The organism is Tessaracoccus zhenghani (genome assembly GCF_054552775.1).
Genome location: NZ_CM137275.1, coordinates 395,177 through 1,303,067 on the forward strand (window position 1 = coordinate 395,177; position 907,891 = coordinate 1,303,067).

The 907,891-nt window shown below is 67.7% G+C and carries 831 protein-coding genes, 15 tRNA genes, 2 other RNA genes, 17 pseudogenes and 1 riboswitch (2 of these 866 cut by a window edge); of the genes and pseudogenes, 421 read left to right on the top strand and 444 right to left on the bottom strand.

Annotated features, from left to right (window positions below):
* Together ACX1DX_RS01940 and ACX1DX_RS01945 are read right to left on the bottom strand one after the other, a co-directional pair.
* A protein-coding gene (locus ACX1DX_RS01940) for a glutamine amidotransferase (RefSeq protein ID WP_076063261.1) crosses the window boundary here: on the bottom strand, positions 1-72 show its start. Its footprint begins 672 nt before the window's first position; 72 of the gene's 744 nt are visible here — the first part of the coding sequence; the start codon lies at positions 70-72; its stop codon lies off the left edge, out of view.
* Entirely contained in the window at positions 69-1,211 is a 1,143-nt protein-coding gene (locus ACX1DX_RS01945; RefSeq protein WP_076063259.1) for a carboxylate-amine ligase, read from the bottom strand. The genes ACX1DX_RS01940 and ACX1DX_RS01945 overlap by 4 nt, the downstream gene beginning before the upstream one ends.
* A gap of 112 nt (positions 1,212-1,323) precedes the next feature.
* On the opposite strand from ACX1DX_RS01945, the gene ACX1DX_RS01950 reads away from it, so the two are divergent.
* Positions 1,324-2,517, top strand: coding sequence for an amino acid aminotransferase (locus ACX1DX_RS01950; RefSeq protein WP_076063257.1), 1,194 nt, complete (start codon positions 1,324-1,326; stop codon positions 2,515-2,517).
* 6 nt (positions 2,518-2,523) lie between these two features.
* On the opposite strand, the gene recD is transcribed toward ACX1DX_RS01950, so the two are convergent.
* From recD to ACX1DX_RS01965, 3 genes are read right to left on the bottom strand one after another with little or no spacing between them, the layout of a single operon-like run.
* On the bottom strand, positions 2,524-4,269 hold the full coding sequence (recD, locus tag ACX1DX_RS01955; protein WP_076063255.1) for an exodeoxyribonuclease V subunit alpha: 1,746 nt from the start codon (positions 4,267-4,269) through the stop codon (positions 2,524-2,526).
* Positions 4,262-7,372: a UvrD-helicase domain-containing protein gene (locus ACX1DX_RS01960; RefSeq protein ID WP_459397483.1), complete on the bottom strand. Its 3,111-nt coding sequence runs from the start codon at positions 7,370-7,372 to the stop codon at positions 4,262-4,264. The genes recD and ACX1DX_RS01960 overlap by 8 nt, the downstream gene beginning before the upstream one ends.
* A complete protein-coding gene (locus ACX1DX_RS01965) occupies positions 7,369-10,374 on the bottom strand; it encodes an exodeoxyribonuclease V subunit gamma (RefSeq protein WP_459397484.1) in 3,006 nt (1,001 codons plus the stop codon). The genes ACX1DX_RS01960 and ACX1DX_RS01965 overlap by 4 nt, the downstream gene beginning before the upstream one ends.
* Here ACX1DX_RS01965 and ACX1DX_RS01970 point away from each other — a divergent pair.
* Entirely contained in the window at positions 10,373-12,463 is a 2,091-nt protein-coding gene (locus ACX1DX_RS01970) for an ATP-dependent DNA helicase UvrD2 (RefSeq protein WP_459397485.1), read from the top strand. The genes ACX1DX_RS01965 and ACX1DX_RS01970 overlap by 2 nt on opposite strands.
* Here the strand turns inward: ACX1DX_RS01970 and ACX1DX_RS01975 are convergent.
* From ACX1DX_RS01975 to ACX1DX_RS01985, 3 genes are all read right to left on the bottom strand, one after another.
* Positions 12,451-12,975 (bottom strand): hypothetical protein, encoded by a 525-nt coding sequence (locus ACX1DX_RS01975; protein WP_182764893.1) that lies wholly within the window; start codon positions 12,973-12,975, stop codon positions 12,451-12,453. The genes ACX1DX_RS01970 and ACX1DX_RS01975 overlap by 13 nt on opposite strands.
* A 185-nt stretch (positions 12,976-13,160) precedes the next feature.
* Entirely contained in the window at positions 13,161-13,322 is a 162-nt protein-coding gene (locus ACX1DX_RS01980; RefSeq protein WP_182764892.1) for a DUF5679 domain-containing protein, read from the bottom strand.
* A 200-nt stretch (positions 13,323-13,522) separates the two neighbouring features.
* Positions 13,523-14,860: a zinc-dependent metalloprotease gene (locus tag ACX1DX_RS01985; RefSeq protein ID WP_459397486.1), complete on the bottom strand. Its 1,338-nt coding sequence runs from the start codon at positions 14,858-14,860 to the stop codon at positions 13,523-13,525.
* 111 nt (positions 14,861-14,971) lie between these two features.
* On the opposite strand from ACX1DX_RS01985, the gene ACX1DX_RS01990 reads away from it, so the two are divergent.
* From ACX1DX_RS01990 to ACX1DX_RS02000, 3 genes are read left to right on the top strand one after another with little or no spacing between them, the layout of a single operon-like run.
* Positions 14,972-16,018, top strand: coding sequence for a YlbL family protein (locus ACX1DX_RS01990; RefSeq protein ID WP_459397487.1), 1,047 nt, complete (start codon positions 14,972-14,974; stop codon positions 16,016-16,018).
* Entirely contained in the window at positions 16,011-16,523 is a 513-nt protein-coding gene (locus tag ACX1DX_RS01995) for a PPA1309 family protein (RefSeq protein ID WP_233120798.1), read from the top strand. Before ACX1DX_RS01990 ends, ACX1DX_RS01995 begins: the two co-directional genes overlap by 8 nt.
* Positions 16,520-19,438 carry a UPF0182 family membrane protein gene (locus ACX1DX_RS02000; protein WP_459397488.1) on the top strand — a complete coding sequence of 973 codons (2,919 nt, stop codon included), beginning with the start codon at positions 16,520-16,522 and terminating at the stop codon, positions 19,436-19,438. The genes ACX1DX_RS01995 and ACX1DX_RS02000 overlap by 4 nt, the downstream gene beginning before the upstream one ends.
* Here the strand turns inward: ACX1DX_RS02000 and ACX1DX_RS02005 are convergent.
* Both ACX1DX_RS02005 and ACX1DX_RS02010 read right to left on the bottom strand, forming a co-directional pair.
* On the bottom strand, positions 19,435-20,748 hold the full coding sequence (locus ACX1DX_RS02005) for a M16 family metallopeptidase (protein WP_076063240.1): 1,314 nt from the start codon (positions 20,746-20,748) through the stop codon (positions 19,435-19,437). The genes ACX1DX_RS02000 and ACX1DX_RS02005 overlap by 4 nt on opposite strands.
* A complete protein-coding gene (locus ACX1DX_RS02010) occupies positions 20,745-22,019 on the bottom strand; it encodes a M16 family metallopeptidase (RefSeq protein ID WP_076063237.1) in 1,275 nt (424 codons plus the stop codon). Before ACX1DX_RS02010 ends, ACX1DX_RS02005 begins: the two co-directional genes overlap by 4 nt.
* Positions 22,020-22,072: 53 nt before the next feature.
* On the opposite strand from ACX1DX_RS02010, the gene ACX1DX_RS02015 reads away from it, so the two are divergent.
* Positions 22,073-23,074 (top strand): aldo/keto reductase family protein, encoded by a 1,002-nt coding sequence (locus ACX1DX_RS02015; RefSeq protein ID WP_076063234.1) that lies wholly within the window; start codon positions 22,073-22,075, stop codon positions 23,072-23,074.
* An 89-nt stretch (positions 23,075-23,163) separates the two neighbouring features.
* Here ACX1DX_RS02015 and ACX1DX_RS02020 read toward each other — a convergent pair whose 3' ends face one another.
* Entirely contained in the window at positions 23,164-24,048 is an 885-nt protein-coding gene (locus ACX1DX_RS02020) for an alpha/beta hydrolase (RefSeq protein WP_076063232.1), read from the bottom strand.
* Positions 24,049-24,208: 160 nt separating this feature from the next.
* On the opposite strand from ACX1DX_RS02020, the gene ACX1DX_RS02025 reads away from it, so the two are divergent.
* The 8 genes from ACX1DX_RS02025 to serA all read left to right on the top strand — a co-directional run bounded on the left by ACX1DX_RS02025 (position 24,209) and on the right by serA (position 31,676).
* Positions 24,209-24,282, top strand: a tRNA-Met gene (locus ACX1DX_RS02025).
* Between the two features lie 177 nt (positions 24,283-24,459).
* Entirely contained in the window at positions 24,460-25,458 is a 999-nt protein-coding gene (locus tag ACX1DX_RS02030; RefSeq protein WP_076063230.1) for a LacI family DNA-binding transcriptional regulator, read from the top strand.
* A 66-nt stretch (positions 25,459-25,524) separates the two neighbouring features.
* Positions 25,525-27,030 (top strand): ABC transporter substrate-binding protein, encoded by a 1,506-nt coding sequence (locus ACX1DX_RS02035; protein ID WP_459397489.1) that lies wholly within the window; start codon positions 25,525-25,527, stop codon positions 27,028-27,030.
* 6 nt (positions 27,031-27,036) lie between these two features.
* A complete protein-coding gene (locus tag ACX1DX_RS02040) occupies positions 27,037-27,996 on the top strand; it encodes an ABC transporter permease (RefSeq protein WP_370585969.1) in 960 nt (319 codons plus the stop codon).
* Positions 27,993-28,802: an ABC transporter permease gene (locus tag ACX1DX_RS02045; RefSeq protein ID WP_459397490.1), complete on the top strand. Its 810-nt coding sequence runs from the start codon at positions 27,993-27,995 to the stop codon at positions 28,800-28,802. Before ACX1DX_RS02040 ends, ACX1DX_RS02045 begins: the two co-directional genes overlap by 4 nt.
* A complete protein-coding gene (locus tag ACX1DX_RS02050; protein WP_459397491.1) occupies positions 28,799-29,626 on the top strand; it encodes an ABC transporter ATP-binding protein in 828 nt (275 codons plus the stop codon). The genes ACX1DX_RS02045 and ACX1DX_RS02050 overlap by 4 nt, the downstream gene beginning before the upstream one ends.
* Positions 29,623-30,396: an ABC transporter ATP-binding protein gene (locus ACX1DX_RS02055; RefSeq protein WP_459397492.1), complete on the top strand. Its 774-nt coding sequence runs from the start codon at positions 29,623-29,625 to the stop codon at positions 30,394-30,396. The genes ACX1DX_RS02050 and ACX1DX_RS02055 overlap by 4 nt, the downstream gene beginning before the upstream one ends.
* Positions 30,397-30,485: 89 nt before the next feature.
* Complete coding sequence (serA, locus tag ACX1DX_RS02060) at positions 30,486-31,676, top strand: phosphoglycerate dehydrogenase (protein WP_459397493.1); 1,191 nt, start codon at positions 30,486-30,488, stop codon at positions 31,674-31,676.
* Here serA and ACX1DX_RS02065 read toward each other — a convergent pair whose 3' ends face one another.
* From ACX1DX_RS02065 to ACX1DX_RS02080, 4 genes are read right to left on the bottom strand one after another with little or no spacing between them, the layout of a single operon-like run.
* Complete coding sequence (locus ACX1DX_RS02065; RefSeq protein ID WP_182764851.1) at positions 31,677-32,465, bottom strand: inositol monophosphatase family protein; 789 nt, start codon at positions 32,463-32,465, stop codon at positions 31,677-31,679.
* Positions 32,466-32,487: 22 nt separating this feature from the next.
* The gene (gene rsgA / locus ACX1DX_RS02070; protein ID WP_182764850.1) at positions 32,488-33,471 is read right to left on the bottom strand and encodes a ribosome small subunit-dependent GTPase A; all 984 of its coding nucleotides are present in this window, start codon (positions 33,469-33,471) and stop codon (positions 32,488-32,490) included.
* Positions 33,468-34,724, bottom strand: coding sequence for a 3-phosphoshikimate 1-carboxyvinyltransferase (gene aroA, locus ACX1DX_RS02075; protein ID WP_459397494.1), 1,257 nt, complete (start codon positions 34,722-34,724; stop codon positions 33,468-33,470). Before aroA ends, rsgA begins: the two co-directional genes overlap by 4 nt.
* The gene (locus tag ACX1DX_RS02080) at positions 34,721-35,281 is read right to left on the bottom strand and encodes a DoxX family protein (protein WP_182764848.1); all 561 of its coding nucleotides are present in this window, start codon (positions 35,279-35,281) and stop codon (positions 34,721-34,723) included. The genes aroA and ACX1DX_RS02080 overlap by 4 nt, the downstream gene beginning before the upstream one ends.
* A 26-nt stretch (positions 35,282-35,307) precedes the next feature.
* Between ACX1DX_RS02080 and ACX1DX_RS02085 the strand changes: the two genes are divergently transcribed.
* On the top strand, positions 35,308-36,006 hold the full coding sequence (locus tag ACX1DX_RS02085) for an SOS response-associated peptidase (RefSeq protein WP_459397495.1): 699 nt from the start codon (positions 35,308-35,310) through the stop codon (positions 36,004-36,006).
* On the opposite strand, the gene ACX1DX_RS02090 is transcribed toward ACX1DX_RS02085, so the two are convergent.
* Positions 35,999-36,157 carry a hypothetical protein gene (locus ACX1DX_RS02090; protein WP_459397496.1) on the bottom strand — a complete coding sequence of 53 codons (159 nt, stop codon included), beginning with the start codon at positions 36,155-36,157 and terminating at the stop codon, positions 35,999-36,001. The two genes, ACX1DX_RS02085 and ACX1DX_RS02090, sit on opposite strands and share 8 nt — an antisense overlap.
* Positions 36,158-36,284: 127 nt before the next feature.
* Between ACX1DX_RS02090 and abc-f the strand changes: the two genes are divergently transcribed.
* On the top strand, positions 36,285-37,883 hold the full coding sequence (abc-f, locus tag ACX1DX_RS02095) for a ribosomal protection-like ABC-F family protein (RefSeq protein WP_182764845.1): 1,599 nt from the start codon (positions 36,285-36,287) through the stop codon (positions 37,881-37,883).
* An 81-nt stretch (positions 37,884-37,964) separates the two neighbouring features.
* Entirely contained in the window at positions 37,965-39,392 is a 1,428-nt protein-coding gene (locus ACX1DX_RS02100) for a phosphoglucomutase/phosphomannomutase family protein (RefSeq protein WP_459397497.1), read from the top strand.
* Positions 39,393-39,394: 2 nt separating this feature from the next.
* Here ACX1DX_RS02100 and ACX1DX_RS02105 read toward each other — a convergent pair whose 3' ends face one another.
* From ACX1DX_RS02105 to ACX1DX_RS02125, 5 genes are all read right to left on the bottom strand, one after another.
* Positions 39,395-41,362 carry an alpha-glucosidase gene (locus ACX1DX_RS02105; protein ID WP_459397498.1) on the bottom strand — a complete coding sequence of 656 codons (1,968 nt, stop codon included), beginning with the start codon at positions 41,360-41,362 and terminating at the stop codon, positions 39,395-39,397.
* On the bottom strand, positions 41,340-42,698 hold the full coding sequence (locus ACX1DX_RS02110; protein ID WP_459397499.1) for a glycoside-pentoside-hexuronide (GPH):cation symporter: 1,359 nt from the start codon (positions 42,696-42,698) through the stop codon (positions 41,340-41,342). The genes ACX1DX_RS02105 and ACX1DX_RS02110 overlap by 23 nt, the downstream gene beginning before the upstream one ends.
* A gap of 203 nt (positions 42,699-42,901) precedes the next feature.
* A complete protein-coding gene (locus ACX1DX_RS02115; protein WP_459397500.1) occupies positions 42,902-43,690 on the bottom strand; it encodes a putative RNA methyltransferase in 789 nt (262 codons plus the stop codon).
* The gene (locus ACX1DX_RS02120; protein WP_459397501.1) at positions 43,687-44,481 is read right to left on the bottom strand and encodes an SURF1 family protein; all 795 of its coding nucleotides are present in this window, start codon (positions 44,479-44,481) and stop codon (positions 43,687-43,689) included. The genes ACX1DX_RS02115 and ACX1DX_RS02120 overlap by 4 nt, the downstream gene beginning before the upstream one ends.
* On the bottom strand, positions 44,478-44,795 hold the full coding sequence (locus ACX1DX_RS02125; RefSeq protein ID WP_076059333.1) for a DUF3099 domain-containing protein: 318 nt from the start codon (positions 44,793-44,795) through the stop codon (positions 44,478-44,480). Before ACX1DX_RS02125 ends, ACX1DX_RS02120 begins: the two co-directional genes overlap by 4 nt.
* Positions 44,796-44,895: 100 nt before the next feature.
* Here ACX1DX_RS02125 and fabG point away from each other — a divergent pair, with 100 nt between their 5' ends.
* Genes fabG through ACX1DX_RS02150 form a run of 5 tightly spaced genes read left to right on the top strand, consistent with a single transcriptional unit; the run spans position 44,896 to position 48,924 of the window.
* On the top strand, positions 44,896-45,612 hold the full coding sequence (gene fabG / locus ACX1DX_RS02130) for a 3-oxoacyl-ACP reductase FabG (protein ID WP_459397502.1): 717 nt from the start codon (positions 44,896-44,898) through the stop codon (positions 45,610-45,612).
* Positions 45,613-45,626: 14 nt separating this feature from the next.
* On the top strand, positions 45,627-46,400 hold the full coding sequence (gene fabI / locus ACX1DX_RS02135; RefSeq protein ID WP_459397503.1) for an enoyl-ACP reductase FabI: 774 nt from the start codon (positions 45,627-45,629) through the stop codon (positions 46,398-46,400).
* 51 nt (positions 46,401-46,451) lie between these two features.
* Entirely contained in the window at positions 46,452-47,237 is a 786-nt protein-coding gene (locus ACX1DX_RS02140; protein ID WP_182764837.1) for an ABC transporter ATP-binding protein, read from the top strand.
* Complete coding sequence (locus ACX1DX_RS02145) at positions 47,234-47,710, top strand: NfeD family protein (protein ID WP_459397504.1); 477 nt, start codon at positions 47,234-47,236, stop codon at positions 47,708-47,710. The genes ACX1DX_RS02140 and ACX1DX_RS02145 overlap by 4 nt, the downstream gene beginning before the upstream one ends.
* Before the next feature lie 26 nt (positions 47,711-47,736).
* Positions 47,737-48,924 (top strand): SPFH domain-containing protein, encoded by a 1,188-nt coding sequence (locus ACX1DX_RS02150; RefSeq protein WP_182764836.1) that lies wholly within the window; start codon positions 47,737-47,739, stop codon positions 48,922-48,924.
* A gap of 16 nt (positions 48,925-48,940) precedes the next feature.
* Here the strand turns inward: ACX1DX_RS02150 and ACX1DX_RS02155 are convergent, their stop codons facing one another.
* The 3 genes from ACX1DX_RS02155 to ACX1DX_RS02165 are packed head-to-tail and all read right to left on the bottom strand — an operon-like array spanning position 48,941 to position 52,216.
* Positions 48,941-49,537 (bottom strand): pentapeptide repeat-containing protein, encoded by a 597-nt coding sequence (locus ACX1DX_RS02155; protein ID WP_182764835.1) that lies wholly within the window; start codon positions 49,535-49,537, stop codon positions 48,941-48,943.
* A complete protein-coding gene (locus ACX1DX_RS02160) occupies positions 49,530-50,501 on the bottom strand; it encodes a bile acid:sodium symporter family protein (protein WP_459397505.1) in 972 nt (323 codons plus the stop codon). The genes ACX1DX_RS02155 and ACX1DX_RS02160 overlap by 8 nt, the downstream gene beginning before the upstream one ends.
* Entirely contained in the window at positions 50,498-52,216 is a 1,719-nt protein-coding gene (locus ACX1DX_RS02165; protein ID WP_459397506.1) for a bifunctional chorismate-binding protein/class IV aminotransferase, read from the bottom strand. Before ACX1DX_RS02165 ends, ACX1DX_RS02160 begins: the two co-directional genes overlap by 4 nt.
* A gap of 26 nt (positions 52,217-52,242) precedes the next feature.
* On the opposite strand from ACX1DX_RS02165, the gene ACX1DX_RS02170 reads away from it, so the two are divergent.
* Genes ACX1DX_RS02170 through ACX1DX_RS02180 form a run of 3 tightly spaced genes read left to right on the top strand, consistent with a single transcriptional unit; the run spans position 52,243 to position 54,552 of the window.
* The gene (locus tag ACX1DX_RS02170) at positions 52,243-53,016 is read left to right on the top strand and encodes a TrmH family RNA methyltransferase (protein WP_182764832.1); all 774 of its coding nucleotides are present in this window, start codon (positions 52,243-52,245) and stop codon (positions 53,014-53,016) included.
* Between the two features lie 58 nt (positions 53,017-53,074).
* A complete protein-coding gene (locus ACX1DX_RS02175) occupies positions 53,075-53,557 on the top strand; it encodes a transporter substrate-binding domain-containing protein (protein ID WP_459397507.1) in 483 nt (160 codons plus the stop codon).
* The gene (locus ACX1DX_RS02180) at positions 53,554-54,552 is read left to right on the top strand and encodes a cation diffusion facilitator family transporter (RefSeq protein ID WP_459397508.1); all 999 of its coding nucleotides are present in this window, start codon (positions 53,554-53,556) and stop codon (positions 54,550-54,552) included. The genes ACX1DX_RS02175 and ACX1DX_RS02180 overlap by 4 nt, the downstream gene beginning before the upstream one ends.
* Here ACX1DX_RS02180 and def read toward each other — a convergent pair.
* A complete protein-coding gene (def, locus tag ACX1DX_RS02185) occupies positions 54,530-55,135 on the bottom strand; it encodes a peptide deformylase (protein WP_459397509.1) in 606 nt (201 codons plus the stop codon). The genes ACX1DX_RS02180 and def overlap by 23 nt on opposite strands.
* A 92-nt stretch (positions 55,136-55,227) precedes the next feature.
* On the opposite strand from def, the gene ACX1DX_RS02190 reads away from it, so the two are divergent.
* On the top strand, positions 55,228-56,133 hold the full coding sequence (locus ACX1DX_RS02190) for a tyrosine recombinase XerC (RefSeq protein WP_459397510.1): 906 nt from the start codon (positions 55,228-55,230) through the stop codon (positions 56,131-56,133).
* Between the two features lies 1 nt (position 56,134).
* Here ACX1DX_RS02190 and ACX1DX_RS02195 read toward each other — a convergent pair whose 3' ends face one another.
* Complete coding sequence (locus ACX1DX_RS02195) at positions 56,135-57,808, bottom strand: AMP-binding protein (protein WP_459397511.1); 1,674 nt, start codon at positions 57,806-57,808, stop codon at positions 56,135-56,137.
* 20 nt (positions 57,809-57,828) lie between these two features.
* Positions 57,829-58,713 carry a M23 family metallopeptidase gene (locus tag ACX1DX_RS02200; protein ID WP_459397512.1) on the bottom strand — a complete coding sequence of 295 codons (885 nt, stop codon included), beginning with the start codon at positions 58,711-58,713 and terminating at the stop codon, positions 57,829-57,831.
* Between the two features lie 344 nt (positions 58,714-59,057).
* Between ACX1DX_RS02200 and rpsB the strand changes: the two genes are divergently transcribed.
* The 7 genes from rpsB to gdhA all read left to right on the top strand — a co-directional run bounded on the left by rpsB (position 59,058) and on the right by gdhA (position 65,721).
* Positions 59,058-60,023, top strand: a complete 966-nt coding sequence (rpsB, locus tag ACX1DX_RS02205) for a 30S ribosomal protein S2 (RefSeq protein ID WP_459397513.1) — start codon at positions 59,058-59,060, stop codon at positions 60,021-60,023.
* 33 nt (positions 60,024-60,056) lie between these two features.
* On the top strand, positions 60,057-60,866 hold the full coding sequence (gene tsf / locus ACX1DX_RS02210) for a translation elongation factor Ts (RefSeq protein ID WP_459397514.1): 810 nt from the start codon (positions 60,057-60,059) through the stop codon (positions 60,864-60,866).
* A gap of 102 nt (positions 60,867-60,968) precedes the next feature.
* Positions 60,969-61,676, top strand: coding sequence for a UMP kinase (pyrH, locus tag ACX1DX_RS02215; RefSeq protein WP_370585968.1), 708 nt, complete (start codon positions 60,969-60,971; stop codon positions 61,674-61,676).
* A 28-nt stretch (positions 61,677-61,704) separates the two neighbouring features.
* Positions 61,705-62,262 (top strand): ribosome recycling factor, encoded by a 558-nt coding sequence (gene frr, locus ACX1DX_RS02220; RefSeq protein ID WP_220486417.1) that lies wholly within the window; start codon positions 61,705-61,707, stop codon positions 62,260-62,262.
* A complete protein-coding gene (locus ACX1DX_RS02225; RefSeq protein WP_459397515.1) occupies positions 62,262-63,122 on the top strand; it encodes a phosphatidate cytidylyltransferase in 861 nt (286 codons plus the stop codon). The genes frr and ACX1DX_RS02225 overlap by 1 nt, the downstream gene beginning before the upstream one ends.
* 29 nt (positions 63,123-63,151) lie before the next feature.
* On the top strand, positions 63,152-64,276 hold the full coding sequence (gene rlmN / locus ACX1DX_RS02230) for a dual-specificity RNA methyltransferase RlmN (protein WP_459397516.1): 1,125 nt from the start codon (positions 63,152-63,154) through the stop codon (positions 64,274-64,276).
* A 104-nt stretch (positions 64,277-64,380) separates the two neighbouring features.
* On the top strand, positions 64,381-65,721 hold the full coding sequence (gene gdhA / locus ACX1DX_RS02235) for an NADP-specific glutamate dehydrogenase (protein ID WP_459397517.1): 1,341 nt from the start codon (positions 64,381-64,383) through the stop codon (positions 65,719-65,721).
* Between the two features lie 36 nt (positions 65,722-65,757).
* Here gdhA and ACX1DX_RS02240 read toward each other — a convergent pair whose 3' ends face one another.
* Positions 65,758-66,450, bottom strand: a complete 693-nt coding sequence (locus ACX1DX_RS02240) for a phosphotransferase (protein WP_459397518.1) — start codon at positions 66,448-66,450, stop codon at positions 65,758-65,760.
* Positions 66,451-66,502: 52 nt separating this feature from the next.
* On the opposite strand from ACX1DX_RS02240, the gene dxr reads away from it, so the two are divergent.
* From dxr to ACX1DX_RS02260, 4 genes are read left to right on the top strand one after another with little or no spacing between them, the layout of a single operon-like run.
* Positions 66,503-67,705, top strand: a complete 1,203-nt coding sequence (dxr, locus tag ACX1DX_RS02245; RefSeq protein WP_459397519.1) for a 1-deoxy-D-xylulose-5-phosphate reductoisomerase — start codon at positions 66,503-66,505, stop codon at positions 67,703-67,705.
* A complete protein-coding gene (locus ACX1DX_RS02250; protein WP_182764817.1) occupies positions 67,702-68,985 on the top strand; it encodes a M50 family metallopeptidase in 1,284 nt (427 codons plus the stop codon). Before dxr ends, ACX1DX_RS02250 begins: the two co-directional genes overlap by 4 nt.
* 22 nt (positions 68,986-69,007) lie before the next feature.
* Positions 69,008-70,150 (top strand): flavodoxin-dependent (E)-4-hydroxy-3-methylbut-2-enyl-diphosphate synthase, encoded by a 1,143-nt coding sequence (ispG, locus tag ACX1DX_RS02255; protein ID WP_076059284.1) that lies wholly within the window; start codon positions 69,008-69,010, stop codon positions 70,148-70,150.
* A 42-nt stretch (positions 70,151-70,192) separates the two neighbouring features.
* On the top strand, positions 70,193-71,029 hold the full coding sequence (locus tag ACX1DX_RS02260) for a GNAT family N-acetyltransferase (protein ID WP_459397520.1): 837 nt from the start codon (positions 70,193-70,195) through the stop codon (positions 71,027-71,029).
* On the opposite strand, the gene ACX1DX_RS02265 is transcribed toward ACX1DX_RS02260, so the two are convergent.
* The 3 genes from ACX1DX_RS02265 to ACX1DX_RS02275 are packed head-to-tail and all read right to left on the bottom strand — an operon-like array spanning position 71,023 to position 72,922.
* Positions 71,023-71,247, bottom strand: coding sequence for a hypothetical protein (locus tag ACX1DX_RS02265; RefSeq protein WP_459397521.1), 225 nt, complete (start codon positions 71,245-71,247; stop codon positions 71,023-71,025). The genes ACX1DX_RS02260 and ACX1DX_RS02265 overlap by 7 nt on opposite strands.
* On the bottom strand, positions 71,169-72,506 hold the full coding sequence (locus ACX1DX_RS02270; protein ID WP_459397522.1) for a spermidine synthase: 1,338 nt from the start codon (positions 72,504-72,506) through the stop codon (positions 71,169-71,171). The genes ACX1DX_RS02265 and ACX1DX_RS02270 overlap by 79 nt, the downstream gene beginning before the upstream one ends.
* Positions 72,464-72,922 (bottom strand): hypothetical protein, encoded by a 459-nt coding sequence (locus tag ACX1DX_RS02275; protein ID WP_459397523.1) that lies wholly within the window; start codon positions 72,920-72,922, stop codon positions 72,464-72,466. The genes ACX1DX_RS02270 and ACX1DX_RS02275 overlap by 43 nt, the downstream gene beginning before the upstream one ends.
* A 187-nt stretch (positions 72,923-73,109) precedes the next feature.
* On the opposite strand from ACX1DX_RS02275, the gene ACX1DX_RS02280 reads away from it, so the two are divergent.
* Positions 73,110-74,873: a proline--tRNA ligase gene (locus ACX1DX_RS02280; RefSeq protein WP_459397524.1), complete on the top strand. Its 1,764-nt coding sequence runs from the start codon at positions 73,110-73,112 to the stop codon at positions 74,871-74,873.
* On the opposite strand, the gene ACX1DX_RS02285 is transcribed toward ACX1DX_RS02280, so the two are convergent.
* Positions 74,870-75,814, bottom strand: coding sequence for a hypothetical protein (locus tag ACX1DX_RS02285; RefSeq protein WP_459397525.1), 945 nt, complete (start codon positions 75,812-75,814; stop codon positions 74,870-74,872). The two genes, ACX1DX_RS02280 and ACX1DX_RS02285, sit on opposite strands and share 4 nt — an antisense overlap.
* Positions 75,815-75,884: 70 nt before the next feature.
* Between ACX1DX_RS02285 and rimP the strand changes: the two genes are divergently transcribed.
* From rimP to ACX1DX_RS02310, 5 genes are all read left to right on the top strand, one after another.
* Entirely contained in the window at positions 75,885-76,370 is a 486-nt protein-coding gene (rimP, locus tag ACX1DX_RS02290; protein ID WP_459397526.1) for a ribosome maturation factor RimP, read from the top strand.
* A gap of 1 nt (position 76,371) precedes the next feature.
* Positions 76,372-77,355, top strand: a complete 984-nt coding sequence (nusA, locus tag ACX1DX_RS02295) for a transcription termination factor NusA (RefSeq protein WP_459397527.1) — start codon at positions 76,372-76,374, stop codon at positions 77,353-77,355.
* Between the two features lie 143 nt (positions 77,356-77,498).
* Complete coding sequence (locus tag ACX1DX_RS02300; RefSeq protein WP_076059269.1) at positions 77,499-78,647, top strand: resuscitation-promoting factor; 1,149 nt, start codon at positions 77,499-77,501, stop codon at positions 78,645-78,647.
* 91 nt (positions 78,648-78,738) lie between these two features.
* Positions 78,739-79,851 (top strand): baeRF3 domain-containing protein, encoded by a 1,113-nt coding sequence (locus ACX1DX_RS02305; protein WP_459397528.1) that lies wholly within the window; start codon positions 78,739-78,741, stop codon positions 79,849-79,851.
* A 61-nt stretch (positions 79,852-79,912) separates the two neighbouring features.
* A complete protein-coding gene (locus tag ACX1DX_RS02310) occupies positions 79,913-81,778 on the top strand; it encodes an LTA synthase family protein (protein ID WP_459397529.1) in 1,866 nt (621 codons plus the stop codon).
* Between the two features lie 24 nt (positions 81,779-81,802).
* Here the strand turns inward: ACX1DX_RS02310 and ACX1DX_RS02315 are convergent, their stop codons facing one another.
* On the bottom strand, positions 81,803-82,402 hold the full coding sequence (locus ACX1DX_RS02315) for a hypothetical protein (RefSeq protein ID WP_459397530.1): 600 nt from the start codon (positions 82,400-82,402) through the stop codon (positions 81,803-81,805).
* 120 nt (positions 82,403-82,522) lie between these two features.
* Here ACX1DX_RS02315 and ACX1DX_RS02320 point away from each other — a divergent pair, with 120 nt between their 5' ends.
* From ACX1DX_RS02320 to ACX1DX_RS02340, 5 genes are all read left to right on the top strand, one after another.
* Complete coding sequence (locus tag ACX1DX_RS02320) at positions 82,523-82,768, top strand: YlxR family protein (protein WP_459397531.1); 246 nt, start codon at positions 82,523-82,525, stop codon at positions 82,766-82,768.
* Positions 82,769-82,947: 179 nt separating this feature from the next.
* Positions 82,948-85,878 carry a translation initiation factor IF-2 gene (infB, locus tag ACX1DX_RS02325; protein WP_459397532.1) on the top strand — a complete coding sequence of 977 codons (2,931 nt, stop codon included), beginning with the start codon at positions 82,948-82,950 and terminating at the stop codon, positions 85,876-85,878.
* Positions 85,878-86,318, top strand: coding sequence for a 30S ribosome-binding factor RbfA (gene rbfA / locus ACX1DX_RS02330; RefSeq protein WP_459397533.1), 441 nt, complete (start codon positions 85,878-85,880; stop codon positions 86,316-86,318). The genes infB and rbfA overlap by 1 nt, the downstream gene beginning before the upstream one ends.
* The gene (gene truB / locus ACX1DX_RS02335; RefSeq protein WP_459397534.1) at positions 86,315-87,193 is read left to right on the top strand and encodes a tRNA pseudouridine(55) synthase TruB; all 879 of its coding nucleotides are present in this window, start codon (positions 86,315-86,317) and stop codon (positions 87,191-87,193) included. Before rbfA ends, truB begins: the two co-directional genes overlap by 4 nt.
* A gap of 32 nt (positions 87,194-87,225) precedes the next feature.
* Complete coding sequence (locus ACX1DX_RS02340; RefSeq protein ID WP_143570868.1) at positions 87,226-88,122, top strand: bifunctional riboflavin kinase/FAD synthetase; 897 nt, start codon at positions 87,226-87,228, stop codon at positions 88,120-88,122.
* On the opposite strand, the gene ACX1DX_RS02345 is transcribed toward ACX1DX_RS02340, so the two are convergent.
* A complete protein-coding gene (locus ACX1DX_RS02345) occupies positions 88,107-88,700 on the bottom strand; it encodes a TetR/AcrR family transcriptional regulator (RefSeq protein ID WP_076059250.1) in 594 nt (197 codons plus the stop codon). The two genes, ACX1DX_RS02340 and ACX1DX_RS02345, sit on opposite strands and share 16 nt — an antisense overlap.
* A 115-nt stretch (positions 88,701-88,815) precedes the next feature.
* Complete coding sequence (locus tag ACX1DX_RS02350) at positions 88,816-89,295, bottom strand: GNAT family N-acetyltransferase (RefSeq protein ID WP_076059247.1); 480 nt, start codon at positions 89,293-89,295, stop codon at positions 88,816-88,818.
* Between the two features lie 217 nt (positions 89,296-89,512).
* Between ACX1DX_RS02350 and rpsO the strand changes: the two genes are divergently transcribed.
* Positions 89,513-89,776, top strand: coding sequence for a 30S ribosomal protein S15 (rpsO, locus tag ACX1DX_RS02355; RefSeq protein ID WP_182764801.1), 264 nt, complete (start codon positions 89,513-89,515; stop codon positions 89,774-89,776).
* Positions 89,777-89,832: 56 nt separating this feature from the next.
* Here the strand turns inward: rpsO and ACX1DX_RS02360 are convergent, their stop codons facing one another.
* Entirely contained in the window at positions 89,833-93,189 is a 3,357-nt protein-coding gene (locus tag ACX1DX_RS02360) for a bifunctional proline dehydrogenase/L-glutamate gamma-semialdehyde dehydrogenase (protein WP_459397535.1), read from the bottom strand.
* Positions 93,190-93,437: 248 nt separating this feature from the next.
* Here ACX1DX_RS02360 and ACX1DX_RS02365 point away from each other — a divergent pair, with 248 nt between their 5' ends.
* Both ACX1DX_RS02365 and dapB read left to right on the top strand, forming a co-directional pair.
* Positions 93,438-95,654 (top strand): polyribonucleotide nucleotidyltransferase, encoded by a 2,217-nt coding sequence (locus ACX1DX_RS02365; protein ID WP_182764799.1) that lies wholly within the window; start codon positions 93,438-93,440, stop codon positions 95,652-95,654.
* 133 nt (positions 95,655-95,787) lie between these two features.
* Positions 95,788-96,528, top strand: a complete 741-nt coding sequence (gene dapB, locus ACX1DX_RS02370; protein WP_182764798.1) for a 4-hydroxy-tetrahydrodipicolinate reductase — start codon at positions 95,788-95,790, stop codon at positions 96,526-96,528.
* On the opposite strand, the gene ACX1DX_RS02375 is transcribed toward dapB, so the two are convergent.
* Complete coding sequence (locus ACX1DX_RS02375) at positions 96,529-97,065, bottom strand: GNAT family N-acetyltransferase (RefSeq protein WP_182764797.1); 537 nt, start codon at positions 97,063-97,065, stop codon at positions 96,529-96,531.
* Between the two features lie 82 nt (positions 97,066-97,147).
* Between ACX1DX_RS02375 and ACX1DX_RS02380 the strand changes: the two genes are divergently transcribed.
* The 11 genes from ACX1DX_RS02380 to ACX1DX_RS02430 all read left to right on the top strand — a co-directional run bounded on the left by ACX1DX_RS02380 (position 97,148) and on the right by ACX1DX_RS02430 (position 105,960).
* A complete protein-coding gene (locus ACX1DX_RS02380) occupies positions 97,148-98,824 on the top strand; it encodes a ribonuclease J (RefSeq protein ID WP_459397536.1) in 1,677 nt (558 codons plus the stop codon).
* A 130-nt stretch (positions 98,825-98,954) separates the two neighbouring features.
* Entirely contained in the window at positions 98,955-99,263 is a 309-nt protein-coding gene (gene rplU, locus ACX1DX_RS02385; RefSeq protein WP_076059234.1) for a 50S ribosomal protein L21, read from the top strand.
* An 11-nt stretch (positions 99,264-99,274) separates the two neighbouring features.
* Entirely contained in the window at positions 99,275-99,526 is a 252-nt protein-coding gene (gene rpmA, locus ACX1DX_RS02390; RefSeq protein ID WP_076059232.1) for a 50S ribosomal protein L27, read from the top strand.
* A 91-nt stretch (positions 99,527-99,617) separates the two neighbouring features.
* Positions 99,618-101,117: a GTPase ObgE gene (gene obgE, locus ACX1DX_RS02395; protein ID WP_459397537.1), complete on the top strand. Its 1,500-nt coding sequence runs from the start codon at positions 99,618-99,620 to the stop codon at positions 101,115-101,117.
* The gene (gene proB / locus ACX1DX_RS02400) at positions 101,107-102,207 is read left to right on the top strand and encodes a glutamate 5-kinase (RefSeq protein ID WP_076059227.1); all 1,101 of its coding nucleotides are present in this window, start codon (positions 101,107-101,109) and stop codon (positions 102,205-102,207) included. The genes obgE and proB overlap by 11 nt, the downstream gene beginning before the upstream one ends.
* A gap of 59 nt (positions 102,208-102,266) precedes the next feature.
* Positions 102,267-102,875 carry an SWEET family sugar transporter gene (locus tag ACX1DX_RS02405; RefSeq protein WP_459397538.1) on the top strand — a complete coding sequence of 203 codons (609 nt, stop codon included), beginning with the start codon at positions 102,267-102,269 and terminating at the stop codon, positions 102,873-102,875.
* A 29-nt stretch (positions 102,876-102,904) separates the two neighbouring features.
* Complete coding sequence (locus tag ACX1DX_RS02410) at positions 102,905-104,146, top strand: glutamate-5-semialdehyde dehydrogenase (protein WP_459397539.1); 1,242 nt, start codon at positions 102,905-102,907, stop codon at positions 104,144-104,146.
* 45 nt (positions 104,147-104,191) lie between these two features.
* Positions 104,192-104,329 (top strand): hypothetical protein, encoded by a 138-nt coding sequence (locus ACX1DX_RS02415; protein ID WP_158069036.1) that lies wholly within the window; start codon positions 104,192-104,194, stop codon positions 104,327-104,329.
* A complete protein-coding gene (gene nadD, locus ACX1DX_RS02420; RefSeq protein WP_459397540.1) occupies positions 104,326-104,994 on the top strand; it encodes a nicotinate-nucleotide adenylyltransferase in 669 nt (222 codons plus the stop codon). Before ACX1DX_RS02415 ends, nadD begins: the two co-directional genes overlap by 4 nt.
* Positions 104,981-105,367, top strand: coding sequence for a ribosome silencing factor (gene rsfS / locus ACX1DX_RS02425; protein WP_459397541.1), 387 nt, complete (start codon positions 104,981-104,983; stop codon positions 105,365-105,367). The genes nadD and rsfS overlap by 14 nt, the downstream gene beginning before the upstream one ends.
* Positions 105,364-105,960 carry a histidine phosphatase family protein gene (locus tag ACX1DX_RS02430; protein WP_459397542.1) on the top strand — a complete coding sequence of 199 codons (597 nt, stop codon included), beginning with the start codon at positions 105,364-105,366 and terminating at the stop codon, positions 105,958-105,960. The genes rsfS and ACX1DX_RS02430 overlap by 4 nt, the downstream gene beginning before the upstream one ends.
* Positions 105,961-106,015: 55 nt before the next feature.
* Here ACX1DX_RS02430 and hemQ read toward each other — a convergent pair whose 3' ends face one another.
* Genes hemQ through ACX1DX_RS02445 form a run of 3 tightly spaced genes read right to left on the bottom strand, consistent with a single transcriptional unit; the run spans position 106,016 to position 109,049 of the window.
* Positions 106,016-106,729 (bottom strand): hydrogen peroxide-dependent heme synthase, encoded by a 714-nt coding sequence (hemQ, locus tag ACX1DX_RS02435; RefSeq protein WP_459397543.1) that lies wholly within the window; start codon positions 106,727-106,729, stop codon positions 106,016-106,018.
* A gap of 14 nt (positions 106,730-106,743) precedes the next feature.
* Entirely contained in the window at positions 106,744-107,784 is a 1,041-nt protein-coding gene (locus ACX1DX_RS02440; protein ID WP_459397544.1) for a ferrochelatase, read from the bottom strand.
* A complete protein-coding gene (locus tag ACX1DX_RS02445; RefSeq protein ID WP_459397545.1) occupies positions 107,781-109,049 on the bottom strand; it encodes a glutamyl-tRNA reductase in 1,269 nt (422 codons plus the stop codon). Before ACX1DX_RS02445 ends, ACX1DX_RS02440 begins: the two co-directional genes overlap by 4 nt.
* A gap of 57 nt (positions 109,050-109,106) precedes the next feature.
* On the opposite strand from ACX1DX_RS02445, the gene hemE reads away from it, so the two are divergent.
* The 11 genes and pseudogenes from hemE to ACX1DX_RS02500 all read left to right on the top strand — a co-directional run bounded on the left by hemE (position 109,107) and on the right by ACX1DX_RS02500 (position 118,466).
* Entirely contained in the window at positions 109,107-110,114 is a 1,008-nt protein-coding gene (hemE, locus tag ACX1DX_RS02450) for a uroporphyrinogen decarboxylase (RefSeq protein ID WP_459397546.1), read from the top strand.
* Positions 110,111-111,400 (top strand): protoporphyrinogen/coproporphyrinogen oxidase, encoded by a 1,290-nt coding sequence (locus tag ACX1DX_RS02455; RefSeq protein ID WP_459397547.1) that lies wholly within the window; start codon positions 110,111-110,113, stop codon positions 111,398-111,400. Before hemE ends, ACX1DX_RS02455 begins: the two co-directional genes overlap by 4 nt.
* A pseudogene (hemC, locus tag ACX1DX_RS02460) lies at positions 111,397-112,281 on the top strand (hydroxymethylbilane synthase); the annotation flags it as partial. The gene ACX1DX_RS02455 and the pseudogene hemC (ACX1DX_RS02460), both read left to right, overlap by 4 nt.
* A gap of 153 nt (positions 112,282-112,434) precedes the next feature.
* Positions 112,435-113,034 carry a uroporphyrinogen-III synthase gene (locus tag ACX1DX_RS02465; RefSeq protein ID WP_459398162.1) on the top strand — a complete coding sequence of 200 codons (600 nt, stop codon included), beginning with the start codon at positions 112,435-112,437 and terminating at the stop codon, positions 113,032-113,034.
* The gene (gene hemB, locus ACX1DX_RS02470) at positions 113,031-113,996 is read left to right on the top strand and encodes a porphobilinogen synthase (protein ID WP_527252161.1); all 966 of its coding nucleotides are present in this window, start codon (positions 113,031-113,033) and stop codon (positions 113,994-113,996) included. Before ACX1DX_RS02465 ends, hemB begins: the two co-directional genes overlap by 4 nt.
* Positions 113,984-115,267 (top strand): glutamate-1-semialdehyde 2,1-aminomutase, encoded by a 1,284-nt coding sequence (gene hemL, locus ACX1DX_RS02475; RefSeq protein WP_459397548.1) that lies wholly within the window; start codon positions 113,984-113,986, stop codon positions 115,265-115,267. The genes hemB and hemL overlap by 13 nt, the downstream gene beginning before the upstream one ends.
* A gap of 35 nt (positions 115,268-115,302) precedes the next feature.
* Positions 115,303-116,973, top strand: a complete 1,671-nt coding sequence (hemC, locus tag ACX1DX_RS02480) for a hydroxymethylbilane synthase (protein ID WP_459397549.1) — start codon at positions 115,303-115,305, stop codon at positions 116,971-116,973.
* Between the two features lie 172 nt (positions 116,974-117,145).
* Positions 117,146-117,218: transfer RNA gene (locus ACX1DX_RS02485), tRNA-Ala, on the top strand.
* Between the two features lie 104 nt (positions 117,219-117,322).
* Positions 117,323-117,520, top strand: a complete 198-nt coding sequence (locus tag ACX1DX_RS02490; protein ID WP_459397550.1) for a PEP-utilizing enzyme — start codon at positions 117,323-117,325, stop codon at positions 117,518-117,520.
* A gap of 83 nt (positions 117,521-117,603) precedes the next feature.
* A complete protein-coding gene (gene trxA / locus ACX1DX_RS02495) occupies positions 117,604-117,981 on the top strand; it encodes a thioredoxin (RefSeq protein ID WP_182766509.1) in 378 nt (125 codons plus the stop codon).
* Positions 117,978-118,466, top strand: a complete 489-nt coding sequence (locus ACX1DX_RS02500) for a hypothetical protein (RefSeq protein ID WP_459397551.1) — start codon at positions 117,978-117,980, stop codon at positions 118,464-118,466. Before trxA ends, ACX1DX_RS02500 begins: the two co-directional genes overlap by 4 nt.
* Here the strand turns inward: ACX1DX_RS02500 and ACX1DX_RS02505 are convergent.
* From ACX1DX_RS02505 to ACX1DX_RS02515, 3 genes are read right to left on the bottom strand one after another with little or no spacing between them, the layout of a single operon-like run.
* Positions 118,463-119,368 (bottom strand): SDR family oxidoreductase, encoded by a 906-nt coding sequence (locus ACX1DX_RS02505; RefSeq protein WP_459397552.1) that lies wholly within the window; start codon positions 119,366-119,368, stop codon positions 118,463-118,465. The two genes, ACX1DX_RS02500 and ACX1DX_RS02505, sit on opposite strands and share 4 nt — an antisense overlap.
* Before the next feature lie 53 nt (positions 119,369-119,421).
* Positions 119,422-119,712 (bottom strand): hypothetical protein, encoded by a 291-nt coding sequence (locus ACX1DX_RS02510; protein ID WP_076059170.1) that lies wholly within the window; start codon positions 119,710-119,712, stop codon positions 119,422-119,424.
* Entirely contained in the window at positions 119,709-120,953 is a 1,245-nt protein-coding gene (locus ACX1DX_RS02515; RefSeq protein ID WP_076059167.1) for an inorganic phosphate transporter, read from the bottom strand. The genes ACX1DX_RS02510 and ACX1DX_RS02515 overlap by 4 nt, the downstream gene beginning before the upstream one ends.
* Before the next feature lie 157 nt (positions 120,954-121,110).
* Between ACX1DX_RS02515 and ACX1DX_RS02520 the strand changes: the two genes are divergently transcribed.
* The 4 genes from ACX1DX_RS02520 to ACX1DX_RS02535 all read left to right on the top strand — a co-directional run bounded on the left by ACX1DX_RS02520 (position 121,111) and on the right by ACX1DX_RS02535 (position 125,022).
* Positions 121,111-121,806, top strand: a complete 696-nt coding sequence (locus ACX1DX_RS02520; RefSeq protein ID WP_459397553.1) for a M48 family metallopeptidase — start codon at positions 121,111-121,113, stop codon at positions 121,804-121,806.
* On the top strand, positions 121,803-122,660 hold the full coding sequence (locus ACX1DX_RS02525) for a 3-methyladenine DNA glycosylase (RefSeq protein ID WP_459397554.1): 858 nt from the start codon (positions 121,803-121,805) through the stop codon (positions 122,658-122,660). The genes ACX1DX_RS02520 and ACX1DX_RS02525 overlap by 4 nt, the downstream gene beginning before the upstream one ends.
* A gap of 170 nt (positions 122,661-122,830) precedes the next feature.
* Positions 122,831-124,060, top strand: a complete 1,230-nt coding sequence (locus ACX1DX_RS02530) for a L,D-transpeptidase family protein (protein WP_459397555.1) — start codon at positions 122,831-122,833, stop codon at positions 124,058-124,060.
* A gap of 32 nt (positions 124,061-124,092) precedes the next feature.
* Positions 124,093-125,022, top strand: a complete 930-nt coding sequence (locus tag ACX1DX_RS02535) for a DMT family protein (protein WP_459397556.1) — start codon at positions 124,093-124,095, stop codon at positions 125,020-125,022.
* On the opposite strand, the gene ACX1DX_RS02540 is transcribed toward ACX1DX_RS02535, so the two are convergent.
* Both ACX1DX_RS02540 and ACX1DX_RS02545 read right to left on the bottom strand, forming a co-directional pair.
* Positions 124,997-125,635 (bottom strand): hypothetical protein, encoded by a 639-nt coding sequence (locus ACX1DX_RS02540; protein WP_076059157.1) that lies wholly within the window; start codon positions 125,633-125,635, stop codon positions 124,997-124,999. The two genes, ACX1DX_RS02535 and ACX1DX_RS02540, sit on opposite strands and share 26 nt — an antisense overlap.
* 28 nt (positions 125,636-125,663) lie before the next feature.
* Positions 125,664-126,563 carry a DUF4192 domain-containing protein gene (locus ACX1DX_RS02545; RefSeq protein ID WP_459397557.1) on the bottom strand — a complete coding sequence of 300 codons (900 nt, stop codon included), beginning with the start codon at positions 126,561-126,563 and terminating at the stop codon, positions 125,664-125,666.
* A gap of 113 nt (positions 126,564-126,676) precedes the next feature.
* On the opposite strand from ACX1DX_RS02545, the gene ACX1DX_RS02550 reads away from it, so the two are divergent.
* The 4 genes from ACX1DX_RS02550 to ACX1DX_RS02565 all read left to right on the top strand — a co-directional run bounded on the left by ACX1DX_RS02550 (position 126,677) and on the right by ACX1DX_RS02565 (position 133,386).
* Positions 126,677-127,600, top strand: a complete 924-nt coding sequence (locus ACX1DX_RS02550; protein ID WP_459397558.1) for a carbohydrate kinase family protein — start codon at positions 126,677-126,679, stop codon at positions 127,598-127,600.
* Positions 127,601-127,654: 54 nt separating this feature from the next.
* Positions 127,655-130,123, top strand: coding sequence for a leucine--tRNA ligase (gene leuS / locus ACX1DX_RS02555; protein WP_459397559.1), 2,469 nt, complete (start codon positions 127,655-127,657; stop codon positions 130,121-130,123).
* Between the two features lie 121 nt (positions 130,124-130,244).
* On the top strand, positions 130,245-131,060 hold the full coding sequence (locus tag ACX1DX_RS02560; protein WP_143570866.1) for a helix-hairpin-helix domain-containing protein: 816 nt from the start codon (positions 130,245-130,247) through the stop codon (positions 131,058-131,060).
* Between the two features lie 22 nt (positions 131,061-131,082).
* The gene (locus tag ACX1DX_RS02565) at positions 131,083-133,386 is read left to right on the top strand and encodes a ComEC/Rec2 family competence protein (RefSeq protein WP_459397560.1); all 2,304 of its coding nucleotides are present in this window, start codon (positions 131,083-131,085) and stop codon (positions 133,384-133,386) included.
* Between the two features lie 10 nt (positions 133,387-133,396).
* On the opposite strand, the gene ACX1DX_RS02570 is transcribed toward ACX1DX_RS02565, so the two are convergent.
* Positions 133,397-134,392: a Gfo/Idh/MocA family protein gene (locus ACX1DX_RS02570; RefSeq protein ID WP_459397561.1), complete on the bottom strand. Its 996-nt coding sequence runs from the start codon at positions 134,390-134,392 to the stop codon at positions 133,397-133,399.
* 97 nt (positions 134,393-134,489) lie between these two features.
* On the opposite strand from ACX1DX_RS02570, the gene holA reads away from it, so the two are divergent.
* Positions 134,490-135,458, top strand: coding sequence for a DNA polymerase III subunit delta (gene holA, locus ACX1DX_RS02575; RefSeq protein ID WP_076059146.1), 969 nt, complete (start codon positions 134,490-134,492; stop codon positions 135,456-135,458).
* A gap of 92 nt (positions 135,459-135,550) precedes the next feature.
* On the opposite strand, the gene rpsT is transcribed toward holA, so the two are convergent.
* Positions 135,551-135,811, bottom strand: coding sequence for a 30S ribosomal protein S20 (gene rpsT, locus ACX1DX_RS02580; RefSeq protein WP_076059144.1), 261 nt, complete (start codon positions 135,809-135,811; stop codon positions 135,551-135,553).
* Between the two features lie 167 nt (positions 135,812-135,978).
* On the opposite strand from rpsT, the gene lepA reads away from it, so the two are divergent.
* Positions 135,979-137,808, top strand: a complete 1,830-nt coding sequence (lepA, locus tag ACX1DX_RS02585; RefSeq protein ID WP_076059142.1) for a translation elongation factor 4 — start codon at positions 135,979-135,981, stop codon at positions 137,806-137,808.
* A 48-nt stretch (positions 137,809-137,856) separates the two neighbouring features.
* Here lepA and hrpB read toward each other — a convergent pair whose 3' ends face one another.
* Positions 137,857-140,343, bottom strand: a complete 2,487-nt coding sequence (hrpB, locus tag ACX1DX_RS02590) for an ATP-dependent helicase HrpB (RefSeq protein WP_459397562.1) — start codon at positions 140,341-140,343, stop codon at positions 137,857-137,859.
* A gap of 35 nt (positions 140,344-140,378) precedes the next feature.
* Here hrpB and hemW point away from each other — a divergent pair, with 35 nt between their 5' ends.
* The 4 genes from hemW to ACX1DX_RS02610 are packed head-to-tail and all read left to right on the top strand — an operon-like array spanning position 140,379 to position 144,991.
* Entirely contained in the window at positions 140,379-141,572 is a 1,194-nt protein-coding gene (gene hemW / locus ACX1DX_RS02595; RefSeq protein ID WP_459397563.1) for a radical SAM family heme chaperone HemW, read from the top strand.
* 20 nt (positions 141,573-141,592) lie between these two features.
* Positions 141,593-142,618, top strand: a complete 1,026-nt coding sequence (locus ACX1DX_RS02600; RefSeq protein WP_459397564.1) for an ABC transporter substrate-binding protein — start codon at positions 141,593-141,595, stop codon at positions 142,616-142,618.
* Entirely contained in the window at positions 142,615-143,406 is a 792-nt protein-coding gene (locus ACX1DX_RS02605; RefSeq protein WP_459397565.1) for an ABC transporter ATP-binding protein, read from the top strand. The genes ACX1DX_RS02600 and ACX1DX_RS02605 overlap by 4 nt, the downstream gene beginning before the upstream one ends.
* A gap of 4 nt (positions 143,407-143,410) precedes the next feature.
* Complete coding sequence (locus ACX1DX_RS02610; RefSeq protein WP_459397566.1) at positions 143,411-144,991, top strand: ABC transporter permease; 1,581 nt, start codon at positions 143,411-143,413, stop codon at positions 144,989-144,991.
* A 1-nt stretch (position 144,992) separates the two neighbouring features.
* Here the strand turns inward: ACX1DX_RS02610 and ACX1DX_RS02615 are convergent, their stop codons facing one another.
* Positions 144,993-146,012, bottom strand: a complete 1,020-nt coding sequence (locus ACX1DX_RS02615) for a glycosyltransferase family 4 protein (RefSeq protein ID WP_459397567.1) — start codon at positions 146,010-146,012, stop codon at positions 144,993-144,995.
* Positions 146,013-146,084: 72 nt separating this feature from the next.
* Between ACX1DX_RS02615 and ACX1DX_RS02620 the strand changes: the two genes are divergently transcribed.
* From ACX1DX_RS02620 to ACX1DX_RS02645, 6 genes are all read left to right on the top strand, one after another.
* A complete protein-coding gene (locus ACX1DX_RS02620) occupies positions 146,085-146,657 on the top strand; it encodes a CDP-alcohol phosphatidyltransferase family protein (protein WP_459397568.1) in 573 nt (190 codons plus the stop codon).
* 105 nt (positions 146,658-146,762) lie between these two features.
* Complete coding sequence (locus tag ACX1DX_RS02625; protein WP_182764756.1) at positions 146,763-147,140, top strand: GntR family transcriptional regulator; 378 nt, start codon at positions 146,763-146,765, stop codon at positions 147,138-147,140.
* Entirely contained in the window at positions 147,137-147,847 is a 711-nt protein-coding gene (locus ACX1DX_RS02630) for an ABC transporter ATP-binding protein (RefSeq protein ID WP_459397569.1), read from the top strand. Before ACX1DX_RS02625 ends, ACX1DX_RS02630 begins: the two co-directional genes overlap by 4 nt.
* The gene (locus tag ACX1DX_RS02635) at positions 147,832-148,647 is read left to right on the top strand and encodes a hypothetical protein (protein WP_459397570.1); all 816 of its coding nucleotides are present in this window, start codon (positions 147,832-147,834) and stop codon (positions 148,645-148,647) included. The genes ACX1DX_RS02630 and ACX1DX_RS02635 overlap by 16 nt, the downstream gene beginning before the upstream one ends.
* A 14-nt stretch (positions 148,648-148,661) precedes the next feature.
* The gene (locus tag ACX1DX_RS02640; protein WP_182764753.1) at positions 148,662-149,504 is read left to right on the top strand and encodes a DUF3097 family protein; all 843 of its coding nucleotides are present in this window, start codon (positions 148,662-148,664) and stop codon (positions 149,502-149,504) included.
* Between the two features lie 28 nt (positions 149,505-149,532).
* The gene (locus ACX1DX_RS02645) at positions 149,533-150,309 is read left to right on the top strand and encodes an inositol monophosphatase family protein (protein WP_182764752.1); all 777 of its coding nucleotides are present in this window, start codon (positions 149,533-149,535) and stop codon (positions 150,307-150,309) included.
* Positions 150,310-150,316: 7 nt separating this feature from the next.
* On the opposite strand, the gene ACX1DX_RS02650 is transcribed toward ACX1DX_RS02645, so the two are convergent.
* Positions 150,317-151,084 carry an MBL fold metallo-hydrolase gene (locus ACX1DX_RS02650; RefSeq protein WP_459397571.1) on the bottom strand — a complete coding sequence of 256 codons (768 nt, stop codon included), beginning with the start codon at positions 151,082-151,084 and terminating at the stop codon, positions 150,317-150,319.
* Between the two features lie 87 nt (positions 151,085-151,171).
* On the opposite strand from ACX1DX_RS02650, the gene hrcA reads away from it, so the two are divergent.
* Genes hrcA through tgt form a run of 4 tightly spaced genes read left to right on the top strand, consistent with a single transcriptional unit; the run spans position 151,172 to position 155,314 of the window.
* On the top strand, positions 151,172-152,185 hold the full coding sequence (hrcA, locus tag ACX1DX_RS02655; RefSeq protein WP_459398164.1) for a heat-inducible transcriptional repressor HrcA: 1,014 nt from the start codon (positions 151,172-151,174) through the stop codon (positions 152,183-152,185).
* An 11-nt stretch (positions 152,186-152,196) separates the two neighbouring features.
* The gene (gene dnaJ, locus ACX1DX_RS02660) at positions 152,197-153,369 is read left to right on the top strand and encodes a molecular chaperone DnaJ (RefSeq protein WP_459397572.1); all 1,173 of its coding nucleotides are present in this window, start codon (positions 152,197-152,199) and stop codon (positions 153,367-153,369) included.
* On the top strand, positions 153,366-154,097 hold the full coding sequence (locus tag ACX1DX_RS02665) for a 16S rRNA (uracil(1498)-N(3))-methyltransferase (RefSeq protein ID WP_459397573.1): 732 nt from the start codon (positions 153,366-153,368) through the stop codon (positions 154,095-154,097). Before dnaJ ends, ACX1DX_RS02665 begins: the two co-directional genes overlap by 4 nt.
* A complete protein-coding gene (gene tgt / locus ACX1DX_RS02670) occupies positions 154,094-155,314 on the top strand; it encodes a tRNA guanosine(34) transglycosylase Tgt (RefSeq protein WP_459397574.1) in 1,221 nt (406 codons plus the stop codon). The genes ACX1DX_RS02665 and tgt overlap by 4 nt, the downstream gene beginning before the upstream one ends.
* 15 nt (positions 155,315-155,329) lie before the next feature.
* Here tgt and ACX1DX_RS02675 read toward each other — a convergent pair whose 3' ends face one another.
* Entirely contained in the window at positions 155,330-156,019 is a 690-nt protein-coding gene (locus ACX1DX_RS02675; RefSeq protein ID WP_459397575.1) for a queuosine precursor transporter, read from the bottom strand.
* Between the two features lie 92 nt (positions 156,020-156,111).
* Between ACX1DX_RS02675 and ACX1DX_RS02680 the strand changes: the two genes are divergently transcribed.
* The 14 genes from ACX1DX_RS02680 (at position 156,112) to ACX1DX_RS02745 (ending at position 173,214) form a co-directional block, all read left to right on the top strand.
* Entirely contained in the window at positions 156,112-156,546 is a 435-nt protein-coding gene (locus ACX1DX_RS02680) for a DUF5709 domain-containing protein (RefSeq protein ID WP_182764746.1), read from the top strand.
* Between the two features lie 113 nt (positions 156,547-156,659).
* On the top strand, positions 156,660-157,592 hold the full coding sequence (locus ACX1DX_RS02685) for a PhoH family protein (RefSeq protein ID WP_182766618.1): 933 nt from the start codon (positions 156,660-156,662) through the stop codon (positions 157,590-157,592).
* Positions 157,589-158,050: an rRNA maturation RNase YbeY gene (ybeY, locus tag ACX1DX_RS02690; RefSeq protein ID WP_459397576.1), complete on the top strand. Its 462-nt coding sequence runs from the start codon at positions 157,589-157,591 to the stop codon at positions 158,048-158,050. The genes ACX1DX_RS02685 and ybeY overlap by 4 nt, the downstream gene beginning before the upstream one ends.
* 43 nt (positions 158,051-158,093) lie before the next feature.
* A complete protein-coding gene (locus ACX1DX_RS02695) occupies positions 158,094-159,347 on the top strand; it encodes an APC family permease (RefSeq protein ID WP_459397577.1) in 1,254 nt (417 codons plus the stop codon).
* A 51-nt stretch (positions 159,348-159,398) separates the two neighbouring features.
* Positions 159,399-160,709, top strand: a complete 1,311-nt coding sequence (locus ACX1DX_RS02700) for a hemolysin family protein (protein WP_182764743.1) — start codon at positions 159,399-159,401, stop codon at positions 160,707-160,709.
* Positions 160,702-161,628: a GTPase Era gene (gene era / locus ACX1DX_RS02705; RefSeq protein WP_182764742.1), complete on the top strand. Its 927-nt coding sequence runs from the start codon at positions 160,702-160,704 to the stop codon at positions 161,626-161,628. The genes ACX1DX_RS02700 and era overlap by 8 nt, the downstream gene beginning before the upstream one ends.
* Positions 161,629-161,845: 217 nt before the next feature.
* Positions 161,846-163,123, top strand: coding sequence for an extracellular solute-binding protein (locus tag ACX1DX_RS02710; RefSeq protein WP_459397578.1), 1,278 nt, complete (start codon positions 161,846-161,848; stop codon positions 163,121-163,123).
* Positions 163,124-163,215: 92 nt separating this feature from the next.
* A complete protein-coding gene (locus ACX1DX_RS02715) occupies positions 163,216-164,166 on the top strand; it encodes a carbohydrate ABC transporter permease (protein WP_459397579.1) in 951 nt (316 codons plus the stop codon).
* 3 nt (positions 164,167-164,169) lie between these two features.
* Positions 164,170-165,033, top strand: coding sequence for a carbohydrate ABC transporter permease (locus ACX1DX_RS02720; protein WP_083665350.1), 864 nt, complete (start codon positions 164,170-164,172; stop codon positions 165,031-165,033).
* Between the two features lie 133 nt (positions 165,034-165,166).
* A complete protein-coding gene (locus ACX1DX_RS02725) occupies positions 165,167-166,069 on the top strand; it encodes an ABC transporter ATP-binding protein (protein WP_182764740.1) in 903 nt (300 codons plus the stop codon).
* Positions 166,066-167,655, top strand: a complete 1,590-nt coding sequence (locus ACX1DX_RS02730; protein ID WP_459397580.1) for an ABC transporter permease — start codon at positions 166,066-166,068, stop codon at positions 167,653-167,655. The genes ACX1DX_RS02725 and ACX1DX_RS02730 overlap by 4 nt, the downstream gene beginning before the upstream one ends.
* Positions 167,656-167,841: 186 nt before the next feature.
* Entirely contained in the window at positions 167,842-169,581 is a 1,740-nt protein-coding gene (gene leuA / locus ACX1DX_RS02735; RefSeq protein WP_459397581.1) for a 2-isopropylmalate synthase, read from the top strand.
* Positions 169,582-169,661: 80 nt separating this feature from the next.
* The gene (locus ACX1DX_RS02740) at positions 169,662-172,211 is read left to right on the top strand and encodes a DEAD/DEAH box helicase (RefSeq protein ID WP_459397582.1); all 2,550 of its coding nucleotides are present in this window, start codon (positions 169,662-169,664) and stop codon (positions 172,209-172,211) included.
* A gap of 40 nt (positions 172,212-172,251) precedes the next feature.
* Positions 172,252-173,214, top strand: a complete 963-nt coding sequence (locus ACX1DX_RS02745) for an acyl-CoA thioesterase (RefSeq protein ID WP_459397583.1) — start codon at positions 172,252-172,254, stop codon at positions 173,212-173,214.
* Between the two features lie 3 nt (positions 173,215-173,217).
* Here the strand turns inward: ACX1DX_RS02745 and ACX1DX_RS02750 are convergent, their stop codons facing one another.
* Positions 173,218-173,982 (bottom strand): isoprenyl transferase, encoded by a 765-nt coding sequence (locus ACX1DX_RS02750; protein WP_459397584.1) that lies wholly within the window; start codon positions 173,980-173,982, stop codon positions 173,218-173,220.
* 30 nt (positions 173,983-174,012) lie between these two features.
* Here ACX1DX_RS02750 and recO point away from each other — a divergent pair, with 30 nt between their 5' ends.
* Positions 174,013-174,735, top strand: coding sequence for a DNA repair protein RecO (gene recO / locus ACX1DX_RS02755; RefSeq protein WP_076059069.1), 723 nt, complete (start codon positions 174,013-174,015; stop codon positions 174,733-174,735).
* 10 nt (positions 174,736-174,745) lie between these two features.
* Positions 174,746-175,567, top strand: a complete 822-nt coding sequence (locus ACX1DX_RS02760) for a Cof-type HAD-IIB family hydrolase (RefSeq protein ID WP_459397585.1) — start codon at positions 174,746-174,748, stop codon at positions 175,565-175,567.
* Here the strand turns inward: ACX1DX_RS02760 and ACX1DX_RS02765 are convergent.
* Genes ACX1DX_RS02765 through ACX1DX_RS02780 form a run of 4 tightly spaced genes read right to left on the bottom strand, consistent with a single transcriptional unit; the run spans position 175,564 to position 178,606 of the window.
* Positions 175,564-175,968, bottom strand: a complete 405-nt coding sequence (locus ACX1DX_RS02765; protein WP_076059064.1) for a Fur family transcriptional regulator — start codon at positions 175,966-175,968, stop codon at positions 175,564-175,566. The genes ACX1DX_RS02760 and ACX1DX_RS02765 overlap by 4 nt on opposite strands.
* Positions 175,955-176,941: a metal ABC transporter permease gene (locus ACX1DX_RS02770; protein WP_459397586.1), complete on the bottom strand. Its 987-nt coding sequence runs from the start codon at positions 176,939-176,941 to the stop codon at positions 175,955-175,957. Before ACX1DX_RS02770 ends, ACX1DX_RS02765 begins: the two co-directional genes overlap by 14 nt.
* The gene (locus tag ACX1DX_RS02775; protein WP_459397587.1) at positions 176,938-177,690 is read right to left on the bottom strand and encodes a metal ABC transporter ATP-binding protein; all 753 of its coding nucleotides are present in this window, start codon (positions 177,688-177,690) and stop codon (positions 176,938-176,940) included. The genes ACX1DX_RS02770 and ACX1DX_RS02775 overlap by 4 nt, the downstream gene beginning before the upstream one ends.
* Positions 177,677-178,606, bottom strand: a complete 930-nt coding sequence (locus ACX1DX_RS02780) for a metal ABC transporter substrate-binding protein (protein ID WP_459397588.1) — start codon at positions 178,604-178,606, stop codon at positions 177,677-177,679. Before ACX1DX_RS02780 ends, ACX1DX_RS02775 begins: the two co-directional genes overlap by 14 nt.
* A 52-nt stretch (positions 178,607-178,658) precedes the next feature.
* On the opposite strand from ACX1DX_RS02780, the gene ACX1DX_RS02785 reads away from it, so the two are divergent.
* The 4 genes from ACX1DX_RS02785 to ACX1DX_RS02800 all read left to right on the top strand — a co-directional run bounded on the left by ACX1DX_RS02785 (position 178,659) and on the right by ACX1DX_RS02800 (position 182,696).
* Positions 178,659-178,958 (top strand): antibiotic biosynthesis monooxygenase family protein, encoded by a 300-nt coding sequence (locus ACX1DX_RS02785; protein WP_182764729.1) that lies wholly within the window; start codon positions 178,659-178,661, stop codon positions 178,956-178,958.
* 65 nt (positions 178,959-179,023) lie between these two features.
* Positions 179,024-180,175 carry a tRNA dihydrouridine synthase DusB gene (gene dusB / locus ACX1DX_RS02790; RefSeq protein WP_459397589.1) on the top strand — a complete coding sequence of 384 codons (1,152 nt, stop codon included), beginning with the start codon at positions 179,024-179,026 and terminating at the stop codon, positions 180,173-180,175.
* A 76-nt stretch (positions 180,176-180,251) separates the two neighbouring features.
* Entirely contained in the window at positions 180,252-181,550 is a 1,299-nt protein-coding gene (locus tag ACX1DX_RS02795) for a citrate synthase (protein ID WP_459397590.1), read from the top strand.
* Between the two features lie 39 nt (positions 181,551-181,589).
* A complete protein-coding gene (locus tag ACX1DX_RS02800) occupies positions 181,590-182,696 on the top strand; it encodes an HD domain-containing protein (RefSeq protein WP_459397591.1) in 1,107 nt (368 codons plus the stop codon).
* A 16-nt stretch (positions 182,697-182,712) separates the two neighbouring features.
* Here ACX1DX_RS02800 and ACX1DX_RS02805 read toward each other — a convergent pair whose 3' ends face one another.
* Positions 182,713-183,477 (bottom strand): ABC transporter permease, encoded by a 765-nt coding sequence (locus ACX1DX_RS02805; RefSeq protein ID WP_459397592.1) that lies wholly within the window; start codon positions 183,475-183,477, stop codon positions 182,713-182,715.
* Positions 183,478-183,533: 56 nt separating this feature from the next.
* Here ACX1DX_RS02805 and dnaG point away from each other — a divergent pair, with 56 nt between their 5' ends.
* The 3 genes from dnaG to ACX1DX_RS02820 all read left to right on the top strand — a co-directional run bounded on the left by dnaG (position 183,534) and on the right by ACX1DX_RS02820 (position 187,431).
* Positions 183,534-185,372: a DNA primase gene (gene dnaG, locus ACX1DX_RS02810; RefSeq protein ID WP_076059047.1), complete on the top strand. Its 1,839-nt coding sequence runs from the start codon at positions 183,534-183,536 to the stop codon at positions 185,370-185,372.
* A 98-nt stretch (positions 185,373-185,470) separates the two neighbouring features.
* A complete protein-coding gene (locus tag ACX1DX_RS02815; protein ID WP_076059045.1) occupies positions 185,471-185,836 on the top strand; it encodes a DUF485 domain-containing protein in 366 nt (121 codons plus the stop codon).
* Positions 185,836-187,431, top strand: a complete 1,596-nt coding sequence (locus tag ACX1DX_RS02820; protein ID WP_459397593.1) for a monocarboxylic acid transporter — start codon at positions 185,836-185,838, stop codon at positions 187,429-187,431. Before ACX1DX_RS02815 ends, ACX1DX_RS02820 begins: the two co-directional genes overlap by 1 nt.
* A gap of 10 nt (positions 187,432-187,441) precedes the next feature.
* Here ACX1DX_RS02820 and ACX1DX_RS02825 read toward each other — a convergent pair whose 3' ends face one another.
* On the bottom strand, positions 187,442-188,284 hold the full coding sequence (locus tag ACX1DX_RS02825) for a sigma-70 family RNA polymerase sigma factor (protein WP_182764721.1): 843 nt from the start codon (positions 188,282-188,284) through the stop codon (positions 187,442-187,444).
* 104 nt (positions 188,285-188,388) lie between these two features.
* On the opposite strand from ACX1DX_RS02825, the gene ACX1DX_RS02830 reads away from it, so the two are divergent.
* The 25 genes from ACX1DX_RS02830 (at position 188,389) to ACX1DX_RS02950 (ending at position 221,154) form a co-directional block, all read left to right on the top strand.
* A complete protein-coding gene (locus ACX1DX_RS02830; protein WP_459397594.1) occupies positions 188,389-188,886 on the top strand; it encodes a hypothetical protein in 498 nt (165 codons plus the stop codon).
* A 168-nt stretch (positions 188,887-189,054) separates the two neighbouring features.
* Positions 189,055-193,584, top strand: coding sequence for a glutamate synthase large subunit (gene gltB, locus ACX1DX_RS02835; protein WP_459397595.1), 4,530 nt, complete (start codon positions 189,055-189,057; stop codon positions 193,582-193,584).
* Positions 193,577-195,043: a glutamate synthase subunit beta gene (gltD, locus tag ACX1DX_RS02840; protein ID WP_182764718.1), complete on the top strand. Its 1,467-nt coding sequence runs from the start codon at positions 193,577-193,579 to the stop codon at positions 195,041-195,043. The genes gltB and gltD overlap by 8 nt, the downstream gene beginning before the upstream one ends.
* 12 nt (positions 195,044-195,055) lie before the next feature.
* Positions 195,056-196,639, top strand: coding sequence for an aspartate:alanine exchanger family transporter (locus ACX1DX_RS02845; protein ID WP_209455263.1), 1,584 nt, complete (start codon positions 195,056-195,058; stop codon positions 196,637-196,639).
* 129 nt (positions 196,640-196,768) lie between these two features.
* Positions 196,769-200,269 (top strand): DNA polymerase III subunit alpha, encoded by a 3,501-nt coding sequence (gene dnaE, locus ACX1DX_RS02850; protein WP_459398165.1) that lies wholly within the window; start codon positions 196,769-196,771, stop codon positions 200,267-200,269.
* A complete protein-coding gene (locus tag ACX1DX_RS02855) occupies positions 200,262-200,831 on the top strand; it encodes a hypothetical protein (RefSeq protein WP_076059027.1) in 570 nt (189 codons plus the stop codon). The genes dnaE and ACX1DX_RS02855 overlap by 8 nt, the downstream gene beginning before the upstream one ends.
* Before the next feature lie 11 nt (positions 200,832-200,842).
* Positions 200,843-202,144 (top strand): histidinol dehydrogenase, encoded by a 1,302-nt coding sequence (gene hisD, locus ACX1DX_RS02860; RefSeq protein ID WP_459397596.1) that lies wholly within the window; start codon positions 200,843-200,845, stop codon positions 202,142-202,144.
* A complete protein-coding gene (locus tag ACX1DX_RS02865) occupies positions 202,141-203,223 on the top strand; it encodes a histidinol-phosphate transaminase (RefSeq protein ID WP_076059023.1) in 1,083 nt (360 codons plus the stop codon). Before hisD ends, ACX1DX_RS02865 begins: the two co-directional genes overlap by 4 nt.
* Positions 203,220-203,828, top strand: coding sequence for an imidazoleglycerol-phosphate dehydratase HisB (gene hisB, locus ACX1DX_RS02870; RefSeq protein WP_459397597.1), 609 nt, complete (start codon positions 203,220-203,222; stop codon positions 203,826-203,828). The genes ACX1DX_RS02865 and hisB overlap by 4 nt, the downstream gene beginning before the upstream one ends.
* Positions 203,825-204,442, top strand: a complete 618-nt coding sequence (gene hisH / locus ACX1DX_RS02875) for an imidazole glycerol phosphate synthase subunit HisH (protein WP_459398166.1) — start codon at positions 203,825-203,827, stop codon at positions 204,440-204,442. The genes hisB and hisH overlap by 4 nt, the downstream gene beginning before the upstream one ends.
* Before the next feature lie 127 nt (positions 204,443-204,569).
* Positions 204,570-205,307, top strand: coding sequence for a bifunctional 1-(5-phosphoribosyl)-5-((5-phosphoribosylamino)methylideneamino)imidazole-4-carboxamide isomerase/phosphoribosylanthranilate isomerase PriA (priA, locus tag ACX1DX_RS02880; protein WP_459397598.1), 738 nt, complete (start codon positions 204,570-204,572; stop codon positions 205,305-205,307).
* Complete coding sequence (locus tag ACX1DX_RS02885) at positions 205,300-207,648, top strand: HAD-IB family hydrolase (protein WP_459397599.1); 2,349 nt, start codon at positions 205,300-205,302, stop codon at positions 207,646-207,648. The genes priA and ACX1DX_RS02885 overlap by 8 nt, the downstream gene beginning before the upstream one ends.
* A 13-nt stretch (positions 207,649-207,661) precedes the next feature.
* The gene (locus tag ACX1DX_RS02890) at positions 207,662-209,182 is read left to right on the top strand and encodes a lactate racemase domain-containing protein (protein WP_459397600.1); all 1,521 of its coding nucleotides are present in this window, start codon (positions 207,662-207,664) and stop codon (positions 209,180-209,182) included.
* Positions 209,179-209,967 (top strand): hypothetical protein, encoded by a 789-nt coding sequence (locus ACX1DX_RS02895; RefSeq protein WP_459397601.1) that lies wholly within the window; start codon positions 209,179-209,181, stop codon positions 209,965-209,967. The genes ACX1DX_RS02890 and ACX1DX_RS02895 overlap by 4 nt, the downstream gene beginning before the upstream one ends.
* A 1-nt stretch (position 209,968) precedes the next feature.
* Entirely contained in the window at positions 209,969-210,931 is a 963-nt protein-coding gene (locus ACX1DX_RS02900; RefSeq protein WP_459397602.1) for a GNAT family N-acetyltransferase, read from the top strand.
* A 61-nt stretch (positions 210,932-210,992) separates the two neighbouring features.
* Positions 210,993-211,766 carry a YebC/PmpR family DNA-binding transcriptional regulator gene (locus ACX1DX_RS02905; RefSeq protein WP_076059005.1) on the top strand — a complete coding sequence of 258 codons (774 nt, stop codon included), beginning with the start codon at positions 210,993-210,995 and terminating at the stop codon, positions 211,764-211,766.
* A gap of 19 nt (positions 211,767-211,785) precedes the next feature.
* Complete coding sequence (gene ruvC, locus ACX1DX_RS02910) at positions 211,786-212,298, top strand: crossover junction endodeoxyribonuclease RuvC (RefSeq protein ID WP_198928193.1); 513 nt, start codon at positions 211,786-211,788, stop codon at positions 212,296-212,298.
* Complete coding sequence (gene ruvA, locus ACX1DX_RS02915) at positions 212,295-212,915, top strand: Holliday junction branch migration protein RuvA (protein WP_459397603.1); 621 nt, start codon at positions 212,295-212,297, stop codon at positions 212,913-212,915. The genes ruvC and ruvA overlap by 4 nt, the downstream gene beginning before the upstream one ends.
* Complete coding sequence (ruvB, locus tag ACX1DX_RS02920; RefSeq protein ID WP_459397604.1) at positions 212,915-213,934, top strand: Holliday junction branch migration DNA helicase RuvB; 1,020 nt, start codon at positions 212,915-212,917, stop codon at positions 213,932-213,934. The genes ruvA and ruvB overlap by 1 nt, the downstream gene beginning before the upstream one ends.
* An 88-nt stretch (positions 213,935-214,022) precedes the next feature.
* Positions 214,023-214,448, top strand: a complete 426-nt coding sequence (yajC, locus tag ACX1DX_RS02925) for a preprotein translocase subunit YajC (RefSeq protein WP_459397605.1) — start codon at positions 214,023-214,025, stop codon at positions 214,446-214,448.
* 2 nt (positions 214,449-214,450) lie between these two features.
* Positions 214,451-216,049, top strand: a complete 1,599-nt coding sequence (gene secD, locus ACX1DX_RS02930; RefSeq protein WP_459397606.1) for a protein translocase subunit SecD — start codon at positions 214,451-214,453, stop codon at positions 216,047-216,049.
* Positions 216,049-217,197, top strand: coding sequence for a protein translocase subunit SecF (gene secF, locus ACX1DX_RS02935; protein ID WP_076058994.1), 1,149 nt, complete (start codon positions 216,049-216,051; stop codon positions 217,195-217,197). Before secD ends, secF begins: the two co-directional genes overlap by 1 nt.
* Positions 217,194-217,742: an adenine phosphoribosyltransferase gene (locus ACX1DX_RS02940; protein WP_076058991.1), complete on the top strand. Its 549-nt coding sequence runs from the start codon at positions 217,194-217,196 to the stop codon at positions 217,740-217,742. Before secF ends, ACX1DX_RS02940 begins: the two co-directional genes overlap by 4 nt.
* Before the next feature lie 4 nt (positions 217,743-217,746).
* Complete coding sequence (locus tag ACX1DX_RS02945) at positions 217,747-218,832, top strand: potassium channel family protein (protein ID WP_076058989.1); 1,086 nt, start codon at positions 217,747-217,749, stop codon at positions 218,830-218,832.
* Positions 218,833-218,880: 48 nt separating this feature from the next.
* Positions 218,881-221,154, top strand: coding sequence for a RelA/SpoT family protein (locus ACX1DX_RS02950; protein WP_459397607.1), 2,274 nt, complete (start codon positions 218,881-218,883; stop codon positions 221,152-221,154).
* A 93-nt stretch (positions 221,155-221,247) separates the two neighbouring features.
* Here the strand turns inward: ACX1DX_RS02950 and ACX1DX_RS02955 are convergent, their stop codons facing one another.
* The gene (locus tag ACX1DX_RS02955; RefSeq protein ID WP_459397608.1) at positions 221,248-222,492 is read right to left on the bottom strand and encodes a DUF349 domain-containing protein; all 1,245 of its coding nucleotides are present in this window, start codon (positions 222,490-222,492) and stop codon (positions 221,248-221,250) included.
* A gap of 30 nt (positions 222,493-222,522) precedes the next feature.
* Here ACX1DX_RS02955 and ACX1DX_RS02960 point away from each other — a divergent pair, with 30 nt between their 5' ends.
* From ACX1DX_RS02960 to aroB, 14 genes are all read left to right on the top strand, one after another.
* Positions 222,523-223,194, top strand: coding sequence for an MBL fold metallo-hydrolase (locus ACX1DX_RS02960; protein WP_459397609.1), 672 nt, complete (start codon positions 222,523-222,525; stop codon positions 223,192-223,194).
* Between the two features lie 13 nt (positions 223,195-223,207).
* The gene (gene hisS, locus ACX1DX_RS02965) at positions 223,208-224,542 is read left to right on the top strand and encodes a histidine--tRNA ligase (protein ID WP_076058978.1); all 1,335 of its coding nucleotides are present in this window, start codon (positions 223,208-223,210) and stop codon (positions 224,540-224,542) included.
* An 8-nt stretch (positions 224,543-224,550) separates the two neighbouring features.
* Positions 224,551-225,174, top strand: coding sequence for an NADPH-dependent F420 reductase (locus tag ACX1DX_RS02970; protein WP_459397610.1), 624 nt, complete (start codon positions 224,551-224,553; stop codon positions 225,172-225,174).
* A 79-nt stretch (positions 225,175-225,253) separates the two neighbouring features.
* Positions 225,254-227,065 (top strand): aspartate--tRNA ligase, encoded by a 1,812-nt coding sequence (gene aspS, locus ACX1DX_RS02975; RefSeq protein ID WP_459397611.1) that lies wholly within the window; start codon positions 225,254-225,256, stop codon positions 227,063-227,065.
* Positions 227,066-227,074: 9 nt separating this feature from the next.
* The gene (locus ACX1DX_RS02980) at positions 227,075-228,436 is read left to right on the top strand and encodes a replication-associated recombination protein A (protein WP_076058970.1); all 1,362 of its coding nucleotides are present in this window, start codon (positions 227,075-227,077) and stop codon (positions 228,434-228,436) included.
* A gap of 21 nt (positions 228,437-228,457) precedes the next feature.
* A complete protein-coding gene (locus ACX1DX_RS02985) occupies positions 228,458-228,838 on the top strand; it encodes a DUF948 domain-containing protein (protein ID WP_233120669.1) in 381 nt (126 codons plus the stop codon).
* The gene (locus ACX1DX_RS02990; RefSeq protein ID WP_459397612.1) at positions 228,835-229,071 is read left to right on the top strand and encodes a hypothetical protein; all 237 of its coding nucleotides are present in this window, start codon (positions 228,835-228,837) and stop codon (positions 229,069-229,071) included. The genes ACX1DX_RS02985 and ACX1DX_RS02990 overlap by 4 nt, the downstream gene beginning before the upstream one ends.
* Before the next feature lie 25 nt (positions 229,072-229,096).
* The gene (gene alaS / locus ACX1DX_RS02995) at positions 229,097-231,748 is read left to right on the top strand and encodes an alanine--tRNA ligase (RefSeq protein WP_459397613.1); all 2,652 of its coding nucleotides are present in this window, start codon (positions 229,097-229,099) and stop codon (positions 231,746-231,748) included.
* On the top strand, positions 231,741-232,202 hold the full coding sequence (gene ruvX, locus ACX1DX_RS03000) for a Holliday junction resolvase RuvX (RefSeq protein ID WP_459397614.1): 462 nt from the start codon (positions 231,741-231,743) through the stop codon (positions 232,200-232,202). Before alaS ends, ruvX begins: the two co-directional genes overlap by 8 nt.
* Positions 232,199-233,332: an endolytic transglycosylase MltG gene (mltG, locus tag ACX1DX_RS03005; RefSeq protein ID WP_083665345.1), complete on the top strand. Its 1,134-nt coding sequence runs from the start codon at positions 232,199-232,201 to the stop codon at positions 233,330-233,332. The genes ruvX and mltG overlap by 4 nt, the downstream gene beginning before the upstream one ends.
* Positions 233,329-234,156 carry a shikimate dehydrogenase family protein gene (locus ACX1DX_RS03010; protein WP_076059525.1) on the top strand — a complete coding sequence of 276 codons (828 nt, stop codon included), beginning with the start codon at positions 233,329-233,331 and terminating at the stop codon, positions 234,154-234,156. The genes mltG and ACX1DX_RS03010 overlap by 4 nt, the downstream gene beginning before the upstream one ends.
* Positions 234,157-234,169: 13 nt before the next feature.
* Positions 234,170-235,366 carry a chorismate synthase gene (gene aroC / locus ACX1DX_RS03015; RefSeq protein WP_459397615.1) on the top strand — a complete coding sequence of 399 codons (1,197 nt, stop codon included), beginning with the start codon at positions 234,170-234,172 and terminating at the stop codon, positions 235,364-235,366.
* Positions 235,363-235,881, top strand: a complete 519-nt coding sequence (locus tag ACX1DX_RS03020) for a shikimate kinase (protein WP_076058960.1) — start codon at positions 235,363-235,365, stop codon at positions 235,879-235,881. Before aroC ends, ACX1DX_RS03020 begins: the two co-directional genes overlap by 4 nt.
* Positions 235,878-236,951 (top strand): 3-dehydroquinate synthase, encoded by a 1,074-nt coding sequence (gene aroB, locus ACX1DX_RS03025; protein ID WP_459397616.1) that lies wholly within the window; start codon positions 235,878-235,880, stop codon positions 236,949-236,951. The genes ACX1DX_RS03020 and aroB overlap by 4 nt, the downstream gene beginning before the upstream one ends.
* Positions 236,952-237,017: 66 nt before the next feature.
* On the opposite strand, the gene ACX1DX_RS03030 is transcribed toward aroB, so the two are convergent.
* Positions 237,018-239,726 (bottom strand): ExeM/NucH family extracellular endonuclease, encoded by a 2,709-nt coding sequence (locus ACX1DX_RS03030; RefSeq protein ID WP_459397617.1) that lies wholly within the window; start codon positions 239,724-239,726, stop codon positions 237,018-237,020.
* A gap of 200 nt (positions 239,727-239,926) precedes the next feature.
* On the opposite strand from ACX1DX_RS03030, the gene ACX1DX_RS03035 reads away from it, so the two are divergent.
* The 16 genes from ACX1DX_RS03035 to rpe all read left to right on the top strand — a co-directional run bounded on the left by ACX1DX_RS03035 (position 239,927) and on the right by rpe (position 256,426).
* Complete coding sequence (locus ACX1DX_RS03035) at positions 239,927-240,565, top strand: hypothetical protein (protein ID WP_076058954.1); 639 nt, start codon at positions 239,927-239,929, stop codon at positions 240,563-240,565.
* The gene (locus ACX1DX_RS03040) at positions 240,562-241,539 is read left to right on the top strand and encodes a hypothetical protein (RefSeq protein WP_459397618.1); all 978 of its coding nucleotides are present in this window, start codon (positions 240,562-240,564) and stop codon (positions 241,537-241,539) included. The genes ACX1DX_RS03035 and ACX1DX_RS03040 overlap by 4 nt, the downstream gene beginning before the upstream one ends.
* Before the next feature lie 65 nt (positions 241,540-241,604).
* Positions 241,605-242,168, top strand: a complete 564-nt coding sequence (gene efp, locus ACX1DX_RS03045) for an elongation factor P (RefSeq protein WP_076058949.1) — start codon at positions 241,605-241,607, stop codon at positions 242,166-242,168.
* Positions 242,169-242,597: a transcription antitermination factor NusB gene (gene nusB / locus ACX1DX_RS03050; protein ID WP_076058947.1), complete on the top strand. Its 429-nt coding sequence runs from the start codon at positions 242,169-242,171 to the stop codon at positions 242,595-242,597.
* A gap of 19 nt (positions 242,598-242,616) precedes the next feature.
* On the top strand, positions 242,617-243,744 hold the full coding sequence (gene carA, locus ACX1DX_RS03055) for a glutamine-hydrolyzing carbamoyl-phosphate synthase small subunit (RefSeq protein ID WP_076058944.1): 1,128 nt from the start codon (positions 242,617-242,619) through the stop codon (positions 243,742-243,744).
* Positions 243,744-247,046: a carbamoyl-phosphate synthase large subunit gene (gene carB / locus ACX1DX_RS03060; RefSeq protein WP_459397619.1), complete on the top strand. Its 3,303-nt coding sequence runs from the start codon at positions 243,744-243,746 to the stop codon at positions 247,044-247,046. The genes carA and carB overlap by 1 nt, the downstream gene beginning before the upstream one ends.
* Positions 247,046-248,101, top strand: a complete 1,056-nt coding sequence (locus ACX1DX_RS03065) for a quinone-dependent dihydroorotate dehydrogenase (protein WP_459397620.1) — start codon at positions 247,046-247,048, stop codon at positions 248,099-248,101. Before carB ends, ACX1DX_RS03065 begins: the two co-directional genes overlap by 1 nt.
* On the top strand, positions 248,098-248,910 hold the full coding sequence (gene pyrF / locus ACX1DX_RS03070) for an orotidine-5'-phosphate decarboxylase (protein WP_459397621.1): 813 nt from the start codon (positions 248,098-248,100) through the stop codon (positions 248,908-248,910). Before ACX1DX_RS03065 ends, pyrF begins: the two co-directional genes overlap by 4 nt.
* Positions 248,911-249,023: 113 nt before the next feature.
* Positions 249,024-249,335 carry an integration host factor, actinobacterial type gene (mihF, locus tag ACX1DX_RS03075; protein WP_076058934.1) on the top strand — a complete coding sequence of 104 codons (312 nt, stop codon included), beginning with the start codon at positions 249,024-249,026 and terminating at the stop codon, positions 249,333-249,335.
* A gap of 42 nt (positions 249,336-249,377) precedes the next feature.
* Complete coding sequence (gene gmk / locus ACX1DX_RS03080; RefSeq protein ID WP_459398167.1) at positions 249,378-249,908, top strand: guanylate kinase; 531 nt, start codon at positions 249,378-249,380, stop codon at positions 249,906-249,908.
* Positions 249,909-249,942: 34 nt separating this feature from the next.
* Positions 249,943-250,290, top strand: coding sequence for a DNA-directed RNA polymerase subunit omega (rpoZ, locus tag ACX1DX_RS03085; protein WP_459397622.1), 348 nt, complete (start codon positions 249,943-249,945; stop codon positions 250,288-250,290).
* A gap of 84 nt (positions 250,291-250,374) precedes the next feature.
* Positions 250,375-251,562 carry a methionine adenosyltransferase gene (metK, locus tag ACX1DX_RS03090; protein WP_459397623.1) on the top strand — a complete coding sequence of 396 codons (1,188 nt, stop codon included), beginning with the start codon at positions 250,375-250,377 and terminating at the stop codon, positions 251,560-251,562.
* 1 nt (position 251,563) lies between these two features.
* Positions 251,564-253,498 (top strand): primosomal protein N' family DNA-binding protein, encoded by a 1,935-nt coding sequence (locus tag ACX1DX_RS03095; protein WP_459397624.1) that lies wholly within the window; start codon positions 251,564-251,566, stop codon positions 253,496-253,498.
* Entirely contained in the window at positions 253,495-254,406 is a 912-nt protein-coding gene (gene fmt, locus ACX1DX_RS03100; protein ID WP_459397625.1) for a methionyl-tRNA formyltransferase, read from the top strand. Before ACX1DX_RS03095 ends, fmt begins: the two co-directional genes overlap by 4 nt.
* Entirely contained in the window at positions 254,403-255,713 is a 1,311-nt protein-coding gene (locus tag ACX1DX_RS03105; protein WP_459397626.1) for an RsmB/NOP family class I SAM-dependent RNA methyltransferase, read from the top strand. The genes fmt and ACX1DX_RS03105 overlap by 4 nt, the downstream gene beginning before the upstream one ends.
* Before the next feature lie 59 nt (positions 255,714-255,772).
* Positions 255,773-256,426, top strand: a complete 654-nt coding sequence (gene rpe, locus ACX1DX_RS03110; protein ID WP_076058922.1) for a ribulose-phosphate 3-epimerase — start codon at positions 255,773-255,775, stop codon at positions 256,424-256,426.
* 34 nt (positions 256,427-256,460) lie between these two features.
* Here rpe and ACX1DX_RS03115 read toward each other — a convergent pair whose 3' ends face one another.
* On the bottom strand, positions 256,461-257,312 hold the full coding sequence (locus ACX1DX_RS03115) for a proteasome assembly chaperone family protein (RefSeq protein ID WP_459397627.1): 852 nt from the start codon (positions 257,310-257,312) through the stop codon (positions 256,461-256,463).
* Positions 257,313-257,353: 41 nt separating this feature from the next.
* Here ACX1DX_RS03115 and metH point away from each other — a divergent pair, with 41 nt between their 5' ends.
* Both metH and ACX1DX_RS03125 read left to right on the top strand, forming a co-directional pair.
* Positions 257,354-260,818: a methionine synthase gene (gene metH / locus ACX1DX_RS03120; protein WP_459398168.1), complete on the top strand. Its 3,465-nt coding sequence runs from the start codon at positions 257,354-257,356 to the stop codon at positions 260,816-260,818.
* A pseudogene (locus ACX1DX_RS03125) lies at positions 260,808-262,438 on the top strand (HAD-IA family hydrolase). The gene metH and the pseudogene ACX1DX_RS03125 overlap by 11 nt, the downstream one beginning before the upstream one ends.
* Here ACX1DX_RS03125 and ACX1DX_RS03130 read toward each other — a convergent pair.
* Entirely contained in the window at positions 262,361-262,720 is a 360-nt protein-coding gene (locus ACX1DX_RS03130; RefSeq protein ID WP_459397628.1) for a DUF3054 domain-containing protein, read from the bottom strand. The pseudogene ACX1DX_RS03125 and the gene ACX1DX_RS03130 overlap by 78 nt on opposite strands.
* 21 nt (positions 262,721-262,741) lie before the next feature.
* Here ACX1DX_RS03130 and prcB point away from each other — a divergent pair, with 21 nt between their 5' ends.
* From prcB to ACX1DX_RS03160, 6 genes are all read left to right on the top strand, one after another.
* Entirely contained in the window at positions 262,742-263,524 is a 783-nt protein-coding gene (prcB, locus tag ACX1DX_RS03135) for a proteasome subunit beta (protein WP_459397629.1), read from the top strand.
* A complete protein-coding gene (prcA, locus tag ACX1DX_RS03140; RefSeq protein WP_459397630.1) occupies positions 263,521-264,177 on the top strand; it encodes a proteasome subunit alpha in 657 nt (218 codons plus the stop codon). Before prcB ends, prcA begins: the two co-directional genes overlap by 4 nt.
* On the top strand, positions 264,170-265,243 hold the full coding sequence (locus tag ACX1DX_RS03145; RefSeq protein WP_459397631.1) for a prephenate dehydrogenase: 1,074 nt from the start codon (positions 264,170-264,172) through the stop codon (positions 265,241-265,243). The genes prcA and ACX1DX_RS03145 overlap by 8 nt, the downstream gene beginning before the upstream one ends.
* Entirely contained in the window at positions 265,243-265,899 is a 657-nt protein-coding gene (gene cmk, locus ACX1DX_RS03150; RefSeq protein ID WP_459397632.1) for a (d)CMP kinase, read from the top strand. The genes ACX1DX_RS03145 and cmk overlap by 1 nt, the downstream gene beginning before the upstream one ends.
* A 44-nt stretch (positions 265,900-265,943) precedes the next feature.
* Positions 265,944-267,275 carry a ribosome biogenesis GTPase Der gene (gene der / locus ACX1DX_RS03155; RefSeq protein ID WP_245243904.1) on the top strand — a complete coding sequence of 444 codons (1,332 nt, stop codon included), beginning with the start codon at positions 265,944-265,946 and terminating at the stop codon, positions 267,273-267,275.
* Positions 267,276-267,479: 204 nt separating this feature from the next.
* Positions 267,480-269,099 (top strand): SulP family inorganic anion transporter, encoded by a 1,620-nt coding sequence (locus ACX1DX_RS03160; protein WP_459397633.1) that lies wholly within the window; start codon positions 267,480-267,482, stop codon positions 269,097-269,099.
* Here ACX1DX_RS03160 and ACX1DX_RS03165 read toward each other — a convergent pair.
* The 3 genes from ACX1DX_RS03165 to sqr are packed head-to-tail and all read right to left on the bottom strand — an operon-like array spanning position 269,081 to position 271,341.
* On the bottom strand, positions 269,081-269,710 hold the full coding sequence (locus tag ACX1DX_RS03165; RefSeq protein WP_182764665.1) for a DsrE/DsrF/DrsH-like family protein: 630 nt from the start codon (positions 269,708-269,710) through the stop codon (positions 269,081-269,083). The two genes, ACX1DX_RS03160 and ACX1DX_RS03165, sit on opposite strands and share 19 nt — an antisense overlap.
* A gap of 12 nt (positions 269,711-269,722) precedes the next feature.
* Positions 269,723-270,043 carry a TusE/DsrC/DsvC family sulfur relay protein gene (locus ACX1DX_RS03170; RefSeq protein ID WP_459397634.1) on the bottom strand — a complete coding sequence of 107 codons (321 nt, stop codon included), beginning with the start codon at positions 270,041-270,043 and terminating at the stop codon, positions 269,723-269,725.
* Positions 270,044-270,054: 11 nt separating this feature from the next.
* Complete coding sequence (gene sqr / locus ACX1DX_RS03175) at positions 270,055-271,341, bottom strand: type III sulfide quinone reductase, selenoprotein subtype (RefSeq protein WP_459397635.1); 1,287 nt, start codon at positions 271,339-271,341, stop codon at positions 270,055-270,057.
* 160 nt (positions 271,342-271,501) lie between these two features.
* Between sqr and ACX1DX_RS03180 the strand changes: the two genes are divergently transcribed.
* Together ACX1DX_RS03180 and ACX1DX_RS03185 are read left to right on the top strand one after the other, a co-directional pair.
* Positions 271,502-271,573: transfer RNA gene (locus ACX1DX_RS03180), tRNA-Pro, on the top strand.
* Between the two features lie 20 nt (positions 271,574-271,593).
* Positions 271,594-271,667, top strand: a tRNA-Pro gene (locus ACX1DX_RS03185).
* Positions 271,668-271,863: 196 nt separating this feature from the next.
* On the opposite strand, the gene ACX1DX_RS03190 is transcribed toward ACX1DX_RS03185, so the two are convergent.
* The 8 genes from ACX1DX_RS03190 to ACX1DX_RS03225 all read right to left on the bottom strand — a co-directional run bounded on the left by ACX1DX_RS03190 (position 271,864) and on the right by ACX1DX_RS03225 (position 279,034).
* Complete coding sequence (locus ACX1DX_RS03190; protein ID WP_459397636.1) at positions 271,864-273,018, bottom strand: tyrosine-type recombinase/integrase; 1,155 nt, start codon at positions 273,016-273,018, stop codon at positions 271,864-271,866.
* 61 nt (positions 273,019-273,079) lie between these two features.
* A complete protein-coding gene (locus ACX1DX_RS03195; RefSeq protein ID WP_459397637.1) occupies positions 273,080-273,298 on the bottom strand; it encodes a helix-turn-helix transcriptional regulator in 219 nt (72 codons plus the stop codon).
* Complete coding sequence (locus ACX1DX_RS03200) at positions 273,295-273,858, bottom strand: hypothetical protein (protein WP_459397638.1); 564 nt, start codon at positions 273,856-273,858, stop codon at positions 273,295-273,297. Before ACX1DX_RS03200 ends, ACX1DX_RS03195 begins: the two co-directional genes overlap by 4 nt.
* 15 nt (positions 273,859-273,873) lie before the next feature.
* Positions 273,874-274,338: a single-stranded DNA-binding protein gene (locus ACX1DX_RS03205; RefSeq protein ID WP_459397639.1), complete on the bottom strand. Its 465-nt coding sequence runs from the start codon at positions 274,336-274,338 to the stop codon at positions 273,874-273,876.
* Between the two features lie 82 nt (positions 274,339-274,420).
* Entirely contained in the window at positions 274,421-276,202 is a 1,782-nt protein-coding gene (locus ACX1DX_RS03210) for a type IV secretory system conjugative DNA transfer family protein (protein ID WP_459397640.1), read from the bottom strand.
* Positions 276,199-276,735, bottom strand: a complete 537-nt coding sequence (locus ACX1DX_RS03215; RefSeq protein WP_459397641.1) for a hypothetical protein — start codon at positions 276,733-276,735, stop codon at positions 276,199-276,201. Before ACX1DX_RS03215 ends, ACX1DX_RS03210 begins: the two co-directional genes overlap by 4 nt.
* Positions 276,736-276,770: 35 nt before the next feature.
* Positions 276,771-277,958 (bottom strand): putative type IV secretion/conjugal transfer ATPase, encoded by a 1,188-nt coding sequence (locus tag ACX1DX_RS03220; RefSeq protein ID WP_459397642.1) that lies wholly within the window; start codon positions 277,956-277,958, stop codon positions 276,771-276,773.
* A gap of 293 nt (positions 277,959-278,251) precedes the next feature.
* Positions 278,252-279,034: a hypothetical protein gene (locus ACX1DX_RS03225; protein ID WP_459397643.1), complete on the bottom strand. Its 783-nt coding sequence runs from the start codon at positions 279,032-279,034 to the stop codon at positions 278,252-278,254.
* Between the two features lie 77 nt (positions 279,035-279,111).
* Between ACX1DX_RS03225 and ACX1DX_RS03230 the strand changes: the two genes are divergently transcribed.
* Complete coding sequence (locus tag ACX1DX_RS03230; protein ID WP_459397644.1) at positions 279,112-279,255, top strand: hypothetical protein; 144 nt, start codon at positions 279,112-279,114, stop codon at positions 279,253-279,255.
* A 226-nt stretch (positions 279,256-279,481) separates the two neighbouring features.
* Positions 279,482-282,553, top strand: a complete 3,072-nt coding sequence (locus ACX1DX_RS03235) for a hypothetical protein (RefSeq protein WP_459397645.1) — start codon at positions 279,482-279,484, stop codon at positions 282,551-282,553.
* A gap of 121 nt (positions 282,554-282,674) precedes the next feature.
* Here ACX1DX_RS03235 and ACX1DX_RS03240 read toward each other — a convergent pair whose 3' ends face one another.
* Genes ACX1DX_RS03240 through ACX1DX_RS03250 form a run of 3 tightly spaced genes read right to left on the bottom strand, consistent with a single transcriptional unit; the run spans position 282,675 to position 285,837 of the window.
* Positions 282,675-284,141 carry an SCO6880 family protein gene (locus ACX1DX_RS03240; protein WP_459397646.1) on the bottom strand — a complete coding sequence of 489 codons (1,467 nt, stop codon included), beginning with the start codon at positions 284,139-284,141 and terminating at the stop codon, positions 282,675-282,677.
* 6 nt (positions 284,142-284,147) lie between these two features.
* The gene (locus tag ACX1DX_RS03245; RefSeq protein ID WP_459397647.1) at positions 284,148-285,491 is read right to left on the bottom strand and encodes a conjugal transfer protein TrbL; all 1,344 of its coding nucleotides are present in this window, start codon (positions 285,489-285,491) and stop codon (positions 284,148-284,150) included.
* A gap of 34 nt (positions 285,492-285,525) precedes the next feature.
* Positions 285,526-285,837, bottom strand: coding sequence for a DUF6112 family protein (locus tag ACX1DX_RS03250; RefSeq protein ID WP_191719927.1), 312 nt, complete (start codon positions 285,835-285,837; stop codon positions 285,526-285,528).
* Positions 285,838-286,074: 237 nt separating this feature from the next.
* On the opposite strand from ACX1DX_RS03250, the gene ACX1DX_RS03255 reads away from it, so the two are divergent.
* Positions 286,075-286,470 (top strand): transposase, encoded by a 396-nt coding sequence (locus ACX1DX_RS03255; RefSeq protein WP_042540863.1) that lies wholly within the window; start codon positions 286,075-286,077, stop codon positions 286,468-286,470.
* Between the two features lie 7 nt (positions 286,471-286,477).
* Positions 286,478-286,969 (top strand): IS5 family transposase, encoded by a 492-nt coding sequence (locus ACX1DX_RS03260; RefSeq protein WP_459398169.1) that lies wholly within the window; start codon positions 286,478-286,480, stop codon positions 286,967-286,969.
* A 213-nt stretch (positions 286,970-287,182) separates the two neighbouring features.
* Here ACX1DX_RS03260 and ACX1DX_RS03265 read toward each other — a convergent pair whose 3' ends face one another.
* The 6 genes from ACX1DX_RS03265 to ACX1DX_RS03290 all read right to left on the bottom strand — a co-directional run bounded on the left by ACX1DX_RS03265 (position 287,183) and on the right by ACX1DX_RS03290 (position 292,001).
* Positions 287,183-287,602 (bottom strand): GlcG/HbpS family heme-binding protein, encoded by a 420-nt coding sequence (locus ACX1DX_RS03265; protein WP_042540859.1) that lies wholly within the window; start codon positions 287,600-287,602, stop codon positions 287,183-287,185.
* Between the two features lie 133 nt (positions 287,603-287,735).
* Positions 287,736-288,455 carry an MIP/aquaporin family protein gene (locus ACX1DX_RS03270; protein ID WP_345045600.1) on the bottom strand — a complete coding sequence of 240 codons (720 nt, stop codon included), beginning with the start codon at positions 288,453-288,455 and terminating at the stop codon, positions 287,736-287,738.
* Between the two features lie 191 nt (positions 288,456-288,646).
* A complete protein-coding gene (dhaK, locus tag ACX1DX_RS03275) occupies positions 288,647-289,642 on the bottom strand; it encodes a dihydroxyacetone kinase subunit DhaK (RefSeq protein WP_068751136.1) in 996 nt (331 codons plus the stop codon).
* Positions 289,643-289,692: 50 nt separating this feature from the next.
* A complete protein-coding gene (gene dhaL / locus ACX1DX_RS03280; RefSeq protein ID WP_042540853.1) occupies positions 289,693-290,334 on the bottom strand; it encodes a dihydroxyacetone kinase subunit DhaL in 642 nt (213 codons plus the stop codon).
* 18 nt (positions 290,335-290,352) lie between these two features.
* Entirely contained in the window at positions 290,353-291,174 is an 822-nt protein-coding gene (locus ACX1DX_RS03285; protein WP_042540851.1) for an HAD-IA family hydrolase, read from the bottom strand.
* On the bottom strand, positions 291,123-292,001 hold the full coding sequence (locus tag ACX1DX_RS03290) for a class II fructose-bisphosphate aldolase (RefSeq protein WP_042540849.1): 879 nt from the start codon (positions 291,999-292,001) through the stop codon (positions 291,123-291,125). Before ACX1DX_RS03290 ends, ACX1DX_RS03285 begins: the two co-directional genes overlap by 52 nt.
* Before the next feature lie 163 nt (positions 292,002-292,164).
* On the opposite strand from ACX1DX_RS03290, the gene ACX1DX_RS03295 reads away from it, so the two are divergent.
* Together ACX1DX_RS03295 and ACX1DX_RS03300 are read left to right on the top strand one after the other, a co-directional pair.
* The gene (locus ACX1DX_RS03295; protein ID WP_292679905.1) at positions 292,165-292,893 is read left to right on the top strand and encodes a GntR family transcriptional regulator; all 729 of its coding nucleotides are present in this window, start codon (positions 292,165-292,167) and stop codon (positions 292,891-292,893) included.
* Between the two features lie 152 nt (positions 292,894-293,045).
* Entirely contained in the window at positions 293,046-294,047 is a 1,002-nt protein-coding gene (locus ACX1DX_RS03300) for an IS481 family transposase (RefSeq protein ID WP_292679906.1), read from the top strand.
* On the opposite strand, the gene ACX1DX_RS03305 is transcribed toward ACX1DX_RS03300, so the two are convergent.
* The 3 genes from ACX1DX_RS03305 to ACX1DX_RS03315 are packed head-to-tail and all read right to left on the bottom strand — an operon-like array spanning position 294,044 to position 296,266.
* Positions 294,044-294,982, bottom strand: coding sequence for a transketolase family protein (locus ACX1DX_RS03305; protein WP_042540843.1), 939 nt, complete (start codon positions 294,980-294,982; stop codon positions 294,044-294,046). The genes ACX1DX_RS03300 and ACX1DX_RS03305 overlap by 4 nt on opposite strands.
* Positions 294,972-295,823 (bottom strand): transketolase, encoded by an 852-nt coding sequence (locus ACX1DX_RS03310; protein ID WP_042540841.1) that lies wholly within the window; start codon positions 295,821-295,823, stop codon positions 294,972-294,974. The genes ACX1DX_RS03305 and ACX1DX_RS03310 overlap by 11 nt, the downstream gene beginning before the upstream one ends.
* Entirely contained in the window at positions 295,820-296,266 is a 447-nt protein-coding gene (locus tag ACX1DX_RS03315; RefSeq protein ID WP_042540839.1) for an RpiB/LacA/LacB family sugar-phosphate isomerase, read from the bottom strand. Before ACX1DX_RS03315 ends, ACX1DX_RS03310 begins: the two co-directional genes overlap by 4 nt.
* Here ACX1DX_RS03315 and ACX1DX_RS03320 point away from each other — a divergent pair.
* Complete coding sequence (locus tag ACX1DX_RS03320; protein ID WP_231567546.1) at positions 296,265-297,401, top strand: HAD-IIA family hydrolase; 1,137 nt, start codon at positions 296,265-296,267, stop codon at positions 297,399-297,401. The two genes, ACX1DX_RS03315 and ACX1DX_RS03320, sit on opposite strands and share 2 nt — an antisense overlap.
* A 339-nt stretch (positions 297,402-297,740) precedes the next feature.
* Here ACX1DX_RS03320 and ACX1DX_RS03325 read toward each other — a convergent pair whose 3' ends face one another.
* Together ACX1DX_RS03325 and ACX1DX_RS03330 are read right to left on the bottom strand one after the other, a co-directional pair.
* Complete coding sequence (locus ACX1DX_RS03325) at positions 297,741-298,322, bottom strand: IS5 family transposase (protein ID WP_459397648.1); 582 nt, start codon at positions 298,320-298,322, stop codon at positions 297,741-297,743.
* Entirely contained in the window at positions 298,240-298,635 is a 396-nt protein-coding gene (locus ACX1DX_RS03330) for a transposase (RefSeq protein WP_042540833.1), read from the bottom strand. Before ACX1DX_RS03330 ends, ACX1DX_RS03325 begins: the two co-directional genes overlap by 83 nt.
* Before the next feature lie 127 nt (positions 298,636-298,762).
* On the opposite strand from ACX1DX_RS03330, the gene ACX1DX_RS03335 reads away from it, so the two are divergent.
* Genes ACX1DX_RS03335 through ACX1DX_RS03345 form a run of 3 tightly spaced genes read left to right on the top strand, consistent with a single transcriptional unit; the run spans position 298,763 to position 300,695 of the window.
* On the top strand, positions 298,763-299,431 hold the full coding sequence (locus ACX1DX_RS03335; protein ID WP_191719926.1) for a GTPase domain-containing protein: 669 nt from the start codon (positions 298,763-298,765) through the stop codon (positions 299,429-299,431).
* Positions 299,428-299,907 carry a hypothetical protein gene (locus ACX1DX_RS03340; RefSeq protein WP_459397649.1) on the top strand — a complete coding sequence of 160 codons (480 nt, stop codon included), beginning with the start codon at positions 299,428-299,430 and terminating at the stop codon, positions 299,905-299,907. The genes ACX1DX_RS03335 and ACX1DX_RS03340 overlap by 4 nt, the downstream gene beginning before the upstream one ends.
* A 5-nt stretch (positions 299,908-299,912) precedes the next feature.
* Complete coding sequence (locus ACX1DX_RS03345) at positions 299,913-300,695, top strand: hypothetical protein (RefSeq protein ID WP_459397650.1); 783 nt, start codon at positions 299,913-299,915, stop codon at positions 300,693-300,695.
* 146 nt (positions 300,696-300,841) lie between these two features.
* Here ACX1DX_RS03345 and ACX1DX_RS03350 read toward each other — a convergent pair whose 3' ends face one another.
* From ACX1DX_RS03350 to ACX1DX_RS03385, 8 genes are all read right to left on the bottom strand, one after another.
* Complete coding sequence (locus ACX1DX_RS03350) at positions 300,842-301,135, bottom strand: DUF6112 family protein (protein WP_459397651.1); 294 nt, start codon at positions 301,133-301,135, stop codon at positions 300,842-300,844.
* Positions 301,105-302,289: a M23 family metallopeptidase gene (locus ACX1DX_RS03355; RefSeq protein ID WP_459397652.1), complete on the bottom strand. Its 1,185-nt coding sequence runs from the start codon at positions 302,287-302,289 to the stop codon at positions 301,105-301,107. The genes ACX1DX_RS03350 and ACX1DX_RS03355 overlap by 31 nt, the downstream gene beginning before the upstream one ends.
* Before the next feature lie 12 nt (positions 302,290-302,301).
* The gene (locus ACX1DX_RS03360) at positions 302,302-302,985 is read right to left on the bottom strand and encodes a hypothetical protein (RefSeq protein ID WP_459397653.1); all 684 of its coding nucleotides are present in this window, start codon (positions 302,983-302,985) and stop codon (positions 302,302-302,304) included.
* A 30-nt stretch (positions 302,986-303,015) separates the two neighbouring features.
* Positions 303,016-304,032 carry a ParB N-terminal domain-containing protein gene (locus ACX1DX_RS03365; protein WP_459397654.1) on the bottom strand — a complete coding sequence of 339 codons (1,017 nt, stop codon included), beginning with the start codon at positions 304,030-304,032 and terminating at the stop codon, positions 303,016-303,018.
* The gene (locus tag ACX1DX_RS03370; RefSeq protein WP_459397655.1) at positions 304,029-304,886 is read right to left on the bottom strand and encodes a hypothetical protein; all 858 of its coding nucleotides are present in this window, start codon (positions 304,884-304,886) and stop codon (positions 304,029-304,031) included. Before ACX1DX_RS03370 ends, ACX1DX_RS03365 begins: the two co-directional genes overlap by 4 nt.
* A gap of 461 nt (positions 304,887-305,347) precedes the next feature.
* A complete protein-coding gene (locus ACX1DX_RS03375) occupies positions 305,348-305,962 on the bottom strand; it encodes a DUF2637 domain-containing protein (protein WP_459397656.1) in 615 nt (204 codons plus the stop codon).
* On the bottom strand, positions 305,959-306,861 hold the full coding sequence (locus ACX1DX_RS03380) for a bifunctional DNA primase/polymerase (RefSeq protein WP_459397657.1): 903 nt from the start codon (positions 306,859-306,861) through the stop codon (positions 305,959-305,961). Before ACX1DX_RS03380 ends, ACX1DX_RS03375 begins: the two co-directional genes overlap by 4 nt.
* Before the next feature lie 17 nt (positions 306,862-306,878).
* Complete coding sequence (locus ACX1DX_RS03385) at positions 306,879-307,970, bottom strand: ArdC-like ssDNA-binding domain-containing protein (RefSeq protein ID WP_459397658.1); 1,092 nt, start codon at positions 307,968-307,970, stop codon at positions 306,879-306,881.
* Between the two features lie 389 nt (positions 307,971-308,359).
* Here ACX1DX_RS03385 and ACX1DX_RS03390 point away from each other — a divergent pair, with 389 nt between their 5' ends.
* The 14 genes from ACX1DX_RS03390 to mobF (ACX1DX_RS03455) all read left to right on the top strand — a co-directional run bounded on the left by ACX1DX_RS03390 (position 308,360) and on the right by mobF (ACX1DX_RS03455) (position 331,804).
* Positions 308,360-308,791 carry a hypothetical protein gene (locus ACX1DX_RS03390; protein WP_459397659.1) on the top strand — a complete coding sequence of 144 codons (432 nt, stop codon included), beginning with the start codon at positions 308,360-308,362 and terminating at the stop codon, positions 308,789-308,791.
* Positions 308,792-308,849: 58 nt separating this feature from the next.
* Positions 308,850-309,314: a hypothetical protein gene (locus ACX1DX_RS03395; protein WP_459397660.1), complete on the top strand. Its 465-nt coding sequence runs from the start codon at positions 308,850-308,852 to the stop codon at positions 309,312-309,314.
* Positions 309,311-310,327, top strand: a complete 1,017-nt coding sequence (locus tag ACX1DX_RS03400; RefSeq protein WP_459397661.1) for a DUF6545 domain-containing protein — start codon at positions 309,311-309,313, stop codon at positions 310,325-310,327. The genes ACX1DX_RS03395 and ACX1DX_RS03400 overlap by 4 nt, the downstream gene beginning before the upstream one ends.
* Positions 310,324-311,466, top strand: coding sequence for an alpha/beta hydrolase (locus ACX1DX_RS03405; RefSeq protein ID WP_459397662.1), 1,143 nt, complete (start codon positions 310,324-310,326; stop codon positions 311,464-311,466). Before ACX1DX_RS03400 ends, ACX1DX_RS03405 begins: the two co-directional genes overlap by 4 nt.
* Positions 311,467-311,591: 125 nt before the next feature.
* The gene (locus ACX1DX_RS03410; protein WP_459397663.1) at positions 311,592-311,789 is read left to right on the top strand and encodes a helix-turn-helix domain-containing protein; all 198 of its coding nucleotides are present in this window, start codon (positions 311,592-311,594) and stop codon (positions 311,787-311,789) included.
* Positions 311,790-311,882: 93 nt separating this feature from the next.
* Positions 311,883-312,506, top strand: a complete 624-nt coding sequence (locus ACX1DX_RS03415) for a DUF1819 family protein (protein WP_459397664.1) — start codon at positions 311,883-311,885, stop codon at positions 312,504-312,506.
* Positions 312,503-313,111, top strand: a complete 609-nt coding sequence (locus ACX1DX_RS03420; RefSeq protein ID WP_459397665.1) for a DUF1788 domain-containing protein — start codon at positions 312,503-312,505, stop codon at positions 313,109-313,111. Before ACX1DX_RS03415 ends, ACX1DX_RS03420 begins: the two co-directional genes overlap by 4 nt.
* A 2-nt stretch (positions 313,112-313,113) precedes the next feature.
* Entirely contained in the window at positions 313,114-316,629 is a 3,516-nt protein-coding gene (gene brxC, locus ACX1DX_RS03425) for a BREX system P-loop protein BrxC (RefSeq protein ID WP_459397666.1), read from the top strand.
* 12 nt (positions 316,630-316,641) lie between these two features.
* Positions 316,642-320,004 carry a BREX-1 system adenine-specific DNA-methyltransferase PglX gene (gene pglX / locus ACX1DX_RS03430; RefSeq protein ID WP_459397667.1) on the top strand — a complete coding sequence of 1,121 codons (3,363 nt, stop codon included), beginning with the start codon at positions 316,642-316,644 and terminating at the stop codon, positions 320,002-320,004.
* A complete protein-coding gene (gene pglZ, locus ACX1DX_RS03435) occupies positions 320,001-322,499 on the top strand; it encodes a BREX-1 system phosphatase PglZ type A (protein WP_459397668.1) in 2,499 nt (832 codons plus the stop codon). The genes pglX and pglZ overlap by 4 nt, the downstream gene beginning before the upstream one ends.
* A 9-nt stretch (positions 322,500-322,508) precedes the next feature.
* Positions 322,509-324,671, top strand: a complete 2,163-nt coding sequence (gene brxL / locus ACX1DX_RS03440) for a BREX system Lon protease-like protein BrxL (protein ID WP_459397669.1) — start codon at positions 322,509-322,511, stop codon at positions 324,669-324,671.
* A complete protein-coding gene (locus ACX1DX_RS03445; RefSeq protein WP_459397670.1) occupies positions 324,664-326,058 on the top strand; it encodes an SIR2 family protein in 1,395 nt (464 codons plus the stop codon). The genes brxL and ACX1DX_RS03445 overlap by 8 nt, the downstream gene beginning before the upstream one ends.
* Positions 326,058-328,121: an ATP-binding protein gene (locus ACX1DX_RS03450; RefSeq protein ID WP_459398170.1), complete on the top strand. Its 2,064-nt coding sequence runs from the start codon at positions 326,058-326,060 to the stop codon at positions 328,119-328,121. Before ACX1DX_RS03445 ends, ACX1DX_RS03450 begins: the two co-directional genes overlap by 1 nt.
* A gap of 125 nt (positions 328,122-328,246) precedes the next feature.
* The gene (gene mobF / locus ACX1DX_RS03455; RefSeq protein ID WP_459397671.1) at positions 328,247-331,804 is read left to right on the top strand and encodes a MobF family relaxase; all 3,558 of its coding nucleotides are present in this window, start codon (positions 328,247-328,249) and stop codon (positions 331,802-331,804) included.
* Positions 331,805-331,869: 65 nt separating this feature from the next.
* On the opposite strand, the gene ACX1DX_RS03460 is transcribed toward mobF (ACX1DX_RS03455), so the two are convergent.
* The gene (locus tag ACX1DX_RS03460; RefSeq protein WP_459397672.1) at positions 331,870-332,877 is read right to left on the bottom strand and encodes a DNA-processing protein DprA; all 1,008 of its coding nucleotides are present in this window, start codon (positions 332,875-332,877) and stop codon (positions 331,870-331,872) included.
* A 187-nt stretch (positions 332,878-333,064) separates the two neighbouring features.
* Here ACX1DX_RS03460 and ACX1DX_RS03465 point away from each other — a divergent pair, with 187 nt between their 5' ends.
* Positions 333,065-333,394: a sulfate permease gene (locus tag ACX1DX_RS03465; RefSeq protein ID WP_459397673.1), complete on the top strand. Its 330-nt coding sequence runs from the start codon at positions 333,065-333,067 to the stop codon at positions 333,392-333,394.
* Between the two features lie 361 nt (positions 333,395-333,755).
* Positions 333,756-335,648, top strand: a complete 1,893-nt coding sequence (locus tag ACX1DX_RS03470) for a KAP family P-loop NTPase fold protein (protein ID WP_459397674.1) — start codon at positions 333,756-333,758, stop codon at positions 335,646-335,648.
* Here ACX1DX_RS03470 and ACX1DX_RS03475 read toward each other — a convergent pair.
* Positions 335,623-336,954 (bottom strand): ISL3 family transposase, encoded by a 1,332-nt coding sequence (locus ACX1DX_RS03475; RefSeq protein WP_459396964.1) that lies wholly within the window; start codon positions 336,952-336,954, stop codon positions 335,623-335,625. The genes ACX1DX_RS03470 and ACX1DX_RS03475 overlap by 26 nt on opposite strands.
* Before the next feature lie 300 nt (positions 336,955-337,254).
* Between ACX1DX_RS03475 and ACX1DX_RS15095 the strand changes: the two genes are divergently transcribed.
* The 3 genes from ACX1DX_RS15095 to ACX1DX_RS03490 are packed head-to-tail and all read left to right on the top strand — an operon-like array spanning position 337,255 to position 340,069.
* Complete coding sequence (locus tag ACX1DX_RS15095; RefSeq protein WP_527252162.1) at positions 337,255-337,986, top strand: Qat anti-phage system associated protein QatB; 732 nt, start codon at positions 337,255-337,257, stop codon at positions 337,984-337,986.
* Entirely contained in the window at positions 337,983-339,317 is a 1,335-nt protein-coding gene (gene qatC, locus ACX1DX_RS03485) for a Qat anti-phage system QueC-like protein QatC (RefSeq protein ID WP_459397676.1), read from the top strand. The genes ACX1DX_RS15095 and qatC overlap by 4 nt, the downstream gene beginning before the upstream one ends.
* The gene (locus tag ACX1DX_RS03490) at positions 339,314-340,069 is read left to right on the top strand and encodes a TatD family hydrolase (RefSeq protein ID WP_459397677.1); all 756 of its coding nucleotides are present in this window, start codon (positions 339,314-339,316) and stop codon (positions 340,067-340,069) included. The genes qatC and ACX1DX_RS03490 overlap by 4 nt, the downstream gene beginning before the upstream one ends.
* A 489-nt stretch (positions 340,070-340,558) precedes the next feature.
* Here ACX1DX_RS03490 and ACX1DX_RS03495 read toward each other — a convergent pair whose 3' ends face one another.
* The 6 genes from ACX1DX_RS03495 to ACX1DX_RS03520 all read right to left on the bottom strand — a co-directional run bounded on the left by ACX1DX_RS03495 (position 340,559) and on the right by ACX1DX_RS03520 (position 345,428).
* Positions 340,559-341,749 carry a tyrosine-type recombinase/integrase gene (locus ACX1DX_RS03495; protein ID WP_045247670.1) on the bottom strand — a complete coding sequence of 397 codons (1,191 nt, stop codon included), beginning with the start codon at positions 341,747-341,749 and terminating at the stop codon, positions 340,559-340,561.
* Entirely contained in the window at positions 341,742-341,960 is a 219-nt protein-coding gene (locus tag ACX1DX_RS03500; protein WP_045247671.1) for a helix-turn-helix domain-containing protein, read from the bottom strand. The genes ACX1DX_RS03495 and ACX1DX_RS03500 overlap by 8 nt, the downstream gene beginning before the upstream one ends.
* On the bottom strand, positions 341,938-342,546 hold the full coding sequence (locus ACX1DX_RS03505; RefSeq protein WP_045247672.1) for a hypothetical protein: 609 nt from the start codon (positions 342,544-342,546) through the stop codon (positions 341,938-341,940). Before ACX1DX_RS03505 ends, ACX1DX_RS03500 begins: the two co-directional genes overlap by 23 nt.
* Positions 342,547-342,558: 12 nt before the next feature.
* Positions 342,559-343,035 (bottom strand): single-stranded DNA-binding protein, encoded by a 477-nt coding sequence (locus tag ACX1DX_RS03510; protein WP_045247673.1) that lies wholly within the window; start codon positions 343,033-343,035, stop codon positions 342,559-342,561.
* 81 nt (positions 343,036-343,116) lie between these two features.
* Entirely contained in the window at positions 343,117-344,895 is a 1,779-nt protein-coding gene (locus ACX1DX_RS03515) for a type IV secretory system conjugative DNA transfer family protein (RefSeq protein WP_045247674.1), read from the bottom strand.
* A complete protein-coding gene (locus ACX1DX_RS03520) occupies positions 344,892-345,428 on the bottom strand; it encodes a hypothetical protein (RefSeq protein WP_045247675.1) in 537 nt (178 codons plus the stop codon). The genes ACX1DX_RS03515 and ACX1DX_RS03520 overlap by 4 nt, the downstream gene beginning before the upstream one ends.
* Before the next feature lie 41 nt (positions 345,429-345,469).
* Between ACX1DX_RS03520 and ACX1DX_RS03525 the strand changes: the two genes are divergently transcribed.
* On the top strand, positions 345,470-346,051 hold the full coding sequence (locus ACX1DX_RS03525; protein ID WP_045247676.1) for a hypothetical protein: 582 nt from the start codon (positions 345,470-345,472) through the stop codon (positions 346,049-346,051).
* 52 nt (positions 346,052-346,103) lie between these two features.
* Here the strand turns inward: ACX1DX_RS03525 and ACX1DX_RS03530 are convergent, their stop codons facing one another.
* On the bottom strand, positions 346,104-347,585 hold the full coding sequence (locus tag ACX1DX_RS03530; RefSeq protein WP_045247677.1) for a putative type IV secretion/conjugal transfer ATPase: 1,482 nt from the start codon (positions 347,583-347,585) through the stop codon (positions 346,104-346,106).
* The gene (locus ACX1DX_RS03535; protein ID WP_045247678.1) at positions 347,582-348,412 is read right to left on the bottom strand and encodes a hypothetical protein; all 831 of its coding nucleotides are present in this window, start codon (positions 348,410-348,412) and stop codon (positions 347,582-347,584) included. Before ACX1DX_RS03535 ends, ACX1DX_RS03530 begins: the two co-directional genes overlap by 4 nt.
* Before the next feature lie 84 nt (positions 348,413-348,496).
* Between ACX1DX_RS03535 and ACX1DX_RS03540 the strand changes: the two genes are divergently transcribed.
* A complete protein-coding gene (locus ACX1DX_RS03540) occupies positions 348,497-349,354 on the top strand; it encodes a DUF4062 domain-containing protein (protein ID WP_045247679.1) in 858 nt (285 codons plus the stop codon).
* A gap of 3 nt (positions 349,355-349,357) precedes the next feature.
* Here the strand turns inward: ACX1DX_RS03540 and ACX1DX_RS03545 are convergent, their stop codons facing one another.
* Genes ACX1DX_RS03545 through ACX1DX_RS03555 form a run of 3 tightly spaced genes read right to left on the bottom strand, consistent with a single transcriptional unit; the run spans position 349,358 to position 352,555 of the window.
* Positions 349,358-350,821: an SCO6880 family protein gene (locus ACX1DX_RS03545; protein WP_045247680.1), complete on the bottom strand. Its 1,464-nt coding sequence runs from the start codon at positions 350,819-350,821 to the stop codon at positions 349,358-349,360.
* 3 nt (positions 350,822-350,824) lie between these two features.
* The gene (locus ACX1DX_RS03550; protein ID WP_045247681.1) at positions 350,825-352,198 is read right to left on the bottom strand and encodes a hypothetical protein; all 1,374 of its coding nucleotides are present in this window, start codon (positions 352,196-352,198) and stop codon (positions 350,825-350,827) included.
* A 33-nt stretch (positions 352,199-352,231) separates the two neighbouring features.
* Positions 352,232-352,555: a DUF6112 family protein gene (locus ACX1DX_RS03555; RefSeq protein ID WP_045247682.1), complete on the bottom strand. Its 324-nt coding sequence runs from the start codon at positions 352,553-352,555 to the stop codon at positions 352,232-352,234.
* A gap of 109 nt (positions 352,556-352,664) precedes the next feature.
* On the opposite strand from ACX1DX_RS03555, the gene ACX1DX_RS03560 reads away from it, so the two are divergent.
* Positions 352,665-353,066 carry an NUDIX hydrolase gene (locus tag ACX1DX_RS03560; protein ID WP_045247683.1) on the top strand — a complete coding sequence of 134 codons (402 nt, stop codon included), beginning with the start codon at positions 352,665-352,667 and terminating at the stop codon, positions 353,064-353,066.
* A 34-nt stretch (positions 353,067-353,100) separates the two neighbouring features.
* Here ACX1DX_RS03560 and ACX1DX_RS03565 read toward each other — a convergent pair whose 3' ends face one another.
* The 11 genes from ACX1DX_RS03565 to ACX1DX_RS03615 form a co-directional block, all read right to left on the bottom strand.
* Positions 353,101-353,367 carry a DUF6112 family protein gene (locus ACX1DX_RS03565; RefSeq protein WP_045247684.1) on the bottom strand — a complete coding sequence of 89 codons (267 nt, stop codon included), beginning with the start codon at positions 353,365-353,367 and terminating at the stop codon, positions 353,101-353,103.
* Positions 353,364-354,560: a M23 family metallopeptidase gene (locus tag ACX1DX_RS03570; RefSeq protein ID WP_048809051.1), complete on the bottom strand. Its 1,197-nt coding sequence runs from the start codon at positions 354,558-354,560 to the stop codon at positions 353,364-353,366. The genes ACX1DX_RS03565 and ACX1DX_RS03570 overlap by 4 nt, the downstream gene beginning before the upstream one ends.
* Before the next feature lie 13 nt (positions 354,561-354,573).
* Complete coding sequence (locus ACX1DX_RS03575) at positions 354,574-355,248, bottom strand: hypothetical protein (protein ID WP_434540235.1); 675 nt, start codon at positions 355,246-355,248, stop codon at positions 354,574-354,576.
* Between the two features lie 56 nt (positions 355,249-355,304).
* The gene (locus ACX1DX_RS03580) at positions 355,305-356,333 is read right to left on the bottom strand and encodes a ParB N-terminal domain-containing protein (protein ID WP_045247686.1); all 1,029 of its coding nucleotides are present in this window, start codon (positions 356,331-356,333) and stop codon (positions 355,305-355,307) included.
* A 6-nt stretch (positions 356,334-356,339) separates the two neighbouring features.
* Positions 356,340-357,203: a hypothetical protein gene (locus ACX1DX_RS03585; RefSeq protein ID WP_045247687.1), complete on the bottom strand. Its 864-nt coding sequence runs from the start codon at positions 357,201-357,203 to the stop codon at positions 356,340-356,342.
* Positions 357,204-357,294: 91 nt separating this feature from the next.
* Entirely contained in the window at positions 357,295-357,699 is a 405-nt protein-coding gene (locus ACX1DX_RS03590; protein ID WP_048809052.1) for a hypothetical protein, read from the bottom strand.
* Positions 357,696-358,370, bottom strand: coding sequence for a DUF2637 domain-containing protein (locus tag ACX1DX_RS03595; protein WP_045247688.1), 675 nt, complete (start codon positions 358,368-358,370; stop codon positions 357,696-357,698). The genes ACX1DX_RS03590 and ACX1DX_RS03595 overlap by 4 nt, the downstream gene beginning before the upstream one ends.
* Before the next feature lie 17 nt (positions 358,371-358,387).
* Positions 358,388-359,323, bottom strand: a complete 936-nt coding sequence (locus ACX1DX_RS03600) for a bifunctional DNA primase/polymerase (protein WP_048809054.1) — start codon at positions 359,321-359,323, stop codon at positions 358,388-358,390.
* The gene (locus ACX1DX_RS03605; protein WP_045247690.1) at positions 359,323-360,414 is read right to left on the bottom strand and encodes an ArdC-like ssDNA-binding domain-containing protein; all 1,092 of its coding nucleotides are present in this window, start codon (positions 360,412-360,414) and stop codon (positions 359,323-359,325) included. The genes ACX1DX_RS03600 and ACX1DX_RS03605 overlap by 1 nt, the downstream gene beginning before the upstream one ends.
* Positions 360,415-360,685: 271 nt before the next feature.
* Positions 360,686-361,567 carry a helix-turn-helix domain-containing protein gene (locus ACX1DX_RS03610; protein WP_048809055.1) on the bottom strand — a complete coding sequence of 294 codons (882 nt, stop codon included), beginning with the start codon at positions 361,565-361,567 and terminating at the stop codon, positions 360,686-360,688.
* A gap of 274 nt (positions 361,568-361,841) precedes the next feature.
* Positions 361,842-363,047: an MFS transporter gene (locus ACX1DX_RS03615; RefSeq protein WP_045247691.1), complete on the bottom strand. Its 1,206-nt coding sequence runs from the start codon at positions 363,045-363,047 to the stop codon at positions 361,842-361,844.
* Positions 363,048-363,088: 41 nt separating this feature from the next.
* Between ACX1DX_RS03615 and ACX1DX_RS03620 the strand changes: the two genes are divergently transcribed.
* Both ACX1DX_RS03620 and ACX1DX_RS03625 read left to right on the top strand, forming a co-directional pair.
* Positions 363,089-363,748 carry a CGNR zinc finger domain-containing protein gene (locus ACX1DX_RS03620; protein ID WP_084603852.1) on the top strand — a complete coding sequence of 220 codons (660 nt, stop codon included), beginning with the start codon at positions 363,089-363,091 and terminating at the stop codon, positions 363,746-363,748.
* The gene (locus ACX1DX_RS03625) at positions 363,745-364,284 is read left to right on the top strand and encodes a MaoC/PaaZ C-terminal domain-containing protein (RefSeq protein WP_048809056.1); all 540 of its coding nucleotides are present in this window, start codon (positions 363,745-363,747) and stop codon (positions 364,282-364,284) included. The genes ACX1DX_RS03620 and ACX1DX_RS03625 overlap by 4 nt, the downstream gene beginning before the upstream one ends.
* Before the next feature lie 24 nt (positions 364,285-364,308).
* Here ACX1DX_RS03625 and ACX1DX_RS03630 read toward each other — a convergent pair whose 3' ends face one another.
* Together ACX1DX_RS03630 and ACX1DX_RS03635 are read right to left on the bottom strand one after the other, a co-directional pair.
* Complete coding sequence (locus tag ACX1DX_RS03630) at positions 364,309-365,169, bottom strand: EamA family transporter (RefSeq protein WP_045247693.1); 861 nt, start codon at positions 365,167-365,169, stop codon at positions 364,309-364,311.
* A complete protein-coding gene (locus ACX1DX_RS03635) occupies positions 365,169-366,053 on the bottom strand; it encodes a MurR/RpiR family transcriptional regulator (RefSeq protein WP_045247694.1) in 885 nt (294 codons plus the stop codon). The genes ACX1DX_RS03630 and ACX1DX_RS03635 overlap by 1 nt, the downstream gene beginning before the upstream one ends.
* A gap of 23 nt (positions 366,054-366,076) precedes the next feature.
* Between ACX1DX_RS03635 and ACX1DX_RS03640 the strand changes: the two genes are divergently transcribed.
* Complete coding sequence (locus ACX1DX_RS03640; RefSeq protein ID WP_045247695.1) at positions 366,077-366,997, top strand: oxidoreductase; 921 nt, start codon at positions 366,077-366,079, stop codon at positions 366,995-366,997.
* A 22-nt stretch (positions 366,998-367,019) separates the two neighbouring features.
* On the opposite strand, the gene ACX1DX_RS03645 is transcribed toward ACX1DX_RS03640, so the two are convergent.
* Positions 367,020-367,760, bottom strand: coding sequence for an SDR family oxidoreductase (locus ACX1DX_RS03645; protein WP_045247696.1), 741 nt, complete (start codon positions 367,758-367,760; stop codon positions 367,020-367,022).
* 167 nt (positions 367,761-367,927) lie between these two features.
* Here ACX1DX_RS03645 and ACX1DX_RS03650 point away from each other — a divergent pair, with 167 nt between their 5' ends.
* Positions 367,928-368,749, top strand: coding sequence for a helix-turn-helix transcriptional regulator (locus tag ACX1DX_RS03650; RefSeq protein WP_045247697.1), 822 nt, complete (start codon positions 367,928-367,930; stop codon positions 368,747-368,749).
* 117 nt (positions 368,750-368,866) lie between these two features.
* Here the strand turns inward: ACX1DX_RS03650 and dcm are convergent, their stop codons facing one another.
* Positions 368,867-370,042 carry a DNA cytosine methyltransferase gene (gene dcm, locus ACX1DX_RS03655; RefSeq protein ID WP_245610973.1) on the bottom strand — a complete coding sequence of 392 codons (1,176 nt, stop codon included), beginning with the start codon at positions 370,040-370,042 and terminating at the stop codon, positions 368,867-368,869.
* A 227-nt stretch (positions 370,043-370,269) separates the two neighbouring features.
* Between dcm and mobF (ACX1DX_RS03660) the strand changes: the two genes are divergently transcribed.
* On the top strand, positions 370,270-373,836 hold the full coding sequence (mobF, locus tag ACX1DX_RS03660) for a MobF family relaxase (RefSeq protein WP_459397678.1): 3,567 nt from the start codon (positions 370,270-370,272) through the stop codon (positions 373,834-373,836).
* A 22-nt stretch (positions 373,837-373,858) separates the two neighbouring features.
* On the opposite strand, the gene dprA is transcribed toward mobF (ACX1DX_RS03660), so the two are convergent.
* Positions 373,859-374,863 (bottom strand): DNA-processing protein DprA, encoded by a 1,005-nt coding sequence (gene dprA / locus ACX1DX_RS03665; RefSeq protein WP_036542732.1) that lies wholly within the window; start codon positions 374,861-374,863, stop codon positions 373,859-373,861.
* A 210-nt stretch (positions 374,864-375,073) separates the two neighbouring features.
* Between dprA and ACX1DX_RS03670 the strand changes: the two genes are divergently transcribed.
* On the top strand, positions 375,074-375,403 hold the full coding sequence (locus tag ACX1DX_RS03670) for a hypothetical protein (protein ID WP_026529636.1): 330 nt from the start codon (positions 375,074-375,076) through the stop codon (positions 375,401-375,403).
* 331 nt (positions 375,404-375,734) lie between these two features.
* Complete coding sequence (locus tag ACX1DX_RS03675) at positions 375,735-376,643, top strand: DNA adenine methylase (RefSeq protein ID WP_026529635.1); 909 nt, start codon at positions 375,735-375,737, stop codon at positions 376,641-376,643.
* Here ACX1DX_RS03675 and ACX1DX_RS03680 read toward each other — a convergent pair.
* Complete coding sequence (locus ACX1DX_RS03680; protein ID WP_026529634.1) at positions 376,594-378,111, bottom strand: hypothetical protein; 1,518 nt, start codon at positions 378,109-378,111, stop codon at positions 376,594-376,596. The genes ACX1DX_RS03675 and ACX1DX_RS03680 overlap by 50 nt on opposite strands.
* A 520-nt stretch (positions 378,112-378,631) precedes the next feature.
* On the opposite strand from ACX1DX_RS03680, the gene ACX1DX_RS03685 reads away from it, so the two are divergent.
* On the top strand, positions 378,632-380,353 hold the full coding sequence (locus tag ACX1DX_RS03685; protein WP_459397679.1) for an OLD family protein: 1,722 nt from the start codon (positions 378,632-378,634) through the stop codon (positions 380,351-380,353).
* On the top strand, positions 380,350-381,972 hold the full coding sequence (locus tag ACX1DX_RS03690) for a UvrD-helicase domain-containing protein (protein WP_459397680.1): 1,623 nt from the start codon (positions 380,350-380,352) through the stop codon (positions 381,970-381,972). Before ACX1DX_RS03685 ends, ACX1DX_RS03690 begins: the two co-directional genes overlap by 4 nt.
* Positions 381,973-382,218: 246 nt before the next feature.
* On the opposite strand, the pseudogene ACX1DX_RS03695 reads toward ACX1DX_RS03690, so the two are convergent.
* Positions 382,219-383,574: pseudogene (locus ACX1DX_RS03695) on the bottom strand (IS256 family transposase).
* Positions 383,575-383,744: 170 nt separating this feature from the next.
* On the opposite strand from ACX1DX_RS03695, the gene ACX1DX_RS03700 reads away from it, so the two are divergent.
* The 4 genes and pseudogenes from ACX1DX_RS03700 to ACX1DX_RS03715 all read left to right on the top strand — a co-directional run bounded on the left by ACX1DX_RS03700 (position 383,745) and on the right by ACX1DX_RS03715 (position 387,677).
* Positions 383,745-384,836, top strand: a complete 1,092-nt coding sequence (locus ACX1DX_RS03700; protein WP_459396807.1) for a tyrosine-type recombinase/integrase — start codon at positions 383,745-383,747, stop codon at positions 384,834-384,836.
* Positions 384,799-386,727, top strand: coding sequence for a tyrosine-type recombinase/integrase (locus ACX1DX_RS03705; protein ID WP_459396806.1), 1,929 nt, complete (start codon positions 384,799-384,801; stop codon positions 386,725-386,727). The genes ACX1DX_RS03700 and ACX1DX_RS03705 overlap by 38 nt, the downstream gene beginning before the upstream one ends.
* A gap of 48 nt (positions 386,728-386,775) precedes the next feature.
* A pseudogene (locus ACX1DX_RS03710) lies at positions 386,776-386,988 on the top strand (integrase core domain-containing protein); the annotation flags it as partial.
* 341 nt (positions 386,989-387,329) lie between these two features.
* Positions 387,330-387,677, top strand: coding sequence for a sodium-independent anion transporter (locus tag ACX1DX_RS03715; protein WP_459397681.1), 348 nt, complete (start codon positions 387,330-387,332; stop codon positions 387,675-387,677).
* 181 nt (positions 387,678-387,858) lie between these two features.
* On the opposite strand, the gene ACX1DX_RS03720 is transcribed toward ACX1DX_RS03715, so the two are convergent.
* The 5 genes from ACX1DX_RS03720 to ACX1DX_RS03740 all read right to left on the bottom strand — a co-directional run bounded on the left by ACX1DX_RS03720 (position 387,859) and on the right by ACX1DX_RS03740 (position 395,182).
* Entirely contained in the window at positions 387,859-388,203 is a 345-nt protein-coding gene (locus ACX1DX_RS03720; RefSeq protein ID WP_459397682.1) for a MarR family transcriptional regulator, read from the bottom strand.
* Positions 388,204-388,420: 217 nt separating this feature from the next.
* A complete protein-coding gene (locus ACX1DX_RS03725; protein WP_459397683.1) occupies positions 388,421-389,242 on the bottom strand; it encodes a hypothetical protein in 822 nt (273 codons plus the stop codon).
* A 213-nt stretch (positions 389,243-389,455) separates the two neighbouring features.
* Positions 389,456-390,502 (bottom strand): TerC family protein, encoded by a 1,047-nt coding sequence (locus ACX1DX_RS03730; protein WP_459397684.1) that lies wholly within the window; start codon positions 390,500-390,502, stop codon positions 389,456-389,458.
* A 254-nt stretch (positions 390,503-390,756) separates the two neighbouring features.
* Positions 390,757-393,468 (bottom strand): phosphoenolpyruvate carboxylase, encoded by a 2,712-nt coding sequence (locus ACX1DX_RS03735; protein WP_459397685.1) that lies wholly within the window; start codon positions 393,466-393,468, stop codon positions 390,757-390,759.
* Positions 393,469-393,772: 304 nt separating this feature from the next.
* The gene (locus ACX1DX_RS03740; protein ID WP_459397686.1) at positions 393,773-395,182 is read right to left on the bottom strand and encodes a UDP-N-acetylmuramoyl-tripeptide--D-alanyl-D-alanine ligase; all 1,410 of its coding nucleotides are present in this window, start codon (positions 395,180-395,182) and stop codon (positions 393,773-393,775) included.
* A 55-nt stretch (positions 395,183-395,237) separates the two neighbouring features.
* On the opposite strand from ACX1DX_RS03740, the gene ACX1DX_RS03745 reads away from it, so the two are divergent.
* Entirely contained in the window at positions 395,238-395,735 is a 498-nt protein-coding gene (locus ACX1DX_RS03745) for a beta-class carbonic anhydrase (RefSeq protein WP_459397687.1), read from the top strand.
* A gap of 91 nt (positions 395,736-395,826) precedes the next feature.
* Positions 395,827-396,186 (top strand): annotated as a pseudogene (locus ACX1DX_RS03750) (carbamoyl-phosphate synthase domain-containing protein); the annotation flags it as partial.
* Between the two features lie 209 nt (positions 396,187-396,395).
* On the opposite strand, the gene ACX1DX_RS03755 reads toward ACX1DX_RS03750, so the two are convergent.
* From ACX1DX_RS03755 to ACX1DX_RS03785, 7 genes and pseudogenes are all read right to left on the bottom strand, one after another.
* Entirely contained in the window at positions 396,396-396,719 is a 324-nt protein-coding gene (locus ACX1DX_RS03755; protein WP_459397688.1) for an ATP-binding protein, read from the bottom strand.
* Positions 396,716-398,290 (bottom strand): annotated as a pseudogene (gene istA / locus ACX1DX_RS03760) (IS21 family transposase). The gene ACX1DX_RS03755 and the pseudogene istA overlap by 4 nt, the downstream one beginning before the upstream one ends.
* Before the next feature lie 204 nt (positions 398,291-398,494).
* Positions 398,495-398,626: pseudogene (locus ACX1DX_RS03765) on the bottom strand (IS3 family transposase); the annotation flags it as partial.
* Between the two features lie 24 nt (positions 398,627-398,650).
* On the bottom strand, positions 398,651-400,501 hold the full coding sequence (locus tag ACX1DX_RS03770; RefSeq protein ID WP_386086400.1) for a tyrosine-type recombinase/integrase: 1,851 nt from the start codon (positions 400,499-400,501) through the stop codon (positions 398,651-398,653).
* Positions 400,498-401,601 carry a tyrosine-type recombinase/integrase gene (locus ACX1DX_RS03775; protein WP_459018380.1) on the bottom strand — a complete coding sequence of 368 codons (1,104 nt, stop codon included), beginning with the start codon at positions 401,599-401,601 and terminating at the stop codon, positions 400,498-400,500. Before ACX1DX_RS03775 ends, ACX1DX_RS03770 begins: the two co-directional genes overlap by 4 nt.
* A gap of 10 nt (positions 401,602-401,611) precedes the next feature.
* Positions 401,612-401,914, bottom strand: a pseudogene (locus tag ACX1DX_RS03780) (transposase); the annotation flags it as partial.
* Positions 401,915-401,936: 22 nt separating this feature from the next.
* Positions 401,937-402,305 (bottom strand): HNH endonuclease, encoded by a 369-nt coding sequence (locus ACX1DX_RS03785; protein ID WP_459397689.1) that lies wholly within the window; start codon positions 402,303-402,305, stop codon positions 401,937-401,939.
* A gap of 205 nt (positions 402,306-402,510) precedes the next feature.
* On the opposite strand from ACX1DX_RS03785, the gene ACX1DX_RS03790 reads away from it, so the two are divergent.
* Complete coding sequence (locus tag ACX1DX_RS03790) at positions 402,511-402,894, top strand: nuclear transport factor 2 family protein (protein WP_459397690.1); 384 nt, start codon at positions 402,511-402,513, stop codon at positions 402,892-402,894.
* Between the two features lie 31 nt (positions 402,895-402,925).
* Here the strand turns inward: ACX1DX_RS03790 and ACX1DX_RS03795 are convergent, their stop codons facing one another.
* Entirely contained in the window at positions 402,926-404,239 is a 1,314-nt protein-coding gene (locus tag ACX1DX_RS03795; protein ID WP_459397691.1) for an APC family permease, read from the bottom strand.
* Between the two features lie 140 nt (positions 404,240-404,379).
* On the opposite strand from ACX1DX_RS03795, the gene ACX1DX_RS03800 reads away from it, so the two are divergent.
* Positions 404,380-405,180 carry a hypothetical protein gene (locus tag ACX1DX_RS03800; RefSeq protein ID WP_459397692.1) on the top strand — a complete coding sequence of 267 codons (801 nt, stop codon included), beginning with the start codon at positions 404,380-404,382 and terminating at the stop codon, positions 405,178-405,180.
* A 68-nt stretch (positions 405,181-405,248) separates the two neighbouring features.
* Here ACX1DX_RS03800 and ACX1DX_RS03805 read toward each other — a convergent pair whose 3' ends face one another.
* The 3 genes from ACX1DX_RS03805 to ACX1DX_RS03815 all read right to left on the bottom strand — a co-directional run bounded on the left by ACX1DX_RS03805 (position 405,249) and on the right by ACX1DX_RS03815 (position 406,994).
* Positions 405,249-405,653: a four-helix bundle copper-binding protein gene (locus ACX1DX_RS03805; RefSeq protein ID WP_459397693.1), complete on the bottom strand. Its 405-nt coding sequence runs from the start codon at positions 405,651-405,653 to the stop codon at positions 405,249-405,251.
* Between the two features lie 110 nt (positions 405,654-405,763).
* The gene (locus ACX1DX_RS03810; RefSeq protein ID WP_459397694.1) at positions 405,764-406,381 is read right to left on the bottom strand and encodes a hypothetical protein; all 618 of its coding nucleotides are present in this window, start codon (positions 406,379-406,381) and stop codon (positions 405,764-405,766) included.
* A gap of 112 nt (positions 406,382-406,493) precedes the next feature.
* The gene (locus tag ACX1DX_RS03815) at positions 406,494-406,994 is read right to left on the bottom strand and encodes a YciE/YciF ferroxidase family protein (protein ID WP_076059502.1); all 501 of its coding nucleotides are present in this window, start codon (positions 406,992-406,994) and stop codon (positions 406,494-406,496) included.
* Between the two features lie 423 nt (positions 406,995-407,417).
* Between ACX1DX_RS03815 and ACX1DX_RS03820 the strand changes: the two genes are divergently transcribed.
* Positions 407,418-407,984: an HNH endonuclease gene (locus ACX1DX_RS03820; protein WP_076058886.1), complete on the top strand. Its 567-nt coding sequence runs from the start codon at positions 407,418-407,420 to the stop codon at positions 407,982-407,984.
* Here ACX1DX_RS03820 and ACX1DX_RS03825 read toward each other — a convergent pair.
* Complete coding sequence (locus tag ACX1DX_RS03825; RefSeq protein WP_076059500.1) at positions 407,978-408,484, bottom strand: O-acetyl-ADP-ribose deacetylase; 507 nt, start codon at positions 408,482-408,484, stop codon at positions 407,978-407,980. The two genes, ACX1DX_RS03820 and ACX1DX_RS03825, sit on opposite strands and share 7 nt — an antisense overlap.
* 64 nt (positions 408,485-408,548) lie before the next feature.
* Here ACX1DX_RS03825 and ACX1DX_RS03830 point away from each other — a divergent pair, with 64 nt between their 5' ends.
* Positions 408,549-409,250 (top strand): alpha/beta fold hydrolase, encoded by a 702-nt coding sequence (locus tag ACX1DX_RS03830; RefSeq protein WP_459397695.1) that lies wholly within the window; start codon positions 408,549-408,551, stop codon positions 409,248-409,250.
* A gap of 60 nt (positions 409,251-409,310) precedes the next feature.
* Here the strand turns inward: ACX1DX_RS03830 and ACX1DX_RS03835 are convergent, their stop codons facing one another.
* A complete protein-coding gene (locus ACX1DX_RS03835; RefSeq protein ID WP_182764654.1) occupies positions 409,311-409,478 on the bottom strand; it encodes a hypothetical protein in 168 nt (55 codons plus the stop codon).
* Positions 409,479-409,839: 361 nt separating this feature from the next.
* Between ACX1DX_RS03835 and ACX1DX_RS03840 the strand changes: the two genes are divergently transcribed.
* Complete coding sequence (locus ACX1DX_RS03840; protein WP_182764653.1) at positions 409,840-411,120, top strand: O-acetylhomoserine aminocarboxypropyltransferase/cysteine synthase family protein; 1,281 nt, start codon at positions 409,840-409,842, stop codon at positions 411,118-411,120.
* Here the strand turns inward: ACX1DX_RS03840 and ACX1DX_RS03845 are convergent.
* Positions 411,117-411,311, bottom strand: a complete 195-nt coding sequence (locus ACX1DX_RS03845; RefSeq protein WP_182764652.1) for a hypothetical protein — start codon at positions 411,309-411,311, stop codon at positions 411,117-411,119. The two genes, ACX1DX_RS03840 and ACX1DX_RS03845, sit on opposite strands and share 4 nt — an antisense overlap.
* A gap of 127 nt (positions 411,312-411,438) precedes the next feature.
* Between ACX1DX_RS03845 and metX the strand changes: the two genes are divergently transcribed.
* Complete coding sequence (gene metX / locus ACX1DX_RS03850; RefSeq protein ID WP_459397696.1) at positions 411,439-412,569, top strand: homoserine O-acetyltransferase MetX; 1,131 nt, start codon at positions 411,439-411,441, stop codon at positions 412,567-412,569.
* On the top strand, positions 412,566-413,171 hold the full coding sequence (metW, locus tag ACX1DX_RS03855; protein ID WP_459397697.1) for a methionine biosynthesis protein MetW: 606 nt from the start codon (positions 412,566-412,568) through the stop codon (positions 413,169-413,171). The genes metX and metW overlap by 4 nt, the downstream gene beginning before the upstream one ends.
* Here metW and ACX1DX_RS03860 read toward each other — a convergent pair.
* Positions 413,168-414,067 (bottom strand): 5'-3' exonuclease, encoded by a 900-nt coding sequence (locus ACX1DX_RS03860; RefSeq protein ID WP_459397698.1) that lies wholly within the window; start codon positions 414,065-414,067, stop codon positions 413,168-413,170. The genes metW and ACX1DX_RS03860 overlap by 4 nt on opposite strands.
* Before the next feature lie 52 nt (positions 414,068-414,119).
* On the opposite strand from ACX1DX_RS03860, the gene lnt (ACX1DX_RS03865) reads away from it, so the two are divergent.
* From lnt (ACX1DX_RS03865) to ACX1DX_RS03875, 3 genes are read left to right on the top strand one after another with little or no spacing between them, the layout of a single operon-like run.
* The gene (lnt, locus tag ACX1DX_RS03865; protein WP_459397699.1) at positions 414,120-415,685 is read left to right on the top strand and encodes an apolipoprotein N-acyltransferase; all 1,566 of its coding nucleotides are present in this window, start codon (positions 414,120-414,122) and stop codon (positions 415,683-415,685) included.
* Complete coding sequence (locus tag ACX1DX_RS03870; RefSeq protein ID WP_076058864.1) at positions 415,672-416,457, top strand: polyprenol monophosphomannose synthase; 786 nt, start codon at positions 415,672-415,674, stop codon at positions 416,455-416,457. Before lnt (ACX1DX_RS03865) ends, ACX1DX_RS03870 begins: the two co-directional genes overlap by 14 nt.
* Positions 416,458-416,997, top strand: a complete 540-nt coding sequence (locus ACX1DX_RS03875) for an FxsA family protein (protein WP_459397700.1) — start codon at positions 416,458-416,460, stop codon at positions 416,995-416,997.
* Between the two features lie 2 nt (positions 416,998-416,999).
* Here the strand turns inward: ACX1DX_RS03875 and ACX1DX_RS03880 are convergent, their stop codons facing one another.
* Both ACX1DX_RS03880 and ACX1DX_RS03885 read right to left on the bottom strand, forming a co-directional pair.
* The gene (locus ACX1DX_RS03880) at positions 417,000-417,341 is read right to left on the bottom strand and encodes an RNA polymerase-binding protein RbpA (protein ID WP_076058860.1); all 342 of its coding nucleotides are present in this window, start codon (positions 417,339-417,341) and stop codon (positions 417,000-417,002) included.
* Between the two features lie 54 nt (positions 417,342-417,395).
* Positions 417,396-418,166 carry a glycerophosphodiester phosphodiesterase family protein gene (locus ACX1DX_RS03885; RefSeq protein ID WP_459397701.1) on the bottom strand — a complete coding sequence of 257 codons (771 nt, stop codon included), beginning with the start codon at positions 418,164-418,166 and terminating at the stop codon, positions 417,396-417,398.
* A gap of 108 nt (positions 418,167-418,274) precedes the next feature.
* Here ACX1DX_RS03885 and pdxY point away from each other — a divergent pair, with 108 nt between their 5' ends.
* Positions 418,275-419,126: a pyridoxal kinase PdxY gene (gene pdxY / locus ACX1DX_RS03890; protein WP_459397702.1), complete on the top strand. Its 852-nt coding sequence runs from the start codon at positions 418,275-418,277 to the stop codon at positions 419,124-419,126.
* A gap of 6 nt (positions 419,127-419,132) precedes the next feature.
* On the opposite strand, the gene relB is transcribed toward pdxY, so the two are convergent.
* Complete coding sequence (gene relB, locus ACX1DX_RS03895; protein WP_459397703.1) at positions 419,133-420,671, bottom strand: type II toxin-antitoxin system RelB family anti-toxin; 1,539 nt, start codon at positions 420,669-420,671, stop codon at positions 419,133-419,135.
* A gap of 91 nt (positions 420,672-420,762) precedes the next feature.
* Between relB and lpdA the strand changes: the two genes are divergently transcribed.
* Both lpdA and ACX1DX_RS03905 read left to right on the top strand, forming a co-directional pair.
* Positions 420,763-422,163, top strand: a complete 1,401-nt coding sequence (lpdA, locus tag ACX1DX_RS03900) for a dihydrolipoyl dehydrogenase (RefSeq protein ID WP_459397704.1) — start codon at positions 420,763-420,765, stop codon at positions 422,161-422,163.
* A 108-nt stretch (positions 422,164-422,271) separates the two neighbouring features.
* Positions 422,272-422,805 (top strand): annotated as a pseudogene (locus ACX1DX_RS03905) (SDR family NAD(P)-dependent oxidoreductase); the annotation flags it as partial.
* Between the two features lie 36 nt (positions 422,806-422,841).
* Here the strand turns inward: ACX1DX_RS03905 and ACX1DX_RS03910 are convergent.
* Positions 422,842-423,285: a PTS sugar transporter subunit IIA gene (locus tag ACX1DX_RS03910; RefSeq protein ID WP_076058848.1), complete on the bottom strand. Its 444-nt coding sequence runs from the start codon at positions 423,283-423,285 to the stop codon at positions 422,842-422,844.
* Between the two features lie 92 nt (positions 423,286-423,377).
* Here ACX1DX_RS03910 and ACX1DX_RS03915 point away from each other — a divergent pair, with 92 nt between their 5' ends.
* Both ACX1DX_RS03915 and ACX1DX_RS03920 read left to right on the top strand, forming a co-directional pair.
* Positions 423,378-423,800, top strand: coding sequence for an HIT family protein (locus ACX1DX_RS03915; RefSeq protein WP_459397705.1), 423 nt, complete (start codon positions 423,378-423,380; stop codon positions 423,798-423,800).
* Positions 423,801-423,999: 199 nt separating this feature from the next.
* Positions 424,000-424,749, top strand: coding sequence for a helix-turn-helix transcriptional regulator (locus ACX1DX_RS03920; RefSeq protein ID WP_459397706.1), 750 nt, complete (start codon positions 424,000-424,002; stop codon positions 424,747-424,749).
* Here ACX1DX_RS03920 and ACX1DX_RS03925 read toward each other — a convergent pair.
* On the bottom strand, positions 424,746-425,195 hold the full coding sequence (locus ACX1DX_RS03925) for a hypothetical protein (protein WP_459397707.1): 450 nt from the start codon (positions 425,193-425,195) through the stop codon (positions 424,746-424,748). The two genes, ACX1DX_RS03920 and ACX1DX_RS03925, sit on opposite strands and share 4 nt — an antisense overlap.
* Positions 425,196-425,551: 356 nt before the next feature.
* Between ACX1DX_RS03925 and ACX1DX_RS03930 the strand changes: the two are divergent.
* Positions 425,552-425,881 (top strand): annotated as a pseudogene (locus ACX1DX_RS03930) (DUF937 domain-containing protein); the annotation flags it as partial.
* A gap of 450 nt (positions 425,882-426,331) precedes the next feature.
* Here ACX1DX_RS03930 and ACX1DX_RS03935 read toward each other — a convergent pair.
* Genes ACX1DX_RS03935 through ACX1DX_RS03950 form a run of 4 tightly spaced genes read right to left on the bottom strand, consistent with a single transcriptional unit; the run spans position 426,332 to position 428,650 of the window.
* Positions 426,332-426,955 (bottom strand): L-threonylcarbamoyladenylate synthase, encoded by a 624-nt coding sequence (locus tag ACX1DX_RS03935; RefSeq protein ID WP_182764636.1) that lies wholly within the window; start codon positions 426,953-426,955, stop codon positions 426,332-426,334.
* A gap of 9 nt (positions 426,956-426,964) precedes the next feature.
* Positions 426,965-427,852 carry an aldo/keto reductase gene (locus ACX1DX_RS03940; RefSeq protein WP_459397708.1) on the bottom strand — a complete coding sequence of 296 codons (888 nt, stop codon included), beginning with the start codon at positions 427,850-427,852 and terminating at the stop codon, positions 426,965-426,967.
* Between the two features lie 10 nt (positions 427,853-427,862).
* Complete coding sequence (locus tag ACX1DX_RS03945; RefSeq protein ID WP_459397709.1) at positions 427,863-428,285, bottom strand: TadE/TadG family type IV pilus assembly protein; 423 nt, start codon at positions 428,283-428,285, stop codon at positions 427,863-427,865.
* Positions 428,282-428,650, bottom strand: coding sequence for a TadE/TadG family type IV pilus assembly protein (locus ACX1DX_RS03950; RefSeq protein WP_459397710.1), 369 nt, complete (start codon positions 428,648-428,650; stop codon positions 428,282-428,284). The genes ACX1DX_RS03945 and ACX1DX_RS03950 overlap by 4 nt, the downstream gene beginning before the upstream one ends.
* Positions 428,651-428,793: 143 nt before the next feature.
* Between ACX1DX_RS03950 and ACX1DX_RS03955 the strand changes: the two genes are divergently transcribed.
* On the top strand, positions 428,794-430,014 hold the full coding sequence (locus ACX1DX_RS03955) for a pyrophosphate--fructose-6-phosphate 1-phosphotransferase (protein ID WP_459397711.1): 1,221 nt from the start codon (positions 428,794-428,796) through the stop codon (positions 430,012-430,014).
* A gap of 83 nt (positions 430,015-430,097) precedes the next feature.
* Here the strand turns inward: ACX1DX_RS03955 and ACX1DX_RS03960 are convergent, their stop codons facing one another.
* From ACX1DX_RS03960 to ACX1DX_RS04030, 15 genes are all read right to left on the bottom strand, one after another.
* Positions 430,098-431,279, bottom strand: coding sequence for a YihY/virulence factor BrkB family protein (locus ACX1DX_RS03960; protein ID WP_459397712.1), 1,182 nt, complete (start codon positions 431,277-431,279; stop codon positions 430,098-430,100).
* A gap of 59 nt (positions 431,280-431,338) precedes the next feature.
* Positions 431,339-431,887: a MerR family transcriptional regulator gene (locus tag ACX1DX_RS03965; RefSeq protein WP_459397713.1), complete on the bottom strand. Its 549-nt coding sequence runs from the start codon at positions 431,885-431,887 to the stop codon at positions 431,339-431,341.
* A 154-nt stretch (positions 431,888-432,041) separates the two neighbouring features.
* A complete protein-coding gene (locus ACX1DX_RS03970) occupies positions 432,042-432,521 on the bottom strand; it encodes a bifunctional nuclease family protein (protein WP_459397714.1) in 480 nt (159 codons plus the stop codon).
* 14 nt (positions 432,522-432,535) lie between these two features.
* Positions 432,536-433,210, bottom strand: a complete 675-nt coding sequence (gene ftsR, locus ACX1DX_RS03975) for a transcriptional regulator FtsR (protein ID WP_459397715.1) — start codon at positions 433,208-433,210, stop codon at positions 432,536-432,538.
* A complete protein-coding gene (locus ACX1DX_RS03980) occupies positions 433,210-433,701 on the bottom strand; it encodes an FHA domain-containing protein (protein ID WP_459397716.1) in 492 nt (163 codons plus the stop codon). The genes ftsR and ACX1DX_RS03980 overlap by 1 nt, the downstream gene beginning before the upstream one ends.
* A 97-nt stretch (positions 433,702-433,798) precedes the next feature.
* Positions 433,799-434,578, bottom strand: coding sequence for a DUF881 domain-containing protein (locus ACX1DX_RS03985; protein ID WP_459397717.1), 780 nt, complete (start codon positions 434,576-434,578; stop codon positions 433,799-433,801).
* On the bottom strand, positions 434,571-434,903 hold the full coding sequence (locus tag ACX1DX_RS03990) for a small basic family protein (RefSeq protein ID WP_459397718.1): 333 nt from the start codon (positions 434,901-434,903) through the stop codon (positions 434,571-434,573). The genes ACX1DX_RS03985 and ACX1DX_RS03990 overlap by 8 nt, the downstream gene beginning before the upstream one ends.
* Before the next feature lie 10 nt (positions 434,904-434,913).
* Positions 434,914-435,660 (bottom strand): DUF881 domain-containing protein, encoded by a 747-nt coding sequence (locus tag ACX1DX_RS03995; RefSeq protein WP_182764626.1) that lies wholly within the window; start codon positions 435,658-435,660, stop codon positions 434,914-434,916.
* A gap of 20 nt (positions 435,661-435,680) precedes the next feature.
* Positions 435,681-436,271, bottom strand: coding sequence for a CDP-alcohol phosphatidyltransferase family protein (locus tag ACX1DX_RS04000; RefSeq protein ID WP_182764625.1), 591 nt, complete (start codon positions 436,269-436,271; stop codon positions 435,681-435,683).
* A gap of 52 nt (positions 436,272-436,323) precedes the next feature.
* Complete coding sequence (locus ACX1DX_RS04005) at positions 436,324-437,346, bottom strand: glycosyltransferase family 4 protein (protein WP_459397719.1); 1,023 nt, start codon at positions 437,344-437,346, stop codon at positions 436,324-436,326.
* Entirely contained in the window at positions 437,343-438,167 is an 825-nt protein-coding gene (locus ACX1DX_RS04010) for an LpxL/LpxP family acyltransferase (RefSeq protein ID WP_459397720.1), read from the bottom strand. The genes ACX1DX_RS04005 and ACX1DX_RS04010 overlap by 4 nt, the downstream gene beginning before the upstream one ends.
* A gap of 1 nt (position 438,168) precedes the next feature.
* Positions 438,169-438,711: an HIT family protein gene (locus ACX1DX_RS04015; RefSeq protein WP_459397721.1), complete on the bottom strand. Its 543-nt coding sequence runs from the start codon at positions 438,709-438,711 to the stop codon at positions 438,169-438,171.
* A complete protein-coding gene (gene thrS, locus ACX1DX_RS04020) occupies positions 438,708-440,744 on the bottom strand; it encodes a threonine--tRNA ligase (RefSeq protein WP_459397722.1) in 2,037 nt (678 codons plus the stop codon). Before thrS ends, ACX1DX_RS04015 begins: the two co-directional genes overlap by 4 nt.
* Positions 440,745-440,825: 81 nt before the next feature.
* Positions 440,826-441,650, bottom strand: coding sequence for an EamA family transporter (locus ACX1DX_RS04025; RefSeq protein WP_459397723.1), 825 nt, complete (start codon positions 441,648-441,650; stop codon positions 440,826-440,828).
* A gap of 44 nt (positions 441,651-441,694) precedes the next feature.
* A complete protein-coding gene (locus ACX1DX_RS04030; protein WP_459397724.1) occupies positions 441,695-442,354 on the bottom strand; it encodes an FMN-binding negative transcriptional regulator in 660 nt (219 codons plus the stop codon).
* A gap of 105 nt (positions 442,355-442,459) precedes the next feature.
* Here ACX1DX_RS04030 and ACX1DX_RS04035 point away from each other — a divergent pair, with 105 nt between their 5' ends.
* From ACX1DX_RS04035 to ACX1DX_RS04045, 3 genes are all read left to right on the top strand, one after another.
* Complete coding sequence (locus ACX1DX_RS04035) at positions 442,460-443,164, top strand: trimeric intracellular cation channel family protein (protein WP_245243909.1); 705 nt, start codon at positions 442,460-442,462, stop codon at positions 443,162-443,164.
* 683 nt (positions 443,165-443,847) lie between these two features.
* Complete coding sequence (locus tag ACX1DX_RS04040; protein WP_182763402.1) at positions 443,848-444,051, top strand: CopG family transcriptional regulator; 204 nt, start codon at positions 443,848-443,850, stop codon at positions 444,049-444,051.
* On the top strand, positions 444,048-444,410 hold the full coding sequence (locus ACX1DX_RS04045) for a type II toxin-antitoxin system death-on-curing family toxin (RefSeq protein ID WP_182763403.1): 363 nt from the start codon (positions 444,048-444,050) through the stop codon (positions 444,408-444,410). The genes ACX1DX_RS04040 and ACX1DX_RS04045 overlap by 4 nt, the downstream gene beginning before the upstream one ends.
* 59 nt (positions 444,411-444,469) lie before the next feature.
* Here ACX1DX_RS04045 and ACX1DX_RS04050 read toward each other — a convergent pair.
* The 5 genes and pseudogenes from ACX1DX_RS04050 to ACX1DX_RS04070 all read right to left on the bottom strand — a co-directional run.
* Positions 444,470-445,042 (bottom strand): annotated as a pseudogene (locus ACX1DX_RS04050) (transposase); the annotation flags it as partial.
* Between the two features lie 198 nt (positions 445,043-445,240).
* A tRNA-Val gene (locus ACX1DX_RS04055) sits at positions 445,241-445,315 on the bottom strand.
* Between the two features lies 1 nt (position 445,316).
* A tRNA-Cys gene (locus ACX1DX_RS04060) sits at positions 445,317-445,387 on the bottom strand.
* A gap of 51 nt (positions 445,388-445,438) precedes the next feature.
* A tRNA-Gly gene (locus ACX1DX_RS04065) sits at positions 445,439-445,511 on the bottom strand.
* A 102-nt stretch (positions 445,512-445,613) separates the two neighbouring features.
* Positions 445,614-446,162, bottom strand: coding sequence for an alpha/beta hydrolase family protein (locus ACX1DX_RS04070; RefSeq protein ID WP_459397725.1), 549 nt, complete (start codon positions 446,160-446,162; stop codon positions 445,614-445,616).
* Positions 446,163-446,251: 89 nt separating this feature from the next.
* Between ACX1DX_RS04070 and ACX1DX_RS04075 the strand changes: the two genes are divergently transcribed.
* The 5 genes from ACX1DX_RS04075 (at position 446,252) to ACX1DX_RS04095 (ending at position 449,454) form a co-directional block, all read left to right on the top strand.
* Positions 446,252-446,323 (top strand) — tRNA-Val (locus tag ACX1DX_RS04075).
* 58 nt (positions 446,324-446,381) lie between these two features.
* Positions 446,382-447,155, top strand: coding sequence for a sirohydrochlorin chelatase (locus ACX1DX_RS04080; RefSeq protein ID WP_459397726.1), 774 nt, complete (start codon positions 446,382-446,384; stop codon positions 447,153-447,155).
* A 31-nt stretch (positions 447,156-447,186) separates the two neighbouring features.
* A complete protein-coding gene (msrB, locus tag ACX1DX_RS04085) occupies positions 447,187-447,603 on the top strand; it encodes a peptide-methionine (R)-S-oxide reductase MsrB (protein WP_182763407.1) in 417 nt (138 codons plus the stop codon).
* A gap of 58 nt (positions 447,604-447,661) precedes the next feature.
* Positions 447,662-448,246 carry a DUF3000 domain-containing protein gene (locus ACX1DX_RS04090; RefSeq protein ID WP_459397727.1) on the top strand — a complete coding sequence of 195 codons (585 nt, stop codon included), beginning with the start codon at positions 447,662-447,664 and terminating at the stop codon, positions 448,244-448,246.
* Entirely contained in the window at positions 448,243-449,454 is a 1,212-nt protein-coding gene (locus ACX1DX_RS04095) for an HRDC domain-containing protein (RefSeq protein ID WP_459397728.1), read from the top strand. The genes ACX1DX_RS04090 and ACX1DX_RS04095 overlap by 4 nt, the downstream gene beginning before the upstream one ends.
* Here the strand turns inward: ACX1DX_RS04095 and dxs are convergent.
* The 5 genes from dxs to ACX1DX_RS04120 all read right to left on the bottom strand — a co-directional run bounded on the left by dxs (position 449,445) and on the right by ACX1DX_RS04120 (position 458,393).
* Positions 449,445-451,364, bottom strand: coding sequence for a 1-deoxy-D-xylulose-5-phosphate synthase (gene dxs / locus ACX1DX_RS04100; protein WP_459397729.1), 1,920 nt, complete (start codon positions 451,362-451,364; stop codon positions 449,445-449,447). The two genes, ACX1DX_RS04095 and dxs, sit on opposite strands and share 10 nt — an antisense overlap.
* Before the next feature lie 55 nt (positions 451,365-451,419).
* A complete protein-coding gene (locus tag ACX1DX_RS04105; RefSeq protein WP_076058785.1) occupies positions 451,420-451,809 on the bottom strand; it encodes a hypothetical protein in 390 nt (129 codons plus the stop codon).
* A gap of 535 nt (positions 451,810-452,344) precedes the next feature.
* The gene (locus ACX1DX_RS04110) at positions 452,345-455,158 is read right to left on the bottom strand and encodes an aconitate hydratase (RefSeq protein ID WP_459397730.1); all 2,814 of its coding nucleotides are present in this window, start codon (positions 455,156-455,158) and stop codon (positions 452,345-452,347) included.
* Between the two features lie 113 nt (positions 455,159-455,271).
* Positions 455,272-456,402, bottom strand: coding sequence for a class I SAM-dependent RNA methyltransferase (locus ACX1DX_RS04115; protein ID WP_459397731.1), 1,131 nt, complete (start codon positions 456,400-456,402; stop codon positions 455,272-455,274).
* Positions 456,399-458,393, bottom strand: coding sequence for an APC family permease (locus tag ACX1DX_RS04120; protein ID WP_459397732.1), 1,995 nt, complete (start codon positions 458,391-458,393; stop codon positions 456,399-456,401). The genes ACX1DX_RS04115 and ACX1DX_RS04120 overlap by 4 nt, the downstream gene beginning before the upstream one ends.
* Before the next feature lie 116 nt (positions 458,394-458,509).
* Here ACX1DX_RS04120 and ACX1DX_RS04125 point away from each other — a divergent pair, with 116 nt between their 5' ends.
* Positions 458,510-459,157, top strand: coding sequence for a potassium channel family protein (locus tag ACX1DX_RS04125; RefSeq protein WP_459398171.1), 648 nt, complete (start codon positions 458,510-458,512; stop codon positions 459,155-459,157).
* 9 nt (positions 459,158-459,166) lie between these two features.
* Entirely contained in the window at positions 459,167-459,844 is a 678-nt protein-coding gene (locus ACX1DX_RS04130; protein WP_076058776.1) for a potassium channel family protein, read from the top strand.
* On the opposite strand, the gene ACX1DX_RS04135 is transcribed toward ACX1DX_RS04130, so the two are convergent.
* Genes ACX1DX_RS04135 through ACX1DX_RS04150 form a run of 4 tightly spaced genes read right to left on the bottom strand, consistent with a single transcriptional unit; the run spans position 459,841 to position 461,854 of the window.
* The gene (locus ACX1DX_RS04135) at positions 459,841-460,197 is read right to left on the bottom strand and encodes a single stranded DNA-binding domain-containing protein (protein WP_182765678.1); all 357 of its coding nucleotides are present in this window, start codon (positions 460,195-460,197) and stop codon (positions 459,841-459,843) included. The genes ACX1DX_RS04130 and ACX1DX_RS04135 overlap by 4 nt on opposite strands.
* A 3-nt stretch (positions 460,198-460,200) precedes the next feature.
* Positions 460,201-460,959, bottom strand: coding sequence for a DUF3710 domain-containing protein (locus ACX1DX_RS04140; protein WP_182763415.1), 759 nt, complete (start codon positions 460,957-460,959; stop codon positions 460,201-460,203).
* Between the two features lie 17 nt (positions 460,960-460,976).
* Entirely contained in the window at positions 460,977-461,414 is a 438-nt protein-coding gene (dut, locus tag ACX1DX_RS04145) for a dUTP diphosphatase (protein WP_459397733.1), read from the bottom strand.
* On the bottom strand, positions 461,411-461,854 hold the full coding sequence (locus ACX1DX_RS04150; RefSeq protein ID WP_182765675.1) for a DUF3093 domain-containing protein: 444 nt from the start codon (positions 461,852-461,854) through the stop codon (positions 461,411-461,413). The genes dut and ACX1DX_RS04150 overlap by 4 nt, the downstream gene beginning before the upstream one ends.
* A 62-nt stretch (positions 461,855-461,916) precedes the next feature.
* Here ACX1DX_RS04150 and ACX1DX_RS04155 point away from each other — a divergent pair, with 62 nt between their 5' ends.
* A complete protein-coding gene (locus tag ACX1DX_RS04155) occupies positions 461,917-462,207 on the top strand; it encodes a DUF4235 domain-containing protein (protein WP_083665330.1) in 291 nt (96 codons plus the stop codon).
* 8 nt (positions 462,208-462,215) lie between these two features.
* Here the strand turns inward: ACX1DX_RS04155 and ACX1DX_RS04160 are convergent, their stop codons facing one another.
* Positions 462,216-462,512, bottom strand: a complete 297-nt coding sequence (locus tag ACX1DX_RS04160) for a DUF4193 domain-containing protein (RefSeq protein WP_076058767.1) — start codon at positions 462,510-462,512, stop codon at positions 462,216-462,218.
* A 55-nt stretch (positions 462,513-462,567) separates the two neighbouring features.
* Between ACX1DX_RS04160 and sepH the strand changes: the two genes are divergently transcribed.
* Complete coding sequence (gene sepH, locus ACX1DX_RS04165) at positions 462,568-463,626, top strand: septation protein SepH (RefSeq protein ID WP_459397734.1); 1,059 nt, start codon at positions 462,568-462,570, stop codon at positions 463,624-463,626.
* A gap of 297 nt (positions 463,627-463,923) precedes the next feature.
* Here the strand turns inward: sepH and ACX1DX_RS04170 are convergent, their stop codons facing one another.
* From ACX1DX_RS04170 to ACX1DX_RS04190, 5 genes are all read right to left on the bottom strand, one after another.
* Positions 463,924-464,526, bottom strand: a complete 603-nt coding sequence (locus tag ACX1DX_RS04170) for a hypothetical protein (protein WP_459397735.1) — start codon at positions 464,524-464,526, stop codon at positions 463,924-463,926.
* A gap of 295 nt (positions 464,527-464,821) precedes the next feature.
* The gene (locus tag ACX1DX_RS04175) at positions 464,822-465,472 is read right to left on the bottom strand and encodes a thymidine kinase (RefSeq protein ID WP_459397736.1); all 651 of its coding nucleotides are present in this window, start codon (positions 465,470-465,472) and stop codon (positions 464,822-464,824) included.
* Positions 465,465-466,706 carry a glycosyltransferase gene (locus tag ACX1DX_RS04180; protein ID WP_459397737.1) on the bottom strand — a complete coding sequence of 414 codons (1,242 nt, stop codon included), beginning with the start codon at positions 466,704-466,706 and terminating at the stop codon, positions 465,465-465,467. The genes ACX1DX_RS04175 and ACX1DX_RS04180 overlap by 8 nt, the downstream gene beginning before the upstream one ends.
* Complete coding sequence (locus ACX1DX_RS04185) at positions 466,703-467,821, bottom strand: alkaline phosphatase family protein (RefSeq protein WP_182763422.1); 1,119 nt, start codon at positions 467,819-467,821, stop codon at positions 466,703-466,705. Before ACX1DX_RS04185 ends, ACX1DX_RS04180 begins: the two co-directional genes overlap by 4 nt.
* Positions 467,821-468,375, bottom strand: a complete 555-nt coding sequence (locus ACX1DX_RS04190; RefSeq protein ID WP_076058754.1) for a DUF5998 family protein — start codon at positions 468,373-468,375, stop codon at positions 467,821-467,823. Before ACX1DX_RS04190 ends, ACX1DX_RS04185 begins: the two co-directional genes overlap by 1 nt.
* 37 nt (positions 468,376-468,412) lie before the next feature.
* Here ACX1DX_RS04190 and ACX1DX_RS04195 point away from each other — a divergent pair, with 37 nt between their 5' ends.
* From ACX1DX_RS04195 to ACX1DX_RS04205, 3 genes are read left to right on the top strand one after another with little or no spacing between them, the layout of a single operon-like run.
* Positions 468,413-469,441 carry an App1 family protein phosphatidate phosphatase gene (locus ACX1DX_RS04195; protein WP_182763423.1) on the top strand — a complete coding sequence of 343 codons (1,029 nt, stop codon included), beginning with the start codon at positions 468,413-468,415 and terminating at the stop codon, positions 469,439-469,441.
* A 25-nt stretch (positions 469,442-469,466) separates the two neighbouring features.
* On the top strand, positions 469,467-471,947 hold the full coding sequence (locus ACX1DX_RS04200; protein ID WP_459397738.1) for a DNA gyrase/topoisomerase IV subunit A: 2,481 nt from the start codon (positions 469,467-469,469) through the stop codon (positions 471,945-471,947).
* A 29-nt stretch (positions 471,948-471,976) separates the two neighbouring features.
* Positions 471,977-472,471: a beta-class carbonic anhydrase gene (locus ACX1DX_RS04205; RefSeq protein WP_076058748.1), complete on the top strand. Its 495-nt coding sequence runs from the start codon at positions 471,977-471,979 to the stop codon at positions 472,469-472,471.
* Between the two features lie 30 nt (positions 472,472-472,501).
* Here ACX1DX_RS04205 and ACX1DX_RS04210 read toward each other — a convergent pair whose 3' ends face one another.
* Positions 472,502-473,170 (bottom strand): FadR/GntR family transcriptional regulator, encoded by a 669-nt coding sequence (locus tag ACX1DX_RS04210; protein ID WP_459397739.1) that lies wholly within the window; start codon positions 473,168-473,170, stop codon positions 472,502-472,504.
* Between the two features lie 97 nt (positions 473,171-473,267).
* Between ACX1DX_RS04210 and ACX1DX_RS04215 the strand changes: the two genes are divergently transcribed.
* Genes ACX1DX_RS04215 through ACX1DX_RS04230 form a run of 4 tightly spaced genes read left to right on the top strand, consistent with a single transcriptional unit; the run spans position 473,268 to position 477,850 of the window.
* Positions 473,268-474,962, top strand: coding sequence for an L-lactate permease (locus ACX1DX_RS04215; protein ID WP_459398172.1), 1,695 nt, complete (start codon positions 473,268-473,270; stop codon positions 474,960-474,962).
* A 19-nt stretch (positions 474,963-474,981) separates the two neighbouring features.
* Positions 474,982-475,734 carry a (Fe-S)-binding protein gene (locus tag ACX1DX_RS04220; protein WP_076058741.1) on the top strand — a complete coding sequence of 251 codons (753 nt, stop codon included), beginning with the start codon at positions 474,982-474,984 and terminating at the stop codon, positions 475,732-475,734.
* Positions 475,731-477,200 (top strand): LutB/LldF family L-lactate oxidation iron-sulfur protein, encoded by a 1,470-nt coding sequence (locus ACX1DX_RS04225; protein ID WP_076058739.1) that lies wholly within the window; start codon positions 475,731-475,733, stop codon positions 477,198-477,200. The genes ACX1DX_RS04220 and ACX1DX_RS04225 overlap by 4 nt, the downstream gene beginning before the upstream one ends.
* Entirely contained in the window at positions 477,197-477,850 is a 654-nt protein-coding gene (locus tag ACX1DX_RS04230; protein ID WP_459397740.1) for a LutC/YkgG family protein, read from the top strand. Before ACX1DX_RS04225 ends, ACX1DX_RS04230 begins: the two co-directional genes overlap by 4 nt.
* A 27-nt stretch (positions 477,851-477,877) precedes the next feature.
* Here the strand turns inward: ACX1DX_RS04230 and ACX1DX_RS04235 are convergent, their stop codons facing one another.
* On the bottom strand, positions 477,878-480,019 hold the full coding sequence (locus ACX1DX_RS04235) for a DNA gyrase/topoisomerase IV subunit B (protein WP_083665327.1): 2,142 nt from the start codon (positions 480,017-480,019) through the stop codon (positions 477,878-477,880).
* A 59-nt stretch (positions 480,020-480,078) separates the two neighbouring features.
* Here ACX1DX_RS04235 and ACX1DX_RS04240 point away from each other — a divergent pair, with 59 nt between their 5' ends.
* Entirely contained in the window at positions 480,079-480,279 is a 201-nt protein-coding gene (locus ACX1DX_RS04240; RefSeq protein ID WP_143570855.1) for a DUF7455 domain-containing protein, read from the top strand.
* On the opposite strand, the gene nudC is transcribed toward ACX1DX_RS04240, so the two are convergent.
* The 3 genes from nudC to ACX1DX_RS04255 are packed head-to-tail and all read right to left on the bottom strand — an operon-like array spanning position 480,266 to position 487,361.
* Positions 480,266-481,096 carry an NAD(+) diphosphatase gene (nudC, locus tag ACX1DX_RS04245; RefSeq protein WP_459397741.1) on the bottom strand — a complete coding sequence of 277 codons (831 nt, stop codon included), beginning with the start codon at positions 481,094-481,096 and terminating at the stop codon, positions 480,266-480,268. The two genes, ACX1DX_RS04240 and nudC, sit on opposite strands and share 14 nt — an antisense overlap.
* On the bottom strand, positions 481,093-484,266 hold the full coding sequence (locus tag ACX1DX_RS04250) for an ATP-dependent helicase (protein WP_459397742.1): 3,174 nt from the start codon (positions 484,264-484,266) through the stop codon (positions 481,093-481,095). Before ACX1DX_RS04250 ends, nudC begins: the two co-directional genes overlap by 4 nt.
* A complete protein-coding gene (locus tag ACX1DX_RS04255) occupies positions 484,263-487,361 on the bottom strand; it encodes an ATP-dependent helicase (protein ID WP_459397743.1) in 3,099 nt (1,032 codons plus the stop codon). Before ACX1DX_RS04255 ends, ACX1DX_RS04250 begins: the two co-directional genes overlap by 4 nt.
* Positions 487,362-487,434: 73 nt before the next feature.
* Here ACX1DX_RS04255 and ligD point away from each other — a divergent pair, with 73 nt between their 5' ends.
* The 4 genes from ligD (at position 487,435) to ACX1DX_RS04275 (ending at position 490,999) form a co-directional block, all read left to right on the top strand.
* A complete protein-coding gene (gene ligD / locus ACX1DX_RS04260) occupies positions 487,435-488,376 on the top strand; it encodes a non-homologous end-joining DNA ligase (RefSeq protein ID WP_459397744.1) in 942 nt (313 codons plus the stop codon).
* A gap of 13 nt (positions 488,377-488,389) precedes the next feature.
* On the top strand, positions 488,390-489,190 hold the full coding sequence (locus ACX1DX_RS04265) for a PP2C family protein-serine/threonine phosphatase (RefSeq protein ID WP_459397745.1): 801 nt from the start codon (positions 488,390-488,392) through the stop codon (positions 489,188-489,190).
* Between the two features lie 36 nt (positions 489,191-489,226).
* Entirely contained in the window at positions 489,227-489,451 is a 225-nt protein-coding gene (locus tag ACX1DX_RS04270; protein ID WP_076058722.1) for a DUF3107 domain-containing protein, read from the top strand.
* Positions 489,452-489,520: 69 nt separating this feature from the next.
* Positions 489,521-490,999 (top strand): DEAD/DEAH box helicase, encoded by a 1,479-nt coding sequence (locus tag ACX1DX_RS04275; RefSeq protein ID WP_459397746.1) that lies wholly within the window; start codon positions 489,521-489,523, stop codon positions 490,997-490,999.
* An 8-nt stretch (positions 491,000-491,007) separates the two neighbouring features.
* On the opposite strand, the gene trpS is transcribed toward ACX1DX_RS04275, so the two are convergent.
* Positions 491,008-492,099, bottom strand: coding sequence for a tryptophan--tRNA ligase (gene trpS, locus ACX1DX_RS04280; protein WP_459397747.1), 1,092 nt, complete (start codon positions 492,097-492,099; stop codon positions 491,008-491,010).
* Between the two features lie 57 nt (positions 492,100-492,156).
* Positions 492,157-493,011 (bottom strand): PHP domain-containing protein, encoded by an 855-nt coding sequence (locus tag ACX1DX_RS04285; RefSeq protein ID WP_076058717.1) that lies wholly within the window; start codon positions 493,009-493,011, stop codon positions 492,157-492,159.
* 76 nt (positions 493,012-493,087) lie between these two features.
* Here ACX1DX_RS04285 and ACX1DX_RS04290 point away from each other — a divergent pair, with 76 nt between their 5' ends.
* The gene (locus ACX1DX_RS04290; RefSeq protein WP_076058715.1) at positions 493,088-493,561 is read left to right on the top strand and encodes a DUF2505 domain-containing protein; all 474 of its coding nucleotides are present in this window, start codon (positions 493,088-493,090) and stop codon (positions 493,559-493,561) included.
* Positions 493,562-493,576: 15 nt separating this feature from the next.
* Here ACX1DX_RS04290 and ku read toward each other — a convergent pair whose 3' ends face one another.
* Together ku and ACX1DX_RS04300 are read right to left on the bottom strand one after the other, a co-directional pair.
* Entirely contained in the window at positions 493,577-494,386 is an 810-nt protein-coding gene (gene ku / locus ACX1DX_RS04295) for a non-homologous end joining protein Ku (RefSeq protein WP_182763442.1), read from the bottom strand.
* A 1-nt stretch (position 494,387) separates the two neighbouring features.
* The gene (locus ACX1DX_RS04300) at positions 494,388-494,858 is read right to left on the bottom strand and encodes a DUF6912 family protein (protein ID WP_459397748.1); all 471 of its coding nucleotides are present in this window, start codon (positions 494,856-494,858) and stop codon (positions 494,388-494,390) included.
* A gap of 83 nt (positions 494,859-494,941) precedes the next feature.
* Here ACX1DX_RS04300 and ACX1DX_RS04305 point away from each other — a divergent pair, with 83 nt between their 5' ends.
* From ACX1DX_RS04305 to ACX1DX_RS04315, 3 genes are all read left to right on the top strand, one after another.
* Positions 494,942-495,277, top strand: coding sequence for a cupredoxin domain-containing protein (locus tag ACX1DX_RS04305; RefSeq protein WP_459397749.1), 336 nt, complete (start codon positions 494,942-494,944; stop codon positions 495,275-495,277).
* Positions 495,274-496,536, top strand: a complete 1,263-nt coding sequence (locus tag ACX1DX_RS04310; protein ID WP_459397750.1) for a hypothetical protein — start codon at positions 495,274-495,276, stop codon at positions 496,534-496,536. Before ACX1DX_RS04305 ends, ACX1DX_RS04310 begins: the two co-directional genes overlap by 4 nt.
* 134 nt (positions 496,537-496,670) lie before the next feature.
* Positions 496,671-497,042 (top strand): Rv3235 family protein, encoded by a 372-nt coding sequence (locus ACX1DX_RS04315; RefSeq protein ID WP_459397751.1) that lies wholly within the window; start codon positions 496,671-496,673, stop codon positions 497,040-497,042.
* Positions 497,043-497,049: 7 nt separating this feature from the next.
* Here ACX1DX_RS04315 and secA read toward each other — a convergent pair whose 3' ends face one another.
* The 17 genes from secA to prfB form a co-directional block, all read right to left on the bottom strand.
* Entirely contained in the window at positions 497,050-499,881 is a 2,832-nt protein-coding gene (gene secA / locus ACX1DX_RS04320) for a preprotein translocase subunit SecA (protein WP_459397752.1), read from the bottom strand.
* Between the two features lie 137 nt (positions 499,882-500,018).
* On the bottom strand, positions 500,019-500,621 hold the full coding sequence (gene hpf / locus ACX1DX_RS04325) for a ribosome hibernation-promoting factor, HPF/YfiA family (protein WP_182763447.1): 603 nt from the start codon (positions 500,619-500,621) through the stop codon (positions 500,019-500,021).
* A gap of 142 nt (positions 500,622-500,763) precedes the next feature.
* A complete protein-coding gene (locus ACX1DX_RS04330; protein WP_459397753.1) occupies positions 500,764-501,423 on the bottom strand; it encodes a ComF family protein in 660 nt (219 codons plus the stop codon).
* Positions 501,424-501,470: 47 nt separating this feature from the next.
* Positions 501,471-503,165 (bottom strand): LpqB family beta-propeller domain-containing protein, encoded by a 1,695-nt coding sequence (locus ACX1DX_RS04335; RefSeq protein WP_182763449.1) that lies wholly within the window; start codon positions 503,163-503,165, stop codon positions 501,471-501,473.
* Positions 503,162-504,622 carry an MtrAB system histidine kinase MtrB gene (mtrB, locus tag ACX1DX_RS04340; protein WP_459398173.1) on the bottom strand — a complete coding sequence of 487 codons (1,461 nt, stop codon included), beginning with the start codon at positions 504,620-504,622 and terminating at the stop codon, positions 503,162-503,164. Before mtrB ends, ACX1DX_RS04335 begins: the two co-directional genes overlap by 4 nt.
* Positions 504,623-504,713: 91 nt before the next feature.
* Entirely contained in the window at positions 504,714-505,415 is a 702-nt protein-coding gene (mtrA, locus tag ACX1DX_RS04345; RefSeq protein ID WP_459397754.1) for an MtrAB system response regulator MtrA, read from the bottom strand.
* Between the two features lie 47 nt (positions 505,416-505,462).
* Positions 505,463-506,221, bottom strand: coding sequence for a hypothetical protein (locus ACX1DX_RS04350; RefSeq protein ID WP_459397755.1), 759 nt, complete (start codon positions 506,219-506,221; stop codon positions 505,463-505,465).
* On the bottom strand, positions 506,218-507,666 hold the full coding sequence (locus ACX1DX_RS04355) for a hypothetical protein (RefSeq protein WP_459397756.1): 1,449 nt from the start codon (positions 507,664-507,666) through the stop codon (positions 506,218-506,220). Before ACX1DX_RS04355 ends, ACX1DX_RS04350 begins: the two co-directional genes overlap by 4 nt.
* Positions 507,663-508,370 (bottom strand): hypothetical protein, encoded by a 708-nt coding sequence (locus tag ACX1DX_RS04360; RefSeq protein ID WP_459397757.1) that lies wholly within the window; start codon positions 508,368-508,370, stop codon positions 507,663-507,665. Before ACX1DX_RS04360 ends, ACX1DX_RS04355 begins: the two co-directional genes overlap by 4 nt.
* A gap of 74 nt (positions 508,371-508,444) precedes the next feature.
* Complete coding sequence (locus ACX1DX_RS04365) at positions 508,445-509,005, bottom strand: YqgE/AlgH family protein (RefSeq protein ID WP_459397758.1); 561 nt, start codon at positions 509,003-509,005, stop codon at positions 508,445-508,447.
* A gap of 86 nt (positions 509,006-509,091) precedes the next feature.
* Positions 509,092-509,460: a transfer-messenger RNA gene (gene ssrA, locus ACX1DX_RS04370) on the bottom strand.
* Positions 509,461-509,491: 31 nt separating this feature from the next.
* Complete coding sequence (locus ACX1DX_RS04375) at positions 509,492-510,061, bottom strand: DUF1707 domain-containing protein (protein ID WP_459397759.1); 570 nt, start codon at positions 510,059-510,061, stop codon at positions 509,492-509,494.
* Between the two features lie 82 nt (positions 510,062-510,143).
* Positions 510,144-510,626 carry an SsrA-binding protein SmpB gene (gene smpB, locus ACX1DX_RS04380; RefSeq protein ID WP_182763455.1) on the bottom strand — a complete coding sequence of 161 codons (483 nt, stop codon included), beginning with the start codon at positions 510,624-510,626 and terminating at the stop codon, positions 510,144-510,146.
* A 19-nt stretch (positions 510,627-510,645) separates the two neighbouring features.
* Positions 510,646-512,085 carry a M23 family metallopeptidase gene (locus tag ACX1DX_RS04385; protein WP_459397760.1) on the bottom strand — a complete coding sequence of 480 codons (1,440 nt, stop codon included), beginning with the start codon at positions 512,083-512,085 and terminating at the stop codon, positions 510,646-510,648.
* Positions 512,086-512,173: 88 nt separating this feature from the next.
* Entirely contained in the window at positions 512,174-513,076 is a 903-nt protein-coding gene (ftsX, locus tag ACX1DX_RS04390) for a permease-like cell division protein FtsX (RefSeq protein ID WP_209455094.1), read from the bottom strand.
* Between the two features lie 17 nt (positions 513,077-513,093).
* A complete protein-coding gene (gene ftsE / locus ACX1DX_RS04395) occupies positions 513,094-513,780 on the bottom strand; it encodes a cell division ATP-binding protein FtsE (protein ID WP_076058684.1) in 687 nt (228 codons plus the stop codon).
* Positions 513,781-513,877: 97 nt separating this feature from the next.
* Positions 513,878-514,990, bottom strand: a complete 1,113-nt coding sequence (gene prfB, locus ACX1DX_RS04400) for a peptide chain release factor 2 (RefSeq protein ID WP_459397761.1) — start codon at positions 514,988-514,990, stop codon at positions 513,878-513,880.
* A 169-nt stretch (positions 514,991-515,159) separates the two neighbouring features.
* On the opposite strand from prfB, the gene ACX1DX_RS04405 reads away from it, so the two are divergent.
* The 5 genes and pseudogenes from ACX1DX_RS04405 to lnt (ACX1DX_RS04425) form a co-directional block, all read left to right on the top strand.
* On the top strand, positions 515,160-517,514 hold the full coding sequence (locus ACX1DX_RS04405; RefSeq protein WP_459397762.1) for a D-glucuronyl C5-epimerase family protein: 2,355 nt from the start codon (positions 515,160-515,162) through the stop codon (positions 517,512-517,514).
* Positions 517,511-518,287: a hypothetical protein gene (locus tag ACX1DX_RS04410; RefSeq protein WP_459397763.1), complete on the top strand. Its 777-nt coding sequence runs from the start codon at positions 517,511-517,513 to the stop codon at positions 518,285-518,287. Before ACX1DX_RS04405 ends, ACX1DX_RS04410 begins: the two co-directional genes overlap by 4 nt.
* Before the next feature lie 58 nt (positions 518,288-518,345).
* Positions 518,346-518,422: transfer RNA gene (locus ACX1DX_RS04415), tRNA-Val, on the top strand.
* Between the two features lie 211 nt (positions 518,423-518,633).
* A complete protein-coding gene (gene nhaA, locus ACX1DX_RS04420; protein ID WP_459397764.1) occupies positions 518,634-519,971 on the top strand; it encodes a Na+/H+ antiporter NhaA in 1,338 nt (445 codons plus the stop codon).
* Positions 519,971-521,314: pseudogene (gene lnt, locus ACX1DX_RS04425) on the top strand (apolipoprotein N-acyltransferase); the annotation flags it as partial. The gene nhaA and the pseudogene lnt (ACX1DX_RS04425), both read left to right, overlap by 1 nt.
* A 35-nt stretch (positions 521,315-521,349) precedes the next feature.
* On the opposite strand, the gene pdxT reads toward lnt (ACX1DX_RS04425), so the two are convergent.
* Complete coding sequence (gene pdxT / locus ACX1DX_RS04430; protein ID WP_459397765.1) at positions 521,350-522,030, bottom strand: pyridoxal 5'-phosphate synthase glutaminase subunit PdxT; 681 nt, start codon at positions 522,028-522,030, stop codon at positions 521,350-521,352.
* Entirely contained in the window at positions 522,027-522,923 is an 897-nt protein-coding gene (pdxS, locus tag ACX1DX_RS04435; protein ID WP_076058670.1) for a pyridoxal 5'-phosphate synthase lyase subunit PdxS, read from the bottom strand. The genes pdxT and pdxS overlap by 4 nt, the downstream gene beginning before the upstream one ends.
* Positions 522,924-523,052: 129 nt before the next feature.
* On the opposite strand from pdxS, the gene ACX1DX_RS04440 reads away from it, so the two are divergent.
* Entirely contained in the window at positions 523,053-524,039 is a 987-nt protein-coding gene (locus ACX1DX_RS04440) for a hypothetical protein (protein WP_459397766.1), read from the top strand.
* On the opposite strand, the pseudogene ACX1DX_RS04445 reads toward ACX1DX_RS04440, so the two are convergent.
* The 7 genes and pseudogenes from ACX1DX_RS04445 to cobF all read right to left on the bottom strand — a co-directional run bounded on the left by ACX1DX_RS04445 (position 524,014) and on the right by cobF (position 533,391).
* A pseudogene (locus tag ACX1DX_RS04445) lies at positions 524,014-526,223 on the bottom strand (6-phosphofructokinase). The gene ACX1DX_RS04440 and the pseudogene ACX1DX_RS04445 overlap by 26 nt on opposite strands.
* Complete coding sequence (locus tag ACX1DX_RS04450; protein ID WP_076058662.1) at positions 526,220-526,615, bottom strand: DUF3052 domain-containing protein; 396 nt, start codon at positions 526,613-526,615, stop codon at positions 526,220-526,222. Before ACX1DX_RS04450 ends, ACX1DX_RS04445 begins: the two are co-directional and overlap by 4 nt.
* Before the next feature lie 152 nt (positions 526,616-526,767).
* Entirely contained in the window at positions 526,768-529,527 is a 2,760-nt protein-coding gene (gene aceE / locus ACX1DX_RS04455) for a pyruvate dehydrogenase (acetyl-transferring), homodimeric type (RefSeq protein ID WP_459397767.1), read from the bottom strand.
* 122 nt (positions 529,528-529,649) lie between these two features.
* Positions 529,650-530,378: a PHP domain-containing protein gene (locus ACX1DX_RS04460; RefSeq protein WP_459398174.1), complete on the bottom strand. Its 729-nt coding sequence runs from the start codon at positions 530,376-530,378 to the stop codon at positions 529,650-529,652.
* A gap of 5 nt (positions 530,379-530,383) precedes the next feature.
* Positions 530,384-531,127 carry a uroporphyrinogen-III C-methyltransferase gene (cobA, locus tag ACX1DX_RS04465; RefSeq protein WP_459397768.1) on the bottom strand — a complete coding sequence of 248 codons (744 nt, stop codon included), beginning with the start codon at positions 531,125-531,127 and terminating at the stop codon, positions 530,384-530,386.
* Between the two features lie 27 nt (positions 531,128-531,154).
* Positions 531,155-532,564 carry an alanine/glycine:cation symporter family protein gene (locus tag ACX1DX_RS04470; protein WP_459397769.1) on the bottom strand — a complete coding sequence of 470 codons (1,410 nt, stop codon included), beginning with the start codon at positions 532,562-532,564 and terminating at the stop codon, positions 531,155-531,157.
* Positions 532,565-532,662: 98 nt separating this feature from the next.
* Positions 532,663-533,391: a precorrin-6A synthase (deacetylating) gene (cobF, locus tag ACX1DX_RS04475; protein ID WP_076058650.1), complete on the bottom strand. Its 729-nt coding sequence runs from the start codon at positions 533,389-533,391 to the stop codon at positions 532,663-532,665.
* Positions 533,392-533,519: 128 nt separating this feature from the next.
* Between cobF and ACX1DX_RS04480 the strand changes: the two genes are divergently transcribed.
* From ACX1DX_RS04480 to ACX1DX_RS04500, 5 genes are all read left to right on the top strand, one after another.
* Positions 533,520-534,608, top strand: coding sequence for a PucR family transcriptional regulator (locus ACX1DX_RS04480; RefSeq protein WP_233120681.1), 1,089 nt, complete (start codon positions 533,520-533,522; stop codon positions 534,606-534,608).
* 155 nt (positions 534,609-534,763) lie between these two features.
* On the top strand, positions 534,764-535,690 hold the full coding sequence (locus ACX1DX_RS04485; protein ID WP_182765629.1) for an ACP S-malonyltransferase: 927 nt from the start codon (positions 534,764-534,766) through the stop codon (positions 535,688-535,690).
* Between the two features lie 4 nt (positions 535,691-535,694).
* Complete coding sequence (locus ACX1DX_RS04490; RefSeq protein ID WP_459397770.1) at positions 535,695-536,681, top strand: beta-ketoacyl-ACP synthase III; 987 nt, start codon at positions 535,695-535,697, stop codon at positions 536,679-536,681.
* A gap of 46 nt (positions 536,682-536,727) precedes the next feature.
* Positions 536,728-536,973 (top strand): acyl carrier protein, encoded by a 246-nt coding sequence (locus ACX1DX_RS04495; protein WP_143570849.1) that lies wholly within the window; start codon positions 536,728-536,730, stop codon positions 536,971-536,973.
* 137 nt (positions 536,974-537,110) lie between these two features.
* Positions 537,111-538,367, top strand: coding sequence for a beta-ketoacyl-[acyl-carrier-protein] synthase family protein (locus ACX1DX_RS04500; RefSeq protein ID WP_182763472.1), 1,257 nt, complete (start codon positions 537,111-537,113; stop codon positions 538,365-538,367).
* A gap of 69 nt (positions 538,368-538,436) precedes the next feature.
* Here ACX1DX_RS04500 and ACX1DX_RS04505 read toward each other — a convergent pair whose 3' ends face one another.
* A complete protein-coding gene (locus ACX1DX_RS04505; RefSeq protein ID WP_459397771.1) occupies positions 538,437-538,952 on the bottom strand; it encodes a DUF3145 domain-containing protein in 516 nt (171 codons plus the stop codon).
* 118 nt (positions 538,953-539,070) lie between these two features.
* Between ACX1DX_RS04505 and ACX1DX_RS04510 the strand changes: the two genes are divergently transcribed.
* Positions 539,071-540,909 (top strand): alpha/beta hydrolase family protein, encoded by a 1,839-nt coding sequence (locus ACX1DX_RS04510; RefSeq protein WP_459397772.1) that lies wholly within the window; start codon positions 539,071-539,073, stop codon positions 540,907-540,909.
* A 21-nt stretch (positions 540,910-540,930) separates the two neighbouring features.
* On the opposite strand, the gene ACX1DX_RS04515 is transcribed toward ACX1DX_RS04510, so the two are convergent.
* The 5 genes from ACX1DX_RS04515 to ACX1DX_RS04535 form a co-directional block, all read right to left on the bottom strand.
* Complete coding sequence (locus ACX1DX_RS04515) at positions 540,931-541,620, bottom strand: YggS family pyridoxal phosphate-dependent enzyme (RefSeq protein WP_459397773.1); 690 nt, start codon at positions 541,618-541,620, stop codon at positions 540,931-540,933.
* On the bottom strand, positions 541,617-542,573 hold the full coding sequence (locus tag ACX1DX_RS04520; RefSeq protein WP_459398175.1) for a VWA domain-containing protein: 957 nt from the start codon (positions 542,571-542,573) through the stop codon (positions 541,617-541,619). Before ACX1DX_RS04520 ends, ACX1DX_RS04515 begins: the two co-directional genes overlap by 4 nt.
* Complete coding sequence (locus ACX1DX_RS04525) at positions 542,573-543,550, bottom strand: VWA domain-containing protein (RefSeq protein WP_459397774.1); 978 nt, start codon at positions 543,548-543,550, stop codon at positions 542,573-542,575. Before ACX1DX_RS04525 ends, ACX1DX_RS04520 begins: the two co-directional genes overlap by 1 nt.
* Complete coding sequence (locus ACX1DX_RS04530) at positions 543,547-544,536, bottom strand: DUF58 domain-containing protein (protein WP_255436327.1); 990 nt, start codon at positions 544,534-544,536, stop codon at positions 543,547-543,549. The genes ACX1DX_RS04525 and ACX1DX_RS04530 overlap by 4 nt, the downstream gene beginning before the upstream one ends.
* A 90-nt stretch (positions 544,537-544,626) precedes the next feature.
* Entirely contained in the window at positions 544,627-545,688 is a 1,062-nt protein-coding gene (locus ACX1DX_RS04535; RefSeq protein ID WP_182763478.1) for an AAA family ATPase, read from the bottom strand.
* 124 nt (positions 545,689-545,812) lie between these two features.
* Here ACX1DX_RS04535 and ACX1DX_RS04540 point away from each other — a divergent pair, with 124 nt between their 5' ends.
* From ACX1DX_RS04540 to ACX1DX_RS04550, 3 genes are all read left to right on the top strand, one after another.
* Positions 545,813-546,739 carry a hypothetical protein gene (locus tag ACX1DX_RS04540; protein WP_459397775.1) on the top strand — a complete coding sequence of 309 codons (927 nt, stop codon included), beginning with the start codon at positions 545,813-545,815 and terminating at the stop codon, positions 546,737-546,739.
* 10 nt (positions 546,740-546,749) lie between these two features.
* Complete coding sequence (locus tag ACX1DX_RS04545) at positions 546,750-547,823, top strand: tellurite resistance/C4-dicarboxylate transporter family protein (protein WP_459397776.1); 1,074 nt, start codon at positions 546,750-546,752, stop codon at positions 547,821-547,823.
* 21 nt (positions 547,824-547,844) lie between these two features.
* Positions 547,845-547,918, top strand: a tRNA-Ile gene (locus tag ACX1DX_RS04550).
* 3 nt (positions 547,919-547,921) lie between these two features.
* Here ACX1DX_RS04550 and otsB read toward each other — a convergent pair.
* Positions 547,922-548,746, bottom strand: coding sequence for a trehalose-phosphatase (otsB, locus tag ACX1DX_RS04555; protein ID WP_459397777.1), 825 nt, complete (start codon positions 548,744-548,746; stop codon positions 547,922-547,924).
* 90 nt (positions 548,747-548,836) lie between these two features.
* On the opposite strand from otsB, the gene ACX1DX_RS04560 reads away from it, so the two are divergent.
* The gene (locus ACX1DX_RS04560) at positions 548,837-550,234 is read left to right on the top strand and encodes an alpha,alpha-trehalose-phosphate synthase (UDP-forming) (protein ID WP_182763482.1); all 1,398 of its coding nucleotides are present in this window, start codon (positions 548,837-548,839) and stop codon (positions 550,232-550,234) included.
* A 6-nt stretch (positions 550,235-550,240) separates the two neighbouring features.
* Here the strand turns inward: ACX1DX_RS04560 and pbuX are convergent, their stop codons facing one another.
* The gene (gene pbuX, locus ACX1DX_RS04565) at positions 550,241-552,178 is read right to left on the bottom strand and encodes a PbuX/PucJ/PucK family nucleobase permease (protein ID WP_459397778.1); all 1,938 of its coding nucleotides are present in this window, start codon (positions 552,176-552,178) and stop codon (positions 550,241-550,243) included.
* Between the two features lie 118 nt (positions 552,179-552,296).
* On the opposite strand from pbuX, the gene ACX1DX_RS04570 reads away from it, so the two are divergent.
* A tRNA-Asn gene (locus ACX1DX_RS04570) sits at positions 552,297-552,369 on the top strand.
* Between the two features lie 86 nt (positions 552,370-552,455).
* On the opposite strand, the gene ACX1DX_RS04575 is transcribed toward ACX1DX_RS04570, so the two are convergent.
* Positions 552,456-553,136: a DUF6766 family protein gene (locus tag ACX1DX_RS04575; protein WP_182765617.1), complete on the bottom strand. Its 681-nt coding sequence runs from the start codon at positions 553,134-553,136 to the stop codon at positions 552,456-552,458.
* A gap of 85 nt (positions 553,137-553,221) precedes the next feature.
* Positions 553,222-553,614, bottom strand: coding sequence for a hypothetical protein (locus ACX1DX_RS04580; RefSeq protein WP_182765616.1), 393 nt, complete (start codon positions 553,612-553,614; stop codon positions 553,222-553,224).
* Between the two features lie 123 nt (positions 553,615-553,737).
* Between ACX1DX_RS04580 and ybaK the strand changes: the two genes are divergently transcribed.
* Both ybaK and ACX1DX_RS04590 read left to right on the top strand, forming a co-directional pair.
* Positions 553,738-554,229: a Cys-tRNA(Pro) deacylase gene (ybaK, locus tag ACX1DX_RS04585; RefSeq protein WP_182763486.1), complete on the top strand. Its 492-nt coding sequence runs from the start codon at positions 553,738-553,740 to the stop codon at positions 554,227-554,229.
* Between the two features lie 31 nt (positions 554,230-554,260).
* The gene (locus ACX1DX_RS04590; RefSeq protein ID WP_459397779.1) at positions 554,261-554,923 is read left to right on the top strand and encodes a GNAT family N-acetyltransferase; all 663 of its coding nucleotides are present in this window, start codon (positions 554,261-554,263) and stop codon (positions 554,921-554,923) included.
* Here ACX1DX_RS04590 and ACX1DX_RS04595 read toward each other — a convergent pair.
* From ACX1DX_RS04595 to hisI, 8 genes are read right to left on the bottom strand one after another with little or no spacing between them, the layout of a single operon-like run.
* Entirely contained in the window at positions 554,910-555,530 is a 621-nt protein-coding gene (locus tag ACX1DX_RS04595; RefSeq protein WP_459397780.1) for an SCO family protein, read from the bottom strand. The genes ACX1DX_RS04590 and ACX1DX_RS04595 overlap by 14 nt on opposite strands.
* Positions 555,527-556,375, bottom strand: a complete 849-nt coding sequence (gene trpA, locus ACX1DX_RS04600; RefSeq protein WP_076058603.1) for a tryptophan synthase subunit alpha — start codon at positions 556,373-556,375, stop codon at positions 555,527-555,529. Before trpA ends, ACX1DX_RS04595 begins: the two co-directional genes overlap by 4 nt.
* Positions 556,372-557,607 (bottom strand): tryptophan synthase subunit beta, encoded by a 1,236-nt coding sequence (gene trpB, locus ACX1DX_RS04605; protein ID WP_459397781.1) that lies wholly within the window; start codon positions 557,605-557,607, stop codon positions 556,372-556,374. The genes trpA and trpB overlap by 4 nt, the downstream gene beginning before the upstream one ends.
* Positions 557,607-558,401 (bottom strand): indole-3-glycerol phosphate synthase TrpC, encoded by a 795-nt coding sequence (gene trpC, locus ACX1DX_RS04610; protein WP_459397782.1) that lies wholly within the window; start codon positions 558,399-558,401, stop codon positions 557,607-557,609. Before trpC ends, trpB begins: the two co-directional genes overlap by 1 nt.
* Positions 558,398-558,604, bottom strand: a complete 207-nt coding sequence (locus ACX1DX_RS04615) for an HGxxPAAW family protein (RefSeq protein ID WP_076058596.1) — start codon at positions 558,602-558,604, stop codon at positions 558,398-558,400. The genes trpC and ACX1DX_RS04615 overlap by 4 nt, the downstream gene beginning before the upstream one ends.
* A gap of 43 nt (positions 558,605-558,647) precedes the next feature.
* Complete coding sequence (locus tag ACX1DX_RS04620; RefSeq protein ID WP_158069024.1) at positions 558,648-558,809, bottom strand: Trp biosynthesis-associated membrane protein; 162 nt, start codon at positions 558,807-558,809, stop codon at positions 558,648-558,650.
* On the bottom strand, positions 558,806-560,296 hold the full coding sequence (locus ACX1DX_RS04625) for an anthranilate synthase component I (protein WP_245243920.1): 1,491 nt from the start codon (positions 560,294-560,296) through the stop codon (positions 558,806-558,808). Before ACX1DX_RS04625 ends, ACX1DX_RS04620 begins: the two co-directional genes overlap by 4 nt.
* Complete coding sequence (gene hisI, locus ACX1DX_RS04630; protein WP_370585844.1) at positions 560,293-560,622, bottom strand: phosphoribosyl-AMP cyclohydrolase; 330 nt, start codon at positions 560,620-560,622, stop codon at positions 560,293-560,295. Before hisI ends, ACX1DX_RS04625 begins: the two co-directional genes overlap by 4 nt.
* A gap of 48 nt (positions 560,623-560,670) precedes the next feature.
* On the opposite strand from hisI, the gene ACX1DX_RS04635 reads away from it, so the two are divergent.
* Complete coding sequence (locus ACX1DX_RS04635) at positions 560,671-561,279, top strand: maleylpyruvate isomerase family mycothiol-dependent enzyme (protein ID WP_459397783.1); 609 nt, start codon at positions 560,671-560,673, stop codon at positions 561,277-561,279.
* On the opposite strand, the gene gatB is transcribed toward ACX1DX_RS04635, so the two are convergent.
* From gatB to ACX1DX_RS04670, 7 genes are all read right to left on the bottom strand, one after another.
* Positions 561,266-562,762 carry an Asp-tRNA(Asn)/Glu-tRNA(Gln) amidotransferase subunit GatB gene (gene gatB / locus ACX1DX_RS04640; protein ID WP_459398176.1) on the bottom strand — a complete coding sequence of 499 codons (1,497 nt, stop codon included), beginning with the start codon at positions 562,760-562,762 and terminating at the stop codon, positions 561,266-561,268. The genes ACX1DX_RS04635 and gatB overlap by 14 nt on opposite strands.
* On the bottom strand, positions 562,759-564,267 hold the full coding sequence (gene gatA, locus ACX1DX_RS04645) for an Asp-tRNA(Asn)/Glu-tRNA(Gln) amidotransferase subunit GatA (protein WP_459398177.1): 1,509 nt from the start codon (positions 564,265-564,267) through the stop codon (positions 562,759-562,761). Before gatA ends, gatB begins: the two co-directional genes overlap by 4 nt.
* Positions 564,264-564,557, bottom strand: a complete 294-nt coding sequence (gene gatC / locus ACX1DX_RS04650) for an Asp-tRNA(Asn)/Glu-tRNA(Gln) amidotransferase subunit GatC (RefSeq protein ID WP_076058586.1) — start codon at positions 564,555-564,557, stop codon at positions 564,264-564,266. The genes gatA and gatC overlap by 4 nt, the downstream gene beginning before the upstream one ends.
* Before the next feature lie 71 nt (positions 564,558-564,628).
* The gene (locus tag ACX1DX_RS04655; protein ID WP_245244228.1) at positions 564,629-564,826 is read right to left on the bottom strand and encodes a hypothetical protein; all 198 of its coding nucleotides are present in this window, start codon (positions 564,824-564,826) and stop codon (positions 564,629-564,631) included.
* Between the two features lie 45 nt (positions 564,827-564,871).
* A complete protein-coding gene (locus ACX1DX_RS04660) occupies positions 564,872-565,825 on the bottom strand; it encodes a uroporphyrinogen decarboxylase family protein (RefSeq protein ID WP_459397784.1) in 954 nt (317 codons plus the stop codon).
* Positions 565,825-566,898, bottom strand: coding sequence for a tRNA 2-thiouridine(34) synthase MnmA (gene mnmA, locus ACX1DX_RS04665; RefSeq protein ID WP_459397785.1), 1,074 nt, complete (start codon positions 566,896-566,898; stop codon positions 565,825-565,827). Before mnmA ends, ACX1DX_RS04660 begins: the two co-directional genes overlap by 1 nt.
* A gap of 29 nt (positions 566,899-566,927) precedes the next feature.
* Complete coding sequence (locus ACX1DX_RS04670; protein ID WP_459397786.1) at positions 566,928-567,818, bottom strand: LysR family transcriptional regulator; 891 nt, start codon at positions 567,816-567,818, stop codon at positions 566,928-566,930.
* A gap of 70 nt (positions 567,819-567,888) precedes the next feature.
* On the opposite strand from ACX1DX_RS04670, the gene ACX1DX_RS04675 reads away from it, so the two are divergent.
* Positions 567,889-568,887, top strand: a complete 999-nt coding sequence (locus ACX1DX_RS04675) for a YeiH family protein (RefSeq protein WP_459397787.1) — start codon at positions 567,889-567,891, stop codon at positions 568,885-568,887.
* Here ACX1DX_RS04675 and ACX1DX_RS04680 read toward each other — a convergent pair.
* A complete protein-coding gene (locus tag ACX1DX_RS04680; RefSeq protein ID WP_459397788.1) occupies positions 568,884-569,999 on the bottom strand; it encodes a cysteine desulfurase family protein in 1,116 nt (371 codons plus the stop codon). The two genes, ACX1DX_RS04675 and ACX1DX_RS04680, sit on opposite strands and share 4 nt — an antisense overlap.
* A 97-nt stretch (positions 570,000-570,096) precedes the next feature.
* Here ACX1DX_RS04680 and glgX point away from each other — a divergent pair, with 97 nt between their 5' ends.
* The 3 genes from glgX to ACX1DX_RS04695 are packed head-to-tail and all read left to right on the top strand — an operon-like array spanning position 570,097 to position 575,429.
* Complete coding sequence (glgX, locus tag ACX1DX_RS04685) at positions 570,097-572,265, top strand: glycogen debranching protein GlgX (RefSeq protein WP_459397789.1); 2,169 nt, start codon at positions 570,097-570,099, stop codon at positions 572,263-572,265.
* A 9-nt stretch (positions 572,266-572,274) separates the two neighbouring features.
* Positions 572,275-574,281, top strand: coding sequence for a maltotransferase domain-containing protein (locus ACX1DX_RS04690; protein ID WP_459397790.1), 2,007 nt, complete (start codon positions 572,275-572,277; stop codon positions 574,279-574,281).
* Entirely contained in the window at positions 574,278-575,429 is a 1,152-nt protein-coding gene (locus ACX1DX_RS04695) for a phosphotransferase (RefSeq protein WP_459397791.1), read from the top strand. Before ACX1DX_RS04690 ends, ACX1DX_RS04695 begins: the two co-directional genes overlap by 4 nt.
* On the opposite strand, the gene ACX1DX_RS04700 is transcribed toward ACX1DX_RS04695, so the two are convergent.
* Positions 575,408-576,034, bottom strand: a complete 627-nt coding sequence (locus ACX1DX_RS04700) for an RNA polymerase sigma factor (RefSeq protein WP_459397792.1) — start codon at positions 576,032-576,034, stop codon at positions 575,408-575,410. The two genes, ACX1DX_RS04695 and ACX1DX_RS04700, sit on opposite strands and share 22 nt — an antisense overlap.
* Positions 576,035-576,155: 121 nt before the next feature.
* On the opposite strand from ACX1DX_RS04700, the gene ACX1DX_RS04705 reads away from it, so the two are divergent.
* The 3 genes from ACX1DX_RS04705 to ACX1DX_RS04715 all read left to right on the top strand — a co-directional run bounded on the left by ACX1DX_RS04705 (position 576,156) and on the right by ACX1DX_RS04715 (position 581,737).
* Complete coding sequence (locus tag ACX1DX_RS04705; RefSeq protein ID WP_459397793.1) at positions 576,156-578,975, top strand: AfsR/SARP family transcriptional regulator; 2,820 nt, start codon at positions 576,156-576,158, stop codon at positions 578,973-578,975.
* An 84-nt stretch (positions 578,976-579,059) separates the two neighbouring features.
* A complete protein-coding gene (glgB, locus tag ACX1DX_RS04710) occupies positions 579,060-580,955 on the top strand; it encodes a 1,4-alpha-glucan branching protein GlgB (RefSeq protein WP_459397794.1) in 1,896 nt (631 codons plus the stop codon).
* Positions 580,952-581,737 (top strand): NUDIX hydrolase, encoded by a 786-nt coding sequence (locus ACX1DX_RS04715; RefSeq protein ID WP_459397795.1) that lies wholly within the window; start codon positions 580,952-580,954, stop codon positions 581,735-581,737. Before glgB ends, ACX1DX_RS04715 begins: the two co-directional genes overlap by 4 nt.
* Before the next feature lie 21 nt (positions 581,738-581,758).
* Here ACX1DX_RS04715 and ACX1DX_RS04720 read toward each other — a convergent pair whose 3' ends face one another.
* A complete protein-coding gene (locus ACX1DX_RS04720) occupies positions 581,759-582,130 on the bottom strand; it encodes an ankyrin repeat domain-containing protein (protein ID WP_459397796.1) in 372 nt (123 codons plus the stop codon).
* A 33-nt stretch (positions 582,131-582,163) separates the two neighbouring features.
* Between ACX1DX_RS04720 and treY the strand changes: the two genes are divergently transcribed.
* From treY to ACX1DX_RS04770, 10 genes are all read left to right on the top strand, one after another.
* On the top strand, positions 582,164-584,692 hold the full coding sequence (treY, locus tag ACX1DX_RS04725) for a malto-oligosyltrehalose synthase (RefSeq protein WP_459397797.1): 2,529 nt from the start codon (positions 582,164-582,166) through the stop codon (positions 584,690-584,692).
* Complete coding sequence (gene treZ, locus ACX1DX_RS04730; protein WP_459397798.1) at positions 584,692-586,371, top strand: malto-oligosyltrehalose trehalohydrolase; 1,680 nt, start codon at positions 584,692-584,694, stop codon at positions 586,369-586,371. Before treY ends, treZ begins: the two co-directional genes overlap by 1 nt.
* A gap of 19 nt (positions 586,372-586,390) precedes the next feature.
* Positions 586,391-587,290 (top strand): tetratricopeptide repeat protein, encoded by a 900-nt coding sequence (locus ACX1DX_RS04735; protein ID WP_459397799.1) that lies wholly within the window; start codon positions 586,391-586,393, stop codon positions 587,288-587,290.
* 14 nt (positions 587,291-587,304) lie between these two features.
* Entirely contained in the window at positions 587,305-588,933 is a 1,629-nt protein-coding gene (pgm, locus tag ACX1DX_RS04740; RefSeq protein WP_459397800.1) for a phosphoglucomutase (alpha-D-glucose-1,6-bisphosphate-dependent), read from the top strand.
* 55 nt (positions 588,934-588,988) lie between these two features.
* Entirely contained in the window at positions 588,989-589,438 is a 450-nt protein-coding gene (gene mce, locus ACX1DX_RS04745; protein ID WP_076058548.1) for a methylmalonyl-CoA epimerase, read from the top strand.
* Positions 589,439-589,563: 125 nt separating this feature from the next.
* Complete coding sequence (locus tag ACX1DX_RS04750; RefSeq protein ID WP_459397801.1) at positions 589,564-590,670, top strand: DivIVA domain-containing protein; 1,107 nt, start codon at positions 589,564-589,566, stop codon at positions 590,668-590,670.
* Positions 590,667-591,935, top strand: coding sequence for an AI-2E family transporter (locus ACX1DX_RS04755; protein WP_459397802.1), 1,269 nt, complete (start codon positions 590,667-590,669; stop codon positions 591,933-591,935). Before ACX1DX_RS04750 ends, ACX1DX_RS04755 begins: the two co-directional genes overlap by 4 nt.
* 30 nt (positions 591,936-591,965) lie before the next feature.
* Complete coding sequence (gene nucS, locus ACX1DX_RS04760; protein WP_459397803.1) at positions 591,966-592,658, top strand: endonuclease NucS; 693 nt, start codon at positions 591,966-591,968, stop codon at positions 592,656-592,658.
* Positions 592,658-592,930, top strand: coding sequence for an Rv1322 family protein (locus ACX1DX_RS04765; RefSeq protein ID WP_459397804.1), 273 nt, complete (start codon positions 592,658-592,660; stop codon positions 592,928-592,930). Before nucS ends, ACX1DX_RS04765 begins: the two co-directional genes overlap by 1 nt.
* Positions 592,927-593,706 (top strand): alpha/beta fold hydrolase, encoded by a 780-nt coding sequence (locus tag ACX1DX_RS04770; RefSeq protein ID WP_459397805.1) that lies wholly within the window; start codon positions 592,927-592,929, stop codon positions 593,704-593,706. Before ACX1DX_RS04765 ends, ACX1DX_RS04770 begins: the two co-directional genes overlap by 4 nt.
* On the opposite strand, the gene ACX1DX_RS04775 is transcribed toward ACX1DX_RS04770, so the two are convergent.
* The 3 genes from ACX1DX_RS04775 to ACX1DX_RS04785 all read right to left on the bottom strand — a co-directional run bounded on the left by ACX1DX_RS04775 (position 593,678) and on the right by ACX1DX_RS04785 (position 596,634).
* Positions 593,678-594,460, bottom strand: coding sequence for a sulfite exporter TauE/SafE family protein (locus ACX1DX_RS04775; protein ID WP_459397806.1), 783 nt, complete (start codon positions 594,458-594,460; stop codon positions 593,678-593,680). The two genes, ACX1DX_RS04770 and ACX1DX_RS04775, sit on opposite strands and share 29 nt — an antisense overlap.
* A complete protein-coding gene (locus ACX1DX_RS04780) occupies positions 594,461-595,891 on the bottom strand; it encodes an MBL fold metallo-hydrolase (RefSeq protein WP_459397807.1) in 1,431 nt (476 codons plus the stop codon).
* Between the two features lie 71 nt (positions 595,892-595,962).
* Positions 595,963-596,634 (bottom strand): peptidylprolyl isomerase, encoded by a 672-nt coding sequence (locus ACX1DX_RS04785; protein ID WP_233120662.1) that lies wholly within the window; start codon positions 596,632-596,634, stop codon positions 595,963-595,965.
* A gap of 27 nt (positions 596,635-596,661) precedes the next feature.
* Between ACX1DX_RS04785 and ACX1DX_RS04790 the strand changes: the two genes are divergently transcribed.
* Positions 596,662-597,264: a cob(I)yrinic acid a,c-diamide adenosyltransferase gene (locus ACX1DX_RS04790; RefSeq protein ID WP_182763516.1), complete on the top strand. Its 603-nt coding sequence runs from the start codon at positions 596,662-596,664 to the stop codon at positions 597,262-597,264.
* Between the two features lie 28 nt (positions 597,265-597,292).
* Here the strand turns inward: ACX1DX_RS04790 and ACX1DX_RS04795 are convergent, their stop codons facing one another.
* The 20 genes from ACX1DX_RS04795 to ACX1DX_RS04890 form a co-directional block, all read right to left on the bottom strand.
* Positions 597,293-597,751: a DUF2550 domain-containing protein gene (locus ACX1DX_RS04795; RefSeq protein ID WP_459397808.1), complete on the bottom strand. Its 459-nt coding sequence runs from the start codon at positions 597,749-597,751 to the stop codon at positions 597,293-597,295.
* A gap of 88 nt (positions 597,752-597,839) precedes the next feature.
* Entirely contained in the window at positions 597,840-598,250 is a 411-nt protein-coding gene (locus ACX1DX_RS04800) for a F0F1 ATP synthase subunit epsilon (RefSeq protein WP_459397809.1), read from the bottom strand.
* A 4-nt stretch (positions 598,251-598,254) separates the two neighbouring features.
* Positions 598,255-599,706, bottom strand: a complete 1,452-nt coding sequence (gene atpD / locus ACX1DX_RS04805; protein ID WP_076058525.1) for a F0F1 ATP synthase subunit beta — start codon at positions 599,704-599,706, stop codon at positions 598,255-598,257.
* Positions 599,707-599,714: 8 nt separating this feature from the next.
* On the bottom strand, positions 599,715-600,629 hold the full coding sequence (locus ACX1DX_RS04810) for a F0F1 ATP synthase subunit gamma (protein WP_459397810.1): 915 nt from the start codon (positions 600,627-600,629) through the stop codon (positions 599,715-599,717).
* 6 nt (positions 600,630-600,635) lie between these two features.
* On the bottom strand, positions 600,636-602,273 hold the full coding sequence (gene atpA, locus ACX1DX_RS04815; RefSeq protein ID WP_459397811.1) for a F0F1 ATP synthase subunit alpha: 1,638 nt from the start codon (positions 602,271-602,273) through the stop codon (positions 600,636-600,638).
* 23 nt (positions 602,274-602,296) lie between these two features.
* Positions 602,297-603,094 carry a F0F1 ATP synthase subunit delta gene (locus ACX1DX_RS04820; protein ID WP_459397812.1) on the bottom strand — a complete coding sequence of 266 codons (798 nt, stop codon included), beginning with the start codon at positions 603,092-603,094 and terminating at the stop codon, positions 602,297-602,299.
* On the bottom strand, positions 603,091-603,621 hold the full coding sequence (locus ACX1DX_RS04825; RefSeq protein WP_076059433.1) for a F0F1 ATP synthase subunit B: 531 nt from the start codon (positions 603,619-603,621) through the stop codon (positions 603,091-603,093). Before ACX1DX_RS04825 ends, ACX1DX_RS04820 begins: the two co-directional genes overlap by 4 nt.
* Before the next feature lie 17 nt (positions 603,622-603,638).
* The gene (atpE, locus tag ACX1DX_RS04830) at positions 603,639-603,857 is read right to left on the bottom strand and encodes an ATP synthase F0 subunit C (protein WP_076058514.1); all 219 of its coding nucleotides are present in this window, start codon (positions 603,855-603,857) and stop codon (positions 603,639-603,641) included.
* A 56-nt stretch (positions 603,858-603,913) separates the two neighbouring features.
* Positions 603,914-604,714, bottom strand: a complete 801-nt coding sequence (atpB, locus tag ACX1DX_RS04835; RefSeq protein ID WP_233120660.1) for a F0F1 ATP synthase subunit A — start codon at positions 604,712-604,714, stop codon at positions 603,914-603,916.
* Positions 604,715-605,013: 299 nt separating this feature from the next.
* Complete coding sequence (locus ACX1DX_RS04840; protein WP_459397813.1) at positions 605,014-605,472, bottom strand: hypothetical protein; 459 nt, start codon at positions 605,470-605,472, stop codon at positions 605,014-605,016.
* Positions 605,465-606,610: an MraY family glycosyltransferase gene (locus ACX1DX_RS04845; RefSeq protein WP_459397814.1), complete on the bottom strand. Its 1,146-nt coding sequence runs from the start codon at positions 606,608-606,610 to the stop codon at positions 605,465-605,467. The genes ACX1DX_RS04840 and ACX1DX_RS04845 overlap by 8 nt, the downstream gene beginning before the upstream one ends.
* Positions 606,610-607,383 (bottom strand): L-threonylcarbamoyladenylate synthase, encoded by a 774-nt coding sequence (locus tag ACX1DX_RS04850; protein WP_459397815.1) that lies wholly within the window; start codon positions 607,381-607,383, stop codon positions 606,610-606,612. The genes ACX1DX_RS04845 and ACX1DX_RS04850 overlap by 1 nt, the downstream gene beginning before the upstream one ends.
* Positions 607,380-608,237, bottom strand: a complete 858-nt coding sequence (gene prmC, locus ACX1DX_RS04855) for a peptide chain release factor N(5)-glutamine methyltransferase (RefSeq protein ID WP_459397816.1) — start codon at positions 608,235-608,237, stop codon at positions 607,380-607,382. The genes ACX1DX_RS04850 and prmC overlap by 4 nt, the downstream gene beginning before the upstream one ends.
* Complete coding sequence (gene prfA, locus ACX1DX_RS04860) at positions 608,234-609,301, bottom strand: peptide chain release factor 1 (RefSeq protein ID WP_459397817.1); 1,068 nt, start codon at positions 609,299-609,301, stop codon at positions 608,234-608,236. Before prfA ends, prmC begins: the two co-directional genes overlap by 4 nt.
* Before the next feature lie 88 nt (positions 609,302-609,389).
* Positions 609,390-609,590, bottom strand: coding sequence for a 50S ribosomal protein L31 (gene rpmE / locus ACX1DX_RS04865; protein WP_076058500.1), 201 nt, complete (start codon positions 609,588-609,590; stop codon positions 609,390-609,392).
* Between the two features lie 94 nt (positions 609,591-609,684).
* On the bottom strand, positions 609,685-611,511 hold the full coding sequence (gene rho / locus ACX1DX_RS04870; protein WP_459397818.1) for a transcription termination factor Rho: 1,827 nt from the start codon (positions 611,509-611,511) through the stop codon (positions 609,685-609,687).
* A gap of 180 nt (positions 611,512-611,691) precedes the next feature.
* Positions 611,692-612,576 (bottom strand): homoserine kinase, encoded by an 885-nt coding sequence (thrB, locus tag ACX1DX_RS04875; RefSeq protein WP_459397819.1) that lies wholly within the window; start codon positions 612,574-612,576, stop codon positions 611,692-611,694.
* A gap of 1 nt (position 612,577) precedes the next feature.
* On the bottom strand, positions 612,578-613,882 hold the full coding sequence (locus ACX1DX_RS04880; protein WP_459397820.1) for a homoserine dehydrogenase: 1,305 nt from the start codon (positions 613,880-613,882) through the stop codon (positions 612,578-612,580).
* Positions 613,879-615,282: a diaminopimelate decarboxylase gene (lysA, locus tag ACX1DX_RS04885; protein WP_459397821.1), complete on the bottom strand. Its 1,404-nt coding sequence runs from the start codon at positions 615,280-615,282 to the stop codon at positions 613,879-613,881. The genes ACX1DX_RS04880 and lysA overlap by 4 nt, the downstream gene beginning before the upstream one ends.
* A 43-nt stretch (positions 615,283-615,325) precedes the next feature.
* Complete coding sequence (locus tag ACX1DX_RS04890; protein ID WP_459397822.1) at positions 615,326-615,829, bottom strand: hypothetical protein; 504 nt, start codon at positions 615,827-615,829, stop codon at positions 615,326-615,328.
* A gap of 83 nt (positions 615,830-615,912) precedes the next feature.
* Between ACX1DX_RS04890 and ACX1DX_RS04895 the strand changes: the two genes are divergently transcribed.
* From ACX1DX_RS04895 to galK, 5 genes are all read left to right on the top strand, one after another.
* Positions 615,913-615,984: transfer RNA gene (locus ACX1DX_RS04895), tRNA-Arg, on the top strand.
* Between the two features lie 27 nt (positions 615,985-616,011).
* Positions 616,012-617,280: a glycosyltransferase 87 family protein gene (locus ACX1DX_RS04900; protein ID WP_459397823.1), complete on the top strand. Its 1,269-nt coding sequence runs from the start codon at positions 616,012-616,014 to the stop codon at positions 617,278-617,280.
* Between the two features lie 105 nt (positions 617,281-617,385).
* On the top strand, positions 617,386-621,207 hold the full coding sequence (locus ACX1DX_RS04905; RefSeq protein ID WP_459397824.1) for a multifunctional oxoglutarate decarboxylase/oxoglutarate dehydrogenase thiamine pyrophosphate-binding subunit/dihydrolipoyllysine-residue succinyltransferase subunit: 3,822 nt from the start codon (positions 617,386-617,388) through the stop codon (positions 621,205-621,207).
* Between the two features lie 18 nt (positions 621,208-621,225).
* Positions 621,226-621,405 carry a DUF6104 family protein gene (locus tag ACX1DX_RS04910; RefSeq protein ID WP_459397825.1) on the top strand — a complete coding sequence of 60 codons (180 nt, stop codon included), beginning with the start codon at positions 621,226-621,228 and terminating at the stop codon, positions 621,403-621,405.
* Complete coding sequence (gene galK, locus ACX1DX_RS04915) at positions 621,405-622,547, top strand: galactokinase (RefSeq protein ID WP_459397826.1); 1,143 nt, start codon at positions 621,405-621,407, stop codon at positions 622,545-622,547. Before ACX1DX_RS04910 ends, galK begins: the two co-directional genes overlap by 1 nt.
* On the opposite strand, the gene ACX1DX_RS04920 is transcribed toward galK, so the two are convergent.
* Positions 622,544-622,918 carry a hypothetical protein gene (locus tag ACX1DX_RS04920; RefSeq protein ID WP_459397827.1) on the bottom strand — a complete coding sequence of 125 codons (375 nt, stop codon included), beginning with the start codon at positions 622,916-622,918 and terminating at the stop codon, positions 622,544-622,546. The two genes, galK and ACX1DX_RS04920, sit on opposite strands and share 4 nt — an antisense overlap.
* A gap of 167 nt (positions 622,919-623,085) precedes the next feature.
* Between ACX1DX_RS04920 and ACX1DX_RS04925 the strand changes: the two genes are divergently transcribed.
* Positions 623,086-623,337 carry a WhiB family transcriptional regulator gene (locus ACX1DX_RS04925; protein ID WP_076058478.1) on the top strand — a complete coding sequence of 84 codons (252 nt, stop codon included), beginning with the start codon at positions 623,086-623,088 and terminating at the stop codon, positions 623,335-623,337.
* 77 nt (positions 623,338-623,414) lie between these two features.
* On the opposite strand, the gene ACX1DX_RS04930 is transcribed toward ACX1DX_RS04925, so the two are convergent.
* Positions 623,415-624,827: a sensor histidine kinase gene (locus tag ACX1DX_RS04930; RefSeq protein WP_459398178.1), complete on the bottom strand. Its 1,413-nt coding sequence runs from the start codon at positions 624,825-624,827 to the stop codon at positions 623,415-623,417.
* A gap of 123 nt (positions 624,828-624,950) precedes the next feature.
* Here ACX1DX_RS04930 and ACX1DX_RS04935 point away from each other — a divergent pair, with 123 nt between their 5' ends.
* The gene (locus ACX1DX_RS04935) at positions 624,951-625,025 is read left to right on the top strand and encodes a 50S ribosomal protein bL37 (protein ID WP_369819251.1); all 75 of its coding nucleotides are present in this window, start codon (positions 624,951-624,953) and stop codon (positions 625,023-625,025) included.
* Between the two features lie 67 nt (positions 625,026-625,092).
* Here ACX1DX_RS04935 and ACX1DX_RS04940 read toward each other — a convergent pair whose 3' ends face one another.
* The 4 genes from ACX1DX_RS04940 to leuC form a co-directional block, all read right to left on the bottom strand.
* The gene (locus ACX1DX_RS04940) at positions 625,093-625,365 is read right to left on the bottom strand and encodes a zf-HC2 domain-containing protein (RefSeq protein WP_459397828.1); all 273 of its coding nucleotides are present in this window, start codon (positions 625,363-625,365) and stop codon (positions 625,093-625,095) included.
* On the bottom strand, positions 625,365-625,979 hold the full coding sequence (locus ACX1DX_RS04945; RefSeq protein ID WP_182763686.1) for a sigma-70 family RNA polymerase sigma factor: 615 nt from the start codon (positions 625,977-625,979) through the stop codon (positions 625,365-625,367). The genes ACX1DX_RS04940 and ACX1DX_RS04945 overlap by 1 nt, the downstream gene beginning before the upstream one ends.
* 255 nt (positions 625,980-626,234) lie before the next feature.
* Complete coding sequence (gene leuD, locus ACX1DX_RS04950; RefSeq protein WP_459397829.1) at positions 626,235-626,840, bottom strand: 3-isopropylmalate dehydratase small subunit; 606 nt, start codon at positions 626,838-626,840, stop codon at positions 626,235-626,237.
* Positions 626,841-626,843: 3 nt separating this feature from the next.
* Positions 626,844-628,250: a 3-isopropylmalate dehydratase large subunit gene (gene leuC, locus ACX1DX_RS04955; RefSeq protein WP_076058468.1), complete on the bottom strand. Its 1,407-nt coding sequence runs from the start codon at positions 628,248-628,250 to the stop codon at positions 626,844-626,846.
* 115 nt (positions 628,251-628,365) lie between these two features.
* On the opposite strand from leuC, the gene ACX1DX_RS04960 reads away from it, so the two are divergent.
* Positions 628,366-629,091 (top strand): IclR family transcriptional regulator, encoded by a 726-nt coding sequence (locus tag ACX1DX_RS04960; RefSeq protein WP_459397830.1) that lies wholly within the window; start codon positions 628,366-628,368, stop codon positions 629,089-629,091.
* A 51-nt stretch (positions 629,092-629,142) separates the two neighbouring features.
* Here ACX1DX_RS04960 and ACX1DX_RS04965 read toward each other — a convergent pair whose 3' ends face one another.
* Positions 629,143-629,436, bottom strand: coding sequence for an antibiotic biosynthesis monooxygenase (locus ACX1DX_RS04965; RefSeq protein WP_076058464.1), 294 nt, complete (start codon positions 629,434-629,436; stop codon positions 629,143-629,145).
* 116 nt (positions 629,437-629,552) lie between these two features.
* Between ACX1DX_RS04965 and ACX1DX_RS04970 the strand changes: the two genes are divergently transcribed.
* Complete coding sequence (locus tag ACX1DX_RS04970) at positions 629,553-629,939, top strand: DUF4870 domain-containing protein (RefSeq protein ID WP_182763541.1); 387 nt, start codon at positions 629,553-629,555, stop codon at positions 629,937-629,939.
* A 70-nt stretch (positions 629,940-630,009) separates the two neighbouring features.
* Here ACX1DX_RS04970 and ACX1DX_RS04975 read toward each other — a convergent pair.
* The 5 genes from ACX1DX_RS04975 to cimA form a co-directional block, all read right to left on the bottom strand.
* Positions 630,010-630,085 (bottom strand) — tRNA-Glu (locus ACX1DX_RS04975).
* A 56-nt stretch (positions 630,086-630,141) separates the two neighbouring features.
* Positions 630,142-630,213 (bottom strand) — tRNA-Gln (locus tag ACX1DX_RS04980).
* Positions 630,214-630,292: 79 nt separating this feature from the next.
* Positions 630,293-631,228 carry a CPBP family intramembrane glutamic endopeptidase gene (locus ACX1DX_RS04985; protein WP_143570838.1) on the bottom strand — a complete coding sequence of 312 codons (936 nt, stop codon included), beginning with the start codon at positions 631,226-631,228 and terminating at the stop codon, positions 630,293-630,295.
* A complete protein-coding gene (locus tag ACX1DX_RS04990; RefSeq protein WP_076058458.1) occupies positions 631,225-632,028 on the bottom strand; it encodes a fumarylacetoacetate hydrolase family protein in 804 nt (267 codons plus the stop codon). Before ACX1DX_RS04990 ends, ACX1DX_RS04985 begins: the two co-directional genes overlap by 4 nt.
* Before the next feature lie 31 nt (positions 632,029-632,059).
* The gene (gene cimA, locus ACX1DX_RS04995) at positions 632,060-633,640 is read right to left on the bottom strand and encodes a citramalate synthase (protein WP_459397831.1); all 1,581 of its coding nucleotides are present in this window, start codon (positions 633,638-633,640) and stop codon (positions 632,060-632,062) included.
* Between the two features lie 130 nt (positions 633,641-633,770).
* Between cimA and ACX1DX_RS05000 the strand changes: the two genes are divergently transcribed.
* Positions 633,771-634,823 carry a 3-isopropylmalate dehydrogenase gene (locus ACX1DX_RS05000; RefSeq protein ID WP_076058454.1) on the top strand — a complete coding sequence of 351 codons (1,053 nt, stop codon included), beginning with the start codon at positions 633,771-633,773 and terminating at the stop codon, positions 634,821-634,823.
* A gap of 61 nt (positions 634,824-634,884) precedes the next feature.
* Here the strand turns inward: ACX1DX_RS05000 and mgtE are convergent, their stop codons facing one another.
* Entirely contained in the window at positions 634,885-636,246 is a 1,362-nt protein-coding gene (gene mgtE, locus ACX1DX_RS05005; RefSeq protein ID WP_459397832.1) for a magnesium transporter, read from the bottom strand.
* A 109-nt stretch (positions 636,247-636,355) separates the two neighbouring features.
* Here mgtE and ACX1DX_RS05010 point away from each other — a divergent pair, with 109 nt between their 5' ends.
* Positions 636,356-636,841, top strand: a complete 486-nt coding sequence (locus ACX1DX_RS05010; protein WP_198928172.1) for a hypothetical protein — start codon at positions 636,356-636,358, stop codon at positions 636,839-636,841.
* Between the two features lie 58 nt (positions 636,842-636,899).
* Here the strand turns inward: ACX1DX_RS05010 and ilvC are convergent, their stop codons facing one another.
* The 13 genes from ilvC to ACX1DX_RS05075 all read right to left on the bottom strand — a co-directional run bounded on the left by ilvC (position 636,900) and on the right by ACX1DX_RS05075 (position 649,166).
* Positions 636,900-637,928, bottom strand: a complete 1,029-nt coding sequence (gene ilvC / locus ACX1DX_RS05015; protein ID WP_459397833.1) for a ketol-acid reductoisomerase — start codon at positions 637,926-637,928, stop codon at positions 636,900-636,902.
* A gap of 23 nt (positions 637,929-637,951) precedes the next feature.
* Positions 637,952-638,458: an acetolactate synthase small subunit gene (gene ilvN, locus ACX1DX_RS05020; protein ID WP_459019432.1), complete on the bottom strand. Its 507-nt coding sequence runs from the start codon at positions 638,456-638,458 to the stop codon at positions 637,952-637,954.
* Entirely contained in the window at positions 638,455-640,197 is a 1,743-nt protein-coding gene (locus ACX1DX_RS05025) for an acetolactate synthase large subunit (protein ID WP_459397834.1), read from the bottom strand. Before ACX1DX_RS05025 ends, ilvN begins: the two co-directional genes overlap by 4 nt.
* 255 nt (positions 640,198-640,452) lie before the next feature.
* A complete protein-coding gene (locus tag ACX1DX_RS05030; RefSeq protein ID WP_458993661.1) occupies positions 640,453-640,938 on the bottom strand; it encodes an aromatic ring-opening dioxygenase LigA in 486 nt (161 codons plus the stop codon).
* 117 nt (positions 640,939-641,055) lie between these two features.
* Complete coding sequence (locus tag ACX1DX_RS05035) at positions 641,056-641,469, bottom strand: HIT family protein (RefSeq protein ID WP_459019430.1); 414 nt, start codon at positions 641,467-641,469, stop codon at positions 641,056-641,058.
* A complete protein-coding gene (hisF, locus tag ACX1DX_RS05040; RefSeq protein WP_459397835.1) occupies positions 641,466-642,227 on the bottom strand; it encodes an imidazole glycerol phosphate synthase subunit HisF in 762 nt (253 codons plus the stop codon). Before hisF ends, ACX1DX_RS05035 begins: the two co-directional genes overlap by 4 nt.
* Positions 642,228-642,236: 9 nt before the next feature.
* Positions 642,237-644,984: a DEAD/DEAH box helicase gene (locus ACX1DX_RS05045; protein WP_459398179.1), complete on the bottom strand. Its 2,748-nt coding sequence runs from the start codon at positions 644,982-644,984 to the stop codon at positions 642,237-642,239.
* 48 nt (positions 644,985-645,032) lie between these two features.
* Positions 645,033-645,947, bottom strand: coding sequence for a diacylglycerol/lipid kinase family protein (locus tag ACX1DX_RS05050; protein WP_459397836.1), 915 nt, complete (start codon positions 645,945-645,947; stop codon positions 645,033-645,035).
* Positions 645,944-646,813, bottom strand: coding sequence for a twin-arginine translocase subunit TatC (gene tatC, locus ACX1DX_RS05055; RefSeq protein ID WP_459397837.1), 870 nt, complete (start codon positions 646,811-646,813; stop codon positions 645,944-645,946). Before tatC ends, ACX1DX_RS05050 begins: the two co-directional genes overlap by 4 nt.
* A gap of 2 nt (positions 646,814-646,815) precedes the next feature.
* On the bottom strand, positions 646,816-647,040 hold the full coding sequence (locus ACX1DX_RS05060; RefSeq protein WP_255362881.1) for a twin-arginine translocase TatA/TatE family subunit: 225 nt from the start codon (positions 647,038-647,040) through the stop codon (positions 646,816-646,818).
* Between the two features lie 68 nt (positions 647,041-647,108).
* Positions 647,109-647,294, bottom strand: a complete 186-nt coding sequence (locus ACX1DX_RS05065) for a hypothetical protein (protein WP_076058440.1) — start codon at positions 647,292-647,294, stop codon at positions 647,109-647,111.
* Between the two features lie 10 nt (positions 647,295-647,304).
* On the bottom strand, positions 647,305-648,237 hold the full coding sequence (locus ACX1DX_RS05070) for a helix-turn-helix transcriptional regulator (RefSeq protein ID WP_459397838.1): 933 nt from the start codon (positions 648,235-648,237) through the stop codon (positions 647,305-647,307).
* Positions 648,234-649,166: a helix-turn-helix transcriptional regulator gene (locus ACX1DX_RS05075; RefSeq protein ID WP_459397839.1), complete on the bottom strand. Its 933-nt coding sequence runs from the start codon at positions 649,164-649,166 to the stop codon at positions 648,234-648,236. Before ACX1DX_RS05075 ends, ACX1DX_RS05070 begins: the two co-directional genes overlap by 4 nt.
* 42 nt (positions 649,167-649,208) lie before the next feature.
* Between ACX1DX_RS05075 and gluQRS the strand changes: the two genes are divergently transcribed.
* Entirely contained in the window at positions 649,209-650,123 is a 915-nt protein-coding gene (gene gluQRS, locus ACX1DX_RS05080; protein ID WP_459397840.1) for a tRNA glutamyl-Q(34) synthetase GluQRS, read from the top strand.
* Here gluQRS and ACX1DX_RS05085 read toward each other — a convergent pair.
* Positions 650,120-651,157, bottom strand: coding sequence for an FKBP-type peptidyl-prolyl cis-trans isomerase (locus ACX1DX_RS05085; RefSeq protein ID WP_459397841.1), 1,038 nt, complete (start codon positions 651,155-651,157; stop codon positions 650,120-650,122). The genes gluQRS and ACX1DX_RS05085 overlap by 4 nt on opposite strands.
* Positions 651,158-651,226: 69 nt before the next feature.
* Between ACX1DX_RS05085 and ACX1DX_RS05090 the strand changes: the two genes are divergently transcribed.
* The 3 genes from ACX1DX_RS05090 to ACX1DX_RS05100 are packed head-to-tail and all read left to right on the top strand — an operon-like array spanning position 651,227 to position 653,712.
* Positions 651,227-652,138, top strand: a complete 912-nt coding sequence (locus tag ACX1DX_RS05090) for an AEC family transporter (protein WP_459397842.1) — start codon at positions 651,227-651,229, stop codon at positions 652,136-652,138.
* A gap of 48 nt (positions 652,139-652,186) precedes the next feature.
* On the top strand, positions 652,187-652,669 hold the full coding sequence (locus ACX1DX_RS05095; RefSeq protein WP_459397843.1) for a DedA family protein: 483 nt from the start codon (positions 652,187-652,189) through the stop codon (positions 652,667-652,669).
* Between the two features lie 5 nt (positions 652,670-652,674).
* The gene (locus tag ACX1DX_RS05100) at positions 652,675-653,712 is read left to right on the top strand and encodes a magnesium and cobalt transport protein CorA (protein ID WP_076058434.1); all 1,038 of its coding nucleotides are present in this window, start codon (positions 652,675-652,677) and stop codon (positions 653,710-653,712) included.
* Here ACX1DX_RS05100 and ilvD (ACX1DX_RS05105) read toward each other — a convergent pair.
* On the bottom strand, positions 653,707-655,560 hold the full coding sequence (gene ilvD / locus ACX1DX_RS05105) for a dihydroxy-acid dehydratase (protein WP_459397844.1): 1,854 nt from the start codon (positions 655,558-655,560) through the stop codon (positions 653,707-653,709). The genes ACX1DX_RS05100 and ilvD (ACX1DX_RS05105) overlap by 6 nt on opposite strands.
* A 411-nt stretch (positions 655,561-655,971) precedes the next feature.
* Between ilvD (ACX1DX_RS05105) and ACX1DX_RS05110 the strand changes: the two genes are divergently transcribed.
* The 3 genes and pseudogenes from ACX1DX_RS05110 to ACX1DX_RS05120 form a co-directional block, all read left to right on the top strand.
* Positions 655,972-656,583 carry an IS30 family transposase gene (locus ACX1DX_RS05110; RefSeq protein WP_459397845.1) on the top strand — a complete coding sequence of 204 codons (612 nt, stop codon included), beginning with the start codon at positions 655,972-655,974 and terminating at the stop codon, positions 656,581-656,583.
* A 25-nt stretch (positions 656,584-656,608) separates the two neighbouring features.
* On the top strand, positions 656,609-657,961 hold the full coding sequence (locus ACX1DX_RS05115) for an IS256 family transposase (RefSeq protein ID WP_459396963.1): 1,353 nt from the start codon (positions 656,609-656,611) through the stop codon (positions 657,959-657,961).
* A gap of 41 nt (positions 657,962-658,002) precedes the next feature.
* Positions 658,003-658,410, top strand: a pseudogene (locus ACX1DX_RS05120) (IS30 family transposase); the annotation flags it as partial.
* A gap of 61 nt (positions 658,411-658,471) precedes the next feature.
* Here the strand turns inward: ACX1DX_RS05120 and gnpA are convergent.
* The 6 genes from gnpA to ACX1DX_RS05150 all read right to left on the bottom strand — a co-directional run bounded on the left by gnpA (position 658,472) and on the right by ACX1DX_RS05150 (position 666,411).
* Complete coding sequence (gnpA, locus tag ACX1DX_RS05125) at positions 658,472-660,637, bottom strand: 1,3-beta-galactosyl-N-acetylhexosamine phosphorylase (RefSeq protein WP_459397846.1); 2,166 nt, start codon at positions 660,635-660,637, stop codon at positions 658,472-658,474.
* A gap of 156 nt (positions 660,638-660,793) precedes the next feature.
* Positions 660,794-661,591 (bottom strand): sulfurtransferase, encoded by a 798-nt coding sequence (locus ACX1DX_RS05130; RefSeq protein WP_459397847.1) that lies wholly within the window; start codon positions 661,589-661,591, stop codon positions 660,794-660,796.
* Entirely contained in the window at positions 661,588-662,253 is a 666-nt protein-coding gene (locus tag ACX1DX_RS05135; RefSeq protein WP_459397848.1) for a response regulator transcription factor, read from the bottom strand. The genes ACX1DX_RS05130 and ACX1DX_RS05135 overlap by 4 nt, the downstream gene beginning before the upstream one ends.
* A gap of 200 nt (positions 662,254-662,453) precedes the next feature.
* Positions 662,454-665,288: a vitamin B12-dependent ribonucleotide reductase gene (locus ACX1DX_RS05140; RefSeq protein ID WP_459397849.1), complete on the bottom strand. Its 2,835-nt coding sequence runs from the start codon at positions 665,286-665,288 to the stop codon at positions 662,454-662,456.
* A gap of 59 nt (positions 665,289-665,347) precedes the next feature.
* Positions 665,348-665,866 carry a transcriptional regulator NrdR gene (gene nrdR, locus ACX1DX_RS05145; protein ID WP_076058428.1) on the bottom strand — a complete coding sequence of 173 codons (519 nt, stop codon included), beginning with the start codon at positions 665,864-665,866 and terminating at the stop codon, positions 665,348-665,350.
* A gap of 206 nt (positions 665,867-666,072) precedes the next feature.
* The gene (locus tag ACX1DX_RS05150) at positions 666,073-666,411 is read right to left on the bottom strand and encodes a hypothetical protein (protein ID WP_459397850.1); all 339 of its coding nucleotides are present in this window, start codon (positions 666,409-666,411) and stop codon (positions 666,073-666,075) included.
* Between the two features lie 210 nt (positions 666,412-666,621).
* On the opposite strand from ACX1DX_RS05150, the gene lexA reads away from it, so the two are divergent.
* Positions 666,622-667,359: a transcriptional repressor LexA gene (gene lexA, locus ACX1DX_RS05155; protein ID WP_459397851.1), complete on the top strand. Its 738-nt coding sequence runs from the start codon at positions 666,622-666,624 to the stop codon at positions 667,357-667,359.
* 11 nt (positions 667,360-667,370) lie between these two features.
* Here lexA and ACX1DX_RS05160 read toward each other — a convergent pair whose 3' ends face one another.
* The 4 genes from ACX1DX_RS05160 to miaA form a co-directional block, all read right to left on the bottom strand.
* A complete protein-coding gene (locus ACX1DX_RS05160; protein ID WP_459398180.1) occupies positions 667,371-669,290 on the bottom strand; it encodes an ATP-dependent DNA helicase in 1,920 nt (639 codons plus the stop codon).
* Between the two features lie 67 nt (positions 669,291-669,357).
* On the bottom strand, positions 669,358-670,782 hold the full coding sequence (gene hflX / locus ACX1DX_RS05165) for a GTPase HflX (protein ID WP_459397852.1): 1,425 nt from the start codon (positions 670,780-670,782) through the stop codon (positions 669,358-669,360).
* Positions 670,783-670,845: 63 nt separating this feature from the next.
* Positions 670,846-671,661 (bottom strand): diaminopimelate epimerase, encoded by an 816-nt coding sequence (dapF, locus tag ACX1DX_RS05170; protein WP_459397853.1) that lies wholly within the window; start codon positions 671,659-671,661, stop codon positions 670,846-670,848.
* 16 nt (positions 671,662-671,677) lie between these two features.
* Positions 671,678-672,595, bottom strand: coding sequence for a tRNA (adenosine(37)-N6)-dimethylallyltransferase MiaA (gene miaA, locus ACX1DX_RS05175; RefSeq protein ID WP_459397854.1), 918 nt, complete (start codon positions 672,593-672,595; stop codon positions 671,678-671,680).
* Positions 672,596-672,679: 84 nt separating this feature from the next.
* Between miaA and ACX1DX_RS05180 the strand changes: the two genes are divergently transcribed.
* Complete coding sequence (locus ACX1DX_RS05180; RefSeq protein ID WP_076058423.1) at positions 672,680-672,904, top strand: antitoxin; 225 nt, start codon at positions 672,680-672,682, stop codon at positions 672,902-672,904.
* On the opposite strand, the gene miaB is transcribed toward ACX1DX_RS05180, so the two are convergent.
* Positions 672,905-674,398, bottom strand: coding sequence for a tRNA (N6-isopentenyl adenosine(37)-C2)-methylthiotransferase MiaB (gene miaB, locus ACX1DX_RS05185; protein ID WP_459397855.1), 1,494 nt, complete (start codon positions 674,396-674,398; stop codon positions 672,905-672,907). It lies immediately after the preceding gene.
* A 33-nt stretch (positions 674,399-674,431) separates the two neighbouring features.
* Here miaB and ACX1DX_RS05190 point away from each other — a divergent pair, with 33 nt between their 5' ends.
* The gene (locus ACX1DX_RS05190) at positions 674,432-675,316 is read left to right on the top strand and encodes an aldose 1-epimerase family protein (protein ID WP_459397856.1); all 885 of its coding nucleotides are present in this window, start codon (positions 674,432-674,434) and stop codon (positions 675,314-675,316) included.
* Here ACX1DX_RS05190 and rny read toward each other — a convergent pair whose 3' ends face one another.
* The 4 genes from rny to ACX1DX_RS05210 form a co-directional block, all read right to left on the bottom strand.
* A complete protein-coding gene (rny, locus tag ACX1DX_RS05195) occupies positions 675,317-676,891 on the bottom strand; it encodes a ribonuclease Y (protein WP_459397857.1) in 1,575 nt (524 codons plus the stop codon).
* Positions 676,892-677,103: 212 nt separating this feature from the next.
* Entirely contained in the window at positions 677,104-677,637 is a 534-nt protein-coding gene (locus ACX1DX_RS05200) for a regulatory protein RecX (protein ID WP_459397858.1), read from the bottom strand.
* The gene (recA, locus tag ACX1DX_RS05205) at positions 677,627-678,673 is read right to left on the bottom strand and encodes a recombinase RecA (RefSeq protein ID WP_076059417.1); all 1,047 of its coding nucleotides are present in this window, start codon (positions 678,671-678,673) and stop codon (positions 677,627-677,629) included. The genes ACX1DX_RS05200 and recA overlap by 11 nt, the downstream gene beginning before the upstream one ends.
* A gap of 159 nt (positions 678,674-678,832) precedes the next feature.
* Entirely contained in the window at positions 678,833-679,042 is a 210-nt protein-coding gene (locus ACX1DX_RS05210; RefSeq protein WP_459397859.1) for a DUF3046 domain-containing protein, read from the bottom strand.
* Between the two features lie 187 nt (positions 679,043-679,229).
* Between ACX1DX_RS05210 and ACX1DX_RS05215 the strand changes: the two genes are divergently transcribed.
* Positions 679,230-679,991 carry a DeoR/GlpR family DNA-binding transcription regulator gene (locus ACX1DX_RS05215; RefSeq protein WP_459397860.1) on the top strand — a complete coding sequence of 254 codons (762 nt, stop codon included), beginning with the start codon at positions 679,230-679,232 and terminating at the stop codon, positions 679,989-679,991.
* Positions 679,992-679,995: 4 nt separating this feature from the next.
* Here the strand turns inward: ACX1DX_RS05215 and ACX1DX_RS05220 are convergent, their stop codons facing one another.
* The 20 genes from ACX1DX_RS05220 to ACX1DX_RS05315 all read right to left on the bottom strand — a co-directional run bounded on the left by ACX1DX_RS05220 (position 679,996) and on the right by ACX1DX_RS05315 (position 697,709).
* Entirely contained in the window at positions 679,996-680,271 is a 276-nt protein-coding gene (locus ACX1DX_RS05220; protein ID WP_459397861.1) for a helix-turn-helix domain-containing protein, read from the bottom strand.
* 104 nt (positions 680,272-680,375) lie between these two features.
* On the bottom strand, positions 680,376-680,855 hold the full coding sequence (locus tag ACX1DX_RS05225; protein WP_182763579.1) for a CinA family protein: 480 nt from the start codon (positions 680,853-680,855) through the stop codon (positions 680,376-680,378).
* Between the two features lie 18 nt (positions 680,856-680,873).
* Positions 680,874-681,479, bottom strand: a complete 606-nt coding sequence (pgsA, locus tag ACX1DX_RS05230) for a CDP-diacylglycerol--glycerol-3-phosphate 3-phosphatidyltransferase (RefSeq protein WP_182763691.1) — start codon at positions 681,477-681,479, stop codon at positions 680,874-680,876.
* 8 nt (positions 681,480-681,487) lie between these two features.
* Positions 681,488-682,873: a 30S ribosomal protein S12 methylthiotransferase RimO gene (gene rimO, locus ACX1DX_RS05235; protein ID WP_459397862.1), complete on the bottom strand. Its 1,386-nt coding sequence runs from the start codon at positions 682,871-682,873 to the stop codon at positions 681,488-681,490.
* Positions 682,874-682,894: 21 nt separating this feature from the next.
* The gene (locus tag ACX1DX_RS05240) at positions 682,895-685,186 is read right to left on the bottom strand and encodes an FtsK/SpoIIIE family DNA translocase (RefSeq protein ID WP_459398181.1); all 2,292 of its coding nucleotides are present in this window, start codon (positions 685,184-685,186) and stop codon (positions 682,895-682,897) included.
* Positions 685,187-685,526: 340 nt separating this feature from the next.
* Complete coding sequence (locus tag ACX1DX_RS05245; protein WP_459397863.1) at positions 685,527-686,450, bottom strand: thiamine-phosphate kinase; 924 nt, start codon at positions 686,448-686,450, stop codon at positions 685,527-685,529.
* Positions 686,447-687,559, bottom strand: coding sequence for a D-alanine--D-alanine ligase family protein (locus ACX1DX_RS05250; protein WP_459397864.1), 1,113 nt, complete (start codon positions 687,557-687,559; stop codon positions 686,447-686,449). The genes ACX1DX_RS05245 and ACX1DX_RS05250 overlap by 4 nt, the downstream gene beginning before the upstream one ends.
* 8 nt (positions 687,560-687,567) lie before the next feature.
* Positions 687,568-688,371, bottom strand: coding sequence for a lysophospholipid acyltransferase family protein (locus tag ACX1DX_RS05255; RefSeq protein WP_158069020.1), 804 nt, complete (start codon positions 688,369-688,371; stop codon positions 687,568-687,570).
* The gene (locus tag ACX1DX_RS05260) at positions 688,368-688,679 is read right to left on the bottom strand and encodes a hypothetical protein (protein WP_158069019.1); all 312 of its coding nucleotides are present in this window, start codon (positions 688,677-688,679) and stop codon (positions 688,368-688,370) included. The genes ACX1DX_RS05255 and ACX1DX_RS05260 overlap by 4 nt, the downstream gene beginning before the upstream one ends.
* Before the next feature lie 28 nt (positions 688,680-688,707).
* On the bottom strand, positions 688,708-689,595 hold the full coding sequence (gene rarD / locus ACX1DX_RS05265) for an EamA family transporter RarD (RefSeq protein WP_459397865.1): 888 nt from the start codon (positions 689,593-689,595) through the stop codon (positions 688,708-688,710).
* A gap of 64 nt (positions 689,596-689,659) precedes the next feature.
* Positions 689,660-690,490 (bottom strand): alpha/beta fold hydrolase, encoded by an 831-nt coding sequence (locus ACX1DX_RS05270; RefSeq protein WP_459397866.1) that lies wholly within the window; start codon positions 690,488-690,490, stop codon positions 689,660-689,662.
* Positions 690,491-690,557: 67 nt separating this feature from the next.
* Positions 690,558-691,052, bottom strand: a complete 495-nt coding sequence (locus ACX1DX_RS05275; RefSeq protein ID WP_076058409.1) for a bifunctional nuclease family protein — start codon at positions 691,050-691,052, stop codon at positions 690,558-690,560.
* 58 nt (positions 691,053-691,110) lie between these two features.
* Positions 691,111-691,500 (bottom strand): metal-sulfur cluster assembly factor, encoded by a 390-nt coding sequence (locus ACX1DX_RS05280; protein ID WP_459397867.1) that lies wholly within the window; start codon positions 691,498-691,500, stop codon positions 691,111-691,113.
* 26 nt (positions 691,501-691,526) lie between these two features.
* Positions 691,527-691,961, bottom strand: a complete 435-nt coding sequence (gene sufU / locus ACX1DX_RS05285) for a Fe-S cluster assembly sulfur transfer protein SufU (RefSeq protein ID WP_459397868.1) — start codon at positions 691,959-691,961, stop codon at positions 691,527-691,529.
* Between the two features lie 3 nt (positions 691,962-691,964).
* Complete coding sequence (locus ACX1DX_RS05290) at positions 691,965-693,209, bottom strand: cysteine desulfurase (RefSeq protein WP_459398182.1); 1,245 nt, start codon at positions 693,207-693,209, stop codon at positions 691,965-691,967.
* On the bottom strand, positions 693,206-693,970 hold the full coding sequence (gene sufC / locus ACX1DX_RS05295; RefSeq protein WP_182763589.1) for a Fe-S cluster assembly ATPase SufC: 765 nt from the start codon (positions 693,968-693,970) through the stop codon (positions 693,206-693,208). The genes ACX1DX_RS05290 and sufC overlap by 4 nt, the downstream gene beginning before the upstream one ends.
* Positions 693,971-694,028: 58 nt before the next feature.
* Complete coding sequence (locus ACX1DX_RS05300; protein ID WP_182763590.1) at positions 694,029-694,358, bottom strand: non-heme iron oxygenase ferredoxin subunit; 330 nt, start codon at positions 694,356-694,358, stop codon at positions 694,029-694,031.
* On the bottom strand, positions 694,355-695,536 hold the full coding sequence (gene sufD / locus ACX1DX_RS05305) for a Fe-S cluster assembly protein SufD (protein ID WP_459397869.1): 1,182 nt from the start codon (positions 695,534-695,536) through the stop codon (positions 694,355-694,357). Before sufD ends, ACX1DX_RS05300 begins: the two co-directional genes overlap by 4 nt.
* Positions 695,537-695,580: 44 nt before the next feature.
* The gene (sufB, locus tag ACX1DX_RS05310) at positions 695,581-697,023 is read right to left on the bottom strand and encodes a Fe-S cluster assembly protein SufB (RefSeq protein ID WP_182763592.1); all 1,443 of its coding nucleotides are present in this window, start codon (positions 697,021-697,023) and stop codon (positions 695,581-695,583) included.
* A 14-nt stretch (positions 697,024-697,037) separates the two neighbouring features.
* Positions 697,038-697,709 (bottom strand): helix-turn-helix transcriptional regulator, encoded by a 672-nt coding sequence (locus ACX1DX_RS05315; RefSeq protein WP_182763694.1) that lies wholly within the window; start codon positions 697,707-697,709, stop codon positions 697,038-697,040.
* A 164-nt stretch (positions 697,710-697,873) separates the two neighbouring features.
* Here ACX1DX_RS05315 and ACX1DX_RS05320 point away from each other — a divergent pair, with 164 nt between their 5' ends.
* From ACX1DX_RS05320 to ACX1DX_RS05340, 5 genes are read left to right on the top strand one after another with little or no spacing between them, the layout of a single operon-like run.
* Positions 697,874-698,584 (top strand): ABC transporter ATP-binding protein, encoded by a 711-nt coding sequence (locus ACX1DX_RS05320; protein WP_459398183.1) that lies wholly within the window; start codon positions 697,874-697,876, stop codon positions 698,582-698,584.
* The gene (locus tag ACX1DX_RS05325) at positions 698,581-699,342 is read left to right on the top strand and encodes an ABC transporter permease (protein ID WP_459397870.1); all 762 of its coding nucleotides are present in this window, start codon (positions 698,581-698,583) and stop codon (positions 699,340-699,342) included. The genes ACX1DX_RS05320 and ACX1DX_RS05325 overlap by 4 nt, the downstream gene beginning before the upstream one ends.
* A complete protein-coding gene (locus tag ACX1DX_RS05330) occupies positions 699,330-700,217 on the top strand; it encodes a COX15/CtaA family protein (RefSeq protein WP_459397871.1) in 888 nt (295 codons plus the stop codon). The genes ACX1DX_RS05325 and ACX1DX_RS05330 overlap by 13 nt, the downstream gene beginning before the upstream one ends.
* Before the next feature lie 29 nt (positions 700,218-700,246).
* Positions 700,247-702,238, top strand: a complete 1,992-nt coding sequence (locus ACX1DX_RS05335) for a M3 family metallopeptidase (RefSeq protein WP_459397872.1) — start codon at positions 700,247-700,249, stop codon at positions 702,236-702,238.
* A gap of 11 nt (positions 702,239-702,249) precedes the next feature.
* Positions 702,250-702,825 (top strand): DinB family protein, encoded by a 576-nt coding sequence (locus tag ACX1DX_RS05340; RefSeq protein ID WP_459397873.1) that lies wholly within the window; start codon positions 702,250-702,252, stop codon positions 702,823-702,825.
* A 147-nt stretch (positions 702,826-702,972) separates the two neighbouring features.
* On the opposite strand, the gene ACX1DX_RS05345 is transcribed toward ACX1DX_RS05340, so the two are convergent.
* Positions 702,973-704,301, bottom strand: coding sequence for a DUF4921 family protein (locus ACX1DX_RS05345; protein WP_459397874.1), 1,329 nt, complete (start codon positions 704,299-704,301; stop codon positions 702,973-702,975).
* A 41-nt stretch (positions 704,302-704,342) separates the two neighbouring features.
* On the opposite strand from ACX1DX_RS05345, the gene ACX1DX_RS05350 reads away from it, so the two are divergent.
* Positions 704,343-706,391 (top strand): S9 family peptidase, encoded by a 2,049-nt coding sequence (locus ACX1DX_RS05350; protein ID WP_459397875.1) that lies wholly within the window; start codon positions 704,343-704,345, stop codon positions 706,389-706,391.
* 18 nt (positions 706,392-706,409) lie between these two features.
* On the opposite strand, the gene ACX1DX_RS05355 is transcribed toward ACX1DX_RS05350, so the two are convergent.
* On the bottom strand, positions 706,410-707,336 hold the full coding sequence (locus tag ACX1DX_RS05355) for a heme o synthase (RefSeq protein ID WP_459397876.1): 927 nt from the start codon (positions 707,334-707,336) through the stop codon (positions 706,410-706,412).
* Between the two features lie 137 nt (positions 707,337-707,473).
* On the opposite strand from ACX1DX_RS05355, the gene zwf reads away from it, so the two are divergent.
* The 3 genes from zwf to pgl are packed head-to-tail and all read left to right on the top strand — an operon-like array spanning position 707,474 to position 710,663.
* Positions 707,474-709,006: a glucose-6-phosphate dehydrogenase gene (zwf, locus tag ACX1DX_RS05360; protein ID WP_182763598.1), complete on the top strand. Its 1,533-nt coding sequence runs from the start codon at positions 707,474-707,476 to the stop codon at positions 709,004-709,006.
* A gap of 16 nt (positions 709,007-709,022) precedes the next feature.
* On the top strand, positions 709,023-709,928 hold the full coding sequence (locus ACX1DX_RS05365; RefSeq protein ID WP_182763599.1) for a glucose-6-phosphate dehydrogenase assembly protein OpcA: 906 nt from the start codon (positions 709,023-709,025) through the stop codon (positions 709,926-709,928).
* Positions 709,929-710,663 (top strand): 6-phosphogluconolactonase, encoded by a 735-nt coding sequence (gene pgl / locus ACX1DX_RS05370; protein ID WP_459397877.1) that lies wholly within the window; start codon positions 709,929-709,931, stop codon positions 710,661-710,663.
* A 24-nt stretch (positions 710,664-710,687) separates the two neighbouring features.
* Here pgl and ACX1DX_RS05375 read toward each other — a convergent pair whose 3' ends face one another.
* The 12 genes from ACX1DX_RS05375 to uvrC all read right to left on the bottom strand — a co-directional run bounded on the left by ACX1DX_RS05375 (position 710,688) and on the right by uvrC (position 721,514).
* Positions 710,688-711,044 (bottom strand): RNA polymerase-binding protein RbpA, encoded by a 357-nt coding sequence (locus ACX1DX_RS05375; protein ID WP_076058374.1) that lies wholly within the window; start codon positions 711,042-711,044, stop codon positions 710,688-710,690.
* Between the two features lie 57 nt (positions 711,045-711,101).
* The gene (gene secG, locus ACX1DX_RS05380; protein WP_245243940.1) at positions 711,102-711,362 is read right to left on the bottom strand and encodes a preprotein translocase subunit SecG; all 261 of its coding nucleotides are present in this window, start codon (positions 711,360-711,362) and stop codon (positions 711,102-711,104) included.
* Between the two features lie 184 nt (positions 711,363-711,546).
* On the bottom strand, positions 711,547-712,326 hold the full coding sequence (gene tpiA / locus ACX1DX_RS05385) for a triose-phosphate isomerase (RefSeq protein ID WP_182763601.1): 780 nt from the start codon (positions 712,324-712,326) through the stop codon (positions 711,547-711,549).
* A complete protein-coding gene (locus ACX1DX_RS05390) occupies positions 712,326-713,540 on the bottom strand; it encodes a phosphoglycerate kinase (protein WP_459397878.1) in 1,215 nt (404 codons plus the stop codon). The genes tpiA and ACX1DX_RS05390 overlap by 1 nt, the downstream gene beginning before the upstream one ends.
* A gap of 103 nt (positions 713,541-713,643) precedes the next feature.
* Complete coding sequence (gene gap / locus ACX1DX_RS05395) at positions 713,644-714,639, bottom strand: type I glyceraldehyde-3-phosphate dehydrogenase (protein WP_182763603.1); 996 nt, start codon at positions 714,637-714,639, stop codon at positions 713,644-713,646.
* A gap of 113 nt (positions 714,640-714,752) precedes the next feature.
* Positions 714,753-715,733, bottom strand: coding sequence for a DNA-binding protein WhiA (whiA, locus tag ACX1DX_RS05400; RefSeq protein WP_459397879.1), 981 nt, complete (start codon positions 715,731-715,733; stop codon positions 714,753-714,755).
* A gap of 49 nt (positions 715,734-715,782) precedes the next feature.
* Positions 715,783-716,730: a gluconeogenesis factor YvcK family protein gene (locus ACX1DX_RS05405; protein WP_459397880.1), complete on the bottom strand. Its 948-nt coding sequence runs from the start codon at positions 716,728-716,730 to the stop codon at positions 715,783-715,785.
* Positions 716,727-717,593: an RNase adapter RapZ gene (rapZ, locus tag ACX1DX_RS05410; protein ID WP_459397881.1), complete on the bottom strand. Its 867-nt coding sequence runs from the start codon at positions 717,591-717,593 to the stop codon at positions 716,727-716,729. Before rapZ ends, ACX1DX_RS05405 begins: the two co-directional genes overlap by 4 nt.
* 10 nt (positions 717,594-717,603) lie before the next feature.
* Positions 717,604-718,224, bottom strand: a complete 621-nt coding sequence (locus ACX1DX_RS05415; protein WP_182763606.1) for an energy-coupling factor transporter transmembrane component T family protein — start codon at positions 718,222-718,224, stop codon at positions 717,604-717,606.
* A complete protein-coding gene (locus ACX1DX_RS05420) occupies positions 718,221-718,931 on the bottom strand; it encodes an energy-coupling factor ABC transporter ATP-binding protein (protein ID WP_459397882.1) in 711 nt (236 codons plus the stop codon). The genes ACX1DX_RS05415 and ACX1DX_RS05420 overlap by 4 nt, the downstream gene beginning before the upstream one ends.
* Positions 718,928-719,521, bottom strand: a complete 594-nt coding sequence (locus ACX1DX_RS05425) for a biotin transporter BioY (RefSeq protein ID WP_459397883.1) — start codon at positions 719,519-719,521, stop codon at positions 718,928-718,930. The genes ACX1DX_RS05420 and ACX1DX_RS05425 overlap by 4 nt, the downstream gene beginning before the upstream one ends.
* Before the next feature lie 73 nt (positions 719,522-719,594).
* On the bottom strand, positions 719,595-721,514 hold the full coding sequence (gene uvrC / locus ACX1DX_RS05430) for an excinuclease ABC subunit UvrC (RefSeq protein ID WP_459397884.1): 1,920 nt from the start codon (positions 721,512-721,514) through the stop codon (positions 719,595-719,597).
* A 45-nt stretch (positions 721,515-721,559) separates the two neighbouring features.
* Between uvrC and ACX1DX_RS05435 the strand changes: the two genes are divergently transcribed.
* Positions 721,560-722,150 (top strand): hypothetical protein, encoded by a 591-nt coding sequence (locus tag ACX1DX_RS05435; protein ID WP_182763610.1) that lies wholly within the window; start codon positions 721,560-721,562, stop codon positions 722,148-722,150.
* Positions 722,151-722,187: 37 nt separating this feature from the next.
* Here ACX1DX_RS05435 and uvrA read toward each other — a convergent pair whose 3' ends face one another.
* Positions 722,188-725,031 carry an excinuclease ABC subunit UvrA gene (gene uvrA / locus ACX1DX_RS05440; RefSeq protein ID WP_459398184.1) on the bottom strand — a complete coding sequence of 948 codons (2,844 nt, stop codon included), beginning with the start codon at positions 725,029-725,031 and terminating at the stop codon, positions 722,188-722,190.
* 26 nt (positions 725,032-725,057) lie between these two features.
* On the opposite strand from uvrA, the gene ACX1DX_RS05445 reads away from it, so the two are divergent.
* The 5 genes from ACX1DX_RS05445 to gcvP all read left to right on the top strand — a co-directional run bounded on the left by ACX1DX_RS05445 (position 725,058) and on the right by gcvP (position 732,339).
* A complete protein-coding gene (locus ACX1DX_RS05445) occupies positions 725,058-725,747 on the top strand; it encodes a maleylpyruvate isomerase family mycothiol-dependent enzyme (RefSeq protein WP_459397885.1) in 690 nt (229 codons plus the stop codon).
* An 89-nt stretch (positions 725,748-725,836) separates the two neighbouring features.
* Entirely contained in the window at positions 725,837-727,900 is a 2,064-nt protein-coding gene (gene uvrB, locus ACX1DX_RS05450; protein WP_459397886.1) for an excinuclease ABC subunit UvrB, read from the top strand.
* Positions 727,901-728,005: 105 nt separating this feature from the next.
* Entirely contained in the window at positions 728,006-729,142 is a 1,137-nt protein-coding gene (gene gcvT / locus ACX1DX_RS05455) for a glycine cleavage system aminomethyltransferase GcvT (protein ID WP_459397887.1), read from the top strand.
* A 9-nt stretch (positions 729,143-729,151) separates the two neighbouring features.
* Positions 729,152-729,508 carry a glycine cleavage system protein GcvH gene (gcvH, locus tag ACX1DX_RS05460; RefSeq protein ID WP_198928171.1) on the top strand — a complete coding sequence of 119 codons (357 nt, stop codon included), beginning with the start codon at positions 729,152-729,154 and terminating at the stop codon, positions 729,506-729,508.
* 8 nt (positions 729,509-729,516) lie between these two features.
* A complete protein-coding gene (gcvP, locus tag ACX1DX_RS05465) occupies positions 729,517-732,339 on the top strand; it encodes an aminomethyl-transferring glycine dehydrogenase (protein WP_459397888.1) in 2,823 nt (940 codons plus the stop codon).
* A 9-nt stretch (positions 732,340-732,348) separates the two neighbouring features.
* Here the strand turns inward: gcvP and coaE are convergent, their stop codons facing one another.
* On the bottom strand, positions 732,349-732,945 hold the full coding sequence (gene coaE / locus ACX1DX_RS05470; protein WP_182763615.1) for a dephospho-CoA kinase: 597 nt from the start codon (positions 732,943-732,945) through the stop codon (positions 732,349-732,351).
* Positions 732,946-733,008: 63 nt separating this feature from the next.
* Here coaE and ACX1DX_RS05475 point away from each other — a divergent pair, with 63 nt between their 5' ends.
* On the top strand, positions 733,009-733,164 hold the full coding sequence (locus tag ACX1DX_RS05475; RefSeq protein WP_143570834.1) for a lmo0937 family membrane protein: 156 nt from the start codon (positions 733,009-733,011) through the stop codon (positions 733,162-733,164).
* Positions 733,165-733,231: 67 nt separating this feature from the next.
* Here the strand turns inward: ACX1DX_RS05475 and rpsA are convergent, their stop codons facing one another.
* Entirely contained in the window at positions 733,232-734,677 is a 1,446-nt protein-coding gene (gene rpsA, locus ACX1DX_RS05480) for a 30S ribosomal protein S1 (RefSeq protein ID WP_076058328.1), read from the bottom strand.
* Between the two features lie 210 nt (positions 734,678-734,887).
* Here rpsA and ACX1DX_RS05485 point away from each other — a divergent pair, with 210 nt between their 5' ends.
* Positions 734,888-735,649 carry a class F sortase gene (locus tag ACX1DX_RS05485; protein ID WP_459397889.1) on the top strand — a complete coding sequence of 254 codons (762 nt, stop codon included), beginning with the start codon at positions 734,888-734,890 and terminating at the stop codon, positions 735,647-735,649.
* A gap of 3 nt (positions 735,650-735,652) precedes the next feature.
* On the opposite strand, the gene polA is transcribed toward ACX1DX_RS05485, so the two are convergent.
* Positions 735,653-738,322, bottom strand: coding sequence for a DNA polymerase I (gene polA / locus ACX1DX_RS05490; RefSeq protein WP_459398185.1), 2,670 nt, complete (start codon positions 738,320-738,322; stop codon positions 735,653-735,655).
* A 43-nt stretch (positions 738,323-738,365) separates the two neighbouring features.
* On the opposite strand from polA, the gene ACX1DX_RS05495 reads away from it, so the two are divergent.
* A complete protein-coding gene (locus tag ACX1DX_RS05495) occupies positions 738,366-738,767 on the top strand; it encodes a PaaI family thioesterase (RefSeq protein ID WP_083665299.1) in 402 nt (133 codons plus the stop codon).
* A 40-nt stretch (positions 738,768-738,807) separates the two neighbouring features.
* Here ACX1DX_RS05495 and ACX1DX_RS05500 read toward each other — a convergent pair whose 3' ends face one another.
* Positions 738,808-739,389 carry an ANTAR domain-containing response regulator gene (locus ACX1DX_RS05500; protein ID WP_076058321.1) on the bottom strand — a complete coding sequence of 194 codons (582 nt, stop codon included), beginning with the start codon at positions 739,387-739,389 and terminating at the stop codon, positions 738,808-738,810.
* Between the two features lie 141 nt (positions 739,390-739,530).
* On the opposite strand from ACX1DX_RS05500, the gene ACX1DX_RS05505 reads away from it, so the two are divergent.
* Positions 739,531-739,613 (top strand) — tRNA-Leu (locus ACX1DX_RS05505).
* Positions 739,614-739,683: 70 nt separating this feature from the next.
* Here the strand turns inward: ACX1DX_RS05505 and pyk are convergent.
* From pyk to mraZ, 20 genes are all read right to left on the bottom strand, one after another.
* The gene (gene pyk, locus ACX1DX_RS05510) at positions 739,684-741,111 is read right to left on the bottom strand and encodes a pyruvate kinase (RefSeq protein ID WP_459397890.1); all 1,428 of its coding nucleotides are present in this window, start codon (positions 741,109-741,111) and stop codon (positions 739,684-739,686) included.
* Positions 741,112-741,165: 54 nt separating this feature from the next.
* A complete protein-coding gene (locus tag ACX1DX_RS05515) occupies positions 741,166-742,098 on the bottom strand; it encodes an RluA family pseudouridine synthase (protein WP_459397891.1) in 933 nt (310 codons plus the stop codon).
* Positions 742,095-742,577, bottom strand: coding sequence for a signal peptidase II (gene lspA, locus ACX1DX_RS05520; protein ID WP_459397892.1), 483 nt, complete (start codon positions 742,575-742,577; stop codon positions 742,095-742,097). Before lspA ends, ACX1DX_RS05515 begins: the two co-directional genes overlap by 4 nt.
* A 17-nt stretch (positions 742,578-742,594) precedes the next feature.
* Positions 742,595-743,020, bottom strand: coding sequence for a TraR/DksA family transcriptional regulator (locus ACX1DX_RS05525; protein ID WP_182763621.1), 426 nt, complete (start codon positions 743,018-743,020; stop codon positions 742,595-742,597).
* A gap of 111 nt (positions 743,021-743,131) precedes the next feature.
* Complete coding sequence (locus tag ACX1DX_RS05530) at positions 743,132-744,085, bottom strand: DivIVA domain-containing protein (protein WP_459397893.1); 954 nt, start codon at positions 744,083-744,085, stop codon at positions 743,132-743,134.
* 107 nt (positions 744,086-744,192) lie between these two features.
* On the bottom strand, positions 744,193-744,480 hold the full coding sequence (locus ACX1DX_RS05535) for a YggT family protein (RefSeq protein ID WP_209455103.1): 288 nt from the start codon (positions 744,478-744,480) through the stop codon (positions 744,193-744,195).
* Positions 744,481-744,485: 5 nt separating this feature from the next.
* A complete protein-coding gene (locus ACX1DX_RS05540) occupies positions 744,486-744,947 on the bottom strand; it encodes a cell division protein SepF (protein ID WP_076058311.1) in 462 nt (153 codons plus the stop codon).
* A 107-nt stretch (positions 744,948-745,054) separates the two neighbouring features.
* Complete coding sequence (gene ftsZ / locus ACX1DX_RS05545; protein ID WP_182765491.1) at positions 745,055-746,236, bottom strand: cell division protein FtsZ; 1,182 nt, start codon at positions 746,234-746,236, stop codon at positions 745,055-745,057.
* Positions 746,237-746,345: 109 nt separating this feature from the next.
* On the bottom strand, positions 746,346-747,077 hold the full coding sequence (locus ACX1DX_RS05550) for a cell division protein FtsQ/DivIB (RefSeq protein WP_459397894.1): 732 nt from the start codon (positions 747,075-747,077) through the stop codon (positions 746,346-746,348).
* Complete coding sequence (gene murC / locus ACX1DX_RS05555) at positions 747,074-748,516, bottom strand: UDP-N-acetylmuramate--L-alanine ligase (protein ID WP_459397895.1); 1,443 nt, start codon at positions 748,514-748,516, stop codon at positions 747,074-747,076. The genes ACX1DX_RS05550 and murC overlap by 4 nt, the downstream gene beginning before the upstream one ends.
* Before the next feature lie 19 nt (positions 748,517-748,535).
* Positions 748,536-749,618, bottom strand: a complete 1,083-nt coding sequence (gene murG, locus ACX1DX_RS05560) for an undecaprenyldiphospho-muramoylpentapeptide beta-N-acetylglucosaminyltransferase (protein ID WP_459397896.1) — start codon at positions 749,616-749,618, stop codon at positions 748,536-748,538.
* Entirely contained in the window at positions 749,615-750,859 is a 1,245-nt protein-coding gene (gene ftsW / locus ACX1DX_RS05565; protein ID WP_459397897.1) for a putative lipid II flippase FtsW, read from the bottom strand. Before ftsW ends, murG begins: the two co-directional genes overlap by 4 nt.
* 25 nt (positions 750,860-750,884) lie before the next feature.
* The gene (gene murD / locus ACX1DX_RS05570) at positions 750,885-752,351 is read right to left on the bottom strand and encodes a UDP-N-acetylmuramoyl-L-alanine--D-glutamate ligase (RefSeq protein ID WP_076058301.1); all 1,467 of its coding nucleotides are present in this window, start codon (positions 752,349-752,351) and stop codon (positions 750,885-750,887) included.
* Positions 752,333-753,412: a phospho-N-acetylmuramoyl-pentapeptide-transferase gene (mraY, locus tag ACX1DX_RS05575; RefSeq protein ID WP_459397898.1), complete on the bottom strand. Its 1,080-nt coding sequence runs from the start codon at positions 753,410-753,412 to the stop codon at positions 752,333-752,335. Before mraY ends, murD begins: the two co-directional genes overlap by 19 nt.
* On the bottom strand, positions 753,409-754,848 hold the full coding sequence (locus ACX1DX_RS05580) for a UDP-N-acetylmuramoyl-tripeptide--D-alanyl-D-alanine ligase (protein ID WP_459397899.1): 1,440 nt from the start codon (positions 754,846-754,848) through the stop codon (positions 753,409-753,411). Before ACX1DX_RS05580 ends, mraY begins: the two co-directional genes overlap by 4 nt.
* A complete protein-coding gene (locus ACX1DX_RS05585; protein ID WP_459397900.1) occupies positions 754,826-756,382 on the bottom strand; it encodes a UDP-N-acetylmuramoyl-L-alanyl-D-glutamate--2,6-diaminopimelate ligase in 1,557 nt (518 codons plus the stop codon). The genes ACX1DX_RS05580 and ACX1DX_RS05585 overlap by 23 nt, the downstream gene beginning before the upstream one ends.
* A 1-nt stretch (position 756,383) precedes the next feature.
* Positions 756,384-758,141, bottom strand: coding sequence for a peptidoglycan D,D-transpeptidase FtsI family protein (locus ACX1DX_RS05590; RefSeq protein WP_076059386.1), 1,758 nt, complete (start codon positions 758,139-758,141; stop codon positions 756,384-756,386).
* A gap of 272 nt (positions 758,142-758,413) precedes the next feature.
* Positions 758,414-758,947, bottom strand: a complete 534-nt coding sequence (gene ftsL, locus ACX1DX_RS05595; RefSeq protein ID WP_076058293.1) for a cell division protein FtsL — start codon at positions 758,945-758,947, stop codon at positions 758,414-758,416.
* The gene (gene rsmH, locus ACX1DX_RS05600) at positions 758,944-759,894 is read right to left on the bottom strand and encodes a 16S rRNA (cytosine(1402)-N(4))-methyltransferase RsmH (RefSeq protein WP_459397901.1); all 951 of its coding nucleotides are present in this window, start codon (positions 759,892-759,894) and stop codon (positions 758,944-758,946) included. The genes ftsL and rsmH overlap by 4 nt, the downstream gene beginning before the upstream one ends.
* 131 nt (positions 759,895-760,025) lie before the next feature.
* Positions 760,026-760,463, bottom strand: a complete 438-nt coding sequence (gene mraZ / locus ACX1DX_RS05605; RefSeq protein WP_076058288.1) for a division/cell wall cluster transcriptional repressor MraZ — start codon at positions 760,461-760,463, stop codon at positions 760,026-760,028.
* Between the two features lie 259 nt (positions 760,464-760,722).
* Here mraZ and ACX1DX_RS05610 point away from each other — a divergent pair, with 259 nt between their 5' ends.
* The 4 genes from ACX1DX_RS05610 to ACX1DX_RS05625 all read left to right on the top strand — a co-directional run bounded on the left by ACX1DX_RS05610 (position 760,723) and on the right by ACX1DX_RS05625 (position 765,527).
* Positions 760,723-761,688 (top strand): AAA family ATPase, encoded by a 966-nt coding sequence (locus tag ACX1DX_RS05610; protein WP_076058286.1) that lies wholly within the window; start codon positions 760,723-760,725, stop codon positions 761,686-761,688.
* Positions 761,689-761,691: 3 nt separating this feature from the next.
* The gene (locus ACX1DX_RS05615; RefSeq protein ID WP_459397902.1) at positions 761,692-762,915 is read left to right on the top strand and encodes a DUF58 domain-containing protein; all 1,224 of its coding nucleotides are present in this window, start codon (positions 761,692-761,694) and stop codon (positions 762,913-762,915) included.
* Positions 762,912-765,065 (top strand): transglutaminase-like domain-containing protein, encoded by a 2,154-nt coding sequence (locus ACX1DX_RS05620; protein WP_459397903.1) that lies wholly within the window; start codon positions 762,912-762,914, stop codon positions 765,063-765,065. Before ACX1DX_RS05615 ends, ACX1DX_RS05620 begins: the two co-directional genes overlap by 4 nt.
* A gap of 69 nt (positions 765,066-765,134) precedes the next feature.
* Complete coding sequence (locus ACX1DX_RS05625) at positions 765,135-765,527, top strand: SCO2097 family morphological protein (protein WP_459397904.1); 393 nt, start codon at positions 765,135-765,137, stop codon at positions 765,525-765,527.
* A gap of 3 nt (positions 765,528-765,530) precedes the next feature.
* Here the strand turns inward: ACX1DX_RS05625 and ACX1DX_RS05630 are convergent, their stop codons facing one another.
* From ACX1DX_RS05630 to ACX1DX_RS05645, 4 genes are all read right to left on the bottom strand, one after another.
* Complete coding sequence (locus ACX1DX_RS05630) at positions 765,531-766,112, bottom strand: CueP family metal-binding protein (RefSeq protein WP_459397905.1); 582 nt, start codon at positions 766,110-766,112, stop codon at positions 765,531-765,533.
* Between the two features lie 94 nt (positions 766,113-766,206).
* A complete protein-coding gene (gene dinB, locus ACX1DX_RS05635; RefSeq protein WP_459397906.1) occupies positions 766,207-767,427 on the bottom strand; it encodes a DNA polymerase IV in 1,221 nt (406 codons plus the stop codon).
* A 5-nt stretch (positions 767,428-767,432) separates the two neighbouring features.
* Entirely contained in the window at positions 767,433-771,173 is a 3,741-nt protein-coding gene (locus tag ACX1DX_RS05640) for a DNA polymerase III subunit alpha (protein ID WP_459397907.1), read from the bottom strand.
* Positions 771,173-771,478, bottom strand: coding sequence for a DUF6504 family protein (locus ACX1DX_RS05645; protein WP_076058270.1), 306 nt, complete (start codon positions 771,476-771,478; stop codon positions 771,173-771,175). The genes ACX1DX_RS05640 and ACX1DX_RS05645 overlap by 1 nt, the downstream gene beginning before the upstream one ends.
* Before the next feature lie 288 nt (positions 771,479-771,766).
* Between ACX1DX_RS05645 and ACX1DX_RS05650 the strand changes: the two genes are divergently transcribed.
* Positions 771,767-772,693 carry a phytoene desaturase family protein gene (locus ACX1DX_RS05650; RefSeq protein WP_459397908.1) on the top strand — a complete coding sequence of 309 codons (927 nt, stop codon included), beginning with the start codon at positions 771,767-771,769 and terminating at the stop codon, positions 772,691-772,693.
* Here ACX1DX_RS05650 and ACX1DX_RS05655 read toward each other — a convergent pair.
* Together ACX1DX_RS05655 and ACX1DX_RS05660 are read right to left on the bottom strand one after the other, a co-directional pair.
* Positions 772,690-773,496 (bottom strand): cytochrome c biogenesis CcdA family protein, encoded by an 807-nt coding sequence (locus ACX1DX_RS05655; protein WP_459397909.1) that lies wholly within the window; start codon positions 773,494-773,496, stop codon positions 772,690-772,692. The two genes, ACX1DX_RS05650 and ACX1DX_RS05655, sit on opposite strands and share 4 nt — an antisense overlap.
* The gene (locus ACX1DX_RS05660; RefSeq protein ID WP_459397910.1) at positions 773,493-774,314 is read right to left on the bottom strand and encodes a DsbA family protein; all 822 of its coding nucleotides are present in this window, start codon (positions 774,312-774,314) and stop codon (positions 773,493-773,495) included. Before ACX1DX_RS05660 ends, ACX1DX_RS05655 begins: the two co-directional genes overlap by 4 nt.
* Positions 774,315-774,518: 204 nt before the next feature.
* On the opposite strand from ACX1DX_RS05660, the gene ACX1DX_RS05665 reads away from it, so the two are divergent.
* A complete protein-coding gene (locus ACX1DX_RS05665; protein WP_459397911.1) occupies positions 774,519-776,720 on the top strand; it encodes a HelD family protein in 2,202 nt (733 codons plus the stop codon).
* A 9-nt stretch (positions 776,721-776,729) separates the two neighbouring features.
* On the opposite strand, the gene ACX1DX_RS05670 is transcribed toward ACX1DX_RS05665, so the two are convergent.
* On the bottom strand, positions 776,730-777,620 hold the full coding sequence (locus tag ACX1DX_RS05670) for a methylenetetrahydrofolate reductase (protein WP_459397912.1): 891 nt from the start codon (positions 777,618-777,620) through the stop codon (positions 776,730-776,732).
* A 46-nt stretch (positions 777,621-777,666) separates the two neighbouring features.
* Between ACX1DX_RS05670 and ACX1DX_RS05675 the strand changes: the two genes are divergently transcribed.
* A complete protein-coding gene (locus ACX1DX_RS05675) occupies positions 777,667-778,758 on the top strand; it encodes a polyprenyl synthetase family protein (RefSeq protein WP_459397913.1) in 1,092 nt (363 codons plus the stop codon).
* On the top strand, positions 778,748-781,123 hold the full coding sequence (locus ACX1DX_RS05680; RefSeq protein ID WP_459397914.1) for an HAD-IC family P-type ATPase: 2,376 nt from the start codon (positions 778,748-778,750) through the stop codon (positions 781,121-781,123). Before ACX1DX_RS05675 ends, ACX1DX_RS05680 begins: the two co-directional genes overlap by 11 nt.
* Here ACX1DX_RS05680 and ACX1DX_RS05685 read toward each other — a convergent pair.
* A complete protein-coding gene (locus tag ACX1DX_RS05685) occupies positions 781,099-781,776 on the bottom strand; it encodes a thiamine phosphate synthase (RefSeq protein ID WP_459397915.1) in 678 nt (225 codons plus the stop codon). The two genes, ACX1DX_RS05680 and ACX1DX_RS05685, sit on opposite strands and share 25 nt — an antisense overlap.
* A 146-nt stretch (positions 781,777-781,922) precedes the next feature.
* Here ACX1DX_RS05685 and pknB point away from each other — a divergent pair, with 146 nt between their 5' ends.
* Positions 781,923-783,980 (top strand): Stk1 family PASTA domain-containing Ser/Thr kinase, encoded by a 2,058-nt coding sequence (pknB, locus tag ACX1DX_RS05690; RefSeq protein ID WP_459397916.1) that lies wholly within the window; start codon positions 781,923-781,925, stop codon positions 783,978-783,980.
* Positions 783,981-784,020: 40 nt separating this feature from the next.
* Positions 784,021-785,226 carry a hypothetical protein gene (locus ACX1DX_RS05695; protein ID WP_459397917.1) on the top strand — a complete coding sequence of 402 codons (1,206 nt, stop codon included), beginning with the start codon at positions 784,021-784,023 and terminating at the stop codon, positions 785,224-785,226.
* On the opposite strand, the gene ACX1DX_RS05700 is transcribed toward ACX1DX_RS05695, so the two are convergent.
* The 5 genes from ACX1DX_RS05700 to ACX1DX_RS05720 form a co-directional block, all read right to left on the bottom strand.
* Positions 785,223-786,239, bottom strand: a complete 1,017-nt coding sequence (locus ACX1DX_RS05700) for a threonine aldolase family protein (protein WP_459397918.1) — start codon at positions 786,237-786,239, stop codon at positions 785,223-785,225. The two genes, ACX1DX_RS05695 and ACX1DX_RS05700, sit on opposite strands and share 4 nt — an antisense overlap.
* Positions 786,236-787,621, bottom strand: a complete 1,386-nt coding sequence (locus ACX1DX_RS05705; protein WP_459397919.1) for a class II 3-deoxy-7-phosphoheptulonate synthase — start codon at positions 787,619-787,621, stop codon at positions 786,236-786,238. Before ACX1DX_RS05705 ends, ACX1DX_RS05700 begins: the two co-directional genes overlap by 4 nt.
* A 61-nt stretch (positions 787,622-787,682) precedes the next feature.
* Entirely contained in the window at positions 787,683-788,324 is a 642-nt protein-coding gene (locus ACX1DX_RS05710; protein ID WP_076059384.1) for a response regulator, read from the bottom strand.
* Between the two features lie 30 nt (positions 788,325-788,354).
* A complete protein-coding gene (locus ACX1DX_RS05715; RefSeq protein WP_459397920.1) occupies positions 788,355-789,563 on the bottom strand; it encodes a sensor histidine kinase in 1,209 nt (402 codons plus the stop codon).
* Positions 789,556-790,317: a lysophospholipid acyltransferase family protein gene (locus ACX1DX_RS05720; protein WP_459397921.1), complete on the bottom strand. Its 762-nt coding sequence runs from the start codon at positions 790,315-790,317 to the stop codon at positions 789,556-789,558. Before ACX1DX_RS05720 ends, ACX1DX_RS05715 begins: the two co-directional genes overlap by 8 nt.
* Positions 790,318-790,350: 33 nt before the next feature.
* Between ACX1DX_RS05720 and ACX1DX_RS05725 the strand changes: the two genes are divergently transcribed.
* Complete coding sequence (locus tag ACX1DX_RS05725) at positions 790,351-791,115, top strand: alpha/beta hydrolase (protein ID WP_459397922.1); 765 nt, start codon at positions 790,351-790,353, stop codon at positions 791,113-791,115.
* Here the strand turns inward: ACX1DX_RS05725 and ACX1DX_RS05730 are convergent.
* The 15 genes and pseudogenes from ACX1DX_RS05730 to ACX1DX_RS05800 all read right to left on the bottom strand — a co-directional run bounded on the left by ACX1DX_RS05730 (position 791,112) and on the right by ACX1DX_RS05800 (position 806,020).
* On the bottom strand, positions 791,112-792,134 hold the full coding sequence (locus ACX1DX_RS05730; RefSeq protein ID WP_459397923.1) for a zinc-dependent alcohol dehydrogenase: 1,023 nt from the start codon (positions 792,132-792,134) through the stop codon (positions 791,112-791,114). The genes ACX1DX_RS05725 and ACX1DX_RS05730 overlap by 4 nt on opposite strands.
* A complete protein-coding gene (gene pta / locus ACX1DX_RS05735) occupies positions 792,131-794,200 on the bottom strand; it encodes a phosphate acetyltransferase (protein ID WP_459397924.1) in 2,070 nt (689 codons plus the stop codon). The genes ACX1DX_RS05730 and pta overlap by 4 nt, the downstream gene beginning before the upstream one ends.
* Before the next feature lie 4 nt (positions 794,201-794,204).
* Positions 794,205-794,513, bottom strand: coding sequence for a hypothetical protein (locus ACX1DX_RS05740; RefSeq protein WP_076058234.1), 309 nt, complete (start codon positions 794,511-794,513; stop codon positions 794,205-794,207).
* A gap of 10 nt (positions 794,514-794,523) precedes the next feature.
* A complete protein-coding gene (locus ACX1DX_RS05745) occupies positions 794,524-795,150 on the bottom strand; it encodes a hypothetical protein (protein WP_182765462.1) in 627 nt (208 codons plus the stop codon).
* A 1-nt stretch (position 795,151) separates the two neighbouring features.
* Positions 795,152-796,030: an ethanolamine utilization protein EutJ gene (eutJ, locus tag ACX1DX_RS05750; RefSeq protein WP_459397925.1), complete on the bottom strand. Its 879-nt coding sequence runs from the start codon at positions 796,028-796,030 to the stop codon at positions 795,152-795,154.
* 2 nt (positions 796,031-796,032) lie between these two features.
* Positions 796,033-796,638, bottom strand: coding sequence for a cupin domain-containing protein (locus tag ACX1DX_RS05755; protein WP_459397926.1), 606 nt, complete (start codon positions 796,636-796,638; stop codon positions 796,033-796,035).
* 39 nt (positions 796,639-796,677) lie between these two features.
* The gene (eutM, locus tag ACX1DX_RS05760; RefSeq protein WP_076058227.1) at positions 796,678-796,965 is read right to left on the bottom strand and encodes an ethanolamine utilization microcompartment protein EutM; all 288 of its coding nucleotides are present in this window, start codon (positions 796,963-796,965) and stop codon (positions 796,678-796,680) included.
* A 212-nt stretch (positions 796,966-797,177) separates the two neighbouring features.
* Positions 797,178-798,701 carry an aldehyde dehydrogenase family protein gene (locus ACX1DX_RS05765; RefSeq protein ID WP_459397927.1) on the bottom strand — a complete coding sequence of 508 codons (1,524 nt, stop codon included), beginning with the start codon at positions 798,699-798,701 and terminating at the stop codon, positions 797,178-797,180.
* Positions 798,702-798,713: 12 nt separating this feature from the next.
* Entirely contained in the window at positions 798,714-799,370 is a 657-nt protein-coding gene (gene eutL, locus ACX1DX_RS05770; RefSeq protein WP_182765460.1) for an ethanolamine utilization microcompartment protein EutL, read from the bottom strand.
* Positions 799,371-799,385: 15 nt separating this feature from the next.
* The gene (gene eutC / locus ACX1DX_RS05775) at positions 799,386-800,291 is read right to left on the bottom strand and encodes an ethanolamine ammonia-lyase subunit EutC (protein WP_459397928.1); all 906 of its coding nucleotides are present in this window, start codon (positions 800,289-800,291) and stop codon (positions 799,386-799,388) included.
* Positions 800,292-800,295: 4 nt separating this feature from the next.
* Entirely contained in the window at positions 800,296-801,663 is a 1,368-nt protein-coding gene (locus ACX1DX_RS05780; protein ID WP_459397929.1) for an ethanolamine ammonia-lyase subunit EutB, read from the bottom strand.
* A gap of 31 nt (positions 801,664-801,694) precedes the next feature.
* A pseudogene (locus tag ACX1DX_RS05785) lies at positions 801,695-803,202 on the bottom strand (ethanolamine ammonia-lyase reactivating factor EutA).
* Positions 803,203-803,237: 35 nt separating this feature from the next.
* On the bottom strand, positions 803,238-803,531 hold the full coding sequence (locus tag ACX1DX_RS05790; protein ID WP_459397930.1) for a EutN/CcmL family microcompartment protein: 294 nt from the start codon (positions 803,529-803,531) through the stop codon (positions 803,238-803,240).
* 1 nt (position 803,532) lies between these two features.
* Positions 803,533-804,744: an ethanolamine utilization protein EutH gene (locus ACX1DX_RS05795; protein ID WP_459397931.1), complete on the bottom strand. Its 1,212-nt coding sequence runs from the start codon at positions 804,742-804,744 to the stop codon at positions 803,533-803,535.
* A gap of 166 nt (positions 804,745-804,910) precedes the next feature.
* Entirely contained in the window at positions 804,911-806,020 is a 1,110-nt protein-coding gene (locus ACX1DX_RS05800; protein WP_459397932.1) for a C40 family peptidase, read from the bottom strand.
* Between the two features lie 132 nt (positions 806,021-806,152).
* Here ACX1DX_RS05800 and ACX1DX_RS05805 point away from each other — a divergent pair, with 132 nt between their 5' ends.
* Positions 806,153-807,886, top strand: coding sequence for a DEDD exonuclease domain-containing protein (locus ACX1DX_RS05805; protein WP_459397933.1), 1,734 nt, complete (start codon positions 806,153-806,155; stop codon positions 807,884-807,886).
* A gap of 23 nt (positions 807,887-807,909) precedes the next feature.
* Here the strand turns inward: ACX1DX_RS05805 and ACX1DX_RS05810 are convergent, their stop codons facing one another.
* Entirely contained in the window at positions 807,910-808,419 is a 510-nt protein-coding gene (locus tag ACX1DX_RS05810; RefSeq protein WP_143570829.1) for a peptidylprolyl isomerase, read from the bottom strand.
* A gap of 160 nt (positions 808,420-808,579) precedes the next feature.
* On the opposite strand from ACX1DX_RS05810, the gene ACX1DX_RS05815 reads away from it, so the two are divergent.
* The 3 genes from ACX1DX_RS05815 (at position 808,580) to ACX1DX_RS05825 (ending at position 811,434) form a co-directional block, all read left to right on the top strand.
* Positions 808,580-809,467, top strand: a complete 888-nt coding sequence (locus ACX1DX_RS05815; RefSeq protein ID WP_459397934.1) for a sunset domain-containing protein — start codon at positions 808,580-808,582, stop codon at positions 809,465-809,467.
* A 64-nt stretch (positions 809,468-809,531) separates the two neighbouring features.
* Complete coding sequence (locus ACX1DX_RS05820; protein ID WP_459397935.1) at positions 809,532-810,734, top strand: winged helix-turn-helix domain-containing protein; 1,203 nt, start codon at positions 809,532-809,534, stop codon at positions 810,732-810,734.
* A gap of 52 nt (positions 810,735-810,786) precedes the next feature.
* Positions 810,787-811,434, top strand: a complete 648-nt coding sequence (locus ACX1DX_RS05825) for an A24 family peptidase (RefSeq protein WP_459397936.1) — start codon at positions 810,787-810,789, stop codon at positions 811,432-811,434.
* Here the strand turns inward: ACX1DX_RS05825 and trpD are convergent.
* Genes trpD through ACX1DX_RS05840 form a run of 3 tightly spaced genes read right to left on the bottom strand, consistent with a single transcriptional unit; the run spans position 811,421 to position 813,866 of the window.
* Complete coding sequence (trpD, locus tag ACX1DX_RS05830; protein WP_459397937.1) at positions 811,421-812,461, bottom strand: anthranilate phosphoribosyltransferase; 1,041 nt, start codon at positions 812,459-812,461, stop codon at positions 811,421-811,423. The genes ACX1DX_RS05825 and trpD overlap by 14 nt on opposite strands.
* On the bottom strand, positions 812,461-812,868 hold the full coding sequence (locus ACX1DX_RS05835; protein WP_182763663.1) for a response regulator: 408 nt from the start codon (positions 812,866-812,868) through the stop codon (positions 812,461-812,463). Before ACX1DX_RS05835 ends, trpD begins: the two co-directional genes overlap by 1 nt.
* Entirely contained in the window at positions 812,868-813,866 is a 999-nt protein-coding gene (locus ACX1DX_RS05840; RefSeq protein WP_083665366.1) for a cytochrome c oxidase assembly protein, read from the bottom strand. Before ACX1DX_RS05840 ends, ACX1DX_RS05835 begins: the two co-directional genes overlap by 1 nt.
* Positions 813,867-813,967: 101 nt before the next feature.
* Here ACX1DX_RS05840 and ctaE point away from each other — a divergent pair, with 101 nt between their 5' ends.
* From ctaE to ACX1DX_RS05865, 5 genes are all read left to right on the top strand, one after another.
* Positions 813,968-814,672 (top strand): aa3-type cytochrome oxidase subunit III, encoded by a 705-nt coding sequence (gene ctaE, locus ACX1DX_RS05845; protein ID WP_459397938.1) that lies wholly within the window; start codon positions 813,968-813,970, stop codon positions 814,670-814,672.
* 25 nt (positions 814,673-814,697) lie between these two features.
* Positions 814,698-815,516 carry a cytochrome bc1 complex diheme cytochrome c subunit gene (gene qcrC, locus ACX1DX_RS05850; protein WP_459397939.1) on the top strand — a complete coding sequence of 273 codons (819 nt, stop codon included), beginning with the start codon at positions 814,698-814,700 and terminating at the stop codon, positions 815,514-815,516.
* Positions 815,513-816,577: a cytochrome bc1 complex Rieske iron-sulfur subunit gene (gene qcrA, locus ACX1DX_RS05855; protein WP_459397940.1), complete on the top strand. Its 1,065-nt coding sequence runs from the start codon at positions 815,513-815,515 to the stop codon at positions 816,575-816,577. The genes qcrC and qcrA overlap by 4 nt, the downstream gene beginning before the upstream one ends.
* Positions 816,577-818,316 (top strand): cytochrome bc1 complex cytochrome b subunit, encoded by a 1,740-nt coding sequence (gene qcrB / locus ACX1DX_RS05860; RefSeq protein ID WP_459397941.1) that lies wholly within the window; start codon positions 816,577-816,579, stop codon positions 818,314-818,316. Before qcrA ends, qcrB begins: the two co-directional genes overlap by 1 nt.
* An 81-nt stretch (positions 818,317-818,397) precedes the next feature.
* Positions 818,398-819,858 (top strand): GuaB1 family IMP dehydrogenase-related protein, encoded by a 1,461-nt coding sequence (locus ACX1DX_RS05865; protein WP_459397942.1) that lies wholly within the window; start codon positions 818,398-818,400, stop codon positions 819,856-819,858.
* Positions 819,859-819,871: 13 nt separating this feature from the next.
* On the opposite strand, the gene ACX1DX_RS05870 is transcribed toward ACX1DX_RS05865, so the two are convergent.
* Positions 819,872-820,855: a pirin family protein gene (locus tag ACX1DX_RS05870; protein WP_459397943.1), complete on the bottom strand. Its 984-nt coding sequence runs from the start codon at positions 820,853-820,855 to the stop codon at positions 819,872-819,874.
* 49 nt (positions 820,856-820,904) lie between these two features.
* On the opposite strand from ACX1DX_RS05870, the gene ACX1DX_RS05875 reads away from it, so the two are divergent.
* The 4 genes from ACX1DX_RS05875 to ACX1DX_RS05890 all read left to right on the top strand — a co-directional run bounded on the left by ACX1DX_RS05875 (position 820,905) and on the right by ACX1DX_RS05890 (position 824,936).
* Entirely contained in the window at positions 820,905-822,155 is a 1,251-nt protein-coding gene (locus ACX1DX_RS05875) for a sensor histidine kinase (protein WP_459397944.1), read from the top strand.
* An 11-nt stretch (positions 822,156-822,166) separates the two neighbouring features.
* Positions 822,167-822,823 carry a response regulator gene (locus ACX1DX_RS05880; RefSeq protein WP_459398186.1) on the top strand — a complete coding sequence of 219 codons (657 nt, stop codon included), beginning with the start codon at positions 822,167-822,169 and terminating at the stop codon, positions 822,821-822,823.
* 68 nt (positions 822,824-822,891) lie between these two features.
* Entirely contained in the window at positions 822,892-823,773 is an 882-nt protein-coding gene (locus ACX1DX_RS05885; RefSeq protein ID WP_459397945.1) for an ABC transporter ATP-binding protein, read from the top strand.
* Positions 823,770-824,936, top strand: a complete 1,167-nt coding sequence (locus tag ACX1DX_RS05890; protein ID WP_459397946.1) for an ABC transporter permease — start codon at positions 823,770-823,772, stop codon at positions 824,934-824,936. The genes ACX1DX_RS05885 and ACX1DX_RS05890 overlap by 4 nt, the downstream gene beginning before the upstream one ends.
* A gap of 153 nt (positions 824,937-825,089) precedes the next feature.
* Here the strand turns inward: ACX1DX_RS05890 and ACX1DX_RS05895 are convergent, their stop codons facing one another.
* Positions 825,090-829,313, bottom strand: coding sequence for an Ig-like domain-containing protein (locus tag ACX1DX_RS05895; protein WP_459397947.1), 4,224 nt, complete (start codon positions 829,311-829,313; stop codon positions 825,090-825,092).
* Between the two features lie 276 nt (positions 829,314-829,589).
* Between ACX1DX_RS05895 and ACX1DX_RS05900 the strand changes: the two genes are divergently transcribed.
* Positions 829,590-830,768 (top strand): integrase catalytic domain-containing protein, encoded by a 1,179-nt coding sequence (locus ACX1DX_RS05900; protein ID WP_459397948.1) that lies wholly within the window; start codon positions 829,590-829,592, stop codon positions 830,766-830,768.
* A gap of 131 nt (positions 830,769-830,899) precedes the next feature.
* On the top strand, positions 830,900-831,934 hold the full coding sequence (locus ACX1DX_RS05905) for a LacI family DNA-binding transcriptional regulator (RefSeq protein ID WP_459397949.1): 1,035 nt from the start codon (positions 830,900-830,902) through the stop codon (positions 831,932-831,934).
* A gap of 24 nt (positions 831,935-831,958) precedes the next feature.
* Here the strand turns inward: ACX1DX_RS05905 and ACX1DX_RS05910 are convergent, their stop codons facing one another.
* The 10 genes and pseudogenes from ACX1DX_RS05910 to ACX1DX_RS05955 form a co-directional block, all read right to left on the bottom strand.
* Entirely contained in the window at positions 831,959-832,096 is a 138-nt protein-coding gene (locus tag ACX1DX_RS05910) for a DUF3224 domain-containing protein (RefSeq protein WP_459397950.1), read from the bottom strand.
* Positions 832,060-832,305: an aa3-type cytochrome oxidase subunit IV gene (gene ctaF, locus ACX1DX_RS05915; protein ID WP_459397951.1), complete on the bottom strand. Its 246-nt coding sequence runs from the start codon at positions 832,303-832,305 to the stop codon at positions 832,060-832,062. Before ctaF (ACX1DX_RS05915) ends, ACX1DX_RS05910 begins: the two co-directional genes overlap by 37 nt.
* Positions 832,302-833,531: pseudogene (locus ACX1DX_RS05920) on the bottom strand (cbb3-type cytochrome c oxidase subunit I); the annotation flags it as partial. The gene ctaF (ACX1DX_RS05915) and the pseudogene ACX1DX_RS05920, both read right to left, overlap by 4 nt.
* Before the next feature lie 82 nt (positions 833,532-833,613).
* On the bottom strand, positions 833,614-834,012 hold the full coding sequence (gene ctaF / locus ACX1DX_RS05925) for an aa3-type cytochrome oxidase subunit IV (RefSeq protein WP_459397952.1): 399 nt from the start codon (positions 834,010-834,012) through the stop codon (positions 833,614-833,616).
* On the bottom strand, positions 834,009-835,652 hold the full coding sequence (gene ctaD, locus ACX1DX_RS05930; RefSeq protein WP_459398187.1) for an aa3-type cytochrome oxidase subunit I: 1,644 nt from the start codon (positions 835,650-835,652) through the stop codon (positions 834,009-834,011). Before ctaD ends, ctaF (ACX1DX_RS05925) begins: the two co-directional genes overlap by 4 nt.
* Before the next feature lie 89 nt (positions 835,653-835,741).
* A complete protein-coding gene (gene ctaC, locus ACX1DX_RS05935; protein WP_459397953.1) occupies positions 835,742-836,593 on the bottom strand; it encodes an aa3-type cytochrome oxidase subunit II in 852 nt (283 codons plus the stop codon).
* 165 nt (positions 836,594-836,758) lie between these two features.
* Entirely contained in the window at positions 836,759-837,103 is a 345-nt protein-coding gene (locus ACX1DX_RS05940) for a HesB/IscA family protein (protein ID WP_076058174.1), read from the bottom strand.
* A gap of 105 nt (positions 837,104-837,208) precedes the next feature.
* Complete coding sequence (locus ACX1DX_RS05945) at positions 837,209-838,108, bottom strand: glycerate kinase (protein WP_459397954.1); 900 nt, start codon at positions 838,106-838,108, stop codon at positions 837,209-837,211.
* On the bottom strand, positions 838,105-838,440 hold the full coding sequence (pspAA, locus tag ACX1DX_RS05950; protein ID WP_182763716.1) for a PspA-associated protein PspAA: 336 nt from the start codon (positions 838,438-838,440) through the stop codon (positions 838,105-838,107). Before pspAA ends, ACX1DX_RS05945 begins: the two co-directional genes overlap by 4 nt.
* The gene (locus tag ACX1DX_RS05955) at positions 838,437-839,240 is read right to left on the bottom strand and encodes a PspA/IM30 family protein (RefSeq protein WP_182763717.1); all 804 of its coding nucleotides are present in this window, start codon (positions 839,238-839,240) and stop codon (positions 838,437-838,439) included. Before ACX1DX_RS05955 ends, pspAA begins: the two co-directional genes overlap by 4 nt.
* Positions 839,241-839,393: 153 nt before the next feature.
* On the opposite strand from ACX1DX_RS05955, the gene ACX1DX_RS05960 reads away from it, so the two are divergent.
* Positions 839,394-840,053 carry a DUF3043 domain-containing protein gene (locus tag ACX1DX_RS05960; RefSeq protein WP_459397955.1) on the top strand — a complete coding sequence of 220 codons (660 nt, stop codon included), beginning with the start codon at positions 839,394-839,396 and terminating at the stop codon, positions 840,051-840,053.
* A gap of 12 nt (positions 840,054-840,065) precedes the next feature.
* Positions 840,066-840,272 (top strand): hypothetical protein, encoded by a 207-nt coding sequence (locus tag ACX1DX_RS05965; RefSeq protein ID WP_182765449.1) that lies wholly within the window; start codon positions 840,066-840,068, stop codon positions 840,270-840,272.
* Here the strand turns inward: ACX1DX_RS05965 and ACX1DX_RS05970 are convergent.
* On the bottom strand, positions 840,262-840,570 hold the full coding sequence (locus ACX1DX_RS05970; RefSeq protein WP_459397956.1) for a hypothetical protein: 309 nt from the start codon (positions 840,568-840,570) through the stop codon (positions 840,262-840,264). The two genes, ACX1DX_RS05965 and ACX1DX_RS05970, sit on opposite strands and share 11 nt — an antisense overlap.
* A 56-nt stretch (positions 840,571-840,626) precedes the next feature.
* On the opposite strand from ACX1DX_RS05970, the gene ACX1DX_RS05975 reads away from it, so the two are divergent.
* The gene (locus ACX1DX_RS05975; protein WP_459397957.1) at positions 840,627-842,132 is read left to right on the top strand and encodes a leucyl aminopeptidase; all 1,506 of its coding nucleotides are present in this window, start codon (positions 840,627-840,629) and stop codon (positions 842,130-842,132) included.
* A gap of 33 nt (positions 842,133-842,165) precedes the next feature.
* On the opposite strand, the gene ACX1DX_RS05980 is transcribed toward ACX1DX_RS05975, so the two are convergent.
* On the bottom strand, positions 842,166-842,510 hold the full coding sequence (locus ACX1DX_RS05980) for a hypothetical protein (protein ID WP_076058160.1): 345 nt from the start codon (positions 842,508-842,510) through the stop codon (positions 842,166-842,168).
* Between the two features lie 70 nt (positions 842,511-842,580).
* Between ACX1DX_RS05980 and ACX1DX_RS05985 the strand changes: the two genes are divergently transcribed.
* From ACX1DX_RS05985 to ACX1DX_RS06005, 5 genes and pseudogenes are all read left to right on the top strand, one after another.
* Positions 842,581-843,978 (top strand): dihydrolipoyl dehydrogenase, encoded by a 1,398-nt coding sequence (locus tag ACX1DX_RS05985; RefSeq protein ID WP_459397958.1) that lies wholly within the window; start codon positions 842,581-842,583, stop codon positions 843,976-843,978.
* A 51-nt stretch (positions 843,979-844,029) separates the two neighbouring features.
* Positions 844,030-845,844: a 2-oxoglutarate dehydrogenase, E2 component, dihydrolipoamide succinyltransferase gene (gene sucB, locus ACX1DX_RS05990; protein WP_459397959.1), complete on the top strand. Its 1,815-nt coding sequence runs from the start codon at positions 844,030-844,032 to the stop codon at positions 845,842-845,844.
* A gap of 57 nt (positions 845,845-845,901) precedes the next feature.
* Positions 845,902-846,642 (top strand): DUF554 domain-containing protein, encoded by a 741-nt coding sequence (locus ACX1DX_RS05995; protein ID WP_182763723.1) that lies wholly within the window; start codon positions 845,902-845,904, stop codon positions 846,640-846,642.
* Between the two features lie 16 nt (positions 846,643-846,658).
* On the top strand, positions 846,659-847,303 hold the full coding sequence (gene lipB, locus ACX1DX_RS06000; RefSeq protein ID WP_459397960.1) for a lipoyl(octanoyl) transferase LipB: 645 nt from the start codon (positions 846,659-846,661) through the stop codon (positions 847,301-847,303).
* Positions 847,304-847,550: 247 nt separating this feature from the next.
* A pseudogene (locus tag ACX1DX_RS06005) lies at positions 847,551-848,444 on the top strand (glycosyltransferase family 2 protein); the annotation flags it as partial.
* 238 nt (positions 848,445-848,682) lie between these two features.
* On the opposite strand, the gene ACX1DX_RS06010 reads toward ACX1DX_RS06005, so the two are convergent.
* Positions 848,683-849,606, bottom strand: a complete 924-nt coding sequence (locus ACX1DX_RS06010; protein ID WP_076058149.1) for a DMT family transporter — start codon at positions 849,604-849,606, stop codon at positions 848,683-848,685.
* 46 nt (positions 849,607-849,652) lie between these two features.
* Here ACX1DX_RS06010 and lipA point away from each other — a divergent pair, with 46 nt between their 5' ends.
* The 3 genes from lipA to ACX1DX_RS06025 are packed head-to-tail and all read left to right on the top strand — an operon-like array spanning position 849,653 to position 853,125.
* Positions 849,653-850,585: a lipoyl synthase gene (gene lipA, locus ACX1DX_RS06015; protein ID WP_076058146.1), complete on the top strand. Its 933-nt coding sequence runs from the start codon at positions 849,653-849,655 to the stop codon at positions 850,583-850,585.
* Between the two features lie 14 nt (positions 850,586-850,599).
* A complete protein-coding gene (locus ACX1DX_RS06020) occupies positions 850,600-851,358 on the top strand; it encodes a DUF4191 domain-containing protein (RefSeq protein WP_182763727.1) in 759 nt (252 codons plus the stop codon).
* A 3-nt stretch (positions 851,359-851,361) separates the two neighbouring features.
* Positions 851,362-853,125 carry an ABC-F family ATP-binding cassette domain-containing protein gene (locus tag ACX1DX_RS06025; RefSeq protein WP_459397961.1) on the top strand — a complete coding sequence of 588 codons (1,764 nt, stop codon included), beginning with the start codon at positions 851,362-851,364 and terminating at the stop codon, positions 853,123-853,125.
* Positions 853,126-853,191: 66 nt separating this feature from the next.
* On the opposite strand, the gene ilvD (ACX1DX_RS06030) is transcribed toward ACX1DX_RS06025, so the two are convergent.
* Both ilvD (ACX1DX_RS06030) and ACX1DX_RS06035 read right to left on the bottom strand, forming a co-directional pair.
* Entirely contained in the window at positions 853,192-854,889 is a 1,698-nt protein-coding gene (gene ilvD, locus ACX1DX_RS06030; RefSeq protein ID WP_459397962.1) for a dihydroxy-acid dehydratase, read from the bottom strand.
* Positions 854,890-854,915: 26 nt separating this feature from the next.
* A complete protein-coding gene (locus ACX1DX_RS06035) occupies positions 854,916-855,734 on the bottom strand; it encodes an aldo/keto reductase (RefSeq protein WP_459397963.1) in 819 nt (272 codons plus the stop codon).
* Between the two features lie 48 nt (positions 855,735-855,782).
* Here ACX1DX_RS06035 and ACX1DX_RS06040 point away from each other — a divergent pair, with 48 nt between their 5' ends.
* The 3 genes from ACX1DX_RS06040 to ACX1DX_RS06050 all read left to right on the top strand — a co-directional run bounded on the left by ACX1DX_RS06040 (position 855,783) and on the right by ACX1DX_RS06050 (position 859,634).
* A complete protein-coding gene (locus tag ACX1DX_RS06040; RefSeq protein ID WP_182763731.1) occupies positions 855,783-856,256 on the top strand; it encodes a heme-binding beta-barrel domain-containing protein in 474 nt (157 codons plus the stop codon).
* 66 nt (positions 856,257-856,322) lie between these two features.
* Complete coding sequence (locus tag ACX1DX_RS06045; RefSeq protein WP_459397964.1) at positions 856,323-857,465, top strand: AAA family ATPase; 1,143 nt, start codon at positions 856,323-856,325, stop codon at positions 857,463-857,465.
* A gap of 54 nt (positions 857,466-857,519) precedes the next feature.
* Complete coding sequence (locus ACX1DX_RS06050) at positions 857,520-859,634, top strand: heavy metal translocating P-type ATPase (protein ID WP_459397965.1); 2,115 nt, start codon at positions 857,520-857,522, stop codon at positions 859,632-859,634.
* On the opposite strand, the gene ACX1DX_RS06055 is transcribed toward ACX1DX_RS06050, so the two are convergent.
* Positions 859,612-860,052, bottom strand: coding sequence for an iron chaperone (locus ACX1DX_RS06055; RefSeq protein WP_182763734.1), 441 nt, complete (start codon positions 860,050-860,052; stop codon positions 859,612-859,614). The genes ACX1DX_RS06050 and ACX1DX_RS06055 overlap by 23 nt on opposite strands.
* A 26-nt stretch (positions 860,053-860,078) precedes the next feature.
* Positions 860,079-860,498, bottom strand: a complete 420-nt coding sequence (locus ACX1DX_RS06060) for an RDD family protein (protein ID WP_245243947.1) — start codon at positions 860,496-860,498, stop codon at positions 860,079-860,081.
* 202 nt (positions 860,499-860,700) lie between these two features.
* Between ACX1DX_RS06060 and ACX1DX_RS06065 the strand changes: the two genes are divergently transcribed.
* The 3 genes from ACX1DX_RS06065 to ACX1DX_RS06075 all read left to right on the top strand — a co-directional run bounded on the left by ACX1DX_RS06065 (position 860,701) and on the right by ACX1DX_RS06075 (position 865,917).
* Complete coding sequence (locus ACX1DX_RS06065) at positions 860,701-862,053, top strand: dicarboxylate/amino acid:cation symporter (protein WP_459397966.1); 1,353 nt, start codon at positions 860,701-860,703, stop codon at positions 862,051-862,053.
* A gap of 170 nt (positions 862,054-862,223) precedes the next feature.
* Entirely contained in the window at positions 862,224-863,645 is a 1,422-nt protein-coding gene (gene glnA / locus ACX1DX_RS06070; RefSeq protein ID WP_182763737.1) for a type I glutamate--ammonia ligase, read from the top strand.
* A 148-nt stretch (positions 863,646-863,793) separates the two neighbouring features.
* On the top strand, positions 863,794-865,917 hold the full coding sequence (locus tag ACX1DX_RS06075) for an MMPL family transporter (protein WP_459397967.1): 2,124 nt from the start codon (positions 863,794-863,796) through the stop codon (positions 865,915-865,917).
* A 1-nt stretch (position 865,918) separates the two neighbouring features.
* On the opposite strand, the gene ACX1DX_RS06080 is transcribed toward ACX1DX_RS06075, so the two are convergent.
* Positions 865,919-867,322 (bottom strand): MATE family efflux transporter, encoded by a 1,404-nt coding sequence (locus ACX1DX_RS06080; protein ID WP_076058119.1) that lies wholly within the window; start codon positions 867,320-867,322, stop codon positions 865,919-865,921.
* A gap of 210 nt (positions 867,323-867,532) precedes the next feature.
* Here ACX1DX_RS06080 and ACX1DX_RS06085 point away from each other — a divergent pair, with 210 nt between their 5' ends.
* The 3 genes from ACX1DX_RS06085 (at position 867,533) to ACX1DX_RS06095 (ending at position 870,483) form a co-directional block, all read left to right on the top strand.
* Positions 867,533-868,504 carry an MDR family oxidoreductase gene (locus tag ACX1DX_RS06085; protein ID WP_459397968.1) on the top strand — a complete coding sequence of 324 codons (972 nt, stop codon included), beginning with the start codon at positions 867,533-867,535 and terminating at the stop codon, positions 868,502-868,504.
* Positions 868,505-868,570: 66 nt separating this feature from the next.
* Entirely contained in the window at positions 868,571-868,984 is a 414-nt protein-coding gene (locus tag ACX1DX_RS06090) for a Fur family transcriptional regulator (RefSeq protein ID WP_459397969.1), read from the top strand.
* A 2-nt stretch (positions 868,985-868,986) separates the two neighbouring features.
* Positions 868,987-870,483 carry a catalase gene (locus tag ACX1DX_RS06095; RefSeq protein WP_459397970.1) on the top strand — a complete coding sequence of 499 codons (1,497 nt, stop codon included), beginning with the start codon at positions 868,987-868,989 and terminating at the stop codon, positions 870,481-870,483.
* Between the two features lie 95 nt (positions 870,484-870,578).
* Here ACX1DX_RS06095 and ACX1DX_RS06100 read toward each other — a convergent pair whose 3' ends face one another.
* The 4 genes from ACX1DX_RS06100 to ACX1DX_RS06115 all read right to left on the bottom strand — a co-directional run bounded on the left by ACX1DX_RS06100 (position 870,579) and on the right by ACX1DX_RS06115 (position 876,346).
* Positions 870,579-871,574, bottom strand: coding sequence for an ABC transporter substrate-binding protein (locus ACX1DX_RS06100; RefSeq protein ID WP_459397971.1), 996 nt, complete (start codon positions 871,572-871,574; stop codon positions 870,579-870,581).
* Positions 871,571-872,410, bottom strand: a complete 840-nt coding sequence (locus ACX1DX_RS06105; protein WP_459397972.1) for an ABC transporter permease — start codon at positions 872,408-872,410, stop codon at positions 871,571-871,573. The genes ACX1DX_RS06100 and ACX1DX_RS06105 overlap by 4 nt, the downstream gene beginning before the upstream one ends.
* A gap of 115 nt (positions 872,411-872,525) precedes the next feature.
* A riboswitch (FMN riboswitch) is annotated at positions 872,526-872,654 on the bottom strand.
* Positions 872,655-872,702: 48 nt separating this feature from the next.
* Positions 872,703-873,347, bottom strand: coding sequence for an NAD(P)-dependent oxidoreductase (locus ACX1DX_RS06110; RefSeq protein ID WP_459397973.1), 645 nt, complete (start codon positions 873,345-873,347; stop codon positions 872,703-872,705).
* Between the two features lie 80 nt (positions 873,348-873,427).
* Positions 873,428-876,346, bottom strand: a complete 2,919-nt coding sequence (locus ACX1DX_RS06115) for a bifunctional [glutamine synthetase] adenylyltransferase/[glutamine synthetase]-adenylyl-L-tyrosine phosphorylase (protein WP_459397974.1) — start codon at positions 876,344-876,346, stop codon at positions 873,428-873,430.
* Between the two features lie 91 nt (positions 876,347-876,437).
* Between ACX1DX_RS06115 and ACX1DX_RS06120 the strand changes: the two genes are divergently transcribed.
* The gene (locus ACX1DX_RS06120) at positions 876,438-876,866 is read left to right on the top strand and encodes a sterol carrier family protein (protein ID WP_459397975.1); all 429 of its coding nucleotides are present in this window, start codon (positions 876,438-876,440) and stop codon (positions 876,864-876,866) included.
* Positions 876,867-876,951: 85 nt separating this feature from the next.
* A complete protein-coding gene (locus tag ACX1DX_RS06125; protein ID WP_459397976.1) occupies positions 876,952-877,857 on the top strand; it encodes an aldo/keto reductase in 906 nt (301 codons plus the stop codon).
* 4 nt (positions 877,858-877,861) lie between these two features.
* On the opposite strand, the gene ACX1DX_RS06130 is transcribed toward ACX1DX_RS06125, so the two are convergent.
* Positions 877,862-879,154 (bottom strand): glutamine synthetase family protein, encoded by a 1,293-nt coding sequence (locus ACX1DX_RS06130; protein ID WP_076058101.1) that lies wholly within the window; start codon positions 879,152-879,154, stop codon positions 877,862-877,864.
* Positions 879,155-879,272: 118 nt separating this feature from the next.
* Between ACX1DX_RS06130 and ACX1DX_RS06135 the strand changes: the two genes are divergently transcribed.
* From ACX1DX_RS06135 to ACX1DX_RS06160, 6 genes are all read left to right on the top strand, one after another.
* Complete coding sequence (locus ACX1DX_RS06135; RefSeq protein WP_459397977.1) at positions 879,273-880,118, top strand: DUF2510 domain-containing protein; 846 nt, start codon at positions 879,273-879,275, stop codon at positions 880,116-880,118.
* 46 nt (positions 880,119-880,164) lie between these two features.
* Positions 880,165-881,013, top strand: a complete 849-nt coding sequence (map, locus tag ACX1DX_RS06140) for a type I methionyl aminopeptidase (RefSeq protein WP_083665281.1) — start codon at positions 880,165-880,167, stop codon at positions 881,011-881,013.
* A gap of 77 nt (positions 881,014-881,090) precedes the next feature.
* An RNA gene (gene rnpB, locus ACX1DX_RS06145) (RNase P RNA component class A) lies at positions 881,091-881,455 on the top strand.
* An 89-nt stretch (positions 881,456-881,544) separates the two neighbouring features.
* Positions 881,545-882,204, top strand: a complete 660-nt coding sequence (locus tag ACX1DX_RS06150) for a TRM11 family SAM-dependent methyltransferase (protein WP_459397978.1) — start codon at positions 881,545-881,547, stop codon at positions 882,202-882,204.
* 90 nt (positions 882,205-882,294) lie between these two features.
* Positions 882,295-883,713, top strand: a complete 1,419-nt coding sequence (locus ACX1DX_RS06155; RefSeq protein WP_459397979.1) for an HNH endonuclease signature motif containing protein — start codon at positions 882,295-882,297, stop codon at positions 883,711-883,713.
* Between the two features lie 456 nt (positions 883,714-884,169).
* Positions 884,170-884,358, top strand: a complete 189-nt coding sequence (locus ACX1DX_RS06160; protein WP_076058089.1) for a DUF5302 domain-containing protein — start codon at positions 884,170-884,172, stop codon at positions 884,356-884,358.
* A gap of 7 nt (positions 884,359-884,365) precedes the next feature.
* On the opposite strand, the gene ACX1DX_RS06165 is transcribed toward ACX1DX_RS06160, so the two are convergent.
* The 4 genes from ACX1DX_RS06165 to ACX1DX_RS06180 all read right to left on the bottom strand — a co-directional run bounded on the left by ACX1DX_RS06165 (position 884,366) and on the right by ACX1DX_RS06180 (position 889,097).
* Complete coding sequence (locus ACX1DX_RS06165) at positions 884,366-885,799, bottom strand: RNB domain-containing ribonuclease (RefSeq protein WP_459397980.1); 1,434 nt, start codon at positions 885,797-885,799, stop codon at positions 884,366-884,368.
* On the bottom strand, positions 885,799-886,539 hold the full coding sequence (locus ACX1DX_RS06170) for a zinc ribbon domain-containing protein (RefSeq protein ID WP_182763751.1): 741 nt from the start codon (positions 886,537-886,539) through the stop codon (positions 885,799-885,801). The genes ACX1DX_RS06165 and ACX1DX_RS06170 overlap by 1 nt, the downstream gene beginning before the upstream one ends.
* A gap of 711 nt (positions 886,540-887,250) precedes the next feature.
* Positions 887,251-887,676 carry a GNAT family N-acetyltransferase gene (locus ACX1DX_RS06175; RefSeq protein ID WP_459397981.1) on the bottom strand — a complete coding sequence of 142 codons (426 nt, stop codon included), beginning with the start codon at positions 887,674-887,676 and terminating at the stop codon, positions 887,251-887,253.
* Positions 887,677-888,026: 350 nt separating this feature from the next.
* The gene (locus ACX1DX_RS06180) at positions 888,027-889,097 is read right to left on the bottom strand and encodes a LacI family DNA-binding transcriptional regulator (RefSeq protein WP_459397982.1); all 1,071 of its coding nucleotides are present in this window, start codon (positions 889,095-889,097) and stop codon (positions 888,027-888,029) included.
* A gap of 292 nt (positions 889,098-889,389) precedes the next feature.
* Between ACX1DX_RS06180 and ACX1DX_RS06185 the strand changes: the two genes are divergently transcribed.
* From ACX1DX_RS06185 to ACX1DX_RS06205, 5 genes are all read left to right on the top strand, one after another.
* Positions 889,390-890,694: a sugar ABC transporter substrate-binding protein gene (locus ACX1DX_RS06185; RefSeq protein ID WP_459397983.1), complete on the top strand. Its 1,305-nt coding sequence runs from the start codon at positions 889,390-889,392 to the stop codon at positions 890,692-890,694.
* Between the two features lie 74 nt (positions 890,695-890,768).
* Entirely contained in the window at positions 890,769-892,376 is a 1,608-nt protein-coding gene (locus tag ACX1DX_RS06190; RefSeq protein WP_459397984.1) for an ABC transporter permease subunit, read from the top strand.
* Positions 892,377-892,492: 116 nt separating this feature from the next.
* On the top strand, positions 892,493-893,308 hold the full coding sequence (locus ACX1DX_RS06195; RefSeq protein ID WP_459397985.1) for a sugar ABC transporter permease: 816 nt from the start codon (positions 892,493-892,495) through the stop codon (positions 893,306-893,308).
* Between the two features lies 1 nt (position 893,309).
* A complete protein-coding gene (locus tag ACX1DX_RS06200; protein ID WP_459397986.1) occupies positions 893,310-895,127 on the top strand; it encodes a glycoside hydrolase family 13 protein in 1,818 nt (605 codons plus the stop codon).
* Positions 895,128-895,156: 29 nt separating this feature from the next.
* Positions 895,157-897,337: an alpha-amylase family glycosyl hydrolase gene (locus tag ACX1DX_RS06205; RefSeq protein WP_459397987.1), complete on the top strand. Its 2,181-nt coding sequence runs from the start codon at positions 895,157-895,159 to the stop codon at positions 897,335-897,337.
* Between the two features lie 1,527 nt (positions 897,338-898,864).
* On the opposite strand, the gene glmM is transcribed toward ACX1DX_RS06205, so the two are convergent.
* From glmM to rplM, 3 genes are all read right to left on the bottom strand, one after another.
* The gene (glmM, locus tag ACX1DX_RS06210) at positions 898,865-900,214 is read right to left on the bottom strand and encodes a phosphoglucosamine mutase (protein ID WP_459397988.1); all 1,350 of its coding nucleotides are present in this window, start codon (positions 900,212-900,214) and stop codon (positions 898,865-898,867) included.
* Positions 900,215-900,331: 117 nt separating this feature from the next.
* The gene (gene rpsI, locus ACX1DX_RS06215; RefSeq protein WP_182763753.1) at positions 900,332-900,859 is read right to left on the bottom strand and encodes a 30S ribosomal protein S9; all 528 of its coding nucleotides are present in this window, start codon (positions 900,857-900,859) and stop codon (positions 900,332-900,334) included.
* Between the two features lie 17 nt (positions 900,860-900,876).
* Positions 900,877-901,320 carry a 50S ribosomal protein L13 gene (rplM, locus tag ACX1DX_RS06220; protein ID WP_076058081.1) on the bottom strand — a complete coding sequence of 148 codons (444 nt, stop codon included), beginning with the start codon at positions 901,318-901,320 and terminating at the stop codon, positions 900,877-900,879.
* Positions 901,321-901,608: 288 nt separating this feature from the next.
* On the opposite strand from rplM, the gene ACX1DX_RS06225 reads away from it, so the two are divergent.
* The 3 genes from ACX1DX_RS06225 to ACX1DX_RS06235 all read left to right on the top strand — a co-directional run bounded on the left by ACX1DX_RS06225 (position 901,609) and on the right by ACX1DX_RS06235 (position 904,517).
* Complete coding sequence (locus ACX1DX_RS06225; protein WP_459397989.1) at positions 901,609-902,100, top strand: DUF2975 domain-containing protein; 492 nt, start codon at positions 901,609-901,611, stop codon at positions 902,098-902,100.
* Positions 902,101-902,373 (top strand): helix-turn-helix domain-containing protein, encoded by a 273-nt coding sequence (locus ACX1DX_RS06230; RefSeq protein WP_182763755.1) that lies wholly within the window; start codon positions 902,101-902,103, stop codon positions 902,371-902,373. It abuts the gene before it with no gap.
* A gap of 65 nt (positions 902,374-902,438) precedes the next feature.
* Positions 902,439-904,517, top strand: coding sequence for an elongation factor G-like protein EF-G2 (locus ACX1DX_RS06235; protein WP_459397990.1), 2,079 nt, complete (start codon positions 902,439-902,441; stop codon positions 904,515-904,517).
* Here ACX1DX_RS06235 and coaBC read toward each other — a convergent pair.
* The gene (coaBC, locus tag ACX1DX_RS06240; RefSeq protein ID WP_182765420.1) at positions 904,493-905,701 is read right to left on the bottom strand and encodes a bifunctional phosphopantothenoylcysteine decarboxylase/phosphopantothenate--cysteine ligase CoaBC; all 1,209 of its coding nucleotides are present in this window, start codon (positions 905,699-905,701) and stop codon (positions 904,493-904,495) included. The genes ACX1DX_RS06235 and coaBC overlap by 25 nt on opposite strands.
* 45 nt (positions 905,702-905,746) lie before the next feature.
* Here coaBC and ACX1DX_RS06245 point away from each other — a divergent pair, with 45 nt between their 5' ends.
* Entirely contained in the window at positions 905,747-906,454 is a 708-nt protein-coding gene (locus ACX1DX_RS06245; RefSeq protein ID WP_459397991.1) for an NRDE family protein, read from the top strand.
* Positions 906,455-906,466: 12 nt separating this feature from the next.
* On the opposite strand, the gene ACX1DX_RS06250 is transcribed toward ACX1DX_RS06245, so the two are convergent.
* Positions 906,467-906,850, bottom strand: a complete 384-nt coding sequence (locus ACX1DX_RS06250; protein ID WP_182765418.1) for a YccF domain-containing protein — start codon at positions 906,848-906,850, stop codon at positions 906,467-906,469.
* A gap of 70 nt (positions 906,851-906,920) precedes the next feature.
* Here ACX1DX_RS06250 and trmB point away from each other — a divergent pair, with 70 nt between their 5' ends.
* Positions 906,921-907,652 carry a tRNA (guanosine(46)-N7)-methyltransferase TrmB gene (trmB, locus tag ACX1DX_RS06255; protein WP_459397992.1) on the top strand — a complete coding sequence of 244 codons (732 nt, stop codon included), beginning with the start codon at positions 906,921-906,923 and terminating at the stop codon, positions 907,650-907,652.
* Positions 907,636-907,891 carry the beginning of a tRNA pseudouridine(38-40) synthase TruA gene (gene truA, locus ACX1DX_RS06260; RefSeq protein WP_459397993.1) on the top strand. The gene runs 548 nt beyond the window's last position, so 256 of the gene's 804 nt are visible here — the first part of the coding sequence; the start codon lies at positions 907,636-907,638; the stop codon falls past the right edge of the window. Before trmB ends, truA begins: the two co-directional genes overlap by 17 nt.

A 907,891-nucleotide genomic window follows, 5' to 3' on the forward strand; every position in this document is an offset into this window, starting at 1 on the left:
CACCACCGCCTCGCGTTCGCCCTCCGCCGCGTCGTCCTCCGGCCGGGTGCTGAGCAGCAGGAACGGTTTCACGTGGCCTCCTTGAAATGCGGCTTACCCGCGCGCAGTTCGTCGACGATGGATCTGGTGACGGCACGCATGTCGCCATCGGTGGCCGCGGCCACCCGGCGCTGCCGCAGGTAGCCGGGGCCCTTCTCGACCAGTTCGCGGACGTGCTCGAACTGGGCGTGACAGCCCAGATCCTCCGCGACCGGCCCCAACTTGTCGAGCCAGTAGAGGATCCCGTCGGTGGCATGGATGATGTGCTCGTCCTTGCGGACGCTGATGATGTCTGCCGAGAGCCCGTAGCGGGCAGCCCGCCATTTGTTCTCCCGCATGAACCAGTGGGGGAGCCTGTCGAGGACCTCGCCGCTGGCCAGGATCCGCGACATCCGCTCGACGAGCGTCTGGCTGAGGGCCGCCAACGCCCCGATCTCCATCAGGGTGGGCACCGAATCCATGATGCGGTTCTCGACCGTGCCCCACTGCGAGGGACGCACGTCCCATCGGATCTCGGAGGGGTTCTGGATCATGCCCGCGCCTTCGAGTTGGGAGGCGAAGGTTTCGAGTTCCTTCCAGTCGGCCATGTGGTACGGCAGACCGTTGGTGGGCAACTGCTGGAAGACCATGGTGCGCTGCGAGGCGAACTTCGTGTCCTCGCCCTGCCAGAACGGCGACGAAGCAGACAGCGCGATGAAGTAGGGAGTGAAACGCGACAGGCCGTAGACGATGGGGAGCGCCTTGTCCCTCTTGTCGATGCCGACGTGGATGTGGAGCCCGTTGATGGCCATCTGCTGGCCCCACCAGCCGTTGCGGTCCGTCACGCGGCGGTACTGCGGCTTCTCGTAGGGACGCTGGTGGGCAGGGTTGCCGAACGGGTGGGCACCCGCCCCCAGCAGGGTCATGCCGCGGGGTTCGAGGACGGAGAGTGCCCAGTCGCGCAGGCGCTCCATCTCCGCCACGGCAGAGGCCACCGTCGGGTGGACGCCGGTGACGAACTCCACCATGGACTGCAGATACTCACCCCGGATGGGGCCGTCGACGGGGTCTTCGACCTTCTCCAGCAGTAGCGGCGCGCCCGGCACCTGCTCAAAGGTGGTGGTGTCGACGATGGCGAGTTCCCACTCGATGCCGATGGTGGACTGCTTCGACTGGCCGAACTTGATCTTCATCGGGCCTCCCCGGACGGTTAGTGCGCAGATTAGTCTACGGCGGTGGATTGCCCCCGGTCGTTTCGCGCATCGGCGTTAGGCTTGGGGACGCGCCAAGAAAGAGAGGTCTCCCATGTCGTTGTTCGATGCCGTTGAACTCGCCCCCGCAGATCCCATCCTCGGACTGACCGAGGCCTACAACGCCGATACCAAGCCGGACAAGGTGAACCTGGGCGTGGGCGTCTACCTCAACGAGCACGGCAAGCTGCCGCTCCTGGAGTGTGTGCGCATCGCCGAGCAGCGTCTCGCGGAGGAGGGCAAGCCCAAGGCCTACCTCCCCATCGACGGCATGCCCGCCTACCGCGACGCTGTGCGGGAACTCGTCTTCGGTACCGAATCCACCGCGCTGGCTGAGAACCGCGTCGTGACGGTGGAGTCGCTGGGCGGCACGGGAGCGCTCAAGGTGGGCGCGGACCTGCTGAAGCAGATGAACCCGTCGGCCACCGTGCTGCTGTCAGACCCCAGCTGGGAGAACCATCGCGCGCTGTTCAGCCGCGCCGGGTTCCGCGTCGACACTTACCGGTACTACGACGCCGAGGCCAAGGGCCTCAACTTCGAGGGGATGCTCGCAGACCTCCGACGTGCCGATGCCGGCACCATCGTGGTGCTGCACGCCTGCTGCCACAACCCGACGGGCTACGACCTCGTCGAGGAACAGTGGGACCAGGTCATCGAGGTGCTACGTGAGCGCAACCTTGTGCCGTTCCTCGACATGGCCTACCAGGGCTTCGGGTTCGGTCTGGAGCGCGACGGCGCGGTCGTCGGCCGTTTCGTCGACGCGGGTCTGGAGTTCTTCCTGTCGACCTCGTTCTCGAAGTCGCTCAGCCTGTACGGCGAGCGCGTCGGCTCACTGTCGATCGTGACCGTTGACGCAGACGCGGCCAAGCGGACGCTGTCGCAGGTCAAGATCTGCATCCGCACCAACTACTCGAACCCCGCCACCCACGGCGCCGCCATCGTCGCGGCGGTGTTGTCGGATCCAGCGCTCCGCGCCAAGTGGGGCGAGGAACTCGGCGAGATGCGCGAGCGGATCAAGCGCCTGCGTCAGGACCTGGTGCAGCAACTCGAGGCACGCGGCATCACGGACATGGGGTTCATCGCCGAGCAGATCGGCATGTTCAGCTACTCCGGGCTGACCAAGCAGCAGATGGTCGCGATGCGCGAAGATCACGGCGTCTACGGCACCGACTCGGGCCGGATGTGCGTGGCGGCGTTGAACGAGGGCAACCTCGGCAAGGTTGCCGACGCGATCGCCGCGGTGCGCTGAGCGCCGTCACCCCGCAGTGCGGGCGAGGCCGCTGGCCCGGCGAGCGGGCGTTTCCACCGCCGTGGCCAGTGCCTCCCACGAGCCATACAGCGTGACACGTTCCTGCGCCCTGGTGACAGCGGTGTAGAGCAACTCCCTCGTCAGCAGGGGAGAGCCCGGCGGGGGCAGCACCACCGACACCTCCGCGAACTGGCTGCCCTGCGACTTGTGGATGGTCATCGCGTGCAGATCCGCCGCGTCGTCGAGGAGCGACGGCGCCACCCTCAGCGCCGCCTCCGGCAGGTCCACCACCGCCATGAGGCCGCCGTCGTCCTGCACGACCACAGCGGTGTCGCCGTTGCTGAACAGGTCTGTGTTGCGCTGGATGAGGAGCGGCTGCCCCACGTAGGGACGCGTGTCGAAGCCGTACTCCTCCAATTGGGTGGCCAGCCAGGTGCGCACGGAACGCGCCCAGTGGGACACCCCGAACGGGCCCTCGCGGTGGCCGCAGAGGATCCGGTGGCGCTCCAGCGCACGGTTCGCGACGGTGCCCTCGCCCTTCCTGGCTGCCGCCTGGACGAGCGTCGCAGTGGCGAGCGCGTCGTGCCGGACCTCCGTCAGCGTCGCCGGGTCTGCCGAACCGCTGAACTCGACGAAACGCAGGGACTCAGACTCTTCCACGAGGTGGCGCGCCCGGGCAGAGTCGCCGGTGAGGATGGCATCTGCAAGCTCGTTGATGTCCGCCCTCGAGCGGTAGTTGTGCACCAGCCGGACGATGGCGCCGCCAGGTGCGGTCACCAGATCATGGGCACGCTCGATGTCTGCCAGCACGGCGCCGGCCTCTACGGAGCGCAACTGGTGCGGGTCTCCCAGCATCACCAGCCGGGTGGTGGGCGCCACTGCCTCCAGGAGCGACGTCATGAGCTCGAGGGACACCATGGAGGTCTCGTCGACGACCACCAGATCATAGGGAACCGGATTGTGCGCGTTGAACTCCATCTGGGTGGTGCGGGGGCGGGCGCCGAGCAACTTGTGGATGGTGCCACCCCACAGCCTGCCGTGCTCCTGCCCCTGCTCGCGGACCGCCTGCTGGAGCCTTGCTGCGGCCTTCCCCGTGGGCGCCACGAGCGCGATCCGGGGGGATTGCGGCGCCAAGGCGTGCAGGATGCGCGAAACGATGGTGGTCTTGCCCGTGCCGGGGCCGCCGGTGATCACCGTGGTGCCGTGGTTGAGGGCCGCGAGCACCGCCGCGTTCTGGTGCGCGTCGGCCTCCTGCTCCGTGCCGTCCGGGCGGGGCAACGGGGCGGGGGGCTCCGAGTGCGAGGCGAGCGCAGGCAGGGAGCTGCGGCGTCGCAGGATCTGGGCCAGCCTGCGTTCCTGCCGCCAGTACCGGTCCAGGTAGAGCAACGTGCCATCCAACCGGAAGGGCCGGTTCTCGTCACCCTCGGCGTCAGCAACCGCTGCGGAGCCGGCCACCGCCTCGATCCAGTGCTCGCGCTCGGGCCAGGGGAGGGCGACCGCCTCCCCGGCTTCGGCGTTTGAGTCGTCGTCCGACTCGGGACGCAGATCAGAGGCGGCCGTCGCCAGATCGAGGCACACCGAACCGAGCCGCAACTCGCGGGCGGCCAGCGCGAACGCCAGGAGGACCTGCGGTTCGGCTTCGCCGCTGAGAGCGCCCAGCCGCTTGGCCAGGTGGAAATCGATCAACCCCAGCCAACCAGCCTCGCAGAAGGTGCGCAGCAGGCCGGTGGCGGCCACGGGGACTTCACGCATGGGCACCTCCGAGCAGATCAGAAACCGCGATGACCAGTTCTGCCGGAGGGAACCAGCCGAAGACCCCGCAGGAGGCGCCGTCGACCACCGGCGTGTCCTGCCCTGCCATGCCACGGACGAACAGGTAGCCCACGCCGCCCAGATGGGTGTGGGGGGAATAGCCGGGGAGGCGTTGACCGAGGTAGCGGTGGAGGGCGGCGCAGTACAGGATGGCCTGGAGCGGGTAGTGGGCCTGCATCATGGCCTCCGCCATGGCGGGCCCTGTGTAGTGGCCCAGGGTCAACTCGTCGCCGGCCGTGGGTGCGAGCCGGTTGGTCTTGTAGTCCACGACGACGAACCTGTCGCCGAGTTGGAGGACACCGTCGATGGATCCGGTGAGGAACCCGTTGAGCACGGCGCCCGCGGCTTCCGAAGTGGCCAGCCTCTCCGGGTAGGCCGCCAGTGGGTCTTCAGGAGCCAGGTGCTCAGCCATCAACGCGGCCAGTTCACGCAGCGTGGCGGGGGTGCCCCCATCTGCCAGAGGCAGGTCGAAGTCGAGCTCTGGGAGCCGCTTGGCCAGCGGAACGTCCGTCAGTGCGGCTGGCGACAGGGGCAGCAGCGGGGTGCGGCACAACTGCACGAGCGACGCCGCCAGTTGCGCGGACTGCTGCTCATCGAGGTTGTGCGCAGGGCCCATGACGCGGAGGAGTTCCGCAGCGTGGGGCTCCAGCCGACCGGGGGTCCAGTCCAGGAGTTCGAGCACTTCATGCACCAACGTGCCGAAGGCTGCACCCGCGGGAAGGCCGGACATGGGCGACGGCGCGCTGAGCGCCGGGTCTGACGCCGCTGGCGGGGCCACGTCGAACTCAACGGCTTCATCCGTGATGACGCGCACCGCCGTCTCGTGCAGACCCTGGGTGAGACCCGAGTACGACGTACGGCGCCACGTCTGGTCGATGCTGCGGCGCAATCTGGCTGCCGCCAGCGTGGCGTTCGACGGGGCCGGGGCCGCCACGCGACCGGGATGCGCCGGATCCAGCGGGGTGGTCAGGATGCGTCCGGTGCCGATGGCGGGCAGCCGGGTGAGGAGCACGTCCAACGGGCTGTCGGAACGGGCGCCCTTAGGCTTGGCGATGTGCCACGCGATGGCGAGATGCTCTGCGCGCGTGAACCCGACGTACAGGAGACGCAACTCTTCGTCGCGGTGCTGCGCCTGGAGATCCCTGGTGATCTCGTCGTTCCACTGCGGCTTGGGGCCGATGTACAGGTGGCGACGACCCTGTTCGACGATGCTGAAGGGCCGGTGCCGCTGGGCCTGGGCGCCTCCGGTCTCCGGCAGCAGCACGATGGGGAACTCGAGACCCTTCGCGGCATGCATCGTCATCACCCGGATGGCCGGCTCGTCGGTGGCCACCCTCAACGAATCCGACTCGTCGTCCGGGATGCCGCGCGCCTCGCCGAGGGCGATCAACGCACTCAACGTGGTTTCTCCGGCCGCGTCGAACAGTTCGGCCAGATGGGCCACGTCTGCCAACAGCCTGTCGCCGTCCGGTTCTGCCAGCAGCCGGCTGTCGAGGGCGGTGTGCGTGCGCAGGTGGGTGCGGACGGCGGCCACCCCACCGTCGCGCCAGCGCTGCGCGAGTTCCCGCACCAGGGTGCTCACACGGGCTGCCTCCTCCGGACGGTCCGAGAGGAGGTCCGTCAGCGGCGAGCCGATCAGGGGCGTCATGGCGGCGAGCCTGATGTGGGCCTGGGTGGGGTCGTCCATCGCCCGGAGGAGGGTCATCCAGTGCCGGTTGGCGGGCTGGGACCACACCGACTGGGTGCCGGTGAGCACCGCGGGGTGGCCCGCGTCCCCGAGCGCGGTGCGGATGGCCCTGCCGCGGGCGGTGGTGCGCACCAGGATGGCGATGTCCGCCGGGTCGAAACCCCGGGCCAGGATCTGGCGCACCTGCCGGATGACGTCGTGCTCGATGGCGCTGTCTGCCGCGATGTCGCCGAGCTGGTCCGAGACGGCGGTTCGGAGCCAGAGGCGGGCGTGCGCGGGCAGTTCATCATGCCGGGGGCCGTGGTGGGCGCCCACAGGGGTCACCGTCACGGTCTCCTCGCCGAGCGTGGTGGTGCCGAACAACTCGACCACCCCCTCCACCAGCGGCCGGTCCGTGCGGTAGTTGGTGCCGAGACTGGCCAACTCAGCGTGCCCGCGGGCGGCGAGGTAACTGCCCAGGTCTGCTCCCCGGAACCCGTAGATGGACTGCTTGGGGTCACCGATGAGGATGGTGGGCCGGTCCGGGCCCACGAAAGCGGCCTTGAGGATGGCCCACTGGTCCGGGTCTGTGTCCTGGAACTCGTCCACCAGGACCACCCGGAAACGGCGCCGCAACTCCGAGGCGACGGCCGCCCCGGTCACGGCATCCGAGAGGAGGCAGCGCAACCGGGTGGTGACGTCGTCGAAGGAGCAGAGGCCCAGGACGGCCTTGCGGCGGGCATACAGCTCGCGCACCGCCTCCGCATAGTCGAAGTACGGCCCGGAGGTGGGCAGCAGCGGCAGGCTCTTGGTGCAGACGGCCTCCCCGATGAGGAGCGCCTGCTGCGCTGTGATGGGCGGCGTCTCCTCGTCGCGGTAGAGCTTCAGGTAGATGTCCGTGGCGCATTCCCGGGCGAGGTCCACCGGGTCTGCGCCCACCGTCTCAGCCGGGTCCCAGTCTCCGAGGATGCCGAGCTCGAGGAGCATGGCCTGACAGAAGGAGTGGGTGGTCAGGATGGTGGCTTCGTTGAAGCGGGCGACGGCGGCCACCAGTCGTGCGCGGTGGAGCGCCGCGTCGGCCGTGCCCAGGAGGCGGGCGACCGGATCTTCGGCGGCCTCTCCGGAGAGCGGCAGCCCGGCCTCGATGCGGTCCATGTCGGCGATGACCTGCTGCAGGCGGGCGAACACCCTGGTACGCATCTCCCCGGCGGCGTGGTTGCCGAAGGTGATCAGGAGCAGATCAGCGACGTCAAGCCCCTCCTCGGCCAGGTAGCGGGCCGTGAGCGCGGCGATGGTGTACGTCTTGCCGGTGCCCGCGCTGGCCTCCAGCAGCACGGTGCCGGTGGGCAGGGGTGCGGTGATGTCGAAGGTGGTCACGACCAGCCTTTCGCGAGCGGGGCATACAGTTCCCAGGCCCAGGCCTGGAACGGGCTGACCTGCCCGTTGACCGGGTCTCCCGGGAGCAACTCGTCTGTGAGGAGTTCGCGCACGTCGTCCGCGTAGAACAGCGGCCAGGCCTCGCCGGGCTTCGCCCACTTGGACTTCCAGTGGCCGACGGGACCACCCCAGTCTGCGGCCCGGAACTTGCCGGCGATGAACTCGCGTGCGTAGGTGAGGGCCGGCCCGCAGGGCACGGTGACGAGCCGGTGCTGGCCCTGCGCATAGGCACCGGCCAGGGTGGTGAGGTGGGTGAGCGCATCCTGTGCCGTGGGCGGATCAACCTGGGTGGCTTCTGCAGCAATGGCGTACCGGGTGGCCTGCGTCTTGACGAACCGGTGGAATCTGGCGGGGGCGGCGATCCCCTGGGCGGCCAGGGCCAGGCTGTCCAGCCATGGCCGCAGGATGTTCTGGTCGCCCCTGCTGGGCGTGGCGACGAGAGCGAAGCCGCTGCGGGTGCACACCTCGTCCACCACCCTGACCGTGCCGGCGCCACCGAGATCCAGCTCGAGGTCCACCGCGTGCCGGGCGACGGGACCGGACCATTCGCCCCACGCGCTCTTCCACAGGAGGACCGCATCCGCCTTTGCGGCCTGGAACAGCGCGTCGCCGATGCGCTGGGGCGGAAGGTCTTCGCGTTGGCGGAAGTAGCTCTCGACCGATTCGAGCGTCGTGCCGCTCTTCCAGGAATCCACCAGCGCGTTGACGACCTGCCACTTCTCGAGACCCCCGGACTCCAGCGGCATCTCGTCCGTCACCTGTGGCTCCGCGTAGAGAGCGATGCCACCGGCGGAGCGAAGGAAGCTCTTCGCCGGGTCCAGAAGGAACCGCTCCAGCTGCGAGAGGGTGAGCTGGGCCGGGGCAGGGCCCATCTGCCGGGAGCGGGCCTCTGTTCGGCGGCGGGCGGTGATGGTGAGCGCCACAGAGCCACTGGCACGCCGGGACTCGGCCCCTCCGAGGGCCGGCAGGTCGAAGCTGGGCCGGCTGAGGAAGTTGGCCTCCGACGTGGCCGTGGGTGGATGCGTGAACGCCGCGGCGGACCCGCCGAGCTGTTCGAGCAGCCAGCTGACCGCCACCGGCTTGGCCGTGCTGCGGTTGGTGCGCTGCGAGGAGGCCTGCCTGACGATCAGGAGTTTCTCCGTGGACCGGGCATGGGTGAGGAGTTGGCGCAGCCGCCTGGCGCGCACGTCCGGCGCGTGATCACCGAGGTCCACGGAATCAGGCAGGACGCCGCCGCGCCCGGGCACCACGTCGTCTGTGACGCCCAGCATGGCGAGCACCCGGAATTCGACGTGCTGCAGTTCACCCAGGGGGATCACCTGCAGGGTGCCGTTGCCCGCCGCGACACGGGCGCGCGGCGGGCGGGCGGCGTCTTCAAGGAGGTGGGCGAACTCGTGGGGCGTGAGCACGGTGGCGTTGCCCTGGTGGTCCGACTCGAAACGGGCGAGCACCGCCAGCGCGTGGAGCAGTTGCCATTGCTCCGTGCGGGGAAGCCCGACCAGCGAGCCGAGGGCGTCCCTGGACCGCGTCACCCACTCCGGCACCGTGGCCGGCGACGCAGTGGCTGCGACGATGCGCCGGAGGCGCGCCAACACCTCCACGAGCGCGCCCACGACAGACAGATCCGACGCGGTGACCGCTTCGGACCCGGACAGGCCGAGCCCCACGTCGGTCCCGGGCGCGACGGCGAGACCGATGAGGAGCCTGTCGATGCCGCGCACCCACGTGTTCTGTTCGACGCCGGACAGGTCGAATAGGGCACGGTGTTCGGTGTCCAGACCCCAGCGGATGCCCGCACCGGCGATCAGTTCGACCACGGCGCGGCGCTCCGTCAGATGCCAGCGGTGCGCGATGGGAGGGCTGAGGAGCAGCCCCACGATCTGTCTGGCGGTGGCCCGGGACCTGCCCAGGCGCAGCAACGCGACGAGGAGGGTGAGGACGGGGTTGGCGTCCAGCGAGCCGATGGGCTGTACCCGCAGAGTGCGGCCGGGATGGGCCTTGTCGTCGACGGCGGCGAAGGCGGAATCCAGCAGCGCGGAGTAGCGCTCCGGCTGTGGGCAGAGGATGGCCACCTCCCTGGGTTCGAGAGAGGGGTCTTCGGCGAAGGCGCGCGTGAGCTCGTCGCGCAGCACCTCTACCTGCCTGGCCTCACCGTGGGAATCATGGACCGAGACGATGGGCGGGGGAGCGGCTCCGTCCGGGAGGGATTCCACGGCGTCGGCGAGCTCGGTTGCCCAGCCGTCGCCCGCGGAGCCCGCCGGTTGCAGGACGGTGAGCCCGGGGCCGTCCCCCAGTGCGCGGAGGGCCTGCAGCTGCGGCCTGGTCAGGTCGTCCACCGCGATCACGAAGGTGGGCACCGTGTCGGCCCGGGCCGCCTCGTAGGTCTTCTCGAGCGTGACGAGCGGGTCCAGTTCCAGCGCGTCGGTCACGGCGCGGAACAGTGCGGGCTGCCAGGACAACGCGTCCGGGATGGTGACCCCTCCGAGGCCCGTGTCCTCCCCGGCTGTCCAGCTGGCAAGGAGCTGGGGCGTGTGGTCCAGATAGCCGCGCAGCAGGCGCGCGATGCGGATGGCGGTGGCCCGACGCCGCCCGGGGCGCGTGTCATCTGGGGCGAGGGCACGTGCCACCAGCGGGTGCTGCACCTGGGCGAGGGCGTCTGCCACCGCCAGATCCAGCGGGGTGCCCAGCCAGCGGGAACGGTTGCGTTCTTCGCCGGCCTGCTGGGCCAGTTTCCGCATGAGGTCTGCGGGGGAGAGGTAGCTGATGCCTGCCGAGATGCCCAGGCGGGCCGCCACCTCCTGGCCGAGGACGCGACCCGTGGCCCGGGTGGAAACCACGACGCGCAGGGTGAGGAAAGGATCTGTTGCCGCCGCCGAGATTTCCCGTGCGAGATGGTCCACCAGGGTTGCCCACCGGGCTCCTCTCAGCAGTCTCACCGTCATGGCGTTCACCCTACTGGTGGCTCCCGACAATTCCGTTTTGTCCGCCCGGGACGGTATGAATGACGCCGTGAGCAACCACATCCTCGACGCCCTTGATCCCGAGCAGCGCACCGTCGCGACCCTGCTGGATTCACCGGTGGTGGTGCTCGCCGGCGCTGGCACCGGCAAGACCCGCGCCATCACGCATCGCATCGCGCACGCGGTGAGCGAGGGCCGCTATTCGCCCACGGCCACGCTCGCAGTCACGTTCACCACCCGGGCTGCCGGCGAGATGCGCTCCCGTCTGGCGGGGCTGGGGGTCAGGGGTGCGCAGGCGCGCACCATCCACTCGGCCGCGCTGCGGCAGTGCCAGTTCTTCTGGCCGCAGGCCTACGGTGTCGCCTTCCCCTCCGTCGCACAGAACACGTTCGGTCTGGTGGCGCGCGCCGCCCACCAGGTGCTGGGCAGTTCCGACACGGCGCTGGTGCGAGACCTCGACGCGGAGATCAGCTGGGCCAAGACCAGCAACGTCGCCCCGGCGCAGTACGTGGACATGGCAGAGGGACGTTCCGTCAACGGCGCCGCCCCGTCCCAGGTGGCCAACGTGATGACGCTGTACGAGAAGGCCAAGCTCACCGAGGGCACCGTCGATTTCAACGACATCCTGCTGTGCAACGCGGTGCTCCTCAGCGAGCATGCGGAGATCGCAGAGACCATCCGCGCCACCTACCGCCACTTCGTCGTGGACGAGTACCAGGACGTCTCCGCGCTGCAGCACCGCCTCATCCAGTTGTGGGTGGACGGCAGGCCGGACGTGTGTGTGGTGGGCGACGCGAACCAGGCCATCCACTCCTTCGCGGGTGCCGATGCCGGCTACCTGCTCCGGTTCGCCGATGAGGACCCCTCCGCCCGGACGGTGCGGCTCGTGCGCAACTACCGGTCCAGCCCGCAGGTGGTGGCGTCGGCCAACAAGATCCTCCGGGTGAGCGGCGGCGCGCCCGGGGCGCTCAAGGCCACCAGGGACACCGGGCCGGCGCCGTCGTTCCAGGCGGCACCGGATGAGGCGACTGAGGCGGCCGATGTCGCCGATTGGCTGAAGGTCCGCCATGGCGCCGGCACGAGGTGGTCCGAGATGGCGGTGCTGTACCGCATCAACGCCCAGTCGCCCTCACTGGAAGCGGCGCTCACCGAACGTGGCATCCCCTACACGGTGCGCGGCACCGAGCGGTTCTACGACCGCGCGGAGGTTCGCCAGGCCATCGTGGAGTTCGGTCGCTCCTCCCAGCGCGACGAGGAAGCCCAGCCCGGCGTGATCATTGACGCCGTTCTGCGCGGGCTGGGATGGAAGCCCGAGGCCCCGTCCGGCCAGGGCAAGCAGCGCGAGCGGTGGGAGTCGTTGACGGCGCTGCGCGCGATGGTGGCGGAGGAGACGGGCAAGCGGGAGGACTGGTCCGGGGTGGATGCCGCCACCTGGTTGCAGGAAAGGGCCAGTTGGCAGGCCGCACCGGTGGCGGATGCCGTCACGCTCTCCACACTGCACGCAGCGAAGGGGCTCGAGTGGGACGCCGTGGCCATCGTCGGAGTCCGCGAGGGGATGATCCCGTTCGTGTTGGCCCAGGAGGAACCTGCGCTGTCAGAGGAATGTCGCCTGCTCTACGTGGGGTTCACCCGCGCGCGGCGCGACCTGCGCATCAGTTGGGCGGCGTCGAGGGGCAAGGCCACCCGCTCCCGTTTCATCGCAGACCAGGTGAGCGGCCCGGTGGAAACGACCCCCGCGCGCAAGACCACCTCCGCGCGCTCCCGCACCTGCCGGGTGTGCGGCAACCCGCTCCACACGGCGGCGGAGCGGAAACTGAACCGTCACACCGACTGCGAGGTGTCCTACGACGAGGGCCTGTTCGAGGCGTTGCGCACCTGGCGCAAGCAGGTGGCGGAGGAGACGCGGATGCCGGCATTCGTGATCTTCACCGACGCGACGCTGCAGGCCATCGCCGAAGCGGCACCCACCAGCCCTGCCCAATTGTTGAAGCTGCCGGGAATCGGCCAGTCCAAGCTCAGCAAGTACGGCGAGGGTGCCCTGACCATCGTGCGCCAGCATCAGGAGTCGTGACAGCCCCGGGTGCGGCAGTCGGCGCGCCAGGGCCAGGTGAAGAGGCTGAGACCCGGCTCGTCGATGTTCCACATCCACGTGGAGCCCATCAGGTCTGTCGTGCCGTGCCGCAGCAGTGCCAGAGCCTGCAGGGCGGTCCATGCCGAAGCCCAGGCTGTCAATTCCGTCAGCGCTCCCCGTTCGGATGGTGTGCGCTCCGCAGAGGACAGGCAGGCGGGGCAGGGGCCGAAGCCAGGTGCGACGTATGGCCCCACGGCGGCGCCCCTCGCGTGCCACCACACATGCAGGGCCCCTGTCTCGGCGCCGTAGATCTCTGACTCGAGAACCGGATGGCGGCCCGGCGGCCAGGTGAGGATCGCCAGCGCGGACGCGGACGTGGTACCGGGCGACCGGTGGGCCGCCTTAGGGGTGACGGTCCTGGTGAACAGGCCCGCGCGCTGGAGCCCGGCGGCGATCGGAGCTGTACGGGTGGGCGACCCGAGGACGGTGAGGACGGGGGTGCTGAAGGTCATGGGGGACACTCTGGTGGCCGGCAGCGGCCATCACCCTGGCGTCGGTGCCAACGGACAACACCGGGGAGGCAACGGACAACACCTGGACCCCGTCGGACAACACCTGGACGCCGGCGGACAACACCCGGGGGCAAAGCTACGGGGCGGCAGCGTCACGCTGCCGCCCCGTCAAGCTGTGTTCGGGCTCAGGCCTTGCCGAGGATGCGGTTCAGGTTGGTGCCACACACCGGGCACTTGCCCTTGGCCATCTTGGTGCCCTTGGCGTTGACGACGACCTCGCCCTTCGCGTCGCGCTTGTCCTTGCACTTGACGCAGTAGAAAGAACCTTCCCAGGTCTCTGCAGCCATGAATTTCCTCCTTGTTTGGGGCGCTGATGGGTTCAGCAACCCTGATCACTGTAGCGGGGCGACAAGCTCTGTTGGTATGACACACCGCGCCTGTAGAAGCGGAATCCCGGGTTCGTGATCCGCCTTCCCCTGCGAATTCGACCCCGGGACTCCTGTGCTGAGTTAACCGTGCGACGGTGAGCCGCGTCAAGGAGCAAGTGTCAGCGCGGGGAGTCCCCGCCCAGCAACTTGCGCAATTCCGCGTCCATCTCGTCCTCTTCCGGCTCTGCGTGAGCGGTGCCGGCCGTGAAGGAGAGCGGGTCCTCCAGATGCGCCCGCGTGGGCAGCAGATCGGGATGGCCCCAGACCGCGTCGCGCCCGTCCATGCCCCGTGCATGTTCGACGGCGGCCCACAGGTTCTTCGCGTCCCGGACGAGCCGGGGGCGGAGATCCAGGCCCAACAGCTCGGTGAAGACACCGGTGACGGGTGTGGCGGAACCGCGACGGCGGTGCAGCACCTCTTCCAGTTGCGGCGCGTTCGGCATCCAGGGCGCGGCGGCGCGTCCGGCCACGTGGTCCACCCATCCCTCGACCAGTGCGAGCAGGACCTCGAGCCGCTCGAGGATCTCCACCTGGATGGCCGTGCTGGCCGGCTGGAAGAAGGAACCGCGGACCTGTTCGCCCACTGCCACCATGTCCTCCATGGTCAGTTGCTCCAGGCTCTCCGGCCGCAGGGATTCCGCGATCGCGTCGAAGTCGATGGTGATCTCGCGCGCGTAGTGGGCGAGCAGCGCGCTGAGCTGGGGTGACAACCAGCCGACGGCGTGGAAGAGCCGCTGCCTGGCTGCCTCACGGAGCAGCAGGTACAGCGTCACGTCGGTGTCGCTGGCGTCGAGGTCCTGGGTGAACTGGGCGACGTTGACCGGCACCATCACCACGTCGTTGGAGCCCAGAAGGTTGAAGCCGATCTCCGTGCCGGTGAGGATGTCGCCGGCCACTCGGGCCAGTTCCCGCTTCAGGCGGTCGCGGTAGATCAGGGAGGCCGACTGCTTCATCATGGGGCCCATCATCTGGGCGAGCGGCTGGAGGTCTTCGTCCTGCTCGGCCCCGCTACCGCGGCGCAGGGCATCCGCCAGGCCGTCGATGATGGGATCTATCACCGCACGCCAGCCGTCACCGGTCTCGTCGAGCCACGCGCCCTTGGTCAGCGCCCGGGCAGGGCGGCCCGTCTCGGAGAAGGTGGTGATGGGCGAGAGCCAGTTCTGGGCGAGCCGCTCAGCGTCGACGATGGCGGAGCGCTCCTCCGGCCGCAGCTCCGGGTCCCCGCCCGCCTCCGCAGCCAGATGCTTGGCGGCGGTGAGCGTGGTGCGCCAGGCGGCGTCCGGATCGCGGTCCGCGGCGGTCATGCCGAACATGAAGCCACCGCCGGAAGCCTGCATCTTCTGAACGTGCGCCACCAGGTCTTCAAGATTCAGGTTGTCGGCATCACCCAGCCCGAGTTGCTCCAGCATCTTGCGCAGCTGCTCGAAGTCGAAAGGACCGAACGAGGGGTTGGACATCAGTTTCCTCCTGTGCACCGATACAGGCCATTGTTCCGCATGGGGCAAGCGCCGCGCGACCGCTTGCCGACGGTTGGTAGTGTGACGGCAGTCGCGCAGAAGGGAGCCGCCATGTCACGCAATGCCGTCGCCATTGTCAGTTCCCTGCTCTTCGCCGCGCTGGCAGCCCTGTTGGTGCTCACTCCGGTGCCCTACGTGGCCTGGCGGCCAGGCCAGACCGTGGACGTGCTGGGCAGCACGGATTCCGGGCCGGTCATCGAAATCTCCGGGGGTCTTCCCACCTACCCGTCAGAAGGTCGCCTCCTGATGACGACGGTGTCGGCGACGAGGGTGGAGTCAACGATCAGTCTCCCCGAAGCCCTGTATGTGCACATGGCCACCGGCTCCGACGCGATTCCGCGCGAGATCTACTACCCCCCGGGCAAGACCATCGAGCAGGTGCGCGCAGAGGCCACCCTCCAGATGGACAACTCCCGCACCCTCGCCATCGTCGCTGCGCTCCGCGCTGAGGGGGTACCCGTCTCAGAGGTGCCCAGCGTCGGTGCCGTGTCGCTCACCGGCCCTGCCGCAGAGAAGCTGTTGCCTGGCGACATCATCCGCCAGGTGGACAACCAACCGGTCGAGAACATCGACGAGTTGGCGAACCTGATCGCGGGGCGCTCAGTGGGGGACACCCTCACCTTCGCCATCCTGCGCGACGGGCAGCAGCGCAATGAGACCGTCACCACCAAGCCGAACACCACCAACCCGCGCCTGCCGGATCTCGGCGTGCGCTGGGCCATCGGCTATCAGTACTCACCGACGATCACGTTCGGGATCGATGCGGCCGTGACCGGCCCCAGTGCCGGCCTCGTCTTCGCGCTGGGCATCTACGACCGCATCACCGAAGGCGACCTGCTCGGCGGCCGTGTGGTCGCCGCCACAGGATCCATCGACGCGGACGGCCGGGTGGGGCCCATCGGCGGCATCCGCGAGAAGATCACCGGCGCCGAGCGCGGTGGTGCCGAGATCTTCCTGGTCCCGGAGCGCAACTGTCAGGACATCGGGGACCTCAGGACTGAACTGACCCTGATCAAGGTGGCCACGTTCAAGGACGCGGTGGCCGCCCTGCAACTCATCAATGAAGGAAACACTGCGGAGGTGCCTACCTGTGGCTGACCGACTTATCGCCTGCCTCATGGACGTCGAAAGACACGTCTCGGGCGCCGGATGGGACCAGCCGGCGCGGCTGTTCGCGCTGGTGACCACCGGCACGCTGCTGGATGTGGAACCACATCTCCGGGGAAGGGTGCCGGACACGGCACCGGACGCGCTCACCGCCATCGAGCAGGACGAGTTCCATGCCACCGACGACCTGTTCACCAGGCTGGCGGGCATCTACTGGCCCGATACCGTCGAGGGCTGCGCCCTGGCACTCGAGCGGGCCTTCCTGCCGCCGGAGTATGAGAAGGACATCCCTGACGATCCGGATGAGGCGGCCATGTTCGTGATGAAGCACCCCGCCAAGACCGACGTGCGCGTCGTGGTGGGCGTGCTCCGCGACGGAGCCCGGCATGGGCTCGCCCGGCTCCAGGACAACCCGGAGGATCTGCTGGGCGCCGAAGACCTGGTGCCCGGACTCGCCGACGCACTGCTCGATACCTTCAGGAGTGAGGACTCGTGAGCACCGAGACACGGACCGATACCCACGCCGAGCCCCGACGAGGACCCCTCCTGTGGACGGTCCTCATCGTCGGCGGCCTGATCTTCCTCACGGTCATCGCTGCCCGCGTGGGCACCGACTACCTGTGGTTCCGAAGCATCGACTTCCAGACGGTGTTCACCACGCAGCTCGCGGCCCGCATCGGCCTGCTGCTGGTCTTCGGGCTGTTCCTGTTCGCCGTGGTGTTCTTCAGCCAGCTGATCGCCTACAAGCTGCGGCCCAAGGTCCGTCGGGCCAACCTCGATTCCGAGTTCCTGGTGCAGCTGCGCGACGCGCTGGACCGGCGTTCCAAGGCGCTGATGGCCGTCCCGGCCGGCGTCCTCGGCATCCTGGGCGGGCTCACCGCCGCGGGCGTCACGCCAACCTTCCTCGCCTGGTGGCACCGCACGCCGTTCGGCAAGGCCGACCCGTACTTCGGCATGGACGCCAGCTTCTTCGTGTTCACGCTGCCGTGGCTGCAGTTCGTCACCGGTTTTGTGCTGTTCTCCCTCATCGTGGGCGGCATCGCCGCAGCGTCCGTGCACTTCATGACGGGAGCGCTGAACACAGCGGCGTTCCGCGGGCGTGGCAACAGCCCCGCCATGGTGGGTGCCCAGCGGCACCTGTCGATCATGCTCGGCCTCGTACTGCTCGTCATCGCGGTGAACACGCTTTTGGAGCGGTACTCGCTGAGCGTGACACCGTCAACGCTCTTCACCGGTATCGGTTACACCGACGCCAACACCCGCATGCCCGTCGCCATCATCATGGCGGCGATCGCGGTCATCACGGCGCTGGCCAGCTTCTTCAACGCGTGGCGGGTGCGTTGGAGCGTGCCCGGCGCCTCGATCGCCCTGCTGATCGTCTCGGGACTCCTGCTGTCCATGGCCTACCCGTGGATGATCCAGACCTTCGAGGTGGATCCCAGCCCGCAGGACAAGGAACGTCCCTACATCGCCAACAACATCGAGGCGACGCGCTACGCCTTCGGCATCGAGAAAGTCGAGATCGAGGACTACGAGGCGACCACCAGCGCCAGCGCCGGCCAGTTGCGCCAGGATGCCGCGGCGCTGCCGGCCATCCGCCTGATCGACCCCACGGTGGTGCCGCCCACCTTCGAGCAGTTGCAGCAGGTGCGTGGCTACTACGCCTTCCCGCGCACGCTCGACGTCGACCGCTATGTGATCGATGGCAAGCCCACGGATTCCGTCGTGGCGGTGCGGGAACTCAACCTCGAATCCATCGAGGGCGGCGACACGTGGAACAACCGTCGCACTGTCTACACCCACGGCTACGGCATGGTGGCCGCCTACGGCAACCAGCGCGAAGCCAACGGCGAGCCGGTGTTCTTCTCCGGCGGCATTCCCACGATGGGCAAGCTCGAGGAGCACGAACCGCGCATCTACTTCGGTGAGCGCACGGACTACTACGTCGTCGTGGGAGCCCCTGAGGGCAGCGACCCGGTGGAGCTGGACACCCCGTCCGGTGGTGAGGGCCGCTCGGAGTCCCTGTACACCTACACCGGCTCCGGTGGTGTCCCCATCGGCAACTGGTTCACCAAGGCAGCGTTCGCGATCCGCTTCGGCGACATCAACCTGATGCTGTCGGACCGGGTCAACGAGCAGTCCCGGGTACTCCACGACCGCATCCCGGTGCAGCGCGTGCACGAGGCGGCACCCTGGTTGACCATCGACTCGGATCCGTTCCCCAGCATGGTCGACGGCCGCATGGTGTGGATCATCGACGGCTACACCACCACGGATTCGTACCCCAACGCCACCCGGCTGGACTGGACCCAGGCCATCTCGGATTCGCACACGTCGGCGGACCGCCTGCTGCTGGGGCAGCAGGTCAACTACGCCCGCAACTCCGTGAAGGCAATCGTGGATGCCTACGACGGCTCCGTGACGCTCTACGAGTGGGACGAAGAGGACCCGCTGTTGCAGACCTGGTCGAAGGCCTTCCCAGGCGCCATCACGCCGAAAGACGAGATCTCGCCGGAACTGTTGGCCCATCTGCGTTACCCGCAGGACCTGTTCAAGGCGCAGCGGGAAATCCTGGGGCGCTACCACACCACCAACCCCGGTACCTGGTACCAGCAGTCAGACGTGTGGCAGGTTCCCAACGACCCCATCCGCGGCTCGGAGTCCCGGCAGAAGCAGCCGCCGTACTTCCTCACGATCCGCTGGCCCGGCGACGATGAGCCGGTCTACTCGAACACCACGGTGTTCGTGCCCAAGGACCGGGAGAACCTGTCGGTCTACCTGGCGGTCAACTCGGATGCCGACTCTGACGACTACGGCCGCATGCGGGTGCTGAAACTCTCTGATGCGGAGCAGATCGCCGGCCCCGGCCAGACGTTCAACTTCATCTCGACCAACCCGGTGGTGGCAGAACGTCTCCTGCCGTTCAACCGCCAGGGCGCCTCGGCCACCGCCATTCACGGAAACCTGCTGACGCTGCCCTTGGGCGGCGGACTCCTCTACGTCCAGCCCATCTACACCCAGGCCGTCACGTCAGGTTCCTACCCGGCGCTGCGCTTCATCGTGGTGCGCTTCGGCGAACACATCGGCATCGGCGACACCCTGCAGGCCGCGCTGGACCAGGTGTTCCAGGGCGACGCCGGCGCTGAAACGGGAGAGGGTGGCGCGGAGGGCGTGCCGCCCGTCGTCGAACCCGGAGGCGAGGTCGAGGGAGAAGAGCCGACGCCGGCGCCGAGCGTCACGCCCGCCACGGGTGCCGAGGCGCGGGCCAGGCAGTTGCTGACTGAGGCGCAGGCGCTCTACGAGGGCGCCGACGTCGCACTGAAGGAAGGCAACCTGGGCGAATTCCAGGCCAAGACCAAGAGCGCCGAGGAGAAGGTCGACGAGGCGATCAAGGCGCTCGACGGGGGCTAAACCACCTGCGGCCGCAGGCCGAGTAGCTCCAGAGCGGGGACCAACTCGGCCGCGGCCCCGGTGACGGCGATCGTCAGGTGTGTGGGGTCAACGACCTCGCGGAACGCGGCCGTCGCGCCCTCGGCCGTCACGAGCTTGAGCGCCGCGAAGTGCTCATTGAGGTAGTCCGGGCCGATGCCTGAGCCTGCCAACGCGGAGCCTTGGGCGACGATGTCCGCAGAGGTTTCGTTGGCCAGCGGCGCGATCCCGACCAGGAAGTCCCGGGCATCGTCCGTCTCCGCGGCCGACAGGGGCTCACCCAGCGCCAGACCGTCGAGCATCCTTGCGACCGCGTCGCCGGCGACCTCTGTGCGCACGCTCCCGCCGACGCTGAACTGGCCCTCGTCGACGCCGGGGGAGAAGCCTCCGCGGATGCCGTAGGTGTAGCCGAGCCGCTCGCGCAGTTCGAGGTTGAGGCGGCTCGCGAAGGCTCCTGCCACGGCATGACCGGCGACGCGCAGGGACGGCCACCTGGGGTCGTTGCGCGTCACGGTGCGGCTGGCCAGCGTGACGGTGGCCTGCACGGAGTCCGGGTGGTCGACGACGACCACGGTGGGCTCCTGCAGCGGCGACGCGGGCCGGAGCCCCTGCGCCGCGGGCTGTCCCGACTGCCAGCTTCCGATGCCCTCCAGCACTTCGGCAAGGGTGACGGCACCGGCGATGACGAGGGTGGCGCCGACCTGGGAGAAGTGGCTCCGGTGCCACTGCGCCGCATCGGCGGCCGTGATGCGCTGAAGTGTCTCCGGGAGGCCGCTCGTGGGCCGGGAATCGCGGTGGGTCGGGTCGTACAGCGCTGCGCGCAGTGCGAGCCGGTTCGCGGCACCGGGCGAGGCGAGCCGCGACTCGTGGGAGGCGATCTGGGCCTCCACATGGTGGGCGACGTCGCGTTCGCTGTAGGCGGGCTGCGTCAGTACCTCGGAGAACAGTGGCAGCACGGCAGTCAGCCGCCGCGAGGGGGCCTGCCCACCGAAGGTGGTGTAGCGGTGATGCGTGCCGCCGTGGAGGGTCGCCCCCTGCGCCTCCAGCAGTTCGCCGATCCCGCCGTCGGGGTGCAGGTGGGTGCCCTCGTCAATGGCGTGCAGCGCGACGTTGGCCACGCCCTCCTTGTCGCGGGGCTCATAGGTGAGCTGGGTGGGCAGGACCACTTCGAACGTGGCCACGTGCTGGCCCGGCAGGTGGAAATGCCACACGCTGAGGCCCGAGTCCAGGCGCACGACGGTGGGGGTGGGGAAGTGCCAGGGCGTGGCGAGTTGGACGGCTGGTCTTTTCATCGGGCGTTCTCCGCACGGTAGAGGAGTGTGTGGCACGCGTCGGGCTGGAGCCATCTTGCGGCGGCGGCACGGACGTCGTCAGGTGTGAGGGCGAGGACCTCGCCGAGATACTTGTTCACGTACTTCGGGGAGCCGTGCAGGAGCCAGGCCTCATTGATGGCGTCGGCCCGGCCGCTCGTGGTGGCCAGATCCCACAGCCAGTCGCGCTCGAACTGCGCCACGGCGCGGGCCAGTTCCGCCTCCGTCGGTCCCTCCACCAGGAACGTGGCGAGTTCCCCGGTGACCGCGTCGGAGAGCTGCTCCAGCGACACGTCGTCTGCAGGGCGTCCCACCAACGTCGTCAGCGACGCTGCGGAGCGGTTGGTGAACATGCCGCTGTGCACCTCATAGGCGACATCGGAGCGCTTGACCAGGGCCCGGTGCAGGCGGCTGGTGTTCCCGTCGGCGAGCACCGCCAGCGCCATGTCGAGGGCGGGTACGTCGGGGTGCGCCGCGTCCGGGGTGGCCCAGGAAAGGTAGCTGAGCGAGTGGGGGACCTGACGGGTCACGACGTCGGTCTGCGGCGCAACGAGACCGCCGACAGGCATCGCCCCACGGGCAGGCTTCGGCAGCGCAGGGAGGTGACCGAAGTGGCGCTCCACGAGGCTCAGCCCTTCGTCGACGCCGACGGGGCCGCACAACACCAGGCGGAGGTTGCTCGCCGGGTACCAGGCGCTGAAGAACGCGGCCACGTCGCTGAGCGAGGCGGCGTCGAGATCTTCCATGGACCCGATGGTGAGGTGCCCGTACGGGTGCTCGGCCTCGAAGTGCTGAGCGGTGAGGAGTTCGAGGAGGTCGCCGTAGGGCTGGTTGTCGTAGCGCTGGCGCTTCTCCTCCTTGACCACCTGGCGCTGGGCCTCGAAGTTCTCCGGCGTGATGGCGAGCGACGCGAACCGGTCCGCCTCCAGCCAGAGGGCCAGGTCCAGGGCGCCGCGAGGGACGGTCTCGAAGTAGTTGGTGCGGTCCGACGACGTGGTGGCGTTGACGGTGCCGCCGAGGGCCTCGACGGTGGCCATGTGCTCACCGCTGGCGACGTTGGCGGAACCCTGGAACATGAGGTGCTCGAAGAGGTGGGCGAAACCGGTGCGGCCGGCGACCTCGTCGGCGGAGCCCACTTCCACCCAGATGTTGACCGCGACGCCGGGTGCCGCATCGTCGGGCGCCACGACGACCCGGAATCCGTTGTCGAGTTCGTGTTGGCTCAGTTCGTAGTGGAGGTCCGCCTGGGTCATACCGGCGAGCCTAGCGTGCCCGCCGCGGTGCTCCGGAGAGTAGGTTGTGGGCCATGAAATACCGCTATCTCGGCAATTCGGGTCTCAAGGTCACGGAGATCATCTACGGCAACTGGCTCACCCACGGCTCGCAGGTGGAGAACGACGCGGCGAGCGCGTGCGTGCGCGCCGCCCTGGACAACGGCATCACCACGTTCGACACCGCGGACACCTACGCGAACACCGTCGCGGAGCAGGTGCTGGGCGAGGCGTTGAAGGGTGAGCGCCGCGAGTCTCTGGAGATCCTGACGAAGGTCTACTGGCCGATCGGGCCCAAGGGCGCCAACGACGCAGGCCTCTCCCGCAAGCACATCATGGAAGGCATCGACGGCTCGTTGAAGCGGCTCCAGATGGACTACGTGGACGTCTACCAGGCGCACCGCTTCGATGTGGAGACACCGCTCGAGGAGACGATGGTTGCTTTCGGCGACATCGTGCGCCAGGGCAAAGCGCTCTACATCGGCGTGTCCGAATGGCGCGGTGAGCAGATACTGGAGGCTGCCAGGTACGCCAGGGAGTTGCGCATTCCGCTCGTGTCGAACCAGCCGCAGTACAGCATGCTGTGGCGGGTCATCGAAGACGAGGTGATCCCGGCCTCGCAGGAGGCGGGTCTGTCACAGATCGTGTGGTCCCCGGTCGCCCAGGGCGTCCTGACCGGCAAGTACCTGCCCGGCCAGGGTGCGCCGGAGGGTTCGCGTGCCACCGACGCCAAGGGCGGCCAACAGATGATCAGCCGGTGGATGCAGGACGACCTGCTCGCCGCGGTCCAGGACCTCCGCCCCATCGCCGAAGAGGTGGACCTGACCATGGCCCAGCTCGCCGTGGCATGGGTGCTGCAGAACGAGAACGTGGCGGCGGCGATCATCGGTGCCTCGCGCCCGGAGCAGGTGGCCGAGAACGTCAAGGCCAGCGGCGTCGAACTACCCGCTGACGTCATGTCCCGGATCGACGCAGTCCTCGGTGGCTTCGTCCAGCGGGATCCGGCGAAGACCCAGCCGCTTCCGCAGCGCCCCTGACCCCGGGGGCCGGTGCCCCTGCAGTTCCTGGAGCCGTCCCGCCGAATTCCTTCGGCGGGATGGCTTCACGGCGTGGTGTGATCAGCGGCTCAGCTGTTGAGCCAACGCTGCAAGAAGTCGTCGACCAGCGCGATGTAGCCGGGCCTGTCGGAGAAGTAGCCGCCGCAGTGGTACGCACCTTCAAAGGTCACCAGTTCGACGGCGTCGCGCCCTGCCGCGTCCCTCAGGTCCAGCGCGTGTCGGTACGGGATGACCTCGTCCCGGGTGCCGTGCAGCAGCAGGATCGGCCGGGGCGGAAGCTCGGCGATGGCGTCGATGGGGCGCACGTCGTGCAACCTGTAGCCGTGCAGCACCCGGTTGGCGAGAGCCACCAGCGGCACGAACGGCGCGGCAGGGAGCCTGTGGCCCCGGAAGGCCTGGGCCACCACGTCCGTCAGCGTGGCGAAGGGGGAGTCCAGCACCAGAGCCCCGACGCGGGAATCCTTGGCGGCCGCGAGGATGGCGGTGGCTGCACCCCCGGAGAAGCCCACGACGGCCAGCCGGGCGTCCGGACGGCGTGCCGCTGCATGGTCCAGGGCCGCGAGCAGGTCGCGTTGCTCGTGGAACGCCAGCGAAAGAGCGCCGTCGCCGGAGTCGCTGGAGCCCCGGAAATCGAAGAGCAGCACGCTGTGGCCCCGGCGCACCAGGCCCGGCCCGATGCCGAGCAGGTCTGACTTGTTGCCCCGGTGCCCGTGGGCGATGACGACGACGCTGCGCGACCCCGGCACGTCGAACCACCAGCCGGCGATCCGCACCCCGTCGTCGGCGGTGAAGGTGACGTTGTCGGCTTGCAGCCCCACCTCGAACGGTGTGAAGCCGTAGGGCGGCCACTCGCGCCTCGGCCCGTTCAGGGACCGTGCACCGAAAACTCCGAGAGCGGTCCCAGCCAGGCCGATGCCCGCTGCCACCCAGCCCGCGTTCCGCAACCATTTCATGAGTCCATTCATACCCGCACAGCGCCCGCCCAGCACATCTCGCCCAGGCGGCGTTGCCGGTGTCAGGGGTGACACGAACCACCCCAGAACCCATGCCCCAACTCGAACACCGACCTCGATTTGTGTTCTGGGAAGGGCTTCCGTATAGTTATCGAAGCGACGCGGGGTGGAGCAGCTCGGTAGCTCGCTGGGCTCATAACCCAGAGGTCACAGGTTCAAATCCTGTCCCCGCTACTACCGGAAGACTCCCGGCCAGGTATCTGGCCGGGAGTCTTTTCATGTCCGAACCGCACCGCCGACGATGTGGGATCCCTACTCAACCAGTCGGACGCTGTAGCCTTGGCCGCGTCGCTTGACCCGCGCGTCTTTGCAGAGCACGATTGCTGCAACTTGAACGATCCAGGGGGTTAGATGAACAAGCCGACGCTTGCGAGCCTGGCCGCCGAGCTGAACCTGTCACGGCAGACGGTTTCCAACGTTCTCAACTTCCCAGACAGGGTGCGCCCGGAGACGCGGGCAAGGGTCCAGGAGGCGATCGAACGCTCCGGGTACCGTCCGTCGGCCGCGGCCCGCGCGCTGCGCAACCAGCGGGCCATGTCGCTGGGCCTCAGGTTGAGCAACCCGCGCAACGGCATCAGCGGATCCATCATGGACGCCTTCACCCACTCACTCGTCGAACGGGCCGATCAGAGCGGCTACCGGGTCGTGCTGTTCCCGGCCCGCACCAACGACGAGGAGGTGGACAAGCTCGTCGAGCTGCGCCGCACGCTGGCCATCGACGCCTGCATCCTCACCGACACCTGGCTCGACGACCGTCGTCCGGAACAACTGATGGAGGCCGGCGTGCCTTTCGCGGCCTTCGGCAGGCCCTGGGGCGCGCCCGATCACGGCCGTTGGGCAGATGTCGACGGCCGCGCCGGCGCAGCCGAGGCGGCCGCCCACCTGCGCAGCCAGGGGCACGAGCGCATCGGTTACCTGGGCTGGTCCGACGGCTCCCCGGTGGGCAAGGACCGGCGTGCCGGCTGGGCTGAGGCCCTTGGGCTCACGCCCGAAGCGGAGCACGAACTGGCCGTCGAGGTGGAGGACACCGTCGACGACGGTGCAGCCGGCATGAAGGAACTGCTGGCCAGGGGGGCGACCGCGGTGGTCTGTGCCTCGGACACCCTCTCGCTGGGCGCGTTCACCGTGCTGCGCCGACGCGGGGAATCCGGCCGGTGGATCATCGGTTTCGACAACACCCCGGTGGCGCGTGAACTCGGCATCTCCAGCATGGTGCAACCCGTGGAAGAGGTGGCGGCGACGGTGCTGGACATGGTGCTGGCGCAGATCGCAGACCCCGGGGTGGACCTCACGGGCGTCACCATCCCACCGGTCCTGATCGCCCGCGACGGCTCCGGAGCGATCGGGTGAGCACGCACCGAAAACCTACTGGTTACACTGATGACGCTTTAGACAGACCCTCGAAGGGAACCCCTCATGCGCCGTAGCAGCCTGTCGGTCGCCGTCATCCTGGCCCTCGTGGCATCGGTGGTGCTGAGCGCCTGCGCCCGCCCAGACCCTGCCCCCGAGACAGCCGAGTCGACGCTCAACATTGGCGTCACCACCCGGCCGGACGGCCTCGACCCGATCACCGTGGCCGGTGCCGGCACGCCGTTCGTGCTGCTGTACAACGTCTACGAGACGCTGGTGAAGGTGGACTCGGACGGCAACATCAAGCCCCTGCTGGCCAACGAGTGGCGGATCTCCGAAGACTCGCTCGTGTACACGTTCACGCTGGAGTCCGGGGCCCAGTTCGCCTCCGGTGCTCCGCTGGAAGCTGAGGCGGTAGTTGCCAACTTCGAGCGCAACCGCGGCGACACCGCCACGGCGCAGATCCGGGACAAGTGGGGACCTGTCGACACCATCGAGGCCATCGACGAGTCCACCGTCGAGATCACGCTGAAGCAGCCGTCGCATGCCTGGCTGTACGACCTGAGCGGCCCGATGGGGATCGTGGCCGATCCCGCAGGCTTCGGCACCATCAACACCGTGCCCGTGGGCTCCGGTCCCTATGTCTTCGACGCGTGGGAAGAGGGCTCCTACATCCAGCTCAAGCCCAACACGAACTACTGGGGCACCCCGGGCCGCTTCTCCGACGTGTACTTCCGCTACTACTCGGACCCCAACGCCATGAACGCGGCGATGCTCTCGGGACAGCTCGACATCATCTCGAACCTGACCGTGCCCCAGTCGATCGAGCAGTTCCGCGACGAGTCGCGCTACACCATCCATGAGGGCACCACCACGGGCGAAGTGGTGCTCGGCTTCAACCACGGATCAGAGCCCCTCAAGGACCTCAAGGTCCGTCAGGCCATCAACCACGCCATCGACCGCGAGGCTCTCGTCGACGCGGTCTGGGCGGGCATGGGGCCGCTGATCGGCTCGCACGTGCCGCCGACAGACCCCTGGTACGAGGATCTCTCGCGGGCCTACCCGTTCGACCCGGCCAAGGCGCGCGAACTGCTCAAGGAAGCGGGCCACGAGTCCGGCCTCACGCTGCGCCTGCGCGTTCCGGTGCTGCCCTACGCGCCGCCGTCGGCCCGTTTCATTGCCGAACAACTCAAGGCCGTGGGCATCGATGTCGTGGTGGAGGAACTCGAATGGGGCCGCTGGCTCGAGCAGGTCTACGGCAACCACGACTATGACATGACGATCGTGGCCCACGTGGAACCGCGCGACATGACGGCGTTCTCGTTCGAGGGCAACTACTGGGCCTACAACAACCCCGAGTACAACGAGCTGTTGAAGGAGGCCGACGCCTCACTCACCCCGGAGGAGCAGACCGAGAAGCTGAAGGAAGCCGCCCGTCTCCTGTCCGACGACGCGGCCGCCGACTGGCTGTTCCTGCTGCCCAGCATCATCATCACCACCCCCGACATCTCGGGCGTCCAGGTCAACCAGATCTCTCTGTCGTTCGACCTGACGATGCTCGCCAGGGGCTGATCGCGCGTGGCCCTGCGACGGGTGCTGGTGCGGGCGGCGTGGCTGTTCGCCAGCCTGCTGCTGGCCTCGTTCCTGATCTTCGTGGTGGCCAACGCCCTCCCAGGCGACATGGCCCAGATCATCCTCGGCTCCAACGCGGCGCCGGGTGAGGCGGAGGCGCTGCGGGAGCGGCTCGGCCTCAACCGCCCGTTCGGGCTGCGGTACCTCGAGTGGCTCTGGGGCGTGCTCCGGTTCGACTTCGGCGCCTCATACATCAGTGGCCGCGCCGTCGCGCCCCTGATCGCCGCGCGCCTCGAGGTGACGCTTTCGCTGGCCATCCTGGGCATGCTCGTCGCGGTGCTGGTGGCGGTTCCGGTGGGGGCGTACGCGGCGGTCCGACGGCGCCACGCCGACGGAGCGGCCGTTTCCGCCCTGTCGCAGGTGGGGCTGGCCGTGCCCGCCTTCTGGGCCGGCATCTGGCTGGTGATCATTTTCGCGATCCAGCTGCGCTGGCTACCCGCCGGCGGTTACGTGTCGTACTGGGACTCCGTCGGCGAGTGGCTCACGCGGCTCGTCCTGCCTGTCGTCTCGCTTGCGCTGGTGCAGGGCAGCGTCATCTCGCGCTACGTGCGCTCGTCGGTGATCGAGGTCATGCAGGAGGACTACTTCCGCACAGCCCGCGCCGTCGGCTGGTCCAGGGCCGGGGCCCTGTTCCGGCACGGGCTGCGTAACATCGCCATCTCGCTGCTGACCGTCATCGGCCTCCAGTTGGCGACCTTGCTGGTGGGCGCCATCATCATCGAGCAGGTCTTTGCGCTGCCGGGCCTGGGTTCCGCGCTGCTGCTGGCTGTGTCACAGCGTGACCTCGCCGTCGTGCAGGCCATCGTGTTGCTGTTGGTGTGGAGCGTGCTGGTGATCAACTTCTTGGTGGACGTCGCCTATCAACTCATCGATCCCCGGCTCCGACGTGCAGCGGACGCGGCATGAAGCGCGCGACGCTCTACACAGGTCTCGTCCTCATCGGCGCGGTGGTGATGTTCGCCGTGGTCGGCGTCTTCTGGACCCCGTACAACCCCACAGCGATGGTGGGCGAGCGGCTGGCTGAGCCCGGCTGGCCCCACCTGCTGGGCACGGACGGATTCGGCGCCGACATCTTCTCCCGCATCATCAACGGCGCGAAGATCGTGCTGCTCGTGGGCATCGTGTCGGTGGCCGGGGCCGCCGTCGTCGGCGTGCCGGCCGGGATCTTCGCCGGTATGAAGCGCGGGTGGATGGGGGAGATCCCCGCCCGCCTGGCCGACATCCTCTACGGCTTCCCGGCGCTGCTGCTGGCCATCCTGTTCGCCGCCGCCCTGGGCGGGTCGACCTGGACGGCGATGCTCGCGATCTCCATCGCCACCGTCCCCGCCTTCCTGCGCATCGCACGGGCCGCGACGTTACAGGTGATGTCGCAGGGCTACGTCGAGGCGGCCCGCCTCAGCGGCACCCCCGGCACGGCCGTGGCCGTGCGCCACGTGCTGCCGAACATCGCACCGGTGCTCGGGGTGCAGGCGTCAGTGAGCTTCGGCGTGGCGATCCTCGCGGAGGCCGGCCTCTCCTACCTGGGGCTCGGTTCACGGGCCTCCGAGCCCACGTGGGGCCGCATGCTGCGGGAGGCCCAGGACTACATCTTCAGCGAGCCCATCCAGGCGCTGTGGCCCGGCCTGGCGATCGCGGTCGCAACGCTGGGCTTCAACCTGCTGGGAGACGGTCTCCGCGACCTCCTCGACCCGCGGCTGACGGAGATCCGGTGAGTTACCTCGAGGTCACGGACCTGACAGTCACGTTCGGGCGACACCAGCGGAAGGCGGTCGACGGTGTGTCGTTCACCGTCGACGCCGCCGAGAGCCTCGGCATCATCGGCCAGTCCGGGTCCGGCAAGTCCGTCACCGCGCTCGCCATCATGGGCCTGCTGCCGGACCATGCCCAGGTCACAGGTTCCATCCGCCTGGACGGCCGTGAGCTGGTGGGCCTGCCCGAACGCGAATACCGGGCGTTGCGCGGCGACGACATCGCGATGATCTTCCAGGAACCCATGACCGCGCTGGACCCGACGATGCGGGTGGGCCGCCAGATCGGTGAGGTCGTGGCACTGCACCACGGCGACCGCCGTGGTCGGATCCGCCCCGAAGTCCTCGCCTGGCTCGGTCGGGTGGGCATCACGGAACCCGAACGCATCGCCGACTCGTTCCCGCACGAGCTCAGCGGCGGCCAGCGCCAGAGGGCCCTGATCGCCATGGCACTGGCCAACCGGCCCGGGCTGGTGCTCTGCGACGAGCCCACCACCGCCCTCGACGTGCTCGTCCAGCGCCAGATCCTCGCCCTGCTCGCCGAGCAACTCGAGGGACGCTCCGCGATCTTCGTCTCCCATGACCTCGCCGTCGTGCGGCAGATCGCCGCCCGCGTGATCGTGATGCTGGACGGACGCATCGTCGAGGAGGGGCCCATCAGCTCTGTGATCGCCGAGCCACAGCACCCCTACACCAAGGGCCTCATCGCCTCTGCGCGCATCGACGCGGTGCCCCCCGGCGAGCGGCTGCCCTCCGTGGCCGATTTCTACCGGGCGGAGGAGGCATGAGCATCGTCGAACTCCGTGGCGCGGCCGTGACCTACCGACGGGCCGGCCGGCCGTTCGTCGCCCTGCACCCGTCGGACGTCGTCGTCGCGCCGGGGGAGCGCGTCGGGATCGTGGGCGGGTCCGGCTCCGGAAAGACGACCATGGCCAGGCTGATGCTCGGCCTCGTGCCGCCGTCGGAGGGGGACGTGCTGTTCGACGGCCGCTCCATCGTCGGCCTCCCGGAACGGAAACGCGGCTGGCTGCGGGCCTCCGCCTCCATGGTGTTCCAGGACCCGAACTCCTCGCTCAACCCACGGATGAAGCTGCGCGACATCGTTGCTGAGCCCCTGAGGTCGCCGGTGCTGCGGGGGAGGGGCGATGTGCCTGAACCCGCCGTCGAGGTGGTGGCCCGGGCCCTGGAAGGCGTCGGGTTGAGCGCCGAGACGTTGGACCGGTTCCCGCACCAGCTCTCGGGCGGTCAGCGCCAGCGGGTGGCGATCGCCCGCGCGCTGATCTCTGATCCCGCCTTCCTCGTGGCGGATGAGCCGGTGTCGGCGCTGGATGTCTCCGTGCGGGCCCAGGTGCTCAATCTGCTCACCGACGAAGTCCGGGAACGCTCGCTGGCGTTGGTGCTGGTCTCGCACGACCTGGCGATCGTACGCCACATGTGCGACAGGGTCCTGGTGGTGGAGCGCGGCCACATCGTCGAGGAGGGCGCTGTCGCCGATGTGCTGGGCAACCCGCAGCAGCCGTACACCCGGGCCCTGGTCGACGCCACCCTGACGTTGTAGGGGCCCCGCCGCTCAGGACGGGGCGATTCGCTCATGGCTGATTGGACGGGCGCGACCTCCACGGGTGCGGGCGCGTAAAGTGTCCCATCGTGAAGGCACTCCTCCTTGAGAACATCCATGAAGACGCCGTGAAGTCCCTCGAAGCCAAAGGCTTTGAGGTGGAGCTTCGCCCCAGCGCCCTCGCAGAGCGCGACCTTGTCGCGGCGCTCGACGGCGTCGACTACCTCGGCATCCGGTCTCGCACCCACGTCACCCGGAAGGTGCTCGAAGCGGCGCCCCAGCTGAAGTCGATCGGCGCCTTCTGCATCGGCACCAACCAGATCGACCTCGAGGCAGCCACAGAGCTCGGTGTCGCCGTGTTCAACGCGCCTTACTCCAACACCCGCTCGGTCGTCGAACTCGCCATCAGCGAGATCATCGCGATGGCGCGGAGGCTGACGGACCGCAACCGCGACATGCACAACGGTGTCTGGGACAAGTCCGCCGTCGGTTCGCACGAGGTGCGTGGCCGCACCCTGGGCATCGTGGGCTACGGCAACATCGGCTCGCAGTTGTCGATCGTCGCCGAGGCGCTGGGCATGCGGGTCCTGTTCTACGACGTCGCCGACAGGCTCGCGCTGGGTAACGCCCGTCGCGTCGAGAGCCTCGACGCCCTGCTGGCCCAGGCCGAGACGATCTCGGTGCACGTGGACGGCCGTTCGGAGAACAAGGACCTGTTCGGCGCGCAGGAGTTCGCCAAGATGCGCCCCCGCTCGCTGTTCCTGAACCTGTGCCGCGGCCACGTCGTCGACCTCGACGCGCTCCACGACTCGCTGGTCTCCGGGCACCTGGCGGGCGCTGCGGTCGACGTCTACCCGACGGAGCCCAAGAGCAAGGACGAGCCCTTCGTGTCGAAGCTGCAGGGCCTCAGCAACGTGATCCTGACCCCGCACGTCGGTGGTTCCACGCAGGAGGCGCAGGAGGACATCGGGCGTTACGTGGCCGGCAAGATCAACGACTACCAGAACGCCGGCTCCACGTCGATGAGCGTCAACCTGCCGGAGGTCGCGGCCGGTCCGGTGCGCGAGCGTCGCATCGTGCACCTGCACCACAACGTGCCCGGCGTGATGGCCCGCCTGAACTCCCTGCTGGCCAAGCACGACATCAACATCCTGTCGCAGACGTTGTCGACGAAGGGTGCGCTGGGCTACGCCATCACCGACATCGCCGCGGCGGATGTCAACGGGCTGCTCACCGAGCTCGAGGCGCTCGACGAGACGCTGCGCGTCCGAGTGCTCTGATCAGCTGAGGTAGCCGAGGACGGCGTCGTGGAGGAGCCCGTTGGTGGCGAGTGCACCAGGGCCCTTCACGCCGTCCTCGCCGCTCAGGTTCGTGAAGCGGCCGCCGGCCTCGCGCACGATGATGTCGAGGGCCGCCATGTCGTACAGCTCCAGATCCGGCTCCGCCGCCACGTCGACGCACCCCTCGGCCACCAGCATGTAGCTCCAGAAGTCGCCGTAGGCGCGGGTGCGCCACGACTCGCGCATGAGGTCGATGAATCCCTGGCCCTTGCCTGAATCGACCCACTCCGCGATGTCCGAGTAGGACAACGACGAGTCCGCGATGTTCTCCACCTTGCTCACCCGCAGTTCGGTGGCGTTGAGGATGGAGCGGCCGGTGTAGGCGCCGCCACCGGACGTCGCCCACCAGCGCCTCCCCAGGGCGGGCGCCGACACGACGGATGCGACGATGTGACCCTCGACCTCGAGCGCGATGAGCGTGGCCCAGACCGGGACGCCGCGCAGGTAGTTCTTGGTGCCGTCGATGGGGTCGATGATCCAGCGCCGTGGGGAGTCGCCGCTGTCGGCGAACTCTTCGCCGTGCACCGCGTCGCGGGGGCGGGTGCGTGCCAGGGTGCGGCGGATGGACTCCTCGACGGCGGTGTCGGCTTCGGTGACCGGGGTCGCGTCCGGCTTTGACCGGACCTGGAGGTCCAGCGCCTTGAACCTGCTCATAGAGAGCGAATCGGCGTCGTCGGCCATGAGATGTGCGAGGCGCACGTCGTCGGTGAGGTCCTTTGTCTGTGCCATGGCACCACCGTAGCGGCAACCGCTAGATGAACGCCGCTTCCATCCGGCGGAAGGACGCGAGCCGCTCCTGAGAGAGCCGCCCGTCGGCCACGGCATCGTCGAATGCGCAGTCCACAGCCCCAGTCTCGTGCTTGCAGCCCCTCGCGCAGTCCTCGGCGAACTCCCTGAGATCCGGGAAGGCGCCCACCAGCGACTCCGGGGAGACGTGCATGATGCCGAACGAGCGCACCCCGGGGGTGTCGATGATCCACCCGCCGCCGGGGACCTCCATCGCCACCGCGGAGGTTGACGTGTGGCGACCCTTGCCCGTGAGTTCGCTCACCTCTGCCGTGGCGCGGTTCGCATCAGGAATGAGGCGGTTCACCAGTGTCGACTTTCCCACGCCCGAGTGACCCACGAACACCGTCACCCTGTCCTGGATGGCTTCCCGGATCTGCGTCAGGTCCGCGTCCGGCTCCGTGACGACGATGGGCACGCCGAGCGGTTCGTAGGCGCGCTTCAGTTCGTCCGGCGAGGCGAGGTCTGACTTCGTCAGGCAGAGGACCGGCCTGATCTTGGCGTCGAAGGCCGCCACCAGGATGCGGTCGATCATGCCCGTCCGCGGAGGCGGATCAGCCAACGCGGTCACGATGAACAGTTGATCGGCGTTGGCGACGATGGGGCGCTCGAAGGAATCCACGTCGTCCGCGCTGCGGCGCAACACCGTGGAGCGCTCGATCACCTCGACGATGCGGCTGAGGCTGCCCTCGTCGCCGGTGACATCGCCGTCGAGGCGGACGTCGTCGCCGACGATGATGCCGCCCTTGCGGTTGATGAGGCGGCCACGCACCGCGGTGACCGGACGGCCCTCCAGCAGGCAGCGGTAGCGCCCGCGGTCCACGGAGATCACCCGCGCGACGGGGAGCGCCGAGTAGTCCGGGTGTTCCTTGGTGCGGGGACGGGTGCGGCGACGAGGCCTGTCGAAGTCCTCGACGTCGCGGTCGTGTTTGTCCCAGCGGCTGCTCAACCGACCAGCCTCGCCCAGTCCTGCGGGAAAGCCGGCATCGTCTTGGAGACGCACTGCAGGTCCGTCACGGTGATGCCCGGCTGCTTCAGTGCGACCAGGGCGGCGAAGTGGACCATCCGGTGGTCGGCGTAGGTCTCGATCTCGGCCCGGTTGAGCCCGGTGCCGCCCTCGATGGTGAGGCCGTCGTCGGTCTCCTCGGCCCGGATGCCGAGCTTGCGGAGTTCCGAAACCAGCGCAGCGAGGCGGTCCGTCTCGTGGCCCCGGATGTGCGCCACGCCGCGTACGCGGGTGGTGCCCTCTGCCAGGGCCCCCAGCGCGGCGATGGACGGTGTCAGCTCCGACGCGGTGGTGAGGTCAACGTCGATCCCCTGCAGCTGCGAGGGGCCGGTCACGGTGACCTTGTCCCCGCGATGCTCGACGGTGGCGCCCATGCGTTCGGCGACCTCCAGGAACAGGGCACCCGGTTGCAGCGACTGCTGCGGCCAGCCGGGCACGGTCACCTGCCCGCCGGTGGCCGCGGCCGCCGCGAGGAACACCGAGGCGTTGGTGAGATCCGGCTCGATGGTGGTGTCGCGGGCCTGGATGCTGCCCGGTGCCACCACCCAGGTGCGCTCGTCAGGCTCGCTGACGGCGACACCCCGGTCGCGCAGCATCTGCGCGGTCATGGCGATGTGCGGACGTGACGGCAGCGTGCTCCCGGTGTGGCGGATGGTCAGCCCCTGCGGCAGCAGCGCGCCGATCAACATCAGGCCGGAGACGAACTGGCTGGACCCGGAGGAGTCGATCACCGCCTCTGACCCCAGCGACGCGGGCGGCACCATCCGGAACGGGATGGCGTCCGCCGAGATGATGGCGCCGAGCTGGCGCAGGCCGTCCAGCAGGGGCCCCATGGGGCGCTCCGAGGCGTGCGGGTCTCCCACGAAGGAGCTGGGTCCGTCCGCCAACAACGCGATGGGTGGCACGAAGCGCATCACGGTGCCTGCCAGGCCGCAGTCGATGTTGGCTGCACCGCGGAAACGGACCGGCGGGGTGACGCGCAACGCGTCGCCCCGGGCCTCGAGGGAGACGCCCAGCGCGCGCAGCGCGTCGATCATCAGCTGCGAGTCACGCGAGTCGAGCACGCCGCGAAGCGTGCTGGGCCCGTCTGCGAGGGCAGCAAGAACCAGGGCGCGGTTGGTTTCCGACTTGGAACCGGGAACGATCAGTTCCCCGATGACGGGGGTGGAGGCGGAGGGAAGCGAATGGCTGGTCAAGGAGTGACAGCCTCGAGCTTCTTACCGATCCTCTTCGCCTGCTTCCGGGCCTTCCGGCTCACGTCGTTGCTCAGGGCGGAGACCTTCTTCTCCGTGACCTTGGCGGCGTGCGCGGAACGCCAGCCGAGGCTGGGCCTGCCCTGCAGGTCCTGCGTGGCGAGCACCGCGGCTCCGAGGAGGGCCGCATTGCGCAGCATCTCCGGACGCGCATGCTCCTTGGCCTCCTTGGTGGCCTGCTTGGCGGGCATGGAGATGGCGAGGTTCAGGACGCTGGCCTTGGCGAGCATGGCCGCGCCGAGGCGACGGCCGATGCCGGTGGCGAACATGGCGCCGCCCACGATCTGGGCCACCCCGGAGATGCGCACCCACGTCTCGGCCTTCTCGGGCACGTAGGACGCAAGGTCGGCCGGCACGATGCGCTGCACGAGCGGCGTGAAGGTGTGGGTGAACGCTTCGGCATCTGGCGCGGTGTCGGCAGGCTTGGTGACCGCCTTGACACCTTCTGAGATGAAGTAGCTGGCGAACAGGCTTCGGGCTACGAATCGCAAGAGACTCATGGAGCAACCCTACTAGCCTTGCTGTCATGTGTGGACGGTATGCGGCGACGGCTCATCCCAGTGAACTGGTGGAAGAGTTCGAGATCTCCTTCATCGACGAGGAGATGGCCGAGGTGGCCACCCCGCGTTTCAACATCGCGCCCACCGACGTGGTGCCCGCCGTCGTCGACAGGGCGGAGGATGGCGGGGTCACCCGGAAGCTGGTGCCGCTGAAGTGGGGGCTGGTGCCGAGTTGGTCGAAGTCGCCCGACGGTGGCGCGAGGCTGATCAACGCCAGGGTGGAGACGGTCGCCGAGAAGCCGTCGTTCCGGAAGGCCGCCGCCGCTCGCCGCTGCCTCCTCCCGGCCCTGGGGTACTACGAATGGCGCTCCGAGGACGTGGCGGGGGAGAAGAAGCCAGTCAAGCAGCCGTACTTCCTCAGCCCCCCGTCGGGGCTCATGGTGATGGCCGGGCTCTACGAGTTCTGGAAGGGACCGGACGGCTGGCTGTCCACAACGACCATCATCACCACCGAGGCGACGGATGAGCTGGGCTGGGTGCACGACCGGATGCCCATGGTGGTGCCGCGCGACAGCTGGGACGACTGGCTGGACCCCGCATTCACGGATGCCCAGGCCGCCGTGGCGATGTTGACCGCACCGCTGGACCTGGGGCACCGGAAGGTGTCGCGGACGGTGAACAAGGTGGGGACCGAGGGACCCGAACTGATCGAGCCGGTCAGCTGAACGTGAGGATGTTGTCGAACACCCACGTGTCGCTCTGCGTGAACGCGTAACCGCCGGTTGCTCCGGGCGTGGCCGCGTACACCGTCGTCAGCGTGGAGGAACGGCGGGCGCCGCGGCCTGTGCGGGCGGTGCGCACGAACGGCTGCTTCACCGGCGGGGTCGTCGCGGCGGGCTTCGGGGCGGTCGATGGGGGCTCTGCACCGACGCAGGGCACTGGGCTCGGCTCTGCCGGGGAGGTCGGTTTGGCTGATCCGGGTCCGGCGGGGAACACTGGGCGGGTGCTGCAGGTAAAGGACGTCGAAGTGCGCGCGGGAGCGCGTTTATTACTGTCCCCGGTGAGTTTCCAGGTGATCAACGGTGACCGGATCGGCCTCGTCGGCCGCAACGGTGCCGGGAAGACCACCCTCACCAGGATCCTGGCCGGAGAGGGCCAGCCGGCCGGCGGCGCCGTCACCCGCGCCGGGCAACTCGGCTACCTGCCGCAGGACCCGCGCTCAGGCGACCCCGAGCAGCTGGCCCGCGACCGGGTGCTGGGCGCCCGCGGTCTAGACGTGGTGGTGCGCCGGATGCGCAAGGCTGAGGAGAGCATGGCCACCGCCGAGGGTCGGGTGCGCGACGACGCCATGGAGGCCTACAGCCGCGCCGAGGCCGCGTTCGTCGCCGCCGGCGGCTACGCCGCTGAATCCGAGGCGGCCCGCATCGCGGCCAACCTCGGGTTGCCCGATCGAATCCTGGCGCAGCCCCTCAAGACCCTGTCCGGCGGGCAGCGTCGCCGCATCGAGCTGGCTCGCATCCTCTTCTCAGACGCCGACACCCTGCTGCTCGACGAGCCCACGAACCACCTGGACGCGGATTCCGTCGTCTGGCTGCGCAGCTACCTCCAGGGTTTCCCCGGCGGCCTCATCGTCATCTCCCACGACACCGAACTGCTCGACGCGGTGGTCAACAAGGTCTTCCACCTCGACGCCAACCGGGCAGAACTCGACATCTACTCGATGAACTGGAAGCGCTACCTCATGCAGCGCGAGACCGACGAGCGTCGCCGCAAGCGCGAACTCGCCAACGCCGAACGCAAAGCCGGCCAGCTGATGATGCAGGCCGACAAGATGCGGGCCAAGGCCACCAAGGCGGTCGCCGCGCAGAACATGGCGAAGCGCGCGGAGAAGCTCCTGGCCTCCGTCGAGGGGGAGCGGCAGGTGGACGCGGTGGCCAAGATCCGGTTCCCGGAGCCCGCCCCGTGTGGCAAGACGCCGCTGCGCGGCTTCAACCTCAGCAAGTCCTACGGATCGCTCGAGGTGTTCACCGCCGTCGATCTTGCCATCGACAAGGGCTCGAAGGTGGTCATCCTCGGCCTCAACGGCGCAGGCAAGACCACCATGCTGCGGCTGCTCAGCGGCATGGAGGAGCCGACGGCGGGCCGCGTCGAACTGGGCCACGGCGCCAGGGTGGGCTACTACGCGCAGGAGCACGAGACGCTCGACGTCAACCGCAGCGTGCTGGACAACATGGTCTCGGCCTCGCCCAACCTCGGCGACACCGAGGTGCGCAAGGTGTTGGGCTCCTTCCTCTTCACCGGCGACGACGTGGCCAAGCCCGCCAAGGTGCTCTCCGGCGGCGAGAAGACCCGTCTGGCGCTGGCCATGCTGGTGGTCTCCGCGGCCAACGTGCTGCTGCTCGACGAGCCGACCAACAACCTCGACCCCGCGTCGAGGGCCGAGGTGCTCAACGCGATCAGGACCTATGCCGGGGCGGTCGTCCTGGTCACGCACGACCCGGGGGCGGTGCATGCGCTGGAACCGGACCGGGTGCTGATCATGCCCGACGGCGTGGAGGACCTGTGGACCGATGACTATGCCGAATTGATCGATCTGGCCTAGAACGTTCACACTTTCTGTTCATTCGCTCGCAATCCGGGCACTGTGCCTGGCTCATCTGATGCGCGGGTCTAGGGTGAAGTCGTGGCGAGAATCAAGTTTGGTACCGGCGGATGGCGTGCGATCATCGGCGACGAATTCATCCGTAGCAACGTTCGACTGCTGTGTGGGGCACTCGCGCAGCGCATCAGGGAAGAAGGGGCGGCGGACACCGGCATCGTGATCGGTTATGACCGCCGTTTCCTCTCGGATGTCGCCGCCCACTGGGCCGCGGAGGTGTTCGCGGGCGAGGGCATCCGCACGCAGGTGATCAAGGTGGCGCAGGCGCCCACCCCGATGATCATGTGGACCGTCAAGGACCAGGGCCTGCCCTACGGGATGGCCATCACCGCCTCCCACAACCCCGCGCTCTACAACGGCATCAAGGTGTTCACCGCCGGCGGCAAGGACGCCGACGAGGAGATCACCCAGGACGTCGAACGCCGGATGGGGCTGCTCGAGGGCGAAGGCGAGGACGCCATCGGCCACATCGCCTATGAGAAGGCACTCGACGCCGGGAAGATCACCGAGATCAACCCCTTCAACGGCTACATCGACTCCATCGTCGAGCAGGTCGACATGCTGGCGATCAAGAGGGCGAACCTGAAGATCGCCCTGGACCCCATGTTCGGTGTGTCCAAGACGTCGCTGCAGACCATCCTGATGACGGCCCGCGCCGACGTCGAGATCATCCACGACAGGCACGACACCCTCTTCGGTGGCCGCATGCCGTCGCCCACCAGCGCGACGCTGGAGTCCCTCAAGCGCTACGTCCTCGACAACAAGTGCGACCTGGGCATCGCGACGGACGGTGACGCCGACCGCATCGGCGTGATCGACGACAAGGGCAACTTCCTCCACCCCAACCAGTTGCTCGTGATCCTCTACTACTACCTGCTCAAGTACAAGGGCTGGAAGGGCGCCGTCGTGCGCAACGTGGCCACCACGTCGCTGCTCGACGATGTGGCCGAGCAGTTCGGTGAGCAGTCCTACGAGGTGCCCGTCGGCTTCAAGTGGATCTCCGGCAAGATGCTCGAGACCGACGCCATCATCGGCGGCGAATCCTCCGGCGGCCTGACCGTGCGCGGCCACATCTCCGGCAAGGACGGCATCTACGCCGCAGCGCTGCTCGTCGAGATGATCGCCGTGGTGGGCAAGCCCATGAGCCAGATCTACGAAGAGATCACCGGCCAGTTCGACCCGCACTACATGGCGGAGACGGACTTCAAGTTCCCGCAGGAGCGCAAGCCCGAGATCCTCAACACCCTCATCGTGGAGAAGAAGCTCCCTGAATTCACCGAGAAGGTCGTCGACGTGTCCTACCGCGACGGCGCGAAGGTGTACTTCGAGGACGGGTGGATCATCGCTCGCTTCTCCGGCACCGAGCCGCTGCTGCGCATCTTCTGCGAGCTCCCCTCGCAGGAGCGTGCCGAAGCCGCCTGCGAAGAGATGCGTGCCTTCCTGGGCCTCTGAGGTCAGTAGATCCGGCTGACGGTCGCCTCCCACGGCTCCATCACGGGGCCGCGGGGGCCGCCCAGCACCGGCACGATCGTGCCCCGCACGTGCGGCCGCTTGATCTTGCGCCCCGTGGTGTTGCACTCGATCAGGAACCGCTGAGCGCCCAGCGTGCGCTGGTAGGCGAAGTAGTACTTCTTCTGCCGGTGGACCCACCGCAGGTCGCCCAGCGTGAGCGCGCGGAACTTCCGTCGCAGCGCGATCAGCGCGCGGTGCCACGCGAACACCGAATCCGGGTCCTCCATCTGCTCCTTCGCGGAGAATCCCGGTGTGGTGTCCGTGCCTGCCAACCACGCGGGGGCCTCGCTGAACCCGCCGTCGGGATCCCAGCGCATGGGAACCCTGGCGTGGTCGCGCGTGCCCGCGAGGATCTGCTTCCACGCCTCGACCTTGCTCATGCCCGCGGTCAGCAGATCCGCGTGCCGGTTGATCGACTCGACGTCGCGGAGTTGCTCGACGTCCTCGAAAGCGTGGTTGGTGGCACCCAGTTCCTGCCCCTGGAAGAGGAACGGCGTGCCGCGCATCGTGAGCTGGATGGTGGCCAGCATCTTGCCGATCGCCGTGCGCACGGCCGGGTCTGCCTCGCGGCCACCCCCGAACTTGGACAGCATCCGCGGGTTGTCGTGGTTGTCGAGGAAGACTGCGATCCAGTCGTTGGGGGCCAGATGCCGGTCGTAGGCGCGGTAGAAGCGCTTGAGGTACCAGAGCTTGTAGTCGTAGGTGTGCCACCTGGTCCGGCCGGGGTTGTCGAGCACGTCGAAGTTGAAGATGAGGTCAAGTTCGCCGCGCCCGTAACCGCTCAGCAGCCGCCCGAGTTCCATGCCGATGCCGGGGGTCTCGCCCACCATGATGCCGATCATGTCCGGGGGCAGTGGGTCGCCGAGCTCGCCGTCGGGCAGTTTCCGACGGGGGGTTGAGACCGGCGCCTCGCGGCGCGTGAACCCCTCCCGGCGCAGCCCCCGCAGGAACTCGTGGAGCCGCGGGCCGTAGAAGTAGTGCTCCACGCCGATGAACTCGAGCAGCTCGCCGATGAACGGATGCCCGTCCGGCAGCCCTGGCTTCTTGGAGATGTAGTTGATGACGTCCAGCCGGAAGCCGTCGATGCCGCGCTTCATCCACCACGTCACGATGTCAGCGACCTCGGCGCGCACCTCGTCGTTGTCCCAGTTGAGGTCCACCTGCCCCTCGGCGAAGAGCCGCAACGCCCAGCGTTCGGCCTCGGGGAACCAACGCCAGGCGGGGCCGGAGAAGAAGGAGCGCCAGTTGTTCGGCGGTTGGTCCGGGGAGCCCTTCTCGAGGAAGTAGTAGCCGCCGTACTTGCCGTCGGGGTCCTTCAGCGCCTTCTGGAACCACTCATGATGCGCCGAGGTGTGGTTGACCACGAGGTCGAGGATGATGCGCAGCCCGCGGTCGTGGCACTCGGCGATCAGCTCGTCGAGGTCCTCAAGGGTGCCCATCTCCTCCATGACGGCCCGGTAGTCCCGCACGTCGTAGCCCATGTCCTCGTTCGGGGAGTCGAACACGGGGGACAGCCACAGGCAGTCCACTCCCAGCTGCTGGAGGTAGTCGAGTTTGCCGATGATGCCGCGGATGTCGCCGACCCCGTCGCCGTTGGAGTCGGCGAAGGAGCGCGGGTAGACCTGGTAGAAGACCGCTTCGCGCCACCACGGCGTCGGGTCCGGGGCGCGGCCCCTGCGGGGGCGCTCCGTCTCGCTGTTGACCAGGCCGAGGATCATGTCCACCATGCCCGGACCGCTGATGCGCTCCGTCAGTTTCTCCACGACGCCGATGGGCAGGCCCGCGAAGAGGTAGATGAGGCGTCTGGGGAGGCCGGTCTGGAGGAAGAGCTTGTCCACGATGTCGCGCCCCATGGGGTGGCGGTAGAGGTCGTGGATGGTGCTGCGCTTAGTCAGCAGCCTGTACGACATGGCGCTCCTTCACTTCTCGCACCACGCGGGCGTAGAACTCTTCGTCCAGTGTGTACCTGGCCCGGAGGATGAGGTAGCTGACGGCCATCAGGATCATGGGGAGCACGAGCATCGACACCCGGATAGTGGTGGCGCCGCTGACGGTCACGTCTGCGGCGCTGGTGGCCTCGTCGATGCCGGAGATGATCACGGTCGCCCCCACCACGCCGCTGGCGATGGCGTTGCTGAGCTTGTAGATGAACGGCTGCAGCGAGAACGTGATGGATTCGTTGCGGCGGCCGAGCTTCCACTCGCCGTACTCAACGGAATCAGCGATGAACATCACCATGAGCAGCTGGATCGCGCCCTGACCGCTGAACAGCAGCACGCCGGCCGCCGCCACCAGCGGCAGCGAGGTGCCGGAGAAGAGGAACACGACGTAGCCGGCGAGGCACAGCACGGTGGCGAGCAGGTGGATCTGGCGGCGCTTCAGCACCCTGGAGACCAGTGGGAAGAGGGCGAGGGCGGCGATCTGCGTGACGCCGAGCACAGCCGCGAAAATGGGGTACGCGCCCTCGTCGTCGAAGATGTACTTGAAGTAGTAGAGGCCGAACGACGTGGTGGTGATGTAGCCGGCCATGTAGGCCACCATCGCCAACGTGACCCACATCAGCTGGTCGTTGCGGAAGATGACGGTGAAGAGCTCGCGCAGGGGGGTGGCTTCAGGCCTGGTGGTGACCCTCTCGCGCGTGAGGAGGAGGTTGAGCGACTGGAACGCCAACATGATCACGACCAGTGCCACGGCCAGTACGAACCAGGCGGTGCGCTCCGAGCCGAACACGTCGGTCAACCAGCGCGTGAGCGGTACCAGGCCGACGGCGATGGAGAACAGGCCGACGTTGGCGCAGATCCTGGCCACCACCCCGATGCGTTCGCGCTCCTTCTGATCACGCGTCAGCGAGGGCAGCATGGACCAGTAGGCGATGTCATTGATGGTGAACGCGATCTCCCACACCAGGTACAGGACGGTGAACAGGATCACGTAGTTCCAGCCGTCGACGCCGGTGTCGAAGAAGATCATCAGAGTGGCGATGCCCCAGAGCAGCCCGCCCCAGAAGATCCACGGCTTGAACTTGCCCCATCTGGTGTGGGTGTTGTCCACGATCACGCCCATGAAGGGGTCGTTGACGGCGTCGAAGATGCGCATCACCACGAGGATGACCGTCACGACGGCGAGCTGCGCGCCGCTGACGTCGAGCACGTCGGTGAGGTAGAACAGGAGGTACATCGACACCAGAGCTGCGACCATGTCCCGCCCCAGAGTGCCCAGGCCGAAGCCCCAACGGTTACGCGTCATTGTGGTCAACCCGGAAGCTGCCCTGGTCGGGGTCCAACGTCATGCTGCACACCCTAGTGACGCAGATGGGCCATAGACCCCGGAAAAGGGCCATGCTGCAACCCATTGGAACCCCCAAGTACCTCGTACGTAGTAGATCGAGAGCCTACTCCCACCGTTGAAGGGGCCAGCAGGGTCCGCCCACGGCCTCTGGCCGGTGTGTCTCAGGGCCGGGTCAGGCAGAGGACCGTCACGGCGATACTGCACGTGCCCGGGGCGACCTCCGCCGGGGAACCGTGAAAGGCGTTGGGGCCCATGGCGATGAGGTCGTGCGTCTGCTCGGCGGTGAGGTCTGCGGTGCGCTCGACCGTCGCAGTGCCGGCGTCCCAGCCAGGGAAGGCGGCGGTGACGGCTTCGGCCTTGTCCTCCGGCACGTCCAGTAGCCCGTGGCGTGCCCTGATCTCGCGGAGGTGGGTGGGGAGGGGCACCACCACGACCAGCCGGCCCCCGGGCTCGAGGACCCGCCCGAACTCCGCGGGGTTGCGGGGGGCGAAAACGCACAGCAGGGCATCGACGGCGCCGTCGGCCACCGGTAGCCCCACCCAGGTGTCCGCAACGACGGCCCCGGCGCGGGGATGGACGCGCGCGGCCCGCTTCGCGGCCGCGACGGAGACGTCGGTGGCGAGGCCCTGCGCGTCGGGTAGCGCGTCGAGGGTGTGGGCCAGGTAGTACCCGGTTCCCGCGCCCACCTCCAGGACCCGGGTGGCGCCCGCTGCCGCGTCGGCCACGGCGTCGGCGATGGGGCTGAAGAGGCCGCTGCCCAGGAAGCGGGCCCGGGCATCGAGCATGGCGGGCGTATCGGCGTTCTTCGGCGCGGCGTGGCCCAAGAGGTTGACGTAGCCCTGACGGGCGATGTCGTAGGTGTGGTTGCCCGGGCAGCGCAGGGCGCCGTCGTGCCGGTGGAGTGGCTGGTCGCAATGGGGGCAACTCAGCCAGTCGAGCGGGTGCGTCATCTGTGCTGCTCGTCGGCGCGTGGCAGGTCGACAGGGCTGACGACGCTGGCGGGTGCAGCCTGGGCCTTCTTCCGAGCCTTGCGACGATCGCGGATGTCGCCCCGGATGAGCACGACCAGGCCGATGACGCCGATCACCGTGAACGCGAACCACTGCAGCGCATAGGAGAAGTGGCTGCCCTCGTCCAGCGGCGGGGGGCCGAGGGGGGTGAGGCCGGACGAGTCCGCGGGGCTCGACTCGATCACGGACACGAAGCCGTTGACCAGCTCAAGACCCATGACGTCGCCGAGGACGTCGGAGTTGATCAGGCGGAGTTGGCCGTCGTGCGGGGTCATGGCGCCCACGTCGCCGCGCTGGTTGCGTTGCACGAAGCCCGTGATCGTGACGGTCCCGGTGGGCAGCGTGGGTTTCTCGGCCTCGGGTGCGGCGCCCTGGCGGGGCAGGAAGCCGCGGTTGACCAGCAGGTGGTCACCCTGGTCCGTCTCCAGCACGGCCAGGAACTCGGAACCGTAGACGCCGTCGAGCGAACGGTAACGGACCTGGAACTGCTGGGGCACGTACTCGCCCGTGGCCGTGACGCGGTACCACTGGTCGTCGTCGCCGATCTCGCCGGTCATCACGTCCGGGTAGGGCCGCACCTCCAGCGACTCATGGGCCACGACCGTCGCGTTGCGCTCGCGCCGTTGGTCGAGGCGGTCGAGCTGCCAACGGCCGAGCTGGACGAAGGTGAAGGCCAGCAGCACTCCGATCAATGTGATCGCGACGTAGCGGATGACCTGTGTGCGGGTCACGAATCGTCCTCCTCGAGGGTGCCCTTGACCACGTCACCTGTGGTGAGGGACTTGGCGTCGGCCGACGGTTCTGCGGGGGCAGGCGGGGGCGGCCGGTGGTCCACCTGGTTGGCCAGCAGCACCGCAGCGAGCGCGAGCACGGCCGCCAGCACCAGAGTGACGACCTTCCACCACCCCGGCACGATCAGGAAGGCCACGAACAGCGCCGTGCGCACGCCCATGGTGATCAGGTAGCGTTTCTGCCGCTCCGCCAGATCGAGGCTGCGACTTCGCCCGGCGCTGGTGATCAGCGCTGCGTCGTCCGTCTTGGCCATGCTTCGAGCATAGTCTCCGCCTCGCTTCGAACTCGAGTGGCTGCACGCGCGACCCGGGACACGGCGACAAGCCAGACTGCCGTCGGGTAAGTTGCTCTCCGTGGCTGAAGAACAAGGACGCGTAGTACTCATCACCGGCGGCTCCAAGGGAATCGGCCGGGCGATGGCCGAGGCATTCCGCGACGCCGGGTACCGCGTCGCAGCGACGTACCGCTCGGGCGGCGTGCCCGATGGCGTCCTCGGCGTCACCTGCGACATCACGGACCAGGGCCAGGTGGATCAGGCCTTCGACCACATCGAGGCTGAACTCGGCCCGGTCGAGATCGTCGTCGCCAACGCCGGCGTCACGAAGGACACCCTGCTGATGCGGATGTCGGACGACGACTGGAACGCCGTCATCGACACCAACCTCACCGGCACCTTCCGCGTCGTGCGGCGCGCCACGAAGAAGATGACGCGGGCCCGCTTCGGCCGGGTCATCCTCGTCTCCTCCGTGGTGGCCCTCCTGGGCTCGCCGGGACAGATCAACTACTCCTCGTCGAAGGCCGCGCTCGTCGGCATGGCGCGCAGCCTCACCCGCGAACTGGGCACCCGCAACATCACCTCGAACGTGATCGCGCCCGGCTTCATCGAGACCGAGATGACCGCCGTGCTCGGCGACGATCACATCGCCGACTACAACAAGCGGATCCCCGCGGGCCGGCTCGGCAGCGTCGACGACGTGGCCAGGGCCGCGCTCTTCCTCGCGTCCGACGGCGCGGGCTACATCTCCGGTGCCGTGCTGCCCGTTGACGGCGGCCTCGGCATGGGTCACTGAGGAAGGAACGGACAATGGGTCTGCTCGAAGGAAAGAACATCCTGGTCACCGGTGTGACCATGCGCACCTCGATCGCCTACGCGGTGGTCGACATCGCCCAGCGGGAAGGCGCCAACGTCGTGGTGTCCGCGGCCGGTCGCGCGGTCGGCCCCGCGCAGCGCGCCGTCGGCAAGCTCGATCCCGTGCCGCCGCTGATCGAACTCGACATCACGGACCCGGAGCACCTGGCGGCGCTGCCGTCCATGCTGGGCGAGCATTTCGAGGGCGGGCTGGACGGCATCGTGCACTCCATCGCCTACGCGGACCCGGAGAAGGCGCTCGGTGGCGCGTTCCTCAGCACCGACTGGGAGACGGTCGGCAACGCGATGCACATCTCGGCCTACTCCCTGCAGTCGCTGACCATGGCGGCCAAGCCCATGCTCAACCGCGGGGCAGGCGTCGTCGGGCTCACCTTCGACGCGCGTTACTCGTGGCCCTCGTACGACTGGATGGGCGTGGCGAAGGCCGCCCTGGAATCCACCTCGCGGTACCTCGCCCGCTACCTGGGCCCGGACGGCATCCGCGTCAACCTCGTGGCCGCCGGCCCCGTGGACACGGTGGCGAAGAAGGCCATCCCCGGTGCGTCGTCGTTCAACGACATCTGGGCCGAGCGGGCCCCGCTGTCGTGGGACGCCTCCGACGCGGTGCCCTCGGCGAAGGCCGTCGTGGCGCTGCTGAGCGACTGGTTCCCCGCCACCACCGGCGAGATGGTGCACGTCGACGGCGGGCTCCACTCAACCGGCGCCTGACACCGCGCGTCCCGCATCCCTGGGGATTCGTCGGCCGGTAGGGTTGGTGCCATGGCAACGGTGGCAGAACTGGCAGGCGTGACGATCAAGCGCGGCAACAATGTGCTCCTTGACCGCATCTCGCTGATCATCCACGAGGATGAGCGCTGGGTGGTCGTCGGGCCCAACGGCGCGGGGAAGACAACCCTGCTGCAGGTGCTCTCCGCACAGATGTACCCCAGCGACGGTGTCGTGGGGCTGCTCGGCGAAGTGGTCGGGGCGGTCGACGTGTTCGAACTGCGTCCCCGCATCGGGTTCACCTCGCTCGCGCTGGCGGAGCGGATCCCGGCGCGTGAAAAGGTGCGCGACGTGGTCCTGTCGGCCGCGTATGGCGTCCTCGGCCGCTGGCGCGAGGAGTACGACGTCTACGACGAGGCCCGGGCAGACGACCTGCTCGCCTCCCTGCGCGTCGACCAGCTCACCGGGCGCACCTTCGGCACCCTGAGCGAGGGCGAGCGCAAGCGCGTCCAGATCGCCCGGGCCCTGATGACGGATCCCGAGATGCTGCTCCTGGACGAACCGGCCAGCGGCCTCGACATCGCCGGGCGGGAAGCCCTCGTCGACACCCTCTCCGAGATCTGCCTCGACGAGGACTCGCCCGCCACCGTGCTGGTGACGCACCACCTGGAGGAGATCCCTGAGGGGATCACCCACGCCCTGCTGCTGCGCGACGGCCTCGTCGTGGCCTCCGGGCCGGTCGAAGCAACGCTGACCGACGAGCACCTGAGCGCCACCTTCGACATGCCGCTGACCGTCACGCAGCACGACGGACGCTGGGCCGCCCGGAGCCGGCGATGAACGAGTTCATGGACTGGTTCCGCGACAACCTCTGGGCCGGGTGGGGGCTGCTGGCCATGGGGCTGGCCGCCGCCGAACTCCTCACGCTCGACCTGACGTTGCTGATGCTCGCCGCCGGTGCGCTCACCGGCGGCATCGTGGCACTGGTGTTCCCGGGGCTCGTGTGGCTCCAGATCGCCGTTGCCCTGATCACCGCCGTCGCCACCCTCTTCCTGCTCCGGCCCACGCTGTTGGCCAAGGTGCGCGCATCCAAGGGCTACCGCTCCAGCCTCGACACCCTCGTCGGCTCCAAGGGCCGCGCCACCGCCATGGTTTCCGGGATCGCCGGCGAGGTGAAGGTGGACGGCCAGGTCTGGGAGGCCCGCTCCTTCGACCCGTCGATCACCATCGAGGCCGGTGAGGAGATCGAGATCTTCTCCATCGACGGCGTCACCCTCAGCGTCTATCCCAGTAACCGCCCGCTCACGCAGTAGCCACAGACACCATCTAAGGAAAAGCGATGCCTGACCCGTCACTGTTCATTCTCATCGGCGCGGCGGTGGTCGTCGTGCTGATCCTGGCCGCCACGCTGAAGATCATCCGCCAACAACAGGTGGCGCTCGTGGAGCGGCTGGGCAAATTCCGCAAGGCCCTCGAACCTGGGCCGCACCTCGTCGTGCCGTTCTTCGACCAGATCCGCTACACCCTCGACATGCGCGAGGAGGTCGTCCCGTTCCCGCCGCAGGGCGTGATCACCGAGGACAACCTGATGGTGTCGATCGACTCGGTCATCTACTTCCAGATCGTCGACCCGGTGCGCGCCGCCTATGAGGCACAGAACTACCGTGCCGCCATCGAACAGCTCACCATGACCACGCTGCGCAACATCATCGGCGGCATGGACCTCGAGGCGGCTCTGACCTCGCGCGAGGAGATCAACCAGCGGCTGCGCGCCGTGCTGGACGAGGCCACCGGCAAGTGGGGCATCAAGGTCAACCGCGTCGAGCTCCGCGCCATCGAGCCGCCGCCCACCATCCGTGACGCGATGGAGAAGGGCGCCCGCGCCGAGCGCGACAAGCGGGCCCAGATCCTGCTGGCGGAGGGCCAGCGGCAGTCGCAGATCCTGTCGGCAGGCGGTGACCGCGAGGCCGCGATCCTCCGGGCCCAGGGCGACCGCGAGGCTCAGGTGCTGCGCGCCCAGGCCGAGCGGCAGGCGGCCATGCTCCGCGCCGAGGGCGAGGCGCAGGCCATCACCAACGTGTTCGAGGCCATCCACGCCGGCCAGCCGGACCAGGCGCTGCTGGCGTACCAGTACATGCAGATGCTGCCGAAGCTCGCCAACGGTGACGCGAACAAGATGTGGATCGTGCCCAGCGAACTCAACGACGCGCTGAAGGGCCTCGGGCAGATCGCCGGCGGGGAGGCGCAGGACGTCCGCGACTACGTCTCGCAGGCCAGCACCCGGTTCCATGCGCCGAAGAAGGTCGACGTGCACGCGGAGATCGAGGAGCAGGCCGAGAAGGACAAGCAGCGCTCGGACGAGACGGTGCAGAAGGCCATCGCCGATGCGAGGGCCCTCGAACAGAACAAGCTTGCCAAGCTGCAGACCGCGGGCCGTCCCGCGCTGTCCCAGGCCGCCGACAGCCTCCCGCTGGGAGACCCTCAGCACATGGAGCAGCAGGCCGAGCAGGCCGACGAGCAGCTCTGAGGCGTTCCCCGCAGAGTTAGTCGAACTGGATGCCGAACTGCCGCAGGAGGGCGAGCGCGTCGTCGTCCGGGGTCAGGCGCACGCCCTTCGTGCGGCACGACGCCAGGTCGATGCCGTAGCCGTAGCTGCCTTTGAGGTTGACGTCACGCAGATCCGCGTCGGCGAAGCGGGCCCCGGTGAGGTCGCAGTCGGTGAAGCGGGTGCGCATCATTTTGGTCTGGGAGAAATCCACATCGGTCAGCGAGCATCGCTCGAACACCCACCGCTCCGCGGTTGCCCGCTGGAAGCTGCTGAGGTCGAGCTTGCACTCGGTGAAGTACGGCTGGCCGAGGCCCGAGGCCCCGAGTTTGCCCCAGGCGACGCCCACGAACTTGCTGCGCTCGAAGGTGCACGAGACGAACGACGTGTTCGTCAGGTCTGCCAGCGAGAGGTCGCAGTCGACGAACCGGCACTCCGTGAACATGGCCCCGAAGAGCCGGCCCTCGAGCATGGAGGCGCCCGTGAACGTGCAGGCGTCGAATTCCATGGCCTTCAGGGCCTTGTTCCCCAGTGCGCCGGAGAAGGTCTCCTCGACGAAGACCTCGTCGTCGCCGAGATCGCCCAGGTCACGCATGGCCGTCCTCCTGTCGGTGTCGTCCGAGCCGGTTGGCCAGGACGGAACTCACCAGCAGTTGCACCTGGTGGTAGAGCATCAGTGGGATGACGACCACGCCGACGCTCGCTGTGGGGAACAGCACCATCGCCATCGGCACCCCGGTGGCGAGTGACTTCTTCGTGCCACAGAACATGATCGCGATGCTGTCCGGCCGGTTGAAGCCCAGCTTGCCCGCCAGGTGCCAGGTGAACCAGAACGTGAAGGCCAGCAGCCCCATGGTCACCGGCAGCACCCAGGCCACATCCACCCAGCCGAGGGTGCGCCACGCGCCGGAGGCCCGTAGGTCGGAGAACGCGCCGTAGACGATCAGGACGATCACCCCCTGGTCAACGTACTTGAGCCCCTTGCGGTGCCGGGCCATGAAGCCGGCCGTGACGAACCGTGAGAGTTGTCCCAGGATGAAGGGCAGCAGCAGTTGCACCATGACGTTGTAGATCTGCTGCATGCCGATGGAGCCTCCGCTGGACGACTGGATGAACAGCACCGTCAGCAGCGGGGTGATCACCACGCCCAACACGTTGGAGGCGGTGGCCGACACCATCGCGGCCGGGATGTTGCCCCCGGCCAGCGACGTGAACGTGATCGACGACTGCACAGTCGAGGGCACCAGGCACAGGAAGATCAGGCCGATCTTGATCGGCTCCGACAGCCACCCCTCGGGAACGGACACCAGGGGCACGGCCAGTAGTGGGTACATCACGAAGGTGATGGCCAGGATGGTGAGGTGGAGCTTCCAATGCCTGATCCCGGCCACCGTCTCCTCCGTCGACAACCGGGCCCCGTAGCCGAAGAACAGCAGGAAGATCGCGACCTTCGTGACGATGTCGAGGACCTCGGCCGCTCCACCCTCCAGCGGCAGGAGGAGCCCCAGGGCGAGGCTGGCGAGGATGGCGACCATGGTCAGGTCGAGCTTCAGTTTCATTCCGTGGTCTCCAGGGTCGCTTCGAGGCAGCCGCGCAGGGCGTTGGTCACGATCAGCCGCTCCGCGCCGAGAAGTCGGTCGACGGTGAACTCAGCCTCGTCGATCTCGTCGGCGCCGATGAGGGCGGGGTCTGCGAGGACGGCGGCCCGTTGCACGCCGTCGAGGATGCCCAGGGTGAGCGGAGGTGTCACCCAGCGGCCGTCCAGGAGGGCGAAGACGCTGGTCCGGGCACCCTCGAGCACCCTGCCGCCGCTGTCGAAGCCGATGGCGTCGAAGGCCCCGCGCTCGGCTGCCGCGGCCAAGGCGCGGTCGTAGTGCGAGCGGTCAGTGGTCTTGAAGCCCGCGAGCGGGGTCGGCTCCCACGGCTCACCGCACAGGATGAGCCGGACCGGGGTGGCGACGGCTTCGAGCGGGCTGACTCCCACGGTCACCACGCCGTCGGGCGCGAGGTCGACGCTCAACCGCCACCTGCCCCGACTGGGAGCGTCGCGCACAGCGTCGTGGACGACGCGGGTGGCGGGAGGGAGGCCGAGGGCTGCGGCGGAGCGCGAAAGTCGTTCCTGATGCCGGTCTGCGAGCGGCGCGACCCCGTCGACGACGCGGATGGCCTCCCGGAGGTGGACGGTGGGCAGCAGCGAGCCGGCGAACGCGGCCTTGGCCCGGCATTCGGCCCATTCGGCGTCAGCGGTGCTGTCGGCCACGACGCCGGAGCCGATGCCCAGCCTGGCGGTGTCGCCGTCGATCTCCACGGTGCGGATCGCGATGCTCAGCGTCATGTGCCAGCCGAGCGGGCCGTCGTGGGGGGCGATGACGCCCAGGCTCCCGGTGTAGAGCCCGCGGCGGTCGCGCTCCAGCGCACGGATGAGGTGCATGGACGCGATCTTGGGCGCCCCGGTGATGGAACCGCAGGGGAAGGTGGCGGCGAGGAGGTGGCCCGGGGTGGTGCCGGGGACGAGTTCCGCGCGGACGGTGCTGGTCATCTGCCACAGCCTCCCCACCCTCTCCACCTCGAAGAGCATGGGCACGTCGACGCTGCCCGGCACCGCCACCCTGCTCAGGTCGTTGCGGAGGAGGTCGACGATCATGAGGTTCTCGGCGCGGTTCTTCGGGTCACGGCTGAGCGTGCTCGGGCGTTCCGTCACCGGCGCGGTGCCCTTCATAGGTTTGCTCACGGCGTGGGAACCCTCGACGTTGATGAACAGTTCGGGCGACAGGCTCAGCGTCCACGGGGCCGCCGGTTCGGGGAGGCGCGCGAGGACGCCGAACGAGACGGGCTGGCGCGAGCGCAGCCGGCGGTACAGCGCCCGCGGATCTCCCACCGCTCTGGAGAGGATGCGGTGCGTGTAGTTGACCTGGTAGGTCTCGCCTGAGGCGATGGCCTCCTTGACCGCCTCGATGCCGGCGCTGAACTGGGCCCGGTCCACGTCATGGGCGGTGCCGGTCAGCCAGGCGGGGGAATGGGGCAGGAACTCCTCGGCGTCGACCTCGGAGCGGTCGGCGAACCAGAAGAGGGCGCCGCGGGCGTCCCCGCCGATGCCGAGGGCCGCCTCGCCCATGTCGTACGGCAACCACGCGAAGGCGTGCAACCCCTCGCGCCAGCCGGCGTCCAAGGAGGCGTCGATGGTGCCCAGAGTGACACTGTCGACCCGGGCGAGATCCGTCATGAGCGTGGCCCGCCCGGCGAGGGCGTCGTCGAGCAGCACGAACGGGTCCATGAGCAGCAAGGCTATAGCCTGACACCGTGATCATCGAGGTGAGTGACCCCGCAGACGGGCGCCTGACGGACTTCGTGGCCCTGCGCGATGCCCAGCTGCGACGATCCGAGGACCGGTTCATCGCGGAGGGGCTGAAGATCATCGAGCGGGCCTTCACCTCTGGCGCGCGGCCGCGCGCCCTGTTGCTGCAACCGCGGTGGCTCGAGCAGCTGGCCCCCCTCCTGGCCGCCCATCCCGACGTGCCTGTCTACCTGGGCACGGAGAAGATGATCGAGGAGGTCAGCGGTTTCCATGTGCACCGCGGTGCACTGGGCTCGTTCGACCGGCTGCCTGAGGCGCCCTGGGACGCGCTGCTCGCGGGGCGGCGGCTGATCCTGTGCGAGGAGATCGTCGACCACGCCAACCTCGGCGTGATCATGCGGCTGGCCGCCGGGCTGGGCTGGGACGGCGTCGTCGTGTCGGAGCGTAGTGCCGACCCGCTCTACCGCCGCGCCATCAAGGGCTCGATGGGCGCCTCGCTGGTGGTGCCCTGGCGACGGATGGGCGGCGACGCGGACCTCGAGCGGATCCGCGCGGCCGGGTTCACCGTCGTGGCCTCGAGCATCGCCCCGGGGGCCGTCGAGCTCGATGCCTTCGAGGCTCCAGACAAGGTGGCCCTGATGCTCGGCACCGAGGGCCAAGGCCTGAGCCGAGGCTGGCTCGCCGCCGCTGAGCACCACGTCCGGATCCCCATGACGGACCGCGTCGACTCGCTGAACGTGGCCACAGCCGCAGCCATCCTCGCCTACCAGCTGCGCTGAGCAGCGCGGCGGGCCCCATCGGCCGCCGAATGGCCCCCGGTGCTGGCAGACTGCGGGCATGAAGGCGCTGCTGCGACTGCTGACGTTGGTGACGGCGCTGCTGCTGCTGGCCGGCTGCAGTGAACCGGAGTACCCGCGTGACCCCGACGACACCCTGCTGCGGGCGATGGACGGTGGGCTCACCGTCGGTGTCTCGGCACACCCGCCCCACATCGACATCTCGGACGAGGGTGAGGTCACCGGCCCCGAGGCCGAGATCCTCACCGGGTACGCCGAGTCGATCGGTGCGGAGATCGAGTGGGTCGAGGGCGCCGAAAGCGAACTCATGGAGAAGATCAAGCTCGGCGAACTCGACGTGGTGGCTGGGGGCCTGACCGCGAAGTCGCCGTGGACGACGCACGCGGCCTTGACGCGGCCCTACGGGAAGGCTGCCGGCCCGGACGGCAAGGAACAGAAGCTCGTCTTCGCTACGCGCCTGGGGGAGAACGCACTGTTGTCCAGCCTGGAGCGTCACCTGATCGAGGAAGGGCTGAAGCCATGAAGGGCCGGGGATACTCCGCGCTGCCGCCGGACAAATCGGAGGCGCTGCACAAGGCGATCCGGCTGCAGTGGATCTCGCTCGTCGTGCTGGTCATCATCATCGTCGCCGTGGGCCTGGTGGCGGGCCAGTCGCAGGCCATGCGCACGGCCTTCGTCGAGGACATGTTGGCGCTGCTGCCGCCCATCGCGTTCCTGCTCGGAGTGTGGCGGGCGAGTAAGAACAGGTCCCCGAAGCATCCCTATGGCCATCACCGGGCGATGTCGGCCGGCCATGTGGTGGCCGCCGTCGCGCTGCTGGTGTTCGGCCTGTCGCTGCTGTACAACGGCGCCAGCGCACTGGTCATGGGGGAGAGGCCCCCGGTGGGTGTCATGTCGCTGTTCGGCCAGACGTTCTGGGCCGGCTGGCCCATGATGATCGTGATGTCGATGACTGTGGTGCCTGCCGTCATCCTCGGCCGCCTGAAGATGAAGCTGGCGGAGGAACTGCACGACCAGTTGCTCTCCGCGGACGCGGACATGCTGAAGGCCGACTGGTCCACCGCGCTGGCCACCGTCGCCGGCGTCGCGGGCATCGGCTTCGGGCTCTGGTGGGCGGATTCAGCCGCCGCCATCCTGGTGTCGGCCAGCATCGTCAAGGACGGCGTGACCAACCTCCGGATCGCCGTCGCCACGCTCCTCGACGAGAGGGCCACGCCCATCGCCTCCCGGGACCCGCACCCGGTGATCGGCAAGCTGCGTCAGAAGGCGCTGAGCCAGGCGTGGGTGGGGGAGGCGGCGGTGCGGGTGCGCGACATGGGACACGTCTTCCACTCCGAGGTCTTCGTCGTGCCCGCCGAGGGCCACCACCCGGGCATCACCGAGCTCGACGCGCTGCGCCATCAACTGTGCGACACGGACTGGAAGGCGCTGGACACCGTCGTCGTGCCCGTGAAGCAGCTTCCCTCCGACATCGACGAGCCGTCCACCTCCGAGGTCAGTCCTCGCTCTGGGGCATAGGGACCGCTGCGCGCTTGGGGGAGACCGGCCAGTCGTCGGGATAGCGCCACGCCAGCTCGTCGACCTTCTTGTCCAGTTGGCGACGGGCGCGAGCGGAGAGGCGGTCGCCGAAGACCGTGCCGCCCAGGTGATCCGTCTCGTGCTGCAGGCAGCGGGCGAGCAGGCCGGTGCCCTTCACCGTGATCTCGTTGCCGTAGGCGTCCTGGCCCGTGCAGGTGGCCAGATCCGGGCGGGCCACGCTCTGGTAGCCGCCCGGGTAGGACAGGCAGCCCTCTTCAGCGGCGTCCAGGTTGCGGTCCTTGCCCTCTGGCAGCGATACGACGGGGTTGCACACCACGCCGCGGTGGATCCTGTCGTCCGCATCCGGGCATTCGTAGACGAACACGGCGGTTCCGACGCCCACCTGCGTGGCGGCCAGCCCAACTCCCTCAGCCGCCCTCATGGTGGCCCACATATCGCGGATCAACTGGTGGAGTTCCTCGCCGAACTCAGTGACAGGTTCCGTCTGCTTGTGCATCACCGGGGTGCCCCAACGGGTGATAGGCAGAACCATGCCGCCCTGGGTGAGATCGGCCTCAGCCATTGTGCTCCTTCAAGGTTCGGGTACGACGGTCAAGTATGCCGCACCGGGTGTCGCTGGCGCGCGGCTGCCACTGCCGGGGGAGGATGGCAGGTATGGAACTCGCCCACGGTTGGTCGGCGCTGCTCGACGACTACGCCGCGCACCTCGGCGCGGAGCGCGGCCTCAGCCCGCACACCGTGCGGGCCTACGCCACGGACCTCCGCGACCTGGCCACCTTCGCCGACGTCGCGCCCGGCGAAGTGACGCTCTCGACGCTGCGGGCCTGGTTGGGCGCCATGCGCGACGACGGCGCGGCCGCGTCCACCCTGCAGCGCCGCGTCGCGTGCGTCAGGGGGTTCTTCGCCTGGGCGGTGCGGGAGGGTGTCGTGGGGGCTGATCCGGCCGTCCGGCTGAAGGCGCCGAAGCGGCAGCGGCGGCTGCCAAGGGTCTTGGCCCGCGGTGCCGTGTCCGAGACGCTGGCCGCGGCCGAGAACCGCGCGGCCGAGGACGGCGACCCCATCGCGGTGCGCGACCTCGCCTTGGTCGAGGTGTTGTACTCGAGCGGGTTGCGGGTCTCCGAGGTGTGCACGCTCACCCTTCGCGACGTGGACCGCGAGCGTCGCTCCGTCAGCGTGCTGGGCAAGGGCGGGAAGCAACGCACGGTGCCGCTGGGGCTCCCTGCCCTCCGCGCGGTCGAGGCCTGGCTGCGGGTGCGCTCAGCGGTCAGCACGCCGTCGAGCCCCGACACCGTCTTCCTGGGCGCCAGAGGCGGCGCGCTCGACCCGCGGGTGGCGAGGCGGGTGGTCCATGAGGCGACGGCAGCCGCCGGGCCGGGGGCCGAGATCGGCCCCCACGGGCTGCGCCACGCGATGGCCACCCACCTCATCGAGGGCGGCGCGGACCTGCGCAGCGTGCAGGAGATGCTGGGCCATGCGTCCGTGGCCACCACCCAGATTTACACCCACGTCACCTCGGAGCGCCTGCGCGAGGCCTTCCGGCAGGCGCACCCGAGGGCGTGAATCAGAGCAGGGGCCCGATCTGGTCGCGGACCTGGCCCCGCAGCACCTTCCCGATCATGGAGGTGGGCAGTTCCTCCACCGTCACCACGCGGCGGGGCACCTTGTAGGCGGACAACCGCTCTTTGGCCCACGATCGGATCTCCGCCTCATCGATGGGGGCTTTCGCCACGACGGCGGCCGTGACCTGCTCGTCGCCGCGCTCCTGTTTGATGCCCACGACGGCGACATCCTCGATCGAGGGGTGCTGGCGCAGCACGCGCTCCACCTCACTGGGCGACACGTTGAAGCCGCCGGTGATGATGATCTCCTTCAGCCGGTCGACGATGGTGGCGAAACCCTCCTCGTCGAGCGTCACGACGTCGCCGGTGCGCAGCCATCCGTCGGGCGTCTTCGTCTCGGCGGTGGCCTCCGGCCGGTTCCAGTAGCCCTGGAACACCTGCGGTCCCTTGACCCACAGTTCGCCGGCCTCGCCGGGGCCGACGTCGCGGCCGTCCTCGTCCACCACGCGGCGCAGCGTCGAGGGGAACGGGATGCCGATCGTGCCGGTCTTGCGCGTCTCGTTGAACGGGTTGCCCATGGCGATGGGGGCGCACTCGGTGAGGCCGTAGCCCTCCACCAGGAGACCGCCCGAGACGGACTCCCACAACGCCACCGTCTCGTCCGGCAACGTCATGGCACCGGAAATGCACCACTTCACACCGGAGAGGTCGATGCCCTTCGCCTTGGCGCCGTTGGCCGTCTTCTCGTAGATGGGCGGCACCGCGCAGTAGATCGACGGTGGGTTCTTCTTCATCTCCGCCAGCGCCATGTCCACATCCGGGCGGGGGAACAGGACCTGGTGGGCCTGCTTGTAGACGCCGAACGTCACGTAGAGCACCATGCCGAAGGCGTGGAACATCGGAAGCATCGCGTAGCTGACCTCGCGCCCGGTCTGGGCGCCGTGCATCCAGGCCGCTCCCATGAGGGCATTGGCGTACATGTTGAGGTGCGTCAGCATCACGCCCTTCGGCACGCCGGTGGTACCGGAGGTGTACTGGATGGCGCCGAGGTCGTCGATGGTGGGGCGGGGGTGGGCGGGGTCCAGGGAGGGACCTGCCAGCAGTTGCTTCCACGTGAGGTCGCCGGTGCTGCCGTCAGTGAGCTGCGCCCGCTTCTGGCGGAGCGAGGGAATGGGGAGCCCCAGCAGGAGGCGCTTGACGCTGGGGAACTCGTCCAGCATGTTCACGCTGACCACGAGCGGCTTGGTGGAGAGGGTGCGCAGCTTCGGCAGCACCCGATCCAGGGCGATGGCGACCTTCGCCCCGTGGTCGACGAAGACCTCCTCGAGCTCCCGCTCGGTGGACAGCGGATTGTGCTCGCACACGACGGCTCCCAGCCGCAGGACGGCGTAGAACGCGACGAGGTGCTGCGGGCAGTTCGGCAGCAGGATCGCCACCCGGTCGCCGGCCACCACCCCCAGACGCCGGAGGCCCTCCGCCGCGCGGTTGATCCGCTCGCCCAGTTGCGTGTAGGTCATGGTGCCGCCGAAGAACTCGGTGGCCACCTTGGAGGCCCCCTCTCGGCAGGACCGCTCGCACATGTCGGTGAGGGATTCGGTGGGCAGCTCGATCTGGGCGGGTACTCCCGGCTGGTAGAAGCGGGTCCAGTCAGGGGCGGTTAACGGCGTCGTGGTCATGGTGCAACGGTAGTGCTCAATCACCCGAGGAGGGTGAGGGGATCGATGAGGCCCCCGTCCTGCCAGGCCATCCAGTGGAGATGGCACCCGGTGGACAGGCCCGTGTTGCCCACGACGCCCACCGTCTGCCCGGCGCTGAGCCGCTGCCCGGCTGTCACCGTTACGCGGGGGAGGTGCGCATAGGCGGTGCTCAGGCCGCCTCCGTGGTTGACGATGACCCGGTAGCCGTAGCCACCGTGGTAACCGGCCGACCGCACCGTGCCTGCCAGGGGCAGGCTGATGGTGGTGCCGCACGGAGCGCCGAAGTCTGTCCCGTCGTGCAGTTTGGTGACACCGGTCACCGGGTGGCGGCGCATACCGTACCTGGAGGTGACCGGCCCGTCGACGGGGGCTCCACCCACGGCCGCGGTGCGGGCCGAACTGATCGACGGAGGGCGGACGGGCACCGATCCACTGGGAAGCAGCCGCACCACCGGCGTCACCCGATAGGCGCCAGGGTCCGCATACCGCTCCCCGTCGGTCAGTCCCCAGTGGAGACAGGCCGCTTCGTCGCAGTGACCGGCCAGCAGGGTGCCGATCCGCTGCCCGGCTGCCACGGTGTCGCCCTTGTGGACGGTGGCTAGGACCGGTTGGTAGGTGGTGCGCCAACCGTCGCCATGGTCGATCGAGAGGGTGCCGGTGCCTGCGACCGACCCGGCGAAGTGCACGGTGCCGGCCGCCGCCGCGACGACTTCGTCGCCCGGGTACCCGGCGAGATCCACGCCGCGGTGACCGGCCGCGAACCGGCCGACGTCGTCGAAGGCGCGTACCACCCGGCCCGGTAGCGGGGCAGTGAGTGAGAGGTCCGCCCAGGAAGGGACCGAGGCGCCGGCGATGATGATGACGGAGAGAATGAGGGCAGACACGGTTCGCACGTCAACACTGTGGTCAACGCCACTGCGGAATCACCACTGCGCCGGTGGGCTGTGGACAAGTTCGCGACCCGGTCTTCTCCGCGCCGGTTGACGGCGTCACCAGATTTGAGCCCGTGCCCTCCGTCCAGATAGCATGGACCCTGCAACCCGTCTGGGTTGACATCGCATGCGCTGCGCGGGGAACCGCCGGTGGCCGCGTGGTCCTTCAACCAACTGGATGAAGGTGCGGCACCGGGCGCATCAGGAGAAGGCCCCTCCGGGGCCCCATCAACCACCCGTGGACCCAGTCCACCAGATTCAGGTGCGGCAGAGCCGCACCACAGGAAGGCACGACCATGGCAGTCGTCACCACCCGCCAGTTGCTCGAGTCCGGCGTTCACTTCGGTCACCAGACCCGTCGTTGGAACCCCAAGATGAAGCGCTTCATCTTCACCGAGCGCAACGGCATCTACATCATCGACCTGCAGCTCTCGCTGAGCTACATCGACAAGGCATACGCCTTCATCAAGTCCACCGTCGCGCGCGGCGGCCAGGTGCTCTTCGTCGGCACCAAGAAGCAGGCCCAGGAGGCCATCGCGGACCAGGCCACCCGCGTCGGGATGCCCTTCGTGAACCAGCGCTGGCTCGGTGGCATGCTCACCAACTTCGGCACCGTCTCGAAGCGCATCCAGCGCCTCAAGGAGCTCGAGGGCATGGACCTGACCGACACGGTCGGCTCGGGCCTCACCAAGAAGGAACTGCTGCAGCTGGACCGCGAGCGCACCAAGCTCGACAAGACCCTCGGCGGCATCCGTGACATGGTGCGCACCCCGCAGGCCGTCTGGATCGTCGACACCAACAAGGAGCACCTCGCTGTCGACGAGGCCCGCAAGCTGAACATCCCGATCGTCGGCATCCTGGACACCAACTGCGATCCCGACATGGTCGACTTCGCGGTGCCGGGCAACGACGACGCCATCCGTTCCGTCGCCCTCCTGACCCGCATCATCGCCGACGCCGTCGCCGACGGCCTCATCGAGCGCTCCTCCAGCCGCTCCGGGGAGGAGACCCCCGCCGAGCCCATGCCCGACTGGGAGCGCGAACTCCTGGGCGCCGAGAAGGCTGAGGCCCCCGCTGCTGAAGAGGCCACCGAGGCTCCTGCCGCTGAGGCTGCCGTCGAGGCTCCTGCCGCTGAAGAGGCCGCCGTCGAGGCTCCTGCCGCTGAAGAGGCTGCCGTCGAGGCTCCTGCCGCTGAAGAGGCCGCCGTCGAGGCTCCCGCCGCTGAAGAGGCCGCTGAGGCCGACACCACCGACGCCAACTGACCCAATCGATCAAGTAGACGGGATACCCCACACATGGCAATCACTGCCGCTGATGTGAAGAAGCTCCGCGACGCCACCGGCGCGGGCATGATGGACGCGAAGAGGGCCCTCACCGAAGCTGAAGGCGACTTCGACAAGGCCATTGAGGGCCTGCGCATCCACGGCCTGGCCAAGCAGGCCAAGCGCGCGGACCGCGAAGCCACCAACGGTATCGTCGCCGGCCGCGACGGCGCCCTGATCCAGTTCGCCGCCGAGACCGACTTCGTCGCCAAGAACGCCGAATTCGTCGAACTGGCAGACCAGATCCTCGACGCCGTCATCAAGTCGGGTGCCACGGACGTGGAGACCGCCAACGCGGCTGAACTCGCTTCCGGGGCCAAGGTCGCGGACGCGGTCCAGGAACTCGGCGCCAAGATCGGAGAGAACATCTCCGTGGCCGACGTTGCGCAGTTCTCCGGCGACAGCCACGTGTACCTGCACCGTCGCGCTGCTGACCTGCCGCCGCAGGTCGGTGTCCTCGTCGAGTACACCGGTGACAAGACGCTGGCCCACCAGGCTGCGCTGCAGATCGCCGCGATGTCGCCCCGTTGGGCCAACCGCGACGAGGTCCCGACGGACCTGGTCGAGAACGAGCGTCGCATCGCCGAGGCCACCGCCCGCGAAGAGGGCAAGCCCGAAGGCGCCATGACCAAGATCGTCGAAGGCCGCGTCACCGGCTTCTTCAAGGACGTCGTGCTCGTGGACCAGGCTGCGGTCTGGGAGGACAAGAAGTCTGTGGGCGCCGCCCTGCAGGAGGGCAACACCGAGGTCGTGCGCTTCGCGCGCTTCGCTGTGGGTGCCTGATCACGCGAGCCTCAGCTCAGTGAAGTAGAGTTACGTGCGCCGCGACCCCAGTGGTCGCGGCGCACGTCGCATGTGCACGCCCCAACACACCAGGAGAAACAAGTGGGATATTCGCGAGTATTGCTGAAGCTGTCCGGTGAGGTTTTCGGCGGAGGCAAACTCGGCGTCGACGTGACTGTGGTGGCGGACATCGCCCGCGAGATCGCCGACGTGGTCCGCTCAGGCACGCAGGTGGCTGTGGTCGTCGGGGGCGGCAACTACTTCCGCGGTGCCGAATTGTCGCAACACGGTATGGCGCGCGACCGGGCGGATTACATGGGCATGCTCGGCACGGTGATGAACTCGATCGCCCTGCAGGACTTCTGCGAAAAGGCCGGTATCGAGACCCGCGTCCAGTCCGCCATCAGCATGGCCCAGGTGGCGGAGCCCTACATCCCCCGTCGCGCGGAGCGTCACCTCGAGAAGGGCAGGCTGGTCATTTTTGGTGCCGGCTCCGGCATGCCGTACTTCTCCACCGACACGGTCGCTGCCCAGCGGGCCCTGGAGATCGGCGCCGAGGTGCTGCTCATGGGCAAGCAGGGCGTCGACGGCGTCTACGACTCCGACCCCAAGACGAACCCGGACGCGACGAAGTTCGAAAGCCTCAGCTACAACGACTTCCTGACCAAGAACCTCAAGGTGGCGGACGCCACCGCCATCTCGCTGGCCCGCGACAACGGGCTCGACATGGTGTTCTTCAACCTGTCCACCAAGGGCAACATCGCCCGCGCCGTTGCCGGTGAGCACATCGGCACCCTGGTTTCGCGCTAACCACCACCCCCAGCAAAGGAGCAAGACCATGATCGCCGAGATTCAGCAAGAGGCCTCAACCAAGATGCAGCAGGCGGTGGACTTCGCACGCGAAGACCTCTCGACCATCCGCACCGGTCGCGCGCACCCCGCCATGTTCAACAAGCTCCTGGCCGATTACTACGGCGCCCCCACGCCGCTCCAGCAGCTTGCCACCTTCACCTCGCCTGATCCCCGCTCGATGCTGATCGCGCCGTTCGACCGCAGCGCCCTCGGCGCCATCGAGAAGGCAATCCGCGACGCAGACCTGGGCGTCAACCCGAGCAACGACGGGAATGCCGTCCGCGTGGTCATGCCGCACCTCACCGAGGAGCGCCGCAAGGAGTACATCAAGATGGCCAAGCACAAGGCGGAGGAGGCCCGCGTCGCGGTGCGCAACCTCCGTCGTCACGCCATCGACTCCCTGAAGAAGCTGGAGAAGGACGGCGAGATCGGCGAGGACGACCTGTCGCGCGCAGAGAAGGCCCTCGACAACACCACGAAGAAGTTCGTGGAGAGCATCGACGAAATCCTCAAGAACAAGGAAGCCGAGCTTCTCGAGGTCTGATGGCAACCGAGGCCCAGCCGAAGAAACAGTCGAGGGCGGGCCGGGATCTCCCGGCCGCCATCGCCGTTGGCGTGGCCCTGTTTGCAGGCGTCGCGGTCGGGCTCATCTGGGTTCCCTGGCTCTTCATCGCCATCGCCACTGCGGCGCTGGGGTTGGGGGTCGTGGAGGTGCACCGGGCTCTGCTGCGCAAGGGGATGAGGGCCGTCTGGCTCCCCGTGGCCATCGGCACCGTGCTGAGCGTCGCGGGCGGCTACCTCGTCTCCGTCGAGGACCTGAACATCGAGCCCACCACCTTCGTGGTGATCTGTCTGGGCGCCATGATGATCGCCTCCCTGGTCGGGCGGATGGTGCGCGGTCCCGAAGGCTTCATCCGCGACATCGCGGCCAGCGCCCTGTTGATCGCCTACATCCCGCTGCTGGGCGTGTTCGTCCCGCTGGTGATGGGGGCTTCCAGCGGCCACCTGCGCATGTTGAGCGTGATCGCCGCGGTGGTCGCCTCCGACACCGGGGCCTACGCCACCGGGGTCCTGTTCGGCAGGCACAAGATGGCTCCGTCGATCAGCCCGAGCAAGACCTGGGAGGGCACCGGCGGGGGAGTCCTCGTCGCCGCGGGGATCGGCGCCGTCTGCAGCGTGTTCCTGCTGGGTTCCCCGTGGTGGGTCGGCGTGATCCTCGGGGCCCTCATCAGCATGGCGGGCACCGTCGGTGACCTCGTCGAGTCGCTGGTCAAGCGCGACGCCGGCATCAAGGACATGTCCAACTTCCTCCCCGGCCACGGTGGCATCATGGATCGTCTCGATTCCATGCTCGTTGCCGTGCCCGTCGGCTGGCTCGTGCTGCACCTCGCCCTGGGCGCCTGAACGCCCTCCCACCTACCCCTGAAGGCGTCATGACTGTCAAGACCCTGCCGCTCGTGTTCGAAGCCCCACGGCGGGGCAAGCCGCCCACACACTGGTTCGACCTCTCCATCGAGGAGCGCGTCGAGGCCACCAGGAAGCTCGGCCTACCCAAGTTCCGCGCGGACCAGATCTCCCGGCACGTGTTCGACCGCCTCGAGGACGACGTCAACCAGTTCTCCGACATCCCGGCGGACATCCGCCAGGAACTGGGGGAGCAGTTGTTCCCGAAGCTCCTGACGGAGATGACGCGGCGCAGCACCGACGACGGCACCACGGTCAAGACGCTCTGGCGGCTTCACGACGGCTCCCTGCTGGAATCCGTACTCATGCGCTATCCCCACCGCACGACGCTCTGCATCTCGTCGCAGGCGGGCTGCGGCATGGCCTGCCCGTTCTGCGCGACGGGGCAGGGCGGCCTCAAGCGCAACTTGTCGCAGGCCGAGATCACCGCACAGGTGATGGCCGCGGATCAGCAGTTGGCCGCCGGTCTGGTGCCCGGTGCCACCGGCCGCCTCAATAACATCGTGTTCATGGGGATGGGCGAGCCCATGGCCAACTACAAGGCGGTGATGGGCTCCATCCGCACGTTCCTCGAGCCCGGGCCCAACGGGTTCGGCATGAGCGCGCGTGGCATCACCGTGTCCACCGTCGGGTTAGTGCCGGCCATCCAGAAGCTCACCGCGGAGGGGCTGCCGCTCACCCTGGCCGTCTCCCTCCACGCCCCGGACGACGAACTGCGCGACGAGATCGTCCCGATCAACACGCGGTGGAAGGTGGACGAGGTCGTCGACGCGGCATGGGAGTACGCCCACGCCACGAAGCGCCGCGTCTCCATCGAGTACGCCATGATGCGCGACATCAACGACCAGGTGGCACGGGCCGAACTGCTCGCCAAGGTGCTCAAGAAGCGCGGCGACTGGGGCTGGGTGCATGTCAACCTCATCCCGTTGAACCCCACCCCGGGCTCGAAGTGGACAGCGTCGCGCAAGGCCGACGAGAAGGCGTTCATCGAGACCCTGGAACGCCGTGGTGTGCCGGTGACGCTGCGCGACACCCGCGGCCAGGAGATCGACGGCGCCTGCGGCCAACTCGCCGCGAGCGTCGACCAGACGTAGTTGCGTGCGCCCCTCGTGATCGTCAGGTGACCCGATGAAAAATCCGGCGCCGCTTGGTCGTATGATCGACGCGCCAGTGTCCCAACAGGCAAAAAGGAGAACCGATGGAACCCAAGCTGGAGGCTGTCTTCCAGAGCGTCGTAGCACGCAACCCTGGTGAGGCCGAGTTCCACCAGGCTGTGCGTGAGGTCTTCGAGTCCTTGGAGCCCGTGATCAAGCGGCACCCTGAGTACCTCGAGTCCAAGATGCTCGAGCGCATCTGTGAGCCTGAACGCCAGATCATCTTCCGCGTGCCGTGGCAGGACGACAAGGGCGACGTGCAGGTCAACCGCGGCTTCCGCGTCGAGTTCAATTCCGCGCTCGGCCCGTACAAGGGCGGCCTGCGGTTCCACCCCAGCGTCTACCTCGGCGTCATCAAGTTCCTGGGCTTCGAGCAGATCTTCAAGAACTCCCTGACCGGCCTGCCCATCGGCGGCGGCAAGGGCGGTTCCGACTTCGACCCCCGCAACAAGTCCGAGGGCGAGGTCATGCGCTTCTGCCAGTCCTTCATGACCGAGCTCTACCGCCACCTCGGTGAATACACCGACGTCCCCGCGGGCGATATCGGCGTGGGCGGCCGCGAGATCGGTTTCATGTTCGGCCAGTACAAGCGCATCACCAACCGCTACGAGTCCGGCGTGCTCACCGGCAAGGGCATCGGATGGGGCGGCTCCCTCGTCCGCACCGAGGCCACCGGCTACGGCACCGTCGTGTTCGCAGATGAGATGCTCAAGACCAGGGGCGAGAGCTTCGACGGCAAGCGCGTCGTCGTCTCCGGCTCCGGCAACGTGGCCATTTACGCCGCGGAGAAGGCCGCCCAGCTGGGTGCCACCGTCATCGGCTTCTCTGATTCCACCGGCTTCGTCGTCGACGAGGCGGGCGTGGATCTCGATCTGCTCAAGCAGATCAAGGAGATCGAACGCGGCCGCGTCAGCGACTATGTCGACCGTCGTCCCTCCGCGAAGCTCGGCAACGCCGGCGGCTGCATCTGGGACGTCCCGGTGGACGTCGCGCTGCCCTGCGCCACGCAGAACGAGCTCAACCTCGAGCAGGCCGCCACCCTGATCAAGAACGGTGTCAAGGTCGTGGCTGAGGGCGCCAACATGCCCACCACCCCTGACGCCATCCATGCTCTGCAGGGAGCCGGCGTGCTCTACGCCCCAGGCAAGGCGGCCAACGCCGGCGGTGTGGCCACCTCCGCGCTGGAGATGCAGCAGAACGCGTCGCGTGACTCGTGGACCTTCGAGTACACCGAGGAGCGCCTCACCAACATCATGCGCCAGATCCACGAGATCTGCGCTGAGACGGCAGACTCCTACGACGCCCCGGGCGACTACGTGGTCGGCGCCAACATCGCCGGCTTCGAGAAGGTCGCCTCGGCGATGCAGGCCTTCGGCCTCGTCTGATCAGCCGCCACGCGGCGTGGCCGGCCTGCGGGCGGGTTACGACGAGGGGGCGAAATACAGGTCGCGGTAGCGCCGGATCCGGTCAGGGTCCGGCGCTTCGCCGTACGCAGCCCAGAATTCCTGGTCGGCACCGGGGCCGAAGTTGTGTTCGAGCGACCAGGAGGCGACGGCGAGGTCCGCCCAGCGGTCGGCGACCCCGAGGTGGCCAACGTCGACCATCCCGACGAGGCCACCGTCGTCCCCGAGCAGGAGGTTGGGCACGCAGGCGTCGCCGTGCACGATCGACAGGTCGCGGACGTCGTGTTGGTCACCCACCCACTCCGGCGCGTCGAAGAGCGTGTCCGTCGCGTCGAGCGAATGCAGTTGAGCCAGCGCCAGGGCCAGACCCCGGGCCGCGACATCCGGCTGGTCCTGCCACTCCATGGCTGGGCGACCAGGGAGCCCGACGGTGACGATCAGCCAGCCGTCGTCGAGCTCCTCGTAGTCGGCCATGCGTGGGCTGGGGAAGCGGCTCGACAGCCAACTGAGGCGCTCCGCCTCGGGCTCGAGGTCGTGTGGGCTCCACTTGGCGTACAACGGCTTGACGTCGTCGGCGACGAGGCGGGCCGTGATGCCGCCCACCTCGTTGCGCCACACCAGTTCTTCGACGCGGCGCTTGTTCACGGCGGCCCACTTCGTGATGGCGAACGGGACCGGGGTGCCGGGCGGGGGAACAGAGGCCTGAGACATGGTGCCGATCCTATGTGGCTGCCCCAGTTGTGGACAGTGGGATACTCAGGGGGTGCGCAGCATCGTTCTCCTCGGCAGCACCGGCTCGATCGGTACCCAGACCCTTGACGTGATCGCCTCCAGGCGGGAGCAGTTCAGGGTGGTGGGCCTGTCGGCCTCCGGTGGCAACATCGAACTGCTGGCCCGCCAGATCATCGAGTTCGAGCCGGAAACCGTCGCCCTCGCGAAGGCGAGCGCCGGGCGGGACCTCCAGCGGGCGTTGTACGACGCCGCCAATGAGCGCGGTTGGGCCCAGGGTGAGTACCGGCTCCCTACACTTCTCCTGGGCCCCAAGGCTTCCGCCCAACTCGCCGCGGTAGGCGCGGACGTGGTGCTCAACGCCATCACCGGTGCTGCGGGGCTCGAGCCCACCCTCGCGGCCCTGGCCGCGGGCAGCACCCTGGCGCTCGCCAACAAGGAGTCGCTGGTCATCGGCGGCCGGTTGGTCACCGAGGCCGCGCAGCCCGGCCAGATCGTCCCCGTCGACTCTGAGCATTCCGCCTTCGCGCAAGCCCTGCGTTCGGGCCGCGCCGACGAGGTGCGCAGGCTCATCCTCACCGCTTCGGGCGGCCCGTTCCGCGGCCGTTCACGCGACGAACTCGCCGCGGTCACTCCGCAGGAGGCCATGGCGCACCCCACCTGGGACATGGGCCGTGTCATCACCATCAACTCGGCCACCCTGGTCAACAAGGGGCTGGAACTCATCGAGGCCGCCCTGCTCTACGGCGTCGACTACGACGACATCACCGTGACCGTGCACCCCCAGTCCATCGTGCATTCGATGGTGGAGTTCCACGACGGGTCCACCATCGCCCAGGCCTCACCGCCGGACATGCGGCTGCCCATCGGCATCGCCCTGACCTGGCCACAGCGCCTCGAAGGCGCGGCCCCCTCCTGTGACTGGACCACGGCGGCAACCTGGACGTTCGAGCCCCTCGACGACGACACCTTCCCTGCGGTGCAACTCGCCCGCCGTGCGGGCCGGGCGGCCGGCACGGCGCCCGCCGTCTACAACGCCGCCAACGAGGCCTGCGTCGAAGCGTTCTGGGACGGACGGATCGGCTTCCTGGACATCACCCGGATCGTGGGGGAGTGCCTGGACGAACACCTGGCGGACGGTCACGTCGCCGACGGCGACCTCACCCTGGACGGCGTCATCGCCGCAGACCAGTGGGGCAGGACGCGCGCCTCGGTCCTCGCAGGGCCGGCAGCATGACGGTGCTGCTCACCGTGCTGTTCGCGGTGCTGTTCTTCGTGTTGATCATGGTGTCGATCGCGCTGCACGAGGTGGGCCACCTGGTACCCGCCAAGCTGTTCGGCGTCAAGGTCACGCAGTACTTCGTCGGTTTCGGCAAGACGCTCTGGTCGGTGCGCCGGGGCGAAACGGAGTACGGCGTCAAGGCCTTCCCGCTGGGCGGCTACGTACGGCTCGTCGGCATGTACCCGCCGAAGAGGCCGGGCGCGAAACAGACGTGGCTGACGCGGGTCGCGGACCAGGCGCGGTCCTTCGAATGGGACTCGATCCGGCCTGAGGACGACGGCTCGTTGTTCTACCAGAAGAAGACCTGGCAGAAGGTCATCGTGATGCTGAGCGGGCCCGCGATGAACGTGCTGCTGGCGTTCCTCATCTTCCTCGGCATCAACGTGTTCCACGGCACCTACCAGCCCACGCTGACCGTCGGTCAGATGTGGCAGTGCGTGGTGTCCGCGGAGCGCGAGGATCGCACCTGCACGGCCGACGACCCGCCCACGCCGGCGGTCGAAGCGGGCGTGCAGGTGGGCGACACCCTTGTCTCCTTCAACGGCGTCGCCCTCACCGGCTGGGATCAGATGGGCGACCTGGTGCGCACCAACCGTGACGGGCCGGCCACGGTCGTCGTCGAGCGCGACGGCGCCGAGGTGACCCTGCCCACGGTGAACACCGTGCTCAATCATGTGCCGGACCGGCTGGACCCGACCAAGTTCGTGGAGGCAGGGTTCTTCGGGGTGTCGCCCACCCAGGAGCTCACCAAAGCCGGGCCCCTGACCACGGCCGCCCAGATGTGGGACATGACGAAGCAGTCCACCGTCGCCCTGATGAGTTTCCCGGCCCGGATCTGGAACGTCGCGGCGGACCTGGTGACCGGCCAACCGCGCGACGTCAACTCCCCGATCTCCATCCTGGGGGCTTCCAGGGTGGCGGGGGAGATCACCACCACAGACCAGCTCGGCACCGCTGACAAGGTGGCGTCGTATCTCTCGTTGCTGGGCGCGGTGAACCTGTTCGTGGCACTCCTCAACCTGGTGCCGCTGCTGCCGCTCGACGGCGGGCACGTCGCCGGCGCCCTCTGGGAGTGGCTACGTCGCCAGTTCGCACGGCTCGGCGGACGGCCAGACCCGGGGCCAGTCGACACCGCCAAGGGGCTGCCCGTCACCTACGCTGTGGGAGCATTTCTCCTGCTCGGGGGCCTCGTGCTGATCGCCGCCGACCTCATTTCCCCGATCCGACTTTTCTGACCAGCAGAGTAGGCTGTCGCACATGTCCGTGAACCTTGGTATGCCCCCAGCGCCTGCGCCGGTGCTCGCCCCCCGCCGCCCCACCCGGAAGATCCGGGTCGGGAAGGTTGAGGTCGGCGGCGACGCGCCGATCAGCGTCCAGTCGATGACCACCACCAAGACCACGGACATCAACGCCACCCTGCAGCAGATCGCGGAATTGACTGCCACCGGGTGCGACATCGTGCGCGTCGCCGTCCCCAGCCAGGACGACGCCGAGGCGCTGCCGATCATCGCCATGAAGTCGCAGATCCCCGTGATCGCCGACATCCACTTCCAGCCGCGCTACGTGTTCGCCGCGATCGACGCCGGCTGTGCGGCCGTGCGCGTGAACCCCGGAAACATCAAGCAGTTCGACGACAAGGTCGCCGAAATCGCCAAAGCGGCCGCCGACGCGGGTGTGAGCCTGCGCATCGGCGTCAACGCCGGCTCGCTCGACAAGCGCCTGCTGCAGAAGTACGGCGCCCCCACCGCTGAGGCCCTCGTGGAATCCGCCTTGTGGGAGGCTTCGCTGTTCGAGGAGGTGGGGTTCTACGACTTCAAGATCTCCGTCAAGCACAACGACCCCGTCGTGATGGTGCGCGCCTACGAGATGCTCTCCGAGAAGTGCCAGTACCCGCTGCACCTGGGCGTCACCGAAGCCGGTCCCGCGTTCCAGGGCACGATCAAGAGTTCCGTTGCCTTCGGCGCGCTGCTGAGCCAGGGCATCGGCGACACCATCCGGGTGTCCCTCTCCGCCCCGCCGGCAGAAGAGGTCAAGGTGGGCCTCAAGATCCTGGAGTCGCTGAACCTCCGCCCCCGCAAGCTGGACATCGTCTCGTGCCCGTCCTGTGGGCGCGCGCAGGTCGACGTCTACACGTTGGCCGAGCAGGTGACCAAGGGTCTCGAGGGCATGCAGGCACCGCTGCGCGTGGCCGTCATGGGCTGCATCGTCAACGGCCCGGGCGAGGCGCGCGAAGCGGACCTCGGCGTCGCCTCCGGTAACGGCAAGGGTCAGATCTTCGTCAAGGGCGAGATCATCAAGACCGTGCCCGAGGATGAGATCGTGGAGACCCTCCTGTTCGAAGCCCGCCGCCTCGCCGCAGAGATGGGTGAAGTCGGTTCCCCCGAAATCTCTGTTTCCTGACCGGGCGTCCTTTCTGGCCATGTTGGCCCTAGAGTTTCGCCCATGACTTCAGGGCTGACGACGATGGGGGCGGGCGACCGCGAACGGGTCGCCCGATTCCTGGCCGAGAGCCCGGTGGAGAACCTCTTCCTGAGTTCCCGGGTGGCCACCTACGGCCTGGACCGGCGCCGGCTCGGCGCCGTCTACGGCTACGAACGCGAGGGCGTTCTCACCTCCGTCCTCCTCGACGGCGGCACTCTCTTCATCGCGGGCTTCGACCCGGAGGCGTTGCCCGTCTACGTCGAGAAGTTGGGGCCCATGCGCCGCTGCACGTCGATCCTCGGCCCGGCCATTTCGGTGCTCGGCCTGTTCGTGGGCCTGGCCGAGCGGTATCGCGGTGCGTGGGGCGGCGTCTCCAACGTACGGAAGCGGCAGCCCCTGATGGTGCTGGATCACCTGCCCGAGGTCCCGCCGGACAGGCGGGTGCGCAAACTGACCCTCGACGACTACCCAAGCTATCTTGAGGCCTCGGTGCACATGTACACCGACGAGATCGGCAGCTCGCCGTTCAAGTACGGCGGCGGCTACGAGGGCTTCGTGCGCGACCGCCTCAGGCAGGGCGACGCCTACGGCATCGTCGACGACAAGGGCACGGTGATCTTCAAGGCCGATCTCGGCCCGAAGCTCGCCGGGCAGGCGCAGCTCCAGGGGGTGTGGGTGGCTCCGCACCTGCGCGGCCGGGGGATCAGCGTGCCGGCGTTGGCCGGGATGTGCCACCTGATCATGGACCAGTACCCGCTGATCAGCCTGTACGTCAACGACTTCAACACCGCAGCCATCCGCAGCTACGAGCACCTCGGCTTCGTCGAGGTGGGGGCGCTGGCGACGGTGCACTACTGAGCCACGATCCGCCCGTCCTGTCTCGGGGCCAGCGCGAACGCCACCAGGTAGACGACGAGGACCAGGATCAGCAGGTTGCTGTACCCGGTCAGCAGCGCGGCGTATTCCAGGCAGCCACCCACGAGGGCCCCCAGCAGGTTCAGCCCGAACGCCGCACGGCCGTTGTCGGCGGCCGCGAAGCGTTTGGCGAAGGCGACGTTGGCCAGGAAGATCGGCACGAAGCCAGCGCGACGGCCACGATCAACCGCGGCACGTAGGGCAGGCCCAGCAACCATTCCGGCTTGACCACGTAGGCGAGCGCGATGGCGACCCCGATCCCCGCGAAGAGCCAGGTGAGGGGAGGGGTGCGCCACCGTCGGGTGGTCTCGACGGCCAGCAGCACGACGAGCAGCACACCGCCGAACACCAGCGCGTTGACCAGCCAGGTGGTGCCGAACAACAGCGCGAACGAGGCGATGTACTTGGTCTCGAGCAGCATGAACGCCACGCCCATGAAGAAGAGGTCCGCATAGGGACGCATGTGCCGCAACGGCCCACCCAGGGCGCGGACGGTGACCGCGGAGGCCAGCAGAATGCCGGCCAGCACCCACAGGTACGTCGCAGGGATGCCGTCGCCCCGGTAATAGAGGAACGGTGCGTTGTCCGTGGGCGGCGCGATGCGGTCTGCGGGCAGCACGTGGTTGTCGGTGCCGCAGACCTGCGCATCGGGGTTCTTCGCGACGGTCACCACGGCCTGCCCGCCACCCAGGAGGTCGACGCACGGGGCATGCCCGAACGACTCCTGGGCGATGCCGCCGAGGCGGTCGATCAGCCAGTCCTCGCGGTAGTAGTTGTACATCGAGAAGACCCCGTCGTCGGTGAGCCGCTCCCTGGCTGAGGAGAGCGCCTCCTCGGTGAAGAGGAAGGATTCCAGGCGGATCTGTGAGGCGCCGCTGACGAGCGCGAGGCTGTCCGGCAGGGCGAAGAGGATCAGGTCGTACTTCTCGGAGGTGGTCTCCAGGAAGGCCCGGCCGTCGTTGACGATGCGGCGGACCCGTTCGTCGGAGTACGGGCGGTCCGGGTTGAGCTCGGCCCCGATCTCCATGATCCGCGGGTCGATGTCGACGGCGTCCACGTGCTCCGCCCCCTGCTTGAGCGCGATCGCCACGTCGGAGCCGGAGCCGGCGCCCACGATCAGGACCCGGCCGGGCTTCTCCGCCGCCATCCGCTCGTACGGGGTGCGGTACAACCGCTCGGCCTCGTTGAGCTTGTACTCGGCCGAACCCATGACCTGGTGGGGGATGCCGTTGACCGTGATGAGGTGGAGTGCGTTGCCGTCGGAGGAACGACCGATGTCGCGCTGGGTCACCTTGTAGTAGGGGGACCAGGTCACCCCGGGCGTGACGGTCTCGGCGAGCAGGGAACCGACGATGGCCACACCCGCCACGATCGCCGCTAGGCGGTGGCGTCCCCAGGCCAGCCAGACCAGGGCCGCCACGACCAGCACCCCCCCACCACCGACGGCCCCCTCAGGAACGACAGGAGGGTGAACAGCGAGATGCCGATGATGGAACCGATGAGGTCCCACCGGTAGGCGTTGAGGTTCTCCAACTCGGCGAAACACCGGCCCACCACCTCGCCCGGTCCGGCGAGGATGGCGGCGACGAAGAGGAAGAGCACCGGGAGCGCCAGCCATGCCGGAGGACCCTGGGCAGACAGGGAGGTGAAGTAGATGATGGCGTCGCCGGTGCGGTCGATGGTCACCGGGAAGGCCCACACGAAGAACACGAGCAGCGCCAGCAACACCGGCGTCCACGGCACGATGGACCAGCGCTTGCGGGCGATCAGGAAACCGGCGCCGATGCCCAGGAAGGAGCCCAGCAGCACGAAGTTGGAGAAGTACGAGAGGTGCACGACGTTGGAGCCGAGCCAGCGGATCCGCCAGTTCCATGAAGAGCATCAGGGCGCTGCCCACGACGAGGCGGGTGACGGTGCTCGGGGGCTGCCCGGCCGAGAGGGTGCTCACGCGCCCATCGTGCCCGTTCCGGGAGCCATTGTGGGGCTGGATTTCGATGTCTGTCCTGATGGGTAGACTCAGCCCGTGATTTCAAAGCTCTCCTCCCTGTTCGTTCGCACCCTCCGTGAGGACCCGGCTGACGCGGAGGTGCCCAGCCACCGGTGGCTGGTCCGCGCCGGGTACATCCGTCGAGCGGCACCCGGCATCTACTCCTGGCTGCCGCTGGGCTTGAAGGTGTTGGGCAAGGTGGAGGCCATCATCCGCGAGGAGATGAACGCCATCGGCGCGCAGGAGGTGCACTTCCCGGCGCTGCTGCCGCGTGAACCCTACGAGTCGACGGGCCGCTGGACGGACTACGGCGACAACCTGTTCCGCCTCCAGGACCGCAAGGGCACCGACATGCTGCTCGGGCCCACGCACGAGGAGATGTTCACGCTGCTGGTCAAGGACCTGTACAGCTCGTACAAGGACCTGCCGCTCTCGCTCTACCAGATCCAGACCAAGTACCGCGACGAGGCACGGCCCCGCGCCGGCCTGCTGCGCGGTCGCGAGTTCATCATGAAGGACTCCTACTCCTTCGACGTGGACGACGAGGGGCTGGAGGCCAGCTACCAACTGCACCGCCAGGCGTACCAGCGCATCTTCGAGCGGCTCGGCCTCGAGTTCGTGATCGTGTCGGCCATGGCCGGCGCCATGGGCGGCTCGCGCTCGGAGGAGTTCCTGGCCGTGGCCGCCAACGGTGAGGACACCTTCGTGCGCTCGCCCGGGGGTTACGCGGCGAACGTCGAGGCCGTGCGCGTCGCGCCCCCCGCGGAGCTGCCCGTCTCCGACGCGCCCGCCATGGCCGTCTTCGATACGCCTGGCGCCGGCAGCATCAACGCTGTCGTCGAGCTGCTCAACCGTGACCTTCCGGAGCGCACCTGGACGGGCGCCGACACGCTGAAGAACGTGCTGTTCATGGTCACGGACCCCGACGGTAAGAAGCGGCCCCTGGCCGTGGGTCTCCCTGGCGACCGCGAGGTCGACGCCAAGCGTCTCGAGGCTGCGCTGGAGCCCGCCGCTGCGGAACCCTTCACCGAGGACGACTTCAAGAACTACCCGGAGCTCGTCGTCGGGTTCATGTCGCCGGTGTCCATCGACGGGGGGCGGGTCCTGGGCAAGGAGTCCTCCACCAAGATCGAGTACCTCGTGGACCCGCGGGTCGTCACCGGCACGCACTGGGTCACGGGCGCCAACGTCAAGGACCAGCACCTCACCGGTGTCACGGCCGGGCGTGACTTCACCGCGGACGGCATCCTCGACGTCGGTGACGTCCGCGAGGGTGACCCGGCGCCTGACGGCTCCGGCCCGCTGACGCTGGCCCGTGGCATCGAGATGGGCCACATCTTCCAGCTCGGCCGCAAGTACGCGGAGGCCCTCGGCCTCAAGGTGCTGGACCAGAACGGCAAGCTCGTCACCGTCACCATGGGCTCCTACGGCGTGGGCGTGTCCCGCGCGGTGGCCGCCGTCGCGGAAGCCACCAGCGACGACAAGGGCCTCAGCTGGCCGTTGAGCCTGGCGCCGTTCCAGGTGCACGTGATCGCCACAGGCAAGGACGCGGAGGTCTTCGCGGAGGCTGAGCGCATCGCAGAGGTGCTCGACGGCAAGCGGGTCGAGGTGCTCTTCGACGACCGCAAGGCCAGCCCCGGCGTGAAGTTCGCAGATGCGGAGATCCTGGGCATGCCCATCATCGTGGTCGTCGGCCGCGGCCTGGCCAACGGGGTCGTCGAGCTGCGCATCCGCGCCACCGGCGACAAGCGCGAGATTCCCGTCGCTGACATCGTCGACGAGGTGGTGGCCCTCCTCTAGGCCAACCATCCCGGCCACCAGGTGAGCGCCGTGCCGGTTTCCTGCACCGGCGCCACCTGACCGCGCATGCCGTCGCGCCACTGCGGATCGGGATCCGCCGCGACCAGGCGCGCGAATCCGTTCAGGACCTGCGTCTCCAGCAACCCCCAGCCGGCGCGGATGGTCTCGAGGCTGTCCATCGTCGTGGGCAGGTCGAACGCCGCCGGTTGTTCCGGGGCTTCGGTGCCGAGCCTGTCGCGCAGGGTGTTGCGCAGTTCGCGTGCCCGGTTGAGGCGGACGAGCCCCGTGGCGTGGAGGGCATTGTCCTGGCTGATCCTGCCCAGGCCCACACCCAGCCCGTAGATCAGCGCCCACACATGGCCCAACAGGATGGGCAGTGACGCCTCGACGGTGGTCGTCTGCAGACGCCGCACGGCGGCCTCGCCCTCCACCGGCGCGACCTCCTGGTTGCGCAGGCCGAGCACCGCGGTGGCCATCGAGGCGTAACACAACCTGAGGTCCCCGTCCCCGGCCCGGGTCGCCATCTCCTCGAGCGCATCCCCGGCACGGGAGACGGCGGCCTCGAGCCGGTTGGTCGCGACCCCGGGAGCGCTCGGGGCAGTGACGGGCGCAGCAGCCACCTCGAAGGGCTCCTGGTCGATGTCCGACAGCGGGTCCGGCACAGCGAGGCGGGCCACGTGGGCGTCGCACTGCGCGAGCGCAGCGACGGCCCAGGGCTGGGCCTCCCAGTGCGGGGAGTCGACCCGTGCCGCGACGAGTGCGCGCAGATCCGCCACCGACTGGTGCGCCAGGGTGGCCTCCGGGGAGCGCGCCGGCTCAGGCGACGGCTCGGGCAGCGCAGCGGTGCGGGTGTCCGGCCCACCGAGAATCAGCGGACTCGTGGTGCATCCCGTGATTCCGAGGGTGAGCAGCGCAAGCGCGGAGCGACGGGAGACGGACATGCGGCCAGCGTAGTGCGTGGGTATGCTGGGGCCTCACAATCAGGCGTACAACCGGATACGGAGCACCCACATGCAAGAAGCCAAGTTGGTGGCTGTCATCGAGCCAATCCTCGTGCAGCACGGGTTGGAGCTCGACAGCCTCGATGTCACCCGTATGGGCAAGCGCTCCGTGCTCCGGCTCACGGTGGATGGCGAAGGCCCCCAGGGTCGCGGCCCGCTCCTCGACGACATCGCCTCCGCGTCGCGCGCCATCTCGGACGCGCTGGACGAGAGCCCGGTGGTGGGGGATCACCCGTTCACCCTCGAGGTGTCTTCGCGTGGCGTGAGCAAGCCGCTGACCGAGGCCAAGCACTTCCGCCGCAACACCGGCCGCCTGGTGCAGCTCTGGCTGGCGGACGGCGAGATCGTCGGCCGTATCGTCGGCGCCGATGAGCAGGGCGTCACGCTCGACGTGGACGGCTCCGAGCGCACGGTGGCTCTCACTGACATCAACAAGGCAGTCGTCCAGGTGGAAATGAACCGCCCGGTGGACGGCGACGAGGACGAGGAGAACTGACATGGATGTCGATCTGGCTTCACTGACACTCATTGAGCGCGAGCGCGGGATCGATCGCGAGTATCTGCTCAAGACGCTCGAGGACGCGCTCCTCAACGCGTACAGCAAGACCCCCAACGCACTGCGCGGCGTGAAGGTCGAGATCAACCGGAAGACGGGCAAGGCCGCCGTGCTGGCCCCCGAATTCAACGACGACGACGAGATCATCGGCTACTTCGACGACACCCCGGAGGACTTCGGCCGGATCGCCGCCGCCACTGCGCGGCAGGTGATCTTCCAGCGGATCCGCGAGGCGGAGGACGAGCAGAAGTTCGGCCACTTCTCCGCCACCGAGGGCGATGTCATCGTCGGCATCGTGCAGCAGGACCGCGACTCCAAGGCCGTCCGCGTGCTGATCAGCAAGGGCGACCAGGACAAGTTCGAGGCACTCATGCCGCTGGCCGAGCAGGTTCCCGGTGAGGACTACAGCCACGGCCGCAGGTTGCGCGTCTATGTGGTGAGCGTCCGACGCGAACTCCGCGGCCCGCAGGTGATCGTCTCGCGCACCCACCCGCACCTGGTCCGCAAGTTGTTCGCGCTCGAGGTCCCGGAACTGGGGCAGGGCGTCGTCGAGATCTGCGAGGTCGCCCGCGAAGCCGGTCACCGCACCAAGATCGCCGTGCGGTCGCTGGACCCCAACGTGTCTGCCAAGGGCGCGTTCATCGGCCCCATGGGCCAGCGGGTCCGTGCAGTGACGAACGAGCTGGGGGAGGAGAAGATCGACATCGTCGACTACTCCGAGGACCCCACGGAGTTCGTGGCCGCCGCTCTCTCGCCCGCCAAGGTGCTGTCGGTGACGGTGGTCGACGAGCAGGCCAGGGCCTGCCGGGCGATCGTGCCGGATTACCAGTTGTCGCTGGCCATCGGCCGCGAGGGCCAGAACGCACGCCTCGCGGCCCGCCTCACCGGCTGGCGCATCGACATCCAGCCGGACGTCACAGCCTGACACCTTCACCCCTCCCCATTGAGGGGACAGACCCGGCCCCTGGCTGAGAGATTCTCAGAGTTCTTTTGGAATCCTCTCAGGCAGGGGTTAATCTGTTCTCGCTGGGAATCCAGCGATCCCCGATCAGAGGACTGTTCGAACAGATGGCGAAGAAGATCTGGACCCCGGTCATCGCAGGCGTCAGCGCCTTGGCACTCGTCGGCGGCGTGGGCGTTGCCAGCGCGCTGGACAAGGACGACGTCACCATGGTGGTCGACGGCGTGGCCAAGACCATCGCGGTCCGCGAGAACACCGTCGCGCAGGTCCTCGAACTCGAGGGCATCGAGCCCGGGCCCCACGACGTCGTCCTGCCGGCGCTGGAGACCACCGTCGTCGACGGCCTCGAGATCAGCATCGCCTACGCGCGCCCGCTCGACGTCACCATCGACGGCGAACAGCGCGAGGTCTGGACCACCGCGAAGAACGTCGGAGATGCGCTGAAGATGCTGCGCCTCGACGCCGCCGATTCCAAGCTCTCCGCCTCCCGTTCCGCGGCCATCGGCCGCGAGGGCCTCTCCGTCGACATCCTCACCGCCCGCGACCTGACGGTCACCGTCGCCGGGGCTGCCAAGCCCGTGCGCCTCGCCGGCACCGTCGCCGACGCGTTGGCCGAGGTGGGCGTCACCCCGGACGCCGACGACAAGGTGACCCCCAGCCCGGAAACCGCCCTCGAAGACGGCATGGGCGTCGTATTCGTCAGGGTCGACGTCAAGCCGTCCACCAAGAAGGTCGCGGTGGCGTTCGAGAAGACCACCAGCGAATCCAGCAAGATGCTCAAGGGCGAGAAGGAAGTCACCACCAAGGGTGTGGTCGGTGAAAACCTCGAGACCTACACCAACGTCTACGAGGACGGCGTGCTTAAGTCGTCCGCGCTCGTCTCCACCGAGGTGCTCAAGAAGCCGGTGAACCAGGTGACCACCGTCGGCACCAAGGTGCCGCCCCCTCCGGCACCGGAACCCGACGCTGCCCCCGCTGACAGCTCCGAGCCGGCCTCCTCGGGAGGCTCCGGCCTCGACCTGCGCCGCTCCTCCATGTGGGACACCATCGCGCGCTGCGAGTCGACCAACCGCTGGAACATCAACACCGGCAACGGTTACTACGGCGGCCTGCAGTTCAACCTGCAGACCTGGCGCAGCGTCGGCGGCACGGACTTCGCGGCCTACCCGCACCAGGCCACCCGCGAGGAGCAGATCACCGTGGCCAACCGTCTGTACGACCAGCGCGGCCTCCAGCCCTGGGGCTGCAAGCCCTGATCGTGATTCATCCACGATCTGTTCACAGCGTCGTGCCTGCTGGGTAGGGTTGATCGTCTACGGAACCGGACCCCAACGAAAGGTAAGGCCCATGACCGAACGGACACTACCCAACCTCGACATCGTCGACGAGGAGTTCCTCGCCCAGGCGACCATCACCGAAGGGCCGTGGGTCAGCATCCTGCTTCCCACGCAGCGCACCGGCCGCGAGACACTCGCCGCCAGATCCCAGTACGAGAACATGCTGAAGCTGGCTGAGGGCGAGCTCGCTGCCAGAGACGGGCTGGCCGAGGTGCTGCCCGCCCTGCGCGAGCTCGTCGCAGACCGTGAATTCTGGCTCCACCAGTCGGACGGTCTGGCCGTGTACGCCGCACCGGGGGCGCTGCGCACCTTCCGGTTGCCGCTGGCGTTGCGCGAGGAGGTCTGTGTGGGCGACCACCCCAGGCTCGCACCCCTCGTGGGTGTGCTGTCAGCGGTGGGCGGTTCGTTCGACGTGCTGGCACTGTCCGCCAACCGTGTGCGACTGTTCGAGGGAACGCGCAACGCGATCGGGGAACTGTCCCTCGGTGAGGACACGCCGACGGCGGTGGAGGAGGTCTTCATCGGCCGCGATCACCAGGTCCAGCTCCAGAGCTCGGCTCAGAGCCGCGGCGGCGACATGGCCAACTTCCACGGGCACGGCGGGGACAGGGACGTGGCCGCTGTGGACCTTGAGCGGCTCTTCCGCGACATCGCCACCGCCGTGGACGAGGTGCTGGGCCGGGGTGCCACCCGTCCGCTGGTCCTGGCCGGCGTCGCGGAACACGGCGCCACCTTCCGCTCCATCAGCGGGCGCAGGAACATCGTCGACGAGATGGTGACCGGCAACCCGGACAGGTTGAGCGCCCAGGAACTGCACGCACGGGCCTGGCCCATCGCGGAGCGCGCGTTGCGCGAGGACGACGCCCAGTTGGCTGACCGCTACAACGAGCTGGTGGGCACGGGCAGGGCCTCGGAGGATCTGGCCGGCATCGCCACCGCGGCGGAGGAGGGCAGGGTCGACACTCTGCTGCTCCGCCGGCCGAGCGCGGCGCCGGACGGACAGCCCCACCTGGTCGTCGACGAAGTGGATGCCGTGATCGCGCACACGCTGCGCAATTCCGGTTCCCTGGCAGTGAGCGAGGACTCGGCGGCACCCCCGGTGCGGGCCATCTTCCGGTACTGAGAATGGCGCCGTGAACGGCGCTTTGGAGTGACACCTGCAGGCAAGTAGCATTGCTGCCTCCATGACTGTTAACTCTGAGTTCATCACTCGTTCACCTGCTGAACGCCGGCTATGGGGACGGTTGGCCGTCCTCATGGCTCCGTTCGCGGTGCTCGGGGTCTGGCTGAAGGTGGTCCGGATCGACCGGTTCTACCCCAGCGCGGGGTTCGCGGAGAGGGCCACGAAACTGTCCTCCGACGTCGCCTTCGGCCTCTTCTGGTGTGTGCTGTGGGCCGTCGCCCTCCTGTACCTCCGCCGGCCCAGGCTGCGCTCCGCCGCGGTTGTGTTGGCCCAGGTGCTCACCGCAGCCATCGGCGTCTTCATGGTCGTGAACCATTCCTATGCGCTGCGCACCGGCAATCCGTTGACCCCGGCCCAGATCGCGCTGGCGATCCGCGAGGCCGAAGCGCTCTCCGGGCTCCTCGGTTCGCAGGTCGACACCACGTTCATCGGCCTCCTGGTCGGCGTCGTCCTGTGGTCCCTGGTCGCCCCGCTCCTCCTGGGGAAGGTGTTCGCGCGCCTGTTCACGGGCGAGGCCGGCCCCGTCACCCGGCGCGTGGGCCTGGCTGGCGCGGTGCTGCTGCTCATCGCCGCCACGTGGACGGCGCCCACCGCGTCCGCCTCGTTCGCGCTGTCCCCGGCTGTGCAGTTGGCCGTCTCTCCCATCAAGGAGGCGGCCGCCTATCCGGAGGCCTTCGCCTCAGGGGCGCCGCTGGCTGATCCTGAGAGCACGCGGTTGGTGCCGCGGCCGGGGGAGCGGCACCGCAACGTGGTGGTCATCACCCTCGAGTCCCAGCGGGCCACCTCCGCCCTGCCGGAGACGCGCCAGCCGGTGACCCCGGTGCTCGACGCCCTCGCTGAGCAGAGTGTGCGTCCGGAGCGGGGCTACACCGTGCTGCCCCACACCTCGAAGTCGCTGGTCTCCATCCACTGCGGGATGGCGCCGCCGCCGGACAATCGCAACACCGAGGCCGACGAGAACGGGCTGCCGCAGCGCTGCCTGCCTGAACTCCTGGCAGATGAGGGCTACAGCACCGCCTTCTTCCAATCGGCCACGGAACACTTCGAGCGGCGCCGCGGCACCGCTGCGAACCTGGGCTTCCAGAAGTTCACCCCGGTGGACGGCATGGACAAGACCGGCTTCAGCAAGGCCAACTACTTCGGCTACGAGGACGACATCATGCTGGAGCCGGTGCGCCGCTGGCTCACGAGGCAGGACGGGCCGTTCATGCTGGGCATGCTGACGGTGACCGCGCACCACGACTACAACGTGCCGGGCTACGAGCTGATCGACTTCGTGGACCGCCCGCTGATGAACAAGTACCTCAACGCCGTGCACCTGCAGGACCGCTTCGTCGGCCACGTGATCGACCTTTTCAAGGAACTGGGCCTCTACGAGGACACGGTGTTCGTGATCTCCGGTGACCACGGCGAAGGCTTCGGCGAGCACCAGCTCTACCAGCACGACAACACCATCTACGAAGAGGGCATCCGGGTGCCCATGCTGGTGCACGACCCCCGTCGGGCGCCGGAACTGATCGAAGGGCCGGCCAACCAGCTCGCCCTGATGCCCACCGCCGTCGACGCGCTCGGCTTCGACCTGGTCAGTGACGTCGAGTACCGGCCCTCGTTGTACAGCGGGGAGCCGCAGGGGCCGGTCATCGTGAGTTGCTGGGTCCGGGGGCGCTGCACTGCGGTCCTCGACGGCGACCGCAAGCTGATCCACCACTTCGGGGATCGCCGCGACGAGGTGTTCAACGTCGCCGAGGACCCGGGGGAGCTCACCGATCTGGTGACCGGGACCGATGCCGACTGGATGGAGCGCGGCCGTGAGTTGGCCGTGGGCTGGTACCTCGACGTCGAACGCTGGTACGCGCCGGAGGAGTGACCTCCGGCGCACCCGGGCAGCGGGTCAGCGACGGGGGCCGCCGTGACCATGGACCCCGACGATCCCGGCGTCGATGGCTTTCTGGACGGCGTCGGCCTCGGACTGCGTCAGCTCGCCGTCGGTGACGGCCTTGTCCAACACCTCCTTGTCCTCGGCGGCCTGCACGGCCTGGCGTTCCTCGCGCAACTCGGTGAGGGCTTCGGTGACGCTCGCCTCCTCCAAGCCCAGTTCTTCGGCCAGCGCCTTCGCGAACGCGGCCTGGTGTTCGGCGCGCAGCGCATCGCGCTCTTCCTGCGTGTCCGGCATGGTGGCGGGTTCGGCCGGCCGGGCTGCGTCCCTGGCTGTGGCCATCGCTTCCGTGAGATCGGACTCGTCAACCCCGAGCTTCTCTGCGAGCGCCGACACATCCATGCCCGGCATGCCGCTGCGGTGCTCTCCGCCGAGCCTGCCGCGCCCCTCCATGCCCCACCCCTGCGCCTGCCGCGATGGTTGGGTGCTCTCGGTGGCAGAGGTGCTGGGAGAGGGGCTGGGCGCAGTCGTCTCAGCGTTGGCCAGCGTGGCTGCGCCGAGGCCGAGTCCCGCAGCCATCGCTGCTGCGGACACTCCGGCGATGATCTTGTTCATGGGAGGCTTCCTTCCGGTGGGTCGGGCGGTGCTGCCCGATGCCCCCAGCTTCGTGAGCGCTCCTGTGGGGTGCCTGTGCCGCGGCTGGGTGGCCGCTGCGAACTTGGCTAGTCTGGCGGGGTGAATCCTCAACGCACCTGCATCGGGTGCCGCGCCGTCGACGATCAGACGACGTTGGTCCGGCTCGTCAGGCAGGGCGTCACCGTCGTCGACGGCACCTCGCCCCGCCTTCCCGGTCGGGGGGCCTACGTCCATTCCCACTGTCTGGAGCTCGCCGAGCGGCGCCACGCCATCCGTCGCGCGTTCGGGCCGGGGGCCGAACTTGACCCTGCCGCGCGCTCCGTAATCCGCCGGAGTGGAAGCTGACGGTCAGGCAGGTTATGATGGTGGGCGGCCTGCGCTGTGCGCGGCCACATCGTTCAAACGCCCGGAAGGGCTACAACCAGAAGGTGGGCTGGAAGCTCATGACCACTCGATGAGAACCCAACGATGACCAAACACAACTAGGTCCGCGCCTTGGAGGTCGGGCCGCTTGAAGGAGAGTAGTGGCAAAGCCTCGCGTCCACGAGATCGCCAAGGAAATAGGTAAGACCAGTAAGGAACTGTTGTCCTGGCTGGGTGAAAACGGAGAATACGTCCGTGGCCCGTCCTCGACGTTGGAAGCACCAGTCGTGCGCCGCGTCCGGGAAGCATTCACCGCCAAGAGCGATGCGCCTGCGCAACCCAAGCAGTCCCGTCCCGCACCGAAGGCAGCGGCTCCGGCCCCTGTCGTCGAGACACACCTTGACACCCCGGTGGCCACCCCTGGCGCACCTGACACGTCGGCCCCCGCCGTCGACGAGGCGCCCCAGGCGTCCGCACGGCCCCAGGCCGGCCCGCGCCCGGGCCCCAAGCCGCCCGCGGCTGCCCCCAAGCCGCCCGCAGCGGCCCCCCGGCCTGCTGCACCCGCAGCGCCTTCCGCTCCGGCAGCACCTGCAGCACCTTCAGCACCGGCCGCACCCGCGGCTTCCGCTGCTCCCGCTCCCGCTGCTCCCAAGCGCCCGGCCGCTCCGGCTGCGCCGTCCGCCCGTCCTTCGGGCCCGGCTCCCAAGCCCGGCGCTCCCGGCCCGCGTCCCCAGGCGCCTTCGCCCGGCCCGCGCAAGCCCGGCGCACCCCGTCCGGGGAACAATCCCTTCGCCCCGTCCCAGGGCATGGGCACCCAGCAGCGTCGCGGCCCCCGTCCTGACGGCGCTCCGCGTCGTGAGGGTGGCGCGCCCCGTCCGGGCGGCACCGGCGGTCTCCCGTCGGGTGTCCCACGTCCCGGTGGCACGGGCGGTCTGCCCGGCGTACCGCGGCCGAATCCCGCGATGATGCCCAAGCAGGCCAACCCGGCGCTCGGCCGCACAGGCGGCCGCGGTCGCCCGGCCGGTGGCCCCGGCGGTGGTCGTGGGCGTCCCGGCGCTGGTGCACCGGGTCGTCCCGGTGGCGCCGGCGGTGCGCCCGCCTTCGGTTCGGGCCCCATGGGCGGTGGCCCCGGTGGTGGCCGTGGCGGCGGCGCAGGCCGTGGCCGTGGCGGCACTCAGGGTGCCTTCGGTCGTGGCGGCGGTGGCGCAGGTCGCCGTCGCAAGTCCAGGAAGCAGCGTAGGCAAGAGTTCGATCAGATGGAGGCGCCGGCAATTGGCGGCGTGCGCGTCCGGAAGGGCGACGGCCAGACCGTTCGCCTGCGCCGTGGCGCGTCCCTGACGGACCTCGCCGAGAAGATTGGCGTGGACGCGGCGTCGCTCGTACAGGTGCTGTTCCACCTGGGCGAGATGGTCACCGCAACGCAGTCGGTCTCAGATGACACCCTCGAGGTGTTGGGCGCTGAGCTCGATTACAACATCGAGGTCGTCTCGCCCGAGGACGAGGACCGCGAACTGCTCGAGAGCTTCGATCTCGAGTTCGGTGAGGATCTCGGCGACGAGGACGATCTGGCGGCCCGCCCGCCGGTCGTGACCGTCATGGGCCACGTGGACCACGGTAAGACGCGCCTGCTGGACGCGCTGCGGCACTCCAATGTCGTCGCCGGCGAAGCGGGTGGCATCACCCAGGCCATCGGCGCCTACCAGGTCGAGACCGGTGTCGACGGCGCTGATCGCAAGATCACGTTCATCGACACCCCGGGCCACGAGGCGTTCACCGCCATGCGTGCCCGCGGCGCGAAGTCCACGGACATCGCGGTGCTCGTCGTGGCAGCTGACGACGGCGTGATGCCGCAGACCATCGAGGCGTTGAACCACGCCCAGGCTGCGGACGTCCCGATCGTGGTCGCGGTCAACAAGATCGACAAGGAGTCGGCGGACCCCGTACGTGTGCGTGGCCAGCTCTCCGAGTTCGGCCTGGTGCCTGAGGAGTACGGCGGCGACACCCAGTTCGTCGACGTGTCCGCGGCCACCATGCAGGGCCTGCCGGAACTGCTGGAGGCCATCGTGCTGACGGCAGACGCCGCGCTGGACCTCCGGGCCAACCCGGACATGCCCGCACAGGGTGTGGCCATCGAAGCGCACCTCGACAAGGGTCGCGGTCCCGTGGCCACCGTCCTGGTGCACCGCGGCACGCTCCGCATCGGCGACTCGATCGTGGCCGGCTCGGCCCACGGCCGCGTCCGCGCCCTGATCAACGACCAGGGCGAGACGATGACCGAAGCCCCGCCGTCGATGCCCGTCCAGGTGCTCGGCCTGACGTCGGTGCCCGGCGCCGGCGACAACTTCCTGGTTGTCGACGACGACCGCATGGCCCGCCAGATCGCTGACAAGCGTGAGGCCCGCATGCGCGCCGCCCAGCAGGCCAAGTCCGGCCGTCGCAAGACACTGGACCAGCTGTTCGAGCAGCTCGAGAGGGGCGAGACGCAGGAACTGCTGCTCATCCTCAAGGGCGACGGCGCAGGTTCCGTCGAAGCGCTGGAAGATGCGCTCAGCGGGATCGAGGTCGGCGAGGAGGTGTCGCTGCGCGTCATCGACCGCGGTGTCGGTGCCATCACCGAGACCAACGTGTCGCTGGCCGCCGCGTCCAAGGCCGTCATCATCGGCTTCAACGTGCGGCCCACGCCGCACGCGGCCCAGATGGCGGATCGCGAGAACGTCGACATCCGCTTCTACTCGGTGATCTACTCGGCCATCGACGAGATCGAAGCAGCGCTCAAGGGCATGCTCAAGCCGATCTACAAGGAGGAAGTGCGTGGCCAGGCGGAGATCCGCGAGGTCTTCCGTTCTTCCAAGTTCGGCAACATCGCTGGCTGCATGGTCCTCGACGGCACCATCAAGCGCAACGCCAAGGCGCGCCTGTTGCGTGACGGCGTGGTCGTCTCCGAGACGACCGTGGCCTCGCTGCGGCGTGAGAAGGACGATGCCACCGAGGTCCGCGAAGGCTTCGAGTGCGGTATCACGTTGACGTACAGCGACATCAAGATCGGTGACGTCATCGAGACCTTCGAAATGGTCGAAGTGGAGCGTGACTGATGGTCGGACCCCGTAACGCGAAGCTCGCGGATCAGATCAAGGTCATCCTGGCCTCGACCATCGACCGCCGCGTCAAGGACCCCCGTCTGGGGTTCGTGACGATCACGGAGGTGCGGCTGACCGGCGACAACCGGGAGGCCACCGCCTTCTACACCGTCCTCGGCGACGAGGCGGACCGTGCGGGGAGCGCCGCGGCGCTGGAGTCTGCCAAGGGCATGCTCCGCTCCACGATGGGTCAGCAGCTGGGCATGAAGTTCACGCCCACGCTGGACTTCGTCCTCGACGCCACGCCGGAAACGGCGCGGCACATCGAGGACCTGCTCGCCCAGGTCCAGGCCCACGACGCCGCAGCAGCTGCTGCGGCGGCCGGGAAGGAGTTCGCCGGTGAGGCGGACCCCTACCGGAAGCCGCGGGACGACGAAGACAACGAAGAAGAGTGAGTAGCGCGCAACCGGCCGTCCCCTCGGGCCTGGTGATCATCGACAAAGAGTCGGGGCTCACCTCGCACCAGGTGGTCGGCCGGTTGCGCCGTCTTCTGGGTACCCGCAAGATCGGCCATGCCGGCACCCTGGACCCCATGGCCACCGGCGTGCTCATCCTCGGGGTCAACCGCGCCACCCGCCTGCTGGGCCATCTGGCCCTGCACGACAAGCGCTACCTGGCCACAGTGAGGCTGGGGCAGTCGTCGCACACCGATGACGCCGACGGCGACCTCACTGAGGTCGCGGACGCGTCCGCCGTCACCATCGCGCAACTCCAGGAGGCCCTGGCCCCGCTCCGTGGTGCCATCCTCCAGCGCCCCAGCGCCGTCTCCGCCATCAAGGTGGACGGCAAACGTTCCTATGCCCGCGTCCGTGCAGGAGAGGCCGTGGACCTGCCCGCCAGGCCGGTCACCGTCTCCCGCCTCGACCTGTTGGCGGTGCGGCCGGTGGGCGCCCTCCTCGACGTCGACATCGACGTGGAGTGCTCATCGGGCACCTACATCCGCGCCATCGCCCGGGACTTGGGGGAGGCGCTGGGGGTGGGCGGCCACCTCACGGCGCTGCGCCGCACCCGCATCGGCGGCTACTCGCTCGACGACGCGGTGACGCTCGGTGACGAGCCTCCCGCCCTGATGAGCATGGCGGACGCCGCCCGGCTCAGCTTCCCCGTCATCGACCTGACGGAGGAGGAGGCCACCGACGTGGGTTACGGGCGCCCCCTGCGGCGTCCCGTGCCTGCCAGCCCCACCGGCGTCATCTCCCCGTCCGGGGAACTCCTGGCGCTGTACCAGCCCGACGATGATGGCTCCAGGCCTGTTGCGGTGTTGGTCTGAGCGTGCCAGATTTACCCAGTGTGGAGACTTCCGTGACTGAATCCGTGGTGGTGATCGGCAACTTCGACGGCGTGCACACGGGGCACCAACAGGTGCTCGCCGAAGCCGTCCGCGACGCCGACCACCCGCTCATCGTCGTGACGTTCTGGCCCCACCCCGTCACGGTGCTGCGGCCCGACAAGGCCCCCAAACTGTTGAGCGACCTGCGCTCCCGCATCGAACTGCTGAAGCACGCCGGGGCCCACGAGGTGCGGGTCATCCAGTTCAACGATGAGGTTGCCAACCTGTCGCCCTCGGAGTTCGTCGAACGCTTCCTCGCACCGCTCCACCCGGTACGGATCGTCGTCGGCGCCAATTTCCGCTTCGGGCACAGGGCCGCGGGCAATGTGGAGACGCTGGCCAAGCTGGGGGAGGGCCGCTTCGAGGTTCGTCCGCTGCCGCTGTCCTCCATCGACGACGAGGTGTCGTGTTCCACCAGCATCCGCTCGCATCTTGCGGAGGGCGACGTCGCCGCCGCGGCGCAGCACCTGGGCCGGCCGTTCCGGTTCCGCGGCGTGGTGGTCGTCGGCGACCAACGGGGGCGCGAACTGGGGTTCCCCACCGCGAACCTGACCGTCCCGCACGACATGGCAGTGCCTGCCGACGGTGTGTACGCGGGCTGGGTCACCGTCCTGGACGAACCGGGGGCGGAGCCCATGCCGGCGGCCATCTCGGTGGGCACGAATCCCACCTTCGACGGGTCAGACCACCGGGTGGAGAGCTATGTGCTGGACCGCACGGACCTCGAGCTGTACGGCTCTGAGATCGCCGTCGATTTCGTGGCACGGCTGCGGGGGCAGGTGCGTTTCGAGGGCATCGACGCGCTCGTCAAGCAGATGGGCGCCGACGTGGAGGCCACCCGTCGAGCGCTGGCTCAACCGCCCCAGTAACAGATCGAGGCGCGCATCAGCGTCTCGTACGCCGCATCCAGATCCACGTCGTCCCCCATCAGGGAGTGGGCCAGGAGCCCGTCGAGTTCCAGCGTGACGAACCCGTGCACGGAGGACCACAGCTGGACGATGATCTCCTCGCCGCCACCGGTGAACAGATCCGCCTCGAGGCACCGCTGCACGCAGTCACGCAGGGGCTCGACCGCGTGGCGGGTACGCTCCCGGATACCGTCCGGGGAATCACCGTGTCGTCGGCCGAACATCACCGGGTACATCTGGGGGTTGGCGAGCGCCCATTCCCGGTAGGCGCATCCCATGCTCAGCAGGTCTGCCAGTGGGTCGTCGGTGGCCCGGACGACGGTGGAGGCGACGAAGCTCTCGATCGCGCGCTCATACACGGCGTCCAGCAGCGCGTCACGGGAGCCGTAGAGCGAGTAGATGGCTGACGTCGAGGTGCCGGCCGACTGGGTGATGCGACGCAGGCTCAGTGCGGCTGGGCCCTCAAGCCCGACGATCCGGGTCGCCTTCTCCAGAAGGACCTCAGCGAGTGCCTCGTCGTGCACCTTCGGGCGAGCCATATCCCCTGCCAACCAATCCGTTGTCGTCAACCTGGCACCGGACGCCCTCCGTCGGAGTGCGCTGATGGCTGCCACACTAGTTGAGGGGAGAAGTGGCCCCACAGGGGGGTCGGCCTCAGCGCATCGTCAACGACTTCTTGTAGACGGCGTAGTGCGTGCTGGCCTCGGTGCCTTCCTCCACCTGCTGCTCGGTGTGTTCCTCCACGAACAGGTGTTCCCCCGTGGGGTGGTACTCGAGCGACACATAGAGGGGCACGGCCTTCTCGTTGTTGGGGTCCACCGCGAGATACACCGCGTCGTGGCCGGCTTTCCGGGCCTGGTCCTCGAGCCACTCGCTCAGCGCCCGTCCGGCGCCGCGCCTGCGGGCATGCGGGTAGACCCACATGTTGCGCAGTTCAGGGGCGATCTCCTCGGACGTGAGATCCAGGACGGCGGTACCGAGCAGCCTGTCCTCCTCCACGGCGACGGCGAAGAGCAGGTTGCCGGCCTCCTGCGCCTCGAAGAGTTCATCCACGAGACCGAGGTCAGGCCGGGCCTGATGCTCACGCAGGTACTCCAGGTCAGCGGCTTCAACGCGGCGTACGGTGATGGCCATGAGGGCTCCTTTGCGAACGTGGTCTGGTGCCCCCACCCTAGCGCGACAACGGGCGGCGCACCGGGCCTGACTGCGTTAGCGGGGGGACGCACAATTAGTGTCCCACGGTGGAGCGGTGCTAAGGTAGCTCGGTTGCCGTAGATCGGCCACGGCCTAGTAAGAGCCCCGAACGCACCCGCAGCTGGGGCGCCGTGCAGCGAACCGGAAGGAGTCCCACATGGACGCCGAAACGAAGAAGAACATCATCGAAGAGTACGCGACCACGCCTGGCGACACCGGTTCGCCCGACGTGCAGATCGCCCTGCTGACGAAGCGGATCGCTCACCTCACCGAGCACCTCAAGCTCCACAAGGGTGACCACCACAGCCGTCGTGGCCTGTTGCTGATGGTTGGCCAGCGCCGCCGTCTGCTGAACTACGTGGCCAAGCAGGACGTCGAGCACTACCGTGCGCTGATCGCACGCCTCGGCCTGCGTCGCTGATTTCACCAGAAGGGCCGCCAAGCTATCCGCTTGGCGGCCCTTCTGCTTTTTCCGGGTCAGAGGCGCACCTGGTCGACGACGTGGGTGGGGTGCCCGAACCGGTGGTGGGTGATGGACACCGCCTGCTCCCGCACGTAGGGGAGGAGGGCGAGCCGTCCGGGGAGCATCGGGTCGCCGTCGAAGACGCTGACGTCGATGGATCCACGCACCGCCGTGAGCAGGTCGCGGTCACCGAGGAAGCGGGCCCGCCCGCGCACCGCCCGGTCGAAGTCGTCCGGAGCCTGGGTTTCGAACTCGAGGCCGGCCTCTGAGAGCACCCTCGCCAGGGTCTCCTCAGGCGCCGCGGCGAAGGAGAAGCGGGCCGGTGCCCCGGCGGCCAGGGCGGCTGAGGCCTCCCGGAGCACCGCCGTCGCATCGGCGGTCTCCACGCGCACCGTGACAGGCGTGGGGAGGTAGCGCAGCACGTTGATCTCGACGGCGAGCGCCGACGGGTCGTGCGGCACCCCGAAGACCGTGCGGGCCGCCTCCTCGTCGGAGGCGACAGCCGCTGTCAGCCGGGCTATGTCGACCCCGTGGACAGTCTCCGCCCCGCGGAGCAGCCGTGCCAGGGGAGGGGTGGACACCGTGGTGTCGGTGGGGCGGTGGTCGACGGCGACCGCCCGGTGGGTGCCGAAGCCCGTGAGGTAGTTAGGGCCACCCGCCTTGCCGCCCGCACCCACGGCCGAGCGCTTCCAGCCGCCGAACGGCTGGCGGCGGACGACCGCGCCGGTGATCGAGCGGTTCACGTAGGCGTTGCCGGCCTGCACCCGCTCCACCCACCGCGCGACCTCATCCGGGTCCAGGCTGTGCAGGCCGGCCGTCAGGCCGAAATCGGTGCCGTTCTGCCACGCGATGGCCTCGTCGAGGTCCTGGGCGGCCATCAGCCCCAGGATGGGGCCGAAGTACTCCACCTGGTGGTACTCGCTGCCGGGCAGCACGCCGGCGCGGATGCCCGGGCGCCACAGGCGGGTGTCCAGCCGCTTGGGTTCGAGCAGCCACCGCTGGCCGGGCTCCAGGCGCGTCAGGCCCCTCAGGAGTTTCTCGCCAGGGGGTTCGGTGAGCGGCCCCATCTGCGCTGGGGGGGCGGTCGGCCAGGCCACCTTCAGGGACCGCACCGCGTCGAGCAACTGGCTCCGGAAACGCCTCGAGCGCGCCACGGAGCCCACGAGGATGCCCAGGGACGCCGCTGAGCACTTCTGCCCCGCATGTCCGAAGGCGGAGTTCGCGAGGTCTGCCACGGCCAGATCCAGGTCCGCCGACGGCGTGACGATGATGGCGTTCTTGCCGGACGTCTCGGCCAGCAGGGGGAGGGCGGGGCGCCAGGAACGGAACAACTCTGCCGTCTCGGCGGCGCCGGTGAGCACCACGAGGTCGACCCGGGGATCCGTGATGAGGAGCTTGCTGACCAGCCCGTCGCCGACGATGGCCAGCTGCACCAGGTCCTCCGGGAGGCCGGCGCGCCAGCAGGCCTCGGCGAGCAGCGCTGCGGTGCGCCGCGCCGGGGGAGCGGGCTTGAGGACGACGGCCGAGCCGACGGCCAGCGCGGCCGCGACACCACCCAGCGGGATCGCGATGGGGAAGTTCCAGGGCGGGGCGACCGTCGTGAGCCGGGGTGGGACGTGCTCGGTGCCCGGGACGGATTCCTGGGCCAGCGACGCGTAGTAGTTGGCGAAGTCCACCGCCTCGGAGACCTCCACGTCGGCCTGGTCGATGAGCTTGCCCACCTCGTCGCCGGCCACGGTGATGAGGTCGCCGCGCAGGGATTCCAGTTCGACGGCCAGTCGGTGGAGTGCGGCCACCCGGTCGGACGGCGGCGTCCGGAACCAGGCCATCCCGGCCTTCCTGCCACGTTCCAACAGCGCGTCGACCTCGGCGACCTCGGTGATCGTGTGGTGCTGGAGGGTGCTGAGACCCAGCGAAGGGGCGGGTAGCCGGTCGTGGAGCTCGGCGGCCCAGCGCTGATTCTCCAGCAGCGCGGGGTTGGTGTCCTGCGCGTTGGTGAAGCCGCGACCCGGAGCGTGGCGGTCCTGGCCCGCCCAGCGCTGCGGAACGGGGTCGTCGAGGTGACCGAGGGCGGTGCGGAACCGCCGTTCCTCCAGGTCGAGGAAGGCCGCGTCGTGGCCGAGGCCGACGGCGGCCGACATGAAGTTCTCAGGCGCCGCGTTCTCTTCGAGCCTGCGCACCAGATAGGCGATGGCGGAGTCGTACTCGGCGCGAGGTACCACAGGGACGTAGAGCCGCAGCCTGCCGACGTCGCTCAACAGCACCCGCTGGAGTGGGGTGGCCATGCCGGAGAGCATCTCGATGTCCAGCGCGTCTGTGACGCGGCGTGCCTTGGCGATCTCCCAGGCCGCGGCGAGGGTGTAGACGTTGTGGCTGGCCGCCCCGGTGTGGAGGTGCGTGGCGCGCTCCGGCGTCAGGCAGAAGTCCAGCGCGCGCAGATAGCTCGCGTCGGTCTCCTCCTTCGAACCCCAGATGGGGTTGTCCCAGCCCCGCACCTCGGCGTTGACCCGCTCCATGGCGAGGTTGGCGCCCTTCACGAGGCGGACCTTCACCGGATGACCGCCCGCCGCGACGTGTCCGCGGGCGAACTGGTCGAGCTCGCCGAGCAGCAGCAGCGACTCCCTGAGGTAGGTCTGCACCGCGACACCCGCTCGGACACCCCGCAGCCCGGGTTCGGACAGGAGGGCGCGGAACACGTCGAGCGTCAGATGGAGGTCCCGGTACTCCTCCATGTCGAGGTTCACGAACGTGTCGTGCTCCTTCGCCAGGGAGAAGAGCGGCCGCAGCCGGTGGACGGCCTCGTCGACGGTGGCGCGGTGGGCGAAGGGCGCGTGCGGGCCGAGCACGGAAGACACTTTGATGGAGACGTAGTCGACGTCGTCGCGCTCGACCAGTTCCATCGTGCGGCCGAGCCTGCTGGCCGCGTGGCGCTCACCCAGCACCGCCTCGCCCAGCAGGTTGACGTTGAGATCCGCGCCGCCTCTGCGGAGGCGCGCCAGTGCCGGCCCGAGGGATCTGCCGAAGTCCACGACGAGGTCGCCCACCACGGCGGTGAACGCGCGTCGCACCACTCCCAGCGCCGGGCGGGCCACGGGGGCCACCGACCGCAGGCCCAGCCGCAGCGGCGGGGGGAGGAAACGGGCGGGACGGCGGGCCAGTGCCGCCAGATTGCCGGCAGCGACGGCGGTGTCCTCCGGCCGCAGCACGCCGTCGACGAAGTCCAGGGTGAAACGCAGACCGCCCGGATCCTTCAGCGCGTCCCCCAGCAGGGTGGCGGCTCGTGGTTCGGGGTGGTGGCGGGCCTCATCCGCCCACCGGCGCGCGGTGGAAACGGCCGCCTCGACAACGGTGGCCGGCAACTCAGGTGACATGCCTCATTGTTTCAAGGGCCCGTCGCAGCCGCGCCGAATCCGCCTATCTCGTGCCTGACGGCTAAGCTGTGCGGTGACAACTTCATAACAATGAAAAACAAGTTGCCGCCCAGCCAGGTGTCCGTCTGGTCCTCGGTAGTGGCTCTCGGGTGTTCTACCCCCGCGGGCCTCGATCGAAGACCGGCAGGCGCGGTGGGCAGATCCCGCCACGAGGGCGGGGCGGCAGCTCACATGAAAGGAGCCTGTCCGTGGAAGGACCAGGCATTGAATTTGCTGAGGCCGTGATTGACAACGGTTCTTTCGGCAAGCACACAGTTCGTTTCGAGGCCGGTTATCTGGCCCAGCAGGCCGATGGCTCGGCCGCCGTCTACCTCGACGGCGACACCATGTTGCTGTCGGCGACCACCGCACAGAAGACCCCCCGCGACGCCATCGACTTCTTCCCCCTCACGGTGGACGTCGAGGAGCGCATGTACGCAGCCGGCCGCATCCCCGGTTCGTTCTTCCGCCGCGAAGGACGCCCCGGTGAGGGCGCCATCCTGGCCTGTCGCCTGATCGACCGGCCGCTGCGCCCCGCCTTCGTCAAGGGTCTGCGCAACGAGGTCCAGGTCGTCGTGACCGTGCTGTCCCTCAACCCCGACGTCATGTACGACGTCGTGGCCATCAACGCCGCGTCGATGTCCACCCAGATCGCGGGCCTGCCGTTCTCCGGCCCCATCGGTGGCGTCCGCGTCGCACTCATCGACGACCAGTGGGTGGCATTCCCCACCGTCGAGCAGGTCAACAAGTCCGCCTTCCAGATGGTCGTGGCCGGCCGCGTGCTGGCCGACGGCGACGTGGCCATCATGATGGTCGAGGCCGGCGGCACCGAGGCGACCTGGGAGCTCGTGCGTGCGGGCAAGACCGCCCCGAACGAGGAGATCGTCGGGCAGGGCCTCGAAGCGGCCAAGCCGTTCATCAAGGCACTGTGCGACGCCCAGTCGGAGCTCGCCGCGAAGATGCCCAAGGAAACCTACGACTTCCCGGTCTTCCGTGACCACGAGGAAGACGTGTACGCCGCCGTCGAGGAGCTCGCCAAGGACCGCGTGGCCGAGGCCATGCAGATCGCCGGCAAGCAGGAGCGCGACGACGCCACCCACGCCATCCGTCAGGATGTGCAGGAGCAGCTCGCCGAGCGCTTCGCCGACCGTATGAACGAGGTCTCCGCGGCCCTCAAGGCGCTCACCAAGAGCGTCGTGCGCCACCGCACTCTCACGGAGCACGTCCGCATCGACGGCCGTGGCCCCAGCGACATCCGTACGCTGTCGGCCGAGGTCGAGGTCATCCCGCGCGTGCACGGCTCGGCGCTGTTCCAGCGCGGCGAGACCCAGATCCTGGGTGTCTCCACGCTGAACATGCTGGACATGGTGCAGAAGATCGACACGCTCTCGCCGGAGTCGACCAAGCGCTACATGCACAACTACAACTTCCCGCCGTACTCCACCGGTGAGACCGGCCGCGTGGGTTCGCCCAAGCGTCGCGAGATCGGCCACGGCGCCCTGGCTGAGCGTGCGCTCATCCCGGTGCTGCCCACCCGCTCCGAGTTCCCCTACGCCATCCGTCAGGTGTCGGAAGCCCTCGGCTCCAACGGCTCCACGTCGATGGGTTCCGTCTGCGCCTCCACCCTGTCGCTGCTGAACGCCGGCGTGCCCCTCAAGGCCCCCGTCGCCGGTATCGCGATGGGCCTGATGAGCGAAGAGGTCGACGGCGAGACCAAGTACGTCGCGCTGACCGACATCCTGGGTGCGGAGGACGCACTCGGCGACATGGACTTCAAGGTGGCCGGCACGCGTGACTTCGTCACCGCGCTCCAGCTCGACACCAAGCTCAACGGCATCCCCGCCATCGAGCTGCAGAAGGCCCTCCTGCAGGCCCGCGACGCCCGCCACACGCTCCTCGACGTCATGAGCGAGGCCATCGACGTGCCGGACGAGATGAGCCCCTACGCACCGCGGATCATCTCGCTGCGGATCCCCGTGGACAAGATCGGTGAGGTCATCGGCCCCAAGGGCAAGATCATCAACCAGATCCAGGAGGAGACCGGCGCCAACATCGCAATCGAAGATGACGGCACCGTGTACGTGGGCGCGACCACGGGCGAAGCAGCTGAGGCCGCTGTTGCCCACATCAACCAGATCGCCAACCCACACCTGCCGGAGAAGGGTGAGCGCTACCTCGGCACCGTCGTGAAGCTCACCTCGTTCGGCGCGTTCGTGTCCCTGATGCCGGGCAAGGACGGCCTGCTGCACATCTCGAAGCTGCGCGCCCTTGCCGGTGGCAAGCGCGTCGAGGACGTCGAAGACGTGCTGTCGGTCGGCCAGAAGCTGCAGGTCGAGATCTCCGAGATCGACGACCGCGGCAAGCTGTCCCTGGTTCCCGTTGTCGAAGACAACGAGGCCGAGGAAGCAGCCGGCGAAGAGAACTGATCAGTAACCACCCTGATTGACGGGGGCGGGTCCGGTAACGGGCCCGCCCCTTCGTCGTCCATCGGTCGGCCGGTTGGTGGCGCGGACAAATCCTCTGCTTGGATGGTCCTGACACCCTGAGTGAGAGGTCATCATGCGAGAGATCCGAGTCGGAATCTTCGGCGTCAGCGGAAAAATGGGTAGTGAGGTCGTGCGTGCGGTCAACCGGGCGGACGACATGGCGACGTCCGGCGGCGTCGACATCAATGAGGACCGCAGCCAGGTCGGACGGGCGGAGGTCGTCGTCGACTTCACCCACCCGGACGCGGTCATGGACAACATCCGTTGGTGTCTGGAGCGCGACATCAACATGGTCATCGGCACCACCGGGTTCACGGAGGAGCGGGTGGCCGAGGTGCGGGCACTGGCCGAGGCGCACCCCGGCGTGGGCGTCCTCATCGCCTCCAACTTCTCCATCGGCGCCGTGTTGATGATGAAGTTCGCCGCGATCGCCGCGCCGTTCTACCCCTCGGTGGAGATCGTCGAGCTGCACCATCCGAACAAGGCCGACGCCCCGTCGGGCACCGCCACCACGACGGCGCACCGCATCGCCCGCGCCCGCGCGGAGGCGGGCCTCGGGCCGGTTCCAGACGCCACCGTGCACGACTCCGGGGCACGGGGCGCCGTGGTCGACGGCATCCACATCCACGGCGTGCGCCTGCAGGGCCTGGTGGCCCACCAGGAGGTGTTGCTGGGTGAGACAGGAGAGACGCTCACGATCCGTCACGACTCGTTCGAGCGGGTCTCGTTCATGCCGGGCGTGCTCGAGGGCATCCGCTACGTGATGGACAACCCGGGCCTCACCCTGGAGATGGACACGGTCCTCGGCCTCTGATCAGCCGGCGTCGGAGATGTCGGTGTGGAACCGCAGCAGCTTGATCGCCGTTGCCTCGTCCTCACCGACACCGACGCGCTGGTGCGCCCCATCGGGGGCCCAGCCGCAGCTGTTCAGGAATTGGCGCAGGGAGTCGTCGGCCGACGGCACCCACATGGTGGCCACCTGGTAGCCGTCCTTGCGCAGCGTGTCGACGGCGGCGTTGATCAGCCGCGACCCGTGGCCCTGGCCACGGTGCTTCGGGTCCACCACGAACTCAGCGATGTAGCCGTCCGACACGTCGCGGTCCGGATCACCCGAGGGGCCCGTGACGGCGAATCCGACGACCCCTGCCTCCGCGATGGCCACCAGCACCCGCAGGTGTGCCAGCGGCGGCTTGACGATCGCCTCGTGCCAGGCCCGGGTGGCTTCATCCGCGCTCACCTCGCCCGCCGCGGCCGACAGGACCCCGCCGTCGGTCCAGGCGCGCCGCTGGATGCGGGCGATGTCGACGGCTTCCTGGGGGAGCGCGAGGCGCACGGTGTCGATGGCAGACATGCGTGCCATCTTATGGGCTGCCGGCGTCGGCGCATCCACAGGTGTGGTCGGGCCCACGGTGGGTGAAGTAGTGTTGGGGACCATGACTGAAGTGAAGACGCCACCGAAACTTGCCCCTGGCACCTTGCGGGTGATCCCTCTCGGCGGGTTGGGTGACGTCGGCCGCAACATGACGGCCTTCGAAATCGATGGCCAGATCGCGATCGTCGACTGCGGGGTGCTGTTCCCCGAGGACGACCACCCGGGCGTCGACCTGATCCTCCCGGGCCTCGACTACCTCACCGACAGGCTCGACGACATCGTGGCGCTCGTGCTGACGCACGGACACGAGGACCACATCGGCGCCGTGCCGTACCTCCTCAAGCGCCGCAACAACATCCCCGTGTACGGCTCCAAGCTGACGCTGGCCTTCCTGGCCGCGAAGCTCCGCGAGCACCGCATCCGCGAGTTCGAACTCGACGCCGTGGAGGAGGGGGAGATCATCGAGATCGGCAACTACGAATTCGAGTTCCTCGCCGTCAACCACTCCATCCCCGACGCCCTCGCCGTGGCCATCCGCACCAAGGGCGGCACCGTCCTGCACACGGGCGACTTCAAGATGGACCAGCTGCCGCTCGACGGGCGGATCACGGATCTGCGCGGCTTCGCGCGTCTGGGAGAGGAGGGCGTGGACCTCTTCCTGGTGGACTCCACCAACGCCGAGACCCCCGGTTTCACCACCCACGAGAAGGACATCGAGCCCGCCATGCAGCGCGTGTTCGAGGGTGCGAAGGGCAAGCTGATCGTGGCGAGCTTCGCCTCGCACGTCCACCGCATCCAGCAGGTGATGAACATGGCCGTCAAGCACGGCCGCAAGGTCGTCTACGTCGGACGCTCGATGGTGCGTAACATGTCGACGGCGCGGGACCTTGGCTACCTCACGGTCCCGGCCGGCACGCTGATCGAGATGAAGGACATCGACAAGTACCCCGCAGACAAGGTCGTCATCGTCTCCACCGGCTCACAGGGCGAACCGCTCGCGGCGCTCAGCCGGATCGCCAACCGCGACCACCCCGTCGTCGAGGTGGGCCCCGGAGACACGGTGCTGTTGGCCAGCTCCCTGATCCCGGGCAACGAGAACTCCGTCTACCGCGTGATCAACGGCTTGGCCAAGCTCGGCGCCAACGTGGTGCACAAGGGCAACGCGATGGTGCACGTCTCCGGCCATGCGTCGGCCGGTGAATTGCTCTACTGCTACAACATCATCCGCCCGCGCAACGTGATGCCCGTCCACGGCGAGGTGCGCCACCTCATCGCCAACGGCAAGTTGGCCGAATCCACGGGCGTGCCGAGCAGCAACGTGCTCGTCATCGGCGACGGCGACGTCGTCGACCTGAAGAACGGCGTGGCGAAGAAGGTCGGCTCGGTCGACGCCAGCTACATCTTCGTCGACGGAGCCACCGTGGGCGACATCTCGGAATCGATCATGGACCGTCGCATCCTCGGCGAGGAGGGCTTCGTGTCCGTCATCGCCGTGGTGGACCTGCACAACGGCACCGTCGTCTCCGGCCCTGAGATCCAGTTCCGGGGCCTCGCTGAGGACGCCAGCGCGTTCGACGAGGCCAGGACGCGGGTCGAGGAGGCACTTCGGGACGCGATGCGCGACGGAGTCAACGACACGCAGCGCCTCCAGCAGGTGACGCGTCGGGCGCTGGGCCAGTGGGTCTCGCGACGCCTGCGTCGCCGCCCCATGATCGTGCCCGTGGTCGTCACCACGTAGCAGCACACGAACCCGGTTTGACCCGGATCGGATGGACCGCGTAGAGTGGTCCATCGGTGCTTTGCCCCCTGGGTCATTCCGGGTTGGGCACCCGAGAAACTCATTTGAAATCCAAGAAGGTAGGTCAGTCGTGTACGCGATCGTGCGCAACGGTGGACGTCAGCACAAGGTTGCTGTTGGCGACGTCCTGGACATCGACCTGGTGTCCGAAGAGGTCGGCGGTACCGTCACCCTGCAGCCGCTGCTGCTGGTTGACGGCGACAAGATCACCTCTGACGCCAAGAAGCTCGGCAAGGTGTCCGTCACCGCCGAGGTTCTCGGTATGACCAAGGGTCCGAAGATCCGGATCATGAAGTACAAGAACAAGACCGGTTACAAGAAGCGCCAGGGTCACCGTCAGCGGTACACCCAGGTCAAAGTCACCGACATCAAGGCCTGAGGAGACTAGAGATGGCACATAAGAAAGGCGCGTCCTCGACGCACAACGGCCGCGACTCGAACGCTCAGCGTCTCGGCGTGAAGCGCTACGGCGGCCAGCTCGTCGGAGCCGGCGAGATCATCGTCCGCCAGCGCGGCACCCACTTCCACCCGGGCGACGGCGTCGGCCGCGGTGGCGACGACACCCTGTTCGCCCTTGTCGAGGGCCAGGTGGAGTTCGGTGTGAAGCGCGGTCGCCGCGTCGTCAACATCGTCACCGTCTGATCAGGTAAAACACTTCGAGAACGGCCCTCCGGGGCCGTTCTTGCTATTTTCGGAAGAACCGGTATTCAGTTCCGGCAGATTGGAGCCCATCGTGGCTATTCCCTCATTCGTCGACCGCGTCAAGTTCACCGTGCAGGCCGGCAACGGCGGGCACGGTTGCGCCTCTGTGCACCGTGAGAAGTTCAAGCCCCTCGGTGGCCCGGACGGCGGCAACGGTGGCGACGGCGGCTCTGTCATCTTCCGAGTGGACGACTCCATGTCGACGCTGGTGGACTACCACCGGCAGTCCCTGCGCAAGGCGAACAACGGTGAGCCGGGCAGGGGAGACAACCAGCACGGCGCGAAGGCCGGCGACATCATCCTCGACGTGCCCAGCGGGACCATCGTCACCGACGCGGACACCGGCGAGGTGCTGGCAGACCTGACGGAGCCCGGCGCCGAGTTCGTCGTGGCCCAAGGCGGCCGGGGTGGCCTCGGCAATGCTGCGCTGGCCACCGCTACGCGCAAGGCCCCCGGCTTCGCGCTGCTCGGTGAGGAGGGCGAGGGCCGCCAGGTCCAGCTCGAGCTCAAGGTGGTGGCCGACGTCGGCCTGGTCGGGTTCCCCTCGGCCGGCAAGTCGTCGCTGATCGCCGCCATTTCGCGGGCGCGGCCCAAGATCGCCGACTACCCGTTCACGACGCTGGTGCCCAACCTCGGCGTGGTCGTGGCCGGCGACGTGACCTACACCGTCGCGGACGTGCCCGGCCTCATCGAAGGCGCCTCTGAGGGCCGGGGCCTCGGCTTCGACTTCCTGCGCCACATCGAGCGGTGCCAGGCCATCGTCCACGTCATCGACCTGGGCACCTATGAACCGGGCCGCGACCCGATCTCCGACCTTGAGGTCATCGAGGGCGAGCTCGCCGCCCACGGCGGGCTCGAGGACCGCGTGCGGCTCATCGCGCTGAACAAGATGGACCTCCCGGACGCCCCGGATCTGGCGGAGATCTCCCGCCCGGAGCTCGAGAAGCTCGGCATGCCCATCTTCGAGATCTCCACCAAGACGGGCGAGGGCCTCAACGAACTGAAGTACCGCATGGCGGAGATCGTCGCGGCACGCCGGGCCTCGCTGCCGGAGGCCGCCGCGCCGAAGACGGTTCTGCGTCCCGAGCCGGTGGCGCGCAAGCGTGGCTCCATCGAGGAGTTCACCATCGCCAAGAAGGGCGACGGCGAGGGCGGCTTCGTCTGGCGCGTGCGCGGCGAGAAGCCCGAGCGCTGGATCCGACAGACGGACTTCAACAATGCGGAGGCGGTGGGCTACCTCGCAGACAGGCTCAACCGCATCGGCGTGGAGAACAAGCTGCTGGAGATGGGCGCCGAGGCCGGCGACGCCGTGGCGATCGGCAGCGGCGACAACCCCGTCGTGTTCGACTTCGCGCCGCAGATCGACATCGGCGCGGAGAACCTCGGCCGTCGTGGCGAGGACATCCGCCTGGATTCGGAACGGCCCTCGGTCATGAAGCGTCGGCGTCTCGATGCGGAGTACCATGCCGCGAAGGCGAGCGTGGATTACGCCGTCACCGGCATGGACCCCGAGGGCGAGGATGACGAGTAGGACAGCGGTCTCCCAGGCGAAACGTGTTGTCGTCAAGGTCGGGTCGTCATCACTGACCCTGCCTGACGGCCATCTCGACCACCGCCGCATCGCGCGGCTCGCGGACTCGCTCTCCGCACTGCACCACCGGGGCGTCCGGGTGGTTCTGGTCACCTCCGGGGCCATCGCGGCCGCCCTCGCGCCCCTGGGGCTGCGCCGCCGGCCGCGGGATCTCGAAACCCAGCAGGCTGCCGCCGCCGTCGGGATGGGGCTGCTCATCCGGCACTATTCCGATGCGTTCGCGGAGCACGGCGTCAACGTGGCGCAGCTGCTGCTGACGGTCGAGGACGTGCTGCGCCCCAAGACCTACCGCAACGCTCTCAACACCATCTCGCGGCTCTTCCGCCTCGACGTGGTGCCGATCATCAACGAAAACGACACCGTCGCCACCCACGAGATCCGCTTCGGCGACAACGACAGGCTCGCCGCCCTCGTCGCCCACCTCGTGCGGGCCGATGCGTTGGTCCTGTTGAGTGACGTCGACGGCCTGTACACCGCGCACCCGGACACTCCCGGGGCGGAGAAGATCACGGTGGTCGAGGACATCGCGGAGTTGAAGGTGGACACCTCCCGGCTCGGCTCGCGGGTGGGCACCGGCGGCATGCAGACGAAGCTCCAAGCGGCGGACATCGCGACGCAGGCCGGGGTCAGCGTCGTGCTGGGCCACGCCGACGACCTGGAGGAGGCGCTCGCCGGCGCCGAGGTGGGCACCTACTTCCCGGCCCGCAGGAAGCGCCGTCCGCGCCGACTGCTGTGGCTGGCGTTCGCCGCGGAGCCCAGGGGCTGGCTGCACATCGACGCCGGGGCCAGGCGGGCACTGCTCGCCTCGAAGGCGTCGCTCCTGCCCGCGGGCATCCGTGAGGTGAAGGGCACGTTCGCAGAAGGTGAGCCGGTGGAGATCATCGGCCCGGACAACGAGCCGCTCGGCAGAGGTTTTGCCGGCTATTCGAGCGCGCAGTTGCAGGCCGAGGCCGGGCACTCCAGCACCGAGGCCGGGCACACCCGGCAGCGCCCCGCGGTCCACCGCGACGTGATGATTCTGAACGACTGAACCCCTGGGCCCGTCAGGCCGATTGGTCTAGTCCGGCGGCGCGACTTAAGCTGGCAGACGTGATTGAGGTCTTCGGCTGGTTCGCAGCTGCACTGGGCGTGTCGTCCAGCATCCCGCAACTGGTCCGCATCCTCAGGTCGGGCACCAGCGCCGGCGTCTCGTTGACGCTGTGGCAGCTGGTCACCGGTAGCACCGCCGCCTGGGCCGTCCACGGCTTCCTCTCACAGTCGCCGCAGATGCAGGTGCCGAACGTGCTCCTCACCGTGGCTTCGCTGGCCATCGTGGTCTTCGTGCTGCGCGACCGCGGCGAGCCCGTCGCCCGCCACCTCGTGCTCCCCGTCGTCGCAGCGCTGGCACTCTCCGGCCTGAACCTGTGGCTGGGGCCTGTCTTCTTCGGCTTCGCCGTCCTGGTGCCGCAACTGGTGGGTCAGTTCGCGCAGTTGCGCGAACTGCTCACCGCACCCCATGTCGAGGGCGTCTCCGGCAGCTACCTCGCCCTGATGCTGCTCGTGCAGGCCATGTGGTTCGGCTTCGGGATGTTCAAGCCGGACTGGGCGCTGATCATCTGCGCCGGGGCCATGACGCTTTCCTGCGTCGCGAACCTCGCCGTCTACCTGGTGCGGCGGGCGCGCGCAGGCCGCACCGCGGACGTGGTCGCCGCCTCCTGACCCCGGAGGGCTGGCCTAGACTCTCGGGCATGGACTTTCGTGATCAGGCCATCGCTGCCCGCCAGGCGTCCGTCGAGCTCGCCACGCTGAACCGCGCACAGAAGGACAAGGCCCTCCAGGCCATGGCTGACGCGCTGGCGGCCGCTGAGCAGGACCTGCTCGAGGCCAACGAGGTCGACGTCGCCAACGCCCGCAGCACCGGCACCGAGGAGTCCATCGTCGACCGGCTGAAGCTGACCCCCGCGCGCATCGACGGCATGGTGCAGGGCCTCCGAGACCTCGCGGCACTGCCGGACCCCGTCGGCGACGTGGTCCGCGGTTGGAAGCTCCCCAACGGCGTCTCCGTCCGCCAGGTGCGGGTCCCCTTCGGGGTGGTGGGCATCATCTACGAGGCGCGGCCCAACGTCACGGCAGACGCTGCGGGCATCTGCCTGAAGTCCGGCAACGCCGCCCTGCTGCGCGGCTCGTCGTCGGCCCTCAACACCAACCGCGTCACCATCGCCGCGCTGCGCAAGGGCCTCACCGACGCCGGGGTCACTGCGGATGCGGTGCACCTGATCGAGGGGGGCCGCGAGGTCACCGGTGAGCTGATGCGGGCCCGCGGCCTGGTGGACGTGCTCATCCCGCGCGGCGGCGCCGGCCTGATTCAGGCCGTGGTGGACGGCTCCACGGTGCCCGTGATCGAGACCGGCACCGGCAACTGCCACATCTTCGTCGACGCTGACGCCGATATCGACCAGGCGATCAGCATCCTCTTGAACGCCAAGACCCAACGGCCCAGTGTGTGCAACGCCGCCGAGACGCTGCTCGTGCACCGCGACATCGCGGACGCGTTCCTGCCCCGCGCGCTGGAGGCCCTCTCCGGCGCCAGCGTCACCGTGCACGGAGATGACGCCACCCGCGCCTACTCCGACGCCGTGGTGCCTGCCGTCGCTGACGAGTACGACGCCGAGTACCTCACGCTGGACCTGGCGACGAAGGTGGTGGACTCCCTCGACGAGGCCCTGGCCCACATCCGGGCCCACACCACCGGCCACTCCGAGACCATCGTGACCCGTTCCCGCACCTCCGCGGACCGCTTCGCCGCAGAGGTCGACGCGGCCGCCGTCCTGGTCAACGCGTCCAGCCGGTTCGTCGACGGTGGCGAGTTCGGCTTCGGCGCCGAGATCGGCATCTCCACCCAGAAACTGCACGCCCGCGGCCCCATGGGCCTGCCCGAGATGACCAGCTCCAAGTACGTCATCGAAGGCGCCGGCCAGGTCCGCGGCTGAGCAAACGACCCTGACCACCACCACTGATTGCTAGGATCCCCTGCCATGAACCTTCTTCTGGAGACTGCCACCGAAGCCCCACTCGTGCCGAGTTGGGTCATGGGCGCAATTGTGCTCGTGATCCTCCTGGGCGTGGTCGTCTGGCTCATCGGCTTCGGATCCGGTCGGCCCAACAGCCGGTGACGTCGACGGAACTGGGGGAGGCGCGGCTGCAGCGCCCGGGCCGCTGGCGCCTGGGCGTCATGGGTGGCACCTTCGACCCCATCCACCACGGCCACCTCGTGGCCGCCTCGGAAGTGGCTGCCCAGTTCGGCCTCGACGAGGTCGTCTTCGTGCCGACGGGCGTGCCCTGGCAGAAACGGCACCGTAGGGTCTCGTTGGCCGAGGACCGCTACCTGATGACCGTCATCGCGACGGCCTCGAACCCCCGCTTCTCCGTCTCGCGCGTCGACATCGACCGCGAAGGCGACACCTACACCGTCGACACGCTCCGCGACCTTCGGGCTGAGCGTGGCGACAACACGGACCTGTTCTTCATCACCGGTGCAGACGCGTTGCGCCAGATCCTGACGTGGCGCGGCGCCGAGCAACTCTTCGACCTGGCCCACTTCGTCGGGGTGACCCGGCCCGGCGTCCCCATGACGAAGGACGACCTGCGCCACCTCCCGGAGAGTGCGGTCACGCTCCTCGAGGTCCCCGCGCTGGCCATCTCATCCACAGACTGCCGCGACCGCGTCCGGGGCCACCAGCCCATCTGGTACCTCGTCCCGGACGGTATCGTGCAGTACATCGCCAAGCGGGGGCTGTACCCGGCCCCCATGACAGGAGTTCCTGATGACCATTGCTGACGACGTGCTCGAGCCCGTCCGGATCGCCGCCCAGGCCGCGGCCGACAAGAAGGGCCACAGCATCGTCGCCTTCGACGTGTCGGAGCAGCTGTCCATCACGGACGTGTTCCTCATCGCCTCGGCAGGCAACGAGCGCCAGGTGGGCGCCATCGTCGACGGCGTGGAGGAGGCCCTGCTCAAGGTGGGCCGCAAGCCTGTGCGCCGCGAGGGTGACCGCGAGAACCGCTGGGTGCTGCTCGACTACATCGACTTCGTCGTGCACGCCCAGCACACTGAGGAGCGGCTGCTGTACAACCTGGAGCGGCTCTGGAAGGACTGCCCCCAGATCCCGCTCGACATCCACCTGCCTGAGGAGGCAGACGAGGAACTGTGAGGATCGCTCACGCCACCCGTCTGGTGCTGCTCCGGCACGGTGAGACGGACCACAACGCCCAGGGCCGGTTCCAGGGCCATGCGGACATCCCCGTCAACGACATGGGTCGACGGCAGGCCGAGGCCGCCCGGGACCGTCTGGCGCCTTTCCACTTCGACGCTGTGTACACCTCGCCGCTCGTGCGTGCGGCGGAGACGGCCCGCATCGTGCGGCCCGAGGCTGAGCTCGTCGTCGACCCACGGTTGATGGAGATCAACGTGGGCTCGTGGGCAGGCCTCACCTGGGCCGAGGTGCACGCGCTGATGCCGGATTATGAGGCCAAGTACGCCGACGGCGTCGACTTCCGGCGCTCGCCCGAGGGTGAGACGCTCGCAGAGGTGGTGGAGCGCGGCAGGCCGGCGCTGCTGGAGATCGCGGGGCGACACGACGGCGGCACCGTGCTGATCGTCTCCCACGGGCTGTTCCTCAACCGTGTGCTGCACTCGCTGCTGGGCCTCGAGGGACGGGTGCTCGGCAGCCTCACCAACGCGCACCACTCCGAAGTGGGCCACGCGCACGGCGCCTGGCGCCTGCTGGCCCACAACGTCGGCTGACCGAACAGCAGAGCACCCACGCCCGGGGCGGGCGTGGGTGCTCTGCAGTTGCGGGTCAGACGCGCGGTTGGCGCTCGATCCACTGGGCCAAGTCGACGCGCGGCCCGGTGAAGAACGGGGTCTCCTCCCGCACGTGGAGGCGGGCCTCAACGCCGCGCTGGTGGCGCATCGCGTCGGTGAGCCGGTGCAGTTCGTCCGCCTCGAAGGCGAGGATCCACTCGTAGTCGCCCAGCGCGAAGGCCGACAACGTCGAGGCGACGACGTCGGGGTATTCACGGCCGGCGATGCCGTGCTCCATGAGCATCTTGGAGCGGTGCTCTTCGTCGAGGTAGTACCAGTCGAAGCTGCGTACGAAGGGGTAGACGGTCAGCCAGGGGCGCGGGGCGAAGCCGGCGAAGCAGCTGGGCACGTGGGCGCGGTTGAACTCGGACGGGCGGTGCACCGCCACCACGGACCACACGGGGGAGAGGTAGTCGCCCAGCGCGCTGCGGCGCAGCGCGTGGTAGGCGGCCTGCAGCTTCTGGGGGTCCTCGGAGAGGGTCCAGACCATCAGGTCGGCGTCGGCGCGGAAGCCGGCGACGTCGTAGAACCCGCGCACGGTGACGCCCAGGTCTGCCATCTTCTGCTCGACCGACGTGAGGTCCACATCGAGGGGCAGGGGAGCGGCCAGCTCGAACACCGAATACATGGCGTAGAGCGACTGCTGGTTGATGGCCTCGAGGTCGACATCGGTCTGGTCGCGTTCGTCGCGACCGGGGTGCTTGCTCATCTCAGGTGCCTTCCTCAGGTGGTTGCTGGACGGGGCAGGCAGCACCGTGCCGTCGAGAACTGACAGATGGTGGTGTCTTCCGCTTCGCCCCTGGCCACAGCCGCGCGGAGCAGCAACTTGTCCACGAGCATCGCGACGAAACCCTCATCGGTGCCGACGGTGGCGGCCCTCTCGTAGGGGAGGCCGAGGCGCTCAGCGGTCTGCTTGCCCTCGGTGTCGAGGTCGTAGGCCACCTCCATGTGGTCCTTGATGAAGCCGAACGGCACCGCGACGACGCCGGCCACGCCCTCTTCCGCGACCTCTTCGAGCCGGTCGTTGATGTCGGGCTCCAGCCACGGGATGTGCGGGGCGCCGGAGCGCGAGCAGTAGGTGAGCTCCCAGGTGAGGGTCTCGCCGAGCGTCTCGGACGCCTCGCGGGCCACCGCCTCGGCGACCCTCAGGTGCTGGGCGCCATAGCGGCTCTCGGGCTCGCCGGTGGCGGAGGCCTGGTTCATCGTGAGCGGGATGGAGTGGGTCACGAACAGCACCCGCAACTCGCCGTCGCCGATGCGGGCCCGCATGGTGCGCACCCCGTCGACGACCGCGCGGGCGTTGGCGGAGACGAACTCGGGGGTCTCAGCGAACGGGTCGATCTTGTCGATCTGGATGTCCTTGCCGTCGCGGGCGCCCAGGAGGTCCTCGCAGTACTGGCGGCAGCTGGAGTAGGAGCGGTACGCGGAGGTGGCCAGCGCGAGAACGCGGGTGTGGCCGTCGCCGATCAGCTCGTCGACGGTGTCGCCCATGTAGGGCGTCCAGTTACGGTTGCCGATGACGACGGGCACCTCGACGCCACGGCGGGCCAGTTCGGCGCGCACCGCCTCCATGAGGGAAGCGTTGAGCTCGTTGATCGGGGACTTCCCACCGAACAGCATGTAGTGCTCGGAGACCTCCAGGAGGCGTTCATCCGGGATGTTCTTGCCGGCGGTGGCGTTGCGCATGAACGGCAGCACGTCGTCAGGTTTGTTCGGTCCTCCGTAGGAAGCGAACAGCACTGCGCTGTAGGGCTCGAGGGTCACATGGCCTCCCTGTCGAGGGTTGAATCCAGATCAGTCACGCTCAGGCTGGTTGCCGGGCAGGAATCTGTCTCCAGGGCGTCGGCGTCGATGCCGGGGGTTTCCCCGATGCCGTAGAGCTCCGCCATGGCGTTGAGGTATTCATCCGTGCGGCCGCGTTGGGCGGCCAGCTTGGCACGGGTGGAGGGGATGTGGAGCAGGCGGGTGGCCAGCCGGCGCAGCGCCAGCGCCGCGTCGTCGTGCGACAACGGGCGGTTGGGCAGGCGGGTGACCTCGTCGTCCACGAGGCCCATGACGGCCTCGCGCAGGCCCACCACGGCGGGGTCGACGACGCGGGCGCGGAGCTTGGTGCGCGCCTCGGCGAGGCCTTCGTTGACGATCGACTGGGCGCGGCGGGTGTCCTCCGCGATGCCGGAGCCGACGGACTGCTGGATGGTGGCCAGGTCCACGACGTGCACGCCGGGCAGCGTGGCGACGGCGGGATGGACGTCGCGGTTGAGTGACAGGTCCAGGAACCGTGCGGGGCCGGTGACGTCCGCGGGGGTGACGACGTGACCGCCGCGGCCCCGGCACGTCACCACGACGTCTGCGGAGGGCAGCGCGTCGGGCAGTGATTCGATGTGGCCGATGCCGTGGCTCTCGGCGAAGTGGGCCCCGCGGCCGCTGGCGGAGTGGACCATCAGGTTGGTGACGCCGCGGGTTCGTGCAGCAGCGACCACGGCGCCCGCGTAGGAACCGGTGCCCACCACCAGCACCCGGGCTGAGGGCCAGTCCGCGACATCGATGAGGTCCAGGCCGGCGCTCACGACGGAGCGCCCGGCGCCCTCGAGGCTGGTTTCGCGAGCGACGCGGCGGGAGGTCTTCAGCGCCTCCTCGACGGCGATGTTGAGCGGCAGCGACGTGTGGCCGAGGTCCTGGGCATCCATGAGGGCGCGGCGCAGCTGGCCTGCGATCTCGCGCTCGCCCACCACCATGGAGTCGAGCCCCGCGGCGACGCGGAAGACGTGCCCGAGGGCCGCCTCACCCAGGTACAGGTCCCAGGCCGGCGGGGTGGCGAAGTGGTCGTTCAGGGCGGCTCGCAGCTGACCCGGCGTGGCCTCGCCGTTGGTGTCGAGGATGATCTCGACGCGGTTGCAGGTGCTGAGCACCACGGCGCCGGTCACTTCCGGCACGTCGCGGAGCCGGTCGACCATCCCCTCGATGTCGGCGGCAATCCGCTCGACCTCGGACAGGCCCTGCCGGTTGTGCTGAATGGAGAAGACACGCATTGTCACAGTGAGCCCCATTCAACCACCTTTGCCCGATAGGGCAGAATCGAACTCACCATGAGTTCACTGCTTTCAGCCCTCATCGGGCAGCGTCCCGAGAAGCTCCCCGTCTGGTTCATGCGCCAGGCCGGCCGCTCCCTCCCCGAATACAAGGCCGCCCGCGTGGGCACCACCATCCTCGAGGCCTGCCTGAAACCCGAGTTGGCGGCGGAGATCACGCTGCAGCCGGTGCGCCGCCACAAGGTGGACGCAGCCATCTTCTTCTCCGACATCATGACGCCCCTGGTGCTAGCAGGCGTCGATGTGGACATCGAGCCGGGCATCGGGCCCGTGATCGAGAACCCCATCCGCACCGCCGCCGACGTCGACAGGGTCGTCGGCCACCGGATCGAGGACCCCTCGGCGATCTCGGAGGCCGTGCGGCTGGTCGTCGCAGAGCTGGGAGAGAGCACTCCGCTCATCGGCTTCGCCGGCGCCCCGTTCACGCTGGCGGCGTATCTGGTGGAGGGCCGCGGTTCGCGTGACCACCTGCAGGCCCGCGCCATGATGCATGCGGATCCGGCGGCGTGGCACAGGCTGCTCGACTGGGCCGCGGAGCTCTCGGGCGAGTTCCTGAACGTGCAGATCGACGCCGGCGCCCGCGCCGTGCAGCTGTTCGACTCCTGGGCCGGCTCCCTCAGCCGCGCGGATTACACCGGGAAGGTGCAGCAGCACTCGGCCCAGGTGATGGCCGCGGTCGAGGGCCGCGTGCCCCGCATCCACTTCGGCGTCGGCACCCGCCACCTGCTCACCGACATGGCCGAGATCGGCGTCGAGACCCTGGGTGTCGACTACCGAACGCCCCTCGACGAGGCCGCCTGGCTCGTGCCGGGGGTTCCGCTGCAGGGCAACATCGATCCCGCGATGCTCGCCGCCGGCTGGGACGCCCTGGAGGCCCACACCCGCGATGTCGTCGAGCGCGGTCGCCAGGCACCCGCGCACGTCGTGAACCTGGGCCACGGGGTCCCGCCCACCACTGATCCCGAGGTGCTCACCGACCTGGTGGCCCTCATCCACGAGCTGTGAGCGGCTCGCGCGTCGCCGTCATCGGTGGCGGCCTCGCCGGAGTGCTGTCCGCCCTGCGGCTGCAGGAGGCGGGTCACACCGTCGAACTGCGGGAGGCGGCGCCTCGGCTGGGCGGCATGATTGCGCCCCTGCGGCTCGGCTCCGTCGAGGTCGACTCGGGCGCGGAGGCCTACGCCACGCGTGGCGGGGTCGTGCGGGCCCTCTGCGAGGACCTCGGACTCGAGGTGGCGGCGCCCCAGGGCACGCCCCACATCTGGTGGCGGCATGGCACCTTCCCCATGGCTGAGGGCGTGCTGGGCATCCCCAGTTCGCTCGACGACCCCGCTCTGGCTGTCCTCGAGCCGGATGAATTCGCCGCCGTCGCGTCCGAAGCGCAACTCGGGCGCCACGTCGGGGCCACGGCCACGACGGTGGGCGACCTGGTGCGGGCCCGCCTGGGCGAGGCGGCCCTCGCCAAGCTGGTGGCCCCCGTCGCCCAGGGCGTGTACTCCCTGTCGCCGGACAAGATGCCGCTCTCGGCATTCGCGCCGACGCTGCTGGAGGCGCTGGCCACCGAGGGTTCGCTGCTCGCGGCGGTCGCGCTGGTGCGCGGCCCGGGCAGCGCCGCCGTCGAACAACCGATCGGCGGGATGTTCCGCCTCATCACCGCCATCGCGGAGCGTTTCGTCACGGCCGGCGGCAGCGTGCGCACCTCGGCGTCGGTGTCGTCGCTGCGCCGCGGGGGATCGGGCTTCCTGCTGACGCTGCATGACGGTGAGGTGCTGGACGTCGAGCGTGTCGTCATCGCTACCCCGGCCGCACCCGCCGGAGTACTGCTGGGCAATCTCGGGGTCGAGATCCAGGTGCCTCCCGTCCGGACCGCCCGCTCGGCGTTACTCGCCGTGACCACACCTGCGCTCGATGCCCATCCCGTCGGTTCGGGCGTCCTGTTGGCGGAGCGCGACGACACGCTCCACGCCCGCGCGCTGACCCACTACTCGGCCAAATGGCCGTGGGCTGAGACCGGGCAGCACGTGCTGCGCCTCAGCTACCCCGAACACATCCTGGCCACACGTGCGGACGCCCTCCGGGACGCCTCTCGGTTCGTGGGCGTGGAGATCCAGGAGCACGAAGTGCTCGGCTTCGCGTCGGTAGGCTGGGATTCAATGCCCACCCGCATCGACGCCTCGAACCGCGACTTCATCGTGGAGACGGCGCTCGAGGCCGGCGTCGATCTGGTCGGCGCCTGGCTGGACGGCAATGGGATCGCCGCAGTGGTGGCGGGAACGACAAGAGTGGTGAGATGAAGCTGAAGCTGGGCACCAGGGGATCAGCCCTCGCCGTGGCGCAGTCGGAATTGATCGCCGATGCGCTGCGCGACCGGGGGCACGAGGTTGAACTGGTGCGGATCCGCACCGGCGGCGACGTGGAACGCGGCTCCCTCACCCAACTCGGTGGGCTGGGGGTCTTCGCGGCGGAATTGCGCACCGCCCTGCTCGACGGGGTCTGCGACTTCGCCGTTCACTCACTGAAGGACCTGCCCACCGCTCCGGTGCCGGGCCTGAGGATCGCCGCCATCCCGCTGCGCGCCGACGCCCGCGACGCGCTCTGCGCCAGGGACGGGCTCACGTTCGACCGGTTGCCCACCGGGGCCACCGTGGGAACCGGGTCGCCCCGCCGCGTCGCCCAGCTGCGCGCCCAGCGGCCAGACCTGCTCTACGTCGACATCCGCGGGAACGTGGGTACGCGGTTGGCTCGCGTCAACACAGACGACCTCGACGCCGTGGTGCTCGCCGCCGCGGGCCTCCAGCGGCTGGGCATGACGCAGCACATCACTGACTACCTGACCATCCTTCCCGCCCCTGGCCAGGGCGCGTTGGCCCTGGAATGCCGCACCGACGACGAGGTGCTGGCCGCAGAGCTCGCCGCGCTCGAAGATCCCGAGACGAGGCTCGCAGTCGAGGCCGAACGTGTGGTGCTGGAGAATCTCGGTGGCGGCTGCGCCGCGCCCATCGCGGCCCACGGTCACGACGGCGAACTCGAGGCCGCCGTCTTCGCGCTCGACGGTCGCAGGTCGGTGACCGCCAGGGTCACCCTGAGCGACCACGCCGGGGCCATCGCCGCCGAGGAACTGATGCAGCTCGGCGCTGAGACGGTGGCGGAGCTGACCGCCTCGCGTCCGTCGCGGCTGGCTGAACTCCATGACGACTCGTCGCTCTGGGGCGGCGAGGACGTGCTGGCAGGCCTGCGCATCTTCGTGCCGCGCGCGGACACCGGAGACCTGGTGGGCGCCCTCCGCGCCGCGGGCGCCGAAGTGGTGGCCGAGCCCGTCCAACGCCGCGTGACACTGCGCCCAGAGGGCAGCTTCACTGACGCCGACTGGGTGGCGCTGACGTCGCCCGCCACGCTGGAGGTGCTCGACGAGTTGGGGATGACCATCCCCGAGCAGGCCCGCGTGGCAGCCGTCGGTGCGGCGACGGCGCGGGCGGCGCGCGAACGCGGCATCGACGTGGACCTGGTGCCGCAGGGTGCTTCCAGCGCCGCGGCCCTCGGTGAGGCCTGGCCCGCGGGCAGCGGACGGGTCGTCATCCCCGGGTCCGCGCTGTCGTCGACGGTGCTGGCAGAGGAAGTGAGACGCAAGGGCTACGCGGTGGACCAGTTCGCGGTCTACACCATGGAGCCCCTGGACGACGTGCCCGGCAAGCTGCGGGGCGAGTATGAACGGTGCCTGTTCGACGTCGTGGTGATCCTCGCGGGCTCGATGGGGCGCGCCGTGGACCAGCTGCTGGGGTGGCCGCAGGGTCTGCAGGTGGTGGCCTTCGGCCCGCCGTCGGCCGCCGCGCTGCGCCAGCTGGGCGTCGAAGTGGCCGCTGAAGCCCGCACCCAGGACGCCGAAGGGCTCATCCACGCCATAGCCAACCTCCCGAAGGGACATCGATGATCCAGTTCCGACCACGCCGCCTCCGCACCACGGCGGCCATGCGCCGGCTCGTGCGCGAGATCGAGGTGCGTCCCTCGCAGCTCGTGCTGCCCATGTTCGTCTCGGACGTGCCCGGGCAGATCTCCTCCATGCCCGGCGTGCATCGCCACGGCATCGACCAGATTGCGCGCGCCGCCGAGGGTGCAGTAGCCGCCGGAGTGGGCGGGCTGATGCTGTTCGGCGTGCCGGAGGACGCGGCCAAGGATGAGCAGGGCTCGCAGGGCTGGGCCGAGGACGGCATCCTGCAGCGGGGCCTGCGGGCCGTACGCGACGCCGTCGGGTCTGACACGGTCATCATGGCCGACACCTGCCTCGACGAGTTCACCACCCACGGGCACTGCGGTTTCCTGACCGCGGACGGCGCCGTCGACAACGACGCGACGCTCGCGGCCTACGTCTCGATGGCCATCGCCCAGGCCGAGGCAGGGGCCCACGTGGTGTCGCCGTCGGGGATGATGGACGCCCAGGTGGAACACATCCGGGCCGGCCTCGACGGGCAGGGGTTCCAGGACACCGCCATCCTCGCGTACGCCGCGAAGTACTCCTCGGCGTTCTACGGACCCTTCCGCGAGGCGGTCGGCTCGTCCCTGCAGGGGGACCGGCGCACCTACCAGCAGGACCCGGCCAACAGGCGCGAGGGGCTGCGTGAGGCCGAGCTGGACCTGGCCGAGGGCGCCGACATCGTGATGGTGAAGCCCGCCGGCTACTACCTCGACGTGCTCAGCGACGTGGCCGCCGCGTCGGACGTTCCCGTGGCCGCCTACCAGGTGTCCGGCGAGTACGCCATGATCGAGGCGGCCGCGGCGCAGGGCTGGATCGACCGCCGCGCCGCAGTGACGGAATCGGTGACCGCGATCGCGCGGGCCGGTGCAGATATCGTGCTCACCTACTGGGCGGAGGAGTTGGCGACGTGGCTGAAGTGAACCTGTTTGCGCGGGCGAAGGAGATCATCCCGGGCGGCGTGTCGTCGCCCGTGCGGGCGTTCGGCTCAGTCGGCGGTGACCCGGTCTTCATCCGCGAGGCCCGCGGCCCGCATGTCGTCGATGTCGCCGGGCGTGAATACGTGGACCTCGTCTGCTCCTGGGGGCCTGCGCTGCTCGGCCATGCCCACCCGCAGGTGATCGAGGCCGTCAGGGAAGCGGCCGGCCGTGGCCTGTCCTTCGGCGCGCCCACACTGGCGGAGGTGGAACTGGCTGAGGCCATCCACGCGCGCGTCCCGGTGGCGGAACAGGTGCGCTTCGTCTCCACCGGCACCGAGGCCACCATGACCGCCATCAGGCTGGCGCGCGGCGCCACCGGCCGCGACGTCATCGTCAAGTTCGCCGGCTGCTACCACGGGCACTCCGACGCGCTCCTCGCCGCTGCCGGTTCCGGCGTCGCCACCCAGGGCCTGCCTGGTTCCGCCGGCGTGACGGCTGCGGCGGCAGGCGACACCCTCGTGGTCGAGTACAACGACCTCGAGGCGCTCGCCAGGGTGTTCGACGAGGCGGGGGAGCGCATCGCGGCCGTCATCACGGAGGCCGCGCCCGCCAACATGGGCGTGGTTCCGCCCGCTCCGGGCTTCAACGCGGCTCTCCGCGAGCTCACCGCCCGCCACGGTGCGCTGCTGATCGTCGACGAGGTGCTGACCGGTTTCCGGGTGGGGCCGGGCGGCTGGCTCGGTCTCGAGGGCGGCTACGCCCCGGACATCGTGACGTTCGGCAAGGTCGTTGGTGGCGGCATGCCGCTGGCCGCGCTCGCCGGTCGCTCTGAGGTCATGCAGTTCCTGGCCCCCGTCGGGCCGGTCTACCAGGCGGGCACCCTGTCCGGGAACCCGCTGGCCACCGCGGCGGGCCTCGCCACGCTGCGCCTGGCCGACGACGCCGTCTACGCCCACGTCGACCGCCGCTCCCTGGAGCTGCAGGCGGCCGTGACGGAAGCGCTCACCGCAGCCTCGGTGCCGCACACCATCCAGGCGGCCGGCAGCCTGTTCTCCGTCTTCTTCCGAGACGGTGCCGTTGCCAACTACGAGGACGCCAAGGACCAGGACACCCAGGCCTTCGCCCGCTTCTTCCACGCCATGTTGGACGCCGGGGTGGCGCTCCCGCCGTCGGCTTTCGAGGCCTGGTTCCTCTCGGCGGCCCACGACGACGCGGCCATGGCCCGCATCACGGACGCCTTGCCGCTGGCGGCGCGGGCTGCCGCTGATTCATGAGAGGCTAAGCAGCAATCACATCGGAAGGATCTGTCGTGAAGCTTCGGTTGGGTACGCGTGGTTCAGCATTGGCGCTGGCACGCTCCGCGATGGTTGCTGAGCTCCTCAGGGCGCAGGGCCATGAAGTCGACATCGTACGGGTGGCCACGGAACACGTGGACACCATCCACATGGCCGAGGGCTACTCCCTCGGCGTGTTCGCCCAGGAACTGCGCACGTCGCTGCGCAGCGGCGCGGTCGACGTCGTCGTGCATTCCGTCAAGGACGTCCCACTGTCCGACCGCCCTGAGGACCTCACGTTCGCCGCAGTGCTGAAGCGTGGCGACCATCGCGATGCGCTGTGTTCGCTCAGGGGCATGCCGCTGGCTGCGTTGCCGCGCCGCTCCCGCATCGGCATCACGTCGCTGCGGCGCCTCGCCCAGTTGCGCGCCCTCCGCCCGGACCTGACGTTCGTCGACGTCGGCGGCACCCTCCAGGACCGCCTGCGCCGGCTCGAGCCCGGCGACCTCGACGCCGTGGTCGTGTCGGCCGCCGGGGTTCATGCCCTCAAGGTGGAGGACCGGGTGGCCGAATACCTGCCCATCCTCACCGCACCCGGTCAGGGCGCACTGGCGCTCGAGTGTCGCCGGAGTGACCAGGAGACGCTGGAGGCGGTACGCGAACTCGACGACCTCGAGACCCGCATCTGCATCGAGGCCGAGCGCGCAGTGCTGACGGGTCTCAACACCACCTACCTGGCCCCTGTGGGAGCCCTGGCCACCCGCCGCGGCATCCTCGGCCTGAAGGCGGGCATCTTCTCGATCGACGGCACCAAGCGCACCGTCCTGGAAATCGGGTTGCCCACCTCCGAGTACCACGCGCAGCGCACCGGTCACAACGTGGCCGAGGCCTTGAAGGCGCGCCGGGCAGACCGGTTCATCACCGCGGAGGCGCTGGAGACCGTCAAGATGACGGCTGACCACGCCGACGACTCCACCTTCATCGAGAGCTCGGAGGACGACGACCGCGTCAGGGTGCTGTTGCCCCGCCAAGAGGGGCGGATCAGCCAGGCCATGCGCGAGAACGAGTTGCGCGTGGACTGCGTGCAGCTCCAGGAGGCACGCCTGCTCTCGGCAGACAACATCATCGGCGACGCCGACTGGGTCGTCATCCCGTCAGGGCAGACGGTGTGGGCGTTGCGCGAACGAGGCTGGGACATCCCGGCGCACACGAAGGTCGCGACGATGGGCTCCACCACCCAGCGCACCGTCGAGGATTCGGGCCGCCAGGTTGATCTGAGCCCCGAAGGCACCGCCAGCTCCCAGAAGCTCGTCGAGCTGTTCCCGCCGGCCGACGGTGAGCAGCGCGTCGTCATCCTGTGCGCGGACCAGCTCTCCACCAAGCTGGAGACCGGGCTCCGCGCGAAGGGCTACACCGTCGATCGCAGCGAGATCTACACCATGGCGGACGTCGCGGAGATCGACCCGGCCCTGCGCACCCGCTGGGACGACGGGGCGTGGGACGCGGTCTTCCTCAGCCAGCCGTCGCTGGCCCATGTGTACGCCAAGACGCTCGGTCACCGCGATGACGTCCGGGTGCTCGCCTGGGACGAGGCCACTGCGGCTGCTGTCCGTGAGGAGGGCGTCGACGTCTTCGCCGTCGCCAAGTCGAAGGACACCTTCGGTATCGCTGATCTCGCCCGTCAGCTCCACAAGGCGCGCCGCTAGTCCTGCGTGCCGACGGGGGAGGCTCGGAGTGCGCGAGATGGTTCCGCACACCGGGCCTCCCCGTCGATTATTCCGGGGCATCCGAGCAACGAACTCCCGATTTGTAGTTCTCTCGGAGCATGCGCTAAAGTTTTTCGAGTCGCCGCAGGGCGGCAGTCGCGAAAGTGACACTGGGGCTATGGCGCAGTTGGTAGCGCGCTTCCATGGCATGGAAGAGGTCAGGAGTTCGAATCTCCTTAGCTCCACAAACGAACGGGCGTCTGGCTAGGCCAGACGCCCGTTTTCCGTTTCGCGTGATACGTAGGGGTACGTCTGGGTGCTTGAGCGAAACTGACGGTCTTCCCAGTAGGTGGGCCGACAAGGTCAGCAACGTGGGCAGACTTCGCGTCACGACTCGACAACAGGCAGGCTAAGAGCCTGTGGGCCTGACATCCCCGCCGTCATGGGGACCGGCACCGGCACGTCCGCCATCAGCGACGGCGACGCCATCACGGTCGACGGGACACGGGGCCGGGTGACGCGGGGAGCGCGGGGAGCGCGGGGATGACGGCCCGGTCCTGTTCTCCGGTAGGTTTTCGTCGTCAGCGGACAGATTGGCTCCACATACCGGTGGGGGTATACGATCAGGGCATGGCAACCGTTGAAATCACCAAGGAAAACCTCGAGCAGACCATTGCCGGCAACGGCATCGTCCTCCTCGACTTCTGGGCGGCCTGGTGCGGCCCCTGCCGTCAGTTCGGCCCCATCTTCGAAGAGGCTTCGGAGAAGCACCCCGACATCGTCTTCGGCAAGGTGGACACCGAGGCGCAGCGCGAGCTCGCCGCGGGCTTCGAGATCATGTCGATCCCCACGCTCATGGCCTTCCGCGACAACGTCATCGTGTTCTCCCAGGCCGGTGCGCTGCCCGGTGCGGCGCTCGAGGAACTGATCGAGGCCGTCGAGGCGCTCGACATGGACGAGGTCCAGGCTGAGATCGCCAAGCAGAAGGCCGGCGCGGAGGTCCAGTGACCCTCCCGGTCCAGCTCCAGAGCGAGCCGCGAACCTTCACCGCCGAGTTGGCCACGTGGCCAGCTCGGCGGTGGTTCTTCGCAGTGGGCACCGCCGTGGCCACCGTGCTGGTCGTGGCAATCCCCACCGCTCTCATCCCGAACCCGGTCTTCGGACGCGAGATCCCGCCGACGGCGTGGGCCTGGCCCGTGCTCATCGTGACCTCGGTCCTCGCGGGCCTCGTCGCTGCCACCTACGTGGCGCGCAAGGACGCGGCCGACGCGGAGCGGGGCGGGAAGCTGGGTGCCGCCGGGGCGTTCGTCAGCTTCTTCGCCGTCGGCTGTCCGGTCTGCAACAAGCTGGTGCTTATCGCACTGGGCTACACCGGGGCCCTGCAGTACTTCGCCCCGGTGCAGCCCTTCCTGGCGGGGGCCTCGGTGCTGTTGCTCGCCGTCGCACTGGTGCTCCGGGTGCGCCGGGAGCGGACCTGCCCGCTGCGGGCCTAGAAGACGGGGCGGCCGCCCGTGACCCCCAGCACGGTCCCGGACACGTAGGACGCCTCGAGCGGGCTGGCCAGGAAGACGAAGGCGCCGGCCATCTCGGAGGGCTGACCAGGACGCCCCAGGGGAGTGTTGAGCCCGAACTTCGGCATCTCCTCGGCCTTCTTGGTGGCCGGCTGCAGCGGCGTCCAGATCGGGCCCGGGGCCACGGAGTTCACGCGGATCCCCTTGGGCCCGAGTTCGGCCGCCAGGTTGACCGTGTAGTTGTTGATGGCGGCCTTGGTGGCCGCGTAGTCGATGAGATCCACTGACGGGTCGTAGGCCTGGATGGAGCTCACGTTGATGATGCAGTCGCCCTTGTCGAGGTAGCCCAGCGCCTGCTGGGACAGCCAGAACAGGGCGTAGAGGTTGGTCTTGAAGGTCCGGTCCATCTCCTCCGTCTTGAGATCTGCCAGACCGCCGTCGCGCCGGGCCCACTGGAATCCTGCGTTGTTGACCAGGATGTTGAGCCCTCCCAGCTGGCGGGCGGCGTCGTCGACCACCTTGCGGGCGATGGCCTCCTCGGTGATGTCTCCCGGGAGCAGGACGCACGTGCGGCCCGCCTCTTCGACCAGCTGCTTCACGTCCTCGGCGTCGGACTGTTCCTCCGGGAGGTAGCTCAACGCCACGTCGGCGCCTTCGCGGGCGTATGCGATGGCCACGGCCCGCCCGATGCCCGAATCGCCGCCGGTGATGAGGGCCTTCAGGCCATGCAAGCGGTCACGGCCGATCCAGCCCTCCTCGCCGTGGTCCGGGAGGGGCGTCATCTCGGTCGTGAGCCCGGGGGGTGTCTGGCTCTGGGCGGGGAATGCACCCTCGTCCATCGTCTTTGCCTCAGCTGCCTTGGTGATTGCGTGCAGATCAGTCATGCGTTCCAGTCTTGTTCGCACGGCCGCCGGGCCAAACCCCCTCAGGGGTGGAACTACTTGGGCACGAACATCGGGTAGATGTTGTCGAAGCTCAGCCGGTAGCCCATGCCGTGCGACACGATCACGCTGATCCCCAAGACGATGGCGACGATGACGACGCCGAACGCGAATCCCGCCACCACTTTGGCGAGGGGGTGGGGTGTGTGGTCGTCCACGTTCTGGTGGGCGCCGTAGGACAGGGCCCTGATGCCGAGCGAGAAGACGGCCGGGAGACCGGCGCCGAGCAGGAGACCTGCGAGCAGGACCTGCGATGCGCCCTCAAGGGCCAGCCAGAGGTTGTTCATGCCTTGCTCCTGACCCGGCGGTGGGGCCCGGCGGGCTGCTCAGGCAGCTGCCGCTGGGTGACGTCCTCGACCCATTCGTCGTTGACGTTCTTGTGGTCGACCCTCGACTTCTGGGAATGGAGGTACATCCACCCGGAGGCGATCGCCAGGATGAGGAAGATCACGATGGAGCCGAACAGGCCGCCCAGACTGTGACCGACGAACCACATGGCGGCGCCGACGATGCCCGCGGCGGGCAGCGTGATGGCCCAGGCCATCAGCATGCGACCGGCCACCGACCAGTTGACCTTCGCGCGCTTGCCGAGGCCGGAGCCGAGGATGGAGCCGGTGGCGACGTGGGTGGTGGACAGGGCGAAGCCCAGGTGGCTGGAGGCCAGGATGACCGCCGCGGAGGACGATTCCGCGGCCATGCCCTGAGGTGCGCTGATCTCGACCAGGCCCTTGCCGAGCGTCCGGATGATGCGCCATCCGCCGATGTAGGTGCCCAGCGCGATGGCCAGCGCGCACGCCACCTTGACCCACAGCGGCACCGCTGTGAGGTCCGTCCAGGTGCCGGTGGCGATCAGTGCCAGCGTGATGACGCCCATGGTCTTCTGCGCGTCATTGGTGCCGTGCGCCAGGGAGACGAGCGACGCGGAACCGATCTGTCCCCAGCGGAACCCGCTCTCGCGGTACTTCTCCGCAACCCCCTGGGTGATGCGGTACACGAGCCAGGTGCCCACGGAGGCGACGGCGATGGCGATGGCCGGCGACAACAGGGCGGGCAACACGACCTTGCCGATCACCCCGTCGAGCTTCGTGCCGTCGCCGGCCCACTTGACGCCGCTCACGCCGAGCCCGGCCATGGTGGCGCCGATCAGCCCGCCGAACAGCGCGTGTGATGAGCTCGACGGCAGGCCCAACAGCCAGGTGAGCAGGTTCCAGACGATGGCACCCACCAGGCCGGCCAGGATGATCAGCAGCAGCGACATGCCGCCGTCGCCGATCAGCTCCGGGCGCGGCGCGCCGCTGGAGTCCTGGATGTTGACCACGGCGTTGGTGACGGTCAGGGCGACCTCCACGGACAGGAAGGCTCCCACCAGGTTCAGGACGGCCGACAATGCAACCGCAACCTTGGGGGAGAGGGCCTTGGTGGCGATCGACGTAGCCATCGCGTTGCCCGTGTCGTGGAAGCCGTTCGTGAAGTCGAAGGCAAGTGCGGTGATAACGACAAGCGCTAGCACGATGAGTTCGGGGGACACGCCCCCTAGTCTGCAACCATCTGGCCCTGAACGCGCAATCGGGGCAGGATAATCCTCACACTCCCAGCGTGGTGGCATCTCGGGGAAATGTCGGTGGACAACAGGGTGTCGGGGTGCTGTGCGGGGATATGTCCCGAGGCCCTCCTACGATGTGGGCATGACTCCTCGACGTCCCCCCGCCGCGCTGCTCCAGGTGGGCAGCGTCTCGGCTGAGGTGACGTACAAGCCCATCAAGAGCCTGCGGATGCGGGTGGTCCCTCCCGACGGCGTGGTGAAGATCTCAGTCCCACTGGGGTTGTCGGAGGAGACGGTCACGGAGTTCGTGCGCAGCCACGAGCATTGGCTGCTGAAGGCCAGGCAGCAGGTCCGACTCTCCCACCCGCCGAAGGAACCGTTGACGGATGGGGGGCGCGCCAGGCTCTGGGGCCGGTGGCATGAGGTGCGCACTGATGAGTCGGGCAGGGCGGGCGCCCGGTTGGAGGACGGCGTCCTCGTGCTGTCCGGTCCGGATGAGGACGCCCGCAGACGGGGGCTGGAGAACTTCTACCGGCGCGAACTCCAGGCCGCTCTGCCTGACCTGTTCGCCCTCTGGGAACCGCGGGTCGGACGCCGTCATGCCTTGGTGAAACTGCGGCGCATGACCTCGCGCTGGGGCACGTGCAATATCCGGACGGCCGCCATCACCTTCAACACCGCGCTGGCGGAACATCCGCCCACCGCGCTGGAATACGTCGTCGTGCACGAGTTGATGCACCTCATCGAACGCGGCCACGGCCCACGCTTCGTCGCCGGGATGGACCGGTTGCTGCCTGACTGGCGCCAGCGACGCAAGGCCCTGAAAGGTCATCCGTGAGGGTGCTGGAGGCCGCTGAGTGGCAGGAGCGCGCCGAAATCCACCGCGGGCGCGTCACCGCCGAACTGGCGGAGGTGGTGCGGCGGCGGGAACGCGGCCTCAAGCACCCCGTCGACGACTTCCTGTTCCAGTACTACAACCTGAGGCCCAGCCACCTGGCGCAGTGGCATCCGGGTGCCGGCGTCGGCCTGGCCGGGGGAGAGGCTTTCGCGGAGCGTCAGTTTTATGCGAGGACGGGACGGGTGACCGTGTTCGACGCAGCGTCCTTCCTGGCCAAGCGGGGTGGCACGGTCGAAACGGCGCACCGCCTCCTGGCTGCCGCGGCGGACAGGGCCCCGCGGTTCGGGTGCTTCGGGATGCACGAGTGGGCGATGGTCTACCGGCTGCAGGAGGGCCAGACGCGGCACCCCTACCTGAAGCTGCGCTTCGAGCCGGCGGAGGTGGCCCGGATCGTGGAGGAGGTGGGCTGCCGCTGCACGCATTTCGACGCGTTCCGCTTCTTCACCGAGCCCGCCCGGCCGCTCAACGTGCTGCAACCGACGCGTGAGACGCAGCCTGACCTGGACCAACCGGGTTGCCTCCATGTGAACATGGACCTCTACCGCTGGGCCGGCAAACTCTCTCCCGCCGTGGGTTCCGAGCTGCTGTTCGAGGCCTATCTCCTGGCGCGCGACATCCGCGAGGTGGACATGCAGGCCTCCGCCTACGACCTCGCAGACTGGGGCTACGAGCCCATCCCTGTCGAGACGGCAGAGGGGCGGGCCTGCTACGCAGCACTGCAGCGTGGGTTCGCGGAGCGGGCGGTTCCCCTCCGACACGAGATCCTGCGGGTGATCAGGTCCCTCGAATCCTGAAGTGCGGGCAACCGACCACCGCGCTGAGGCGTAGTACGGATGAGAAACCCGTCCGACAGGAGCACTCCATGCACCGCCGCTTCGCGTGTCACACCGAGACCCGCCCCTCCGCGTCATACGATGCACGCGTACGAACCGCTCTTCCCCCTGTGAGGTTCACCATGTTCACCGTGCCCAGTGCCCGACGCTTCGCCATAGGCGTCGTTGCCGCCCTCAGCCTCTTCGCCGCCGCGTGCGCGCCGGAAGCGCTCGCGCCCCAGGCCGGGCCGGCGCCCACCGTCGCCAATCCCGGAGCAGGCGCGGTCACCGACGAGCCCGTGGTCCTGCCCGACGTGACGCCCACGGCGGACCCGGTCGTCGTCCCGGCGAAGCCGAGCGTCGTCCCGTCCGTGCCGGCCGCTGAGCCGACCACCGCGCCGAGCGCCGAGCCCCAGCCGTCTGTCGAGGTCCCTCAGCCCACCGCTGAGCCTGAGACCTCAGAGACGCCGGAGGTGGTGCCGACGGTGCCGCCCCTGCTGGCGCCCGGGGACGACTCGGAACAGGTGCGGGAACTGCAGCACCGCCTCCTCCAGCTGAACTGGATGTCGGGGAAGATCACCAGCGACTACGGCGACGCGACGCAGCTCGCCGTGGAGGGCTTCCAGGTGAAGCGCGGCCTCCCCGGCACGGGAGAGGTCGACCAGGTGACATGGGATCGACTTGTCGATATGACGCGCATGCCCACCGCAGATGAGATGCACAACGTCCTGAAGCCGGGGCCAGCCCTCCTGAAGACAGGCAGCACCGGGGATCAGGTCAAGGACCTCCAGGCCCGCCTGAAGCAGCTCGAGTGGTACCTCGGACTCGTCGACGGCCAGTACGGGCCCAAGACGGCCGAGGCGGTCACCGGCTTCCAGGCCAAGCGGGAGATCCCGGTGACCGGTGAGGTGGACCAGCGCACGCTGGACCGCCTCGCGTCGATGACGCACAAGCCCACCGTCGATCAGCTCAACAATGTGGTGGCCGCCCCCGCAGAGGCCAAACTGACCCTGGACGACCGCTGCCTCCAGGGCCGGGTGATCTGCATCTCCAAGACGCAGCGGAAGCTCGCCTGGGTCGTCGACGGTGAGGTCAAGATGTCGATGGACGTGCGGTTCGGCTCCGAACTGACGCCCACGCGCGAGGGCACGTTCTCCGTGGGCTGGAAGTCGCGCAACCACGTCAGCAAGCTCTACGGCTCGAAGATGCCGTTCGCGCTGTTCTTCAGCGGGGGACAGGCCGTCCACTACTCCAGCGACTTCGCCGCCCGCGGCTACAACGGGTCCTCCCACGGCTGCGTCAACGTGCGCGACAGGGCCGCGGTGGAGGCACTGTTCGATGCGGCCAAGGAGGGCGACAAGGTGGTCGTCTACGTCGGATAATCTGAAGGTCTGACCCGACCGAAGGGACCCTCGTGATTTACCTGGCCATCGCCATGCAGGTGTGCGGCTCGTTCCTGTTCGCCAGCGGTGCCATCCTGCAGAGCCTGGGGGTCAAGAGCCTGTTCGACGCGGATGCGGTCACCTCCTCCAACAGGTTGTCGCTGAAGGGCCTGCTGAAGCTCTTCACCGTCCCGAAATGGGTCATCGGCCTGGGCCTGGTCTTCGCCGGTGCGGCGATCCACCTGACGGCCCTGACGTTCGCCCCGGTGTCGGTGGTGCAGCCGGTGGGCATCCTGGCCGTGCCGTGGTCGGTACTGCTCGCCTCGAAGATCCACAAGCACAAGATCAACGCCAGGCTGTGGGGCGCCGTCGGTGTGACGGTGCTGGGCGTGGTGGGTTTCACCGTCTTCTCGTCGCAGTACGCGACGGGGGAGAAGCAGTTCAGCTTCCCGGCGATGCTGTGGTCCTTCGTGGTGGTCTGCGTGCTGTGCGCGGCCCTGTCCTTCTTCGCCACCCGGGCGGTGGCCTGGGCGAAGGCCATCCTGTGGTCCTCTGTGGGCGCCATCTTCTACGGTCTGGCCTCGGGCTTCATGAAAGCCGCGATGAACCTCATCCAGAAGCACGACCAGAGCTTCGGAAGCTGGCAGTTCCTGGCCACCGCCGCCATGATGCTGCTGTGCTACATCCTGGGCGCCTGGATGATCCAGCAGGGCTACGCCTCCGGCCCGGCCGAGATCACCGTCGGCACCATGACGACGGTGGACCCGTTCGTCGCCGTCGTGTTCGGCCTGGTGGTGCTCGGCGAGGGCATCGGGATGGGCGCCGGCCCGGTGCTGGGCATGATCGTGACCGGCGCCATCGCCGTCTCCGGTGTCGCGCTGTTGTCGAAGGATCATCCCGACGCGGTGGAGGAGCGCCTGCGCGCCCAGGCTGACTTCAGCCCTTCACCGGCAGAGCGTTGAGGGCCACCCGTCCGGAGGGCGTGGTCAACACGATGGTGGAATCCGCTCTCGGCATGATGAAGGTGACCGTGCCCTCATAGGGCTGGCCCTCCCGCGCGCTGAAGGCCCGCATGTCGACGGGGTCGTAGCTCAGCCTCGTCTCGTTCGTGAACGCGAAGATGGCGAAGGCGTAGTCGCCCTGCTCCACCTCGACGCGGATGCGCAGGTCCAGCTGGTCGCCGTTCCAGGAGTAGCCGACGATCTCGAAGATGCCGTCCCCGTTGCCCTCGAACGGGATGAAGTTGCCCGTGCGCTCAGGGCTGGGTTCTGCCGTGGCAGCCGCAGAGGGGCTGGCCCCGCTCTCCGGGGAGGCTGCTCCCAGGAACTGCATGCCCACGATGACGACCGCGATCACGGCCACCACGCCCAGCACGATGAAGAGTGTGGACCGGGGGCGCTTGGGAGGCTGGAGATCTTCGTACGACGGCGGCGCCGGCGGCTGCTGCCCGAACGGCTGCCGGGGGTCCCTGCCCTGTGCATCATGGAACTGCGTCGGGCGCCAGGACGGGTCCTGGCTCGCCCACGGTGAGTTGTTCCCGTTGCCCGGCGGCGGGGGCCACTGCGCGTTGCTCATGAGGGCAGCGTACTTGCCCGGGTGAAACCTATTCGTCCCATCTCTGGGGCGGGATGCCGTGCTGGTGGACGCTCGCCAGGAGCATCCCGATGGGATGGGTGGGGTTGAGGGTGGCCATCTGCTCGATGCACGCTGTGGCCTGCGCGCCGTGCCCGGACAACCATGAGGCGATGCCCAGCAGAGCGACCACCGTCGGCTGGGCGAAGCTCGGTGTCACGCGGCGGGCAGCGAGGAGGTTGTGCCAGATGACCTCCGCCGTGGACGTGTTCAGCCGGGTGGTCAGGGCGGCGGAGCGGTCCTCGTCATCCAGCAGGCAGGCGAGCATCAGGCCCTCCCCGTCCTCCAGCGGGGTCTGGGCTTCGGCCAGTGCCTCGAGACGGGCCAGGCCCTCGGTTTCGGAGAACCCGGCGATCTCGGCAAGGGCCCGGTCGACCTCGCTCTGAGCGGGCGGCTCCCACGTCTGGACCGGGGCCACCGCCTCCTCCCGCGAGGCGTAGATGCTCACGCCGTTGTAGACGGCGTGGGCGGCCACCGGGCTGGCGTCGAAGTCGTAGGCCACGGGCCCCTCATCGTCTGTGAGGGACCAGTAGTGCGAGCCGTCGGTCACCAGCGCCTCTGCCACCCGCTCGGCGCCGAGGACGTCTGCCAGTTCCATGACCGATGCCCAGGCCAGGTCCAGATCCTTCGAATAGCCGAGCAGGATGAACCTGACGCCGTCGATGTGGGAGGTGACGTTCAACATCTGGTCCGCCACCCGGTCGAAGTGGGTGCGGAACCATTTCGCCTCGAGGCGTGAGGAGAAGCTCACCACCTTCCCCTGCATCCCGAGCAGGACGACGGAGTCAGAGGGGTGGAAACCGAACATGAACGACGGGAGGGCCAGCAGGTCGGCACGGGTGGTGCCGCGGAGGACAGGAAGCGTGTGCATGCCATCACTGTGGTCAGCGGGCTTCCGGGATCACCACGGACCCGCTTCCTTGTGGATAACCGAATGCTGAGGTCTGTGCGACGGCCCGGTGGCCGGTGGCGTAGATTGCGGCCATGCGTTTTGTGGTGTGTGGCGAAGCCCTCATTGATCTGATGCCGGAAGAACAGCTTTCCCCAGCCGAGAGCCGGTGGATCGCCCGGTCCGGTGGCGGCCCGTTCAACACGGCCACCGCACTGGCCAAACTGGGGGAGGACGTCCACTTCCTGGGTCGCCTGAGTTCGGATTCCTTCGGTCGCCAACTGCGCAGCCACCTGCAGACGGCAGGGGTGCAACTGGACCTGGCGGTCCCCACCGATGAAGCGACGTCGGTTGCCGTGGTTTCCCTCGACGTGGAGGGGAAGGCCAGCTACTTCTTCCACTTCGACCAGACGTCGAACTTCAACTGGCGCAGGGACGAGTTCCCCACCGTCGCCCCGCAGGACTGGCTGCACTTCGGCTCCATCGGCTCGGTCATCGGCCCAGGCGCCAAGCACGTCCTCGACTTCGTGCGCGGCACCGAGGCGGCCGTCAGCTTCGACATCAATGTGCGCCCCTCCACGCTGCCTGACCGCGCCGAGTACTTCGGGCTGGTTTCAGACCTGATGACGGCCGTGGGGCGCAACGGGGGCATCGTCAAGGCCAGCGACGAGGACATCGCCTGGTTGGTCGACGACGACTCGGGCCCGCTGGCCTACGCGGGAGCGTGGGCAGAGGAACACGACTTGGCCATGTTCATCGTCACGCTCGGCCCGGATGGGGCCGCCGCGGTCAAGCCGGACGGCAGAGTGGTACGCGTGCCGGGCCACTCCGTCGGCGTCATCGACACCGTGGGCGCGGGCGACACCTTCATGGCGGGTTTCCTCTCCGCCTACGCCCACCACCCCGACGACGTGGCCGGTGCCCTGGACAGGGGCACCGCCGCCGCCGCGATCGTCTGCACCCGCAAGGGCGCGCAGCCCCCGACCGCCGCCGAGGTGGATGCGTTCCTGGCGATATAGTGAGTCTCCGCGCCGTCTCGGCGCGGGAATTCGTTGTGCAATCAGGAGAGAGTCGTGAGCCAAGAGGCTGTGCAGTACGACAAGGTGCAGGCCCAGGAGAAGTGGCAGGCATTCTGGGAGGAGGACGAGACCTTCCGGCCGCTGGATGACGGCAGCCGCGAACGTCGCTACGTCCTGGACATGTTCCCGTACCCCTCCGGCGACCTCCACATGGGCCACGCCGAGGCTTATGCGATGGGCGATGTCGTCTCCCGCTACTGGCGGTTGCGCGGCTACGACGTCATGCACCCCATCGGCTGGGACTCGTTCGGGCTGCCCGCGGAGAACGCGGCCATCAAGGCAGATGCGCACCCCGCCACCTGGACGTACAACAACATCGAGACCCAGGTGCGCTCCTTCAAGCGCTACGGCCTGAGCCTCGACTGGTCACGGCGCCTCCACACCTCGGACGAGGAGTACTACCGCTGGACGCAGTGGCTGTTCAACCGCTTCTACGAGCGGGGACTCGCCTACCGCAAGGACTCCTTCGTCAACTGGTGCCCGCAGGACCAGACGGTGCTGGCCAACGAGCAGGTCATCGACGGCCGCTGCGAGCGCTGCAAGTCCGAGGTCACCAAGCGCAAGCTCAACCAGTGGTACTTCAAGACCACGGACTACGCCCAGGAACTCCTCGACGACATGTCGCTGCTCGAGGACGGCTGGCCGGATCACGTGCTGGCCATGCAGCGCAACTGGATCGGCCGATCCGAGGGCGCGCACGTCGACTTCACCGTCGAGGGTCGTGAGAAGCCCATCACCGTGTTCACGACGCGTCCGGACACGCTGTTCGGCGCGACGTTCATGGTGGTGGCCCCCGACGGCGAACTCGCCGCAGAGCTGGTGACCGACGAGCAGCGACCAGCGTTCGAGGCGTACGTCGAGCAGGTGAAGCGCACCACGGAGATCCAGCGCCAGTCCACGGAGAACGAGAAGAGCGGCGTGTGGCTCGGCGTCCACGCCATCAACCCTGTCAACGGCGAGCAGGTGCCGATCTGGGCCGCAGATTACGTGCTGGCCGATTACGGCACCGGCGCGATCATGGCCGTGCCGGCCCACGACCAGCGCGACCTCGATTTCGCGCGCAAGTTCGGGCTGCCGGTGCGCACCGTGCTCGATGTCGACGGCACCAACCCTGAAGAGACCGGCATCGCCACCGTCGGCGACGGGGCCTACCTCAACTCGGGCGTGCTGAACGGTCTCACGGACAAGGCCTCCGGCGTCGCCCGCATCACGGAGCAGCTTGAGGCCGAGGGCAGGGGAACCGGCACAGTCCAGTTCCGCCTGCGCGACTGGCTGCTGTCGCGCCAGCGCTTCTGGGGCTGCCCCATCCCGGTGATCCACTGCGAGAAGTGTGGCGAGGTACCGGTCCCCGACGAGCAGCTGCCGGTCCGGCTGCCGGATCTGCGCGGCTCCGCGTTGGCACCCAAGGGCACCTCTCCGCTGGCGTCGGCCACTGACTGGGTCAACACCGAGTGCCCCACCTGTGGTGGACCCGCGAAGCGCGACACCGACACGATGGACACGTTCGTCGACTCGTCCTGGTACTACTTCCGCTACTGCTCACCCGGATACACCGAGGGCCCCTTCAACCCTGAAGACGTGGCGAAGTGGATGCCGGTGGCGCAGTACGTGGGCGGCGTCGAGCACGCCATCCTGCACCTGCTGTACATGCGGTTCTTCTCGAAGGTGCTGCGCGACATGGGGCTGGTCTCGTTCGACGAGCCCATGCTGCGCCTGCTGAACCAGGGCCAGGTCATCAACGAGGGCAGGGCGATGAGCAAGTCGCTCGGCAACGGCGTCGACCTGGGTAAGCAGATCGACGAGTTCGGCGTGGACGCCGTGCGTCTCACGATGATCTTCGCCGGCCCGCCGGAGGACGACATCGACTGGGCCGAGGTCTCGCCGGGCTCCAGCCTGAAGTTCCTCCAGCGCGCGTACCGCCTGGCTGCAGACGTCGACTCCCAGCCGGGCGTCGACTTCACGCAGGGTGACCCGCAGCTGCGCAAGGCCACCCACAAGGCCATCACGGAGATCACCCAACTGCTCGACGGTGGCCGCTTCAACGTGGCTGTCGCGCGCACCATGGAGCTGGTCAACGCCACCCGCAAGACGATCGATTCCGGCGCCGGCGGCGCTGACCCCGCAGTGCGGGAGGCCGTCGAATTCGTCGCCCAGGCGCTGAGCGTCGTGTCGCCGTATGTGGCGGAGGAGATGTGGGAGCTGCTCGGCCAGCCCCCGTCGGTCGCCAACAGCGCCTGGCCCACGGCTGATCCCGCCCTCACCGTCGACGACACCGTCACGATGGTGGTCCAGATCCAGGGCAAGGTGCGCGGCAAGCTCGAGGTTCCGGCCGACATCACGGAGGAGGACGCCCTCGCGGCGGCCCTCGCCGACGATGCGGTCCAGCGCTCGCTGGCCGGCCGCGAGATCGTCAAGGTCATCGCCCGTCTGCCCAAGATGCTGAGCCTCGTCCCGGGCAAGTAGTTCCCACCCCTGACCCGGGCGCGCTGCGCCCGGGTCAGGGGGCTCGAGGCCTCTGGCAGTACTTGTCCACAGGGAGGACATCCCGTGGTGATTCGAACCTGGTTCTGACCACCATGGAGGTATGCAGCACACCGATGCGGAGGAGATGGCCCGCGCCCGGCTCGCCTACGTGAGCGCCGGCAGGCCCTCTCTTGGCGCGCCCCGGCGTGGCCTCCCCGAACCTCCGGTGCCGGAGCCTCCCCTCCTGTCGCCGCCGCTTCCGGCTGAGCGCACCTCACCCGCGTCAGCCGGGCCGACACCGGTGGCCACCACGAGCCGGGTGCCCACGTTGACCGTCAAGCACCTGGTGGTCGTCGCCGTGCTCCTCCTCTGCGGCGTGGGGGTGGCCGTCGCTGCTCTCGGTCGCAGTGCGGCGACGGAAGTGCCCATTGCGCCCGTCACGGTCAGCGCGGCCCCGGTGGAACCGTCGTCGCCCGCCCCGGTGAAGATGCTGCGGGTCCACGTTGCCGGAGCGGTCGCTGAGCCCGGCGTCGTCGAGCTGCCGGAGGGCACCATCGTCGAGGACGCCATCCTCGCAGCCGGTGGTCTGGCTGCCGACGCTGACCCGGCCGAACTCAACCTCGCCGCCCAGGTGTCCGACGGAATGCAGATCGTCATCGGTACCGTCGGGAAGCCCAAGGGCGACCTGGTGGGCGCCGAGCCTCCGCCCGCGGGGGCCGCTGGCGGTGCGGCGGCAGGGGGAGTGGTGGACCTGAACACGGCCACTGCTGGTGAGCTCGAGTCGCTTCCCGGAGTCGGCCCGGTGACCGCCGGCGCAATCATCGGCTGGCGTGACGAGCATGGGCCCTTCACTTCTGTGGAGGAACTGCAGGAGATCAGCGGCATCGGCCCGAAGACCTTCCAGAAGCTCCAGCCGCTGGTCACCATCGGCTCCTGACGGTGTGGAAGGGCTGGGGAGGGTGACTCATGACTGGCGGCTGGCTCCGCTGGCCCTGGCCACGTGGGGGGCGGCGTGGCTCGGCTCGTCCGGCTGGCGGCCCGAGCGGGAAGCAGTCATCGCGGCCTTCGTCGGTCTCCTTCTGCTGGCGGTGGTGGCCGTGCGCGGCCGTCGCGCCTGGACAGCGATGATCATCGCGACCTTCACCGTGACCCTGCTGATGTCCGGGGTGCAGAGCTGGCAGCGGCACGCGTCGCCCGTTGCTGAGCTCGCTGCCGACGGGGCGATCGGTACGGTGCGGTTGAAGCTCCTTGCCGAGGCGCGGCCGGCTGAGGGCGTCGTGATCGGCCACGCCGAACTGATCTGGGCGGAGGCCAGGCAGAAGCGGGTGGAGTCGAAGGTGCCCGTCGTCATCCTCGCGAGCGGTGCGGTGTCCCAGGAGTTGCTGGGGCTGACCGCCGGCGGCACGTACGAGGTGCGTGCCCGACTGCGTGCCCCGGAGCCGGACGACGCCGCCGTTGCGGTCCTCAGCCTGCGTGAGATCGGCTCCGAAGTGACCGGGCCCGGCATCGTCGACAGAGCCGTCAACGCCATGCGGCAGGGGTTGCGCGACGCCGTGGCGCACTCGCCGCCCCGCCAGCGCGCGCTGGTCCCGTCCCTGGTGGTGGGTGACACTTCGGCAGTGGACGCGGCGATGCGTGACCAGTTCCATGTCACCGCTCTGACGCACCTCATGGCGGTCTCGGGCGCCAACCTCACCTTGATGCTCAGCGTGGTTCTCGCCGCGGTGCGCGGGCTGGGTCTGCGGGGGTGGAGCGTACGGGTGGCAGCGCTCGGCGGAGTGGTGGCCTTCGTGTTGATCTGCGGCCAGGAGCCCTCGGTCTACCGCGCCGCGGCCATGGGGTTGGTGGCGTTGGCAGCGATCGGTGTGGGTGCGGGCCGGCGCACCATCCGCTCGCTCTGCGTGGCGGTGCTCATCCTGGTGTGGCTCGACCCGTGGATGGCGCGTTCCATCGGCTTCGCCCTGTCCGCCTCCGCCTGCGCCGGCATCGTCCTGCTGGGGCCCCTCTTCGTCGCGGCCATCTCGCGGTGGGCTCCCCGATGGGCGGCGGAAGCGCTTGCGGTGCCCCTCGCAGCCCAACTTGCCACGCAGCCGATCATCACGGCGCTGAGCGACCAGGTCTCGGTCGTCGGGGTCCTCACCAACGTGCTGGCCGGACCCTTCGTCGGCCCCACCACCGTCCTCGGCTTCGCCGCTGCGCTGCTGTGCCCACTGCCATGGCTGGCGGCCGGCCCCGGCTGGCTGGCCGGCTGGTGCGCGCAGCCCATCCTGTGGCTCGCGGAATTCGGCTCGGTTCTGCCCACCGCATCCTGGACGTGGAAGGGCTCGGCCCTGGGTGTCGCTCTGATCACGCTCGGCTCCGCCGCACTCGCCGTGGTGCTGCTGCGGGCCCTCCGCCACCGATGGGGCGGCGTCGGGTTCATCAGCCTCTTCGTGGCGCTGGCCCTCGTGCGGCCGGTGCCGCTGGGCTGGCCGGGCGAATGGCAGGCGGTCTTCTGCGACGTGGGCCAGGGCGACGCCACGGTTCTCAACGCCCGCGGAGGCGCGGCCGTCGTGATCGATGCCGGGCCGGAACCGCCGGCCACGGTGAGCTGCCTGGAGTCGCTGCAGGTCGAGGCCATCCCCCTACTGATCCTGACCCACTACCACGCGGACCATGTCGGGGGCGCGGAGGCGCTGATCGCCCGCTACCGGCCGTCACTGGTTCTGGTCCGCTCTGGTCCCCACCCACCGTGGCTGGAGGACATCGCGCGCGAAACCGGCACCGAGGTGCGCTCAGCGACGCCGGGCGAGGTGCTGGAGGTCGGCGACGTGACGTGGCGCACCGCGTCCGTGTGGGAACCCGCTGGGGCTGCCGTCGCGGAGGCCGAGGGGGAGGGTTCCGCGGAGAACGACGCCTCCGTCGTCGGGGTCGGCTCCAGCGGCTCCCTGCGGGTGCTGCTCGCGGGGGACGCGGAGCCGGCCGGTCAGGGTGTCGCGCTGCGGGCAGCGGCACAACTCGGCGTGGACCTCGAGGCGCACGTGCTGAAGCTGCCGCATCACGGCTCCTCCCGCCAGGAGCCGCGCTTCTTCGCGGCTTCCGGTGCGGCGCTGGCGGTGGCGAGCGCCGGGGAGGGCAACTCCTACGGTCACCCGAGCGTCAGCGCCATGGACCTGGCCCGCTCCCACGGGATGGAGATCGTCCGAACTGACACCCAGGGCTCCATCGCCGTGGCGTTGGTGGGGGAGAAGCTGACGATCCGGACCGCGGCGGGAGCGGGATGAGGGGGTTGCCCTAGACGGTGGTCTCCCGCGGCTCCAGGCCGGCGGCGCGGTACATGGCATCGATGGCCCGCATCATCGCCACCGAATCGTCCGGGCCGGTCAGCACCGGGGTGCCGTTGCGGACCGCGTCGACGAACACGGCCAACTGGGCCGCGTAACTCGTGGGCTGGGTGGGCACCTCCACGGTCGTCACTCCCGCGTCGTTGGTCAGCGTGAGGGTGTTGCCGTCCTGGGGTTTCACGAAGCCCTCCACCTGGATGACACCCTTCGTGCCGGTGATGATGCAGGTCTGGCGCTCCTCGTCCTCCAGCAGCGAGCTGGAGATGCGGCCCGTGACGCCGCCCGGGAACCTCAGTTCCGCGCTGAGTGCCTCGTCGAGCCGCGGATCGTCCGACGGCCTGGCTTCCGCGGAGACGACCTCCGGCTCTTCGCCCACCACGCTGCGCACGAAGTGGAGGCTGTAGCAGCCGAGATCCATCGTGGCGCCCCCCGCGAGGGACTGGTTGTAGCGGATGTTGGAGCGGTCCGGCAGATTGATGTCGAAGTGTGCCTCGACCTCCACGAGGTCGCCGATGGCGCCGTCGGCGATGAGCTTCAGCGTCTCCGCCATGAGCCGGTGGTAGCGGTAGTGGAAGCCCTCCATGACGACGCGGTCGCAGCCTACGGCCCGGCGGGCGACCTCCTCCGCCTCGTCGGCGTTCGACGCGAACGGCTTCTCCACCAGCACGTGCTTGCCGGCGTCCAACGCGGCCACGGTCCACTTGCCGTGCTCGGAGTTGGGCAGCGGGATGTAGACCGCATCGACGTTGGGATCTGCCAGCAGCGCCTCGTACGAGTCATGCACGTGCCCGATGTGGTGTTCGGCGGCGAAGCTCTCAGCCCGGCCCCGGTCGCGGGCTGCGACGGCGTACAACTCGACGTCGCGATTCGCCTGGGCCGGTGTGATCAGGGCCTGGGGCGTGATGCCGGCGGCACCGAAGATACCGAAGCGGACGGGCTGATTCATGGAAGAACTCCTCACTGAGCGGAACAGACCCGAGTCTAGTGATGACGACGAGCTCCGCGCCGCGACAATGTCGCACGAGCCTGGCAGGATCAGAGGCATGACTTCGTCCCCGTTCGGCACGGCCATCCTCATCTCCGGTCCGGAACAGCTGCTGGCGCAGCGCGCCGTGGCCGAGATCAGGTCCAGGGCGTTGGCCGCGCATCCTGAGGCGGGGATCAACGAGATCCACGCCACGGAGCTTGAGGATTCCATGCTCTCGGAGGTGATCGGCGGCTCGCTCTTCTCCAGCCACACGCTGGCGGTGATCGACGACGTGGGCTCCACCCCGGCGTCGGTGGTGGACCAGCTGGTGGCCGCAGCGTCCAACCCGCCGGAGGAACTCTGCCTCATCCTGCTGCACCCCGGCGGTGTGAAGGGCAAGGGCCTCATCGACAAGTTGAAGAAGGCCAAGGTGCCGGTGGAGACGGTAGCGGCCCTCAAGCCCTGGGAAGTGCCCGGTTTCGTCGCGGCGGAAGCCAAGCGGCAGCGCATCCGGATGCAGGCTGATGCGGCCGAGGAACTGGTGGCGGCCGTGGGCCATGACCTGCGGGCCCTGGCCTCGGCCATCGATCAACTCATCGCTGATTCGGGTGCCAACGAGATCGACGCGGCCCTGGTGCGCCGCTACTTCGCGGGCCGGGCAGAGGTCTCCGGTTTCGCGGTGGCCGATGCGGTGGTCGCCGGCAACGCCACCCTCGCCATGGAGCGGTTGCGCTGGGCGCTGGAGACCGGCGTGGCACCTGTGCTGATCACCAGTGCGGTGGCCAGTTCGTTCCGCGGGTTGGCGAAGTATCTCGATGCGCAGAACAGCCGGCTGCGCGGCGCAGACCTGGCCCGCGAGATCGGGGTGCCCCCGTTCAAGCTCAAGGATTACGCCAGGGCGTCGAACACCTGGCAGGTGGGTGGGGTGGCGGAGGCCATCCGGCTCATCGCCCGCGGTGACGCGGAGGTCAAGGGCGCCGCCACGGACGCTGCGTTCGCGCTCGAGCGCATGGTGTTGGGTGTGCTGCAGCAGCGTCGTCGCTGACGCTGCACCGCCTCAGGGTACGCAAAACAGCGCCTTGACGACCGAGGGCCAAGGCGCTGTTGAGGAATCAAACAGCAGCTAGAAGTGCTGGATCAGATGGCGTTGACGGCAGTCGCGATGCGCGACTTGCGGTTGGCAGCCTGGTTCTTGTGGATGACGCCCTTGCTCACGGCGCGGTCGAGCGCGCGGTTGGCCACGACGAGGAGCTCGGCAGCCTTCTCAGACTCGCCCTCGGTGACGGCGGAGCGGACGTTGCGGAGGTGGGTGCGCAGTTCGGACTTGACCGCCTTGTTACGGAGACGGGAGATCTCGTTGGTCTTGTTGCGCTTGATCTGGGACTTGATATTCGCCACGGGGCAGGCCTCTTTACGGATTAAAGGGGGGTGTACTCGGTCATGCGTTTGCACGCGACGCTCAACCCTACCTGAGTTCTGCGGCGCGGGCCAAATCGGTCGCATTGTTCAACGTCCCGCACTCCGTGAGATGATGGCCTGTCTCTGTCCACCAACGAGGAATGTTGATGCCCGCACCCCGACCAGGCAAGACCGATCCGGCAATCATCCGGAACTTCTGCATCATCGCGCACATCGACCACGGCAAGTCCACCTTGGCCGACCGCATGCTGCAGCTGACCAAGGTCGTCGACGGCCGGCAGATGCGGGCCCAGTACCTCGACCGCATGGACATCGAGCGCGAGCGCGGCATCACCATCAAGTCGCAGGCCGTGCGCATGCCGTGGACGAAGAATGGTGAGGAGTACATCCTCAACATGATCGACACCCCTGGCCACGTGGACTTCACCTACGAAGTCTCGCGGTCGCTGGCCGCCTGCGAGGGCGCCATCCTGTTGGTCGACGCCGCCCAGGGCATCGAGGCGCAGACGCTGGCCAACCTGTACCTCGCCATCGAGGCGGACCTGCAGGTCATCCCGGTGCTGAACAAGATCGACCTGCCCAACGCCAACCCGGAGAAGTACGCCGCGGAGATCGCCGGCATCATCGGCTGTGACCCCTCTGACGTGCTCATGGTCTCCGGCAAGACCGGTGTGGGCGTCCCCGAGCTCCTCGACGCGGTCGTCGAGTTGATCCCCGCCCCCGTCGGCGACCCCGACGCTCCTGCGCGGGCCCTCATCTTCGACTCGGTCTACGACACCTACCGCGGTGTGGTGACCTACGTCCGGGTGGTCGACGGCGAACTCGGCTTCCGTCAACGCATCCGCATGATGTCCACCCTGGGCACCCACGAACTGCTCGAGGTGGGCGTCATCTCGCCGGATCCCGTGAAGTCGGACGCCATCGGCGTCGGTGAGGTGGGCTACCTCATCACGGGCGTGAAGGACGTGCGCCAATCCCGCGTCGGCGACACCGTGACGCTCGAGGCGCGGCCCGCCACCCAGGACCTGGGCGGCTACCGGCACCCCAACCCCATGGTCTACGCCGGTCTCTACCCGGTGGACGGCGACGAGTTCAACGAACTGCGCGAGGCCCTGGAGAAGCTCCAACTCAACGACGCGGCCCTCACCTACGAGCCCGAAACCTCCGGCGCGCTCGGCTTCGGTTTCCGCATCGGCTTCCTGGGCCTGCTGCACATGGAGATCGTCCGCGAACGGCTGGAGCGCGAGTTCAACCTCTCGCTCATCTCGACCGCCCCCAACGTGGTCTACCGCGTGGTGATGGAGGACGGGTCCGAGCACACCGTGACCAACCCCTCCGAATACCCCACGGGCAAGATCGCCGACGTCTACGAGCCGGTGGTGCGCGGCACCATCCTCACCCCGGCCGAGTACCTGGGCACCATCATCGAGCTGTGCCAGAACCGACGGGGGGTCCAGCTGGGCCTCGACTACCTCAGCGAGGACCGCGTCGAACTGCGCTACAAGCTGCCCCTGGCCGAGATCGTCTTCGACTTCTTCGACGCCTTGAAGTCACGCACCAAGGGCTACGCGTCCCTCGACTACGACCCCGCCGGCGAGGAGACCTCCGAACTGGTGAAGGTCGACATCCTGCTGCACGGCGACCCGGTGGACGCCTTCTCGGCGATCGTGCACAAGGACAAGGCGTACACCTACGGCCTGGCCATGGTGGCCAAGCTCAAGGAACTCATCCCGAGGCAGCAGTTCGAGGTGCCCATCCAGGCCGCCATCGGCTCGCGCGTCATCGCCCGTGAAACCATCCGCGCCATCCGCAAGGACGTCCTGGCCAAGTGCTACGGCGGCGACATCTCGCGCAAGCGCAAGCTGCTCGAGAAGCAGAAGGAAGGCAAGAAGCGGATGAAGATGGTGGGTCGCGTCGAGGTCCCCCAGGAGGCATTCGTCGCCGCACTGTCCACCGGGGAATCCAGCGCCAAATAAGCCCGCGCCCTGAGGGTTCGCGGAGAACGAGTGAACCTCACTCACCCGTCAGCTGCGCCGCTTCGTACGCGACGTGGCCTGGGCGGTCCACGGATCCTCCGGCCACGGGTGCTTGGGGTACCGGCCCCGCATCTCACCGCGCACCTGCGCGTACGGGCCGGACCAGAACGACGCCAGGTCGTCGGTGACCGCCAGCGGCCTGCCGGCGGGGGACAGCAGATGGAACAGGACGCGGGCCCGGCCTGCCGCGATCGTGGGCGACTCCGCCAACCCGAAGCACTCCTGGAGCTTCACCGCGCAGACCACTGCCGCGTCGTCGTCGTGGGCCGGGTAGTCCAACCGGATGGTGGAGCCGCTCGGCACGGCGAGCCGCTCGGGAGCGAGTTCGTCGAGGCGGGTGGCTTCCCGCCACGGCACCAGCCGGCGCAGCGGGGCGGTGAGGCTGATCCCCGAGAGGCGACCGGTGCGGGCGGCGTCGGCCAGTTCGAGGCCGAGCCATTCGTCGAGGCGGGTCAGCAGCGCCGCGTCCGACACGTCGGGCCACGCTGCGCCCATCCGCCGGTGGAGGAAGGCGAGGCGCCGCCGGAGCCGGTCGGCGGTCTCCGACCAGCCGATGACAGCCAGCCCCTTCTCCTCGATCACCTGCCGCACGGCCTCGGGCCCCAACTCTCCGGCGGACACCGGCGTGGACGTGAGTTCGATCGCGCCGAGCGCTGTCACCCTGCGGGCCCTCAGCCGGCCGTCGACCAGCGTGCCGCGCACTTCGTCCAGCAGCAGGTGGGCGGCCGCCGCCCGCGCGGTCCGCTCGTCGATCGGCGCCCCGGACCGGACGACAGCACCAGTGCCCGCCGCGCTGGCGCCGGCGGCGCGCGTGACCTCGGCCACGGCCAACCATTCCTGCTCCGCCAGTTCCCGTGGCGCGGCCGCGCGTGTGCCGGAGGCCAGCAGATGCGAGGCGCCCGCCTTGCGGGCGACACGCTCGGGGTAGGCCAACACGACCACCGCCCCCGGGAGACCACCGGAGCCCGGCGTGGCGTCGACCAGCCGCTCCAGGCGGTCCGCCTCTGCCCGCCAGCGCCGTGACTCCGGCGCCTCCCCGCGCCGCAGCCCTCGGAGCGCGACGGTGAGGTCACCGCCCAGGTCGAGTGCGACGGCCGCCACCATTTCGGCGGCAACCCGGCTCCCGACCTGGGGCGCGCCGTCCACCAGCGCCCGCGCCCATCGCGGCGCGGCGGGAATGTCGGCCAGCCTGCGCCCGTGCGCGGTGACCCGGCCGTCGTCGTCCACGGCGCCGAGCGAGCGCAACACGTGCTCGTCCTCCGCCACCGCGAGGGCCGGGAAGGCGCTGGGCAGCGACAACGCCTCGCCACGGGGCGCACCCCAGGCCGCGAGCGTCAGGAGGGCTCCGGTGAGGTCCGAGGTCTGCGACTCCGGCGTGACCTGGGCCCGTAGCCCCGTGTAGGTCCGCTCGTCGTAACAGCGCCACACCACGCCCGGCCCCTGGCGCGCGGCCCGCCCGGCACGCTGGTCCGCCGACGACCTCGCGCAGCGCACCGTGACCAGTCCCGACATGCCACGGCCGGAATCGCGTCGGGGCTCCCGGGAGAGGCCCGCATCGACCACCGCGCGCACGCCGTTGACCGTCAACGACGACTCGGCCAGGTTCGTCGACACCACCACCCGGGGCCGATCCCCGGGCCCGCGGCCCGCCACCGCGCGGTCCTGTTCCCGGGCCCCCGCCTGCCCGTGCAGTTCCAGCACCTCCGCGGCCACCCGGCCGCGCAACGCTTCCGCGACGGTGCGCACCTCCCACACCCCGGGGAGGAAGACCAGGAGGTCGCCGACGGCGGGCAGCTCGGCGAAGGCCCGCTCGGCGGTGTCCGCCACGTGCCCCAGGAAGTCCCGCGACGTCCCCCTCGAGTCGAGCGGCATCGGCCCGGCGGCCCACCGCACCTCCAGCGGATGCAGCACCGCGGGCACACCGACCACCGGAGCGGGCGACCCGCCGCCCAACAGCGAGGCCAGCCCGGCGGCGTCGAGGGTCGCCGACATCGCCACGACGGCGAGGTCCTCGCGCAGCTCCCGCACCTCCGCAAGGAGGCCCGTCAAGAGGTCCGTGTCGAGGCCGCGCTCGTGCACCTCGTCGAGGATCACCGCGCCCACTCCTTCGAGGGAGGGATCCCGCAGCAGGCGGCGCAGCAACACGCCCGGCGTGACCATCTCCACGCGTGTGGCAGGCGACACCTTCCGCTCGCCGCGCACCGTGAAGCCCGCCACCTCGCCCACCGCGGTGGCCGTCAGCGAGGCCAAGCGCCGCGCGGCCGCCCGGGCCGCCACCCGACGGGGCTGGGTGACCACCACGCGTCCCCGCACACAGCCGGCCACGACGGCGGGCGCCAGCGTCGTCTTGCCGGTGCCGGGTGGTGCCTCCACGACGGCGACCCCACGCGTCGTGACCGCCTCGCGGAGGTCGTCGGCAGCCGCGGCGAAGGGCAGCCCGCAGCCGTCGGCGACGAGTTGGGCGAGAGTGGGCACGGGCCCAACCTAGCGGGGCCGCCTAAGCTGTAGCGGTGGCACAGCTTCCTGACGGCGACCAGGCTCCGGCCGACGGTTCGCTCCCCGCATCCGCACTGGCATCCACCGCGCCCCTGTCGCTGTACGTCCACGTGCCGTTCTGCCGCACCCGCTGCGGCTACTGCGACTTCAACACCTACACCGCCAGCGAGCTGGGCGACCTGTCACCGGACACCTACCTGGGCGCCGCGCACGCCGAACTCGCCCTGGCCGAGCGCATCCTGGGCGATTCCCGGCCCGTCCAGACGGTCTTCTTCGGCGGTGGCACCCCCACCATGCTGCCCGCTGAGGCGCTGACCGGCCTGCTCCGCGCCATCGACGACAGGTTCGGCCTCGCGCCGGACGCCGAGGTGACCACCGAGGCCAACCCCGACACGCTCAGCCCCGCCTACCTGGAGACCCTCCGCGCGGGCGGCTTTACCCGCCTCTCGCTCGGCTTCCAGTCCGTGGTGCCCCACGTGCTGCAGGTGCTGGAGCGCACCCACACCCCCCGTCGGGGCCTGGACGCCGCCCACTGGGCCCGAGACGCCGGCTTCGACCACATCTCGCTGGACCTCATCTACGGCACCTCGGGCGAGTCCATGGACGACTGGCGCGCCAGCCTCGACGCGGTGACCGCCACCCCTGTAGACCACGTCAGCGCCTACTCGCTGATCGTGGAGGAGGGCACCCGCCTGGCGATGCAGGTGCGCCGCGGCGACATCCCCATGCCCGATGACGACGACCTGGCGGACAAGTACCTGGTGGCCGACGAGACCCTCACCGCGCTGGGCCTGGCCAACTATGAGGTGAGCAACTGGGCGCGCCCGGGCGGCGAGTGTCGCCACAACCTCGCCTACTGGCGGGGCGCCGACTGGTGGGGCATCGGCCCCGGTGCCCATTCGCACGTGGGGGGAGTCAGGTTCTGGAACCGCAAGCACCCGCGCAGTTACGCGGCGTCGCTGACGGCGGGGGAGTCGCCTGCGCTCGCCCGCGAGGTGCTGACCGACGAGGACCGCCGCGTCGAGCGGGTCCTCCTCGAACTGCGGCTGGTAGGGGGCCTGCCCCTGGACGTGTTGCGACCCAGCGAACTGGCGCGCGTGTCTGCCGTAGTCGCCGCGAACCTGGCGACTGACGACGGCGCCAGGCTACGGTTGACCCAGGCGGGCCGCCTCCTGGCCGATGGCGTGATCCGCGACCTGCTGGACTGAGGCCCGTCAAGGAGGACGCCATGACCTTTCCCATCATCAGGCGCCGCACGCTGCTGGGCGCCTTCGGCGCCGTCACGGTGGCCGGCGTCGTGGGCTGTGGCGGGGACGAACCCGCCGCGGGCAGCCTGGAGGAGGTCGTCTACCAGCTCTCCTGGACCCACTCCGTGCAGTTCGGGGGGACCTACCTCGCCCGCGAGCGCGGCCTGTTCGAGGCCGAAGGGCTCAACGTGCAGCTCGCTGCGGGTGGCCCCAACGTCGCGGGAGACGCCAACACCGTCAGCGGCGGCAGCCTCGTCAACATTTCGGCAGCCGACGGTGTGGCGAGATCCAATGCGGAGGGCGCGGACCTCGTGATCGTCGGCGCGCAGTACCAGAAGTTCCCGGGCACCATCCTGTCCCTGGCGACGGCCCCGTTGAAGCGGCCGGAGGACCTCGTCGGCGCACGGATCGGCGTTGCCGGGGCCGACACCCCGGGCTTGAACTCCTTCCTCGCCACCAACGGGCTCACGCCTGATCAGGTGGAGTTCGTGCCCAGCCAGTACGACCCCGCTGTGCTGACGGCCAAGCAGGTCGACGGGCTCTTCTGCTTCTACAACGACCTCCCTGTCGCCCTCGCGGTGCAAGGGGTGGAGGGCCATTCGATGTTGCTGGCCGACTTCGGCTACAACCCCATGAGCCAGACCTACACCGTGCTGCGCTCCAACCTGGAGGATCCCGAGAAGCGCGATCAGATCCTGCGCCTGCTCCGGGCCGACTTCCAGGGCTGGCAGCTGTACCGCGAAGACCCGCAGGCCGCGGCGGAACTCACCGTCGAGGCCTACCCCGATGCCGGCCTGGACCTGGAGACCCAGCGCAAGCAGGCGGAGGTCCAACTGGACATCATGTTCTCCGAGGCCACCGACGAATCGGGCTTCGGCTGGTTCTCGGACGAGCAGATCACCGACAACCTCGCCCTTGTCGACAGCCTCGGCATCGAGGGGGCCACCGCAGAGCTCTGGGACCGTTCCCTGCTCGAGGAGATCTACGAGGACGGGCCCACGGCGTGAGCGCAGAACCCGCCCCGGCGGCACCGCAGGTGACCTGCCGGGCGGTGTGCAAGACGTTCCACACCGCGCGCGGCGAACTGGTGGCCCTCGGCGCCACCGACCTCACGCTCGCCGCCGGCACCGTCACCGCTCTGGTGGGCCCCTCCGGCTGCGGGAAGTCCACGCTGCTGCGCATCCTCGGCGGCCTGGAGCAGCCGGACCCGGGCGGTGCGGTGCTGGTGGGGGAGGAGGCACCCCAACAGATCCGACGGCGGGGTGAGCTCGCCATCGCCTTCCAGGACGCGTCCCTCCTGCCCTGGCGCACGGCAGCGGGCAACGTCGCCCTCGCCCGGAAGCTCGCCCGTCAACCCGCAGACCCCGAGCGCGTGCTGGCGCTGCTGCGGATGGTGGGTCTCGAAGGGTTCGAGCACTCCCGGCCCGCGCAGCTGTCCGGCGGCATGCGTCAGCGCGCCGCCATCGCCAGGTGCCTCATCACCGAGCCGCGGCTCCTCCTCCTGGACGAGCCGTTCGGCGCCGTCGACGAGCTCACGCGCCGCCGGCTCAACATCGAACTGCCGCCGCTGTGGTCGGACACCGGCACCACCACGCTGCTCGTGACGCACTCCGTCACGGAGGCGGTGCTGCTGGCGGATCGGGTCCTCGTCATGTCACCGCGCCCCGGCTCCATCGTCGCCGACCTCACCGTCGACCTCGCCCGGCCCCGGACTGCGGAACAGCTGCGCTCTGACCGCTTCCGCGAACTCGTGGAGGAGATCGGCGCCCTGCTGTCGGTCGACGGAGAGGCCTGAGGCCGTGGCGGACCGAGGCCGGCCGGCTGCCCTCGCCCGTCGGGTGCTGATCTGGGTGGCCGTGGTGGCCGCGTGGGAGGTGCTCGCGCGGACCCTGTTGGCCGGCCGGCACCTCCTGGGCGCCCCGTCGGGCATCGTCGGGAAGCTGGTGGCCAAGGCCGGCGTCTACGGACGCGGGCTGCTCTACACGTCGGGAGAGGCGTTGTGGGGCTACCTCCTCGGCAACGGCGCGGCTGTGCTGCTGGCGCTGCTCGTGGTGCTGCTCCCGTGGTCCGAGCGGCTCGTGCTGCGACTGGCGCTGGTGGTCTACTGCCTCCCGCTGGTGGCGCTGGGGCCGCTGCTGCGCCTGGTGTTCGGGCTGAACGACGGCCCCCAGATCACGCTGGCGGCCCTGGCCGTCTACTACCTGACGCTGGTCCCGTTGCTGGTGGGGCTCCGTGCGCTGCCGAGCGCCTGGTTGGACCTGACCGCCATCTACGGCCGAGGCCGATGGGTGACGCTGGTGACCGTGCGTGCCCGGGCCGCGTTGCCGTACCTCATGGCGGGGCTGCAGACGGCTGTGCCCGCGGCGTTCCTCGGTGCACTGGTGGGCGAGTTCACCGGGGCCGAGCGCGGCGTCGGCGTCCTGTCCATCCTGGCGCTGCGCAGCCTGGACACCGACGGCCTCTGGGCCCTGATGCTCCTGGCCACGGCCGTGTCCCTGCTGGGGTACCAGGCGGTGGCGGCCCTGGCCCGGCGGATCGCTCCGGAGACGCCGCCCGTCCTGCTCGCGCCGTCGAACGCGAGCCCCCGCCCCGGGTGGCGCCGGGCGCTGGAGTCGACAGGGGGAGCCCTGGTGGCCGCGGTGCTGGTGATCGGCGGGTGGGCGGCCGGGTTCGCCGCAGTGGGGCTCGATCCGTATTTCGCCAAGCGACCCTGGCACGCGTGGGAGTGGCTCGTGGCCGGTCCTGAAGCCCCAGCCAACCGGGCCGGGCTGCTCGACGCCGTGGCGGAGACGGCGACCGTCGCGGTGCCCGGCTACTTCGCCGGCCTCGCCGCCGGGGTGGTGCTGGCCGCCGTCTTCTCGCTGTCGGACCGTACCCGCGAGGCACTGACCCCCGTCGCCGTGGCGTTGCGGTGCGTGCCCATCATCGCCATCGCGCCCCTGCTGGTGGCGGCACTCGGACGGGGCGCCTTCGGGACCGCCGTGGTGGTGGCGATCATGACGTTCTTCCCGACGATGGTGGCGTGCCTCTACGGCCTCAGCCAGCTGCCGGGGCAGGTGGCCGATGTCTTCGCCACGTTCGACAGTTCCCCTGGGCGCACCCTGTGGCTCGGACGCCTCCCCGCCATGGCGCCGGCCTTCTTCGCCTCGGCCCGGATCGCCGCCCCCACCGCGCTGCTGGCGGCGACGGTGGCGGAATGGCTGGCCACGGGCTCGGGGCTGGGCAACCGGATGGCGGTGGACGCGGCCACCAGCCAGTACACGTCGCTGTGGGCCACCGTCGTGGTGGTGACCGTGCTCGGTCTGCTCGCCTACACGGTGGTCGAATTCGTCGAAGCGCGGGTGCTCGCGCGCGTCGCGCCCGAGCAACTGCGCTGGTAGGTCACCTGCGCAGAGCGGCGGCCACTGTCGCCACGGTGGCGGACCACGTCTGGATCCCAGCGCGGCCGGCCAGCGCCTCTGCCCGCCAACGCCGGCGCACGTGGGCGTCGGTGAGCCAGGCGCGCAGTTCCGCGGCCAGGCCGACGCTGTCGCCGGGGGTGAACTGCGAGCCGCTCGTCTGCGCCTCGACAGCCCCCGTGCCGCCGCTCACGATCGAGGGGATCCCGCGGGCCGCCGCCTCCGCCACGACCATGCCGTACATCTCGGCGCGCGAGGTGTGGATGAGCAGATCGGTGCCGGTCCACACGGCCTCGAGGGCGAGGCCGGTGCGTGCTCCGGTGACGGACACGCGCCCAGCGAGGCCGAGCTCGGCGAGCCGCTCACCGGCCAACCGGGTGAGGGTGGGGTCCACATCGTCTGGCCCGACGAGGCGCGCCGTCCACTCCAGGTCCGGCACGTGGGCCAGTGCCTCGATGAAGGTCAGCGGGTCCTTGCCCGGAGTGAGCCGCGAGAGCCACAGCAACGACGGTGCTCCGGCTGACTTCCCAGGCCCGGGCCCCGTCGCAACCCCGGGCCGGGCCACGACGGCGTCGGCGCGCCCATAGCGCCCGGCCACCTCGGCGGCGGCCCACGCGCTGGGGACCACCAACCGGCTGGCCGCCCGGACCGCCAGGCCCTCGGACGCGCCCAGCTTGGCGCGCTCCTCCAACGACAGGGACGGGTCATCGGCGGGGAAATAGTGCATCAGCAGCGTCACCCGTCGGCCCTCTGCCACGGCGTCGATGATCGCCTCGGGTGCCGCGGAACCGACGATGTTGTCGACCAACCACTCCTCGCCGGTGGCGAGCAACTGGAGGAGGGCACGCCGCTCGCAGTCCGTGGGCAGTGGCCAGGCCCCCTTCACCGGTCTGACCCGGAGGTCGACCCCGGCGGCTGGCAGGCCCGCGATGAGCTCGTCGTCGTAGCGGTTACCGCCGCTGGTCTGGGGGCTGCGCCAATGAGCGAAAGCGATCGGGGCCACGGTGCCTCCTCCTTGGACGTCCTCTGCATCATAAGCAGCCACCCGCCAGAGCGCCGCCGCTAGGCTCAGGCGATGAGCACGCCTGCGTACGCGCGACTGGGCCGCTGGGTGACGGAGCTGAGGCTGACCCCGGCGGACCGGATCACGCTGGGCAGGGCTGCTCTCGGCGGCGTCTGCGCAGTGCTGGTGGCGCTCGGCTACCTCGATTACCTGCCGGGGCGCAGTTGGGCGCTGTTCCTCGTCGCGCTTCCGACGGCGTTGCTGGATGCCGTGGACGGCGCCGTGGCGCGCCGCACCAACACCGTGACCGAGCGCGGCGCCCGCTGGGACGTGGCGGTCGATTCGGCGGTGCTCCTCGCGCTCAGCCTCGCCCTGGTGCCGCTGGCCCCCTGGATCCTGCTGATGGGCGCCGCGCGCTATCTGTTCCTGTTGGGCGGCAGGTTCCGTCCGCAGTGGCTCCTCCCGTTGCCGTTCAGGCAGTCGCGCCGGCTCATCGGCGGCCTGCAGGCCCTTGTCACCGTCACGGCCCTCGCGCCGGTCGTCCCCGTCACGGTGGTGCAGTGGAGCACCGGCCTCACCGTCGCGCTCGTGGCCTACTCCTTCGCCCGCGACATCCGCTACCAGGAACGCCGCCGCGCGTACTGAGCCACCGGCCGCACCCGGACGCAACCGACTCAGGAAGCCTGAGCCTCGAGACTCCTCTGTGCTACTGTATTAAGTACCTAATACAGTGAGACACCGGGAGGTGAGATGGAGTTCGACGCAAGCAGCCCTATCTGGCTTCAGTTGGTCGACGAGTTCATCCGTCGCATCGTCACCGGCCAGTGGGAAGCGGGGGCCCGGATCTCCGGGGTCCGCGACCTGGCTGGCGAGCTGAAGGTGAACCCCAACACCGTCCAACGCGCCCTCGCCGAACTCGAGCGGCAGGGCATGACCAGGTCCGAGAGGACCACCGGCCGTTTCGTCACCGACGACCCGGCCGTCATCGAGCAGGCCCGCCTCGGTCTCGCGGCGGGCGCGGCAGATGACTTCGCGCGGCGGGCCCAGGGGCTCGGCATGAGCCTCACCGCCGCCCGCGACCTACTGGGCCGACGCTGGTCGGCCCCCGCAGAAGGAGCCCCAGAATGACAGCACCGGCGATCCAGATCGCCCACGTGACCAAGAAGTACGGCGCGTTCCCTGCCCTCAACGACCTGAACCTCTCGCTCGAGGGTGGTCAGATCGTCGGGCTGCTCGGGGAGAACGGTTCCGGCAAGACCACCCTGTTGAAGGTGTTGGCCGGGGCACTGACGCAGTACGACGGCGAGGTCCGTGTGCACGGCGCCCCCATCGGGCCGGACACCAAGGCAATGGTGAGCTTCCTGCCCGACGCGAGCTTCCTGGCAGACAACGACACCATCGACGGCTGCGTGGGCATGTTCAAGGACTTCTTCGCTGATTTCAGCGAGGTCAAGTGCCGCGATCTGCTCAAGTTCTTCCAGCTGGACACCCACCGCAAACTCAACACGCTCTCCAAGGGCATGCGGGAGAAGGTCCAGGTTGCCCTGGCCATGTCGCGCGACGCAAAGGTCTTCCTCCTGGACGAACCCATCTCCGGCGTCGATCCCGCGGCACGGGAAGTCCTGCTCGCCGCCATCGTCCGGGATCTCCCGGAGGACGCGCTGGTCCTCATCTCCACCCACCTCATCCACGATCTCGAGCCCGTCCTCGATTCCTTCGCGTTCATGCGTTACGGGCAGATCCTGCTCAGCGGTTCGGTCGACGACCTGCGGGCCGAGCGCAACATGTCCATTGACCAGCTATTCCGGGAGGTCTACCGATGGTCGGCAAACTGATCAAGCACGAAATCCGGCGCACCCTGCGCTGGTACCTCATCATCGTCGCGGGAGCGGTACTCGTCGTCGGTCTGGCGACGCTGGCCGCCGTCCTCCTACCTGCCCCGATCAACACCCTGTTCGCCGTGCTCACCATCGTAGGCGCGGCCGCCGTGCCCACCGCGGTGCCCGTGTGGCTCGGGTTCGACTTCTACCGCTCGTCCTACTCGAAGACGGGGTACCTCACGCGGGCCATCCCCGTGAAGGGCTCGACGATCTACTGGGTGAAGTTGCTCTACGCCTACGTGCTGAGCGTCATCGCCCTGGTGGTCGCCGCAGGGCTGGGTTATCTGGCCGCAGTGTCCTTCGCCGTGGTGGGCGGCGGATCGGTGGGGGGTGTCAACGACGCCATCGCCGGCGCGCTCGACGCGATGGGGCGGATGCTCCCTGGCTGGGTGATCGCCCTGTTGGTCGCGTTCATCCTCGTCTGGCCCTTCGTCTGGCTCGCGTCGTACTACTTCGCGGCGGCCGTCGGCAGCGAGGCTTGGAGCAGCAAGATGGGGATCGGGGGCCCCGTCCTGGTGTGGTTCCTCTTCTACGTGGTCGGTCAGGTCACCGCCATCCTCGGCGCGTTCCTCCCGTTGCAGTTGGTCTTCGACGAAGCGGGGACGGTGGGCTTCCAGGCCCGCCTGGTCAACATCTTCACGATCGAGGAGCAGAGCGTCGTGCCCGTCGGAGTGTTCCTGACGATGCTGGTGCTCTCGGCAGTGGCGATTGTCTGGGCGTCGGTGTCGTTCGACAAGAAGGTGGAGTTGCGCTGATAGCGTCGTCCGCCGTGGACAGATACGCGCGAGACGTCTTGGCACCGGGCTGGCAGAAGGCCCATCTGAAGCAGACCCGTGACGTGGCAGTCGAGCTTGACCAGGTGGTCGAGTTCGACGACTTCTGCGGCGCGGTGGTCGGCTGGGAGAACGGCCTCGTGGTGCTGGAGGACCGGCACGGCAAACGCCGCTCCGCCCCGTTCGGGCCCGGCTTCCTGCTGGAGGGCGAGCCCGTCGCGCTCCGGGCCCCGCTGCGGGGCGGGCCGGTCAGGCCCAAGTACACCGCCTCGGGCTCCAGGGCGAGCCAGGAGCGCGTCAAGGCCAAGGTCGCGCTGCCCAGCCGCATCTACGTCGAAGGCCGCCACGACGCGGAACTCATCGAGAAGGTGTGGGGGGAGGACCTCCGGCACGTGGGCGTCGTCGTCGAATACCTGGGCGGCATCGACGACCTGCCGCGCATCGTGCAGGACTTCGGGCCCGAGCCCGGTCGTCGGCTGGGCGTGCTGGTCGACCACCTGGTGCCCGGCTCGAAGGAGTCGCGGATCGCGGCCGAGGTCTACCGCGCCGGCCACCGCGACGTCGTCCTCATCGAGGGGCACGAGTTCATCGACATCTGGCAGGCCGTCCGCCCGGCCCGCATCGGCCGCAAGGCCTGGCCGGTGGTGCCCCGCGACGTCGACTTCAAACTCGGCACCCTCAAGGCCCTCAACCTGCCGCACGCGGACCAGGCGGACATCGCGCGCGGCTGGCAGGCGATCCTCGCGCGGGTCAGCAGCTGGCGCGACCTCGAGCCACAACTGAACACCAAGGTGGAGACCCTCATCGATTTCGTCACGCAGGACCACCTCGGCGCCTGACCCCGGACAGACCACTAAGGTAAGCGACATGGACACCGAAGGCATTCTGGGCCTGCTCAAGGAGACCGCTGCGGAGATCATCACCCCGCGGTTCAGGCTGTTGGCCGACACCGACGTCGACGAGAAGAAGCCCGGAGACCTCGTCACCGTCGCAGACCACGAATCCGAGGTGTACCTCACCCGCCGGCTGAAGGAAGCCTTCCCGAACGCCGTCGTCGTGGGGGAGGAGGCCGTCTTCGCGGACCCGTCGCTCCTCAAGGGCCTGGGCAACGCGGACCATGCCTTCATCATCGACCCCATCGACGGCACCCGGAACTTCGTCCACGGCCGCGACGAACACGGCGTCATCCTCGCCGAGGTCCGCGGCGGCGTCACCACCCGGGGCTGGATCTGGCAGCCGCAGACCGGTCGGGCCTATGTCGCCGAGCGGGGGGCCGGGGTACAGCTCAACGGCGGCCCCATCGAACGCCGGCGCCATGACCGCCCGCCGCTGGGCGCCTCGTCCAAGCGCAAGCTCCGGGGCTTCGACGCCGACGGCAAGCTGAGCCCCGTGGTGCGCAGCCACTTCGCGTGCTGCTTCGACTACCCGGCCGTCCTCGACGGCACCTTCGACTTCATGTTCTACTCGAGCCTGCACCCGTGGGACCACCTCGCGGGGTCCTTGATGGTGGTGGAGAACGGCGGCATCAGCCGCACGATCGACGGCATGGATTACAGCCTCACCTCACGCTCGCGCGGTGGCCTGCTGGTCGCCGGCGACACGCTCAGCTGGATGGTGGCCCAGCAGAACTGGCCCATCATCTGAGGTTCGCTCAGATCAGGGGCAGGTGCCTCTTCGGCACGACGCCCTTGGCCCTCAGCTCGGCATAGGCCTTCGGGAGGGCCACGGCGAGCGTCTCGGCGGTGAAGGGCCACTCCGTGGCCGCTGCCGCGTCCTGAAGTTTCGTGCCCTGGTGGATCAGCATCTCGGTCTGGCCGTAGAGCATGCCGATCTCGGCGCGCTGGATGAACGCGTAGTCGCGGTCGACAACAGCGCCGTGGCCGGGCACGAACCGCGTCGTGGCGTTGGCGGCGCCCAGGACACCGTCGAGCACGGTGGGCCAGTTGCTCAGCGAACCGCGGTCGTCGATCTGCGGGTCCGAGCCCTCCTCCAGGAGGTCGCCGGCGAAGACGACGTTCTCGCCGGGCAGGAAGACCAGCACATCGTTGTCGGTGTGGCCCTCGCCGAAGTGCAGCGCCTCCACCCGCAGGTTGCCGAGATCCAACGCCAGCGCCATCGAGAACGTGCGCGAGACCGGAACAGCCGTGAGTTTCTCGTGGGCGATGGAGATGACCTCGCCCCCCATGCCGGCCAGGCCGTTGACGTGGTCGTGGTGATCGTGGGTCAGCAGGACGTGCGTCACTGGGACGCCGGCCAGCGCGGTGGCCGAGGCGAGGATCTCCGCACCCTGCTCGGGCGAGTTACCGGTGTCGATCAGCATCGCCCCGGTCTCGCCCACGATCAGCCCGATGTTGACCCGGTGGGGTTCCACGGTGGTCACGAAGACGCGGTCGGTCACGGGGGTCCAGTCGAGTGTCATGATGCCCATCGTAGGGGCGGTACACTGGCACTCGGTAAACGAGAGTGCCAATGATTAGGCTGCTGCACCGAGTGTGGAGGTGACGTGATAGACGACCGCAAGTTCGACGACCGAAAGCTCGAAGTCCTGAAGGCCATCGTGACCGACTACGTGGCCAGTCGTGAGCCGGTCGGCTCGAAGGCCCTCGTGGAGCGGCACAAGCTTGACGTCTCGGCAGCCACCGTCCGCAACGACATGGCGGCGTTGGAGGAGGAGGGCTACATCACGCAGCCCCACACCAGCGCCGGCCGGATCCCCACAGACAAGGGTTACCGGCTCTTCGTCGACAAACTCGCGCGCATCAAGCCGTTGTCGGGGGCAGAACGCACCGCCATCACCACGTTCATGAACGGCACCGCTGACATCGACGACCTCGTGATGCGCACCGTCCGCCTCCTTGCCCAACTGACCCGGCAGGTCGCCATCGTGCAGTACCCCGTGGCGCAGCACGACGTCATCCGGCACATCGAACTGGTCTCTCTGACCGCCGAACGTCTGATGGTGATCGTCGTGCAGTCCTCGGGGCGGGTGGACCAGAGTGTCCTCGATGCTCCGGCGCTGGATGAGGCCCGTCTGCACGGGCTGCGGCAGAAGTTGGCCTCCGCGACGGTGGGCCGGGCCGCTGCGGATGCCGCCGACGCCCTGGTGAGGGTGCTCGACACCATCGCACCGGAGGACCGGGCGTTCTCCGCCCCGGTCGTCGCGACGGTCCTGGAAACCATCGCTGCCGAACCCGCTTCGCAGGTGGTGGTGGCCGGCGTCCCGAACCTGGCCGGCGCCGCCTTCGAGACCAACATGCGCCCCCTGTTGGAGGCTCTCGAGGAGCAGGTCGTCCTCATGCGTCTCCTCGGCGAGGCGGGCGGTGACGACATCACCGTCCGCATCGGGCAGGAGAACACCGCCCAGGGGTTCCAGTCGACATCACTGGTGGCCTCCGGATACGGTGCCGATTTCCGGGCGAGCCTCGGCGTCGTCGGACCCACCCGGATGGACTACCCGTCCACCATCGCCGCGGTGCGCGCCGTGGCTCGTTACGTGAGCAGATTCCTCAACGAAGGCTGAACGCAAGAAATATGAGCAAGGATTACTACGCCATCCTCGGTGTCGAACGCGACGCAACCCCTGAAGGCATCAAGAAGGCCTACCGCCGTCGTGCCATGAAGGTCCATCCCGACGTCGCCCACGAGGACGCGGAGGCCGCAGAGAAGTTCAAGGAACTCAGCGAGGCCTACGAGGTGCTGAGCGACCCGAACAAGCGTGCGGTCTTCGACCGTGGCGGTGACCCCATGGCGGGTGCGGCCGGTGCGGGCTTCTCGGGCTTCGGCGGCGGGTTCGCCGGTGGCTTCGACTTCACCAACCTCGTCGACGCCATGTTCGGCCAGGCCGGCAGCCGTGGGCCGCGTTCCCGCGTGCGCCAGGGCCAGGACGCGCTGGTGCGCGTCTCCCTGGATCTGCACGAGGCAGTGTTCGGCGTCACCAAGCCGGTGAAGGTCGCCACCGCCGTCGTCTGCCCGAAGTGCACCGGCTCCGGCGGCGAGCCCGGGTCTGAGCCGGTGACGTGCTCGACCTGTAACGGCAACGGCGACATCACCCAGATCCAGCGCAGCTTCCTCGGCGACATCCGCACCTCGCAGGCGTGCCCGACGTGCCGTGGCTACGGCACGATCATCCCGCGCCCCTGCGGCGAGTGCTCCGGTGAGGGCCGCGTGCGCACCACCCGCACCCTCCAGGTGAAGATCCCCGCCGGTGTCTCCACGGGCATCCGGATCCATCTCGAGGGCCAGGGCGAGGTGGGCCCGGGCGGTGGCCCCGCCGGCGATCTCTACGTCGAGCTGGCCGTCAACAGCCACGAGAGCTTCCGCCGCGACGGCGACAACCTCGAGATGGTCGTCAAGCTCCCCATGACCGCCGCTGCGCTCGGCACCACCGTCGCCGTCACCACCCTCGAGGCGGAGTGGGAGAAGTCCGACGTCGAGGACCGCACCGTCTCCCTCGAGGTGCCGTCCGGCACCCAGTCCGGCACCCGGATCGCGCTGAAGGGCCGAGGCGTGCCGCGCCTGCGGGGCGGTGGCCGGGGAGACCTGGGCGTCACCCTGCTGGTGCAGACCCCCACCAGGCTCGACGACCACCAGCGCGACCTGATGCTCCAGCTCGCCGAGGCCCGCGACGAGATCCGGGCGGAGGCGGTCACCGCCAAGCCGGGCAAAGCGGGTGTCTTCGGCAAGCTGAGCGAGTGGTTCTCGTGACAGATCCCCTCTTCCTCGCCACGTTCGACGACACCGTCCGGCCTGGCCAGCGCGTCGTCGTCATCGGCGATGAGGCCCACCACGCCGTCAGCGTGAAGCGGATCCTGACAGGGGAGAGCGTGATCCTGGCCAACGGCGAAGGACTCGGGGTGCGGGGCACGGTCGTGGACGCCGCGAAGCGTGAGCTCACGGTCGAGGTGACCGAGGTATTCGACGACGAGCCCCCCGCGCTGCGGTGGGGCGTCGTCCAGGCGCTGGCCAAGGGGGACCGCAGCGACCTCGCGGTGCAGATGGCCACGGAGCTGGGCGCCCGGCGCATCCTGGCGTGGCAGGCGTTGCGCTCGATCGTGCGCTGGCAGGGTGACCGGGGAGCCAAGGCGCTCGAACGCTGGCAGGCGACGGCGCGCGAGGCGGCCAAGCAGTCGCGCCGCTTCGCCGTCCCGGTGGTCGAGGCGGCCGCCACGGCACAGGTCGTCGAGGCGATCCGCCAGGCGGACCTGGCCCTCGTGTTGCACGAGGACGCCGCGTTGCACATCGCCCAGGTGGAACTTCCCGACGAGGGCATCGGCCTCGTCATCGTCGGTCCGGAGGGTGGCATCTCACCGGAGGAGCTGGAGGCCTTCGTCGCGGCCGGTGCGCAGGCGGTGCTGATCAGCGACGGGGTGCTGCGCACCTCCACCGCCGCTGCGGTGGCGCTGGGCCAGCTCGACGTGCTGGCGCGCCGATGAGTTTCTCGTTCGACGTCACCCACCGCCTTGACGGTGCCCCGGGGCGGGCGGGCGTCATTCACACTCCGCACGGCCCCATCGAGACCCCGGCGTTCATCGCCGTCGGTACCAAGGCCACGGTGAAGGCGGTCCTTCCCGAATCCGTCGCCGCCACCGGCGCGCAGGCCGTGTTGGCCAACGCCTACCACCTGTACCTCCAGCCGGGCTCCGACATCGTCGACGAGGCCGGTGGCCTCGGCAGGTTCATGAACTGGCCCGGGCCGACCTTCACGGATTCCGGCGGGTTCCAGGTGATGAGCCTGGGCGCCGGCTTCAAGAAGGTGCTGGCCATGGACACCAAGGGGATGGTCGACGACGACGTCATCGCCGAGGGCAAGGAGCGCCGCGCCCACGTCGACGACGACGGCGTGACGTTCAAGTCGCACCTCAACGGCACCATGCACCGGTTCACCCCGGAGATCTCGATGCGTATCCAGCACGAGTTGGGTGCCGACATCATGTTCGCCTTCGACGAGCTGACCACGTTGATGAACACCCGCGGCTACCAGGAGGATTCCGTGGCGCGCACGCACGCCTGGGCGGTGCGCTGCCTGGCGGAACACGCGCGGCTGACCAGGGAACGCGCCGACAAGCCCTATCAGGCGCTGTTCGGCGTCATCCAGGGCGCCCAGTACGAGGACCTCCGACGTCGGGCCGCCCAGGGCCTTGCGGCCCTGGAGGTGGACGGCCACGGCTTCGACGGCTTCGGCCTGGGTGGGGCGCTCGAGAAGGAGAACCTGGGGCAGATCATCGGCTGGATGGTCGAGGAACTCCCCGAACGCAAGCCCCGCCACCTGCTGGGCATCTCCGAGCCGGACGACCTCTTCGCCGCCGTCGAGATGGGGGCCGACACGTTCGACTGCGTCAACCCGTCACGCGTGGCCCGCAATGCGGCCATCTACACCGCCGACGGGCGCTACAACGTCAACACCGCGGCCCACCGTCGCTCGTTCATCCCCCTGGAGGACGGCTGCGACTGCTACACCTGCACGCACTACACCCGGGCCTACCTGCACCACCTGTTCAAGGCCAAGGAGATGCTGGCGTCGACGCTGGCCACCATCCACAACGAACGGTTCACGGTGCGGTTGGTCGACACGATGCGCCAGACGTTGAAGGACGGCTCGTTCCACGCCTTCCGTGACGAGTTCCTGGGCAGCTTCTACAGCGGTCGTTGACCGCCGCCGGAACCCTCAGGCGACGTCGTCGTAGGAGGGTTCGTGGCGCTTCACGAGCTTGATCACCTGGTAGGTCACCGGCAGGAACACCACCTCGACCACCACCTTGTAGACGTAGCCCACCAGGATGTAGTTCAGCAGGGTGCCGCCGGTGATGATGCCGGCGAAGGCCACGGTGCAGAAGATGATGGTGTCTGCCCCCTCGCCCACCACTGTGGAGCCCAGGAGCCTGGCCCACAGGCCGCCCTCGCGGGTGCGCTGCTTGAGCTTGACCAGCACCCAGGCGTTGAGCAACTGCCCGGCGAGGTAGCCCAGGGCCGAGGCCAGCACGATCCGCGGCACGAAGCCCAGCACCGCCTCGAACGCCGCCTGGTTACCCCAGTCCGCGGCCGGGGGAGCGGCGCCGACGACCAGGAAGGTCAGCGACGCCAGGATGGAGACGGAGAAGCCGATGAAGATCGCCCGCTTGGCGCCCCGCATGCCGTAGACCTCGGCCAGCACGTCGCCGATCACGTACGTGAGGGGGAACAGGAACGCGCCCCCGTCTGTGATGATCGGCAGGATGGGGAAGCCGAAGACCTCCACATCCGGGCCGAACTGGATGAGCTTGACCGCGGACACGTTGGAGATCAGCAGAAGCGCACAGAACAGGGCCACGACGATGTCGTAGACGCCGCGCTGGCGGGTCGCAAACTGTGCGCTCATGGTCTGTTCCTCAAGGCTGGTCGGCACCCCGGAACTATATATCGCCCGCGCGTTTGTGCCCGCTCCCCGCCCGCTGGTGGCAAACTCAGTACATGGACGACATCACCGAGACGGTTCCTGAAGAATCAGTGCAGCTGGACCAACTCCAGCCGGACGACTCCTTGATCTACCGCGGGGTCGACGACGTTCTGGATGAGGGTTACATCACGCCTGACGACTGGTCGCCCGCCATGGGCTTCGGCAACACCGCCGAAGAGATGCGGCAGGGCGAGACCATCGACATGCGGGTGAAGCAGGAGTTGCCGGACAGTACGCCGGAGCAGGACGAGCACTGGAACCCCGGCGACGAGCCGCGCGAAGTGGGCGGCGAACGCGCCGGCCGGCTGATGCGGGTCCAGGGGCCGGGTGGCAGCGAGACGCTCGGTGTCGACGTCGGCTTCAGCGGAGGTGCCGCCAGCGCCGAAGAGGCTGCGATGCACATCATCTCCGACGACGACGAGGATGACGCATCCTTGGACGTAGACTGATGCATCGGCGCTGACCAGCCCATGTACCCACCGATCAAGGAACTGCCCTGAACAACAACTCTCTCGACCAGCAGCATGCCGTGCGTAACGTCGGGGTGCCCCCGTCGATCGACATGGTCAACCTCCTCGGCCCCCGCGACGAGTACCTGCGGATCCTTGAGGAGAACCTGGCCGCAGACCTGCATGTGCGGGGTGGGCAGGTGACCCTGTCGGGCAAGGCAGTCGACGTGGCGCAGGCCGCTGACGTCATCACCGAACTCGTCACCATCCTCCGCACCGGGCAGGGCCTCACGTCGGAGACCGTCGAACGGGTCCTCCAGATGGCGGACGAACCCAACGCCACGGCCTCGGAGGTGCTCACCCAGAACATCATCTCCTCGCGTGGCCGCACCGTCCGTCCCAAGACGCTCAACCAGAAGCGGTACGTGGACGCCATCGACCAGCACACCGTCGTGTTCGGCATCGGGCCCGCCGGTACCGGCAAGACCTACCTCGCCATGGCGAAGGCCGTGCAGGCGCTGCAGGCCAAAGAGGTCAGCCGCATCATCCTGACCCGCCCGGCCATCGAGGCCGGCGAGCGGCTCGGATTCCTCCCCGGAACCCTGAACGACAAGATCGACCCGTACCTGCGGCCGCTCTATGACGCGCTCCACGACATGGTGGACGCAGAATCGGTGCCCAAGCTGCTCACCTCCGGCACCGTCGAGGTCGCCCCGCTTGCCTACATGCGCGGCCGCACGCTCAACGACGCGTTCATCATCCTCGACGAGGCCCAGAACACGTCGATGGAACAGATGAAGATGTTCCTCACCAGGCTCGGCTTCAACTCGAAGATCGTCGTCACCGGCGACATCACCCAGGTGGACCTGCCCGGCGGCATCAAGAGCGGCCTCCGCGGGGTCCAGCACGTCCTCGACGGGGTGGAGGACATCGAGTTCTGCACGTTGACCAACCGCGACGTCGTCCGCCACAAGCTCGTCGGCCGGATCGTGGCCGCCTACGACCAGTTCGAGAGCCTGGCCACGGAACGGAGGCGCGCGCAGTGATCGATCTGAACAACGAATCCGGTGTCGAGGCCGACGAACTGGGCCTGATCGAGCTGGCTCGCTTCGCGCTCGACAAACTGCGGATCCATCCGCAGGCGGACCTGTCGATCGTCCTCGTCGATGAGGAGACGATGGCGCAGTACCACGAGCGGTTCATGGACCTCCCCGGCCCCACGGACGTGATGAGCTTCCCCATGGACGAGCTCCGGGCGCCGGATGAAGACGAGGAGCCGCCGCTGGGCCTCCTCGGCGACATCGTGCTGTGCCCGCAGGTGACGGCGCGCCAAGCTGCGGACAACGGACGGGAGCCTGACGCGGAGGCGGAGTACCTGCTCATCCACGGCCTGCTGCACCTGCTGGGCCACGACCACGCGGAGCCGGAGGAGAAGGCCGTCATGTTCGGGCTCAACGACCGGATCATCGCCGCCTGGGAATTGGCACGGCCCGGACGCTCCTGAGAGGCTGGGGCCGACGTCCCGTTGGCGACCCTCAGGAGTAGCGATGTCCACCAGGCCTCACGCCCGGTCCGAGTTGAGGCGCAGCCTGGGGCTGTGGGATGCGATCGCCATCGGGGTGGCCTCAATGGTGGGCGCCGGCGTCTTCGTCGTCTGGTCACCCGCAGCCGCTGCGGCGGGCGACCTGCTGCTCGTCTCCCTGGTGATCGCCTCGGTGGTCGCCTGGGCCAACGCCACGTCGTCGGCGCAACTGGCTGCGCAGTACCCGGCCGCCGGCGGCACGTACGTCTACGGGCGTGAGCGGCTGGGGGAGTGGGCCGGCTACCTGGCCGGGTGGAGCTTCGTCATCGGCAAGACTGCCTCGGTGGCCGCCATGGCGCTCGCCTTCGCCGCCTACCTGGCGCCCCAGGGCTGGGAGAAGCCGGTTGCTGTGGGTGCCGTCTGGGCCCTCGTCGTCGTCAACCTCCTCGGCGTGAGCCGCACGGCCCAGGTGGCCAAGGTGCTCGCCTCGCTGGCACTGATCGGGATCTTCACCGCGCTCGGGGTGGCGTGGTTCGGAGGCCGGGGCACGGCCACGTTCGGGTGGGCGGACATCGACGGCAGCCCCTACGGCGTGCTGCAGGCGGCGGGCCTGCTCTTCTTCGCCTTCGCCGGCTACGCCCGCATCGCCACCATGGGCGAGGAGGTGCGCGACCCGCGGCGCACCATCGGCAGGGCGATCATCACGGCGCTCATCATCGTGCTGCTGCTCTACGCCGTCGTCGCCGTGTCGCTGCTGATCTGGGTCGGGCCGGAGGTGCTCGCGGCCTCCAGCGCGCCGCTCTCGTTGCTGGCCACCGCGTATCCCGTCGCCTCGGGCATCCTCACGGGGGGAGCGGCGGCCGCCATCGCCGGGGCGCTCCTGGGGCTGCTCTCCGGCATCGGCCGTACATTCCTGGCCATGTCTCGCGAGGGTGACCTACCACGGTTCTTCGACCACACACATCCCCGCACGAAGGTGCCGCACCGCATCGAACTGCTACTCGGAGTCGTCGTCAGCGTGGTGGTCATAGTGGCGGATCTGCGCGGCGCCATCGGCTTCTCGTCGTTCGGCGTGCTGCTCTACTACTTCGTCGCGAACGTCTCTGCCTACACGCAGGACTCTGAGCACCGCCGGTACCGCAGGGCCTGGCAGGTCGTGGGGGCGCTGCTGTGCCTGGTGCTGGTGGCCACGTTGCCCTGGCCGTCGGTGCTGGGCGGGGTGGTCGTCCTGGCTGTCGGAGTGATGTGGCGCCTGCTGCGGCCACGAGCGCTGCGTTAGACTCCAACGCACCATGAATTGTCTTCCGAGTGAGCGAGTTGATCGAATCCCGTGACGCAGTCCGAATGGATTGAACTGGGCATTGCCCTCCTCTGCGCTATCGGCGCGTCGCTGCTGGCTGCGGTTGAGACCGCGCTGAGCGTCATCACCAAGTCGCGGGCCGAGCGGCTCGTGGAAGAAGACGTGCGCGGCGGCGACCGCATCCTCCTCATCACCCAGGACCCGGCCCCCACCATCAACGCCGTCATGTTCGCGCGGATGGCGCTGGAGATCAGCTCCATCGTGGTGGCCACCATCGTCATGTTCACCCAGTTCGAGGTGGACTGGCAGCGGGCACTGGCCACGATCGCGATCATGCTGGTGGTGTCGTTCATCCTCTGGGGCGTGGCACCCCGCACCATCGGTCGCCAGAAGCCGGAGGCGACGCTTCGTGCCTTCGGCCCGGTGATCAGCGCCCTGACCACTGTGCTGGGCCCCGTCGCCCAACTCATGGTGTACCTCGGCAACGCGCTGACCCCCGGACGGGGGTACGCTGACGGCCCGTTCGCCACGGAGGCCGAGCTACGCGATCTCGTCGACATGGCCCAGGCGCACGACCTCATCGAGGCCGGCGAATCGAAGATGATCCACTCGGTCTTCGAACTGGGCGACACCATCGTCAAGGAAGTCATGGTGCCCCGCACCGACGTCGTCTTCGTCACCCGCGACAAAACGCTGCGGCAACTCCTGTCACTGGCCCTGCGCTCGGGCTTCTCTCGGATCCCGGTCATCGGGGAGAGCCTCGACGACGTGCTGGGGGTGGCCTACCTGAAGGATGTGGCCAAGCGCATCCACGACTTCCCGGACGCCGAACGGCTGGAGACGGTGGGCGACATCATGCGCCCCGCAGCCTTCTGCCCGGATTCGAAGCCCGTGAGCGAGCTCCTGCGGGAGATGCAGCTCAGCCATTCCCACCTCGTGATGGTGATCGACGAGTTCGGCGGCACCGCCGGCCTGGCCACCATCGAGGACATCCTCGAGGAGATCGTTGGCGAGATCGTCGACGAATACGACCACGACACCCCTGCCGTCACTGAGCTGGGGGAGGGTCGCTACCGGATCTCCTCGCGGTTGCCGCTCGACGAACTCGGAGCCCTGTTCGGCGTCGACCTCGAGGACGACGAGGTCGAGACCGCCGGGGGCCTCATGGCAAAGCTTCTCAACCTCGTCCCGATCCCCGGCTCACGCGCCGTCGTCGGCGACCTTGAACTCGTCGCCGACCGCGCCGTCGGCCGCCGCCACCAGATCGGCACCGTGCTCGTGCGCCGTCTGAGCCGCGACGAACTGGACCACCACATTCCCCAGGAGAACACAGATGACTGACTCAACCTTCCGCTCCGGCTTTGCCTGCTTCGTGGGCCGGCCCAACGCGGGCAAGTCGACGCTGACCAACGCGCTCGTCGGCCAGAAGATCGCCATCGCCTCCAGCAAGCCCCAGACCACCCGGCACGTCGTGCGCGGCATCGTCACCCGTGACGACGGCCAGCTGATCCTGATCGACACCCCGGGGCTGCACAAGCCGCGCACGCTGCTCGGCCAGCGACTGAACGACCTCGTCTACGAGACGTGGGGTTCGGTCGACATCGTGGGTGTCTGCCTCCCGTGTGACCAGCGCATCGGTCCCGGCGACAAGTTCATCATCGGCGAGATCGCCCAACTCCAGCGCAAGCCGAAGCTGGTGGCCCTGGCAACCAAGACCGACCTGGTGAACCCCCAGCGCATTTTGTCGCACCTGGTCGACATCGCCGCGGTCGCGGAGGAACTCGGCATCGAATGGTCAGAGGTGGTGCCCTGCTCCGCCACGGAGGGCGACCAGCTCGACGTCGTGCGGGACTCGCTCATCGGCCTGCTGCCGGAGGGCCCGCAGTTCTACCCCGACGGTGAGATCACCGACGAGCCCACGGAGACACTCATGGCGGAGCTGATCCGCGAAGCGGCCCTCGAGGGGGTGCGGGAGGAACTGCCCCACTCGATCGCCGTGACGATCGACGAGATCCTCCCCCGGGCGGACCGGCCCGAGGACAAGCCCTTGACCGATGTCTTCGCCACCATCGTGGTGGAACGCGATTCCCAGAAGGGCATCATCATCGGCCATCGGGGCGCACGGTTGAAGGAGATCGGCACCACGGCCCGCGAACAGATCAACCGGCTCCTGGGCACGCGCGTGCACCTCAACCTGCACGTCAAAGTGCTCAAGGAATGGCAACGCGACGCGAAACACCTCAACCGTCTGGGTTTCTGAACCGAAATCGCTCAGCTTGCACTGAGCAGATTGTTCAAGAGCCACGCTAAAGCGGTCAAGCGATCGCAAGTGCGCAGGCGGCCTGTTCATTACCCTGTTAACGGTAACTATTTGGTTACGGCGTGGTGTTCTTGGCTGGCCGGCCGGGGTTCATGTTCCTAGTATCAACACAAACAACCGCACCGGTTGACCTTGACCTTAAGGAAAGGACACACACGTGAAGAAGCGTGTTTACAAGCTGGGCGTGGCCGCCATCGTCGGCGTCTTCGCTCTATCTGCCTGCGGTGGCAACGACAACGGCAATGACGCCCCCGCCGATGACGCCGGCAGTGAAGTTGCACCCGCGGATCTCGAGACGACCATCAAGATCCTCGCGCCGTCCTACTCGGACAGCTCGAAGGCGGATTGGGATGCCATCACCAAGAAGTTCAATGAGGAGTACCCGAAGGTCACGGTTGAACTGCAGATCGATGGCTGGGAGAACTTCTCGCAGACCGTCCAGTCGCGCATCCAGGCCAACGACTACCCGGACATCCTGAACGACAACGCGTTCTCGTCGTCGGCTGAGGCCGACCTGCTCTACCCCATCGATGAGCTCCTGAGCGAGGAGACCATCAGCAACATCGACGCCGGCCTCCTGGCCAACGGCGAAGGCCCCGATGGCACGCAGTGGGCTGCTCCCGACATCGCGTCGGCCCGCATGCTCGTCTACAACACCGACCTCTTCGAGCAGGCCGGCGTGGTCGAGGCTCCGAAGACGTGGGAAGACCTCGAGGCTGCCGCCGAGAAGATCACCGCGCTCGGTGACGACATCTACGCCTACGGCATGCCCTTGGGCGCCGAAGAGGCCCAGGTCGAGTCCTCCCTCTGGGTGTGGGGCGCCGGTGGCAACTGGACCGACGGTGAGAACCTGAAGGCCGACTCCGACGTGGCCATCGAAGGCTTCACCCAGATGAAGAAGATGTACGACGCCGGCTACACGCAGCCCAACCTCGAAGACGATCGTCAGGACACCACTGACCTCCTCGCCGCGGGCAAGCTCGCCATGGCCATCGGCCACGGCCAGGTCGTCGGTGACGCCACCGCCAAGGGCATCAACGTGGCTCTGGCCCCGATCCCCTCGAAGGACGGCGAAGGCGTGGCCATCGGCGTGACGGACTTCATCGTCGCCTTCAACAACGACGATGCCGCGCGCAAGCAGGCCACTGCCGCGTACCTCGACGTGTTCTACTCCGATGAGGTCTACGAGCCCTGGTACAAGGGCACCGGCCTCCTCCCGGTGACCACTTCCACCATCGAAAAGGGCAAGGCCGAGGCCGAGGGCAACGAAGCTGCCTTCCTCGACGCCCTGTCCGTGGTGAAGTTCCAGCCCGTCTCGAACCCCCAGTGGGATGCGCTCCAGACCGCCCTGCAGGCCAACGCCTACAAGATCGGCACCGAAGAGCCCGCCGCTCTGCTCGAGCAGATCGAAGCTCAGGTCGCAGCCCAGAGCTGATCTGTCCGTGTGAAGGCGGGGTGGCACGGGTTTCCCCGTGCCACCCCGCGTCACGCGAACACCACCCACAATCACGAGAAGGGACGACAGCGGTGTCGTTGACAGCCACCCCCCACATGGTGGAGCAGGTAAAGAAGCGGAAGATTTCCGGAGGCTGGGAGACGCTGCGTGCGCTTCCCTGGCTGCTGCCCACCCTGATCCTGATCGTCGGGGTCGTGCTGTACCCGGCCGCGCTGATGATCTACACCTCGTTCTTCAAGTACAACAACAAGGGCATCCAGCGCAGCCCAGACCCCGTCGGCCTCGACAACTACATCGGTAAGGCCGGAGCCCTGACGTTCCCGGGTGTGCCGATCGGCCGGATCATGGCCAACACGGTCGTCTGGGTTGTGGTCGTGGTGGTCATCACCGTGCTGTTGAGCCTCGTCCTCGCGCAGTTCCTGAACAAGCCCTTCCGCGGCCGCAAGCTGCTGCGCCTTTTCATCATCCTCCCGTGGGCCTGCTCGGTCGTCATGACGGCCACCGTCTTCCGCTACGGGCTGCAGCAGAACGTCGGCCTGTTCAACCGCCTCCTGGTCGACACCGGCATCCTGGAGACTGCACGGGCCTTCACGAAGGATCCCGCCTCTGCGTTCTGGGTGGCTGTCTTCGTGGCCATCTACGTCTCGCTGCCGTTCACGACGTACACCATCCTCGCGGGCCTGCAGGCGGTCCCCACGGATGTCCTCGAGGCCGCGCACGTCGACGGTGCCCATTCGGCCCAGCGCTACTGGCACATCGTCCTGCCGCTGTTGCGTCCCGCCATCGCGGTGGCCGCCCTCATCAACATCATCAACGTCTTCAACTCGTTGCCGATCCTCCGGATCCTGCAGGAGACCCCCGGCTACCACAACGGCCACATCACCACCACGCTCATGTACGAGTACCAGTCCGCCCTCGGCCCCGGCGTCTCCTCGGCCCTCTCGGTTCTGAACTTCCTGTTCTGCCTCGTCATCATCGCGGTCTACCTGATCATCGTGCAGCCCACGAAGGAGGTGGCCTGAGCCATGGCGAAGGTCAAGTCTGAACACATCCGCGGCGGCATCAACAAGAAGCCCAACCTCGTCGGAATCGTCATCGGCTCCATCCTCGTGGTGCTCTTCTTCGGGTTCCCCTATGCGCTGATGTTCATCACGTCGCTGAAGACACGGCTCGAGGTCACCGACATCCCGCCGGTGTATTTCCCGGAGGAGCCGCGGTGGCAGAACTACATCGACGTGTGGTCCTCGTCGGTCAACCCCGCCTCGTCGCTGCTGTCCACCACGGTGATCGCCCTCGGCGCCACCCTCCTGGTGCTCCTGGTGGCCACCCCGGCCGCCTACTACATCGCACGTTTCCGGTTCCCGGGTCGCATGGTGTTCCTCCTCCTCGTGTTGTGCACGCAGATGCTGCAGCCCACAGTGCTGGCCGTCGGCCTCTTCCAGGAGTTCAAGGGCTGGTCCGGCTACGCGGTCTGGGGGGCGCTGATCCTGATCAACGGCGCGTTCAACCTGTCGTTCGCCATCTGGATCATGCAGGCCTTCTTCGCCTCGGTGCCCAAGGAGGTCGACGAGGCCGCGCTCATCGACGGGCTCGGCAGGCTCCAGACCATGTTCCGCATCTCGCTGCCGCTGGTCTGGCCAGGCATCGTGACGGCCATCGTGTTCGTCTTCGTCAACTCGTGGAACGAGTTCGCCGCGGCCCTCATCCTGGTCCGCCAGAACGACCTCCAGCCGTTGACCGTGTCCATGCCCCGTTTCCTGGGCCTCTACGTCCAGGACTGGCAGTACCTCTTCACCGTGGCCCTGGTCGCCATCGTCCCCGTGATCATTCTGTTCTCCTTCATCGAGAAGAGGCTCATCGGCGGCCTCACCGCCGGTTCCGTGAAGTAGCCATCGACACAAGGGCACCGCCCCCGCCGGATCGATCGTCCGACGGGGGCGGTTTCTCATGGGCGGCACGGGCCGGATCGCCTGACCCTAAGCTCGACATTGAGCCGGCGACGGCCACTTGGGAGGACACCGCATGAGTCACGGGGATGCTGCCATCCGCATTGAAGGCCTCATCAAACGCTTCGGTGCCTTCACGGCGCTGGACGGCCTCGATCTCGAGGTCCGTCGCGGTGAGGTCCACGGTTTCCTCGGGCCGAACGGTTCGGGCAAGTCCACCACCATCCGCGTGCTGCTGGGCCTGCTCACCTCCGACGGGGGCCGTGTCGAAATGCTCGGGGGAGACCCCTGGCGCGACGTGATCGCGCTCCACCGGCGACTCGCCTACGTCCCCGGTGACGTCTCGCTCTGGCCCGGGCTGACCGGAGGGGAAGCGATCGACCTGCTGGGCAACCTGCGTGGCGGCATCGACCCGACGCGGAGGCAGACGCTGCTGGAGCGGTTCGAGCTCGACCCCACGAAGCGGGGCCGCCAGTACTCGAAGGGCAACCGCCAGAAGGTGGCCATCGTCGCGGCGCTCGCGGCCGACGTCGAACTCCTCATCCTCGACGAGCCGACCTCCGGCCTGGACCCACTGATGGAGGCGGTCTTCCAGGACGAGATCCAGACACTCAAGGACCAGGGCCGCACCGTGTTGCTGTCCAGCCACATCCTCAGCGAGGTCGAGGCGCTGGCAGACCGGGTGAGCATCATCCGGCAGGGCCGCGTGGTGCAGACCGGCACGCTGGACCAGTTGCAGGGCCTGAACCGGGTGACGATCACCGCCACCCTGGCCAGCAGGCACGCCGACCTCGCAGCGCTGCCGATCCTGCATGAACTGCGCCTGGACGACCACGGCCGGATGTCGGCCACCGTCGAGCCGGGCGACCTCAACGAGGCGATGGCCACGCTCCTGGGTCTGGGGATCACGGCCCTCAAGGTGTCGCCGGCCTCGTTGGAGGACCTCTTCCTCAGCCACTACGGGGAGTCCCTGGCATGAACGGGGCCCTGACCGGGGCGCGTCCGCTGCTGAAGGTGTCGCTGAGACAGGACGCCCACAACTTCGCACCCTGGGTGATGTTGATCTCGGTGCTCTCGGCCACCTCGATCCTGGGTTACCGCTGGGTCTTCCCGGACGAGCAGGACCGCGTGGCACTGGCCACCGCGGTGGGGGCCAATCCCGCGCTGGAACTCATCTTCGGACAGGCTCGGGACCTTTTGACCAACGATGGCTTCAACGCGTGGCGCGCGGGAGGACTGGGGGCGTTCTTCGCCGGCCTGATGGCGATCCTGATCGTGGTGCGCAACAGCCGCGCGGACGAGGACTCCGGACGGGCAGAGCTGATCGCATCGGGTGTCATCACGCGCCGGGCGAGACTCGCGGTGGCGGTGGGTATCGCCGGCGTGGCGTCGGTGCTGCTCTTCGTGGTCTGCTTCCTCCTCACCTGGGCCTCAGGCGGTGACGTGGTGCCCACGATCCTGCTGTCGGCGACGTTCTCGGCCTCGGCGCTGATGTTCGCCGGGGTGGGGGCGGTCGCGGCGCAACTGGGCGGCGACGCCCGCACCGCCAGCACCATCGCCATTGCCGTGCTGGGCGGCGCCTACGTGCTGCGGGGCTACCTCGGTATGAGCGGGGCGGGCGACTGGACCGAGTGGTTGACGCCGTTCGGCTGGCTCGCGCTGACCCGCCCGTCCACCGACAACGACCCGTTACCGCTCCTGGCGGCCCTCGCGTTGACGGCGGTGCTGCTGGCGGTGGCGATGGTCCTGCAGGACCGCCGGGACCTGGGCCTCGGCATCGTGGCGCAGCGGCCCGGAAGGGCCTCCGCCCCGAGGCTCACCGTCGACAACCTGACACTGCGCCTCCACCGGACGCCGCTGATCGTCTGGCTCCTGGCGCTCGGCTTCCTGGGTTCGGTGTGGGGAAGTCTCGTGTCCTCCGTGGACGAGGTGATCGGTGAGAACCCGGCCATGGCGAAGTTCATCGCGGCGGGGGCTCTCGACGTGGAGCAGCTCAGCTTCGCCTTCGTGGTGACGATCCTCAACCTCATCGGCATCCTCGCCGCCATCGTGGGTGCCCAGGTGATCATGCGGGTCTATGTGGAGGAGATGGAGGATCGCGTCGAACCGTTGCTGGCGGGGGCGGTGACCCGCTCGCGTTTCCTGGCCGGTCCGGTCGCCGTCGCGCTGGGCGTCAGCGCTCTCGCGACCATGGTGGCAGGGACGGGCCTCGGGCTGGTGGCGTCGGCCGGGGACGGCGGCATCGCCTTCGCAGACGTGCTCCTGCAGGCTCTGGTCAGCGTGCCGGCGGTGTGGCTCATGGTCGCTGTCTCCGTCGCTGCGGTGGGTGCCCGTCCCGCCGCCAGGATGGCCGGCTGGGCAGTCATTGTGGCGACGTTCGGCATCACGCTGCTGGGACCCACCTTCGACTTCCCGGACTGGGCCATGGCGGTGAGCCCGCTCTATCACGTGCCCAACGTGGTGGCCGACGATCCGGGCTGGGGCTCGCTGGTGGGTCTGGGCGCTGTGCTGATGGTGTTGCTGGCAATCGGCTTCGCCGGGTTCCGGCGTCGCGACGTGCAGTGACGGATGGTCCCACTCGCGGAATGGAAGCTCTCTGATCTGTGGCAGGGGAGTGCTATTGTGACGCTCGTGGCATGGCAGACCCTCCTCCTTGGCTGCCGCAGCGAGGCCCAGAATTTCTGAGCCGGATCTCCTCGCTGCGGTGCTTCGTCGTGTCTGGCACCTGAACCCCAGCCCAGGAGAGTTTCAATGATTGAGATCAACCACCGCAAGCAGCCCAAGCCTGTTCAGCAGCCCACGGGCATGCCGGTGCACCGCTACACCCCCTTCGTGCCGGTCGACGTACCGGACCGCACCTGGCCGTCCAAGAGGATCGACAAGGCGCCCCGCTGGCTGTCCACGGATCTGCGTGACGGCAACCAGGCCCTCATCGACCCGATGACACCCTCGCGCAAGATGCGCATGTTCGAACTGCTGGTCGAGATCGGCTACAAGGAGATCGAGATCGGTTTCCCGTCGGCCTCCCAGACGGATTTCGACTTCGTGCGGCAACTCATCGAAGAGGACCGCGTGCCCGAGGACGTGACCATCTCGGTGCTGACCCAGGCGCGCGAGGATCTCATCAGCCGCACCGCTGAATCGCTGGTCGGCGCCAACCGCGCCACCATCCACATGTACAACGCCACCGCGGAACTGTTCCGCAACGTGGTCTTCCGCATGTCCGAAGAGGAATGCGTGGAGATGGCGCGGCGCGGTACCGGGATGGTGATGAAGTACGCCGACAAGTACCTGCGCGACGTGCAGTTCGGCTACCAGTACTCGCCGGAGATCTTCACCCAGACGCCCACGGACTTCGCCGTCGAGGTCTGCAACAACGTGGCGGACGTCTGGCAGCCCGGAGAGGGTCGCGAGATCATCTTCAACCTGCCGGCCACCGTCGAGCGGTCCACGCCCAACACGTACGCGGACCAGATCGAGTACTTCATCCGCAACGTGAAGAGCCGTGAGCACGTGGCCGTCTCGCTGCACCCGCACAACGACCGCGGCACGGCCGTCGCCGCCGCGGAGCTCGGCCAGATGGCGGGCGCCGACCGCGTCGAGGGCTGCCTGTTCGGCCACGGCGAGCGCACGGGCAACGTCGACCTGGTCACGCTGGCCCTGAACCTGTACACGCAGGGCGTGGACCCGGAACTGGACCTGCACGACATCGACCATGTCCGGCGCACCGTCGAGTACTGCACCGGCCTGCCGGTGCACCCGCGGCACCCCTACGCGGGTGACTTGGTCTACACCGCGTTCTCCGGCTCCCACCAGGACGCCATCAAGAAGGGCCTGGAGCACCTCGAGGACCTGGCCGACGAAGCCGGCAAAGAGGTCACGGAGATGCCATGGGAGGCGCCGTACCTGCCGATCGACCCGCATGATGTGGGCCGCACCTATGAGGCGGTCATCCGCGTCAACTCGCAGTCGGGCAAGGGCGGCATGGCCTACCTGATGAAGTCCGAGTTCAAGATGGACCTCCCGCGTCGCCTGCAGATCGAGTTCAGCCGCGCCGTTCAACAGCACACTGAGGCCACCGGCAGCGAGGTCACCCCGCAGGAGATCTTCGACATCTTCATGTCCGAGTACCTCGGAGAGGGCCCGTGGCGGCTGACCAGCGCCGGCACCACGTCGAGCAACGGCAGCTTCGTCGTGCACGCAACGGTGGACGGCCCCGGCCGGACCGCCGTCGAGATCACCGGCGAGGGCAACGGCCCGGTGTCGGCGTTCGTCGATGGTCTGGTGGAGGCCGGCGCCCACGTGCGGGTGCTGGACTACACCGAGCACGCCCTGGATTCGGGCGGCGACGCCCAGGCCGCCGCGTACGTCGAGTGCGAGATCGGCGAGGGTGACGACGCCGAGGTGCTGTGGGGCGTCGGGATCGACCCCTCGATCACGAGCGCCTCGATGAAGGCGATCCTGAGCGCCCTCAACCGCTCCGCCCGCTGACGCTTGTGAGGCCCGCGAACCCCCGAGGTTCGCGGGCCTCGCGCAGCTGGACAGGGTGAGCATCGGGTAGGTTGGCACGCATGCCGAAACTCACCGACCCTGTAGCCGGTGACGCCGACTCCCTCTACGAGCACTTCACGGCCTGGGCCGAGAGCCAGTCCATCTCGCTGTATCCGCATCAGGAGGAATCGGCGATCGAGTTGTTCTCCGGCAACAACCTCATCCTCGCCACGCCCACCGGTTCGGGGAAATCGCTGGTGGCGATCGCGGCGCACTTCGCCGCGCTGAACACCGACAGGGTGAGCTTCTACACAGCGCCCATCAAGGCGCTGGTGAGCGAGAAGTTCTTCGCCCTGTGCCAGGTCTTCGGAGCAGACAACGTCGGCATGGTCACCGGCGACGCGTCCGTCAACGCCGACGCCCCCATCATCTGCTGCACGGCTGAGGTGCTGGCCAACATCGCGCTGCGTGAGGGCAGGAACGCCGACGTCGGCCTGGTCATCGCAGACGAGTTCCACTTCTACTCGGAGCCGGACCGCGGATGGGCCTGGCAGGTGCCGCTGCTGGAGCTGCCGCAGGCGCAGTTCCTGCTGATGAGCGCCACGCTTGGCGACGTGGACCGGCTCATGGAGCAGCTCTCCGAGCGGTCCGGTCGCAGCACCAGCATCATCGATGATGCAGAGCGCCCCGTCCCCCTCATCTTCGAATGGTCGCTGACGCCCATGCAGGAGAAGGTCACAGACCTGGTGCACGAGCAGAAGGCGCCCGTGTACATCGTCCACTTCACACAGGCCGATGCGCTGGAACGGGCCCAGGGCCTGCTCAGCCTCAACTTCATCACCAAGCACGACGCGGAACGCATACAGGAGGAGATCGGGGCCTTCCGGTTCGGGCCCGGCTTCGGGAAGATCCTGTCCGGGCTGGTCAGGCGCGGGATCGGAGTGCACCACGCAGGCATGCTGCCCAAGTACCGCCGCCTCGTGGAGCAACTGGCCCAGACCGGCCTGCTCAAGGTCATCTGCGGCACCGACACCCTCGGCGTGGGCATCAACGTGCCCATCCGCACCGTCCTGTTCACCGGGTTGAGCAAATACGACGGCAACCGCGTCCGCAGGCTGCGCTCACGCGAGTTCCACCAGATCGCGGGGCGCGCGGGCCGGGCCGGTTTCGACACCGTCGGGTTCGTCGTCGTCCAGGCGCCTGAGCACGTCATCGAGAACGAGCGCGCGCTCGCCAAGGCGGGCGACGACGAGAAGAAGCGGCGCAAGGTCGTGCGCCGCAAGCCGCCTGAGGGTTTCGTCGGCTGGAACGACGAGGTCTACGAGAAGATCATCGTGGCGGAACCGGAGAACCTCGTCTCCCGCATGCAGGTCACCCATTCGACCATTCTCAACATCGCACAGCGACCGGGGAACGGGTACGAGGCGATGGTGCACCTCATCGAGTCCAGCCATGAGGGGCGCGAGCGCAAGAAGGCCCTCCGCCGTCGTGCCCTGGTGCTGACGAAGGGCCTGCTGAACTCCGGCGTGCTCGTCAAGCGCGCCGAGCCAGACGCGACGGGTAGTTGGTGCGAGCTGGGGGAGGGCGTCAGCGAGAACTTCGCGCTGAACCAGCCGCTGGCACCGTTCGCCGTCGCCTCGCTGGAACTCCTCGACCCGGATTCCCCCACCTACCACCTGGATGTCGTCTCCGTGATGGAGGCGGTGTTGGAGGACCCGTTCCACGTGCTGCTCGGGCAGCAGCACGTCGCCCGCGGCGAGGCCATCGCGCAGATGAAGGCCGACGGCATCGAGTACGACCAGCGCATGGAACTCCTGGAGGAGGTGACCTGGCCCAAGCCGCTGGCCGAACTCCTGGAGGCCGCCTTCGAGCTGTACGCCGGCGCCCACCCCTGGGTCGACCCGACGGGGCTTTCGCCCAAGTCCGTGGTGCGCGACATGTGGGAGCGGGCGATGAACTTCACCCAGCTCATCTCCGTGTACAAGCTGCAGCGCAGCGAGGGCACGGTACTGCGCTACCTCACGGATGCCTACCGGATCCTCCGCCACACCGTGCCTGACGAGTACCGCACCGAGCAGTTCGACGACCTCGTTGAGTGGCTGGGGGAGACGGTGCGCCAGACGGACTCGTCGCTGCTCGACGAATGGGAATTCCTCACGGACCCCGACAAGGTGGCCGCTGCGGCCGCCCTGGCCGCCCAGGGTGCGCCGCCGCCCCCGCCCCGTCCGGTGACGGGCAACGAGCGCGCGTTCACCGCGATGATCCGCACGGCGATGTTCCGGCGGGTCGAGTTGGTCGCCGCAGACAACTGGGAGGGGCTGGGCAGCCTCGACGAGGCCGCCGCCGCACTGACGGAGCCCCCCATGCCGGTCCTGATGAGCCGCGACGACTGGGACGAGGCCCTCGCCCTCTACTGGGACGACTACGACGACGTGCTGCTCGACGGCGACGCCCGCGGGCCGGACCTCTTCCGGCTGGAGAAGGGCAAGGACGTCTGGAAGGTGACCCAGGTCATCCATGACCCCGACGGCAACCACGACTGGCGGATCGCTGCCGAGGTGGATCTGGCCGCCAGCGACGCCGTCGGTGTCGCGGTTGTCCGCACCACGGAATTCGCGCGGTTCGGCTGAGCGAAGAGGGCTAGGCTCAGCGTCGGGACAAGGAGTGCCGATGAATGATCAACGACGCGGTGTGACGCTGCGCTTCCTGGCGGAGCCGTTCGACGCCAACGTGCGCGGCGTGATGGACGCCGGCAAGGTGCTCGAATGGATCGACAAGGCTGGCTATGCCGCGGCCGTCGGGTGGGCGGGCACCTTCGCCGTCACCGGCTACGTCGGCAACACCCACTTCGTGAAGCCCATCCGCGTGGGCGACCTCGTCGTCGTGCAGGCGCGCGTGGTCTACACCGGCACCACGTCGATGCAGATCGTGTGCACCGTCACCAGCGGCGATCCGCGCTCGGCGGAACGGGTGCTCAACACCCAGTGCATCCTGCAGTTCGTGGCGATGGAGAATGACAAGCCGGTGCGCGTGCCGAAGTTCTTCCCCCAGGACGACTGGGAGCTCGAGCAGCACGCCCGCGCCGTCGAACTCAACGCGGCCAGACGGGCCATCGAGGCCGACATGCGCGCCCAGATCTACAGCGACGAGACCGAGGTCTGCCGCGAGACGCTGCGCTTCCTCGCCGCTCCCACAGATGTGAACTGGGGCGGCAAGGTGCACGGCGGCTACGTGATGGCCTGGATCGACACCGCGGCCCGCGTCGTGGCGGAGCGCTGGCACGCCGGCCCGGTGGCGTCGGTGTACGCCGGCGGCGTCCGGTTCTACCGGCCGATGTTCATCGGCGACCTCGTGGAGGTCGACGCCAGGCTCATCCACACCGGCGACACCAGCATGCACGTGTCGATCTCCGTGCGGTCCGGCGACCCCCGCACCCGTGAGCTGCGCGAGACCACACACTGCACGTTCGTGTACTGCGGAGTGGACGCGGAGGGCCGCAAGCGGCCCGTGCCGTCCTGGGAACCGAAGCTGCTCGGCGACATCGCGCTGGACGAGCATGCCAAGAAGGTCATCGAGCTGCGCCGGCAGTTGCTCCGCCCTCTTCCGAGGGAGTTCCCCCCGGACTTCGAGTGAGGCTCAGGCGCTGCCGAACCGCCGGTCGCGGGAGACGTACTGCTCGACGGCGGCCCAGAGGTCGCGGCGGCTGAAATCCGGCCAGAGGCGGTCCAGGAAGATGAACTCGGCGTAGGCCGACTGCCACAACAGGAAGTTCGAGATCCGCTGCTCGCCGGAGGAGCGCAGGAACAGGTCGACGTCCGGGATCTCCGGCTCGTCCAGGAACTTCTGGAACCGGTCCTCGGTGAGCCTGTCGGGGTCGAGCTTCCCGTCCCGGGCCAGCCGTGCGATCTCGCGGGCGGCGTCGACGATCTCGGCCCGGCCACCGTAGTTGACGCAGAACTGCAGCGTCAGCGTCGTGTTGTGCCGGCTCATCTCCTCGGCGACCTCGAGTTCTTTGACGACCGATCCCCACAGCCGGGGGCGCCGCCCCGCCCAGCGGATGCGCACCCCCAACTCGTTCAACTCGTCTCGACGACGGTGGATGACGTCGCGGTTGAAGCCCATCAGGTAGCGCACCTCGTCGGGGGAGCGCTTCCAGTTCTCCGTGGAGAACGCGTAGGCCGACAGGTACGGGATGCCGATCTCGATGGCGCCGTGGATCACGTCCAGCAGCGACGCCTCGCCCATCGCGTGGCCCTCGGTGCGTTTCAGCCCGCGCTGCTTCGCCCAGCGGCCGTTGCCGTCCATCACGATCGCGACGTGGCGGGGGAGGGCCTGCTTCGGCAGCTGTGGTGGGGTGGCACCGCTGGGATGCGGGGTGGGGCGACGGCGGGGCTCGGGCACGGCACGAGACTACCGGCCTATCATCGTGGTGTGCCCACCTACCGTGACGAAGCAGTGGTGCTGCGGACCCACCAGCTTGGTGAGGCGGACCGCATCATCACGTTCCTCACGCGCCGCAACGGCAAGATCCGGGCGGTGGCCAAGGGCATCCGGAAGACGTCGAGCCGCTTCGGGGGCCGGTTGGAGCCCTACTGCCAGGTGGACATCCAGTTCGCGGAGGGCCGCGGCTCGCTGGAGGTGGTGACCCAGGTCGAGGCGATGCACGTCAGCAGGCTCGCCGCTGACTACTCGCGCTTCACGGCGGCCGAGGTCCTTGTCGAGACCGCTGACCGGCTCGTGTCCGAAGAGGGTAGCCCAGCCGTCCAGCAGTACCGGCTGCTGGCCGGTGCCCTGAGGGCGCTGGAAGACCCCCAGCGGCCGTATCCCCTGGTGGTGGACTCCTATCTGCTCCGGTCCCTGGCGGTGGCCGGTTACGCCGTCTCGACGGTGCGCTGCGCCGGCTGCGACAACGCCGAGGTGCGCTGGTTCTCGCCCCAGAGCGGCGGGGCCGTGTGCACCGCGTGCCGGACGTCCGGCTCAGCACCCTTGGAGGAAGGGGCGGCCGTCCACCTGGGCGCGCTGCTCGCGGGCGACTGGGCCACGGCCACGGCCACGGACGTGGGCACCGCCAAGAGTGTGGACGGCATGGTGGTCGCGTACGCCACCTGGCACCTTGACCGTGCGCTCAGATCGTTGCCGTATTTCGAGCGGTAGGGTCTGGGCCATGGCACGACTCCTGGCGACCGACGTCGACGGCACCCTGATCACGACGGCGCACCAGATCTCCGAGCGGACCCGCGCCGCTTTCCGCGCGGCCAAGGACGCCGGCCTCGAGGTGATCGCGATCTCGGGGCGACAGCCCTACTCCATCGCTGCCATCGTCCAGGGCACTGCCCTCGACGGTGACGCGATCGGCTCCAACGGAGCCGTGGCGATGAACCTCAACTCACGCGAGGTGCACTTCGAGGAGACGATGGAACTCTCCTCCCAGCGGGAGATCGCCGACCGGCTGCTGGAGCTGTTCCCGGGCATCAAGCTGGTGTCGGTCCGTTCGGCAGGCGAGTCGTACATGGCCGAAGAGGGCTACCCGGGGCTCCAGGATCTCGGCGCCTGGGAGACGCGGTGGCCGGTTCGCCACTGGTACGGCCCACGCGAGGAGGTGCTGGCCGAGGCCTCACTGAAGTTGGTGGTGCGTGACGACGCGATCCTGCCCGACCACCTGCTCGCCGCCGCACGCGCCCTCCGGGTGCACGGCTGCCACCCGACGACGTCGGGTGCTCCCTTCCTCGAGGTCGGGCCCGACGGCGTGACAAAGGCCAGCGCGTTGGAGCGCTACTGCGCAGCACGGGGGATCGACCGCAGCGACGTCGTCGTCTTCGGCGACAACATCAACGACCTGGAGATGTTGCGCTGGGCCGGGCTGGGGGTGGCCATGGCCAACGGCGAGCCCGAGGCCCGCACCGCTGCAGACCACGTGACCTTGAGCAACGACGACGACGGGGTCGCCGTCGTGATCGAGGAGATCCTCGCCTCTGCCGGGGGCTAGGAACAGTCGCGGCAGAGGCCGAATATCTCCAGTTCGTGCCCGGCGTCGGTGAAGCCGTGCTTGCGCGCCATCAGCGCCGCCCACTCCTCCACCTCGTCGGCCTGGATCTCCACCGAGTGGCCGCAGGAGCGGCACACCAGGTGGTGGTGGTGACCGGAGGAGCAGGCCCGGTAGGCCAGTTCGCCCTCGGGGGTGCGCAGCACGTCCACCTCGTCGGCGTCCGCCATCGACTGCAACGCCCGGTACACGGTGGCCAGGCCCACCTTGGCGCCGTCGTCGCGGAGGAGGTCGTGCACCTGTTGAGCGGTGCGGAACTCCTCGACGCGCTCCATGAGGTCGCGCACCGCGGCGCGCTGCCAGGTCTGGCGGGTGCCGGCGCGGGGGGCGTCAGTGCTCGTCATAGTGGTCTCCGTGGCGGGCGTGGCGGTGGCCGTCGTGGACGAAGTCCAGGTGGTCGCCATGCTGGATCACCTGGACGCCCGGCTGGCGGGCATGGCGGTCGTCGTGGTTCTCGGCCTTCTCGTGCGGGTGCTGGCCGTGGTCCTCGACGTAGGGGATGAAGCGGCTGGACCGTTTGAGCTTGCCTCCCACGAGCCATGACACGCCCAGCAGAGCGATCGAGGTCACGACGATGGTGGCGCCGGTGGCGGTGTCCAGGTAGAACGAACCAACGGTGCCGCCCACCGCCGCCAGTGCGCCGATGCCCATCGCGCCGAAGAAGGAGGCGGTGAAGCCCACGAACGACTGCTGGGCCGTGGCCACGGGGATGACCATCAGGGCGCTGATGAGGAGGAGCCCGACGGTGCGCATCGAGACCGTCACGGTGACGGCGGCGAGGACCACCACGAGCAGGTTCAGCCACTTCACCCTGATGCCGAGCACCTGGGCGTAGTTCTCGTCGACCGACACGGCGAACAGCCGGGGGGCCAGCGTGATGGTGATGCCAAGGATGAGCACCGCGAGCGCGATGATGACGTAGATCTCCGTCTGGCTGACGGACGTGAGCGAGCCGAAGAGGAAGCCCGAGAGGCCGGCGGCGCCCTGACCGGCGATGCCGGCCATCAGCACGCCGGAGGCGAGGCCGCCGTAGAACAGGATGGCCAGCGCCAGGTCACCCGACGCCTTGCCGTGCTGGCGTAGCAGTTCGACGACGATCGCACCGATGACGCAGGTGACCACCGCGATGGGCAGGGGAGCGCTCCCGGTCATGAGCGCGAGGCCCACGCCCATGATGGCGACGTGGCCGAGCCCGTCGCCCAGGAGGCTCATCTTGCGCTGCACGATGAAGGTGCCGATCGCGGGCGCGATGAGGCCGCTCAGCATGGCGGCGACGAGCGCGCGCTGCATGAACGGCAGCGAGAGGATGTCGATCATGCGAGCACTCCTGACAGGGGGTCCTCGACGCCGAACACCGAGGCGGTGGCCAGGTCTGGCGCGCATTCAGCGGCCGACGGGTGTTCGTCGTCCACGACGCGGCCGTCGCAGAGCGTCACGGAGCGGCTGAGGATGGGCTCCATGTAGCCGCGTTCGTGCAGGACCACCAGGAGCGCCAAGCCGTCGTCGCGCAGGCGGCTCAGCAACGAGGCCATGCCGGACTGGCTGTGCAGATCCACGCCGGCGAGGGGTTCGTCCATGACCAGCAGATCGGGGTGGGAGGAAAGGGCGCGCGCGATCAGCACCCGCTGCTTCTGGCCGCCGGACAGAGACCCGAACGGCCAGTGCATCCGCTCCTGCAGACCCACGAGTTCGAGGGCCTCGTCGAGCGCCACCTTGTCCTTGCGCGTCAACCACTGGAACGGCCTGCGGTGCGCCAAGCGGCCGGAGGACGCGATCTCTCGGACCGTGGCATTGGCCACTGTGATGGCCGAGTGCTGCGGCACGTAGCCGACGCGCCACCAGTCGCGGAAACCGGGGAGGTGCTCGCCGAAGAGTTCGACGGAGCCTTCCTGGTAGGGGACCAGGCCCAGCAGGGTCTTGACCAGGGTGGATTTGCCGGAGCCGTTGCCGCCGAGCAGCGCGACAGCCTCGCCGCTGTCCACGTGGATGTTCACGTCCCGCAGGATGGGCATGCCGCCCATCGAGACGAAGAGCCCCCGTGCGTCGAGAGGGTCAGTTGCAGTCATTGGCACTCCTCAGCGCCTCCAGATTGGCGCGCATGATGGAAGGGTAGTCGTCGCCCGGTGATTCTTCAGTGACGCCTTCGAGGGGATCCAGCACGGCGGTCTTCAACCCGAGGTCGCCGGAGATCGACTTCGCCATGGCATCCGAGGTGAGGGTCTCGAAGAAGATGGTGGTCACGCCGTGCCGCTTCGCCTCCTCGTGGACCTCCGCGATCCGTGCGGGGGAGGGCTCGCCGTCGGGGTTGATGCCGGAGATGCCGATCTCCTCGAGGTCGTAGCGTTCGGCCAGGTAGTTGAACGCTGCGTGGGTGGTGATGAATTCACGGCGCACGCACTCGCTCAGGCCTGTCGAGTACTCCTCGTCGAGGGCCTTCAGTTCTTCGACGGCGGACGCTGCGTTGGCCCGGTAGGTGTCGGCCTGTTCGGGGGATGCTTCGGCGAGGCGCTCGGCGATGGCCTCGACGACGGTGCCCATCCGCTCGGGATCGAGCCAGAAGTGGGGGTCGAGGTCGGTGTGCTCGTCCTCGGCCTCATCGTGACCGTGGGCTTCGGCGATGGGGGCCAGTTCGATCACGTCGGCCACGTTGAGGGCCCGTTCGCTCCCTGTCTGCGCGACGGCGGTGTCGACCTCGGGCTGGAATCCCTCGAGGTACACCACGACGTCGGATTCGGTCAGCGAGGCGATCTGGCGCGGCGTGAGTTCGAGGCCGTGGGCCTCGCCGCCCGGCTTGGTGAGCACCTCGACGGTGCCTTCGGCGTCGCCCAGCACCTGCTCCGTCGCCCACTGCAACGGGTAGAACGCGGCGATCACCGTGGGGCCCTCACCCCCGGTGCCTCCGGATGAAGGGGAACCGCAGGCGGTGAGGACGAGGGTGGTGGCTGCGGCGACAGCCAGGGAGGCGCGGAGCTTCACGTTCATGAGAACCATTATCAACAGCGCTGGGCGGTGAGTCAAACGGTACGGTGGCACCATGCTCGCCATCAGTCGCTTCTCCTCACCCGGCCCGTCCTTTGCCGCGGACGCCGCCGGCGCCGTCGAGTGGTGGTCCCAGCGGCCTGGCTGCCTCAGCATGGACCTGGTGCAGAACCTCGACGAACCTGAGTTGTGGGCACTGGTCTCGCGGTGGGAATCGGTGGGTGCCTACCGCCGCTCCTTCAACGGTTTCGACGCCAAGATGCTGCTCACGCCGCTGCTGTCGCGGGCGCTGGACGAGCCCAGCGCGTACCTGCCGCCCGATGAACTGGGCGAGAACGTCCCCAGGGGCCTCTGACTTTTCGGCGGACCGGCGGGGCGCGGTTAGACTGGTCCGTCGCCGATCCCGAGGACCCCCACCACATGACCGTCAACGCCGCACCCCTCCGCCTGCATGCGCCCAGCAACCCCGACGCCGTCGTCGTCGAGTTGCCGGTGGTGCTGGCGCCGATGGCCGGTGTGACCAACGCGGCCTACCGGCAACTGTGCCGGGAGCAGGGTGCGGGCCTGTACGTCTGCGAGATGATCACCTCCCGCGGTCTGGTCGTCGGTGACCAGAAGACCCGCGACATGCTGCAGTTCGACCCCGGGGAGACCACGCGCTCCGTTCAGCTCTACGGGGTGGACGCAGACGCCATGGCCGGCGCCGCGCGCGTCCTGATCCGTGAGCACAGCGTGGACCACATCGACCTCAACTTCGGCTGCCCCGTGCCCAAGGTGACCCGGAAGGGCGGCGGCGGAGTGCTGCCGTACAAGCGCGACCGCCTCCGTGCCATCGTCCGCGAAACAGTCAGGGCCGCGGACGAATTCGGCGTGCCGGTGACCATCAAGACGCGCATCGGCATCGATGAGGACCACGAGACCTTCCTCGATGCGGGCCGCATCGCGCAGGAAGAGGGCGCGGCCGCCATCGCCCTGCACGGGCGCACGGTGCAGCAGGCGTACTCGGGCGAGGCCGACTGGGCGCGCATCAAGGAACTCGTCGATGAGGTCGACATCCCCGTGCTGGGCAACGGCGACATCTGGGAGGCCGAGGACGCCCTGCGCATGATGGCCGAGACGGGCTGCGACGGCGTGGTCATCGGCCGCGGCTGCCTGGGGCGGCCCTGGCTCTTCGGCGACTTGGCGGCCGCGTTCCGCGGCGAGGGCCGGCGACTGCGTCCCTCGTTGGGCGAGGTGGGCCAGATGCTCCTGCGGCACGCCGAACTGCTCACGCGGGTGATGGGTCCCCGCGGCATCGTCGATCTGCGCAAGCACATGGCGTGGTACTTCAAGGGCTATCCGGTGGGCGAGCTGCGCCGCCGGTTCGCCATGGTGTCCTCGATGGCGGAACTCGAAGAACTGGTCGGGATGCTGGACGCCGGTGCGGAGTTCCCGGTGGCCGAACTCGGCACCCCGCGTGGGCGCCAGGGATCACCCCGGGGCAAGGTCGTGCTCCCGCACGGTTGGTATGACGACACCTCGGGTTGCGACCTTGATCTGTCCGAGGCGGAACTGGACGTTTCAGGCGGTTAGTCCCACCCCCGGTGAGCCCGCACGGGCGTCTTCTGTAGGTTTGACGCACCCGGCCCTCCTCCAGGGGGCTCTGGACATGGAGGTGCCCATGCAGGAGTACGCCACCATCACGATCGACGGTGCCGAGCACCGGCTGCCGATCGTCACCGGATCCGAGGGGGAGCGCGCGATCGACATCGCGCACCTCAGGCAGGACACCGGCCTCATCACCCTGGACCCGGGTTACGCGAACACCGGCTCGGCGCAGTCGGCCATCACCTTCATCGACGGGGAGAAGGGCATCCTGCGTTACCGCGGCGTGCCGATCGAAGACCTGGCCGAGCGCTCGAGCTTCATCGAGACCGCCGAACTGCTGATCTTCGGCGAACTCCCCGACGAGGAGGAACGCGCCACCTTCCGAACGCTGCTCACGGAGAACTCCGCGCTGCACCGCGACATGCGCAAGCACTTCGACGGATTCCCGGTCAACGCGCACCCGATGAGCATCCTGTCGTCCATGATCAACGCCCTGCAGGCCCACGACATGCCGGAGCACGGCTTCACCACCGGCAACGGTTTCCGTGAGGCGGCCGCGAGCCTGCTCGCGAAGACCCGCACCATCGCCGCCGCGTCCTACAAGTCGCACGTCGGCCAGCCCATCGCCTACCCCCGCTACGATCTGCCGTACGCGGAGAACTTCCTCCACATGATGTTCTCCGTGCCGTACCGCGACTACGAGCCCACCCCCGAAGTGGCCCACGCCCTCAACATGTTCCTCGTCCTGCACGCGGACCACGAGCAGAACTGCTCGACGTCGACGGTCCGCATGGTGGCCTCGTCCGGCGCGAACCTGTACGCCGCCGTCTCCGCCGGCGTGAACGCGCTCTGGGGCCCGCTGCACGGCGGCGCCAACATGGGCGTGATCGACATGTTGGAGCAGATCAACGAGGGGTCCTGGACGGCCAAGCAGTACGTCGACCGCGCCAAGGACAAGAAGTCCGGCATCAAACTCATGGGCTTCGGGCATCGGGTCTACCGCAACTTCGACCCGCGGGCCAAGATCCTCAAGGAGGCCGCGGACAAGCTCCTCGACGCCATGCACATCGACGACCCCCTGTTGGACATCGCCCGGGAGGTGGAACAGGCGGCGCTGACCGACGACTACTTCGCCTCCCGCAGGCTGTACCCGAACGTCGACTTCTACTCCGGCATCATCCTGCGTGCCATCGGCATCCCGGTGGACATGTTCACCGTGCTGTTCGCCATCGGACGCACGCCAGGGTGGATCGCGCACTGGAAGGAAGTCACCGACGACGCCAAGCAGCGGATCTACCGGCCCCGGCAGGTCTACGTCGGCCCCCAGCTGTCGCAGTGGGTGCCGCGCAACGAGCGCTGATCGGTCGGCTGCCCACCAGGCCCGTTAGGCTGGGGGCCGATGAACGAGATCCTGCCCCGCACGAAGCTCTGGGCGCACACGATGCGCGGCCACGGCGACGACGTGATCACCGCGCACAGCTCGTCGTCGGCCCGCATCAGCGCCCGGCCGCCGCGTGAGCGTGCCCAGCGGGAAGAACTGGAACGCGCGCTCTATGCGCCGGAGGCGACCTTCGCGTCCGGCGCCGGGAACCGCGCCCGGGCGGAGGCGCCGGACCGGATGCGCACCTGCTTCGAGCGCGACCGCGACCGCATCGTGCATTCAGCCGCCTTCCGCAGGCTGGCGGGGAAGACGCAGGTGGTGGTCTACCCGACGGATCACCAGCGCACGCGCCTCACGCACGCCATCGAGGTGGCTCAGTGCGCCATCGCCATGGCCCGCGGGATCGGCGTCAACGTGACGTTGACGGACGCGATCGCGCTCGGCCACGACTGTGGGCACGGGCCGGGGGGACACGCCTCAGAGGACGCCTTCGACGAGTTCATCGCCACCGGCTACGACCACGGGCCCTGGGGCGCCGACGTGGTGCTCGAACCCCTCAACCTGACGTTGGAGACGCTCGACGGCATCCGCAACCATTCCTGGTCCCGCCCGGCGCCCTCCACCATCGAGGGGGAGATCGTCAGTTGGGCCGACCGGATCGCCTACTGCGCCCACGATCTCGAGGACGCCGTCTACGCCGGCATCGTCGACCTCGCGGACCTGCCTCCCGTGATCCGTGACGTGGTGGGCACCACCCGCCGCGAGCAGTTGGCCACGTTCATCAACGCGGTGATCGTGACCACGGGCGAGACCGGCACCGTCGGCATGGATGCGACGACGGCCGAGGCCCTCGCCGAACTGCGGCGGTTCAACTACGAACGGATCTACACGCGGCCCGAGTCCGTGGCGCAGTCCAGCACGGTCGTGGCCGTGTTGCGCGACCTTGTGAACTTCTATCTGGAGAACCCGCGGGCCTTGCCGCAGGAGTACCACGGGGACGACCTCGTGCGCGGCGCCGTCGCCTATGTGGGCGGGATGACGGACCGGTTCGCCTTCGAGCAGGCGCAGCGTCGCCTTGGCTGGGACCCGTCCAGGTTGCCCCGGGGCATCGGCCGCGGAGCCTGACCCGGTAAGCGTCCGGTCAGGCGTGCAGCTTGACGGCGAGGTCCGGCGGCAGGAGCCACGTCCTGGTCGACAGCCAGCGCGCGGCCACCGCAGTGCACACCTGGCCGGCGTTGATGCCCACGAGCACCAGCAGTTGGGCCGCGGCGGCGTCCCAGGCGGAACCGCCGCCGAGCAGCACGCCGATGTAGGCGCCGGGCAGCGTCACCAGTCCCACCGTCCGGGTCTGGTCCAGCGAGGGGATGAGCGCCTCATGGAGCGTGGGGGAGACGACGTTGCGGATGGCCCTTCCCCGCTCCACCCCGAGCGCCAGCCAGGCCTCGTACTCATCGTGGCGGTTACGCAGCTCCGCGAAGTTCCGGCGGCCCGCCAGCGTGTGCGCGGTCATCATGTTGCCCACCATGATTCCCGCGATCGGCACGATCGACGGGCCGGTCAGGGGCGCAGTGCCGGTGGCGAAGATGATCGTCAGGACGGGCACGGCGCCTGCCGCCATTGCGACGGCCACCGCAAGGTGCCCCCGGAGCCCCTTGATGTCGGTGCGCTGCGCCGTGGTGAGGACGCCGACGATGAACATGACGAACACGAAGGCGAAGGCCAGCGCCCAGTGGGAGAGCGCGAAACCGACGAGGAACGAGACAAGCAACAGCTGCACGGCCGCGCGCAGGGCGACCCAGGGGATGGTGCGCCACACGGACACACGGCCCCACAGCGCCACCCCGGCTCCCAGCGCCACGAGCAGCACCAGGCCGACGGCCAACGGCCAGCCGATTGCGATCTCCATCCAGCCTCCGATCCACCCGAACTCTATCGCTGCCGGGTTGCGGCTAGAGTTGCGGAGTGGCTGGCCGGATCAATGAGGAGGACATCGCAACCGTCCGGGAACGGGCTCGGATCGACGATGTGATTCGCGACTACGTCATGCTCCGCAACGCCGGCTCCGGTTCCTTCAAGGGCCTGTGCCCCTTCCACGACGAGAAGACCCCCAGCTTCACCGTCACACCGGCACGCGGTTTCTACTACTGCTTCGGTTGCGGCGAGGGCGGCGACGTCATCAACTTCCTGATGCGCCAGCAGAACCTCGGGTTCCAGGAATCCGTCCAGATGCTCGCAGACCGCTTCGGCGTCGACCTCCGCATCGAGGACGATGGCGTCCCGGGCCAGCCGCCCGGTCTCCGCAAGCGGGTGCTCGAGGCCAATGAAGCCGCGCAGGAGTTCTTCGCCGACCAGTTGGAGTCGGCAGAAGCGGTGGAGGCCCGCCGCTTCCTACACGGCCGCGACTTCGACCGCGCCGTCGCCCAGCGCTTCACCGTCGGCTACGCCCCTCGGCACGGCTGGGCGTTGCACCAGACCCTCAAGGCCAAGGGCTTCACCGACGACGTGCTGAAGACCGCGGGTCTGATCCGCGACGGGGGCCGGGACTTCTTCACCGGTCGCGTCCTCTGGCCCATCCGCGATTCCGCCCAGGCCGTGCTCGGCTTCGGTGCCCGGCGCATCTACGACGACGACCGCCTTCCGGCCAAGTACATCAACACCCCGGAGTCCCCTGTCTACAAGAAGTCGCACGTCCTGTACGGCCTCGACCTGGCGCGCCGCGAGATCGGCCGCAAACAGCAGGCCGTGATCGTCGAGGGCTACACCGACGTGATGGCCGCCCACCTGGCCGGCGTGGAGACCGCCATCGCCTCGTGCGGCACGGCCTTCGGCGACGACCACGCGCGCCTGCTGCAGCGGCTGATGGGCACGCAGGGCGGCCTGCACGGCGAGGTCATCTTCACCTTCGACGGCGACAAGGCGGGCCAGGCGGCTGCGCTCAAGGTCTTCAAGGGCGACCAGAACTTCATCTCCCAGACCTACGTCGCCGTCGAACCCACCGGCCTCGACCCCTGCGACCTGCGGCTGCAGCAGGGCGAGGCGGCCGTCCGCGAGCTCGTGGCGCGACGCATCCCGCTGTACCAGTTCGTGATGAACAACATCGCGAAGAGCTACGACCTGGACAGGGCCGACGGCAGGCTGGCGGCGGCACGGGAAGGCGCCGAACTCATCAGCGCGATCCGCGACCAGTCGCTGGTCAACCAGTACCTCCGTGAGCTGGCCGGGGTGCTGGGCATGGACGTCGACGACGTGCGCCGCGAAGCCGGCCGCTTCGGCCGCCGCAATGCCGGTGCGCCGGTTGAACCCCCGCCGCCCCCGGCGCCTGAGGAGCGCGCCGCCGAGCCCGGCTGGCCCAATCCGAACGACCCGCATCTGCGGCTCGAACGCGATTCGCTGAAGCTGATGCTGCAACACCCCGTCACTTTCGACACGGCCTGGAACTCCGTGGTGGAGGAGGATTTCACGCACCCCGGGTACCGCGCCGTCTTCCGGCTGCTGTCCGGGGTGGAGTACGGCGAGAACTGGTCAGACCGCGTCCGCGCGGCGGCCCCCAATGAGCTGGTGGCCCAACTGGTGGTCGCGCTGCTTGTGGAACCCCTGTTCCGGGAGCCCGACGAAAGTTATTCACTGGCGCACACTGCACAGTTGCAACTCACCCGGGTGACGCGCGAGATCGCCGACGTGAAGTCGAAGCTGCAGCGGACCGACCCGGTCAAGGACCCGACGGGGCACCGCTCGCAGTTCGCACACCTGACCCAGTTGGAGATGAAACGCAAACAACTACAGCATGTAGGACTAGCCTGACAGCAGGCAGTTGCAGGCAAATTCTTGCAATCGCTCAACGCATCTGCGTATTATCTTGACGTCGAGACAATGTGGTCTCGCCGACCTTCAGGAGAACGATGTCCCAAGGCCGAACAACCGAACCCTCCCCGATCCAGAACAACAGCCGTGAGGTCTTCCTGGAAGTGGCCCGCTCCCAGCGGTTCCAGCAGCTGCGCTCGCGCTTCCGCAACTTCGCCTTCCCGATGACCATCGCCGGGCTGGCCTCGTACTTCACCTTCGTGGTGCTGTCCATCTTCGCCGTTGACTTCATGTCCTCGCCGTTCCTCGGCCTCGAGGGCGTCAACGTCGGGTTGGTGATCGGCTTCTTCCAGTTCGCCCTCGTGTGGGTCTGGACGGCCATCTACGTCAACTACGCCAACACGAAGCTGGATCCGGTCTCGGCTGAGCTCAAGCAGGAACTCATCGAGAAGGGGGCGGTGTGATGCTGCTCGAGACCCAGTACGGCAACCCCTGGATCAACATCGCCGTGTTCGCCGTGTTCGTCCTGGCGACGCTCACCGTCGTCATCGTCGTCAGCCGCCAGAAGACCAAGGCGACCGACTTCTACACCGGCGGCGCCAAGTTCTCCGGCCGGCAGAACGGACTCGCCATCACAGGCGACTACCTCTCGGCCGCGGCCTTCCTCGGCGTGACCGGAGCCATCGCGCTCTACGGTTACGACGGCTTCCTGTATTCGGTGGGCTTCTTCGTCGCGCTGCTCCTGGCGCTGTACCTCGTGGCGGAGCCGATGCGCAACACGGGCAAGTACACCATGGCCGACGTGCTCAGCTTCCGCATGGAACAGAAGCCCATCCGGACCGCCGCCGCCACGTCCACCCTGATCATCTCGCTGGTCTACCTGCTGGCGCAGATGGCCGGCGCGGGTGGCCTCGTGGCGCTGCTGCTGGGGGTCACCGACAAGTCCATGCAGGGCGTCGTCATCGGTCTGGTGGGCGTGCTCATGGTCGGTTACGTGCTGATCGGCGGGATGAAGGGCACCACCTGGGTGCAGATGATCAAGGCCGTGCTGCTGGTCACGGGCGCCGCCATCATGACCTTCCTGGTGCTCATGGGCGACGGGTTCAACTTCGACAAGCTGGCCATGGCGGCAGACGCGGCGGCCAACAACGACCTGCTCGCCCCCATGCAGCAGTACGGCACGTCCATTTGGACCAAACTGTCGTTCCTGTCGCTGTCCATCGCGCTGATCGCCGGCCCTTCGGGCCTGCCGCACGTGCTGATGCGCTTCTACACCGTGCCGACGGCGAAGGAGGCCCGCCGCTCGGCGGTCTGGGCCATCATCCTGGTGGGCATCTTCTTCCTGTTCACCCTCGTCCTCGGCCTCGGCGCGGCCAAGCTCGTGGGGCAGGACGCGATCATGGCCGCCCCCGGCGCCCAGAACTCCGCGGCCCCGTTGCTGGCGCTCAACCTCGGTGGCGAGGTCTTCATGGGCATCATCTCCGGCGTGGCCTTCGCCACCATCCTCGCGGTGGTCGCGGGGCTCACCATCACGGCGTCCGCGTCGTTCGCCCATGATGTGTACAACAACATCATCAAGGACGGTAAGGCTGATCCCGCCCAGGAGGTGAAGGTCGCGCGCTACACCTCCGTGGTGGTGGGCTTCCTCGCCATCCTCGGTGGCATCGTCGCCAACGGCCAGAACATCGCCTTCCTCATCTCGCTGGCGTTCGCCGTGGCGGCCTCCGCGAACCTGCCGTCGATCCTGTACACCCTGTACTGGAAGCGGTTCAACACTCGCGGGTCCGTCTGGTCGATCTACACGGGACTCATCTCCGCGACCGTGCTGATCGTCTTCTCCCCGGCCATCTCCGGCTCCAAGACGGCGATGCTGGGGGAGGCGATCGACTTCGCCTGGTTCCCGCTGACGAACCCTGCTCTGGTCAGCGTGCCGCTGGCCTTCCTGGCGGGCTATCTGGGCACGATCTCGTCGCCCACACGCGGTGACGACGAGTTCGCCATCGAGATGGAGGTCCGCTCCATGACCGGCGCCGGTGCCGGCGAGGCCATCTCGCACTGAGGCCACGCCCTCACCCGACGGCGGCGGCCGCCTCACTGTAGGCGGCCGCCGCCGTCGTGCGTTCCCCGGCCAAGAGGAGGCGGGCGGCCTCCAGCGCCTCCCGCTCCCACCGGCTGACCGTGGAGGGGGAGGCCTGCATGATCTGCGCAATCTCCGCCAGCGTGCGGGCCTGCCCCGTGAGCCCGAAGCGCAACTGCAGGAGCCGGCGATGCCGGGGCACCAGGAGGGCCAGGAAATCCAGCCCCTGCCCGTGGCCCGGCTCGTAGCTCAGGTGCGCAAGCCCGGTGCTTTCCAGCGCGACGTCGAGACTGACGTGCCGGATGCGACCTCTGCGGGCGGCGGTGGGGGACAGGCCCATCGCGGTCACGACAGTGTCTACAGCGGATTCGGAGTCGTCAAGCCCACGGGCGTCCATGGCACGGATCGCCATGCGCGCGGCCCGTCTGTCCGCCCGGCTGACGGTGGGCCGGCCGATCCAATGGCGGCCCCCGTCGGCCAGCTCCCGCATGAGGTACTCGTGGACGAAGGTGGAGAACCTGATCCCGCGGGCGTGGTCGTAGCGGCGGATCGCCTCGCCCACCGCCACGCAACCGTCCTGGAACAGTTCGTCCTCGGGCAGGCCGGACAGATAGGCGGTACGACGGGCGTATTTGAGGGCCATCCGGATCCCCACCCACGCGAACCGTTCGGCGGCCCGCCGCCCCAGCGCCACCACCGCCGGCAGCCGGGGATCACGCCTGCCCTCCGCGATCAGGTGGTGCGCATACAGGCCGGCCTCGACGGCCCTGGCCAGCTGGGCGTCCTCGCCCGTGGCGAGCATGACATGGGGGAGATCGAGCTCTGGGATCTTCATGTCGCCCACCCTGCCGAGCAGGCGGGCCGCGGTGGCGATCGGGGAGGGGGATGTGGACAACGCGCAACGGACAACACTTCTTTTCCACAGGGCACAATGGGCCCATGGCGTTCTTCAAGCGGCCCACCCGCGTCGACTTCTCAGGCCTTGCGGCCGTCCTGGGCAGGCAGCCCCACGTCCTGGCCCACGGCATCGGCGACGGCGACGTCGTCCTCGCGATCACGCGGGAGGAACTGGCGCTGCGCCGCGAGGGGCAGTGGCAGGTGTGGCGGTGGGAACTGGTGGCGGGCGGCTCCTGGAACGGCGAGTCGGGCACGTTCACATGGCGCACGATGGACGGCGAACGCTTCGAGGCGGCGCTGACCGAGGAGAACCGCGTGCCGGAGGCCTTCCGGGAGCGGGTGCTGGCGTCGACGCTGGTCCAGTCCGTGGTGGACGCCAGGCCGCGCGGGCAGGTACAGGTCGTCGGCCGGCGCAGCCTTTCCGCTGACCCGCAGACGCACTGGTACGCGGTGCCCTCGGGTGGTGCGGACCTGAATGACCCGGTCACCCGCGAGACCGTGGTGGCAGAGACGGACAGGCTGCGCACCGAGTACTTCTAGCCGCTGAGGGGCGGCGGCGGGCTCTTTTCGTTTCGGTCGCGTTACAAGCTTTTTAAGCTCTTTCGTATGGTGCTGGATTGCGTTGCGCCGGATCAGCGGCGGACTTACTGTTCTTTCCGGCCACCGGGCACCTGGTGGTGTCACGCCCTCAAACCAGGAGGATCCGCCATGACGAGACGTGTGTTCCCACAGCGCGAGAAGGTCGGCCTCTACGATCCGGTCAACGAGCACGACGCGTGCGGCGTGGCCTTCGTGGCCCATCTCGACGGGGTGGCGCGCCACGACATCGTCGCGAAGGGCCTGGAAGCACTCCGGAACCTGGACCACCGCGGCGCGACCGGTGCCGACACGGCGGCGGGCGACGGCGCCGGCATCCTCATCCAGGTGCCGGACGCGTTCCTGCGCGGCGTGCTCGACGTCAAGCTGCCCGACGCGGGGGAGTACGCCGTCGGCCTGGCGTTCCTGCCCACCGACGAGGCGGAGCGTGCCGCCGCCAAGGAGGCCATCGGGGCCATCGCCGAGGAGGTGGACCTCGACGTGCTCGCCTGGCGCGAGGTGCCCGTCGACACCCACACGTTGTCGCCCATCTCCGTGGGCGCGATGCCGCACTTCGAGCAGTTGGTGGTCGCGGGCCGGGAAGACCAGTCGGGCATCGACCTCGACAGGTTCACGTTCGTCCTGCGCCGTCGCGTGCAGCACGAGGTGGGCGTCTACTTCGCGTCGCTGTCGTCGCGCACGCTCGTCTACAAGGGCATGCTGACCACGGACCAACTCGAAGAGGTCTTCCCCGAGTTGCACGACGACCGGGTCGCTTCGGCGCTGGCGCTGGTGCACTCACGCTTCTCCACCAACACCTTCCCCGCCTGGGAACTGGCCCATCCCTACCGGATGATCGCCCACAACGGCGAGATCAACACCGTCCGCGGCAACCGCAACTGGATGCGGGCCCGCGAAGCCCTCCTCACCAGCGACAAGATCCCCGGCTCGCTGTCCAGGCTGTTTCCGATCTGCACCCCCGAAGGCTCCGACTCCGCCTCCTTCGACGAGGTGCTGGAACTCCTGCACCTGGGCGGCCGGTCACTGCCGCACGCCGTCCTCATGATGATTCCCGAGGCCTGGGAGTCGCACGCGGAGATGGACCCGGACCGCCGCGCGTTCTACGAGTTCCACTCCATGATCATGGAGCCCTGGGACGGCCCCGCCTGTATGACCTTCACCGACGGCTCCGTCATCGGCGCGTGCCTCGACCGCAACGGGCTGCGCCCCGGCCGGTACTGGGAGACCCGCGACGGGCTGGTCGTCTTCGCCTCGGAGGCCGGCGTGTTGCCCATCGCGCACGCCGACGTGGTGCGCAAGGGCCGGCTGCAGCCGGGCCGCATGCTGCTCGTGGACCTGGACCGGCACGCCATCGTCTCCGACGACGACGTGAAGGGCGCGCTCGCCGCCGAGCACCCCTACCGCCAGTGGGTGGCCGACAACAAGATCGAGCTCGACAAGCTGCCGAGCCGCGCGCACATCGTGCACTCGCACGCCTCGGTCACGCGCCGACAGCAGGTGTTCGGCTACTCCCACGAGGAACTGCGCTCGATCATCGCTCCCATGGCGAACACCGGCGTCGAGGCGATCGGCTCGATGGGCACCGACGCGCCCATCGCGGTGCTCAGCCAGCGGCCCCGGCTGATCTTCGACTACTTCAAGCAACTCTTCGCCCAGGTCACCAACCCGCCGCTCGACGCGATCCGCGAGGAGCTGGTCACCTCCCTCACGGCGAAGATCGGACCCGAGCGCAACCTGCTCGAGCCCGTGCCGGCGGCCGCCCGCATGATCATCATGAACCGGCCCATCCTCGACTCGGAGCAGCTGGCCAAGATCGTGCGCCTCGGCCGAGACGGCGACCTCCCCGGCTACGCCACCCACGTCGTACACGGGCTCTACAAGGTGACCGGCGGTGGCCGCGCGCTGGCCCGCAAGCTGGAGGAGATCTGCGACGAGGTGTCCGCAGCCATCCGCGGCGGCGCCCGCGCCATCGTCCTGTCGGACCGCCATTCGACGGCGGAGCTGGCGCCCATCCCGTCGCTGCTGCTGACCGCGGCCGTCCACCACCACCTCGTCCGCGAGAAGACCCGCACACAGGTGGGGCTCGTGGTCGAGGCCGGCGACGTGCGCGAGGTGCACCACGTTGCGCTGCTGCTCGGCTACGGCGCCGCGGCGGTCAACCCGTACCTCGTCTTCGAAACGGCCGAAGACCTCGCGCGCCGCGAGATCTACGTCGACGTCAGCCCCGAGAAGGCCATCGCCAACGTGGCCAAGGCCCTCTCCAAGGGCGTGCTCAAGGTGATGAGCAAGATGGGCGTGAGCACCATCGCCTCCTACACCGGCGCGCAGATCTTCGAATGCGTCGGCCTCAGCGAGCAGGTCGTCGAGCGGTACTTCACCGGCACCACCAGCCGCCTCGGCGGGTTGGGGCTGGACGAGGTCGCCGATGAGATCATGGCCCGCCACCAGCTGGGCTACCCGGCCGACGGCATCCCCCTGGCCCACCGCGACCTCCTCGTGGGCGGCGAATACCAGTGGCGCCGCGAGGGCGAACCCCACCTGTTCGACCCGGAGACGGTCTTCCGCCTCCAGCACTCGACGCAGTCCGGCGACTACAACGCGTTCAAGAAGTACTCGGCGCTCGTCAACGACAACTCCGCACGCATCATGACGCTGCGCTCGCTCATGGAGTTCACCGGTACCGAGCCGATCAGCATCGACGAGGTGGAGCCGGTCAGCTCGATCGTGAAGCGGTTCTCCACCGGCGCGATGAGCTACGGCTCCATCTCGATGGAGGCCCACCAGACCCTCGCCGTCGCGATGAACCGGCTGGGCGCGAAGTCCAACACCGGCGAGGGCGGCGAGGACCCGGAGCGGCTGCACGACCCGCTGCGCCGCTCCGCGATCAAGCAGGTCGCCTCCGGCCGCTTCGGCGTCACCTCCGAGTACCTCACCTACGCCGACGACATCCAGATCAAGATGGCGCAGGGCGCCAAGCCCGGCGAAGGTGGCCAGCTGCCCGGCAACAAGGTCTATCCCTGGGTGGCCCGCACGCGGCACTCGACGCCGGGCGTCGGCCTCATCTCGCCGCCGCCGCACCACGACATCTACTCGATCGAGGACCTCAAGCAGCTCATCCACGACCTGAAGTGCGCCAACCCGTCGGCCCGCATCCACGTGAAGCTGGTCTCCGAGATCGGCGTGGGCACGGTGGCCGCCGGTGTCAGCAAGGCCAAGGCCGACGTCGTGCTCATCTCGGGCCACGACGGCGGCACGGGAGCGGCCCCGCTCACGTCGGTCAAGCATGCCGGCGCCCCGTGGGAGCTCGGCCTCGCCGAGACACAGCAGACGCTGCTCCTCAACGGCCTGCGGGACCGCATCGTCGTGCAGTGCGACGGCCAGCTCAAGACCGGCCGGGACGTGCTCGTGGCCGCGCTGCTGGGCGCCGAGGAGTTCGGCTTCGCCACCGCGCCCCTGGTGGTGTCCGGCTGCGTCATGATGCGCGTGTGCCACAAGGACACCTGCCCCGTGGGCGTGGCGACGCAGAACCCCGAACTGCGCGGGAAGTTCCACGGCGACCCTGACCATGTCGTCAACTTCTTCGAGTTCATCGCCCAGGAGGTGCGCGAACTGCTCGCGTCGCTGGGCCTGCGCTCGATCGAGGAGGCGGTTGGCCGCGTCGACCTGCTCGACGTCAGCCGTGCCGTCGGGCACTGGAAGACACAGGGCCTTGACCTGTCGCCCATCCTCGCGCAGATCGACGTGCCCGAGGGCACCCGCCGCTACCGCACCGTCGAGCAGGACCACGGCCTCGATGCCAAGCTGGATGTGGAACTGATCCGCCTGGCGGAACCGGCCCTCACCCACGGGGAACTGGTGCGCCACACGCTGCCGGTGCGCAACGTGGACCGGACGGTGGGCACCATGCTGGGCCACCACGTCACGCGGGTCACCGACGGCGTCGGTCTGGAGCCGGGCACCATCGACTTCACCCTCACCGGCACCGGTGGCCAGAGCTTCGGGGCGTTCCTGCCCCGGGGGGTCACCCTGCGTCTCATCGGCGACTCCAACGACTACTTCGGCAAGGGCCTGTCCGGCGGTCGTCTGATCGTCACCCCGCCGTCGGAGGTGTCGTTCGACCCGGCTGACCAGATCGTCGCCGGCAACGTGATCGGCTACGGCGCCACGTCCGGGCAGCTGTTCCTGCGGGGCCGGGTGGGCGAGCGCTTCTGCGTGCGCAACTCCGGGGCCAGCGCCGTCGTCGAGGGCGTGGGCGACCACGGCTGCGAATACATGACCGGCGGTGAGGTGCTGGTGCTCGGCCCCACCGGGCGCAACTTCGCCGCAGGCATGTCCGGCGGTGTCGCCTGGGTGCTCGACCTCAACCCGCTCCGGCTCAACACCGAGCTGGTCGACCCCGCCCCGCTCAGCCACGCCGACCTCGCCCGGATCCGCGCGCTCATGGAGGAACACCGCCAGGAGACCGGCTCCACCGTGGCCGACGCGCTGCTCGCGCTGAGCGACGACGGGTTGAGCCGCCGCTTCACCAAGCTGGAACCGCGCGACTACGCACGCATCATGGCCGTCCAGGCGCAATCCCTGGCCGACGGCCTCGACGAGAACCAGACCACCGAGCTGATGATGGAGGCCGCACATGGCTGATCCCAAGGGTTTCATGACCACTCCGCGCGAGGTCGCCGCCCGCCGCCCCGTCGAGGAGCGCGTGCACGATTGGAAAGAGGTCTACCCCGGTACGCCCGGGCGCGCGCTGCTGCCCATCATCACCAAGCAGGCCGGCCGGTGCATGGACTGCGGCATCCCGTTCTGCCACAACGGGTGCCCGTTGGGCAACCTCATCCCCGAGTGGAACGACCTGGTGTGGCGCGACGAGTGGCAGCCGGCGCTGGAGCGTCTGCACGCCACGAACAACTTCCCGGAGTTCACCGGGCGGCTGTGTCCCGCGCCCTGCGAAACGGCCTGTGTGGTGGGCATCAACCGCGACGCCGTGACGATCAAGAACGTCGAGGTCGCGATCATCGACAAGGCGTGGGACGACTCGCGCGTCGTGCCGCAGCAGCCCGAGTGGCACACCGCCAAGACGGTCGCCGTCGTCGGCTCGGGGCCCGCGGGTCTGGCGGCCGCTCAGCAGCTGACCAGGGCCGGGCACACCGTCGTCGTGTACGAGCGGGCCGACGCCATCGGCGGGCTGCTGCGCTACGGGATTCCGGAGTTCAAGCTGGAGAAGTCGGTGGTCACCCGCCGCCTGAAGCAGATGGTGCTCGAGGGTACGCAGTTCAAGACCGGCGTTGAGATCGGCGTCGACATCACCGGCGCGGAGCTCCGGGAGCAGTACGAGGCCGTGGTCCTGGCCATCGGGGCCACCGCGGCCCGCGACCTGCCCGTGCCCGGCCGCGAACTGGCCGGCATCCACCAGGCGATGGAGTTCCTGCCGCAGGCCAACCGGGCCGCGCTGGGCGAGAGCGTCGATGGCCAGATCACGGCGGAGGGCCGCGACGTCGTCATCATCGGCGGCGGCGACACCGGAGCGGACTGCCTCGGCACCTCCATCCGCCAGGGGGCGCGCTCCATCACCCAGCTGGAGATCATGCCGATGCCGCCGGAGGTCCGGCCCGCCGGCCAGCCCTGGCCGACGTATCCCATGACCTTCAAGGTCTCGTCGGCGCACGAGGAGGGCGGCGACCGCATGTACGCCGTCTCCACCCTGCAGTTCGTCGGCGACGACGACGGCCGGGTCGCAGGGCTGGACATCGTCGAGGTGCGCTTCGACGCCGGCCGCTTCGAACCCGTCGAGGGGACTGAACGGCACATCCCCGCTCAGCTCGTGCTGCTGGCCATGGGCTTCACCGGCCCGGAGCAGACGGGCCTGGTGCAGGAACTCGGCCTGGAGCTCGACCCGCGCGGCAACATCCTGCGCGACGAGGACTTCGCTACGAACGTGCCCGGCGTTTTCGCCTGTGGCGACGCCGGCCGTGGCCAGTCGCTGATCGTCTGGGCGATCGCCGAGGGCCGCTCCTGCGCCATGGGCGTCGACCAGTACCTGAGTGGCTCGTCCAAGCTTCCCAGGCCCATCGGACCGGAGGTGCGGCAACTCCTCGTGTGACCGGCGAGTAGCCTGACCCGTGTGCTCGACCTCCTCACCTCCTCACCGCTCCTGACGATCATGCTCGTGGTGGCGCTCGGCGCCGCCGTCGGCATGATCCCGTTCGGGCCGTTGCGGTTCGGGGCGGCGGGGGCGCTGTTCGTCGGCCTGTTCTTCGGCGCGCTCGAACCGGCGCTGGGGGAGGGCCTGGGCCTGGTGTCGACGCTCGGCCTGGCGCTGTTCGTCTACACGGTGGGCGTCGCCGCCGGCGAGACGTTCTTCGCCGACCTGCGCAAGCAACTTCCGTTCATGGGTCTGGCGGTGGGCGTCATCGCCGTCGTGACGGTGGTGGCGATCCTGATGGGCGGCGCGCTCGGGCTGGGTCCCGGCATGATCGCCGGCGTGTTGGCCGGCGCGCTGACGTCGACCCCCGCCCTCGCCGCGGCGACGGACGCAACGGGCAGCGCGGAAGCCGCCGTGGGTTATTCGCTGGGGTACCCGGTGGGCGTGGTGCTGGCCATCATCGTGGTTGCGCTCGTCGTGAACCGGCGGTGGCCCGGACGCAAGGACGAGCCGTCTGCCAACGCGGAAGGCATCGTCGCTGAATCCGTGGAGGTGGACCGCACCGCGTCGCTGCGCCTGGTGCCGGGCTGGGCCGATGAGGCCATCAAGATGAGCTACCTGGTGCGCGACGGCCGCACCCGCGTCGTGTCGCCCGGCGAGGAACTGCTGCCCGGGGACCGCGTCCTCGTGGTGGGGGCGCCCAACGCGGTGGGCCGGGCGGTGGAGTTCCTCGGCACGCGGCTGGAGCAGGAACTCACCACGGACCGCGGCTCCGTGGACTTCCGCCGCTTCGTCGTCTCCTCGAACCACGTGGCCGGCCACGCGGTGGCGCAACTGAACCTCCCCAGCCGGTTCGGCGGGGTGATCACCAGGGTGCGCCGCGGCGACGCGGACCTGCTGGCGCGCGACGACCTCATCCTGCAACTGGGCGATCGGGTCCTCGCGGTGGGCCCCCAACGCGACCTCGACGCCATGGGCTCATTCTTCGGCGACTCCGAGCGCAAGGTCTCAGAGGTCGACGCGCTGGCGCTCGGCCTGGGTCTCGTGCTGGGCCTGCTGCTGGGGGCGGTCACCGTCCCGCTGCCCGGCGGGATCGACTTCTCGCTCGGCCCCGCGGCCGGCCCGCTCGTCGTGGGCATGATCCTGGGTGCCATGCACCGCACCGGCCCGCTGCTCTGGTCCATCCCGCTGTCGGTGAACCTGACCATCCGCCAACTCGGGCTGCTGCTGTTCCTCGCGACGGTGGGGCTCGCGTCCGGCCCCATGTTCGCCTCGCAGGCCCTCAGTGGCACGGGACTTCGCGCCGGAGCCCTGGCGGCCGCGGTGGTCATCGCCTCAGCTGTCGCATTCCTGGCTGGCGCCCGCACCATGGGGCTCTCGGCACCGCGGGCGGCGGGCGGTTTCGCCGGCTACATCGGCCAGCCGGCGATCCTGGCGTTCGCGAACGAGCGCGTGAACGACGACAGGGTCGAGGCGGGCTACGCGGCGCTGTTCGCGCTGGGCATCATCGCCAAGATCGTGGCGGTCCAGGTGCTCGCGGCACTGGTGGGCTGACCCGGCGGGCCGTCACCAGAATGGGGACCGGCGGTGGCAGGGTAAGCTGTGGAGCCGTTGGTCCGTAGTGGAGGTTGGTTGTCTGTGGCTGAGAATTTCGTTCACCTGCACTGCCACACGGAGTTCTCGATGCTCGACGGCGCGGCCCGCATCCACGACCTGTTCAGGGGCGCGGAGGAGATGGGCATGCCGGCCCTCGCCATGACGGACCACGGCAACCTCTACGGTGCCTACGAGTTCTACAAGGCCTCCAAGAACTACGACGTCAAGCCGATCATCGGCCTCGAGGCCTACCTGACGCCCCGCACCCACCGCTCTGAGCGCAAGCGTGTGCAGTTCGGCGACGGTACCGGTGACGACGTCGCGTCGAAGGGCGCCTACACCCACATGACGATGTGGGCCTCCAACAACGAGGGCATGCACAACCTCTTCAGGCTCTCCACCAGGAGCTCCCTCGAGGGCTTCTTCTACAAGCCGCGCGCAGACCGGGAACTGCTCCACCAGTACGGCACGGGCCTGCTGGCCACCACGGGGTGCCCGTCGGGCGAGGTGCAGACGTTCCTGCGGTTGGGGCAGTACGACAACGCCCGCGCAGCCGCCGCCGAGTTCCGCGACATCTTCGGGGAGGGCAACTTCTACGTCGAACTGATGGACCACGGCCTCGACATCGAGACCAGGGTCCGCAAGGACCTGCTGCGCCTGGCGAAGGACCTCTCCCTGCCGCTCGTGGCCACCAACGACCTCCACTACGTGCACGCCCACGATGCCGACGCCCACGACACCCTGCTCTGCGTCTCGGCCGGTTCGCGGAAGGCGGAGACCAGCCGCTTCAAGTTCGATGGCAACGGGTACTACCTCAAGTCCGCCGAGGAGATGCGCTCGCTGTTCCGGGAACTGCCGGAGGCGTGCGACAACACGCTCGCCATCGCGGAGCGGATCGAGACGAAGTTCGACGAGGGCATGGGCACCTACATGCCCCGGTACCCCGTCCCGGAGGGCGAAACCGAGGACTCCTGGTTCCACAAGGAGGTCGAACGCGGCCTCCAGGCGCGCTACCACGGCAACATCTCCCAGGAGGTGCGTGAACGCGCCGAGTTCGAGACCAGCATCATCGCCTCCATGGGCTTCACCGGCTACTTCCTCGTGGTCGCGGACTTCATCAACTGGGCCAAGAAGAACGGCATCCGGGTGGGCCCCGGCCGCGGCTCGGGTGCAGGTTCCATCTGCGCCTACGCCCTGCGCATCACAGATCTCTGCCCGCTGCAGCACGGTCTCCTGTTCGAACGGTTCCTGAACCCGGAACGCGTCTCCATGCCGGACTTCGACATCGACTTCGATGATCGCCGCCGCGGCGAGGTCATCCAGTACGTGTCGGAGAAGTACGGCAACGACAAGGTCGCCCAGATCATCACGTACGGCTCCATCAAGGCGAAGGCCGCGGTGAAGGACTCCGCACGCGTGCTCGACATGCCGTTCGCCATCGGCGAGCAGATCACCAAGGCCATGCCGGCAGACGTCATGGGCAAGGGCGTGTCGCTGGCGGACCTGTTCAACGAGCAGCACAAGCGCTACGCCGAGGGCAACGAGTTCCGCGAGCTGTACCAGTCGTCGCCGGACGTGCGCACAGTCGTCGACACGGCCAAGGGCCTGGAGGGGCTGAAGCGCCAGTGGGGCGTCCACGCCGCCGGCGTGATCATGAGTTCGCATTCGCTGATCGACATCATCCCGCTCATGAAGCGCGAGGCCGACGGTGCGATCATCACCCAGTTCGACTACCCGGGCTGCGAGTCCCTCGGCCTGATCAAGATGGACTTCCTGGGGTTGCGCAACCTCACCGTCCTCGACGACGCGGTGCGCAACATCAAGCTGAACCGCGACTTCGACCTCGACCTCGACGCGCTCGTCGAGGACATGACCGACAAGGCCGCCTACGACCTGCTGGCCAGCGGCGACACCCTGGGCATCTTCCAACTCGACGGCGGCGGCATGCGCACCCTGCTGCGCCTCATGCAGCCGGACCATTTCGAGGACATCTCCGCGGCCCTGGCCCTGTACCGGCCCGGGCCCATGGGCGCCCAGTCCCACACCAACTACGCCCTGCGCAAGACCGGCCAGCAGGAGATCGTCCCGATCCACCCGGAGCTCGAGGAACCACTCGCGGACATCCTCTCCACCACCTACGGCCTGATCGTCTACCAGGAGCAGGTCCAGCAGATCGCCCAGCGCGTCGCCGGCTACTCGCTGGGCAAGGCAGACCTGCTGCGCCGCGCCATGGGCAAGAAGAAGAAGGAGGTCCTCGACGCGGAGTTCGTGCCGTTCTCCGAGGGCATGCGGGCCAACGGCTTCTCCGACGGTGCCATCAAGGCGCTGTGGGAGATCCTGATCCCGTTCTCCGACTATGCCTTCAACAAGGCGCACACCGCGGCCTACGGCGTCATCTCCTACTGGACGGCCTACCTCAAGGCGAAGTACCCCGTCGAGTACATGGCGGCGCTGCTCCAGTCGGTGCGCGACGACAAGGACAAGTCCGCCCAGTACCTCGCCGAATGCCGCCGCATGGGCATCGAGGTGCTGCCGCCGGACGTGAACTCCTCCGAGGTGATGTTCACGCCTGTGGGCGAGCACATCCGCTTCGGCCTGGGCGCCGTCCGCAACGTGGGCGACAAGGTGGTCACCGCCTGGGTGGAGGAGCGCAAGCGCCTCGGCCCCGCGTCGGACTTCCACGACTTCCTGGACAAGGCGCCGCTGCTGATCTGCAACAAGCGCGTGGTCGAATCGCTGATCAAGGCCGGTGCCTTCGACGAGATGGGCCACGCCCGCCGAGCGCTCATGAGCATCTATGAGAACGCCGTCGACGCGGTCATCGACCTCAAGCGCAACGCGGAGCACGGCCAGGACGGGTTCGACTTCGGTTTCGGTGCCGAGGTCGACGACACCAGCTCCGCGCTGCGCGACACGGTGCCGGAGATGGACGAGTGGGACCGCCGCACCAAGCTCGGCTTCGAGCGCGAGATGCTGGGCCTCTACGTGTCGGACCACCCGCTCAACGGGCTCGAGCACGTCCTGCAGGCCAACTCCGAGCGGTCGATCTCCTCGGTCGCCTCCCCGGACGGCTACCGCGGCCCCACCAAGGTGTGCGGCCTGATCACGTCGGTGGCCCGCCGCGTCAACAAGGCCGGCAACATCTGGGCCATCATCAGCGTGGAGGACCTCACCAGTTCGCTGGAGGTCACAGTCTTCCCGCGGGTCTATGACCAGGTGGCGCAGTACCTCGAGCCGGACACCATCATCGCCGTCAGCGGCGTGGCGGAGGACGGCGAGGACCGCGGCCGGATGCGGGCCCAGCAGATCATCACGCCGCACGTCAGCGCCGAAGGCAACGTGGGCCCGCTCGCCCTGTCGCTGCCGGCGGTGCGCTGCACCCCCGGCCTGGTGAACCGCCTGAAGGAGATCCTCGCCCTCTACCCCGGCGCGGCCGAGGTGCACCTCAGCCTCCGCACCGGCGACACCATCAAGACCTTCCGCCTCGGCGACGGTTACCGGGTGAACCTCACGTCTGCGCTGTTCGCAGACCTGAAGGCCGTCCTGGGCCCGGCGTGCGTCGGCATGGGACGGGGCGTTGATGTCTGACGGCCTCCTCGTCGTCACCCGGCGCAGCCAACTCGCCGAACTGTGGGACAACAGCTGGTGGCGCCTGATCGTCTTCGTCGCCGCCTCGGTGCTGGTGGGCGCCCTCGGAGGCCTCCTCTGGGCCGCCACCGCGCCCCGGCCCACGTACCAGATCCAGGAGGACCTCACCGCCCTGATCTCCGAGCGCGGGCAGGCCGCCATGATCGGCGCCGATGCCAGCTTCGTGCTGATCACCGGAATCATCGGGGCCGCCGTGGGCCTCGTCGGCTGGTTCGTCCTGTACCGCCGCGGTTGGCTTGTGATCGTTGGATCCGTCCTGGCCGCAGTCGCGGCCGCGCTCATGACGTGGCGGCTGGGGCTGGTCGTGGGCACCACCGGGTTCGCGCAGCGGCTGGCTTCGGCCTCGGCCGGCGATGTCGTCGCGGTGGACCTCCAACTGCGGTCCCTGGCCGCCCTGATGGTGGCCCCCTTCACCGCGATCACCCCTGTCATGCTGCTCGCTGCGTTCTGGCCGGAGCCAGGGGATGAGCAGGAGTCCGAGGAGCCTGAGCCCACGCAGTAGGATGGGTTACCGTGCTGCGCATTCTTGATTTCACCGGGGCTCAGGGGCCCTACCGGGCCATGTTGCCCCGCGGGTCGTTCGACGTGGACGCCGCGGTGGAGGTGGTGCGGCCCATCGTCGACGACGTGGCTGCCCGCGGTGAGCAGGCGCTGCGCGAGTACTCCCAGAAGTTCGACGGCGTGACTCCGGAGTCGCTCCGCGTGCCGGCTGCTGAACTGGCCCGCGCCGCCGCAGAACTCGACCCGGACCTGGCCGAGGCCTTCGCCGTGTCCATCCAACGGCGCCGTCAGGTGGCCCAGGACCTGGAACTCGACTCGAACCCGGCCCCCGCGGTCCTCGCCGACGGCGCCCGTGTCGGCCTGCGCAACATCCCCGTCGGCCGCGTTGGCCTCTACGTCCCGGGCGGCCTCGCTCCGCTGGCCTCCTCGGTCATCATGAACGTGGTGCCGGCGCAGGTGGCCGGAGTGCCGTCGATCGCCGTCGCGTCGCCGCCCCAGAAGGACTTCGGCGGGCTGCCGCACCCCAGCATCCTGGCGCTGTGCCACATCCTCGGCGTGGAAGAGGTCTACGCCGTCGGTGGCGCGCAGGCCGTGGCCATGTTCGCCCACGGCGTCGACGGACTGTGCGAGCCCGTCTCGTTGATCACCGGCCCCGGCAACATCTACGTGGTGGCGGCCAAGCGCCTGCTCCGCGGGCTCGTCGGCATCGACTCGGAGGCCGGCCCCACGGAGATCGCCATCGTGGCCGACGACACCGCGAACCCGGCCTACGTGGCCGCAGACCTCATCTCGCAGGCCGAACACGACCCGTTGGCAGCGTCTGTGCTCATCACACCCTCGGCCGCTCTGGGCGAGGCCGTCCGGGCGGAGGTGACCCGGCAGGTGGAGGTGCAGAAGCACCACGAGCGGATCCGCACCGCGCTCACTGGCCCGCAGTCCGCCGTCGTGCTGGTGCGCGACCTCGACCAGGCCGTCGCAGTGGCGGACGCCTACGCCGCCGAACACCTGGAGATCCAGACAGCCAACGCGGAGGCGGTGGCCGCGCGTATCCGCAACGCCGGCGCCATCTTCGTCGGCGACTTCGCCCCCGTCTCGCTGGGCGACTACTCCGCAGGTTCGACGCATGTGTTGCCCACCGCGGGCTGCGCCTGCCACTCGTCGGGTCTCAACGTGCGCTCGTTCATGCGCACCGTGCACGTCATCGGCTACACCGAGCAGGCCCTGATGGCCATCGCAGACGGGGTGGAGAAGTTCGCGCTGGCCGAAGACCTGCCGGGCCACGCCGCGGCCATCACGGTGCGGAGGGCCCGATGATCACGCTCGACGACCTCCCGCTGCGTGCGGATCTGGTGGGGGAGGAGCCCTACGGTGCTCCCCAGCTGGACGTGCCTGTGGTGCTCAACGTCAACGAGAACCCCTACCCGCCGTCGCCGGCTGTCCGGCAGGAGATGGCGGCGGCCATCGTCAACGCCGCCGGCACGCTCAACCGCTACCCGGACCGCGAGGCGCGCGCCCTGCGGGCCGATCTCGCCGCCTACCTGGGCCACGGCCTGACGGCAGAGCGGATCTGGGCGGCCAACGGGTCCAACGAGATCATGAGCCACCTGCTCACCGCGTTCGGCGGGCCGGGGCGCAAGGTGCTCACCTTCACTCCCACGTACTCCATGTACCCGGAGTACGCGCGCAACACCTGCACCGAGTACGTGACGGTGCCGCGTCGCGACGACTACACGCTCGACGCCGAACTCATCCTCGGCGCCATCGCCGAGCACCGGCCCACCGTCGTCCTCATCACCTCGCCGAACAACCCGACGGGTACCACCGTCGCGTTGGAGGTCATCGACGAGGTGTGCGCCACCACGGATGCCATCGTGGTCGCCGACGAGGCCTACCAGGAGTTCTCCAGCCGCCCCAGCGCACTCGAGCTGCTCGACAAGCACCCCCGTCTGGTGGTGTCACGCACCATGAGCAAGGCGTTCGCCCTGGCCGGAGGCCGCGTGGGCTACCTGGCTGCGGCCTCGGCCATCGTGGACGCCTGCCGGATCGTGCGCCTGCCGTACCACCTCAGTGCCCAGACCCAGGCCGTGGCGCGCGTGGCGCTGGCCCACGCCGACGAGCTCCTCGCCCGGGTGCGCGAACTGACCGCCGAGGCCCGCGGCTTCGAGGCCTGGGCGCGCGAGCACGGCTACGCCGTCGTCGATTCGGAGGCGAACTTCTCGCTGATCGGACGCTTCCCTGACCGGCACCAGGTCTGGCAGTCGCTGCTGGACAGGGGCATCCTGATCAGGGAGACCGGCCCGGCCGGCTTCCTGCGGGTCTCCGCCGGCACCCCGGCCGAAATGGCCGCCCTCAAAGAGGCCCTCACAGATCTCCAGCCCGAAAGGCAGCCATGACCCGCACCGCCACCGTCGAACGCGTCACCAGCGAGTCGTCCATCAAGGTCACCCTCGACCTGGACGGCAGCGGCACCTCGCAGATCTCCACGGGCATCGGCTTCTACGACCACATGCTCACTGCGCTGTCCAAGCACTCGCTGATCGACCTCACCGTCGAGGCGGAGGGTGACCTGCACATCGACGGGCACCACACCATCGAGGACACCGCCATCTGCATCGGGCAGGCGCTGAAGGAGGCGCTGGGCGACAAGTCCGGCATCCGTCGCTACGCCTCCGCCGTCGTGCCGCTCGACGAGGCCGTCGCCGAGGTCGTCGTGGACGTCGCCGGCCGCCCGTACGTCACCTGCCAGGGGGAGCCCGACGGCCAGGTGTACGCCCGCATCGGTGGTTCCGGCGTGCCGTACGCCGGTTCCATGACGCACCACTTCTTCGAGTCGCTGGCGCTCAACGCCGGCCTCTGCCTGCACCTCACGCTCCGCGCCGGCCGGGATCCGCACCACATCGTGGAGGCCGAGTTCAAGGCCCTCGCGCGGGCACTGCGCGACGCCGTCGAGATCGATCCCCGTCAGCAGGGCATCCCGAGCACGAAGGGTGCACTCTGATTCGCCGGGTCGGCCTGCTCGACTACGGCTCGGGCAACCTGCACTCCGCCGCCCGCGCGTTCCGCAACGCGGGGGCTGAGGTCGTCGTGTCGGCGGACCACTCCGAACTCCTCCGGCAGGACGGCCTCGTCGTGCCGGGAGTCGGTGCTTTCGCCACCTGCATGAACGGGCTCACGGCGGTGGGCGGCGACGACCTTATCCGGGACTGGGCCGCGGCCGAGCGTCCCCTCCTGGGGATCTGCGTCGGCCACCAGATCCTCTTCTCCGCCGGCCACGAGCACGGCATCCGCGCCGAGGGCATCGGGCTCTACGACGGAGAGGTCACGGCCCTGGAGACGCACCGCCTGCCGCACATGGGCTGGAACACGGTCAGCGCCGCGAAGGGTTCGCGCCTCTTCGAGGGTCTCGCAGAGGAGCGCTTCTACTTCGTGCACAGCTACGCCGCACGGACGGCGCCGGGCGACGGCCTCGTCACCACGGCTCAGCATGAGGACGTCAGCTTCGTCGCGGCTGTCGAGCGCGGCGTCGTGTCGTCCACCCAGTTCCACCCCGAAAAGTCGGGCGCCGCGGGCGCCCGACTCATCGGGAACTGGCTCGCCGCCTTCTCAGGCTGAGCGGGCCCCGCTGTCCAGGACGGCGCAGACGGCCTCGTCGCGGTCTGCGCACCGGAGTCAAGGCATGGTGACCAAGCCCCGGCGCGTGGTCTCCCGGCCGGGGCCTGACCGGGTAGGGTTGTGCGTCGTGGAGAAGCTTCAACTGTTGCCCGCCGTCGACGTCCAGAACGGCCAGGCCGTTCAACTGGTGCAGGGCATAGCCGGCACCCAGAAGGAATTCGGCGATCCCCTCGAGGCCGCGCTGCGCTGGCAGGAAGGCGGTGCCGAATGGCTCCATCTGGTGGACCTCGACGCGGCGTTCGGCCGTGGCAACAACGGTGACCTGCTGAAGGACATCGTCGGCAAGCTCGACATGTCGGTCGAGATGTCCGGCGGCATCCGTGACGACGAGTCACTGGAGCGCGCGCTGGCCACCGGCTGCCGCCGCGTCAACATCGGCACCGCGGCCCTCGAGAACCCGCAGTGGTGTGAGCGGATCCTCGCCCGCTACGGCGACAGGGTCGCCATCGGCATCGACGTGCGGGGTGAGAACCTCGCGGCCCGCGGCTGGACCACCGAGGGTGGCCCATGGCACGAGGTGGTGGACCGCCTGACGGCGGCAGGCTGCGAACGCTTCGTCGTCACAGACGTGAACGCAGACGGCATGCTGACCGGCCCCAACACGGATCTCCTCCTCGAGGTCGCCGAACGCAGCGGCCAGAAGGTGATCGCCTCCGGCGGGATCGCCACGCTCGACGACCTGCGTGCCCTGCGCCGCCACGTGGACCGCGGCGTGGAGGGTGCCATCGTCGGCACCGCGCTCTACGTCGGCCGGTTCACGATCGGCGAGGCGCTCGCCGTCGCAGAGGGCGCCATCGATGGTTAGGCCTCCGGCCAGCACGTTCGGTGCTGTTGATCCCGCGCACGGACATGTGCCCCCGCTGCTGACGGGCCGTATCAAGGACCTCCTGGCGGGCAGGAAGATCGCCATGACCGGTGTCACCGGGTTCATCGGCGAGCAACTCCTCTGGAAGGTCCTCACCGAGTGCCCGGATACCGCCACGGCCGTCCTGGTGCGCCGCAAGGGGTCGATCACGGCGGAGAGCCGCGTCGTGTCGCTGCTGAAGAAGAAGATCTTCAAGGACGTCGTGGAGCAGGCCGGTGGAGTCGCCGAGCTCATGGCCTCCCGCATCCAGGTGATCGAGGGCGACCTGCCCCGCGTGCCGGACCTGCCGCGCGACATCGACGTGCTGGTGCACTGCGCCGGCGACGTGTCCTTCGACCCGCCCATCGACCAGGCGTTCATGACCAACGTGGTGGGCACCAAGGCGCTGCTGGGCAAGCTGCGTGAAGCCTGCTCGGATGCGGACGGCAACCTGGTCCGCGTGCCGCACTACGTGCACGTCTCGACGGCGTACACCGCCGGTCGTCGCCGGGGCGCCATTCCCGAAGCCGCGCACGTCCACACCATCGACTACGAGACCGAGACGGCCGCCGCGCTGGCCATGGCCGAGCACATCGAGGCCCGTTCCCGCAGCGCCGAGCAGCTGACGGTCCTGCGCAAGGAGGCGGAGGCCCTCCACCGCCAGGCCGGCTACCTCACCACCTCGCAGGACACCGAGCGCCGCCGCCTGGAATGGGTCAAGAAGGAACTCGTCTCCGCCGGCACCGAGCGGGCCCGGTCACTGGGCTGGACCGACGTCTACACCTTCGCCAAGGCGATGGGGGAGCGCGTCGTGGCAGACCTCACCCACGACATGCAGGTGTCCATCTTCCGTCCCGCCATCGTCGAATCCTCGCTCCGGTACCCCTACCCGGGCTGGATCGAGGGCTTCAAGATGGCAGATCCCCTCATCCTGGCCTACGGCCGTGGCCAGGTGCCGGAGTTCCCCGCCTCACCGGATGCCGTGATCGACGTCATCCCCTGCGACTTCATCGTCAACGGCCTGGTGGCCGTGTGCGCCACCCAGCCCACCGTCGGTGAGCCGGAGTACTACCACGGCGCATCGGGCGCCCGTAACCCGCTGACGTTCCGCGGGATCTACGAGCACGTGCGCAGCTACTTCAGCAAGCACCCGTACACCTCCGGGCAGGGCTCCACACCGTTGTCCACCTGGAACTTCCCGGGGGCTGAGCCCATCGAGAAGCTCATGCGCGTGGCGGACACGGGCCTCAAGGTGGGTAACAAGCTGCTGAGCTACGCGCCGCGTGGCAAGCGGACCCGGGCCATGGCCGCCAGCCTCGACAAGACGTCGAAGACGCTGGACTTCCTGGGCAAATACCTCAGCCTCTACGGCGAGTACCTCCAGTCGGAGCTGCACTTCGTCGACGACAACACCCTGGCGCTGCACCACTCGCTGCACGAGGACGACAAGGAGCGCTTCGGCTTCGATTCCGCCTCCTTCGACTGGACGCACTACATGGAGGAGGTGCACATCCCGGCCATCACAGATCCGGTGCGCCGCCTTGAAGCAGTGCGCAAGCGTCGTCAGGCACGGGCCGCCACGTTCAAGGAACTGAAGCCCGCGGAGCCGGGCACCGTGCTCGCCGCCTTCGACCTCGACGGCACCGTCATGGCCACCAACGTCGTGGAGACCTACCTCTGGGCGCGGCTGCCGGAGCTCAGCCCCGTGCGCCGGCTCGGCGAAATGGCCAGCATCGCCATGCAGCTGCCGCTCTACCTGGGTGCCGAACGCAGAGACCGCGGTGTCTTCCTCCGGTCGATCTACCGCCGGTACGCCGGGGCGGACCTGGAGGCCCTCGAGGCCTACGTCGACGAGAAAATGGCGCCGCTGATCCTCGACCGGATGTCCCCGGACGCCATCCGCCGCATCCGCGAGCACCGCGACGCAGGGCACACCACCATCCTCATGACGGGTGCGGTCCGTCCGCTCACCAGGCCGTTCGAAGGGCTGTTCGACAGGATCGTCGCGGCCGAACTCGCCACCGATGAGCATGGTCGCTGCACAGGATTCCTGAGCGGCCCACCGATGGTCGGCGAGTCCCGCTCCGCCTGGCTCAACCACTATGCCAAACTGCACGACTTCGATCTGGGCGCAAGTTACGGCTACGCCGACAGCCATGTCGACCTGCCGATGCTCAGCACCGTGGGCAACCCCGTGGCCGTCAGCCCCGACATCGGCCTCATGCGGGCGGCCAGGTCCAAGGGCTGGTCGATCGTCGAATGGCCGGAGATGTCTCCGCTGCCGCGCTGGAAGATGTCGTGAACGGAAAGGATCAATGATGGCTCGTCCCGGTTTTGTACTCGAGGTCGACGACAAGACCCCGCCCATCATGGCCCCGGCCGGCGCCGAGCTCCGCCTCGAGCGGCTCGGCATCGGCACCAGGGTCGTCTACCCGGCGGACGCGGTGCCCTCGAGCGATCCGGCGGCGCTGATCGATTCTGCGCTGACCGCACCGCTGAACGCGGAGGCGCTGGCCTCGCGACTGCGTGAGGACACCAAGCTCACCATCGTGGTCGCCGACGGTGGCCTGCCGCTGCCGCGGCCCCAGTTCGACCCACGCCGGACCCTCGTGGAGCGGGTACTGGAAACCGCCGCGCGCGCCGGTGTCGACGACGTCGAACTCGTCGTCGCCAACGGGCTGCGTCAGCGCTGGTCGCCCACGCAGATCACGGCCGTCCTCGGCGACCGCGTGGCCAGCAGCTTCCTCCCCGACGGACTGATCACCAGTCACGACGTGACCAGCGATGACCTGGTCACCATCGGCGAAGCTGCCGGAGGGCCAGTGAGACTCAACCGCCGCGTCGCCGAATCAGACCTGGTCGTGGTCATCGCGCTGGCCTCCGGCTTCTCCTCCGGTTGCCCCCTGTCGGAGGGCCTCACGGACCTCGGCACCGTCAACCGGATGGCCGGCGCCAACGCCACCGACGAGGCCCGCACCGCCGTCGAAGAGCTCGTGCGGCAGAAGGTCGACGCGTTCGCGTTGGTGGCCGTCCTCGGCCAGCCCCTGCTCAGCAGCACCATGCGTTTCGTCTCGAAGCGTGAATGGGAATGGAACCTCGGCGACAAGCTGGCCTACGCCGGGGCCCGCCAGGTCATCGGCGCCCTGCCCCGCAACGGCGCCTCCCTGGTGCACAACCGCATGTCGGCCGACTACGCCATCATCGATGTCGTGGCCGGCGAACCCGCCGCGGTGCGCCACGATGCTTCGCTGGTCTGGCAGGCAGGCAACTCCGTCGAGGTCCGGGGCGCGGCAGACGTGCTGGTCGTCCCCGTGTGGGGCGCCGCCATCGAGGAGGGCCCCATCGGGTCGCCGCTCGACGCCGCCCACCATGCGCTCGTGACGGCTGCCGGTTCGCACCTCGGCAGCCCCTATGTGCGCCCCGGGGGAGTGGTCATCGCGTTCCACCCCCTGCCGAACAAGTTCTCCAACCGCCGCCAGTCGGCCGGCGCCGACTTCTTCGCGAAGGTGTTGCCCGCCAGCACCGATCCGGCTGAGATCGCGGCGGAGTTCGAGCCCCGGGCGATCAGCGACGACTGGTACATCAACCTGTACCGCAAGCAGTTCGCCCACCATCCGCTGCGCGCGTTCCACCAGTGGTACCGCACCGCGGCCGCCGCCCAGGACCTGTCCGACGTGATCTGGGCGGGCGCGGACCGGCGCAGCGCCGCGCTGCTCGGCCACCGTGCCGCCAGCACCTACGCCGACGCCCTCGAGATCGCCGCAGACGCGGTGGGGAGGCAGCCGGCCATCACGTTCCTACGAGGCCCCGGGCTGGCGCTGGGCGACGTGCGATGAAGCGTCATCTCCCGTCCTGGGCCCAGCCCCGACGCTCCAAGCCGAAACCGAAACTCACCCTCGTCACGGACCTGATCCGGCTCTTCCAGACCGTGCCCGGTCGTCGCCCGGCCGGTGCTCCGAAGCAGGAGCGGACCGGCCTGGAACTGGCCAGCCGGATGCAGTGGCCGCAGGGTCACGTGACGCTCAGCCTGCTGTCGCTGCGTTTCGACATCGAGCTGGTGGGCATCGACACGCTCAACGGGCTGCGCCAGCCCCTGGTGTTCGCCGTCAACGAGCAGGGCGTGCTGGACTACCAGATCCTGCGGATGGCGTTGCCGTCCCGGATGCGCCCCACCAACGTCGGCCTGTCCCGCGCCCTGGTGCGGGGCCGCAACGTCGTGAGCTTCACGGACGACCCCCCGCATGGGCGCCTCGTGGGCGACTTCACCACCGTCGCCGCGGAACTGGCCAACCAGCACAACGTGGCGATCATCCCGGTGGGGCTCGCCGGCACCTTCAAGTTGAAGGACATCCTCAAGTTGCCGCTCACCACCAAGCCCAAGGTGTCCATCCGCTTCGGCGCCCCCATCTACGTGCGGGGACGCTCGCTGGCGGAGGCCACCGCTGAGCTGCAGCTCCGCGTCGAACAACTCGTCCATGAGGGCGAACTCACCTGGTGGACGGTGGAGCGACGCCGCCAGGGGCACGGCGAACCCGCCGCGCCCACGCCCACCCCCCGGTGGCGCCGACTCTGGGACCAGACCGCCCCCAAGCCGGAAGACCGGAATCGAATCTGGCGATGAGATGAGCGCGATGGAAGCCTACGTCGAACCTCACCTCACCTGGCGGCTCCTCACTGCGGACGACGCCATGGAGGTCGACGAGTTCCGCCAGCAGCTCGAGGCACTGGACAACTCCGTGCTGTCCGGCGTGGCCACGTCGATCACGGACTCCGGCATGCAGATGGCGGAGGGGATGGCCGTCGGGGGGTGGGACGCCTACTCGTCACTGTCCGCCTTCGGCATCAGCTACGTGGCCGAGGTGGACCCGCCGCGGATCTACCTCATGGGCGGCGTGCACCCCGTCCACAGGCACCAGTCCATCGGTACCGCGTTGTTCCGGTGGCAGATGAACCGGGCCATCGCCTGGCGCGATGAACACCATCCCGGGCAACCGCTGTGGCTGGGCTGTTACGCGGAACTGGACCGCCCCGGGACGGAGAAGGTCGCCCGCAAGCTGGGTTTCACCCCCGAACGCTTCTACTACGACCTGCAACGCTCGCTGCGCCACCCGGTCCGCCACCACGACGTGCCGGGCATCACCTTCACGCGATTGACGGATGCGTTGGAAGAGGACGTGCGGGTGCTGCACAACACGTGCTTCGCCCCACTCGGCGGTTCCGAGGTCACCAAGGTGGACTGGCGGCACCGCCTCTGCGATGCCACCTTCCGTTACGACTGGTCCTTCGTCGCCCTCGACGGTGAGCGCGTCGTCGGTTATGCCATGAGCGGTGTCGACCAGGAGGGCGACACCGATGAGGCGTTCGGCGGGTGGACGGAGCGGTTCGGGGTCCATCCGGACTGCCGGGGCCGCGGCATCTCGCTGGCCCTGATGGAGCACTGCCTCAACGCCATGCGCGATTCGGGCTGCACGGAGGCAGGCATCGGCGTCGACACCGTCGACGGTGAAGGCATCAAGCGCTTCGCGGCAGATCTGGGCTACGCGACACGCGACGCCGTCGCACTGCTGTCCACCGTGGTGGAGTGAGCAGGCCACGGTAAGCTTCGCTGAGCACAGAATTTCCAGAGCATAGAGAGAGTGGGGTCCGATGTCGGGGCATTCCAAATGGGCGACGACGAAGCACAAGAAGGCAGTCATCGACGCCAAGCGCGGCAAGCTCTTCGCCAAGCTCGTCAAGGGCATCGAAGTGGCTGCACGGCTGGGCGGCGCCGACCCTTCAGGTAACCCGGCACTCGAGCTGGCCATCCAGAAGGCGAAGAAGTCTTCGGTCCCCAATGACAACATCGACCGCGCCGTCAAGCGCGGGTCCGGCGCCGAGTCGGGTGCTGCGGACTACGAGACGATCATGTATGAGGCCTACGGCTCCGCGGGCGTCGGCCTCCTGATCGAGTGCCTCACGGACAACCGCAACCGCTCCGCCTCCGAGGTCCGCGTCGCGGTCACCCGCAACGGCGGCACCATGGCGGACATCGGCTCGGTCCAGCGGGGCTTCTCCCGCATGGGTGTCATCGACGTCCCCAAGCAGCAGGGTGGCAAGGAGGTCTCGGAGGACGAGGTCCTCGAAGCCGCCCTCGACGCCGGGCTGGAGGAGGTCGTCGACGACGGCGACAACTGGGAGGCGCGCTGCGACCCCAACGACCTCGATGAGGTGCGCAAGGCCGTGGAGGGCGCCGGGTTCGACTGGGACGTCGCCGAAGTGCAGTTCGTCGCGTCCTTCGAGACGCCCGTCGACAACGTGGACGTCGCCAACCGCGTGTTCCGCATCATCGACGCTCTCGAGGACTGCGACGACGTGCAGAACGTCTACTCGAACCTGGATCTGACGCCTGAGGTGGCCGCGGCACTCGAAGACGAGGAGTGACCGCACGGGCATGCGAGTCATCGGCATCGACCCCGGCCTGACCCGGTGCGGTATCGGCATCGTCGACGGCACCGTCGGTCGGCCGCCCCGCCTGGTCGCCGTCGGTGTCGTCCGCACGCCCGCAACCCTCGATGTCGCCCGGCGCCTTCTGGCGCTGGAGGAGGGGCTCTCCGTCTGGTTCGAGGAGTACCAGCCGGAGGCCGCCGCCATCGAGCGTGTCTTCGCGCAGCACAACCTCGCCTCCGTGATGGACACGGCCCAGGCCTCCGGAGTCGCGGCGCTGAGCGCCGCCAGGCGGGGCCTGACGGTCACCTTTCACACACCGTCGGAGGTCAAGGCGGCGGTGACAGGGTCCGGCACCGCGGACAAGGCGCAGGTGACCCTCATGGTCACCCGCATCCTCAAGCTGTCAGAGGCCCCCAAACCCGCCGACGCGGCAGACGCGTTGGCCATCGCCGTGACCCACGTGTGGCGTGGCACCGGCACGAACCGTTACGCCGCGGCAGTCGCGGCAGCCAAGGGGAAGCGATGATCGCTCAACTCACCGGCACCGTGCTCAGGGCCGGCGCCACCGAATGTGTGCTCGACGTCGGGGGCGTCGGCTACCTGGTCTTCATCACGCCGTCGACGGCCGCGGCCCTGCGCCCGGGGGAGGTCACCACTCTCCATACGTCGCTGGTGGTGCGCGAGGACGCCATGACGCTCTACGGCTTCAACGGGCCTGGCGAGCGTGAGGCGTTCATCGTGTCCCAGGTCGCCTCGGGAGTGGGGCCCAAGCTTGCGCTGGCCATCGTCTCGGTGCTCGGGGCAGCGGAGTTGCGCCGCGCCGTCCAGACAGAGGACATCCGTCGGTTGACCTCGGTGCCGGGCATCGGCACCAAGGGTGCCCAGAAGCTCATCATCGAACTCAAGGACAAGGTCGTGGCCCTCGGCCTCGACGACCGGGACGGGCAGGAGAGTGCGCCGGTCGCGGGAAGTGGCGAGGAACAGTGGCGCCACCAGGTCAGCGAGGGGTTGCAGTCGCTCGGCTGGTCCGCGCGCGACGCCGATTCCGCCTGCGACAACGTGGCCCCCCTCGTCGAGGAGGATCCCGCCATGCCCATCGGCAAGCTCCTGCGCGCCGCGCTCAATTCGCTCGCGAGGCGATAGTGGAGCACGCAGAGACAGACCCCTACGCCCAGGTCGAGGAACGCGACTACGAGGCGGCGTTGCGGCCCAAGACCCTCACGGAGTTCGAGGGCCAGCCCCGCGTCCGCGAGCAGTTGGGCCTGGTGCTCGACGCGGCCCGCCACCGGGGCACGACGCCGGACCACGTGCTGCTGTCCGGCCCGCCCGGGCTCGGCAAGACCACACTTGCGATGATCATCGCCGAGGAGATGGGCGTCACCCTGCGGATCTCATCGGGCCCGGCCATCCAGCACGCCGGCGACCTCGCGGCCATCCTCTCGGGCCTCGACGAGGGCGAGGTGCTCTTCCTCGACGAGATTCACCGCCTGTCGCGTCCCGCTGAGGAGATGCTCTACCTCGCGATGGAAGACTTCCGCGTCGACGTCATCGTCGGCAAGGGCCCAGGAGCCACGGCCATCCCCATCGAACTGCCCCCGTTCACCCTGGTGGGGGCCACCACGCGCGCCGGCATGCTGCCCGGGCCGCTGCGTGACCGCTTCGGCTTCACGGCGCAGCTCGACTTCTACGATCCGGCGGACCTGGCGGGCATCGTGGTCAACTCCGCGGGCAAGCTCGGCGTCTCGATCCATCCCGACGCCACGGACGAGATCGCCCGTCGGTCCCGGGGCACACCCCGCATCGCCAACCGCCTGCTGCGGCGCGTGCGCGACTTCGCGCAGGTCAAGGGACATCCCGTGGCAGACCGTGGCGTCGCCCGCGCTGCGCTGGAACTGTACGAGGTGGATGAACGGGGTCTCGACAGGCTGGACCGTGGCGTGCTGGCGGCACTCTGCAACCTCTTCGACGGCGGTCCCGTCGGGCTCTCCACCCTCGCGCTGAGCGTGGGGGAGGAGATCGAAACAGTCTCCGAAGTCGCAGAACCGTTCCTCATCCGCGAGGGGCTCCTGGTGCGCACACCCCGTGGCCGGGTGGCCACCCGGGCCGGCTATGCGCACCTCGGTATGAGGCCGCCCGCGCAGAACCCCGTACTCTTCGATTGACCATTTCACGGTACCGGCACCTCTGGTACTGACTTCTGACCGGCCTCCGCTATTCTGAGCGACGGCCACCAACGTAGGGAGAAGCTCCATGCCACCCGGATTTGACCTGATCATCATGATCGTGGCGATGATCGCCCTGTTCTACTTCATGATCATCCGCCCACAGCGCAAGCGCATGCAGCAGCACCAGGAGATGCAGCAGCAGTTGGTGCCCGGCGCCCGGGTGCTGCTGACCTCCGGCATGTTCGGCACCGTCGTGCATGTCGGCGAGCGTCAGCTCATCGTCGAGCTCGCCCCCGGCGCCGAAGTCACCGTCCTCAAGGGAAACGTGGCCCGTACTGCCAACCCTGATGAGGAGGAGTTCGAGTTCGACGACGCACCGGCGGATGTCCTGAGCACCGAGCCGGTCATCACCGACGAGGAGTTCCAGGCCATGTACGGCTCTGACGAGCAGCCCGACACCGAACCGTCCCACGACGTGACGGACCCGAACCGCAACGAGGATCCCAAGTAACCGTGGCAACGCAAGCTAAGAGGTCACGACCAGGAGTCGTCCTCATCGTCTTCCTGCTGATCCTGGCAGGACTCTTCACCATCATGGCCGCCACCAAGACCTGGGGGCCGAAGCTCGGTCTCGATCTGCAGGGTGGCCAGACCATCACGCTCACGGCCACCAACAAGACCGTGACCCTCGAGTCGCTCGAGCTGGCCCGCGACATCATCCGCCAGCGCGTCGACGGCCTGGGTGTGGGCGAGGCCAGCGTCGCCGTTCAGGGTGAGCGGCACGTCGTCGTGTCCGCCCCGAACGTGTCCCGCGACGACCTCGTAGACCTGGTCGGCGCCACCGCGCAGCTCGCGTTCCGCCGCATCCTGAACGTCGGCGTGGGCACCGGTGAGTCGCCGGACTCGGCCACGGAGGACGGCACCGCCCTCCCGGGGCTGCCGGTCGCGCCCACTCCGGAGACCGCCGACGGCGAGGACCCGCAGCAGCTGGGCACGCCCGAGGCGATCAACTACCAGCCCACCCCGGAGGATCTCTCCTACTTCGAGTCCTTCGCCTGCGGCGACGACACCCACGAGGACCCCACCCGCGCGCTGGCCGCCTGTGATTCCACGGGGTCGCAGAAATACCTGCTCGGCCCCACGGTCATCCGCGGCCAGGAGCTGTCCACGGCATCCTTCGGGATCCCGCAGGGCGAACTGCAGTACGCCGTGACGCTCGGCTTCAACGACACCGGCACGCGCCAGATGTCAGAACTCACCGGCGCCCTGGTGGGCCAGCCCGAACCCAACAACATGTTCGCCATCGTCCTCGACGGCGTCGTGGAGTCCGCCGCCACCGCGCAGGACCGCATCGTCAACGGCGAGGCGATCATCCGTGGCGGCTTCACCGCGGAATCGTCCGCGGCACTCGCCAACGTGCTGAAGTTCGGCGCGCTGCCGGTCAGCTTCGAGCCGTCGCAGGTCGAGACCGTGTCGGCCACCCTCGGTGGTGAGCAGTTGCGGGTCGGCATCATCGCCGGCCTGATCGGCCTCATCATCGTTGCGCTGTATTCATTCATCTACTACCGGGCGATGGGCATCGCCGTGGTGTTGTCCCTCCTTGCGGCCGCGGCCGCAACCTACTCCATGCTGGTGCTGCTGGGTCAGACCATGGGAGTGGCCCTGAACCTCCCCGGTATCGCAGGCGCCATCGTCGGTATCGCCATGACGGCAGACTCGTTCGTCATCTACTTCGAACGCATCCGGGACGAGATCCGCGACGGCAAGTCGCTGAAGTCGTCGTTGTTGTCGGGCTGGGCCAAGGCGCGCGGCACCATCGTGATCTCCGACGCCGTCCAGTTGCTGTCCGCCGTGGTGCTCTTCATCCTGGCCGTCGGCAGCGTCAAGGGCTTTGCGTTCATGCTGGGACTGACGACGGTGATCGACCTTCTCGTCGTGTTCTTCTTCACCAAACCCCTGGTGGAGCTGCTCGGCCGCACCAAGTTCTTCGGGCAGGGCCACAAGTGGTCGGGGCTCGACGCCGCGCACATGGGCGTGTCCCGTGACTCACTGCTCGGCCGCCGGTTCCGTCGCAGCACCACTGCCCCCTCGACCACCCTGCAGGAGGCGTGATGTCCGAGACGACTGACAAGAAGCTGGGATTTGCCCACCGTCTCTACACGGGCCAGATCTCCTACGACTTCATCAGGCACCGCAAGCTGTGGTTCATGATCTCCGGCGTCCTGCTGGTGCTCACCATCCTGGTGCTGTTGATCAGGGGCCTGACGCTCGGCATCGAGTTCCGCGGCGGCACCGATTTCCAGGTGCCGATGCAGGTCACCTCCACCACGGTGGACGACGTGCGCAGCCAGGTGAACGAGTTCAGCGTCGAGGAGCTCGAACCCCAGGTCTTCTCGCTGGGCGACAAGCAGATCCGCATCCAGACGCGCACGCTGTCGCCGGAGGAGACGACCACCACCCGCGCCGAGATCGCCGAGCTGGCGGGCGTGGCCTCGGACGAGGTTACGTACAACGCCATCGGCGCCTCGTGGGGCAAGGAGATCTCCCGCCAGGGCGTCATCGCACTCGTGGTCTTCACCGTGCTCGTCATGCTGCTGATCGCTGTGTACTTCCGCGACTGGAAGATGTCGATCGCGGCGATCGTGGCCGTGTTCCACGACCTGCTGTTGACCGTGGGTGTGTACGCGGCCGTCGGCTTCACGGTCACCCCGTCGACGGTCATCGGCGTGCTCACCATCCTGGGCTATTCCCTCTACGACACCGTCGTGGTGTTCGACAAGATCCGTGAGAACACCAGGAACATCGAAGAGACCAACTGGACCTACTCGGAGCGGGCGAACCTCGCGACGAACCAGGTGATCGTCCGCTCGCTCAACACCACCATCATCGGCATCCTGCCGGTGCTGGCGCTGTTCTCGGCGGGCACGCTCCTGGACAGTGGTCCGCTGGCAGACCTCGGCCTGGCGCTGCTGGTCGGCATGGTGGCGGGCGCGTACTCCTCGCTGTTCATCGCCTCGCCCATCCTGGCGATGCTGCGGGAGCGCGAACCCGCCATGGTCGAACACCGCGAGCGGATCGAGCGTCGCAAGGCGCGTGCGGAGGCGAAGTCGGCGCACCGTCACCACGTCGCCGAGGAGAACCTCGTGCACTCCGGTGCCGTTGTCGCGGACGATCACGCGCCCGTTTCCCCCGTCACCCCCGCGGAGCGCCGCGTGCGTCGCACGGGCGGTACCAGGGCCGACCGGAAGAAGGGGAAGTGACCCAGGACGAGTCGGCCGCTCGGCGCGCCCTCGTCGGCGAACTGATCGCTGACGTCCCCGACTTCCCGAAGCCGGGGGTGGTGTTCAAGGACATCACACCGCTGCTGGCATCGGCTAAGGGCTTCCAGGCCGCGATCACCGAGTTGGTGACCACCGCCCCGAAGCACATCGACATCGTGGTGGGGATGGAGGCCCGGGGATTCATCTTCGCGGCCCCCGTCGCCCTCGCGCTCGGAGCCGGGTTCGTGCCGGTGCGCAAGCCCGGCAAGCTGCCCGGCGAGATCATCAGCCACTCCTACGAACTGGAGTACGGCTTCGAGACCCTCACGATGCACCGCGACGCCATCCGGCCCGGGGCCCGTGTCCTCGTGGTCGACGACGTGCTCGCCACCGGCGGCACGGTCGGGGCCACCGCTGAGCTCCTCAAGCAGATGGGCGCGGACCTGGTCCACGTCTCCGTCGTGATGGAACTCAGTTTCCTCGGGGGTCGTGAGCGACTCATCGAGCGTGGCATCGACAATTGCACGGCCTTGGTGACAGTCTGAGGCCATGGCCAAACTGCAGCCCGGGGGGCGCGGCGGGGTCCTGTCCCTGGTCAGTCTGCCCCGCATCACCAGTTCCCCCTTCAAGGAACTGGCGCGCCGCGGCGCCCTCGCGCTGATCCTGCTGCTGATTTCCACCATGCTGGTGTGGCTCGACAATGATGCGTACCGCGACAACACCGCGCAGGACGGCGTCAGCTTCATCGATGCCATCTACTACTCGACGGTCACGGTCACCACCACCGGCTACGGCGACATCACCCCGGTGGCGACCCACGCCCGCCTGATCAACGCGCTGGTCATCACGCCGCTGCGCATCGGCTTCCTGGTGCTGTTGGTCGGCACCACCATCGAGGTGCTCGCGAACGAGGGCAGCCGCAGCATCAAGGACAACCTGTGGAGAAGAACCATGCGTAACCACGTCGTCGTCATCGGCTACGGCACCAAGGGGCGAAGCGCCGTCAACACACTTCGCAGGCAGGGCCAGAAGCCGGACCGCATCGTCGTCATCGACAGCTCGGCAGCGGCCGTCAACGAGGCCAACCTCGACGGGCTGGCCGCGTTCCAGGGCGACGCCACGCGTCGCTCGCTGTTGCGGCGGGCGGAGGTAGCCAAGGCTCGGCAGGTGATCATCTCCCTGGACCGCGACGACGCGGCCATCCTGACCACGCTCAACGTGCGGCAGATCAACCCCACGGCCGGCGTCATCGTGTCGGTGCGGGAGCAGGACAATGTGATGCTGGTGCGCCAATCCGGGGCCTCGTCGGTGGTGACCAGTTCCGAGACGGTCGGCAGGCTCCTGGGTCTGTCGGCGATCGGCCCCGAACTCGGCACGATCATGCAGGACATGCTCACCGGCGCCGAGGGCCTCGAGGTCCACCAGCGCCTCGCGGAGATCGAGGAAGTGGGCAAGCCGCCGTCGTCCGTGCTGGGGGAGCGTGTCATCGGCCTGATCCGCAACGGCACCCTGCGCCGTTTCTACGACCAGACCGCCACCCGCATCGAGACAGGCGACGAACTCATCGTCGTGCGCCGGGCCGCGCCGCCCGCGTCGAAGGACGTGCTGCGCGCGGTCGATGACGACGACCTCTGATCCACGCCGTCCGCGTCATTGTGCGCACACGCACTACACTTGGCCAGCATGACGGATGAGCCCCTCGGCGGTACCTCCCGGTTGGTGACCGGGCCGGAACAGCCGCGTCTCCGAATGCGGCACCGGCTGGCCCGGCTGGGTGCCGTACGGCCCAAATCGGCCATCCTCGATCCGCTGAACCGCATCGTCCGGTCCAACCATCCGCGCGCGGATCTGTCGGTCATCGAGCGGGCCTACCGGGTCGCTGAGCATTACCACGAGGGGCAGACCCGCAAGTCCGGGGACCCGTACATCACGCACCCGCTGGCCGTGGCCACCATCCTGGCTGAACTGGGTATGACTGAGCCGGTCCTCGTCGCGGCGTTGCTGCATGACACGGTGGAGGACACCGACTACTCGCTGGACCAACTGCAGGTGGAGTTCGGTGAGGAAGTCGCCCACATGGTGGACGGCGTCACCAAGCTGGACAAGCTCACGTACGGCGAGACCGCCAAGGCCGAGACCATCCGCAAGATGATCATGGCCACCAGCGAAGAGGTCCGGGTCCTCGTCATCAAGCTGGCGGACCGGCTGCACAACATGCGCACGCTGGGCTACCTGAGGCCCGACAAGCGGGTGCGGATCGCCACCGAGACCCTGAACATCTTCGCCCCGCTGGCCCACCGCCTGGGCATGAACACGATCAAGTGGGAACTGGAAGACCTCTCGTTCGCCACGATCGAGCCCAAGGTCTACGCCGAGATCGTCGACATGGTGGCTCAGCAGGCGCCCGGCCGCGAACGCTACCTGCGCGAGCTGATCGCCCAGTTCCAGAAGCTGCTCGTTGAGTCCAAGATCGACGCCACGGTCTACGGCCGGCCGAAGCACTACTACTCGATCTACCAGAAGATGATGGTGCGCGGGCGCGACTTCAAGGACATCTACGACCTCATCGGGCTGCGGGTCCTCGTCCACGACATCAAGGACTGCTACGCGGTGCTGGGTGTGGCGCACGCGGGGTGGAAGCCCATCCCCGGCCGGTTCAAGGACTACATCGCCGGCCCGAAATTCAACATGTACCAGTCGTTGCACACCACGGTGCTGGGCGCCAACAACGAACCGGTCGAGTTCCAGATCCGCACGCACGAGATGCACCGCCGCGCCGAGTACGGTGTCGCGGCGCACTGGAAGTACAAGGCGGACCTCCGCGACGGCGTGTCGCCGGAGGAGGCGGGTCTGCGGGCCATGCACCAACTGGGCGTCATGAGCAAGGAGACCGAGGACCCCAGCGAGTTCCTCGACTCTGTGCTGTTCGAGATCAACGCCGACGAGATCTACGTGTTCACGCCGAAGGGTGAGGTCATGGCGCTGCCCGTCGGCGCCACGCCCGTCGACTTCGCCTTCGCCGTCCACACGGAGGTGGGCTACCGGACGATCGGCGCCAGGGTCAACGGCCGCCTGGTGGCGCTCAGCACGCCGCTGCAGCAGGGCGACAAGGTTGAGATCCTCACCTCCAAGGCCGAAGGCGCGGGCCCCAGCCGCGACTGGCTGGGTTTCGTCGTCAGCTCCCGGGCCCGGCAGAAGATCCGCCAGCACTTCTCCCGCGAACGTCGCGACGTCGCGATGGAGCAGGGCAAGGACATGCTCGCGAAGGACCTCCGGCGCGCCGGCGTGCCGCTGCAGAGGTTGCTGACCCTCGAGAACCTCACGGCCGTCGCCAACGCGCTGGGCTACAACGACGTGCCCAGTCTCTACGTGGCCATCGGCGAGGGCCACATCGGCCCGCAAGGCGTGGTCGAGAAGCTCGTCCAGTTGCACGGCGGCGAGGACGAGACCGTCGACACCGTCACGGAAGACCTGGTGGTCAAACAGCACCGCCGGCCGATCACCGACAGTGCGCGGATCCTCGTGGACGGCGACGACTCCGTCATCGCCAAGTACGCCAAGTGCTGTTACCCCCTGCCGGGCGACGACATCATGGGCTTCGTCACCAAGGGCGACGGCGTCTCGGTCCACCGCCGCGACTGCAGCAACGTGCCGTCGCTGATGAAGGAACCCGAGCGCGTCGTGCCCGTGTCCTGGTCCGACAGCCAGGAGGGCGCGTCGTACAGCGTGACCATCCAGATCGAGGGCATCGACCGCGCGCGCCTGCTCTCCGATGTGTCGTCGGTGCTCTCAGAGCAGCACCTCGACATCCTCGCGGTGAACATCACCACCAACAAGCAGCGCCAGTTCACGGGCAAGATGACCTTCGAATCCGCAGATCCCACCCATCTGCAGCACGTGATGAACCTGATCCGGCGCGTGCCAGGCGTCTACGACGTCTTCCGCGTCGCCGGCTGAGCGCACCCGGCCACAAAAAAGAGGGAGAATCCTGCCACATGACGCCCTAGGGCGCCGATGTGGCAGGAATCTCCCTCGAAGTTCCCGGACCGGTTACTTGGTGAAATCTGCGAGTGTCTCCCGGGCCTGCTCCAGCCAGCTGGTGTAGGTCTCGATCGACTTCTGCGCGTCCTTGGCCTTCTTGTCGTCCCCGCGTTCCTGCGCCCGGGCGAGGTCCTGCTCCAACTTCGCGATCTGGTCCTCGAACATCTTCACGGTGCTCTCGGCGCGCTCGCGCGCCTCGGGATCCGTGCGACGCCACTCCTCGGCCTCGAGTTCGGAAACCTTCTCGCCGAGGGTGCGGACCCGGTTGTCCATGTCGCGCATGGCGTTGCGGGGCACATGGCCGATCTCGTTGAACTGGGCGAGGAAGTCGCGGTGGATACTCTTGGCGGCCTCGATGTCGGTCACACCCTCGAGGTCCTTCTCGACCTTCTCCACCAGCGCCTGCTTCGCGGCCAGGTTCTCCGACTGCTCGCCGTCGGCGGCGTTCTGCGCTTCGGAGCGGGCGTTGAAGAACTCGTCCTGGATGCCCCGGAAGCGTGCCCAGAGCTTGTCGTCGTCTGCGCGACGGGCGCTGCCCGCAGCCTTCCAGCGGGTCATCAGGTCACGGAAGGCCGCAGAGGTGGCGCCCCAGTCTGTGGACGTGGCGAGCGGCTCGGCCTCCGCGATGATCGCCTCCTTGACGGCCTTCGCGTCGTCACGATGCGAATTCAGCTCCGAGAAGTGCGCCTTGCGGCGACGGGTGTACTGGGTGCGCGCCGACGAGAACCGGTGCCACAGTTCGTTGTCAGTGGCGCGGTCGATGCGGGGGAGTGCCTTCCACTCGTCCAGCAGGGTGCGGAAGCGGTCCACGCCACCGCGCCAGTCGTTGCCGGCGGCGAGTTGCTCGGCCTCCACGACCATCGCTTCCTTCGCGGCGACGGTGACCGCGTTCTGCTCGGCACGCTGGGCCTTCCGCGCCTCGATCTGGGCGGGCAGCAGTTCGCTGACGGCCTCGAGACGGGCGGTCAACGCCGGTAGGTCGCCCACGGCGTTGGCCTCGGCCACGTTCTTCTTCGCAGTTTCGATCGCGGTGCGTGCCTCTTCGGGCGACATGGCCTGGGCCTTCACGCGCGATTCCAGGAGGCTCACCTCCGCAGCCAGGTTCTCGTAGCGGCGGACGTAGAAAGCCATGGCTTCCTCGGGGGTGGAATCGGGAATCTGCCCGACACTTCGTTCTGTGTCACCCGTGATGACGTACACCGTGCCGTCTGCATCGACGCGGCCGAAATCTGCGGGCGCTTGCTGTTCGCTCATGGGCCCAATCTAGCGGGATAGGGTGGGTGTGTGCTCGTCCAGCCCATACCTGTATCCCCTTGGCAAGCAAATTGTTATGTGGTGAGCGCTTCCGAGGCCGTGTCGGAGTGCGTCATCGTGGACCCCGGGATCACCGCCGATGAGCCGGTCGAATCGGTCATCCTCGAGCGGGGGCTGAGCCCCATGGCCATCCTCGCCACGCATGGCCACCTGGACCACGTGGGCGACGCCCATCTGCTCGCCGCGCGCTGGGGCGTGCCCGTCTACCTGGCGGCCGCGGACCAGCACCTCCTCACCCGTCCAGCCGATGGTCTTGGGCCCAGCGGCGCAGCGATGCTGCGGCAACTCACCGGCTCAGAGACGCTGCCCGCCATCGACGACGTGCGCGACTACGGCGAGCCGTTCACCGTGGCCGGCGTCACCGTCGAGGCCTTCGCGGCGCCCGGGCACACCAGGGGTTCCACGCTGCTGCGCGTCACCTCGTCGCGCACCACCGTGGTGTTCAGCGGCGACGTGCTCTTCGCGGGCACGATCGGGCGCACCGATCTGCCCGGCGGTAACATGGCCGAGATGCGTGACTCGCTGCGGCGCATCGTCGAGCACTTCCCGGCGCAGACCCCTCTGCTGCCGGGGCACGGCCAGCCCACCAGCCTGGCCCAGGAGCTCGCCACCAACCCATACCTGCAGCCCGGAAACGTGTAGAGGTACCGCCACCTTGTCCCGCCCCAGGCCGCTCAGCGGCTTCCCCGAGTTCCTGCCCGCCGGTCGTTTCGTGGAGAACCGCGTCCTCGACGTGGTGCGCACCACGTTCGAGCTGCACGGTTTCGCCCCCATTGAGACACGGGCCGTCGAGCCGCTCGACCAACTCGCGCGCAAGGGCGAGATCGACAAGGAGATCTACGTGGTCCGCCGCCTCCATGCGGAAGCCGGGGATGCCGACGAGCTGGGTCTGCACTTCGACCTGACGGTGCCGTTCGCCCGCTACGTGCTGGAGAACGCCGGGCACCTGGTCTTCCCGTTCCGCCGCTACCAGATCCAGAAGGTCTGGCGCGGTGAGCGCCCCCAGGAGGGCCGCTACCGCGAGTTCACGCAGGCCGACATCGACATCGTCGGGCAGGGGAACCTCGCTGCCCACCACGACGTCGAGATCCCGCTCGTGGCCCTGGACGTGTTCGAGAAGCTCCACACGGATCTAGGTCTTCCCCCGGTGAGCCTGCACGTGAACAACCGCAAGCTCTCCGAGGGTTTCTACCGCGGTCTCGGCATCGACGACACCGCGGCGGTGCTGCAGCGCGTCGACAAGTTCGACAAGATCGGCCCCGACGCGGTCGCCGAACTGCTCGTCAACGAGCTCGGCCTCAGCAGCGCGCAGGCCAAGGCCTGCGTGTCGCTGGCCGGCATCGCCGCCACGGACGAGTCGTTCGTCGACGACGTGCGGGCGCTGGGCGTCACCCACGAACTGCTGGACACCGGCCTGGAGGAGCTCTCCGCGCTGATCCGGGTGGCCGGTCGCTCAGTGCCGGACCGCGTGGTGGCGGACCTCAAGATCGCGCGCGGGCTGGATTACTACACCGGCACGGTCTACGAGACCTCGCTGGTGGGCTCGGAGAAGCTCGGCTCCGTCGCCTCCGGCGGGCGCTACGACTCCCTCGCCAGCGATGGGAAGACCACCTTCCCCGGCGTCGGCTACTCGTTCGGCATCACCCGCATCCTTGCCCCCCTGATCGGGCAGAAGAAGCTCACTGCGTCGCGCTCCGTCCCCAGCGCGGTCCTCGTGGCCGTGGACAACGAGGAGACCCGCGAGCAGGCCATCGCCGTCGCGGCCGCCCTGCGCAGCCGAAACATCCCGGTCGAGGTCGCCCCCAAGGCGGACAAGTTCGGCAAGCAGATCCGCTACGCCGAGCGTCGCGGTATCCCGTTCGTCTGGTTCGGCGCCGGTCACGACGACTCGGTCAAGGACATCCGCACCGGTGAGCAGGTCCCGGCCTCGCCGCTGGAATGGCTGCCCCCGGCCGAAGACCTCCGGGTCTCCGTCGGGTCGGCGCTCTGACGGCCACCATGGACGTGCAGCGCATCGGTGTCATCGGCGCGGGCAAGCTCGGCACGGCGCTCGCCCGGCTGGCCCTCGACGCCGGCTACGAGGTGAGGATCTCCGGTTCACCGCGCCAGGCCATGCTCGAGCTCGTCATCGGCACGGTGCTCCCCGGAGCCCAGCTGCTGCCTGAGGCGGACGTGGTCGCGCAGTCGGACCTGGTCGTGCTCGCCATCCCGTTCGGCAAGGCGCGTTCCGTGAATTTCGACGCGCTGGGCGGCAAGATCGTCGTCGACGCGATGAATGCCTGGGAGGCGGCCGGCGGTCACCTCGACGAGGAGCACGGCGGCACCACGTCGTCGCTGATCAGGATGCGCAACCCTGAGATGCGTTTGGTGAAGTCGCTCAACCACCTCGGATACCTGGACCTCACGGGAGACGCACGGGAGGCCGGGCATCCGCTGCGAAGGGCGATCGCCGTCATCTCCGACGACGAGGAGGCCCGCGCCGTCGTCGCCTCCGTCGTCGACTCCCTGGGGTTCGATCCGGTGGAGGCCCCCACGGCCGCGTCGCGCTGCCTGGAACCCGATTCCCCGGTCTTCGGGAGGCCGGTGTCCGTGGCAGAGCTCCGCGAGGCCCTCGGCCTCTGATTGTCGCCCCACGCCAGAGTCTCGTTACGATGGCCGGACGAGCTGCACCGTCTATGCAGCCAAAGATAGGACAAGTGAAGTGATTCGCACCTTTGAGGCCGGCACGTTGCGTGCCGAGCACGTGGGCCAGGAAGTCGTTCTCGCCGGATGGGTGGCCAAGCGCCGCGACCACGGCGGCGTCGCCTTCATCGACCTGCGGGATGCATCGGGCATCTGCCAGATCGTCGTGCGCGACGAGTACCTCGAATCCGCCGGCATCCACGACCTGCGCAATGAGTTCTGCATCCGGGTCACCGGCCTGGTGGACAAGCGCGAGGACGGCAACGTCAACCCCAACATCCCCACCGGCGAGGTCGAGGTGGTCATCCGCGAGCTCGAGGTGCTGAACCCCGCCGCGCCGCTGCCGTTCCAGATCGACGAGCGCACCACCGTCGGCGAGGACGTGCGCCTGAAGTACCGTTACTTGGACCTGCGCCGCCCGCGGCAGCACGAGGCCATGGTGCTGCGCTCCAACGTGACCCACACCATCCGTGAGGTGCTGGCCAGACACCGCTTCTACGACGTGGAGACCCCCACCCTGACGCGCTCCACTCCCGAGGGCGCCCGCGACTTCATCGTGCCTGCGCGCCTCCACCCGGGCAAGTGGTACGCCCTGCCCCAGAGCCCGCAGCTGTTCAAGCAGTTGCTCATGGTGGGCGGCATGGAGCGGTACTACCAGATCGCCCGCTGCTACCGCGACGAGGACTTCCGCGCGGACCGTCAGCCGGAGTTCACCCAGCTCGACATCGAGATGAGCTTCGTGGACCAGGACGACGTCATCGCCCTCTCCGAAGAGGTCATGGCCGCCTGCTGGCGTCTCATCGGTGTCGAGATGTCGCTGCCGCTGCCGCGGATCACCTGGCACGACGCCATGAACGACTACGGCTCGGACAAGCCCGACCTCCGCTTCGACCTCAAGATCCGCGAGCTCACCGAGTTCTTCAAGGACACCGCGTTCCGCGTGTTCCAGAACGAGTACGTCGGCGGCGTCGTGATGCCCGGTGGCGCCTCGCTGCCGCGTCGTCAGTTCGACGCCTGGCAGGAATGGGCCAAGCAGCGCGGTGCCCGTGGGCTGGCCTACATCACCATCGGTGAGGACGGCACGCTCGGTGGCCCGGTGGCCAAGAACCTGTCCGACGTGGAGCGCGACGGCATCGCCGGGATCATGGACGCCCAGCCGGGCGACGCCATCTTCTTCGCCGCCGGCCGCCGCGAGCAGTCCCAGGAACTCCTGGGCGCCGCCCGCCTCGAGATCGGTCGCCGCACCGGCCTCATCAACGAGGACGAGTGGAGCTTCGTCTGGGTGGTCGACGCGCCCATGTTCAAGTCGACGGAGGACGCTCAGGCCGCCGGTGACGTCGCGGTGGGCGAGGGCAAGTGGACCGCGGTCCACCACGCCTTCACCTCGCCGACCCCGGAGTGCCTGGACACGTTCGATACTGACCCCGGCTCGGCGCTCAGCTACGGCTACGACTTCGTCTGCAACGGCAACGAGGTGGGCGGCGGATCCATCCGTATCCACCGCCGCGACGTGCAGGAGCGGGTGTTCAAGGTCATGGGCATCGGCGACGACGAGGCCCAGGAGAAGTTCGGCTTCCTGCTCGACGCCTTCAGCTTCGGCGCCCCGCCGCACGGCGGCATCGCGTTCGGGCTGGACCGCCTCGTCATGCTGCTCGGCGGCTTCGACACCATCCGCGACGTCATCGCCTTCCCGAAGAGCGGCGGCGGATTCGACCCGTTGACCGAGGCCCCGGCCGCGATCGACCCGAAGCAGCGCAGGGAGGCCGGCGTGGACCACAAGCCGGAACCCAAGGACGCCAAGGACGCCAAGCCGGCAGAAGGCGCTTCCTGAGCCACGGCCATGAGCTACGACCTTTTCGGCAACCCTGACCCCGAGCCCACGGCCCGGGGCGGGTCGCTGAGCGACGCGATGAACCCGCAGGCGCCCCTCGCGGTGCGCCTGCGGCCGCGTTCGCTCGACGAGATCGTCGGGCAGCAGCACCTCCTCGCCCCCGGCTCACCGCTCCGCCGGCTCGCTGAGGGCCAACCCATGTCGGTGTTCTTGTGGGGGCCTCCCGGCGTCGGCAAGACCACCATCGCCTCGGTCGTCTCGCAGGCCACCCGCCGGCGGTTCGTGGAACTCTCGGCCGTCACGGCCGGGGTCAGGGAGGTGCGGGCGGAGCTGGCCGAGGCCAAGCGGGAACTGGCGCGCGGCAACGCCACGGTCCTGTTCGTCGACGAGGTGCACCGCTTCTCCAAGGCCCAGCAGGACGTCCTGCTGCCCGCCGTCGAGAACCGCCTGGTCACGCTGATCGCGGCCACCACGGAGAACCCCAGCTTCTCGGTGATCTCTCCGCTGCTGTCGCGCTCGCTCCTGCTGCGCCTGCAGCCGCTCGACGAGGCGGACCTCTCCGCCCTCGTGGACCGCGCCCTCACGGACGAGCGCGGCCTGGCGCGCGCCAACGGCGACCTGTTCGAACTGGCGGACGACGCCCGCGACCTCATCCTGCGTCTCGCCGGTGGCGACGCCCGCCGCGCGCTCACCTACCTCGAGGAATCCGCTGCGGCAGCAGACGCCAAGGGCGGGGCGCTGATCGACGTGGCCTCGGTGGAGTCGTCGGCCGACCGCGCCGCGGTGCGCTACGACAAGGACGGCGACCAGCACTACGACATCATCTCGGCGTTCATCAAGTCGGTCCGCGGCTCCGACGTGGACGCGGCCCTGCACTACCTGGCGCGGATGCTCGAGGCGGGGGAGGACCCCCGCTTCATCGCGCGACGCCTGATGATCTCGGCCAGCGAGGACATCGGCATGGCCGCCAGCGGGGTGCTGCAGACCTGCGTGGCTGCGGCCCAGGCAGTGCAACTGCTCGGCATGCCCGAGGCGCGCATCACGCTGGCCCACGCCACCGTCGCGGCCGCCACGGCGCCGAAGTCGAACGCGGCGTACGCGGCGATCAACGCCGCCATCGCCGACATCAGGCAGGGCAAGGGCGGTCTCGTGCCGCCCCATCTGCGCGACGCGCACTACGCCGGCGCTGAGAAGCTCGGCCACGGCAAGGGTTACAAGTACGCCCATGACTACCCGCACGGCGTGGCGCCTCAGGTCTACCTGCCGGAGGACCTCGTCGGAACCGAGTACTACCACCCCACGGACCACGGCCAGGAGGCCGCCATCGCCGAGCGCGTCGCTGCGCTGCGCGCGCTGCTGGGCGAAGGATGATGGTCGGCTAGAGTTACGCCCATGACGCTCATGACTGTTGGAGAGGTTGCAGGCCTGATCGCGGCGATCGCGGCCTGCGTATTCGTGGCCCTGGCCGCAGTACCGCTGCTCAAGGCCGGGCGCGCCCTCGACGAGGTGCGTCTCGCCGTCCGCGACATCGGGCACAACTCCGTGCCGGTGCTGCAGGAACTCAAGAGCACCGTGGCCACCACGAACACCGAGCTGCTGAAGCTCGGGGTCGTGACGGAGGACGCCGCCAAGGTCACCGGGCACGCCACCGTCGTGAGCGAGAACGCCGCGCAACTGTCGACGCTGTTCGCCGCCACCCTGGGCGGCCCACTGGTGAAGACCGCCGCGTTCAGCTACGGCGTGCGGAAGGCACTCAAGGGGCGCAGGAAGTGAGCCGGCTCTTCTGGATGCTCCTGGGGATCGGCCTGACCATCTTTGTGATGCTGCGGGGCCGGGAACTGCTGTACAAGCTCACGCCGCGCGGGCTGGCCGAGCAGGTCGAGAAGAAGGGGCACGAGACGGCCGCCGGCTTCGGCGACTTCATGGCCACCTTCCGCCGCGCCATGGCCGAGCGCGAAGCCGAGTTGCGTCGCGAGCTCGACCTCCCCGAAACACCTTCCAACTGATCTCCACTTTCAAGGAACCACACTTATGAAGACCTCCGATATCCGGAGCCGGTTCGTCGACTTCTTCGCGGCGCGGGAACACACCAAGGTCCCCAGCGCATCGCTGCTGTACAACGACCCCACGCTGCTGTTCGTCAACGCGGGCATGGTGCCGTTCAAGCCCTACTTCCTGGGCGACGAGCCCGCGCCGTACAAGCGCGCCGTGAGCTCGCAGAAGTGCGTGCGCACGCTCGACATCGACGAGGTGGGCAGGACCACCCGGCACGGCACCTTCTTCCAGATGCTGGGCAACTTCGCGTTCGGCGACTACTTCAAGGAAGGCGCCATCCGGTACGCGTGGGACCTGGTGACGGGCTCCGAGGCCGACGGCGGATGGGGCTTCGACGCCGACAAGGTGTGGGTGACCGCGCTCTACGGTGACCAGGAGACCATCGACCTCTGGCGCGAGGTGGGCATCCCGCGCGAACACATCCAGGAGCGCGGGCTCAAGGACAACTACTGGCACATGGGCGTTCCCGGCCCCGGTGGGCCTTGCTCGGAGATCTACATCGACCGCGGGCCGGAGTTCGGCCCCGACGGCGGCCCCGAGGCAGACGAGGACCGCTTCCTCGAGATCTGGAACCTCGTGTTCCAGCAGGAGGAGCTCTCCGCGGTGCGCCGCAAGGACGACTTCGACGTCCTGCGCCCCTTGCCACACCGCAACATCGACACCGGCTCCGGCCTCGAACGCGTCGCCTACCTGAAACAGGGGGTGGCGAACATGTACGAGATCGACGAGGTGTACCCCGTCATCGCCAAGGCGGCCGAGCTCTCAGGCAAGTCCTATGGCGCTTCGGACGTGGACGACGTCCGGTTCCGCGTCGTGGCAGACCACGTGCGCTCCGGCCTCATGCTGATGACCGACGGCGTGACCCCCGGCAACGAGGCGCGCGGCTACGTGCTGCGCCGCCTCCTGCGTCGCGTCGTGCGCGCCATGCGCCTCCTCGGCGTGGGTGACCCGGTGCTGCAGGAACTGCTGCCCGTGTCCAAGGCCGCCATGCTCGGGTCCTTCCCGGAGATCGAAGAGGCATGGGGCCGCGTGTCCCAGTCCGCCTACGCGGAGGAGGAGTCCTTCCGTCGCACCCTGCAGTCCGGCACGGTCATGTTCGACACCGCCGTCGGCGAGGTGAAGAAGTCCGCCGTCACCACGCTGCCCGGTGACAAGGCCTTCCAGCTGCACGACACGTACGGTTTCCCGATCGACCTCACCATGGAGATGGCCAGTGAGGCCGGCCTCTCCGTGGACCGCGCCAAGTTCGAAGAGCTCATGAAGGAGCAGAAGGAACGCGCCCGCGCGGATTCCAAGGCGAAGAAGGGCGGGGCCGCCTCGGTGGAGGCCTACCGCCAGCTCCGCGAGAAGGGTGAGGTGCCCTTCCTCGGCTACACGGACCTCTCCGTGGCCACCAGTGTGCGCGGCATCATCGTCGACGGCGTGAACGTGGACCGGGCCACGGACGGCACCACCGTCGAGATCGTGCTGAAGGAGACCCCGTTCTACGCGGAGGCCGGCGGCCAGGATGCAGACCGCGGCACCATCGTCGGCGACGGCTTCTCGCTGGACGTGATCGATGTGCAGCGCCCCGTGCCCGGCCTGGTCGTGCACCGGGTAGAGGTGCTGGGCGAACTCCCGCTCGGCGCGCAGGTTGATGCTCGGGTCGACGCCGCAGCGCGCCACGGTGCCTGCCAGGCGCACACCGCCACGCACATCGTGCACGCCGCCCTGCGCGAACTGGTGGGCTCCAACGCGACGCAGGCGGGCTCGTACAACAAGCCCGGCTACATGCGTTTCGACTTCTCCTCGCCGAAGGGCTTGTCGGACCAGCTCAAGGCGGAGGTGGAGGCCAAGGCCAACGAGGCGATCATCGCCAACTACGCCGTGAGCGCCCAGGAGATGAAGCTGGAGGACGCCAAGGCACTCGGTGCCATGGCGATGTTCGGCGAGAAGTACCCGCCGGTCGTCCGGATGGTCGAGCTCGCGGGGCCATGGTCGCGTGAACTGTGTGGGGGCACCCACGTCGCCAACACCGCGGAGATCGGTGTGCTCAACCTGCTCAGCGAGTCGTCGATCGGCTCCGGTGTGCGCCGCGTCGAGGCGCTGGTCAGCACGGATGCGTTCGCCAAGTTTGCGGCTGAGCGCGCGCTCGTCAACCAGCTGACCGACGCCCTGCGGGTGCGCCCGGACAACCTCGTGGAGCGGGTCGAGAAGATGGTGGCCCAGCTCAAGGATGCGGAGAAGGCTATCGCCAAGCTCCAGTCCGAGAAGTTGCTCGCCGGCGCCGCCTCGCTCGTCGACCGGGCGGTGGATGTCAACGGCGTCCGTTACCTCGGCGTGGAGACGCCCGGGGTGGGCGGCAACGAGCTGCGCACCCTGGCGCTCGACCTGCGCGAGCGGCTCGGGAGCGGGCCAGGCGTGGTCGCGCTGATCGGTGGCGCAGACAAGCCGACGGCGATCGTGGCCACCAATGAGGCCGCTCGCGGTCTGGGGCTCGGCGCCGGTCGCCTGATCTCGGTCGCGTGCGCTGCAATGGGCGGCAAGGGCGGCGGCAAGGAGGACCTGGCCCAGGGCGGCGGAACCGACGCATCCGCTGGCCCGCAGGCCATCGCTGCTGTCCGCACGGCGCTGGAGGAGCGTGCCTGAGGGTGCGCGCCTCGGGATCGACTGGGGCAAGGCGAGGATCGGGGTCGCGGCGTGCAACGCCGGGGTCTCCTTCGCCTACCCGGTCGAGACCGTGCCGGCCGGCCCCGGCGAGATGCAGCGACTGGCGGCCATCGTGGCGGAGTACGAGCCTGGGGTCGTCTACGTGGGGCTCCCTCTCACCCTCGCCGGTGAGCGCAGCTTCGCCGCGCAATTCGTCGTGGAGAAGGCAGTTCAGCTCGCCCGGATGATCCCGGCGACACCGGTGCTGCTCGTCGACGAGAGAATGAGTACCGCGTCGGCATCCCGTAGTCTGGGCGACGCAGGTCGTCGCGCCAAGCAGCAGCGCAGGGTCATCGACCAGGCTGCGGCCGTGGAGATCCTGCAGCGGGCCCTCGACGCCGAAGGGCGAACGGGACACCCGGTCGGAGAATCTGTAGAGCTGGAGGCAGAGTGAACGCGAAGTTCACCGATAACGACGGTCGTCTCAATTGGCGCCGCCTGGGTTACACGGCGCGCAGCGCCTTTGCGGTGCTGCTGTCGCTGGCGGTGCTCATCGGCGGCGGGTGGTTCGTGTACTCGAAGGCCAACGACGCCTACGTGTCCTGGCGCACCGCCGAGGATTACATGGGGGAGGGCAAGGACGACGTCCAGATCGTCATCCCCCGAGGCGCGAGCATCACCCAGATCGGCGAGATCCTGCGCGAGGCCGGTGTCATCAAGTCCACCCGCACCTTCCGCCAGGTGGCCACGCGCAGCGGCGAGTCGGACCAGCTCCAGGCAGGGCGCTTCAACCTGAAGAAGGAACTGCCGGCTGAGACGGCGTTCAGGATGCTGCTGGATCCGGAGAACGTGGAGCGCCTGATGGTGACCTTCCCCGAAGGCACCGTGTCCGTCAGGCAGTGGCAGATCATGGAACGGCCGGCCAACTCCGTGATCGGGTTGACCTACGCCGACATGGAGGCCGCTGCAGCAGATCCCACCATCTACCCGCTGCCCGGTTATGCCAACGGCCAGTTGGAAGGATTCCTGTTCCCGTCCACCTACCAGGTGGGGGAGCCGGCGGTCGCCTCGTACCTGATCGCCACCCAGGTGTCGCAGTTCAACCGCGTGGCGGACAAGATCAAGCTGGAGGAGGGCGCGCAGGCGCTGGGCGTCACCCCTCGCAACATCGTCACCACCGCGTCGATCATCGCCGCAGAGGTCAGCAGCGCCAAGGACCAGCCGATGGTGGCGCGCGTGATCTACAACCGCATCAACGCCGGCATGCCTCTGCAGATGGACTCCACCGTCCACTACGCAGTGCAGAGGTGGGACACGGTCACCACCACGGCCGAGGAACGCCAGAACCCGTCGCCGTACAACACCTATGTGCACAAGGGCTACCCGCCGGGCCCCATCAGCAACCCCGGCGAATCTGCCCTCCTCGCCGCGCTCAACCCGGCAGACACCGACGCGCTCTTCTTCGTGACGGTCAACCTGGACACCGGCGAGACGAAGTTCGCCGCCACCCTGGAGGAGCACCAGGCCAACCAGGCCGAGTTCCAGGCCTGGTGCCAGGCCAACACCGGCCGCTGCAGCGGATGAGCGCCGGAGGGCGCTACCGGGCCGCCGTCATCGGCGACCCGGCCGAACATTCGTTGTCGCCGGCCATCCACCGTGCCGGCTACCGGGCCAACGGCCTCGTGTGGCGCTACGACGCCGTCACCGTCACGCCCGCGGAACTCGACGGCTTCGTGCGGTCCCGCCTCGACGACCCGGCCTGGGCCGGTCTCAGCGTCACCGCCCCGCACAAGGAGGCAGTGCTGGCCTACGGGGAGGCCGACGAACCCACCCGGCTGGTGGGCGGCGGCAACACCCTCGTCTTCGGGGCTCAGCCCAAGGTCTACAACACCGACGTGCCCGGCTTCGTCCGGGCGTGGCGGGCGCACCGCCTGGGGACGCCCCGCACGGCGGCCATCCTCGGCAACGGCGCCACGGCGCGGTCGCTGGTGCTCGCCCTCGCGGGGCTCAAGACCAGGGAGATCATCGTGCTGGCCAGGAGGCCGGAGCGGGCGGCGCCGATCCTGGAGCTGGCCCGTACCCTCGGGCTGCACGCCGAGGTCAGCCTGCTGGGGGAGAGCGTCGGGCCCGTCGACCTCGTGGCCAGCACCATCCCGGCCCCGGCCACGGCCGAGCACGCGACGAAACTGGCCGCGGAGGCCACGGTCGTCTTCGATGCGGTCTACGACCCCTGGCCGACGCCGCTCGGGCTCGCGGCCCGGGAAGCCGGCCGTTTCTCGCTCAACGGCCTTGACCTCCTGGCCGGTCAGGCGGTGGACCAGTTCTTCCTGCTCACCGGGCACCGCGTGACGTTCGAGGACTGCCGTTCGGCAGCCGGTCGGGAACTCAAGAGGCGCTCCCTTCTCTGACACAATGACCCTCATGCTTCGATACCTGACTGCCGGTGAATCCCATGGCCAAGCGCTCATCGCCACCATGGAAGGCATCCCGGCCCATGTACGAGTGGGTGTCGAAGAGATCGCCCGGAACCTCGCCCGTCGACGCCTGGGCGTCGGCCGCGGGGCGCGGATGAAGTTCGAGGCCGATGAACTCACCCTGCTGGGCGGCTTCCGCCACGGCGAGACGATCGGTTCGCCCATCGCCATCATGATCGGCAACACCGAGTGGCCGAAGTGGCAGAAGGTGATGGCGCCGGGTCACGTGGACGAGGCCGAGCTGGCTGAGTTGGCCCGCAACGCCAAGCTCACGCGCCCCCGCCCCGGTCACGCAGATCTGGCCGGCATGCAGAAGTACGACTTCGACGAGGCCCGCCCGCTGCTCGAACGCGCCTCCGCCCGGGAGACCGCCGCCCGCGTCGCGCTGGGCACCATCGCGCAGGCGTTCCTCGAACAGGCCTTCGGCATCACCGTGCTGAGCCACGTGGTGGAACTGGGCCCCGTGCGGGCCGGCCGCGAAGACCTCCCCACCATCGCGGACCTGGCCGCCATCGACGAGGACCCGGTGCGGTGCTTCGACGCTGAGGCCTCCGTCGCGATGCAGGCCGAGGTGGAGGCCTGCCAGAAGGAGGGCGACACCATGGGCGGCGTCGTCGAGGTGCTGGCCTGGGGGCTGCCCCCTGGCCTCGGTTCACACGCGCAGGGAGACCGGCGCCTCGATGCGAAGCTTGCCGGCGCGCTGATGGGCATCCAGGCCATCAAGGGAGTCGAGGTGGGTGACGGCTTCGCCCTCGCCCGGACCCGTGGCTCGCTGGCCCACGACGAGATCCTGCCCACCGACGGGGGTATCCGCCGCGCCTCGCACCGCTCGGGCGGCACCGAGGGCGGCATGTCCACCGGAGAGGTGCTGCGCGTCCGCGCCGCGATGAAGCCCATCGCCACCGTCCCGCGCGCGCTGCGCACCATCGACACCACCACGGGTGAGGCCGCCGCGGCCCACCACCAGCGCTCAGACGTGTGTGCCGTGCCGGCAGCCGGCGTCGTGGCTGAGGCCATGGTGGCGCTCGTGCTGGCGGAGGTGGCGCTGGAGAAGTTCGGCGGCGACTCCGTAGGGGAGACCCGCCGCAACTACGAGTCCTACCTGGCAGACGTGGCCGCCCGCGGCCTGGAGATCGGCCGATGAGCATCGTTCTGGTCGGCGCCCCCGGCGCAGGCAAGTCCACCGTCGGCAAGAGGCTCGCCCGGAAGCTGGGCAAGACCTTCGTCGACGTGGACCAGCGCATCGAAGAGGTTGAGGGCAAGCCCGTCGCGGAGATCTTCGCCGACGAGGGCGAGGCGTACTTCCGTGCCCTCGAGCAGGAGGCCACCCTGGAGTTGCTCGAGGCGTATGAGGTGGTGTCGCTCGGCGGTGGCGCCGTGATGAACGAGGCCATCCAGCAGGCGCTGCGCGACGGCGGCCACGAGGTGATCTGGCTGAAGGTGTCCATCGGGCAGGCCACGCGCAGAGTCGGCATGAACAAGGCACGCCCCATGCTGCTGGGCAATGTGCGCGGCCGCCTCATCGAGCTGCTGCGGGAGCGAAATCCAGTTTATGAAGCGCTGGCCACCCAGATCGTGGAGACTGATGGTCACGGCAGTTCCGAGGTCGCCGACGACCTTGCCGCTGAACGTGGTGCTCAAGGAGGAGCGGAAGAATGAGCGTTCGCGTGGAATCCGCCCTCGGCCCCTACGAGGTCCACATCGACAGGGGCGCGCTCGCCCAGTTGCCCGGCATGGTGGGCGACGCGACGAGGGTGGCCATCATCCATCCCGAACCGCTCTCGGCGATCGCCGCGCAGGTGGCCGGGATGCTCGAGCAACGCGTCCTGTTGCTGCCGGTGCCGGATGCCGAGGCCGCCAAGACCGTTGAGGTGCTCAGCCGCTGCTGGAACGCCCTCGCCGAGGCCGGTTTCACGCGCAGTGACCTGGTGATCGGGATCGGCGGCGGCACCGCCACAGACCTGGCCGGCTTCGTGGCCGCCTCCTGGCTGCGCGGGGTGCCCTACATCAGCATCCCCACGTCGGTGCTCGCGATGGTCGACGCGGCGGTGGGCGGCAAGACGGGCATCAACCTCGACGCCGGCAAGAACCTGGTGGGCGCGTTCTACGAACCGGTGGGCGTGATCTGCGACCTCGCACTGCTCGACAGCCTCCCGGACCGCGACGTGCGCTCCGGCATGGCGGAGGTGCTGAAGTGCGGCTTCATCGCCGACACCCGCATCCTGGACCTGGCGCGGGAGGACCTGGCGGATGCCGCAGACGTGCGCAGCGACCGGTTCGCCGAACTCGTCACCCGCGCCGTCCAGGTGAAGGCGACGGTGGTGGCCGCAGATTTCCGCGAGGCGACGTCAAAAGGCGCCGACGTGGGGCGTGAGGCGCTCAACTACGGCCACACGCTGGGGCACGCAATCGAGGCCCACGCGCGCTACACGTGGCGCCACGGCGACGCGATCGCCGTCGGCCTGGCCTGGTGTTCGCGGGTGTCGCGGCAGTTGCTGGGGCTCGACCACGAGTCGGTCGCCATGCACGACGACCTCCTCGGCGGATTGGGCCTGCCGCTGCGCTACGAGCAGTCGGCGTGGGAGGACCTGCGCGCGATCATGAGCCTCGACAAGAAGGCCCGCGGCAACATCCTGCGGATCGTCGGCATCACGGAGTTCGGCAAGCCCGTCATCATCGACGCGCCGGATGAGGCGGCCATGGAAGCCGCCTACCGCGAACTCTGCTGACGAGGCCGACATGCACAAGGACCCCGGCAACGCACAGCGTTGCCGGGGCCCGATGTTTATGTGTGGTTACCGCTTGCGGACAGGCGGCTGGGCCGCCGTCTTGGGCTTGACCTGTAGCAGGACAGTGTCGCTGCTCGTGTTGCCGGCCGGATCCGAGACGCGGATCGTCACCTTGTACGACCGGGGGCCGGTCGGTGTTCCGCTGAGGGTTCCGTCCGCGTCGATCGTCAGCCAGGCGGGGTTGCCGAGCACGCTGTAGGTCAGGTCGGCCGAATCGTCGGTGGCCTGTACCTGCAGTGAGAAGTGCCTGCCCACCGTCAGCTTCTGGTGTGCAAGATCGGAGATCATCGGAGAGGTGACGTCCGGCTGTGGTGCCTTGATGCCCACCACGACAGGGTCGTGGTCCGACGACGCGAACTCGTCGACGGCGTGGAAATCGGTGATGTTGTAGTTGCGGCGCGAGTACTGGAACGCGATCGACTCGTCGCCGTTGATGTTCCAGACCGCCGCATCGGTGACGAGGGCCAGGGCCGCGTCATTGGCGAACACGTGGTCCAGCGAACCGAGACGGCCGCTGAACTGGTACGTCGCGTCCTCGGTGACGCCACCCTGGGTCAGGTTGGTGAAGCCGGCGTCCTCGATGAATTGGACCGGGGTCTCCATCGTGTACGCGTTGAAGTCGCCCATCAGGAACACTGGCTTGTCGGCGAAAGCCTCGAAGGTGTTCGCCCAGGTGCTGAGGGCCTTGGCCTGAGCCTCGCGGGAGGGGTTGGCGTTGCCCTGGCCGGTGCCGTCGTCTTCACCGGAACCCTTCGACTTGAAGTGGTTCACGATCGCCACGAACGTGGTGGTGCTGCCCTTGGCCTGGAACTCCTGGGCCAGCGGGTTGCGCGCATTGGCAAAGGCGTCGTCGAGCAGGATGTAGGACGGGCCGACGAGCTGGACGGTGTCCGGGTTGTAGATGAAGGCCGTGCGGATGACGTCCTCATTCGGGGTTGCCACCGTGGGGCTGGGTGCGAACGCCCAGTTGCCGCCGGCTGCGTTGAGCGCGGCCACCAGGGTGGCGAGCGCCTTGTCGCGGGGCTGGCCCGCCAGGTAGGTGATGGCGGCGCTGTTCTCGATCTCCTGGAGGCCGACGACATCGGCGTCCAGCTTGTTGATGGCCGCGACGATCTTGGCCTCCTGATCGGCGAACGCCGATTCGGAGTAGGCACCGCGCACCTGGCAGTTGTTGGCGCCCACGGGGTTGCCCTCGCGGTCGCTGTAGTACTTGCAGTTGGCCTCGTTGACGCCGAGGTCGTCGAAGTAGTTCAGCACGTTGAACGAAGCGAGCTGGATGTCGCCCCCCACCACGGGCGCGTCGGCCGGGCGGTCGTTGACGCTGGTGATGAAGGAGACCTCTGCGCCCGTGACCTGGCTGGTGGGCTGGAAGTTCCACTGGAAGCGGTAGTCGAGGATGACCGGCTCCGTGAACGTCACCGGGGAGCCGGTGCGCATGGGCGTGGCCGCGCTCAGGTGCGGCAACGGCGAGTTCTTGGCGGCGGCGTTGTTGGTGTAGTCCCAGCTGGAGCCGTCGTCGAGCGTGATCAGCTTCGTGCGGTTCTCGGCTTCGTAGGCGAGGGCCTCAGGACCGGGACGGACCACGTCGGTGGCGGTGAACAGCGGCTCGTCACCGTACGCGAGGCCGATCTGGCCGTAGCGGTTCAGGTCATAGTTGTTGGTGATGGTGTAGCCGCCGGTGGGCAGCACGAGCATGCCTTCGTAGGCTTCCTTCGCGGCGTCGGTGCCGGGGAAGGTGGTCAGCGCGGTGGGGGTGACCGCGGCGCAGTCGGCAGCGGGCGTGAGCGTGGCGTTCGCGAGCTGGGTCAGGGTGAAGTGCTCACCGGCGGTTCCCGTCACGGTGTAGCACTCGCCGATGGTGGCGTTGGCTGCGGCGTCGCCGAAGACGAAGATGCCATCAGAAGCATCGCCGGGTGCCTTGGGCGCCCCACCGGAGCCCGGGGTCTGGATGTAGGCACCGCGGAAGTTGCCGGTGGGATACGCCGCCGTGACGACGCCAGTGGTGGTCACGGTCTGGCCGGACAGGGGAGTGGCCGCGCCCGGGCCCTGGATCTCAGCGATCGGGGTCACGGTGGGCTCCGTCGGGACCGTTGTGGTCTCCGTCGGCGTGGGGGTGGGGGTCCCGCCGCCTGTGATGGAGGAGTCCGAACCCGGGGTGGGTGTCTCGGTGAAATCGAAGTCCTCGGCGTTGTTGTCAGTGTCGGATGCGCCGGTGCGGGTGATCGATCCCGGGGTGGAGTTTCCACCGGTGTAGATGGCCGCGGCGGTCTCGTTGCGGACCGCCGTGCCGTAACCGACAATGTCGATCTCGACGTCGCCGTTCAGGAGGGTGATCGCACCGTTGGTGCCGCTGGGGTTGATGCCGCAGTCGAGCTGTACCGAGACGTCTGCACCGACGGTGGCGTTGTTGGTGCCCGTGCCCACGACGAAGAACCCGCCGGGGGCGACTGTGCCCGAGAGACCACAGGTACTGCCGACGCCGGCAGTGGTGGCCGAGCTGTAGCCGAGCTTCCAGCCCGTCAGGTCGATGGCCTGGGCGGTCGGGTTGTACAGCTCGACGAACTTCTTGTTGAACGGCTGGTTGGCGCTACCGCCGCGGGCGTAGACCTCGTTGATGACGAGGTGATCTGCTGGTACCGCCTGTGCCGGCGCAGCGACGAATGATGCGGCGAGCAATGCCGCTGTCGCAGCCAGCACGGTGAGGTGCTTGCGCATGGATCAGACTCCTAGTGAAGAAACGACGTCGCCGCGGAATTGAGGCGACAGTGGCCCTCACCCTAGAGGGATGTTGTCAAGGATTTGCTCACCCCTGCGGATCGTTTAGACGAAGTTCATCCCCTGGTACCCGGAAGTTCGTCTCCCTCCCATCGGGTGGCCCTGGGAGGCCGCCGATCCGCTGCCGTAAGCTCTTTCACATGTCAGAGGTGTGGCAAGCGCTGGGAGCGGCCCTGCGGCTGGACAGCAGCCACCTCGCACAGGTGGGCCTCTGGGCGGCCCTCGGAGTGGCCCTGATCGCGGGCGCCTCCACGATGCTCGGCCACACCGCCATCCTGCTGCTCAACCGCATCCACGGGCTGCGCCTGGTCAGCACGCTGTTGCTGAACATCGTGTCGTTGGCCACCCTCCACATCATCCAGGCGGCCGTTACCTGGGGCGTCACCTCGCTGGGGCTGCGCCGCGCCGCGCCGCTGATGCCGCTGGTCCTCGTGGGCCTGCTGTCGGTGGCACCACTGGCTTTCGCCTTCATCCAGGCCATGCCGCACTTCGGCATGTTCTTCGGCCGCGTCCTGCAGGGCTGGAGTTTCCTCATCCTCTGGTTCGGCCTGGCCGAGGTCTTCGACATCGGGCGCTGGTGGGCGCTGGGGTTCTCCCTCTCGGGCTGGTTCGTGATGCAACTGCTGTCGCGGCTCCTGCAGCGCCCGGTCAACTGGGTGGGCTCCAGGGTCTGGACGCTCGCAACCGGCCGGCCCACCGTCGTGACCTCCCGTGACATCCTCGCCGGGATGCCTGCCATGCCGGTGCTGGACCGGACGCGGCGGGAGGCGCAGGCGTGATCAGCTGGGTCCTGGGCGGGGCGGCACTCATGGTGGCGGCGTTCGTGCTGCTGTCGCCCCTGGAGTCGCTGCGCTGGTGGGCCGACAAGGGTCAGGCGGAGATCGCCGCCACCTTCGACCCCATGCGCCCACCGCCCCAGGCCGCCGGCACCGGGCCAACGGCGTTCGTCGTCTACCTGTCCGGGGTGGCCTTGCTGAGCGGCGACACTCTCTCGGACCGCGAGGACGCCTGGCTGGCCGCGGTCGCCGAAGAGGTGCCGGGCGCCTGCATCATCTCCGAGGTGTTCCCGTACGCCGTCGACAACCGGGGGCTGCTGCACCGGACCACGATGGGCCTGTGGAAGGTGCTCGGCTGGACCCGTGAGCACTGGCACTGGAACCCCATCCACAACCTCATCAACATCCGCAACATCGCCCAGGTGCTGGTCTCCGCAGACCCGCGGTACGGACCCACGTTCAACATCGGGCTGGCGCAGGAGCTCTGGCGCGCCCTGCAGCGTCACGGATACCGGCCCGGCAGCGGCACCCCCGTCACCTTGATGGGTCTCTCGGGCGGTGTGCAGATGGCACTGGGCGCCGGGTGGTTCCTGCACGCGCTCAAGGTGCCCGTCTCGCTGATCAGCATCGGGGGCATCTTCGGCGACGACCCCGGCCTGGACAGGATGCGGCACCTCTGGCACCTCACCGGCACCCGCGACCACACCCACCACCTGGGCACCGTCGCCTTCCCCGGACGCTGGCCCACCTCACCCCTGTCGACGTGGAACCGGGCCAAGCGGGAGGGTCGCGTCAGCTTCCACACGATCGGCCCCATGGCCCACGACGGTCCCGCGGGTTACTACGGCCGGCGTTCCCTCGACGCGCAGGGTCGCAGCCATTTCGACCTGACGCGCGACGCCGTCGTCGCCATTCTGCGTGAGGAGGCGGGGTGCCTGAGGGGCTGCGCGACACGGAGTGTGGACGGATTTTTCTGAGTTGGCGCCCGATCCCGTAGAATGCTCTGTTGGCCGCAGCCCCCGATCCACTGAGGAGAACAGACATGGTCTCGACCAACGATTTGAAGAACGGAATGGTCCTCGATCTCGATGGCCAGCTGTGGCAGGTGCAGTGGTTCCAGCACCACAAGCCCGGCAAGGGGAACACGGTCGTGCGGTCCAAGCTGAAGCACGTGCTGAGCGGCAAGATCGTCGATCGCACCTTCAACGCCGACACCAAGGTCGAGACCGCGACGGTGGACCGCTCGGAGATGCAGTACCTCTACATGGACGGCGACGACTACGTGTTCATGGACATCGCCACCTTCGACCAGCTCCACGTCCCCGCGGAGACCGTCGGCGACGCCAAGGACTACCTGCTCGAGAACACCAACGCGTTTGTGGCCACCCACGAGGGCGCTCCACTGTTCATCGAACTGCCCACCTCCGTGGAACTCATCGTCACCTACACCGAGCCGGGCCTGCAGGGCGACCGCTCCACCGGTGGCACCAAGCCCGCCACGTTGGAGACCGGCAAGCAGATCCAGGTGCCCCTCTTCATCACCAACGGTGAGAAGGTCAAGGTCGACACCCGCGACGGCTCCTACCTCGGACGCGTTTCCAGCTAGATGTCTGAGCGCCCCTCCCACTACAGCGCGCAGACCAAGGCCCGCAAAGCTGCTCTCGACATCCTCTTCATGGCGGAGCAGCGCGGCGACTCTCTGAGCGAGACCTTCACCGAGCAGCGCACGCTGTCGGGCGGCGTCGTCCGCGAACTGACGCGCGAAATCGTCTTCGGTGTGGCTGAGCACCTCGACGAGATCGACGACCGGATCTCCGCTGCCGCCTCCGCGGCGTGGCCGCTGGACCGCATGCCGTCAGTCGACCGCAACCTCGCCCGCATGGCGATCTTCGAGCTCGACTACACCGACACCCCTCCAGGCGCAGTCATCTCCGAGGCGGTCCGCCTCGCGGGAGATCTGTCCACCGATGAATCACCGGCGTTCCTCAATGGCCTATTGGCCAAGGCCGCCGGCGCGAAGCCAAACACGAACTGATCTCCGAAAGAGGTAACGCATGAGTCCCGTTCCCGCATTGTTGGTCTTGGAGGATGGGCGCGTGTTTCGTGGCCGATCTTTCGGCGCCAATGGCGAGACGTTCGGCGAGCTGGTGTTCTCCACCGGCATGTCCGGATATCAGGAGACCCTGACAGACCCCAGCTACCGCGGGCAGGTGGTGCTGGCCACCGCCCCCCACATCGGCAACACCGGGTGGAACGACGAGGATGGCGAATCCGGCCGCATCTGGGTCGCCGGTTACATCGTGCGCGACCCCGCGCCCCGTCCCTCCAATTGGCGCTCCGTTAGGAGCCTCGACGACGAACTGCGCGAGCAGGGGATCGTCGGGATCTGCGATATCGACACCCGGGCCCTCACCCGCCACATCCGTGACCGCGGCGCCATGCGCGTGGGCATCTCCACGGAGACCGACAACGTGGACGAACTGCTCGCCCGCGTGCTGGACCAGCCGATGATGGCGGGTCAGGACCTCATCGGCGACGTGACCACCCAGATGCCGTACACGGTGGAGGCCAAGGGCGACACGTTGTACTCGATCGTCGCGGTGGACCTCGGCATCAAGTCGATGACTCCCACGCAGCTGGCCGCCCGCGGCCTGGACGTGCACGTGGTGCCCGCCCACGCCACCTTCGACGAGGTGATGAGCTACGCACCGGACGGCGTGTTCTTCAGCAACGGTCCCGGCGACCCGTCGACGGCTGAGGCCCCGACGGCGCTGCTGCGCGAGGTGCTGGAGGCCAAGGTGCCGTTCTTCGGCATCTGCTTCGGCAACCAGCTCTTCGGCCGCGCGCTGGGCTTCGACACCTACAAGCTCAAGTTCGGCCACCGCGGCATCAACCAGCCGGTGGTCGACCGCACGACGGGCCGCATCGAGGTCACGTCGCACAACCACGGCTTCGCCGTCGACGCGCCCCTGGAGGGAACAGTCGACACCGAGTTCGGCCAGGTGAGCGTCAGCCACAAGTGCCTCAACGACGACGTCGTCGAGGGTCTCGAACTCCGCCGCGACGGGGACCTCGTGGCCTTCTCCGTGCAGTTCCACCCGGAGGCCGCTGCCGGCCCCCACGACGCCAACTACCTCTTCGACCGGTTCGTGTCGGTCATCTCGGCCGGAAAGGACGCCTGATGCCGCGTCGCACAGACATCTCGTCGATCCTGGTGATCGGCTCGGGCCCCATCGTGATCGGTCAGGCCTGCGAATTCGACTACTCCGGCACCCAGGCCTGCCGCGTCCTCCGCGAAGAGGGCTACCGCGTGGTCCTGGTCAACTCGAACCCGGCCACGATCATGACGGACCCGGACTTCGCGGACGCCACCTACGTCGAGCCCATCACGCCTGAGTTCGTCGAGAGGGTCATCGCGAAGGAACGCCCCGACGCGGTGCTCGCCACCCTCGGTGGCCAGACGGCGCTCAACGCCGCCGTCGCCCTGCACGACAACGGTGTGCTCGAGAAGTACGGCGTGGAGCTGATCGGCGCGTCCATCGACGCCATCCAGCGCGGTGAGGACCGCGAGCAGTTCAAGAAGATCTGCCTCGGCCTGGACATCCCCGGCGGGCCGCCGGAGGTGGCCAAGTCGCACATCTGCCACACCATGGCGGAGGTCGTCGCGGCCGCTGAGAACCTGGGGTACCCGGTCGTCGTGCGCCCGTCGTTCACCATGGGTGGCGTGGGCTCCGGCTTTGCGCACGATGAGGCAGAACTGCGCAACATCGCCGGCGCCGGCCTGGCAGCCTCGCCCTCCACGGAGGTCCTCATCGAGGAATCCATCCTCGGCTGGAAGGAGTACGAGCTGGAGGTGATGCGTGACAAGGCGGACAACGTCGTCATCATCTGCTCCATCGAGAACTTCGACCCCATGGGCGTGCACACCGGCGACTCCATCACGGTGGCGCCCGCCATGACGCTGACGGACCGCGAGTTCCAGCGCATGCGCGACGTCGCCATCGGCGTCATCCGCGCCGTCGGTGTCGACACCGGAGGCTGCAACATCCAGTTCGCCGTCAACCCGGACGACGGACGCATGATCGTCATCGAGATGAACCCGCGGGTGTCGCGCTCGTCGGCGCTGGCCTCCAAGGCCACCGGCTTCCCGATCGCGAAGATCGCCGCCAAGGTCGCCGTGGGCTACACGCTCGACGAGATCCCCAACGACATCACGAAGGTGACTCCGGCGAGCTTCGAACCCACCCTGGACTACGTGATTGTCAAGATCCCGCGGTTCGCCTTCGAGAAGTTCCCCGCGGCGGACCCGTTCCTGACCACCCACATGAAGTCTGTGGGCGAGGCGATGGGCATCGGCCGCAACTTCACCGAGGCGCTGGGCAAGGCCCTGCGTTCCATGGAGGACCAGAAGGCCCCCTTCGAGTTCAACATGCCTATCGACGAGAGCGTCGAGGAACTTCTCGAGACCGCGTCGCGACCCTTCGACGGCCGGCTCCAGGTGGTCATGAAGGCCCTGCGCGCTGGGGCGAGCGTCGAACAGGTCTTCGAGGCCACCAAGATCGACCCCTGGTTCCTCGACCAGCTCGAGATCCTCCTCGACGTGGCCCGCCAGGTGCGCGACACGGACCAGCTGACCCCGGAACTGCTCCGGAAGGCCAAGCGCCACGGGCTGAGCGACGCCCAGATCGCCAAGCTGCGCAACCTCACCACCGACGTGGTGCGGGGCGTCCGGCACGCGCTGGGCATCCGCCCGGTGTACAAGGCGGTGGACACCTGCGCCGCGGAGTTCGAGGCCAGCACGCCGTACCTCTACTCGACCTATGACGAGGAGACGGAGGTGCCCACCCGCACCAAGGAGGCCGTGCTCATCCTGGGCTCCGGCCCCAACCGCATCGGCCAGGGCATCGAGTTCGACTACTCCTGCGTGCACGCCACCATGGCGCTGCGCGAGGCCGGGTACGAAACCGTGATGGTCAACTGCAACCCCGAGACCGTCTCCACCGACTACGACACCTCGGACCGGCTCTACTTCGAGCCGCTCACCGCTGAGGACGTGCTCGAGATCTACCACGCCGAGCTACAGGCCGGCCCCGTCGCCGGCGTCATCTGCCAGCTGGGCGGCCAGACACCGCTGAAGCTCGCCCAGATCCTCAAGGACGCGGGCGTGCCCATCGTCGGCACCTCGCCTGAGGCCATCAACCTGGCCGAGGAACGCGGCGCCTTCGGGCGGGTGCTCGCCCGCGCCGGCCTCCCCGCGCCCAAGCACGGCATGGCCGTCACCGCGGATGAGGCCAAGGCCATCGCCGCGGAGATCGGCTACCCGGTGCTCGTGCGCCCCAGCTACGTGCTGGGTGGGCGAGGCATGCAGATCGTCTACAACGACGAAGCCCTCGAGACCTACATTGCCAAGGCCACGGAGGTGAGCGAGGACCAGCCGGTGCTCGTCGACCGCTTCCTGGACGACGCCGTGGAGATCGACGTCGACGCACTGTACGACGGCAACGAGCTGTACATCGGCGGCGTCATGGAGCACATCGAGGAGGCCGGCATCCACTCCGGCGACTCCGCGTGCGCACTGCCACCCATCACCTTGGGCGACGCCGTCATCGAGGAGATCCGCACCTCCACGCTGGCCATCGCGCAGGGCGTGGGCGTGCTCGGCCTGCTCAACATCCAGTACGCCGTGCACAGCGACACGCTCTACGTGCTCGAGGCCAACCCGCGCGCCTCCCGCACGGTGCCGTTCGTGTCCAAGGCTACGAACACCTCACTGGCCAAGGCTGCGGCGCTGATCATGATGGGCCGCAGCATCGCAGACCTGCGCGCCAGTGGCATGCTGCGCGCCGAGGGCGACGGCTCGACGCCGCGTCCCAACGCGCCGGTCGCGGTCAAGGAGGCCGTGATGCCGTTCAACCGGTTCCGCACGACCGCCGGCGCGTTCGTCGACACGCTGCTCGGGCCGGAGATGCGCTCCACCGGTGAGGTGATGGGCCTGTCGGACAACTTCGGCACCGCCTTCGCCAAGTCGCAGGACGCCGGCGGCGGCCCGTTGCCCACCGGGGGCACGCTGTTCGTCTCCATCGCGGACCGCGACAAGCGCCACGCCATCTGGCCCATCAAGCGCCTCGTCGACCTGGGCTTCCGCGTCCTCGCCACTGCCGGCACCGCCTCGGTGCTGCGCCGCAACGGCGTGGCCGCCGAAGTGGTGCTCAAGCTCTCCGAGTTGAAGGAGGGCGAGGAGTCCAAGTCCATCGTCGAGATGATCAAGTCCGGCGAGATCGACCTGATCTTCAACACGCCGGAGGGCTCCGCGTCGGGTGCCAGCACCCGCGAGGACGGCTACCTCATCCGCACCGCCGCAGTGCTGGCCGACGTGCCGTCGATCACGACGGTGCCCGGCCTGGCCGCGGCCACGCAGGGGATCGAGGCGCTCCAGCGCGGCGAGATGGGCGTGAGGTCGCTGCAGGAATGGGCGCAGGCCTGATGAGCGGCCTCGTCACCCGCGGGCTCCGGACGGGATACCACGGCCTCAGGGCCGGCCTGTTCCGCTCCGCCGGGGGAGACCCCGAGCGGGTGCACGAGGCCATGATCGACGTGTTGGCCAAGGTCCCGGGCGGTGCCCGGGGCCGCGTGGCAGACCCGGTGACGGTGGCGGGCATCCGCTTCCCCAACCGGGTGGGTCTGGCCGCAGGCCTCGACAAGGACGGGGTCGCGGCCCAGGCCTGGGCACGTTTCGGTTTCGGCTTCGCCGAACTCGGCACGGTCACCGCGCTGGCGCAGCCGGGCAATCCCAAGCCCCGGGTGTTCCGCGCCGTCCGGTCCGAGGGCATCGTCAACCGCATGGGCTTCAACAACAGGGGAGCGGCCGCCCTCGCCACCACGCTGCGCGCGAAGGGCATCGCACGGGGCAACTGCGCCGTCGGCATCCCGCTGGGCATCTCCATCGGCAAGTCCAAGGTGACAGCCCTGGAGGACGCGACGGCGGACTACCTCACGTCGCTGCGACTGCTCGCGCCCTTCGCCGACTATGTCGCCGTCAACGTCTCCAGCCCCAACACGCCCGGCCTGCGCAGCCTGCAGGCCGCGCACCAGCTGGCAGAACTGCTGGGTGCGCTCACAGCCGAGGCTGCGAGTCTCGACCGCCACCGGCCCGTGCCGGTGTTCGTGAAGCTGGCCCCAGATCTCGAGGGCGCAGATCTGGCGGAGACCCTCGCGGTGCTCAACCATTCGGCGGTGTCCGGCGTCATCGCCACCAACACCACGCTGTCGCGCCACGGGCTCACCCCTCCGGATCAGCATCTGGCCCGCGAGGCGGGTGGGCTGAGCGGCCGGCCGTTGACCGTGAGGGCACTGGCATTCGTCGAGCACCTGGCGGCGTCCACGCACCTGCCCCTGATGGGGGTGGGCGGCATCATGAGCCCCGCTGACGGCAGTCGGATGTTCGACGCGGGCGCGGCGCTGCTACAGCTCTATACCGGATTCATCTACGACGGCCCTGCGCTGGTGCGCGGGATCCAGGAATACAGGAAGGCGTCATGACCTACGCCGAGAAACTGACCGCCGCCACAGCTTCGCGTGGTCGCCTGTGCGTCGGCATCGACCCGATGCCGTCCGTGCTAGCGGCCTGGGGCCTGCCCCACAGCGTCGACGGGCTCGAGCACTGCGCCCGGGGCATCGTCGAGGGGATCGGCGACATCGTGGCCGTCTTCAAGCCGCAGTCCGCCTTCTTCGAGGCCTTCGGTTCCAGGGGCGTCGCCGTCCTGGAGCGGGTCCTTGAGGACATCCGGCAGGCCGGTGCGCTGAGCATCCTCGACGTGAAGCGCGGTGACATCGGGTCCTCGATGGACGGTTACGCCACCGCGTTCCTGGGCGACGACGCACCCACCCGCGCAGACGCCATCACGCTGTCGCCGTACCTCGGGGTCGGCTCGCTGCAGCCGGCGATCGACGCGGCGGTGGCCGGTGGACAGGGCCTCTACGTGCTGGCCCGCACGTCCAACCCTGAGGGTGCGTCGGTGCAGCTGGCCACCACCGGGGGCGTCACCGTCGCCCAACACGTCGTGGATACCATCGCGGCGCTCAACCCCTCCGCGGATCACGCTGTGGGGCTCGTGGTGGGCGGCACGCACGGCGACTCCGGGTGTGATCTGAGCGACTTCAACGCGTCCATCCTCGTGCCGGGTCTCGGCGCCCAAGGCGGTACCGTCGCGGGAATAGCGGAATTGTTCGGGCAAAGCCTGAAGCACGTGTTGCCCACCACGAGCCGGGGAGTGATCGGTTCGGGGCACGACAAGCTACGGGAGAAGACCACCACGCTGCACTCGGAGATTGCGTCCCTGCTCACCTAATGCTGGCAAAAACCACCCTTAAGGCTGAACTTTTGGGCCCAGAGGCGGTATCTTTTGGGGAGCACCTGTTCACCGTTGCCGGTGCTGTCTATGAAGGATTGAAGGGAACTCCGATGGCAATTCCTCAGTTGAGCAGCGCGCAGCTTGAAGCGGCCAGGGCGGCTGCCACAGAGGCACGCCGAGCCCGCGCGAACCTCAAGGAGCAGGTCAAGAACGGCGACCTCTCCTTCACCGATGCACTGAACAAGGCGGTCGACGACGAGACGCTGTCGCGGATCAAGGTGGTGGACCTGTTGCGCTCCATGCCACGCGTGGGCGTGACCCGGGCCGGCGAGATCATGGAGAACCTCCAGATCGCCCCCAACCGTCGCATCCGTGGGCTGGGCCGCCACCAGGTGGTCCGCCTCACTGAACTCTTCAAGTGAGGCGGCGGTAAGCTCGGGCGGGTGACTTCTTCTCCCGTGTGGGTGATCTCCGGCCCGAGCGCCGTTGGCAAGGGCACCGTCTGTGCAAAGCTGCGGTCGCTCCACCCAGAACCTTTCTATTCCGTGTCCATGACCACCCGCGCAGCGCGTCCCGGTGAGGTGGAGGGCAAGAGCTATCACTTCGTCAGCATCGACGAGTTCAGGGACCTGATCGCGCAGGGGGAGTTGCTGGAATGGGCCGAGGTCCACGGCAACTACTACGGGACCCCCCGTCAGCCCGTGCTCGCCTCCGTCGCGGCCGGGCGCCCCGTGATCCTGGAGATCGACCTGCAGGGTGCGCGTCAGGTGAAGCAGAACCTGCCGGAAGCCCGGCTGATCTTCCTCAGCCCTCCGTCGTGGGAGGAGCTGGTGAGCCGGCTCCGGGGCCGCGGCACGGAGAACGAGGAGACGATGGCCCGCCGCCTGGACACGGCGAGGATCGAACTGGCGCAGGTCGACGAGGCCGATCACGTGATCGTCAATGTCACGCTCGATGAAACGGTCGCCGCTTTGGTAAGCTTAATGAGCTTGTGACCTGTCTCTGTGATCACAACGTGAAAGGATCACCTTGAACACCGTGCCCGAAGGCATCACCAACCCGCCGATCGACGACCTGCTGAAGAACGTCGACTCGAAGTACCGGCTTGTGCTGTTCGCGTCGAAGCGCGCTCGGCAGATCAACGCCTACTTCTCACAGCTGGGCGAGGGCCTGCTCGAGAACGTCGGCCCGCTGGTCTCCGCTGCTCCTGAGGAGAAGCCGCTGTCCATCGCGCTGCGCGAGATGAGCGACGGCCTCCTGCAGTACACCCAGATCGATCCCGAGGCAGAAGAGGCAGCTGCTGCCGCCGCCGCCACTGCGGATCCCGCGTTCTCCTTCGTCGATCCCTTCGCGGACACCGAAGTCGCGTCTTCCTGACGCACCCAAGGGGGCGGCTTATCGCCGCCACAACAACCCCTTCTTCCACTATGCGGCTTGTTGCCGCGCTAGGAGTGCTCTGCCGTGAGCCGTCTGTTCACCTCGGAATCGGTCACTGAAGGCCATCCGGACAAGATCGCTGATTCCATCTCCGACGCCGTGCTCGACGGCCTCCTCGCTCAGGACAAGGAGTCGCGGGTCGCTGTTGAGACCCTTGTGACCACCGGTCTGGTGGTGGTGGCCGGTGAGGTTTCCACCTCCGGCTACGTCGATGTCGCCAACCTCGCCCGCAAGCGCATCCTCGAGATCGGCTACGACTCGTCCAGCAAGGGCTTCGACGGCGCGTCCTGTGGCGTGACCGTCGCCATCGGCGCCCAGTCTCCGGACATCGCCCAGGGCGTCGACGACGCCTATGAGCGACGGGTCGACGCGGACGGCGACATCGCCAGCGCCCAGGGCGCCGGTGACCAGGGGCTCATGTTCGGATTCGCCTGCAACGAGACCGAGGCGCTCATGCCGCTGCCGGTGGACCTGGCGCACCGGTTGGCCGAGCAGCTGACGGCGGTCCGCAAGGACGGCACGCTCGAGTACCTCCGCCCGGACGGCAAGACGCAGGTCACCGTCCGCTACGGCGACGACGGGCGTCCCGAGGGCATCGACACCGTCGTGGTGAGCACGCAGCACAGCACAGAGGTCACGCAGCCGCACATCCACAAGGACCTGCGCCGCGAAGTGATCGGCCCCGTCCTGGAGCGCTACGGCTTCGGCATGCCTGAGCGGGTGTTCATCAACCCCACCGGCAAGTTCGTCATCGGCGGCCCCATGGGCGACGCGGGTGTCACCGGCCGCAAGATCATCGTCGACACCTACGGCGGCATGGCCCGCCACGGCGGCGGCGCGTTCTCCGGCAAGGACCCCTCGAAGGTGGACCGCTCCGCGGCGTACGCCACACGGTGGGTCGCCAAGAATGTGGTTGCGGCCGGCCTGGCTGAGCGCTGTGAGGTGCAGGTGGCCTACGCCATCGGCAAGGCGCACCCCGTGGGCTTCTATCTGGACACCTTCGGCACCAACGCGGTGCCTGAGGAGCAGATCCGCACTGCGGTGCTGGCCACGTTCGACCTGCGACCCGGAGCCATCATCCGCGACCTCGATCTGCTGCGGCCCATCTATTCGGACGTGACGGTCTACGGCCACTTCGGCCGCAACATCCCGTCGGCCACCTGGGAGCGCACAGACCGGGTCGACGCACTGGCGGCTGCTGTCAAGGGATGACGTGACGGGCCGGGTGGCGCGGGTCGCCGTCGACATGGCGCTGGCCCACCTGGACCGGCTGTTCGATTACGAGATTCCAGACCGACTGGTCGAGGTGGCCACCGTCGGCGCCCGGGTGAAGGTGCCGTTCGCCGGAACCCAGCGCGACGGGTGGCTCATCGAGATCGCCGACACCTCTGAGGTCGCCTCGCTCGCGCGCCTCAGCAAGGTCGTCTCCTCGGAACCCATCGCCACCCCTGAGGTGTACGAACTGATCCGGGGAGTGGCAGACCACTACGCGGGGGTCTGGTCTGATGTCGCCCGGCTGGCCATTGCGCCCCGGCACGCTGCCACAGAGAAGGCCCCACAACGCGAATGGCCGGACCCCAAACCCCTGGCGCAGGCCTCGGTGCTGCCGTCGTACCCTGCCGGTCAGTCGTTGCTCGACGCGCTGGGGGAGGGCCGCTCGCCCCGCCTGGTGTGGCAGGCGGCCGCTGTGCATGGGGGAGCGGGCGACCTGCTCGGCGGGCTGATCGAGGCCGTGGACGCCACGCTGCGTTCCGGCCGCTCCGCCGTCGTCGTCTTCCCCACGGTGCGCGAGCTCACCCCTGCCGTGGCCCGGTTCCGGGCCGTGTTCGGGCACGGTGCCGTGGGCGCGCTGGCCTCGGAGGCCGGCCGCTCGGCCCGGTACCGCGCCTATCTCGCCGCCGCGCGTGGGCAGGCTCGCATCATGCTGGGCACTCGCAGCGCCGTCTTCGCGCCGCTGCAGGATCTGGGCCTGGTGGTGGTCGTCGACGACGGCCATGACGCCCATGAGGAACTCCGCGCCCCGTACCCCCATGCCCGCGCGGTGGCCATCCTGCGGTCGGCGCGCCAGAACGCGGCCCTCATGCTGGCGGGGTACTCGCGCAGCGTGGACGCGCAGGCGCTCGTCGAGCGCGGCTGGCTGGCCGAACTCAGCCTCACCCCCACCGAGGCCCGGCGGATCGTCGCGCCGGTGCGGGCCGTCGGGGAGGTCGAGCGCGAGCACGATCCCACCGCGGCGCGCCTACGCATCCCTTCGTTTGCCTTCCGCTTCCTCCGCGACCACCTGCCGCAGGGCCCCGTGCTCGTGCAGGTGCCGATGACCGGCCACTCGGCGTCCCTCGCGTGCCAGCGGTGCGGCAACCGTGCCGTGTGCGCGAAGTGCAGCGGCCCCATGCGGGCCCGTCGCCGGGATGAGCCCGAATGCTCGCTGTGTGGATTCAAGCCCACGCGGTGGACGTGCCCGCACTGCCACACGTCGCGCCTCCGCACGCCGCTGGCCGGTGCCGCGCGCACCGCGGAGGAGTTGGCGCGCGCCTTCCCCGGGGCCCTCGCCGTCAACAGCTCGGCCAAGAACATCCGCGACGAGATCCCCGACGAACCCGCCATCGTGGTTGCCACGCCCGGCGCCGAGCCCAGCGCCCCGTCGGGCTATGCGGGCGTGCTGATCCTCGACACCGAGGTCACGCTGTCCCGGATCAGCCTCCGGGCTGCGGAGGAGGCCCTGCGCCGGTGGTCCAACGCCGCGGCGCTGGCGCGCCGTCCCCTCGACGGGGGTTCCGTCCTGCTGGTCGGCTCAGCGACCCATCCCACGGTGCAGGCCATGCTGCGGGCCGATCTCGCCGGGTTCGCCACCAGGGAGCTCGCCGACAGGGCCGAGGCCGGGCTGACCCCGGCCGTCAAGATGGCGCGGATCGTGGGCGACGCGGATGCGGTGCGTGAGTTCCTCGACAACGACGATTGGGCCGGTGTGGATATCCTCGGCCCCACAGAGGTGGGCCCTGACCGCTGGGCTGCGCTGCTGCGCACCCCTGTCCAGGACGCCCGCGAACTGACGCGGCGGGTCAAGAGCGCCGCCGCCATCCGCTCCGCCCGCAAGGAAAAGGGCCAGCTCAGTATTCACGTCGATCCCGAATCCCTGGAGGACAGATGAGGCTCGTGTTCGCCGGCACCCCCGAGGTCGCCGTTCCCTCGCTCGACGCCCTGGTGGCGTCGCAGCATGAGGTGGTGGCGGTGGTCACCCGGCCGGATGCGCCCGCCGGCCGTGGCCGCAAACTGACGCCGTCGCCGGTGGCCGTGCGGGCGGAGGAACTGGGGATCGAGGTGCAGAAGCCCGCGCATCCCCGCGATGCGGATTTCCAGGCCCGCCTGCGCGAACTCGCCGTCGACGTGTGCCCGGTGGTCGCCTACGGCGCGCTCCTGCCGCAGTCGGCGCTCGACATCCCGGCCCACGGCTGGGTCAACCTGCACTTCTCCCTGTTGCCCAGGTGGCGCGGGGCGGCGCCGGTCCAGCGCGCGATCATGGCTGGCGACGAGGAGATCGGCACCGCCTGCTTCCAGATCGTGCGGGAACTGGATGCGGGCGACGTGTACCTGATGGAATCGCGTCCCATGCCCGACGCCACCGCGGGTGAGCTGCTGGCGGCGCTCGCGGAGAGCGGCGCGGACCAGCTTGTCCGGGCCATCGACATGGTGGCGGCAGGCGAGCGGCCCACGCCGCAGCCCGCCGAGGGGCTCACCGTCGCGGCCAAGATCACCGTCGACGAGGCCCGCATCGTCTGGGCGCGGCCCGCGAAGGAACTGAGGAACCTCATCATGGGGTGCTCGCCGGACCCGGGAGCCTGGAGCGAACTCGACGGGCAGCGGTTCAAGATCTACCGGGCGTCGGTCGCCGATGACCATGGCCTGGCGTCGGGCGAACTCGACGCAACCAAGCGGCAGGTCTTCGTCGGCACCGGGGAGGGCACGCTCGAACTCCTCGAGGTGCAGGCCCCCGGGAAACGACGGATGCCCGCCATCGACTGGGCCCGCTCCGGCGTGGCAGGGAAGGCTCTGACATGAACCCCCGCAAGGTGGCATTCGACGTGCTGCGGCAGATCACCGGCGAGGACGCCTACGCCAACCTGGCGCTCACCAAGCGCCTGGCCACGGCCGGGCTGGAGACCCGCGACGCCGGTCTCGTCACGGAACTCGTCTCGGGCACGTGCCGCTCGATGGGCACCTACGACCGCGTCATCGAGGCCGCCGCAGGGCGGGCGCTGAACACGCTCCAGCCCGCCGTCGTCGACGTGCTGCGGCTCGGCGCCCACCAGTTGCTGGGCATGAAGATGAAGAAGTACGCGGCGGTCACCTCGACGGTCGACCTGGCCCGCGCCACCGTCGGCCAGCGGGTCACGGGGCTCGTGAATGCCATCATGCGCAAGATCTCGGCCAAGGACCTGGACGGGTGGCTCGACCAGCTGTCCAAGAAAGCCGGTCCGCTGGACGAACTCGCCATCCGTGGCCACCATCCGCGCTGGATCGTCGACGCCTACGCGGATCTGCTCACTCCGGATGAGCTGCCGCGTGCGCTCGCAGCGAACAACGAGCCGCCGCATCCCACCCTCGTCGTGCGCCCGGGCCTGGCCACCATCGCCGACCTGTCCGGTGCCACCCCCACCCGGTTCTCGCCCTTCGGCGCCACCACCGACGGCGCCCCGGCCGAGCAGGCGGCGGTGCGCGAGGGCCGCGTCGGCGTGCAGGACGAGGGTTCCCAGCTCGTTGCGTGGGCGCTGGCCCGCACGGAGGCGCCGGCCGGCCCGTGGCTGGACATGTGCGCCGGCCCGGGCGGCAAGGCGGCCCTGCTGACCGGCCTGGCGCGCGAGGAGGGCACCTGGTTGGTCGCATCGGAGTCGCAGGAGCACCGTGCTCGGCTGGTGCAGCAGGCCCTGTCCGCCTACCCGGACGGCGCAGTGGCGATCACGGCTGACGGCACCCGCCCGGCCTGGGGTCGCCAGTTCTCGAAGGTCATGGTGGACGTGCCGTGCAGCGGATTGGGCGCGTTGCGTCGTCGCCCGGAGTCGCGGTGGCGCCGGCGTCCGGAGGACGTCACGTCGCTGGGCGGCCTGCAGCGCGACCTGCTCCGTCAGGCCATCGCGTCGACGGTGCCCGGGGGAGTGGTGGCCTACGTGACGTGCTCGCCCCACCGCGCGGAGACGGTCGAGGTCGTCGACGACGTGCTTGCTGAGCACCCCGAGGTCGCCCGGCTGCACGCTGCGGACGCGCTGCCCGACGTGCCTGAGAGCGCGCTGGGAGACGATGTGCAGTTGTGGCCTCAGCGCCATGGCACAGACGCGATGTACCTCGCGCTGCTGCGCGTGGGTTCCTGACCGGTCCGCTGCCGACCTCCCGCCGAGATCACTCTTCCGCCACTCGATAGGGTGCTGTCATGCGTATCACCCCGAGCATTCTCAACGCCGATTTTGCCAACCTCGCCACGGAGATCGGGCGGATCGGCAGCGCCGACGCCATCCATGTCGACGTCATGGACAACCATTTCGTGCCGAACCTGAGCATCGGGTTGCCCGTGGTGGAGTCCATCCGCAGGACCACGGACAAGATGCTCGACATCCACCTGATGATCCAGGACCCGGACCGTTGGGCACCCGCCTACGCCGAGGCGGGAGCCGAGTCAGTGACCTTCCACGTGGAGGCCGCCCACGCACCCATCCGGCTGGCCCGCGAGCTGCGCCGGCTGGGTTCCCGCGCCTCCATCGGCCTGAAGCCAGCCACCCCCATCGACTCGTACGCGGACATGCTCGACGAGGTCGACATGGTGCTCCTGATGACCGTCGAGCCGGGCTTCGGCGGCCAGAAGTTCCTGGACCTGGTGTTGCCGAAGGTGCGTCGCACCCGCGAGCTGCTGGGGGACCGGCCCATCTGGATCCAGGTCGACGGCGGCGTGAGCGTGGAGACGATCGAGCGCTGCGCGGAGGCCGGCGCCGACACCTTCGTGGCGGGCTCCGCGGTCTACAACGCGGCCGACCCCGACGCGATGGTCAACCAGCTGCGCAACCTCGCCGCGGGGGCCTGCCAGCACTAGGCACTGAAATCCGCAGGATCCTCAGCGCCTGGGGTCAGTTGCCGTTCGGCTGGTCGTCGCCCTGACGGCGGCGCAGGAACTTCTCCAACTCCGCCGCGATCGTGTCGCCCGTGGCGCCCTCCACCTCTTCGGTGTCGCGGGCCTCCTCGAGCTGGCCGATGTACTCAGCGATGTCCGGGTCCTGCGCGCTCAACTGGTCCACCGCCAGCGTCCACTTATCCGCCTCGGCGGGGAGTTCCGCGTGCTGGATCTTGACGTGCAGGATCCCCTCCAGCTCCGTGAGCAACGCGTCCTGCGCCTTCGGGTTGGGCGGCGACGACACGTAGTGCGGGACGGACACCCACAGCGAAGCCGCTGGGATCCGCTCGTGCAACATCAACTGCCCGGCCACGCCGATCATGCCCGTTGGTCCGGTGTAGTCGTTGGCGTCCATGTTGTACTTCCGCTCAACCGCGGGATCACTGGTGTAGACCCCCACGGGAAGCGGACGCGTGTGCGGCGTGTCGCTCAGCATGGCGCCGAGGAAGACGACGATCTCCGGGTCGATCTTCTTGATCCGGTCCACCAGGTCCATGGAGAACTGCCGCCACAGGAGGTTCGGTTCCGGGCCCAGGACGACGATGATGTCGCGGTCCGGGTGATGCACGGCGCGCAACCGGAGCGCAGGCCACTCCACCCAGGCGCCGTCCGCGGTGCGGTGCAGCATGGGCCGCGTCTGCTGGTAATCCCAGTAGCGCTCGTCGTCGATGATGCCCGCGTCAGTGCCGGGATAGGAGTCCATCAGATGGGCCAGCAGATCGCTGGCCGCATTGCCGGCGTCGTTCCAACCGGAGAACCCGATCACCACTGCGGGGTCTCGGAGACCGTCCAAAGGCGCGAACTGCATTCGTCCAGCCTACCGGGTGCGGCTAGCCTTGCCCGGTGGCTATTAATCTGAGAGACCTGTTGAATCGTCGTGTGCTTGTTGCCGATGGGGCGATGGGCACCATGCTGCAGTCGTTCGGCGACCTCAGTGTCGACGACGACTTCCAGGGGCTCGAGGGCTGCAACGAGATCCTCAACGTGACCAGGCCCGACATCGTGGCCTCCGTCCACCGCGCCTACTTCGAGGCCGGCGCAGACGCCGTCGAGACCAACTCCTTCGGCACCAACCTGGCTGCGCTTGCTGAGTACGACATCGTCGAGCGCCTCGACGAACTTGCTGAGGCCTCCGCGCGGATCGCCCGCGGCGTGGCAGACGAGTTCGCCGACAAGCCCCGCTTCGTCCTGGGCTCCATGGGCCCCGGCACCAAGCTGCCCACGCTCGGGCACGTCCAGTTCGCCGCCATCCGCGACGCCTACCAGCGTCAGGTGGCCGCCATGATCCGCGGCGGCATCGACGCGGTGCAGATCGAGACCTGCCAGGACCTCCTCCAGGCCAAGGCCGCCATCATCGGCTCGCAGCGGGCCGCGGCGGAGGCGGGCGTCGACCTGCCCATCCTCGTCAACGTCACCGTCGAGACCACCGGCACCATGCTGCTGGGCTCCGAGATCGGCGCCGCGCTCACGGCGCTGGAGGCGCTGGGAGTGGACTGCATCGGCCTCAACTGCGCCACCGGTCCCGCCGAGATGAGCGAGCACCTGCGTCACCTCGCCCGCAACGCCAAGATCGCCGTCGGCACCATGCCCAACGCCGGTCTCCCGGAACTGACGGCCGACGGTGCCCGCTACCCGCTGGGCCCCGATGGCCTCGCCGACGCCCTGGGCACCTACCTGGACGAGTTCGGGCTTGCGGTCATCGGCGGTTGCTGCGGCACCACGCCTGAGCACATCCGTCTCCTCGCTGAGCGCTACAGCGGCCGTGAGGTCGCCCCGCGCGACCCCCAGCCGCAGAACTCGGCCAGCTCGCTCTACATCGAGGTGCCGTTCGAACAGGACGCCAGCTACCTCAACATCGGCGAGCGCACCAACGCCAACGGGTCCAAGGCCTTCCGTGACGCGATGCTGGCGGAGAACTGGGACGAGTGCGTCGAGATCGCCAAGTCCCAGGCCCGCGACGGGGCGCACGTGCTCGATCTCTGCATCGACTACGTCGGCCGCGACGGCGTGGCCGACATGAAGCAACTCGCCTCCCGCCTCTCCACTGCGGTCACGCTCCCGATCGTGCTCGACTCCACGGAGCCGGAGGTCCTGCTCGCGGGCCTGGAGCACCTGGCGGGCCGCGTGATCATCAACTCGGTCAACTACGAGGACGGTGACGGCCCCACGTCGCGCTTCGGCCGGATCATGCCGCTGGTGAAGGAGCATGGCACCGCCGTCGTGGCCCTGACCATCGACGAGGAGGGCCAGGCGCGCACCGCCGAATGGAAGGTGCGCGTCGCGTCGCGCCTCATCGAGGACCTCACGAAGAACTGGGGCATGGACGTGGGCGACATCCTCGTCGACTGCCTGACGTTCCCCATCGCCACCGGTCAGGAGGAGACGCGCCGCGACGCGATCGAGACCATCGAGGCCATCCGTGAGCTCAAGCGCCTGTACCCGGGCGTGCGCACCACGCTGGGCGTGTCGAACGTCTCGTTCGGCCTGAACCCGGCTGCCCGCATCGTGCTGAACTCCGTGTTCCTGCACGAGTGCGTGCAGGCAGGCCTCGACTCAGCCATCGTGCACAGCGCAAAGATCCTCCCGATGGACCGCATCCCGGAGGAACAGCGCCAGGTTGCGCTCGACATGGTCTACGACCGCCGCTCCGAGGGCTACGATCCGCTCTCGAAGTACCTCGACCTGTTCGAGGGTGTCACCGCGGCCTCCGCACGCGCCTCCCGTGCCGCGGAACTGGCTGCGCTGCCGCTCGAGGAGCGCCTCCAGCGCCGCATCATCGACGGCGAGGCCAAGGGGCTCACCGCAGACCTCGACGAGGCCCTCAGAGACAAGCCGGCCCTCGACATCATCAACCAGGACCTGCTCGCCGGCATGAAGACCGTGGGCGAACTGTTCGGCTCCGGCCAGATGCAGCTGCCGTTCGTGCTCCAGTCCGCCGAGACCATGAAGCTGGCCGTGGCCCACCTCGAGCCGCACATGGAGAAGTCGGAGAGCGACACCGGCAAGGGCACCCTCGTGCTGGCCACCGTCCGTGGCGACGTACACGACATCGGTAAGAACCTCGTCGACATCATCGTCAGCAACAACGGCTACACCGTCATCAACATCGGCATCAAGCAGCCCATCCAGGCCATCATCGACGCAGCCGAGCAGCACAGCGCCGACGCCATCGGCATGTCCGGGCTCCTCGTGAAGTCGACGCTCGTGATGAAGGACAACCTGGGAGAGCTCAACCGGCTGGGCCTCGCCGAGAAGTACCCGGTGCTGCTCGGCGGCGCCGCACTCACCCGTACCTTCGTCGAGCACGACCTGGGCGACATCTTCGAGGGCCAGGTGCGCTACGCGAAGGACGCGTTCGAGGGTCTCGCGCTGATGGACGCGGTGATGGCCGTGAAGCAGGGGGTGCCGGGCGCGAAGCTGCCCGAGCCCAAGAAGCGTCGCTATGCCAAGGTGGAGGTGGAGGAGGTGCCGATCGAGCCGGGCACCCGCTCCGACGTCGCCCGCGACGTCGACGTGCCCACCCCGCCGTTCTGGGGCACGCGCGTGGTCAAGGGCATCGCGCTGGCCGAGGTCGCCGCATGGCTCGACCACCGCGCCACGTTCATGGGCCAGTGGGGCCTGAAGGGCAGCAGGGGAGGCCCGTCCTTCGAGGAGATCGTCGAGACCGAGGCCATGCCGCGCCTGCGCGGGTGGATGGACCGGATCAAGACGGAGAACCTCGCCAACTTCGGCGTCGTCTACGGCTACTTCCCCGTGTACTCCGAGGGCGAGTCGCTCGTCGTCGGCAGCCCGGAGGACCCGCAGAAGGAGGTGACCCGGTTCACGTTCCCGCGGCAGCGCCGTGACCGCCGCCTGTGCCTGGCGGACTACTTCCGCGACGCCGACGAGGCCGCTGAGCGCGGCCCCGACGTGCTGGCCATGCAGCTGGTCACGATGGGCGCCGAGGTCGCCAAGGGCACCGCCAAGCTGTTCGAGGCCAACTCCTACCGCGAGTACATGGAGCTCCACGGCCTGTCCGTCCAGCTGACGGAGGCCCTCGCCGAGCACTGGCACGACCGGATCCGCCAGGACCTGGGCTTCGGCGCCACCTCAGACATCGAGGAGGCCATCCGCAAGCAGGGCTACCGCGGCTCGCGGTACTCCTTCGGCTACCCGGCCTGCCCGGATCTGGAGGACCGCGCCAAGCTCGTGGCGCTGCTGAAGCCGGAGCGGATCGGCGTCGAGCTGAGCGAGGAACTGCAGTTGCACCCTGAGCAGTCGACCGATGCCATCGTCGTGCACCACCCGGAAGCGAAGTACTTCAATGCAGGCTGAGCCGAAGGCCGTCCTCTGGGACTTCGACGGGACGCTGGTCAACACCGAGCCCGTGTGGCAGGAGATCGAGCGCCAGATGCTCGCCGAGCACGGGGTGACGTTCACCACCGAGCAGTGGGAGTCGATGACCGGCCAGGACGCGCGGCTCTCCGCCGCGATGATCGCCGAAGCCATCGGCTCAGACGACATCGACGGCCTACTGGAGACGCTCCTGCAGCGGGTGGCCGACCACCTCCGTCAGCGCGACCTCCCGTACCTGCCCGGCTCGCGCGAACTCCTCGTGGAGTTGGCGGCGTTGGGCGTGCCCTGCGCGATCGTCACCGCCAGCAGCGGGTCCGTTCTGGACGCTGCCCGAGACCGGTTGCCCCAGCATGTCTCGTTCATCGTCACCTCCGACGACGTGAAGAAGACCAAGCCGCACCCGGAGGGATACCTCCTTGCCATGGAGCGCCTGGGCGTCTCCCCGAAGGACGTCGTGATCCTCGAGGATTCCGTGCCGGGCACCCTGTCCGGGCTCGCCTCGGGCGCCGTCGTCTACGCTGTGCCTTCTGTGCCGCTCGAGCAGCACCGTCGCATGCACATCGGCGAAGGGCTCGACGGCATCACCTGGGAGACGCTCGTGGACGTGTGGCGGGCACGGAAGGAACTGGCATGAACCTGTCGGGAGTGCACAGAGGGCCCCTGCAGCCCGGCGAGCGCGTGACGCTCACCGACAGCAAGGGCCGCCGCAAGTCGATCCTCCTCAAGGAGGGGGCCACGTGGCACACCACCAAGGGCGCCGTGCACCACGACGAGCTGATCGGCGGGCCCGAGGGCGTGGTGGTGAAGTCGGCCGGCGGCATGCAGTATCTGGCGCTGCGGCCCTTGCTGCACGACTACATGGTGGCCATGCCGCGCGACGCCGCGGTGATCTACCCCAAGGAAGCCGCCCAGATCGTGATGTGGGGCGACATGTTCCCAGGCGCGCGGGTCCTGGAGGCCGGTGTCGGTTCCGGCGCATTGTCGCTGGCGCTGCTGCGGGCCATCGGCCCCGAGGGCACCCTGCACTCCTACGAGCGACGTGAGCAGTTCGCCGACGTCGCCCAGAACAACGTGCGCAACTTCATCGGCGGGGAGCACCCCGGCTGGCGGGTGACCGTCGGAGACCTCGTCGAGGCCATCACGGACGACGAGATCGACCGGGCCATCCTCGACATGCTCGCCCCCTGGGAGTGCATCGAGGCCGTGGGCGAGCGTCTCGTCCCCGGCGGTGTGCTGGTGTGTTACGTGGCCACCGCCACCCAGCTGGGTCGCGTGGCCGACACCCTGCGCGCCCACGGCGGCTTCACGGAGCCGCAGCTGACCGAGACGACCGTGCGTGACTGGCACGCCGAGGGTCTGGCCATCCGGCCAGGGCACGGAACGTCGAGCCACACAGGTTTCCTCGCGATCTCCCGACGGCTGGCCCCCGGCCAGCAGGCCCCCATGCGCAGCCGTCGGCCGGCCCCCGGCGCGTACGGCCCCGACTACACGGGCCCCCGGCCCGCGAACATCCCTCCAGACCTAGGCGGTGCGCCCGCTCCGGTGCCGGCTCAGTCTCCAGACGAAGCGCCAACCCATGAGGGTGACGGCCAGGAATAGCGCGGCAACCACGACGAACGCCCAGGCCGCTGTGTCGCCGGCAACGACGCGCAGTACCATTCCCACGACGAGCGTCACGCTCCACACGATGAGCCCCTCCCGCCAGCCGGCGAAGGGCAACGTGGTCATCGCCACCGCAACCCAGGCGATGAGGCAGGCCAGCAGGAACGGCCAGGCCGTGGCGAGGACGCCCAGCAGTTCCAAGCCGTGGGATGCCCGCCCGATCACGGCGAAGACCAGTACGCAGACCAGATCGACAATGATTGGCACGACTCGCTTCATGCCAGCCACTATAGAAGGGTGATGATGGACAGCCCCTCCTTCATGGAGTACCTGAGGCAGGTGGCGCCGGAGACCCTCCCCGCCGCCGGTGGTGCCACCATGCCGGCCGTGCACGGCACCACGATCGTGGCGGCCCGCTACCGCGACGGCGTGGTGATGGCGGGCGACAGGCGCGCCACCATGGGCACCGCCATCGCCATGCGAGACATCGAGAAGGTCTTCGGGGCCGATGACCTGTCGATCATCGGGGTGGCGGGCGTGGCCGGGCTGGCCGTCCAACTGGTGCGGTTGTTCCAGGTGGAGTTGGAGCACTTCGAGAAGGTCGAAGGCACGCAACTGAGTTTCGACGGCAAGGCGAACCGGCTCAGCTCCATGCTGCGGGCCAACCTGCCCCAGGCGATGCAGGGCATGGTGGTGCTGCCGCTGTTCGTCGGCTGGGACGAGCGCGCGCTGCGTGGCCGGATGTTCTCCTACGACGCCACCGGGGGCCGCTACGAGGAGCACCAGTACTGCTCCGTCGGATCAGGCGCCGCCTTCGCCCGCGGGGCGTTGAAGAAGCTGCACGACCCGGACGCCGACGAGCATTCGGCCGTCGCGGCGCTGCTGCAGTCGCTGTACGACGCGGCCGACGACGACTCCGCCACCTCCGGCCTCGACCTCACGCGCGGCATCTTCCCGCTCGTGCTGCGGGCCTCGGCCGCCGGTGTCGCCCGGTGGTCCGAAGAGGGCGTGCGGAAGCTCGCCCACACCATCGTCGCGGCACGCACCGCGCGTCCCGACGGCCCGAGGGGGTACGCGCTGTGAGCCTGCCGTTCTATGTCAGTCCCGAGCAGCAGATGGTGGACAGGGCGGAGTTCGCCCGCAAGGGCATCGCACGGGGGCGCGCCGTCGTCGTCCTGCGCTATGCCGGTGGGATCGCGATGGTGGCGGAGAACCACTCCACGACGCTGAACAAGGTCGCCGAGATCTACGACCGTATCGGTTTCGCAGCGGTCGGCCGGTACAACGAGTTCGAGACGCTGCGGATCGCCGGGATCCGGCACGCGGATCTGCGGGGCTACTCCTATGACCGCCGTGACGTGACGGGCCGCAGCCTGGCCGGCGCCTACTCGCAGCTGCTGGGTGGCGCGTTCGCCTCCGGCGGCGAGAAGCCCTACGAGGTGGAGCTGATCGTCGCGGAGCTGGGGGAGGAGCCCACCGGCGACGTGCTGTACCGGATCAGCTACGACGGCGTGATCACCGACGAGCAGGAACTCGCGGTCATCGGCGGTGATGCCGAACGGGTCGCCGAGGTGGTGCGGGCCGGTTTCACCCCCGACGCACCGTTGGGCGACGCCGTCACTCTGGCCGGCAACGCGCTGCACTCGGACCAGCTCGAGGTCGCTGTGCTGGAGCGCGGCGCGGCCCGCCGCCGCACCTTCCGCCGCCTCAGCCGGGACGAGGTGGCCCGTGGTTGAATCAGTACTGATCCTGGGCGCCGGCCTGGTGGGCTCCTCGCTCGGGCTGGCCCTCACGCGCGCCGGCTACGACGTGATCCTCTGGGACATCGTCGCCGCCCATTCGCTGGTGGCCGCGGGGCTAGGCGCCGGCCGCATCTCGGATGAGGCCACCGACAACCCCGACATCGTGGTGGTCGCCACCCCGCCGGAGGTGATCCCCAGCCTCGTCGCTGAGACCCTCGAGAAGTTCCCGCACGCGGTGATCACCGACGTCGGCTCGGTCAAGGCCCCCATCCTCGAGGCGGTGGTGAAGCTGGCGCCGGAGCACCGCCGCTACGTCGGCTCGCACCCCATGGCCGGCTCGCAGTTCACCGGGCCGCTCACCGCATCGGCCGACCTCTTCAAGGACCGCACCTGGGTGGTCACCCCCCAGGACGGGAACCTGCCGGAGGACGTGGCCCGCATCGAGAAGCTCGCCCAGGAGGTGGGGGCCCGCGTGGTCACCATGCCGGTCGACCTGCACGACGAGGCCGTGGCGCAGGTCAGCCATGTGCCGCACCTGATGAGCATCCTCACCGCGAGCCACCTCCGTGAGGTGCCCACCGACAACCTGCGCCTCGCGGGCCAGGGAATCCGCGACGTCACCCGGATCGCCGGTTCAGACCCGTCCCTGTGGCGCCAGATCATCGTCTCCAACGCCGACGCCGTCCGCCACGAACTGGAGGAGGTCGCCACGGACCTGGCGCACCTCATCAGCGTGCTGGACCGCCCGGAAGATCTGGAGCGCTTCCTGGCCATTGGGCGCACCGGCGCCCATTCACTGCTCGGCAAGCACGGCCAGAACCCCCTCGACCTGCTCAAGGTCACCGTCGAGATCCCCGATGAACCGCGCGCCCTGGGCCGCCTGTTCACCGATATCGGCGAGCTGGGTTTCAACGTCGAGGATTTCGAAATCACCCACGACCCGGTCCGCGAGGTCGGCTACCTGCAGATCTCCGTCGAGAGCGAGGTGGCCGAGAAGCTCCGCGCCACCCTGCTGGAGCGCGGCTGGGGTGCGTGGTCATCCAACCGAGGAAGTGCCTGATGTCCCTGCTGATCGCCATCGACGGGCCCAGTGGCTCCGGCAAGTCCACCACCGCCAAACTGCTGGCCCGAAGGCTGGGCCTGGGGTACCTCGACACCGGCGCCATGTACCGGGCGGCGACCACCGAGTACCTGCGTCGTTATCCCGAGGGGGCCGACGTCGACGAGGTGGCCCGGCTCGTCGCCGACGCCGCGCTGGTGTGCGGAACCACCCCGGAGTCGCCGACGTTCCACATCAACGGTCACGACGTCACCGACGAGATCCGCGAGCCGCGGATCTCCGCCGCCGTCTCGACGGTCGCCACCAACCTCGAGGTGCGCCGGCTGCTCACGGAACTGATGCGCACCGTCATCGCCCTGCACGACCGGCGCATCGTCGTCGAGGGCCGCGACATCACCACGGTCGTGGCGCCTGACGCGGACGTTCGGGTGCTGCTGGTGGCGGATCCCTCCGCCCGGGTCGCCAGGCGCGCCGCCGAGGTGGAGGGCAGGGCCACCGCAGCCGAGGTGACCGACCAGGTGCTCCGCCGTGACCGCGACGACTCCACGGTGTCGAACTTCACGGAGGCCGCAGCGGGCGTGACGGTCATCGATTCGACCTTCCTGACACCCTCGGAAGTGGTCGACGCAATCGTCGCGCTCACACCGCCCAGCTGATTCGACTAGGCTGGGGCGCTGCCCACTCTCTTCAGGAGGCTCCCGTGACCGAGACCGTCAAGCCCATCGTGGCCGTTGTCGGCCGACCCAACGTCGGTAAGTCGACGCTGGTCAACCGTATCCTCGGTCGCCGGGAAGCCGTGGTGCAGGACCAGCCGGGCGTCACGCGCGACCGCGTCTCGTACGACGCGAACTGGAACGGCCGAGAATTCGTGCTCGTCGACACCGGCGGCTGGATCTCCGACGCGACGGGGATGGCCGCCGCCATCGCGGAGCAGGCGGAGATGGCCATCTCGCTGGCCGACGCGGTGCTGTTCGTCGTCGACGCCACCGTCGGCACCACGGATGAGGACGAGGCCGTGGTCCGCGTGCTGCGCCGTTCCCAGAAGCCCGTGGTGCTCGCAGCGAACAAGGTCGACGACCAGCGTCATGAGGTCATGGCCGCCAGCATGTGGAACCTTGGCCTGGGCGAGCCGTTCCCGGTGTCGGCGCTGCACGGCCGCGGCTCGGGCGACATGCTCGATGCGCTGCTGGACGCGATCCCCGAGGCCCCGCGCGAGACCTACGACGAGATCGGTGGCCCGCGTCGCATCGCCATCGTGGGCAAGCCGAACGTGGGCAAGTCCTCGCTGCTGAACAAGATGGCGGGGGAGAAGAGGGTCGTCGTGTCGGACGTGTCCGGCACCACCGTGGACCCTGTCGACGAACTCGTCGAGATCAGCGGCCAGGTGTACCGCCTCATCGACACCGCCGGCATCCGCAAGCGGGTCAAGGAGGCCTCCGGCCACGAGTATTACGCCTCGCTCCGCACCCAGGCCGCCATCGAACGCGCCGAGGTGTGCATCATGGTGGTCGACGCCTCGGAGCCGGTGTCGGACCAGGACCTGCGCATCCTCAGCAACATCGAGGAGTCCGGCCGCGCCCTGGTGATCGCCTTCAACAAGTGGGACCTCACCGACGAGGAGCGTCGCTACTACCTGGAGCGCGAGGTGGACCGCGACCTGCAGGCGTGGAAGTGGGCACCCACTGTGAACATCTCAGCGCTGACCGGCCGCAACGTCGACAAGCTCGGCAAGGCCATCGAAACGGCCGCCGCGGGCTGGGAGTCGCGCATCTCCACCGGCAAGCTCAACGCCTTCCTCGGCCGGCTCTCCGCCGCCCACCCGCACCCCGTGCGCAGCGGCAAGCAGCCGCGGATCCTGTTCGGCACGCAGGCGCAGAACTGCCCGCCCACCTTCGCCCTGTTCACCAGCGGCAAGATGGACGAGACCTACGTGCGCTACATCGAGCGTCGCCTCCGCGAGGACTTCGGCTTCGAGGGATCGCCCGTCCAGGTGCAGATCCGCGCTCGTGAGAAGCGCAAGGACCGCGTCTGACGCCAAGCGGAGGCGAGATCGGATCCGGGGGGTGGGGGGAGTACGCTTCGCTCTGGAGGCGATTACCACATGGGAAACCGGGATTTCCGGATTGAAACTCAGCGCCTGACGCCGAGGGAACAGATACGCCGCTACCGAGTGCTGGCGGGCGAACACTTCATCAACCTGAGGAACCTCTGGCCGGGGCCAGCGGACTATGGGGGGTTGAAGCACTCCTGGCTGAAGGACCTGGTGGCCGGCATCACCGTCGGTGTCGTGGCTCTTCCGCTCGCTCTGGGCTTCGGTGTCGCCTCGGGGGCGGGTGCCGCGGCCGGCCTCGTCACCGCCATCGTCGCGGGCATCGTCGCTGCCGTGTTCGGCGGTTCCCACCTGCAGGTCTCCGGCCCCACCGGCGCCATGACCGTAGTACTGCTTCCGGTCATCGCCAAGTACGGCCTCGGCGTGATCCCCCTGCTCGCCATCATGGGTGGCATCATCGTGGTGGCCATGGCCATCACTGCGGTCGGCAGATCCGTGGAGTTCATCCCCTTCCCTGTGGTGGAGGGGTTCACGATGGGCATCGGCGTGATCATCGCGCTTCAGCAGCTGCCGATCATCCTCGACGCCCCACGCGGCACGTCGGAATCCACCCTGGTCGCCGGTTGGCAGACCATCCAGCAGGCCGATTGGAGCCACGCCTGGCAGCCTCTGGCGGTGGCGGTGGCGGTCATCGCCCTGCACCTGGTGGGCCTGCGTTACGTGCCGAAATGGCCACTCGCGCTCATCTCGATCATCATCGCCACGGTCGCCGTCGTGCTGCTGCCCATCACGGTGGACTCCATCGGGGCGCTGCCCACCGGCCTGCCCTCACCGCGCGTGCCGGACTTCACCTTGGGGATGCTGCAGGACCTGGCCGGGCCGGCGCTCGCCATCGCGGCGCTGGCCGCGCTCGAGTCGCTGCTGTCCGCCAGGGTCGCCGACGGGATGCGCCCGGATCTCTCTCCGACGAACCCGGACCGCGAGCTGATGGGCCAGGGCCTGGCCAACATCGCGTCGGGGCTCTTCGGTGGCCTGCCCGCAACGGGCGCCATCGCCCGGACCGCCGTCAACGTCCGATCCGGGGCCCGTACCCGGCTGTCGTCGGTGACGCACGCCGTGATGCTGCTGGCCGTCATGTTGCTGTTGGCGCCCATCGTGGCGACCGTGCCGATGGCCGCGCTGGGCGGCGTGCTCCTAGTGACCGCCGGGCGCATGATCAACCTGCGCCTGGGCCGCACGATGCTCACCGTCACCAGGGCGGATCGCAACACGTTCCTGCTCACCTTCGCCGCCACCGTCCTGCTGGACCTGGTGGCCGCCGTGCTGCTGGGGCTCCTGATGGCTGCCGTGATGAGCCTGCGGCACATGGCCACCTACTCCGTGGTGGCCCGGCAGAACCTGCCCACCACCACGATGGAGGGCGTCGTGGACTGGAACGTGGAGCAGGAGCACCTGCGCGATGCCGTCGCCATCTTCCGGGTCGATGGCGCGCTGTTCTACGGCAACGCGCAGCGGTTCATCGACGAGGTCAACGACCTGGGGGACCACACCGCGGCGGTGATCATCCGCTGTCACCAGATGCGCATCCTCGACGCGTCCGGCGCCGTGGCGCTCGACACCGCGCTGCGGCGATTGCGCCGACGTCACGTCATCTACGTCATCCAGGGCATGAACAACAGCCAGCGACGCACCTCGGTGCTGATGGGGGCCACCCAGCAGCGCCATCACGTCAAGGAACTGTCCGAGGCGCTGACCTGGATCGACGACGAACTGCGCACCGGCGTGGTTCAGACGAAGATGATCTGACCTCCAGCGCTGAGTTCGACGAAGTCGGAGGCGGAGATCACGTCCTCCACCCCTTCATAGAGGTCGGACATGACCAGGCCGTTCATGTCGAAGCTGAGTTTGCAGCCCCACAGGTGACCTCCGGCCGCCACGATGATGTCGAGGAACTCGCGCACCCCTGGAATCTCCAGGTCATCGAGTTGTTTGGTCATCATCTTGGTCGCCATCCGCGTCATTCCGGGGATGGCGCCCATGCCGGACCACACCGGCATCGACGGCGCCATCGGCAGGTGCATGGCGGTGTTGCCGAGCATGGTGAACTTCAGGTTGTCCATCGTGCGTTCGGTCACCAGGTCGAAGCCCCAGAACGTGAAGAAGATGTGGGTCTCGATGCCTTCGCCCAACGCTGCATTGGCCATGATGAGTGCCGGGTAGGCCATGTCCAGGTTGCCCTTGGAGGCGATGAAGCACATCTTCCGCGGCTGGCCCGCGGGCTCGGACACGACGGCGGCGGCTGCAAAGTCCGACGGCTTCAGACGTGCCTTACCCTCCGTCGAATCGTTGGACGACGGGGGCCGGGCGGTCGCCGGGCCGAAGTCGGGGATGATGGGGTGGTCGAGGATCTCGGTCATGCCACGGCCTTTCTAGACGCAGCCCTTGGGCTTGGGGAGCCCGGCGATATAGGACATCTTCTTGGCCGGCTTGCCGGGGAAGAGACGGAACAACTCCTTCATGTCGAAGCCGCCCACCACGGACGTGCGGCGCAGCGTCGCCGTCTCCTTGCGCTCCGGGTAGTCGCTGCGGACGAAGCGCAGCACCTTCCAGTGCTCGTCGGTGAGTTCGTCGAGGCCGGCGTACCCGGCCAGGGTGCGGGCGAGGTCGTCGTCCCACTGTTCGTAGTCGGTGAGAAAGCCCTCGTCGTTGACGTCAATGACGCGGCCGCCGTCGATGCGTGTGCGTGGCACGGGAGTCTCCTTCAGTTCCGGGTGCCGAGGGGCAGCTTTTTGCGTGCCCATTGGGTGAGGGTGAGCCCGGAGGAGTCGCCTTCGAGGCGCTTGCCGAGCAGCAGCATGTCCGTGGTGAACGGCAGCGGGCGGCCCTTCAGGAGCAGCTGCCAGTAGACCCATCTGAACGCGAGCTTCGCCAGGTGGTTCGAGCGCGACTCGCCGAGCAGCCGCATCGGCCCGACCACCGGGAGGGGGAAGGTGCCGGTGTAGGGCTGCGTCTCGTAGTTGAAGTCCAGCAACATGCCCTTGCCGTGGCCGGTCTCGATGAAGCAGTTCGCGTGTCCGTCGAACGAGTGGGGGAGGGGCTCGCCCTTCAGGTAGTGCGGCCAGTTGTCCATGAACACGTCGACCGAGAAATGCGCGACCGACCCGGCCTTCGATGTCGGCAGGGTGCCGCCGTCGCCCAGCACGAAGATGTCCGGATGGGCATCCGCCCGCATGGTCTGCTGGTCGCAGGGCACGAGGTTGAGCTCGTCCCCCAGTCCTGAACGCGAGATGTACTCGGGGCCCATGTTGAGGGGGATGGACACCAGCAGGTCGTAGGGGATCCGCCGGTCGTCGTAGGAGACCAGTTCCTTCGCGTCGGTGTCGACGCCTTCGACGGCGAAATCTGTCTCCAACGCGATGTCGCGGTCGGCGAACATCGACCCGAGCTCCCGGGAGGCGACCGGTTTGGTGAACGCCCCGTCGAGCGGGGTCACGTAGACGATCTCCACCTTGTGTCGCGACTTCCGGTCCCGGAAGAAGCCGTCGGCGAGGAAGGTGAACTCCAGTGGGGCGACGGGGCACTTGATGGGCATGTCGGTGAGGTGGATGACGAGGCGGCCGCCCCTGAAGTCCCGCATGGCGTCGCGCAGGGCGATGGAGGCGGGCAGATCGTAGAAGTGGTGGACGTCAGGGCTGTCCGCCCCGGGCGTGAGGTCCGGCCTGGGCTGGACGCCAGTGGCGATGACGAGGGTGTCCCACGGCAGTTCGCGACCGTCGGCGAGGAGCACACTCTGGCTGTCGATGGCGATGCGGTCGATTTCGCCCAAGACGAGATCCACGTCGCGTGGCAGGTACCGGCGGCGCGGCTCCACGATCTTGTCCGGGGTGTAGATGCCGAAAGGCAGGAACAGGTAGCCGGGTTGGTAGTGGTGGTCGTTGTCACGGTCAATCACCGTGATGGCGAGCTCCTCTGGCGGATGGACAGCGCGCAGCTTGTTGGCCACCATCGTGCCTGCGGTGCCCCCACCGAGGATGAGCAGTCTCTTCATTGAGATCTCCATAAGTAGGAATACCCAGATCATATACCCCGCCCCGTATGAACCGAAGCGCAACTCGTCAAGATCCCGCACCCATTTCGCAGCGGGAAGGCCTCGATGTGCGCACTCCGGCGAGAGGCGCTAAGCTATCCGAGTTGCCTCACGGCAGCGGCGGGCTGTAGCGCAGCTTGGTAGCGCACTTGACTGGGGGTTAAGTGGGTTTACCCCGCTCTGGTCGGCCCGAACAACTGAAAATCCATGCCACGGGCTGTGGCGCAGCTTGGTAGCGCACCTGACTGGGGGTCAGGGGGTCGCAGGTTCAAATCCTGTCAGCCCGACAGAAAATCCCTGATGAGAAGCAATTTTCATCAGGGATTTGTTGTTTCTGAATGTCGTTTTCTCTGGTCCCCCTCTGGTCCCCCTGGGCAGGTTGGCGTGGTCGACCTGTGGATGACAGACTCCGCTGCGACGCTCTGTCTGTGGATAAGGGGACCAAAAGGGGACCAGAACGGTTAATACCGGCGACGGAGCGGGTCACAGCCCGCGGCCCGTGCCCTGCCGCGGTCGTCGCGATGGATCCCGAGGAGTGTCTCTGCTGAGGAAGGCGTTGGCTTGTTCCGCGGCGGAGGCGAGGTGGCGGTCATCGGGGTGGAGGTAGCCGCGAGTGGTCTCGATTGAGGCGTGTCCGAGGATCTCTTGGAGGACATGGAGGGGAACCCCGGCGTCGGCGAGCCAGGTGGCGCCGGTGTGTCGGAGACCGTGTCGGGTGAGGTTCGGCAGGCCGAGGTCAGCAACAACCTGATCCCAACTGGTCGCATCGCGAACGGTGGCCGTCGTGAGGAAACCGCCACGTGGACCGACGAGGAGTGGTGCGTCCGATTGCTTGAACGCGCAGAGTCTTTTCAGGACCGGCCGGAGTGGGTCGAGAATCGGCACGCGACGCTCTTGGCGGCTCTTGGTTGGTTTGGTGATGAGGCCGCCCCTGCCGGGGAAGACTTGTCGTCTGATGATGACGAGGTTCTTTGTGAAGTCCACGTCCCCGACTTGGAGTCCGGAGACTTCGGAAGAACGTGCTGCAAGCAGAGCTGCGAGCATCACGAAGTCTGAATAGGACTGATGGACGGCGCCGCAGGCGGAGGCGAGCTGGTTCAGCTTCTGCAGGTCAGGGATCGCGTGCGCGCGCGGGGCAGCATCTTCGGCCGGTTGAACTCGGAAGGCGTTTCGATGGAGACTCCGCTTCGCACGGTGTTTGGCGGGATTGATTGTGATCAGACCGTCGCGAACGGCTTCGTCGAGTACCCGCACGAGTGGGGCGATGGTGTTCTTGATCGTCGATGCGCCGTACTGCTTCTCCCAGTCATCGATCGTGCGGTCGATCATTCCAGCGGTGATTTGCGTGACGGGCAGGTGGCCGAGCGCCGGGAGTACTCGGAGCCGAAGACCGTATCGGTAGTTGTCGCCGGTGGAGGTCATATCGAGGCCGCGTGCCCATCGATCGCCGATCGAGGTGAAGAACTCCAGGAGCGTCATGGAGACGTCCATTCCCTTGACCGAAGAATTCCGGAGCGTTTCGAAGAATGCCCGTGCGGTTGCCTCGTCCTTCACGATCTCGGTACGGATCACGCGCTGCTTGGTGAGCGGATCGGTCCAGCGTGCCCGCGCTCGAATCCCGTAGGAGCGTCGTTCCATGTCCGTGGAAATCCTCACCCCGATCGGCGGCACCGGGCGGGGTGAGGACTCTGGCATTGGCTCAGTTGGGCGGGCCATGGTGCGGCTCTAAGTTCTGCAGCCATTGGTCGATTGCTTCGAGCCGGTATCGGGCGATACCGCCGAGCTTGATGAATGGTGGCCCGGTCTCTGCGGAGCGCCATCGAGACAATGTCGATTCGGAGACCTTCAAGTACGAGGCGACCTCTCGACTATCCAGCAATGGCGAGACTGGCGCAGTCGCTTCTGCCGCGTTGCTCATGACTCCTCCTGCGGACGATCGCCGAGCGAACGGTAGAACTCGTCCTCAGCCGCTTTACGACGCTGAACGTCATCAACGACGAACTCGACAAAGTCGGATTCCCGGTCGGTGATCATCGCTTCTTCGGAGGGGGTGGGCGGCTCTTCCCCGGGCCAGGTGGCTTGCCGTGTGGGGCGATCACGATCGAGTCGAGTCCCGGAAGTAGCTACCCAGTCCCGGAGGCGGAGGCGAGCATCCGCAAAGTCGCGATGCCACCCCAGCGGTGCGGATCCGTTTTGGTTGGGATCGTAGGCGCACAGCCAGTGCAGATGCAGCGCGGACAGCTCCCACACAAGTTCAGGGTGACGATGCCAGTACGGCGGGATCACTGCGGCCGGGAGTCCGTACGTGCGGCGGAGCCAGTCGATCCAGCGATTCAGTTCCAGCCACTCGACCTCCGCGTCGTTCGCGGTGAGGAGATTCCAGTTGATCGGATGCGGTGGTTCAGCGACCAGCGATTCGTCGTAGTCATCCGCGTCGTGCCCTTCGTGTGCTTCGGGGCTGGGGATGAAGTCAGTCACGATGACCGCTCCTACTCAGATGCTGACCGCAGGAGCAGCATCTGACTGCGCTCGCGCTCGGGCAGGTGCTTCAAAAGGGGAGGCATCACGACCAGTCGCCTCGCGCATGTTGCTGTCGCGATGAGGTCCGCGATCGACCTCGTATTGGGTGCGTGCAACGTCGTGACCGAAGCGGGAGACGATGAACTCCTCGGCTGCGACAGTCTGACCGTCCTTCTCATAGCTGTACTCGCGCACGCGCCCGGTGGCGATGAACTTGTCTCCTTTGTGGAATCGCGAGACTCCTTCTTCGGCTGCGCGCCGGAAGGCGCTCATGTCGTGGAATGACGGGTCGAGCTGCGTGAAGCTTCCGTCTGGGTCCTGCCGCGAATGCTCTATGCCGATTCGCGCGTAGAACCGCGCGGTACCGTCGTCGGTGTAGGTCAGACGGGGCTCGGTCGCGATGAATCCTGTGATGGCTTGTTGGGTGTCGATGGACATGACGACTCCTTGATCTGTTGGGGCGGCCATCCGATGTGGTGGCCACTGCAGCAGACAGGTGCGCGCCGCGCCCCAGTGCGGATCATTGCGCTGCAGGGCGTCCCAACAGCGATTCAACCGCCGCACGATCTGCTTTGAGCTGTTCACCATCGGAGCGCTTAGGCCAGGGGTGGAGGTCAGTGATGATCGGTGGAGCGGATCGGAGCAAAATGATCCCTGTTCCAAACGGCAATGTGCGAATGCGGTCGGGCGGCAAGATCGGTACGCGACGGATGGAACGCTGGTTGGAGCGCGAGCCATGGTCGCCGAGAGTGACGGAGTCGGCGAACTCGTCTCGTTCGCCGATCAGCGTGGAGAGGTCTTGAAGGTCTCGCGAGTTCGAGGCACCGCCAAGGATGATCTTCGCGATACTGGCGTCCCAGATCGCTGCCGCTTTGTGCTCTGACCATTTGTCCCGTGCCTGGGCAAGGGATTGAAGCACCGGCATCGTTGTGATGCCGGTGCCGCCACCTTCCGCCATGAGTGTGGGCAGCGAAGGTAGTGGCGCGAGGTTTCCGATTTCGTCGAGCGCAAACAGCAGCGGTGGGTCGAGCCGTGCGCCGGGTGATCGAGCAGCCATGCGACGGGCGGTCTCAACGAGGTCTTCGACGAATGCTGCGACGAGAGCTGCGCTGTTCCCGGCCCCAATGCCGGTCGCCAGAAGATACAGCGTGCCACGGTCGCGGATGAAGCTCTCGGGATCGAACTGCTCGCCTTCTGCCGGGCTGACAGCATCCAGCACTCTGGGGTCGGCGAGCGCTGACAGTGCGAGCGAAACGCCCTGCCAGATGCTGTCACGTGTGCGCGGGTCGGCGTCGAGCGTTGCGTCCAGCGAATCTGCCCAGCCCGTGGCAGCCAACGGTGAGCCCGTCAGGATGGCGACAGCCTCGGCGGCTGCTGACGGGTCGAGAGTCCATCGAAACAGCTCAGCCGGACTTCGATGATCAAGCGCGGCCGCGTGAAGGAGCGCCTGCAGAGCGATGCGTGTCTTTCCCTCCCAGAACCCTCCGCCTTCGACACCGCCAGCGGATAGCTCGGTGGCCGCGGCAAGGCCGGTCGCGCGGATCATCGCGGTCAACGGGTCCTCGCAGCCCCGAATAGGCGACCACCGCAGCCCGGCGGGGACGCCTTCAGCAAGATGCTGTGGATCGAAGACAGCGACGGGGCCGATCCGCTCGCGTGCCCGCATCGTTGCCGTCAAATCGTCGGGCCGGGTGGACGTCGTCACGACTGCACCCGGTGCATCAAGAATCGCCGGGATCACAATGTGCAGACCCTTGCCCGAACGTGGCGGACCGATGAGGAGAATCGAGTCTTCGACGCTGGCCCATACCTGCTTGCCGTGCGAGCGCCCGAGCAGGTAGCCCACGTCCTCGGGCTTTGGCTGATCCAGCGAAGGGCGCAGCGTCACAGCCCGGCGCAGGAGCGCCTTCGCAGACGCGCTCGTTACGACCTCATGACTGCTGGCAGTTCCGGCAAGCTGCCGTGGATCGGTATCGACGTTGCGCGAATGTCGACGCCAACGGACCCAAGCCCACCCGATAGCACCACCGAGCACCAGGAGCAGTAGTACTGCAATCGACCAGTAGAGGATCGTATTCAGCCCAGTTGCCTGCAGCACCTCGGCCGGTCTCGTCGGGTTGAACAGCACGCCGACTCCACCAGCAATCCCTGAGTGGGGCTGCCCAGAGCCAGCGAGAAATGCCGCAATGGAACCTGCGGCACGTAAGACGACGGCGACGCCGAAGACTGCGACCAGCGCGATCATCAGAAAGTTGGTTAACTCATCACCGAGACCACGCCCCTGACCGTGTGGAGTGCTCACGATGGCAATCGTTCGGCGACGATAACGCCGGAGACACGCCCGATGAGCAAGATCTCCGACTTGTGATCGACGAGTTGGCTCACGTCGATGACCGCACGAGCGCTCCCGTCAGCGGATCCTTCAGCACTGGAAACTGACAGTGCGACAGTAACGTCCTCGCCGGGGATGAATCCGAACCCGGTGACCTCGATGAGCTGATGTGTTGGGCGGTGCCGCGCTCGCCGCATAGTGCTGGGCGGCTGAGCGTTTGCGATGGCTTGGTCTCGTCGCGCTGCGTGGACGATGTCGGTGAACACCGAGCCATCGAACTCGTGCACTTCAACTCGGATCGTGCGAGTACGGTGGTCGGATATCGCGTCAAGAAGATCACCAAACTGTGCCCGGCTCCAAGTGCCGCCCGGCGTTGGGGGCGTGAAGTCGCGTCCGTTGTAGCTGACGTCCATGGTGCCGCGCTCGCTGACGGTGATGACTGCGAGCGGGAGGGCGATGGGCGATCCGGGTGGATTTTGCGCAGGGCTATTGCGATTGCTCATGCCACAGAGGTGTGCGTCGGCACCCAGTCCCTCATTCAGCTGGTCATGCGGCTGGTGGTGTCGAAGAGTTCAAGCTCGTTGGGGTGCAGCTGGTGCTGGCAGACGAAAGAGCGATCCTTGATGCGCCACAGCCCCTGGCCGACACCGAGACCCGGTAGCAGCTTCTGTTCGGTCCCGGTCAGGCCGAGCGCTCTTGCAGTGGCGCCGAGCTGATCCGATTCCTGCCGATAGATGATTCGCGTTTCGGCGTTGGCGAGAAGGCTGCTTGCCAGGGCTCGCATCGCGGAACCCTGGTCACCGACGTTCTCCAAGTCGGTCAGTTTGTGGAAGATCAGCATGTTTGCGATCCCATAGTGGCGAGCGAGCCGCCAGTGCGCATCCATCCGGCGCAACAACGCCGGATGAGACATAAGGCGCCAGGCCTCGTCGTAGATGCACCAGCGCTGACCGCCGTTGGGGTCGAGTAGCGCGGATTCCATCCAGGCCGACGAACAAGTCATGAGGACCGAGGTCAGGGTCGAGTTCTCTGTCACTCTCGATAGGTCAAGCGAGATCATCGGTAGCGTCGGATCGAATCTCACGGTCGACGGGCCATCGAAGAGCCCTGCGAGGTCACCTGCGACAAGGCGCCGCAGGGCGTGCCCAACGAGGCGTCCGTCTTCGGCGAGGCGCCCATCCGGGTCCGCCTGCGCTGTCGGGCTGAGTATGTGCTCGACAATCATCGGCAGGATCGGAACATCGTTGCTACGCACGACCTCGGTCAGAGAAGTGTCGATCGCCGTGTGCTCCAAAGGCGTGAGCGGTCGCGTCAGAACCGTCTCGGCGAGTGCGCCGATCAGGTCGCGCCGTCGTGCCCCGACCGTCGATGCCCAGCGTTCATCGCTCATTCCGGCGGGCCGATAGCCTTCGTCGAGCGGATTCAGCCGAGCGGCAAGCCCATGACCGAGCACGATCGCCCGACCGCCCACTGCTTCGGCGACCGCAGTGTGCTCGCCCTTTGGATCACCGGGGACGTAGACGCGACGACCGAACGGAATCGATCGTGTGTAGAGGCTCTTGGCCAAGCTGGACTTTCCGGAGCCGACAATGCCCGCGAGTACGACGTTCGGAGCGGTGATGATGCCGCGCGCATAGAGCACCCATGGGTCGTAGACGAAGGAACCGCCGGAGTACAGGTCTTGGCCAACGAAGACTCCGTCGGAGCCGAGCCCGCCTTCAGCCAAGAATGGGTATGCACCAGCAAGGGTTGCCGAAGTGTCTTGATGTCGTGGCAGGCGAAGCCTCCCAGGCGAACGCAGCTCCGCTGGTCCTGGTTCGCCAGCTGCCGAAATGTATGTGGTTGCCCGACGCTCAGCCAACTCGGCGGCGTACTTTGTGCGGGACGCCTGATGCTCAGCCCTCAGTTGCTCCGCTTGTAACTTCGCGGCGGCCCGACGGCGCTGCTTACGCACGCGCCGCTTCTCGGATGCTGGAGCGACGAGGACCGAAGCGTGCAGGCGCTCGGTATCATCGTGGCTCATAGTCCTAGACCTCGCTGCTGCCTGACCGCGGTGATGCTGGCAGGCTCAAACCAAGACACTCGCTGCGACTCGCGAGCCCGGCTCGGTGCCGACGGAGCAGCGAGACTTCGAGCGTCATCTGGCAGTTGATCTACCGTGTCCACCGCGTGGATTCGGTAGAGCGCGACGTGCGCTAACGCGTGACTGTAGGCGAGGTGGTAATCACCGTCGCGCAGTTCATGCTCAAGCGGCCCGCTCGGCGGCGCGTCGTAGACGTATCCGTTCTCCATCGCTGCGCTGGTTGTCTCGTCGCCGTAATCCCAGTACTTCAGATGGTTGAGCCCGGCGGGAGCACCGTCGGCGTCGATCATGTCCAGCACGTCTCCCGCCTCTTGACCTTGCATGAAGACGACACTGATCCAACGAGCGACAGCCGGTGCTTCGGTGGCTGGAACTTCGTGCCAAGCAACGCGACTCGCCACACCCGCTGCGGCGTCGAGCCGTTCCTCTGCTTGGTCGATCAGGGTCGCCGCCTGGTGAAGTTCGTCGGCGGCTGCCAATGCATCCTTGGATCCGATGGAGTGATCATCGTGGTCGTCAAACGCGCGAGGGTGATTCTTGACGTGGGCTGCAGCGAGTTGATCGAGAACCTGCTTGAGCGACCGCACTCCTGAGAGAAGGTCGCCGAGAACGCCATACAGATCCTGCGGATCCTCGAACGTTCGTGTCGCGTGTGCGAGACCGCGCAACGCTTCGGATGCTTCCGTGGCGTCGGCGCCGGCATCGTGGAACGTGGGCATGGCACTCTCCCTCAGCTGAGATTTGGACCTGAATACTGGAGAGGTGCACTCGGTGATCCTCCTGCGTAGATCGGGCGATGTTCGTCGGTCCTCATTCCTGGGACAAGAAGGGCAGTGGCCTCTACGAGAATCTCTTCGATGCGGATGGCAGCCTCAAGGGCAGCGCGCGCTTCGTTCGCGCGGTCGACGTCATCGGTTCGATTCCCGGGATCGCCCACTGATCTGCTACCTCGAAACCCCAGAACCTCGGGAGTTCTCGCTTGTCGAGGAGGGTCCGTGCGCGGCAGATCATGCCCGTGGGGACTGGCTGCAAGTTCACCCCAGTCCCCACAGATCGGCCGCAAACGCACGGTTGGGCCCAACGTTCCGCTCTGACCCATTGAACAGTCAGTGCGACAAGCGGACGAGCCATTCCCGTCTCAGATCAGCCAGCTGAGACAATTGGCCATGTCCGTTTCTGTTCCTGCGCTCGAAGCCTTCATCGCCTATCAGCTGTCGCAACTGTCGGCTCGGAACGCGCATCATGAGTTTGAGGAGATCGCGGTCCGAGTAGCGCGCCGTCGAATTAGCTCCAACATTCTCCTCCCGAATGGGCCGGTGAGCGCTGGCGGCGATCAGCAACGCGACGGAGAGTCGTACTTTACGCGCATCCCGGAGGAGGTCCCCTCGCGCACAGACGTAGGGGCTCCTTTGAACAGTGAGTCGGTTGTGATCGCGTGCACCACACAGCGGGATCGCTTGAAGGCAAAGGTCGCGGCCGACGTCAACGGCATCTGTTCTCCCAATGCGGCCCCTGTCGATCGAGTCGCATTCTTCAGCGTCGAATCCATCCCGGCGGGGACGGTTCATACGCTACAAAGGGAAGCCCGCGAGCAACACAATATCGCGCTTGATGTCTTTTCTGGCGCACAGATCGCCGTCCTCTTGGCAGAGCCCGACCTATTCTGGATCGCGGCCCACTACCTCGACGTTCCAAACTCGATGGCGCCACCAATCGGCACGGACCCTTCTCCGGAGTGGTACACGAGTTCGTTGAGACGGTTTCGCGCGAGTGATGGCCCAGAAGCTCTGTTACCAGGAATTCAAGGCGCGGTCGCACGGGGCATCCGGCACGCCACATTTGAACAGCGGGAGAGCGGCGACCTGCCGGAGTGGATCACGTATATGCGCCCCTTCCTCGAAACCACACGAGACGACGGGCATGACGACGACATCACGTTCCGAGCCTGCTATGAGATCGCGGTTGCAACACTTCGTGGGTTAGGTACCTTGCGCGGAGTGGAAGACCTCATGCGGCGTGCGGTCAATTACGCGACGACGTCGGATGCGACCGAAGTAGTCTCAGACGCGGTCATTCTTGTGAGCTACTGGGGTGGCTCGTGGGGGGCGGGGGTCGCTGACATTCATGCCGAAGACCTCGACGCTGTAGTCACGACGCTCAAGACTCACGTGGACGACCTACTCCAAGATCTAGACCTGGCCGAGTACCCCGTCCGTGGCGCTTCCCTCATATCGTCGCTCGTGAGGCTTGAGCTGGTTCCGAACGCTGAACTGGTTCAGCGAGTGCTTGGCGCGCCCACCCGCGCAGAGATTGACCCTGTTATGGGTCAAGACCTTAACGATCTCGATCTGAGCGGGGGATTCCGAGTGACGCCCCAGGTGTTCGAGCTGGAAAGTGCAATGCGGCATCTCGAACAGTTGGTTGGACTCTTAGCGCGAGCGCGCGGCTTCTACGCCACCCCAATTGCAGAACTGTTCCAGCTTTTTGCGCCGATGCTCCAGAGCTTTGCCGCTTATCGATCTGTTCGAGACGCCCTGGACGAAGCGGTAGCGCAGGTTGAGGGCGCAAACGCCAAAGCGGAGCGTTGCCGAGACCGCGCGATCGCATTTCTCGAGGCCGGTCGTCCCCTCGAAGCACTTCAGGACCTCCACGATGCCAAACTCGCTTGGTTCAACGGCGAAGGGATGTACGGTTCAGTTCTCGTGATGAGGATCCTCGCGGAGACTTATTCCAAATTAGGCCTTGACTATGCAGCGAAGTTGTATGCGTGCACGGCTGCTGCTTTAGCGAACCAAAGCCCAAAACGCGATGTGCGAGCACAGGCACCAGTCGCATTGCTTGAATCGATGGGATACATGCAGCGCGCTGGCGCTTGGATGGATGCCTCCGCCATCGGACATGTTGCACTTGTTGCCCGCCACGCGCTCGACGCAGATCCGTTCGACTACGAGAACGATGGTGGCTTCGTCCACGCCGAGATAAATGCGGGCCGGGAGCTCGCTGCGATACGACAACTGTGGCCGTCGCTGCAAGAGCACTTTGTTTCATACTTTGAGTTCACCGGCTGGGATGAACGAGTCCGTTTCATCGCAGATGTTGCCGAGGAACAGCAAGAGGCACCTCTGACAATCGATCAACTTGGCGAGGACCACTCGGGCGTGATCTTGCACGATACCGGACCTTCCCGTCAGATTCGATTCTCAACGTTCGGGGTCAGTTGGGTGCTGAAATTTCCGAACGATCGATCCACCGTCCTCGCCGCGGAGTCTCTATGCGCAGCACTTCAAGTAATCCTGGCAGAGCTGGTCCGCTTCGATCTGGTCCTCGCGCCGGTGCATGTCGAGGTAGAGCTGACACTATCGGAAACAAGTATGTCTGAATCCGACCCGATTGAGTACGACATGAGCGGACCCGCGATCCGACTCACCATGTTGATGGAACCGGCGGGTGATGAACCCGCGGGCCGAAGTCAGTACGTCATGGGTCTCGCACTGCAGCTTGTCGATGTAGTCCACCTGCGCCCACGCCCTGAGCTGGTCTCGGCCATAGATGAGCTCTTTGTAGACGGTCTGGTCAACAAGACGTCGATCGGGCGACCGTACGAGGAAGTGGCTGGCATCCTCGAAGACGGGCACTATGAAGCGCTAGCCCGGCACCCTGGTTTTCTCACCCGAGCTCAAGACGAGCAATTGTCGGCGAGCGGGCTTCCCGCAGGTACAGCTGAAGGCCCTGGGTACGTATTAACAGAATCGCTGGAGGCTATTGATCGACGATACTCGGTGAGCGCGAGTGCAGTCGCGGTGACGCTTGCTCGAGTAGTTGCGGATCCTCGTTACAGCGCATGGATATCCGAACTCCAGGCTGACGGCTGGCTTGACTGGCAAATCCTCATGGCTTTGACTCTGATCGTAGGCAATCAACGAATTGCCGCACGCGACATGATCCCAACCGAAGAGAACGCAGAAGAACTGCGGGAGGTCTTTCTCGCGGTTGAGTCCGAAACGGACATGTTGGTCCCACTTGACGATGTCTTCGGTAGCCAGTTCGAGATCTACCTTCAAATGGTTGTTGTGCAGGTTGCTCAAAGTTGGGGGCTTCGTACTCCCACCCGCAGATCGGGTGACATCGCTCTGCGGAAGCTGCTCAACTGGCGGTATCGGTTCGCAATTGACGACACACCACACGTAGACCTGCTCCCTGCTGCGACGGCGGCAGTATCCCCGCGTCCAACGGAGTAACGGGCAACCGCCTCGCAGTACAGGGTGAACGCAGCTAAACCAAAACCTGTACACACTGAAATACGCCAGCTGCCTCTCGATGAGATATGAGTGCTTGTTAATTTCGAGTGTTTTGAAATGCTCAAACCGAACGACACAGCGGCAGGGCCGCGGCGGTGAACGCTTGGGCCTGCTGTCCGACAAGGAGTCGCGTCTCGCAGGACGCTTGAATGGCGGCTTGCTCGATCGCGGAGACGGCGGCGTCGAGGTCATCAACGGTTCGTGCGGACACTGAGATGAGTCCGGTGTAGCGCAGGACGCCGTGCCCAGCCGTGAGGTCAGCTTCCTGCTGGAGAACGTCCTGAAACTCAGCCATCTGCGAGGCATCCTCTATCTGGCCGATGCGCTGACGCTGAGCTGCGTCTGAGATGTACTCCGTCTTCTTCTTCCTGATGTCACGTGCTGCCTGGTCGGACCGCATCGGTGTGCAGAGCAGCGAGAAGGAGCGCTGTGTCCCGGTCGACAGGAGCACAGGTGCCAAGAAGCCTGGGTAGACCATCGACCGCGGCCACTCTGAGATCCATAACACCGCGTGGAAGGCCGAGTCTGTGCGCAGCCGGGACCAGGATTCGTTCACTGCAACCGGCCCTGCGGTGGCGAGCGACTGGCCGAGTTCGCCGTGCCGTTCAAGTGTCGCGGCGACTGCCGGGTCGTATGCCGAACGCAGGATGACGGCGATCTCGCCGCACGTCAACCACGATGACGGTGCGAGGTCGGCTGAGCGCAGCGCGGCGATGAGCGTGGACATCTCTTGGCGAAGGACAGCAGCAGCGCCACGGATTCCGCCACCGGCAGTGCGGATCTGTCGTGCCGCTGTCTGCATGTCGAGCGAGAGGGAGAGCGTGGTGGCGTGGCGTTCTCCAGCGGGTCCTGCGCGGTCGATGAGTTCGGCATACGTCGTCGAGGCCCACGAGCCATCTGCGTTGCCGTGCGATGCCCACCATTCAGCGAGTCCTGTCCCGGAGTCCGGGAGGGTGCGCTCAAGCACTTGCAGCATTGAGAGGCGCCCGGATCTGCACACGGTCGCGAGCACACGCCCCCAAGAGGAGACACGCCGTTCCTGCTCGCCGGGATCGAGGAGCGCGAATGCTGGGTGCGAGACCGCAACGATGGCCGTGAGGGTACTGGCGGTTGGGTCATGAACCATTCCGGCGCCGGTGATCGGGTCGTCGTACTCGCGCAGTCGTGCCATGTCGCCGGGTAGCGCGAGTGAGCCCGCAGGTCGCGGCTTCACAACACGCCGCCGGTAGAGCAACTGTCCGCCGGTGGTTTTCCACATCCACCAGAAGGCAACGGGAATCCATTCGACGATCGGACGTCCAGCGATCCGGATCCACACCACGGCCGCGGCACAGAGCCATACGGGTGCCGAGAACGCGATGAGCATGCCGCCTCCGGCATAGAAGGCCCACACAAGCGTGGTCACACCAATTCCGAGCGCGACCAGCTGTGAGAGGGATAGTCCGAGCAGGATTCCCCTTCGTGTCAGTCGGGAGAATTTCACCGGAATGAGGTCCCCGGCTCGTTGATCGTCGTAGTCCTTTGGCATGGTCAGCTATTCCTTCCCAGATCGTGGCTGCTGGGTTCTGGGTGGTGCTGGATCTGATCGCGGTGCGGGAGGCTGAGGCGTGGAATGAGGTTCGGGTGCAGCCGCACCCGAACCACCTGCACCGGCAGCCGCAGTTTCGGCCGTGCTACCTACAGCGCCTCCGAGCTGGGGTCCCGCAATAGCGGCAGCTTTGATGACCTTCGCGCCAATGACCGCTGCCGCTGCGGGGCCAGCAGCTGCGGCAGCGCCACCGGCACCTGCACTGGCTCCCGCGCCCGCTCCGGCAGCTGATCCGCCGGACGTCGCCCCACCTGAAGCAGACGTGCTGGGTGAAGCGGTTGCTGCTGGAGCGGCTTTGGATGTCCCGCCACCACCGGAGCCACCGTCGAGAACTTTCTTCACTCCGTCGCTCTGAGGCTTCGACGGCACAGGCACCGGTCGGTTCACGGCGCTCTTCGCTTCCTGCTCGCTTCCCATCGCGTGGTAAAGATCGAAGCCGAGGAACGAAATGAATCGGTAGACCATGTACGGCGCAAAGGCTGCGATGAACAGCAGCACGATTCCTGAGATCGGTTCAGTGACGGCCGACAGATCGGCCTCGATCGGGGTCGAGACCTGCGTGATCGCAATGAGGAACACGACGACGAGTACGAGCTTGGAGATGATGAGCGCGACCACGAACGCCGCCCATTTCCCGATCCATCCGCGGGTGACGTCCCATGCCGCCCCAGCGAACGCGATGGGCGCGAGCACGATTGCGACGAGCAGCAGGGCCTTGCGAATCAGGAGCGAGAACCACACGATAGCGACAGCACAGATCATGAGTCCGGCGAGGAAGATCGTGACGATCGCACCGACCCCGGGAGCAGCGATGTTGATTGTTGTGAGTCCCGCGGTGAGGAGCGCGATCTTGTCGCCCATGGTGGCGGTGGTTTCTCCTGCGGCCTGAACAACCCCAATGCACAGCTGATCCACGATCTCAAGAGCCGTCGCCGTCAACGTAATGACGACGAACGACCCCAGAACAGCTTTGGCGGCGCCGAGGGCTGCGCGGGCAAGAGCCGCGGGTTCGCGTCGGATGAGGCCGAGGATCAGCTGGAAGCAGAAGAACAGGAGAACGATGAAGACACCGATGCCGAAGAGCAGGTTGTAAACGTTCAGGTAGCCCGGGGATTGGACGTCCACGAGGGTTGTGCTGTCGAAGACGATCCACATGGCTTCGATGAGCCATCCGGCAGCTTGCCCCATCGTGGAGGCGAGCCAGTCGAATGGCGCCGACACGAGTGTCGCGGCACCTTCACCGACGGCATCACACACGTTGGAAATGACAGGAATATCGCAGACACTCATCGCAGGCCTCCGGGAAGTGATGGATGGGTGGGTCTCAGACCTGCTGTCCGACGTTCCAGAAGAAGTTGATGAGCGTCACTGAGGCGCCGCAGATGACGGCGGCACCGCAGGAGATGAGTACGCCGAGCTTGCCGCGAGAGGCGAGGTGTGGGTTGGAGGAGTTCGACCCGAATCCCCAGACGATCGCCGAGATGATGAGCGCGAGCACGGAGAGAATCAGGCCGATCGTCATGACGGCGCCGACGATCGTGCGCAGCTGCGCAATCCCCGGCAGCCCCGAATCATTCGGGGTGATGTCGATGTCCATCGGCAGGGCTGAGGCGATGGTCGTGATGAGTTCGAACACGGTGGCTCCTTTGGCATGAACACCGCCGTCGGCGGCAGACGAAACATGGTCACCTCAGAGGTGTGCCACCGGCTCCTGCCGGTTGATGCTTTGTGCAGTCATGCCCTCTCGCCGGATGAGAGTCATTGGGTCCGAGGCGGTGCTGCGATCACATGTCGAGTGACTCGGAATGTGAGTCAGGGGGCTCCTAGGGCGTGTCTGACAAAGGTTGACGGCTCAGGCTGAGAGTCTCGACGCGTGTCTAGGTTTCGGTTGCTCTCGGATGCTCAGTGGTCGTTGATCGAGGACATGTTGCCGCGTCCGACCGGGCGGCCGGGGCGGAAGTTCTCTGACGCGAGGCTGATGGTCGAGGCGATCATCTACCGGTACCGGTGCGGGATCGCGTGGCGGGACTTACCCGAGGTGTTCGGGCCGTGGCAGACGGTGTGGACGTGGCATCACCGGATGGCCGCCGCCGGTACCTGGGACAAGGTGCAGGCGAAGCTGACCGCCGCGGCCGACGCGGCGGGGTTGATCGATTGGTCGCTGTCGGTGGACTCGACCGTCGCCCGCGCGCATCAGCACGCGACGAACACGACTCGCACCACAGGGGGCTGGGTCGAACTACACGAATCTGCTGATCGAGCCGCCTGATCATGGCATCGGCCGCTCCCGCGGCGGGCTGTCGACGAAGATCCATCAACTCGTCGACGGCAACGGGCTGCCACTGGTCACGCTGATCACGCCGGGGCAGGCCGGCGACTCCCCGATGTTCCTGCCGCTCATGGCGCAGCTGCGCGTTGACCGGGACGTTGGCCGGCCGCGAACTCGTCCGGACGCGGTCCGCGGTGACAAGGCGTACTCATCACGCGCGATCCGCGGGCACCTCCGCTCTCGCGGGATCAAGGCGGTGATCCCCGAACCCGACGATCAGAAGGGGCATCGCAAGCGTCGCGGGTCACGCGGCGGCAGGCCGGTCGGGCTTGACGCCGCCGACTACAAGAACCGCAATGTGATCGAGCGCCGCTATTGCCACACCAAGCAATGGCGCGGCCTCGCCACCCGCTTCGACAAACACGCCGTCATCTACCGCGCTGCCGTGGTCCTCAACGCCGTCATCGCCTGGACAAAGGCAATGTCAGACACGCCCTAGTCGGTGTCGATGCAGGCGCGGGGTTCGTGGGCGTGCGGGCGGCACCGTTGGAAGACGCCGTACTCCCGGCTGGCGAGCTGTGGGAGGCGACCGACGCTACCCCGATTGACTAGCGTTGCTGGCCGTCTTGTGCTGACGGCTGGGTGGAGTTGAGGTTCTCGTGAGATCGGACACCGCTCATCAGGGATCGGCGCCAGCTCGTGCGGTCCGAAGTCAGAGTGCGGCGGCTCCGGCCTCAGCCACAGTCTGGTCTTCCTCGATGCTACCGGTGGACACTCCGATGGCTCCGACGATGACGCCGTCGCGGACCAGCGGAATGCCCCCGGGGAACACGACGATACGGCCACCGTGAGCGTCGTTGAGTCCGTACAGGTCGCCCGTCGGGCGCGTTGCCTCGGTGAGGTCCTTGGTCTGGGTCTGGAAAGCGATGGACGTGTACGCCTTGTTGATGGCGATGTGGATGCTGCCGATGTTCGCAGTATCCATCCGCACGTGTGCCTTGAGGTTGCCTCCGGCGTCCACGACGGCGATGTCCTGGGGCTGTCCGATCTCCTCAGCGCGCGCGATGGCGGCATCGATGACGCGGCGAGCGTCCTCAAGGGTGATGGTGTCCTGGATCTTGGGGTTCGACATGGTGTCTCCTCTTCATTGAAGGTCAGTTGTTGCGGGTGTTAGGCGTCGCGTGAGCGACGACTGGGGTGGAGCCTCGGCCGGCCCCGATGAAGGCCTGACAGACATGGGCCGGCCGAGGGGTTGAAAGTTCCCGTCAGGCGACGGGAAGCAGTGCGATGGAGAGCGCGGCGGCGAGCGCGCCTCCGATGAGCGGGCCGGCCACGGGCACCCAGGAGTACGCCCAGTCGGAGGTGCCCTTGCCCTTGATGGGGAGGATGGCGTGAATGATGCGAGGCCCGAGGTCGCGCGCGGGGTTGATGGCGTAACCGGTGGGGCCGCCGAGGCTGATACCGATACCGATGACCAGGAAGGCGACGGGCAGGGCGCCGAGTTCCGCGGGGGTGCCTCCATTGGTGAAGGCGAGGATGCCGAACACGAGGACGAACGTTCCGATGACCTCCGTGACGAGGTTGGAGCCGTAGGCACGGATGGCAGGACCGGTCGAGAAGACGCCGAGCTTCGTGGCGGGGTCGGGCTCTTCGTCGAAGTGGCGCCGGTATGTGATCCAGACCAGGAGCGCTCCGAGCATGGCACCGACGAGCTGAGCGGCAATGTAGACGAGGAACTGCACGAATGTGATGTTTCCGAGGATCAGCAGGGCGATGCTGACGGCCGGGTTGAGGTGCGAGCCCGAGGAGTACGATGCCGTGACTCCAGCGAAGACGGCGAGACCCCAACCGATGCTGACCGCGAGGAATCCTGATCCGAGACCCTTGCTCTTGATGAGGGAGACGTTGGCGACGACTCCGCAACCCAGCAGAAGTAGCAGGGCCGTTCCGACCGTTTCGGAGAGGAAGATCAATCCGAGGTCCATGGTGTTTCCTTTCCGCGGACGTCTGCGTCCGCGCAGGTCACACCACGCGCTCGGGTGCGCGTGGTCACAGATGGTGGTGCGAGGGGGCGGCGCCCGGGTAGAAGGTGGAAGGTCAATCGCGGTCTACCCGGGCGCGCTCGGTACGGGACTGTGCGGCGCAGCGTGACCTACGCCGAACAGCGGGGGGCTCCTCAGAAGGTGCGGATCGGGATCTCCGCGGGAGCCTCGAGAAGTTCGCGAATCTCGTCGTCAAGCTTGACAAGCGTGATGGACGCGCCCGCCATGTCCAGCGAGGTGCAGTACTCGCCGACATAGCTACGGGTTGGGGTGATTCCCTGGGCCGCGAGCTTCTCGTGTGCGATGCCGTACAGAAGGTACAGCTCGCTGATGGGGGTGCCACCGAGACCGTTCACCATCAGCGCGACGTCATCGCCGCTGCTGTAGGGGATGTCGCTCACGATGGGCTCCAGAAGCAGGTCGACGATCTCGTTCGCCGGGACCCACTTCTGACGTGCACGGCCGGGCTCACCGTGGATACCGATGCCGACTTCGATCTCGTCGTCGCCGATCTCGAACAGCGGCTCGCCCTTGGCGGGCGGGGTGCAGGCGGTGAGCGCCACGCCCATGGTGCGGGTGACGGCGTTGACCTTCTCGCCGATCCGGACGATCTCGTCGAGGTCCTTGCCGGCCTCAGCGGCAGCGCCGACGGCCTTGATGACGAAGAAGTTGCCGGCGACGCCGCGGCGACCGATGGTGTACAGCGAGTCCTTCACCGCGACGTCGTCGTCGATGAAGAGGGTGCGCACCTTGATGCCCTCTGCGGCAGCGAGCTCTTCTGCCATTTCGAATGCCATCTTGTCGCCGGTGTAGTTGTTCACCAGCAGCAGCACACCCTTGTCGCTCTTGACGCGGCGTGCGGCCTCGACGACGAAATCGGTGGGCGGGGCGGCGAACACGTCACCGGGGCAGGCGGCGTCCAGCATGCCCTTGCCGACAATCATCACGTGTGCGGGCTCGTGGCCGGAGCCGGAGCCCTGGATGATAGAGACCTTGTCGTTGTTGGGCGCATCGGCGCGGACGATGAGGTTGTACTTCGGGTCGTACGTGAGCGTGTCGGGGTTCGCCAGGGCCAGGCCCTTCAGCATCTCCGGGACGAACGCCTTCGGGTCGTTGATGAACTTCTTCATTGTGTTCTCACTTCTTTGTGTTGGATGGGTAATGGAGGGAGGGTAAGTCGTTACCAGGCCTCGGCGACGCGCTCGCTGAGCACCGCTATCGCGATGGCGCCGGGGTCAGGGGAGCCAATGCTGCGCTCACCTGCGTAGGACGCTCGGCCGCGGTGTGCCTCGAGCTTCGCGGTCTCTTCGGCGGCGGCGCGCGCGGCCTCAGCGGCGTGCTGAGCCACGGCCTTGCCGTCCAGACCCTTACCGAGGTCCGCCTCGATGGCGTCGGTGAGCGGGACCAGAGCGTCGAGCAGCGTCTTGTCTCCCAGGGATGCGCCACCTCGCTTCATGATGCCCTCGATGGCTGAGCGGAGCATCGCGACCACATCGGCCTGGGTGATGTCGTTCTTGTCCTTCACGGAGATCGCAGCGCGCAGGAACGCGGTGCCCCAGATCGGGCCGGACGTACCGCCGATGCGGCCGGACATCGTTGTCGCGACCTTCTGAATGAAGGTGCTGAGAACCGACCGGTCGTACTCATCCCACTCGGCGATGACGTTCTCGAACCCGCGAGCGAGCGAGTATCCGAAGTCACCGTCGCCGGCGACGGCGTCCAGGTCGCTGAAGTACTTCTCGTTGTCGACGCACGTCTGTGCGATGAGCTTGATGACGCTCTCGACGCGGGCGACGCCCGCCTGGCTGAAGGTGCTGCTCATGATGTTCCTCGGCTTCGGTTATCGGATGGTGAGGGCGGTGAGGGTGTCGAGAGTGACCTGGCCGGTCTCCTCGACGCCGCGCGGGTTGGAAAGGAAGTGTGCTGGCGTCTGCGGCTGGTCGCCCAGGCTGTCAACGACCAGTGCCGCCTCGGTGAAGTCCTCATCGGCGGTATAACTGGACACCGTCACGACGGTGGCGATCCCTGCCGCAGCCGCGGCGCGTAGCCCGTTCTGACTGTCCTCGACGACGACGGCGTCCGTTGCGTCGATTCTCAAGTCCCGCAGAGCGAGCAGGTAGATGTCCGGTGCCGGCTTCTTCGCTGGGACGACATCTCCTGCGTAGACACGGAACCAGGAGGCCGCGTCCTCGCCGACCGCATGTTCCAGCACAGCGCGCACCGATTCTTCGGCGGACGTGGATGCGACGGCGAGCAGCCATCCTGCGTCATGGGCGGCATTAACGATTCGGGCGATTCCGGGCCGCCCCGGCATCTCGCCGGCTCGAACCTTCGCCGTGTAGCGGTCAGTCTTGAACCGATGCCACTGCTTGACGAGGTCGATCTGCGCAGCCTCATCGGTGGGCAGGTTCGCCGATGCAACGAAGTCGCTGGTGAGAAGCGAGGCGAGACGCTCCTTACCGCCGCCAATTCGCACCTTCTCGGCATAGTCCTCTTCGGACCAACGCACGGGAAGATCGAAATGCGCGAAGGTGTCGTTGAACGCAGGCAGATGACCGTCGCGCTCGGTGTCTGCGAGCACTCCGTCGCAGTCGAAGATCAAGGCGCGAGTCACGGCTTGGCGGCCTTCGCCTTGGCTGCCGTGCCATCGGAGCCGAACCATTCGATGTGGTCACCGATGACGCTGGTGACAGCATCACCGATGGCAGTCACCAACTTCGGCGGATCCCAATGGTTGTTGGCGCGCGCCCAATCGAGATGCTCCGCCGATGCCTGCATGTACGCGTGCTTGACGGCTGTGGAGATGTTGATCTTGGAGACGCCATTGTCGATGAAGGCGCGGAAGTCGGCCGGCTCAAGGCCGGTTCCCCCGTGAAGAACAATTCCCTTGTCCGTGAGGTGCGCGAGTTCGCGGGCGCGCTCAGGGAGAAGGGTCGGCTTGGACGTGAACAGGCCGTGGCTCGTGCCCAACTGCGGGGCGAGCAGGTCAGCACCGGTGCGCTCCGCGATGGCTGCGAGCTGGTCGACGGTATACGCGTGGTGGGCTTCGTCGCTGCCGACTCCGTCTTCGACCCCGAGGATGTTCTCGATCTCGGATTCGACGTCGACGCCCGCTGCGTGAGCCTCCTTGACGACTTCCGTCGTCTCACGCTCTGCGTCAGCAAGATCACGGTCAGAAGCATCGAAGAGAACCGATGACCACCCGGCGGCAATGACGTCAGAGAGGACAGAACGGTCCGGGCAGTGATCCAAGTGGAGCGCGACCGGCACGGATGTGTGCCGCGTGAGCGCCTGGAAAAGGCTCGTGATGAAAGCGGTCCCCGAGGTGCGAACAGTCTTTGTCGAGATCTGGACAATCAGGGGCGAGTCCTTCTCCTCGGCTGCGGCGATGACCGCGCGCATGCTGATCTCGTCGAAGACGTTCACAGCGGGAACCGCGTATCCGTGCTTCCGCGCTCCCGTCGTGAGACGACGAGTTGATACGGCCATAGTCCGATCTCACTTCCTTGTGTCAGGCTCTGCCTCAGCGAGCTCCGGCCAGAACATCTTTCGTTCCGGTCCTTTTGGTCCAGAGTACATGGCTATACAACTCTATACAAGACGGACTAGGTAAGATCATGTGGAAAGTTTTGGAGGCATAAAGATGACGGCCGTGATTGAGCGCGACTCAGCGACACCGATCTATCAGCAGCTCGAGGACATCTTTCACGCGAAGATCGCCAGTGGTGAGTGGGCACCCGAGCAGCGCATCCCGTCGGAGAACGAGCTGAACCGGGAGTACAGCCTGAGCCGCATGACGATTCGTGGTGTGCTCAACAAACTGGCGGGTGATGGTCTGCTCATCCGCGTTGCCGGCAAGGGCACGTTCGTCGCCCCGCAAAAGATCAACGCGGTCTCTCCTGCATACAAAGGAATCCGTGAGCAGCTCGAAGTGCTCGGGTACGACATCGCGACGACGTTGATTTCTACGGAGCGCGTTCCCGCGCCGACGAGAGTGCGTGAGCACCTGAATCTGCCGGCGGGCGCCGAGGTCATCGCCATCATACGACTGCGGACGGTAGACGGGAAGCCTCTGAGCGTCCACCGCTCCTTCGTGCCAGCGAGCCTCGCGCCGGGACTGGATCAGCTGGATGTCGTCAACGAGCAGCTGTGCGTGGTTCTCGAAGACAAATTCAATCTGTCGATGAAGAGCGTCTCCGAAGATCTGGAAGTCATCGCCGTCGAAGGAACCGACGCCAAGCTGCTGGAGCTGCGCAAGGGCGACCCGGCACTGCTGTTGACGGATGTCATCACGAACCCGGCAGGGACGGCCTTTGAGTACTCGACCATCGTCTTCCGCGGCGATACGGTGCGGCTGAAGTTCGATTACAAGCGTGAGTGAACCCGCCGTGGTGGATGACTCGGGGTCCACCACAGCGGGTCCGCCTAGCTGTACTGCCCAGGGAGGTTGTTTGATCTGGCTTCCCTGATGTGACGAGAACCTCCCGGCAGAGTGGAGCTGCTACCGCATCCGCTCTGAACCAGGAGGTTCTCGTGTCTCACGCTAACGCGGCGCTCACCCCGCGCCAAAGGCTCCGTCTTGCACAGAAGATCGTCGACGAGGAGTGGACGGTCGCCGCGGCGGCGGACTACTTCCGTGTCTCCTGGCCCACCGCCGCGAAATGGGCGCGACGCTACGTAGAGCTCGGTGAAGCGGGGATGGCCGACCGGTCCTCGCGCCCGCATGCGCATCCGAACAAGACCCCGACGCACCGTGTGAAGAAGATCGTGCACCTGCGGATCCGCAAGCGCCTGGGGCCGGTCCAGATCGCCGACCGCGTCGGGATGCCGGCCTCGACCGTCCACGCGGTGCTGAAACGGTGTCGACTGAACCGGCTCTCGCATGTCGATGTGAAGACCGGGGAACCCGCCCGCCGGTACGAGCACGACAAGCCCGGCGCGCTGATCCATGTCGACGTGAAGAAGCTCGGCAACATCCCCGACGGCGGCGGCTGGCGCTACGTCGGACGGTCCCAAGGCGACCGCAACCGAGCAGTCACGGCCAAGCGCACCGGAAAGCGAGGCATCGCCGGCGACATGGTCACCGGCACCGCCTACGTCCACACCGTCATCGACGACCACTCCCGCGTCGCTTACGCCGAGATCCACGACGACGAACGCGCCGAGACCGCGATCGGCGTCCTGCAACGGGCCGTGTCCTGGTTCGCCGACCGCGGCGTCCGCGTCGAACGGGTCCTCTCGGACAACGGCCCCGCCTACCGCTCCCACGCCTGGCGACGCGTCTGCGCCGAGCTCGCCATCACACCCAAGCGCACACGTCCTTACCGTCCGCAGACGAACGGGAAGATCGAGCGATTCCATCGCACTATGGCCGACGGTTGGGCCTACGTGAAGCACTACAACAGCGAATCAGCCCGCCGCGCAGCCCTGCCCGCCTGGCTGCACTTCTACAATCACCACAGGCCCCACACTGCGATCGGGAAGCTCCCGCCCATCAGCCGGATCTCAAACAACCTGCCTGGGCAGTACACCTAGCGGACGAGCAGCCGAATGCGCTCGTCCAGTCCCGCGGCGTCAAGCGCGTATCGAGCAAGCAGTCCTGAGTACGTACCGGTGACGATGTGCTCATGCGGCAACCCGATGGCGTGCACGGGAATTCCCGAGGATGCCAGAGCCTCGCCAACGGCCGCGGAGAGACCGCCGCGGGTGTAGTGCTCCTCGACAGTGATGACTCGTCCGGTGCGATGAGCGGACGCGCGGATAAGCGCCGCGTCAACAGGTTCGACAGTTGGCATCCCGATGAGGTCCACATCGATGCCGTCGTCCGCGAGCCGTTGCACCGCGACCACGACCTCCGGGGTGATGGTCCCCGTCGTGACGACCGTTGCGCGAGACCCTTCCCGAATCATCCGCCCTTCCCCGATGGTGAACGGTGCCTGTGGGAACAGATCGGGGATCGATGGGCCCCCGATGCGCATGTACACGGGCCCGTCGTGCTCAATCATCGCCTTCGCTGCCTCCCGGATCTCTCCGGGGTCCTGGGGTGAGAGGACGACGACACCGGGAAGCATGCGGATGATTGCATAGTCTTCGAGGGAGTAGTGTGTGGGCCCGAGGTCGGAGTAAGTGATCCCTCCGTTGCGACCGACGATCTTGACGTTCTGACCCATGTACGCGATGTCATTGCGGAATGCTTCGTAGTTCCGGTTGGTGACAAACGCTGCGATGGCCGCGAAGACGGGGATCTTGCCGGTCGACGCGAGACCTGCGGCGACGCCCGTCGTTCCGTGCTCCTGAATGCCGAACTCATAGTAGCGGTCGGGGAAGCGCTCGCGGAATGAGCCGAACCCCGACGACAGCCCGCTGTCGGCGGAGAGGACGACGACACGGTCATCGTCCGCAGCGAGGTCGGTCACTGCTTGCCCGAAGGTCTTTCGCGGATCGATAAGAGTAAGCGTCTCAGCAGCCATGGTCGTTCCATTCGCGCAGGTTGTCGATGCGGGCGTGCACTTCACGTTCGGCTCGGTCGAGCTCCTCGACCGTCGGCTTCCAGTAGTGCGAGGCAAGGGTTCCCTCCAGGAAGCTGATGCCCTTCGCCTTCGTCGTGCGAGCAACGACAACGGTCGGCCGGCCCTTTTCGCCATCCGCAACGCTGACAGCGTCGAGGACGGCATCGATATCGTTCCCGTCGATGGTGACGGTATTCCACCCGAACGCCGCGAACTTGTCGGCAATCGGCTCCATGTTCATGACTTCAGCGGTCGGCCCGGAAATCTGCAGATCGTTGACATCGACGAAAGCGACGAGGTTGTCGAGTCGGTGGTGCGCAGCAATCGACGCCCCTTCCCAGTTCGCCCCCTCGGGGAGCTCACCGTCCCCAAGGATGGTGAAAACCCGTCCTCCGTTGCTCGCGGCACGGAGGCCCAGTGCCATCCCTGCAGCAATCGACAGCCCGTGACCCAGGGCACCCGTATTCGCTTCGATGCCCGGAAGCTTGTGAAGGTCGGGGTGACCGCCGAGTTTGCTGCCGACAGAGCCGTACGTGTCGAACAGCGCCTCCTCGAAGTAACCGCGACGCCCGAGAACTGCGTACTGCGCCATTGCTTTGTGGCCCGCGGACAGCAGGAACCGGTCGCGATTCGGGTCCTTCGCGGCTTGCGGGTTGACGCGCATGGTCGCGAAATACAAGGCGGTCACGATGTCGATGCACGAGAGCGCCCCGCCGAGGTGGCCAGAACCGCCTGCCCGCACCATCCGCAGGACGTTGAGGCGTGCGAGCTCCGCCTCGATCTGCAGCGGGATGGCATTCATACGCGAGTGTTCTCGGTTTCGTAGTCGTACAGAGCGACGAGCTTCGGCGCACTCCGCTCGTTCTCCACGTACGACACCGACAGGTACTCGCGAACGAGTCGCTTGACCGACTCGACGCCGGTGACCTGAGCTCCGAAAGCGACCATGTTGGCGTCGTTGCTTAGCTGTGCACGCTCGGCCTGGTACGCATCCGTGAGCAGGGCGCAGTATGCGCCGGGAACCTTATTCGCCGAGATGGAGACGCCGATGCCGGTGCCGCACATCACGACACCACGCTCGACCTCCTTCGCCGCGACGCTTTCCGCCACCGCAATGGCCGTCTTCGGATATAGGGGGTCGTCGGAGCCGAAATCGCGAACCTCGTGGCCGAGCTCACGAAGGTAATCAGCGACGGCATCCTTGAGGGTTGTTGCGTTCGGGTCGCAGCCAATTCCAATCAACATGCATGTCTCCTATCTATACCTGTATAGGCTTGTATATCTGAGGATAGACCGAATCGACGTAAGATGGAAGATCGGACTGGATGGTCCGCCCATCGAACTGGGAGACAGCATGGCCAGAGATGCCCACCCCACACCGCTCGATAGTGCGGACGTTATTCTCTCCGACCTCGACGGAGTCGTGTACCGCGGCGCAGCACCCATACCGCATGCCATCACCGCTCTGAACTCGGCGCGAGAAAGTAAGACGGTGGGGTTCCTGACGAACAACGCCTCCCGGCTGCCGGCGGACGTAGCCGAACAGCTGACGACAATGGGACTGCACGCCGACGCGGATGATGTCGTCACCTCGCCTCAGGCGACGCTGCTGCTCCTATCGAATGTGGTTGAGCCGGGGGCGCCGCTGTTGGCCGTCGGCGGTCCGGGGTTGACGATGGTGCTCGAAGGGGCGGGGTACCGACTTGTTCGCACGGCGGACGAGCACCCCGACGCGGTCGTCCAAGGTTTCTCACAACACGTGAGCTGGACTGACCTGGCCGAAGCTACTTACGCTCTCGCCTCCGGGATCCCGTGGGTCGCCACAAACCTCGACACCGCCCTCCCGCTCGAGCGCGGACTGGCGCCTGGCAACGGAGCACTCGTCGCTGCCATCCGCGCTGTCGTCAACCGCGAACCTCTCGCTGCCGGAAAGCCCGAGACGGCGCTCTTCGACGCCGCCCGCGAGCGATTCCCCGGCTCCCGATGGCTGTTCATCGGCGACAGGATCGACACAGACATCAGAGGCGCAAGACGATCCGAGATGAGTAGCGCTCTCGTCCTCACCGGCATCAGCCGGCCACGCGATGTCTTCGCTGCACCCCCCGATGCACGCCCCGACTTCATCTTGCGCGACCTGCGCGATCTCACCCTGCCGTACCCCTCCACCCGGCTCACGCGCAACGACCAGTTCCTGACATCGACCGTCTCCAACGCGGTGGTCGCGGCTGAAGGACAACGTGTTCGCCTCGTCACGCCAGGAAACGAGCCGATGAATGTCATCCGAGCCACAGCCGCTCTCATCTGGGAATATGCCGCAGCATTCGACAGCCTCAAGCTCGACACCGAGCTCCACGACGTCATCACCGCGGCCCTCGACTGACGGCCGGTACGTCACTCATCAGCACCTGCCGACCTCCTGCTCTGCGAAGATCCGCAACAGCACAACATCCCCCTCGCCGGAGGGCTGACGTCGGTTACAGCGCGGGAGAGTGCTCCGTCGCCCGTCGGATGGGCGGCGTTTGCTGGATGAGTAGACGGAAGGGGAACTCATGGCTAGGACGGCAGTTGCCCCGAGTTCGTGGATTTCGACCCGATGGTCTACGACATCACATGATGGCAGTGGCTTTCGCACCGGAGCGCTCCATCACCACGTGCCCCACACCGCTGACACGTACGTGTCAATCAGCGATCCGGCTCAAAATGCGGACATCGACTCGGGCTAGGGCGTGTCTGACAAAGGTTTGGTCCATGCGATGACGGTGTTGAGGACGACGGCGGCGCGGTCGATAACGGCGAGTTTGTCGTAGCGGGTGGCGAGGCCTCGCCATTGCTTGATGCGGCAGTAGCCGCGCTCGATGACGTTCCGGTTCCGGTAGTCGGCGGCGTCGAGACCGACGGGTCTGCCGCCGCGTGAGCCGCGACGTTTGCGGTGTCCTTTCTGATCGTCGGGCTCGGGAATCACAGCTTTGATGCCTCGGCCTCGAAGGTGAGAACGGATCGCGCGGGATGAGTACGCTTTGTCGCCCCGCACCGCGTCCGGACGGGTGCGGGGCCGGCCCGTTTCGCGCCCGACCCGCAGATGTCCCATCAGCGGCAGGAACATCGGAGAGTCCCCGGCCTGCCCTGGCGTGACCAGAGTGACCAGAGGCAGCCCATTGCCATCGACGAGCTGATGGATCTTCGTCGACAGGCCACCCCTGGAGCGGCCGATGCCGTGATCAGGCGGCTCGACCTGCAGATTCTTGTAACTCGATCCAGCCCCCTGTGAGGCGGGTGATGCTCGTTGCGTGCTGATGCGCACGAGCAATCGTGGAGTCCACCGACAGCGACCAATCAATCAGGCCCGCCGCGTCTGCTGCTGCCGTGATCATCGCCGCTACCCGATCCCACGTCCCGTCGAACGCCATCCGCCGATGCCACGTCCACACCGTCTGCCACGGCCCGAACACCGGCGGCAGATCCCGCCATGCGAGGCCAGTCCGGTACCGGTAGACGATGCCCTCGACCATCGTCCGCGCATCCGAGAACTTCCGACCCGGACGCCCCGTCGGACGTGGCAGCATCGGCTCGATCAGCGACCACTGAGCATCCGAAAGCATCCGAAAACGAGACATGCTTTCAGGCTCGCAGCCAGCCACCCGAACCTTTGTCAGACACGCCCTAGTAGACTCACAGCGATGCGGTGCTCGGACGTTCCGTTCCGCGATGCCAATGGAGCAGTCAGGAAGGACGAGGTAGACGATGCCGTTTCCACTCATCCCGGTAGCCATCGTTGGTGTCAGCATTCTGGTTGCTGCGATTACCGTTCCGGCAATCGTGAGGAGTACCCGCAAGGCACTCAGGGACAAGAGCATCGCCATACTCGGGCGGCAGGAAGTTGGAAAGTCGACGCTCCTGCACTTTCTGATAGAGGGCAAGCTTCCCGAGCGCCGGGAGCGCACTCCGGATCCGTTGCCGGGCGGACAGTTCACGCTCCAGCTTCCTGGCAAAGGTGAAGTCAAGTTTTCAGTTCCGCAAGACTTGCCAGGACACACTATCCCCGCGTACAAGGACTGGCGTGAGGCGTTCGAGGCAGCTGACTTTGTCTGGTACCTGTTTCGGTCTGACCTCATTGTGAGTGGCGATGTATCGGAGACAAAGCTGGTTGAGGAACATCTTGATCACCTCGGAGACTGGTTCGAAGAGCTTCGAAGTCGAAACGCAGCACCGAAGGTGATCCTCGTCGGGGTCTTTGCCGATCGCGATGCCACTTACAGCGACGATGGTGACTTCGAGGATCGAGTGCGCAATTCAACGCCAATACGCCAGGGCTCTGTGAAGCTGGGGAAGGCCGACATCGTCATCGGCAGCCAGGTGGCGAAGGATGGTGCCACCAAGCTGGTTGAGCGGATTGCGAGGTATCTGAAGTGATTGCGGTCTACGCGCAAGCATCGGGCCGCCAGGGGCTTGAGTCCGCGGTGAATGGTGCGGTGGTTGGGAACGACCACCCAAAGTTCTCGGAGCTTCGCGAGCGCGGGAGAGCGGCGGCGAGCGCAAATCCGATTCAGATTGGCGGCTTTGAACTCCGATACTCGCACGGTGTCGCCCGCCTTGTATTCGACGACACCGATGACGATCAAGACGGCTCGCCCATCACAGTTGTCGTCGACATGGATCGCGCGAAGGGCAACCTGGATGCGGCAGTCGCCGCTGCGGTCAAAGGAGTCCGCGCAATCCACCGCGATGTGGACGCAACGGGAATACGGGAAGTGATTCAGCTCGCTACTGACGTGCATTCGTCATATTTGACTCACCGGAGGATCATCCTCGGTGGAAGCGTCATCATCGTGGCTGGCGTTGTGATCGCGGCCGCTATTTTTATTGTCACCGCATTACCCAAACAATGAACAGAGTGAACTTGTCTGAGCAATCCATGCCTGCCCCTCGTGTAGCGGTCGTCGTGTCCGACCGCACTTATCGCAACATCGCGAACGACGAACGCAAGGCATACCTCCTAGAGACTCCAGACTCGCTCGTTGTCCCCTATTCGGCTGACCCTGTCGCCCAGGCCGAGCGTGTGGTTGCCGTGAGGGAACAGCTTATTGATCGTGATCTCATGGCGACTGATCAGTTATTGGTTCGGAATCCATACGATCCAACTTCATACGAGTATGCGGACGATGCTTTAGAAACATTCGTCAAAGCGAAGTACTACCACCTAGCTTCTATTGCTGCACATCTTGGCGCGTCTTCCATCAAGTTTTTGAAGGTGGAAATTGAGCAGGATAAGTCGGACGCTGCTGGCGATCTCAAAGCGAATTTGAAGGTCACAAAGGCCGATGCTAAGTTCGCTCGTACGATCAAGAACCGGTTGGAAGGGCGATTTGAGGCTGCAACCGACCTCGCTGGCAAGCCTGTTGATGTCGAAGCGGCGCGGGCATTCATGCTGGAGCGACGCCTAGCGAACGACCCGGACGTGTTGGGCCTTATCGACCTCTGTGCAGCAGGTAACCCCGTACGGACTCACAGAGTGAAGATGAATGGTCTTCGCGAATCAACCCGAAGTCTTAAAGCGGGCCTCGAGCTGACGACGAATCTGGGTATGAAGCTTGGTGGCGGCGGTCTGTTTACACGGGCCGTTGAATCGATCAGTTCGATTGAGGTCACGACCGAGATCGTTTGGTTGAAGAATTAGGCCGAGCACGAAAATGCTGGAGCCAGTGGTCACGGCGTTGAGGCTGAACGCTTGACCAGGAACCTGGTAGAGCCGATGTGCGCGACGAATGATCTCGTAAAGCCATCTGGAGGCAACGCGGTCGCCACCAGCGTTGGGTAGAGACATCACAGCTGCTCACCCAACTGAATGAGCCAGTTCATCCACGTCACGCCACCGCCAGCGAGGACCGCGGCACCCAGCGCGACGAGGACCCCGGCGCGTGCCTTCGCGGCGGCCCCAGGGTTGCCAGTGGAGGTGGCGATGGCCCAGATGATTGCGCTGATGATGATCATGAGGACAGCAAAAATCAGGATGATCGTGAGCATCGCCCCGATGACAACCTTGAGATCGCCGATACCGCTCATGCTGCCGAAATCCGGAAACACATTCACGACAAGCCGCCCGTCATTGCCGAGCATCCGGCTCCTGCGGTGGCTTCCGGAAGGTTAGCGGCATCGTGATCGTTGAGCCACTTCGCCGCATCGACCGCCTCAGTATTCGTGCCACCCGGCCGGACTTCGAAGTGAAGGTGCGGACCGGTGGAGTGTCCAGACGAGCCGACCTCACCGATGTGTTGACCAGCGATGACGTGTTCTCCGACGGTGGCGTGGATGCCGTTCTCCCACATATGCGCGTAGGCGGTCGCGATGGTCTCGCCATCGATGCGGTGCTCAATCACGACGAGTCCGCCATAGCCGCCAGAGAACTCCGCGACTGTCACGACACCATCCGCTGCTGCGAGGATGGGTGTTCCGTCAGCGGCAGCAAGGTCGGTGCCCGAGTGGAAGGCCCTCTCTCCGGTGATGGGGTCAAAGCGGGGCCCGAAGTCACCAGTGAGCACCCAGGTACCTTCCGGCAACGGGAACACGACGTGCGAGGATCCGGCCACGGCGTCAGCCGGAGACGGGGCAGTCGTCGACGAGGTCGATGTGCCGCTCGTGAGGGTCGTGAGGATCATCTCGGCGACGGGCTTGTAGTTGTTGTACCGGTCAGGATAGGCAGACACCTCGACCGCCTGAGCGGCTTCGCCTTTACCCATGCTCTGCCATCCAGGAATGTCGAGAAGGCCGCGGGGCGAGGGATAGTTGGGGCCGGACGGTCCGCCAAAGAACGCAGCAGCTTGATACTCGGGGTCCATCAGCTCAGCTACGGATCCCCAGCCCGATTGTGGGCGCATTTGAAACAGGCCGAGCGAGTCGTGGTCGGACCCGTTTCCATCGTTCGGATAGCCCCCGGATTCCGGGTAGGTGCCCGTGTTCGCGAGCTGCCGCAGCGTCGACTCGGTGAGCGCAGCCATGAGCGCGATCTGGACGTCATCTCGGGTGACGCCCTCGATCCGTGAGCCCACGGTGATGATCGTTGCCGCGTGAGTCAGCTGCTGCTTGTTGAGCGTGAACGTCTCACCATTCGCTGTTGTCACCACGAGAGAGTTCGGCACGTTGCCCAAGGTGAGTCCTGACGAGGAGAGACACGCAATAACGGCGGGATTTATCACGAGGCCGACGGTGACGAGCCCTAGCGTTGGAGCCAAGAACATCAGGGCGACGACTGCGATCGCGAGCTTCTTCATCATGAGCTGGTCTTCCTAACGCAGCGGATTGTTCAGCTGTGAGAGCCGCAAGACGTAGCAACTGTCATCGGGCGGGCACGCGATGAAGACCGTGAACGCGACCTCTTGCTCAGCGCTGACTTGGTCCCCGTTCCAGAGACCGGAGCGATGGCGGATTCCCGCGATCGTGAATGCGGTGGCGCCTGCGGGGAGCTGGCCAGGGCGAGCCTGAGCGAGCGCGTTGGCCCAGGTATCCGGCACGTGCGCGGACGTGATTTCCAAGCGTTGGCTCGTCGCGTACTGTCGCAGCTGTGCCCACGCGCCCTGGGTGGGCAAGTATGTTGCAATGTCGGCTGCGAGCCCCGGCTGCTCGGTTCCGGTGGGGTCGGCGACATCGAGGATGACTTCGGCATAGTCCAGCGGCAGGAACCCACTGCCGGTGTCCCAGGTGAACAGCGCCGTCGCGACGCCGCGCGAGAAGGTCTCCGCATCGGTGCTGTGGGGGATAGCCGGAATCCGAGACGGCTGGACCGGTGACTCACGCGACGGTTGCGCTGCTGGTGCAGTGCTCGACGGTGACGGACCGATTGGAGCCGTGGTTTCGCGGGAGCCGATGATGATCCCGTAGACGCCAACACCTGTGACGAGGATCACCGCTATCAAAGCGGTGATGAAAGCGACTAGTGTGCGTCGTGAGCGGAGCGCGGTGGGGAGCTTCATATCGGGCAGGTGCGCAGCACCAGCCCGTCATCAGATCGCGCGAAGGTTGCCTCTTGATGCTGTTGAGTCGGAACCTGCATCCTCGGCATCGAGCGCACTTCGGAGTTGTTCGGCAAAGTGTGAAGTCGCGTCAACGACACGGAGGAACATCTCGACTTCTGCATCGCCGAGCTGGCGGACGAGGTCGTCGACCTCAAAGTGTCGCCACCACCCATCGAGTTCGTTCCACGTCACCACGAACGCCCGAACTGGCCAGGGCTCGTCGCTGTCGATAGCTGCCATTCTGGGTATCGGCGAGGTATGGCGCTTCTGATGCGGCATGCTCTTGATACGTGCCAGCGCGGCCTCCGCCAGCTGCGCCACGTCTTCGTCCGGTACGTCTGCCTGAGCCCCCAACACGAGCTGCCGTGCGCGTTCATAACTGGGATGCACGGGTGCGCCGGACCCAATGAGTTCAAGCTCGGCTGCGACGCCCGCTCGCACCGACTCTGTCTGGTTCTCATCGTCAGCGAGTTGCTGCAGGTAGTTGATCTTCTCCAGCGTGGTGTGTGACGCGCCATCCGGGATCATCGAGGCGGCCTGCGCCCGCGAATCTCCGAGCGACTCTGACGGTGCCGCAAAATTTGCGTCACCGTCAGTTCCCGGCTGGTTTTCGTGGCTGAACCGTGAAGCTTTCTGACGGCGAGCGGCATCCTCAGCCATCAGCGTCTTGATCTCCCGATAGAGCGCGGCACTCTCCAGCTGGGTGAGCGGCTTGTGCAGCACGTTGTCGTCCTGCTCGGCAAGGAGGTGCGCGAGATCCCCCGAGATGCCGGACCGCACCCAGACCTTGACGTGCTGCCATCCGAGCTGCTTGATCGCCGCCAATCGTCGCGCTCCGCAGACCAGGATCCCATCAGGGGTGACTGTGATCGGCTGCAGCAGACCATCGCGCTCGATCGACGCGGAGAGCAATCCGAGGTCGCCGAACCCAGTGCGGTGACGGCGTCCGACCTGGATCGAGTCGACGGCCCGGTCCAGCTCGATATGACCGTCACGTGCACTCATCGCGTGCTCCCGTAAATGGGCGTCGACATCGCCACAACCATTACCAGGTCGTCGTCACTGAGAAGCGTCGGGAGTGTCTCGCCGACGAGCAGGCGGAGCAGGATACCGCGACCGGTGCTCGTCGCTCGATAAGCAGGATGGGGATGCCCAAGCAGCACGTGCAGAAGCGACGACCAGGAGTCGGCGGGCAAGTCGAGAAGCGCTCTCGCGTGCTTGTCTCGGCGCAGCAGCTCGTACGCACTTTGCCGAGATCCGATCCGTGCCACCGCGCTGCACACATGCTCGATCGCGGCCCGCGCGGTGTCTTCGGGCCACCCCAAGGTCGTGAACAGTGTGATCGCGCGGTCGATCGCGCGCCGAGCTGCGTCGGTGTCGCGCGCAGCGTCGGGGTTCGCGTCTTCGATAATGGGATACCGATCGATGACGTGGAACGCTGGGTGATAGTCGGCCAGTGGATTTTCACGGTCGGCAAAACGCTCGGGGTCGTGAAACGCAGATACCTGCGGGCGACGTGCTTGATGCGTCGCGCAGAGCAAGCCCTGCCCGCGTTCCTCGGCGATGCAGGTGACTTGGACGCCACGGGTGACCACAGCCCAAGGATCGATGGCCTCGCGAGCGGATCGAGTTCTCATCACGTCGAATGCTGCCGATGCGGCCTCCCACGGATCCAGGCCATGCTTGCGAGCCAATGCGGCATACTTCTCCGCGGCGAATGCTGCGAGTTCAGCAGCGACGCGATCGTGCTTCCACGCGTGGGCACCCGTGTCGTGCAGTCGATGCAGTAAGGCGCGAAGCCCCTCGCTCGTCGTATAGTCCTCGCGTGGCTGCGGCGCCGGGCTGTTGTTATCGGTCATGGTGTGGGCACCTCCTGGCAAGCAGGTGCGCGCCCGCTCCCCAGCGGGGTCCTGGATGTCAGCGAAGTGCCCATGAGATGCCGTGCCCGACGATCAGGGGGTCCCGATCGCGCCGCGCTCGGCCCCTCGTCGGGAGCTGCCATGTCCGAACGCGGACAACGGCGGGAGGTGCCGGGCTCGCTCCGCGATGCCGCGGGCGCTGGTCGCGGTCGCCTGGTACGTGCGACGTCGAAGCTCGGCCTGGAAATTGATCCCTGCCCCGGCAACGCGCGAACCACCGCGCACCATCAGATCAGTCGGACGCACCCACTCGACTCCACGACCGCGGTAGAAAGCGGGGTCGATTCCAGCGCTACGACTATGACCTTGAACGCTCGCTGCCTCAACTGCTTTCGGAGCGCTCGTCGTCCTCACGGAATTCTCACTGGCAGCGACAGCGGCGCCGTCCTTTTCTTCTTCGCTCATTTCAATCCCTCCTTGTGCGGCGTTGCGAATGCGGGCACATTGCGCTCCTGATCGAGCGGGTTGTTTGCGAACCAGCGGCCCACAGTCGAAGGGTGCACACTCAGCTCACGCGCGATCCTCTTGTTCGACCACCCGTCCGCGCGCAAAGCCATCGCAGAATCCTGGGGCGTGGTCTGCGTCATGGTCTTGCGAGCAGCTTCGGGTCGCTCGGGAATACGGATGAGGAGCACTGTGAGGTGAGTGATCGCCAGCAAGACCAGCGGTGGAACCGCCGCCACCGCCGCGGCGAGAAAGCTCGGCACATCGGCATCCGCCGCGACAACCGCGTGAATCGAATTGGCTGTCACCGACACGGCCGCGGCGCCAGCCAGCAGAGTCCAGGGGTACCAGGCGGCTCGGGCTCCGGCCAGCGCGACGACGGCGACGGTCGATACGACGATGACGCCGTCGACAATGAGCGGCCACGCCCACGCTTGCCCGGCACCAATCCCTGAACGGGCGGCAAGGTCCGCAAGCGAGGTGAATGACAGCCAGAAAGCTCCCGCGGCAATGAAGACGGTGCCCGCGACGGCCGTCATGACAGCCCATCGTCGCGCGTTGAAATCACTCATGCCAGTGCCCGTGGGTGTGACGCGGGCGGTGGGCGATCACACGACGTTTTTGTGTTGGCGCGTATCGATCGCTGCGGAGATGCACCCTGCACTGCCCGGTATGCAGACCGGACGGTAGTCGCGGCTTCTCGCTGGCTGAGACCGGCCTGTTCGGCGGCAGTGCTGAGGGCGTCGAGCGCCTCGCTGTTCGGCACCATCTGCTCTGCCATCTTGCACGCGGCCCAGAAGAGCCCATGGTTGCGTTCGCCTTCTTGGAGTCGCGCAACCCAATCGGCCAGCCGTTGCACGTCAACTGGCTGTTGCGCCGACCGCGGACTTCGACGTGCCTCGTTACGTTGCGGCGGATCGAGATAGTCGTGGAGCTGCTGCGAGTCGAGAGGACGACCTGGTCCACCAGCCAACTGGAGGATCTCGTATCGGTGCGTCAACCCGGCGAGGGTGCGCTCAGACGGTGGGACGATGACATAGCCTCCGTCGCCACGAAAGTCGATTCCGGTCCGCGCGGATTGCCATGAGCGCTGCTCGCTATTCCTGTCTGCTGGGAAGAAGAGGTGCAGCCCGCCGGACGGAGTCCTGACGGCGGCTTCCCAACCTTCAAGCAGCCCGGCACGCTGGGCACCATCGAGTGCGTCGTAACCGTTGACGGAGCTGTGCACGTCGACGTCCACCACGACGAGGCCCGTGGCAGCGCCAGTCGGCATCCCGATATTTGCTGACGGCATCGCGGCCCACCAGCGATGAACCGACTCGGGCTCGCTGCTGGCCGAAAGGAACCCTCCCGCAACGGCGGGGCGCTTCCCGCCCGCGGTGCAGGGAAACACGGGGACGCCGGATGCTGCGAACGCGAGCGCGCTCTGACGGAGGGAGACCCCGCGACCAATGTGATCGAGCGTCGTCACGAATGCTTCCGGCGCATTCATCGCAGCCCTCGCACGTCGGCCAACGCCACCTGTTGTGACGCCGCGGTGGCCGTGGTTGAGGGTGAGGCGCCCGTGCGTTCGACTGCCTTGGAGCCTTGACGAGGCGAGTCCCGCTCAAGCCCCGGAGGTGTGCCGTCACCGGTCATTTGCGTGTCGAGCTGATCGAGAATCTTCATCGCCGTCGCACGGACTCGCTCGCCCGTTGCCCGAACGACCTTCGACGGTTCATCCCCATCGACTTGAGCCGCCCACGTCGAGACATAGGGAATCGTGTAGCCGGTGGTGTTCATGCCGTGCGCCGCGCCCACCATGAGCGCTACCGACTCGGCCTCGACTTCACCAATACCTCGGTGCTGACGTGCATCTCCCTGGTCGGGGCCGTGCATGAGGACATGTGCGAGCTCGTGAGCCAGCGTCTTCACCTGGGCGGCCGGGTCCATGTCATCGCGGACGCTCACGGTTTTCTCCCCGTAGTTGGTCACGCCGTTCGCACCATAGATCGCGCCTGCATTGGCCACAGCGTGCAGCTGGAATCCGGCTGCTTCGATCTGCCGAGTGATTCCAGCTCTGAGGCCCGAAGGAGCCTCACCCCGCAGCAGTTTCGGCGTAGGCGGTGCCGGGATCGGATCGCCCGAGGTCTGTGCGGCATCCCAGACATACGCGGGACGGACGCCGACCATCTTCGACCGAACTTGCTCGCCGGGGCGAGGCTTCTCGTTTCGGTTGAGTCGTCGCCATGAGGTCTGGTCCGATGGGGTCGGCGAGGCGAAGCGGCCCGTAACCGGAGCAAGGATTTGGTAACCCGGCTGGCCCTTCTCCACCTGATGCCCGAGCTGCTGCCACTGTTTGTACCCGGCCACGTACGACGGCATCGGATCGGGCACCAGGCCTGCCTCATGCGCGGCGGTGTGCTGCATCCAGATCAGAAGCGCGTTGTTGAACGACCGGCTTCGGAACTGGGCAGCGAAGGCAAGTGCCTTGGCCCAGTCTTCGCCAGACACCAGCTGATCGACAGCCTCGGTCAGCTTCTCGTGCAACTCATCGAGCTTCGCTTCGCGCGCTTCGCGGCGATCGTCAATCGAAGTCATCGGTCGGCCTCCTCTCAGGCATGCCACGTCGTGGAAACGTGTGGCGATGCACCTGTGAGGTGAGCGGGGATGCCCAAGTCGCGGTGACGCGGAACGGCATACTCGCCGGGATGTCATGAGCGTGCTGTGATTACGCGCGACTGGGTGAACGAGCATCATCGCCCCGAATCTGGGCATGGCCCACCTCTCTTTGAGCAGCGGTACCTTCACGCCGAATCAACAAGGTTGAGCATGCTCAAACGGCTTAGGCCTTCCGTTCTAACATGGCAATTGAGCATGCGCAACCCTTGATTTGTGCATGCTCAACGGCTATATTGAGCATGCGCAACACCCCGCCGGGGTGACCGTCGCCGATACCTACCCGTCCCGAACGGAAGGGGTCAGCACCAATGACCGAGAATGAGAGCAAAGCCGCCGCTGCGGATCTCGCGAAACGCCTGCGGCTGCTGCTTGACGTTGCGATCACCGAGTCTGGTGTCGAACCCACGTATTCGCAGATCGCCGCCTACCTAGGCGAACGCGGCACTAACCTGTCGAGATCGCGGTGGACCTACATGGTGAACGGCCATCGGTACGTGCAAGACCCCGAGGTATTCGAAGGGCTGGCATCGTTCTTCGATGTCGACGCTGACTTCCTTGTCGGTTCTGACGGGGCCGAAGTCCCGGCGCGAGTAAGTGCACAGCTTGATCTTGTGCGCTCAATGCGGGCGGCGAAGGTCAAGTCCTACGCAGCCCGCACCCTTGGAGATATTTCGCCGAAAGCTCTCCAAGCCATCAGCAGATTCCTAGACGAAGAAATGGCACACACAATCGAGCAGTGACGGTGCCCCCGGTGCGGAGCAACGCCGGTAGATGCTCTCGAAGGAGGGTGAGCAGAGCATGAGTATCGAAATGACCGTGTCTACGGCTGTCGCGGATCTTGCTCTGGGCGGAGCCTTCACCTTCGACGCCTTGTTCGACGCTGTGCGGCAGCGCAGACAACGGAAGCTGCGCGTCGTTGAGCTTGCCGAGCTTGGCGACCACGATGGCATCTGCGCCGTCTGGCTGACTACCGATACTGAGGATCTGATCCTTCATGCCCACAGCGACTCGGTTCTGCACCGCCAACAGTTCGTTCTGCATGAGTTCGCTCACATGATTCTCGGGCACTGCGACGGCGACGAGTGCTCCGAGGTGGATGCCCTGCTGCCCGATATCCCACCGCACACTCGCGGACGTTTGCTCAGGCGCCAGGACCTCGACACAGGCACTGAGATCGCTGCAGAGTCATTGGCCGACCGACTCGCGGCAGGCATCCGCGGTTCGGCCTTCGCGGAGTCTCGCTACTCGGAGATATTCGCATGATCCAGACGCTCGTCGCGGCACTCATGTGGCTGCTGGTGGCGAGCCTGCTCATCCTGCGGCGCGGGCGCACAGACCGCAGTATCACGTACTCTGCGCTCACCATCGCTATCGCAATGACACTCAACGTCGATGCGATCTACGTCGTCGTCGATCGAGTCCTTGGCGCAACCAACCTGGCCACGCTGCTCTCAGATGGCCTCCTGATGATCGGCCTCTTCTTCCTCGGCCGGGCAGCAATGAAAGCGGGGGAGTATCGCCCTCGGTTGGTGCGCGCAGCCGTTGGTCGCTCCGCACTGTTCATCGCACTCTTTGGCGCCTCAGTGACCTTCACTCTCATCGATCGAGGGCCAACGACGGTCAACTTCATGATCGATCTCGGCGCCCAACCGTGGGCAGCGACGTATTCGATCATCGCCTTCACATATTGCGGGATCGTCGTTGCCGCGATGCTCGCGCTGGCGACGCGCCAGTTCCGGCTTGGTGATGGCATTCAGCGCATTCCGCCAGCGCTGCTGTTCATTGGCTCCGCTTCGGGCGTCGCACTCTGCGTGGTGGTGATCGTTATGGACGTTGCGCACATCTCAGGCAACCTCGAACTCATGAACGCGGTCGGCGCAACGTATGGGCCGCTATCTCTACTCGCGTTTGTCTTTCTGTGCGCCGGATTCGTAGGGCAACCAATGGTCCGATACGTGCGGGATCGCGCCCGACGCGCGCAGACAGCTGAGATGGTGAGAGATCTGGAGCCGCTCTGGCGTCGAGCAACACTCGTGCGGCCGGGACTCAGCGGCACGAACTCGCTCGGGTCGAGCCTGGATGACCCAGAGGTACGCCTCCACCGCGAGATCGTCGAGATCCGTGACGCCATGATCGATCCACGCGTCTCTTTCGAAGTCACTGGACCCGATCGTGCATTGCTGGAGCGAGCCGAGGCTCACCTCTTGGGGGCTGATGCGCGCGGCGCACTTGAGTCTGTGCCTGGTCGCCCTGCACGCGAACGAGGACAGGTATGAGACGGATCATCGCTGCGGGCGCGGCGCTGCTTACCGCGGGAGGTCTGAGTCTCGGGTGGACAATCGCCCGGAGGCTGACCGCACCGGTAGGCCCAAGGAACTTCGACCTGACCATCCGCGACGTGGAGGTTGATGGAGATCGGCGACTGCTGGTCCTCGACCGCACACGCCAGACTGCCGCGCGCGGTGCCTACAACCTGTGGTTCGAGACGGGCGAATGGGTGCGAATATCCGACGAAGTGCTCGACCGAGGCTCTGACCAGATCGCCCGGGTTGTGACGGATGCGGCAAACGATCTCCTACCTTCCGCTGGAGACCGCTTCTCATGGAGCGGGATCTACTTCGCAAACCCAGCCGATGCGGGCCTCAGCGCCAGGGAGATCCCGATCAACACACCTGCTGGCGCAGCTTCGGCATGGCTCATTGAGGGAGAAGAGGACCGCGCGACCTGGGCTATCCACATCCATGGTCTGGGGAGCAGTCGGGCCGGAACGTTGCGCGGTGCGCAGATAGCCGCGGAGATGGGCTTCACATCGCTCGTCATCAGCTATCGCAACGACGGCGAGGGGCCCCGGTTCGGTACCGGGCGCTCAATGCTTGGCTTCACGGAGACCGAGGATACCGAAGCCGCGGTGGACTACGCGATCCAGAATGGCGCACAGCGGATTGTGCTTTTTGGTTGGTCGATGGGTGCCGCGATCGCGCTACGAGTTGCCAGCCGCATGCGAGATCCCGGGGTGGTCGCGGGGCTGGTCCTGGATTCTCCGGTTCTCGACTGGGCCGAGGTGATCAAAGCGAACTGCGCGCGCAGCGGTTTGCCCGCAGCCGCAGGCTATCTCGCCACCCCGTGGTTGATGCTTGGCTGGCTCGCTCGCATGGTCGGGCTGCCGGGTTCCATCCCGCTCAGGGAGTTTGATTGGGTGCGGCGCGCCGAAGAACTCACCGTGCCCATGCTGATCCTTCACAGCGCCAGGGATGACTCAGCTCCTATCAACGTCTCGGAAGCACTTCGCGATCGACGTCCTGACCTTGTCCAACTGGAATCTTTTGACGCAGGGCACACGCTTGCATGGAACTCCGACCGGACGCGCTGGCGTTCTGCCGTCAGCTCCTGGTTGTCGGATCTCATGACCGCCTGACTGGCGCCGAGTCCGAACAATCGGAGTCGATGGTCCGATCACACCCGGAAAAACCCTACTCAACCCGCTGTCACTCCGATATCATCGGGAAGGTCGGCCTGCGCAGGTCGAGACGGAGGAGAGATGTGACCGAGCCATGGATGTCTGCCGACGACATTGCCACCCATCTTGGCGTCACCAAGGACACCGTCTACACCTGGATCGCCGAGAAGGGGATGCCCGCCCACAAGATTGGGCGGCTCTGGAAGTTCCAGGCGAGCGAAGTCGACGACTGGGTGCGCCGAGGAGGTGCAGCTGCTCCGGATGAGGCAGTGCGCAGGTGACCGCTCCGAACCAGTTGCGCTGAACCACCGACCACCAGTGTCGGTGGTTCCTCATATCCTGATCCACTGCCCAAATCCCGGAAGGAGGCCCCAATGATGATCAGTACCGAGTCGCACGAACGTTACGCGCTATCGTTCACCAGCGGTGGCCTCTTGGTGCGCGAGGCAGACGTGATCGTCGCTGTGTATCTGCGGACGCGTGACTGGATGGCGGTGCGGCAGACAGCGACTGAGCAGAATCTGTTGCAGGCGCGTACGACTTCGTCGAGCCTTCGCGTGACGAGGGAGACAATTCAGCGGCTCGGCGTGCTCGACGACGCGGAACTCGAACTCCTCGCAGAGTCGAGTCTTACCGAGCGCTGCCACCTCATGTGGGCGGCTGCATGCCGTCGTTACGACCTGATTGGCGATTTCGCGGAAGAGGTCATTCGCGAGCGGTTCCTGCTGATGACGCCGACTCTCGGCGCCGACGACTTCGAGCGATTCATGGCGGGCAAGATCTTGTGGCACACCGAGCTTGACGAGTTGAAACCCTCGACGCGCGCCAAGCTCCGACAAAACGCGTTCCGGATGCTTCACGAAGCGGGGCTGCTCGGTGAGCACGGCGACATCATCCCCGCTGTGCTCTCGCAGCGCATCCACGAAACCCTTGCCACACGTAGCCCGAGTGACATCCGTTTCTTCCCGACCACTCTGCCAGTAGAGGTGCAGCGATGAGCACGACCGAGCGAAGCCTCACCAGCGATGAAAGGCATGTCTACGACGTGCTGCGTAGTCATCGGTTCTTGAAGATGGAAGGCCTCTCCAAAGAGGTGCCGTTCTTCATCTACCATTTCCCGCCTGCATGGGCACTCGGCGCCGAAGAGATGCGGGAACGGGTGACCAATAAACTCCGCAGCGACGACGGACTGAGTGTTGTTAAGGTCAATCTCTATGACCTCGCCATTCGGCTTCTGGAAGAGCGCGGCGTGTGGCAGCGCATCTTGTCGCTAGAGCCAGAGACAGACAAGTCCGAGTTCCGTGAAATGTTGCAGGGGATGCTGGATCCACACGACCACATCGCCCCCGCGATCCGTGAACTCCTGACTGAAACCCCTAGCGACATTGTGTTTCTGACCGGGATTGGTGAAGTTTTCCCGTTCATCCGCACGCACACGGTTCTGGAGAACCTCCAGAGTGTCGTGGTGGGCAGGCCAATGCTCGCCTGGTTCCCGGGAACGTACGAGTTCACCCAGGCGCGAGGCCACCAGTTGCGCGCGCTCGATCTCAGCGCAAGCGACAGCTACTACCGGGCCAAGGACATTTTGGAGCAGGAAGCGTAACGATGACACAGATCAACGAAATCTTCGCCAAGCCGATCAGCCGGGAGATCGAAGGTGTCATCAAAGCAGACGACATCTCGCAGCTGGCCACAGAGGTTGAGGAGTACGTCCTCACAAACGAAGCGGCCAAGGGCCTCGAACACGTGCTGGAGGCGTACACGAACTACTCGAACGCCAACGGCGTCTGGATCTCGGGCTTCTTCGGATCGGGTAAATCGCACTTGCTGAAGATGCTCGCGCATCTGCTCGGCGACATCGACGGTCACGGCTACCCGCGCGCCAAGGTCTCCGAGGTTTTCCGTTCCAAGGCCGATGGCGCCTTCCTTCCTGCGCTGATCGAGAAGGCAGACCGCATCGCCGCGAAGAGCCTGCTGTTCAACATCGACCAGAAAGCCACCCTGATCTCAAAAGATCAAAACGACGCCCTTCTCAAGGTGTTTGTGAAGATTTTCGACGAGTCACGCGGCTTCTACGGAAACCAAGGCCACATCGCTCGGTTCGAGCGCGACCTCGACGCCCGCGGCCAGTACAACGCCTTCAAAGTTGCTTTCGAACGGATCGCCGGGATCCCGTGGGCGCAAGGACGCGAACAGGCCGCTCTCGAAGCGAAGCACATCGATGACGCCTTCGCCGAGGTCAACGGGTCTGAGAGTCCTGGCATCATCCGCCAGTACAGCACCAACTATTCGGTCTCGATCGAAGACTTCGCTGATGAGGTTGCGGCCTGGCTCGACCAGCAGCCCGACGGGTTCCGCCTGAACTTCTTCGTTGACGAGGTTGGCCAGTTCATCGGCACTAACAGCCAGTTGATGTTGAACCTCCAGACCATCGCCGAATCTCTGGCCACCAAGTGTCAAGGGCGAGCGTGGATCGTCGTCACCTCGCAGGAAGACATGGAGAAGGTCGGCGGTGACCGCACAAAATCACAGGCGAACGACTTCTCTAAGATTCAGGCCCGTTTCAAGAACCGGCTCAAGCTCACCAGCCAAGACGTAGAAGAGGTCATCCGCAAACGCCTGCTCGACAAGAGTGATGCTGCTAGAGCCGACGTCGCCGCGCTCTACGAGAGTGAGCACGCGAACTTCAAGACCCTCTTCGACTTCGTCGAGGGTCGCCACTACCCGAACTACCGCGACGAGAGTCACTTCGTCGGTACCTACCCGTTCGTGAGCTACCAGTTCCCCCTTTTCCAATCGGCGATTGAGGGCATTAGCGATCACAACATTTTCGAGGGTCGCAACAGCTCGGTTGGTGAGCGATCCATGTTAGGCGTTGTTCAGGAAGTCGCCCGGGCGCTGGCCGATAAACCGCTTGGGCAGCTGGCGTCGTTCGACCAAATGTTTGAAGGAATCCGTGCCTCGCTGAAGGCCGCAAGCCATCGCGCAATCATGGATGCGGAACGCAGCTCATCGCTCCCGCCACTCGCGGTGCGCCTGCTCAAGGCTCTCTTCCTCGTCAAGTATGTGGACACGTTCAAGGCCACTCCGCGTAACCTCACCGTGCTGGTGTACGAGCGATTTGGTACCGGCCTCAACCAGCTGGGTAAAGACGTCAACGAAGCCCTCGCGGCGCTGGAAGCGCAGACCTACATCCAGCGAAACGGCGACATCTACGACTACCTGACCAACGAAGAACAGAAGATCGAGCAGGAAATTAAGAACGTCGACATCGACAGTTCTGAAGTCTCCAAAAAGCTCTCGGACCTGCTCACCGGTTCGGTCATCAAGACCACCAAGGTCGTCTACGGCAAGAATGGTCAGAACTTCCCGGTCGGTTTCAAGCTCGACGGGCAGGCAATGAGTAAGCAGTACGAGCTCTCGCTGCACTTCACCAGCCCCGAGATGGGGTTCAGTCTGGAGCAGATAAAGGCCCATAGCGCAGGTCTCGATGAACTCCGTGTCGTGCTCCCTGCCGAGGCTGATCGGATCCTCGCCGACTTGCGGCTGCTGCTGAAGACTGAAAAGTACGTCAAGCGTGCGCAGGGCTCAAGCCGCACAACAATCGAGCAGGCCATCCTGCAGACCAAGGGCACGCAGAATGCGGAGCGGGAGAAGGAGATCGTCGAGCGCCTCCGCACCGCGGTCGGACGCTCGACTCTGGTTCATAACGCGGGCGTTCTCGACGTGAACTCGACCGACGCCGTCACTCGGATCAACGATGGCTTCCAAAAGGTGATCGCCGCTACCTATACCAACCTCACTTTGCTGGGTGGTAAGACCTTCGGTGAGCAGCAGCTCTCGACCTTCGTGAACCCGCCTGAGGGAGGGCTGTTCGAGGAGGCGGCCAGCATGCTGGACGTGCCGGGCGACGATGTCCTCGCGCATCTGGAAATGAGCGGCAAACGCCACGTGCAAGTCACGATGAAACACCTCATTGAGAAGTACACGATGAAGCCGTATGGCTGGGACCAATGGTCAGTCGCCGCGGTCGTCGGCTACCTCGCGGGTGAGTCGAGGATTGAGATCCAGCTCAACGGCAAGGTGCTGGCGCGTACTGAGATCACTTCGGCGCTGCGCAACACACAAAGCTACCCGAACATGGTCATCGCCCCTCAGCGGGTATTTGACCCGAAGACCGTGAGCGCGTTCCGGAGGTTCGTTATTGAGTTCACCGACGATGGTGTGATTTCGAAGGATCCACTCGAGCTCGCTCGGGTTGGAAAGGAGCACCTTGCGGCGAAACTTGCTGAGCTGAAGGCGCTGCGCAGTGGCGCCGGGTATCCATTCATCAGCCAGCTCGATGAGCCGGTCCGGTTGCTCACCGAGCTGTGCAGTAACAAAGACGATTGGTTCGTGACCGACTTCACCGGAGCCGACGACCTCCTTGATGCCAAGGACAACGCTATCGATCCGATCAAGGCGTTCCTCAATGGCGCACAGCGCGGCATCTATGACAACGCCGCAGCATTCATGCGGGCGAACCATTCCAACCTCGCTTATCTGCCGGGCGGCGCGACGGATGACATCGAGGCGGCGCTTGAAGACCCGCAGATTTTCCGAGGCAATAGAACAACCCAGCTCGGTGCCGCCATCAAGCAGATCGAGGAACAACTCGGCGAAGTGATCGGCGTGCAACGTGCGGCAGCGGACGACGAGATCAAAGCCCGGTGGGATCAAGTACCCGCCAGCAAGGCATACGGCGACGCTACCGAAGCTGCGCAAAAGTCAGTCACTCACAAGGCTCAGGCGGTGCTCGACCGAGTCCGGCACGAGACGCAGATCCCCGGGATCAGGAACCTCGCCTCACAGTTCGCGGACACGATCTATCCGGAGATCCTTGACGAGCTGGACGCCGCACGGCCGGTCTTGGTGACCGAGCCAACGCCGACCGGCGCTGTCCCGAATCCCGAGCGGGTGTCGTCGCCCGCCCCGGTCAAGCAGGCCATCTCTATCAAGAAGCTTGTCCTGCCGGGAGCGGGACAGGTGCTCGAAACTGAGGCCGATGTCGACGGCTATCTTGACCAGCTCCGCACGACCCTGCTGGCGACCATTCATGACAACAAGCGAATCACGCTTTAGGACGGCCGGAACATGGACACCAAACCTCTGGAGCACTTCGCCACGCAGGCACGCCGTGACCTTCTTGCCGCGGTTGACGCACGGGCGACTGCGGTGCTTAGCCCTGGATCCGTCGCCCGCAGCGAGCGTGCCGAAGCCGTGAAGAGGCTCGAATTCGAGATCGCTGCGCACGGTCGCCCGCACGTGATCGACAAGGTCGCCTACACCTGGTTCAACCGCATCATTGCGCTGCGGTTCATGGATGCTCGCGGTTACACCGACGCCGGTGTCGTCTCACCCGCGTTGGGCCAGGCGCACGGCCAGCCAGAGATTCTCGCCGACGCCAAGCGCGGCAACCTCGATACCGATGTCGTAGGCAACAAGTACGCCACCGACGCGATCAATGGTCTGCTTGACGGTACTCGACGTAGCAGCGATCCCGAGGGTGAGGCGTACGCGCTTCTGCTCACTGAATACTGCCGGCACTGGCACAAGTCGATGCCATTCATGTTCGAGCGAGAGGGTGACTATACGGAGCTGCTCGTGCCGACTGGCCTGCTTGCTGACGGATCGATTCTTTCCCGCGCTCGCGAAGTACTCACAGAAGAAGTCTGCGACGACGTCGAAATAATTGGCTGGCTATACCAATTCTATATATCCGAACGGAAACAAGAGATATTTGACAGCCGGGCGAAGCGTGGCGCAGCTGACATCCCCGCGGCGACTCAACTCTTTACCCCACACTGGATTGTCCGCTACCTCGTCGAGAATTCACTAGGCCGAATTTGGATGCTCAACCGCCCGACATCGCGCGTCGTCGACCGGATGGACTACTACATCGTACCCGTCGAGGAAGAGACTGACTTCCTGACGATCACTGGCCCCGAAGAACTGACGGTGATCGATCCTGCCTGCGGCTCAGGCCACATGCTCACCTATGCTTTCGACCTGCTCTACGCAATCTATGAGGAAGAGGGATACGCGCCTTCCGAGATCCCGGGTCTGATCCTCACTCACAATCTCTATGGCACAGAGATCGATCCGCGCGCAGGAGCGCTTGCAGCATTCGCGCTCACGATGAAGGCCCGGGCTAAGCAACGCACGTTCTTGACCAAACAGGTGGAACCGAAGATCCGCGTGATCGAACCGATCTCGTTTGACCCCGAAGAGCTTGATTTCCTCGCTACCAAAGGAGGAGACCGCAATGTGGAAGAAGCCTTTTGGAACCAGTTTGAGCATGCAGACACGCTGGGTTCGTTGATTCAGCCTGACCCGGGTGTGACTGCCCGTCTCGCTGCGCACCTGCAGACCTTCGCAGATGACGGCGACATCCTGCACGGTCGAACTATTGAACACGCTCGGATCGCAGTGGCACAAGCCTCAGCGCTGGCTCGCAAGTATTCAATCGCGGTAGCGAACCCTCCCTATATGAGTAGTGCGACGATGGACGCGCGGCTGACGGATTTTTCCTGCGTTGACTATCCCAGGTCGAAGGCGGACCTCTTCGCGATGTTCATCGAACGCAGCCTCAGCCTTGTCGTGTCGCGCGGCCTCTGCGCGATGGTGACCATGCAATCCTGGATGTTCCTTGCCTCCTTTGAGACGCTTCGACGACACATACTTGACTGGGCGCCCGTGCAGAGCATGCTGCATCTAGGAACGGGGGCATTCGACACGATTAGCGGGGCAGTTGTCTCCACGTCCGCATTCGTCCTCCAGCGCGAAGCGTCGGCAGACGTTACTAGCGTATTTGTAAATCTAACGAACGGTCGCTCTGAGGCTGAGAAGCGTGCTCAACTGCGTGGCGCGATCGAACAAGGCGAGAACGTCTTTAACGTGCGCCCGCAAGAATTCTTGGTTGTTCCGCGATCGCCGATCACGTACTCCCTCAACGAGCGGGCGGTTTTCGGCCGCCCCAGCATAGGTTCCGTCATGGCATCTGGTGGTCGTCTGAAGACACATGGAAACGCAAAGTACGTGCGCTACCACTGGGAGATCGATTCGTCAGCTGCACGTTGGCGTCCTTTTCATAATGGTGGCGGGCAAGCCGCCTACTATGGCAACGACGAGGAGGTCGTGGACTGGAGCGCTGCTGCCGTGGCTGAATATGAGCGACACGGCGGGCTTCCAAAAGCGGCTACTTTCGACTCACCCGGCGTTACTTGGTCAATGGTGGGTGCAGTCGAAAACTCGTTCCGGCTGCGGAATGCCAGCGATCTGTTTAGTTCGGCCAGCCCGACTCTTGTTGCTTCTTCCGCGAAGCTTGCGCTCGCGTATTGTGCGGCGCTAAACACACCGACAATGGCCGCGTTGCTCTGGGCGATCAATCCCACAATCAATAACTATGTAGCGGACGTCGTCGCGCTTCCGCAGCTAGAACAGAAATCCCTCGACACGCTGTATAAAATTGGCGAGGCAGGACTTGAGAACGCGCGCGACCGATCTTCTCGATCCGAAACAAGTCGTATGTTTTTGGACTTTGGAAAGCCCGTCCATGGGCTAACGCTTCAAGCATGGATTAAGGGCGAGACCGAATCTCTAGAAGCGACCCTCGTGAGCGAGGGAGCGCTCCGCTCCGAGGCTGAGTATGTAGTGGCATCTGATTTTGGAGTGACGCCCCGGTCCGTATTCGTTGAGGATGGGGTGCCCGATGGATATATCTCTGAACGGATACGCGGTGTCGTGTCAGTTGCTGTGGGAAGCATGTTTGGCCGTTTCAGTCCCGACGAGCCAGGGCCGATCCTCACCACTCAGGGGGCTACGCTCCAGGACTACCTTGCGAAGGTTCCCTCGCCGTCGTTCCTCCCAGATGCCGACAACGTGATCCCGTTTGTCGATGATGGCTGGTTCGAAGACGACGTCGCCGAGCGGTTCCGCGAGTTCCTGCGCATAGCGTTTGGGGCAGAGCACTTCGAAGAGAACCTACGCTTCGTGGAGGAGTCGCTGGGCGTGAGAGCGCTGCGCGACTACTTCATCACGAAGTCGGGCAAGTCGAAGTTCTACGACGACCACGTGCAGCGGTACAAGAAGCGTCCGATCTATTGGATGTTCTCTAGCCCGAAGGGCTCATTCAATGCGCTGATATACATGCATCGGTACAATCCTTCGACTGTCTCAACAGTGCTGAACGAGTATCTGCGTGAGTACACGGCCAAGCTGGAAGTTGCGCTCGCCAATGCTGAGCAGTCCGCTACGAATGAGGTTTCGGCTAAGGCGCAGAAGGAAGCTGATCGTCTTCGCAAGGTACTGGCTGAACTTCGTGACTACGACCATGACGTGCTGTACCCGCTGGCGACCCAGCAGATCGTGATCGACCTCGATGACGGAGTGAAGGCGAACTACCCCAAGTTCTATCCGGCACTGAAGAAGATCTCCGGTCTGGAGGCGCCAGAGTGAGCAAGGCGTCTTCGATCCGCGGTCACCTCGCCGCGCGTTTTGCACAACATCGGTTGGTCATATGGCATGACCGCGACGGCAACTACGCCACCGAGGTCGACGCTCAGGTGCCGACCGAGGTAACGGTGCTACGAGTTGAGAATGATGAGTTCGGGATCAAGTGTCGTGTGCTGCGTGACGAGCCCAGCACGAGGTTCCTGCTGTACCGGGCTGGTCCCGTACCCGTGGGACCCGGGAACTGGCTACTTGATCTCGAACTCGCATACGGCGTCTTCACCGCAGACCGCGGTGCGCTCATGCAAGCTGACCTCGGCCTCACCTCGCATGGCTCAGATGAACTGATTGCTGAATATGAGAAGTTTTTCGGCGACGCGAAGTTGGTTGCGAAGTTTAAGCTACTGCTGCGCCCCGATGACGATCTCGCTACGGTTCGGGCCAAGATGTGCGCGGCGGTGCTTGGGCAAAAGGAGCACAGCTTCTCCGAGCTGACTCGCACACTGCTGGTACAGCACGCCGCGGATCACACCTCGGGCTATGAGGCGCTCGTCAGGCAAGGTCTCGCCGACTTCCATTGGGGTGGTGCCGCGAAGATTTATGGCTACGACTCCGGCTCGCCGAGCGTGGCCGGGTTCGTGTTGTGGATGTTCAAGCAAGCCCGCGACGGGTTCGCGGCCACAACATCGAATGCGGCTCGGAACATTGAGATTGACTTCCGCAGCTTTCGTGACTCGATGCGTAGCGCGGAGGCCCTCAAAACGCTCGCGCGCCAGGCGGAGACCGACCTCGACTACGCCGAGCAGGCCGCGGGGGCATCGCTCTCTGAACTCGTACCCATCGACGTCTTCGATGCGAGCGAGAAAGAGATTATCCGGCACCTGATCGAAGGAATTGGGTCTCAGACGATCGCGTCGCGTGACATCGCTGAGACGATCCGAACTCGTCGTCGTGACAGCGTCTGGTTTGACGACTACGCCACGCTGTACGCGGCGCTTGGCGCGGCGGCCGATTTGATCCCAGCGATTCGCTCTGCTCGTCTCGATGTGTCTAACTTCGACAACGGGATCAGCCGCTACCGCGACGACCTTTTCCGGATCGACCAGCTTTACCGGCAGTACACGGTCGCATCACAGACTGCCGAGTTCAAGCAACCGTTGGAAGCGCTGAACGAGCAGGTTGAGAACGCGTACGTGACCGACTTCCTCTCCAAACTGGGGATCAGCTGGCAGGAACAGGTTGACCAGATCGAGAAGTGGAAGACTCTCGGCTTCACTTCGCAGAGTTCTTTCTACGATCACTACATTGCTCCGGTCGTGCGAGGTGGCCGAAAGAAGGCCGTTGTCATCATCTCCGACGCGATGCGTTACGAGGTCGCTGAGGAGCTTGCGTCCACGATTCGCGGTGAGAACAAGTACGAGGCGAAGATCGAGGCCATGCTCGGCGTGTTGCCCAGCTACACGCAGCTCGGAATGGCCGCGTTGCTCCCACACGAGACACTTGCGCACTCCGAAGGCGGCGACCCAGTGCTCGTCGATGGCAAACCCTCGAACGGCACGTTGAACCGCTCGAAGATCCTCGCCACCGTTGGCGGTACAGCGATTCAGGCCACGGACTTCCTCAAGATGAAGCCCGCTGAGCGGCGCGATCTCTATGCGGCGCATCAGGTGCTGTACGTTTACCACGACACCATCGACGCGACCGGCGACAAGGCGGTCTCGGAGCACCGCACATTCAAAGCAGCGGCCGATGCGATCGACGAACTCGTCGACATCGTCAAGAAGCTTGCGAGCGCGAACGCGACGAACATCTTCGTCACCGCAGACCACGGTTTCCTATACCAGGAGTCGACGCTGGCGCCGCAGTTCAACCTGACAGTGAAGCCTCAAGGCGACAAGCTCGTGGTCGAGAACCGCCGGTACGTTCTGGGCCGTGGGTTGAAAGATGACGACGCATTCCGCCTGTTCATGCCCGAGCAGCTCGGGCTGTCGAGCGATTTGGAGGTGCAGATCCCGAACTCGATCTGCCGGATCGTCAAACCGGGCGCGGGGTTCCAGTTCGTTCACGGCGGCGCGTCTCTCCAGGAGATCGTGGTGCCCGTCATCTCGATAAACAAGGGCCGCTCAGACACCGTGGAGTCGATCAACGTGGATATCCACCCGGAGTCCGACAAGATCACCACCGGCCAGATCGTAGTCAAGCTCTACCAGCAGAGCGCGGTCACCGATCAGCGCACAGCGCGGAAGCTCCGCGCAGGCCTTTATTTCGGCGAGCAACTGATCTCGAACGAGCCTGAGCTGCTGTTCGACGCCGAGAGCCTCGAAGGGCGCGACCGCTTCCAGAGCATCCGGCTACTGCTGAGCAAGGACGCCGATGCGGCAAACAACCAAAGCGTGGAATTCCGTCTCTCCGAGCCGATCGGTGACACCGGCGAGTGGAAGAAGTACAAGAGCGTCCCGTACACGCTCAAGCGCTCCTTCACCACGGATTTCGACTTCTAAGGAGCGTTTATGAGCGACGAGATCGACCTGACCCGGGCAGCTCCCCAGGAGGAGGGCCTCGACGGTGCATCCGAGAGCAGCCTGCAGCCGAGTGAGCTTGACCGCAAGATCAACGAGCACTTCGCCGGAGCGGTAGTCCGCAAGGACCTCGTCAAGGCTGTCAAAGGCAACGCGATTGTTCCCTCGTATGTGCTGGAGTATCTGCTTGGCCAGTACGCGGCATCCGATGATGAAGCAACGATTCAAGCAGGGATCGAGACGGTACGGAACATCCTTGCCGAGCACTATGTGCACCGCAACGAGTCGGAGCTGGTGAAGTCGAAGATCAAGGAGCGTGGGCGCTACCGGATCATCGACAAAGTCAGCGTTGCTCTCAACGAGAAGGACGATGTCTACCAGGCCACGTTCGCGAATCTCGGGATCAGCGGCATCGTCGTTGACTCTGCCACCGTAAGCGCTCATCAGAAGTTGCTTGTCGGAGGAGTCTGGTGTCTGTGCGATGTCGAGTACTTCCATACCGAAGACACGCGCGTCTCTCCGTGGATCTTGGGATCTCTCAAGCCGATTCAGATGTCGAATTTCGACTACGACGGCTACCTGGCTGCGCGGGCAGAGTTCACCACCGACGAGTGGATCGACCTGCTGATCCAGTCGATCGGATTCGACCCCGAAATGTTTGGTCGACGTGCGAAGCTGCTGCAGCTCGTTCGCTTGATCCCGTTCGTCGAGCGCAATTACAACCTCGTCGAACTTGGCCCCAAGGGCACCGGCAAGTCACACATCTACTCGGAGTTCTCACCGCACGGCATGCTGATCTCCGGTGGCGAGGTTACCGTCCCGAAGCTGTTCGTGAACAACGCGAACGGGCGCCTCGGTCTGGTCGGCTACTGGGACGTCGTTGCCTTTGATGAGTTCGCGGGCAAGAAGAAGCGCACCGACAAGGCGATCGTCGACATCATGAAGAACTACATGGCGAACAAGTCGTTCTCCCGTGGCGTCGAGACGCTTGGCGCCGAGGCCTCGATGGTGTTCATCGGTAATACCTCGCACACCGTTCCGTACATGCTCAAAAACTCGGACCTGTTCGATGAGCTGCCCGAGAGCTACCACGACCCTGCCTTCCTCGACCGGCTGCACTTCTACATCCCTGGTTGGGAAGTCGACACGATCCGCAGCGAAATGTTCTCGGACGGCTACGGATTCGTTGTTGACTACATCGCCGAGGTGCTCAAGTCGATGCGCAACCTCGACTACTCCGACCGCTACCAGCAGTACTTCACGCTGGGATCGGACATCTCGACCCGTGACCGCGACGCCATTCACAAGACTTTCTCTGGTCTGATGAAACTGCTCTACCCGCATGAGCAAGCGACGCCGACGGAGATTGAAGAGATCCTGCGTTTTGCCATTGAGGGGCGCAAGCGCGTAAAGGATCAGATCCTCCGGATCGACACCACGATGACGGCTGTGAAATTCGGCTACAACTCGCTCGGCGGGGGCTGGTCGGCGGTTACGACGCTTGAGGAAGACGAGTACCCGTTGCATTACCACCGTGGTGGCTTGGCGGCTCCTACTGGCGAGGCGTCGGCGGGGAGCGACGCGCCGATGTGGTCCACAGCGTCGGAGTCGTCGACGCTCGTACTCGTTTCCGAATCCGAGCCCGTTCAGGCAGAACTATTCCAGGGGCAGCGGGACTTCGTTGAGAATCAGCGGGGCATCTCCTACGAGACATTGCTCATGCCGTATCTGCAGGGCGCAACCGAGATTGAACTGCACGATCCCTACATACGACAAGGGCACCAGGGGCGCAATCTCGTTGAGCTGCTCGCGATGATCGCCGCGGCGAAAGACCCGGCCGACGAGGTGATCTTCAACCTGTTCACTGTGCTTGACGAAGATCCCGAGTATCAGCCGAAGCAGCTCCGGATGCTCAACGACATCGTGCAGGGCGCCGCCCAGCAAGGCATCAAGGTGAACGTGGCGAAGGATCCCGGTGGTCACGACCGTTGGATCCGAACCGACACGGACTGGCGTATCAACCTCGGCCGGGGCCTAGACATCTTCCAGAAGTCCGACGGTGGATGGTTCGACTTCGGTACCAGTCGTCAGGAGTTCCGCCAGGTGCGCGCGTTCGGTGTGACCTACATTCGCGAAGGAGACATCGATGAGTGAATCAGAAAACGTCTCGTCGCCCGTGGAGACCGGACCGAAGGGGCTCTTCCTTGTGGGTGGCGTCGTTAAGGAAGTCATCACCTCAACTGAGGCCTTGGTCGTTCGTGACCATTTGAGTTCGCTCCTGCAGGTGAAGAATCTAGTTGTGCTCCTTGGATCGGGCGCTTCGTTTCATCTGGGGTCGCCGCAGACTCGAAACCTCACAAACGAGCAGGTGCTCGGACTCATCGCCAAAACCGGAGCAACGCCATTAGGCACAGACTCTTCGCTGCTCGCTACGATCAACCCAACCGACAATGGCGACTTGGAACAGTTGCTGAACGGGCTTCAGCTCGCTGGGTCCTTGGCGGCACAAGCGGGCCTTGGCGAGGTGGTGCTTGGCTCAGGCGACGAGGCGAAGACCTACCCGAAGGTTCAAGTTGATGGCCTCCGACGGCGGATCAACCGTGCGCTCGCCGAGGCGTGTCGGCTGCCGCGTCCCAGCGAGAAACTAGACCCGCCATTCGACACAGATCCGCTGCTCGCGCACCGCACTTTCCTCTCTCGGATCATGCGCAGCCGTCGGTCCAACCTTCCACGTCCGCGGATATTCACGACTAACTACGACCTCGTCGTTGAGAGTGCTCTTGATGAACTCGGGTATCCGTACATCGACGGCTTCAGCGGGACGGTTGATCGTCGCCTAAACCTCGCGTTCTACGGTCTGGACTTCCACAGGGTTGAGACGACCACGCAGTCGGTGCTTGCCCGTGCCGAGGGAGCGCTGTATCTCCACAAGGTTCACGGCAGTCTCAACTGGCACTCGTTCACCGCCCGTGACCATGTGACTGGCCTCGAATCGTTGGAGGTCAGGCAACGCGAAGGGGCCACCCAAGACGATGACCTCGTAATGATCTACCCGACCTCCGCCAAAGAGGGCGACACTCTTGCTTATCCGTACTCCGACTTGCTCCGGCTGCTCGGAGACTCGGTCCAGCAAGAGGACACTGCAGTGATAGTAACCGGCTACGGTTTTGCCGATCCGCACATCAACCGTCTCCTGCTCCGCAGCTTGGCAACCAATTCAGCGCTGAGTGTCTTCGTCGCTGATCCTGTCGCAGTGCTGAGTGATGATGCGCTCGAGGCAGTCACAACGGACGACGTTCAGAAGTCCTTGAGCGACATTGGTGGTTCGCTGAAGTCCACGGCTATCGCGGCACTCGCAACCGCATCAGACTCAAGGATCGCAGTGCTCACAGGTGAGTACGGAAAGTTCACAGAACTCGCCAAACTCATGCCCGGTTCGGCCTCTCTAGGCGCAACGCCAACGGCCGTTGCCAGTCTCATCGAAGCACTGGAACGGGCTACCCGCGAAAGCGCATCTCCGATCTCGGGGAGTGAACTGTGATGGGTGGCGCCGGTGTCATCGGGCGGGTCGTAGACGTCCGCAGCACGACGATCCGGGTCGCACTGGACGTCGGAGCGAAGGGATTTACGAAGGTCGGACCGGACGGACTTCAGACGGTTGGCGTAGTCAACTCCTACATCACTGTGCCTGCTGGCGCGCACCGTGTCGTAGGCATCGTCAGCAGCGTCTACATCAGCGGCCGCCAAGATCCGAAGCGCGCCGGTGAACTGCTGAGCCAAGACGACACCGCGAGCTACGAACTCGAAGCCACCGTGGTCGGGAGGTTCGAGGGTGATGCTTTCAAATCGGGACTCACGGGCTATCCGCCACTCCACGCGCCAGTGCGGTCAGCCACCCCTAACGAGGTAAAGAGCATCTTCCTTCCCAAGGGTGGACCATCCCTCCGGATTGGCACGTCGGCGGTCGCGGGTGAGCAAGCCGTCCACCTCGACGCGAACCTCCTGCTCGCACATCATTGCGCCGTCGTCGGGTCGACTGGTTCGGGTAAGTCGTGCACTGTTACTGCCGTAATCGACGGGTTGCTCGACCACGAGATTCCTAACGGGCACATCGTCATATTTGATATCAATGGCGAGTATGCCCAGTCGTTCGCCTCATCAACTTGGCGAGGGAAGAAGACCCGCTCACTGGTTCTCGGCCCGAAACCGGGAAAGGATTCTGGACTTTTCTTGCCGCATTGGTTCCTGAACAACGAGGAGCACATGCACCTCCTCAATGCCAGCGAGGGGGTCCAAGCTCCCGTGCTTCAACGGTCTATCGCAGACGCAAAAGTTGCCGGAGCTACAACAAACATTGAGATGCTCCGATTGCAGAACATGCTCAGCTCGATGGGCATCATCGAAGGAGCGTTTTCGAACACCAAGAGCGGGTCGGACGTAACGTTTGCGCAGCTTGAGGGGATGCAGACTCTGGCCAGCACGCAGGTAAGCCAGGTGAGTCTATGCGGTGCTCAGTGGTCACAGATCAAGGTGATCCTCGATACTGGAATTCCACAGGCAGCAGTAGCCAACGTCCAGTGGGCCCCCCTAACGGCTCCTCAGCGGGATGTGCTCGCGCGCATGTTTGTCGCGATCCGACGCGAGGTATCGGCAGCATTTGGGGCGCTTGGGTTGGGCAGTGCTCAAGCTGCGCCTGATTTCGATGCTCCGGTGTATTACTCGCTCCAGGAACTGTGCGACTTCTTCCTTCCTAACCGCATTCAGATGGAGCAAGCGAACGATACGAAAATCGCCGGTTACGTCGCCACCCTCCAAATGCGTCTTAGTCGACTTCTTGCTGACGGTCGATACGACTTCATCACCCGCGTCGAGAAACACGCGGATCCACTAGGTAGCTATCTCAAGGCGCTGATGGGCATCGACCCAACGGAGGGCGACGGTGCATCGGATTGGCCAGCGGCAGCAAACTATCGGGAACAGACTGCGACACAGAACGAAGGCCCGTCAGTAACGATCTTCGATCTCAGTCTCGTTGCAAATGACGTTCTGGAGAGCGTTACCGCGTTGCTCGGCCGAATTCTGTTTGACTTTACCGTTCGGAGTCAGCCGCGGGCAGCGCACCCCATGTTGCTCGTGCTTGAGGAAGCACACCGATTCATTCCGTCGCGACAAGTTGCCGAGGGGCGCGGGAGTAGGTCTGCTTCGGTTTTTGAGAGAATCGCGAAGGAAGGTCGCAAATTTGGGCTTTCGCTTCTTCTCGCGAGTCAGAGACCAAGCGAACTCAGCGAAACGGTAGTTGCCCAGTGCGGAACAGTCATCGCGCATCGCCTTACCCATGAGGCCGACCAGAGCATCCTTCGGCACGCCACAGCTTTGAGCTCGCGGGCTCTCTTGGATCAGCTACCCAGCCTGGCGCAGCAGCACGCGCTGGTCACCGGTGTAAGCACCGGTGTCCCTGTTGCGGTCCGTATCCGCGATGTCGAGAGTCCTCCAAAGAGCGATGATCCGGACTTCATCTCGGCATGGAAAGACGCCAGCAAGCTCGCGGATCTACCTGGGCATATTGATCGCGTCGTCTCGGATTGGCAGGGTGATCTCGACTAGGACCACTCTGCCGATTGGAGCCGCCACGCGTCTTGCAGATCGAGGTCGCGACAACTCGCGTGTGATTCTGAAGTAGCCGATCCTGCTTGTTTACCTCCTCCTTGATGGAGGGAAGGTGAGCTGCGGTGACGGTGTCGATGCGGGTGATGTCGGCGGGCGACGGCTACAAGTATCTGCTGCGCACGGTGGCTGCCGGTGACGGCGACCGCAACCTTTCGACCCCGTTGACGAGGTATTACAACGCGGACGGCACGCCACCGGGGCGATGGATGGGCAGCGGCCTCGCGGCACTCGGAAGTGGGCAACTAAGCGACGGCGATGAAGTCACCGAGGCGCAGCTTCAGCTGTTGATTGGCATGGGTCGTGATCCTGTCACGGGCGAGCCGCTTGGGCGCGCGTACCCGGCTTACAAATCGGCGGCTGAGCGGGTTGGTGAGCGAGTCAGCGCGCTCGATCCGGAGCTGGGTCCTTTCGCTCGGGCCCGAGCAGTCGCGGCGATCGAAGCGGAGGAATCCGAGCGTGGCACTCGACGAGCAGTGGCCGGATACGACTTCACCTTCTCCATCCCGAAGTCCGCCTCCGTGCTGTGGGCAGTGGCTGACGCGGGAACGCAATCTCTCATCGTCAACGCGCACCATGCGGCGGTTGCAGAGGTGGTTGCGTTCATGGAGCGCGAGGTTGCAGCCACTCGCGCCGGTGCAACCCCTGGGGATGGTGCCGTTGCGCAGGTCGACGTGCGCGGGTTGATCGCAACAGCGTATGACCACTACGACTCACGATCGGGCGACCCGCATCTGCACACGCACGTCGTCATCAGCAACAAGGTGCAGACCGTGCTCGACAACAAGTGGCGAAGCCTGGACGGTCGTCCCCTCCATGCTGCGACGGTGGCGCTCTCTGAGTTCCACGAAGCGGTGTTCGCGGATCACCTCACGCGGCTCTTCGGCGTTGAGTGGGAAACGCGTGATCGCGGACGGGACCGCAACGCGGCATGGGCCATCGCTAAGGTCCCTGAACAACTTGTGTCCGAGTTCTCGTCGCGTTCGCGGCATATCAATGAGGAGAAGGATCGTCTCATCGCTGCGTACGTGGAGAAGCACGGCAGGCAACCCTCCAGCGCGACGATCATCAAGCTACGTGCCCAGGCGACGCTCGCGACACGACCGGAGAAGGAGATCCATTCGCTCGCCGACCTCACCGCGCAGTGGAGGCGGCGGGCGGGCAACATCCTTGGTGGCGATGCAACCGGCTGGGCACGAATGGTCACGGCGAATGAGGTGCCGTTGCTCCTGCGGGCGGATGATGTGCCGCTTGACGTCGTTCGTGGGCTGGGACAGAGCGTTGTGACTGTAGTTGGGGAGAAGCGTTCGACGTGGCGCCGGTGGAATCTCACGGCCGAAGCTGCTCGGCAAACGATGCGGTACCGTTTCGCGAGCACCCGCGATCGTGAGGCGATCATTGGCATGGTTGTGGATGCTGCTGAGGCTGTGTCGATTCGGCTCACGCCGCCCGAACTGGCATTCAGCCCTGCCGTCTTTCGCAGGAGTGACGAGACGTCGGTGTTTCGGTCGAAGAACTCCACGGTGTTCTCGTCTGGTGAGTTGCTCGACGCCGAGGAGCGCCTGCTTCAACTCGCGCACACAACGACGGGGCCGACGGTCCCACTGGCCACGGTCGAACGCGTCACGCGTAAGCCTGACCGTGAGGGGTTGGTGCTCGGGGAAGACCAAGCGTCTGCGCTGACGAAGATCGCTGTCTCCGGTCGTGTCGTTGATCTGCTCGTCGGTCCGGCTGGCGCCGGGAAAACGACCGCTATGAACGCACTACGCCGGGCATGGGAAAAGGAACACGGTCAAGGATCCGTCGTCGGGCTGGCTCCCTCTTCGAGTGCGGCACATGTGCTCGCCGAGGATCTCGGTATCGCAACCGAGAACACGGCAAAATGGTGGCAGAGCCATCTCCAGGCAGACGTCGGCATTCAGCCAGGTCAGCTCGTCATCGTTGATGAGGCGTCACTCGCGGGGACGCTGTCGCTGGACCGGATCGCCCAGCTCGCTGCTCAGGCTGGGGCAAAGATGCTCCTGGTCGGCGACTACGCACAGCTCCAGGCGGTCGACGCGGGCGGTGCATTCGGACTGCTCACCCACGACCGCGATGAGGTTCCCGAACTCGTCGACGTTCACCGCTTCACGCACGACTGGGAAAAGCGTGCGTCTCTCGATCTTCGACACGGTCACACCGAAGTTATCGACACCTACGACGCGCACGATCGAATCGTTGACGGTGACACCGAAAGCATGATCGATGCTGCCTACGCCGCATGGCGCACCGATCTCGTCGCGGGGCTCGCAACGGTTCTCGTCTCAGACTCCAACGAATCCGTGACCGCGCTCAATAACCGCGCACGGACCGATCTCATTCTCGACGGAACCGTTCACGGGATCCGTGAATCGGAGCTGCACGATGGAAACTATGCGGCGTGCGGTGACACCGTCATCACTCGGCGCAATGATCGCCGCCTACTGGCAGGGCGAGGCTGGGTGCGCAACGGGGATCGCTGGAACGTCGTCGATGTTCGACGCGATGGATCGATGCTTGTTCGACGCGCTGGAAGTTCCTGGGGGACCAGCGTTCTTCTGCCAGCCGATTATGTAGCTGAGCACGTCGAACTCGGCTACGCCGTGACATCCTTCCGCGCGCAAGGCCTCACCACCGATACTGCCCACGCGCTCGTCGACTCGACCATGACCCGAGAGACCTTCTACGTGGCTATGACACGGGGTCGTGATACCAACGTCGCGTACGTCGCTGTGGACAGACCCGACGCATCCCACGATGGCCCACATCCGGGACAGAACGAAGAAGTCACCGGCCGCAGCGTTCTCAGTGGCGTGCTTCAGCACGTCGGCGCCGAGCTTTCCGCACATGAGACGATCGCCGTCGAACAAGAGTCTTGGGGAACGATCGCCCAGCTCGCGGCCGAATACGAGACCATTGCCGCAGCCGCGCAACGCGACCGGTGGGCCGCCCTGGTTTGGGTATCCGGCCTCACTGCAGAAGAAGCCGATGAGGTCATTGGCTCGGATGCGTTCGGCCCCTTGACCGCAGAGCTGCGCCGAGCTGAAGCCAACCATCATGACCTGGCCAGTGTTCTCCCGCGTCTTGTCAGTGCACGCGGCTTTGGGAATGCGGATGACATCGCTGCGGTCATCCGTCACCGACTGATAGCGGCGACTGCTCAGCTCGCTGGATCGGGGCGTTCACGGAAAGCGGCCAGGCTCATTGCCGGGCTTGTGCCCGAAGCGATGGGGTCGGTCGCTGATGACATGCGCCAGGCGCTCGATGAACGTCGTGACCTCATCACGCAGCGAGCCGACGCAGTGCTCGGCAAAGCAATCGCAGATGATGCGCAATGGATCGCGTCACTCGGTGAAGCTCCTGCCGCTGCATCGGGGCGTGAGAGGTGGCAGTTGGCGGCGGGGACGATCGCCGCGTATCGCGACCGATACGCCGTCACGACGCCGAGCCCGCTTGGGCTCCGGCCCGAGGCCACGGCGCAGCGAATTGATCACGCGAGGGCCGAAGCAGCGCTCACCGAGATCCGCCGTACGAACGCCGCGGCCAAGGTTGTGCAGTCCCATCGTGGTCCGTCTGAGCGGACTTCGGAGGGGCGGGCGCTCTGACCGCTGCCCAGTCGCGCCGGTGCGCGCGCTTTTCGCCAGTCAACTGCGCTGAAGAAGATGAGCGATTAAAGGCTGCGTGAATCGGGTGAGCGACGATCACACGCTGCAGCGATGCGAAATGCTCGTGACAGCTCCGCGTTGTGGTCGTTGCTCTTGTCCTCGTCGGCGAGTCGAAGAACGTCTTCGGAACCTGTGAGCAAACGGGCGCGTCTGTCTTGAATGAGGATGTTGGAGCCATAGCTGGCGGCACTCGTCACGGGGCCAGGAACCGCACCAACGGAGCGACCAAGCTCCGCTGCTTCGTCGGCGACACGCAGCGATCCTGACCGCGCCCCCGCCTCAACGATCACCGTCGTCGAGGAGAGCGCGGCCATAATCCGGCCACGATCGAGAAAGCGCTGCCGTGTTGGTGCTACACCCGGGGCGACTTCAGAAACGAGGAGGCCTTGGTGCTCAATACGCGCAAGCAGATCCGCGTGTCCGGCAGGGTATGCGTGATCGACCCCACCCGCGAGGACTGCAATCGTTCTTCCACCGCTCGCCAACGCCGACTGGTGTGCGACTGCTTCGATGCCGTAGGCACCACCAGCGACAACGACACGGCCACTGAGCGCGAGATCACTTGCGAGTTCAATCGCCATGTGGTCCCCATATGCGGTGGAGGCGCGCGCACCGGTCAGCGTGATGCGGTCGGCGAGACGTTTGGCCAGGAGCGCAGTCTCACCGCGTGTCCACAGCGCATATGGTGTGCGTGCTCCAAGATCGTTGAGGGAGACTGGCCAATCCTTCTCACCCGGAATCAGGATCCGGAGGCCTTGTCGCTCGAAGGTTGCCATCTGTGTGGCCAAGGTGTCGGCCGTGCTCGCAGTGTGTAAGCGTTCGCGCCATACTGCCGCTGCGATTTGGTCGAGGCCGGGCACCGTGCCGTCAGCATCAGCGAGGCGGAGCAGTTCTACGGCACCGACTTGGCCGAGGAGACGACCGGTCGACGGATCATTCGGTGCAGCCACGAGCGATAGAACGGTTCGCGCGCTCCGCTCGTCATGTCCAAGGGAAGAGAGGGAAGTCATCATCGGGCTCCTTCACAGCCAGTCATCACCGTGCAGGTGCGCAGCACAGCTCTTTCCTATGTCGTTGGTTCGGCGTACCCTTGGAACCAGGCGACACACTCAATGTTCGCCATCGCCCGCGCGATGGCATGACGGCCCCAGGGCAGTCCTCCAAGGTTCAACGTTGCCGAACCATGAGAGGACCGTTGTCATGCTTCGAATCATCTGGTTCATCAGCATCCACCTCCGCAACTTCATGCGCAGGTACATGCCGACCAACATCCTGCTCGACGCGATTCGCACCCGCCGCGGGCTCAAGTGGGGCGTGCCCGCGATGCTCGTCGCCATCCCGTACCTTCTCGCCGCGAGCATCTGCACTGCGCTCATCGACGGGGGAGCGTCCCGGTGGCTCTACGTCGTTGCTCTTGTCTGCATCTGGAATGCGCTCAAGTTCATCGTGATCGGGCCGGTAAGCGTTGCGTTACTTGTCCAGCAACGAGGTTTCGAGCAGCGGGCAGACCGCCACCGTCGCGCCTCGTAGCCAACTCAGATCAGCGCTTAGCTGGTCCTTCGCAAGAATGGGATCATGATTGGCCAGCTGACCCTCACGACTCGATGTAGTGGGTGCAAGACCCACGGCATTGAGCTGCGTGCCCTGGCGTGCCCCGGATGACTTGTCAACGGCAGCCGATACTCCGGGCGGTATGAACTCGTAGCGGCTGTTCCACCCGGTCGACCGACGTTGGAGCCGGTCGACCGGAGGAAACAGCGCTGTTCGCGAAGCGTCTGTAACCTGCTCATCCTGCCCGAGACACGATTCGTGAATGCGAGCAGCTTCGGCTACGCGTCGGTGGGCAACGGTACTCTCAAAGAGAATCAGAAGCCGAGACGCTAGGAGACGTATGTGGTCAGACAATGAAGCTGACATCGATCTCCTCTCATTCGACTTTCTCGTTGATGAACTCGTTGTCGCGCTCACGCAACCTCAGCTTCTGCCGCTAACCATTGGCGTCCTAGGGGATTGGGGGTCGGGTAAGAGCTCACTCTTGAAGATCGTGCAGTCGGAGCTTGAGAATGTTGAGAAGGGTACTTACCTCTGCGTTCCCTTTAGCCCGTGGCAGTACGAAGACTACGATGACGTCAAACTGTCGCTGATGCGCGCGGTTCTCGATGTTTGCGAGACACATCTCGGTGCTTCTGAGGAGACCCAGAAACTCAGAAACTTCATTGGACAGCTCGCGAGAGCAGGCCGCAATGCGCTTCGATGGGGCCTCGGAGTTGCGCCAGGAGTGATGTCTGGCCTCGCAGCTTCCGTCGATCCGACTTTGCTCGATCCGTCTACCGCAGCAGTTGTAGCGACAACGCTCGGCCAGTCTGCAACCATGCTGGCTGAGACGCTCGACGGCGAAGACGGCGTCGCCCAGGAGGCCCCGATCAGCTCGATAGCCGAATTCCGCCTGCGATTCACTGAGCTCCTCGAATCGATGGAGGGTGTGGAGGCGATTGTGGTGCTAATCGATGATTTAGACCGATGCTTGCCGAACACGGTTCTCGACACTTTTGAAGCCATTCGCCTTTTTCTTAATTCTCCGAAGACTGCGTTCGTCATCGCAGCGCACCGCAAGGTGGTTGAAGCCGCCATTGATTCGACATACCCGGCTTTCAAAAAGGAGAATGGCGCCGGTCTCGGGCATGACTATCTAGAGAAGATGCTCCAGATACAAGTTTCAGTTCCGGCGCTCTCTGTTCAAGACACGAGTACTTACGTCAACTTGTTGCTTGCCCATTTGCATCTCCCAGCGGACGACTTTTTGACTGTGTATGAGGCAGTGAAAGAACGCCGGGCGCGGGAGCCTTTTGCTCAGCCGTTTAACGCCAGCGTGGCCATCGATGTGTTGAAAGACAGGTACCCGGATGAATTGAGGAAGGACCTTGACTGGTCGGAGCAAGTTATTCCTGCAATTGCCTCAACGCTTCGAGGCAACCCTCGGCAGACGAAACGGTTCTTGAACGACCTCCGACTTCGTTTGAGCGCCGCGGCGAGGCGTGGTGTCATCCTCGACAGTCGAGTGCTCGCCAAGTTGATGGTTTTGGAGGAGCTGGATTTCGATGCTTTCCAACAGCTGTTTGATTGGCAGCTTGAAACTAATGGTCCAATATCCGAATTGGACCGCGCCGAGTCTCCCGCGGCACCTCCCTCCAATACGAAGTCGAAATCGGAACCCAAGAAGGACGTACTGTCCGAGACGGTATCGGACAAGAAGCCGATCAAGTCGGCGAAATCTACGGCCTCCTCACCGCGCGGTCATATGGCGCAGAAGGAAGAATCGGTGGGCGTCAGCGGAGATGACGTTGAGTTGCCCAACGACATCCTTGTGAGAACCTGGCGGGGCCGTCCGGCCGTAACCAGCTGGTTGCAGATTGAGCCGCCCTTGGGGAAACAGGATCTGCGACCGTACTTCACATATTTCCGGAGTCGACTAGTAGTGGGATCCGTTGTCTCTAAACTTGCTATTGAACTTCAAGAAATTTTCTCTCGACTCACTTCCGAAAGTCCAGTGGTCCGGCGTGCCGCCGCAACCGATGCTGCCAACCTTGGCAAGGTGCAACAAGACGAACTTCTGGAGGTCGTACTTTCAGACCTGAAACAGCGGCCAGAAGGCTCAGCTTGGGATGCGGCCGGAGAGCTCGTTAGCCGAATCAATGGAATGGCTCCCGGCCTGTGCGTCGTGCTGTCGCTTATCCGGCTCTTCGTACCTGAGCGTGGGGTCATAGTCGTAGACCGCCGCCGATGAGGAGCATTCTGAGGCGGTAGTTGTCGGGGTCGCGGAACCCTCGGGCGACGCGGCGTGCGAGTTCGATCAACCCGTTGATGGATTCGGTTCCGCCGTTGTTGGCGCCGCCGGTGGTGAAGTAGCCCAGGAACGCGTCGCGCCACTGGTTCAGCGTCCGGCCGAGGCGGGCGATCTCCGGGATCGGACATGAGGGGAACGTGGCGAGGATCTTGTCCGCGACCCTGCGGCCGTCGGCGTGACTGGACTGGTGGTAGACCGAGCGGAGCTGTTGGGCGCAGTGCCAGGCGACCTCGACTTCGACGTGTCGGTCGTCGGCTGTGAACGCGGTCTCCAGGCGGGTCTTCTGCCGGTCGGTGAGGTGTTCCTGCCCGGCTCGCAGCAGGTTCCGGATCCGATACAACGGATCGTCTCTGCGTCCGCGGTGGCCGTGGATGTCCTGCTGGACCCGGCGGCGGACCTCATCGACCGCGGCCGTCCCGAGCTTGACCACGTGGAACGCGTCGAGCACCGCGACGGCGTCCTCCAACTGGTCGTTGATGGCGTTCTTGTAGCCGTGGAACGGGTCCAGGGTGGCGATCTCGACGCCTTTGCGGAACGTGTCGCCGCGGTCACGCAGCCAGGTCTTGTAGGCCTCACCGGAGCGGCCCGGGACCAGATCCAGCAGCCGGGCTCGGATGTGTCCGTCCTTGTCGCGGGTGAGATCGACCATGCCGGTGAACTCCTTCGGGCCGCGTCCGCCCTGGTCGACGGGCTTGGTGGAGACGTGGTGCCAGATGTGTTCGTCGACGCCCAGCGAGGTGACCCCGGCGAAGCGGGCCTCGTCGGCGGCGGCGGCTTCAAGGATCGGCTTGACCGCTCGCCACAGGGTCCTCCAGGTGCAGCCGAGCTGCCGGGCCATCCCCTGAACGGAGGCGTTCTCCCGTCGCATCTGCCCGATCGCCCACGACGTCGCGCGACTGGTGAGCAGCGCTCTGGGTCGCGCCACATCGGGGTCTTGCTCCATGAACGAGTTCACCGGGCACATCGGTTCGGGACACAGCCAGCGACGTTTCCGCCACCACAGCTTCACCGGCGCCGTGAAGCACGGCGCGTCGATCAACTCAACCCTCTGCCGGCCATGCGCATGCGCGATCACGCCGCAGGCGGGGCAGCCCATCACCTCCGGCGTCCGTGACTCGACCTCGACACGCAGCCCCGCGTCGTCGCGCTGGACGCCGACCACGTGGAGCCCAGGCAGACCGACCAGAAGGTCGCAGCGCTGACAGTAGCCGCCGCCGGCACGGCAGCAGGAAGTAGAATCGGGCACGTCGAGGTCCTTGAAGATCAGGTGGTGTGGTAACCCCGATTCTTGAGGGCCTCGACCCCCTTCACCCCGCCGACACGCCCGCCATCGGATCCCCGCTCACCCCACGCTCAGGTACGAAGAGCCGCTTATCCCACATCGTTTGATTCCACATCTCAAAGTCCCCGCCCTCTTGAGCAGGATTCCAGATGGTTCGGATCGCGATGGTCTCATCGCTGCCTGGAAGTCGAGCGAAGTAGCGCAACTTAGCGCTGTCGGAAGTGTTGCTGCTCGCGGTCGAACGCTGAACACGGGTGGACAGTAATGGGTACATCCGCTGATCGTGATGGTGGCAAAGGCGGCCCGTGGTCACCGCTTAAGCGGGCATCAACGGCCTATGCAAAGACCGTGGGTTCGGGGTCCGGCGGAGGCGACTCCGATGCGGCTCGACTTCTGCTAGGAAGGCACGTTGCCATCTTCGGAGGAGCTGGGCCCGCCAGCAATGGTGCTCGGACGGGTAAGTCGACGCTGGCTGCCCTCGGCGGGTTCCTCGCAAGCGTGGGCAGCAGCGGGCTCCAGAACGCACTTCATGAAGTCGGACTCGGCCACCTCGTCGGACGAGACCGATTTGACGTTCTAGACGAACTCGTGACGTTGATGACAGGCGATGCGTCAGATCTCGAATCCCAAGCAGCGCGGGATGCACAGTGCGATGTCATGGACGAACTTTTCGGAGATGCAGAGGCCTGGGGTGAGTTGGACGCCATCTCAATTTCGGCTGAACGATTGGAAGCGTTGCTTGCCGTATTTGTTGCACGCTACGTCTACAACAGAGTCCCCACACTTCCTGAGCGACTTGCCCGAATCATGGATCCTGCCGCTGCGAAGGCGGCCGACCGACAGATCGTGGAGCTGATCCAGGGGGTCGTTGACCTGCAAATGCCGGAGACGCCGCTGACGTTTGACTGGAGCGGGCAGGCTGGGCGTGACTTTGCGGATCAAGCGATAAACGACATCTACCGAATACTCGAATCATCCGGAGACGCAGACCTGTGACGAATTATCGCATCTCACTTACCAGCCGAGCGTCTGGTCAACACATTGATAGAACGCTCCAATGGGACGCCGACGGACTTGGCTCAAGAATCGATTGGGGAACTGACTTCTTTCAAGGATGGCGTCCGACACGGCCAGCAGCCGATCTATTTGCGTTGGCAGCTAGCGTCTACTGCATCGATAAGCTCACAAGTCGCGAGGAGACAGATGATGCCTGGACGCGAAGCATCGAAGTTCATAATCCTGTCGACGATTATCCTGCCTGGAGCCAAAGCAAATTCAGCCAGGTGTTGGGATTCCTTACCGGTGATGATTGGAACATAATTCCCTACAGGAATTCAGCAAACCCGCTCAAGACACTTCCATCTCTACCGGAACCGCTCGTCCCGATGGTCGATATCGATGCTGTTTCACTCTTCTCCGGTGGACTCGACTCCCTGTGCGGCGTTATTGACATTTTGGAGAGTCAACCGAACATTCGCCTCGGGCTTGTATCGCACTATGAGGGCGGGCAGGTGTCACCTCGGCAGACCGAAATTCATGCGCGCCTCGCAGAAGTCTATGGAGCCGAACGGGTGGTTCTCCGACGTATTTGGCTCCGGCCAGCTCCCCGAGCTGAGGGTGGAGAATTTGATGTTGTCGAGACGAGCACACGGGCCAGGTCATTCTTGTTCATTGCTGCAGCTCTGGCTCTGGCCTCCTCCGCAGGAGGGAATGTGCCTGTTTTCGTTCCAGAGAATGGGTACATCGCCCTGAACGTTCCGCTGACGCGTGCACGTGTCGGAAGCTACAGCACCCGCACCACTCACCCGCACTATCTAAAAATGTATGGCGAAGAAGCGACGGCGCTTGGGATCGCAAACCCGATTCGGAATCCGCACCAGTTCAGCACGAAAGGCGAAATGCTCGTGGGTTCGAAGAACCCAGAATTGTTACGAGAGCTTGCCCCAAGAACGATCTCGTGTTCACATCCCGAGGTAGGGCGTTGGGGTTCAGTCAGTCAAGGAAATTGTGGGTATTGCTTCCCCTGCCTAATACGAAGAGCGTCCTTGCACGCCGCTGGCTTGGATAACGAAGCATACGCATGGGATGTTCTTAGCGATGCGGAGCTTCTCCACGACACAGAAAAGCACCGTGGCGCCGACCTGCGAGCCCTTATCAACGGGATCTACTCGGAACGAAATGACACATCGCTTCTTCGAAATGCGCCGCTCCCCGGAGACCGCCGTGCGTACCTCGATACGTGGCGGCGGGGGAATACCGAACTTCGTACATGGCTGGAAGACGGCGCCACCGGAGAACTTGCCGGGCTAGTGGAGCGGCTTCGATGACGGTCCTTGTGGACAGCCATTGCCACCTCGCTGCCTACGAGGATCCAAAAGTCATAATGAACGATGCAACACTTCACGACATCCGAATCATCGCGGTGACAGAGGATCCGGAGGAGTATCGACGGCTGAAGACCCGCGTGGGACGGTCCTCTCGCGTTGAGGTGGCGCTTGGGCTGCACCCAGGTGGACGAGCCATTCGCGACCCTAACCAGCTGGCAAGGTTCTTCCGCATGCTGCCCGATACCAGTTGGGTAGGTGAGATTGGGTTGGACTATAGAGCAGACACGGGACAGCGCGAAAAGAAGTCCCAGATTGCCATTCTTGAATCAATCCTCGGGCATGCACAGATTTCGTCGAAGATACTCTCGATTCACAGTCGCGGGTCGGCACCGGAAGTTGTCCAGTGTCTCAGCCAGGTGCAATCCCATCCCGTCATGCATTGGTACACGGGGAGTTCTCGGTTAGTCGATACCGCTGTATCGGCAGGTGCCTACTTCTCGATCAACCCAGCGATGGTTGTGGCTGAACGGGGTCAAGCATTGCTTCGGGCCTTGCCGAGAGAACGTATCCTTCTTGAAACCGACGGTCCGTATAGTCGAGTTCGCGGACGTGCGGCGAAGCCATCCGACGTGCGCTCCGTGGTCATTCCGGCTCTCGCAAAACTCTGGAATCAGAGCGTGGACGAAGTCGAACATGTCATTTCGAAGAACCTTGACGAGTTGTTGGCTTCCGCTTCGTCAAAAGCAATCTGATGTCCGCCACCATCTGAAGGCCGCCCAGGAAAGCAAGTGCGGATTCGGCGCTTCCGTTAGGGTCCTACATGGCGCTCCATCCGTTGGCCGTCATTCTGCAGGGGACCAAAAGGGGACCAGAATCATGCAAATCATGCATCCCGTGAGGTGCACTGCGTGAGCTAGCCCCCAGAGTCACGCGGAAAACGGTCCGAACCGAGCCGTTTGGACGCCTGGGGGTCAAGGGGTCGCAGGTTCAAATCCTGTCATCCCGACAAAAAGCCCTGGTGAGAAGCAATTTTCACCAGGGCTTCGTCGTTTCTGAGGGTGGTCACTGGCTGGTCCACTTCCCTCATTTGCCTGTGCTGCTCGTTCGCGCATTGGTCCACTTCCATTCAGTGACTTCGGCTGTGGAGTGCACCAAAAGGTGCCCGAGAGGTGCACCAAATCGCGGGCGCGACGGTGCTCCGGCCCCCTTCTGGGAGGGTCGGAGCGTGGTTCCATTCGTGGTCACAGACGGGGTCCGTCGCGGCGGCTCGCATCCTTCCTCGTGGGGGTCTTGGAGAGGAACTGGTTGGCCTGCCTGGCAGCTTCGGCGAGGTGGCGGTGGTCGGGGTGCAGATACCCCTTGGTCGTCTCGATCGACTGATGCCCGAGGATCTCTTGGAGGACATGCAGGGCGATGCCGGCGTCGGCCATCCAGGTCGCTCCGGTGTGCCGGAGCCCATGCCGGGTGAGGCCGGTGAGGTTGAGGCCCGCGACGAGGTCATCCCAGCGGGTGGCGTCTCTGACGGTGGCGGTGGTGAGGACGCCTCCGCGTGGCCCGCGTAAGAGCGGGTCGTCGTCTTTCTTGTCGGTGGTGAGGCGTTCGAGGACGGGTTCGAGTGCGTCGAGCATCGGCACCGGGCGATCGCGCCGGCCTTTGGTCTGTTTGATGACGAGGCCGCCTTTGCCGGGATAGTGCTGGCGTCTGATCCACACGATGTGGTTCTCCCAGTCCACATCCCCGACCCGCAGCCCTGCGACCTCTGAACCCCTGGCGGCCAGGAGCGCGGCGAGCATGACGTGATCGGAATACGACTGATGCACCTCCCCGCACTCAGTCGCGAGCTTCCGCAGCGTCGCCAAATCCGGAAGCGCGTACTGTCGTAGCGCGCCGGTGGTCTGGGTGACGTGTTTGCCGAGGTTACGGCGTGCGCGGTGCTTGGCGGGGTTGATGGAGATGATGTCGTCGCGCACCGCTTCATCAAGCACCCGGACGAGTGGGGCGATGGAGTTCTTGATCGTCGAGGCCGAGTGCTCGGCCTCCCACGTGTCGATGGTGCGGTCGATCATCCCCGCGGTGATCTTCGCAACCCGAACGTGCCCGAGCGCTGGCAACACCCGCAGTCGCAGTCCGGTGTCGTAGAGCTCGGCGGTGGAGGTCGGGTCCAGGCCTCGCTGCCACCGATCCCCGATGGAAGTGGCGTAGTCGGTGAGGGTGATGGTGGTGTCCGCACCGGTTTCGGTCGCTGCCCGCATCTGATCGTAGAACTCCTCGACCTCCTCGTGGCTGCGGACGTGGGCGACGCGGCCGACGCGCTTATGCGTGGAAGGGTCGGTCCATCGCACGCGGGCACGGAATCCGTCGGTGCGGCGTTCGACATCGGTGGTGAGCTTCACCCCGACTGGCGGCATCCGCCTGTTGCGAGGGTCAGCCATGATCGTTCTCCTGCTCGGTGACCCAGGCGCGCACTGTGGCTGGGGTGTAGCGAGAGACGCCGCCGACGCGCAGGAACGGCGGCCCGATCTTTTCCCGTCGCCAGCGCGAGAGGGTGGCTTGGGAGACGTTCAAGAACTCCGCGACATCCCGCGCACACCACAACGTCTCGACCGGACCCGCACCGTGGTCAACGACGGTCGGGGCGTTCATCGTCGAGACTCGCGTAGAAGGCGTCTTCGGCCGCCTGCCGTTGGGCAAGATCGGCTTCAACGAAGGCATCGAAGTCTTCGGCCCGATCGGCGATCACGATGTCATCTACCGTCGGTGCAGGGGCTTCGCCGGGCCAGGTGGTCTGCCGGGTGGGGCGGTCGCGATCCAGTCGGGTGCTGCTCGCGGCGACCCAGTCGCGGAGTCGCTGCCGGGTGTCGGCGAAGTCGCGATGCCACCCGTTGGGTGCGGATCCGTTCTGATCGGGGTCGTAGGCGCACAGCCAGTGCAGGTGCAGCGCGGACAGTTCCCACAACAGCTCGGGGTGTCGGTACCAGAACGGCGGCACCACACTCGCGGGCAGGCCGTATGTGCGTCGGAGCCAGTTCACCCACCGGTCGAGTTCGAGCCACTCGGCCCCGGCCTCATCTGCGGTGAGTAGGTTCCAGTTCACCGGATGCGGTGGCCCCGGCAGTGAGTCCGGATCAGACAACGCCGGCCGCTTCCCCGTCTCCTCCGCGTCGTGGAGTGCGGGTTCGGGCTCGGGTTCGTCGAACTCCGGGGCGTCCTCAGCAACGATGGTGCTCATGGCTTTCCCTCCTCACAGTCCAGGTACGGGAGGTGCCTGCGTGCTGGGCCGGTCCGGTGCCTGGAACTCTGGGGCCGGCCTTGTCGGTGCCTCCCGTGCAGGGCCGTCCTGGTCGAGGGAAGGCGTGTTGCGAGGCGTGCGGTCGACGTCGTAGCGGGTGCGGGCGAGATCGTGGCCGATCTTCTTCGCGACGAACTGCTCGGTCTGTACCTGCTCACCGTCACGAGTGGCCTCGTACTCACGCACGTACCCCTCGGCGATGAAGTTGTCGCCCTTCCTGAACCGCTCGTGCGCCCGCGCCGCGGTGGCCCGGAACATCACCAGGTCGTGGAACGTGGACTCCAACTGCGTGAAGCTGCCATCGAGGTTCCGGTCGAAGTGTTCCTGCCCGAACCGGGCATAGAACCTCGCCTGCCCCTTGTCGTTGAAACCGAGCTGCGGGGTCGAGGCGATGAACCCCGAAATCGACTGCTGGGTATGAATATCCATTGCACTGCTCCTTCACGATCACCAGACCCCGCTGCGGGGTCATCCGTGAAAGTCAGGTGCACTACAACGACACAGCAACCCTCACGAGTCGGCGGGGCGTTGCAAGAGGGCTTCGAGTTCGGTGCGGTCGGTCTTCAACTGCCCGGCATCGCTACGGTTTGGCCAGGCGCGCAGGTCGGTGACGATCGGTGGTGCGGCGCGCAGTAGAGTGACGCCGGTGCCGAACGGCAGGGTTCTGATCCGGTCGGGTGGCAGGATCGGCACCCGCCGCACCGAGCGCTGGTTTGACCTGGTGCCGTGGTCGCCGAGAGTCACCGAATCGGTGTACTCGTCGCGTTCGCCGATCAGGGTGGAGAGGTCTTGGAGGTCTTTCGAGTTCGACGCCCCGCCGAGAATGATCTTCACGATCGAGGCATCCCAGATCGCCCCAGCCTGATTCTCCGACCACTTATCCCGCGCCTGCGCAAGCGACTGCAACACCGGCATCGTCGTGATCCCCGTACCGCCTCCCTCCGCCATGAGCGTCGGCAGAGACGGCAAGGGGGCCAGGTTGCCGATCTCGTCCAGTGCGAGCAGCAGGGGTGGGTCGAGGCGTGCGCCGGGTGAGCGCGCGGCGATGCGACGGGCGGTTTCGACGAGGTCTTCCACGAACGCCGCCACCAACGCAGCCGACGCCCCTGCGCCCGCGCCGGTGGCAAGGAGGTAGAGCGTTCCACGGTTCCGGATGAACGCCTCCGGATCGAACGACTCACCCTCGGCGGGTGAGACGGCATCAAGCACCCTCGGATCGGCAAGCGCCCCCAGCGCGAGGGCGACGCCCTGCCAGATGGAGTCACGGGTACGAGGGTCGGAGTCGATCATCGCCCCCAACGAATCCGCCCACCCCGCAGCCGCATTCGGATGATTCGTCAGGATCGCGGCCGCATCCGCAGCCGCCGACGGATCAAGCGTCCAACGGAACAGCTCGGCAGGCTGCCGATGATCCAACGCTGCCGCGTGGAGCAGAGCTTGGAGTGCTGTTCTGGTTTTGCCTTCCCAGAACCCACCGGATTCGACCCCACCAGCGGAGAGCCCGGTGGCGGAGGCGAGACCGGTCGCGCGGATCATCGCCGTCAGCGGGTCTTCACACCCCCGAACCGGCGACCACCGCAACCCCGCAGGGAGTCCTTCGGCGAGATGCTGCGGATCGAACACCGCAACCGGACGACCGTCACGTCGGCGGGCACGCAACGTCGCAGTGAGGTTGTCCGGCCGCGTGCTCGTGGTGACCACCGCGCCGGGCGCGTCCAAGACGGCGTTGATCACGACGTGCAGGCCTTTGCCGGAGCGGGGCGGCCCAATGAGCAGGATGGAGTCTTCAACTGACGCCCACACCTGTTTGCCGCGTGAGGTTCCGAGTAGATAACCCACATCCTCCGGTGACGGGGCATCCAGTGACGGGCGCAACGAGGCTGCCCGCCGCAGCAGCGCCTTCGGTGAGGCTGCCTGGGTGACTTCGTGCGTGGTGGCGACCCCGGCCAGGTGGCGCGGGTCGGTCTCGACCTTGTGGCTGTGGCGGCGCCATTTCATCCAGCACCACCCCAACCCGACCGTCACCAACGCGAGGAGCAAGGTTGTGACGATCCAATAGACGACCGGGTTCAGCCCCTCGGCTCCGAGCGCTGTACCGGGGTCGCCGGGGCTGAACAGCACACCCAGCCCACCGGCCGGCCCCGAGGTGGGTTGAGCCGTGCCGGTGAGGAACGCGGCGACCGACCCGGCACCGCGGAGGACGAGGCCGAGGGCGAAGACACTGATGAGGGCGATGAGGGCGGCGTTGGTGAGTTCGTCACCCATCGAGCCGGACTGCCGCTCGTTCACGACAACGCCTCGATATGGGTGGTGCCCGAGATCCGACCCAGCAGCAGCACATCGCGCCGCCCACCGTGTGCGGGTGGGAGCTGGTTGAGATCCAGCAACGCACGGGCTCGCCCGTTGGTGGCGTCGGTGTGGGAGACGATGATCGCCACGGCCACGTCCTCACCGGCAAGGAACCCGTCAGCGGTGACCTCGACCAGCGCCGGCCCCTTCTTCTTTCGGGCAGGCCGTGCGGGTTCTTGGGCTGGTTCGGGCTCGGCAGGACGGGTGCGGGTGCGGGGTTGGATGAGGTCGGTGAATACCGATCCGTCGACTTCTCGGACTTCGATCCGAACCCCGATGCTGCGGTTCTCGGTGACCGCATCGAGCAGGTCGGCGAAGGTGCCGCGCGTCCACTCACCCCTGGCTGGTGGCGGGTACTCGGCGCCGTCGACGGTCACGTCGAGCACACCGGTTTCGGTGACTGCGACGCGGACGTGCGGGAGGACAGCCTGTATGTCTTCGGCGATCGTCTTTGCTGCGGGGCGGGCTCTCATGCGCGCTAGGTGCGCCGCGACGCCGATGGGAAACTGGTGACATGGGTTCACGGGCGGATGACCGGCGGCGCTTCGCCGAGGAGTCCATGCCGCGTATCGCCGCTACTGCCGAGGACGAGGGATTCAGCCAGCAGGCGTCTTCTGGTGAGCGCAGGTGGGAATGGGTGAAGCCGACATCACCGACCGTGCGGGCGGCGGTTCTGTTGTCGGAGATGACGCCGAGGAACGTCCGTGATGGCGTGGATGTTCAGGCTTACGGGGCGATCTATCTCGATCAGGTGGAGCAGCGGCTGCATGAGGACGGGCAACGGCACCCGGACGCGGCGACGCTGATGGCTCCGCTGCGGGCTTGGGGATCAACCTTCACCCGTGATGGCGCCTACCGGTTCCGGCGGAGCGCCGATCCGGAGTCCAGGGTGGAGGAGCTGGCCGGGGATCTGAGATCGTTCGCAGCTTTCGCCACCGCGATCCGTGACGTGACGGATCTGAGCGAGGCTCGCTTGGCGCGCTCACGCATCCGCAGGCACGTCACCGCGGGCTTGGCACCCGGCTACGCGGCCCCTCAGGTCGCCTCGCTCATCGCCGAGATGAACACCAACACCGAAACCGGCGTCGAACCGTAGGCGTCATGGACCGGGAAGTTCCCGCGAGAACCGTCAATATTCACGCGAACTTCTAGACGTTCTGCTTGAGCCGCAAGCTTGTGTCGAAGAGCGAATATTCAGCAGGGTGCAGTTGGTGTTGAGTGACGAAAGACCGGTCTTTGATCCGCCACAGCCCCTGCCCGACACCTAATCCGGGTAGGAGTTTCTGCTCGGTGCCAGTGAGCCCGAGTGCGGATGCGGTGGCTCCGAGCTGGTCGGATTCTTGCCGGTAGACGATCCGGGTTTCCGCGTTCGCGAGCAGGGAGTTGGCGAGGGATCGCATGGCGGAGCCTTGGTCGCCGACGTTGTCCAGGTCGGTCAACTTGTGAAAGATCAGCATGTTCGCGATCCCGTAATGCCTCGCGAGACGCCAATGCGCATCCATCCGCTTCAAGAGTGCGGGGTGGCTCATGAGGCGCCATGCTTCGTCGTAGATCACCCACCGCTGCCCACCGTTCGGGTCGAGCAAGGCGGATTCCATCCACGCGCTGGAGCACGTCATCAGCACCGAGATCAGGGTGCTGTTTTCGGTGACGCGGGAGAGGTCAAGGGAGATCATCGGCAGTGACGGATCAAACCTGACGGTGGATGGTCCGTCGAAGAGTCCGGCGAGGTCGCCGGCCACGAGGCGCCGCAGTGCGTGCCCGACCAGTCGGCCGTCTTCGGCGAGGCGTCTGTCGGTGTCGTCGGTGGGGTTCAGGACGTGGTCGACGACCATCGGCAGGATCGGCACATCGTTCTCCCGCACCGCAGCCGTCAACGCCAGATCGATCGCAGTGTGCTCCAACGGCGTCAGCCCACGCGCGAGCACCGTCTCCGCGAGAGCGCCGATGAGATCCCGGCGGCGCGATGCGACGGTCGCGGCCCATTGCTCATCCGACAGCCCTGATGGTCGGTGCCCTTCATCGAGGGGATTGAGGCGGGTGTTGAGGCCGTGGCCAAGGACAATCGCCCGCCCACCGACCGCCTCAGCGACGGCCGTGTGCTCGCCCTTCGGATCACCGGGAACGTAGACTCGCCGCCCGAACGGAAGCGATCGCGTGTAGAGCGACTTCGCCAGGCTCGATTTCCCGCTACCGACTATGCCGGCGAGGACGACGTTCGGGGCGGTGATGACCCCGCGTGCGTAGAGCACCCAGGGGTCGTAAACGAAGCTCCCGCCGGAGTAGAGGTCCTGGCCGACGAAGACACCGTCAGAGCCGAGCCCGCCTTCGGCGACAAACGGATACGCCCCGGCGAGGGTCGCGGACGTGTCTTGGTGGCGGGGCAACTTGAACCTGCCCGGCGTCCGCAAGGTTGCGGCCCCTGGTTCTCCGGCAGCGGGCAGGTAGGTGGTCGCGCGACGTTCCGCGCGCTCGGCTTCTGCTTTCGCGACCGCGACCGCCTTCTCCGTCTTGCGTTGTTCGGCGGTGATCCGCGCGGCGGCCTGCCTGCGCTGTTTGCGGAGCTTGCGGCGTTCGGATGCGGGTGCGACGAGGACGGAGGTGTGCAGGCGCTCGGGCTCAGAGTTCATCGTCCGAGCCCCCGCCCCGCATGCTGCGCCGGGCGAGGCGTAGCCGCGAACCAGTCCTTACCCGCAACCGCGGGTGTCTTCCGGGTAGTGGCGGAGGCGACGGTATCCGTGCTGGGGGCGGCTCTGCCGGCTCCTTCACCCAGGCCGACCGCAGCAACCGCCGGTGCGGGCGCGGGCTCGGCGAGAGCGAAATCGGCCGGAGCATCGTAAGCGCGGAGTAGGGAGACGTGGCTGAGGAATGGATTGTAGGTCAACGTGTAGTTGCCCTCGGTGGTGGTGCGGTCGAGGTTCCCGACCGGTGGGGTGTCGTAGACGTACCCGTTGGTAAGGGCAGCATCGGTGGTCTCTTCCCCGTAATCCCACTGACTCAGGTGCTCGATCCCGGCGGTCGTGCCGTCACGCTGAATGAGATCGAGTACCCGGTCAGCTTCCTCACCATCGAAGAACACAACGCTGACCCACCGCCGCGCGGTTTCGGGGTCGGGGCGCCAGGCGATCCGGCCCGCTGCGTTCATGGCCGCATCGAGCCGGTCATGTGCGGCATCGATCAGGGTCGCGGCCTGATGCAGCTCATCCGCCGCAGCCAGCGCATCCTTCGCACCAATCGCGGCGTCACCTTGGTCGTCGAACGCGCGGGGTTGGCCGGTGACATGAGCGGCGGCGAGCTGGTCGAGTACCTGCCGCAGCGACCGGACACCTGCGAGGAGATCCCCGAGCACCGGATACATCTGCGCCGGCTGGTCAATACGGATTGTCGCGTGCGCAAGACCCCGCAGCGCTTCGGATGCTTCGGCAGCATCGGTTCTCGGATCGGTGAAAGTGGGCATGAGAGTCCTCCCTGACGATGGATGTCGCCAGCCAGGTGCGTCAGCTATTCCATGCGTGTCAGACGCTCCGGATACCCTTGAAGCATGAGTTTTTCCGCTTCCGTGCTTCGGGTGATGATCGCTTCCCCGTCAGACATTCCCGATGCTCGCGATGCAGTAGAAGCCGCGATCAATGACTGGAACAACGCCAACGCTGCAACCAAGCAGGTAGCGCTACTGCCGTGGAGATGGGAGACCTCGTCCGTTCCTGTCCTCGGAGGTCATCCGCAGTCACTGATCAACTCGCAAGGCGTTGACCAATGCGACATCGTCTTCGCTCTGTTTGGCAGCCGGCTTGGCTCCCCAACGCCCGACGCGGTATCCGGCACCGTTGAAGAGATCGAACGCGCCGTGGATAGCGGAAAGCCTGTTCACCTCTATTTCTCAACTGCACCGCTTCCTCACGACGTGGACACCCAGCAGCTCGACGGTCTCCGGGAATTTCGTGCTGCAATCAGCGAGCGAGGTTTGCTTGGCGAGTTCGCCAACACTGGCCAGCTCGGCCACGAGGTCTGGAAGGCCATCGAGTACGACATCGCTTCGTTAGAACTGTCAGCCCCGCAACTCCCTGCAACTAAATCTGGTGTGCGGTTCGCGGCTCAGCCTCAGCAAGAACGAGAACTGACGTCATACGACAGCAAGGGAAAGCCTCGCTACTCCACTCGGCACTGGATCGACATCACCAACACGGGTGACCAAGACGCCACTGATGTGCGATTCGAGGTCGTCGGAGAAAACTCCAGCATGATCCTGACTAGCGGCGATGAACCCACCGTCATCCATGCCGGCCAGACTCGCCGCCTGCATGTGCTTCATCACATGGGTGGCGGCGATCCCGACATCATTCGCATCCGCTGGAGCGAGGACGACGAACAGAAGGAACGCGAGTTCCACGTCGGCTGACGACTACACCTTCCGGCACAGCGGCAATGCCGCCGCCGTGAACGCCGCCGCCTGCTGCCCGACCAGCAACCGGGTCTCGCACGAGGCTTGGATCGCGGCCTGTTCGATCGCGGCGACCGCGGCATCGAGCTCGTTCACGGTGGGTGCGGTGATGGTGATGAGGCCGGTGTAGCGGAGGATGCCGTGCCCGGCAGTCAGGTCTGCCTCCTGCTGCAACACGTCCTGGTACTCCGCCGTCTGGGAGGCGTCTTCGATCTGCCCGATCCGTTGCCGTTGCGCCGCATCACTGATGTGCTCGACCTTCTTCTTCCTGATATCCCGTGCCGCCTGGTCCGATCGCATCGGGGTGCAGATCAGGGAGAACGAGCGCTGTATCCCGGTGGAGAGCAGGACGGGTGAGAGGAATCCGGGGAACACCATCGACCGCGGCCACTCACTGATCCACAGGGTGGCGTGGTGGGCGGAGTCGGTACGAATCCGCGACCACGACTCGTTCACCGCCAACGGCCCCGCCGTAGCAAGCGATTGTCCGATCTGGCCTTGACGCTCCAAGGTCGCGGCGATCGCCGGGTCGTAAGCGCTACGGAGGATGACAGCGATCTGCCCCGCGGTCAGCCACCCGCCGGGATTGAGGTCGGCGGAACGCAGCGCCGCTACCAGGGTTGCCATCTCCTGTCGCAACACGGCGGCGGCTCCGCGGATGCCGCCGCCGGCGGTGCGGATCTGCCGGGCTGCTGCTCGCATGTCCAGTGCGAGCGAGAGCGTGGTCGCGTGCCGTTCCCCGGCAGGCCCCGCCCGGTCGATCAGCTCCGCGTAAGTGGTGGATGCCCAGGAGTCGTCGTGGGTGCCATGCGAGGCCCACCACTCTGCCAACCCCGTACCCGAATCTGGAAGGGTGCGTTCAAGGACTTGGAGGGTCGCGACCCGTCCGGATCGGCAGACAGTGGCGAGCACACGGCCCCAGGAGGTAACGCGGCGTTCCTGCTCTCCCGGATCGAGGAGCACGAACGCGGGATGCGTCACCTCCACCACGACCGTCAGTGTCGAGGCGTGGGGGTCGTGGATCATCCCCGCCTCAGTCTCCGGGTCGGTGTACTCCCGCAGCCGCGCCATGTCACCGGGCAGGGCGAGGGTGCCGACCGGGCGCGGAACCACCACCCGGCGGCGGTAGAGCAGTTGTCCGATGGTGGTGCGGTAGAGCCACCAGCAGGCGACGGGGAGCCATTCGACCATCGGCCGCCCCGCGACCGGTATCCACGTCAACGCAATCGACATGGCCCAGATGGGTGCGGTGTACGCCATGAGTATGCCGCCGCCTGCGTAGAGGGCTCCGACGAAGGCGAGGATGCCGATGGCCAGGGTGACGAGCTGTGAGAGGGAGAGGCCGAGGAGGATGCCGCGGCGTGCGAGGCGGGAGAACTTCACCGGCACCAACTCGCCGCCGCTGGTTGTGTTCGTGTTGTTCATCGGTTACTCCTTGCCGGGCTTCGGGGCAGGTGGCTTCGGATTCGACGGCGGCAGGTCAGACGGCGGGATCGGGTTCTTCGGCACCGGCGTAGACGGCGCTGCCGGAGCGCCCGCGTTTCCGGGCTGGCCCGCACCGTCCGCAGCGGCGTCTGCCTCGTTGGCGAGGTGACCTGCGGCCTTCGGTCCGGCCTCGAAGGAGTCCTTGGCGATCTTCGCCGCAATCAGGCCCGCTGCGATCGGTGCCGCAACGGCCGCACCACCGGCAGCCGCACCGGATCCGCCAGCCCCCGCACCCGCACCGGCACCTGCGCCGGCTCCGGCGCCTGCGCCACCACTGGATGCGGCGGGGGTCGGTTTCGGTGCGGCCGCAGCCGACCCACCGCCCGATTTGCCTCCGCCGCTGCCGGTGCCGTCGAGGACCTTCTGTGGGTCACCACCCTGCGGCTTGGACGGCACCGGCATCGGCCGGTTCAACGACTGCTTGGCGTCCTGTTCGGAGCCGATCGCGTGATACATATCGAATCCCACGAACGAGATGAACTTGTAGGTCAGGTATGGGGCGAATCCGGCCATCGCCATCAGCACCACACCCGCGATCGGGTCAGACACGGAGGCGAGGTCGGCCTCGATGGGTGCGCTGACCTGGGTGACGGCGACGAGGAACATCACCACCAGCACCAACTTCGACGCGATCAGCGCGATGACGAACATGGCCCACTTCGACACCCAACTCCGTGACGCATCCCACGACGAACCGGAGAACGCGAGGGGCGCCATCACGATCGCCACCAACAGCAACGCCTTCCGCACCAGGAGCGACAGCCACACGATTGCGGCGGAGGTGATCGCGAGCCCGGCGAGGAAAATGGTGATGATCGCCCCGACGCCGGGCGCGGCGATGCTGATGCCGGTGAGGCCTGCGACGAGGAGGGTGATCTTGTCACCCATCGTCTCCGTGGTCTCCCCGCCGGCTTGGATGATGCCGGTGCAGAGCTGATCCACGATCTCCAACGCCAGCCCGGTCAACGTGATCACCACGAAACTGCCAAGCACGCTCTTCGCGAGGCCGAGCGCGGCCCTGGAAAGGGCGCCGGGGTCTCGTTTGATCAGGCCGGTGATGAGTTGGAGACAGAAGAAGATCAGCATGATGAACACGGCGATCCCGAACACCAGGTTGTAGACGCTGACGTACCCGTCGGATGTGACGTCGACGAGCGTGGTGGTGTCGAACACGTTCCAGACGGCCTCGAACAACCAGCCCGCGGCCGCACCCATTGCCTGGGCGAGCCAATCGAACGGGGCGGAGATCAAGGCTCCGGCGGCGTCGCCTGCGACATCGCAGACGGTGGAGATGACAGGAACATCGCAAACCCCCATCACAAACCTCCTCAGATCGAGCGGGGGATGGGGTTAGACCTGCTGGCCGACGTTCCAGAAGAAATTGATCAACGTGACCGCAGCACCACAGATGACCGCGGCGCCGCAGGAGACCAGGACGCCGATCTTTCCCCTGCCCGCCAGGTGCGGGTTGCTGCTGTTCGCACCGAAGCCCCACACGATCGCCGAGATGATCAAGGCGAGAACGGAGAGGATGAGGCCGACGGTCATGACCGCGCCCACGATCGTGCGCAGCTGCGCGATACCGGGCAGGCCGGAGTCGTTGGGGTTGATGTCGATGTCCATCGGCACGAGCGCCGGGATCACGGATACAGCGGTGGTGATGAGGTCGAACACGGTGGGGTCTCCTGACACGAACAAGGCCCACAAGCGTGGGCAGCGGAAGGGTTCTGACCTCAGGTGCGCCAGGACAACCACCGCGGAGAAGGCGACTAGCGTGGGAGGCGTGGAGCGTGTTCTCGCCGCCAGCGCGGTCATCACCGACGACGCGGGCCGCGTGCTGCTCGTGCTACGGGGCGAGGAGCCCGAGAAGGGATGCTGGTCGGTGCCCGGAGGGTCTGCTGAACCCGGTGAAACCCCCGCGCAGACCGCCCGCCGGGAGGCATGGGAAGAGACCGGCCTACATGTCGAGATCGGTCAGGAGCTGTGGACGGTAGATGTGCCGACCGGCGACGGGCGCGTGTTCGAGATCCATGACTTTGCAGCCACCGTCACCGCAGGAAACCTCACGCCGGGCGACGATGCCGACGACGCACGCTGGTTCACCCCGGACGAGCTCACTCAGGTACCACTGACGACGAGCCTGCTGGACTACCTCGCCCTCGCAGGCATCGTGCCCGCCAGATAGCGCTACCGCAGCCGTCCACGAGCTGACGTGAACCTCAGAGCTGGTCACCGACCGCGATGAGCCAGTTCATCCACGCCACCCCACCGCCAGCAAGCGCGGCGGTGCCGAGGGCGACGAGGAGGCCGGTGCGGGATTTCGATGCGGTGGCGTGGTTGCCGTGCGCGGAGGCGACGGCCCAGACGATCGCGGACACGATCAACATGAGCACCGCGATGACGAGGACAAAGGTGAGCAGGGCGCCGATGACTTCTTTGAGGTCACCGATACCACCGAGACCATCGAAATCCGGGAACACATTCATGACTCGTTCCCTTCACTGGTGGTGCAGCCGCCCGGATCGGTGATCTCGCCAGCGTCGAGGTCTGCGGCACCGTGCTGTTCCAGCCAGACGGCGGGGTCGGTGTATTCGCCGTTGGTGCCGCCGATCCTGACCTCGAAATGCAGGTGCGGGCCAGTGCTGTTGCCCGAGGAGCCGACATCAGCGATGTGCTGCCCCGCGGTCACACGATCACCCGCCGTGACGCGGATGCCGGTCTCCCAAGAGTGCGCATACGCCGTCGCGACCGTCTTCCCGTCCACGGTGTGCTCAATGACGACCAGGCCGCCGTAGCCGCCGGAGTATTCGGCAACGGTGACAACACCATCAGCGGCGGCGAGGATCGGGGTGCCGTCGGGGCCGGCGAAGTCAGTGCCGGAGTGGAGCTTGTATTCCCCGGTGATGGGATGTTCGCGCATCCCGTAAGGGCTGGTCATCACCCAGGTGCCCTCCGGCATCGGGAATACCACACGGGAGGTCTCCGGCACCGGCCCCAACACCGCACCACCACCAGCGGGCTGTGCTGTGGTGTTGGTGGTGAGGGCTTGGAGGATCTGCTCTGCGACCGACTCATAGTTCCGATACCGGTCGGGGTAGGCGGAGACTTCGACGGATTGGGCGGCCTCGCCCTTGTCCATCGACTCCCGCCCCGCAATATCCAGCAATCCCCGCGGCGACGGATAGTTCGGCCCAGCGGGTCCGCCGAAGAAGGCGCGGACTTGGTAGTTCGGGTCCATGAGATCAGCGACCGTGCCCCACCCGGATTGTGGGCGCATCTGGAACAAGCCCAGGCTGTCGTTGTCGGACCCGTTGCCGTCGTTCGGGTAGTCCGCCGAGTCCGGGTAGTGGCTGGTGTTCGACAGCATCCGCAACGTCGACTCCGTCAGCGCGGCCATGAGCGCGATCTGCACACCGTCACGATTCACACCCTCGATCGCGGAGCCGGTGGTGATGATCGTCGCGGCGTGGGTGAGCTGCTGATGGTTCAGCGTGAACGAGTACCCGGAAGCATCCGTCACGTCGAGTTCGTCCGGGATCGTGCCGACGGTCAGGCCGGTGGACAGGCAGGTGGCGTTCGCGGCCTGTGCGGGGTTGATGAGCGCCCCGATCGAGACGAGCATGATCGAGGGTGCGAGGAACAGCAGGGCGATCCCTGCGATGGCGAGTTTCTTGAACACGATCCACCCCCTGCTACTTCAGGGGGGTGTCGAGTTGGGAGAGCCGCAACAGGTGGCAGTCGTCGCCGTCAGGCGGGCAGACGATGAACACCGTGAACGACACCGCATGCTCACTGGCGACAGGGTCCTCGTTCCAGACACCGGAGCGGTGCCGGGTGCCGTCGATCGTGTACGCCGTTGTTCCCTCTGCGAGCTGGCCCGGCTGTGCCTGCTCGACGGCCGTATCCCACGCCTCCGGCACATAAGCGTTGTCGATGGTGAGGTGCTGGGTGGTGAGGTACTTCCGCAACTCGAGCCACGCCTCTCTCGCTGGTAGATAGGCGGCAACATCGGCCGCGAGGCCCGCCTGCTCAGCACCGTAGGGATCGCCGACATCGAGGATCACTGATGTGTAGTCCAACGGGAAGAAGCCCGACGCGGTATCCCAGGTGAAGAGGGCTTCGGCGACGTTCCGGGCGAAGGTCTCCGGATCATCCGACCTCGACACCACCGGCAACCGCGGCGAAGTGGTCGGCCCCGGAGTTTCGGGTGCGATCGATGACGGTTCCGAACCGGTCGGGTAATCCGTGCCGGTGGCGTTGCGGGGGCCGGTGATGAGGCCGTAGATGCCGATCCCGGCGAGGATCAGGAACACCACCCCGCTCGCAGCGGCGGCGATCAGGCGGCGACGGATGCGAGGGTCGGACACATCGAGAGTTCTCATAACCCCCAGGTGCGCCCCAGCTTCACCAACGCGCGGGGCAGTTAGCGGAGAGGTGCCAGTGCTACGTCCTCAGCCGCTGACCGAGTGGCGGTGCGGGCGGTGCGGAGGTCTTCAGCGAACGTCACCGTGCCTTCGACGACGGTATAAAAGGCGTCGGCTTGTTCGTCGGTGAGGTCGGTGGCGAGCCGGGTGAGGTCGTACTTGATCCACCAGGAATCGAGATCGGTCCACGTGAGCACAAATGCCCGCACCCCCAGCAGCGTGATCCCCTCTTCGACCGGCGACACCGGGCGGGTCTTCCGCGCCTGTTCTTTCTTCTTGGCTTTTGCTTCGGCTTGGACGCGGGCCACGGCTTCTTCGGCCATCTGATGTAGTTCCGCATCCCGGGCCGCGCGGGCTTGCTCGGTCATGCTGGTGGCGAGGGCGCGGACGCGCGTGTATTCCGGGTCGACGGGGCCGCCGTCCTGGATCTGATCCAACGCCGCCTGTGCAGCGACTCGGACATGCTCGGGGTATTTGCGGTCGGTGGCGACCTGTTCGACGTAGCCGATCTTGTCGTAGGTCCGATACGACGCCCCACCCGGAATCATTGCCGCAGCCTGCTCGCGCGTCTTCCCGGCTTGACCGGGTGGGGGTGGAAGATGTCCACCCCCATGCTCACCGGGCGCATGGCCTTTCTGGAACTGCGTGGATTGCTCCCGCAGCGCGGCTTCCTCGCTCATGATCGCCTTGAGCTCCCGATACAACGCTGCCGCTTCCAGCGCGGTGAGGGGCTTGTGGAGCACGTTGTCGTCCTGCTCCGCGAGCAGCTGCCCGAGCCGATCCGACAGCCCGGATCGCACCCACACGTTCACGGTCTTGATGCCGAGCATCTTCAACGCCGCCAAACGTCGAGCCCCGCAAACGAGAAACCCGTCCGGGGTCACGGTGATGGGTTGCAGCAGCCCGTCACGCTTGATCGACGCGGCAAGGACGTCGATGTCGCCGAGTTCAGCACGGTGCCGGTTGCCGACACGGATCGAGGCGACGGTCCGCTCGACCTGCACACTCCCCACTGGTTGCTCGCTCATCACCCATCACTCCCTGGCTCCGGGAGCCGCCAGAGAGAGTGCGAGGACGAGGTCGTCATCGCGCAGCAGCAGCGGGATCGTCTCGCCGATCAGCAGCCGCAGCAGCACACCGCGGCCAGCGCCCGTCGTGGCGTGATCGGTGTCGGGGTTGCCGAGCATCGCCCGCAGCAACGCATGCCACGACCCGGACGGGATATCCAGCAGCACGCGAACTTGCTTGTCACGGCGCAATGCTTCGAACGCTGTCGCACGTGAGCCGGCTTTGATGAGAGCCCCGCACACGTGCTCGACCCCAGAGCGCGCGGTCTCTGGTGTCCAGCCGAGCATGGCGAGGAACGCGATTGCGTCTTCCGCAGCCGACATCGCCAACTGCGTCGCACTGTCCGATTCCTCTTCGCCGGTTGGGGCGTACTTGCCGAGTTCGATGCTGTCGATGATCCGAAACGCCGGATGGTAGTCCGTCAGCGGGTTCTCCCGATCGCTGAACCGCTCGGGATCGTGGAAGGAAGAGATGTGGGGGCGGCGGGCTTGGTGGACGGAGCAGAGGAGTCCTTGGGCGCGTTCTTCGAAGATGCAGGTGATCCGCACCGCATGCGTGATCACACCCCACGGATTCTCCGCCGTGCGTGCCGCCCTGGTGCGCATGACATCGAACGCCGCCGATGCCGCTTCCCACGGGTCCAGGCCGTGCTTACTGGCGAGGGGTGCATACTTCTCGGCGGCATACGCCATGAGTTCCGCAACGACCGGATCGTGCTCCCACGCACCAGGGCCTGCTTCATGGAGTCGGACGAGGAGGGTGCGGAGGCCTTCGCCGGTGCGGAAGTCCTCGGGCCGATCCGGCATCGCGGTCGCTGTTCTGGTGGTCATGGTCGGACACCTCCTCTTCCGCAGTCAGGTGCACAACCTGTACCTAGTGGAGCTGGTGTCAGTGCCTTCGTGTCCATCGCTTCTCACCGGCCTAGCTCTTCCCGACCGAACCACGAGTGACCGGCTCACGCGACGAGCTGCGGCGGCCGAACGCGGACAGCGGCGGCAGTTGACCGATTCGCTTTCCGATCTTGGTTGAGGCGTTTGCGATCCCTGTGCGGGTTTGGCGGGCGAGGTTGGCGTGGAAGTCGATGCCGCGCCGGGCCACGGTGGCTGAGTGGCGGGCCATGAGATCGGTGGGGCGTACCCAATCGACTCCTCGTGCCCGATGCTGCTCCTGCGCGAGCTGCATGGCCTGCTGACGGGTTGCTTCGGCCTCGATCGCATCCGGGGTCAGATCCTCGGCGGGGTTCTTGGTCGGCTCGTTTCGCTTGATGGCCGACGTGTGCTCGGTGGTCATCGAGCGGTCGTCGTTCCAGGGGTTCTCGTTGTTCATCGTGTTCTCTCTTCCTCCACCCACACGGGCGAATCGTTTTCGGTTTCTTCTTCTGGGGGTTCTTGCTCGTCTTTACGTTCTGGGTGGGTGAACCAGCGGCCCACGGTTGAGGGATGCACCCCGAGCTGCCGAGCGATGCGCTTGTTCGACCACCCCGACAACCGCAGCTCCGCCGCATACTCACGACGATCAGGCATCTCCGGGGCGGGCTCGATCACGGAGAAGGAGAGAGGAACAGCGTCGGGACTGTTCGACGGTTCCGGCTCGGCCTGATCGGCTTCGATTGCCGGTTCGGATTGCGGGGAGCGGGTGAGGATCACGGTCAGATGCGTGATCGCCAGCAGCACCACCGGCGGCACCGCAGCCACAGACGCAGCAAGTATTGGGGGCACGTCGGTGTCCGCGGTTAGGATCGCGTGGATCGCATTCGCCGTCACCGACACCGCCGCACCACCAATCAGCAGCGCCCACGGATACCACGCAGCCCGGAGCCCCGCGAGGGCGACGACGGCGACGGTCGCGACGACGATGATGCCGTCCACGATCAGAGGCCATGCCCACGCCTGCCCGACCCCGATCCCGGAGCGACGGGCGAGGTCAGCGAGGGCGGTGTAAGACAGCCAGAACGCGCCGGACGCGATGAACACCGTTCCTGCCACCGCGGTGCGCACCGCCCACCGCCGCGTATTCACGACAACCCCCGACCCGCTGGACGTGAGGCTGCATGCCTCGGGCGGGCGAAACCATCAGACCGTGACGTGCTGGATGTTCTCGGCGGTGGGTGGACGGCGCGGTAGGCCGACCGCACGGTCGTGGTGACTTCCCGCTCGCTCAGCCCGGCGTGTCCGGCGGCCGCGGTGAGCACGTCGAGCGCATCAGACGGTGCGACCCCGTTTTCAGCGAGGCGGCAGGCGGCCCAGAACAGGCCGCGGTTGCGTTCGCCTTCGCCGCGGGTGGCGACCCACGCTGCGATGCGCGACACATCCCGATCACGTACCGCACCCGATGGGGAGATCCCACGCGACACCGGCCGCGATGTTGGTCTGGGGTCGAGGAAGTCACGCAGCCCGCCCGAGTCGATGGTGGATGCGGGGCCGGTGTTGATCTGTCGCAGCGCATACGGCACAGAGGCTCCGTGGATGACGACGGAGGAGGGCGGGATGATGATGTACCCGCCGTCACCGCGGAAGTCGATCCCCGCCCGAGCCGCCTGCCACGAAGGTTGCGCCGTGTCCGGTGTGGCTGGGTAGTAGGCGTGCAGGCCACCCGACGGGCTCGTGACGGTGAACATCCACCCATCGATGAGCCCGGCACGGTGTGCGCGGTTCATCGCTTCGAATCCGTTGACCGAGCCGTGAACATCGACATCGACGACCACGACCCCGGAAGAGGCGCCGGTGGGGAGGCCGACGTTCGCTCCTGGATGCTGCCGCCACCACGCATCCACCAAGGCCGGGTCGGTGCTGGCGTCGTAGAAGCCGTGCTCGGTCAGCGGACGCTTCGCCCCCGACACACACGGAAACACCGGCACCCCGGCCGTGGCGAACTCGCGAGCAGCAGCCGAGACCGGCCAGCGCCCATTCAGCCGCAACAACACCTCCGAGAACGCATCGTGAGTAGCCATCACAGCCCCCGCCCCACCGTTGCCGCAGCCCGCACGGGCTCACTACGCTCCGACACTGGCTTCACCGGCCGGGCCGCCGCACGTTGCGGCTTCTCCTGCTGCGCAGCGTCGCGTTCCAGACCTGGTGGGGTGCCGTCGGCGACCACCACTGTGTCGAGCTGATCGAGAATCCCGAGCGCGGCCTTGCGGACGCGTTCGCCGGTGGCCTTCACCACCTCAACAGGCTCCTTCCCATCGACACGGGCGGCCCAGGTCGAGACGTACGGGATCGTGTACCCGCTGGTGTCCATCCCGTGCGCCGCACCCACCATGAGGGCGACGGATTCCGCCTCGACCTCACCGATCCCGCGATGGTGCCGAGCGTCCTCGTCATCGGGGTTGTGCAGCAGCACGTGCCCGAGTTCGTGCGCGAGGGTTTTTACTTGGGCAGCGGGGTCCATGTTCTCCCGCACCGCCACCGACTTGGCATCCCAGTCGGTCATGCCGTTGGCGCCGTGGATCATACCCTCATGCGGCACCCGCAGCACACGGAACCCCGCAGCGACGACCTGCGCCGACAGGCCCTCCCAGAGCCCGGTTGGTGCTTCACCTTCGAGGAGTTTCGGTGCCGGAGGTTCCGGTATCGGATCGCCATCGGTTTGGGAGGCATCCCAGACGTACGCAGGGCGGGCGGCGATCATCCGGGATCGCACCACCTCACCCGGACGAGGCTTCTCACCCCGCTCCAACCGCCGCCACGAATCCGCAACTGCCGGCGTCGCCGAAGCGAACCGGCCCGTGACAGGGGCGAAAATCTGCAACCCCGGCTGGCCCTTCTGAACTTGGCGGCCGAGCTGCTGCCACTGCCGATACCCAGCCACCAACGACGGAAACGGCTCAGGCACCCGCCCCGCCGAGTAGTTCGCTTCGTGTTGGAACCAGATCAGCAGCGTGTTGTTGAAGCTCCGTGACCTGAACCTGGCCGCGAACGCTAGAGCGCGCCCCCAGTCCTTACCGGAGACCAGCGTCTCGACGGCACCGGTCAGGCGCTCGTGGAGTTCGTCGAGCTTCGCATCCCGTGCCGCTCGGATTTCCTCTTTCGTCGCCATCATCGGACCTCCTTTCGGCGAGGCCCATGACATGACAGCCGAGAGCCCTTGCGACCATGAGGTGCGCCGGGACGTGCGCGAGCACTGGCAGGAACGAAACGAGGTGCGTGACCGCCAGGGATCTGACCAGACCCGACGAGTTCGATCTGGTCTATCTCCTGGCTCGCAGCGATGTCGAGCCTTTGGGGCCTGTCCGGGTCACGTGATGAGTAACGCGGTTCATACGACGAGTTCGAGTGGGCCTCACGCCCGTCGAGCGCGAGGGAACTCGCCGCTACGCAGTTTCGCTGCGGGTCGCGGGCAGACGATGTCGGTAGCGTGTCGGCGTTACTCCGAATCGTCGTGAGAACCATGCGGAGGCGACACGCGGATCGGCCCAGCCGACGGCTTGTGACGCTTGATGAACTGAGAGATCAGTCTCATCAATCAGGCGGCTGAACTCGGTCAAGCGAACTTCGGTAAGAAATCGCATTGGGCTGGCCCCCATGTGCGTCGAGAACAGCCGTGTTAAGTGCGTACGAGACAGCGCGAGTTCTTGGGCCAGTGAAGTAACAGTCCACGGCTCGCCCATGCGCTCCCGAAGCAGCCGCGCAGCCCGCCCGACGTGCCCAATCATTGCCGGATCTGCCTGCCGCCTCGAAGCCGGCACTTGATTCCGGGTGGGCACGTGGAGAGAGCGGCTGTCTTCGGTAAGGAAGACCGGTGCGACTGTGCCAACCCACCTCGCTAGAAGCTCGATTGTGCGAATCGATGTCTCTTCGGGCGATGAACACGTATCTGGAAGCATGCTCAGCTGTCGCCAGATCGGTTCCAGCCGCCGAAAGGACTCGATTCCTGGGGTAAGTACAAGGGAGTTGCCGTCCCAGTCATCAGGATGCACGCCTCGACGAACGCGCTGCCGTGACCGCAAGAGCCAGCGCATCTGCGCCCTAATGAAGGGTTCGTCCGCATAGATCACCCACAACCGTGATGGCGACAGTGGCAACAGTTGATGCCGCTTGTGCGAGCCGAGCGCCACCGCTGACCCGGGCGCCAAGCGCTGTATCGCCACATCCGTACAAAGATCGATCTTTCCGGACAGTACGTGGATGAGCGTGACGACCGGAAACGTCAACTCCTGCGTCGGGACGCAGCGCAGTATCTCGATCGCTGACATGAGCCCGAACTGTTCTCCGGGCGACGCGTCTATCGCAGGGTCGCTCGCCTCACGAAGTCTGCTCTCGCCGGCCGGTTCGGCGGACACGTCCCATCCGCTTCCTCAGCCCAATTGGTGGCGTGGGCTGGCCGGACTCGTTGTAACAGCGAGAAGGAGATTGCGCGTATGTCCATGATCCGACGACCGAGAGGCTGCCGGTTCACAGAGCAGGTCGATGCGCGAGCAAAGGTGATATCGGCCTGCTCGACGTCGAACACATATGGTGTGGTCGCCACTATGCATGGGACTCTCTGGATCTGATCGCGATGCCGATCGTGGTTACCGTGGCCACGATGGCACCGAGGACCGCGGAGAGAGTTTGGGCGTTCGGCGTCACTGCGACGAGTGCAAAGACGAGTGGCTGGGCGAAGCCGATATAGGAGAGCGAGTAGAACGCGGCGTTGAGCCGTGCGCGATCTTTCGGGTGACCGATCTCCTCCATGCGACGAAGACCTGCGACGAGCACTAAGCCGTATGCGGCGCCGAGGGCGATAGCGCTGGGGAGCATCAGGACGGTGAGCCGAGCCGCGAAGGTTCCTGCGGCCAGGAGCATCCCTAGAGCGGCGATTCCCATTCCTAGAGGGAAGGCTCGTCCGGCCCTCCCACGCTCGATGCGTTGCGCCAAAGGCTGGATGAGTGCTCCGGTGCCCATGGTGAGTCCCGTGATGATCCCCGCTGTGGCGGCCTCGAATCCTTGGACATGGATGACCGACGGGATCACGGCGAAGCTCATCGTCGCAGCGCTAAAGACCCACGGTGCCGTGAGCGGAATGGTCCAGAGGAAGGGCCGTGTCGTGATCGCGCTCCAGAAACTCGCTCGGCGTCTCGATACGAGTTCTGTGGCGGAGACCTCAGCCTGCTCGACGAGTTCTTCGTTGTCGAGGGAAGTATCTGGGGCCCGCCACAGCAGCGCAGCCGCGATGGCCGAGATGAGCAGATGGAGGGCGTAGGGCAGGACTTCCGGCAGGGGTGCCCATTGCGCGACGAGTCCTGCTGCGAGCGGGCCGCCACCAAATCCGACGGAGAGCGCGACCGCCACCCGCTTCGGAGCAGCGGAGCGGTCATCCGCAGACAGGTCGGTTACCCATGCCGTGCCTGGACCGAGAACCGCGCCAGCGGCCGCACCGGAGAAGAACCTGCCCAGAAGGAGAAGCCAGGCCTCCTGCGAGCCGAGGCACAGCACGATAGAGGCGACAGCGGACAGGATGACCGCAACCCGGACCGGCCACCGTCGGTCAACTCGGTCCGCGATCTCGGCGGCGACGAAGAGCACCGGGATGAGACCCACGATGTAGGTAGCGAACGCGAGGGCGATGAACGAGTCCGGCAGGCCGGCGGTCTCCCGGTACACCGGTAGCAGAGCAGCGAACTGGTTCGCTCCCCACCCCACGACGGTGATACCGGTCGCGACGCGTGCCCAACCAGGCAATCGAGTTCCCATGTACTCTCCTAAGTAACCGTTCTATCGGTTACTATAGTTGCATGGCTACCGACCTTCGAACCAGCACGGCACTGCGGAAGCTTCGTTTCGACGGTGGTTCCCTCGTTCTCAATCTCACCGCAACCGTCGGGCGGCGGGGCGCTGGCGAAGAGCATCGCGTCGAGCGCCTCGACGGCGAGGGGGCCCTGGAACAGTGGCTCGTCGGTGTAGGTATCGAGGTCGATGCGAGCGTGGATCGGGGAGCGCTGCTGACGGAGTTGCGTGAGCTTCGCGAGGATGCCTGGGAAGTGCTGTCTGGGGTCGTACACGAGCGACCCGTGTCATCGTTCGCCGTGCAGCGGATAGAGCGGTGGGCCAGCGCCGATGTTCCCCCGCCCCGCTTGGCGAACACATTGCATGGACCGCAAGCTCGGATGGTGGCACTCAGCCAAAGCGCGATGTGCGCCCGCGCGGCTCGGGACCTGCTGGACATCCTCGCAAGCCCTGACGTGCGTCATCGACTCCGGGAGTGCGCGAGCGAGGAATGCCGCATGATCTACGTGCTCCCGTCCGGTTCGAGAGAGCGTCGCTGGTGCTCAATGAGCCAGTGCGGTAACCGAGCGAAAGCCGCCGCGCACCGCGCACGTTCGCGCCAACCGAGAGAGCACACCGCCGACGTTGACGTGACGGACGATCGCTCGATCAAGGAATTGGGAAGATGACTTCACCCGGCTTGCATGTTGCGAATCCGGACGGCTTCTGGCTTGACGACCTCGCAGTCGGAATGCGGTTCCATTCGCCAGTTGTGCTCCTGCGCGAGGAAGACATCATTGCCTTCGCCGAACAGTTTGACCCGCAGACATTCCATCTCTCTGTCACGGCGGCCCGAGACAGCTTCTTCGCAGGACTCGCTGCGAGCGGATGGCATACTGCTGCGTTGTCGATGAAACTGCTCGCGCAGGCTTTGCCCTTGGCTACAGGAATCATCGGCAAAGGCGTGGAGATCGAGTGGCCAAGCCCGACACGACCGAATGACGAACTCGGGGTTGTTGCCCGAATCGACACGATCACGCCGTCGAAGAGCCGGCCCGGTCGCGGATCGATCACCGTGGGCTACCAAACTCTGAACCAGAACGGCGACATCCGGCAGCGCGCGCGAATCACGCTCATAGGCTGGAGACGCGACGTTGGAGCTCAGGCCGCAGCACCGGGTGCTGAGAGCGGCGAAAAGGCGATCAAACGCGGAGAAAGTCGCTGAGTCGTACCTGGTCTGGCATTGCGACTACAGGCTGATGCCGGCAATGCCGGCAAGTACGATCACGGCGCCGATCAGACGCCGGGCGAGGTGTCCTTCGCCGAAGAGACGCCAGGCGAGGAGCGCGCCGATCACGATGGATGCCTCCCGCAGTGGCGCGACGAGTGCCACGGGTGAGGTTTGCATTGCGGTCAGCACAAGGATGTACGCGAGCGGGGACAGCACGGCGACCGCGGCGATAGGCGCGCGATTGACGCGGAGGGTGTTCGCGAACGCTGTGCGGCGTCTGATGATGGCTGGGGCCAGGAATGCGACCTGGACGACGAGCGTGCCGGCGTAGTAGCTGACGGGTGCGAGCCCGATGGAGCCGATCGCGAACGCGTCCCACAGCGTGTAGGCGGCGATCGTGGCTCCGGTGGTAGTACCCCATGCGATGCCGCGGAGGGGGCGGTTGCCCGTTCTCTGGAAGGGGTTGCCCGTGACGACGAGGATGCCTGCGAGGATGACGAGCGCTCCGATGATCGCCAGTGCCGTGGGGCGTTCTCCGAGCAGGAAGATAGCGATCACGATGGTGAGCAGCGGTCCGACGCCGCGAGCGATCGGGTAGACGACTCCGAGGTCGGCTCGGTCGTAGCCCGCCTGCAGGGTGAGCGAGTACGTCAGGTGCAGGGCGGCGGACACGGCCGCAGCGGCGACCAGGGTCCAGGTGATCGGTTGCGAACCGGTGGCGGCGGCACCGATCGCGAGAGGGAGACACAGGATCGCGGAAGCGGTCGTGTAGGCGCCCACGAACAGCAGCGTGTCGCCCTTCTTGTACTTCGATACGAGGTTCCAGCCAGCGTGGGCGACTGCGGCGATGAGGACGATCGCAACGGTGACTGGTGGCATCAGGTGATGTCGGGCAGGTCGATCCCGGCCCGCTCGGCGCGCGAGACACGGTCGGGATCGCGCAGTGCCAGTGCTGCCGCGAGAGCGTCGACGACGACAAGCTGCGCCAGACGGCTCCCGGCAGCAGCCATCTGCGTCGTCAGCGGCGCGCCGCCCACGACGAGTGCGACGGCGGAGACATCGGTGAGTGGTGTGCCGTACTGGTTGGTGATGGCGATGACGGTCGCGTCGGCGGTCGCGGCGGCGTCGGCGATCGCGACGGTCATGTCGGTGCGACCGGTCGAGCTGACGGCGACGACGACGTCGCCGGGGTCGAGCAGGCGTGCCGCGATCATCGCGGACTCGTGATCGACGACGCCCGATGTCCGCACGCCCAGCGACCGCAGCCGGAACACGACATCGGCCGCGACCGTCGCCGATGGGCCCGCACCATAGGCGAGGAGCTGCCCCGCGCCACAAATCGCGGAGACCGCTTGGTCGAGAGCGTCCGGGTCGATCGCGCCGCTGAGGGCGGTGAGCGCGTCGATCCCTGTGCGCGCTGTCGTGTCGATGATCGTGCGTGTCGAATCGGTGCTCGTGAGCGTGTGTGGCGGGGCGAAGAACTCCGCTGTTCCGCGAGCGCGGGCGATCTCCAGCTTCAGTTCGGCGAAGCCTGAGAAACCGATTGCGCGGGCGGCACGGACCACGCTCGGCGCCGAGACCCCTGCTCGCTCGGCGACTTGCGCCGTCGTGCTCCTTCCCACGAACAACGGGTCCTCCAGCACGAGGTCGACAACCTTTGCCTCGCTTGCCACCAGCCCCGCACTCCGCGCCTGAACCGTTCCGAGCCAGCGGCGCAGCGGATCCTCGGCGGCAGAAACGGAGTTACTTGATGATCTTGCCATAGGTAATAGCGTAACATTGGGGCATGGTGACAGAGCAGCAACCGAGTTCTTTCAGGGAGCGCAAGCGCGTTGGAGTCGTGGGCCCGGGAGCCATAGGGACGACGGTGTCCGCACTGCTCCATGAGGCAGGCAACACACCGACGCTCTACGGTCGCACGCCGCGAACAGAGCTCACCCTGATCGACGGCGACCGCCGGATCGTCGTTCCCGGCCCCGTGCGCACCGATCCTGCTGCGCAGCCTGAGAAGGCGGATGTGCTCTTCTTGGCGGTCAAGGCCACCCAGACCGCGGCGGCAGCCCCCTGGCTGCGTGCTTTGTGCGCCCCCGGGACCGTGGTCTGCGTGTTGCAGAACGGCGTCGAGCAGATCGCTGCCGTTCGACCCCATGTTCCTGAGGGAGTAGAGGTCGTCCCCGCGGTCGTCTGGTTCCCGGCGCAGTCGCAGGAAGACGGCACCATCCTCCTGCGGGGCGAGCCCTGGCTGACGCTTCCCGCATCACCGGAGGCGGAGCGCATCGCGGATGTCCTGCGCGACACGCGCTGCCAGGTCGAACTCGCGGGCGACTTCACCGCTCTCGCCTGGCGCAAGCTTCTCCAGAATGCCGCTGCCGGGCTGATGGCGCTCACCGGTCGGCGTGCCGGCGTGTTCACCCGCCCTGACTTCGCGGATCTCACTCTCGACTATCTGAAAGAGTGCCTGGCCGTTTCGCATGCGGAAGGAGTAACCCTGAGCGATGACGTGCCCGCTGCCATCCTGGCCCGCTTCCAGGCCTTCCCGGCTGATATGAGCACGTCGATCCTCACCGACCGAGAAGCCGGCCGGCCGCTCGAATGGGGTATCCGCAACGGCGTCATCTCGCGTCTCGCGCGCAGACACGACATCCACACGCCGATCAGCGACGCCATCACTGCGCTCCTCGCCGCCACAAGCGACGGCCCCGGATGACCCGGGACGCTGCTGCTCCGGCTCAGCGTCCGGAGAGATTACTGAGCGACTGGGACCGAGCGGCGAGGAGCTCCTCGTAGGTGTCGTCGTGCTCAGCCCAGCGGAGGGGCTTGGCGCGCTCGACGACGATCTCCTTCGGAGTCGGGTTCTGGGTGAGCAGCCCGATGATCTCGTCGAGGAAGTCGCCCATAGGCAGAGCATTCGGGTTGAGCTTCTCCTGGCCGGCGTTAGCGACGGCCGGCGGGATCAGCTCGGTCACAGCGATACCAGTTCCAGCGAGGTGCGCGCGTAGCGATTCGGTGTACGAGTGCACGGCCGCCTTCGAGGCGCCGTACGTCGCCATGAGCGGGAACGGCAGGAAGCCGATGCCCGAGGAAACGGTGATGATGTCACCGGCGCCACGGCCGAGCAGGTGCGGGGTGAACGCATCGATCACGCGGATCGTGCCGAGCAGGTTCACCGAGATCGTGGTCTCGGCCTGGGCGATGTGGTCCGGGTCGCGCAGGTCCTCAGTGAGCATGACCCCCGACATCGTCACGACGACGTCGAGCTCGGGGTGCTTCGCCAGCACCTCATCGCGCGCCTGAGCGACCGACGCCGCATCGGTGACGTCGATGCGCACCGTCTCGACGCCGTCGACCTGCTCGATGTTGCGCCCGCCGACAACGACCGTGCTGCCCGCGTCAACGAATCGCTGGGCGAGGGCACGTCCGATTCCCGTGGTACCTCCGACGATCAGGACGGTACGTCCGCTGATATCCATGTGCTTCCTCACTTGTCCGTCTCCGACTATGGGCCGGATGGTCTCCCCGGCTCGATCGCCGGCATGCATCCATGCTCGGCCGATGGTCGAAGCCGAGGAAGGACCCCGCTGATCCGCGTCCTGACAGGGCACCTTTCGATCGGTGGGGAATGGCTACCGTTGATCGCATGGACGGCAACAACGACAACCGGCTCGGGGAGTACCTGAGCGCACGCCGTGCGCTGGTCACTCCCGAGCAGGCGGGCATCCCTGCTGGATCGGGGCGCAGAGTCCCCGGTCTTCGGCGTGAGGAGGTTGCGCTCCTCGCCGGTATTAGCGCTGACTACTACTTCAGGCTCGAACGTGGCCGCGACAAGAACCCCTCGCGCCAGGTACTGGAATCGCTCGCCCGGGTGCTGCGCCTCGACGAGATCGAAGCCGACCACCTGATGAGCCTCGGCGGCCCGCGCCCCCGTGTCCGCCGCGCGAAAGCCTCCGGGCGCGCTGAGCGGGTGCCTGCCCGGCTGCGCGACATGCTCGCAGCGCTGAACATGCCCGCGTTCATCGAGAACCGCTACTTCGACGTCCTCGCTGCCAATCCGTTCGCGATCGCCTTCAACCCCCGCCTGGAGCCAGGGAACAACCGACTGCGCTCGTTGATGCTGGACCCCGCCGAGCGCGACTTCCACGAGGACTGGGAGACGGCCGTCGACGATTTCATCGCTGCTTTCCGTCGTTCTCTCGGCGACGAGACCGATGACCCGCGCGCCATCGAACTCGTCGGCGAGCTCTCGCTCGCCAGCGCACGTTTCCGCACACTGTGGGCTCGGCATGATATCCGGCAGCTCGCGGGTGGCACCGCGGTTGTCAATCATCCGAGTCTCGGCGCGCTGCGCCTCCACCGCGAGAAGATGCCGATCGACGACCTTGTCCTTGTCGTCTACTACCCGGCTGAGCACAGCGCAGACGCCGAGAAACTTGACCTGCTCGCATCCCTCACCGCTGAGTAGGAGCGCGGGCCTTGGGAACCGACAGTGCTCAGTTCAGGCAGATCTCTCTCCTGTAATGGCTGGTATCTCGCGGGTCGCACGCGGTCGGATCCCGCCTGTATCGCGCCGTCCAATCGCTCAGTTCGCCGACGTCCCCGAATGGCAGTGCACGCTCGGCTGCCCCTCACAGCGAAGCAGGGTTTGAAGAGCTATCGACGCCTGTCGCGGTGCTACGCCGTTGCCAAGCGCAGCAAGCTGCTGTGCACTGGTCAGGCCGAGGTGCGGAGCGGTGACCCATCCATCGGGTAGCCCCATAAGCCATTCCACGAAATCGGGTGCAGGACGCCAGACGCCAGCTTGGTTCAGAATCGCCGGGGATGGCGCTGGCCGTCCGATGATGCGTTCCCATCGGGAAATGGCGGGGGCGTAACGTCCCCAGCGTCGAAGAACTCCTCGATCAGCGCGAACGTTGTGTCCGATATCGGGTGCCGACCACGCCGGGTCATCAGGTCGATCACCTGATGGCTGAGAGCGATCGTCCCGCGGCGCGCTTTCACCTGATCTAGCGTCTCCCCACCCCTGGCCGAGTCCGAGGCCAGAGGGGTTCGGAACAGCGCGTCGCGCGAGGACGAAGATGCGAAACCGTGGATGCGGCGCGCCGACGAGGGAAGCGGGTATGCCGAGCCACCGCGCGTCATACCGGAGGTCGGCCAGGTCTCCGAGTACGGCACCAAGCGCCCGTAGAGGTCGGGCTGGCTGGTCTCCCAGACCCCACGGGTCGGGTTCGAGGTCGCGAAGGGCTGCGGTGGCATCGGTGCCGGTTGCGTCGTTGGGGTTGCGTGCATCGGGGGATGCTCCTTGCTGGGTGGGGCGGATCGCTTTGGTAGAGAGCAGGCCGCGGACATTCTCGATCACGACGAACTGTGGTTGCAGGATCTCGATCGCTGTCGCCATCTGCGCCCACAAGCCGGAGCGAGTGCCAGGTGCGAGGCCAGCACGCTTGCCTACCGTGCTCACGTCCTGACAAGGAAAACCTCCGCAGAGAATGTCCACCGATGGCACGTCATGCCAGTTGATCGATGTGATGTCGCCGAGGTTGGGGGCGTCTGTCCAGTGGTGGGCGAAGACGCGGGCGACGGGTTCATTGATCTCGGAAAACCAGACCGTCTCAGCACCAAAGACGTGTTCGACCGCGAGATCGAGACCCCCGTACCCGGAGAACAGCGAACCGACACGCATCAGCCGGTCCGGGTTGGTCGCCTGCTCCTCGTGCAGCGTGGCTCCGCCTGGTCGATGACCTTGGCCGGGCTCCACGTCGGAGTTCTGTCGCCGTTCAGGTCACCTGCCAGGTGCGCTCACGCCGCCGCCTCCGCTGGCGCGGATCACCTCCCGAGAGCCACGATTCGGACTCCTGCTTCCGACCCTCGTTTTGAGCTGCCACACGTCTTTCAGACGAGGCCGTTTCGGGCTTTGTCGCATCTGATGCGACCGGTCTCGCGGGCTCACCTGCTCTCCGAGCGCGGCCGGAAGGAGCAGCCGAGGTGACGGTTTCGATGCGCGTGATGAGCGCGGGCGATGGATACAAGTACCTGTTGAAGTCCATCGCCGCGGGCGACGGCGACCGGAGCCTGAGCACGCCGCTGACCCGCTACTACGCGGAGGCGGGCACGCCGCCGGGCTTCTGGATGGGCTCGGGGCTGGGTCGTCTCGGGCACGGCGACCTGGTCGAGGGAGGGCAGGTCTCTGAAGCTCAGCTCACGCTGTTGGTCGGGATGGGCCATGACCCGATCACGGGCGAGCCGCTGGGCCGCGCCTACCAGCAGTTCGCGTCGATCACCGAGCGGATCAAGCAGCGCGTCGACGCCCTCGACCCCGAGTTGGGGCCGGCGACTCGAGCGCAGGAAGTGGCCGCGATCGAGGCGGAGGAAGCCGAGCGCGGCACCCGCCGCGCAGTAGCCGGTTACGACTTCACATTCAGCGTGCCCAAGTCAGTCTCCACGATCTGGGCGGTCGCGGACGCCGGCACCCAAGCCCTGATCGCGGACGCCCATCATGCGGCGGTTGCAGAGCTGGTTGCGTTCCTCGAACGCGAGGTTGCCGCAACCCGCGTCGGTGCAACCGGGCCGGACGGCGCGGTTGCGCACGTCGACGTCGCCGGTGTCGTGGCCGCGGCATTCGATCACTACGACAGCCGTGCGGGCGACCCGCAGTTGCACACCCACGTCGTCGTCAGCAACAAGGTCCTGACCGTGCAGGACGGCCGCTGGCGGACCCTCGCCGGCCGGCCGATGCACTCCGTGGTCGTCGCAGTCTCCGAGCTCTACAACGCCGCGCTGGCCGACCAGCTCACCCGCGTCCTCGGCGTCGAATGGGAAGCACGCGAACGGGGCAGGGACCGGAACCCGGCATGGGAAATCGAGGGCGTGCCCGACGAGCTGGTGACCGAGTTCTCCACCCGGTCCCGACACATCGAGGCCGAGAAAGACCGCCTCATCGCCGGGTACGTCGCCAAGCACGGCAGGCAGCCCTCCGCGCGAACGGTGCTGAAACTTCGGGCGCAGGCGACGCTCGCCACGAGGCCGGAGAAGCAGGTCCGGTCGCTGGCCGACCTCACCGCCGAGTGGCGGCAGCGCGCCGGCCGGGTGCTGCGCCGGGACGCGAACGGCTGGGCGCGCACGTTCACCGCATCCACCGCAGACGCACCGCGGCGGGTGCTGCGCGCCGACGACGTGCCGCTGGATGTGGTGCGCGAGGTCGGGCAGACCGTGATGGAGACGGTGGGCGAGAAGCGTTCGACCTGGACCCGCTGGAACCTGCATGCCGAAGCATCCCGGCAGTTGATGGGGTGGCGGTTCGCCAGCATCCAGGACCGGGAGGCGATCACCGGGCTCGTGGTCGATGCCGCCGAGCACGCTTCGCTGCGGCTGACGCCGCCGGAGCTGGCGTCCAGCCCGTTGCAGTTCCGCCGCGTGGACGGCACCTCTCGGTTCCGGCCGCACGCCTCGACCCTGTTCTCATCCGAAGTCCTGCTGGCCGCCGAAGACCGACTCCTGGCGCGTGCCGCCACAACGGCCGGGCCGGTGGTGCCGTTGGAGACGGTTGAGAGGATCGCCCGCAAGCCCGACGCACGCGGCCGGGTGCTCGGCGAGGATCAGGCCGCGGCCCTTGCCGCGATCGCGGTCTCCGGTCGGGTCGTGGACGTGCTGGTCGGCCCGGCTGGGGCCGGGAAGACGACGGCGATGAACGGGCTCCGCAGGGCGTGGGAGAAGGAGCACGGCACAGGGTCGGTGATCGGGCTCGCCCCCTCGGCGGTCGCCGCGCAGGTCCTCGCCGATGACCTCGGCATCGCCACGGAGAACACGGCGAAGTGGTGGCAGAACCACCTCATGTACGGGACTACGTTCACGGCCGGGCAGCTCGTCATCATCGACGAGGCGAGCCTGGCCGGCACGATGTCGTTGGATCGGCTCACCCACGAAGCCGAGAAGGCCGGCGCGAAAGTCCTCCTGGTCGGCGACTGGGGCCAGCTCCAATCACCCGGCGCCGGCGGCAGTTTCGCCATGCTCGTGCACGCCCGCGATGACGCCCCCGAGCTGACCGATCTGCACCGCTTCACCAACGAATGGGAGAAGACCACCTCGCTCCAGCTACGCCACGGCCGTGCCGAGGCGATCGACGCCCTGATCGAGCACGGCCGGATCACCGGCGGCGACGAGGAAGCGATGATCGACGCCGCCTACACAGAATGGCGGGCCGATCTTGCCGCCGGGCGGGCGTCGATCCTGGTGACCGAGACCCACGCGACCGTCACCGAGCTGAACGCCAGAGCGCGGGCGGATCGGATCATCGACGGCACCGTAAACCCGACCCGCGAACTGCCGCTGCGCGACGGCACCGCGGTCTCCGAGGGCGATCTGGTCATCACCCGCGAGAACGACCGGCGGCTCCGCAACGGCCGAACCTGGGTCCGCAACGGCTCCCGCTGGACCGTCACCGGAGTTCGCGAGGACGGGTCGGTCAGCATCCGCCCGGCCGGGCGCAGGTTCGGCGGCGGGATCGTCCTGCCGGCCGACTATGTGGCCGAGCACCTGGACCTCGGCTACGCGATCACCGCGCACCGCGCCCAGGGCGTCACCACCGACACCGCGCACGCGGTCGTCACCGCCACCACGACGCGGGAGAACTTCTACGTCTCCATGACCCGCGGCGCCCACAGCAACCACGCCTATGTCACCGTCGACCGAGAGGACGCAGAACACGCGGTGCCGCATCCCGGAGACAACCCGAACGTCACCGCTCGCTCGATCCTCTACGGCGTGTTGCAGCACATCGGCGCCGAGCTGTCTGCGCACGAGACGGTCGCTGCCGAGCAGGACCGCTGGGGCTCGATCGCGCAGCTCGCGGCCGAGTACGACACGATCGCGCAAGCCGCCCAGCACGACCGCTGGGCGACCTTGCTCGCCGCGTCCGGGATCACCGCCGAGCAGATCGAAGACGTGCTCGGCTCCGACGCCTACGGCGCGCTGTCGGCCGAGCTGCGTCACGCCGAGGCCAACCACCACGACCTCGACGCGCTGCTCCCGCGGCTGGTCGCCGCGCGGAGTCTGGACGATGCCGATGACATCGCCTCCGTCCTGCACGCCCGCGTGGCACGCGCCACCGCCCGGCCCGCCGGATCAGGCCGCACCCGCAAGGCCCCGAGGCTGATCGTCGGACTGATCCCGCACGCCGGCGGGCAGATGGCAGACGACATGCGGCGAGCCCTGGACGAGCGCCGCGAGCTGATCGAAGGCCGCGCCGACGCCGTGCTCCGCGGCTACCTCACCGATGAGGAGCCGTGGACGGCCGACCTCGGCGCGGCTCCGAGGGGCGACAAGCAGAAGGCGGCGTGGTGGCGTGCCGCTCGCACCGTCGCCGCCTACCGCGACCGCTACGGCATCACCGACGACCGGACCCCGCTCGGCCCGACGCCGGAGAGCACCAGCCAGAAGATCGACGCCATCCGCGCCCGCGCCGCCCTCAACCGCGCCCAGGCGATCGCTCACGAAGGCACGACGGCTGATGCGGTGCGGCCAGCGACCACATCACGCCCCGCACCGAGCTTGTGAACCCGTCCAGCGAGGGCGGCCGTCAGAGAGAGCGCCCCGGCGTGCCCGGCGACGGGTGCCGGTGCCCGAACTCGCGTCCGACCTCGGGCCGCGTCACAGTCCGGTCCGGGGTTCTGTCGGCGTCGAGTAGGTCGATCACGTCGCTGGGCTGGGTGACGAGCGAGGCGAAGCCTTGCTTGATGAGTTCGTTCGGCCCCGCGCTCGCGACGCTGGTCACCGGGCCGGGCACCGCACCGACGCCCCGGCTGAGTTCGCGTGCGGCGATGACAGTGGTCATCGACCCGGACCGAGGACCGGCCTCGGGGATCACGGTCGCACCCGAGAGCGCCGCCAGCAGGCGGTTGCGGGCCAGGAACCTGTGTCTGGTCGGTGCGGCTCCCGGCGGCAGCTCGCTCACCAGCAAGCCGACATCCCCAATGCGATTCAGCAGCTCGCTGTGCCCGGCCGGGTAGGGGCGGTCCAACCCGCCGGCCAGAACGGCGATCGTCTGACCGCTCGCGGCAAGCACGCTCTTGTGCGCGGCCCCTTCGATCCCATAGGCGCCACCGGAGACGACGACCCGTTCCTCATCGGCAAGACCCGCCGCCAGCTCGCCCGCGACCTGCTCTCCATAGGCGGTCGCAGCGCGAGCGCCCGTGATCGTGGCCCGATCGCTCAGCGCCGTCATCAAGAACGAGACCGCACCGCGAGTCCACAGCAGGTACGGCGCACGATCGCTCAGGTCGTTCAGGCCGGCGGGCCATTCCTTGTCGGCGGGGATGAGCGTGCCGAATCCATGCCGCTCCGCCTGAGCCATCTGATCCAGCAGGCCGGGTGTGACCCGTGCCGTCAGTCGTTCGCGCCACATCAGTGTGTCGGCGCGTGCCAGGCCGGGCACTTCGTCGTCGGACTCGATCAGCCGCAGCGTCTCGACCCCGCCGTGACGGGCCAGGACGTACCCCGTGATCGGGTCGTTCGGCTCGGCGATCATCGACAACGCGACCCGCGCCATCCGCTCACCCTGCACCTGCTCCGCCAACGTGGCCATGATCGGTGTCCTCTCGCTCCAAGGTCACCGACGAGGTACACGCCCGCCTGCCGATGGGGTTCCCTCTGCCATAGGACAGTCGTAAACTCGGTAGCGAGGCAGGTTCAGCAAACTATGCGGGTCCTTCGGGACGGCCCTTCGCGGGCACTCGGTTCATAGCCGCCTCCACGACGGAACACCGTCGCGCTATGACGAGGAAAGAGGCCTGCAATGCTCCGGACGTCCGTGGCGCTCAGCGCACGAGGCTATGGCGTACTCCGCTACGCACCCACGAACCTGCTGCTCAACGCGATCCGCACACGGCGCGGCCTGAAGTGGGGCGTCCCCGCGATGCTGCTCGCCGGGGTCTACTTCTACGCCGCGGCGATCTGCACCACGATCATCAACGACGGGGGTCCCGGTTGGCTCTACCTGCTGGTCCTGGTGTTCGTCTGGAACGCCTTCAAGTTCCTTTGGATCGGCCCCGTCAGTCTGATCCAGCTCATAAGTGTCCGTGCGGGGGAGCGTCGCGAACGGCAACCGGTGCCGTCCTCGCGGTGACGCGCAGGCGAGCCCACCGCGCCATAGGGCACTGACCACGACACAGTCGCATTCGGTTGGCGCGTCCCTTCACGGTGTACCGCATCGATTCGGCGTGTCGATGGCTCTGTGATGTCGTTACGAGTAGTATCCGTTACATGCAGGACTTCACGAGCCTGAGCGACGCGGGCCTCACTGACGTTGATCGAGCGCTGCGTCATGAGCGGCTACGTCGCCGTAAGGCGTGGCGTAACTGCGAGCGCTGCGATCAGGCGTTCCTCGGGCGAGGTGATGCGCGCTTCTGCTCGGCTCGCTGTCGAGTCGCCGCGCATCGAGCGGGGAAGGAGTCCTGATGAGTGACACGCTGCGGGTTGTCGCGTCACGTCGGTACGGAACGCTCTCGCCGCTCCGCTATCCGGGAGGAAAGGCGGCGCTCGCTGGCTTCTTTGGCGACATCATCGATGCTCTCAGGGTCGAGCGCGCACGTTATATCGAGCCATATGCCGGTGGCGTGGGAGCTGGGATTGCGTTGCTCCGTGAGGGCATTGTCGAAGAACTGGTTATCAACGACATTGACCCTGCGGTGTACGCCTTCTGGAAATCTGCGGTCGGAGACAATGCCAGCTTCGTTGAAATGGTTGCGTCCGTCCCACTTACGATCGCTGAATGGCAGAAGCAGCGAGAGATATACAGATCGCGCGATGAGCGAGATTCACTCCGCCTCGGGTTCGCCTTCTTCTTTCTGAACAGGACCAATCGTTCAGGGATTCTGAATGCCGGAGTTATCGGCGGTCAGCGGCAGGAAGGGAGATACAAGATTGACGCCCGCTTCAATCGCGAAACGCTCATCGAACGATTGACTGCGATCGGAGGCTTGGCCGATCAGATCACGGTCTCAGACCTTGACGGCAGGACAGTGATCCAGCGTTACGCTCAGGACGATCGAGCATTTATGTACATCGATCCGCCCTATGTTCAGGCGGGGTCTCAGCTCTACCTCAACGCGTTCGACGGGCGCGATCACACAGCCCTCGCGGCGATCGTCAATACGGTGGAGAAGGCGCACTGGCTCATGACGTATGACACGGCTCCACTGATTGAGAAGCTGTATCGCGAGCACTTCCAATGCCGCTTGGAACTGACCTACTCCGCGCGGTATCCGGGGCAGGCCGAAGAACTGCTCGTTGCATCGCCCGCGGTCGCCGGTGTGGTCAAGGCGTTGCAGGGGCAGACTGTAATGGCGGACGCAACAAGCGCCTGAGCAGCGGATTGACCACCTTCCACGCCTGCCGAACGTCCTCTGCGGTCACTGACGCATCTGCGCTGTGCGCGATGAGATTGAACCACTGGATAGAGCCATGTTTGTGGGCGTTTCCCGACTGTATGGCGCCGATGGTCGATTTGAGAGTCTTCTCCGAGCCATAGGTTTGCGCGACCACTTTGAAAACCGCACTCAACTCGCCTGTCGCGGGCGTTGCAGAGCCCTCGAAATGGACCTTGATGGTGGCTTCGAGAACAGAGCGCAATAGGATCGCGGACGCGATAGGCAAGTTTCCCAGGTTGATCCGTCGTAGCTCGAAGTAGCGCAGTTTGAGGTTCAGTGGTGCGTTCTCGTAGTCGAGGCCAGACAGATCGAGCGTGTCCTTTGTGTCTGGATGGTTCGGTCCACGGCTTCCTGCTCCGCTCGGAGGCTCAGGCTGGGGTGGCGTTGCCCCGCCGGTCGCGCTACCGGGACCGCTTGGAGGCATTCCGTGGCTGACACCTTGCGACGGTCCAGGCGGAGTCGGTGGTGCGGGCGCGGCGGGTGATGGTGTCGGCGTTGCTGTAGTGGGTACACCGTTGAGACGGTCCACGAACGGCTGGTAGGCGTCATCACGCTTCTTGAGCTCCGGAGAGCGGGTGTTGAGCCTTCCAGCGCGAAACTCCCCGACTAGATACTCCAATGCACCGAGCTTCTTCTTTGGAAGTTTCGACGCGATCTTTTCGGGAGTTGAGGACCGAGGAAGCAACATGCCGTCTCTATCGAACTCCACCCCGATCGCAGCCGCGATGTCCTTACTTCGGTACGCGTACTCAAAGGCCGACATCGCCAAGTCGTCGCTGGCGGCGTACTGCCGGAGGGTGTGATCGGAGAATGGCGCAGCGGCAAGGAAGCGTCGCATCACAGCCATCTTCATGAACCTTGCGACCTCGACATCGGGGTACTGCGCCTTGACGTCCTCCACAGTCGTCTGGTCGTCCACGAGTGAGTAGTAGAAGGTTGCTTGTTGGTCGCGGCTCCACCGCTTCTTGGAGATGCCAGTGTGCAGTCGGGCAACGTGCGGGGCGGCGGTCGCGCGATCAGGCGCCACGATCACGCGGATTCGCTCGGGGAGGTTTTCTGCCTCGACTGCGTACCGCTTGAGCAGTGAGCGAACCTCGGCTTCGTGACCAGGCACGATCGTCGGGTCGTAGAGAGCCTTGAGTGCGCTGACGCGCCGGTTGCCTTCCAGGACGATGTACGAAGGCGGCTCGTCCCGTGACTCCGCCGCGATCACGATCGGCACCTCGTTGTCGAAGTAGCCGTCGCGAAGGATCAGCCGCGCCGCGCCGAGGACGTCCTCGGAAGCGAACAGATACTTCAAGGCTCCGGCTTCATCGTCGCGACGAGTCGGGATGCGGTAGTTCTCCAGGTCGAGCAGGAGCCGGCTCAGCTCGACCTCCACGATGGGTAGCTGCTCGTAAGCCATGTCCAGCCTCGTCTCGATGATCCGTCCGGCGATCTACGCCCTCGGTGCCGAACGGACGAGAGCTGTCGTTCAGTCCTAACTGTAGCCGCGCTGTTTCGCGATCGGGCTGAGACACGTCGAGGCGCATCAACCGAAGCTCCTCTGACGCGCGAACGCACGAACTGGTTGCCATAGGCGCCCGTGACGCCGTGACAGTTCTCGACGCGGGCAGGCGCCCAGGCACGGGACCACGGTCATGCAAACCATGCAGCCTGCCGGCGACGCCGCGTGGTCGCGTGAACTGCGGAACCAGACGGAAACGAGGCCGAGCTGCCACTTCGGACGCTTGTACGGAGCCTGTCGTCGCGTGTCTTCACGGGACGGCCATGGTGCGTCGCCGCCTGGTACTGACCACAGTCCGTGGGACGATAGGCATGGGAGCCGCCGGTTCCGAGCGGGAGAAGGTCCGTTGATTCACGCTCATCGTCCCGTTGCGAGCCGAGCGCTCAGCTTGCATCGGGGGGTATGCAAGGAGTAGCCAATGAGGGTGGCGCGCATCCGTATCGGACGTTTCCGGGGTTATCGCCATGCAGCGCTCGTGGTGCCAGAGAACATGGTGCTTGCAGGTGAGCCGCAGGCGGGCCGCACTGACATCGTCGAGGCCCTGCGCCGGGTTCTCGACGCCCGCAGTACTCGGTCCCGCGTGAATCCTCTCGACGTCTACCGACCTGCTGACGGCGATGAAGAGTCCTTGACGGAGGTAGAGGTGACTCTCCTCGACCTCGGGGAGGACCTCGAAACTCTTCTCAGCGAGAATCTGGAAACGTTCGACCGGGCAACCGGGGAGATCGCCACGCCAAGCAACGCGGGCGACGCGGTTCTGGGCGTACGTCTGTGCTATCGCGCACGATATGACCTCGATACGGACACCGGCGAGCACTGGGTCGATTACCCGGCGCGAAGTGATCCCGCTGCCGGTGTGTTCAAGAAGGCGAGCCGGATCGAGCGTGAGTCTCTGCCTGTCCAGTTCGTTGACAGTGCGCCGGCTCTCCAGCTGCGGGCAGAGGGAGTCCTGAGAGCACTCCTTGCTGATGCCGATCCTGGTGGCCTGGACAGCGCCCTCACCGATCTGGATTCGGCCGTCCATGCTGCAACCGGGTCGTTCTCTGAGACGGAGGTGGTCACTAGCGTTCTGGATAAGGTCATTGATTCCGGACCGCAGACTCTCTTCGGTATCGATGACTCCGCCGACATCAGTTTTCTGGCGGATGACGGTTCTATGGCTGCCCTCCTCAGAGCGCTTCAACCAGCGATCTCGATGGGTGCGGCCGGGGCCCTTCCCGTCCGTTCCCAGGGGTCGACTCTCGAGAGTGTGCTCTCGGCCGCTGAAGCCATCGCAGCCGCGCGAGATGCACAATCAGGCGTCGTCATCATCGGCGATGACTTCGGAGATCGCCTTGACGCATCGTCATCTGAACACATGGCGCGGCTCATCCACGTAACGGCAGGGCAAGCGATCCTCACAACGCGCCGTCCTGAGGTAGCACGAGCATTCGATCCCGGTGAGCTGGTTCGGCTCACGGTCAGCCACGGCGAGAGACGACAGCACCAGCTCTCTGCAGTCACGGACAAGACGGGCCGAGTCAACCGGAGGCTCATCCTGGAGCAGCTTCTCGCAGCGCTGAGCGCGAGAACCGTTGTCCTCCTGGAGGGGCCGCTCGATGTCGAGGGGTACGGCGCGCTCGCGTCGCGGCTCTTCCGGAAGACGAACGAACCGCACCACAGCCTCCCCGCTAACGGCATCCGCCTGGTCGCCCCGCCAGGGTCAGACGGAGGAGTTACCCGGCTCCCAGCCATTGCCGAGATCGCCCTTGAACTCGGATTCCGCGTCCGAGCGATCGTCGACAATGACAAGCCAGGACACGAAGATCCAGCAGTCGGAGTCCTTGCAGGAATGATCGAACAACTCGTCGTGCTTCCCACTCGCACCGCCGTGGAGGCCGCACTCATCCGCGGCGTACCCGGAGATCAGCTCCGAGAGACGGTCGAGACCCTGGAAGACTTCGGCATGCCCGCCCTGCCACCCGATCTCGGCGACGACGACATCGCGGACCACCTCATCGCGACGAAAGTGATCAAGAAACAGGGGCTAGGGGCAGCCTGGGCTCACGCACTGACACGACAGCCGCCGATCGCGCGGTCCGCGATCGAAGCAGTCTGCGGCGATACGCTCGGACGCATCGACATCCCTGATCTACCATGACATTCGCCCCGCAGAACCCGGAGCAGCAGCGAGTCGTAGCGACGCAGGCCGAACTCACTGTCGTGCTCGGCGGAGCGGGTGTCGGAAAGACGACCAGCGCGCTCGCCGCAGCTCACGCCCATCTTGAACGAGTAGCAGAAAGCGAACCCCACGATCGGGTCCTGTTCCTCTCGTTCTCTCGTTCCTCGGTGGCGCGCATAGCCTCCCGCGCAAATGAGATTCTCGGCCGCCGAGGCTCCCAGGTGGACATCATGACGTTCCACTCGCTCGCGTTCTCCGTGGTCCGGAGATTCGGGAATCTGGTCGGACACGGCGACGCCGTCCTCGTCAGCCCCGCTCGCGAGAAGCTCGGGCTGGCCCAGCACGAGATCGGATACAACAGGCTCATCCCGCTCACACTCGAAATCGCTCAGGCCGCACCTGCTGTCGCAGAACACCTTCGCACCCGATGGGGCCTCGTAATCGTCGACGAATTTCAGGACACCGGCGATGCGCAGCAAGACCTCCTTCAGCTGATTGCCCGCGACAGCAGGCTGATACTGCTCGGCGACCCGAACCAGTGCATCTACACGTTCCTCGCCGAAGACGGCGTCAGAGTGGAGCGCATCGATGAAGCCTGCTCGGCCGCTGGGACAGAGAACACCATCCTGCTGCCAGAAACCTCCTTCCGAGACCCCTCCGGGATCATCCCGGCCGTCGCCAACGCCATCAGGGGACGCCTGTTCGACTCAGAGGCCATCGCGGCCGCCATCCAGGACGAAAGACTGGTCATCCAAGACGGAATACCACTCTCCGACGAGACCAGTCACGTCGCACGGGTCGTTAGCGAGTTAGCCGCGAAAGATATGGGCGTGGCAGTATTCACGCACCATAACGACATGCTCGCGGCTCTCTCGGATGCACTTGAAGCCGACGGGATCGAACATGAAGTTGCCGGTCTCAGTGACGCGCTCGCCGCCGCCCTCGACGCCCAGACTGCGATGGCGCGATTCCACACCGGCGATGGCACCTGGGGAATTGTTCTCGAAGCGATAGCCGTGTTCCTGACGAGCGCGCAACGTGGGCAGAAGGCGCCCCCCATCGCGTACCAGGTGATGAACGGTTCAGGCCCCACGACCCTGCAAGCTCGCCTGAGCGCTCTTCGAGAGCGTCTCTCCGAGGCGGGGTCCATTCGGGAGGTAATCGAGGTAGCGGCGACGGCACACGACGCGCTCGGACTACCGCAGAAGTCGGGCGCCTGGCAGCAAGCAGCAACCCTGCTCTCGGTGATGTACGCGCGAGCGGCACGCACGAGCAGCGCCCGCGATGACCGTCAGATGGTTGCAGCGATCTGTGCGGAAGCTCGTGAGGCGAGTTACGCGGCGCTCACGGACTCGGCGCTGAGCCCGCGAGAGGTTCAACTAATGAACCTCTACCAGACGAAGGGACGCGAGGCCGACGCAACCGTCGTGGTGTTGCGGGAGGGAGACTTCATGGGCTACGAATCAGAACCGTTCCCCACAACAAGTCGGCTCCTCTACGTGGTCTTCTCCAGAGCCAGACACAAGATCGTCGTGCTGCTCGTGGGCAACAGGTTCCACGCCGCCGTAGCGCCTCTCGCGGCTCTGGCCGCGAACTGAGCTTGCCTACGAGGGGGACCAGAAGGGGACCAGAATCATGCAATCCATGCATCCCGTGACGTGTTCTGCATGATCTGACGCCCGGAATCACGCGGAATCCGGGCAGGCCGAAGCCGTTTGGACGCCTGGGGGTCAAGGGGTCGCAGGTTCAAATCCTGTCAGCCCGACAAGTTATTTGTCCTTGTCGGAACCGCATTCCTGGGGCTTGTCAAGTTGTTTGTGTAAGGAGTCGGCAATTTCAGGGGGTTAGAGGTAGGGCTGGATGCGTTCGGGGTAGGCGAGCGCGAGCTGCGCCAGGGCTTGTTTCCAGTTCGTGACGACCTGGCCTTCGACGAGGCGGCCCTCGGCTTTGCGTTTCGAACCCTTCGGGAGTCCGCGTTCCTTCGCGCGGTCACGGGCTCGTTTGTCTTCGATGTTGCAGATGGCCAGCCAGAGCAGCTTCACCACCGCATCGTCGGAGGGGAAGTGCCCGCGGTTCTTTGTGACCTTGCGCAGCTGGTAGTTCAGTGACTCGATCGCGTTGGTGGTGTAGATCACCCGGCGCAGCATCGGAGGGAACGCCAGGAACGGCGTGAACCGTTCCCAGGCGTCGACGAAGACCCGCACGGTGTTGGGGTTCGCCTTCCCTAACTGGGAGGCCGCCAACGCCTCCAGGCTGCCCGCGCTGCGGGCTCGTCCGGAGCCTCGTAGACGTTTTTGAGCGCTGTCGCGACGGGCTTGCGGGCCTTGTAGTTCACGAACCGCATCGACTGCCGGATCAAGTGGACCACGCAGGTCTGGACCGTCGCGTTGGGCCAGGTGGCCTCGATCGCTTCGGGGAACCCGGTGAGCCCGTCGACGCACACGATCAACACGTCCTGGATGCCACGGTTGGCGAGTTGAGCACAGACCCCGGCCCAAAACTTCGCCCCCTCGGTGGCCTGAATCCAGATCCCCAGGACGTGCTTGATCCCGTCCATGTCGACGCCGACACCGATGTGGGCGGCCTTGTTACGCACGTGCGCGCGCGCCGTCGCGGACCTTCACGATGAGCGCGTCGAGGTAGATCACCGGGTAGAACGCCTCCAGCGGGCGCTGCTGCCACGCGAGTACCTCGTCGAGGACCTCGTCGGTGATCTTGCTGATCGTCTCCCGGCTCACCTGCGCACCCACCGTCGACACCAGGTGGTGCTCGATGTCGCGCACCGTCATCCCGCCCGCATACAGCGACACGATCATGTCATCGAGCCCACCCAGCGCACGAGAGCCCTTCGGGACCAACGTCGGGGTGAACGTGCCGTCCCGGTCCCTGGGGATCGCGAGCTCAACGTCGCCGACGCTGGTAGCGACGGTCTTGGGATAGGAGCCGTTGCGCGAGTTCGGGAACACCACCACGTCGGGGTCGCCCTTCTCGTAGCCCACGTGCTCGCTCAGTTCCGCCTGCAACCCGCGCTCCAGACCGGCCTTGATCAACTGCTGGATCAAGCCGTCCTTGCCGTCGAGTTGGACCTCGCCGGCGTCGATCATCGCGTAGATGCCGTCCAGCGCGCCGCTGGCCTCGAGGGCCTTCACACCCTCACGCTGGTCACGGCGTCGGTCCTCACGGGCATCTCTATCAACCATGGTCATCAGTGTCTCTACTTTCGTGTCAGGAGCCACCCCTTACACAAACCATCTGACACCCTCGCGTTTGCCTGTTAACCGGCTAATCGGGGCGTTGGGGGTAGTCAAGGGCGCGGTGATGCGGTCAGGCATGCTGGATTTGGTGAGCGGTTTGGCGTAGGCATGGGGGTATGGACAACGATGATGTTCTCCTCCTTGAACGCGACGCTCAGTCGTGGCGACTCAGGTGTGACAGCAACCCCGAGTTGGTGTCGCAGGCCAACGCCTATCTGGGGTACCTCGGGGACCGGAACTACTCGCCAGGAACGGTTCGCACCTACGGCTACGGCCTGCTGGCCTTCCACCGATGGCTCCATCACGTTGGGTTGAGTGTTGGCGACGTCGTCACCGACGACGTGGTGGGCTTCCTGAGCGCGTGTCGACAAGAAACGATCCCGGGCCGACCAGGGCCCAACGTGGTCGACCTGGCGGGCCGACCCACAGACCGGCTCGCACCAGCGTCGGTGAACCTGCGGCTGGCCGCCGTCGCCGGGATGTTCGAGTTCTTGTCGATGCGGGACCCGGGAATGCGTTCCCCGATCCCCAAGGGCAAGCCCTCGTCCTGGTTCGCGACCGGGGAGCGCACCGGCATGCTGGTCCATACCCGCCGACGACCGGCACCACGATCCCGGCTACGGCTGCGCACCCCCAGACGGCTGCCGCGGGCGTTGAGCGTTGAGGAGACCGCCACGCTGTTGGGGTCGCTGCGTTGCAGCCGGGACCTGTCCATTGCGGGGTTGATGCTCTACTGCGGGCTTCGTTCCTGCGAGGTCCTGGCCCTGGCGGTCACCGACGTCGATATCGGCGGCCGGTGGTTGAGTGTCCACGGCAAGGGCGGCAAAGACCGTCGCGTCCCCCTTGACGAGGACCTGGCCGCGATGATCGCCTCCTACCTCCTGACAGACCGGCCCGAATCCTCATCACCTGTGTTGTTCCTCAGCGCGAAGGGCCCCACCCGCGGGCAACCACTGACGGCGGCTGGGTTGCGCAGCATCTTCCGTTACCACCGCAGCATCACCGGGATCGTTGCCGGCGCCCCACATGCTCTGCGTCACACCTTCGGCACCGCCTTGGCGGAGGCCGGGGTTGACCTGGCAGTCATGCAGGCCCTGCTGGGGCACGCCCACGTCGACACCACCGCCCGCTACATCCACCTCGCCCCGACTCACGTGAAGGCCCAATACGATGCCGCTCGCACCCGTCAACGCCTCAACCGTCCCTGACCCCTCCGAAACCCCCAAGCAGGTGGTGGCCGCCTACCTCACCCACCAACACCGAACCGGTCGGGGCAATGTCTCCTTCACCCAAGCAGCCAGAGTGTTCATGCGTCGCTGGCCCCAGCCCCAGAACTGGGCCGACGAGGCACTTCAGGTCCAACTCTCCGCAGGTTGCGCTACCCGTCCATTCATCACGTTCCTGCTGGTCACCGGACGGTTGCACCCGGGCTGGGACTACATGGTGAACCGGAAGTTCTCCTCGCTCTGGCGCGACGTCGAAGACACCGCCATCGGGGCAGACCTTGAGGCGTTCATCGAAGCCGCCCGCGGTTGCGGCTACAGCGAGCGCGTTGCCTCCGCGATGGCCTCCCAAGTCATGGCTCGGGTGTTGTTTGCCACCGGCAGGCCGCTGTCACAGACCACCTATGCCGACTTCGACGCCCTCACCGCCGCTGGCGTCCGGCGTCAACACGCCACGGGCAGGACTTGGAAGCACTACCGCGCCGCGGCGACAGCAACGAAAACGGTGCTGTTCCACATGGGAATTCTGCCCGCCCTGCCCGAGCCCTGCCAGCAACCTTGGCCCTTTACCCGTCGCCTCGAGGGCATTCCGGAGCCGATGCATTCGATCCTGGTGCGATACCTGCAACGCAAAACTGTGACCTGCAAACCCAAGACAGTCTCCTGCCTGGCCACCCGACTGAAGCACTTCGCCACCTTCATCACCGCCATCGATCCTGAACTGATCCCGTCGGAATTGACGCGCTGCGATCACATCGAACCTTGGCTGGTGTCCCTGCCTCACACCCTCAACTCCACTACCGGGGCGTTGGTCACCGTCGCTGACCAGGCCCGCCGGATCTTGGCCGCGGCCAACTTTCTGGCTGACATCACCGAGTGGGACTGGCCCGAAGCCCCAACACGGAGGCTGTTCTACTCCTCCGACAATCCGCGGCTTCCCCAGCCACTGCCCAGGTTCCTGCCACCCGACGCGGACCGTCGCCTCACCGAAGAACTCACCGCCTCCGAAAACCGGTTGGCCGCTGATGCTCTCCTGCTGCAGCGCGCTTGCGGGCTCCGTATCGGGGAACTCCTTGACCTTGAACTCGACGCCGTCATCGACACCCCCCACCTCGGATCCTGGCTCAAGGTCCCGCTGGGGAAACTCGACACTGAGCGCATGGTCCCAATCGACGAGGAAGCACTGAACCTCATCGACCGCATCATCGCGCTGCGTAGCCCGGGACGGGCGATCCGACACCCCCGCACCGGGAAACCCGCACAATTCCTATTCACCTCCCACGGCCGCCGCGTGACAGCCACCGCACTGCGCGGCGAGCTCCGCAGGGCAGCGACAGCCGCCGGGATCGGGCACGTCACCCCGCACCAACTTCGTCATACCTACGCCACCGCCCTGGTCAACGCCGGAGTTTCACTCCAAGCCCTGATGTCGATCCTCGGGCACGTCTCCGCCGAGATGAGCCTGCGCTACGGCCACCTCTTCGACACCACCGTCCGCGCCGAGTACGAACGAGCTCTCGACCTGGCCAAGAACCGCATTGGCGCCCTACCCCAACCCGCCAACACTGACACCGTCGAGCCCGCCACGACTTGGTTGACTGGGCCGACGATCAAGACCGCCCTGGCGGGCGGGCACTGCCTCCGCGCCCCCGCGCAACAGGCCTGCACCTACGCCAACATCTGCGAACACTGCCCCAGCTTCCACACCACGATCCAAGACATCCCCATCCTGACCCGGCAACGCGACACCGCCGCGGTCTTGGCCGACGACGCACAACACCGCGGATGGGACAGCGAAACTGAGCGCCACCTCAAACTCATCACCCGGCTCAACACCCTCATCGACACCGCCACGACACGCCCGAACGCCGGATGAAACCAGACACCTCCATCACCGCAAAATCAGCACAGATTAGCCGGTTAATGCTGGGATAACGCGATGGCCGAATCGTTCTTCTCCGCGTTGAAGAACGAGCGGGTCCACCGCACCGTCTACGCGACGAAAGAACGTGCCAGACGTGACGTCATCGCCTACATCGAGGGGTTCTACAACAGCCGCCGCCGGCACTCCGCCCTCGGCTACCGCAGACCCAACGAGGTCCACTACAGTTACCAACAGCCAGCACTGGCAGCGTAAGAGAAACCATCAACTCCGCTGTCCGAAATCACCGCGGCAGCCCAAACACCCAATTCGATCAAGAGAGTTGCGGCCGAGGCTACGCCAAACGCAATGCGGTCCCCCACCACGCCTTAACCGGCCGATAAGCCCCGTCGGGACCTCTTCGCGTATTCGGCAGCCCTCTGCTCCCCCGGTCACGGCTCGAGCGGCAGGAGCAGTGCGCCGGCATGCGGCGGCAACACCACCGTCGAGTTCCTCAGTTGCGCGCCCGCGGGGCTGGTCCACCGTAGCTGGTGACGTCCACCCACATCGATCGCGAGACACCACCCCCCGCAATCCTGCCCGGCCACCATACGGTGGTGCTGACCCCCTACGGGAGCCTCTTCTTCGCCTCCGCGTCTGTGTTCGAAAGCCAGCTACCGCGCGTCGAGGCGACGTCCACCAGCTCAGTCGTCGTCATCAGCATGCGCGGGAAGGAGGACCTCGGCGCAACCTTCATCACCATCATGCTGCGCTACCACGACTCCCTCCAAACAGTCGGCAGCCACCTCGTCCTGACCGGCCTGAGCGAACGCGTCCACGCGCAACTGCACAGGACCGGTGCCTTGGAACGCCTAGGACGCGACAACATCTTCGCCGCCACACCCAGAATCGGCGAATCCCTCAAGGCCGGGCTACAGCGAGCACAGACCCTCCTCGGCCAGTGACATCGCGGCCCTGGGCATTCTCCGCGACGGCACTGCAGGACACGCGCAGGTCCACCACCACTTCGCGCTGGCCCGGGCCTGCCCAAGAGAGTCCCGCGACCTCACCGAGAGTCGCCTGTCGTTCTCCCGCCGCTTGGAGCGCTCGCGTTCAGGCTGCCGGCAGTACGACGTAGGGAAGGATTCAGAGCTGGGGGCACTCGGGCACTTCAATGAGGGAGGCAGGGCGGGGCAGCCGCGCCCGGTCGACCGGTCGCCTGACCAGCGCCACGAACTCGCCCAGGCTGACCCCCGCTTCGAGCGTGTGCCGCAGGTGAGCGTGGAGGGCGATGTGGTAGCGGTTGCGCCGGCCTTCCTTGTCCTTGGTGACGTAGCCTTGGTTGACGAGTTCTCGGACGATCTGCTGCACCGCCCGCTCCGTGATTCCGACCATGTCAGCGATGTCGCGCATGCGCGCGTCCGGGTTCATGGACAGTGCGACGAGCACGTGTCCGTAGTTGGACAGAAAGGTCCAGCCGCCGTCGTTCATACGAAGAAGGATACGCGAGTTACCCTTCTAATGCAGGAGGGTGACCGCCTCCACGGCCGCTGCAAGGGCAGAACTGGTCACAAGCATCACCAGTCGGCCGACTCCCGCAAGGCGGTTCTGCCCGTCGGCAACCCCTGATCGCCGCGCGGGCGCAGGTCGGTAGATTCTCCAGCGACCTCGGCCTTCTCGACCAGCTGGCGAGACTCCCGCCGGAGAGTCAGTTCCCGAAAATCTTCCCCCAGCCCGGGATCTCCAGCTGGGCGAGCTGCTCTCCCGCGCTACTGACGTCTTGGCTCAATCCGGCAATCTGGTCCGCTGCCCCGGCGGCGGCCTCAGTCGCCCCGCCAGCCAGGTCTGCGGCCCCCGTGGTCAGATCCTCGACACCGCTGGTGAAGCCTGCCAGATCGATTGAGCCCGCCAAGGCATCGAAATCGACACCGGCGGCGAGGGCTTCACCGAGGAGCGGGGCGGCAACCGCGCTGAGTGCCGCGCCGCCGGCCACGGCGATCAGCAGCCCGCCGCCTGCACCCGCGGCGGCCGCTCCGAGCCCCTGCCCGGTCATGGCCGCGCCGGGGAGAGGTGTGCGCGCAAGAATCCCAGCTAGGACACCGGGCCGGGCGGCCTCGGCGCGGGTGGCGGTGCGGGCAAGATCCGCCGGCTGCGACGTGCGTGGCTGCTCTTCGGGGGGTAGTTCGGTGCGGAGTCGCGTGTGGAGCTGGTCGCGCTGTTCCGGGGTGAGCCGGGCGAACGCTTCCGCATGGATCCGCTCCAGCTGGGCGGGCTCCGCTGTCCGCAGCAGGTAGTCGTAGCGGGCCACTGCCGCACTGGCGGCCGGGTCGTCCTCCGACGGGGGGGTCGGTCCCACCGGTCGCGAGGCTGCTGCCGGGGGCGCGGCGGACGGGCGTGTGAGCCCCTCGACCGTGCCCCGCAGGGCGCTCGTCCAATCCGGAGTCTGGCCGCCAGCGGTCTTCGCCGGGGCGGCGGTCTTGTTGTTGAGGGCCTTGTAGGCCAGGCCGCTGAGGCGGTCGAACAGGTTCATGAGCGTTCCCTTCGGGGTGTGCGGTGGTACTGATCGATCGTGGCGGGTCCGCCGGGTGTGCGCTCCAGGCTCAGTCCGGTGGGCGGCGGACGGTCGTCGAAAGGCCTTCCGACCCGTTCTCGCCCCGGCGGACCACAGCGTCGGAACGGCCGACGGACGGGTTGTCCGTCGCCGTTGGGGTGGCTCCTCTATCGCGGTCGGCAGGTGTACCTGTCAGCCGCCGGAGCGACCGTTCCCCGTCCCCGCGGGCACAGGTGAGCGACGGCCGAAGACGGGCTCGACCGCAGCGAGCTCCTCGTCGGTGGCGATCCGGAAGGCCCCTGCCGACTCGGCCTGTACTTCGCGTCGACCTTGACCGCGGGTGGCGCGGAGACTGGCGACGATGGACACGGTGATGATGCTGGCGACGACGGCGAGGCTGATCGTGGTCGGGATGTAGAGCACGTCCAGCAGCAGCATCTTGATGCCCACCCAGATCAGGACGAACGAGAGCCCGATCTTGAGGTAGACGAACCGGTGGATCAGGTCAGCGAGGAGGAAGTACATGGCTCGCAGGCCGAGGATCGCGAACGCGTTGGCGGTGAAGACGAGGAACGGTTCGCTCGTCACGGCGAAGATCGCCGGGATCGAGTCGACGGCGAAGATGATGTCAGTGATCTCCACCAGCACCAGCACCGCTAGTAGCGGCGTCGCCACCACAAGCCCCGCCTTGCGGACCAGGAACTTCTGCCCGTGGTACGCGTCTGTCATCGGCACGAACCTACGGAACACCTTGAGGATGCGGGACTTCTCAGGATGGACGTGCTCGTTGCGTGAGCGGAACATCCGCCAGCCGGTGTAGATCAGGAACGCCGCGAAGACATAAAGGACCCACGAGAAGTTCTCGATCAGCGCGGCGCCGGCGGCGATGAAGATCCCGCGGAAGACCAGCGCACCGAGGACGCCGAGGAACAGCACCCGGTGTTGAAGCTCGCGGGGGACCGCGAAGGCGGCGAAGATGATCGCCCAGATGAACACGTTGTCGACGGCGAGGGATTTCTCGATCAGATAACCGGCGAAGTACTGCTGCCCGAATTCCGCGCCCCACAGCGTCCACACCAGCACACCGAACGCGACACCGATCGTCACCCACACGATCGACCAGGCGGCGGCTTCCCGAACCCCGATCACGTGGGCCGTGCGGTGGGCGATGAGGTCGACGACGAGCATCACCAGGATCACACCCAGGACGGCGAACCAGACCCAGAGAGGAACAGTCATGACAAAAACCTCCACGAATATCGTGAAGGTCTCATCGGCCCTCAGGGCCCTGCGCACCGGGTCCCGCAGCGGGACCGTATTGACGATGCGGAGCGAGGATTACTCCCCTTCGGGTCCAAGGAGACAGGAAGAGTGCCTCCCATGTCAAGTCAGCCAGGTCGGGGCCGCTGAGAAGACCTGTCACAGGACACCCGCAGCGTCGACGCCCTCGTCGGCCGGTGCGTTGCCGGTTTGCCCCGGACGTTCGGGAAGCCTCAGCCGGTGTTCTGCAGGCCGGCTGCAGCCCCCTTCACCGTGAGTAGCAGAACCTTCGCCCACTGCTGCCGGGTTTGGGGGTCCGAGGTGTCGTCGGTCTCGGTGCCTTTGTTGCGCAGCAGTCGCAGGGCGCGGAGTTGGAGGTGACTGAGGGCGTCGATGTCGGGGGCGCGGAGGGTGATCCTGGTGCGGAGTTGGGGCTTGTGCTGAAGGAGTTCGTTTTGTTCGAGTGTGGCGAGCACGGTACGGCGGGTGAGGTCGAACTCGGCTAGAACGGCGGTCGTGATGTCAGGGCGTCCGCCGAGGGCGAGGAATGATTCGGCCAGTTGGCGGTTGGCTTTGGCCAGGCTCATCTCGGCGATGTCGATGAGGCTGGCGAAGAGTGGCCATTCCCGGTAGGCGGCGCGGAGCCGGTCGATATCGCCGACAGCGTCTAGCCCGGATCCGAGGCCGTACCACCCGGGGACGTTGGCTCGGATCTGAGCCCACGCGAACACCCAGGGGATGGCCCGGAAGTCGGCTAGGTCTCGTCCTTCGGTGGCTCCGCTACGGCGCGCCGGCCGTGACCCGAGGCGGAGCTGTCCGAGTTCTTCCAGTGGGCTGGACTCGGCAACGACGTCTGCGAAACCTGGCGTGCGCACCAGTTGGAGATAGGCCTGTCGGGAGGCCTTCTCCACCTGTGTGGCGATGTCGGCGTACCGCTGGGCTGAGAGGCTGGTCGACGGGGCCGGATCGGCGTCGGCGAGGAGTACCGCGGAGGTCAGCCGCTCGAGGTGGGCCTGGGCGAGCGCGACGTCGGCGTAGCGGGCGAAGATGACTTCGCCTTGTTCGGTGACCTTGAACCGGTCGGCGACGGAACCGGGAGGTTGGGCCAGGATCGCCCGATGCACCGGACCTCCGCCGCGTCCGAGGGAACCGCCGCGGCCGTGGAAGATCGTCAGACGAACGTTGTGTCGCTGGGCCCAGGTCACCAGTTCGGACTGGGTCTCGTAGAGGGTGAGGGTCGCGCTGGCCGGCCCGACGTCCTTGGCGCTGTCGGAATAGCCGACCATCACTTCGACCTGGTGGTCGCGCTGTCTCAGCCAGGTCTGGGTGCTGTCCAACTGGATCCACTCCTCGAGGAGGGAGGTCGCACCGTTGAGGTCGCTACCGGTTTCGAACAGGGGGACCACGTCGAGGCGCAACGCCCGGTCTCCTACCGCCAGCCGGGCCAGTGCCCGCACCGTGACCAGGTGCTCCGCCTTTTGGGTGAAACTGATCACATAGCGGCCGCAGCAGCGGGGACCCCAGCGTTCCTGCAGCAGGGCCATCACCCGCAAGGTGTCCAGCACCTCGCGGGTTTGATCGGTGATCGGCCGCACGTGGTCAGGCCAGCCGTGGACGGCCAGGTCGTCGAGCCGGGCCAGTCGGTTGCCCGCGGGCGCGGCGCCGTCCAGTTGGGAGAGCAATTCCTCGATCGCGGCGGCGTGGACCGCGCTGTGTTGGCGGACTTCAAGCTCCGCCAGATGGAAGCCGAACGTCTCCGCCTGCCAGATCAGGTGCTGCAACTCACCATGGGCGCCGCGGACGTCTCCGGCCAGTTGCAGCGAGGCCTGCACCAGCTTCAGGTCGGCGATCAGGTCCCCCGGGTCACGGTAGGCCAGATCCAGGCTGCCCTGGCGGGTCGCCCCGAGGCGCGCTGCCACAAACAGGAGCTTGTGCCGATGCGGTTCACCTGGCGATGAGGCCTCGATCGCTGCGGAGATCTGTGGCCCCGCGACGGCGTCCACCGCGAGGGAGTTGCGCAGCGCCGGGGACGCCGGGGTGTTCTCATCGCTCATCGTGAGGGTCCGGGCCACCCGATCCACTCCCTCAACCAGGGCGGCCAGCACATGGTCGGCCTGGAGGGCCATGGTCTGCCGGGTGACCTCGGCGGTGACGAACGGGTTGCCGTCACGGTCACCCCCCACCCAAGTGCCGAACCTGGCGAAGGCCGGGACGATCGGCGCCTGTCTGCCCGGCTCACCCCCGCCGAACGCGCGCTCGACGGCACGGTACAGCCGTGGCACGGCCCGGAACAGTGTCTGGTCGAAGACCGTCATGAGCGTGCGGACCTCGTCCGTCGGCTGAGGCGGGGTGCTGCGCAGTGGTGAGGTCCGGTGCAGGATGTTGATCTCCTCAAGCATGCGCCGACGGGCGAAGGCCTGCTCATCGGGACCGTTGCGGGCGTCGTCATACCTCTCGAGTTGGACAGCGATGCGGCTCAATGCCGAAGCCACCGCCCGGCGGCGAGCCTCGGTCGGGTGCGCAGTGAACACAGGATGGATCACCAGCCGGTCCAGCCGCGAGGCCACCTGAGGCCCCAAGGCAGCCACGGCCGGCCAGACATCGTCGGTGACTGGAGCTTCCGAGCTCCGTCCGCCGCTCTGCCCGCGGGACCGGTGCCGTTCCTCCGCGAGGTTGGTCAGGTGAAAGTGCACGGTGAGCGCCTGGGCCAGGCGCGCGGCCTCGGAGACGTCAAGGGCGTCGACGATACGGCGAGGAGCATCCCGGTCCCCACCGCAGGCAGCGCGCGTGGTGGCGTTGCGCAGGGCAGACAGCAGGCTGGCGAGTTGACCCTGCCCCGCCTCGGTCAGGACCTGGTTGTGGAGTCCTGTGAGTAAAGCGATGTCGGCGACCAGCAAACCATCCAGGTGGCGCCCACTCTGGGTCCGTGGCTCGAGACCATTCACAACAAGTCCTCCTGACTCGCAACAACCACGGACACCGCGTCCTGGCCGCAAAGGGATGCAGGCCTTCGTCAGGCAGGCACCGGGAATGTGCATTTGGGTGTGACCAGCGCGGCCTAATGGGAAGTCTAACTCACGCATTCATCTTCGTACGGCTAGGGCTTGTCGGCGCTCCGTCGACGCCGACCGACCGCGGCGACCGCCATGTCCGCGGGGCCACGGCGGCTCGACGGAGCCCGCCCAAGCACCTCCCGTCCCCACGGCCTGAGGGCCTCAGGGCGGTAGCCACAAACCGCCCCTGGTCGCCTCACCTCACAGACGCAGGTGCGGACAAGTGTTCGGCCACGGTCTCCAAAGCCAGACCCCTTGACGCCTTCACCAGCGCGACGTCCTTCGGACCCAACCAGGCCGCGGCAGCGGCGGCGGCGGCGTCCCTGTCCGATGTCACGATGGTCTCGACGCCACCGGCTCCCTTGACCAGGTCGTCGGCGTGGAAGCCGATCGCGATCAGTCGGTCCACGCCGTGGGCGGCGGCTAGCGCCCCGACCTCGACGTGGGCCGCGGCGGCTCCTGGGCCGAGTTCCAGCATGTCGCCCAGCACGGCGAGGAGGCGCCCGCCGGGTCGACGCAGCGAGGCCAGGGTGCGCAGTGCCGCGGCCATGGAGTCGGGATTGGCGTTGTAGGCGTCGTTGATCACCAGCGCCCCGTTCTGACGGGTGCTGAGTTCCATCCGCCACCGCGAGCGGGCGGTCGCGTTGCTCAGGGCCCTGCCGATCGTGTCAACGTCCAGGCCTTGCCCGAGAGCTGCCGCCGCTGCGGCCAGAGCATTGCCGACCTGATGGGCTCCCGTCACCTGCAACTCCACTGGTGCACAGCCTGTGGCTGTGCCGCTGGCCCGGAGCAGGAAGGTGTGCCGTTGCCCGTCGGTGGCCCCGACCTGCTCGGCCCAAACCCGCAGGTCACCCCATCCGGGCGTAGCACCGACGGCGAAGGTGGCGATCCGGGCGCTGGTGCGTCCGGCCATGGCTGAGACGAGCGGGTCGTCGGCGTTCAGGACCGCCCAGCCTTCTGCGGGCAGCGCCCCCACGATTTCGCCCTTGGCCTTCGCGATCGCCGCGACCGACCCGAACTCGCCGAGGTGGGCGTGGCCGACATTGACCACAATGCCGACGCGAGGCGGCACGATCGCGCACAGCGAGGCGATGTGGCCTGTACCGCGGGCACCCATCTCGCTGACCAGGAAGCGTGTGGCTGCATCCACCCTGGTGGCTGTCAGCGGCACGCCGATCTCGTTGTTCAACGAGCCGACCGGGGCGACCGTAGGACCGGCAGTGGCCAGCACCTGGGCCAGCAAGTCCTTGGTACTGGTCTTGCCTGATGATCCGGTGATGCCGAGGGTGACCAGCCCGGCCGCGGCGGCTTCCTCCACAAGCGCTGTCGCCAGGGCGGTCAGCCCTGCCAGCGGGTCGGGCACCACCAGTTGCGGGACCGCCAGCGGCAGTTCCCTACGCACGAGGACGGCCGCGGCCCCAGCCGCGACCGCCGCCGCTACGAAGTCGTGACCGTCGGCCCGCTCCCCCGGCAGTGCGACGAACAGGGCACCGGGACTGCTTGCGCGAGAGTCGATGACCACGTCAGGGCCGACGAGAGAGCCTGGGTCGCCGACCAGCCTGGCTCCCGACAGCTGGGCCAACCGGGCGGCACTCAGGAAACGCATACGCTATATTATTCACGAATTGCTTTACGTACGTCAATCGGTTAGGTTCACCACCATGGATATTGAAGGCTTCCCCGACCTGTTGGCCGCCAACCGCCGCTACTCGATCTCGGCCCCGCGCGACTTCGACGGCATCGCCCACGCCGGAATCGGCATCGTCACCTGCATGGATTCCCGCCTCCAGCCACTGGAGATGATCGGGCTGGTCCTTGGTGAGGCCAAGATCCTGCGCACCCCCGGCGGGCACGTCACCGACGACGCCCTCCGCGGCCTGGTTCTGGGCGTGCACTTGCTCCGGATCACCCGGATCCTGATCGTCCAACACACCCGTTGCGCGATGGCAGGCGGAGACGACGCCTGGATGCGTCAACGAGTCGCTCAGGCAACCGGCGCCGACCTGACCGGCGTCCACATCGGCGCGGATCCCAACCAGTTGGGTCGCCTTCAGTCGGACGTCGAAATGGTACGCACCCACCCCTTGATTTCGGGGCGAGCACAGGTCGGTGGATTCCTGTACAACGTCGACACCGGCCTGCTTGACCAGCACGGATGACGCGCCCGGCCGGGAGAGTCCAGCGCCGCCTCGCGGACGAAGTGGGACTCAGAACTCAACCATGCCTCGATGGTCGGGACAGGAGCCCTTCATGACTGATGATCCCCACACGGGCCCTGCAGCTCCAGCCCTTCTTGTGCTCGAGGATGGCAGATGGTTCCGGGGAGTCTCCTTCGGGGCCACCGGCGAGACGTTCGGGGAGGCCGTGTTCGCCACCGGGATGTCCGGTTACCAGGAGACCCTCACTGACCCGAGCTACCACCGGCAGGTGGTGGTGGCCACCGCACCGCACATCGGCAACACAGGCTGGAACGACGAGGATGACGAGTCCGGCCAGGTCTGGGTGGCCGGATACGTGGTCAGGGACCTGTCCCGGGTGCGGTCCAATTGGCGCTCGAACCGGTCGCTAGACGCCGAACTGGGGACTGCAGAACAAGATGGTCTTGTCGGGCCACACCTGTTGCGCCTGGACCTCCAACCCGAGGACGTCAACGCGGGCGAACGTGTCGAGGTTCGCGGCGGTGATCGCGGGCACGACAGGGATCGGTGAGGTAGCGTCAGACATGAGCCTTGTTCGTTGAGAGAAGTGACGTAGACACTCACATCCTCCCAGCGGCAAGGCTCCCTACATCTACTCACCCGCCCAACGCAGTCCCACTCTCAAATGGGAAGAGCCGTTTTGTTGCCTGGTGATGAAGGAACACATCCGAGCTGCGCGAGGAGCCCGCGGTCCAGGCCGCGTTGCTCGATCAGATCGACTCGACGAAGGTCCGCATCGGGGTAGCGCAGCCCGGCGCGACGGATGAGGCCCTCGTCCTTGGAATGAGTGAACGCTGCGTGCGCATCGTCGACGACGAGCTGGACGCGTTCCTCGAACGCCATCCCGAGAGTGAGGGTGTCGTCCTGGGCTTCGAACGCGTCCAGCAACACGGTCACGCCCATCTCGCGGAGTTTCCGCTTGGTCTCGCTGTCGAGCCGACTCATCGCTGACCTCCTGCGTAGTAGTTGGCGCCGCGAACGAACCCGGCCGGTGTATCGGCTGCGTGGGTGCTGGGGTTGGCTGGGGCCTTCTCCGGCGGCCAGGCGCATCCTGTTGCGTCTCGAGGATGGGCCGCAGGTGGGCGTAGCGCGGCGAACGAACCGCAGACGCCAGCGCGATGCCCGCCGCGGCCTCGACGCGTGCCGCCGAGTAGCGACGCGTCAGCCGCAGCACTGCCAGCGCCGCGTCGAGCCCTTGCTCGTCGACGGGGACGGACTCGAAGATCCGGTTCACGATCGTCGTCGTGTCCTCACCGACCCGCCCCGCCCATTCCCGGACCCGGGTTGCGTCCCATTGACGGTAGCGAGGCCCTTCAGGCAGGTCACTGTCGTGCGTGCGGTGCTCGTTGACCATGCCCGCGGGAGCGAGGAGATGGCTCGTGAGTCGCGTATCGCCGTCAAAGACCTCCAGCGTGGTGGCCGTGACGCGCAGCTCGACGGGGCGGCCAACATAAGGGTAGGGAACGGAGTAGAAGTTCTTCTCGAACACCACATGCCCGTCGTTTCGGACCCTGCGCCCATACACCCACCGACTGATCTCGTAGCCCACTGCCGGCAGCGGGCGCAGCAGCGGCCGTTCCTCTGCCTCGAACACCGACAGCCGAGAGCCGGCGCGCTTCTGGAACGGTGTCGCGTTGTAGGCCCGCATCCGCGCATAGATCGCCTCCCGCAACTCCGGTAGCGTCGCGAACGACTTCCCCGGCAACGCGGCGATCACCTGGGTGGCGATGTTGCCGACGGTGTTCTCGACACTGGCCTTGTCCTTGGGCTTGGGGACCCTGCCGGGCAGGACCGCCGCCCAATAGTGCGCGGCAAGCTCCCGATAGGCGTCGTTGAGGACCACCTCGCCCTCCGCCGGATGCGCGATCACGCCCGTCTTCAGATTGTCCGGAACGATCCGTGGAACACTGCCACCGAACCACTCGAACATCGCCGTATGCGCCCGCAGCCAAGCATCCTGCTTCATATCCAATGACGCCTCGACGAACGCGTACCGGGAGAACGGCAAACACGCGACGAACAAGAACACCCGCGTCGACTTCCCCGTCACCGGGTCGGTGAGCTGCATCGCCTTGCCCGACCAGTCGACCTCCACGCTCTGCCCCGCCTTGTGACCGACGCGGGAGGGGAGCCCCGCGACCAGGACGTGCTGCTGGTAAGTCTTGCAGAACCGGTCATAGCCCATCGCTGGCGACCCCGGACCCGACGCAGGCGTCGCGGTACTCACCATGCAGCAGCTTCAACGTAACACCCACCCTCGCGAGCTCACGGTGTACCTCATCCCAGTCCGGCTGGGCGTAGACGCTCTGATACTCACCACGGCCCGGGAACAGCCGTGCATAGACGTCCCCATCCGGCAACGGGGCAACATCCTCATAGGTCAGACCCACAGCGTCAGCAGCTGCGATGACCCTGTCCACCGAGTGACGAGACATGCCCTGCGCCGCAATCTGCCGACGCGAGAGCCCCTCCGACCTCAAGCGAAGCACGAGCTTGGCTTTGATCTTGCGTACCATTCCAATTACTCCTTCTGCCACGTGAGACGCCACGCGGCAGAAGGAGCCTAGGAACAAGGTGGCGCTCAAACCCAATAACCGGCGGCGCTCACCACCCCGATCGCGTCAACACCGACGTGGCGCCAAACGGCAACAGCTCTGGCGCTCAACGAGCCGAATATTTCAAACCAGCCCTTCTTCGCCTTAGTAGCGAGTTGAAGCGCCGCTTTGCCGCACCTGCAACACGCTGCAGATGGGCTCGACTCCGAGCGGGCGACCCTCAGCCACGTCGTCCTTGTTCGCGTCGATGAACGCGACTACTTCCGGTGTTGGCGGTCGAGCTCCGCCCCGAAGAAACTCGCCTTATGTGGGTGATCGCTGTCAAGCGGTGGCTTGATCGAGGCCTTCGAGGAGGTTGGTGTAGATCTCGGCGCGGCGGGTTTGGCCTTTGGCGCAGGCGTCGTCTCGTTGGGCGATGAGGGTGGGCCGGTGCTGCTGGGTGGTGAAGAACATGGGGCAGGTTTCGCAGATCGTTTCGTAGCGGCAATCGAGCTCGACGGGCCGGCGGCAGTAGCCGTTGCCCAAGAGTCGTTTGTTGACCTCCGCATGCAGGGCGGTCATGGCTGGCCCGGCGGCCTCGGCGGGCAGGACGGGGATGGCGGGCTCAGCATCTTGGTAGAGGGCTTCGATCTTGCTGGTGACTTGGAAGTACTGGTCGGCGACGGTGCGGTCACCGATGCGGGCGTAGACCATCGTCATCGACAAGTCGGCGTGGCCCAGTAGCGCGGCGATCGCTTCGAGGCTCATGCCGCGGTTGATGGCTTGGGTGGCAAGGGTGTGGCGCAGCTGGTGGGGGTGGACGTGGCCGATGCCCGCGGCAGTGGCGGCTTTCTGGACGGCTTTGTCGACGCGGGTTGGTGGAATGGGTCGTCCGCGTTCGAGCAGGAGCAGGTCGCTGGCCTGCCAGGACGGGCGGTGGGCGATCCAGGCGTCGATGAGGGTTTTGAGGGCCGGGTCGAGGGGGATGTAGCGGTCGGTGTGGAGTTTCCCGACCGGGGTGCGAAGCCAGTAGCCGGTGCCGATCTGGACGACGGCGTTGATGCGTAGTCCGAGTAGTTCGCCGCGTCGCATGCCGGTGCGGGCCAGGATCTGGATCATCAACCGGTCGAGTTCGTCGGGTAGCTGTGCGGCGGCGGTCATGAACGCGGCAGCACGGGCATCGTCGAGGAACTTGGGCAGTGGCTTGTCCAAGCGTGGACGGTCTTCGCGGAAGACCAGAGCGCCGGTGGGCAGGTCGGGATAGCTCCATTCGGTGATACGGGTGAAGAAGGTATGCAGGTGACCCATCCGCATGCCCAACGTGGTCTTTGACAACCCGGTCTGGCCGCGGTAGCCGGGTCGTTGATCAAGCCAGGAGCGGTAGTCCTCGATGTGGCAGCGCTGCAGGTCGGCGATGCGATTGACCTCGGGGTGGTGGGCGATGAGGTATCCGGCGAATTGCCGCAGGGTGGTCTCGAACAGTGTCACTGATGAGGGCCGTAGTGAGGCGTGGCATTGCTGCAGGTAGCGGCGCATCGTGGCAGCCATCACCGGAACATGGGTGGTGATCTGTTCCCAGTCGACCTCGGCGGCGCTGCGCGCCGCCCATGGCCGGCGGACAGCCGGTTGCGGTGCTTGCCCGCGGTGGAACATCACCGCATCCAGCCCGAACAGTGGCGTCGACAACCATCGGGGCGGCGCGCTCGCTCGGGAGGCCATCACGGCATCGAAGTAGCTGGTGCGCGCCTGCTGGTAGGTCTGTGTGGTCAGGGCATCAGGGCTGGTGCCGGCGATCACGCAGATGCGCGCCAGATGGGACCACATGCGTCGGCTTTGTGCCGTGGTGAAGCCCAGCTCGAGGGCTTGGGTGGTGAATCTGTCGCGCTGCTCGGGATAGGCGTCAGCGATGTAGATGCCCCAGTGGCAGCATGACTGGGAGACGAAGTCCGGGGTGACCGGCAGGCTGCTGGCGATGGCGGCGTGAGCAGCGAACGACATCACCTCGGTGCGGACCTGGCGGCGTTGCTCGACGCTGGCGTGGTTCCAGCCGTCGAGATCACCGAACAGCCGACCGAAGCGCTGTGCCGCCAAGCGACGGCCCTTCGCCGACGCTGAGCTGGAAGCAGCCGCAATGTAGGAGGCCGTCACCTCCTCAAGAGCCGGACTGGTGCTGGTAGGGGCAACAGCGGTCATGGACGGGGCCCTTCCTCGATGGGTGGGTAGATGTCGCTCAACACCTGCATGGCGTCGCGGTACTGGTCAGCGAGCCAGTCGTTGGACAAGTGGAGGTAGATGCGGGTGGTCTCCAGGTTGGCGTGGCCGGCCTGGGCCTGAATCGCCTCCAAGGCCATGCCCGCCTCCCTCAGCCGGGTGAAGCATGTGTGACGCAGTTCGTGGCAGGTCGCGTGTCGCAACCCCGCGCGACCTCGGGCCCCAGCAAGGACTTCGTCCAGCCCTGCTGCGCTCAACGGCATGCCGCGGCGGGGTCCCTTCAACACCACGAACACCAACCCGGTGTCACACTCCGGGGGACGCTCGGTGGTCAGGTAGGCGGCCAGGTGGGTGAAGAACGCGTCGACGACCGGGACGATACGTTCGTGGCCGCCCTTGCCCTGGTGGACGAAGACCCGTCCATCGCCCAGCTGGATGTCGGCCAGACGCAGGCCCAGCACCTCACAGCGTCGCAGTCCGGCGTGCAGCATCAGCGTGACCATCGCCCGGTCCCGCTCGGTGCGCAACGCGCCCATCAACGCGACCGCCTCGCCCGGCGACAGCACCTGCGGCAGCCGTTTTGGAGCACGGACCAGCGGCGAGCCCCGCAACGACCGCGACCGGGGCGTCATCGACCGAGGAACCGGCTGCCGCTCACACACACCGCGGGCCAGCAGGTAGTCGAACAGCGAGGTGACCGTGGCCAGGCGGCGTTTGATCGTGGACGCCGCCAGGCCCTGCTCGCCGTCGACCAACCGGACCACGTTGCCGCCATGGCGAGGTTCACGCTGCTGCTCGATGAAAGCCAACACATCCGCCGTGCCCACCCCAACCGGTGGCTTGCCCACCACCGTGAAGAAGACCTTCAAGTCGAAGGCCTGCGCCAACACCGAATTGGGTCGCAGACGCGCCGCGGTGAACCTCAGATACTCGTCCACCCACTGCTCACCCAACCTGGGTGGCTGCCCCTCCACGAAGACCAGCTGTGGCACGAACCCATCCATCACTGGCCCCCAGCCACTCGAAGACACCACCATCGTCACCGCCGCATCGACGGCCTGCTTCTTCGGGGTCCAGATCACCTACATATCAAGCCGCTCGCTTGAGGATCTCGTTGGCTCGGCGCAACTCGCGGACCTCCTGCTCCAGCTCCCGCACCCGACGAGCCTCGAGCGTCGACACGCCGGCGACGTGACCATCGTCGACATCGGCCTGCTTGACCCACGACCGCACTGACTCGACGCCGTATCCGAGCTGCGCCGCGACCCGCTGCACGGTCCCGTGCTCGGTCCCCAGCTCGGCTCGCAACGTGCGCACCATCCGGACCGCGGCGGCCTTCTCCTCCGGCGAATACCGACGCGTCGTCGGCTTCCCTGCTGTCTGCTCTTTCGGCATAACCCCATCCTCGTTTCCAAGGTCAGGAGTCTCCAACAAACTCAGTACGGTTCACTGAAGGCGGCGGTACGTGCGTGGGTTCGGCAAGGAGCGCGGCGCGGATCGTTGCGAGCCGGAGCAGGAAGGTGCGCTCGTCGTACTTCTTCCGCCTGAGCCAACTCGTCACTTCACTGTTGTGTTTGCTCGCGTTGCAGGATCCGCACGCAGGGACCACGTTGTCGAGCGTATAGCGGCCGCCGCGTGAGATCGGGTGGATGCAGTCTCGCTGCAGCGGCACTCCGTGCTGTCCGCAATAGGCACAGCCTCCCCAGGCGTCGACGGAGATCAGCCCACTGGGCGGGGGTGAGGTCGTTGTCGACGCGGTCGAGCCTGCGCTGTCGTCTCTTCGCATAGCGTGCTCGGGTGGCCGCCGACCGTCATGCGGCGGAGAACTTGTTGCGTGCGGGCACCGTCCAACAGTACTGCGACCACATGATTCGGGTCGGATTGCCCCGCGCGAGGCGCGGATCACGGGGTGTGGCGCAATGGCTGGTATCGGCGGACCCTTGAAGAAACAGATCGCGACTCAGCGAATCACGTTGAAATAGGGAGGCGCCATGTCTCACGAAACACAGGTGGCGGCGTTGCATGAGGTTCTCGATGCGTTCAGCAGGCACGATCTCGACGCCATCATGGGCTACTTCGCAGAGGACTGCGTCTTCGAGTCGCCCCGGGGAGAGGATCCCTGGGGGAGTCGGTTCGTCGGACGCAACGAGGTCCGGCGCGGCCTCGCAGGCCGCTTCGAAGGCATTCCTGACGTGCGGTACACCGGCGGCAGCCATTTCGTCGCCGGCCAGCGGGGCGCCTCCGAATGGACGATCACGGGCACAGCCGTGTCGGGTGAACGCATTGAGGTGCGGGGTTGTGACCTGTGGACGTTCGACGACGAGGGGCTCATCGTCCGTAAGGACAGCTTCTGGAAGTTGCGGCAGCAGGCTTAGCTGCCGTGGGGGAGCCACGCGTGAGGGGCAGTCAGGCCTCGGCACGAGCCGTCGCACGCACGTTCCTCCGTGCGAAAAGGGCCAGCACCCCGCCCACAGCCAGCATGGGGAGGCCGAACAACCATGTCTCTCCCTCCACCTGTGTGGCGAGCAGGACGCAGCTGGCTAGGCCCAGGACGGGCAGCCCGCGCGGCACGCGGTAGTGCTTGTGGGCCACCGCGTCCTTGCGCAACACCAGGACGGCGGCGTTGACCGCGGTGAACACCACCAACAACAACAACACCAGCGTCGAGGCAAGCACCTCGATGGAACCCAGCAGCGCCAACACCACCGACAGCCCGGTGGTGACAATGATGGCGAGCCACGGCGTCTTCCGGCCGGGAAGCACCTTCGACAGGAACGACGGCAACAACCTGTCGCGGCTCATGCCGTAGGCCAACCGCGAACTCATGATGCCGGTCAGCAACGCGCCGTTCGCGACGGCGACCAGAGCGATCACCGAGAACAGCACCGGCGGAACCCCGCCCGCAGCGCGCACCACCTCCAGCAGAGGGCCGGTCGACGCGGCGAGCTCGTCGGTGGGCACGATCGCACTGGCAGCGATGCCGACGCCCACGTACACGAGGCCCGCCACCAGCAACGCCCCGAACAGTGCCCGCGGGTAGGAGCGCGCGGGATCCTTGGTCTCCTCGGCGACGTTGACCGAGGTCTCGAAACCCACGTACGAGTAGTACGCCAGCACCGTTCCTGCGAGAACAGCAGCGAGCGGGCCGTTCTCGGCGGTGCCGAGCTGAGTGAGTCTCGACGGGTCCGCATCACCGCGGGCGATGACCATGAATCCCAGGACAACCACCAGCACCAGGCCGCCCACCTCGATGATGGTGGCGAGGATATTCGCGAACAGGGACTGCTTGATGCCGAATGCGTTCAGGGCGGCGAGCAGCCCAAGGAACACGATGACGGTCACGGGCACCGGCAGGGTCAGGAACTCGCCGAGATAGTCTCCGGCGAAGCCCAGCGCCAGTGCACCGACCGAGACGATCCCCGCCGCGAGCATGCAGTAGCCGATGAGGAAGCCCGCGAACGGGCCGAAAGCCCGGTTCGCGTAGTGGGAAGATCCGCCCGCCCGAGGGTACTTGGTGGCCAGCTCGGCGTAGGATCCGGCGGTCAGCAACGCCATGACCAGCGCAACCAGGAGCGGCACCCAGACCGCCCCGCCGGAAGCGGCCGCGATGACGCCGACGAGAACGTAGACCCCTGCTCCGAGGACGTCCCCGAGGATGAACGCGAACAGTGCGGGGGTGGTGACGGAGCGGTTGAGCGCCGTGTGCGTGACGTTCGACATCCCCTGAGGCTAGCCACGGAGGGGGCCAACGGCGAACGCGTCGATGCCGAGTTGGCACCTGCCGCCCCTTGCTTCGGAGGCTCACCCGAGTTCTAGAATGTGGAGTGAAGGGCAATGTCGCCCTCATACGGGAGTCCACCATGGAAAGACCCAGACCGTCGTCCGCGCCGGCGGAACCTGCGCTTGAAAAAGCCCTCCTGACAGGGGCAATTGAGAAGCGGACCCCACCCTCCGGGACAGCCAGCGTCGACCTGTCCTGGCGCCCCCTGTACAGCATCGGCGGTTACGCGGCACTGCTGTTCGTGGTGTTGGTGCTGGTCCCCATCGTCCTCGTCTTCGTGGCGCCCTTGCCGCCCAGCCAGGGGCGGCCTCTTCTGGAGTACATCGCCGAGCACAAGGCCGTCTATCTGGTCGAGCTGGTGTCTTTCGTCGGCTTGGCGGTGCCTGCGCTCCTGGTGTTCGCCGCATTGGGCGTCGCGCTGTCCACCGTCAACAAGACCCTGGCTCTGATCGGCGGCCTCCTCGGGATCGTGTCGGAGACCATCGCGTTGGCCTTGGGCAGCAGCCCGCAGTCCCTGCATGGGGGCATGGTCGTGCTGAGCGACGCCTACGCCGGCGCGGATCAAGGCGAGCAGGCCGCGCTGGTGGCGGCGGCAGAGGCGCTGATCGCCGCGACGAACGCCGTGTCCTGGGCGGGCATCCTGACCGCCGGCGCGATCCTGGTGTTGTCCGTCGTGATGTGGCAGGGCCAGTGGGGCCGGGCCTTGTCCGTCGTCGGCATGGCAGCCGGGGCGATAGGTGTCCTCAGCGAGGCCCTGCGCCCCATGATCGGCTCCGCCTACCTCGTCTACGGCCTCCTGTTGCCGATCTGGTTCGCCTGGGTGGGCGTGAAGCTCTTCCGGGTCGCCCGCCGCAGCGGCAACCCGTCGACGTCGGGATGAGGGCGCCAGAGCCAGAGCGCACGCATGCCCTCGAACAGCAGACGCTGTCCGGGGGTGGCCGAGAGGGATCAGAGGGTGGCGAGGAGGTCCGCGCAGGCCTGTTCGCAGCGACGGCACGACTCCGCGCAGACGAGGCAGTGCTCGTGCATCGAGGCGTGCTTCTCGCACTCGTCAGCGCAGGCCCGGCAGACCGCTTCACAGGCGTCGAGCAGGGCTCGGATCACCTCGGTGTTGCGGGCCGTCTGGCGGGACAGGACCGCCGCTGTCGTCGCGCAGATGTCGGCACAGTCCAGGTTCGTCCGGATGCACTGCCTGAGTTCGGCCACCATGTCCTCGGCCAGGCAGGCGTCAGCGCAGGCCGTGCACGTCTGACTGCACTCAAGACAGGCCCGGATGCACTCAACCAACTTCTCCCCGTCGACGCTCGCGAGTTCCTGGGGGTAGGTGTCGAGCATGGCTTCGATGGTCAACATGTCGTCCTCCTTCCGGCGCGCGCCGGGAGTCACCGGCTGTGGACGCGCCGAGTTGCTCTGGCCTCCACGCTAACAGCGCAGATCGGTCAGGGCAGGCGTTCCGCCGTGATCTAGCGGCCGGAGGCGTACTCGAACTCGACCTCCAACGACGGGTCGATGGCCGTGATGATCCCCTCGTAGAAAGCCTCGGCCTGGTCCCTGAGGAGGTCCTCGTTGGCGTCGATGTACTGGCTCTGCGCCTCGTCGTTGAGGATCTGGTTCGTCATCTCCACCGCGTCGATCTCCGGGGTGACCCAGCTCAGCACACCGTTGTTCTCGGTCACCAGCTTGAAGTTCGCATCGTTGTGACCGATGAAGATGAACTCCGGAATGGAGACGGTGAAACTGTCCTCGCTGGTCTTCTCGATCCGGACGTCGTCGCCGTCGATACCGAGTTTGGCGTTGAAGCTGTACTGCAGGAACAGCGCCCGCTCACTGCCGGGTACATCGATCCCGAAGATTGTCCGACGCTCGTTCTTCTCAGCGATGCCCTGGATACCCAGGCTCAGGAGTGACACCTGTTCCTCCCGGGAGATGGCGTTGATGACCTGGCTGCTGAGGACTTCAGACCGGGTGTCGAGCGCAGATTCCCGGTAGCTGTTCCACATTTGGACTCCGACAAAGGCGACCGCGATTCCCAGGGCGATCCAGACGGTGACCTTGACGCCCTCGCGTAGCCGATCCTTCATCCGACAACCCCTTTACCGCTCGTCCACTCGGAGGCGCCGCACTGCGATCCGGTTCGTCCGGCCATGGGGCGCCCGTCTCGTGGGTGCCCCATGGCCGATGACCAGAGGTGGATCAGCTCTTCCCGCTCTTAGCGCGGGCGTTGGCCTCGCCCTCGGCCAACTTGGTGAGGAGCTCATCGGTGCGCGACTCCTCGTCGAGCGACTCGCTGAGGAGCGACGCGCCGTCGTTCAGCCCGAGCATCGAGGCCCAGCGACGGAGGGTGCCGTAGCGGGCGATCTCATAGTGCTCGACGGCCTGGGCCGACGAGATGAGGCCAGCATCGAGGGCCGGGCTCTCCTTGAAATCCTCCATGATTCCGTCGCCCTCGGCGATGAGACCGTCAATCGCCTCGCAGCGCTTGGACGTGGGCTGCCGGTCGATCATCTTGAAGACCTTTTCCAGCCGGGCGATCTGCTGCTCGGTCTCCTTCTGGTGGGTCAGGAAGGCCTCGGTCAACTTGTCCGAAACGGCGCTGTCGGCCAGCTTCGGCAGCGTCTTGGCGATGTGGCGCTCGGCGTAGTACATGTCGCGGAGCGTGTCGAAGAACAGGTTGTCCAGGGTCTTGTCGGCCATGATGGTCACCTTTCACTCAGGGGGATTTCTCCTTCCAACCGACGCTAATCGCTGCTCGGCGCAAGCACCTCACCCCGACGGACCAGAACCGAGCGGCGTCGGACATCTCCTTCGAGGGTGACGATCAGGTGAATTTGTGGCTACGGGTGCATGATTCCTGCGCCGAAGACGACCGGGAATGGGGTAGAGGCTGTTATTTTTGTGCTGCACGCTCACAGGAGAGGTCGCCCCGAATGATCCACACCGTGCACGCCCGTCACCGGCGCCACAGCGCGCACCCGGGGATAGCGGCCGGCCGAGAGGCGATACGACCGTGAGCGATGTGCGAGGCGTGCGCGCCGTGCATCCGAGGCCCCGAGGGATTCCTGTCCCTGGGGCCTCTTTTCATTCCACCTGCAACCCACATGAAAGGAACCGTGTCGCATGGGACTTCGTCTGAGGCATCAGCCGCACCGCTACATCGCCGCCTGCCAGCTCGATGAACACTTCCGCACGGCCTTCGTCGTGGGGCTCGACTACGACGTCAAGGGGGAGGTGGAATGGACCTCGGCCGTGATCGGCATCCTGGAGGGCACCTACTCTCCCTTCAAGGTGCATCCCACCAAACGCGTCCGTTCCGCAGGCGGGACCGTCGACATGTCCTGGCCCATCATCGTGCGGCTCAATTACTGGATCGACATTCCGTGGCGCAAGAGGCCTGAACTGCACCAGCGCGCCACCCGGCTGGAGATCCTGCGCCGCGACGGGTGGACGTGTGCATACTGCGGCGGGCATGCGCTCACCGTCGATCACGTGCACCCTGCGTCCCGCGGCGGCGGATGGACGTGGGGCAACCTGGTGGCGGCGTGCTCGCTCTGCAACGGTCGGAAGGGCAACCGGACTCCGGACGAGGCGCAGATGAAGCTGCTGTGGGACCCGAGTTCCTCCACCCTGGAGTACTCAGGCGTCCAGGCCGAGGTCTGGCGGATCCTCGAGTCCGAGAGCTACTGAGCCTCCGCGACTGCCCGCTCGAGCTGCGCGAAGGTGGCCTCGTCGAAGGCCACCAACCGAACCTCTCCGACGGCGGTGTCAGCCCCGTTGACGGACTCGACGGCGGCCGCGATCGCATCATCCTTGGGCCAGCCGTAGATGCCCGCGCTGATCAACGGAAAGGCGACACTCCGGGCTCCCAGTTCCTCGGCCACCTCCAGCGAGCGCTGATAACAGGAGACCAACAACCCCCGGTCGCGCTCGCCCGCGGCGTAGTTGGGACCGACGGTGTGGATCACCCAGCGGGCCGGCATGTCGCCAGCGGTGGTCCAGCCGGCGTCGCCCGTGGCCAGGCCGTGCGGAAACCGTGTGATGCATTCCTCGAGGACCGCCGGGCCGCCCGCGCGGTGAATCGCACCGTCGACCCCGCCACCGCCCCGCATGCGGTTGTTGGCGGCGTTGACCACCGCGTCGACGTCCTGTTGCGTGATATCTCCCCGGATGACCTTCACCTTGACCATGTCGACCATGGTGCCAGCACCTTAGGCTGGAGCTAGCAGGTCACCGAACCCGATGGAGCTCCCCATGGACATCATTCTCATTCCCGGACTCTGGCTGGACGGCTCCTCGTGGGAGCGCGTCACCCCCGCCCTGCTGAAGGCCGGTCACCGCGTGAGCACCATCACACCGCCAGGCCACGATGGTGCGGACCCCCGCCACGTCACCTACGCCGACCTCGTCGCGGCCATCGTCACGGAGATCGACAGCGCCAGCGGTCCCGCCATGCTCGTCGGTCACTCAGCCGCGTGCGCCGCCGCCTGGGCCGCAGCTGATCGCCGGCCTGGCCGCACGGCCAGGGTGCTGTTGCTGGGAGGTTTCCCCATCCCGGACGGCATGATGCTGTTGGACGGCTTCGAAACCAACGACGACGGCGTCCTGCCCTTCCCCGGCTGGCAACCATTCGACGGCCCGGACATCGCCGACCTCAGCGAGGGGGACCGGGCCTGGCTCGAGGGCCACATGTCTCCGGCCCCTGCCGATTACGCCCTCGGCACGCAGTCGCTGGGCAGCCCGAAGCGCTACGACGTGCCCGTCGTCATGGTGTGCCCGGAGTTCTCGGAGGCCGATGTGCGCGACTGGATTTCGCAGGGCTTCGCGCCCGTGTCGGAGCTGCCCAAGGTTCGGCACCTTTCGTACGTGGAGTTGGAATCCGGCCACTGGCCGCAGGCGAGCCAGCCGGAGAAGCTCGCCGACGTGATCCTCACCGAGGCCTCCGGGGGACGTTAGAACGACGCAGAACCCCGGCCGCGAGAGGATCGCGGCCGGGGGCTCTGGTCGTTCAGGGGGTCACCGCAGCGACGGCGAACCCAGCATGACGATGTTATTGAACACCCATTCGTTGCTCTGGCTGAAGGCGTACCCGCCAGTGCTCCTCGGGGTGGCCTTATAGACCGTCACGCAGGTGTACGAACGGCACCCGTTGCGGCCGGTGGCGGCGGTGTCGCACTCGGTCATCCACTTGCGGCCGTCGGACGCGGCGGTCCACTCGGTGGTGTGACCGAGTAGAACAGACAGCCTCGGGTGGCGTCCGTGATGGCGATGCTTTCGGCCGGATAAACCTGTTCTGCTCACCCATCGTCACGGCACCGGCTGTCCATCTGCAAGGAGCCGGCCAATCTGAGCGGATATGACAACAGAGAGTGCTCATTTGGCGGCGGGGCCCGTGGCGGCCCAGCGTGACGGCCGATCCGCGCGCCGCCGACGAGCGATGCGCTCCGGACAACCTGCTGTCCGCTGACCGCGAACTGGGATGCCCTCGCCGCCGAAGGAGTGGGGCAGTAAGTTCGCGCGCACACCCTCGACTGAAGGAACACCCATGAGCTACCGCCCGGAAACCTTGGCCGTTCATGCCGGCCAGGAAACGCCTGATCCCACCACCAACTCCCGCGCCGTCCCGATCTACCAGACCACCAGCTTCGTCTTCGACGACGCCGAGCATGCCGCAGACCTGTTCGCCCTCCGCAAGCCGGGCAACATCTACTCGCGGCTCATGAACCCCACCAGCGACGTACTCGAGCAGCGACTCACGGCCCTCGAGGGTGGCGTCGGCTCACTCGTCACAGCATCCGGTGCCTCGGCAGTGACGTACGCGGTGCTCAACCTGACCTATTCGGGCGACAACATCGTCGCCCTCTCCACGCTCTACGGCGGCACCTTCGCCCTCTTCGCGCACACGCTGGCCCAGTTCGGCATCGAGGCGCGCTTCGTGGACCCGAGCAAGCCGGAGGAACTGGCCCAGCACGTCGACGAGAAGACCAAGCTGGTCTTCGGCGAAACCGTGGGCAACCCCGCCCTCAACGTCATCGACCTCGACGCCTGGTCGGCCGCCGCCCACGAGCTCGGCCTGCCGTTCATCGTCGACAACACCGTCCCGACGCCGCACCTGACCCGCGTGTTCGACCATGGCGTCGACGTGGCCGTGCATTCCCTCACCAAGTACCTCGGAGGCCACGGCACCTCGCTGGGCGGGGTCCTCATCGACTCCGGGAACTTCGACTGGAACGCGCACGCGGAGCGTTTTCCGGGGCTCACCGGCCCGGACGCCGCCTACCACGGGGTGGTCTGGACGGAGGCCGTGGGCAACCTCGCCTACATCATCCGGGCGCGCACCGTTCTCATGCGCAACACCGGCGCCACCATCTCGCCGTTCAACTCGTTCCTCGTCCTGCAGGGAGTCGAGACGCTCCACCTGCGGATGGAACGCCACAGCGAGAACGCGCTCAAGGTGGCGCGCTTCCTGGAGCAGCACCCCCAGGTGGATTGGGTGAACTACCCGGGTCTGGAGTCGAGCCCCACCCACGAGGTGGCGCTGCGCATCCTCAAGGGCGGTTTCGGCGGCCTGGTCTCCTTCGGCATCTCCGGCGGGCGGGCGGCAGGGCAGCAGTTCGTCGAATCACTTGAGTTGTTCAGTCACCTGGCCAACATCGGCGACGCCAAGTCGCTCGTGATCCACAACGCCTCCACCACCCACTCGCAGTTGAGCGACGAGGAACTGGCCGCGGCCGGGGTGCCGGCTGAGATGGTGCGGCTCTCGGTGGGGATCGAGCACATCGACGACATCATCGCCGACCTCACGCAGGCGCTGGACCAGATCTAGACGCCTTCGTTGCCCACCTGTTCGCGCGGTGCGTTCTCCTGGTGGACACGCGTCTCCTCGACGCTGTCCTCCGGGATCGCACCGTCGGCGGAATGGGCGTGTTCCTCGTCCATCTCCTCGACCTCGTCGGCCTGGGGGTCGACCAGGGGCACGGACTCCGAAGCGGGGTCAGGGCGGCGATCTTCAGACATCGGTCCTCCTCAACTGGGTGGTCTTCGTCAGGCTAGCGGCTCCCCGTGTCGCCGGGAAGGGTCGGCGCCCACCAGGCACAGTGACCACACCTCGCAGTGGGTCGCCGGTTCCTGTAAGAATGGGCCGGTGACTTCCCCTGGCAGCGTCGGACTGGTCGAGACCCACTCGGCCCGCCTCTTCGACGACGGCTTCGCCACCCGCAGCGGCACCACGTTGCCCTTCGTGGATGTCGCCTACGAGACCTACGGCAGGCTGAACGCCCAGCGCAGCAACGCCATCTACATCTGCCACGCGTTGACGGGCGATGCCCATGCCGCCGGCTTCCACGAGGGCGACAGCAGGCCGGGCTGGTGGGACAACCTCATCGGCCCAGGCAGGGCGATCGACACGGACCAGTGGTTCGTGGTGTGTTCCAACATGCTGGGCGGCTGCCAGGGCACCACCGGTCCCGCGTCGATCAACCCGGCCACCGGCGAACCGTACGGGTTGGACTTCCCGCTGCTCGACATGGGTGACTTCGTGGAGGTGCACCGGGGGCTCGCCCGTCATCTGGGCATCGCGAAGTTCGCGGCCGTCGTCGGCGGCTCCCTCGGCGGCATGCAGGTGTTGCAGTGGGCCCTCGACCACCCCGAGGACCTCTCACGGGCCATGATCTTCGCCGCATCCTCGCGGCTCACCGCGCAGAACATCGCCTTCTCAGCAGTGGGACGGCAGGCGATCATGCGCGATCCGCACTTCCACAACGGCGCGTTCCTCTCGCGGGGCAGCGCGCCGGACCTCGGCCTGTCCGTGGCGCGCATGCTGGCACACATCACCTACCTCTCGGAGGAGGCGTTCCAGGAGAAGTTCGGGCGCAACGCCCAACGCGGTGAGCTGTCGCCGAACTTCGGCATCGACTTCGCCGTGGAGAGCTACCTGGAGTACCAGGGCGAGCGGTTCCTCAGCCGCTTCGATGCGCTGAGCTACCTGTATCTCACGCGGGTGATGGACTACTTCGACGCCTTCGCGGACCCTTCGGCCCTCGACCGGCTGGTTGCGGATCCCGTGAAGTTCCTGTTGATCAGCTTCACCAGCGACTGGCGGTTCTCGACCGCCCACACCCGTCGCATCGTGAGGCATCTCGAGGGTGCGCGGATCCCCACCTCGTTCCGGGAGATCGAATCCACCTGGGGCCACGACTCGTTCCTGCTCGAACTGCCCGACTACCACGCGACGGTGCGGGCGTTCCTGGACAGGGCAGCAGAGGAGACCTCGTGACCTCCAGCCTCTTCAGACCTGACCTGGCCATCATCACGTCCCTGGTCCCGGAGGGGAGCCGGGTGTTGGACCTCGGCTGCGGCAACGGCGATCTGCTGGCCATGCTGCACGCCAAGGGTTGCACCGGCACCGGCGTCGATGTCGCCCCGGACCGGGTGCTCAACTGCCTGCGCCGCGGCGTCGACGTGATCGAACTGGACCTGGACACCCAACTGGGGGAGTTCGCCTCAGACTCCTACGACTTCGTGGTGCTGTCGCGCACCCTCCAGACGGTGCACAGGCCCCGCGCCGTCCTCACCGAGATGGGCCGCATCGCGCTGCATTCGATCGTCACCATGCCCAACTTCGCGCACTGGCGCAACAGGCTCCGGCTCATGCGGGGCCGGATGCCGATGTCGAAGGACCTGCCCTTCAAGTGGTACGACACACCCAACGTGCACCACACGTCGCTGACGGATCTCGAACCGCTCTTCAGCAAGCTGGGCATGGTGATCGACCGTCGGATCCCGCTCGACGCCGAGGGCCACCCCCACAAGCTGGGGAACCTGGCGGCGAACTGGGCGGCCAGTTCCTCGCTCTACCTGTTGCACGCCCGCCGTTAGCCCTGGGGCGACAACACCTTCAGCAGGCGCTCCATCGAGCCGCCGAGGGCCAGTTCCTCGCTCAGTTCAGCTGCCCGCTCGGCGTTGAGGGCACCTCTCTGGAGAGCCGGCAGCTCGAGGGTGTCGACGCAGGTGACCACCTCACGGGCCTTCACGAGGTACTCGACGTCGGCCAGGAGCTTGGACCGCATGGACGGCGACATCCCGGATCCCGGCTCGACGGCTGCTTCCACCATGGCCTCCAGGCTGGGATAAGCGTTGACCAGGTAGGCCGCGCTCTTGTCGCCGATGCCCTTGACCCCGGGAAGGCCGTCGGAGGGATCGCCCCGCAACACCGCAAAGTCGACATAGCGGTCGGCGGAGAGCCCATACTTCTGGGCGAGTACCTCCGGTGTCACCAGTTCGTGCTTGGCCACGCCCCGTGCCACGTAGACGACGGAGGTCTGCGGGTCGACGAGCTGAAACAGGTCGCGGTCGCCGGTGACCACCAGCGTGGTGCCCTGGTGCTGGCGGGCGAGCGTGGCCAGCACGTCGTCGGCCTCGTGGTCCTCCGCGCCGATGATGGGGATGCCGGTGGCCTCGAGGGCCGCTCGGATCAGGGGCACCTGGATGGTCAGGTCGTCGTCGACCTGTTCGATCTCCGCGCCCGCCACCTCGACGACGCGGTGGGCCTTGTACGAGGGGATGAGCTCCACCCGCCAGTCGGGCCGCCAGCTGATGTCCCAGGCGCAGGCGATCTCGTCGGGGGAGTACTGCTGCATCAGGCGGGAGATGAAGTCGAGCGTGCCCCGTACGGCATTGACGGGGCGCCCGTCCGGCGCGCGAAAGGTGGCCGGGACGCCGAAGAACGCCCGGAAGTACAGATATGAAGTGTCGAAGATCATCAGGGTGCTCACCCGGCCATGGTGGCACACCGGGGGAGTGGGTGACTGGGGGTAGGCTTCCCGCGTGATCTCGCGACCCGCCCTGCCCGTCGGCGTCTCAGCATTGGTGGCCGTCTGCATCGGCCTGCTGATCGGCGCCGGCCAGGCGCCCATGGGCGTGTGGCCAGCCACGATCGCCGGCCTGGCGCTGTTCACCTGGTTCATGGCCGCGCGCCGCCCGGGGACGGCCTTCGGCTACGGCTACCTGATCGGTCTGGCCATGAACGTCCTCACGGTCTCGTGGGTCTCGGTGCTGGGCATCTGGGTGGGTGTGGCCCTCGTCACCTTCCTGTCGCTGTGGTGGGCGCTGCTCGCACTGGTGGTGTCGCGGCTGGTGCGGTTGCGGTTCTGGCCGCTGCTGGTGCCCGCCGCCTGGGTGGCCATGGAGTTCGTGTCGGGCAAGATCCCGTTCGGAGGCTTCTCCTGGACCAGGCTGGGGTTCACCGTCGTGGACCAGCCGATGTCCGGGTGGCTGGGTTTCGTCGGCGTCACGGGGGTGTCCTATCTGGTGGCCCTGGTGGCCAACTCGCTGCTCTTCGCGGCGCTGGACAGGAAGCGCCGGGTCCGGGTGCTGGCAGGCGCCCTGGCCATCTTCGTGGTCGGCGGCCTGCTCAACCTGACCCCGCACGCTGATCCCGAGACGACCGTCAGCATCGCCGTCGTGCAGCCGAACGTGAACCGGCAGGAACACGGGACGGGGTCGTACGCGCGCTCCGTCACCAACAACGCGCTGAGCGAAACCGTGTTCGCGCTGGCTGAGGCCCGCACCGGCGACTGGCCCACGCTGGACTTCGTGCTGTGGCCGGAGAACGCCACGGACGTCGACCCCATCCTGGATCCGGAGACCCGCCGCATGGTGGAGGTGGCCGCGCTGTTGGCGGAGGTACCGATCTTCGTGGGCGCCGTGATGAACGGCCCCGAGCCGGACACCCGCCAGACGTCCAGCCTCTGGTGGGACCCGCTGGACGGGCCCGGCGACATCTACCACAAGCGCGACCTCGTGCCCTTCGGCGAATGGATCCCGTTCCGCGACGTGCTGCTGCCCAGGTTGCCCATCCTGCGCCAGATCGGCCGCCAGTCGGTCCCGGGGGAGGGGCCGGGAGTCGTCGACGCCCCCATCGCAGGGAACCCGCACCTCCAGGTGGGCACCATCATCTGCTTCGAACTCGCCTACGACGACACCAGCTACGACGCGGTGCGCGGCGGGGGAGAGATCATCGTCTCCCAGTCGAACACCAACACCTACGGTGGCACCTTCCAGCCCGCCCAGCAGCTGGTCATCAACCGGGTCCGGGCCATGGAGACCGGCCGCGAGGTGGTCGTCTCCACGCTCAACTCGCTCACCGGCCTCGTCGACACGCGGGGGCGGGTGCAGGGCCTCACCTCGGAGTTCGAGGCGGCCAACCGCATCGTGACCGTCCCGCTGCGCTACAGCATCAGCCTCCCGGTCCGGCTGGGCTCCGCACCGGCCTGGGCCGCGCTCATCGTCACCTTGGCGGCTCTGGCCTACACCTACCGTCGCCGTGGACCGGAGGCCGGTAGCATTGCCCGGAACAACTCACCCCAAGGACAGCCACATGACCAGCACTGACGCGCTCGACCGGGTGCTCGTGATCATCCCGACGTACAACGAGTCGCAGAACATCGAGAGCATCACGAACCGGCTGCGCAAGGCCGTGCCGCACGCGCACATCCTCATCGCGGACGACAACTCGCCGGACGGCACCGGCGAGATCGCCGACAGGCTGGCAGGCAGCGACGAGAACGTCCACGTGATGCACCGCACAGGCAAGCAGGGCCTGGGGGCCGCCTATCTCGCGGGCTTCGAGTGGGGGCTGGAGCGCGGCTACGGCGTCCTTGTGTCCCATGACGCGGACGGCTCACACCAGCCCGAAGAACTGCCACGCCTCCTGCAGGCCATCAATGACGGTGCAGACATGGTGAAGGGCTCGCGCTGGGTGCGCGGTGGCTCGATCGTCAACTGGCCGGCGTCCCGCGTGCTCATCTCCAAGGGCGGTTCGCTCTGGACCAGGCTGATGCTCGGCATCCCGGTCAAGGACGCCACGGGTGGCTTCAACGCCTACCGCGCCACAACATTGCGCGGCATGAACCTCAACGAAGTGGCGTCGGCTGGCTACTGCTTCCAGATCGATCTGGTGTGGCGGGCCATCAAGCATGGTTTCAAGGTGGTCGAGGTTCCCATCGAGTTCGTGGAGCGCGAATTCGGCGACTCCAAGATGAACCGCAGCATCGTCGTCGAAGCACTCATCCGCACCACCCTCTGGGGCATCGACCACCGCCTCGGCCAACTCGGCCGCACCGCGTCGGGCCTGCTCGGGCGCGGACGCAACAAGGACCGTTAAGTGGCTGGCCGACACGGCGCTGTGGCGCTCAGCGTCACAGCCATCGCGCTGCTGCTCCTCGTGGTGGCAGAAGTTGCTGCCATCATCTGGGTCGCCGGCGAGATCGGCTGGTGGACGCTCGTCCTCATGGTGGGCACCACGTTCCTGGGTTTCTACCTGATGCAGCGGGAGTGGAGGAAGGCCTGGGCGGCACTGTCCGAGGCCATTCGCTCCGGCCAGTTACCCACCGGGCGGATGGCCGACGCCAGCCTGGTGCTGGCGGGTGGCATCCTCCTGACGGTGCCCGGGCTTCTCACGGACGTCCTCGGTCTGTTGCTCCTGTTGCCCTTTACCCGGCCGTTCGTCCGCTCAGCCATCACCTGGTGGGCGGCGCGGGTGCTGAAGCCCACGTCGATCGTGGCGCCCACCGTCATCAAGGGGGAGGCCACCACGGAGGGCCCCGCCACCGACACCCTCATTCCCGGCATCACGAGGAAAAACGACGAGGCCGCCGACGGAAACGTGATCCGCGGCGACCTCGACGATGAAGAGTCGGTTTAGTTCTAGTAGAGCCTGTCAGACTCGCGCAGCTTGGCCAGCTGCTCCTCGAGGATGTCTTCCAGCTCAGGGATCGAGCGACGTTCCCGCAGCATGTCCCAGTGGGTACGCACGGGCTTCTCGACCTTCTCTTCGCCCACGACGCCGTCGGAGCGTACGGCCATGAGGCCACACTGCTTGCACTCCCATTGGGTGGGGAGTTCGGCCTCTGCGGCGAAGGTCACTTCGAAGTGGTGTCCCTTTGGACAGTCGAATCCAAGGTTCTGACGTTCTGCGAATTCGATGCCCTGCTCGTCTTCAAAAGTCTTCGAGCCGAGACCGACGCCACGCAATGCACGATCAGCCATCTTCTTCCCTCCTTCGTCTGCCAATGTCAACGAACCGGGAACCGGAAAGGTTCCCTATTGAGTAGACCACATCCCCCGTGCACGGAGGACGTCTTTGAGCAAGTCCGGCCGGTCTGTGACGAGTCCGTCGACGCCCCAGTCGATGAGGCGGTGCATGGTGGTGGGGTCGTCCACGGTCCAGACGTGGATCTTCCGGCCGGCGGTGTGGATGCGCTCGATGTTCTTCGGGGTGACGATGTCCACCGTCACCGGGCCGATCGGATGCTGGAGCGGCACCTGGTACACCTCGCCTCCGGGCGAGATGGCCCCCATGGTGAGGGCCGCGACCCCCGTCGGCGAAACCGCCGTGGGCACCTGCGGGAGGAGACTGCGGAAACGCCGGATGCGGGTCCGGGCGAACGAACCGACGCACACGCGTCGTTCCGCGTTGTGTTTGACGATGGTCTGCACCAGCGGGTCAACGGCGGTGACGGACTTGATGTCGATGTTGAAGTTGATGTCCGGGAACGTCTCGAACAACTCATCGAGTGTCGGGATGGGCTCGCGGTCGCCTACGCGCAGCTCGCTCAGTTCCGCCAGCGTGAGGTCGCGCAGTGAACCGGCGACATCTGTGACGCGGCCGAGGCTTACGTCGTGGAAGGCCACGAGGTGCCCGTCGCTCGTGGTGTGCACGTCTGTTTCAAGGTAGTGGAAACCCAGGGCGACGGCGTTGGCGAAGGCTCGTGTGGTGTTCTCGATCCCGTGATTGGCGGTCATGAACGACCCGCCTCGATGAGCCATCGCCACGAACTCGGGGGAAAGGTAGTCGGGATACACCGCCGCCATAATCGATCATCGTATGGGGTGACCACGGGTTTCGCCACCGGCCGACCGGATTGACCGCCAGTCATGCCCAAAATGGTTACAGAAGCCCCGGGATGACAAAATGGGCCAATGACCACAGTCCTGTCCATCCAGTCAGCCGTGGCCTACGGCCACGCAGGGAACTCATCGGCGGTTTTCCCGCTCCAGCGCCTGGGTGTCGACGTCTGGCCGGTCCACACGGTGAACTTCTCCAACCACACCGGCTACGGCGCCTGGCGGGGGCCGTTGATCCCGGCCAGCGACGTGTGGGAGGTCGTCCAGGGCATCAACGACAGGGGGGTGCTCGGCAGGGTCGACGCGCTGCTGTGCGGCTACATGGGGGCGCCGGAGGTCGGCCAGGTCATCCTCGACGCCGGTGCCCTGATCAAGGAACAGAACCCCGAGGCGATCTTCTGCGCTGATCCGGTGATGGGCGACGTCGGCCGCGGCTTCTACGCCCGCCCGGGCATCCCGGAATTCTGGCGCGATCACGTCGTCGGGGCTGTGGACATCATGACGCCGAACCTGTTCGAGCTGGAGTTCCTGACCGGGCGGCAGACCACGTCGATGGCCGACGTCATCGACGCGGCGCAGGAACTGCGGGCGAGGGGTCCGCGGGTGGTGGTGGTCACCTCCGTTGTCGGAGCTGACGCCTCGGCCGACGTCATGCGGATGGTGGCCGTCGACGATTCGGGCGCCTGGGAGGTCACCACGCCGGTCATCAACCGCACGTTCACCGGTTCCGGGGACCTCACCACCGCGGTATTCCTGGCGAAGTGGCTGAAGACGCAGGATTCGGGCGATGCGCTGGGCCAGACGGCCTCGGTCGTCTACTCAGTGCTGGAGGCCACGGACTCGGCCGACCACCCGGAACTGCGCCTCGTGGCGGCGCAGAGCGACCTGGTGGACCCGCGGTTCGTCTTCATGGCCACCCGCCTCTGAACCCTCTCAGACCTGGGCCGGCTCGCCCCAGAACGTGTTGATGTTGGCACCCAACTTGTTGAGGCGTTGGGGAAGATCCTCGTAGCCACGGTTGATGACGTAGACGTCCATCAGGGTGGTGGTGCCACGGGCCGCGAGCGCCGCGAGCAGGAGGCAGACGGCGGGGCGCAGCGCCGGGGGTGACTCGATACGACGGCCGCGCCACCGCGTCGGACCGATGATCAGCAGGCGGTGGGCATCCATCAACTGGATGTTCGCGCCGAACTCGGAGAGCTTCTTCAAGTGGATCGCCCGGTTGTCGTAGACCCAGTCATAGATGACGCTCTGGCCGGAGGCCGTGGCGCAGATGACCGCGAAGAACGGCAGGTTGTCGATATTGAGGCCGGGGAACGGCATGGGGTGGATCTTGTCCAGCGGCGCCGTCAGGTCTGACGGGATGACCGTGACGTCGACGAGGCGGGTCTGACCGTTACGGCTGCGGTATTCGGCGGAGCGCTGGAGTACCTGGCCCATCTCGTCCAGGACGGCGAACTCCACCTCGAGGAACTCGATGGGGCAGCGACGCACGGTGATCTCGGAGCGGGTCACGATGCCGGCGGTGAGCAGGCTCATGGCCTCGATGGGGTCTTCGGAGATGTGATACTCGACGTCGGCCTCGATGCGGTCCACACCTGTGATGGTCAGCGTGGTGGTGCCGATGCCGTCGATCCGCACGCCCAGCATCTGCAGGTAGAAGCACAGGTCCTGCACCATGTAGTTGCCGGAGGCGTTGCGCAGCGTGGTGACGCCGGGAGTTCGGGCGGCCGCCATGATGGCGTTCTCCGTCACGGTGTCGCCGCGCTCGATGAGCGTGATGCTGCGGTGCTCCTCTGTCCTGTCGCCGATGGTGGCGTGGTAGTGCCCTTCCGTCGCCTCAACGGTGAGCCCCATCCGGCCGAGCGCCGACATGTGGGGGTGCACGGTGCGCGCCCCGAGGTCGCAGCCCCCGGAGAAGGGGAGGCGGAACTCGTCGAATTCGTGCATCAGCGGCCCGAGCAGCATGAGGATGGAGCGGGTGCGGCGGGCGGCGCGGGAATCGATGGTCTCAGGGGTGAGCTGGGCGGGGCGCTTGATCTCAAGGTCGTTGTCACCGATCCAGGTCAGCTCGACGCCGATCGAGGTCAGCACCTCGGAGATCCTGTCCACCTCCTCGATGCGCGCGATGCCCCGCAACACCGTGCGTCCGTGGTTGAGGAGGCTGGCGCAAAGGATCGCCATCGCTGCGTTCTTGGAGGTGCGCACGTCGATCTCGCCAGAAAGCTTGTTGCCGCCCTCGATCTCGAAGTTGACCGTGCCCTCGGTCACGGTCTGGATCAGTGGCATCTCCAGGGCTTCCGCGAGGCGTCCGATCATGCTCAGCGAGAGGTTCTGCTGGCCGTTCTCGATGCGGTGTACGGCGCTCTGGACGGTGCCCAGTTCGTCGGCCAGCTTCTGCTGGGACCAGCCCCGCGACGATCTGGCGTCGCGGATCATCCGGCCGATGGACTCACTAGTGGCTGCACTCATCAAAACAGGTTATCTCATCGATGAGATAATCGGGGTATCGCGAGGATGGTTTGGTGTCACGGGGAGATCAAAGAGCACTAGAGTGGCGTTCATGAGCTCTGAATTCGACGTCGTTGTCCTCGGCGCTGGACCAGGTGGCTATGTCGCCGCCATCCGCGCCGCCCAGCTCGGCCTGAAGGTCGGCATCATCGAGAAGCGTTACTGGGGCGGGGTCTGCCTCAACGTCGGATGCATTCCGACGAAGTCGCTGCTGCGCAACGCTGAGTTGGCGCACATCTTCAACCATGAGGCCGATGTGTATGGCATCGAGGGCCAGGTCACGTTCAACTACGGCAAGGCGTTCTCGCGCAGCCGCGCGGTCTCGGAGCGGATGACCAAGGGCATCCACTTCCTGATGAAGAAGAACAAGATCACCGAGATCGACGGCTGGGGCACCTTCACGGACGCCAACACCATCGAGGTCGAGAAGGACGGCGGGGAGAAGCAGACCGTCTCCTTCAAGAACTGCATCATCGCCGCGGGTGCCGTCACCCGCCTGCTGCCCGGCACCCAGCTCTCCGCGAACGTCGTGACCTACGAGGAGCAGATCCTCGCAGACTCGCTGCCCGGCTCGATCATCGTCGGTGGTTCCGGAGCCATCGGCACCGAGTTCGCCTACGTGCTGAGCCAGTACGGCGTCGACGTCACCATCGTCGAATACCTGGATCGCATGGTCCCCACAGAGGACGCGGAGATCTCCACGGAGCTGGCGAAGGCCTACAAGAAGCTCGGGATCAAGGTGCTGACCTCCACCAAGGTCGAGGCCATCGAGGACACCGGCTCCGGCGTGCGCGTCACGGTCAGCCCCGCCAAGGGCGGCGACCAGCAGGTGCTGGAGGCTGACCGCTTCCTCTCCGCGATCGGGTTCGCCCCCCGCACAGAGGGCTACGGCCTCGAGAAGACCGGCGTCGAGCTCACCGAGCGTGGCGCCATCGCCATCGACGACTTCATGACCACCAATGTGCCGCACATCTACGCCATCGGTGACTGCACCGCCAAGATGATGCTCGCCCACGCCGCCGAGGCCCAGGGCATCGTCGCCGCCGAGCAGATCGCCGGCGAGCACCCGCACCCGATCAACTACGAGATGATCCCGCGCGCCACCTACTGCCAGCCGCAGATCGCCTCCTTCGGCTACTCGGAGCAGCAGGCCAAGGACAAGGGCTATGACGTCAAGGTCGCCAAGTTCCCCTTCGCCGCCAACGGCAAGGCCTGGGGCCTGGGCGACGCCACCGGCTTCGTCAAGATCGTCGCGGACGCCACCTACGGAGAGATCCTCGGCGCCCACATGATCGGCCCCGATGTCACGGAACTGCTGCCGGAGCTCACCCTGGCCCAGGCGTACGACCTCACTGCCGAGGAGATTGCCCACAACATCCACGCGCACCCCACCCTGTCGGAGGCCATGAAGGAGGCGGCCCACGGCATCGCGGGTCAGATGATCAACTTCTGAGAGCGCTCAGGCTGCAGCGAAACCCCACGCCACCCCGGTGCCGTGGGGTTTCGCCTTTCTCCGGCTGGGCCGGGCTAGGCTCAAGGCATCACGAGGGAGGGTCGGGAGATGACTGGATCGCCGGGATTTCGCGTCGACGGTGAGGTGGCCGTCGTCACCGGGTCGTCGAAGGGGATCGGCCAAGCGGTCGCCGTCGCTCTGGCGGAGGCCGGTGCCCGAGTCGCTGTGACGGCGCGTCAGGAGGACTCCCTTGCGGAGACGGTCGCGTTGATCGAGGCCGCTGGGGGAGTGGCGCTGGCGGTGGCCTGGGATGTCCGTGATCCGGATCGGGCAACCCCGGCAGTCGCGGAGATCGAGGCGAAACTCGGGCCGCTCACGCTCGCGGTCAACAACGCCGGCATCGCAGGGCCCACACCAGCCCTGGACATCACGCCCGAGTTCTGGCGTTCTGTCCAAGAGACCAACCTGGACGGCCTGTTCTGGTGTTGCCAGGCAGAAGGCCGGGCGATGATCGCCAACGGGCGCGGCGCGATCGTCAACATCGCCTCGATCTCCGCCACCATAGCGAATCGGGACCACGATCAGGCCGCATACAACACGGCGAAGGCCGGGGTGGTGCACCTGTCGAAGTCGTTGGCCGTCGAGTCGACGCCGGCTACTGCTGCTGGTGACCGTGGATCAGACGGTGAACAGGGGATCGCCGACAGCCACGTCGGCCCCGACGGCCGCGCCCGTCACCGAATCCGGTGCGTGGTCCATGACGGCGACGACCACCGTCGTGGAGACTCCTGGCTGATCGATGTCATCCGGGTTCCAGGCGACAATGGGCGTGCCCGCGCTGACGGAGTCGCCTCTGGATGCGAGCACCTCGAAGCCGTCGCCTTGGAGTTGCACGGTGTTGATCCCGATGTGCACGAGGATGCCGACGCTATCGTCGACCATCAGGATGAACGCATGGGGGTCGACCTTCAGCAGCCGTCCGTCGGCAGGAGCAAGGATCTGCGCGGGACCGGCCAGCGGCTCAATTCCCACGCCGGGACCGACGATCTGCTCACTGAAGACAGGGTCATCTACGTCGCGCATCGCGATCACATGGCCGGCACATGGCGCCAGAATCTGCATGGAAACTCCTCAGTTTCACATCATCTTCTCACGCAACTTCTTGGGGGGTCCGACGGCCCCGGCATCTCGTGGAGGTGGCTAGCATCGTCCCCATGACAGCATGCATCTTTTGCGGGATCGTGGCCGGGGCGGTCCCGTGCGCCAAGGTCGCCGAGGATGACACGACGTTCGCCTTCATGGACATCGATCCCGGTTCGGAGAGCCACCTGTTGGTGATCCCGAAGCGGCACACCGCCGATCTCATGGAGATCGCCGGAGACGATCTGGCGGCCACCACGCTCGCTGCGCAGCGGATTGCCAAAGTCATGGTGTCCGAACTCGGCGCCGACGGCGTCAACCTGCTGAACTGCAGCGGCGAGGCGGCCTGGCAAACGGTCTTTCATTTCCACCTGCACGTGATCCCGCGTTACCGCGACAAGAACAAGGACCGGCTGCAGTTGCCATTCGAGCCCGGCAGACCGGCAGACACTGATGTCATTGCACGACAGGCAAAGGTGCTGGCTGCATCGCTCTGAGCGGAGAAGCCCCCTCCCGGCGACCCCAACCCGTGTGACCGATAAGCAACATTATGTCATTCTATATGGCTGGGCTCGACGCTCGCAGCTGCGGGGCGCGGGAGGGCTTACTCAAACCAACTGTCACTTGACAGGGGTCTTGTGAGCCGTCCTCCCCTGTTCTAGTCTGGCCTTCTTCACGAGCGTTCGGGGGACGATCATGGGACGGCACTGGATCGACGCCGCCGCGGAAATACTCGAGGCGCCAACCGCAACCACTGGTCGCGCCCGCCTCGCCGCTGCCATCACGGATCATCTCGGCGCCGTCCAGTCCGTTCGGATGACGGTACCCACCCACGGCGAGGTGGCGTGGGGATTCTTCGGATCGGTCCCCTGTCCGCCCGCGGCAGTGTTGCCGTCGGCCGACGACATCAGGACGCATCCGCTCCACAGGTTCCATGCCGAGACCGGCCACCATGGCCCCATGCTCATGGCGGACGCCCTCCACACAGGGCGCTCTCTCAGGCGCAAAGCCCAGGAAATCATCGAGCGGTTGCACCTCACCACGCACCAAGTCTCGATGCCCTTGGAGCCGGTGGACGCGAGGTACCACGGATGGACGATCGTCAGTGACACCCCCATGTCCCGCGCGGCCGTAGAATCCCTCGGCGCACTTCAATCGCTCATCCGTGGTCTGGAGAGACACCTCGAACTCCTCGGCGACCCCGACGGGAATCCGACGGTGAACCTGACCTCGCGGGAACGCGTGGTACTCGCGATGCTGGCCCGGGGCTCCACGGCCCGCGGCATTGCGGCCAAGCTGCTGATCTCGCCCCGCACCGTGCACAAACACCAGGAGAACCTGTACCGGAAGCTCGGTGCCGTCGATCGGCTCTCTGCCGTGCTGCGAGCTCAGGAGTGCGGGCTACTCCCCCGGGCAACCCGCACCCTGGAGATCACCACGGCTTAGCTGGCTTCTTCCTCGCCATTGCCGTCGTCGCCCTTGCATTCGGCCACGAGGCCCCTCAGATCCATGTCGAGTTGCATGAACTGGTCCTCGGTGAGGTAGTTGAAGGGCTTGGGCTCCTTGCCCTTCTTGTAGTAGGCGCCACCACCGGTGATGGCCTTCGAGTGGATCATCGGCTCCTGAGTGAGGTTGTTCTCCTCCATGAAGCCCTTGACGGCCTTGTCCGCCATGTGGCCACACTCCTCGAGGTCCTCCGGTGCGATGATGAACATCCTGCCGAGGTCGCTGAGCGAGACCCAGGCCGTGTTGTTGGCCTGCATGGCGGCGTACGCGGCGCCTTCCCACTCAGCCTTGTAGCAGTGGTGAGCTGAGGCGGTCACCGCGGTGACAGCCATGATCCCGGAGACGGCGGTGGCCATGAGCCCGAGCCGTCGGTTGAGCTTGGACATGTTCTTCCTTCCCTCAAGGCGCCCCCCGGCGCAGTGGTAGCACCAGACTTCCCGGAAAACTTGATCGGGCCAATACGCACTGATACGTAGTCCAGGGGGTGATGCACGAGCCACAGTTCGTCCACTGGCCGGTTCGTCCGGGGTGCCCCGGTATGGATGAAGGGCACCTGGTCTCCGCGCTGTCGTGCTCCACCAATGGGGTGATCCCTCAGGCTACCCCTGCGGGCCTGATCCGCCATTTTCGCTTCCCTTGTCAACGTCCTTGAGTAGCGTGGAGACTCAGCACCCCGCGTGCACCAGACGAGCGAAGGAGTCCTGCCATGTTCGACTATCAAGAGATCCTCGACGACCTCCCCATGGATCAGATCGCGCACCAGGTGGGAGAACCGCGCGCCGAGGTGGAGAACGCCGTGCGCAACGCCCTGCCGGCCCTCCTCATGGGCCTCGGTGCGAACGCGCAGGACCCCGCCGGCGAAGCATCCCTGGCCCGGGCGCTGCAGGATCACGACCCCGCGTTGCTGCGCGGTGGCGTCAATCTCTCGCAGGTGGACACCGCTGAGGGCGCCAAGATCAGCCACAACATCTTCGGTCGCAACGAAGAGGCGGTGGTGAATCAGCTCGGCGGGCTGGGCGGCGGCAGCGGCCTCATCCAGAAGCTCATCCCGATCCTCGCCCCCATCGTCATGTCCTGGCTCGCCGGCAAGTTCATGGGCCGCGACGAGCGCCAGGGCCAGCCGGAAGCGACACCCACAGGCGGTGGCGGTCTCGGCGACATCCTCGGTCAGGTGTTGGGCGGCGGCCGAGGCGAGCAGGCTCCACCGCCGTCGACCCCTCAGACCGATCCGCAGTTCCGGGCACCCGCACCGACGAACACCCCCGGTGCACCCACCATGCCGTTCCCGGACGAGGACGAGAACCCGCTCCCCAGACGCAGCAGACCAACCAGCCCAGCGGCGGCGGCCTCGGAGGCGGCGTGCTCGGCCAGATTCTGGGAGACCTGCTGGGCGGCGGGCGCCGCTGACAGGGATCACCTCAGGACCTCCGTGGCCGGCCTCGCGCTCCCCTCCTGGGGCGGGGCCGACGGTCGGCCGGGAGCAGTCTCTTGCCGTTCGGAGATCCCGCCCCTCCCTGAGGCCTTACTCCTCGAACGGCGCCGGGTCTCCGGCGCCCACCCGGGCGACCTCCGGCACATCGCCGGTCATGTCGATCACCGTGGTGGGGTCGACGCCGCAGTCACCGCTGTCGATCACCGCTTCCACCTGGTGGTCCAGCAGTTCCTTGATGGCCCACCCGTCGGTCTGCGCCTCCTCATGGCCGGGCAGCAGGAGGGTTGAGGACAACAGGGGCGCGCCGTAGGTGGCCAGCAGATCCAGCGTGGTGCGGTGATCGGGGATGCGGACGCCGACGGTGCGCTTCTTGGGATGCATCATCATCTTGGGCACCTCGCGGGTGGCCTGGAGGATGAACGTGTACGGCCCGGGTGTGGCCGCCTTCACGGCCCGGAACACCCGGTTGTCCATCTGCACGTACTCGCCCAACTTGGCGAACTCGTCGACGACGAGAGTGAAGTGGTGCTTGTCATCCAGGTTGCGAATGCGCCTGATGCGTTCGATGCCCTCCGCGTTGCCGAGGGCGCATCCGAGCGCGAAACAGGAGTCCGTGGGGTAGACGATCAGCCCACCGTCGGCCAGGATCCGGGCAGCCTGCGCGAGAGTGCGCGGCTGGGGGTTGTCAGGATGCACATCGAAGTACTGAGCCATTGATCCAGGCTACCCACGGGCCAGGAGTTCATGGCTGATCCGGGCAACTTCATCGCCTGTCAGCGCAAGATCCATGGCGGCTGCCGAATCCGCGATGGTCTCCGGCCGTGAGGAGCCGGGGATGGGGATGAGGTGCTCGTCGAGCGCCAGCATCCAGGCCAGTAGGGCCCGCTGGGGGCTCACGCCGTGTGCCTCGCCTGTCTCCGCGAGGACAGGGTAGTTCTCGCCCACCTTCGCGGCAGGTCCGCCCGTGCCACCCAGGGGCGAGAACGGCAGGAAGGCGATGTCGCGGGCGGAGCAGTAGTCGAGTTCCTGCTTGCTGGTGTGGTTGAAACGAGGCGAGAACTCGTTCTGGACGGCGGCGAGCCCACCGTCGCCCAGCACTTCGAGGGCGATGGCGATCTCCTCGACATTGGCGTTGGAGATGCCCACCTCCGCCACCAGGCCCTCGCGCTTGAACTGGGCGAAGGCCTCCACCTCGGCGGCGTACGTGATGCTGCGGTCCGGCCGGTGGAGGTAGTAGAGGTCGATCCGGCTGACGCCGAGGTTCTCGAGCGACGCTTCGAGCCGGCTGCGTAGATAGTCGGCCGAGCCGTTGCGGCCCCACTTCTCTCCCTCGGCGCGGGTGATCCCGGCCTTCGTCGCGACCACCACCTCCGAGGTGTCGCCGCTGTAGGTGCGCAGGGCCTCGGCGATGAGCTGTTCGTTGTGGCCCATCGTGTCCCACGACGGTGCGTAGATGTCGGCCGTGTCGATCAGGGTGATCCCGGCGTCCAGGGCTGCGTGGACCATCGCGATCCCCCTGTCGCGCGGTGTGCCCTCGAACGAGGCCGGCATTCCGCCCAGGCCGATGGGTGAAACGGAGAACTGTCCAATGCGTCGTTGCTGAGCTGCCATGTCTCTGATGCTACTTGCCCCGGAGCGGGTCGACCGGGGAAGCACGTTCAGCTGTCACCGAAATCGTGCCCGGGATGAACGGCAGCGAGATGTCGGCCAACTCGACGGCGCAGGTGATGGACACCAGGACCGACGCCTGGGTGCCGAGCGCCCTCGCGACCCCGGACGCGTCGGTGTCCACAGCCGTGTGCCGGCACGCCACGTTGCGCTGCAGCAGAGCCCGTTCGACGGCGGAGCGGGCCTCCCGCTGGGCGGCGGGCACGCTCCGCTCCAACGATGCGGCTCTCGCTCCGGCAGCCGCGGCGGCGCCGACGTGCTGTTCCGCCAGCACCCCCCGCGCCAGCGTCAGCAGCAGGCCGATGAACAGCACCAGCGCAGGCAGCACGACGGCGGCCTCCACCGAGACCGCGAGGCCCCGCTCCCCCCGGATCATGACTGCGTCACCCGCTCCGTCGTCACGACGACGGTCCGGCTGATGTCCCAGGGCCACACCACGACGACCGCCCGTCCGGTCACCGTGGCCGTGGTCAGCCGGGCGCCGCGGGTGACCTCCGCAGCAATACCGGTCAGGGAGCCGTTGGAGGCGGCCTGCAGGGCGGCGGCTCGCCCCTCCCCCGCCGTCGCGCCCTCCACTGCTGCGACGGAGGCGCCCTGCTGCGCTGCGGCGATGGCGCTGCCCTCCGCCCACGACACCATCGCCCACTGGAGCAGGGCGAGGAACAGGCCGAGACCAACAGGTAACAGCAGGGCGGCCTGCACGGAGTTGCTCAGCCCACGCTCGTCTCGATGTCGCCCCATGCCGCCATCCTGCCAACGGGAGGGGTCACGTTCCGGGTCCGCGAACGGCCTGTGGATAAGGCCCCCATGAGGAGCCTCATTCGACGGTGCAATAGGCTGGCCTGTGACGCGCTACGCGTCGCACCACACACGAAAGGACACTCATGGTCAAGAAGGTAGCCATCCTCACGGCCGGCGGCTTCGCTCCCTGCCTTTCCTCGGCGATCGGCGGACTCATCGAGCGCTACACCGAGGTCGCGCCGGAGGTTGACATCATTGCCTACCGCCACGGGTACCAGGGCCTCCTCCAAGGCGACTTCCTTGTCGTCGACGACACCGTCCGCAAGAACGCCGCTCTGCTGCACAAGTTCGGCGGCTCCCCCGTCGGCAACTCCCGCGTCAAGCTGACCAACGCCAAGGACCTCGTCAAGCGCGGCCTTGTCGAAGAGGGCGCCAACCCGCTCCAGGTGGCCGCTGACCGCCTCGTCTCAGACGGCGTGGAGGTGCTGCACACCATCGGTGGCGACGACACCAACACCACCGCCGCAGACCTGGCCGCCTACCTGGCCGAGCACGACTACGGCCTGACTGTCGTGGGCCTGCCCAAGACCATCGACAACGACGTCATCCCGATCCGCCAGTCGCTGGGCGCCTGGACGGCGGCCGAGCAGGGCTCGATCTTCGCGCAGAACGTCGTGGCTGAACACAACTCCGGCTCGCGCATGCTGATCGTGCACGAGGTCATGGGCCGTCACTGCGGCTGGCTGACCGCCGCCACCGCGCAGAAGTACCGCGAATGGCTGAACGAGCAGGAGTGGCTCCCCGAGATCGGCCTCTCGAAGGACGCGTGGGACGTGCACGGCGTGTACGTGCCGGAGGGCGAGATCAACATCGCCAAGGAGTCTGAGCGCCTGAACAAGATCATGGATGAGGTCGGCAACGTGACCATCTTCCTGTCGGAAGGTGCAGGCCTCGACTCGATCGTCGCCGAGATGGAAGCAGCCGGCGAAGAGGTGCCGCGCGATCCCTTCGGCCACGTCCGCCTCAACGACGTGAACCCCGGCGCCTGGTTCGCCGACCAGTTCGCCAAGAAGCTCAACGCCGAGAAGGTGCTGATCCAGAAGTCCGGCTACTTCAGCCGCTCGGCCGCTGCCAACGACGCAGACCTGGCGCTGATCAAGCAGTGCACGGACCTGGCGGTCGACAAGGCCCTCGCCGGCGAACCCGGTGTCATCGGCCACGACGAGGAGAACGGCGACGTGCTCACCGCCATCGCGTTCGATCGCATCAAGGGCGGCAAGGCCTTCGACATCAACCAGGACTGGTACAAGGAGATGCTGGCGGCCATCGGCCAGGAGTTCCCGGCTCCGGCCCAGGCCCACTGAGCACACCCACACCCGCCCACTCGTCCTGAACGGACGCTGAGGGCACAGACCGGCCGCCCGTCAGGGCGGCCGGTTTCTGGTTCTCAGCGGCGCACCACGAAGCGCACGAGGCCGACGAGTAGCGCGCCGATGCCCAGGCCGGTGGCGGCACCGACGCCGTAGCCGATCCCCAGGTTGGTCTTCATCCCGCGGGCCGCGACGTCTTGACGGACGTAGGTGTCCGGGTCCGGTTCCGGGAGCGCGGCGGCGGCGCCCCGGAGATCGTCGAGGGTCTTGGTGGCCGCCCAGCGCCGGCTGGCCCGTCGAGCGGAGAGGACCGGCTCGACGTCGGTGTCGATGTCGATCTCGTTGGCCAGCCCGGAATGCTCATCTGCGTACTTGCGGGCGTTCTCGGCCTGCCAGACGTGATCGGTGCCCACCCACGCGGCGGTCATCAGGATGATGGTGGCCAAGAGGTTGAACACCAGCATCATCACGATGATGGGACCGAACACCCCGACAGCCGCGTTGCCGCGGAAGACGCCCATGATGAGCCCAGCCACCGACTGCAGGATCGTCAGGAACGTGGCGCCGATGAGCGTGCCGATGAGCCAGGCGCGCGGCCGCGCCGCCCTGCGCGGCATCACGATGAACAGGAACGCCATCAGCAGCCAGCTCACCACGAACGTGAGCCCGACGGTGATGAGTCCCCACAGGATGCCGATCCCCGGGACGTCCTCCCAACCCAGCCAGCCGATGACCTGTTGGCTGAGCCCGTGGCCCACCTGGGACACACCCACGCCGACGCCCATGGCGATGAGCAGGCCGACGAAGATCGCCAGGTTGATGAGCAGCTCGACGAAGAAGTTGGACTTGACCGTGGCGTCAGAGAACTTGTCCGCCCACATGACGCGCACGGCGCGCTTGAGGTTGCCCACCCAGTTGGTTCCGGAGTAGGCGGCGGTCAGCAGGCCGATCCCGAAGATGCCGCGCCAGCCGGAAAGCGTCTCTGTGATGAACTCCCCGATGTCCTTGCCGACGCCCTCGTCGCCGAGCTGTGCGGTGATGGCGTTCTGGACCTGTTCCAGGAGATCTGGGCGCAGCACCGTGAGCGTGAGGCCCAACATGGCGAAGGCGAACATGAGGATGGGCACCATGGACAGCACGGTGAAGTAGGTGACGGCGCCGGCGAACTGTGGCCCCATCCGCTTGCCGTAGCGCTCGTTGGCCGCCAGGGCATGGGCGACAGCGGGCTTGCTGGTGACCTTCTCAATCCAGTCCTTCACACGAAGGACACTACCGGGAAGCGGTTGCTACGGGCAGACCTTTTGGGTCAGGCAGGTGCTCAGACGGCCCTGGTACGGCGGCGCATGGCCAGCTCGTCCGCCGGATGATCCTCGGCGGGCGCGTCGGAGATTCGCTCCCCGGGCAGTTCGGCGAGGGTGCCCTCGAGCTCGCGCCAGACGCTGCTGACGGAGATCATGAACATGCCCTGGCCGCCGCGGGACAGGTCGAAGAGCTCGTTCGCGGACGTCACTTCGTAGACGCTGAAGCCGTCTGACACGAGGGTGAGTTCCGTCAGGTCGTCGACGCCGCGCTCACGCAGGTGCTCGATGGCCAACCGGATCTGCTGCAGCGAGATGCCCACGTCCAGGAACCGCTTCACCACGCGCAGGAGCAGGATGTCGCGGAAGGAGTAGAGGCGCTGGGTGCCGGAACCCTCGGCGTTACGAATGGAGGGGACGACGAGCCCGGTGCGGGCCCAGTAGTCGAGCTGCCGGTAGGTGATGCCGGCGACGCGGTGCGCAATGGGGCCCCGGTAGCCCGTGTCGCTGGGCACAGGGGCGAAATCGCCGTCAAAGAGCACTTCCTGCAGCGCTGCCTTCTTGGTCACGATTCCTCGCTTTGCTCACCGCGCCGGTGGTGGATCACCGACGACTCTCATGACGCTAACCGTCGCTCCGGCCGCGGGTCAACGACACGCCCAACACCGGTGATATTTACACAGATGTGGTTCGACCTCAGCTTGAGGGTTGCGCGTCGTGGGCTCAGTGCTCGGGGTTCCCGTCGTCCTCGAAATCCTCAGGGGTGACCCGGTCCAGGAACGCCCGGAAGGCCTCCACCTCGTCTGTGGGTGCGGTGTCCACCTCGACGCCCACCCGGTCCATCAGCGCCCGCGGGCACTCGATGCGCCAGCCGAGCCGGACCGCCACTGCCACCAGGTCACTGGGCCGGGCGTCGATCTCGTGGCCGCCGGCATGCAGCGAGGCCTGGTACACCCCGTCGTCGACGGACTCGATCACCACGATGCCCTCCCCCGGTTCCAGGAGTTGGAGGACGGCACCGAGCAGATCGTGCGTCATCGGTCGCTCCGGCTGCCGGCCCTCCATGGCCACCGCGATAGCCGCCGCCTCAGGGGCGCCGATCCAGACAGGCAGGCAGCGGGTACCGCCCTCCTCCTGCAACAGCAGCACGGGCGGGTCCTCCGGAGAAATGATCCGGATGCCGAGCAATTCAAGGCCGATCATGGACACACATTAGCTCAGTGGATCTGGCCGTGAAGCAGCGCGGCGTGCGCCTGGAGCACTGATCTGTAGAGGTCGCGCACCACCTCAGGCGGCGGTCCCTGCCTGCGCCGGTACTGCTCGAGGATCTGCTCGACGAGGGCGGCCTCCATCGTGGCCGCCTGCTGTAACACGCGCATCTGGCGCAGATCCACCCCGTAGTCTGCGAGCTTCTTCGCGGAGCGGGCCAGCGCAACCGCCTCCGGGCCGTACAGCTGGGAACCGCGCCGGGGCTGGATGATGCGCAGCCGCTCCAGCTGGATCAGTGCGGCCTCGCCGAGGCCGGACTCCGCGAGCACCTGACGCCGGGCCATGAGCCCGACCCCCGTGTTGGGAGCGCGCCGCTGCTTAGGCTCCGACGACTCCTCCACCGGGTGGGCATCGTGGTCCGGCCGCTCTTCACCCCGGTCGATGGCCTCCAGTTCCTCACGGATCACCTTCAGCGGCAGGTAGCGGTCGCGTTGCGCACGCAACACGTACAGCAGCCTGTCCACGTCCTGTTGGGAGAATCTGCGATAGCCGGACGGTTGTTGCCTGTCCGGTGAAATCAGTCCCTCTGTTTCGAGGTACCTCAGCTTGGATACGGAGATGTCAGGGAACTCGGGACGGATCATCTCCAGTACGACGCCGATGGTCCGCGCCGCTCCCGACATCAGGCCAGTCCGGGCTCACTCAGCGAGATCGTGGCCCGGTACTTTCCGATCTGGATCTCGTCACCTTCGCGCAACACGGTGCGCCCGTCCAGGAGCGTGCGGTTGACGTAGGTGCCATTGAGGCTCCCCAGGTCCTCCAGATACAGCTTGCCGCCGCTGCGGACGAACTTCGCGTGGTGCCTGGAGACGGTGATGTCGTCGAGGAAGATGTCCGATTCCGGGTGACGACCGACGTTGGTGATGTCCGAGTCGATGAGGAACCGGTTGGAGTTGCCAGGGCCACGGTTGACGATCAGCAGGGCGTTGCCGGCGGCCAGGGTCTTGGCCGCTGCCCGCTCCTGGTCTGTCAGCTGTACGGATTCAGTGGGATCTTCGGCGGTGACCGGGAACATCGTGGTGGTGTCACCGGTGGGGTCTGTCAGCGAGGCGCCGCAATTGCTGCAGAACCTTGCCTCGACCGGGCTCTCAGATCCACAAGTGCGGCACTTCATCGGAGTCACTTCCTCGTCTCAGCGGGGTGGGCTCATTCCCCTGTCCAGGCCATGTGAAAGGCTACGTGAGGAAACTTATCACCCGTGGGCAAGCCTGTTAACTGGGGCGCGCGAACTGCGGCTCCGCAATTTCCACCACCGAGGAGATGTCGACCGCCTCCAGTTGCTCGATCGTCACCCTGCCGCCGACCCGTTCTCCCTCGATCTCGCTCACCAGCCCGCCGCGGAACCGCGCGCCGGCCTCCAGGGTGGCCGGGTCACCGATCGCATCAATGACGTAGGGCTCAGCCAGAGCGACCCCGTCGGCCGTCACCGCCCCGCTTCCGTCCGTCGCGAAGTAGGAGTTCATCACCAGCCGGACGGCGTCATTGAGCTCGATCACCTCGGCGCCGGCGTCGCGCAGTTCCTCGACGGCGTTGAGCAGCAGCTCGGCTGTGACGCGCTCGCCCGGGTCCTGGATCTCGATGCGGATCCCGGGACCCACTGCAGGGACCGTGCCGGCGATGATGCGGGCCTGCTCGAGACGCCGGGCGGCCTCCTCGCGGGCCGCCAGGTCGCGGTCTGCGCCGCTCATCAGTTCCGTGCGCGAGCGCTCCAGTTCACGAACCTGTTCCTCGAGGCGGCGGGTCTCACCGGTGACGTTGTCCAGGAGTTGGATGAGGTCTGCCTGCCGGACGTTGGCGAACTCCGGCTGGGTGGCCTGCGAGCGCAGCGTCAACACGACGATCAGCGCGGTCAGGAACAACGCGAGCCCGACGACGAACTGGCCACGGCTGGGCCGGAAGAAGTCGCGCAGGAGACTGCGCTGGGGCTTAGCGGCGGCCCGACGCGGCTCCCGCGCCTCCTCCACCGGCACCTCTTCCACGGGCTCAGGCATGCAGGACCGCCCTACGGATGGCCGCGGCATTGGTGAAGATACGGATCCCGAGGACGACCACCACGCCGGTGGAGAGCTGGGAGCCGACGCCGATCTGGTCGCCCACGAACACAATGAGGCCTGCGATCACGACGTTCGACAGGAAGGACACGAGGAACACCCGGTCCGAGAAGATGCCGTCCAGGTAGGCGCGGGTGGCGCCCAGGATGGCGTCGAAGGCCGCGACGATCGCGATGGGCAGGTAGGGGGCGAGCACCGGCGGCAGCGTGGGCTGGAGGACGACGCCGAGCACCACGCCGGCGATGAGTCCGAGAATCGCGTACATGGAATGTCCCCTACTTCTGTTTCGCGTAGCGCACCGTCATGCCGGGGTCAGCCGGAAGGGTGAGGTCGTCGTCGGCCTGGGTGATGGTCATGGACAGCCCGTAGTTCTGCACGATGAGGTGCCACCACGCTGCCCCGGTGGTTTCGTTGAATCTGGCCTGGAGCGTATCAGGATTGCCGATGACCTCCAGCCGGTACGGCGGGCTGAGGGACACGTAGTCAACCGTGATTGCGGCACCGGCGCTGCGGATGGGCGTGAGCACACTGAGCCGCCGGCCGTTGACGCTGATGGCCTCCGCCCCAGCCTGCCGCAGGCCGTTGACGAGGCGGGTGAGGTCGCCGTCGAGCACCATGCCCTGAGCGGAGGTGGCGTCATCTGCGTCGTCCACGGTCACGATGATGCCGGGGCCCGTGACGGACGAGGCGCCGGAGAGCCTGTCCAGGAGCAGGAGGAGGTCCCGTTCAGCGGGGTCCCCGAGGGCTTCGGCGCCCAGCTGGCGAACCTCGTCCTCGAGCTCCGAGGCGGTGTCGCCGAGGACGGCCTGCCGCTCCCGCGCGCCGGCCACCCTGTCGAGCAGTTCCTGCCGCTGCTCGGCCGCGCTGCCCGTGCTCCGGGTGGTCTGGAGGACGGCGACGGTGAGCAGGATCACCACGAGGGCCACCGCCACGGCCAGGCGCGCCGGCCGGTTCCGGGGGGCGGTTGTGCTGCGGTACTCCGGCTCCAGCGCCTCAGCCTGCAGGTCTGTGAGCAGGCTCATGCTGGCATCGGGGCGACGCCTCACCGGGCCTCCCGCCCGAGAAGAATCGTCTCGCGCACGTACAACGAACCCGCTGCCCAGTACGCGACGGCGCCGGCCCAGCCGAAGCTCCACCCCGTCCAGTGCGCCCATGCCCAGCCGAGGGACGAGCCGGCCCCCAGCAGGATCAGGGGGAAGGCGAGGAGCAGCAGCATGGTGCCGGCCTTCCCCACCCAGTTGACGGGCAGGGCAACCAGGCCGTGGCGCTTGAGCGCCGGCACCAGGAGCGCCAGCATCACGTCGCGGGCCACGAGCACGACCACGAAGTAGACGGGCACGATGTCGCGCACCAACAGCGCCACCAGTGCGGCGAGGATGTACAGCCGGTCTGCGACGGGGTCCAGCTTGGCTCCGAGCGGGCTGCGCTGTTTGAGGCGGCGGGCGAGGAAGCCGTCGACCCAGTCCGTGGCCCCGAACCCCGCCAGCAGCGCGACGGCCGCGACGTCCTCCCCGGAGATGATCAGCCACGTGAACAGCGGAACGCCGAGGAGCCGGATGAAACTCAGCACGTTGGGCAGGGTGAGCACCGCGTCAGTGTCGAACTCCTGAGGAGGAACCAGCGATGCTTGCACATTGCCAGCCTAGGCCATCGCGCAGACAGGCCCGACGGTTTCGACGCGCCGCCTACGGGCCTGCGAGTGCCTTGGCGTAGACGTCCTCGATCTGCGGTCCGACCACATCCCACGAGAAGCGCCTCGCCGACTGCCAGGCAGTGACCGGATCCGCCGGGGAGGCGAGCCTCGCGCGCAGCCGCGCCGACGCCATGGCCAGGTCGTCCGGCGGGAAGAAGGACGCCACCGCGTCGTCGTCGACGACCGCACGGAAGGCGGGCAGGTCGCTCGCCACCACCGCGCACCCCCGGGCCAACGCCTCGATCAGGATGATCCCGAAGGACTCCCCGAAGCGGTTGGGGGCCACCAGCACGCGGGCCTGCTCCAACCAGCGGTTGCGCTCCTCGTTGCTGAGGGCGCCGAGTTCTCGCACCTGCGCCCCTCCCCCGGTGCCGGGGCCGATGGCCACAAAGGTCGCCTCTGGAACCACATCGGCCAGGGCCGCGAACGTGGGGTACCCCTTCCTCGGTTCGTCGAGCCGGCCGAGGAACAGCACCACGTCGCCCTGCTTCGCCGCCGGCGGCCCGGTCGGCACCTCCACCGCGTTGGGCACGACGACGGGAGCCGCGCCCGTGACAATGCGCGCCGTCTCTGCGGCCGCTTCCGACACCGCGACGCTCTGGCGGGGCGGCAGCAGTGCCGCGCGGAGCCGGAGCGGAACCGCGAGGAGGCCGGGCCGGAAGTGGGCGTGGTGGGTCACCACGAGCCTGTCCCGAGCCGACCGCGCCGCCGCGTAGGCGACTCCCGGCGTCAGCGGCTCGTGCACGTGGACCAGGTCGGCGCCGTCGATCGCGGTGCGGGCCTTCACCGCCTGAGCGGGCAGCACGCCCAGGTGCGCCACTGAGCCGTTGAACGGCAGGCTGACCGCCCTTCCCAGGAGGTGCACGTCGTCGCTCGACGGCCCCGTGCCCGGTGCCACCACGAAGGGCCGGTGGCCACGGCGCCTGAGCCAGGCCGCGAGCCCGAGCACGTGCGTCGCCACGCCGCCAGGCTGGTCCAGCGAGTACGGGCACACGAGCGCGACGCGGAGGCTCACAGGAACACCTTGCGCAGCATCAGCCAGCTCTCCGGGTGTCGCCGCACGGCATCGGCGAAGACCTCCACGGCACCCGTCATCAGTTCCTCGGCGCTGTCACCCTCGATGGGTTCCGAGACCTCCAGCCTGAGCCGGTCACCGTCGAAATACGTGGTGGTGACCCGGAGATCGGCCCCCGTGCGCCGCGCGAGGAGCGCCGGACCGGCAGGCACGCCCACGAGTGCGTCGGCCCCCGGCCACGGCACCTTGAGGCCACGGGAGGAGAGGTCACGGTCGGCCAGCAGACAGACGAGCCGGCCGGCCTTCACGTCCTCGGCCAGCAGACGCATCACATCCGGCTGGTCGACGGGGTAGATGATCATGCCCATGGCGGCGCGGGCCTCGGCGAAACGCTCGTAGACCCCGTTGGGCAGGCGTTCGGCGACACTGACCACCTTGAGCCCGACCCTGGCCGCCCAGGCACCGGCGAAATCCCAGGAACCCATGTGAGGCAGCGCCAGGACCAGCCCGGGCCCGGCCACGGACTCCCGCAGCCTCGCCAGGTGGTCGTCGTCGATCGACACGACCCGGAGGATCTCCTCGTCGCTCCACGCGGCGAGGCTCAGTGACCAGAGGTTGTTGCGGATCCAGTTGGCCAGCAGCCGACGGCGCTGCCCGCTCGTCGGCCTGGCGCCGGTTGCGTGCTCCACCGAATCCGCCCACGCGTCGACGGCCGGCAGCCGCTTCAGCGAGACGAGTGGCGCGGCAAGGCGCGCGAAGGCGTCGCCGAGCCGCCGGGGCACCCGTCGGCCCACCGCCCAGACAGCTGAGCTGAGGTCCACGTCAGCGGTGCCAGGCCTCGGCCAGCAGCCTGCGGGCGTCGCCGAGGAGTTGTGGCACGGCCTTGGTCTGGGCGATGACGGGCATGAAGTTCATGTCGCCCTTCCAACGCGGGACGATGTGCTGGTGCAGGTGCATGGCGATGCCCGCCCCCGCCACGTCGCCTTGGTTCATGCCGATGTTGAAGCCGTGGGGCTTCGAGACGGACCGCACCACGCGCATCGCCTGCTGTGTCAACTCCGAGACCTCGCGGGTCTCCTCAGGCGTCAGGTCCGTGTAGTCGGCGACGTGCCGGTAGGGGCACACCAGCAGGTGCCCGGGCGAGTACGGGAACAGGTTCATCACCACGTACGCGTGCTCGCCGCGGGCGACGACCAACCCGTCGTCGTCCGTGCGCTTGGGCGAGGTGCAGAAGGGGCAGTCGTGACCGCCCGTGGGTTTGCCCTCCCCCTCGACGTAGACCATGCGGTGCGGGGTCCACAGGCGCTGGAACGCGTCCGGCACACCGGGCAGCGTGCCGGACGCCTCAATGTCGTCCATGGTCACTCGCCGGCGGTGGGCGACTCGTTGGAGCGCGACCCGATGAAGTCGACGATGGTGGTCACCGCGTCGTCGACACTCACAGCGTTGCGCTGTGACCCGTCACGGAACCGGAACGACACCGTGCCGCCGTCGCGGTCCTCGCCGCCCGCGATCAGGATGAACGGGGCCTTGCCCTGCGTGGCGTTGCGGATCTTCTTGCCGAACCGGTCGTCGGAGGTGTCGAAGTCCACCCGCACGCCCTTCGCCTGCAACTGAGCGACGACGCCGCCGAGGTACTCGTCGAACTCGGAGGCCACCGGGATCGCGGTGACCTGGACCGGCGAGAGCCAGGCGGGGAACGCGCCGGCGTAGTGCTCGATGAGCACGCCCATGAACCGCTCGATGGAGCCGAACTTCGCCGAGTGGATCATCACGGGCTGCTGGTGCGAGCCGTCGGAGGCCGTGTAGTGCAGGTTGAAGCGCTCCGGCTGGTTGAAGTCGTACTGGATGGTCGACATCTGCCAGGTGCGCCCGATCGCGTCCTTCGCCTGGATCGAGATCTTCGGGCCGTAGTAGGCGGCACCACCGGGGTCTGCGACCACGGGCAGGCCGGATTCGCGGGCGATGCCTTCGAGAATCTCGGTGGCCTCGGCCCACTGCTCGTCGGAACCGATGAACTTGTCCTTCTTCTTGCCGTCCTCGTCGCGGGTGGAGACCTCCAGCGCGACGTCGGTGAGCCCGAAATCGTTGAGCAGCGACAGGACGAAGCGCAGCAGGTGCCGCACCTCGTCCGGCGCCTGTTCCTTGGTGCAGTAGCTGTGCGAGTCGTCCTGCGTGATGGAACGCACTCGGGTCAGTCCCTGCACCACGCCCGAGGCCTCGTCGCGGTACACGGTGCCGAACTCGAAGAAGCGCAACGGCAGGTCCCGGTAGGAACGGCCACGCGACGAGAAGATCAGGTTGTGCATGGGGCAGTTCATGGCCTTGAGGCGGTACGCCTGGCCACCCTTGACGACGTTGCCCTGCTCGTCGCGCTCGGCGTCCTCCAGGATGGGGGGGAACATGCCATCGGCGTAGTACGGCAGGTGGCCGGAGGTGTAGAAGAGTTCCTCCTTGGCGATGTGTGGCGTGCCGACGTAGTCGAAGCCCTCCTGGATGTGGCGGGTGCGCACGTAGTCTTCCATTTCGCGCTTGATCACACCCCCGCGGGGGTGGAACAGCGGGAGGCCGGAGCCCACGATCTCGTGGAAGCTGAACAGGTCGAGTTCGGTGCCGAGCTTGCGGTGGTCACGCTTGGCCGCCTCGTCCAGCCGGGTCTTGTAGGCCTGCAGTTCCTCCTTCGACGGCCACGCGATGCCGTACACCCGCTGCAGGCCGGCGTTGCGCTGGTCCCCCCGCCAGTAGGCGGCGGAAGTGCGGGTGAGCGCCCAGCCGTTGCCGAGGTAGCCGGTGTGCGGGATGTGGGGGCCCCTGCAGAGGTCCTTCCATGCCACCGAGCCGTCGCGGTTGAGGTTGTCGTAGATGGTGAGTTCGCCGGCGCCGACCTCGACGGAGGAGCCGTCGTCGTCCGAAGCGCTGGACTTTGCGGAGATGAGTTCGAGCTTGAACGGCTCGTCAGCCAGCTCCGCGCGGGCCTCTTCGTCTGTCACGACGCGGCGCACGAAACGCTGGCGTGCCTTGATGATCTGGCCCATCTTCTTCTCGATGGACTTGAGATCTTCAGGGGTCAGCGGGTCCACCTGGAAGTCGTAGTAGAAGCCGTCCGTGATGGGCGGGCCGATACCCAGCCGCGCGTCGGCATGCAGGTCCTGCAGCGCCTGCGCGGTGACGTGGCCGCACGAGTGGCGCAGGATCGAGAGGCCCTCCGGGCTGTCGATGGCGACCGGCTCGACAACGTCGCCGTCGGCCAGTTCGCGCTGCAGGTCCAGGAGTTCCCCGGCGACACGCATGGCGACGACCGTGCGGTCCTCACCGAAGAGATCGAGCCCCGTGGTCGTGGTAGTCAGCTCCACCTGTTCCGCCTGGTCGTTGCGGTGGACGGTGATGACTCCACTCATGGGGCACTCCTTGTGGTGTGGTCGGTTGGTCTGACGCCCCCATTGTGCCGCGTGGAGCTCAACCGTGGTAGTTGGGTCCCATCACTGCCGCGCCGTCCTGATCGCGCCGATGGAGGCGACGATGACGCAGGCCATCGCCACCCATTCCGGCCAACGCAGCCACTCCCCCAGCACCATCCAGGCGAAGAGTGCGGCCGCAGCGGGCTCGAGGCTCATGAGGATCGAGAACGACGCGGCCTTCAGGGAGCGCCTGGCCTGCAGTTCCATGGCATACGGGATCACGGTGCTGAGCAGCGCCACGGAGGCCATGACGCCGAGCACCCTGAGGTCGCCGAATGCGCCGTCGGCCAGCAGGGTGCCCGGAACGATCAGGGCCGCGGCGCCGATGAGGCTGCCGACGGTGAGCCCACTCATGCCCTCCCATCGCCTGCCCACGGGGCCCGCCAACGCGATGTAGCCCGCCCAGAGGGCGCCGGCAGCCAGGGCGAACACCATGCCGAGCGGGTCCACGACGGTGGGGCCCGCGCCCAGCAGCACCACGCCGGTCGCCGCGAGGGAGACCCAGAGGATGTCCAGCAACCTGCGTGAACCGAGCACGGCCAGGGCCAGTGGGCCGACGAATTCAAGCGTGACGGCCAGCCCAATGGGGATGCGCTGGAAGCTGAGGTAGATCAGCATGTTCATCCCCGAGAGGCACAGGCCGTAGGCGACGACGACCAGCCAGTCGCCACCGCTGCGTCCGGTGACCCGCGGCCGGGAGAAGGCGAGGAAGATGACCGCGCCGATGAGGGCCCGCAGGAACGCGAGGGTGACGGGATGGGCCGAGTCGAAGATGGACTTGGCGATCGCCGCCCCGAACTGGACGGAGGCGATGGCGATCAAGACCAGGACGACGGGGCGGGGCACGGCCCGACTCTACGCGGGCGGGGCGGTTTGCCGGTCCCACCTCATCAGCGCCGAGCCTTGTCGCCCAGCATCTCCAGAGTGCCGAAACGCCGTTCTTCGTGAGGGAGGCTCACCTCGCGGAGGTAGCCGGCCACCTCTGCGGGACCGTGCTGCTCGAAGTGCCGGATGAGGCTGCGGATGTCGTCGGGGTGGCGGTTCTGGCTCATCTTGGCCTTCGCCTCGATCCGGTCGATCGTGAGTTCAACGCCGACGATGGCGCGCGACATGAGGCCCAATTTCTCCGCTCCGACGGCGTCGAGCACTTCGGGCCCCTCCATCCGCTCGGTGAGGGCGCTTGCGGCGCGAAGCGCTGCCTCGGGACTCGGGTCGATACGGACGGGGCCCCAGGCATGGATCGTCAGGTAATCCCAGGTCGGGACGTTGGGCAGTTCCTGGTTGGTGGCGTACCAGTGGGGCGAGATGTACGCGTCGGCGATGTCCAAGATGGCCATCCCACGGCCGGTGATCGGGGTCCGGGCCTGGGGGTTGTTGCGCACCAGGTGGGTGACCAGCACGCGGGATCCGCCGCGGGATTCGCAGTGCATGGGGACGAAGGTCGACAGCGGTCCGTCTTCATGGACGGTCACGAGATTGCCAGGACGCACCTCGGCGAGCAGTTGCTGCAGGCGGTCCTCGGGAAGGCTGAAGTGGTCTGGCACGTGCACGCAGCCATCCTAGGCGCTGGCCGGGCTGGCGCCGCCCCCGGGGCGGGTCATTTTCTGTCCACCGCGCCCCGTCCTGCATCATTGTCCTTGCATGAGAGGAGACACGTGCTCACAATTCTCTGGGCCATCGGCATCACTGCGGAGGGAATGACCGGGGCCCTGGCCGCCGGCAGGGAACGCATGGACCTCTTCGGCGTCATCATGGTCGCGCTGGTCACGGCGCTCGGTGGCGGATCCATCCGCGATGTCCTGTTCGGGCACTATCCGCTCACGTGGGTCCGCGATCCCGAGTACGTGTTGCTCGTCGTGCTCGCAGCCGTCATCACCATCTCTATCGCCGGGATCATGAAGTACTTCCGGCAACTGTTCCTCGCACTCGATGGTCTTGGGCTGGTGGTCTTCTCCATCCTCGGAGCGCGGGTGGCCCTCGACATGGAACTGGGCATCATCATCGCGGTCGTCGGTGCCGTGGTGACCGGCGTGGCGGGCGGCATCATGCGGGATCTGTTCTGTGACCGGATCCCGTTGGTGTTCCGTGAGGAGTTGTACGCCTCCGTGTCCGTCATCGCCGCGCTGCTCTTCGTGGGTCTGTTGGAGGTGGGGGTCGCCCACAATGTGGCGGTGGCCGTCACCCTGGCCGGCGGTTTCGCCCTGCGGATGCTGGCCATCAAGTTCCGCTGGCGGTTGCCCGTCTTCGAGTACCAGGATTCGGCGGTCGACGGCCGCAAAGCACTTCGGAAGGTCGCGCTGAGCCTCCGCAGCCTCCGTCTGCTGCGCCTCCAGGACCGTCGACCGGTCATCGACGACTGAGCGCTACCGCCTCGGTTCACTGACGCGTCGGCCCAGGGCGATCACGTCCATGTTCCACACGACGCGCTCCGAATCAGTCGTGAGGTCGACGGGGATCAAGCCCGCGGCGCCATGGGGAAACCCTGGCGACCCATTCCCAGGACGGGCCCCCTGACACCACGATGTTGAGTGTGGAGCATCAGCCGGAAATGGAAAAAACACCCGGCATGGCCGGGTGTCTTCTGGTGGGCGGTACTGGGTTTGAACCAGCGACCTCTTCCGTGTCAGGGATGCGCCGCAGAGCACTTTTCGTCTCATCGAGCCGCATTTACGCTCAGCAGGGTGCGGAACACACCCCCTCCGAGAGGCTCTTCCACAACCGCTTGGCACACAACTGGCACACAAACGGCAGGTGCTGGAGCTTGCCCAGCCCCACGCGACCCGTGACGCCTTGGGGGCAAAACCAACCCGGAAGGCTCCGCAACACATACCCACACCGTAACCCCGAACAGCCCGCCGAGAACAGGCGACACCCTGCCTCCCGACCCGCGAGCCCGTCCTAAGTTGCCGCCGTCGGTCCCACGCGGAAGCCGGGCCCGGGCCGATGCCCAGGGTTGCAGAACGGGAGCCCCGGGCGATCACTCCCCTGCAGGATCGAACCCCGGGGCGGCATGAGCAAGAGACCACATTGGTATCATGATGGTATGGCTATGACACTCCGGCTGGACCCTGAGGACGAGAAGACCCTCGCACTGCTCGCCGAGGCCGAAGGGGTGAGCAAACAGGAGGCCACCGTGCGCGCTATCCGGGAAGCAGCCGCACGACGGCTCCGTGAGGACAAGGTACGGCTGCTGTCCGTCGCGGCTCGGACGCGCTACGCCGACCTGCTCGACCGGTTGGGCCAGTGATCGAGCACCTCACCCTCGAGGACGTCTTGTCGTTGGTGGAAGACCTCGGAGTTGGCCCGGTTCGCGACATCGGACTGCTCGACTCCGCGGTCCACCGCCCACGGGTGAGCGTCTTCGGCAGAGATGCGTATCCCGGCCTCGACGACAAAGCAGCCGTACTCCTGGAATCGTTGGTCGGTAACCATGCCCTGGTCGACGGGAACAAGCGCCTGGGCTGGCTCTCGCTGGTGGTGTTCTACGGACTCAACGGCATCGATCTGGATGCACACGACGACGAGGCCTACGACCTGGTCATCGCGGTCGCCAGCGGGACCGCGACCTACCAGGAGGTGTCGGCCCGCCTCGCATCTTGGCACTGACTACACCTACCGAGTGACGTGGTCGGTCGAAGACAACGAGTTCGTCGCCACCTGGGCTGGCGACGTACCAGGGCGGTCATCTTCCGACGCCCGTAGAGGCCCTCTGGGGTCATCTGACGCTGCGCCTGCTTGGTGGTCCACGCCAGGGTCGCGGACCTTGTCGGCCACGTGCGCATCGCTGAGGGTGCGGGCAGCCACACCACCTCGTTTCCAGGAGCGGTAGGTCCTCGCGGCGATCTGACAGCCCTGCTCACGCAGGACCCGGCAGATCGACTCGACCGCGAACCCCTCGGACTTCATCTGGTCGATGAAACCGGCCATCACCGGTTGCGGGGGTCGAGTTCCCCCGCGAAGAAAGTCGTTGCCGCTCGCAGGATCGCGACGTCTTCTCGAAGGCGTCGGTTCTCGGCCTTCAACCGCTTCACCTCGGCCTGCTCCTCGGTGGTGATCCCGTCGCGTTCGCCGGTATCGACCTGGGCCTGGATCACCCAGCGACGCACGGACTCCTTCCCAACCCCCAGCTGCTTCGCCACGGCCGCCGCCGCGGCCGTCAGCGACGGATACTCGGACACGTGCTCGGTCACCAGACGCACAGCTCGTGCCTTCAGCTCCGGATCGATCATCTTGGGCATGGTGCTCATTCTCCTTGACTCAAACAGGAGCGGCATCAAACCTGGGGCGCTTCAGACCGTGAAATCGGCACACAGTCTCACCCTGTTTCGTGCTCTCTCGCGCAATTGGCACACAAAATGGCACACACCCCCTGCTATGAGGGGGTGTGTAGGTGGTGAAAAGGTACCTGTAACCCCTAGCGGACTAGGGGTTACATCTGGTGGGCGGTACTGGGTTTGAACCAGCGACCTCTTCCGTGTCAGGGAAGCGCGCTACCACTGCGCCAACCGCCCGAGGTGGAGACGGGATTTGAACCCGTGTACACGGATTTGCAGTCCGTTGCCTCGCCTCTCGGCCACTCCACCGGGTGGAGGGTTACCCTCCCCTTGTGGGTCTGGGAGAGACCTTGATCTCCGAGCGGACGACGAGATTCGAACTCGCGACCCTCACCTTGGCAAGGTGATGCTCTACCAACTGAGCTACGTCCGCCTTGCGCTACCGCTGCTCCCCTTCCGGTTTGCCGCGTTCGGCGCGTAGAGAACATTAGTCCACGGATTCAGCAAAGTGCAAATCGTCGGTTCCTCGGCGCGATCAGGCGCTGACCCGTTCACCCAGCCATTCCGCGATCGCCTGCTCCACCCGCTCGGGCTCCCGGCTCAGCGTGTGCGTCCCGTCCACGAGGACGACGCGCCTCGTCGCACCCTCCTCCGGGAGCCCGAACGGGTCTTTCCTGCCTTGGACGACGAGCACCGGGGCCGACACGGAGTACAACTCGGACCCCCGGTCCGCGCCCTTGGGCGACACGAGCGGGAAAGCGAGGCACAGCACCGCCGAAGCACCCACCTCCACCGCGGACCGGCACGCCACCCGCGCCCCGAACGAGCGACCACCCACGACCAGGACGCCGCCGGGCACCTGCGCCCGGAGCTGCCCGACCACCTGCACCCACGCCCGCTCGGCGTTGGCGATGGGCGGCGGCACCCTGCGACCGGCGACCCTGTAGGGCTGCTCCACCAGCGCCACGACGCAGCCCGCCTCCAGACCCGCCTTCAGTGCGGCCCTGAGATCTACGGTGTCCACTCCCCCGCCGGCCCCGTGCCCGAGCACCATGAGGCCCGCGGCGCCTGCCGGATAGGACACGTGAGCCCGCGCATTTCCCGTGGTTGTGGGGACCTCCAGGACCTCAGTTCGCATTCTCGTTTCCGATCCGCTAGAGTTTTTCTTCGCTAGGGCGATTGGCGCAGTGGTAGCGCGCTTCGTTCACACCGAAGAGGTCGGCGGTTCGAAACCGCCATCGCCCACTCTAGTGGGGCTTTCCGACGCTGGTTTTGCCCACCGAGGGCCCGGAGGAATGAGGCGATGACAGCACCCGCGATCGTACTCGTGGCCGACGGTCCCGACGACGAAGCTGTGAACTCGTCTCTCGAGGCCATCCTCGAGGACCTCCGCAGTGCGCGCAGGGACCTCCGGGTCTTTCTCGGCCGCATCGGCGGCCCCGAGCCCCGGCTCGAAGACGTGGTGAGCCAACTCGTCGCGGACGAGGTGGCAGAGGCGGTGCTGATCCCCCTGGACCTGGTTTCCGCCGCAGACCACGCCCCCGTGCTCGACACTTTCCAGCGTTCTCCAGACATCCACCTGGCTGTCAGTCGCCCCGTGGGCCCGGCCAGCGAACTGCTGAACATCCTCGACGAACGGGTCAGAGAAGCGTTGCACCGCGGCGGCGCCCTCGAGATCGACGGACTCATCCTCGCGGCGCCTGCCGGCGGCGACGTCCGTGGCTCGTCGTTGCTGGCCCGTCGCGCCCGGCAATGGTCGGCCCACCACCGCATCCCGGTTCAGTTGGCGGTCGACGAGGGCAGCGGCAGGGCCACCGCCTCCGCGGTCGCCGCCCTGCGCGGGCAGGGGCGCCGTCACATAGCCGTCGGAGGCGTCTTCCTGGCCCCCACGCCGGACTACCAGGCCCACGCCCATGCGGCGCTGCGCGCTGGGGCCATCGCCGTGACCTCGCCCATCGGGCCAACTCCCCATCTGAGGCAGCTCATCCTCGCCCGCTATGCGTTCGGCGCGATGGAACTGCTCGACGGCACCCCCACCCAGCTGTCCGCGGAGGTCCTGGAGGGCGAGGAGGACTGATCAGCTTGCGATGGCGATTATCATCGTCTTCATGACTGACCAGTACGTCCCGAAGCTGATCAAACCGGATACCGAATGGCGCGAGCAGCTCAGCAAGATGGAGTACCACGTCCTTCGTGAGGCCGGCACGGAGCGGCCGTTCACCGGCGAATACACCGACACCGAGGACGAGGGTGTCTACGAATGCCGGGGCTGCGGCGCGGAACTGTTCCGCAGCAATGAGAAGTTCCACTCAAACTGCGGCTGGCCCAGCTTCTTCGCCCCGCTGGCGGAGGAACGCGTCCGCTACATCGAGGACAGGTCGCTGCCCGGTCGCCCCCGCGTCGAGGTGCGGTGCAGCAACTGTGACGGGCATCTTGGCCACGTCTTCGAGGGCGAGGGTTATGAGACGCCCACCGACCTGCGCTTCTGCATCAATTCCGTATCCCTGAACCTGCGCCGTTCCTGACCCGCCGTTCTCGGCGCGCCACCACCGAAAAGGGCGGCGGCGCGCTTAGAGTGGCGACGTGCCCGCGAATGTCACCAGCATCACTCCAGAGCCGTTCAGCCGCGCTCTCCGGGAGTTGACGGCCATGAACTGGCGTTCCGGCATCACCGCGGACGAGATCGGCTCTCCACAGCGCATCGCGCCCTACTCGGTGGCCATCGCCGCCGAGCTGCTGGACGACGACGAGCCCTTGGCCACCGGGCGCCTGATCCTGCTCCACGATCCCGCGGGCAACGACGCATGGGCCGGCACCTTCCGCCTCGTGACCTACGTGCGCGCCGAGGTGGACCTGGACATGGTCACAGACCCTCTTCTCCCTGAAGTGGCGTGGTCATGGTTCACCGAAGCGCTGGAGAGCCACGGCTGCGACGCCTCGGCGCTGGCCGGCACGGTGACCGCCTCGTACGGTCGAGGGTTCGGCGAGATGGTTCAGGAACCGGACAGGGCCGACGTCGAACTACGCTCCTCCTGGACCCCCCAACTCGACGGCGCACACTCCCTCACGCCCCATCTCGCGGCCTGGCAGGACCTGTTGGGGCAGGTGGCCGGGCAACCTCCCCTGCCGCCGGGCGTGGCCACCCTGCCGGTGGGCCGCAACCTATGACATATGTGAACAGCAGCCGCGAGCCCCTCAAGCCCGTCGTCGACACCCCTCAACTCCTGGCCGAGTGCCTCACGGCCCTGCGCGCCGGCAGAGGGCCGGTGGCCTTCGACACGGAGCGTGCGCACGGCCACCGGTACTGGGCGAAGGCCTATCTGCTCCAGATCCGCCGTGAAGGCTCGGGGACGTGGCTGATCGATCCGATCGCCTTCGAGAAGGACGGGGAACTGGCTGACCTCAGCTCACTCGTCGACGCGTGCGGCACCGCCACCTGGATCGTCCACGCAGCCACCCAGGACCTGCCCTGCATGCAGGAGATCAACATCATCCCGCCGCGGATCTTCGACACCGAACTGGCCGCGCGTCTCCTGGCAAAACCCGGTGCATCGCTCGGAGCCCTCCTCGAGGCCGAGCTCGGGATCAAACTCCGCAAGGCACACTCGGCAGACAACTGGTCGCGGCGACCGCTGCCGGAATCCTGGTTGATCTACGCCGCGCTCGACGTGGACTATCTCCTCGAACTGTCCAAGGTGTTGGCCACGCACCTGGTGCTGGCCGGGCGAGAAGAATGGTCCGCGCAGGAGAACGACGACATGCTGGCGCGTTTCAGTACGCCGCCGAAGCCCCGTGAGGACCCCTGGCGGCGCCTCAGCGGCCTCACCACCCTCAGGACGCCGATGCAGTACGCCGTGGCCCGCGAACTGTGGCTGGCGCGGGACGAGGTGGCCAGGCGCCGCGACAGGCCGCCAGGCTGGATCCTCCATGATTCGGCCGTGTTGGCGGTCGCCGCCCTGGCCCGCGACACGGTACCGAGCGCGGCGCAGGTCCAGAACCTCCCGGGCTTCAGCTCCCAGCCGGGGCAGCGCTACGTGCGGCACTGGCTGGCCGCACTCGAACGTGTGCGGCACCTGCCGTCCGAACAGTACCCGGCCAAACACCTGCACACCCCCGGCGTGCCGCACCCCAGGTCCTGGGACAAGGCGAATCCGGAGGCGGCGTTGCGCTGGGCAGCGGTGCGGCCCGCCGTCGACGAATTGGCCTGCGACCTGGGAGGTCTCCAGCCCAGCCTGATCGCACCGCCCGCGGTGTTGCAGGAGGCGCTCTACCGTCATTCAGAGGTGACGCGAGAGGTGCTCCTGGAGCTGGGCGCCCGGCCGTGGCAGGCTGACTTCCTGGCCCCCGCCATCGCGGAGGCGCTCGGTCAGGCCTGAGCGTCCTCGACGGTGACGTCGGCCACCTCGGTAGACAGCAGGTCGCCCAGCACCGACAGCGCCGTGGCGGCAGCGGTGAGCCCGATGCGCTCCAGCACCTCGTCGCGTGAGCCGTGCTTGAGGAATTCCTTGGGGATGCCGAAGTTGCGCACCTTCACCGGTGCGTCCTCCATCGCCAACTGTGCCCCGAGCCGCTGGCCGACGCCACCGTCGACGAGGTTGTCCTCCAAGGTGACCACGAGGTCGTAGCCGCTGGCCAGGGCCACGAGGTCTGGGCTCACCGGCAAGGCCCACAGCGGGTCCACGACTGCGGCGGACACGCCCTGGTCATCGAGGCGTTCGGCGAGATCCATCGCCACCCCGACGAACTGCCCGTAGCCCACGATAAGGACCTTCGCCTCTTCGGGCCGGATCAGCACGTCGACGCGGTTGATCCCCTCACCCACGTGGGCGATCTCCGGCATTTCGTCCGGCAGACGTTCCTTCGAGTAGCGCACGACGGTGACCGCATCGTCGACCTCCACGGCATGGTCCAGCGCTGCCACCAGACGGGTCTGGTCGCGGGGTGCGGCCAGTTGAAGATGCGGCACGATGCCCAGGAGCGTCATGTCCCACATGCCGTTGTGGCTGGGCCCGTCCGTGCCGGTCACGCCGGCCCTGTCCAGCACCAGTGTGATGCCGGCCTTGTGGAGCGCCGCGTCCATGAGCACCTGGTCGAAGGCCCGGTTCAGGAACGTGGCGTAGAGGGCGACCACAGGATGCAGGCCGGCGCGCGCCAGGCCGGCAGCGGAGACCACGGCGTGCTGTTCGGCGATACCGACGTCGAAGATCCGGTCCGGGAACGCCGCTGCGAACCGACCCAGCCCGGTGGGGTTGAGCATGGCCCCGGTGATGGCCACCAGGTCTGGGCGTCGCTGACCGAGCTGCACGATGGCTTCGGCGAACGCGTCCGTCCAGGTTGCCTGCACCGTCGCCGACAGCGGCTCACCAGTGAACTCGTTGATCTTGCCGACCGCGTGGAAGCGGTCCTCCTCGTGCTCCTCGGCGGCCTGGAAGCCCCGACCCTTGCGCGTCACGCAGTGCACGATCACCGGGCCACCGAACTGGCGTGCCTGTTCAAGGTGGTTGGTGAGGGCCGTGATGTCGTGGCCGTCGATGGGGCCGGTGTACTTGATGCCGATGTCCGAGAACATCGTCTGGGGCGCCAGGACGTCCTTCACGCCGGTCTTGAAACCATGCATGAGGTCATAGACCGGCCGCCCGAACACGGGGACGCGCTTGACGCCGCGCTTGATGACGCTCAGCGTCTTCTCGTAGCGGTGGTCCGTGCGGAGGCCGGCCAGGTGGTTGGCCAGCCCCCCGACGGTGGGCGTGTAGGAGCGCCCGTTGTCGTTGACGATCACCACGAGGCGTAGGTCGCCGGCGTCAGCGATGTTATTGAGGGCCTCCCAGGCCATGCCGCCGGTCAGCGCTCCGTCGCCGACGACCGCCACGACGGTGCGGTCCTCCCCCCTGATCCGGAACCCCTTGGCCAGACCCTCGGCCCATGAAAGGGCCGAAGAGGCGTGCGAGTTGCGCACCCAGTCGTGTTCCGACTCATCGGGCTCCGGGTACCCGGAGATGCCCTCCTGCTGGCGGAGGGTGTCGAAGAGAGGGGCGCGGCCGGTGAGGATCTTGTGGACGTAGCTCTGGTGACCGGTGTCGAAGATGATGGGATCTGACGGCGAATCGAAGACCTTGTGGATGGCCATGGTCAATTCGACGACGCCGAGGTTCGGGCCCAGGTGCCCACCGGTGCGGCTGACCTTCGTGATCAGGAAGCGCCTGATCTCGTCAGCCAACTGCACCAGTTGTTTCCTGGACAGCGCCCGCAGGTCATGGGGGCTGTGCACCGAATCCAACAGAGACATGCGGTCAATAGTAGGCCCTAACAACCAATGGGCCGGGTCAACGTGCGGGCGGAGGTCACAGCCGGGGGACGAAACGCACGTCCCGGAGCGCCTGTTCGACGAGTTCCACTCCCCTGGCGACCCGGACCAGCCGGGCTTCTTCCTGCTGCAGGACGACCGCGGCCTGATCGACCGTTGCGGTGTCCACCACGCCCGACAACGAGGTGCGCACACCCGCCAAACCGCTGCGCGTCGCCACCAATTGGGCCGCGACGAACTCCCGCGCCATCCGGGCCAGCACGACAGGGTGACGGCGCAACACCTGGTACCCCCGGTATTCCGACGGGCAGGAGTCCAGCAGGAAAGACTCCGCCGTCTTCAGCCAGCCGCTGGACCCCGGCGGGCGCACGGCCCCGGGCCAACCCGGCGGCACGTACACGCGGATAACTTCATCTTCATCGAACATACCTTCTATTGAAGCTCAACGCCCGGACAAAATCGAGTGCCTGCTCCAATCGACCTCACCTTTCCGCGAGGCCAGGGGTTCAGCTCCGGATCTCCGGGGTCCCCTCCGTGCCCCCCTTCGCGGGGCCGGTGAACAAGCCAACGATCAGCGCTGCGACCGCGCCGACCAACACGAAACGCTTCATCGATGCGAACATGTGATCCTCCAATCGGTTCCCTCCAAGCAGAACCTGACCAGATGACGCGGCGCCCACGGCGACGTGAACTGCAGATGTCGGTCAGATGACGATGTTCAAACCCTCCCGGGCACGCAGGGGGATGATGCCCGCAGAAGCAGGCAGCCCCCGCAGCCGGCATCGCCTAGCTGAAGGGGCCACTCTCCTGAACGGGAGCTTATGCTCCCCCGTTCAGCGTCTGCTACTTGAACATCACGATGTTGGTGGCCCAGATGTCCATGCGGCAACGCTCCGGGCGGCACCACACGAGAACCGGGCCGGCTCCCGAAAGGGAACCGGCCCGGTTCGTCTGTGCTCAGATCAGGCGTTGGCCAGATTACGCAGCACGTACTGCAGGATGCCGCCGTGCTGGAAGTAGCTGCGCTCCCCCGGCGTGTCGATGCGGACGAGAGCCTCGAACACGGTCTCCTTGCCGTCGGGGCTCACCGCGGTGACCTTGACGGTCTTCGGCGTCACGTTGTTGTTGAGCTCGGAGATGCCTTCGAAGGAGAAGGTCTCCTCACCGGTCAGGCCCAGGGAATCGGCGCTCTCGCCCGCCGGGAACTGCAGCGGGAGGACGCCCATGCCGATGAGGTTGGAGCGGTGGATCCGCTCGAAGCTCTCGGCGATGACGACCTTGACGCCCAGCAGCGCGGTGCCCTTGGCCGCCCAGTCACGCGAGGAACCGGAGCCGTACTCCTTGCCCGTCAGCACGACGAGCGGGGTGCCCTGCTCGGCGTAGTTGACGGCAGCGTCGTAGACGGCGGTGACGGGGCCGTCGGCCTGGGTGAAGTCACGTGTGAAGCCGCCCTCGGTGCCCGGTGCGATCTGGTTGCGCAGCCGGATGTTGGCGAACGTGCCGCGGATCATCACTTCGTGGTTGCCGCGACGGGAACCGTACGAGTTGAAGTCACGACGCTCGACCCCATTGGCCGTCAGGTACTCGCCGGCGGGCGAGTCCGCCTTGATGGAGCCGGCCGGGGAGATGTGGTCCGTGGTGACCGAGTCGCCCAGCTTCAGCAGGACCCGGGCGCCGGAGACGTCCTCGACGGGCGCCGGGTCGGCCGGCATGCCCTCGAAGTACGGGGGCTTGCGGACGTAGGTGGAGTCGTCCTCCCACTCGAACGTGTCGCCGTCCGGGGTGGGCAGCGAGCGCCAGCGGTCGTCGCCGCTGAACACGTCGGCGTAGCGCGAGGAGAACATCTCCGCGCTGATCGACCCGGCGACGACCTCTTCGATCTCCGCCTGGGTGGGCCAGATGTCGGCCATGAACACGTCATTGCCGTCCTGGTCCTGGCCGAGCGGCTCCGAGAAGAGGTCGATATCCATCGTGCCGGCGAGCGCGTAGACGATGACCAGCATGGGGCTGGCCAGGTAGTTCATCTTCACGTCCGGGTTGATGCGACCCTCGAAGTTGCGGTTGCCCGAGAGCACCGCCGAGACGGCGAGGTCGTGCTCGTTGATGGCCTCGGAGACCTCGGTGATGAGCGGACCGGAGTTGCCGATGCAGGTGACGCAGCCGTAGCCGACGAGGTTGAACCCGATGGCGTCGAGGTACTGCGTGAGGCCGGCCTTCTCGTAGTAGTCCGTGACCACCTGTGAGCCCGGCGCCAGCGAAGTCTTGACCCACGGCTTGCGGGTAAGGCCCTTCTCGACGGCCTTCTTGGCCACCAGTGCGGCGCCGATCATCACGCTCGGGTTCGAGGTGTTCGTGCATGAGGTGATCGACGCGATGGTGACCGCGCCGTGATCGAGATCGAAGCTCGAGCCGTCTGCCAGCGTGACGGGCACCTTCTTGACCACACGGTCAGGCGAGGCGCCGTTCCCTGCGCCGTGCGGCGCGGGCGAGCTGTCCGTCTCGCCAGGAGTGGGCTCGGTGGGGTCCGAGGCGTCCATCGTGGAGTTCACGGCCCTGTCGTAGCCGTTGTAGTCGGCCTCCGGCTCGCCCACGTAGGCGACCAGTTCCTGATGGAACGCGGTCTTCGACTGGTCCAGCCTGATGCGGTCCTGGGGGCGACGGGGCCCGGCGATGGACGGGACGACGGTGGAGAGGTCCAGTTCGATGTACTCGGAGAAGACGGGCTCGATCGAGGGGTCGTGCCACAGGCCCTGGGCCTTGGCGTAGGTCTCGACGAGGGCGATCTGCTCCTCATCACGGCCGGTCAGGCGCAGGTAGTCGGTGGTCTTCGCGTCGATCGGGAACACGGCGATGGTCGAGCCGTATTCGGGGCTCATGTTGCCGATGGTGGCGCGGTTGGCCAGCGGGACCTCGGCCACGCCGTCACCGTAGAACTCGACGAACTTGCCGACCACCTTGTGCTCACGCAGCATCTCCGTGATGGTCAGCACGAGGTCGGTGGCGGTGGTGCCTTCGCTCAGCTTGCCGGTCAGCTTGAAGCCGACGACGCGCGGGATGAGCATGGAGACGGGCTGGCCCAGCATGGCCGCCTCCGCCTCGATGCCGCCCACACCCCAGCCGACGACGCCCAGGCCGTTGACCATGGTGGTGTGCGAATCCGTGCCCACGCAGGTGTCGGGGTAGGCCTGCACCACACCGTCGACGCTGCGCGGGAAGACGACGCGGGCCAGGTGCTCGATGTTGACCTGGTGCACGATGCCGGTGCCGGGCGGCACCACCTTGAAGTTGTCGAACACGGTCTGGCCCCAGCGGAGGAACTGGTAACGCTCGCGGTTGCGCTGGTATTCGATGTCGGTGTTCTGCTGGAACGCGGTGGGCGTGCCGAAGACGTCGGCGATCACGGAGTGGTCGATGACCATCTCGGCCGGCGACAGCGGATTGACCTTGGAGGCGTCACCGCCGAGGGCGACGACGGCCTCGCGCATGGTGGCCAGGTCGACGACGCAGGGTACGCCGGTGAAGTCCTGCATGATCACGCGCGCCGGCGTGAACTGGATCTCGTGGTCGGGTTCCGCAGTCGGGTCCCAGTTCCCCAGGAACTCGATGTCCTCCTTGGTGATGTTGGCACCATCTTCGGTGCGCAACAGGTTCTCCAGGAGGACCTTGAGGCTGAAAGGCAACTTCTCGGAGCCCGGCACGGAGTCGAGCCGGAAGATCTCGTACGAGGTGCCGTTGACGTCGAGGCTCGACTTCGCCCCGAAACTGTTGACGCTCATCCTTCTCCTTTACTTGGCTGACGCCAGATTATCTTGATATCAAGATACCGCACAAGCTCCGGGCGCGCGGCGGCGTCGCCATCTTCCGCTCATCCTAGGGGGTCGGCCGCCGCCTAAGAGGCTGGGTGGAGGATCGCGACGCATTCAATGTGGTGCGTCATCGGGAACAGGTCGAAGCCCCGGATGGAGACAGGCTCATAGCCTTCGGCGGCGAACGTCTTCAGGTCGCGCGCCAGCGCAGCCGGGTCGCACGCGACGTAGGCGATGGCCCGTGGGCGCCGGGCCGCCACCGCCCGAACCACGCCGGCTCCCGCGCCCTTGCGCGGTGGGTCCAGCACGATCAGGTCCGCCCACTCCGGCAACTGCCGGTCGGCGCGCTCGACGGGCAGTGCGAAGAACTCGCCCTCTGGTACGTTGCGCCTGGCCAGTTCAACCGCCCCACGGCCGGCCTCGACCCCCAGCACCAGGCAACCGGCGTCGGCCAAGGCACCGGCGAACAGGCCGACGCCGCAGTAGAGGTCCATGGCCCGCTCCCCCGGCTCGGGACGCAGCCCGTCCAGCACGGCTCGGCTCAGGGTTTCGGCGGCGGCTGGGTGTACCTGCCAGAATCCGCCGGCGGCGACGGTGTACGTCCGTCCGAGCACCTTCTGCTGCACGGGATCCGGTCCCTTGAGGCGACGACCGCTGATCAACGTCACGCTCCGGTCCGCCACGGTCACCTCCAGGTCGACGCCGGGATCTGCGAACGCCTGCAGCTCCTCCACGGTGGACCCGGGGGCGGCGATGAGGCAACCCTGGTCCGGCAGCGGCACGATGTCGTGCGAGCGCCGGGCCCGGAGGCCGACCGAGCCGTCGTCGTCGACGGCGTAGCGAACGCGGGTGCGCCAGTCGAGCAGACCTCCGGGCACCGCCTCGACTTCGCCGTCCCAGGTGAGCCCGGCGAGCCGCTCGAGCTGCTCGGCCACCACCGCTGTCTTGAGGGCGAGCTGCGTGTCGGCATCGGCGTGCTGCCAGTCGCAGCCACCGCACCTGCCTGCGATGGGGCAGGGCGGGACCACGCGCCCGGGCGCCGCGTCGAGCACCTCCGTCACGCGGCCGCGGTCGAACTTGCTGCCGCGGTCCGTGATCTCCAGCCGGACCCGCTCTCCGGGCAACCCGCCGGTGACGAAGACAACCTTGCCGTCGAGCCGCCCGACGATATAGCCACCGTGCGCCACGCGCTCCAACATGACCTCAGTCATCATCTACCGATCCTTGGTTGCGACGCGCGACGGGTGAGGTCGCGGCGCCTGCCTGAACTGCGCAACTGGTAGGGCACCGACGTCACCATGACACCCTGCATGAAGTGCAACCTGGTGCGGATGAGCAGCGCCGTCTGGTTGTGCAGCAGCTGTTCCCACCAGTGTCCGACGACGTACTCGGGGATGTAGACGCTGACGACGTCGCGCGGGTTCTCCGAGCGAAGCTCGCTGACGTAGCGGATGAAGGGGCCCGTGATCTCGCGGTAGGGAGACGCGATCACCTTGAGCGGAACGCCGAAGTCTTCGTCCTCCCATTCGTCGAGGATCTGCTCCACCTCGTCGTCGTCGATGGCGACGGTCACCGCGGTGAGCGTCGTGGGTCGGGTGGCGCGTGCGAACGCAATGGCCTTGACCGTGGGCAGGTTGACCCGCTGCACCAGGATGACCCCGCGCACCCGGCTGGGGAGGGCGCGATCAGATTCCGGCGTGAGGGCCAGTTCCCTCGACACCGCCTTGTAGTGGTTCGAGATGGCGAGCATGACGAGGAACATGGCGCCCATCGCCACGAGGGCGAGGTACGCGCCGTGGGTGAACTTGGAGACCAGCACCACGAGCAGCACGATCCCGGTGAGGGAGGCACCGATGAAGTTGATCACCCGGCTGCGCACCATCTGGCGGCGCTCGGCGGGGTCGTGCTCCGTGCGCAGCGCGGTGGTCCAGTGCCGCACCATCCCGATCTGCCCCACGGTGAAGGAGATGAACACCCCGACGACGTACAGCTGGATGAGGGCCGTCACGGAGGCGTTGAAGGCCAGCACCAGGGCGATGGCGCCCAGCGACAGCATCACGATGCCGTTGGAGTACGCCAGCCGGTCACCGCGCGAGTGCAGCTGCCGTGGGAGGTACCCGTCCTTCGCCAGGATCGACGCCAGGGAGGGGAACCCGTTGAAGGCGGTGTTGGCCGCGAGGAACAGGATCAACATCGTGGCAGTGATCATGATGTAGAAGCCCGGCTGGAACCAGTCCATGAACACCACACGGGCCAACTGCCCCGTCACCGTGGTGGCGGCGCTGTGGATGGTGTTGCCCGCGGCGTCGACGTAGTGGGTGCCGGTCAGCTCGTCGATGAGGTGCACCTTGGTGAGGTTGGCCAGCGAGATGATGCCCACCAGCATGGTGATGGCCATGAGGCCCAGCAGCGCCAGCACCGTGGCGGCGTTGCGGCTCTTGGGCGGCCGGAACGCCGGCACCCCGTTACTGATGGCCTCCACGCCGGTCAGCGCCGCGCACCCCGAGGAGAAGGCGCGGGCGAGGATGGCGATCAGGGCCCAGCCGGCCAGGTCGGCCGCGCCGTCGGGCCGCACGACGATCAGGTCTGCGGTCTCCGACTTGAGGTCGTGGCCCAGGACGAAGATGCGCAGGAGACCGATGGCGATCATCGACAGCATGGAGACCATGAAGACGTAGGTCGGGACCGCGAACGCGCTGCCGGACTCGCGCACGCCGCGCAGGTTCACCAGGGTGAGGAACGCGATCACGCCCACCGCCGTCCAGGCTTCGTAGCCCTCCAGGAACGGCGCCATGGCTTTGGCGTTGAACACGCCGGCGGAGACCGACACAGCGACGGTCAGCACGTAATCCACCATGAGGGCCGACGCGACCGTCAGTGCGGCATGCCGGCCGAGGTTCTCGCGCGCCACTTCATAGTCTCCGCCGCCGCTGGGATAGGCGTGGACGGTCTGCCTATACGACGCGACCACCACCGCCACGACGATGGCGACCAGCAGGCCGATCTCCCAGGAGAAGAGGAAACCCGCCATGCCCGCCAGTGACAGCGTGATGAGGATCTCGTCGGGCGCATACGCCACGGAGCTCAGCGCGTCGGAGGCGAACACTGGCAGGGCGATGCGTTTGGGCAGCAGCGTCTCGCCCATCTGGGCGTTGGCCAGACGTCGTCCCACCACCATGCGCTTGAGCGCCGAGATCACGTTCACAACGCTCAACGTAGACCTGTTGCCCCCAAATGTCATCGGCGCAGCCTGGTGCTATGTTCTGAACACACGGGTGCTCATCCCGACCGTCGGAGGAGACAAGGGTGCATATCGTCATCATGGGCTGCGGCCGCGTGGGGGCCATGCTCGCCACCGGTCTCGAGAAGCGGGGCCACAGCGTGGGGGTCATCGACCAGAACCCTGAGGCGTTCCGCCGGCTGGGCAACGACTTCAAGGGACTCACAGTGGAGGGCATCGGTTTCGACCGTGAGGTGCTGGAGGCCGCCGGTATCCGCCGCGCAGACGCCTTCGCCGCGGTCAGCTCCGGCGACAACTCCAACATCCTCTCGGCACGCGTGGTGCGCGAGAACTACCACGTCAGCAACGTGGTGGCCCGCATCTACGACCAGGGCCGCGCCGAGGTGTTCGAGCGGTTGGGCATCCCCACCGTCGCGACGGTCAAGTGGACCGTGACCCAGATGCTCCGCAGGCTGCTCCCCGCAGGGAGCCAGCCGGTGTGGTCGGACCCCACCGGCGATGCCCGCCTCATGCAGATCCACGTCCACAACGGCTGGGTGGGCCGCCGGGTCAGCGAACTGTCAGCTGCCGCAGACGCCCCCATCCCGTTCCTCCTGCGGGTGGGACGCGGGCTGGTCCCGGACCGCGACACGATCTATCAGGACGGCGACCTCATCTTCGTCGCCTGCTACACCGAGCGGGTCGATGAACTCGAGACGCTCTTCGCCAACGCCCCCGGCCGGAACTAGGAGGACGAGATGCGCGTCGCCATCGCGGGAGCAGGCAACGTGGGCCGCTCCATCGCCCGTGAACTGATCGCCAACGGCCACCAGGTCCTTCTGATCGAGAAGGACCGCTCCGCCATTCACCGCGGTGCCGTCCCCGGCGCCACCTGGCTCGAGGCTGACGCCTGCGAGCTCAGTTCGCTCGAGGAAGCGGAGTTGGATCGCTACGACGTGGCCATCGCGGCCACGGGTGACGACAAGGCCAACCTCGTCCACTCCCTGCTCGCCAAGACCGAATTCGGTGTGCCCCGAACCGTTGGCCGCGTCAACCACCCGGGGAATGAGTGGATGTTCGACGACCAGTGGGGCGTCGACGTCTCCGTCTCGACGCCCCGCCTGATGTCGGCCCTCGTCGAGGAGGCTGTGTCCACGGGCGACCTCGTTCGGCTGCTGACCTTCACGAAGTCCACGACGCATCTCTCGGAGATCCGGCTTCCCGTGGGTTCACGCTTCATCGGCCACCGCATCCGCGACATCCAACTGCCGGGCGACGCGGTGCTGGTGGCCATCATCCGCGACGGCGCCCCGCTGACCCCCGAACGCGACCGTGCCTTCGAGGCGAGCGATGAACTGCTGTTCCTGGTCACCCAGGAATCGGAGCCGGACCTGGCCGAGCTGTTCGACCCGGAATCCGAGCCTGAGGAAAGCTAGGGGATGATCTCGAAGTCCGGGTTGTAGATCACCGGATTTCCGTCCTCGTCGGCGAGCCTGCCCGCGACGCGGATGTGGCGCCCAGGCATGAGGCATTCGAGCCGGCTGCGGCCCATCCAGATGAGGCGGACGGTGCCGGAGCCGTCGTTGACCTCCGCCTCGAGCCAACCGTTCTCGGCATCAGAGGTGATGGAGACGATCTCGCCGCGGAGCTTCACACGGCTGCGCGGCTCGCACCGTGCCAGTTGCTGTGCCCCGCTGTCCTCGGCGCGCTGGATCAGCTCAGTGGCCTCCAACTCTTCGATCGGGGTCACCCAGCGCCGCAGCCGCTCTCGGAGCGACGTACGAGTCATTTCTCAGTCCTCCTGCGCCGCCTGCTGCTGGGCCTGCTGCGGCACCGTCATGGGGAGCAGGCTGCCAGGTGCTGCCGGCGCGGTGCCGCGACGGACGACGAGGGCGCTGAAGAACTCCCGCAGCGCCACCTGGATGTCTTCATTGTTGGGCTCGAACGTTGCCTTCCCCAGGAGAACACCCCGGAGCACCCATCCGGGGCCGGGCACCAACCAGGTGCGCGACACGTGCATGGCGGGATTGCCGTTCGGGTCTGTCATCGGCAGCGACCGGCGGACCTCGGCACCGAAGGGACCCTCGACCAGTTCGATGCGCCCCTTCTGCTGCTGGGTGGCGCGGATGATCTCGGAGCGGATCTCAGGCACCATCGACGACTTTCCGGGGCCGGCGAAGACCGCCACCTCGAGCGCCGACTGGTTACCGTCGCCCACGAGCAGGGACTGCACAGTGTTGGTGTCCTTGTTGACCTGCAGCTGCAGGGACATGCCTTCGAAGGGCGTGAGCACGAGCGTGCCCAGATCCAGGCGCTGCACCTCGTCGGCGTCGGCCTCAAGGTCCACCTCTTCGATGTCGAAGGGGCCCCAGTCACGGTCGAATTCGGCGTCCCACAGGGCCGCCTGGGCCTCGATCGGCGTCACTTCGGGCCGCGCCTCGGCTTCTGCCGGCCGGTCTTCCACTTCTTCCGCGATGCGCTCGTCCACCACTTCAGTGGCCGACCGGTTTTGTTCGGCCTCAGCGGGGCGCTTCTTGCGTCCGAAAATCACAGGTCTTCCTTCTGGTCTCAGGGTGTGGTGAAACCACCAGTTGAACCATACCCACCGATCCCGCGCGAAGTCTCATCGAGATCGTCCACAGGCGTGAAAGAGGCCGTCACGAAAGGCATGATCAGCAACTGCGCGATCCGGTCCCCGGCGAGGAGCCGGATGGGGTTGTGCAGGTCCAGGTTGATGAGGCATACCTTGATCTCGCCGCGATAGCCGGCGTCGATGACCCCGGGTGAGTTGACGATGCTCAGACCGGCCCGCGCCGCGAGACCTGACCGGGGCGTGACCAGCCCGACGTGACCGTCGGGGATGGCCACCGCTACTCCGGTGCCGACGAGGCGGCGCTCCCCCGGCGCCAACACCGCGTCCTCCGTCGTGCGGAGATCAGCACCGGCGTCGCCCGGGTGCGCGTAGCTGGGGAGGTGCCCGTCGGCAGCGACGGTGTTGATGTTCATCGCGCAATCTCGCTGAGCGCTGCGGCGAGTTCGGCGGGGCGCCGGGTGCTGACGAGCCACCGCGAGTGCGGGTCTGCCGGGTCCGCCAACTCCACCCGCACCAGGCCGTCAATGAAGGGTCTGGTGAAGAGGAACTCGCGGTTGTCGGCGCCGGGGCCGAGCGCCTGACGGGCCGCCTCGCCCTCGAGCGCGGTCACCTCGCCGATGTATTCCCGCTCGAGCCTGTTGCGCCCCGCGGTGAAGGCTTCGCCGTCGACGCTCAGGCGGGTGGCGCTGTAGGCGACGAGGCCCAGCCCGACGCCCACGAGGGTCAACGCGACGACGCTGATGGCCAACCACAGTTCGAGGTAGGCGAGCACGGCGACGGCGATACTTGCCACGAACAGGAGGCCGATCACGATCCACCACCAGGGGATGTGCAGGCGTTCGGAATAGCTCACGACAGTCACCTTAACCCGTGGGCATAATGGGCATGGATCTGGTGCCGGCGAAAGGAACCTTCATGGCAATGACCGAGAAGATCATGTGGAAGCTCTATGCGGGAGCTGCAGGTGCCGTCACGACGATGGTGGTGCAGAAGACCATCACGAAAGTCTGGGAGGCCGCCACCGGTGAACCGCCGCCGGACCCCAACGATCCGGAGGCCCCGCTGGTCAACGGCCTCATCTGGGCAGCCGCCAGCGGCCTGGGGGTGGGAGTGGCGCAGCTCGTCATGAACCGCTACGTGCATCGCCGCTGGATGGCCAATTACAGCCACAACGGCCCGGGCAAGCTGCGCTCACGCCTCACCTGACCCAGCTCTCAGACGCAGTCCACGCAGTAGTACTGGCCGTTGCGTTCCTCCGCGAGCTGCGGGCGGGCCTTCACGAGGAAGCATGAAGCACACGTGAACTCGTTCGCCTGCCGCGGCAGGACGCGCACGGTCAGTTCTTCGTGGGAGAGGTCAGCTCCCGGGAGTTCGAAGGATTCGGCCGCCTCGACCTCGTCCTCGTCAACCTTGCCCGAGTTCTTGTCAGCGCGACGCGACTTCAACTCCTCAAGCGAATCCTCGCTCATCTCCTCGTCGGTCTTGCGGGGAGCGTCGTAGTCCGTTGCCATCCGTGTATGTCCTTTCGTTGCCGCGATCGCGCTATGTGTACCACATCCCGCCAAAATGTGGGATACCCGCTCGGCGCCTGTGGTTGAGAATGTGCACTCCCAGCGCTCTGCCTACCGCGCGACGAGGGCGTACGCTGGTAAGTTGTCCCAGACAGTAGCCAGCCGTACGAGGAGCCCAATGGACCACTCTCTGACCCCACGGGAGATCCAGACCCGTGTCCGTGCGGGTGCCTCCATCGAAGATCTGGTTGCGGAGAGCGGAATGCCGGCCGAGCGCATCGACGCATTCGCCGGCCCAGTGCTCGCGGAACGCGAACATGTCGCCCAGACGGCCCAGGTGTCCACGGTGCGCCGTCGGGGCGAGTCCGGCACACACAGGCGTCTCGGCGAACTGATCGCCACGAGGCTCCGCACGCGCAGCATCGACGCCGACGACGTCACGTGGGACGCGTGGCGCCAGTCAGACCTCAAGTGGCGCATCATCGCCCGCCTCACATCCAACGTCGAGGCGGAGTCAAGGGTGGCCGAGTTCGTGTTCGACCCCAAGGGTCGCTTCTCGGTGGCCCACAACTCCGACGCCCGCTGGATGATCGGCGAGGAGGCGCGCGGCGACGCTCCCCCGGAGGAAGAGAACACCATCGACTTCCACGATGAGCTCGCCCTGGTGCGGGCCACGCAACCCGTTTCCCACCCCGGCGACGAGGTGCCTTCGTCGGAGTTGATGCACGACAGCAACGAGGACACCTCCGAACTCGACAGCCTGTATGACATGTTGAGCGGCATCAGCGAAGACTCGGTACGCATCTACACCGGCATCCTGGACCCTGTCCAGCCGGAGGAGGCCCCCGTGCTCGCTCCCGAGGCACAAGACGTCGAGGAACCCGTCGTGGATGAACCGGCTGGAGACCTCACCGCCCCCGAGAACCCGGCCGAGGAGGCACCGCAGGATGAGGTCACAACGGTGATCGAGGAGGAGCCGGTGACCGAGGTGGATGAACCCACCCAGGACGCCCTCGTCGAGGCTGAGGACGAGCAGCAGAAGCCCAGCCGCCGTCGCCGTCGGGCGAAGGTTCCCAGCTGGGACGAGATCATGTTCGGCGGCCCCACCAAGTAGCAGGCGGGGGCACGGCACGAAAGAACCCCAGGCTTCAAGCAGTTCTGCTTTGAAGCCCGGGGTTCCGTTTCAGTCAATGATCAGCTGAACGCCCGGGCCGGGCGCGGACGCCCGGCTCAGGTGTGGATCAGCCTCGCTTCTCGGGTCCTCCGAACAACTCTCCGGCACCGGATCGACGACCACGGGGGCTCGTTCGACACGGAGCGGAACTCCAGTTCGCCGACGGTGGCGTGCGGATCCGTCGTGGAGTGGTTCTCCGTGATCACGATGCGCACATAACGCGCCGACACATCGAGGTCAATGTCCGTGGCAGCCCTGCCCGCAGACAGCGTCTTGGCCACCGGCTGTCGCGCCGGTGATGATCTCGCCGGTGAGCGACGCCCACGACGAGTTTTCGGTGATGACCTGCTCCGAGAAGCGCCCGTCCACATCGGTCACGCGGCGCAGGTGCTTACCGACGAGGGTGCGATACACCACCGGCAGCACCAGATGGGCGGTGCCGTCAGCGTCGGTCATGAACCGACCCTGGATCAAAGCATCCTCGAACTTGGTCGCGCCCGGCGCGGGGGCTGTGATGGGCTCCTGCGAGAGTTGGATGGTCACCAAGCTGTTGGGGGTGAGGCCGGAAAGATCCGCGACCAGGCGCGAGTTGTCCTGGATCGTGGCTTCAGCGTTCAGCACGTCGACGCCCGGAGCGACGCACACGTCGGGCGACCATTCGACGGGAGCGGCGTACCCGGCCGCAACGCCGACCTTGCCGGTCACGACGCGGCCATCGGAGAAGGTCACCGTGGCATCGAACGAGCCTTCGGCGGCATAGGCGTGCTCAGCACTCACCAGATGGCGCGAGCCTGAGTGCACCGGGGTGGGCTCCTGGACCAGCGTGAAGGTGGCGTCCACCACTGGTGAGCCATCACCGAAGTGGCAGGTTCCGCGAGCATTGCTGTGCCGGGGGCCGCCTTGGCGTTCACAGCGGCGGCTTCAACGTCCCACGCAACCTTGGGGCTGTCGCAGAAGTAGGAGTCTCACTTGGCGCACGAACGGTTCACTGCGCCCGACGGCGGGGTCGGCGGGACGGCTCGAGACCGTTCTAGACTTCGAACTCGTAGAGCGACACGCCCCCGGGGCATTGGGAACCGCGGACGCGGTATTGCGAAGAGCGAGTGCGCGATTGCGCGGTGGGGTCAGTGGCTTGTCACAGCGCGGCGTCGTCGAAGGGCAACGGATCCGGCGACAGCGTCGCCCGTGCCCTCGTCGCCGTCATCCGCCGACGGTGGTGCATGCGGCACAGCACCTCGTAGCGCACCTCTTCGCCCGCCGCGGTGTCACCCACCACAACCTGCGAACCCTCGGTGACCATCAACCCGTCGACGGTGCGCGCGTTGTGGGTTCCGCGGGCGCCGCACCAGCACAGCGGCCCCAGCGACAGCATCTCGAGCCTGTCTGCCAGCTCCACCAGCCGCTTGGAGCCCGGGAACAGCTCCGTGCGGAAATCGGCGAGGATCCCGAACGCGTAGACGTCGAGTTGGAGTTCGTCGACGATCCGCCCCAGCTGATCGATCTGTTCCGCCGTGTAGAACTGGACCTCGTCACACACCAGGTAGTCGACGATGCGGCCGCTGGTCAGTTCGGTGATGACGTAGCGCCAGAAGTCGAACTCCGCTGAGACCTCGATGGCGCGGGCGCTCAGCCCCAGTCTGGAGGTGATCACGCTATGCCCCGCCCGGTCCTGAGAGCTGAAGACCCGTCCCCGCCGTCCATGGGTGGAATGGACGTGGTCCAGTTGCAGGGCCATCGTGGACTTGCCACAGTCCATCGGTCCGCTGTGGAACACAAGTTCAGCCATGTCTCCTCGGCATCCTGATCGCTTCTTCGTAGACCTCAACGTAGGCGTCGGCCATGTCGCGTGGCCGCAACCGCACGTCCACCTCGCGGTAACCGCGGCGCAGCGCCGCAAGCCGGCCGGGTTCCGCCATCTCCCGTAGCCCGACGGCCAGCGCCTGCATGTCCGGGGCCACCAGGCGGCTGGTGGCCTGGCTCAGTCCGGCGGTCAGCCGGTCGTCGCAGTACAGCACCGGCAACTCCGCGGCACCGGCCTCGAGGATGACCATGGGCTGCACGTCGAAGCGGTACGAACTGAGCACCATCGCGTCCGCCGTCAGGTACTGCTCCGCCACGGACTCACGCTCCGAGATCGCCCCGAGGAACCGCACGCCCGGCCCTGCGAGGGCTTCCAGACGGGCTCGCTGGTCGCCGTCGCCGACAATGACCAGTTCGGCGCCGGGGATCGCGGCCCGGTTGAAGGCCCGGATGGCCACGTCGAGGCGTTTCTCCTTGGCGAGTCTGCCGATGCTCAGGAAGCGCACCGCGCTGCTGTCGGTCCTACGCGGGGCGTCGACGCCGACGAAGGTGTCGGCCGACGCGTTGCGGATCTCCCGGCCGGCGATGGGCTGCGCGACGGCGGCCTCGATGTTGTCCAGCATGTACTGGGCGGGACTGGTCACAAGATCGACGTGGGCCGCGATCCACCCCAGGGACCGCCAATCCATCCGCGTGAAGAAGCCGTTGTTGTCCGGCTCCGCGGTGCGGGGCGGCAACGCCGAAGTGAAGCGCGGCGGCCGTTTGGAGGCCAGCGCCAGCGCGCGGGTGACCAGCACCTCGTAGCCGAGCGACCCGAACACGGCCTGCACCGGCAGCGTGCTGTGGGTGCCGGCGATGTTGGCGTGGAAGGTGTGCACGTGCGGGATGTTCTGCAGGCGCGCGAGGCGGGCGGCCAGCACCACCGCGCCCCGCTCCGTCTGGGAGTGCACGACGTCGAACGCGGCCCGCGCGGAGATCCTGCGGGCCCGGCGCTCCGTGGGCTGCAGCACACTCAGGTGCGAGGGCAGGCCCTCTTTGTACAGCACGGGGCAGGCGATGGTCCGTGCCCCGGGTGGCGGCACCAGGTGCCGGTCCGGCGCGATGAGGGTGACGTCGTGACCGAGGCGGGTGAGCTCCTCCAGTTGCGTCTGCACGGATCTGGAGATGCCCCCCGAGGCGGGGAAGAAGTCGTCGATCAGGATCGCGATGCGCAGGCTCACCGGCCACCCCCGTGCATCAGCAGGGGGACCTCCATCTCGGCCGCAGTGAGGGAGCCGTGCATGCCCACCAGGGAGAACTCGCCGGGCGTGGCGTACGTCATCGCCGCCCAGGTACCGGTCATCGCCGCCACCACGTCCCCGATGCGCGCGGAGCTCATGTTGGACACGTTGGGTCCGAACCAGCCCGCCTCGATGGCCTCTTCACGGCGGAGCACCAGCGCCCGCTCACCGAACACCGATTCCCAGGCCCAGGCCAGGGCCCGGGGGTCCTCGCCGTAGATGTGGCGGAATCGGGGCTCGCCGCCCAGGTGCGAGTAGCCGGCGAGCCGCGGTTCATCCTCGACTACGACGCGGGTGTCCTCAGGGACGTTCAGCATGCCGTGGTCGCCGGTGATGAGCAGACACACCGACGGCGGCAGGGTCTCCACAAGGTGGGCGACGTGGTCGTCGATGACGGCCAACCGGTCAAGCCATTGCCAGCTGCCCGTACCGTGCGAGTGACCGTCCGAGTCCAGGAGCCGCTCGTAGAGGTAGACGACGTCCGATTCGCGCAGCGCCTCGGTCACGTGGCCGGTGATCTCATCCACATCGCCCTCATTGGCCACCGGGAACAGCCGGGTACCCGCGAAGGCGACCCTGGTGAGTGCGCTGCCGGCGAACCGCCCCAGCGTCACGGCCGCGCTGGGCCGCCCCTGGGAGGCCAGGCGCTGGAACACGGTGGGCTTCTGAGCGAAGCCCTCGATGTCGTCGGGGCCGCCCTCCCAGGTGAGCGAATTGATGACCCGGCCCACCGTCGGCTCATAGAAGCTGTAGCCCACCACCCCGTGCTCACCAGGCGTGGCGCCGCAGCCCAGCGACGTCAGCGAGGTGGCCGTGGTGGACGGCACGGAACAGGTGAGGCGGTGGCCCCGGTCCAGGAGGCCGGCCATGGTCTCCGCGTGCGCGGCGTGCTCCCTGAGCTGGTGCCAGCCGAGCCCGTCGATCAGCAGCACGACGTACTGCCGGGCCTCGGGGATCTCGATCAGGGGGATCTCACCATCGAGCCGAGCCACGACGCTGGGCAGGAGGTTGGCGAGCGACAGGTCCCCGTAGCGCGGATCCACGAACGTGGACATCAGGCGACCACCAGCTGGAGGGCGGCCCCGAAATCCACGAGTCGCTTGGCGTTCTCACCGTCCGCCGCGGGGCTCATGCGCACGGTGATGTCGTCGGGCTGCAACACACCCGTGTAGCCATGGTCCGCCTCGCAGGTGGGGTCCTCGCACGTGGCCGGGCCCAGGTCGAGCCGACGAGCGGCCCCCCAGACGATCGTCAGCCACGCTTCGTTCAGCCCGGAGCGCGTCTCGGGATTGGCCATGGCCCGCGTCACCACGACCGAATCGATGGCCCGCAGGGCGACGACCTCAGAAGTGGCGAGCGCCTCTGCGCGACCGCCCTCCCCCTCGTCGATGTGGCAGATCTGCAGCTGCTGCTCCGTGAGCACCAGCACCGTCATGTGCCGGTGCAGTTCGTGCCCCGCGAAGGTCGCCTCGTGTTGCACCAGGTAGTGCAGCACCGGTCGCCCCTGCAATCCCATCAGCACCGTCTCTGCAACGAGGCTGGGATAGAACCCGCATTCGGCGATCTCGTCAATGAGGCCGGTGGGGAGAGTCTGGTTGTCGGCGGTCACCGGGCCATTCTGTCACGGAGCCGGATAGGTTTGGTTCATGGCCTCTCGCCCCTTCATCGCAGCCCGCATGGAAGACCGTCTCAACTCGCTGCTGAACAGCGCGCTCGACCGCAGGGGCTGGCAGGAGTCGATCATCTCCTACACCGGCTACGGCACCAGCGAGCAGTTGCGCATCCTCGCCAGGGTCGTGCTGCGACCCTCGGACACGCTGGGTATCGTGCAGGCAGCCTCGGCCCTCATCTACCGCCGGGGCTGGCGCAACTTCATGGCCGCGGCCAAGGTCAACGCCATGGTCACCGTGGTGATCGGCGATGTCCGTATCCCCGTCCAGGCAGACAGGGGCGGCTTCATCGACGTGCGCGTCCGGAATCCAGGGCTGGCGCCGGGCTGGCATTCGGTGACCCTCGAGGGCGAAGGTGGCGCCTCCGCGCTGGCCAGCGTCCAGGTGATCGGTGACGACGTGGACTTCGGCATCGTCAGCGACATCGACGACACCATCCTCAGCACCTCGCTCCCCCGGCCGATGCTCGCCGCCTGGAACTCGTTCGTAGTGACGGAGCAGGCCCGCCAGGCCGTTCCCGGGATGGCGCGGCTGTACCAGCAGCTGCTCGCCCAGCACCCCGGCGCACCCATCATCTTCATCTCGACGGGGGCCTGGAACACGTTCCCCATGATCAAGCGGTTCATCTCCCGGCACGGTATCCCGCAGGGCGCGATGCTGCTGACGGACTGGGGCCCTACCAACACCGGCTGGTTCCGCAGTGGCCCAGACCATAAGCGCCGCTGCCTGCGTGAACTGGCCCGTGACCTCCCCAACATCCGCTGGCTCCTCGTCGGCGACGACGGCCAGCACGATCCGGACCTGTACGCCGAGTTCGCCAGCCTCCAGCCCGAGCATGTCCGCGCCCGCGCCATCCGCCAGCTGACGCCCGGCGAGCACACGTTGGCCCACGGCCTGCCCATGGAGGTGCCGCAGAGCGACGAAAGGTGGGAACCCGACACGGCGCCGGAGGTGCGTGCGCCTGACGGCGACGGTTTGGGCGATAAGCTCTCCAGGTTGCTGTAGTCCCACAACCTGAGGAGAGCGCCCGATGACCAAGCGGACGATCGACGACGAACTCAATGAGGAAGAACACATCCTCGACGTCGACGTCACCCAGGAGATGGAGACCAGCTTCCTGGAATACGCCTACTCGGTCATCTACTCCAGGGCACTGCCAGACGCGCGCGACGGCCTCAAGCCCGTCCAGCGTCGCATCCTCTACTCGATGGACCAGATGGGGGTCCGCCCCAACGTCAGCCACGTCAAGTGCGCCCGTGTCGTGGGCCAGGTCATGGGCCTCCTGCACCCCCACGGCGACACCGCCATCTACGACGCGCTGGTGCGCATGGGCCAGACGTGGTCCGTCCGCCTCCCCCTGATCGATGGGCACGGCAACTTCGGCTCCCTCGACGCCGGCCCGGCCGCCATGCGCTACACCGAATGCCGGATGGCGCTGCCCGCGCAGGCCATGACCCGGGGCATCGACGAGAACACCGTCGACTTCAAACCCAATTACGACGGCAAGGAGACCGAGCCGGTCGTCCTGCCGGCCGCGTTCCCCAACCTGCTGGTCAACGGCGCCGCAGGCATCGCCGTCGGCATGGCCACCAACATCGCGCCGCACAACCTGGTCGAGGTGGTCGCCGGCCTCCAGCAGCTGCTGAAGAACCCGGGCATCCAACTCGACGAGCTGATGCGCCACATCCCCGGCCCGGATTTTCCCACGGGCGGCAAGATCGTCGGCCTCGATGGGATCCGCGACGCCTACGCCACCGGCCGCGGTTCCCTCAAGCTGCGCGCCACCACCCGCATCGAGAAGGTCAGCCCCCGGCGCATGGGCATCGTGGTGACCGAACTGCCCTACATGATCGGCCCCGAGCGCATCATCGAGCAGATCAAGAAGGGCGTCCAGGACAAGAAGCTCACCGGCATCGCGGACGTCAAGGACCTCACGGACCTCGCGCACGGCACCCGCCTGGTCATCGAGGTGAAGAACGGCATCAACCCCGAGGCCCTGCTCGAGCAGCTCTTCAAGGCCACCAAACTCGAGGACACCTTCGCCATTAATGCGGTGGCGCTCGTCGAAGGCCAGCCGCGCACGCTCACGCTGAAGGAGATGCTGGAGGTCTACCTCGACCATCGCCTCGACGTCACCCTGCGCCGCACGAACCACCGCCTCGCCAAGGCCGAAGAACGCATGCACCTGGTGCGTGGTCTCATCATCGCCATCGCCGACATCGACGACGTGATCGCCATCATCCGTTCCTCCGACGACGGCGCCCAAGCGAAGGAACGCCTCATGGGCGCCTTCGACCTGGACGACGCGCAGGCCACCTACATCCTCGACATGCAGTTGCGCCGCCTCACCCGGTTCTCGACCATCGAGCTGGAGAAGGAGGCCGACGAACTGGCCACCACCATCGCCGGCCTGCGCGAGATCATCGAGGATCCGGCGGTGCTCCGCCGTCTCGTCAGCACCGAGCTGGCGGCGATGGCCAAGGAGTTCGGCACCCCGCGTCGCACGATCCTGCTGGCCTCCTCCGGCGTGCCCACCACTGTGAAGGCTGGGCCCCTCGAGGTGCCGGACCATCCCTGCTGGGTGCTCCTGAGCGGCACGGGGCTGGTGGCGCGCACCAGTGACTTCGGCCCGCTCCCCACCGAGGGCCGGGCCGCGCACGATGTGGTCATCGCCCGGGTGAAGACGAGCGCCCACGGCGAATTCGGGGTGCTGACCAACCGCGGCCGCGTCATCCGCTGCCGCGCCATCGAGTTGCCCACCGTCCCGCTGACGGCTTCGGGAACCAGCCTCCAGGGCGGCAGCCTCGCCCACGAACTGTGGCCCCTCGAGCCCGGTGAGCGGGCACTGGGCCTGACCACCTTCGACACTGAGTCGCCGGGGCTGGCCATCGGTACCCGTCAGGGCATCGTCAAGCGGGTCCGCCCAGATCTCCTGGTGCGCGACTCGTGGGAGGTCATCGCCCTCAAGGACGGCGACGAGGTGGTCGGCGCCGTCGAACTGCACGACGAGTCGAAGCATCTGGCCTTCCTCAGCACCGACGCCCAACTGCTGCATTTCCCGGCGTCCATCGTCAGGCCCCAGGGCCGCACCGGTGGCGGGATGGCCGGCATGAAGCTGTCCCCCGGCGCCACCGCCGTCTGGTTCGGCGTGGTCGACTCGGCCACGGACGACGTGGTCACCATCTCCGGCTCGTCGACCTCCCTGCCCGGTACCGAAACCGGCCTGGCGAAGGTCACAGCGTTGTCCGAGTTCCCGGCCAAGGGCCGGGCCACGGGCGGGGTGCGCGCGCACCGCTTCCTGAAGGGCGAGGACACCCTCCTCATCGCGGCCATCGGCCCACGCCCCGTGGTCGCCGCGGCCTCCAGCGGTTCGCCGGTCGAACTGCCCCGCGAACAGGGACGACGCGACGGTTCCGGCACTCCGCTGTCCCAGCCGGTGACGATGCTGGCGGGCCGTGATGCAGGCGTCGCTCCCCGGACAGAGCCCGTCGACACCCTCTTCGGGGAGTAACATTTCCGCGACGAAGGGATGCACCTCGCATGAGCGACTTTGACGACCTGATGGCGGCCAACAAAGCCTACGCAGCGGATTTCACCGATGGTTACTTCGACGGCATCGCCAAGGCGGGCGTCTGCATCGTGACCTGCATGGATTCGCGCATCGAGCCACTCGACATGGTCGGGTTGCGGATCGGCGACGCGAAGATCCTGCGCTCCCCCGGCGGACGGGTCACCACGTCGGTGGTCACCGGCTGCGTGCTGAGCGTCCAGCTCCTCCAGGTGGACCGCATCATGGTGGTGCCGCACACCCGCTGCGCCATGGCCTCCGGCACCGATGAGGATCTCCGCAGGGTCATCTCCGCCAAGACCGGCACGGATACGTCCTGGCTCTCGTTCGGGGCCAACCCTGATCAGGCTTCACGGCTCCGCTCGGACGTGGACATGATCGCCAACCACCCGCTGATCAAGGGTCACGCCGAGGTCGGCGGCTTCATCTACGACGTTGACACCGGCCTCCTGACCCAGGTCCTCTAGCTCGCTGCTCGCCACCTCGGGGGCTGCTCTCTAGCTGAGCGCGGCGAGCGCGTTGCGCACGTGCTCCTCGCTCAGTTGGGCGGCGCGCTCCCCGTCGCCGGTTTCCAGGGCGTCGACGATGTGCACGTGTTCTTGGACCAGCCTGGCGCGTAGTTCCTCCCACTGCGCCAGGCGCTCTTCAGCGCTGAGGATCCTCTCTGCCACCGCCTCGCGGATCGCGATGGTCATGTCGCGGATGAGCCGGTTCTCGCCGGCCGCGGCGATGGCGACGTGGAACGCGGTGTCCAGGTCGTTGAACGCGGCGGGCCGGGTCACGGTGACCATCTCCTCGGCGAGGCGCCTCACTTCTCCCATCGGCTGGCCCACGGCAGCCAGCGCGGCGGCGCGCTCCAGCACCACGCGCGTCTCGGTGATCTCGGCGAAGGAGACTGCCTCCAGCGCGACGTGCAGTTTCAGCATGCGGCCGAAGGCGACGCCCTGCCCCGTCCCGACGGTGGTGCCTCCGGCCCGCCCGGTGGCCGAGCTCAGCACGCCCTGGGCCTGCAGCACCTTGATGGCCTCACGGACCGCGCTGCGGCTTGCCCCGAGCTGGCTGGAGAGCTCGCGCTCGTTGGGCAGCCTGTCACCGGCAGCCAGGCGTCCGGCGAGGATCTCGCCCGTCAGGTAGTCGAGCGCGTTCTCAAAGCCGCCGGTGGTCATGCACCCCATTGTGTCCCATCCAGTTGACAGCCGCCTCGCCAAGAGTTTATGGTCTGACCATCACGTAATGGTCTGACCATATGAACGACGGAGTTCACTGATGTTGCTGGAAGTTTTCCAACCGGTCACAAACCCCCTGGGGGCCCAATGGCTGTCCGCGCTCGTGGCGGCCGTCCCGGTGATCGCGATGCTCATCACCCTCGGCGCGCTGCGCTGGAAGGCCCATCTCGCCGGCCCCTTCTCCTGGGCGACGGCTGTGCTGGTCGCCGTCACGGCCTTCGGCATGCCGCTGACCACCGCGCTGGCCACCAGCGTGCACGGCTTCGTCTACGGCCTGTTCCCCATCATCTGGATCCTGCTGACCGCCATCTGGATGTACGAGGTCACGGTGGCCTCCGGCCGCTTCGATGACCTGCGGCGCACCTTCTTCCTCATCTCGGATGACCCCCGGGTCCTGGGCCTCCTCATTGCGTTCAGCTTCGGCGGCCTCCTCGAGGCCCTCGCCGGCTTCGGCGCCCCCGTCGCCATCACCGCGGCCATGCTGATCGCGATCGGCTTCTCGCCCCTGCGCTCTGCGCTCATCGCGCTGCTCGCCAACACCGTCCCCGTCGCGTTCGGCGCCGTCGGCCTTCCGGTGCTGATGGCCGCCAAGACGGGCGGGTTCGACGACGTGCTGGCCATCTCCCCCATCACCGGCCGGCTGACCGCACTGCTGTGCCTCGTGGTGCCCTTCCTGCTCCTCGCGGTGATGGACGGAAAGCGCGGCCTCCGTGAGGGCTGGCCCTTCGGCCTGGTCGTCGGCGTCACCTTCGGCATCGCCAAGTGGATCGTGTCAGCCACGCCCCTCTACAACCTCACCGAGGTGTTCGCTGCCGTGAGCAGCGTCGTCGTGGCCATCGCCTTCCTCAAGGTGTGGCACCCGAGGGGTGGCGCGGAGGCGGCCCAACGGATCGGCATCAAGATCGACCCCGCCGTCGAGAAGGACGCACCGGTCGATGCCCGCCGCACCTCGGGCGAGGCACTGACCGGAGGCCGGATCATGATGGCACTGGTGCCCTACCTGCTCGTCATCGTGGTGTTCGGAGTCGCGGCGCTGCCGCCGGTGAAGGCCGCGCTGGCCGCCACCGACGTGAAGTTCGCCTGGCCCGGCCTGGGCGGGCTGCTGGACGTCGCCGGCAACCCGGCCGCCCACCAGTCCTACACGCTCGCCTGGGCGTCGACGCCGGGCATCCTGCTCGCCTTCGTGGCCATCGTCACCGGCCTCATCTACCGGATGGGCATCGGAGAGATCTTCGGCGTGCTGTGGACCAACGCGAAGAAACTGCGCTTCGCGATGCTCACCATCGGCAGCGTCGTGGCGCTGGCCTACGCGATGGGCGACTCGGGCCAGACCCTGGCGCTCGGCCTCTTCTTCGCAGGCGCCGGCGCCCTCTACCCTTACGTGGCCCCTGTCCTCGGCTGGATCGGCACCTACGTGACCGGCTCCGACACGTCGGCCAACATCCTGTTCTCCAGCCTCCAATCCGGAGTGGGCGCCGAGATCGGCCCAGGCTCACACCTCGGCACCGAATCGATGCGCGCGCTACTCGTCGGCTCCAATGCGGCCGGCGGTGTGGTGGGCAAGATGATCTCGCCGCAGTCGCTGACGATCGCCGCCACCGCCATCGGCATCGCCGGCGCCGAGTCCACGATCCTGCGCCGCATCATCGGATGGAGCTTCGTGCTGCTCGCCCTGCTGTGCCTGCTCTCCGGGCTCATGTCCACCCCCGTGCTCTCCTGGCTGCTCCCCTGATCCCCGAAAGGCCACTGCCATGAACGTCAACCCCCACGTCGCGTTGTTCGCTACGTGCATCACCGACACCATGAAACCGTCGGTGCCCATCGCCACAGTGCGACTCCTCGAGCGCCTCGGGTGCCGCGTCTCGTACCCGGAGCGCCAGACCTGCTGTGGGCAGATCATGACCAACACCGGCTACTGGGACGAGGCGGTGCCCACCGTGCGCAACTACGTGCGCTCATTCGGGGACTATGACTACATCGTCGCCCCCTCCGGTTCCTGCGTCGGTTCCGTGCGGGAGCAGCACCCCATGCTCGCCCGTCACGCCGGCGATGCCGGCCTCGAACGCGACGCGACGGCGACGGCGGCCCGCACCTACGAGCTGAGCGAGTTCATCGTCGACGTGCTCGGCGTCACCGACGTGGGTGCCTACTTCCCGCACCGCGTGACCTACCACCCCACCTGCCATTCGGTGCGGGTCGCCAAGGTGGGCGACCGCCCCCTGAGGCTGTTGAGGGACGTGCGCGGCATCGACCTGATCGACCTGCCGAAGGCCGAGGAGTGCTGCGGCTTCGGCGGCACCTTCTCCCTTAAGAACCCTGACGTGTCCATCGCCATGGCCTCCGACAAGGCCCGCCATGTGCGCACCACCGGCGCCGAGTACCTCGTGGCCGGAGACCACGCGTGCCTGATGAACATCGGCGGCGTGCTGCACCGCGGCCGCTCCGGCGTCAAGACCATCCACCTGGCCGAGATCCTGGCCGCCACCGAGGAGGACGCGCGATGAACCGCCGCACCCCTGAGCCCGGCTCGTGGCTGGGCATCCCCGAGTTCCCGCAGGCAGCGAAGGCGAGCCTGCAGAACGCGGAGCAACGCAAGAACCTCACCCACGCGACGTCGACCATCCGCGCCAAGCGCATCGTCCGCGCCTCGGAGGTGCCCGAATGGGAGGAGCTGCGCACCGCGGCGGCCCAGATCAAGGACCGCGTGGCACGCCACCTCGAGCGCTACCTCCTGCAGGCCGAGGAGGCCATGACAGCAGCCGGCATCACCGTGCACTGGGCACGTGACGCGGCCGACGCCAACCGCATCGTCACGGACATCGCCAAGGCCAAGGGCGTCGACGAGGTGGTCAAGATCAAGTCGATGGTCACCCAGGAGATCGATCTCAACGAGCACCTCGAGGCCGAGGGCATCGCCGCCTGGGAGACGGACCTGGCCGAACTCATCGTGCAGTTGGGCCATGACCTGCCCAGCCACATCCTCGTGCCCGCCATCCACCGCAACCGCTCCGAGGTGCGCGAGATCTTCAAGGAGGAGATGGGCCGCTACGGTAGGCCCGCCCCCGAGCCCATCTCCGACGACCCGGCCGAACTCGCCGAGGCCGCCCGCCTGCACCTGCGCGAGAAGTTCCTGCGCGCGAAGATGGCTGTCTCCGGCGGCAACTTCATCGTGGCCGACACCGGCACGCTCGTCATCGTCGAATCGGAGGGCAACGGCCGCATGTGCCTGACCCTCCCCGAGACGCTGGTCTCCGTCGTCGGCATCGAGAAGGTGCTCCCGACGCTGGAGGACCTGGAGGTCTTCCTCAAGTTGCTCCCCCGCTCCTCCACCGGCGAGCGCATGAACCCGTACACCTCGATGTGGACGGGCGTGACGCCCGGCGAAGGCCCGCAGGACCTCCACGTGGTGCTGCTCGACAACGGACGCACCGACGTCCTGGCCGATCCCGAGGGCCGCGCTGCGCTGCGCTGCATCCGCTGCTCCGCCTGCCTCAACATCTGCCCCGTGTACGAGCGGGTGGGCGGCCACGCCTACGGGTCGCCGTACCCCGGCCCCATCGGCGCCATCCTCGGCCCGCAGCTGCGCGGCATGGACGACGCGAACACGCGCGCGCTGCCGTTCGCCTCGACGCTGTGCGGCGCCTGCAACGAGGTGTGCCCGGTGCGGATCCCGTTCACCGACATCCTGGTGCACCTGCGCCACAAGGCCGTCGAACACAAGACGGCCAAGCACCCCACCGGTGAGCAACTGCTGATGAAGGGCGCCGGCTGGGTGATGAAGGACGGCCGGAACCTGGCGTCGGTCCAACTCGGCAGCCGCTTCGCCGGCCGCATTTTCCGCGGCAAGTGGCTCGGCCCCATGCCCATCCCGCTGGCCTCGCGCTGGCTGCAGGCCCGCGACGCCGAAGCCCCACCCACGCAGACCTTCCGCCAGTGGTGGAAGGACGAGCACGAAGGAGACGAACAATGAGCGCACGCGAAGAGGTGTTGCAACGCATCCGCCGAGCCACCCAGGACGTCACCGAAACGGATCCGATGGTCGACGTGCCCGTCGACTGGGTCTACGGCCGCCCCCTGGGCACCAAGGACGTGATCGCGGACTTCGTCGAGAAGGTCGAGGATTACAAGGCCGCGGTCCGCCGCTGCGTCCCCGACGGGGCGGCGGCCATGATCGTCGAAGCCCTGGAAGCGTTGGACACGAAGAGCATCGTGGTGCCGGCGGGGTTCCCCGAGGCGTGGGTCGCGGCGCTCCGACATGCCGGCTTCGCGCTGCACCGCGACGACCCGCAGTTGACCCACGCCGAGCTGAACGCCATCGACGCGGTGGTGACGACGGCGGCGGTCGGCATGGCGGATTCGGGCACGATCGCGCTTGACCACGGCGAGGGTCAGGGCCGCCGCGCCCTGACACTGCTTCCGGACCGCCACATCTGCGTGGTGCACGAGTACCAGGTGGTGAGCGACGTTCCCGAGGGCATCGCCCGGCTGGCTCCGGCGATCCGCGAGCGTCGCCCGGTCACGTGGTTGAGCGGCGGCTCAGCGACGAGCGACATCGAGTTGAGCCGGGTCGAGGGCGTCCACGGCCCGCGCCACCTCTCCGTCGTCCTCGTCGCTGACTGACGCCGGTTCAGCAGGCGGGAACCAGCGTCAGGCGTCGATGCGATCCGCTTCGAGGGCGTAAGCACCCTCGATGATGAACTCTTTACGCGGCGCCACTTCGTTGCCCATGAGGACCTCGAAGACGCGCTCGGCAGCTTCCGCATCGTCGACGGTGAGCCTGCGCAGCATCCGGTGCTTCGGGCTCATCGTGGTGTCTGCCAGCTGGTCCGCGTCCATCTCACCGAGGCCCTTGTAGCGCTGCGGCTCCTTGAACTTCTGTCCCCGCTTGGTGAGTTCGAGCGACTTGCGCTGGTACTCGGCATCTGAGTACGTGTAGATGTACTTGTCGTAGCCCTTCTTAGGGTTGATCAGCTCGAACCGGTGCAGCGGTGGAACGGCTGAGAACACACGGCCGGCCTCCACGAGGGGGCGCATGTAACGGAAGAAGAGGGTGGCGAGCAGGCAGCGGATGTGGGCGCCGTCGGAATCCGCGTCCGCCATGAAGATGATCTTGCCGTAGCGGGCCGAATCAACGTCGAAGGAGCGGCCGGACCCGGCGCCCACCACCTGGATGATCGAGGCGCACTCGGCGTTCTTCAGCATGTCGCCGATGGAGGCCTTCTGCACGTTGAGGATCTTGCCCCGGATGGGCAGCAGCGCCTGGAACTCCGAATTGCGGGCCACGTTCGCGGTGCCCAGTGCAGAGTCGCCCTCCACGATGAACAGTTCGGTGCTGTCCACCGCGGTGGAGCGACAGTCCTTCAGCTTGGGCGGCAGCGTCGAGGATTCGAGGGCGTTCTTGCGGCGTTGGGTCTCCCGGTGCGCACGTGCCTGCACGCGCGTGCGCGCGGCCGAGACAACCTTCTCCTGCAAGGTGCGTGCCATCTGTCGCGTCTTGGGGGAGGTGAGGAACTTGCCCATCTCCGACTCCACGACGCGCGCCACCAGCCGGTTGACGGCGGGGGTGCCCAGCACCTCCTTGGTCTGGCCCTCGAACTGCGGCTCGGCCAGACGCACCGTCACGACGGCGGTCATGCCTTCGACGCAGTCTTCCTTGACCACTTCCTCGCCGGCCTTCAGGAGCCCGCGGGTGCCCTCATAGGACTTGACCAGCGCACGGGTGAGGCCCCGCTCGAAGCCCTGCACGTGGGTGCCGCCCTTCGGGGTGGCGATGATGTTCACGAACGACTTCAGCACCGTGTCGTAGCCGGTGCCCCAGCGCAGCGCGATGTTCACGTCGAGGTCGCGTTCCACGTCGGTGGGTGTCATCGCGCCACTGTCGTCGAGCATGGGCACGGTCTCCACGAAGGAGTCCCTGCCCTCCAGCCGGATGATCTCGGTGAGCGCGGCGTCCGGCGCCAGGAAATCAGCGAATTCGGTGATCCCGCCCACGTGCAGGAACGTTTCGACGGCTGGCTCACCGGCGCGCGCATCCGTGACCTCGATCTTGAGGCCGGGCACCAGGAAGGACGTCTGACGCGCGCGGTCATGGAGGTGACGGAGGGACAATTCGGCGTCTGCGAGGAAGATCTGCCGGTCCGGCCAGTACCGCACGCGGGTGCCCGACTTGGCCTTGGCAACCTTCTTGATCTTGCGGATGCCGCTGGCGGGGGTGAAGTTCGCCTCAGGACCTTCGCCGTCGAAGACGCCGGGCACGCCACGGCGGAAGCTCATCTCCCAGGTGCTGCCGTCGCGGTCCACCTGGACATCGAGGCGCGACGACAGCGCGTTGACGACGGAGGCGCCGACGCCGTGCAGTCCGCCCGTGGCCGTGTAGGACGAGTTGCCGAACTTACCGCCCGCATGCAGCTTGGTGAAGACCACCTCGACGCCGCTGAGCCCGGTGCGGGGTTCCTTGTCCACCGGCACACCGCGGGCGTGGTCGTGCACGCTGACGGAACCGTCGGCGCCCAGCATCACCTCGATCTCCTCGCCGAAGCCGGCCAGGGCCTCGTCCACGGCGTTGTCGATGATCTCCCAGAGGCAGTGCATGAGACCGCGGGTGTCCGTCGAGCCGATGTACATGGCAGGCCGCTTGCGCACGGCCTCGAGCCCTTCGAGGACGAGAAGGTTCTTCGCCTCATAATCACGGGACAGCGGTGGGGTCTTCGGGGTCTGCACCCAGACAGGGTACCCGTGCGCACCGACGGACCGTGTCAGTGAAACGCGGGCGCGGCGCCCAGGGAACATTCCGCCCCCCAGGTACGTTGATACATGAGAAGGTAAGAAAGATAAGGCAGGAGGCCATGATGACCGAACTCGCAACGGATCCCACCCTGACCGCTGTCGATCGCTGCGATCGCTGCGGCGCCCAGGCCTACCTGCGCGTATTCCTCCAGTCCGGCGGTGAGCTGCTGTTCTGCGCCCACCACGCCGCTGCCCACAAGGAGAAGCTCCTTGAGGTGGCCACCCGGATCCAGGACGAAACCAGCAGGCTCAACCAGAACTGAGCCAGCGCTGAATGAGGGCCCGCGCAAGCGAGGCCCCGGCGGGGAGGATCACCTCACCCGCAGCCAAGGCGGCGGCGAGATCTGACCGGGTGTAATACGCACCCTCAGAGATCTCGTCGCCGTCCACTGTTATCTGCGCATCTTCGGCACGGGCCTGGAACCCGAGCATCAGTGAACGAGGCATGGGCCACGGCTCGGAACCGAAGTACGTCAGGGACGTCAGCCGCGCCCCCACCTCTTCGTGCACCTCGCGGTGCACCGCCTGTTCAACAGACTCGCCCGCTTCGATGAACCCTGCGATGACCGAGATGCGTCCGCGCGCCCACTGCGCCTGCCTGGCCAGCAGCAGCCTGTCGTCGGGATCTGTGACCGCCACGATGACGCACGGGTCGATGCGGGGGAACTGGAGTGTTCCGCAGCCGGTGCAGATGCGCCGGGCACCGGCCTGATCCGGCCTGGTGGCCGAACCGCAGTTCTCGCACGGCGGCTGCCCGGCGTGCCACCGGGCGAGCGCGACGCCGGTGGCCAACGGGTCAAGCGAATCCGGATGGGTGTCGCGCCAGCTCATGGCCTCGCCAGAGACAGCGTCGACGCCGCGGGCGAACCACGCCACACCCTCGACGATGCCCAACAGGATGTCCTCGGGCTGCCTCGCCCCCGGCGACCGCAGCGGGCGTGGGCGTCCCTGTTCCGACGCGATCGTGCCCTCGGCGTCCACCTCGACGACCACGGCACCCCGCCACAGTGCTTCCACCTCTGCTGCACCGCGCCCGATGGGCAGCCGGTCCAGCGGGGAGCGATCCAGCCACCTGCTCATGCTTCAGCAACCTCCAGGGCCCGGTCGACGAGGCCGACGGGGGCCTCCACGAACCTCAACTGGTCCGTCAGCACATGGTAGAACGCCGCACCCACTGCGGCCGGATCCACTCCACGGGCCTCCGCCCAGGCCTGCCGGTACACCGCGAGCTGGAGGGGATCTGCTGCCTGGTTGGAGGTCTTCCAGTCCACGACGAGGTACTCGAGTCCGTCCCGGGGCCAGGCGTAGACAGCGTCGATGCGACCGCGCAGCACGTGCGGGCCCCGGCGCATGAGGAACGGCACCTCCACGCCCATCGGCATCCGGTGCGCGAACTGACCGGCCTCAAATGCTTCGATGAGCCTGGTCAGTTCCGCCGTGGCCGCCGTGGGTTGCGCCTCCAGTTCCTCCAACGAGGCGGGGAGGAGGAAGCGTTCCTGGAGCCATTCATGGAACCTGGAGCCCACGCGGGCGGCCGTCGAAGGTCTGCGGGGCATGCGCCGCAGCAGTCCGGCCGCGAACGCGCTCTGGTCTGTCTGCAGGGCGATCAGCGCGGTGGCCGACAGCCCGTCCGGCAGCGCCACCGAGCGGTCTCCGCGGCGTTGGGCCAGTTCGGTGAGGTGCCTGATGCTCTCGTCCCAGGCGGCGACAGTGGCGGCGTCCTCGTCTGCTATGACACCCGACTCCCACGTCCATCTCAACTGGTCCTGTTCGGTGGCATCGGCCAGTTCGGTGGCCCGGGTGATGAGCTCAGCGGCTGCCGCGCGCCGCGCGATGCCGTCCTCGTCGAGTTCGACGGGCCAGACGGCCCGGACCGGCTCTGCCGGGATCGGGTTGGTATCCGACGAGCGGGTGGCGTTGTCGAGGTACGTGCCGGCCGCCTCGCAGAGTTCGCGGATCACGGTGAAGTACGGGGACTCTGCCCGGGGACGGATGTTGCCGGGCGTCCAGAGGTGGGCCGAGGCCAGCAGCAGGCGTTTGGCGCGGGTGGCGGCGACGTACGCCAGCCGGTCCTCGGAGAGGCGGTGTTCGTCCTTCAGCGCGTCGCGGTACGCGTCGATGCCCTTCTTGGTGTGCTCCCCCAGTTGCGGAATCGAGCCCGCATCGCCCCGCAGCGGCGCCGGCAGCACATCCGCCCGCTGGGGCCACACTCCGGACCTCGACTCCGACGGGAAGACCTTGTCCACGAGGCTGGGCAGGAACACCGTGTCCCACTCCAGGCCCTTGGCGCGGTGCACCGTCATGAGCTTGACCGAATCCTCCTCGCTGGGCACGGCCTGCATGAGGCCTTCGCCGTGTTCGGATTCGGCGTCGAGGTAGGCGAGCAGGCCGGTGAGGCTGCCGTCGCCATCCACGTCGACGTAGCTGGCCACCTCTGCGACGAACCTGGCGACCTGGGTGGTGTCGGCGCCGGTGGCGATGAGTTCGGCCTCCAACCCGAGGGTGGCGATCACCCTGGTGACGAGGTCTGCCACCGGCTCGGAGGCATGCCGGCGGAGGGCGGTGATCTCGTGGTGGAAGCGGCCGAGCCGCCGGCGGCCCTCCGCGCTCAGCGGCGCGTCCCCGGGGTCTGCCACCGCGTCGAGGAGGCACACCACCTCGCCCGGGTCCGCCTGCGTGACGGCTCTGATGAGGTCGTCCGTCTCCGGGGCGCCGATGGCGGATTGCTTTGCCAGTTCCCGTGCCCGCGCCCCCAGCACCTCCATGTCGGTCAGCCCGAGGTTCCACCGCGGCCCCGTGAGGAGCATGGCAACCTCCGGATTGGCGGTCACGTCGTCCAGCACGCGCAGCGTGGCAACGATGGGGGCCACTTCCGGAAGGCCCAACAGCCCCCCGAGGCCGACGATCTCGACGGGCACGTCGCGGTCACGCAACGCCTCGAAGATGGGGGCGAGCGCCGCGTTACGCCTGACCAAGACGGCCTGGTCCTTCCAGGACCGGCCACCGTCATGCTGCGAGATGACAGTCTCCGCCAGCCAGTCGACCTCGTCGCGGAAGGTGTCGAACATGGCCGCCGCCACGGCGCCGGCTGGCGCCCCCTGGGGGGCCACGAGCGAAACGCCCTCCTCACCAGGAGCAGCATGCAGCCCTGAAGCCAGCGAGTTGCCCACCTCCAGGATGCGGTGACCGCTGCGCCGGTTGATGCTGAGGGTCTGACGTTCGGCGGGGGCACCGTTTGAGCGACGGAACTGGTAGGGGAACTCGAGGATGTTGCCGGAGGCGGCGCCCCGCCATCCGTAGATGGCCTGGTAGGGGTCTCCGACGGCGGTGACGGGGAAGCCCATGGCATCCGAGTTCACCGGCCCCGTGAAGAGGCGCCGCAGCAGTTCGACCTGGGCGGAGGACGTGTCCTGGTACTCGTCGAGGAGCACCACCCGGAACCGGTGGCGCAGTTCGCGGCCCACATCCGGGACCTCTGTGACCAGCCGGACTGATTCGCGCAGCTGGTCCGCGAATTCGACGACGCCGAGGCGGCGCTTGAGTTCCTGGTAGCGCATGACCAGCGAGAGGAGTTCGCGACGCTCCTCCGTTGCGTCCAGCGCCTTGGCCACGTCGCGCATGACCTTCCCCCGGAAGAGGGGCGCGTCGAGGAAGGCCGTCTCACTCCGCGCCGACTGCTCGAGGATCTGGCGGGGGGTCACCAGGTGGGAGGCCATCTCCGCGTCCAGGGAGAGCACCCGTTCCGGGATGGAGTGGTGGCTGAGGCGGCTGATGCTCCGGAAGGGCCCCGGCGCATCCGCCACCACCCTCGTGGCGAGGCGGAACCGGCTGGCGCCGGTGATCATGACCGGGTCCTTGTCGATGCCGATGCGCAGGCCGAACTCGCTCACCAGGCGGGCGGCGAAGGAATCGTAGGTCATCACCAGTTCGGCGCCCTCGCCCTCCGCGCCGGTCAGCACCCTGGCGCGCGCAAGCGCATCAGCCACCCTGCCGGCCAACTCTGCCGCCGCCTTGCGGGTGAAGGTGAGTCCCAACACCTGTTCCGGACGGACCTGACCGGTGCCCACCAACCAGACCACCCGCGCGGCCATGACGGTGGTCTTCCCACTGCCTGCGCCGGCGATGATCACAGCCGGCTCGAGCGGCGCGGTGATGCACGCCAGCTGCTCGTCCGAGAACGGAATGTCCAGCGCGTCACAGAGTTGCTGAGGATCTGTGAACAGCCGGGAACGGATGGGGTGGATGGTCATCGGTGGCCTGTCTTCCCCGGCGCGGCGAGTGCCGGGCACGAAGCCTTGAACGGGCAGTAGCGACATGCGGTGCACTCGGCCGCCTCGAACCGGCCACTGCGGAGGATGTCCACGGCGCTGGCGATCCTGTCATGCACCCAGGTGGGCCCCACTGTGAGTTCCTCCCCCTCGATGGCCGGCACGTCGTCGATGGATGGCTGTTCCACCATCGACGGGAGCGTTTCGCCGCCACGCAGGAACATCAGGGCGGGCGGTGCGACGCCGGCACCCTGGCCCGCAACGTCGTTGAAGGCGCCCAGGCTTGCCGCCAACTGGTAGATGCCGAGCTGCGGGTTGTCCACCACCTCCGGTGGCCGCTGCACCTTCCTGGCCGTCTTGAGGTCCACGACGCGGAGCCTGCCGTCGGCGGTGCGCTCGAGCCTGTCGACGGTGCCCCTGAGCACCACCCGTTCCCCAGCCACGTCCAGCCCCACTTCGAAAGACTTCTCGACGGCCAGGAGCTCGTGCGGGTTGGTGGTCTGGTAGTTCGCGAAGCGCTCCACTGCGGCAAAGATCTCCGAGCGTTCAGTGGCGGACAGCCACTCGGTCTCGAACGGGATCTTCTCCCAGACCTCGTCCAGCCTGGCGTGCATCTGTGCGGCGGTGAGCCCCTCGGTGGCGGCATGCTTGGCCACGACGTGGACCACGTCGCCCACCGAGGCGCGGGACTGGCGGGACGGCTCCGCCTGAGCGCGTCTCGAGAGGAACCACATGCGCGGGCAACTGAGCAACTGCGCCAGCGAGGACCCGTTGAGGTGGATGGGGCCACGGTGTTCGTGCGCCGTCCCGCTGGTGTCGCGCATCCCCCACCAGGTGCCGGGCGAGGCTCCCGGGAAGGCCGACGCACCGTCGGGGTTCTGCACCGTGGCCATGGCCGCGAGCCGCAGCGCCGCGGCGCGCCGGAGCCCCGGTGCCGCTGTGTCATCTGTCATGACCCGCCGCAGTTCCCCCACCAAAGCCGAAGCGGACAGGAGTTGGCCCGGCCGACCGTTGACGCGGTGGGCCTCCGCTCCGAGCTCACCGAGGAACCGGGAGGGGCGCCCGCCCTCCCCGTCGACGCCCTGCACCGCCGAGACGTGCAGACCGGCGCGTGCACGGCTACAGGCGACGTAGAACAGTTGCCGCTCAGAGGACAGGTGTGATGCCTGCCCCGGGGCGGCGAGGCCGTCGGGGCCGAGGCGATCCGGGTCCACGAGCAGCCCGGCCCGGGTGAGGCGGGGCCACAGCCCCTCCTGGACGCCGATCACCCAGACGCGTTCCCACTCGAGGCCACGCGTGCGGTGTGCCGTCACAACCCGGACGCCCCGGCCGCCAATGTCGAGTTCGCGGCCGGTGTCTGCCGGGATCTCCTGACCGGACAACTCGGCGATGAAGGTGCGCGCACCGGCGGCACCGCGCAGGTCATCTGCGCGCGAGGCCTGTTCGAACAACTCGACCATGGCGTCCAGATCCGCGTCCGCCCGGCGGGACCCCCGCAGAGCGCGCTCCCGCAACTGCTCCGGCCACCCGGTGGCCGACCACAGGTGCCACAGCACCTCCTGTACCTCTGCGCCCCGCTCCGCCAGCGCCGTCCCCTCGGTCAGCAACCCGGCCAGGGCAGCGGCCTGGGCCGCTTCTGGGAGGTCGATCCCCTCCAGCAGCGACGGCTCGGAGAGAGACCGGCTGAGGAGCACCGCCGACGTCCCCTCCGTCCGATGCCGGGCGAGGAGCGCGCGACCCAGCCGTCGCTGGCCCACGCCGTCGAGGCCGCAGAGCGGCGAAGACAACAGCAGGCGGGTCTCGTCCGCCTCCGGAGCGCCACCGTCGGCGCAGATCCGCAGGGCGAGCAGCAACACGGAAACGGCCGGTTGTTCGGCCAGCGCGATCTCGTCACCGGAGACATCGACGGGGACGCCCAACCTGACGAGCTCCTTGGCCACGGCGCTCAGTTGCGCGCGCCCGGCCCGGGTCACCACCACCAGGTCTGCCCAGGACAGACCGTCCTGCGCCACGGCGGACCTCAACTGCGCGGCGACCTGCGCCAGTTCCGCGGATTCGTTGTCGTAGACCGACACCGTGACCTCGCCGCCCCCGAGCACGGCCCCGAGGGGCGGTGAGGCCAGGCGCTGATCTAGGCGTTGCCGCAGGACCTCCAGCGACTCCGCCAGCACGGCCCGGCTCCGGAAGCCGCCCGTCAGCTGCGCCCGGCGGGCACCTGGAAGAGCCGCCAGGTCAGCCATTGCGGTGGGGCTGGCGCCGCGGTAGCCACCGATCCGTGAGTGCGGATCCCCCACCGCCAGCACCGGCAGGCCCAACCGCGCGAGGTCTCCGACGAGACCGACCTGTGCATGGTCCGACTCGTGCGCGTCATCGACGAGGACGGCGTCGAACGCGGCACGCACTCCCCCGGCGACCGACTGCTCGGTGAGCAGCAGCCGCGTGCGGTAGACGAGTTCGGCGTAATCCAGCGTGCCTGCGAAATCCGCGACGGTGAGGTATTCCTCGATGAAGACGGCTGCGGCCCGGAACAGTTCGTCCCCACCCGCCGTCGCCATGCCCGCGATGGATTCGGCATCGAGTGACAGCTGGCGCGCCCGTGCCAGCACCTCCCGCAGTTGGCGGGCGAACGCCCGGGTGCCGACCGCGGCCCTGAACTCCTCCGGCCACGCATCCGGGGCCATCCCCTCCAGGAGTTCACGGATCCGGGCCTCCTGCTCCGGCGCCCGCAGCAGGCGCCACGGGCTGTCCTCGTGGGGCCAGAACCGGCGCAGCAGGCCGAGCGACAGACCGTGGATGGTGGTGACGTGCGCCTCGGTCTGTGCCCTGTCGAGCCTGCGGGTGATGTCACGGCGGAGCGTCTGCGCTGCGGCTCGCGAGTGGGCCAGCACGATCAGTCGCTCCAGGGGGGAACCCGCCGCGACCCTGGCCGCACCAGCCTCGGTGATGAGTGTGGTCTTGCCCGAACCGGGGCCACCGAGCACAACCGTGACGCCGTTGGCGGGCGCCGCCAACTCCGCCTGCTCGGCCGTGAGTGCCGGCATGACGACATGGCGGGGCGGCACCACTCGGAAACTCATGGGCACCATGCAACCATCCTGGTGCGACAAAATTCACACCGGCCCATGCCATGCTGGGATCAGGAGGCCGGGCATGAACGAGCGGATCACCACCGAGATCGACGGGTTGACGCTGAACCTGAGCAATCTGCACAAGCCGTTGTTCCCCAGCGGGTTCACCAAGGGCGAACTGATCAACTACTACGTCGAGATCTCCGAGGTGCTCCTCCCGCACCTGCGGGACCGGGCCCTGACCCGGGTGCGCTTCCCCGACGGCACCACCGGCGATTCGTTCTACGAGAAGAACGCACCCGCCGGCACCCCGGACTTCGTCCAGACCGTCGACGTGGCCACCAGCGCCGGCACGGTCAGCTACGTGACCGCCACCCAGCGGGCGGATCTGGCCTGGTTGGCGAACATCGCGTCGATCGAGCTGCACACCCCGCAGTGGCGCACGACGGAAGCCACTGCCCACGAGGACGGCATCGTCATCGACGGCGAGGACGAACCGCGGGCGACCTCGCTGGTGGTCGATCTCGACCCAGGCCCCGGCGTCACGCCTGACGAGATCGCCAAGGGGGCCATCATCGCCGCAACGACGCTGGCTGAGGTGGGGCTGGAATCGCACCCCAAGAGCTCCGGGAACAAGGGACTCCAGCTGACTGTGCCCATCGCGCCCACCCCCGCCTCAGAGGTGTACCAGTTCGCCCAGTCGTTGGCCCGGCACCTCGCCCAGCGACATCCGAAGCGCTTCGTGGCGACCATGGCGAAGAACGCCCGGGCCGGGTTGGTCTTCGTCGACTTCGCCCAGAACCTCGCGGCCCGCAACACGGTGGTCGCCTACTCCGTCCGCGGCCTGGAGGTGCCCTCGGTGGCGACCCCCCTCACGTGGGAAGAGGTGGCGGCCCTGGGCCCCGACACGCCGGTCCGGACACATCCCACCGCCATGCTGGAGCGGGTGCAGAATCTAGGCGACCTCTGGCAGCCCACGCTGCCGACCGCCACGAGCCCGGCGCTGCCCGGCCCTCTCGCCTGACAGGATGGTGTCCATGACGGACCAGTCGACACCGCAGCCCCGCTCCGAGCGCGCACATTACGTGCGTGAGCCCGCCCCCTGGGTGGCCGGGTGCAGCGACACCGGCCGGCGGCACCGCTCCAACCAGGACGCCATGTGCCTGGCGGTCCGGACAGAGCCCCGCTCGGAGGCGGTGCTCGCCATCGCCGACGGTGTCACCACCGCCCACGGTTCCGAACTGGCCTCGTTGGTGGCCACGGAGGCGACGGTCGAGACGCTGATCACCGCCCTGAACGCCGGGACACCGGCCAACATGGCCTTCGTCCAGGCCTTCGCGGTCGCCAACGACGAGGTGCTCGCCGCGGCTGAAGACCCTTCGGCGTGCACGCTCATCGCCGCCGCGATCCTGCCCGGCATGATCGCCGTCGGCAACATCGGCGACTCCCGTGCCTACTGGTTCAGCGACGACGGCTCAACAGACCTCCTCTCGGTCGACGACTCCATGGCGCAGGCGCGCATCATGCTGGGCATGTCGCGCGACGACGCCGAGCAGTCCAACCAGGCGCACGCCATCACCAAGTGGCTGGGTCGTCAAGCCACCAACGTCACGCCGTCGGTCGTCACCCTCCAGCCCCAGAGCAACGGCTGGCTCATGCTCTGTACCGACGGGCTGTGGAACTACGCGAGCTCCCCGGAGGACATGTCGGCGCTGTTCAGCGCCTGCGTCAGCCGCTACCCGAACCCTCCCGCGCTGGCCGAGTCCCTCGTTGCGTGGGCCAACGATCAGGGCGGCAAGGACAACATCACCGTGGTGGTCGCACGCATCGAGCAATGACGCCTGGCCCTTGGCGGCGCCGCTAGAGTTGGCCGCATGGAGATCAAGATCGGCATCACCGACGTCGCCCGCGAAGTCAGCATCGACACCACTTCCTCGTCCGACGAGGTCATTGCGCAGTTGCGGGAAGCGATGGAGAACTCAGGGCTCCTGGAACTGACGGACGTGAAGGGCCGCCGGGTCGTCATCCCCGCCTCGCGCGTCGGCTACATCGACATCGGCAGCGCCAGCACGCGAACCGTAGGCTTCGGAGCGGTCTGAGACACCGGCTGCGGTAGAGTGGGCCCTCGCGGGCGCACTCTGCCCGTCTCCGGTCGCGGCTCCCGCGCCGTGAGCTCACTCGAAAAGGTCAGTACCCTGAGCGACAACGAGATTGCAGGCAGCGACACATTCGCTGACCTCGGCATCCACGAATCCATTACCTCGGCGTTGGCAGAGACGGGCATCGTCCATCCCTTCGCCATCCAGACGCTCGCCATCCCGCTCGCCCTGCAGGGCGCCGACGTGATCGGCCAGGCTCGCACCGGCACCGGCAAGACCCTCGCCTTCGGCGTCAGCCTGCTGCACCGCATGGTGACCCTGTCGGACGGCGAGAAACCCGCGCACGGCAAGCCCCGCGCCCTCGTCGTGTGCCCCACCCGTGAACTCGCGCTGCAGGTCGGCCGTGACATGGACATGGCGGGCAAGCATCTCAAGATGCGCGTCCTCACCATCTACGGCGGCACCAGCTACGACGAGCAACTCGGCACGCTCGCCACGGGCATCGACATCGCCGTCGGCACCCCTGGCCGCCTCCTGGACCTCGCAGACCGCGGGGCACTCGACCTGAGCCACGTGCAGGTGCTCGTCCTCGACGAGGCCGACGAGATGCTCGACCTGGGCTTCCTGCCCGACATCGAGCGGCTCCTGCGCAAGACGCCCAAGAACCGCCAGACCCTGCTGTTCTCCGCGACCATGCCGGCGCCCATCCTGGCGCTGGCGCGCGCCACGCTGAACAAGCCCATCAACATCCGCGCCGAGGGCCATGACGCAAAGATGACCGTCCCGGACATCGAGCAGTTCGTGTACCAGGCCCACGACCTCGACAAGCCGGAAATGGTCGCCCGCCTGCTCCAGGGCCGCGAGACCACGAAGGTGATGGTCTTCTGCCGCACCAAGCGTGCCGCGCAGCGACTCACCGATGAGCTGGTCGATCGCGGCTTCGCCGCCGCTTCCATCCACGGCGACCTCAACCAACAGGCCCGCGAGCGCGCGTTGAAGAAGTTCCGCTCCGGCACCATCCAGGTGCTGGTGGCCACCGACGTCGCGGCCCGCGGTATCGACATCCCCGACGTGAGCCACGTCGTGAACTACGAATGCCCCGACACGGACGCCACCTACGTGCACCGCATCGGCCGTACCGGCCGCGCGGGCAACAACGGCGTATCCGTGACCCTCGTGGACTGGCAGGATCTGCACCGCTGGAAGATGATCGCCCAGATGCTGGACCTCGAGCTCGCGGAGCCGGCCGAGACCTACTCGTCATCACCGCACTTCTACACGGACCTCGACATCCCCGAGGGCACCAAGGGCCGCGTGCCCGGCACCATCGCGGCCAAGGAGCGGGCTGAGACCAGCCTCCGCGGCACCGGCGAACGTCGGGCCAGCCAGCGCTCCGCCGCTACCGAGGCCGGAGCCCCGCGCCGTCGTCGCCACCGGGCGACGGAGGCGGAGGGCGACCAGCCGGCGGCCCAGCCCGCGGCGGAGCGCAAGCCTCGGCGTCGTCGCCGTCGCACCCGCGGCGGGGTTGAGGTCAAGCCCGAGAGCTGAGCCTCAGCTCAGTAGGACATCTGCATCGCCGACCGGACCTCATCGAGGGTCTGGTCGGCGATTGCGTTGGCCCTCTCATTGCCAGCGGCCAGCACTGATTCCAGGTGGCCGGGGTCTGCCTCGAGCTCGGCCCGACGGGCACGGATGGGGGCGAAATACTCGTTGACCGCCTCGGTGACGAGCTTCTTGAGCCCGCCGCCACCACCGTCGCCGACCTCGGCCGCAACGTCCTCCGGCTCCCTACCGAGGCACAGCGCCGCGAGGTTCACCAGGTTGGACACCTCAGGACGGTTCGCCGGATCATAGGTGATGTGGCGGTCCGAGTCCGTGACGGCGCGCTTCAGCAGCTTGGCGGTCTCGTCGGCGCTCATCCGCAGCTCGATCGTGTTGCCCTTGGACTTCGACATCTTCGTGCCGTCCAGGCCGAGCACCGTGCCGGACTTCGAGAGCAACGCCTCCGGCTCCGGGAACACCGGCCTCGACGCGTCCGCCCGGCCGTACCGCTCGTCGAAGCGACGGGCGATCACGCGCGCCTGCTCGATGTGCGGCAGTTGGTCCTTGCCCACGGGCACCAGGTTGGCCCGGCAGAAGAGGATGTCTGCCGCCTGGTGCACCGGGTACGTGAGCATGAGCCCGGACATGGGGCGCTCGCCCGTGTCGTCGAGTTCAGACTTCACGGTGGGATTGCGACGCAGCTCGGCGTCGGTCACGACGGAGAGGAAGGGCAGCATCAGCTGGTTGAGGGCGGGCACCGACGAGTGGGTGAAGATCGTCACGTCGGCCGGGTCGAGGCCGATGGCCAGGTAGTCAGTGAGCAACGAGTAGACCCGCTCACGTAGGGGGCCCACGCCGTCGCGGTCCGTGATCACCTGGTAGTCGGCGATGATGACAAAGGTCTCCACGCCCTGCTGCGCCAGCCGGACGCGGTTCTGCAGCGAACCGAAGAAGTGGCCGATGTGCAGGTGCCCGGTGGGGCGGTCGCCGGTGAGGATGCGGAACTGCGACGGATCCTTGGCGAGGGCCGCTTCGATCTCCTTGCTACGCGCGGTTGATCGTGCGAGCGACGCGTCGATGTCGAGGGAGATCTCTTCGGTGGACATAGGGTTAACCTGCCTGGGGTGAGTGGGTGTGGCCCAAGCTTAGCCAACCGTGCCGGGTCAGACGATCTGGCCGCCCCTGCGCCTGATCCTGGCGAGCAGGTCGCGGAAGCCGGACTTTCGCGTCAGGTTGGCGCCGAGTGGGTTGTTCTTCTTGCCCAGGCCGTGGTAATCGCTCGACCCCGTGCGCAGCAGCCCGAGGCGGCCACCCATCTCGAACAGGAGTGAGCGGGCGTCGTCGTCGTGGTCCGGGTGGTCCACCTCGATGCCCTCCAACCCGTAGTCCCGCACGAGCTGCTCCAGGTAGGGCGCGTCGATGACCTCGCGTCCCTTGCGCGCCCACGGATGGGCGATGACGGCGACACCCTTGGCGCCGTGAATCAGTTCGATCGCCCGCTCGAGCGACGCCGCATACCGCTTGACGTAGCCGGGCCGGTCCTCGTCGAGCCACACCTTGAAGGCCTCGTCGCGGTCCGCGATGTAGCCCTTGGCCACCATCGCATCCGCCACGTGGGGACGGCCGATGGCCGGCGCGCCCATCGCCACCCGGTTGACGTCGTCGATGGTCAGTTCCAGACCTGCGGCGTTCAGCTTCTCGATCATCATGGGCAGGCGGTGGCTGCGGCCGTGCCGGATCCGCGCCAGTTCCTCGCCCAGGTCACGGTCGTAGATGTCGCAGCCGTACCCCAGCAGGTGCACCGCGCGACCCTCCACCTCCGTGGACATCTCGATCCCGCACAGGACCTTCAAGCCGATGCGCTTGCCCGCCTCCTGCGCCTCGAGAACTCCGCCGAACGTGTCGTGGTCTGTCAGCGCGATGGCGTCGAGCCCCGCCTGGAACGCCTTCATCACCAGCGTTGTCGGCGTGTCGGTGCCGTCCGAGACGCGCGAATGAGTGTGCAGGTCGATTCTCATGGCCCTCATCCTAGGGACTGGCGAACCCGCTTTTGGCTGGCCGTGGATAAGTCTCACGGGCAAGTAGTCTGGGGTCATGGATCTGGACTACACCCACACTTATGCCGCAGACCCCGAGCGCGTCGTCGGTCTCCTCCGCAATGAGGACTTCATCGCCGATGTCGCTGTGCACGCCGGTGCCACCGAGCACAGCGTGGACATCACCCCGGACGCGACGACGCTGATCATGTCGCTGCCGGTCCCCGCCTCCATCGCCAAGTTCATCGGTTCCTCCATGAAGCTCAAGCAGGTGTTCCGCTTCGGCGACGTGGCTGCAGACGGCAGCGTCCGCGGCACCGTGGACGTGGACGTCCCCGGAATGCCCGTGGACGTGACGGCCGACGCCGAGATGCTGCCCCAGGGCGACGGCACCACGCAGGGCCGCTACACCGGTGACCTGAAGGTGAAGATCCCGCTGGTGGGCAAGAAGGTCGAGGCCCAGGTCGAGCCGTACATCCGTGATGCCTTCGCTGGCCTGGAGCGCCGCGCGGCAGATTGGCTCAGCCGCTGACGTGAGACGGCGGCCTCAGCCGGCCTTGCTGGATGAGGCCTCCTCACGCCGCTTCTTCGCGGCCTCGACGGAGGCCTTGAGTGCGGACATGAGGTCGATGACGTCGCCCGTCGGTGCGGACCGGTCGGTCTGCTCAGGCAACTCGGCGCCCGCAAGCTTCGCCTCGACGACCTCAAGGAGCGCGGCGCGGTAGGAGTCCGTGTAGGCCTCCGGGTCGAACTCGCCCTCCAACTGCGCGATGAGGAGCTTGGCCATCTCGATCTCCGCGTCAGAGATCTTGACCTCCTGCGACGGAGCGGCGAACTCGCCGTTGCGCAGTTCATCCGGCCAGTACATGGTGTGCATCAGCAGCAGGTCGCCCTGCGCGCGGATCAGCGCCAGGGATTCGCGGCTGCGCAACGCTACCTTGACCACGGCAACCTTGTTCTCCTTGGCGAGCGCCTCGCGCAGCAGCACGTAAGGCTTCTGGCCTGCTGCCTCCGCCTCGAGGAAGTACGTGCGCTGGAAGAACGTGGGATCCACCTCGTGCTCGTCCACGAACTGCACCACGTCGACGCTCTTGAGCGTGCTCAGCGGGAGGTTCTCGAAATCTTCATCCGTCAGGATGGCAAGGCGCCCGTCTGCAGCCTCATACCCCTTGGCGATGTCCGCGAACTGGACCACCTCGCCGCACTTCTCACACACGCGCTGGTAGCGGATGCGGCCCCCGTCGGTGGAATGCACCTGCCGGAAGCTGATGTCCTTGTCCTCCGTGGCCCCGTAGAGCTTCACCGGGATGGAGACCAGCCCGAATGACACCGAGCCTTTCCAGATTGAGCGCGGCATGTCAGCTACCTCCCTGGTATTCGACCTTGTCATTCCAGAGTAGTTCGTGGTTCTCGAGCAGCGCCTGCACCTGCGGCTGTCCCCAGGCCTGGTCGATGGTGAGCCCCTTGGAGATGGCTGCGGCGTCTGCGACGTCCACCCCTGGCTCCTCGCTGAACCAGGCGATCATGGCGCGTGGCGGGCACTTCGCGAGCACGATCTGGCCGTTGGCCGGGTCCTCGCCGGGCAGCACCGCTGCCTCGTCGACCTCTGCCACCACGATGGTGCGCTCCCCGTGGTGGGCCAGGCCTGCCACCGAGGCGAGCACCATGGCGGCGTGTTCGGCCGCTTCGGACTCATCCTCGCCGTACTCCAGCTCCGCCAACAGTTCGGGCGTGACGGTGTAGGCCGTCCGGTTCTCGACGGAGGGCTCGCCCCGGAGCATGCCGAGCTCGTCCGACGCGATGGGGATGAACACCAGTTGACGCTTCACGGACCCCACCCTAGTCCCGCACTGTGACACAGAGGAGGGGTCTGCTGCGCGGGCCCCGGAATTCGGGGTAGGTTCGAGCTGCCATGAAGCTCTTGTCACGCCTCGTCGTCGCGTTCCTCACCGCCGTCACGCTGGTCGCCTGCGGCGCGCCGGCCTCCGCTCCCCCGCAGACCATCGAGCTGGAGATCACGGACCCGCCCGGCGCGACCCAACGGATCGAGGTGGCGCTCGGGGCGGAGGTCACGATGCGCATCACCACGGCCATCGCGGACCACGCCCATCTGCACGGCTATGAGCTGGAGGAGTTCACGGAGCCGGGACAGACCATCGAGTGGACCTTCACCGCCGACATGGCGGGCAGTTACGAACTCGAGTCCCACACGTCCGACAGCATCTGGGCAGACGTGGTGGTGTCGTGATTCCGCTGCACGGGATCGCCTCACGCTCAGACCTGCCCCTCCCATTCCCTCTGGTGGTGGCCGGCGGGGCCGTCGTGCTGATCATCACATTCTGGGTGGCGATCTTCGCGTGGGAGCGGCCCCGTTTCCAGCAACAGCAGGGGCGCGACATGCCGCGGCTCACGCGCTTCGTCGACTCCCCCGTGGTCTCCCGCACGCTCAGGGTCATCGTCGCCCTCATCTGGCTGCTGATGGCCGCGGCGCTGTTCTTCGGGGTCGACCGCATCGACAACCCCGTACTGGGCTTCGTCTACGTCCTGGTGTGGGTGGGGCTGGTCCCGCTGGCGCTGCTGTTCGGCGACGTCCACCGTCGCACGAACCCGCTGCGTCTCCTCCTCCGCTTCAGGGGCGCCACGGCCCCGGCGCCCTTCCAGTCGACGGCATCGGTGCTTCCCGCGGCCCTCGCGCTGTTGGCCTTCCTCTACCTCGAACTGGTCCAACCCGGCGGCGCCACCGTGCCCGTGCTCCGTTGGTTCGCCGTCGGCTGGCTCCTCTGGGTCACTGCGGGCGTGCTGCTGCGGGGCCCGCGCTGGATCCAGCAGGCAGAACCCTTTGAGGCCTATGCGACGACGGTGGCCCACATGTCGCCGTGGGCCCGTAACGCTCGCGGCGTCATCCTCTGGACCAATCCGGTGCGGAATCTGGCGTCCTGGCGCGCCCCTCGGCACCTGGCGCTGTTGGCCTCCGTGCTGCTGGGCGGCACCCTTTTCGATGCCCTCTCCAACACCGGCGTCTGGGTCCGCGGCACCCAGGAACTGGACGGATGGCTCTGGCCCGTCAGCACTCTGGCGCTACTGGCCGCCGTAACGCTCATCTACGGGCTGTTCTGGTTGGGTACCCGGCCGTACCGCGGGCTCTCGATGGATGCGCTCGCTCCCGGGCTCGTTCCGCTGGTGGTGGGCTACGCGCTCTCGCATTACGGCACCATGCTCTACCTCGAGGGCCAGCGCACCCTCATCCGGTTCAGTGACCCGTTGGGTCGTGGCTGGAACCTCTTCGGCACCATCGAAGCCGCACCGGACACTGCGCTGTTCATGTACCCGACGTTCATCGCCGTGGCGCAGGTGCTGCTCATCGTGGGCGGCCACGCTCTCGGCGTGCTGGTGACGCACGACATCGCTCTCCGGAGCGCCCCGGCCCAGTTGAGGATCCATCTGCCCCTGCTCACCATGATGGTGGTCTTCACCATGGGCGGGCTGCTGCTGATGTTCGGAGGCTGAGCTTCACAGGGTGTTGTCCGACGGGGTCGAAGTGTTGTCCGGATCCGGCCAGGTGTTGTCCGTTGCCAGTGCGGTGTTGTCCGTTGCCCTGAAAGGCGTGACCCGGGAGAGGGCGGCCATCTAGCGTCTCCGGCATGAACCCCTCCAGCATCACGCCCCTACGTCCGTCCCCCACCCCCCAGCAGGCTCCGCCTCAGGCCGTCCGCCTGATCCACGTGCTCCTCGAAGCGATGGCAGGCCGGAGGGCCCTCCATCAGGTGCGGCCGTTGCTGTCGCCCACGTCGTTCATCCGGCTGGCGTCCTACGCCGACGCAGGGCTCTTCCGCCGGATGGCCATCGGGCCGCTCAAGACGCAGATGCCCACGCCCCGCGCGGTGGAGGCGACGGTGTCACTCCTCTGCGCCTCCCGCGTCATCAGCTGCGCGATCCGCCTCGACGTGCACCGGGACCGGTGGGTCTGCACGGAACTCGCCGTGCTGCGCCCGGCCGCCATGATGGCGGCCTGAGGATGCCTCAGACCGCTCCGGCTGGCCGGCCGTGGCAGACCTTGTACTTCTTACCGGAACCGCAGGGGCACGGCTGATTTCGGCCCACCTTCGGCTCCGACTTCGTCACGGTCACCCCGGTGCGCGTGGCCTCACCGGTCTCGTCCGGCGCCGAGTAGGAGAGGTTCCTGTCGGTCTTGCGCTCGAGGCCCCGGGCCAATGCGGCCGGGAGCTCCTGGCGTGGCTCCTCAACTGGAGCCTGGATCTTCGGGGTCTTGACCTTGTGGTCCGTCTTGGAGGGCAGGCTCTCGGTGAGGGAATCGACACCGACCGCAGACCCGTCGCCGTCGGTCACCAGCCCCACGTTCAACTGGGGCTCGGCCGCCGGTGCAGCCACTTCGAGGTTGAAGAGGTAACCCACGACCTCTTCCATGAAGGCGTCCATCATGGCGTTGAACATGTCGCCACCCTCGCGCTGGTACTCGACCAGCGGGTCACGCTGTGCCATGGCACGCAGACCGATGCCCTCGCGGAGGTAGTCCATCTCGTAGAGGTGCTCACGCCACTTGCGGTCGAGCACCGTCAGCAGGACCTGGCGCTCCAACTCGCGCATGGTGTCCTCACCCAACTGCTCTTCGCGCTTCTTGTAGGCCGCGTCCGCGTCCTCGAGGAACATCTCGACCAGTTCGCCCTGCTCGGGCAGGTCGTCGGCGATGTCGTCCATGTCGATGGTCACCGGATACAGCGTCTTGAGTTCGGTGAACATCGTCTCGATGTCCCAATCCTCCGGGATGCCGACGGTGTGCTGACGCACCACGTCGCTGACGACACGCTCGGTGGCGGCCTTCAACTGGGCCGAGACGTCGGCGCCGTCCAGCACCTGGCGGCGATCACCGTAGATGGCGTGGCGCTGGCGGTTCATCACGTCGTCGTACTTGAGGACGTTCTTGCGCATTTCGAAGTTCTGACCCTCGACCTGCTTCTGCGCCCCCTCGATGGACTTCGACACCGACTTCATGTCGATCGGCACGTCGTCGGGGACCTTCATCATGAGCAGCGCGCGCTCGAGCAGTTCGGGACGGAACAGGCGCATGAGGTCGTCGCTGAGCGACAGGTAGAACCGCGATTCGCCCGGGTCCCCCTGGCGACCGGAACGGCCACGCAGCTGATTGTCGATGCGCCGCGACTCGTGACGCTCTGAGCCGACGACGTACAGACCGCCGAGCTCAACGACCTCTTCGTGCTCCACCTTCACCTGGTCCTCGAGCGCCTTGAGCGTCTCGTTCCACCTGGCTTCGTACTCCTCGGGCGTCTCCTGGGGGTCCAGGCCCTCCTTGCGCAGCTGGAGGTCCGCGAGGAACTCCGGGTTGCCGCCCAGCATGATGTCGGTGCCTCGGCCGGCCATGTTCGTCGAGACCGTGACAGCACCCTTGCGGCCGGCCTCCGCGACGATGGCGGCTTCGCTCTCATGGTGCTTGGCGTTGAGGACCTTGTGCGGGACGTTGGCCTTCTTCAGCAGCGCCGAGAGCACCTCGGACTTCTCGACGGATGCCGTACCGATGAGAACCGGCTGGCCCTTCGCGTGCCGCTCCGCGATGTCGCGGACGATGGCCTCGTACTTGGCCTCCTGCGTGCGGTAGATCAGATCCGCCTGATCGACGCGGACCATGGGTCGGTTGGTCGGGATCGTGATGACGCCCAGACCGTAGATCTTCTGGAACTCGCCCTCTTCCGTCTTCGCGGTACCGGTCATGCCGGCCAGCTTCTCGTACATGCGGAAGTAGTTCTGCAGTGTGATGGTGGCCAGCGTCTGGTACTCGTCCTTGATCTTGACGCCCTCCTTCGCCTCCAGCGCCTGGTGCAGACCCTCGTTGTAGCGACGGCCGGCCAGCGTGCGGCCGGTGTGCTCGTCGACGATGAGGACCTCGTCGCCCGCGAGGACGTAGTCCTTGTCACGCTTGAACAGTTCCTTGGCCTTGATGGAGTTGTTCAGGTAGGAAATGAGCGGTGTGTTGGCCGACTCGTAGAGGTTCTCGATGCCGAGTCGGTCCTCGACCTTCTCGATGCCCGGGGCCAGGACGGCGATGGTGCGCTTCTTCTCGTCCACCTCGTAGTCGACGTCACGGCGCAGCGTCAGCGCCATCTTGGCGAACACGGGGTACCACTCGTGGTTGTCCTCGGCGGGGCCGGAGATGATCAGCGGCGTGCGGGCCTCGTCGATCAGGATGGAGTCGACCTCATCCACGACGGCGTAGTGGTGGCCGCGCTGGACCATGTCGGCCTTGCGTAGGGCCATGTTGTCGCGGAGGTAGTCGAAGCCGAACTCGTTGTTGGTGCCGTAGGTGATGTCGCAGTTGTAGGCGGCACGGCGCTGTTCGGGGGTCATCGACGTCAGGATGGCGCCCACGTCCAGGCCGAGGAAGTGGTGGAGGCGGCCCATCTGCTCGGACTGGTACTTGGCGAGGTAGTCGTTCGTGGTGACGACGTGCACGCCCCTGCCGCTGAGGGCATTCAGGTAGGACGGGAGGGTGCCGACGAGTGTCTTGCCCTCACCGGTCTTCATCTCCGCGATGTTTCCCCAGTGGAGGGCGGCGCCGCCCATGATTTGCACGTCGAAGTGACGCTTGTCGAACACGCGGACCGACGCCTCGCGGACGGCAGCGAAGGCTTCCGGCATGATGCGGTCCAGGGACTCTCCGTCCGCGATCCGGTCACGGAACTTCTGCGTCTCTTCGCGAAGCTCCGCGTCAGACATCGCCTGGAACTCTTCTTCGATGGAATTGACCTGGTCGGCCACCTTCCGCAGCTTTCGGAGCTGTGCTCCCGAGCCGAGGCCGCTCAGAAAGTCCATGATTCCCACGGGGCGCATCCTTCGTGTCGCGTTGCGTGCCGGGCCGGTGCCGACTACCGCCAGCCATCCTAACCCCACTCGCCAAGGGGCGCAGAACAGCGCTCGCCCCGACTTTTCGGTCGGGGCGAGCGCTGTGGGGCCGTGGCTCAGCTCACATCGAGCTGGATCACGCCGTAGTTGTAGGCCTTGCGGCGGTAGACCACAGAGGGACGGCCGGATTCCGCATCCTGGTACAGGAAGAAGTCGTGGCCGACCAGTTCCATCTCATCCAGCGCCTGCGCCAACGTCAGGGGCGCAGTTTCGAAGACCTTCTCGCGCACGACGAGCGGGCCGTCGCCGGTCACCACAAGCCCGGCGACGTTCGTGACGGGCACGCCCTGCTCCTCCTCCTCGGTCGGCTCCGGTGCGGGAGCGAACTCGGGAACGGCACCGGCGCGCAGGCCACGGTGGGTCTTGCGCCGGTCTGCCGCCCGACGAAGCTGGGACTTCAGTCGGTCGAGGGCTATCTCAAATGCAGCGGTCTTGTCTTCGGCATTGGCTTCGGCACGGATCACGGGTCCCCTGCTCCGCAGAGTCAACTGGACCGTGGTCGCGTCGGACGGGTTCTTCGTCCCCTCGGATGCCTGGAATTCGACTTCAACCCGAATGACCCGGTCACGCAACCGTTCGATGGTGGCCAAGCGCTCGCTGACGAGCTCCTTGACTTCGGGGCTGATCGTGCACTGACGACCTGTGACGACGATGTCCATTTTATCCTCCGTCTATCAGGGCTTATGCCCACTGACGACTTGCTACACGACCGGGAGGGATCCCGGTCGGTATGCACAACGCCGCAGGTCGCCCAGCGAGGTGGGCCTGCGGCGTGTCCATGCACCAACGCTACCCTCACCCTCAAGGGTGCGTCACTCGTTTGCTGGTGTGTCCCGGAAGTTTCTCCGCCTGGGCGATCACGGCACCTCCCCACACCGGCACGCCCGCCGCCCACAGCGCGCGGACCGATTCCCGGAGCGAAGCACCCGAGGTGGCGACGTCGTCGACCACGACGACCGGCGCCCCGTCTGCCTGCGCCACCATGGAGTGCGCCAGGTTGCTGCTGCGCTGGAGCTTCCCCAACCCTGACTGGTCTTCCCCCGAGCGTGACCGCGACAGCAGCGGCCTCCACGGCAGCCCACAGCGCCCGGCGGCCCGGGCCGCGAGCCGCCGTGCATGGTCGAATCCCCGGTCCCGCACTGCAGAGGGTCGCGACGGCACGGGCACCAGAACCGCGTCCGGCGGGGGCCCGAGCCCCGCCACGGCACGGGCGAGGAGGTCCCCCAGCGCTGCGCCCAGATGCAGCGCGCCATCATCCTTGTACCGGGGGATCACGTGTTCGAGCACAGGGCGGTACTGACATGCCGCCACCAGCGGCACGTCGAGCCCGCGGTCGATCAGTTCCGGCGGATCCGAGAGCAATGCGCGGCAACCGGCACACAGTCCCCAGCCTGGGGCCTGACAGCCCGGGCACGATGCTCCGAGGAGCAGGTCAGCGGCGGCGTGGAAGAAGGTCGACACACCCCCACTGTGGCCAACGGGTGGACCTCTCCACCGTTGTCCACAGATCAGCCGGGATAGGCCACCGCGGTCACCTCGTCCGCCAGGCGGGTCCACCGGGTGCGTGCCTCGTAGCGCCAGGTCACGTCCAGGTCGGTCGTGACCGCTATCGGTCCGCCGCCCAGACGCACGTTCGACGCGATGTCGACGATTGCGCCGGTGATCGCGCCCAGGTCCTGCACCACCGAGCCGTCCAGCTGCGCGGTGAAGATCGAGCGCACCCCGGCGCTGGTGGCGGCCACCGCCAGGGACGTCTCCGCCTGCCAGGTGGGCGCCACCGGGTCTGTCAATGCGTCACCGGCAGGCGCGACGATCTCCAAGGGCCGCCATTGGGTCGCGGAGATGGGGTTTGCCCCCAAGAGTGAGGCCACGCCGAGCGTCGGCACCCCTCCGACGTCGGCAACGATCAGGACCCGGGCGCGGGAGGGCGACACTGAGAAGTCGCTGATCCGGCCCACTCCCAGATCGGCGCTGACCAGTTGCGCCTGACCGTCCCGGTCGATGGTGGCCATGCGGGGGGTCCCGGTCATGTCGTTGCCCAGAAGCCACAAGGTGCCCAGCACAAACTGAGGGGAGCGCAGATTGCTCAGCGGCAGGTCCACCTTCGAGACGGGGCCACCCAGTCCGCCGGTGGACAGCTCCGTGCGGTCCTCGTTGATGACGGCCATGCTGCCCCCGTCGACGGAGACAGCCACGTCCGCCACCCGGAAGCCGATCTCGGGCATGATCTCGAATTCGTCCTGGCCGGTGATGCGACCCACCCGTGAGCGACGCACGCCGAACAGGTCCGTGGCCGCTGCCCGGGACAGCACCTGGTAGCCCTGCTGTGTGGCCAGTTCGAGCACGCCGTTGGCCGAAGCGCCCGGGATGGGTACCGTCCGCCCACCCTCCCTCGTGACGATCATGCCCGTGACGCGTGGGATGGACGTGAGCGTCCACAGCAATTGGGCGCCCAGCCGGCGCAGGTCGTCGTCGCCCAGGACCACGGGAAGGCGGGCGAGGTCCACGGTCACCACGCCGCTCTGGTCGATGGTGGCGCCGCCATCCCCGAGCCTGACCCCTCGGGGCAGCGCGTCGATGACCGAGCGGCTGATCTCCTCGGCCGGGCCCCTGAACAGGGCCTGTAGCACGTTGCTGGGGGTGAGGAGCGATTCGGGCAGGTGGATGGGGTCTGGCACCACGTGCGCGCCGACGCGGCTCATGAAATAGAGCGTGACACGCGAGTAATAGCGCTCGAAGTTGTACCGGGTCAGCAGGAGCCCGTCCGGCGGGGCGCTGATCCGCCACTGGCCCTCCTGCTCGACGAGGCCGAAATCATGCTCGAACGGTTCGGTGTGCGCGGTGTAGCGATGGGTCTCGTCCAGGTGTCCGATGGCCGTGCCGGTGGCCGCCGCGGCATCCATCCCGCCGGTGACTTCGCCATCGAACACGACCGCGTCGACGGGGGCCCAGCCCGAGGCCGCCTCGCTCGTGAGGTACTGCCGGGCGATGGCGTACTCGCCGTCGGGGTCTGCCATGGCCTGAAGGAAGCCCTCGACGAGACGCACCGGCGTCATATCCTCGCTCGGCGGCTCCGGGGCGATGTCGATGCCCCGCGGCTGCGCGGCCAGAGGCACCTGCTCGACGGGCCCGGACGTCGCAATGGTGGTGCAACCGGTCAGCGACAGCAGGAGTGCCGTGAGAGCGGCCACAGCGCGTCTCATGCGCTCACCTCCTTGTCATCAGCCGGTACGACGGCCAGCGGCGAGCTCGTCAGCTCGTGCCCTGACTCCCGCGGCAGCGTCAACCGGAATTGGGCACCGCGCCCCGGCCGGCCCCAGGCCGTCAACCATCCGCGGTGCAACCGGGCGTCCTCCATCGCGATCGCAAGCCCCAATCCCGTGCCACCCACCAGCCGGGTGCGACTGGGATCTGCGCGCCAGAACCGGTCGAAGACGCGGGCCGCGTCCTCCGCCTTGAAGCCGACGCCGTAGTCGCGCACGGTCACCGCCACCGCGTCGTGGTCCGAAGCCAGCCTGATCACCACCGGCCTGCCCTCGCTGTGCTCGATGGCATTGGTGATCAGGTTGCGCAGGATCCGCCTGACCCGACGGGTGTCGACCTCGGCGGTGGTGTCCTCGTCCACCTGTTCGAACCGGAGCTCGACGCCCAGGGCCCCGGCCATCGACCGGCTCCCTGCCACCTCTGCGGCGGCCAGCGACGCGACGTCGGTCTCGTCGAGGGCCAGGACTGCCGCACCCGCGTCGAACCGCGAGATCTCCAGGAGATCCGCCAGCATGAGGTCGAACCGGTCGATCTCGAGGCTCATCAGTTCCGCCGAACGCGCAGTGATGGGGTCGAAGTTGCTACGCGCATCGTGCAACACATCCGCGGCCATCTTGATGGTGGTCATCGGGGTGCGCAGCTCGTGGGACACATCGCTGACGAAGCGTTGCTGCAGCGTGGACAGCGTCTCCAGCTCACGGATCCGCTGCTGGAGCTCAGCGGCCATCCGGTTCATGGAGGTGGCCAGCAGCGCCAGGTCGTCGGTACCACGCACCAGCATGCGCTCCCCCAGTTGGCCGGACGCCAGCTGCAGCGCGGTGGTGCTGGCCTTCCGCACCGGCCTCACCACCTGCACCGTGACGAGATAGGAGATCAACCCGAGTGCTGCCACCAGCGCTACGCCGGCCGCGATGACGGCTCCCTGCAGGGCGCTCAGGGTCTGCAGCTCGGTGGTCATGGGAAAGATGTAGAACACCGGGTAGCGCTCCCCTGTCTCGCCGATCAGTGCGGCGCCGATGGCCCAGCCGGGCTCCGGCTGCATCGTGGGGTCGGTGAAGACCACCCGCGTCGGGGTGATGAACATGCCCTGGTCCTGCTCCACCCGGTCACGCAACCCGACCGGTACCGACTCCGCGCGGATGCCGGTGGAGGTGAGGCTGGAGACCGGCCCCTGGATCACCACCCGGTACTGCGCCGCTTGGGCGTCGGCGAGGTCCGCCAGCCGGCTGAGCGATTCATGGATGGCGGCGCCCCGCGCCTCTGGCGTGCGCAACTGCTCCTGCATGAACGCGTAGACGCCCGACGCCTCGTTCAGCGCCGCCTGTCGCTTCGTCTCGACGACGCCCGCCGTGGCCTGACGCATCAGGACGACCCCGGCCAGCGTCATCAAGACCATTGACAGGCCGAGCGTCGAGATCAGCACCCGCAGCGGCAGGGAACCCCACCACAGTGCCTTGAGCCCTCGCGCGGGACGTGCCCGGGTGCTGTCAGTTCTGCGTTTCACCGGCGCGGTATCCAATGCCGCGGACCGTGATCACGATTTCGGGGTGTTCCGGGTCCTTCTCGATCTTGGCCCGCAGCCGCTGTACATGCACGTTGACCAGGCGGGTGTCTGCCGAGTTGCGATAGCCCCACACCTCGTCGAGGAGGGCCTCGCGGGTGAAGACGTGGGCCGGGCGGCGTGCCAGGGCCAGCAACAGTTCGAACTCCAGTGGGGTGAGGGGCAGGTGTTCCTCGCCCCGCTTCACGAGGTGGGACGAGACCGAGATCGCCAGGTCCCCGATGGTCAGGACGTCCGAGCCCACTTCCCCGCTGGTGCGGCGCAGGCGGGTACGGATCCGGGCGATGAGTTCCTTCGCCTTGAACGGTTTGGCCACGTAGTCGTCGGCCCCCGCCTCGAGACCGGCCACCACGTCCGAGGTGTCGGACTTGGCGGTCAACATGACGATCGGTACGCCGGATTCGGCGCGGATGTCGCGGCAGACGGAGACTCCGTCGCGCCCCGGCAGCATGAGGTCGAGAAGCACGAGGTCAGGACGGGACTGGCGGAACTCCTGCAACGCCTCGTTGCCCGTCCCGCACCGGACGGTCTCGAACCCCTCCTGGCGCAGGACGATCTGCAGCATCTCTGAGAGCGCCGCGTCATCGTCCACCACCAGTATCAGGGCTTTGCCCTTGGCCTCGGTCACCCCAGCCTCCTTGCTCTGCCGTCAATGGTAGCGAGAGGCCGTAGCCGTCACACTGCGGTCATCCGCAGCGGGCCTCCCGGCATGATGTGCAGCATCCGCAACGTCTCGGCGTTCTCGTCGAAAATGGTCGCGATCCTCAGCGAAGCGTCTTTCCACCCATCACCGCGGTGCAACGCAGCGTAGCGGGTTTCCAGCTGGCCCAGAATGGCCTCGACCTTACGCATCCGCCAGTTGCGGGCACGCGGCGACGTGGCCGAGGGTCCTGTCCTGGCGACGGCGCACTGCAACTCGGTGGTGGCGCACATGGTCACCGCGCGCTCCAGCAGCATGTTGGTCACCATCCTGGCCTGCTTGCAACCCGTGACGATGCGTTCGACGCTCTCCGCGAAGGCCAGTTCCTTGCGCTCCTTACGCGTCACATCCGCCACGTGGCTGTCCTGCCCGTCGCCGGTCCATTCGCTGTTCCGGATCCGGCCCTTGTTCGCGCGGACGGATGCCACGATCTGTTCCTGCTGCTGCACGACGTTGCCCCACTGGCCCGCCGCCTCCCCGAGGAGATCAGGGGAACGCCTGCTGGCCCCCAGCCAGGCGTGGTGGGCGCTGATGGCCGTCAACCGGGAGTTGATGCTGATCCAGAGACCCACCGCCTCCGCTGCGATCCAGGGTGCCCGGATGGTCTGGCCCAGGTTCTCGAGGCGGCTGAGGACGAGGAAGTTCTCCACCACGTCGTTGCGCATCGCCGTCCAGGCGAGGCTGCGCGCGGAGGACAACGAGTTGCTGATCGCGTCATAGCGTGGGCTGCTCACGAGTTCATCCCTCCGAGGCTGTCAGTGGCCTGCGTTTCGTTCTGGTCGTAGTTGTTGGAGGCGGCGTCCAGCGCCATCGCCTGAGCTTCGGCCTCGAGCCCAGCGTCAGAGGCGGCCTGCACGCTGCTCTCCACCGCGGTGCGGTAGGGCGGCACCGCCTCAGTCATCACGCCGAACATGGCTCCGGGCTCCGGCGTGGACATGATCGTGTCCTGCATGGGCTTCGACCGGTCCGCGAGGTCGCTCCAGTTGGTGGATTCCCTGCGCAGTTGATCTGTGTTCACCGAGTAGTCGGAACCACCGGTGGAACTGTACGTGGAGGTGGGCTGCGCGAAGGAGGTGCTGCCCGATGGGCGGGTGCCCGTCTGGCTGCCCGTGCTGGTGTACGTGGGGCTCGTCGAGCTGTTCGTGGTGCCGTCCTGGGGACGCACGCCCGTCTGGTGGCCCCCGTCATACTCGAAACCACCGCCAGACTGCGAGCCCGGCGAGTTGGTGCTGGGATCGGTCTCCGAACCGCTGGCATCCCCGGCGGCCACCGGACCGCCCGGGTAGTAGCCGGTCGACGGGGACTGGGTGCCACCCGGCCCGCTGCTGCCGGGCAACGTCGTGCCTGGAACGGTGGTGCCTGGAACGGTGGTGCCGGGTGCCGTGGTGCCGGGTGCCGTGGTGCCGGGCGCCATGGCGCCCGCGGCGTAGGAGCCGCTGCCGGGTCCCTGCTGGTAGACCGACTGCAGGCCGGTGGCCTGGACGCCTGCGGTGGGAGCGGTGTTCCTGCCATCCCGCTGGCGGACCTTGCTCAGTGGGGTGTCCGGGACGCCGTCTCCGTCCGTGTCGACGAGCGGGTCCTCGATGATGCGACCGTCACTGTCCACTGCGACCAGCTGATCGAGACCGCTGCGACGGAGGGCCTCCCGGAGCTGCTCCGCGTCCAGAGAGTCCTCCGTGCCGGCTGCCATCAGGCCCCCACCGGGCGCCGTGAAACCGCCAGGGCCGAACATTGCCCCGGACGCACCGGAACCCGAAGGTCCGAACAGCGACGGGCCGGCGAGCCTGCCGGCCTGCGCCCCCTGCAGCATGGTGGGGATGCCACCACCCGCGGCGCCGGGGCCGGCCGACATCATGGGCTGCATGGCGCCCGCCCCACCCGGGGCGGCGCCCACGCCACCCACGGTGGCGTTGGGAGGCATCATCGCGGGGGGCATCGCTCCTGCCCCGCCACCCTTCCTCCCACGGGTGCCGGAACCGCGCAGTGCCATCGCGGCGGCCTTCCTCCGTCGACGGTCCTCGCGGTTCTTGTCCGTCTCGGCGCCCGTGACTTCGCCGGGCACGGCGTATTCGTCCTCGTCCAGCGCTCCCCATGGATCCGCCGCCAGGGGTCCGTCGATCCGGGCATGCAGTTGGGGTGAATCGAAGCGTACTTCGTCGCCCTTGTTGTGGTCCGTCATCGGGTTCCCTTCGCCATGATGGTGAGCAGGTCTCGCTGCGCCTGGAAGAACTCGCCGGCCAGTTCCTCGTGTTCGCCGGGCACGAAATGGGGCGGGTGGTAGTTGGCATACGCGCTGCGTGCTGTCTGCACCACAGCGGCTGAGATGTGGTCGGGGGTGGCGGTGCGCAACCAGTTCCGGTCGAACCGTACGGCCTCGGCCAGGCCCGACCAGGTGAGCGACACGGAGACGGGACCACGCTGGGCCACCGTCTTCTCACCGTCGATGTCCGCCCACCTGATCTCGTGGTCCGGCCTGTCCCTGAGTGCCGCCTGTCGCTCGCCCAGGGCCACGATGCGCTCCTGCACGGCGTCGAGGTCATCCCACGTGAGGGGCGACTCGGGATCCGGAGTTGGCTCCGGTAGAACGGCGAAGTCCAGCAGATCAGAAGCACCGGCGGATCGAATCGAAGCGGCGAAGAAGGCCTCTTCGAAGGCGTCCTCCAGCGTGCGGTTGGGTCCGAGGATCTCACGCCAGCGCGGTGAGACGTGCACCTTCGTGAGTTGCCGGACATCCTCGTCAATCCAGATCCGTACCGCCAGCCGGGCATCGGCGAAACCGTGCGAGGGGTGCCACTCGTGCGATTCGTCGGCGACGGCGGCTGCCTCAGCGACAACGTCTGCGGGAGGAGCCAGGATCTCGTCGTCGAAGTTGTCGTCGGTCACGAACGGCCCTCCTCGGTAGCGGCATACCCCCGAAGTCTTACATGCGGAGGGGTCACCTCTGTGACCCGCAAAGGTCAGTTCAGTGCGGGTTCTTCCGTCCAGGTGGACCATCTTCCGGGGAGGCCGCCCATGCGTCGCAGCACGCGTCGCCAGAGACCGTCCGGGTTGCCGAACACGTCGTCGGCGCGCACCTCCGTGCGGAACCAGGAGCCGCGGATCAGTTCGCCCTCGAGTTGGCCGGGCGACCACGAGGAGAGACCGACGAAGAGCCGCAGACCGATGAAGGAGGATTCGAGCAGTTCGCTCGGGAACCGGAGGTCCACGAGCCCGACATCGCCCGCGAGCCTCTCCCAGCCGGGCGGTTCCACACCCTCTGCGGCCGGCTTGCCCAGGGCCAGCACCACGTCGCTGTTGACCGGGCCTCCTTCGAAGAGGATGCCAGGTGGGCTGAGAAGCGGTGCGAAGTGAGCCGCGGCGGCCTCCGGCGGCATGTCCGAGACCACGTTGAGACAGACGCCGACGGTGCCCTCGAGGTGGTGCTCGACGATCAGGACGACCGAGCGGTCGAAGTAGCCGCCGCGCCCAGGTTGGGTGGCGACGAGCAACTGACCCACGGCGATCGCACCGGTATGCATGCCCACCACCCTAACGGGCGCCCGTCACGAGGGCAGCAAAAAACCTCGTGCCCACCCGCTGGTCAGCGGATGGGCACGAGGCACAGGGGTGGAGGTGGCGGGAATTGAACCCGCGTCCTCAAGAGATGTTCCAGGACTTCTCCGGGCGCAGCCGACATTGTCGTCTTCTCGGTCCCTGCACTCTTCGTCGGCAAGTCGCAGACAGACCCAGTATCAGTAAAGTCCCGAGTAGCCCCTGATACGCACGCTACTCAGCAAGCCTTCTAAATGAGGCCAGGTACCGGACCGAAGGCTCGTCCGGGCTGACCCTTCGGTCGCTGATCAGGCAGCGAGAGCGAAGTCAGTGCTGTTGTTGTTGGCACTTATTGGTTTCCACGCAGCGTTTACGAGATAAACGTGGATCCTCGGCCCGCTTCTCCTGGGACTACCGTCCCGAGTCGAAACCAGTCACCCCCTGTTGAGTTGTTCACACCATTCTAGCGCACGTCAGCGGATTGCCTGCTTCGGCCGATTCGACCTCGCGAGCAGGAACGGCTCGAGCCGTCCGGTACCGGACTGTCCGTTGAATGCACGCACGGACGCCCAGATCGTGCCGCCGAACCAGGCCAGCCACGCCAGGAACATGAAGCCCTCCGCCCCGAACACGATCCCCAACAGGAACGCTGCGGCTGCCACGGCAGCCGCCGTCAGTTGCAGACTGAGGGCCCGGTTCGCCTCCCACCAGACGCGGCTGCCCGGCGTGGCCACCGCCTTCACGACGACAGGCCCGAGGAACCAGGTGAAGAGGCCCGACAACTGGGTCAGGCCCGCCCCGAGGTTCTCGGCAGGAGCCGGTTGACCCGGCCTCGGACGGGTGAGCACCGCAGGGGCGATGCGGGCCAGCCCCACCAGGGACCGGTTCAACTCCACGCGGTCGCGGGCGTTCAACGCGAGGTCGAGGCGTCGATCCAACTCAGCCTCGTCGATGGAGCGGTCCGCGTAACAGGCCTGCAGGTGGTCCACTGCACGGTCTCGCTGCTGGTCGGTCACTCCGGGGAACTGCTGGTACTCGCTCATGTATCCATTGTCGTCGGAGGGTCGCCTCGGCAGTACCGGGAAGCACCCTGAAAACGACCCTGGACGGGCCCGGGTGAGGGTCTCAGCGGTTGTTGTACTTGTTGCGGTGCGCCAGGGCCCGCTGCATCTCGCGCTGGGCATCGCGCTCGGCGATGGCGTGGCGCTTGTCCCAGTCCTTCTTACCGGTGGCGACGGCGATCTCGACCTTCGCGTAGCCGTCCTTGAAGTACAGGGACAACGGGATGAGCGTGCGGCCGGAGTCGTCGGTGGCGCGGGAGAGCTTGTCGATCTCCTTGCGGTGCAACAGCAGTTTCCGCGTACGCCGGGCCGAATGGTTGCGCCAGGTGCCGAACTCGTACTCCGGGATGTTGGCGTTGATCAGCCAGGCCTCACCCTGCTCATCGACGGTGGCGTACGCCTCCGCGATGGTGGCGCGGCCGGCGCGCAGCGTCTTGACCTCGGTACCCGTCAGAACCAGGCCGGCCTCGAACACGTCACCGATGTGGTAATCGTGCCTGGCCTTCCTGTTCTGTGCGACGAGCTTCTTTCCGGTCTCCCTGGGCATCCGGTAATTAAACCACGCCTCAGTTGAACCAGCCGGACAGCGGGTTCACGACCCGGCCGTTCTCCCACACCATCAGGTGCAGGTGGCAACCGGTGGAGTAGCCCGTGGAGCCGACGTAGCCGATGACCTGGCCCTGCTTCACCCGGGTGCCCACGCCCACGATGTAGTGGGTGGCGTGATTGAAACCGGTCGTGACGTAGGCCCCGCGGACATAGCCGTGGTCGATCATCAGGCGGTTTCCATAGCCACGGTTGAAGTAGCGCTCCGTCACGACGCCATCCGCGGGCGCACGGAGGGGGGCCCCGCACGCGGCGCCGAAGTCGGTACCGTCGTGCAGCTTGCGATAGCCCAGCACGGGGTGCAGGCGCATGCCGTACCTGGAGGTCAGGCGACCCTCGACGGGGCGGATGAAGACGGAATTGTTGCGCGAGGAGCTGGATGATTTCTTCGGCGCTGAGACGGCTGCCGCGGCCTGCGGTTTCGGAGCAGGCTTCTTGGCGGCCGCCGCGTTGGCTGCGGCCGTCTGTGCGGCAGCGTCACGGGCGGCCTTGTCGCGGGCGGCCTTGTCTCGGGCAGCCTTCTCTGCAGCTGCCTTCTTCTGAGCTTCGATCCGCTGCTGGATGCGCTTCTCGACGTCGGCGTTCTCGGCCACGAGTTCACGCTGACGCGTCTCCTCGGCGACGACCTGCTGACGGGCGCTCTCTTCGGCCTTGTCCCTTGCGGCCACCAGGTCGGCGACCTGGGCCCGCAGCGCCTCGGCCTGCTCCTGCACCGACTGCTTCTCGTCGAGCTGACGAGCGGCGGCCTGCCGGGCCTCGTCGGCGACATCGCGGGCGGCGTCGGCGGCCTGGCGGGCCTCGTCAGCAGCCTGCTGGGCAGCATCGGCCCGGGACTCCGCGTCCTCCAGGGAAAGGCGGCGCATCTCCAACTCGTCGAGTTGCACCGCCGAGGAGGTCATGAGGTTCTGGGCCAGCTGCGCACGCTGGTTGAGGTTCGACGCGTTGACGTCGGTGAAGATCATGGCGAGGTTGACCAGGCCGGTGCTGTGCTGGGTGGTGACCAGGATCTCTTCGTTCAGCCGGCGATTGACCGAGTCGAGGGCGGCCTGGGCTGCGGCGACGTCCGCCCTGGCCTGGTCGAGTTCATGGTTGGCCACTTCGAGCTTCTCGGTGGCGACGTCCAGTTCCTGTTCGGCGACGGCGAGCTCGTCGGCGCGCTGCTTGTCGAGATCCTCCGCGGCGCGGAGTTCCGATTCTGCCTTGGCCAGCTTGGCGCCGGCGTCGGCCAGCTGCGCGCGGGCCACTCGGGCGTCCTCGACGGCGGAATCCCGCGCGGCTTCAGCGTCGTCGATGACGGAGGCCTGGCGTGCGATCTCGCGCTGGAGGTCTGCTTTGCGATCGGTCAGATCATCAGCCTGGGCTGGTGTCCAACTCGCGAATCCCAGGAGGACTGCCAGCACGCCGGCGACGATGCCACGGGGCAGACCTGAGATCCATGTGCGAACTGCGGGCGGGGGGGGAAGGTCCCGGTTCACGCTCGTCTCCTTATCAGATACGCAGATATCTTCTGGTTGCGAGCAGCGTCGGGATGATGGCGAGACCAACACCTACCGCTGCAATGGACACAATGGCAGCCGCCAGCTCTCCCCAGCCAATCCAGGGTAAAGCGGCGATTGAGGTTCGAGCGTTCTGGTCGATGATGAACCAGAAGCCCAGCGTGAGGGTTGCCGCGGCGATGACGACGCCGATGAGGGCGGCGACCAGTGCCTCCAGCAGGAACGGCAGGAGGATGTAGATGTTCGACGCGCCGACCAGCCGCATGATGCCCATCTCTCGCCGCCGCGAGAACGCGGCCATCCGGATGGTGTTGACGATCTGCAACGCAGCCGCCAGCAGGAGCAGCAGGCTCATGGTGATCGTGGCCCACTGCAGGGCGCCGAACCACTTGAAGATGGGCTCCAGGATGGAGTTCTGGTCCTGCACCGCCTGCACACCCTGGAGCCCGCGAGCCTCGCTGGACACGCCTGCATAGTTCTCCGGGTTGTTGAGCTTCACGCGGAAGGAGTCCTGCATGTCTTCCACGGTGCGGGAGTTGACGGCCGGCGAGTCCCTGAAGACGCGCTGGAACTCAGCAAGGGCCACTTCCTTGGACTCGTAGACCACCTCGGAAACCTCCGGGTTGGCCTCCAGGGTCTGCTGGATGGAGTCGCGCTGCGCGTCGGTGGCGCCCTTGCCGGGCTCGCAGCGGCCCCCCTGGGTGTCAGGAGTGCAGAGGAACACCTGGACGGTGATCTTGTCGTACAGAGTGCGCTTGGTGAGGTCGACTTCCATCGACGTCAGGAGGCCCGCCCCCAGGAGTGCCAGCGAGACGGACATGGTGACGACGACCGCGATCGTCATGGCGATGTTGCGCTTGAGACCGGACCAGGTTTCGCGAAGTGAATGCCGCATGATGTGTGAACTCTCCCCTACGCCGAGCCGTAGATGCCCTTGGCCTGATCGCGGACGAGTTCCCCGTCGCGCAGTTCCAGGACCCGGCGACGCATCTGGTCGACGATGGACGAATCGTGGGTGGCCATGATGACGGTGGTGTCGACGCGGTTGATCCGGTCGAGCAGCTTCATGATGCCCACCGAGGTTTCGGGATCGAGGTTGCCCGTGGGTTCGTCGGCGATGAGGATCTTGGGGCGGTTCACAAAGGCGCGGGCGATGGCGACGCGCTGCTGCTCACCACCGGAGAGCTCCTCGCAGGGCCGGTCCTCCTTGCCGGCGAGGCCGACCATCTCGAGGGTGTCCGGGACGACGCGGCGGATCTCCCGGCCGGGGCGCCCGATGACCTGCAGCGCGAACGCCACGTTCTCATAGACGGTCTTGCCGGGGAGCAGCCTGAAGTCCTGGAAGACCGTGCCGATCTGGCGACGGAGCCCGGGGACCTTCCACTGTGCGAGCGTGCTGAGGTTCTTCCCCGCGACGTACAGGGTGCCCTTCGTCGGGCGGTACTCGCGGAGGATGAGTCGCAGGAAGGTCGACTTGCCCGAACCCGACTGCCCGACGAGGAAGACGAACTCTCCCCGGGCGATCTCGAGGTTGACGTTCCTCAGGGCAGCACGTTGCTGTCCTGGATAGAACTTCGTGACGTCCTCGAACGTGATCACAGGGGCACTCCGGCGGTTGGGGAAGAAGCTGAGAAACTCTCAGCGCGAACGAGTCTAGGTGAGCTGGGCTCCCCACTGCCCAGCGACACGCCGTGGGTCAGGCGCCCATCTCGGCCTGCTTGCGCCAGCGGATGCCGGCGTCGATGAAGCCGTCGATGTCGCCGTCGAAGACTGCCTCCGGGTTGCCCACTTCGTGCTCAGTACGCAGGTCCTTGACCATCTGGTACGGGTTCATGACGTAGGAACGCATCTGCGCACCCCAGGAGTTGCCGCCGTCGCCCTTGAGCGCGTTCATCTCCTTCTCGCGCTCCTGACGCACCCGCTCCAGGAGGCGAGACTGGAGGACCCGCAACGCGGCGGCCTTGTTCTGCAGCTGCGACTTCTCGTTCTGGCAGCTCACGACGATCCCCGTGGGGAGGTGCGTGATGCGGACGGCGGAGTCCGTGGTGTTGACCGACTGCCCACCGGGGCCCGACGAGCGGAAGACGTCGATGCGCAGATCCGCCTCGGGAATGTCGATCGAGTCGGTCTCCTCCGTGACGGGGAGCACCTCTACGCCGGCGAAGGAGGTCTGGCGGCGGCCCTGGTTGTCGAAGGGTGAGATGCGCACGAGCCGGTGGGTGCCCTGTTCGACCGACAGCGTGCCGTAGGCGAAGGGCGCCTTGATGGCGAAGGTGGCCGACTTGAGCCCCGCCTCCTCGGCGTAGGACGTGTCGTAGATCTCGGTGGGGTACCCGTGGCGATCCGCCCAGCGCAGGTACATCCGCATGAGCATCTCGGCGAAGTCTGCGGCGTCGACGCCACCGGCCTCGGCACGGATGGTGATCAGGGCGTCACGCGGGTCGTAGTCTCCAGAGAGCAGGGTGCGGACCTCGAGGGCCTCGATGTCCTTGCCGAGCTTGTCCAGTTCGCGGAGGACCTCTGCGGTGGTGTCGGCGTCGTCCTCCGCCTCGGCCAACTCGAGCATCAGTTCCGCGTCGTCGAGACGCGAGCGGAGACCGACGAGCCGGTCCACCTCGCCCTGCTTCGCGGAGAGCTGGCTGGTCACACGCTGTGCGTTCTCCTGGTTGTCCCAGAGGTCTGGGGCCGCCACCTGCTCCTCGAGTTCGGCGATCTCGGCGCGGACCTTGTCAAGGTCCGCGACGGCCTCGATGGAATCGAGGGAATGGCCGAGGTCGGCAAGGCGGGAGGAGAGATCATCATTAGCCACAATCGATCATTCTACCCCGCGGCGCTGGTTTCGCGCTGTCCAGCGTGTTTGCCGGGAGCTGGACCAAGCTCAGGTAAGACTGGAGGCAATGTTTGGGCACGCGCCTGACCAGCGGTTATTGTCACAGCCGACGGCCTGACAGTGACAACACGATGAAGGACGAGACTTGATGAAACGGATCGGCGCAGGACTTGCGGCGTTGCTGACGGCGACGTTGGGCATCGTGGCACTGCCACAGACCGAGGCGGCCGCAGAGGTCGATGTCTACACCACCCCTGGCACCCACGTCCTCAACGGACGCGAATGGCGCACCAGCTGCGAGCCCTACTCCTCGACGGTTGACCGCTGCCGTGCGGAGATCAAGGCGACCGTGGTGAAGGTCGAGGCCGGCCAGTTCGTGGAGGTCACCGACTGGGCGTTCAACAACCTCACGTACAAGCCCAGCCCCCGCTCCAATTGGAAGGGCAACCCGCTCGGGGAAGCCGGCGACTACGTCATCGACGGGCGGCAGTGGCGCACGGAGTGCGACAACGCACAGACCGGCAACAACGCGTGCCGCAGCTACATCCTGACCACCGTCTACGGGGTCAAGACCATGACCCCGCGCACCTACGAGCAGTCCAATCAATGGGTGTTCAACAACATCGTGCGCTTCAGCGTCGCACCCCCGCCGCCCAAGCCGACGTTCTGCAACGCGGCCCCGCTGCCGGCCGGTTTCGCGCTCACGGACACGGGTCGCCCCTACGTCATCAAGGCGCCCTACACCCCCGTCGACATGTACAACCCGACCTCGATCAGCAACTTCATCAGGAACACCTCCAGGGCCAGCAACGACGCGACGACGGCCAAGGCGCGCGAGGACCAGAAGTGCCTGGCGCTGCTCGCTGCGGGTCACCTCATGAACGGATCGGAAACCACCAGGAACGCCGCCGGTGAGATCGTGCGCTGGTTCCCGTACATGTTCCGCTTCAGCGCCAACCCCACCACGGACGACCTGACGGCGCCGTGGCATTCCGGCCTCGCGCAGGGTGGCGTCCTCACCACGTTCACCCTGCTGACCGACCTGACCGGTGACCGCTCGTGGCTCACCCGCGGCGCGGAGACGTTCCGCAGCTTCGAGGTGCCGGTGTCGGAACCCGGCGGCATCCTCAACCGCGACACCGAGCACGGTTTCCTCTGGTTCGAGGAATACCCCACCACCAAGAACGGCCAGCCGCTGCCCACCACCGTGCTCAACGGCCATTTGGAGGCCCTCATCGGGCTCAACCTGTGGCACCGGCGCATGGTCGCCGAGCAGTCCGCCGGCCGCACCCCCGTCAGCCAGCCGGCTGAGATCAAGGCCCTCGTCGACGAGGCCCTCAGCACGTTGGAGCCCATGCTCAACGTGCACGAGGTGGACATCGACGGCGGCACGCTGACCAGCTACGACGCCGTGCGCGGCTATCCCGCCGCACCGCTGCGGGTCAATGGCCCGTCGACGTTGAAGGTGACCTCCGCCGCGCTGAACAACAAGGCGATCACGCTCCCCCGCACCGCGGAGACCTGGGACCGCGACGCCTACCTCGTCAACGGCACCTTCGCCACCGTGAAGGACGGCATGCCCGAGGGCTGGACAAGGCTCGGTAGTTCCACCTACTCAGGACCCATGGGCGACTACTACCGCATCCGCTCGGGCGGCAACGCCTGGCAGGGCCTGGAGTTCGGTTGGGCCGAGAACCCGGACAAGGGCATTCCCTCGAGCTGGCTGCAGGACGTCGCGGGCAAGCCCATGACGCTGACCCTGCGCGCCTCCATCTCCTACCCCAGCGGCAAGGCCGGGGCCTCAGGTCGCATCGCGCTGTACGAGCAGTGCGGCGCGGACGTGAAGCTCCACTACGAGAACGTGCTGCGCGGCAGTGGGCAGTGGGCCGACTACACATTCGGCTTCAACGCCCCCAAGGCCGGCTGCGACCTGCGGGTGCAGTTCATGGTGAGCCCCTACAACCGCGACGACACCGTTTTCCTCCTCGACGACGTGCAGCTCAGCTCGCAGCAGACCATCGGCTCGTCCCTGAAGCCCGCCTACGATCTGAAGGTCTACCGCACGCCGGAGAACATCCTGTCGCTGACTGGTTCGGGCAGGGCCACGGTCCAGGCCCACTACAACGGTCGCTGGCAGGATTTCGCCACGGTCGACCTGAGCGCGCAGCGCGTCGACATCGTGATCCCGGAGCGGTTCACGGGCCGCAACATCCACCTCGGCTACCACGAGACCCACGTCGGTGAACTGATGGCGCTCTACCGCGCCTTCCCGCAGCACGGGTACCTGCTCGAGTACGCCCAGGGCTGGGCGCCCATGGCGCCCTCCGTGCACCACACGGTGCCCAAGCCCACCACCACCACCACTTCCAGGGTGGGCACGAGCACCATGAGCATCGAGAGCGTCATCGACGAGGCCTACGAGTACCCGCTCGTCGACCAGTTCACCGGTCTGCCCTACGAGGAACTCGAGATGCTCGACGAACTCGCGAAGCCGGCGAAGTGATGCGGCGCCTCGGCACCATCCTGGTGGCCGCCGTCGTCGCGTTGCTGGGCGTCGTGGTTCCCACTCCCGCCGCGGCCGACGTCGACGTGTACACGACGGAGGGGACGCACAACGTCAACGGCCGCCTGTGGCGCACGGACTGCTCCATGTACTCCACCACCGTCGAGCGGTGCCGCACGGAGATCCAGGCCACGACCGTGACGTTCAGCGGGAGCCGCTACGTCGAGCAGCGGGGATGGGTGTTCAACAACCTCACCTACAAATCCAGCCCGCGGGCCTCGTGGTCCTTCATGAACCCACTGGTCACCCCCCGCGACCACACGGTCAACGGCCGACGGTGGCGCACCGAGTGCGACACCGCCTGGACGGGTTCCGGGGGCTGCCGCTCCCAGCTCATGGCCACCGTGATCGAGAAGGGCTCCACCGGGCAGTACCAGACGGTCAACAAGTATGTGTTCAACAACATCGTGCACGTCACCCCGGTGCCGTGCGTGGTGTCCCAGGCCCAGCTGCGGGCCGATGTGAAGATCCCCACCACCGTGCTGCAGGGCTGCACGAAGTCTGCACAGAACGCCACCTGGGCGGCCGTGGACTTCCCCGTGGTGTTGCCCGACGGCTACCGCTTCATGTCCACCGCGTTCTACCGGCTCTCCGGCAGCACCTGGCGGCTGGCCGTGCGCAGTAGCGCGAACTGGCAGATCTGCCAGTGGGCCCGTGACAACGGCGCCCCGCAGGACCTGGTCACCAAGCACCTCGCGTTCTGCGCGCGGTGAACCCGGTGTGCGCCGAACGCGATCGCCTGTCACAATAGGGGTCGCCGTTCGGCGTTTCGGGCGCATAGCTCAGTTGGTTAGAGCACCTGCCTTACAAGCAGGGAGTCGGGGGTTCGAGTCCCTCTGCGCCCACCATCCCCGACACCGAGACGAGGTTGAGCGATGAATGCCACAGACTTCTCCATCGCCCGGTGGACCATGCGGCATTCCGGCACGAACGGCTACGTCTCGTCCTGGGGACCCATGCTCTCCGGCGTGACTCCGGTGGCCGCCCCCTAGTCCCGATCGCCCCCTGCGGGCCGGTCGGGCGATGTTTTCCCAGGCGATCCGACCGAGAGACACCCCCATGGACAACACCCGACGCTTCTTCCCCCGTTACGGCTCCTTCACGGAGGCGCTGCGCATCGGCGCGGTCCTCCGCAAGGAGACCGTCGGCGGCATCCTGCTCGTTGCAGGCGCCGCCCTTGCCATCATCTGGGCCAACTCGCCCGCCGCGGAGTATTACTTCGCGCTGCGTGACTTGGAGATCGGCTACGAACCCTGGCACCTGCGCCTCAGCATCGGCGCGTGGGCCGCCGACGGGCTGCTGGCCATCTTCTTCTTCCTGGTCGGGCTCGAGTTGAAACGCGAGTTCGTGGCCGGCGACCTGCGCAGCGTCCGTACGGCCATGGTGCCGATCGCGGCGGCTGTCGGCGGCGTGGTTGTGCCGGCACTCATCTACGCGGCGATCGTGCGTCCTTATCCGGGGCTCCACCACGGTTGGGCCATCCCCACGGCAACGGACATCGCGTTCGCTGTGGCGGTGCTGGCGATCATCGGATCGCACCTGCCCTCTGCCCTGCGGATCTTCCTCCTGACGCTCGCGGTGGTCGACGACCTCCTGGCCATCAGCATCATCGCGATCTTCTACACCGACAGCGTCCACTTCGTGCCGCTGCTGCTCGCGCTGCTCGCCATCGCTGTCTACGGGTTGGTCGCGCAGCGCTACCGGGGGTTCTTCGGGCTGCGACCAGCCGCTGCCTGGTTCGTCCTGCTGCCCATCGGAGCCGTCGCCTGGGCACTGATGCATGCCTCCGGCATCCACGCGACCATCGCCGGCGTCCTGCTCGGCTTCACCATCCCGGTGCTGCACCGCAGCAGCGCACCGCCCGAGGTGCAATCGCGCGCCGGCCTCGCCGAGGAGTTCGAACACCGCTTCCGCCCCCTGTCCGCAGGCTTCGCGGTGCCCGTGTTCGCGTTCTTCTCGGCAGGGGTGGCGCTCGGCGGCTGGGACGGCATCAGGGAGGCCGCCACGCACCCGCTGACGCTCGGAGTTGCGGCCGCCCTGGTGTTGGGCAAGCCCATCGGCATCGTGACGACGACCTGGCTCATCACGCGGGCCACGCGGACCAACCTGGACCCGGCGCTCCGATGGACCGACCTGATCGGGGTGGGGTTGCTGGCCGGCATCGGTTTCACCGTGTCCCTGTTGGTCGCGGAGCTGAGTTTCGAGGCGGGCACCGTCGAACACGACACCGCCAAGGTGGCCGTCCTCGGCGCCTCCGTCATCGCCGCGATTCTGGCCTCTATCCTTCTCAGCGTGCGCAACGGCCGGTACAAGAGGATCCAGGCCCGCGACCAGAGGGACGCGGACCGCGACGGCGTGCCCGACGTCTACCAAACGGGACCAGAAGACATCACCTGATGGCGCGCAGATTCCCAGGCCGGGCCGCCCTCCTCGCCGCCATCGCGGGGGTGGCGGGAGTCACCACCGGAGCAGGCTTTGAGCCGCTCGGGTGGTGGCCGCTGTCCATCCTGGGAGTGTTCGTGCTCGGTGTCACGGTGCGTCGGGCCCGCACCTTCCCGCAGGCCATGGTGGTGGGATCCGCTTTCGGGTTCGGCCTGGCCGGACCGGCCCTCGCCTGGATGTCCGTCATCAGCGACGCGGCCGCCGTCGGGCTCGTCCTGCTCACGGCCTCCTGGTACAGCGGCCTCGGCGCCCTGCTCCACGTCGCCCACCGCAGCCGGTGGTGGCCGCTGCTCGCCTCGGGCGCTTGGCTCGCCGTGGAGTATGGGGCCGCCCACTTCCCGTTCGGCGGCTTCGGCTGGCTGCGGCTGGGCTACGCGATGATCGACTCGCCACTGGCGGGTCTGCTCCCCGTCGTCGGCGTCGCGGGAACGAGCCTTGCCGCCGCTCTGCTCGCCAACCTCGCCGCCTGGCTCGTGGTCGGACGATCCTGGCGCCGCCTCGTCCCCGTCGTGGTGGGAGTCGCGCTCGTCGCGACTGCGGCGGCACTGGGCGGCGCGGTGCCACCGGCACCCGCCGATCGCATTGCCGAGGTCGGTTGGGTGCAGGGCGGCGCCCCTGGGGGTGGCGTGTACGGGTTGGGTCCGCTGAGGAGCACCACGAGCAACCATGTCGAGGCCACGACGGACCTCGCCGCCGCGATCGCGGCCGGCAGCGAGAGCCGGCCGGATTTCATCGTGTGGCCCGAGAACTCCACCGACCTCGATCCGGGCGCTGACCCCGAGACCGGCAGGCTGGTCGAGACCGCGCTCGCCACCGTCGGGAAGCCCATCCTCGTGGGCGCGATCCTCGACGGGCCGGGCGCCGACCAGCGGCGCACCGCGAGCCTCTGGACGACCCCCGACGGGGAGGTCGGCCCCACCTACGTCAAGCGGTCCATCGTCCCGTTCGGTGAATGGATCCCCTTCCGCGACGTGCTCCTCCCCCTCATCCCCGACCTCCGCTACGTCGGTAGGCAGTCCGTGGCGGGGGCGGAACCAGGGCTGCTGGACGTCCGCCTTGCGGACGGCACGCCGGTGACCCTGGGGGTGCTCGTGTGCTTCGACGTCGCGTTCGACGACGTGGCCCACGACCTGGCCGGCGCAGATCTCCTCGTGGTGCAGAGCAGCAACGCGATGTACCAGGGCACGGCCCAGATCGAGCAGCAGTTCGCGATCACGCGGGCCCGGGCGGCTGAGTTGAGGCGCGAGGTGCTGGTGGTCACCACCAGTGGCGTCTCAGGGGTGATCGACCCCTATGGCCGGGTGACATCACGGGAGACCGGCCCGGGCGCCGCCTACGGGGTGGAGAGCCTCCCCGTGCGCAGGGGGACCACCCCGGCCTCGTGGCTGGCCGGTCCGCTCGACCTCGTGGTGACCTCATTGGCCGTCCTGTGGCTGCTCGGGGTGGCCATCGCGCCGAGGAGCAGGGCGTGGAGGAAGGTGTCCCCCGCCAGTTCCGGGTGATAGGTCGCGGCGATGATGGTGCCTTGACGCACCGCGACCGGCTCGCCGTCCCTGGCGGCGACCACCTCAACGTCGGGCCCGGTCTCCTCGACGCGCGGCGCGCGGATGAACACCCCACGCGCCGTGGCACCGCCCCGGAGATCCAGGTCCGCCACGCCTGAGGCAAGTTGGGCACCGTAGGCGTTGCGTCGGACCGTCACGTCCAGGCCACCCACCGTCGGTAACCCTGCCAGGGCTTCGGGATCTGCCACCCGGTCCGCCAGGAGGATCAGTCCGGCGCACGTTCCGAGGACGGGTAGGCCGTCGTCAACGCGTCGCCTGATGGCGCTGAGCAGCCCCGAGGGACGGGCCAGCCGCGCCATGGCTGTCGACTCTCCCCCGGGCAGGACCAGCGCCCCGACGGTGTCCAGATCCGACAGCGTGCGCACGCGCACGGTGGAGGCGCCGAGCCGTTCGATCAGCTCGATGTGCTCCCGCACTGCGCCTTGAAGGGCGACGACACCGACGATCACCAGCCGCGCTCCGCGAGGCGGTGCGGCGCGGCGAGGTCGGAAACGTTGATGCCGACCATGGCCTCACCCAGCCCCCGGGAGGCTTCCGCGATGGCCGCGGGATCGTCGAAGTTCGCCGTGGCGGCGACGATGGCCTGGGCCCGCTTCTCCGGGTTGCCGGACTTGAAGATGCCGGAGCCGACGAACACACCGTCGGCGCCCAGCTGCATCATCATGGCGGCGTCCGCCGGAGTGGCCACCCCACCGGCGACGAACAGCACGACGGGCAGCTTGCCGGCGCGCGCCACGCTGCGGACCAGCTCGAACGGTGCGGCCAGTTCCTTGGCGGCGACGAACAGCTCGTCCTCGGACTTGGCGCCGAGCTCCCGGATCTGGCCCTTGATGGTGCGCAGGTGCTTCATGGCCTCAGAGACGTCGCCGGTGCCGGCCTCGCCCTTGCTACGGATCATCGAGGCACCCTCGGTGATCCGACGCAGCGCCTCCCCCAGGTTGGTGGCGCCACAGACGAACGGCACGGCGAAGCGCGACTTGTCGATGTGGTGCACGTAGTCAGCCGGCGAGAGCACCTCTGACTCGTCGATGTAGTCGACACCGAGGCTCTGCAGCACCTGGGCCTCCACGAAATGCCCGATGCGGGCCTTGGCCATCACGGGGATGGACACGGCGTCGATGATGCCGGAGATGAGGTCCGGGTCGCTCATGCGGGCCACGCCCCCCTGCGCGCGGATGTCGGCGGGTACGCGCTCCAGCGCCATGACGGCGACGGCGCCGGCGTCTTCCGCGATGCGCGCCTGCTCCGGGGTGACGACATCCATGATGACGCCGCCCTTCAGCATTTCGGCGAGGCCCTTGTTGACGACGGCACGGTCTTCGGTGGTCAGGTTTTCGGTCATGGTGGCAATCGTCGCGCTCCGGAGCTGGCCCAGTCCAGATCCAGTTCTCACCAGTTGGAGTGGGCCAGTTATCGGACGGACGCGGTCAACGAAGTACATTGGAGCCCGCGCTGGACTTGAGGAGGTGGCATGACCAACCCGTATGGACGTCGTGGCCTTCCTCCCGAAGAGGCGGTCCCCGCACCACAACAGCAACCGTCGCCGCCCCCGCGGCCGTCCCCCAGGCCGGGCAGCCCCCGCCGCGGGATCGCGCCCCAGGATGACGGCCGCGACGGCGACACGCGACGGGCGTGGTTCACCGTCGCCATACTCCCGCTGGTGATCGCCGCGGTCGTCGGTGTGCTGTGGCTCGTCTTCGGCGAGCGTGGCGACGGCGGTACCACCGCCGTGCCCGCCCCGGTCACGCAGAACTCCGAGCAGCGCACGCCCAGCGCCACGCCGTCGGAGGAACCTTCGGTGGCGCCCAACGAAGCCCCACAGACACCCGCTGAGGGCGAGCCCAGCCCCACACCGGCCGCTGACACGACCACGGCCGCCCCCGCACCGGCGGAGAGCCCCCAACTGCCGACGGGGCCGGAGGAGGAGCCCAGCCCGGTGTCGTCTACCCCAGGGGGCGTCCGGCTCGAACTCAACGGCACCGTCCTCGACATGCCCCCCGGCTGGCAGCTCTACGCGGACGAAGTGGTGCAGGACGAGCGGCGGCTCGTCCGCATCCGTGAACTGGCCACCGACGTGCGGATCCAGGCCGTCAGCCTCACCAATGTCACCGGCGCGCTCGACGAGGCCTGTCTGGAGCTCGTCAGCGACCACCGGCAGCTGTTCACCGGGGTGGCCGAGGGCCTACCGGTCACCGTCCCCCTGACCGGTCAGGGCCAGGGCGTCTCCTGCAACTTCACCGGCACCCGCGCCAGCGACGGGGTGTCCAACCGGGTGGAGTTCACCATGTTGCAACTCGACGACGGCACCACGCTCGTGTTCCGCGACACCATCCCCTCCACCGTCCCGAAGGATTCCCCCGCGCTCTCGCAGCTGGTCACCATGGAGTGTGCGGCCGCTGAGAGCTTCGGGATCTCGGTGAATCAGTGCGCGCTCACTCCTGGCCAGGCCGACGGCTGAGCTGGTCGAAGACCGGCCGCAACGCCATCCACCACTGCTCCCGCGGACGCTGGGCGTCCCAGTCCATCCCATCGGTCACACTCCGCAGCGGTGCCAACAACCCCGGGCCGAGCTCGACGCCGCGACATAGTTCGCCTGGCCGACCCGCAACTGCTCATCGACGTTGGACACTGCGGTGTAGGCCAGCCGGGTGGCGTTGATCCTGTCGAACGGCGAGGGGCGACCGCCCTGCTGCACGTGCCCGATGACCGCCTGCCGCACGGAATAGAGCCCCTTGCCCTCCGCCTCGAAGAGCCGCGCAACGACATCTGAGGTGTAGTGCTCGCTGGTCTCCTCGCCCATCACGGCGAGGTAGAACGAGCGTCCGGACTCGAACGCGTCGACGAGCGCCTCCACGTCGGTGGCCAACTGCTCCAGTGTCAGGCCCGTTTCGGGCAGGTACGCCTTCTCAGCGCCCCCGGCGATGCCGCCCACGAGGGGCAGGAAGCCACAGCCCCGGCCCATCGTCTCGACGACGAACGCACGCTTGCTGGCGGAGGCCGACATGCGCACCATGTCGATGGAGTCGACCACGGTGTTGAGCGCGGTGTCGGCGCCCACCGCCATGGGCCAGGAGGGCAGGTTGTTGTCGATGCTGGCCGGCAACAGCGCAATCGGGATGTTGAAGGCGGGATAACGCTTGCGTTCGCGTTCCATCATGTCGACGGTGGCGTAGGCGTGGAAACCGCCCATGACCAGCAGTGCGTCGACGCGGTGCTCCTCCAGTGAGCGGGCCATGGCGTACAGGTCCGTCTCTGTGGGCACGTAGCGGCGCGTGCCGAAGGCGGCGCCCCCGGTGTTGGCCATGCCCTCCACGTCGTGCCAGTACACCTCGTGCAGGTCGCCGGACACCAAGCCGGGAACCCCACCCTGGACGGCGAGCATGTGGTACCCACGGTCCAGGCCGGAGCGCACCGCCACCCTCGCCAACGGGTTCATTCCCGGCGCGAGCGCGCCGGCGTGCATGATCGCGATGCGCTTGGCGTCAGGCGCCATCTCGACGGTGGGCCGGGCCTCCGTCAGCACCCGGTAGATCTCGATCATCGTGGTGAACCCGACGCCGCGGGAACGGACCGCGGAGTCGTACTCCCCGGTCTCGATGAACTCACCGATTCGGTGGGTGTCCTCCACCGCCTTGAGCAGCGGGACGGCGATCACCTTGTCTCGGTGCACGCCGACGAGCACCGGCTCCGTGTCCTCCTCGGCCAGCAGGACCTGGCGGACCGCCTCGACGCCACACGCGGTGGCCATCCAGCGGTCGTACGCTGACGGCGTGCCGCCGCGCTGGACGTGGCCCAGGATGGTGATGCGGGCCTCCTCGCCGGTGCGCTCGCGCAGCACTTCCTGGACACGTTCCGCGGTGATCCGTACACCGTCGCGGTCTGCGGCGCCCTCGGCGACGACGATGATCGAGTCGCGCCGCCCGGCTTCGCGGCCCCGGGCCAATACCTCCGTCATCCGGTCCTCCCACCCGGCACGCGGCGGGGATTCGGGGAGGAACGTGTAATCGGCGCCGCCGGCGATGGCGGTCATGAGCGCCAGGTAGCCGCAGTGCCTGCCCATCACTTCCACGACGAAGGTGCGACGGTGCGACTCCGCGGTGGAGCTGATGGCGTCGATCGCCTCCGTGATGCGGTGCATCGCGGAATCGGTACCGATCGTCATGTCGGTGCCCACCATGTCGTTGTCGATCGAGCCGACGAGGCCGGCGATCCGCAACCGTGGGTGGGACATCGCCTGTTCGGCGCTGATGCGCCCGGCGGCCCGCAACTCCTCGATGTATTCGGGCCACGCCAGGCACAGAGCCCGGCTGCCGGTCAGCGACCCGTCGCCGCCGATGACGATGAGCCTGTCGATGCCCCGCTCGATCAGGTTCTCGACGGCCTTCAACTGGCCCTCGCGGGTCCGGAACTCCACGGAGCGGGCGGTGCCGATGACGGTGCCGCCCTTCGGGAGGATGCCGGAGACGTCGCTCCAGCTCATCTGGGCGATGTGGGCGCCACCTGCGATGGCGCCCTGCCAGCCCTCCTTGATCGCGAAGACTTCAGCTTCTTCGTGGATGCTCGCCCGCACAATGGCGCGGACTGCGGCATTCATGCCCTGCGCATCGCCGCCAGATGTCATGACGCCGATGCGGGCCGTCATCGACGTCCGCCCTTGGGGCGCACGACCTTGGTGGCCTGCCAATCAGATGCGACGTTCGCCGTACGGGTGAGGGAGAGCCCGGCGATGGTGACTCCTTCGGCCACGGAGGCCGCGTCGATGAAGCCGGAGCGTCCGACCTTGGGGGTGAGCAACCAGATGTAGCCTTCGTCGCCGAGGTCCGTCATGGCGTCGACGAGGCCGTCAGCCACGTCTCCGTCCTCGTCGCGCCACCACAGGATGGCGACGTCCACTGCCTCGAGGGGGTCTTCGACCATCTCCGCATCAATGGTGTCCATGATGTCGTCACGCAGGTCGGCGTCGACGTCCTCGTCCCAGCCGAGTTCCTGAACGACCATCCCGGGTTCGAGCCCGAGTAGGTCTGCTCCAGCCATCCCTTCGTGCGTGGGGTCCTTGTCTTGTGCGATATCCACGCCCCAAGCCTGCCAGATGCGGCGCGGGATTTCACTCGGGGCTCAGTTGCGATGCAAAGGCGGGACCGGTCTCATCGACCGGCCCCGCCTGTTCCGCGGTTGTTCAGGCAACCTCAGGAGTCGCCACCCGCGTTGCCGGAGGTGCCCGCGGTGACGTCGTCCAGGCGGTACTTGTCGTACGCCTCACTCGCCCATTCCTGCGGGATGTCGCCCTGGTGGGCGAGCTGCTGCAGGACGGCCACGGCGACCGACGGGCCGTCGATGTGGAAGAAACGACGGGCGGCCGCGCGCGTGTCGGAGAACCCGAACCCGTCGGCTCCGAGCGTGGTGTAGCTGCCCGGTACCCACTGGCGGATCTGATCCGGCACGGCGCGCATATAGTCGCTGACCGCCACGACGGGGCCGGGGCGGCCTTCGAGCTTCTGCTCGACCCAGATCTTCTCGTGCTCGGCGAACGGCTCCGTGAACTTCTTCGCCTCGGACTCGAGGCCCTCGCGACGCAGCTCACCCCAGGATGTGACCGACCAGACGTCGGCGACGATCCCGTAGTCCTTTTTGAGGAGTTCCTGGGCCTCGAGGGCCCACGGCACGCCGACGCCCGAGGCGAGGATCTGAGCGCGACGTGCGTCTTCGCCCACGCCGTCGAAGTCGCCGGGCTTGAGGAGGTACATACCGCGGAGGATGCCCTCCACCTCGACCCCCTCAGGCTCGGCGGGCTGCACGAGGGGCTCGTTGTACACCGTGAGGTAGTACATGACGTCTTCCGGCTGCTCGCCGTACATGCGACGCAGGCCGTCCTTGACGATGTGGGCGATCTCGTAGCCGTAGGCCGGGTCGTAGCTGACCACCGAGGTGTTGGTGGAGGCCAGGACCGGCGAGTGACCGTCCATGTGCTGGGTGCCCTCGCCGGTCAGCGTGGTGCGCCCGGCGGTGGCGCCGATCATGAAGCCGCGCGCCAACTGGTCAGCGGCTGCCCAGATGGCGTCGCCGGTGCGCTGGAAACCGAACATCGAGTAGAAGACGTAGATCGGGACCATGGGCTCGCCGTGGGTCGAGTAGGACGACCCTGCGGCGGTGAAGGCGGCGACCGAGCCGGCCTCGTTGATGCCCGTGTGCAGGATCTGGCCGTTCTTGGCCTCGCGGTAGCTCAGGAACAGCTCGTTGTCGACGGGCGTGTAGTTCTGGCCGTGTGGGTTGTAGATCTTGATGGTCGGGAAGAACGCGTCCATGCCGAAGGTGCGCGCCTCGTCAGGAATGATCGGAACAACGCGGGGAGCGAACTCCTTGTCGCGCATGAGGTCCTTCAGCAGACGGACGAACGCCATGGTGGTGGCCACCTGCTGGTTGCCGGAACCCTTGCGGGACGATTCGTAGCTCTTTTCCGGCGGCAGCGAAATGAACTTGCGGTCGCCACGACGCTCGGGCAGGTACCCGCCCAGTTCCCGACGGCGGGCCTGGAGGTACTGGATGCGCGGGTCGTCCTGACCGGGGTGTAGGTACGGAGGACGGTACGGGTCCTCCTCGAGCTGCGCGTCGGTGATGGGGGCGTCGACGCGGTCGCGGAAGCCCTTGAGGTCGTCGAGCGCGAGCTTCTTCATCTGGTGCGTCGCGTTGCGGCCGGCGAAGTGCTTGCCGAGGAAGTAGCCCTTGATGGTGTGGGCGAGGATGACCGTCGGTGCCCCGGTGAACTCGGTGGCGGCCTTGTAGGCGGAATACACCTTGGTGTAATCGTGGCCACCGCGCGAGAGGCGCCAGATCTCGTCGTCGCTCCAGTCCTTGACCATGGCCGCGGTGCGCGGGTCACGCTCGAAGAAGTGCTTGCGGACGTAGGCTCCGTCGTTGGCCTTGAAGGTCTGGAAGTCACCGTCGGTGGTGGCGTTCATCAGGTTGACGAGCGCACCCTCGGAGTCGTTGGCCAGCAGCGGGTCCCAGCCGCGGCCCCACACGAGTTTGATGACGTTCCAGCCGGCGCCGCGGAAGAAGGCCTCGAGTTCCTGGACGATCTTACCGTTGCCGCGCACCGGGCCGTCGAGTCGCTGCAGGTTGCAGTTGACCACGAACGTGAGGTTGTCGAGCTCCTCGTTGGCGGCGATCTGGAGGGCGCCACGCGATTCGGGCTCGTCCATCTCGCCGTCGCCGAGGAACGCCCAGACCCGCTGGTCCGAGGTGTCCTTGATGCCGCGGTTGTGCAGGTAGCGGTTGAACTGCGCCTGGTAGATGGCGTTGATGGGCCCGATGCCCATCGACACCGTCGGGAACTCCCAGAAGTCCGGCAACTGGTGCGGGTGCGGGTAGCTGGGGAGGGCGCGCAGGTCGCCGTCGACGAAGTGGCTCTTCTCCTGGCGGAAGCCGTCGAGGTCGTCCTCGTCGAGACGTCCCTCGAGGAACGCGCGGGCGTACATGCCCGGCGATGCGTGGCCCTGGAAGAAGATCTGGTCGCCGCCGCCGGGGTGGTCCTTGCCGCGGAAGAAGTGGTTGAAGCCCACTTCGTAGAGGGTGGCGGACGAGGCGTAGGAGGCGATGTGGCCGCCGACGCCCACGCCCGGGCGCTGGGCGCGGTGCACCATGATGGCGGCGTTCCAGCGGAGCAGACGACGGATGCCGCGCTCGAGCTTCTCGTCGCCGGGGAAAGCGGGCTCGCGGCTGGCGGGGATGGTGTTGACGTAATCCGTACCGGTCAACGACGGCACGCCGATGTGGCGCTCACGCGCGCGTTCCAACAGTTTCAGCATCACGTAGCGGGCGCGGTTGCGGCCGCCCGCGTCGATCACACCGTCGAGGGACTCCAGCCATTCGGCGGTCTCCGCGGGGTCGATATCGGGCAGATTGGTGGGCAGCCCATTGAGAATGGGTCCGGCCTCGTTCTGACTCACGAAGTATTCCTCTCGATGTCGGCAGGTCAAGCGCCAGAGGCGCGATGGCTCAACATTACAGCGCAGCGGCGGTTGTGATATTCACCCTATCCACCGGTTGACCCTGCCGCTGCCGACCGACGTCAACGGTGCCGGTCGGCGTGCCTCAGGAGTTCCTCCGCAGGCCAGGTCGTGATGATGCGGTCCGGGTGGATACCGGCTTCGGTTGCCCGGGTGGCCCCCAGTGGCAGGTAGCCCAACTGGTCCGGCGCGTGCGCGTCGGTACTGATGGCGAACAGGCAGCCGATGTCGTTGGCGAGCTCCAGTAGTTCGAGTCGGGGATCGGCCCGGTCCGGCCGCGAGTTGATCTCGATGGCGACGCCGAACATTTCGCAGGCGGCGAACACCAGGTCGGCGTCGAAGCGTGACTCGCCCCGCCAGGAACCGTCGGAGCGGCGTTTCCTGCCGGTGCAGTGGCCCAGCACGGTGGTGTGCGGGTTGGCGACGGCGGCGATCATGCGCCTGGTCATCGTGGCTTCGTCGTCGTCCAGCCTGGAGTGGACGGAGGCGACGACCACGTCCAGCCGGGCGAGGAGGTCCGGCCCCTGGTCCAGGGCGCCGTCAGAGAGCACGTCGACCTCGATGCCCTTGAGGATCCGGATCTCGCGCTGCTCCTGGATCTCGTCGATCTCGTCCCACTGGGCCAGCAGGCGCTCGCGGCTCAGCCCACGGGCCACCTTGAGGCGCGGCGAATGGTCCGTGATGGCCAGATACTCGTGGCCCAGCGCCTCCGCGACGGCGGTCATCTCCGCGAGGCCGGCCCCGCCGTCGGACCAGGTGGTGTGGGTGTGGAGGTCGCCGCGCAGTTCCATCCCGTTCACACCCCGATGCCGAGGCCCGCGACGCTACCGAGCACGGTGACGGCCGGGGGCCGGATGCCCGCCTCCGCGGCGAGAGCCGCAATGCCGGACGCATCGCCGCGCACCACCTGCATGGTGGGCAGGCCCGCATCCGCCACCACGGCGGCGGGCGTGTCCGCGGGCAGGCCGGCCGCGATGAGGGTGGCGGTGATCTCCGGCAGGTTCTTCACCCCCATGAGGATGACGATGGTGTTGCCCGCCGTGGCGAGCTTGTCCCACGCCACGTCGTTGCGTTCGTCATTCGGTCCGACGTGGCCCGCCACGACGGTGAAGCCGGTTGCGACGCCGCGGTGGGTCACGGGGATGCCGGCCAGTTCCGCGGCGGCGATGGACGAGGAGATACCGGGGATGATCGAGACGGTGATACCGGCCTCCTGGAGCGCCAGCCACTCCTCTCCCCCGCGGCCGAACACGAAGGAGTCGCCTCCCTTGAACCGCACCACGTCGCGCCCCGCGGAGGCCTGTTCGATCAGGATCTCGTTGATCCGCTCCTGCGGCGTGAACGGCCCGCGCGGCACCTTTCCCACCTCGATGAGTTCGGCGCCGGCCTTGGTCTCATCGAGCAGTTGTAGCGGGACGAGGCGGTCGTAGACGATCACATCGGCCCGTTGGAGGGCTTTCAACCCGGCGACGGTGATGAGGTCAGGATCGCCAGGGCCACCGCCGAGCAGTGTGACGTGGCCGGTGCTCGTTTCGTTCATGGGCGCACAGCCTAGTGCGGCGACGCCTCAGGCTTTGACCTGGTCTCCCATGAAGGCGTCCACGTCGGCCTTCGTGGCCCGCAACTTGGGGTCGTGCTTCAGATAGTGGGCCGTCTCCCGGGCGATCAGGCCCGAGAGGACGAGGAGGCCGATGAGGTTCGGCAGCGCCATGAGGCCGTTCATGATGTCGGAGAACGACCAGACGATGCCCAGCGGGACGGTGGCGCCGATGTAGACCACGACGGTGAACGCGATGCGGTAGACGATCGTCATCCTCGCCCCGAAGAGGCGCTCCACGCAGCGGTCGCCGTAGTAGGACCAGCCGATGATGGTGGAGAACGCGAACAGGATCACGCCGATGGCTACGACGTAGCCACCCCACTGGCCGGGTAGCCCGTGGCTGAAGGCCATGGAGGTGAGGACGGCGGGGCTCGCGTCGGCGTCCCACACACCGGTGGTGATCAGGACCAGGCCGGTGCAGGACACGACGATGAGCGTGTCGATGAAGGTCTGGGTCATCGAGACGAGGCCCTGCCGCACCGGGTGCGTGGTCTTGGCCGCGGCCGCGGCGATGGCCGCCGATCCCATGCCGGACTCATTGGAGAAGATGCCGCGGGCCACACCCATCTGGACCGCCAGCATCAACGAGCCGAACGTTCCGCCGGCGATGCCGCTGCCGGTGAATGCCTGCCCGAAGATGAGGCCGAGCGCGGTGGGGAGCTCCGCGAAGTTCACCACCAGGATGTAGAGCGCCCCGAGCACGTAGAACACGATCATGACCGGGACCAGCGCCGCTGTGACGGTGCCGATGACACGGATGCCGCCGAGGATCACGAGCCCTACGAGGACCGCCATCACGATGGCGGAGATGGTGACGGGCACGCCGAACGCGTCGTGCAGGTTGGCGGCGACCGCGTTGCCCTGGGTCATGTTGCCGATGCCGAAGCTGGCCAGCACCGCGAAGACGGCGAAGACGATGCTGAGCGCCACACCCCAGCCACCGGGCAGCGCCTTCTTGAGGTAGTACTGCGGGCCGCCGGACGACTCGCCCTTAGCGTCGACCGTGCGGAAGCGCACCGCGAGGAACGCTTCGGAGTACTTCGACGCCATCCCGACCAGGCCGGTGACCCACATCCAGAACAGGGCGCCGGGGCCGCCGATCGCGATGGCCGTGGCGACGCCCACGATGTTGCCGACGCCGACCGTGGCGGCCAGCGCCGTGGTGAGCGCCTGGTATTGCGAGATGTCGCCGTCCTCGGCGTCCTTGTCGTGCCGCTCCAGTAGCGCGAGCCGCAGGGCGGAGCCCAGCGTGCGGAACTGGATGCCGCGCAGCTTGATCGTCAGCCAGAGGCCGGTGAGCAGCAGCAACGGGATGAGGAGCCAGGGTCCCCATACGAACCCCGCGACAGCGTCCAGAATCTCCTGCAGCCGATCCATGGTGGGTCCCTCCGTGTGCGTTTCACCGTTGACGGAGACAAGCTAGCAACCTGCGGGCCCGCCCGGGGGCGAATTCACCGTCGTGTCGCGCAGCGATTTCAGGCAGGCAGGCGGAGGAGGTAGGTGTCGTGCACCCACCCGTGATGCTGCTGGAGTTGGGCGCGCAGCGCCGATATCTCGTCGATGACCTTCGCCAATGGCCCGTTGGCGAGCACTTCGTCATCCGATCCGAGGTAGGCCCCCCAGTAGATCTCCAGGTCCGGGAACTCCGCGACGAGGCCACGGCAGGCCAGCGCCGGGTCCTCGAACACCACGACGTCACCCAGGTCCGGGCGGTACTCGGCCAGCAGGCGCTCACCGGTGGTGAGGTGCACGGGCGCACCGTGCAGCGCCAGTTGGTGGGCCGCGGCGAGCACCTGGAGGGCGCTCACCCCCGGGATGACCTTCACCTGCAGCGACATGGAGGCGCGCAGCGCGTCGATCACGCGCAGGATCGAGTCGTACAGCGCCGGGTCCCCCCAGGCGAGGAAGCCGACGACCGTGCCGTCCGGCAGGCCGCTGAGGATCTGCACGTAGGTGGCCAGCCGTGCGGCGTCGAGGTCGTCGTCGGGGTACTGGTGGGCAGGGTCGAGCACCGTGATGATGCGGTGCGCGTGCCGCACGTGCCGGCGGATCAGTTCGCTGCGGCGCCAGACCAGATCCGAGCGGTCCTCCCGGTGATCCGCGACCACGAAGGCATCGACGCGGTTCATCGCCTCGACCGCGTCCAGCGTCAGCTGGCCGAAACCGCCGGGACCCATGCCGATGACCAATACCTCGTGACTCACGGGGACCACCCTAGCGACACCACTAGGCTGGCCGGATGGATCCCCGTCCCGGCACCGCCCCTGCGCTCATCTCGTCTGCACGTGCACGCTCAGGGTTGCTGAAACGGCTCGCCGGCGCCACGTCCGAGATGAACACGGCGACGCTGACCGCGCTGGTGGCGCGCCACGAGTGGTTCGGACAGCTGGACGCGGAGTCGCGCTCCTGGATCGGCGTCCTCGCCCGCTCCGGCATCGACGGGTTCGTGACCTGGTTCTCGGGTGAACCCTTCGTGCCCGAATCCGTCTTCGACGCCGCCCCCCGCGCCATGGCCCGCCGCATCTCGCTGCAGCAGACGGTGGACCTCGTCCGCACGACGACGGAGGTGGTCGAGGAGCAGATCCAGCACCTCCTCCCCCGCGGTGACCGCCAGCCGCTCCAGTTCGGCATCGTGCACTACTCGCGGGAGATCGCCTTCGCGGCCGCCGCCATCTACGCGCGCGCCGCCGAGGCCCGCGGCGCCTGGGATTCCCGCATCGAGGCCACCATCGTCGACGCCGTCGTGCGGGCCGAGACCGACGAATCCGTCATGTCGCGCGCCTCGACGCTGGGCTGGGACACGGATTCGAAGGTCGCCGTCGCCATCGGTGGCGCGCCGGAGACCGACGTGCTCGACGGTCTGCGCCGCGCCGCGGCTAAGCTCTCGTTGGAAGTGCTGGCCGCGCCGCAGGGCGACCGCCTCGTGTGCATCTTCGGCGGCGACCGGGTCAGCGACCCGGTGGAGGCCTGCGAGCGGATCAGCCAGTTGCAGGAGCATTTCGCGCCTGGCCCCGTCGTCGTCGGCCCCACCGTCGACAACCTTGCCGGTGCGCCCAAGTCGGCCCGCGCAGCAGCCTCCGGGTACCGCGCCGCCAAGGCCTGGCCGGAGGGCCCCACCACTCTGCTGTCCGAGGACCTGCTCCCCGAGCGTGCGCTGGCCGGCGACGGCCACGCCCGCCGCATCCTGTCCGGCGAGATCTACCCGTCGCTGGCGGCCAGCAAGGAACTCCTCGAGACGTGCGTCGGGTTCCTCGACTGCGGCTCATCGATGGAAGCCACGGCCCGTGCGCTCTTCGTGCACCCCAACACCGTGCGGTACCGCCTCAAGCGCATCCAGGACGTGACCGGCTACAACCCGGCGGATCCGCGCGAGGCCTACGTGCTGCGGCTGGCCATCACCCTCGGCCGCCTCCACGGCTGAATCACCGCCGCGCAATTCACCGCTACCGACAACGCTTCCCCTCGCCACCGCGCGTGCGGGCCGACATGGTGTTGTCGGGAAGTGACAACGGCCGTAGGGGGATTTTCGTGACATTCGATCCCGCCTCCCGGACGGCGAGCAGGCAGGGTTGTCATGTGCTTGTGATCGTCGCGCCCGGACAGGGTGCCCAGACCCCCGGATTCCTCGCCCCCTGGATTGCCGACCCCGCGCTCGCTGAGCAGTTGGCGCGGCTGTCCGAGGTGAGCGGCATCGACCTCGCCCACTACGGGACAGAGGCCGACGCCGACACCATCCGCGACACCGCCATCGCCCAGCCCCTCCTGGTCGCCTCGGCGCTGCTGAGCGGCCGGGCGCTGCTCGGCGACGACGCGACCACGGTGGGCATGCTCGCAGGGCACTCCGTCGGCGAACTGGCCGCCATGGCGCTGGCCGGTGCCATCACCGACGAGGACGCGCTCGTGCTGGTGCGCGAGCGGGGCAGGGCCATGGCGGAGGCCTCCGCCGCGCGGCCCACCTCCATGACCGCCGTCATCGGCGGCGACCGCGACGAGGTGCTGGCCGCCATCGAGGCCGCGGGCCTCACCCCCGCGAACAACAACGGTTCCGGCCAGATCGTGGCCGCGGGCACCGTCGAACAACTCGAGGAACTCGCCGCCAACGCCCCAAAGCGGGCCCGGCTGTTCCCCCTGAGCGTGGCGGGCGCCTTCCACACCGTGCACATGGAGCCCGCCGTCGCCCACCTCACCTCCGTGGCCGCGGGCGTGACGCCCGGCGAGCCCGTGACAGCCCTGCTGTCGAACCGGGACGGGGCCGTCGTCGGCTCGGGCGCCGACGCGCTGCAGCGGATGGTCAACCAGGTGGCCAACCCCGTGCGCTGGGACCTCTGCATGGAGGCCATGGCCGGGCGCGGCGTCACCGGGCTGCTCGAACTCACCCCCGCCGGCACCCTCACAGGCATCGCCAAGCGCAACCTCAAGGGCGTCGAACTGTTCAACCTCAACACCCCAGACCAACTCGACGAGGCACGCAGCTTCGTCCAGAACCACACCGAATCGGAGTGACCCAGTGGCACTGAAGACCGCAACCGGCGCGCAGTACGCGCGAATCCTGGCAGTGGGCGGCGCACGTGGCAGCCGCGTCGTGACCAACGAAGAGATGTGCACGATGATCGACTCCACCCCGGAGTGGATCCAGCAGCGCACCGGCATGACCGAGCGTCGCTGGGCCGCCGACGGTGAGGACGCCGAGACGCTGGGCGTGGAGGCCGCAGCCAAGGCCATCGAGCGCGCCGGGCTCCAGCCGGCCGACATCGACGCCATCATCGTGTCGACGGTGTCCCACTTCATGCAGACCCCTTCGCTGGCCGCCATCATGGCCGCGAAGCTGGGCATGCCCGCCCCCGCCGCGTTCGACATCTCGGCCGCCTGCGCGGGCTTCTGCTACGGCGTCGGCATCGCTGAAGGACTCGTCCGCTCCGGCTCCGCGAAGAACGTCCTCGTCCTGGGCGTCGAGGTCCTCTCTCGCTACACCAACATCGAGGACCGCTCCACCGCGTTCCTGTTCTCCGACGGCGCCGGCGCGGTTGTCATCGGGCCCTCCGACGAACCGGCCATCGGCCCCACCGTGTGGGGATCCAAGCCCGAGGCGCACGACGTCATCGAGATCGACGACTGGCGCACCGTCGAGGCCGGCACCACACCCCACATCCACATGGATGGCCGTGAGGTCTTCAAGTGGGCGACCGGCTCCATCGTCGAGAAGGCCGTGGAGACCCTCGAAGCCTCGGGCCTGACGCCCGAAGAGCTCGACTGCTTCATCCCCCACCAGGCCAACAACCGGATCACCGATTCGATGTTGCGTCACCTCAAGCTGCCCGAGGACGTCGTGGTCGGCCGCGACATCATCCGCATGGGCAATTCGTCTGCGGCTTCGGTTCCGCTGGCGATGGAGGCCCTGCTCGAGTCCGGGCAGGCCAAGAGTGGGGACAGCGCTCTGATCATCGGTTTCGGCGCGGGCCTCGTGTTCGCAGGCCAGACCGTCATCCTGCCCTGACCCCTACACTCAACCCATTCCCACCACCAGAAAGTAAGGAGCCATCATGGCCAGCACTGAAGAGATCCGCGCCGGCATCGCCGAGGTCGTCAACGACATCAACGGCAACGCGGTCGAGGACGTGACCCAGGACAAGTCGTTCGTCGACGACCTCGGTGTCGACTCCCTGTCGATGCTCGAGATCATCAACGACCTCCAGGACAAGTTCGACATGGAGATCCCCGACGAGGACGCCAAGAACCTCAAGACCGTGGGCGACGCTGTCGCCTACATCGAGCGCGGCGCCAACTGACGACGTAGAACCCCGTGAGAGGCCGGTTCCCGGTTTCTCACGGGGTGCACCAACCGGGTGCTGGGTGTCCCGTGAGACGCCGGCTCTGACCCCGCTCCCCTCTCACCCCAACTCATCCCACGCCTCTGAGGAGAAACATGTCCGACGCGATTGTGATCACTGGCATCGGCGCCACCACGCCGCTGGGCGGCGACGTCGCCAGCACCTGGGAAGGCCTGCTGGCAGGCCGGTCGGGCGTCACCGCCCTCGATGAGGAATGGGCGCAGGACCTCCCCTCCCGCATCGCAGCCAAGGTCGCCGTCGACCCGAGCGAGGTCATCGAGCGGGTCGAGGCGCGCAAGCTCGACCGCTCCACGCAGCTCGTGCTCGTCGCCGGCCTCGCGGCCTGGGCCGACGCCGGCTTCGGTCTGGGCGAGGACAATCCCGTTGACCGCGACCGGTTGGGCGTCGTCTGCGCCACCGGCATCGGCGGTCTCCAGTCGCTGCTCGGCAACTGGGACGGCATGCGCGACAAGGGCCTGCGCGGCGTGTCCCCCTTCACCATCCCCATGCTGATGGCCAACGCCCCGGCCGCCAACCTCGGCCTGAAGCTCGGCGCCCGCGCCGGCATCCACACCCCCGTGTCCGCCTGCGCGTCGTCCAACGAGGCGATCGCCTGGGGCATGGACATGCTCCGGCTTGGCCGGGCGGACATCGTCGTGGTGGGCGGCGGCGAGGCCGTGATCCATCCGCTGCCGCTGGGCGCGTTCGCCAAGATGCAGGCGCTCTCGCGCCGCAACGACGAGCCCACGCGCGCGTCGCGACCCTGGGACGTGGACCGCGACGGCTTCGTGCTCGCCGAAGGTGCCGCCATCATGGTGCTGGAGCGCCTCGATGCGGCCAAGGCCCGCGGGGCGAAGATCTACGGCACCGTGCGCGGTGCGGGCATGTCCGCCGACGGCCACGACCTGGTGCAGCCGGACCCGGACGGCTACGGCCAGTCCCTCGCCATGACCCGTGGCCTCCAGGAAGCCGGCCTGACGCCGGCCGAGATCGTGCACATCAACGCCCACGGCACCTCGACCCCTCAGGGCGACGTGACGGAGGCGGGCTCGATCCGCAAGGCGCTGGGCAGCCACGTCGACCATGTCGTGGTGAACTCCACCAAGTCGATGACCGGCCACCTGCTCGGTGGCGCCGGTGCGCTCGAGACCCTGGCCACGGTGCTGTCGCTGAAGAACCGCATCGTGCCGGGCACCATCAACGTCGACAACATCGAGCCCGATCTGGGGATCGACGTGGCCACGGAGAACCGCACGCTGCCCGAGGGTGACCTCGCCGCCGTGAACAACTCGTTCGGCTTCGGCGGCCACAACGTGGCCGTCGTGGTGAGCAACGAGAACATCACTGACTGACCTCCTGCTGAACCAGTTCGGGCCTGTGCGGCGAATGCTGCACAGGCCCGAACTGTTCGCTGTCCAGGGTCAGACGACCTGGTGCAGCCAGCGCACGGGGGAATCTTCGGCGGCGTAGCGGAACACGTCGAGTTCCTCGTCCCACGGCACGCCCAGCAGCCTGTCGAGCGCGTGGTGGATCGGTTCGCCACCCAGGGCGTCGTTCGCTAGGGCGTGGCGCAGGCGGTCCTCGGGCACGAGGATGTCGCCGTGCACACCCACCTGGGCCGTGAAGGCTCCGAGCGAGGGGGTGAAGCAGTACCGCTGGCCGTCCGAGCCCGCCGTCGGTTCCTCGGTCACCTCGAAGCGCAGGTGTCCGATCTGCGCCAGGGTCGACGACAGCACGGCGCCGGAGCCGACGTTGCCCGCCCAGGAGTATTCGGAGCGACGCGCGCCCGCCTCTGCAGGCTGCTGCGTCCAGGACAGTTCAATGCGGCGGCCGAGCGCCGACCCGAGGGCCCATTCGATGTGCGGGCACAGCGCGGCAGACGCGGAATGGATGAGGATCATCCCCTGCGCCTGGATACCCGTGTGACGAGCGTTCATCTCGGTTGTACCTCCTGGTTGGGCTGGATTGCCTTCCCCTGCGATCGAGCCCAGCCAGGCGGTGTGCCCCCATTGTGCCCAGGTTTCCAAGCGACACGCAATGCGATAGACAAGACCCATGCGTGCGAGCCTCGAATCCGTACTGAACTACCCGGACGCCATCTCCCAGGTGCAGTCCACCAGGAACGGTGTGCTGTGGCTCGCCACGATCGCCGCTGAGGACGGCCGCGTCACCGTGCGGCAGCGCAGCCACGACGGCGCGGTCAGCGATCTGACCCCGGAGGCCAACGTCCGCTCCCGCACCATGGAGTACGGCGGCGGTGCCTACTCGGCCAACCGCGAACTCCTCGTCTACTGCGACGACCGCACCCGCCGCGTCTGGCTGCTCGACGCCGACGGCACCCGGCGGCCCCTCACCCCGGCGGATTCCCAGTACGTCTACGGGGGCCTGCACCTCAGCGTGGCCAACGGTTTCGTCCTCGCCGTACGCGAGGACCACTCTGCTGAACCCGAGCCCCGCACCGAGATCGTCACCCTCAGCCTGGACGACGACGAGCCGGACGCCGGGCGGGTCATCGCCACGGGTGCCGACTTCTACGCGGGGCCGACGGTGGCCGGGCACTTCGTCGCCTGGTACCAGTGGAACCACCCGGCGATGAGCTGGGACACCGCGGAGGTGTGGCGGGCGCCCATCGGCGACTGGTGGGACGCGGACCTGCTCTACGGCCGCGACGGCGTGTCCGCCCAGTACCCCGTCGGGCTCCCCGAACTGGAGGCGTGCGCCTACGTCACCGACGAGTCCGGATTCTGGAACTGGCGCGTGCACCACGGCAACGAGTGGCGGGTGGACCGCGACTGCGCCGGCCCCACCTGGGTGCTCAACCGGCCCGTCGCGGCCGTCACGCGCGACAACACGCTGGCAACGGTCCAGTACATCGACGGCAAGGGCACTCTCGCCCTCTGGAACGTCGAGACCGGCGAGGTGACCGAGCCGCTGGTGGGCACCACCGACATCGAATCCATCGCCGCGTACGGCGACTGCCTCTATGTCGTGGCCGAATGGGCTGACCGGCCTGCCACGCTCGTCGAGTTGCGCTCCGGTGGCGGTAACCTCGCGCTCGCGGGGCCTTCGGGCATCGCGGAGGAGTTCGTGGCCGCCCCCTCCGCCATCTGGGCGGAGGGACCGGTCGGTCCGGTGCACTCCTGGCTGTACCGTCCCGAGCTCACCAACCCGCCCATGATCGTGCTCACACATGGCGGCCCGACGTCGATGGCCACCGCCTCCTACAACGCCGCCACCCAGTTCTGGGTGTCGCGCGGGTTCGCGGTGCTGGATGTGAACTACTCCGGCTCCACGGGGTTCGGCCGGGAGTACCGCAACCGCCTGCGCGGGCGCTGGGGCGACCTCGACGTCGACGACGTGGCCGCCGCCGTCCGCGAGGTCACCGGCCAGGGGCTGGCAGACCCCTCCCGCGTCGCGATCACCGGCGGCAGCGCCGGCGGCTTCACGACGCTGCGCTCGCTCACCACCACCGACGTCTACGCCGCGGGCGTCACCCGGTACGGCATCGGATACCTGCCCACGCTGGCCACCGACACCCACAAGGCGGAGTCGCGCTACCTCGACGGCCTCATCGCCCCGTGGCCGGAGGGCCGCGACCTCTACGAGGAACGCTCCCCCATCAACCACCTCGACAACCTGAGCACCCCCATGCTGGTGCTCCAGGGCCGCGACGACAAGGTGGTGCCGCCCGCCCAGGCGGAGCAGCTCGCCGACGCCGTGCGGGCCAAGGGCCTTCCGCTGGCGCTCGTGATGTTCGACGGCGAGGGCCACGGCTTCCGGGGCATGGCCGCGCGGCGTGCGGCTCTCGAAGCTCAGGTCTCCTTCCTGGAGCAGGTCTTCGGCATGCGGCACAGCAGCGACGTGCCGGTGCTGGAGATCGAGAACCTCGACTGACCTAGAGGGTTGTGCTTCGGCTCAGACCGTCAGCCGCGGCCCGAAGATGGCCGTGCCGATGCGCACGCACGTGGAACCGTGGGCGACGGCGAGCTTGAAGTCGCCCGACATGCCCATGCTGAGTTCGTCGTAGCCACCGCCCAGGGCGTCGCGGATCCTGGCCTGCACGTCGAGGAGGCGGCGGAAGCAGGCGGCGACCTCGGCGTCGTCGTCGCTGAAGACCGCCATCGTCATCAGCCCGCGGACGTCCAGCGCCTCGAGGGGCTGCAACTTCCGCGCGAACCCGATGGCCTCCTCAGGCGCGATGCCGGACTTCTGCGCCTCCCCCGAGGTGTTGAACTGCACCAGCACCGGGAGCCGCCTTCCGAGCGCGGCGCAGCGGCGGTTGAGGTTCTCCGCGAGGCTCAGCGAGTCGAGCGACTGGAGTTCTGCGGCGAGCTCCGCCACTGGCTTGGCCTTGTTGGACTGCACGTTCCCGATGATGGCGAACCCGATGCCCTCGTCTGCGAGCTCGGCGTGCTTGCCCACCATCTCCTGCACCCGGTTCTCCCCGAACAGGGTGTAGCCGGCGGCGTGCGCCTCGCGGATCTGTTCCGCGCTGTGGTACTTCGACACGGGCATGATTCGCACCGACGCCGGGTCGCGGCCGGCGGCTACCGCCGCCTCGTCGACCTCGGCGCGGATCCGTTGCAGGTTTTCCGCGATGGTCACGGCCACCTGGCTCCCAGCGAGATGACACCCATTGCCGCCAGCACCGCGAAGATGATCGCGAGGCCGGCGTAGCGGTCGGTCACCTCTGCGGGCACCCGCTCGGTGCCGACGGACTGCCGGATGGCGTCGTAGACCTCGTCCAACTGCCCGGCGGATTCGGCCGCGTACTTCTTGCCGCCCGAGAGCCTGGCGATCTCACTGAGCTCCCAGTGGTCGACGGCCACGCGCTGACGCTGGCCATCCTGCTCCACGAAGCCGTTGTCGGTGCCGAACGCGATGGTGTAGACCGGCACGTTCTGTTCCTTGGCCTTCTCGGCGGCGCCGGCGGAGCTGCGTCCGATGTTGGTGGCGCCGTCGGAGAGCAGCACGACGGCGGCGGGGGCCACCGCGTCAGGATCCGACGGGTCCGGCGGCACGAGCTTCAGCGCGTCGAGGCTCTTGTAGACACCCTCGCCCACCGCCGTCGAGGGAGCGAGCATCAGCGAGTCGATGGCGCGTTGCACCACTCCCCGGTCGATGGTGGGCGGCACGATGAGGTCTGCTGTCCCCGCGAACGAGACGAGGGCCACGTTGAAGCGTTCCGGCAGGGAGTCCACGAAGGCCTTGGCCGAATCCTGCGCCGCCTGCAGCCTGTCCGGCTCGACGTCCTGCGCCTCCATGGACCAGGACACGTCGATGGAGACCACGACGGTGGCGCGGTCGCGCGGCTTGTCGACATAGTCCTTCGGGATCGCCCAGGCCACGATCAACGCGGCGAGCGACAGCAGCCCGAGGAGCACGGCGCCGTGCCGCTTCCAGGCGGCGTCCTTGGGCACCACGAAGCGCAGCCGGGAACTCATCGGGCGCGGCTTCGACGTGCGGGCCGACAGCACCACGTACAGGACGGCGATCAGGGGGATGATCACGAGCGCCCACAACCGGTACGGGGCCATGAACTCCATCATCAACGGCATCATCGCGGCCACCTCGCGGCCATGAAGACCGCACCCAGCGCCGCCACGACGGCGAAGCCGAGCGCGATGAACGCATAGGTGGCGGTGATGGGTTTGGCCACGTCCTCGTACCCGATGACCGAGCCGACGTCGCGATAGGCCGTGGCCAGCGCCTCCCTGTCGTCGGCGCCCACGGCACGGGCGCCGGTGATGTCTGCGATCTGTTCGAGCGTGGCCGTGTCCGGCGCGACGTTCTCGCGCTGGCCGTCGATGTCGACGAACCCGTTCTGGGTGCCGTACGCGATGGTGAAGATCGGGATCTCCTCGTTCTTGGCGCGCTTGGCCGGCTCGTCAGGCGTTGGGCCCTCGGTGTTGGTGCCATCGGACAGCATCACGATCATGGCCGGGGCGGGCTCTTCGCCGTCGCCGCCGGGTGGGGCGAGGTCCACCGCGCGCAGGGCGGTGGTGATCGAATCGCCGATGGCGGTGCCGTCGGCCAGTTCCAGTGCGGTGATGGCACGCTCGGTGGCGCCCCGGTCCGTCGTCGGCGGGATGGCGATGGTGGGCCTACCCGACATGGCCACCACGGCGACATTGAAGGAGTCCGGCAGGTCGCGGACGAATTCCACGGCGGCCTGCTTGGCAGCGTCCAGCCTGTTCGGCTCCACGTCCTCAGCCGACATGGAGAGAGACACGTCGACGATCATCACGACGGTGGCGCGCTCGCGCGGCACCTTCTCCGTACCCAGGGGGTTGGCGTACGCCAGACCGAGGGCCACCAGGGAGCACAGCGACATGGCCACGAACACGTGCCGCGTCCACCGACGCTGTGAGCCGACGACGCGGCCCAGCATGCCCGTGTTCGTGAAGCGCAGCGCAACCCGGCCCTTCAGCCGCAGCAGGATCAGGTACACGAGGACCAGCACCGGTAGCAGCGCCAGGGTCCAGAGTCGTCCGGGGTTCGCGAACTCCGGGAACCAGGACCAGAGCCAGCTCACTTGCTCACCCCCTGCGGGGGCTGGTGCAGCATGCCCGCCACCTTGCGGTAGTGCAACACGAAGCGGGCGATGTCGGTGACCCAGTCGCGGTCCGTGCGCAGCTGGATGTGGCCGGCGCCGGCCCGGCGCAGCGCGATCTTGATGCGTTCGCGCTGGGCGCGCGTCGCGGCGTCCATGCGGCGCTTGGCCGCGTCGTCGGAGGTGTTGACGTAGCGCGCGAACGAGGTCTCCGGGTCACGGATGAGCATCTCGCCCACGTCCGGGAACTCCAGCTCGTGCCTGTCGATGACCTCGATGCAGAGCACCTGGTTGCGCACCGCCAGCCGACGGATGGCGCGCTCCCACGGGGGCGGCACGTTCGGGTCGAGCTCGGAGTCCCCCGGCGTGAGGAAGTCCGAGACCACCACACGCATGCCGCGGCGGCGCTGCGAGCGGGTGAGCTGCTCGATGCCGTCCTCCAGCTCGATGGTGCCGGGCGTGTTGTCCGGCACGATCGGCTCCGTGAGGAGCTTGCGCAGCAGCCCGTAGAGCGCGGTGCGCCCGGAGCGGGCGGGCAGCCGCTTGACCTGGTCCGGCAGCATCATCATCCCGCCGAAGCGGTCGCCCATCTTCTGCGAGAGGAACCCGATGGTCGCGATGGCCGCGATGCCGAGGTCGCGCTTGGTGATCCCCTCGGTGCCCCAGTTCATCGACGGCGTGACGTCCAGCAGGGCCCAGACCTCCAGCTCGCGGTCCGCCATCGTGTCGCGCACGTGCGGCACCGTGGTGCGGGCGGTCACGGCCCAGTCCATCTTGCGCACGTCGTCCTGCCCGGGATGGTAGACCCGGGCGTCGTTGGTGTCGGTGCCCGGCCCGGGGAGGAGACCCAGGTGGTCCCCCTGGAGGAAGCCCTCGAGGCGGCGCACGATCGTCAGTTCGAGGCGTCGCAGGGCTGCCTCGGGGGCCAACTTGTTGAGGGGCACCGTCGGCCCGGTGGGCGCGCGCAGCACCGAATATTCGGCCGCCTCAGTGCTGGGCACAGCCAGTGACGGCCCCTTCTGGGGGCCGTCGTAGGTGAAGCCCGGTTGCGTCAAGGATCAGCTCCGGCCGGGCTGGTGGGCGTGCGCCTGGTGGCTGGCCTGCCGCTGCTGTTCGTTCCACACGGGGGTGGGCGCCGGCACCATGGCGAGGATGCGGTCCACCACCTCTGCGGTGCTGACGTTGTCCGCCACTGCGTCGAAGCCCAGCACGATGCGGTGGGCCATGACGTCCCTGGCCACTGCCTGGACGTCGGTGGGCAGCACGTAGTCGCGGCCGTTGATGAGGGCCAGCGCGCGGGCGGCGGCGACCAGGCCCAGCGTCGCGCGCGGCGAGCAACCGATCTGGATGACCCCCTCAAGGTCCGGCATGTTGAAATCTGCCGGGGTACGCGAGGCCAGCACCAGCCGCACGATGTACTCGGCGACGAGGTTGTGCACGAACACGTTGGAGGCCATGTCCTGGAGATGACGCACCAGGTCAGGGTTGAGGACTCGCTCCGCGACGGGCGGGCTGACGCTCATCCGGCGCAGAATCTCGAGTTCCTCATTGCCGCGCGGGTAGGGCACGTCGACCTTGACCAGGAAGCGGTCGCGCTGCGCTTCGGGCAGCGGGTAGACACCTTCGGATTCGATGGGGTTCTGAGTGGCGATCACGATGAACGGCTTCGGGGCCGGGTAGGTGACGCCGCCGATCGAGACCTGCTTCTCGGCCATGAGCTCGAGCATCGCCGACTGCACCTTGGCCGGCGCGCGGTTGATCTCGTCGGCGAGGACGAAGTTGACGAAGACGGGGCCGAGTTCGATCTCGAAGCTCTCCGCCTTGGCCGAGTAGATGCGCGTACCGACGATGTCGGACGGCACCAGATCCGGCGTGAACTGCACACGGGCGAAGTCGCCGCCCACGACCGTGGCGAACGAGCGCACCGCCAGGGTCTTGGCCACGCCCGGCACGCCCTCCAGCAGACAGTGTCCCTTGGCCAACAGGGCGACCATCAACTGCTGCACCATGTGCTCCTGGCCGACGATGACCCGCTGCACCTGACTGATCGCCTGGCCCAGCACCCTGGCCGCGTCAGCGACCGTCTCGGGCAACTGGGTGACTGCGGTCGGCTCGCTCACACGTGACTCCTTCTGGACGGGGATCCGCGCTCAACGATAGCGCTCCGGGGGAAGCACCAACTCTACGCAGACCACGCACGGCCGTCGACGCTGTTGCTTGTCTGAATGTGGTTCGATGGTCACGATGAGCGAGCACGACGACGCCGGCCCGGTGCAGGGTCCACCTCCCCCTCCGCCCGAGGAACGCGCGGAGGATGAGATGGTGCTCGCCGCGCACCATCCCCTCCGGGAGGAAGACCCGCCCAAGGTGGGCGACTTCTGGCTCGACGCCAGGCTGACCGCCACCCCGGCGGGCACCACCTTCGTCGCGCACGAGGACGGCGGCGACTCCGTCATGCTCCTCCTGCTCTCAGAGGGCGCGGCGCGCGACGCCGCGGCCCGGGCCCGGTTCTCCGGCGAGATCAACGCCATGCATATCGACACCGTCGTCGCCCGTGGCGGCGAGGATCAGGACGACGGCCGCACCGCCGTCCGGTACCGCAGCGAAGACGACGATCCGCACCTCGCCCATCTGCTGCCCCTGGCGCCGTGGGCTGCGCTGGCGTTCGACGGAACGCTCGCGGCCGTCGAGGAGGCGGACAGGGTGCTGCGCGCCGTCGATCTGTGGATGGCGCCGCCGCTGAGCCAGCCGGCGGGCCCCGACTACCGGTTGCACTGGATCGACAAGACCGGCCACGGCGCCACCCGGCTCTGGCCGCTGGCCTGGCCAGGTCGTCGCGACCGCGCCTCCTGGATCACCATCCTCGTGTCGTTCCTGGTGATGGCGCTGCTGTCGGCCCTGGCTCTCCTGATGGCGATCCTCGCCTTCCAGAACCAGCCCCCCGTCGACGCTCCCCCGCCCATCCCTTCGCCCGCGGAGGGCTCCGGCGAGGGGTCAGGCTCGCCTGATCCGGCGTCAGCCTCCCCCCAGTCCGGGGAGCCGCAGAGCAGCGAGCCGTCCAGCCCTTCACCCGGCAGCGACGGTGGGCCGTACAGCGACTCGCCCTCTATGGAGGTACCCAGCGACGGCGACTCCGGCCCCGGCGGCCCGAGCGTCAACCCGAAGCTCTGATGCGCCGGCCATGAGCCAGCCCTCCGCCTTCTCAGAGGCCCTCGAACGCCTGTCGCCGGGCTACTTCGCGCTCGTGATGGGGACCGGCATCGTCTCCATCGGCCTGCACGAGATCGGCCTGGAGGCGCTGTCGCTCGCGCTGCTCGTGATCGCCGCCCTCTCCTACGCCGCGCTCTGGGTGCTCTACGTGTGGCGCGCCGTGTCCCACCGTGCCGCGATGCTGCGCGACCTGCGCGGACCCGAGATGGCGTTCGCCTACTTCACCGTGGTCGCGGGCACCGACGTGCTCGCCGTCCGGCTCATGGCCGCCGGGTATGTCACCATCGCGCTGCCGCTGATCTTCCTAGGCGCGGTGCTCTGGTTCGTGTTCGGGTACGTGTTGCCGTGGCAGGTGTTGATGACCCGCGACGGCAAGCCCATCCTGGCCAGGACCAACGGCACCTGGTTCATCTGGGCGGTCGCCAGCCAGTCCCTGGCCATCGGCATGACCCGCATCATGCCGTTCTTCCCGAACGGGCAGGCGTGGATCGGGATTCTCGCCGTGCTGTCCTGGTCGGTCGGTGTGGCGCTGTATGCGGGCATCTCCATCCTCGTGCTCCTGCGCATCGTCCACTTCGGCATCACGCCGCGCGAGTTCGAGCCGCCCTACTGGGTGGCCATGGGCGCGATGGCGATCGCGGTCGTCGCGGGCAGCAACATCGTCGCCATGGATTCGACGCCCATGGTCGACGCGACCCGGACGCTGATCGCCGGCACCATCGCCATCTTCTGGAGCTTCTGCCTGTGGCTCATCCCGATCCTGGTCGGCGCCGGCTTCTGGCGGCATTTCGTGCACCGGGTGCCGCTGGTCTACGTGCCCACCTTCTGGTCGATCGTCTTCCCCGTCGGCATGTTCGCCGTCGCCTCGATCAACGTGGGCAGGGTCGACCGACTGCCGTTGGTGGAGGCCATCGGCACTGTGTTCCTGTACGTCGCGCTGGCGGTGTGGGCGGTCGTCTTCGTCGCCATGATGCGCAACGTGGTGATGGTGCTCCTGCCGAGGGCGCGGCCGGGACGGCCACGTGTTGGGCAGGGACAGGCGTAACTGAGTATCCTTCTTCCCCGAGGGGCATTAGCTCAGCCGGTTAGAGCAGCGGACTCATAATCCGCCCGTCGCGGGTTCAAGCCCCGCATGCCCCACCCTCAGGCCAGCGCTGCAGCCAGGTCCCGCAGCCAGGCAGCGACACCGTCGGGCCCCTCCGCCAGCACGTCGGCCTGGGCGGCCATCGCCGGCTGTTCCGCAGACCCGCTGATGACGGCGCAGGTGCTGAGACCCCCGTCGCGCAGTTCGCGAAGCACTTCAAAGGCCGGCAGGTCCCCCAGGTCGTCGCCGCACATCGCCACGACGGTGGCCCCGGTCTCGTCGACGAGGGCCAGGAGCGCGTCACCCTTGGTCAGCGCTGAAGCACGCAACTCAAGGACGTTGCGGCCGGGCTCCAGAACGAGCCCGTGCCGCGCAGCCACGACAGCCAGCTGCGGCTCCAGGAGCCGGAACGCCGCGTCAGGGTCTGCGCTGCGCCGCGTGTGCACGCCGAGCGCGCGGCCCTTGTCCTCCAGCACCACATCGTCGATGGTGCAGCCCGCGATGATCCGCTCCACCTCTGGGCGCGCCGCGGCGACGTTCTCGGGCACCGACGGCGGCGTCTCCTCGCCCGTGGCCGCATCCCAGCGCTCCGCGCCGTACTGGCCCAGGACCACCAGGTTGCCCAGCCCTTCGCGCTCCGCCAGGCGCCCAAGGCGTCGGACCACCGCGACCCCCCGTCCGGTGATGATCGCCACGTGCCCGAGCACGCCGCCCAGCCGGGCGAGGGCCCGGGCCGCGCCGTCGTGCATCCGGGAGTCCTCCGGGTCATCGACGATGGGGGCAAGGGTGCCGTCGAAGTCGAGGGCGAGCAGCACCCGGGACGGGTCTGCGGCGGCGGCGGAGAAGAAGCTCTGGGCATGATCGGTCACGGCATTCCAGGTCATGGCACCTACCTTGCCACGTCGGCGTTCTCGGGTCGCCCGACTCGTGTGACAACCGCACTCGGTAAGGTGATAGACGACCTAGGAGGAAAAATGTCCGAGCGCGCACGCTTCGTCGTTGTCGCCAACCGGCTCCCTGTCGACCGCATCACCGCAGATGACGGGAGCGTCGACTGGCGCACGTCACCAGGTGGCCTGGTCACCGCTCTCGAGCCCGTGATGCGCCGCATGGGCGGGGCATGGGTGGGCTGGCACGGCGCGTCGGGTGAGCGCGTCGCGCCCTTCGAACACGAGGGCTACTCCGTCGTGCCGGTACCCCTGAGCGCAGAGGAGTACGAGGAGTACTACGAGGGCTTCTCCAACGCCACCCTGTGGCCGCTGTATCACGACACCGTCGCCTTTCCTGAGTACCACCGCGAGTGGTGGGACGCCTACGTCACCGTCAACCGTCGATTCGCGGAGGCGACCGCTGAGGTGGCCGACGAGGGCGCCACCGTGTGGGTCCAGGATTACCAGCTTCAACTGGTCCCCAAGATGCTGCGCGAGCTGCGCCCGGATCTGCGGATCGGCTTCTTCCTCCACATCCCGTTCCCTCCCACCGAACTGTTTCAGCAGCTGCCGTGGCGCAGAGAGATCCTCGAGGGTCTCCTCGGTGCTGATCTGGTGGGCTTCCAGGTGCCGGGCGGCGCCCAGAATTTCCTGCGCCTCGTGCGTCAGCGCACCACCCACCGTGTGGAGCGCGACCGGGTGCGCGTCTCGGGATCGCGCGTGTGCACCGCCCGCGCCTACCCGATCTCCATCGACACGGAGGGCTTCGCGGCCCTGGCCCAGACGCCCGAGGTCATCGCCGAAGCCGAGGCCCTGCTGGAGGAACTAGGGCATCCCAAGCGGATCTTCCTGGGCGTGGACCGGCTGGACTACACGAAGGGCCTGCGGCAGCGCATCCGCGCCATGGGCGAACTCTTCGAGGAGGGCAGACTCGACCCGGCGGACACGGTCTTCCTGCAAGTGGCCACCCCGTCGCGCGAGCGCGTCGACGAGTACAGGCGGCTGCGCGACGATATCGATCTCCTGGTGGGGCGGATCAACTCCGAGGTTGGCGGCGTCGGTCGCCCGGCCATCTCCTATCTCCACGCCGGCTTCCCGCGCACGACGATGGCGGCCATGTACCGCATCGCCGACGTCATGGTCGTCACTCCGCTGCGCGACGGCATGAACCTCGTGGCCAAGGAGTACGTGGCGTGCCGCCCCGACACCAATGGCGCGCTGGTCCTCAGCGAGTTCGCCGGCGCGGCGCAGGAACTCAAGCAGGCCTACCTGGTCAATCCCTACGACCTCAACGGCATGAAAGAGGTCGTCATGCAGGCCGCGACGGACCCGGCCCGGGAACGCCAGCGGCGCATGCGGGCGTTGAAGAAGCAGGTGCACGGCAACACCATCGAGCACTGGGCCGACAATTTCCTGGGTGACCTCCAGAACACCGACGGCTGAAGCGGGTCAGTTCAGCGCCTCGAACTTGCGTGACCAGGCGGAGCGGATCGGGTTCGCGTCAGCCACGAGGGCATCGAAGCGGCGGTCAGCGATGTTGGCCACCTCGCCCACGGTCTTGTGCAGTTCGCGTTCCGGCGAGGCCTCCACGCGCACCCAACTCTGCTCCACCACGGAGTCGAGCGTGGTGGTCGCGTTGAGCGACACCACGAGCGGGAGGCCGAACTTGTCCTGGTACGCGTGCGACACGGCCATGAGACTCTGCCGGTCGTGGTCGTCCATCCTGTCTGCGGCCAGCGACCCGGTCTCGGTGAGCGCGGCGATGTCCGACGGCGTGTGACCAGGGTCCTCGTCGAGGAGGAGGTCGGCGATGTCGCGGTACCTGAGGATCAGGCTCCGCTGTTGGTCGGGGGTGCCGCTCATCAGCGAGTTCTGGAAGGCTGCCCGCAGGTCGGCCGTAGAGTTGAACGGACGCGACTGGTACGCGGCACGGATGGGCCAGGTCTCTTCCGGATAGAGGCTGCGGAAGGTCTCGACGAAACGTTCCTCGTCCATGGCGTTGATCTGCTCCAGGTTGAGCGGGCTCCTGCCTGAGGTCGCGACGTCCGGGCCCAGGCGGCGGCCGATGTGGAAGAACAGCAGGTTGAGCACGATCGCGGTGATCGCGCCGATCGTGACGCCGGAACCGAAGAAGATGTGGAGCCACCCGGGCACAGCCTGGGCAACGGAGGGCTGCAGGGTGACGAGCATCGCCAGCGCCAGCGAGGTGGAGACGATGACCTGGTTGCGGTTGTCGTGCAGGTCGGCCTTGCCCAGCGTCTGGATGCCGACGAAGGCCACGTTGGCGAACATGGCCAGGGAGGCACCGCCCAGAACCGGTCCGGGGATGGCCGCGACGATGGCGCCTGCCTTCGGGAGGAGGCCCAGGATGATCATGAACACGCCGGCCACGGCGACAACCCAGCGCGACTTCACGCGGGTGAGGCGCACGAGGCCGACGTTCTGCGCGAAGCAGGTGTAGGGGAACGAGTTGAGGACACCGCCCAGCGCGGTGGACAGGCCGTCGGCGCGCAACGCGGCGGCGATGTGCTTCGGGGTGATGCGCTTGCCGACGACCTCACCGGTGGCGAACACGTCACCGGTGGTCTCGACGGCCGTGATGGCCATCACGATCAGCATGGAGACGATCGCGGCGAAGGTGAACTTGGGCATCCCGAACCAGAACGGGGTGGTCACGCCCACCCAGGAGGCGTCGGCCACGTGGGTGAACGAGGTGTCGCCCAGGATGACGGCGACAACCGTACCCAGGACCAGACCCATGAGGACGGCGACGGTGGCCATGAAGCCCTTGAAGAAGCGCTGCATCAGCACGATCACGCCGAGCGTGGCCAGCGCGTAGGCCAGGTTGCGTGTCAATTCCGCCCCTGCGGCGTTCCCGCCGCCGGCACCGCGGACGATGTCGCTGGCCGCCACGCCGATGAGGGTGGTGCCCATCACGGTCAGGAGGGTGCCGGTGACCACCGGCGGGAAGAAGCGGATGAGCTTGGAGAAGTAGGGGGCGACGAAGAACGTGGCCAGACCGGCGACGATGATGGAGCCGTAGATCTCCGGCAGGCCCTCCCTGCCACCGCCGGCGGCCAGGCCGATGGCGATGATCGGCGACACGGCCGTGAACGTCACGCCTTGGATGAGCGGGAGCCGCACGCCCACCTTCCAGAAGCCGACGGACTGGATGATCGTCGCGATGCCGCAGGTGAACAGATCGGCGTTGATCAGGTGGATGAGGTCCTGGGTGGACAGGTCCAGCGCGCCGGCGATCACGATGGGGACGATCACCGCGCCGGCGTAGAACGCCAGGACGTGCTGCAGGCCGAGGACGGCCAGCTTGGGCCCCGGTGGAACCTGGTCAACGGGGTGGACGCGGCGCTCCAGCGTGGCGGCGGACATGGGCTGCTCCTGTCACGAAAAATCGACTTGCTAAAGCTACCCCCAGCCCCTCCGATTCGCCATCCGGCAGAGTCATCTGCTAACGTTCTTCATCGCGTGGTCATCCACTGACCACCGGTCCCTGGTAGCTCAATTGGCAGAGCATCTGACTGTTAATCAGAGGGTTACTGGTTCGAGTCCAGTCCGGGGAGCTAGAGCAAACACGCTCTGACAAGCTGAACGGCCCTTCCAAGCTCCATTGGAGGGGCCGTTCTTTTTGGCCAACCTCGCGACTCCTCTAGGGGTTCTCGTGGTGCGGCATGCCCACCGGCTTGGATTCCGGGGAGTTCCGCTGCCGGAGGAACACCGCGAAGATCGCCATGGACCCCACTGCAAGGAACTCGGACTGCCAGTTCTGGAACGTCCTGCTCCAGAACTCCGGTTGGAGGAGGTAGTCACCCAGGCTGAGCGGATCGAGCAGGTCGCGCAGGCGTTCCTCGTTGTAGGCGACACGACCAGCCACCGCCTGAGCAGCCCAGGACAACACGAAGATGGCGAACATCACGATGGTCAGCGACATCGAGAACACGCTGGTACGCCACCCGCCGACCCGGGCAAGCTGCGGCGAGTCAGGCCGGGCGAACTCCCCCACCATCTCCTCCGAGTCGTCGTGCGGCCCCATCTCCTGGGGCGGCTTGGACTCCGACGAACCCCGCTGGACCAACCAGACGGTGAGCAGGATGAAGAGCGTGAACTGGAGGTACTCGGACTGCCAGTTCTCCGCCACGTCGACGGCGAACGAAGAGGACGTCAGGTAGCGCCACATGTCGATCTCGGCCAGGCCCGCCGTGCGGGCCTCCAGGTTGTAGTGGGCCTGACCGGCGAAGGCCTGGCCGATCAGCGCGAGCAGCAGCAGGATGCCGAAGCCGATGGACAGGGAGTTGTCGCGCAGCGCGGACTGGACTCGTGGATCCTTCACCGTGCCACCGCCGCAATGATGAAGACGGCGAGCAGCCCCAGCAGGATGAACAGCAGGTACGTCCAGAACACAACCCTCGCGAGAATCATGCCTTCACCTCACACTCGTACGGCCAGGCGGGATCCGCCTCTTCACGGACGCATCCCGCTGCGGTCACCAGCCAGCCCTCAGGGAACCGCGCCAGGAACACGACGTCATCCGCGAGTCGCACCTGGGCGCTCTCACCCGCGACCTCCCCGCCCTCCACGTCAGAGGCCGAGGGCAGCCCCAGTTCCTCAAGGACTGCGGCGCAATCGGTGCCCGAGTCCTTCTCCACGCTCTTGCGGGTCTCCGGCGCGAGCATCTCGCACGCCTCCGCCGGAGTGGCTCCCACGAAGGCGCGGGCGGCGTCTTCCACCTCGCCCTCGCGGGCGTCGGCCGAGCAGCCGGCCACTGCCAGACCGGCGATCACCACAGCGGCCATCCAGTTTCTTGCCACGAGTTCAACCTCCTCGAGACAGCGGGGCCCATATCCGGGTGAACCCGTCCGAGAAAGCCGACAGTAGTCCCGGACAGGTGCTTCGAATCACACCCTTGTGGGCTACGACAGTAGGCTTCGCCCATGGCCAAGAAGCAGCACGGCGGCACGGGCACGCCCGCCACCAGCGCCCTGGACCAATCGAAAGTGCCCTACACCATCCACACCTACGACCACGATCCCGCCTCACCCTCCTACGGTCTCGAAGCAGCGGAGGCGCTGGGCAGGCCGGCCGAGGAAGTGTTCAAGACGCTGCTCGTCGATACCGGCGCGGGGCTCGCCGTCGGGGTGGTCCCGGTCCATCTGCAACTGGACCTGAAGGCGCTCGCGGGCGCCCTGGGGGTCAAGCGCCTCACCATGGCCGCTCCTCCCGCGGCCGAACGCTCCAGCGGGATGGTGGTCGGGGGCATCTCCCCCATCGGTCAGCGCAAGGCACTGCCCACGGTGCTCGACGCGTCGATGCAGGGCAGGGCCACAGTGCTGGTCAGCGGCGGACGACGCGGCCTGGACGTCGAACTCGCCCCTGCTGACCTGGCGCGCCTCACCGGGGCCACCTTCGCTGCCATCGCCAGGTGAGCCACCGGGCCCGGCCGCTAGCCTGTCCACCATGGCCTGGTCAGACATCTTCCCCTTCATGGGCGTGTCCATCCGCTGCGGTGACCTCACGCTCAGCGCGATGACGCCCGACGACGTGCCGGCGCTGCTCGCCGTCGCGGGCCGCGGCATCGTGCCGGACGGTTCCGGCTACCCGTTCCTCACCGACTGGGCACTGCTCCCGAAGGACCAGCGGGAGCTGAGTTCCACGCAGTTCTACTTCTCGAGGTGGAGCACCGCCCACCCCGGACGGTTCGAACTCCTCATGGTGGCGCGTCAGGGAGACAGGGTGCTGGGCGCCCAGGACCTTCGGGCGGCCGACTTCGCGGTGCGCCGCACGGGCTCCACCGGCTCCTGGCTGGGCCGAGAGTTCCACGGCCGCGGCATCGGCACCCGCATGCGTCAGATGATCTGCGCCTTCGCCTTCGACGAACTCGGCGCCGTCGAGATGCGCACCGAGGCCTACGCCGACAACCCGGCGTCGAACAGGGTGAGCCAGAAGACCGGCTACCGGGAGTTCGACCGCGCCCGCGTCAACCGCCTGGGCGAGGCCGCCACCGAGGTGCGCTACAAGCTCACCAGGGAACAGCTGACGAGGCCGGAGGAGCCGATCAGCCACGGCGGCGGCCAGGCGCTACGCCGATTCCTCGGCATCTCCTGGGTCAGCCCGCGATGAGGCGTTCGTAGTCGTCGCGCAGCTCGCCGGGCGGAACCTCGTTCCATACGACGGCCAGCTTGCGGTCCTCGCCGAAGCCGAGGATGTAGCTGCCGTGATCCACCTCATAGCCACCGGACGGCAACTGCTTGCCCTCAGCGATGTCGATGCCGAGGCTCAGCGCGGCAGGCTTGATCAGGTCGAGGCTGCCGGTGAGCCCGATGAAGGACTCGTCCACCCGGCGCAGGTACTCCTTCAGCGCCTCGGGGGTGTCACGGGCCGGGTCCGTCGTCACGACGATGAGCGTGATGTCATCGACGATCTCAGGCGGGAGCCGGCGCTTGGCCGTGGCCATGTCCGCCATGATGCCGGGGCACACGTCGGGGCAGTTGGTGTACCCGAAGAAGAGGGCCAGGGCCTTGGTGGTGACGTCCGTGGCCAGGTTGAACGGGTTGCCGTCCTGGTCCGTCAGGGTCACGTCCGGAACGGGGTTGCCCCCGCCGGACAGGTGCGTGCCGTGCCACTCGCCCGCCCCGTCGATCTCGGCCGCAGGCCCGTTCGCACCGGGGCTACAGGCGGCCAGCAAGACAGTGGCACCGGCGCCGAGGAAGAGACGCCGTCCTATCACCGGCGAGCCCGCTCGACGCCCGCCGCCAGGTCGTCGGCCAGCGCCCGGAGCTTCTGCAGGTCCCCGTGCATGTCCAGCCCGTCCGACGACATGCACTTCACCAGTGCCGAACCGACGATCACCAGATCCGCGAAGCTGCCGATCTCGGCCGCCTGGTCCCCATCGCTGACGCCCAGGCCGATGCCGATGGGCAGCGACGGATCAACGGCGCGGGCGCGCTCGACGATCACCGGGGCTGCATCGGAGGTCTGGCTCCGCACGCCGGTCACGCCCATGACGGACGAGGCGTAGACCCAGCCGCGGCAGGACTCCATGGTGAGCGCGATCCGCTCGTCGGTGGATGAGGGGGCGATCAGGAAGACCCTGTCCACGTCGTGCGCGTCCGAGGCCTCGAACCACTCCGGGCAGTCGTCCGGCGGCAGGTCCGGCGTGATGACGCCCGCTCCGCCGGCCGCCGACAGGTCCCGGGCGAACGCGTCCACCCCATAGGCCTCAACGAGGTTCCAGTAGGTCATGACCATCGGCGTGGCACCGGCCGATGCCACGGCTTCGACGGCGAGGAAGGCGTCCCTGGTGCGGACGCCGCGCGCGCGGGCCTTGGTGGTGGCGTGCTGGATGACCAGCCCGTCCATCAACGGATCCGAGTACGGGATGCCGATCTCGACGATGTCGGCGCCACGGCCCTGCGTCCCCTCGACGATGGCCTTCACCACCGACAACGAATCCGGCACCGTGGGGTAGCCCACCGGGTAGTAGCCCACCAGCGCCGGGCGTCCCTCATCGAGGCAACGGGCGACGGTGGCACCGGATTTACCGAGGCGCTTGGGGTCTGTGAACTGGCTCATTCGAACGCTCCCACCGTGACATCAGGCTTCCCTGACAGGCCGAAATACTCGAACGCGGTGGCCACATCCTTGTCGCCGCGCCCGGAAAGGCACACGAGGATCGACGGCGTCGCGGACGGATCCTGCTGCGCCAACTGCCGGCCGAGCCGCAGCGCCCCGGCCAGGGCGTGCGCCGACTCGATGGCCGGGATGATGCCCTCCGTGCGGGTCAGCAACTTGAAGGCTTCCATGGCCTCCGCGTCGGTGACCGGCTCGTAGACGGCGCGGCCCGTGTCTGCCAGGTGGGCGTGCTCGGGGCCGACACCCGGGTAGTCGAGGCCTGCGGAGATCGAGTGCGACTCGATGGTCTGCCCGTCCCCGTCCTGAAGCAGGAAGGTGCGTGCACCGTGCAGCACTCCGGGGGTGCCGGCGGTGATGGTCGCGGCGTGACGTCCGGTCTCGATGCCGTCGCCCTCTGCCTCGAAGCCGTACAGGCCGACGCCCTCGTCGCCGATGAACTCGTAGAACATGCCGATGGCGTTGGAGCCGCCACCGACGCAGGCCGCCACGTAATCCGGCAGGCCGCCGTGGTCGTCAAGCATCTGCTGGCGGGCCTCGACGGAGATGATGCGCTGCAGTTCACGCACCAGGTACGGGAACGGGTGCGGGCCGCCGACGGTGCCGATGAGGTAGTGCGTGTGGTCCACCGTCGTCACCCAGTCGCGCATGGCCTCATTCATCGCGTCCTTGAGCGTGCGCGAACCCGCCGCGACCGCGTAGACCTCGGCACCGAGCAGCTGCATGCGGGCCACGTTCAGCGCCTGGCGCTGCGTGTCCACCTCACCCATGTAGACGCGGCACTCGAGCCCCAGCAGCGCCGCCGCGGTGGCGGTGGCCACCCCGTGCTGGCCTGCGCCCGTCTCTGCGATCACGCGGGTCTTGCCCATGCGCTTGGTCAGCAGCGCCTGGCCCAGGACGTTGTTGATCTTGTGGGCGCCGGTGTGGTTCAGGTCCTCGCGCTTGAGCAGGATGCGGGCGTTGCCCGCGTGCTTCGAGAACTCGTCGGCGACCGTGATCGGCGTGGGCCGGCCGGCGTAGTCGCGCTGCAACCTGGCCAGTTCGGCGTGGAACGTCGGGTCCGCCCAGGCCTCGTCGAACGCGACGATCAGTTCGTTCAGCGCCGCTTGGAGTGCTTCGGGCACGAAACGGCCACCGAAGCGGCCGAAGTGTCCCCGGGAATCGGGAAGGCTCATCAGTGCATTGCCCTTTCTGCAGCGGCCATGAAGCCGCCGATGGCGTGGGTGGGGTCGCCGTGCTTGACGAGCGCCTCGCCCACGAGGATGACGTCGGCCCCCTCGGCCGCGACGCGAGCGACGTCGTCGGCGGACAGGATCCCCGACTCCGCCACCTTCACGGCGGCATCGCCGATGCGTTCAGCCAGGCCGCCGAAGGTGGCCAGGTCGACATCGAGGGTCTTCAGGTTCCGGTTGTTGACGCCGATGAGGCCGGCCCCGACGGCGAGCGCCCGGTCCACCTCCTCGGCGGTGTGGGTTTCGACCAGCGCGGTCATGCCGAGCTCTGCGGTCAGCCCCAGGAAGCGGGTGAGTTCCTCGTCTGTGAGCGACGCGACGATCAGCAGCACCAGGTCTGCACCGTGCGCGCGGGCCTCGTGGAACTGGTACTCCTCCACCATGAAGTCTTTGCGCAGCACCGGGATGCGCACGCGCTCACGCACGGCGTCGAGATCTGCCAGCGAACCGTTGAACCGGTGCTTCTCCGTGAGCACGGAGATGGCAGCGGCGCCGCCCGCCTCGTAGGAGGCGGCGAGCGCGGCGGGATCCGTGATCACGGCGAGGTCGCCCTTGGACGGCGACTTGCGCTTGACCTCGGAGATCACGGCGAGTTCCGGCGCGCGGAAGCGGGGCATCGGGTCGAGCGCCGGCGCTGCCTGCTGGGCGGCGCGAATGACCTCGTTGATGGAGGTGCGGGCCTTGCGTTCCTCGAGGTCTCGCCGGACTCCGGCGATGATGTCGTCGAGGACGGTCACGGCTGACCCAGACCCATGGCCTTCATGATCATGGTGGTCAGTGCCCCGACGAGAATCACGGCTGCACCGACGATGACCCAGAGCCACGCCGGGCCCAGCATGGCGGCCACGCAGGCGATGGTGAAACCGACAGCGGTCAGCACCGATCCGGTCCAGGCGGCAGGGCTCCGGCCGTGGTGGTAGTACTTCGGGGTACGTGCCATGTGCGCGACCTTTCTCTGAACGAGGGGGGTTCAGCCCCCGAGCCTACCCTCTATCAGTCGGGTCGGCACCGTCGTCCATCGCCTTCCAGAGGTCCTCCGGCTGCTCCGGCGACTGCACTTTCGGGCGGCGCCGGGGCTTCCAGAACCAGAAGAGCAGCGCGCCCGAGGCCAGCACCCCGAGGATGGGCCAGATGACCTCGGTCATGCCGTCGCCATGGCTTCTGCTCGCCCGATCGCCGCGATGACGGCGCGCGCCTTGTGGGAGCACTCGGCATCCTCCGTCTCCGGTACCGAATCCGCCACGACGCCGGCGCCGGCCTGGACATAGGCGACACCGTCGGCCAGCACCGCGGTACGGATGGCGATGGCCACGTCCGAGTTGCCGGCGAAGTCGAAGTAGCCCACCACTCCCCCGTACAGGCCCCGCCGCGAGACCTCCAGCCGGTCGATGATCTCCATGGCCCGCACCTTGGGCGCGCCCGACAACGTGCCGGCCGGGAAGCAGGCCAGCGTCGCGTCGAGGGCGGTGCGGCCCGCCTCCACCCGGCCGGAGACCGCGGCCTCCAGGTGCATGATGTGGCTGTAGCGGCGCACGTTCATGAACTCGTGGACGGTGACCGAACCGGCTTCGCAGATGCGGCCCAGGTCGTTGCGGCCCAGGTCCACGAGCATCAGGTGCTCTGCCTTCTCCTTGGGGTCTGCCAGCAGCTCCTCCGCCATCTGGCGGTCCTCCTCCGGCGTCCGGCCCCGGGGCCGCGAACCGGCGATGGGCCGCGTGGTGGCCACGCCGTCCTGCACCGTGACGAGCGCCTCCGGGCTGGAGCCGACGATGTCGAAGCCCGGCAGACGCATCAGGTACAGGTAGGGGCTGGGGTTGGTGAGGCGCAGGGCGCGGTACACCTCGAACGCGTCCGCGCTGGTGGGGATGTCGAAGCGCTGCGACACGACGATCTGGAAGGCCTCGCCCGCACGGATCTCGTCCTTCACCTCGTCCACCATCGCGCGGAACTCCTCCGACGAGCGTTGCCGCTGGACCTCGGGCGTGCGCGGTTCGCCCTCCTGGCACACCAGCGCGACGCGGGGCTGGCGCACCTGCTCCGCCATGGTCTCGACGGCGGCCACCGCGTCGTAGTAGGCGCGCTCCGCACCCTCCGGGGTGCCGTCGTAGTTGATGGCGTTGGCGATGAGCCAGAGTTCGCCGCGGTGGTGGTCCAGCACGGCCAGTTCGGAGCTGAGCATCATGACCAGCTCCGGCAGTTCAAGCTCGTCGACGGTGGTCTCAGGCAGCTTCTCGAGCCGGCGCACCACGTCGTAGCCCAGGTAGCCCACCATGCCCGCGTGGAACGGCGGCAGGCCGGGGGTCGCCGGGGTGGCCAGCTCCGCCAGGGTTTCGCGGAGGACGACGAGCGGGTCGCCGTCGGCGGGGATGCCCACCAGCTCGCGGCCGATCCAGGCGGCCTGGCCGTCGCGTTCGGTGAGCATGGCGGCAGAGCGCACGCCCACGAAGGAGTAGCGCGACCAGACACCCGCGTCTGCGGATTCGAACAGGAACGTTCCCTCCCGGGCGCCGCACAGCGCCTGGTAGAGCGCGACGGGGGTGAGATCGTCCGCGAGCAGCTTGGCGTGCACGCTGATGACGCGACGATGGTTGGCGAGTTCGACGAACTCATCGAGCGTGGGAGAGACGATCACTGTGCGGTGTCCTGAGCGGTCAGAGGGGTGAAGAAGCAGGTGCGGTTGCCGGTGTGGCAGGCGGCGCCGGTCTGGCGCACGGTGAGCAGGACGGTGTCGCCATCGCAGTCGACGGCCACGCTCTCGACGGCCTGGTGGTGTCCGGAAGTCTCCCCCTTGACCCAGAATTCCTGCCTGGACCTCGACCAGTAGGTGGCCCTGCCGGTGGTGAGGGTGCGGCGCAGCGCCTCCTCGTTCATCCAGGCCATCATCAGGACCTCGCGGGTCTCTGCGTCCTGGGCGATGGCGGGCACCAGCCCGTCGGAGTTGTAGGTCACAGTCGGCATGCGCATCATTGTGCCGCACGTGTCCGAACCCCCTCCTAGACTGCCCACATGAAGTTCGTCCACCGCCAGCGCGCCGCCCTTGCAGACCTGCTCGAAGAACTGGGTCCGTTCGCCCCCACCATGTGTGAGGGTTGGCAGACCCAGGACCTTGCCGCCCACCTGTACGTACGTGAACACCGCCTGGACGCCCTGCCCGGCATCGGCTCCGAGCGCTTCGCCGGACACACCGAGCGGGTCCAGAACCTCGAGCTGCACCGCCGCGGGTTCCTGCCGCTGGTGGAGGCCGTCCGCAGGCCCGGCTGGATCATGCGGCCGCTGGATCAGCTGGTGAACTCCTCGGAGCTCTTCATCCACCACGAGGACGTCCTGCGCGCCAACAATCGCTCGCAGACGCACACCGCGGAGGACCAGGAGCACCTGTGGCCGTTGGCGAAGGTCCTGGCCAGACGTGCCCAGATGCGGTTCGGCGGCCGGCTGCTCATGACCCGCACGGACACCGGCCACGAACGCCAGATCGGTCAGGGAGACCGCACCGTGCACCTCGCCGGGCTGCCGTCGGAACTGCTCCTGCACCTGAGCCAACGCGAGGGCGACGTCACGCTCACGGGCGAGACGGCCGCCATCGACGCGTGGCGTACCGCGATCAGTCCGTTGTGAGCTTCGCGAGGATGAGTTCGCGCACCTTGGCCGCATCGGCCTGGCCGCGCATGGCCTTCATGATCTGACCGATCAGTGCACCGGCCGCCTGGACCTTGCCGCCGCGGATACGCTCGGCGATGTCCGGGTTGGCGGCGATCGCCTCGTCGACGGCGGCACCCAGGGCGCCTTCATCGGAAACGACGGCGAGGCCACGCTTCTCGAGGACCACGGCGGGTTCCCCTTCGCCGGCGAGCACGCCGTCGATGACCTGGCGGGCGAGCTGGTCGTTGACCTTGCCTTCGTCCACCAGCGCCTGCACCGCAGCCACCTGGACGGGGCTGATGGCGAGGTCCTCCAACTCGATGCCGGCCTCGTTGGCCCGGCGGGAGAGGTCTGAAACCCACCACTTTCGGGCGGCCGCCGGGGAGGCTCCTGCGGTGACGGTGTCCTCCACCAGCCCCAGGGCACCGGCGTTGACGATGCCGCTGAAGTCGATGTCGTTGAACCCCCGCTCGCGCTGGAGGCGGCGCCGGTGCTCCGTCGGCGGCTCCGGCAGCGTGGCGCGCAGTTCCTCCACCCACTCGCGCGACGGCGCGATCGGCATCAGGTCCGGCTCCGCGAAGTAGCGGTAGTCCTCCGCGTCGGACTTCACGCGGCCGGCCGAGGTGGTGCCGTCTGCCTCATGCCAGTGGCGGGTCTCCTGCACGATGGAGCCGCCGGCGTCGAGGATGGCCGCCTGCCGCGTCATCTCGTAGCGGACGGCGCGCTCGATGGAGCGAAGCGAGTTGACGTTCTTGGTCTCTGTGCGGGTGCCGAGCTTGTCGCTCCCGATGGGTGCGATGGACACGTTCGCGTCGCAGCGCAGGGAGCCCTGCTCCATCCGTACGTCGGACACGCCGAGGGCCTTGAGCAGGTCGCGCAGCTGCGCCACGTAGGCGCGCGCCACCTGGGGCGCCTTGTCACCCGCGCCCAGGATGGGCCGGGTGACGATCTCGATGAGGGGCACGCCGGCGCGGTTGTAGTCGATGAGCGAGTAGTCCGCCCCCTGGATCCGGCCGGAGCCGCCCACGTGGGTCGCCTTGCCCGCGTCCTCCTCCATGTGCGCGCGCTCGATCTCGACGCGGAAGGTCTCGCCGTCGACCTCAACCTCGACCCAGCCGTCGAAGGCGATGGGTTCGTCGTACTGGGAGGTCTGGAAGTTCTTGGTCATGTCCGGGTAGAAGTAGTTCTTCCGGGCCATGCGGCACCACTCGGCGATCTGGCAGTTGAGGGCCAGACCGATGCGGATGGCGGACTCGACGGCCTTGCCGTTGATCACCGGGAGCGAACCGGGCAGGCCCAGGCACACGGGGCACACGTGCGTGTTCGGGTCGCCGCCGAATTCGTTGGCGCAACCGCAGAACATCTTGGTGTTGGTGTTGAGTTCGACGTGGGTCTCGAGACCCAGTGCAGGCTGATACCTCGTGAGGAGATCGTCGTAATCGACCAGTTCAGTCATCAGTAAACCGCCTTCGATCCCTCGAGCTGAGTCATTTCGCGCCACATCGGGCCGCCCCACTGCGCTTCCAGCGCCCGCTCCAGCACCGCGCCGACCCGGTAGACGCGGGCGTCCTCCATGGGCGGGGCCATGACCTGCAGGCCGGTGGGCAAACCGTCGCTGAGGCCCGACGGGAACGAGCCGGAGGCGTTGCCCGCCATGTTCGACGGGATGGTGCAGAGGTCTGCCATGTACATGCTCATGGGGTCTGTCATCCGCTCCCCCACCTTGAACGCCGTGGTGGGCGTGGTGGGCGAGACCAGCACGTCGACCACCTCGAAGGCGCGGTCGAAATCCGCCTGGATGAGCGAGCGGACCTTCTGCGCCGAGCCGTAGTAGGCGTCGTAGTAGCCCGCGGAGAGGGCGTAGGTGCCGATGATGATGCGGCGCTTGCCTTCGCGGCCGAAGCCGGCCTCGCGGGTGAGGTTCATGACCTCTTCCGCCGAGCGGGAGCCGTCGTCGCCGGCGCGCAGGCCGTAGCGCATGCCGTCGAAACGGGCCAGGTTCGAGCTGAGCTCCGCAGGCTGGATCAGGTAGTACGCGGGCAGCGCGTAGGTGAATGCCGGGCAGGACACCTCGACGACCTCGGCCCCGGCCTGACGCAGCAGTTCCACCGCCTCGTGGAAGCGCTCGAGCACGCCCTCCTCGTAGCCGTCGCCCCTGAACTCGGTGACGATGCCGACCTTCATGCCTTTGAGGTCGGTGGCCTGCGCCGCCGCCACGAGTTGGGGTACGGGCTGGTCGAGCGACGCGGAGTCCTTCGGGTCGTGGCCGCTGATGATCTCCTGCAGCAGGGCCGCGTCCTCGGCGGTGCGGGCGCACGGGCCGGGCTGGTCGAGGCTGGAGGCCATGGCCACCAGGCCGAAGCGCGACGAGCCGCCGTAGGTGGCCTTCACGCCCACGGTGCCGGTGACGGCACCCGGCTGGCGGATCGAGCCGCCGGTGTCGGACCCGATCGCCAACGGCACCATGAACGCCGCAACGGCCGCTGCCGAACCGCCGCCGGAGCCGCCGGGCACCCTGTCGGTGTCCCACGGATTGCGGCTGGGGCCGAACGCGGAGGTCTCAGTCGAGGAGCCCATCGCGAATTCGTCCATGTTGGTCTTGCCGATGATGACCAAGCCGGCATCGCGCAGGCGAGCCACGACGGTGGCGTCGTAGGGCGGCACCCAGCCTTCGAGCATGCGGGAACCGCACGTCGTCGGGAAGTCGGTGGTGCAGTAGTTGTCCTTGACGCCCACGGGCACGCCGGCCAGCGGACCCAGTTCCTCGCCGGCTGCGCGGCGCTGGTCCACGGCGCGTGCCTGCTCGAGCGCGTGCTCACCGTCGACGGCCAGGAACGCGTTCAGGGCGAGGTTCACGGCCTCGATCTGCTCGAGGCAGGCGCGGGTGAGTTCCTCGGAGGTGAGTTCCCGGGCGGCCATCAGCCGGCCCAGTTCAGCGGCGGACTTCGTGATCATCTGGGTCAGTCCTCGCTCAGGATCTGGGGCACGCGGAAGCGGCCGTCCTCGTGGTCCGGCGCGCCGGAGAGTGCCTGCTCCTGCGTGAGGCCGGGGGTGACCACGTCGTCGCGGAACACGTTGCTGACAGGGAGGGCGTGGGTTGCCGTCGGCACGTCGGGGCCCGCGACCTCCGACACGCTGCGGACGGATTCCAGGATGACGTCCAGCTCGGGGGCAAGCTCCGCGCACTCCTGCTCGGTGAGCTGGATGCGGGCCAGAGCGCCCAGCCGGGCCACGTCGTCGGCGGTGAGACCCACGTCGATACTCCCTCGGTTGGTGCGGTGCCGCAGAATGCGGCCTGCCCCATCTTAGGGGTAGACGGCGGGGGTCATCCCCCGGTGAGGATCAGGTAGAACATGCGCCCCAGGAAGAACAGCCCGGTGGCGATGGCCACGGTGATGATGGGCACGATGATGCGCTGGAACTTCTTCCACCGCGTGCCGGGGACGCCACGGGGGCCCCACGAGCCACGGGCCGGCTGCACCCGGGTGGGCGTCTGGCCGTCGAGGTTCAGGTTGGAGAACATGCGCACCTGCCCAGCTTAGGCGCTGGCGGCGCACTGCCCCTCCCCTCAGCCCTGGCCGAGGAGTTCCTCGGTGAGGGAGGCAGCGCGGGCGAGGGCGTCGAACTGCGGGACGACGTCCTGCTGGCGCCACCCGGCCAGCCCGCAGGCCGTGCCGAGCAGCAGGTGGTCGCCGCCCTCTGCCTGGATCGCCCGGAGCACGCGCAGGGCTTCGTTCACCAGGGCATCCACCCCCTGCGGTCGCCCCAGGCCCGTGTCGACGACGCCCAGCACCAGGGTGCGGCGTTCGTCGGCCCACTGCGCCAACTCATCCAGATCCGCCAGGCGGGAATCGACGGCGGCCCCTGCGAACCCGGCGCGCCGGGCCAGTTCCAGCCAGCGGCCGGGGGCGCAGTTGTGCAGGAGGGCACCGTCGGCGAAGGGCTTCAGGGCCTCGACGGCAGCGGCCTCCGAGACACTCCGGTGCCTGCTGAAACCGCTGGAGGTGGGGATGTCGCCCCCGACGACGGCGGCGAGCGCCGGTTCGTCCACCTGCACCAGCACGGTGGCGTCGGGCAGGCGCCGGCTGAACTCACCGCGGAGCACGGCCACCGCCTCGACGAGGGCCTCAGCCAACTCCCTACGCGCCCCGTGATCTGCCAGCAGCCGGTCGCCGGTGGGACGCTCTACCGCCGAGGCCAACGTCCACGGCCCCGCAACGGCGACCTTGAGCGTGCCCGCGAACTCCTGCAGCAATTCTTCCGCGTCGTCCAGGTCGTGGCGCCACTGTGCCCTGGCGCGCCGGTGTTCGGCGTCCGGGTGGTGGGTGAGCCGCCACCCGGCGGGCTGCAGGTCGAACGCGAGCCCATCGACGAGGCCCAGCGTGCGCCCGATCATCGCCGAGGCCACTCCCCTGGCGGGCAACTCCGGCAGCGGCAGCACGTCGGGCAGCGCCTCTGCCATCGCGGAGAGGGCGCCACGGAAATCCGTGCCGGGCAGCGACCCGGCAGCGGTGATCCGCATCACCGCGCCTCGGCGATGACGGCCGAGCCCACCACGCGGCTGCCGTCGTAGACGACGACGGTCTGGCCGGGGGCCACTCCGGAGGCGGGTTCGTCGAGCGCCACCACCAGGTCGCCGTCGAGAAGGGAGATCGTGGCGTCCTGTGGGATGCCGTGCGCCCGGTACTGGGCGTGCCCGCGCCAGGGGCCCTCGATGGGCGACTCCGTCCAGGTGGGACGGATGCCGCGCAGCGAACGCACGGCGAGGTCCTCGCGGGCACCGACGACGACCGTGTTGCTCACCGGCTCGATGCTCAGCACGTAGCGGGGTTCGCCCGTGGGTGCGGGGACGCGCAGGTCGAGCCCCTTGCGCTGGCCGACGGTGAAGCGGTGGTGCCCCTGGTGCTCGCCGAGCACCTGCCCGTCGGCGTCGATGATGGGGCCCGGCTTGTCGTCGAGGTAGCGCGACAGGAAGCCCTGGGTGTCGCCGTCTGCGATGAAACAGATGTCGTGGCTGTCGGGCTTCTTCGCCACGCCGAAACCGAGCGCGGCCGCCTCCTGCCGCACCACGGGCTTCTCCACGTCGTGCAGCGGGAACAGGCAGCGGCTCAGCTGCGCCTGGTTCAACATGCCCAGCACGTAGGACTGGTCCTTGGCGGCGTCCGCAGCGCGGTGGAGCGACACCGAGCCGTCGTCGTGGCGCTGCAGGTCTGCGTAGTGCCCGGTGGCGACGGCCTCGAAACCGAGCGCGACACCCCTGTCGAGCACGGCGGCGAACTTGATCTTCTCGTTGCACCGCAGACAGGGGTTGGGGGTGCGGCCGGCCTGGTACTCGGCGATGAAGTCCTCGACGACCGCCTCATGGAACTCCTCGGCGAAGTCCCACACGTAGAAGGGGATGTCCAGCTTGTCCGCCACGCGGCGGGCGTCGTGCGAGTCCTCCAGCGAGCAACAGCCGCGGGCTCCGGAGCGGTACGACGCTGGGTTCTTCGAGAGCGCCAGGTGCACGCCCGTCACATCGTGGCCCTCTGCCACGAGGCGCGCGGCGGCGACGGCGGAGTCCACTCCGCCTGACATGGCAACCAGAACCCGCATGGCCCTCCTTGGATGATCGGCACCCAAGTCTAGGCGCCCATCGCCGTGGCCAGAAAAAGGGCGGCGGGGCCCGTGGGTTCGGACGGCCCCCGCCAGACGGCGTGCAGGTCACGCTCGATGCTGCCGCCGACGATCGGCACCGCCAACAGCCTGCCGGCGACCAACCCGCTGAGGACCGCGTGGATGGAGAGGACGGCGGGCCCCAGCCCCGCCGCCACGGCAGCGACCACCGCGCCGTTGCTCGAGAGCTCCACGAGGGGGGCGACCCGGCGGCCGGGCACCGCCTGGTCGAGGAATGACCTGGTGCCCGAGCCGCGTTCCCGTTCCACCAGTGCGGTGACGCCCAGCTCCTCGACGGTGACGCCCCCACGCCTGTCCGCCCAGGGATGCTCCGGAGCGACCACCACGACGAGCCGGTCGGCGCCGACGCGGACCCGCTGCAGGTCGCCCGGCACTTCCGGGCCCTCCACGAACCCGAGGCCCACCCGCCCGCGGCGCACGTCGTCGATGACGTCGGCCGAGTTGTGGATCACCATGCTGGCCGCGACGCCGGGGTGGTCGCGCCGCATGGCGGCCAGCCAACTGGGCGCGAGGTATTCGGCGATCGTCATGCTGGCGGAGACCACCAGGTCGCGACCCTCGTGCTGCAGCGCGGCGACCCCCTGCAGCAGGCGGTCCATCGCCATCACCACGCTGCGCGCCCATTCGACGATGAGCTCCCCGTCTGCGGTCAGAGTGGAGCCTGCGGCGCTCCGGGTGACCAGCGTGAGCCCGAGCCGCTGCTCCAGGCCGGCCAGGGTCCGGCTCGCGTTCGACTGGGCCATCCCGACAGCCCGGGCTCCGGCACCCAGGCCGCCTTCGTCGGCGACGGCAACCAACAGGCGCAGGGCCGCGACGCCGGGCTCGTGGGTCAGAGACATATCGGGAGCATATGCCCTCATGTCCGATGCGGGTTACCGCCTCCGGCCAGAAATTCTCCACACTCTTCCTGTGACCACAGCAACAGCCGCCAGAGCGAGCACGTCCGTTCTCCCGGGGCTCGCCGCAGCCTTCGCCGCAGCCCTGCTCGCCGTCGCCATCGGCCAGGTGGTCCCCACCCTCAGCCCGCTGCTGGTGGCGATCATCCTCGGCGTCCTCTGGCGGAACCTCGCGGGGCAACCGGCCTCATGGGCACCGGGTGTCGCCGTCGCGGGCAAGCGCGTGCTGCGGATCGGCATCGTGCTGCTGGGCTTCCAGGTGTCGCTCGTCGAAGTGCTCGGGCTCGGCGCCGGCACGCTCCTGCTGGTGGTGGCCGCCGTCGGCGTCACCTTCTTCACGACGCGACTCCTGGGCAGGCGGCTCGGGTTCTCCATGGCGCAGAGCACCCTGATCGCCGCCGGCTTCTCGATCTGCGGTGCCGCCGCCGTGGTGGGGGTCGAGCCGGTCACCGACGCCGACGAGAACGACACTGCCAGCGCCGTCGCCCTGGTGGTGGTGTTCGGCACCCTCCTGATCCCGCTGCTGCCCCTCGCGGTGGCTGCCCTGAACCTCGGCGCCCAGGCGGGCGGCATGTGGGTGGGCGCCTCGACGCACGAGGTGGCGCAGGTGGTGGCCGCCGCCGGCCTGATCGGCCCAGAGGCGCTGACGGTGGCGGTCACGGTGAAGCTGGCCCGCGTCCTGTGCCTCGCACCCATGGTCGCACTGCTGGCCCTGGGGCGCCGCCGCCGCGCGACCGCCGACACCTCCGCGCTGCCGCAGATCGTGCCGCTGTTCATCGCCGGCTTCGTGGTCGCCATGCTCGTGCGCACCGTCGGTATCCTGCCGGGGGACGCGCTGGGCGCGATCACGGTGGGGCAGAAGCTGCTCCTCGCCGCCGCGATGTTCGCGCTCGGGCTGGGGGTGCACGTGAAGTCCATGCTGACGGTGGGCGGCAAGCCGTTCATCCTTGCCACCATCGCCACCGGCATCATCACCTCGATCGGGCTCGCCGGCGCCCTGGTCCTGGCCTAGAACGCCGCCCGCGCCTGCTGCAGCGCCTCGGGGAGCACCTGGCACAAGCCGTCGATGTCGGCATCCGTCGTCGACCAGCCCACCGAGAACCGCAGCGACTGGGTCGCCTCGTCGGGGGTACGGCCCATCGCCAGCAACACGTCGCTGGGCTGATGCACCCCGGCCCTGCAGGCAGACCCGACGGAGGCGTGCACACCTCGCTGGTCCAGCAGGAACAGGAGGTCGTCGGCCCTGATGCCGTCGAAGGTCACGTTGACGATGTGCGGTGCGCCGTCGTCGCGGCTGTTGAGCCGGCCACCGGCGCCAACCGCCGCCGCTGCGATCCGTCGGCTGAAGCCGCGCAGCCGTCCAGCCTCCTCAGACAGCGACCCGACGGCGGTGCTCGCGGCCCGCGCGAAGGCCGCCGCCAGGATCACCGGCACCGTCCCCGAGCGCACCTCCCGCTCCTGGCCGCCGCCCAGGCCGGTGGCCCGCGGCACCACCTCGCGCCTGGCGAGAAGCGCGCCGACGCCCACGGGGCCGCCGATCTTGTGCGCGGACAACGCCATCAGGTCCGCGCCGCTGGCCGCGAAGTCGACGGGCAGGTGCCCGAGCGCCTGCACCGCGTCCACGTGCAGCCACGCACCCGCCCGCGTGGCCAGGTCACGGATGTCGTCGACCGGCTGCACGATCCCCGTCTCGTTGTTGACCGCCATCACCGAGACGACGCCGACCCGCTCGTCGATCAACTGCGCAGCCTCCGCGACGTCCGCCCACCCCTCCGACGTGACCGGGATGGTTTCCGCGCCCCGGTGGACGGCGCCCAGGACGGCGGGATGCTCCACGGCGGACACGAGACACCGGTCCCGGCCCTCGTCGCGTCGCTTCGCCCAGCCCCCCAGCACGGCGATGCTGTCCGCCTCGGATCCCCCTGACGTGAAGACGACCTCGGTCGGGTGCGCCCCCACCGCCGCGGCCAGTTCCTCCCGTGCCTCCTCCAGGACGGCGCGTGCACGCTGGCCGGGCCGGTGCAGCGAGGAGGGATTCCCCACGAGGGAAGCGAGCTCCGTGAACACCGTTATGCTGTCTCCGCGCATGGGGGACGACGCGGCGTGATCGAGGTAGACCGACATAACCTCAGCCTAGAGGCGCGGCGCGCAGACCAATTAGTCCCAACGCAGCCCCAGTGGCAGAATGAAGCGCCGTTCCACCCCTCTGATGAAAGACAGCATGATCCCCCAATCGGCCCCTGACAGCCGCTCCCTCGGCGCCCACATCACTGATGCCGGAGTCCGCTTCGGGTTGTGGGCACCTCGCGCGACGGCAGTCGAGCTGGTGCTGGTGGACCAGACCAACCATCAGTTCAACCACCACATGGCCGCCGACGACCGAGGGCTCTGGACGGTCGAGATCCCGGGCATCGGCGCCGGCCAGGCTTACGGCTACCGGGTGCACGGCCCGTGGGACCCGAGTGCGGGCAGCCGCTTCAATCCGGCCCGCCTCCTGCTGGACCCCTACGCCCGCGCCATCAGCGGCGGCGTCGACTTCCGTGGCCCCATCCTCGACCACGTGCCGGGCGACCCCTTCACCATCTCCACCTGGGATTCCTTCGGAGCCGTGCCGCTGTCGGTGGTGGTGCGCGACACCCCGCCGCCCAAGGCCATCGAGAAGCGCCGGCCGATGTCGGAGACGATCATCTACGAGACGCACCTGCGCGGCTTCACCAAGATGCACCCGAGCGTGCCGGAGCACCTGCGCGGTTCCTACCTCGGCATGGCGGACCCGGCGGTCGTCGCCTACCTCAAGGACCTGGGCGTCACCGCGGTCGAGTTCCTCCCGCTGCACCACTTCGTCTCCGAGCCGTTCATCGTGGCCAAGGGCCTGCGCAACTACTGGGGCTACAACACGCTCGGCTTCTTCGCCCCGCACGCCTTCTACGCGCCCCGCGGCACCGTCGGTGACCAGGTGTCCCAGTTCAAGGCCATGGTCTCCGCCCTGCATGAGGCCGACATCGAGGTGCTGCTCGACGTGGTCTACAACCACACCGGCGAGGGTGGCCACCAGGGCCCCACCCTGTCCATGCGGGGCATCGACCACGACGCGTACTACCGCCTCACCAACGACCGCCGCAACGACTACGACGTCACCGGCACCGGCAACTCCGTCAACACCGCCCACCCCATGGCCCTGCAACTGGTGATGGATTCGCTGCGGTACTGGGTCACGGAGATGGGCGTCGACGGCTTCCGCTTCGACCTGGCCACCACCATGATCCGCGACGCCCAGCACCACGTCGACCAGAACCACGCCTTCAAGCAGCTCGTGGCGGCGGACCCCACCTTCGACGGCATCAAGATGATCGCCGAACCGTGGGACGTCGGCCCCTACGGCTACCAGGTGGGCGCCTACGGGCCCGGCTGGTACGAGTGGAACGACCGGTTCCGCGACCACGTGCGCGACTACTGGCGCGGCGGCGTACACGGGGTCCAGGAGCTGGCCACCCGGCTGGCCGGTTCGCCTGACATCTTCGACCAGCCCGGCCGCAACCCCCAGGCGAGCATCAACTTCGTCACCGCGCACGACGGCTTCACGATGCTGGATCTGGTCAGCTACGACGTCAAGCACAACTGGGACAACGGCGAGGCCAACCGCGACGGCAGTGACAACAACCGCTCCTGGAACCATGGCTGGGAGGGCGAGACGCCAGACCCCGAGATCAACGCGCTGCGTCGCCGCCAGGTGCTCAACATGATGGCCACCCAGCTGCTGGCCGCCGGCACGCCCATGCTGACGGCCGGAGACGAATTCGGCCGCACGCAGAAGGGCAACAACAACGCCTACTGCCAGGACTCGCCCACGTCCTGGGTGAACTGGGACATCGCCCCCGAATGGCAGGCCGTGCGCGACCGCATCCGTGACCTCATCGCCATCCGGCAGCGGCACTGCGCGTTCCGGCCGGTTGACTACGCCTACCACACCGAGATCATCAACCAGCACGGCGAGAACCTGCAGCGCGTCGACCTCACCTGGATGGACGGCCGCTACGGCGAGATGAGCCAGGACGCCTGGCACGACGGCGCCCGCCGCCTACTGGGGATGTACGTCTCCAACGACCACGAGGGCTTCCTCACCTGGTTCAACTCGGACCCGGAACCGCAGCGCATCGTGTTGCCCACCATGCCCTGGGGGCGCGCCTACGAGGTCATCTGGCATTCCGGCGACGAGGGCGAACTGCCGGAGGGCGAGCTGCCCGCGCTCGGCGAATTCGACATCCCCGGCCGCACCGTCGCGCTCATGCGCGTCAGCGTGCCGCTCAACTCCAAGGAGCTGCTCGCGCTCCAGGCCGAGTCGGAGCCCTCGTCGTACGACCTCGTTCCGGGCGGCACGTCCAACAGCTAGGCTGGCGGCGTGACTGAGGACATCTCGCCCCGTATCAGCAAGCGCATCGTCCGGACAGACGGAGGCTTCGGCCGCATCCCCGTCACCGGCGTCACTCCCGTCATCGAGGGAGGGGCCTACCCCGTCAAGGCCGTGGTCCATGAACGCATCCTGATCCAGGCCTGCGTCTTCCGGGAGGGCCATGACGCGGTCAACGCATCGGTCATCCTCACCTCCCCCGGCGGCACCCAGCGCCGCGTCGACATGAAACAGGTCGAGCCGATGGGCCTCGACATCTGGCAGGCGCACGTGCGCATGGCCGCAGAGGGCGACTGGACCTACCGCATCGAGGGCTGGTCAGATCCCTGGGGCACCTGGCGCCACGCCGCGGAGAAGAAGCTCCCGGTCGGGGTCGACGTCGAACTGGTCTGCATGGAGGGCCGTGACCTCCTGGAGCGGGCCGCCCAGCACGCGGACCAGCTGCGGGTAGCCGGCGCCGCCCACCTCCTGCGCGGCGCGTCCGAGACGATCACGCCGGAGACGGACATCGAGGAGATCCTCGAGCTGGTCACCTCCGGCCCCATCCACCGGGCCATGGCCCGCTTCGGCCCGCGCGAAATGGTCTCCCCCACCCCCGACTACCCCATCAGGGTCGAGCGTCGGCGCGCGCTGTACTCCTCCTGGTACGAGTTCTTCCCCCGTTCCCAGGGCGCCCATGTGGACGAGCACGGCACCTGGCACTCGGGCACGTTCGATTCTTCGCACGAGCGTCTGGAGGCTGCCGCCGCCATGGGCTTCCACGTGGTCTACCTACCGCCCATCCACCCCATCGGCACCGCCTTCCGCAAGGGGAAGAACAACTCCCTGGACCCCAGTCCGCAGGATCCCGGTTCCCCGTGGGCGATCGGCTCCCCGGACGGCGGGCACGACGCGATCCACCCGGATCTCGGCGACTTCGAGGACTTCGACAGGTTCGTCGCGAAGGCCCGTTCGCTGGGCCTGGAGGTGGCGCTCGATCTGGCGCTGCAGGCCTCGCCGGACCACCCCTGGGTACAGGACCACCCTGAATGGTTCACCACCCGGCTGGACGGCACCATCGCCTACGCCGAGAACCCCCCGAAGAAGTACCAGGACATCTACCCCGTCAACTTCGACCTCGACCCGGTGGGCATCTACCACGAGGTGCTGCGCATCGTGCGGTTCTGGATCGACCGCGGCGTGAGCATCTTCCGCGTCGACAACCCCCACACCAAGCCCGTCGAGTTCTGGGACTGGCTCATGAGCCGGGTCTACGAGACAAACCCAGAGGTGATCTTCCTCGCGGAGGCGTTCACGAAGCCGCAGATGATGGCCGCGCTCGGCAAGGTGGGCTTCCACCAGAGCTACACCTACTTCACCTGGCGCAACGCGAAGTGGGAACTCGAGGAGTACCTCACCGAGCTGTCCTCGGAGATGGCCTCCTTCTACCGGCCCAACTTCTTCGTCAACACCCCGGACATCAACCCGCTCTACCTGCAGTCGGGCAACCCGGCCGCCTTCTCGATCCGGGCTATCCTGGCCGCCACCATGTCCCCCACCTGGGGCGTCTACTCCGGCTTCGAACTCTTCGAGCACGAACCGCTGGCCGAAGGCCGTGAGGAATACCTCAACTCGGAGAAGTACGAGTACCGGCCGCGTGACTACAACGCGCAGCCCAACCTCAACCTCCTGTTGGGGAGGCTCAACGAGATCCGCGAGCAGCACCCGTCGCTGCAGCAGCTGCGCGACATCCACCTCCACCATGCAGCGCACGACCAGGTCATCGTCTACTCCAAGCGCGACGCCGACGACCTGGTCGTCGTCGTGTGTTCCCTGGACCAGGACGCCACCGTGGAGTCGCCCGTCATGCTCGACTTCGACGCGCTCGGTTTCCCGAACCGCGCCACGGTCAAGGTGCACGACCTGCTGACCGGCGAGGAATACCAGTGGGGCCGCGAGTCCTTCGTCCGGCTCTACCCCGGCAAGCCCGCCCACATCTTCCACGTGACGGCCGAATGACCGGCACCGATGATCTCTGGAACCTCGCGCTCACGCAGCGGTGGTTCTCCGGGCGCGAGGGGCGCCCCGTCGACGTCGAGTACGGCGATTGGCTCCCCTCGGAAGACGCCGAGGTCCGTCTCCGGCCGGCGGTGCTCGTCGTCGAGTTCGACGGCGGACGCCGGGAGCGCTTCCTCATTCCGCTGCTGTACCGCGGCAGGGAGGACCCCGTTGACGCCTGCGACGACGGCGCGGTCCTGCTGGACCTGCTCCGCGCCGAGGCCCCTGGCTTTGAACGGTTGCGCGACGTGCCGGAGGGCCTACCCGCCCGCCGCTACACGGGCGAGCAGTCCAATACGAGCATCTTCTACGGCACGCAGCTGCTGGCGAAGGTGTTCCGCCGCCTCGAGCCTGGCGTCAACGCGGATGTGGAGGTGCACAGGGCGCTGGCCGGCAGCGGCGTGGTGGCCGAGCTCTATGGCGCGTGGCGGGTCGACGGCACTGACTACGCCGTTTTCCTGGAGGCGCTGAAGGCCCCGCAGGACGGCTACCTGCTCGCCTGCGAATTCGCTTCCGAGGGCCGCAGTTTCGCAGACCATGCGCAGGCGCTGGGCGTCGCGCTCGCCACGGTGCACCACCGCCTCGCGGCCAATTTCCCGATGTCGACCACCGACGGCACCCGGCTGGCGGACGACTTCAGGCGGCGTTTCCGCACCGTCGTGGCAGAGGTGGGCGCCGTCGAGCCGTATCAGCCCGCCGCCGAGGCCGTGTTCGCCCAGGTCGCGGACCACCAGGTGCCCACGCAACGCGTGCACGGCGACTGCCACCTCGGCCAGGTCCTCCTCAGCGAGGGCCGGTGGATCTACGTCGACTTCGAGGGCGAGCCCCTGAAGTCGATCGAGGAGCGCAGCCTGCCGGATTCACCGTTGCGCGATGTCGCCGGCATGCTGCGTTCCTTCGCCTACGCCGCAGCGGCCGGCGAAGCCGACGATGCCTGGCTCACCGAGGCCCGCGATGCCTTCCTGCGCGGATACGGGCAGGACCACATCGACGCGCCGCTGCTGGCGGCCTACGAGATCGACAAGGCGGGGTACGAGGCGACCTACGAGTCGCGCTACCGCCCCCACCTGCTCGGCGTCCCCCTGGGTTACCTCGACACGCTCGGCTGAAGCGCCCCGGCCACTGCCAGCCGGTGCCTCACCAGCACTGCGCGCAGCAACTGGTCGAAGCGCGTCCGGTCCAGAGCCGGCGCCCCCTGGAGCGGGCGAATCCCGCCGCCCCTACTCAGCCGAGCCTTGACCGTGTGGAGGCCCACCACCTGATGCACCGCGATCTGCTCGTAGGTCAATCCACAGATGTCGCGCAGCACCAACGCCTCCCTGATGACCACCGGCAGAGACTCCACCACCCCCCGCAGCCGCAGTTCGACCGGATCCGTGCACACGGGCACGGGAAGCGCCGCCTGCCTGAGCGGCTCAGGGCTCCGTTGCCGATGCCAGGCGACCGCCCGGGACGTCCCCGCCGCCACCAAGCTCAGCCACTGGCCGAACGCCACCGCCCCGCTGTAATCAGTGATCGCCCTCCTCGCGTTGCCGAACGTGTGCGCCAAAGCATCCATCGCGTCGCGCGGGTCGTTGGTGATCCTCAGACAGACGGACCACAGCGTGTGACGGTGGGGCTCGAGCAGCGCCCCGAACGCCCGCTCATCCCCCGCGCGTGCCGCGTCGATGGCAAAGGTCCTTGCCGCTATGTCGCCCACCGACGTGATCGTCATGTTGTCCCCCCCTGAAATCAACGGTGACCTGAGCCATATCCTCGTCCGGCGGCTTAAGGGATTCTTAAACTTCCTTACCGGATGGACTTTGGGAACGCGTCCGTCGTGAAATCATGTGTCGATGGAGAAGGCTTGCCGGATTCGCCTTCTCGGCCCCGCCCGGGTGCTGGGGGCCGACGGCGCCGGCCCTGTGATGATGAGCGGAACGCGGCAGCGGGTCCTGCTGGCTGCGCTCGCCCTGAGGCCCGGCCGCCCCGTCCCCGTGCCGGACCTCGTTTCCGCGCTCTGGGGGGACGAACCGCCGGACAGCGTGCACAACGCCCTCCAGGTTCACGTCTCAGGGCTACGCAAGGTTGTCGAACCGCTCGGTTTCCCCATCGTCCGCGACGGCGCCACCTACACCCTGTCCTGCGGGATCTCCGACGTCGACGTGGCCATGTTCGAGGCTCTCGTCACCCGCGCGCAGTCCCTCCTCCGTAGCGCCGCCCCGGACCAGGCGCTGGAGGTGTTGGAACGGGCCTTCACGCTCGCCTCAGGCCCGCTGCTGGCGGGGCTGGACCTGACGGCCTGGTTGGAGCAGGCCCGCCGGGCGATCGCCGAGCGGCACGTCGCCGCCCGCCGCGACCACATCATCGCCCTCTTCCGCAGCGGCCGTGCGGAGCGCGCGGTGGAGGAAGCGCGGTCGCTGGTGGCCGACGATCCCCTCGACGAGGCGTCCTGGTCGCGACTGATGGCCGCCCAGTACCACGCGGGCCAGCCCGGTGCCGCCCTGGAGACGTTCCACCAGGCCCGCCGCACGCTGCTCGACGAGCTCGGCGTGGAGCCGTCGCCCGAGCTCACGGCGCTGCAGCGCGACATCCTCAACCACAAGCTGCCGTCCCCGGTCACTCCGCCGACGTTGCAGGGAGCCTCGCTGCCGACGGCGGACCTCGTCGGGCGCGACGACCTCGTCGAGCGAGTGCTTTCGGCGGTGGGCTCGCACCGGCTGGTGACGCTCCACGGCCTCGGAGGGGTGGGCAAGTCCGCCCTCTGCATCGCCGTGGTGGACAGGCTGAAGGCGGCGGGCCGCCGGGTGGCCACGACGGAGTTCATGCAGGTGTCCACGCCCAGGGACGCGCTGGAATCCTGGTGCCGAGCCCTCCAGTTGCCGGTCGGGGACGGGGATCCGACGCAGACGATCGCGAGGGCCGGGCCGTGCGTCCTCGTTGCCGACAACGCGGAGCAGTTCGACGGTTTCGCGGACCTCGCGCTCGCCCTGCTGTCCGCCGCGCCTGAGGCCACGGTGCTCGTGACCGCCCGTCAGCCGGTCGGCATCGGCCCGGAGGCGGCGATCGTCGTGCCCCCGCTCCCGTCGGATCCCAGCGGCCCGTCGGCCGCCGAGGAGTTGTTCGTCCGGCATTGCCGCCGCGCCACGCCCGGCATCGATCTGGAGGATTCCGCGGCCGACATCCGAGAATTGTGCCGGCTGAGCGGTGGCCTGCCGCTGGCGATCGAGCTCCTCGCCGCGCGGATCAGGGCGTCGTCCCCCGCGCGGCTGGTCGAGCAGTTGCACCGGTCCCCTGAGGCGCTCGCAGCCCTGACGACGGACCGCGATCCCCGGCGCAGCATCCCCGCCGTCGTCGAGTGGGCGGCCAACGGTTGCTCGCCGGAGGCGCGGATGCTGCTGCGCGCCATGGCCGAGGCGGCTGGACTCGTCAGTGGGCACCTCGTCGACTCGCTGAGTCGCAGCCCCCAGGCGCTGATGGAACTCGTGGACGCCGGCCTCGTCACCGGACCCACGGACTCTGACCACTTCCTCGTCCTGCCCCCGGTGGCGCAGGCCCTCGGCGACTCCGACGGCCCCACCCGGGACGCGCTGCTCGACGCTGTGACGGACCTGGTGCGGCCCCCGGACGGGTCACAGCCCTCGGTCCGGGCGCTTCTGGACGACCAGTCCGCCGTGTTGCGGGCCGTGACGCTCTCCTGCGAGGCGGGGCACCCGGGGGTCCTGCTGCCGTGGCTCGAACCCTTCTGGCTCGCCACCGCCCGCGTGCGCGAGGGCATCCGCGTCCTGAACGGTGCGCTGGAGAACGCGCATCCCGACGACAGGGTGGCCCTGCAGGTCGCGCTGGGGCTGTTGGTGGTCCTGACCGGTGAAGGCGACCCCGACGCCCTGGAGGCGTCCCTCCGTGCGGCGGAAACCACGCCCTGGCACCACAGCCGGCTCGTCGTCGAGGGCTGGTGCAGCGTCGGGGGCCTCCACGCAGCCGGCCTCCGGCCGGAGGAGGTGACGCGGTGCGCGCAGGAGGCGACCACGGCGGCCGGCCACGACCCGGTGCTGCGCGCCCTGGCGCTGGGCTGCTCCGCGGCCGCCGCGGACGCCGAAGGTGACACTGAGCACGCCGTGGACCTCGGCTTCCGGAGCGTCGCCGAGCTCCGACGCCACGGGGACCCCCAGGATCTGGTCGCGGCGCTGGGGCGGCTGGTGGAGCCCCTCGTCCGCCTGGGCCGGGTGGCACAGGCGCGGGTCAACGTCGACGAGATGTTGGAGCTGTCGGCCCGGCACCCCATGGGGATGGGAGCTGTGGCGGTCTCGGCCGAGGCGGCCGTCGTCGAGCTCGCGGAGGGCGGGGCCGCCGCCTCGATCGGAATGGCCACCACGGTGCTGGCCAAACTCGACGAAGTGGGGTGCCGCACGCGCCACGAGGTGGTGGCGCTGCGCTGCATCGCCCTCGCTCACACGCAACTCGGCCGGCCCGGCCTCGGGGCCCGCTTCTTGGGCGCCGCCGACCAGGTGGCCCACCGCGCTGGCCGGCATCCCGAGGAACCGTGGGCGCTGTTGTTCGAACCGACGCTGGCCGCGCTGCGGGCGGCCCCCGAGTTCGCGGAGAACCGTCTCATCGGCCGATCCGATCCCGACGGTGTGGTCCAGCGCTGGCTGGCAGCCGTCGCCAACGCCTGAAACCAGGCACGTAGCCACGTCCGCCAGCGGCGCACCCCTGGGCACGCTAGATTGGCGCGCAGACCTGCACGATGGGAGCAAGACATGGCGCATGACCAGTTCGGCGGACTGACCGGGTGGGACTTCGAGGGTTTCCACAGCGGCGGCGACACAGAACTGTGGCGGCGCCTCGGTAGCAAGGTGGTCAGCGTCAACGACGACGGCCGGGAGGTCACCGGCGTCCGCTTCGCCGTCTGGGCGCCCAACGCGCGCTCGGTCCAGGTGATCGGCGACTTCAACTGGTGGACCGGCGACCAACTCCACCTCGTCCCCGGCACCGGCGTGTGGGCCACCTTCATCCCCGGCCTCGACGAGGGCACGCTCTACAAGTTCCGGATCGAGACGGCCGACGGCCAGTGGCTCGAGAAGGTGGACCCCATGGCCCGGTTCTCCGAGCAGGCACCGGCCAACGCGTCGATCGTCTACGAGTCGAAGTACCTCTGGGCCGACGACGAGTGGATCGCCAAGCGGCGCGCCGCGCAGGCCCACGCCGAGCCGATGAGCATCTACGAGGTACACCTCGGTGGCTGGCGCAAGGGCAAGAGCTACCTGGACCTGGCCGAAGAACTGGTCAGCTACGTCAAGTGGCAGGGCTACACGCACGTCGAGCTGATGCCTGTGGCGGAGCACCCCTTCGAGCCCAGCTGGGGATACCAGGTCACCGGCTACTTCTCCCCCACGTCGCGCTTCGGCAAGCCTGATGACCTGCGCTACCTCATCGACCGCCTGCACCAGGCGGGCATCGGCGTGATCATGGACTGGGTGCCCGGCCACTTCCCGAAGGACGCGTGGGCGCTGGGCCGCTTCGACGGCACCGCGCTCTACGAGCACGCTGACCCCCGGCAGGGCGAGCATCAGGACTGGGGCACCTACATCTTCAACTACGGCCGCAACGAGGTGAAGAGCTTCCTGGTGTCCAACGCGCTGTACTGGATCCAGGAGTTCCACGTCGACGGGCTGCGCGTCGACGCCGTGGCCTCAATGCTCTACCTGGACTACTCCCGTGAGGAGGGCCAGTGGGTGCCCAACCAGCACGGCGGACGCGAGAACCTCGAGGCGATCGACTTCCTGCGCTACGTCAACCGCCACCTCTACGAGCGCGAGCCCGGCGTCCTGATGATCGCTGAGGAGTCGACGAGCTTCGCCGGCGTCACCAAGCCGGTGCACGAGGGCGGGCTGGGCTTCGGCTTCAAGTGGAACATGGGCTGGATGAACGACACGCTGCGCTACCTGCAGCTCGACCCGGTCTACCGCCAGCACGAGCACAACCTGCTCACCTTCGCGATGGTCTACCAGTACTCGGAGAACTTCATCCTGCCGATCAGCCACGACGAGGTCGTGCACGGCAAGGGCTCCATGATCAACAAGGTCCCCCAGGACGACTGGCGCAAGTTCGCGACGCTGCGCGCCTACTACTCCTTCATGTGGAGCTTCCCCGGCAAGCAGCTGGTGTTCATGGGTTGCGAGTTCGGCCAGCGCCCGGAGTTCAACGAATCCGTCTCGCTCGAGTGGTGGGTCAGCGAGCTGTGGGGGCACGGTGGCCTGCAGCGCCTCTTCCGCGACCTGAATCTCATCTACCGCGCCAACCCCGCGCTCTACGAGCTGGACAGCTCCCCTGACGGCTTCAGCTGGATCAATGCGGACGACCCCGGGCACAACGCGCTGTCCTGGGTCCGCCACGACTCGCAGGGCAACCATGTCGCCTGCATCGTGAACTTCTCCCCCGTGCCGCTCCAGGACTACGAGATCGGCCTGCCCATGGACGGCAGCTGGGAGGAGATCCTCAACACTGACGCGCCCATCTACGACGGTTCAGGCGAGTTCGGCAACCTCGGCGAGGTGCACGCGATCGACGAGCCGTGGGGCCACTGGCCGGCGCGCGCCAACGTCACGGTGCCCCCGCTCGGATCGGTCTGGTTGCGCAGGGCAGCAGGTCAGTGAGCGAGTTCCATGTCTCCGTCGACATCACCGGCGGCGTCGGCACGCTCCGCTGGGAGGAACAACAGGTCGACGTCGACACGCTGAAGCGGGCCATCTCGCTCGCCGCCGACGACGCCATCCTCGCCCACAACCTGCGCAGGCTCCAGGTGGAGCTGCCGGAGTGGGACACGGCGGCGCGGGTCTCGCTGCACCGCGCTGGCTTCCGGCTCGAGGGGCGCCTGCGCTCCGTGCTGGAACCCCAGCCGGGCGTCTTCCGCGACATCCTCGTGTACTCGCGCCTCGCCATCGATCCCGTCTACGGCGAGGTGGGTTTCTCGGGCGTGCTGGATTCGATCCTGCCCACCAAGCGCCTGATCGCCCATGCGTTGTTCCGCGACGCGGAGGGCCGGGTGCTGCTGCTGGAGACGTCCTACAAGGACGACTGGGAGCTGCCCGGCGGTGTCGTCGAGCCCGGGGAGTCGCCCCGGGTCGGCGGCGAGCGCGAGTGCCTGGAGGAGCTCGGCATCGAGGTGCGGTTCGGCCAGCCACTGCTCGTCGACTGGATGCCGCCGTACCTCGGTTGGTCGGATGCGCTGGAGCTCATCTTCGACGGCGGGGTGCTCGACGACGACACCATCTCGCGGCTCGGCACCGACGACCCCGAGATCGTCGCCATCCACTGGGTCGCCCCGGAGGACGTCGAACCCCACGTCATGGACCTGTCCGCCCGCCGGATCCGTCTGATGCTGGACGGCTACACCGGGCTCACCGAGAACGGCTGCCCGGTCCCCGACGCCGGCTGAGCCCGCGTTCCGCGCGAGGGGTCAGAGGGTGACGCCGAACATCTGTGCGGTGGCACGCGCTGAGGGCTGACCCGCATCGGGATCTGCCCCCGCCTCCAGCAGCGCCGCGATCACGGCCTGTTCCTGTTTGAACACGGCCCCGGCCAATGGCGACTGGCCCCGGCTGTTCAGGGCGTCCGGATCGGCGCCCAGCGCCGCCAGCGCGCGCACGGTTCCGGCATGGCCGTGGTAGGCGGCCAACATGAGCAGTGTGTTGCCGTCGGCATCCGTGAGGTCGACCGGCGCGCCCGCCTCGATGTAGGCGCTCAACCGCTGCGTCTCGCCCTGCCGTGCGCGATCGAAGAGCCAGTCGGCCAGCGCCGCAGGGTCCGAACCGTCAGGAATTTCACTCATGGATGGAACCCTAACCCGCCTATGCTGGAACGCATGGCACGGTCCGCATCCGCCCTACCCACGTCCACTTACCGCCTTCAGCTGAACGCGGACTTCACCTTCGAGGACGCCACCAGGCAGCTGCCCTATCTGGCCTCCCTGGGCGTCACCCACATCTTCTGCTCCCCCATCCTCCAAGCCGCCCCGGGCTCCATGCACGGCTACGACGTGGTGGACCACTCGCGGGTCTCCGTGGAGTGCGGCGGCGAGGACGGGTTCCGCAGGATGGTGGCGGCCGCCCGGGAACTGGAGCTCGGCATCATCGTCGACGTCGTGCCCAACCACATGGCGGTCCCCACCCCGCTGTGGCTCAACCACGCGCTGTGGGACGTGCTGCGCTCGGGCGCCGACTCGGAGTTCGCCGGCTGGTTCGACATCGACCTCACCCGTTCCCGCGCCATCCTCATGCCGGTGCTCGGCCGGCGCATCGGGGACGAACTGGCAGACAACACGATCCGGCTGGAGAACCGGATGTTCCCCGGCGGCGGCGAGCCGGTCATCGTCTACCACGACCACGTCTTTCCGGTCCGCCCGGGCACTGAGCACCTGCCGCTCATCGAACTCCTCGAGCAGCAGTGGTACCGCCTGGCCTACTGGAAGGTCGGCAACGAGGAGCTCAACTACCGGCGGTTCTTCGACGTCGACACGCTCGCGGCCATCCGCGTGGAGGACCCGGAGGTCTTCGAGACGAGCCACGCCAAGCTCATCGAGCTGTTCGACGAGGGGCTGATCGACGGCTTCCGCATCGACCATCCGGACGGCCTGGCCACCCCGCGCGGCTACCTCCAGATGCTGCAGCGCGCCACCGGGGGCTGCTGGGTGGTGGTGGAGAAGATCCTGGAGCCGCACGAGCAGTTGCCGGAGGGCTCCCGGTGCGCCGGCACCACGGGCTACGACGCCCTGCTGCGGGTCAACGGTCTGTTCCACGATTCCAGCCAGTTGGCCAGGTTGAACGACCTGTGGGAGCGCACTGCGGACACGTCCGAAGGCTGGTTCGGCCAGGTGCTCCAGCAGGCCAAGGAGGAACTGGTCAGGACGATGCTGTTCACGGAGGTGAACCGGCTCACCTCCATCGCCGTGGCCGTCTGCGGCTCAGACCTGAGGCTGCGCGACCACACCCGTCGCGACCTCGAGCGGGCGATCCGGAGCCTGCTCGTCCACATGGACCGCTACAGGGCCTACCTCGAACCCGGGCTGCCCGCCAACGACGCCGAGCTCGCCGTCGTGCACGAGGCGGCAGACCGGGCACGCCCGGAGCTGGACGACGACGAGCAGGCCACGCTCGACTTCATCGTGGCCCTCGTCTCGGGCGAAGACCCCACTGGTGAGGGTGGCGGCCCCGAGACCCTGCCCTCGGTGACGGCGCACCCCGTCACCACCGAGCTGCCGGACTCGCCGCCTGATGTGGGTGCCCTCCGCGCGGAGTTCATGATCCGATTCGCCCAGACCTGCGGGCCGGTGATGGCCAAGGCCAAGGAGGACACCGCCTTCTACCGCTGGAACCGCTTCGTCGGTGTCAACGAGGTGGGCAGCGAACCCACCATCGTCGGGATCTCGCCTGATGCCTTCCATGATTTCTGCGAGCAGCTGAACCAGCAGTGGCCGGCCACCATGACCACCCTGTCCACGCACGACACCAAGCGCTCCGAGGACGTCCGGGCCCGGCTGTCCGCGCTGCTGGAGCACGCCAAGGCCTGGGAGGCGTGCCTGGCAGAACTGCGCGCCGCCACTGAGGAGATCCGCTCGCCGCTGGTCGACGGCGCCACCGAACTGCTCGTGTGGCAGACCCTGGCGGCCGTGCGTCCCATCACCGAGGAACGGCTCGACAGGTACCTGACCAAGGCGATGCGCGAGGCGAAGCGGCACACCACCTGGACCGCCCCGGAAGCCGCCTACGAGTCGGCGGTGCTGGACCTCGCGCACGCGGGGCTGAGGAACGACCGGTGCGCCGCGGCCCTGGCGGAGTTCGACGACGTGACCGCGGACACCGTCCGTTGCAACGTGCTGGGCGCGAAGCTGATCCAACTGACCATGCCCGGGGTGCCGGACGTGTACCAGGGCTGCGAGATCGTCAACGTCTCCCTCGTCGACCCCGACAACCGCCGGCCGGTGGATTTCGTCAGGCGCGCCAAGCTGCTCGCCGAACTCGACGCCATCACCGCACCGGGCTCCCTGGACGCCGAGAAGCTCCTGGTCACCAGCCGCGCCCTGCGGCTGCGGCGCCAGAACGCCGACGCCTTCCGCGGCCCGGGGGCCACCTACGCGCCGGTCCCCACCACCTCCGGTCACGCAGTGGCCTTCGCACGGGGCACCGAAGGCGGCGGCGTGACCGCGGTCACGGTCGCCACCCGGCTCCCCTCTGCACTGGCTGAGCGGGGAGGCTGGGGCGAGCACCTGATCATCCTCCCCGAGGGCCGGTACCGCTGCATGTTCACCGGTCTGGAGATCGAGGGCGGCGCGCAACCGCTGGCGAGCCTCCTGACAGACCTCCCCGTCTCGCTGCTGATGGCGGTGGACGCCTGATGCGCCCAGAGGTCTGGGCGCCCCTGCCCACCGTCGTCGAACTGCAGCTGGGCACCAGCCGCCACCCCATGCGGCCGGACCCCCTCAGGCCCGGATGGTGGGTCGCGGACCATGAGTTCGACGCCGGAAGCCGCTACGGCTTCGTCCTGGACGGCGAGGGCCCCTTCCCGGACCCGCGTTCTCTCAGCCTCCCGGACGGGGTACACGGCCTGAGCCGCGCTGTGGCTCTGCCCAAGCAACGCCCAACGGGATATCTCGGGACGCCCCTGCGCGGCAAGGTCCTCTACGAACTGCACGTCGGCACGTTCACGGACGAGGGCACCCTCGACGCCGCCGCCGGTCGTCTCGCCTACCTCCTCGAGCTCGGGGTCGAGGCCGTCGAACTGATGCCGCTCAGCGCTTTCGCCGGTGACCGGGGGTGGGGCTACGACGGTGTCGCGCCCTGGTCCGTGCACGCGGCCTACGGCGACCAGGAGGCGCTCGTGCGCTTCGTCGACGCGGCCCATGAACACGGGTTGGCCGTGCTCCTCGACGTGGTGCACAACCACCTCGGCCCCGAGGGGAACTACCTGTCGAAGTTCGGCCCGTACTTCACCGAGCGCCACACCACGCCCTGGGGACCGGCCGTCAACCTGGACGATGTGGGGTCCGCGGAAGTGCGCCGCTATCTGATCGGGTCGGCCTGCCATTTCCTCGTCGACATCGGGATGGACGGGCTGCGCCTCGACGCCGTGCACGCTCTCCGGGACGACTCGGCGCGGCATTTCCTCGCGGAACTCTCCGACGAGGTGGCCGGCTGGGAGGCCGAGACCGGCCGCCCGCTCACCCTGTTCGCGGAGTCAGACCTGAACTGCGCCGAGATGGTCTCCCCCGTCGGCACGTCCCCCGGAGCCAGGGGCATGGACGGGCAGTGGGCCGACGACATCCACCACGCGCTGCACTCATTCTTCGGCAGAGAGACGCAGGGCTACTACGTCGACTACGGCACCCCCGAGATCCTCGTCAAGGCCCTCACCCGGGTGTTCGTGCGCGACGGGGGCATCTCCGCCTTCCGGGGCACGCGGTGGGGCGCGCCCGTGGACCCGACGAGCCCCCACTACGACGGGCACTCGTTCGTGGCCTCGCTGCAGAACCACGACCAGGTGGGCAACCGGGCCGTGGGCGACCGCTTCCACATGCATGCCGGTCACGCCGCTCAGTCGGCCGCCGCGGCGCTGTACCTCCTGGGACCCTTCACGCCGATGCTCTTCATGGGAGAGGAGTGGGCCGCCTCCAGCCCATTCCCCTACTTCAGCCAGCTCGGCCCGGAGCTCGGGCCGTTGGTGACCGAGGGCCGGGCCCGGGAATTCGCCGCCATGGGATGGCAGCAACAGACCCCTGACCCCCAGGCTGAGGAGACCTTCCTCAGCGCGAAGCTGCACTGGGAGGAGCGCTCCGAGGGGAACCACGCCGAGATGCTCGAGTGGTACCGCACCCTGCTCCGCCTGCGCCGCGAACACCCCGAGTTCCGCAGCCCGGACCTCGCCGCCGTCGGTGCCGAGGTGCTCGACGCAGACACCGTGGCGCTGCACCGGGGACCGTTCACGATCCTCGCCTCCCGCGTCCCGGACCGGGTGAGGGCCCCCCGCGGCGAGGTGCTCGCATCGACCGGCGGCTGCATCGTCGTGCGGCGCGGGTGAGCCTGGCAAGATGGAACCCATGACTGATGCGAACTTCACGCGCCCGGGCGCCGTTGACCTGTCCTCACTGACGGATGCCGCGCCGACGGGTGGCAGCTACGTCACCTCGGTGACCGAGGCCAGCTTCAACGACCTCGCCGGCACATCGATGCAGCACCCGGTGGTCGTCGAGTTCTTCTCCCCCCGGGACCCCAACGGCCAGCAGGTCTCCGCAGCGCTGGCCGAGCTGATCAACGCCGCCCAGGGTCGCTTCTTGCTGGGCCGCGTCGATGTGGATGCCGAACCGCGGCTGGCCCAGGCGCTGGGCGTTCAGGCCGTGCCCACAGTCGTCGCCCTCATCGGGGGCCAGATGGCCCCCCTGTTCCAGGGCACCAAGTCCCGCGAGGAGATCTCGGCAGTACTCGACCAGATCGCGCAGCTCGCCGTCGGCAACGGCATGACCGGCCGGGCCCAGCCCGTGGGCGGGGCCCCCGCCGGCAACGGCGACGCCGAGCAGCAGCCCGTTGCCAACCCGCGCTTCGCGAAGGCCGACGCCGCCCTGCAGGCGGGCGACTTCGCACAGGCCGTCCGGGAATTCGACGAACTGCTCAAGGAGACCCCGCACGACGCCGAGGTCGTCGCCGGCCGCGCCCAGAGCGCTCTGCTGGAGCGCTCCGCCACCTTCAACCCCGCGGAGATCGTGGCGCGGGCCGCCGCCCAGCCCGACGATGTCGCCGCCCAGCTCGACGCGGCAGACCTCGAGGTCATCAACGGCCGCTACGAGGAGGCGTTCGACAGGTTGCTCGGCCTTGCCGCCGAGAGCGACGAGGAGCAGCGCGACGCCATCCGCGTGCGCCTGCTGGAGCTCTTCGAGGTCGTCGGCCGCGCTGAGAAGGTCGTCCTCAAGGCACGCCGCCGGCTCGCGTCCGTCCTGTTCTGAATAGGATGACTGGCATGGCACATGAGCGCGCCGGCCTGCCGGCCCAGGAATCAGATCTCATCAACGTCGACGAACTCCTCGCCGCCTACTACGACCGCACACCGGATCCGTCCAACCCGGACGAGATGGTCGTCTTCGGCACGTCGGGGCACCGTGGTTCCTCCCTCGACACCGCCTTCAATGAGGCGCACATCGCCGCCACCACCCAGGCGATCGTCGAGTACCGCGCCGCGCAGGGCACCACCGGGCCGCTGTTCATCGGCAAGGACACCCACGCCCTGTCGCTGGCCGCCTGGAAGACGGCGCTCGAGGTGCTGCACGCCAACGGCGTGAAGGTGCTGGCCGAGCGCGAGGACGAGTACACCCCCACGCCCGCCGTCTCGCGCGCCATCATCCGGTACAACAACACCGGCGGCGCGGCGCAGGCGGACGGCATCGTCGTGACCCCGTCGCACAACCCGCCGCGCGACGGCGGCTTCAAGTACAACCCCCCGACGGGGGGTCCTGCAGACAGCGACGCCACCGAGGTGATCGCCGCCCGCGCCAACGAACTGCTCTCGGACATGGGCGCCGTCAGGCGCACACCCTACGAGAGGATCGCCACGGACATCGAGCGCTACGACTACCGCTCCCCCTACTGCGCGGAGCTGGCCCAGGCGCTCAACTTCCCCGCCATCATGTCGGCCGGCCTCACGCACGGTGCTGATCCCATGGGCGGCGCGTCCGTCCAGTACTGGCAGTACCTCGCCGAGCAGGGCCTCCCCATCGAGGTCGTCAACCCTGAGGTGGACCCCACCTGGCGGTTCATGACGCTCGACACCGACGGCAAGATCCGCATGGACTGCTCCTCCCCCAACGCCATGGCCTCGCTCGTCGCCCAGCGCGACAGGTACACCGTCGCCACCGGCAACGATGCGGATTCGGACCGCCACGGCATCGTCACGCCGGACGCCGGCCTGATGAACCCCAACGCCTACCTGGCGGTGGCGATCAACTACCTGTTCGCCCACCGTTCCGGCTGGTCGTCCGCCGCCGGCATCGGCAAGACGCTGGTGTCGAGTTCGCTGATCGACAAGGTGGCCACCAAGCTCGGCCGGCGCCTCGTGGAGGTTCCGGTCGGCTTCAAGTGGTTCGTGCCGGGCCTGATGGACGGCTCCATCGGCTTCGGCGGTGAGGAATCAGCGGGCGCGTCCTTCCTGACGTTGGACGGCCGTACGTGGACCACGGACAAGGACGGCATCCTCCTGGCGCTGCTGGCGTCCGAGATCATCGCCGTCACCGGCAAGACCCCCAGCGAGCACTACGCGGAACTCGAGGCCGAATTCGGCAGGTCCTACTACGCACGCGTGGACGCCGACGCCAACCGCGAGCAGAAGGCGCGCCTCGGCAGCCTCGGCCGCGCCGACGTGACCGTCGACGAGTTGGCCGGGGAGCCCATCCGCACGGTGCTGTCGCACGCCCCCGGCAACGACGCGCCCATCGGCGGCATCAAGGTGACCACGGACAGCGCCTGGTTCGCGGCGCGCCCGTCCGGCACCGAGGACAAGTACAAGATCTATGCCGAATCGCTGCGCTCCGAGGAGCATCTCGCGGAGGTGCAGGTGGCCGCCAAGGCGCTCGTCGACGCCGCCCTCGAGAACTGAGTCCGAGGGCCACCCCGCCGCCGGCGGCCGAACCCCCTATGGAAAACTAGGAGCCATGGAAAACTCTGATCTGTTCATCTGCATCGATCACGTCGGCCTGGCCGTCCCGGACCTCGATGAGGCCGTCAAGTTCCACACGGAGGTCTTCGGCTGGCGCGAACTGCACCGCGAGGTCAACGAGGAGCAGGGCGTCGCCGAGGCCATGATGGGCACCGGCGAGCAGGGCGAGGAGAACGCCAAGATCCAGCTCCTGGCCCCGCTGAACGAGAACTCGACCATCGCCAAGTTCATCGACCGCAACGGTGCCGGCATGCAACAGCTCGCCTACCGCGTGGCGGACCTCGACAAGGTCAGCGAAACCCTCAAGGAGCGCGGCATGCGCCTCCTGTTCCCGGAGGCCAAGCGCGGCACCGGCGGCTCCCGCATCAACTTCGTGCACCCCAAGGACGCACGTGGTGTGCTCCTCGAGCTCGTTGAACTCCCCAAGGAGCCCGCAGCGCACTGACGTTGCATGCTTTCCGGCACAGAGGGGGCGGGGCGGTCATCCGCCCCGCCCCCTTCGTGTCGGTTCCGGTGATCCGGCGCGGGCACCGACTAGGCTCTGGAAGAGCGAGATGGAAGGACTGCACGGTGACTGAACCCCAGGACCTCGAAACCGAGGAGACCGGACTCAACCTGTTCGACGACAGGGCCTCGGCGGTGGGCAGCTTCCCCAATTCGATGCTCGGCTATGACAAGCATTCCGTCGACAGCTACGTGCGGGAGCTGGAGAACCGCGTCGCCGAACTCAAGATGCAGGTGCGTGAGCAGGCCCGCGAAACCCGCTACGTCCGCGACACCGTCGGCGACACGGATTTCAGCCGGCTGGGCGCCCACGCCGCCGGCCTTCTCCGGTCTGCCGAGGCGCAGGCGGGCGACCTCATCGACCGCGCCCAGCATGAAGCGGAACGGATCAAGACGGAAGCGCGGCGCACCGCGGCCGCGCTGCGCGAGTCCGCGCAGCAGGAAGCAGACGACGTGCGCCTCACCGGCCTCGCGGGGCTGCGCCAACTCCGCCAGGAGCAGGCACAGGCGGGCAAGGCCACGCTCGAAACCGCGCGCCGCGACGCGGACCTCATCCTCGAAGACGCCCGCATCCGGGCCAAGGCAGTGCTCGACGGCGCCAACGCGCGCTCCGAGAGCCTCCTCGAAGCCGGCCGGGCAGAAGCGAACCGGGTGCTGAAGGAGGCGGAGCGCCGGGCCATCGAGCTCAAACTTGAAACCGAGCGCGCCGCGGAGAAGTCGGCCACGGAACTCGCGGCCCATGCGAAGGCCACGGACGACGCCATCGCTGAGCGCCTCGCCCAGGCGGACAAGGACGCTGCTGCCGCGACGGACCGGGCCAGGAAGGCCCGCGACGAGGCCCAGGCCATCCGCGCCGAGGCGGTGAAGGCCGCGGAGGAGATCCGGCTGACCGCCACCCGCCAGAGCGAGGAGACGCTCACCGTCCTCCGCGAGCGCGTTTCGCGCGCAGAGGCGGAGCTCGAGGAGAAGGTCGCCTGGCGCAAGGAACAGCTGGAGCGCGAGATCGCCTCGCTGGAAGCCCGCCGCGCGAACGCGCTCGGGCAACTGAGCAACCTGCGCGCCCTGGCCGAGGAATCCGGCGAGCAGTACGCCGAGAACACCACCACGGTCATCCCGACCGCAGACCCGGACAGCGAGACCACCATCATCCGAAACAGCAACGAGCAACCGTGAGCCACCCCAACGAGGCGGCGGCCGACGCCGCCCCCGGGGCCGCCCCCGCTTCCGAGGCGCCCAGCGCCACCCCCGACACGGCAGTCACGCCCAGGCACGTCGGGGCCGGCCGCGCGCGGCTGCCCCGCGTCGTCGGCCGCTTCTTCGGCACGACGGCGCGCGGCGCCCGCAAGATACTCACGCCGCTGCCTGAAGCCATCGTCGAGCCGGTGCCCCCCACTCCCCACGCCGTCGAGGAGCGCCGCTACTCGGCCTTCGGCATGGGCTTCATGGGCGCCATCGGTGTGCTCGTCGCCCTGGCGCTGGCCCAGGCCGTCCTCACCGTGCAGAGCGTGCTCATCCTCGCCGTCCTGGCGCTCTTCCTGGCGCTGGGGCTCAACCCGGCCGTCGAGTTCCTGACCCGCCTGCGCGTACCCCGCGGCATCGGGGTGGCGCTGGTGACCCTCATGCTCCTCGGCGTGCTGGCCCTGGGCGTGGTGGCGCTGGTGCCCATCTTCACCGAGCAGACCACCGCCCTCACCACGCAGTTGCCGGAGATGTTGCAGACGCTCCTGAACCATCCGCTCCTGGCGGAGTGGGAACAGCGCGACGAAGTGCTGGCGCGGGCGCAGGAGTTCATCACCTCCGGCGCGCTGCTCCAGAACCTCTTCGGTGGGCTGATGGGCGCGGGCCGCCTGGTGGCCAACCTCGTCTTCTCCGTGATCGTCACGTTGGTGCTCACGGTGTACTTCCTGGCGTCCCTCCCCACCATCAAGGAGACCATCTACGCCCTCGCCCCCGCCAGCCGGCGCCCCCGTGCGCGCTACCTGGCCGACGGCATCTTCGGCGGCGTCTCCGGCTACATCACCGGCATGTTCGTGATCGTCAGCATCGCGTCGGTGTCTGCGTTGATCTTCATGAACATCGCCGGGCTGGGCGACTACTCCCTGGCGCTGGCCTTCGTCGTCGCGATCTTCTGCTTCATCCCGTTGGTCGGCTCCAGCTTGGCCATGATCACGGTCGCCATCGTCGGTTTCGCGGTGGATCCGGCCATCGGCATCGCCACCATCATCTACTTCGTGATCTACCAGCAGTTCGACGCCTACATCCTCTACCCGAACGTGATGAAGCGCACCGTGAAGGTGCCGGGCGCATTGGTGGTGCTCTCGGCGATCATCGGCGGCATGCTGTTCGGTGTGATCGGGGCCGTCATCGCCATTCCCACCACCGCCGCGGTGCTGCTGCTGTACCGCGAGATCATCCAGCCGGCGCTCGACGCCTCCTGATCCACGGAGCAAGCCTGCTAGGTTGGTCGGGTGCGTTTGGTCATTGCGAGGTGCCAGGTTGATTACGTGGGCAGGCTGACCGCCCACCTTCCCCTGGCCACCCGGCTCATCCTGGTCAAGGCTGACGGGTCGGTCTCGATCCACGCGGATGACCGCGCCTACAAGCCGCTCAACTGGATGAGCCCGCCGTGCACCATGCAGATCACGCAGCCGGATCCGGAGGCCTCCGAACGCCTCGGGATCACCGAAGTGTGGCAGGTGCGAGCCAAGGACGGCGACACCCTGCACATCTCCATCGCGGACGTCCTGCACGATTCGGCCCACGAACTCGGCATCGACCCCGGCCTGCAGAAGGACGGTGTGGAGGAGAATCTCCAGGCCCTCCTCGCTGAGCACCCCGGCACGCTGGGCGAAGGCCTCAAGCTGGTGCAGCGCGAATACCTCACCCCCATCGGCCCGGTGGACCTCCTCCTGCGGGAAGGCACCGGCTACGTCGCCGTCGAGGTGAAACGCCGAGGCGAGATCGACGGTGTGGAACAGCTCACCCGCTACCTCGAACTGATGAACCGCGACCCCCACTTATCCCCCGTGCGCGGCATCTTCGCCGCCCAGCAGATCAAGCCGCAGGCCCGGACGCTCGCCACCGACAGGGGTATCGAGTGCCGCCTGATCGACTACGACGCACTGCGGGGTCTCGACAACGTCGACGAGCGGCTCTTCTGATGGGCCGGCGCCCCTCCAAGCACCTGCGGGCGCCGCGCCCGCTGCTCTCCGGCGGCTCGCAGCGCAGGGTGAGGAAGGGGGGCGTCAGCTACATCGTGCGCGACGTCCCCGCACACCGGGCGGAGAAGGAGTACCGCTGTCCCGGCTGCCGGCAGACGGTCGCCTCCGGCACCGCGCATGTCGTCGCCTGGCCTGAGAACGGCGCCTACGGCATCGACACCGGCATCGAGGCCCGACGACATTGGCACACACACTGCTGGGGACAGGCATGACGAACCAACTGCACCACCTCACCATCGGCTCCGGGGAACACACCGCCGTGTTCCTGCACGGGCTCTTCGGCCAAGGCAAGAACTTCGGCTCCATCGCCACCGGGCTGACAGACGTCGCCACGAGCTACCTGGTGGATCTGCCCAACCACGGCCGCTCGCCGTGGACGGAGACGTTCTCGCTGGACAACCAGGCCGCCGAGGTCGCCGAATGGCTCCACCAGTCGTTCGACGAGCCCATCGCACTCATCGGCCACTCGCTGGGCGGCAAGATCGCCATGCGCGTCGCCCTCCAGGCGCCGGAACTGGTCGAGAAGCTGATGGTGGTGGACATCTCGCCCGCCCGCAACGTGGAGGCGGCCCAGTTCGTCAACCTGGTGGCGGCGCTGCGCTCACTCGACCTGGCAGAGGTGCACAGCCGCACCCAGGCCGAGGAGGCCCTCGAGGAACTCATCCCGGACCGGACGGTGCGCCGCTTCCTGCTGCAGAACCTCCACCACAAGGACCACGTGTGGTTCTGGCTGGCGAACCTGGACCTGCTGGCAGATTCACTCCACGCGGTGGGCGGCTGGCCCCACATCGAGGGCGAGTTCGACGGGCCGGTGTTGTGGGTGACCGGAGGCCGCTCCCCCTACTGTCTGCCTGAGCATGAGGCGCCCATGCAGGCGCTCTTCCCGCGGGTGCGTCAGGTGACGGTGAAGAACGCCGGGCATTGGGTGCACGCCGATGACCCGGAGACCTTCACCAGCATCACCCGGATGTTCCTGACCCAGAACTGAGGAGCGGCGGCACTTCCTGGCTGAGCACGAAGATGCCCATCACCAGCACGAAGATGCCGAAACCCTTGCGCAGCGCCTTTTCCGGAACCATCCGGGTCAGGCGGGCACCGAGGAGCGCGCCGACCATGGCCGTGGCGGTCACTCCCAGCACCAGCGGCCAGTCGATGCTCACCGTCGTCAGGTAGCCGGCCAGGCCCGCGAACGACTTCATCGAAATCACCAGCAGCGACGTGCCCACGGCCACGGACATGCGCAGCCCTCCGAGCAGCGCGAGCGCCGGAACGACGAGGAACCCACCGCCGGCGCCCACCAGACCGGTGACGGCGCCGACGACGAGCCCTTCGACCACGATCTTCGCCACGGGGAGATGGTCGCGCTCCTTCGTCGTCCCTGCTTTGCGGCCGCGGATCATGGCCACCGAGGTGGCGATCATCATCAACGCGAAGAGCAGCATCAGCACGAAGCCCGGGATGTGGCCCCCGGCCAGACCACCGGCGAACGCGCCGGCCATGCTGGCCGCGCCGAAGACCAGGCCGGTGCGCCACTGCACGTTACCGGTGCGCGCGTGCGCGAAGAGGCTCAGTGCGGAGGTGGCACCGACGATGAACAGCGAGGAGGCGATCGCCTCCTTGGGCCCCATGCCCGCGACGTAGGTCAACAGCGGCACGGTGAGGATGGACCCGCCGCCGCCGAGGAGGCCCAGTGAGAGCCCGACGGCGACGGCGAGGACCAGTACCAGGACTGTGGTGGCCACCTACTTGGCGGCTTCCTGGTAGTCGAGCCACCCCAGCCAACTACCGTCCAGTTCGGCCACGTCGTAGCCCTTCCGACGCAGGGCCGAGGCGGCCACGGAGTTGCGGACCCCGCTGCGGCAGTAGGAGACGATCCTGCCGTCGCGGGGCAGCTCGTCAAGATGCCACAGGACTCGACCGCCGCTCAGCTGGTACGAACCGTCGATGGCGCCCTCGGCGTGCTCGGTCTTGTTGCGGACGTCCAGCAGCATGTCGCGCTCGTAGGACGCGAGCTCGGCCGGCTGGATCACCATCGGGATGTACATGGGCAGCCCGTCGAGGCTCGTGGTGTAACCGCCGACCTGGTCGATCCCGACGCGCATGAGGTGCTGCCGGTAGGCGTTGGCCTCGTCGCGGTCCGACGCAAGGAGGACCAGGGACGCTGTGTCGGTCTCGGGATCGTAGGCCCAGGAGCCGTAGGTGGCGGACTTCTCCAGGCCGGGCACGTTCACGGAGCCCTTCACCGTCCCGCCATGGACCTCGTCGTGCGGACGTGTGTCGACGAGGATGACCTCGCCGTCGCCGATCTGCGCCGCCAGGGACACATTGTCCAGTTCGGGGAGTTCGGCGAGGGGGTGGCCCAGCACGGCCGGTCCGCTCCGGTTCTGACGCTTCATCCGCCCGAAGTAGGCGTGGGCGTCGGGCTGGCCGTCGAGGAGTTCATAGACGAAGCCCTGCTCGTCGTCGGAGGCCAGGAAGGGCGCCCACCAGGCGTAGGTGCGCTCGTAGCCCACCGTGGTGGACGGCAGCGCGCCGAGCGCCTTGCCGCAGGCGCTGCCCGCGCCGTGGGCCGGGTAGACCTGCACGTGGTCGGGGAGCTGGAGGAAGACGTTCTTGAGACTGGCGAAGAGCTGCCTGGCGCCACCGAAGCGGGTGTCGACTCCGCCGGCGGCCTCGTCGAGCAGGTCGGGGCGGCCGAGGTCGCCGGAGAAGACGAAGTCACCGGACAGCAGGTAGCCGGGGTCGCTGGCGAAGGCGCCGTCGGTGACGAGGAATGACAGGTGTTCGGGGGTGTGGCCCGGGGTGTGACGGGCCTCGATCGTGATGTTGCCGATGGTGATGGTGTCGCGGTCGTAGAGACGCTCACCCTCGAAGTCGTATTGCCAGTCCTCGCCGCCCTCACCTGAGACGTAGATCGTGGCGCCCGTGGCAGCGGCGAGTTCGCGGGTGCCGGACAGGTAGTCGGCGTGGATGTGGGTCTCGGTGACGGCCACGATCAACATGTCGTGGTGGGCGGCCAGCTTGAGGTACTCGTCGATGTCGCGTCGGGGGTCGACGACGACGGCGGTGTTCTCCGCCTGGCATCCGATCAGGTAGCTGGCCTGAGCGAGATCTTCGTCGTAGAAGCGATGCAGCAGCATGGTGATCTTCTCCTCGTGGGTCTGTGATGACACCACCATAACAGATACCCCCGGGGGTATCCACGAGACCGACGAAGACCGTTGTCAGGTCACTGAAGAGTGAATCAGCCGAGCGTGACGGCGGTGATCTTCGCCTCCGCGATAGGCGAGGTCTGGTCCCCCGCGTCCACGCCCTGGGCCGCGATGCCGCCCACCACATCGATGCCGGCCTGGTCCATGGCGCCGAAGACCGTGTAATCCGGCGCCAACTGCGAATCCGCATAGACCAGGAAGAACTGCGAACCGTTGGTGTCCGGGCCCGCATTGGCCATAGCGACGGTCCCCGTCGGGTAGGCCGCCTGACCCAGGTCCTTGATGGGCTCGAGTTCGTCGGCGTAGCTGTAGCCCGGCCCACCCATGCCCGTGGCCGACGGGTCCCCGCACTGCAGCACGAAGATGCCGTAGTCCGTGAGGCGGTGGCACACGGTGTCGTCGAAGTACCCCTGCTCCGCGAGCGAGACGAACGAGTTGACGGTGCACGGGGCCTTGGCCCGGTCCATCGTGATGGTGACGTCACCTGCCGTCAGCTCGAGCGTGGCGGTCACCTCGCCCTGCGTCGGCACCCCTGTGGTGGCTGGCGCGTCGACGGCCTTCGCGGGCTCCCCCGCGCTGGGGTACTCGCAGGTGGTGGTGTTCTCGCCCGAGACCGGACCTGTGTTGGTCTGGTTCGCGTCGGTACAGGCGGACAGGGACACGAGCGCGGCCGCGCTCAACATGGCAAGGGCTCGAATACGCACGGCTTCACTGTGGCATAGATTGGGACCATGGTCACACTCTCGAAGATCTATACCCGCACCGGCGACGCGGGCACCACCCGCCTGTCAGACAACTCCGAAGTCCGCAAGACCGATCTGCGCGTCGAGGCCTACGGGCACACCGACGAGGCGAACTCCGTCATCGGTGTGGCCGTCGCCCTCGGAGGGTTGCCGGATCGGGTGGTCGAGATGCTGGCCCTCGTCCGCAACGAGCTGTTCGACGTGGGCGCGGACATCTCCAACCCGCTGGACCCGGACCCCAAGTGGCCCCCGCTGCGCATCGAGCAGCCCTCGATCGACCGCCTCGAGGCGTACTGCGACGAGCTCCAAGAGGACCTGCCGGTCCTGCGCAGCTTCATCCTCCCCGGTGGGAGCCCCTCGGGCGCGCAGCTCCATGTGGCCCGCACGGTGGCCCGCCGCGCAGAGCGGGCGGCGTGGGCCTGCGCCGAGGAACACGGCCTGGACGTCGACGGCGGGGTGAACTCGCTGGCGATCAAGTACCTCAACCGCCTCTCGGATCTGCTGTTCATCATGAGCCGCGCCGCCAACGGCACGGAGCATGAAGTCCTCTGGGTACCGGGAACTGACCGCGAGAAGCCGGCGCGAGCCTGACTGCGCCCTTTTGGCGAGCCCCGGAAGATCAGGGGGGCGAATCCGCCGAGGTCGGCAGGTAGTTGGAGCCGGGCGGGGCTGACTCGAGCCAGCTCATCAGTGCCAGCACCTCATCGCGTGCCATGGAGAGCGACGACGTCGACCCGGTGAAACGGTCGCGCACCGTGACAATCATGGAGTCCTCGAACAGCGCGATGGCCTCCAGGCCCGCCGGCTGACGCTGGTGCACGTACGCCGTGGCGACGCGGGGGAAGACCCGTTTGGGGCGCAGGTTCAGCGAGAAGGCCCGGAACCATTCGAGGTTCTCGCCCCGGAATCTCGCCATGCCCAGCACCCAGCCGGAACCGGGGGTCTTCTCGTTGATCTGGTAGGCGCAGTCAAAAAGACCGCCCTGGCCAGTGAGCCAGCGGCGGCGGAGGTAAAGCAGCGCGAAAGGGAGCAGGACAAGAGCGATCACCATCAACGTTGTCCATACGATCTCCCACATCTGCCGGTCTCCTTTCCGCTGCGGGACTTCCCAAGTATGCACTCAGGGCAGCCCCCCGATGGAGGACCGCCCTGAGTGGTAGGTGCTTCTAGTTGCTGGCCGCTCGTTCGCCTGCGCGAATCTGGGCCTTGAGCATCTTGAGCCGGTGGATCTCGGCGTCGTCGGCCTGACCCTGCTGGGCCTTCAGGAGGAGCGGCGCGAGTTCCTTACGGGCCTCCTCCAGACTCACCTCGTGGCCGAGCGTGGCGAACTGCGCCAGCACCGACACGTGGCCGTGTGCCACCGAGATGAACCCGCCGTCGACCATCAGCGACTCGCTGGTGCCCTCTGCGGTCACGATCTCGACCATGGACGGCTCGAGGACCGCCAGCAGCGGTTCGTGACCGGGCAGGATGCCGATGTCGCCCTCGACCGTGCGCGCGATGATGTTGACGGCGTCGCCGGACCAGACCACGCGGTCTGCCGAGACGACCTCGACATGCAGCGGTGCGTGCTCCATGGACTCAGCTTTCCTTCTGCATGCGGTCCCAGTTGGCCATGACGTCATCCATGCCGCCGACGTTGAAGAACGCCTGCTCAGCGATGTGGTCGACGTCACCGTTGCAGATCATCTGGAACGACTCGATCGTGTCGGCCAGCGGCACCGAGGAGCCCGGGATGTTCGTGAACTTCTCGGCCATGTAGGTGTTCTGTGACAGGAACTGCTGGATGCGACGCGCACGGTTCACGATGATCTTGTCCTCTTCGGACAGCTCGTCGATACCGAGGATGGCGATGATGTCCTGCAGTTCCTTGTTGCGCTGCAGGATCTGCTTCACGCGCACCGCGGTGTCGTAGTGCTCCTGGCCGATGTACTGCGGGTCAAGGATGCGCGACGACGAGCTGAGCGGGTCCACGGCCGGGTACAGACCACGCGAGGCGATCTCACGGGAGAGTTCCGTGGTGGCGTCCAGGTGGGCGAACGTGGTGGCCGGGGCGGGGTCGGTGTAGTCATCGGCAGGCACGTAGATGGCCTGCATCGACGTGATGGAGTGACCCTTCGTCGAGGTGATGCGCTCCTGGAGCTGCCCCATCTCGTCGGCGAGGTTCGGCTGGTAACCCACCGCGGAGGGCATGCGCCCCAGCAGCGTGGAGACCTCAGAACCGGCCTGGGTGAAGCGGAAGATGTTGTCGATGAACAACAGCACGTCCTGGTTCTGCACATCGCGGAAGTACTCCGCCATGGTCAGAGCCGACAGGGCGACGCGCAGGCGGGTGCCCGGCGGCTCGTCCATCTGGCCGAAGACAAGCGCGGTGTCCTTGAGGACGCCCGCCTCTTCCATTTCATTGATCAGGTCGTTGCCCTCACGGGTGCGCTCCCCCACACCGGCGAACACCGAGGTGCCACCGAAGTTGTGGGCGATGCGGTAGATCATCTCCTGGATGAGGACCGTCTTGCCGACGCCCGCACCACCGAAGAGGCCGATCTTGCCGCCCTTCACGTACGGGGTGAGGAGGTCGAGGACCTTGATGCCCGTCTCGAGCATCTCGGTGCGGGACTCCAGCGCGTCGAACGCGGGGGCCGCGCGGTGGATGGGCCAGCGCTCGGTGATCTCGATCGACGCGGGGTCGACGTTGAGCACGTCACCGGTCACGTTCCAGACGTGGCCCTTGGTCACGTCGCCCACGGGCACCGTGATGGCGTCGCCGGTGTCGGTGACCTCGGCCCCACGGCGCATGCCATCGGTGGGCTTCAGTGCGATGGCGCGCACCACGTTGTCGCCGACGTGGAGGGCAGTTTCCATGGTCATGGTGCGCTTCTCGCCCATGACCTCGGTCTCAACGGTCAGCGCATTGCCGATGGGCGGGATCTGGTCAGCCGCGAACTCGACGTCCACGACGGGGCCGATGACGCGGGTAACGCGGCCGACACCACCGGTGGTGGCCGGCTGCGGGTCGCTCACAGTGGCAGTCATTTGTTACCTCATTCGTTTCCGGCTGATTCCGCCAGCGCCGAAGCGCCGCCGACGATCTCAGTGATTTCCTGTGTGATGCCCGCCTGGCGAGCCTGGTTCTCGGCGCGCGTCAGCTTCTCGATGAGCTCCTGCGCATTGTCGGTGGCCGACTTCATGGCGCGCTGCCGGTTGGCCAGCTCGGATGCTGCCGACTGGAGAAGCGCCGTGTGGACACGGTTGGCGACGAACAGCGGCAGGAGCCTGTCGAGCACTGTGCGAGCATCGGGCTCGAACTCGTAGAACGGGTGGGTCTCCTCCGCGCTGTCGACGTAGCCGCTCGGGGCGTCCTCGACGACCAACGGAAGCAGTCGAACCGCAACGGCCGTCTGCGTCATCATCGAGACGAAACGCGTGCCGACGATGTGCAACTGGTCGACGCCGCCCTCTTCGTAGGGGCGCAGGAAACGCTCGATGAGGACATCGGCGATCTCCTTGGCGTTGGCGTACGTGGGACGATCCGAGAAACCGGTCCACGACTGCTCGATCTGACGGTTGCGGAAATCGAAGTACGCCACACCCTTGTTGCCGGTGATGTACTGGACGTTCTCCTGGCCCTCCTGGATGATCTTCGCGTGCAACTGCTCGGCCGCCTTGATGGCATTGGTCGAGTAGGCGCCTGCGAGACCACGGTCAGAGGTGATCAGCAGCATCGCGGAACGACGAGGCTTCTCCACATCGCGCAGCAGCGGGTGATCGAGATCCTCCACGCTTGCCAGGGCCGAGACGGCCTGGGTCAGTTCGCGGGTGTACGGGGCCGCGGCTCTCGCCGCCTGCTGCGCCTTGACGACGCGGGAGGCGGCGATGAGCTCCATGGCTCGGGTGATCTTCTTGGTCGTCGATACTGATCGACGACGCTGGCGAAGCTCACGCAGACTGGATGCCATGCTCTATCAGCCCCGCTTCTGGCGCACGATCGTCGTCTGGGCGATGTCCTCGTCCTCGAGCGGCTTGTGCTCCTCGCGGCCGACGAGCAGCTTGCCCTCGGACGTGCGGAAGAGCTTCTTGAACTCGCCGATCGCCTGGACGGTGGCTGCCTTGCGGTCGTCGCCGAACTGGAAGTCGCCGGCGATGTCGGTCAGCACCGACGAGTTGTGGCGCAGGTAGTCGAGCAGCTCCTGCTCGAACCGCAGCACATCATCGACCGGTACGTCATCGAAGTGACCCTCGATGCCGGACCACACGGAGATGATCTGGTCCTCCACCGGGTACGGCGCGTACTGGCCCTGGCGCAGCAGCTCTGTGAGGCGGGCGCCCCGGTCGAGCTGGCGGCGGGTGGTCGCGTCGAGGTCCGAGGCGAACATGGCGAACGCCTGCATGTCGCGGTACTGGGCCAGGCTCAGCTTCAGCGAGCCGGACACCTGCTTCATGGCCTTCACCTGTGCGGCTCCGCCGACTCGCGACACGGACACGCCGACGTCGACCGCCGGGCGCTGGTTGGCGTTGAAGAGGTCCGACTGGAGGAAGATCTGGCCGTCGGTGATGGAGATCACGTTGGTCGGGATGTAGGCCGACACGTCGTTGGCCTTCGTCTCGATGATCGGCAGACCGGTCATCGAGCCGCCACCGAGCTCATTCGACAGCTTCGCGCAACGCTCCAGCAGACGGGAGTGGAGGTAGAAGACGTCACCGGGGTACGCCTCGCGGCCCGGGGGACGACGCAGCAGCAGCGACATCGCACGGTAGGCCTCGGCCTGCTTGGTGAGGTCGTCGAACACGATCAGGACGTGGGCGCCCTGGTACATCCAGTGCTGGCCGATGGCCGAACCGGCGTAGGGGGCGATGTACTTGTAGCCTGCGGGATCCGACGCGGGCGCGTGGACGATGGTGGTGTACTCCATCGCGCCGGCGGCCTCGAGCGTGCCCCTGACCTCGGCGATCGTCGAGCCCTTCTGGCCGATGGCGACGTAGATGCAGCGGACCTGCTTCTTCTTGTCACCGGATTCCCAGTTGGCCTTCTGGTTGATGATCGTGTCGATCGCGATGGCGGTCTTGCCCGTCTTGCGGTCGCCGATGATCAGCTGACGCTGGCCACGGCCGATCGGGATCATCGCGTCGATCGACTTCAGACCGGTCTGCAGCGGCTCGCGCACCTCCTGACGGTCCATGACGCCTGCGGCCTGCAGTTCGAGAGCGCGGCGTCCCTCGAGGCCGCTGATCTCGCCGAGACCGTCGATGGGGTTGCCCATGGCGTCCACGACGCGGCCCAGGTAGCCGTCGCCGACCGGGACCGAGAGGACGTCGCCTGTGCCGTGCACGGTCGAGCCTTCGTTGATGCCTTCGGAATCGCCCAGGACGACGACGCCGATCTCACGCTCGTCCAGGTTGAGGGCGATGCCGAGGGTGCCGTTCTCGAAGCGCAGCAGTTCGTTGGCCATGGCCGAGGGCAGGCCCTCGACGCGGGCGATGCCGTCGCCCGAGGAGACGACAGTGCCGACCTCGGTGCGGCCGGCGGCCTTGGGCTCGTACGCCTGCACGAAATCGTCCAGGGCGTTGCGGATCTCGTCCGGACTGATGGTGAGTTCAGCCATGTCGTCCTACTCTTTCTTAGGATTCAGAAGGTGGTGAGCTGCCTGCGGGCATCTTCGAGCCGTGCAGCAACGGTTGATTCGATTACGTCATCGCCGATGACCACGCTCATGCCGCCGAGCACAGCGGGGTCCACCTCGATCTGCAGGTTGACGGTACCGCCGACCTGCTTCTCCAGTGCGGACTTCAGGCGGGCGACACGTTGGGGGTCGAGCGGCCGTGCGACCGTGACCAAGGCCATCTCTTCGCCTGCGATCTCGGCACCCATCTCCACGTACGACTTCGCCGTGAGGGCGAAGGTGCGCTGGCGGGCCTTCGCCGCGCGCGATGCGAGCATCGCGGTTGCGGGGTGAACCTTGCCCGAGACGAGCCGGCTGATGAGGTCGCGTTTGCCTTCCAGCGGATACTGCGCGTTGCGCAGGGCTCCTGCCAGTTCGCGGTTCGCGTCCACGGTCACGGCCAGCTGGTAGAGATCACCCGTGACGTCGTCGATGCGACCCTCGCGGTGCGCGCTGCGCAGCACCAGGCGGATGCCCTGCCGCTCCAGAGCGCGGACCAGCCTGTTGCCGCTGTTCCACGAGTGCTTGACGATGGCCACGACGACGTCGAGCGCCGCCTGCGAGATCTTCCCGCCGAGCAACCGCTCGGCGAGCTGTGCACGGTTGGCCTCGGAGGCCGAAGGATCCGAAAGGCTTCGACGCAGCGTCGGCTGACCGTCGAGCAGATCGACGACGGCGAACAACTCTTCCGCGGTACCGGCATCAGTGCTGATGCCGGCCACCTCGGAGTCGAGCGCAGCGTAGGCAACGTCGCGGGCCGTCATCGATCCGATCCTGCCGTCTCGAGCTCGGCCAGGAAACGATCAATGGTGCGCATGGCACGCTCGTCGTCCGTGAGGGACTCACCGACGATCTTGCCGGCGAGAACGGTGGCCAGGCCGCCGACCTCACCGCGAAGATCCTGAACCAGCTGCGAACGCTCCGCCTCGAGCTGCGCACGGCCCGACTGCAGAATCCGCTGGGATTCCTTGCCTGCCTTGTCGCGAGCCTCGGCGAGGATCGTGGCGGACTGGTTCTTCGCATCCTCACGGATACGGGCGGCTTCCTCACGAGCAGCATTGAGCTGGTCGTTGTACTCAGCGAGCGCAGCTTCGGCCTTCGCCTCTGCGGCTGCAGCGCGTTGCATGCCACCTTCGATCTTGTTCGAGCGCTCTTCGTACATCTTCTCGAATGCCGGAACGACGACCTTCCACATGATGAGGAAGATGATCAGCATCAGGCCGATGCCCGCGAACACCTCCGACCAGTGGTGGGGTGCAAGGGGCCCAAGGATGTCTTGCGCCCCTTCCAAGGGGACCACAGGATGCCTCAGAGAACGAACGCGAGAGCGATGGCGATGATGGCGAGAGCCTCAACAACGGCGAAGCCGATGAAGGCGGTGCTCATCATGGCGCCACGGGCCTCGGGCTGACGGGCGGTGCCGTTGATGACCGACGCGAAGATCCAGGCAACGCCGAGGGCGGGGGCGATCGTGGCGATCGCGTAACCGATCATGTTCAGGTTGCCGGTGATTTCGAGGAGGGACATGTGTTTCCTTTCGGATGACTACCCAGGCGGTCGACCTGGGGAGGATTATCGGTGCTTTAGTGCGCCTCGGCGATCGAGGTCGACACGTACTGGGCGGTGAGGACGGTGAAGATGTAGGCCTGCAGGGCGCCGATGAACAGCTCCAGCAGCATGATGATGAGGCTGAAGAGGATCGAGACGCCGCCGGAGATGTTGTAGAACAGGTTGTCCTGCTGCGTGAGGAGCCAGCCGCCACCGACCACGAACACCATGACCACGAGGTGACCGGCGAACAGGTTGGCGAAGAGACGCAGGGCCAGCGTGATGGGGCGCGTGATGAACGTGGCCAGGAACTCCAGCGGGATGACCAGCGGCAGCAGGTACACGGGCACGCCGTCGGGGACGAGCGCCCTCTTGAGGAAGCCGCCGAAGCCCCACTTGGCGAAGCCTGCGCCGACGTAGACCAACCAGGAGAGGATGGCCAGGCCGTAGGCGTAGCCGACGTTGGAGAACGCCGGGTACATGAAGTAGAAGAACTGGCCGAACCAGTTGTTCACCAGCAGGAACGTGAAGAGGCCGAGGAGATACGGCAGGAACTTGCGGAAGTCGGAATGGAGGATGTCGCGCGCGATGCCGTTGCGGACGAACTCGTAGAGGTACTCCGCGAAGAACTGACCCTTGGTGGGCCGCACCTTCAGCTTGCGGGACGCAATCACCCACAGGGTGATGACCAGGAGGGCGCCGATGACCGCCTGGATGAGGGGCTTGTTGACCCAGTCGGGGAGGACGCCCGGCATGATGGATCCCCAGAGGAAGTCCTCGGTGCCAGGTGGCTCGTAGTCGCCGCCGGTCTCCAGCGGAAGAAGGCCCAGAGTCACGTACCACTCCCATATCGTTTGATGATCAGATACAAGCTACTGACAAGTCCTACGATGAGTCCGAGTGGCAGTAACCATGTTGTCTCGAGGAAATGATCACCGACCCACCCGAGGCCCCCGTAGAAGATCAACCCTGCGAGGATGTAGGCGAGAACGGCCATGCCGTCCTCATGCCCGGTGGGGCCAGAACGCTCTGACCCGTCGCCTGGCGTAGGTGAAGTGCCCATAACGTGGTTGAGCCTAGCGGAAAGAGCAGGTTGTTACACATCGGCGACGTCCTGTCCCAAAAACCTCTGCGGTCAGCCAGAGGACGGCGGCTCGTACTCGTGGTCGTAGACCGGCACCCGCTGGCGGGAGGCCACGAACACGACGCCGAACACCCAGGCCAGCACCGTGCCCGCCACGCTCAGGAGCAGCCATCCCTTGGAGACGTGCGGCGCGACGGTGGGCAGGCTCAGCAGCGCCCACAGCCCGGCCGCGATGCCCACCACCCGGACGCCGTAACTCACCAGGACCAGGCTGAGCCCCTGGAAGGGTTCGAGTTCGGAGGCGACCACCTCGAGCGCCTGCCCGATCGAGTAGAAGATGACGACGGCGGCGAAACCCAGGGCGGCCGTCAGGGCGGCGCTCGGGCCGTCGATGGCCAGGGCCAGGCCGAGGATGGTGAGGCCCACGACGTGACCGGCGATGACACCGCCGATCATCATTTCCCTGGCCCGCTGGGTGGCTCCCGTCACCTTGCGGCGCGCTTCAGTCATCGACGCTCTTCCTGTCGACGACCTCGGCCTCGCGGCCGCCGATGAAGCTCGGCGCGGTGCGCACTGGCCAGAGCGTGAGCACGAGCACGGTCACCAGGCTGCCCGCCACCAGCCACACCGCGGTGGAGCGGTTGGTGAGGGCGATCAGCACCAGCCCCACCGAGACGACGGCGGACCAGCCGTACATGAGGAGCACGGCCCCCCAGTGGGAGTGTCCCCGGGCCAGCAGGCGGTGATGCAGGTGCTGCTTGTCCGCCTGGAACGGGTGCTGGCCGTTCCAGGCCCGCCGCACCCAGGCGAGCATCAGGTCGAGGAGCGGCAGCGCCAGCGCCGCCACCGGCAGCAGGATGGGCAGGATGGCGGGCAGCACGTCGCTGCCCTGCGCCAGCGCGCTGGGGTCGAGCTGGCCCGTGAAGGAGATGGCGCTCATGGCCATCAGCAGGCCGAGCAGCATCGCGCCGGAGTCGCCCATGAACATCTTCGCGGGGTGCCAGTTGTGGAACAGGAACCCCACGGCGATGCCGCAGGTGGCCACCGTGATGAGGCTCGCCGTCGTGGCGCGGGCGAGTTCCTGTTCGTAGGCCAGCACGTAGGTGTAGCTGAAGAAGGCGCCGGACCCGATGGCCACCACGCCGGCCGCCAGGCCGTCGAGGCCGTCGACGAAGTTCACGGCGTTGACACAGATGGCGATGATCAGGACGGTCACCATGATGCTGGTGGTGTCGTCGAGCCCGACGATCCGGTTCGGCAGCGGGATCCAGTAGATGCGCACGCCCTGCATGACGGCGACGCCGGCGGCCAGCACCTGGCCGCCCAGCTTCACCAACGCCGGCATGTCGTACTTGTCGTCGAGCACGCCGACGATGCAGATGACCAGGCCCGCCCACAGCACGGCGGAGGCATCGTGCTCCACGGTGGTGTACCGGCCGAGGAACGGCATCTGGACGGCGAGCAGCATGGCGATGACCAGGCCACCGAACATCGCCATGCCGCCGAAGTACGGGATGGGATGGGTGTGGACGTCCCGGTTGCGGACCGTGGCGAGGGCTCCCGTGCGCACCGCGATGGTCCGGGCCAACCCCGACAGGAGGTAGGTGGCACCGGCTGCGACGAACAGCACCAGGAGGTATTCGCGCACTAGTGACCCGGTTCCTCGGGTCCACCCTCGGCCGAGACGTCGGACTGCGGCTCGGGCTCCGGCGCAGACTCGGGTTCGAGTTCGGGCTCCGGATCAGGTTCCGGTTCCGGTTCGGTCGGTAGGCCGACGACCTGGGGTGCGAACTCGTGCAGCTGCGCCAGGCTCAGCGCGCCTTCCCTGAGGACACGACCCTCCGGCGAGGAGGCGAAGTCGACGATGGTGGACGCCACTCCCCCGGCGGCGGGCCCCGCGTCGAGGTAGACGGCGACGCGGTCGCCCAGCTGGTCGACCGCCTCCTGGGTCGTCACCGCGGCGGGCCGGCCGTGGACGTTGGCGGAGCTCACAGCGAGCGGGCCGGTGTGGCGCAGCAGGGCGCGCGCGCCCTCATGGTCCGGGACCCGCACGGCGACCGTGCCGCCGGTGTCCCCCAGTTGCATGCCGGAGCGGGGCTGGGCGCGCAGGATCAGGGTGAGTGCACCGGGCCAGAAGGCCTTCGCCAGGGCAGCCGCACCCTCGGGCACCTCGTCGGCGACCGCGCGCAGCATGGACGGCTCCGCCACCAGCACGGGCGGGGGCATGTCGCGGCCGCGCTCCTTGGCGTTGAGCAGCCGCTGCACGGCGTCCGCGTCGAAGGCGTCTGCCCCGATGCCGTAGACGGTGTCTGTGGGCAGCACGATGCACTGGCCCTCGCGGACGGCTGCGGCGGCCTCGCGGAGGCCGGTGTCGCCGTCGGCGTCGGCGTCGAGGTTGAAGACGCGTGGGGATTGAGTCACAGCCCAATCCTGCCATCATCCGCCGGTGCGGCGGCAGTGACGAACCGTGGGCGGCCCGTCAGATCGTTGCGTGGGGTCACGTCGGCGAAACCGGCCTCCTCGAAGAGGCGCACGACGGCGGGCGCATGGGAGTCGTCGTGTTCCGTGGCGAGGAGCCCGCCGGGACGCAGCAGCCGCGCGGCGACCTGAGCGACGACCCGCAGTGCGTCGAGGCCGTCCCGGCCAGAGAACAGCGCCATCTCGGGGTCCTGCAACACGTCGGCGGGCAGCAGTTGCCTGTGCGGCTCCGGGATGTACGGGGGGTTGACGATCACGAGGTCAACGGTGCCGTCGAGTTCGTGGAAAGCCTCCGCCATGTCGCCGAGCACGACGTCGACGGCCAGCCCGTCCAGGTTGCGCACGAGATACGCGTGCGCGTCGGGCGAGAGTTCGACGGCGTGGAGCTCCACCTGGCCCAGTTCGTGCCCGATGGCCGCTGTGATGGCACCCGAGCCGGCGCACAGCTCCACGACACGGCGCCGACCGACGGGCCGCGCGGCCAGTCGATGCAGGGCCCAGGTGACCATCTCCTCGGTCTCCGGACGCGGGACGAACACGCCGGGGCCGACCTCGAGGGTCTCGTACCGGAAGTGGGCCACTCCGGTCAGGTGCTGCAGCGGCGCACCCCCGGCGCGGAGGTCGACGAGCTGGTCGACGACGGCGCGCTGCCCGGGCGAGACTGTCGCCACCAGCAACTGTGCCGGCTCGATGCCGAGCACATGCGCCACCAGGGTGCGCGCCTCCGGGCCGGGGCTGGGCGAGCCGGAGCGGCTCAGGCGTTCGGCGACCTCGTGGGCGACTTCGCTGGCCCTCACCCGCCCACTCCGGCGAGGCGCTCGGCGAGATCCTGCTCGGCCAGCGCGTCGAGTAGCGGGGTGAGCGCCCCCTCGAGCACGGCGTCGAGGTTGTGGGCCTTGAAGCCGATCCGGTGGTCAGTGATCCGATTCTCCGGGAAGTTGTAGGTGCGGATGCGCTCCGAACGGTCCACGGTGCGCACCTGCGACTTGCGGGCGTCGGAGGCCGCCGCAGCGGCCTCCGCCTCCGCGCGTTGGGTGAGACGGGCACGCAGCATCCGCATGGCAGATTCGCGGTTCTGCAGCTGGGAGCGCTCGTTCTGGCAGCTCACCACCACGCCCGTCGGGAGGTGCGTGATGCGCACGGCGGAGTCTGTGGTGTTGACGCCCTGGCCGCCGGGGCCGGATGAGCGGTACACGTCGATGCGGAGGTCGTCGTCGTTGATCTCCACCTCATCGGCCTCCACGTCCGGCATCACCAGGACGCCTGCGGCCGAGGTGTGGATGCGCCCCTGCGATTCCGTGACCGGCACCCGCTGGACGCGGTGCACGCCACCCTCGAACTTGAGCCGGCCGTAGGGCCCGAACCCCAGGCTGCTGCCGCCCTTGACCGCGACGGTGACCGACTTGTACCCGCCCCGGTCTGTGTCCTGCGCATCGAGGATCTCGATCTTCCAACCGAGGTCTTCGGCGTAGCGGGTGTACATGCGCAACAGGTCGCCCGCGAACAGGGCGGACTCGTCACCGCCTTCGCCGGATTTGATCTCGACGAGGGCGTCGGTGTCGTCGTTGGGGTCGCGCGGGGCGAGCAGCCGGGTGAGCTTGGCCGTGGCCGTCTCGATCTCGGCGTCCAGTTCCGCGACCTCGTCTGCGAACGCCGGATCGTCGGCCGCCAACTCAGCAGCCGCCCCGCGGTCACCGGTCAGCCGGCGGTACTCCTCGATGCCCTCGACGACGGGACGCAGCGCGGCGTAGCGGCGCCCGACCCTGCGGGAGCGGGCCATGTCGGAGTGCAGTTCGGGGTCTGATAGCTGCTTCTCCAGATCGCGGAACTCGTCGATCAGAGGCTGTGCGTTGTCGAACATGGCTGGCTCCTGGGCGCGGTGGATCGAGGGCAAAAAGAAACGAACGCCGGTCCGGGCACTGCCCGGATCACGGCGTTCGTCTGCTTGGCTACTTCTTGGCGTAACGCTTCGCGAAGCGCGCCACGCGGCCACCGGTGTCAAGAATCTTCTGCTTGCCGGTGTAGAACGGGTGGCATTCGGCGCACACGTCGGCGTTCAGCGTTGCCTTGGTGCTGTGGGTGGTGTACGTGTTGCCGCAGGTGCAGGTGACCTGGGCCTCGACGTAATCAGGGTGAATTCCCTGCTTCATGATGGACTCCTAGGGGTGTGGGTTTCGGCCGGGTCGCCTGGAGGCGGCGTGAACCGGCACATCTACGTATTATGCCACGCGCGACCGTTGCGGCCTAACCGTCCTGGGCCGGGGTGGTCTTGAGCACGCTGAGCAGGAAGTCGTGGTTGCTGGGGGTCTTCGTCATCCGCGACTTCAGCGTCTCCAGCGCGGCCTGGTTGTCCAGACCGGAGAGCGCACGACGCAGCTTCCAGATGATCTGCAGTTCGTCGCGGTTGAGGAGGAGATCTTCGCGACGGGTACCCGAGGCGTCGACGTCGATGGCCGGGAAGATGCGCTTGTCCGCGAGCTCGCGACGCAGGCGCAGTTCCATGTTGCCCGTGCCCTTGAACTCCTCGAAGATGACCTCGTCCATCTTGGAACCGGTCTCGATGAGAGCGGTGGCCAGGATGGTCAGCGAGCCACCGTTCTCGATGTTGCGGGCGGCGCCGAAGAACTTCTTCGGCGGGTACAGCGCCGCCGAGTCCACGCCACCGGACAGGATGCGGCCCGACGCGGGGGCGGCCAGGTTGTAGGCACGACCCAGGCGGGTGATGCCGTCCAGCAGCACGACGACGTCGTGGCCCAGCTCCACGAGACGCTTGGCGCGCTCGATGGCCAGCTCCGAGATCATGGTGTGGTCCTCGGCGGGGCGGTCGAACGTCGAGGCGATGACCTCGCCGGACACGGTGCGCTGGAAGTCGGTGACCTCTTCGGGACGCTCGTCGACCAGGACGACCATGAGGTGCACCTCAGGGTTGTTCGCGGCGATCGCGTTGGCGATGGACTGCATGATCATCGTCTTGCCGGCCTTCGGCGGCGACACGATGAGGCCGCGCTGCCCCTTGCCGATGGGCGAGACCAGGTCGATGATGCGGCCGGTGAGGTTGTTCTGCACCGTCTCGAGGCGCAGGCGCTCCTGCGGGTACAGCGGGGTGAGCTTCTGGAACTCGGGACGGCCCTTGGCCTTCTCCGGGTCGTCGCCGTTCACGGAGTCGATGCGCACGAGCGGCTGGAACTTGTCCTTGCGCTCCCCCTCGCGGGCGACGCGCACGGCGCCGCTGATCACGTCGCCACGACGCAGGCCGTAGCGGCGGACGGTGGCCATGGACAGGTAGGCGTCCGCAGGGCCGGGCAGGTAGCCCGTCGTCCGGACGAAGGCGTAGTTGTCGTTGATGTCGACGATGCCGGAGATGTTGGCCAGCTCGTCGTCGTCTGCGACGGTGACCTCGGCGTCCATGCGGTCCATGCCCTGGCCGCCACGGGTTGGGCGGCGCTGGTTGCGGTCACGGTCGCGGCTGCGGCGGCGGCGGCCACGGCGGGAACCACCCTGGTCGTCGTCGTAGCTGGCGGGCTCGACGTTCACGGAGCGGGACTGCGCCGGCTGCTGCTCGCGCTGCTGTTGCTGCGGCTGCTGCTGGCCGCCGGCTGCCGGCTGCGCGCCGCCCATGGCGGCCTCCAGGAGTTCGCCCACCACTTCGATGGTCTCCGGGTTGGGCTGACGCTCGCGGTCACGGCCGCGGCGACGCCGGGTGCGGGTGCCGTCGCCCTGCTGCTGGTCGCCACGCTGCTGGTCGCCACGCGACTGCTGATCGCGCTGCTGGCGCTGTTCGCGGGGCTGCTGGTCACGCTGTTCGCGGGGCTGCTGGTCGCGGGACGACTCGCCATCGCGCGGCTGCTCCGGGGCGGAGGATCCGTTCTTCGGCTGCGCCTCGGTGAGGAGCTCCGCCTGCGCGGGACGCTCGGCGCTGCGCTGGCGCGCCGGCCTGCCGCCTCCCTGGTTCTGGATGGCGGAGACCAGATCGGCCTTCCGCATGGCGGAGATGCCCTTGATGCCCAGCCCTGTGGCCACCTGCTTCAGGTCGACCAGTTTCATGCTGGACAGGTCAGCGGATTCGCTCAACGAGATTCCTTCCCAAGAGCCGACGCGCCGAAAATGGATTCAGGAGGCGCCGTCGGCGTCAGAATGATGGGACCCACTCAGCAGCTGAAGAACTGCGGCAGACTCGCCGCGAACAGCGCCTTCTTCGGTGGGCCACTCATCAGGTTAGCAATGACCCGGCCCAGATACCAAAGTTTCGGGCTAAAACAGTTCCACGCCCCCGGCGGGACGAAGGTGGCGCACGGTGAAACCCGTGACATCGACGGCGTCGACACCCGCCAGTTGCTCGTCGAGGCCGACGGCGATCACCGTGGGCCCGGCACCGGAGATCGCGGCCGGCGCCCCTGCCTCACGAAGGCGCAGCATCAGGTCGTGGCTCGAGGGCATCATGGGCGCGCGGTACTGCTGGTGCAGCCGGTCCGACGTCGCGTCGAAGAGGAGATCGGGTCGTTTCGTGAGAGCCAGCGGCAGGGCGGCCGCGGCGATGGCCTGCGCGACGGCGTCGGCACGCGTCACGGTGTCCGGCAGCACGGCGCGCGCGTCGTCGGTCTTCGACTCGAAATCCGGCACGAACGCCACCGCGCGGAAATCCTCCGGCAGCGGCAACTGCACCAGCGAAACCCTCTCATCGCGGGCCCACGCAAGGATCGCGCCTCCCCAGACCGCGGCACCGGCGTTGTCGGGATGGCCCTCGGCTTCGTGGGCCAGCCGCGTGATGGCGGAACGGTCGATGGGTTCGCCGGGGCGGGCGATGCCCCACGCCAGCGTCAGGCCGGCCACGATGGCAGCCGCCGAGGAGCCGAGTCCCCGCGAGTGCGGAATGGTGTTGTGCGCCGTGAGGCGGAACCCGGGCGCCTCAGCGCCCCAGGCGGCCAGGCCACTGTGGATGGACCGCACCACGAGATGGCTCTCGTCCGTCGGCACCTGGTGGGCGCCCTCCCCCGTCACCGCAACCTCGAGGCCGGGCCCCTCCCACAAGTCCAGCGTCAGTTCGTCGTACCAGTCGAAGGCCATGCCGACGCAGTCGAACCCGGAACCCAGGTTCGCCGTCGTGGCCGGCACCCGCACAGTCAGGCGTCGGGCCACCTCAGAAGCCTACGACGCGCATGACGCGCACCTGGGAGCCCACGAAATCAGATTCGCACAGTTGCTTGACGACGGCCGCCAGCGACGACTCCTGCGTGATGTGCGTCATGACGCCGAGGCGTGCGGGGAAGCTCTCCACGTGCGCCTCGTCCTCGAGATAGGACTGCTGCACCACGCGCAGCGACACGTTGTGGTCGCCGAACACCGCGGCACACCTGGCGAGCACGCCCGGGCGGTCCTCCACCTCGAAGCTGACGTAGAACTGCGTCCAGGACTCTCCGACGGGCGCCACCTGGCGGCGGGTGTAGCCCGAGCCGATGTGGGCGGCGGTGCCGCGGTGGCGGTTGCGGCCCACGGTGACGACGTCGCCCATCACTGCGCTGGCCGTCGGGGCACCGCCCGCGCCGGCACCGAGGAACATCAGTTCGCCGGCCTCGCGCGAGTTCACGAAGATGGCGTTGTAGGCGCCGCGCACCGCCGCCAACGGGTGTTTGTTGGCCACCATGGCCGGGTGCACCTTGACGATGATGCGGTCGTCGTCGGTCAGCTTGGCCACCGCGAGGAGCTTGACGGTGCAGTCCATGGACTCGGCCGCGGCGATGTCGGCCTCGGTCACGCCTGTGATGCCCTCGGTGAAGACCTCCTGGCCCTTGACCTCGGTGTGGAACGCCAGCCCGGCGAGGATGGCGGCCTTCGCCGCCGCGTCGTGGCCGCCGACGTCGGCGGTGGGATCAGCTTCGGCGTAGCCCAGCTGCTGGGCTTCAGCGAGCGCCGAGTCGAAGCTGACGCCGTCTGTGACCATCTTGTCGAGGATGAAGTTGGTGGTGCCGTTGACGATGCCCATCACCTCGGTGATGTCGTCGCCCACCAACGACTCGCGCAATGGCCGGATGATCGGGATGGCGCCCGCGACGGCAGCCTCGTAGTAGAGGTCGACGCCCTTCTCCTCCGCGATGCGGGACAGTTCACCCAGATCCTCCGCCAGGAGGGCCTTGTTGGCGGAGATCACCGAGGCGCCCTTCTGGAGGGCCGTGCGCACCAGTTCACGGGCGGGCTCGAGGCCGCCGATGAGTTCGATGACGATGTCGAGGTCGTCGCGGGCGACGAGGGACTCGAGGTCTGTGGTCAGCAGCGCCGGGTCGATGCCGGGCCGCTCGACGTCCATGCGCCGGACGCCGATGCCCACGAGTTCGAGGCGACGGCCGATGCGGGCCTCGAGGGTGTCGCCCTCGTTGAGGATGATGCGTGCCACCTGGCTACCGACGACGCCGGCCCCCAACAGCACAACCTTCAGCGGCTTGCTCACTTACCCACGTCCAATCTCATGAGGTCATCCAGCGTTTCGCGGCGCAGCATCACGTCGGTGACACCGTCCTTCGCGCTGACGACAGGGGGCTTCGGGATCTGATTGTAGTTATTGGCCATGCTGCGTGCGTAGGCGCCGGATCCCGGGACGGCGATGAGGTCCCCGATGCGCACGTCCGCGGGGAGGAAGACGTCGCGGATGAGGATGTCGCCACCCTCGCAGTGCTTGCCCACGACGCGGCACAGGACCGGCTGCGCATCAGAGGTACGGTTGGCGATCGCGCCGGAATACTCGGCGGCGTACAGGGCCGGGCGGATGTTGTCGCTCATGCCGCCGTCGACGCTCACGTACACCCGCGAGCGGCCGCCCTCGAGTTCGACCTGCTTGACGGTGCCGACCTCGTAGACGGCCACGCCGGACGGGCCGCAGATAGCACGGCCGGGCTCGATGCTCAGGTGGGGGCGGTTGATGCCGAACGCGCGGCACTCATGGTCGATCATCTCCTCGAAGGAGGAGGCGAGTTCCGTGGTCGTCGACGGCGTATCGGCCGCGGTGTAGGCGATACCGAAGCCACCACCGAGGTCCAGCTCTGGCAGCTCTACGCCCGTTGCCTGACGGAACTGCGAGGCCAGCTTCATCGTGCGGCGGATGGCCACCTCGAAGCCGTGCGTCTCGAAGATCTGGGAACCGATGTGGCTGTGGATGCCGCGCAACTCGAGGAAACGCGACGAGTGGCAGCGCACCAGCGCGGTGAGCGCCGCGCCACCCATGATGCTGAGGCCGAACTTCTGGTCCTCGTGCGCGGTGGCGATGTACTCGTGGGTGTGCGCCTCGACGCCGGTGGTGACGCGGATCAGGACGTTGGCCGTGTGGCCGCCGTCGGCGCACGCCCGCTCCAGCCGGTTGATCTCGTCGAACGAATCGACGATGATCCGCCCGACGCCCTGCTCGAGGGCGAACGCGATCTCCTCGTCGGACTTGTTGTTGCCGTGCAGGCCCAGCCGCCCGGCCGGCATCCCGCCGGCCAGCGCTATGCGCATCTCGCCCATGGTGGTGACGTCGAGGTTGAGGCCTTCCTCGGCCGCCCACCGGGCGACGCGCCGGGTCAGCAGCGCCTTGCCCGCGTAGTAGACCGACCAGCCGGGAAAGGCCGTGATGAAGTCGCGGGCCCGGGAGCGGAAGTCGTCCTCGTCGATCACGTAGACGGGCGTGCCGTGCTCTGCGGCCGCGTCCGTCAGCGCCACACCTGCCACCACGATGCGGCCCCGGTCGTCGCGGTGGGTGCCGCGGGGCCAGAGCTTGAGGTCGAGCTCGTTGAGGTCGTCGGGCACGGTGAGCCACTGGGGCCCACCCTGCACGGCGTCCGCGTGGATCGAGCCGGCGATGTGCATGTGCGTCATGGGGTCAAGCCTGCCAGAGCGCACTCGGCAACCGTTACTTCGCTCAACTGGTGGCCACGACCCGGATCTCCCGAGCCTCACGCAGCAGTACCTGGGCAGGCTCGCCGTCCACGACCTCGCCGTCGACCCTGACCTCGAGCGATCCGCAGGCGGCACCGAGGCAGCCGTCGTCGAACCTCACACCCCACAGGGTGAAGAAGTCGCCCAGGGTGGATGCGCGGTTCTCCTCCCCCTCCAGCCACACCTCCCCGCCCGGATCGTGGGTGTGCACCGGCGCCTGGACGGCCCGGGGCCGGTCGATCCCGATGTAGGCGGGCACCTCGACGGGGGCGCCGTCCACCGTGACCTCCAGGTCGAGGATCCACGGGTCGGCGTCGTCGCCGAGGCCCAGTTCGCGCAGTCCGGCCGCACGGATGTAGGAGACGGCATCACGGGGCGCATCCCAGGGCGGCGCGGTGTCGCGCAGCACCGCAGGAGCGGGCTCCGGGCGCGAGACGCACCCCACGAGCAGCGCCGCACTGACCACCAAAACGAGCAACCTACGCACGCCGCAACCATAACGGCAGGCGGTGGTGGTGTTGACGACCGTTTCGAGGTGCTAACCTTTCACCGGTCGCCTTCGGGTAACTGGCCCCCGTAGCTCAGGGGATAGAGCACCGCCCTCCGGAGGCGGGAGCCGAGGTTCGAATCCTCGCGGGGGCGCAAGCCGTTCACAGGGGAGGCCAGAAGATGACCGGAGCCGGGCGCGCGCCTCGTGGCCTGACTTTCCGAGACCTCCTCGTCCCTGTGCTGTTGGTGGCACTGTTCGCCGCCACCCGGCTCCTCATCCTGCTGTCGCTCAAGCTCGAGCAGGTGGCGTTCATCGCCAACGACGTGAGCTACTACGCCTTCTACCTCAACAAGCTGGACATGGGCGAGACGGGCATCATGCTCGAGTACCCCGTCCCCGCCGTGTGGCTCCTGCAGATCATCTACGCCCTGGGCGGCGGCTGGGAAACCTGGACCCCGGTGTACGTCGGCTGCTTCCTCGCGCTCGACGCCCTGGTGGCGATCCTCATGTACCGACGCGGCAATGCTGCAGGGACGCTCTTCTGGATCCTGTTCACCGGCGCGCAGGGGGCGGTGCTCTGGTACCGCTTCGACCTCATTCCTGCGGCCCTGGTCGCCGTCGCCTGCGTGTACGCGCTGAGGTTCCCGAAGATCGCCGGCGGCGTCATCGGGCTGGGCGCGGCCGTGAAGCTGTGGCCGGCGCTGCTGATCGGGCCCCTGTTGGCGCCCAACCCGTTGCGCAGAGGGGGCGCACGTTCGCGGCTCATCGGCTTCATCGTGGTGGGTTTCGGCCTGGCTGCCGCGTCGCTCATCACGAGCGGCTGGACCCGTTCGGCCTCCCCGCTGACGTGGCAGAGCGACCGCGGCCTACAGATCGAATCCGTGCCCGCCACACCTCTGATGTTCCTGCGCACGTTCACCCACAACGAGAGCTGGCTCATCGAGTTGTCGCAGTACAACGCGCTCGAGATCGTCACCGGCCCGGGCATCAACCAGCTGCTGACGGTGTCGACGGTGCTGACCGCCGCGTCGGTGCTGCTGACCATCTGGCTGAGCTACCGCCTCATCCGGCTCTTCCGCGACCAGGACCACCGTCTCCACGAGGCCATGCTGCTGGCTGTGCTGGCGATCGTGCTGGCCACGGTGATCGCCAACAAGACGCTGTCGCCGCAGTACATCGTGTGGCTCGGCGGTCCCGTCGCCGCGCTCCTGGTGGTGCAGCGCAGCGAGTGGTTGCGCCGCCACACCACGGTGATCGCGGTGGCGCTGGTGATCGTCGGCGGCCTCACCCAGTTCACCTATCCGTGGGGCGCGTACGGGATCATGGCGATTCCCCAGGGCGCCGGCCCGGAGACCTCCGTGCTCATCCTGCGCAACCTCGCGCTCGTGGCACTGACGGCCTACTCCGTCGTGCTGACTCTGAAGGCGACCCGTCGCTCCACGTCCTGAGAGTGGTCGGGACGGCTGCCCATTATTGGGTAAGCTCAGTGAAGCAGCCGCAGACGTCTGCGGCCTCCGTCCAAATAGAGGGGAAAGTGGCTTCTGCCACGGAACATGTCAGCACCTGACTCGAATGACCTTTTCGGTGCCAACTCCTGGCTGATCGACGAAAAGCGGGAGGCGTATGACGCAGACCCGCAGTCAGTGGACGCCACCTGGCGTGAGTTCTTCGCTGCCGAGGGTGCACCTCCGCAGCCCGCAGCGGTGGAGTCCGCCGCTCCGCCGACGAGTCGTGCCCCCGAGAAACCGCAGGCCACGCCCCGGGCCGAGACGAAGCCCGCCCCGAAGGCCGAGACGAGGCCGGAAGCCAAGTCGGAGCGCCCGAAGTCGCCTGAGGCGAAGCAGCGCGAAGCGGCCTCCGGCCTGTCTGACGCGCCCGCCCCCAAGCCTGCTACGGCCAAGACGGAGAGCAAGCCCACCGTCGAAAAGGTGACCACGGGCCGCAACGCGCCGCACAACCCCGGCACCGGTGCCGGCCTCAGCGCCAACACCCCCAACCCGAACGTGCGTCCCGAGCCCTCGGGTGCCCAGCCCAAGTACACGGTTCTGCGCGGTGCCCCCATGCGCACGGCCAAGAACATGGACACCTCCCTCACCGTGCCCACGGCCACGTCCGTGCGCTCGGTGCCGATGAAGCTGGTCATCGACCAGCGCGTGCTGATCAACAACTTCCTGCGCCAGTCAAAGGGCGGCAAGGTCTCGTTCACCCACCTCATCGGCTACGCCATGGTGCAGGCTCTCAAGGCCATGCCGGAGATGAACAACGCCTACGACATGGTGGACGGCAAGCCCAACCTGATCGAGAACCCCTCGATCAACCTCGGCATCGCCATCGACATCCAGAAGGGCGACACCCGCCAGCTCCTGGTGCCCAACATCAAGGGCTGCGAGAACTTCAACTTCTTCCAGTTCTGGTCGGCCTACGAGCAGGTGGTGCGCAAGACCCGCGCCGGTGACCTGCAGGTGTCGGACTTCGCCGGCACGACGGCGTCCCTCACCAACCCGGGCGGCATCGGCACCAACCACTCGGTGCCCCGACTGATGACCGGTCAGGGCATGATCCTGGGCGTCGGCAACATCGACTACCCGGCCGAGTTCCAGGGCATGAGCGAGTCCAAGATGACAGACCTCGCCGTATCCAAGGTCACCACCCTGACCTCCACCTATGACCACCGCGTGATCCAGGGCGCCACCTCCGGCGAGTTCCTGAAGACGATGCACGGGCTGCTGCTCGGCGAGAACGGCTTCTACGACGAGATCTTCGAAGCGCTGCGCATCCCCTACGAGCCGCTCCGCTGGGCCGGCGACATCTCCGCGCACCGCGACAACCAGGTCTCCAAGACCGCCCGGGTACTGGAGCTGATCAACTCCTACCGCGCGTTCGGCCACCTGGTCGCCGACACGGACCCCTTGGAGTACCGCCAGCGTTCCCATGAGGACCTGCGCCTTGAGACGCACGGGCTCTCCATCTGGGACCTGGACCGTCAGTTCGCGGTGGGCACCTTCGGTGGCTCCGAGCGCACCTACCTGACGCTGCGCGACATCATCTCCACGTTGCAGGATTCGTACTGCCGTACCGTGGGCATCGAGTACATGCACATCCCGGATCCGCGGCAGCGCCGCTGGTTCCAGCAGCGCATGGAGAAGCCGCACCAGGCGCTGACGCACGACGAGCACATGCACGCGCTGGACAAGCTCAACGAGGCGGAGATCTTCGAGACGTTCCTCCAGACGAAGTTCGTCGGGCAGAAGCGCTTCTCCCTCGAGGGAGGCGAGTCCGTCATCGTGCTGCTCGACGAGATCGCGCAGCAGGCGGCCAACGACTCCGTCGACGAGGTCTGCATCGGCATGCCGCACCGTGGCCGGCTCAACGTGCTGGCCAACATCGTCGGCAAGAGCTACGGCCAGATCTTCCGCGAGTTCGACGGCCAGGTCGACAGGTCGGGCACGGGTGACGTGAAGTACCACCTGGGCGCGGAGGGTACCTTCGTCGCCTCGAACGGTGCCACCGTCAAGACGTCCGTGGCCGCCAACCCGTCGCACCTTGAGGCGGTGAACCCGGTGCTCCAGGGCATCGCCCGCGCCAAGCAGGACATGCTGCGCCAGAGCGACTACCCGGTGCTCCCCCTCACCATGCACGGCGACGCGTCGTTCGCCGGCCAGGGCGTGGTCTTCGAGACGTTGCAGATGTCGCAGCTGCGCGGCTACAAGACCGGTGGCACGATCCACGTCGTGGTCAACAACCAGGTGGGCTTCACCACGGCCCCCACCGAGTCGCGTTCCTCGACGTACTCCACCGACGTGGCGAAGTCCATCTCCGCCCCCGTGCTGCACGTCAACGGCGATGACCCGGATTCCTGCATCCGCGCGGCCCGCATCGCGTTCGAGTACCGGCAGACGTTCCACAAGGACGTCGTCATCGATATGGTCTGCTACCGGCGTCGTGGCCACAACGAGGGCGACGACCCGAGCTTCACGCAGCCGAACATGTACGACCTCATCGAGCAGAAGCGCTCCACGCGCCGGCTCTACACCGAGTCGCTGATCGGCCGTGGTGACATCTCCATGGCCGACGCCGAGGACGTCATGAACCGCTTCCGAGCCCGCCTCGAGAACGTGTTCCGCGAGGTGCGCGACTCCAAGGGCGCGCCGGACGAGTACCGCAAGGTGCCGTACTACCCCACCAAGCCGGAAGAGCGGCTCACGGAGATCACCACGGAGATGCTCCAGCGGATCGCCAATGTGCACACGCAGTTCCCGGAGGGGTTCGCCGTGCATCCCAAGGTCCAGCCGCAGCTTGAGCGCCGCGCCGAGGCGATCATGAACGGCCCCATCGACTGGGCCACCGCTGAGATGATCGCCATCGGTTCGCTGCTCATCGAGGGTCGCCCGGTGCGCATGGCCGGCCAGGATTCGAGGCGGGGCACGTTCTCGCAGCGCTTCGCCGCCATCGTGGACCGGGTCACCAACGAGGCGTGGGTGCCGCTGAAGCACCTCACCGAGGACCAGGCCACCTTCGAGGTGTGGGATTCGCTGCTGAGCGAATACGCCGCCCTCGGATTCGAGTACGGCTACTCGGTGGCCCGTCCCGACGCGTTGGTGCTGTGGGAGGCGCAGTTCGGCGACTTCGTCAACGGCGCTCAGATCATCTCGGACGAGTTCGTCGCCTCGGGCAACGCCAAGTGGGGCCAGAAGTCGGGCGTGTGCCTGCTGCTCCCCCACGGCTACGAGGGTCAGGGGCCGGACCACTCGTCGGCCCGCATCGAGCGCTGGCTGCAACTCTGCGCCGAAGGCGCGCTCGCGGTGTGCCAGCCGTCGACTCCCGCGAACCACTTCCACCTGCTGCGCCAGCACGCCTACGTCAACTGGCACCGCCCGGTCGTGATCGCCACCCCGAAGTCGATGCTGCGCAACAAGCTGGCGACGTCGACGCCGGAGGAGTTCACCTCGGGTCGTTGGCACCCCGCCCTCGACGATCCCACCATCGAGGACCCGTCGAAGGTGGAGCGCATCGTCCTGTGCTCCGGCAAGGTCCGTTGGGACCTGGTGGCCCGCCGCCAGAAGAACGGTCACGACGGAAAGATCGCGATCATCGCTCTGGAGCGCCTCTACCCGCTCCCGGCCGAAGAACTCGTGGCCATCCTGCGCCGCTACTCGCACGTCAGCGACATCCGCTTCGTGCAGGACGAGCCGAAGAACCAGGGAGCGTGGGCATTCATGTCGGTGCACCTACCCGGAGCCGTCAAGGAACTGTTCCCCGAATTCGACCTGAAGATGACCCCGGTGACCCGTCCGTGGTCCTCGGCGCCGTCGGTGGGCTCGATGGCGGTGCATAAGCAGCAGGAGGAGGACCTGCTGCGCGCCGCCCTGGGCTGAGGCCCTAAACTCTCGGTCATGTATTTCACTGACCGCGGGCTGGAAGAGCTGGTTGATCGGCGCGGCCACGAGGAGGTCTCCTTCGAGTGGCTCGCCGAACAACTGCGCACCTTCGTCGACCTCAACCCCGAATTCGAAACCCCCGTGGAGCGTCTGGCCTCGTGGCTCGCGCGTCTCGATGACGACGAGGAGGACTGATGCTGGATCTCGATGCGCTGAGAGACCGTTACCGCGCTGTGGTGGGCAGTGCGCCCGAGGGCCTGTGGTTCGCTCCGGGTCGGGTGAATCTCATCGGTGAGCACACCGACTACAACGATGGGTTCGTCCTGCCGTTCGCCCTCGACAAGAAGGCGGTCATCGCGGGCGGTCGCCGCGACGACGACGAGCTCGTGATGGTCTCGCTCGAACTCGACGACGAGGTGCGCCTGCGGATCGAGGACCTGGCCCCCGGCACCGAGGGCTGGTCCTCCTACCTCGCCGGTGTGGTCTGGGCGCTGCGCGAGGCCGGCCACGCCGTGGGCGGGGCCAACCTGGTGATGAGCTCGGACGTGCCCCTCGGTGCGGGCCTGTCGAGCTCCGCCGCCATCGAGTGCGCCACCGTCGCGGTGCTCACAGACCTATACGGGCTCGACATCGAGCCCATCGACCGCGCCAAGCTCGCCCGCGTGGCCGAGAACGCCTATGTGGGAGCGCCCACGGGCCTGCTGGACCAGGCCGCCAGCACCCTGTGCGAGGCCGCGCACGGCCTGTTCATGGACTGCCGCACGCTGGAGACAGAGCAGGTTCCCCTGCCGATGGCCGAGCAGGGCTACGAGATGCTGGTGCTCGACACGAAGACCCCGCACAGCCACGTCGACGGCGAATACGGCACCCGCCGGGCCTCCTGCGAGCAGGCGGCCGCCATCCTGGGCATCCCTGCGCTGCGCGACGTCACTGACCTGGACGAGGCCATCGAGAAGCTCGAGGACCCCACCATGGTGAAGCGGGTGCGGCACGTGGTCACGGAGAATGAGCGAGTCCTGAAGGCTTTCGAGCTGGCGCGATCCGCAGATCTCGCGGAGTTGGCACCGCTGCTGGATGCGTCGCACGCCTCGATGCGCGACGACTACGAGATCACGGTGCCCACCGTCGACCTCGCCGTGGACACGGCCAAGCGGGCCGGCGCCCTGGGTGCGCGCATGACTGGAGGCGGTTTCGGCGGCTGCATCATCGCGCTCACGAAGGCGGGCGAGGCGGACCTGATCGGTCAGGCCATCGCCACCGCTTTCGCCGACGCGGGCTTCGGTGCCCCGGAGTGGTTCACCGCCACGCCGGCCCCAGGAGCAGGGCGGCTCGTCTAGAGCTTCTCCAGCTCGCCGCGGCCCACCGCCACCACAGAGGTGACGACCGTCGCGAGGATGAAGGGGGCCACGACGAGGGCACCGATGAACTGCGCGCGGTCATCGGTGCCCAGCAGGCTGTAGACGACCATGGCGTGCAGCAGGGACGACGCGACGATCAGGCCCAGCGCCCACCGCTGGCCGCGCACGACCAGCCAGGCGAAGGCGATCAGGGCGATGCCGTAGACCGAGAGCATCGCCGCCACCCCGATGCCGAACATCCTGCTGTTGGCCACCAGCGTGCCGAAGGCGACGCCCAGGATGGCCAGACCGATCAGGGCGGTCAGGATCACAGGGATCGCCAGCAGGGGACGTCGCAGCACAGCAGTCACCCGATCAGCGTGCCCCAGCCAGCAATTCTCAGCAAGTTTGCAGCCGATCGGCGCGGTATACAACACGCAGCCACTGCTATTGCTTATCGTTGCCGGCAAGGGTAATCTGCATGAGCTTGCGGAGAATTCCGCAGCGGATTTTCCCCCCCGACAGAAGGAGTACAACTATGGATTGGCGCCACCGGGCTGCCTGCCTCACTGAGGATCCGGAGTTGTTCTTTCCCGTCGGCAACACGGGGCCGGCCTTGGCTCAAATCGAAGAGGCCAAGAAGATCTGCGCCCGTTGTGTCGTCAAGGACCAGTGCCTCTCGTGGGCACTCGAAGCCGGTCAGGACCACGGCGTCTGGGGCGGTCTGAGCGAAGACGAGCGTCGCGCGATCAAGCGCCGCGCCGCCCGCTCCCGCCTCCGCAACAACTGACCCGACCCGCCTCGTGAGCCCTCTCGGGGGCGGGCTCTGCGCGTCCTGAGCCTCTGACACGCCGCCCGTTCAGCACCTCACGGAACGGGCAGCACGATGTGGGCCACGGCGCCCTCGCCGTCCTCCCTGTTCCTCAGCGTGAAGGTGCCGTCGAGGTCGTGGATCAGCGTCGAGATGATCGACAGCCCCAACGACTTCTGGGATCCCATCCGGAATCCGTCGGGAAGACCGTTGCCGCCGTCGAGGATGTCGATCGTCAGCGTGCCACCGTCGCGGTGGGGCAGCACCTCCACGAGCCCTGAGGCGCTGTCCAGGCCGTGCTCGACGGCGTTCTGACAGAGCTCGGTGATGACCATCGAGAGCGACGTGGCGATCTCCGCCGGGATCACTCCGAACGTGCCGCGCCGCGTGGCCCGTACCGTGCCGGCTGAGGCGGCGAGGTCGCCCACCATCTCGAGGATCTTGTCGCAGACGCCGTCGAAGGCCACCTCCTCCACCAGCGAATAGCTGAGGGTCTCGTGAACCATGGCGATCGACGACACGCGGCGCATGGCGTCGCGCAGGGCTTCCCTTCCCTCCTCCGACTTCAACCGCCGCGACTGCATGCGCAGCAGCGCGGCCACCGTCTGCAGGTTGTTCTTCACCCGGTGGTGGATCTCCCGGATCGTGGCGTCCTTGGTGACGAGCATCCGGTCGCGGCGCCGCAGGTCTGTGGTGTCGCGGCACAGCACGAGCATGCCGGCGGTGGTGAACTCCAGCCACAGCGGCAGCACCACGAAGCGCATGGACGCGCCCCGGGCCTCGACGTCGAACTCCAGGGTGAGCCTGCCGTCGATGTCCGCGCTGACCGTCTGCCCCATGGACTCCACGCCCTGCCGGAGGTGGCGGGTGAGTTCTCGGAACCGCTCCCCCTCGATGTCGCCGATGGCGCCCAGCCTGCGGTAGCCGGTGATGGCGTTGGGGCTGGCGTACGAGATGACACCGTCCGGCTGCACCCTCAGCACGCCGTCGGCGACTCGCGGCATGAGCGCCTTGTCCGACGGGGGCACCAGAGGGAACTCGCCGCGCATCAGCATCTGGGTGAGGATCTCTGCGGCTTCGAGGTAGTTCTCTTCGAGGGCACCGGTGGCGCGCATGCCCATCTGGTTGGTGTGGCGCTCGATCACCGCTACCGGGCGGTCGTGCCTCAGCACCGGGATGGCCCAGACGTCGACGGGGATGCCCGCGGAGATCGCGTTGTCCGTGGTTTCCGCGATTTCGTGCGTCATGAAGGCGACAGTGACCTGGTGGTCCGGCTCGTACTCGATGAGCTCGCCCACGATGTCCTCCTCGAGGGCTGTGGGGCCCGTCACCGGCCTCACCTGGGCGGTACAGGCGAAGATGTCGCCTTCTTCGGTGAGGGGCTTCCAGAGGACCAGGTCAGAGAAACTCAGGTCTGCCAGCATCTGCCAGCCGGACACGAACGCGTCCAGCCACTCGTCGTCGCTCATCAGGTCTACGTCACGGGTCACAGGCTCCACTCTGCCACGGACACCCTTTTCCGTGCAGCCGGGTCCTTCTGGCACAATGGGGCGTCACCTGAATAGACATAAACAGACCTAAGGAGGCCCAACATGGGTAAGCGTGGCCGTAAGCGTAAGGCTCGTCGTAAGAACGGCGCCAACCACGGTAAGCGTCCCAACGCCTGACCGGAGAAACCACAAAGCCCCCGCCTGGTGCGGGGGCTTGTTGTTTGTCTGACTTTTCGGCTGGTCCTCAGCCGGTCCGGGAGATGCGCATGGTCTGGATGCGGGCCGTCAACGTCGACGGTGCCGTCTTCTGCGGCAGGCTGCGCTGGATCATCTCGGTGATGGTGGATTCGATTTCGAAGTTCTCCATACATCGTTCACAGGCGTGGAGGTGGTGCCGGATCATGTCCGCCTCGGCGTCGAGGAGCTCGTTGTGCAGGAACGCGTGCACCCTGGCGAGGGCCTGGACGCATTCGTCCATCTCGTCGTGCGCATGGGAGAACATGTCGCTTTCACTCATCACCGGCCCCCCGCCTTCCGGCCGATGCCCCGCTCGAGGGCGTAGTCGGCGAGCAGCTCGCGCAGCTGGGCGCGGCCGCGGTTCAGTCTGCTCATCACGGTGCCCAGCGGGGTGTCCATGATCTCTGCGATCTCCTTGTAGGAGAACCCTTCGACATCTGCGAGGAGAACGGCCATGCGGAAGTTCTCCGGGAGTGCCGCAATCGCGTTGGCGACGGCTGCATCCGGCGTCTGATCGAGCGCTTCCATCTCTGCGCTGCGCAGGCCGGTGGAGTCGTGTGAGGCGGCGCGGGCCAGCTGCCAGTCCGTGACGTCCTCGTCGCCGCTGGTCTGCGGGGAGCGCTGCGCCTTGCGGTAGGCGTTGATGTAGGTGTTGGTGAGGATGCGGTACAGCCAGGCCTTGAGGTTGGTACCGGGCTGGAACGTGTGCCGCGAGGCGAAGGCCCGCGCGTAGGCGTCCTGGACGACATCCTCGGCGTCTGCCGGGTTGCGCGTCATGCGCAGCGCCGCGGCGTAGAGGCGGTCGAGATGGCTCAGCGCTTCCTCCTCGAACGCCGCGGCGGCCGCGGCGTCGAGTTCGGCGTCAGTTGACGCATCGAGCAGTTCCTTGTCCATCACGACAGAGAATAGCGCAAGAAGCACGATGGCTCGCACTGAGCCCACCGGCAACGCGGTGGCGCTGCGCGTCATGGCTGGCATCGTGGTCATGTGCTGTGTAACGCTGCGCATCGGCGAGTTATTCCCACGGAAGGACTGTGTACCGCGGGCGCCTGCGGCGGCGGACAACCCCACCGGGGTCACCGATCCCGGGGACAGCAGAAGGGGACCTGCCCCTGGGCAGGTCCCCTTCGTGCGATGAGTGGTACGAACTCAGCCGGCGGTGCGCACCGGGAGGGTCTTCGGCTTGAACGACGGACGGGTCGCCTCGTAGGCCGAGATGGTGTCCGCGTCCTGCAGGGTCAACGAGATGTCGTCGAGGCCGTTGAGCAGCCGGTGCTTCGTGTACTCGTCGATGTCGAACCTCACGGTGAGGTCACCGCGCACGATTGTCTGCGACTCGAGGTCCACCGTCGTCTCGACGTTGGGGTCCGCCTCGATGGCGGCCCACAGCACGTCGCGGTCCGCGTCGGAGACGAGCGCCACGAGCAGGCCGGCCTTGCCGGAGTTCGAGCGGAAGATGTCGCCGAACCGGGTACCGATGACCACGCGGAAGCCGTAGTTCTGCAGGGCCCACACAGCGTGTTCACGCGAGGAGCCGGTGCCGAAGTCGGGGCCGGGGATCAGGATGGTGCCGGAGGTGAACGGCTCCTTGTTCAGGACGAACTCCGGATCGTTGCGCCATGCGGAGAACAGGCCGTCCTCGAAACCGGTGCGGGTGATGCGCTTGAGGTACACCGCAGGGATGATCTGGTCGGTGTCGACGTTCGAGCGCTGCAGCGGAACGGCGATGCCGGTGTGGCTCTTGAAGGGTTCCATTGGTCAGGCTCCAATCAGGTCTGCAGGGGCGGCCAGGTGGCCGACGATGGCGGTGGCGGCAGCGACGGCCGGCGACACGAGGTGGGTGCGCCCACCCTTGCCCTGGCGTCCTTCGAAGTTGCGGTTCGAGGTGGACGCGGCGCGCTCCCCCGGGGCGAGCTGGTCCGGGTTCATGCCGAGGCACATCGAGCAGCCGGCGGCGCGCCACTCGGCGCCGAAGTCGAGGAAGACCTGATGCAGGCCCTCGGTCTCGGCCTGGATGCGGACGCGCGCCGAGCCCGGCACGACCAGCATGCGGACGCCTTCGGCGATGTGCTGACCCTGCAGCACGGAGGCGGCGAGGCGCAGGTCCTCGATGCGGCCGTTCGTGCAGGAGCCCAGGAAGACGGTGTCGACGGTGATGTCGCGCATGGGGGTGCCGGGCACCAGGTCCATGTATTCGAGGGCGCGCTTGGCGGTGGCCTGCTCGACCTCGGACTCGAAGTCCTCGGGGGCCGGCACGACGCCGCCCAGCGGGACGCCATGCCCCGGGTTGGTGCCCCAGGTGACGAACGGGGTCAGCTGCGTGGCGTCGATGTCCACCTCGACGTCGAACGTGGCGTCGTCGTCGGTGCGGAGGGTCTTCCAGTACTCGACGGCGGCGTCCCACTCCTCGCCCTCGGGCGCGTGCGGGCGACCCTTCAGGTAGGCGAACGTGGTCTCGTCCGGCGCCATCATGCCGGCCTTGGCTCCCCACTCGATGGACATGTTGCAAATCGTCATCCGGCCTTCCATCGAGAGGTTCTCGATGGTGGAGCCGCGGTACTCGACGATGTGGCCCTGGCCGCCGCCGGTGCCGACCTTGGCGATCAGCGCCAGGACGACGTCCTTGGCGGTGACGCCGTCAGGCAGTTCGCCGTTGATGTTGACGGCCATGGTCTTGGGCTTGGCCTGGTTCAGCGTCTGCGTGGCGAGCACGTGCTCGACCTCGGAGGTGCCGATACCGAACGCGAGGGCGCCGAAGGCGCCGTGCGTGGAGGTGTGCGAGTCGCCGCAGACGATCGTCATGCCCGGCTGGGTGACACCCAACTGGGGGCCGATGATGTGCACGACGCCCTGGTCCTTGTCGCCCAGCGAGTGGATGCGGATCCCGAAGGCCGCCGCGTTCTCGCGCAGGGTGTCCACCTGCTTGCGCGAGACCGGATCAGCGATCGGCGCAAGGATGTTCAGGGTGGGGGTGTTGTGGTCCTCGGTCGCGAGCGTGAGGTCCGGGCGACGGACGGGACGGCCGGCGAGGCGCAGGCCCTCGAAGGCCTGGGGGCTGGTCACCTCGTGGACGAGATGGAGGTCAATGTAGAGCAGGTCCGGCTCTCCCTCGGCGGCGCGGACGACGTGTGCGTCCCATACCTTTTCGCTCAGGGTCTTACCCATGGCTCCTCGCTTCGCAAACATTGGATCGTTCGTGTGTGAACTCCCCGTAAGTATGCAGGAATTGCCGCAACCTCCCCGTTTGCTTGTCCAGCATGTGGATTGATAATCTCACCATATGGACGACACATCTGGCGTTGGAGTACTCGACAAAGCGAGCCTCGTGCTGGCCGCTCTCGAGCGCAACCCCCTCACCCTCGCGGGCCTGGTCACGGCTACCGGACTGGCCCGACCGACCGCCCACCGCCTCGCGGTGGCACTGGAACATCACCGGTTCGTGGGGCGCGACCTCCAGGGCCGCTTCGTGCTGGGCCCCCGCCTGATCGAGCTCGCCGAGTCCGCCGGCGAAGACCCCCTCCTGGCCACGGCCGGTCCCATCCTGCAGCGCCTCCGCGACATCACGGGCGAATCCGTCCAGTTGTTCCGCCGCCAGGGCGACGTCCGCGTGTGCGTGGCCTCAGTGGAACGCCCCACCGGTCTGCGCGACACCGTCCCCGTCGGCGCGCAGTTGTCGATGTCCGCCGGCTCTGCCGCCCAGGTGCTGCTGGCCTGGGAAGAGCCGGACAAGCTGGACAAGCTGCTCGACGCGGCGTCGTTCACCATGGCCACGCTGCAGACCGTGCGCCGTCGTGGCTGGTCCCAGTCTGTGGCGGAGCGCGAGGCCGGCGTCGCGTCCGTCTCTGCCCCGGTGCTGGCACCGTCCGGCAAACTCATCGCGGCAGTGTCGGTCTCCGGGCCCATCGAGCGGCTGACCCGCTCCCCCGGTCGTCTCCACGCGCCTGCGGTGCTGGCGGCGGCCGAGCGCCTGAGCGAGGTTCTCCGTAGGAGCGGCGCCCCCGAATGAGACAACCAGAAACATCCCCCGGCACACCGCCGGGGGATGTTTTCTTGTCGCCTAAAGGCCGGCCAATGCCCTGAAGACCTGCTTGACGCGCGGTTCGGTCTGTACCCGGTTGGTCACCTCGGCCCACGCCCTGTAGTGGTCGGTCTGCTTGTGGGCGTCCAGCGCACCCTCATCGACGTAGGCCTCGGCGAGTGTGAACCTCGTGGGGTCGTCGTCGTGCTGGAGCACGTCGAACCGGAGGCAGCCCGGTTCCTGGAGTGATGCGGCGCTGTTGGCCACCGTCACGGCGGCGAACTCCTCCTCGGCTTCTGGATGGATGGTCACGACTACCTGGAAGACGTACATGGGCATCAACATAGCTCCCCCGGGGTGGCTCGGGAGGCCGGGACCCGGGCACCGGTAGGGTCCGGTCCGGGCTGATCCGGATACCCTCGGCGCCGCTGCCTCCCTACCCTTGAAACATGACCTACCACTATTCCGACGCCCCGGCCGCGCGGAGCGACGAACGCTCCATGGCGGTCCTCGCCCACCTCTCCGCGATCATCGCCATGGTGCTCAGCGCCGGCTGGCTGAGCTTCGCCGGGCCCCTGATCGTCTGGTTCCTCTACAAGGACCGCAGCGGCTACGTCCGCCGTGCGGCCGCCGGTTCGTTCAACTTCAACATCTGGGCCTGGCTGATGAACGCCATCGCCTGGGTCTGCCTGTTCACGGTGGTCCTGATCCCGGTGTCGATCGTACTCTGGGCGATCGCCGGCATCATGACGCTCTGGTGCCACATCCACGGAGCGGTCCGCGCCTCCGACGGCCGTCCCTACGACTACCCGGCGTCCGTCCGCATCCTCAGCTGACCGCCCGTCGCCCGGCCCTGGGCACACAAAAAAGCAGCCTGGTCAACAGATGTTGACCAGGCTGCTCGCTTGGTAGCCCCGACGGGATTCGAACCCGCGCTACCGCCTTGAGAGGGCGACGTGCTAGGCCGCTACACAACGGGGCCCCTAACGCGTGGGAGAGCTTAACACTCTCTCCTGCTGGATGGCTAATCGCCATCCGCAGGGGTACCAGGACTCGAACCTAGACTAACGGAACCAGAAACCGTCGGGCTGCCAATTACCCCATACCCCTAGTTACTCGGCTACCCGAGCACGAGAAGAAACACTACACCACCCTCAGCCAGCTCCACAAATTCAGTGCGCGCGCCGGTTCAAGGCGTGGTGGTCGCGAGATTGAGGCGCCGGGCCAGCCACCAGGCCGCGAGCCCGAAGAGCACGAACGCCAGGATGTTCCAGCCGGCCTCCGCCCACGTGATGCCCGTGGTGGCCCGCAGTTCCTCGAGCCCGATGCTGAAGAGCGCGTAGACATAGCTCAGGATGTTGTTCACGATGTGCGCCCCGATGGCGGCCTCGAGGCCCCCGGTCACCAGCACGAGCGAACCGGCCACCAGACCGAACACCAGGCGGTGCGCGAACAGCGCCGGGTTCTGCAGCCCGTGCATGAGCGCGAACAGCAGCGCTGAGCCGAGGACGCCCACCCAGGCGCGACCCGTCGCCGAGCCGATGGCCTGCAGCAGGTAGCCCCGGAAGAAGAACTCCTCAGCGGCCGCCTGTAACGGCGAAGAGAGCACGATCAGCAGCAGGAAACCCTGCCACCCCGGCTGCCCCTCGGCGAACGGGGGCAACTGCCCGAGCGCCCACTGCGCCCACACGACGGCGTTGAGGAGCACGGCGGCCACCACCAGCGTCATCAGCAGGTAGCGCCAGCGCATCCCCGGCTGGACGGAGGCGAGCCAGCGGGGTTTCACGCCGTGCACGTAGCGCATCAGCAGCAACGAGATGGGGATGAGCAGAGCGAGCGCCAACTGCCCCGCCACGGGGCCGTCGGGGAGCCGGTAACTGACCGCATCCGCCACATAGGCCGACCAGTTGCCGCCCCCGCGCACCAGGAACCCGAGGCCCAGGAAGGCCTGGTTCGCCAGCGGGATCAGCAGCGCGTAGGCCGAGAAGCCCAGCAGAATCCCGAGGGTCACGGTCATGCCCAGGAACGGGACCTTGGGCAGCACCCTCGGGTACGGCATCCCCGGCGGCGGGTCCACCGCCTCCCCGGGATGGAACAGCGCGAGCGGCGTGGGGGGCTGGCTCACGCGTCGACGACGGGGTTGCTGAGCGTGCCGAGGCCGTCGATGCTGACGTGCACCTCGTCGCCGGGCTGCATCTCACCCACTCCGGCGGGGGTGCCGGTGAGGATGAGATCACCCGGGAGCAGGGTGATGGACTGCGAGATGTAGCTCACCAGCTCAGCGATGCCGCGCACCATCTGGGAGGTGTTGCCGCTCTGGCGTACCTCCTCGCCCAGCCGGGTCTCGATGGGCAGGTGGCCTGCCTCGTCGAGGGTGAGATGCGTGTTCATCCACGGCCCCAGGGGGAGGAATGTGTCCGCACCCTTGGCGCGGGCCCACTGGCCGTCCGAAGCCTGCCAGTCACGCGCGGTGACGTCATTGGCGATGGTGTACCCGAAGATCACCTCGGGCACCCGCTCGACGGGCACCTGCTTGCAGATCCGGCCGATCACGAGGGCGAGCTCGCCCTCGAAATGCAGCGACTCCACCCCGGCGGGCCGGATGATCGATTCGTTGGGTCCGATCACCGAGGTGTTCGGCTTCAGGAACAGCAGCGGCGCCGGCGGCACCTCCCCGCCCATCTCCTTGGCGTGGTCCGCGTAGTTCTTCCCGACGCCGACCACCTTGGAGCGCGGGATGACCGGCGACAGCAGCCGCACGTCGTCGAGCTCGTGCCGCTCCCCCGTGTAGTTGACGGGGACGCCGGCGAGCGGATCTCCGGTCAGCGTGGCGATGGTGTCGGGGTGGTCACCCCCGTCGACAGCGAGTTCGATGACCCCGTAGGCGGGATCCTGTCCGGCGGTGGCGAAACGTGCGATGCGCATGAGGCACAGAGTAGTGGACCCCGGCGCGGCGCTACTCCGCGTAGGTCATGAGTCCGTAGGCCAGCGCGTCGCGCAGCGCCTCCCACGAGGCCTCGATGACGTTGGTGCCCACGCCCACCGTCGTCCATGCGTAGCCGTTGTACGCCGTGTCGATCAGGGTGCGGACGGTGGCGTCGGTGCCGTGGCCCTCGTCGAGGATGCGGACGCGGTAGTCCGTGAGCTCGAACTGGGCCACCTGCGGGAACGTCGAGTGCAGCGCCGAGCGCAATGCGTGGTCCAGGGCGTTGACCGGCCCGTTGCCCTCGCCGACGACCATGAAACGGCCGCCGTTGGCGGTGAGCTTCACGGTGGCCTCGGAGAGGTCCTCGCCGGCGCGCTCCTCGGTGAAGACGCGCCAGCTCTGTACCTGGAACGGCAGTTCGAGGATGCCGAGTTCGTCGCGCAGCAGCATCTCGAAGCTGGCGTCGGCCGACTCATAGGAGTAGCCCTCGGCCTCGCGCTTCTTGACGCGCTCCGTGACCCGCGCAGCCAGTTCGCGGTCGTTCAGGTCGAAGCCGAGCTGCTCACCCTTGATCTGGATGTTGGCGCGGCCAGCCATGTCCGAGACCAGCATGCGCATGTCGTTGCCCACCAGGCTGGGGTCGATGTGCTGATAGAGGTTCTCGTCCACCTTGATGGCCGAGGCGTGGAGACCAGCCTTGTGCGCGAACGACGACTGACCGACGTAGGGCTGGCGACCCACCAGCGGCTGATGCGCCACCAGCGCGATGGCGTGCGCGACCCGGGTGAGTTCCGCCAGGTTCTCGGCCGGCAGCACGTCCCAGCCGTACTTGAGTTGGAGGTTGGGGATGACGGCGGAGAGATCCGCGTTGCCGGTGCGCTCCCCGTAACCGTTGAACGTGCCCTGCACGTGCATCACGCCCGCCTCGACGGCAGCCATGGTGTTGGCGACGGCGCAGGCCGTGTCGTTGTGGCAGTGGATGCCCAGGTTCGCGCCGGTCGACGCGGCAGCCTTAACGGTTTCGGCCATCCAGCTGGGCAGCATGCCGCCGTTGGTGTCGCACAGGACCACGACGTCGGCGCCGGCCTCGTGGGCGGTGCGCACCACCTGGAGCGCGTACTCGGGATTGGCGCGGTAACCGTCGAAGAAGTGCTCGCAGTCGACGAAGACACGCTTGCCCTGGCTGCAGAGGTACTCGACGGTGTCGCGGACCATCTCGAGGTTCTCCTCGAGTGTGGTGCGCAGCGCACGGAAGACGTGCTCGTCATGCGACTTGGCCACGATGCAGATGTCATCAGTGCCGGCGTCGACGAGGGCCTTCGTCAGCGCGTCCTCAGAGGCGGTGGCGCCGGCCTTGCGGGTGGCACCGAAGGCGACCAGCCGGGAGCGCTGCAGGTCGAGTTCCGTGGCGGCGCGCCGGAAGAACTCCGTGTCGTTGGGGTTGGCTCCCGGCCAACCGCCCTCGATGAAGTGCACCCCCAGTTCGTCAAGGTAACCCGCGATCTTCAACTTGTCGTTGACGGACAGGTGCATGCCCTCCTGCTGCGCTCCGTCGCGCAGGGAGGTGTCGAAGACGTGGAACTCGGCGGGCTGCACCGGCACGGTCGGCATGGTCTCTCCAGTCGGTTGGGGAATCTGGGGGAACAATACGCTGTCCAGCGCCTGCCCGGACGTCTCAGCCAGTGGACGGACACCTGAGACGCGCACCGCCACCGGAGATGCCTCGCGTAGGGTTTCCGCCATGACTTCAGCCAAGATCGCCGTAATCGGCGGAGACGGTATCGGCCCCGAGGTGACCACGGAGGCGCTCAAGGCGCTGACCGCCGCGGCCGGACCGGACACTTTCGAGTTCGTCGACTACGACCTGGGCGCCGAGCGCTGGCAGCGCACCGGCGAGGTGCTGCCGGACTCCGTCCTCGAAGAACTGAAATCCGTCGATGCCATCGTGCTCGGCGCCGTTGGCGCCGCCCCCGGTTCGAAGGCCATCCCCAGCGGCCTCCTCGAGCGCGGCCTGCTGCTGAAGCTGCGCTTCGCCTTCGACCACGCCGTCAACCTCCGCCCCTCCAAGCTCTACCCGGGCGTCCCCACTCCCCTGGCCCCGCACATCGTCGAGGGCCGCACCGTCGACTTCGTCGTGGTGCGCGAAGGCACGGAGGGCCTCTACTGCGGCAACGGCGGCTCCGTCCGCACCGGCACCCCGCAGGAGCTGGCCACCGAGGTCTCCGTCAACACCGCCTACGGCGTGGAGCGGGTCGTGCGTGACGCCTACCGTCGCGCCCAGGCGCGTCGTGGCCACCTCACGCTGCTGCACAAGCACAACGTGCTGGTCAACGCCGGCAGCCTCTGGAACCGCGTCTTCACCGAGGTCGGCCGGGAGTTCCCGGACGTCGAGACGAAGTACCTGCACATCGACGCGGCGATGATCGCCATGGTCGTGGACCCCGCGCAGTTCGACGTCATCGTCACCGACAACCTCTTCGGCGACATCGTCACGGACCTCGCCGCTGCGGTCACCGGCGGCATCGGGCTGGCGGCCTCGGCCAACATCAACCCCACGGGCGAATTCCCGTCGATGTTCGAGCCCGTGCACGGCTCCGCCCCCGACATCGCCGGCAAGGGCATCGCGGACCCGACGGCGGCCATCTCGTCGATGGCGCTGCTGCTCGACCACCTGGGCAGGCCGGAACTGGCGCAGAAGATCGACGACGCCGTCACCGCAGACATCGAGGCCCGCGGCGCGGAGAAGTTCTCGACCACCGAGATCGGCGACCGGATCGCGGCAAAGCTCGCCTGACCAGGCACAACGCAGGAACCCGTGACCCCGGCACCGCCGCCGGGGTCACGCCCACCGCGGATCACACGCCGAGGACTGCCTTGGCGATCAGGAAGTAGATGACCAGGCCCGTGGCATCCACCAGCGTCGTGACCAGCGGCGCCGACACCACGGCCGGGTCGATCCCCATCTTCCGTGCCAGCAGAGGCATGGCGCCGCCGATCGTGGCCGCCCACGCACAGATGAGCACGAGCGAGATGGCCACCACCAGTGCGATGCCGGGGCCGACGAAGAAGGTGCCGACCACGAGCCCGAGGATCGCCAGCATCAGGCCCAGCAACAGGCCCACGCGCAACTCGCGCCAGGCGACAGTGGGCAGGTCGCGGAACCTCAACTCGCCGATGGCCAACGCCCGCACGGAGGCGGTCGCGGCCTGGGCCCCGGCGTTGCCGCCGGCACCGATCAGCATGGGGATGAACAACGCGAGGGCGGCCACCTGCTCCAGCGTCGCCTCGAAGGCCTGGGTCACCGAGACCGTCAGCGTCGCGGCCACCAGCAACAGCGACAGCCACAGCGCCCGGTAGCGGGCCAGCCGGAACACTCCGACAGCCATGTAGTGGCCGGCCCACGGCACCGAGCCGGACTGGAGGGCCGTGTCCTCGTTGTCAGCCTCCTCGATGACCTCGATGGCGTCGTCGAGCGACAGCATGCCTACCAGGCGACCCTCGCTGTCGACCACCAGCATGTTGTAGGCGTTGGTCTCGCGCATCAACCGCGAGGCGTCCTCAGCGCTCTCGGTGGCCGGCACGACGACGGCGTCCGGGTCCAGCAGTTCCCCCACGCGGGTCCCGGGCGCAGAAAGCACCAGCGTTCCGAGCTCCAGGACGCCCACGAGATGACGCGTCGCGTCCACTGCGGCCAGGGTGTAGACGTTCTCCGCCTGCGGCCCCTTCCGCTGCACGGTCAGGAGCGCCTCCCCCGCCGTCGCCCCGGCCGGCACTGTGAGCACCTCGGGCGTCATCACGCGTCCGACGGAGCCCTTGGGGTATCCGAGCAGGGTGGCGGTCATGGCGCGCTCAGTGGGGCTCAGACCGCCCAGGACGCGCCGCACGACCTTGGCCGGGGCCTCATTCAGCATCCGGGCGCGGTCGTCCGGGTCCATCCCCTCGACAACCTCCTGGAAGGCCTCATCACGCAGCGACTCGAGCAGCCGCTGTTGGTCGAACGGCTCGAGCTCCTCGAACACCTCGATGCCCGTGTCCTTGGGGAGCAGGCGGAACGCGATGGCCATCGGCACGTCGTCGAGCCGGGCCAGTTCACCGGCGATGACGTGGTCCGGCTGCTCGCCCAGCAACCTGGCGGCCTCAGGCAACCGCATCTCGTCGATCAGCTTCGTCAGTTCCCGGGCGTAGTCCTGGGTCGCCGTCCCATCGTCGCGCGCCATCTCACCCCTCACCCTTGGTAACCGACCGAAGTCTAGCCGGGCATCTGTCACGGGCTGTGGCGACAAACGGGTAGCGTCGAGCGTGATGACCCACAGGAAGGTTGTGACCATGACCTACATCAAGACCTATCTTCGGGACCACCACGGCGGAGCCGCCGCCGGCGTCGACGCCTTTCACCGCGTCGCGGAGGGCCACGGCGAGCAGAGCGTGCGCGACGCCGTCGCCCGCATCGCCGTCGACATCGAGGCGGCGCACGAGGAACTGCAGCAGATCATGGAGCGCTTCGGAGCGCAGCCGAACAGCGCGAAGGACTTCGTCGCGAAGATGGCCGAGAAAGCGAGCCGGCTGAAGCTGAACCGCGAGGTGGTGCGCCGCTCCCCGCTCTCAGATTTGGTCGAGCTCGAGGCGTTGCTGGACGCCGTGCACGCACAGTCCAGGATGTGGCAGATCCTGCTGCAGCTCGACGACACCCGCCTCGACCGTCGGCAGCTCACCGATCTCTTCTCCCGGGCCCGGCAAAACGAGAGCGAGCTCGAGGAGCTCTGGCTGAAGCAGGCCCCCAAGTTGCTCGAACGCGACGACCAGCCCGGGTGAGACGAAAGGCCCCCAGTGACCGGTGCGGTCACTGGGGGCCCTCTCAGGCCGGCCCTGATCAGCGGGCGGCGGTGCCTTCGGTGTAGTCGGCATCGTCCGAGGCGACCCAGCTCATGAGCTTGCGCAGCTCACGGCCGGTGGCCTCGATGGGGTGCGCCTCGCCCTTGGCGCGCAGTTCCTTGAACTCCGGCGCGCCGGCGTCCTGGTCGTCGATGAAGCGCTTGGCGAAGTTGCCGTTCTGGATGTCCGCGAGGACGCCCTTCATGTTCTCCTTGACGCGCTCGTCGATGACGCGGGGGCCCGACACGTAGTCGCCGTACTCGGCGGTGTCGGAGACGCTCCAGCGCTGCTTGGCGATGCCGCCCTCGTACATGAGGTCCACGATGAGCTTCAGCTCGTGCAGGCACTCGAAGTAGGCCACCTCAGGCTGGTAGCCGGCCTCCACCAGGGTCTCGAAGCCCGCCTGCACCAGGGCGGAGGCGCCGCCGCACAGCACGGCCTGCTCGCCGAAGAGGTCGGTCTCGGTCTCCTCGGTGAAGGTGGTCTTGATCCCGCCGGCGCGGAGGGCGCCGATGGCCTTGGCGTAGCTGAGTGCCAGGGGCCAGGCGTTGCCGGTCTCGTCCTTCTCGACGGCGATGATCGCCGGCACGCCGCGACCGTTGGCGTACTCGCGGCGCACCAGGTGCCCCGGGCCCTTGGGGGCCACCATGCACACGTCCACGCCCTCCGGCGGGGTGATGTAGCCGAAGCGGATGTTGAAGCCGTGGGCGAAGAACAGCGCGTCGCCCTTGGTCAGGTGCGGCTCGATCTCCTCCTTGTACACGGTGCGCTGGACCTGGTCAGGGGCCAGGATCATGATGAGGTCCGCCTCCTCGACGGCCTCGCCCACCGGGAGAACCCGCAGGCCTTCGGCCTCGGCCTTCGCGGCCGACGGCGAGCCGGGGCGCAGCCCCACGCGCACGTCGACGCCCGAGTCACGCAGGCTGAGCGCGTGGGCGTGGCCCTGCGAGCCGTAGCCGATGACGGCGACGTGGCGACCCTGGATGATCGACAGGTCGGCGTCGTTGTCGTAGAACATTTCTGCCATGGGTTCTCCTTTTGAGTGCTGTGTTACTTCGCTTTGTGTTCTGACATGCTCCGGGCGCCCCGGGTGAGCGCCACCTGTCCGGACTGCACCAGCTCGATGATCCCGTGCGGCGCGAGCATCTCGAGGAGGGCGGCGAGCTTCTCGTCGCTGCCCGTGGCCTCGACCGTGATCGATTCGGCCGACACGTCCACGGCCTTGCCGCGGAACAGGCTGACCACGTCGATGACCTGGCTGCGGGAGGTGACGTCCGCCCGGACCTTGACCAGCATCATCTCGCGACGCACGGCCGAGGTACCCAGCTCGAGGACCTTGCGCACCTCGATGAGCTTGTTCAGCTGCTTGACGATCTGCTCGAGGGTGGCGTCGTCCTCGACCTGCGCCACCACCGTCATCCGCGACACCTCCTCGCGCTCGGTGGGCCCGACCGCGAGTGACTGGATGTTGAACCCGCGACGCGAGAAGAGCGCAGCTATCCGGGTCAGCACGCCTGGGCGGTTGGACACCAGGATGCTCAGGGTGTGGTTCTTCACAGCACTTCCTCTTCCCACTCGGGGGCCATGTCGCGGGCCACGCGGATCTCATCGTTGCTGACACCGGCGGGCACCATCGGCCACACCATCGCGTCCTTGTGGACCACGAATTCGACGACGACCGGGCGGTCGTTGATCTCCAGCGCCTGCTGGATCGCGGCTTCCATCTCCACCTCGTTGGTGGCCCGCAGACCCACGCATCCCATCGCCTCAGCGAGCTTCGGGAAGTTGGGCAGGGAGTCCGTCGACAGGTCCGTGTTGGAATACCGGCCCTCGTAGAACAGCGACTGCCACTGGCGCACCATGCCGAGCGCGTTGTTGTTGATGATGGCGATCTTGATCGGGATGTTGTTGAGCGCGCAGGTGACGAGCTCCTGGTTGGTCATCTGGAAGCAGCCGTCCCCGTCGATGCCCCACACCGTCGTGTCCGGGTTGGCCACCTTGGCGCCCATGGCGGCGGGCACGCAGAATCCCATGGTTCCGGCTCCGCCGGAGTTGATCCAGGTGCCCGGCTTCTCGTGCGGTAGGAAGTGCGCGCACCACATCTGGTGCTGGCCCACGCCGGAGACGTAGATGGTGTCCGACGGGCTCAGTTGACCGATCCGCTGGATCACCTCCTGCGGGGACAGCCGGCCGTCGGGCGCCTCGTCCCAACGGGGCTGGTAGCGAGCCTTCATGGTGGCGAGGCGGTGACGCCAGGCGTCCGCCTCAGGGGCCGGGTACGCCTGGATGGCCTCGTTGAGCTGGACGAGCGTCTGCTTGACGTCGCCCACGATCGGGATGTCGACCGGCTTGTTCTTGCCGATCTCTGCCGGGTCCACGTCTGCGTGGATGATCTTGGCCCCCATGGCGAAGCTGTCCAGCTTGCCGGTGACGCGGTCGTCGAACCGGGTCCCCAGCGCGATGAGGAGATCGGCCTTCTGCAGCGCGCCCACGGCTGCGACGGTGCCGTGCATGCCGGGCATCCCCATGTTGAGCTCGTGCGAATCCGGCAACGCACCACGCGCCATCAACGTGGTCACCACGGGGATGCGGGTCTTCTCGACGAACTCGGCCAGTTCCTCGTGCGCCCGGGAAAGGGTGACGCCGCCACCGATGTAGAGCACGGGGCGCTTGGCCTCGGAGATCATCTTCGCCGCCGCCCGGATCTGCCGCGAATGCGGACGGATCGTCGGCTTGTAGCCGGGCAGGTCGAGCGTCTCCGGCCAGATGAACGGCGCCGAGTTGGTCAGCGCGTCCTTGGCGATGTCGACGAGCACCGGCCCCGGACGGCCCGTGGCGGCGATGTGGAAGGCCTCCTGGATCGCGCGCGGGATCCCGCCGACCTCCTTGACGAGGTAGCTGTGCTTCGTGATCGGCATCGTGATGCCGCGGATGTCAGCTTCCTGGAAGGCGTCGGTGCCGATGGAGTGGCTGTTCACCTGGCCGGTGATCGCCACCAGCGGCGTGGAGTCCATGTACGCGTTGGCGATGGGCGTGACCAGGTTGGTGGCGCCTGGGCCGGACGTCGCGATGCACACGCCCACCCGGCCGGAGCTCATGGCGTACCCCTCGGCGGCGTGGCCGCCGCCCTGCTCGTGGCGCACCAGGATGTGGCGGATCGTCGAATCGAAGAGGGGGTCGTAGAGGGGAAGAATGGCGCCGCCCGGAATGCCGAAAGCTACGTCGACACCCATCCGTTCCAGCGATTCGACGAGCGCCTGCGCCCCCGTCATGACTTGACCGTCCTTCTGCGTCATTGCCTCTCCCTTCCGTGATTGCTCGCCTGGGTCATCCCAAGAAAAAACCCCCGCCGCCCGTATCGGGCACACGAGGGAGCGCTTCGGTCTGTGGTGACGTGAAGCGCTTAGGGAATTACGACGAGCCAGCTCATGGGCATGGGTACACCTTTGCCCGTGATCGGCACCCTGTCAAGCGATCCCGGCGGGTCTTCCACAATGTAAGACGGCGACCCGGACGCATGTCCGGGCCGCCGTCTCACGGGGTCGACAAGGTCACTCGGTGACGGGGCGACCCTCGACGGTGCGGATGGTGGTCAGGGCCCAGCCGATGACGGCGAAGAGGAAGCCCAGCCCGATGACCAGTGCGGCCACGCCGTAGGACACGACGGAGGTGAACAGCGACGCGCGGAGGAAGGAACCGTTCATGGCTCTGGTTTTCTGAGCGGTGTAGGCCTCGGCTGCCTCGGTGTCACCGGCCTCCTTGGCTTCCCGGGCCAGGGCGCCGAGCTCGGCGTAGGTCTTGCCGTCGGCGCCGGCGAGGGAGTGGACGTTGATGATCTCCGCCTGCGCATACGCGGTGACCGGACCGGAGACGGTCTTGCCCGCGTAGGCGCCGCCCATGAACGTGGAGTCGCCGGGCACCGTGATGTTCTCGGCGGCGAGCTGCGAGCTGACGGTGCCCCAGGTGAGGGCGCCGGCAACAATCATGACGATGCCGGCGACGATCGAGACGATCCCGGCGATCTTGGTGGCCTTCATGTGAGGTCCCCTTCTGTATCTGTGGGGGACGCGTCGGCGTCCCGATGACAGACGTCAATCTAGTACAGCCTCTCTTGACCCCAACGGGGGGGGTGGTATTAAGACGCGCAGCGGGTGTTACCCCCTCCGGGTCACCGTCGCCCACACCGCGTCGAGGTCGGAGGCAACAGGGCCCCGCATCCCGCCGATACCGGGATTGTCCGCGTACCGCGGTAGTACGTGCACGTGGGTGTGCAGCACCTCCTGCCCGGACACCGGCCCGGCGTTGGAGAGGATGTTGCACGCATCCGCCCCGAGGCGCTCCTTCAGGAGCCTGCCCACGCGCGCCACGGCCGGTCCGATCTCGGCGAGGACCGCATCGTCGGAGAGGGCGTCGACGGTGTGGCGGCGCGGCACCACCAGCGCGTGTCCCTCCTGCCAGGGCTGAATGTCGAGGAAGGCGATCGCCGCATCGTCCTCGTAGATCATCCGCGCCGGGATCTCCCCCGCGACGATGGCGCAGAACAGGCAGTCCATGCTTCCCTCTCTCATCTCACCTCGAAGCCCGCCGCGCGCAGGCCCGCCTTGACCTCGTCGATCGTGAGCGTGGCGTAGTGGAAGACGCTGGCAGCGAGCACGGCGTCGGCGCCGGCCTCCGCCGCGGCGACGAAGTGCTCCACCGTCCCGGCCCCCCCGGAGGCGATGAGCGGCACGTCGACCACCGCCCGCACGGCCCGGATCATCTCGATGTCGAACCCGTCCGTGGTTCCGTCGGCGTCCATGGAGTTGAGGAGGATCTCCCCCACCCCCCGCCCACAGGCCTCCTTCGCCCAGGCGATGGCGTCCACGCCGGCGGAGCGCCGGCCCCCATGCGTGGTGACCCCGAAGCCCGACGGCATGCCCTCCTCGCGGCGCGCGTCCAGGGAGAGCACAAGCACCTGGTCTCCGAAGGTCCGCGAGATCTCGTCGATCACGCCCGGACGCGCCAGCGCACCGGTGTTGATGCCCACCTTGTCCGCCCCGCTGCGGAGAAGCAGATCCACGTCCGCGACCTCGCGGACCCCACCGCCCACCGTCAGAGGGATGAACACGGTCTCGGCGCACCGCGCCACCATGTCGCGGGTGGTCGCGCGCCCGTCCGACGACGCGGAGATGTCCAGGAACGTCAACTCATCGGCCCCGGCCGCCGAATAGCGCGAGGCCAACTCGACAGGGTCGCCCGCATCCCGCAGGTGCCGGAAGTTGACGCCCTTGACCACCCTGCCGTCGTGAACGTCGAGGCAGGGAATCACGCGCAGGGCTACGGCCATGCGCCTAACCTAATCCTCCGTCAGGTCGGCCGCCACCACGCCGCGGCGCATCGCGTCCGCCGCCTCGTGACACGTCCGGCGCAGATCGCCTGGGCCCGTGGCAGTGGCCAGCTGGCCGGCAAGGTCGATCACCTGGCGCACCCACCGCACGAAGTCACCCGCCGAGAGACTCGTGTGCCGGAGCACCTTCGCCAGGTCCTGTCCGCTGGCCCACCGCCACGCCGCCTCGGCGAACCCGATGTCCGGCTCGCGCCCGCGGTCGCGCTGGTGCTGGCGCTCCAACAGGCCCACCTCGCGCCAGACCGTGCGCAGCTCGGACTGGGCCCGCTCCGACGCGGCGTCCGGCATCCGCGGCGGCGCCGCGTCCCGCGTGGGCCGCGACTCGTACAGCAACGTGGACAGCACCGCGGCCAGCTGCGGGGGCGTGAGCCCGGCGAAGATGTCGCGGCGGACGCACTCGGCGGCCACCAGGTCCAGCTCGTTGTAGATCCGGCGCAGCATGCGGCCGGCATCGGTCAGCTCATCGCCGTCGAGGTAGCCCAGGTCTTCCAGCACCGCGGTCACACGGTCGAACTGCCGCGCCAACGAGTTGGCCCGTCCACTCACCTCGGCCTCCGCACGCGTCGCCTCGCGTTCGAGGCGCAGCACCCGTGCGGCCTCCACAGCGTGCAGCTCGCGCTCCGGGCAGTCGTGGCATGGATGGGCCCGAAGGTCCGCCCGGAGCTGCCTGATCTCCCGCTCCACCGCGTCGTCGCTGCGCTGCGCCCTGACGGGCACATCCGGATCCAGCGCCTCCACCTTGGCCGACATCGCCGACAGCAGCGAGCGGCGGTCCTTGCGGTCCCGCACCGAAAAGTCGCGTGGCACCCGAACCCGTCCCACGGGGCTGATCGGGCCGGTGAGGTCGTGCGGCTGCAGCTTCAGCACGGTGTGGTCCCCCGAGATGATCTGCGCCCATGGTTCGGCGTCGCGGTGGGCCTTCTGGCCCACGCGCAGCACCACCGACCACCCCTGCCCGGGCACGTGGACGATGTCGCCGGGCAGGAGGGTGGTGAGGCTCTCCGCCGCGACCTCGCTCTGCTCTACCCGGCGCGACTTGGACGAGGAGGCCTCGAGCCGAGAGATCTCGTCCCTGATGCGCGCGTAGCTCATGAAGTCGCCCAGGTGGCATTCGAGCGCGACCGCCGCGCGGTCCAGGTCCGCCTGGAGCTGCCGACCGACGCGCGCTGCCGTGACCACCGACTTGTCCGTCTGGAACTGGGCGAAGGACTGGTTGAGCAGGTCCCGCGCCCGCTCGCGTCCCAGCGTGGCCATGAGGTTGACGGCCATGTTGTAGGTGGGGGCGAAGCTGGATTTCAGCGGGTAGGTGCGGCGCGAAGCCAGGCCGGCCACCGCCCGCGGGTCCATGCCGGGCTGCCACAGGACGACGGCGTGACCCTCCACGTCGATGCCGCGACGCCCCGCGCGCCCGGTGAGCTGCGTGTACTCCCCAGGGGTGATGTCCGCGTGACTCTCGCCGTTGTACTTGACCAGCTTCTCCAGCACCACGGTCCGGGCCGGCATGTTGATGCCCAGGGCGAGGGTTTCGGTGGCGAAGACCACCTTGAGGGCCCCGGTGATGAAGGCCTCCTCGACGATGGCCTTGAACGCGGGCAGCTGGCCCGCATGGTGCGCCGCGACCCCGGCGGTGAGCGCCTCGCGGAACTCCTCGTAGCGCAGCGCCTCCAGGTCCTCGGCGCTGAGACCCGCCACGTGGCGGTCCGCGATGATTCCCAGGAGGCCGGCCTCCGCCCTGTCGGTCAGCATGATGCCGGCGTCGTAGACCTGCCGCACGGCCGCGTCGCAACCCACGCGGGAGAAGATGAAGTAGATCGCCGGAAGCAGGGACGCCCGCTCGAGCGCGATCGCCACCTCTCCGCGGCTGGTGGGGCGCCCGGCGAACTTCGGATGGGTGGCCCCCCCATACTGGCCCGATCCCTGACCCGGCACGGACTTGCCTCTGCCGCTGCGCCCCCGGGGGCGCCGGGAGTCGTCGCGCACGCGGGTGGCCTCCGACCTGCTCACCTGGAGGAGTTCGCGGTTCACCCTGGCCAGGCGCTCTGCCGGGAGCTCGGAGGCCGTCGGCGCCACACCGTCGAACAGGTCGATGAGGCGCCGCCCCACCAGGACGTGTTGGTACAGCGGGACGGGTCGGCGCTCGGAAACCACGATGGAGAACTCGCCGCGCACGGTGCGCAGCCATTCGCCGAAATCCTCGACGTTGCTCACGGTGGCCGACAACGCCACGATCTGCACCGATTCGGCCAGCCCGAGGATGACCTCCTCCCACACGGGTCCGCGGAATCGGTCCGCGAGGTAATGCACCTCGTCCATGACCACGAAACCGAGGTTGCCCAGCGTCGGGGATGCCGCGTAGATCATGTTGCGCAACACCTCGGTGGTCATCACGACGATCTGGGCGTCGCCGTTGACGGACGTGTCGCCGGTCAGCAGGCCGACCCTCTCCGGTCCGTAGCGGTCCACGAGGTCGTGGTACTTCTGATTGGAGAGCGCCTTGATGGGCGTGGTGTAGAAGCACTTGCGCGACTCGGCGATGGCCAGGTGCACGGCGAACTCACCCACCACGGTCTTGCCCGCCCCCGTCGGGGCGGCCACCAGAACCCCACGGCCCAGGGCCAGCTCGCGGCACCCGTCGAGCTGGTACTCGTCCAGGCCGAACGGGTAGAGGGCGGCGAACTCGCGCACCTCGTCGGGCAGGGCGTCAGTGCTCACCCACCCAACCTAGCAGCGTGCCGTGCGCCCTGGTCAGGCGACGATGAGGCGCAGCACCCCGGGGCGGCACTCGACGGTGGCCGGCACCTCGCCCATCTCCTCGCCGTCGCCCATGAGGAACAGCCCTGCCCCGTCCACCTCGACGGTGCGTGCCTGGAACCTCTCCACCACCGGTGAGGAGACGAAGCCGCCCGTGTAGGTGAGGGGCAGCAGCCGCAGCAGTTTCCCGCGTGACGCCTTGTGGATGATGGTGACATCCAGGAGCCCGTCCGCGGGGTCGGCGTCCGGAGAGATCTGCATGCCTCCGCCGAACACGCCGGTGTTGCAGACGGCCACCAGCATGGCCTCCACCTCGCGGGGAGTGCCGTCGATCACCAGCCGGTACCTGAGCGGCGAGAAGTGCGCCAACTCGCGCAGGGCGATGTAGCCGTAGCTGAGTGGCCCGAACCGGAGGTGGATGTCGTTGGTGGCGCGGTTGACCCGGGCGTCGTAGCCGCTGGAGACGACCGCACCGACGTACCGGGAACCAGCGGAATTGGTGAGCAGGGACAGGTCCATCGTGCGCGTGGTGCCGTGCACCAGAGCCTCGGTGGCCTCCTTGATCGAGCCGGGAACGCCGGCGCCCCGGGCGAAGTCGTTGCCGGTGCCGGCGGGGATGACCGCGAGCGTCGCATCGGTTTCGGCGCAGGCGTTGAGACCCAGATGGGCCATGCCGTCGCCACCCATGACCGCCACCACGTCGCCGGGACGGGCCTGCAGGGCGAGCGAACGCGTCAGGTCCCGGGCCTGCTCGTAGGACGTGGAGGTGACGATGTGCAGGTCTGCGCCGGTGAGGCCGTCGCGCAACTGGCGGGCGACGCCGGGAAGGGCACGGCCGGCACGACCGCCGCCGGAGGCTTCGTTGCACACGACGCTGACGAGGCGGCGTTTGGCAACCTCACCGGTCACTTGCCGTCTTCCAGGTCGATCGCGTATTCGGCGACCGTTTCCTCGGTGATGCCCTTGCGCTTGTCTGAAATCCGGCAGATCAGCTCCGCGATCAGGAACATGCCGGACACCGGCAGCGCCAGCGACAGCATCGAGAAGGGATCTGTGGTGGGCGTGGCCACGGCCGCGAGCACGACGCTGCCGAACATCACGAACTTGCGGGCTCTCTTGAGCTGGTAGCCCCGCACGACGTTGGCCATGTTCAGCGCCACGACGACCACGGGCAGCAGGAAGCTCAGGCCGAAGACCAGAATGATCTGGATCTCCATCTTGAGGAACTCCGCCATGTCCTGCATGTTGGTGATGCCCATGTCCTGTGGCGTGAAGCTCAACAGCACCTCAATGCCCTTGGGCCAGATGTAGTAACCGAGTGCGCACCCGCCGAGGAACAGCGGAGTGGCAGCGGCGATGAACCCGATCGCGTACTTCTTCTCCTTGGCCACCAGGCCGGGGGCTATGAAGGCCCACAGCTGGTAGACCCAGATGGGGGTGGACAGGATGATGCCGGCCACCACGCACAGCACCACGGCGAAGGTGAAGGAACTGGTCACGCCGTTGTTGACCACCATGAGGCTGGCTCCGGGCCGGGCCTCTTCGAGGGCGGTGCGGGCCCGGTTCCAGGGCGCCATGATCAGCAGTACCAGCTGCTTGTAGAAGATGATCGAGAAGGAACCGGCGAGGACGATCGCGATGGCGGCAATGGTGACCCGGTAGCGGAGTTCCCGCAGGTGGTCCCAGATCGACATCGTCCCGCCGGGGCCACCCTTCGGTGGCCGCAGCCAGGCGAACCGGCCCTCGGTGGCTGGCTCAGCAGTTGCGGCCGACATGATCAGCTTTCGCGCGGCTTCCGGTCGTGATCGATCTCAGGCTGGACGATCTCGGCGTCGACGACCTCGTCGTGACGCGTTGCACCACCCTCGCCCTCGACACCCTTGACCTCTTCCTTGAATTCGCGGATGGAGCGTCCCATGCCCTTACCGACACCGGCAAGACGCGAGCCGCCGAAAAGCAGCAGCGCGACAACGAGAATGATCACCCATTCCCAGCCGCCCATGAACAACAAAGTAGGCATTGGTCCCTTTCTTAGGCGACGGGAGGCGTCACCTGTTCTGCCCTCACAGTCTAGTCGCGCTGTGCAGGGGTTCTCTCAAGCTGACCGAGCAGCGTGCGCAGTTCGGCGCGCCGCTCGTTCAACACGGTGATCTCGGCCTTGACGTCTGCGGCCTTGTGGCCCAGCGACACGGCGTGGATGACCAGCGCCACCACACCTGCAAGGGCGAGCGCGCCGACAACAACAACCCAGATCACGGGCGAAATGCTACCGGACGACCTCGGGATATCCAGCAAGGGCCCTGCCTGCCTTCACCTTGGCTGCCTGGGCGACCCTATCGTCGGACACGTCCAGCACCGCGCCGCCGAGGCGCAGGATGAGCGAAACGGCCCAGTCGTGCGACGCGACGGGGAACGTGACGGCCACCCTGTCGCCCAGGTCCTCGACGCCCACGGTCGGGAAGTACTCCGCGATCCAGCGCGCCGAGGGCTCCACCGTCAGCGTGAGCCGGTCCGGCACGTCGTCGAACCAGCCGTCCGGGGGTGCCCCGTGGTCGCCGGCCACCTCGTCGAGCACCTCGACGGCGACGACCCGGTCCAGCCGGTAGCTGCGCCAGGCCTGGCGTGACCTGCTCCACGCGTCGAGATAGGTGTAGCCGTCCACCAGGTTCAGCCTGGCGGGCTCGACCACGGCAGTGGTGGTCCCCTGCCTGCCGGTGGTGCGGTACTCCAGTTGCACTGCGCGTCGCTGTTCGACGGCCCGGCTCAGCGCCGCGCGCCGCTGCGGATCGGTCGACTCCACCGCCACGCTGACGTGGGCGTCGGCCTCCCCCACGGCCGCCTCCAGCTTCTTCAGCGCGCTCGCGGCCGCGTCGGACCTGCCCGCGACGTCGACGACGAGCCGCAGTGCGGCCAGCAGGCCCGCGGCTTCCGCCGGGCGCAACCGCAGCGGCCGGGCCAGGACGTCGGCGTTGCGGAAGTCGATGTGTCCCTCCTCGCGCACCACGTCGATGTCGACGTCGAAGAGGTCGTCGAAGTACCCGCCCGGCAGGCCGCAGAACTGCAGCACCTCGAGGTCCCTGATCACCTGGCGTGGCGTCACGCCGAACTCCTCAGCCACCTTCGCCACCTCGATACCGGGGTGGGAGGACAGGTACGGCACCAACCGCAGGAGCCGCGCAAGCTGTTCCTCGGACCTCACGATGCCACCGCCCGCAGTCGCTCGATCACCGCGGCGCGGAGCTCCGGCGGGTCGAGGAGGATCATGTCTGGGCCCGCCGCGGCCACCTCGCCGACGATCGCGTCATCGGTGGAGAGGCTGACCCGGTAGGCGGTGAAGCCCTCGGGGACTCCCGCGTGGGCCACGGCCTCCGGGTGGGGGAATTCGTGCGGGGCGCCTTCGCGCACTGCGACGACGGCGGTGCTGGCGCCGGGCGGCGCGAGCCGTTGGGAGCGCTCCCCCACATCATCAGGGACGGTGTAGGCACCCGCCTTGCCGTGGGCCAGGGCCTCGCCGGTGAAGCGCGACAATTTGAAGAAGCGGTCCGCCTGACGGTCCGGATCGAACCCGAACACGTACCAGTGGCCGCGGCGCTGCAGCATCTTCCAGGGCTGCAGCCGACGCTCCTCCCCGGCATAGCCGAACGTCACCTCGACGCGACGCAGGATGGCGTCGTAGAGCACGTCGAAGCTCGGCTCTGCCACGGCCAGGAGCGGGCGCATCCGGGGCACCAGGGTGGGGTCCGGTGCCGCGCCGCCGGCACGCAGCGCCTCGAAGGCCTGGGCCGTGTGGTCCGCCGCCACCGTGTCCTGCCAGACCTGACCGGCGAGGCCGAGCGCGGAGAGTTCCTCGGGCGTGAAATCCAGCGGCGGGAGTTCGAACTCTGACCGGTTGATCCGGTACCCCTCCTCGTCGTCGAAGAACGGATCGTTGGAGCCGGTTTCGATCAGCACCCCGATGTTGCGCAGTTCTTCCTTGTCACGCTCGAACTGGCGTTCAAAGGCGCTGTCGCTCGCGGAGAGCCGATAGCCCTCGACCGTCTCACGTAGTTCCTGTTTCGTCAGGAACCGACGGGTGCTGAGCAGCGCTATGAGCAGGTTGACAAGCCGCTCCGATTTCCTCGCTGACATGCGGCTCAGGGTACCGGGTGCGGAGGCGGCATCATGGACCCCATGCCACATATCGACCGATACGCGCCGAGCCCCACCTCGGACCTCCACCTGGGGAACCTGCGCACCGCCCTGGCCGGGTGGCTTCTCGCCCGTTCTGCGGGCGGCCGGTGGCTGATGCGCGTCGAGGACCTGGATGCCGAGCGGGTGCGGGCCGCCGACGCCGCGGAGGCGCGGAACCTGGCAGACCTGCTGGCCCTGGGGTTGGAGTGGGACGGCGAGGTGGTGCGCCAGTCCGAGCGGCTGGGCCTGTACCGCGACGCCGTGCGCAGCCTCCCCACCTACGAGTGTTTCTGCAGCCGCCGGGAGATCGCGGAGGCCGCCTCCGCACCACACGACGGGTACCGGGCCTACCCCGGCACCTGCCGGCGGTTGACGGCCTCGGAACGAGCCGAGCGCCGCGCCACCCGGAGGCCCGCCCTGCGGGCGGATTCCGGGGGCGCCACGTTCACCGTCGAGGATGTGCACGCAGGGCGGGTGGAGGGCGTCGTCGACGACTTCGTGCTGGTGCGCGGTGACGGCGCCTTCGCCTACAACCTGGCGGTGGTGGTCGACGACATCGGGATGGGCGTCACCCACATCACCAGGGGCGACGACCTCCTCAGCTCGGCGCCGCGACAGGCGTGGCTCACCCGGCAACTCGGCGGCACCCCGGCCACGTACGCGCACATCGGGCTGGTGGTCAACGAGGAGGGGCAACGGCTCGCCAAACGCGACGGTGCGGTCACCCTCGCCGACCTCGCCCCGCTCCCACCTGCCGACGTCCTGGCGCAGCTCAGCAGTTCGCTCGGACTGGGCCCGTGCCGGACAACAGAAGAAGCGCTGGCCGCCATGCCGGGCGATCAGCGCTTCTTCTCGGGTGCCGTGTGGCGGTCCTCCGACCGGGCGTTGGTGCCCGGAGAGGTCCTTGCGGACTAGTTCTGCACGTCCAGGATGTCGATCACGTAGACCAGCGTCTGGCCGGCCTCGAGCGGCGGGGTGGCCTCCGGCAGACCGTCGGGGAACGCCAGCGCGGGCGGCACGACGAGCAGCACGCGGGAGCCGGCCGTCTTGCCGACCAGGCCCTGCTTCCAGCCCTCGATGAGGCTGGAGAGCTTGCCCGACTGCGGCGCCCAGGCGTCCTGCCAGATGGTGCCGTCGGCATAGTTGAACGCGCGGTACTGGACCTGGACGGTCGACTCTGCGGTGATGGCGGCACCCGGGCCCGTGATCAGCGGCTGGGCGCGCAGCTCTGTGGGAGCCGCAACTCCGGCCGGGACGACGATCTCGGGCTTGCCGTCCTTCATCGTGACGGTGGGCATGCCCTCGGCCGGGGGAACCTCTTCGCCCACGGCCTCGGAGAAGTTCGACGAGATGATGTCGACGAGGAAGACCAACGACGTGCCTGCTTCGATGCCGGCGCCGGGGTTGCCCTCGCCGTAGCCGTCCTCGGGAACCATGCCGATCAGCACGCGGGAGCCGACCTTCTGGCCGGAGAGCCCCTTCTGGAACCCGGGCACGACCTGCTCGAGCGAGAAGGTGGCGGGCTCGCCGCGCTCGTAGGAGCTGTCGAACACCTCACCGGTGGTGCCGTTGACGCCCATGTAGTTGATGGTGACCACCGACGTGTCGGTGAGCGCCTGCGCGCTCTCACCCTCCTTCAGCACGTCCGCCTGGGTCTTCTCGATGCCCCACGGGGCGGGGATCTTGACCTCCGGAACGTCGCCGTCGACGACCTCGACGGCGCTCAGGTCCGCGGAGGGGGTGATGGTGGGCTGGGGACTCTCTTCGGCGCTCGGTGATGCCTCGACGCTCGGCGACGCCTCCGCACTCGGCTCAGCGGAGACCGACGCCGAGGGCGACACCTCCGGCTCGGTGGTGGGGTCGGCGGAGCCACAGGCGGACAGGGTGATCAGCGAGGCGATACCGACGGCGGCCAGCATGCGACGCAGCGTTTTGGCGGAGAAAGTCACGGGGGAATCGTAGCCGACCCCGACAAGACCGCTGAAACCACGGTGAAGCCTGGGCGTAGTCTTCTGCGCATGTGGGCGGCGCTGCAGGGATTCACGACGATCGGCATCGTCGTCGCCGTCGGATATCTGCTGGCCCGCACCCGGGTCACCGGCCGCTCGGCGCAGAAGGTGCTGGGCGACGTGGCGTTCTACGTGGGCCAGCCCGCCCTGGTGTTGGTGGCCGTGGCGGGGGCGGACCTCGACCTGCTGATCGGCCCCCACGTGCTGGCCTTCGGGCTGGCCTGTGTCCTCACCGGCCTCGCCTTCTCCATCACGATGGTGCGACGGTGGGGCGCCACCCGTGCGGAGGGTGCCGTCGCATATCTGGCCACGAGTTACGTCAACGCCGGCAACCTGGGCATCTCCATCGCCGCCTACGTGCTGGGCGACGCAGCGTGGGCCGCACCCGCGATGCTGCTCCAGGTGCTGATCCTGCAACCCACTGCGGTGGCGGTGCTCGAGTCGACGCCGGCGGGCCGTGGCCGTTCGGTGGTCCGCAGCTTCCTCACCCATCCCCTCGTACTGGGGGGAGTCATCGGCCTGGCGCTGAACCTCAGTGCGTGGCAACCACCCATCGTCCTCTGGGATCCCCTGGTGCTGATGGCAGAGCTGGGTATTCCCGCCATGCTGCTGGCCTTCGGCATGTCGTTCCACTCCACTCCCCTGCCCGCCCTGAACAGGCTGCCCCGGCTGACCGTGGCCGCCATCGCGACGAAGTCTTTCGTGGTGCCGGGGGTGGCACTCGGCCTGTCCCTGCTGTTCGGCCTCACCGGCACGCCGCTACGCGCCGCCGTCGTCCTGGCAGCGCTACCCACGGCCCAGGTCGTCTTCGTGCACGCCATGCGGTACCGCACCGCCCTCCCGCTGGTGCAGGCGACGACCCTGTGGACCACTCTGCTGAGCGTGCCGGTGATCGTGGCCGCCGGTGCCTTCCTCACCTGAACAGATACACTGGCGGAGCCCCATCCCCCTCGCAGCACCAGGAGAGCCGTGTTTGATCCCACCACCTGGGACGCCCCGTTCGCGGTCGTGGTGGTGGCGCTCTTCGGGATCGTGATGCTGCGGGCCAACGCCACCTACTGGTTGGGGCGCGGCATCGCCGCAGGGGCCCGGCGGACGCGGCTCGCCAAGCTGATGGAGTCGCGGCACTACGCCACGGGGGCCCGCTGGCTGAACCGGTGGGGCGCTCCCGCGGTGTCCATCTCGTTCCTCACCATCGGGATCCAGACCATGGTCAACCTGGCCGCGGGTGTCACGCGGATGCCGTTGCGTCGCTACCTGCCCGCCGTCACCCTCGGCTGCATCATGTGGGCCTTCCTGTACGGCACCATCGGCATGATCGGCTTCAAGGCGATCGGGATCCTCTGGACCCGTTCCCCCTGGCTCGTGCTGGCCGTGGCTCTCGTGGCCGCCGCGCTGGTCACCTGGATCGTGCGTCGACGCGACGTGGCCCCCGACGCTGCGACACACTAGGGGCCATGACCCAGCCGCGCCCCACCTCGATCGTCGATGCCGGCTTCTACGTCGACGGGCGGCGGATCGCGTCGCCCACCACGTTCGACCAGAGCTTCAACCTGCTCGACGAGCACGCCCACGGTTTCGTGTGGATCGGCCTGTACCGGCCCACCCACGCTGAGATGGCGCTGTTGGCCGAGGAGTTCAAGCTGAGCCCCCTGCTGGTCGAAGACACCATCACCGCACATCAGCGGCCCAAGTTCGAGCGATACGGCGACACACTGTTCCTCGTGCTCCACGCCGCGAGGTACGTGGACCGCACCGAGACGGTGGACTTCGGCGAGGTGCACGCCATCGCCGGCGACCGCTTCGTCATCACGGTGCGCCACTCGGAGACACCTGACCTCACAGTTGTCCGGCGCGACCTCGAATCGGCGCCGGAGACCCTGGGGATCGGGCCCAGCGTGGTGCTGGAGCAGCTCCTCGACAACATCGTCGACGATTACGGTCCGGTGGTGCTCGGCATCGAGAACGACATCGATGAGATCGAAACCCAGGTGTTCAGCGGGTCGGCCCGGGTGTCGCGGCGCATCTACCAGTTGTCACGCGAGGTGATGGACCTCCAGCGCGCGGTACGCCCCCTGAAACCCATCCTCGACTCCGTGCGCCGCGACAGGGTGTTCCTGATGGCCGGCGAGCACCGCCGGCAGGAACTGCGCGACATCGAGGATCACGCCATCCATATCACCGAGCACGTCGAGGTGCTCCGCGAGACGCTGAAGGGCACCCTGGACCTCAACATATCGCTGCAGACGCAGCGGCAGAACGAGGAGGCCAGGAACATGACCTCGGCCAGCCTGAAGCAGACAGAGGACTCACGACGCATCGCGGCATGGGCCGGTGTGCTGTTCGTGCCCAGCCTGGTGACGGGCACCTACGGGATGAACTTCCACACCATGCCCGAACTGGACTGGCCGTTCGGCTACCCGTTCGCCCTGCTCCTCATGGTGGGCACGGGCGTCGCGATGTACCTGGTCTTCAAGTCCAAGAAGTGGCTATAAGGCCTGGTTGAGCTTGCGCGCTGCGCCCTTGTCGGCCGACTGCGCGAGCATCCCGTAGATCTTCAAGGCCGTCGACACCGCACGCCGGCGCTGTTCCGCCGGCTGCCACCCCTTCGCGTCACGCGCGGCGCGCCGGGCGGCGAGGGTCTCGTCGTCGACCTCGAGGTGCAGCGAGCGGTCCGGGATGGAGATGGTGATCTTGTCGCCGTCCTCGATCAGCCCGATGGCGCCGCCGCTGGCGGCCTCCGGCGACACGTGCCCGATGGAGAGGCCCGAGGATCCGCCGGAGAAGCGGCCGTCGGTGATCAGCGCACACTCCTGGCCGAGGCCGAGCGCCTTGAGGTAGGACGTGGGGTACAGCATCTCCTGCATGCCGGGACCGCCCTTGGGTCCTTCGTAGCGGACGATGACGATGTCGCCGGGCTTAACCACCTTGCCGAGGATGGCCTCCACAGCCGCGTCCTGCGACTCCGTGACCACCGCGGTGCCGGTGAAGTGCCACTGCGATTCCGGCACGCCGGCGGTCTTGACGATGGCGCCGTCGGGCGCGAGGTTGCCGGTGAGCACCGCCAGTCCGCCGTCGACCGTGTAGGGGTTGGCGGTGGAGCGGATGCACCCGTTGTCGGAATCGGTGTCCAGGCTCTCCCACCGGTTGGTGCTGGAGAACGCCTCGGTGGTGCGGACCCCGCCGGGAGCCGCGTGGAACAGCTCGATGGCCTCCGGCTTCGTCTTGCCGCTGCGGATGTCCCAGTCGTCTAGCCACTGCTGGAGCGTCGGGCTGTGCACGGAGGTGACCGCTTCGTTGAGCTTGCCGCCGCGGTGCAGTTCGCCCAGGATCGCCGGCACGCCGCCGGCGCGGTGCACGTCCTCCATGTAGTAGCGCTCGGAGTTGGGCGCCACCTTGGCCAGGCACGGGGTGACCCGCGAGATCGCGTCGATGTCGGCCATGGTGAAGTCGACGTCGCCCTCCTGGGCCGCGGCGAGCAGGTGCAGCACGGTGTTGGTGGAGCCGCCCATGGCGACGTCGAGCTTGATGGCGTTCTCGAACGCCGGCTTCTGGGCGATGGACCTGGGCAGCACCGAGTCGTCGTCGTCCCCGTAGTACCGCTGGCACAGTTCGACGATGAGGCGCCCGGCCTCCTGGAACAGGCCCTTGCGCGCCGCCGCGGTGGCCAGCGTGGAGCCGTTGCCCGGCAGCGCCAGGCCGATGGCCTCGAGCAGGCAGTTCATCGAGTTGGCCGTGAACATGCCGGAGCAGGAGCCACATGTGGGGCAGGCGTTCTCTTCGATCCGGCCCAGTTCGGCGTCGCTGACGTTGGGGTCCACCGCAGCGACCATGGCGTTGACCAGGTCCAGCGAGCTCTCGACGGTACCGCCGTCCTTGATGACGGCCTTGCCGGCCTCCATGGGGCCGCCGGAGACGAACACTGTGGGGATGTTCAACCGCAGGGCGGCCAGGAACATGCCGGGTGTGATCTTGTCGCAGTTGGAGATGCACACCATGGCGTCGGCGCAGTGCGCATTGACCATGTACTCGACGGAGTCCGCGATCAGCTCGCGGCTCGGCAGCGAGTAGAGCATGCCGTCGTGGCCCATGGCGATGCCGTCGTCGACGGCGATGGTGTTGAACTCGCGGCCCACGCCGCCCGCTTCCGCGATGGACTCGGAGACGAGCTTGCCCATGTCCCGCAGGTGCACGTGGCCCGGCACGAACTGGGTGAACGAGTTGACCACCGCGATGATCGGCTTGCCCCAGTCGTTGTCCGTGACGCCGGTGGCACGCCAGAGCGCGCGGGCGCCTGCCATGTTGCGGCCGTGGGTGGTGGTGCGGGAGCGGAGCGCCGGCATGGTGTGGATACCTCCAAGGGATTTGTGCTCACAACACAATAGCGGCCCGCTCCGCGGGCTCAGCTTGCTGTACGTACCGTGAGCAATTGGATGGGGTCGTCGGGCCACACGCCGCGCGAGTTCAGGGGGTGAGTGCAACAGATCTGAAGGGGATGTGTTGTGTCGGTCGCGGAGAAGCGTGGGGTTGCCCTTGCCGGGTTGGCTGAGGGGCTCAGTGCGCGAGAAGTCGCACGGGGGTTGGGTATCTCGCCTGGGATGGTGTGGAGGTGGGCCAAACTCGAGGGTGTGAAGTTGCAGCATGGGCGGCTCGGGGGTGTGCCCGAGCTGCGGCCGCGGGCGGCGCGGGAGCCGCGTCGGGTGCCCGAGGGGGACTGGGTCGATTGCAATGGCAGGCTGACTCAGGCGGGTCGGATGGTGATCGCGATCCGGCTGAGCGAGGGACGTGGTGACACGTGGATCGCTGCCGAGTTGGGGGTGGCCCGTTCGACGGTGTGGCGGGAGCGTCAACGCGGATCCGTTGAGGGTAAGTACCGGTGGCGTCCCGCGCAGACACGTGCCGACCAGGCCCGGAAACGGCCGAAGCCTGGGAAACTGGCCCCTGGTAGCGCGGTGCGTGCTGAGGTGGTCGAGCGGTTGAAGCGGCGTGATTCTCCCGAGCAGATCTCGGGCCGGTTGAAACTCGAATTCCCTGACCGGGAGGACATGTGGGTGAGTCACGAGACGATCTACCAGGCGCTCTACATCCAGACCGCCGGGTCACTGCGTCACGAATTGACGGTTGACAAGGCGTTACGTCAGGGCCGCAGCAAACGTCGACCGAGATCGAAGCTGCCTGCTAAACCCCGGGGCTGGATCGGGGAGGACGCGGTCCTGGCGAAACGTCCCGAGGAGGCTGACGACAAGCGGGTGCCAGGCCACTGGGAAGGTGACCTGATCATCGGGTCGGATCTACGCTCCGCGCTGGTCACCCTCGATGAGCGTCACAGAGGGTGTCAGATGGTTTGTGTAAGGGGTGGCTCCTGACAAGGAAGCAGACACACTGATGACCATGACCACCAAGGAAGACCGTGAAGACCGGCGACGTGCCCAGAGGGAAGGCGTCGCCGCGCTGGAGGCCTCCGGTGCGCTGGATGACCTGTATGCCCGCATCGATGCCGGTGAGGTCCAGCTCGAGGGCAAGGACGGGCTGATCCAGCAGCTGATCAAGGCCGGCTTGGAACGGGGCCTGCAGGCTGAACTGACCGAGCACGTCGGCTACGACAAGGGCTCCGCGGAAGCGCCCGCGTTCCCGAACTCACGCAACGGCTCCTTCTCCAAGAAGGTCTCGACCAGCGCCGGCGACGTCGAGCTGGCGATCCCAAGGGACCGGGATGGAACGTTCACCCCGATGCTGGTGCCGAAGGGCTCCAGGCGCCTTTCAGGGCTTGATGACATGATCATCAGCCTCTACGCCGGCGGGATGACGGTGCGTGACATCGAGCACCATCTGGTCTCCACGATCGGCACTGAGATCAGCCGCGAGACGATCTCCAAGATCACCGACGAGGTCGCCGATGAGGTCCTGGCCTGGCAGCAGCGGCCGCTGGACTCGTTCTATCCGGTGATCTACCTCGACGCGATCATGGTGAAGATCCGCGACGGCGCCCACGTGCGGAACAAGGCCGCCCACATCGCCGTCGGTGTCGACATGGACGGCATCAAGCACGTGCTGGGGATCTGGATCCAGGCCACGGAAGGGGCGAAGTTCTGGGCCGGGGTGTGTGCACAGCTCGCGAACCGGGGCGTCAAGGACGTGTTGATCGTGTGCTGCGACGGGCTGACCGGGTTCCCCGAGGCGATCGAGGCCACCTGGCCGCAGTCGACGGTCCAGACCTGTGTGGTCCACCTGATCAGGGCCGGGATGCGGTTCGTGTCCTACAAGGACCGCAAAGCCGTCGCGGCAGCGTTGAAGCCTGTCTACCAGGCCGCTGACGCCGACGCCGCGAGGGCGGCGCTGGACGAGTTCTCCGCCTCGCCGCTGGGCAAGGGCAACCCGAACACGGTCCGGGTCTTCGAGGACGCCTGGACGAAGTTCATCCCGTTCCTCGCGTTCCCGCCGATGCTGCGCAGGGTGATCTACACCACAAACGCGATTGAGTCGCTGAACTACCAACTGCGGAAGGTCACCAAGAACCGAGGCCACTTTCCTTCCGATGACGCCGCGGTCAAGCTGCTGTGGTTGGCGATCTGCAACATCGAGGACAAACGAGCCCGTGACCGGGCCAAGGAGAAAGGACGACCCCGAGGAGCCAAGCGCAACGCTGAAGGCCGCCTCGTCGAAGGACAGGTGACCACGAACTGGAAACAGGCCCTGGCTCAACTCGCCATCGCCTACCCCGACCGCATCAACCCCCACCTCTAAACCAACCCCCGGAGACCACCACTTACACAAACAACTTGACAAGCTCGCGTCACACGAAGTACACGATGATGCGGCGGGTCTGTGTCCATGACACCTTCACCGTCACCGACATCCTCACGATCATGGCCCGAGAGTTACCCGCTTCGCTGTGGCGCTCGTTGACCTGGGACCAGGGCGTAGAGATGGCCGCCCATCACCGATTCACCGACGAGACCTCCTGCAAGGTGTACTTCTGTGATCCCCACTCCCCGTGGCAGCGTCCCACCAACGAAAACAGCAACGGACTCAAGCGTCAGTACTTCCCCAAGGGCACCGACTTCACCCGTGTCACCGACGCAGAAGTCGCCGCGGCCGAGTACGAACTCAACACCCGCCCCCGGAAGGGCTTGGATTACGAGACCCCTGCTGAGAAACTGGCCAAACTAGTTGGTGTTGCACCCACCGATTGAATCCGCCCCGGGAAAACGGCTCGGAACCACACGTGACCCCACCCAATTGCTCATGATCCACTCAGGCGAGGTCGATCCAGCGCGACTCCATCGGCTCGAGGTCCAACTGCAGCGCAGTGACGTCGCCGTCGGAGACAAGGCCACCCACGCGGCCGGACACCGCCGTCGACGTCGCGACGGTGAGGTTGTTCATGACGGAGGCCCTGCCTGCGTCGGGGAACACCGCAATCTCGACCCCGGGGTTCGACGGGATCCAATGGGCGTCGAAGTCGTCCTCGCGGCCGGCGGCCCAATAGATGGCGCGGTGCAGCAACCGGGCGTTGTCGTGGCTGTAGGGCAGCCCAGCGGCGTAGACGGCCCGGCCGTTGCCGGTCTCCTTGGCCGCCAGGTCGACGGACTTATCGGTGAGGCGCAGGATCCGGGTGTCGTCGTTCAGGGCGAAGATGTCGCCGGCCCCTTCGCCCACGTCGACCTTGGTGGAGTCGTCGAGGTGGGCCGTGATGAAGTGCTGGGGCTTCTCCACCGGGTAGCGGTCCGTCGACTGGCTGAGCCCCAGTTCCTTGTCGACGCCGAAAACGTCGGACAGCTGGAAGAAGGCCCCGTTGGCCAGCACCGCGGTCGGTTCACCCACACCGATGAGGCCGCCGCCCTGGTGGACGAACCGGCGCAGCGCCACGGCCAGCGATTCGTCGAGCCATTCGCTGCCGCCCGAGAACGCCGTCTCCGCGGCGCCGACGTTCAGCACCACGTCGAGGTCGGCCAGCTTGCCGTCGCGGGCCTCATCGAAGCTGACGAACTTCAGGTCGAACGGGAGCCCGGCGAGGGCCTCCATGACGCCGAGGTAGGAGTAGATCTGCTTGTACCAGAGCGCGTGCGCCACCATGTGCGTCTGCCAGGTGCGCAGGCTCCCCCAGGCGTTGAGCACGCCGATGCGGATGGGCGCGTTCTGGGGACGCTTGCCCTGTCCCTCGTCGTGGATGGAGCGGAACTCGTCGCAGATCTGTTCGATCCGCGCCATGAAGTCGGGGAACTGCACCACCAGCGACAGGTAGCCGCCGTATCCGATGCGGTCCAGCGGCGTGCGCGCGATGGCGCGTCGGGCCAGCAGCCAGCTGTCGTTGGCCTCTCCGAGGGGGTCGCCGCCCGGGCGGAACACGTCGGGGAAGAAGTACGGGAGGAACCTGCCCTCGGTGAACTTCACGCCCGGGATGTCCGAGATCATGCGGCAGGTGACAGAGGATCCGACCGAGCCCACGACACCGTCGATCCCGGTGCCGGAGAACAGCTCACCGTACGGTTCGGTGCCCATCCAGTTGTCGCCGAGGAACATGAGGGCTTCCTTGCCGTACTCGTGCACGATGTCGACGAGTTCCTTGACGCGGGAGCAGACGAAGCGGGTGGTGAACTCGATCCAATCGCGGAACACCTTCGACTGCACCCGGAAGGGCGAGTTGTAGTAGCCCTGGTCGATGAAGTCCTCGGCGCGCAACCGGTAGCCGTACTCCTCCTCGAAGGCCTCCATCGCCATGGGATTGACGGAGGTGGAGTAGCCGAACCAGTCGACGTACTTCTCCTTGCCGAGGTCGTTGAAGACGAGCGTGAAGTGATAGAAGAACGTGGTGAAGCGCACCACGTCGACCTCCGTGCGCTCCTCACACCACTGGCGCAGGGACGACTTCATGAACTCCCACGCGACGGGGTGCCGGGCGTCGTAGCCGACCTCCCGCACGCGTGACTCGTCGTCCCACCAGTTGTTGGTGATGTAGTTGTACATCTGCGTGGAGTCCCAGACCTGCCAGGCCAGGAAGTTCACCGTGTACACGTGGAAGGGCACAGGCTCAGCGACGGTGACGGACACGTCGGTTCCCTGCCCCTCGACAGTCCAGCCGTCCACCGGCACGACCTCGCCGGTGGTGCGGTCGATGACCTCCCACCAGCGCTGCACATGTCCCTGGTCCGGCTCGACCTGGAGCTCGTAGTAGCCCTTCATGATGTCGATGGACAGCGGACCCTCGGCCGGAGCGGAAACGCGCTCACTCATCAGATAGAAGCGTGGGCGGGCGTCGAGGTTGGCTTCGGCAAACGCCTGCCGACCGCGTGCCGGGAAATACGTCTCGTAGACCTTCACCCCCAACTGGGGTGTGATCTCAGGCAGCCAGGTCCCGTCCGAGTTGCGCACGGCGTCGGCGCCGAGCCGTGCCAGGATGCCGGGCAACTGGTCGTCCATGCCCTGTTCGATGGGAGGGTCACTCGCCCCTTTGCGTTCATGCAGAGTCCTTCGCAGATGTGTTGGTAAAGCGGTGTAGGTCGGAGACGAGTCTGGCACCGACGTGAGCGGTTCCGCACGTTGCGTGCAGACGCGCCGTCCACTCTGCGCGATTGCTCACTCCCCGACGGCGACGGGCCTCTCGGTGCCGCAGTACTGCGACCATGAACCCGGGTACAGGCGGCCCCGCCCGAGTCCCGCGTACTCCATCGCAATGAGGTTGTGACAGGCGGTGATACCGGACCCGCAATAGGAGATGGTCTTCGCCGCATCGTCGATCCCGCGGAAGCGTTCGCGCAACTCCTCCGGGCTGAGGAAACGGCCATCCTCCGTGAGGTTGTCCGTGAGCGGAAAGCTACGTGCACCGGGAATGTGTCCGGCCTTCGCGTCGATCGGCTCGGTCTCGCCACGGAAACGCTCAGCACCACGGGCATCGATGACGATGGACCCGCGCGCGGCCTCCTCGATGGTGGCCAGCGCCTGGTCCGGCCACGGCCTGACGGTGAAGGTGGCATGAGCCGGGTCGGGGACCACCGTGGTGAGTTCCCCGTCATAGGCGGCCATTCCGCCGTCGAGCAGGGCTGCGTCGCGGCCCAGCATGCGCAGGAGCCACACCAGGCGTCCGGCCATCGACCCCCCCGCGTCGTCATAGGCCACGACGGTGGAGTCGTCGCCGATCCCGACGGCGGCGAGCCCATCGGCGAAGCGCTGCGGGGTGGGCAACGGATGCCGGCCCAACTCAGCCGTGGGGGGATCCGCCAGCACCTCGTCCATCGGAACATGGACGGCGCCGGGAAGATGGCCGTGCTCATAGGCCAGGGCGCCGGAGCGACCGTCGAGGTAGTGCCGCACATCCGCGAGCACCACGTGGGGATGGGCCTGGAGCCAGGCCACGTCGACTACTGGAGGAATCACGCGTCCAGCGTAACGTGGCTGAAGTCTGGCAACATTCCGTTCTCCAGCCCCCACCGCACCGCCTGGGAGCGCCGTTCGACGCCGATCTTGCGGTACGCCGAGCGGATATAGGACTTCACCGAGTTGATGCTCAGGTAACTGCGGCTCGCGATGTCCTGGTTGGTCAGGCCGCGGGTGATGAGCGCCAGGACTTCCGATTCCCGCGCCGTGAGGCCGAAGTGGGCCCCCGGCCAGGCGAGGTCCTCGGGCGAGGTGAGCGTGTGCCCGTCGTGGTCCGGGTTCGGCTCCGAGATCACCACTTCGCCGCGGGCGATGGCCTCGAGCGACTCCACCAACTGGGCTGCGGATATCGACTTGTCGAGGTACCCCCGGCACCCTCTGGCGACGGCCTGCGCCGCGAGGTCCGGATGCATGGTCCAGGTGTAGATCACCAGCGCCCCCGTCCCCCTGCCGCCGATCAGGGCCTGGATGTCGGGGTCATCCTCGTGGTTCTGGCTGAACGTGTCGTAGAGGGTGACATCCACGGCTTCCTCCACGTGTTGACGGGGACCCATGTCGACGACCTCGACCCGATCCTCGTAGGGCGCGAGCATGCTACGGAGGCCATGCACGACCACTTCATAGTCGTTGAGGATTGCGATACGCAGTCGCTTGTCAGTCACAAGGGGTCAATATACGCAGCAGACTGTGCAAAAGGCGGTAAACGCCGAGAAAATCGCCTTGACTAGCATTTTTGCCTCATCCCAAAAGGTGAGGCGGGGGGTCCGGCTGCCCTCACAGGGACCAGCCTAAGCCCGACCCACACGCGGACAGGGCCGCCCCGGACGTGTCCGGGGCGGCCCTGGGGTCAGCATCGTGTTGGTCAACTGCAACCGCTGGTGGAGCCGCAGCCCTCGCAGACGTAGCAGCTGCCCGACGGGCGCATCTTGGTGCCGCAGGTCATGCACAGCGGCGCGTCGATCGCCGCGACACCCATAGCCTCCATCAACTCCGCCGTCGTGTGCGCGTCGATCAGCGAAGGCTGACGGGCGCCGTCCACGTTGAAGTCGTCGAACTCGTCGTTGCGGAGCTGCTCGGCCTCGGGCATCCGGGCCTCATCCTCCTCCGACAGGTAGCTGCCGGTCTCGACGTAGCGGGCGCGCTCACCGGCGGTGTAGATGCCGAGCTCGGCGCGGTCGTCGAACGTGAGGTAGTCCAGGGCCAGGCGGCGGAAGATGTAGTCCATGAAGGACTGCGCGATGCGGATGTCGGGGTCGTCCGTCATACCGGCGGGTTCGAACTTCAGGTTGGTGAACTTCTGCACGAAACTCTCCAGCGGCACGCCGTACTGCAGGCCGATCGACACTGCGATGGAGAACGCGTCCATCACGCCGGACAGCGTGGAACCCTGCTTGCCGAGCTTGAGGAACACCTCGCCGAGGCGGCCATCGTCGTAGGCACCCGACGTCATGTAGCCCTCGGCACCGCTCACAGAGAAGCTCGTGGTGCGCGAAGCACGCGACTTGGGCAGGCGGCGGCGCTTGGGACGGTACTCGATGCGCACCTCGGGCTGCGGGGCTTCCTTCGCCTCGTCGACGGTCTTCTTCTTGCCGTCGGAGAGGGGCTGGCCGACCTTGCAGTTGTCGCGGTAGACCGCGAGCGCCTTGAGACCGAGCTTCCAGCCCTGCAGGTAGACGTCCGCGATTTCCTCAACAGTGGCGTCCTCCGGGAGGTTGACCGTCTTGGAGATGGCGCCGGAGAGGAAGGGCTGCACGGCCGCCATCATGCGCACGTGACCCATGGGCTTGATGGCCCGGGTCCCCATGGCGGTGTCGAAGACCTCGTAGTGCTCGGCGGCCAGACCTGGAGCCCCGATCACGTGACCGTGGGTGCCGATGAACTCGACGATGGCGTCGATGTCCTCCGACTTGTAGCCGAGACGCTTGAGCGCGCGCGGGACCGTCTGGTTGACGATCTGCATCGAACCGCCGCCGACGAGCTTCTTGAACTTCACGAGCGAGAAGTCCGGCTCGACGCCGGTGGTGTCGCAGTCCATCATGAAGCCGATGGTGCCGGTGGGCGCCAGCACGGAGGCCTGCGCGTTGCGGAAGCCGTTCTTGGCGCCCAGCGAGACCACGTGGTCCCACTCGCGGGTGGCGACGGCATGCAGCTGCCGGTCGTCTGCCAGCACGCGCAGGTCGTCGTTGGCCGCCTGGTGCTTGCGCATCACGCGCTGGTGGGCCTCCGCATTGACGGCGTAGCCGTTGTACGGGCCGACGATGGCGGCGAGCTCGGCCGAGCGGCGGTACGAGGCGCCCGTCATGACCGACGTGATGGCGGCGGCGGTGGAGCGGCCACCATCCGTGTCATAACCCTTGCCCATGGCCATCAGCAGTGCGCCGAGGTTGGCGTAGCCGATGCCCAGCTGGCGGAAGTTGCGGGTGGTCTCCCCGATGGACTCGGTGGGGAAATCCGCGAAACAGATCGAGATGTCCATCGCGGTGATGATCAACTCGACAGCCTTGACGAACGTCTCCGCGTCGAAGGTGCCGTCGGGCTTGAGGAACTTCAGCAGGTTGAGCGAGGCCAGGTTGCACGACGAGTTGTCGAGGCTCATGTACTCGGAGCAGGGGTTGGACGCCGTGATGGGGCCGGTCACCGGGTTGGTGTGCCAGTCGTTGATGGTGTCGTTGTACTGGATGCCGGGATCCGCACATTCCCAGGCCGCCTTGGCCATCTTCTGGAACAGGTCGTTTGCGTCGACCTCCTCGATCACCGAGCCGTCGCTGCGGGACCGCAGCCCGAAGGAGGCACCGTCCTCGACGGCGGTCATGAACTCGTCGCTGACGCGAACGGAGTTGTTGGCGTTCTGGTACTGCACCGAGGTGATGTCCTTGCCGCCCAGGTCCATGTCGAACCCGGCGTCACGCAGGGCGCGGATCTTGTCCTCTTCGCGCGCCTTGGTCTCGATGAACTCCACGATGTCCGGGTGGTCCACGTCGAGCACCACCATCTTGGCGGCCCTACGGGTGGCGCCGCCGGACTTGATGGTGCCGGCCGACGCGTCGGCGCCGCGCATGAAGGACACCGGGCCGGAGGCGGTGCCGCCGGAGCTCAGGAGCTCCTTGGACGAACGGATGCGGGAGAGGTTGAGGCCGGCGCCGGAGCCGCCCTTGAAGATGAAGCCCTCTTCCCGGTACCAGTTGAGGATGGACTCCATGGAGTCGTCGACCGAGAGGATGAAGCAGGCGCTGACCTGCTGCGGCGAGGGGGTGCCGACGTTGAACCACACGGGCGAGTTGAAGGAGAAGTACTGGTTGAGCAGCATCCACGTGAGTTCGTGGCCGAAGATCTCCGCGTCGGCGTCCGTGGCGAAGTAGCCGTAGTCGGCGCCGGCCTTGACGTAGCTCGTCACCACCCGGTCGATGAGGGTGCGCAGCGAGTCTTCCCGCTGGGGGGTGCCGACGGCGCCACGGAAGTACTTCGTGGTGACGATGGTGGAGGCGTTGACGCTCCAGGACGACGGGAACTCCACGCCGTGCTGCTCGAAGACGGTCTCACCGGTTCGCCAGTTCGTCTGCACCACGTCGCGGCGGTCCCACTCAACTTCGTCGTACGGATGCACGCCCGGCTTGGTGAAGACGCGGTCGATGACGAGACCCTTGGCCTCTGTGTCCGAGGACTTGCGGCGGGAGGCCCGCGCTGCGGTCGCTGTCATGGTCAAAACCCCTCTGATTCTCTTGCTGCGTTTGATTCGATGTGAAGCTGATGTGTTGCTCAGCCGAGGAGCGGCTCTTGGGCGGTGAGCTGCTGGAAGGCAGCTCCGCCCTCGGGTGCCGGCTTCCTGGTGGTTGCGCTGAGGCGCAGGGCGTCGATCTCGCGTTGGAAATCGTCGACCGATTCGTAGTTCTTGTAGACGCTGGCGAACCGGAGGTACGCGACGGAGTCGAGCTCCTCCAGTGGGCCGAGGATGGCCACGCCGATCTGTTCCGAAGGGATCTCCGCCTGGCCGGAGGCCCGGAGGGACTCCTCCACACGCTGGGCGAGAGCGGCCAACTGCGCCGGTGTGACGGGACGACCCTTACAGGCCTTCGACACGCCGCGCATGACCTTCTCGCGGCTGAACGATTCGACGACGCCGGACCGCTTCACCACCGTCAGGATGATCTGTTCGATCGTGGTGAACTTGCGCTCGCACATGGGGCACATGCGACGACGCCGGATGGCGGAACCGTCGTCTGTCGCGCGCGAATCCGACACCTTGGTGTCGCAGTGGCGGCAGAACGGGCAGTGCACTGTGCGGGCCTTCCTCAAGCGATGGAGCGAGTGGACAACAGTGCCACACCGGAGCGGTTCCTCACAAGTGGCGAATCACGTTCGAATCACAACTTGTAGGGGAATCACATCAGTGCAACCACTAGATGTAGGGATCACACTAGGCGCGGCCCATCACGAAAGCAAGAGACACGCCGAGGGGAATTCGGCGTGTCCCAGTAGAGGAATCAGGGCTGCGTGACGTGGGCCCATGCGGGGTCACCGGCGACGTACGCCACCGCCGGATCCGGCGACACGAAGCCGTCCACTAACTGAGCGGCGGAGACGGCGCCGCCAGCCAGTGCCAACAGCGACACCACCGCGACCTTGACCGCGAGCCACGCGGAACGGCGCTCCGGGCTCACGACACGGCACGAGGCAGCGGCGCCCGTGCGGCCGGGGCCCACCGGGCGGGCAGGACTGAGGCGGGGCAGATGGAGATCAGGGCGGCCGGCCGGGGACACGGTGACGACCCGACGACCGGGCGTGCCGACGATCTGGAAGCGAACTGCGCTCGACGTGGTCATGACTGACCTCTTTCATTCCTAGAACAAGTGTTCGATTGAAACGCTACCCCATGTGCGGATCAGATTCAAACATTCGTTCGAAGCGTGGTGTGCGCCACGGGATTTCGCGACGTGAACCATTCAACACGTCCCCTCTGACAAAATTCGTCGACCATCGACACGCCTACGCATTTCGAACACCTGTTCCAGCTAATGGCTACCATGGGGGCCATGGCTGACAAGACGAACCGCCCGCGCCGTGGCCGCCCGAGCAACGCAGAGATCGAGGCACAGCTCGCAGGCTTCCCCATCCCCGACGGACCGGATTACGGGCTCTCCCGCAGGCAACTGGCGCTGGTGCACGTGATCAAGGACGCCATCGAGGACCTCGGCTACCCGCCCAGCATCCGCGAGGTGGCGGACAGGGCCGGGCTGGCGTCGACGTCCTCAGTGACCTACCAGTTGCGCATGCTGGAGCAGAAGGGCTTCATCCGCCGCGACCCGAACCGGCCGCGTGCCGTCGTGCTGACCCTGCCGGACGTGTCCAAGCTCCCCGAGGAACTGGATTCGGCGCAGGGATGGGATGCGCGTCCCTCGGCGGTTGCCGCCCCCGTGTTGGGCCGGATCGCGGCCGGAGGGCCGATTCTGGCCGAGGAGCACATCGAGGACGTGTTCGCGCTGCCGAAGCAGATCGTCGGCGACGGCCAGCTCTTCCTCCTGGAGGTCAAGGGCGACTCCATGATCGATGCGGCGATCTGCGACGGTGACTGGGTGGTGGTACGCCAACAGAAGGACGCCACCAACGGCGACATCGTCGCCGCGCTGCTCGACGACGAGGCCACCGTCAAGACCTACAAGCTGCAGCAGGGCAAGGTGTGGCTGCTGCCGCACAACGAGCGCTACTCCCCCATCGACGGCACCCACGCCAGCATCATGGGCAAGGTCGTGGCGCTGCTCCGCAAGGTGTGAGCCCCGGTAGGTCACTCAATGTCGCCGCGGAGGCGGCGGAGTGCCGACACGGCCACGTCGCCATCCGTGGTGGCCCAGAAATCAGGTAGCGACGCAGTGAGGAAGGATCCGTACCGCGCGGTGGCCAACCGTGGGTCGAGCATGGCCACCAATCCTCTGTCCTCGGAGCGCCGGATCAGCCTTCCGGCCCCCTGGGCCAGGAGCAGTGCGGCATGGGTGGCGGCCACACTCATGAAACCGTTGCCCCCCGCGTCGTCGACCGCCTTCTTCCTGGCCTGCATCAGTGGGTCGTCCGGCCTCGGGAACGGGATCTTGTCGATGATGACGAGCTGGCACGATTCGCCCGGGACGTCGACACCCTGCCACAGCGACATGGTGCCGAACAGGGCGGTGGTGGGCTCGTCGAGGAAGCGTCTGGTGAGCTCTGACAGTTGGGCGTCGCCCTGCGCCAGGATGGTCAGGTCCGGCAGTTCCCGCCTGCAGTAGTCGGCGGCCTGGTCAGCCGCCCTGCGCGAAGCGAACAGCCCCAGCGCCCTGCCCTCCGCCGCCCAGACCAGCTGCGCGATCTCCGCGAGGGTCTTTTCGTGCATCCCGTCACGGCCCGGTGGCGGCAGCCGGCGGGCCACATACAGGATGCCCTGTTTGCGGTAGTCGAACGGCGAGCCGACGTCGATGCCGCGCCACGCGAACTCGTTGTCCCCCTCTTCCTCGGCCTCAAGCCGGTCCGCCGCGCGCAGCCCGACGGCGCCCGCAGCCGGTTCGAACGCCCCGCCCAACGTGAGCGTGGCAGAGGTCAGCACGGTTGGCCCTTGGCCGAAGACCTGGTCCCTGAGGAGGCCCGACACGTTGAGCGGCGCCACGTACGCGGCGCGCCCCATGATGTCGGACTCTGTCACCCAGACCACGTCCTGGGGTTTCAGAGCGGCGATCCGCTCCGCGATGTCGAAGATCTCCCTGACCGACGAGGTGGCCTGTTGACGGTCCGGGTCGTCGGTCACCTTGCCCAGCGCGCTCACCACACGACGAGAAACGTCGCGCAGCGCTGCCGCAGCGTACGGCAGTGGCGCGGAGGACTCCGTGATGCGGGTGAGTTCTGATTCGTCCAGGGCCTCGCGCAACGTGTCCACCTGGTCGAGGAAATCCACGCCGAGGTCGTCGTCGAGCCAGGTGAGTGCCCGCCGGGCGGCGCGATCCACGATGCCCGGGGTCAGTTCATCCGTTGCCGCGGTCGTGATGCGGCTGACCAGTTCGTGCGCCTCATCCACGACGAGCGCTGCGTGTTCCGGCAGCGCGGTGCCACCGTGCATGGCGTTGATGGCCAGCAGCGCATGGTTGGTGACGATGAGATCCGCGTCGCGTGCAACCTCGCGGGACTTCTCGACGAAGCACTCCGCCCCGAAGGGGCAGGCCGACACCCCCAGACACTCCCTCGTGGGGATCGACACCTGCGACCAGCCGCGGGCGGTGTGGGTGGGCGCGTCGTCGCGGTCTGCCAGGCCGCCGCTCTCCGCCTGGCCCTCGATCCACTCGCGCAGCGCCAGCACCTCGGCGCCGAGCCTGCTCACATCGTCGGCCTTCGACTTGGCCGCTGCCTCCGCCATGGCTGAGGCGCCGATCAGGGAATCCTGGTCCAGGTCTGATCCCTGACGGGCCCGGTAGAGGCAGGCGTAGTTGGTGCGGCCCTTCAGGATGGCCGCCTTGGGCCGCTGGCCCGTGACCTCCTCCACGGCGTCGAGCGCCGTGGGGATGTCCTTGGTCGCCAGTTGGGCCTGGAGCGCCAGGGTTGCCGTGGCCACGACGACGACCTCGCCGGTGTTCACGCTCCGGGCGAGCGCGGGTGCGAGATAGCCGAGCGACTTGCCGGTACCTGTCCCCGCCTGCACGAGGAGGTGGGTGTCATCCTCGAACGCCGCCGCCACTGCGTCTGCCATGGCCTGCTGACCGGGGCGCGCCTCGCCCCCGATGTCGCCGACCGCAGCCGCCAGAATGGCTACGTGATCAGTCACGGACGAACTCGGCCAGCTCATCGGCAAGATCAGGGCGCACCCGCGCGCTGATCAGCGTGCCGTCGCCGGTGTGCTCGAGCGAATCGATCACGGCCGTCTTGTGGACCTTGTCCACCAGGTCTCCGCGGTTGTAGGGCACCAGAGCGGTGAGCGCGACCTCCGGACGCGGGAGCCGCTCCTCGAGCGCCTCTCGCAGCGCCTCGAGGCCGCGGCCCGTCCGCGCCGAAATGACGACGGCTTCCGGGTGCTTGGCGCGCAACGCCATGATACTGGCGGCATCCGCGACGTCCGCCTTGTTGAGGACCAGCAGTTCCGGCACCGAGGCGGCGCCGATCTCCGACAACACGGTGCGGACGGCCCTGATCTGCCCCTCGGGATCCGGGTCTGCGGCGTCCACCACATGGAGCAACAGATCCGCCTGGGCCGACTCCTCCAAGGTGGAGCGGAACGCCTCGACGAGGTCGTGCGGGAGGTGGCGGACGAAGCCGACGGTGTCAGTGAGGGTGAACACGCGGCCGTCGTCGGTCTCCGAGCGACGGGTGGTGGGGTCCAGGGTGGCGAACAATGCGTTCTCCACCAGCACCCCCGCCCCCGTGAGCCGGTTGAGCAACGACGACTTGCCGGCGTTGGTGTACCCGACGATGGCCACCGAAGGCACCTGGTGACGACGCCGCTCCGCCCGCTTGGATTCCCGGGTGGCGTCCATTTCGCGGAGCTTGCGGCGCAACTGCGAGATCCGGGTGTGGATGCGGCGGCGGTCTGTCTCGATGCGGGTCTCACCGGGGCCTCGGCCACCGATACCTGCACCGCCGGCGACGCGGCCACCCGCCTGGCGCGACAGGTTGCCGCCCCAGCCGCGGAGGCGCTGCTTGAGGTACTGCAGCTGGGCCAGTTCGACCTGGGCCTTACCTTCGGCGCTCTTGGCGTGCTGGGCGAAGATGTCGAGGATCAGTGCTGTGCGGTCCACCACCTTGACCTTGATCCGGTCTTCGAGGTTTCGCAGCTGCGCGGGTTCGAGCTCGCCGTCGCAGATGACGGTGTCTGCGCCAGCGGCGCGCACCACCTCAGCGACCTCCAGCACCTTCCCGCGGCCGATGTAGGTTGCCGGGTCCGGGTGGGAGCGACGCTGGACCAGCGCGTCGAGCACCTCTGAGCCGGCGGTCTCCGCCAGCAGCTTGAGCTCGTCCATCGCGTTGTCGGCGTCTTCCTGGGAGCCGGTGGTCCAGACGCTGACCAGCACCACGCGCTCCAGCCGCAGTTCCCGGTACTCGACCTCGGTGATGTCCTCGAGTTCGGTGCGCAGGCCGGCGACGCGGCGCAGCGAATGTCGCGCGGCCAGGTCTTCCTGTTCGCCGTCGTAGTCAGGCTCCAGCTCGTCGTCGTCGTAGCCGAGCAGGTCGTCGTCAGAATTAGTCATCGTCTGCTCATTCTTCCAGCCCAGCGCCTGACAACCAAGGGACGGGCACGGGCTGTGGATAAGTCAGATCCAGAATTCCCCGCGCCCGATGATCACCGCAGGCCCGGTCAGGCGGGCCGCGTCGCCGGCGAAATCGACCGTGAGGTCGCCGCCCGGGACCGTCACGTCGACGCTGCCGTCATGCTGGGCGCGCTTGCGATAGGCAGCTGCGGTGGCCACGACTCCGGTGCCGCAGCTCTGTGTCTCCCCCACGCCTCGCTCGAAGACGCGCATGGACAGCTTGCCCGGCTCGTCGACCCGGACGAACTCGACGTTGACGCCCTCGGGGAAGGCGGCGGCGGGTTCCCACGTGGGGGCATCGTGCAGGTTGAGGGAGTCGAGGTCCTCGTTCCGAAGGAACACCACGGCGTGGGGGTTGCCGACATCCACCTTCATCGCCGGCCACTCGCGCCCGCCGAGCCGGACGATGACGTCCTCGTCGGACACGGTCGCGTCCCCCATGGTGGTGCGGATCAGGCCGTGCCTGGCCACTTCCACCCGACGGAGACCCGCCCGGGTGGCGACGTCGAACTCGCCGTTGTCCACCAGTTGCTCGTTGATCAGGTGGCGGGCGAACACGCGCAACCCGTTGCCGCACATCTCGGCGATGGATCCGTCGGCGTTGTAGTAGTCCATGAACCAGAGCGAGCTGTCGCCCTCCCAGCCGCGGATGCTCGACGCCCGGACCACGCGGATCACGCCGTCGGCGCCGATGCCGCTGTGCCGGTCACAGACCATCTGGATGAAGTCGGGATGCATCTCGTGCATGCCGTAGGAGTCATCCAGGATGATGAAGTCGTTGCGGGTGCCGTGACCCTTGTGGAAACTGAACCGACGCATCACGCCCTCCTGAGTTTCACAAGTCTATCCCTGTGAGCACGCTTTGGACCGCGGCAGGGGAGGTTGCGTCCAGCCACGTGATGCGGGGATCGCGCCGGTACCAACCCAGTTGGCGCCGGAAGAACCGTCTGGTGGCCCGCTGCACCTCGGCGCGGGCCTCCGCTTCGGTGAGTTCGCCGTCGAGGAAGGCGACCACCTGTCGGTAGCCGATCGCACGGATCGCTGTGACGCCGTCGCGCAGGCCGCGCTCCAGGAGGGCCGAGACCTCCTCCACGAGGCCCTGTTCCCACATCTGTTCGACGCGCAGGTCGATCCGCCGGTCCAGCTCCGCCCGGTCCAGGTTCAGCCCGAACTGGTGCACGTCCTCCAGTTCGTAGGTCCATTCGGGGATGACAGGGGCATGGCCCCCCGTCAGTTCGAGAACCTCGAGGGCCCGGACGATGCGGCGGCCGTTGGCGGGCTCGATGGCGGCCGCCGACTCAGGCGCCAGTTCGGCGAGCCGACTGTGCAGCGCGTACGGCCCGACCCGGTCGAGTTCCTGCTCCCAGCGGGCCCGGACGTCCACGTCGGAAGCCGGGAACTCGAAGCGGTCGGTGATCGCACGGGTGTAGAGCGCCGAGCCACCCACCAGGATCGGGATGACCCCCCTGGCGCGGAGGTCGGCGATCGTGGCGCGGGCGAGCCGCTGGAAGTCTGCCACCGACGCCCGTTCGGTGACCTCCGCAATGTCGATGAGGTGATGGGGCACCTCCCGCCGCTCCTCGACGGTGGGTTTGGCCGTGCCGATGTCCATCCCCCGGTAGACGAGCATCGAGTCTGCGTTGACCACTTCGGCGGGATGCCCGCGCTCTGCCAACGCCAGCGCGAGATCGACGGCGAGGCCTGATTTGCCTGTGGCCGTCGGGCCGACGAGAACGATCAAGGGAAGGGACACGCCCCCAGTCTGCCAAAAGCCTGACGCGCGGGTCTCCGGGGTGTGCATGATGGGGACCTCACCCCACCACCCGAAGGACATGACATGGGACTCTTCGACAACCTCGATGACCTGGCCAAGCAGCACGAGACGCAGATCGAGGAGGGCATCGAGCGTGTCGGCGACTTCGTCGACGACAAGACCGACGGCAAGTACGCCGGTCACGTGGACAAGGCGCAGGACTTCGGCAACGACCAGCTCGACAAGCTCACGGGCGACCAGCCCAGGCGCCCGGCCGACCAGCCCAGGCGCCCAGCCGACCAGCCCTGATCAGTTGCAGCCGGTGGCGGCGGGCAGTGGCGCGGGCTTCTCCAACGTGGGCATGCCCAGCCCGACGCCCGCCGGCCTGGCGCCTCCCTGCGCCGCCTCCCACGCGTCCCCTCCGCGGGTACGCCTGAGGTTGGTGGGCAGGAGGTCCGAGTTCAGGTGGTGCGGCGCCGCATGCGTGATCGACACCGTGGCGATGTCGCCCGGCCGGGGCCGCAGCGCCGGGTCCTCCGGGACCGCCACGTGGACCAGGCGGTTGTCCCGCGCCCGGCCGCTCATGCGGTGGGTCTCGGCATCCTTGCGGCCCTCACCGGTGGCGAACATGACCTCGATCTCCTGGCCGGCGAACGTCTTGTTCTCCTCCCAGGCCAGGTCATTGACCAGATCGACGAGGCGAAGGTAGCGCTCCTGCACGATGTCCTTCGGCACCTGGTCAGACATGGTGGCCGCAGGCGTGCCGGGGCGGATCGAGTACTGGAAGGTGAACGCGGCGGAGAACCGCGAGCGCCGCACGACGTCCATCGTCGCCTGGAAGTCCTCTTCGGTCTCGCCGGGGAATCCCACGATGATGTCGGTGGTGATGGCGGCGTGCGGCATGGCCGCCCTGACCCGGTCGAGGATGCCCAGGTAGCGCTCTGCCCGGTAGGAGCGACGCATCGACTTGAGGATCCGGTCCGAGCCGGACTGCAGCGGCATGTGGAGCTGGGGCATCACGTTGTGGGTCTCGGCCATGGCCTCGATCACGTCGTCGGTGAAGTCCTTGGGGTGGGGCGAGGTGAAGCGCACGCGCTCCAGACCGTCGACGGTGCCGCAGGCCCGCAGCAACTTCGCGAAGGCCTGCCTGTCGCCGAATTCCACGCCGTAGGCGTTGACGTTCTGGCCGAGCAGGGTGATCTCCTGGACGCCCTGACTGACCAGCATCTCGATCTCCGCGAGGATGTCGCCCGGGCGGCGGTCGGTCTCCTTGCCCCGCAGGGCCGGCACGATGCAGAAGGTGCAGGTGTTGTTACAGCCCACGGAGACCGACACCCAGGCCGAGTAGGGCGATTCGCGGCGCGTCGGGAGGTTGCTGGGGAACGTCTCGAGGGCTTCCTTGATCTCGATCTGCGCCTCGCGCTCCACCCGGGCCCGCTCCAGCAGCCTGGGGAGGGAACCGACGTTGTGCGTACCGAAGACGACGTCCACCCACGGCGCCTTCTTCAGGATGGTGTCGCGGTCCTTCTGCGCCATGCAGCCGCCCACGGCGATCTGCAGCCCGGGGTGGACGGCTTTGATGCTGGCCATGTGGCCGAGGTTGCCGTAGAGGCGGTTGTCGGCGTTCTCGCGCACGGCGCACGTGTTGAAGACCACGACGTCGGCACCGGCGCCCAGCGCGTCGTTGCCCGGCGCGGCGCGGTGCATCCCGGCCTCTTCGAGCAGGCCGCTGATGCGTTCGGAGTCGTGGACGTTCATCTGACACCCGTAGGTGATGACGTGATATGTGCGCGGATCAGTCATAGCCCGACCATGTTACCCATTAGGGTTCGAGACATGAACATCCTGCCTACCGGCCAACAATTCCTCATCGAGTCCGGGCCGTACACCGCGGTCGTGACCGAGGTGGGCTCGACGCTGCGCAGCCTCACCCGCGACGGCGTGGAGTTGATGCACACGTTCCCTGAGGACGGGTCACCCAGTTCCTCCATGGGACGCCAGCTGGTGCCGTGGCCGAACCGCATCCGCGACGGCCGCTACACGTTCAACGGTGTGGAGCAGCAGCTCCCGATCAGCGAGGTGCCGCGGAACAACGCCATCCACGGCCTCGGCTCTGACCACGCGTGGCGGCTCCTGAGCCACGACCCCGACGAGGTGGTGCTGACCACCGTCATCTACCCGCAGGCTGGGTGGGACGGCGTGCTGGAGGTCGAGATCAGTCACGCGCTGGACGACGGCGGGCTCACCGTCTCTGTGACGGCGCGCAATGCGGGGCAGCAGGCGCTCCCCTACGGCTACGGCACCCACCCTTACCTGGCCGTCGACACCACCGCCGTGCTCACCTCGCCGTTCCCCTCTGAACTGGCCGTCGACGACCGGCTGCTCCCGGTGGAACTGACCGACGTGACCGCTGAGCACGACTTCCGGGAGCCCCGGGAAATCGGCAGCACGGAGTTCGACAGCGCGTTCCGGATCGACGAGGGCCCGTGGGAACTGACGGTGGCCGACGGCACCCGCACGATTGCCATGTGGGCCGACGCGACGCTTCCGTGGTGCCAGATCTACGTGCCCCCGACGCGCAATGCGATCGCCGTGGAGCCCATGACCTGCGCCGCCGACGCGTTCAACGAAGGCCCCACCCACGAATCGCTCATCGTGTTGCAGCCCGGCGCCGAGACGACGTCGCGCTGGGGCATCCGGGTGGACGCCGTCGAGAACTGATCAGTGGGCGGTCTCCGTGGCGCGGGACTCCCGCACCACGGTGATCCGGATCTGTCCCGGGTAGCTCAGGGTCTTCTCGACCTCTGCGGCGATGTCACGGGCGAGCCCGTGCGCCCCCGCGTCGTCGATGTGGTCCGGTGAGACCATGACGCGAACCTCGCGCCCGGCCTGCATGGCGTAGGCGCGCACCACACCTTCATGCTTCGTGGCGATGTGCTCGAGGTTCTCCATCCGCTCGACGTAGGCCTCGAGCGACTCGCGCCGGGCACCCGGACGGGAGCCGGAGATGGCGTCTGCTGCCTGCGTAAGCACCGCTTCAACCGTGCGCGGCTCGACCTCGTTGTGGTGCGCCTCCACCGCATGAGCGATGTCCTCGTGCTCGCCGTACTTGCGCAGCAACTCCGCCCCGATGATGGCGTGCGGACCCTCCACCTCATGGGTGAGCGCCTTGCCGATGTCGTGCAGGAAGGCGGCCCGCTTGCAGACCGTCACGTTGAGCCCCAACTCCGCCGCCATCACGCCTGCGAGATGGGCACACTCGACGAGGTGCCGCAGCACGTTCTGCCCATAAGAGGTGCGGAACGCCAGCGCCCCGACGATGGGCACCAGATCAGGGTGCAGGTCCACGATGCCCACCTCTGCCAGGGCGTCCTCGCCGGCGCGCAGCACGCGGTCGTTGATGCGGCGCAGGCTGCGCTCGTGCACCTCTTCGATGCGGGCGGGATGGATCCGCCCGTCGGCGATGAGGTCGACGAGCGTGAGGCGCGCGGTTTCGCGGCGCACCGGGTCGAAGCTGCTGAGGAGCACGGATTCGGGGGTGTCGTCGATGAGGACGTTGACTCCCGTGATCTGTTCGAAAGCGCGGATGTTGCGCCCTTCGCGGCCGATGATGCGGCCCTTCATGTCGTCGCTGGGCAGGTCCACCGTGCTCACCACGGACTCCGACGTCTGTTCTGAGGCGACCCGCTGGATGGCGGTGGTGATGACGCGGCGGGCGATCTGGTCCGCTTCGCGCTTCGCCGTCGCCTCGATGTCGCGGGCGATGGAGGTGGCGGTCAGTTTGGCCTGCTTCTCTGCTGCTGCAAGGACCTCCTTGCGGGCCTCCTCGACCGACAACCGGGCGACGCGTTCGAGTTCGAGGGCCAGCCGCTCCTCCTGCGCCTGGAGTTCCTCCCGCTGCTCCCGCAGCTGGATGCGCTGGGCATCAAGCCTCTCAGCGCGGGCGACGAGTCCCTCGGCCTCAGCGGAGAGGCGGTCCTCGCGTTCGTGGAGGCGGGATTCACGACGTTCCTGTGCCGCCCTCGCCTCGCGCAACTCCTGGCGTTGCCCGGCAAGCACGGCTTCCATCTCGCCTCGACGTCGCTCGGCGTCCTCCAAGGCTTCGCGGGCGCGTTCCTCGACGGCGCTGGCCGCTGCCTGGGCTGTGGCCCGCACAGAGGCCACATCATCCTTGGATCGGCGTTCCCAGGTGAGGCGCTCCGCGATGGCTTCGGCCGTCCGGCGCCGCAGGAGGAGGCCCAACACGATGAGCCCGACCAACGCGGCCACTGCAATGATCCAACCGAGCTCGGGCACGGCGCCTCCTCATATCCGGACAGTCCGGCCACAAGCACCGCACAAGGTGGTTGGCAACAATGTCGATAGGGACGACAAGCCCCTGCGGCCAGAAGGCCGCAGCGGCACAGGTGAATGTCTTCTGTCTAGGTGTTGTCAGTGAAGTTTCAGGTTTCAATGCCCCAACCGAAGCCGGGGCGGTTCATGCGGGGCCAAGGGCCTTGCCGACGAGCCTATTGCTCACCTGTGGAAAACTCAACCGGTTCATCGTCCCACCCGTTGCCCAGCACCTCTTCGAGCACGCCGCTGACGATGCCACCCGAGAAACCCCTGCGGGCCAGCACACCGGCCAGCCGGCGGCGCGCGACGTGCCGTTCAAGGCCGGTGAGCGAGCGCACGCGACGGCGGGCCAACGTCAGCGCAGCCTCTCGCTCGTCCTCCGGATCCAGCTGGGCCAGTACCTCGTCGGCGATCTCGCGGTCAATGCCCTTGGCCTGCAGTTCCTGCCGGATGCGGACCCTGCCCCGCAGCCCGAACTCTGCGCGCGTCGAGGTGAGCGACTGAGCGAAGGCCGCGTCGTCGATGAGCCCCACCTCGGTGAACCGCTCGATGATCTCATCCGCGACGTCTGCAGGGACGTTGCGCCGCTTCATGACGGTACGCAACTCCTGCTCCGAGCGTGCCCGCGTGGCCAACTGATCCAGCGCGATCTTGCGAGCCACCTCCACCTGGGTGACCCGCTCCTCCGCGCTGCGATCAGAAGTCAACTTCTCCGGTCTCCGGGTTCACGCCCTCCGGCACGGCCTCCTTGTCGATACCGAGGTGGACGCGGATGCGACGCTCGATGTCGTTGGCGACCTCGGGGTTGTTCTTCAGGAAGGTTCGGGCGTTCTCCTTGCCCTGACCCAGCTGATCCGACTCGTAGGTGAACCAGGCGCCGGCCTTGCGCACGATGCCGGCGTCCACGCCCATGTCGATCAGCGAGCCCTCGCGGGAGATACCCTGGCCGTAGATGATGTCGAACTCGGCTTGCTTGAAGGGCGGGGCCACCTTGTTCTTGACCACCTTGACGCGGGTGCGGTTGCCCACCATCTCCGTGCCGTCCTTCAGCGTCTCGATACGGCGCACGTCCAGGCGGACGGAGGAGTAGAACTTCAGCGCGCGGCCACCGGTGGTGGTTTCGGGGCTGCCGAACATCACGCCGATCTTCTCGCGGAGCTGGTTGATGAAGATGGCCGTGGTGTTGGAGGTCTTGAGCGCACCCGTCATCTTGCGCAGCGCCTGCGACATGAGGCGGGCCTGGAGACCGACGTGCGAATCGCCCATCTCGCCCTCGATCTCGGCGCGGGGTGTCAGCGCGGCGACGGAGTCGATGACGACGAGGGAGAGGGCGCCCGAGCGCACCAGCGTGTCTGCGATCTCCAAGGCCTGTTCGCCGTTGTCCGGCTGCGAGACCAGCAGCTCATCGGTGTCGACCCCGAGCTTCTGGGCGTAATCCGGGTCCAGCGCGTGCTCGGCGTCGATGAAGGCGCAGATCCCGCCGTCGCGCTGGGCGTTGGCGATGGCGTGCAGCGCGACGGTGGTCTTGCCGCTCGACTCCGGGCCGTAGATCTCGACGACGCGACCACGGGGCAGCCCGCCGATGCCGAGCGCCACATCCAGCGCCACGGAGCCCGTGGGGATCACGTCGATGGGCTGACGATTGTCCTCGCCCAGCTTCATGACGGAGCCCTTGCCGTGGGCCTTCTCGATCTGGGCGAGCGCCGCCTCCAGCGCCTTGTTACGGTCCGATGAGGCCATCAGGATTTCCTTCCAGGAACCGGCTGATGCCGGAGGTTTCGATGTCACTGTCACTGTAGGTAGCGGGCCCGACAATTTTCGATGAGCCGGTTCCGCTGTGGACAACCGCCGAATTCAACATAGGCGAACAGACGTTCTAATGCGAACCGACACGCCGCCGATTCAGCGCAGTCTCGTGGGCAGTTCCAGTTGTCTCCACACAGCGCGCCAGATGGTCTTGCACGGGATCCCTGCACCGAGCGCTTCGCGGACCGTGCGACCCCCCAGGTCCTCGAGAACGACGGATTCCGCCCAACTCGCGGCATATCCAGCGGGCAGAGCCTCGTTCATTCGTTCCCAGAGTTCAGCTTCGCGCACGCGCCAACGGTACACGCCGCGCGATGATGGGCATTCGCGCAAATCCTTGTGTCAAAACTGGGCCCCCTGCGCACTGTAAGTGAGCAAGGGCTAGAATCTCGCTCATCATTTGTGCGTATGTTGCACAACAGGCCACTTCGGCGCAAAGGAGTCCCCACGGATGAATGCACCCGGCACACCCTCCCATAAGCGATCGGACCGGATGGTCGCGCTTTTGGCACTCCTGACGGAGCAGGGCCAGTTGCCACTGTCCTATCTGGCGGACCAACTGGGGGCGTCGGCCGCAACGATCCGACGCGATGTCGCACTCCTGGCGGGCCAGGGCCTCCTCGAGCGGACCCATGGCGGAGCCCGCCCCATGAAGGGCAACAGGGAACTTCCGGTGCGGTTGCGCGACGGCCGGAATCAGGACGCCAAGCGCCGGATCGCCCGGACGGTGGCCGGCATCATCCCCGCGGGCAAGCACGCCATCGGCCTGACAGGCGGGACCACGACCGCCGAGGTGCTCCGCGCCCTCAGGCACCGCGACGACCTGACGATCATCACGAACTCACTGAGCATCGGCCTCGAGGCGGCGGAGCAGGGCCAGGCTCGCGTCCTGATCGCCGGGGGCGTGCTGCGCTCGAGCTCGCTGGAACTGGTCGGTTCGCTGGCTGAATCAACCATGAAGCTGGTCAACGTCGGCACAGCGGTGGTGGGCGCCGACGGCGTCAGCGCCACCGGGGGCCTGACGACGCACGATGAGATCGAGGCCCGCACCAACCTGGCCATGATCGAACGGGCCCAGCGCGTCATCGTCGCGATCGACTCGACGAAGATCGGTCACACCACCCTGGCCAAGGTGGCGGACATCAAGGACATTCATGTGCTTGTGACGGACGCCGGGGCCCCGGAGGCTGAACTTCAGCGGATCCGGGACGCCGGCGTCGAGGTGCACGTTGTGGAGGGGCCGCGTCACCGCTGACGGGTCAGGCGGCCACCGCCACCCGGGGCACACGCCGGGCCTCGAGGGTGGCGAGCTTGCCACTGATGGAAATCATCAGATCTGACAGGGACACATCGAGCGCGGATGCGATGGCGAAGAGCACTTCGCTGGAGGCTTCCTTGTGACCGCGCTCAATCTCCGAGAGGTAGCCGAGCGAAACCATGCTGGCCATGGAGACCTCTCGCAGGGTCATGCCGGCGCGCATCCGGAGTTCCCGGAGTGTCTCGCCCATCACCTTACGAATCAGAATCGTCTTCACGGCTGTTTCCTATCTGACCACGGGCCGAGTGCCCGCTGTCGATACGTCCAACCGTGAAGGTGGGCGGTTTGTTCCCGATCAGCGAAAAGTTTCTCCTGGTTTCTCTAGAGAACCCTCAGCAGCATCTCGAACGCGTGCTCCGTGGCCGCACGTCGGACGGCCTCCCGGTCGCCGTCGAAGGTACGAAGTTCGGTGTACTGCGGCGGGGACGACATGCCCACCCGTGGGCCCACCACGGCGAACCAGACGGTGCCGACCTTGACGCCGTCCGTCTCCGTGGGGCCGGCGACCCCGGTGGTGGCGACGGCCCAATCCGAGTCGCAGCGGCGTTGCGCACCGAGCGCCATCTGCAGAGCGGTCAGTTCGTTGACCACGCCCTCGCGCTCGATCAACTGCTCGTCGACGCCGGCTAGGCGGTGCTTCAGGTCCCGCGCATAGGTGATCAGCCCGCCCCGGTACGCCTGGGAGGCCCCGGGCACTGACGTCAGTTCGGCCCCGATGCCGCCACCGGTCACCGATTCACACGTGGCCAGGGTGACCGAGCGGTGGGTGAGCTTCTTGATCAGTTCGGCGGCCAGCGTCATGCCCGCAAGGCTACCTGCTCACGCCTGCTGGGCGCGGCCCTTCCGGCGGATGACCCAGGCGTGACGCAGGTAGTCGAAGCCGGTGACGACGGTGAGGAGGAGCGCCGCAATCATCAGCACCCAGCCGAGGACGGCGACCGGACCGGGAAGCATCTCCAAACCGAGGCTGAAGATGATCAGCGCGAACGTCTGGGTGAGCGTCTTGAGTTTCCCGCCCTTGTTCGCGGCCATGATGCCGTACTTGGCGATGGCCGCGCGCACCCAGGTGATGCCCCATTCACGCACGAGGATGATGATGGTGAAGTACCACGGCAACTCGCCCAGGATGCTCAGCGAGACGAACGCCGCTCCTGTCAGCGCCTTGTCCGCCACCGGGTCCCAGAGCTTGCCGAAGTCTGTCACCAGGTTGTACTTGCGGGCGATGTGCCCGTCGGCCAGGTCCGTGAGCATCGCCACGACGAACACGATGGTGGCCCAGAGCCGCCACGTGAAGTCCTGGGGACCGATGAAGAGGAAGGCCACGTACACCGGCACCAGGAGGATCCGGATGACCGTGAGAATGTTCGGGATGTTCCAGTTGCTGGCCGCCCCGTCCGACGCCGCACGGCGAGGCCGGCCGCTCACGCTCTCACTCACAGTGCCTCCGCAATCAGATCGATGCCCTCAGAGTCCACGACCCGGGCGGTCACGAGGCTACCGACGGGTGCCTCACGGTCCAAAGTCACCGCACCGTCCGTCTCAGGTGCCTGGTGTTCGGCCCGGCCGGTTGTGTCGCCGTCCTCGTTGCTCTCGACCAGCACGACGACGGTGTCGCCGATGCGGTCTGCCGCACGGGCCTCGGCGACGTCCACCGCCACATCGGCGAGCATGGCACGACGTTCCTCGATGACGTCGTCAGGAAGGTGGTCCGGCAGCGACACGCCCTCGGTCCCCTCCTCGTCGGAGTAGCCGAAGACGCCCAGCACGTCGAGTTGGGCGGCGATGATGAAGTCCCGCAGCGTCTGCACGTCCTCGTCGGTCTCGCCGGGGAAGCCGGCGATGACGTTGCTGCGGATGCCCGCCTCCGGGGCGATCGCGCGGATCCGGCCGATGAGGTCCAGGAAGCTGTCGGGGTCACCGAAGCGGCGCATGCGGCGCAGCACGGTGCGCGACGCGTGTTGGAAGCTCAGGTCGAAGTACGGCACCACCTTGTCGATGCTCAGCATCGACTCCACAAAGCCAGGGCGGATCTCGGCGGGCTGGAGGTAGCTGACGCGGATCCAGTCGAGGCCGTCGACCTGCGAGAGCCTGTCAAGCAACTGCTCGAGCCGCACGTCGGCGCCCATGTCCTTGCCGTAACTGGAGGTGTTCTCGGAGACCAGGAAGAGTTCCTTGGCGCCCTCCTGCACCAGCCAGCGGGCCTCCGCCTCGAGTTCGTCGATGGGGCGGGAGAGGTAGGACCCGCGGAAGGCGGGAATAGCGCAGAAGGCGCAGCGTCGGTCACAGCCGGAGGCGATCTTCAGCGACGCGCTGGGGCCGCCCATCAAGCGCCGGCGGGCGCCGGGCAACCAGACGTGGCCCGGCACGGCGACCTCGGGTGCTGCCGCAGGGCGGGCAGACGGGGTGAGCGGGAGCAGCCTGCGCCGGTCGCGGGGCACGTGCGAGATGGCCTGTTCGCCGTCGAGGATGCCCCGCAGCCGCTCCGCGATGTCGGCGTAGGCGTCGAAGCCCAGGACGGCGTCCGCCTCGGGCAGCTCAGCGGCCAACTCGACGCCGTAGCGCTCCGCCATGCAGCCCACCGCGACGACAGACTTGACCGTGCCGCCGTCCTTGAGGTCTGCGGCGGCGAGCAGCGTGTCGATCGAGTCCTTCTTCGCCTGGGCCACGAAGCCGCAGGTGTTGACCACCACCGTCTCCGCGGCCTCCGGATCGTCGACGAGGGTGAACCCGCCGTGTTCGAGGCGGGCGGCGAGTTCCTCGGAGTCGACGTCGTTGCGGGCGCAGCCGAGGGAGGCGATGTGGACCGAGTGGGTAGTCATGGTGGGCCTAGTATCCCACCATCAGCTGACGGAGAGGTTGGCGAGGACCTCGTCCAGGTCGTCGGGCTTGACCAGCACCTCGCGGGCCTTGGAACCTTCGGACGGTCCCACCACTCCCCTGCTCTCCAGGATGTCCATCAGTCGGCCGGCCTTCGCGAAGCCGACGCGGAGCTTGCGTTGCAGCATCGACGTGGAGCCCAGCTGCAGTTCCACCACCAGGCGGCAGGCGTCGAGGACGAGGTCCAGGTCGTCGCCGATGTCGTCGACGACCTTCTTGTCGCTGCCCGCCGCGACCGCGACGTCCTCGCGGTAGTTGGGCTGGAGCTGCTGGCTGATGAAGGCCACGACGTCGCGGATCTCGGACTCGTTGACCCAGGCACCCTGGACGCGGATGGGCTTGGAGGAGCCCATCGGCAGGAAGAGCCCGTCGCCCTTGCCGACGAGTTTCTCGGCGCCGGGCTGGTCGAGGATGACGCGGGAGTCCGTCATCGACGACGTGGCGAACGCGAGCCTGGAGGGCACGTTGGCCTTGATCAGGCCGGTCACGACGTCGGTGGACGGGCGCTGTGTTGCCAGCACCAGGTGGATGCCGGCAGCTCGGGCCAGCTGGGTGATGCGCACGACGGAGTCTTCCACGTCGCGCGGGGCCACCATCATGAGGTCCGCGAGCTCATCGACCACCACCAGGAGGTACGGGTAGGGCGTGAGCTTGCGCTCCGAACCGTCGGGGACCTTCACCTGCCCGGCGCGGACGGCCTTGTTGAAGTCGTCGACGTGGCGGAACCCGAAGGCGGCCAGGTCGTCGTAGCGCATGTCCATCTCGCGCACCACCCAGGCGAGCGCCTCGGCGGCCTTCTTCGGGCTGGTGATGATGGGGGTGACCAGGTGCGGGATGCCCTCGTACTGGTTGAGCTCCACGCGCTTGGGGTCGACCAGAAGCAGTCGAACCTCGTCCGGTGTGGCGCGCATCATCACGGAGGTGATCAGCGAGTTGATGAAGCTGGACTTGCCGGAACCGGTGGCGCCCGCCACCAGGAGGTGGGGCATCTTCGCCATGTTGGCGACGACGAACCCGCCCTCGACGTCCTTGCCGAGGCCGACCGTCATGGGGTGGTGGTCGTTCTTGGCGCGGTTGGAGCGCAGGACGTCGCCCAGCGAGACGACCTCCTTGTCCAGGTTCGGGATCTCGATGCCGATCGCGGACTTGCCGGGGATGGGCGTGAGGATGCGGATCTCATTGGAGCCGACGGCGTAGGCGATGTTGTCCGCCAGGCCGGTGACCTTGCTGACCTTGATGGCGGAACCCAGCTCGACCTCGTACCGGGTGACCGTCGGGCCGCGCGTGTAGCCGGTGACCCGGGCGTCGATCTCGAACTCGCGCAGCACGGCACCCAGTTGACGCACCACCTTGTCCGACGCCTCCGTGCGCGCCTTGGGCTTGGAGCCCGGCGCTAGCGTCTGGTCGTCCGGGAGCTGGTACATCACGTCGCCGCTCAGCTGGAGCTGTTCCGCCGGGCCGGGGGGCGCGGAATGCTGCGGCGGCTCCGGTTCACGGGCCTTGGCGTTCTTCGGGCGGCCCGGCACCTGCCGGGGCTCCGCCGGCGCGGCCGGGACCGGATCAGGCTCCGCGTAGGAGTCGCCGAGGTAGTCGAAGACCTCGGCATCGTAGGGATCCTCGACCTCGGGATCCTCCACGGGGTCGTCGATGAGGGGGCTGTCGTAGGGCACGGCCACGCCGAGCTTGAGCTTGTCCTTCGGCGTGGGGTCGCCGTCGTGTTCGACGAGCGCGCCGAAGAGACGCGAGACGCCGGCGCCCAGTTCGCGGATGGGGCGGCCGATGACCAGCAGCGCGCCCAGCAGCGTCACGACGATGAGCAGCGGCACGGACGCCCAGACGGTGAGCAGGTCCGAGGTGATGGAGGAGGAGACATACCCGAGTACGCCGCCGGCCGCGCGCACCGCCTCCATGCCGTCGGTGTTGGGGCGCGGCAGTCCTGCCCCGATGTGCACGAGGCCGAGCGAGCCGAGCGTGATGAGGAACCAGCCCAGACCGGTGCGCGGGGCCGTGTCGACGTCGTGCGGATGCCGCAGGACGCGCCACGCGCCATAGAGCAGCACCGCGGGGACGACCACCGACAGCGAGCCGAAGACGGTACTGACGCCCGTCTGGAGCCACCGGCCGACGGGGCCGTCGAGGTAGAACCAGAAGCGGGCGGCCACCACGGCGCCGAGCGTGAGGAGCACCAGCCCCCAGCCGTCGCGGCGGAGCTCGGGGGCCACGTCGTCGGAGTTGCCCCCGACGCTGCGTGCCATCCAGCCGACGCTGCCCGCGATGCCGCGGAAGATCGCGGCGATGCCCGTGCCGATCCCTCCGACGATGGTCACACCGATGCCGGGGCCCTGCTTCTGCGGCTTCGCGGGAGCGGCCTTGGTGGCTGCCGGCCTGCGGGTTTTCGCCGTCGATGTGGTGGCCCGGGTCCGTGTGGAGCCCGAGCTGGAGGTACGTTGCTTGGCACCACCGGAAGAAGACGCACGCGCCTTGGTGGTGCTTCGCGAAGGGGAAGATCCGCGAGTCGCCATGTTCGTCACCCTAGCTGACGGGGCGGACGTCACCGTTATCCCACTCCCGCGCGCGGCAGGTTTCCCGCCGGTTTCAGCCGAAGTGGTCCCAGCCCATGGAGCCCTCGTAGGGCGCGCCGTCGACGGTGATCCCGGTGCCGGCGCTGACCGCGCCGACGCGCACCCAGCCTTCCGGAAGGGTGGTTCCGGACGGGAAGGTCGCCGCGAGCGCGTGGTCCTCTCCCCCGGCCAGGATCATGCCGAGGGCGGGCTTGCCGGTGGCGGCGGCCACGCGGGCCACCGGGTCCGGGATGCTCAGCTGACCGGTCACGACGTCGATCGAGACGCCGGAGCCCTCCGAGACGTGCCCGAGGTCCGCGAGCAGCCCGTCGGAGATGTCGATCATGGCGGTGGCCCCCGCCTCAGCGGCGACCCGGCCCTGACCGTACGGGACGTGGGGTGTCTGGTGTTCCAGGACGGCGTCCTTCGGGGACCCGAAACCGCGCTGCAACGCGATCAGTCCCGCCGCGGAGAGGCCGAGGTTGCCGCGGACAGCGACGATGTCGCCCGGCTGGGCGCCGTTGCGGGTGACGGGAGCGCGGCCCATGGTGTCGCCGATGGCCGTGACACAGGCGACGATGTGCTCGGAGCTGGACATGTCGCCGCCAACGAGGCTCACCCCGGCGGTGCGGCACTCGGCACGCACGCCGGCCTCGAAGTCGTCGACCCACTGGGGGTCGAGGTCCTTGGGGAACGCGAGGGCCACGACGATGGCCGACGGGCGGCAGCCCATGGCCTCGAGATCCGAGACGTTGACCGCCACGGATTTGCGCCCGACGGCGTGCGCCGGGCTCCACTGCTGCTTGAAGTGGACGTTCTCGATGAGGATGTCGGTGCAGACGACGGTGTCGCCCTGGAGGGAGACGACGGCGGCGTCGTCGCCGACGGACAGCTCGACGTCGGAGTTGACCTCGAGGCCCTGGGTGACGCGGGCGATGAGTTCGAATTCGCCGATCATCGCAACCCCACCGGCCGGGACATCGCCAGGCTGATGAGGCGGTCCACGAGCTCGGGGTACGTCATGCCGCTCTCCTGCCACAGCGTGGGGTACATGGAGATCTCGGTGAAGCCAGGCATCGTGTTGACCTCGTTGATCCACGCCCCCTCGTCCGTGACGAAGAAATCAGCGCGGACCAGGCCCTCGGCGTCGACGGCATGGTAGGCCCGCACGGCGAGGGCGCGGAGTCGTGCGGCGAGGTCGTCGCCGAGCTGGGCGGGGGCGTCGAGAGCGGCGCCGTCCTCGTCGAAGTACTTGGCCTCGTAGTCGTAGAAGCCGTCCTCGGCCTGCACGCGGATCTCGCCCACCACGGAGGTGCGGCAGCCGTCCGCGCCGTCGGGGTCGCCGAGGACCGCGACCTCGAGTTCGCGTGCGCCGACGAAGCCCTGCTCCACGACGATCTTCGGATCCCACTTCTGGGCCTCGGCGATGGCGTCGTCGAGCTCGGCGGGATCCGTGATGCGGACGATGCCGATGGAGGAACCACCGCGGGCCGGCTTGATGAAGAGGGGGTACTCGAGGCGGTTGATCTCCTCGAGCACAGCCGCTCTGTCGTGGGTGAGGCGGTGGGCGGAGGCGACGACGTAGGGCCAGACGGGTAGCCCTGCGGCCTCGAAGGCGATCTTCATGAAGTGCTTGTCCATGCCCACAGCCGAGGCCGTGACGCCGGAACCGACGTAGCGGATCCCCATCATCTCGAACATGCCCTGGAGCGTGCCGTCCTCGCCGAAGGGACCGTGCAGGAGCGCGAAGGCGACATCGATGCGGTGGATGTCGACGAGCTTCTCGCCGGACCGGGTGGCGACCTCGCAGCCGTCCTCCCCCACCATCCACACAGCGTCGTGCTGCGGCTCGGCCACCTGGGGCGCCTGTCCCTCGACGATGCGGTAGGCCTCGATGACCTCGAGCGGCACCTGGGTCCAACGGCCCGTGGGGGAGATGCCGATGCCGTGGACGTCGTAGCGCCCCTTGTCGATGGCCTTCAGTACCGATGCGGCCGTCAGGCACGAAATGCCGTGTTCCGACGACTGGCCGCCGAAGATCAGTGCGACCCGGGTGCGTTCACTCACATGTCCTCCTAGTGCGTCGAGGAGTCTACGCGTCTTCCCGCTCGCATGTCCCAACGCCCCTCGGGCGGCGTCTCGCCACGCAGGTCCGCGACCATCGCGGTCAGGACGTCCAGGAAGTGGTCCGTGACCTGGTCGAGGAGTTCCTTCGGGGCCTCCCCGCCGTCGGAGTTCTGAGCGGCGAACGCGCTGAGATCGAGGGGCGCACCCGCCAAGATGTGCACGTCCCGGCGGCCACCGAACATCTTCTTCCATTCGAGGTGCTTGCGACCGAGGATCTGGTCCGCGCCCACCTGGGCGACGGGCATCACGGTGACCCCTGTCTCCAGGGCGAGTTGGGCCGCTCCGCGGCGGCCGGTCATCGGCCACGCGTCGGGATCCGAGGTGATGGTGCCCTCCGGGTAGATGATCACGCACTTGCCGCGTTCGAGCGCGCGGCGCGCATGGATGAGGGAGTCGCGGGCCTGCTCAGTGTTCCGGTAGACGGGGATCTGCTCACACTTGCGGGCGATCCAGCCCAGCACCGGCACCTTCCAGATCTCGGACTTGCCGAGGAAGCGGGGCCAGCGGCCGCTGTAGATGAGGTATTCGCCCAACACGATGGGATCGAAGTTGGAGATGTGGTTCGCCACCACGAGCAGGCCGCCGTCCTGGGGGACGTGGTGTTGACCCGCCCAGTGTCGCCTGGCCACCAGCGGGATCACGAACCGGACGAACCTCAACACGAGGTGCCGGTAGACCCACGGACCGTGCTCCTGGTTGACCTGGTTCAGCGGGAGTCGCCACGGCTTGCGGCCGCGCTCGAGCGTGCTCACGGCGTCACTCTGCGCACCGGGACGGCGAGACGCAACGCGGCGGCCATGGACGCGATGAGCGCCGAGGGGAGGAAGTAGAGCCAGACGTCGCCGAGGAGGAGCAGCGCTGCGATCACTGTGACGGCGGCGGCGGTGAAGGTCGCCGACATGCCGTACGGCTGCTTCCACACCACGAGCGCCGCGCCGAGCGCGAAGGCCGGGATGAAGGCGAGCCACGTCGCGCCCTGCCCCACGGCCCAGACGGCCACGCCCATTGCTCCGAGGACAGCGAGCCCGAGAAATGCAGGAGGCAACCAGCGGTGGGACATGCCGCAACTTTAGCCGTGTCGGCGGCGGCTAGGGGCGGGGAGCCCTCCGACGGGTGACCACGACGGCGTCAGTGACGAACAACAGGACAGCGACCCAGATCAGGGCGAAACCCGCCCAGCGACTGGGTGGCATCGGCTCGCCGAAGTACAGCCAGCCCAGGAGGAACTGCCCGATCGGCGCGATGTACTGCAGGATCGCGATGGTCACCATCGAGACGCGGCGAGCCGCGGCAGCGAAGAGCAGCAGCGGGATCGCCGTCACGATGCCGGTGGTGGTCAAGAGCACGCTGTAGCCACCGGTGGCCGTCGACTGGCCGGTGACGGCGAGATAGATGAGGAAGCCGATGGCGATGGGTGCCACGGCGCCCGTCTCGATGGCGAGGCCGGGCAGGGCCCCGACGGAGCGGCCCGCGAGCTTCTTGACCAGCGAGTAGGTGCCGAAGGAGGCGGCGAGGGTCAGGGCAGCCCACGGCACCTGGCCGTAGGCGACCACCATCACCACGACCGACGCCAGGCCGAAGAACATCGCGGTCCACTGCAGCGGCCTCAGCCGCTCGCCCAGCACGAGGATGCCGAGGGCCGCCACGGCCAGCGGGTTGATGAAGTACCCCAGTGCGGTCTCGAGGGTGTGGCCCGTGAGCACCGCGAAGACGTAGGTGGACCAGTTGACGACGATCAACACGCCGGCGACGGCCAGCGACAGGACGGTGCGACGATCCGCCAACGCCTTCTTCAGGTGGCGCCACTGCCCGAGGACGGTCAGCAACACGGCGCAGAAGACCAGCGACCAAACTGCCCGGTGGGCCACCACCTCCAGCGCCCCTGAGCGTTCGAACAACACGAAGTAGAGCGGGAACAGGCCCCACAAGCCGTAGGCGGCCAGACCATAGCCCAGCCCCTTGTCGGAGTACGTCATCTCACCTGTCCTTCAACCGGCCGCGTACGCATCGTCGCACGCCGCCGGCCAAGGAACCGTACCGCTAGTCGAGCGTCTCCAAGAAGTCGAGGACATTCATGTTCCATTCGCGGGCATGCGAATCGTTGAGCCCGTGCGGGCCACCCTCGATGACCGCGAGCTGTGCCTGGGGGATGTACTGGTGCATCCGCTCGCTGGACTTGCTGATCGGCACGTTGAGGTCGCCGTCTCCATGGATGACGAGGGTGGGGACGTCGATGGCGCGGCAGTCGTCGCGCATGTCTTCCGCCCAGATCAGGATGGTCTCCACCGCCGCGTGGGGATCAGACTGCCTGGCGATCTCCAGAGCGGCCAGCCGGACGTCGTCGCCGACCTGCAGGCCACGTTCATCCGTCGAGTAGAACCAGCCGATGAACTTCTCCAGGAAGCCGTCGCGGTCCTCGCGACACTGGTCCGCCATGCCCTTGAAGCCCTCCATCGGCATGGCGCCGTCCGGGTTGTCGTCAGTGATGCAGAGCGCCGGGGTGACGGAGCCGGAGAAGATGGCGCCGGCCACCCTGTCGGAGCCGTACCTGCCCAGGTAGCGGGCGACCTCTCCCCCGCCCATCGAGAAGCCCAGGAGCACGGCACCGTGGAGGTCGAGTTCGTCGAGCAGCGACCGGAGGTCGTCGGCCAGGGTGTCGTAGTCGTAGCCGTCCGCGGGCTTGTCGGACTTGCCGAAGCCGCGTCGGTCGTAGGTGATGACGCGGTGGCCCGCCTCTTCGAAGCGCGGGATGTTGCGGGCGAAGGCCTCCCCGGAGAGGGGCCAGCCGTGGATCAGCACCAGCGGCCGGCCTGCGCCGCCGGTGTCGGTGTAGTTGAGGGTGACGCCGTCGGCAGTGGTGACAGTGGGCATGTCTCGCCTCCTTGGGCTGTGGTGTGTCCTGCCGCCCAGGCTAGTCCGCGAGGGGGTTGCCGGACGGTCAGCCGCGGAAGTCATCCGGGTCGACGGTGTCCAGGAACTCGCTGAACTGCTCGACCTGGGCCTCTTCCTCGGCCTCAGACAGTTCGCCCTCGTGGATGCCGGCCTCGCGCAACACTTCCTCCGCGACGAAGATGGGCGCCCCCACCCGCAGCGCGAGCGCGATGGAATCCGACGGCCTGGCGTCGATCACCTTGGGACCCTCAGCTGTGCCGAGGGTGATCTCCGCGTAGAAGGTGCCCGCCTCGAGCCGCGTGACCGCCACCCTGTCCACCGTGGCCTCCATCGCCTCCAGGAGCCGGGACATCAGGTCGTACGACATGGGCCGGGCCAGGACCGCTCCCTCGAGCGCGACCATGATGGCCGTGGCCTCCTGCCCACCGATCCAGATGGGCAGGAACACCTTGAGGTCTTCGCGCGGCACGCTGGGCTTCAAGAGCACCACCGGGAGCCCACGAGCATCGATAGCCATACTGGTGAGATCGACTTGGATCATGGCGGACCACCTCCGGGATCGGGGTCCCTCCCAAGTCTATCCGGGGCCGGGGGAACCGTTAGAGGTTGTAGCCGATGGCCCGCAACTGCTCGCGGCCGTCCTCGGTGATCATCTCGAGCGTCCACGGCGGCAGCCACACCCAGTTGATCGCCACGGAGTTCGCCAACCCGTCGAGCACGTACTTCGTGTCGTACTCGATCTTGTCGGTCAGCGGGCAGGTGGGCGACGTCAGCGTCATGTCGATGGTGACGTTGGCTTCGTCGTCGACCTGGGCGCCGTACACGAGGCCGAGGTCCACCACGTTGACCATCAGTTCGGGGTCGACGACGTCCTTCATGGCCTCGAGCACCTCGTCGACCGAGGGCACCGCGGTGCCGGTGGCCGGCTTCTCGATTTCGACGTCGGGCAGGGTGTCCTTCACCAGGTCGCTGGGTCGGGGTTCAGTCATATCGGGATCCTTTGTTGAAACGATGATCAGGCCGAGGCCTGGAGGGCAGCGTCGCGCATGGCAGACCAGCCGAGCAGCGCACACTTCACGCGGGCGGGGAACTTGGACACGCCCGCGAAGGCGATGGCGTCTTCGAAGACGTCCTCGTCGGGAACGATGGCACCCTGGCTGTGCATGACCTCCAGGAACTGGTCGTGCATCTCCAGCGCGTGCTCGACGGAGGTGCCGATCAGCAGGTCCGTCATGATCGACACGGACGCCTGCGAGATCGAGCAGCCCTCGGCGTCGTACGAGATGTCGGTCACCTTGCCGTCGTCGATCTGCACGCGGAGCGTCAGTTCGTCGCCGCAGGACGGGTTCACGTGGTGGACCTCCGCCTGGAACGGCTCGCGCAGCCCCGCGTGGTGCTTCTCGCGGTAGTGGTCCAGGATGATCGTCTGGTACAGCTCGTCGATGTTCATGTCTCAGCCCTTCAGCTTCGGGGCGAAGTAGTTGCGGGTGAGGACGAGCGCGTCCGCCAACGCGTCGATCTCCGCGGGGGTGGTGTACAGGTACGACGACGCGCGCGTCGAACTCTGGTGGCCCAGGCGCTTGTGCAACGGGCGGGCGCAGTGGTGGCCTCCCCGGATGGCGACCCCGCGCGAGTCCAGCACCTGCATCACGTCGTGCGGATGCACGTTGGCGATGTTGAACGAGATGGCGCTGCCGCGATCCTCGGCGACGGTGGGGCCGAGGATCCTCAGACCCTCGATGGCCGTCAGCTTGGCGAGCGCGTACTTGGTGATCTCGTGCTCATGCTCGGCGATGGCATCCATGCCGACGCGCGTCAGGTAGTCGACGGCAGCCCCCAGACCCACGGCCTGAGCGATCGGCGGGGTGCCGGCCTCGAACCGGTGCGGCGGCGCTGCGTAGGTCGAGCGTTCCATCTCGACGATCTCGATCATCTCCCCGCCCCCCAGGAACGGCGGCATGGTGGCGAGCAGCTCGTAGCGGCCCCACAGCACGCCGACACCCGTCGGGCCGAGCATCTTGTGCGCAGTGAAGGCCAACAGGTCCGCGCCCATGGTTGACACATCGGTGACCTGGTGCGGAACCGACTGCGAACCGTCGACCACCAGCAGCGCCCCGACGGCGTGCGCCTTCTCAGCGAGGAGCGTCACCGGGTTGTGCGTGCCCAACACGTTGCTCACGGCCGTGATCGACACGATCCTGGTGCGCTCGTTGATGAGGTTGTCGCGTTCGGCGGCCTCGAGGTCGAGGCGCCCCTCCTCCGTGATGTCGAACCAGCGCAGCGTGGCGCCGGAACGCTGGCAGGCCATCTGCCAGGGCACGATGTTGGAGTGGTGCTCCATGACGGAGATGACCACCTCATCGCCGGGCTTGAGCCCGGCGCCCAGGGAGTTGGCCACCAGGTTGAGCGCCTCGGAGGCGTTCTTGGTGAAGACGATCTCCTCGCCACGGGACGCACCGATGAACCGGGCCACCTTCCCCCGCGCATTCTCGAACGCCTCCGTCGCCTCAGCACCCAGGAGGTGCATGGCGCGCGCCACGTTCGCGTTGTGCTGCAGGTAGTGCTCGGACACGGCGTCGACCACCTGACGCGGCTTCTGCGAGGTGTTCGCCGAGTCGAGATAGGCCAACGGGGACTCCCCCACCCTGCGCCGCAGGATGGGGAAGTCGGCCCGGATCAGGTTGGTGTCCAGCATCAGGCGTTGGCAGCTTCCTTGATGTACTTCTCGTAGCCCTCGGCCTCGAGGTTCTCGGCCAGTTCCTTGCCACCCTCGGCCACGATGCGGCCGTCGACGAAGACGTGCACGAACGTGGGCTCGATGTAGCGCAGGATGCGGGTGTAGTGGGTGATGAGGACGACGGCGCGGTCACCCTGCGCCGAGTACTTGTTCACGCCCTCGGAGACGATGCGCAGCGCATCGATGTCGAGGCCCGAATCGGTCTCGTCGAGGATGGCCGCCTTGGGGTTGAGCAGCTGGAGCTGGGCGATCTCGTGACGCTTCTTCTCACCGCCGGAGAAGCCCTCGTTCACGGAGCGGCCGGAGAAGGACTTGTCGAGCTGCAGCTCGGTGAGCGTCTGCTCGACCTCCTTGACCCAGGTGCGGACCTTGGGAGCCTCACCGTCGATGGCGGTCTTGGCGGTGCGGAGGAAGTTGGCGACGGACACGCCGGGCACTTCGACCGGGTACTGCATGGCGAGGAAGAGGCCGGCGCGGGCGCGCTCGTCGACCGACAGAGCGGTGAGGTCCTCACCGTCGAGGGTGACGGTGCCCTGGGTGATCGTGTACTTGGGGTGACCGGCGATGGCGTAGGCCAGCGTCGACTTGCCCGAGCCGTTGGGGCCCATGAGGGCGTGGATCTCACCGGGGTTGATGGTGAGGTTGACGCCCTTGAGGATCCGCTTCGGGCCGTCCTCGGTCTGGATGTCGACGTGCAGGTCGGAGATGACGAGGGTTGACATGGTTGCTGTTTCTCCTGAGTGAATCTATTGGGGGGTGCGGGGGCGTACCCCCCGTGTGTCAGTACTGGGTGACGGTGGCGTGGACGTCGATCAGGACGTCGTCGCCTTCGATGTGGCACGCGAAGACGCGCACCGGCTCCGTGGCGGGCAGGTTGAGCGGGCGGCCGGTGGCCAGGTCGAAGACCGATCCGTGCAGGTAGCACTCGATCGTGTCGTCGACGACGTCTCCCTCGGAGAGAGCCACCTTGCCGTGGCTGCACTCGTCCTCGATCGCGTAGATCTTCCCGCCGTGGCGGACGATGGCGACGGTGAGCTCATCATCCACCTCCACGGCGAAAGGGACGTCCGTCGTCAGGTCCGTGACCTTGCAGACCGCCTGGGGGCTCACTGCTCGTCGGCCTTCGTGGTGGTCGAGCCGTGCACCAGGTCGAGCTCGCGCTCGATGGTGGTGAGCAGACGCGCCTCGATCTCCGGGATGCCGACCCTGCGGATGATGTCGGCGAAGAAGCCGTGCGCCACCAGGCGACGGGCCTCCACCTCCGGGATGCCGCGGGCCATCAGGTAGAACAGCTGCTCGTCGTCGAACCGGCCGGTGGACGACGAGTGGCCGGCGCCGGCGATCTCGCCGGTCTCGATCTCCAGGTTGGGGACCGAATCAGCCTGGCAGCCGTCGGTCAGGACGAGGTTCTTGTTCGACTCGTAGGTGTCGATGCCCTCGGCGATCTTGCGGATCAGCACGTCGCCGATCCACACCGAGTGCGCGCCCTTGCCGCGCAGCGCACCGCGGTAGTCCACGTTGGACTTGGTGTGCGGCGCGTTGTGGTCCACGAAGAGCCGGTGCTGGATGTGCTGGTTCTCGTCGGCGAAGTAGAGGCCGTAGGCCTCCAGTTCCCCGCCCGGGCCGTTGTAGGTCGAGTTCTCCTGGAGCCGGACGTTACCGCCCAGGGAGGCGGTGACCGTCTTGACGTGGGCGTCGCGGCCGATGGCGACGGTGCGCTGACCGCCGTGCACCGAACCGGTGTCCCAGTCCTGCAGGGTGACGAAGTTCACTTTGGCCCCGTCGCCGACGATGACGTCGGTCTTCTCAGCGTAGTTGGCCGAGCCGACGTACCGGAACACGATGGTGGCGCGGGAGTTGGCGCCGACGCTGACCACGACGTGGTCGCGGGCCTCGCCGCCGTTGCCCTGGCCGGTGAACACGATGGGCTCGGTGAGCTCCGTGTTGGCCGCGATCCGGATGTGCGTGCGGTGGATGGACTGGAAGGCAGCCAGGGCCGAGATCCGGTCCGTGGGCGCCTCGTTGGCCAGTTCCTGGGCCTGCTCAGCGGTGATCGACTCGACGGTCACGCTCTCGGGGAACTCGCCGCTCCACTCCAGCGAACCCAGGCCCTCAGCCACAGGGTTGAGGAGGGTCTTGAACCGCTTGAGCGGGGTGAACCGCCAGATCTCCTCGCGCCCGGTGGGCAGCGGGTGATCCTCGACGGCCCACGACGGGGTGGGGTGGAGGTGCGACTCGACGGTTTCGATGGCTGCGGCCACGTTGGGGGCCTCAGTGATGGTGGTCAATTCTTCTTCCTTCAAATGGTGTGGGCGGGCGGGCTGGGACGGCATCAGCCGACCGCGCCCTCCATCTGCAGCTCGATGAGGCGGTTCAGCTCGAGGGCGTATTCCATGGGCAGCTCACGCGCGATGGGCTCCACGAAGCCGCGCACGATCATCGCCATGGCCTCGATCTCACCCATGCCACGGCTCATGAGATAGAAGAGCTGGTCCTCGGAGACCTTCGACACTGTGGCCTCGTGGGCCATCGAGACGTCCTCTTCACGCACGTCGACGTAGGGGTAGGTGTCGGAACGCGAGATGGTGTCCACCAGCAGCGCGTCACACATGACCGACGACGCGGAGTGATGGGCACCCGGATCCACCTGGACGAGGCCGCGGTACGAGGAACGGCCGCCGCCACGGGCCACCGACTTCGACACGATGGAGCTCTGCGTGTTGGGCGCGCAGTGCACCATCTTGGAACCGGCGTCCTGGTGCTGGCCCTCGCCCGCGAAGGCGATCGACAGCGTCTCACCGCGGGCGTGCTCGCCCATCAGGTAGACGGCGGGGTACTTCATGGTGACCTTGGAACCGATGTTGCCGTCGATCCACTCCATCAGGGCGCCCTCTTCACAGATGGCGCGCTTGGTGACCAGGTTGTAGACGTTGGTCGACCAGTTCTGGATGGTGGTGTAGCGGCAGCGCGCGTTCTTCTTCACGATGATCTCGACGACGGCGCTGTGCAGCGAATCCGACGAGTAGATCGGGGCGGTGCAACCCTCGACGTAGTGCACGGAGGCGCCCTCGTCGACGATGATCAGCGTGCGCTCGAACTGGCCCATGTTCTCCGTGTTGATGCGGAAGTAGGCCTGCAGCGGGATGGTCACCTCGACGCCCTTGGGAACGTAGATGAACGAGCCACCCGACCACACTGCGGTGTTGAGCGATGCGAACTTGTTGTCGCCGACGGGGATGACCGTGCCGAAGTACTCCTGGAAGAGCTCCGGGTGCTCCTTCAGCGCGGTGTCGGTGTCGAGGAAGATGACACCCTGGCGCTCGAGTTCCTCGTTGATCTTGTGGTAGACGACCTCGGACTCGTACTGCGCGGCGACGCCGGCCACGAGGCGGGCCTTCTCAGCCTCCGGGATACCGAGGCGGTCATAGGTGTTCTTGATGTCCTCGGGCAGGTCTTCCCAGGTCTGGGCCTGACGCTCGGTGGAGCGCACGAAGTACTTGATGTTGTCGAAGTCGATGCCGGAGAGGTCCGCGCCCCACGTGGGCATGGGCTTCTTGTCGAACAACTTGAGGCCCTTGAGGCGGAGGTCGAGCATCCACTCGGGTTCGCTCTTCAGGCCGGAGATGTTGCGGACAACGGCCTCGCTGAGGCCGCGCGCGGCGGTGGCGCCGGCGAGGTCCGAGTCGTGCCAGCCGTACTCGTACGTCGAGAGCGCCTCGAGGTGCTCGTCCTGAGTGGCTCCCAGTCCTGGTGCCTTGGGTGCGGTCTGCGTCATATCGATCGTCTCCGTCACTTTCTTTTCGGGATCTGCGGGGTGGGTAGTCGGTGGGGGACGTGCGTCGTGCACACGCCGTCGCCGTGGGCGATGGTGGCGAGCCGTTGGACATGGCTGTCCAGCAGCCGCGAGAACAGCTGGGTCTCGATCTCACAGAGGATGGGGAACTCAGCGGCCACGTGGGCGACCGGGCAGTGGTGCTGAAGGAGTTGCTCGCCCGTCCGGAGGGGGCGCGCAGAGGCGGCGTAACCGTCGAGGCCGAGCACTTCGACGAGCGCATCCAGTGGCCTCACCCCCGGGTTCTCCGCGTGCAGTTGCAGGTAGCGCTGCTCGATCTCCGCCACGCGGTCGTTGGCCAGGTCGCGCACGGCGTTGGGCCCTGCGACGGCTTGGAGGCGGCGCAGTGCGGCGATGGCCAGGTCGTCGTAGGCCTGGGTGAACTCGGCCCTCCCCGCGTCTGTCAGGACGAACACCTTCGAGGGACGCCCGCGGCCCCTCGGCCCGTAGACGCGTTCCTCGCGGGACGCGAGGGTCCCGTCGTCCAGCAGCGAGGCCAGATGGCGCCGCACGGCCGCAGGGGTGAGCGCGAGCCTGTCGGCGAGTTGCTTGGCGGTCTGCGGCCCTTCCGCCAGGATCAGGTCCACCACTCTCTGGCGGGTCGGCGTTTCGACGACTTCTGCTTGCATCACGTCCACCTCCCTGACCCAGCACCTCGAATTAGCTTACAGATATGTTTCCAAAGTCAATCCCAATCTCGTTCGGGATTCAAGCAAGGCTTGCCTAACCATCCAGATGATGAGACAGCCGGTCGCAAAGGCCGGTCGGGGCGCCCTGACCGCTCTCCTATAGGCTGTCGGACGTGTCCGTCCTGACCGCCCGCGAGCTCCGCCTGTCCTTCGGTGAGAAACAGGCCCTCGCCGGGCTCTCCCTGAACGCCGAGGCTGGCAGGATCACTGCCCTGCTCGGCCCCAACGGCGCAGGCAAAACAAGCTTCATCCGCTGCTGCACCGGCCTGGCGGTCCCGGACGGGGGCACGCTGTCGCTGTTCGGCGGCGCGCCCGGCTCCGCCGAGGTGCTGCCCCGCATCGGCCTCATGCCGCAGACCACCGGAGCCTGGTCCGGCATCACGGCGGCCCGGCTGCTGACCTACCTGGCGCGCCTGTACGCAAACCCGCAGCCGGTTGACCAGTTGATGGCACTGCTCGGGATCGACGACTACGCGACCACGCCGTACCGTCGGCTGTCCGGAGGCCAACAGCAGGCCGTCAACCTGGCCGGCGCCCTCGTGGGCAGGCCGGATCTCGTGTTCCTGGACGAACCGTCCGCTGGGCTGGACCCGCGGAGTCGCCGTTCCATCTGGGATCTCCTCGCCCGCATCCGCGCCGACGGCGTGGGCATCCTGCTCACCACGCACGACATGCACGAGGCGGAAGCCCTGGCGGACCACGTCTTCATCGTCGACCGCGGCCGGGTCACCGCCGAAGGCACCGTGGCGGAGCTGACTGTGAACGGCTCCCTCGAGGACGCGTTCCTGACCCACACGACCGGAGACCTGGCATGACCGCCCTGAACTTCGCGCCCGACGCCGGCGCCGCTCCGTTCGGAGCCCGGGTGTGGGCGCAGGCCACCACCGAGGCGAGCCTCATCCTCCGCAACGGGGAGCAGGCCATCCTCGCCATCGTCATCCCGGTCACCGTGCTCATCGGTAGCCGGATCTTCGGGGCCGCGCTGGGCCTGGAACTCCAGCAGATGGCCCCCTCGGTCATCGGCCTGGTGATCTGGAGCTCCTGCCTCACCACGCTCGCCATCGCCACCGGCTTCGAGCGTCGCTACAACGTCCTTGAGCGCATCGCCGCCACGCCCCTGGGCAAACCCGGCATCCTGCTGGGCAAGGGCCTCGGCATCACACTGATCACGGTGGGCCAGATCGCCGTCCTGGCGGCGATCGCGCTCGCCGTGGGCTGGCGCCCGTCGTTCACCGTCGCGTCGTTCCTGCTGACAGGGCTGGTCGCCTTCCTGTCGATGGGCGCGTTCACGGGGCTGGCGCTCGCCATCTCCGGCGCACTGCGCCCGGAGGCGACCCTGGCCGTCGCCAACCTGCTCTACCTGGTGGGCATGCCGTTGGGCATCCTGCTGCCGTTGGACCGTTTCCCCGAATGGGCCGCCACCGCCATCGCGTTCCTTCCCACCGGCGCTCTAGGGGAGGCCCTGCGACACGGCTCCCAAGGCGTGGTTCCGGGTTGGCCGCTGTTGGTGGCAGCTCTCTGGTGCGCGGCCACCCTGCTGCTGGCACGAAAGGTGTTCACGTGGACCTCGTGAAGAAGCTGTTCGACGGCGACCGCGCGCTGCGCACCTGGTTGTGGATCTCGCTGGTCTGCAACATGGGCATCATCGTCACCGGCGCAGTGGTGCGCCTGACCGCCTCCGGGCTGGGCTGCTCCGAGTGGCCCCGGTGCACGCCGGACACCTGGACGAATACCCCTGAGGCCGGCATCCACGGCTTCATCGAGTTCGGCAACCGATTGCTCACGTTCGTGCTCGCCGCCGCTGCGCTCGGCGCGTTCATCGCCGCCTGGCGCAACCGCGGCCGCCTGAGCCGTCTGTGGTGGTTGACGCTCGGGGTGGGCATCGGCATCCCCTTCCAGGGCGTCATCGGAGGCTTCACGGTGTGGAGCGGCCTCAACCCCTTCGTCGTGGCCCTCCATCTGCTGCTGTCCGTGCTGCTGATCGTCCTCTGTGTGTGGGCGCTCACGCTCGGCTACCGGGTCCACCCCACTCCCCTCCCTCCTGGAGCCAGGTGGCTGGTGGTCGTGACGTTCACCGCCACCATGGCGTCGATCTGGCTCGGCACGGTCGTGACGGGCTCCGGCCCGCACGCCGGCGACTCCACGGCCCCGCGCACGGGGTTCGACCTCGAGTTCGTCTCGCGCCTCCATGCGCTGTCGGCCTGGCTCGTCGTCGGCCTGGCCATCGTGTGTCTGGCGGTGTTCACCCGCTCCCGCCTGGAGCAGCCACGCAAGAGCGCCCGCCTGCTGTTGGTCACCGTGGCGCTGCAGGGTGTCATCGGCTACGTCCAGTACTTCTTCGGCCTGCCCATCGGCGTCGTCGCTTTGCACATGGTGGGCCTCACCCTGCTGACCGTCGCTGCCTCTTGGCTGTTGTTCTCCACCCGCTCAGGGCATCCGGCCGCCTAGCGCGCGGGGAGGCGCCTAGGCTGTAGGCCATGTCGATCAACCCCGTGCTCACCACCGAACTGCCCTTCTCGCTGCCCGATTTCGCCAACGCCACCCCCCGTGACTACCACGTGGCCATCGAGGAGGGCATGCGCACCCAACTGGGTGCCCTGGCCAAGTTGCGCGGTGACGGTTCACCCGCCACCGTGGCCAACGTGCTGGCCGAGTGGGACGCGGCCCAGGACGTGCTGCTCAGGGCGATGAACGCCTTCTTCGCGGTCTACGCGTCGGACGCCACCGACGAGATGATCGCCATCGAGGAGGAGATCGCGCCGCGCCTCGCCGAGCACAGCGACGCCATCTACCTCGATCGTGACCTCTACGCCCGCCTGCAGTCCCTCGAGGCCCGGATCGCCGACGGTGAAACCGAGGCGGACGCCCAGGACCGCTACGCGCTCGACGAACTGCTCCGTTCGTTCCGCCGCGCCGGTGTCGCGCTCACCGACGACGAGCAGACGCGCCTCCGCGCGATGAACAAGCGGCTCGCGGAGTTGTCCAGCCGCTTCGAGACGCTGAACCGCGAGGCCCGCGTCGCCGGCGGTTTCGCCGTGACCGAAGCGGAACTCACGGGGCTCACCGACGACGAGAAGTCAGCGCTGAAAACCGACGACGGATACCGGATCGAGTTGGTGAACACGACCCAACAGCCGATGGCGGCCAAGCTCGCCGACGCCGGCGTGCGCCGTCGACTGCTGGAGGCCTCCACCACGCGCGCCCTGTCCGGGGAGTTCGACACCCGCGGGGTCGTCGTCGAGATCGCCCGCCTCCGCGCCGAGCGCGCCACCCTCCTCGGGTACCCGAACCACGCGGCGATCGTCGCCGAGGCCGGTACCGCCAAGACGGTCGACGCCATCCTGGGGATGCTCGTGCCCCTGGCCCAGGCCGCTCTGGCCAAGGCCGTCGAGGAGAGCAGGGACCTCCGCGAGCGGTACGCCCAGCTGAATCCGGGCGCGGAGTTCACAGCCGCGGACTGGTCCTTCGTGGAGGCGATCGTGCGTCGGGAGCGCTTCGCCTTCGACGAGGCCGAACTGGGCGAATACCTGCAGGTGGACAGGGTGCTGAAGGCCGTCTACGCGGCGGCCGAGGAACTCTACGGACTCACCTTCGCCCTGCGCGAGGACCTGGGTGGGCACGTTCCCGGCACCCAGACCTACGAGGTGCACGACGACGAGGGCATCGTCGGCCTGTTCGTGATGGACTTCTGGGCCCGCCCCACGAAGAACGGCGGCGCCTGGATGAGCAACCTCGTCGACCAGTCGGACCGCACCGGTGATCTGCCGGTGGTGACGAACAACTGCAACTACACCCCGACGACCACGGCCATCTCCTGGGACGACGTGATCACGATGTTCCACGAGTTCGGCCACGCGCTGCACGGCCTGTTGGCCAGTTCCCGCTACGCGGGACGCTCGGGCGCCAACACCCCGCGCGACTTCGTCGAGTTCCCCAGCCAGGTCAACGAACACTGGGCCTGGACCCCTGGCCGGGTGCTGCCGGCCGAGTGGATCACCAAGCTCGAAGAGGCCTCCACGTTCGGCCAGGGCTACGCCACCGCTGAGACAGAGCTCGCCTCGCTGCTCGACCTGGTGTGGCACACCACTCCGCTGGAGGAACTCCCCACGTTGGCAGACGAGGTGGAGGGCTTCGAGCACCGCGCCCTCGAGAAGTACGGCCTCGCCAACGAACTGGTCCCGCCGCGCTACCGCACGCAGTACTTCGCCCACATCTGGGGCGGCGGCTACGCGGCCAGCTACTACGGCTACGCGTGGGCGAAGGTGATGGACGCCGACGCGGTGGCCTGGTTCACGGAGAACACCGAGGGCCACTCCCCGGCCATGACGCTGCGCCAGGCCGGCGAACACTTCCGCCGCACGCTGCTGGCGCCCGGCGGCTCCGTCGATCCGATGGAGACCTACCGGAGCTTCCGCGGGCGCGACCCGGAACTCGCGCCCCTGCTCGAGCGTCTCGGCCTGACCATCTGAGAGGAGCCGACATGGATATCAAAGCCGCCTTGCACCGGCAGCTCCGGCTGCAGCGTGAAGCGCTCCTGTGGAAGGCGGAGGGCTTGGACGAGCGCGACCTGCGCCTGCCCCGCACCCCCACCGGCACCAACCTGTTGGGGCTGATCAAGCACTGTCTGGGCGTCGAGCACGGCTATTTCCTGACCAGCATGGGGCGAGCCTCCCAGCTCAAGCTGCCCGAGATCGACTTCGAGCAGGATCCGAACGACGACTTCTACGCCACCGAGGATGAGCGCGCCGACGAACTCATCGAGCTGTACCGGGCCGTGGCGGTCGAGGTCGACCAGGCGATCGACGAGTTGGAGCTCGACGCGCCCGGCACGGTCGAATGGTGGGGCGAGCGCGGCGCGACCACGCTGGGCTTCCTGCTCGCGCACGTGCTCGGCGACATCGCACGCCACGCCGGCCACGCCGACATCCTCCGTGAGGGGATCGACGGCCGGCTCGGCGTCACGGTGGACAACTCCAACATGTGGGAGCCGGACGGGGGCTGGGACACCCACGTCCTGCGGCTCACCGGCATCGCCGAGGGCTTCAGCCCGCAGTGACCTCGTGGGTTTCTTCCTCCGGTGTGCGGAGGAAGAAGCCGGCGATCACCGCCGCCGTCCACACCGCGCCCGCCCCCAGGAACGCCCCGTGCGCTCCCTGCAGCATGGCCGCGGACAATCAGCCAGCCCGTGGCCGCGACACCCCTGTCACCGGGAATAGCGCAGCGGGTTCGGGAAGCAGGAGGCCTCCGTGGCGATCCTCAGGTCCGTCGAGATCAGTCCCCTCTCCCGTAGCGGGTAGAGCTCCGAGACCACGCGGTCGCGGATCGTGGCGGGGCTGAGGGTGTTCAGGTAGATCTTCGTGGCGCCCTCGAACCCGGCAAGCGTCGACACGCGCCACTTCAGCATGACCCGCCACGGCATGGCCAGGTTCACGTCGATGGGCCGGTAGTGCCACTCCTCGTTCGAGGGCACCCGCGCCCCGGTGGCCGCATGCATGGCGTGGATCAGGTCGGACATCCCCCTGATCTCGTCCGGGTGCTGTTCCCAGGGGTCCGAGTGCTGTGACCGGGAATAGATCTCAACCGTCGGGTACCGGTGGCCGAACCCGGCGAACGCGACGGCGTGCTCGTTCTCCGCGATGATCAGGTTGCGCCGCGTGGCGTAGTTGGCGGCCGCGTCGTTGAAGATGTTGGGGTTTTCGCGCAGCCTGACCAGTTCCGCCTCCTGCTGGTGGCCCCGGTCGTCGATGGAGACCAACTGCTTGTGGAGATGGTCGAACGACGCGCCGGCAGGCCTCAGCCAGTTCTGGAACACCGCCACGTAGCGGGCGTACCTGTTCACCTCGAACGCCATCCTGGTGCACTCGACGGTGTAGGCGATGAACTGTGCATGCTCCTCCGGGGTGAGCGTGCCTGAGGCGGCCAACTCCGAGTCGTCGGTGGCCGCATCGACGAAGTGTCGCCGGGCGATGACCAGGTCGTGGCCCCCACCGAAGAAGCCTGACGCCGTCTGCAGCTTCTCCTCGTGGCTGAGGGCGGCCACCTCCGCGTCGGTCAGGCCACGGGCGTAGAGCTTCGCCTCCGCCACCCGCATCACGTGGTCGAGCCCCGCCGGCGATGCAAGATATGCCTCCCTCCGCTCGGCCACCGGGGCCGGCAACTCGAACCCGTAGTTCTTGTGCCAGTAGTCGTAGCTCAGGATCTCGAAGAGGTTCGGCACCCTCCGGAACTCCGCGACGGTGGTGAACAGCGCTTCAGCCGGCGTGCGGTAGAGGGTCGCCCAGGAACCGTCGTCGCGACGGACGACCCGGGACTTCTCGGGCGGGGTCTCCATGTAGCGCTGCTCGCAGAAGGGGCAGTGGCGGCCGCGCTCGTCGTCGCGGATGGGCAGCGGATGGGGAGCGATGAGGCCGAGCGGCCGGTCCCCCCGGCCGGGTACGGTCCACACCTCGGTGCCCGTGAACGGGTTGAGCTGCTTGACCGTCCCGTCGCGCAGTTCGGTGATGTACTCGGGTTCGCGCACGAGCGGTGCCATGTTCCGACATTAGCCGCGGCAGGCGTGGCAAGGTGGAAGTCATGACAAACCTCTCGCATCCCGCCACCGAGGAGCACGCTTCCCCCTGGTTCGATCTCGACGGCTACGTGTCGCTGCCCCGCCTCGGCGCCCTCAGTCTCAGCCCCGACGGCGAGACCCTGGTGTGCTCGGTCCAGGGAGTCACCGCAGACAGGACGGAATACGCCAGCGCCCTGTGGCGCGTGGACCCGCACGGCGAGCGGGCCGCCACCCGCTACACACGCTCCGTGCAGGGCGAGTCCGCCGCAGGATTCCTGCCCGACGGTTCCCTGCTGTTCACCTCCAAGCGCGACGTACCGGCCGTCGGCGAGGACGAGCCGAAGAAGTCGACGACCGCCCTGTGGTGCCTGCCTGCCAACGGTGGCGAGGCCTACGTGCTCGCCCGCCGCGACGGCGGCTGGGGCGACGTCCTCACCAGCCCGCTGTCCGACACCGTCGTGCTCGGCGTGCTGATGCACGCAGGAGTCGAGGACGAGGAGGCCGACGCGGCCAAGCGTGAGGCCCGCAGCAAGAGGAAGATCTCAGCGATCCTGCACGACGGCTACCCCGTGCGCTTCTGGGACAAGGACCTCGGCCCCGAGACGACGCGGCTGAAGGCCGCCACCGTCGGCGGCGACGGAGACCGCGCCTTGGAGGGCCTGCGCGATCTGACCGGTGACGTCGGCCGCTCGGTGCGCGAGGCCGTGCTCTCCCGCGACGGCGCAGCGCTCGCCGTCGTCTGGGGCGTGCCCCGCCGTGCGGGCGAGACCATGTCGCAGCTCGAGCTGATCGACGTGGCCAGCGGCCAGCGCCGCACCCTGGCCGCCGACGACGGGCACGAGTACGGCAGCCCCATCTTCACCGACGACGGCGCCACCGTCGCCTGCGTTCGCACGGCGCGCTCCACCGCTGAGCGCGCTCCACGGCCCACCCTGTGGCTGATCGACGTCGCATCCGGCGAGGGACGCGAGGTCGCCGGCGGCTGGGACCGGTGGGCCACCCCCGTCGCCTTCTCGCCGGACGGCCGCACCCTGTACGCGACCGCGGACGACGACGGCGCCTGCCCGGTCTTCGCCATCGACGTCGCCTCCGGCGAGGTGCGCCGGCTCACCGGAGACGGCTCCCACTCCTCAGTGTTGCGCAGCCCTGACGGCACCACGCTGTACGCCCTCCGCGCCTCGTACGCGAACCCGGGTGAGATCGTCGCGGTCGATGCCGCCTCCGGCGCCGCCACGGTGCTGCGTGCCCCCGTCGAGTACCCGCCGCTCCCCGGCCGCCTCGAGCGCGTCGAGACGGAGGCGTCCGACGGCACCCGCGTCCCCGGCTGGCTCATCCTCCCCGAGGGCGCTTCGGCGGACCAGCCCGTCCCGCTCACGCTGTGGGTGCACGGCGGCCCGCTGAATTCGTGGAACTCCTGGTCCTGGCGCTGGTGCCCCTGGCTGCTCGTCTCGAGGGGGCAGGCGGTGTTGCTGCCGGACCCCGCCCTGTCGACCGGCTACGGCCAGAGCTACATCCAGCGGGGCTGGGGCCGGTGGGGCGCCGAACCCTTCACCGACGTGATGGCGCTGACCGACGCGGCTGAGGTCCGCGACGACATCCGCAGCGATGCCTCGGTGATGATGGGCGGCTCCTTCGGTGGCTACATGGCCAACTGGATCGCCACCCAGACGGACCGGTTCACGGCGATCGTCAGTCATGCGTCGCTCTGGAACCTCGGCAACTTCGGGCCCACGACCGACGCCGCCTGGTACTGGAAGCGTGAGATGACGCCGGAGATGCAGGCGAAGTTCTCGCCCCACCAGTTCGCCGCGCAGATCACGACGCCCATGCTGGTCATCCATGGGGACAAGGACTACCGCGTCCCGATCGGCGAAGGGCTCGCGCTCTGGTGGGCCCTGGCGAGCGCCTTCGACGGCGACCCCGCGGACCTGCCCCACCGGTTCCTGTACTTCCCGAACGAGAACCACTGGATCCTCACGCCCCAGCACGCCAAGGTCTGGTACGACACGGTGCTGGAGTTCGTGGCCGCACGACGCGAGGGGCGCGCGATGGGGGCCGTGGAGAACCTGTGAGGGTCCCTCGGCACGCCGTCAGAAGAGCAGCGGGTCGATCGCGACGGCGAGGAAGAGGAGCGCGAGATAGGTGTTGGAGTAGTGGAAGAGCTTCATCGCCTTGAGCTGCGCGCCCTCCATGCCCGCACGGGCGCGGCGCCAGAGCTGGAGCGCCTCCCACAGGAAGATCAGGCCGGTGACGAGCGCGACGGCCGGGTACAGCCATCCCGTGGGGGCCACGGGCCACAGGAGCAGCGACATCACGACGGTGGCCACGGAGTACCAGAAGATCTGGGCCCCCACCTGCGGTGCGGTGCGTACCACCGGGAGCATGGGCACGTCGGCGGCGGCGTAGTCGTCCTTGTACCGGAACGCCAACGCCCACGTGTGGGGCGGTGTCCAGAGGAACACCACGCCGAACAGGATGAACGGTGCCCAGGCGATGGAACCGGTCACGGCGGTCCAGCCGATGAGCGGCGGGAAGCAGCCGGCGATACCGCCCCAGACGATGTTCTGAGAGGTGCGGCGCTTGAGCCACATGGTGTAGACGAAGACATAGAAGGCGTTGGCCACCAGCGCGAGGATGGCGGAGAGCCAGTTGGCGCCGAAGCCCAGCACCAGCGTGGCCAGCACGCCCAGCACGATGCCGAAGACAAGAGCGTTGCGCGCGGAGATCTGGTGGCGGGGCACGGGGCGACGGCGGGTGCGGCGCATGATCTCGTCGATGTCGGCGTCGATCACACAGTTGAAGGTGTTGGCCGAGGCGGCGGCGAACATGCCGCCGATCATCGTCCAGATGATCAGCTGCCACGGGGGCAGCCCGCCGGCTGCCAGGAACATGGCGGGCACGGTGGTCACGAGCAGCAACTCGATGATCCGGGGTTTGGTCAGCGCCACATAGGCCCGTATGACGTCGCCGAAGCGAGCCTCCGTAGGCTGGGCCTGAGCCTGGACCGCCACACGCACCCCGATTCTCGTCTCCGCGATTTCCGAAGCAGTCTACCCGCACGCCCGCCGGGCACCTAAGCGGCGATTCCCGGTGCCCGGCCAGCGGACGAGCGATTGCTTCCCCACCCCGCCGGGTACGTCTAGTGTTGGTCCCGATGAACGCCTACACCAATCCCCTGCGCGATCCCCAGGACCGCCGCCTGCCTCGCATCGCCGGACCCTGCGTCCTGGTCATCTTCGGTGTGACGGGTGACCTGTCGCGCAAGAAGCTGATGCCCGCCGTCTACGACCTGGCCAACCGCGGCCTGTTGCCGCCCGGTTTCGCGCTGGTGGGCTTCGCGCGCCGTGACTGGGCGAACCAGGATTTCGCCCAGGTGGTGCACGACGCGGTGAAGGAGAATGCCCGCACCCCGTTCCGCGAAGAGGTCTGGGAACAGCTCCTGGAGGGCATCCGGTTCGTCTCCGGCTCCTTCACCGACGACGCCTCGTTCGAGCGCCTCGGGGCAACCATCCGCGAACTGGACACCACCCGGGGCACCGGTGGTAACCACGCGTTCTACCTGTCCATCCCCCCGTCGGGCTTCGAGCCGGTCATGACGATGCTGCGCAAGCACGGCCTGACGGAGCGCGTGGCGGACGACAACTGGAACCGCGTGGTCATCGAGAAACCCTTCGGCCACGACCTGGCCTCCGCCAAGGAACTCGACGCGGTGGTCAGTTCGCTGTTCCAGCCGCACGAGGTCTTCCGCATCGACCACTACCTGGGCAAGGAAACCGTCCAGAACATGTTGGCGCTGCGCTTCGCGAACCAGATGTTCGAACCCATCTGGAACAACCACTACGTCAGCCATGTGGAGATCACGATGGCCGAGGACATCGGCATCGGTGGCCGCGCCGGCTACTTCGACGGCATCGGCATCGCCCGCGACGTCATGCAGAACCACCTTCTCCAGCTCCTGGCGCTCACCGCCATGGAGGAGCCCACCAGCTTCGAGGCCTCGCAGTTGCGCACCGAGAAGAAGAAGGTGCTCGCCGCCGCCCGCGTGCCGCAGCGCTACGACCTCCACACCGCCCGCGGCCAGTACGCGGCCGGCTGGCAGGGCGGCAAGCAGGTCATCGGTTACCTGCAGGAGGACGGCGTGGCGGAGGGCTCCGCCACGGAGACCTACGCGGCCATCCGGGTCGACATCGACAACCGACGGTGGGCCGGGGTGCCGTTCTACCTGCGCACCGCCAAGCGGATGCCCCGCCGCGTGACCGAGGTGGCGCTCAGCTTCAAGCGTGCGCCGCACCTGCCGTTCACCGCCACGGACACCGAGGAGCTGGGCACCAACGCGCTGGTCATGCGGATCCAGCCCGACGAGGGCGTCACCCTGCGCTTCGGCGCCAAGGTGCCGGGCACCCAGATGGAGATCCGTGAGGTCTCGATGGACTTCGGCTACGGCGGCTCCTTCACCGAATCCTCCCCCGAGGCCTACGAGCGCCTCATCCTCGACGTCCTCCTGGGCGACCCGCCCCTCTTCCCGCAACAGGAGGAAGTGGAACTGAGCTGGCAGATCCTGGATCCGGTCATCGAATACTGGGCGTCCCTGGACGGGCAGCCCGAACAGTACGAGTCCGGCACCTGGGGCCCCGAGTCGGGGCACGAGATGCTGGCCCGCGACGGCTTCAAGTGGCGTCGGCCGTAAGGGAGACGGAGAACTCATGATCATCGACCTGACTGATACCTCGGCCCGCGACATCGCGGCCGCCCTCATCAACGCGCGCCGCACAGTGGGCAGCGCCTCCGGCCTCGTGCTGACCCTGATCGTGGTCACAGACGACGACCACTTCGACGAGGTTCTCCGCGCCGCGCAGGCCTCGGCCACCGCGCACCCCTCGCGGGTCATCGTCGTGACCTACGTCGACGGTGACGAGCCGTTCCTGGACGCCGAGATCCAGGTGGGTGAGGGGCACCCCGGCGACCTTCTGATCCTGCGCCTGCACGGCTCGCTCCGCGAACACGGCGACTCCATCTGCCTGCCGCTGCTCTTGCCGGACTCCCCCACCATCGTGTGGTGGCCCAACACGGCGCCGGACCACCTGGCGGAGGACCCCATCGGTTCCCTGGCAGACCGCCGCATCACCGACGCCGCCGGAGATCCTGATCCGCAGCAGGCCCTGGTACGTCGCGCGCGCAACCACGCCGACGGGGACACGGACCTCACCTGGACGCGCCTCACCCGGTGGCGCGCGCTCCTGACCGCATCCCTGGACCAGACCCGGTCCGTCGTGACCGGCGCCTGCGTCCGTTCCGCGCCGGACAACGCACCCGCCACGCTGCTCGCGGCCTGGCTGAGCGAGCGCCTCGGCGTCGACGTGCACCGCGTCGACGGTGACCACCCGGGCGTCAACGAGGTCGTGCTCAACACGGAGCAGGGCGACATCGTCCTCAGCCGCGTCCGCGAGGGCGCCGCCCACTACCGCGTGCCCGGCGAGCCCGACCGCACCGTCGCGCTGCGCCGTCGTCCGCTGACGGACCTCATCACTGAGGAACTCCAGCGGATGGACGCCGACGACATCTTCGAGGCAGCGGTCCAACGGGTGGTCAAGGATTCGGAGGCGAGCTAGATGTACACGCGGGTGGTCCGGCTGGAGACGGCGGCGGACGTGAGCCGGGTGGTCGCGGCACAGTTGCTGGCCAAGATCATCGAGCTGCAGCGCACGCAGGACACGGTGCACCTCTGCCTGACGGGAGGCAACGCGGCCAACGCCATGTATGAGCAGTTCGCCGAACTGGCCGACGGTTCAGCCCTGGATGCCTCGAAACTCCAGTTGTGGTGGGGCAACGAGCACTTCGTGCCCACCACAGACCCGGCCCGCAACTCGCTCCAGGCCATCAGCAGGCTGGCCCGCACCGTCTCGATCACATCCGCCGACACCCACATGATGGCGGCCAAGGACGGCCGCAAGGACAGCCAGGAGTCAGCGGCGGAGTACGAGGAGGAGTTGGGCGACACCCGCTTCGACATCACACTGCTCGGCATCGGCAACGACGGCCACGTGGCGTCGATCTTCCCCGGCCACCCCAGTTTCGACCCCACGACGAGCCGCGCCGTGATCGGGGTTGAGGACAGCCCCATGGCGCCGTCGGAACGCATCTCCCTCACCATCCCCACCCTCAACCGGGGCGCGGAGATGTGGATCATGGCCACTGGCGAGGCCAAGGCGGACGCGGTGCAGCGTTCGCTCGACGGCGATGAAAGCATTCCGGCCGCGCATGTGCGCGGCCGGAATGCAACTCTGTGGTTCCTCGATGCGGGCGCCTCGGCCGGTCTCCCGGCCCAGTACACCTGCACCTTCTGAGGCCACCTCCTCAGCGGTGTCCGCTCAGTAGATGACCTCACCCGCGGCGCGGCGGGCCCGCAGTGCGGAGATCGCCTCTTCGAGGATCTGCGCTGCTTCGGCGTCGGTGCGACGCTCCTTCACATACGCGAGGTGGGTCTTGTAGGGAATGATCTTCGGCGGCGGAGGAGGATTCTCCGCATCCATGTTGGCCGGGAGGCCGCAGCGCGGGCAGTCCCACGACTCAGGAATCTGGGCTTCGGCTGCAAACGCCGGCGTGGTCACGTGACCACTGGCGCAGAAGTACGAAACGTGCATACGGGGCGCTGCTTCGCCCCGTTCTGCCTCGCCCATGGGACCGGCGCCTACACGGCTGCCGCGAATGGCGTTGCCACCTGCCACTTTGCTGTTCTCCTACTACGAGAAGTGATGGATTGAAAAGGGGATGAGGATGAGTGATCAGGCGCCGATGCGATACAGCACCAGGAGTCCGACGATCGTCAGCAGCCACACGACGGCGAGCACCACCGTGATCCGGTCAAGACGACGCTCAGCGGTGGACACGCCACCCATGGAGGTCGACATGCCGCCGCCGAACAGATCTGACATTCCGCCGCCACGGCCTTTGTGGAGCAGAACGGTGGCCGCAAGGAGGATGCTGAGGATCACGACGATCACAGACAGCGTGGTAATGGGCCATGAAACCAAGGGGACAATCACGCGGTACAGCCTAACCGACAGCGCCGGATAATCCACATCCGGTACCTCTGTGGTGAGCACTTTCGCCCCGCATGGTTGCTCCTAAAATGAGAAACCCCCGAAGCCCGGGGGGCATGCCCGGACGATGGGGGTCTCAGGTGGGCATGCCCTCCTGACGGGGGTCAGGAGAGCGCCCGGCCAGCGATCAGAACTGGTAGAAGCGGACGATGGCCGCGAACTCCTCGGGCTGGAGGCTCGCGCCGCCGACCAGGGCGCCGTCGATGTCCGGCTGGCTCATGATCTGGGCCACGTTGCCGGACTTGACGGAACCGCCGTACTGGATGCGCACCGACTCGGCGGTGGGACCGTCGTACAGCTCGGCGACCTCCTTGCGGATGGCGCCACACACCTCCTGGGCGTTCTCCGGGGTGGCGACCTCGCCGGTGCCGATGGCCCAGACGGGCTCATAGGCGATCACGAGGCCGGCGACCTGCTCGGCCGTCAGGCCGGCCAGCGTGCCGCGCACCTGGTTGAGGGTGTACTCGACGTGCTCCCCCGCCTTGCGGATGTCGAGGCCTTCGCCCACGCAGACGATGGGGGTCATGCCCGCGGCCAGGACCTTGGCGGCCTTGGCGTTGATGAGGGCGTCGTCCTCGCCGTAGTACTCGCGGCGCTCGGAGTGGCCGACGATGACGTACTGCACGCCGAGCTTCGACAGCATGGCCGTCGAGATCTCACCGGTGTAGGCGCCGTTGTCGTGCTGCGAGACGTTCTGGGCACCGAGGCCGAACTTCAGGCGGTCACCGTCGATGAGGGTGCGCACCGTGCGCAGGTCCGTGAAGGGGACGCAGAGCACCGCGTCGGACTTCGCCGGATCCCATTCCTTGTCGACGAGCGTGTAGTGCAGCTTCTCAACCAGGCCGGTGGCCTCGATGTGGTCGACGTTCATCTTCCAGTTGCCGGCCATGATGGGCTTGCGTGTCATCAGTTGTCCCCTTCCAGAACAGCGATACCGGGCAGTTCCTTGCCCTCGAGGAACTCGAGGGAGGCGCCGCCGCCCGTCGAGATGTGGCCGAACTCGTCGTCGGCGTGGCCGAGGACGCGCACGGCGGCCGCGGAGTCACCGCCGCCGACGACGGAGAGGCCGTCCACTTCGGTGAGGGCCTTGGCGACCGCAGCGGTGCCCTGGGCGAATGCCGGGATCTCGAACACGCCCATGGGGCCGTTCCAGAACACCGTCTTGGCGCCCTTGATCGCCTCGGCGAACAGCACCTCGCTCTCGGGGCCGATGTCGAGGCCCATCTTGCCTGCGGGGATGGCGTCGGCAGCGACGACCTCCACCTCGCCCTTGGCTTCGCGGGCGTCGAAATCCATGCCGTCGGCGACGCGGACATCGACCGGCAGCAGGATCGTCTTGCCGGCGGCCTCAGCCTGCGCGAGGTAGTCGCGGCAGGTCTGCAGGTTGTCCTCGTCGAGCAGCGAGGAGCCGATGTTCATGCCCTGCGCCTTGAGGAAGGTGAACAACATGCCGCCGCCGATGACCAGGGTGTCGGCAACCTTCAGCAGGTTGTCGATGACCTGCAGCTTGTCGGCGACCTTGGCGCCACCCAGCACGACGACATAGGGCCGCTCGGGGCTCTCGGTCAGTTGCTTGAGGACGCCGACCTCCTTGGCGACCAGCGAACCGGCGGCGTTGGGCAGCAGCGAGGCCACGTCGTAGACGGAGGCCTGCTTGCGGTGCACGACGCCGAAGCCGTCGGAGACGAAGAGGTCGCCGAACGCGGCGTACTTCTCGGCCAGCGCCTTGCGCGCGGCCTCGTCCTTGGACTCCTCGGCGGGCTCGTAGCGGACGTTCTCCAGCAGGGCGACGTCGCCGTCTGCCAGCGAGGCGACGGTGGCCTGGGCGGATTCGCCCACCACGTCGGTGGCCAGCTTGACCTCGGAACCGAGCAGTTCGGCGAGGCGGACCGCGACGGGGGCCAGGGAGTACTTGGGGTTGGCCTCACCCTTCGGGCGGCCGAGGTGGGCCATGATGACGACGCGGGCGCCGGCGTCGCGCAGTGCGGTCAGCGTGGGCAGCGCGGCGCGGATGCGGCCGTCGTCGGTGATGTTCTTGTCTGCGTCCAGCGGGACGTTGAAATCGCAGCGGATGAGTACCCGCTTGCCGGACAGATCGCCCAGCTCAGCAACGGACTTCACTTCGGTCCTCTTTCTTCTCAGATTTCTTCGGGCGACAACGGCCCTGCGGCCCCAGGCGGGGCCACAGGGCCGTTGTCTCAGACCACGTAGGTGGTGGTGTTGATCAGAGCTTCGAGCCGACCAGGACGGTCAGGTCGACGAGACGGTTGGAGTAGCCCCACTCGTTGTCGTACCAGCCGAGAACCTTCACCTGGTTGCCGATCACCTTGGTGAGCTTGGCGTCGAAGATGCAGGAAGCCGGATCGGTCTCGATGTCCTTGGAGACGATCTCGTCTTCGGTGTAGACGAGGACCTTGCCGTCGGCGGCCTTCTTGATGATCTCGTTGATCTCCTCGACGGAGGTCTCACGGGACGCCTCGAAGGTGAGGTCGGTGGCGGAACCGGTGGGGGTGGGGACGCGCATGGCGTATCCGTCGAGCTTGCCCTTGAGTTCGGGCAGCACGAGCGACACGGCCTTGGCGGCACCGGTGGTGGTGGGAACCATGTTCAGGGCAGCGGCGCGCGAGCGACGCAGGTCCTTGTGGGGGCCGTCCTGCAGGTTCTGGTCCGCGGTGTAGGCGTGGATGGTGGTCATCAGGCCCTTGACGATGCCGATGCCGTCGTTGAGCGCCTTGGCCATGGGGGCGAGGCAGTTGGTGGTGCACGACGCGTTCGAGATGATGTTGTGCTTCTCGGTGTCGTACAGCTCGTCGTTGACGCCCATGACGATGGTGATGTCCTCATTCTTGGCGGGAGCCGAGATGAGCACCTTCTTGGCGCCGGCCTGGATGTGGGCCTGGGCCTTGGTGGCGTCGGTGAAGAAGCCGGTGGACTCGATGACGATGTCGACGCCGAGGTCCTTCCACGGCAGCGCGGCGGGATCCTTCTCCGCGAACGCCTTGATCTCCTTGCCGTCGACGGTCAGTGCGTCGTCGTCGTAGCTGATCTCGCCCGGGAAACGGCCCAGGATCGAGTCGTACTTCAGCAGGTGGGCCAGGGTCTTGTTATCGGTCAGGTCGTTGACGGCAACCACGTCGAGGTCGGCCCCCGCAGCGACGAGCGCGCGGTAGAAGTTACGGCCGATGCGGCCAAAGCCGTTGATTGCAACCTTTACGGTCATGAGGAATTCGATCCCTTTCGAGCTACCGAGCGCACGGATGCGCGGATGGACATCCTCATCCTAACGACTTGAGCACCTCGAGCAAGAGTGGGGTCGTTTTAGTGAGCGTAACCTCAGCCGTCCTGGAGGTCTGCCGGGAGGCTGGCCTCCGTCGTGGGAATCCCACGTTCTTCCGCCACCTTGTCCGCTGTGGCGAGGAGGCGTCGGATCCGTCCAGCGATGGCGTCCTTGGTCAGCGGCGGCTCGTGCAGCTGACCCAGTTCCTCGAGGCTGGCCTGGCGGTGCTGGAGCCGCAGGTTCCCGGCTTCGCGCAGGTGCTCGGGCACCTCGTCGCCGAGGATCTCCATGGCTCGCTCCACGCGGGCGCTGGCGGCGACGGCGGCCCGGGCCGAGCGGCGGAGGTTGGCGTCGTCGAAGTTGGCCAGCCGGTTCACCGAGGCGCGCACCTCCCGGCGGCGGCGGCGTTCCTCCCAGAGGATCCGCGTCTCAGGAGCCCCCATGCGGGTCAGCAGTTCCGCGATGGAGTCGCCGTCGCGGATGACCACCCGCTCCACCCCGCGCACCTCGCGGGACTTCACGGCGATGCCCAGGCGGCGGGCCGCGCCGACGAGGGCGAGGGCCGCTTCAGAGCCGGGGCAGGTGATCTCCAGCGACATCGAGCGGCCGGGCTCCGTCAACGAGCCGCGTGCCAGGAACGCGCCGCGCCACACAGCCACGGCGTCCGCTGCGGAACCGCCGACGACGATGGGGGGCAGGCCGCGCACGGGCCTGCGCTGCTGGTCCACCAGCCCCGTCATGCGGGCCAGTTGCTCCCCGCCCTGCACTGCGCGCACGGAGTACCGGGGGCCGCGGCGCACGCCGGAGGCATTGATCACGAGCAGGTCTGTGTCGATGGTGTAGAGGTCGCTGATGAAACTGCGCAGGCGTCGAGCCGCTCCCCCGGTGTCGAGTTCCGCCTCCACGACGATGCGGCCACCCACCAGGTGGAGGCCTCCGGCGAAGCGCAACATCGCCGCCACCTCGGCCCGTCGCACAGACGGATGGGGCGCGACGACGGAGGCCAGTTCGGCCTTCACCTTCTGCGTCAGAGCCATGGGGCGAAGTCTGCCATACGGGGACGGCCATGCACGGGGGTCAGGATCCTCACCCGGTGATCACTTCGCTGAACACCGAGGCGAGGCGGTGCCGGTCATGGGTGGACGAGCCGTCGCGGGATGCGACGTCGGCCCGGACGAGGCGGCCCCCCATCGACTGCACGTAGCCCTCGATGTGCTCGTCGTCCGCGGTGAAGCGGCTGTCGGCGATGACCACGTCGAGGCGGAGGTTCGGAGCATGCTCCGCAAGCGTCTCGATGTGACGGGCGGCGGAGAAGCCGTCGGTCTCCGCCGCGGCGGTGATGTTGAGGACGAGGATGCGCTGCGCCTTCGTCGTGACGATCGCCTCCGCGAGCTCCGGCACAAGGAGGTGCGGGAGCACTGAGGTGAACCACGAACCCGGGCCGAGCACGACGGCGTCGGCCGCCATGATCGCCGCCACCGCCTCGGGTCTTGCTGGGGGCTGGTCCGGCACGAGCCTGACGCGCTGCACTTCCGCCCTGGTCTTGGCGACGGTGGCCTGGCCGCTCAGGGTGCACACCTCGTCGGGCGCGAACGGGTCCAGGCCCAGCACGTCTGCCTCGATCTCGAGCGGCACGGAGCTCATGGGCAGCACGCGCCCCCGGGTGCGCAGCAGGTCGCCGACCATGTCGAGGCCCTGGACCGGGTCCTCGAACTGCTGCCAGAGCCCGGCGATCAGCAGGTTGCCGATCGCGTGCCCGCCGAGCGGGCCGTCGCCCGTGAACCGTGACTGCAACACGTTCGCCCAAGTGCGGCCGGCGTGGTCGTCGGAGCAGAGCGCCGCCAGCGCCATGCGCAGGTCTCCGGGCGGGAGGCAGTTGAACTCCTGGCGCAGCCGGCCGGAGGAGCCCCCGTCGTCCGCGACGGTCACGACGGCGGTGAGCTGGTCCGTGACGCGGCGCAGCGCCGTCAGGGACGCGGCGAGGCCGTGGCCGCCGCCGAGGGCGACCACCTTGGGCAGGGAGTCGATGGTCATTCCTTCCCCAGATCCCGGTGAAGCACCGTGGTCGGGAAGCCGTGCTCACGCAGCCTCATGGAGAGTTCTTCGCTCATGCTGGTGGAGCGGTGCTTGCCGCCGGTGCAGCCGATCGCGACGGTGACCTGGCGCTTGCCCTCGTTGAGGTAGCCGGGCGCGACCGTGGCCAGGAGCTCCACCATGTGATCCTGGAACCGCTGTGCCGCCTGCTGCTTGAGCACGTACTGCGCCACGTCCTTGCTGAGCCCGGACTTCGGCCTCAGTTCCGGGATCCAGTACGGGTTGGGCAGGAAGCGCACGTCGAACACCATGTCGGCGTCGACCGGCACGCCGTTCTTGAAGCCGAAGGAGATCAGCGCGATCTTCAGCTTGTCGGTGGCGTCGTCCCCGAAGTGGTTGGCCACGCGCTGGACGAGCTGGCGCGCGGAGAGTCGCGTCGTGTCGACCACGATGTCGGCGGTGGCCCGGATGTCTGCGAGCAGGCGGCGCTCACGGGCGATGCCCTCGATCAGCCGGTCACCGCCCTGGAGCGGCAGCGGGCGCCGGTTGGATTCCTGGCGCTGCACGATGATGTCGTCGTCCGCCTCGAGGAAGACCGTCGTGATGCGGCCACCCGCGGCCTCCAGCGTGGCCAACGCGGCCGGCAACTGCTCGAACTGTTCGCGGCTACGCACGTCCGCCACGACCGCCACCTTGTACACGCCGTCGTTGAGCAGCGTCTGCGCCAGCCCGGGCAACATGACGGGAGGCAGGTTGTCGACGGTGAACCAGCCGAGGTCCTCCATGGCGTGCGCCGCCGTGCGTCGCCCCGCACCGGACAGGCCGGTGATGATGGCGAACTCCTGGTGCGCGACGTCGGTCATGGCGCCCACCCTAGTGCTCTTCCGGCAGCCCCCGCGCATGGAGCGCCTCGCCTGTCCGCTGCGCATACGAGACCGCGTTGACGACGGCGGGGGTCAGCAGCAGAGCCAGGTTGCGTTCCTTCCCGCGGGCGCGGGCCGCCGCGCGCGCGTCCTCGATGGACCCGGCGAGGAACGGGATGGAGCGCAGCATCAGCGCCACCATGAGGGCCACTGCATCGGGGTTGATCCGCACGTACCGCAGGACCCCGAGGCCGCGGGTGAGGGCGTCGAGCAGGTCCGCCGTCGAGGTGGTCAGGGTGAGCATCCGCGCCGCGAGCACGCCCAGCAGCATGTTGCCCGGCGTCACGAACGCGGGCTCCCAGCGCAACCCCACGAGCTGGTACGCGGCGAGCAGCGCGAGGAAGAACCAGATGTACCAGCCGAAGCCGAAGATCTTGCGGAGCCCGAGCCCGGCCGTCAGCAGGGCGGCCAGCACCAGCACGACGCCGGCGGCGGTGGCCCACCACTGGAAGATGAAGATGGGCGGCACCGCCAACGCCAGCAGGAGGAGGTACTTCGTCCCCACGCGCACCCTGAAGAGCCACCCGTCGCCGGGCTCGAAGATGCCCAGCACACTGGTGTGGGCGTTCACGCCCCCACCCTGTCCGCCATGATCCGCGTGTAGAAGTCGACCGTTTCGCGCGGCTCGCCGTCGGCGACGATGCGGCCACCGTCGACGACGATGACCCGCTCGGCGTCCAGTGCGACGTCGAGGTCGTGGGTGGAGAAGACGATCTGCTGGTCCAGCTCGGCGAAGACGCGGCGGAGCATCAGTTTGTTGCGCAGGTCCAGCAGCGTGGTGGGTTCGTCGGCCACGAGGATGGCGGGCTCGACGGCCAGCACGCTGGTGAGCGCCACGAGTTGACGCTCACCGCCGCTGAGGTCGTAGATCGACTGGTGCGCGACGTGCCCGATGCCGCGCTCCTCAAGGAGGGCGTGGGCCCGGGCGGTGCGTTCTGCGCGGTTGCTGATCAGGCTGCGCAGGCTGAGTTCGACGTCCTCCACGGGCGTCGACATCAGCAGTTGCGCCAGCGGGTCCGTGAAGATGAAACCCACCTTCTGCCGCACCGCCTTGCCGTCGCGGTCTGCGTCGAGGCCGTCCACGAGCACCTGGCCCGAGGTGACGGTGCGCAGGCCGTTGAGCAGTCGGAGCAGGGTCGACTTTCCGGAGCCGTTGGCGCCGATGACGGCGACGCGCCGCTCGGCGAGGTCCAGTGTGACCCCCGCGAGCAATACCCGGTCCGGGTCGCCCTGCCGTGAGGCGGGGACGACCACGCGGGCGTCGCGGAGCTGGATCATCGGCCGAGCAGCCTCGGGAAGGCCTTGTGCACCGCGACGGCGATCAGCACGGCGAAGAGGCTCTTGGCTGCGTCCCAGATCCAGAACGGCATGTCGATGGTGACCATGGCGTCGAAGAAGGGCTTGTCGAGGTAGCCCGAGAGCCAGCCCACGCCGATCGGGAGGATCACGAGGTACCGCGCGGCGAGGCACCCGACGAAGAACCACACGGGCGTCATGGGCGACAGACCCTTGTGCAGCGCCCACTTCGCGACGAACCCGATGAGGACCGCGGCGACCACGAAGGAGATGAGGTAGCCGCCCGTGGCGCCGAGGAACGCGGAGAGGCCCGCCTTGCCGCCCGCGAACACGGGGAGCCCTGCCACGCCGACCACGATGTACAGCACGACGGCTGCCGAGCCGCGCCAAGGGCCGAGGACGAGCGCCGTCAGGGCGACGCCGAGGGTCTGCAGCGTGAAGGGCACCGGCCCGAGGGACACGGTGATCTGGGACAGCGCCGAGAGCAGGGCGGCGAACACGGCGATGTACGCGAGGTCGGCGGGCGCGAAGGCCTTCGTGCGCGGCGCGTCGACAGCGGTGCTGGTGGACATCGGTCACTCCTAGGTTGATGAGTGAGCACAATTTAAGCACCTTGTTTGAACACTGTTCAACTCGGGGCGTGTCTCAGGTGTCGATGACTTCGCCGGTGGTGAGGTTGATCGCCTCTCCCCCGGTGTCTGCGACGGCGGCCTTGACCGAGGCGGCCAGACGAGGGCCGAAGCCGGGCACCTCCGCGATCTCCTCCACGCTGGCCTGGCGCAGCTTCCGCATGGAACCGAAGTACTTCAACAGCGCCTTCCTGCGCAGCTCACCCAGCCCAGGGACGCCGTCGAGCACGGATTCCACCACCGTCTTCGCACGCCGGGACCGGTGGTGCGTGATCGCGAACCTGTGGGCCTCGTCACGCAACCGCTGCAGCAGATACAGCCCCTCGGAAGCCCGCGGGAGGATCAGCGGGTACTCCTCGCCGGGGATCCAGACCTCCTCGAGCCGTTTGGCCAGGCCGCAGAGCGCGATCTCGCCGTCGAAGCCGAACTCCTTCAGCACCGCCGCGGCGGCGTTCACCTGCGGCAGACCGCCGTCGACGACGATCAGCGCCGGCGCGTAGGAGAAGCGGGCCGCCTCCCCCGTCGTGGCGTCCACCTTGACGTCGGACTGGCGTTCGTCCGCCAGCCTCCGCAGGCGCCGGCTGAGCACCTCGGTCATGGCGGCGATGTCGTTGGACCCCTCGAAGCTCTTGATGATGAAACGGCGGTACTCACTCTTGCGCGGGATCCCGTCCTCGAACACCACCATGGAGCCGACGGTCTCGGTGCCCATGGTGTGCGAGATGTCGTAGCACTCGATCCGCAGCGGCGGTTCCTCCAGACCCAGCGCCTCGGAGATCTCGTCCAGCGCCTGCGAACGGGCGGTGAGGTCCGTGGAGCGACGCAGCTTCGCCTGGTCGAGCGCCATGTCGGCGTTGCGGACGACGGTGTCGAGCAGCGCCCGCTTCTCGCCCCGCAGCGGCACCCTGATGTCGACCTTGCTGCCGCGGCGCGTCGACAGGTGCGCGATGAGCGTGTCCTCCGCCTCCACGGAGCTGAGGATGTACGGCGGGATCTCCAGGTCGTCGGTGTACAACTGCTCGAGGAAGGCCTCCAGCAGTTCCGTCAGCGAACGGTCGTCGGCCCGGTCGGCGATCCAGCCGCGTTCGCCCCGGATGCGCCCGTCGACGATGTGGAACACCTGGACGGCCACCTGGTGGCCGTTGTCGGAGAGGCCCACGATGTCGGCGCGCAGGCCGTCGCTGAGCACCACAGAGTTCTTCTCCTGCACCTTGCGCAGGGCGGTCAGCGAGTCCCGCAGGACGGCCGCGCGCTCGAAGTTCATCTCCGCCGAGGCGTCGTACATCGCGCGCTCGATGCGGCCGATGATCCCGCCGGTGTTGCCGGCCATGAAGGAACAGAAGTCCTCGGCGATCGCACGGTGCTCCTCCGGGCTCACCCGTCCGACGCAGGGGGCGCTGCACTTGCCGATGTCGCCGAGGAGGCACGGCCTGCCGGAGGAACGCGCCCGGTTGAAGACCCCCTGCGTGCAGGAGCGCATGGGGAACACCCGAAGCAGCAGGTCGACGGTTTCGCGGATGGCCCACGCCTGCCCGAACGGGCCGAAGTACCGCACCCCGCGCTTCTTGGCGCCGCGCCCGACGAACACGCGCGGGTACTCCTCGTTCATGGTGACGGCCAGCCAGGGGTAGGACTTGTCGTCGCGGTACTTGACGTTGAACCGCGGGTCGAACTGCTGAATCCAGGTGTACTCGAGCTGGAGTGCCTCCAACTCGTTGGCCACCACCGTCCACTCCACCTTCGCTGCGGTGCGCACCATCGTCTGGGTGCGGAAGTGCAGCGCGGCGGGGTCCGCGAAGTAGGAGTTGAGGCGTTGGCGCAGATTCTTCGCCTTGCCGACGTACAGGACATGGCCGAACGCGTCGAAGAAGCGGTAGACCCCGGGGTCTGTGGGGATGCTGCCCGGACGGGGGCGGTAGCTCGCGGGATCGGCCATGTCTGCAGCCTACTCAGCCGCGGAATCCGGGCTTATCCTTGGGTGATGAGCACGAGGCAGACAGCACGCCCCATGACGGCCCGCGAGGAGCTCGTCGCGCAGATGCGCGCCTGGCGCAAGCGCCGTCGCATCGCCTTCGTCGTGCAGGTGGTCACCATCATCGCGGCGCTCGCTTTGGCGGCCCCCGCCGCGGCGCTGCTGCTCGGCCAGTTCACCGGCATGCGCGACGACTACGTGCCGCAGCGGCACGTGCCGGGCACTGACGGATCCATCTCGATCACGTCGGCGGATTCCTACGTGCTGATCCGCCACGAGGCCGAGCTTCCTCCCTGCACCATCACGGACGCGGAGGGCTACGAACTCCTGCAGGAGCCGTGGCGCTACGCGTCAGACCCGCCCACCGTCGGTACCTCGTTCTACGCCGAGCCCGGCCGCTATCAGGTCGCCTGTGAAGGCGGCCAGGACGGCGTGGTGGCCCTGAACCGCGACCAGTACATCAACTCGCTGCGGGGTCCGTGGGACCCCCGCAAGCCCGCCCTGCCGCTGTTCGGCGCGGCGCTGTTCATCTACTTCGCCGGTAGATGGTCTGCCGGGCGCATCGCGCCGGAGTCGCTGCGCCCGCTCTACCCCGCGTGATCCGGGCGGTCCCGCCGGGGCGCCGCGGGACTTCCGGTCACAGCAGCTTCTTCAGGAACTCGCCGGTGGCTGAGCCCGCCGTCGCCGCGACCTCCTCGGGAGTACCGGTGGCGATGACGGTGCCACCGCGCGTCCCTCCGTCTGGCCCCATGTCGATCACCCAGTCCGTGCTCTTGATCACGTCGAGGTTGTGCTCGATGGTCACGACGGTGTTGCCCTGGTCGACGAGGCGCTGCAGCACGGCCAGCAGGCGGCGGATGTCCTCGAAGTGGAGACCGGTGGTCGGCTCGTCGAGGACGTAGAGGGTGCGGCCGGTGGAGCGCTTCTGCAACTCAGCCGCGAGCTTCACGCGCTGCGCCTCGCCGCCCGACAGGGTCGTGGCCGGCTGGCCCAGGCGGACGTAGCCGAGGCCAACCTCCTCCAGCGTCTTGAGGTACCGGGCGATGGACGAGATCGACTCGAAAAAGACGGCCGCCTCGCTGATGGGCATGTCGAGCACCTCGGCGATGGTCTTGCCCTTGTAGTGCACCTCCAGCGTCTCGCGGTTGTACCGGGCCCCGTGGCAGACCTCGCACGGCACGTAGACGTCCGGCAGGAAGTTCATCTCGATCTTGATGGTGCCGTCGCCCATGCAGTTCTCGCACCGGCCGCCCTTCACGTTGAAGGAGAAGCGGCCCGGCATGTAGCCGCGAACCTTCGCCTCCGGCGTCTTGGCGAACAGCGCCCGCACCTTGTCGAACACGCCGGTGTAGGTGGCCGGGTTCGACCGGGGGGTGCGGCCGATCGGCGACTGGTCCACCGAGATCACCTTGTCGAGGTGTTCAAGCCCATCGAGCGACTTGTGCCGCCCGGGCACGGCCTTCGCGCCGTAGATGGCCTTCGCCGCGGCGGTGTACAGGATGGAGTTGACCAGCGACGACTTGCCCGAACCGGAGACCCCGGTCACGGCGATGAACTGGCCCAGGTTGAAGGTCACGTCGATGTTGCGCAGGTTGTGCTCGCGCGCCCCCTTGACGACGAGTTGCAGCCCGTTGCCCGGGCGCCGCACGGCCGGCACCGGGATCTCGAGCCGGCCGGACAGGTAGGCGCCGGTCTTGGACTCGGGGTGGTTGAGCAGTTCCTCCACGGTGCCGCTGATGACGACCTCGCCGCCACCCTCGCCGGCCCCCGGCCCGATGTCGACGGCCCAGTCCGCGGCCCGGATGGTGTCCTCGTCGTGCTCGACGACGATCAGCGTGTTGCCCAGGTCGCGGAGCCGGTGCAGTGTCTCGATGAGCCGCAGGTTGTCGCGCTGGTGGAGGCCGATGCTCGGCTCGTCGAGCACGTACAGGACGCCCACGAGGCCGGACCCGATCTGGGTGGCGAGACGGATCCGCTGCGCCTCCCCGCCCGACAGCGTGCCGGCGGCGCGCGAGAGCGAGAGGTAGTCGAGGCCCACGTCGAGCAGGAAGCGCAGCCGCAGGTTGATCTCCTTGATGAGCCGCTCGGCGATGGCGGCCTCCCGCTCCGACAGTTGCAGCGCGCCGAGGAACTCCGCGGCCTCGCCGATCGACAGGTTGGCCAACTGGGAGATGTTGCGCTCCGCCACGGTGACCGCGAGCGACGCGGCCTTGAGCCTCGCGCCCTCGCAGCGCGCGCAGTCGATCTCGCGCATGTAGCCGCCCCACCGGTCCCGGGCCGCGTCCGTCTCGGCCTCGTCGAACCGCCGCCGAATGAAGGGGATGACGCCCTCATACTTCTGAGAGAACGCCCGCACCCGGCCGAACCGGTTGCGGTACTTGACCACCACGTTGCCCTTGGCGCCGTGCAGCAGCAGCTTGCGGGTGGCGGCGGACAGGTCCTTCCAGGGTGTGGTCAACGAGAAGTCGTGTTCCTCGCCCAGCGACTCGAGGACGCGGGCGTAGTGCTGCTTGATCGTCGGCGTGGTCCAGGGCGCGATGGCGCCGTCCTCCACCGAGAGGTCGTCGTTGGGGATGATCAGCTCGGGGTCCGGGTCCAGCAGCGTGCCGAGGCCCGAGCACTCGGGGCAGGCCCCCCACGGGCCGTTGAACGAGAACTGCCGCGGCTCGAGTTCGTCGATGTTGACGTCGTGCTCGTTGGGGCAGCCCATCTTCTCCGAGAAGCGACGCTCGCGCTCCGGGTCTCCCTCGGGGCGGTCCACGAAGTCGATCGTGACCACGCCACCGGCGAGGTTGAGGGCCGTCTCAATGGATTCGGTGATCCGCTGCTTGGCGTTGGGCCGCACCACCGCGCGGTCCACCACCACGTCGATGTCGTGCTTGTAGGTCTTGGCCACGGCTGGCAGTTCCGTGAGCGAATAGGTCTCGCCGTCGATGCGGACGCGGGCATACCCGTCGCCGATCAATTGGCGGAACAGGTCGGCGTGCTCGCCCTTGCGACCGCGCACCAGCGGAGCCAGGATCTGGAAGCGGGTGCCCTCCTCCTCGCCCATCATGCGGTCCACGATCTGCTGCGGGGTCTGCTTACCGATGACGGCGCCGCACACCTCGCAGTGCGGGACGCCGATGCGCGCGTAGAGCAGGCGCAGGTAGTCGTAGACCTCCGTGATGGTGCCCACCGTGGAGCGGGGGTTGCGCGACGTCGACTTCTGGTCGATCGACACCGCCGGCGAGAGCCCCTCGATGAAGTCGACGTCCGGCTTGTCCATCTGGCCCAGGAACATGCGGGCATAGGCCGACAGCGACTCGACGTAGCGCCGCTGCCCCTCAGCGAAGATCGTGTCGAACGCCAACGACGATTTACCCGATCCGCTGAGTCCGGTGAACACGATGAGTGAGTCGCGGGGCAGGTCGACGGAGACATTCTTGAGGTTGTGTACGCGTGCGCCACGCACAATGAGCCGATCATTCACGCCCGTAATGGTACGTCTTTGCTAGTTTGGGGCACATGCCGATGAACCGCCTGCCGTTCGGCGACGTGGTGAGCGCCGTGCGCGAGCACACGTCGCTGCTACTCGGGACGACCATCGGCTTCACCGATGAGGACTGGGCCAGCCCCACGAAGTTGAGCGGATGGTCACGCAGCCACGTGGCCGCTCACCTCGTCGAGGGTGCCCGTGCGATGGTCCGGGTGATCGGCGAACTGCAGGACGGCGTACAGAGCGAGATGTACGGCTCACGCGGCGAAGACCACCAGGCCATCGAGCTGGGCGCGATCTCCGGTGGGCTCGCTCTGCAGATCGAACTCGACACCAGCGCCAGCGAACTCCAGGGACTGCTCCCCGAGATGGAGGGCGACCATCGGGAGATCAGGCTGCGCGACGGCCACTCCATCCCTGCCCGCCGCATCCCGCTCGCCCGGCTCAGCGAAGTGGTGCTCCACCATCTCGACCTCGACGCCCACTTCACGCCGTCCGTGCTGGCCCCTGACGTCGCGCTCGCGCTGCTGGCCTTCCAGGTGGAGCGCATCGGGCACCGCGACGATTACCCTCCGCTGCGCCTCGTGGCGGATGAGGGCTACGAGGGCACCGTGGGCCGCACGGTAGAACCGGCCACCTTCCACGGCCCGGCCGCCGATCTGCTCGCCTGGCTGATGCGGGGCGTCGAGTCGAGCCGGATCTACCGCGCCGACGACTAGCTGCTGCTCACGCAGCGCTGAGTTGTGTCTGGTGGGGGCTCGCAGAACTGACGCGCTGTCTGTCAGACGCCGCGACTACGCTGTGAGTCATGCGTCCCATCGAAGAACTGCAGCGCCAGGTGGCCCCGTTGGAGGTCATCTCGGAGTTCTCGCCGTCCGGTGACCAGCCCAGGGCCATCGCAGACCTCGAGCAGCGGATCAACGCCGGCCAGCAGGACGTCGTGCTGCTGGGCGCCACCGGTACCGGTAAGACGGCGACGGTGGCCTGGCTGGCAGAGCGCCTCCAGCGCCCCATCCTCGTGATGCAGCCCAACAAGACCCTGGCCGCGCAGTTCGCCAACGAGCTGCGCGACCTGATGCCCAACAACGCCATCGAGTACTTCGTCTCCTACTACGACTACTACCAGCCCGAGGCCTACCTCCCCCAGACGGACACCTACATCGAGAAGGACTCCTCGCTCAACGAGGAGGTCGAGCGGATGCGGCACGCAGCCACGTCGTCGCTCCTCACCCGCCGGGACTGCATCGTCGTGGCCACCGTGTCGGCCATCTACGGCCTGGGCACGCCGGAGGAGTACCTGAAGCAGCGGGTCACGCTGCGCGTCGGCGACGAGTACGAACGCGACACCCTGCTGCGCCACCTGGTGGACATCCAGTACGCCCGCAACGACATCGGCGGCGGCCGCGGCACCTTCCGGGTGAAGGGCGACACCCTCGAGGTGTTCCCCATGTACGAGGAGAACGCGCTGCGCGTGGAGTTCTTCGGCGACGAGGTGGAGCGCATCGTCACCATGCACCCGCTGACCGGCAACGTGATCCACGAGGAGAGCGAGGCCTACATCTTCCCCGCCACCCACTACTCCGCCGGTGCCGACCGGATGGAGCGTGCCATCGCTGGCATCGAGCGTGAGCTGGAGCTGCGGCTCGCCGAGTTCGAGGCGCAGGGCAAGCTGCTCGAGGCTCAACGCCTGCGGATGCGCACGCACTACGACATCGAGATGATGCGCCAGATCGGCACCTGCTCCGGCATCGAGAACTACTCGCGCCACGTCGACGGCCGCGCCCCCGGGTCCGCACCGTCCTGCCTGCTGGACTACTTCCCCGAAGACTTCCTGCTGGTGGTCGACGAGTCCCACGTCACCATCCCCCAGATCGGCGGCATGTACGAGGGCGACGCCTCCCGCAAGCGCACCCTCGTCGAGCACGGGTTCCGGCTGCCCAGCGCCATCGACAACCGGCCGCTGAAGTTCGACGAGTTCGTGGAGCGCATCGGGCAGTCCGTCTACCTGTCGGCCACGCCCGGCCCGTACGAGATGGAACGGGCCGACGGCGTGGTGGAGCAGATCATCCGCCCCACCGGTCTGGTGGATCCGGAGGTCATCCTCAAGCCCACGCGTGGGCAGATCGACGACCTCATGGGCGAGGTGAAGCTCCGCGTGGAGCGCAACGAGCGGGTGCTCGTCACCACGCTCACCAAGAAGATGGCCGAGGACCTCACCGACTACCTGATGGACCACGGCATCCGCACCCGCTACCTTCACTCCGACATCGACACCATCCGCCGCATCGAGCTGCTGCGCGAGCTGCGCCTCGGCGAGTACGACGTGCTGGTGGGCATCAACCTGCTCCGCGAGGGCCTCGACCTCCCGGAGGTGTCGCTCGTGGCCATCCTGGACGCCGACAAGGAGGGCTTCCTGCGCTCCGAGCGGTCCCTCATCCAGACCATCGGCCGTGCCGCGCGAAACGTCGCCGGCCAGGTGCACATGTACGCGGACAAGATCACGCCGTCGATGGAGGCCGCCATCGGCGAGACCAACCGTCGACGCGCCGTCCAGGTGGCGTACAACACCGAGCACGGCATAGACCCGCAACCGCTGCGCAAGCGCATCGGCGACGTCTCGGAGATGCTCGCCCGCGAGGACGCGGACACCACCGAACTGCTCGAGGAGGCGGCCTCCGGTGGCCGACGCAAGGGCCGCGGCCTGGATGCCACCGCCATGGCCCAGGAGGAACTCGCCAAGCTCATCGAGGACCTCACCGCCCAGATGCACCAGGCGGCGGCGGAGTTGCAGTTCGAGGTGGCCGCCCGCCACCGCGACGAGATCGTGGACCTGAAGCGGGACCTGCGCGGCATGATCGAGGCCACGCGCTGACGCTGCGCGGATTCCCCCGTTCCCCGCACCGCGGCACTGGTGCGCAGCTAGCCTGGATGCGTTGTCCAACCGTCGGCACGCGTGCCGGGAAGGGGCCCGACGTCGATGAAGACCACGGCGCTGCACGAACTCCACACCCAGTTGGGCGTCAAGCTCGTCGACTTCGCTGGCTGGGACATGCCCGTCCAGTTCGAGGGGGGCCTCAAGGAACACCAGCACACCCGAGCGGCAGCGTCGCTGTTCGACGTGTCCCACATGGGGCAGGTGCTCATCCGCCCCCGCTCAGGCGACATGGCGGACGCGGCGGCGGCGCTGGAGACCCTCATCCCGGCGAGCCTCGCGGGGCTCGAGGAGGGCCGGCAGCGCTACGGCCTGCTCACCAACGATGCCGGCGGCGTGGTGGACGACCTGATGTTCGCGCACCACGGAGACCGGTTCTTCCTGGTCCTCAACGCGTCGCGCACCGACGGGGACCTGGCGCTGCTGCGGACGCTGGAGGACGTCACCGTCGAGCACCTGACGGACAGGTCGCTGCTGGCGCTGCAGGGGCCGAAGGCCGAGGAAGCGCTGGCGAAACTGCTGCCCGTAGTGTCGGGGATGCGCTTCATGGACTCGACACAGGTCCTTCCTCCTTCCGGCGGCCCCATCGCGTGGCACGCCCAGGAACCGGTCTGGATCTCACGCTCGGGGTACACCGGGGAGGACGGCTTCGAAATCTCCGTTCCCAACGGGCAGGTCGAGGCCTTCGCCCGCGCGCTGCTGGCGCTGGACGACGTGGCCCCCGCAGGACTGGCCGCCCGCGACTCGCTGCGCCTCGAGGCCGGCATGTGCCTCTACGGCCACGAGCTCGCTGAGGACATCACCCCTGTCGAGGCCGGGATCGCCTGGGCCATCCCGAAGGTCCGCCGCTCCGGCGGCCCCAGGGCGGGCGGCTTCCCCGGCGCGAAGGTCATCCTGCGGCAACTCGACGAGGGCGCCGCGCGTGAGCGCGTGGGCCTGCGCCCCGAGGGCAGGGCCGTGGCCCGCGAGGGTGCTCCCCTGTTCGCCGACGAGCAGGGCACCGAACAGGTCGGCGTCATCACCTCGGGCGGCTTCGGCGCGACCGCCGGCGGCCCCGTCGCCATGGGCTTGGTGCCCACCGGCGCCACGGCCGGAGCAACCTTCTACACCCAGGTCCGGGGCAAGGCCCTGCCGCTGACCGTCACGGAACTACCGTTCGTCCCCCACCAGTACAAGCGCTAGAGGAGCACCATGATCAAGTTCACCGACGAACACGAGTGGGTCGACACCGAGTCGTTCGAAGTCGGGATCACCGACCACGCCGCCTCGGAACTCGGCGACATCGTCTTCATCGACCTGCCCGATGCCGGCACCACGGTCACCGCGGGTGAGGAGATCGTGGGCATCGACTCCGCCAAGGCCGTCTCCGGCATCAACGCCCCCTACGACGGTGAGATCACCGAGGTCAACGAGTCCCTGGCGGACTCCCCTGAATCGGTGACGCCCCACTCCGCGATGCAGACCTGGTTCATCAAGATCCGCCCGTCGGATCCCGCCGCGGCGGAATCGCTGATGGACGAGGACGCCTACCGCTCGATGATCGGCTAGGGACACCGATGACCACGTGGGACCGCCCGGACGTGCAGCCGGACGACTTCGCGACGCTGCGCCACATCGGCCCGAGCCGCATCGAGATGGCCTCGATGCTGGAGGCCGTGGGCGTCGGCTCTCTCGACGAACTCATCGAGCAGACCGTCCCCCGTGGTCTCCACCAGTCGCAGCCGCTGGGCTGGGAGCCCCTCACGGAGCACCAGGTCACGCAGAAGCTCCGCGACGTGGCCGCCAAGAACACCGTGCTGACTTCGCTCATCGGCCAGGGCTACTACGGCACGGTCACCCCGCCGGTCATCCAGCGCAACGTGTTCGAGAACCCCGCCTGGTACACGGCCTACACGCCGTACCAGCCGGAGATCTCGCAGGGCCGGCTGGAGGCGCTGCTGAACTTCCAGACGATGGTGGCGGACCTCACCGGGCTCCCCCTCGCCAACGCCAGCCTCCTCGACGAGCCCACCGCCGCCGCGGAGGCGATGGCCATGGCGAAACGCACCGCCAAAGCCACCTCGCACCGGTTCTTCGCCGCCGACGACCTCCACCCCCAGACGCTCGCCGTGCTGGCCACGCGCGCCGAGCCGCTCGGCATCGACCTCGTGGTCGGCCCCGTGGGCGACTTCGTCGCAGACGGGTTCTTCGGCGCCATCTTCGCGCACCCCGGCACCTACGGGCACGTCCGCGACCTCACGGACCAGTGTCACGCCGTCAAGGACAGCGGCGGCATCGCGGTCGTCGCCACGGACCTGCTCGCCCTGTGCCTGATCAAGGACCCCGGCTCGATGGGCGCCGACATCGCCATCGGCTCCTCGCAGCGCTTCGGTGTGCCGATGGGCTTCGGCGGGCCGCACGCGGCGTTCATGTCGTGTCGCGACGAGCTCAAGCGCGCCCTGCCCGGCCGTCTGGTCGGCGTCTCCAAGGACGCCCGGGGCAACCGCGCCTACCGGCTCGCGCTCCAGACCCGGGAGCAGCACATCCGCCGCGAGAAGGCCACGTCCAACGTCTGTACCGCCCAGGCCCTGTTGGCGGTGATGGCCTCGTTCTACGCCGTCTTCCACGGGCCCAAGGGCCTGCGCTCCATCGCCCAGCGAACCCACCTCACTGCCGCCACGCTTGCCGCCGCCCTCCGCGACGGCGGCGCCGCCGTCGAACCCGAGGTCTTCTTCGACACCATCACCGTCGACGTCGGCGTGGGCCAGGCGGGGATCATCGCCGCCGCCGAGCACCGCGGGATCAACCTGCGCCGCATCGGCCGGCACCGCGTCGGCATCTCCGTCGACGAGACCACGGACCTGGACATCGTCGCCCGCGTGCTCGACGCGTTCGGGATCGACGAGCGCCCCGGGCTGACCGCCGTCCCCGCGCTGCCGGACGACCTGCTCCGCACCACCGACTACCTCACCCACCCGGTGTTCCACCTCAACCGGGCCGAGTCGGAGATGATGCGCTACATGCGCCGCCTGTCGGACCGCGACCTGGCGCTCGACCGCGCCATGATCCCGCTGGGCTCCTGCACCATGAAGCTCAACGCGGCCGTCGAGATGCGGCCCCTGAGCTGGCCCGGGTTCGCCGAACTGCACCCCTACGCCCCCGCCCACCAGACGCAGGGCTACGCCGAACTGATCGCCGACCTCGAGGCCAAGCTCTGCGAGATCACGGGCTACGACGCGTTCTCGATGCAGCCCAACTCCGGCGCGCAGGGCGAGTATGCGGGCCTGCTCACCATCGCGGCCTACCACCGGGCCAACGGCGACGACCGGGACGTGTGCCTCATCCCCACCTCGGCCCATGGCACCAACCCGGCCTCCGCCCAGATGGCCGGCATGAAGGTGACGGCCGTGAAGGCGACGGCCGACGGGGAGATCGACCTCGACGACTTCCGGGCCAAGGCCGCCGAGGCGGGCGGCAGGCTCGCGGCGGTGATGATCACCTACCCGTCCACCCACGGCGTCTTCGAGGAGACGGTGCGCCAGGTCTGCGACATCACCCACGAGCACGGCGGCCAGGTCTACATCGACGGCGCCAACCTCAACGCCATGGTGGGTCTCGTCAGGCCGGGCGAGATCGGCGGCGATGTCAGCCACCTCAATCTGCACAAGACCTTCGCCATCCCGCACGGCGGCGGCGGGCCCGGCATGGGGCCGATCGGCGTGCAGCGCCACCTGGCCCCGTTCCTCCCGTCCGACCCGCAGGCGGGCGCCCCCGGTGCCGTCTCCGGTGCCCAGCACGGGTCCGCGTCGATCCTGCTGGTTTCGTGGGCCTACGTGCTGCTCATGGGCGGCGCGGGCCTCACCCAGGCCACCAAGGTGGCCATCCTCTCGGCCAACTACCTCGCGAGCAGGCTCGCCGAGGCGTACCCCATCCTGTACACCGGCGCCCGCGGCCGCGTGGCCCATGAGTGCATCGTGGATCCGCGCGGCTGGTCGAAGTCCGGCGTGACCGTCGACGACATCGCCAAGCGGCTCATCGACCACGGCTTCCACGCCCCCACCATGAGCTTCCCGGTGGCCGGCACGTTGATGATCGAGCCGACGGAGTCGGAGCCCCTTGCGGAGCTGGATCGCTTCGTCGCCGCCATGCTGGACATCGCCCGCGAGGCCCGGCAGGTGATCGACGGGGAGGTCAGCGCCGCCGAGTCGCCGCTCCGGCACGCCCCACACACCGTCGAGGACCTCGTGGCCGACTGGGAGCGCTCCTACTCGCGTGAGCAGGGCTGCTTCCCGGCGGGCGCGTTCCGCGTCGACAAGTACTGGCCAGCGGTGGGACGCATCGACAACGCCTACGGCGACCGCAATCTCGTCTGCAGCTGCCCGCCCTGGGGCGAGGAGTAGGAGCGGCGCTCAGGTCGCAGAGTTGCTGAGTTTCTCCCACAACTGCTCGACCTGGCGGACGGTAGACGCCTGGTCACCGTCGTTGTCGATGACATGGGTGGCTGCCGCGCACCGCTCCACGCGGGAGGCCTGTGCCATGATCCGCTGGCAGGCCTCGTCGCGGCTCAGGTTGTTGCGGTGCATGAGGCGCAGCACCTGGGTGTTGACCGGCACGTCCACGACGACCACCTCGTCGAACAGGTCCTGCTGGCCGGTCTCCACCAGCAACGGGATCACGTGGACGACGACGGCGTCCACAGGCGCCTTCTGCTCCAGTTCCGCGCTCCTGGCGCGCACGAGCGGGTGGACGATGGCGTTGAGGTCCGCGCGCGCAGCGTCGTCGGCGAAGACGAGCCGGCCGAGCCGTGGCCGGTCGAGCATCCCCTCCGGCGTCAGGATGTCTTCGCCGAACCGCTCGACGACGGCTGCCAGACCCGGGGTGCCCGGCTGCACCACTTCCCGTGCGAGCAGATCCGAATCGATGAGCACCGCGCCGCGGGCTTGGAGTTCGTCCGCGACGAACGACTTCCCGGAGGCGATACCCCCTGTCAGGCCAACCCTTACCACCGCCCCCACCTCCCTGTAGGCTGAAACGAACCCGAACCTGACAACGGCATGAAAGGAAACCTCATGGCACGCATCCTGTGGATCGTTCTCGTCGTGGTGGTCATTCTATGGCTGCTCGGCTTCCTCCTGAAGGTGGGCGGCGCCTTCATCCACATTCTGCTGGTGATCGCGCTCATCGTCCTGATCGTCAACCTCGTGACCGGGCGCCGCGGCGTCTGAGCCGCCTGACACCGGAACCAACAAGGCCCGCCCCCATTCGGGGGCGGGCCTTGTTGGTGACGCGGGATCAGTTACCGGCGAGCTTGTCGCGCAGAGCCTGCAGCGACTCGTCGGAAGCCAGCGAGCCGGCCCCGTCCGTCTCGACGTCCGTCGAGGTGTAACCGGCGGCCGCCTCGACGGTGGCATCGCGTTCGGCAGTCTCGGCGGACTCCACCTGAGCCTTGTGGGCCTCCCACAGAGCGTGCGCCTGGGCGTACTGGGCCTCCCAAGCAGCGCGCTGCTCGTCGAAGCCTTCCTTCCAGTCGTTCGTCTCGGGGTCGAAGCCCTCGGGGTAGATGTAGTTGCCCTGCTCGTCGTAGGACGCCTGCATGCCGTAGAGAGCCGGGTCGAAGTCGATTGCGGCGACGTCGATGCCCTCGTTGGCCTGCTTCAGCGACAGCGAGACGCGGCGACGCTCGAGGTCGATGTCGATGACCTTGACCATGCGGTCGTCACCGACGGCGACAACCTGCTCCGGGATCTCGACGTGACGCTCAGCGAGCTCGGACACGTGGACCAGGCCCTCGATGCCCTCGCCGACGCGGACGAACGCACCGAACGGAACCAGCTTGGTGACCTTGCCGGGCACGATCTGACCGATCTGGTGCAGACGCGCGAAGGTCTGCCACGGGTCTTCCTGGGTGGCCTTGAGCGACAGGGAGACGCGCTCGCGGTCCATGTCCACCTCGAGCACCTCGACAGTGACGGCCATGCCGACCTCGACAACCTCGTTCGGGTGGTCGATGTGCTTCCAGCTGAGCTCCGAGACGTGCACGAGGCCGTCCACGCCGCCGAGATCGACGAACGCGCCGAAGTTGACGATGGAGGACACGACACCCTTGCGGATCTGGCCCTTCTGGAGCTGCGTGAGGAAGGTCTGACGGACCTCCGACTGGGTCTGCTCGAGGTAGGCGCGACGCGACAGGACCACGTTGTTGCGGTTCTTGTCGAGTTCGATGATCTTGGCCTCGAGCTCCATGCCCACGTAGGGCTGGAGGTCGCGGACGCGACGCATCTCGACCAGCGACGCGGGCAGGAAGCCGCGCAGGCCGATGTCGACGATCAGGCCGCCCTTGACAACCTCGATGACGGAGCCGGTGACAACGCCGTCCTCTTCCTTGATCTTCTCGATCGTGCCCCAGGCGCGCTCGTACTGTGCGCGCTTCTTGGACAGGATGAGGCGGCCTTCCTTGTCCTCCTTGGTCTGGACGAGGGCCTCGATCACATCACCCACCTGGACGACGTCGAATGGATCGACGTCGTGCTTGATGGAGAGCTCCTTCGAGGGGATGACGCCTTCGGTCTTGTAACCGATGTCGAGCAGGACCTCGTCCCGGTCAACCTTGACGACGGTGCCGGAGACGATGTCCCCGTCGTTGAAAGAAATGATGGTGGCGTCAACCGCAGCGAGGAAATCTTCGCGGGTGCCAATGTCATCGACTGCGACAGTCGAGGCCTCAGTGGAGGAGGTCATGTAGTAGGGCTCCGAAATAGTGGATGAAAATGGATGCACTGCGCCCGTGACGAATCACCGCTCTCTACTCCGTCCGAGAGAACGCAGGCCACAGTGCCCGCTCAGCGTACCGCTCTTCGTCGAGCAACGGCAACCTGAAGTCGAAATCGGGGCCAACCGGAGAACACTAGCGGTTATGGTCCGATCCGGCCAATGCCTATGCTTGCCCACGTGTCGCAGAACCCTGAACCCCAGAGCCGGCGCTCCGCGCGTCTCCTGGTCCTTTTGGCCGCCGTTGTCGGGGTGATCGCGCTGCTGGTCTTTGCGCTCACCCGCGGCGGTGCACCCGCGGCCGAACCGTCGGCTACAGCCAGTTCGTCCCCCGCCCCGGCCTCCACCACCGCGCTCCCGTCGCCGTCGCCGTCACCGGCGACGACCTCCCTGTCACCTGCCGGCCAGGCCCCGCCGTCGGGCAACCCGGCCCTCGCAGAGTGCACGGCGGTCTCGGACGGCTTCGTGCCGCAGCGGTTCACGATCGAGTCGTTGGGCGCCGACGAGCGGGTCATCGCGCTGAACCTGGACAGGGACGGCAACATCGCCGCTCCCCCGTTCGACCAGCCCCGTACCGCCGCCTGGTGGAGCGGCGGCCCCAAGCCCGGCGCGGCCCACGGCAAGGCCGTGCTGTCCATCCACACCTACAACCCCAGCCTGCCGCCCGCCCTCGGCAACGAGATGTACGAAGGCGGCAGGTCCCAGTTGGAACCCGGCGACGTGATCAAGCTGTACGGCAGCGACGGCCAGGTGCAGTGCTACCAATACACGGAGGCGGTGAAGGTGTGGGTCGAGGACTATGACCCTGATTCCGACGTGATGGTCGACTTCGAGGGCGCGCCCCAGCTGGCCATCGTGATCTGCTGGGACTACGAGGCGAGCACCAAGGCGTGGGACTCCCGGATCCTGTTCTACGCGGACCCGGTGGTCCTCGCCGCCTGAGGCCTAATGGGCGGCAGACTGCCAGCTGTCGCCCACGCCGATCGACACCTCGAGCGGCACCAGCAGCTTCGCGGCGCCGCCCATCTCGCGCGCCACCAGTTCGGTGACGGTCTCTCGCTCGCCCGGGGCGATCTCAAGGACCAGTTCGTCGTGCACCTGAAGCAGCATCCGGCTGGCGAGTCCCGCGTCGTCCAGCGCGCGACCGACGTTGATCATGGCGACCTTGATCACGTCTGCGGCGGACCCCTGGATGGGCGAATTGAGAGCTGCCCGCTCCGCCATCTCCCGGCGCTGCCTGTTGGTGGTGGTGAGGTCCGGCAGGTAACGGCGACGGCCCAGCATGGTCTCGGTGTACCCGACGCGGCGGGCCTCCTCGACGATGGCGGCGAGGTACTGGCGCACGCCACCGACGCGGGAGAAGTAGTCGTCCATGAGGTCGCGCGCCTCACCGACCGAGATCTTGAGCTGGTTGGACAGGCCGAAGGCGCTCAGCCCGTAGGCCAAGCCGTAGTTCATCGCCTTGATCTTCGCCCGCATCTCCTGCGTGACGCCGCCAGGTTCGACGCCGAACACCAGGGACGCCATCTCGCCGTGGAAGTCGCGGCCGGACTCGAAGGCCTCGATCAGCCCCGGGTCCTTGCTGCCGTGCGCCATGATGCGCATCTCGATCTGCGAGTAGTCCGCCGACATCAGCGACTCGTACCCGTCCCCAGGCACGAACGCGGCCCTGATCTGGCGACCCACCGACGTGCGGATGGGGATGTTCTGCAGGTTCGGGTCTGTCGACGAGAGGCGCCCCGTCGCCGCGATCGCCTGCATGTAGCTGGTGTGGATGCGGCCGTCCGGCCGCACCGTGGCCAGCAGCCCGTCGACGGTCTGGCGCAACCTGATCCGGTCACGGTGGGCCAGCAGGTGGCCGAGGAACGGGTGCTCCGTCTTCTCGAAGAGCTGTTCGAGGGCCTCGGCGTTGGTCGTGTAGCCGGACTTGGTGCGCTTGGTCTTCGGCATCCCCAGTTCGTCGAACAGGACCCCCTGCAGCTGCGTGGGCGAACCGAGGTTGACCTCGTGCCCGAGCACGTCGAAAGCGGCCTGCTGGGCGTCCTGCACGGCGCGGTCGAACTCGTCGCGCAGGGTGTGCAGCCGGTCCACGTCCACCGCGATGCCGAGCTTCTCCATGGTGGCCAGCGTCCGCTGCAGGGGCAGTTCGACCCCCGTCATGAGGGCGGCCGCGTTGCGTTCGGCGAGTTGCTCGGACAGCACCTCTGCCAGGTCGTGCACGGCCCGCGCGTGCAGCAGGGCGGATTCGACGGCGGAGTCGTCCTCGTCGCCGAAGTCCAGCGCCAGTTGCGCGTCGTCGTCGGTCTGCTGCTGCACGGCGAGGTCGCGGTGCAGGTAGCGCACCACCAGGTCAGAGAGGTCGTAGGTGCGCTGGTCCGGGCGCAGCAGGTACGCGGCCAGCAACGTGTCGAGCTGCACGCCGTCCAGGTCCCAGCCCCTGCTCCAGCACGCCAGGGTGGGGCCCTTGGCCTCGTGGATCAGTTTGGGCCGAGAGCGGTCCGCCAGCCACTCCGCGAGGGATTTGTCGTCCTCCGGGGTGAGGTCCGCCGTGTCGACGTACGCCCCCGAGTTGTCCGCCGCGGCCAGCGCCAGGGCGGTCAGGTCGCCCTCACCGGCACCCCAGGTGCCGACGAAGTGGACGGCGGTTGCCTGCTGGGCGTGCGCTGCGAGCCAGGCGGCCACCTCGCCCTGCTCGAGGCGCGCGCCCTCCACCGCGAAGCTCTCGGTCGCCACCGGCTCAGCGGAGGCGGCCAACTCCAGCAGCCGCTCGCGGAGGACCCTGAACTCGAGGGCGTCGAACAGTTCGTGTACGCGCTCCCGGTCCCAGTCCACGCGGACGGTGTCCGGCAGCGCCAAGTCGATATCGAGGTCGCAGACGAGCGCGTTGAGGCGGCGGTTGCGCACCACGTCGTCCAGGTGTGCGCGCAGCGACTCCCCCGCCTTGCCGGGGATCTGCTCGGCGCGGGCGACGATGTTGTCCAGCCCGTCGAACTGGGCGATCCACTTCGCGGCGGTCTTGGGGCCCACGCCGGGCACGCCCGGGAGGTTGTCGCTCGTCTCCCCCACCAGGGCGGCGATCTCGGGGTACCGGGCGGGCGGCACCAGGTACTTCTCCTCCACCGCGGCCGGCGTCATGCGGGCCAGGTCCGAGACGCCCCGGCGGGGGTAGAGCAGGGTGACGTGCTCGTTCACGAGCTGCATGGCGTCGCGGTCGCCGGAGACGATGTAGGTGTCGAAGCCCTCACTCGCGGCACGGGTGGAGAGCGTCGCGATCAGGTCATCGGCCTCGTAGCCGGCCATCTCGACGAACGGGATCCGCAGCGCGTCGAGCACGTCCTTGACGAGTGCCACCTGGCCCTTGAACTCGTCTGGGGACTTCGAGCGGTTCGCCTTGTACTCCGGGTACTGCTCGGTACGGAAGGATTCACGCGCCACGTCGAAGGCGACGGCGACGTGCGTGGGCTGCTCGTCGCGCAGCACGTTGATCAGCATGGACGTGAAGCCGAAGACCGCGTTGGTGTGCTGGCCGGTACGGGTGGCGAAACTCTCCACCGGCAGGGCGAAGAACGCCCGATAGGCCACGGAATGTCCGTCGATCAGCAGCAGTTTCTTCACGTCAGTCACAGCTCAAGAGCCTACCGTGGCAGAGTGGGGCCCCATGAACTCCATCCCTGCCTGGCTCGCTGACCAGTTCTCCCCGCTCGACGACAAATTGGGCCTGACCATCACCGAACTGACGCCGGAACGCGTCGTGGGCTGGATCCCGGTGGAGGGCAACGAGCAGCCGTTCGGGCTCCTCCATGGCGGCGCCAGCGGGGTCGTGGTCGAGACCCTCGCGTCGATGGGGGCCATGGCACACGGCTGGCCGGACCGGGTGGGCGTGGGCGTCGATCTCAACGTCACCCACCTGAGGGCAGCAACCAGGGGCCGGGTGACCGGCACTGCGACCGCCCTGCACCTCGGCCGCAACATGGTGACCTACTCCGTCGACATCGTCGACGAACAGGGCAGGCTCACCGCTACCGGGCGGTTGACCTGCCACATGATCAACCGCCGCTGAGCCTGCCCGGCAGGGATCGCTGGCAGGCTCAGGGCGGGCGCTACTTCTTCTTGTGGGAGATGACGCCCTCGGCGACGTCGCGCATGGACTTACGCATGTCCATGGCGGTCTTCTGGATCCAGCGGAACGCCTCCGGCTCCGTGAGGCCCAGGTCCTGCTGCAGGATGCCCTTGGCCTGGTCGATGATCTTGCGCGACTCGAGGCGGTCCTCGAGGCTGGCGAGCTCATCCTCGATGGCGGCGATCTCCTGGAAACGACCCATGGCGATCTCTATGGCCGGAACCACGTCGGAGGCGCCGAACGGCTTCACGACATAGGCCATGGCGCCGGCGTCACGCGCGCGCTCCACGAGGTCGCGCTGGCTGAACGCGGTGAGCATGACGATGGGCGCGATCCGCTCCTCCGCGATGATCTCTGCGGCCGTGATGCCGTCCATCTTGGGCATCTTCACGTCCATGATCACGAGGTCGGGTACGAGCTCGCGGGCGAGCTTGACGGCTTCTTCACCGTCGCCGGCTTCGCCGACCACGTCGTATCCCTCCTCGGTGAGGAGCTCGACCAGGTCGAGGCGGATCAGCGCCTCGTCCTCGGCGACAATCACAGTGGGCTTCTTCTTCGTCATATCTAGTGGCACTTTTCCCTCGCCCCGGGAGGCGAGCTTCGTCGGTCAACCTGCCCAGATACTACTCCCGTCGCGGGCAAAGTGCCCACTCAGGCCCGCAACGCATCAGGTGGGCGGTCTATGGCACAATAAGTGGGGCCCGCCCGGGTGGCGGAATGGTATACGCGGACGGCTCAAACCCGTCTGGTCGAAAGGCCGTAGGGGTTCGAGTCCCCTCCCGGGCACGCACAACAAACACCCCGCCAGGATCGCTCCCGGCGGGGTGTTTCAGTTGCGGTCAGGGCCGCCTACGGGTCAGTGGGACTCGCCGAGCTCCTTGATCTTGTGGACGCGCAGGTTGTTCGTCTTGCCGGGGATGCCCATGGGCGAACCCGAGACGATGACGATGCGCTCGCCGACCTCGATCATGCCGCGGTCACGCAGGTGACGGTCAACGGCCTCGACGACCTCTTCCTGGGAGTTGAACTCAGGGGTCACCTGGGTGTCAACGCCCCACGACAGGGTCATGGTCTGGCGGGTGGCCTTCTCCGGGGAGAACACCAGCATCGGGATGGGGGAACGCAGACGCGAGATGCGCCGGCCGGTGTCACCGGACTTGGTGAAGGCCACCAGGTAGCGGGCACCGATACGCTCGGCGACCTCGGCAGCGGCCTTCGCCAGGATGCCACCCGTGGTGTGCGGGTCCCAATCGATGATGTGGATCTCGGCGTGGCCTTCGCGCTCGGTCTTCTCGACGATGCGGGCCATGGTGGCCACGGTCTCGACCGGGAAGTCACCGACGGAGGTCTCGCCCGAGAGCATGACCGCGTCGGCGCCATCGAGGATGGCGTTGGCGACGTCGGAGGTCTCGGCCCGCGTGGGGCGCGGGTTCGAGATCATCGATTCCAGCATCTGCGTGGCGACGATCACCGGCTTGGCCCACTTGCGGGCCGCGCGGATGATCTTCTTCTGGACCAGCGGCACCTCTTCGAGGGGCAGTTCGACGCCGAGATCACCGCGGGCCACCATGAACGCGTCGAACGCGTCGATGATGTCCTGGAGGTTCGCGATCGCCTGGGGCTTCTCGAGCTTGGCGATGACGGGCAGGTGGCGCCCCTCTTCGTCCATGATCTCGTGGACACGCTTGATGTCATCGGCCGAGCGCACGAAGGACAGCGCGATCATGTCGACGTCCTGGTGCAGCGCCCACCGCAGGTCGTCCTCGTCCTTCTGGGACAGGGCCGGGACGGACACGGCGACACCGGGCAGGTTGATGCCCTTGTTGTTCGAGACGGGTCCCGGGACGGTGACCTCGCACACGACGTCGTTCTCCGTGACCTCGACGGCCCGCAGGCCGACCTTGCCGTCGTCGATGAGGATGGGGTCACCCACATTGACGTCGCCGGTCAGACCCTTGTAGGTCGTGGAACAACGCTCCTTGGTGCCGGAGATGTCGTCGATGGTGATGGTGAACCGGTCGCCCACCTCGAGATAATGCTTCTCGTCGTTCTCAAAGCGCCCAAGACGAATCTTGGGGCCCTGCAGGTCAGCGAACACGCCGACGGTCTTGCCGGTCAGCTCAGCTGCTTCGCGGACGTTCGTGATTCGGTTGCCGTGCTCGTTGTAGTCGCCGTGGCTCATATTGAGACGGGCGACGTTCATGCCGGCATTAAGGAGCTCCACCAGGCGCTCAACGGTTTCAGCGGAAGGGCCGAGGGTACATACGATCTTTGCTCTACGCACGGGCCCAAGACTACTGCAAGGGCCGCCTCAGGCGCATCGGGGTGCCCCGATGAGTCATCGCGGCTGGGAGATCCCGTCGCGCACGAGCTCCAGCGCCCGTGCCAGATCAGCTGGGTACGGAGAGGTGAAGCGCACCTCGTCACCCTTGGTGGGGTGCGTGAAGCCCAGCTCGACGGCGTGCAGCCACTGCCTGATGAGGCCGAGGCGCTCCGCCATGGTGGGGTCTGCGCCGTAGAGGGGGTCGCCCACGCAGGGATGGCCGATGGCCGCCATGTGGACCCGGATCTGGTGGGTGCGGCCGGTCTCCAGGTGCACCTCGAGGAGGGTTGCGGCACGGTGCGCTTCGAGCGTCTCGTAGTGCGTGACCGAATGACGGCCACCTTCGATGATGGCCATCTTCCAGTCGGCACCCGGGTGCCGCGCGATGGGCGCCTCGATGGTGCCCGTGAACGGGTCCGGATGGCCCTGCACGAGCGCGTGGTAGATCTTGTCGACGGTGCGGTCACGGAAGGCCTGCTTCAGCACGCTGTAGGCGACCTCCGACTTGGCCACCACCATCAGGCCGCTGGTGCCGACGTCGAGGCGCTGCACGATGCCCTGGCGCTCGGCCGCACCGGAGGTGGCCACCTGCACGCCGGCGGCAGCCAGGTGCTCCACGACGGAGGGCCCCTCCCAGCCGAGGCTGGGATGCGCCGCCACACCGACGGGCTTGTCGACGACGACGAGGTCTGCGTCCTCGAACACGATACGCACACCGTCTGCCAACTGCGCCCGGACCTGCACGCCCACGGGGGCGGAGTCGTCGAGGTCGAGCAGTTCACCGCCGCGGACCTTCTGGGAGCCCTTCGTCACGACAGCCCCGCCCAGCCGGAGGTGGCCGTCGGCGATCATCGTCTCGATGCGCGACCTCGAGTAGCCGGAGATGCGGGCGGCCGCGGCGTCGAGGCGCTCGCCGGCGAGCGCGTCCGGGATCAGGAAGACGCTCATGCGGGCACCTTCCGGGGACTCCGCTCCCGCAGCTCGGCCAGGATGCCGGCCACGATGATGAGACCCGCGGCCACCGTGATGCAGACGTCGGCCCAGTTGAAGATGGCGAAGTTCGGCACCTGGAACATGTCGATCACGTGGCCGTGCAGCGCCGCAGGCGGCTGGGTGATCCGGTCCACCAGGTTGCCGGTGATGCCGCCGAAGAGCAGGCCCAGGGCGACGGCGTGCCAGAGCGCTGTGATCCGCGTGAGCGCCACGAGGCAGCCGACGGTGGCGAGGATGGCGAACACGCTGAAGACGATCGTGACCCCCGAACCCATGCCGAAGGCCGCCCCGGGGTTACGGATGAGGTTGAGGCTCAGCAGTTCCCCCACGACGGGCACACGCTCGCCAGGGGTCAGATGCGTGACAGCGGCGATCTTGATCAGTTGGTCCGCGGCGAGCATCGTCAGGCCGAGGCCCGCGGCGAGCAGACCCACCCCCCAGCGCTGCTTGTTCAGCGCCGTTCCTCGCGCTGCTTGCAGGTCACACACATCGTGGCACGGGGGAACACCTGGAGGCGGCCCTTGCCGATCGGCTGGCCGCAGACCTCACAGAAGCCGTACTCGCCGTTGTCGAACAGGTGGAGCGCGAGGCGGGCCTGCTCTGCCATCTCACGCACGTTCTGCACGAGCGAGAGTTCCTGGTCGCGTTCGAAGTTGCTGGAACCCACGTCGACCGGGTCACGACCGGCTCCGTCGATACCGCCCCGCATCAGGGAGTCCAGTTCGGCCTCGGTCTGCTCGATGCGGCGTTCCATGCGCTGGATCTCATCGACGAGCTCGGCGCGTTGCTCCGCCACCTCTTCGGGAGTCCACGGCTCCTCGCCCTCAAGCACGGGGAGGACCACCTGGGTCTCAGGGGTCTTTTTCGTCGTCGGCATGGCTGCTCTTTCTCGCAGTGGTGTTCTGGTTGGGGAAGGCTACACCAGGATGGGGGCAACGCAACAGGCCGACCCACTTACGGATCGGCCTGCGCTCAGAAAGGTTGTTGACTACTGCTGATCCCCACCGGCCAGCGCATCGAGACGGGGGGTCTCGGAGTGGCGCTGCTGGGCCAGTTCAGGAACGTCGTGCGGCTCCGGGCGGTCGTCCTTGATGGACGCCAGGAGACGCTGCAGCGAACCGGTCATGTTCTCGCGGTAGCTCGTCTCGAACGAACGCAGGGCATCCACCTTGACGGTGAGGTCCGCCTGCTCGCGCTCGAGGGAGGAGAACAGCTCGTGGCGACGCTCGGTGGCCTGACGGTCGATGTCGCTGGCGCGCGACTCAGCTTCCTTGGTCATCTGCTCCGCGTTCACCCGGGCCTCGGACTCGACACGCTCGGCCTTGGTGCGGGCGTCGGTCTTGATCTCGGTGGCGCGCTGCTCGGCCTCGGCGATCTTGCGCTGGGCCTCAGCCTGCGCCTCGTTGACGAGGGTGGTGGCCTGGTCCGTGGCCATCTGCAGGAGCCGCGTGACGGCGGGGGCGGCCTCTTCGGAGCTGGTCACGACGATGTTCTCTGTGCCGCCGACCTGCGTCACACGCTCGGAACGGGCGCGGTCGTACTCGGCGCGCACCTTCTCGAGCTGGTTGCGCAACTGCTCGTTCTCGGCGGACAACTCGCGCACGCGCTCCTCGGCGGCCGCCTGGTGCGCGGCGCTGGAATCGCCACTGCTGTTCAGCGCCGACTTGAGCCGGTCGACCTCGCCACGGAGCGCGGAGATCTCGTGGTCCTTGTCCCGGAGTGCGGAATGCAGTTCCGAGTCGTCCACGACGGCGGGCTGCACGCTGGTGGACTGCACTGAGTCAAGCTCGCGGCGGAGGCGTTCGCGCTCCTTGTCGAACTCGTCGAACGTCAGCTCGACCTTGTCGATGAAGGTGTCGACGTCACCGACCTGGTAACCCGTCTCGCCACGCCGGGACATGCGGAATCGGATCTGGCGCACCTCGTCGAGTGTCAGACTCATGTTGGCTCCATATCGAAAGATGATCAATCAACCGGCCGGAACCGGATTATCTGAGGCTAGCGTAGCCCCATGGGGACCTGCCAGCACCTCAAGCGGGGGTGAAGGGTTCAAAAGGGTAGGTAGACCAGCACCAGTTGCCCGATGATCTGCAGCAGGATGAACAGCACCAGCACGCTGAGGTCCAGCGAGGCGTTGCCCAGCCGCACGGGCTTGATCCACCGGCGGAGGAAACGCACCGGCGGATCAGTCAGGCTGTAGATGGTCTCCACTATCACCAGCACGAAACCCTTCGGGTGCCAGCCGGGAGCAAACATGGGCACCCACGAGAGAATGACGCGGGCGAGGAGAACCCAGATGTAGAGGTTGATCAGCCACCAGAGGATATATGCGACCACTGTGCTCAACTCTGGTTGAAGAAGCCACCAGAAACGATGCGCTCCTTGTCTTCGGGGCCCACGACCAGGTTCTGCGGGCAGAGCAGGAACACCTTGCTGGAGACTCGCTCGATGTTGCCCTGGAGCCCGAAGACGAGGCCGGCAGCGAAGTCGACCAGGCGCTTCTCGTCGCCGTCCTCCATGTCCGACAGGTTCATGATCACGGGGATCTGGTCCCGGAAATTCTCACCGATGACCCGCGCCTCGTTGTACGAGCGGGGACGGACGCTGACGATTCTGCTCAAGTCGGCCACCTCCTTCTGCGGCTGCGCCACGGGCGTCACCGGCTTGGGGCGGCGCTGCGGCAGGGCCTGCACGCGGCTGACTTCCGCGCTGGGCTCGTCTTCCTCAACGTAGACGTCGTCCGTGAGTTCGTCTGCGTCGTCGATGTCGTCATCCCGATAGCGACCGTCTTCGACGAGTCCCATCCACGCGGCAAGCTTCCGAACGCCCACGAGAGTCTCCTTCTGGTTAATACACGAAGGCTAGCGCGCCGCACCAGGGTTACCGGATCCGACGCACCGACGCGCCATGATCACTTCATGAAGTCGGGGACATCCAGGTCGTCGTCGTAGTCCGGCCCGGGCTGGGGCGCGGCGGGACGCTGCGTCGGCATGGGGCTGGCCTGCTGGGCGCGGTACTGCTGGTGGCCCGGGTTGGTGGGCTCCGCCTCGAACTGCGGCTGCTGCTGCGGCCGCGGCTGGGGGGCGGGCTGCTGCTGCGTCTGCGGCTTGGGGGCGACGCGGGCCTGCGGCCGGCGCTGCGGCATGCCACCGTCGAACCCGGCGGCGATGACGGTGATGCGCACCTCGTCGCCCAGGGCGTCGTCGATGACGGTACCGAAGATGATGTTGGCCTCGTCGTGCGCGGCCTGCTCGATGAGCTGGGCCGCGGCGGAGACCTCGAACAGGCCCAGGTCTGAACCACCGGCGATGGAGAGCAGGACGCCGTGGGCGCCGTCGATGCTGGCTTCCAGCAGCGGCGACGAGATGGCCATCTCCGCTGCGGCGCGTGCACGGTCCTCGCCGCGGGCCGAACCGATACCCATGAGGGCGGAGCCGGCCTGGCTCATGATGGACTTCACGTCGGCGAAGTCGAGGTTGATGAGACCCGGGGTGGTGATGAGGTCCGTGATGCCGGACACGCCCTGCATCAGCACCTGGTCCGCCTGCTTGAACGCATCGAGGATGGCCACCTGGTGGTCCGTCATCTGGAGCAGCTTGTCGTTGGGGATGACGATGAGGGTGTCAACCTCTTCGCGGAGCTGCTCGATGCCCACCTCCGCCTGGGAGGCGCGGCGCTTGCCCTCGAAGGAGAACGGACGCGTCACGACGCCGATGGTCAGGGCGCCCAGCGAGCGGGCGATCTTCGCGACGATGGGAGCGGCGCCGGTACCGGTGCCGCCTCCCTCACCCGCGGTGACGAAGACCATGTCGGCCCCCTTGAGGGCCTCCTCGATCTCGTCGGAGTGGTCGTCCGCGGCCTGCCGGCCCTTCGCGGGGTCAGCTCCCGCGCCGAGACCGCGGGTCAGTTCGCGGCCGATGTCGAGCTTGACGTCCGCGTCGCTCATCAGCAATGCCTGCGCATCTGTGTTGACGGCGATGAACTCCACGCCGCGGAGCCCCGCTTCGATCATGCGGTTGACGGCGTTGACGCCGCCGCCGCCGACACCGACGACTTTGATCACCGCGAGGTAGTTCTGAGATGCGCTTGCCATGGGCTAGAGACTATGGGGGCGGCCAAGGCCAGTCCAACGGCACGGCCCAAACCCTCAATAATCACCTCAAGTGCTACTTCAGGGTTTGGTTGAGCCTCGGCCCGTCCACCTACTTCGTCGTGGGATGTCCCGGTGCCGACACGTCGTAAACGGTGGCCTCGACGCTCAGTAGAGCACTCACCACGTCGGCCTTCAACTCGGATTCGTCCGCACTTCCCCACACGACGGTGCGCCCGCCCTCGAGGGAGAGGGAGATCCGGTCCACGGCCTCCGCCGAGATCGCGACGACGGCCGGCCTGAGGTCCGCCGGGATGTGGTTGGCGACGGTGGCGACATCCGCCAGCAACCGTTGCTGGTCCTCCACGGTGGCCACTGTGGCCGGCAGGTCCCGCGGGCCGAGCGCGGCGGTGCGGTGGAAGGCCACGCCCTCCTCATCGATCCAGTCGTACTGGCCGTCGCGTTCCCGCAGGAAGGCGGCGGTGCGCTCGGTGACCTCAATCACGACGGTGTCCGGCAGTTGCCGCGACACCTCGACCGAGCGAACCGCGGGCAGGTCGTTGACCCGTTGGGTCACGGCGCCCAGGTCCTGCGTGAGCAGCGGCTCGCCCATCGGCACCTCGGCGGCGGTGATGATCTGGTCCGTCGTCAACAGCGACACGCCGGTGACCGACACCCGCTGGGCCGCGAAGACCGTCGAGAAGAAGGCCAGCCACACGCCGAGGGCCACCAGCAGCACAGCAGCTGCGAGACCGCCTCGGCACCACCACCTGCGGCGGCGCTCCGCGTTGCGTTTGTCCTGGAGGGCCCTGGCGAACTCGCCCGGGGTCAGCGCTTCGCTCACTTCGCGGTGGGCCGCTGCTTCAGGAGATCAGCAAGTAGCGGGCCGACGATGGTGACGTCGCCACAGCCCAGGGTGATGATGAGGTCACCCGGTTCTGCGATGTCGTTGAGGGCTGCGGGAAGGTCGTACTTCTCCTTGACGTAGACCAGGTTCTCCTGGCCGTGCCTCCGTGCCGCGTCCACGACGAGTTCGCCGGTGACGCCGGGCACCGGGTCTTCCCGGGCGCCGCAGATGTCGTTGATGACCGCGATGTCCGCCAGCGTCATCACCTCACCGAACTCGTCGGCGAAGTCCAGTGTCCGGCTGTAGAGATGGGGCTGGAAGCAGGCGATCAACCGGCCGGTGAGCCCCGTGGCCTCGTTGCCGGCCGACGTGGCGCGCCGGGCCGCAGTCAGCGCGGCGCGGATCTCCGTGGGGTGGTGCGCGTAGTCGTCGAAGACGCGGATACCGGCGGTGTCCGTGATGAGCTGGAAACGCCGCAGCGTGCCCTCGAACCGGCCGAGCGCGTCCACAGCCTCGTTGTGGCTGAGCCCGAGCACGCGGCCCACGGCGTAGGCGGCTGACGCGTTGGCCAGATTGTGGTTGCCCGGCACCTGGAGCACGATCCGGCCGGAATCATCCCCGTAGGTGATGGTGGCGGCGACCCCGTTGCCGTGGGCCTCCACCTCTGTGATGCGTACGTCGGCGTCCTCGGATTCGCCGTAGCGGATGATGTGCGGGGTCTCCCCCACCAACTCCTCCGCCAGCGTGCGGGAGCCGGCATCGTCGACATTGATGACCACGTGCTGGACGTGCGGCCTGGTGGCGAAGGCGCGGAAGCCGTCGGCGTAGGCCTCAGCGGTGCCCCAGTTGACCAGGTGGTCCGCCTCCACGTTGGTGATGACGGCGATCTCCGTGGGGTACTGCAGGAACGAGGCATCTGATTCGTCGGCCTCGACGACGAACGACTCACCGGCGCCGACGGCGGAGCTCGCCCCCGTCGTCGACAGCGGGCCGCCGATGACGTAGCTGGGATCCCTGCCGGCCTCGCTGAGCATGACGGCCGTCATGGCCGTCGTGGTCGTCTTGCCGTGTGTGCCCGCGACGGAGACGCCGCGCTTGCCCTTCATCAGGGCGGCGAGGGCCGCCGAGCGGTGCCAGATGCGCAGGCCGCGTCTGCGGGCCTCCACGAGTTCCACGTTGTCGGCGCGGATGGCCGAGGAGATCACGACGGTCTTCGCGTCGCCGACCTGGGAGGCGTCGTGTCCCACATAGGTGGTCACTCCGGCTCGTTGGAGGCCACGGAGCGCCGTCGAATCAGACTGGTCCGAACCGGAGGTCTTGATGCCGAGTTCGGCGTAGAGGCGGGCGATGCCGCTCATGCCGGAGCCGCCTGCTGCGATGAAATGGACCGGCCCCACCTCGTCGGCGGGCACCACCTCGATGGGATTGAGGAGCATGGGTTGTGATCGACCTTTCTCAGACGGCGTCGATGATGGCGGCTGCGAGGACCTCGGCCGCATCGGCCGGATACATGTCGCGGCACGTGGCCGACATCTGCGCGAGGCGCTGCCGATCTCCGAGGATCTCGGTCACGACATCGACCAGTCTAGTCCGGCTGATCTCACCGTCGGGCACCAGAACGCCGCCGCCGGAGGCGACCAGTTCCGCCGCGTTCCTCCCCTGCTCCCCGTTGCCCCAGGGCAGCGGCACGAACACGACGGGGAGGCCGCTGACGGCGGTCTCCATCACGGTGCCGGCGCCCGCCCGGCCGACCATGAGGTCTGCGGCGGCGTAGGCCACGGCCATGTCCGAGACGAACGCCACCGGCCGGTATTCCGCGCCCGAGGCGCCCGTGACAACGGTGTGCACGGTGTCGTCGAAGTTCTTCGGCCCCAGCACATGCAGGATCTGGATCCCGGCGGCGAGCAACTCGTCGCGCGCCTCCGCGACGGCGTCGTTGATGCGCACCGCTCCCTGCGAGCCGCCGCTGACCAGGAGCGTGGGGCGCTCCGGGTCGAGCCCGAACCGGGACCGCGCCTCTTGGGCGCCCACCGACGGGTGGGTGATCGAGCGGCTCATCGGCATGCCGACGAGCACGCCTCCGGGCAGTTGGGTCTCGCGGAACGTCGTGCCGACGAACTTCGCTGAACGGGCACCGATCTTGTTGGCGATGCCGGGGAGCTTGTTGGCCTCGTGCACCACCACGGGCACCCGCGCGAGCCTGGCCGCCAGGTACACCGGGATGGAGACGTAGCCGCCGAAACCAACGACCACATCGGCCCGCGCCCGGCGGATGACGCTGCGCGCCTCCAGCACCGACCGGGTCAGCGTGTAGGGCAGCTTCACCAGATCCAGGTTCAGCGTGCGCGGAAGCGGCACCGGGGTGATCAGTTCAAGATCGAGACCCGCCTCAGGGATCACGCGGGTCTCCAGCCCCCTGGCCGTGCCGACGCACACGATGGCGGTGTCGGGCCGGGCCGTGAGGAGCGCTTTGGCGGTGGCGATGAGCGGCGACGTGTGGCCGGCGGTACCACCGCCGGCGAGCACCACACTGGTCACGAGTCCTCCCTGCCTGCCGCCATGACGCTCGTCATCCGCGGCCTCGCAGGGACCTTACGCGATGCCAGGTATGCCCGCGCCCCCGGAGTGTCGCGACCCAGGCAGAGCAGGACGCCGACGCCCATGAGGCTGGCGATGAGCGCCGAGCCGCCGGAGGACACGAACGGCAGCGGCACGCCGAGGACCGGAAGGAGGTGCATCACGACGAAGATGTTGATGGTGGCCTGGCCGAGGAACCAGGCGGTGATGCCGGCCGCGACGACCCGGTTGAACATCTTGTCCGACCGGATGGCGATCTCCAGCCCCGCCCAGCCGAGCAGGGCGAACATCGCGATGATCAACAGCACCCCGAACAGCCCGAGCTCCTCGCCGATGACGGCGAAGATGAAGTCTGTATGCGCGCCGTCCTTGAGCCCGCCCCACTTCTGCTTCGAGGCGCCGAGGCCGAGCCCCCACCAGCCGCCCGAGGCCAGCGCGTACAGCGCGGCCATGGGCTGCGACGAGAGGTCCGTGTTGGATTGCGGGTCGAGGAACACGCTGATGCGGCTCATGCGGTTGCCCGAGCCGTAGACCAGCAGCAGCGCCAGCCCGGTCACGGCCGCCCCCAGGGGCAGCAGAACCCGCAGCGAGGTGCCGATGAACCACATCACCGCCACCAGGATGAGGCCGATGATGAGGCCGGTGCCCAGGTCATGGCCGGCCAGCACGAGGGCCAGGATGAGCCCGCCCAACGGCACGAACGGGACGGCCAACTGCCACGGCTCGTGCAGCCTGCCGCGCTTCACGTGGAAGATCGTGCCGCACCACACGACCAGGGCCAGTTTGGCGAACTCCGAGGGCTGGAACTGGCTGCCGCCGATGAGGAGCCAGTTGCGGTTGCCGTTGACAAGCACGCCGAGGCCGGGGATCTGGACGGCGATCAGGAGGGCGACGGCGATCACCCAGAACAGCCAGCCGAACCGTCGAAGCAGGGAAGACGGCAGCCGGCTGAGGATCACCAGGAACACCAGACCGATGGCGAGGAAGGCGAGCTGCCTGAGGGCGTAGTGGTACGGGCCGTCCTGCGTGGACTGGGCCAGCGCGGCCGAGGAACTGAGCACCATCAATGGCCCGATCCCGATCAGCACGGCAACGCTCGCGGCGACGAAATAGTACGGGGCCATGGGCGAGGCCGCCAGGGCCCGCACCTGGGACCAGATGGTGAACCGCGCCGTGGGGGAAGTGGCTGCGTCGGACGCCATGGTCGTGATCCCTCCTGTCCTGTGCCTACCCGAGATACCGCTGTGCCGCCTCGGCGAACGCGTCCCCGCGTGCCGAGTAGCTGTCGAACATGTCCAGGCTGGCACAGCCCGGGGAGAGCAGCACCGCGTCGCCGGGGCGGGCGAACTGCCCCGCCAGAGCGACGACCTCGTCCATCACCCCAGTGTCGCTGCTGTCCAGCACCCGAACGGGGACGTCGGGCGCGTGTCGGGCAAGCGTGTCGGCGATGAGGTGCCGGTCCACGCCGATGACGACGGCGGCGCGCAGCTTGCTGCGGTGCCGTTCGATCAGCTCGTCGAACGTGGTGCCCTTGGCCTGGCCGCCCGCGATCCACACGAAGGAATCGAAGGCCTGCATGGCGGAGTTGGCGGCGTGGGGGTTGGTGGCCTTGGAGTCGTCGATCCACCGGATGCCGTCGGTCTCCGCGATCTGCTGGATGCGGTGGCCGCCCAACTGGAGCCGCTGGAGGCCCTTGGCGACGGAGGTGTGGTGCACGCCGTAGCTGCGCGCCAGCGCCGCGGCCGCCAGGGCATTGGCGACGTTGTGCGGGGCGGCCGGCTGCACGTCGGAGATCTTCGCCAGCTCGAGGGCAGAATCGCGACGCTGCTCGACGAAGGCCCGGTCGACGAGGAGGTCGTCGACGACGCCGAGCATCGAGATGGCCGGGGTGCCGAGCGTGAAACCGATGGCGCGGGCGCCTTCGACGACCTCCGCCTCTTCGACCATCCGCTCCGTCACGGGCTCATCGACGTTGTACACGCAGGCGTGTGTCACGCCCTCGTAGATCTTGGCCTTCTCTGCGGAGTAGCGCTCCATGGCGTCGGGCACGCCCTCGTACCACTCGAGGTGGTCGGGGTGCACATTGAGCACCACAGCGGCGTGCAGGTTGATGTTGTTCATCCAGTGGAGTTGGAAGCTGCTCAGCTCGACGGCGAACACGTCGTACTCGACGTCGTCGAGGATGGCCTCGATGATGGGCCGGCCGATGTTGCCCACCGCGGCGGCCTTCCGGCCGTCGGCGATCAGCATCGATTCCACCATCTGGGTGGTGGTGGTCTTGCCGTTGGTGCCGGTGACGCCCAGCCACGGGATCACCCTGTCCGGCTGCATCATGCGCCAGGCCAGTTCCGTCTCGCCCCAGACGGGCACCCCGGCTGCGGCCGCCTGGCGCAGCAGCGGCGCGGAGGGGCGCCATCCGGGGGAGGTGACGACGAGGTCCGTGCCGGGCGGCAGTTCCGCCGTCGACCCCGGGCCGAGCCGCACGGTCACGTCGAGCTTCTCGAGGAGTTCGGCCTTCTCAGCGTGCACGGTGGACTCGTCCAGGACGACGACCTTCGCGCCGAGCGACATCAGGCCGTCGGCCGCTGCGAAACCGGACACGCCGAGGCCGGCGACGACGACCTGGGCGGAGGGCCAGTCCGAAAGACGGGTTGCGGTGGGGATCCAATCCAGTGTCACGAGCCCGTCACCCACTCCGCGTAGAACACGCCCATGCCGGCCGCCACGCACAGGCCGCAGATGATCCAGAAGCGGATGACGACGGTGACCTCGTCCCACCCCTTCAACTCGAAGTGGTGGTGGATGGGCGACATCTTGAAGATGCGCTTGCCCTTGGTGGCCTTGAAGTAGCTGACCTGGAGCGCGACCGAGCCCACCTCGATCACGAACAGCAGGCCGAGGATCAGCAGCAGCAGTTCGGTGCGCGTCATGACCGACAGGCCGGCGAGGGTGGCGCCGATGGCCATGGAACCGGTGTCGCCCATGAAGATCTTGGCCGGCTTGGCGTTCCACCACAGGAAGCCGAAGGTGGCTCCGGCGAAGGCGATGGCCAGCACCGCGAGGTCGTTGGGGTCGCGCACCTCGTAGCAGCGTGCCGCCATCGATCGGGCCACCGAGGGCCGCGAGCACCACTGGTTGAACTGCCAGATGTTGACGATGGTGTAGGCCGCGAACACCAGCGTGGCCGAGCCCGCCGCGAGGCCGTCCAGGCCGTCGGTGATGTTGACGGCATTGGACCAGGCGGCGATCAGGAAGATGATGAAGACGACGGCCACCACGATGGGCAGCGTCAGCCACGGGATGTCCCGCAGGAACGAGATGGCCGGTGAGGCTGGCGTGATGCCGCGGTGGTTCGGGAAACTCAGCGCCGCGACGGCGAAACCGCCGCCGATGACGGCCTGGCCGATCAACTTGCCGCGCGGGGTGAGGCCGAGGCTGCGTTCCTTGGAGATCTTGGACCAGTCGTCGAGGAAGCCCAGGAACCCCATGCCGACGGCGAGCCCGAGCAGCAACAGCCCGGAGAGTGTGGGAGGTTGCCACCGCACGAGGTGCGTGACGAGGTAGGCCAGCAGCACGGCGACGAGGATGACGAGGCCGCCCATCGTCGGGGTGCCACGCTTGACATGGTGCGTCGTGGGGCCGTCCTCGCGGATGAACTGACCGTACTGTCGCCTGGTCAGGAACTTGATCAGCAGCGGAGTGCCGATCAGTGAGAACAGCAACGACAGCGAACCTGCCGTGAGGATGTTGATCACTTCGCCGCTCCGTCCTTGCCGGCCAGGGCGGCCGCCACCGTTTCGAGACCCACGCCGCGGGATCCCTTGATGAGCACGACGTCGCCGGGGTTCAGCGTAAGGGAGGCCACGACCTCCTCACGATTCGCCGTCCGCGCAATGATGCCCTCACCGGCGGCGCCGGCCACGATCCTGTCGGCCAGGTCCCCGACAGCGACCACCTCGGCGACACCGAGGTCTGCGGCGAGCCTGCCCACCTCCTCGTGGAGGTCGTCCGCCAACGGGCCGAGCTCGAGCATGTCGCCGAGCACCGCCACCACCCGCGCGCCGGGGTGTTCGCCCCGCGTGCCGTGCACCAGTTCGACGGCGGTCGCGAGCGCGGCGGCCATGGAATCGGGGTTCGCGTTGTAGGAGTCGTTGAGCACGAGCACGCCGTCGGGGCGCGGGATGAGTTCCATCCGCCAACTCGAGCGCTGCACGGCCCCGGAGAGGGCCCGTGCCACCAGCTCGATGTCGAGGCCCACCGCGAGGGCGGCGGCGGCCGCGGCGAGCGTGTTGGGCACCTGGTGCCGGCCGATCACGCCCAGCGTGACCTGCGCGGTGCGTTCACCGTCGGAGTCCCTCGCGACGAGTTCGAAGCTGGGCTGGCTCAGGGCGTTCATGGTGACGTTGCGGGCGCTGACCCGGAGGTCGCCGCCGTCCAGCTGGCCCTCGCCGAACCAGGCGATGCGAGCCTTGGTGACGGCGGCCATGCCCGCGACGGCGGGGTCGTCGGCGTTGAGTACGGCCCAGCCGTCCTCCGCCAGATCCGCCACGATCTCGGACTTGGCGATGGCGGTGGCCTCCACTCCCCCGAACTCGCCGACGTGGGCGCGGCCCACGTTGAGGCACACGCCGACGTCGAGCCCGACGATCGAGGTGAGCCACGCGATGTGCCCCTTGCCGCGGGCGCCCATCTCCGAGATGAGGTACCGGGTGTCGGCGTCGACGCGGCACGCGGTCAGCGGCACGCCGACCTCGTTGTTCTGGGAGCCGACGGGGGCCACCGTGGGGCCGGCGGCCTCGAAGACCTGCGCCATCAGGTCCTTGGTGCTGGTCTTGCCGGAGCTGCCGGTGATGCCGATGGAGACCATGCCGCGGGCGCGTTCCTCGCGGACGATGCCGCGGGCGAGCCAGCTCATGGCCGTGATGGAATCTTCGGCGAGGATGTGCGGCACCTCTGCGGCCGTGCCGTACATCCCGATGATGCCGCGCGCGCCCGCCTCGACGGCGGCCGCAGCATAGTCGTGCCCGTCTGCGCGCTCGCCGGGGATGGCGACGAAGAGCGAACCCTCGGTGGCTTCACGGTTGTCGATGACGACGTCAGGGCCCACCTCCACGTCGGTGTCATCGCCGAACAGCTCGACGGGGGCCGGTTGGATCAGCTCCACCAACTCAAACATCGTGCGCACACGCATGCGGGTCTCCTTCCTCACCGCCGCGGCCCCAGGCACGGGCCGCCTCCTCGACATCGTCGAAGTCGACGGTGCGGTCTGCCAGGATCTGGCCGCGTTCGTGCCCCTTGCCGAGGATCGCCACCACAGTATCGCCACCGGCCCGCCCCAAGGCGGTCTCTATGGCGGCGCGCCGCCCAGGCACCTCGAGGAGCTCGGTGCCGGGCCGCTGGGCACGGCGCGCCCCCGCCATGACCTCGGCGCGGATCGCGGCCGGGTCCTCGGAGCGGGGGTTGTCGTCGGTGATGATCGTCACATCGCTCAGGCCGGCCGCCACCGCGCCCATCTCCGGACGCTTCTCGACATCCCGGTCGCCGCCGCAGCCCAGCACGCACACGAGCGTGCCGATTCCCTGGAGGGACCGGAGGGCAGCCTCGACCGCCTGCGGGGTGTGGGCGAAGTCCACCACCGTCAACGGCGCATCGGGGCCCAGGTGGACACGCTGCATCCGCCCGGGGATCTGCGCGGTGGCCAGGCCACGCAGCGCGGCGTCCACGGGCACGCCGACCGCTTCCAGCATGGCAAGCGCCACCACGGCGTCGATCATGTTGTAGACGCCCGGCAGGCTCAGCTCCAGCGTCAGGTCCTCGCCCCCGCGGGTCACCGTGGCGATGCCGCCGAGGGGATGGACGGGGCGGTAGTCGCTCATCCGGTAGTCGACCTCTGGTCCGGTACCGGCGGTGATCAGCCGGCTCTGCCCGTGTCCGGCGACCCGGCCCGCGATCTCGACCCCGGCGCTGTCGTCGGTCCAGACCACACTGGTGCGGGCGCGGCCCGGCTCGAAAAGCCTGGACTTGGCCGCGAAGTACTCCTCCAGGGTGTGGTGGAAGTCGAGGTGGTCACGGCCCAGGTTGAGGAACGCGGCCACGTCGAACTCGATGGCGTCGACCCGGCTGAGGGCCATCGCGTGCGAGCTCACCTCCACGGCCACCGAATCGGCTCCGCGCTCCTCCATCACCGCCAGCAGCGCCTGCAGGTCAGGCGACTCCGGGGTGGTCACCGTCGACCTGCTCGAGTTCAACTCCTCGCCACCCAGGCGGAAGCCGATGGTGCCGATCGTGCCGGCCACCCGCCCAGCGGCCATCAGGCCGGCCTTGACCAGCGCGACGGTGGTGGTCTTGCCGTTCGTGCCGGTCACGCCCAGCGTCGTGAGGCGCCGCGCGGGCTCGCCGAAGACCCGCGCGGAGACGACCGCCATGGCCGCACGCACGTCGTCGGCCACCAGTACAGGCACCTCGAGCCCGGTCAGCCGGGCGGCCCCCTCGTCGTCGGTGAGCACTGCGGCGGCGCCGGCGTCGACGGCGGCCCGGGCGAAATCCGCGCCGTGCCGCTGCCTCCCGGGCAACGCCACGTACAACCAGCCGGGCAGGATCTCCTGCGAACTGAGGCTGATGCCGGTGATGGGCGCCGAGCGGCCGATGTCGCCGACGAGGTCGAGCCCCGCCACCAGTTCGGTGAGCGGGGCCGCCGTGGTCTGGGTGGGCCGGATCGATGTCATGTCAGTCAAAAGTGGTGGGCAGATCGGGTGCCTCCGTGGTTGAGGGTGCCACGTTATAGCGTGGCAGCGCCAGCGAGAGGATGTTGTTCGTCACGGGCAGGGCCAGCCGGCTACCGAGGTTGCCGTTGCGCGGCCGGTCGAGGACGACATAGACGAGCAGCTGCGGGTCCTCGGCGGGCGCCACGTTCACGAACGAGGCGGTGTAGCCGTTGTAGCACTTGCACTGCGGGTCGAAGCGCTGGGCGGTGCCGGACTTGCCGGCGGTCCGGTACCCCGGGATCCGGCGGTTGTCGTTGAGCGTGATCACCGACTCCATCATCTCGACCACGGACGCGGAGGCCTCGTCCGAGATGACGCGGCGGCTCTCGGGCTGCGGCAGTTCGATCTCTGTGCCGTCGGCCGCCTTCGCGGACTTGATGATCACCGGCTGGTGGTAGGTGCCGCCGTTGGTCACAGCGGCGACCGCTGCGGCCATCTGCACGGCGTTGACGCTGAGGCCCTGGCCGAACGAGATCTGGTCGCGTGTGTAGTCCGGCATGTCCTTGGTGGGGATCTGACCGGTGGACTCGCCGGGCAGGCCGGTGCCGGGCTTGGCGCCCAGCCCGAACGAGGACAGGTAGTCGGTGATGGTCTGCTTCTCGAGGTCACGCGTGAGCATGATCATGCCGACGTTCGACGACTGCGCGACGATCCCGCGGGCCGTCAGGTTGAGGTCGCCGTGCGAGAAGGAGTCGCGGACCACGCCGCCGCCGGAGGCGATGCTGCCGGGCACGACCCGCTTGGTGTCGGGGGTCACCAGACCCTGGTCGGCCAGGGCCGCCATCGTCAGGACCTTCTGCACCGAGCCGGGCTCGTAGACCTCGGTCACCGCGCGGTTGCCGAGGTTGTCGCCGTCTGCGGCGCTGGGGTTGGCGGAGTCGAAGCTGGGGCCGTTGGCCAGCGCGAGGATCTCACCGGTGTGGATGTTCATCACGACGGCGGTGCCGGTCTTGGCCTGCGCCTGCCGCATGCCGTCGGCCAGGGCCTGTTCCGTCATCCACTGCAGGTCCGAATCCAGCGTCAACTCGTACGAGGCGCCGTCCACCGGCGGGGTCATGATGTTGGTGCCCAGCGGGATGCGGCCGTAGGTGGAGGCGTCGTAGACCTGCTCACCGGGGGTGCCCTCGAGGTGTTCGTCGAGCGCGTACTCCAGGCCGGCCGCGCCGTCGCCCTCGGCGTTGACGAAGCCCACCACGTTGGAGGCGACCGAGCGGTTGGGGTAGACGCGGATGGGATCAGGGGTGCCGAAGACGCCGTACCAACGACGCTTCCCTTCACCGTCCAGCCCGGCCTTCATGTCCGCCTCGATGGCGCTGAAGGTGGCCGCGGGGACCCGTCGGGCGACGATCTCGTAGCGGGAGTCCGGCGTGTCGATCAGCGTGAGGTACTTCTCCTTGCGGCCGCCCAGGTGCTTGGCGAGGATCTCGGCCACTGCGTTGGGCGCCAGCTCGGTCTCCTCCAGCTTCCGCTTGCTCATGGCGTAGCGCTTGTCCGCCCCGTTGGTGCGCACCATGTCGGGATCGATGGAGACGAGCATGGCCGGCTCGGTGCTGGCCAGCACCACACCGTTGCGGTCGAGGATCTCTCCCCGCGTGGCGGGCAGCTCCCGCTTCGACTGCATCTTGGCGGCGGCCTCGGCCGCGAACGCCTGGGAGTCGAGGCCCTGGAGCTGGACGGCCCGCACTCCCGCCACGCCGAGCAGAAGGGCGAACACCAGCATGAACACGCGGATCCGCACGGAGGAACGCCCCACGGGCAGGCGCACCGTCTTGCGGTAGGTCCGGGGTGCTCCGGCGGGCCTGGAGGTGCGCAGCTTCGGCTTGGCGGCGGGCTTCGCCGCGCTCGTGCGGCTGGACGCCTGCTTCTTGGCCGGCTGCTTCCTGGCTGACTGCTTCTGCGTGCCCCCCTGCTGTGACGGGCGCTTCTGGGATGGCCGCTTCTGGGCGGGGGGCTGCTCGGCCGGCCGCTTCGCACGGGGCCGCTTCTCCCCGCTCACTCCTGGGCTCCAGACGCTCCGACTGCCACCAGTTCGCTGTCCGAGCCGGGGTCCGCGGGTTGCGCCGGCCGGCTCGGGGTGGGCAGCACAGGAGCCGGGACGGGCTTGGTGGCGATGCCGCGCAGGAAGGGCATCTCGTCCTCGGTGGCCGGGGTGGGCACACCGGTCACGGTCCCGTCGGCTAGGTTGATGAAGGCGGGGTACGGGTTGGGGACCATTCCGAGTTCGCTGGCGCGCAGCGCGAGCGCGTTGGCGCTGGACATCCGCTGGATGTGCGACTCGAGAGCGGCCGACGTGTAGCTGAGCTCCGTCGCATCGCGGCGCAGGCTCGAGAGCTCACGCGACTGCGCGCCCACGTTGGTGGTCACGATCGTCACGCCGGCCAGACCGACGGCGATCAGGCCGAGGAGGATGCTGACGAACCCTACCGTCGAGACGGTGGCCCCCACAGACTGCGGAACCACCCCCAGCCTGGGCCGGGCGGGCGCAGCCGCGACCGGATCGTCGGTGGTGATGGGCTCGGCGCTCATGCTGCCTCCTTGATTCGTTCGGCCACGCGGAGTCGCGCGGAGGCCGCCCTGGGGTTGGCGGCGGTCTCTTCGGGGGTGGGTTTCTCGGCACCTCGGGTGAGCAGTGCCAGTTCTGCCTTGAGGTGGTCAGGGACCAGCGGCATGTCGCGGGGGCCGCGGTCGGTGGCCTTGGCGGCGAAGGCCCGCTTGACGGCGCGGTCCTCGAGCGAGTGGTAGCTCAGCACTGCCATCCGGCCGCCCAGGGCGAGCGCGTCGATCGCCGCCGGCAGCACGCCGTTGAGGGCGTCGAGTTCGCGGTTGACCTCGATGCGCAACGCCTGGAAGGTGCGCTTGGCCGGGTGGCCGCCGGTGTGGCGGGCCGCAGCGGGGATGGCACCCGAGATGGTCTCCACCAGCCTGGCGGAGGTCTCGAACGGGCGATGCTCGACGATGGCACGGGCGATGCGGTCCGCGAAGCGTTCCTCGCCGTAGCGCGAGAGGATGCGTGAGAGGTCTCGGGCGGAGTAGGTGTTGAGCACGTCGGCGGCGGTTGGGCCCTCCGTCGGGTTCATCCGCATGTCGAGGGGTGCGTCGACCCGGTAGGCGAAGCCGCGCTCGGTGCGGTCGATCTGGAGGGAACTGAGGCCGAGGTCCAGGAGGATGGCGTCGACGCTCTGGATCCCGAGGTCGTCGAGCACCTCGGGCAGTTCGTCGTAGACAGCGTGCACCAGGGTGGCTCGCTCCGCGAGGTCACCGAGTCGTTCGAGGGCGACGGCGTGCGCGTCGAGGTCGCGGTCGATGCCGATCAACCGGGCCTCGGGGCAGGCCTCGAGGATCGCGATGGCGTGCCCGGCGAGGCCGAGGGTGCCGTCGACGTAGATGGCGCCCGGCCGTGACAGTGCCGGGCGCAGCAGATCGACGATGCGGTCACGCATGACCGGATCGTGCACGTCTGTGAAACCCTGCATGATGCTGTTTCGACCCTTCTTGAAAGCTGTGTTGTTCTGGTGGGTGCCCCCTCCAGTGGTTCCCTTCCGGGCCGGACCTGACATCGGGGAAGTGAGATCAGGGCCTGACCGGCCGGGAGCCACCGGGTGGGTCACAAGCCGGTGAGTGCGACGAATTCGTCATCCATCTCGGAGAAACCCTCCTCGCTGGCCTGGGAGTACTCGTGCCATGCCTGGGCGTCCCAGATCTCGGCGCGCTCTCCGGCGCCGATCACCACGACCTCGCGATCCAGGTTCGCGTACTCGCGCAGCGGGGGCGGGATGGTGATGCGCCCCTGCTTGTCCGGAACTTCGTCGCTGGCCCCGGCCATCAGCATGCGCTGGTAGTCGCGGACCTGCTTCACGGTGCTGGGGGCGCTCATGAGGGCGGACATCTTGGCCTCGAAGGTGGCCCTGGGATACACCGCGAGCGACCTGTCCTGCGCTCTGGTGACGACCAGGCCGTGCTCGAGCGCGTCGCGGAACTTGGCGGGAAGGATCAGCCGGCCCTTCTCGTCGAGTTTCGGTGTGTACGTCCCCATGAAAAACATGCGATGCCAGGCCTCCTTCCCCCACTTGTCATCCACTTCGCTCCACTGCGCACCACGGTACCCCACTTTCCCCCACCAGCCCACCACTTTTTGTCGGTGGGTTGTGCTTGTTCGCCCTTTTTCTGCTCGGGAGTCGTCGAGCGGCACGCCTGTCCTCCATCTGGCAGGAAGTGGCTAGGTTGTCGAGCGACACTCGTGAAGGCTTCCGGGCACGGTTAGTCTTGGTGTGCTTGCCGCACGAACATCGAGGAGCCTTCCGGTGAACCAGCCCGCCACACCGTCACTGCATGAGGTGTCCCAACTCGCCAGCCGCATCGCCTCGGAGATGGCGCGCGTGATCGAGGGCAAGCCCCACCAGATCCGCATGGCCGTGATCGTGCTGCTGGCGGGGGGACACCTCCTGATAGAGGACGTCCCGGGCGTGGGGAAGACGGTCTTGGCGAAGTCGCTCGGACGCGCCATCTCCGGCGACGTCAAGCGCATCCAGTTCACGCCGGACCTGCTGCCCAGCGACGTCACCGGCGTGTCGGTGTTCAACCAGTCGACGCGCGAGTTCGAGTTCAAGCCCGGCGGGATCTTCGCCCACATCGTGCTGGGGGACGAGATCAACCGCGCCTCCCCCAAGACGCAGTCCGCCCTGCTCGAGGCGATGGCGGAGAGCCAGGTCTCGGCAGACGGCAAGACCTACCAGCTGCGTCAGCCGTTCATGGTCATCGCCACCCAGAACCCCATCGAGATGGAGGGCACCTATCCCCTCCCCGAGGCCCAGCGGGACCGCTTCATGGCCCGCATCACCATGGGGTACCCGGCCCGCACCGCCGAGGTGGCGATGCTCACCCACCACGCCAGCGGTGACCAACTCGCCACGGTCAGCGCCGTCACGGACGCCGCCTCCGTCGCCGCCGCCATCGACGCCATCCGGGGCGTGTTCGTGGCTCCGGTGATCAACGACTACATCGTCAGCATCGTCGAGGCCACGCGCCAGCACCCCGACCTGCGGCTCGGCGCCAGCCCCCGCGCCTCCCTGCACCTCATGCGAGCGGCCCGCGTTGAGGCGGCTCTCGGTGGGCGCGACTACGTCATCCCCGAGGACGTGCGCTCGCTCGCCGCCGAGGTGCTCTCCCACCGGGTGCTGCCCACCGTCGAGGCCCAGGTGGCGCGCCGCGACCCGGCAGACATCATCACGTCCGTGCTGGCCTCGGTGCCCACCCCCGCCAGGAGCTGACCCGTGCGTCGAGGCACCCGGCTGACCGGACGCGGCATCACGCTCCTGCTGAGCGGCGCGTTGGTCATCGGCGGCGCCGCCTACATCGGCGAGGTCGACGTGCTCTGGGTCGGCCTGGTGATGGCTGCCCTGCCGCTGCTGGCGCTGGGCTACCTCGTCCTCGCGCGTCCCCTCGTGACGCATGAACGCTCCCTGACCCCGCCCACCATCCCCGTCGGCACGTCCACCAGGGTGGTGCTCCACGTGCTGAACCAGTCGCCGGCCCAGGCGTCGGCGCTGCGCTTCCACGATGGCGCCGACGCGTCGCTGGGCGGCGGCGCGTCCTTCGTCATCGCGCGCGGCTTCGGCGAATGGAGCCAGGCGGTGGGCTACACCGTCGAGGCGCTGCGCCGCGGCCGGTTCAGCGTCGGCCCCCTCTGGGTTCAGGCCGGCGACCCGCTCGGACTGGCGCTGCGCGGCTTCATCGCCAAGGGACGCGATTCCGTGCTCCGCGTCACGCCGCGCATCTGGCGGCTCGACGACCTGGCCGGGGGCGCCGGGCTCGGCAGCGCCGGCGACGCCACCCCCCAGCGGATCGGCTCCGCAGGCGCCGACGACGTCCTCGTGCGTGAACACCGGCACGGCGACGACATGCGCCGCGTGCACTGGAAGATGACGGCCAAGAAGGACGACCTCATGGTGCGGCTAGAGGAGCACCCGTGGGATCCGTCGAGCACCCTCATCGTGGACACCCGCCGCAGCGCGCACCTGGGCGACGGCGCGGACAGCTCCCTCGAGTGGGCCGTCTCCGCGGTCACCTCCGTGGCCGCCCTCCTGAGTGAGGGCCGCCACAAGCTCGCCATCATCGCCCCCTCCGGCCGCGTCTTCGAGACGGGGCACAGCGTGGGCGAGGCCTCGCGCCAGTTGATGATCGAGGCGATGACGGACCTTCCCACCTCGGAGGAGACGTGGCTCGGCTCCGCCGTCGACGACCCTGAGCTGCTGACCTCGGTGGCCTCGCTCGTGGCCGTGACCGGCCTCCTGTCGAACGCGGATGCGGCCGCCCTCGCCGCCGCTGGCGGACGGGCGCGCAGCCTGATCGCCCTGGCTCCGGACGCCTCGGCCTGGGACGCCGAGCACGACGAGCACCGCGAGGCGATCAGGTTCCTGCTCGGCCGGGGTTGGCGCGTCGAGACGTTCCGCCCGGGCGAGCCCGTTCCGCAGGTGTGGCAGCGGGTGACGACATGAGGTTCACCCACCACCCGTTCTCGCACGTGATCGTGGCCGCTGCCGTGTGGTTGTCGATGCTGCCGCTGTCCACGCTGGTCTCCGACACCCAGCAGGTGTGGGCGCACGCCTGGTTCATCCTGGGCGCGGCCGGCACCGTCGGGCTCGTCATGGGGCTGCTGCGGGCGCCGCGGGCGCTGGTCCTCTTCGTCCAGCTGCTCGTGATCCTCGGCGTGCTCGCCTGGCGCGGGTTGGCGCTGGCGCCCCGGGGGGATCCCCTGGCCTCGCTCCGGGCGCTCACCGCAGACGGTGTCGAGGTGATCCGCACCGGCGTGCCGCCACTGGAGCCGGAACCCGGGTTGGTGTGGCTATGCCTCATCCTCGCGGCCCTGCTGGTGATCATCGTCGAACTGCTGGTCAACGGCCTCGAGCAGCCCGCCTGGACGATCGCGCCCCTGGCGTTGACCTACGGCGTCGCGGCGCTCGTGCGCATCGACGACCTCGACTGGCTGCTGCTCGTGCCCGTCGTCGCCGGCTTCATCGCCATCCTGTTGAGCTCCACGGGCGCGGGCGAAGCGGCGGGCCAGGCCTCCCGTGCGAGCTCCCACCACCTGTCGCGGGTGACCGTCGGGTTGGCGTTCGGCGTTGCCGCGCTGGTGGTGGCGATCCTGGGGTCGGCCATGGTGCCCCTGGGAGACAAGCGTCCCTGGACTGAGGGTGGCCAGGACGGCCCCATCCAGCTCAGCGACCCCACCGTGCGGCTCGACCAGGACCTGCGCCGCCCCACGGACAGCCCGGTGCTGACGTACCGCACGAGCACCGGTGGGCCGGTGTACATGCGCACCGTGGCGCTTCCCAACCTCAGTTCCTCCGGCGCCGGACTGGTGCCGATGTCGCTCAGCCGCTCGGGGCTGGACGGAGACCACGACTTCCCCGGCGAGCAGGTGACGGTCGACGTCCAGATGGACGCGGTGCCGTCCGAGTACCTCCCCGCCCCGTTCGCGGCGACCTCCTATGACGCCGACGGCGCGTGGAGTCACGACCCCGACACGCTCGCGATCGTCGCCTCGGGCCCGAACCGCACGCAGCAGACGGTCAACCTGAGCTACCGCGTCGAGTCCACGCTGCCCTCCCCCACGCGCGAGGAGGTGTCGCAGGCGAACGCCGGCAGCCTACCGAGCGCCGTCACGCGCGAGGTCCCCGCCGGGCTGAGCCCCGGCGTCACCGCCCTGACCAGCGACGTGGTCGCCGGCGCGACCACCGCGGGCGAGAAAGCCCTGGCCATTCAGCGGTTCCTGCGCTCCGACGCGTTCCGCTACACGCTGGAGGCTCCGAACACCGCCGGGACGGACACGATCTCGAGTTTCCTGTTGGACGCCCGCTCGGGTTACTGCATCCACTTCGCCGCCGCGATGATCACCATGGCGAGGATCGAAGGCATCGACGCCCGGATGGCCGTCGGGTTCGTCCCCGGTGAACAGCAGGCGGACGGCAGCTACCTGGTGACCTCGCACGACGCCCACTCGTGGCCCGAGTTGTACTTCGAGGGCCTGGGCTGGGTGCCGTTCGAGCCCACCCCCGCGTACCAGGGCGACCCGGAGTACGTGGATCCCTCGGCGATGCAGCCTGCCACGAGCCCTTCGCCGTCGCCCACGCCCAGCGCGGCGCCCACCCCGCAGCCCACCACGGTGCCGCCCACCCTGCAGCCGGTACCGACGGCGCCGACCACGGTGGACGATGGCCCGGGGCCGGTGGTCCGGGGGCTGCTGATCGCCCTGCTGGTGCTGCTGGCGCTCGCCCTGCCCGCACTGGTCCGCCTGGGGCTGCGCGCCTCGCGTCTGCGGCCCGACGGCGACCCCGGCCAGGCGACCGACCGGGCTTGGCGGGAGGTGCAGGCCATGTTCGCCGACTACGGCCTGCGCTGGCCCGAGGGTTCACCCGGACCGGCCGGCCGGGAGGCAGCGGAACAGTTGTCGCCCCGGGGCGCGGAGGCGCTCGCCGCCATCGCCGCGACGGTGGAGCGCAGCCGGTATTCCCGCGACGGCGCGCCCGTCACCGAGCTCCCCGCGGAGGTGGGCACGCTACGCAAGGCGCTCGCCGGCCAGGCCACCCGGGGAGCGCGCCTGCGTGCCGTGCTGCTGCCCGCGTCGCTGTGGCGGCTGGGCCGGTAGCCAGATTGCTCTTGGGGTTGACGATTCCCCGGCATAGAATGGTCGCCACCGGTAGTAAGGGAGAAGGCCATGGCGCTGTCTGAACAGGAACAGAGGCTGCTGGAGCAGCTTGAGGCGTCGTTGAAGGCCGAGGACCCGAAGCTGGCCGACGCACTCAGCGGTACCACGCAGGTCAAGCTGCACCGTCGTCGTGCGGCCATCGCAGGGCTGGTGTTCATCGTGGGCGTCGTGGTGCTGCTCGTGGGCGTGCAGGTGCATCCCGCCGTCAGCATCGGCGGCTTCCTGTTGATGCTCGGCGGCGCCCTCGTGGGAATCAGTTCCTGGCGGCGCGTGTCTGACGACGCGCAGCCCAGCCGGCCCGGTTCAGGCGGCCCCCGCACCTCCCCCGGCGCGGGATCAAGCCAGGACTTCATGGACAAGCTCGAGGAGCGCTGGCGTCGACGTCAGCAGGGCGACCTCTGAGGCTCAGACCAGCTGCATCGTGGTGATGCAGGTGGGGTCTTCGACGCCGGTGGAGATCTCCTGCGTGGCGGACTTCCCGTCATGGCCCACCGTGATGGTGGCCCGGATGCCTGCGGGCAGCCAGAAACCGGCGAACCCGTTGTCATAGGTGGTGACCGTCTCATCGACGAGTTCCTCACCCTCTGCCGTGACGATGGACACCTCGATCTCCTGACCGGCCAGTTCACCCTGACATGAGGCGAGGTTGTGGTTGTAGCACTCGTGGGTCTGAGTCAGGTAGGGCGCCACGGAGAGATAGAAGCCCTCGTCGACGGGCAGCGTGACCTCGGCGCCGGTGTCATCACTCAGAACGAGCTCTCCCGGGCGGACGGAGCCGTAGGGGCCGGCCTCCCTGTCGTCGTTGGTGGCATCGAGGCTGGTGACGATCTCGCGTACCGACCTGCCGTCGAGGTTGTGCTCCGCAAGGAAGTCCGACTCGGCGGACGCCGACGTGGTTGGGGTTCCGACAGGCGCCGGGGCGCCGGAGCAGGCCGCGACGACGGGCAGCAACGCGGCTGCGGCCACGGCGATCAGGGTCTTCTTCACTGAGGGTCCTCACATCTGGTTGGTGGTGCCCACGATACCGGGGTGGGGTACCGGGATTGCCCGGGGGGTGGGGATTGCCGCGGGTGGCTTGGGATCACGAGGCGTGGAGCGCGGGCCGTCGGGTGAGTCTGGCCCGCTGCACCGCCTTCGGGCCGAAGCGCAGCACCGCCCTGTCCACCGCCTGTTCCGCCTCGCTCCAGCCGTGCGCCGGCTCGTCGAGGGCGGGCTGCTCGTAGGTGGTGGCCTTCGGCACGAGTTTCTCCATCCGCACGCCCACCCGCCGGATACGGGCGCGCTGCAGGTTGAGTTTGCCGTAGAGCCGCATGGCCTCCGCGTAGACGTCGTTGGTGCGGTCTGTGAACGCCTTGAGCGTGCCGGTACGGGTGATGGTGGTGAAGTCTGCGAACCGGACCGACAACGTCACCGTGCGGCTCACCATCTCCTGCGCCCGCATGCGGGCGGCGGTACGCTCCGCCATCCGCAGGATCTCCGTGGCGACGATGGCGGCGTCGTCGGTGTCTCGGGCGAACGTCTCCTGCGAGCCGACGCTGTGCTCCGCAGGCTGACGTGCCAGCACCGAGCGCTCGTCGCGGCCCCAGGAGAGATCGAACAGCATGGCACCGAGGTTGTCGCCCATGGCGCGCTGCAGGGTGGCCCGGGGTGTGTTCGCCAGGTCCCGTACGGTCTCCAGCCCCAGCTTGCGCAGTTTGCCGGCGGTGACCTCACCCACTCCCCAGATGGCGTCGACAGGCAGCGGGTGCAGGAACGCGATCACGTCCTGGGCCCGCACCAGACGCAACCCGTCCGGCTTGGCCTGCTTCGAGGCGAGTTTGGCGATGAACTTGTTGGGGCCGATGCCGACGGAGCACGCCACCCCCTGCTCGTCCATCACCTGCGCACGCAACTGTTCCCCGACGGCGACCGGGTCCTCGCCGAGGCGGCGCATGGCGGTGGTGAGGTCCATGAACGCCTCGTCGATGGAGGCCATCTCCACCTTGTCCGTGAACGTGTCGAAGATCTCCCCGATGCCCGTGGAGACCGCGCCGTAGTGGTCATGGTCAGGGTGCACGACGGCCACCTGGGGGCACAAGCGCCGGGCCCTGCTCGACGGCATGCCTGCGCTGATGCCGTAGCGGCGTGCCGGGTAGTTGGCCGACAACACCACTCCCCGGGTGGAGCCACCGACGAACATGGGCACGTCGCGCAGCTCGGGGTGGCGCGCCATCTCGACCGAGGCGTAGAACGCGTCCATGTCCACGTGCACGACGACCTGCGGGAGGCCGCCCGTGGAGGCTTGGCTGCGGGCGGTAGACATGGGGATCACCTTCCTGAGCTTCCGGGGCTGGAGTGCCACAGTTTGCGCGGGGCATCCGCGGCACCGGTGCCCGCCGGTTTGATGTCTGAGTAGGGGGACTGCTTGAACCCGCTGGCATGCACCAGCACCCGTCTCCGACCCATCCCGCCGGCACGGGTGTGGTTCTGCGGATCCGGCGGCGGTTCCTCGCCGTCGGCCGGGAGCGGGGGCTCTGGCGCGGCTTGGGGTTTCTCAGCAGGCTTCCACTCCCCCACCAACGAGTAGCCCTGGGGTACCTCGTCGAGGATGGCCGTCACCGCGGCGATGGCCTCAGCTTCCGTCGCCCCCTGGTCCAGCGCAGCGCGCCAGGCCGCGTCCAGGGTGCCCAGATCCCAGGCGCCGGTGGCGCGGATGGAGAGGCCGCGGGTGCCGGTGCGCCGGATGAGCCCCCGCACCAAGAGGATCCACGACGCGAACACCGTGGCCGCGTACGGGCCCTGGACGTCCTCGAAGAAGGTGGTGTCCACCGGGCCGGTGGAGTCGTCGAGGGTGAGGAAGATCACCCGCCGGCCGGAGCGCACCGGAGGGGTCTGGGTGGCCACCTTCACCCCGGCGACGAGCACCTCGTCGCGGTTGCGGCGCTGCAGCAGCGTGCGGGAACTGGCCGCGCCGATGGCGCGCAGCAACGGAAGGTAGCGCTCCATGATGTGGTGGCTGGCGTCCAGCCCGAGGATCTCGAGTTCGGCCTTGAGCCGCTGCTCGTCGTCCATCTCCGCCAGGCCTGTGGGCACCACGTCAGTGGTGGGTTCGGCCTCCTCGTCGCCGAAGCTGAACGCGCCCTGCAGCGCCCCCACCCGGCTGTCGGCGCGGCGTTCGCGGTGCAGGTCTGCCAGCGCCAACAGGAGGTCACGCCGGGTCACCTGGGTGCGCCGCTGGACGGGGGCGCGCCGTCCGATGCCGTAGAGACGGTCGAATGCGCCGGCAAGGATGAGCCGCTCCACGACGGGCTCCGAGACGTTCGCGCGGGACCAGAAATCCGTCAGCGACGTGTAGGGCCGGGCGGCCACGATCTGGCGCATCTCCTCCTCCGCGATGCCCTTCACATCAGACAGCGACAGCCTGATCCCCCAGCCCTCCACCCGGGGCAGGCCGTCCGTATCTGGGCCTGGGCGTTCGTAGCCACTGAGCGCCGGTGCTGAGGGATGCTCCATCGCCAGGTTCTCCGGCAGCCGCACCGTCTCATCGGCTCCGGCCACGTCGTCGAGCGGTTCCGCCCGGTAGTCCTGCACGCTGCGGTTGACGTCGAGGCCCAGCACGGCGATGTTCATCCGGCGTGCCTCCTCCAGCAGCAACCGCTTGGGGTACATCCCCGGATCATGCGTGAGGATGCCGGCCAGGAAGTGCGCGGGATAATGCCGCTTCAACCACGCCGACTGGTACGTGGGCAGCGCGAAGGCAGCCGCGTGCGCCTTGCAGAACCCGAACGAGGCGAACGCCTCGAGGATGGCCCAGATCTCCTCACACATCGGCTCCGGGTAGCCGTTGGCCAGCGCCTTCGGCACGAACCACTCCTTGACCTTCGCCTGGCCCTCACGATCTCCCAGCGCGCGGCGCACCTCGTCGCCCTGGGCCAGCGAGCAGCCGGTGACGATGGAGATGATCTGAATGATCTGTTCGTGGAAGACCACCACCCCGAAGGTCTGCTCGAGGGCGGGAATGAGGCTGGGGTGGAGGTACTCCGGTTCCGTCCAGCCCTGCCGGGCCTCGAGGAACGGGGTGACCATGTCCGACTTCACGGGGCCGGGCCGGAACAGGGAGATGTCGACGATGATGTCGTGGAACGTCTCCGGCCCGAACTTGCCCACCAGTTCCCGCTGGCCGGGCGACTCGATCTGGAAGCAACCCAGCGTGGCGCGGTGGGCGATCATGTCGTACACCTCGCCGTCATCGAACGGGGCGAGCGCGTCGATATCCGGCGCCGGGCCTGCGGTGCGGCTGATCTCCGTGAGCGCGTGGGCCATGGCCGACTGCATGCGGATGCCGAGCACGTCGAGCTTGAGCAGGCCGAGGTCTTCGACATCGTCCTTGTCGAACTGGCTCATGGGGTAGCCACCGAAGCTGCGCTCCAGCGGGGTGCGCTGGCCGAGCGAGGAGTCGCTGAGGATCACGCCGCAGGGGTGCAGCGCGATGTGTCGGGGCAGCCCGTCGAGCGATTCGACCAGGGAGAACAGCATGTCGAGACGCTCCTCCCCCAGCCCCGCGGCCCGGAGTTCCGGGAGGTCACGCAGCGCCGCGCGGGCGTCGCGGGCACGGATGTGCGGGAAGGCCTTCGCCATGGCGTCGATCTCCACCGGCGGGAGGCTGAGCGCCGCGCCGACATCGCGCACGGCGTGGCGCACGCGGTAGGTCTCGATCATCGCCACGCACGCCACTCGCTGCTCGCCGAAGGTGGCCAGGATCTTGTCGTAGACCTCCGTGCGGCGCGCCGATTCGACGTCGAGGTCGATGTCGGGCAGCGCCACGCGCAGCGGCGACAGGAACCGCTCCATGATGAGCCCGTACTTGATGGGGTCCACCCCGGAGACGCCCAACGCGTAGTTGACGAGGCTCCCCGCTCCGGACCCGCGCGCGGCGCAGCGGATACCCAGGTCCCGGATGAGGCCCACCACGTCTGCCACGGTGAGGAAGTACGACTCGAACCCCAGCTTGCCGATGACGGTGAGTTCGTCGTCGAGGCGTTCCAGGGCCTGCCTGTCCAGCGTGCCGTAGCGCTCGGTGAGGCCGGCCTCGCAGCGGGCGCGCAACACGCCGGCCGCCTCCTCCGCGGTGGTGCCGAGGGTCTCGAACTCCGGCAACCGGATCTCACCCAGACCGATGTCGCCGATGGGGTCCAGCATGCACCGCTCCGCCAGGCCGCGGGTGGCGGCCAACAACGCCGACGCATCAGGCCGCCCGGCCAGCAGCGCGGCCTCCCCCGCGGCCAGCGTCATGGCGTCGGTGCCCTTGAGGTGACCCTCCGCGTTGCGGCGGTCGATGTTGCGCACGTCCAGGGGGACGAGGCGGCGTGCCGCGTCGAGCACATCGACGGTGGCGGCCTGCTCACGTCGGGCCATCCGCACCATGTTGGTCAGCACCACGGGGATGCCCAGGCCGTCCCCCAGCCTGATGAGGCCGGCGGCCTGGTGCGCCGAGGCGACTCCGCGGCCCCCGGTCTGGTGGTTGGTGGCGGCGAGGAACAGCCCCTCCCCCAGCTCCGTGCGCCACTTCCGCACCTCGTCGGCGGCCTCGGTGGGCCGGCCGGCGACGAGCAGCTCACCCGGCTGCGAATCCGCACCCAGGATCACCACCACGTCGTGGCCGGCGCAGTGCTGCGCGATGATCTCGCGGGTCACCACCGGGTCTGCCCGTTCCCCGGCCTGCTGGGCCGCGGTGATGAGCTGGCACAGCGTGCCCCACCCCGAGCGGGAGGTGGCCAGCACGACGGCGCGCGGGAGCCGCGCGTCGCGCAACTGGCCACCCCGCGCCGCAGTGGGCCTGCGGCGGGCCAGCCAGCCGTCGGGCCGCACCGCGAGATCAACGCCGACGATGGGCGCGATGCCCGCGGACAGGCACGCCTTGGCGAAGCGGACGGCACCGTAGAGGCCCCCGCGGTCTGTGATGGCGAGCGCGTCCATGCCGTGGGCGACGGCCTCCGCCACCAGCGCGCTGGGGTGGGAGGCGCCGTACTGGAAGGAGTAGCCGGAGGCCACCCTGAGGTGGGGGAACATCAGTCGAGCACCGCCTGGAGCACCCAGTTCTCCGCGCCGACGGTGCGGGCCAGTTCGTAGACGCCCCGGTGGCGGCCGTTGCCCGCCTCGACGCGCCAGACCTCCAGCTCTCCGAGGAGATCCGACCCCGCCGGCTGGTCGACGCTCTCGCCGCGGGCGGCGCGGGCCTGCTGCCCCGCCCACCACGGCGTGGCGCGGCTCCACCGGGCCTGCACCTCTTTGACCAGCAGCAGCCTGTCGCGCCAGATGAACTGTCTGGGCTCTTCTCTGAACAACACGAAAATGGGGTCGTCGTACCTGCGCATGGGGGCCACCTCCCGGGGAAAGTTCGAATAGAACACATGATGTTTTTCGACCCGGGAACCCCGGCCCGGCGCAGGGGTCGAAGCCGCGCCGGGCCGGGGTGGCCCCTCACCTCACGCTTGATACGGACCAGAGCTTCCCCGAACTAATCGAACAAGCGTGCGGTGATCTTCACTATAGATCGCCCGTCCGACAAAAGAAAAGGGGCGCCGGCGATCCGTGCGCAGGTGCCCCGACGCCCGGCCGGAGGGGCGCCGACAGCCCGGGCGCGAGGCCCTACGATCATTCCTATGCTCATCGTCAGAGGCGCCACACTGGCCGGCCTGGCTGCCGCCGCGCGGCTGGCCAGGCTCGGGCATGAGGTGACCCTGGAGGCGGCCGGGCACACCGTCGACCCGCTGCCGCAGACCATCGTGCTGCCCGCAACCTGGCGCGACCTGTTCAAGAAATCCGGCGCCCACCTGGTCACCGCGCTCAACGGCGCGGGGCTGGCCCTCACGGAGGCGCCAGCGCGCCGCTACCACCTCAGCGACGGCACCACGCTCGACCTCCCGGCGGAGCGGGGTGCGCAGTACCACGCCTTGGCCGCCGCTTTCGACCCGGAGGAGGCGGCGCGCTGGCGCGACCTGCTCGACGACCTGCTGCCGGTGTGGGAGGCCTTCCGCCGGCACGCCCTGGAGGGCACGGAACCGGTGCGCACGAAGCAACAACGGGCCTCGCTGTGGCTCGACCGCAACGTGGTCGACCTGGCCGACAGGCTCCGGACGCCGCTGTCAGAGGTGGTGCTCTCCCTGGGCCTGGAGAAGCCGGGCACGGCCGCGCTCCCGCTGCTGCTGGAACGGATGTTCGGCCGCTGGCAGGTCACCGACGACGCCGGGGCCCCGCAGCCCGCCGAGCGCCTCGTCGACCTGCTGCGCCAGCGGGTGGCCGAACGGGGGGTACGCACCGTCGACTCGCACGACGGGCCGGCCGACATCGACTGCCGGCCCCACGTGCTGAGGCCTCATTGGTGGCAGCGCCGAGCAACTCTCGGCACCCCGATCGACGACGGCCGGCAACTTCGCGCCTCCGCCACCTCACCCGCAGGTGCGGGCCCCTGGGGGCAGTTGGCGAGCGCAGCCCTGGCCGGCTACGCGCTGCATGAGCGGCTCACCGGCGAGGACGCGCGCCCGACCAACAAGGCGTTCACGCCGCCCCGGCTGGGGCGCCGGGGCTAGGGCCGCGTCGGCCGGCGCAGCCAACCCCACAGCAGCAGACCCGCCACCACCACCACGGCCCCGACGACGGCGAGGTCGGGGACCCGGAGACCCACCTCGCGCAGCCAGGACTCGAGGTGGAACTGCTGCGTCGCGTCGAGGATGCCGCCGATGCCCGCGGTCGCGTCCGTGGTGATGAACAGCACCCCGACGCCGATGAACAGCAGGCCGGAAACGAGACCCAGCGCAGAGGTGGTGAACGGGCCGACCCTGACCGGGCGGGGCCTGAGCCGCTCCCCCAGCCGCAGCCGGTCCCACAGCAGCGCCAGGATCACCAGCGGCACCACCATCCCCGCGCCGAACAGCGCGAGCAGCAGGCCGCCCCGCACGGCGTTGCCGCCCACCGCCGCGACGGTGAGCACCGCGCCCAGCAGCGGCCCGGTGCAGGCGCCGGCCAGGCCATAGGTCATACCGAGCAGCACCGCCCCGATGGGGCCCTTGGGGTCGCCACGCTGCGCGAGCCCGGGGATCGGCAGCCGGATGCCCAGCGCCATGATGAGGCCGAAGAGGATGAGCACGATGCCACCGACGAGTGCGAGGGTGTCGCGGTGCCTGGTGAGAAGGCCGCCCAGCGCCCCGGCAGCCAGCCCCAGCGGGACGAGCGTCAGCAGCAGGCCCACGTAGAACAGCGCGGTGCGCCCGATGAGCCGGGCCCGCTGATCCCCGAAGGCATAGGCGAAGAAGGCGGGCAGCACCAACGCCGCGCAGGGGCTGAGGATCGCCGCGATGCCGCCGAGGAACGCCCCCGCATAGCCGATCGTCATCCGAGCTTGGCGGCCTCGGCCTCGATGACGCGCTCGAATTCGGCGATCGGCTGCGCGCCGGTGAAGAACTGGGTGCCGACGACGAAGGCCGGCGTGGCCGACACACCCATGCCCTGCGCCTCCTGCGAATCCGTGAGCACGGCCTGGCGCAGTGCGGGCTGCGCCCAGTCGGCCTCGAACTGGGCCGCGTCGAGGCCCAGATCGGCGACGATGCCCAGCACCAGCTCGTCGGGGATGTCGGGGTGCCCCTCGTTCGGAGTGGCGGAGAAGATGGCGTGCTGGAACTCGAAGTACTTCCCCTGCAGGCCGGCGGCGCGCGCTGCGGTGGCGGCCTTGACCGACTCGTCACCGAACAGCGCCAGGTCGCGGAACTCGATGCGGAGCGTGCCGTCGTCGATGTACTTCTGCAGCAGGGGCAGCGTCTCCTCGGCGAAGACGGAGCAGAACGGGCAGCGGTAATCGGCCCACTCGGTCAACACGACGGGGGCGTCCAGTGCGCCCATCGCCATGGGGTCACCCTCCAGGCGGCGGGGGAACTCATCGCGCACCCACTGCTCGTAGCCCGCCTGGTCGGCACCGGCGTCGGTGCCCTCCTCCGGCGGCGGGGCGGCGGCCGGATCCTCGGGTGCCTCCGTGGCCGGCAGTTCGGCCACCGGAGCCTCCGTGGTGGGAGTGCCGGCCGCCGGCGCCTCAGCGCCGGGGACCACCGCGGGAGCCGCACTCTGCTCGAGCGGCCGGGTCTGCGAGAACGCGATCAGCGCGACCACCAGCACCAGGAACAGGCTCAGCACGATCCACTTGTCCTTCGTCATGGTCATGCGTCCGGTCTGCCGGGGGCTGTTCATGGTTCACTCAAATCACTCTGGCGTCACTGTGTTCGCCCCCACTCTGCCCCATCCCCGGGAAGGCCTCCAATCCAGGGTCGGCCAGGCGGGCGGCCCGCCGCTGTCCGGACGGTTCAGGCGGCGTTCATGCGGGGGTAGTAGGGTTGACTGTCTGTCTTTCACGGAGGAAGGTCTGATTTGACCACCACATCGCGCGCTGACCTGGAACGCGAAATCGCCCTGGAACAGGCTCACGTCGACAGGGTCTACGCCAATCTGACCACCGCGACGGCGAGCGCCAAGAACCTGGCCCAGCAGGGCAGGGAGATCTTCCTCTCCGACCGCACCGATTTCCTCCGCGAGGAGGACGGCACGGCGTTGTTCGAGCGCGACGCGTTCGCCTACCAGGCCGCCAAGCGGCTGGCGATCCTGGACGCGGAACACGAAGGCCTCGTCTTCGGACGCATCGACCTCACCACCGACGAGGTCCGCTACATCGGTCGCATCGGCGTGCGCGACGAGGACTACGAACCGCTGGTGATCGACTGGCGCGCGCCCGCGGCCGAACCGTTCTACCGCGCCACGCCGGCGGAACCCATGAAGGTCATCCGCCGGCGCGTGCTGCGCTGCCGCGACGACAAGGTGGTCGGCCTCGAGGACGACCTGCTGGATTCGTCTGCCGAGACCGACCTGCCCATCCTCGGTGAAGGCGCTCTGATGGCGGCCCTCAGCCGGGCCCGGGGCCGCACCATGCGCGACATCGTGGCCACCATCCAGGCCGAACAGGACGAGGCGATCCGCGCGCCGTACCAGGGGGTCACGATCATCGCCGGCGGCCCCGGCACCGGCAAGACCGTGGTCGCACTGCACCGCGCCGCCTACCTCCTCTACACCAACCGGGCGCGGCTCGAGAAGGGCGGCGTGCTCGTCGTCGGCCCCTCAAGCGTCTTCATGAACTACATCGAGCGGGTGCTGCCCAGCCTCGGTGAGGACTCCGTGACGCTGAAGGCCATCGGTTCGGTGGCCTCCGACGTGTTGGGCTTCAGCACGGAACGCGTCGACCAGGCGGCAGCCGCCACCATCAAGGGGTCGCTCGCGATGCAGAAGGTCCTCAAGCACCTCGTGCGCGCCCCGCTGCCGGAACACGACGTGGACTCCGTGCGGGTCACGGTCAAGGGTGAAGTGCTCGGGCTGGGCGCGAGGGAACTGCACCGGATCCGCGAACAGGTGCTCTCCAGCGTCAAGCTCAACAAGGGCCGCCGCATGGCGACCGACCTGGTCGCGGCGGCACTCATCCGCAAGTTCCCGGGCGATGTGGAGATCGAGCCACAGGAACTGGAGGCACAGGTGCGCGAACACCCCAGCCTCCACGCCTTCATGCCCCGGTGGTGGCCACTGCTCAGCGCGACGCGGGTACTGGCCCGACTGGCCGACCCCGCCGTCGTGGCAGAGGTCGCCGCTGGCGAGCTCGACGAGGACCAGCGCGCCTGCCTCGTCTCCTCCTATCGTTGGCTCGAGGCCGCTGACGAGGGCGACGAAATCGTGCGCGGTTGGTCCGTGGCCGACATCGCACTGCTGGACGAGCTGATCCACATCCTGGGCGTGCCGCCCGAGGACGTCGACAAGGAACCCGACGTCTTCCTCGAGGGCGGCGCTGTCGCCGAGGTGCTCACGACGGCGGACCTGTTGCGGCACGAGAGGCACGTGGATCCGGATGAGGACCCGCACAGCACCTACGCCCACATCCTCGTCGACGAAGGCCAGGACGTGACGCCCATGCAGTGGCGGATGCTGCGCAGACGGGGGCCCCAGTCGTCGTGGACCATCGTCGGCGACCCCGCCCAGAGCTCCTACCCCAACCAGGAGGAGACCAGCCGGGCCCTCAACGAGGTCGTGGGGCGGGCGGCCAGCCGCACCTTCACGCTCTCGACGAACTACCGCTCCCCCAGCGAGGTGTTCGAGTTCGCCGCCAAGGTCATCACGAAGGTCTTCCCGGACGCGGACCTGCCCAAGGCGGTGCGCTCCACCGGCGTGGAGCCCAGCGTCGAGGCGACCACCACGGAGGCCCTGCCACGGGCGCTGCGCGAGCACCTCCTGTCGGTCGCGGCGAAGGTCAACGGAACCATCGGCGTGATCGTCCCCCCGTCGCGGTTGCGTGCCGTGCAGCTGGGCGTGTTCCAGGATCCCCGCCTCGCGGCGTTCGAGGACCGCCTCATCGTGGTGACGGCGCTCCAGGCCAAGGGCCTCGAATACGACGGAGTGCTGGTGGTCTCGCCGGACGAGATCATCGCGGAGTCACCGGGCGGCGCCCGCGTCCTCTACGTGGCGCTGACCAGGGCGACGCAGAAGATGATCACCCTCGACGTCGACACTTCCCAGTGGCGGGCGCTGCTGGACTAGGTCTCCAGCTCAGGAGAGGTGCTTCAGCTCGGCCAGGATCTCGCGCGTGGCCTTGCTGCGGTTCTGCGTGAAGAACTGCAGTCCGGGCGCGCCGGCGTCCAGCAGCGTGCGGCACAACTCGAGGCACGTGGCCATCCCGATCTCGCGCACCTCCTCCTTGGAGGCGGCCGAGCGGAGTGCTGCGACGAACTTGTCCGGCAGCGCGCGGCCCGACAGGCCGGCGAAACGCTCGATCTGGGAGATCACGGTCAGCGGCATGATGCCCGGGATGATCGGGATGCTGCAGCCCAGCGCCCGCACCCGGCGCACCAGGTCGATGTAGCTCTGCGCGTCGAAGAACAGCTGGGTGATAGCGAACTCCGCCCCCGCCTCCACCTTGGCCAGCAGGATGCGGTCGTCGAGTTCGGGGTCGTCGGTGGTCTCGTGGGGGTTCGCGAAGGCCGCGACGCCCACGCAGAAATCGCCCTGTTCCTTGATGAAGCGCACCAGTTCGGTGGCGTTGGCCAGGCCGTCTGCGTGCCGCACCCACTCGCCGCCGCCCGGCATGTCGCCGCGGATGGCCAGGATGTTGGTGACGCCCACGTCGCGGTAGGCGGCCAGCGCCTCGGCGATGTCGGCCTTCGACTGGTCCACGCAGGTCAGGTGCCCCACGGTCAGCGGGCCGTTCTCCGTGGCGATGCGGCGGGTGGCGTGGATGGTGCGGTCGCGACGCGAGCCCGTGGCTCCGTACGTGACCGACACGAAATCAGGCTCCAGTGGCGTCAGGGCCTCGACGGCGCGCCACAGGACGGGCTCCTCCTCCTCGGAGCGGGGAGGGTAGAACTCGAAGGAGAAAAGGGGACCCTGTGCGGCGGAGAGCAGCTCCCCCACCGTCGTGGGCCGTGAGATCGTCGACGGCATGTACCCACCATAGGGAACGCCGCAACGCCTCGACTAAGCTGCCCACGTGAGCACCCCGTTTGATCCGAGCTCCCCGCTGAGCGCGCCGCTGCTGTCCGCCATCGGCGAAACCATCGACCGGTTCCTCGACGGGCAGGAGGAGTTGCTGGACACCATCGGCTCCTCGGATCTGCTCCCCGTCGCCCGTGCCGCAACCGCCGGTGGCAAGCGGCTGCGTCCCGCCTACTGCTACTGGAGCTACGTGGCCGCCGCCGGGCAGCCGACGCAGGCCCGGTCACTCCTCGACGTCGCGAGCTCGCTGGACCTGCTCCACGTGTCGGCGCTGGTGCACGACGACCTCATCGACGCCGCCGACACCCGTCGCGGCCTCCCGTCCGCCCACAAGCAGTTCGAGTCGCTGCACGCGGCGCGCGGCGGCCGGGGGTCGGCCACCGACTTCGGGGTGTCGTCAGCCATCCTGCTGGGCGACCTCCTCCTCATGTGGAGCATCGAGCTCGCGGACGGCTCCGGTGCCCCGGGCCTCGATCGCGCCCGGCCGCTCCTCAGCGCCATGCGGGCCGAGGTAACCGCCGGGCAGTTCCTCGACGTGAGCGCCCAGTACCGCGTCACCGGCGCCACGTCGGTGGCCGACGAACTCGACGTGGCCCGCCGCGTGCTCGAATACAAGACGGCCAGCTACTCCATCCGGCGCCCCTCCCAGATCGGCGCTGCGCTCGGTGGCGCCGACGCCCAGCTCCAGGGCGCCCTGGCGGAGTTCGGTTCCGTGATCGGCCGCGCCTTCCAACTGCGCGACGACGTGCTCGGCGTCTACGGCAGGCCGGAGGTCACGGGCAAGCCCTACGGAGGCGACATCCACGAGGGCAAGCGCACGGTCCTGGTGCTCACGGCGCTGTCCCACGCCTCACCCGACGAGGCCCGCGAACTGGGCGGGCTGCTGGGCGCCGAGGGCCTCACGGACACGGACGTCGACCGGGCCGCAGAGCTGATCGAAGCCTCGGGTGCCCTGGCCCACGTGGAGGCCGTGATCGAGGAGAACATGCGCCACGCCCTGGCCGTCCTCGACGACACCCAGATGACCGCGGACGGCCGCACCGCTCTGGCGGGGCTTGCCGAGCGGAGCGTCAGACGTGCCCACTGAGCTCTCCGGGCTCACCTCCACACAGGTCGCTGAACGCGTCTCCTCCGGCCGGGTCAACCACCTGCCATCGCGCTCCGGGCGCAGCACGGCAGGCATCGTGCGCGCCAACGTGCTCACCCGGGTCAACGCCATCCTTTTCGTGCTGTTCTGTCTGGTCCTCGTCACGGGCAACCTTCTCCAGGGGGCGTTCGGCCTGCTCATCATCGCCAACTCCGTCGTGGGCATCGTGCAGGAGCTACGCGCCAAGCGCATGCTCGACAACCTGGCCGTGGTGGGCGAGGCCCACCCCATCGTCGTGCGCGACGGCGAACGCACGCGGGTCACCCGGGACGAGGTGGTCCTCGACGACCTCATCGCGGTGGGCCCCGGCGAACAGATCGTCGTCGACGGGTCCGTGGTGGCGGCCGACTACCTGGAGGTCGACGAATCGCTGCTCACCGGCGAGGCCGACCCGGTGGCCAAGCAGCCGGGCGACGGGGTGCTCTCTGGGGCCTACGTCATCTCCGGCACCGGGCTGTACCGCGCGGAGAGGGTGGGGGCCGACGCCTACGCGGCGCAACTGACCGCCCAGGCGGCCAAGTTCACCCTTGTCTCCTCGGAGCTGCGCCAGGGCATCAACCGGATCCTCCGCTGGGTCACCTACCTGTTGGTCCCCGTCGCCGCGCTGTCCATCTTCGTCCAGTTCAACCAGCCGGACACCACCTGGCAGGAGTCGGTGCTGCGGATGGTGGCCGTGCTGGTGCCGATGGTGCCCGAGGGCCTCGTGCTGCTCACCTCGATGGCCTTCGCGCTGGGCGTGATCAGGCTCGGCCGGCGCCAGTGCCTGGTCAACGAACTCCCCGCGATCGAGGGCCTGGCCCGGGTCGACGTCGTGTGCGCCGACAAGACCGGCACGCTCACCCAGCACGCCATGACGCTGGGCGAACTCCTGGACCTCACCGACGACCCGGGCCACACCCGTGTGGTCCTGTCGCAACTGGTGGCGGCCGACGACGCCCCGAACGCCTCCGTGCAGGCCATCGCCGCGGCGATCGCGGCCGCCGACGATCCCTGGCCCGTCGAGGCCCGGGCTCCGTTCACCTCCGCCAGGAAGTGGTCCGGCGTCAGCTTCGCCGGCGAGCGTGGGCACTGGGTGCTGGGCGCGCCGGAGGTACTGGCAGGCCATGACGAACTCGCCCGACGCGCGGAGCAGATCGGTGCCACCGGCCGCCGGGTCCTGCTGCTCGCCCGGGCGAAGCAGCGCGTCGATTCGCCCCAGGCGCCCGGGGAGGCGAGCCCCGTCGCGCTCCTGGTGCTCGACCAGCTCATCCGGCCGGACGCGGCGGAGACTCTCGCCTACTTCCAGGAGCAGGGCGTGGCGCTCAAGGTCATCTCCGGCGACAACGCCGCGTCGGTGGCCGCCGTCACCCGCTCGCTGGGCGTGGCCATCGGCGACGTCATCGACGCCCGGACGCTGCCCGGGGCGGGCGAGCAGTTCGACGACGCCGTCGACGCCGTCGATGTGTTCGGCCGTGTGACGCCCGAGCAGAAGCGCCAGATGGTGGGTGCGCTGCAGGGCCGCGGCCACACCGTCGCCATGACGGGCGACGGCGTCAACGACGTGCTGGCGCTCAAGGATGCAGATCTCGGCGTGGCGATGGGCTCCGGCGCGCCGGCCACCCGCGCCGTCGCCCAGATCGTGCTGCTCGACGACAAGTTCGCCACCCTCCCCCACGTCGTCGCCGAGGGGCGCCGGGTGATCGGCAACGTGGAACGCGTGGCCAAGCTCTTCCTCACGAAGACTGTCTACGCCATCGCGCTCGCCCTGGTCCTCGGGCTGATGGGCCTTCCCAACCCGTTCCTGCCGCTCCAGATGACGGTGGTGGGGTGGTTCACGATCGGCATCCCGGCCTTCCTGTTGAGCCTCGCGCCGAACCGAGAGCGGGCGCGGCCCGGGTTCGTCTGGCGGACCCTCTCCGTGGCTATCCCCTGTGGCCTCATCGTGGCCGGCGTGACCATCGCCACCTACGTCACGGCCCGCGGCTTCGGCATGGTGCCGGATCCGCACCAGGAGCAGGCCTCCACCGCGACCCTCATCGCGCTCATCCTGACGGCCACCTGGGTGCTGGCCGTGGTGGCGCGTCCCTACTACTGGTGGCGGGTGGGCCTCGTGGCGTTCGCGTACGCCTTCTACTTCCTGGTGTTCGCGCTGCCCTCCCCCCGCCGCGCGCTGGGGCTGGACATCACGAACACGGCCGAGATCACCTTCGGCGTCGTCGCCGGGCTGATCGGGATGGCGCTGGTGGAGCTCACCTGGTGGGTCACCAAGATCATCCGCCGGGAACGTGCCGACGTCTGGGCTCAGCCGAAGGCGGCGCTCCCGTAACCGGCGGCGCCGGGATCCGCCGTCCAGGCGGCCTTCAACGCGTCCGCGATGGCCTGCGCCTCCACGAACGGGTCTGCAGCCGTGAACACGGCCGTCGAGACGACGGCTCGGCGCGCGCCTGCGGCGAGCACTGCGTCGACGTTGCCCGACGAGATGCCGCCGGCCGCGAACCACACCGGGCCGGCGGGCAGCGCCAGTGGCGGATACTGCGCCGCCATGTCCGCGACGGCGGCGCCGGCCCCCTCGCCGTCGACGGCCGGGCCGACGAAGGCGAAGTTCCATGGATCCCCGTCGACCTTGTCCGCGTCCTCCGCACCGTCGATGGAGCGGCCGAGCAGTGCGAACTCATGGGGCCGCTTGATCCCGAACGGACGCCACCCGGGGCGCTTGAGGAAGACCACGTCAGCGCCGCTGGCCTCGGCGACGTCGAGATTGTCCGCCGCGATGAGCGTCTGCAAACCGAACAGCCGGTTGCGCGCCACCCGGATCCCCTCCGCCGCTTCCTCGACCGTGCGCTCGCCCCTGGTCAGGACCAGCAGGTCTGCACCGTGGGCAGCGAAGTCTGCGGCCTCCGGGCCGGAACGCTCAGGTGGGACCACCAGGGCGAGACGGGCCAGGCGCAGTCTGGTGTGAAGAGACAAGGGTGCAGTCACAGGGGCAATCTACTTCGTCGGGGAGGCCACCGGAAGGAGTTCGGCGACGTGCCCGCGCGCCGGTGGCGGAGGCTTCGGCCGGGCAGCCTACAATCAGGAGAGCAAACGGGCCCACGGCCTCCTTCCCCGACCGTGCTTGGAGTGGCATGAACAGCACTTTCGACCCGTTGGTCGGCCAAGTGCTCGACGGCCGCTACGAAATCGTGGCGAAAGTCGCCCGCGGTGGCATGGCCACGGTGTATCGCGCGCGTGATCGACGTCTGTCGCGCGTCGTCGCGGTCAAGGTCATGCGCAGCGACCTCGGCGAGGACGACGAGTTCGCCGCCAAGTTCGACCGCGAGGCCAGGTCCGCGGCCGTCCTCTCCCACCCGAGCGTGGTGTCGATCTTCGACCAGGGCTCCTCCCAGGGCAAGCCGTACATCGTCATGGAGTTCATCGAGGGCGAGACGATGCGCCGGATGATCAGCCGCGACTCCCCCATGCCGCCGGACAGGGCGCTCGAGCTGTTCGAGCAGGTCGCGGCCGCGCTGGCCGCCGCCCACGAGGCGGGCGTGGTGCACCGCGACATCAAACCCGAGAACGTCATGATCACCCGCCGCGGCCAGGTCAAGGTCGCAGATTTCGGGCTCGCGCGTCAGGTGGGCTCCCCCCAGATGACCGCCACGGGCATCCTCGTCGGCACCGCCAGCTACCTCCCGCCGGAGCTCGTGACGCACTCGCGCCCTGACGGCCGCAGCGACGTGTACTCCGCCGGCGTGGTGCTCTTCGAGCTGCTCACCGGGAAGAAGCCGCACACCGGCGAGAACAACTACCAGATCGCCTACCGCCACGTGAACGTCGACATCGAGCGACCCTCGGAGCGGCTCGCAGAGATCGGGCACAGCGCCGACTGGGAGATCCCGGACTACCTCGACACCCTCGTCCTGGCCGCCACCCGCCGCGACCCTCGTGCCCGCATCTCTGACGGCCGGGAACTGCTCAGCGCGGTACGCCGCGCGCGGCGCGAACTCGCGCGCACGGGCGGCCATGACAACCCCACCCTCGCCGCTGCCCTGCTTCCCGAGAGTCCTGCGGAGGACGAGACCGAACACCTGCGCACACGTTCCTCCGAACGGCCGCGCCCCCTGTCCTCGGGCTCGCCCCCCACCGTCGTGCTCCGCCGCGACGAGTGGCGCCCTGCGCAGAAGAAACCACGCACCGCCCCGGTCGTCCCCGTCGCCGAACCCGTGTCGCCGCGGCCCGTGGCCGCCACCACCCAGCCACGCAGTCAGCGCACGCCCGTGTTCCCGCACCTGCACATCTCCGACGACCCGGTCCACCGGCGCCGTCGCATCGTCGCGCTCGTCCTGGTGGTGCTCCTCCTGGCGGGCGCCGCGGGCGTCGGCTCGTGGTGGTGGCTCGACGGGCGCTTCACCACCGTGCCCGCGATGAGCACGCTCAACGAGACCAAGGCGCGGGAGGCCGCAGCAGCCAACGCCCTCAAGGTCAACCGCACCGAGCAGTACTCGGAGACCGTACCGGCGGGGGTCGTGATCACCACGGACCCCACAGCGGGCGAGCGCCTCTTCCGGGGCTCCGACGTCACGTTGGTGTTGTCGAAGGGGCCGGAGCGCTACCCCATGCCCGCGGTGGTCGGGATCCCGCTGGAGGCCGCATCCCAGGCGCTGACCGCCGGGCGGCTCGCCGTCGGCACCGTCACAGAGCAGTTCTCGGAGACGGTCGCCGAGGGCATCGTGCTGACCGCCTCGCAGGAGGAGGGTGCCCAGCTGAAGCCGGACACCCCCGTCGACCTGAGCGTCTCCAAGGGCCGCGAACCCATCCGCATCCCGGACCATGTGGGCGGGAGCGCGGACAAGGCCGTGAAGGAACTGGAGAAGCTCGGCTTCACCGTGGCGATCGAGGAGGAGAACTCCGCGGACGTCGGGGCCGGCCGCGTCATCAGACAGGACCCGCGCGACGGGAGCGGCCACCGCGGCGACACCGTCACCCTGGTCAAGTCCCTCGGCCCCGTGATGGTGACGGTTCCCGACGTCTGGATGAAGAGCACCGACGAGGCCACCAAGCTGCTCGAGGACCTCGACCTGGTGGTCAAGGTGGAGCGCAGTTCGAACTTCCCGATCCCGCTGGACATCGCCAACAGCACAGACCCGGCGGCGGGTACCGAGGTCGCCGTGGGGACGAAGATCACTCTCTACGTCGCCTGATCGCGATCGCTGGCACACTGGTGGCCGGAGGTGGGGGATCGTGCCCGATTTCATGGTCGTCGTGCTCATTGTGCTGGCGGTGGCCGCCGTCGGCTTCGGCATCTGGGGGCTGCTGCGGCACCGCTATGTGCAGTCGCTGCGGGCCAAGGGCTGGGAGTTCATCACGTCTCCCCCGCTGTCCATCACCTACGGCCTGAACGTGCCGCCGTTCGGCCTGGGGTTCGACCGGCGCGTGGACGACCAACTGCTCGGCGTCGCGAAGGACTCAACGCCGTTCACGGCCTTCCGCTACTCGTGCGACGCCTGGCGCAGCGCCGGGTACGTGGTGACCATGCCCCTGCCGAAGTCGCTCCCGGCGGCTGAGGTCCTCCATGTCACCGACGACCGGCTGCCCAGGCTGGGCGAGCCCGTCGAACTCGGCGAACTGCGCGCGGCCGCGCCGTCGCGCCGCTATGCCGAGGAGTTGCTCACGGCGGTGGGCGCCCACCTCCGCGGGCCGTACCGGATCAGCATCGACCACGACAACCTGGTCCTGGTCGACGCGCCCCGCGAGGCGGACCCCCTCGAGGACGCCGTCGAGCAGTTGGCAGCCGTGCGCGCCGCGCTGCTCACCACGGCCATCACCCAGTACAGCGGGCCCCCCGCCCCTGCGGGCCTGAGTTTCCACGGCCGCCCGGGCTGGGCCTACCTCCCCCGCGACGACGCCTACCTGGGCGCCGTGAGCAGCACCGGCGGCGGCTTCGACCACCAGGCCCACGACATCATCACCTCGTCCAACGACGGGCTGCCCTTCGTCCGCCTGAAGCACACCTGGAAGACCAGGCACACCCGCAGGGACTCCGAGGGCAGGACCCACACAGAGATCCGTAACCACGACGAGATCCTCTGTGAGTTCCGCACCACATTCCCGTTCGAGGACCTGTCCGTGAACTGGGGTCTGTTCGGGCGGTCGCAGAAGTTCGAGTGGGAGGACTTCAACCGGCGCTTCACCGTGCGCACCGGCAACGCCAGGTTCGGCTCTGACGTCATGCACCAGCGCCAGATGGAGTACCTGATGCTGGCCGATGCGCCGAAGTTCGAGATCTCGGCAGGGGTCATCCGGGTGGGCGACGGCGACGACTGGCTGCCAGCAGACCTGGACCGCACGTCGCAGTTCCTCCACGGGTTCTTCGCGCGGGTGCCCAACTTCGTCTGGCAGGAACTGGGCGCATGGCCGCGCCCGATCGCGGAGCTGGAACCCCGTTAGGCGATTTCCGCGGCGATGAGCCCGCCGGCCTCGCGGCACTGCTCCCCAGTGACATCGAGGTGCGTCACGGCGCGCAGCGCCCGCGGGCCCAGGACGCTGACCAGCACACCCTTGTCCTTCAGCCGTGCGGCGACCCCCGGTGCATCCGGGGTGGAGATCAGCAGGATGTTGGTGACCACGGACTCCACGGTGACGACGCCAGGCCGGGCCGCGTCGATGGCCTCGGCCAGGACGCGGGCCGCTGTGTGGTCCTCCGCGACGCGGGCGAGGTTGTGGTCAAGCGCATAGAGCCCGGCGGCAGCGAGGACGCCGGCCTGGCGCCAGCCGGCACCCAGCCGCTTGCGCTGCACCCGGGCGCGGGCCATCTGCTCCGCGCTGCCGACGAGCACGCTGCCCACCGGAGCGCCGAGCCCCTTGGACAGGCAGATGCTGACGGTGTCGAACAGCGAGCCGTACTCGGCGAACGAGCGACCGGTCACAGCAGCGGCGTTGGCGAGCCGGGCGCCGTCGAGATGCGTGGCGATGCCGAGCGCTCGGGCGCCCTCGGAGACCTTGCCCAGTTCGTCGAAGTCCTGCACGGTCCCGCCACCGAAGTTATGGCTGTCCTCCACCTCGATGCAGGCCGTCTCCACCAGGTACGGGCCGCAGTCCACCGCCGCCATCGCCAGCGCGTCGTCGGCCACGAGGTGGCCGCGGTCCGAGGCCCAGGTGCGCATGGTCACGCCCGCATTAGCGGCATGCGCGCCCATCTCCGCCCTGGCGATGTGCGCCTGCGCGTCGCAGAGCACTTCGGTGCCGGGCGGGGTGTGCAGCCAGACGCCGAGCTGGTTGGCCAGGGACCCGGTCGCGCAGAAGAGCGCGTCCTCCTTGCCGAACATCCCGGCGACCCGCCGCTCCAGCGCCGCGACGGTGGGGTCCTCGCCGTAGACATCGTCCCCGACGGGGGCCGCGATCATCGCAGCGAGCATCCCGGCCGAGGGCCGGGTCACCGTGTCGCTGCGGAGATCGATCACAGGTCCTTGGCCTGGAACCACTGGACCGGGTTCTCCCGGTTGAGGCGGCCCGAGCGGAGGCGGCGGGCCACGAGGAACGCCAGTTCGAGCGACTGGTTGCGGTTCAGGCGCGGGTCGCAGACCGTCTCGTAGCGGTTGGCCAGGTCGTTCTCGTCGAGGTTGTAGACGCCGCCCACGCACTCGGTGACGTCGTCGCCGGTCATCTCGACGTGCAGACCGCCCGGCCAGGTGCCGAGCTGCTCGTGGACGTCGAAGAAGCCGTTGACCTCGTCGGCGACATCCGCGAACGAGCGCGTCTTGTAGCCGTTCTTCGCCTCGAAGGTGTTGCCGTGCATGGGGTCACACACCCAGGCGACCTTGCGGCCGCTGGCCTCGACGGCCTCGATGACGGCGGGCAGCACGTCGCGGACCTTCTTGGCGCCCATGCGCGTGATGAACGTCAGGCGCCCGGGGACGTGGTGGGGATCGAGCTTGTCCGCCAGCGCGAGCGCATCGGCGACGCTGGTGGAGGGACCGAGCTTCACCCCGAGCGGGTTCTGCACGCGGCTGAACAACTCCACGTGGGCGCCGTCGAGCTGGCGGGTGCGCTCCCCGATCCAGAGCATGTGGCCGGAGCAGCCGTACAGCTCCTGCGAGCGGGAGTCGACGCGGGTGAGGGCGCGCTCGTACTCGAGCAGCAGCGCCTCGTGGCTGGCGTAGAAGTCCACGGTGCTGAGCGAGTCGTCCTTCACGCCGCAGGCGACCATGAACGCGAGCGCGCGGTCGATCTCGGAGGCGAGCTCCTCGTACTCCGCCTCGACCTGCGAGTCGCGGACGAATTCGGCGTTCCAGCTGTGCACGCCACGCAGGTCGGCGAAGCCGCCCTTGACGAAGGCGCGCACCAGGTTCAGCGTGGCCGCGGAGGCGTTGTAGACGCGGAGGAGGCGCTGGGGATCGTGTTCCCGCGACTCCTGCGTGAAGTCGAAGCCGTTGATGGCGTCGCCGCGGTAGGACGGCAGCGACAGGTCACCCCGGGTCTCCACACCGTTCGAGCGGGGCTTGGCGTACTGGCCGGCGATGCGGCCGACCTTGACCACCGGCACCTGCGCGGCGTAGGTCATGACCACCGCCATCGACAGCTGCACGAGCAGCTTGCTCTTGATGGCCTGGGCGGTGACGCCGGAGAACGTCTCGGCGCAGTCGCCGCCCTGCAGGAGGAACGCCCGGCCGTCGGCGACATCGGCCATCTTGAGACGCAGGTCGTCACACTCCCCCGCGAAAACCAACGGGGGCAGCTTCTCCAGCGTGTCGATGGTCCGATCGAGGGCCGCGGGATCCGGGTACGACGGCTGCTGGACGTAGGGCAGCGCGCGTAGTTCTTCCCGGGAAATGATGCTCGACATGCGCGTTAGGTTACCCCACCTCGCGCAGCGTCCTCACCGGCCGGCGAGCCGGTGGACGGCCTCATTCGTTGGGATCGTGCAGGCCCTTGTCGATCGCGTAGAGCGTCAGTTCCACCCGGTTGTGGAGTTGCAGCTTGCGCAGCACGTTCTGCACATGGTTCTGCACGGTGCGGTGCGAGACGAACAGCTCGTCGGCGATCTCCTTGTAGGCCATGCCCTTCGCGACGCGGCGGAGCACCTCGATCTCCCGGCTGGTCAGCACCGGGCCCTCTTCGTTGTGGGAGCGGGCCACGTTCACCATCCGCCGGAACTCGCCCAGCACCAGCCCGGCCAACCCCGGGGTGAACACGGCGTCGCCGACAGCCGTGCGGCGCACCCCGTCGATGAGTTCCTCCTTGGACGCCGACTTCACGAGGTAGCCCTTCGCGCCGGCCTTCATGGCACGGAGCACGTCGTCGCGTTCACCGGAGGCCGACATCACGAGGACGTGCATGTCCGGGAACTCCTGCAGCAGGATCTCGATGCAGGTGGCGCCGTCCGGTTCAGGGATCTGCAGGTCCATCACCATGACCTCCGGACGGGCCGCGCGCGCCCTGTCCAGGCACTCCCGGCCGTTCTTGGCCACGGCCACGATCTCGAAACCCACCTCGGTGAGGTCCTCGCTCAGCGCGTCGATCCACATGGGGTGGTCGTCGACCAGCATGACCCGCTTCCGCTCCAACTTCGCAACCACTCAACTCTCCATCGCGTCGACGTCGATCGGGAACCTGAGTTCCCATTCTGCCCCAGCGCCCGGTGAGGATTTGAGGATCGCCGAGCCGCCCAGCGCCGCCATGCGGCCCACGATCGAGTCGCGGATGCCCATCCGGCCGTTGGCTGCGGCGGCCTCCACCTGCTGGGCGCTCATGCCGACGCCATTGTCGCGGACCCAGAGGATCACCTCGTCGCACATCTCCTGGTCCAGCAGGATCCAGACCCGGGCGTCCGGGCCGGCGTGTTCCTCCACGTTGTTGAGGATCTCCGCCAGCGCGGCCTCGATCTCGTCCGCCAGGGGCCTGGGGATCTCCACCAGGCTGGCCATGGTGGCGACGGTGACCTTGGCTGATTCGTACTTGTCGAGGACGGCCGCGAGGTCGACGGTGGTGGTGGGCTCGACGTTGAGCACGTCGCGGTCCTGCAGGTGCGAGCGCAGCTGCATCTCGGACTCACGCGCCAGTGCCGCGAGCCGGATGCCGCGGGGGCCCAGCGAGGGGCCCTCCCGCTCGACGAGGGCCAGCACCTGGAGGGCACCGTCGTGCACGAGCCTGGAGAGTCGCTCCCGTTCGCCGAGCGCGGCGGAGCGGACGCGCTCCTGCTCCTGCTCGACGATCGTGGCCCGGAACTGGGAGATCAACACGCCAAGGCAGGCGGTGAGCAGGATCATGACGAAGCTGCTGCCGAGGCGTTCCAGGCTGAAGTGCGACGGCACCATCAGCATCGAACTGGCGATGACGACGGAGAACAACACGCCGTAGCGGACGCTGTTGAACAGCGCTGCGTAGGCGGCGGCGCCCCCCGCCCAGTAGCCGGCCAGCGTGAGCGGCGCACCGCCCGGGGGCAGGACGAGCGCGGTGACCAGCACGATCGTCACGGTCACACCCAGGTCCGCCAGGTGGGCGGCGGGGGTGCGCTTCGAGGGCTTACGCATCCGCAGCGAGATGAAGATGTGCCAGAACACCAGCCCCAGGGTGGCCGCGATCACGCCCAGCCGGTTGTCGGCGCGGGGCAGGACGAGGAGGAAGTTCACCAGCACCACGTGGACGCCCAGCAGCCCGCGGGCCACCTCGACGACGGCGTAGACCCGGCTCAGCACGTCGTGCCGGTCGCGGTACCAGAGGGAGTGGAGGGTGAACGGGTGCGGCGCCCGGGCGGCCTGCGCCTCGTTCCACTGGCTGTCAGGCATCAGGAGCCGCAGCCTGGTCCGCCGGGGGCCCCTCCCCGCCGGGGCGGGGCCGCACGAACTCGTCGGAGCCGATGTCCCTGAGGTCGCCGTGCTTGACGCGCGTGGCGTAGACGTCGGCGTACTCCTGACCGGTGAGTTGCTGGATCGCGGCCAGGGTCTCGTCCGTCACCCAGCGCAGCAGCGCCGTGCTGGGCTTCGCGGTGGCGTGGGCGGAGAAGTCGAGGGGCTTGCCGATGATCACGACGGGGCGACGCACCCACGGCAGGCCGAAGGGACCCTTGAAGGACTTGGTGCCGGTGACGCCCACCGGGATCACAGGCACATTGTTACTGAGCGCCATGCGGGCCATGCCCGTCTTGCCCTTGTACAGGCGGCCGTCGGGCGAGCGGGTGCCCTCGGGGTAGATGCCCACCACGTTGCCCTCGGCGAGCACGGAGGTGATGCTGCCGAGCGCCTGCGCGCTGGCGCGGCCTCCGCTGCGGTCCATGGGCACCATCCCCACGTTCTTCAGGAACCAGGCCACGATCTTGCTGCCCAGCCCGCCCTCGCCGGAGAACAGTTCCGCCTTGGCGGGGAAGATGATCCGGCGCGGCATGCTGGCGGGCAGCACCAGGGAATCGAAGGCGGCGATGTGGTTGCTGGCCAGGATCGCGCCGCCCTGCCTGGGGAAGTTCTCCTTCCCGATCACCTTCGTGCCATAGCCGTACTTCACCATGGGCGTGAAGATGACGTACTTGAAGAACTGGTACCACATGGGCGGCAGTCTAATCTCTGTCATCGTAGGAAGATGACTACCTCCTACAGCGTCCGGAATGAGGCGCGCCCGTTCCGGGGTGGACACGGCGACATCGGTGTCGTCATGTGCCACGGATTCACCGGAACCGTCGGAAGCCTGCGCCCCTGGGCCGAAGGGCTGGCTGAGCCCGACGGCCACTGGCCCGGGGTCCGGGTCCTGGCCCCGCGGCTCCCTGGCCACGGGACGCATTGGCGCGACCTGGCACGCACCAGGTGGTGGGACTGGTACAACGCCGTCGAGGACGCGTACTTCGACCTGGCCTCCACCTGCAGCACGGTGTTCGTCGCCGGCCTCTCGATGGGCGGCGCGCTGGCGCTGCAGCTGGCCGCGGCCCATCCTGTGGGGGGCACCCTGCTGGTGAACCCCTCCCTCGGCACCAGGGACCGCCGCGTCGCCCCAGCGGTGAAGATCCACCGGCTGCTGCCGCCCCAGCGCGGCATCGCCTCCGACATCGCGCTGGCCGGGGTGGAGGAGCCGGCCTACTCGCGCTTCTCCGTCACCAGCCTGGCCACGATGGCCGAGCTGTGGGCAGACACCCGGGCGAAGCTGCACCGCATCCCCGGCCCCGTGCTCCTGATGGCCTCGACGGTGGACCACGTCGTCGACGGCCTCAGCCGCGAGATGATCCGCCGGGACGTGGCGGAGGTGGTGGATGTCGAACTGACGCGCAGCTACCACGTCGCCACCCTCGACCACGACGCCGGCCGGATCGTCGCCGAATCCCGCCGCTTCATCACGGGGCGCGCAGCCGCCTAGAACTCCAGGACGGTGCGGCCGGGCAGGGCCGTGCCCTCGAGTTTGGCCAGCACGTCGTTGATGTCGTCGAGGCGCGCCGGGTGCACCGTCGCCTCGATCTTCGCCTGCGCCGCGAGCGCGAGCGCCCGGTCCAGGTCGTACCGGGTGCCCACGATGGAGCCGCGCAGCGTGATGGCGCGCATCACCATGTCGTAGATGTTGATCGGGAAGTCGCCCGGAGGCAGTCCGTTGAGCACCACAGTGCCGCCCGGCCGCATCATCGCCACGGACTGGCCGAATGCCGCCGGCGAGACGGCCGTCACCAGCGCCGCGTGCGCGCCTCCGATGATCCGGCGGAGGTAGCTCACCGGGTCCGCCTCCCGCACGTTGATGGTGAGGTTCGCGCCCAGGCGGGCCGCCAGCGTCAGCTTCGCGTCGTCGATGTCGGTGGCCACCACCTGCAGGCCCATGGCACGGGCGTATTGCACGGCCAGGTGGCCCAGCCCGCCCACGCCCGAGATCACGACCCAGTCCCCGGGGTTCGATTCGGTCATCGTGAGGCCCTTGTACACGGTGAGCCCGGCGCACATGAGCGGCGCCGCCTGCTCATACGGCAGGCCGGCCGGCAACTTCACCGCGAAATCAGCCTTGGCCACTACGAAATCCGCGAACCCACCGTCCACGTCGTAGCCGGTGCGTCGCTGCTTGGCGCACAGCGTCTCCCACCCCGACATGCACTGCTCGCACCGGCCGCACGCCTCGTGCAGCCACGGCACTCCGACGCGGTCGCCCACCTGGTGCAGTTCCACGCCGGGGCCGACCGCCGCCACCTCGCCCACGGCCTCGTGGCCGGGGATGCGGGGCAACGCGGGCTTGTCGGGCCAGTCGCCGTGGATGGCGTGCAGGTCGGTGTGGCACACGCCACAGGCCCTGACGCGGACGAGGACCTCTCCCCACCGCGGTTCGGGGACGGGCACCTCGCGCAGTTCGAGGGGGGTGCGGAACCTCGTGACGACGGCGGCCCGCATGGTGTCGGTCATGGCTGCTTCCCTGCCTGGATGGCGGTGATGGCGACGGTGTTGACGATGTCGGAGACCAGCGCGCCCCGCGAGAGGTCGTTGACCGGTTTGTTGAGGCCCTGGAGGACGGGCCCGATCGCCAGGGCACCGGCGCTGCGCTGGACTGCCTTGTAGGTGTTGTTGCCCGTCTGCAGGTCCGGGAAGACCAGCACGGTCGCCCGTCCGGCGACCGGGGACTCCGGTGCCTTGGTGCGGGCCACGGCCGGTTCGACGGCCGCGTCGTACTGCAGCGGCCCGTCGACGGGGAGCCCGGGCGCGCGCTCGCGCACGAGTCGGGTCGCCTCGACGGTCTGTTCCACGTCCGGCCCCGTTCCGGAGGCGCCGGTCGAATAGGACAGCATCGCGACGCGGGGCTCGATCCCGAACTGCCGGGCGGTCTCGGCGGAGCTGAGCGCGATCTCGGCCACCTGGTCCGGCGTGGGGTTCGGGTTGACCGCGCAGTCGCCGAACACGAGCACGCGGTCCGCCAGACACATGAGGAAGACCGACGACACCACGGTGATCCCCGGCCTGGTCCTGATGATCTGCAGCGCTGGGCGGATGGTGTGCGCCGTGGTGTGCACCGCCCCTGAAACCATCCCGTCGGCGAGGGACTCGTGAACCATCATGGTGCCGAAGTAGCTGACGTCCTTCATGGCCTCGCGTGCCTGCTCCAGGGTGACGCCCTTCTGGGCGCGAAGCCGGGCATAGCTCTGCGCAAACTCCTCGCGCAACGGGCTCGTGGCGGGGTCGATGAGCTGGGCGGCACCGATGGCGAGGTCGAGTTCCTGCGCCTTCGCCCTGACGACCCCGGGGTCGCCGAGCAGGGTGAGCCGGCAGATCCCCTGATCGAGGAGGCGGTGCGCGGCACGGAGGATGCGCTCCTCCTCTCCCTCGGGCAGCACGATGTGGCGGTCGGCGGCGCGGGCCGCCTCCAACAGCCGGTGCTCGAACATCAGCGGCGTCACCACGCCCTCGCGTCCCACCACCCGGGCGCCGCGCAGAAGTTGTCCAGCGTCGGCGTCGCGGGCGAAGACATCGCGGGCCTCCCGCAGTTGGCGGGCGTTGAGCTGGGCGGGTACCCGCTCGTAGTCACCCAACGCGAGATAGACCTGCTCGATGGTGCTGCGGGTGCGCAACAACGGCGCGCCCGGCGTCAGCCGCTGCCAGAAGGTGCCGACGGCGGGGTCGAGCGGCCACGGTCCGGCAGCGATGGCCGCCGCAGCGGCGGGGAACCGCCCGGTCGCGGCCGCCAACGGCAGTCCGACGCCGATCTCCGTCCGGTCGGCGGAGAAGATCACCAGCGACTCGGGGCGCACCTGGGGCAGGAGGTTGGACAGGCTCATGTCGGCGATCAGCAGCGCGCGCCGGGTGGCCACCGCGGCGAGGTCCCCCTCCCCCGCGACCGGCTCAGCACCGATCGCCACCAGCGCACCCTCGAGACCGCTCACGGCCCCGGTCACCTCGGGCACGACGAACGCAGGCACCGGCAGTTCGCCGAGGTCCGCGGCACTCAGTTGCTGGCCCTCGCCTCTCGGCGCGAGCACACCGACCACCTGCGCGAAATTGCGGGTCGCCTCGTCCAGGGCGACGTCAATGCGTTCGCGGGTGAGTTCCGCTCCCCCGCCGGACGGCACGACGAGCACCATGGGCACGTCGATGTTGGCCGAGACGCGGGTGTTCCAGGCGAATTCGATGGGGGCCAACGAACAGTCGTATTCGCTGCCCAGCACCAGCACGGCGTCGTGGCGTTGTGCGCAATCGGCGTAGCGCGCGATGATCTGCGCCATCGCCGCCGTCGAGTTGTGCAGCACCTCGTCGGCTGTGGCGCCCCACCGGGGCTCCGGCCCGTCGCCGGCCGCGAGTTCCAGCAGCGCGCCGAGCACCCGGTCGGTGGGTTCCGCCACGATCGGCCGGAACACGCCGACGGACGCATGTCGCGTACCCAGGTCGTCGAGCAGGCCCACAGCGAACTGCAGGAGGTGCGGGCAGTGCTCGGTCGGACAAAGGTAGATCGATGCGCCGCGCACGTCGGTGCCGGGGCTCACGGCGTTACTTCTTGAGGGCCTTGTTGATGGCGCTGTCCAACCCGTCGGGCTCATAGCCGAGGGCGGCCACGACGGCCTTGCGCACCTCCGCACCCACCCCGGCGGAGCCCGATGACTGTGGCGGGGGCTGCGCCGCCGGCGAATGGGCGGACGGCGCCGCCGCCGCAGGGGCGGGCACGAGCCGCAGCCCGTGGTCGAGGGCGTACTCCTTGGCGAGCGCGGTCACGATGTCGCCGGGCGCGAGCCGGACCTCCGTGGTGCCGGAGGCGAGCAGTTGGTCGATGGATTCCTTGGTGAGTACGCGGCGAGCCATGGCGTGTTCCTTACTGTCCCGTGACGGCTTCGATGGCGGTGATGGCGGCCGCGCGGGCCGCTTCGATGTCGGCCTCCGTGCCGGAGATCCACATCCGGCCGTAGATCCCCACGGAGCTCATGTGGTTGAGGAAGATCGGTGAGGCCTTCTCGGCCTCGTTGGCGGCCAGCGTGATGTAGGCGGCGGGTTCGACCTCCAGCACCAGCATGGTGTGGCCGCCCTCGATCATCGTGCCCATGTTCATCCGGTTCAGGACCTGGGCCTGGAGGGGATGCACGTTGGTGATGATCTGCTCGGAAGCGATCTTGGGGGCGATGCGTGCCTCCAACGGCCGGCCCAACGACTCCAGGACCACCTCGCCGGCGCGGAGCACCTCGGACTGATTGTCGGAGTGCACCTCGAACATCCCGAACTGGCGCTCGACCACCTGGGCCCCCGGCTTCACGTCGACGGCCTTCAGCACGGTGTCGACCACCCGGAAGACCCAGTTGCCCGGCGCCATCTCGACGTAGAGACTGCTCATGCCCTCCACCGGCGGGGAACCGGCCGCGATCTTCCCCGTGAACGCGGCGAACTGGGGCTGGATGCGGTCGAGATGGCAGTAGGCCCGCAGCTGGAAATCGGACTGATCGGCCATGTCAATGGCCTCCCTTCTGGGCGATGGGCTCGGCGAAGCTCGCGACCCCGAGCGGGGTGACGAGCATGGGTTCGGGGGCCACGACGGTGCGGATACCGGTGATGTCGGCCATGATGTCTGCGATGCCGAGGAAGGCGGCGGTGCCTCCCACTAGGTGGATGACGTCGACGTCGTGGCCCACCACGGCTGCGCGGACGATGGTGGAGATCTTCTCGAGGGTGGGATGGACCAGGGGCAACAACGCCTCCTGCTCGCGCTTCCTGACCTTGCGTTTCTCCGCTTCGGCCAAGGGGATCTTCAGCGCGCCGGCGATGACCAGCGACAGGTGGGTGCCACCGGTCGGCTCATCAATGTTGGCGATGACCTCGCCGCCGCGCAGGATGGCGACCCCCGTGGTGCCGCCCCCGATGTCGACGACCGCGCCGTCGGTGATCCCGAGGACCGCGTTGGCGGCCGTGGTCTCGTCGACGACGGCGGTGCACTCGATCCCTGCGCCCTCCAGGACGTAGCGGTGCGCGCGGTGGTCAGCTGTGCCGACCGCCGGCGGGATGGTCACGGCACCCTGGGTGAGCGTGCGCCCGGTGGCGGCCTCGACCTCGTTGCGGAGTTCACGGATCACGGCCTGGGCGCCGGCGAAGTCCCACACCACACCGTCGCGCACCACGTCGGCGAACCTGGTGGCGGCGGCGAGCGGCGCGCCGTCGCGGTCGGTGACCATGACGACGCTGAACGCGGTGCCGAGATCGACCCCCACCCTGATCGGGGTGTGGGGCGCGATCCGTTGGGGCTGCCGCAGCGCCGCCTTGGCCGCCTTCATGGTGCGCCTGACCGGCGCCGGGGAACCCGGCGTGGGGTCCGACGCAGCCGCGGACACGTGCATGTTCAGAGCCCTTCCTCCCAGTTGGCCGGGAAGGTGACGTAGATGAACTTGGCCCACGACGGCGTGCCGAACGTGATCGACGACCCCTTGGGCACGTAGAGGATGTCGCCGGGGCGGCCGATCTGGCCGCCACCGTCGCCACCCAGGTGGAGCTCACCTTCGAGGACGATCTGAATCTCGTCGTAGGTGAGGGTCCAGGGGAACGACCCCTTGGTGAGGGTGAGATAGCCCGCCGCCATGGGCGCACCGTCGTCGACCGTGACCACGTCGCCTGCGGTGACGGCCATCGACGGGGGCGGCCCCGGGTAGGGGAACGGTTCGAGCCGCGCGTCGGCCTGGCGGGCCAGTTTGACGCGTGGCCGGGCGGTGGAGGCGGCGAGCGCGCCCCCACCCGACCCCAGCATGGAGGTGACGATCGTGCGGATCTGCGTCATGAGAGCGTCATCGGCCCGCGGCGCTTCCTCCGCGGCACCTCCCCGCACAATGCTGACGCCCCGGTCCTTCGCCACGTCCCGCGCGAGCGGGGTGACGATGGCATCGGCGGGCACCACGAGGCGGTCACCCGAGGCCGCGTGGACCTCGGCTGCTGTGATGACGCTCCTACCCATGACGGCTCACTCCTTCCGGTTCACGATCGTCTTCGGTGGTCAGTCGCGGTGCGGGAGGATGAGTTCCACGTCGCCGTGCGGGCGCGGGATCACGTGGACCGACACGAGCTCGCCGACGCGGCCCGCAGCCGCTGCACCGGCGTCGGTGGCGGCCTTGACCGCGCCGACGTCGCCGCGCACGAACACGGTGACCAGGCCGGCACCGATCTGTTCCTTGCCGATGAGCCGGACGTTGGCGGCCTTGACCATCGCGTCAGCGGCCTCGATGGCGCCGACGAGGCCCTTGGTCTCGACCATGCCGAGAGCGATCATCTGGACATCTGCCATGGGAGTTCTCCTTTGAGTGGGTGTTTCCGGGGTGTGGGGTGTGGTTTCGGATTGTTGTTCCGGTTGTAGTGACGGCGTCGACGGTGGTGGGGCCTCTTCAGTGGCCTGCACCTCGGTCTCTGCCGTGGCTTCGGGCTTCATCCCGTTGCCGGGTCTGCGCCTCGGCGGCACATTGGTTGGTTGATCGGTCATTGGCTACCTCCTCGCGGACCTCATTTCTGCATTTCTGTGAGTATCTGGCGCACCAGCTTCTCGATCAGCGCCGCGTCCGCGTCCTGACTGGACGCCTCTGCGGCCTGCCCGGTCTCGTCGGTGTCGCCGACGGCCGGCGTCATGCCGTCGAGCCGTCCTCCGTGCGCGCGGGCAACATCGGGCGCCGGGCGCAGGTGGTAGGCGAGCCGCTTGACGTTGAGCACGTGCTCGACGGTGATGTTGTCGCTGACGACCGCCCCACCGATGCCACCGGGCGCGAGCGTCATGGACGGCCGCACCCCCGTGGTCGCACCGACGCCACCCAGGCTGCCCCAGGTGTTGACGAGGACGCGGAAGGCGGGCTTCTCGATACCGAACTGGAGGATGGACTCCTCGTCGCGCGAGTGGATGACCATCGAGTGGCCGTCGCCGCCGAACCTGAGCACCTGGATGGCCCGGTCGCAGCCGGCTTTCCACCCGTCCTCCACCATCCACCCGAGCACGGTGGTGAGCTTCTCGCGCGACAGCGGGTACTTCGGCCCCACGCCGTCGAGGGGCGCCACGAGGATGCGGGTGCTCGCGGGGACCTGGATCCCGGCCATCCGGCCGAGCTCCTGGGGCGTGCGCCCCACGTATTCCGCGTACATCATCCCGTTGGGACGGAACATCGCTCCTGCGAGCTTGTCCGACTCCTCCGCGGAGAGCCACTGGGCGCCCCGCTGCTGCATCTCTGTCTTGAGTCGCTCTGCGATCGGCCGGTCGGCGATGACCACCTGTTCGGTGGCGCAGATCGTGGAGCAGTCGAACGACTTCGACTCCACGATCATCTGGGCGGCCTTCACGATGTGCGCCGTGCGGTCGACGTAGGCCGGCACGTTGCCGGGCCCGACTCCGAGGGCGGGCTTTCCGCAACTGTGCGCCGCCTTGACCATGCCTGGGCCTCCGGTGGCCAGGATCATGGAGGTGGCGTAGTGGTTCATCAGCTCGTTGGTGCCGTCGAGGCTGAGTTCGGTCATGCAACTGACCAGGCCCTTGGGCATCCCCGCAGCCTCGCCCGCCTCGGCCATGACGCGCACCGCCTCGGCGGTGCAGTTCCTGGCCGACGGGTGCGGCGCCACGACCACCGCGTTGCGCGCCTTGACGCCGATCAGCACCTTGAAGATGGCGGTGGAGGTGGGGTTGGTCGAGGGGGTCAGTGCGCACAGCACGCCCACCGGCCAGCCGATCTCCACGATGCCCCGGCTCTCGTCGCGACGGAGCACGCCACAGGTGGGGATGTCCTTGATGGAATCCCACACCCCCTGCGCGGCGAACTCGTTCTTGACCTGTTTGTGCGCCGGGTATCCGAAGCCGGTCTCGTCATGGGCCATCTGGCCCAGCCGGCCGGCTTCCCGCATCGCTGCCGCGACCATGGCCGCACAGATCTTGTCCACCTGCGCCTGGGAGGCGAACTGGAAGGACCGCATCGCCTCCCTCGCCGCCACGGCCAGGTCCCTGGCCTGCTGGATGGACCTCAGATCCGAGTCCATGTTGTTCGGGCTCATGACTCAGTGCTCCTAGAGGCGCTTCGGGTTGGCCGCGACTTCGAGCACGCCGTCCTGGAAGGCGGCACAGGCCGCCCGGCAGGCACTCTGTGAGCCGGTGAGCAGACCGCCGGCGAAGTTGGTCTCGCTCGGCGGTGCGAAGTACTCCTGCACCGAGACGTCCGCTGCTTTGACCGCGAGATCCAGCGCGTACGTGGCTTCCAGCGGCGGTGCGATCAGATACGCCAGGGGCTCGCCCTGGCGGATGCCCGCGCCCTCCGAGAGGTAGCTGCCGGTGCTGGAGATCAGGTGCGCGAAGAAGTTGAGCTCACCAGCCTCGTCCGCGGTGTAGAACCACGCCTCCTCCTCGGCGTACGAGATGGCGGCGTCCACACCGGCGCGCACTTCGGCCGGGGTGGGTCCGGCCAGCATGCCGATGATCTCACCGGACAGCGGGCCTGAGGGGTAGCCCGAGCCTGCATAGAAGCTCTTGGCGTAGACGACGTCGACCTCCGCGTACTTCGTGGCGTCGTCGAGCGCCACGTAGAGCGAGTCGTCGATGTCGCAGGTGATGAGCCCGAGCGAGCGTTGGTTGTCCGCCAGCCCCAACTTCTCCGCGAAGCCACGATCGACGTTCGCGATGATGCGCACGGCCAGGATGGTCGGCTTGACCGGTTCCAGGATTGCCATGTCAGTTACCTTCCGTCAGTCTTTCGCGACCTCGCGGAGCTTGACTCCGCTGGCGCTGTACTTGAGCATCCGCTTGATGAATTCGACGATGTAGGCGCCGGCCTCGAGCGGGTTGGTGCCACCGTGGGTGGTGATCATGCAGATCAGGTCACGGTCGGCGTCGGATTTGCCGGGCTGCGGGTCGAAGCCCATGTAGGCGCTCATGGCGTCGGCGATGCCGAGGCCCGGGCGTTCGCCGATGAGCAGGACGACGACCTTGGCCCTGATGATGGTGTTGATGTCGTTCATGAGACCCACCCGGCCGTTCTCGATGAAGAACGGGGTGCCGACGGAGACCCCACCGGATTTGAGCCCCTGCTCGATCACCGGGTAGATGTCGCGCAGGTTGTTTTCGATGGCGGCGGCCGAGAGGCCGTCGACAACACACAGCTGCACGTCGGGTCCCTTGACGCACTTCTCCTCGATGAGCTTCTTGGCGTCGTCGTTGAGCAGACGTCCGAGGTCCGGCCGGAGCAGGTACTCGGCCCGGTCCTCGACCCTGGTGGTCACGGTGAACAGGTTGAACTGGTCCCTGATCTCCTGGGACACGACGCCGTAGATGGCGTCCTGGGTCACTCCGTGATCGGCCTGGAACAGCAACGCGGTTGCTGTCTTCGGGCGCGGCCCGGCCCTACCTACACCCAGCCGTGCACTGGTGGTGGCCATCAGGTTGCGCAACCCGTCCGCGTCGGCGGGATTGTCCACCAGCATCGCGTGGCGCGCTTCATCCAGCGTGGGGTCTGCCAGGTCAATGACCAGGTCCCCACCGTCACGCTTGATGACGGACTCCGCCCGCTGTTTCACGTTGTCCTTGGGCTCGAAGCCCTCGGCCTTCAGTTCCGCCAGTACCCTGGCGACGATCTCCTCAATTTTCTGGTTCATCTGTTCACCTCTTCAGGAAGAAGGACGCATCGCCGGCGATTTCGGTGAGCTGGCCGTCCTTCCACAGGCCCACCTCTTCCATCCACGCCTCGAACTCGGGCAACGGACGCAGCCCCAGCGCCTGCCTGATGGCCGGGGCGTCGTGGTAGCTGGTGGTCTGGTAGCTCAGCATCGCGTCGTCGCCCATGGGGATGCCCATGATGAAGTTGGCGCCGGCCGAGGCCAGGAGCACGGCCAGGTTGTCGTTGCTGTTCTGGTCGGACTTCGCGTGGTTGGTGTAACACACGTCGCAGCCCATCGAGATGCCGCTGAGCTTGCCCATGAAATGGTCCTCGAGGCCGGCGCGGATGATCTGCACCGAGTCGTAGAGGTACTCGGGGCCGATGAATCCGACGACAGTGTTGACCTGGTAGGGCTTCCACCGACGCGCGATGGCGTAGTTGCGGGCCTCCAGCACGAGCTGGTCCGCACCGTGGTGAGCGTCGGCAGAGAGCGCTGAACCCTGCCCGGTCTCGAAATACATGTGGTTCGGGCCGGCAGTGACGCAGTACTTCTGCGCCAGCGCATAGGCCTCGTCGAGGAGGTCCACGGAGATACCGAAGCTCTCCATCGCCTTCTGCGAGCCTGCGATCGACTGGAAGACCAGACCGACCGGCGCGCCGCGCTTCATGGCATCCATCTGCGTCGAGACGTGCGCGAGCACGCAGTTCTGCGTGGGCACTTCCCACCGGGTGATGACTTCGTGGGTCATCTCCAACAGTCGGCTCACCGAGCCGACGGAGTCGTCGGCCGGGTTGATGCCGATGACCGAGTCGCCCGAGCCGAACGAAAGGCCCTCGTAGATGGAGGCGCGGATACCGTCGACCGAATCCGTCGGGTGGTTGGGCTGGAGCCGTGAGGCGAACGTGCCTGGCAGCCCCATGGTGTTGGCGCAGTGCGTCACCACCCGGATCTTCTTGGCAGCGACGATGAGGTCGAGGTTGCCCATCAGCTTGGTGACGGCCGCCACCATCTCGCCGGTGAGCGAGTGGCTGATGCGCGCGATGTCGTCGCCGGTGGTCTTGTTGGACAGGATCCACTCGCGGAAGTCGCCGACGCTCCACCCCTTGATCTCGTTGTAGATCGTCTCGTTGATGCCGTCGTCGATGGCGCGGGTGACTTCGTCCTCGTCGTACGGCACGACGGGGTTCTCACGTAGCGCGCTCAGTGGCACCTCTGCCAGCACGTGTCGTGCCGCGACACGCTGGGCAGCAGATTCGGCAGCAATACCGGCCTGCTGATCGCCCGACTTCTCCTCGTTGGCCTTGGCCAACAGATCCTTGATGTCGGCGAACTCGTAGGTGTGGCCGAACAACTTTGTCCGCAACAGCATCGAAGTCACCTCCTGGCTTTCTTTTCCACGGTCAGCTCCCTGTCTTTCCGGCTGATGTCTGATGGTTGTGTTTTTCTGTTTCTGCCGCTTGATAGAAGACGAGAGTCTTCACTGACACCGGGACGACTCTTCCGTCGAAGAGCGGCTCCCCGATATCGATGAAATCGCCTTCCCCGAGGTGAATCTGGTCGACGACGATGAGCGGCACTTCGGGCAGGTCCTGCTTGATTGTCTGGCCCAGCACCTGGGCATAGTCGGCCTCGGTGACCAGCACCAGCGGACGGCCCGGGGAAGGTGTCGCACGGCGAAGCTGCAGATGCCCCTGGCCAGCGCTGTGACCTGCGGATACGTGAGTCGTTGCGGCAGGTCGAGGGAGATGGCGAAGTCTCCCTCTGCGCCATCGCCCCGGTCCCAGCGCTCCACGGCTACCCCGAGCGCCTCGGCGATGGCGGGGCCGTCGTCGAGCCCGGGCACCGAGTCCTGCAACCTCGGCTCGATGACCGGCGCGTTGCGCAACGGCAGGTGCGAGTCCTCCGCCCAGATGGTGGACCCGGACAGGGTGACCTGCTGGCTGGCCGCCCCCAGGACGGTGGCCCGCAGCGTCTGTTCGGGCTGCTCGACCCGCAGCGCGGACCAGCGTGCGTTCCTCCGCAACGAGTCCGCGAGCAGCGGCCCGACGTCCCCCCAACGGATGACTTCGGACAACGTGCGCGCGGGCGCCTTGTCGTAGTAGAGAGCACCGACCCCGCCGGAGACGAAGTAGGCGCCGACGGTGCCGTCGACGGCGAGGGGCGGGCTCAGGGCCGCCTTGGCGGCCAGCGGCGAGGTCTCCCCCAGGCAGAGTTCGACGATGATCTCCGCCATGGCATCGGTGAGCCTGCGCAGTTCTTCGAGCCGCGGCACCGACCCTTCGCGGAGGTCCAGCCCGAGTTCCCGAGTCAGCATCCGGCCGATCGGGGCCAGGTGGGTGAGCACGCCCGAGGACGCGTCGAGCACCGCCTGGCGCCCGCCCACCATGGACGCCGCCGAAGCCAGGTGCCCACCTGAACGGAACAGGGCGGCGTTCGAGGAGCCGCCACCGATGTCGACGTTGATCACGGTGGCATAGTTGGCCGCCGACCACTGCGCGGCGCCGGAGCCCCGGCCCGCGATCTGCGACTCGAGGTTAGGGCCAGCCACGGTCACCACGAACTCGCCGGCCAGGTCGCCCAACCCGCGCAGGATCTCCTCCGCGTTGCGGGCGCGGGCCGTCTCGCCCGTGATGATGACGGCACCGGTCTCGACCTGGCTCGGTTCGACCCCGGCGCGTCGGTACTCGGCACGGATGAGTTCGACGAGCCGCTCGACGTCGACCTCGTCGGCGGTGTGCAACGGGGTCAGGTGCGGTTCGCTCTGGTAGAGCACCCGGCGGGCGTCGATGTCCAGCCGGGGCACCAGGCCCGCGCGGGCCTGGTTACTCACCGTCAGCTCGGAGAGGACCAGTTGGCTCGTCGTGGTCCCGACGTCGATCCCGACGGAGAGCATGTCCCGGCTGTCCATCACACCTCCTTCCTCGTGCGTAGTCGTGATGTCTGTCAGCTCTTGCGGAACGTGGTGTCGCCGCCGACCTCGAGCGAGTCGAGGATGGCGAGGATCACGGCGTCCACCGGGGCCTCCGCTGTCAGCGGGGTATGGCGCGCCGCGCTCCCCTCGCTGATCAGGACGAGTTCGCCCTGGCCGGCACCGACCGCGTCGACCGCGACGAACACTTCGTCGCCGATCAGCTCATCAGCGGTGGAGGCCGACTGCACCACGAGCAGTTTGGTGCCGCGCAACGTCTCCGCCTTGATGGTGGACACGGCCGATCCGATGACCCTGGCGATCCGCATGTCAGGCCTCCGCCGGGTCCCTCGGGTCGTCCCGCAGCGGTGGGCGGGCATCCGGCTCGTGCTGCGGCTCGAGGTCGATGACCGGTTCGTGCACGCGCTTGCCGGTGGGCTCGTGGGGAGCCGCTGCGGGAAGCGACCTGCGGAACAGGAAGTACGCGAGCGCGACGGCGAGGATGCCTGCCGTGAGCTTGCCGGCCATCATCGGCGCGATCATGCTGCGCTCGACGCCGGCTGTGAAGCCGAGGTGATCACCCAGGACGAAGGCTGCCGAGACGGCGAACGCGCTGTTGAGCACCTTGCCGCGGGGGTCCATGTCCTTCATGAGCTGGAACATCGGGATGTTGTTGGCGAGGGTGGCCACCATGCCGCCAGCAGCAGCCTCGTTCATGCCGAGGAGGCCACCGACCTTGGACAGCGGCTTCGCCGCGTACTTGACGATGAGCGCGACGGCAGGGAACGCGCCGAGGAGCATCATGCCGATCTGGGCGACGGTCGCCAGGCCGTCGGTGGGCGGTGCGAGTTCCCATCCCGCCGGCATGATCTGCACGCCGGTCATGTACTCGAAGACACCGATGATGAGGCCGATGGTGATGACAAACACCAGGCCCTTGCCGAAGGCCTCGAAGCCCCGGGTCATGCCGTCGGGGATCAGCCACAGGCCGACCGCGATGAGGATGGCCGCAACCAGCACGGGGATGAGGTTCACCAGCACGAACCCGACGGGAAAACCTGCGGCCACGCCACCGACGAAGACGCCGATGGGGATGGTCACGATGCCGGCGAGGATGCCTTTGGCGAGGTAGCCGCGGTCCTCCTTGCTGATGATGCTCAGCGCGACCGGGATCGTGAAGACGATGGTCGGGCCCATCATGGAGCCCAGGATCAGGCCGGACAACTGTGCGGCCATGAGGTTGTCGGTCATCTGTTCAGCAAGCGGCCAACCGCCCATGTCGTTGGCGAGCAACGTGCCCGCGAACATGGCGGGATCAGCACCGACCACGCCGTACAACGGGCTGATGATGGGGCTGAGCAGCTTTTCCAGAACAGGGGCGAGCGAGGTCACGCCGACCATTGCCAGGGCCAGGGGGCCGAGGGCGTTGAAGCCTTCCTCAAAGTGCTCGCCGAGGCCGAACTTGTTGCCGATTGCTCGGTCGAGACCGCCGAGCACCATGCAGATCATCAGGATCCACACAATGATTTCGTTGATGTCCATTGTTCCCCTCACCATTGAGGCCGCCCCTCGACGTTGAGGGATGCGGTTCCTTTGGACTCTAGCGAGGGTGGAACAGTTGTGCTTCGGAATGCATGAAATCCAGGGCTAGGTCAACCTGTTCGAGATCCGTCCACTGATCGGGACGCGGACACAGGGGCTGATCGCCTCAGCCGATGACCCGGCGGGCGCCGGTGAAGGGCATCGAGTTGAGCCCGGCCACCCGGACGCCGGAGCGCGGGTTGGCGGCATCGACGATCTTGCCGTTGCCGATGTAGATGCCCACGTGGCTCACGGGGCTGTAGTAGAAGACGAGGTCTCCCGGCTGGAGTTCCGACTTCGAGACCTTGTAGCCGGCCGAGCTCCACTGCGTGCGCGACGAGCGCGACAGGTTGACGCCCACCTGGCGGTAAGCCCAGCTGGTGAGGCCGGAGCAGTCGAACGTGTTCTCCCCCGAGGTGCCCCACACGTAACGCTTGCCGACCTTGCTGAGCGCCGCGTTGACGACGTCCTGCGCACGGCCGGAGGCTGCAGGCGCCGGGGCGGCCGGCTCAGCGGGCGCCGCTGCTGCGGGGGCGGCCGGGGCTGCACCTGGCGCTGCCGGGGCCGCCGCCGCGACCGTCTGCGCACGGGCCGCGCGCAGTTCGGCGCGGCGCTGGGCTTCTTCCGCCTGGCGGACCCGCTCAGCCTCCAGCCTGGCGAGGCGCTCGCGCTCCTCAGCGGAGAGGCGCTTGTAGACAGCCTCCGCCTCAGCCTCCTTGGCGTCGTAGTCTTCAGCCAGCTCCACCTTGGCGGCGTGTTCCTTCTTCAGTGCGGCCTCGGTGGTGGCGGCGTCCTCGCGCAGGGTGGTGAGCTTCGCCTGGACGAGCTGCAGCTGCTGGATCCCCGCGTTGCTGCGGTCCACTTCGCTGTGCAGGGTGGCCAGGCCGCTGAGGAAATTGTCTGAGGAGCTGCTGAGCAGCAGCTGCGCCGTGAGGGACACGGAATCGTGCTGCAGTTGGAACGCGGCCACGTCGCCGAGTTCCGAGGACAGCTTCCCGACCTTCTCCTCCTGCGTCTGCACGTCGGTCTTCAGCCGCGCCAGCTTCTTCTCCGCCTGCGCTGCGCGGTCATGGGACTCGATGATCTGCTGGTCGATGGCCGAGGACTCCTGCTGGATGCGCTCCAGATCAGCCCGGGCCTGCTCGACCGCCTGGGGGTCCGCGCTGGCCACGACGGTTCCGGTGAGGATGACAGCTGAGGTGAGTACAGCGGCGACGGCGGCACGAACTCGGTTCACGGAAGCTCCAGTGGTGGCGGACAGCAAATCTGAGAGAATCCTAAGCTCTTTTCAGGCTTTCTCAAAGTCCTGTCCACAGACTCGCTCAACCCGGTGCAGGATTTGTCGGCACCGGCGATTATCGTCTCCTTCATGCCTGCCACCGCCTTCTCCCAACCGTCCTTCGAGGACCTCGGCGTACCGCTCCCGGACGTCACATTCGTCGTGGTGGATCTGGAGACCACCGGCGGGGCGGCAGACTCAGAGATCACCGAGTTCGGCGCGGTCAAGGTCCGGGGCGGCGAGGTGCTCGGGGAGTTCCAGACCCTCGTGCGCCCCTCGGCACCCATCCCGCCCATGATCCAGGTGCTCACCGGCATCACCAACCAGATGGTGGCGGGCGCCCCTCCCCTGTCCCAGGTGCTGCCGGCCTTCGCGGAGTTCGCCGCCGGCGCGGCGCTGGTGGCCCACAACGCGCGTTTCGACACCGGCTTCCTGCGCCGCGGCTACGAGCAACTGGGCATGACCTGGCCACGCCCCACCGTGATCGACACGGTCGCGGTGGCCCGCACGGCGCTCATGCGCGACGAGGTGCCCAACTGCAAGCTCGCCACGTTGGCGCGCTACTTCCGCGCCACCACCGAGCCCAACCACCGGGCGCTCAGCGACGCCCGCGCCACCGTCGACGTGCTGCACGGGCTGCTGGCCCGCGTCGGCAACCTCGGTGTGCGCACCCTGGAGGACCTCACGGAGTTCGCCCTCCAGGTCTCGCCGGACAGGCGGGCCAAGCGGGTCTGGGCACAGGACGCCCCGGAGACGGCCGGCGTCTACTTCTTCGTGACGGATTCGACGGCGGCGGACGGCAGCCCGAAGCGCGAAGTGCTCTACGTGGGAAAGTCCAAAAACCTCAAGCGACGGGTGCGGTCCTACTTCTCGGCGGCTGAGAAGCGCGGCCGCATCCACGAGATGGTCCGGGTGGCCACCGGCGTCGAGTTCATCCCCTGCGCCACGGACCTGGAGGCGGAGGTGCGGGAACTGCGGATGATCGAGTCGCTGGCGCCGCGGTACAACCGTCGGTCGAAGAACCAGCGCAAACTCACCTGGCTGAAGCTCACCGACGAGGCGTTCCCCCGGCTGTCCGTGGTCACCGCGGTGCGCGACGGGGCGTCGCACTTCGGGCCGTTCCGCAGCCGCGACGCCGCCAACGAGGCAGCGCTCACGCTGTACGACGCCTTCAAGTTGCGGCGCTGCACGCCGCGCCTCTCCAGGAAGACGGCGTCGGCATCGTGCGCCCTCGCGGAGATGGGCCGCTGCCTTGCCCCCTGCGAACTCGGGGCAGGCGCTGAGGGCTACGGCGCCGTGGTGGAGGAGGTGCGCAGCAGTTGGGAGACCGACGTGCGCCCCGTGCTCCGCAGCGTGCGTGGCCGTCTGAGCAAGCTCGTCGGGCAGGAACGCTACGAGGAGGCCGGCGAGGTGGCGGAACGGCTCACCGCGTACTACCGCACCTCCCTGCGGTTCCACCGTGTGCGGTCGCTGGCCAGGTGCCGCCAGTTGGTGGCCGCCGTCCCCTCGGCGGCGGGCTGGGACATCCACGTCATCCGCTACGGACGGTTGGCCGCGGCCACCACGGCGCCCTCAGCCCGGGCGCGGGCCGCGGCGGAGGATGCCGCCGCGCTGGCAGAGACCGTACTGCCCGTTACGGGGGGCTGGCCCGCCGCCAGCATCGAGGAGGCTGAGCGGGTCGCCTCCTGGCTGGAGCTGCCCGGGGTCCGCCTCATCGAGACGGACGGGAGCTGGGAATGGCCGCTGAACGCGGGCCTCCCCGAGGGCGCCCTCCCCCGGGAACTACTCGGCGAGCAGCCCCTCTCGGAACTGCTCGCCTCGTGATCCCTGGTTGAACCGGCGAGGGGTCAGGAGATCTCGACGGTCTCGATCACGACCGGCTCGACCGGACGGTCGCCGGAACCGGTGCGCGTGGTGGAGATCGAGTCGACCACCTTCTGGCTGGCCGGGTCCTTGACCTCACCGAAGATGGTGTGGCGGTTGTTCAGGTGCGGCGTGGGGCCGGCCGTGATGAAGAACTGCGAGCCGTTGGTGCCCGGACCCGCGTTGGCCATGGCCAGGAGGTAGGGGCGGTTGAACTGCAGCTCGGGGTGGAACTCGTCGGCGAACGTGTAGCCGGGGCCGCCACGGCCGTCACCGCGGGGGCAGCCTCCCTGGATCATGAAGCCGTCGATCACGCGGTGGAAGGTCAGCCCGTCATAGTACTTGCCCGTGGTGGTCTCACCGGTCTTGGCGTCGGCGTATTCCTTGGTGCCGTTGGCGAGGCCGACGAAGTTCTCGACGGTCTTGGGGGCGTGATTGTCGAAGAGTTCGATGACGATGTCACCGTGGTTGGTCTTGAGGGTAGCGGTGGTCACGCGCTGTCCTTTCTGAGGATTCACTGGAGGCCCAGTCTGTCAGACGAGCCGAAACGACGGCGAAGCGCCGGGCGAAGTTGGGCCAATCGCCTTGAGTGGACCCTACAAGCAGGTAGCGTGGAAACTGCTCGATCACGAGCCACAACCATGGGAGGAACTTGTGAGAAGGTCACAAGAACTGAAGAAGGCCGCCGCAGAGACCGCTTCTGCCGCCGCCGTGTATTCAACCGCCGCTCTGAAGGAAGGCCTGGACCGCGCGCAGCTGATGCTGGCGGATCTTCAGAAGCAGGCCGCACCCGTCCTGCACGATGCCAAGATCCGCACCGCGGATTACGCGGCCAAGCGCCTCGACGATTTCGAGCCGCATCTGAAGGACGCCATGAGCAAGGTCGCCCCGGCCATCGAAATTGCGCGCGAGCGGGTCGAGGACGACCTGCTGCCGAAGGTCCAGGATTTCCTGCACCAGGCCGCTGAGCTCCCCGTCGTCATCGAGGGCGGCAAGCGGGGCAAGGCAGCGCTCAAGGCCCTGAAGGGCGAGCTCGAGCCCGCCCCGAAGAAGAGCGGCTGGCGCACGTTCGGCAAGGTCCTCGCCATCGGCGCCATCGTCGCCGGTGCAGCCGCGGCGGTGCGGCATTTCCTGTCCCCGAAGGACGATGGCTGGACGGCCCACGAGCCTTCCAAGGCGTACGTGAACAACAACGACACGTTCTCCAACGCGGCCAAGTTCGCCTCGGACACCGTCGAACCCACCGATGAGGTGGCCGAGCCGGCCGAGGACGAGGTGCAGGCACAGGACGTGACCACCGAGACCACGCCTCCGGCGTCGGTGGTTGAAGACGCTGCGGCGCCCGGCACGGCCGCCGCCGGCTACGGCGACGGCTCCTACGTGGGCACTGAGCCCCCCGCAGGGTTCACCATCAAGGGCAACGAGCGCTCGAAGAAGTACCACGTCGAAGGCAGCGGCGGCTATGACCGCACCATCGCCGAAGTCTGGTTCAACTCGGAGGAGGCGGCTGAGGCAGCCGGCTTCACGAGGGCCCAGCGCTGACCGCACTGCTCTCACCCCGCCGGGCGCCGACGCATTGTCGGCGCCCGGTTCTATTGTGTAGCCCATGCACCGCCGCCTGAGTCCCGCCGCCGCACGGCGCATCGCCGTCGACGCCCAGGGCCTGGGCAGGCCGCGGAAGGCGACGGTGGGGTCGGCCGCGCTGCGGGCGGTCATCGCGCGGCTCGGGGTGCTTCAACTGGACACGGTCAACGTGTTCGAGCGCAGCCACTACCTGCCGATCCTTTCCCGCCTGGGCCCGTATGATCGCGCGACGCTGGACCGGATCGTCCACCACGACCAGCGCGCCACCCGGCTGGGCAGCTTCACCGAATACCTCTCCCACGAGGCGGCCATCATGCCCGTGGCAGACTGGCCGCTGTGGGCGTGGCACCGGGCGCGGCCCGAACGGCCCGGCTGGGAGCGCTGGGCGCAGGAGAACGAGCGCCTCATCGACGAGGTGCTGGCCGAGTTTCACCTGTCCGGCCCCATGAGGGTCCGAGACCTCCAACACCCGCTGAACGCCCCCACCAGCGGGGGCTGGTGGAACAAGAACGACGTCTACTGGGCAGCGTCCAGGCTCTTCCGCAAGGGCGACATCGTCGTCGTGGGGCGTGACCGGTTCGAACGGGTCTACGGGGTCGCCGGCGACGTGCTCCCGCCAGAAGCGCGGGTCGCGGTGCCGGAGGACGAGGCCGTCGTCGAACTCGTCCGCAGGGCCTCCGTCGCCCACGGTGTGGCCACCCTCGAGGACCTGGCTGATTATCCGCGGATCAAGCGGGCTCCTGCACAGAGGGCGGTCGATGTGCTGGTGGCGCGCGGAGAGCTTGAGCCGGTCGAGGTCGACGGCTGGGCCCGCACGGCGTGGTTGGCCACGGGTCAACGGGTGCCACGCTCCGTGACAGCGGCCGCGTTGCTGTCGCCGTTCGACCCCCTGGTGTGGTTCCGCCCGCGCGCCGAGCGGGTGTTCGGCTTCCGCTACCGCATCTCCATCTACACGCCGGCAGAGCAGCGCGAGCACGGCTACTACGTGCTGCCCGTGCTGGTCGACGACGAACTCGTCGGCCGCGTCGATCTCAAGGCCGACAGGCAGGCCGGCGTCCTGCGGGTCCAGCATGCGCATGTGGAGCCGGCCAGCGCCCACCGGCGAGAGGAACTGGCCACCCGGGTGGCGCCGCTGCTGGCAGAGGCCGCCGAATGGCAGGGTCTGGGCTCAGTGTCCTTCACCGGCCCCGGCACCTGGGTCGCTGCGCTGAAGCCCCACTTCTGAGTTGTCCACAGGAGCCGCCGGCCTGACCCCGTGCGCTCCCTAGTCTCAGGCCATGACCTGGTTCATGGCCCTGGCCACAACGGCCTCAGCAGGCGCCGTCTGGTGGCTGATCGTTCCGCGGCTGCGCGTCGACGATCCCGACGCGCCGGATTTCGCCGCCCTCGTGTCGTGGCGCACCCTGCTGGGCGTGCTCGGCACGGCCGGTGCGGCGTCGGGCGTGCTGTGGCTGGTGCCCACGCACCACCACTGGCTGTGGGTGCCCTACCTGGCCGTGGGTGTGCCGCTGGTCGCCATCGACCTGCTGAGTACGTTCCTGCCGAAGCGGCTCAACGCCCTCGCCACCGCGCTGATGGCGGCCGGGCTGGCCGCCACGGCGATCACCGACTGGCGCGGTGCAGCGGCCGCCGCCCTGGGCGCGGCGGGCGCGTTCGTGTTCTTCTACCTGGCCTGGCGCCTCTCGGCGAGCCTGGGCTTCGGCGACGTGCGGCTCGCGCTGCTGATCGGCGCCGTCAGCGGACTGGCCGGTGTGGGTACGTGGACGACGGCACTGCTGACGGGCACGGCCCTGGGCGCCGTGCACGGCATCGCCCATGCGCTGTGGGCCCGGCGCGACGCCGGCCGCCCGAGGCACTTCCCCTTCGGCCCGGCCCTGTGGCTCGGCCCGTTGGCGGCGGTCACGCTGCAGGTCACCGCTGGGTAGCGGCGACCCACTTCTCCAGCGTCTGGGCGGCGTTCCCGGAATCGATCGCCTCGTGGGCCGCGGCCAGCGTGGGTCGCAACTGGTCGACGAGCTCGGTGACCGTCGAGATGCCCCGGTAGGCGAGCAGCGCAGCGGCGGCGTTCAAGGCGACGATGTCGCGCACGGGGCCGGGCTTGCCGGCCACCAGGTCGCGCACCACCTGGGCGTTGTGATCCGGCGGCCCGCCCTGCAGCTCGAAGGAGGAGGCCGGCTCGAGGCCGAGATCCCGCGGGTCGAGCACGGTGCGGAAGACCCGGCCCTCGGAGATGAGCCACACATCGGATTCCGACGTCGTGGTGAGCTCGTCGAGGCCGTCGTAGCCGCGGAAGACCATGCCACGGGTGCCGCGCTCCGCCAGCACGCGGGCGATCACCGGCGCGATGTCGTCGTTCGCCACGCCCAGCGCCATGGCGCGGGGCCGGGCCGGGTTGGCCAGGGGGCCGAGGAAGTTGAAGGTGGTCTGGATACCCAGCGCCTTGCGCACACCCGCCACGTATCTCATGGCGGGGTGGTAGAGCTGCGCGAACAGGAAGGCGATGCCGGTCTCGGCCAGGATGCCGGCCTGCTTGGCGGGCTCGACGTCCAGCTTGACGCCCAGCGCCTCCAGCGTGTCCGCGGTGCCTGCCTGGGACGAGGCGGCGCGGGAACCGTGCTTGATCACCTTGGCGCCGGCGCCCGCAGCGACGATCGCGGCCATCGTCGAGATGTTGACGGTGTTGGCGCGGTCGCCTCCGGTACCGACGACGTCCACCGCGTCGGGGTCGAGCGAGATCGGCGTGGAGTTGGCCAGCATGGCGTCGGCCAGTCCGGAGATCTCGTCCTCGCTCTCACCCTTGGCCCGGAGCGCGGTCAGCATGGCGGCGATCTGCACGTCGGAGGCCCGCCCGGCGAGGATCTCGTTGAGGGCCCACGTGGCGGCGGTCGCCTCCAGGCCCTCCCTCCGGACGAGACCGGTCAGGATGTCGGGCCAGGTGTAGCTCGTCGACATCAAGCGACCTGCGCCAGGCGCGCACGGATGAGGTGGGCGGCCTGCTCAGGCATGGTGACCGGATCGATCGGGAAGGGGGTCACCGCCTCGGCGCGGGACCAGGAGGCCAGCCAGGCGTCAGCCTCACGCTTGACCAGCAGCATGATGGGGGCGCTGTCGGCGTACTCCTCCTTGACCTGGTGGGCCAGGCCGAAGCCGCCCGACGGCTGCGCGTCGCCGTCGAAGATCATCAGGGCGTAGTCGGTGCCGGCGTCCAGGGTGCGCAGCAGTGCGCCCTGCGTCGCGACCTCGAAGACCTCGATCTGCGGCAGGTCCATGGCCACGCGCCGTCCCAGCGTCAGGCGGATCTGCTCACGCACCAGCCGGTCATCGGAGAACACCAGCACCTTCACGGTCGCATCGCTCATTATCGGTCTTCCTTCGCGTTGTCGCTGTCGACGGTGGGTTGAGATTGTTTCTGGGGGTCATGGTAGCCAAGTCCTTGCGCCTGGGCGCGTCGGGCCTCCTCCCGGTCCAGCGCCCGGTCCACCCGCCGGGCCTCCCGGTTGGAGTCCTTGATCCACTGGATGAAGATCGTGATCATCGCCGCGAACATCGTGAGATCCCCCGTGGCCCACATCAGCGCGCCGGCCCACTCCTGGTCCTGCATGGGCGACATGCCCCAGGTCCGGTCGAAGGAGAGGTACCACTCCTCCGCGATGAGCCGGCTCGAACCCATGATCGTCACGCCGAGGAAGGCGTGGAACGGCATGGTGATGAAGAACAGCAGGATCCGGATGGGGTACGGCATCTTGATCGGCACGGGGTCCACCCCGAGGAGCGGGAAGAAGAACAACACGCCCATGGTCACCAGGAAGAGGTGGAGCAGGTCGTGCGCGAGGTCGTTGGTGAGGGTGATCTCGTAGAGGCCACTCATGTAGAGGCCGAAGGGATAGATGACCATCAGACCCGTGGTGAGCGGCGGGAACATCACGAACTTCCCGAACCACGAGTGGAGCACCTTCAACAGGATGGCCCGCGGCCTCTTGGGCAGGGCGCGCAGCGCCAACGTCACAGGCGCACCGAACACGATGAACACCGGCGCGATCATGCTGAACAGCATGTGCTGGACCATGTGTGACCAGAACAGGACGGTGTCGTACACGCCCAGAAACGAGAAGGTGCCCACGGCGATGGACCCCAGGCCCAACACGACGAAGCTGATGGTGCGCATCAAGGGCCATCTGTCGCCGCGCCGCCTCAGCCGCTGCACCCCCCACAGGTACAGGCCGCCCGCGACGAGCAGTCCGATGACGGCACCGAGGGGGAACTCCCAGGCGGTGAAGAACCGGGCTCCGACGAGGGGGATGATGTCGTCGTCGGGCTTGGCGTGCATCGGGATGAGTGCCAAGGAACCGGTAAACATGTGGCGCATTATCGCATAGCCGCTTTCAACGATTTGGGGGGGGTGGTCCCAATGTTCGTGCCTGGCGTGACCTATGGGGCTTTTGAGGCAATAATGACCACGTGGCCACGAATCATGAACTCATCCAAGCACCATCGGAGCTGCCGACCGGTGCCATCCATCAGGTGCCGCCTGCCCGGCTGAACAAGCCCTACGGACGTCCCGACGTGACCGCCATCGGCGTGATCGTGTGGCTGGCGAGCGAACTGATGTTCTTCGGCGCCATCTTCGCCGCCTACTTCTGGACCCGCTCCATGGCGGCGGACGCCGCCGCAGCCGCCGGCGTCCCGTCCATGTGGGCCACGGAGAGTGCGCACCTCGACCTGCTCTTCGCCAGCATCAACACCACCATCCTGGTGCTGAGCTCGGTGACCATCCAGTTGGGCGCCAACGCCGCTGAGGCGGGCCGGGTCAACGGCTCCTGGGTGAACCCACTGAAGTGGGGCGTGCGTCAGGGCTTCATCATCTCGGCCATCCTCGGCTCGATCTTCGTCGCCGGCCAGGTCTGGGAGTACTTCACGCTCTTCAACGAGGGCATCAGCATCTCCACCAACCAGTACTGGTCGCTGTTCTTCATCGCCACCGGTATCCACGGCATCCACGTGTTCGGTGGCGTCGTGGCCATGTGGTACGTGCTGGCCCGCTCCTACATGACCCGCATCCACACCCACGAGCAGACGGTCCACGCCCACGTCGTGTCCTACTACTGGCACTTCGTCGACGTCATCTGGATCGCCCTGTTCGGCGTCCTCTACTTCCTCCGCTAAGACCGAGACCGGGAGTTTCATTTCAGTGAAGAAATCAACCAACCTCAGGCGGCATGCTGCAGCGCGGCCACTGCTGCTGATCTTGGCCCTCCTCGTCGTCGGCCTCAGCTACTCCGTCGTGAGCCCGCCACGCTCCTCGGCAGAGACGGAGACCACCCTGCAGATCGAGCAGGGCAAGGACATCTACATGACCACCTGCTCCTCCTGCCACGGTCTCGGCGGCGAGGGCACCACGCAGGGCCCCAGCCTCATCGGCGTGGGCGCGGCCTCGGTGGACTTCCAGATGGGCACCGGCCGCATGCCGGCCTCGCGCCTCGAAGCACAGATCCGCGCGCGCAAGGTCAACTACACGCAGGAGCAGATCGAAGCGGTGGCGGCCTATGTCGCCTCGCTCGGCGCAGGCCCGGCCATCCCCGAGGAGTCGCAGTACTCCCTCGACGCGCTGAACCAGGGCGACGACGAGAAGGCCCTGGCGGTGGCACGCGGCGGCGCCCTGTTCCGCGCGAACTGCTCCGCCTGCCACGGTGTTGTCGGCGGCGGCGGCGCCATGCCTGAAGGCAAGTTCGCGCCCAACCTGACGGATACCGCACCCGTGCACATCTACGAAGCGGTTCGTACCGGCCCGCAGCAGATGCCGTCGTTCTCCAAGGACGTCCTCACGGACGAGAGCGTGAGCGAGATCATCGCTTACCTCGAGGCTGCCGACGAGCAGCCCAACTACGGCGGTCTGACCATGGGCGACGCCGGCCCTGTCTCCGAGGGCTGGTGGATCTTCATCATCGGCATCGGCGGCCTCTCGATTGTTGCCCTGTGGATTGCACGGAAGGGGGCTCGCGCCCGATGAGCTGGAAGAATCTGCCCGTCCAGGATCCTGACCGGGGTCACAGCGTCACTGATCCCGGCATGGAGGAGCACATCGAGCGCTTCACCGACGCCGACAAGGGCGCCGGCAACCGTGCCTACCTGGCCATCCTCGCCATGCTGGGCCTCGTCCCCGTGTTGGCGATCGCCTTCGTGGTCATCTACTTCGCCGTCCCGCGCCGGGCCTACATCGACTTCGGCTGGCTGAAGGCCAGCGCGATGAACGTCGGCCTGGGCGTCACCGCCGGCCTCGCCGTGCTGCTCATCGGCCTGGCCATCATCCAGTGGTCTCGCGTGCTGATGGGCGACCACGAGTCCGTGGATCCCCGCCACAGCGCGGCCACCTCCCCGGAGGACCGCGCGATCGTCGCCCAGAACTGGCGCGACGGCGTGGAGCAGTCCGCCATCAAGCGTCGCCCGCTCATCCTCGGCGCCCTGGGAGGTGCCCTCGGCATCGCCCTGGTGCCGGCCGTCGTGTTGCTGGCCGACATGGGCCCGCACCCCACCCGCCGCGTCCGCGAACAGACCATCGAGAAAACCATCTGGGCCAACCAGGTGCGACTCGTCAACGACGAGAACTGGGTGGAGCTGCGCCCGGAGCACCTCGAGGTCGGCCAACTGGTCAACGCCCAGCCCGCCACTCTGCGCGAACTGGAGGGCGTCGAGGCCCACCAGGCGAAGGCCAAGGCCGCGATCATCGTGGTGCGCATGGATCCCCAGTCGATCACCATCCCGCCGTCGCGGCAGGACTGGCAGGTGTCGGGCATCCTGGCGTACTCGAAGATCTGCACCCACGTCGGCTGCCCCATCTCGCTGTGGGAGCGCCAGACCCACCACCTGCTGTGCCCCTGCCACCAGTCGACCTTCGACCTCGGCAACAGCGGCACCGTCGTGTTCGGCCCTGCAGCCCGCTCGCTGCCCCAGCTGCCCATCTCTGTGGACGACGAGGGCTACCTGATCGCGACGAGCGACTTCACGGTGCCTGTCGGGCCGAGCTACTTCGAGCGTGACTCGCGCAATGACTTCCAGGACGGAGACCAGTAATGGCCAAGCCAACGAGCGTCGTCGATACGTCGTCCTCGGTCGAGGCCCACGAGGCCCCCACCCAGAAGACCAACAGCACCCCTGGCGTCCTCGGCTGGGCCGATGACCGGCTGGGGCTGGGCAAGCTGGGCCGCACCGGCCTGCGCAAGGTCTTCCCGGACCACTGGTCGTTCCTGCTGGGCGAGATCGCCCTCTACTCCTTCATCGTGCTGCTGCTGACCGGTGTCTTCCTGACCATCTGGTTCAAGCCCTCGATGGCCGAGATCCACTACGACGGCTCCTACCAGCTGATGAAGGGCATGCCCATCTCGGAGGCCTTCGCCTCAACGCTGAACATCTCGTTCGACGTGCGTGGCGGCCTCCTGGTACGCCAGATCCACCACTGGGCCGCTCTGCTGTTCGTGGCCGCTTCGACGGTGCACATGCTGCGCGTGTTCTTCACCGGCGCGTTCCGCAAGCCGCGTGAGATCAACTGGCTCATCGGCGTCGGCCTGCTGTCGATGGGCCTGATGGCGGGCTTCACCGGTTACTCGCTGCCGGACGACCTTCTCTCGGGCACCGGCCTGCGCTTCGTGGACGGCCTGATCCGCTCGATCCCGGTCATCGGCACCTGGACGGAGTTCTTCGTCTTCGGTGGCGAGTTCCCCGGCAGCCTCATCATCCCCCGCCTGTACATGGCGCACATCCTGCTGATCCCCGGCCTGCTGCTCGGTCTCATCTCCGCGCACCTGGCGCTCGTGGTCTACCACAAGCACACCCAGTACCCCGGCCCCGGCCGCACGGAGAACAACGTGGTGGGCTACCCGCTGTTCCCGGTCTACATGGCCAAGGCCGGCGGCTTCTTCTTCATCGTGTTCGGGTTCCTCGTGCTCATGGGCGGCCTTTTCCAGATCAACCCGGTGTGGGCCTACGGCCCGTACGACCCGGCCAAGGTCACCGCGGGTTCGCAGCCTGACTGGTACATGGGCTTCGTCGAGGGCGCGCTGCGCCTCATCCCGCCCTTCTGGGAATCACACTGGGGCGGCACCACCTGGACCTGGGGCGTGTTCCTCCCCGGTGTGGGCATGATGGGCATCCTGTTCACGCTGCTGGGTGTCTGGCCGTTCGTCGAACGCTGGCTCACAGGAGACGACCGCGAACACCACCTGCTGGACCGCCCGCGCAACGCGCCGACGCGGACCGCGCTCGGTGTGGCAGGCATGGCGGCCTACGGGCTGTTCTGGATCGGCGGCGCCAACGACATCATCGCCACCCGGTTCTCCCTGAGCCTCAACGCGATCACGATCTTCCTGCGCGTCGCCGTGTTCCTCGGGCCGATCATCGCGTTCATCATCACCAAGCGCATCTGCCTGGGCCTCCAGCGCGCAGACCGCGAACGGGCCCTCCACGGCTCTGAGGACGGCGTCATCGTCCGGAGCCCGGACGGCGGCTACTCGGAGTCGCACGTCCCCGTCGGCACGCATGAACAGTTCGCGCTCACGCAGCACCTGCAGCATCCGGTGCTCGCCCCCGGCGGCGACACCGATGCGTCGGGGGTCGCCCGCAAGGGCGGTATCAGCAGGCTTCGCGCGCGGTTGTCCCGCTGGTACCTCGGCCATGAGATCGCCAAGCCCACGGCCGTTGAACTCACGGACGGCCACCACGGCGAACTCGAGGTCGGGCGCCACCGGGAGCTCCCGGCGCACGACGATGACGACGACCGCGACACCCCGGTGCTCGAAGGCTCGACGCGTCACTGACCGCACCACCCACAGAATCGGCGCCGCCCCGCAGGGCGGCGCCGATTCTGTTCACCCCTGCCGCGAAGGTAGAATCCAGGCGTGCGATTTCTCCATGGCGACCCCTCATATGACCTGACCTACAGTGACGTCTTCATGGTCCCGAGCCGCTCCGGCGTGAGCTCCCGCCTCGACGTGGACCTCACCTCCTCAGACGGCCTCGCCACCCCCACCCCGCTGGTGGCCGCCAACATGACTGCGGTCTCCGGTCGCCGCATGGCAGAGACGATGGCCCGCCGCGGCGGCCTCGCGATCTTCCCGCAGGACATCCCCACTGACGTGGTGGCGGAGTCCATCACCAAGGTGAAGAACTCCCACCTGGTGTTCGACACCGCGGTCACCGTGTCGCTCTCCACCACCGTCGGCATGATCCTCCAGCTCATCCCCAAGCGGTCCCACGGTGTCGCGGTCGTCGTCGACGAGAACCGCAAGGTGCTCGGTGTGGTGCACCCCCGCGCGGCTGAGGGCTCAGACCGTTTCGCGCAGGCCCGCGACGTGATGACCACCGATGTGACTGTCCTGTCGGCGGACACCGCTCCGTCGGACGTGTTCGCCACCCTCTCCGAGCACCACCAGAAGGTCGCGATCGCCGTCGACCCGGAGGAGCGTCTGGTCGGCGTGATGACCCCCGAGGGTGCGCTGCGTTCCGGCATCTACTCCCCCGCCGTGGACCACGAGGGCAGGCTCCGCGCCGGCGTCGCCGTCGGCATCAACGGCGACATCGCGGCCAAGGTCCGTGCCGCGCTCGACGCCCGCGCGGACGTGCTCGTCATGGACACCGCGCACGGCCATCAGGAGAAGATGATCAGCGCCCTGAGCACCGCCCGCGACGAGCGCGACCGCTTCGAGGCGGAGACGGGCCGACGCATCCTGATCGTGGCCGGCAACGTGGTCACCACGGACGGTTGCCATGACCTCATCGAGGCCGGCGCCGACATCCTCAAGGTGGGCGTCGGGCCTGGCGCCATGTGCACCACCCGCATGCAGACGGGCGTGGGGCGCCCGCAGTTCTCCGCCGTGCTGGAGTGCGCAGCCGCCGCGCGCGAGCACGGGAAGTCGATCTGGGCCGACGGCGGGGTCCGCCACCCGCGCGACGTCGCCCTGGCGCTGGCCGCCGACGCCGGTTCGGTGATGATCGGCTCCTGGTTCGCCGGCACGCACGAGTCCACCGGCGACCACCTCATCGACTCCGAGGGCAAGATGTTCAAGGAGTCCTTCGGCATGGCCTCGGCTCGGGCGGTGCGCAACCGTACCCGTGAGCAGTCCGCCTACCAGCGGGCCCGCGCGGCGATGTTCGAAGAGGGCATCTCGGCCTCGCGTATGTACCTCGACCCCCGCCGTCCGGGCGTCGAGGACCTCATCGACTGGATCACCAGCGGCGTGCGCTCTTCGTGCACGTACGCGGGTGCCCGCAGCCTGCCCGAGTTCGCCGAGCGCGCCGTCGTCGGCGTGCAGAGCGGGAGCGGCTACGAGGAAGGCCGCCCGCTCGACCGGAGCTGGTGACCCTGACGGGGCGTCAGCGCTGACGGCGGCGGAAGCGCGGCTTGAGGCGGATGTCCGGCAGCGGCGGTGCCTCCAGCTTCCGTAGGGCGCCGCGGTAACCGCGGACCCCGCCGAAGCGGTCGTCGTCGCGCTGCCAGGCGTCGCGCAGCTCGACGATCTCCTCGTGGCTGCGCCCGATGAAGTTCCACCACATGACGATCCCCTCCTCGAAGGGGGTGCCACCCAGCAGCATCACGCGCGCCGGCTTGTCACTCGGGTTCGACAGCCGGAGGTGGTTCAGGCCGGCGTCGCGGACGCCCATGACGTCCTTGTTGAGCGCCACGCCGTCCATCTCCACCACGCCCGAATCCACCAGCACACCGTGCTCGAACGAGCGGTCCACCTCGAACTCCCAGTCCGCGCCCGGACGCAGGATGATCTCCGCACCGAGCAGCGGCGTCTCCGTGGAGATGGGCGACGCGTCGCCCGTCAGCGAACCCACCATCACCTTGGCCGTGCCGCCGGGGATGTCGAGGAGTTCCGGGCGGTGGTGCTGGAAACCACGGTGCGTGTCCTTGGCGTGCTCCGGAAGCACCACCCACAACTGCACACCGTGCAGGAACTCCGTTTGGGGGGTCGACACCTCGGAGTGCGAGATGCCGTACCCGGACGTCATCAGGTTCACCTCGCCGGGCCGCACCAGGTCGTGGACGCCACCCGAATCCCGATGCTCGATCTCGCCGTCGAACAGCCAGCTCACCGTCTGCAGCGACGTGTGCGGATGGGGGGCCACGTCCATGCCGCAGGTGGCCTCCACCAGGTTGGGGCCGTAGTGGTCCGCGAAACACCACGCGCCGACGAACGAGCGTTCGAGTTGAGGGATGGTGCGTCGCACCGTCATGGCGCTGGGGCCCTCGCCCAGGCTCACCATCCGGGGTTGGAGCTGCTGGATCTCGGTGGGTCCGTGGTCCTCGTGCCCGCAGTCCAGCAGTTGGGGAGAGGTCTCGGTGTTGCTCATGAAGCAACGTTACTCGTCGCCCACGGGCGCCAGCCCTAGACTGCGGGACATGGTTGACGCGATCCGGGCATTCTTCGGCATGGATGAGGACTACGTCAGGCCCTCCCCCACCCGGCCCGCGTTCGGCGACGTGGCCGTGGCCTCGCTGCTCTGCATCATCTCGATGGCCACGGTGATGGTGTACTCAGAGATCGACGACATCAAGGACCACGTCGACGTGTGGCCGTCGCTGGGCGCCATCGCGCTGGCCGGGGTGTTGCTCGCGTACCGGCGGGTCTTCCCGATCACGGTCATGCTGCTGCTCACCGGCGTGCATTTCATCGTCGTGGGCAGCCTGTGGCCGGTCGTGTCCAGCACCCCGAGCATGCAGATCGTCTACTTCCTCGGCATCTACACCGCGCTGGCCTATGCGAAGCGCCGCGACACCCTCGCGCTCGCCGCCGGCGCCGTGGTCCTGGCCATGACGGTGTGGCTGATCGTGGACGACAGCTACAACCGCTCCATCAGTCCGGCCGAGTTCCATCCGACGGCGTGGTACTACGCGGCCACCCTGCTGATCAACGCTGCGTACTTCGGCGGCGCCATGTGGTTGGGCCGCAATGCCTGGCGGCAGGCCCGCGACGCCCACGATCTGGATGAGTCCAAGGCGCTGGTCACGCAGCAGGCACATCAACTTGCCGACCAGGCAGTGCTGGCGGAACGGCTGCGGATCGCCCGCGACCTGCACGATTCGGTCGCGCACCACATCTCGCTGATCGGTATCCAGACCGCCGCTGCCCGCCGGGCGATGGACGCCAAGCCGGAGTTGGCCGCCGAGGCGCTCGTCGAGGTCGAGGAGATGTCCCGCAGCGCCGTCTCGGAGCTGCGCACCCTGCTGGGCTCGCTCCGCGACGTCTCTCCCACCGCGGGGGCCGGCAGCTCCCTGGAGGCCCTCGAGGCGCTGTGTGAGGAGGCCTCGGGCGAGGGTCTCGACGTGAGCTACGAAATCGTCGGCGACCCCGCGCGGGCCGCCGAGCTCACCACCACCCAGAGCGGCGCCCTCCTACGCATCGCACAGGAGGCCCTCACCAACGTCCGTCGGCACTCGACGGCGGACCACGCCCGCGTGGTGGTCCGGCTCGGCGACACCACTGAAGTCGAGATCACCGACGACGGGATGCCCGTGCACTGCACCGCAGGCTCGGGCCTCGGCCACGTCGGCATGCGCGAGCGGATCGCCGCCCTGGGCGGCACCATCGACATCGGCCCCCGGGCCACCCGTGGCTACCGCGTCCACGCCGTCCTCCCACGAAGGGTTTGATCACCACCATGATCCGAGTCGCACTCGTCGACGACCAGGCGCTCGTGCGCCGCGCCTTCTCCCTGATGCTGAGCGTGGAGGACGACCTCGAACTCGTGGGGCAGGCGGCCGATGGGCAGGCCGCCGTCGAGCTGGCCACCGCCACCTCCCCCCACGTCATGCTGATGGACATCGAGATGCCGCGGATGAACGGGCTCGAGGCCACCCGCGCCGTGCGCGCCGCGGGCGACACCCAGGTGATCATCCTGACCACCTTCGACCGCAACGACTACCTGTTCGAGGCGCTCGATGCGGGGGCCGCCGGGTTCCTGCTCAAGAACTGCGAACCGGAGCGCCTGCTGGAGGCCATCCGCACCGTCGCCGACGGCGGGGCGCTGCTCGCGCCGGAGGTCACCCGCCGCGTCATCGAGCAGGCCGTGCAGGTCGTGCACCACATCACCGAACCCCATCCTGCCGTCGCGCGATTGACCCAACGGGAGCTGGATGTGCTGGCCGCCCTGGCGCAGGGGCTGAGCAACGCGGAGATCGCGCGCGACCTGTATGTGAGCGAGGCCACCGTGAAGAGCCACGTCTCCAGCTGCCTCGCCAAGCTCGGCGTGCGGGACCGGGTGCAGGCCGTCATCTTCGCGTTCGAGCATGGCCTGACCCGATCTCATCCGAAGGGATGAGGGCTGCCGACGAAGATGTGGCCGCGCGGGCGATGTCCTGACAACCGGACATCCGGCAGGCTGGTGCCATGCTCGAAATCCACTCTGTCACCCGAACATTCGGTGATCTCGCGGCCCTGAACGACGTGTCGTTCAGCGTCCCCGACGGCCGGTTCACCGGCTTCGTCGGCGGTAACGGCGCCGGCAAGACCACCACCATGCGCATCATCATGGGGGTGCTGTCCCCCACCTCCGGCGAGGTGCTGTGGAACGGCCACCCCATCACCGCCGAGGACCGCGCACAGTTCGGCTACATGCCGGAAGAACGTGGGCTCTACCCGAAGCAGCCCATCCTCGGGCAGCTCGCCTACCTCGGGGAGCTCCACGGCATGACCGCCGCGGACGCCAAGGCCGCGGCCCGGCAGCTGCTGGAGCGGTTCAACCTGGGCGAACGGACCGGCGACAAGCTGGAGAAGCTGTCGCTGGGCAACCAGCAGCGGGTCCAGATCGCCGGCGCGGTGATCGCCTCACCCAAGGCCCTCGTGCTGGACGAGCCGTTCAGCGGTCTCGACCCTGAGGCGGTCGACGAGATGTTCGCGCTGCTGACGGAGTTCACCAAGCGCGGCGTGCCGGTGCTGTTCTCGTCGCACCAGCTCGAGTTGGTGGAGCGGTTGTGCCACCAGATCGTGATCCTGCGCAAGGGAGAGGTGATCGCCTCGGGCAGCGTCGAAGCGCTGCGCTCGGCCGGCCCCAAGCACCACCGGATCCTGGCCGGCGCGGACCTGGGCTGGCTCCGCCACGAGGGCGGCGTCACCGTCATCGACCTCGACGGCCCCCAGGCGGAGGTCGCCTTCGCCGACGACAGCGTGGCCCAGCGCGTGCTGGCCGAGGCCATCAGCCGGGGCAGCGTCCATTCCTTCGGGCCGATCGTGCGGCCCCTCAGCGAGTACTACCGAGAGGTTTCCCGATGACCGACTCCACCCGCACCCGTACGGCACCCTGGGTCATCGTCGCCAAGCGCGAGATCATGGTGCAGCTGACGGACCGCGCCTTCTGGATCGGCACGCTCACCACCATCGTCCTCATCGCGCTCGGCTTCATCTTCGGCGGCCTGCTCGGGGGCAATTCCTCAGAGACCAAGGTGGCCGTGTCCTCCGACGCCGCCGCCACCGTCGTGGCGATGGCGCAGGAGCAGGGCAGCGGCAACTACACCGCCCTGCGCGTGCCTGAGGCCGACGTCATGACCGCCGTCGACGAGGGCGATGCCTCGGCCGCGCTGACCCACTCGGCGGCCGACGGCTGGAAGCTCACCGTCAAGGACCTGTTCGAGGCACCGGACCTCAGCGCCGCCGTCGCTGACTACCAGCTGGGCGTCAACGCCGCCGAGCACAACCTGGATCTGGCCGCGATCAGAGCGGGCACCGAGCTCGAACTGGTGACGATGGAGGACGAGGAGGGCCAGGGCATGGCGGTCATCATCTCGACCATCGCCTTCGCCCTGCTGTTCATGATGTCGGCGATGACGTTCGGCATGCAGATCGCCAACTCCGTGGTCACGGAGAAGGAGTCCCGCATCGTCGAGATCCTCGCCGCCGCCATCCCCACCCGGCAGTTGCTCCTCGGCAAGGTGGTGGGGAGCACCATCATGGCGCTGGCCCAGGTGGTCCTGATCGCCACCACGGCACTCGTCGGCCTCTCGCTGTCCGAATGGAGCAGCATGGTGGGTCTCGTCACGCCCGTCGTCGGCTGGTTCGTGTTGTTCTTCCTGGTCGGCTTCGCGTCGTTGGCGTGCCTGTGGGCCGCTGCGGGCGCCATGGCGACCCGCCACCAGGACCTCAACCAGACCACGACGCCCCTGATGACGATCGTGATGCTCGTCTACATGGCCGGTTTCCTCGCCCGTGGCGACGTGGCGCACGTCCTCAGCTACGTGCCGATCGCCTCCACCGTGTCGATGCCCGGCCGCCTCCTCAGCGGGGAGTCCACCTGGCTCGACGCCGGTCTGGCGATGGTCGTCGCGGTGGCGTTCATGGCCCTGTGCATCTGGCTCGGCTCGAAGATCTACCGCCGGGCCCTCATGCAGACCGGCTCCGTCCTGTCCTGGAAGGACGCCCTCCGGCGCCAGGCCGCCTGAGGACTTCTCGGGCTTCGCTTGGCGGAACGTTCCAACTCGGGATCGTGCGTGTCGAGTACTGCACGGGACGAAGCGACTGGTCCCCGGCGCCTCGAGTGAGGTGCCGGGGACCAGTCCTGGCTCTGCTCGCTGAGTGTGAAACTCAGAGACTTGTCATCGCCAACTAGGGTCGCCGAACATCACGATGTTGTTGACCACCCATTCGTTGTTCTGGCTGAACACGTACCCGCCCCCCGGCTTCGCGGTGGCCTTGTAGACCGTCACAGAAGCGTAGGACCGGCAGCCGTCACGCCCAGTCGCAGGAGTGCCACACTCCGTGCGCCACCGGCGTCCATCGCTGGTGGCCGTCCACTCGCCGGCGTTGGCCAGCGGGTTTGCGCCCCACGCCTCCTTGGTCATGAACGGCAGGTACGTGAGGTTGTTGAACGTCCATCCAGTGGTGCGGACGAACTTGCCATCCTTGATCAGCACCACCGTGGCCCAGATGTCCGTGCGGCAGCGCTCGGTCTGCGAGTATGGCTCACACTTCGTGTTCCAGTTGCGGCCGTTCAGGTTGAGATGCGGTCCCGGCAGCGTGTAGGGCGCTGTGCGTACGTACTCGAAGTCCGTTGGGGGTTCCGTCGGTGCGGGCTCTGTCGTAGGCGGTGTTGTGGGTTCCTCGATGCCGATGATCACCACAGCTGCCGATGTCCGCTCGGCTGCCCGGAAGCCTGGGGCCTCCGCAGCCACGCGGACCGACACGGCTTCGTCCACGTCGTCGGCGCCCGGTGTGTAGGACCGCTGAGTGGCGCCGGCGATCGCATCACCATTACGCAGCCATTGGTAGCTCAGAGTGGCTTCAGGATCCGAGACAACCACGGCGGTGAGCGCCTTCCCTTCCACTGGTTCGCCCTCGATCGTCAGGCTCTGGAGGTGTACCTGCCTGCGGAGCGTGAGCGTGTAGGTCTTCTGGGATCCGTCCGTCGCAGTCACGGTGATCGTGACGTGGTCATCCACCTGGCGGATGGCGACCTCTGCGTCCGCGTCGATGGGTACGGCGTGGATCTCAGAATTCGACCCCAGGACGGGAACCGTGTAATCCAGCACCTCTGGGTCGAAGCCATCGATGTCGAGACCATTGACGGTCAGGCGCGCCAGATCATTCGTCGAGACCGGTCCGGCCGCAGGGGCATGGAACTGGACCTCAGAAACGATCATGTGCGTTGAGGGGCGTGCCGTCAGAACGATGCGAACCGCAGCCGCCGTCACGTCCCCCAGGTCTACCTCGACCACCGGGCTGGTGGCCGAATCTGGCACGGTGACGGAGCTTCCGACATCGGTCCACACGTCGGACCCCGGAGCCCGGTACTGCGTCTGGAATTCGGCGGGGAACGACATGTCGGAGCCGTCCTTGTAGAAATGGACCGTCGTCGTGCGGACTGTTTCGGCCTCGTCGAACTCGTAGGTCAGTGTGTCCTGGCTATTCTTGTCGCCTGAGCGCCAGTTCGACCAGGCCTTATCTGTTAGGTTGCCGTTGCATGTCCGCGCTACGTCGTAGCCGGGCTCAGTAAATGTTGCTGAGGCTGTGCAACCGACGTCCAAGAGTTCAGATCCTGACGCCTCTGCCACGATGACGTACAGGACGGTCCGAATCGGATCCGCACCGGAGACCTCACTGGAGATGACACCGTGGACTGTGAGGACTCCGGGCTCAGCGAGCTGGGCATCGGTGAGCGCTGAGAGATCCCACTCCACCGGCGTCTGGAAGCGGCTACTTCCCGCACCAGCCTGTGCTGCGACCGTGTCCGGGACCCGCGCCGCGAGCTTCTCCACGCTGCTGCCGGCGAGCACCTTGACGGAGGCCGGGTCAGCATGGGTCAACGGCCCGACCTCGACGACCGCCGCCACGCCGGAGATGGCGTTACCGAAGAGGTCCGTGGCGGTACCGGTCACGTGGACGGTGCCAGGAGTGTCCCAGAAAGAAGCATGCGGCACCTGCCAATGGACGGGTACTGCGACTCCCTCACCCCAGCTGTAGACGGGCACCACCGTCGTCGGCAGTACCGGTGCCATGCCCAGTTCGGTGTGGACGCTGATCGGCTCAACCGTCGGCGCCTCAGAGACGCCGTTGACCAACCACCGCTGGTTCGCGGAATAGGTGTTGACCCACCATCCCACTGGTGCGTTCTCAGCAGTGGAGCCTCCGCCCACCTCGAGCACATTGCCGTTGAACCCGTTGGAGAACGTCCAGGTCTTGCCGCCATCCTCGGTGGTCGGATACCAGCGTGCGCCGGGATCAGCCTTGGCCTCAGTCAGGCTGTCGTAGGCACGCAGAGCTGAGCCCTCGGCGTCGATCACCGCGAAGGTGCCGTCGGCTGCGGACTCAAGGACGATCGCAGCTCGTCCTTCAACGAGGCCGCTCAGGGGAACCTCATGTGCGATCCAGGCCTGCCCGCGGGCCCCAGCACTGTCCTGGGCAGGGCTGGCGATCACCAGTCCCCCTTCTGCGCCTTGGGTGAGCGCCTTCGAGCTCTGGAGCCCGATCAGCTGGTACTTCTGGCCATCGGCCAGTTGCGGTGCGGACGGCGCCACGCCGCTCACGCCGTCGACCTCGAAGGTGGTGACGGACTGGGCAGGCACGGTCATGGTCGCCGTTTCAGCCGAACCCACGGCCACGGGCTCGCCTTGTATCAGGGCAGTAGAGAGATCGTTGATGGCCGGGGCCTGGGTCGTGACGTGTGGCGTCACGGTGGCGTTGTCCGCCACCGCCCCGAAACCGGAGAGATCCAGCTTGACGGTCTGCTCAGCGGTCGACGAGTTGATGTAGACGACGCTGAGATCGGTACCGTCGCCGCGGGTTGCCGCGGTCGCGTTGGTGTTGTCTGTCTGGATGAGCCGATCGCCGGGGGTGATGAAGTGCATGAAGTTGCGCATCGTGTTGAACTTCTGATTCGTCACGATCTTGCAGTCTTCGACCTCCGACACCGGGGTGCCATCGGCCAGAGCGTCGGCGACGCGACGCATGGACTTGAAGCCGATCGCACCTTCCTCATCGGCCACCTCGTCGCCATCGGCATCAACATGGCGGCAGTCAAAGTCGATGAAGATGGAACCCCAGTTGAGGTTCTCGCCCCTGGGTCGAGGCTGCTGCATGTTGTAGTAGTCCTCAACCTCTTGCCAGAGGATGTAGGCCTCTGGCTGAAGGAGCTTCAGGTCGTTGGTGATCTTCTGGGCCAGCCCCAGGCCGCCCGCCATCGACAGCGGGTCGAAGCCTGCGCCGACGAAGTCTCCGCCAGTCTCGGACATCCACAGGGGGACCTCGGCGCCTCGCGAGTAATCGCGCGCCTCACGGGCATTGCCATCCCAGTAGGTGTGGACGTTGATCTGACCAACGTTCTCCCGCGTCTGCGCGTCGTATGCCTTCCACGCCGTATTGAACTTCTGCGGGTTGGTCTCGTCGTTGGCAGAAACCACTGCGTCGAGCGTCGGGCTCTTCTCCAGTTCCGCAGCCAGGAGATTGATGAGGTTCTGCTGTTGACCCTCGCCCGGACCAGGGCAGATCTGGGCGCCTTCCTGCGTCAGGTTGGGGCTGTTGGTGGGGAGGGGAGTGATCCCGTCTGCCTCTCTGCCAGCCGGCGTTCCCCAATATCCGTTGCACGGCTCGTTGAAGGGCGTCAGAGACTGGAAGCTGACGCCGTACGTCTCCTCCAAATGCTCAGCAACGCGCAGGATGTACTTGGCGAACTTCTCCGGCGCGTTACCGGCGGTGCTCATCTGCTCGGCGGACGAGGGCGTGTTGCCCGAGGTGTAGCCCGATTTCGTCATGAAGTACGGCGGCGAGTTCGAGAACCCCTCCAGCACGAGGTCGTCGCGCTGCTCTGCGAGCTGCTCCAGCCACCAACGCTGGCTGGAATCCTTGGACCAGTCATAGTGCTCGGGGTTGTCGGGATCCCATGCCTCCAGCAGTCCCAGGCGGTCAGCGTAGTTGGTGGTGAGCTCGCCATAGAGGCTCTCAGCGTCGGTGCTGGAGTCCTCTGCCCAGAAGCCGTCTACAGCGCCGCCGGGACGGAAGTAGTCGCCAACATCGCTGGCTCGGCCACCACCGAAGTTGTACCTGGCCATGTTCATGTTCAACCCCTCTGGGCCAAACACCTTGTCGTAGAGCTCAGTGCGCAGTTCGTCCGGGTAGTTGCCGGTGGCGTTGGCGAACCAGACCAGGGAGTTGCCCCAGCCCTGGAATGGTGCCCCGGCGGTAGCGGGGTTGGGGGTGATCGTCACCGCCTCGGGCGCGGCGGATGCCTCGCCAAGGGAGCCGAGCAGTGACCCGCCCGCCAGAGCGAGAGCGGTGGCTGCAGCGAGCAGCCGTCGCCCGCGTCTTGCCTTCGATTGATGTGGCATGTGGAGCCTTCTTTCTCGAACCTCAACCGCGGTCCGTCTTTTTCCCTGCGCTGGCTTCTCGACGTTGATGACCCGGCCACGGAGGCTGGGTAGGCCAGCTCGAATGTCGACGTCAACACTGTACATGGATCCCTCCATCAGCGGAAGCAGGCGAGTTGACTCATCAGAAACCTCCGCTTGTGCGGGGTCGTTGCCTCGGGTAGAAACCTCCGGTTAGGTGTGTCGTTGCCTCGGGTGAGGACCTCCGCGTGAGCACCATCATGGATGGAGCTGACGATGGGCCAACGCAAGGCCGTCACGAAGATGAAGGCCCTGGCCTACCGGGGCGCCGACCGGGCGGGCAAGACCCGGATCTTGGACGAGCTGGTCGATCTGACCGGGTGGCACCGCGACTACGCCCGCGCGGCGTTACGGGATGCGCTGGTCCTCAAGGCGGTGATGCCGCGTAAGCCGCGGGCGCGGGTATACGGCGATGACCTGCTGCCCGCCCTGGTGCGGTGCTGGACGCTGTTGCGGGCGCCGGCGGGGAAGATCCTGGCGCCGTTCATGCCGGTCCTGGTGCCCCTGTTGCGCGCCGAGGACGAGATCGATGTCGACGACGCGCAGGCGGGGTTGCTGGCGGGGATCTCGGCGGCCACCATCGACCGGATGCTCGCCGGCGAACGCCAACGGATGACGCTGCGGGGTCGGACGCGTACCAAGCCCGGGTCGTTGTTGAAACACCAGATCCCGATCCGCACGTTCGCTGAGTGGGACGACGCGACGCCGGGGTTCGTCGAGATCGACCTGGTCGCCCACGACGGTGGGGTCGCCTCGGGCGAGTACTGCTACACGTTGACGATGACCGATGTGGCGACGGGGTGGACGGTGAACCGGTCGGTGCCGAACCGGGCCCGCCGGTGGGTGATCGAGGCCATCGACCACGCCGCCGGGATGTTCCCGTTCCCGATCGTGGGGATCGACTCCGACAACGGATCGGAGTTCATCAACCACCACTTCCTGCACTACTGCGAGACCCGCAAGATCACGTTCACCCGCGGGCGGGCGGGGAAGAAGAACGACGGCTGCTATGTGGAGCAGAAGAACTGGGCCCGCGTGCGGGAGTTGGTCGGCTACTACCGTTACGACACCGAGGCCGAGCTCGACCTCCTCAACCAGATCTGGGCCTTGGACGACGCGTTCGCGAACTACTTCCTGCCCAGCCTGAAGCTGGCGTCCAAGCACCGCGACGGCGCCAAGGTCGTCAAGAGGTACCACCAGGCCGCCACCCCACACCAGCGTGCCCTCGCGCACCCCGCGACCCGGAAACGGCCGGTCATCACGATGAACGCCCGGTTCAAGAAGCTTCGCCTCGGTGCCCTGCAACGCGAGATCCTCCACCACACCGGCCGCCTCGAAGCCCTCGCCCAGGCCAAGGGCCGCACCGCCCGGCAACGCCGGACCGCGACCGGCTAACCGGAGGAAACAGGTGAGGCAACGACCTGGCGAACCGGAGGTATTGACATGAGGCATCACGGCAGGGGGTCAGAAGGTCGGCTTCGCGCCGTGCAATGGGAACGTCAACATGACCAGGCTAGGATGGGCCCATGGTTGATAGTCCGGCGCAGGCTCGCTCATCTCGGACGGGGCCCTCCATCGGCGACGTCGCCAAGCTGGCGGGTGTTTCAACCCAGACCGTCTCCAGGGTGGCTAACGGCTTCGACAAGGTGACGCCGAAGACCCGTGACAGGGTTCTCGAGGCCATGGCCAAACTGGGCTACTCGCCCAATCTTGCCGCCCGTGCGTTGCGGAGGGGATCCTTCCGCACCATCGGGCTGATGGGACATCGATTCGAGCGCACGGGCGAGGCGCTGACCACGTCCGCCGTGATCGCCGCCGCCACGGCTCAGGACTATGCGGTGACGATCGTGACAGTGCACGACTCCGAAGGGACGAGCTGGACCAACGCTGCGTCGAGACTCTCCAGCCAGGCCACCGACGGCCTCGTGATTCTGCGAGCAGAAGGTACCCCGGAGCAGTTGTCGCTCCCGCCCGGCTTTCCAGTGGCGGTCTCCGATTCCCGGCTCGCGGGGCGCTACCCATCTGTGGGGTCCGATCACGCGCAGGGCAGCCAGCTGGCTACCAGCCATCTCCTGGATCTCGGCCACCAGCAGGTGCACCACATCTCTGGCCCCGTCGACTCGGATCCCGCGATGGTTCGGCAGGCTGCTTGGCGCGGATGCCTGCAGCGCCTGGGCATTCGTCCTCCTGAGGTGCTCGTGGGTGACTGGTCTGCCGAATCGGGGTATGAGTTAGCTCAACGGCTGGCCGCTGACGAGAATGTGACCGCCCTCTACTGCGCCAACGACGAAATGGCGATCGGCGCCATGCGAGCCTTCATGGAGGCGGGGCGCCGGGTGCCGGAGGACGTCTCCATCGTCGGCTTTGACGACTTGACACTGAGCGCTCAGCTGCCCATTCCCCTCACGACTGTGCGCCAGGACTTCCATGCCATCGGGGAGCAGGCTGTAGGCCTCGTGCTCGAGCAGATCAGGGCGCAGGGCGCTGTCCCGCTGAGCAGACGAGTGACCATACCTACTGAACTGGTCGTCCGCGGAACAACGGATCCGCCGCCCTCGTGAGGCTACTCGGCTCCCAGAAGGTGCTTAGCCCAGCTCGAACGTGATGTGATGCTCACCCACCTGGTCGATCTCAAGCGTGAGGGTCCCCGTCACGTCCTGGAGTTCGCCGGTGCCTGAACCAGGCACTATCTCGTAGCGCAGTTCCTGGGAACCACCGCGCATGGTGCCGCACTGCTGGAAGGCGACCACGCCCTGTCGGCGTCGAAGTTGCGCGCCTGGAGCGTCAGGAAGGCCGCGATGAAGCCGCCGAGGAACCCGGTGGCCCCCAGCACGAACGTGCCCGCGATCTCACCCGACACGAACCAGTAGATGGGCGTGACGATCGCGAAGAAGACGAAGATGAACCAGAAAGAGTACTTCTCGGGCTTCACTTGACGGAACCTTCCAGCTCGGGATCGTGCGTGTCATCGTCGAGCAGTTCGCCCGGGTCATCGTGGTGGCGCGCTGCGAGCTCCGGACGGGCCGCATCCAGCGCGGGGCTGTTGGACCGCACGCGGGGCAGCGAGTCGAAGTTGTGACGCGGCGGCGGGCAGGAGGTGGCCCACTCGAGCGAGCGGCCCCAGCCCCACGGGTCGTTGACGTTGACCAACGGTGCCTTGCGGGTGATCCACACGTTCCACAGGAACGGCAGCATCGAGACACCGAGCAGGAACGCGCCGAACGTCGACACCTGGTTCAGGAAGGTGAAGCCCTCCCAGGCACCGTAGTCTGCGATGCGCCTCTGCATGCCCCCGACGCCCAGCCAGTGCTGCACGAGGAAGGTGGTGTGGAAGCCGATGAAGAGCGTCCAGAAGTGGATGTTGCCCCAGGTCTCGTTGAGCATCCGGCCGGTGAACTTCGGCCACCAGTAGTAGAACCCGGCGAACATCGCGAACACGACGGTGCCGAACAGCACGTAGTGGAAGTGGGCCACGACGAAGTAGGTGTCCGTGACCTGGAAGTCCAGTGCGGGCGACGCCAGGATGATGCCCGTGAGGCCGCCGAAGAGGAACGTGACGAGGAACCCGATGGCAAATGACATCGACGTGTTCAACGTCAACGATCCCCGCCACATCGTCCCCACCCAGTTGAAGAACTTCACGCCGGTCGGCACGCCGATCAGGTATGACATGAACGCGAAGAACGGCAGGTTCACCGCGCCGGTGGCGAACATGTGGTGGGCCCAGACGGACACCGACAGCGCGCCGATCGCCAGCGTGGCGAACACCAGGCCGTAGTAGCCGAACACCGGCTTGCGGCTGAAGGCGCTCAGCACCTCCGTGATGATGCCGAAGAACGGCAACGCCACCACATAGACCTCCGGATGGCCGAAGAACCAGAACAGGTGCTGCCACAGCACCGGCCCACCCGAGGAGGGGCCGAACACGTGGGAGCCGAGCACGCGGTCTGACTCCAGCACGAGGAGGCCGACGGCGAGCACGGGGAACGCGATGATGACCATGATGGAGGTGACCAGGATGTTCCAGGAGAAGATCGGCATCCGGAACATGGTCATGCCCGGGGCCCGCATGGTGATGACCGTCGTGATGAAGTTGACCGAGCCGAGGATCGACGAGAGACCCAGCAGGTAGAGGCCCATGGCCCAGAGGTCGTGGCCCGGCATCGCCAGCCCCGCCCCCAGCCGTCAAGGCAAAGGCAAAGACCCGCCCCGAAGGGCGGGTCTTGTGCGGTTCAGCAGGTCAGTGCTTGTAGTCGCCGCGGTAGAACTCGAGGACCCAGCCGGAGGTGGCCCAGATGCCCAGCCCGAGGAACAGGATGGTGATCCAGGCCTGGTGCAGTGCGGGGCCCAGGCAGATGCCGGCCGTGACGACCGCGGCCCAGAAGGGCCAGATCGACTTGGGGGCGAAGAAACCCATGTCGCCGGCGCCCTCGATGACGTCGGCATCCGCACGGTCCTCCGGGCGGGCGTTGAAGTTGCGCGCCTGGAGCGTCAGGAAGGCCGCGATGAAGCCGCCGAGGAACCCGGTGGCCCCCAGCACGAACGTGCCCGCGATCTCACCCGACACGAACCAGTAGATGGGCGTGACGATGGCGAAGAAGACGAAGATGAACCAGAAAGAGTACTTCTCGGGCTTCACTTGACGGAACCTTCCAGCTCGGGATCGTGCGTGTCATCGTCGAGCAGTTCGCCCGGGTCATCGTGGTGGCGCGCTGCGAGCTCCGGACGGGCCGCATCCAGCGCGGGGCTGTTGGACCGCACGCGGGGCAGCGAGTCGAAGTTGTGACGCGGCGGCGGGCAGGAGGTGGCCCACTCGAGCGAGCGGCCCCAGCCCCACGGGTCGTTGACGTTGACCAACGGTGCCTTGCGGGTGATCCACACGTTCCACAGGAACGGCAGCATCGAGACACCGAGCAGGAACGCGCCGAACGTCGACACCTGGTTCAGGAAGGTGAAGCCCTCCCAGGCACCGTAGTCTGCGATGCGCCTCTGCATGCCCCCGACGCCCAGCCAGTGCTGCACGAGGAAGGTGGTGTGGAAGCCGATGAAGAGCGTCCAGAAGTGGATCTTGCCCCAGGTCTCGTTGAGCATCCGGCCGGTGAACTTCGGCCACCAGTAGTAGAACCCGGCGAACATCGCGAACACGACGGTGCCGAACAGCACGTAGTGGAAGTGGGCCACGACGAAGTAGGTGTCCGTGACCTGGAAGTCCAGTGCGGGCGACGCCAGGATGATGCCCGTCAGGCCACCGAAGAGGAACGTGACGAGGAACCCGATGGCGAAGGACATCGACGTGTTCAACGTCAACGATCCCCGCCAGATCGTGCCCACCCAGTTGAAGAACTTCACGCCGGTGGGCACCGCGATGAGGAACGTCATGAACGCGAAGAACGGCAGGTTCACCGCGCCGGTGGCGAACATGTGGTGGGCCCAGACGGACACCGACAGCGCGCCGATCGCCAGCGTCGCGAACACCAGGCCGTAGTAGCCGAACACGGGCTTGCGGCTGAAGGCGCTCAGCACCTCCGTGATCACGCCGAAGAACGGCAGGGCGATGATGTAGACCTCGGGGTGGCCGAAGAACCAGAACAGGTGCTGCCACAGGATGGGGCCACCGGACGACGGGTCCAGCACGTGGGAGCCGAGCACGCGGTCTGACTCGAGCACGAGGAGGCCGACGGCGAGCACGGGGAACGCGATGAGCACCATGATGGAGGTGACCAGGATGTTCCAGGAGAAGATCGGCATCCGGAACATGGTGAGACCGGGCGCCCGCATGGTGATGACCGTCGTGATGAAGTTCACCGCGCCCAGGATCGACGAGAGACCAAGCAGGTAGAGGCCCATGATCCAGAGGTCGTGGCCCATGCCGGGCGAGTGGATCGAGTTCGACAACGGGGCGTAGGCGAACCAACCGAAGCTGGCCGCGCCACCGGGCATCACGAAGCCGGTGCAGGCCATCACCGCGCCGAACACGTACAGCCAGAAGGCGTAACCGTTCATGCGCGGGAAGGCCACGTCGGGGGCCCCGAGCTGCAGCGGCAGGATGGCGTTGGCGAACCCGGAGAACATGGGGGTGGCGAACATCAGCAGCATGATCGTGCCGTGCATGGTGAAGAACTGGTTGAACGTCTCGTAGTTCATGTAGTCCATGCCGGGGCTGGCCAACTCGGCACGGATGCCGAGGGCGAGCACGCCACCGATCATGAAGAAGATGAACGCCGTGACGAAGTACATGTTGCCGATGACCTTGTGATCGGTCGTCGTCAGGTACTTCATGACGCGGGCACCGAGGCGGTGCGACTCCACCCCGACGGGTGCCTGGGCCGCGTCGGTGCCTGTGGTGCGTTGGGTGACCGTGAAGCTACTCACTTCTGCTCCTCAGGTGCGGCGGTCTGGAGGACCGCCTGCTTGGCTGGTTCGAGCTTGCGCTCACCGGCGTTACCGCTCTCTGCCAGTTCGCGAATCTTGGCTTCGTACTCCTCTTCGGAGACCACGTGCACCTTGAACAACATCAGCGAGTGGAACTCGCCGCACAGCTCGGCGCACTTCCCGTCGTAGGTGCCGAGCTTGTTCGGCGTGGCGTCGAAGGAGTTGAGATGGCCGGGGATGACGTCCAACTTGAAATAGAACGAGGGGACCCAGAACGAGTGGATGACGTCTGCCGAGTTGAGGTTGAACCGCACCCGCTTGTTCACGGGCAGGTACAGGTCCGGGATCTTCTCCAGGGTGCCGATCTCGTGGGCAACGCCGACCTCGGGGTTGCCCTCCTCCATGTAATTGAAGGTCCAGGACCACTTCTGCCCGATGACGTTGATCACGACATCCGGCTCGGTCTCCTGCTCGACCATCGCGTCCTGCGCCTTGATCGTGTAGAAGAACAGCACGCCGACGATCAGGAACGGCACCAGCGTGTACAGCAGTTCCAGGGGCAGGTGGTAGGTGGTCTGGCGGGGCGCCGGGGCGTCGCCCTCACGGCGGCGGTACCGGATGATCGCCCAGATGATCAGACCCCAGACGATGCCACCGACGGCGAACGACGCGATCCACGCTCCGAGCCACAGGTTGCCGACGTTGGGGGCCTGCTCCGTTGCGGCCTCCGGCAGGCCCAGGCGCGCGGCGCCTTCAGAGCATGCTGTCAGGGCGGCCAGCGCCACGGGGAGCCCAGCTGCCAGGGCCCCTCGGACCCATCGTCTCGACGGCGCAGTTTTGCCACTCACAAGTTGCCCTTCCGTTCTACCTTTTCGAGCCCCTGTCCCCCGTCGGGAGAGCAGGGACCTGCACTGCTGCAGCCACCTTAACGCATAAAAGCCACCCCGGGTGATGCGTCTCCAGCGGGGTGGCGTAGAATCGCGCGACTCGCGCGCGACTGGTATATGCGAGGCTCAGTGGAACGAGTCGCCGCAGGCGCACGAGCCGCCGGCGTTCGGGTTGTCGATCGTGAAGCCCTGCTTCTCGATCGAGTCCATGAAGTCGATGCTCGCACCGCCCAGGTAGGGGGCGCTCATCTTGTCGGTGACGACGGTGACGCCGTCGTAATCAGTGGCCACGTCGCCGTCGAGCGAGCGGTCGTCGAAGTAGAGCTGGTAGCGAAGGCCGGAGCAGCCACCGGGCTGAACGGCGATCCGCAGCGAGAGGTCATCGCGGCCCTCAGCGTCGAGCAGGGCGCGAACCTTCTGCACGGCGACATCGGTGAGGACAACGCCCTGAGTGGTCTGAGTATCGGTCACGGCTGTTTCTCCAAGTGGTTGGGTGAAGTGAGTCCTCGCCGATTCTACGCCGGACTCGCCGGAAACCCCAGAGGACCGTCCGCCCCGGGATTCGCTTCCGGCGAACTACCAGGCCCAGGAGGCGGCGAGCCTGCTCGCGGCGGCCGCGAGTTCCTCCGGCGTGGACTCGTCCTCTGCCGCACCTTCGCGCAGCGCGTGGGCGGTTTCGAGCCCGGCGATCCGCAGTTCACGCGACGACACGTAGTTGCGGCCCGCAATGGCGATGGCCGGACGCAACTGCTCCTCCGCCCAGCTGACGACCTTCTTCACGACAGGACCACCGACGGCGTGGAACTCCATCAATTCGGCCCCGGTGACCACCAGGTCTGCCTGCGCCACCGTGCCCGCTAGACCGTAGCGTTCGGCCAGCCAGGAGAGCGGGTCCAGGACGCGGCCCCCGACGGCGGTGACGATGAGCCCCACGCCCCCGGCCGCGCCGGCACCCGGGCCCTGTTCCAGGCCGAGCTCAGCCAGCCACCTCTCGGCGCGCGCGTCGAAGGTGAGGACCTCCTGCAGCGTGGCGCCGGCAGAACGCAGGGCGGTGGATGCGTGGCCTTCGAGGCCGGTCAGCGGCCGGCTCACCTGGTCTGCGGGGACCAGCGCGACCAGTTGCCTGCCTGCCCAGGCGGCCCGGGCCGCGATGAGCCCCTGCACCGGGTCGTCGGCGAAGCGCGCCAGGATGGCGGCGCCGAGGTCGTCGACCTGGCAGCCGGTGAGGTCCAGCACCACGTCGGCCTCCGCGCCCGGGCGCGACAGCGCGTCCGCGACGTCGGCCGTGGTGGAGGCGCTGATGAACAGTGCCTCGGGAGCCGCGATAGCGGCCGCCTCGGCGAGGGCCTCGCCGTCGACCCCGAGGGGAACGACTGCGACCTGGGCCCCCTTGGCCGCGAAACCGCCCGCGATGGTTTCCGACGCGACGCGCGGCGTGAGCCCGGCGATCGAGTCCGCGGCGACGACCACCCTCACAGGACGGAGGACTCCTCGTCGCCCTCCACCAGCTCGCCTTCGGCGTCCGGGAGGATGCCGTAGTACTCGCTGGTGGAATCGAGCAACGCCCGCACTTCTTCGAGGCTGGAATCTGTGTCCGGCAGCACGAGGTCTGATTCGACGATCACGTCGTCGGGCACCTCGACGCCGAGCCTGCGCACGCCCTCGCTGAGTTCAATGAGCGCGGCCTCGAGCGCAGCCTGGTCTCCGGCGGCGACGGCATCCTCCAGTTGACGGTCGAGTTCGTTGAGTTCAATGAGGTGCTCAGGTTCCAACACCCACTGGCCCTGACCCATGATGCGCACGATCATGCCCGGTCCCCTCCCTGGCCGGTCTCGTACACGTCCGGCGTTGCCTGCGGGGTTGCTCCCTGGGGGCCGGAGTTCAGCTCCGGCCGCGCGGCGGGACCGCCGGTGAGTTCGGCCTTCATCCGGGCCAGCTCACCCTCGACCGACGAATCCGCGGCCAGGGCATCGAGCTCGCGGGTGATGTCGTCGCGCACGGTGCCGGTGGGGTCGTCGAGCGCACCGGTGGCCAGCAGTTCGTCGACGGCGGACGCACGGGCCTGCAGCTGGAGGGTCTTGTCCTCGGCGCGCTGGATGGCCAGGCCGATGTCGCTCATCTCCTCCGAGATGCCGGTGAAGGCCTCGTTGATGCGGGTCTGCGCCTCGGCGGCCGAGTAGGTGGCCTTGATGGTCTCCTTGCGCGTGCGGAACGCGTCGACCTTGGCCTGCAGGCGGGAGCTGGCGCGCACCAGCTTCTCCTCTTCACCCTGCAGCTGCGCGTGCTGCGCCTGGAGGTCTTCGAGCTGCGACTGGAGACCGGCCTTGCGGGTCAGCGCCTCGCGGGCCAGGTCCTCACGGTTCGCCTCGAGCGCACGCTGGGCGGCCGACTGGAGCCGCTCCACCTCGGAGTTCATCTTCGCGGCCTGCAGCTCGACCCGCTTGCGGCTGGTGGCGACATCAGCGACGCCACGGCGCACGTTCTGCAGGAGTTCGAGTTGCTTCTGGTACGAGTAGTCGAGCGTCTCGCGAGGGTCTTCGTACTTGTCGAGCGCCTTATTGGCCTTCGATTTGAAGACCAGAGCGATGCGTTCAAAAATGCTGGCCACGAGGTGTCCTTCCAGGAACGTGCGGTGTTCAACCTTGAGGTTAGCGCGCATCCGGTGGCAGGACAGCCCCACGGCCCCCTGAGCTGACCCTGAACCCCGCCCGCGGCCCGGTATGATGGCTGCCGACCCCTCCGATCAGAAGGACTCCCCACCGTGGCCCTCTTCCGCCCCTACGAGCGCAAGCAATCGACGTCGACAGACCGCATGGCGACGCTGACCCCGAAGGGCGCCAAGGCCGCGGCGAAGGCCGAGAAGTCCGTGAAGGCGCCGGAGACGAAGCAGACCGCGCCCGCCGTCGAGACACCGGCCGAGAAGATCAGGGTCACGCGCAAGAAGGAGGGTGCCACCCTCAGCCGCCGTCAGGCCGAGGCGGCCCGTATGGAGCGGCTCCACCCCACCCTCTCCCCCAAGCAGCAGCGCAAGGCGGATGCCCGCGCCCGCCAGGAGAGCCGGATGGAGGCCTGGGAGCGGACGGAGAACTCGCCCGCGCGCCAGTTGGTCCGCGACTACGTCGACACCCGCTGGACCGTGGCCGAGTTCATGCTGCCCGCCATGATCCTGGTGATGGCCGGTGTGATGATCACGATGCAGAACCCGGTGCTGTCCAGCTATATCGCGATGGGCCTCTGGGTGCTCCTCGCCATCACCATCATCAACGTGGCCATCATGTGGCGCGGCTTCAAGAAGCTCTTGGCGGAGCGCCACCCGGGCGAGCCGAAGCGCGGCCTGCTGGTCTACATGTTCAACCGGTCGCTGATGATTCGCCGCTTCCGCCAGCCGGGCCCGCGCGTCAAGCGCGGCGACGCCATCTGAGCCGGTGCCCCGATGAGCTACCGCTGGCAACCCACTTCCGGCACCTATGCCGAATCAGACCTCGCAGCCGCAGACCTGGCCAAGACCTTCGAGGACCAGGCGGCGGCAGAGGCGTGGCTGACCCTGTTCTTCGACGACCTGCTGGAGCAGGGCGTGTCAGAGGTGAGCCTCTACGAGGAGGACCGCCTCGTGTACGGCCCCATGTCGCTCAATCCCTGACGGCATTCTTCTGGGTGGCGGCTTTCAGGTCCTGGCGCAGCAGCCAGCCACCGAAAACGGCCATCCCCAACCCCGTGGCGACGGCGAACGGCACCTGGCTGCGCGCCTCGGCAACCCTGTCCTCGTAGGTCTGCACCCGGCTCGTGCGCTCGTCGGTCCGGCTGGAGTAATGGCACACGTCCCCCGGCCCCATCTCGACGCCGCGGCACAGCATCGTCGGCGACACCCAGGAGGAGACTCCCCACGCCACGATGATGATCCCCGCAGCGATGAAGGCCCACAGCCCGACACGTTTCATGCGGGACAAGGTAGCAGCCGGCAAACCCGACAAGCTCGTTGGCTAGGCTGACGGGCGTGACTGAACTGTGCCCTGATCTCTCCCTGTCCACCTCCCTGCCCAAGCACACCGACGCGGTGCTCCTGGGCATGGCGACCATCAACCAGGACGAACCGGCCCTCGTCGGCCTGCTCCCCGCCCTGGATAAGGCCTATCAGAAGGCCTATGGCAGCACGGTCAGGGCCATGGCCGGCGCGCTGGGCGCCTCGGCCAAGGAGGGCTGCGTCGTCGCCCTGCCCGCCGTCGACCGTACGCGGGTCTTCGTGGTGGGCCTGGGCAGCGCCGACGTGACACCCGACGGGGTCCGCAACGCGGTCGGCACCGGTCTGCGCGCCATCGCCGCGCTGCCGGACGTGACAGACCTCTCCGTCGCCGTGTCGCTCGAACTCTCGGATCCGGAACTCATCCAGGCCGCCGGCGAGGGGGCACTGCTCGGTGCCTACCGCTTCACGGCCATCACCGCGGAGCCCGCAGCGTCGGCAGTGCAGTCGGTGACGCTGGTGTCGCCCGTGACGAGCACCGCGGCCAAGGCCGCCGTCGGCACTGCCGCCATCGTGTCGGAGGCCGTGTGCCAGGCGCGCACCTGGACCAACACCCCCCCGAACCTCCTCTACCCGGAGACGTTCGCGGAGGCGGCGCGCGGCTACCTGAAGGAACAGAAGGTCGCCGTCGAGGTCCTCGACGAGAAGGCACTGGAGAGGGGCGGCTACGGCGGCATCCTGGCCGTCGGTGGCGGTTCGGTGCGCAAGCCGCGCCTCGTCCGCATGTCCTACGCGCCCCGTGGCGCGACCGCCCACCTGGCGCTCGTCGGCAAGGGCATCACATTCGACTCCGGTGGCCTCGACATCAAGCCGGCCGGCCAGATGGCCGGCATGAAGTACGACATGTCCGGCGCCGCGGCCGTCATCGCCGCCTTACACGCCATCGCTGCGGCGGGCCTCAAGATCAAGGTCACGGCCTACGCCGCGCTGGCGGAGAACCTCCCGTCAGGTAGCTCATACCGCGCCAGCGACGTGCTCACCATGTTCGACGGACAGACGGTCGAGAACTACAACACCGACGCCGAGGGCCGCCTCGTGATGGCCGACGCGATCGGGCGCGCGGCACAGGACGGCCCGGACCTCATCGTCGACGTGGCGACGCTGACCGGGGCCTGCATGGTGGCCCTGGGACTGCGCACCGGCGGCCTCATCACCAACGGTGAGCCGACCTCCGACCTCGTGCTGGATGCAGCGGAGTCGGCCGGCGAGGACTTCTGGGAGCTGCCGCTGAACGAGTATGTGCGGGGGCTGTTGAAGAGCAACGTCGCGGACCTGCGTTCCGGCGCCTCCAACCGGTGGGGCGGGGCGCTGGTGGCCGGCGCCTTCCTCGAGCGCTTCGTGCCGGAAGGCATGGGGTGGGCCCACCTCGACATCGCCGGTCCGGCCGAGAACCCGGAAGAGGCCTACGGCTGCACGCCGAAGGGCGGCACGGGCGTCGGGGTGCGCACGCTGGTGGCGCTCGCCAGGCAGTTGGCGGGCTGATCAGCCTCGCCCGGTGACGGGCGCCGGCTGGTCTCAGCGCAGACCGTCGGCGGCCCGCCGGGCCTGCTTGGCCCGCAGACCGTACTCGCGCATCCGTTTGGGGTACGGCACCACCCCGGCGTCGTAGCACGGGATGTGGTGCTGCTCTGCGAACGCGTAGCCGTACTCCGCGCTGGGCACGCCGCGACGGGTGGACTCCCCGTCTGCGGCCACCAGCAGGATCGACGGCTTGTTGAACGAGGTGGGTTGCTCCACCCACGCCTCGACGCCGCGGCGGCTGATGACGAAGGCGCTCAGGTGCTCGAAGAGCGCGTCGGCGACCTTCTTCGAGTCGCGCGCAACCTCAGCCTGTTTCTTCTTGCGTCCGAACCATCCCACGCCTGCCATTATGCTCAGTGGGCGGGAACGGCAGGGCAACACCCGGCAGGGACGTGGAAGACTGGCCCCCATGACGCATCCGTTCGATCTCGCCATCCTCGGTGCCGGCTCCGCCGGCTACGCCTGCGCGCTGCGGGCCGCCCAACTGGGCCTGAGGGTGGCACTGTTCGACGACACCCCGGTCGGCGGCACCTGCCTCCACCGCGGCTGCATCCCGGCGAAGGCCTGGCTGCAGGCGGCCAAGGTGCGCAGCACCGTGGCCAAGGCTGACGCCTTCGGTATCCGCGCCACCCTCGGCGACACCGACGTCCCCGCGCTCCGCCGCTACGTCGACGGCGTCATCAAACCGCTGCACAAGGGCCTGGCTGGCCTCATCGCCGCGCGCGGTATCACCCTCATCCAGGAACGCGGCGTCGTCACGAGGGACGACGAGGGCCCTGGCATCGACGTCGGCGACGCCCACTACCGGGCACGGGCGGTGGTCGTGGCCACCGGCGCGGCCCCCATCACCCTCGGGCTGCCCGTCGACGGCGAGCGCATCCTCACCAGCGACCACGCCCTCCGCCTCAGTTCGCTGCCCGGCTCAGCCATCGTGCTGGGCGGCGGCGTCATCGGCGTCGAATTCGCGTCGTTGTGGACGGATCTGGGCGTGAAGGTCACGCTCGTCGAGGCGCTGGACCGGCTGCTCCCCGGCGAGGAGCCGGCGCACTCGAGCATCCTCAAGGCCGAGCTGATGAGCCGCGGGATCGACGTTCGGCTCGGCGCGCCCCTCACCGACGTCGAGGTGGGCGAGACAGTCAGTGGCCGGGTCGGCGACGACCAGGTCCGAGCCGACGTCCTGCTGGTCGCCGCGGGACGCAGGCCGGCCACCGCCGGGCTGGGCCTCGCCGAGGCCGGCGTCCGGATCGAGGACACCGGGCACGTCGCCGTCGATGAGTTCTTCCAGACCTCGGCCCGCGGGATCTTCGCGGCAGGCGACCTGGTGGCGGGCCCCCAACTGGCCCACCGCGGTTACGCGCACGGTCTGTTCCTCGCCGAGCGGATCGCGCAGTTACAGGGCCGGCACGCCAGCCGGCCCACTCCGCCGCGGGACCGTGACATCCCCCGCATCACCTACTCCACCCCGCAGGTCGCCTCCGTCGGCCTGACCGCCGAGCAGGCGGGGCCCGACGCACAGGTCGTGGACTACCCCCTGTCCGGCAACGGCCGCAGCCGCATCCTCCGCGCGCCCGGCGTCCGCGACAGCGGCAGGGTCCGGCTGGTGCGCGAGCCCGACGGCGCCATCGTCGGCGTGCACCTCGTCGGCGACGACGTCGGCGAACTGATCGGCGAGGGCGCACTGCTCGTGGGCTGGCAGGCCACGCCCGAGGATGTCGCCGGGATCGTTCATGCGCACCCCACCCTGGGCGAGTCCATCGCGGAGGCCAACTGGGCACTCGCTGGTCGGCCACTGCACATGCATGCCTGAATTGCCATATAGGGTGGAAACACTCACGGTACGCAAAGGAGCCACAACCACATGTCAACCGAAGTCACCCTCCCCGCACTGGGCGAATCCGTCACGGAAGGCACCATTTCTCGCTGGTTGAAGGCGGTCGGAGACACTGTCGAGGCCGACGAGCCGTTGCTCGAAGTCTCCACCGACAAGGTCGACACCGAGATTCCCAGCCCGGTTGCGGGCACCCTGCTCGAGATCCGCTTCGAGGAAGATGACGTGGCTGAGGTCGGCGCCGTGCTGGCCGTCATCGGCGAGGCCGGCGAAGCGCCCGCATCAAGCGACGAAGCACCCGCTGCCGAAACCGCACCCGAGTCACAGCCCGAACCCGAGCCGCAGCCCGAACCCGAACCACAGGCGGCCGAAGAGGAGCCCCTCGAAGCCGCCGTTCCGGCCGACGACCAGCAGTCCCCGGCCGCGTCCCAAGCCCCTGCCGCTGGCGGCCCCGCCTCCGGCACCGAGGTGACCCTCCCGGCCTTGGGCGAGTCCGTCACCGAGGGCACCATCTCCCGCTGGCTCAAGGCCGTGGGCGACGCGGTGGAGGCGGATGAGGCACTCCTCGAGGTCTCCACGGACAAGGTCGACACCGAGATCCCCAGCCCTGTGGCGGGCACCCTGCTCGAGATCCGCTTCCAGGAGGACGAGACGGCCAACGTCGGCGACGTGCTCGCCATCGTGGGCGACGCCTCGGCCCAGGCGGCCGCTCCGGCACCGGAGGCTGCTCCCGCGCCGCAGGCCCAGCCGGAGCCCGAGCCGGAGCCCGAGCCGAAGCCCGAGCCCGAGCCCGAACCCCAGGCCAAGCCCGCTCCCCCGGCCCAGCCGGCCAAGGAAGAACCGAAGCAGGAGCACTCCGCTGCTGTTGAGGCCGCGGTCGCGCGTCGCGCCGCCGAGGCATCGGGAGACGGCACCTATGTGACCCCGCTCGTGCGCAAGCTGGCGAAGGAACACGGCGTGGAGCTCAGTTCCGTGAAGGGCACCGGCGTCGGCGGTCGCATCCGCAAGCAGGACGTCATCGACGCCGCCCAGGCGGCAAAGGCCGCGCCGACACCCGCTGCAGAGGCCCCGAAGGCCGCTGCTGCTCCCGCCGCCAAGGCAGCCCCCGCTTCCACTGAGCAGGTCCGGGGCACCACGGAGAAGCTGTCGCGCCTGCGCAAGGTGATCGCCGCCCGGATGGTGGAATCGCTGCAGACCTCCGCGCAGCTCACGGCCACCGTCGAGGTGGACCTCACCGCGATCAGCCACCTGCGCAACCAGGTCAAGGCAGACTTCAAGCGTCGTGAAGGCGCTTCGCTGTCCTACCTGCCGTTCATCACCATGGCCGCGGTGGAGGCGCTCAAGCAGTTCCCGATCGTCAACGCCACCATCGATGTGGAGGCCGGTACCATGACCTACGCGGACGGCGAGCACGTAGGCATCGCCGTCGACACCGAGCGCGGTCTGCTGGTCCCCGTCATCAAGGAGGCCGGCAACCTGAACCTCACCGGCCTGGCGAAGAAGATCGGCGACCTCGCTGCCCGCACCCGCACCGGCCAGGTCGGCCCGGATGAGCTGTCCGGTGGATCTTTCACCATCACGAACTACGGTTCCGCAGGCACGCTCTTCGACACGCCGATCGTGAACCAGCCCCAGGTCGCCATCCTCGGCACCGGCGCGCTGGTGAAGCGTCCAGTCGTGGTCGAGGACCGCTTCGGCGCCGAGTCCATCGCCATCCGCCACATGATGTACCTGTCGCTCAGCTACGACCACCGCCTCATCGACGGGGCCGTGGCCGCGCGATTCCTCTCCGCAGTGAAGGAGCGTCTGGAAGACGGCGACTTCGGCGGCGAATTCGGCATCTGACCGTTCCCCTGAGACAGAGACCCCCGGCCTTGGCCGGGGGTCTCTGCGTCTGGTTGGATGACGCTCGTGTTCATCGGGATCGGTACGGTCGTCAACGTCGCCACTGTGGTGGTCGGCTCTCTGATCGGGCTGGCCCTCGGAAACCGCATCCCTGAGCGCACGAAGGACACCGTCACCTCAGTGCTGGGCCTGTTCACCATGGTGCTCGGCGGGTTCTCCGTCGTGGCGATGAACAGCGACGCGCTCACCTCCGCCGTCGGCAGGTCAGCGATGATCGTGGTGCTGGCCGCGCTGCTGCTGGGCACCCTGCTCGGGTCGTGGTTGCGGGTGGAGGACCGGCTGGAGCAGGGCGCGCACTGGATCCGCTCCAGGTTCAGGGGCGCAGGTGACGAGAACCGCTTCGTCGACGGACTGGTCGTGTCCACCCTCGTCTTCTGCGTGGGGCCGCTGACCATTCTGGGCTCGATCTCCGACGGTCTGGGCCGCGGGGCCGATCAACTGCTGGTCAAGGCCACCCTGGACGGTTTCGCCGCCATGGCGTTCGCCTCGACGCTGGGGTGGGGCGTCCTCGCCTCCGCTGCCGCGGTGGGCGTCCTCCAGGGCTCCCTCACGGTGCTGGGCTACTTCGCCGGCGACATCCTCACCGCCGCGCAGGTCGACGCCCTGACCGCGGCGGGCGGCGTGATCCTGCTGGGTCTGGGCCTGCGGCTGCTCGGCCTGAAGCAGATCCCCGTGGGTGATCTCCTCCCCGCGTTGCTGCTCGCGCCCGTGTTCACCTGGGCTGCGGGTCTTCTCTGAGGCGTAGTATCGCTGCGTGTTGACATTCGAGTACCGCGGCCTCGGGGACGATCCCGGGCTCAGCGATTACCAGGAGACCTGGGACTACCAACGTGCCGTGCACGCCGAAGTGGCCTCAGCCGCGCGGCCCGGCCACGTCATCTACGTCGAGCATCCGCCGGTCTACACGGCCGGCCGGCGCACCAAGTTCACGGACTACCCGAAGGACGGCACGCCGGTCGTCCCCGTGGACCGCGGCGGCGAGATCACCTACCACGGCCCCGGCCAGCTCGTCGGCTACCCCATCGTGCACCTGCCGGACGGCGTCGGGGTCGTGGACCACGTGCGCGCCGTCGAGGGCGCCGTGATCGACCTGCTCGACACCTATGGCATCCCCTCGGGACGCGTCGAGGGCCGCACCGGGGTGTGGCTGGCAGCCTCCGGGGACAGGCCGCAGCGCAAGATCTGCGCCATCGGCGTGCGGGTCTCGCAGCGCACCGCCCTCCACGGCTTCGCGTTGAACGTGCTGAGTTCAGCCGAGCGGTTCGGCAACATCGTCCCCTGCGGCATCGCCGACGCCGGCGTCACCTCGATCGTCGAGGAAGCGCCGGGGACCTGGTCCGTCAGCGCTGTGGCGCACGATCTGGAGCCTTTCCTCCGTGGGCGCCTCCGCCACACCTAGCCGCGCTCCGGTGAGCCGGAGTAATGTGCTGACCACCTCCATCGAGAGGGGCCGCCACATGGGTCGAATCGCGCTTTATCTGTTCGGATACGCCGCCACGGCAGCGCTCGTGTGGGCGTTCCTCACCCTGCAGACACATCCACAGCCCCCTGGCGCCTGGCTGCGCTGGGTGGTGCTGCTCGCGATGGGGCCCTCCCTGTTCCGGTATTCGGTACAACTCGTGCTCGCCCCGCTGTACGAGCTGATCATGGCGCGCCGACGCCGACGCCAGGGTGCCCGGTGCGTCGTGCGGCGGCCGTCGGTCAGCGTGCTGGTGCCGGCCTGGAACGAAGAGGTGGGCATCGAGGCCACCGTGCGCTCCGTTCTCGCCAGCGACTATCCGGATCTCGAACTCGTCGTCGTCGACGACGGTTCAACCGACGGCACCGCGGAGGTGATGCGGCGTCTGGTGCGTGAGCACGAGGAATCACGCCGCCCCGGACGGCTGGTGTTCCGTTCCCTCCCAAACGCCGGCAAATCCCGCGCCATGAACACGGCGCTGTCCCTGTCCAGCGGCGACCTGATCATCACCGTCGATGCCGACAGCGTCGTCGAACCCGATGCCGTCAGGGAGATCGTGCGGCTCTACGACGACCCCCGGGTGATGTCTGTGGCGGGCAACGTCAAGATCGGCAATCACAAGTCCGCCATCGGCCTCCTCCAGCAGTTCGAGTACCTCTACGCGTTCTTCTTCAAGAAGGCCGACTCCCTGCTCAACGCCGTATACATCGTCGGCGGGGCCGCGGCCTCCTACCGGCGAAGCATCATCGACGAGCTGGGTGGCTTCGACGAGACGATCATCACCGAGGACATCGAGATGTCCACCAGGATCCAGGACGCTGGCGGCAAGGTGCAGTACACCCCGAGGGCCGTGATCTGGACGGAGGGCGCCTCAGACGTGGCGGGCCTGGCCGGGCAGCGCCTGCGCTGGAAGTACGGCCGCCTCATCACGTTCTGGCGCTACCGCTGGATGTTCCTCAGCATCGCGCCTCGGCACAACCTGTGGCTGTCCTGGCTGGTGATGCCGGTGACCGTGATCGCCGATCTGCTGCTGCTCCTCGAGCCGTTGCTGCTGGCGCTCATCGTGGCGTACACGTGGGTGAGCCACGACTTCCTGCCGATCATCGTCTACGCCGCCCTGCTCGCGGTGGTCATCGTCTTCCAGGTGCTGACCGACGTGCGCCGTCGGCAGAGCCTCAACCTGCTCCTGGTCGCGCCGATCGCCTGGCTGCTGATCTATTTCATCGACGCGATCGAGTTCCAGGCGCTCACCCGCAGTCTCCTGCGCATCTCGCAACGACAGGGGCTCGACTGGCAGCGCTGGGAACGCTCCGGTGTCTTCAGCGGAGCACCAGTTCCGAACCTTCCACCGCCGGTCGTCGAGTCGACAACAGCACCGCGGCGAGCAGCAGCAGCGCGCCGAGGAGCCCCGCCGGACTCAGTCGCTCCCCCAGAACCAGGAACGCCAGCGCGGAGCCGGTGACCGGTTCGAGCAGCGCGACCATCACGCCAGTCGTCGACGTCTGGGAACGCAGACCTCTGAGATAGGCCAGGTACGCGAAGGCCGAGGGGATCAGGCCGAGCAGCAGCACCAGCGCGACGGCCGACGCCGTGGGCTCGAAGGCCACGGGCTGTCCCCCGACGAACGCCATTGCGAGGACGGCGGCGCCGCCGAGGAGGAAGGCGAGACCGGTGCCCGTCACATCGTGGTAGTCGGCCACTGGACGCGCGCCCAGGACGCTGATCACGGCGAAGGCCACGCCCGCCATGAGGGCCAGGCCCGCACCGAGCAGCGCATCGCCGACCGATACGTCGGACGGTGGGACGCCCATGAACAGCGTCAGGCCGCCCGCGGTGCAGGCGAGCGCAATCGCCAGCGGCGGGCTGAGGCGCTGGCGGCCGGCGAGCAGGTCGACGGAGAGCACCAGCACGGGTGCCGAGCCCACAGCGATCAGCGTGGCGACGGAGACGCCCAGCACGCCGACCGCGCTGAAGAAGCAGAGTTGGTAGACCGCCGAACACAGCGCCATGGCCGCCACCCGCCCCCACCCGGACCGGCTACGCGGCCACCGCAGGGTGCCGGTGCGCAGCGCCACGCCCATCAGGAGCAGCCCGCCGATGAAGATGCGGTAACCGGCGATCGCCAGGAAGCCCACCCCCGCCGTCGCGTGGAGCAGGGTGCCGAGCGTCCCGGAGGTGCCCCATGCCACCCCGGCAAGGACCAGGAGCACAATCCCGGATCGGGAGGCAACGAGGCGTAGCACGGTGACACTCTACTCACGCCCTCTCCCGGGGTATTACTCTGGGGGGGTGACAGCAGTGCAGCCAGACGGACGCAGACTCCTCAGAGTCGAAGCGAAGAACGCCGAGACACCGATCGAGCGGAAGCCCGCGTGGATCAAGACCACCGCCAAGATGGGCCCGAACTACCAGGATCTCCAGCAGATCGTGCGTTCGGGTGATCTCCACACCGTGTGCCAGGAGGCGGGTTGTCCCAACATCTACGAATGTTGGGAAGACCGGGAATCCACGTTCCTCATCGGTGGGGACAAGTGCACCCGTCGCTGTGACTTCTGCCAGATCGAATCCGCCAAGCCGGAGGGTTATGACCCGGCCGAGCCGCTGCGCGTCGCCGCTTCCGTCAAGAAGATGGGCTTGCGCTACGCCACCATCACCGGCGTATGCCGCGATGACCTGCCCGACGAGGGCGCCTGGTTGTACGCGGAGACCATCCGGCAGGTCCACGGGGTCAACCCCGGCGTCGGCGTCGAGATGCTCGCGCCGGACTTCTCCGGCAAGGAGGAACTCCTCGCGCAACTCTTCGACGCACAGCCGGAGGTGTTCGCCCACAACGTCGAGACCGTGCCGCGCATCTTCAAGAGGATCCGTCCGGGCTTCCGCTACGAGCGCTCGCTCGAGGTGCTGAGGATGTCGCGCGATCGCGGGCTGGTCACCAAGTCCAACCTCATCCTGGGCATGGGCGAGACCCGCGAGGAGATCTCGGAGGCGCTGCAGGACCTGCACGACGCCGGTGCCGAGCTGATCACCATCACCCAGTACCTGCGCCCCAACGCGACGCTGCACCCCATCGACAGGTGGGTCACACCGGAGGAGTTCGAGGAGCTGGATCAGGAGGCCCGCGAGATCGGATATTCTGGCGTGTTGTCCGGGCCGCTCGTTCGTTCTTCGTACCGAGCAGGCAGGCTGTACCGCACAGCGATGGACGCACGTAACAAGAACTGACACGAGAGGCTGTCATGGCGAAGAGCGAACGCGCGAAAGCCTTCGAGGCGAAGCAGAAGGCTGAGGCCCGCGCCGAGAAGGAGCGCAAGCGCAGTTCCACAGACCCCGCAGACTGGGGTCGTTGGCGCCAGCTTGTAGAGACCTACAAGATGAGCGCCAAGTACGACAAGGCGCTGCCCTGGCTGATGCTCGCCGGGTTCGTCGTGCCGTTCGCGCTGCTCCTGGTCGTGGGCTTCATCCTGAACCAGCCCCTCATCTGGGGCCTCGTCGGTGTGTCGGCCGGCTTCCTCGGTGCCATGGCGATCTTCGCCTGGCGGGCCCGCCGCGCCGTGTACAGCCGCTACGAGGGCCAGGCCGGCTCAGGCGAGGTGGCGCTGCAGATGCTGCCGAAGCAGTGGGTGTCTGATCCCGTCATCGCCGTGACCAAGAACATGGACGTCGTGCACCGCACACTCGGCCCCGGCGGCCTCATCCTGATCGGTGAGGGTGAAGCCGGCCGTCTGAAGCCGCTGCTGCAGGGCGAGAAGCGCAAACACGAGCAGGTCGCCTACGGCGTCGAGGTCAAGACCATCCAGATGGGCAAGGCCGCCGGTCAGGTCCCGCTGGACCAGCTGGCCAGCCACATCAAGAAGATGCCCAAGGTGCTCACCCCCGCAAAGATCGGCGAGGTGCGCCAGCGCCTCCGTGCCCTGGACGCCATGCGCCCCAAGGCACCCATCCCGAAGGGCCCCATCTCGATGAAGGGCTCCCGAGCCGCCATGCGCGGCCGCTGACCTGTGGCCAACATCGTCAATCTCGAAGCCATCACGCACGGCTTCGGTACCCGCACCCTGCTCGACAACGTCTCCTGCGGCATCTCGGAGCGCGAGGTGATCGGCGTCGTCGGCCGCAACGGCGACGGCAAGACCACCCTGCTGCGGATCATGACCGGGGAACTGGAGCCAGATTCGGGGCGCGCCATCCGCGCCACCAACTCCTCCATCGGCGTCCTGCAGCAGCAGAGCGACCCCCGTCCCGGTGAAACGGTGCGCGACCGCATCGTCGGCGGTGAACCGGACCATGTCTGGGCGGCCGACGCCGGCAAGCGCGGCGTCGTCGAGGCGCTCCTGACCGACATCGGCCTGGAGCGGCCGCTGGAGAAGCTGTCGGGTGGTGAGCGACGGCGGGTCGAGCTCGTCGCGGTCCTGCTCGGCCACCACGACCTCATCGTGCTCGACGAGCCCACCAACCACCTCGACGTGGAGGCCATCGCCTTCCTGGCGGAGTATCTCCGCGCCCGCACGCAGGCCGGCCTCGCCATGCTGGTGGTCAGCCACGACCGCTGGTTCCTCGACGCCGTGTGCACCCGCATCTGGGAGGTGCACGACGGCGTGATCGACGCCTACGACGGTGGTTACGCCGCGTACGTGCTCGCCCGCGTCGAGCGCCAGCGGGTCGCCGCGACGAACGAGGCTCGTCGTAAGAACCTCGCGCGCAAGGAACTGGCCTGGCTGCGCCGCGGCGCCCCTGCCCGCACGTCGAAGTCCAAGTTCCGCATCGAGGCAGCGAACGTCCTGATCGCCGACGAGCCGCCGCCGCGCGACAAGTTGGCCCTCGAACAGTTCGCGGTGACCCGGCTGGGCAAGGACGTGTTCGACCTCATCAACGTCGACTACAGGGTGCCGGACCGCACGCTGCTCGACAGGTTGAGCTGGTCGATCGGTCCGGGAGACCGGATCGGCCTGGTCGGCATCAACGGCGCAGGCAAAACCACCCTCCTCGACCTCCTGGCCGATGAACGTGACCCGGACAGCGGCAAGATCAAGCGTGGCAAGACCCTCCGGTTGGCCTACCTGTCGCAGGCCGTGGCCGAACTCGATGAGGACGACCGCGTGTTGTCGTCGGTGAAGCGGTTGCGGGAGGAGACTCAGCTGGCCACCGGTCGCGACGCCTCCGCATCGTCGCTGCTGGAGGAGTTCGGGTTCACCGGCGACAAGCTCGTGGCCCGGATCGGTGACCTGTCCGGAGGGGAGCGCAGGCGGCTGCAGTTCCTGCGCCTGCTGCTGACCGAACCCAACGTGCTGCTGCTCGACGAGCCCACCAACGACCTGGACATCGACACCCTGACCGTCATCGAGGACTACCTCGACACCTGGCCGGGCACGCTGATCGTGGTCAGCCACGACCGGTACTTCCTGGAGCGCGTCACCGACGTGACCTACGCGCTGCTGGGCGACGGCACCTGCGTGCTGCTGCCGGGTGGCGTCGAGGAGTACCTGGACAGGCGACGGCGCGCCCAGGCCTCCGACGCGGCTGCCGCGCCTGGCCCGAGCGGGCCCGCCACCAAGTCCGACGCCGCTGCGGAGCGTCAGCGGAAGAAGGACCTGGCGCGGCTCGAGAGCCAGCTCGGCAAGGTCGAAGCGGAGATCGTCAAGCTGCACACGGCGATGACGGAGGCGGCCAGCGACTACCCGCGGCTGGCGAAGCTCACGGCTGACCTGCAGGCCGCCGAGGCCCGCAAGGACGACCTCGAAGAGGCGTGGCTCACCGCCGCTGAGTGACCGCAAGGCGGGCCGTGACCTGGGGTGTCCCCCGGTAACGGCCCGCAACTGCTCCAGGCTCCGCCCTCAGCCCAGCACCGCACCCTTGCTGGCCGAACCCACGAGCTTCTGGTACTTGCCCAGGACGCCGGTGGTGAACTTGGGCTTGATGGGGCGCCAGCCCTCCCTGCGGCGCGCGAGCTCCTCCTCGTCAACCTCCAGGTCGAGCGTCATGGTGCCGACGTCGAGACGGATCTGGTCGCCGTCACGGACGAACGCGATGGGCCCCCCGTCGACCGCTTCCGGCGCGACGTGGCCGACGCACAACCCGGTGGTGCCGCCGGAGAACCGGCCGTCGGTGAGCAGCAGGACGGTCTTGCCGAGGTTGGCACCCTTGATGGCCCCGGTGATGGCCAGCATCTCGCGCATGCCCGGGCCGCCCTTGGGCCCCTCGTAGCGGATCACCACCACGTCGCCGTCGGTGATGGTGCCGTTCTCCAGCGCATCGAGGGCGGCACGCTCGCGTTCGAACACCCTGGCGGTGCCTTCGAACACATCGGTCTGGAAGCCGGCGGTCTTGACCACGGCGCCCTCCGGCGCGAGCGATCCGTGCAGGATGGTGATGCCGCCACGCGGGGCGATGGCGTTGTCCAGCGGCCGCAGCACCTGGCCGTCGGGGCGACGGGGCGCCGACTCTTCGAGGTTCTCGGCGATGGTCTTGCCGGTGACGGTCATGCAGTCGCGGTTGATCAGACCCGCCTCGTCGAGCACCCGCATGATGACCGGCACGCCGCCCACCCTGTCGACGTCGCTCATGACGTAGCGGCCGTAGGGCTTGAGGTCGCCGAGGTGCGGCACCTTGGCCTGCATACGGGTGAAGTCTGCCAGCGTGAGGTCCACGTCGGCCTCGTGGGCGATGGCCAGCAGGTGCAGCACCGCGTTGGTGGACCCTCCGAACGCCATCACGACGGCGATGGCGTTCTCGAACGCCTCCTTGGTCATGATGTCCCTGGTGGTGATGCCCTGACGCAGCATCTCGACGACGGCCTCGCCGGCCTTGAACGCCGCGATGTCACGCCTGGGGTCGACGGCCGGCGGCGCGGCGGAACCGGGGATCGACAGGCCCATGGCCTCCGCCACGCAGGCCATGGTGTTGGCCGTGTACATCCCGCCGCAGGCACCCTCGCCAGGGCAGATCGCCTTCTCGATCACGGTCACGTCCTCGCGCGACATCAGCCCTCTGGCGCAGGCTCCCACCGCCTCATAGGCGTCGATGATCGTGACCTCGCGTTCCTCTCCTGAGGAGAGCCGCGCCAGGCCGGGCATGATGGAGCCGGCGTAGACGTAGACGGAGGCCAGGCCGAGGCGGGCGGCGGCCATCATCATGCCCGGCTCGGACTTGTCGCAGCCGGCCAGCAGCACGGACCCGTCGAGGCGTTCCGCCTGCATCACGATCTCCACGGAGTCGGCGATCGTGTCACGGGACACGAGCGAGTAGTGCATGCCGTCGTGGCCCATCGAGATGCCGTCCGAAACGGAGATGGTGCCGAATTCGAGCGGAAAGCCGCCCGCGGCGAACACACCCTCCTTGGCCTTCTTTGCGAGCCTGTCGAGGGAGAGGTTGCAGGGGGTGATCTCGTTCCAACTGGATCCCACGCCGATCTGGGGCTTGGCGAAATCGTCGTCACCGAGGCCGACGGCGCGCAACATGCCGCGGGCGGCAGTGGCTTCCAAACCGTCGGTGACCTGGCGGGAGCGGGGCTTGATGTCCGGATGCTCTTCCATTCCCGGAGTCTACGGCCCCGTCCCCGTCACTGCCGTTCGTCGGGCGAAGTGCCGAACCGCTGACCCCTGTCGAGTGTGGCGACGGCAGCCATGTCGTCGTCGGTCAGCGTGAAGTGCTCCACCTCCAGGTTGCTGCGCAGCCGCTCGGGGTTCGTCGACTTCGGGATGACCGCGTTGCCCAACTGCAGGTGCCACCGGATGACGGCCTGCGCCGGGGTGACGCCGTGCCTGGCCGCGATGGCGCGGATCAGCGGGTCTTCCAGCACATGGCCGCGGCCCAGCGGGCTCCACGCCTGCGTGACGATGCCGTGCTCCCGGTGGTAGTTCCGGAGGCCCTCCTGTTGTAGGTAGGGGTGGAGCTCCACCTGATTCACGACGGGGGCCACCCCCGTCTCCGCGATGATCCTTTCGATGTGCTCCTCCGTGAAGTTGGACACCCCGATGGAGCGGACGCGCCCCGCCTCCCGCAGCTCGATGAGGGTGCGCCACACGTCGACGAACTGGTTCCGGTTGGGGCGGGGCCAGTGGATCATGTAAACGTCGACGGCCGTGCCCAGCGCCTTCTCCGTCGCCTCGAAGGAGGCGAGCACCGCGGTGCGGTCCTGGCTCTCCTCGCCCCAGAACTTGCTGGTGACGGTGAGGAGCGAGCGGTCGATGTCGACGCGGCGCAGCGCGTTGCCCAGTTCGACCTCGTTGCCATAGAACTCGGCACCGTCGACCAGCCGGTAGCCGGCGGCGACACCGGCGACCACCACCTCCTCCGTCTGCTCCGGCGGAACCTTGTAGAGGCCGAAGCCGAGCGCAGGCATGCGGAAACCGTCGAGGAGTTGCAGGTCGTCTGTCATGGGCCCGATTCTGCCACCCCCGGCCGGCGCCCGGCTTAGACTCGGGGCATGGATCTCCATCCCGCACTGCAGCCCCTGGCAACGCTCGTAGGCACCTGGGAGGGCGCTGGGCACGGGGAATACCCGAGCATCCGGCCCTACGGCTACATCGAAGAGATCACGTTCAGCAACATCGGCAAACCGTTCCTCGAGTACCGGCAGCGGACCTGGAATTCGGACAACGCGCTGATGCACGTGGAGACGGGCTACCTGCGCCTCCCCTCCCCTGACAGGGTGGAGTTCGTGTTGGCGCTGCCCACCGGCCAGGTGGAGCTCGCCGAAGGACATCTCACGGTGGCGGACGGTGTCGTGCAGCTCTACCTGGAGGGCAGGATCCTCAACTCCTCGACGGCGAAGACCGTCAATGCGTCCGCCCGCCGCTACTCCCTCATCGACGACGAACTGGCCACCAGCTTCGACATGGCCGCCGGGGAATACCCCCTGCAGCGTCACCTGACCTCCGAGTTGACCCGCACCAGGTAGCGGCGCTCCGGCCAGCCCGCACGGGGCGCTCCGGCGCTGTCGCACCCTCGGTTTAAGCTCGCCGACATGTACAGGACACTGGCCGTCTCCGGATACCGGTCGCTGCGCGACGTCTCCATCCGGCTCGGCAGGGTCACCGTCGTCACGGGGCCCAACGGATCGGGAAAGTCGAGCCTCTACAAGGCCATGCGGCTCCTCGCCGGCTGCGCGTTGGGCGACGCGGTGGCCTCGCTGGCGCGCGAGGGCGGTCTGTCATCGGTGCTGTGGGCCGGCCCCGAGTCGCTCCAGGGCGCCCGGCGCACCGGGCTGGTGCAGGGCACCGTCAGGAGCGGGCCGGTGTCACTCAAGTTGGGCATCGGCGCCGATGCGCTCAGCTACCTCATCGATCTCGGGCTGCCCCAACAGGGCCTGAGCGCCTTCGACCGAGATCCGGAGATCAAGCGCGAGGTCGTCTGGGGCGGCCCCCTCATGCGCGCCTCCACCCTCGCCGCCCGCCGGAGGCGCGGTCTGGTGGAGGTCCGCGACGAGGGCCCCTGGGAGGAACTGCCCTTCCAACTGGCGCCCCACCAGTCCATGCTCCTCGACCTTCCCGAACTCCGGGCGCTGCGGGACGAGCTCGCGGCCTGGCGCTTCTACGACACCCTGCGCACGGATGCCGGGGCCCCGGCCAGGCAGCCGCGGGTGGGCACCCGCACCTGGGCGCTGGCCGGCGACGGCGCCGATGTGGCTGCGGCCCTGCAGACGATCCGCGAACATGGGCGCGAACCCATCGGCCAGTTCATCGAGGACGCCTTCCCCGGCAGCAGTCTGGAGGTCCCCGTCGCCGACGGGATCTTCGAACTGGCGCTCCACCAGCCCGGCATGCTGCGGCCCTTGCGGGCCGCCGAACTGTCGGACGGCACGCTGCGCTATCTCATGTGGTTGGCAGCGCTACTGGCCCCGGCCCGCCCTCCTCTGATGGCCCTGAACGAACCCGAGAACAGCCTCCACCCCACCCTCATCGCGCCGCTCGGGCGCCTCATCGCACGCTCGGCGGCAGAGACACAGGTCGTCGTGGTGACCCATTCACAGGCGCTCATCCAGGCGCTCACCCGCGCGGTGCCCGAGGAGGACCTGGAGTTGGTGGAGCTGGTCAAAGACACAGGTGAAACGGTCGTTGCTGATCAGGGCCTACTGTCGCGCCCGAGCTGGGAATGGGGCCGTCGGTGAGCTCCGCACGGGCGGTCCTTCCATACCCCCTGGGGGTATGGTAACGTCGGTGGCATGACTGCTCACCAGCATCACGGGCACCCCGCCCCCACTGCGCCGGAAGCGCGGGGTCACGACGAACACACGGATCATTCCGGCATGACCCACGGGGCGCCCCCCGAGAGCACCGGCCCCGAAGGCCACGGGGGCCGTGGCGGTCACGCCGGCCACGCAGCCCACTTCGGCCGTCTGTTCTGGATCATGCTCGCCCTGGGCGTCCCGGTCGTCGCGCTGTCGCCGATGTTCGCCCACCTGATCGGCTACGACCTCCCTGGCTGGGCCATCTGGGTGGCGGCGCTCCTCGGCACGGTGATGTACGTCTGGGGCGGTCAGCCGTTCCTGACGGGAGCCGTCAGCGAGATCAGGCTGCGGAAGCCCGGCATGATGCTGCTGATCGGGCTCGCCATCACCGTCGCATTTCTGGCCTCATGGAGCGCGACGCTGGGCATCCTCCACCACGAACTGGAGTTCTGGTGGGAACTGGCGCTGCTGATCGTCATCATGCTGCTCGGCCACTGGGTGGAGATGCGCTCGCTGGCGCAGACCACCTCAGCGCTCGATTCGCTCGCCGCACTGCTGCCGGACGAGGCCGAACGCGTCCTCGACGGCGGCGTGGAGAAGGTCTCCCCCTCTGCCCTGGCAACAGGCGACATCGTGATCGTGCGGCCCGGTGGCCAGGTGCCCGCCGACGGCAGGATCACCCAGGGCTCAGCGAGCATGGACGAGTCGATGATCACCGGCGAGTCCAAGCCAGTGGCCCGCAGCGAGGGCGACCAGGTCGTCGCAGGCACCATCGCCACAGACTCGGGCATCCGCCTCCAGGTCACCGCTGTCGGCGACGACACCGCCCTCGCCGGCATCCAGAAGATGGTCCTCGACGCCCAGAACTCCTCGTCGAAGGCACAGCGGATCGCGGACCGGGCGGCGGCCTGGCTGTTCTGGTTCGCCCTCGGTGCCGCCGTGATCACCGCCATCGCGTGGACCGTGCTCGGCGTGCCTGACCAGGCGATCGTCCGCACCATCACGGTGCTCGTGATCGCCTGCCCCCACGCCTTGGGGCTGGCCATCCCGCTGGTGGTGTCGATCGCCACCGAGCGCGCCGCCAAGGCCGGCGTCCTGGTCAAGGACCGGCTCGCGCTCGAGGCGATGCGCACCGTCGACGCGGTCCTGTTCGACAAGACCGGCACGTTGACGGTGGGCGCCCCGGTTGTCGCGGCGGTGCACGCCGTCGGACGCTCCGACGACGAGGTCCTCGCCCTGGCCGCAGCCGCGGAGACCGACTCCGAACACCCCCTTGCCAAGGCGATCCTCCGGCGCGCGGCAGAGCGCGGCATTCAGGTGCAGCAGGCACATGACTTCTCGTCCTCCCCCGCCGTCGGCGTCAGCGCCCTGGTTGAGGGACGACGCGTCCAGGTGGGCGGCCCCCACCTCTTGTCCCAGGAGACCGCAACGGCACTTCCGGTCAGCGAGACCTGGGCGTCCTCGGGAGCCACCATCCTGCACGTGCTGGTCGACGGTGAGCCCATCGGTGCACTGCAGGTCGCCGATGAGATCCGCCCCGAGTCCCGGGCGGCCGTCGAGGCGCTCCGCCAGCGCGGGGTCACCGTCGTGATGATCACCGGCGACGCCCGGGCGGTGGCGGAATCGGTGGCCGCAGACCTCGGCATCGAGCGGGTCTTCGCGGGGGTCCGCCCGGAGGACAAGGCAGGGAAGGTGCAGGAACTGCAGCGGGAGGGGCGGACGGTGGCGATGGTCGGCGACGGCGTCAACGACGCACCTGCCCTTGCCCAGGCCGACGTCGGCATCGCGATCGGCGCGGGCACCGACGTCGCGATCGGGTCCGCCGGCGTGATCCTCGCCGGAGACGACCCCCGGGCCGTCGTCTCCGTCATCGAGTTGTCGCGCGGCGCCTACCGCAAGATGAAGCAGAACCTGTGGTGGGCGGCCGGGTACAACCTGGTGGCCGTACCGCTCGCCGCGGGCACGCTCGCCTCAGCGGGCGTCACCCTGCCGATGTCGGTGGGCGCCATCCTGATGTCCCTCTCGACGGTGGTGGTGGCCCTGAACGCGCAGCTGCTGCGCCGCCTGGACCTGGACCCCGCCTCCGTTACGCGCCGACAGCGCGCTTGATCAGGTCGGAGACCCTCTTCTCCACCTGCGCCGTCCACGCCGGGATCGCGAACGCGGAGGGCCAGATGTCGCCGTCGTCGAGCTTGGCGCTGTCGTTGAAGCCGAGGGTGCCGTAGCGGGTGCCGAACTTCTTCGCCGGTTGGAAGAAGAAGACGATCTCCTTGCCCACCATGTAGGCAGGGAACCCGTACCAGGTCTTGCACCCCATGTCGGGCGCGACCTCCTTCACCAGCGCGTGGAGGGACTCGGCGATCGCCTTGTCGTCGCCCTCCATCTCGGCGATCTTCGCCAGCACATCGGCTTCGGGGTCCTTGGTGGAGCGCGCCCGCTTCAGCTCAGAGGCGCGTTCCTTCATGGCGGCCTTCTCCTCGGCGGAGAAGGTGTCTGCAGCAGCGTCGGTGCGTTTCTTGGTGGCCATGGCGAAATCCTGCCACGCCGAGCGTGCTATTTACGATTGATGACAACAGTTCCGAGCAACAGATCTGTCATGGCACGCCGCTCGGCGCCGATCACGACCGCCGGGATGACGAGGCACTTCAGCGCGGTGCGCACGACGGCGCGCCACCAGCCGACGTGCCGGCCGTCGAGCCGCGCGATCCCGATCCGGGCGATGAGCTGACCGAACGAGCCACCGGTGAGCGCCGTGAGGATGCTCGCCTCCACGAAGTACACCGCCAGGATCATGAACGACCTCCACCCGGTGCCCGTCATCACCTCGATGCCGAAGACCGCTATCGCCACCAGCATGCTGGCGGCCCAGTCGCCGATCATGGCGGCGATACGCGCGCGCCACGATGCGAGCGAGCCACGGCCACGCTCGGGCAGACCGATGGTCTGGCCCGGATAGGTGGTGGTGTCAGTCACGCGGCGCAGCCTACCAGCGGCTCCCCTGCACGCCGTCGGTGAACAGGTTTCGCGGAGTCTTCGGGGACGTGCCATGATGTGTGCATGCTGATGTTCGTCGGTCGACTGTGGGTCGATCTCTGCCGCGTTCCTGCCGGCACCTGTCTGCGCTGACGCGGACCCCTCCCGACGTTCATCCCACCCCAGCTTTCAAGGAATCCTCATGTCCACCATCATCGAGGCGCGCTCTGACGCGCCCACCCGCGAACCCCGCAAACCCTTCTACACCGGCCTCGGCTTCCAGATCGCCGCAGGCCTCGTCGTCGGCCTGATCCTGGGATTCATCGCGCTCGGCATCGGTGCGCCCGCCGAGGGCGAGCGCAACTGGCTCACCGGCCTTCTCTACGAAGTGGGCTCGGCCTACGTCAAGCTCCTCATGCTGCTCGTCGTGCCGCTCGTCGTCACCGCCGTGATCTCCTCGATCGCCCGCCTGCAGCAGGTCAGGAACGCCGCCCGGCTCGCCGTCCAGACGCTCGTGTGGTTCGCCATCACCGCCCTTGCCAGCGTCATCGTCGGCATCGTCGTCGGCCTGCTGTCCAAGCCGTGGCTGACCGCCGGCGTCTCCGGCGACGCCGCCGAACTCCCCAGCCGCCAGGGCGACTGGGCCGCGTTCCTGCTCGGTCTGGTACCCAGCAACATCTTCGGCCTCGGCGTCAACGCCAGCACCACCGCCGAGGGCGTCGTGACCGCTTCCCCGAGCTTCTCGGTGCTGCAGGTCCTCCTCATCTCGATCCTCTTCGGTATCGCCGCGGTCAAGGTGGGCGACAAGTCCGCGCCCTTCGTCGGCTTCATGGAGTCGGCGCTGTCCGTCATCCAGAAGGTCCTGTGGTGGATCATCCGCCTTGCCCCCATCGGCACCGCTGCCCTCGTCGGCCGCGCCGTTGCCACCTACGGCTGGACCTCGCTGGCGTCGCTCGGCTCCTTCGTCCTGGCCCTCTACGTGGGCCTGGCCGTGATCTGGGTGGTCGTGTACCCCGCCGTGCTGAAGTTCAACGGCCTCGACGTGGCGCAGTTCTACCGCAACGTGTGGCCCGCCATCTCGCTGGGCTTCGTGACCCGCTCCTCGATGGGCACCATGCCCGTCACCGAGCAGGTCGTCGAGCGCAACCTGGGCGTGCAGCGCCAGTACGCCAGCTTCGCCGTGCCGCTGGGCGCGACCACGAAGATGGACGGTTGCGCCGCGGTCTTCCCGGCCATCGCCGCGATCTTCATCGCCCAGTTCTACGGCATCGACCTGAACATCACGCACTACCTGCTGATCGCGTTCGTCGCCGTCCTCGGCTCCTCGGCCACCGCCGGCACCACCGGCGCGACCGTCATGCTGACCCTCACGCTGTCCACGCTGGGCCTCCCGCTCGAGGGCGTCGGCCTGCTGCTCGCGGTTGAGCCCATCGTCGACATGGGCCGCACGGCCCTCAACGTCACCGGCCAGGCGCTGGTCGCGGCGGTCGTGGGCAAACGCGAAGGCGTGCTGGATCAGGAGATCTACGACGCGCGTCCGCAGTTCGCTGCCTGACACACGCAAGCTGAGAGGGGTCCGGGCCACGCCCGGGCCCCTCTGGCGTTGCGCTGAGGGGCCTTCGACACCGGGAAAGCTGTAACAGGGCCGTTACCCACCGGCAACTGCCGGGCAAAGATAGGCTCATATCGTTTGGACTCGTCAACCGAGACGTAAAGGCTATCCACATGTTCCAAGGCGCAGACGACCTACTGGCTTACATCAAGGAAGAGAATGTCGAGACGATCGACGTGCGCTTCTGCGACCTGCCCGGGGTCATGCAGCACTTCACCGTCCCAGCGACCGCCTTCGGGCCCGAGGTCTTCGAAGATGGCCTGGGGTTCGATGGTTCCTCCATCACCGGCTTCCAGAAGATCCATGAGTCCGACATGGCCCTGCTGCCGGATCCCACCACGGCCTACCTGGACCCGTTCCGCAAGTCGAAGACGATGAACGTCAACTTCTTCGTGCACGACCCGCTGACCAAGGAGCCCTACTCCCGTGACCCGCGCAACATCGCGCGCAAGGCGGAGGCGTTCCTGGGGTCCACCGGCATCGGCGACACCGCCTTCTTCGCCCCTGAAGCGGAGTTCTACGTCTTCGACGACATCAGGTTCGAGACGTCGGCGAACTCGTCGTACTACCACATCGACTCCGAGGCGGGCGCCTGGAACACGGGACGGATCGAGGACGGCGGCAACCGCGGCTACAAGGTGAGCTACAAGGGCGGCTACTTCCCCGTCGCGCCCGTGGACCACTTCGGGGACCTGCGCGACGACATCGTGCGTCACATGGGCAACGCCGGCCTCGAGGTCGAGCGTGCGCACCACGAGGTCGGCACCGCCGGCCAGGCCGAGATCAACTGGCGCTTCGACACGCTGCTCAAGGCCGCCGACGACGTCATGAAGTTCAAGTACCTCGTGAAGAACACGGCGTGGGAGGCGGGTAAGACCGCCACGTTCATGCCGAAGCCCATCTTCGGCGACAACGGCTCCGGCATGCACGTCCACCAGTCCATCTGGGAGAACGGCAAGCCGCTGTTCTACGACGAGAACGGTTACGCCGGCCTGTCCGACATGGCCCGCTGGTACATCGGTGGCCTGCTGAAGCACGCGCCCGCCCTGCTGGCCTTCACCAACCCGTCGGTGAACTCGTTCCACCGCCTGGTGCCCGGCTTCGAGGCCCCGGTCAACCTGGTCTACTCGCAGCGCAACCGCTCGGCGTGCATCCGCATCCCGATCACCGGTTCGAACCCGAAGGCCAAGCGCATCGAGTTCCGCTGCCCGGACCCGTCGTCGAACCCGTACCTGGCGTTCGCGGCGATGCTGCTGGCCGGCGTCGATGGAATCCAGAACCGGATCGAACCGCTGGCCCCCATCGACAAGGACCTCTACGAACTGCCGCCGGACGAGCATGACCAGGTGCCTACGGTGCCCGGTTCGCTGGGTGCGGTGCTCGAGGAGCTCGAGGCTGACCACGAGTTCCTCTACGCCGGTGACGTGTTCACTCCGGACCTCATCGAGACGTGGATCGAACTGAAGCGCGCAGAGATCCAGGCCATCGCGATGCGCCCGCACCCCCACGAGTTCGAGCTGTACTACGCACTCTGAGCGGGTCACCGGTATTTCGAGGGAGATTGCTGCCACATCGACGCCACAGGGCGCGATGTGGCGGGAATCTCCCTCGAACTGTCTGATCCATCCTTCGATAGAGCCTTGGTCGTCGCGACAGCGCGATGTCTACATCTAGGCTGCAACCGTGAAAACCTCCCGTGGCCTGCGCGCCGTCATCGCCGTTGTCATCACACTCGTCTGGCTGGTGGGCGCGGGCATCGGCGGGCCGTACTTCGGCCGGGTCTCCGAAGTGGCCCAGAACGACGCCGCCCAGTTCCTCCCGGCCGACGCCGAATCGACGTACGTCGACGAGCGTTACCTCGACTTCGTGGACGGCGATACCCTCCCCGCGATCCTGATTTTCACCGCTGAGGAGCCGCTGTCCGAGACCCAGCTGGCCGATCTCGGCACGCTGGCACAGGACCTCTCCGACGAGCAGGGCGTCCTGAGCACCTCCCCCCTCCTCCCGTCCGAGGACGGCCTCGCGGCCCAGCTCTTCCTCGGTCTGGACCCCGATCTCGAGCAGGGGCTCGCCGTCGAGGGCCTGCGGCAGGTGCTGGAGGCGGAGACCCCGAACGGTGTCGAGCAACACATCACCGGCCCGGCAGGCTTCACCGCCGACATCGCCGACGCTTTCGCGGGCATCGATGGCCTGCTCCTCATCGTCGCGTTGGGCGTCGTCCTCGTCATTCTCCTGGTGGTCTACCGCTCACTGATCCTCCCCTTCGCGGTGCTGTCCACGAGCCTCTTCGCGCTGTGCGTGGCGCTGCTGGTCAACTGGTGGCTCGCCAAGGCCGACATCGTCGCGCTGACCGGGCAGACGCAGGGCATCCTGTTCATCCTGGTCATCGGCGCCGCCACCGACTACTCGCTGCTCTACACCGCCCGCTACGCGGAGGAACTGAAGCGCCACCCGTCGCGCGCCACCGCCACCTGGAAGGCGATCAAGGGCGTCGTCGAGCCCATCCTCGCCTCCGGCGGCACCGTGATCGCCGGCCTGATGTGCCTGCTGCTGAGCGACCTCGGCTCCAACCGTTCACTCGGCCCGGTTGCCTCGATCGGCATCGTGTTCGCCATGCTGGGCGCACTCACCCTGCTGCCGGCTCTCCTCTACATGATGGGCGGCACATCATACTGGCCCCGTCGCCCCCGTTACCTGCCCGAGCGCACCGACGATGACCAGCTCACCGAAGGCGTCTACGCCAAGGCGGCCGGTCTCGTCTCCCGCAAGCCGCGAATGGTGTGGATCGTCTGCGTCATCCTGCTGGCCGCCGGCGCTGCGTTCTGGCCCACGCTGAAGGCCGACGGGGTCCCGCCGAGCGACTTCGTGCTGGGCTCCTCCGATGCCCGCACGGGCCAGGAGAAGCTGGGCGAGCACTTCCCCGGCGGCTCCGGCACGCCGGTCCGCGTGCTGACCGACGAAGCCGAACTCATGCCGGTGACCGAGACGCTGCTCGGCACGGAAGGCATCGCCTCGGTGTCGGTCGTCTCCTCCGATTCCCCCGCCGGCACCGCGCCGGTGACGCTGGACGGCATCCAGGCCCTCGGTCCGCCCGGGACCCCGGCGCCCGCCCCTACCGTCAGCGAGGGCGAGGTCATCCTACTGGCCACACTCACCGACGCCCCGGACAGCGAGCTCTCGATCCAGACCGTCCGCGACCTCCGCACAGAACTGGCGGGCACCGCCGAACTGGGCGGCCGCACCGCTGTCGACATGGACACCCGCGACACCTCCGCGAAGGACCTGGCCCTGATCATCCCCATCGTCCTGGTGGTGATCCTGGTGATCCTCATCTTCCTGCTACGCAGCATCCTGGCGCCCGTGCTCCTCATCGCCACCACAGCGCTCAGCTTCGGCACGGCCATGGGTACCGCCGCAATCGTGTTCAACCACATCCTCGACTTCCCGGGCGCGGACCCCTCGGTGCCGCTCTACGGGTTCGTCTTCCTCGTCGCGCTGGGCATCGACTACAACATCTTCCTGATGACCCGCGTCCGCGAGGAGACCGCGAAGCACGGCACCCGGCGGGGCATCCTGCGCGGTCTGGCTGTCACCGGTGGTGTGATCACCTCTGCCGGCCTCGTGCTCGCGGCGACCTTCGCAGCCCTGGCGGTGCTGCCCATCCTGTTCCTGGTGCAACTGGCCTTCATCGTCGCGTTCGGCGTTCTGCTCGACACGTTCCTGGTGCGCACCCTGCTGGTGCCGGCGCTCACCTACGACATCGGCCCGGCCATCTGGTGGCCGTCGAAGCTCCGCAAGAAGGGCTGATTCAGGCGGGGCACACCTGCAGGTGCGGATCTGCCTGCTCTGCGTCCAGGAGGGCGCGGGCGGCAGCTTCCCGCTCTGCCACGACGAGGCGCCGGTGCTGATAGCGCCAGGCGATGAGCAGCGGGATCAGTGCGGCCACCCAGGCAGCCGGTGCCGCCAGGATCACGGCGATGAACCCGACATGAGGGACCACGAAGAGGCCGATGACGCCACGGGCCACGAGCTCCAGCACGCCAGCCATCGTCGGGGCCATCGTCGAGCCGAGGCCCTGGATCACGTGGCGGATCACGAACAGGACAGCAAGGATCGCGTACAGGGCGGCGTTGATGACCAGGTACCGGTGGGCCATGTCCACCACCTGCGGCTCCCCCTCACCCAGGAACATCCGCACCATCAGCGTGCCCCCGAAGAAGATCGCCACCCCGAGCACCAGCGCCATGCCCATGGCAAGCAGGAGCGCCTGCCGCACGCCGATGAGGATCCTGCGCCACTGACGACCGCCGGCGTTCTGCGCGACATAAGTGGTCATCGCAACTCCGACGGTGGCCAGCGGGATCACGGCCACCTGATCGACGCGCATGGCCGCGGTGAAGGCGGCCACCGCGTCGGTGCCCAACCCGTTGATGCCGAACTGCAGCAGCGCTGCGCCGATCGCGATGATCGACATCTGGAACCCGAGGGTGACGCCCAGCTTGGTCGACTCCCTCAGCTTGGGCATCTCCAGCCGCCAGTCCGCCCGGTGCAGGTGCAGGTCGGGCATCCGGCGCCAGATGAGGATGAGGCACAGCACCACCGACACGGTCTGGGCGATCAGCGTGGCCAGCGCGGCGCCGCCCACTCCCGTGCCCAGCACCGCGATGAACACGATCACCAGCACCACGTTGAGGACGGTGGAGATGATGAGGAACACCAGCGGGGTCCGGCTGTCGCCCAGGGCCCGGATGACGGAGCTGAGGTAGTTGAACGCCACCGTGGCGAACGAGCCGCTGAACAGCACGACGAGGAACGTGGTCGACTGCGGCATCAGTTCCTCGGGCGTGCCCAGCCACGTCAGCAGCGTATGGGCCCCCAGCGTGCCGACCAATGTGATCACCAGCGCCACCATGGCGCTGATCAGGACACCCCGGGCCACCGCGCGGCGCATCCCCGGCAGGTCCTGAGCCCCGAAGGCGCGGGCAACCGGGATCGCCAGACCCGCGGAACAGCCGATCGCGAAACCGAACAGCAGGAACTGGAGGCTGCCGGACGCCCCGACCGCAGCCAGGGCATCGACACCCAGCAGGCGTCCGACGACGATGGCGTCGGAGACGGCATAGGCCTGCTGGAACAGGTTGCCGATCAGCAGCGGGAGCGTGAAGAGCACGATGAGCCGGAGGGGCGACCCGACGGTGAGGTTCTTGGCCATGCAGGACCTTCTGGGAAGTTGGGATGAATGGGACCGCGTCGTTGGTGCATCGGGTCGTAGGACTCTTGGGTCCGACGTTCTGCGGCGATCAGCGACAAATTGTATTGCCATAGCTCAAACAACTCAACTCGGCAAGTTTCCCGCGCCGGCACCATCATGGACGCCCTCCCCGCCTTTTCGGCGGAGCGTCCACCGCGTAGGCTGACCCGCATGGTTCGTGCAATTGTGGTTCGTGAGGCAGGCTCTGCGATAGAAGAGGTCGGCGAGGAGTTCCTCGACGGTGACGGCGGGATCGTCGTCGACGTGAAGTTCTCGGATCTCAACTACAAGGATGCGCTCGCGGTCACCGGCCGTCCCGGCGTGGTGCGCAAGCACCCCCTGGTCGCGGGCATCGATCTGGTCGGCCGCGTCGCCGAGTCAGACGATGAGAGGTTCTCCCCCGGTGACTGGATCATGCTCAACGGCGCCGGTCTCTCCGAGACCGAGCACGGTGGCTACGCCACGCGGGCGAGGATCAGCGGCGAGTACGCCGTCGGCCTCCCCGAGGGCCTCTCCCCCGAACAGGCTGCGGCGCTCGGCACCGCCGGCTACACCGCCGCCCTGGCCGTGCTGCGGATCCTGAGCGAGAACATCATCCCGGACGACGGCCCGGTGCTGGTCACCGGCGCCACCGGCGGCGTCGGCTCCATCGCCACCCAACTGCTCTCCAACGCCGGTTATGTCGTCTACGCGACCACCGGCAGGGCGGAGCAGCTGGGCGACTACCTGCGCAGCATCGGCGCCGACGAGGTCATAAACCGCGCCAGCCTCAGCGAGCCCGGCCGGCCGCTCCAGAAGGCCACCTACTCCGCCGTCGTCGACTCCGTGGGCGGACAGACGCTGGCCAACGCCATCGCCCAGACCAACAAGGGTGGTCTGGTGGCCGCCTGCGGCCTGGCCGGCTCCCACGATCTGCCCACCACCGTCATGCCGTTCATCCTGCGGGGCGTCACCCTCGCGGGCATCGATTCCGTGTGGGCCAACCTCGACGACCGGGCCGACGCCTGGCGCATCCTCGCCCGCGGGCTCCAGCTGGACATGCTCGACGCGATCACGGAGCGGGTGGACCTCGACGGCGTGCGCGCAGCCGCGGAAGAGATGATGGCCGGCCAGCGCCACGGCCGCACGCTCGTCACCATCTGATCGGACCATTCATCGGGCTTTTTCCTTCTTTGGATTGTTTCCAGAAAAGGCGCTAAGGTTCCTGTCATGCACGATTGGCCCACCGCACTCAAGGACGCCGGCATGCGCGTCACTGCGGGCCGCGTTGCCGTCCTGACAGTCCTGACAGACCACCCGCACATGCGGGTCGGCGACGTGACGGAGGCGGTGCGGGAACGCACCGGCAGCGCGTCCGTCCAGGCGGTCTACGACAACCTCGCCGCCCTCCACTCCCACGGCCTCATCAGACGCGTGGAGCCCGCCGGACAACCGCCGCGCTACGAGTTGGAGAACGGCGACAACCACCATCACCTGATGTGCCGCAGCTGCGGAGACATGCGTGATGTCCCGTGCGCAGTCGGCGCCGCCCCCTGTCTTTCCGCAGCGGATGACCACGGCTTCGTCATCGACGAGGCCGAGGTCATCTACTGGGGAACCTGTGCAAATTGCAACGAAAGGTGACAATGACCCAGTTCTCCGGCGAGTACCAGCCCACCGGCCCTTCGACCCGCCTGAACGGCGCCCCCGCAGAGTCGGATGCCCACTCCCTGACCGTCGGCAACGACGGCCCGATCGTCCTGCACGACGTCCACCTGGTGGAGCAGCTCGCCCACTTCAACCGCGAGCGGGTGGCGGAGCGCAGCCCCCACGCCAAGGGCTCGGGCGCCTTCGGCACCTTCACGGTCACCCAGGACGTCACGAAGTACACCAAGGCGGCCCCGTTCCAGCCCGGCGCCGAGACCCGCATGCTGACGCGCTTCTCCACCGTCGCCGGCGAGCAGGGCTCCCCCGACACCTGGCGCGACGTGCGCGGCTTCTCCGTGCGCTTCTACTCCACCGCCGGCAACCTCGACATCGTGGGCAACAACACGCCGGTGTTCTTCGTCAAGGATCCGCTGAAGTTCCCCAACTTCATCCGTTCGCAGAAGCGCCACCCCGCCACCGGCCTGCGCAACACGAACATGCAGTGGGACTTCTGGACCAACTCGCCGGAGACCGCCCACCAGGTCACCTACCTCATGGGCGACCGGGGCCTGCCGGCCACCTGGCGCCACATGCACGGCTTCTCGTCCCACACCTACATGTGGGTCAACGCCGAGGGCGAGAAGTTCTGGGTGAAGTACCACTGGCGCAGCAACCAGGGTGAGAAGAACCTCACCAACGCCGAGGCCCAGCGGCTGGCCGGCGAGAACGCCGACTTCCACCGCGCCGACCTGTTCGACGCCATCGGGCGCGGCGAGTTCCCGTCGTGGACGCTGCACATGCAGGTCATGCCGTACGAGGAGGCGAAGACCTACCGCTTCAACCCGTTCGACCTCACCAAGATCTGGTCCCACAAGGACTACCCGCTGATCGAGGTCGGCGTCATGGAACTCAACGAGAACCCGGTCAACTTCTACGCGCAGATCGAGCAGGCAGCGTTCTCGCCGTCGAATTTCATCCCGGGCACCGGCATCTCGCCGGACAAAATGCTCACCGCCCGCGTGTTCGCCTACCCGGACGCCCAGCGCGCCCGCATCGGCTCGAACTTCCACCAGCTCCCGGTGAACCAGCCCATCACGCAGACGAACAACTTCGCCGAGCAGGGCCACATGCAGTACCTGCACACGGGCGCGGCCCCGGTCCACACCTTCAACAGCTACGGGCGTCCGTACTCGGACGCCGAGGTTGTGGATGAGGCGGGCTGGGAGGCTGACGGCTCGCTCGTGCGTGCCGCCATCACCCGGCACGCCGAGGACGACGACTTCGGTCAGGCGGGCACGCTGGTCCGCGAGGTCTACGACGACGCCCAGCGTGAGCGCTTCGTGGAGACCGTCGCCGGCGGCCTCTCCCAGTGCGAGCAGCAGGTCCAGGAGCGCGGCTTCTGGTACTGGAAGCAGGTCGACGAGAACATCGGCCAGCGCATCGAGAACAAGGTCCGCGGCCTCTCCACCATCGAGGACGAGGATTCAGTTGCCTGATTCTGGCCACTGACGGGGGCGGGCTGCCGGTGGGCGGCCCGCCCTTTTCCGTGCCATCTTGGCGCCGCTTCTGCGCCACCCTCAGGACGAACCGCTCAGAGGACGTCGAGGTACGCCTCGGCCGGAGCCGCCTCGATCACGCCGGCCTGGGCGAAGAACTCGCCCATCCGGCCGAAGGCCGTGGTGTCGACGGCGACGCTGACCTGACCGTCACGCTTCCACAACTCGGCGGTGGCGGCCAGCACCTTCTCGGCGGTGGCCCGCTGCTCCGGCTCAGCCATCGCCGGGACGTGCTCCGCGGTGGCATCCAGTGCGGCCTGCGGGTCTGCCACGACGGCCTCTTCGGCCTCCTTCATGCCGAGCGCCACGGCACGCAGGATGTCCTCGGACACCTTCGTGCCGGGCGCGATCAGGCTGGGCCCGACCAGCAGCGCCTCGCCGGGTTCGAAGATGGGGATGGAGACCGACGCGATGTTCTGGTTCTCCAGTTGGACGCCCTCGTTGTTGATGAAACCCATGGCGAAGTCCACCTGCTTGGCGGCCAGCGCAGAGAGCGTCGTGAAGCCGATGTCGACGAGCGTGACCTCGTTCTCCGTGAGGCCGGCCCGGTGGATCGCGCAGAGCGCCGCGTAGTAGCTGGAGCCGAAGTGACCCGGGATGCCCAGCGTGGCCCCGTTCAGTACGTCCAGGCCCGGGTCGGCCCCGAGCGTGGCGGGGTCGCCGCCCATCACCCGCAGCGGGTAGGTCTGGTACGAGGTGGCGAAGGTCCGCAGGTCGTTGCCGCCGGCGTTGGCCACCATCGCCTCATCGGCGGACGCGAAGACGATGTCCTCCTTGCCGCCCAGCACGGCACCCCAGAGGTCTTCCTGCTGGCCGTGGTGGCGCAGCGTCACGTCCAGGCCGTGCTTCTTGAATACACCCTCCCTCACGCCGAGGTAGAACGCGCTGAACTGCACGTTCGGGATGTAGGTGAGCCCGACGGTGAGCTTCCCGTCCCCCACCGCCTCCGGTTGCCTGCTGCCACAGGCGGTGAGGGTGGCCCCCGCTCCCACGGCGAGGCCACCCAGCAGCATGCTGCGTCGACTGATCATGTTGTTTCTCCTTGTAGGCGCGCCACTGCCGCTCGCTCCAGAAGCTGGACGAACGCGTACAGGGCCATGGCTGAGAGGCTGATCCAGGCGACCACGGCGAAGACGCCGGCGGTGTCTGCAGCCTCGCGGGACAACGTGAGCAGGGTGCCCAGACCGGCGCCGCCCATGACGAGTTCGCCGACGACCGCACCGGTCATCGCGAGCACCACACCGCCGCGCACGCCGGCCAGCACCGACGGGGCCGCCATGGGCCCCTCGATGTGGATCAGGCGTTGCCAGGCGCTGGCACCGTCGAGAAGGGCGTTCTCCACCACACGCATGTCGAGGGACCGGAATCCGACGATGGTGGTGGTCACCATGGGGAAGAAGGCGACGATCGCACAGAGCACCGCAATCGGGATGGTCCCGTAGCCGATCCAGAGCACCAGCAGCGGCGCCGTCGCTACGAGCGGCACTGTCTGCGTGATGGCGACGACGGGCTCCATCACCGCTGCGAGCAGCCGGGAATGGGTGATGACGATTCCCAGGGGGATCGCGACAAGGACGGCGAAGGCGACACCCAGGAGGGCCGCGCTCAGCGTCGGCGACAGATAGCGCCACGCGATCCCCAGCTGCGCCTGCGAGACCATGCGGGCGACGACGTCGCCAGGGCCGGGCAGGTAGAGCGGTTCGATCAGGCCGACGCCGGTCACCGCCCACCACACGCCCACCGCGAGGATGAGCGCAATGGTGGCAGGGATCCAGCGGCCGGCGGTGGGCCTGGTGCGTGCGGGGTAGGCGGACCAGAGCCCGAGGTGCGCAAGCCTGCGCGCCCTACGTCGCTCATCGGTGGTCATCTGCCCCGTCACTCCTTGTCCAGGCCCGGGGCACGCGTCGACAGTATGACCCGAGCAGACCCTCGACACCTCGCTGGATCGCGAGACGTCAGGGCGCATCAAGCACGCCGTCGGCGACGAGTTCCTCCCATCCAGACTTTAACTGTCGGTCTCGGAATTTCACCGAGTCAGCCCTTCTGGAGATCCAGAAGAGGTCGCGGACTGTCACCGCCGGTTCGGACTTACACCGACCCCGGAACACGTTTGCCGTCAACATTAGCACCGCGGCGCCGGAGTGCGCGTTTCCGCCGTCTCAGTAGGCGACCGTGAACCGCTGGCGACGGTGCGCCGGGCGCTCGATCTCGTCGACGAAGGCCTGTGCGTAGTCCTCGCCCGAAATGAACGAATTGCCCTCGTCATCGGTCAGCAGCACGTCGCCGCCGAGGCGGAAACTGCCCAGCCGCTCGCCCGGCGCGAACGCACCGAAGCCACCGGCGGGGCTGAGGAAGAACCAGTCGAGCGACTCGTCGCTGCCTCGCAGGTCCTCCAGCAGCCCGGCCATCTCGGTGGCCTCCGGCTTGAGCCAGTCCGGGAAGCCGTCCGTGTCGACGAGGCGGGGGCCACCCGGGGCGACCTCCAACGACGCGGCGCCACCGACGACGGCCAGCCGGGCGCCCGCTGCCCGGGCCTCCTCGGCGATCGTCCGCATGACCTCCCGCAGGCGGCCCTCGAGTTCACCGCGGGGCGACAGGGCCGTCGCGACCACGTCGGCGCCGGCGACCATCTCGCGGACGGCGTCGGGGTCGGACACGTCACAGGTGCGGTACGTCACCGCGTCGGTCTTCTCGTCCGGGACATGGCGGGAGACCGCAGTGACCTCGTGTCCGCGGGACGAGGCCTCGCGGACGATGTTGCTGCCGGCGTAGCCGGTGCCGCCGATGATCACGATGCGTGCCATGGGTGCAGTCCTTTCTCCAGGGCCTCTGGTAGCTGCCCACTGGAGCAAACCTAGTCCTGCCCTCCGGAGGTCTGGCGGGATCAGGCGGCCCAGAAAATGGCGTCGACGGCGTCTGCCGCTCGTCGCAACAACCGACGGGTGTCCTCCACCAGTCTGGACGCCTCACCTGCCCGGTAGCCGAGCAGCAGGGCGATGGCCGCCAGTTCGCGCGTGTCCGAGGGCAACGCGTCGCTGGCCCGACCACGCACCAGCATGATGGCGTCGCGCAGCATGCTGGCCCGGTGCCAGGCCTCCTGCAGCCGGACCGCCTGGCTCTCCGGCATGATCTCCAACGCGGCCAGCGCCGCCAGGGCGTCCATGGTGGACGTGGTGCGCAGCACCGCATGCTCGTGGCCGTGCTGCAGTTGCAGCAACTGCACCGTCCACTCGACATCCGACAGGCCGCCGGGCCCGAGCTTGAGGTGCCGGTCGCGCGGCACGCCCTTGGGGATGCGCTCGTTCTCCATCCGCGACTTCAGCTTGCGGATCTCAGAGATCTGCGCGCGGGTCAGGCCGCCGTCGGGGTACCGGAACCAGTCGATCCCGGTGAGCACCGCCTCCGAGAGCGCCCGCTCCCCCGCACCATGGCGGGCGCGCAGCAGCATCTGGGCCTCCCAGGTGGAGGCCCACTTCGTGTAATAGGTCAGGTACGACGACACCGTGCGCACCTGGGGGCCGCCCTTGCCCTCGGGGCGGAGGTCGGTGTCGATCACCAGCGCAGGATCCGGGCCCGGTTTGCCGATGATCTCGGCGGCGCGCCGGACCAGGTCGGTCGCCCTCGTGAGCTCCTCGCCCTCCGTGCCGTCGGGAACGACGAACATGCAGTCGGCGTCGGAGGAGTAGCTCACCTCATAGCCGCCCCACCGCCCGAGCGCGATGACGCCCACCGGCGGGGCGTCGATGGTGCGGCGCGCCAACTGCAGGCCGGCCTCGACGGTGGCGGACGCGAGGTCGCTCAGCGCGCCGCCCACCGCGGCGAGGTCGGCGTGCCCCAGCACGTCGCTCAGCGCGATGCGGCACAGCTCGGCGCGGCGCAGCGCCCTGACAGAGGCGATCGACTGGTCCGGGTCGTCGTAGCGGTTGGCGGCCCGGGTGAGGGAGGCGGTGAGCTCGTCGACCGAGCGTGGCCGCAGGTCGTCGGTGCTGGCGAGCATCTTGATGTGCTCGGGCGCGCGCTTCAGGAGGTCGACCACGTAGCGGCTCGACGAAGCGACCCTGGCCAGGCGTTGGGCCATGTAGCCCTCGTCGCGCAGTGCCCGCAGGTACCAGGAGGTCTTGCCGAGCGACTCCGACAGCTGGCGGAACGCGAGGAGCCCGAAGTCGGGGTTGGGCCCGTCGGCGAACCACTGCAGCATGGCGGGGAGGAGCTGGCGCTGGATCTCGGTGCCGCGGTCGCGGCCGGTGGTCAACGCGCGGATGTGGCCCAGGCCGGCCTGCGGGTCGGCGAAGCCGAGGGCCCGCATCCGGGTCTTGGCGGCTTCGGTGCTCAGTTGCAACTCGTCCGTGCGCACCTGGCTGACGACATCGAGCAGAGGCGAGAAGAACAGTCGCTGCTGCAGCTGCCGGACCCGGCGCGCGGAATCGCGCCACCGCTTCTGCAGGTCCTCGGCCGAGGAGCCCATCGAGCGGGCGACATGGCTGAGGGCCAGCTCGTCGTCCGGCATGAGGTGGGTCCTGCGGAGGCGGCGCAGTTGGATGCGGTGCTCCAGGACCCGCTGGAACCGGTAGGCGCGCGCCATCTCGGCCCCGTCGGCCCTGCCGATGTAGCCGTTGCCGATCAGTGCCATGAGCCCGTCGAACGTGCCGCGGGTGCGGATCCGCTCATCGGCGCGGCCGTGCACCAACTGCAGCAGCTGGACGGAGAACTCGGTGTCGCGCAGACCGCCGGAGCCGAGCTTGATCTCGCGGTCCTCCTGCTTAGCGGGGATCAGGGAGATCACCCGCTCCCGCATGGCGCGCACCTCCGGCAGGAACTCGGGCCGCTCCCCCGCCTGCCAGACCAGGGGCCACACGGCGTCGACGAACTCCCGGCCCAGGTCGAGGTCGCCCGCTGCGGGGCGGGCCTTGAGCATGGCCTGGAACTCCCAGTTCTTGGCCCATTTCGCGTAGTAGGCGCGGTAGCTGGCCAGCGTCCTGACGAGGGGGCCGGCTTTCCCCTCAGGACGCAGCGCCGCGTCGAGCTGCCAGATGCTGCCCTCGGAGGTGTGCGAGGAACAGATCCGGGCCTGCGCGGCGGCGAGCTTACCGGCGACGGCGACCGCTTCGTCGGCCGTTGCGCCCTCCGCCGGTTCGGCCACATAGATCACGTCGACGTCGGAGATGTAGTTGAGTTCCTGTGCGCCCGTCTTGCCCATGGCCAGCACGGCGACGCGGGCCTGCCGCCAGCCTGGCACCTCCGCGCGGGCGAAGGCCAGCGACATGTCCAGCACCACGTCCGCGACGTGCGACAGCTCTGCCGCGATCTCATGGACCAGGGCGTCCGGCTGCGGAGCGGAGAGGTCGCGCGCGGCGATTTCGATCAGCGCGGCGCGGTTGGCCAGCCGGAGCTGGTCGGCGCTGCCTGCGGCCACCCCGTCGTCCAGGTGGATCCGGGCGTCGAAGAAGGCGCGCCACCCGGACAACCCACGGTGCACGGGTTCGACGGCGAGGATGCGCGCCTCGGCCGGGTGCCTCACGAGCGTGTGGGCCAGCACGCTGGATCCGCCCATGACGAGCAGCAGCCGTCGGAGCCACGCCTCGTCCGACGCGATCTCACGGAAAACCTCCGGCGACGCGGCCTCGAGCCGCTCGAGCGAATCGAGCGCGAGGTCCCGGTCTGCCACGGGTTCGAACAGCGCCAGATCGACCGGGGGCTCACCGCCGAGCCTGTCCGTCCAGCGCTCCCAGACGCGGGCGGCACCGCTCGCGGAATCAAACCCGCGACGGGCGAACTCCCCCATCGGCGACTGGTATCTACCCATTGGCTCAGACTAGTGGGCGGCCCTCCCCCAGGGGGCGCGACGTTCCGACCTCCGCGACTGGCGCTGAGCGCCAGCCGGTTAAGCTGAATCGATGTTCAAACCCACCCCGAAGGTCGTCGCCGCGCTGCGTGAGCGCCTCGACGACGAGGGCCTGTCCGCGCTCGAGGTGGAGCTCAGGTTGCGCCGCCCGGATCTCACGCGGGTGCTGCTGCGCGCCGCCTCCGATCCGGCCCCGCTGGGCCGAGACCTCCTGGCCGCCGTCTGCCGCGCGGGATGCGCCCTGTTGGGCGAGCGGCATCCGGGTGCCACCATCGAGGTGCGGGTGCCGCCGTTCGCGGCGGTCCAGATCGGCTTCGAGACCGGGCCGAGGCATACCCGCGGCACTCCGCCGAACGTGGTGGAGATGAGCGGCGAGACATTCGCGGCCCTGGCCACCGGACGCCAGCCCTGGGCAGAGGCCGACCTGCGGGCCTCGGGCGTCCATGCCCATGAGGCCTCAGCGGCCTTCCCCCTCTGCTGAGCGTTCAGCTGGCGTTCAGCAGCCGGCACACGGACAACTGCCGAGAAGCCCCGCCCATGGGCCCGGCAACGGACAGACTGGACAGATGAGCCCCGCTGTCTCCGCGTCACACCATCCGATCCGCACCCTTCAGGTCGCCGGGCGAAGCGTCCCGGTGCTGGGCCAGGGCACGTGGCACATGGGCGACGCGTCGTCGCGCAGGGAGCGCGAGATCGCAGCGTTGCGCACCGGCCTGGACCTCGGCATGACGCTCATCGACACGGCGGAGATGTACGGCTCGGGCCGGTCCGAACAGCTGGTGGGTGAAGCTATCAAGGGCCGCCGCGACGAGGTGTTCCTGGTGTCCAAGGTGCTGCCCGGCAACGCCAGTCACGACGGCACGCTCGCCGCCTGCGAGCAGAGTCTGCGCCGTCTGGGCACCGATCACCTCGACCTCTACCTCCTGCACTGGGAGGGTTCGTACCCGCTGGAGGAGACCTTCGGGGCCTTCGAGGAACTGCGCGCGCAGGGCAAGATCGGCGCCTGGGGAGTGTCGAATTTCGACCGCACGCTCATGGCCGAAGCTGCGGTGGCGGCCTGCTCCGCAGCCGGGGCCGCGGGCAGCCGGCCTCAGGACCGGCCGGCGACCAACCAGGTGCTGTTCAACCTGCAGCGCCGTTGGCCGGAAGGCGGGCTGCTGGAGGAACTCCGCGCGTCGCACATCCCGCTGATGGCCTACTCACCGATCGAGCAGGGCGCCCTGGCCGCAGAAGGCAGGCGCGGGGCCGCGCTCACCACCGTCGCCCGTCGCCACGGCGCCACGGAGGCCCAGATCGCGCTGGCGTGGGTCATCTCGCAGCCGGGCGTGTTCGCCATCCCGAAGGCCGGATCAACGGCCCACGTGCGGGAGAACGCCGCGGCCGTCAGCATCCAACTCACCGCTGAGGATCACGCCGAGCTGGACGCGGCGTTCCCCAAGCCCCGCGATGATGCACCGCTCGAGTTGATCTGAACGGTCACATCACGCGGATGTGGCGGTCCAGTTCCCAGGGCGTGACCTGCTGGCGGTAGGCCGCGAATTCCTTGCGCTTGTTGCGCATGAAGTACTCGTAGACGTGCTCGCCTAGCGTCTCGGCCACGAGTTCGCTCTCGTCCATGATGCGGATGGCCTCGTCGAGGTTGCGGGGCAGTTCCTGGATGCCGATCGCCTTGCGCTCGCGGTCCGAGAGGCGCCACACCTCGTCCTCGGTCTCCTCGGGCAGCTGGTATTCGCCCTCGATCCCCTTGAGGCCCGCGTTGAGCATCACGGCGTAGGCGAGGTACGGGTTGACCGCCGAGTCGATGGCGCGGTACTCGATGCGCGCCGACGACGTCTTCCCCGGCGTGAACTGGGGAACCCTCACGAGGGCCGAGCGGTTGGCGCGTCCCCAGCACGCGTACGACGGGGCTTCTCCCCCGCCGACGAGGCGCTTGTAGGAGTTGACCCACTGGTTGGTGACGGCGGTGATCTCCGGCGCGTGGTGCAGCAGGCCGGCGATGAACTGCTTGGCCGTCTTGGAGAGGTTGTACTGGTCCGCCGCGTCGTAGAAGACGTTGGTGTCGCCCTCGAACAGCGACATGTGCGTGTGCATGCCGGAGCCCGGGTGCTCGGAGAACGGCTTGGGCATGAACGTTGCGTGGATGTCCTGGCTGACGGCCACCTCCCGCACCACGACGCGGAACGTCATGATGTTGTCGGCCATGGTGAGGGCGTCGGCGTAGCGCAGGTCGATCTCGTGCTGCCCCGGGGCAGCCTCGTGGTGGCTGAACTCGACGGAGATGCCCATCTGTTCGAGGATGGTGATGACGTCGCGGCGGAAGTCGGTGCCGTCGCCCAGCGTGGTGTGGTCGAAGTAGCCGCCCTGGTCCAGCGGGACGAGGGGGTTGAGCGAGCGCAGCAGGAAGAACTCGATCTCGGGGTGGATGTAGAAGGTGTAGCCGAGATCGGCCGCCTTGCCGAGAGCGCGCTTCAGCACGAAACGGGGGTCCGCGAAACTCGGTGAGCCGTCGGGCAGCTTGATGTCGCAGAACATCCGCGCCGTCGAGCGGCCGGCCTGCCGCCACGGCAGCACCTGATACGTCGACGCGTCCGGGTGCGCAACCATGTCCGACTCGTAGACACGGGCGAAGCCTTCGATCGCGGAGCCGTCGAAACCGACGCCCTCCGCGATGGCGCCCTCGACCTCAGCCGGAGCGATCGCCACAGATTTCAGTGAGCCGAGCACATCGGTGAACCACAGCCTGACGAACCGGATCCCGCGCTCCTCCATGGAGCGGAGAACGAACTCCGTTTGCCTATCCATGCGCGCAAGTTTGCCGCGAAGATGTTACAGCCGCGTGACATTCTGCGTTCTGGGCGCGCTCCGGACCGCCCCTAGACTGGGGCACATGGCTCAGCCAGGTTGGTATGCGGATCCCACGGCGCCCGATGGGCGCCGTTACTGGGATGGTCAGCGATGGGTGGACCCCACGCCCCCACGCAGGGGCCGCGCGGGCTGGGTGTGGCTGTCGGTCGCCCTGGTCGTGGTCGCGGCCCTGGTGGCAGCGCTGCTCATCTTCCCCAGCCGGGCCAACCCCTTCGCCCCCACGCCGGAGGACACCCGCACCGCCCGCCCCACCGGCAAGCAGTGGGATGAGCGGGTGCCGTCAGAGACGCCCACCCCCACCGAGATCGAATCCCAGTTCGGCGAGTCCATCGACTGTCCCTCCAGTGAGGACTGGCCGCGCAGCGAACTGACGGACGGGCGCCTCGAAGGTGGCGGGCTCAGCGTCGACGCACCTCAGGGCGAGAAGTGGCGGATGAGCCCCGCCCACATCGACTGGATGTACGACGGCAACTCGATGCTGCGCGAGATCGTCTTCGGCTGGATCAGCAACGTCAACGTGGGCTACATCAAGGTCTCCGACGGCTTCTCGGCCAATCCCCGCGCCGCGGCCGAGCAATTCGTCAACTGCATGGCGTCGTCGGGCATGTTCCTCGGCTTCACCAGGCGCACCGTCCTGTGGAACGAGGAGTGGGACGTCTCAGGCAGGCCGGCGTGGCGGCTCACGTCGAACGTCTACGTCGACGACTGGAGCCACGAAGGCATCGAGGGCGACACCGTCGACATCATCATCGTGCCCACCGACGACAAGGACCGGTTGGCCGTCTACGTCAGTTGCGTGACCATCGGCCACGAGGAGAACATCAGCGAGGTCGAGCCGGTGTTGGAGTCACTGGCGTACGAGGGTTGACTCGTACAGAAGGGCCGGCGGGAGCGGCGGGATAGAATCGTTAACTGTGAATCCTGTTACTCCGCACACCATCACCCCCGTTCGCGACGTCCCCCGCAGCATCCTGCGTCCGGAGTACGTCGGCAAGAAGGCACCGAAGCGCTACACCGGCTCCGATGTCCAGAGCGACGAAGTGATCGAGAAGATGCGGGTGGCGGGGCGGATCGCTTCCCGGGCCATGCATGAAGCGGCCAAGGCGATCGCGCCGGGCGTGACCACCGACGAACTGGACCGCATCGCGCACGAGTACATGCTCGACCACGGCGCCTACCCGTCGTCGCTGGGCTACCGCGGATTCCCCAAGTCGATCTGCACCTCCGTGAACGAGGTCGTCTGCCACGGCATCCCGGACACGCGGCCGCTCGAGGACGGCGACCTGGTCAAGATCGACTGCACCGCGTTCAAGGACGGCGTGCACGGCGACAACTGCGCCACGTTCTTCTGCGGCGATGTCGACGAGGAGTCGAGGCTGCTGGCGGAGCGCACGTTGGAGTCGCTCAACCGGGCGATCAAGGCCGTGCGGCCGGGGCGCCCCATCTCTGTCATCGGTCGGGTCATCGAGAGCTACGCGAAGCGCTTCAACTACGGCGTGATCCGCGACTACACCGGTCACGGCGTGCACACCGCCTTCCACTCCGGCCTGGTCGTCCTGCACTACGACGAGCCGCGCGTCGACACCGTGATGGTGCCGGGCATGACGTTCACCATCGAACCCATGCTCACGCTGGGCGGGTACGACACTGAGGTGTGGGACGACGACTGGACCGTCGTCACCGCCGACCGTTCGCGCGTGGCCCAGTACGAGCACTCCCTCGTCGTGACCGCGACCGGCGCGGAGATCCTCACGCTTCCCTGACGAGTCCCCGCCTCCCGTCGCTGCGAACTGGCGACGGTGTGCCGAAGGCCCGATCCACGGTAGAATCGTTGGTTGGACGAGACGGCCAGATGATCGCGGCTGGAAACAGCTGAGGAAAGTCCGGGCTCCACAGAGCAGGGTGGTGGGTAACGCCCACCCGGGGTGACCCGCGGGACAGTGCCACAGAAAACAGACCGCCCAGCAATGGGTAAGGGTGAAACGGTGGTGTAAGAGACCACCAGCGCTCCGGGTGACCGGAGCGGCTAGGTAAACCCCACTCGGAGCAAGACCAAGAAGGCCGGCCCTAGGGCCGGCTGCGGACACCGTTCGAGCGCTGCTCGCGCGAGGTGTCCGGGTAGGTTGCATGAGCGCACCGGCAACGGTGGGCCTCAGATAGATGATCATCCGTCGACAGAACCCGGCTTACCGGCCGTCTTGTCCCCCACCCTTCCGAAGGCCGTGTTGCCGCGCGCATCGCCGGCTGGGGCAGCGCCTCGACCCGCCTGCACCCCGGCGGCCTACGATGCAGACATGCGCCTGCGTCCCCACCTCTTTGTCGAGCACGATCAGGTGGTGGCAGAGCGTCATCCACTGGCGGACGAGAACGTGCACTTCTCCCGTTCGCTGGTGGCCGCGGTGCTGGAGGACCTGTCCCGGCCGGACGACCGGGTGCTCGATCCGTTCGCCGGCTTCGGCACCGCGCTCCAGGTCGCGACGGCCATGGGAAGACGCGCGGTCGGCGTCGAACTCCTGCCCGAACGCTGCGCCGTCGCCGCCGCGGTGGCCCCGGACGCCTTGATCGTGCAGGGCGACGCCCGCCGGCTGGCACAGCTGGTCGAGGGCCCCTTCGATCTGATCCTGACGTCCCCGCCCTACATGGCCGCAGATGACGGCCCGGAGGATCCGCTGTCCGGTTACACCGGCGCGAGCACCTACGAGCGCTACCTGGTCGAGCTCCGCGGAGTCTTGGCGCAGTGTCTCGAGCTGTTGACGCCGGAGGGCCGCCTCGTCGTGAACGTCGCCAACATCGACACGGGCACACACTTCACCCCTCTCGCCTGGGATGTGGGGAGGATGCTCGGCGAGCTCGGACGCCTGGCCCAGGACGTCTTCGTTTGCTGGGACCGGTCCTGGCACGACCTCGCGGGCGACTACCTGCTCGTCGCACAGCGCGGGGCCGATCAGCGCTGAGCCGCGACGCCTGCGATCCGCAGGCCGTACTTATCCACAGCCGGGAAACCACGCCGCGAATTGTCACTGCGCGCGAATATTGTGGGGGTCATGGAGATCGGTCAGCATCCAGCAGTCGAGGCGCTCAGCGCCGTCGACGCGTTGCTCTCCGGAATCGACGTGGAGGCTCTGGCGTCCTGTCCCGAGGTTGAGCTGGTCAATGTGATGCGCAGCGCCCGGAGGCTCCGGAGCCGCATCGACGCGCTGGCCTGCGTGGTGACTGACCATGTCAACCGGCGCCAGGCTTCGATGAAGGCCGTCGGCACCCCCACCACCTCGTTGATCGCGCTGGACGAGAACCTCGACAACCGGCAGGCCGCGGGTCAGATCGCCCTCGCCGGGGACATGGTCCGACACGAGGCGCCCAAGCAGGCGGCACTCGACGGAACCATCTCTGCGCAGCAGGCAGCCGCCATCTCCAAGGGAATCGCGGACCTTCCGGACCTACCCGCAGAGGTCGTGGCCAGAGTCGCTGAAACCTTCGTGGCCAGGGCCGCAGGGGTACCCGCGAGGAAGCTCGCGAGACTCGCTCCGGACGTGTTGGCCGCAGTCGCTCCGCAGCACGCGCTCCGCGACGGAGACTCTCTCCAGCGTGTCGAGCGCCAGCGTGCCAACGCAGTCAAGAACCGCCGCTTCACGTGGGGTAACGACGGCGAGGGATCCATCTGGTTCACCGGCCAACTCCCCGAACTCGAAGCCGAGCCGTGGATCCGGACCTTGTCGGCCATGGTCGCGGCGGACAAGCGGGCGGAGCGGGACAGGGAGCACGCGGCACGCCACGGGCAGATCAATGCCCGCACCCGCCGTGCCCTGACCCGCCCCGACACGCAGCGCACCCCGGCGCAGCGCAACGCGGACGCACTCATCACCCTCTTCGGAGAACCCGCCACCCGCACTCCCGTGGGTGACGCGCCCACCGTTGCTCTATCCGCCCACGGCGACGCAGTCAGGGCCGAGGGAGTCGCGCGCCCACGTGACAGGGGGAGCCGCTCCCCCAGGGCGCAGATCCGCGTGACGATCTCTTTGGCAGATCTCCTCGACCGCGCCGGCGCCGGCGGGGTCCTGGATTCGGGCACCGAACTGACGCCCGGCCAGCTGCGCCGTCTGGCTGCAGAGGCGGAGATCATCCCCTTCGTCCTCGGTGGCGGCTCGGAGATCCTGGACATGGGCCGCGCCTCCAGGCTTGTGACGCCCGCACAACGCAGGGCACTCGAACTCCGCGACGGAGGCTGCGTCTTTCCCACCTGCACGAAGACTCCAGAGGAATGCGACGCCCATCACGTCAATCCCTGGAACCTCGGCGGGAAGACCAACCTCAAGGAGTTGGTGCTGCTCTGCGGGCACCACCACAACATCGTGGAGCCCGACGTCAACGGCCGCCGAGACCAATGGAAGATTCACTTCGATCCAGTGACCGACACTCCGGAGGTACTACCACCCGAGCGCTTCAACGGCCCGAGGCGCATGTGATGGCCCCGGTTCGCTCTGCGAGTCCCGCTGCGCGGGGCTTCCGCCGCGCCACCCTTCGACGTGGGCCCGCAGGAGTCACGGGTGCATCACTCCTCCAGGTACCGCGCTGCCGTGGCACGGATCCGTTCGGCATACCGATAGATGTCGACCACGGCTGACTCCGCGCCCGCGCGTGTCAGGGAGCCCGAAGCTCGCGCGTCGCAGCGCTCTCGTGGGGTGGGCGTCGGGCCAGAGAAGGGACGCACCACACATGTACGGCGAGCACAGGGCGTATCCCCAGGCAGCACACCTGCTCACTCCCATCGGCGTTGTTGTCGTCGGTATGGTGCTGGCAATTGTCCACAGCCCCGTCTGGTGGCTGCTCGTCACGGCCTTCGCCGGCCGCGCCGCGTACCTGGGGTGGCTCCTGGCGCAACGTCGCCGCAGCGCTACCCCGCAGCCGGGTACAGTTGCGCCATGAGTGACGCTGAGCAGACCGACGCCCCGCTGGACCCAAAAGAGGCCATGCGGCAGGCCCTTGAACGCAAGAAGCAGGCTGAGCACCTCTCCGCCAACGCCGGAACCCACGGGGACCGCAAGCAGGGCGGCCAGGCCCATGGGCCCGCCGTCGGGCGCCGCGAGTTCCGCCGCAAGTCCGGCGGCTAGAGCCTGATCAGTTCGGACGGGACAGGGTGACCTGTCCCTTCCGGACGTCCACCTTGTCCACCCGCACCCGCACCTCGGAGCCAACTTCGCTCGCCTTGGCCGGCACCCGGAGTTCGACGGCGGGTTCAGCAATCTGCACCGTCCCCACATGCGTCTTGGGGTCGACGTCCGTGACGACGCCGGTGAAGATCGCACCCACCCGGTTACTGAGCACGAGGCCCTCCGTGAGGTCGATGACGCCACGCTCGTAGGCACGAGCAGACCGGCCGGTCTCGGCCATCTCCTCCGGCAGAGCGGCCAGCCCGTCACGGGCCCACTGCGGTACCTCGAGGCCGTTGATCAGCGCATGACAAATGGCCAGGACGTAGCGGTCCACCAGCCTCCGCAACGGCGCGGTCGTGTGCGCGTAGGGCGCGGCCAGCGCCGCGTGCAGCAGGTTCTCGTCCGGGACCTCGCCGTCGAAGGCCAGGTACCCGGCCCCGCGGAACAGCATGGTGCACTTCGTCAACGCCGCCAGCTGCTTCGGGTCCTTGGGGGACAGCGACCGCACGAACTCTGGATACGGCATCTCCTTCGGCCACGGCACACCCAACGAGCGCACGGCCCGCCGCAGCTTCTGCAGCGACCACTCCTCAGCCGGCGGCAACGTCCGCAGGACGCCCACCTTGCCTGTGAGCATGGTCTGCGCGGCCGCGAAACCCGTCATCAGCGAAATCTGCGCGTTCCAGTTCTCCACCGGCACGAGCGCTCGGAACTCCAGCTCCCAGGTGCCGTCACGCTCGACGATCTCCTGGTCGGGCAGGTTCAACGACACGCCACCGCGCTCGATCTCCAACTGCTGACGGAGCTTCCCCACCTCAGGCAGCAGTGCGATGCTCGCATGAGGGGTACCGCCGTCGAAATCTGCCTGGACGCCCTCGTAGTTCAGCTTGGCCCGGCTCTCCACCAGGGCGCGCGTCAGGCCGACGTCGACCACCTCGCCGCCCGCGTCCAGATGGAGTTCCCACACGAAGGCCGGCCGAGGCTTCCCGTCGGCCAACAGGGACCCCGCGTCCTCGGAGATCACCGCCGGGTGCAGCGGAATACGCGCGCTGGGCGCGTACTTCGTCATCCCGCGACGATGGGTCTCGGCCTCCAACGCCGTGCCCGGCCGCACGAAATGCGGCACATCGGAGATGGCGTAGCGGACCAGGTACCCGGCGCCCTCACGCTCGATCTGGATGGCCTGGTCGAGGTCCTTGGACGTGGGCGGGTCGATCGTGACGAACTCGACGTGGGTGAAATCCGCATGGTCGTCCGTCGATTGCCGAGCGGCGAGTTCCGCGTCGGCCACCACCTCGTCAGTGAAGTGGAGCGGCATCTCCAGCCGCTCCTGCAGGAGTTGGATGGCCTCCCGGAGGGACTCGGGGATCTCGTGGACCCGGAGATGCAGCGAAGGCATCAGAGACCAGACTCAGCCGTACGCACCAGGATGCGGTCGCACTCGACGCAGCGCAAGACCTGGTTCGCGGGGGCCTTCTTGTAGGTGTCCAGATCAGACAGAGTCAACTGCAACTGGCAGCCGGTGCAGCGCCCGGCCTTCAGCGTCGCGGCCCCCAGCCCGGTGGAGGCCCGCAGCTTCTCGTAGAGCGACATCAGCGGCGGTGCCAGCCTCGCCGCCACCGGGCCACGATCAGCGGCCAGATCCTTGGCCTCCCGGCTCAGCTTCGCCACCGCCTCATCGCGGGCAGCCACCTCCGCGTGCAGCTGGTTCTCGATCTCCACCTTGCGCGCGGCGACCCGGTCGCGATGGGCGACGGCATCCTCCAGACGACTCATCACCTCGAGCTGGTCGTCCTCGAGCTCGATGATGCGCTTCTTGAGGTGCTCGACCTCCTCGGTGAGCGAGCGCAGCGTCTTCGGATCGCCGATCGAACCGTCGGCCAACCGCTGCTCGGTGCGCTCCAGCCGCGCCTTCACCGGCGTCAGGTCGGTCTCTGCCTTGCGGACCCAGATCTGCAGGTCGTCGACGCGGGTGCTGGAGGCAACCAGCTCATCAGCGACACTCTTGCGCGCACTCATCAGCTCAGCGATGGTCTTGTGCTGCGGGAGCGAGCGCGCAGCGTGTTGCACGCGCGCCACCTCCGAGTCGAGCTCTGCCAGGGTAAGCAGAGTGCGTTGATCAGCGGGGTCAGCGAGCATCGCGAATCCTTTGTCCAGTTGGGTGGGGTTCACTCTACTAGGGTCGACTATGCCCTGGAGCGAGGTGCACGCGGCATACGGGCGGCGCGCGGACGACTACACCGACCTGCTCGGGTCTGTCGATGCGATGCATGAGCAAGATCAAAAGCTCATCAGCGAGTGGTCCCGGCCGCTCGTGGGCCGGGTTCTCGACGTCGGCTGCGGGCCGGGAAACACTGGACTGACTTCATGGCTAGCCAGGGCCTGGCTGCCGAAGGTGTCGACATCGTGCCGGAGTTCCTGTCTCGCGCACGCGAACGGTTCCCACACGTGCCGTTTCGGATAGCGAGTCTTGCCGACCTAGGGGTGCCGGCAGGGCTACGCCGCCGGCATTCTGGCGTGGTACTCTCTGATACACCTCGCACCGGATGAGGTGCCTGCCGCTCTCCGGGAATTTGCCCGGTGCACCGTGGTCGGCGGGGCCCTACTTGTGGGCTTCTTTGAAGGGGCCGCGGTCGAGCCGTTCCCGCACGCGGTCACGACCGCCCTACTACTGGCCCATCGACGAGCTGAGTCGGCACCTGGTCGATGCAGGTTTCGAAGTGCTCACGGTGCACTCACGTAGCGACCCAGGGAAGCGCCCTCACGCGGCGATCGTCGCTCGGCGCGTCCTGAAACCGACGGGTAACCCGCCCTCTATGCCGAGCCGGGAACTGCCGTGAGCCGGTCCTTTCACCGGACGTGATCCAGGATCATCAGCTTCTGTGGATCTGGGAACGGTGCAAAGCCCACTTGTTCGTAGAGTCCGTGTGCATCAGGCGTCGAAAGCATCACGCGTTTAAGGTTCATCGGTAGCAGAGTGTCGACGACCGCCTGGGACAGGAGTTGTCCAAGTCCGCGGCCACGGAAGTTGCGATCGACGTAAACGTCGCATAGCCAAGCGAAGGTCGCCTCGTCCGTCACGACACGGGCATAGGCGCAAAGGTCGCCGTCGCCGTAGTAGACGCCGAAGTTCAATGACCCCTCCGCGGCCCGCTGAACTGTTTCGCGTGTGCGGCCGAGCGCCCAGTAGGCGTCCGTCGAAAGCCAGTGGTGGACCTTCGAGAGATCGATGCGGGCCAGGTCGGTATCGACCGTGTACTCGTTGTCAACAGCCATGATTCGACGATATCAACCAGGCTCCGACGGTTCCGTAGGCCGGCCGCCCTGCGGGACACGCTGAGTCTCAGATTCGAATCGATTCTGAACACCGCAGCGTGGAGCTCGCCGGGTTCCGACTCCTGGTCGAGCCTGGTCGCACGGATGATCGCGCCGTTGCATGCAGCCGGTGATCTGGTGGGCGAAGTCGACGCTGGCGTCCTGCTCGGCACGGTCAGCGTCGCCCTGAAACTGAAAGTCGGTGACGACAGTGCGAATGGGAGGAGGCGCGGCCATGATCGGTGGAGTTGTCGCCTTCGACGTCTTCAGAAGTCTGGGTTGACGAACCGGCGTTGGTAGGGCCGGAAAGCTCAGACCGCCGTGGTTACCATGCGAGGTGCCGGGCGTCGCGCATCCGGGGCGGCTGCGGTTGAGCCGCGCACGATGAGTTCTGGGGCGAAGAGGAACTCGCTTGTGGCGTGGGTTCCCTGCTGGAGCTCCTCGACCAGTGCGTGGACGGCGGCACCTGCCATCGCGCTGACCGGCTGGCGCATGGTGGTCAGCGGGGGGTCGGTGAAGGCGCTCTGCATCGAGTCGTCGAACCCCACGATCGAGACATCGCGGGGGACTGCGAGACCACGGGCTCGCGCGGCCCGGATTGCTCCGAGGGCCATGACGTCGGAGGCGCAGATGATGGCGGTGGCTCCTTCATCTAGGAGCTCACCGGCGGCCGAGGATCCGCCCTCGACGGTGAACATCGAGTGCCGGATCAGCGGTGCGGCCCCCGAAGGGAAGCCGCGGGTCTGCAGGGCATGGGTGAAGCCGTCGACCTTGCGGATCACGGGGACGTACCGCTCGGGGCCGAGAGCGAGGCCGAGGCGCCGGTGTCCGAGGGCGAAGAGGTGGTCGACAGCGGCCTGCATGGCGAGGGCGTCGTCGACGGAGATGCTTGTCGCGTCCAGGGTCGGCACGTGCCCGTTGATCAGCACGAGGGGGATGCCTGCCTGGCGGAGGCGAACGTAGCGGTCCGTGGAGGCGTGGGTGTCGGCGTGCATGCCGGAGACCACGATCAGTCCGGCGATGTTGTAGGAGAGCAGAAGCTCGATCCACTCGTCCTCAGAGACCCCGGGGGCGGACTGGGAGCAGACCATCGGCATGTGCCCTTGCTGGACCAGCCTTGTGGCCATCTGCTGGGCGAAGGCAGGAAAGACGGGGTTGTCCAGCTCCGGGACGATGACGCCGACAGGAAGAGCCTTGGACGTTCCGGTGCGTGCCCGGATCCCAGGTCGCTGCGACGAGCGGTCGTAGCCGACTTCGCTTGCTGCTTGTAGCACCCGACGACGCACCTCGGCCGATACGCCGGCCTTCCCGCTGAGGGCGCGGCTCGCGGTCGCGGCACTCACGCCGACCGTCGCGGCGATGTCCAGGAGTGTTGCGGCCATACGTACGATGCTAGCACCGCCAGCGCAAGGACCGCAACGACATTGCGCGAATCTTGCATCCGCTCCTTCGACCTATTCTCAAGCATGGTGGTTTCTCAAGCATGGTGGTGCGTAAGCCCGTGCAAAACGATGTTGCATCGATTGCAAGAGTGCACGCAAGATCTGTTCCATTACGGCAATCGGTGGTGCTATGCTGCGTTCAGCGCGGGACTTCGCGCGGGCGAGATACCCCGCCTCACAGAGATGTGAGCCGGTCTCGCATCAACCTTTCGGATCTCAAAAGGAGGACCCGATGCAACGACGGGCAAGGATTTTAATGGTGGCCGCGGTGGCCGGGCTGGGGCTCGCGCTCACCGCCTGCGGGAGCGGAAACGGCGGCGGTTCGTCCGCTGCGGAGCCGGCGGCGGAGCCTGTGGCCAGCGCCACAGAGTCGCCGACGGGTCCACCGGCGCGGGACCCGGACGCTGCCCTTGTGCTGTGGGCGGACGACGCCAAAGCCCAGGTGCTCCAGCCGTTCCTTGAGGAGTTCGCCGAGGAGAACGGCATCACGGCGGTCGTGCAGACTGTCAACGACAACGGGCGCGACAGTTTCGTCACGGCGACCCTCGCCGAGAACGGCCCCGACCTCGTGGTCGGTGCCCACGACTGGATCGGCAAGTTCGTGGAGAACGGGGTCATCGCACCTGTTCCGATGAGCGCAGAGGTGCAGGAACAGTTCCTGCCGAACAGCATCGAGGCTGCGACGAGCGACGGGAGCGTCTACGGGGTCCCGTACGCCGTGGAGAACATCGGCCTGATCCGCAACACCGAGCTTGCCCCGGACGTGCCCGGGACCGTGGAGGAGATGCTCGCCCTCGGCAACGAGCTCGTCGCGAGCGGCAAGGCTTCGAAGCCGATGGTGATGCCGGTGGGTCAGGAGGGTGACCCGTACCACGCCGAGCCGTTCATCACCTCGGCGGGCGGGTACGTCTTCGGCCGTGACGCCGAGGGGGACTACGACCCCGCCGATCTCGGGCTGGACGGGGCGGAGGGCGCAGCGGTCGCGGAGAAGCTCGCCTGGATGACGGAACAGGGTGCGCTCAGCACGTCGATCACGTTCAACGAGGCGCTCGACCTCTTCGTCCGGGGCGAGACCCCGTTCCTCGTCACCGGGCCCTGGGCCACCGGTGACATCGCAGACGCGGGCATCAACTATGCGGTCAGCGAGATCCCGCCGTTCGAAGGCGGGCAGCCGACCCGCCCGTTCGTTGGCGTGCAACTGTTCTACGTCTCCAGCAAGGCGGAGAACGCCACCTTCGCCCAGGAGTTCGCACTGAGGTACGTCAGTCGCCCCGACGTTCAGCGCGCCCTCTTCGAGCAGGGCCAGCGCCCGCCGGCCCTGGCTTCCCTCAACGCCGAGCTCTCGGCGGCCGACCCGGAGCTCCAGGCGTGGAGCGCCGCCGGTGCCAACGGCGACCCGATGCCGTCCATCCCCGCGATGGACGCCGTGTGGGGCCCGCTGGGCATCGCGATCGCCAACATCGCCGCTGGGGAGGGCGACCCGAACCAGATCATGACGGACGCCGCCTCGGCGATCACCGAGGCGATCGGCCAGTGACCAAACCGTGGCGGGGGCGGCGCGCTGGCGCCGCCCCCGCATCCACGAAGCGCCCGCCGCTCGAGGAGGAACCCGTGTCGATCGATCTGCAGAACCCACCAAGGACCCGCCCCGCAACCGGGACCGGCCAGCCGCCTGTGCATCGCCGCCTGCCGGCGGGCCGCGTCGTGGCCCTCACGACGCTCGCTGTCGTGACCGTGGTGGCGATTGTCGCTACCCACCGGCTGGTGCAGGCTGGCAGCTGGCTCGGAGTCACCCTGGTGGCCGGCGCCATCTTCGCCGTGCTCGCCGTGTACGGCGGGCGCAAGCGGGTCCCGATGAAGTACCTGCTGCCGGGGCTGCTCCTGCTCCTGGCCCTGCAGATCTGGCCGGTGACGTACACGGTGGCCACCGCGTTCACCAACTACGGCGACGGGCACCGGGTGACCAAGGAGGAGGCGATCGATCTCATCATCGCCAGCTCGGTCCGCGAGATCCCCGGTCAGCCCCGCTACCAGCTCACCGTCGCGGTGCCCGACGGAGCCGACCCGCTGCTCGGCGAGCTGCACTTCCTGCTGCGAGCACCCGGCGGGGAGCTTCAGGTCGGGGACGGGTCCGGGCTGGAGCCCTTGCCGGCGGAGGAGGTCACGGTCGACGACGGCGGACGGGTCGTGGCCGTCGATGGGTACACGCTCCTCTCCGCGCAGGAGGTGAACGCCCGCTCCGAGGAGCTCAGCACATACCTCGTCCCGGTCGCGGACGGGGTGAGCATCAGGCAAGCCGGACTGACAGAGGCCTACCAGAGCCGCACCACGATCACCTACGACCCCGGGACGGACCGGTTGACCGACACCGAGACCGGCACGGAGTACATCGCCGAGGATGCCCGGTTCGTCGCCGCCGACGGCTCGGGCCAGTCCTTCCCCCAGGGCTGGAAGGAGAACGTGGGCATGGCCAACTTCGAGCGGGTGCTCACCGACCCGGCCCTGCGCAGCGGCTTCGTCGGCATCTTCACCTGGAACCTGGCCTTCGCCGCGCTCTCGGTGATCTCCACCTTCGCTCTGGGACTGCTGCTCGCGCTGCTGTTCAACGACCCCGGCATGCGCGGCCAGCGCATCTACCGGTCGCTGCTGATCCTGCCCTACGCGCTGCCCGGGTTCGTCACCGCACTGGTCTGGGCCAGCATGTACAACCAGGAGTTCGGCCTGATCAACAACCTGACCGGCCTCGGGACGAACTGGCTGGGCAACTCGGCCTGGGCCAAGGTCGCGGTCCTCGTGACCAATCTCTGGCTCGGCTTCCCGTACATGTTCCTCGTCTGTACCGGAGCCCTGCAGTCGATCCCCGCCGAGCTGCGCGAGGCCGCGATGATCGACGGCGCGTCGCCGTGGCGCATGCTCCGCTCAGTGACGCTGCCGCTGCTGCTTGTCGCCGTGGGGCCGCTGCTGATCGCCTCCTTCGCGTTCAACTTCAACAACTTTGGGCTCATCTACCTCCTCACCGGAGGAGGACCGTTCCAGGCGAGCGACCCCACGCAGGGCGGGACGGACCTGTTGATCACCTATGCGTTCCGGCTGGCCTTCGGCTCCACGGAGGCAAATTTCGGTTTCGCCTCCGCGATCTCGATCTTCATCTTCGCCATCGTCTCGCTGCTGTCGGTGAGTGCCTTCCGCCGCACGGCCGCCCTGGAAGAGGTGCACTGATGTCCACTGGTCTGACTGCTGGCCCCCGCCCACCCGTGGTGTCCGGGCCAGGCGGGGCCGCTCGTGCCCGCCCTCGGGGACCGCGACCGAGGTTCGCCGCCAACGGCTGGCGCCACGTGCTGGCCGCCCTGGCACTGGTATGGGCGCTCGGGCCCATCGTGTTCATCGTCTTCGCCGCGCTGAACCCGGCCGGGACGTTGAGCAGCAGCAGCCTCGTGCCCAACGGGGCGTCCCTGGCGAACTTCGAGGACCTGTTCACCGACCCCATCCGACCGTTCTGGCGGTGGTATCTCAACACCATCCTCATCGCCGGCGTCGCCACCGCCGGCTCGGTGTTCATCGGGGCGTGCACGGCCTACGCCTTCACCCGGTTCCGCTTCGCGGGCCGCCGACCGGCGCTGATCTTCCTTCTGCTGATCCAGATGTTCCCAGCGCTCCTGGCCTTCATCGCCATCTACGTCACGTTCATCGAGATCGGCGACATCTTCCCCCAGATCGGCCTGAACACCGCGGCCGGGCTGATCATCGTCTACCTCGGCGGCTCCATGGGCGCGAACATCTGGCTCCTCAAGGGCTACTTCGACACCGTGCCCCGCGAGCTCGACGAAGCCGCCAAGATCGACGGCGCCTCCCACGCCCAGATCTTCTTCGGGATGATCCTGCGCCTGGTCGCCCCGATCCTCGCGACCGTGGCGACGTTCTCCTTCGTCGGATTCATCAACGAGTTCATGATGGCCGGCATCTTCCTGACCGACACCAACCACAAGACCCTCGCCGTGGGGCTCCAGGCCACCTTCGCCAACAACAACAACGAGTACTTCGGCCAGTTCGCCGCCGGGTCGATCCTCGCCTCGCTGCCGGTCGTGGTCCTGTACCTCGTCCTGCAGCGCCACATCGTCGGTGGCCTGACCACGGGATCAGTGAAAGGCTGATATGTCAACGTTCTCCATCCACCAGCCGCACCACGACGGCTCGGAGCTCTACGTCTCCAACGCGACCCCCAGCCTCGGCGAGGCGGTCTCGGTGTTCCTGCGCGTACCGCACGCCTGCGCCGTTGACTCGGTCCACGTCCGGGTCACCCCGGACGGCGAGCAGCAGTTCGTCCCCGCCACGGTGGACCGCGCCGACGAGACCGAGACCTGGTGGCGCGCGGACATCGTCTGCCGCAACCCTGTGACCAACTACCGGTTCATCCTCGAGGGCGGCGCCACGGGCTACGCCTGGCTGAACGGGGCCGGGGTGCACGGCCGCGACGTCCCCGACGCCGCCGACTTCCGCCTCACCGCGTTCCCGGCGCCGCCGCGCTGGTCCACCGACGCCATCGTCTACCAGATCTTTCCGGATCGATTCGCCCGGTCAGTTGACCGGACACCGCCCGCCTGGGCCAGCCCGGCTGCCTGGACCGACCCGGTCGACACCTCTCTCGAACGCATCGGTTCTCAGTGGTACGGCGGTGACCTGGACGGCGTCCGGGCCCACCTGGACGACATCGTCGAGCTCGGCGCGAACGTGCTGTACCTGACGCCGTTCTTCCCCGGCGGCTCCAACCACCGCTACGACGCCAGCACCTTCGACCGGGTCGACCCCTTCCTCGGCGGGGACCCCGCCCTCGCCGCCCTTGTCGAGGCCGCCCACCAGCGAGGCCTCCGGGTCCTGGGCGACCTGACGACCAACCACACAGGGGACGGCCACGAGTGGTTCAGCCGGGCGCTGGCCGACCCCGACAGCCCAGAACGCGACTTCTACTACTTCGACGACGCCGGTGACTACGCCTCGTGGCTCGGAGTGCGGTCCCTGCCCAAGCTCAACTTCACCAGCCCAGAACTCCGCAAGCAGTTCTTCGACCCGGTCGACGGCGTGGTCGCCCGATGGGTGGGTCGCCACGGGCTCGACGGGTGGCGCATCGACGTCGCGAACATGACCGGCCGCCACGGCATGGACGATCTCAACGCCGATGTCGCGCGCCAGACCCGTACCGCTATGGTGACCGCCAACCCTCAGGCGCTGCTGGTCGCCGAGCACGCCCACGACTACACCCGCGACGCGCTCGGCGATGGCTGGCACGGGGTGATGAACTACGCCGGCTTCACCAAACCGGTATGGACGTGGTTGCGCAGCCCCGAGCACACCGCCAACTTCCTCGGATCACCTCTGCCCGTCCCACGCCTCGGCGCGGAGGCCATGGCCGCGACCATGCGGGACTTCACCGCGCACGCCCCGTGGCGCACCATCGCCCACAGCTTCAACCTCCTCGGATCGCACGACACCACCCGCATCCGCACCCTGCTCGGGGAGTCCACCGGCCTTGGAGAGGTAGCAGCCGGACTGCTCTTCACGATGCCCGGCATCCCGATGCTGACCTACGGCGACGAGATCGGCATGACAGGTGAGTTCGCGGAGGACGGCCGCAAACCGTATCCCTGGGACGGGCACGACGTCGACGAGGAACTGCGCTCCACCTACCGACGCCTCGCAGCGGTCCGCGCCGCCTCGACCGCCTTGCGCCGCGGTGGCCTGCGCTGGGTCCACGCCGAGGGCGACGTGGCCATCTTCCTGCGCGAGTCCGCCACCGAGCGGGTGCTCGTGCACTGCGCCCGGGCACCCCACCCGCCGGTGCGGATCGACCTGTCACCACTCGGAGCCGCCACCGCCGAACCGCTCTACGGAACAGCGCCACGGATATCAAACGGCACAGCCGAGTTCCGCGCCCACGGCCCGGCGGTCAACATCACGTCCTTGCCCACCCGCTAAGCGCCTGTCCACCCCGAGGAAGGAACACCATGGCCCGTCCACCAGCACCACCCCTCAGACGCCGCTCACGCGTCAAGGCCGGGGCCGCGCTATGCGCGGGCCTGCTGACCGCGTTGCTCGGCGTCGCCGCCGGCCCAGCACAGGTACCCGCGCATGCCGTAAGCGCATGCACTGCGACCGGGGTCGCCAACACGACCAACTACGAGACCGACACGATCTACCAAGTACTCACCGACCGGTTCGCCGACGGCGACCCATCCAACAACAACCCCTACGGCAAAGCGAACAGCTACGACCCCGACCGCACCGACATCAACCGTTTCTTCGGCGGGGACTGGCGCGGACTGGCAGACCGCATGCCCTACCTCGCCGGCATGGGCATCTCAGCCATCTGGATCTCGCCGCCGTACAACAACCTGGACGACCCCTACCTGGAGAACGGCAACTACTACAACGCCTACCACGGCTACTGGGCCAAGGACTACTTCGTCCCGGACGAGCACTGGGGAGGGTGGGCCGACTTCGACGCGCTGGTCAACACCGCGCACTCGCACGGGATCAAGGTCGTCATCGACTTCGCACCCAACCACACCAACCACACCGACAACGTTGAGCAGGGAGCCCTGTACCGCGAGGGGGCGCTGATCGGCCGGCACAGCAACGACACGCTGGGGCTGTACCACCACGAGGGCAACCGTGCCCCATCCCAGACAAGTCAATACGACTACCAGTTCCGCGACCTGGCCAACCTCGCCGACCTCTCCACCGAGAACGCCTTCGTCCAGGACCACCTCCTAGACGCGATCGACGTGTGGCTCAGCCATGGTGTCGACGGCATCCGGAACGACGCCACACTGCACCAAAGCAACGCCTTCCGCACGGTGCTCGCCGACCATGTCAATGCCTCGAGCACGCCCGTATTCCACTTCGGGGAGTACTTCATCGGGACATCGGACCCGAAGTACGACGACTATCGCACCTCCCCCGATCGCACCGGCATCGACATCCTCGACTTCGAGCTGGCGAACGTCGCCCGCGACACCTTCGGTGACTTCAGCCAGTCCATGCTCGACCTCAAGGCCACGGTCGAGCGGACCGACGGGGACTACACCTACGAGCACAACTCGGTCACCTGGCTCGACAGCCATGACAAGCCACGACTTGCCAGCATTCAGCCGAATCAGGGCATCTTCCACGCAGCGCTGGCATTCCACCTCACCACGCGCGGGACCCCGGTCATCTATTACGGCACCGAGCAGTACCTCCCCGGCGCCAACGGTGACGCGGGGCGGGTCTGGATGAACAGCTTCGACACCACCACCCCGGCGTACCGGCTCATCGGGGACCTCGCTGAATTGCGCAAGGAAAACCCTGCCCTCGCATACGGAACGACAACTTTCCGCTGGGAGAACTCCGACGTCCTGATCTACGAACGCAAGTTCTTCGACAACACCGTGCTCGTAGCCATCAACCGCAGCGGTACCACGTACCCCATCACCGGACTCTCCACGGCCCTGCCACCGGGCACTTACCCGGACTACCTAGGCGGCCTGACGAGTGGCAACGCACTGACGGTGGACTCGACGGGATCAGTCACCCCGTTCGACCTCGGGCCTGCCGAGGTCGCCGTCTGGTCCTACCGCGACACGACACCGGCTGGCCCGCAGATCGGTGCGGTGGGGCCCACCCAGGGCCGCGCAGGCAACGTCGTAGCCATCGACGGGGAGGGCTTCGGCACCTCAGCCGGAACGGTGTCCTTCGGTGGCGCCCCCGCTGCCGTCCAGTGCTGGTCCCCGCATCAGATTGAGGTCACCGTTCCCGCCGTAGCACCCGGCACGGTCGATGTCACCGTCAGCACCTCGAACGCGACGTCGAACACCTACCAGTACACCGTCGTCACAGGGAAACAGGTGCAGGTCACCTTCCACGTCAACGAGGCGACGACGGCGCCCGGCGAGAACGTGTACGTCGTGGGCAATGTGCGTGAGCTAGGCGGCTGGGATCCGGTGAAGCCTTTCGAGGCAATGCTCAACCCGGCCTACCCCGAATGGTTCCTCCCCATCAGCGTGCCCGCAGGACACACCCTTGAATTCAAGTTCATCAAGCGAGACGCCACAGGGAAGGTGACCTGGGAAAGCGGAACAAACCGCACCTTCACCGCGCCCAACTCCGGCACCGCAGACACCCCGATGTATACCTGGCGTCCCTAACCCTGGATCACGGGACTAGGCCTGCGAAGAGCTGTACGGGGACGTCGCAGGGCCTGATGTCTTGCTGGCGCAGCCCCCGTTGATCCCAACGGGGGCTGCGGCGGTGTCCACTAGCGATCTGATGACGTCCAGTCGTCGATGGTTGGGGGGCTGGAAAGAGCGTCCAAAACGCATCTCAGAACCTCCGGTGTGTTCCGATGTTCTGGGATGGGTTATGAGACAGCGCGAACTGCATCGCGATGCTTCGAATGAGGTCCGGGTCTGGGCGCTTCTGCGAGGAGAAGGTGTCCACCCGGTCCGCGGCCCGGCCGAGCCTGGCTGCAGCGGCTGGTCTACTGCGCCGCCCCCGAGCTGGGCCGCGCAGGCCCCGATGAGGGCGCTACAACGTCCGGAGGAAAACGTATCTCGGACGAACCGGAGCGGCGTTACGTCGTTACGGACGTTGGTTGACAAGATGGGGCGCTGTCTACACACGGTGCATAACGCCCAGGTTAGAAAGTCGACTCGCCGGGCGCTTGAGGAGGGATCTGAAGACTGATGGCACTCCACGGATTCCGCCTCTACACAGTCGAGACCACGATTGCGCGATCCCAAGCACGGCTGGAGTTCGGCTCTGGTGAGCTCGCGTCACCTGTGGACGTTCTCTATGAGCAGCTGGCTTGTCTTCAGGGCCGCACCTTCGTCCGAGACGCGGCATACAGCCCTAGAACGCCGGACCAGGAGGGGGATGGCCACTTGCCCGTCCGGACACCGGTGCTGCGAGTGGATGATGTCCGCCGGGTCCGTTCGTCCGTCGAGGTCGTGATTAGTTACGGGCGAATGGGGGACTACGGATTCGCCATGAGCGTGGATGGTGACGTCGACCTTCCTTTGGGTCGCCACGCAGCTGGTCGGCCGTACCGGGTGATCATCCACCTCCCCAGGGCGGGGAAGTCGGCGGCAATGGTGTCGGAGGTGGTCGGCCGCACGCACGCGGGGGAGATGCTCCTCAAGAGGCTCTCGGTCGAGAACTACCGTGCAGCGCAGGAAGCATCGGGCGACGAAGGCTACTGGCTCCGGTGGCTTCCTAGGGGCATCTTCGACGAAAGCCGGATCTCTGAGGTGTTAACTCAGGGCTCGCTCGAAGGGTTGCGGTGGCAGCGCAAACGCCACAACCGAGCGGGTGAGCCTGGCACGCAGAACATCATCCTCACTCAGACTGGAATTCCGGCTCGCCAAGTCGAGGACGCCCGGAAGATGGTCGAGCGCTGGCTGAAGAAGAAACTCGGCATCGAGAGTGGTGAACGGGGCGAAGACGCGGTTGCAGCACTGATCGAGCTTGTCGATGGGAATGTGGAGGATCTCGGCTTCACCGACGGTGTCCTCACGTTCCAGGAGCAGGGCAAGACCCAGAGTCTGGGGCCATCCAACCTCGACAAGATCCTGATGTATCCGATGTCGGGGCCGACCCCGACATTCGACGCACTACGTGCTGCGTCGAATGAGAGGCTCCGTCCTCTCCTCGGCGCGCTAGGACGGGGGCGTCCGTCAGAGACTCAGGCGCTCAGTCACCTTCGCCGCGAGCTGCTCCGTGATCCGCTGGGCCTGCTCGACGGTGGGCGCCTCACACATGACCCTCACCACCGGTTCGGTGCCGGAGGGGCGCAGCAGGACGCGGCCGGTGTCGCCGAGTTCTCGCGCGGCGGCCGTGACTGCAGCCTGGACGTCGGGGTCGATACCCGCGCGCAACTTGTCGACGTTGCGCACGTTGATGACCACCTGTGGCAACACCGTCATCACGGATCCGAGGTCCTTGAGCGACCTGCCGGTGGACTTCATCCGGGACGCGAGGTGCAGGCCGGTGAGCGTGCCGTCGCCGGTGTTGGCGAACTCGGAGATGATCACGTGACCGGACTGCTCGCCGCCCAGCGCGAAGCCGTTGGCGTTCATGGATTCCAGGACGTAGCGGTCCCCCACCTTAGTCTGGTCCACGCGGATCCCATGCTCACGCATGGCATTGACCAGGCCCAAGTTGCTCATCACCGTCGCCACGACGGTATCGGAGTGCAGGCGTTGCTCCTCTTTCATGGCGATGGCCAGGATCGCGAGGATGCGGTCGCCGTCCACGAGGTTGCCCTCGTGGTCCACGGCGAGGCAGCGGTCGGCGTCGCCGTCGAGCGCGATGCCCAGATCCGCGCCCTCGTCCACGACGCGCTTCACGAGGTCGCCGATGTGGGTGGAGCCGCAGTCGTCGTTGATGTTGATGCCGTCCGGCTCGGCGTGGATCGGGATGATGTGGGCACCCTGGGCCGCGAACGCCTCGAGGGCGGTCTGGGAGGCCGCGCCATTCGCGCAGTCGATGACGACCTTCAGCCCCTCGAGGGAGGGGTCCCCCAGCGACGCCACCAGGTGGGCCACATAGGCCTCCACGGCTCCGAGGTCGCTGCGGATGCGGCCGACGGACGAGCCGGTGGGACGCTTCCAGTCCTCGCCCATCCGGGCCTCGATGGCGTCCTCGAGGAAGTCGTCGAGCTTCACGCCGCCGCGGGAGAAGAATTTGATGCCGTTGTCCGGCATGGGGTTGTGCGAGGCGGAGATCATGACGCCCAGATCGGCGTCCATCTCGTTGACGAGGTACGCGACGGCGGGTGTGGGCACCACACCGAGCCGCAGCACGTCGACACCCGCCGACGCGAGCCCGGCGATCACCGCCGCCTCCAGGAATTCACCGCTCGCCCGGGGGTCGCGGCCCACGAGGGCCAACGGCCGGTGGTCGCGGAACGCTCCGGCCTCCCCGAGGATGTGCGCTGCGGCGACCGAAAGGTCCAGCGCAAGCTCGGCGGTCAGTTCAACGTTTGCGACGCCGCGGACGCCGTCGGTTCCAAAGAGTCGTGCCACGTCTGGAGACTCTACAGTCGCGCATAGAGGCTGAGCGAATCGCCACGCCCCGCCCCGAACCAGGGAAAGGCGAACGCCCACCCTGCCGGAGCAGGATGGGCGTTCGACGTGCAGAGATCAGCGCTTGCTGTACTGCGGAGCCTTACGGGCCTTCTTCAGACCGGCCTTCTTGCGCTCGATGATGCGCGAGTCGCGGGTCAGCATGCCGGCCTTCTTCAGAGCCGGGCGCGAAGCCTCAGCATCGACCTGGTTCAGGGCGCGGGCCACACCGAGGCGCAGGGCGCCGGCCTGGCCGGAGGTGCCGCCACCGTCGATGCGGGCGATCACGTCGTAGGAGCCTTCGACGTTCGCGATCACGAACGGCTCGTTGACGTGCTGCTGGTGCAGCTTGTTCGGGAAGTACTCCTCGAGGCTGCGGCCGTTGATCTTCCAGGTGCCGGAGCCGGGCACGATACGCACGCGGGCGACGGCTTCCTTGCGACGGCCGGTGCCGCCGCCGGGGGCGACGATGGCCGGACGGGTGTCGATGCCCGAGGCAGCGACCGGGTCGGCGTCGGAACGGTACGCGATTTCGCGGTTCTCTTCGTCGACGAAGGGAGTGATCTCCTCGACGACGGTCTCGTCGATCTCGTTGGTCTCAGTCATGTTCTTCGGTCCTCGGCTCACTGGGCGATCTGAATGATCTCGAACGGCTGCGGCTTCTGGGCAGCGTGGGGGTGCTCGGGGCCCGCGTAGACCTTGAGCTTGCTCAGCATCTGACGGGAGAGCTTGTTCTTGGGGAGCATGCCCCAGACAGCCTTCTCGACGGCGCGGCGCGGATCCCTGTCAAGCAGTTCACCAATGGAGACGGCCTTCAGACCACCGGGACGACCGGAGTGCGAGTAGCGGTAATCGTCCGAGCGCTTGTTGCCGGAGAGCGCGATCTTCGATGCGTTGATCACGACGACGAAGTCACCCATGTCGACGTGGGGCGCGAACTGCGGCTTGTGCTTGCCACGCAGCAGGTTGGCGATCTGGGCAGCGAGGCGACCCAGAATGATGTTTTCGGCATCGATGACGTGCCAGTTGCGGACGATCTCGCCCGGCTTTGGGGTGTACGTAGACACAGTCCCACTTCCATTCATACTTAACTGATGGGGGTTGCACACCGGGACAGCGCCCCGTTAGGCCCCGAAAAGATGGCGTACAACAGCTACCCATCCTAAGTGCCGTGCGCCCCATCTGCAAAATGACCGCTCCAGCGACACCCGCAGCCGGTCACCACCGTTCAGGGGCGCGCCCCCTCCCCCGTCACGCCCCACATCGGCACCAACCGCGCAGCGGCCGATACCTATCGGCACACTTGATCTATCTATCGAGTTGCGATAGGTTTCGAGCCTGCGAGGGGAGCTCTCATGGGCAATGCGACAATCTGGGCGTTGAAGGCGGTGATCGCGCTGTCGCTGATCGGTTCGGTGGCGGTGCAGGTCATGATCCTGCCGGCAGTGTGGCGCGACATGGTCGACGGCGGTGCCCCGCTGTGGGCCCGCGTGACTCTGGTGGGCATCGCCGCGCTGGGGATACTGAGCATGCAGGTCTTCACCGTGTGCGTCTGGCGCCTGCTGACGCTGGTACGCAGAGGTTCGGTGTTCTCGGAGGCCGCGTTCGGGTGCGTCAACGTCATCATCGCCACGTTCGCCGTCGCCTCCGTGATCTGCCTCGTACTGGCCGTCGTCCTCGCGCCGGGCGGTGCCGCGCCGGGGCTCGTCGGCCTCATCTGCGGCGCGTCGCTGGTGCTCGCCGGTATCGCCCTGCTCGTCGTGGTGATGCGCCGCCTGCTCATCCAGGCCGCCGCGCGCGAGTCCGAGGTCCGGGCGCTCCGCTCCGAACTCGGCGAGGTGGTCTGAGTGGCCATCGTCGTCGACATCGACGTCATGTTGGCGCGCCGCAAGATGGCCGTCGGCACCCTCGCAGACCTCGTGGGGATCACGCCGGCGAACCTGGCGGTGCTCAAGAACGGCCGGGCCAAGGCCGTGCGCCTGACGACACTCGACGCGCTGTGCGAGGCCCTCCAATGTCAGCCGGGCGACCTGCTGCGGTGGGAACCCGACGCTGGCGCAGATGCCCTCGACGGCGGGGCCGTCGTCGCGTCCCCGAGGTTCGCCGACCGCACCGATTGACCCTTTGGCAGGCCATTTGAGGGGGTCGGGGCCCACGGCCCGATCGCGCACACTAACGTATGTGCATGGCCTCAAAGACGAGTTCCCAGATCACGATCACGTCCCCGGACGATGTACGCAACGTCGTCCTCGTCGGCGCGAGCGGATCGGGCAAGACAACCCTGTTCGAACACCTCCTGCGTGCGCGGGTGGATGGATATCGCGGCGAGAAGGAAACCCAGGAGCGTGCCGCCACGCTGTGGCTGGCGTCCATCCCGGCGATCGACGTCCAGATCAACCTCCTCGACGCTCCCGGGCACCCGGATTTCGTGGGTGAGCTGCGCGCAGGTCTGCGTGCCGCCGACGCCGCGGTCTTCGTGGTCCCTGCCGGTGACGACATCGATCCCACGACAGTCGCGTTGTGGGAGGAGTGCACGGAATCCAACACACCACGCATCATCGCGATCACCAAGCTGGACCAGGGCCGCGCGTCGTTCTCAGACATGGTCGCGGCCTGCCAGACAACCTTCGGCGCGGGCGTGATCCCGGCGCTGATCCCGCTGGAGAAGGACGGCACCAACGTCGGCAACCTCTCCCTGCTGAACAAACGCGCCCACGACTACTCCACCGGCAAGCGGGTCTCCCGCGACTCCACGCCTGAAGAACTCGCTCTGATCGACGCGGCCCGCGCAGACCTGCTCGAGGCGATCATCACCGAGGTGCAGGACGACGACCTGATGGAGCGCTACCTCGAGGGCGAGGAGATCGCGGTGGAGGAAGCCAACGGCGCGCTGCTTCGCGCGGTCGTCGGCGCCCGCTTCTTCCCCGTCCTGCCCGCCCACACCACCTCCGACAAGGGCACCGAGGAACTGCTGCGCTGGATCGAACAGGGCTTCCCTCCCCCGTCGATGCTGCCCGTGCCCCCAGTGACCACGCCCAACGGCGCGCGTCTGCCCGACGCCACGTGTGACCCCGACGGCCCGCTGGTGGCCCAGGTGGTGCGCACCACGTCCGACAACTTCGGCCGTTCCTCCCTCGTGCGCGTCTTCAGCGGCACGCTCCGCGGCGACCAGGTGGTCCACGTCTCCCGCAACCGCGAGCTGTTCGGCTGGGACCCGGACCCGATGCGCCCGGACCAGGACGAAGAGGAGCGGATGGGCCCCATGTCGGCGCCCTACGGCACCGAGTTCACCCCGCTGAACCAGGCGATCGCCGGTGAGATCGTGCTCGTCAGCAAGCTGTCGAGGGCGGAGACGGGCGACACCCTGTCAGCCACGGAGCGCCCTGCGTTGATCGAGCCGTGGGAACTCCCCAGGCCGCTCCTGCCGGTGGCCATCAAGGCGACCACCCGCGGCGACGAGGACAAGCTCGCCGGCGCCCTCCACCGCATCTCGATGGAGGACACCACCGTGCGGCTCGAACGCAACTCCGAGACCGAACAGCAGCTGCTCTGGGTCATGGGCCAGGCGCAGAAGGACCTCGCGCTGAGCAAGTTGAAGGACCGCTTCGGCCTCAACGTCGTCGAGGAGGAGGTGCGCGTCGCGCTCCGCGAAACCGTACTGACGCCGTCGAAGGGGCTCGGCCGCAACGTGAAGCAGTCCGGTGGCCACGGCCAGTACGCCATCTGCAACATCCAACTGGAGCCGCTCGAGCGCGGCGCCGGCTTCGAGTTCGTCGACAAGGTCGTCGGAGGGTCTGTGCCGCGCGCCTACATCGGATCGGTCGAGAAGGGCATTGAGCAGCAGTTGGCGCTGGGCACCAAGTTCGGCGTGCCGATGGTCGACGTGCGGGTCACGCTCTACGACGGCAAGTCCCACTCCGTCGACTCCTCCGACATGGCCTTCCAGGTCGCTGGGCAGTACGCGCTGCGCGACGCGTCGGAGAAGGGTCAGGTGGGGCTCCTGGAACCCATCGAGCGGGTCCGGGTGCGAGTGGGCGACCAGTATCTCGGCGCAGCGCTGACCGACTTCCGCGCACGACGCGCGCAGGTGCAGGGCACGGAGATGGACGGCAACGGCCACGCCGTGGTCGAGGCGCTGGTGCCTGCGATCGAGTTGGTGAGCTACCCGATCGATCTGCGCGGCGTCGCCCAGGGCACGGGCACCTTCACCCGCGAGTTCGTGGGCTACGAACTCATGCCTCAGGAGGCCTGGCCCACCGCCTGATCGGTGAGCACGTCCAGGAGGGCGTCGGCGACTTCTCGTTTGGAGCCCGACGCCTCCTTCACGACCTCGTCCCGCGCATCCAGCACGTACAACGTGTTGTGCGACGTCTCGAAGCCCTTGTCCCAGCCCACCTGGTTCACCGCCAGGAGGTCGACGCCCTTCTTCTGCCGTTTCCGACGCCCGCGCTCGAGGTAGTCGTCCCCGGTTTCCGCCGCGAAGGCCACGATGGTCTGCCCGTCGCGGCGCCCAGCGGCCAGCCCCGCAACGATGTCCTCGTTCTCGACGAGGGTGAGCGACGGCACTCCCCCGACCTCCTTGGTGAGTTTGCCCTCGGAGACCTCCGCCACGCGGAAATCCGCCACGGCCGCGGCCATGATCACCACGTCGGCCTCGGCGGCCAGTGAGCGCATCACCCCGGCGAGTTCCGCAGCGGAACCCGCCGTCGTGATCTCGACGCCGGGCCGCTGGGCCGGGCGCAGCACGTCCGCCTCGACGTTGGTTGCGGCCAGCAGCACACGCGCACCGCGTTCGGCGGCGGCGACGGCGATCGCCACGCCCTGCTTCCCGCTGGAGCGGTTGCCGATGAAACGCACCGGGTCGATGGGTTCGCGGGTACCGCCGGCCGAGACCGCCAGGGTGACGCCCTCCAGATCCCGTCGACGGCCGGCCAGCGCCAGGGCGGCCTCGTAGATGGCCTCGGGTTCACTCATCCTGCCCGGGCCGGAATCGCCGCCGGTCAGCGGCCCGTCGTCGGGGCCCACGACGTGCACGCCGCGGCTCCGCAGCGTCGCCATGTTCGCCTGCGTGGCGGCATGCAGCCACATCTCCGTGTGCATGGCCGGGGCGACCAGCACCGGCGCCTTCGTGGCCAGCAGCGTGGTGCCCAGCAGGTCCGACGCGAGGCCGGCGGCCATCGAGGCGAGGGTGTTGGCCGTGGCGGGCGCGACGATGACCAGGTCTGCGTTCTGCCCGAGCGCCACGTGGCGCACCCGGGGGACGTCGTCGTGCACGGAGGTGGTGACCGGGTTGCGGCTCAGCGACTCCCAGGTGGGACGCCCCACGAACCGCAGCGCGTCCTCTGTCGGCACGACATGCACCTCATGCCCGTCGCCGATCAGCAGCCGCACCAGGTGCACCACCTTGTACGCCGCGATGCCGCCGCTGACCCCAACCACAATGTTCATGTCCGTGATTCTTTCATCCGGGTACGCTGACTGACCATGTGCACCGTGGTGATTCGCGTTCCCGAGCCCGGGCCGGGCCGCGTCAGGCTGCTGGCCATCCGGGACGAGGACCCGGGCCGGCCGTGGCGGCCGTTGGGCCAGTGGTGGCCCCAGCACCCGGAGATCACCGGTATCCAGGACCTGTCCGCCGGCGGAGCATGGCTCGCGCACAACCACCTGCAGCTCAGCGTCCTGCTGAACCGCGCGGGCGGTCCCCCCGAGGGCATCATCCCGACGACCCGGGGCGACCTCGTCATCGGCTCCCTCACGGGACGCCAGGTCCCGGCGACGCCCACCACCCTGGGGTTCAACCTGGTGGAGGCCACCTTCGACAGCGTGCGCGTCACCTCCTGGGAGGGAGGCGCGACGCGCACCGTCGACCTCGAGCCGGGCACGCACATGATCGCGCACTCGGACGTCGACGACTTCGGGGCGGAGCGCATCGCGCACTGGCTGCACCGCTTCGCCGACGCCCCCACCGAGGGGGTGCGCTGGTGGACGCAGTGGGCCAAGGTGCTCGATGAGGGCGGCCGGAACCTGGACCCGACAGACGACCGCGCGCTCATCCGCGACAACCGCGCCCACGGCTTCCCGACGCTGTCGCTGCTGGCCGTCGTGGCGTCGATCGGCCCCGGCAACGTCACCAGCGCGATGGGTGTGCTCGGGGAGCCGGGCATCTGGGAACCGGTGGCTCCCCTCCTCCCCCGTCCCTGAGCAGCTGTCGGCTCAGAGGATCCCGCCGCTCGGCACGATCCGCTTGCCGAAGGGGAAGCAGGTCACGGGGATCATCTTCAGCGACACCCACGCATTGGCGATACCGATGATGGTCAGCGACTGCGCGAGCGCCGAGGTGATGTGCAGGAGCGCCAGCCACCACCCCGCCACCACGAACCAGATGACGTTCATGAGCCCTGATCCCCAACCGGCCCCCGGCTTCGGTTCGACGGTGCGGCCGAACGGCCAGAGCACGTAGTTGGCCATGCGGAACGACGCGAGCCCCGCCGGGATCGTCACGATGAAGATGCAGGCGATCACGCCCGCCAGCATGTAGCCCAGGGCCAGCCAGAAGCCGCCCAGGATGACCCAGATGACGTTGAGAATGGTGCGCATCGATGACTCCTCGTGGTTGCCGATCAGCACCTCACAGTCTAGTTCGCGCGGTCACCGGTAGGCTGGGCCGGTGATTTCCCGACCCCCACGCCCCCGCCGCGACATCGTCAGTTTCGTGCGCCGCAGCACGCGGATGAACGAGTCGCAGACCAAGGCCTGGGAGCGGCATGCCGCCGAATACCTCGTGGACATCCCGCGTGGCGAGTTGGACACCTCCGTGGCGCCTGAGGCCCACGTCGACTGGGCCGCGGAGTTCAGGCGTGAGGCGCCGCTGATCGTGGAGATCGGCTCCGGCGCCGGCGACTCCCTCGTCCCCATGGCCGCCGGCCGTCCCGAATGCAACGTGGTGGCGTTCGAGGTGTTCGAGCCGGCCGTAGCGTCCACGCTCGGCCGGCTGGGCCGCATCGGCGCCACCAACGTGCGTCTGGCCCTGGTGGACGGGGCGCAGGCGCTCCCCCGCCTGTTCGACGACGGCTCGGTCACCGAACTGTGGACGTTCTTCGCTGACCCCTGGCACAAGAAGCGCCACCACAAGCGTCGCCTCGTCAGCACGGGGTTCGCCGATGTCGTGGCCGCCAAACTGGCGCCGTCCGGGGTGTGGCGACTGGCCACCGACTGGGAGGACTACGCGCTCTGGATGCGGGAGCACCTCGACGACCACCCCGGCCTGGTCAACGTGCACGACGGTTGGGCCCCCAGACTCGAGGAGCGCCCCGTCACCAAGTACGAGGCACGCGGGTTGGCCGCGGGCCGCACCGTCTTCGACCTCACCTACCGGAGGGCCGATGCGACTCAGGATTGATTTGGCCTACGACGGCACCGAGTTCCACGGCTGGGCCACCCAGCCCGGGCTACGCACGGTGCAGGCGACCCTCGAGGAATGGATCGGCAAGGTGCTGCGCCTCGCCGGGCCGCCCACACTGGTGGTCGCGGGCCGCACCGACGCGGGCGTGCACGCCCGACGCCAGACCTGCCACGCCGACCTGGACCTCGACGAGGACCCGTCGGCCACCCTGCTGCGCCGTCTCCGCCGCGTCCTCC

What these genes read in the sequence shown, in the direction of transcription:
- treZ (WP_459397798.1), top strand. Translation starts at nt 584,692, where the DNA reads ATGCGCCCAGAGGTCTGGGCGCCCCTGCCCACCGTCGTCGAACTGCAG.
- ACX1DX_RS02540 (WP_076059157.1), bottom strand. Translation starts at nt 125,635, where the DNA reads ATGAGCAACGCGCAGTGGCCCCCGCCGCCGGGCAACGGGAACAACTCA.
- cobA (WP_459397768.1), bottom strand. Translation starts at nt 531,127, where the DNA reads ATGAACGAAACGAGCACCGGCCACGTCACACTGCTCGGCGGTGGCCCT.
- ACX1DX_RS04680 (WP_459397788.1), bottom strand. Translation starts at nt 569,999, where the DNA reads ATGTCGGTCTACCTCGATCACGCCGCGTCGTCCCCCATGCGCGGAGAC.
- ACX1DX_RS02765 (WP_076059064.1), bottom strand. Translation starts at nt 175,968, where the DNA reads ATGACGAGCACTGACGCCCCCCGCGCCGGCACCCGCCAGACCTGGCAG.
- ACX1DX_RS04655 (WP_245244228.1), bottom strand. Translation starts at nt 564,826, where the DNA reads ATGTTCTCCAACCTGAACCTCGACGGCCAGACGCCCACCCGGGTGCAG.
- ACX1DX_RS05405 (WP_459397880.1), bottom strand. Translation starts at nt 716,730, where the DNA reads ATGACCATCGACTCCCTGCCCAAGGTGGTCGCCCTCGGCGGCGGCCAC.
- ACX1DX_RS05795 (WP_459397931.1), bottom strand. Translation starts at nt 804,744, where the DNA reads ATGGACATCAACGAAATCATTGTGTGGATCCTGATGATCTGCATGGTG.
- ACX1DX_RS04375 (WP_459397759.1), bottom strand. Translation starts at nt 510,061, where the DNA reads ATGAGCGAGTACCAGCAGTTCCCCGGAGTGACCGACCAGCAGCGAGAC.
- ACX1DX_RS03625 (WP_048809056.1), top strand. Translation starts at nt 363,745, where the DNA reads ATGACTTCACCCGGCTTGCATGTTGCGAATCCGGACGGCTTCTGGCTT.
- ACX1DX_RS05995 (WP_182763723.1), top strand. Translation starts at nt 845,902, where the DNA reads ATGACGCTCGTGTTCATCGGGATCGGTACGGTCGTCAACGTCGCCACT.
- sufB (WP_182763592.1), bottom strand. Translation starts at nt 697,023, where the DNA reads ATGACGCAGACCGCACCCAAGGCACCAGGACTGGGAGCCACTCAGGAC.
- dapF (WP_459397853.1), bottom strand. Translation starts at nt 671,661, where the DNA reads ATGCGTCGGTTCAGTTTCCACAAGGGTCACGGCACCCGCAACGACTTC.
- ACX1DX_RS04695 (WP_459397791.1), top strand. Translation starts at nt 574,278, where the DNA reads ATGACCGGCACCGATGATCTCTGGAACCTCGCGCTCACGCAGCGGTGG.
- ACX1DX_RS03520 (WP_045247675.1), bottom strand. Translation starts at nt 345,428, where the DNA reads ATGAGAGCCCGCCCCGCAGCAAAGACGATCGCCGAAGACATACAGGCT.
- ACX1DX_RS03610 (WP_048809055.1), bottom strand. Translation starts at nt 361,567, where the DNA reads ATGTCAGCGATCGAGATACTGCGCTGCGTCCCGACGCAGGAGTTGACG.
- ACX1DX_RS05805 (WP_459397933.1), top strand. Translation starts at nt 806,153, where the DNA reads ATGCCTGCCACCGCCTTCTCCCAACCGTCCTTCGAGGACCTCGGCGTA.
- ispG (WP_076059284.1), top strand. Translation starts at nt 69,008, where the DNA reads ATGTCCGTGAACCTTGGTATGCCCCCAGCGCCTGCGCCGGTGCTCGCC.
- ACX1DX_RS04355 (WP_459397756.1), bottom strand. Translation starts at nt 507,666, where the DNA reads ATGACGGACCACAACAAGGGCGACGAAGTACGCTTCGATTCACCCCAA.
- ACX1DX_RS03495 (WP_045247670.1), bottom strand. Translation starts at nt 341,749, where the DNA reads ATGGCTGACCCTCGCAACAGGCGGATGCCGCCAGTCGGGGTGAAGCTC.
- ACX1DX_RS03385 (WP_459397658.1), bottom strand. Translation starts at nt 307,970, where the DNA reads ATGACTTCGATTGACGATCGCCGCGAAGCGCGCGAAGCGAAGCTCGAT.
- ACX1DX_RS05730 (WP_459397923.1), bottom strand. Translation starts at nt 792,134, where the DNA reads ATGACCGACACCATGCGGGCCGCCGTCGTCACGAGGTTCCGCACCCCC.
- ACX1DX_RS02770 (WP_459397586.1), bottom strand. Translation starts at nt 176,941, where the DNA reads ATGATCGACATCCTCTCGCTGCCGTTCATGCAGCGCGCGCTCGTCGCC.
- ACX1DX_RS03350 (WP_459397651.1), bottom strand. Translation starts at nt 301,135, where the DNA reads ATGCTCGGCAATGACGGGCGGCTTGTCGTGAATGTGTTTCCGGATTTC.
- ACX1DX_RS03195 (WP_459397637.1), bottom strand. Translation starts at nt 273,298, where the DNA reads ATGAGCAACGCGGCAGAAGCGACTGCGCCAGTCTCGCCATTGCTGGAT.
- trpS (WP_459397747.1), bottom strand. Translation starts at nt 492,099, where the DNA reads ATGTCCACCGAAGAGATCTCCCTCGACATCGACGCGTCGCTCGCACGA.
- ACX1DX_RS05215 (WP_459397860.1), top strand. Translation starts at nt 679,230, where the DNA reads ATGGTCGCGCTTTTGGCACTCCTGACGGAGCAGGGCCAGTTGCCACTG.
- ACX1DX_RS03065 (WP_459397620.1), top strand. Translation starts at nt 247,046, where the DNA reads ATGAGCGGCCTCGTCACCCGCGGGCTCCGGACGGGATACCACGGCCTC.
- ACX1DX_RS03165 (WP_182764665.1), bottom strand. Translation starts at nt 269,710, where the DNA reads ATGACCGAGATCCTCGACCACCCCATCATCCCCGACTTCGGCCCGGCG.
- brxL (WP_459397669.1), top strand. Translation starts at nt 322,509, where the DNA reads ATGAGCGACGAGATCGACCTGACCCGGGCAGCTCCCCAGGAGGAGGGC.
- ACX1DX_RS02005 (WP_076063240.1), bottom strand. Translation starts at nt 20,748, where the DNA reads ATGAAAAGACCAGCCGTCCAACTCGCCACGCCCTGGCACTTCCCCACC.
- efp (WP_076058949.1), top strand. Translation starts at nt 241,605, where the DNA reads ATGGTCTCGACCAACGATTTGAAGAACGGAATGGTCCTCGATCTCGAT.
- ACX1DX_RS03355 (WP_459397652.1), bottom strand. Translation starts at nt 302,289, where the DNA reads ATGATGAAGAAGCTCGCGATCGCAGTCGTCGCCCTGATGTTCTTGGCT.
- ACX1DX_RS05280 (WP_459397867.1), bottom strand. Translation starts at nt 691,500, where the DNA reads ATGACTGAACCCCGACCCAGCGACCTGGTGAAGGACACCCTGCCCGAC.
- era (WP_182764742.1), top strand. Translation starts at nt 160,702, where the DNA reads ATGACTGACTCAACCTTCCGCTCCGGCTTTGCCTGCTTCGTGGGCCGG.
- ACX1DX_RS05745 (WP_182765462.1), bottom strand. Translation starts at nt 795,150, where the DNA reads ATGGCCGATCAGTCCGATTTCCAGCTGCGGGCCTACTGCCATCTCGAC.
- brxC (WP_459397666.1), top strand. Translation starts at nt 313,114, where the DNA reads ATGACACAGATCAACGAAATCTTCGCCAAGCCGATCAGCCGGGAGATC.
- ACX1DX_RS05870 (WP_459397943.1), bottom strand. Translation starts at nt 820,855, where the DNA reads ATGAGCAACACCGAGACCTCTCCCCAACTGCTGGACTGCGGGCACGAG.
- ACX1DX_RS04795 (WP_459397808.1), bottom strand. Translation starts at nt 597,751, where the DNA reads ATGTGGGAGATCGTATGGACAACGTTGATGGTGATCGCTCTTGTCCTG.
- galK (WP_459397826.1), top strand. Translation starts at nt 621,405, where the DNA reads ATGCTGGATCTCGATGCGCTGAGAGACCGTTACCGCGCTGTGGTGGGC.
- sucB (WP_459397959.1), top strand. Translation starts at nt 844,030, where the DNA reads ATGTCAACCGAAGTCACCCTCCCCGCACTGGGCGAATCCGTCACGGAA.
- ACX1DX_RS02520 (WP_459397553.1), top strand. Translation starts at nt 121,111, where the DNA reads ATGACTCCTCGACGTCCCCCCGCCGCGCTGCTCCAGGTGGGCAGCGTC.
- ACX1DX_RS02855 (WP_076059027.1), top strand. Translation starts at nt 200,262, where the DNA reads ATGTCTGACGGCCTCCTCGTCGTCACCCGGCGCAGCCAACTCGCCGAA.
- mtrB (WP_459398173.1), bottom strand. Translation starts at nt 504,622, where the DNA reads ATGGTCTTGATGACGCTGGCCGGGGTCGTCCTGATGCGTCAGGCCACG.
- dnaE (WP_459398165.1), top strand. Translation starts at nt 196,769, where the DNA reads ATGCTCGACGGCGCGGCCCGCATCCACGACCTGTTCAGGGGCGCGGAG.
- ACX1DX_RS05240 (WP_459398181.1), bottom strand. Translation starts at nt 685,186, where the DNA reads ATGGCACGCAGCGTCGGGGGCAACTCCGACGACGTGGCCCCCGAGCTC.
- aroC (WP_459397615.1), top strand. Translation starts at nt 234,170, where the DNA reads ATGCTTCGATACCTGACTGCCGGTGAATCCCATGGCCAAGCGCTCATC.
- ACX1DX_RS02240 (WP_459397518.1), bottom strand. Translation starts at nt 66,450, where the DNA reads ATGTCTCAGGCCTCTGTTCCCCCGCCCGGCACCCCGGTCCCGTTCGCC.
- ACX1DX_RS06175 (WP_459397981.1), bottom strand. Translation starts at nt 887,676, where the DNA reads ATGGCTGTTGACAACGAGTACACGGTCGATACCGACCTGGCCCGCATC.
- carB (WP_459397619.1), top strand. Translation starts at nt 243,744, where the DNA reads ATGCCGCGTCGCACAGACATCTCGTCGATCCTGGTGATCGGCTCGGGC.
- ACX1DX_RS05825 (WP_459397936.1), top strand. Translation starts at nt 810,787, where the DNA reads ATGACCTGGTTCATGGCCCTGGCCACAACGGCCTCAGCAGGCGCCGTC.
- ACX1DX_RS04820 (WP_459397812.1), bottom strand. Translation starts at nt 603,094, where the DNA reads ATGACGGCCCGCGACGTTGCCTACGCTGCGCTCGACTCCGAGGTGGCC.
- ACX1DX_RS04720 (WP_459397796.1), bottom strand. Translation starts at nt 582,130, where the DNA reads ATGAGTGAAATTCCTGACGGTTCGGACCCTGCGGCGCTGGCCGACTGG.
- ftsZ (WP_182765491.1), bottom strand. Translation starts at nt 746,236, where the DNA reads ATGGCAAGCGCATCTCAGAACTACCTCGCGGTGATCAAAGTCGTCGGT.
- ctaD (WP_459398187.1), bottom strand. Translation starts at nt 835,652, where the DNA reads ATGAAGTACCTGACGACGACCGATCACAAGGTCATCGGCAACATGTAC.
- uvrC (WP_459397884.1), bottom strand. Translation starts at nt 721,514, where the DNA reads ATGGCCGATCCCGCGAGCTACCGCCCCCGTCCGGGCAGCATCCCCACA.
- ACX1DX_RS04990 (WP_076058458.1), bottom strand. Translation starts at nt 632,028, where the DNA reads ATGCGCATCGCACGTTTCGCCACCGCCGGACAGGATCCCGCCTACGGG.
- cmk (WP_459397632.1), top strand. Translation starts at nt 265,243, where the DNA reads ATGTCCCTGCTGATCGCCATCGACGGGCCCAGTGGCTCCGGCAAGTCC.
- ACX1DX_RS02300 (WP_076059269.1), top strand. Translation starts at nt 77,499, where the DNA reads ATGGCGAAGAAGATCTGGACCCCGGTCATCGCAGGCGTCAGCGCCTTG.
- ACX1DX_RS03465 (WP_459397673.1), top strand. Translation starts at nt 333,065, where the DNA reads ATGCTTCGAATCATCTGGTTCATCAGCATCCACCTCCGCAACTTCATG.
- ybaK (WP_182763486.1), top strand. Translation starts at nt 553,738, where the DNA reads ATGGCCAAGAAGCAGCACGGCGGCACGGGCACGCCCGCCACCAGCGCC.
- ACX1DX_RS05515 (WP_459397891.1), bottom strand. Translation starts at nt 742,098, where the DNA reads ATGAGCGTCTTCCTGATCCCGGACGCGCTCGCCGGCGAGCGCCTCGAC.
- ACX1DX_RS02445 (WP_459397545.1), bottom strand. Translation starts at nt 109,049, where the DNA reads ATGCGTGTCTTCTCCATTCAGCACAACCGGCAGGGCCTGTCCGAGGTC.
- ACX1DX_RS01965 (WP_459397484.1), bottom strand. Translation starts at nt 10,374, where the DNA reads ATGACGGTGAGACTGCTGAGAGGAGCCCGGTGGGCAACCCTGGTGGAC.
- lpdA (WP_459397704.1), top strand. Translation starts at nt 420,763, where the DNA reads ATGAGCTCTGAATTCGACGTCGTTGTCCTCGGCGCTGGACCAGGTGGC.
- ACX1DX_RS04615 (WP_076058596.1), bottom strand. Translation starts at nt 558,604, where the DNA reads ATGGCACGTACCCCGAAGTACTACCACCACGGCCGGAGCCCTGCCGCC.
- ACX1DX_RS05150 (WP_459397850.1), bottom strand. Translation starts at nt 666,411, where the DNA reads ATGACCACGTCGAGCGCAGTTCGCTTCCAGATCGTCGGCACGCCCGGT.
- ACX1DX_RS02900 (WP_459397602.1), top strand. Translation starts at nt 209,969, where the DNA reads ATGAGCGCGATGGAAGCCTACGTCGAACCTCACCTCACCTGGCGGCTC.
- ACX1DX_RS02630 (WP_459397569.1), top strand. Translation starts at nt 147,137, where the DNA reads ATGACAGCACCGGCGATCCAGATCGCCCACGTGACCAAGAAGTACGGC.
- ACX1DX_RS03720 (WP_459397682.1), bottom strand. Translation starts at nt 388,203, where the DNA reads ATGAACGACGGCGGCTGGACCTTTCTGTCCAACTACGGACACGTGCTC.
- ACX1DX_RS02125 (WP_076059333.1), bottom strand. Translation starts at nt 44,795, where the DNA reads ATGGCCAAGACGGACGACGCAGCGCTGATCACCAGCGCCGGGCGAAGT.
- ACX1DX_RS03335 (WP_191719926.1), top strand. Translation starts at nt 298,763, where the DNA reads ATGCCGTTTCCACTCATCCCGGTAGCCATCGTTGGTGTCAGCATTCTG.
- holA (WP_076059146.1), top strand. Translation starts at nt 134,490, where the DNA reads ATGACTTCGTCCCCGTTCGGCACGGCCATCCTCATCTCCGGTCCGGAA.
- ACX1DX_RS04195 (WP_182763423.1), top strand. Translation starts at nt 468,413, where the DNA reads ATGGCCTCTCGCCCCTTCATCGCAGCCCGCATGGAAGACCGTCTCAAC.
- nhaA (WP_459397764.1), top strand. Translation starts at nt 518,634, where the DNA reads ATGGACAACACCCGACGCTTCTTCCCCCGTTACGGCTCCTTCACGGAG.
- uvrB (WP_459397886.1), top strand. Translation starts at nt 725,837, where the DNA reads ATGCGTCCCATCGAAGAACTGCAGCGCCAGGTGGCCCCGTTGGAGGTC.
- ACX1DX_RS02980 (WP_076058970.1), top strand. Translation starts at nt 227,075, where the DNA reads ATGAGCTACGACCTTTTCGGCAACCCTGACCCCGAGCCCACGGCCCGG.
- ACX1DX_RS03320 (WP_231567546.1), top strand. Translation starts at nt 296,265, where the DNA reads ATGCATGTCTCCTATCTATACCTGTATAGGCTTGTATATCTGAGGATA.
- ACX1DX_RS03360 (WP_459397653.1), bottom strand. Translation starts at nt 302,985, where the DNA reads ATGAAGCTCCCCACCGCGCTCCGCTCACGACGCACACTAGTCGCTTTC.
- ACX1DX_RS06100 (WP_459397971.1), bottom strand. Translation starts at nt 871,574, where the DNA reads ATGATCAGTCGACGCAGCATGCTGCTGGGTGGCCTCGCCGTGGGAGCG.
- rapZ (WP_459397881.1), bottom strand. Translation starts at nt 717,593, where the DNA reads ATGACCGACGTCGCGCACCAGGAGTTCGCCATCATCACCGGCCTGTCC.
- rarD (WP_459397865.1), bottom strand. Translation starts at nt 689,595, where the DNA reads ATGACGTACTCCGACAAGGGGCTGGGCTATGGTCTGGCCGCCTACGGC.
- ACX1DX_RS03815 (WP_076059502.1), bottom strand. Translation starts at nt 406,994, where the DNA reads ATGGCCGACAAGACCCTGGACAACCTGTTCTTCGACACGCTCCGCGAC.
- ACX1DX_RS03400 (WP_459397661.1), top strand. Translation starts at nt 309,311, where the DNA reads ATGATCCAGACGCTCGTCGCGGCACTCATGTGGCTGCTGGTGGCGAGC.
- ACX1DX_RS02545 (WP_459397557.1), bottom strand. Translation starts at nt 126,563, where the DNA reads ATGCACACGCTTCCTGTCCTCCGCGGCACCACCCGTGCCGACCTGCTG.
- ACX1DX_RS02825 (WP_182764721.1), bottom strand. Translation starts at nt 188,284, where the DNA reads ATGAAGATCCCAGAGCTCGATCTCCCCCATGTCATGCTCGCCACGGGC.
- ACX1DX_RS06125 (WP_459397976.1), top strand. Translation starts at nt 876,952, where the DNA reads ATGAGCCCCGCTGTCTCCGCGTCACACCATCCGATCCGCACCCTTCAG.
- ruvA (WP_459397603.1), top strand. Translation starts at nt 212,295, where the DNA reads ATGATCGCTCAACTCACCGGCACCGTGCTCAGGGCCGGCGCCACCGAA.
- ACX1DX_RS06135 (WP_459397977.1), top strand. Translation starts at nt 879,273, where the DNA reads ATGGCTCAGCCAGGTTGGTATGCGGATCCCACGGCGCCCGATGGGCGC.
- ACX1DX_RS02650 (WP_459397571.1), bottom strand. Translation starts at nt 151,084, where the DNA reads ATGACACTCGACTGGACCCCCGTGACCGACCGCGTCTTCGTGACCACC.
- ACX1DX_RS02675 (WP_459397575.1), bottom strand. Translation starts at nt 156,019, where the DNA reads ATGAGCGCACAGTTTGCGACCCGCCAGCGCGGCGTCTACGACATCGTC.
- sufC (WP_182763589.1), bottom strand. Translation starts at nt 693,970, where the DNA reads ATGTCAACCCTCGTCATCTCCGACCTGCACGTCGACATCCAGACCGAG.
- ACX1DX_RS03290 (WP_042540849.1), bottom strand. Translation starts at nt 292,001, where the DNA reads ATGGCCGTATCAACTCGTCGTCTCACGACGGGAGCGCGGAAGCACGGA.
- recD (WP_076063255.1), bottom strand. Translation starts at nt 4,269, where the DNA reads ATGCGTGAAGTCCCCGTGGCCGCCACCGGCCTGCTGCGCACCTTCTGC.
- ACX1DX_RS03490 (WP_459397677.1), top strand. Translation starts at nt 339,314, where the DNA reads ATGACGGTCCTTGTGGACAGCCATTGCCACCTCGCTGCCTACGAGGAT.
- ACX1DX_RS01980 (WP_182764892.1), bottom strand. Translation starts at nt 13,322, where the DNA reads ATGGCTGCAGAGACCTGGGAAGGTTCTTTCTACTGCGTCAAGTGCAAG.
- nusA (WP_459397527.1), top strand. Translation starts at nt 76,372, where the DNA reads ATGGATGTCGATCTGGCTTCACTGACACTCATTGAGCGCGAGCGCGGG.
- ftsW (WP_459397897.1), bottom strand. Translation starts at nt 750,859, where the DNA reads ATGGCGTCCGACGCAGCCACTTCCCCCACGGCGCGGTTCACCATCTGG.
- ACX1DX_RS04460 (WP_459398174.1), bottom strand. Translation starts at nt 530,378, where the DNA reads ATGGAACTGCGCGGCGACCTCCACACCCACACCACCTGGTCCGACGGC.
- ACX1DX_RS03770 (WP_386086400.1), bottom strand. Translation starts at nt 400,501, where the DNA reads ATGACCGCTGTTGCCCCTACCAGCACCAGTCCGGCTCTTGAGGAGGTG.
- ACX1DX_RS02190 (WP_459397510.1), top strand. Translation starts at nt 55,228, where the DNA reads ATGGAACTCGCCCACGGTTGGTCGGCGCTGCTCGACGACTACGCCGCG.
- ACX1DX_RS06110 (WP_459397973.1), bottom strand. Translation starts at nt 873,347, where the DNA reads ATGGCACGCATCGTGATCATCGGCGGCACCGGCTACGCCGGCAGCAAC.
- ACX1DX_RS05820 (WP_459397935.1), top strand. Translation starts at nt 809,532, where the DNA reads ATGCACCGCCGCCTGAGTCCCGCCGCCGCACGGCGCATCGCCGTCGAC.
- ACX1DX_RS02695 (WP_459397577.1), top strand. Translation starts at nt 158,094, where the DNA reads ATGTCCACCAGGCCTCACGCCCGGTCCGAGTTGAGGCGCAGCCTGGGG.
- ACX1DX_RS03635 (WP_045247694.1), bottom strand. Translation starts at nt 366,053, where the DNA reads ATGGCAAGATCATCAAGTAACTCCGTTTCTGCCGCCGAGGATCCGCTG.
- ACX1DX_RS04270 (WP_076058722.1), top strand. Translation starts at nt 489,227, where the DNA reads ATGGAGATCAAGATCGGCATCACCGACGTCGCCCGCGAAGTCAGCATC.
- eutJ (WP_459397925.1), bottom strand. Translation starts at nt 796,030, where the DNA reads ATGCACGTGTCCGCGGCTGCGTCGGACCCCACGCCGGGTTCCCCGGCG.
- ACX1DX_RS05625 (WP_459397904.1), top strand. Translation starts at nt 765,135, where the DNA reads ATGGCGCTGTCTGAACAGGAACAGAGGCTGCTGGAGCAGCTTGAGGCG.
- ACX1DX_RS02165 (WP_459397506.1), bottom strand. Translation starts at nt 52,216, where the DNA reads ATGGACCCGTTCGTGCTGCTCGACGACGCCCTCGCCGGGCGGGCCACG.
- ACX1DX_RS05190 (WP_459397856.1), top strand. Translation starts at nt 674,432, where the DNA reads ATGAACATCCTGCCTACCGGCCAACAATTCCTCATCGAGTCCGGGCCG.
- ACX1DX_RS03945 (WP_459397709.1), bottom strand. Translation starts at nt 428,285, where the DNA reads ATGATCCGGGGGGAGCGGGGCCTCGCGGTCTCGGTGGAGGCCGCCGTC.
- ACX1DX_RS03800 (WP_459397692.1), top strand. Translation starts at nt 404,380, where the DNA reads ATGGAAAGACCCAGACCGTCGTCCGCGCCGGCGGAACCTGCGCTTGAA.
- ACX1DX_RS04240 (WP_143570855.1), top strand. Translation starts at nt 480,079, where the DNA reads ATGACCGAACTCGCAACGGATCCCACCCTGACCGCTGTCGATCGCTGC.
- pdxY (WP_459397702.1), top strand. Translation starts at nt 418,275, where the DNA reads ATGACCACAGTCCTGTCCATCCAGTCAGCCGTGGCCTACGGCCACGCA.
- ACX1DX_RS02780 (WP_459397588.1), bottom strand. Translation starts at nt 178,606, where the DNA reads ATGAACGTGAAGCTCCGCGCCTCCCTGGCTGTCGCCGCAGCCACCACC.
- pdxS (WP_076058670.1), bottom strand. Translation starts at nt 522,923, where the DNA reads ATGACCGAAAACCTGACCACCGAAGACCGTGCCGTCGTCAACAAGGGC.
- secF (WP_076058994.1), top strand. Translation starts at nt 216,049, where the DNA reads ATGTCCGAGACGACTGACAAGAAGCTGGGATTTGCCCACCGTCTCTAC.
- ACX1DX_RS01945 (WP_076063259.1), bottom strand. Translation starts at nt 1,211, where the DNA reads ATGAAGATCAAGTTCGGCCAGTCGAAGCAGTCCACCATCGGCATCGAG.
- ACX1DX_RS03010 (WP_076059525.1), top strand. Translation starts at nt 233,329, where the DNA reads ATGAGCGCCGGAGGGCGCTACCGGGCCGCCGTCATCGGCGACCCGGCC.
- ACX1DX_RS06235 (WP_459397990.1), top strand. Translation starts at nt 902,439, where the DNA reads ATGGCCTCAAAGACGAGTTCCCAGATCACGATCACGTCCCCGGACGAT.
- ACX1DX_RS05660 (WP_459397910.1), bottom strand. Translation starts at nt 774,314, where the DNA reads ATGACCATGACGAAGGACAAGTGGATCGTGCTGAGCCTGTTCCTGGTG.
- ACX1DX_RS03285 (WP_042540851.1), bottom strand. Translation starts at nt 291,174, where the DNA reads ATGGTTCGGCTCCGATGGCACGGCAGCCAAGGCGAAGGCCGCCAAGCC.
- ACX1DX_RS04205 (WP_076058748.1), top strand. Translation starts at nt 471,977, where the DNA reads ATGAGCGACTTTGACGACCTGATGGCGGCCAACAAAGCCTACGCAGCG.
- ACX1DX_RS02110 (WP_459397499.1), bottom strand. Translation starts at nt 42,698, where the DNA reads ATGACGCGTAACCGTTGGGGCTTCGGCCTGGGCACTCTGGGGCGGGAC.
- ACX1DX_RS04250 (WP_459397742.1), bottom strand. Translation starts at nt 484,266, where the DNA reads ATGACCATCCACCCCATCCGTTCCCGGCTGTTCACAGATCCTCAGCAA.
- ACX1DX_RS02415 (WP_158069036.1), top strand. Translation starts at nt 104,192, where the DNA reads ATGAACCTTCTTCTGGAGACTGCCACCGAAGCCCCACTCGTGCCGAGT.
- ACX1DX_RS03785 (WP_459397689.1), bottom strand. Translation starts at nt 402,305, where the DNA reads ATGCGAAGAGACGACAGCGCAGGCTCGACCGCGTCGACAACGACCTCA.
- ACX1DX_RS04080 (WP_459397726.1), top strand. Translation starts at nt 446,382, where the DNA reads ATGACAGCACCCGCGATCGTACTCGTGGCCGACGGTCCCGACGACGAA.
- rbfA (WP_459397533.1), top strand. Translation starts at nt 85,878, where the DNA reads ATGGTCGGACCCCGTAACGCGAAGCTCGCGGATCAGATCAAGGTCATC.
- ACX1DX_RS03460 (WP_459397672.1), bottom strand. Translation starts at nt 332,877, where the DNA reads ATGATGACTTCCCTCTCTTCCCTTGGACATGACGAGCGGAGCGCGCGA.
- ACX1DX_RS05275 (WP_076058409.1), bottom strand. Translation starts at nt 691,052, where the DNA reads ATGATCCAAGTCGATCTCACCAGTATGGCTATCGATGCTCGTGGGCTC.
- hemB (WP_527252161.1), top strand. Translation starts at nt 113,031, where the DNA reads ATGATCCAGTTCCGACCACGCCGCCTCCGCACCACGGCGGCCATGCGC.
- ACX1DX_RS03310 (WP_042540841.1), bottom strand. Translation starts at nt 295,823, where the DNA reads ATGAATGCCATCCCGCTGCAGATCGAGGCGGAGCTCGCACGCCTCAAC.
- hflX (WP_459397852.1), bottom strand. Translation starts at nt 670,782, where the DNA reads ATGACTAATTCTGACGACGACCTGCTCGGCTACGACGACGACGAGCTG.
- tatC (WP_459397837.1), bottom strand. Translation starts at nt 646,813, where the DNA reads ATGTCGGCCGCAACTGCTGAGCCAGCCACCGAGGGCCGGTTCGCCTGG.
- ACX1DX_RS03550 (WP_045247681.1), bottom strand. Translation starts at nt 352,198, where the DNA reads ATGGGGGTTTGCGATGTTCCTGTCATCTCCACCGTCTGCGATGTCGCA.
- ACX1DX_RS03825 (WP_076059500.1), bottom strand. Translation starts at nt 408,484, where the DNA reads ATGGTCAAGGTGAAGGTCATCCGGGGAGATATCACGCAACAGGACGTC.
- ACX1DX_RS03755 (WP_459397688.1), bottom strand. Translation starts at nt 396,719, where the DNA reads ATGAGTCGGCTCGACAGCGAGACCAAGCGGAAACTCCGCGAGATGGGC.
- rpsB (WP_459397513.1), top strand. Translation starts at nt 59,058, where the DNA reads ATGGCAGTCGTCACCACCCGCCAGTTGCTCGAGTCCGGCGTTCACTTC.
- rpsI (WP_182763753.1), bottom strand. Translation starts at nt 900,859, where the DNA reads ATGACTGAGACCAACGAGATCGACGAGACCGTCGTCGAGGAGATCACT.
- ACX1DX_RS04545 (WP_459397776.1), top strand. Translation starts at nt 546,750, where the DNA reads ATGAGCCAGCCCTCCGCCTTCTCAGAGGCCCTCGAACGCCTGTCGCCG.
- ACX1DX_RS02740 (WP_459397582.1), top strand. Translation starts at nt 169,662, where the DNA reads ATGCCGAAACTCACCGACCCTGTAGCCGGTGACGCCGACTCCCTCTAC.
- glgB (WP_459397794.1), top strand. Translation starts at nt 579,060, where the DNA reads ATGGCGCATGACCAGTTCGGCGGACTGACCGGGTGGGACTTCGAGGGT.
- hemE (WP_459397546.1), top strand. Translation starts at nt 109,107, where the DNA reads ATGAGTTCACTGCTTTCAGCCCTCATCGGGCAGCGTCCCGAGAAGCTC.
- ACX1DX_RS04965 (WP_076058464.1), bottom strand. Translation starts at nt 629,436, where the DNA reads ATGTACGTCTTCCAGGTAGTCGTGACCATCCATCCAGAAGCCGAGGAG.
- ACX1DX_RS04135 (WP_182765678.1), bottom strand. Translation starts at nt 460,197, where the DNA reads ATGACTCGTACGTCGCTCCGAGAGCGGCTGCGGCGCTGGGTGACCCCG.
- ACX1DX_RS03390 (WP_459397659.1), top strand. Translation starts at nt 308,360, where the DNA reads ATGACCGAGAATGAGAGCAAAGCCGCCGCTGCGGATCTCGCGAAACGC.
- ACX1DX_RS02905 (WP_076059005.1), top strand. Translation starts at nt 210,993, where the DNA reads ATGTCGGGGCATTCCAAATGGGCGACGACGAAGCACAAGAAGGCAGTC.
- ACX1DX_RS04940 (WP_459397828.1), bottom strand. Translation starts at nt 625,365, where the DNA reads ATGAGTGAAAGCGACATGTTCTCCCATGCGCACGACGAGATGGACGAA.
- ACX1DX_RS05705 (WP_459397919.1), bottom strand. Translation starts at nt 787,621, where the DNA reads ATGTCGAGCATCATTTCCCGGGAAGAACTACGCGCGCTGCCCTACGTC.
- dusB (WP_459397589.1), top strand. Translation starts at nt 179,024, where the DNA reads ATGACCGTCAACGCCGCACCCCTCCGCCTGCATGCGCCCAGCAACCCC.
- aroB (WP_459397616.1), top strand. Translation starts at nt 235,878, where the DNA reads ATGAGCGTTCGCGTGGAATCCGCCCTCGGCCCCTACGAGGTCCACATC.
- ACX1DX_RS02145 (WP_459397504.1), top strand. Translation starts at nt 47,234, where the DNA reads ATGAACGAGTTCATGGACTGGTTCCGCGACAACCTCTGGGCCGGGTGG.
- rimP (WP_459397526.1), top strand. Translation starts at nt 75,885, where the DNA reads ATGCAAGAAGCCAAGTTGGTGGCTGTCATCGAGCCAATCCTCGTGCAG.
- pspAA (WP_182763716.1), bottom strand. Translation starts at nt 838,440, where the DNA reads ATGATCGTGCGCATCATGGGTCAGGGCCAGTGGGTGTTGGAACCTGAG.
- fabI (WP_459397503.1), top strand. Translation starts at nt 45,627, where the DNA reads ATGGGTCTGCTCGAAGGAAAGAACATCCTGGTCACCGGTGTGACCATG.
- ACX1DX_RS02345 (WP_076059250.1), bottom strand. Translation starts at nt 88,700, where the DNA reads ATGGCTCGCCCGAAGGTGCACGACGAGGCACTCGCTGAGGTCCTTCTG.
- ACX1DX_RS02720 (WP_083665350.1), top strand. Translation starts at nt 164,170, where the DNA reads ATGGCGAAGGTCAAGTCTGAACACATCCGCGGCGGCATCAACAAGAAG.
- ACX1DX_RS06120 (WP_459397975.1), top strand. Translation starts at nt 876,438, where the DNA reads ATGTTCAAACCCACCCCGAAGGTCGTCGCCGCGCTGCGTGAGCGCCTC.
- ACX1DX_RS04905 (WP_459397824.1), top strand. Translation starts at nt 617,386, where the DNA reads ATGTCAGCACCTGACTCGAATGACCTTTTCGGTGCCAACTCCTGGCTG.
- ACX1DX_RS02065 (WP_182764851.1), bottom strand. Translation starts at nt 32,465, where the DNA reads ATGGCACAGACAAAGGACCTCACCGACGACGTGCGCCTCGCACATCTC.
- rlmN (WP_459397516.1), top strand. Translation starts at nt 63,152, where the DNA reads ATGACTGTCAAGACCCTGCCGCTCGTGTTCGAAGCCCCACGGCGGGGC.
- mgtE (WP_459397832.1), bottom strand. Translation starts at nt 636,246, where the DNA reads ATGGCGCGCGACGATGGGACGGCGACCCAGGACTACGCCCGGGAACTG.
- leuD (WP_459397829.1), bottom strand. Translation starts at nt 626,840, where the DNA reads ATGGAACCCTTCAAGAGCCACACCGGCATCGCCGTTCCGCTGCAGCGC.
- trpB (WP_459397781.1), bottom strand. Translation starts at nt 557,607, where the DNA reads ATGAGCCTTCCCGATTCCCGGGGACACTTCGGCCGCTTCGGTGGCCGT.
- atpE (WP_076058514.1), bottom strand. Translation starts at nt 603,857, where the DNA reads ATGTCCCTCCTCGAAATCACCGGCAACCTGAACATGATCGGTTACGCG.
- ACX1DX_RS03995 (WP_182764626.1), bottom strand. Translation starts at nt 435,660, where the DNA reads ATGAGCCTGCTCACAGACCTGCAGGCTGAGGCGCTGGAGCCGGAGTAC.
- ACX1DX_RS04220 (WP_076058741.1), top strand. Translation starts at nt 474,982, where the DNA reads ATGAACGTCAACCCCCACGTCGCGTTGTTCGCTACGTGCATCACCGAC.
- ACX1DX_RS06130 (WP_076058101.1), bottom strand. Translation starts at nt 879,154, where the DNA reads ATGGAGGAGCGCGGGATCCGGTTCGTCAGGCTGTGGTTCACCGATGTG.
- ACX1DX_RS03640 (WP_045247695.1), top strand. Translation starts at nt 366,077, where the DNA reads ATGGTGACAGAGCAGCAACCGAGTTCTTTCAGGGAGCGCAAGCGCGTT.
- ACX1DX_RS02775 (WP_459397587.1), bottom strand. Translation starts at nt 177,690, where the DNA reads ATGACTGCAACTGACCCTCTCGACGCACGGGGGCTCTTCGTCTCGATG.
- ACX1DX_RS02725 (WP_182764740.1), top strand. Translation starts at nt 165,167, where the DNA reads ATGAGTCACGGGGATGCTGCCATCCGCATTGAAGGCCTCATCAAACGC.
- ACX1DX_RS03265 (WP_042540859.1), bottom strand. Translation starts at nt 287,602, where the DNA reads ATGTCGAACCCCAAGATCCAGGACACCATCACCCTTGAGGACGCTCGC.
- ACX1DX_RS03670 (WP_026529636.1), top strand. Translation starts at nt 375,074, where the DNA reads ATGCTCCGGACGTCCGTGGCGCTCAGCGCACGAGGCTATGGCGTACTC.
- ACX1DX_RS03675 (WP_026529635.1), top strand. Translation starts at nt 375,735, where the DNA reads ATGAGTGACACGCTGCGGGTTGTCGCGTCACGTCGGTACGGAACGCTC.
- ACX1DX_RS02115 (WP_459397500.1), bottom strand. Translation starts at nt 43,690, where the DNA reads ATGACGCACCCGCTCGACTGGCTGAGTTGCCCCCATTGCGACCAGCCA.
- gluQRS (WP_459397840.1), top strand. Translation starts at nt 649,209, where the DNA reads ATGCCACATATCGACCGATACGCGCCGAGCCCCACCTCGGACCTCCAC.
- coaBC (WP_182765420.1), bottom strand. Translation starts at nt 905,701, where the DNA reads ATGAACATTGTGGTTGGGGTCAGCGGCGGCATCGCGGCGTACAAGGTG.
- ACX1DX_RS05180 (WP_076058423.1), top strand. Translation starts at nt 672,680, where the DNA reads ATGGGACTCTTCGACAACCTCGATGACCTGGCCAAGCAGCACGAGACG.
- ACX1DX_RS02350 (WP_076059247.1), bottom strand. Translation starts at nt 89,295, where the DNA reads ATGGCCATCACCGTACGCCGCGTTGAAGCCGCTGACCTGGAGTACCTG.
- ACX1DX_RS03115 (WP_459397627.1), bottom strand. Translation starts at nt 257,312, where the DNA reads ATGCAGTTCGCGCCTTTGGACGGTCTCCGAGACCCCGCAGTGGTGATC.
- ACX1DX_RS04800 (WP_459397809.1), bottom strand. Translation starts at nt 598,250, where the DNA reads ATGGAGCACGCACCGCTGCATGTCGAGGTCGTCTCGGCAGACCGCGTG.
- ACX1DX_RS02865 (WP_076059023.1), top strand. Translation starts at nt 202,141, where the DNA reads ATGATCACGCTCGACGACCTCCCGCTGCGTGCGGATCTGGTGGGGGAG.
- ACX1DX_RS04200 (WP_459397738.1), top strand. Translation starts at nt 469,467, where the DNA reads ATGACCAAGCGGACGATCGACGACGAACTCAATGAGGAAGAACACATC.
- ACX1DX_RS05585 (WP_459397900.1), bottom strand. Translation starts at nt 756,382, where the DNA reads ATGACATCGATCCGGCCCACCCAGACCACGGCGGCCCCGCTCACCGAA.
- ACX1DX_RS03970 (WP_459397714.1), bottom strand. Translation starts at nt 432,521, where the DNA reads ATGATCGGCCTTGAATTGCTCGGCATCCGGATCATTTCTCCGGAGGAC.
- ACX1DX_RS05895 (WP_459397947.1), bottom strand. Translation starts at nt 829,313, where the DNA reads ATGCCACATCAATCGAAGGCAAGACGCGGGCGACGGCTGCTCGCTGCA.
- ACX1DX_RS04285 (WP_076058717.1), bottom strand. Translation starts at nt 493,011, where the DNA reads ATGAGAATCGACCTGCACACTCATTCGCGCGTCTCGGACGGCACCGAC.
- ACX1DX_RS05885 (WP_459397945.1), top strand. Translation starts at nt 822,892, where the DNA reads ATGCTCGAAATCCACTCTGTCACCCGAACATTCGGTGATCTCGCGGCC.
- ACX1DX_RS03525 (WP_045247676.1), top strand. Translation starts at nt 345,470, where the DNA reads ATGGGTTCACGGGCGGATGACCGGCGGCGCTTCGCCGAGGAGTCCATG.
- ACX1DX_RS04500 (WP_182763472.1), top strand. Translation starts at nt 537,111, where the DNA reads ATGTCCGACGCGATTGTGATCACTGGCATCGGCGCCACCACGCCGCTG.
- qcrA (WP_459397940.1), top strand. Translation starts at nt 815,513, where the DNA reads ATGAGCTGGAAGAATCTGCCCGTCCAGGATCCTGACCGGGGTCACAGC.
- ACX1DX_RS05530 (WP_459397893.1), bottom strand. Translation starts at nt 744,085, where the DNA reads ATGAGTCTGACACTCGACGAGGTGCGCCAGATCCGATTCCGCATGTCC.
- sqr (WP_459397635.1), bottom strand. Translation starts at nt 271,341, where the DNA reads ATGAAGAGACTGCTCATCCTCGGTGGGGGCACCGCAGGCACGATGGTG.
- ACX1DX_RS02885 (WP_459397599.1), top strand. Translation starts at nt 205,300, where the DNA reads ATGGTTAGGCCTCCGGCCAGCACGTTCGGTGCTGTTGATCCCGCGCAC.
- rpsA (WP_076058328.1), bottom strand. Translation starts at nt 734,677, where the DNA reads ATGACCTCCTCCACTGAGGCCTCGACTGTCGCAGTCGATGACATTGGC.
- pgl (WP_459397877.1), top strand. Translation starts at nt 709,929, where the DNA reads ATGTACACGCGGGTGGTCCGGCTGGAGACGGCGGCGGACGTGAGCCGG.
- ACX1DX_RS05670 (WP_459397912.1), bottom strand. Translation starts at nt 777,620, where the DNA reads ATGCCGTCGACGATCTCACGGCCCACGACGGTGGGGGAGCTGCTCTCC.
- ACX1DX_RS03645 (WP_045247696.1), bottom strand. Translation starts at nt 367,760, where the DNA reads ATGGATATCAGCGGACGTACCGTCCTGATCGTCGGAGGTACCACGGGA.
- ACX1DX_RS02360 (WP_459397535.1), bottom strand. Translation starts at nt 93,189, where the DNA reads ATGTCACCTGAGTTGCCGGCCACCGTTGTCGAGGCGGCCGTTTCCACC.
- ACX1DX_RS02150 (WP_182764836.1), top strand. Translation starts at nt 47,737, where the DNA reads ATGCCTGACCCGTCACTGTTCATTCTCATCGGCGCGGCGGTGGTCGTC.
- eutM (WP_076058227.1), bottom strand. Translation starts at nt 796,965, where the DNA reads ATGGCAGATGTCCAGATGATCGCTCTCGGCATGGTCGAGACCAAGGGC.
- pbuX (WP_459397778.1), bottom strand. Translation starts at nt 552,178, where the DNA reads ATGTCCGCCGCCACGCTGGAGCGCCGCGTCCACCCCGTTGACCAGGTT.
- ilvD (WP_459397962.1), bottom strand. Translation starts at nt 854,889, where the DNA reads ATGGAAGAGCATCCGGACATCAAGCCCCGCTCCCGCCAGGTCACCGAC.
- ACX1DX_RS04335 (WP_182763449.1), bottom strand. Translation starts at nt 503,165, where the DNA reads ATGAGACGCGCTGTGGCCGCTCTCACGGCACTCCTGCTGTCGCTGACC.
- pyrF (WP_459397621.1), top strand. Translation starts at nt 248,098, where the DNA reads ATGACCTACGCCGAGAAACTGACCGCCGCCACAGCTTCGCGTGGTCGC.
- dnaJ (WP_459397572.1), top strand. Translation starts at nt 152,197, where the DNA reads ATGAGCAAGGATTACTACGCCATCCTCGGTGTCGAACGCGACGCAACC.
- tsf (WP_459397514.1), top strand. Translation starts at nt 60,057, where the DNA reads ATGGCAATCACTGCCGCTGATGTGAAGAAGCTCCGCGACGCCACCGGC.
- ftsL (WP_076058293.1), bottom strand. Translation starts at nt 758,947, where the DNA reads ATGAGCGCCGAGCCCATCACCACCGACGATCCGGTCGCGGCTGCGCCC.
- ACX1DX_RS04620 (WP_158069024.1), bottom strand. Translation starts at nt 558,809, where the DNA reads ATGACCGAGGTCATCTGGCCCATCCTCGGGGTGCTGGCCTCGGGCGCG.
- ACX1DX_RS02805 (WP_459397592.1), bottom strand. Translation starts at nt 183,477, where the DNA reads ATGGAGATCGCAATCGGCTGGCCGTTGGCCGTCGGCCTGGTGCTGCTC.
- ACX1DX_RS04670 (WP_459397786.1), bottom strand. Translation starts at nt 567,818, where the DNA reads ATGTCTCTGACCCACGAGCCCGGCGTCGCGGCCCTGCGCCTGTTGGTT.
- ACX1DX_RS03230 (WP_459397644.1), top strand. Translation starts at nt 279,112, where the DNA reads ATGTTCGTCGGTCCTCATTCCTGGGACAAGAAGGGCAGTGGCCTCTAC.
- ACX1DX_RS03615 (WP_045247691.1), bottom strand. Translation starts at nt 363,047, where the DNA reads ATGGGAACTCGATTGCCTGGTTGGGCACGCGTCGCGACCGGTATCACC.
- ACX1DX_RS02505 (WP_459397552.1), bottom strand. Translation starts at nt 119,368, where the DNA reads ATGACTGATCTGCACGCAATCACCAAGGCAGCTGAGGCAAAGACGATG.
- ACX1DX_RS04790 (WP_182763516.1), top strand. Translation starts at nt 596,662, where the DNA reads ATGGTCACACTCTCGAAGATCTATACCCGCACCGGCGACGCGGGCACC.
- ACX1DX_RS02140 (WP_182764837.1), top strand. Translation starts at nt 46,452, where the DNA reads ATGGCAACGGTGGCAGAACTGGCAGGCGTGACGATCAAGCGCGGCAAC.
- eutL (WP_182765460.1), bottom strand. Translation starts at nt 799,370, where the DNA reads ATGGCAATCCTGGAACCGGTCAAGCCGACCATCCTGGCCGTGCGCATC.
- ACX1DX_RS03790 (WP_459397690.1), top strand. Translation starts at nt 402,511, where the DNA reads ATGTCTCACGAAACACAGGTGGCGGCGTTGCATGAGGTTCTCGATGCG.
- ACX1DX_RS03810 (WP_459397694.1), bottom strand. Translation starts at nt 406,381, where the DNA reads ATGAAGGATCGGCTACGCGAGGGCGTCAAGGTCACCGTCTGGATCGCC.
- trxA (WP_182766509.1), top strand. Translation starts at nt 117,604, where the DNA reads ATGGCAACCGTTGAAATCACCAAGGAAAACCTCGAGCAGACCATTGCC.
- ACX1DX_RS03545 (WP_045247680.1), bottom strand. Translation starts at nt 350,821, where the DNA reads ATGAACAACACGAACACAACCAGCGGCGGCGAGTTGGTGCCGGTGAAG.
- hisI (WP_370585844.1), bottom strand. Translation starts at nt 560,622, where the DNA reads ATGCCGACTGTGACCTACAACTCCGACGGGCTGGTGCCCGCCATCGCC.
- ACX1DX_RS02260 (WP_459397520.1), top strand. Translation starts at nt 70,193, where the DNA reads ATGACTTCAGGGCTGACGACGATGGGGGCGGGCGACCGCGAACGGGTC.
- ACX1DX_RS05435 (WP_182763610.1), top strand. Translation starts at nt 721,560, where the DNA reads ATGAGCACGAGGCAGACAGCACGCCCCATGACGGCCCGCGAGGAGCTC.
- ACX1DX_RS05740 (WP_076058234.1), bottom strand. Translation starts at nt 794,513, where the DNA reads ATGGCTCGCCGCGTACTCACCAAGGAATCCATCGACCAACTGCTCGCC.
- ACX1DX_RS05840 (WP_083665366.1), bottom strand. Translation starts at nt 813,866, where the DNA reads ATGTTTACCGGTTCCTTGGCACTCATCCCGATGCACGCCAAGCCCGAC.
- cimA (WP_459397831.1), bottom strand. Translation starts at nt 633,640, where the DNA reads ATGCCGACCGTGCCGGTGCAGCCCGCCGAGTTCCACGTCTTCGACACC.
- ilvD (WP_459397844.1), bottom strand. Translation starts at nt 655,560, where the DNA reads ATGCCGGCGCTCCGCTCCCGCACCACCACCCACGGCCGCAACATGGCA.
- ACX1DX_RS03190 (WP_459397636.1), bottom strand. Translation starts at nt 273,018, where the DNA reads ATGGAACGACGCTCCTACGGGATTCGAGCGCGGGCACGCTGGACCGAT.
- sufU (WP_459397868.1), bottom strand. Translation starts at nt 691,961, where the DNA reads ATGAACATCGACGAGCTGTACCAGACGATCATCCTGGACCACTACCGC.
- ACX1DX_RS05010 (WP_198928172.1), top strand. Translation starts at nt 636,356, where the DNA reads ATGACCTACATCAAGACCTATCTTCGGGACCACCACGGCGGAGCCGCC.
- ACX1DX_RS04255 (WP_459397743.1), bottom strand. Translation starts at nt 487,361, where the DNA reads ATGAGTTTCCGAGTGGTGCCGCCCCGCCATGTCGTCATGCCGGCACTC.
- def (WP_459397509.1), bottom strand. Translation starts at nt 55,135, where the DNA reads ATGGCTGAGGCCGATCTCACCCAGGGCGGCATGGTTCTGCCTATCACC.
- thrS (WP_459397722.1), bottom strand. Translation starts at nt 440,744, where the DNA reads ATGAGTGGAGTCATCACCGTCCACCGCAACGACCAGGCGGAACAGGTG.
- ACX1DX_RS02620 (WP_459397568.1), top strand. Translation starts at nt 146,085, where the DNA reads ATGAGCACGCCTGCGTACGCGCGACTGGGCCGCTGGGTGACGGAGCTG.
- ACX1DX_RS06035 (WP_459397963.1), bottom strand. Translation starts at nt 855,734, where the DNA reads ATGACAGACGACCTGCAACTCCTCGACGGTTTCCGCATGCCTGCGCTC.
- ACX1DX_RS03375 (WP_459397656.1), bottom strand. Translation starts at nt 305,962, where the DNA reads ATGAGTGATTTCAACGCGCGACGATGGGCTGTCATGACGGCCGTCGCG.
- ACX1DX_RS04095 (WP_459397728.1), top strand. Translation starts at nt 448,243, where the DNA reads ATGACATATGTGAACAGCAGCCGCGAGCCCCTCAAGCCCGTCGTCGAC.
- ACX1DX_RS03205 (WP_459397639.1), bottom strand. Translation starts at nt 274,338, where the DNA reads ATGTCCATCGACACCCAACAAGCCATCACAGGATTCATCGCGACCGAG.
- ACX1DX_RS01985 (WP_459397486.1), bottom strand. Translation starts at nt 14,860, where the DNA reads ATGTCCAACCCCTCGTTCGGTCCTTTCGACTTCGAGCAGCTGCGCAAG.
- ACX1DX_RS02795 (WP_459397590.1), top strand. Translation starts at nt 180,252, where the DNA reads ATGGAGGTGCCCATGCAGGAGTACGCCACCATCACGATCGACGGTGCC.
- ACX1DX_RS02645 (WP_182764752.1), top strand. Translation starts at nt 149,533, where the DNA reads ATGGACACCGAAGGCATTCTGGGCCTGCTCAAGGAGACCGCTGCGGAG.
- ACX1DX_RS02560 (WP_143570866.1), top strand. Translation starts at nt 130,245, where the DNA reads ATGCAGCACACCGATGCGGAGGAGATGGCCCGCGCCCGGCTCGCCTAC.
- ACX1DX_RS04450 (WP_076058662.1), bottom strand. Translation starts at nt 526,615, where the DNA reads ATGGCTGGAGCAGACCTACTCGGGCTCGAACCCGGGATGGTCGTTCAG.
- ACX1DX_RS06165 (WP_459397980.1), bottom strand. Translation starts at nt 885,799, where the DNA reads ATGCCTTCGCTGCATCTCCGGGTCCACGAGATCCCCGAGTCCCTCCGG.
- ACX1DX_RS03030 (WP_459397617.1), bottom strand. Translation starts at nt 239,726, where the DNA reads ATGCGCAAGCACCTCACCGTGCTGGCTGCGACAGCGGCATTGCTCGCC.
- ACX1DX_RS04970 (WP_182763541.1), top strand. Translation starts at nt 629,553, where the DNA reads ATGACCTACCACTATTCCGACGCCCCGGCCGCGCGGAGCGACGAACGC.
- ACX1DX_RS02250 (WP_182764817.1), top strand. Translation starts at nt 67,702, where the DNA reads ATGACGGTGCTGCTCACCGTGCTGTTCGCGGTGCTGTTCTTCGTGTTG.
- ACX1DX_RS03705 (WP_459396806.1), top strand. Translation starts at nt 384,799, where the DNA reads ATGCCGCTCGCACCCGTCAACGCCTCAACCGTCCCTGACCCCTCCGAA.
- ACX1DX_RS03370 (WP_459397655.1), bottom strand. Translation starts at nt 304,886, where the DNA reads ATGACCGATAACAACAGCCCGGCGCCGCAGCCACGCGAGGACTATACG.
- rpsO (WP_182764801.1), top strand. Translation starts at nt 89,513, where the DNA reads ATGGACGCCGAAACGAAGAAGAACATCATCGAAGAGTACGCGACCACG.
- sepH (WP_459397734.1), top strand. Translation starts at nt 462,568, where the DNA reads ATGTGGGATACCCGCTCGGCGCCTGTGGTTGAGAATGTGCACTCCCAG.
- ACX1DX_RS03315 (WP_042540839.1), bottom strand. Translation starts at nt 296,266, where the DNA reads ATGTTGATTGGAATTGGCTGCGACCCGAACGCAACAACCCTCAAGGAT.
- ACX1DX_RS05345 (WP_459397874.1), bottom strand. Translation starts at nt 704,301, where the DNA reads ATGGCACCGCTCGTGCGCGAACCCGAGTACATCACCGAACTGCGCGAC.
- ACX1DX_RS04910 (WP_459397825.1), top strand. Translation starts at nt 621,226, where the DNA reads ATGTATTTCACTGACCGCGGGCTGGAAGAGCTGGTTGATCGGCGCGGC.
- gcvH (WP_198928171.1), top strand. Translation starts at nt 729,152, where the DNA reads ATGATCAAGTTCACCGACGAACACGAGTGGGTCGACACCGAGTCGTTC.
- ACX1DX_RS06205 (WP_459397987.1), top strand. Translation starts at nt 895,157, where the DNA reads ATGGCCCGTCCACCAGCACCACCCCTCAGACGCCGCTCACGCGTCAAG.
- yajC (WP_459397605.1), top strand. Translation starts at nt 214,023, where the DNA reads ATGCCACCCGGATTTGACCTGATCATCATGATCGTGGCGATGATCGCC.
- ACX1DX_RS04660 (WP_459397784.1), bottom strand. Translation starts at nt 565,825, where the DNA reads ATGCGGATCACCGCTGCCGGGTCGCTGCCCGGCACGGATTTCCGTGGC.
- ACX1DX_RS05640 (WP_459397907.1), bottom strand. Translation starts at nt 771,173, where the DNA reads ATGTTCCCCCACCTCAGGGTGGCCTCCGGCTACTCCTTCCAGTACGGC.
- ACX1DX_RS05325 (WP_459397870.1), top strand. Translation starts at nt 698,581, where the DNA reads ATGACCGCCCTGAACTTCGCGCCCGACGCCGGCGCCGCTCCGTTCGGA.
- ACX1DX_RS02055 (WP_459397492.1), top strand. Translation starts at nt 29,623, where the DNA reads ATGAGCATCGTCGAACTCCGTGGCGCGGCCGTGACCTACCGACGGGCC.
- ACX1DX_RS02015 (WP_076063234.1), top strand. Translation starts at nt 22,073, where the DNA reads ATGAAATACCGCTATCTCGGCAATTCGGGTCTCAAGGTCACGGAGATC.
- ACX1DX_RS06020 (WP_182763727.1), top strand. Translation starts at nt 850,600, where the DNA reads ATGGCGAAGAGCGAACGCGCGAAAGCCTTCGAGGCGAAGCAGAAGGCT.
- ACX1DX_RS03225 (WP_459397643.1), bottom strand. Translation starts at nt 279,034, where the DNA reads ATGCCCACGTTCCACGATGCCGGCGCCGACGCCACGGAAGCATCCGAA.
- dprA (WP_036542732.1), bottom strand. Translation starts at nt 374,863, where the DNA reads ATGGCCACGTTGGCGGAGCAGGTGCAGGGTGAGCGGATGGCGCGGGTC.
- ACX1DX_RS04925 (WP_076058478.1), top strand. Translation starts at nt 623,086, where the DNA reads ATGGATTGGCGCCACCGGGCTGCCTGCCTCACTGAGGATCCGGAGTTG.
- leuA (WP_459397581.1), top strand. Translation starts at nt 167,842, where the DNA reads ATGATTGAGATCAACCACCGCAAGCAGCCCAAGCCTGTTCAGCAGCCC.
- lepA (WP_076059142.1), top strand. Translation starts at nt 135,979, where the DNA reads ATGCCCGCACCCCGACCAGGCAAGACCGATCCGGCAATCATCCGGAAC.
- trpA (WP_076058603.1), bottom strand. Translation starts at nt 556,375, where the DNA reads ATGAGCCAGTTCACAGACCCCAAGCGCCTCGGTAAATCCGGTGCCACC.
- ACX1DX_RS03590 (WP_048809052.1), bottom strand. Translation starts at nt 357,699, where the DNA reads ATGAACAACGAGAACCCCTGGAACGACGACCGCTCGATGACCACCGAG.
- ACX1DX_RS05030 (WP_458993661.1), bottom strand. Translation starts at nt 640,938, where the DNA reads ATGAAGGCCACCAAGATCGCCGGGATCGTCTCGATCGTCGCCGGCATC.
- ACX1DX_RS05780 (WP_459397929.1), bottom strand. Translation starts at nt 801,663, where the DNA reads ATGCTGTTGCGGACAAAGTTGTTCGGCCACACCTACGAGTTCGCCGAC.
- ACX1DX_RS02550 (WP_459397558.1), top strand. Translation starts at nt 126,677, where the DNA reads ATGCGTTTTGTGGTGTGTGGCGAAGCCCTCATTGATCTGATGCCGGAA.
- rsmH (WP_459397901.1), bottom strand. Translation starts at nt 759,894, where the DNA reads ATGCAGGGTTTCACAGACGTGCACGATCCGGTCATGCGTGACCGCATC.
- ACX1DX_RS04945 (WP_182763686.1), bottom strand. Translation starts at nt 625,979, where the DNA reads ATGGACAAGGAACTGCTCGATGCGTCAACTGACGCCGAACTCGACGCC.
- ACX1DX_RS02820 (WP_459397593.1), top strand. Translation starts at nt 185,836, where the DNA reads ATGCTGCTCGAGACCCAGTACGGCAACCCCTGGATCAACATCGCCGTG.
- treY (WP_459397797.1), top strand. Translation starts at nt 582,164, where the DNA reads ATGGCACGGTCCGCATCCGCCCTACCCACGTCCACTTACCGCCTTCAG.
- ACX1DX_RS02105 (WP_459397498.1), bottom strand. Translation starts at nt 41,362, where the DNA reads ATGTCGTACAGGCTGCTGACTAAGCGCAGCACCATCCACGACCTCTAC.
- ACX1DX_RS03365 (WP_459397654.1), bottom strand. Translation starts at nt 304,032, where the DNA reads ATGAGTGCACGTGACGGTCATATCGAGCTGGACCGGGCCGTCGACTCG.
- ACX1DX_RS06105 (WP_459397972.1), bottom strand. Translation starts at nt 872,410, where the DNA reads ATGACCACCGATGAGCGACGTAGGGCGCGCAGGCTTGCGCACCTCGGG.
- ACX1DX_RS02895 (WP_459397601.1), top strand. Translation starts at nt 209,179, where the DNA reads ATGAAGCGTCATCTCCCGTCCTGGGCCCAGCCCCGACGCTCCAAGCCG.
- ACX1DX_RS05890 (WP_459397946.1), top strand. Translation starts at nt 823,770, where the DNA reads ATGACCGACTCCACCCGCACCCGTACGGCACCCTGGGTCATCGTCGCC.
- rsfS (WP_459397541.1), top strand. Translation starts at nt 104,981, where the DNA reads ATGACCATTGCTGACGACGTGCTCGAGCCCGTCCGGATCGCCGCCCAG.
- gltD (WP_182764718.1), top strand. Translation starts at nt 193,577, where the DNA reads ATGGCTGATCCCAAGGGTTTCATGACCACTCCGCGCGAGGTCGCCGCC.
- ftsX (WP_209455094.1), bottom strand. Translation starts at nt 513,076, where the DNA reads ATGCGGCATTCACTTCGCGAAACCTGGTCCGGTCTCAAGCGCAACATC.
- ACX1DX_RS02035 (WP_459397489.1), top strand. Translation starts at nt 25,525, where the DNA reads ATGCGCCGTAGCAGCCTGTCGGTCGCCGTCATCCTGGCCCTCGTGGCA.
- ACX1DX_RS05350 (WP_459397875.1), top strand. Translation starts at nt 704,343, where the DNA reads ATGACAAACCTCTCGCATCCCGCCACCGAGGAGCACGCTTCCCCCTGG.
- mraZ (WP_076058288.1), bottom strand. Translation starts at nt 760,463, where the DNA reads ATGTTTTTCATGGGGACGTACACACCGAAACTCGACGAGAAGGGCCGG.
- ACX1DX_RS05645 (WP_076058270.1), bottom strand. Translation starts at nt 771,478, where the DNA reads ATGCGCAGGTACGACGACCCCATTTTCGTGTTGTTCAGAGAAGAGCCC.
- ACX1DX_RS04155 (WP_083665330.1), top strand. Translation starts at nt 461,917, where the DNA reads ATGGCAATGACCGAGAAGATCATGTGGAAGCTCTATGCGGGAGCTGCA.
- ACX1DX_RS03700 (WP_459396807.1), top strand. Translation starts at nt 383,745, where the DNA reads ATGGACAACGATGATGTTCTCCTCCTTGAACGCGACGCTCAGTCGTGG.
- ACX1DX_RS01950 (WP_076063257.1), top strand. Translation starts at nt 1,324, where the DNA reads ATGTCGTTGTTCGATGCCGTTGAACTCGCCCCCGCAGATCCCATCCTC.
- ACX1DX_RS04125 (WP_459398171.1), top strand. Translation starts at nt 458,510, where the DNA reads ATGGGCTGCGGCCGCGTGGGGGCCATGCTCGCCACCGGTCTCGAGAAG.
- ACX1DX_RS03270 (WP_345045600.1), bottom strand. Translation starts at nt 288,455, where the DNA reads ATGGACCTCGGATTGATCTTCCTCTCCGAAACGGTCGGAACGGCCCTG.
- ACX1DX_RS01970 (WP_459397485.1), top strand. Translation starts at nt 10,373, where the DNA reads ATGGCGTTCACCCTACTGGTGGCTCCCGACAATTCCGTTTTGTCCGCC.
- ACX1DX_RS04495 (WP_143570849.1), top strand. Translation starts at nt 536,728, where the DNA reads ATGGCCAGCACTGAAGAGATCCGCGCCGGCATCGCCGAGGTCGTCAAC.
- ACX1DX_RS03510 (WP_045247673.1), bottom strand. Translation starts at nt 343,035, where the DNA reads ATGGATATTCATACCCAGCAGTCGATTTCGGGGTTCATCGCCTCGACC.
- ACX1DX_RS05115 (WP_459396963.1), top strand. Translation starts at nt 656,609, where the DNA reads ATGACCACCAAGGAAGACCGTGAAGACCGGCGACGTGCCCAGAGGGAA.
- ACX1DX_RS03445 (WP_459397670.1), top strand. Translation starts at nt 324,664, where the DNA reads ATGAGTGAATCAGAAAACGTCTCGTCGCCCGTGGAGACCGGACCGAAG.
- ACX1DX_RS02745 (WP_459397583.1), top strand. Translation starts at nt 172,252, where the DNA reads ATGAATGATCAACGACGCGGTGTGACGCTGCGCTTCCTGGCGGAGCCG.
- ACX1DX_RS05910 (WP_459397950.1), bottom strand. Translation starts at nt 832,096, where the DNA reads ATGCGCGGTGGTTCCCAGGAACTGCGCTACGAGATAGTGCCTGGTTCA.
- ACX1DX_RS05100 (WP_076058434.1), top strand. Translation starts at nt 652,675, where the DNA reads ATGACCCAGCCGCGCCCCACCTCGATCGTCGATGCCGGCTTCTACGTC.
- ACX1DX_RS05495 (WP_083665299.1), top strand. Translation starts at nt 738,366, where the DNA reads ATGAACTCCATCCCTGCCTGGCTCGCTGACCAGTTCTCCCCGCTCGAC.
- ACX1DX_RS15095 (WP_527252162.1), top strand. Translation starts at nt 337,255, where the DNA reads ATGGGTACATCCGCTGATCGTGATGGTGGCAAAGGCGGCCCGTGGTCA.
- ACX1DX_RS04365 (WP_459397758.1), bottom strand. Translation starts at nt 509,005, where the DNA reads ATGCATACCGGTGCGATCGCCGTGGGTCAGTTGCTCGTCGCCACCCAA.
- ACX1DX_RS06040 (WP_182763731.1), top strand. Translation starts at nt 855,783, where the DNA reads ATGGATCTCCATCCCGCACTGCAGCCCCTGGCAACGCTCGTAGGCACC.
- ACX1DX_RS03845 (WP_182764652.1), bottom strand. Translation starts at nt 411,311, where the DNA reads ATGTCTGAAGATCGCCGCCCTGACCCCGCTTCGGAGTCCGTGCCCCTG.
- proB (WP_076059227.1), top strand. Translation starts at nt 101,107, where the DNA reads ATGACGAGTAGGACAGCGGTCTCCCAGGCGAAACGTGTTGTCGTCAAG.
- ACX1DX_RS05090 (WP_459397842.1), top strand. Translation starts at nt 651,227, where the DNA reads ATGTGGGCGGCGCTGCAGGGATTCACGACGATCGGCATCGTCGTCGCC.
- ACX1DX_RS04900 (WP_459397823.1), top strand. Translation starts at nt 616,012, where the DNA reads ATGACCGGAGCCGGGCGCGCGCCTCGTGGCCTGACTTTCCGAGACCTC.
- ACX1DX_RS03420 (WP_459397665.1), top strand. Translation starts at nt 312,503, where the DNA reads ATGAGCACGACCGAGCGAAGCCTCACCAGCGATGAAAGGCATGTCTAC.
- ACX1DX_RS04510 (WP_459397772.1), top strand. Translation starts at nt 539,071, where the DNA reads ATGCGTGCGAGCCTCGAATCCGTACTGAACTACCCGGACGCCATCTCC.
- ACX1DX_RS06095 (WP_459397970.1), top strand. Translation starts at nt 868,987, where the DNA reads ATGACCCAGTTCTCCGGCGAGTACCAGCCCACCGGCCCTTCGACCCGC.
- lexA (WP_459397851.1), top strand. Translation starts at nt 666,622, where the DNA reads ATGGCTGACAAGACGAACCGCCCGCGCCGTGGCCGCCCGAGCAACGCA.
- ACX1DX_RS05985 (WP_459397958.1), top strand. Translation starts at nt 842,581, where the DNA reads ATGACGCATCCGTTCGATCTCGCCATCCTCGGTGCCGGCTCCGCCGGC.
- ACX1DX_RS05225 (WP_182763579.1), bottom strand. Translation starts at nt 680,855, where the DNA reads ATGACGCTGGCCGCCGAACTGATCAAGAAGCTCACCCACCGCTCGGTC.
- ACX1DX_RS02375 (WP_182764797.1), bottom strand. Translation starts at nt 97,065, where the DNA reads ATGTCTGCCATCGACACCGTGCGCCTCGCGCTCCCCCAGGAAGCCGTC.
- whiA (WP_459397879.1), bottom strand. Translation starts at nt 715,733, where the DNA reads ATGGCTCTGACGCAGAAGGTGAAGGCCGAACTGGCCTCCGTCGTCGCG.
- ACX1DX_RS05655 (WP_459397909.1), bottom strand. Translation starts at nt 773,496, where the DNA reads ATGACGATCGGCTATGCGGGGGCGTTCCTCGGCGGCATCGCGGCGATC.
- ACX1DX_RS03690 (WP_459397680.1), top strand. Translation starts at nt 380,350, where the DNA reads ATGACATTCGCCCCGCAGAACCCGGAGCAGCAGCGAGTCGTAGCGACG.
- ACX1DX_RS04810 (WP_459397810.1), bottom strand. Translation starts at nt 600,629, where the DNA reads ATGGCATCCAGTCTGCGTGAGCTTCGCCAGCGTCGTCGATCAGTATCG.
- ACX1DX_RS04560 (WP_182763482.1), top strand. Translation starts at nt 548,837, where the DNA reads ATGTCCGAGCGCGCACGCTTCGTCGTTGTCGCCAACCGGCTCCCTGTC.
- ACX1DX_RS02785 (WP_182764729.1), top strand. Translation starts at nt 178,659, where the DNA reads ATGCTCGCCATCAGTCGCTTCTCCTCACCCGGCCCGTCCTTTGCCGCG.
- ACX1DX_RS05245 (WP_459397863.1), bottom strand. Translation starts at nt 686,450, where the DNA reads ATGATCGGCGAATTCGAACTCATCGCCCGCGTCACCCAGGGCCTCGAG.
- ACX1DX_RS04185 (WP_182763422.1), bottom strand. Translation starts at nt 467,821, where the DNA reads ATGTCCACGTTCGTGGATCCGCGCTACGGGGACCTGTCGCTCGCCAAC.
- ACX1DX_RS02155 (WP_182764835.1), bottom strand. Translation starts at nt 49,537, where the DNA reads ATGCGTGACCTGGGCGATCTCGGCGACGACGAGGTCTTCGTCGAGGAG.
- ACX1DX_RS05965 (WP_182765449.1), top strand. Translation starts at nt 840,066, where the DNA reads ATGAGCTACCGCTGGCAACCCACTTCCGGCACCTATGCCGAATCAGAC.
- ACX1DX_RS03935 (WP_182764636.1), bottom strand. Translation starts at nt 426,955, where the DNA reads ATGGCTCAGTACTTCGATGTGCATCCTGACAACCCCCAGCCGCGCACT.
- ACX1DX_RS05500 (WP_076058321.1), bottom strand. Translation starts at nt 739,389, where the DNA reads ATGACGAAGAAGAAGCCCACTGTGATTGTCGCCGAGGACGAGGCGCTG.
- ACX1DX_RS02175 (WP_459397507.1), top strand. Translation starts at nt 53,075, where the DNA reads ATGAAGGCGCTGCTGCGACTGCTGACGTTGGTGACGGCGCTGCTGCTG.
- ACX1DX_RS03130 (WP_459397628.1), bottom strand. Translation starts at nt 262,720, where the DNA reads ATGAAGCGAGTCGTGCCAATCATTGTCGATCTGGTCTGCGTACTGGTC.
- ACX1DX_RS03745 (WP_459397687.1), top strand. Translation starts at nt 395,238, where the DNA reads ATGGATATTGAAGGCTTCCCCGACCTGTTGGCCGCCAACCGCCGCTAC.
- pknB (WP_459397916.1), top strand. Translation starts at nt 781,923, where the DNA reads ATGAACAGCACTTTCGACCCGTTGGTCGGCCAAGTGCTCGACGGCCGC.
- ACX1DX_RS03245 (WP_459397647.1), bottom strand. Translation starts at nt 285,491, where the DNA reads ATGAGTGTCTGCGATATTCCTGTCATTTCCAACGTGTGTGATGCCGTC.
- ACX1DX_RS03020 (WP_076058960.1), top strand. Translation starts at nt 235,363, where the DNA reads ATGAGCATCGTTCTGGTCGGCGCCCCCGGCGCAGGCAAGTCCACCGTC.
- ACX1DX_RS04705 (WP_459397793.1), top strand. Translation starts at nt 576,156, where the DNA reads ATGGAGAAGGCTTGCCGGATTCGCCTTCTCGGCCCCGCCCGGGTGCTG.
- gcvP (WP_459397888.1), top strand. Translation starts at nt 729,517, where the DNA reads ATGACCACGTGGGACCGCCCGGACGTGCAGCCGGACGACTTCGCGACG.
- ACX1DX_RS02160 (WP_459397505.1), bottom strand. Translation starts at nt 50,501, where the DNA reads ATGAAACTGAAGCTCGACCTGACCATGGTCGCCATCCTCGCCAGCCTC.
- ACX1DX_RS04235 (WP_083665327.1), bottom strand. Translation starts at nt 480,019, where the DNA reads ATGTTCCCTGGGCGCCGCGCCCGCGTTTCACTGACACGGTCCGTCGGT.
- ACX1DX_RS03395 (WP_459397660.1), top strand. Translation starts at nt 308,850, where the DNA reads ATGAGTATCGAAATGACCGTGTCTACGGCTGTCGCGGATCTTGCTCTG.
- ACX1DX_RS05725 (WP_459397922.1), top strand. Translation starts at nt 790,351, where the DNA reads ATGACTACCTCCTACAGCGTCCGGAATGAGGCGCGCCCGTTCCGGGGT.
- ACX1DX_RS03235 (WP_459397645.1), top strand. Translation starts at nt 279,482, where the DNA reads ATGTCCGTTTCTGTTCCTGCGCTCGAAGCCTTCATCGCCTATCAGCTG.
- ACX1DX_RS03840 (WP_182764653.1), top strand. Translation starts at nt 409,840, where the DNA reads ATGAGCTACCGCCCGGAAACCTTGGCCGTTCATGCCGGCCAGGAAACG.
- ACX1DX_RS02305 (WP_459397528.1), top strand. Translation starts at nt 78,739, where the DNA reads ATGACCGAACGGACACTACCCAACCTCGACATCGTCGACGAGGAGTTC.
- ACX1DX_RS03650 (WP_045247697.1), top strand. Translation starts at nt 367,928, where the DNA reads ATGGACGGCAACAACGACAACCGGCTCGGGGAGTACCTGAGCGCACGC.
- dinB (WP_459397906.1), bottom strand. Translation starts at nt 767,427, where the DNA reads ATGTCTACCGCCCGCAGCCAAGCCTCCACGGGCGGCCTCCCGCAGGTC.
- ACX1DX_RS02955 (WP_459397608.1), bottom strand. Translation starts at nt 222,492, where the DNA reads ATGAGCGAACAGCAAGCGCCCGCAGATTTCGGCCGCGTCGATGCAGAC.
- ACX1DX_RS01975 (WP_182764893.1), bottom strand. Translation starts at nt 12,975, where the DNA reads ATGACCTTCAGCACCCCCGTCCTCACCGTCCTCGGGTCGCCCACCCGT.
- ACX1DX_RS03530 (WP_045247677.1), bottom strand. Translation starts at nt 347,585, where the DNA reads ATGAACTCTGAGCCCGAGCGCCTGCACACCTCCGTCCTCGTCGCACCC.
- murC (WP_459397895.1), bottom strand. Translation starts at nt 748,516, where the DNA reads ATGCTCCTCAATCCCATCGAGGTGGTGCCCGCCGACGAGGTGGGGCCG.
- ACX1DX_RS04520 (WP_459398175.1), bottom strand. Translation starts at nt 542,573, where the DNA reads ATGCCGTTGATGATGGAGTTCATGGCCCCGTACCGGTTGTGGGCGCTC.
- ACX1DX_RS04765 (WP_459397804.1), top strand. Translation starts at nt 592,658, where the DNA reads ATGGGCCGGCGCCCCTCCAAGCACCTGCGGGCGCCGCGCCCGCTGCTC.
- ACX1DX_RS05000 (WP_076058454.1), top strand. Translation starts at nt 633,771, where the DNA reads ATGACTTCAGCCAAGATCGCCGTAATCGGCGGAGACGGTATCGGCCCC.
- ACX1DX_RS02195 (WP_459397511.1), bottom strand. Translation starts at nt 57,808, where the DNA reads ATGACCACGACGCCGTTAACCGCCCCTGACTGGACCCGCTTCTACCAG.
- rpmE (WP_076058500.1), bottom strand. Translation starts at nt 609,590, where the DNA reads ATGAAGCAGGGAATTCACCCTGATTACGTCGAGGCCCAGGTCACCTGC.
- ACX1DX_RS03450 (WP_459398170.1), top strand. Translation starts at nt 326,058, where the DNA reads ATGGGTGGCGCCGGTGTCATCGGGCGGGTCGTAGACGTCCGCAGCACG.
- ACX1DX_RS05270 (WP_459397866.1), bottom strand. Translation starts at nt 690,490, where the DNA reads ATGCCCACTGTCACCACTGCCGACGGCGTCACCCTCAACTACACCGAC.
- ACX1DX_RS05905 (WP_459397949.1), top strand. Translation starts at nt 830,900, where the DNA reads ATGGTTGATAGTCCGGCGCAGGCTCGCTCATCTCGGACGGGGCCCTCC.
- miaB (WP_459397855.1), bottom strand. Translation starts at nt 674,398, where the DNA reads ATGACTGATCCGCGCACATATCACGTCATCACCTACGGGTGTCAGATG.
- ACX1DX_RS06055 (WP_182763734.1), bottom strand. Translation starts at nt 860,052, where the DNA reads ATGGCCACCAAGAAACGCACCGACGCTGCTGCAGACACCTTCTCCGCC.
- ACX1DX_RS06050 (WP_459397965.1), top strand. Translation starts at nt 857,520, where the DNA reads ATGACTGCTCACCAGCATCACGGGCACCCCGCCCCCACTGCGCCGGAA.
- ACX1DX_RS04405 (WP_459397762.1), top strand. Translation starts at nt 515,160, where the DNA reads ATGAAACGGATCGGCGCAGGACTTGCGGCGTTGCTGACGGCGACGTTG.
- ACX1DX_RS02380 (WP_459397536.1), top strand. Translation starts at nt 97,148, where the DNA reads ATGACTGAAGTGAAGACGCCACCGAAACTTGCCCCTGGCACCTTGCGG.
- ACX1DX_RS02045 (WP_459397490.1), top strand. Translation starts at nt 27,993, where the DNA reads ATGAAGCGCGCGACGCTCTACACAGGTCTCGTCCTCATCGGCGCGGTG.
- alaS (WP_459397613.1), top strand. Translation starts at nt 229,097, where the DNA reads ATGAAGACCTCCGATATCCGGAGCCGGTTCGTCGACTTCTTCGCGGCG.
- mihF (WP_076058934.1), top strand. Translation starts at nt 249,024, where the DNA reads ATGGCAATTCCTCAGTTGAGCAGCGCGCAGCTTGAAGCGGCCAGGGCG.
- ACX1DX_RS05140 (WP_459397849.1), bottom strand. Translation starts at nt 665,288, where the DNA reads ATGACAGCGACCGCAGCGCGGGCCTCCCGCCGCAAGTCCTCGGACACA.
- ACX1DX_RS03405 (WP_459397662.1), top strand. Translation starts at nt 310,324, where the DNA reads ATGAGACGGATCATCGCTGCGGGCGCGGCGCTGCTTACCGCGGGAGGT.
- ACX1DX_RS02080 (WP_182764848.1), bottom strand. Translation starts at nt 35,281, where the DNA reads ATGAGTCTCTTGCGATTCGTAGCCCGAAGCCTGTTCGCCAGCTACTTC.
- ACX1DX_RS06250 (WP_182765418.1), bottom strand. Translation starts at nt 906,850, where the DNA reads ATGCGCACCATTCTCAACGTCATCTGGGTCATCCTGGGCGGCTTCTGG.
- ACX1DX_RS02510 (WP_076059170.1), bottom strand. Translation starts at nt 119,712, where the DNA reads ATGAACAACCTCTGGCTGGCCCTTGAGGGCGCATCGCAGGTCCTGCTC.
- ACX1DX_RS03795 (WP_459397691.1), bottom strand. Translation starts at nt 404,239, where the DNA reads ATGTCGAACGTCACGCACACGGCGCTCAACCGCTCCGTCACCACCCCC.
- ACX1DX_RS03985 (WP_459397717.1), bottom strand. Translation starts at nt 434,578, where the DNA reads ATGCCTGAGCCCGTGGAAGAGGTGCCGGTGGAGGAGGCGCGGGAGCCG.
- glnA (WP_182763737.1), top strand. Translation starts at nt 862,224, where the DNA reads ATGTTCCAAGGCGCAGACGACCTACTGGCTTACATCAAGGAAGAGAAT.
- ilvC (WP_459397833.1), bottom strand. Translation starts at nt 637,928, where the DNA reads ATGGCAGAAATGTTCTACGACAACGACGCCGACCTGTCGATCATCCAG.
- ACX1DX_RS03580 (WP_045247686.1), bottom strand. Translation starts at nt 356,333, where the DNA reads ATGAGCGAGCAACCAGTGGGGAGTGTGCAGGTCGAGCGGACCGTCGCC.
- ACX1DX_RS02600 (WP_459397564.1), top strand. Translation starts at nt 141,593, where the DNA reads ATGACCTTTCCCATCATCAGGCGCCGCACGCTGCTGGGCGCCTTCGGC.
- ACX1DX_RS05875 (WP_459397944.1), top strand. Translation starts at nt 820,905, where the DNA reads ATGGTTGACGCGATCCGGGCATTCTTCGGCATGGATGAGGACTACGTC.
- ACX1DX_RS03535 (WP_045247678.1), bottom strand. Translation starts at nt 348,412, where the DNA reads ATGCCCACTTTCACCGATCCGAGAACCGATGCTGCCGAAGCATCCGAA.
- ACX1DX_RS06185 (WP_459397983.1), top strand. Translation starts at nt 889,390, where the DNA reads ATGCAACGACGGGCAAGGATTTTAATGGTGGCCGCGGTGGCCGGGCTG.
- ACX1DX_RS03920 (WP_459397706.1), top strand. Translation starts at nt 424,000, where the DNA reads ATGGGACGGCACTGGATCGACGCCGCCGCGGAAATACTCGAGGCGCCA.
- ACX1DX_RS05765 (WP_459397927.1), bottom strand. Translation starts at nt 798,701, where the DNA reads ATGAGCCCGAACAACATGGACTCGGATCTGAGGTCCATCCAGCAGGCC.
- atpA (WP_459397811.1), bottom strand. Translation starts at nt 602,273, where the DNA reads ATGGCTGAACTCACCATCAGTCCGGACGAGATCCGCAACGCCCTGGAC.
- ACX1DX_RS03630 (WP_045247693.1), bottom strand. Translation starts at nt 365,169, where the DNA reads ATGCCACCAGTCACCGTTGCGATCGTCCTCATCGCCGCAGTCGCCCAC.
- ACX1DX_RS05025 (WP_459397834.1), bottom strand. Translation starts at nt 640,197, where the DNA reads ATGACGCAGAAGGACGGTCAAGTCATGACGGGGGCGCAGGCGCTCGTC.
- ACX1DX_RS04735 (WP_459397799.1), top strand. Translation starts at nt 586,391, where the DNA reads ATGACTGATGCGAACTTCACGCGCCCGGGCGCCGTTGACCTGTCCTCA.
- ACX1DX_RS04225 (WP_076058739.1), top strand. Translation starts at nt 475,731, where the DNA reads ATGAACCGCCGCACCCCTGAGCCCGGCTCGTGGCTGGGCATCCCCGAG.
- ACX1DX_RS03470 (WP_459397674.1), top strand. Translation starts at nt 333,756, where the DNA reads ATGTGGTCAGACAATGAAGCTGACATCGATCTCCTCTCATTCGACTTT.
- lysA (WP_459397821.1), bottom strand. Translation starts at nt 615,282, where the DNA reads ATGACGCACATGCACATCGCCGGCTCGATCCACGCGGACGCCGTGCAG.
- ACX1DX_RS05075 (WP_459397839.1), bottom strand. Translation starts at nt 649,166, where the DNA reads ATGTCAGCGAGGAAATCGGAGCGGCTTGTCAACCTGCTCATAGCGCTG.
- ACX1DX_RS04315 (WP_459397751.1), top strand. Translation starts at nt 496,671, where the DNA reads ATGAACCCCTCCAGCATCACGCCCCTACGTCCGTCCCCCACCCCCCAG.
- ACX1DX_RS02730 (WP_459397580.1), top strand. Translation starts at nt 166,066, where the DNA reads ATGAACGGGGCCCTGACCGGGGCGCGTCCGCTGCTGAAGGTGTCGCTG.
- ACX1DX_RS04210 (WP_459397739.1), bottom strand. Translation starts at nt 473,170, where the DNA reads ATGACCACCGGCGGCTTTGAGAACGCGCTCGACTACCTGACGGGCGAG.
- ACX1DX_RS05475 (WP_143570834.1), top strand. Translation starts at nt 733,009, where the DNA reads ATGGCACGCATCCTGTGGATCGTTCTCGTCGTGGTGGTCATTCTATGG.
- nusB (WP_076058947.1), top strand. Translation starts at nt 242,169, where the DNA reads ATGTCTGAGCGCCCCTCCCACTACAGCGCGCAGACCAAGGCCCGCAAA.
- ACX1DX_RS06090 (WP_459397969.1), top strand. Translation starts at nt 868,571, where the DNA reads ATGCACGATTGGCCCACCGCACTCAAGGACGCCGGCATGCGCGTCACT.
- nudC (WP_459397741.1), bottom strand. Translation starts at nt 481,096, where the DNA reads ATGAGCAGGTGGCTGGATCGCTCCCCGCTGGACCGGCTGCCCATCGGG.
- ACX1DX_RS06170 (WP_182763751.1), bottom strand. Translation starts at nt 886,539, where the DNA reads ATGCTCGCTGACCCCGCTGATCAACGCACTCTGCTTACCCTGGCAGAG.
- ACX1DX_RS02410 (WP_459397539.1), top strand. Translation starts at nt 102,905, where the DNA reads ATGGACTTTCGTGATCAGGCCATCGCTGCCCGCCAGGCGTCCGTCGAG.
- ACX1DX_RS02020 (WP_076063232.1), bottom strand. Translation starts at nt 24,048, where the DNA reads ATGAAATGGTTGCGGAACGCGGGCTGGGTGGCAGCGGGCATCGGCCTG.
- ACX1DX_RS05365 (WP_182763599.1), top strand. Translation starts at nt 709,023, where the DNA reads ATGATCATCGACCTGACTGATACCTCGGCCCGCGACATCGCGGCCGCC.
- ACX1DX_RS04440 (WP_459397766.1), top strand. Translation starts at nt 523,053, where the DNA reads ATGACCAACCCGTATGGACGTCGTGGCCTTCCTCCCGAAGAGGCGGTC.
- hpf (WP_182763447.1), bottom strand. Translation starts at nt 500,621, where the DNA reads ATGGACATCGTCGTCACAGGTCGTCAGTGCACGATCAGCCCCGAAGTC.
- gnpA (WP_459397846.1), bottom strand. Translation starts at nt 660,637, where the DNA reads ATGGACGACCAGTTGCCCGGCATCCTGGCACGGCTCGGCGCCGACGCC.
- zwf (WP_182763598.1), top strand. Translation starts at nt 707,474, where the DNA reads ATGAACGCCTACACCAATCCCCTGCGCGATCCCCAGGACCGCCGCCTG.
- ACX1DX_RS02760 (WP_459397585.1), top strand. Translation starts at nt 174,746, where the DNA reads ATGGCACGACTCCTGGCGACCGACGTCGACGGCACCCTGATCACGACG.
- ACX1DX_RS05160 (WP_459398180.1), bottom strand. Translation starts at nt 669,290, where the DNA reads ATGGCAGACGCAGTGGCGGCGGCGTTCGAGGATGACACCCACCTCCTC.
- ACX1DX_RS02010 (WP_076063237.1), bottom strand. Translation starts at nt 22,019, where the DNA reads ATGACCCAGGCGGACCTCCACTACGAACTGAGCCAACACGAACTCGAC.
- ACX1DX_RS05035 (WP_459019430.1), bottom strand. Translation starts at nt 641,469, where the DNA reads ATGAGAGAGGGAAGCATGGACTGCCTGTTCTGCGCCATCGTCGCGGGG.
- ACX1DX_RS05970 (WP_459397956.1), bottom strand. Translation starts at nt 840,570, where the DNA reads ATGAAACGTGTCGGGCTGTGGGCCTTCATCGCTGCGGGGATCATCATC.
- smpB (WP_182763455.1), bottom strand. Translation starts at nt 510,626, where the DNA reads ATGCCCAGGGAGACCGGAAAGAAGCTCGTCGCACAGAACAGGAAGGCC.
- ACX1DX_RS03565 (WP_045247684.1), bottom strand. Translation starts at nt 353,367, where the DNA reads ATGAATGTGTTCCCGGATTTCGATGGTCTCGGTGGTATCGGTGACCTC.
- ACX1DX_RS03330 (WP_042540833.1), bottom strand. Translation starts at nt 298,635, where the DNA reads ATGTCTCGTTTTCGGATGCTTTCGGATGCTCAGTGGTCGCTGATCGAG.
- gcvT (WP_459397887.1), top strand. Translation starts at nt 728,006, where the DNA reads ATGAAGACCACGGCGCTGCACGAACTCCACACCCAGTTGGGCGTCAAG.
- ACX1DX_RS05110 (WP_459397845.1), top strand. Translation starts at nt 655,972, where the DNA reads ATGGTGATCGCGATCCGGCTGAGCGAGGGACGTGGTGACACGTGGATC.
- ACX1DX_RS02970 (WP_459397610.1), top strand. Translation starts at nt 224,551, where the DNA reads ATGGACGTGCAGCGCATCGGTGTCATCGGCGCGGGCAAGCTCGGCACG.
- ACX1DX_RS06085 (WP_459397968.1), top strand. Translation starts at nt 867,533, where the DNA reads ATGGTTCGTGCAATTGTGGTTCGTGAGGCAGGCTCTGCGATAGAAGAG.
- ACX1DX_RS02800 (WP_459397591.1), top strand. Translation starts at nt 181,590, where the DNA reads ATGAACGAGATCCTGCCCCGCACGAAGCTCTGGGCGCACACGATGCGC.
- gap (WP_182763603.1), bottom strand. Translation starts at nt 714,639, where the DNA reads ATGACCGTAAAGGTTGCAATCAACGGCTTTGGCCGCATCGGCCGTAAC.
- ACX1DX_RS06200 (WP_459397986.1), top strand. Translation starts at nt 893,310, where the DNA reads ATGTCAACGTTCTCCATCCACCAGCCGCACCACGACGGCTCGGAGCTC.
- ACX1DX_RS03680 (WP_026529634.1), bottom strand. Translation starts at nt 378,111, where the DNA reads ATGGCTTACGAGCAGCTACCCATCGTGGAGGTCGAGCTGAGCCGGCTC.
- rpmA (WP_076059232.1), top strand. Translation starts at nt 99,275, where the DNA reads ATGGCACATAAGAAAGGCGCGTCCTCGACGCACAACGGCCGCGACTCG.
- ACX1DX_RS06225 (WP_459397989.1), top strand. Translation starts at nt 901,609, where the DNA reads ATGGGCAATGCGACAATCTGGGCGTTGAAGGCGGTGATCGCGCTGTCG.
- ACX1DX_RS03870 (WP_076058864.1), top strand. Translation starts at nt 415,672, where the DNA reads ATGACCAGCACTGACGCGCTCGACCGGGTGCTCGTGATCATCCCGACG.
- ACX1DX_RS04115 (WP_459397731.1), bottom strand. Translation starts at nt 456,402, where the DNA reads ATGATGACTGAGGTCATGTTGGAGCGCGTGGCGCACGGTGGCTATATC.
- ACX1DX_RS03880 (WP_076058860.1), bottom strand. Translation starts at nt 417,341, where the DNA reads ATGGCTGATCGTGCATTGCGTGGCGTCGGTCTCGGCTCGAAGACTTTT.
- ACX1DX_RS02985 (WP_233120669.1), top strand. Translation starts at nt 228,458, where the DNA reads ATGACGCTCATGACTGTTGGAGAGGTTGCAGGCCTGATCGCGGCGATC.
- prfA (WP_459397817.1), bottom strand. Translation starts at nt 609,301, where the DNA reads ATGTTCGACAACGCACAGCCTCTGATCGACGAGTTCCGCGATCTGGAG.
- hisF (WP_459397835.1), bottom strand. Translation starts at nt 642,227, where the DNA reads ATGGCCGTAGCCCTGCGCGTGATTCCCTGCCTCGACGTTCACGACGGC.
- ACX1DX_RS05315 (WP_182763694.1), bottom strand. Translation starts at nt 697,709, where the DNA reads ATGCAAGCAGAAGTCGTCGAAACGCCGACCCGCCAGAGAGTGGTGGAC.
- trpD (WP_459397937.1), bottom strand. Translation starts at nt 812,461, where the DNA reads ATGTCGACGAGCTACACCTGGCCCGACATCCTGACCGGTCTCGTCCGG.
- pglX (WP_459397667.1), top strand. Translation starts at nt 316,642, where the DNA reads ATGGACACCAAACCTCTGGAGCACTTCGCCACGCAGGCACGCCGTGAC.
- ACX1DX_RS04635 (WP_459397783.1), top strand. Translation starts at nt 560,671, where the DNA reads ATGAAGTTCGTCCACCGCCAGCGCGCCGCCCTTGCAGACCTGCTCGAA.
- dhaL (WP_042540853.1), bottom strand. Translation starts at nt 290,334, where the DNA reads ATGAGCAGCACCTTCAGCCAGGCGGGCGTCGCCCGCGTCGAGAGCGTC.
- ACX1DX_RS02310 (WP_459397529.1), top strand. Translation starts at nt 79,913, where the DNA reads ATGACTGTTAACTCTGAGTTCATCACTCGTTCACCTGCTGAACGCCGG.
- ACX1DX_RS03730 (WP_459397684.1), bottom strand. Translation starts at nt 390,502, where the DNA reads ATGACTGTTCCTCTCTGGGTCTGGTTCGCCGTCCTGGGTGTGATCCTG.
- ACX1DX_RS03305 (WP_042540843.1), bottom strand. Translation starts at nt 294,982, where the DNA reads ATGGCTGCTGAGACGCTTACTCTTATCGATCCGCGAAAGACCTTCGGG.
- ACX1DX_RS03105 (WP_459397626.1), top strand. Translation starts at nt 254,403, where the DNA reads ATGAACCCCCGCAAGGTGGCATTCGACGTGCTGCGGCAGATCACCGGC.
- glgX (WP_459397789.1), top strand. Translation starts at nt 570,097, where the DNA reads ATGATCCCCCAATCGGCCCCTGACAGCCGCTCCCTCGGCGCCCACATC.
- ACX1DX_RS03620 (WP_084603852.1), top strand. Translation starts at nt 363,089, where the DNA reads ATGGCTACCGACCTTCGAACCAGCACGGCACTGCGGAAGCTTCGTTTC.
- atpD (WP_076058525.1), bottom strand. Translation starts at nt 599,706, where the DNA reads ATGACTGCCACTGTGAGCGACCCGCAGCCGGCCACCACCGGTGGTGTC.
- ACX1DX_RS05260 (WP_158069019.1), bottom strand. Translation starts at nt 688,679, where the DNA reads ATGTCCCACCGCTGGTTGCCTCCTGCATTTCTCGGGCTCGCTGTCCTC.
- ACX1DX_RS05590 (WP_076059386.1), bottom strand. Translation starts at nt 758,141, where the DNA reads ATGCTGGTGTTCGCCCTTCTGCTCGGCGTGGCGGGAGTGCGGGCCGTC.
- ACX1DX_RS02815 (WP_076059045.1), top strand. Translation starts at nt 185,471, where the DNA reads ATGTCCCAAGGCCGAACAACCGAACCCTCCCCGATCCAGAACAACAGC.
- ACX1DX_RS03240 (WP_459397646.1), bottom strand. Translation starts at nt 284,141, where the DNA reads ATGCCAAAGGACTACGACGATCAACGAGCCGGGGACCTCATTCCGGTG.
- ACX1DX_RS03820 (WP_076058886.1), top strand. Translation starts at nt 407,418, where the DNA reads ATGGGACTTCGTCTGAGGCATCAGCCGCACCGCTACATCGCCGCCTGC.
- ACX1DX_RS03725 (WP_459397683.1), bottom strand. Translation starts at nt 389,242, where the DNA reads ATGAACCTGTTCGACCGCCTCAGCGGCCTGGCCTACAAGGCCCTCAAC.
- ACX1DX_RS03505 (WP_045247672.1), bottom strand. Translation starts at nt 342,546, where the DNA reads ATGAGCACCATCGTTGCTGAGGACGCCCCGGAGTTCGACGAACCCGAG.
- rpe (WP_076058922.1), top strand. Translation starts at nt 255,773, where the DNA reads ATGCGTATCACCCCGAGCATTCTCAACGCCGATTTTGCCAACCTCGCC.
- rimO (WP_459397862.1), bottom strand. Translation starts at nt 682,873, where the DNA reads ATGACTACCCACTCGGTCCACATCGCCTCCCTCGGCTGCGCCCGCAAC.
- ACX1DX_RS03830 (WP_459397695.1), top strand. Translation starts at nt 408,549, where the DNA reads ATGGACATCATTCTCATTCCCGGACTCTGGCTGGACGGCTCCTCGTGG.
- ACX1DX_RS05720 (WP_459397921.1), bottom strand. Translation starts at nt 790,317, where the DNA reads ATGTGGTACCAGTTCTTCAAGTACGTCATCTTCACGCCCATGGTGAAG.
- ACX1DX_RS03835 (WP_182764654.1), bottom strand. Translation starts at nt 409,478, where the DNA reads ATGACCGAGTGCGACACCGCCGCCACCGGCCGCAACGGGTGCCGTTCG.
- ACX1DX_RS06065 (WP_459397966.1), top strand. Translation starts at nt 860,701, where the DNA reads ATGTCCACCATCATCGAGGCGCGCTCTGACGCGCCCACCCGCGAACCC.
- ACX1DX_RS04770 (WP_459397805.1), top strand. Translation starts at nt 592,927, where the DNA reads ATGACGAACCAACTGCACCACCTCACCATCGGCTCCGGGGAACACACC.
- ACX1DX_RS03585 (WP_045247687.1), bottom strand. Translation starts at nt 357,203, where the DNA reads ATGACCACCAGAACAGCGACCGCGATGCCGGATCGGCCCGAGGACTTC.
- ACX1DX_RS05715 (WP_459397920.1), bottom strand. Translation starts at nt 789,563, where the DNA reads ATGCCTGACAGCCAGTGGAACGAGGCGCAGGCCGCCCGGGCGCCGCAC.
- ACX1DX_RS02635 (WP_459397570.1), top strand. Translation starts at nt 147,832, where the DNA reads ATGGTCGGCAAACTGATCAAGCACGAAATCCGGCGCACCCTGCGCTGG.
- ACX1DX_RS02180 (WP_459397508.1), top strand. Translation starts at nt 53,554, where the DNA reads ATGAAGGGCCGGGGATACTCCGCGCTGCCGCCGGACAAATCGGAGGCG.
- msrB (WP_182763407.1), top strand. Translation starts at nt 447,187, where the DNA reads ATGACTGACCAGTACGTCCCGAAGCTGATCAAACCGGATACCGAATGG.
- ACX1DX_RS05060 (WP_255362881.1), bottom strand. Translation starts at nt 647,040, where the DNA reads ATGGGCGGCTGGGAATGGGTGATCATTCTCGTTGTCGCGCTGCTGCTT.
- relB (WP_459397703.1), bottom strand. Translation starts at nt 420,671, where the DNA reads ATGAGTGCAGCCACTAGTGAGTCCATCGGCCGGATGATCCGCGACGCC.
- ACX1DX_RS02085 (WP_459397495.1), top strand. Translation starts at nt 35,308, where the DNA reads ATGTGTGGACGGTATGCGGCGACGGCTCATCCCAGTGAACTGGTGGAA.
- ACX1DX_RS02285 (WP_459397525.1), bottom strand. Translation starts at nt 75,814, where the DNA reads ATGTCCGTCTCCCGTCGCTCCGCGCTTGCGCTGCTCACCCTCGGAATC.
- ACX1DX_RS04040 (WP_182763402.1), top strand. Translation starts at nt 443,848, where the DNA reads ATGGCTATGACACTCCGGCTGGACCCTGAGGACGAGAAGACCCTCGCA.
- ACX1DX_RS02890 (WP_459397600.1), top strand. Translation starts at nt 207,662, where the DNA reads ATGATGGCTCGTCCCGGTTTTGTACTCGAGGTCGACGACAAGACCCCG.
- hemQ (WP_459397543.1), bottom strand. Translation starts at nt 106,729, where the DNA reads ATGAGCAAGCACCCCGGTCGCGACGAACGCGACCAGACCGATGTCGAC.
- ACX1DX_RS02950 (WP_459397607.1), top strand. Translation starts at nt 218,881, where the DNA reads ATGACGGATGAGCCCCTCGGCGGTACCTCCCGGTTGGTGACCGGGCCG.
- ACX1DX_RS05790 (WP_459397930.1), bottom strand. Translation starts at nt 803,531, where the DNA reads ATGCGGATCGCCAGGGTCATCGGATCGGCCGTGTCCACCATCAAGGCG.
- ACX1DX_RS03215 (WP_459397641.1), bottom strand. Translation starts at nt 276,735, where the DNA reads ATGAGCAATCGCAATAGCCCTGCGCAAAATCCACCCGGATCGCCCATC.
- prcB (WP_459397629.1), top strand. Translation starts at nt 262,742, where the DNA reads ATGATGGACAGCCCCTCCTTCATGGAGTACCTGAGGCAGGTGGCGCCG.
- ACX1DX_RS04110 (WP_459397730.1), bottom strand. Translation starts at nt 455,158, where the DNA reads ATGAGCGTCAACAGTTTCGGGGCGAAGTCGAGCCTCGACGTCAACGGC.
- ACX1DX_RS03915 (WP_459397705.1), top strand. Translation starts at nt 423,378, where the DNA reads ATGACAGCATGCATCTTTTGCGGGATCGTGGCCGGGGCGGTCCCGTGC.
- ACX1DX_RS04840 (WP_459397813.1), bottom strand. Translation starts at nt 605,472, where the DNA reads ATGACTGAAGCGCGCCGCAAGGTGACGGGAGCCACCCAGCGGGCCAGG.
- ACX1DX_RS06180 (WP_459397982.1), bottom strand. Translation starts at nt 889,097, where the DNA reads ATGGCCGCAACACTCCTGGACATCGCCGCGACGGTCGGCGTGAGTGCC.
- ACX1DX_RS03600 (WP_048809054.1), bottom strand. Translation starts at nt 359,323, where the DNA reads ATGGCTACTCACGATGCGTTCTCGGAGGTGTTGTTGCGGCTGAATGGG.
- ACX1DX_RS02625 (WP_182764756.1), top strand. Translation starts at nt 146,763, where the DNA reads ATGGAGTTCGACGCAAGCAGCCCTATCTGGCTTCAGTTGGTCGACGAG.
- ACX1DX_RS04105 (WP_076058785.1), bottom strand. Translation starts at nt 451,809, where the DNA reads ATGTTCGATGAAGATGAAGTTATCCGCGTGTACGTGCCGCCGGGTTGG.
- ACX1DX_RS03035 (WP_076058954.1), top strand. Translation starts at nt 239,927, where the DNA reads ATGTCAGAGGTGTGGCAAGCGCTGGGAGCGGCCCTGCGGCTGGACAGC.
- ACX1DX_RS03540 (WP_045247679.1), top strand. Translation starts at nt 348,497, where the DNA reads ATGAGTTTTTCCGCTTCCGTGCTTCGGGTGATGATCGCTTCCCCGTCA.
- ACX1DX_RS02685 (WP_182766618.1), top strand. Translation starts at nt 156,660, where the DNA reads ATGGTCAACCTCCTCGGCCCCCGCGACGAGTACCTGCGGATCCTTGAG.
- ACX1DX_RS05835 (WP_182763663.1), bottom strand. Translation starts at nt 812,868, where the DNA reads ATGAGCGATGCGACCGTGAAGGTGCTGGTGTTCTCCGATGACCGGCTG.
- mnmA (WP_459397785.1), bottom strand. Translation starts at nt 566,898, where the DNA reads ATGCGGGTTCTGGTTGCCATGTCAGGCGGAGTGGACTCCGCCGTCGCC.
- ACX1DX_RS04230 (WP_459397740.1), top strand. Translation starts at nt 477,197, where the DNA reads ATGAGCGCACGCGAAGAGGTGTTGCAACGCATCCGCCGAGCCACCCAG.
- ACX1DX_RS06115 (WP_459397974.1), bottom strand. Translation starts at nt 876,346, where the DNA reads ATGGGTAGATACCAGTCGCCGATGGGGGAGTTCGCCCGTCGCGGGTTT.
- ACX1DX_RS04590 (WP_459397779.1), top strand. Translation starts at nt 554,261, where the DNA reads ATGGCCTGGTCAGACATCTTCCCCTTCATGGGCGTGTCCATCCGCTGC.
- ACX1DX_RS03955 (WP_459397711.1), top strand. Translation starts at nt 428,794, where the DNA reads ATGGTCAAGAAGGTAGCCATCCTCACGGCCGGCGGCTTCGCTCCCTGC.
- ACX1DX_RS05650 (WP_459397908.1), top strand. Translation starts at nt 771,767, where the DNA reads ATGCTCATCGTCAGAGGCGCCACACTGGCCGGCCTGGCTGCCGCCGCG.
- ACX1DX_RS03925 (WP_459397707.1), bottom strand. Translation starts at nt 425,195, where the DNA reads ATGTCCAAGCTCAACCGACGGCTCGGGCTCATGGCCACCGCCGTCTCC.
- ACX1DX_RS02680 (WP_182764746.1), top strand. Translation starts at nt 156,112, where the DNA reads ATGGACGACATCACCGAGACGGTTCCTGAAGAATCAGTGCAGCTGGAC.
- ACX1DX_RS02945 (WP_076058989.1), top strand. Translation starts at nt 217,747, where the DNA reads ATGGCCAAACTGCAGCCCGGGGGGCGCGGCGGGGTCCTGTCCCTGGTC.
- ACX1DX_RS04175 (WP_459397736.1), bottom strand. Translation starts at nt 465,472, where the DNA reads ATGGCTGAACTTGTGTTCCACAGCGGACCGATGGACTGTGGCAAGTCC.
- mce (WP_076058548.1), top strand. Translation starts at nt 588,989, where the DNA reads ATGGAAAACTCTGATCTGTTCATCTGCATCGATCACGTCGGCCTGGCC.
- ACX1DX_RS04265 (WP_459397745.1), top strand. Translation starts at nt 488,390, where the DNA reads ATGACGGACCAGTCGACACCGCAGCCCCGCTCCGAGCGCGCACATTAC.
- ACX1DX_RS05340 (WP_459397873.1), top strand. Translation starts at nt 702,250, where the DNA reads ATGGATATCAAAGCCGCCTTGCACCGGCAGCTCCGGCTGCAGCGTGAA.
- gdhA (WP_459397517.1), top strand. Translation starts at nt 64,381, where the DNA reads ATGGAACCCAAGCTGGAGGCTGTCTTCCAGAGCGTCGTAGCACGCAAC.
- ACX1DX_RS06155 (WP_459397979.1), top strand. Translation starts at nt 882,295, where the DNA reads ATGGAGATCGGTCAGCATCCAGCAGTCGAGGCGCTCAGCGCCGTCGAC.
- ACX1DX_RS03940 (WP_459397708.1), bottom strand. Translation starts at nt 427,852, where the DNA reads ATGGCAGCTCAGCAACGACGCATTGGACAGTTCTCCGTTTCACCCATC.
- ACX1DX_RS05620 (WP_459397903.1), top strand. Translation starts at nt 762,912, where the DNA reads ATGAGGTTCACCCACCACCCGTTCTCGCACGTGATCGTGGCCGCTGCC.
- ACX1DX_RS04505 (WP_459397771.1), bottom strand. Translation starts at nt 538,952, where the DNA reads ATGAACGCTCGTCACACGGGTATCCAGGCGCAGGGGATGATCCTCATC.
- ACX1DX_RS03980 (WP_459397716.1), bottom strand. Translation starts at nt 433,701, where the DNA reads ATGAAGTGCCGCACTTGTGGATCTGAGAGCCCGGTCGAGGCAAGGTTC.
- ACX1DX_RS04470 (WP_459397769.1), bottom strand. Translation starts at nt 532,564, where the DNA reads ATGGATCGGCTGCAGGAGATTCTGGACGCTGTCGCGGGGTTCGTATGG.
- ACX1DX_RS04700 (WP_459397792.1), bottom strand. Translation starts at nt 576,034, where the DNA reads ATGACGATCACGTCGGTGGGCGACATAGCGGCAAGGACCTTTGCCATC.
- tpiA (WP_182763601.1), bottom strand. Translation starts at nt 712,326, where the DNA reads ATGACACGCAAGCCCATCATGGCCGGCAACTGGAAGATGAACGTCGAC.
- ACX1DX_RS06150 (WP_459397978.1), top strand. Translation starts at nt 881,545, where the DNA reads ATGCGCCTGCGTCCCCACCTCTTTGTCGAGCACGATCAGGTGGTGGCA.
- ACX1DX_RS06045 (WP_459397964.1), top strand. Translation starts at nt 856,323, where the DNA reads ATGTACAGGACACTGGCCGTCTCCGGATACCGGTCGCTGCGCGACGTC.
- ACX1DX_RS02570 (WP_459397561.1), bottom strand. Translation starts at nt 134,392, where the DNA reads ATGAATCAGCCCGTCCGCTTCGGTATCTTCGGTGCCGCCGGCATCACG.
- dapB (WP_182764798.1), top strand. Translation starts at nt 95,788, where the DNA reads ATGCGAGAGATCCGAGTCGGAATCTTCGGCGTCAGCGGAAAAATGGGT.
- ku (WP_182763442.1), bottom strand. Translation starts at nt 494,386, where the DNA reads ATGCCGCGCTCAATCTGGAAAGGCTCGGTGTCATTCGGGCTGGTCTCC.
- ACX1DX_RS04960 (WP_459397830.1), top strand. Translation starts at nt 628,366, where the DNA reads ATGGACGACACATCTGGCGTTGGAGTACTCGACAAAGCGAGCCTCGTG.
- ACX1DX_RS05900 (WP_459397948.1), top strand. Translation starts at nt 829,590, where the DNA reads ATGGGCCAACGCAAGGCCGTCACGAAGATGAAGGCCCTGGCCTACCGG.
- tgt (WP_459397574.1), top strand. Translation starts at nt 154,094, where the DNA reads ATGAGTTTCTCGTTCGACGTCACCCACCGCCTTGACGGTGCCCCGGGG.
- ligD (WP_459397744.1), top strand. Translation starts at nt 487,435, where the DNA reads ATGAACGAGCGGATCACCACCGAGATCGACGGGTTGACGCTGAACCTG.
- ACX1DX_RS05335 (WP_459397872.1), top strand. Translation starts at nt 700,247, where the DNA reads ATGTCGATCAACCCCGTGCTCACCACCGAACTGCCCTTCTCGCTGCCC.
- ACX1DX_RS05580 (WP_459397899.1), bottom strand. Translation starts at nt 754,848, where the DNA reads ATGCGTGTGCGCACGATGTTTGAGTTGGTGGAGCTGATCCAACCGGCC.
- ftsR (WP_459397715.1), bottom strand. Translation starts at nt 433,210, where the DNA reads ATGTCGGGAGCGGCGCGGACCATCGGCGTCGTACTGGAGATGATCCGT.
- carA (WP_076058944.1), top strand. Translation starts at nt 242,617, where the DNA reads ATGAGTCCCGTTCCCGCATTGTTGGTCTTGGAGGATGGGCGCGTGTTT.
- hisB (WP_459397597.1), top strand. Translation starts at nt 203,220, where the DNA reads ATGACCCGCACCGCCACCGTCGAACGCGTCACCAGCGAGTCGTCCATC.
- ACX1DX_RS05420 (WP_459397882.1), bottom strand. Translation starts at nt 718,931, where the DNA reads ATGATCCAGCTCCGCGACGCCCGCGTGGTCGTCCCCGCCTCACGGCAG.
- ACX1DX_RS01990 (WP_459397487.1), top strand. Translation starts at nt 14,972, where the DNA reads ATGTCACGCAATGCCGTCGCCATTGTCAGTTCCCTGCTCTTCGCCGCG.
- dxs (WP_459397729.1), bottom strand. Translation starts at nt 451,364, where the DNA reads ATGTCTCTGTTGGATTCGGTGCACAGCCCCCATGACCTGCGGGCGCTG.
- ACX1DX_RS04130 (WP_076058776.1), top strand. Translation starts at nt 459,167, where the DNA reads ATGCGCGTCGCCATCGCGGGAGCAGGCAACGTGGGCCGCTCCATCGCC.
- pgm (WP_459397800.1), top strand. Translation starts at nt 587,305, where the DNA reads ATGGCACATGAGCGCGCCGGCCTGCCGGCCCAGGAATCAGATCTCATC.
- ACX1DX_RS03740 (WP_459397686.1), bottom strand. Translation starts at nt 395,182, where the DNA reads ATGCGTTTCCTGAGTGCCGCCCGGTTGGCCCAGCTGTCGGGAGCCAGG.
- ACX1DX_RS03415 (WP_459397664.1), top strand. Translation starts at nt 311,883, where the DNA reads ATGATGATCAGTACCGAGTCGCACGAACGTTACGCGCTATCGTTCACC.
- ACX1DX_RS04480 (WP_233120681.1), top strand. Translation starts at nt 533,520, where the DNA reads ATGAACACGGCGACGCTGACCGCGCTGGTGGCGCGCCACGAGTGGTTC.
- otsB (WP_459397777.1), bottom strand. Translation starts at nt 548,746, where the DNA reads ATGACCTGGAATGCCGTGACCGATCATGCCCAGAGCTTCTTCTCCGCC.
- ACX1DX_RS06160 (WP_076058089.1), top strand. Translation starts at nt 884,170, where the DNA reads ATGAGTGACGCTGAGCAGACCGACGCCCCGCTGGACCCAAAAGAGGCC.
- dut (WP_459397733.1), bottom strand. Translation starts at nt 461,414, where the DNA reads ATGAACATCAACACCGTCGCTGCCGACGGGCACCTCCCCAGCTACGCG.
- ACX1DX_RS03990 (WP_459397718.1), bottom strand. Translation starts at nt 434,903, where the DNA reads ATGTACGCGATTCTCGGACTCATCGCCGGCGTGGTGCTCGGCGTCGTC.
- ACX1DX_RS04160 (WP_076058767.1), bottom strand. Translation starts at nt 462,512, where the DNA reads ATGGCAACGGACTACGACGCTCCCCGCAAGACCGACGAGGAGATGAGC.
- eutC (WP_459397928.1), bottom strand. Translation starts at nt 800,291, where the DNA reads ATGAACCAGAAAATTGAGGAGATCGTCGCCAGGGTACTGGCGGAACTG.
- ACX1DX_RS03950 (WP_459397710.1), bottom strand. Translation starts at nt 428,650, where the DNA reads ATGGGGCGACATCGAGACGAGCGTGGGCTGAGCAACTCCGTGCAGGCC.
- ACX1DX_RS02830 (WP_459397594.1), top strand. Translation starts at nt 188,389, where the DNA reads ATGGCGTTCTTCAAGCGGCCCACCCGCGTCGACTTCTCAGGCCTTGCG.
- ACX1DX_RS05525 (WP_182763621.1), bottom strand. Translation starts at nt 743,020, where the DNA reads ATGCCGACGACGAAAAAGACCCCTGAGACCCAGGTGGTCCTCCCCGTG.
- ACX1DX_RS03605 (WP_045247690.1), bottom strand. Translation starts at nt 360,414, where the DNA reads ATGATGGCGACGAAAGAGGAAATCCGAGCGGCACGGGATGCGAAGCTC.
- ACX1DX_RS03805 (WP_459397693.1), bottom strand. Translation starts at nt 405,653, where the DNA reads ATGTTGACCATCGAAGCCATGCTCGACACCTACCCCCAGGAACTCGCG.
- ACX1DX_RS05445 (WP_459397885.1), top strand. Translation starts at nt 725,058, where the DNA reads ATGCCGATGAACCGCCTGCCGTTCGGCGACGTGGTGAGCGCCGTGCGC.
- ACX1DX_RS03885 (WP_459397701.1), bottom strand. Translation starts at nt 418,166, where the DNA reads ATGGCGGCGGTGTATCCCGACTACCTTTCCCCCGAGTTCGTGGCGATG.
- fmt (WP_459397625.1), top strand. Translation starts at nt 253,495, where the DNA reads ATGAGGCTCGTGTTCGCCGGCACCCCCGAGGTCGCCGTTCCCTCGCTC.
- ACX1DX_RS05755 (WP_459397926.1), bottom strand. Translation starts at nt 796,638, where the DNA reads ATGGGTAGGAGCGTCATCACAGCAGCCGAGGTCCACGCGGCCTCGGGT.
- frr (WP_220486417.1), top strand. Translation starts at nt 61,705, where the DNA reads ATGATCGCCGAGATTCAGCAAGAGGCCTCAACCAAGATGCAGCAGGCG.
- ACX1DX_RS02030 (WP_076063230.1), top strand. Translation starts at nt 24,460, where the DNA reads ATGAACAAGCCGACGCTTGCGAGCCTGGCCGCCGAGCTGAACCTGTCA.
- ACX1DX_RS04540 (WP_459397775.1), top strand. Translation starts at nt 545,813, where the DNA reads ATGAGCGAGCACGACGACGCCGGCCCGGTGCAGGGTCCACCTCCCCCT.
- ACX1DX_RS02225 (WP_459397515.1), top strand. Translation starts at nt 62,262, where the DNA reads ATGGCAACCGAGGCCCAGCCGAAGAAACAGTCGAGGGCGGGCCGGGAT.
- ACX1DX_RS05540 (WP_076058311.1), bottom strand. Translation starts at nt 744,947, where the DNA reads ATGGGACTCGTCGAAGACGGTCGCTATCGGGATGACGACATCGACGAC.
- ACX1DX_RS06080 (WP_076058119.1), bottom strand. Translation starts at nt 867,322, where the DNA reads ATGGCCAAGAACCTCACCGTCGGGTCGCCCCTCCGGCTCATCGTGCTC.
- gltB (WP_459397595.1), top strand. Translation starts at nt 189,055, where the DNA reads ATGACGAGACGTGTGTTCCCACAGCGCGAGAAGGTCGGCCTCTACGAT.
- leuC (WP_076058468.1), bottom strand. Translation starts at nt 628,250, where the DNA reads ATGGGTAAGACCCTGAGCGAAAAGGTATGGGACGCACACGTCGTCCGC.
- ACX1DX_RS05710 (WP_076059384.1), bottom strand. Translation starts at nt 788,324, where the DNA reads ATGCTGGTCGACGACCACCCCATGTGGATCGACGCGCTGAGCGAGGAC.
- ACX1DX_RS03685 (WP_459397679.1), top strand. Translation starts at nt 378,632, where the DNA reads ATGAGGGTGGCGCGCATCCGTATCGGACGTTTCCGGGGTTATCGCCAT.
- ACX1DX_RS04305 (WP_459397749.1), top strand. Translation starts at nt 494,942, where the DNA reads ATGAAGCTCTTGTCACGCCTCGTCGTCGCGTTCCTCACCGCCGTCACG.
- ACX1DX_RS03500 (WP_045247671.1), bottom strand. Translation starts at nt 341,960, where the DNA reads ATGAACGCCCCGACCGTCGTTGACCACGGTGCGGGTCCGGTCGAGACG.
- ACX1DX_RS02315 (WP_459397530.1), bottom strand. Translation starts at nt 82,402, where the DNA reads ATGAACAAGATCATCGCCGGAGTGTCCGCAGCAGCGATGGCTGCGGGA.
- ACX1DX_RS03910 (WP_076058848.1), bottom strand. Translation starts at nt 423,285, where the DNA reads ATGCAGATTCTGGCGCCATGTGCCGGCCATGTGATCGCGATGCGCGAC.
- ACX1DX_RS05425 (WP_459397883.1), bottom strand. Translation starts at nt 719,521, where the DNA reads ATGTCCACCAGCACCGCTGTCGACGCGCCGCGCACGAAGGCCTTCGCG.
- ACX1DX_RS04290 (WP_076058715.1), top strand. Translation starts at nt 493,088, where the DNA reads ATGGATCTGGACTACACCCACACTTATGCCGCAGACCCCGAGCGCGTC.
- ACX1DX_RS04930 (WP_459398178.1), bottom strand. Translation starts at nt 624,827, where the DNA reads ATGAGCGACGACGAGTGGCTGGACGCGTTCGTGTCCGGCTGGCAGATG.
- dhaK (WP_068751136.1), bottom strand. Translation starts at nt 289,642, where the DNA reads ATGAAGAAGTTCATCAACGACCCGAAGGCGTTCGTCCCGGAGATGCTG.
- qcrB (WP_459397941.1), top strand. Translation starts at nt 816,577, where the DNA reads ATGGCCAAGCCAACGAGCGTCGTCGATACGTCGTCCTCGGTCGAGGCC.